At 70.4% G+C, this 916,364-nt stretch carries 875 protein-coding genes, 3 tRNA genes, 3 rRNA genes, 2 pseudogenes and 2 riboswitches (2 of these 885 only partly in view); of the genes and pseudogenes, 333 read left to right on the plus strand and 550 right to left on the minus strand.

The window, feature by feature from the left end:
• Positions 1-789, plus strand: the 3' portion of a protein-coding gene (locus tag BW982_RS03275) for an aggregation-promoting factor C-terminal-like domain-containing protein (protein ID WP_175611016.1). The gene continues 168 nt to the left of window position 1, outside the view; the window shows 789 of its 957 coding nt (coding positions 169-957); its start codon lies beyond the left edge, outside the window; its stop codon occupies positions 787-789.
• Positions 790-849: 60 nt separating this feature from the next.
• On the opposite strand, the gene BW982_RS03280 is transcribed toward BW982_RS03275, so the two are convergent.
• The 6 genes from BW982_RS03280 to BW982_RS18465 form a co-directional block, all read right to left on the minus strand.
• Positions 850-2,547, minus strand: coding sequence for an ABC1 kinase family protein (locus BW982_RS03280; protein WP_076490635.1), 1,698 nt, complete (start codon positions 2,545-2,547; stop codon positions 850-852).
• 50 nt (positions 2,548-2,597) lie between these two features.
• Entirely contained in the window at positions 2,598-3,173 is a 576-nt protein-coding gene (locus tag BW982_RS03285; protein WP_076490636.1) for a PadR family transcriptional regulator, read from the minus strand.
• Between the two features lie 88 nt (positions 3,174-3,261).
• Complete coding sequence (locus BW982_RS03290) at positions 3,262-4,173, minus strand: aggregation-promoting factor C-terminal-like domain-containing protein (protein WP_083696493.1); 912 nt, start codon at positions 4,171-4,173, stop codon at positions 3,262-3,264.
• A 407-nt stretch (positions 4,174-4,580) separates the two neighbouring features.
• Positions 4,581-6,260, minus strand: a complete 1,680-nt coding sequence (pgi, locus tag BW982_RS03295) for a glucose-6-phosphate isomerase (protein ID WP_076490637.1) — start codon at positions 6,258-6,260, stop codon at positions 4,581-4,583.
• A 62-nt stretch (positions 6,261-6,322) separates the two neighbouring features.
• A complete protein-coding gene (locus BW982_RS03300) occupies positions 6,323-6,982 on the minus strand; it encodes an NUDIX hydrolase (protein WP_076491814.1) in 660 nt (219 codons plus the stop codon).
• Between the two features lie 85 nt (positions 6,983-7,067).
• Positions 7,068-7,997: a G5 domain-containing protein gene (locus BW982_RS18465; RefSeq protein WP_254845514.1), complete on the minus strand. Its 930-nt coding sequence runs from the start codon at positions 7,995-7,997 to the stop codon at positions 7,068-7,070.
• Positions 7,998-8,186: 189 nt separating this feature from the next.
• Between BW982_RS18465 and BW982_RS03310 the strand changes: the two genes are divergently transcribed.
• The 3 genes from BW982_RS03310 to BW982_RS03320 are packed head-to-tail and all read left to right on the plus strand — an operon-like array spanning position 8,187 to position 10,163.
• Positions 8,187-8,498, plus strand: coding sequence for a hypothetical protein (locus tag BW982_RS03310; protein ID WP_076490638.1), 312 nt, complete (start codon positions 8,187-8,189; stop codon positions 8,496-8,498).
• A gap of 22 nt (positions 8,499-8,520) precedes the next feature.
• Positions 8,521-9,198 carry a response regulator transcription factor gene (locus BW982_RS03315; protein WP_076491820.1) on the plus strand — a complete coding sequence of 226 codons (678 nt, stop codon included), beginning with the start codon at positions 8,521-8,523 and terminating at the stop codon, positions 9,196-9,198.
• On the plus strand, positions 9,195-10,163 hold the full coding sequence (locus BW982_RS03320) for a sensor histidine kinase (protein ID WP_076490639.1): 969 nt from the start codon (positions 9,195-9,197) through the stop codon (positions 10,161-10,163). The genes BW982_RS03315 and BW982_RS03320 overlap by 4 nt, the downstream gene beginning before the upstream one ends.
• Here the strand turns inward: BW982_RS03320 and BW982_RS03325 are convergent.
• The 4 genes from BW982_RS03325 to BW982_RS03340 all read right to left on the minus strand — a co-directional run bounded on the left by BW982_RS03325 (position 10,116) and on the right by BW982_RS03340 (position 13,863).
• Positions 10,116-10,970, minus strand: coding sequence for an FAD:protein FMN transferase (locus BW982_RS03325; protein ID WP_076490640.1), 855 nt, complete (start codon positions 10,968-10,970; stop codon positions 10,116-10,118). The two genes, BW982_RS03320 and BW982_RS03325, sit on opposite strands and share 48 nt — an antisense overlap.
• Positions 10,967-11,503 (minus strand): FMN-binding protein, encoded by a 537-nt coding sequence (locus BW982_RS03330; protein WP_076490641.1) that lies wholly within the window; start codon positions 11,501-11,503, stop codon positions 10,967-10,969. The genes BW982_RS03325 and BW982_RS03330 overlap by 4 nt, the downstream gene beginning before the upstream one ends.
• A 20-nt stretch (positions 11,504-11,523) precedes the next feature.
• Positions 11,524-12,954 (minus strand): ferredoxin reductase family protein, encoded by a 1,431-nt coding sequence (locus tag BW982_RS03335; RefSeq protein ID WP_076490642.1) that lies wholly within the window; start codon positions 12,952-12,954, stop codon positions 11,524-11,526.
• Between the two features lie 81 nt (positions 12,955-13,035).
• Positions 13,036-13,863: an SDR family NAD(P)-dependent oxidoreductase gene (locus BW982_RS03340; protein ID WP_076490643.1), complete on the minus strand. Its 828-nt coding sequence runs from the start codon at positions 13,861-13,863 to the stop codon at positions 13,036-13,038.
• Between the two features lie 188 nt (positions 13,864-14,051).
• Here BW982_RS03340 and msrB point away from each other — a divergent pair, with 188 nt between their 5' ends.
• The 3 genes from msrB to BW982_RS03355 are packed head-to-tail and all read left to right on the plus strand — an operon-like array spanning position 14,052 to position 15,548.
• Complete coding sequence (gene msrB, locus BW982_RS03345; protein ID WP_076490644.1) at positions 14,052-14,510, plus strand: peptide-methionine (R)-S-oxide reductase MsrB; 459 nt, start codon at positions 14,052-14,054, stop codon at positions 14,508-14,510.
• A gap of 38 nt (positions 14,511-14,548) precedes the next feature.
• Positions 14,549-15,103 carry a peptide-methionine (S)-S-oxide reductase MsrA gene (gene msrA / locus BW982_RS03350; protein WP_076490645.1) on the plus strand — a complete coding sequence of 185 codons (555 nt, stop codon included), beginning with the start codon at positions 14,549-14,551 and terminating at the stop codon, positions 15,101-15,103.
• A 25-nt stretch (positions 15,104-15,128) separates the two neighbouring features.
• Positions 15,129-15,548 carry a GntR family transcriptional regulator gene (locus tag BW982_RS03355; RefSeq protein ID WP_368483020.1) on the plus strand — a complete coding sequence of 140 codons (420 nt, stop codon included), beginning with the start codon at positions 15,129-15,131 and terminating at the stop codon, positions 15,546-15,548.
• 1 nt (position 15,549) lies between these two features.
• Here BW982_RS03355 and BW982_RS03360 read toward each other — a convergent pair whose 3' ends face one another.
• On the minus strand, positions 15,550-16,155 hold the full coding sequence (locus BW982_RS03360; RefSeq protein WP_076490646.1) for a hypothetical protein: 606 nt from the start codon (positions 16,153-16,155) through the stop codon (positions 15,550-15,552).
• A 78-nt stretch (positions 16,156-16,233) separates the two neighbouring features.
• On the opposite strand from BW982_RS03360, the gene BW982_RS03365 reads away from it, so the two are divergent.
• From BW982_RS03365 to BW982_RS03375, 3 genes are read left to right on the plus strand one after another with little or no spacing between them, the layout of a single operon-like run.
• Positions 16,234-17,466 carry an FAD-dependent oxidoreductase gene (locus tag BW982_RS03365; protein ID WP_076490647.1) on the plus strand — a complete coding sequence of 411 codons (1,233 nt, stop codon included), beginning with the start codon at positions 16,234-16,236 and terminating at the stop codon, positions 17,464-17,466.
• Between the two features lie 32 nt (positions 17,467-17,498).
• Positions 17,499-17,825: a YciI family protein gene (locus BW982_RS03370; RefSeq protein WP_076490648.1), complete on the plus strand. Its 327-nt coding sequence runs from the start codon at positions 17,499-17,501 to the stop codon at positions 17,823-17,825.
• Position 17,826: 1 nt separating this feature from the next.
• Positions 17,827-19,236 carry a hypothetical protein gene (locus BW982_RS03375; protein ID WP_076490649.1) on the plus strand — a complete coding sequence of 470 codons (1,410 nt, stop codon included), beginning with the start codon at positions 17,827-17,829 and terminating at the stop codon, positions 19,234-19,236.
• A 3-nt stretch (positions 19,237-19,239) separates the two neighbouring features.
• On the opposite strand, the gene BW982_RS03380 is transcribed toward BW982_RS03375, so the two are convergent.
• From BW982_RS03380 to BW982_RS03390, 3 genes are read right to left on the minus strand one after another with little or no spacing between them, the layout of a single operon-like run.
• Positions 19,240-19,740 carry a GNAT family N-acetyltransferase gene (locus BW982_RS03380; protein ID WP_175611017.1) on the minus strand — a complete coding sequence of 167 codons (501 nt, stop codon included), beginning with the start codon at positions 19,738-19,740 and terminating at the stop codon, positions 19,240-19,242.
• Positions 19,737-20,690 (minus strand): dipeptidase, encoded by a 954-nt coding sequence (locus BW982_RS03385; protein ID WP_076490650.1) that lies wholly within the window; start codon positions 20,688-20,690, stop codon positions 19,737-19,739. Before BW982_RS03385 ends, BW982_RS03380 begins: the two co-directional genes overlap by 4 nt.
• Positions 20,691-20,693: 3 nt before the next feature.
• Positions 20,694-21,434: a sulfurtransferase gene (locus BW982_RS03390; protein ID WP_076490651.1), complete on the minus strand. Its 741-nt coding sequence runs from the start codon at positions 21,432-21,434 to the stop codon at positions 20,694-20,696.
• A 67-nt stretch (positions 21,435-21,501) separates the two neighbouring features.
• On the opposite strand from BW982_RS03390, the gene BW982_RS03395 reads away from it, so the two are divergent.
• Positions 21,502-22,236: a glycosyltransferase family 2 protein gene (locus BW982_RS03395; protein ID WP_076490652.1), complete on the plus strand. Its 735-nt coding sequence runs from the start codon at positions 21,502-21,504 to the stop codon at positions 22,234-22,236.
• The gene (locus BW982_RS03400) at positions 22,236-23,081 is read left to right on the plus strand and encodes an endonuclease/exonuclease/phosphatase family protein (protein ID WP_076491828.1); all 846 of its coding nucleotides are present in this window, start codon (positions 22,236-22,238) and stop codon (positions 23,079-23,081) included. The genes BW982_RS03395 and BW982_RS03400 overlap by 1 nt, the downstream gene beginning before the upstream one ends.
• Before the next feature lie 21 nt (positions 23,082-23,102).
• Here BW982_RS03400 and BW982_RS03405 read toward each other — a convergent pair whose 3' ends face one another.
• A complete protein-coding gene (locus tag BW982_RS03405; RefSeq protein WP_076490653.1) occupies positions 23,103-24,632 on the minus strand; it encodes a catalase in 1,530 nt (509 codons plus the stop codon).
• A 172-nt stretch (positions 24,633-24,804) separates the two neighbouring features.
• On the opposite strand from BW982_RS03405, the gene BW982_RS03410 reads away from it, so the two are divergent.
• Positions 24,805-25,020: a hypervirulence associated TUDOR domain-containing protein gene (locus BW982_RS03410; protein ID WP_076490654.1), complete on the plus strand. Its 216-nt coding sequence runs from the start codon at positions 24,805-24,807 to the stop codon at positions 25,018-25,020.
• 99 nt (positions 25,021-25,119) lie between these two features.
• Here BW982_RS03410 and BW982_RS03415 read toward each other — a convergent pair whose 3' ends face one another.
• The 3 genes from BW982_RS03415 to BW982_RS03425 all read right to left on the minus strand — a co-directional run bounded on the left by BW982_RS03415 (position 25,120) and on the right by BW982_RS03425 (position 27,382).
• On the minus strand, positions 25,120-26,559 hold the full coding sequence (locus BW982_RS03415) for a cryptochrome/photolyase family protein (RefSeq protein ID WP_175611018.1): 1,440 nt from the start codon (positions 26,557-26,559) through the stop codon (positions 25,120-25,122).
• Complete coding sequence (locus BW982_RS03420; protein ID WP_076490656.1) at positions 26,556-26,711, minus strand: DUF2256 domain-containing protein; 156 nt, start codon at positions 26,709-26,711, stop codon at positions 26,556-26,558. Before BW982_RS03420 ends, BW982_RS03415 begins: the two co-directional genes overlap by 4 nt.
• Before the next feature lie 182 nt (positions 26,712-26,893).
• Positions 26,894-27,382: a pyridoxamine 5'-phosphate oxidase family protein gene (locus BW982_RS03425; protein ID WP_076490657.1), complete on the minus strand. Its 489-nt coding sequence runs from the start codon at positions 27,380-27,382 to the stop codon at positions 26,894-26,896.
• A 579-nt stretch (positions 27,383-27,961) separates the two neighbouring features.
• On the opposite strand from BW982_RS03425, the gene BW982_RS03430 reads away from it, so the two are divergent.
• The gene (locus BW982_RS03430) at positions 27,962-28,165 is read left to right on the plus strand and encodes a cold-shock protein (RefSeq protein ID WP_026095524.1); all 204 of its coding nucleotides are present in this window, start codon (positions 27,962-27,964) and stop codon (positions 28,163-28,165) included.
• A gap of 237 nt (positions 28,166-28,402) precedes the next feature.
• Positions 28,403-29,509: a fatty acid desaturase family protein gene (locus tag BW982_RS03435; protein ID WP_076490658.1), complete on the plus strand. Its 1,107-nt coding sequence runs from the start codon at positions 28,403-28,405 to the stop codon at positions 29,507-29,509.
• Positions 29,510-29,512: 3 nt separating this feature from the next.
• Here the strand turns inward: BW982_RS03435 and BW982_RS03440 are convergent, their stop codons facing one another.
• A complete protein-coding gene (locus BW982_RS03440) occupies positions 29,513-30,016 on the minus strand; it encodes a metallophosphoesterase family protein (RefSeq protein WP_076490659.1) in 504 nt (167 codons plus the stop codon).
• A 36-nt stretch (positions 30,017-30,052) separates the two neighbouring features.
• Here BW982_RS03440 and BW982_RS03445 point away from each other — a divergent pair, with 36 nt between their 5' ends.
• On the plus strand, positions 30,053-30,442 hold the full coding sequence (locus BW982_RS03445; protein ID WP_076490660.1) for a DUF3054 domain-containing protein: 390 nt from the start codon (positions 30,053-30,055) through the stop codon (positions 30,440-30,442).
• On the opposite strand, the gene BW982_RS03450 is transcribed toward BW982_RS03445, so the two are convergent.
• A complete protein-coding gene (locus tag BW982_RS03450) occupies positions 30,426-30,935 on the minus strand; it encodes a glycine cleavage system transcriptional repressor (RefSeq protein ID WP_076490661.1) in 510 nt (169 codons plus the stop codon). The two genes, BW982_RS03445 and BW982_RS03450, sit on opposite strands and share 17 nt — an antisense overlap.
• Positions 30,936-31,000: 65 nt before the next feature.
• Here BW982_RS03450 and BW982_RS03455 point away from each other — a divergent pair, with 65 nt between their 5' ends.
• On the plus strand, positions 31,001-31,288 hold the full coding sequence (locus BW982_RS03455; RefSeq protein ID WP_076490662.1) for a DUF6412 domain-containing protein: 288 nt from the start codon (positions 31,001-31,003) through the stop codon (positions 31,286-31,288).
• Positions 31,289-31,372: 84 nt separating this feature from the next.
• Positions 31,373-32,125, plus strand: coding sequence for a YidC/Oxa1 family membrane protein insertase (locus tag BW982_RS03460; protein ID WP_076490663.1), 753 nt, complete (start codon positions 31,373-31,375; stop codon positions 32,123-32,125).
• Here the strand turns inward: BW982_RS03460 and BW982_RS03465 are convergent.
• The 3 genes from BW982_RS03465 to BW982_RS03475 all read right to left on the minus strand — a co-directional run bounded on the left by BW982_RS03465 (position 32,086) and on the right by BW982_RS03475 (position 34,024).
• On the minus strand, positions 32,086-33,333 hold the full coding sequence (locus BW982_RS03465; RefSeq protein WP_076490664.1) for an MFS transporter: 1,248 nt from the start codon (positions 33,331-33,333) through the stop codon (positions 32,086-32,088). The two genes, BW982_RS03460 and BW982_RS03465, sit on opposite strands and share 40 nt — an antisense overlap.
• A gap of 112 nt (positions 33,334-33,445) precedes the next feature.
• Positions 33,446-33,661, minus strand: a complete 216-nt coding sequence (locus BW982_RS03470) for an SCO4848 family membrane protein (protein ID WP_076490665.1) — start codon at positions 33,659-33,661, stop codon at positions 33,446-33,448.
• 21 nt (positions 33,662-33,682) lie between these two features.
• Positions 33,683-34,024 (minus strand): TraR/DksA family transcriptional regulator, encoded by a 342-nt coding sequence (locus BW982_RS03475; protein ID WP_076490666.1) that lies wholly within the window; start codon positions 34,022-34,024, stop codon positions 33,683-33,685.
• A gap of 75 nt (positions 34,025-34,099) precedes the next feature.
• Here BW982_RS03475 and BW982_RS03480 point away from each other — a divergent pair, with 75 nt between their 5' ends.
• Positions 34,100-34,450: a DUF2834 domain-containing protein gene (locus BW982_RS03480; RefSeq protein WP_076490667.1), complete on the plus strand. Its 351-nt coding sequence runs from the start codon at positions 34,100-34,102 to the stop codon at positions 34,448-34,450.
• A gap of 16 nt (positions 34,451-34,466) precedes the next feature.
• On the opposite strand, the gene BW982_RS03485 is transcribed toward BW982_RS03480, so the two are convergent.
• Positions 34,467-35,324, minus strand: a complete 858-nt coding sequence (locus tag BW982_RS03485; RefSeq protein WP_076490668.1) for an SDR family oxidoreductase — start codon at positions 35,322-35,324, stop codon at positions 34,467-34,469.
• A gap of 93 nt (positions 35,325-35,417) precedes the next feature.
• Between BW982_RS03485 and BW982_RS03490 the strand changes: the two genes are divergently transcribed.
• The 3 genes from BW982_RS03490 to BW982_RS03500 are packed head-to-tail and all read left to right on the plus strand — an operon-like array spanning position 35,418 to position 37,579.
• Positions 35,418-35,786, plus strand: a complete 369-nt coding sequence (locus BW982_RS03490; RefSeq protein WP_076490669.1) for a winged helix-turn-helix transcriptional regulator — start codon at positions 35,418-35,420, stop codon at positions 35,784-35,786.
• Positions 35,787-35,812: 26 nt separating this feature from the next.
• A complete protein-coding gene (locus BW982_RS03495; protein ID WP_175611020.1) occupies positions 35,813-36,868 on the plus strand; it encodes an FUSC family protein in 1,056 nt (351 codons plus the stop codon).
• Between the two features lie 48 nt (positions 36,869-36,916).
• Positions 36,917-37,579, plus strand: a complete 663-nt coding sequence (locus tag BW982_RS03500; protein ID WP_076490670.1) for an LON peptidase substrate-binding domain-containing protein — start codon at positions 36,917-36,919, stop codon at positions 37,577-37,579.
• A gap of 7 nt (positions 37,580-37,586) precedes the next feature.
• Here BW982_RS03500 and BW982_RS03505 read toward each other — a convergent pair whose 3' ends face one another.
• The 4 genes from BW982_RS03505 to BW982_RS03520 form a co-directional block, all read right to left on the minus strand.
• Positions 37,587-38,363, minus strand: coding sequence for an isocitrate lyase/PEP mutase family protein (locus BW982_RS03505; RefSeq protein WP_076490671.1), 777 nt, complete (start codon positions 38,361-38,363; stop codon positions 37,587-37,589).
• On the minus strand, positions 38,360-39,025 hold the full coding sequence (locus tag BW982_RS03510) for an SDR family oxidoreductase (protein WP_076490672.1): 666 nt from the start codon (positions 39,023-39,025) through the stop codon (positions 38,360-38,362). Before BW982_RS03510 ends, BW982_RS03505 begins: the two co-directional genes overlap by 4 nt.
• Position 39,026: 1 nt before the next feature.
• Positions 39,027-39,410, minus strand: coding sequence for a PPOX class F420-dependent oxidoreductase (locus tag BW982_RS03515; RefSeq protein ID WP_076490673.1), 384 nt, complete (start codon positions 39,408-39,410; stop codon positions 39,027-39,029).
• 73 nt (positions 39,411-39,483) lie between these two features.
• On the minus strand, positions 39,484-39,879 hold the full coding sequence (locus BW982_RS03520; protein ID WP_076490674.1) for a YchJ family protein: 396 nt from the start codon (positions 39,877-39,879) through the stop codon (positions 39,484-39,486).
• Between the two features lie 44 nt (positions 39,880-39,923).
• Between BW982_RS03520 and BW982_RS03525 the strand changes: the two genes are divergently transcribed.
• On the plus strand, positions 39,924-40,850 hold the full coding sequence (locus tag BW982_RS03525) for a 5'-3' exonuclease (RefSeq protein ID WP_254845515.1): 927 nt from the start codon (positions 39,924-39,926) through the stop codon (positions 40,848-40,850).
• Positions 40,851-40,857: 7 nt separating this feature from the next.
• Here BW982_RS03525 and BW982_RS03530 read toward each other — a convergent pair whose 3' ends face one another.
• Both BW982_RS03530 and trpD read right to left on the minus strand, forming a co-directional pair.
• Complete coding sequence (locus BW982_RS03530; protein ID WP_076490675.1) at positions 40,858-41,850, minus strand: PHP domain-containing protein; 993 nt, start codon at positions 41,848-41,850, stop codon at positions 40,858-40,860.
• 2 nt (positions 41,851-41,852) lie between these two features.
• Positions 41,853-42,914: an anthranilate phosphoribosyltransferase gene (gene trpD, locus BW982_RS03535; protein WP_076490676.1), complete on the minus strand. Its 1,062-nt coding sequence runs from the start codon at positions 42,912-42,914 to the stop codon at positions 41,853-41,855.
• Positions 42,915-43,083: 169 nt separating this feature from the next.
• Here trpD and BW982_RS03540 point away from each other — a divergent pair, with 169 nt between their 5' ends.
• From BW982_RS03540 to BW982_RS03560, 5 genes are all read left to right on the plus strand, one after another.
• Entirely contained in the window at positions 43,084-43,719 is a 636-nt protein-coding gene (locus BW982_RS03540; RefSeq protein WP_076490677.1) for an aa3-type cytochrome oxidase subunit III, read from the plus strand.
• Between the two features lie 16 nt (positions 43,720-43,735).
• Positions 43,736-44,545, plus strand: a complete 810-nt coding sequence (locus tag BW982_RS03545; protein ID WP_076490678.1) for a cytochrome bc1 complex diheme cytochrome c subunit — start codon at positions 43,736-43,738, stop codon at positions 44,543-44,545.
• Positions 44,546-44,583: 38 nt separating this feature from the next.
• Positions 44,584-45,642, plus strand: coding sequence for a cytochrome bc1 complex Rieske iron-sulfur subunit (locus tag BW982_RS03550; protein ID WP_076490679.1), 1,059 nt, complete (start codon positions 44,584-44,586; stop codon positions 45,640-45,642).
• Entirely contained in the window at positions 45,639-47,471 is a 1,833-nt protein-coding gene (locus BW982_RS03555) for a cytochrome bc1 complex cytochrome b subunit (protein ID WP_076490680.1), read from the plus strand. The genes BW982_RS03550 and BW982_RS03555 overlap by 4 nt, the downstream gene beginning before the upstream one ends.
• Positions 47,472-47,623: 152 nt before the next feature.
• Entirely contained in the window at positions 47,624-48,031 is a 408-nt protein-coding gene (locus BW982_RS03560; RefSeq protein WP_076490681.1) for a rhodanese-like domain-containing protein, read from the plus strand.
• A 12-nt stretch (positions 48,032-48,043) separates the two neighbouring features.
• Here the strand turns inward: BW982_RS03560 and BW982_RS03565 are convergent, their stop codons facing one another.
• From BW982_RS03565 to BW982_RS03590, 6 genes are all read right to left on the minus strand, one after another.
• The gene (locus tag BW982_RS03565; protein ID WP_076490682.1) at positions 48,044-48,832 is read right to left on the minus strand and encodes a PP2C family protein-serine/threonine phosphatase; all 789 of its coding nucleotides are present in this window, start codon (positions 48,830-48,832) and stop codon (positions 48,044-48,046) included.
• 4 nt (positions 48,833-48,836) lie between these two features.
• Positions 48,837-49,253, minus strand: a complete 417-nt coding sequence (locus BW982_RS03570) for a cytochrome c oxidase subunit 4 (protein ID WP_076490683.1) — start codon at positions 49,251-49,253, stop codon at positions 48,837-48,839.
• A gap of 3 nt (positions 49,254-49,256) precedes the next feature.
• Entirely contained in the window at positions 49,257-51,020 is a 1,764-nt protein-coding gene (gene ctaD / locus BW982_RS03575; protein ID WP_076490684.1) for an aa3-type cytochrome oxidase subunit I, read from the minus strand.
• A gap of 2 nt (positions 51,021-51,022) precedes the next feature.
• A complete protein-coding gene (coxB, locus tag BW982_RS03580; RefSeq protein WP_083696495.1) occupies positions 51,023-51,904 on the minus strand; it encodes an aa3-type cytochrome oxidase subunit II in 882 nt (293 codons plus the stop codon).
• Between the two features lie 168 nt (positions 51,905-52,072).
• A complete protein-coding gene (gene erpA / locus BW982_RS03585; protein ID WP_076490686.1) occupies positions 52,073-52,438 on the minus strand; it encodes an iron-sulfur cluster insertion protein ErpA in 366 nt (121 codons plus the stop codon).
• Between the two features lie 72 nt (positions 52,439-52,510).
• Positions 52,511-53,905: a dipeptidase gene (locus BW982_RS03590; RefSeq protein ID WP_076490687.1), complete on the minus strand. Its 1,395-nt coding sequence runs from the start codon at positions 53,903-53,905 to the stop codon at positions 52,511-52,513.
• Positions 53,906-53,951: 46 nt separating this feature from the next.
• On the opposite strand from BW982_RS03590, the gene BW982_RS03595 reads away from it, so the two are divergent.
• Positions 53,952-54,524: a DUF3043 domain-containing protein gene (locus tag BW982_RS03595; RefSeq protein WP_076490688.1), complete on the plus strand. Its 573-nt coding sequence runs from the start codon at positions 53,952-53,954 to the stop codon at positions 54,522-54,524.
• Between the two features lie 126 nt (positions 54,525-54,650).
• Here the strand turns inward: BW982_RS03595 and BW982_RS03600 are convergent, their stop codons facing one another.
• From BW982_RS03600 to dnaE, 5 genes are all read right to left on the minus strand, one after another.
• Positions 54,651-55,676 carry a quinone-dependent dihydroorotate dehydrogenase gene (locus BW982_RS03600; protein WP_076490689.1) on the minus strand — a complete coding sequence of 342 codons (1,026 nt, stop codon included), beginning with the start codon at positions 55,674-55,676 and terminating at the stop codon, positions 54,651-54,653.
• Between the two features lie 10 nt (positions 55,677-55,686).
• Complete coding sequence (gene nrdR / locus BW982_RS03605) at positions 55,687-56,178, minus strand: transcriptional regulator NrdR (protein ID WP_076490690.1); 492 nt, start codon at positions 56,176-56,178, stop codon at positions 55,687-55,689.
• Positions 56,179-56,190: 12 nt separating this feature from the next.
• On the minus strand, positions 56,191-57,492 hold the full coding sequence (gene hisD, locus BW982_RS03610; protein ID WP_076490691.1) for a histidinol dehydrogenase: 1,302 nt from the start codon (positions 57,490-57,492) through the stop codon (positions 56,191-56,193).
• Between the two features lie 63 nt (positions 57,493-57,555).
• Complete coding sequence (locus BW982_RS18470; protein WP_076490692.1) at positions 57,556-58,839, minus strand: hypothetical protein; 1,284 nt, start codon at positions 58,837-58,839, stop codon at positions 57,556-57,558.
• 98 nt (positions 58,840-58,937) lie between these two features.
• A complete protein-coding gene (gene dnaE, locus BW982_RS03620) occupies positions 58,938-62,450 on the minus strand; it encodes a DNA polymerase III subunit alpha (protein ID WP_076490693.1) in 3,513 nt (1,170 codons plus the stop codon).
• Between the two features lie 51 nt (positions 62,451-62,501).
• Here dnaE and BW982_RS03625 point away from each other — a divergent pair, with 51 nt between their 5' ends.
• Positions 62,502-62,975 (plus strand): NUDIX domain-containing protein, encoded by a 474-nt coding sequence (locus tag BW982_RS03625; RefSeq protein ID WP_076490694.1) that lies wholly within the window; start codon positions 62,502-62,504, stop codon positions 62,973-62,975.
• Positions 62,976-62,981: 6 nt separating this feature from the next.
• On the opposite strand, the gene BW982_RS03630 is transcribed toward BW982_RS03625, so the two are convergent.
• From BW982_RS03630 to BW982_RS03720, 19 genes are all read right to left on the minus strand, one after another.
• Positions 62,982-63,905, minus strand: a complete 924-nt coding sequence (locus BW982_RS03630; RefSeq protein ID WP_076490695.1) for an RluA family pseudouridine synthase — start codon at positions 63,903-63,905, stop codon at positions 62,982-62,984.
• 1 nt (position 63,906) lies between these two features.
• Positions 63,907-64,491, minus strand: coding sequence for a signal peptidase II (lspA, locus tag BW982_RS03635; protein WP_076490696.1), 585 nt, complete (start codon positions 64,489-64,491; stop codon positions 63,907-63,909).
• A 9-nt stretch (positions 64,492-64,500) separates the two neighbouring features.
• Positions 64,501-65,109, minus strand: a complete 609-nt coding sequence (locus BW982_RS03640) for a DivIVA domain-containing protein (RefSeq protein ID WP_076490697.1) — start codon at positions 65,107-65,109, stop codon at positions 64,501-64,503.
• Positions 65,110-65,233: 124 nt separating this feature from the next.
• On the minus strand, positions 65,234-65,536 hold the full coding sequence (locus BW982_RS03645) for a YggT family protein (protein ID WP_076490698.1): 303 nt from the start codon (positions 65,534-65,536) through the stop codon (positions 65,234-65,236).
• A gap of 6 nt (positions 65,537-65,542) precedes the next feature.
• Entirely contained in the window at positions 65,543-66,013 is a 471-nt protein-coding gene (locus BW982_RS03650; RefSeq protein ID WP_076490699.1) for a cell division protein SepF, read from the minus strand.
• Positions 66,014-66,044: 31 nt separating this feature from the next.
• A complete protein-coding gene (locus tag BW982_RS03655) occupies positions 66,045-66,728 on the minus strand; it encodes a YggS family pyridoxal phosphate-dependent enzyme (RefSeq protein WP_076490700.1) in 684 nt (227 codons plus the stop codon).
• A 65-nt stretch (positions 66,729-66,793) separates the two neighbouring features.
• On the minus strand, positions 66,794-67,972 hold the full coding sequence (ftsZ, locus tag BW982_RS03660; protein WP_076490701.1) for a cell division protein FtsZ: 1,179 nt from the start codon (positions 67,970-67,972) through the stop codon (positions 66,794-66,796).
• A 150-nt stretch (positions 67,973-68,122) separates the two neighbouring features.
• Positions 68,123-68,932 carry a cell division protein FtsQ/DivIB gene (locus BW982_RS03665; protein WP_254845548.1) on the minus strand — a complete coding sequence of 270 codons (810 nt, stop codon included), beginning with the start codon at positions 68,930-68,932 and terminating at the stop codon, positions 68,123-68,125.
• Positions 68,933-69,061: 129 nt separating this feature from the next.
• The gene (gene murC / locus BW982_RS03670; RefSeq protein ID WP_076490703.1) at positions 69,062-70,468 is read right to left on the minus strand and encodes a UDP-N-acetylmuramate--L-alanine ligase; all 1,407 of its coding nucleotides are present in this window, start codon (positions 70,466-70,468) and stop codon (positions 69,062-69,064) included.
• Positions 70,469-70,660: 192 nt separating this feature from the next.
• Complete coding sequence (locus BW982_RS03675) at positions 70,661-71,734, minus strand: UDP-N-acetylglucosamine--N-acetylmuramyl-(pentapeptide) pyrophosphoryl-undecaprenol N-acetylglucosamine transferase (RefSeq protein ID WP_076490704.1); 1,074 nt, start codon at positions 71,732-71,734, stop codon at positions 70,661-70,663.
• Between the two features lie 36 nt (positions 71,735-71,770).
• Positions 71,771-73,006 (minus strand): putative lipid II flippase FtsW, encoded by a 1,236-nt coding sequence (gene ftsW, locus BW982_RS03680; protein ID WP_076490705.1) that lies wholly within the window; start codon positions 73,004-73,006, stop codon positions 71,771-71,773.
• Between the two features lie 17 nt (positions 73,007-73,023).
• Positions 73,024-74,544 (minus strand): UDP-N-acetylmuramoyl-L-alanine--D-glutamate ligase, encoded by a 1,521-nt coding sequence (gene murD, locus BW982_RS03685; RefSeq protein ID WP_076490706.1) that lies wholly within the window; start codon positions 74,542-74,544, stop codon positions 73,024-73,026.
• A complete protein-coding gene (mraY, locus tag BW982_RS03690) occupies positions 74,541-75,647 on the minus strand; it encodes a phospho-N-acetylmuramoyl-pentapeptide-transferase (RefSeq protein WP_076490707.1) in 1,107 nt (368 codons plus the stop codon). Before mraY ends, murD begins: the two co-directional genes overlap by 4 nt.
• A complete protein-coding gene (gene murF, locus BW982_RS03695) occupies positions 75,644-77,056 on the minus strand; it encodes a UDP-N-acetylmuramoyl-tripeptide--D-alanyl-D-alanine ligase (RefSeq protein WP_076490708.1) in 1,413 nt (470 codons plus the stop codon). The genes mraY and murF overlap by 4 nt, the downstream gene beginning before the upstream one ends.
• Positions 77,057-77,108: 52 nt before the next feature.
• Positions 77,109-78,905, minus strand: a complete 1,797-nt coding sequence (locus BW982_RS03700) for a peptidoglycan D,D-transpeptidase FtsI family protein (protein ID WP_076490709.1) — start codon at positions 78,903-78,905, stop codon at positions 77,109-77,111.
• 4 nt (positions 78,906-78,909) lie between these two features.
• A complete protein-coding gene (locus tag BW982_RS03705; RefSeq protein ID WP_076490710.1) occupies positions 78,910-79,512 on the minus strand; it encodes a cell division protein FtsL in 603 nt (200 codons plus the stop codon).
• Positions 79,509-80,462, minus strand: a complete 954-nt coding sequence (gene rsmH, locus BW982_RS03710) for a 16S rRNA (cytosine(1402)-N(4))-methyltransferase RsmH (RefSeq protein WP_076490711.1) — start codon at positions 80,460-80,462, stop codon at positions 79,509-79,511. The genes BW982_RS03705 and rsmH overlap by 4 nt, the downstream gene beginning before the upstream one ends.
• A 96-nt stretch (positions 80,463-80,558) precedes the next feature.
• Positions 80,559-80,990: a division/cell wall cluster transcriptional repressor MraZ gene (mraZ, locus tag BW982_RS03715; protein WP_076490712.1), complete on the minus strand. Its 432-nt coding sequence runs from the start codon at positions 80,988-80,990 to the stop codon at positions 80,559-80,561.
• A 276-nt stretch (positions 80,991-81,266) separates the two neighbouring features.
• Positions 81,267-81,653: a DUF3040 domain-containing protein gene (locus tag BW982_RS03720; protein WP_076490713.1), complete on the minus strand. Its 387-nt coding sequence runs from the start codon at positions 81,651-81,653 to the stop codon at positions 81,267-81,269.
• A 64-nt stretch (positions 81,654-81,717) separates the two neighbouring features.
• Between BW982_RS03720 and BW982_RS03725 the strand changes: the two genes are divergently transcribed.
• Positions 81,718-82,809, plus strand: coding sequence for a polyprenyl synthetase family protein (locus BW982_RS03725; RefSeq protein WP_076490714.1), 1,092 nt, complete (start codon positions 81,718-81,720; stop codon positions 82,807-82,809).
• Between the two features lie 19 nt (positions 82,810-82,828).
• Here BW982_RS03725 and BW982_RS03730 read toward each other — a convergent pair whose 3' ends face one another.
• Positions 82,829-83,173 (minus strand): Rv2175c family DNA-binding protein, encoded by a 345-nt coding sequence (locus tag BW982_RS03730; RefSeq protein ID WP_076490715.1) that lies wholly within the window; start codon positions 83,171-83,173, stop codon positions 82,829-82,831.
• 137 nt (positions 83,174-83,310) lie between these two features.
• Between BW982_RS03730 and BW982_RS03735 the strand changes: the two genes are divergently transcribed.
• Both BW982_RS03735 and pknB read left to right on the plus strand, forming a co-directional pair.
• Complete coding sequence (locus BW982_RS03735; protein ID WP_076490716.1) at positions 83,311-84,300, plus strand: LysM peptidoglycan-binding domain-containing protein; 990 nt, start codon at positions 83,311-83,313, stop codon at positions 84,298-84,300.
• A 54-nt stretch (positions 84,301-84,354) separates the two neighbouring features.
• On the plus strand, positions 84,355-86,289 hold the full coding sequence (gene pknB / locus BW982_RS03740; RefSeq protein ID WP_076490717.1) for a Stk1 family PASTA domain-containing Ser/Thr kinase: 1,935 nt from the start codon (positions 84,355-84,357) through the stop codon (positions 86,287-86,289).
• Between the two features lie 100 nt (positions 86,290-86,389).
• On the opposite strand, the gene BW982_RS03745 is transcribed toward pknB, so the two are convergent.
• Genes BW982_RS03745 through BW982_RS03755 form a run of 3 tightly spaced genes read right to left on the minus strand, consistent with a single transcriptional unit; the run spans position 86,390 to position 89,388 of the window.
• Entirely contained in the window at positions 86,390-87,727 is a 1,338-nt protein-coding gene (locus tag BW982_RS03745; RefSeq protein WP_076490718.1) for a class II 3-deoxy-7-phosphoheptulonate synthase, read from the minus strand.
• A 9-nt stretch (positions 87,728-87,736) separates the two neighbouring features.
• Complete coding sequence (locus BW982_RS03750) at positions 87,737-88,450, minus strand: lysophospholipid acyltransferase family protein (RefSeq protein WP_076490719.1); 714 nt, start codon at positions 88,448-88,450, stop codon at positions 87,737-87,739.
• Between the two features lie 2 nt (positions 88,451-88,452).
• Positions 88,453-89,388, minus strand: coding sequence for an ROK family glucokinase (locus BW982_RS03755; protein WP_076490720.1), 936 nt, complete (start codon positions 89,386-89,388; stop codon positions 88,453-88,455).
• 160 nt (positions 89,389-89,548) lie between these two features.
• On the opposite strand from BW982_RS03755, the gene BW982_RS03760 reads away from it, so the two are divergent.
• Positions 89,549-91,375: an AMP-dependent synthetase/ligase gene (locus BW982_RS03760; RefSeq protein ID WP_076490721.1), complete on the plus strand. Its 1,827-nt coding sequence runs from the start codon at positions 89,549-89,551 to the stop codon at positions 91,373-91,375.
• Positions 91,376-91,440: 65 nt separating this feature from the next.
• Here the strand turns inward: BW982_RS03760 and BW982_RS03765 are convergent, their stop codons facing one another.
• The 3 genes from BW982_RS03765 to BW982_RS03775 are packed head-to-tail and all read right to left on the minus strand — an operon-like array spanning position 91,441 to position 97,471.
• On the minus strand, positions 91,441-91,932 hold the full coding sequence (locus tag BW982_RS03765) for a peptide deformylase (RefSeq protein ID WP_076490722.1): 492 nt from the start codon (positions 91,930-91,932) through the stop codon (positions 91,441-91,443).
• Complete coding sequence (locus BW982_RS03770; protein WP_076490723.1) at positions 91,929-94,016, minus strand: nucleotide-binding protein; 2,088 nt, start codon at positions 94,014-94,016, stop codon at positions 91,929-91,931. The genes BW982_RS03765 and BW982_RS03770 overlap by 4 nt, the downstream gene beginning before the upstream one ends.
• A 47-nt stretch (positions 94,017-94,063) precedes the next feature.
• Positions 94,064-97,471 carry a pyruvate carboxylase gene (locus BW982_RS03775; protein WP_076490724.1) on the minus strand — a complete coding sequence of 1,136 codons (3,408 nt, stop codon included), beginning with the start codon at positions 97,469-97,471 and terminating at the stop codon, positions 94,064-94,066.
• 69 nt (positions 97,472-97,540) lie between these two features.
• Here BW982_RS03775 and BW982_RS03780 point away from each other — a divergent pair, with 69 nt between their 5' ends.
• On the plus strand, positions 97,541-98,353 hold the full coding sequence (locus BW982_RS03780) for a ParA family protein (protein ID WP_076490725.1): 813 nt from the start codon (positions 97,541-97,543) through the stop codon (positions 98,351-98,353).
• Positions 98,354-98,564: 211 nt separating this feature from the next.
• On the opposite strand, the gene BW982_RS03785 is transcribed toward BW982_RS03780, so the two are convergent.
• From BW982_RS03785 to BW982_RS03795, 3 genes are all read right to left on the minus strand, one after another.
• A complete protein-coding gene (locus BW982_RS03785) occupies positions 98,565-99,107 on the minus strand; it encodes a MerR family transcriptional regulator (RefSeq protein WP_076490726.1) in 543 nt (180 codons plus the stop codon).
• Positions 99,108-99,203: 96 nt separating this feature from the next.
• Complete coding sequence (locus tag BW982_RS03790) at positions 99,204-99,890, minus strand: transcriptional regulator FtsR (protein ID WP_076490727.1); 687 nt, start codon at positions 99,888-99,890, stop codon at positions 99,204-99,206.
• Positions 99,890-100,384 carry an FHA domain-containing protein gene (locus tag BW982_RS03795; protein WP_076490728.1) on the minus strand — a complete coding sequence of 165 codons (495 nt, stop codon included), beginning with the start codon at positions 100,382-100,384 and terminating at the stop codon, positions 99,890-99,892. The genes BW982_RS03790 and BW982_RS03795 overlap by 1 nt, the downstream gene beginning before the upstream one ends.
• Positions 100,385-100,641: 257 nt before the next feature.
• Here BW982_RS03795 and BW982_RS03800 point away from each other — a divergent pair, with 257 nt between their 5' ends.
• Positions 100,642-101,280: a copper resistance CopC family protein gene (locus BW982_RS03800; RefSeq protein ID WP_254845516.1), complete on the plus strand. Its 639-nt coding sequence runs from the start codon at positions 100,642-100,644 to the stop codon at positions 101,278-101,280.
• Positions 101,281-101,289: 9 nt separating this feature from the next.
• The gene (gene lpdA, locus BW982_RS03805) at positions 101,290-102,687 is read left to right on the plus strand and encodes a dihydrolipoyl dehydrogenase (protein WP_076490729.1); all 1,398 of its coding nucleotides are present in this window, start codon (positions 101,290-101,292) and stop codon (positions 102,685-102,687) included.
• Positions 102,688-102,746: 59 nt separating this feature from the next.
• Here lpdA and BW982_RS03810 read toward each other — a convergent pair whose 3' ends face one another.
• Positions 102,747-103,388, minus strand: a complete 642-nt coding sequence (locus tag BW982_RS03810) for a CYTH domain-containing protein (protein ID WP_175611021.1) — start codon at positions 103,386-103,388, stop codon at positions 102,747-102,749.
• On the minus strand, positions 103,385-103,612 hold the full coding sequence (locus BW982_RS03815; protein ID WP_076490730.1) for a response regulator: 228 nt from the start codon (positions 103,610-103,612) through the stop codon (positions 103,385-103,387). Before BW982_RS03815 ends, BW982_RS03810 begins: the two co-directional genes overlap by 4 nt.
• Positions 103,613-103,680: 68 nt before the next feature.
• Here BW982_RS03815 and BW982_RS03820 point away from each other — a divergent pair, with 68 nt between their 5' ends.
• Positions 103,681-104,436 (plus strand): glutamine amidotransferase, encoded by a 756-nt coding sequence (locus BW982_RS03820; RefSeq protein ID WP_076490731.1) that lies wholly within the window; start codon positions 103,681-103,683, stop codon positions 104,434-104,436.
• A gap of 13 nt (positions 104,437-104,449) precedes the next feature.
• On the opposite strand, the gene BW982_RS03825 is transcribed toward BW982_RS03820, so the two are convergent.
• The 5 genes from BW982_RS03825 to BW982_RS03845 all read right to left on the minus strand — a co-directional run bounded on the left by BW982_RS03825 (position 104,450) and on the right by BW982_RS03845 (position 107,696).
• Positions 104,450-105,157: an NAD(P)H-hydrate epimerase gene (locus BW982_RS03825; protein WP_076490732.1), complete on the minus strand. Its 708-nt coding sequence runs from the start codon at positions 105,155-105,157 to the stop codon at positions 104,450-104,452.
• A 28-nt stretch (positions 105,158-105,185) separates the two neighbouring features.
• Positions 105,186-106,208 carry a YihY/virulence factor BrkB family protein gene (locus tag BW982_RS03830; RefSeq protein WP_076490733.1) on the minus strand — a complete coding sequence of 341 codons (1,023 nt, stop codon included), beginning with the start codon at positions 106,206-106,208 and terminating at the stop codon, positions 105,186-105,188.
• 84 nt (positions 106,209-106,292) lie between these two features.
• Positions 106,293-106,745, minus strand: coding sequence for a prepilin peptidase (locus BW982_RS03835; RefSeq protein ID WP_076490734.1), 453 nt, complete (start codon positions 106,743-106,745; stop codon positions 106,293-106,295).
• A gap of 7 nt (positions 106,746-106,752) precedes the next feature.
• Positions 106,753-107,049, minus strand: a complete 297-nt coding sequence (locus BW982_RS03840) for a DUF1905 domain-containing protein (protein WP_076490735.1) — start codon at positions 107,047-107,049, stop codon at positions 106,753-106,755.
• Between the two features lie 77 nt (positions 107,050-107,126).
• Positions 107,127-107,696 carry a mismatch-specific DNA-glycosylase gene (locus BW982_RS03845; RefSeq protein WP_076490736.1) on the minus strand — a complete coding sequence of 190 codons (570 nt, stop codon included), beginning with the start codon at positions 107,694-107,696 and terminating at the stop codon, positions 107,127-107,129.
• Positions 107,697-107,753: 57 nt separating this feature from the next.
• Here BW982_RS03845 and BW982_RS03850 point away from each other — a divergent pair, with 57 nt between their 5' ends.
• The gene (locus BW982_RS03850) at positions 107,754-108,551 is read left to right on the plus strand and encodes an alpha/beta fold hydrolase (protein ID WP_076490737.1); all 798 of its coding nucleotides are present in this window, start codon (positions 107,754-107,756) and stop codon (positions 108,549-108,551) included.
• Between the two features lie 30 nt (positions 108,552-108,581).
• Here BW982_RS03850 and BW982_RS03855 read toward each other — a convergent pair whose 3' ends face one another.
• From BW982_RS03855 to BW982_RS03865, 3 genes are all read right to left on the minus strand, one after another.
• The gene (locus BW982_RS03855) at positions 108,582-110,633 is read right to left on the minus strand and encodes an ArnT family glycosyltransferase (RefSeq protein WP_076490738.1); all 2,052 of its coding nucleotides are present in this window, start codon (positions 110,631-110,633) and stop codon (positions 108,582-108,584) included.
• 79 nt (positions 110,634-110,712) lie between these two features.
• Positions 110,713-112,359 (minus strand): cellulase family glycosylhydrolase, encoded by a 1,647-nt coding sequence (locus BW982_RS03860; RefSeq protein ID WP_076490739.1) that lies wholly within the window; start codon positions 112,357-112,359, stop codon positions 110,713-110,715.
• A 50-nt stretch (positions 112,360-112,409) separates the two neighbouring features.
• Positions 112,410-114,062: a PucR family transcriptional regulator gene (locus BW982_RS03865; RefSeq protein ID WP_076490740.1), complete on the minus strand. Its 1,653-nt coding sequence runs from the start codon at positions 114,060-114,062 to the stop codon at positions 112,410-112,412.
• Between the two features lie 100 nt (positions 114,063-114,162).
• Between BW982_RS03865 and BW982_RS03870 the strand changes: the two genes are divergently transcribed.
• Genes BW982_RS03870 through BW982_RS03880 form a run of 3 tightly spaced genes read left to right on the plus strand, consistent with a single transcriptional unit; the run spans position 114,163 to position 118,459 of the window.
• The gene (locus BW982_RS03870) at positions 114,163-115,650 is read left to right on the plus strand and encodes a CoA-acylating methylmalonate-semialdehyde dehydrogenase (protein WP_076490741.1); all 1,488 of its coding nucleotides are present in this window, start codon (positions 114,163-114,165) and stop codon (positions 115,648-115,650) included.
• Between the two features lie 26 nt (positions 115,651-115,676).
• A complete protein-coding gene (locus tag BW982_RS03875; protein ID WP_076490742.1) occupies positions 115,677-117,038 on the plus strand; it encodes an aspartate aminotransferase family protein in 1,362 nt (453 codons plus the stop codon).
• Positions 117,035-118,459 carry a gamma-aminobutyraldehyde dehydrogenase gene (locus tag BW982_RS03880; protein WP_076490743.1) on the plus strand — a complete coding sequence of 475 codons (1,425 nt, stop codon included), beginning with the start codon at positions 117,035-117,037 and terminating at the stop codon, positions 118,457-118,459. The genes BW982_RS03875 and BW982_RS03880 overlap by 4 nt, the downstream gene beginning before the upstream one ends.
• Positions 118,460-118,463: 4 nt before the next feature.
• Here BW982_RS03880 and BW982_RS03885 read toward each other — a convergent pair whose 3' ends face one another.
• Complete coding sequence (locus BW982_RS03885; RefSeq protein ID WP_076490744.1) at positions 118,464-119,063, minus strand: HEAT repeat domain-containing protein; 600 nt, start codon at positions 119,061-119,063, stop codon at positions 118,464-118,466.
• A 168-nt stretch (positions 119,064-119,231) separates the two neighbouring features.
• Here BW982_RS03885 and BW982_RS03890 point away from each other — a divergent pair, with 168 nt between their 5' ends.
• The 6 genes from BW982_RS03890 to BW982_RS03915 all read left to right on the plus strand — a co-directional run bounded on the left by BW982_RS03890 (position 119,232) and on the right by BW982_RS03915 (position 128,476).
• Positions 119,232-119,702, plus strand: coding sequence for an Lrp/AsnC family transcriptional regulator (locus tag BW982_RS03890; RefSeq protein ID WP_022878024.1), 471 nt, complete (start codon positions 119,232-119,234; stop codon positions 119,700-119,702).
• Complete coding sequence (locus BW982_RS03895; protein ID WP_076490745.1) at positions 119,699-121,093, plus strand: aspartate aminotransferase family protein; 1,395 nt, start codon at positions 119,699-119,701, stop codon at positions 121,091-121,093. Before BW982_RS03890 ends, BW982_RS03895 begins: the two co-directional genes overlap by 4 nt.
• 216 nt (positions 121,094-121,309) lie before the next feature.
• Positions 121,310-122,665 carry an APC family permease gene (locus BW982_RS03900; protein ID WP_076491837.1) on the plus strand — a complete coding sequence of 452 codons (1,356 nt, stop codon included), beginning with the start codon at positions 121,310-121,312 and terminating at the stop codon, positions 122,663-122,665.
• Positions 122,666-122,929: 264 nt separating this feature from the next.
• Positions 122,930-124,405, plus strand: a complete 1,476-nt coding sequence (locus BW982_RS03905) for a DUF3375 domain-containing protein (RefSeq protein WP_076490746.1) — start codon at positions 122,930-122,932, stop codon at positions 124,403-124,405.
• On the plus strand, positions 124,398-125,132 hold the full coding sequence (locus BW982_RS03910; RefSeq protein WP_076490747.1) for a DUF4194 domain-containing protein: 735 nt from the start codon (positions 124,398-124,400) through the stop codon (positions 125,130-125,132). The genes BW982_RS03905 and BW982_RS03910 overlap by 8 nt, the downstream gene beginning before the upstream one ends.
• The gene (locus tag BW982_RS03915; RefSeq protein ID WP_076490748.1) at positions 125,129-128,476 is read left to right on the plus strand and encodes an ATP-binding protein; all 3,348 of its coding nucleotides are present in this window, start codon (positions 125,129-125,131) and stop codon (positions 128,474-128,476) included. The genes BW982_RS03910 and BW982_RS03915 overlap by 4 nt, the downstream gene beginning before the upstream one ends.
• A gap of 53 nt (positions 128,477-128,529) precedes the next feature.
• Here BW982_RS03915 and BW982_RS03920 read toward each other — a convergent pair whose 3' ends face one another.
• Together BW982_RS03920 and BW982_RS03925 are read right to left on the minus strand one after the other, a co-directional pair.
• Positions 128,530-129,174, minus strand: coding sequence for a hypothetical protein (locus BW982_RS03920; RefSeq protein ID WP_076490749.1), 645 nt, complete (start codon positions 129,172-129,174; stop codon positions 128,530-128,532).
• 51 nt (positions 129,175-129,225) lie between these two features.
• Positions 129,226-129,468, minus strand: a complete 243-nt coding sequence (locus tag BW982_RS03925; RefSeq protein WP_076490750.1) for a hypothetical protein — start codon at positions 129,466-129,468, stop codon at positions 129,226-129,228.
• 346 nt (positions 129,469-129,814) lie between these two features.
• Between BW982_RS03925 and BW982_RS03930 the strand changes: the two genes are divergently transcribed.
• From BW982_RS03930 to BW982_RS03945, 4 genes are all read left to right on the plus strand, one after another.
• Positions 129,815-131,560 carry a Na+/H+ antiporter gene (locus tag BW982_RS03930; RefSeq protein ID WP_076490751.1) on the plus strand — a complete coding sequence of 582 codons (1,746 nt, stop codon included), beginning with the start codon at positions 129,815-129,817 and terminating at the stop codon, positions 131,558-131,560.
• A gap of 148 nt (positions 131,561-131,708) precedes the next feature.
• Entirely contained in the window at positions 131,709-132,683 is a 975-nt protein-coding gene (locus BW982_RS03935) for an alpha/beta hydrolase (RefSeq protein ID WP_076490752.1), read from the plus strand.
• Positions 132,684-132,709: 26 nt separating this feature from the next.
• Entirely contained in the window at positions 132,710-133,657 is a 948-nt protein-coding gene (locus tag BW982_RS03940) for a hypothetical protein (RefSeq protein WP_076490753.1), read from the plus strand.
• An 85-nt stretch (positions 133,658-133,742) separates the two neighbouring features.
• Positions 133,743-133,970, plus strand: coding sequence for a hypothetical protein (locus tag BW982_RS03945; RefSeq protein ID WP_076490754.1), 228 nt, complete (start codon positions 133,743-133,745; stop codon positions 133,968-133,970).
• 60 nt (positions 133,971-134,030) lie between these two features.
• Here the strand turns inward: BW982_RS03945 and BW982_RS03950 are convergent, their stop codons facing one another.
• Together BW982_RS03950 and BW982_RS03955 are read right to left on the minus strand one after the other, a co-directional pair.
• A complete protein-coding gene (locus tag BW982_RS03950; protein ID WP_076490755.1) occupies positions 134,031-134,696 on the minus strand; it encodes a response regulator transcription factor in 666 nt (221 codons plus the stop codon).
• Entirely contained in the window at positions 134,693-135,901 is a 1,209-nt protein-coding gene (locus BW982_RS03955; RefSeq protein ID WP_076490756.1) for an ATP-binding protein, read from the minus strand. Before BW982_RS03955 ends, BW982_RS03950 begins: the two co-directional genes overlap by 4 nt.
• A 131-nt stretch (positions 135,902-136,032) precedes the next feature.
• Between BW982_RS03955 and BW982_RS03960 the strand changes: the two genes are divergently transcribed.
• Together BW982_RS03960 and BW982_RS03965 are read left to right on the plus strand one after the other, a co-directional pair.
• Positions 136,033-136,740, plus strand: coding sequence for an ABC transporter ATP-binding protein (locus tag BW982_RS03960; RefSeq protein ID WP_076490757.1), 708 nt, complete (start codon positions 136,033-136,035; stop codon positions 136,738-136,740).
• Positions 136,737-138,041, plus strand: coding sequence for an ABC transporter permease (locus BW982_RS03965; protein ID WP_076490758.1), 1,305 nt, complete (start codon positions 136,737-136,739; stop codon positions 138,039-138,041). The genes BW982_RS03960 and BW982_RS03965 overlap by 4 nt, the downstream gene beginning before the upstream one ends.
• A gap of 48 nt (positions 138,042-138,089) precedes the next feature.
• On the opposite strand, the gene BW982_RS03970 is transcribed toward BW982_RS03965, so the two are convergent.
• Positions 138,090-138,902, minus strand: a complete 813-nt coding sequence (locus BW982_RS03970) for a shikimate 5-dehydrogenase (RefSeq protein WP_076490759.1) — start codon at positions 138,900-138,902, stop codon at positions 138,090-138,092.
• Positions 138,903-138,972: 70 nt separating this feature from the next.
• Positions 138,973-140,766, minus strand: a complete 1,794-nt coding sequence (locus BW982_RS03975; protein ID WP_076490760.1) for a glycoside hydrolase family 3 protein — start codon at positions 140,764-140,766, stop codon at positions 138,973-138,975.
• 111 nt (positions 140,767-140,877) lie between these two features.
• On the opposite strand from BW982_RS03975, the gene BW982_RS03980 reads away from it, so the two are divergent.
• Both BW982_RS03980 and BW982_RS03985 read left to right on the plus strand, forming a co-directional pair.
• Positions 140,878-142,110: a TetR/AcrR family transcriptional regulator gene (locus BW982_RS03980; RefSeq protein WP_076490761.1), complete on the plus strand. Its 1,233-nt coding sequence runs from the start codon at positions 140,878-140,880 to the stop codon at positions 142,108-142,110.
• 82 nt (positions 142,111-142,192) lie between these two features.
• Complete coding sequence (locus BW982_RS03985) at positions 142,193-142,558, plus strand: DUF1622 domain-containing protein (RefSeq protein ID WP_076490762.1); 366 nt, start codon at positions 142,193-142,195, stop codon at positions 142,556-142,558.
• Here the strand turns inward: BW982_RS03985 and BW982_RS03990 are convergent.
• From BW982_RS03990 to BW982_RS04010, 5 genes are read right to left on the minus strand one after another with little or no spacing between them, the layout of a single operon-like run.
• Positions 142,555-143,610: a branched-chain amino acid ABC transporter permease gene (locus BW982_RS03990; RefSeq protein WP_076490763.1), complete on the minus strand. Its 1,056-nt coding sequence runs from the start codon at positions 143,608-143,610 to the stop codon at positions 142,555-142,557. The two genes, BW982_RS03985 and BW982_RS03990, sit on opposite strands and share 4 nt — an antisense overlap.
• The gene (locus tag BW982_RS03995; protein WP_076490764.1) at positions 143,607-144,461 is read right to left on the minus strand and encodes a branched-chain amino acid ABC transporter permease; all 855 of its coding nucleotides are present in this window, start codon (positions 144,459-144,461) and stop codon (positions 143,607-143,609) included. The genes BW982_RS03990 and BW982_RS03995 overlap by 4 nt, the downstream gene beginning before the upstream one ends.
• Positions 144,458-145,138: an ABC transporter ATP-binding protein gene (locus BW982_RS04000; protein ID WP_083696499.1), complete on the minus strand. Its 681-nt coding sequence runs from the start codon at positions 145,136-145,138 to the stop codon at positions 144,458-144,460. Before BW982_RS04000 ends, BW982_RS03995 begins: the two co-directional genes overlap by 4 nt.
• Positions 145,135-145,920 (minus strand): ABC transporter ATP-binding protein, encoded by a 786-nt coding sequence (locus BW982_RS04005; protein ID WP_076490765.1) that lies wholly within the window; start codon positions 145,918-145,920, stop codon positions 145,135-145,137. The genes BW982_RS04000 and BW982_RS04005 overlap by 4 nt, the downstream gene beginning before the upstream one ends.
• Positions 145,917-147,107 (minus strand): ABC transporter substrate-binding protein, encoded by a 1,191-nt coding sequence (locus BW982_RS04010; protein WP_076490766.1) that lies wholly within the window; start codon positions 147,105-147,107, stop codon positions 145,917-145,919. The genes BW982_RS04005 and BW982_RS04010 overlap by 4 nt, the downstream gene beginning before the upstream one ends.
• A 172-nt stretch (positions 147,108-147,279) precedes the next feature.
• Here BW982_RS04010 and BW982_RS04015 point away from each other — a divergent pair, with 172 nt between their 5' ends.
• From BW982_RS04015 to BW982_RS04030, 4 genes are all read left to right on the plus strand, one after another.
• Positions 147,280-149,514, plus strand: coding sequence for an ATP-binding protein (locus BW982_RS04015; RefSeq protein ID WP_076490767.1), 2,235 nt, complete (start codon positions 147,280-147,282; stop codon positions 149,512-149,514).
• A gap of 82 nt (positions 149,515-149,596) precedes the next feature.
• Complete coding sequence (locus BW982_RS17650) at positions 149,597-150,313, plus strand: alpha/beta fold hydrolase (protein WP_076490768.1); 717 nt, start codon at positions 149,597-149,599, stop codon at positions 150,311-150,313.
• On the plus strand, positions 150,310-151,782 hold the full coding sequence (locus BW982_RS04025) for an aldehyde dehydrogenase family protein (RefSeq protein ID WP_076490769.1): 1,473 nt from the start codon (positions 150,310-150,312) through the stop codon (positions 151,780-151,782). Before BW982_RS17650 ends, BW982_RS04025 begins: the two co-directional genes overlap by 4 nt.
• Positions 151,779-152,879, plus strand: coding sequence for an NAD(P)-dependent alcohol dehydrogenase (locus BW982_RS04030; protein ID WP_076490770.1), 1,101 nt, complete (start codon positions 151,779-151,781; stop codon positions 152,877-152,879). Before BW982_RS04025 ends, BW982_RS04030 begins: the two co-directional genes overlap by 4 nt.
• Before the next feature lie 144 nt (positions 152,880-153,023).
• On the opposite strand, the gene BW982_RS04035 is transcribed toward BW982_RS04030, so the two are convergent.
• Positions 153,024-154,457, minus strand: a complete 1,434-nt coding sequence (locus tag BW982_RS04035; protein WP_076490771.1) for an HNH endonuclease — start codon at positions 154,455-154,457, stop codon at positions 153,024-153,026.
• Positions 154,458-154,598: 141 nt separating this feature from the next.
• On the opposite strand from BW982_RS04035, the gene BW982_RS18390 reads away from it, so the two are divergent.
• The 4 genes from BW982_RS18390 (at position 154,599) to BW982_RS04055 (ending at position 156,695) form a co-directional block, all read left to right on the plus strand.
• Complete coding sequence (locus BW982_RS18390) at positions 154,599-154,880, plus strand: DUF1622 domain-containing protein (protein WP_254845550.1); 282 nt, start codon at positions 154,599-154,601, stop codon at positions 154,878-154,880.
• Positions 154,881-154,890: 10 nt separating this feature from the next.
• Positions 154,891-155,349, plus strand: a complete 459-nt coding sequence (locus BW982_RS04045; RefSeq protein ID WP_076490772.1) for an acyl-CoA thioesterase — start codon at positions 154,891-154,893, stop codon at positions 155,347-155,349.
• Positions 155,350-155,394: 45 nt separating this feature from the next.
• Positions 155,395-156,183 (plus strand): dienelactone hydrolase family protein, encoded by a 789-nt coding sequence (locus BW982_RS04050; RefSeq protein ID WP_076490773.1) that lies wholly within the window; start codon positions 155,395-155,397, stop codon positions 156,181-156,183.
• Positions 156,184-156,293: 110 nt separating this feature from the next.
• Entirely contained in the window at positions 156,294-156,695 is a 402-nt protein-coding gene (locus BW982_RS04055; protein ID WP_076490774.1) for a four-helix bundle copper-binding protein, read from the plus strand.
• 18 nt (positions 156,696-156,713) lie between these two features.
• On the opposite strand, the gene BW982_RS04060 is transcribed toward BW982_RS04055, so the two are convergent.
• Both BW982_RS04060 and BW982_RS04065 read right to left on the minus strand, forming a co-directional pair.
• Positions 156,714-156,971: a nuclease gene (locus BW982_RS04060; RefSeq protein WP_076490775.1), complete on the minus strand. Its 258-nt coding sequence runs from the start codon at positions 156,969-156,971 to the stop codon at positions 156,714-156,716.
• 100 nt (positions 156,972-157,071) lie between these two features.
• Positions 157,072-157,989, minus strand: coding sequence for a VOC family protein (locus BW982_RS04065; protein ID WP_368483021.1), 918 nt, complete (start codon positions 157,987-157,989; stop codon positions 157,072-157,074).
• A gap of 76 nt (positions 157,990-158,065) precedes the next feature.
• Between BW982_RS04065 and BW982_RS04070 the strand changes: the two genes are divergently transcribed.
• Positions 158,066-158,554 carry a MarR family winged helix-turn-helix transcriptional regulator gene (locus BW982_RS04070; protein WP_254845517.1) on the plus strand — a complete coding sequence of 163 codons (489 nt, stop codon included), beginning with the start codon at positions 158,066-158,068 and terminating at the stop codon, positions 158,552-158,554.
• Between the two features lie 11 nt (positions 158,555-158,565).
• On the opposite strand, the gene BW982_RS04075 is transcribed toward BW982_RS04070, so the two are convergent.
• Positions 158,566-158,955, minus strand: coding sequence for a DUF6855 family protein (locus tag BW982_RS04075; RefSeq protein WP_076490777.1), 390 nt, complete (start codon positions 158,953-158,955; stop codon positions 158,566-158,568).
• A 105-nt stretch (positions 158,956-159,060) separates the two neighbouring features.
• On the opposite strand from BW982_RS04075, the gene BW982_RS04080 reads away from it, so the two are divergent.
• The gene (locus tag BW982_RS04080; RefSeq protein WP_076490778.1) at positions 159,061-159,609 is read left to right on the plus strand and encodes a DEAD/DEAH box helicase family protein; all 549 of its coding nucleotides are present in this window, start codon (positions 159,061-159,063) and stop codon (positions 159,607-159,609) included.
• A 54-nt stretch (positions 159,610-159,663) separates the two neighbouring features.
• Positions 159,664-160,077, plus strand: a complete 414-nt coding sequence (locus tag BW982_RS04085) for a nitroreductase/quinone reductase family protein (RefSeq protein WP_076490779.1) — start codon at positions 159,664-159,666, stop codon at positions 160,075-160,077.
• Positions 160,078-160,165: 88 nt separating this feature from the next.
• Here BW982_RS04085 and BW982_RS04090 read toward each other — a convergent pair.
• Positions 160,166-160,239, minus strand: a tRNA-Pro gene (locus BW982_RS04090).
• A 148-nt stretch (positions 160,240-160,387) separates the two neighbouring features.
• Between BW982_RS04090 and BW982_RS04095 the strand changes: the two genes are divergently transcribed.
• A complete protein-coding gene (locus BW982_RS04095) occupies positions 160,388-160,966 on the plus strand; it encodes a GNAT family N-acetyltransferase (RefSeq protein WP_076490780.1) in 579 nt (192 codons plus the stop codon).
• A 39-nt stretch (positions 160,967-161,005) separates the two neighbouring features.
• Entirely contained in the window at positions 161,006-161,389 is a 384-nt protein-coding gene (locus tag BW982_RS04100) for an RNA-binding S4 domain-containing protein (RefSeq protein ID WP_076490781.1), read from the plus strand.
• Positions 161,390-161,594: 205 nt separating this feature from the next.
• Here the strand turns inward: BW982_RS04100 and BW982_RS04105 are convergent, their stop codons facing one another.
• The 44 genes from BW982_RS04105 to infC form a co-directional block, all read right to left on the minus strand.
• Positions 161,595-162,497, minus strand: coding sequence for an NUDIX hydrolase (locus BW982_RS04105; RefSeq protein ID WP_076490782.1), 903 nt, complete (start codon positions 162,495-162,497; stop codon positions 161,595-161,597).
• Positions 162,498-162,680: 183 nt separating this feature from the next.
• Positions 162,681-163,115 carry a DUF805 domain-containing protein gene (locus BW982_RS04110; protein WP_076490783.1) on the minus strand — a complete coding sequence of 145 codons (435 nt, stop codon included), beginning with the start codon at positions 163,113-163,115 and terminating at the stop codon, positions 162,681-162,683.
• 289 nt (positions 163,116-163,404) lie between these two features.
• Positions 163,405-164,928, minus strand: coding sequence for a ribosome biogenesis GTPase Der (gene der / locus BW982_RS04115; protein ID WP_076490784.1), 1,524 nt, complete (start codon positions 164,926-164,928; stop codon positions 163,405-163,407).
• The gene (gene cmk, locus BW982_RS04120) at positions 164,918-165,658 is read right to left on the minus strand and encodes a (d)CMP kinase (protein WP_083696501.1); all 741 of its coding nucleotides are present in this window, start codon (positions 165,656-165,658) and stop codon (positions 164,918-164,920) included. The genes der and cmk overlap by 11 nt, the downstream gene beginning before the upstream one ends.
• Positions 165,651-166,784 carry a prephenate dehydrogenase gene (locus BW982_RS04125; RefSeq protein ID WP_076490785.1) on the minus strand — a complete coding sequence of 378 codons (1,134 nt, stop codon included), beginning with the start codon at positions 166,782-166,784 and terminating at the stop codon, positions 165,651-165,653. Before BW982_RS04125 ends, cmk begins: the two co-directional genes overlap by 8 nt.
• A gap of 52 nt (positions 166,785-166,836) precedes the next feature.
• Entirely contained in the window at positions 166,837-167,598 is a 762-nt protein-coding gene (locus BW982_RS04130) for a pseudouridine synthase (RefSeq protein ID WP_076490786.1), read from the minus strand.
• Positions 167,595-168,194 (minus strand): SMC-Scp complex subunit ScpB, encoded by a 600-nt coding sequence (gene scpB, locus BW982_RS04135; RefSeq protein WP_076490787.1) that lies wholly within the window; start codon positions 168,192-168,194, stop codon positions 167,595-167,597. The genes BW982_RS04130 and scpB overlap by 4 nt, the downstream gene beginning before the upstream one ends.
• Positions 168,184-169,020 carry a segregation and condensation protein A gene (locus BW982_RS04140; protein WP_076490788.1) on the minus strand — a complete coding sequence of 279 codons (837 nt, stop codon included), beginning with the start codon at positions 169,018-169,020 and terminating at the stop codon, positions 168,184-168,186. The genes scpB and BW982_RS04140 overlap by 11 nt, the downstream gene beginning before the upstream one ends.
• Entirely contained in the window at positions 169,004-169,906 is a 903-nt protein-coding gene (locus tag BW982_RS04145; protein WP_254845518.1) for a ParA family protein, read from the minus strand. The genes BW982_RS04140 and BW982_RS04145 overlap by 17 nt, the downstream gene beginning before the upstream one ends.
• An 80-nt stretch (positions 169,907-169,986) precedes the next feature.
• A complete protein-coding gene (xerD, locus tag BW982_RS04150) occupies positions 169,987-170,916 on the minus strand; it encodes a site-specific tyrosine recombinase XerD (protein ID WP_076490789.1) in 930 nt (309 codons plus the stop codon).
• Position 170,917: 1 nt separating this feature from the next.
• On the minus strand, positions 170,918-171,496 hold the full coding sequence (locus BW982_RS04155) for an NUDIX domain-containing protein (protein ID WP_076490790.1): 579 nt from the start codon (positions 171,494-171,496) through the stop codon (positions 170,918-170,920).
• 1 nt (position 171,497) lies between these two features.
• Positions 171,498-173,207 (minus strand): CTP synthase, encoded by a 1,710-nt coding sequence (locus BW982_RS04160; protein ID WP_076490791.1) that lies wholly within the window; start codon positions 173,205-173,207, stop codon positions 171,498-171,500.
• Positions 173,208-173,339: 132 nt separating this feature from the next.
• Positions 173,340-175,040, minus strand: coding sequence for a DNA repair protein RecN (gene recN / locus BW982_RS04165; RefSeq protein WP_076490792.1), 1,701 nt, complete (start codon positions 175,038-175,040; stop codon positions 173,340-173,342).
• Entirely contained in the window at positions 175,037-175,957 is a 921-nt protein-coding gene (locus BW982_RS04170; protein ID WP_076490793.1) for an NAD kinase, read from the minus strand. Before BW982_RS04170 ends, recN begins: the two co-directional genes overlap by 4 nt.
• Positions 175,954-176,754 (minus strand): TlyA family RNA methyltransferase, encoded by an 801-nt coding sequence (locus BW982_RS04175; RefSeq protein WP_076490794.1) that lies wholly within the window; start codon positions 176,752-176,754, stop codon positions 175,954-175,956. Before BW982_RS04175 ends, BW982_RS04170 begins: the two co-directional genes overlap by 4 nt.
• Positions 176,751-176,912 (minus strand): hypothetical protein, encoded by a 162-nt coding sequence (locus BW982_RS18100; protein WP_175611022.1) that lies wholly within the window; start codon positions 176,910-176,912, stop codon positions 176,751-176,753. The genes BW982_RS04175 and BW982_RS18100 overlap by 4 nt, the downstream gene beginning before the upstream one ends.
• A 19-nt stretch (positions 176,913-176,931) precedes the next feature.
• On the minus strand, positions 176,932-177,969 hold the full coding sequence (locus BW982_RS04180) for an HAD-IIA family hydrolase (RefSeq protein WP_076490795.1): 1,038 nt from the start codon (positions 177,967-177,969) through the stop codon (positions 176,932-176,934).
• Positions 177,966-178,625, minus strand: coding sequence for a tetratricopeptide repeat protein (locus BW982_RS04185; protein WP_254845519.1), 660 nt, complete (start codon positions 178,623-178,625; stop codon positions 177,966-177,968). The genes BW982_RS04180 and BW982_RS04185 overlap by 4 nt, the downstream gene beginning before the upstream one ends.
• A complete protein-coding gene (locus BW982_RS04190) occupies positions 178,625-179,359 on the minus strand; it encodes a hypothetical protein (RefSeq protein WP_076490796.1) in 735 nt (244 codons plus the stop codon). Before BW982_RS04190 ends, BW982_RS04185 begins: the two co-directional genes overlap by 1 nt.
• Positions 179,360-179,532: 173 nt before the next feature.
• A 5S ribosomal RNA gene (gene rrf / locus BW982_RS04195) occupies positions 179,533-179,649 on the minus strand.
• Between the two features lie 101 nt (positions 179,650-179,750).
• Positions 179,751-182,862 (minus strand): 23S ribosomal RNA (locus BW982_RS04200).
• A gap of 421 nt (positions 182,863-183,283) precedes the next feature.
• Positions 183,284-184,805 (minus strand): 16S ribosomal RNA (locus BW982_RS04205).
• The 16S, 23S and 5S rRNA genes sit together here, the layout of an rRNA operon.
• Before the next feature lie 507 nt (positions 184,806-185,312).
• The gene (locus tag BW982_RS04210) at positions 185,313-186,110 is read right to left on the minus strand and encodes a DUF4184 family protein (protein ID WP_076490797.1); all 798 of its coding nucleotides are present in this window, start codon (positions 186,108-186,110) and stop codon (positions 185,313-185,315) included.
• On the minus strand, positions 186,110-187,423 hold the full coding sequence (tyrS, locus tag BW982_RS04215) for a tyrosine--tRNA ligase (protein ID WP_076490798.1): 1,314 nt from the start codon (positions 187,421-187,423) through the stop codon (positions 186,110-186,112). Before tyrS ends, BW982_RS04210 begins: the two co-directional genes overlap by 1 nt.
• Positions 187,424-187,475: 52 nt before the next feature.
• A complete protein-coding gene (locus tag BW982_RS04220; RefSeq protein ID WP_217693661.1) occupies positions 187,476-188,411 on the minus strand; it encodes a DUF2510 domain-containing protein in 936 nt (311 codons plus the stop codon).
• Between the two features lie 52 nt (positions 188,412-188,463).
• On the minus strand, positions 188,464-189,171 hold the full coding sequence (locus tag BW982_RS04225; RefSeq protein ID WP_076490800.1) for a hypothetical protein: 708 nt from the start codon (positions 189,169-189,171) through the stop codon (positions 188,464-188,466).
• Positions 189,168-189,815 carry a SatD family protein gene (locus BW982_RS04230; RefSeq protein WP_076490801.1) on the minus strand — a complete coding sequence of 216 codons (648 nt, stop codon included), beginning with the start codon at positions 189,813-189,815 and terminating at the stop codon, positions 189,168-189,170. The genes BW982_RS04225 and BW982_RS04230 overlap by 4 nt, the downstream gene beginning before the upstream one ends.
• Before the next feature lie 51 nt (positions 189,816-189,866).
• Entirely contained in the window at positions 189,867-191,297 is a 1,431-nt protein-coding gene (argH, locus tag BW982_RS04235) for an argininosuccinate lyase (protein WP_076490802.1), read from the minus strand.
• A 40-nt stretch (positions 191,298-191,337) separates the two neighbouring features.
• The gene (locus BW982_RS04240) at positions 191,338-192,477 is read right to left on the minus strand and encodes a heparan-alpha-glucosaminide N-acetyltransferase domain-containing protein (RefSeq protein WP_083696502.1); all 1,140 of its coding nucleotides are present in this window, start codon (positions 192,475-192,477) and stop codon (positions 191,338-191,340) included.
• Positions 192,456-193,379: an ornithine carbamoyltransferase gene (gene argF, locus BW982_RS04245; protein WP_076490803.1), complete on the minus strand. Its 924-nt coding sequence runs from the start codon at positions 193,377-193,379 to the stop codon at positions 192,456-192,458. The genes BW982_RS04240 and argF overlap by 22 nt, the downstream gene beginning before the upstream one ends.
• A complete protein-coding gene (locus tag BW982_RS04250; protein ID WP_076490804.1) occupies positions 193,376-194,647 on the minus strand; it encodes an acetylornithine transaminase in 1,272 nt (423 codons plus the stop codon). The genes argF and BW982_RS04250 overlap by 4 nt, the downstream gene beginning before the upstream one ends.
• A complete protein-coding gene (gene argB / locus BW982_RS04255) occupies positions 194,644-195,546 on the minus strand; it encodes an acetylglutamate kinase (RefSeq protein WP_076490805.1) in 903 nt (300 codons plus the stop codon). The genes BW982_RS04250 and argB overlap by 4 nt, the downstream gene beginning before the upstream one ends.
• Positions 195,543-196,700: a bifunctional glutamate N-acetyltransferase/amino-acid acetyltransferase ArgJ gene (argJ, locus tag BW982_RS04260; protein WP_076490806.1), complete on the minus strand. Its 1,158-nt coding sequence runs from the start codon at positions 196,698-196,700 to the stop codon at positions 195,543-195,545. Before argJ ends, argB begins: the two co-directional genes overlap by 4 nt.
• Entirely contained in the window at positions 196,697-197,746 is a 1,050-nt protein-coding gene (argC, locus tag BW982_RS04265; RefSeq protein WP_076490807.1) for an N-acetyl-gamma-glutamyl-phosphate reductase, read from the minus strand. The genes argJ and argC overlap by 4 nt, the downstream gene beginning before the upstream one ends.
• A 403-nt stretch (positions 197,747-198,149) precedes the next feature.
• Positions 198,150-200,675, minus strand: coding sequence for a phenylalanine--tRNA ligase subunit beta (pheT, locus tag BW982_RS04270; protein WP_076490808.1), 2,526 nt, complete (start codon positions 200,673-200,675; stop codon positions 198,150-198,152).
• On the minus strand, positions 200,675-201,715 hold the full coding sequence (pheS, locus tag BW982_RS04275; RefSeq protein ID WP_076490809.1) for a phenylalanine--tRNA ligase subunit alpha: 1,041 nt from the start codon (positions 201,713-201,715) through the stop codon (positions 200,675-200,677). The genes pheT and pheS overlap by 1 nt, the downstream gene beginning before the upstream one ends.
• Before the next feature lie 51 nt (positions 201,716-201,766).
• Complete coding sequence (locus BW982_RS04280; RefSeq protein WP_076490810.1) at positions 201,767-202,684, minus strand: amino acid ABC transporter permease; 918 nt, start codon at positions 202,682-202,684, stop codon at positions 201,767-201,769.
• On the minus strand, positions 202,681-203,331 hold the full coding sequence (locus tag BW982_RS04285) for an amino acid ABC transporter permease (RefSeq protein WP_076490811.1): 651 nt from the start codon (positions 203,329-203,331) through the stop codon (positions 202,681-202,683). Before BW982_RS04285 ends, BW982_RS04280 begins: the two co-directional genes overlap by 4 nt.
• 76 nt (positions 203,332-203,407) lie before the next feature.
• A complete protein-coding gene (locus BW982_RS04290) occupies positions 203,408-204,325 on the minus strand; it encodes a glutamate ABC transporter substrate-binding protein (protein WP_076490812.1) in 918 nt (305 codons plus the stop codon).
• 103 nt (positions 204,326-204,428) lie between these two features.
• Positions 204,429-205,190 (minus strand): amino acid ABC transporter ATP-binding protein, encoded by a 762-nt coding sequence (locus BW982_RS04295; protein ID WP_076490813.1) that lies wholly within the window; start codon positions 205,188-205,190, stop codon positions 204,429-204,431.
• Positions 205,191-205,267: 77 nt separating this feature from the next.
• Entirely contained in the window at positions 205,268-206,065 is a 798-nt protein-coding gene (locus BW982_RS04300) for a TrmH family RNA methyltransferase (RefSeq protein WP_076491850.1), read from the minus strand.
• A gap of 100 nt (positions 206,066-206,165) precedes the next feature.
• Entirely contained in the window at positions 206,166-206,549 is a 384-nt protein-coding gene (rplT, locus tag BW982_RS04305; protein ID WP_063257942.1) for a 50S ribosomal protein L20, read from the minus strand.
• 29 nt (positions 206,550-206,578) lie between these two features.
• Positions 206,579-206,773, minus strand: coding sequence for a 50S ribosomal protein L35 (rpmI, locus tag BW982_RS04310; RefSeq protein ID WP_013583375.1), 195 nt, complete (start codon positions 206,771-206,773; stop codon positions 206,579-206,581).
• Between the two features lie 46 nt (positions 206,774-206,819).
• Complete coding sequence (infC, locus tag BW982_RS04315) at positions 206,820-207,446, minus strand: translation initiation factor IF-3 (protein WP_076490814.1); 627 nt, start codon at positions 207,444-207,446, stop codon at positions 206,820-206,822.
• Between the two features lie 252 nt (positions 207,447-207,698).
• On the opposite strand from infC, the gene BW982_RS04320 reads away from it, so the two are divergent.
• Complete coding sequence (locus tag BW982_RS04320) at positions 207,699-208,094, plus strand: DUF1844 domain-containing protein (RefSeq protein ID WP_139327368.1); 396 nt, start codon at positions 207,699-207,701, stop codon at positions 208,092-208,094.
• A gap of 52 nt (positions 208,095-208,146) precedes the next feature.
• Here BW982_RS04320 and BW982_RS04325 read toward each other — a convergent pair whose 3' ends face one another.
• The 6 genes from BW982_RS04325 to BW982_RS04350 are packed head-to-tail and all read right to left on the minus strand — an operon-like array spanning position 208,147 to position 212,426.
• On the minus strand, positions 208,147-208,926 hold the full coding sequence (locus tag BW982_RS04325) for an SseB family protein (RefSeq protein ID WP_076490816.1): 780 nt from the start codon (positions 208,924-208,926) through the stop codon (positions 208,147-208,149).
• Positions 208,910-209,656, minus strand: a complete 747-nt coding sequence (gene priA, locus BW982_RS04330; RefSeq protein WP_076490817.1) for a bifunctional 1-(5-phosphoribosyl)-5-((5-phosphoribosylamino)methylideneamino)imidazole-4-carboxamide isomerase/phosphoribosylanthranilate isomerase PriA — start codon at positions 209,654-209,656, stop codon at positions 208,910-208,912. Before priA ends, BW982_RS04325 begins: the two co-directional genes overlap by 17 nt.
• 45 nt (positions 209,657-209,701) lie before the next feature.
• Complete coding sequence (hisH, locus tag BW982_RS04335; protein ID WP_076490818.1) at positions 209,702-210,349, minus strand: imidazole glycerol phosphate synthase subunit HisH; 648 nt, start codon at positions 210,347-210,349, stop codon at positions 209,702-209,704.
• The gene (gene hisB / locus BW982_RS04340; RefSeq protein ID WP_076490819.1) at positions 210,346-210,960 is read right to left on the minus strand and encodes an imidazoleglycerol-phosphate dehydratase HisB; all 615 of its coding nucleotides are present in this window, start codon (positions 210,958-210,960) and stop codon (positions 210,346-210,348) included. Before hisB ends, hisH begins: the two co-directional genes overlap by 4 nt.
• The gene (locus tag BW982_RS04345; RefSeq protein ID WP_175611023.1) at positions 210,957-212,051 is read right to left on the minus strand and encodes a histidinol-phosphate transaminase; all 1,095 of its coding nucleotides are present in this window, start codon (positions 212,049-212,051) and stop codon (positions 210,957-210,959) included. Before BW982_RS04345 ends, hisB begins: the two co-directional genes overlap by 4 nt.
• Positions 212,052-212,075: 24 nt before the next feature.
• Entirely contained in the window at positions 212,076-212,426 is a 351-nt protein-coding gene (locus BW982_RS04350) for a LysM peptidoglycan-binding domain-containing protein (protein ID WP_076490820.1), read from the minus strand.
• A 260-nt stretch (positions 212,427-212,686) separates the two neighbouring features.
• Between BW982_RS04350 and lexA the strand changes: the two genes are divergently transcribed.
• The 3 genes from lexA (at position 212,687) to BW982_RS04365 (ending at position 216,514) form a co-directional block, all read left to right on the plus strand.
• Positions 212,687-213,376: a transcriptional repressor LexA gene (gene lexA, locus BW982_RS04355; protein WP_076490821.1), complete on the plus strand. Its 690-nt coding sequence runs from the start codon at positions 212,687-212,689 to the stop codon at positions 213,374-213,376.
• Between the two features lie 144 nt (positions 213,377-213,520).
• Positions 213,521-214,528, plus strand: a complete 1,008-nt coding sequence (locus BW982_RS04360; protein ID WP_076490822.1) for a hypothetical protein — start codon at positions 213,521-213,523, stop codon at positions 214,526-214,528.
• A gap of 99 nt (positions 214,529-214,627) precedes the next feature.
• Positions 214,628-216,514 (plus strand): S9 family peptidase, encoded by a 1,887-nt coding sequence (locus tag BW982_RS04365; protein ID WP_076490823.1) that lies wholly within the window; start codon positions 214,628-214,630, stop codon positions 216,512-216,514.
• A 58-nt stretch (positions 216,515-216,572) separates the two neighbouring features.
• Here BW982_RS04365 and hflX read toward each other — a convergent pair whose 3' ends face one another.
• Positions 216,573-218,090: a GTPase HflX gene (gene hflX, locus BW982_RS04370; RefSeq protein ID WP_076490824.1), complete on the minus strand. Its 1,518-nt coding sequence runs from the start codon at positions 218,088-218,090 to the stop codon at positions 216,573-216,575.
• Between the two features lie 90 nt (positions 218,091-218,180).
• Between hflX and BW982_RS04375 the strand changes: the two genes are divergently transcribed.
• Positions 218,181-218,834: a class I SAM-dependent methyltransferase gene (locus tag BW982_RS04375; RefSeq protein ID WP_076490825.1), complete on the plus strand. Its 654-nt coding sequence runs from the start codon at positions 218,181-218,183 to the stop codon at positions 218,832-218,834.
• Between the two features lie 22 nt (positions 218,835-218,856).
• On the opposite strand, the gene dapF is transcribed toward BW982_RS04375, so the two are convergent.
• From dapF to dapA, 14 genes are all read right to left on the minus strand, one after another.
• Positions 218,857-219,711: a diaminopimelate epimerase gene (gene dapF, locus BW982_RS04380; RefSeq protein WP_076490826.1), complete on the minus strand. Its 855-nt coding sequence runs from the start codon at positions 219,709-219,711 to the stop codon at positions 218,857-218,859.
• A 46-nt stretch (positions 219,712-219,757) separates the two neighbouring features.
• Positions 219,758-220,198, minus strand: a complete 441-nt coding sequence (locus BW982_RS04385) for a GNAT family acetyltransferase (protein ID WP_076490827.1) — start codon at positions 220,196-220,198, stop codon at positions 219,758-219,760.
• Positions 220,195-221,127 carry a tRNA (adenosine(37)-N6)-dimethylallyltransferase MiaA gene (gene miaA, locus BW982_RS04390; protein ID WP_254845520.1) on the minus strand — a complete coding sequence of 311 codons (933 nt, stop codon included), beginning with the start codon at positions 221,125-221,127 and terminating at the stop codon, positions 220,195-220,197. The genes BW982_RS04385 and miaA overlap by 4 nt, the downstream gene beginning before the upstream one ends.
• On the minus strand, positions 221,124-222,674 hold the full coding sequence (gene miaB / locus BW982_RS04395; protein WP_076491856.1) for a tRNA (N6-isopentenyl adenosine(37)-C2)-methylthiotransferase MiaB: 1,551 nt from the start codon (positions 222,672-222,674) through the stop codon (positions 221,124-221,126). The genes miaA and miaB overlap by 4 nt, the downstream gene beginning before the upstream one ends.
• Positions 222,675-222,748: 74 nt before the next feature.
• On the minus strand, positions 222,749-223,513 hold the full coding sequence (locus BW982_RS04400; RefSeq protein ID WP_076490828.1) for a regulatory protein RecX: 765 nt from the start codon (positions 223,511-223,513) through the stop codon (positions 222,749-222,751).
• A complete protein-coding gene (gene recA / locus BW982_RS04405) occupies positions 223,513-224,565 on the minus strand; it encodes a recombinase RecA (protein ID WP_076490829.1) in 1,053 nt (350 codons plus the stop codon). Before recA ends, BW982_RS04400 begins: the two co-directional genes overlap by 1 nt.
• A gap of 308 nt (positions 224,566-224,873) precedes the next feature.
• Positions 224,874-225,098 (minus strand): DUF3046 domain-containing protein, encoded by a 225-nt coding sequence (locus BW982_RS04410; RefSeq protein WP_076490830.1) that lies wholly within the window; start codon positions 225,096-225,098, stop codon positions 224,874-224,876.
• 9 nt (positions 225,099-225,107) lie between these two features.
• Complete coding sequence (locus BW982_RS04415; protein ID WP_076490831.1) at positions 225,108-225,416, minus strand: helix-turn-helix domain-containing protein; 309 nt, start codon at positions 225,414-225,416, stop codon at positions 225,108-225,110.
• A 161-nt stretch (positions 225,417-225,577) separates the two neighbouring features.
• Positions 225,578-226,105, minus strand: coding sequence for a CinA family protein (locus BW982_RS04420; RefSeq protein ID WP_076490832.1), 528 nt, complete (start codon positions 226,103-226,105; stop codon positions 225,578-225,580).
• Positions 226,102-226,689 carry a CDP-diacylglycerol--glycerol-3-phosphate 3-phosphatidyltransferase gene (gene pgsA / locus BW982_RS04425; protein WP_076490833.1) on the minus strand — a complete coding sequence of 196 codons (588 nt, stop codon included), beginning with the start codon at positions 226,687-226,689 and terminating at the stop codon, positions 226,102-226,104. The genes BW982_RS04420 and pgsA overlap by 4 nt, the downstream gene beginning before the upstream one ends.
• The gene (locus tag BW982_RS04430) at positions 226,689-229,382 is read right to left on the minus strand and encodes an FtsK/SpoIIIE family DNA translocase (protein WP_076490834.1); all 2,694 of its coding nucleotides are present in this window, start codon (positions 229,380-229,382) and stop codon (positions 226,689-226,691) included. The genes pgsA and BW982_RS04430 overlap by 1 nt, the downstream gene beginning before the upstream one ends.
• A 75-nt stretch (positions 229,383-229,457) precedes the next feature.
• Complete coding sequence (locus BW982_RS04435) at positions 229,458-229,949, minus strand: GNAT family N-acetyltransferase (RefSeq protein WP_076491858.1); 492 nt, start codon at positions 229,947-229,949, stop codon at positions 229,458-229,460.
• Positions 229,950-230,021: 72 nt separating this feature from the next.
• On the minus strand, positions 230,022-231,698 hold the full coding sequence (locus tag BW982_RS04440) for a ribonuclease J (RefSeq protein ID WP_076490835.1): 1,677 nt from the start codon (positions 231,696-231,698) through the stop codon (positions 230,022-230,024).
• A 77-nt stretch (positions 231,699-231,775) separates the two neighbouring features.
• Complete coding sequence (dapA, locus tag BW982_RS04445; RefSeq protein ID WP_022878057.1) at positions 231,776-232,753, minus strand: 4-hydroxy-tetrahydrodipicolinate synthase; 978 nt, start codon at positions 232,751-232,753, stop codon at positions 231,776-231,778.
• A gap of 110 nt (positions 232,754-232,863) precedes the next feature.
• On the opposite strand from dapA, the gene BW982_RS04450 reads away from it, so the two are divergent.
• Entirely contained in the window at positions 232,864-233,400 is a 537-nt protein-coding gene (locus BW982_RS04450; protein ID WP_076490836.1) for an NUDIX domain-containing protein, read from the plus strand.
• A gap of 2 nt (positions 233,401-233,402) precedes the next feature.
• Here the strand turns inward: BW982_RS04450 and BW982_RS04455 are convergent, their stop codons facing one another.
• From BW982_RS04455 to BW982_RS04465, 3 genes are read right to left on the minus strand one after another with little or no spacing between them, the layout of a single operon-like run.
• A complete protein-coding gene (locus BW982_RS04455) occupies positions 233,403-234,158 on the minus strand; it encodes an SDR family NAD(P)-dependent oxidoreductase (protein WP_076490837.1) in 756 nt (251 codons plus the stop codon).
• Positions 234,155-234,658, minus strand: coding sequence for a dihydrofolate reductase (locus BW982_RS04460; protein WP_076490838.1), 504 nt, complete (start codon positions 234,656-234,658; stop codon positions 234,155-234,157). The genes BW982_RS04455 and BW982_RS04460 overlap by 4 nt, the downstream gene beginning before the upstream one ends.
• Positions 234,655-235,464: a thymidylate synthase gene (locus tag BW982_RS04465; RefSeq protein ID WP_076491860.1), complete on the minus strand. Its 810-nt coding sequence runs from the start codon at positions 235,462-235,464 to the stop codon at positions 234,655-234,657. Before BW982_RS04465 ends, BW982_RS04460 begins: the two co-directional genes overlap by 4 nt.
• Positions 235,465-235,632: 168 nt before the next feature.
• Between BW982_RS04465 and BW982_RS04470 the strand changes: the two genes are divergently transcribed.
• The 4 genes from BW982_RS04470 (at position 235,633) to BW982_RS04485 (ending at position 238,008) form a co-directional block, all read left to right on the plus strand.
• Positions 235,633-236,070 (plus strand): TlpA family protein disulfide reductase, encoded by a 438-nt coding sequence (locus BW982_RS04470; protein WP_076490839.1) that lies wholly within the window; start codon positions 235,633-235,635, stop codon positions 236,068-236,070.
• On the plus strand, positions 236,063-236,569 hold the full coding sequence (locus BW982_RS04475; RefSeq protein ID WP_076490840.1) for a DUF4395 domain-containing protein: 507 nt from the start codon (positions 236,063-236,065) through the stop codon (positions 236,567-236,569). The genes BW982_RS04470 and BW982_RS04475 overlap by 8 nt, the downstream gene beginning before the upstream one ends.
• A gap of 106 nt (positions 236,570-236,675) precedes the next feature.
• A complete protein-coding gene (locus tag BW982_RS04480; protein ID WP_076490841.1) occupies positions 236,676-237,101 on the plus strand; it encodes an OsmC family peroxiredoxin in 426 nt (141 codons plus the stop codon).
• A complete protein-coding gene (locus BW982_RS04485; RefSeq protein ID WP_076490842.1) occupies positions 237,094-238,008 on the plus strand; it encodes a TIGR01777 family oxidoreductase in 915 nt (304 codons plus the stop codon). Before BW982_RS04480 ends, BW982_RS04485 begins: the two co-directional genes overlap by 8 nt.
• Positions 238,009-238,043: 35 nt before the next feature.
• Here the strand turns inward: BW982_RS04485 and BW982_RS04490 are convergent, their stop codons facing one another.
• Positions 238,044-238,496, minus strand: a complete 453-nt coding sequence (locus tag BW982_RS04490) for a hypothetical protein (protein WP_076490843.1) — start codon at positions 238,494-238,496, stop codon at positions 238,044-238,046.
• Positions 238,493-239,305 (minus strand): 4-hydroxy-tetrahydrodipicolinate reductase, encoded by an 813-nt coding sequence (gene dapB / locus BW982_RS04495; RefSeq protein ID WP_076490844.1) that lies wholly within the window; start codon positions 239,303-239,305, stop codon positions 238,493-238,495. Before dapB ends, BW982_RS04490 begins: the two co-directional genes overlap by 4 nt.
• A gap of 82 nt (positions 239,306-239,387) precedes the next feature.
• Here dapB and BW982_RS04500 point away from each other — a divergent pair, with 82 nt between their 5' ends.
• Positions 239,388-239,858 carry a GNAT family N-acetyltransferase gene (locus tag BW982_RS04500; RefSeq protein ID WP_076490845.1) on the plus strand — a complete coding sequence of 157 codons (471 nt, stop codon included), beginning with the start codon at positions 239,388-239,390 and terminating at the stop codon, positions 239,856-239,858.
• Positions 239,859-239,921: 63 nt separating this feature from the next.
• On the opposite strand, the gene BW982_RS04505 is transcribed toward BW982_RS04500, so the two are convergent.
• The 4 genes and pseudogenes from BW982_RS04505 to BW982_RS04520 all read right to left on the minus strand — a co-directional run bounded on the left by BW982_RS04505 (position 239,922) and on the right by BW982_RS04520 (position 242,120).
• Entirely contained in the window at positions 239,922-240,533 is a 612-nt protein-coding gene (locus BW982_RS04505) for a DUF2510 domain-containing protein (protein WP_076490846.1), read from the minus strand.
• Between the two features lie 64 nt (positions 240,534-240,597).
• Positions 240,598-241,095: a GNAT family N-acetyltransferase gene (locus BW982_RS04510; protein ID WP_217693662.1), complete on the minus strand. Its 498-nt coding sequence runs from the start codon at positions 241,093-241,095 to the stop codon at positions 240,598-240,600.
• A 45-nt stretch (positions 241,096-241,140) separates the two neighbouring features.
• Positions 241,141-241,386 (minus strand): annotated as a pseudogene (locus tag BW982_RS04515) (histidine phosphatase family protein); the annotation flags it as partial.
• A 191-nt stretch (positions 241,387-241,577) separates the two neighbouring features.
• Positions 241,578-242,120, minus strand: a complete 543-nt coding sequence (locus tag BW982_RS04520) for a helix-turn-helix domain-containing protein (protein WP_076490847.1) — start codon at positions 242,118-242,120, stop codon at positions 241,578-241,580.
• A 380-nt stretch (positions 242,121-242,500) separates the two neighbouring features.
• On the opposite strand from BW982_RS04520, the gene BW982_RS17655 reads away from it, so the two are divergent.
• Complete coding sequence (locus BW982_RS17655; RefSeq protein WP_139327311.1) at positions 242,501-242,668, plus strand: LITAF-like zinc ribbon domain-containing protein; 168 nt, start codon at positions 242,501-242,503, stop codon at positions 242,666-242,668.
• 7 nt (positions 242,669-242,675) lie between these two features.
• Positions 242,676-243,320 (plus strand): class I SAM-dependent DNA methyltransferase, encoded by a 645-nt coding sequence (locus BW982_RS04525; protein ID WP_083696504.1) that lies wholly within the window; start codon positions 242,676-242,678, stop codon positions 243,318-243,320.
• 16 nt (positions 243,321-243,336) lie between these two features.
• Here BW982_RS04525 and BW982_RS04530 read toward each other — a convergent pair whose 3' ends face one another.
• The 4 genes from BW982_RS04530 to BW982_RS04545 all read right to left on the minus strand — a co-directional run bounded on the left by BW982_RS04530 (position 243,337) and on the right by BW982_RS04545 (position 248,021).
• The gene (locus BW982_RS04530) at positions 243,337-243,798 is read right to left on the minus strand and encodes a hypothetical protein (RefSeq protein ID WP_076490849.1); all 462 of its coding nucleotides are present in this window, start codon (positions 243,796-243,798) and stop codon (positions 243,337-243,339) included.
• A gap of 1 nt (position 243,799) precedes the next feature.
• Complete coding sequence (locus BW982_RS04535) at positions 243,800-244,402, minus strand: histidine phosphatase family protein (protein WP_076490850.1); 603 nt, start codon at positions 244,400-244,402, stop codon at positions 243,800-243,802.
• Positions 244,403-244,481: 79 nt separating this feature from the next.
• Complete coding sequence (locus tag BW982_RS04540) at positions 244,482-245,507, minus strand: aldo/keto reductase (protein WP_076490851.1); 1,026 nt, start codon at positions 245,505-245,507, stop codon at positions 244,482-244,484.
• 225 nt (positions 245,508-245,732) lie between these two features.
• Positions 245,733-248,021 (minus strand): polyribonucleotide nucleotidyltransferase, encoded by a 2,289-nt coding sequence (locus BW982_RS04545; RefSeq protein WP_076490852.1) that lies wholly within the window; start codon positions 248,019-248,021, stop codon positions 245,733-245,735.
• 330 nt (positions 248,022-248,351) lie between these two features.
• On the opposite strand from BW982_RS04545, the gene BW982_RS18105 reads away from it, so the two are divergent.
• The gene (locus tag BW982_RS18105) at positions 248,352-249,521 is read left to right on the plus strand and encodes an aggregation-promoting factor C-terminal-like domain-containing protein (protein ID WP_076490853.1); all 1,170 of its coding nucleotides are present in this window, start codon (positions 248,352-248,354) and stop codon (positions 249,519-249,521) included.
• Between the two features lie 132 nt (positions 249,522-249,653).
• Here the strand turns inward: BW982_RS18105 and BW982_RS04555 are convergent, their stop codons facing one another.
• Entirely contained in the window at positions 249,654-251,612 is a 1,959-nt protein-coding gene (locus BW982_RS04555) for a glycosyltransferase (protein WP_076490854.1), read from the minus strand.
• A 133-nt stretch (positions 251,613-251,745) separates the two neighbouring features.
• Between BW982_RS04555 and BW982_RS04560 the strand changes: the two genes are divergently transcribed.
• Complete coding sequence (locus BW982_RS04560; protein WP_076491864.1) at positions 251,746-252,363, plus strand: DedA family protein; 618 nt, start codon at positions 251,746-251,748, stop codon at positions 252,361-252,363.
• Positions 252,364-252,372: 9 nt separating this feature from the next.
• Here the strand turns inward: BW982_RS04560 and BW982_RS04565 are convergent, their stop codons facing one another.
• Positions 252,373-253,134, minus strand: a complete 762-nt coding sequence (locus BW982_RS04565) for a fructosamine kinase family protein (RefSeq protein ID WP_076490855.1) — start codon at positions 253,132-253,134, stop codon at positions 252,373-252,375.
• Positions 253,135-253,180: 46 nt separating this feature from the next.
• Between BW982_RS04565 and BW982_RS04570 the strand changes: the two genes are divergently transcribed.
• Positions 253,181-253,963, plus strand: a complete 783-nt coding sequence (locus tag BW982_RS04570) for a DNA/RNA non-specific endonuclease (RefSeq protein WP_076490856.1) — start codon at positions 253,181-253,183, stop codon at positions 253,961-253,963.
• 12 nt (positions 253,964-253,975) lie between these two features.
• Here the strand turns inward: BW982_RS04570 and BW982_RS04575 are convergent, their stop codons facing one another.
• The 6 genes from BW982_RS04575 to efeU form a co-directional block, all read right to left on the minus strand.
• Positions 253,976-254,578: a class I SAM-dependent methyltransferase gene (locus BW982_RS04575; protein WP_076490857.1), complete on the minus strand. Its 603-nt coding sequence runs from the start codon at positions 254,576-254,578 to the stop codon at positions 253,976-253,978.
• Positions 254,579-254,781: 203 nt separating this feature from the next.
• Positions 254,782-255,426: a CE1759 family FMN reductase gene (locus BW982_RS04580; protein WP_076490858.1), complete on the minus strand. Its 645-nt coding sequence runs from the start codon at positions 255,424-255,426 to the stop codon at positions 254,782-254,784.
• A 1-nt stretch (position 255,427) separates the two neighbouring features.
• Positions 255,428-256,633, minus strand: a complete 1,206-nt coding sequence (locus BW982_RS04585; protein WP_139327369.1) for an LLM class flavin-dependent oxidoreductase — start codon at positions 256,631-256,633, stop codon at positions 255,428-255,430.
• Between the two features lie 243 nt (positions 256,634-256,876).
• Positions 256,877-258,184: an iron uptake transporter deferrochelatase/peroxidase subunit gene (gene efeB, locus BW982_RS04590; RefSeq protein WP_083696505.1), complete on the minus strand. Its 1,308-nt coding sequence runs from the start codon at positions 258,182-258,184 to the stop codon at positions 256,877-256,879.
• Between the two features lie 2 nt (positions 258,185-258,186).
• Positions 258,187-259,416, minus strand: coding sequence for an iron uptake system protein EfeO (gene efeO, locus BW982_RS04595; protein ID WP_076490860.1), 1,230 nt, complete (start codon positions 259,414-259,416; stop codon positions 258,187-258,189).
• Positions 259,413-260,402: an iron uptake transporter permease EfeU gene (efeU, locus tag BW982_RS04600; protein ID WP_076490861.1), complete on the minus strand. Its 990-nt coding sequence runs from the start codon at positions 260,400-260,402 to the stop codon at positions 259,413-259,415. Before efeU ends, efeO begins: the two co-directional genes overlap by 4 nt.
• A gap of 346 nt (positions 260,403-260,748) precedes the next feature.
• Between efeU and BW982_RS04605 the strand changes: the two genes are divergently transcribed.
• On the plus strand, positions 260,749-261,765 hold the full coding sequence (locus BW982_RS04605) for an isopenicillin N synthase family dioxygenase (protein WP_076490862.1): 1,017 nt from the start codon (positions 260,749-260,751) through the stop codon (positions 261,763-261,765).
• A 559-nt stretch (positions 261,766-262,324) separates the two neighbouring features.
• Here the strand turns inward: BW982_RS04605 and rpsO are convergent.
• Positions 262,325-262,594 carry a 30S ribosomal protein S15 gene (gene rpsO / locus BW982_RS04610; RefSeq protein ID WP_013583433.1) on the minus strand — a complete coding sequence of 90 codons (270 nt, stop codon included), beginning with the start codon at positions 262,592-262,594 and terminating at the stop codon, positions 262,325-262,327.
• 164 nt (positions 262,595-262,758) lie between these two features.
• Between rpsO and BW982_RS04615 the strand changes: the two genes are divergently transcribed.
• The 3 genes from BW982_RS04615 (at position 262,759) to BW982_RS04625 (ending at position 265,273) form a co-directional block, all read left to right on the plus strand.
• The gene (locus tag BW982_RS04615) at positions 262,759-262,980 is read left to right on the plus strand and encodes a DUF167 domain-containing protein (RefSeq protein ID WP_076490863.1); all 222 of its coding nucleotides are present in this window, start codon (positions 262,759-262,761) and stop codon (positions 262,978-262,980) included.
• Entirely contained in the window at positions 262,977-264,278 is a 1,302-nt protein-coding gene (locus tag BW982_RS04620; RefSeq protein WP_076490864.1) for an MFS transporter, read from the plus strand. Before BW982_RS04615 ends, BW982_RS04620 begins: the two co-directional genes overlap by 4 nt.
• A 77-nt stretch (positions 264,279-264,355) precedes the next feature.
• A complete protein-coding gene (locus BW982_RS04625; RefSeq protein WP_076490865.1) occupies positions 264,356-265,273 on the plus strand; it encodes a DMT family transporter in 918 nt (305 codons plus the stop codon).
• A 73-nt stretch (positions 265,274-265,346) separates the two neighbouring features.
• Here BW982_RS04625 and BW982_RS04630 read toward each other — a convergent pair whose 3' ends face one another.
• The 3 genes from BW982_RS04630 to BW982_RS04640 form a co-directional block, all read right to left on the minus strand.
• Positions 265,347-265,907, minus strand: a complete 561-nt coding sequence (locus BW982_RS04630) for a YceI family protein (protein WP_076490866.1) — start codon at positions 265,905-265,907, stop codon at positions 265,347-265,349.
• Positions 265,908-266,054: 147 nt separating this feature from the next.
• Entirely contained in the window at positions 266,055-266,420 is a 366-nt protein-coding gene (locus tag BW982_RS04635) for an FKBP-type peptidyl-prolyl cis-trans isomerase (protein ID WP_013583439.1), read from the minus strand.
• Between the two features lie 150 nt (positions 266,421-266,570).
• On the minus strand, positions 266,571-267,737 hold the full coding sequence (locus BW982_RS04640; RefSeq protein ID WP_076490867.1) for a PrsW family intramembrane metalloprotease: 1,167 nt from the start codon (positions 267,735-267,737) through the stop codon (positions 266,571-266,573).
• A 92-nt stretch (positions 267,738-267,829) separates the two neighbouring features.
• On the opposite strand from BW982_RS04640, the gene BW982_RS04645 reads away from it, so the two are divergent.
• Positions 267,830-268,696 (plus strand): fumarylacetoacetate hydrolase family protein, encoded by an 867-nt coding sequence (locus tag BW982_RS04645; protein WP_076490868.1) that lies wholly within the window; start codon positions 267,830-267,832, stop codon positions 268,694-268,696.
• 193 nt (positions 268,697-268,889) lie between these two features.
• Here the strand turns inward: BW982_RS04645 and BW982_RS04650 are convergent, their stop codons facing one another.
• The 4 genes from BW982_RS04650 to BW982_RS04665 all read right to left on the minus strand — a co-directional run bounded on the left by BW982_RS04650 (position 268,890) and on the right by BW982_RS04665 (position 272,979).
• Positions 268,890-270,353 (minus strand): aspartate ammonia-lyase, encoded by a 1,464-nt coding sequence (locus BW982_RS04650; protein WP_076490869.1) that lies wholly within the window; start codon positions 270,351-270,353, stop codon positions 268,890-268,892.
• Between the two features lie 139 nt (positions 270,354-270,492).
• Positions 270,493-271,392, minus strand: a complete 900-nt coding sequence (locus BW982_RS04655) for a phosphodiesterase (RefSeq protein WP_076490870.1) — start codon at positions 271,390-271,392, stop codon at positions 270,493-270,495.
• Positions 271,393-271,429: 37 nt separating this feature from the next.
• A complete protein-coding gene (locus BW982_RS04660) occupies positions 271,430-271,759 on the minus strand; it encodes a peptidase (RefSeq protein ID WP_076490871.1) in 330 nt (109 codons plus the stop codon).
• Complete coding sequence (locus BW982_RS04665) at positions 271,756-272,979, minus strand: inorganic phosphate transporter (RefSeq protein ID WP_076490872.1); 1,224 nt, start codon at positions 272,977-272,979, stop codon at positions 271,756-271,758. Before BW982_RS04665 ends, BW982_RS04660 begins: the two co-directional genes overlap by 4 nt.
• A gap of 170 nt (positions 272,980-273,149) precedes the next feature.
• Between BW982_RS04665 and BW982_RS04670 the strand changes: the two genes are divergently transcribed.
• Positions 273,150-275,264 carry a S9 family peptidase gene (locus BW982_RS04670; RefSeq protein WP_076490873.1) on the plus strand — a complete coding sequence of 705 codons (2,115 nt, stop codon included), beginning with the start codon at positions 273,150-273,152 and terminating at the stop codon, positions 275,262-275,264.
• A gap of 120 nt (positions 275,265-275,384) precedes the next feature.
• On the opposite strand, the gene BW982_RS17415 is transcribed toward BW982_RS04670, so the two are convergent.
• The 4 genes from BW982_RS17415 to BW982_RS04690 form a co-directional block, all read right to left on the minus strand.
• Positions 275,385-275,918 carry a hypothetical protein gene (locus BW982_RS17415; protein WP_083696506.1) on the minus strand — a complete coding sequence of 178 codons (534 nt, stop codon included), beginning with the start codon at positions 275,916-275,918 and terminating at the stop codon, positions 275,385-275,387.
• Between the two features lie 691 nt (positions 275,919-276,609).
• Positions 276,610-277,638 carry a 6-phosphofructokinase gene (locus BW982_RS04680; protein ID WP_076490875.1) on the minus strand — a complete coding sequence of 343 codons (1,029 nt, stop codon included), beginning with the start codon at positions 277,636-277,638 and terminating at the stop codon, positions 276,610-276,612.
• A 94-nt stretch (positions 277,639-277,732) separates the two neighbouring features.
• Positions 277,733-278,797 (minus strand): hypothetical protein, encoded by a 1,065-nt coding sequence (locus BW982_RS04685; RefSeq protein ID WP_076490876.1) that lies wholly within the window; start codon positions 278,795-278,797, stop codon positions 277,733-277,735.
• Between the two features lie 74 nt (positions 278,798-278,871).
• Positions 278,872-281,028, minus strand: a complete 2,157-nt coding sequence (locus tag BW982_RS04690) for a DEAD/DEAH box helicase (RefSeq protein WP_076490877.1) — start codon at positions 281,026-281,028, stop codon at positions 278,872-278,874.
• Positions 281,029-281,271: 243 nt separating this feature from the next.
• Here BW982_RS04690 and BW982_RS04695 point away from each other — a divergent pair, with 243 nt between their 5' ends.
• On the plus strand, positions 281,272-282,639 hold the full coding sequence (locus BW982_RS04695) for an MFS transporter (RefSeq protein ID WP_076490878.1): 1,368 nt from the start codon (positions 281,272-281,274) through the stop codon (positions 282,637-282,639).
• A 27-nt stretch (positions 282,640-282,666) separates the two neighbouring features.
• On the opposite strand, the gene BW982_RS04700 is transcribed toward BW982_RS04695, so the two are convergent.
• The 5 genes from BW982_RS04700 to BW982_RS04720 are packed head-to-tail and all read right to left on the minus strand — an operon-like array spanning position 282,667 to position 285,834.
• Positions 282,667-283,611: a bifunctional riboflavin kinase/FAD synthetase gene (locus BW982_RS04700; RefSeq protein WP_076490879.1), complete on the minus strand. Its 945-nt coding sequence runs from the start codon at positions 283,609-283,611 to the stop codon at positions 282,667-282,669.
• A complete protein-coding gene (locus tag BW982_RS04705) occupies positions 283,608-284,027 on the minus strand; it encodes a hypothetical protein (RefSeq protein WP_076490880.1) in 420 nt (139 codons plus the stop codon). The genes BW982_RS04700 and BW982_RS04705 overlap by 4 nt, the downstream gene beginning before the upstream one ends.
• Positions 284,028-284,072: 45 nt before the next feature.
• Positions 284,073-284,441, minus strand: coding sequence for a hypothetical protein (locus BW982_RS04710; RefSeq protein ID WP_076490881.1), 369 nt, complete (start codon positions 284,439-284,441; stop codon positions 284,073-284,075).
• Positions 284,438-285,331, minus strand: coding sequence for a tRNA pseudouridine(55) synthase TruB (gene truB, locus BW982_RS04715; protein ID WP_076490882.1), 894 nt, complete (start codon positions 285,329-285,331; stop codon positions 284,438-284,440). Before truB ends, BW982_RS04710 begins: the two co-directional genes overlap by 4 nt.
• On the minus strand, positions 285,331-285,834 hold the full coding sequence (locus BW982_RS04720; protein WP_076490883.1) for a nucleoside/nucleotide kinase family protein: 504 nt from the start codon (positions 285,832-285,834) through the stop codon (positions 285,331-285,333). Before BW982_RS04720 ends, truB begins: the two co-directional genes overlap by 1 nt.
• Before the next feature lie 220 nt (positions 285,835-286,054).
• Here BW982_RS04720 and BW982_RS04725 point away from each other — a divergent pair, with 220 nt between their 5' ends.
• Entirely contained in the window at positions 286,055-286,921 is an 867-nt protein-coding gene (locus BW982_RS04725) for an HhH-GPD family protein (protein WP_076490884.1), read from the plus strand.
• Between the two features lie 117 nt (positions 286,922-287,038).
• Here the strand turns inward: BW982_RS04725 and BW982_RS04730 are convergent, their stop codons facing one another.
• The 5 genes from BW982_RS04730 to nusA form a co-directional block, all read right to left on the minus strand.
• Positions 287,039-288,025, minus strand: a complete 987-nt coding sequence (locus BW982_RS04730) for a CPBP family intramembrane glutamic endopeptidase (protein WP_076490885.1) — start codon at positions 288,023-288,025, stop codon at positions 287,039-287,041.
• A gap of 227 nt (positions 288,026-288,252) precedes the next feature.
• Positions 288,253-288,711 (minus strand): 30S ribosome-binding factor RbfA, encoded by a 459-nt coding sequence (gene rbfA / locus BW982_RS04735; protein WP_076490886.1) that lies wholly within the window; start codon positions 288,709-288,711, stop codon positions 288,253-288,255.
• A 198-nt stretch (positions 288,712-288,909) separates the two neighbouring features.
• The gene (gene infB, locus BW982_RS04740) at positions 288,910-291,720 is read right to left on the minus strand and encodes a translation initiation factor IF-2 (RefSeq protein ID WP_175611024.1); all 2,811 of its coding nucleotides are present in this window, start codon (positions 291,718-291,720) and stop codon (positions 288,910-288,912) included.
• 93 nt (positions 291,721-291,813) lie between these two features.
• Positions 291,814-292,065, minus strand: coding sequence for a YlxR family protein (locus tag BW982_RS04745; protein ID WP_076490888.1), 252 nt, complete (start codon positions 292,063-292,065; stop codon positions 291,814-291,816).
• A gap of 33 nt (positions 292,066-292,098) precedes the next feature.
• Positions 292,099-293,088, minus strand: coding sequence for a transcription termination factor NusA (nusA, locus tag BW982_RS04750; protein ID WP_076490889.1), 990 nt, complete (start codon positions 293,086-293,088; stop codon positions 292,099-292,101).
• Between the two features lie 125 nt (positions 293,089-293,213).
• Here nusA and BW982_RS04755 point away from each other — a divergent pair, with 125 nt between their 5' ends.
• Both BW982_RS04755 and BW982_RS04760 read left to right on the plus strand, forming a co-directional pair.
• The gene (locus BW982_RS04755) at positions 293,214-293,453 is read left to right on the plus strand and encodes an AbrB/MazE/SpoVT family DNA-binding domain-containing protein (RefSeq protein WP_076490890.1); all 240 of its coding nucleotides are present in this window, start codon (positions 293,214-293,216) and stop codon (positions 293,451-293,453) included.
• Between the two features lie 2 nt (positions 293,454-293,455).
• Positions 293,456-293,872: a PIN domain-containing protein gene (locus BW982_RS04760; protein WP_076490891.1), complete on the plus strand. Its 417-nt coding sequence runs from the start codon at positions 293,456-293,458 to the stop codon at positions 293,870-293,872.
• Positions 293,873-293,882: 10 nt separating this feature from the next.
• Here the strand turns inward: BW982_RS04760 and BW982_RS04765 are convergent, their stop codons facing one another.
• The 7 genes from BW982_RS04765 to BW982_RS18110 all read right to left on the minus strand — a co-directional run bounded on the left by BW982_RS04765 (position 293,883) and on the right by BW982_RS18110 (position 303,560).
• The gene (locus BW982_RS04765) at positions 293,883-294,485 is read right to left on the minus strand and encodes an HD domain-containing protein (protein WP_076490892.1); all 603 of its coding nucleotides are present in this window, start codon (positions 294,483-294,485) and stop codon (positions 293,883-293,885) included.
• 143 nt (positions 294,486-294,628) lie between these two features.
• The gene (locus tag BW982_RS04770) at positions 294,629-297,133 is read right to left on the minus strand and encodes a glycogen/starch/alpha-glucan phosphorylase (protein ID WP_076490893.1); all 2,505 of its coding nucleotides are present in this window, start codon (positions 297,131-297,133) and stop codon (positions 294,629-294,631) included.
• 98 nt (positions 297,134-297,231) lie between these two features.
• The gene (locus BW982_RS04775) at positions 297,232-299,070 is read right to left on the minus strand and encodes an alpha/beta fold hydrolase (protein WP_076490894.1); all 1,839 of its coding nucleotides are present in this window, start codon (positions 299,068-299,070) and stop codon (positions 297,232-297,234) included.
• A gap of 37 nt (positions 299,071-299,107) precedes the next feature.
• Positions 299,108-299,929, minus strand: a complete 822-nt coding sequence (locus tag BW982_RS04780) for an aldo/keto reductase (protein WP_076490895.1) — start codon at positions 299,927-299,929, stop codon at positions 299,108-299,110.
• A gap of 164 nt (positions 299,930-300,093) precedes the next feature.
• Complete coding sequence (locus BW982_RS04785; RefSeq protein WP_076491868.1) at positions 300,094-301,890, minus strand: proline--tRNA ligase; 1,797 nt, start codon at positions 301,888-301,890, stop codon at positions 300,094-300,096.
• Positions 301,891-301,923: 33 nt separating this feature from the next.
• A complete protein-coding gene (locus BW982_RS04790) occupies positions 301,924-303,033 on the minus strand; it encodes a hypothetical protein (protein ID WP_076490896.1) in 1,110 nt (369 codons plus the stop codon).
• On the minus strand, positions 303,030-303,560 hold the full coding sequence (locus BW982_RS18110) for an RNA polymerase sigma factor (RefSeq protein WP_175611025.1): 531 nt from the start codon (positions 303,558-303,560) through the stop codon (positions 303,030-303,032). The genes BW982_RS04790 and BW982_RS18110 overlap by 4 nt, the downstream gene beginning before the upstream one ends.
• 105 nt (positions 303,561-303,665) lie before the next feature.
• On the opposite strand from BW982_RS18110, the gene BW982_RS18115 reads away from it, so the two are divergent.
• The gene (locus BW982_RS18115) at positions 303,666-304,490 is read left to right on the plus strand and encodes a zinc-binding metallopeptidase (RefSeq protein WP_076490897.1); all 825 of its coding nucleotides are present in this window, start codon (positions 303,666-303,668) and stop codon (positions 304,488-304,490) included.
• Positions 304,487-305,125 carry a pyroglutamyl-peptidase I gene (gene pcp / locus BW982_RS04805; RefSeq protein ID WP_175611026.1) on the plus strand — a complete coding sequence of 213 codons (639 nt, stop codon included), beginning with the start codon at positions 304,487-304,489 and terminating at the stop codon, positions 305,123-305,125. The genes BW982_RS18115 and pcp overlap by 4 nt, the downstream gene beginning before the upstream one ends.
• Positions 305,126-305,131: 6 nt before the next feature.
• On the opposite strand, the gene BW982_RS04810 is transcribed toward pcp, so the two are convergent.
• Positions 305,132-306,325 carry a benzoate/H(+) symporter BenE family transporter gene (locus BW982_RS04810; RefSeq protein ID WP_076490898.1) on the minus strand — a complete coding sequence of 398 codons (1,194 nt, stop codon included), beginning with the start codon at positions 306,323-306,325 and terminating at the stop codon, positions 305,132-305,134.
• Positions 306,326-306,391: 66 nt separating this feature from the next.
• A complete protein-coding gene (gene ispG, locus BW982_RS04815; RefSeq protein WP_175611027.1) occupies positions 306,392-307,543 on the minus strand; it encodes a flavodoxin-dependent (E)-4-hydroxy-3-methylbut-2-enyl-diphosphate synthase in 1,152 nt (383 codons plus the stop codon).
• Positions 307,544-307,747: 204 nt separating this feature from the next.
• Here ispG and BW982_RS04820 point away from each other — a divergent pair, with 204 nt between their 5' ends.
• Positions 307,748-309,649 (plus strand): chorismate-binding protein, encoded by a 1,902-nt coding sequence (locus tag BW982_RS04820; RefSeq protein ID WP_076490899.1) that lies wholly within the window; start codon positions 307,748-307,750, stop codon positions 309,647-309,649.
• Between the two features lie 63 nt (positions 309,650-309,712).
• Here BW982_RS04820 and BW982_RS04825 read toward each other — a convergent pair whose 3' ends face one another.
• Positions 309,713-311,029 (minus strand): M50 family metallopeptidase, encoded by a 1,317-nt coding sequence (locus BW982_RS04825; RefSeq protein WP_076490900.1) that lies wholly within the window; start codon positions 311,027-311,029, stop codon positions 309,713-309,715.
• Positions 311,030-311,116: 87 nt separating this feature from the next.
• Between BW982_RS04825 and BW982_RS04830 the strand changes: the two genes are divergently transcribed.
• The gene (locus BW982_RS04830) at positions 311,117-312,775 is read left to right on the plus strand and encodes a Mur ligase family protein (RefSeq protein ID WP_076491876.1); all 1,659 of its coding nucleotides are present in this window, start codon (positions 311,117-311,119) and stop codon (positions 312,773-312,775) included.
• A 52-nt stretch (positions 312,776-312,827) separates the two neighbouring features.
• On the opposite strand, the gene dxr is transcribed toward BW982_RS04830, so the two are convergent.
• Together dxr and BW982_RS04840 are read right to left on the minus strand one after the other, a co-directional pair.
• The gene (gene dxr / locus BW982_RS04835) at positions 312,828-313,910 is read right to left on the minus strand and encodes a 1-deoxy-D-xylulose-5-phosphate reductoisomerase (protein ID WP_076490901.1); all 1,083 of its coding nucleotides are present in this window, start codon (positions 313,908-313,910) and stop codon (positions 312,828-312,830) included.
• A gap of 9 nt (positions 313,911-313,919) precedes the next feature.
• Positions 313,920-314,885, minus strand: a complete 966-nt coding sequence (locus BW982_RS04840) for an FKBP-type peptidyl-prolyl cis-trans isomerase (protein ID WP_076490902.1) — start codon at positions 314,883-314,885, stop codon at positions 313,920-313,922.
• Positions 314,886-315,043: 158 nt separating this feature from the next.
• Between BW982_RS04840 and BW982_RS04845 the strand changes: the two genes are divergently transcribed.
• From BW982_RS04845 to dhaM, 4 genes are all read left to right on the plus strand, one after another.
• Entirely contained in the window at positions 315,044-315,745 is a 702-nt protein-coding gene (locus BW982_RS04845) for a lysophospholipid acyltransferase family protein (protein WP_254845552.1), read from the plus strand.
• A gap of 127 nt (positions 315,746-315,872) precedes the next feature.
• Positions 315,873-316,868, plus strand: coding sequence for a dihydroxyacetone kinase subunit DhaK (gene dhaK / locus BW982_RS04850; protein ID WP_076490904.1), 996 nt, complete (start codon positions 315,873-315,875; stop codon positions 316,866-316,868).
• Positions 316,865-317,500 (plus strand): dihydroxyacetone kinase subunit DhaL, encoded by a 636-nt coding sequence (gene dhaL / locus BW982_RS04855; protein WP_076491878.1) that lies wholly within the window; start codon positions 316,865-316,867, stop codon positions 317,498-317,500. Before dhaK ends, dhaL begins: the two co-directional genes overlap by 4 nt.
• A complete protein-coding gene (dhaM, locus tag BW982_RS04860) occupies positions 317,497-318,222 on the plus strand; it encodes a dihydroxyacetone kinase phosphoryl donor subunit DhaM (protein ID WP_076490905.1) in 726 nt (241 codons plus the stop codon). Before dhaL ends, dhaM begins: the two co-directional genes overlap by 4 nt.
• A 14-nt stretch (positions 318,223-318,236) precedes the next feature.
• Here dhaM and BW982_RS04865 read toward each other — a convergent pair whose 3' ends face one another.
• On the minus strand, positions 318,237-319,202 hold the full coding sequence (locus BW982_RS04865) for a sugar-binding transcriptional regulator (protein ID WP_022878079.1): 966 nt from the start codon (positions 319,200-319,202) through the stop codon (positions 318,237-318,239).
• Between the two features lie 110 nt (positions 319,203-319,312).
• On the opposite strand from BW982_RS04865, the gene BW982_RS04870 reads away from it, so the two are divergent.
• The 3 genes from BW982_RS04870 (at position 319,313) to glpK (ending at position 323,505) form a co-directional block, all read left to right on the plus strand.
• A complete protein-coding gene (locus BW982_RS04870; RefSeq protein WP_076490906.1) occupies positions 319,313-321,031 on the plus strand; it encodes a glycerol-3-phosphate dehydrogenase/oxidase in 1,719 nt (572 codons plus the stop codon).
• 120 nt (positions 321,032-321,151) lie between these two features.
• Positions 321,152-321,907 (plus strand): MIP/aquaporin family protein, encoded by a 756-nt coding sequence (locus tag BW982_RS04875; protein WP_076491880.1) that lies wholly within the window; start codon positions 321,152-321,154, stop codon positions 321,905-321,907.
• An 86-nt stretch (positions 321,908-321,993) separates the two neighbouring features.
• The gene (glpK, locus tag BW982_RS04880) at positions 321,994-323,505 is read left to right on the plus strand and encodes a glycerol kinase GlpK (RefSeq protein WP_076490907.1); all 1,512 of its coding nucleotides are present in this window, start codon (positions 321,994-321,996) and stop codon (positions 323,503-323,505) included.
• Between the two features lie 88 nt (positions 323,506-323,593).
• On the opposite strand, the gene BW982_RS04885 is transcribed toward glpK, so the two are convergent.
• Both BW982_RS04885 and BW982_RS04890 read right to left on the minus strand, forming a co-directional pair.
• The gene (locus BW982_RS04885; protein ID WP_076490908.1) at positions 323,594-324,073 is read right to left on the minus strand and encodes a hypothetical protein; all 480 of its coding nucleotides are present in this window, start codon (positions 324,071-324,073) and stop codon (positions 323,594-323,596) included.
• A 28-nt stretch (positions 324,074-324,101) separates the two neighbouring features.
• Positions 324,102-324,572: an OsmC family protein gene (locus BW982_RS04890; RefSeq protein ID WP_076490909.1), complete on the minus strand. Its 471-nt coding sequence runs from the start codon at positions 324,570-324,572 to the stop codon at positions 324,102-324,104.
• 55 nt (positions 324,573-324,627) lie between these two features.
• On the opposite strand from BW982_RS04890, the gene BW982_RS04895 reads away from it, so the two are divergent.
• Complete coding sequence (locus tag BW982_RS04895; protein ID WP_076490910.1) at positions 324,628-325,611, plus strand: asparaginase; 984 nt, start codon at positions 324,628-324,630, stop codon at positions 325,609-325,611.
• 84 nt (positions 325,612-325,695) lie between these two features.
• Here BW982_RS04895 and BW982_RS04900 read toward each other — a convergent pair whose 3' ends face one another.
• The 16 genes from BW982_RS04900 to prmC form a co-directional block, all read right to left on the minus strand.
• The gene (locus BW982_RS04900) at positions 325,696-327,228 is read right to left on the minus strand and encodes an APC family permease (protein WP_076490911.1); all 1,533 of its coding nucleotides are present in this window, start codon (positions 327,226-327,228) and stop codon (positions 325,696-325,698) included.
• A gap of 45 nt (positions 327,229-327,273) precedes the next feature.
• Positions 327,274-328,047 carry a PP2C family protein-serine/threonine phosphatase gene (locus BW982_RS04905; protein WP_076490912.1) on the minus strand — a complete coding sequence of 258 codons (774 nt, stop codon included), beginning with the start codon at positions 328,045-328,047 and terminating at the stop codon, positions 327,274-327,276.
• Between the two features lie 167 nt (positions 328,048-328,214).
• The gene (locus tag BW982_RS04910; RefSeq protein WP_076490913.1) at positions 328,215-328,892 is read right to left on the minus strand and encodes a DUF5684 domain-containing protein; all 678 of its coding nucleotides are present in this window, start codon (positions 328,890-328,892) and stop codon (positions 328,215-328,217) included.
• 120 nt (positions 328,893-329,012) lie between these two features.
• Positions 329,013-329,762 carry a YaaA family protein gene (locus tag BW982_RS04915; RefSeq protein ID WP_076490914.1) on the minus strand — a complete coding sequence of 250 codons (750 nt, stop codon included), beginning with the start codon at positions 329,760-329,762 and terminating at the stop codon, positions 329,013-329,015.
• 66 nt (positions 329,763-329,828) lie between these two features.
• A complete protein-coding gene (locus tag BW982_RS04920) occupies positions 329,829-330,086 on the minus strand; it encodes a F0F1 ATP synthase subunit epsilon (protein ID WP_076490915.1) in 258 nt (85 codons plus the stop codon).
• 1 nt (position 330,087) lies between these two features.
• Positions 330,088-331,536, minus strand: coding sequence for a F0F1 ATP synthase subunit beta (atpD, locus tag BW982_RS04925; RefSeq protein ID WP_076490916.1), 1,449 nt, complete (start codon positions 331,534-331,536; stop codon positions 330,088-330,090).
• Positions 331,537-331,558: 22 nt separating this feature from the next.
• Positions 331,559-332,458, minus strand: coding sequence for a F0F1 ATP synthase subunit gamma (locus BW982_RS04930; RefSeq protein ID WP_076490917.1), 900 nt, complete (start codon positions 332,456-332,458; stop codon positions 331,559-331,561).
• A gap of 24 nt (positions 332,459-332,482) precedes the next feature.
• Positions 332,483-334,114 (minus strand): F0F1 ATP synthase subunit alpha, encoded by a 1,632-nt coding sequence (atpA, locus tag BW982_RS04935; RefSeq protein ID WP_076490918.1) that lies wholly within the window; start codon positions 334,112-334,114, stop codon positions 332,483-332,485.
• Between the two features lie 61 nt (positions 334,115-334,175).
• The gene (locus BW982_RS04940) at positions 334,176-334,967 is read right to left on the minus strand and encodes a F0F1 ATP synthase subunit delta (RefSeq protein WP_076490919.1); all 792 of its coding nucleotides are present in this window, start codon (positions 334,965-334,967) and stop codon (positions 334,176-334,178) included.
• The gene (locus BW982_RS04945) at positions 334,967-335,527 is read right to left on the minus strand and encodes a F0F1 ATP synthase subunit B (protein WP_076490920.1); all 561 of its coding nucleotides are present in this window, start codon (positions 335,525-335,527) and stop codon (positions 334,967-334,969) included. The genes BW982_RS04940 and BW982_RS04945 overlap by 1 nt, the downstream gene beginning before the upstream one ends.
• A gap of 34 nt (positions 335,528-335,561) precedes the next feature.
• Positions 335,562-335,795 (minus strand): F0F1 ATP synthase subunit C, encoded by a 234-nt coding sequence (gene atpE / locus BW982_RS04950; RefSeq protein ID WP_043360904.1) that lies wholly within the window; start codon positions 335,793-335,795, stop codon positions 335,562-335,564.
• A 45-nt stretch (positions 335,796-335,840) separates the two neighbouring features.
• Positions 335,841-336,632, minus strand: coding sequence for a F0F1 ATP synthase subunit A (gene atpB, locus BW982_RS04955; RefSeq protein ID WP_076491882.1), 792 nt, complete (start codon positions 336,630-336,632; stop codon positions 335,841-335,843).
• Positions 336,633-336,866: 234 nt separating this feature from the next.
• Positions 336,867-337,355: a Cg1360 family ATP-synthase-associated protein gene (locus tag BW982_RS04960; protein ID WP_076490921.1), complete on the minus strand. Its 489-nt coding sequence runs from the start codon at positions 337,353-337,355 to the stop codon at positions 336,867-336,869.
• On the minus strand, positions 337,352-338,527 hold the full coding sequence (locus BW982_RS04965; RefSeq protein WP_076490922.1) for an MraY family glycosyltransferase: 1,176 nt from the start codon (positions 338,525-338,527) through the stop codon (positions 337,352-337,354). The genes BW982_RS04960 and BW982_RS04965 overlap by 4 nt, the downstream gene beginning before the upstream one ends.
• Positions 338,524-339,264, minus strand: coding sequence for an L-threonylcarbamoyladenylate synthase (locus BW982_RS04970; protein WP_076490923.1), 741 nt, complete (start codon positions 339,262-339,264; stop codon positions 338,524-338,526). Before BW982_RS04970 ends, BW982_RS04965 begins: the two co-directional genes overlap by 4 nt.
• 39 nt (positions 339,265-339,303) lie before the next feature.
• Positions 339,304-340,188 (minus strand): peptide chain release factor N(5)-glutamine methyltransferase, encoded by an 885-nt coding sequence (gene prmC / locus BW982_RS04975; RefSeq protein WP_076490924.1) that lies wholly within the window; start codon positions 340,186-340,188, stop codon positions 339,304-339,306.
• Between the two features lie 99 nt (positions 340,189-340,287).
• Between prmC and cysK the strand changes: the two genes are divergently transcribed.
• Positions 340,288-341,226 carry a cysteine synthase A gene (gene cysK / locus BW982_RS04980; protein WP_076490925.1) on the plus strand — a complete coding sequence of 313 codons (939 nt, stop codon included), beginning with the start codon at positions 340,288-340,290 and terminating at the stop codon, positions 341,224-341,226.
• Between the two features lies 1 nt (position 341,227).
• On the plus strand, positions 341,228-341,797 hold the full coding sequence (gene epsC, locus BW982_RS04985) for a serine O-acetyltransferase EpsC (RefSeq protein ID WP_076490926.1): 570 nt from the start codon (positions 341,228-341,230) through the stop codon (positions 341,795-341,797).
• A 6-nt stretch (positions 341,798-341,803) separates the two neighbouring features.
• Here the strand turns inward: epsC and BW982_RS04990 are convergent, their stop codons facing one another.
• Positions 341,804-342,208 (minus strand): phage holin family protein, encoded by a 405-nt coding sequence (locus BW982_RS04990; RefSeq protein ID WP_076490927.1) that lies wholly within the window; start codon positions 342,206-342,208, stop codon positions 341,804-341,806.
• 39 nt (positions 342,209-342,247) lie between these two features.
• Here BW982_RS04990 and BW982_RS04995 point away from each other — a divergent pair, with 39 nt between their 5' ends.
• Positions 342,248-343,651, plus strand: coding sequence for an amidase (locus BW982_RS04995; RefSeq protein ID WP_076490928.1), 1,404 nt, complete (start codon positions 342,248-342,250; stop codon positions 343,649-343,651).
• A gap of 119 nt (positions 343,652-343,770) precedes the next feature.
• On the opposite strand, the gene BW982_RS05000 is transcribed toward BW982_RS04995, so the two are convergent.
• From BW982_RS05000 to BW982_RS05070, 16 genes are all read right to left on the minus strand, one after another.
• Entirely contained in the window at positions 343,771-344,718 is a 948-nt protein-coding gene (locus tag BW982_RS05000; protein WP_076490929.1) for an endonuclease domain-containing protein, read from the minus strand.
• A 209-nt stretch (positions 344,719-344,927) separates the two neighbouring features.
• Positions 344,928-346,004, minus strand: a complete 1,077-nt coding sequence (gene prfA, locus BW982_RS05005; RefSeq protein WP_076491883.1) for a peptide chain release factor 1 — start codon at positions 346,002-346,004, stop codon at positions 344,928-344,930.
• A gap of 18 nt (positions 346,005-346,022) precedes the next feature.
• Entirely contained in the window at positions 346,023-348,092 is a 2,070-nt protein-coding gene (rho, locus tag BW982_RS05010) for a transcription termination factor Rho (RefSeq protein WP_076490930.1), read from the minus strand.
• A gap of 152 nt (positions 348,093-348,244) precedes the next feature.
• Positions 348,245-349,177 carry a homoserine kinase gene (gene thrB, locus BW982_RS05015; RefSeq protein ID WP_076490931.1) on the minus strand — a complete coding sequence of 311 codons (933 nt, stop codon included), beginning with the start codon at positions 349,175-349,177 and terminating at the stop codon, positions 348,245-348,247.
• The gene (thrC, locus tag BW982_RS05020; protein ID WP_076490932.1) at positions 349,174-350,256 is read right to left on the minus strand and encodes a threonine synthase; all 1,083 of its coding nucleotides are present in this window, start codon (positions 350,254-350,256) and stop codon (positions 349,174-349,176) included. Before thrC ends, thrB begins: the two co-directional genes overlap by 4 nt.
• 1 nt (position 350,257) lies before the next feature.
• Positions 350,258-351,589 (minus strand): homoserine dehydrogenase, encoded by a 1,332-nt coding sequence (locus BW982_RS05025; protein WP_076490933.1) that lies wholly within the window; start codon positions 351,587-351,589, stop codon positions 350,258-350,260.
• Positions 351,586-353,016 (minus strand): diaminopimelate decarboxylase, encoded by a 1,431-nt coding sequence (gene lysA, locus BW982_RS05030; protein ID WP_076490934.1) that lies wholly within the window; start codon positions 353,014-353,016, stop codon positions 351,586-351,588. Before lysA ends, BW982_RS05025 begins: the two co-directional genes overlap by 4 nt.
• Positions 353,017-353,163: 147 nt before the next feature.
• Positions 353,164-353,934 (minus strand): LmeA family phospholipid-binding protein, encoded by a 771-nt coding sequence (locus tag BW982_RS05035; protein WP_076490935.1) that lies wholly within the window; start codon positions 353,932-353,934, stop codon positions 353,164-353,166.
• Between the two features lie 2 nt (positions 353,935-353,936).
• Positions 353,937-355,601, minus strand: coding sequence for an arginine--tRNA ligase (locus BW982_RS05040; protein ID WP_076490936.1), 1,665 nt, complete (start codon positions 355,599-355,601; stop codon positions 353,937-353,939).
• Between the two features lie 39 nt (positions 355,602-355,640).
• Positions 355,641-356,450 carry a transglutaminase-like domain-containing protein gene (locus tag BW982_RS05045; RefSeq protein WP_076490937.1) on the minus strand — a complete coding sequence of 270 codons (810 nt, stop codon included), beginning with the start codon at positions 356,448-356,450 and terminating at the stop codon, positions 355,641-355,643.
• A 44-nt stretch (positions 356,451-356,494) separates the two neighbouring features.
• The gene (locus tag BW982_RS05050) at positions 356,495-356,977 is read right to left on the minus strand and encodes a hypothetical protein (protein ID WP_139327315.1); all 483 of its coding nucleotides are present in this window, start codon (positions 356,975-356,977) and stop codon (positions 356,495-356,497) included.
• Positions 356,974-358,110: a serine/threonine-protein kinase gene (locus BW982_RS05055; RefSeq protein ID WP_076490939.1), complete on the minus strand. Its 1,137-nt coding sequence runs from the start codon at positions 358,108-358,110 to the stop codon at positions 356,974-356,976. Before BW982_RS05055 ends, BW982_RS05050 begins: the two co-directional genes overlap by 4 nt.
• Before the next feature lie 37 nt (positions 358,111-358,147).
• A complete protein-coding gene (locus BW982_RS05060) occupies positions 358,148-358,402 on the minus strand; it encodes a DUF6458 family protein (RefSeq protein WP_076490940.1) in 255 nt (84 codons plus the stop codon).
• A gap of 164 nt (positions 358,403-358,566) precedes the next feature.
• Positions 358,567-358,642 (minus strand) — tRNA-Arg (locus tag BW982_RS05065).
• Between the two features lie 54 nt (positions 358,643-358,696).
• Positions 358,697-358,870 carry a hypothetical protein gene (locus BW982_RS18120; protein WP_175611028.1) on the minus strand — a complete coding sequence of 58 codons (174 nt, stop codon included), beginning with the start codon at positions 358,868-358,870 and terminating at the stop codon, positions 358,697-358,699.
• 76 nt (positions 358,871-358,946) lie between these two features.
• Positions 358,947-359,387: a hypothetical protein gene (locus tag BW982_RS05070; protein WP_076490941.1), complete on the minus strand. Its 441-nt coding sequence runs from the start codon at positions 359,385-359,387 to the stop codon at positions 358,947-358,949.
• A gap of 105 nt (positions 359,388-359,492) precedes the next feature.
• On the opposite strand from BW982_RS05070, the gene BW982_RS05075 reads away from it, so the two are divergent.
• Complete coding sequence (locus BW982_RS05075; protein WP_175611029.1) at positions 359,493-359,885, plus strand: DUF5684 domain-containing protein; 393 nt, start codon at positions 359,493-359,495, stop codon at positions 359,883-359,885.
• A 10-nt stretch (positions 359,886-359,895) separates the two neighbouring features.
• Here BW982_RS05075 and BW982_RS05080 read toward each other — a convergent pair whose 3' ends face one another.
• The 5 genes from BW982_RS05080 to BW982_RS05100 form a co-directional block, all read right to left on the minus strand.
• Positions 359,896-362,343, minus strand: coding sequence for a bifunctional lysylphosphatidylglycerol flippase/synthetase MprF (locus BW982_RS05080; RefSeq protein WP_175611030.1), 2,448 nt, complete (start codon positions 362,341-362,343; stop codon positions 359,896-359,898).
• A 242-nt stretch (positions 362,344-362,585) separates the two neighbouring features.
• The gene (locus BW982_RS05085) at positions 362,586-363,218 is read right to left on the minus strand and encodes a hypothetical protein (RefSeq protein WP_076490943.1); all 633 of its coding nucleotides are present in this window, start codon (positions 363,216-363,218) and stop codon (positions 362,586-362,588) included.
• A gap of 42 nt (positions 363,219-363,260) precedes the next feature.
• Complete coding sequence (locus tag BW982_RS05090; RefSeq protein ID WP_076490944.1) at positions 363,261-363,614, minus strand: hypothetical protein; 354 nt, start codon at positions 363,612-363,614, stop codon at positions 363,261-363,263.
• Positions 363,615-363,689: 75 nt separating this feature from the next.
• Complete coding sequence (locus tag BW982_RS05095; RefSeq protein ID WP_076490945.1) at positions 363,690-363,869, minus strand: hypothetical protein; 180 nt, start codon at positions 363,867-363,869, stop codon at positions 363,690-363,692.
• On the minus strand, positions 363,866-364,420 hold the full coding sequence (locus BW982_RS05100) for a MarR family winged helix-turn-helix transcriptional regulator (protein WP_083696511.1): 555 nt from the start codon (positions 364,418-364,420) through the stop codon (positions 363,866-363,868). Before BW982_RS05100 ends, BW982_RS05095 begins: the two co-directional genes overlap by 4 nt.
• A gap of 115 nt (positions 364,421-364,535) precedes the next feature.
• Between BW982_RS05100 and BW982_RS05105 the strand changes: the two genes are divergently transcribed.
• From BW982_RS05105 to BW982_RS18125, 3 genes are all read left to right on the plus strand, one after another.
• The gene (locus BW982_RS05105; protein ID WP_076490946.1) at positions 364,536-364,910 is read left to right on the plus strand and encodes a DUF7882 family protein; all 375 of its coding nucleotides are present in this window, start codon (positions 364,536-364,538) and stop codon (positions 364,908-364,910) included.
• 2 nt (positions 364,911-364,912) lie between these two features.
• Entirely contained in the window at positions 364,913-365,254 is a 342-nt protein-coding gene (locus tag BW982_RS05110; protein ID WP_076490947.1) for a hypothetical protein, read from the plus strand.
• Positions 365,255-365,470: 216 nt separating this feature from the next.
• On the plus strand, positions 365,471-365,623 hold the full coding sequence (locus BW982_RS18125; RefSeq protein WP_175611031.1) for a hypothetical protein: 153 nt from the start codon (positions 365,471-365,473) through the stop codon (positions 365,621-365,623).
• Between the two features lie 57 nt (positions 365,624-365,680).
• On the opposite strand, the gene BW982_RS05115 is transcribed toward BW982_RS18125, so the two are convergent.
• From BW982_RS05115 to BW982_RS05150, 8 genes are all read right to left on the minus strand, one after another.
• Positions 365,681-367,156 (minus strand): phytoene desaturase family protein, encoded by a 1,476-nt coding sequence (locus BW982_RS05115; protein WP_076490948.1) that lies wholly within the window; start codon positions 367,154-367,156, stop codon positions 365,681-365,683.
• Positions 367,153-367,656 carry an SRPBCC family protein gene (locus tag BW982_RS05120; protein ID WP_076490949.1) on the minus strand — a complete coding sequence of 168 codons (504 nt, stop codon included), beginning with the start codon at positions 367,654-367,656 and terminating at the stop codon, positions 367,153-367,155. Before BW982_RS05120 ends, BW982_RS05115 begins: the two co-directional genes overlap by 4 nt.
• 97 nt (positions 367,657-367,753) lie before the next feature.
• Positions 367,754-368,989 (minus strand): sensor histidine kinase, encoded by a 1,236-nt coding sequence (locus BW982_RS05125; protein WP_083696512.1) that lies wholly within the window; start codon positions 368,987-368,989, stop codon positions 367,754-367,756.
• Positions 368,990-369,122: 133 nt separating this feature from the next.
• Complete coding sequence (locus BW982_RS05130; RefSeq protein WP_083696513.1) at positions 369,123-370,448, minus strand: hypothetical protein; 1,326 nt, start codon at positions 370,446-370,448, stop codon at positions 369,123-369,125.
• Between the two features lie 129 nt (positions 370,449-370,577).
• Positions 370,578-370,901, minus strand: a complete 324-nt coding sequence (locus tag BW982_RS05135) for a DMT family transporter (protein WP_076491891.1) — start codon at positions 370,899-370,901, stop codon at positions 370,578-370,580.
• Between the two features lie 10 nt (positions 370,902-370,911).
• Positions 370,912-370,975, minus strand: a riboswitch (guanidine-III (ykkC-III) riboswitch).
• Positions 370,976-371,031: 56 nt separating this feature from the next.
• Positions 371,032-371,898 carry a CPBP family intramembrane glutamic endopeptidase gene (locus BW982_RS05140; protein ID WP_076490950.1) on the minus strand — a complete coding sequence of 289 codons (867 nt, stop codon included), beginning with the start codon at positions 371,896-371,898 and terminating at the stop codon, positions 371,032-371,034.
• Positions 371,895-372,614, minus strand: a complete 720-nt coding sequence (trmB, locus tag BW982_RS05145) for a tRNA (guanosine(46)-N7)-methyltransferase TrmB (protein ID WP_076490951.1) — start codon at positions 372,612-372,614, stop codon at positions 371,895-371,897. Before trmB ends, BW982_RS05140 begins: the two co-directional genes overlap by 4 nt.
• 77 nt (positions 372,615-372,691) lie before the next feature.
• Positions 372,692-373,525, minus strand: coding sequence for a DUF3097 domain-containing protein (locus tag BW982_RS05150; RefSeq protein WP_076490952.1), 834 nt, complete (start codon positions 373,523-373,525; stop codon positions 372,692-372,694).
• Between the two features lie 123 nt (positions 373,526-373,648).
• Here BW982_RS05150 and BW982_RS05155 point away from each other — a divergent pair, with 123 nt between their 5' ends.
• The 4 genes from BW982_RS05155 to BW982_RS05170 all read left to right on the plus strand — a co-directional run bounded on the left by BW982_RS05155 (position 373,649) and on the right by BW982_RS05170 (position 377,858).
• Complete coding sequence (locus BW982_RS05155; RefSeq protein WP_076490953.1) at positions 373,649-375,691, plus strand: TPM domain-containing protein; 2,043 nt, start codon at positions 373,649-373,651, stop codon at positions 375,689-375,691.
• A 90-nt stretch (positions 375,692-375,781) separates the two neighbouring features.
• Positions 375,782-376,534, plus strand: a complete 753-nt coding sequence (locus tag BW982_RS05160; protein ID WP_076490954.1) for a PspA/IM30 family protein — start codon at positions 375,782-375,784, stop codon at positions 376,532-376,534.
• Between the two features lie 59 nt (positions 376,535-376,593).
• The gene (locus BW982_RS05165; protein WP_076490955.1) at positions 376,594-377,406 is read left to right on the plus strand and encodes an arginase family protein; all 813 of its coding nucleotides are present in this window, start codon (positions 376,594-376,596) and stop codon (positions 377,404-377,406) included.
• Positions 377,403-377,858 carry a Fe-S oxidoreductase gene (locus tag BW982_RS05170; RefSeq protein WP_076490956.1) on the plus strand — a complete coding sequence of 152 codons (456 nt, stop codon included), beginning with the start codon at positions 377,403-377,405 and terminating at the stop codon, positions 377,856-377,858. The genes BW982_RS05165 and BW982_RS05170 overlap by 4 nt, the downstream gene beginning before the upstream one ends.
• Positions 377,859-377,865: 7 nt before the next feature.
• Here the strand turns inward: BW982_RS05170 and BW982_RS05175 are convergent, their stop codons facing one another.
• The 3 genes from BW982_RS05175 to BW982_RS05185 all read right to left on the minus strand — a co-directional run bounded on the left by BW982_RS05175 (position 377,866) and on the right by BW982_RS05185 (position 379,639).
• Positions 377,866-378,330, minus strand: coding sequence for an SIP domain-containing protein (locus tag BW982_RS05175; RefSeq protein ID WP_076490957.1), 465 nt, complete (start codon positions 378,328-378,330; stop codon positions 377,866-377,868).
• A gap of 68 nt (positions 378,331-378,398) precedes the next feature.
• Positions 378,399-379,109: a tyrosine-protein phosphatase gene (locus BW982_RS05180; protein ID WP_076490958.1), complete on the minus strand. Its 711-nt coding sequence runs from the start codon at positions 379,107-379,109 to the stop codon at positions 378,399-378,401.
• A complete protein-coding gene (locus tag BW982_RS05185) occupies positions 379,106-379,639 on the minus strand; it encodes a carboxymuconolactone decarboxylase family protein (RefSeq protein ID WP_076490959.1) in 534 nt (177 codons plus the stop codon). Before BW982_RS05185 ends, BW982_RS05180 begins: the two co-directional genes overlap by 4 nt.
• 106 nt (positions 379,640-379,745) lie before the next feature.
• Between BW982_RS05185 and BW982_RS05190 the strand changes: the two genes are divergently transcribed.
• From BW982_RS05190 to BW982_RS05225, 8 genes are all read left to right on the plus strand, one after another.
• Positions 379,746-380,663: an alpha/beta fold hydrolase gene (locus BW982_RS05190; RefSeq protein WP_076490960.1), complete on the plus strand. Its 918-nt coding sequence runs from the start codon at positions 379,746-379,748 to the stop codon at positions 380,661-380,663.
• Between the two features lie 136 nt (positions 380,664-380,799).
• Entirely contained in the window at positions 380,800-382,311 is a 1,512-nt protein-coding gene (locus BW982_RS05195; protein ID WP_076490961.1) for an ABC transporter substrate-binding protein, read from the plus strand.
• Positions 382,308-383,258 (plus strand): ABC transporter permease, encoded by a 951-nt coding sequence (locus BW982_RS05200; RefSeq protein WP_076490962.1) that lies wholly within the window; start codon positions 382,308-382,310, stop codon positions 383,256-383,258. Before BW982_RS05195 ends, BW982_RS05200 begins: the two co-directional genes overlap by 4 nt.
• On the plus strand, positions 383,255-384,124 hold the full coding sequence (locus tag BW982_RS05205; RefSeq protein ID WP_076490963.1) for an ABC transporter permease: 870 nt from the start codon (positions 383,255-383,257) through the stop codon (positions 384,122-384,124). Before BW982_RS05200 ends, BW982_RS05205 begins: the two co-directional genes overlap by 4 nt.
• Positions 384,121-384,927, plus strand: a complete 807-nt coding sequence (locus tag BW982_RS05210; protein WP_076490964.1) for an ATP-binding cassette domain-containing protein — start codon at positions 384,121-384,123, stop codon at positions 384,925-384,927. Before BW982_RS05205 ends, BW982_RS05210 begins: the two co-directional genes overlap by 4 nt.
• Positions 384,924-385,715: an ABC transporter ATP-binding protein gene (locus BW982_RS05215; RefSeq protein ID WP_076490965.1), complete on the plus strand. Its 792-nt coding sequence runs from the start codon at positions 384,924-384,926 to the stop codon at positions 385,713-385,715. The genes BW982_RS05210 and BW982_RS05215 overlap by 4 nt, the downstream gene beginning before the upstream one ends.
• A gap of 49 nt (positions 385,716-385,764) precedes the next feature.
• Positions 385,765-386,823: a M4 family metallopeptidase gene (locus BW982_RS05220; protein WP_076490966.1), complete on the plus strand. Its 1,059-nt coding sequence runs from the start codon at positions 385,765-385,767 to the stop codon at positions 386,821-386,823.
• Positions 386,810-387,130 carry a protealysin inhibitor emfourin gene (locus BW982_RS05225; protein ID WP_076490967.1) on the plus strand — a complete coding sequence of 107 codons (321 nt, stop codon included), beginning with the start codon at positions 386,810-386,812 and terminating at the stop codon, positions 387,128-387,130. The genes BW982_RS05220 and BW982_RS05225 overlap by 14 nt, the downstream gene beginning before the upstream one ends.
• Positions 387,131-387,196: 66 nt before the next feature.
• Here the strand turns inward: BW982_RS05225 and BW982_RS05230 are convergent, their stop codons facing one another.
• From BW982_RS05230 to BW982_RS05240, 3 genes are all read right to left on the minus strand, one after another.
• Positions 387,197-387,808 (minus strand): GNAT family N-acetyltransferase, encoded by a 612-nt coding sequence (locus BW982_RS05230; RefSeq protein ID WP_076491896.1) that lies wholly within the window; start codon positions 387,806-387,808, stop codon positions 387,197-387,199.
• Between the two features lie 108 nt (positions 387,809-387,916).
• Positions 387,917-388,603 carry a uracil-DNA glycosylase gene (locus BW982_RS05235; RefSeq protein WP_076490968.1) on the minus strand — a complete coding sequence of 229 codons (687 nt, stop codon included), beginning with the start codon at positions 388,601-388,603 and terminating at the stop codon, positions 387,917-387,919.
• The gene (locus BW982_RS05240; protein ID WP_076490969.1) at positions 388,600-389,094 is read right to left on the minus strand and encodes a phosphoribosyltransferase; all 495 of its coding nucleotides are present in this window, start codon (positions 389,092-389,094) and stop codon (positions 388,600-388,602) included. Before BW982_RS05240 ends, BW982_RS05235 begins: the two co-directional genes overlap by 4 nt.
• Before the next feature lie 78 nt (positions 389,095-389,172).
• On the opposite strand from BW982_RS05240, the gene BW982_RS05245 reads away from it, so the two are divergent.
• Positions 389,173-390,672 carry an MFS transporter gene (locus BW982_RS05245; RefSeq protein WP_076490970.1) on the plus strand — a complete coding sequence of 500 codons (1,500 nt, stop codon included), beginning with the start codon at positions 389,173-389,175 and terminating at the stop codon, positions 390,670-390,672.
• A gap of 9 nt (positions 390,673-390,681) precedes the next feature.
• Here the strand turns inward: BW982_RS05245 and BW982_RS05250 are convergent, their stop codons facing one another.
• Positions 390,682-391,464 carry an SDR family oxidoreductase gene (locus BW982_RS05250; protein WP_175611032.1) on the minus strand — a complete coding sequence of 261 codons (783 nt, stop codon included), beginning with the start codon at positions 391,462-391,464 and terminating at the stop codon, positions 390,682-390,684.
• 235 nt (positions 391,465-391,699) lie between these two features.
• On the opposite strand from BW982_RS05250, the gene BW982_RS05255 reads away from it, so the two are divergent.
• Positions 391,700-393,022: a bifunctional o-acetylhomoserine/o-acetylserine sulfhydrylase gene (locus tag BW982_RS05255; protein WP_076490971.1), complete on the plus strand. Its 1,323-nt coding sequence runs from the start codon at positions 391,700-391,702 to the stop codon at positions 393,020-393,022.
• A gap of 159 nt (positions 393,023-393,181) precedes the next feature.
• Here the strand turns inward: BW982_RS05255 and BW982_RS05260 are convergent, their stop codons facing one another.
• On the minus strand, positions 393,182-393,877 hold the full coding sequence (locus BW982_RS05260; protein ID WP_076490972.1) for an SDR family NAD(P)-dependent oxidoreductase: 696 nt from the start codon (positions 393,875-393,877) through the stop codon (positions 393,182-393,184).
• A gap of 96 nt (positions 393,878-393,973) precedes the next feature.
• Here BW982_RS05260 and BW982_RS05265 point away from each other — a divergent pair, with 96 nt between their 5' ends.
• The gene (locus BW982_RS05265; RefSeq protein WP_076490973.1) at positions 393,974-395,179 is read left to right on the plus strand and encodes a homoserine O-acetyltransferase MetX; all 1,206 of its coding nucleotides are present in this window, start codon (positions 393,974-393,976) and stop codon (positions 395,177-395,179) included.
• Between the two features lie 152 nt (positions 395,180-395,331).
• Here the strand turns inward: BW982_RS05265 and BW982_RS05270 are convergent, their stop codons facing one another.
• The 4 genes from BW982_RS05270 to BW982_RS05285 all read right to left on the minus strand — a co-directional run bounded on the left by BW982_RS05270 (position 395,332) and on the right by BW982_RS05285 (position 399,478).
• Positions 395,332-396,612, minus strand: a complete 1,281-nt coding sequence (locus tag BW982_RS05270; protein ID WP_076490974.1) for an MFS transporter — start codon at positions 396,610-396,612, stop codon at positions 395,332-395,334.
• 262 nt (positions 396,613-396,874) lie between these two features.
• Positions 396,875-397,198 (minus strand): thiamine-binding protein, encoded by a 324-nt coding sequence (locus BW982_RS05275; RefSeq protein ID WP_076490975.1) that lies wholly within the window; start codon positions 397,196-397,198, stop codon positions 396,875-396,877.
• Positions 397,199-397,208: 10 nt separating this feature from the next.
• On the minus strand, positions 397,209-398,513 hold the full coding sequence (locus BW982_RS05280) for a glycosyltransferase family protein (RefSeq protein ID WP_076490976.1): 1,305 nt from the start codon (positions 398,511-398,513) through the stop codon (positions 397,209-397,211).
• A 113-nt stretch (positions 398,514-398,626) separates the two neighbouring features.
• Positions 398,627-399,478, minus strand: coding sequence for an ADP-dependent NAD(P)H-hydrate dehydratase (locus tag BW982_RS05285; RefSeq protein WP_076490977.1), 852 nt, complete (start codon positions 399,476-399,478; stop codon positions 398,627-398,629).
• Between the two features lie 29 nt (positions 399,479-399,507).
• On the opposite strand from BW982_RS05285, the gene BW982_RS05290 reads away from it, so the two are divergent.
• The gene (locus BW982_RS05290) at positions 399,508-400,566 is read left to right on the plus strand and encodes an NADH:flavin oxidoreductase/NADH oxidase (RefSeq protein WP_076490978.1); all 1,059 of its coding nucleotides are present in this window, start codon (positions 399,508-399,510) and stop codon (positions 400,564-400,566) included.
• Positions 400,567-400,604: 38 nt separating this feature from the next.
• Here BW982_RS05290 and BW982_RS05295 read toward each other — a convergent pair whose 3' ends face one another.
• Both BW982_RS05295 and BW982_RS05300 read right to left on the minus strand, forming a co-directional pair.
• On the minus strand, positions 400,605-401,666 hold the full coding sequence (locus tag BW982_RS05295; RefSeq protein WP_076490979.1) for a hemolysin family protein: 1,062 nt from the start codon (positions 401,664-401,666) through the stop codon (positions 400,605-400,607).
• Complete coding sequence (locus tag BW982_RS05300) at positions 401,663-403,006, minus strand: hemolysin family protein (protein WP_076490980.1); 1,344 nt, start codon at positions 403,004-403,006, stop codon at positions 401,663-401,665. Before BW982_RS05300 ends, BW982_RS05295 begins: the two co-directional genes overlap by 4 nt.
• A 150-nt stretch (positions 403,007-403,156) precedes the next feature.
• Between BW982_RS05300 and BW982_RS05305 the strand changes: the two genes are divergently transcribed.
• A complete protein-coding gene (locus BW982_RS05305; RefSeq protein ID WP_076490981.1) occupies positions 403,157-404,131 on the plus strand; it encodes a glycoside hydrolase family 76 protein in 975 nt (324 codons plus the stop codon).
• Here BW982_RS05305 and BW982_RS05310 read toward each other — a convergent pair.
• Positions 404,121-405,575 carry a GMP reductase gene (locus BW982_RS05310; protein WP_076490982.1) on the minus strand — a complete coding sequence of 485 codons (1,455 nt, stop codon included), beginning with the start codon at positions 405,573-405,575 and terminating at the stop codon, positions 404,121-404,123. The genes BW982_RS05305 and BW982_RS05310 overlap by 11 nt on opposite strands.
• Before the next feature lie 140 nt (positions 405,576-405,715).
• Here BW982_RS05310 and BW982_RS05315 point away from each other — a divergent pair, with 140 nt between their 5' ends.
• The gene (locus BW982_RS05315) at positions 405,716-409,414 is read left to right on the plus strand and encodes a multifunctional oxoglutarate decarboxylase/oxoglutarate dehydrogenase thiamine pyrophosphate-binding subunit/dihydrolipoyllysine-residue succinyltransferase subunit (RefSeq protein ID WP_083696515.1); all 3,699 of its coding nucleotides are present in this window, start codon (positions 405,716-405,718) and stop codon (positions 409,412-409,414) included.
• 66 nt (positions 409,415-409,480) lie between these two features.
• On the opposite strand, the gene BW982_RS05320 is transcribed toward BW982_RS05315, so the two are convergent.
• Genes BW982_RS05320 through BW982_RS05340 form a run of 5 tightly spaced genes read right to left on the minus strand, consistent with a single transcriptional unit; the run spans position 409,481 to position 415,523 of the window.
• Complete coding sequence (locus BW982_RS05320) at positions 409,481-410,782, minus strand: alpha/beta hydrolase (RefSeq protein ID WP_076490984.1); 1,302 nt, start codon at positions 410,780-410,782, stop codon at positions 409,481-409,483.
• Positions 410,779-413,307 (minus strand): bifunctional lysylphosphatidylglycerol flippase/synthetase MprF, encoded by a 2,529-nt coding sequence (locus BW982_RS05325; protein WP_076490985.1) that lies wholly within the window; start codon positions 413,305-413,307, stop codon positions 410,779-410,781. The genes BW982_RS05320 and BW982_RS05325 overlap by 4 nt, the downstream gene beginning before the upstream one ends.
• A 36-nt stretch (positions 413,308-413,343) precedes the next feature.
• Positions 413,344-414,642 carry a GNAT family N-acetyltransferase gene (locus BW982_RS05330; protein ID WP_076490986.1) on the minus strand — a complete coding sequence of 433 codons (1,299 nt, stop codon included), beginning with the start codon at positions 414,640-414,642 and terminating at the stop codon, positions 413,344-413,346.
• A 48-nt stretch (positions 414,643-414,690) separates the two neighbouring features.
• Positions 414,691-414,933: a zf-HC2 domain-containing protein gene (locus BW982_RS05335; RefSeq protein ID WP_076490987.1), complete on the minus strand. Its 243-nt coding sequence runs from the start codon at positions 414,931-414,933 to the stop codon at positions 414,691-414,693.
• On the minus strand, positions 414,930-415,523 hold the full coding sequence (locus BW982_RS05340; RefSeq protein ID WP_076490988.1) for a sigma-70 family RNA polymerase sigma factor: 594 nt from the start codon (positions 415,521-415,523) through the stop codon (positions 414,930-414,932). The genes BW982_RS05335 and BW982_RS05340 overlap by 4 nt, the downstream gene beginning before the upstream one ends.
• Positions 415,524-415,624: 101 nt before the next feature.
• Between BW982_RS05340 and aroA the strand changes: the two genes are divergently transcribed.
• From aroA to bcp, 3 genes are read left to right on the plus strand one after another with little or no spacing between them, the layout of a single operon-like run.
• On the plus strand, positions 415,625-416,968 hold the full coding sequence (gene aroA, locus BW982_RS05345) for a 3-phosphoshikimate 1-carboxyvinyltransferase (protein WP_076490989.1): 1,344 nt from the start codon (positions 415,625-415,627) through the stop codon (positions 416,966-416,968).
• Positions 416,969-416,971: 3 nt separating this feature from the next.
• Positions 416,972-418,033 carry a ribosome small subunit-dependent GTPase A gene (gene rsgA, locus BW982_RS05350; protein WP_076490990.1) on the plus strand — a complete coding sequence of 354 codons (1,062 nt, stop codon included), beginning with the start codon at positions 416,972-416,974 and terminating at the stop codon, positions 418,031-418,033.
• The gene (gene bcp / locus BW982_RS05355; RefSeq protein ID WP_076490991.1) at positions 418,030-418,503 is read left to right on the plus strand and encodes a thioredoxin-dependent thiol peroxidase; all 474 of its coding nucleotides are present in this window, start codon (positions 418,030-418,032) and stop codon (positions 418,501-418,503) included. The genes rsgA and bcp overlap by 4 nt, the downstream gene beginning before the upstream one ends.
• 12 nt (positions 418,504-418,515) lie before the next feature.
• Here bcp and BW982_RS05360 read toward each other — a convergent pair whose 3' ends face one another.
• Complete coding sequence (locus tag BW982_RS05360) at positions 418,516-418,896, minus strand: histidine kinase (RefSeq protein ID WP_076490992.1); 381 nt, start codon at positions 418,894-418,896, stop codon at positions 418,516-418,518.
• 217 nt (positions 418,897-419,113) lie between these two features.
• Between BW982_RS05360 and BW982_RS05365 the strand changes: the two genes are divergently transcribed.
• On the plus strand, positions 419,114-419,362 hold the full coding sequence (locus BW982_RS05365; RefSeq protein ID WP_013583608.1) for a WhiB family transcriptional regulator: 249 nt from the start codon (positions 419,114-419,116) through the stop codon (positions 419,360-419,362).
• A gap of 182 nt (positions 419,363-419,544) precedes the next feature.
• Here the strand turns inward: BW982_RS05365 and BW982_RS05370 are convergent, their stop codons facing one another.
• Entirely contained in the window at positions 419,545-421,041 is a 1,497-nt protein-coding gene (locus BW982_RS05370) for a sensor histidine kinase (protein ID WP_076490993.1), read from the minus strand.
• Positions 421,042-421,467: 426 nt separating this feature from the next.
• On the opposite strand from BW982_RS05370, the gene BW982_RS05375 reads away from it, so the two are divergent.
• Positions 421,468-421,899 (plus strand): Rv3235 family protein, encoded by a 432-nt coding sequence (locus BW982_RS05375; protein WP_076490994.1) that lies wholly within the window; start codon positions 421,468-421,470, stop codon positions 421,897-421,899.
• 9 nt (positions 421,900-421,908) lie between these two features.
• Here the strand turns inward: BW982_RS05375 and BW982_RS05380 are convergent, their stop codons facing one another.
• Both BW982_RS05380 and secA read right to left on the minus strand, forming a co-directional pair.
• Positions 421,909-423,135 carry a pyridoxal phosphate-dependent aminotransferase gene (locus tag BW982_RS05380; RefSeq protein ID WP_076490995.1) on the minus strand — a complete coding sequence of 409 codons (1,227 nt, stop codon included), beginning with the start codon at positions 423,133-423,135 and terminating at the stop codon, positions 421,909-421,911.
• Between the two features lie 114 nt (positions 423,136-423,249).
• Positions 423,250-426,051 carry a preprotein translocase subunit SecA gene (secA, locus tag BW982_RS05385; RefSeq protein WP_076490996.1) on the minus strand — a complete coding sequence of 934 codons (2,802 nt, stop codon included), beginning with the start codon at positions 426,049-426,051 and terminating at the stop codon, positions 423,250-423,252.
• 181 nt (positions 426,052-426,232) lie between these two features.
• Between secA and BW982_RS05390 the strand changes: the two genes are divergently transcribed.
• On the plus strand, positions 426,233-427,543 hold the full coding sequence (locus tag BW982_RS05390; RefSeq protein ID WP_076490997.1) for a coiled-coil domain-containing protein: 1,311 nt from the start codon (positions 426,233-426,235) through the stop codon (positions 427,541-427,543).
• Positions 427,544-427,602: 59 nt separating this feature from the next.
• Here BW982_RS05390 and raiA read toward each other — a convergent pair whose 3' ends face one another.
• The 5 genes from raiA to mtrA form a co-directional block, all read right to left on the minus strand.
• On the minus strand, positions 427,603-428,265 hold the full coding sequence (gene raiA / locus BW982_RS05395) for a ribosome hibernation-promoting factor, HPF/YfiA family (protein ID WP_076490998.1): 663 nt from the start codon (positions 428,263-428,265) through the stop codon (positions 427,603-427,605).
• 94 nt (positions 428,266-428,359) lie between these two features.
• Positions 428,360-429,043 carry a ComF family protein gene (locus BW982_RS05400; RefSeq protein WP_076490999.1) on the minus strand — a complete coding sequence of 228 codons (684 nt, stop codon included), beginning with the start codon at positions 429,041-429,043 and terminating at the stop codon, positions 428,360-428,362.
• 92 nt (positions 429,044-429,135) lie between these two features.
• Complete coding sequence (locus tag BW982_RS05405; protein ID WP_076491000.1) at positions 429,136-430,794, minus strand: LpqB family beta-propeller domain-containing protein; 1,659 nt, start codon at positions 430,792-430,794, stop codon at positions 429,136-429,138.
• On the minus strand, positions 430,791-432,476 hold the full coding sequence (gene mtrB, locus BW982_RS05410) for an MtrAB system histidine kinase MtrB (protein WP_076491001.1): 1,686 nt from the start codon (positions 432,474-432,476) through the stop codon (positions 430,791-430,793). Before mtrB ends, BW982_RS05405 begins: the two co-directional genes overlap by 4 nt.
• 7 nt (positions 432,477-432,483) lie before the next feature.
• Positions 432,484-433,164, minus strand: coding sequence for an MtrAB system response regulator MtrA (gene mtrA, locus BW982_RS05415; RefSeq protein ID WP_076491002.1), 681 nt, complete (start codon positions 433,162-433,164; stop codon positions 432,484-432,486).
• A 160-nt stretch (positions 433,165-433,324) separates the two neighbouring features.
• On the opposite strand from mtrA, the gene BW982_RS05420 reads away from it, so the two are divergent.
• From BW982_RS05420 to BW982_RS05455, 8 genes are all read left to right on the plus strand, one after another.
• Positions 433,325-434,608, plus strand: a complete 1,284-nt coding sequence (locus BW982_RS05420; RefSeq protein WP_076491003.1) for a glycerophosphoryl diester phosphodiesterase membrane domain-containing protein — start codon at positions 433,325-433,327, stop codon at positions 434,606-434,608.
• The gene (locus BW982_RS17665; protein ID WP_076491900.1) at positions 434,605-435,276 is read left to right on the plus strand and encodes a DUF4129 domain-containing protein; all 672 of its coding nucleotides are present in this window, start codon (positions 434,605-434,607) and stop codon (positions 435,274-435,276) included. The genes BW982_RS05420 and BW982_RS17665 overlap by 4 nt, the downstream gene beginning before the upstream one ends.
• Entirely contained in the window at positions 435,273-436,439 is a 1,167-nt protein-coding gene (locus BW982_RS05430) for a DUF4350 domain-containing protein (RefSeq protein WP_076491004.1), read from the plus strand. The genes BW982_RS17665 and BW982_RS05430 overlap by 4 nt, the downstream gene beginning before the upstream one ends.
• Positions 436,440-436,534: 95 nt before the next feature.
• On the plus strand, positions 436,535-437,464 hold the full coding sequence (locus BW982_RS05435; protein ID WP_076491902.1) for an AAA family ATPase: 930 nt from the start codon (positions 436,535-436,537) through the stop codon (positions 437,462-437,464).
• Entirely contained in the window at positions 437,464-438,765 is a 1,302-nt protein-coding gene (locus BW982_RS05440) for a DUF58 domain-containing protein (RefSeq protein WP_076491005.1), read from the plus strand. The genes BW982_RS05435 and BW982_RS05440 overlap by 1 nt, the downstream gene beginning before the upstream one ends.
• Positions 438,766-438,915: 150 nt before the next feature.
• The gene (locus tag BW982_RS05445) at positions 438,916-439,938 is read left to right on the plus strand and encodes a 3-oxoacyl-ACP synthase III (RefSeq protein WP_076491006.1); all 1,023 of its coding nucleotides are present in this window, start codon (positions 438,916-438,918) and stop codon (positions 439,936-439,938) included.
• Entirely contained in the window at positions 439,935-442,577 is a 2,643-nt protein-coding gene (locus tag BW982_RS05450; RefSeq protein WP_076491007.1) for an alpha/beta fold hydrolase, read from the plus strand. The genes BW982_RS05445 and BW982_RS05450 overlap by 4 nt, the downstream gene beginning before the upstream one ends.
• Positions 442,574-443,533, plus strand: a complete 960-nt coding sequence (locus tag BW982_RS05455) for an NAD-dependent epimerase/dehydratase family protein (protein WP_076491008.1) — start codon at positions 442,574-442,576, stop codon at positions 443,531-443,533. The genes BW982_RS05450 and BW982_RS05455 overlap by 4 nt, the downstream gene beginning before the upstream one ends.
• 264 nt (positions 443,534-443,797) lie before the next feature.
• On the opposite strand, the gene katG is transcribed toward BW982_RS05455, so the two are convergent.
• The 3 genes from katG to BW982_RS05470 all read right to left on the minus strand — a co-directional run bounded on the left by katG (position 443,798) and on the right by BW982_RS05470 (position 447,580).
• The gene (gene katG / locus BW982_RS05460) at positions 443,798-446,056 is read right to left on the minus strand and encodes a catalase/peroxidase HPI (RefSeq protein WP_139327316.1); all 2,259 of its coding nucleotides are present in this window, start codon (positions 446,054-446,056) and stop codon (positions 443,798-443,800) included.
• Positions 446,053-446,514 carry a Fur family transcriptional regulator gene (locus tag BW982_RS05465; RefSeq protein WP_076491009.1) on the minus strand — a complete coding sequence of 154 codons (462 nt, stop codon included), beginning with the start codon at positions 446,512-446,514 and terminating at the stop codon, positions 446,053-446,055. The genes katG and BW982_RS05465 overlap by 4 nt, the downstream gene beginning before the upstream one ends.
• 70 nt (positions 446,515-446,584) lie before the next feature.
• Positions 446,585-447,580: a stage II sporulation protein M gene (locus BW982_RS05470; protein WP_076491010.1), complete on the minus strand. Its 996-nt coding sequence runs from the start codon at positions 447,578-447,580 to the stop codon at positions 446,585-446,587.
• Positions 447,581-447,596: 16 nt separating this feature from the next.
• Between BW982_RS05470 and BW982_RS05475 the strand changes: the two genes are divergently transcribed.
• Positions 447,597-448,430, plus strand: a complete 834-nt coding sequence (locus tag BW982_RS05475) for an RDD family protein (RefSeq protein ID WP_076491011.1) — start codon at positions 447,597-447,599, stop codon at positions 448,428-448,430.
• Between the two features lie 70 nt (positions 448,431-448,500).
• Here BW982_RS05475 and BW982_RS05480 read toward each other — a convergent pair whose 3' ends face one another.
• Positions 448,501-448,707: a DUF3499 family protein gene (locus BW982_RS05480; RefSeq protein ID WP_022878762.1), complete on the minus strand. Its 207-nt coding sequence runs from the start codon at positions 448,705-448,707 to the stop codon at positions 448,501-448,503.
• Positions 448,708-448,718: 11 nt separating this feature from the next.
• On the minus strand, positions 448,719-449,231 hold the full coding sequence (locus tag BW982_RS05485; RefSeq protein WP_076491012.1) for a MarR family winged helix-turn-helix transcriptional regulator: 513 nt from the start codon (positions 449,229-449,231) through the stop codon (positions 448,719-448,721).
• Between the two features lie 88 nt (positions 449,232-449,319).
• Here BW982_RS05485 and BW982_RS05490 point away from each other — a divergent pair, with 88 nt between their 5' ends.
• Positions 449,320-450,264, plus strand: coding sequence for an NADP-dependent oxidoreductase (locus BW982_RS05490; RefSeq protein WP_175611033.1), 945 nt, complete (start codon positions 449,320-449,322; stop codon positions 450,262-450,264).
• A 92-nt stretch (positions 450,265-450,356) separates the two neighbouring features.
• The gene (locus tag BW982_RS05495; protein ID WP_076491013.1) at positions 450,357-450,788 is read left to right on the plus strand and encodes a hypothetical protein; all 432 of its coding nucleotides are present in this window, start codon (positions 450,357-450,359) and stop codon (positions 450,786-450,788) included.
• Between the two features lie 16 nt (positions 450,789-450,804).
• On the opposite strand, the gene BW982_RS05500 is transcribed toward BW982_RS05495, so the two are convergent.
• The 4 genes from BW982_RS05500 to manA all read right to left on the minus strand — a co-directional run bounded on the left by BW982_RS05500 (position 450,805) and on the right by manA (position 456,753).
• Positions 450,805-452,202, minus strand: a complete 1,398-nt coding sequence (locus tag BW982_RS05500; RefSeq protein ID WP_076491014.1) for a DUF5719 family protein — start codon at positions 452,200-452,202, stop codon at positions 450,805-450,807.
• Positions 452,199-455,036 carry a glycosyltransferase gene (locus tag BW982_RS05505; RefSeq protein WP_076491015.1) on the minus strand — a complete coding sequence of 946 codons (2,838 nt, stop codon included), beginning with the start codon at positions 455,034-455,036 and terminating at the stop codon, positions 452,199-452,201. The genes BW982_RS05500 and BW982_RS05505 overlap by 4 nt, the downstream gene beginning before the upstream one ends.
• A 93-nt stretch (positions 455,037-455,129) precedes the next feature.
• A complete protein-coding gene (locus BW982_RS05510; RefSeq protein WP_076491016.1) occupies positions 455,130-455,453 on the minus strand; it encodes a WhiB family transcriptional regulator in 324 nt (107 codons plus the stop codon).
• A 139-nt stretch (positions 455,454-455,592) separates the two neighbouring features.
• Positions 455,593-456,753 carry a mannose-6-phosphate isomerase, class I gene (gene manA / locus BW982_RS05515; protein ID WP_076491017.1) on the minus strand — a complete coding sequence of 387 codons (1,161 nt, stop codon included), beginning with the start codon at positions 456,751-456,753 and terminating at the stop codon, positions 455,593-455,595.
• A gap of 63 nt (positions 456,754-456,816) precedes the next feature.
• Here manA and BW982_RS05520 point away from each other — a divergent pair, with 63 nt between their 5' ends.
• Genes BW982_RS05520 through BW982_RS05535 form a run of 4 tightly spaced genes read left to right on the plus strand, consistent with a single transcriptional unit; the run spans position 456,817 to position 462,472 of the window.
• Positions 456,817-458,217, plus strand: coding sequence for an O-antigen ligase family protein (locus BW982_RS05520; protein WP_076491018.1), 1,401 nt, complete (start codon positions 456,817-456,819; stop codon positions 458,215-458,217).
• On the plus strand, positions 458,214-459,545 hold the full coding sequence (locus BW982_RS05525; protein ID WP_076491019.1) for an O-antigen ligase family protein: 1,332 nt from the start codon (positions 458,214-458,216) through the stop codon (positions 459,543-459,545). Before BW982_RS05520 ends, BW982_RS05525 begins: the two co-directional genes overlap by 4 nt.
• A 48-nt stretch (positions 459,546-459,593) precedes the next feature.
• A complete protein-coding gene (locus BW982_RS05530; RefSeq protein ID WP_083696519.1) occupies positions 459,594-461,504 on the plus strand; it encodes a glycosyltransferase in 1,911 nt (636 codons plus the stop codon).
• The gene (locus tag BW982_RS05535) at positions 461,501-462,472 is read left to right on the plus strand and encodes a glycosyltransferase family 2 protein (protein WP_076491020.1); all 972 of its coding nucleotides are present in this window, start codon (positions 461,501-461,503) and stop codon (positions 462,470-462,472) included. Before BW982_RS05530 ends, BW982_RS05535 begins: the two co-directional genes overlap by 4 nt.
• On the opposite strand, the gene BW982_RS05540 is transcribed toward BW982_RS05535, so the two are convergent.
• The 4 genes from BW982_RS05540 to glf are packed head-to-tail and all read right to left on the minus strand — an operon-like array spanning position 462,457 to position 467,187.
• Positions 462,457-463,197 carry an ABC transporter ATP-binding protein gene (locus tag BW982_RS05540; protein WP_076491021.1) on the minus strand — a complete coding sequence of 247 codons (741 nt, stop codon included), beginning with the start codon at positions 463,195-463,197 and terminating at the stop codon, positions 462,457-462,459. The genes BW982_RS05535 and BW982_RS05540 overlap by 16 nt on opposite strands.
• Positions 463,197-463,988: an ABC transporter permease gene (locus tag BW982_RS05545; RefSeq protein WP_076491022.1), complete on the minus strand. Its 792-nt coding sequence runs from the start codon at positions 463,986-463,988 to the stop codon at positions 463,197-463,199. The genes BW982_RS05540 and BW982_RS05545 overlap by 1 nt, the downstream gene beginning before the upstream one ends.
• 23 nt (positions 463,989-464,011) lie before the next feature.
• Positions 464,012-466,054: an acyltransferase family protein gene (locus BW982_RS05550; RefSeq protein WP_076491023.1), complete on the minus strand. Its 2,043-nt coding sequence runs from the start codon at positions 466,052-466,054 to the stop codon at positions 464,012-464,014.
• Positions 466,051-467,187, minus strand: a complete 1,137-nt coding sequence (gene glf / locus BW982_RS05555) for a UDP-galactopyranose mutase (RefSeq protein WP_076491024.1) — start codon at positions 467,185-467,187, stop codon at positions 466,051-466,053. The genes BW982_RS05550 and glf overlap by 4 nt, the downstream gene beginning before the upstream one ends.
• A gap of 147 nt (positions 467,188-467,334) precedes the next feature.
• On the opposite strand from glf, the gene BW982_RS05560 reads away from it, so the two are divergent.
• The 11 genes from BW982_RS05560 to BW982_RS05610 are packed head-to-tail and all read left to right on the plus strand — an operon-like array spanning position 467,335 to position 480,771.
• On the plus strand, positions 467,335-469,263 hold the full coding sequence (locus BW982_RS05560) for a DUF6541 family protein (RefSeq protein ID WP_076491025.1): 1,929 nt from the start codon (positions 467,335-467,337) through the stop codon (positions 469,261-469,263).
• A 2-nt stretch (positions 469,264-469,265) separates the two neighbouring features.
• Positions 469,266-470,465: a glycosyltransferase family 4 protein gene (locus BW982_RS05565; RefSeq protein WP_139327317.1), complete on the plus strand. Its 1,200-nt coding sequence runs from the start codon at positions 469,266-469,268 to the stop codon at positions 470,463-470,465.
• Positions 470,462-471,661 (plus strand): glycosyltransferase family 2 protein, encoded by a 1,200-nt coding sequence (locus BW982_RS05570; protein ID WP_254845521.1) that lies wholly within the window; start codon positions 470,462-470,464, stop codon positions 471,659-471,661. The genes BW982_RS05565 and BW982_RS05570 overlap by 4 nt, the downstream gene beginning before the upstream one ends.
• Positions 471,661-472,791 carry a glycosyltransferase family 4 protein gene (locus tag BW982_RS05575; protein ID WP_076491027.1) on the plus strand — a complete coding sequence of 377 codons (1,131 nt, stop codon included), beginning with the start codon at positions 471,661-471,663 and terminating at the stop codon, positions 472,789-472,791. The genes BW982_RS05570 and BW982_RS05575 overlap by 1 nt, the downstream gene beginning before the upstream one ends.
• On the plus strand, positions 472,788-474,035 hold the full coding sequence (locus BW982_RS18130) for a lipopolysaccharide biosynthesis protein (protein WP_076491028.1): 1,248 nt from the start codon (positions 472,788-472,790) through the stop codon (positions 474,033-474,035). Before BW982_RS05575 ends, BW982_RS18130 begins: the two co-directional genes overlap by 4 nt.
• Entirely contained in the window at positions 474,032-475,171 is a 1,140-nt protein-coding gene (locus BW982_RS18135) for a glycosyltransferase family 4 protein (protein WP_076491029.1), read from the plus strand. Before BW982_RS18130 ends, BW982_RS18135 begins: the two co-directional genes overlap by 4 nt.
• 37 nt (positions 475,172-475,208) lie before the next feature.
• Positions 475,209-476,090 carry a glycosyltransferase family 2 protein gene (locus BW982_RS05590; RefSeq protein ID WP_076491030.1) on the plus strand — a complete coding sequence of 294 codons (882 nt, stop codon included), beginning with the start codon at positions 475,209-475,211 and terminating at the stop codon, positions 476,088-476,090.
• Between the two features lie 36 nt (positions 476,091-476,126).
• A complete protein-coding gene (locus tag BW982_RS05595; RefSeq protein ID WP_076491031.1) occupies positions 476,127-477,071 on the plus strand; it encodes a UDP-glucuronic acid decarboxylase family protein in 945 nt (314 codons plus the stop codon).
• Between the two features lie 37 nt (positions 477,072-477,108).
• Positions 477,109-479,370: a glycosyltransferase family protein gene (locus BW982_RS05600; protein WP_076491032.1), complete on the plus strand. Its 2,262-nt coding sequence runs from the start codon at positions 477,109-477,111 to the stop codon at positions 479,368-479,370.
• A gap of 5 nt (positions 479,371-479,375) precedes the next feature.
• Positions 479,376-479,816, plus strand: coding sequence for a GtrA family protein (locus BW982_RS05605; RefSeq protein WP_083696521.1), 441 nt, complete (start codon positions 479,376-479,378; stop codon positions 479,814-479,816).
• Positions 479,809-480,771: a glycosyltransferase family 2 protein gene (locus tag BW982_RS05610; RefSeq protein ID WP_076491033.1), complete on the plus strand. Its 963-nt coding sequence runs from the start codon at positions 479,809-479,811 to the stop codon at positions 480,769-480,771. The genes BW982_RS05605 and BW982_RS05610 overlap by 8 nt, the downstream gene beginning before the upstream one ends.
• Before the next feature lie 32 nt (positions 480,772-480,803).
• On the opposite strand, the gene BW982_RS05615 is transcribed toward BW982_RS05610, so the two are convergent.
• From BW982_RS05615 to BW982_RS05625, 3 genes are read right to left on the minus strand one after another with little or no spacing between them, the layout of a single operon-like run.
• The gene (locus BW982_RS05615; protein ID WP_076491034.1) at positions 480,804-481,808 is read right to left on the minus strand and encodes a Gfo/Idh/MocA family protein; all 1,005 of its coding nucleotides are present in this window, start codon (positions 481,806-481,808) and stop codon (positions 480,804-480,806) included.
• Complete coding sequence (locus BW982_RS05620) at positions 481,805-482,902, minus strand: DegT/DnrJ/EryC1/StrS family aminotransferase (protein ID WP_076491035.1); 1,098 nt, start codon at positions 482,900-482,902, stop codon at positions 481,805-481,807. Before BW982_RS05620 ends, BW982_RS05615 begins: the two co-directional genes overlap by 4 nt.
• On the minus strand, positions 482,895-483,521 hold the full coding sequence (locus BW982_RS05625; protein ID WP_175611035.1) for an acyltransferase: 627 nt from the start codon (positions 483,519-483,521) through the stop codon (positions 482,895-482,897). The genes BW982_RS05620 and BW982_RS05625 overlap by 8 nt, the downstream gene beginning before the upstream one ends.
• A 50-nt stretch (positions 483,522-483,571) precedes the next feature.
• Here BW982_RS05625 and BW982_RS05630 point away from each other — a divergent pair, with 50 nt between their 5' ends.
• The gene (locus tag BW982_RS05630; RefSeq protein ID WP_076491036.1) at positions 483,572-485,089 is read left to right on the plus strand and encodes a DUF2142 domain-containing protein; all 1,518 of its coding nucleotides are present in this window, start codon (positions 483,572-483,574) and stop codon (positions 485,087-485,089) included.
• 32 nt (positions 485,090-485,121) lie between these two features.
• Here the strand turns inward: BW982_RS05630 and BW982_RS05635 are convergent, their stop codons facing one another.
• The 5 genes from BW982_RS05635 to rfbA form a co-directional block, all read right to left on the minus strand.
• Positions 485,122-486,333 carry an ABC transporter ATP-binding protein gene (locus tag BW982_RS05635; protein WP_076491037.1) on the minus strand — a complete coding sequence of 404 codons (1,212 nt, stop codon included), beginning with the start codon at positions 486,331-486,333 and terminating at the stop codon, positions 485,122-485,124.
• Entirely contained in the window at positions 486,333-487,250 is a 918-nt protein-coding gene (locus BW982_RS05640; RefSeq protein ID WP_076491038.1) for an ABC transporter permease, read from the minus strand. The genes BW982_RS05635 and BW982_RS05640 overlap by 1 nt, the downstream gene beginning before the upstream one ends.
• Before the next feature lie 22 nt (positions 487,251-487,272).
• A complete protein-coding gene (locus tag BW982_RS05645; protein WP_076491039.1) occupies positions 487,273-489,198 on the minus strand; it encodes a rhamnan synthesis F family protein in 1,926 nt (641 codons plus the stop codon).
• Positions 489,195-491,054, minus strand: coding sequence for a rhamnan synthesis F family protein (locus BW982_RS05650; RefSeq protein WP_076491040.1), 1,860 nt, complete (start codon positions 491,052-491,054; stop codon positions 489,195-489,197). The genes BW982_RS05645 and BW982_RS05650 overlap by 4 nt, the downstream gene beginning before the upstream one ends.
• Before the next feature lie 151 nt (positions 491,055-491,205).
• The gene (gene rfbA / locus BW982_RS05655) at positions 491,206-492,090 is read right to left on the minus strand and encodes a glucose-1-phosphate thymidylyltransferase RfbA (RefSeq protein WP_076491041.1); all 885 of its coding nucleotides are present in this window, start codon (positions 492,088-492,090) and stop codon (positions 491,206-491,208) included.
• Positions 492,091-492,173: 83 nt separating this feature from the next.
• Between rfbA and rfbB the strand changes: the two genes are divergently transcribed.
• Positions 492,174-493,169, plus strand: a complete 996-nt coding sequence (gene rfbB, locus BW982_RS05660; protein WP_076491042.1) for a dTDP-glucose 4,6-dehydratase — start codon at positions 492,174-492,176, stop codon at positions 493,167-493,169.
• 2 nt (positions 493,170-493,171) lie between these two features.
• Positions 493,172-494,590, plus strand: a complete 1,419-nt coding sequence (locus tag BW982_RS05665) for a sugar nucleotide-binding protein (protein ID WP_076491043.1) — start codon at positions 493,172-493,174, stop codon at positions 494,588-494,590.
• Positions 494,591-494,709: 119 nt separating this feature from the next.
• Here the strand turns inward: BW982_RS05665 and BW982_RS17425 are convergent, their stop codons facing one another.
• The 9 genes from BW982_RS17425 to BW982_RS05720 form a co-directional block, all read right to left on the minus strand.
• Positions 494,710-496,980: an FG-GAP-like repeat-containing protein gene (locus BW982_RS17425; protein WP_175611036.1), complete on the minus strand. Its 2,271-nt coding sequence runs from the start codon at positions 496,978-496,980 to the stop codon at positions 494,710-494,712.
• 95 nt (positions 496,981-497,075) lie between these two features.
• The gene (locus BW982_RS05685) at positions 497,076-497,588 is read right to left on the minus strand and encodes a hypothetical protein (RefSeq protein ID WP_139327319.1); all 513 of its coding nucleotides are present in this window, start codon (positions 497,586-497,588) and stop codon (positions 497,076-497,078) included.
• Positions 497,589-497,642: 54 nt separating this feature from the next.
• Positions 497,643-498,578: a glycosyltransferase gene (locus tag BW982_RS05690; RefSeq protein ID WP_076491914.1), complete on the minus strand. Its 936-nt coding sequence runs from the start codon at positions 498,576-498,578 to the stop codon at positions 497,643-497,645.
• 21 nt (positions 498,579-498,599) lie between these two features.
• Entirely contained in the window at positions 498,600-499,700 is a 1,101-nt protein-coding gene (locus tag BW982_RS05695) for a glycosyltransferase family protein (protein ID WP_076491045.1), read from the minus strand.
• Positions 499,697-501,103, minus strand: a complete 1,407-nt coding sequence (locus BW982_RS05700) for an LCP family protein (protein ID WP_139327373.1) — start codon at positions 501,101-501,103, stop codon at positions 499,697-499,699. Before BW982_RS05700 ends, BW982_RS05695 begins: the two co-directional genes overlap by 4 nt.
• A gap of 56 nt (positions 501,104-501,159) precedes the next feature.
• Positions 501,160-501,627: a 5-(carboxyamino)imidazole ribonucleotide mutase gene (purE, locus tag BW982_RS05705; protein WP_076491916.1), complete on the minus strand. Its 468-nt coding sequence runs from the start codon at positions 501,625-501,627 to the stop codon at positions 501,160-501,162.
• A gap of 94 nt (positions 501,628-501,721) precedes the next feature.
• Positions 501,722-502,855, minus strand: coding sequence for a 5-(carboxyamino)imidazole ribonucleotide synthase (locus tag BW982_RS05710; protein WP_076491047.1), 1,134 nt, complete (start codon positions 502,853-502,855; stop codon positions 501,722-501,724).
• A 223-nt stretch (positions 502,856-503,078) separates the two neighbouring features.
• Positions 503,079-503,633 carry a PH domain-containing protein gene (locus BW982_RS05715; RefSeq protein ID WP_076491048.1) on the minus strand — a complete coding sequence of 185 codons (555 nt, stop codon included), beginning with the start codon at positions 503,631-503,633 and terminating at the stop codon, positions 503,079-503,081.
• Between the two features lie 59 nt (positions 503,634-503,692).
• On the minus strand, positions 503,693-504,475 hold the full coding sequence (locus tag BW982_RS05720; RefSeq protein ID WP_076491049.1) for a biotin--[acetyl-CoA-carboxylase] ligase: 783 nt from the start codon (positions 504,473-504,475) through the stop codon (positions 503,693-503,695).
• A gap of 148 nt (positions 504,476-504,623) precedes the next feature.
• On the opposite strand from BW982_RS05720, the gene BW982_RS05725 reads away from it, so the two are divergent.
• On the plus strand, positions 504,624-506,222 hold the full coding sequence (locus BW982_RS05725; RefSeq protein ID WP_076491050.1) for an acyl-CoA carboxylase subunit beta: 1,599 nt from the start codon (positions 504,624-504,626) through the stop codon (positions 506,220-506,222).
• Positions 506,219-506,452 carry an acyl-CoA carboxylase subunit epsilon gene (locus BW982_RS05730; protein WP_076491051.1) on the plus strand — a complete coding sequence of 78 codons (234 nt, stop codon included), beginning with the start codon at positions 506,219-506,221 and terminating at the stop codon, positions 506,450-506,452. Before BW982_RS05725 ends, BW982_RS05730 begins: the two co-directional genes overlap by 4 nt.
• Before the next feature lie 256 nt (positions 506,453-506,708).
• Here the strand turns inward: BW982_RS05730 and BW982_RS05735 are convergent, their stop codons facing one another.
• The 4 genes from BW982_RS05735 to BW982_RS05750 form a co-directional block, all read right to left on the minus strand.
• A complete protein-coding gene (locus BW982_RS05735) occupies positions 506,709-507,749 on the minus strand; it encodes an ammonium transporter (protein WP_083696524.1) in 1,041 nt (346 codons plus the stop codon).
• Positions 507,746-509,005, minus strand: a complete 1,260-nt coding sequence (locus BW982_RS05740; RefSeq protein WP_139327320.1) for a sensor histidine kinase — start codon at positions 509,003-509,005, stop codon at positions 507,746-507,748. Before BW982_RS05740 ends, BW982_RS05735 begins: the two co-directional genes overlap by 4 nt.
• On the minus strand, positions 508,998-509,663 hold the full coding sequence (locus BW982_RS05745; protein ID WP_076491052.1) for a response regulator transcription factor: 666 nt from the start codon (positions 509,661-509,663) through the stop codon (positions 508,998-509,000). Before BW982_RS05745 ends, BW982_RS05740 begins: the two co-directional genes overlap by 8 nt.
• Before the next feature lie 61 nt (positions 509,664-509,724).
• On the minus strand, positions 509,725-510,972 hold the full coding sequence (locus BW982_RS05750; RefSeq protein WP_076491053.1) for a class I SAM-dependent RNA methyltransferase: 1,248 nt from the start codon (positions 510,970-510,972) through the stop codon (positions 509,725-509,727).
• A gap of 57 nt (positions 510,973-511,029) precedes the next feature.
• Here BW982_RS05750 and BW982_RS05755 point away from each other — a divergent pair, with 57 nt between their 5' ends.
• Entirely contained in the window at positions 511,030-511,677 is a 648-nt protein-coding gene (locus tag BW982_RS05755) for a Maf family protein (protein ID WP_076491054.1), read from the plus strand.
• Between the two features lie 77 nt (positions 511,678-511,754).
• Positions 511,755-513,521, plus strand: a complete 1,767-nt coding sequence (locus tag BW982_RS05760) for an acetyl/propionyl/methylcrotonyl-CoA carboxylase subunit alpha (RefSeq protein ID WP_076491055.1) — start codon at positions 511,755-511,757, stop codon at positions 513,519-513,521.
• Positions 513,522-514,061: 540 nt separating this feature from the next.
• On the opposite strand, the gene BW982_RS05765 is transcribed toward BW982_RS05760, so the two are convergent.
• On the minus strand, positions 514,062-515,522 hold the full coding sequence (locus BW982_RS05765) for an NAD(P)H-quinone dehydrogenase (protein ID WP_076491056.1): 1,461 nt from the start codon (positions 515,520-515,522) through the stop codon (positions 514,062-514,064).
• A gap of 67 nt (positions 515,523-515,589) precedes the next feature.
• Between BW982_RS05765 and BW982_RS05770 the strand changes: the two genes are divergently transcribed.
• From BW982_RS05770 to BW982_RS05780, 3 genes are all read left to right on the plus strand, one after another.
• Complete coding sequence (locus BW982_RS05770) at positions 515,590-516,423, plus strand: purine-nucleoside phosphorylase (protein ID WP_076491057.1); 834 nt, start codon at positions 515,590-515,592, stop codon at positions 516,421-516,423.
• Complete coding sequence (locus BW982_RS05775) at positions 516,420-518,078, plus strand: phospho-sugar mutase (protein ID WP_076491058.1); 1,659 nt, start codon at positions 516,420-516,422, stop codon at positions 518,076-518,078. Before BW982_RS05770 ends, BW982_RS05775 begins: the two co-directional genes overlap by 4 nt.
• A gap of 118 nt (positions 518,079-518,196) precedes the next feature.
• Positions 518,197-519,273 carry a hypothetical protein gene (locus BW982_RS05780; RefSeq protein WP_139327322.1) on the plus strand — a complete coding sequence of 359 codons (1,077 nt, stop codon included), beginning with the start codon at positions 518,197-518,199 and terminating at the stop codon, positions 519,271-519,273.
• A 94-nt stretch (positions 519,274-519,367) separates the two neighbouring features.
• On the opposite strand, the gene BW982_RS05785 is transcribed toward BW982_RS05780, so the two are convergent.
• Entirely contained in the window at positions 519,368-521,296 is a 1,929-nt protein-coding gene (locus tag BW982_RS05785; RefSeq protein WP_254845522.1) for a BglG family transcription antiterminator, read from the minus strand.
• Between the two features lie 166 nt (positions 521,297-521,462).
• Here BW982_RS05785 and BW982_RS05790 point away from each other — a divergent pair, with 166 nt between their 5' ends.
• From BW982_RS05790 to BW982_RS05825, 8 genes are all read left to right on the plus strand, one after another.
• Complete coding sequence (locus BW982_RS05790; protein ID WP_076491060.1) at positions 521,463-521,789, plus strand: PTS sugar transporter subunit IIB; 327 nt, start codon at positions 521,463-521,465, stop codon at positions 521,787-521,789.
• Between the two features lie 23 nt (positions 521,790-521,812).
• Positions 521,813-522,088 (plus strand): HPr family phosphocarrier protein, encoded by a 276-nt coding sequence (locus BW982_RS05795; protein ID WP_076491061.1) that lies wholly within the window; start codon positions 521,813-521,815, stop codon positions 522,086-522,088.
• A 15-nt stretch (positions 522,089-522,103) separates the two neighbouring features.
• Positions 522,104-523,786, plus strand: coding sequence for a phosphoenolpyruvate--protein phosphotransferase (gene ptsP, locus BW982_RS05800; RefSeq protein WP_076491062.1), 1,683 nt, complete (start codon positions 522,104-522,106; stop codon positions 523,784-523,786).
• A 53-nt stretch (positions 523,787-523,839) separates the two neighbouring features.
• Positions 523,840-525,465 (plus strand): PTS mannitol transporter subunit IIBC, encoded by a 1,626-nt coding sequence (locus tag BW982_RS05805; protein WP_076491063.1) that lies wholly within the window; start codon positions 523,840-523,842, stop codon positions 525,463-525,465.
• A 100-nt stretch (positions 525,466-525,565) separates the two neighbouring features.
• A complete protein-coding gene (locus tag BW982_RS05810) occupies positions 525,566-526,003 on the plus strand; it encodes a PTS mannitol transporter subunit IIA (RefSeq protein WP_076491064.1) in 438 nt (145 codons plus the stop codon).
• On the plus strand, positions 526,000-527,151 hold the full coding sequence (locus BW982_RS05815; RefSeq protein ID WP_076491065.1) for a mannitol-1-phosphate 5-dehydrogenase: 1,152 nt from the start codon (positions 526,000-526,002) through the stop codon (positions 527,149-527,151). Before BW982_RS05810 ends, BW982_RS05815 begins: the two co-directional genes overlap by 4 nt.
• Position 527,152: 1 nt before the next feature.
• Positions 527,153-527,932 (plus strand): alpha/beta hydrolase, encoded by a 780-nt coding sequence (locus BW982_RS05820; protein ID WP_076491066.1) that lies wholly within the window; start codon positions 527,153-527,155, stop codon positions 527,930-527,932.
• A gap of 232 nt (positions 527,933-528,164) precedes the next feature.
• On the plus strand, positions 528,165-529,013 hold the full coding sequence (locus BW982_RS05825; RefSeq protein ID WP_076491067.1) for an endonuclease domain-containing protein: 849 nt from the start codon (positions 528,165-528,167) through the stop codon (positions 529,011-529,013).
• 294 nt (positions 529,014-529,307) lie between these two features.
• On the opposite strand, the gene BW982_RS05830 is transcribed toward BW982_RS05825, so the two are convergent.
• From BW982_RS05830 to BW982_RS05865, 8 genes are all read right to left on the minus strand, one after another.
• Entirely contained in the window at positions 529,308-530,414 is a 1,107-nt protein-coding gene (locus BW982_RS05830; RefSeq protein ID WP_076491068.1) for an adenosine deaminase, read from the minus strand.
• A 23-nt stretch (positions 530,415-530,437) separates the two neighbouring features.
• Positions 530,438-531,727 carry a thymidine phosphorylase gene (locus BW982_RS05835; protein ID WP_076491069.1) on the minus strand — a complete coding sequence of 430 codons (1,290 nt, stop codon included), beginning with the start codon at positions 531,725-531,727 and terminating at the stop codon, positions 530,438-530,440.
• Positions 531,724-532,125 carry a cytidine deaminase gene (locus BW982_RS05840; RefSeq protein ID WP_022878797.1) on the minus strand — a complete coding sequence of 134 codons (402 nt, stop codon included), beginning with the start codon at positions 532,123-532,125 and terminating at the stop codon, positions 531,724-531,726. The genes BW982_RS05835 and BW982_RS05840 overlap by 4 nt, the downstream gene beginning before the upstream one ends.
• Before the next feature lie 43 nt (positions 532,126-532,168).
• Positions 532,169-533,467 carry an ABC transporter permease gene (locus tag BW982_RS05845; protein WP_076491070.1) on the minus strand — a complete coding sequence of 433 codons (1,299 nt, stop codon included), beginning with the start codon at positions 533,465-533,467 and terminating at the stop codon, positions 532,169-532,171.
• Entirely contained in the window at positions 533,464-534,693 is a 1,230-nt protein-coding gene (locus BW982_RS05850) for an ABC transporter permease (protein WP_076491924.1), read from the minus strand. Before BW982_RS05850 ends, BW982_RS05845 begins: the two co-directional genes overlap by 4 nt.
• A gap of 131 nt (positions 534,694-534,824) precedes the next feature.
• Entirely contained in the window at positions 534,825-536,345 is a 1,521-nt protein-coding gene (locus BW982_RS05855; protein ID WP_076491071.1) for an ABC transporter ATP-binding protein, read from the minus strand.
• Positions 536,346-536,502: 157 nt separating this feature from the next.
• On the minus strand, positions 536,503-537,603 hold the full coding sequence (locus tag BW982_RS05860; RefSeq protein WP_254845523.1) for a BMP family lipoprotein: 1,101 nt from the start codon (positions 537,601-537,603) through the stop codon (positions 536,503-536,505).
• A 195-nt stretch (positions 537,604-537,798) separates the two neighbouring features.
• A complete protein-coding gene (locus BW982_RS05865; protein ID WP_076491072.1) occupies positions 537,799-538,917 on the minus strand; it encodes a mannose-1-phosphate guanylyltransferase in 1,119 nt (372 codons plus the stop codon).
• Positions 538,918-539,130: 213 nt separating this feature from the next.
• Here BW982_RS05865 and sdhC point away from each other — a divergent pair, with 213 nt between their 5' ends.
• From sdhC to BW982_RS05945, 16 genes are all read left to right on the plus strand, one after another.
• The gene (sdhC, locus tag BW982_RS05870; RefSeq protein ID WP_076491073.1) at positions 539,131-539,565 is read left to right on the plus strand and encodes a succinate dehydrogenase, cytochrome b556 subunit; all 435 of its coding nucleotides are present in this window, start codon (positions 539,131-539,133) and stop codon (positions 539,563-539,565) included.
• Complete coding sequence (locus tag BW982_RS05875) at positions 539,565-540,020, plus strand: succinate dehydrogenase hydrophobic membrane anchor subunit (RefSeq protein WP_076491074.1); 456 nt, start codon at positions 539,565-539,567, stop codon at positions 540,018-540,020. Before sdhC ends, BW982_RS05875 begins: the two co-directional genes overlap by 1 nt.
• Positions 540,021-540,067: 47 nt before the next feature.
• Complete coding sequence (gene sdhA, locus BW982_RS05880) at positions 540,068-541,894, plus strand: succinate dehydrogenase flavoprotein subunit (protein ID WP_076491075.1); 1,827 nt, start codon at positions 540,068-540,070, stop codon at positions 541,892-541,894.
• Position 541,895: 1 nt separating this feature from the next.
• Positions 541,896-542,678, plus strand: a complete 783-nt coding sequence (locus BW982_RS05885; RefSeq protein ID WP_076491076.1) for a succinate dehydrogenase iron-sulfur subunit — start codon at positions 541,896-541,898, stop codon at positions 542,676-542,678.
• 100 nt (positions 542,679-542,778) lie between these two features.
• The gene (locus BW982_RS05890; RefSeq protein ID WP_175611039.1) at positions 542,779-543,972 is read left to right on the plus strand and encodes a YihY/virulence factor BrkB family protein; all 1,194 of its coding nucleotides are present in this window, start codon (positions 542,779-542,781) and stop codon (positions 543,970-543,972) included.
• Between the two features lie 64 nt (positions 543,973-544,036).
• On the plus strand, positions 544,037-544,885 hold the full coding sequence (locus BW982_RS05895) for an exodeoxyribonuclease III (protein ID WP_076491077.1): 849 nt from the start codon (positions 544,037-544,039) through the stop codon (positions 544,883-544,885).
• Between the two features lie 53 nt (positions 544,886-544,938).
• On the plus strand, positions 544,939-545,943 hold the full coding sequence (gene trpS / locus BW982_RS05900) for a tryptophan--tRNA ligase (protein ID WP_076491078.1): 1,005 nt from the start codon (positions 544,939-544,941) through the stop codon (positions 545,941-545,943).
• A gap of 34 nt (positions 545,944-545,977) precedes the next feature.
• Complete coding sequence (locus tag BW982_RS05905; protein WP_076491079.1) at positions 545,978-546,541, plus strand: GNAT family N-acetyltransferase; 564 nt, start codon at positions 545,978-545,980, stop codon at positions 546,539-546,541.
• Positions 546,542-546,684: 143 nt separating this feature from the next.
• Entirely contained in the window at positions 546,685-547,548 is an 864-nt protein-coding gene (locus BW982_RS05910; protein WP_076491080.1) for an Fpg/Nei family DNA glycosylase, read from the plus strand.
• A 275-nt stretch (positions 547,549-547,823) separates the two neighbouring features.
• Positions 547,824-548,855, plus strand: a complete 1,032-nt coding sequence (ribD, locus tag BW982_RS05915; RefSeq protein WP_076491081.1) for a bifunctional diaminohydroxyphosphoribosylaminopyrimidine deaminase/5-amino-6-(5-phosphoribosylamino)uracil reductase RibD — start codon at positions 547,824-547,826, stop codon at positions 548,853-548,855.
• Complete coding sequence (locus BW982_RS05920; RefSeq protein WP_076491082.1) at positions 548,855-549,511, plus strand: riboflavin synthase; 657 nt, start codon at positions 548,855-548,857, stop codon at positions 549,509-549,511. Before ribD ends, BW982_RS05920 begins: the two co-directional genes overlap by 1 nt.
• Complete coding sequence (ribA, locus tag BW982_RS05925; RefSeq protein ID WP_076491083.1) at positions 549,508-550,776, plus strand: GTP cyclohydrolase II; 1,269 nt, start codon at positions 549,508-549,510, stop codon at positions 550,774-550,776. Before BW982_RS05920 ends, ribA begins: the two co-directional genes overlap by 4 nt.
• Entirely contained in the window at positions 550,776-551,249 is a 474-nt protein-coding gene (gene ribH, locus BW982_RS05930; RefSeq protein ID WP_076491084.1) for a 6,7-dimethyl-8-ribityllumazine synthase, read from the plus strand. Before ribA ends, ribH begins: the two co-directional genes overlap by 1 nt.
• A gap of 84 nt (positions 551,250-551,333) precedes the next feature.
• Positions 551,334-551,687 carry a Fe-S protein gene (locus BW982_RS05935; RefSeq protein WP_076491085.1) on the plus strand — a complete coding sequence of 118 codons (354 nt, stop codon included), beginning with the start codon at positions 551,334-551,336 and terminating at the stop codon, positions 551,685-551,687.
• 177 nt (positions 551,688-551,864) lie between these two features.
• The gene (locus BW982_RS05940) at positions 551,865-553,316 is read left to right on the plus strand and encodes an MFS transporter (protein ID WP_076491086.1); all 1,452 of its coding nucleotides are present in this window, start codon (positions 551,865-551,867) and stop codon (positions 553,314-553,316) included.
• Positions 553,317-553,453: 137 nt separating this feature from the next.
• Entirely contained in the window at positions 553,454-555,334 is a 1,881-nt protein-coding gene (locus BW982_RS05945; RefSeq protein WP_076491087.1) for an ABC transporter ATP-binding protein, read from the plus strand.
• Between the two features lie 361 nt (positions 555,335-555,695).
• Here BW982_RS05945 and BW982_RS05950 read toward each other — a convergent pair whose 3' ends face one another.
• The gene (locus BW982_RS05950; protein ID WP_076491088.1) at positions 555,696-557,582 is read right to left on the minus strand and encodes a phosphoenolpyruvate carboxykinase (GTP); all 1,887 of its coding nucleotides are present in this window, start codon (positions 557,580-557,582) and stop codon (positions 555,696-555,698) included.
• A 119-nt stretch (positions 557,583-557,701) separates the two neighbouring features.
• Between BW982_RS05950 and BW982_RS05955 the strand changes: the two genes are divergently transcribed.
• Positions 557,702-559,141 (plus strand): XRE family transcriptional regulator, encoded by a 1,440-nt coding sequence (locus tag BW982_RS05955; RefSeq protein WP_076491089.1) that lies wholly within the window; start codon positions 557,702-557,704, stop codon positions 559,139-559,141.
• 93 nt (positions 559,142-559,234) lie between these two features.
• On the opposite strand, the gene BW982_RS05960 is transcribed toward BW982_RS05955, so the two are convergent.
• Complete coding sequence (locus BW982_RS05960) at positions 559,235-560,707, minus strand: NAD-dependent succinate-semialdehyde dehydrogenase (protein WP_076491090.1); 1,473 nt, start codon at positions 560,705-560,707, stop codon at positions 559,235-559,237.
• A gap of 267 nt (positions 560,708-560,974) precedes the next feature.
• Complete coding sequence (locus BW982_RS05965; protein ID WP_076491091.1) at positions 560,975-562,810, minus strand: FAD-dependent monooxygenase; 1,836 nt, start codon at positions 562,808-562,810, stop codon at positions 560,975-560,977.
• A gap of 96 nt (positions 562,811-562,906) precedes the next feature.
• Between BW982_RS05965 and BW982_RS05970 the strand changes: the two genes are divergently transcribed.
• On the plus strand, positions 562,907-563,611 hold the full coding sequence (locus tag BW982_RS05970; RefSeq protein ID WP_076491092.1) for an IclR family transcriptional regulator: 705 nt from the start codon (positions 562,907-562,909) through the stop codon (positions 563,609-563,611).
• Between the two features lie 100 nt (positions 563,612-563,711).
• Here the strand turns inward: BW982_RS05970 and BW982_RS05975 are convergent, their stop codons facing one another.
• A complete protein-coding gene (locus tag BW982_RS05975) occupies positions 563,712-564,794 on the minus strand; it encodes an ABC transporter permease (RefSeq protein ID WP_076491093.1) in 1,083 nt (360 codons plus the stop codon).
• Positions 564,795-564,832: 38 nt separating this feature from the next.
• Positions 564,833-565,936, minus strand: coding sequence for an ABC transporter permease (locus BW982_RS05980; protein ID WP_076491094.1), 1,104 nt, complete (start codon positions 565,934-565,936; stop codon positions 564,833-564,835).
• A gap of 87 nt (positions 565,937-566,023) precedes the next feature.
• On the opposite strand from BW982_RS05980, the gene BW982_RS05985 reads away from it, so the two are divergent.
• From BW982_RS05985 to BW982_RS06000, 4 genes are all read left to right on the plus strand, one after another.
• Entirely contained in the window at positions 566,024-566,674 is a 651-nt protein-coding gene (locus BW982_RS05985; protein WP_175611040.1) for a TetR/AcrR family transcriptional regulator, read from the plus strand.
• A gap of 118 nt (positions 566,675-566,792) precedes the next feature.
• Positions 566,793-568,808, plus strand: coding sequence for a primary-amine oxidase (locus tag BW982_RS05990; protein WP_254845524.1), 2,016 nt, complete (start codon positions 566,793-566,795; stop codon positions 568,806-568,808).
• A gap of 187 nt (positions 568,809-568,995) precedes the next feature.
• Positions 568,996-569,589 (plus strand): TetR/AcrR family transcriptional regulator, encoded by a 594-nt coding sequence (locus BW982_RS05995; protein WP_076491096.1) that lies wholly within the window; start codon positions 568,996-568,998, stop codon positions 569,587-569,589.
• A 115-nt stretch (positions 569,590-569,704) separates the two neighbouring features.
• Complete coding sequence (locus BW982_RS06000) at positions 569,705-570,661, plus strand: AraC-like ligand-binding domain-containing protein (RefSeq protein WP_076491097.1); 957 nt, start codon at positions 569,705-569,707, stop codon at positions 570,659-570,661.
• Between the two features lie 148 nt (positions 570,662-570,809).
• Here the strand turns inward: BW982_RS06000 and BW982_RS06005 are convergent, their stop codons facing one another.
• Together BW982_RS06005 and BW982_RS06010 are read right to left on the minus strand one after the other, a co-directional pair.
• Positions 570,810-571,613, minus strand: coding sequence for an SDR family NAD(P)-dependent oxidoreductase (locus tag BW982_RS06005; RefSeq protein ID WP_076491098.1), 804 nt, complete (start codon positions 571,611-571,613; stop codon positions 570,810-570,812).
• A gap of 44 nt (positions 571,614-571,657) precedes the next feature.
• Complete coding sequence (locus tag BW982_RS06010; protein WP_076491099.1) at positions 571,658-572,389, minus strand: SDR family NAD(P)-dependent oxidoreductase; 732 nt, start codon at positions 572,387-572,389, stop codon at positions 571,658-571,660.
• A 157-nt stretch (positions 572,390-572,546) separates the two neighbouring features.
• Here BW982_RS06010 and BW982_RS06015 point away from each other — a divergent pair, with 157 nt between their 5' ends.
• A complete protein-coding gene (locus BW982_RS06015; RefSeq protein ID WP_076491100.1) occupies positions 572,547-574,028 on the plus strand; it encodes an APC family permease in 1,482 nt (493 codons plus the stop codon).
• Positions 574,029-574,109: 81 nt separating this feature from the next.
• Positions 574,110-574,925: a MoaF C-terminal domain-containing protein gene (locus tag BW982_RS06020; protein ID WP_076491101.1), complete on the plus strand. Its 816-nt coding sequence runs from the start codon at positions 574,110-574,112 to the stop codon at positions 574,923-574,925.
• A 193-nt stretch (positions 574,926-575,118) separates the two neighbouring features.
• On the opposite strand, the gene BW982_RS06025 is transcribed toward BW982_RS06020, so the two are convergent.
• Complete coding sequence (locus BW982_RS06025; protein ID WP_254845525.1) at positions 575,119-576,582, minus strand: aldehyde dehydrogenase family protein; 1,464 nt, start codon at positions 576,580-576,582, stop codon at positions 575,119-575,121.
• 319 nt (positions 576,583-576,901) lie between these two features.
• Here BW982_RS06025 and BW982_RS06030 point away from each other — a divergent pair, with 319 nt between their 5' ends.
• Positions 576,902-578,554: a thiamine pyrophosphate-binding protein gene (locus BW982_RS06030; RefSeq protein WP_076491102.1), complete on the plus strand. Its 1,653-nt coding sequence runs from the start codon at positions 576,902-576,904 to the stop codon at positions 578,552-578,554.
• 172 nt (positions 578,555-578,726) lie between these two features.
• Positions 578,727-579,686, plus strand: a complete 960-nt coding sequence (locus tag BW982_RS06035; protein ID WP_076491103.1) for a hypothetical protein — start codon at positions 578,727-578,729, stop codon at positions 579,684-579,686.
• Between the two features lie 148 nt (positions 579,687-579,834).
• Here BW982_RS06035 and BW982_RS06040 read toward each other — a convergent pair whose 3' ends face one another.
• Entirely contained in the window at positions 579,835-581,217 is a 1,383-nt protein-coding gene (locus BW982_RS06040) for an MFS transporter (protein ID WP_076491104.1), read from the minus strand.
• A gap of 121 nt (positions 581,218-581,338) precedes the next feature.
• Here BW982_RS06040 and BW982_RS06045 point away from each other — a divergent pair, with 121 nt between their 5' ends.
• The 6 genes from BW982_RS06045 to BW982_RS06070 all read left to right on the plus strand — a co-directional run bounded on the left by BW982_RS06045 (position 581,339) and on the right by BW982_RS06070 (position 588,031).
• Positions 581,339-582,880 (plus strand): fumarylacetoacetate hydrolase family protein, encoded by a 1,542-nt coding sequence (locus tag BW982_RS06045; protein WP_076491105.1) that lies wholly within the window; start codon positions 581,339-581,341, stop codon positions 582,878-582,880.
• Entirely contained in the window at positions 582,880-583,590 is a 711-nt protein-coding gene (locus BW982_RS06050; protein WP_076491106.1) for a GntR family transcriptional regulator, read from the plus strand. The genes BW982_RS06045 and BW982_RS06050 overlap by 1 nt, the downstream gene beginning before the upstream one ends.
• An 86-nt stretch (positions 583,591-583,676) precedes the next feature.
• Positions 583,677-585,191, plus strand: a complete 1,515-nt coding sequence (hpaE, locus tag BW982_RS06055; RefSeq protein ID WP_076491107.1) for a 5-carboxymethyl-2-hydroxymuconate semialdehyde dehydrogenase — start codon at positions 583,677-583,679, stop codon at positions 585,189-585,191.
• 1 nt (position 585,192) lies between these two features.
• Positions 585,193-586,338, plus strand: coding sequence for a 3,4-dihydroxyphenylacetate 2,3-dioxygenase (gene hpaD / locus BW982_RS06060; RefSeq protein WP_076491108.1), 1,146 nt, complete (start codon positions 585,193-585,195; stop codon positions 586,336-586,338).
• A gap of 122 nt (positions 586,339-586,460) precedes the next feature.
• Positions 586,461-587,246 (plus strand): fumarylacetoacetate hydrolase family protein, encoded by a 786-nt coding sequence (locus BW982_RS06065; RefSeq protein WP_076491109.1) that lies wholly within the window; start codon positions 586,461-586,463, stop codon positions 587,244-587,246.
• Positions 587,231-588,031 (plus strand): aldolase/citrate lyase family protein, encoded by an 801-nt coding sequence (locus BW982_RS06070; protein WP_076491110.1) that lies wholly within the window; start codon positions 587,231-587,233, stop codon positions 588,029-588,031. The genes BW982_RS06065 and BW982_RS06070 overlap by 16 nt, the downstream gene beginning before the upstream one ends.
• 57 nt (positions 588,032-588,088) lie before the next feature.
• On the opposite strand, the gene BW982_RS06075 is transcribed toward BW982_RS06070, so the two are convergent.
• From BW982_RS06075 to glyA, 3 genes are all read right to left on the minus strand, one after another.
• Positions 588,089-588,583 carry a hypothetical protein gene (locus BW982_RS06075; RefSeq protein ID WP_076491111.1) on the minus strand — a complete coding sequence of 165 codons (495 nt, stop codon included), beginning with the start codon at positions 588,581-588,583 and terminating at the stop codon, positions 588,089-588,091.
• Between the two features lie 199 nt (positions 588,584-588,782).
• Positions 588,783-589,667 carry a bifunctional methylenetetrahydrofolate dehydrogenase/methenyltetrahydrofolate cyclohydrolase gene (locus tag BW982_RS06080; RefSeq protein ID WP_076491112.1) on the minus strand — a complete coding sequence of 295 codons (885 nt, stop codon included), beginning with the start codon at positions 589,665-589,667 and terminating at the stop codon, positions 588,783-588,785.
• 179 nt (positions 589,668-589,846) lie between these two features.
• Positions 589,847-591,121, minus strand: a complete 1,275-nt coding sequence (gene glyA, locus BW982_RS06085) for a serine hydroxymethyltransferase (RefSeq protein WP_076491113.1) — start codon at positions 591,119-591,121, stop codon at positions 589,847-589,849.
• A 58-nt stretch (positions 591,122-591,179) separates the two neighbouring features.
• Positions 591,180-591,265, minus strand: a riboswitch (ZMP/ZTP riboswitch).
• A 94-nt stretch (positions 591,266-591,359) separates the two neighbouring features.
• On the opposite strand from glyA, the gene BW982_RS06090 reads away from it, so the two are divergent.
• The 4 genes from BW982_RS06090 to BW982_RS06105 all read left to right on the plus strand — a co-directional run bounded on the left by BW982_RS06090 (position 591,360) and on the right by BW982_RS06105 (position 594,606).
• Positions 591,360-591,746 (plus strand): YrdB family protein, encoded by a 387-nt coding sequence (locus BW982_RS06090; protein ID WP_083696525.1) that lies wholly within the window; start codon positions 591,360-591,362, stop codon positions 591,744-591,746.
• Positions 591,743-593,107, plus strand: a complete 1,365-nt coding sequence (locus BW982_RS06095; RefSeq protein WP_076491114.1) for an FAD-binding oxidoreductase — start codon at positions 591,743-591,745, stop codon at positions 593,105-593,107. The genes BW982_RS06090 and BW982_RS06095 overlap by 4 nt, the downstream gene beginning before the upstream one ends.
• 99 nt (positions 593,108-593,206) lie before the next feature.
• Positions 593,207-593,869 (plus strand): peptidoglycan binding domain-containing protein, encoded by a 663-nt coding sequence (locus BW982_RS06100; RefSeq protein WP_076491115.1) that lies wholly within the window; start codon positions 593,207-593,209, stop codon positions 593,867-593,869.
• A complete protein-coding gene (locus tag BW982_RS06105) occupies positions 593,866-594,606 on the plus strand; it encodes a L,D-transpeptidase family protein (protein ID WP_076491116.1) in 741 nt (246 codons plus the stop codon). Before BW982_RS06100 ends, BW982_RS06105 begins: the two co-directional genes overlap by 4 nt.
• 184 nt (positions 594,607-594,790) lie before the next feature.
• Here BW982_RS06105 and BW982_RS06110 read toward each other — a convergent pair whose 3' ends face one another.
• Positions 594,791-597,010 carry an NADP-dependent isocitrate dehydrogenase gene (locus BW982_RS06110; RefSeq protein ID WP_076491117.1) on the minus strand — a complete coding sequence of 740 codons (2,220 nt, stop codon included), beginning with the start codon at positions 597,008-597,010 and terminating at the stop codon, positions 594,791-594,793.
• A gap of 241 nt (positions 597,011-597,251) precedes the next feature.
• Here BW982_RS06110 and BW982_RS06115 point away from each other — a divergent pair, with 241 nt between their 5' ends.
• Positions 597,252-597,704: a GNAT family N-acetyltransferase gene (locus tag BW982_RS06115; RefSeq protein WP_076491118.1), complete on the plus strand. Its 453-nt coding sequence runs from the start codon at positions 597,252-597,254 to the stop codon at positions 597,702-597,704.
• A gap of 326 nt (positions 597,705-598,030) precedes the next feature.
• On the opposite strand, the gene BW982_RS06120 is transcribed toward BW982_RS06115, so the two are convergent.
• The 5 genes from BW982_RS06120 to BW982_RS06140 form a co-directional block, all read right to left on the minus strand.
• Positions 598,031-599,848 (minus strand): ABC transporter ATP-binding protein, encoded by a 1,818-nt coding sequence (locus tag BW982_RS06120; RefSeq protein WP_076491119.1) that lies wholly within the window; start codon positions 599,846-599,848, stop codon positions 598,031-598,033.
• Entirely contained in the window at positions 599,845-601,734 is a 1,890-nt protein-coding gene (locus BW982_RS06125; RefSeq protein ID WP_076491120.1) for an ABC transporter ATP-binding protein, read from the minus strand. The genes BW982_RS06120 and BW982_RS06125 overlap by 4 nt, the downstream gene beginning before the upstream one ends.
• Before the next feature lie 308 nt (positions 601,735-602,042).
• Positions 602,043-602,540: a methylated-DNA--[protein]-cysteine S-methyltransferase gene (locus tag BW982_RS06130; RefSeq protein ID WP_254845526.1), complete on the minus strand. Its 498-nt coding sequence runs from the start codon at positions 602,538-602,540 to the stop codon at positions 602,043-602,045.
• Positions 602,537-604,054, minus strand: a complete 1,518-nt coding sequence (locus tag BW982_RS06135; protein ID WP_076491122.1) for an AlkA N-terminal domain-containing protein — start codon at positions 604,052-604,054, stop codon at positions 602,537-602,539. The genes BW982_RS06130 and BW982_RS06135 overlap by 4 nt, the downstream gene beginning before the upstream one ends.
• 206 nt (positions 604,055-604,260) lie before the next feature.
• Positions 604,261-605,493: an MFS transporter gene (locus BW982_RS06140; protein ID WP_076491123.1), complete on the minus strand. Its 1,233-nt coding sequence runs from the start codon at positions 605,491-605,493 to the stop codon at positions 604,261-604,263.
• An 81-nt stretch (positions 605,494-605,574) separates the two neighbouring features.
• On the opposite strand from BW982_RS06140, the gene BW982_RS06145 reads away from it, so the two are divergent.
• The gene (locus BW982_RS06145) at positions 605,575-606,447 is read left to right on the plus strand and encodes a LysR family transcriptional regulator (RefSeq protein WP_076491935.1); all 873 of its coding nucleotides are present in this window, start codon (positions 605,575-605,577) and stop codon (positions 606,445-606,447) included.
• Between the two features lie 155 nt (positions 606,448-606,602).
• On the opposite strand, the gene BW982_RS06150 is transcribed toward BW982_RS06145, so the two are convergent.
• The 6 genes from BW982_RS06150 to BW982_RS06175 all read right to left on the minus strand — a co-directional run bounded on the left by BW982_RS06150 (position 606,603) and on the right by BW982_RS06175 (position 613,973).
• Complete coding sequence (locus BW982_RS06150; protein WP_076491124.1) at positions 606,603-608,612, minus strand: hypothetical protein; 2,010 nt, start codon at positions 608,610-608,612, stop codon at positions 606,603-606,605.
• Positions 608,613-608,754: 142 nt separating this feature from the next.
• A complete protein-coding gene (locus tag BW982_RS06155) occupies positions 608,755-609,822 on the minus strand; it encodes a glycoside hydrolase family 130 protein (protein WP_076491125.1) in 1,068 nt (355 codons plus the stop codon).
• A gap of 2 nt (positions 609,823-609,824) precedes the next feature.
• Positions 609,825-610,652, minus strand: coding sequence for a carbohydrate ABC transporter permease (locus BW982_RS06160; RefSeq protein WP_076491126.1), 828 nt, complete (start codon positions 610,650-610,652; stop codon positions 609,825-609,827).
• Positions 610,649-611,623, minus strand: coding sequence for a carbohydrate ABC transporter permease (locus tag BW982_RS06165; protein WP_076491127.1), 975 nt, complete (start codon positions 611,621-611,623; stop codon positions 610,649-610,651). Before BW982_RS06165 ends, BW982_RS06160 begins: the two co-directional genes overlap by 4 nt.
• A 1-nt stretch (position 611,624) precedes the next feature.
• Complete coding sequence (locus tag BW982_RS06170) at positions 611,625-612,908, minus strand: extracellular solute-binding protein (protein WP_076491128.1); 1,284 nt, start codon at positions 612,906-612,908, stop codon at positions 611,625-611,627.
• A gap of 39 nt (positions 612,909-612,947) precedes the next feature.
• Entirely contained in the window at positions 612,948-613,973 is a 1,026-nt protein-coding gene (locus BW982_RS06175) for a LacI family DNA-binding transcriptional regulator (RefSeq protein ID WP_076491129.1), read from the minus strand.
• Positions 613,974-614,192: 219 nt separating this feature from the next.
• Here BW982_RS06175 and BW982_RS06180 point away from each other — a divergent pair, with 219 nt between their 5' ends.
• Both BW982_RS06180 and BW982_RS06185 read left to right on the plus strand, forming a co-directional pair.
• Positions 614,193-615,623 (plus strand): dihydrolipoyl dehydrogenase family protein, encoded by a 1,431-nt coding sequence (locus BW982_RS06180; RefSeq protein ID WP_076491130.1) that lies wholly within the window; start codon positions 614,193-614,195, stop codon positions 615,621-615,623.
• Positions 615,624-615,687: 64 nt separating this feature from the next.
• Positions 615,688-616,203, plus strand: a complete 516-nt coding sequence (locus tag BW982_RS06185) for a DUF1697 domain-containing protein (protein ID WP_076491131.1) — start codon at positions 615,688-615,690, stop codon at positions 616,201-616,203.
• Between the two features lie 316 nt (positions 616,204-616,519).
• Here BW982_RS06185 and purH read toward each other — a convergent pair whose 3' ends face one another.
• From purH to BW982_RS06205, 4 genes are all read right to left on the minus strand, one after another.
• The gene (gene purH, locus BW982_RS06190; RefSeq protein ID WP_076491132.1) at positions 616,520-618,130 is read right to left on the minus strand and encodes a bifunctional phosphoribosylaminoimidazolecarboxamide formyltransferase/IMP cyclohydrolase; all 1,611 of its coding nucleotides are present in this window, start codon (positions 618,128-618,130) and stop codon (positions 616,520-616,522) included.
• Between the two features lie 55 nt (positions 618,131-618,185).
• The gene (gene purN, locus BW982_RS06195) at positions 618,186-618,779 is read right to left on the minus strand and encodes a phosphoribosylglycinamide formyltransferase (RefSeq protein ID WP_076491133.1); all 594 of its coding nucleotides are present in this window, start codon (positions 618,777-618,779) and stop codon (positions 618,186-618,188) included.
• Between the two features lie 4 nt (positions 618,780-618,783).
• Positions 618,784-620,280 carry a cell division protein PerM gene (locus tag BW982_RS06200; RefSeq protein ID WP_076491134.1) on the minus strand — a complete coding sequence of 499 codons (1,497 nt, stop codon included), beginning with the start codon at positions 620,278-620,280 and terminating at the stop codon, positions 618,784-618,786.
• A gap of 135 nt (positions 620,281-620,415) precedes the next feature.
• Positions 620,416-620,853, minus strand: coding sequence for a nitroreductase family deazaflavin-dependent oxidoreductase (locus BW982_RS06205; RefSeq protein ID WP_076491135.1), 438 nt, complete (start codon positions 620,851-620,853; stop codon positions 620,416-620,418).
• 65 nt (positions 620,854-620,918) lie between these two features.
• Between BW982_RS06205 and BW982_RS06210 the strand changes: the two genes are divergently transcribed.
• Positions 620,919-622,370 (plus strand): NCS2 family permease, encoded by a 1,452-nt coding sequence (locus BW982_RS06210; protein ID WP_083696527.1) that lies wholly within the window; start codon positions 620,919-620,921, stop codon positions 622,368-622,370.
• 305 nt (positions 622,371-622,675) lie between these two features.
• On the opposite strand, the gene sucD is transcribed toward BW982_RS06210, so the two are convergent.
• The 11 genes from sucD to BW982_RS06265 all read right to left on the minus strand — a co-directional run bounded on the left by sucD (position 622,676) and on the right by BW982_RS06265 (position 632,002).
• Positions 622,676-623,578, minus strand: coding sequence for a succinate--CoA ligase subunit alpha (sucD, locus tag BW982_RS06215; protein WP_076491136.1), 903 nt, complete (start codon positions 623,576-623,578; stop codon positions 622,676-622,678).
• Between the two features lie 17 nt (positions 623,579-623,595).
• Entirely contained in the window at positions 623,596-624,759 is a 1,164-nt protein-coding gene (gene sucC, locus BW982_RS06220) for an ADP-forming succinate--CoA ligase subunit beta (RefSeq protein WP_076491137.1), read from the minus strand.
• A gap of 85 nt (positions 624,760-624,844) precedes the next feature.
• On the minus strand, positions 624,845-625,843 hold the full coding sequence (locus BW982_RS06225; RefSeq protein ID WP_076491138.1) for an endonuclease/exonuclease/phosphatase family protein: 999 nt from the start codon (positions 625,841-625,843) through the stop codon (positions 624,845-624,847).
• Positions 625,840-626,205 (minus strand): response regulator, encoded by a 366-nt coding sequence (locus BW982_RS06230; protein ID WP_076491139.1) that lies wholly within the window; start codon positions 626,203-626,205, stop codon positions 625,840-625,842. The genes BW982_RS06225 and BW982_RS06230 overlap by 4 nt, the downstream gene beginning before the upstream one ends.
• The gene (locus BW982_RS06235) at positions 626,202-626,522 is read right to left on the minus strand and encodes an STAS domain-containing protein (protein ID WP_175611041.1); all 321 of its coding nucleotides are present in this window, start codon (positions 626,520-626,522) and stop codon (positions 626,202-626,204) included. Before BW982_RS06235 ends, BW982_RS06230 begins: the two co-directional genes overlap by 4 nt.
• Before the next feature lie 31 nt (positions 626,523-626,553).
• On the minus strand, positions 626,554-626,979 hold the full coding sequence (locus BW982_RS06240; RefSeq protein WP_076491141.1) for an ATP-binding protein: 426 nt from the start codon (positions 626,977-626,979) through the stop codon (positions 626,554-626,556).
• Entirely contained in the window at positions 626,976-628,346 is a 1,371-nt protein-coding gene (locus BW982_RS06245; protein ID WP_139327326.1) for a PP2C family protein-serine/threonine phosphatase, read from the minus strand. Before BW982_RS06245 ends, BW982_RS06240 begins: the two co-directional genes overlap by 4 nt.
• Positions 628,343-628,666: an STAS domain-containing protein gene (locus tag BW982_RS06250; RefSeq protein WP_076491143.1), complete on the minus strand. Its 324-nt coding sequence runs from the start codon at positions 628,664-628,666 to the stop codon at positions 628,343-628,345. Before BW982_RS06250 ends, BW982_RS06245 begins: the two co-directional genes overlap by 4 nt.
• Positions 628,663-629,499, minus strand: coding sequence for a dolichyl-phosphate beta-glucosyltransferase (locus BW982_RS06255; protein WP_083696528.1), 837 nt, complete (start codon positions 629,497-629,499; stop codon positions 628,663-628,665). The genes BW982_RS06250 and BW982_RS06255 overlap by 4 nt, the downstream gene beginning before the upstream one ends.
• A complete protein-coding gene (locus BW982_RS06260) occupies positions 629,496-630,788 on the minus strand; it encodes an oligosaccharide flippase family protein (protein ID WP_076491144.1) in 1,293 nt (430 codons plus the stop codon). The genes BW982_RS06255 and BW982_RS06260 overlap by 4 nt, the downstream gene beginning before the upstream one ends.
• Entirely contained in the window at positions 630,785-632,002 is a 1,218-nt protein-coding gene (locus BW982_RS06265) for a glycosyltransferase (RefSeq protein ID WP_139327327.1), read from the minus strand. Before BW982_RS06265 ends, BW982_RS06260 begins: the two co-directional genes overlap by 4 nt.
• 160 nt (positions 632,003-632,162) lie before the next feature.
• Here BW982_RS06265 and BW982_RS06270 point away from each other — a divergent pair, with 160 nt between their 5' ends.
• The 4 genes from BW982_RS06270 to BW982_RS06285 all read left to right on the plus strand — a co-directional run bounded on the left by BW982_RS06270 (position 632,163) and on the right by BW982_RS06285 (position 640,574).
• Positions 632,163-634,745: an ATP-binding protein gene (locus tag BW982_RS06270; RefSeq protein WP_076491145.1), complete on the plus strand. Its 2,583-nt coding sequence runs from the start codon at positions 632,163-632,165 to the stop codon at positions 634,743-634,745.
• Complete coding sequence (locus BW982_RS06275) at positions 634,726-638,052, plus strand: hypothetical protein (RefSeq protein ID WP_076491146.1); 3,327 nt, start codon at positions 634,726-634,728, stop codon at positions 638,050-638,052. The genes BW982_RS06270 and BW982_RS06275 overlap by 20 nt, the downstream gene beginning before the upstream one ends.
• Positions 638,049-639,200, plus strand: coding sequence for a polysaccharide pyruvyl transferase family protein (locus BW982_RS06280; protein ID WP_076491147.1), 1,152 nt, complete (start codon positions 638,049-638,051; stop codon positions 639,198-639,200). Before BW982_RS06275 ends, BW982_RS06280 begins: the two co-directional genes overlap by 4 nt.
• 132 nt (positions 639,201-639,332) lie before the next feature.
• A complete protein-coding gene (locus BW982_RS06285) occupies positions 639,333-640,574 on the plus strand; it encodes an NAD(P)/FAD-dependent oxidoreductase (protein ID WP_139327328.1) in 1,242 nt (413 codons plus the stop codon).
• 24 nt (positions 640,575-640,598) lie between these two features.
• Here BW982_RS06285 and BW982_RS06290 read toward each other — a convergent pair whose 3' ends face one another.
• From BW982_RS06290 to BW982_RS06305, 4 genes are all read right to left on the minus strand, one after another.
• A complete protein-coding gene (locus BW982_RS06290) occupies positions 640,599-640,916 on the minus strand; it encodes a putative quinol monooxygenase (RefSeq protein ID WP_076491148.1) in 318 nt (105 codons plus the stop codon).
• The gene (locus tag BW982_RS06295; protein ID WP_076491149.1) at positions 640,913-641,398 is read right to left on the minus strand and encodes a nucleoside deaminase; all 486 of its coding nucleotides are present in this window, start codon (positions 641,396-641,398) and stop codon (positions 640,913-640,915) included. The genes BW982_RS06290 and BW982_RS06295 overlap by 4 nt, the downstream gene beginning before the upstream one ends.
• Positions 641,399-641,446: 48 nt before the next feature.
• On the minus strand, positions 641,447-641,800 hold the full coding sequence (locus BW982_RS06300) for a cupin domain-containing protein (RefSeq protein WP_217693663.1): 354 nt from the start codon (positions 641,798-641,800) through the stop codon (positions 641,447-641,449).
• Between the two features lie 66 nt (positions 641,801-641,866).
• Positions 641,867-642,235 (minus strand): hypothetical protein, encoded by a 369-nt coding sequence (locus tag BW982_RS06305; protein ID WP_076491151.1) that lies wholly within the window; start codon positions 642,233-642,235, stop codon positions 641,867-641,869.
• Between the two features lie 193 nt (positions 642,236-642,428).
• Between BW982_RS06305 and BW982_RS18635 the strand changes: the two genes are divergently transcribed.
• The gene (locus BW982_RS18635) at positions 642,429-642,917 is read left to right on the plus strand and encodes an alpha/beta fold hydrolase (RefSeq protein ID WP_368483022.1); all 489 of its coding nucleotides are present in this window, start codon (positions 642,429-642,431) and stop codon (positions 642,915-642,917) included.
• A 138-nt stretch (positions 642,918-643,055) separates the two neighbouring features.
• Here BW982_RS18635 and BW982_RS06315 read toward each other — a convergent pair whose 3' ends face one another.
• From BW982_RS06315 to BW982_RS06335, 3 genes and pseudogenes are all read right to left on the minus strand, one after another.
• A complete protein-coding gene (locus tag BW982_RS06315) occupies positions 643,056-643,949 on the minus strand; it encodes an alpha/beta hydrolase (RefSeq protein WP_139327329.1) in 894 nt (297 codons plus the stop codon).
• A gap of 33 nt (positions 643,950-643,982) precedes the next feature.
• Complete coding sequence (locus BW982_RS06320; protein WP_076491153.1) at positions 643,983-644,609, minus strand: GyrI-like domain-containing protein; 627 nt, start codon at positions 644,607-644,609, stop codon at positions 643,983-643,985.
• Positions 644,610-645,602: 993 nt separating this feature from the next.
• Positions 645,603-646,349, minus strand: a pseudogene (locus BW982_RS06335) (molybdopterin-dependent oxidoreductase); the annotation flags it as partial.
• A 116-nt stretch (positions 646,350-646,465) separates the two neighbouring features.
• Between BW982_RS06335 and BW982_RS06340 the strand changes: the two are divergent.
• Positions 646,466-646,750 carry a DUF1653 domain-containing protein gene (locus BW982_RS06340; RefSeq protein ID WP_083696529.1) on the plus strand — a complete coding sequence of 95 codons (285 nt, stop codon included), beginning with the start codon at positions 646,466-646,468 and terminating at the stop codon, positions 646,748-646,750.
• Positions 646,751-646,827: 77 nt separating this feature from the next.
• On the opposite strand, the gene BW982_RS06345 is transcribed toward BW982_RS06340, so the two are convergent.
• From BW982_RS06345 to BW982_RS06355, 3 genes are read right to left on the minus strand one after another with little or no spacing between them, the layout of a single operon-like run.
• Entirely contained in the window at positions 646,828-648,099 is a 1,272-nt protein-coding gene (locus BW982_RS06345) for a GTP pyrophosphokinase (protein ID WP_175611042.1), read from the minus strand.
• Positions 648,100-648,156: 57 nt separating this feature from the next.
• Positions 648,157-649,818 carry a TIGR02391 family protein gene (locus BW982_RS06350; RefSeq protein ID WP_076491155.1) on the minus strand — a complete coding sequence of 554 codons (1,662 nt, stop codon included), beginning with the start codon at positions 649,816-649,818 and terminating at the stop codon, positions 648,157-648,159.
• Positions 649,819-649,823: 5 nt separating this feature from the next.
• Positions 649,824-650,915: a DNA cytosine methyltransferase gene (locus BW982_RS06355; protein ID WP_076491156.1), complete on the minus strand. Its 1,092-nt coding sequence runs from the start codon at positions 650,913-650,915 to the stop codon at positions 649,824-649,826.
• A 370-nt stretch (positions 650,916-651,285) separates the two neighbouring features.
• Between BW982_RS06355 and BW982_RS06360 the strand changes: the two genes are divergently transcribed.
• The 5 genes from BW982_RS06360 to BW982_RS06380 all read left to right on the plus strand — a co-directional run bounded on the left by BW982_RS06360 (position 651,286) and on the right by BW982_RS06380 (position 657,071).
• On the plus strand, positions 651,286-652,704 hold the full coding sequence (locus BW982_RS06360; protein WP_254845529.1) for an MFS transporter: 1,419 nt from the start codon (positions 651,286-651,288) through the stop codon (positions 652,702-652,704).
• Positions 652,701-653,369, plus strand: a complete 669-nt coding sequence (locus BW982_RS06365; RefSeq protein WP_076491157.1) for a TetR/AcrR family transcriptional regulator — start codon at positions 652,701-652,703, stop codon at positions 653,367-653,369. The genes BW982_RS06360 and BW982_RS06365 overlap by 4 nt, the downstream gene beginning before the upstream one ends.
• 143 nt (positions 653,370-653,512) lie before the next feature.
• Complete coding sequence (locus BW982_RS06370; protein ID WP_076491158.1) at positions 653,513-654,754, plus strand: acyl-CoA dehydrogenase family protein; 1,242 nt, start codon at positions 653,513-653,515, stop codon at positions 654,752-654,754.
• Positions 654,755-654,844: 90 nt separating this feature from the next.
• The gene (locus BW982_RS06375; protein ID WP_076491159.1) at positions 654,845-656,023 is read left to right on the plus strand and encodes an AI-2E family transporter; all 1,179 of its coding nucleotides are present in this window, start codon (positions 654,845-654,847) and stop codon (positions 656,021-656,023) included.
• A gap of 4 nt (positions 656,024-656,027) precedes the next feature.
• Positions 656,028-657,071: an ATP-dependent DNA ligase gene (locus tag BW982_RS06380; protein WP_175611043.1), complete on the plus strand. Its 1,044-nt coding sequence runs from the start codon at positions 656,028-656,030 to the stop codon at positions 657,069-657,071.
• Positions 657,072-657,182: 111 nt separating this feature from the next.
• Here the strand turns inward: BW982_RS06380 and ligD (BW982_RS06385) are convergent, their stop codons facing one another.
• On the minus strand, positions 657,183-658,208 hold the full coding sequence (gene ligD, locus BW982_RS06385; protein WP_076491160.1) for a non-homologous end-joining DNA ligase: 1,026 nt from the start codon (positions 658,206-658,208) through the stop codon (positions 657,183-657,185).
• A gap of 216 nt (positions 658,209-658,424) precedes the next feature.
• Here ligD (BW982_RS06385) and BW982_RS06390 point away from each other — a divergent pair, with 216 nt between their 5' ends.
• Complete coding sequence (locus BW982_RS06390) at positions 658,425-659,051, plus strand: DUF1684 domain-containing protein (RefSeq protein WP_076491161.1); 627 nt, start codon at positions 658,425-658,427, stop codon at positions 659,049-659,051.
• A gap of 121 nt (positions 659,052-659,172) precedes the next feature.
• On the opposite strand, the gene BW982_RS06395 is transcribed toward BW982_RS06390, so the two are convergent.
• Both BW982_RS06395 and BW982_RS06400 read right to left on the minus strand, forming a co-directional pair.
• On the minus strand, positions 659,173-660,237 hold the full coding sequence (locus BW982_RS06395; RefSeq protein ID WP_076491162.1) for an SseB family protein: 1,065 nt from the start codon (positions 660,235-660,237) through the stop codon (positions 659,173-659,175).
• Between the two features lie 50 nt (positions 660,238-660,287).
• On the minus strand, positions 660,288-662,723 hold the full coding sequence (locus BW982_RS06400; RefSeq protein ID WP_076491163.1) for an ATP-dependent helicase: 2,436 nt from the start codon (positions 662,721-662,723) through the stop codon (positions 660,288-660,290).
• A 58-nt stretch (positions 662,724-662,781) separates the two neighbouring features.
• On the opposite strand from BW982_RS06400, the gene BW982_RS06405 reads away from it, so the two are divergent.
• Positions 662,782-663,189, plus strand: a complete 408-nt coding sequence (locus tag BW982_RS06405) for a YccF domain-containing protein (RefSeq protein ID WP_076491164.1) — start codon at positions 662,782-662,784, stop codon at positions 663,187-663,189.
• Positions 663,190-663,192: 3 nt separating this feature from the next.
• Here BW982_RS06405 and BW982_RS06410 read toward each other — a convergent pair whose 3' ends face one another.
• Both BW982_RS06410 and BW982_RS06415 read right to left on the minus strand, forming a co-directional pair.
• Positions 663,193-664,143, minus strand: a complete 951-nt coding sequence (locus BW982_RS06410; protein WP_076491165.1) for a hypothetical protein — start codon at positions 664,141-664,143, stop codon at positions 663,193-663,195.
• A gap of 70 nt (positions 664,144-664,213) precedes the next feature.
• Positions 664,214-664,582, minus strand: a complete 369-nt coding sequence (locus tag BW982_RS06415; RefSeq protein ID WP_076491166.1) for a VOC family protein — start codon at positions 664,580-664,582, stop codon at positions 664,214-664,216.
• Positions 664,583-664,637: 55 nt separating this feature from the next.
• Between BW982_RS06415 and BW982_RS06420 the strand changes: the two genes are divergently transcribed.
• The 4 genes from BW982_RS06420 to BW982_RS18140 all read left to right on the plus strand — a co-directional run bounded on the left by BW982_RS06420 (position 664,638) and on the right by BW982_RS18140 (position 666,824).
• A complete protein-coding gene (locus tag BW982_RS06420) occupies positions 664,638-665,078 on the plus strand; it encodes a MarR family winged helix-turn-helix transcriptional regulator (RefSeq protein WP_076491167.1) in 441 nt (146 codons plus the stop codon).
• 33 nt (positions 665,079-665,111) lie between these two features.
• The gene (locus BW982_RS06425) at positions 665,112-666,017 is read left to right on the plus strand and encodes a DMT family transporter (protein ID WP_076491168.1); all 906 of its coding nucleotides are present in this window, start codon (positions 665,112-665,114) and stop codon (positions 666,015-666,017) included.
• Complete coding sequence (locus BW982_RS06430; RefSeq protein WP_254845530.1) at positions 665,998-666,678, plus strand: GntR family transcriptional regulator; 681 nt, start codon at positions 665,998-666,000, stop codon at positions 666,676-666,678. The genes BW982_RS06425 and BW982_RS06430 overlap by 20 nt, the downstream gene beginning before the upstream one ends.
• Before the next feature lie 70 nt (positions 666,679-666,748).
• A tRNA-Met gene (locus BW982_RS18140) sits at positions 666,749-666,824 on the plus strand.
• 43 nt (positions 666,825-666,867) lie between these two features.
• On the opposite strand, the gene BW982_RS06435 is transcribed toward BW982_RS18140, so the two are convergent.
• Positions 666,868-668,001: a CotH kinase family protein gene (locus BW982_RS06435; protein WP_254845531.1), complete on the minus strand. Its 1,134-nt coding sequence runs from the start codon at positions 667,999-668,001 to the stop codon at positions 666,868-666,870.
• A 411-nt stretch (positions 668,002-668,412) separates the two neighbouring features.
• On the opposite strand from BW982_RS06435, the gene BW982_RS18145 reads away from it, so the two are divergent.
• Together BW982_RS18145 and BW982_RS18150 are read left to right on the plus strand one after the other, a co-directional pair.
• Positions 668,413-668,934 carry a hypothetical protein gene (locus BW982_RS18145; RefSeq protein ID WP_076491171.1) on the plus strand — a complete coding sequence of 174 codons (522 nt, stop codon included), beginning with the start codon at positions 668,413-668,415 and terminating at the stop codon, positions 668,932-668,934.
• Positions 668,935-669,023: 89 nt separating this feature from the next.
• On the plus strand, positions 669,024-669,950 hold the full coding sequence (locus BW982_RS18150) for a thermonuclease family protein (protein ID WP_076491172.1): 927 nt from the start codon (positions 669,024-669,026) through the stop codon (positions 669,948-669,950).
• Positions 669,951-670,053: 103 nt separating this feature from the next.
• Here BW982_RS18150 and BW982_RS06450 read toward each other — a convergent pair whose 3' ends face one another.
• The 3 genes from BW982_RS06450 to ykgO all read right to left on the minus strand — a co-directional run bounded on the left by BW982_RS06450 (position 670,054) and on the right by ykgO (position 670,848).
• Positions 670,054-670,350 carry a hypothetical protein gene (locus tag BW982_RS06450; RefSeq protein ID WP_076491173.1) on the minus strand — a complete coding sequence of 99 codons (297 nt, stop codon included), beginning with the start codon at positions 670,348-670,350 and terminating at the stop codon, positions 670,054-670,056.
• Entirely contained in the window at positions 670,347-670,655 is a 309-nt protein-coding gene (locus BW982_RS06455; RefSeq protein ID WP_076491174.1) for an ArsR/SmtB family transcription factor, read from the minus strand. Before BW982_RS06455 ends, BW982_RS06450 begins: the two co-directional genes overlap by 4 nt.
• A 70-nt stretch (positions 670,656-670,725) precedes the next feature.
• Positions 670,726-670,848 carry a type B 50S ribosomal protein L36 gene (ykgO, locus tag BW982_RS06460; RefSeq protein ID WP_076491175.1) on the minus strand — a complete coding sequence of 41 codons (123 nt, stop codon included), beginning with the start codon at positions 670,846-670,848 and terminating at the stop codon, positions 670,726-670,728.
• A 78-nt stretch (positions 670,849-670,926) separates the two neighbouring features.
• Here ykgO and BW982_RS06465 point away from each other — a divergent pair, with 78 nt between their 5' ends.
• On the plus strand, positions 670,927-671,928 hold the full coding sequence (locus BW982_RS06465) for a GTP-binding protein (RefSeq protein ID WP_254845532.1): 1,002 nt from the start codon (positions 670,927-670,929) through the stop codon (positions 671,926-671,928).
• Positions 671,929-672,036: 108 nt separating this feature from the next.
• Here BW982_RS06465 and BW982_RS06470 read toward each other — a convergent pair whose 3' ends face one another.
• Genes BW982_RS06470 through BW982_RS06485 form a run of 4 tightly spaced genes read right to left on the minus strand, consistent with a single transcriptional unit; the run spans position 672,037 to position 676,096 of the window.
• The gene (locus BW982_RS06470) at positions 672,037-673,116 is read right to left on the minus strand and encodes an ABC transporter permease (protein WP_076491176.1); all 1,080 of its coding nucleotides are present in this window, start codon (positions 673,114-673,116) and stop codon (positions 672,037-672,039) included.
• On the minus strand, positions 673,113-674,078 hold the full coding sequence (locus tag BW982_RS06475; protein WP_076491177.1) for an ABC transporter ATP-binding protein: 966 nt from the start codon (positions 674,076-674,078) through the stop codon (positions 673,113-673,115). Before BW982_RS06475 ends, BW982_RS06470 begins: the two co-directional genes overlap by 4 nt.
• Before the next feature lie 52 nt (positions 674,079-674,130).
• Positions 674,131-675,060, minus strand: a complete 930-nt coding sequence (locus tag BW982_RS06480) for an NAD(P)/FAD-dependent oxidoreductase (RefSeq protein WP_076491178.1) — start codon at positions 675,058-675,060, stop codon at positions 674,131-674,133.
• A gap of 46 nt (positions 675,061-675,106) precedes the next feature.
• Positions 675,107-676,096 (minus strand): glycerophosphodiester phosphodiesterase family protein, encoded by a 990-nt coding sequence (locus BW982_RS06485; RefSeq protein WP_076491179.1) that lies wholly within the window; start codon positions 676,094-676,096, stop codon positions 675,107-675,109.
• Between the two features lie 144 nt (positions 676,097-676,240).
• Between BW982_RS06485 and BW982_RS06490 the strand changes: the two genes are divergently transcribed.
• Together BW982_RS06490 and ligD (BW982_RS06495) are read left to right on the plus strand one after the other, a co-directional pair.
• Entirely contained in the window at positions 676,241-677,128 is an 888-nt protein-coding gene (locus tag BW982_RS06490; RefSeq protein ID WP_076491180.1) for a Bax inhibitor-1/YccA family protein, read from the plus strand.
• Positions 677,129-677,273: 145 nt separating this feature from the next.
• The gene (gene ligD, locus BW982_RS06495; RefSeq protein WP_076491181.1) at positions 677,274-678,497 is read left to right on the plus strand and encodes a non-homologous end-joining DNA ligase; all 1,224 of its coding nucleotides are present in this window, start codon (positions 677,274-677,276) and stop codon (positions 678,495-678,497) included.
• Between the two features lie 87 nt (positions 678,498-678,584).
• On the opposite strand, the gene BW982_RS06500 is transcribed toward ligD (BW982_RS06495), so the two are convergent.
• The 7 genes from BW982_RS06500 to BW982_RS06530 all read right to left on the minus strand — a co-directional run bounded on the left by BW982_RS06500 (position 678,585) and on the right by BW982_RS06530 (position 686,176).
• Positions 678,585-679,931: a glycosyltransferase gene (locus BW982_RS06500; protein WP_076491182.1), complete on the minus strand. Its 1,347-nt coding sequence runs from the start codon at positions 679,929-679,931 to the stop codon at positions 678,585-678,587.
• 28 nt (positions 679,932-679,959) lie between these two features.
• Positions 679,960-681,174 carry an MFS transporter gene (locus BW982_RS06505; protein ID WP_076491183.1) on the minus strand — a complete coding sequence of 405 codons (1,215 nt, stop codon included), beginning with the start codon at positions 681,172-681,174 and terminating at the stop codon, positions 679,960-679,962.
• Between the two features lie 233 nt (positions 681,175-681,407).
• A complete protein-coding gene (gene guaA / locus BW982_RS06510) occupies positions 681,408-682,988 on the minus strand; it encodes a glutamine-hydrolyzing GMP synthase (protein WP_076491184.1) in 1,581 nt (526 codons plus the stop codon).
• Positions 682,985-683,506: a DUF3817 domain-containing protein gene (locus tag BW982_RS06515; RefSeq protein ID WP_076491185.1), complete on the minus strand. Its 522-nt coding sequence runs from the start codon at positions 683,504-683,506 to the stop codon at positions 682,985-682,987. Before BW982_RS06515 ends, guaA begins: the two co-directional genes overlap by 4 nt.
• 10 nt (positions 683,507-683,516) lie before the next feature.
• On the minus strand, positions 683,517-684,386 hold the full coding sequence (locus BW982_RS06520; RefSeq protein WP_076491186.1) for an SURF1 family protein: 870 nt from the start codon (positions 684,384-684,386) through the stop codon (positions 683,517-683,519).
• 13 nt (positions 684,387-684,399) lie between these two features.
• Complete coding sequence (locus tag BW982_RS06525; protein WP_076491187.1) at positions 684,400-685,515, minus strand: GuaB3 family IMP dehydrogenase-related protein; 1,116 nt, start codon at positions 685,513-685,515, stop codon at positions 684,400-684,402.
• A gap of 46 nt (positions 685,516-685,561) precedes the next feature.
• A complete protein-coding gene (locus tag BW982_RS06530; protein WP_076491188.1) occupies positions 685,562-686,176 on the minus strand; it encodes a TetR/AcrR family transcriptional regulator in 615 nt (204 codons plus the stop codon).
• 71 nt (positions 686,177-686,247) lie between these two features.
• Here BW982_RS06530 and BW982_RS06535 point away from each other — a divergent pair, with 71 nt between their 5' ends.
• Positions 686,248-687,678: a DHA2 family efflux MFS transporter permease subunit gene (locus BW982_RS06535; RefSeq protein WP_303046676.1), complete on the plus strand. Its 1,431-nt coding sequence runs from the start codon at positions 686,248-686,250 to the stop codon at positions 687,676-687,678.
• 34 nt (positions 687,679-687,712) lie between these two features.
• Here the strand turns inward: BW982_RS06535 and BW982_RS06540 are convergent, their stop codons facing one another.
• The gene (locus BW982_RS06540; protein WP_076491190.1) at positions 687,713-688,396 is read right to left on the minus strand and encodes a TMEM175 family protein; all 684 of its coding nucleotides are present in this window, start codon (positions 688,394-688,396) and stop codon (positions 687,713-687,715) included.
• 72 nt (positions 688,397-688,468) lie between these two features.
• Positions 688,469-689,971, minus strand: a complete 1,503-nt coding sequence (guaB, locus tag BW982_RS06545) for an IMP dehydrogenase (RefSeq protein ID WP_076491191.1) — start codon at positions 689,969-689,971, stop codon at positions 688,469-688,471.
• A 342-nt stretch (positions 689,972-690,313) separates the two neighbouring features.
• Here guaB and BW982_RS06550 point away from each other — a divergent pair, with 342 nt between their 5' ends.
• Genes BW982_RS06550 through BW982_RS06570 form a run of 5 tightly spaced genes read left to right on the plus strand, consistent with a single transcriptional unit; the run spans position 690,314 to position 695,105 of the window.
• Positions 690,314-691,573, plus strand: a complete 1,260-nt coding sequence (locus tag BW982_RS06550; RefSeq protein WP_254845533.1) for a branched-chain amino acid ABC transporter permease — start codon at positions 690,314-690,316, stop codon at positions 691,571-691,573.
• A gap of 11 nt (positions 691,574-691,584) precedes the next feature.
• Positions 691,585-692,565 carry a branched-chain amino acid ABC transporter permease gene (locus BW982_RS06555; RefSeq protein WP_076491193.1) on the plus strand — a complete coding sequence of 327 codons (981 nt, stop codon included), beginning with the start codon at positions 691,585-691,587 and terminating at the stop codon, positions 692,563-692,565.
• Complete coding sequence (locus tag BW982_RS06560; protein ID WP_076491194.1) at positions 692,558-693,490, plus strand: ABC transporter ATP-binding protein; 933 nt, start codon at positions 692,558-692,560, stop codon at positions 693,488-693,490. The genes BW982_RS06555 and BW982_RS06560 overlap by 8 nt, the downstream gene beginning before the upstream one ends.
• Positions 693,490-694,266 (plus strand): ABC transporter ATP-binding protein, encoded by a 777-nt coding sequence (locus tag BW982_RS06565; protein ID WP_076491195.1) that lies wholly within the window; start codon positions 693,490-693,492, stop codon positions 694,264-694,266. Before BW982_RS06560 ends, BW982_RS06565 begins: the two co-directional genes overlap by 1 nt.
• Before the next feature lie 35 nt (positions 694,267-694,301).
• Positions 694,302-695,105, plus strand: a complete 804-nt coding sequence (locus BW982_RS06570; protein WP_139327331.1) for a hypothetical protein — start codon at positions 694,302-694,304, stop codon at positions 695,103-695,105.
• Positions 695,106-695,226: 121 nt separating this feature from the next.
• Here BW982_RS06570 and BW982_RS06575 read toward each other — a convergent pair whose 3' ends face one another.
• The 3 genes from BW982_RS06575 to groES all read right to left on the minus strand — a co-directional run bounded on the left by BW982_RS06575 (position 695,227) and on the right by groES (position 697,997).
• Positions 695,227-696,507 carry an ABC transporter substrate-binding protein gene (locus BW982_RS06575; protein WP_076491197.1) on the minus strand — a complete coding sequence of 427 codons (1,281 nt, stop codon included), beginning with the start codon at positions 696,505-696,507 and terminating at the stop codon, positions 695,227-695,229.
• Between the two features lie 138 nt (positions 696,508-696,645).
• Entirely contained in the window at positions 696,646-697,584 is a 939-nt protein-coding gene (rarD, locus tag BW982_RS06580) for an EamA family transporter RarD (RefSeq protein WP_076491198.1), read from the minus strand.
• A 116-nt stretch (positions 697,585-697,700) separates the two neighbouring features.
• Complete coding sequence (groES, locus tag BW982_RS06585) at positions 697,701-697,997, minus strand: co-chaperone GroES (protein WP_076491199.1); 297 nt, start codon at positions 697,995-697,997, stop codon at positions 697,701-697,703.
• A 131-nt stretch (positions 697,998-698,128) separates the two neighbouring features.
• On the opposite strand from groES, the gene BW982_RS06590 reads away from it, so the two are divergent.
• Positions 698,129-699,319, plus strand: a complete 1,191-nt coding sequence (locus BW982_RS06590) for a THUMP-like domain-containing protein (protein ID WP_076491200.1) — start codon at positions 698,129-698,131, stop codon at positions 699,317-699,319.
• Positions 699,320-699,325: 6 nt separating this feature from the next.
• Here BW982_RS06590 and BW982_RS06595 read toward each other — a convergent pair whose 3' ends face one another.
• Complete coding sequence (locus BW982_RS06595) at positions 699,326-699,670, minus strand: MerR family DNA-binding transcriptional regulator (protein ID WP_076491201.1); 345 nt, start codon at positions 699,668-699,670, stop codon at positions 699,326-699,328.
• A gap of 84 nt (positions 699,671-699,754) precedes the next feature.
• Here BW982_RS06595 and BW982_RS06600 point away from each other — a divergent pair, with 84 nt between their 5' ends.
• Positions 699,755-700,621 (plus strand): CE1 family esterase, encoded by an 867-nt coding sequence (locus BW982_RS06600; RefSeq protein WP_076491202.1) that lies wholly within the window; start codon positions 699,755-699,757, stop codon positions 700,619-700,621.
• On the opposite strand, the gene BW982_RS06605 is transcribed toward BW982_RS06600, so the two are convergent.
• Genes BW982_RS06605 through tsaB form a run of 4 tightly spaced genes read right to left on the minus strand, consistent with a single transcriptional unit; the run spans position 700,610 to position 703,267 of the window.
• Positions 700,610-701,032: a hypothetical protein gene (locus BW982_RS06605; protein WP_076491203.1), complete on the minus strand. Its 423-nt coding sequence runs from the start codon at positions 701,030-701,032 to the stop codon at positions 700,610-700,612. The two genes, BW982_RS06600 and BW982_RS06605, sit on opposite strands and share 12 nt — an antisense overlap.
• Entirely contained in the window at positions 701,029-702,132 is a 1,104-nt protein-coding gene (tsaD, locus tag BW982_RS06610) for a tRNA (adenosine(37)-N6)-threonylcarbamoyltransferase complex transferase subunit TsaD (RefSeq protein ID WP_076491949.1), read from the minus strand. The genes BW982_RS06605 and tsaD overlap by 4 nt, the downstream gene beginning before the upstream one ends.
• Positions 702,132-702,635, minus strand: a complete 504-nt coding sequence (rimI, locus tag BW982_RS06615; protein ID WP_076491204.1) for a ribosomal protein S18-alanine N-acetyltransferase — start codon at positions 702,633-702,635, stop codon at positions 702,132-702,134. The genes tsaD and rimI overlap by 1 nt, the downstream gene beginning before the upstream one ends.
• Positions 702,635-703,267, minus strand: coding sequence for a tRNA (adenosine(37)-N6)-threonylcarbamoyltransferase complex dimerization subunit type 1 TsaB (tsaB, locus tag BW982_RS06620; RefSeq protein WP_076491951.1), 633 nt, complete (start codon positions 703,265-703,267; stop codon positions 702,635-702,637). The genes rimI and tsaB overlap by 1 nt, the downstream gene beginning before the upstream one ends.
• 258 nt (positions 703,268-703,525) lie before the next feature.
• On the opposite strand from tsaB, the gene BW982_RS06625 reads away from it, so the two are divergent.
• Positions 703,526-704,443 (plus strand): alpha/beta fold hydrolase, encoded by a 918-nt coding sequence (locus BW982_RS06625; RefSeq protein ID WP_076491205.1) that lies wholly within the window; start codon positions 703,526-703,528, stop codon positions 704,441-704,443.
• A gap of 4 nt (positions 704,444-704,447) precedes the next feature.
• Here BW982_RS06625 and tsaE read toward each other — a convergent pair whose 3' ends face one another.
• The 5 genes from tsaE to coaA form a co-directional block, all read right to left on the minus strand.
• Positions 704,448-704,951 (minus strand): tRNA (adenosine(37)-N6)-threonylcarbamoyltransferase complex ATPase subunit type 1 TsaE, encoded by a 504-nt coding sequence (tsaE, locus tag BW982_RS06630; RefSeq protein WP_076491206.1) that lies wholly within the window; start codon positions 704,949-704,951, stop codon positions 704,448-704,450.
• Complete coding sequence (gene alr, locus BW982_RS06635; RefSeq protein WP_076491207.1) at positions 704,948-706,069, minus strand: alanine racemase; 1,122 nt, start codon at positions 706,067-706,069, stop codon at positions 704,948-704,950. Before alr ends, tsaE begins: the two co-directional genes overlap by 4 nt.
• Positions 706,066-706,470, minus strand: coding sequence for a holo-ACP synthase (locus tag BW982_RS06640; RefSeq protein ID WP_076491208.1), 405 nt, complete (start codon positions 706,468-706,470; stop codon positions 706,066-706,068). Before BW982_RS06640 ends, alr begins: the two co-directional genes overlap by 4 nt.
• A gap of 115 nt (positions 706,471-706,585) precedes the next feature.
• Positions 706,586-708,436: a glutamine--fructose-6-phosphate transaminase (isomerizing) gene (gene glmS, locus BW982_RS06645; protein WP_076491209.1), complete on the minus strand. Its 1,851-nt coding sequence runs from the start codon at positions 708,434-708,436 to the stop codon at positions 706,586-706,588.
• Between the two features lie 54 nt (positions 708,437-708,490).
• The gene (coaA, locus tag BW982_RS06650) at positions 708,491-709,444 is read right to left on the minus strand and encodes a type I pantothenate kinase (protein WP_076491210.1); all 954 of its coding nucleotides are present in this window, start codon (positions 709,442-709,444) and stop codon (positions 708,491-708,493) included.
• Between the two features lie 39 nt (positions 709,445-709,483).
• Here coaA and BW982_RS06655 point away from each other — a divergent pair, with 39 nt between their 5' ends.
• Positions 709,484-710,413: a Ppx/GppA phosphatase family protein gene (locus BW982_RS06655; protein ID WP_076491211.1), complete on the plus strand. Its 930-nt coding sequence runs from the start codon at positions 709,484-709,486 to the stop codon at positions 710,411-710,413.
• A gap of 16 nt (positions 710,414-710,429) precedes the next feature.
• On the opposite strand, the gene glmM is transcribed toward BW982_RS06655, so the two are convergent.
• The 4 genes from glmM to BW982_RS06675 all read right to left on the minus strand — a co-directional run bounded on the left by glmM (position 710,430) and on the right by BW982_RS06675 (position 713,875).
• Positions 710,430-711,785, minus strand: coding sequence for a phosphoglucosamine mutase (glmM, locus tag BW982_RS06660; RefSeq protein ID WP_076491212.1), 1,356 nt, complete (start codon positions 711,783-711,785; stop codon positions 710,430-710,432).
• Positions 711,786-711,799: 14 nt separating this feature from the next.
• On the minus strand, positions 711,800-712,270 hold the full coding sequence (rpsI, locus tag BW982_RS06665) for a 30S ribosomal protein S9 (RefSeq protein ID WP_076491213.1): 471 nt from the start codon (positions 712,268-712,270) through the stop codon (positions 711,800-711,802).
• Between the two features lie 24 nt (positions 712,271-712,294).
• A complete protein-coding gene (gene rplM / locus BW982_RS06670; protein ID WP_076491214.1) occupies positions 712,295-712,741 on the minus strand; it encodes a 50S ribosomal protein L13 in 447 nt (148 codons plus the stop codon).
• Between the two features lie 297 nt (positions 712,742-713,038).
• Entirely contained in the window at positions 713,039-713,875 is an 837-nt protein-coding gene (locus tag BW982_RS06675) for an alpha/beta fold hydrolase (RefSeq protein WP_076491953.1), read from the minus strand.
• A gap of 145 nt (positions 713,876-714,020) precedes the next feature.
• On the opposite strand from BW982_RS06675, the gene BW982_RS06680 reads away from it, so the two are divergent.
• Entirely contained in the window at positions 714,021-714,509 is a 489-nt protein-coding gene (locus BW982_RS06680) for a hypothetical protein (RefSeq protein WP_076491215.1), read from the plus strand.
• Between the two features lie 11 nt (positions 714,510-714,520).
• On the opposite strand, the gene BW982_RS18155 is transcribed toward BW982_RS06680, so the two are convergent.
• Positions 714,521-714,658: a hypothetical protein gene (locus BW982_RS18155; RefSeq protein WP_175611044.1), complete on the minus strand. Its 138-nt coding sequence runs from the start codon at positions 714,656-714,658 to the stop codon at positions 714,521-714,523.
• Between the two features lie 104 nt (positions 714,659-714,762).
• On the opposite strand from BW982_RS18155, the gene BW982_RS06685 reads away from it, so the two are divergent.
• From BW982_RS06685 to BW982_RS06700, 4 genes are all read left to right on the plus strand, one after another.
• The gene (locus tag BW982_RS06685; protein WP_076491216.1) at positions 714,763-715,239 is read left to right on the plus strand and encodes a MarR family winged helix-turn-helix transcriptional regulator; all 477 of its coding nucleotides are present in this window, start codon (positions 714,763-714,765) and stop codon (positions 715,237-715,239) included.
• An 82-nt stretch (positions 715,240-715,321) separates the two neighbouring features.
• Positions 715,322-715,741, plus strand: a complete 420-nt coding sequence (locus tag BW982_RS06690; RefSeq protein ID WP_076491217.1) for an organic hydroperoxide resistance protein — start codon at positions 715,322-715,324, stop codon at positions 715,739-715,741.
• Between the two features lie 92 nt (positions 715,742-715,833).
• Positions 715,834-716,481 carry a response regulator gene (locus tag BW982_RS06695; RefSeq protein WP_076491218.1) on the plus strand — a complete coding sequence of 216 codons (648 nt, stop codon included), beginning with the start codon at positions 715,834-715,836 and terminating at the stop codon, positions 716,479-716,481.
• Positions 716,478-717,608, plus strand: a complete 1,131-nt coding sequence (locus BW982_RS06700; RefSeq protein WP_217693664.1) for a sensor histidine kinase — start codon at positions 716,478-716,480, stop codon at positions 717,606-717,608. Before BW982_RS06695 ends, BW982_RS06700 begins: the two co-directional genes overlap by 4 nt.
• A gap of 7 nt (positions 717,609-717,615) precedes the next feature.
• Here the strand turns inward: BW982_RS06700 and BW982_RS06705 are convergent, their stop codons facing one another.
• Positions 717,616-718,671, minus strand: coding sequence for a PIG-L family deacetylase (locus tag BW982_RS06705; protein WP_076491219.1), 1,056 nt, complete (start codon positions 718,669-718,671; stop codon positions 717,616-717,618).
• A 252-nt stretch (positions 718,672-718,923) separates the two neighbouring features.
• Between BW982_RS06705 and BW982_RS06710 the strand changes: the two genes are divergently transcribed.
• Both BW982_RS06710 and BW982_RS06715 read left to right on the plus strand, forming a co-directional pair.
• Positions 718,924-719,211 carry a hypothetical protein gene (locus tag BW982_RS06710; protein WP_076491220.1) on the plus strand — a complete coding sequence of 96 codons (288 nt, stop codon included), beginning with the start codon at positions 718,924-718,926 and terminating at the stop codon, positions 719,209-719,211.
• A 73-nt stretch (positions 719,212-719,284) separates the two neighbouring features.
• Positions 719,285-719,809 (plus strand): YbhB/YbcL family Raf kinase inhibitor-like protein, encoded by a 525-nt coding sequence (locus BW982_RS06715; protein WP_076491956.1) that lies wholly within the window; start codon positions 719,285-719,287, stop codon positions 719,807-719,809.
• 11 nt (positions 719,810-719,820) lie between these two features.
• Here the strand turns inward: BW982_RS06715 and BW982_RS06720 are convergent, their stop codons facing one another.
• Positions 719,821-720,924 (minus strand): PIG-L family deacetylase, encoded by a 1,104-nt coding sequence (locus tag BW982_RS06720; RefSeq protein WP_076491221.1) that lies wholly within the window; start codon positions 720,922-720,924, stop codon positions 719,821-719,823.
• 331 nt (positions 720,925-721,255) lie between these two features.
• Here BW982_RS06720 and BW982_RS06725 point away from each other — a divergent pair, with 331 nt between their 5' ends.
• The 18 genes from BW982_RS06725 (at position 721,256) to BW982_RS06805 (ending at position 738,870) form a co-directional block, all read left to right on the plus strand.
• Complete coding sequence (locus BW982_RS06725) at positions 721,256-722,821, plus strand: sugar transferase (protein WP_254845534.1); 1,566 nt, start codon at positions 721,256-721,258, stop codon at positions 722,819-722,821.
• A 73-nt stretch (positions 722,822-722,894) separates the two neighbouring features.
• The gene (locus BW982_RS06730; RefSeq protein ID WP_076491222.1) at positions 722,895-724,220 is read left to right on the plus strand and encodes a UDP-glucose dehydrogenase family protein; all 1,326 of its coding nucleotides are present in this window, start codon (positions 722,895-722,897) and stop codon (positions 724,218-724,220) included.
• Positions 724,221-724,467: 247 nt separating this feature from the next.
• The gene (locus tag BW982_RS06735) at positions 724,468-725,937 is read left to right on the plus strand and encodes a family 43 glycosylhydrolase (protein ID WP_076491223.1); all 1,470 of its coding nucleotides are present in this window, start codon (positions 724,468-724,470) and stop codon (positions 725,935-725,937) included.
• 49 nt (positions 725,938-725,986) lie between these two features.
• Entirely contained in the window at positions 725,987-727,324 is a 1,338-nt protein-coding gene (locus BW982_RS06740) for an ABC transporter substrate-binding protein (RefSeq protein ID WP_076491224.1), read from the plus strand.
• Between the two features lie 76 nt (positions 727,325-727,400).
• Complete coding sequence (locus tag BW982_RS06745) at positions 727,401-728,279, plus strand: carbohydrate ABC transporter permease (protein ID WP_076491225.1); 879 nt, start codon at positions 727,401-727,403, stop codon at positions 728,277-728,279.
• Positions 728,279-729,190: a carbohydrate ABC transporter permease gene (locus BW982_RS06750; protein WP_076491226.1), complete on the plus strand. Its 912-nt coding sequence runs from the start codon at positions 728,279-728,281 to the stop codon at positions 729,188-729,190. The genes BW982_RS06745 and BW982_RS06750 overlap by 1 nt, the downstream gene beginning before the upstream one ends.
• Positions 729,187-730,176, plus strand: a complete 990-nt coding sequence (locus BW982_RS06755; RefSeq protein ID WP_076491227.1) for a LacI family DNA-binding transcriptional regulator — start codon at positions 729,187-729,189, stop codon at positions 730,174-730,176. The genes BW982_RS06750 and BW982_RS06755 overlap by 4 nt, the downstream gene beginning before the upstream one ends.
• Positions 730,173-731,555: a glycoside hydrolase family 32 protein gene (locus BW982_RS06760; protein ID WP_076491228.1), complete on the plus strand. Its 1,383-nt coding sequence runs from the start codon at positions 730,173-730,175 to the stop codon at positions 731,553-731,555. Before BW982_RS06755 ends, BW982_RS06760 begins: the two co-directional genes overlap by 4 nt.
• A gap of 75 nt (positions 731,556-731,630) precedes the next feature.
• Positions 731,631-733,190 carry a glycoside hydrolase family 32 protein gene (locus tag BW982_RS06765; protein WP_076491960.1) on the plus strand — a complete coding sequence of 520 codons (1,560 nt, stop codon included), beginning with the start codon at positions 731,631-731,633 and terminating at the stop codon, positions 733,188-733,190.
• A 134-nt stretch (positions 733,191-733,324) separates the two neighbouring features.
• The gene (locus BW982_RS06770; protein ID WP_076491229.1) at positions 733,325-733,801 is read left to right on the plus strand and encodes an Asp23/Gls24 family envelope stress response protein; all 477 of its coding nucleotides are present in this window, start codon (positions 733,325-733,327) and stop codon (positions 733,799-733,801) included.
• Positions 733,798-733,986 carry a DUF2273 domain-containing protein gene (locus BW982_RS06775; protein ID WP_076491230.1) on the plus strand — a complete coding sequence of 63 codons (189 nt, stop codon included), beginning with the start codon at positions 733,798-733,800 and terminating at the stop codon, positions 733,984-733,986. The genes BW982_RS06770 and BW982_RS06775 overlap by 4 nt, the downstream gene beginning before the upstream one ends.
• Positions 733,983-734,372, plus strand: coding sequence for a hypothetical protein (locus tag BW982_RS06780; protein ID WP_083696533.1), 390 nt, complete (start codon positions 733,983-733,985; stop codon positions 734,370-734,372). Before BW982_RS06775 ends, BW982_RS06780 begins: the two co-directional genes overlap by 4 nt.
• Positions 734,369-734,959 (plus strand): Asp23/Gls24 family envelope stress response protein, encoded by a 591-nt coding sequence (locus BW982_RS06785; RefSeq protein WP_076491231.1) that lies wholly within the window; start codon positions 734,369-734,371, stop codon positions 734,957-734,959. Before BW982_RS06780 ends, BW982_RS06785 begins: the two co-directional genes overlap by 4 nt.
• On the plus strand, positions 734,956-735,543 hold the full coding sequence (locus BW982_RS06790) for a hypothetical protein (protein WP_076491232.1): 588 nt from the start codon (positions 734,956-734,958) through the stop codon (positions 735,541-735,543). Before BW982_RS06785 ends, BW982_RS06790 begins: the two co-directional genes overlap by 4 nt.
• 12 nt (positions 735,544-735,555) lie before the next feature.
• On the plus strand, positions 735,556-735,768 hold the full coding sequence (locus tag BW982_RS06795; protein ID WP_076491233.1) for a hypothetical protein: 213 nt from the start codon (positions 735,556-735,558) through the stop codon (positions 735,766-735,768).
• A gap of 338 nt (positions 735,769-736,106) precedes the next feature.
• Complete coding sequence (locus BW982_RS06800) at positions 736,107-738,113, plus strand: ABC1 kinase family protein (protein WP_076491234.1); 2,007 nt, start codon at positions 736,107-736,109, stop codon at positions 738,111-738,113.
• A gap of 108 nt (positions 738,114-738,221) precedes the next feature.
• Positions 738,222-738,389, plus strand: a complete 168-nt coding sequence (locus BW982_RS18160) for a hypothetical protein (RefSeq protein WP_175611045.1) — start codon at positions 738,222-738,224, stop codon at positions 738,387-738,389.
• 52 nt (positions 738,390-738,441) lie between these two features.
• Positions 738,442-738,870: a VanZ family protein gene (locus BW982_RS06805; protein ID WP_076491235.1), complete on the plus strand. Its 429-nt coding sequence runs from the start codon at positions 738,442-738,444 to the stop codon at positions 738,868-738,870.
• Positions 738,871-738,880: 10 nt separating this feature from the next.
• Here BW982_RS06805 and BW982_RS06810 read toward each other — a convergent pair whose 3' ends face one another.
• From BW982_RS06810 to BW982_RS06820, 3 genes are all read right to left on the minus strand, one after another.
• Positions 738,881-739,546 (minus strand): arsenate reductase/protein-tyrosine-phosphatase family protein, encoded by a 666-nt coding sequence (locus tag BW982_RS06810; protein ID WP_076491236.1) that lies wholly within the window; start codon positions 739,544-739,546, stop codon positions 738,881-738,883.
• Between the two features lie 154 nt (positions 739,547-739,700).
• Positions 739,701-740,033, minus strand: a complete 333-nt coding sequence (locus BW982_RS06815; RefSeq protein WP_139327333.1) for a hypothetical protein — start codon at positions 740,031-740,033, stop codon at positions 739,701-739,703.
• 91 nt (positions 740,034-740,124) lie between these two features.
• Positions 740,125-740,400 (minus strand): helix-turn-helix domain-containing protein, encoded by a 276-nt coding sequence (locus BW982_RS06820; RefSeq protein WP_076491238.1) that lies wholly within the window; start codon positions 740,398-740,400, stop codon positions 740,125-740,127.
• A gap of 340 nt (positions 740,401-740,740) precedes the next feature.
• Here BW982_RS06820 and BW982_RS06825 point away from each other — a divergent pair, with 340 nt between their 5' ends.
• Entirely contained in the window at positions 740,741-742,213 is a 1,473-nt protein-coding gene (locus tag BW982_RS06825; RefSeq protein ID WP_076491239.1) for a sugar transferase, read from the plus strand.
• A gap of 64 nt (positions 742,214-742,277) precedes the next feature.
• Here the strand turns inward: BW982_RS06825 and BW982_RS06830 are convergent, their stop codons facing one another.
• Entirely contained in the window at positions 742,278-743,927 is a 1,650-nt protein-coding gene (locus BW982_RS06830; protein ID WP_175611046.1) for a tyrosine-protein kinase domain-containing protein, read from the minus strand.
• A gap of 344 nt (positions 743,928-744,271) precedes the next feature.
• Between BW982_RS06830 and BW982_RS06835 the strand changes: the two genes are divergently transcribed.
• Positions 744,272-746,743 (plus strand): helix-turn-helix transcriptional regulator, encoded by a 2,472-nt coding sequence (locus BW982_RS06835; protein WP_076491241.1) that lies wholly within the window; start codon positions 744,272-744,274, stop codon positions 746,741-746,743.
• A gap of 17 nt (positions 746,744-746,760) precedes the next feature.
• Here BW982_RS06835 and BW982_RS17685 read toward each other — a convergent pair whose 3' ends face one another.
• Entirely contained in the window at positions 746,761-746,952 is a 192-nt protein-coding gene (locus BW982_RS17685) for a hypothetical protein (protein ID WP_139327335.1), read from the minus strand.
• Between the two features lie 21 nt (positions 746,953-746,973).
• Entirely contained in the window at positions 746,974-747,663 is a 690-nt protein-coding gene (locus BW982_RS06840) for a DUF998 domain-containing protein (protein WP_175611047.1), read from the minus strand.
• 360 nt (positions 747,664-748,023) lie between these two features.
• On the opposite strand from BW982_RS06840, the gene BW982_RS06845 reads away from it, so the two are divergent.
• From BW982_RS06845 to BW982_RS06855, 3 genes are read left to right on the plus strand one after another with little or no spacing between them, the layout of a single operon-like run.
• A complete protein-coding gene (locus tag BW982_RS06845) occupies positions 748,024-749,346 on the plus strand; it encodes a coiled-coil domain-containing protein (RefSeq protein WP_076491242.1) in 1,323 nt (440 codons plus the stop codon).
• A gap of 35 nt (positions 749,347-749,381) precedes the next feature.
• Positions 749,382-750,317, plus strand: a complete 936-nt coding sequence (locus BW982_RS06850; protein WP_076491243.1) for an aldo/keto reductase — start codon at positions 749,382-749,384, stop codon at positions 750,315-750,317.
• Positions 750,314-750,571 carry a hypothetical protein gene (locus BW982_RS06855; protein WP_139327336.1) on the plus strand — a complete coding sequence of 86 codons (258 nt, stop codon included), beginning with the start codon at positions 750,314-750,316 and terminating at the stop codon, positions 750,569-750,571. The genes BW982_RS06850 and BW982_RS06855 overlap by 4 nt, the downstream gene beginning before the upstream one ends.
• Before the next feature lie 87 nt (positions 750,572-750,658).
• On the opposite strand, the gene BW982_RS06860 is transcribed toward BW982_RS06855, so the two are convergent.
• Complete coding sequence (locus BW982_RS06860) at positions 750,659-751,045, minus strand: DUF7882 family protein (protein ID WP_076491245.1); 387 nt, start codon at positions 751,043-751,045, stop codon at positions 750,659-750,661.
• Positions 751,046-751,139: 94 nt separating this feature from the next.
• On the opposite strand from BW982_RS06860, the gene BW982_RS06865 reads away from it, so the two are divergent.
• The 3 genes from BW982_RS06865 (at position 751,140) to BW982_RS06875 (ending at position 755,182) form a co-directional block, all read left to right on the plus strand.
• Positions 751,140-751,700 (plus strand): MarR family winged helix-turn-helix transcriptional regulator, encoded by a 561-nt coding sequence (locus tag BW982_RS06865; RefSeq protein ID WP_076491246.1) that lies wholly within the window; start codon positions 751,140-751,142, stop codon positions 751,698-751,700.
• Positions 751,701-751,782: 82 nt separating this feature from the next.
• Positions 751,783-753,630: a DUF2207 domain-containing protein gene (locus BW982_RS06870; protein ID WP_076491247.1), complete on the plus strand. Its 1,848-nt coding sequence runs from the start codon at positions 751,783-751,785 to the stop codon at positions 753,628-753,630.
• 115 nt (positions 753,631-753,745) lie between these two features.
• Positions 753,746-755,182 (plus strand): glycosyltransferase, encoded by a 1,437-nt coding sequence (locus BW982_RS06875; RefSeq protein WP_076491248.1) that lies wholly within the window; start codon positions 753,746-753,748, stop codon positions 755,180-755,182.
• A gap of 144 nt (positions 755,183-755,326) precedes the next feature.
• Here BW982_RS06875 and BW982_RS06880 read toward each other — a convergent pair whose 3' ends face one another.
• Positions 755,327-755,512 (minus strand): hypothetical protein, encoded by a 186-nt coding sequence (locus BW982_RS06880; protein ID WP_076491249.1) that lies wholly within the window; start codon positions 755,510-755,512, stop codon positions 755,327-755,329.
• Positions 755,513-755,790: 278 nt separating this feature from the next.
• On the opposite strand from BW982_RS06880, the gene BW982_RS06885 reads away from it, so the two are divergent.
• Both BW982_RS06885 and BW982_RS06890 read left to right on the plus strand, forming a co-directional pair.
• The gene (locus BW982_RS06885; protein ID WP_076491250.1) at positions 755,791-756,813 is read left to right on the plus strand and encodes a TerC family protein; all 1,023 of its coding nucleotides are present in this window, start codon (positions 755,791-755,793) and stop codon (positions 756,811-756,813) included.
• Positions 756,814-756,917: 104 nt separating this feature from the next.
• The gene (locus tag BW982_RS06890; protein WP_076491966.1) at positions 756,918-757,883 is read left to right on the plus strand and encodes an LLM class F420-dependent oxidoreductase; all 966 of its coding nucleotides are present in this window, start codon (positions 756,918-756,920) and stop codon (positions 757,881-757,883) included.
• Between the two features lie 22 nt (positions 757,884-757,905).
• Here the strand turns inward: BW982_RS06890 and BW982_RS06895 are convergent, their stop codons facing one another.
• The 4 genes from BW982_RS06895 to BW982_RS06910 all read right to left on the minus strand — a co-directional run bounded on the left by BW982_RS06895 (position 757,906) and on the right by BW982_RS06910 (position 763,204).
• Positions 757,906-758,757, minus strand: a complete 852-nt coding sequence (locus BW982_RS06895; protein ID WP_076491251.1) for a helix-turn-helix domain-containing protein — start codon at positions 758,755-758,757, stop codon at positions 757,906-757,908.
• Complete coding sequence (locus BW982_RS06900; protein WP_076491252.1) at positions 758,754-760,871, minus strand: right-handed parallel beta-helix repeat-containing protein; 2,118 nt, start codon at positions 760,869-760,871, stop codon at positions 758,754-758,756. The genes BW982_RS06895 and BW982_RS06900 overlap by 4 nt, the downstream gene beginning before the upstream one ends.
• Entirely contained in the window at positions 760,864-762,150 is a 1,287-nt protein-coding gene (locus BW982_RS06905) for a glycosyltransferase (protein WP_139327337.1), read from the minus strand. Before BW982_RS06905 ends, BW982_RS06900 begins: the two co-directional genes overlap by 8 nt.
• A 73-nt stretch (positions 762,151-762,223) precedes the next feature.
• On the minus strand, positions 762,224-763,204 hold the full coding sequence (locus BW982_RS06910; protein ID WP_076491253.1) for a right-handed parallel beta-helix repeat-containing protein: 981 nt from the start codon (positions 763,202-763,204) through the stop codon (positions 762,224-762,226).
• 40 nt (positions 763,205-763,244) lie between these two features.
• Here BW982_RS06910 and BW982_RS06915 point away from each other — a divergent pair, with 40 nt between their 5' ends.
• Positions 763,245-764,066, plus strand: coding sequence for an endo alpha-1,4 polygalactosaminidase (locus tag BW982_RS06915; RefSeq protein WP_076491254.1), 822 nt, complete (start codon positions 763,245-763,247; stop codon positions 764,064-764,066).
• 63 nt (positions 764,067-764,129) lie between these two features.
• On the opposite strand, the gene BW982_RS06920 is transcribed toward BW982_RS06915, so the two are convergent.
• The 4 genes from BW982_RS06920 to BW982_RS06935 all read right to left on the minus strand — a co-directional run bounded on the left by BW982_RS06920 (position 764,130) and on the right by BW982_RS06935 (position 766,179).
• The gene (locus tag BW982_RS06920; RefSeq protein WP_368483023.1) at positions 764,130-764,696 is read right to left on the minus strand and encodes an FBP domain-containing protein; all 567 of its coding nucleotides are present in this window, start codon (positions 764,694-764,696) and stop codon (positions 764,130-764,132) included.
• 175 nt (positions 764,697-764,871) lie between these two features.
• Positions 764,872-765,258, minus strand: a complete 387-nt coding sequence (locus tag BW982_RS06925; protein ID WP_083696537.1) for a PPOX class F420-dependent oxidoreductase — start codon at positions 765,256-765,258, stop codon at positions 764,872-764,874.
• On the minus strand, positions 765,252-765,794 hold the full coding sequence (locus BW982_RS06930; protein WP_076491255.1) for a 2'-5' RNA ligase family protein: 543 nt from the start codon (positions 765,792-765,794) through the stop codon (positions 765,252-765,254). Before BW982_RS06930 ends, BW982_RS06925 begins: the two co-directional genes overlap by 7 nt.
• 7 nt (positions 765,795-765,801) lie before the next feature.
• The gene (locus BW982_RS06935) at positions 765,802-766,179 is read right to left on the minus strand and encodes a DoxX family protein (protein WP_076491256.1); all 378 of its coding nucleotides are present in this window, start codon (positions 766,177-766,179) and stop codon (positions 765,802-765,804) included.
• Positions 766,180-766,350: 171 nt separating this feature from the next.
• Between BW982_RS06935 and BW982_RS06940 the strand changes: the two genes are divergently transcribed.
• On the plus strand, positions 766,351-766,644 hold the full coding sequence (locus BW982_RS06940; protein WP_076491258.1) for a sigma-70 family RNA polymerase sigma factor: 294 nt from the start codon (positions 766,351-766,353) through the stop codon (positions 766,642-766,644).
• Positions 766,645-766,680: 36 nt separating this feature from the next.
• Here the strand turns inward: BW982_RS06940 and BW982_RS06945 are convergent, their stop codons facing one another.
• Positions 766,681-767,019: a DUF7882 family protein gene (locus tag BW982_RS06945; protein WP_076491261.1), complete on the minus strand. Its 339-nt coding sequence runs from the start codon at positions 767,017-767,019 to the stop codon at positions 766,681-766,683.
• A gap of 201 nt (positions 767,020-767,220) precedes the next feature.
• Here BW982_RS06945 and BW982_RS06950 point away from each other — a divergent pair, with 201 nt between their 5' ends.
• Positions 767,221-767,676: a MarR family winged helix-turn-helix transcriptional regulator gene (locus BW982_RS06950; RefSeq protein ID WP_076491263.1), complete on the plus strand. Its 456-nt coding sequence runs from the start codon at positions 767,221-767,223 to the stop codon at positions 767,674-767,676.
• A 5-nt stretch (positions 767,677-767,681) separates the two neighbouring features.
• On the opposite strand, the gene BW982_RS06955 is transcribed toward BW982_RS06950, so the two are convergent.
• Complete coding sequence (locus BW982_RS06955) at positions 767,682-768,002, minus strand: DUF7882 family protein (protein ID WP_076491266.1); 321 nt, start codon at positions 768,000-768,002, stop codon at positions 767,682-767,684.
• Between the two features lie 151 nt (positions 768,003-768,153).
• Here BW982_RS06955 and BW982_RS06960 point away from each other — a divergent pair, with 151 nt between their 5' ends.
• Together BW982_RS06960 and BW982_RS06965 are read left to right on the plus strand one after the other, a co-directional pair.
• Entirely contained in the window at positions 768,154-769,176 is a 1,023-nt protein-coding gene (locus BW982_RS06960; protein ID WP_083696538.1) for a glycoside hydrolase family 6 protein, read from the plus strand.
• Between the two features lie 135 nt (positions 769,177-769,311).
• Entirely contained in the window at positions 769,312-770,295 is a 984-nt protein-coding gene (locus tag BW982_RS06965; protein WP_175611048.1) for a response regulator transcription factor, read from the plus strand.
• Between the two features lie 76 nt (positions 770,296-770,371).
• Here BW982_RS06965 and BW982_RS06970 read toward each other — a convergent pair whose 3' ends face one another.
• A complete protein-coding gene (locus BW982_RS06970) occupies positions 770,372-771,847 on the minus strand; it encodes a glycosyltransferase family 2 protein (protein WP_076491268.1) in 1,476 nt (491 codons plus the stop codon).
• A gap of 145 nt (positions 771,848-771,992) precedes the next feature.
• Between BW982_RS06970 and BW982_RS06975 the strand changes: the two genes are divergently transcribed.
• Entirely contained in the window at positions 771,993-773,072 is a 1,080-nt protein-coding gene (locus BW982_RS06975; RefSeq protein ID WP_076491271.1) for a hypothetical protein, read from the plus strand.
• A 20-nt stretch (positions 773,073-773,092) separates the two neighbouring features.
• Here BW982_RS06975 and BW982_RS06980 read toward each other — a convergent pair whose 3' ends face one another.
• Positions 773,093-773,902, minus strand: a complete 810-nt coding sequence (locus BW982_RS06980; protein ID WP_076491274.1) for a fructose 1,6-bisphosphatase — start codon at positions 773,900-773,902, stop codon at positions 773,093-773,095.
• Positions 773,903-774,080: 178 nt separating this feature from the next.
• Here BW982_RS06980 and BW982_RS06985 point away from each other — a divergent pair, with 178 nt between their 5' ends.
• Together BW982_RS06985 and BW982_RS06990 are read left to right on the plus strand one after the other, a co-directional pair.
• On the plus strand, positions 774,081-775,748 hold the full coding sequence (locus tag BW982_RS06985) for a sensor histidine kinase (RefSeq protein ID WP_083696539.1): 1,668 nt from the start codon (positions 774,081-774,083) through the stop codon (positions 775,746-775,748).
• Positions 775,745-776,863 carry a GGDEF domain-containing protein gene (locus BW982_RS06990; RefSeq protein ID WP_076491279.1) on the plus strand — a complete coding sequence of 373 codons (1,119 nt, stop codon included), beginning with the start codon at positions 775,745-775,747 and terminating at the stop codon, positions 776,861-776,863. Before BW982_RS06985 ends, BW982_RS06990 begins: the two co-directional genes overlap by 4 nt.
• On the opposite strand, the gene BW982_RS06995 is transcribed toward BW982_RS06990, so the two are convergent.
• Complete coding sequence (locus BW982_RS06995; RefSeq protein WP_076491282.1) at positions 776,864-777,499, minus strand: hypothetical protein; 636 nt, start codon at positions 777,497-777,499, stop codon at positions 776,864-776,866.
• A 275-nt stretch (positions 777,500-777,774) separates the two neighbouring features.
• Here BW982_RS06995 and BW982_RS07000 point away from each other — a divergent pair, with 275 nt between their 5' ends.
• On the plus strand, positions 777,775-778,029 hold the full coding sequence (locus BW982_RS07000; protein WP_076491284.1) for a hypothetical protein: 255 nt from the start codon (positions 777,775-777,777) through the stop codon (positions 778,027-778,029).
• A gap of 39 nt (positions 778,030-778,068) precedes the next feature.
• On the opposite strand, the gene BW982_RS07005 is transcribed toward BW982_RS07000, so the two are convergent.
• The 35 genes from BW982_RS07005 to BW982_RS07175 form a co-directional block, all read right to left on the minus strand.
• Positions 778,069-778,761: an endonuclease/exonuclease/phosphatase family protein gene (locus tag BW982_RS07005; RefSeq protein WP_076491286.1), complete on the minus strand. Its 693-nt coding sequence runs from the start codon at positions 778,759-778,761 to the stop codon at positions 778,069-778,071.
• A gap of 54 nt (positions 778,762-778,815) precedes the next feature.
• Entirely contained in the window at positions 778,816-779,673 is an 858-nt protein-coding gene (gene truA, locus BW982_RS07010; protein WP_076491288.1) for a tRNA pseudouridine(38-40) synthase TruA, read from the minus strand.
• 83 nt (positions 779,674-779,756) lie between these two features.
• On the minus strand, positions 779,757-780,311 hold the full coding sequence (rplQ, locus tag BW982_RS07015) for a 50S ribosomal protein L17 (protein ID WP_076491290.1): 555 nt from the start codon (positions 780,309-780,311) through the stop codon (positions 779,757-779,759).
• Between the two features lie 42 nt (positions 780,312-780,353).
• Complete coding sequence (locus tag BW982_RS07020) at positions 780,354-781,343, minus strand: DNA-directed RNA polymerase subunit alpha (protein WP_022879045.1); 990 nt, start codon at positions 781,341-781,343, stop codon at positions 780,354-780,356.
• Positions 781,344-781,516: 173 nt separating this feature from the next.
• On the minus strand, positions 781,517-781,915 hold the full coding sequence (rpsK, locus tag BW982_RS07025) for a 30S ribosomal protein S11 (RefSeq protein ID WP_013583990.1): 399 nt from the start codon (positions 781,913-781,915) through the stop codon (positions 781,517-781,519).
• 34 nt (positions 781,916-781,949) lie between these two features.
• Positions 781,950-782,324 carry a 30S ribosomal protein S13 gene (rpsM, locus tag BW982_RS07030; RefSeq protein ID WP_076491291.1) on the minus strand — a complete coding sequence of 125 codons (375 nt, stop codon included), beginning with the start codon at positions 782,322-782,324 and terminating at the stop codon, positions 781,950-781,952.
• Positions 782,325-782,461: 137 nt separating this feature from the next.
• On the minus strand, positions 782,462-782,578 hold the full coding sequence (gene rpmJ, locus BW982_RS07035) for a 50S ribosomal protein L36 (RefSeq protein WP_005050492.1): 117 nt from the start codon (positions 782,576-782,578) through the stop codon (positions 782,462-782,464).
• Between the two features lie 59 nt (positions 782,579-782,637).
• Positions 782,638-782,859: a translation initiation factor IF-1 gene (gene infA, locus BW982_RS07040; RefSeq protein ID WP_013583992.1), complete on the minus strand. Its 222-nt coding sequence runs from the start codon at positions 782,857-782,859 to the stop codon at positions 782,638-782,640.
• A 138-nt stretch (positions 782,860-782,997) separates the two neighbouring features.
• Complete coding sequence (locus tag BW982_RS07045; protein WP_139327338.1) at positions 782,998-783,699, minus strand: DsbA family protein; 702 nt, start codon at positions 783,697-783,699, stop codon at positions 782,998-783,000.
• On the minus strand, positions 783,699-784,538 hold the full coding sequence (map, locus tag BW982_RS07050; protein WP_076491293.1) for a type I methionyl aminopeptidase: 840 nt from the start codon (positions 784,536-784,538) through the stop codon (positions 783,699-783,701). The genes BW982_RS07045 and map overlap by 1 nt, the downstream gene beginning before the upstream one ends.
• Position 784,539: 1 nt before the next feature.
• Positions 784,540-785,130 carry an adenylate kinase gene (locus tag BW982_RS07055; protein ID WP_076491295.1) on the minus strand — a complete coding sequence of 197 codons (591 nt, stop codon included), beginning with the start codon at positions 785,128-785,130 and terminating at the stop codon, positions 784,540-784,542.
• A complete protein-coding gene (gene secY, locus BW982_RS07060; protein WP_076491297.1) occupies positions 785,127-786,449 on the minus strand; it encodes a preprotein translocase subunit SecY in 1,323 nt (440 codons plus the stop codon). The genes BW982_RS07055 and secY overlap by 4 nt, the downstream gene beginning before the upstream one ends.
• A gap of 108 nt (positions 786,450-786,557) precedes the next feature.
• Positions 786,558-787,094: a 50S ribosomal protein L15 gene (gene rplO, locus BW982_RS07065; RefSeq protein WP_076491299.1), complete on the minus strand. Its 537-nt coding sequence runs from the start codon at positions 787,092-787,094 to the stop codon at positions 786,558-786,560.
• Positions 787,094-787,279, minus strand: a complete 186-nt coding sequence (gene rpmD / locus BW982_RS07070) for a 50S ribosomal protein L30 (protein ID WP_013583998.1) — start codon at positions 787,277-787,279, stop codon at positions 787,094-787,096. The genes rplO and rpmD overlap by 1 nt, the downstream gene beginning before the upstream one ends.
• On the minus strand, positions 787,279-787,935 hold the full coding sequence (rpsE, locus tag BW982_RS07075; RefSeq protein WP_254845535.1) for a 30S ribosomal protein S5: 657 nt from the start codon (positions 787,933-787,935) through the stop codon (positions 787,279-787,281). Before rpsE ends, rpmD begins: the two co-directional genes overlap by 1 nt.
• Positions 787,936-787,955: 20 nt before the next feature.
• A complete protein-coding gene (gene rplR, locus BW982_RS07080; protein ID WP_022877830.1) occupies positions 787,956-788,315 on the minus strand; it encodes a 50S ribosomal protein L18 in 360 nt (119 codons plus the stop codon).
• A gap of 2 nt (positions 788,316-788,317) precedes the next feature.
• Positions 788,318-788,854, minus strand: coding sequence for a 50S ribosomal protein L6 (rplF, locus tag BW982_RS07085; protein ID WP_076491304.1), 537 nt, complete (start codon positions 788,852-788,854; stop codon positions 788,318-788,320).
• Positions 788,855-788,860: 6 nt separating this feature from the next.
• The gene (gene rpsH, locus BW982_RS07090) at positions 788,861-789,259 is read right to left on the minus strand and encodes a 30S ribosomal protein S8 (protein WP_076491307.1); all 399 of its coding nucleotides are present in this window, start codon (positions 789,257-789,259) and stop codon (positions 788,861-788,863) included.
• 91 nt (positions 789,260-789,350) lie between these two features.
• Positions 789,351-789,941 carry a 50S ribosomal protein L5 gene (rplE, locus tag BW982_RS07095; RefSeq protein WP_076491310.1) on the minus strand — a complete coding sequence of 197 codons (591 nt, stop codon included), beginning with the start codon at positions 789,939-789,941 and terminating at the stop codon, positions 789,351-789,353.
• Between the two features lie 2 nt (positions 789,942-789,943).
• Complete coding sequence (gene rplX / locus BW982_RS07100) at positions 789,944-790,303, minus strand: 50S ribosomal protein L24 (RefSeq protein ID WP_076491312.1); 360 nt, start codon at positions 790,301-790,303, stop codon at positions 789,944-789,946.
• 2 nt (positions 790,304-790,305) lie between these two features.
• Positions 790,306-790,674: a 50S ribosomal protein L14 gene (gene rplN, locus BW982_RS07105; RefSeq protein ID WP_013584005.1), complete on the minus strand. Its 369-nt coding sequence runs from the start codon at positions 790,672-790,674 to the stop codon at positions 790,306-790,308.
• A gap of 35 nt (positions 790,675-790,709) precedes the next feature.
• Entirely contained in the window at positions 790,710-791,042 is a 333-nt protein-coding gene (gene rpsQ, locus BW982_RS07110) for a 30S ribosomal protein S17 (protein ID WP_076491314.1), read from the minus strand.
• Entirely contained in the window at positions 791,042-791,353 is a 312-nt protein-coding gene (gene rpmC / locus BW982_RS18575) for a 50S ribosomal protein L29 (protein WP_013584007.1), read from the minus strand. Before rpmC ends, rpsQ begins: the two co-directional genes overlap by 1 nt.
• Positions 791,353-791,772 carry a 50S ribosomal protein L16 gene (gene rplP, locus BW982_RS07120; protein WP_013584008.1) on the minus strand — a complete coding sequence of 140 codons (420 nt, stop codon included), beginning with the start codon at positions 791,770-791,772 and terminating at the stop codon, positions 791,353-791,355. Before rplP ends, rpmC begins: the two co-directional genes overlap by 1 nt.
• The gene (rpsC, locus tag BW982_RS07125) at positions 791,772-792,530 is read right to left on the minus strand and encodes a 30S ribosomal protein S3 (protein WP_058230882.1); all 759 of its coding nucleotides are present in this window, start codon (positions 792,528-792,530) and stop codon (positions 791,772-791,774) included. The genes rplP and rpsC overlap by 1 nt, the downstream gene beginning before the upstream one ends.
• On the minus strand, positions 792,530-792,928 hold the full coding sequence (rplV, locus tag BW982_RS07130; RefSeq protein ID WP_058623970.1) for a 50S ribosomal protein L22: 399 nt from the start codon (positions 792,926-792,928) through the stop codon (positions 792,530-792,532). The genes rpsC and rplV overlap by 1 nt, the downstream gene beginning before the upstream one ends.
• A gap of 25 nt (positions 792,929-792,953) precedes the next feature.
• Complete coding sequence (gene rpsS, locus BW982_RS07135) at positions 792,954-793,235, minus strand: 30S ribosomal protein S19 (protein WP_022878257.1); 282 nt, start codon at positions 793,233-793,235, stop codon at positions 792,954-792,956.
• A 12-nt stretch (positions 793,236-793,247) separates the two neighbouring features.
• Positions 793,248-794,087 (minus strand): 50S ribosomal protein L2, encoded by an 840-nt coding sequence (gene rplB, locus BW982_RS07140; protein ID WP_076491316.1) that lies wholly within the window; start codon positions 794,085-794,087, stop codon positions 793,248-793,250.
• A gap of 24 nt (positions 794,088-794,111) precedes the next feature.
• On the minus strand, positions 794,112-794,411 hold the full coding sequence (gene rplW / locus BW982_RS07145; protein WP_022878259.1) for a 50S ribosomal protein L23: 300 nt from the start codon (positions 794,409-794,411) through the stop codon (positions 794,112-794,114).
• Positions 794,408-795,070, minus strand: a complete 663-nt coding sequence (gene rplD / locus BW982_RS07150) for a 50S ribosomal protein L4 (protein ID WP_076491318.1) — start codon at positions 795,068-795,070, stop codon at positions 794,408-794,410. The genes rplW and rplD overlap by 4 nt, the downstream gene beginning before the upstream one ends.
• A 4-nt stretch (positions 795,071-795,074) precedes the next feature.
• Complete coding sequence (gene rplC / locus BW982_RS07155; RefSeq protein WP_022878261.1) at positions 795,075-795,734, minus strand: 50S ribosomal protein L3; 660 nt, start codon at positions 795,732-795,734, stop codon at positions 795,075-795,077.
• 8 nt (positions 795,735-795,742) lie between these two features.
• A complete protein-coding gene (gene rpsJ, locus BW982_RS07160) occupies positions 795,743-796,051 on the minus strand; it encodes a 30S ribosomal protein S10 (protein WP_013584016.1) in 309 nt (102 codons plus the stop codon).
• Positions 796,052-796,489: 438 nt separating this feature from the next.
• On the minus strand, positions 796,490-796,705 hold the full coding sequence (locus BW982_RS07165; protein WP_076491321.1) for a hypothetical protein: 216 nt from the start codon (positions 796,703-796,705) through the stop codon (positions 796,490-796,492).
• A gap of 106 nt (positions 796,706-796,811) precedes the next feature.
• Positions 796,812-797,735: an NAD-dependent epimerase/dehydratase family protein gene (locus tag BW982_RS07170; protein ID WP_076491324.1), complete on the minus strand. Its 924-nt coding sequence runs from the start codon at positions 797,733-797,735 to the stop codon at positions 796,812-796,814.
• Positions 797,732-798,733: a GDP-mannose 4,6-dehydratase gene (locus BW982_RS07175; RefSeq protein ID WP_076491327.1), complete on the minus strand. Its 1,002-nt coding sequence runs from the start codon at positions 798,731-798,733 to the stop codon at positions 797,732-797,734. Before BW982_RS07175 ends, BW982_RS07170 begins: the two co-directional genes overlap by 4 nt.
• Positions 798,734-799,533: 800 nt before the next feature.
• Between BW982_RS07175 and BW982_RS07180 the strand changes: the two genes are divergently transcribed.
• Positions 799,534-800,619 (plus strand): glycoside hydrolase family 28 protein, encoded by a 1,086-nt coding sequence (locus tag BW982_RS07180; RefSeq protein ID WP_175611049.1) that lies wholly within the window; start codon positions 799,534-799,536, stop codon positions 800,617-800,619.
• Between the two features lie 22 nt (positions 800,620-800,641).
• Here BW982_RS07180 and BW982_RS17690 read toward each other — a convergent pair whose 3' ends face one another.
• A complete protein-coding gene (locus tag BW982_RS17690; protein WP_139327340.1) occupies positions 800,642-801,973 on the minus strand; it encodes a hypothetical protein in 1,332 nt (443 codons plus the stop codon).
• Between the two features lie 158 nt (positions 801,974-802,131).
• Between BW982_RS17690 and BW982_RS07185 the strand changes: the two genes are divergently transcribed.
• From BW982_RS07185 to BW982_RS07220, 8 genes are all read left to right on the plus strand, one after another.
• A complete protein-coding gene (locus BW982_RS07185; protein ID WP_076491330.1) occupies positions 802,132-803,568 on the plus strand; it encodes a tyrosine-protein kinase domain-containing protein in 1,437 nt (478 codons plus the stop codon).
• A gap of 17 nt (positions 803,569-803,585) precedes the next feature.
• Positions 803,586-804,161 carry an arsenate reductase/protein-tyrosine-phosphatase family protein gene (locus BW982_RS07190; RefSeq protein ID WP_254845557.1) on the plus strand — a complete coding sequence of 192 codons (576 nt, stop codon included), beginning with the start codon at positions 803,586-803,588 and terminating at the stop codon, positions 804,159-804,161.
• 263 nt (positions 804,162-804,424) lie between these two features.
• Entirely contained in the window at positions 804,425-805,276 is an 852-nt protein-coding gene (locus BW982_RS07195) for a glycosyltransferase (protein WP_076491335.1), read from the plus strand.
• A complete protein-coding gene (locus BW982_RS07200) occupies positions 805,273-806,469 on the plus strand; it encodes a glycosyltransferase (protein WP_083696543.1) in 1,197 nt (398 codons plus the stop codon). Before BW982_RS07195 ends, BW982_RS07200 begins: the two co-directional genes overlap by 4 nt.
• Entirely contained in the window at positions 806,466-807,416 is a 951-nt protein-coding gene (locus BW982_RS07205) for an NAD-dependent epimerase/dehydratase family protein (RefSeq protein ID WP_076491340.1), read from the plus strand. The genes BW982_RS07200 and BW982_RS07205 overlap by 4 nt, the downstream gene beginning before the upstream one ends.
• The gene (locus BW982_RS17430) at positions 807,413-808,042 is read left to right on the plus strand and encodes a serine O-acetyltransferase (RefSeq protein WP_076491980.1); all 630 of its coding nucleotides are present in this window, start codon (positions 807,413-807,415) and stop codon (positions 808,040-808,042) included. Before BW982_RS07205 ends, BW982_RS17430 begins: the two co-directional genes overlap by 4 nt.
• Positions 808,035-809,135 (plus strand): glycosyltransferase, encoded by a 1,101-nt coding sequence (locus BW982_RS07215; protein ID WP_076491343.1) that lies wholly within the window; start codon positions 808,035-808,037, stop codon positions 809,133-809,135. Before BW982_RS17430 ends, BW982_RS07215 begins: the two co-directional genes overlap by 8 nt.
• A 158-nt stretch (positions 809,136-809,293) precedes the next feature.
• Entirely contained in the window at positions 809,294-811,432 is a 2,139-nt protein-coding gene (locus tag BW982_RS07220; RefSeq protein WP_139327341.1) for a hypothetical protein, read from the plus strand.
• Positions 811,433-811,439: 7 nt separating this feature from the next.
• Here BW982_RS07220 and BW982_RS18165 read toward each other — a convergent pair whose 3' ends face one another.
• Both BW982_RS18165 and BW982_RS07230 read right to left on the minus strand, forming a co-directional pair.
• Positions 811,440-811,784 carry a hypothetical protein gene (locus BW982_RS18165; protein WP_175611050.1) on the minus strand — a complete coding sequence of 115 codons (345 nt, stop codon included), beginning with the start codon at positions 811,782-811,784 and terminating at the stop codon, positions 811,440-811,442.
• Between the two features lie 242 nt (positions 811,785-812,026).
• Entirely contained in the window at positions 812,027-813,409 is a 1,383-nt protein-coding gene (locus BW982_RS07230) for a hypothetical protein (protein ID WP_076491349.1), read from the minus strand.
• Positions 813,410-813,543: 134 nt separating this feature from the next.
• On the opposite strand from BW982_RS07230, the gene BW982_RS07235 reads away from it, so the two are divergent.
• From BW982_RS07235 to lepB, 6 genes are all read left to right on the plus strand, one after another.
• A complete protein-coding gene (locus BW982_RS07235) occupies positions 813,544-814,989 on the plus strand; it encodes a lipopolysaccharide biosynthesis protein (RefSeq protein WP_076491352.1) in 1,446 nt (481 codons plus the stop codon).
• Complete coding sequence (locus BW982_RS07240) at positions 814,989-815,996, plus strand: glycosyltransferase (protein ID WP_175611051.1); 1,008 nt, start codon at positions 814,989-814,991, stop codon at positions 815,994-815,996. The genes BW982_RS07235 and BW982_RS07240 overlap by 1 nt, the downstream gene beginning before the upstream one ends.
• 95 nt (positions 815,997-816,091) lie before the next feature.
• Positions 816,092-816,847, plus strand: coding sequence for a polysaccharide pyruvyl transferase family protein (locus BW982_RS07245; protein ID WP_175611052.1), 756 nt, complete (start codon positions 816,092-816,094; stop codon positions 816,845-816,847).
• A 10-nt stretch (positions 816,848-816,857) separates the two neighbouring features.
• Positions 816,858-817,379 carry an acyltransferase gene (locus BW982_RS18580; RefSeq protein WP_076491358.1) on the plus strand — a complete coding sequence of 174 codons (522 nt, stop codon included), beginning with the start codon at positions 816,858-816,860 and terminating at the stop codon, positions 817,377-817,379.
• 390 nt (positions 817,380-817,769) lie between these two features.
• Complete coding sequence (locus tag BW982_RS07260) at positions 817,770-818,660, plus strand: P-loop NTPase family protein (protein WP_076491362.1); 891 nt, start codon at positions 817,770-817,772, stop codon at positions 818,658-818,660.
• Positions 818,657-819,376 carry a signal peptidase I gene (gene lepB, locus BW982_RS07265; RefSeq protein WP_254845536.1) on the plus strand — a complete coding sequence of 240 codons (720 nt, stop codon included), beginning with the start codon at positions 818,657-818,659 and terminating at the stop codon, positions 819,374-819,376. Before BW982_RS07260 ends, lepB begins: the two co-directional genes overlap by 4 nt.
• 30 nt (positions 819,377-819,406) lie before the next feature.
• On the opposite strand, the gene BW982_RS07270 is transcribed toward lepB, so the two are convergent.
• The 16 genes from BW982_RS07270 to BW982_RS07345 form a co-directional block, all read right to left on the minus strand.
• Positions 819,407-821,323 carry a DUF4012 domain-containing protein gene (locus BW982_RS07270; protein WP_076491364.1) on the minus strand — a complete coding sequence of 639 codons (1,917 nt, stop codon included), beginning with the start codon at positions 821,321-821,323 and terminating at the stop codon, positions 819,407-819,409.
• Between the two features lie 73 nt (positions 821,324-821,396).
• Positions 821,397-821,681 carry a hypothetical protein gene (locus BW982_RS07275; protein ID WP_076491366.1) on the minus strand — a complete coding sequence of 95 codons (285 nt, stop codon included), beginning with the start codon at positions 821,679-821,681 and terminating at the stop codon, positions 821,397-821,399.
• A gap of 88 nt (positions 821,682-821,769) precedes the next feature.
• Entirely contained in the window at positions 821,770-822,963 is a 1,194-nt protein-coding gene (gene tuf / locus BW982_RS07280) for an elongation factor Tu (RefSeq protein ID WP_058595425.1), read from the minus strand.
• A 160-nt stretch (positions 822,964-823,123) separates the two neighbouring features.
• The gene (fusA, locus tag BW982_RS07285) at positions 823,124-825,238 is read right to left on the minus strand and encodes an elongation factor G (RefSeq protein WP_076491368.1); all 2,115 of its coding nucleotides are present in this window, start codon (positions 825,236-825,238) and stop codon (positions 823,124-823,126) included.
• Positions 825,239-825,325: 87 nt separating this feature from the next.
• A complete protein-coding gene (gene rpsG / locus BW982_RS07290; protein ID WP_022878284.1) occupies positions 825,326-825,796 on the minus strand; it encodes a 30S ribosomal protein S7 in 471 nt (156 codons plus the stop codon).
• 5 nt (positions 825,797-825,801) lie between these two features.
• Positions 825,802-826,170: a 30S ribosomal protein S12 gene (gene rpsL / locus BW982_RS07295; protein ID WP_013584051.1), complete on the minus strand. Its 369-nt coding sequence runs from the start codon at positions 826,168-826,170 to the stop codon at positions 825,802-825,804.
• Positions 826,171-826,465: 295 nt separating this feature from the next.
• Complete coding sequence (locus BW982_RS07300) at positions 826,466-827,218, minus strand: hypothetical protein (protein ID WP_076491370.1); 753 nt, start codon at positions 827,216-827,218, stop codon at positions 826,466-826,468.
• A complete protein-coding gene (locus tag BW982_RS07305) occupies positions 827,215-828,645 on the minus strand; it encodes a DUF5684 domain-containing protein (protein WP_139327343.1) in 1,431 nt (476 codons plus the stop codon). The genes BW982_RS07300 and BW982_RS07305 overlap by 4 nt, the downstream gene beginning before the upstream one ends.
• Positions 828,642-831,098 carry a transglutaminase TgpA family protein gene (locus BW982_RS07310; protein WP_083696591.1) on the minus strand — a complete coding sequence of 819 codons (2,457 nt, stop codon included), beginning with the start codon at positions 831,096-831,098 and terminating at the stop codon, positions 828,642-828,644. The genes BW982_RS07305 and BW982_RS07310 overlap by 4 nt, the downstream gene beginning before the upstream one ends.
• 35 nt (positions 831,099-831,133) lie before the next feature.
• Positions 831,134-832,510 carry a DUF58 domain-containing protein gene (locus BW982_RS07315; RefSeq protein WP_083696546.1) on the minus strand — a complete coding sequence of 459 codons (1,377 nt, stop codon included), beginning with the start codon at positions 832,508-832,510 and terminating at the stop codon, positions 831,134-831,136.
• Between the two features lie 44 nt (positions 832,511-832,554).
• Positions 832,555-833,520 (minus strand): AAA family ATPase, encoded by a 966-nt coding sequence (locus BW982_RS07320; RefSeq protein ID WP_076491376.1) that lies wholly within the window; start codon positions 833,518-833,520, stop codon positions 832,555-832,557.
• A gap of 28 nt (positions 833,521-833,548) precedes the next feature.
• The gene (locus BW982_RS07325; RefSeq protein WP_076491378.1) at positions 833,549-839,515 is read right to left on the minus strand and encodes an Ig-like domain-containing protein; all 5,967 of its coding nucleotides are present in this window, start codon (positions 839,513-839,515) and stop codon (positions 833,549-833,551) included.
• Positions 839,512-840,648, minus strand: coding sequence for a serine/threonine-protein kinase (locus tag BW982_RS07330; RefSeq protein WP_076491380.1), 1,137 nt, complete (start codon positions 840,646-840,648; stop codon positions 839,512-839,514). The genes BW982_RS07325 and BW982_RS07330 overlap by 4 nt, the downstream gene beginning before the upstream one ends.
• Before the next feature lie 101 nt (positions 840,649-840,749).
• Entirely contained in the window at positions 840,750-841,412 is a 663-nt protein-coding gene (locus BW982_RS07335; RefSeq protein ID WP_076491382.1) for a spermidine/putrescine ABC transporter substrate-binding protein, read from the minus strand.
• Between the two features lie 53 nt (positions 841,413-841,465).
• On the minus strand, positions 841,466-841,951 hold the full coding sequence (locus BW982_RS07340; protein ID WP_139327344.1) for a hypothetical protein: 486 nt from the start codon (positions 841,949-841,951) through the stop codon (positions 841,466-841,468).
• Between the two features lie 11 nt (positions 841,952-841,962).
• Positions 841,963-843,015, minus strand: coding sequence for a hypothetical protein (locus tag BW982_RS07345; protein ID WP_076491384.1), 1,053 nt, complete (start codon positions 843,013-843,015; stop codon positions 841,963-841,965).
• Between the two features lie 127 nt (positions 843,016-843,142).
• On the opposite strand from BW982_RS07345, the gene BW982_RS07350 reads away from it, so the two are divergent.
• Positions 843,143-843,739, plus strand: a complete 597-nt coding sequence (locus BW982_RS07350; protein WP_076491386.1) for a hypothetical protein — start codon at positions 843,143-843,145, stop codon at positions 843,737-843,739.
• A gap of 35 nt (positions 843,740-843,774) precedes the next feature.
• Here BW982_RS07350 and BW982_RS07355 read toward each other — a convergent pair whose 3' ends face one another.
• From BW982_RS07355 to BW982_RS07400, 10 genes are all read right to left on the minus strand, one after another.
• Complete coding sequence (locus BW982_RS07355; protein ID WP_076491388.1) at positions 843,775-844,374, minus strand: hypothetical protein; 600 nt, start codon at positions 844,372-844,374, stop codon at positions 843,775-843,777.
• A 234-nt stretch (positions 844,375-844,608) separates the two neighbouring features.
• Positions 844,609-848,484, minus strand: coding sequence for a DNA-directed RNA polymerase subunit beta' (gene rpoC / locus BW982_RS07360; RefSeq protein WP_076491390.1), 3,876 nt, complete (start codon positions 848,482-848,484; stop codon positions 844,609-844,611).
• A gap of 41 nt (positions 848,485-848,525) precedes the next feature.
• A complete protein-coding gene (gene rpoB / locus BW982_RS07365; RefSeq protein WP_076491392.1) occupies positions 848,526-852,020 on the minus strand; it encodes a DNA-directed RNA polymerase subunit beta in 3,495 nt (1,164 codons plus the stop codon).
• A 361-nt stretch (positions 852,021-852,381) separates the two neighbouring features.
• Positions 852,382-853,947 (minus strand): 5-oxoprolinase subunit B/C family protein, encoded by a 1,566-nt coding sequence (locus BW982_RS07370; RefSeq protein ID WP_076491989.1) that lies wholly within the window; start codon positions 853,945-853,947, stop codon positions 852,382-852,384.
• Positions 853,944-854,699 (minus strand): 5-oxoprolinase subunit PxpA, encoded by a 756-nt coding sequence (locus tag BW982_RS07375; protein WP_076491394.1) that lies wholly within the window; start codon positions 854,697-854,699, stop codon positions 853,944-853,946. The genes BW982_RS07370 and BW982_RS07375 overlap by 4 nt, the downstream gene beginning before the upstream one ends.
• 110 nt (positions 854,700-854,809) lie before the next feature.
• Entirely contained in the window at positions 854,810-855,667 is an 858-nt protein-coding gene (locus BW982_RS07380) for an MBL fold metallo-hydrolase (protein ID WP_076491396.1), read from the minus strand.
• Positions 855,637-857,307: an allophanate hydrolase gene (atzF, locus tag BW982_RS07385; protein ID WP_076491398.1), complete on the minus strand. Its 1,671-nt coding sequence runs from the start codon at positions 857,305-857,307 to the stop codon at positions 855,637-855,639. Before atzF ends, BW982_RS07380 begins: the two co-directional genes overlap by 31 nt.
• Complete coding sequence (gene uca / locus BW982_RS07390; RefSeq protein ID WP_076491400.1) at positions 857,304-860,906, minus strand: urea carboxylase; 3,603 nt, start codon at positions 860,904-860,906, stop codon at positions 857,304-857,306. Before uca ends, atzF begins: the two co-directional genes overlap by 4 nt.
• A complete protein-coding gene (locus BW982_RS07395) occupies positions 860,903-861,583 on the minus strand; it encodes an urea amidolyase associated protein UAAP2 (protein WP_076491402.1) in 681 nt (226 codons plus the stop codon). Before BW982_RS07395 ends, uca begins: the two co-directional genes overlap by 4 nt.
• Before the next feature lie 12 nt (positions 861,584-861,595).
• Positions 861,596-862,435 (minus strand): urea amidolyase associated protein UAAP1, encoded by an 840-nt coding sequence (locus tag BW982_RS07400; RefSeq protein ID WP_076491404.1) that lies wholly within the window; start codon positions 862,433-862,435, stop codon positions 861,596-861,598.
• Between the two features lie 86 nt (positions 862,436-862,521).
• Here BW982_RS07400 and BW982_RS07405 point away from each other — a divergent pair, with 86 nt between their 5' ends.
• From BW982_RS07405 to BW982_RS07415, 3 genes are all read left to right on the plus strand, one after another.
• Positions 862,522-863,178, plus strand: coding sequence for a TetR/AcrR family transcriptional regulator (locus BW982_RS07405; protein WP_076491406.1), 657 nt, complete (start codon positions 862,522-862,524; stop codon positions 863,176-863,178).
• Positions 863,179-863,510: 332 nt separating this feature from the next.
• On the plus strand, positions 863,511-865,019 hold the full coding sequence (locus tag BW982_RS07410; RefSeq protein WP_076491408.1) for a high affinity choline transporter 1: 1,509 nt from the start codon (positions 863,511-863,513) through the stop codon (positions 865,017-865,019).
• A gap of 51 nt (positions 865,020-865,070) precedes the next feature.
• A complete protein-coding gene (locus BW982_RS07415; RefSeq protein ID WP_217693665.1) occupies positions 865,071-865,718 on the plus strand; it encodes a cyclase family protein in 648 nt (215 codons plus the stop codon).
• A 26-nt stretch (positions 865,719-865,744) separates the two neighbouring features.
• Here the strand turns inward: BW982_RS07415 and BW982_RS07420 are convergent, their stop codons facing one another.
• A complete protein-coding gene (locus BW982_RS07420) occupies positions 865,745-866,770 on the minus strand; it encodes a phosphotriesterase family protein (RefSeq protein WP_076491993.1) in 1,026 nt (341 codons plus the stop codon).
• Between the two features lie 49 nt (positions 866,771-866,819).
• On the opposite strand from BW982_RS07420, the gene BW982_RS07425 reads away from it, so the two are divergent.
• On the plus strand, positions 866,820-867,188 hold the full coding sequence (locus tag BW982_RS07425) for a cupin domain-containing protein (RefSeq protein WP_076491410.1): 369 nt from the start codon (positions 866,820-866,822) through the stop codon (positions 867,186-867,188).
• A 37-nt stretch (positions 867,189-867,225) separates the two neighbouring features.
• Here the strand turns inward: BW982_RS07425 and BW982_RS07430 are convergent, their stop codons facing one another.
• On the minus strand, positions 867,226-868,137 hold the full coding sequence (locus BW982_RS07430; protein ID WP_076491412.1) for an amidohydrolase family protein: 912 nt from the start codon (positions 868,135-868,137) through the stop codon (positions 867,226-867,228).
• Positions 868,127-868,642 carry a RidA family protein gene (locus BW982_RS07435; RefSeq protein ID WP_076491414.1) on the minus strand — a complete coding sequence of 172 codons (516 nt, stop codon included), beginning with the start codon at positions 868,640-868,642 and terminating at the stop codon, positions 868,127-868,129. The genes BW982_RS07430 and BW982_RS07435 overlap by 11 nt, the downstream gene beginning before the upstream one ends.
• 64 nt (positions 868,643-868,706) lie before the next feature.
• On the opposite strand from BW982_RS07435, the gene BW982_RS07440 reads away from it, so the two are divergent.
• The 4 genes from BW982_RS07440 to BW982_RS07455 all read left to right on the plus strand — a co-directional run bounded on the left by BW982_RS07440 (position 868,707) and on the right by BW982_RS07455 (position 872,276).
• A complete protein-coding gene (locus BW982_RS07440) occupies positions 868,707-869,207 on the plus strand; it encodes a RidA family protein (protein WP_076491416.1) in 501 nt (166 codons plus the stop codon).
• Positions 869,204-870,436, plus strand: coding sequence for an MFS transporter (locus tag BW982_RS07445; RefSeq protein WP_139327345.1), 1,233 nt, complete (start codon positions 869,204-869,206; stop codon positions 870,434-870,436). The genes BW982_RS07440 and BW982_RS07445 overlap by 4 nt, the downstream gene beginning before the upstream one ends.
• A 304-nt stretch (positions 870,437-870,740) precedes the next feature.
• Positions 870,741-871,448 carry a hypothetical protein gene (locus BW982_RS17695; RefSeq protein WP_139327346.1) on the plus strand — a complete coding sequence of 236 codons (708 nt, stop codon included), beginning with the start codon at positions 870,741-870,743 and terminating at the stop codon, positions 871,446-871,448.
• A 39-nt stretch (positions 871,449-871,487) separates the two neighbouring features.
• Positions 871,488-872,276 carry a hypothetical protein gene (locus tag BW982_RS07455; RefSeq protein ID WP_076491423.1) on the plus strand — a complete coding sequence of 263 codons (789 nt, stop codon included), beginning with the start codon at positions 871,488-871,490 and terminating at the stop codon, positions 872,274-872,276.
• A gap of 98 nt (positions 872,277-872,374) precedes the next feature.
• Here BW982_RS07455 and BW982_RS18640 read toward each other — a convergent pair whose 3' ends face one another.
• The 20 genes from BW982_RS18640 to BW982_RS07565 form a co-directional block, all read right to left on the minus strand.
• Positions 872,375-872,833 carry an HTH domain-containing protein gene (locus BW982_RS18640; protein ID WP_368483024.1) on the minus strand — a complete coding sequence of 153 codons (459 nt, stop codon included), beginning with the start codon at positions 872,831-872,833 and terminating at the stop codon, positions 872,375-872,377.
• A 77-nt stretch (positions 872,834-872,910) separates the two neighbouring features.
• Positions 872,911-873,483 carry a hypothetical protein gene (locus BW982_RS07465; protein ID WP_139327347.1) on the minus strand — a complete coding sequence of 191 codons (573 nt, stop codon included), beginning with the start codon at positions 873,481-873,483 and terminating at the stop codon, positions 872,911-872,913.
• 1,020 nt (positions 873,484-874,503) lie between these two features.
• A complete protein-coding gene (locus BW982_RS07480) occupies positions 874,504-874,935 on the minus strand; it encodes a cytidine/deoxycytidylate deaminase family protein (RefSeq protein WP_139327348.1) in 432 nt (143 codons plus the stop codon).
• On the minus strand, positions 874,932-875,702 hold the full coding sequence (locus BW982_RS07485) for an amidohydrolase family protein (protein WP_076491436.1): 771 nt from the start codon (positions 875,700-875,702) through the stop codon (positions 874,932-874,934). The genes BW982_RS07480 and BW982_RS07485 overlap by 4 nt, the downstream gene beginning before the upstream one ends.
• A gap of 54 nt (positions 875,703-875,756) precedes the next feature.
• The gene (locus tag BW982_RS07490; RefSeq protein WP_076491439.1) at positions 875,757-876,815 is read right to left on the minus strand and encodes an ABC transporter ATP-binding protein; all 1,059 of its coding nucleotides are present in this window, start codon (positions 876,813-876,815) and stop codon (positions 875,757-875,759) included.
• Positions 876,812-877,684: an ABC transporter permease gene (locus tag BW982_RS07495; RefSeq protein ID WP_076491441.1), complete on the minus strand. Its 873-nt coding sequence runs from the start codon at positions 877,682-877,684 to the stop codon at positions 876,812-876,814. The genes BW982_RS07490 and BW982_RS07495 overlap by 4 nt, the downstream gene beginning before the upstream one ends.
• Position 877,685: 1 nt before the next feature.
• Entirely contained in the window at positions 877,686-878,528 is an 843-nt protein-coding gene (locus BW982_RS07500; RefSeq protein WP_076491443.1) for an ABC transporter permease, read from the minus strand.
• Positions 878,529-878,771: 243 nt separating this feature from the next.
• Positions 878,772-879,845 (minus strand): ABC transporter substrate-binding protein, encoded by a 1,074-nt coding sequence (locus BW982_RS07505; RefSeq protein WP_076491446.1) that lies wholly within the window; start codon positions 879,843-879,845, stop codon positions 878,772-878,774.
• A 184-nt stretch (positions 879,846-880,029) separates the two neighbouring features.
• A complete protein-coding gene (locus BW982_RS07510; protein ID WP_076491448.1) occupies positions 880,030-881,451 on the minus strand; it encodes an amidase in 1,422 nt (473 codons plus the stop codon).
• Entirely contained in the window at positions 881,448-882,467 is a 1,020-nt protein-coding gene (locus BW982_RS07515) for a phosphotriesterase family protein (protein ID WP_076491450.1), read from the minus strand. Before BW982_RS07515 ends, BW982_RS07510 begins: the two co-directional genes overlap by 4 nt.
• On the minus strand, positions 882,464-883,825 hold the full coding sequence (locus BW982_RS07520; RefSeq protein WP_076491453.1) for an amidohydrolase: 1,362 nt from the start codon (positions 883,823-883,825) through the stop codon (positions 882,464-882,466). Before BW982_RS07520 ends, BW982_RS07515 begins: the two co-directional genes overlap by 4 nt.
• 30 nt (positions 883,826-883,855) lie before the next feature.
• The gene (locus BW982_RS07525; protein WP_076491455.1) at positions 883,856-885,271 is read right to left on the minus strand and encodes an amidase family protein; all 1,416 of its coding nucleotides are present in this window, start codon (positions 885,269-885,271) and stop codon (positions 883,856-883,858) included.
• Positions 885,268-886,779 (minus strand): GMC family oxidoreductase, encoded by a 1,512-nt coding sequence (locus tag BW982_RS07530; protein WP_076491458.1) that lies wholly within the window; start codon positions 886,777-886,779, stop codon positions 885,268-885,270. Before BW982_RS07530 ends, BW982_RS07525 begins: the two co-directional genes overlap by 4 nt.
• A complete protein-coding gene (locus tag BW982_RS07535; protein WP_076491460.1) occupies positions 886,776-887,414 on the minus strand; it encodes a cysteine hydrolase family protein in 639 nt (212 codons plus the stop codon). The genes BW982_RS07530 and BW982_RS07535 overlap by 4 nt, the downstream gene beginning before the upstream one ends.
• Complete coding sequence (locus BW982_RS07540; protein ID WP_076491463.1) at positions 887,411-888,427, minus strand: phosphotriesterase family protein; 1,017 nt, start codon at positions 888,425-888,427, stop codon at positions 887,411-887,413. Before BW982_RS07540 ends, BW982_RS07535 begins: the two co-directional genes overlap by 4 nt.
• A gap of 3 nt (positions 888,428-888,430) precedes the next feature.
• On the minus strand, positions 888,431-889,441 hold the full coding sequence (locus tag BW982_RS07545; RefSeq protein ID WP_076491466.1) for a phosphotriesterase family protein: 1,011 nt from the start codon (positions 889,439-889,441) through the stop codon (positions 888,431-888,433).
• A gap of 5 nt (positions 889,442-889,446) precedes the next feature.
• Complete coding sequence (locus BW982_RS07550; RefSeq protein ID WP_076491469.1) at positions 889,447-890,913, minus strand: aldehyde dehydrogenase family protein; 1,467 nt, start codon at positions 890,911-890,913, stop codon at positions 889,447-889,449.
• A gap of 8 nt (positions 890,914-890,921) precedes the next feature.
• Complete coding sequence (locus BW982_RS07555) at positions 890,922-892,451, minus strand: glutamine synthetase family protein (protein ID WP_139327350.1); 1,530 nt, start codon at positions 892,449-892,451, stop codon at positions 890,922-890,924.
• Positions 892,444-893,781, minus strand: coding sequence for a Rieske 2Fe-2S domain-containing protein (locus BW982_RS07560; protein ID WP_076491472.1), 1,338 nt, complete (start codon positions 893,779-893,781; stop codon positions 892,444-892,446). Before BW982_RS07560 ends, BW982_RS07555 begins: the two co-directional genes overlap by 8 nt.
• Before the next feature lie 53 nt (positions 893,782-893,834).
• Positions 893,835-894,782 carry a PDR/VanB family oxidoreductase gene (locus tag BW982_RS07565; protein ID WP_076491475.1) on the minus strand — a complete coding sequence of 316 codons (948 nt, stop codon included), beginning with the start codon at positions 894,780-894,782 and terminating at the stop codon, positions 893,835-893,837.
• A gap of 142 nt (positions 894,783-894,924) precedes the next feature.
• Between BW982_RS07565 and BW982_RS07570 the strand changes: the two genes are divergently transcribed.
• Positions 894,925-895,647, plus strand: a complete 723-nt coding sequence (locus BW982_RS07570) for a GntR family transcriptional regulator (protein ID WP_076491478.1) — start codon at positions 894,925-894,927, stop codon at positions 895,645-895,647.
• Positions 895,648-895,828: 181 nt separating this feature from the next.
• On the plus strand, positions 895,829-896,491 hold the full coding sequence (locus BW982_RS07575) for an Abi family protein (RefSeq protein ID WP_076491481.1): 663 nt from the start codon (positions 895,829-895,831) through the stop codon (positions 896,489-896,491).
• Positions 896,492-896,537: 46 nt separating this feature from the next.
• Here BW982_RS07575 and BW982_RS07580 read toward each other — a convergent pair whose 3' ends face one another.
• From BW982_RS07580 to BW982_RS07605, 6 genes are all read right to left on the minus strand, one after another.
• Positions 896,538-897,200 carry a type IV toxin-antitoxin system AbiEi family antitoxin domain-containing protein gene (locus BW982_RS07580; protein ID WP_076491484.1) on the minus strand — a complete coding sequence of 221 codons (663 nt, stop codon included), beginning with the start codon at positions 897,198-897,200 and terminating at the stop codon, positions 896,538-896,540.
• A gap of 121 nt (positions 897,201-897,321) precedes the next feature.
• Entirely contained in the window at positions 897,322-897,831 is a 510-nt protein-coding gene (locus BW982_RS07585) for a hypothetical protein (RefSeq protein WP_076491487.1), read from the minus strand.
• Complete coding sequence (locus BW982_RS07590; protein ID WP_076491490.1) at positions 897,831-899,819, minus strand: primary-amine oxidase; 1,989 nt, start codon at positions 899,817-899,819, stop codon at positions 897,831-897,833. Before BW982_RS07590 ends, BW982_RS07585 begins: the two co-directional genes overlap by 1 nt.
• 40 nt (positions 899,820-899,859) lie before the next feature.
• The gene (locus BW982_RS07595) at positions 899,860-901,359 is read right to left on the minus strand and encodes a gamma-glutamyltransferase (protein ID WP_076491493.1); all 1,500 of its coding nucleotides are present in this window, start codon (positions 901,357-901,359) and stop codon (positions 899,860-899,862) included.
• Between the two features lies 1 nt (position 901,360).
• The gene (solA, locus tag BW982_RS07600; RefSeq protein WP_076491496.1) at positions 901,361-902,458 is read right to left on the minus strand and encodes an N-methyl-L-tryptophan oxidase; all 1,098 of its coding nucleotides are present in this window, start codon (positions 902,456-902,458) and stop codon (positions 901,361-901,363) included.
• The gene (locus BW982_RS07605; RefSeq protein ID WP_083696553.1) at positions 902,455-903,711 is read right to left on the minus strand and encodes an aminotransferase class V-fold PLP-dependent enzyme; all 1,257 of its coding nucleotides are present in this window, start codon (positions 903,709-903,711) and stop codon (positions 902,455-902,457) included. The genes solA and BW982_RS07605 overlap by 4 nt, the downstream gene beginning before the upstream one ends.
• 88 nt (positions 903,712-903,799) lie before the next feature.
• Between BW982_RS07605 and BW982_RS07610 the strand changes: the two genes are divergently transcribed.
• The 4 genes from BW982_RS07610 to BW982_RS07625 all read left to right on the plus strand — a co-directional run bounded on the left by BW982_RS07610 (position 903,800) and on the right by BW982_RS07625 (position 906,643).
• Complete coding sequence (locus BW982_RS07610; protein WP_175611054.1) at positions 903,800-904,591, plus strand: class II glutamine amidotransferase; 792 nt, start codon at positions 903,800-903,802, stop codon at positions 904,589-904,591.
• A gap of 26 nt (positions 904,592-904,617) precedes the next feature.
• Positions 904,618-905,484, plus strand: coding sequence for a spermidine synthase (locus tag BW982_RS07615; protein ID WP_076491502.1), 867 nt, complete (start codon positions 904,618-904,620; stop codon positions 905,482-905,484).
• 113 nt (positions 905,485-905,597) lie between these two features.
• Complete coding sequence (locus BW982_RS07620) at positions 905,598-906,125, plus strand: tetratricopeptide repeat protein (RefSeq protein WP_076491505.1); 528 nt, start codon at positions 905,598-905,600, stop codon at positions 906,123-906,125.
• Between the two features lie 29 nt (positions 906,126-906,154).
• Positions 906,155-906,643 carry a SprT-like domain-containing protein gene (locus BW982_RS07625; RefSeq protein WP_076491508.1) on the plus strand — a complete coding sequence of 163 codons (489 nt, stop codon included), beginning with the start codon at positions 906,155-906,157 and terminating at the stop codon, positions 906,641-906,643.
• A 13-nt stretch (positions 906,644-906,656) separates the two neighbouring features.
• Here the strand turns inward: BW982_RS07625 and BW982_RS07630 are convergent, their stop codons facing one another.
• Positions 906,657-907,274 (minus strand): 2-phosphosulfolactate phosphatase, encoded by a 618-nt coding sequence (locus tag BW982_RS07630; protein WP_076491510.1) that lies wholly within the window; start codon positions 907,272-907,274, stop codon positions 906,657-906,659.
• An 83-nt stretch (positions 907,275-907,357) separates the two neighbouring features.
• Between BW982_RS07630 and BW982_RS07635 the strand changes: the two genes are divergently transcribed.
• On the plus strand, positions 907,358-907,858 hold the full coding sequence (locus BW982_RS07635; RefSeq protein WP_076491513.1) for a hypothetical protein: 501 nt from the start codon (positions 907,358-907,360) through the stop codon (positions 907,856-907,858).
• Between the two features lie 115 nt (positions 907,859-907,973).
• On the opposite strand, the gene BW982_RS07640 is transcribed toward BW982_RS07635, so the two are convergent.
• The 3 genes from BW982_RS07640 to BW982_RS07650 form a co-directional block, all read right to left on the minus strand.
• Entirely contained in the window at positions 907,974-908,624 is a 651-nt protein-coding gene (locus BW982_RS07640) for a response regulator (RefSeq protein WP_076491516.1), read from the minus strand.
• Between the two features lie 61 nt (positions 908,625-908,685).
• Complete coding sequence (locus BW982_RS07645; protein ID WP_254845537.1) at positions 908,686-909,834, minus strand: sensor histidine kinase; 1,149 nt, start codon at positions 909,832-909,834, stop codon at positions 908,686-908,688.
• A 177-nt stretch (positions 909,835-910,011) separates the two neighbouring features.
• The gene (locus BW982_RS07650) at positions 910,012-910,500 is read right to left on the minus strand and encodes an Lrp/AsnC family transcriptional regulator (RefSeq protein ID WP_076491520.1); all 489 of its coding nucleotides are present in this window, start codon (positions 910,498-910,500) and stop codon (positions 910,012-910,014) included.
• Between the two features lie 110 nt (positions 910,501-910,610).
• Here BW982_RS07650 and BW982_RS07655 point away from each other — a divergent pair, with 110 nt between their 5' ends.
• Both BW982_RS07655 and BW982_RS07660 read left to right on the plus strand, forming a co-directional pair.
• Positions 910,611-912,017 carry a DUF6421 family protein gene (locus tag BW982_RS07655; RefSeq protein ID WP_139327352.1) on the plus strand — a complete coding sequence of 469 codons (1,407 nt, stop codon included), beginning with the start codon at positions 910,611-910,613 and terminating at the stop codon, positions 912,015-912,017.
• A gap of 157 nt (positions 912,018-912,174) precedes the next feature.
• Positions 912,175-912,852, plus strand: coding sequence for an SDR family NAD(P)-dependent oxidoreductase (locus BW982_RS07660; RefSeq protein WP_076491526.1), 678 nt, complete (start codon positions 912,175-912,177; stop codon positions 912,850-912,852).
• 10 nt (positions 912,853-912,862) lie between these two features.
• On the opposite strand, the gene BW982_RS07665 is transcribed toward BW982_RS07660, so the two are convergent.
• On the minus strand, positions 912,863-914,353 hold the full coding sequence (locus tag BW982_RS07665; protein WP_083696554.1) for an MFS transporter: 1,491 nt from the start codon (positions 914,351-914,353) through the stop codon (positions 912,863-912,865).
• A 79-nt stretch (positions 914,354-914,432) separates the two neighbouring features.
• On the opposite strand from BW982_RS07665, the gene BW982_RS07670 reads away from it, so the two are divergent.
• A complete protein-coding gene (locus BW982_RS07670) occupies positions 914,433-915,500 on the plus strand; it encodes a threonine aldolase family protein (protein WP_076491529.1) in 1,068 nt (355 codons plus the stop codon).
• A 31-nt stretch (positions 915,501-915,531) separates the two neighbouring features.
• Here BW982_RS07670 and BW982_RS07675 read toward each other — a convergent pair whose 3' ends face one another.
• Positions 915,532-916,364: the 3' portion of an AlbA family DNA-binding domain-containing protein gene (locus BW982_RS07675; RefSeq protein ID WP_076491532.1), read on the minus strand. Its footprint extends 4 nt past the window's final position; the window shows 833 of its 837 coding nt (coding positions 5-837); the start codon falls outside the window, past its right edge; the stop codon is at positions 915,532-915,534.

Below are 916,364 nucleotides of genomic sequence, written 5' to 3' on the forward strand. Positions count from 1 at the left end.
CTGTCGTCGGCCTCCTTCCGTCTCGCGAGCTTCTCCGCGCCCAGCGAGGCCGCGGCTCCCGAGGCCGTCGCCGCGCGCGCCGCGGTGACCGCCGCCGGCACCGTCTCCGATGCCGCCACCGCGGTGCAGAACGACATCGCGGCATCCGGACTGGACATCGGCCGGCCCGCGAGCGTCGACACCACCGAACTCACCGCCGCGACCCGGCGACTCACGGACGCCGAGACGCTCCCCGCGACGTTCCTTCCGGAGCTCACGGATCGCGTGACCGCCGCGACCTCCACGGTCAGCGAACGCGTCGCCGCACTGCGGGGCGCCCTCGACGCCGCCGTGGCCGAGAAGCAGGCGGAAGAAGCCGCCGAGAAGGCGCGCCAAGAGGCCGAGGCCGCCGCGCAGGCGAAGGCCGAACAGGAGGCCGCTGCGGCGTCGTCGTCGAGTGCTTCGGCGCCGATCGTCACCTCCGGCGGAGGCTCGGGCGACAACAGCGTCGGCGGCGCGCAGGCGACCGCCCGCGGCATGCTCGCCGGCTTCGGGTGGGGCGACGACCAGTTCTCGTGCCTCGTATCGCTGTGGAACAAGGAATCCGGCTGGAACGTCCGCGCGTATAACGCCGGAAGCGGCGCCTACGGCATCCCGCAGGCCCTCCCCGGCAGCAAGATGGGCTCGGCCGGCGCCGACTGGGAGACCAACGCCGCCACCCAGATCTCCTGGGGTCTCGGCTACATCTCGGGCCGCTACGGCGACCCGTGCGGCGCCTGGGGCCACTCGCAGTCCACCGGCTGGTACTGACCCCCGAAGAATCACGAAGCGCCGTGCCGGAATGATCCGGCACGGCGCTTCGTGGTTCGGTCAGCGGCCCGCTCGGCGCGCGATCATCCCCGCGAGCAGCGCGTGGGACAGCGGACCGATCGACAAGACCATCAGAATCGTGCCGAAGACGGCCTGTTCCGCGTGCAGGAGGATGCCGCCCACGAGGAGCCCCGTGAAGAGGACCGCGGAGACGACCCGACGGATCATCCGCTCGAGGTCGCGCAGGCGACGCTCGACCCGCGGGACCTGCGCGGAGACACCGCCCTCCTCGACCCGCGAGATGAGCGCGTCGAGCCGACGCGGAAGGCGAGCAGTCAGCGCGGCGACCGAGGCGGCCTCGCGCGCGAGCGCTTGGACGGTGTTGCCGCTCTCCTCGCGGATGAGTCGCTGCGCGTAGGGCTCGACGGCATCCCAGATGTTGAAGGCCGGGTCCAACGCGCTGCACATCCCGCTCGTGAGGGACATCGCCCGGACGATGAGCAGGAAGTTCTCGGGCAACTGGAACGGGAGCGCCCGGACCACGTCCCCGAACTCCACCGCGAAGGCGCGGAACTCCCGAGGATCGACCTCCTGCAGCTCGGCGAAACCCATTCCACCGAAGCGCGAGAAGAGCTGCGTCATCGCCCGCTCGAGGGCGATCGTGTCCGCCGACGGGAGCAGCACACCCACATCGCGGATGCCGTCGACGAGGCCCTTGCCGTCGCGCGACGCCGCGGCGATCAGCACGCGCCGCAGACCCCGACGAAGGTTCGGGGGAACCTCCCCCATCATCCCGAAATCGATGAAGGTGAACCGCCAGGCCGGGGAGCCGGTATCCGTGGATCCGGGGAGCGGGGTCACGAAGACATTGCCCGGGTGCGGATCGGCGTGGAAGAAGCCGTCGTCGAACAGCTGGTCGAACATGACGGCGGCGAACCTCGCCGCGACCTCGGACGGATCGATGCCCGCCGCGCGGAGCGCCGCGACGTCGTTGATCTTGATCGCGGTGACGTCCTGCAGGGTCAGCAATCGCCGCGTGGTCCGTTCCCAGACGACCTCGGGTACGGCCACCCCTCCTTCGCCGCCGAAGTCCTCGGCGAAGCGTTCGGAGCTCGCCGCCTCGTGGAGGTAGTCGATCTCCTCCAGGCTCGTGGCGGCGAACTCCTCGACGAGCGCGGGCATGTCGACACGGTCGCGGACCAGAGCCACCCGACTCAGCCACCCGCCGACCTTGCGGAGCGCCCGCAGATCGACGTCGACGATCCGGTCGATGCCGGGGCGCTGGATCTTCACCACCACATCGCGCAGCCCGGTGTCGTCGGCCAGCGCATCGGTGAGGACGGCGCGATGCGCCTGCCCGAGCGACGCCGCCGCGAGCGGCCGCTCGTCGATCGATGCGAAGGCCCTCGCCAACGGCATCCCGAGTTCTTCCTCGGCGCGCGCCCGCATCTGGGCGAACGGCACCGAGGGGACTTCGTCCTGCAGCCCCTCGAGCTCTTTCGTGATGATGGGCGGCAGGACGTCGAGGCGCGACGACATGAACTGTCCGACCTTGATCATCAGACCGCCGAGATCGATCGCCAGCGCGTGGAAGCGCCGCGCGATGATCTGGAGCCGGCGCGTCCGGCCCCGGGCGGAGATCCGCTCGAGGCCGAGCCGCGGCAGGAACAGCTCGTACCACCACGCCTGGACGAGGTAGCGCGCGGCGAACCGCGTGATGCGCCGGTAGCGGGCGCGCATGAGGGCGTCGTCGGTCATCGGATCTCCGGGATGCCGATGCCCCCACGAACCGTCGGGCTCGGGCACCCTCAGCTCTGGGCGAGGATGGAGTAGAGCTTACGGCGGGCCTCGTCGAGGATCTCGACCGCCTGCGCGACCTGCTCCTTGTCGCCCGTGCGGGCCACCTGAGCAGCCGCCTGGGCCAGCTCGACACCGGCCTTGGGCAACGCCGTCATCCGGCCGCTGTCACGCGTGGTCGCCGATTCCCATGGCGCGGTGCGCTCGGTGGTCTCGTCGCCGGCGGCGGCGCGCCCCTCGTCGGTGAGCGAATACGTCTTGCGGCCGCCCGACTCCTCGGCGCGCACCAGGCCCTCGTCCGTCAGCAACTGGAGAGTGGGGTACACCGAGCCGGGGCTCGGCTTCCACGAGCCGCCGCTGCGCTCCTCGATCTCACGGATGATCTGGTAGCCGTGCATGGGCTGCTCCAGCAGCAGCGACAGCACGGCGGAGCGCACGTCGCCCTTGTTCATCCGCGAACCGCCCGACGTCTTCTGCTCGAACTGCGCGCGGAGCTGCTCCATCGCGTCGAGGATGTTCGACATCGGCCAGCCCTGGCCGGCGGTACCGCGAGCGCCGAAGGCGTCGCCCAGGAACGAACCACTCATGATGACCTCCCGAAAAGCGGGGCTCCGGATGAGCCCGGCGATATATAACGATATATCGCTGGGGAGGGTTCGGGCTGGGAGTTCGCGATCAATACCAGTCGGTCGCCTGCGAGTGGCTCCACGCGCTGCACGGGGTTCCGTAGCCGCGGGAGATGTAGTCGAGGCCCCACTTGATCTGGGTCGCCGCGTTGGTCTGCCAGTCGTCACCGAACGTGGCCATCTTGCTCCCCGGCAGCGACTGAGGGATACCCGTGGCCCCGCTCGGGTTGTAGGCCTGGTAGTTCCATCCGGACTCCTTCGTCCACAGCGACACCAGGCACGAGAACTGGTCGGAGCCCCAGCCGTACTGATCGGCGGCGTAGGACTGGGCGAACTCCTTCGCACCCTCCGGCGTGTTCACGCGAGCGAGAGCCTCCGCGGCTTCCTTCTGCCGCTGCGCCTCCGCCGCCGCGGCCGCCTCGGCCTGACGCTGCGCTTCGGCCGCGGCGTCCGCGGCGGCCTTGGCGGCCACGGCGTCGTTCAGGCTCCCCCGCAGGACCGCCACCCGCTCCGCCACGCGCTGAGCCTCCGTGCTGGCGTTCTGGCTCAGGGCCGGCACGAGCACGACGGGGAGGAGATCCGAGGAGGACAGCCGGTCGGTCGCGGTCTGCAGCGCCGCCGTGTCCACCGACGCGTCGCCGACGGCGAGCGGAAGGCCGGCGGCCTGGATGTCGGATTCGACCGTGGCCGCGTCCTTCAGAGTCGTCTGAGCACGGGTGAGCGCGGCGTCCGCGTCACCGACCACGCCCTCGAGCGTGGGGGCCGTGACGACGGACTGCGCCGCACGGAAGGCGGGCGCGGAGAACGAGGATGCCGCGGCGTCGGGCAGCGAGACGGGCGCGGCGGCGGCGACACCCGTCAGGGTGACGATCCCCAGCGCCACGCCGGCGCAGGTGGCGGCGGTGGCGAGGGTGCGGCGTGCGCGGCGGACATGGGTGAGCTTGAGATCGGAACGCAGCAAAACGTGAAGAGTCTTTCGTCATCGGGCGCGGCTCGTCGGGTACGAGCGCGAGATCGTGCCGTCGGGTCGGCACAGGTCCCCGAGTGTGAGTGGCCCTTCTGGACGTTATCTATTCGTTACCTGGGAGGGTCGTGAAAGCCGCCGTCTCGAACGGGGGCATGCGGTCGCGCGGTGACGGCGGCGAGGACCCTGCTCGGCGGCGCGCCCATCGGTCTCGCGGAATTCCCTGCTGAACTGGTATTTATCGCGGACGCCGCTCGCGTACGGGTCGCGCGACGACCGGCGCGACACCGGTCGAGTGATCCCCGACGACCAGACGGGTCGACCCGGCGAGAAAAATCCTCGCGAATCGACCCGTCTGTGACGCGGCCGGAACCGTCCGCCCGGTCCGGAGTCCCGGATACCGGTCAGGCGCGGTGGGCCCGGTAGTAGTTCAGCAGCGCGGCCGTCGAGGCATCCTGCGACGACAGAGCCTCGTCGTCGCCCTCGATCGCGGGGGCGATCTGCAGCGCGAGCTGCTTGCCGAGCTCGACGCCCCACTGATCGAACGAGTTGATGCCCCAGATCGTGCCCTGTGTGAACGTGATGTGCTCGTACAGCGCGATCAGCTGACCGAGCACCGACGGGGTGAGCGCCGGGGCGAAGATCGACGTGGTCGGACGGTTGCCGGGGAAAGTGCGCGCCGCGACCAGAGCGCCGGTCGTGCCCTCGGCCTCGACCTCTTCGGCGGTCTTGCCGAAGGCCAGAGCCTTGGTCTGCGCGAGGAAGTTCGCCAGGAACAGACCGTGCACGTCGCGACCGCCGTCGGCGAGAGGGTACGCGGGGTTCACGAAGGCGATGAAGTCGGCCGGGATCAGCCGCGTGCCCTGGTGGATGAGCTGGTAGAAGGCGTGCTGCCCGTTCGTCCCGGGCTCACCCCAGAAGATCTCACCCGTGTCGGTGGTCACCGGCGAACCGTCCCACCGAACGGACTTGCCGTTCGACTCCATCGTCAGCTGCTGGAGGTACGCGGCGAAGCGGCTCAGCTGCTGGGCGTACGGCAGCACCGCGTGCGACTGCGCGCCGAGGAAGTTGGTGTACCAGACGTTGAGGAGACCCATCAGAACGGGCACGTTCCGCTCGATCGGCGTCGACGCCACGTGCACGTCCACGGCGTGGAAGCCGCTCAGCAGCTCACGGAAGGCCGCCGGACCGAACGCGATCATGAGCGACAGCCCGATCGCGGAGTCGACGGAGTAGCGTCCCCCGACCCAGTCCCAGAAACCGAACGCGTTGGTCGGGTCGATGCCGAAGGCCTCCACCTTGTCGAGAGCCGTGGAGACGGCGACGAAGTGGTGCGCGACGGCGTCGACGCGCGCGGCGTCGGTGTCGTCGATCGCGCCCGCCTCGGCCAGTCGGGCCCACAGCCAGTCCCGCGCGAGACGGGCGTTGGTGAGGGTCTCGAGAGTCGTGAAGGTCTTCGAGGCGACGATGAAGAGCGTCGTCTCAGGGTCGAGACCCGCGGTCTTCTCGGCGATGTCGGTCGGGTCGATGTTGCTCACGAACCGCGCCTGGATGCCGGCGTCCGCGAGAGGCTTCAGGGCCTCGTAGACCATCACGGGGCCGAGGTCGGATCCACCGATGCCGATGTTGACGACATGCGTGACCTTCTTCCCGGTCACGCCCTTCCACTCACCGCTGCGCACGCGGTCGGCGAACTCGGACATCGCCGCCAGGACGGCCTGGACGTCGTGGTCGACGTCCTGCCCGTCGACGTGGAGCGCGGGCGTGGCGCCGGCCGGGCGGCGGAGCGCCGTGTGCAGGACCGCGCGATCCTCGGACGTATTGAGGTGGACGCCGCTCAGCATCTCGGCGAATCGCTCACGGACACCGGTCTCTTCGGCGAGCGCGACGAGGGCCTCGAGGATCTCGGGCGTCACGAGGTTCTTCGAGAGATCGACGTGCAGATCGCCCACGGTGCGCGTGAGGCTCTCGACGCGGCCGGAGTCTGCGGCGAACCATCCGCGCAGATCGGGGTCGAATCCCTCGCGAAGAGCCGTGAGGCGGGTCCAGGCGGACGTGGTGGTGGGGTCAACGGGAGCAGTCACATCCCCACGCTAGCGACCCTCGGGCATGACGAAGGGCCGAATGACGAACGCAGCGGGAAACGCTACGCGCGCCCGCCCCGGGGAGGACCGGCGTACGCCGCGGGGAGCGGGATCTCCCGTGAACGATCCCAGGGCTCGGTCCACCCGAGTCGGTCGAACAGCCCGTCGAGGAGCATCGCGGTGAAGCCCCACACCACGTGGGTTCCGCCGGCGTGCGGAACGAGGAAGGCGGGGCCGCTCCACGTACGTCCGTCGCGATGGATGCGGGTGACCCCGCGCCGCGCGGAGTCCAGCAGATCGGCCACGGGCGCCCGGAACACGGCCGCCGACTCGGCGGTGTCGACCGCCCGCACCGGAGTCGGCCGATCCCACCACGCGACCACCGGCGTCACCAGATGGCGCGAATACGCGAGGGGCACGCGCGGCAGCGTGCCGATCACGCCCACCCCGGCCGGATCGAGACCGGTCTCCTCCCGCGCCTCACGGAGCGCGGCATCCACGGGCCCTGCATCCCCCGGATCGACGCGCCCGCCGGGGAACGCGATCTGGCCCGGGTGCGCGCGGAGGGTGTCCGCACGCGAGAGCAGGAGGACGTCGAGGTCCGGCGGCACGGACGCGGAGACGCGCGCCGCGGGAACGGCATCCAGCGTCCCGAAGAGCATCAGCACGGCCGCCTCGCGCGCGCCGTCCTCCACCGGGAGGGCGCGGAGGTCGGCGAACATCTCGCCCGTCGCGTCGTCGACGACGCGACGGAGATCGTCGAGCGGCGAGGGCATGGGTCGAGGGTAGCTCCGACAAGGCGCTCTCCTACGACTGGCACGCCCACCCGTCACCGTCGCGATCCAGGTCGTACACGTCCGGGCCGACGACACGTGCCACACCCGAGAAGTAGGAGGGGCCGTTGCCCTTCCCGCCTGCGCAGTCCACGTCGCTGTCGATCGGCACACAGGCGTCGGCGTAGCTGGGGTGGCACCCGTCCGACGATGACGGCGCCTCGGCCGGGGGTGGCGCGACGTAGGTACCGGCAGAGGTCACCTCGCGAACGGGCTCGCGCGTCACACTCTCGCTGACAAGATCGCGCGCAGTCTCCACACCGTCAACGGTCGTGATCCGGAACACAGACGTCTTCTCGCCATCGGAGCCCGCCGTCGTGATCCGCGACTCTCCGCGCGGGATCGTGCCGTCCTCGATGGAGATCTTCTCGAAGGGGATCGGCGCGGTGACCGTCTCCTCTCGGAGCACGGTCACCGGTGTGCGCGTCGGCGTGGACGTCGCCGTCGGTTCGCTCTTCATCGTCGGGGGGACGGATGCCGTGGATCCGGCGACGATCGCCGTCGAAGTGGGAGCGGGGGCACCGGATGAGGCCGCGGCGCCGATCCCTCCAGCGACGAGCACGAAGGCCGCCGCCGCCGCGGTCACGGTGCCCGCGGCTCGTCGCGACCGCACGAGAAGCCACGAAGAACGCCCGGTGGCCAGCGCCAAGATTCCGAGGACGACCACAACCGCGGCGCCCAGCACGAGGATCCGCCACATCAGCACGATCATCAGCACGGCGAGCCCCGCGATCAGAAGCCAGCCCCACCGGGGCACCCGTCGCGGCCACGCGACCCGAGGAAGCGGATCGCGCTCTTCTTTCCCATCGCGACCGACACGATCGGCCCACCGGCGCCCGTCCCACCACCGCCACCGCGTGGCATCCGCCGGATCCGGCAACCAACGCGCCTCTTCTTCACCCATGGGTCCCCCCGAACCTCGCGATCGCCGCACCAACGCGACGATCGCAACGTCATTGGAGCAGAAGATGAGGGCGTGAGCAACCGGAGATCGGCGAGCGTTCCCCCACGCCGACCGCGCGATCGACCGGCGGGGCCACCGGCCCGCCCGTTCTACGTCCACCCGTGTGAGGATGAACGCGGGAGGTGCCCGATGACCGAAAGACTTCACGCCGTGACCCTCGTCGTCGACATGCCCATCGCCAAGATCGACGCGCTCGACGTGATCGCCTTCGCCGCGGACGGCGGGGTAGACGGCGCGCGCAGCTCGCACCCGCGCGTCTGGCTGGCCCCCCACGCGTGGGCCGAGGTGGAGATCCCGAAGTTCGCCGACCCGCCGCCGTTCGCGATCGACGTCCTCTCCGACGTGTCCGGCGAGATCGCCTGGGCGCAGGCCCACCGGCTGCACGCGGCACTGGAGCGTCTGGGCTGGACGGTCGAACCGCCCCGCGCGGGTGTGCGATGAGCGGGTCCGCGACGGGACGCCGATGAGCCTCGCCGACACGCGCCGTCCGCGCCTGCTGTACGTCGAGGACGACGGAGAGATCTCCGCGATGACCACCGAGGTCCTCGGCGAGGTGTACGACGTCACGCACGAGAGCGACGGGGTCGCTGCTCGCGACCGGGCCCTGCGCGAACGGTTCGACCTGATCGTGCTCGACCGGCGACTCCCCCGGCTCGACGGCGAGCACATCGTCCAGGCCCTGCGCACCGCGCGCATCACCACGCCGGTGCTGCTGCTCACCGCCCTCGGGTCGGTGGCCGATCGTGTCGACGGCCTGGATGCCGGCGCGAACGACTACCTCGTCAAACCGTTCGACTACGACGAACTGCTCGCGCGCCTCCGTGCGCTCCTGCGCGGTTACCGCGCCGAGGGGCGGCGACGGGCCGTGGCGGACTGGACGTACGTCCCGGATGCCGCGGCGGTGTACGCCCCCTCGGGTGCACGCGTGACGCTGACCGCCACCGAGAACGCCCTGATGGACCTGCTGACGTCGAGCCCCGACCGCGTGTTCTCCCGCGAGCAGATCGCGCGCGACGTGTTCTCCTCGGTCGACGCGGTCACCACCGTCGACACGTATGTGCACTATCTCCGCCGCAAATGCGCGCCGGACGTGGTCGAGACGGTCCGAGGACGCGGCTACCGCGCGGGCGGTGCCCGGTGAGCGCCGCGGAGGACCGCCGGATCGTCCGGCGCGCAGCGGCACGGGTCGGCCTGCTGGTCGGCGGGGCCTCGGCGATCGCCCTCGCGATCGGCGTGGGGATCCTGGTCGGCGTGCTGCTGACCGGGGCCCGGAGGGAGACCGATCATCACGGAGGCCCCGGCGGTCTCCCGGGCGATCGGGTCGTCGTCGATTTCGATGACGTGCTGCCGTGGGTGCTCGGCCTGGGGCTGCTGGGCGTCGCCGTGATCGGGGTCGTCGGGTGGGCGGCATCCCGATGGTCGGTGCGCCCTCTCGACGAGGCGCTCCGGCGCCAGCGGGCCTTCGTCTCGGATGCCAGCCACGAACTGCGGACACCGCTCACGGCCCTCAGCAGCCGCGTGCAGATCGCGCAGCGGCGCCTCGCCCGCGGCGAACCGCTCGACGACACGCTGGACCGGCTGCGCGGCGACACCGAACTGATGGACCACGTGCTCACCGACATGCTGCTGGCCGCCGAGGGAGCGGCCGCCACGGAGGGCGTCGCCGCGGTGGACGGCGGTATCCGCGCAGCGGTCGACGTCCTGACCCCCCTGGCGGACGAGGCCGGCGTCAAGATCACGGTGCGCACCGGGACGGGCCTGGTCGCCGCGGTCCCGTCGGTGACCTTCGTGCGGATGTGCACCGCGCTCATCGACAACGCGATCACCCACGCTCCCGAGGGGACCGCCGTGACGGTGTCGGCCGACGGCACGGACGACGTCGTCGCGATCCGCGTCGAGGACGCCGGCGGAGGCATCCGCGACGACGATCGGGAGCGCATCTTCGAACGCTTCGCCCGCGGCGCGGAATCGGGGCGTCGACGCGGGTTCGGTCTGGGCCTGGCCCTGGTCCGCGAGGCCGCCACGCGTCACGGCGGCACGATCGACGTGGAGCGCACGTCAGCGGAGGGAACGGTGTTCCTGCTGCGTCTCCCCCGCGCGCGCTGACGGGTCCACGAGACTCTCGAAACGCGCGATCTCGATCCCACCGGCCCAGCGGCGGACGCGACCGTCGGCCCACACGATGCCGGACGTCACGGGCGCTGAGCGCACGGCATCCAGGTCGTCGATCCCCGAGACGGCCGCCACGGTCGCCCAGACGTCCGCCACGGTCAACGTGTCGGCCACGACGGTCGCCGACACGAGACCGGGCACCGGACGCACCGAGCGCGGGTCGATGAGGTGCGCGCCCCGCTCCGCGGTCCCCGAGGTCGCGACGGCGCCGTCGGCGAGGGCGATCGTGGAGAGCACGCCTGCCGCGTCCTCGGGGTCGGCCACGCCCACGTTCCACACGTGGGCGCTCCCCGGCGCGCGGAGGAGTCGCATGTCGCCGCCCGCGTTGACCGCTGCAGCCTCCACTCCCGGAAGGGCGAGGACATCCAGGAGCAGCGCGGAGGCGGCGTCCACCGACCACCCCTTCACGACACCGGTGGGATCGAACCATCCCCGCCACCACGCGTCGAAGACGCCGGCGGTGTCGTCGCGGAACCGCCGGCACAGTGCCTCGACCTCGCGGACACGGGGGTCGACGTCGTCGAGCCCGCGGAGCCCGTCCCGGAGCAGGCTCACGTCCGAATCGGGACGGTAGGTCGAGAACACGCGCTCATCGTCCTGCATCCGGGCCACCACCGCGGCGATCGCGGCGTCGATGCGCGGCCGGACCGCGGCGGCGGTCGTCGCGCTCCCGCGCACCTGGACGGTCACCATCGTGCCCATGACCGGCTCGACCACCGTGACCGCGGGCACGGCACTCATGCGCGCGCCTCGTCCAGCGCCGACTGCAGGGATTTCAGGTACCCCGTGCTGGTGTACGTGGCACCCGAGACCATGTCGATGTCGGCGGACTGCGCGTCGAGCGTCTCCTTCACGAGGACCGGCAGAGCGCGGGAGTTGATCTGCTGGTCGCGACCGTTCTCGGACGGGTAGACCGGCACCTGCACGTCGGTGACGCTCCCGCCGGACACCGTGATCTGCACCTGCACGGGACCGAACCGCGTGTTCACGCTCGAGCCGGTGAAGGTGCCGTCGGCAAGACCCGACGATGCGGGTGCGGCCTGCGTCGGCGTCGCAGCCGACGGCGCGGCGCCCGACGGCGAGGTCGACGCCGACGGTGAGGCCGAAGCCGACGGCGAGGTCGACGGCGTCGCGCGCTGGGCGGAGGCGGGCGCCGGGGTCGTCGCGGGCAGGGCTGCCACCGTCTCGGCGCCCCCACCGAGGGACGTGCGGTAGCTGAACAGCAGCACGAGGCCGGTGAGCGTCGCCATCACGGCGTAGAAGATCTTCTTCATCTCTGTCTCCCTCTCAGGTCTCAGACGGTGAACGACTCGGCGTGGACGCGGCTCGACGCGACCCCGGCGCGACGGAGGTCGGTGCGCACGGCATCCATCCACGCTCCCGGGCCGCAGAGATAGACGTCGTACTGCTCGAGGTCGGACGCGACGTAGCGCAGGAAGTCGACGCCGCTCCACGCGGCGTGTCCGGCGGACAGCCACGGTGACGCCCCGGGGGCGCGCGGCCCCACGAGGGCGGCGTAGCGGAGGCCGCGGTCGCGTTCGAGACGCCCGATGGCGCCGCGACGCAGGGCGTCGCCCTCCGCGTGGTCGCGGACGAGCAGGGTCGCCTCGCCCGGGGCCCAGGCGGCCTCCTCGGCGAGCGCGACGAGCGGTGCGACGCCGGCACCCGCACCGATGAGCAGGAGCTTGCGGCCGGTACGCGCGTCTTCGGTCATCTCGCCGTACGGCCCTTCGATGAGGACGCGCGTCCCGGGACGCAGGGATGCCAGGCGCGAGGTGCCGTCGCCCACGAACCGCGCGGCGATGGTCAATGACGCGCCGTCGGGGGCCGCGGCGAGCGAGAACGGGTGCCCGCGGGTCCAGCCGGGGCCGTCGAGGAACCGCCACACGAAGAACTGGCCGGCGCGGACCGTCATCCGGTGCAGGCCCCGTCCGGTCATCGTGACCGCGACGCCGCGGTCGCCGTCGCGCCGCACGGCGGACACGCGGAGCCCGTGGCGGAGCGACCGCACCAGCGGCAGTCCGAGACGGAACACGACCACGGCCGCGGCTGTCGCCGCCCACAGCACCCACCAGTACACCGCGGCGAGGGGGTGGGCGGTGAAGTCGGCACCGGTCCACAGCATGTGCGGGACGGCGAGGCCGACACCGAGGTATCCGTAGAGGTGCAGGAGATGCCAGGACTCGTACCGCAGGCGCTTCCGCGCCCGCCGGATCGACGTCGCCACGACGAGCAGGAGCAGGCCCGTTCCCGCCGTCGCCAGGAGCATGCCGGGGTAGTCCCAGACGAACTCCCACAGCTGCACGATCGGGTTGATGCCGGCCACCGCGGCGTACCCGAGGACCTGCAGCACGATGTGCGCCGAGAACAGCGCGAAGGACCAGAAGCCGACGAGCCGGTGCATCCGGGTGATGCCGTCGCGGCCGAACCCGCGCTCGAACACGGGAACTCGGGCCATGAGCAGCACCTGGTAGAGCAGCAGGTTCGCCGACACCAGCCCGCACAGACGACCCAGGGTGTTGAGGGTCTCGGCGTCGAACCCGAAGAGGGCATGGATGCCACCCCCCGCGACCCACAGCGCCACCACCGCGAGGCTGGAGAGCCAGATCAGGGCGGTGGCGGCGAGCGTCCAACCGGGGCGGCCGCGCCGTCGGGCCGTGCGCAGGCGTCGGATCGGCGAAGAGAGGGGGTCCACGCCGAGGGAAACGGTGGTGGTGGCGGTCATGCGCCCAGCGTGGCGGGGGCCCTCCCAGAGTTCACCAAGAAAGCGGCATCCTGGGTCTTCGCATAGGAAACGAACAGCTTGTCAGGAGTCGAGCCCGACCAGTTCGGCGCTGCGGTCCCACAGGAGTCGCGCCAGAGCCGGGTCGTCGGCGCGTCGGTGCGTGCGCGCCGGCTTGTTGTTCGCGTAGAAGCCCCCGGGCTGCCAGTCGACGCCGGGCTTGCCGAGGGCGAGCCAGGTCAGGCGGGCGCCGCCGACGTCGGTCGAGGTCATGAACCGCTCGGCGAGCGGGCCGCCGTAGAGGAACTTCCACGATCCACTCCCGGTCGACCCGAAGCTCGAGGCGATCACGCCGGGGTGGTAGGCGACGGCGGACAGCCCCGCGTCACCGAAGCGCCGGTTGAGCTCCTTCGTGAACAGCACGTTGGCGAGCTTCGCGTTGCCGTACGCCGCGGACGCCGAGTACCGACGCGCGCCCTGCAGGTCGTCGATGTCGAAGCGCGAGAACAGGCGGGCGGCTGCGCTGGAGGTCTGGATGACGGACGCGCGCGACTCCAGGAGCGTCTCGCGCAGCAGGTTCGTGAGGAGGAACGGCGCGAGGTGGTTCACCTGGAACGTGACCTCGAATCCGTCGCCCGTCAGCCTCCGGTCGCCAAAGATGCCGCCCGCGTTGTTGGCGAGCACGTCGATGCGCGGGTATTCGGCGCGCAGCGTCTCGGCGAGCTCCCGCACCTGCGCGAGGTCGGAGAAGTCCGCGGTGAAGGAGCGCACCCCCAACGCGTCGGCGACGCGCCGGGTCTTGTCCGGATTGCGGCCCACGACCACGACCTCCTCACCGATCTCGTGCAGCTGGCGGGCGGCGGCCGCGCCGATGCCGTCGCTGGCTCCGGTGATCACAATGGTGCGGGGCATGGGTCCTCCTGGAGTGTCGACCCGCCACGCTAGCGAGCCTGCTGAGGAGAACCCGAGGGGTTGCCTCCGGCATTCGTCGTCCCCGCGAACTCACAGCCCGCTCCCAGCCCCGCGGGACCAAAACGACCGGGTCCCGCGTTCTCTCCAGTGATGCCCGAACCGGGCATCGCAGGCGAAAGGACCACACCGTGACCACGGAGTACCGCAAGACGTCGGAGGCGCTGGGGCGCCTCACCGACCGCCAGTTCGCCGTCACGCAGGACGACGCGACGGAGCCGCCGTTCCGCAACGAGTACTGGGACAACCACGAGCAGGGGATCTACGTCGACGTCGTGTCGGGGCAGCCGCTGTTCTCCTCGACCGACAAGTTCGACAGCGGGTCGGGCTGGCCGAGTTTCACCAAGCCCCTCGACCCCGCCGCGGTCGTGGAGAAGACCGACCGGACGCTATGGATGAAGCGCACCGAGGTGCGTTCGAGCGGCGCCGACAGCCACCTCGGCCACGTCTTCGACGACGGCCCCCGCCAGGCCGGCGGGCTGAGATACTGCATGAACTCGGCCGCGCTGCGGTTCGTGCCCGTGGCGGAGCTCGAGGCGAAGGGCTACGGCGCGTACCTCGCCCTGTTCCGCGAGACCCGAGCCTCATGACCTTTTTCCCGTTCCGCAACCGCAGAAGGAGCAACACCATGACCAGCGGACCCATCGACACGGGCGACATCACCCGCCGCCCCGGCACCGAGACCGCCGTCCTCGCGGGCGGCTGTTTCTGGGGCGTCGAAGACCTCATCCGCCGCCAGCCCGGCGTGCTGGACACGCGCGTCGGCTACACCGGCGGCACGAACGACCACGCCACCTACCGCAACCACCCCGGCCACGCCGAGGCCGTCGAGATCGTCTTCGACCCCGCCAAGACGTCGTACCGCGACATCCTCGCGTTCTTCTTCCAGATCCACGACCCTTCGACCCTGAACCGTCAGGGCAACGACATCGGCACGAGCTACCGCTCGGCGATCTTCCCGCTCTCCCCCGAGCAGGAGCAGGTCGCGCGCGACACCATCGCCGACGTCGACGCGTCGGGCATCTGGCCCGCGAAGGTCGTCACGACCATCGAGCCCGAGGCTCCCTTCTGGGAGGCCGAGCCCGAGCACCAGGACTACCTGATCCGCATCCCGAACGGCTACACGTGCCACTTCGTGCGCCCCGGCTGGGTGCTGCCGAAGCGCGAGGACGCGACCGCGTAAGTCCCGATCGAAGGGCCCGGATGCCATGGCATCCGGGCCCTTCCCGTTCCCCCGCGCGGAGGGTTGGTACGGTGGCGGCACCATGGACATCCGCGTCGATCCCGCCTCCGCCACGCCGCCGTTCGCGCAGGTGCGCGCGCGGATCATCGCGCTGATCGACAGCGGTGAGCTGCCGACCGGTACCCGGCTGCCTCCCGTGCGCACCCTCGCGACCGCGCTCGGCCTCGCCGCGAACACCGTGGCGCGCGTCTACAAGGAGCTCGAGGAGGCGCGCTTCGTCGAGACGCGCGGCCGCGCCGGAACCTTCGTCTCGGCCGGAACGGATACCACGCGCGCCCGCGCTGCCGATGCCGCCGCCGCGTTCGCCCGCGCGATGCGCGAGCTCGGTGTCGCGTCGTCGGACGCGCTGGACCTGGCCCGCGCGGCGCTGGGGAACGAACGCTGACTCAGCCCTGACCGGGCGCACCCCAGCGGGCACCGGGACCGGGGTCGGCGCAGGTCGCGTCCTCGGCGAGCGCGGCGACCTGGGCGCGGATGACGACGGAGCCGTCGTAGATGCGCATGACGTCGAAGACGATGCCCTCCTGACTGTCGGGCGTCGGGAGCTCGCCCACCGCCATCTCGCCCGTGTTCCCGGCCGGGTAATGCGGCGTGAAGGGAACCATCAGTCCGGGAGTCGGGTTCTCGGCCATCCAGTTCACGGTGTCGACGGCGTCGGCATCCGGGATCCGCCAGTAGCCGGTGAGTGTGGCGACGGGGGTGCACGGCCAGCCGACGAAGGAGTGGAACGCCGGGACGTCACCCGCCTCCACGCGGACGGCCCCGTCCGGCACCGACGCGGAATCGAGCCACTTCCTCGCGCGGATGACGGCGCCGGCATCGGCCGTGGGGGTCCCGGCCGGCGCCGGGACCTGCTCCGACGCGGGCGGCGGGCCCTCGCGTGTCGGGGAGGGATCGGCGCTCCCCACCGGGGTGGAACACCCCGCGAGAACACCGGCGAGAAGCAGACCGGCGACGACGGAGGGCCCCCGCCCCCGGGATCGCATGCGCATGCCGTCACCCTACTGCGCGCGTCCATCGATCCCCGCAACCCCCGCCGATCGGCGGGACCGCCTGCCTACGCTCGAGTGATGAGCGGATACGACGTCGTGGTGATCGGTGCCGGCCTCGCGGGGCTGCGATGCGCGACTCGCCTCGCCGAAGCAGGTCGGGACGTCGTCGTCCTCGAGGCGGAGGACGCGGTCGGCGGGAGGGAGCGCACCGACGTCGTGGACGGGTTCCGCCTCGACCGCGGCTTCCACGTGCTCAACCCCGCCTATCCGGCGGTCCGGCGGTGGGTCGACGTGGGCGCCCTGGCGCTGCGGCGATTCCCGGTCGCACTCGGCGTGCGGATGGAGGACGGTGTGGCCCGCATCGCCCACCCGTTGCGGGATCCCGCCTCGATCCCCGCATCGCTCGGGAGCGGACTCGTGCGCCCCGCCGATCTGCTGCCGCTGGCGCGGTGGGCTCTTCCCGTCCTCACGGATCCGCGCGCGGTGAAGCACGGACCCGATCGCACGCTCGCCGAGGCGTGGGACCGCGCGGGCGTCCGCGGCCCCCTGCGGGAGTCGGTCCTCGAGCCCTTCCTCGCGGGGGTTCTCGCCGACGACCGGCAGGAGACGTCCGACATCTTCGTGCGCCTCCTTCTCCGCAGCTTCGCCCTCGGCACACCCGGCGTCCCGGCCGCCGGGATCGGCGCCCTTCCCGCGCAGCTCGCCGACACGGCGCGGCGGGCGGGAGCCGGCATCCGCCTCTCCCACCGGGTCACCGCGACCCGACCGCACGGGCGCGGGTGGCGGGTGGAGATCGACGGCGCGGATGCCGTCGACGCCCGCGCCGTCGTCGTGGCCACCGGGCTGACCCCCGGTCTCGACGTCCCCCTCCCCCGCCCGCGCGGACTCCGGACGTGGTGGTTCGCAACCGACGAGCGCCACAACGACGACGGTGCTCTGCGCGTGGACGGGCGGCGTCGCGGACCTGTCGTCCATACGGCGATCGTCTCGAACACCGCCCCGACCTACGCCCCCCGCGGGCAGCACCTCGTCGAGGCGACGACCGTGCTGCCCACCACCGCGACCGAGACGGACGTCCGACGGCAGCTCGCCGAACTGTGGGGCGCGGACACCCGCCCGTGGACGCTGCTCCGGCGCGACGACATCGCGGCCGCGCTCCCCGCGCAGGATCCGCCGCTGCGGCTCCGGCGCCCCGTGCGCCTCGGCGACGGCCGATACGTCGCGGGCGACCACCGCGACACCGCGTCGATCCAGGGGGCGCTCGTCTCCGGGCAGCGCGCCGCCGAGACCGTGCTGCGCGACCTCGGATAGCGCGCGGGGGCTGCGGCTGTCACAGTGGCCGGATGCGATTCCCTCTGAACGTCATCGACGACCGCAGTTCCTCCGCGACCGACGACGAGGGCGAAGCGATCGACGCGTTCAACGACGGTCTCGTCGCGGGAGGTCACTGGGTGCTCGCCGCCGGTGTCGCCCACCCGGCCGATTCGTTCGTCATCGACGCGCGGTCCGGCGAGCCCTCGATCACCGCGGGTCCGGTGAACGAGGCCCCCGAGTGGGTCGCGGGCTTCTGGATCATCGACGCGGCCGACATCGACATCGCCCGCGAACTCGCGATCAACGGATCACGCGCCTGCGGCCGCCGGGTCGAGCTGCGGCCCTTCCTCGGCTGACATGCCGACCCACGCGGAACACATCGACCGGCTGAACGCCCTCGGGCCCCGACGGTCGGGCAATCAGGCCCATCGAACACTGATCGACGAGGTGGCCGCCGAGCTCACCGCGCTCGGCCATCGGGTCGAACGCGACACCCACTCGTTCGAGCGCTGGGATGCCTCGGAGGATGCCGTGTCGCTGACGGTGGACGGCGACGGCGTCGAGGTGGCCTCGGCGTGGCCGTATTCCGGAGAGACCGGGCCGATGGGGGTCACCGCCGCCCTCGTCCTCCTCCGGGGTCGGAGGAAGCGCTGGGCGGCGGCCCGGGGTCGCATCGCCGTCATCGAGGTCGACAACGTCGAGGCTCCGGCATCCCTCGTTCTCGATTCCTGGGACGGTCGGCTCCCTTTCGACTCGGTCGCGAATCCCGTCATCTCATCGGAGCTCGCGGGCACCGACCTCACGGCGGCGCGCGCAGCGGGGGTCGTCGGCGTGATCGCGGTGTGGCGCGGTCTGGCCGACCACGAGTCCCGCGGCCAGTACCTGCCCTTCACCCGCCCCCACCAGGGGCTTCCGGCCGTCTGGGTCCCGGAGTCCGAGAGCGACCGTGTCGTCGCCGCCGCGCGTCGGGGAGCGACCGCGACGCTCGTCCTGGATGCCACTCGTCACGCGGACGCGACCATGGACACCGTGTGGGCGGTGTCGCCCGGCGCGGGTCCCCACGCCGACGAGAGCGTCCTGGTGGTGACGCACAGCGACGGCGGCAACGCGGTAGAGGAGAACGGACACATCGGTCTCCTCGCGCTCGCCCGGGATGCCGCCGAGATCCCGCACGACCGCACGATCGTGTTCGTGCTCGTGGCGGGGCACCTTCGCATCCCCGCGGTCACGGAGCACGGACAGGCCACGACAGCCTGGCTTCGCGCTCACCCCGAGCTGTGGTCGCCCGCGGCGGGCGGGCGGACGGCCGTGGCGGGACTCGTCATCGAACACCTCGGCGCGCTGCACGATCGCACCGACGCGCCGCATCCCGGCGAGGACCCGGACGCCGCCGAGCCGGAGCTGCTCTACGCCACCACGCGCGAATTCGACGCCCTCGTCCGTTCGGCGTGGGGAAACCCCGCCGTCCGGCCGGTCAAGCCGGGTGCTCTGGTGCATCTCGGCGAGGGGGAACCGCTGTTCGAGAACGGCATCCCCGCGATCGCCCTGGTGACCGGACCCGTCTCTCTTCTGGCGGAGACCCGGCACGCGGGGGTCGACCTCGACCTCCTCGGCCGGCAGGTCGACGCGTTCCGCGCGCTCCAGCGTCGTCTCGCGGATGCTCCCGACCGGGCGGCCTTCGGTGTCGTGCGGCGCCCGGGCCGGATCCGGAAGATCTTCGCGATCGCGCGGGTCGCGTGGTTCCTCGCCCGGCGTCGGCAGCGCTGAGGATCAGCCGCGCGTCGCCAGCGCCTCCAGTGCCGCGCCCGTGACGCGCCGCGTCGTCCACTCGTCCATCGCCTCAGCACCGAGGGCGCGGTAGAAGCCGATCGCGGGCTCGTTCCAGTCGAGCACCGTCCACTCCAGCCGCGGGTATCCCTGCGCGAGGCACTCCACGGCGAGCGCGGACAGCAGCGCCACCCCGTAGCCGTGCGAGCGGTACCGCTCGTGCACGTAGAGGTCCTCCAGCCAGATGCCGTGCTTCCCGGTCCAGGTCGAGTAGGTGAGGAACCAGATCGCGATCGCGCGGATCTCCCCGTCTCCCCCGTCGACGACGAACGCGAACGCGCGGGGGTCGTCGCCGAACAGCGTGGCCGTCAGCATGTCGACGGTGTTGTCGACGGCATCCGGTTCGCGTTCGTAGTCGGCGAGCGCCTGGATGCACGCGAGGATGCCGGCCTCGTCGCCGGGGCGGGCTCGGCGCAGCACAGCGCCGTCCGTGAGTTCGGTCATGGCTGAGCCTCCCAGCTCTCGAGCGCGACGCGGCGGAAGTTCCCGCCGAGGACCGCCGCGATGTCGTCGTCGTGCCACCCGCGGTCGCGGAGCGCTGCCCCGAGGCCGACGAAGGTCTCGGGCGGCATCCATTCCACCGGCCCCCACGCGGTGTAGCTCGCGTCGTAGAGCGCGGGGCTCTCGGCCAGGGTGGTCTGGAACGTCTCCCAGTCGAACGAGAAGTCGGTGCTCACTCCGACATGACGGATGCCGACGACCTCGACGGCGTGCTCGATGTGGCGCACCATCGCCTCGAGGGTGGGCGTGTTGGGGCCGAGGAAGATGCCGACGCCGGTGATGCCGACGACTCCCCCGGTGTCGGCGGCCGCGCGGGCCTGGTCGTCGGTGATGTTGCGGGGGTGGTCCCACACGCTTCGCATGCACGAGTGGCTGAAGACGACGGGCCGCGTCGAGACGGCGCACATGTCGAGCGATGTCCGGGCGCCGACGTGCGAGCCATCCGGCACCATGCCGCGACGGTTCAGCTCCGCCACGAGGTCGCGACCCCACCGCGTGAGGCCGGGGTCGTCGGCATCCAGGCATCCGCCCCCGGCCGCGTTGGCGTAGTTGTAGACCGGGCCGAGCGTGCGGACGCCCTGGACGACGAGCGTCGCGACGGCGTCGAGGTCGCCGCCCAGGGGCGCGCAGTCCTCGAGGTCGAACACCACGGCGGTGTCGCCGGCGGCGGCGATCCGGTCGACGTCGGCGACGGTCGCGGCGAGTTCCAGCCCGTCGATCGCGGTCACCTGCGGACGGAAGGCGCGGAGGACGGATGCCGCGACCTCGGGCCCGTGCGGCGCGTAGCCGACATTGAGCGAGACGAGCCCGCCACCCGCCGGACGGTAGCGGTGCAGTTCCGTCAGGTCAGCGGTCTCGACGAGTTCCGCGCACGCGTGCTGATCCCACAGCATCGGTCAGGCGCCCGTGCGGGCGGCGAACGCCGGGTCGAGGGCTTCCCGCTCGTCGAAGACGAAGCAGTCGCCGTCCCAGTGGGCGTCGCCCTGGGCGGCGAACCAGCCGAGGATCCCGCCGTCGAGCTGATACGCGTCGAGCCCCTGGTCGCGCAGGTACAGCGCCGCCTTCTCGCACCGGATGCCCCCCGTGCAGAAGCTCACGACGGTCTTGCCGTCGAGCTCGTCGAGGTGGGCGCTCGCGGCATCCGGGAACTGCGTGAACCGCTCGATCCGCCAGTCCTGCGCCCCGGCGAATGTGCCGTAGTCGACCTCGAACGCGTTGCGCGTGTCGACGAGCACGACCTCGCGTCCGTCGTCGTCGGCTCCGCGGTCGAGCCAGCGGCGCAGCGTCGCCGGGGACACCGCGGGCGCGCGGCCGTCCTGCGGGCGCACCTCGGGCCGGTCCATGCGGATGATCTCGCGCTTGAGCTTCACCAGCAGGCGCCCGAAGGGCACGGCATCCGACCAGCTCTCCTTCGTCTCCAGGGCCGGGAAATCCGCGCGCAGACCGTCGACGAATCCGCGCACGTCGGCGGCGCCACCCGCGAGGAACAGGTTGATGCCCTCCTCGGCGAGCAGGATCGTCCCGCGCAGCCCGGCGTCCGCGGCACGCGCACGCAGCACGGGCCGGAGCGCCGCGGGGTCGTCGATGGGCGTGAACAGATACGCCGAGACGTTGAGAACGGATGCCGCGGATGCCATGGCATCCAGGGTACGCAGAGCGCAAGGCACCTCGTGCCGACGGCGACGGCCGCTAGCGTGACACGCGATGACTCTCGCCGCCTCGACCGTCTCGATCGTGATCCCCGTCCGGGACGACGCCGTGCCCCTCGCCGCGTGCCTCGCGGCGCTCGCCGCGCAGACGCGTCCCGCGGACGAGATCGTCGTCGTCGACAACGCCTCGAACGACGACAGCGCCGGCGTCGCCCGCGCCGCGGGCGCGCGCGTGGTGTTCTGCGGCGAGCGCGGAATCCCCGCCGCCGCGGCCGCCGGGTACGACGCCGCCACCGGCGACCTCATCCTCCGGCTCGACGCCGACAGCCTGCCCGCGCCGGGCTGGATCGCGCACATGACCGCCGCGCTCTCCGACCCGGACGTGGATGCCGTCACCGCCGGCGCCGTGTTCCACGACGGTCCCGCGTCGGGGCGGCGGCCGATGGCGTGGGCGTTCCTCGGCACCTACGCGGCCTTCGCCTACCCGGCCCTCGGGCACGCACCGCTGTGGGGGTCGAACATGGCCTTCCGGCGGGAGGCGTGGCTCGCGGTCCGGGGGCGCATCCACCTCGATCCGGAACTGCACGACGACCTCGATCTCGCGTTCCACCTCGGCGAGCGGCACCACATCCGGATCGTCCCGGGGCACGCGCTGATGCGCGTCTCCTCCCGCACCGTCCGGCCGCGCCGGTTCGCGAAGAGCTTCTCCCGCGGGATGGGCACCGTGTTCGCGCACTGGCCGAGGGAGCTCCCGCCGCTGCGGTGGGCTCGACGTCTGGGGCGGCGCTGATGAGCGGGGTGCTGTTCCCGAACGTCGGCGCACCCGACCTGCACGTCATGAGCTTCAACATCCGCCGCCGGTTCGAGCGACTGACCTGGCCGCCCGAGGACCGCTGGGGCCTCCGCAAGGAGCGCCTCCGTGTCTTCCTCGGCGCGAACACGCCGCACCTCCTCGGTTCGCAGGAGGCCCGCCCCGATCAGGCCCGGTGGGTGCAGGAGTCGCTCGGGAGCACGTACGGTCGCATCGGCCACGGGCGGGGCAAGGACCGTGACGGCGAGGGGACGCCGATCTTCTACGACCGCGATCGCCTCGAGCTGCTCGACTGGACGCAGGTCGCCCTCTCCGACACCCCGGCGATCGACGGCTCGGTGGGCTGGGGCAACACGATTCCCCGCATCGCCGTCATCGCGCGATTCGTCGACTCGGCGACGGCCGCCCCGTTCGTGTTCGTCAACAGCCACTTCGACGCGTTCTCGCGTCGTGCGCGGCGCCGCTCCGCCCGCTGGCTCGCCGAGCTCGTCGCCGCCGTGGACCTCCCCCTGTTGTTCACGGCCGACGTCAACGCCCCGATCCGCTCGGCGGAGCTCGCCGGAATGTTCGCCGACGGCGGTCTCGTCGACACCTGGGCGTACGCCCCCACCCGCCGGACCGTCGAATGGGGGACGTTCAACAACTACCGGAGACCGCGCGTGGGCGCTCGCCGCATCGACGCGATCCTCGCGACACCCGACGTCGGCGTCCGCGCCACGGGCATCGACCCGCGCCCGACGGGCACCAGCTGGCCGTCCGACCACCTGCCGGTGCAGGCCGTCGTGCGGATCCCGGTGTCGCCGGAGGACCGCGTTCGCGAGTGACCGCTGTCCCCCGGCGTCGGATCAGACGCGGCCGGCCACGTCCCGTCCGACGAGGTCGCCGTCGGGGTTGGGTTCGCTGAGCTGCTCGCCGGGGGCGGTCGCTCCCTCAAGCGGCGGGAGCCCGGCCTCGACGCGCGCGCCGATCTCGGCATCCACGTTCTTCCAGTACTGCACGGCGCGGTCGCGCACGTCGACGCGGGTGACGCCGCCGACGTGCCCGGTGATCGTTTCGACGAGACGATCGCGCGCGTCGGCCGACATGACCTCGCGCACGAGCGTGCCGGCCTGGCCGAAGTCGTCGTCCTCGCGATGCAGGGTCGCCGCGGACCGCACGAGTTCGCCGTCGCTCTGCCAGCCGCCGTCGCCGGCACGGCGCGGATCGGCAGCCGGACCCCCGGCCGAGTTCGGCGCGTAGACGGGCACCTCGGGCGGGGTGTACTCGTAGCGCATCGCGCCCTCCTTCGAGTACGAGTGCACCTCGGTGTGCGGCCGGTTCACGGGCAGCTGCTGGTAGTTCGTGCCGACGCGGTAGCGGTGCGCGTCGGCGTAGCTGAAGATGCGCGCCTGCAGCATCTTGTCGGGGCTGCCGTCGATGCCGGGCACGAAGTTCGACGGCTCGAATGCGGCCTGCTCGATCTCGGCGAAGTAGTTGCCCGGGTTGCGGTTCAGCTCCATCGTGCCGACCTCGATCTCGGGGTAGTCGCTGTGCGGCCACACCTTCGTCAGATCGAACGGGTTGAAGCGGTAGGTCTTGGCATCCTCGTACGGCATGATCTGGACCTTGAGAGTCCAGGTGGGGAACTCGCTCCGCTCGATCGCGGCGTGCAGGTCGCGGATGTGGAAATCGGCGTCCTGACCGGCGATCTGATCGGCCTCGTCCTGCGTGAGCGTCTTGTGGCCGAGGTCGGTGTGGAAGTGGTATTTCACCCAGAACCGCTCCCCGGCGGCGTTGATCCACTGGTAGGTGTGCGAGCCGTACCCGTTCATGTGCCGCCAGGAGGCCGGGATGCCACGGTCACCCATGAGCCACGTGACCTGGTGAGCGCTCTCGGGCGACAGGGTCCAGAAGTCCCACTGCATCGTGTTGTCGCGCAGGTGGCTGCCCGGCAGCCGCTTCTGCGATCGGATGAAGTCGGGGAACTTGATGCCGTCCTTCACGAAGAAGACGGGGGTGTTGTTGCCGACGAGGTCGTAGTTGCCCTCGGTCGTGTAGAACTTCAGGGAGAATCCGCGCGGATCGCGCCACGTGTCGGGGCTCCCCTGCTCGCCGGCGACCGAAGAGAAGCGCGCGAGCATCTCGGTCTCGACTCCCGGCTGGAACAGCGCGGCCCGCGTGTAGGCGGTGACGTCGCCGGTCGTGCGGAAGGTCCCGAACGCGCCGCCGCCCTTGGCATGGACGACCCGCTCCGGAACGCGCTCGCGGTTGAACTGCGCGAGCTTCTCGATCAGGTAATGGTCGGTGAGCGCGATGGAGCCGTCGGCTCCGACGCTCTGGGAGTGCTCGTCGCTTGCGACGGGCGCTCCGTTGTTCGCGGTGGTGGGCTCGGACATGGCGCTCCTCACGGCCGGGGAAGGGGGATGCCGCCGACGCTACGCACGACGTTCCGAGCGGACGAGGCATTGCGCTCACCGCCCCCAGCGCGTACCGTCCCGCGACTGTCAATCCCCGTCGCCTCGACCGCGCGGCTCGCCACCATGGCGGAACCGAACGAAAGGAACCGACATGTCGAAGGATCTGTCGAAGGGCGACCGCGTCAGCTGGGACACGCCCCAGGGCCGCACGCAGGGCGAGGTCGTGGAGAAGAAGACGAAGGACTTCCAGCACGACGGCCAGAAGTTCACGGCCTCCGACGACGAGCCCGCGTACATCGTGAAGTCGGAGAAGACCGACGCCACGGCCGCTCACAAGGGGTCGGCGCTGAACAAGCTGAAGGGCTGACGCGTCCCGGGCTCCGGAGAATCGACGGATGAACGGGGACCGTCGTCTGCAGATCGCCCGATGGCCCGCGAATCCGGAGCCCGGCACCGACAGCCGCGGTCACCCCGCGGCGTCACGCCGTTTGCGCATCTGCGCGAGCGCGAGGGACATCCGGTGGTTCCCGGCGAACACGTCCTCATGTCGCTCGAGGAACTGCCAGTACGCGTCGGTGAACACCGAGTCCTTGGCCTCCTGCGCCGACGGCCACCACGCCCCCATCTTCTGCAGGTACGCCCCGCCCGAGACGTAGGGCTTCGTGGCGACGAAGCCCCCGTCGGCGAACTGGCTCATGCCCATGACGTTGGGCACCATGACCCAGTCGTACGCGTCGACGAACAGCGCGAGGAACCACCGGTTCACCTCCCGGGGCGCGTACCCCCGCAGCAGGAACCAGTTGCCCAGCACCATCAGCCGTTCGATGTGGTGCGCGTACCCCCACCGGTGCACGCGTTCGAGCACGGTCCGCACGGGCGCGGGCAGGTCGGACGGCATCCTCTCCCCCGTGTACCAGTACTTCTCGACACGCTTCTCCAGGCGCAGGGCGTTGACGCGCTCGAGCTTCGGGTACGCCCGGTACATCCCGCGCATGTACTCCCGCCAGCCGATCACCTGCCGGACGAACCCCTCGACGGATGCCAACGGCGCAGCGGTCCGCGTCGCGGCGGCGATCACCTCCTCGACGGTGAGCAGCCCGATGTTCAGCATCGGCGAGATCACCGCGTGGAAGAGGAACGGCTCGTCGTGCTTCATGGCGTCCTCGAACCGGCCGAAGTCGCCCAGGCGCTCGGCGACGAAGACATCGAGCCACTCGCGGGCGTCCTCGGGTGTGACGGGGAGCCAGAAGTCCGTCGCCTCGCCCGGGTGCTCCGGGAACCGCTCGTCGACCTCCGCGATCACCGCCGCCGTGATGTCATCACGCTCGGGCGTCGGCAGCGCCGGGATCTCGACGCCCTTCTTCGGCAGCGGCTTGCGGTTGTCGGCGTCGAAGTTCCAGCGACGCCCCGCCGGCACCCCACCGTCCATCAGGATGCCGGTGCGCCGACGCTGCCAGCGGTAGAAGTCCTCCATCAGGGGCTTGGGGTGCTCCGCGAACCACGCGTCGACGTCTTCTTCGGGCGTGAGGAACAAGCCGTCGGACAGGATGTCGGTCTCGACGCCGTGTGCCGCGCAGATCTCCGTGATCCGCTCGTCGACCGGGCGGTTGGGGTCGCTCATCCACGTCAGCTCGGTGACGCCTCGCTCCGTCAGCAGACGCTCGAGGCCCCCGCGGAACGTGAGGTCGTCGTCGAGGGTGATCCGCCGCACGATGCGTCCCGCGGACTCGAGCCGGGCCGCGGTGTGCCGCATCGCCGAGACCAGCAGCACGATCTTGTGCCGGTGGTACGGCAGCTTCGCGAAGCGCGGGGCGGACTCGATGAAGAAGAACTCCTCGACGCCGTCGTCGGCGAACGCCGGGTGCTCCGCGAACTGCTGTGTCGCGAGGACCAGCGCGGCCCTCACGCGCGCCGCCGTTGCTTCGCGGCGTTCGCGCGGCATCCGCGCGAGCAGTACAGGACCTCGTCCCACTGGTCGCGCCCGCTCCAGCGCTTCCGATCGGAGAAGGGTCGGCCGCAGTAGGCGCACGGCTTGGTGCGCAGCGGGGGTCGTGCCATGGCGTCATGGTGCCAGCGCCACACGCCTCGCATCGGGGGCTTGCGCCGTGCGCGCGGAACGCTCCCACGCCAGGGTCGTGCGCGCACCGCACCCCGTGATCCGGATGCCATGGACACGACACCGCAGAGCACCCCCGACACCGCGACCCGTCCGACGGCTGACGCCGCGCCTGTCCGGTCGATCAGCCGGGCAGGTCGAACTTCTCGTTCTCGCCGCGCGGTCGCTCGCCGGTGATCTTGGATGTCACCAGGGCCACCGCCGTGGCGATGCGTCCGCCGGCGCTCCCCCAGTACTCGCCGCTCAACGCGGAGACCTTCAGGAGAGTGACGCCGGGAGACTCGGGGCCGTCGGGGAACCAGGCTTCGACGGTGGTGGACCACAGTTCCTTCAGCTTCGCGAGATCGTCGATCACCTCCGCTTCGCCCGCGAGCGACAGCCACAGGCCATCCGAACTGAACGACAGACCGACCTTCGGGTCGCGTCGGACGTGTTCCACCGCCGAGGCGTGCGTGCCGACGATGAACCACAGGTCGCCGTCGGACTCCGTCTCCTGCACCGTGAGCGGGTGGGCGTGGAGATCCCCCTCCTCCGCCCGCGTGGTGACCATCGCGAAGCGGAACTTCGGGAGCAGTTCATTGAGCTTGTCGAGCTCGGAAACGGTGTCGGACATGGCGTCCTCCTTCTCTGGGGTGCTCAGCCCACTCGTTCGGGGCATCGCCCGCCACCGGTTGACGCCGTGGCGAGGGTCTGATCTCGCGGGGTCTGTGCGGACCGGACCATCCGTGCTACCGTGAAGTATTCGTTCTGGGACCTGCTTCATCGACGTCCGCCTCATCGTAGAGATGCCGGGCGCACGGCACCGAGCCGTCATCGATGCGATTCCCTCCTCATCTCCGCGCGGTCTGCGTGGGCGCGACCCCCGGTCGTCCATCGGCCGCGGAAAGTTCGCGTGTCTCCTCTCCTCCCCCCGCCGTTGTCGTGGCGCCAGGCCGATCTCGACGTCTTCGTCGCGACCGCCGATTCCGCGTACGCCGGTTTCGTCGGCGCCGTCCCCTCGGGCTTTGAAGCCCAGGGGGCGCGCGGCGAAGATCTCGGCATCCACGACTCCGTCGCTGCGGCCCAGTCCGCTGTCGACGTCCACCGCGTTCGCACGACCCTCCCGGTCGCGCGGCGTCCCCGTCCGCTCCGCATGCGTCGGAGCGGCGCACCCGGCCGCAATCGCGGCCCACGAAGAAAAAGGAAGAACACGATGGCCACTGGCACCGTGAAATGGTTCAACTCCGAGAAGGGCTACGGGTTCATCGCACCCGACGACGGCTCGGCCGACCTGTTCGCGCACTTCAGCGCGATCCAGGGCAATGGCTTCAAGGAGCTGCAGGAAGCACAGAAGGTCGAATTCGACGCCGAGCAGGGCCCCAAGGGCATGCAGGCGGCGAACATCCGTCCCCTCTGAGCTCCGGCTCCTCAGCGAAGGCCGGGAGGGCCGCTTCGGCGGCTCCCCGGCCTTCGCCGCGTCCACAGGAGGATCCGCCGAGCGCAGGAAGGGTGTCCGGAAGATGACCGCCGCCGGTGAGTATGCCGTGGATGCACTCGTATTCCGGTGACTCCATACGCCGCGACGTAGTGTGGGCCTCAGCCCGGGTAGCCGCTCTGGCTCCCGACTTCGGTCATCATCGCGAGGAGCATCTTCATCGCCTCCACCATCGTCGAGTCCCGTCTCGGCCCCGTTCGTCAGACGTACTCCGGCACCACCGAATTCCCCCCGATCGCGAAGGCCTACACAGAGCTGTCCCAGGTCGTCCGCGAAAGCGGGTTCCTCTCCCGCACCCCCGTCTTCTACTCGCTCGTCGGCGCGGCCATCGTGCTCGGCTTCGGCGGCGCGATCACCGGTTTCGTCCTCCTGGGCGACAGCTGGTTCCAGCTCCTCATCGCCGCCGCCCTCGGCATCCTGCTCACCCAGGTCGCCTTCCTCGCGCACGAGGCCAACCACCGGCAGATCTTCGCGTCGGGGCGGGCGAACGACCGCCTCGCGCTGTGGATCGGCAACGGGGTCGTCGGCATGAGCCAGTCGTGGTGGGCCACCAAGCACACCCGCCACCACGCGAACCCGAACCGCGTCGGCAAGGACCCCGACATCGAGATCGACACGATCTCGTTCCTCGATGAGGATGCCGCCAAAGCACGCGGCATCCAACGGTGGATCACGCAGCGGCAGGGATGGCTGTTCTTCCCCCTCCTCACGTTGGAGGGCCTGAACCTCCACGCTCTCGCGTTCCGCCACCTGCTCTCACGCGGCGAGGTCAAGGGCCGCTGGACCGAGCTCGGACTGCTCGCCCTGCGCTTCGCGGTGTTCGTCGCGCCGGTGTTCGTGTTCCTGCCCCTCGGGTTGGCCTTCGCCTTCCTCGGCGTGCAACTCGCCGTGTTCGGGGTGTACATGGGGGCGTCGTTCGCGCCGAACCACAAGGGCATGGCGGTGATCGCGCCCGGCGCGAAGCTCGACTTCTTCAGCAAGCAGGTTCGCACCTCCCGCAACATCTCGGGCGGCTGGTGGGCGACCTGGCTCATGGGCGGCCTGAACTACCAGATCGAGCACCACCTGTTCCCGAACATGCCACGGCCGTACCTCAGCCGTGCGCGGGAGATCGTCCGCGAGCACTGCGAGACGCTGCAGGTGCCGTACGTCGAGACGACGCTCCTCCAGTCGTACGGCATCGTCATCGCATACCTGAACCGCGTCGGGCTCGCCGCGCGCGACCCGTTCGAGTGCCCGATGACCTCGGCCGCACGGCGCGTCTGAGCGTCAGTCCCGCGCGACCTCGAGGAGCTGCGTCTCCCGTACGGCGCCGTCGGCCAGCGTGAGCACCATCATGGTGCACACCGGCTGGCGGCGCCGATCCGTCGGCGACCCCGGGTTCAGCAGCCGCATGCCCGCGGGCGTGACGGTGTCCCACGGGATGTGGCTGTGCCCGAACACGAGAAGGTCCGTGTCGGGGAAGGCGGCATCCATACGCTTCTCCCGCCCCGTGGCTGCACCGGTCTCGTGGATCACCGCGACACGGACCCCGTCGATCTCGGCGCGGGCCAGCTCGGGCAGACGGTCTCGCAGGTCGGCACCGTCGTTGTTGCCCCACACCCCCAGCACGGGGGCGAGCGCCGCGAGGTCGTCGAGCACCGACGCCGTCACCCAGTCGCCGGCGTGCACGACGAGATCGACCCCGGATGCCGCCCGCCGCACGGCCTCCGGCAGGCTCCTCGCCCGCTTCGGGACGTGCGTGTCGGCGAGGAGCAGGAGGCGCGTCGTCATCCGGCTCACGCTACCCGCGGATGCGAGGATGGGACGGTGACGTCCCGCCGTACCGCCCTTCTCGCTCTCCTCGTCGACGTCGTCCTCGTGGTCGCGTTCGCCGCGATCGGCCGGGCCACCCACGACGGCGACGTCCTGGGCCCCGCGGGCGCGGGCCTGGCGACCACCGCGTGGCCGTTCCTCGTGGGCCTGCTGCTCGGCTGGGCCGTGAGCCTCGGCTGGCGGCGTCCGCTCGCGCCGCTGCGGACCGGCCTCCCGGTGTGGGGCGTGACGCTCGTGGCCGGGATGCTGCTGCGTGCGGTGAGCGGTCAGGGTGTCGCTGTCGCGTTCGTCATCGTCGCCGGCATCACCCTGCTGGTGTTCCTGGTGGGCTGGCGCGCGAGCGCGGGGATCGCGGCCCGCGTCCGCGTCAGTCGCTCAGCGTGACATCGACCTGGATCTCGGCCGCGAGGTTCTGAAGGTCCTCGACGAGCTCGTCGACCCCGCCCGCGCCGGCGAGCGTCGCGGTCAGCGAAGCCTCGAACAGGCGACCGCCCGCCATCGCGGCATCCGTGGTCTGTGTCGACATCCGGTCGATGCTCGCCCCGCGGGCGCTCAGCGCACTCGTGATCTCGCGCACGATGCCGGGCCGGTCGTTGCCCATCACCGTCATCGCGACGGTGCGCGCGTCCGACACGCGCACCGCGGCCGGACCGTGCACGGCGACCCGCAGGGTGCCCGTCGCCGCCTCGAGCGCCGCGCGCAGATCGTCGGCACGGTCGGCGGGCACCGAGACCTCCACGATCCCGGCGAACGCGCCGGCCAGTTCCGCCAGCTCACTGGTCTCCCAGTTGCCGCCGTGCGCGTCGACGATGTCGGCGAGGGAGGCCACGAGCCCGGCCCGGTCGTCCCCCACCACGGTGATCACGAGAGTCGTCATGCCCGAAAGCGTAGCCACCGAGCCGCTGATAGCGTGAGGGCAGGACCTACGAGAGGGGGCACGGGATGTTCGCGTCGTTCCTGACCGCCCTGAACCTCCTCCTCGTCGCCGCCGAGCTCGCGCTTATCCCCGACGGCGGGTCGTCGCCCACTCCGCTGCTGGCTCTCGCCCTCGCGGCCGCGGTCGTCCTGACCGTCGCCGTCGCGGTGGTGGTGTTCCGCCTTCTGTCCGGCGCCCCGCCCGCGACGCCGACGCGCCCCATCGATCCGTCCGCTCCGCTCGCGCAGAGCGATCCCGACGCCGCCGGCCACCCGCGCCCGCGAGCTCCCGGACGCGCGGCCGCGGCCGCGTAGAACGCCCGGCGCCCCCGACGGCGCCGCTCTGGCATCCCTTCGTGGCCGATCGTGCCCTGATCGCTCCCACGAACGGATACTTCCTTGGACCTCTTCGCCCTGCCGCCGCTCGCGGCCCTGCTCGACCTCACGACTCGGGGCCTGCTGGCCCTCACGTCCTTCCTCACCCCCGCCGCCGGGGGCGCCGCCGCCGCCCTGGCCGTCGTCCTCGTCACCCTCGTCGTCCGCGCCGGGCTCATCCCCGTCGGGGTGTCGCAGGCCCGGGCGGAACGCGATCGCGCGCGGCTCGCCCCGCAGCTGCGCGCCCTTCGCGAGCGCTGGGGGAAGAACGCCGAACGCCTCCAGCGCGAGACCATGCAGCTCTACCGGGATGCGGGCGTGTCCCCTTTCGCGGGATGCCTCCCCGTCCTGGCGCAGGCACCCGTCGTCGGGCTGCTGTACGCCGTGTTCCTGCACCCGACGGTCGCGGGACACGCCAACGGCCTCCTCACCGAGCAGCTCGCGGGGGTACCGCTCGGGTCGAGCCTGCTGACCGCTCTCACCCGCGGGTCGGCGGATGCCGTGACGTTCGTGCTGCTCGGCGTCGTCGTCGCGGTCATCGCCGGCGCGGGCGAACTGACACGACGCTTCCTGCGCCCCCCGTTCGATCCCGCGACCCCGCGATCGGTCGTCGTGATGACCGCGGTGCTGCCGTTCACGACCGCGGTCGTCGCACTGTTCGTCCCGTTCGCCGCGGGCCTGTATCTCGCGGTCACCACACTGTGGACGTTCGGGCAGCGCCTGGTGCTGCGCCGGCTCTATCCGATCGACGACGGGCGCACGGCATCCCAGCGCTGAGCGTGCACGAGATTCACCGCGGCCATGGCGAGCACGATCAGCGCCGCGCCGGCGGGGAACAGCATCGCCGTCTCGACCGACACGCGCTCCGCGACGGCACCCGTGAGCGCCGACGACAGCGCCTGCGCGAGGGTCAGCGCCGAGGCGAGCAGCGTCATCGTCGTCGCCGTGCGCCCGGCCGGGGCACGGTATCCCGCGAGGCTGAACAGCGTGACGAGCGAAGGTCCGACGCCGATTCCCATGAGACACAGCACGACCGTCACGGTCACCACCGAACCGCCCACCGAGTACGCGCCCGCCGACGCGAAGAGGAGGATCGCGAAGGCCACGAGGCGCCAGCGCAGCGAGAAACGCGCGGGCAGCACCGCCACGGCGAGGGCGAGCACCGCGGAACCGACGCCCATCACGCCGTACAGCAGCGCCCCGGCCTCAGGGGCGCCCCGCGCTTCCATGAACGCCGTCAGCGACGTCAGCGTCGATCCGAAGAACGCGCCGACCCCGAACACCGCCACGACGAGCATCAGCATGCGCGGCCGGAGCAGTTCGCGGACGGGGGCCATCGCGCCGCGTTCGGACGCCACGGGGACCGCGCGTCCGGTGGGGTGCAGCGCGAACGCGGTCACGAAGACGAAGCTCAGCGCGGCGGCCGCGGCGATCGGCGCCCAGGGCGCCACGACCGCGGCGAGCACGCCGACGACGAACGGGCCGATCACGAACGCCGTCTCATCGGCCGCGGACTCGTACGCCATCGCGCGCGAGAACGTGCGCTCGCGTCGCTCGGACGCAACCCTCGCCCCGATGAGCGCCATAACACGGCTGCGCGACATCGCGGCGGTCTGCGGGCCGGTGAGGCCGATCGCGACGGCGCTCGCGAGGACGACGGCGTCGGCGGCCGGCGACCCCGCGACGACGGGGAAGAGTGCGAGGAGGATGCCGTTGGCCAGCCCGGTCGGCACCAGCACACGCGACTGCCCGAACCGGTCGGCGAGGTCGCCGAGCACGGGCCCGGCGATGACGACACCGATGCCGACGGCGGCGGACGTGAGCCCGCCGAGCGCGACGGAACCGCGCACCGACACGACGAGGGCCAGGACGCCGACCGTCATCATGGCGAACGGCAGACGCGCGACGAACGCGACGGGGAAGTACCAGAACCCCGTGTGGTGGATCAGCGAGCGCGACGCAGCGGTCGGGACGGGGTGGTGCATGAGGATCTCCGGGGCGTGGGGCGGTGCCGCCTTGCCGGTCCGGTAGGTAGATGCACGAGGTGCGGCGGGCGAGCCCGCACGATTATTCTACAGCGCCCGCGTGAGCGGGGACCTAGGAGACGAGCGCGGCGATCGCCGCGATCACCGACGCGAGCGCCAGGACGAGGGCGATCGCGATGAGCACCGTGTGCACGATCAGGAACGCGGTGGGCTTGCCGGAGGCGTCGCGCGCGCGGGGGTCTTTCGCGATCCGCGGGTAGAACCGGGGCCACACGACAGCGTTGAAGACGGCGTTGGCGAAGAGCAGCACGATCAGCAGCGGTTCCACCCTCCGATCCTACGTCGCGGGTCACACCGCGCAGACGATGCACCGCCGTGCGGTGGGCCGCACTTCCAGCCGCGCGTCGGCGATGGGCCGCCCGCACACCTCGCACACGCCGTAGATTCCGGATGCCACGCGCTCGCGCGCCGCACGGATCTCGTCCTGCTCCGCGCGGGCCGCCCGGGCGAGCGCATCGACGTGCGCCCACTCCCCCGACAAGGTGGAGCCCTCGGGGTCGTGCTCGTCGTCGGCCGTGGCATCCGCCCGATCGTGTCGGAGACTCTCGGCGTCGTCGCCCAGGTGACGCAGACGTCGCTCGACGGCGCGCTCCAGCTCGTCGAGCAGGGTCAGAGCGCGAGCGGCATCCATCCCTCGACGCTACTGCGGAGCCCCGACATCGCGGCGGGGGTGGATCGCGGGGCGCGAGGACGTCAGGATCGGCGCATGGCTGACCTCACCAAGCACTGGACACCGCTCGGGTTGGTGTTCCTCGCACTGTCGATCGTCGGGCTCGTCGGGACCTGGACCTTCAACGTGTTCGCCGTCGTCCAGATGGTGGATTTCGTGGGCGATCTCGTCTCGAGCGGACCGGCGGTCTCGTCGATCACCGTCGACCTGCTGGTCGTCGCCGTCGCCGGGAGCATCTTCATCCTGGTCGAGGGGCGACGACAGGGAATGCGGCACGCCTGGCTCTACGTCGTCCTGTCGGGCCTCACCGCCTTCGCCTTCACCTTCCCTCTGTTCCTCGCGATGCGGGAACGGAAGCGGACGGCCCGGGTCCGCGCGGACGCGTGAACCCGGGCCGGGCGGGTCAGCGGCCGAGACCCTCGCGCAGCCCCTCGACGAGCGGCGTGGTCGGGCGCCCGATCACGCGGGCCAGGGTGCGGTCGGTCTGAGACAGGGCACCACGGGCGATCGCGTCGTCGATGCCGGCGACGAACGCCGCCGTCCCGGCATCCAGACCGGCCTGCTCGAGTCCTGCCGCGAGCTGCTCGAGCGTCACCGGCTGGTACGCGACCTCGCGGCCCAGCACCTCTCCCGCCGCAGCCGCCAGCTCGTCGTAGGTCCACGTGACGTCGCCGCCGAGTTCGAGCGTCTGCCCGACGAGGTCGTCCGTGGTGAGGGCCACCGCCGCCGCCTCGGCGTAGTCGCGGCGACTGGCGCTGGCGACCCGCGCGTCGCCGACGGCCGCGACGATCACGCCGGAGTCCGCCGCACGGGCGACCGAGTCGAGGTAGTTCTCCGTGTACCAGTTGTTGCGGAGGATCGTGGCATCCAGGCCGGCTTCGGAGATCGCGCGCTCGGTGGCGAGGTGGTCCGCCCCGAGGGCGTAGTCGATCTCGTCGACGCGGGGCGCGCTGGTGTACACGAGGCGCTCGATGCCCGCGGCCCGCGCCGCTTCCACGACGTTGCGGTGGCCGGTGGCCCGGTCGGGATCCGTGCCCGAGATGAGCAGGACACGGGTGACGCCCTCGAGCCCGGCGGTGAGGGTGTCGGGGCGGGAGTAGTCGAACTCGACCACGCGGATGCCGCGCGCGGCGAGCTCGTCGGCCTTGGCGGGAGTGCGCACACCGGCGACGACGTCGGACGCGGCGACGCCGCGGGCGAGGAGCGCATCGATCACGAGGCGGCCGAGGTGCCCGGAGGCGGCGGAGACGAGGAGGGTCATGGGAGTGTCCTTTCGGTCGGTACGCCCAAGGCAACGTCGCGGACCGAAGCACATTCCGGAATGCGGGTACCCACTTTTCGGTTAGGTACTCACGTGATGGTGAGTCTTGCGGATCTCCGCGCCGAACGTCCCGATGTCTTCTCGGACGGGTGTCCCACCCGGACCGTGCTCGATCACGTGATGGGCAAATGGGGAGTCCTCGTCCTCGTCGCGCTCTCGGACGGCACCCAGCGCTGGGGCGAGCTGCGCCGCAACATCTCGGGCATCAGCGAGAAGATGCTCGCGAGCACGCTCAAGACCCTCGAAGCCGACGGCCTGGTCCGTCGCACCGCGTATCCCGAGGTGCCTCCGCGCGTCGAGTACGCCCTGACCGACCTCGGCCGCGACCTCATGGGACGCGTCCTGCCGCTCATGGCGTGGGTCGCCGAACACGCGGATGCCATGCTGGACCGGCCGAAGTGACGGGCGCGTCCGCCTACGCTCGATTCATGCGACTCCCGCTGCGACTCCCGCGCGAAAGCCTGAGTTTCCGCGCTCCGCGACGCGGGCCCTTCCTGCAGGTCGCGAAGTCCGCGATCGCGATGATCGCCGCGTGGGTCGCCGCGGGCGCCCTCGTCCCCGGGCCGCCGCCGATCTTCGCCGCGATCGCCGCCGTGCTGGTCGTTCAGCCGAGCATCAACCAGTCGTTCACACGTGCCGTCGAACGCAGCGTCGGCGTGATCGTCGGCGTGGTCATCGCCTCCCTGCTCGGCATCCTGCTCGGGTCCCCGACCTGGGTGATCCTGCTCGCCGGCGCCGTCTCCCTCGGTGTGGCATGGGCGTTGCGCATGTCGCCGGGAGCGACCAATCAGGTCGCGATCAGCGCGGTGCTCGTCCTCGCCCTCGGCACGGCCACGCCCAACTACGCCCTCGACCGCGTGCTGGAGACGGTGATCGGTGCCGTCATCGGCATCCTGGTGAACACGGCGCTCGTGCCCCCGGTGCTCGTCCCGCCGGCCCGGGAGAAGCTCGAGATCCTCGGACGCGAACTCGCCGCGGCCCTGGAACGTCTCGCCGACGCCCTCGAGACCCCGCAGGATCGGGCGTCGCTGGAAGGCCTCCTTCTCGAGGCGCGTCTCCTGCGTCCCGTGCGGGATGCCGCGGCCGACGCCATCCGCGACGGCGCCGACTCGCTCTCGCTCAACCCGCGCAGCTCTCGGCACCGCGCCGACCTCGCCGCGATGCAGCGGCGACTCGACCGGTTCAGCCCCGTCGTCACCCAGACCGTCGGGATGACACGGGCCGTGTACGACGGGTACACAGCGTCGATCGCCGACGACCCGTCGGTGCGGGCCATCGCCGAACAGCTGCACCGGGCGGCGCACGACGTCCGGCTCGACTTCGCGCTCGACCCGCGCACCGAGCCGGAACCGATCGCGGAAGAGCCCGCGCTCACCCGGCCCCTTCAGATCCGCACGCCCTCGACCGAGCACTGGGTGCTCGTGGGGTCCTTGCTGATGGACCTCCACCGCATCCACGAAAGCCTGCGCGACGAACAGGCGTGAAGCCCCACGAACGGCCCCCGCCGCCCACAGCGCTGGTTGACTGGTGCCATGGGTACCGCGATGTTCCCGTTGGGAGCCGTTCTGTTCCCGCACACGCCGCTGGCGTTGCGGATCTTCGAGGAGCGCTACCTCGTCATGCTGGGCATGCTGCTCGACGAGGTGGACCCCGAGTTCGGGGTCGTCCTGATCGAGCGGGGCATCGAGACCGGTGGTGGCGACCAGCGCTTCGCGCTCGGGACCATGGCCCGTCTCAGCCACGTCGTCCCCCAGGCCGGGCAGATGTCGATCGTCGCCCGCGGGGCCGAGCGGTTCGAGATCGTCGAGTGGCTCGAGGACGCCCCGTATCCGCGGGCGGAGGTTCGTCCGCTCCCCGCCCTCGAATGGAACGACGACCTCGCACCACTCCTCGAGGAAGCGGAAGGCATCGTGCGCCGTGTCCTCGGACGCGCACGCGAACTCGGCGTGGCGCGCTGGGACCCCGATGTCGAACTGTCGGATGAGCCGCTCGAGCGGGCCTGGCAGATCGCGGCGATCGCCCCGCTGGGCGAACTCGATCAGATGGAGTTGCTGCGCTCCCCCACGATGGGCGGACTGCTGCGTGCGACAGTGGACCTCACGCTCGCCGCCGAACCGCTCCTCGGCGACCCCATCCCCGACGGCGTCATCGTGGTCACGGACGACACCGATGACGACGTCGAGGACGACGACTGACGCGACCTCAGTTCAGGGCGCGCACCGACGCCGGGATGACGCCGGAGCCGTAGAGATCGATCGCGAGGTCCTGGAGGGCCGTGAGGGCGACCCGCTGCGTCTGCGGCCCGTACGAGATCCGCGCCACCCCGAGAGCCTCGTATTCGCGGGCGGTCAGCGCACCGGGCACGCCGATCACGCTCACCTTCCGTTCGCCGATGCCCTCGACCAGACGCCGCGTCGCGTCCGCGTCGAGCAGGCCCGGTACGAAGACGGTCGTGGCACCGGCATCGAGATAGGCGCGGCCTCGGGCGATGGCATCCGTCAGCTTCTCGTCGAGGGGACGGTCGCCGCCCTTCAGGACGGCGTCGGTGCGGGCGTTGAGGACGAAGGGAACACCCTCGGACGCGCCCGCGGCGACGATCGCCTCGACCGCCGCGACCGAGTCCGCGAGCGGGCGGAGACGGTCCTCGACGTTGGCGCCGACGACGCCGACGCCGATCGCGCGGCGCACGGTCTCGCCCGGGTCGCCGTAGCCGGCATCGAGGTCGGCCGAGACGGGCACGTCGACCGCCGCGACGATGCGCCCGACCATGTCGAGCATGAGGTCGAGCGGGATGTTCTCGCCGTCCTCGTAGCCGAACGTCGCGGCGATCGAGTGACCGGCCGTCGCGAGCGCCCGCGTCTGCGGCAGGTCGGCGATCGCGCGCGCCGAGACGACGTCCCAGACGTTCACGACGCGCAGGATCTCGGGGGCGTGGTGCAGGGACGCGAGGGTCTCGGCGCGGGCGGCGGGCGCGGTCATGCGGATGCTCCTTCGGGGTCGGTCGCGAGTGCGTCGGCGATGAGGGTGTCGCCGGCACCGAAGCGGATGAATCGTCCGATCGTCGCGGGCTGCACCAGGCTCGCCGCGACCACGGCGGCGACATCGGCCCGACCGACCTCGCCCTTGCCCTGCGGTGCCGTGGTGATGCGACCGGTCGGCGGGTCGAGCGTGAGCGTCCCGGGGCCGAGGATCGTCCAGTCCAGCTCGCTCGCGCGCAGGTGGTCGTCGGCCGCGAGTTTCGCGTCGGCGTAGGCGAAGAACGGGTCGTCCTTCGGGATGCCGTGATCCGGCGTCGAGCCGATCCACGACACCATGACGAAGCGGCGGACGCCGGCCTGCGCGGCCGCGTCCACGGCGCGTTCCGCGGCGTCACGGTCGACCGCGTACGTGCGTTCCGCCGAGCCGCCACCCGCGCCGGCCGACCACACGACCGCGTCGGCGCCGTCGAAGGCCTGGGCGAGCGCGTCGACATCCGCCTTCTCGACGTCGAGCACGAGCGGCGTGGCACCCGCGGCCTCCACGTCGGCGCGGTGGTCGGGGTTCCGAACCACCGACACCGCCTCGTCGCCACGCTCGGCGAGCAGACCCGCCAGGTGCAGGGCCACCTTGCCGTGTCCGCCGATGATCACGATGCGTTCCATGTCACTGTCCTCCGGCCTTCTCGATCGACATCTTCAGAATCACGCGCTGGGCACGGTCGGGCGGGGGCTGCTGCCCCGCGTTGCCGTAACGCCGGCCGAGGCGGACGTAGAACGCCCCCTCGGGATCGGGCACCTCTTCGACGAGGCGACCGCGCACCTCGAGGTAGCGGTACGGCTGCTCGGGGTCGAAGACCATGAGGCTCATCGACGGATTCGCCTGCAGGTTGCGGTACTTCTGCCGCGTCGTGGTGTGCGTGAAGAGCACGTGCTCGCCGTCGAACTCGAACCACATCGGGTTGACCTGGACCGTTCCGTCGGGACGCACGGTTCCCAGAGCGCCGTAGTTCGGATTCTCGAGCAGGTCGCGAAGCGCATCGGGGATCATGCGTGTCCTCTCATCGGGTGTCGCTCCGCGAGCCTACGCATCCTCTCCGACACGCCCTCGGGGCTTGACGGGCTCAGCCGACGTCGCCGTCGACGTACACCCACCGCCCGCCGCGCCGGACGAACCGGCTCCGCTCCGACAGCACGCCCCGCTCCCCGTCGCGGCGCCACGACGCACGGAACGCGACGGTCGCGGCATCCCCGTCCTCGACGGCCTCGTCGATGACGAGCCCCTCCCAGACGGTGTCGTCGAGGTCGATCTCCTCCGGCCGGGTCCGTGGATGCCACGTCCGCACCAGATGATCGGCGTCGCCCACCGCGAACGCGGTGTAACGCGATCGCATCAGCCGCTCGGCCGACGGCGCTGCGGCGCCGTCGAGGAGCGGGCCGCAGCACTCCCCGAACGCCGCGCGCCCGCACGGACACGGCGCGGCCGCGGAAGGTCGCGAGGAGCGGGCACCGAAAGACACCCCGACACTCTAGGCAATCCACAGGGCTTCACTACCCTGAGCACATGGCATCCCGTCCGGACAAGCTCATGCTCCTCGACACCGCGTCGCTGTACTTCCGCGCGTTCTACGGCGTGCCCGACAAGGTGAAGGCCGAGGACGGCACGTCCGTGAACGCGGCGCGCGGCCTGCTCGACATCGTCGCCAAGCTCGTCACGACGTACGAGCCGACGCGGCTCGTGGCCTGCTGGGACGACGACTGGCGACCGGGGTGGCGCGTGGAGCTCCTCCCCACCTACAAGGCGCATCGGGTCGTGGAAGCCGTCGCCGGCGCACCGGACGTCGAGGAGGTCCCCGAGGCGCTCACCGCGCAGATCCCGTTGATCCGCGAAGCCCTCGCCGCCCTCGGCATCGCCGTCGTCGGCGCCGCCGACCACGAGGCGGACGACGTCATCGGCACGCTCGCCTCCCGCGCCGACGTGCCCGTCGACATCGTCACCGGCGACCGCGACCTGTTCCAGCTCGTCGACGACGCCCGCCGGGTCCGGGTGATCTATACCGCCCGCGGAATGAGCAACCTCGAGATCGTCGACGACGCCGCCGTCCACACGCGCTACGGCATCCACGCCGACCAGTACGCCGACTTCGCGGCACTGCGGGGAGACCCCTCGGACGGCCTGCCCGGCGTCCCGGGCATCGGCGAGAAGTCCGCGGCCGCCCTCCTCGCCGCCTGCGGCGATCTCGCCGGCATCCGCACCGCCGCCGCGGACGGTACGGCGGGCTCCCCCGCGCAACGCGCCAAGATCCTCGCCGCGGCCGAATACCTCGACGTGGCCCCGACGGTCGTCCGGGTCGCGCGCGACCTCGACCTCGCGTCGGCGGACGACCGGATCCACGTCGACGACTCCCGCGCGGCCGCCGCCACCGAGCTCGCCGCCCGCTGGAACCTCGGCACGTCGATGACCCGCGCCCTCACCGCTCTGCGCGGCTGAACGCGGCTCAGCGGTCGCGGGCGAGCCACTCCCGCAGCCGCGGAAGCGGCCAGGTCGTGATGATCCGTTCGGCGGGCACACCCGCCGCCTGCGCACGGGCCGCGCCGTAGTCGAGCAACGACAGCTGACCCGGCGCATGCGCGTCGGAATCGATCGAGAAGAGGCACCCCTCCGCCACGGCCAGCGCGAAAAGGTCGTCCGGCGGGTCCTGACGCTCGGGGCGCGAATTGATCTCGACCGCCACACCCGAGGCGGCGCACGCCGCGAACACCGCCCGCGCGTCGAACTCCGACGGGGGCCGGGTCCCCCGTGCTCCCTCGACGAGGCGCCCGGTGACGTGACCGAGCACGTCGACGCGCGGATCGCCCGCCGCCGCTACCAGACGCCGTGTCATGGGGGCCGCCTCCATCCGCAGCTTCGAGTGCGCGGATGCCACGACCACATCGAGCTCGCGGAGGAGCGCGTCCTCCTGGTCGAGGTCGCCGTCGTCCAGGATGTCGACCTCGATGCCCGCGAACAGGGTGAAGGACGCATCGGAGAGGCCCCGGACGATCTCGATCTGCGCCCGCAGGCGTTCCGGCGACAGGCCGTTCGCCACCGTCAACCGCGGAGAGTGGTCGGTGAGCGCGAGGTACTCGTGCCCCAGCCCACGGGCCGCCTCCACCATCGTCGGGATCGGCGTCAGCCCGTCCGACCAGTCGCTGTGACTGTGCAGGTCGCCGCGCAACAGTGCCCGCAGCTCGCCCCCGCCGACCGTGCCGGACGCGGCGCGCAAGGACGCCAAGCGCTCGGGCACACCGCCGTCCAGCGCTTCCCGGATCACGGCGAAGGTCGAGTCGCCGATCCCCGGGCGCCGCCGCAACCCCGGGTCCCGCAGCTCCTCGTCGCTCAGCCCGTCGATGGCCGCGGCGGCGGTGCGGAACGCCTTGGACTTGTACCGCGACGACCTCTCCCGCTCGAGCAGATACGCGATCTCGGTGAGCGCGTCGAGCGGGTGCATGCTCAGTCCGCCAGCTCCCGGGTCGCGGCGACCCAGTCATCGAGCTTCGCCAGCGCACGGCCGTCGTCAACCGCGGCGGCCGCATCCGACATCGCTTCCGCGAGACGCTCCAGGATCGGACGCTGCACCTCGGCGGCATCCTGGAACAACCGGTACGACACCAGGCCCGCCGCCGCGTTCAGCAGCACGATGTCGCGAACCGCCCCGGTCTCCCCGGCGAGAGTGCGCCGCACGACCTCGGCGTTGTGGTCGGGCGACCCGCCGAGCAGGTCGTCGATGTCGGCGAGGGGGATGCCGAGATCCCGCGGATCCAGATCGTGCTCGTGAACGTCACCGCGGCTGATCTCCCACACCCGGCTGTGCCCGGTCGTGGTCAGCTCGTCGAGGCCGTCGTCCCCACGGAACACCAGCGCCGTCGCGCCGCGCGTCCGGAAGACACCCGTGATGAGCGGGACGCGATCGAGATGGGCGACGCCGACCGCGTTGGCTTCGGCGCGCGCGGGGTTGCAGAGCGGGCCGAGGAAATTGAAGACCGTCGGCACGCCGAGCTCCGAGCGTGTCGCGGCGGCGTGACGGAAGCCCGGGTGGAAAGCCGCGGCGAAGGCGAAGGTGATCCCCGTGCGATCGAGCGTCGCGGCGACGGCCTCGGGGTCGAGCGTCAACGCGATGCCCAGGGCCGACAGCACGTCCGAGGAACCGGATGCCGAGCTCGCGGCCCGGTTGCCGTGCTTGACCACGGGGACTCCGGATGCCGCGGCCACCACGGCCGCCATCGTCGAGACGTTGACCGTACCGAAGCGGTCCCCGCCGGTGCCGACGATGTCGAGGACCTCGGCGCGCACGGGGAGCGGAACGGCGGCCTCGAGGATCGCGTCGCGGAACCCCACGATCTCCTCGACCGTCTCCCCCTTCGCCCGCAGCGCCACGAGGAAGCCGGCCAGCTGGGAGGGCGTGGCCTCCCCGGCCATGACGCGTCGCATCGCCCACGTCGACTCCGACACACTGAGGTCGTGCCCCTGCAGCAGGGCGGTGAGCAAATCGGGCCAGGTGAAGCGTTCCGCCATGCCACGATCCTTCCACATGCGGCGTGTCGGCCGAGGCCGCTCGGCGTCGCGCGGGAACCCCTTTCGCACCGGGGATTCCTTGTGGATTCTTAGGCTTCCCTAAGTCTCGATGATGGAATATCTCAGGCTGGCGATGGGAATATCGGTGCGTCGGATCGCGCATAATGGGATGGTGACGACACCAGCGACGTATTCCCAGGCCGTGCGCGCCGTGAAGCGACCCGATCCGGTCGCGGTCGGCACCATCGTGTGGCTGGGCAGCGAGGTCATGTTCTTCGCGGGCCTCTTCGCGATCTACTTCACTCTCCGCAGCACCTCGGCGCCCCTCTGGGCCGAAGAGACCCAGCTGCTGAACGTCCCCTTCGCCGCCGTCAACACGTTCATCCTCGTGATGTCGTCGGTGACGTGCCAGATGGGCGTCTTCGCCGCCGAGCGCTACCAGCCCTACACGGTGAAGTCGAACAGCTTCTGGAAGCGTTGGGGAATGGTGGAGTGGTTCTACCTCACCTTCTTCCTCGGCGCGATCTTCGTGTCGGGCCAGGTGTGGGAGTACGCGACCCTCGTGACCGAGGGCATGCCCATCAGCGCCAACCCGTACGCGTCGGCCTTCTACCTGACCACCGGCTTCCACGCCCTGCACGTGACGGGTGGCCTCATCGCCTTCCTCCTCGTCATCGGCCGCGCCTACGCCGTCAAGAACTTCGGTCGCAAAGAGATGACCACCTCGATCGTCGTGTCGTACTACTGGCACTTCGTCGACGTCGTCTGGATCGCGCTGTTCTTCGTCATCTACTTCCTGAAGTAAGAGAGCTGTACCTCACATGGCACGAGAGAAGAAGCCGCGTCGCTCGAACGGACGCCGCAGCCCCCTGGCCGCCGCCGCACTGATCGGTATCGGTCTGCTGCTCACGGGCGGCATCTACGCCGGAGCGTCGGCCGCCATGGCCGCCACCGACACCCCCACGAGCGCATCGAACTCGGCCAGCACGGTGGAAGAGGGCAAGAAGCTCTTCCAGGCCAACTGCGCCACCTGTCACGGGCTCGACCTGCAGGGCAGCCAGCAGGGCCCGTCGCTCTTCGGCGTCGGTGAGCTGGCGGTCCACTTCCAGGTGTCGACCGGCCGCATGCCGCTGCAGGCGCAGGGCCCGCAGGCTCCGGTCAAGCCGGTGCAGTTCACCGAGGAGCAGGTCAACGCGATCGCCGCCTACGTGCAGTCCTCGGCCCCCGGCCCCACCTACCCGTCCGCCGAGATCGTCGACGGCCAGGGCGACGTTTCGCACGGAGCGGAGCTGTTCCGCATCAACTGCGCCATGTGCCACAACGTGGCCGGCGCCGGCGGTGCGCTCACCGAGGGCAAGTGGGCCCCCGACCTGCACACGGTCACTCCGGTGAACATGTACGCGGCGATGGTCACGGGACCGCAGAACATGCCGGTCTTCAACGACCTCAACCTCACCCCCGAAGACAAGCGCGACGTCATCTCGTACCTGATGTTCCTTCAGAAGTCCGAGTCCCCCGGCGGCTTCGCGCTCGGATCGCTCGGTCCGGTCTCGGAGGGTCTGTTCATCTGGATCTTCGGCATCGGAGCGCTCATCGCGCTCACCGTGTGGATCACGGCGAAGTCCAACTGATCGTCGTCATCGACATTACGTAACGTACGAGGAGCACCATGGCACACGAGGAAGACGCACTCGAGCACGAGAGGGCTTCATGGAAGCCCGGCTCCGGGCTCGCCGTCGCGGTTCCCGACCCCGTGCAGAACCCCGGCCTCCCGGGGCACCGCCAGCGCATGACCGATCAGGACCCGCAGGCGATGAAGCGTGCGGTCCGCACGGTCTACACGCTGTTCTACTTCTCCGTCGCGGCGAGCATCTGGGCGAGCATCGCCTACATGATCTTCCCGATCGAGTCGGGCGCGCTGATCGACATCCGCTACAACAACCTCTTCATCGGTCTGGGCATCGCGTTCGCGCTGCTCGCGATCGGCATCGGTGCCATCCACTGGTCCAAGGCCGTCATGGCCGACAAGGAGCACATCGAAGACCGTCACGCGACGCGGGGCCGCGACACCACCCGCGAGGGTGCGGTCAACGTCTTCGTCGAGGCCGACAAGGACTCCGGTTTCGGACGTCGCGAGATCATCCGCAACTCGATGTTCGCGGCGCTCCTCGCCTCGGTCATCCCCGGCATCACGCTGTTCCGCGGCCTGGCTCCGCAGGACGCCGACCCGGTCAAGCTGCTCAGCCACACCATGTGGAAGGGCGGCATGCGCCTCGCGCACGACCCGTCGGGGCGCCCGATCCGCGCCGCGGATGTCACGCTCGGCTCGGCGTTCCACGTCATCCCGGAAGAGCTCGCCGGTCTCGGCCACGACGAGGGCTACCTCGAAGAGAAGGCCAAGGCCATCGTCCTGCTGATGCGTCTGCAGCCCGAGGCGCTGAACCCCGACACCAACCGCATGGACTGGACGTACGACGGCATCGTCGCCTACTCCAAGGTCTGCACGCACGTCGGCTGCCCCGTCGCCCTGTACGAGCAGCAGACCCACCACCTCCTGTGCCCCTGCCACCAGTCGCAGTTCGACGTCGCCAACGGAGCGGCCGTCATCTTCGGCCCGGCCGCCCGTCCCCTGCCGCAGCTCCCCATCACGGTCGACGCCGAGGGCTACCTCGTCGCGCAGAGTGACTTCGAAGAGCCCGTCGGCCCCAGCTTCTGGGAGCGCTCATGAGCACCGCCACCCATCCCGCGGAGAACATCACCACCGAACCCGCGGTGTACTCCGGCCCGCCCAAGGCCGACCGCGACAAGCCCCTCGGCGGTCGCTTCGTCGGCGCAGCCGCGAACTACCTCGACGAGCGCACGAGCATCTCGGGCATCGTCAAGGAGCTCGGTCGCAAGATCTTCCCCGACCACTGGTCCTTCATGCTGGGCGAGATCGCCCTGTGGAGCTTCGTCGTCGTGCTGCTGTCGGGGACGTTCCTGACGTTCTTCTTCCAGGCCTCGATGGTCGAGACGCACTACAACGGCGCCTACGAGCCCATGCGCGGCATCGCGATGTCGGCGGCGATGGAGTCCGCGCTCCACATCTCCTTCGACCTCCGCGGCGGTCTGCTCGTCCGCCAGATCCACCACTGGGCTGCTCTGGTGTTCGTCGCCGGTATCGGCGTGCACATGCTTCGCGTGTTCTTCACCGGAGCCTTCCGCAAGCCGCGTGAGCTCAACTGGGTCGTCGGCTTCATCCTGTTCATCCTGGCGATGGCAGAGGGCTTCACCGGTTACTCGCTCCCCGACGACCTCCTCTCGGGCAACGGCCTCCGCATCATCGACGGCATGATCAAGGGCCTTCCCCTGATCGGCACGTGGACCTCGTTCCTCCTCTTCGGCGGCGAGTTCCCGGGCACCGCGATCGTCGGGCGCCTGTACACCCTGCACATCCTGTTGCTGCCCGCCATCCTGGTCGCGCTCCTCGCGGTGCACCTGATGCTCATGATCATCAACAAGCACACGCAGTTCGCCGGCCCTGCCCGGACGAACAGCAACGTCGTGGGCTATCCGATGCTCCCCGTGTACGCGTCCAAGATGGGCGGATTCTTCTTCATCACGTTCGGTGTGATCGTGTTGATCGCAGCCCTGGTGACGATCAACCCGATCTGGAACTACGGCCCCTACGACCCGTCCCCGGTGTCGGCCGGTACCCAGCCCGACTGGTACATCGGCTTCGCCGACGGCATGCTGCGCCTGATCCCGCCGCACCTCGAGTTCGTGCTCTGGGGCCACACGTGGTCGTGGAACATCATCATCCCGGTCGGCGTGCTCGGTCTCTTCATCGTCCTCGTCCTGATCTACCCCTTCATCGAGGCGTGGATCACGGGCGACAAGCGCGAGCACCACATCGCCCAGCGTCCGCGCAACGCCGCGACCCGCACCGCCATCGGTGCCGCCGGCGTCACGTTCTACGCGGTCATGTGGGCTGCGGCCTCGTCCGACATCATGGCGACGCACTTCCATCTCACGATGGAGGGTGTCATCCACGCTCTCCAGGCGCTGCTCATCGTCGGGCCGATCATCGCCTACTTCGTCACGAAGCGCATCTGCATCGCGCTGCAGAAGAAGGATCGGGAGATCGCGCTCCACGGCTACGAGTCGGGCCGTATCGTCCGCCTCCCCGGAGGCGAGTACATCGAGGTGCACCAGCCGGTCGATGAGTACGAGCGCTGGAAGCTGGTCGACAACGAGACCTACGAGCCCCTCGTCGTGCGTCCCAACGCCAAGGGTCAGATCTCGGGCCTGCAGAACTTCCGCGCAGCCGTCTCGCGCTGGTTCTTCGAGGACCGGCTCACCCCGCTCACCCAGGCGGAACTCGACGCCGCGGTGGCCCACCAGCACCACGAGCTCGATCACATCGCCACCGAGGAGGCCGACGAGATCGCCGGCGCCGACGCTCGGGCCGATGCCGAGGGTCGCCCTCACAACGCGGTCGGTGAGCGCGTCGAGGTCGAGTTCCCCGCTCCGAAGGGCCTGGGCCCGCAGGACGCCTCGGACAACGACAAGAGCTGAGAGAACCCTTCTCCGCGAAACCCCGGCGCTTCGGCGCCGGGGTTTCGTCGTTCCCCGGCGCAGACCCCCGCCCGGCGGCATGGCAGGAAGCGATCGGCGTCTGGCACCCCGCCCCCTCTCCCCCGGCCCGAAGGTGCGTTTAGCGTGAGGCCATGACCGACGCGCACACCTATTTCTCGCACCGACTCTCGTTCGAGACGGATCCCTCCGACGTGTACGCCGCGCAGAAGGCGGGCGACGCGTTCGTGCTCGTCGACGTCCGCGGCGAGGACGCGTGGGCTCAGGGACGCATCACGGGCGCGATCCACATGCCCTACCGTCAGATCTCCGAACGTGCGCCCGCCGAGCTCGGCCGCGACACCCCGGTCGTCGTCTACTGCTGGAGTCCGGGCTGCAACGCCGGACAGAAGGGCGCGCGGGAGTTCGCGCTCCTCGGCTACTCGGTTCGCGAGATGATCGGCGGATACGAGTACTGGGTCCGCGAAGGTCAGCCGTTCGAGAACGACGAAGGACCGCTCGAGCGCGTCTTCGACCCCACCGTCATGGTCGTCCGTCGCTGAGCAGCGCCGGCGTCACGCGATCTCGACCTCTTCCGTGAACCAGCGCGCGGCCGAACCGAAGAACACGGGGTCGCCCGGCGGGAGTTCGTCGTCCACGATGTCGCACACCACAACGGTCACGTTGTCGCGCGTGCCGGCCTCGAGCGCGAGCGCCACCGCGGACGCGGCAGCGGAACGCGGGTCGGGCGCAGCGGCGATGAGACGTGCGACGTCCGCCTCGGGCACATAGTCCGTGAGGCCGTCGCTGCACAGCATCCACCGGTCGCCCACGCGCGGCGCGTGCGACGCGACCGAGACCACATCGCCCTCGGAACCCCCGAGAGAGGCGGTGATGATGTTTCGCCGCGGATGAGAGGCGGCCGCTTCCGGTGAGATGATGCCGTGGTCGACGAGCGCCTGCACATAGGAATCGTCACGCGTTTGACGCGTGAACTCCTCGTCACGCAGCAGGTAGGCGCGAGAGTCGCCCGTATGAGCGAGCAGCAGCTCCGACTCGACCCCGAGGAACACGCCGGTGAAGGTCGTGGCCATGCCCTGCAGGGCGGGGTCGCGTTCCACGTGGGCACGGATGTCCCAGTTCGCCTCGCGAATGCGGACGAGCAGCCCTTCGGCATCCAGGCCTGTCCCCCGCGTCGCCACGAGGCGATGCACCAACGATGCCGAAGCGAGATCGCCCGAAGGGCCGCCTCCCACGCCATCGGCCACCGCCGCCCCCCAGGATGCCGCGAATGCGGCATCCTGATTGGTGGGACGGTGGGCGCCGGCGTCGGAGACGGCCGCGGTGTTCAACCGAAGGGGCACGAGATCAGCGCGCGAAGTACCCGCGGTAGTACTCGTAGACCCAGCCGACGATGGCGATCGCGAAGATGGCGAAGGCCACGGGCACGAGCCAGCTGCCGACCGCCAGTCCGATGACAGCGATCGCAGCCGAGCCGGCGAGGACGATGGGCCACCACGACCACGGGCTGAACTCGCCCATCTCGGGGTCACCGTCGTCGATGTCGGCCGTCAGCGAGTCCTCGGGGAGCTCACCGCGCTGTGCCGAGACGACGCGACCGATGTAGAACGCGATCATGGCGCTCATCAAGCCCATGAAGATCAGCGCAACCGTTCCCACCCACTCCACGGAGCCGTGGCTAATGACGTTCCACACCGCGTAGACGATGCCGATGAAGAACGCGAAGCCCGTGAGCAGCCACCAGAGTCCGACATTGGTACGCATGGATTACTTGACCTCTCCGGCTGCGGTGTCGACGACGGGCGCGTCGGGCGCGTCCTTCGCAGGACCCACGCCGACCGGGATCCCGGCCTCGGGGTGGTTCAGGTCGAACGCGGGACGCTCGCTGCGGATACGCGGGATCGACGTGAAGTTGTGACGCGGCGGCGGGCAGGACGTGGCCCACTCGAGCGAGGCACCGTAGCCCCACGGGTCGTCGACCGTCACGCGCGGCGCCTTGCGCGCCGTGATCCAGACGTTCAGCAGGAACGGGATCATCGAAGCGCCCAGGATCATCGAGCCGATGGTGGAGAGCTGGTTGCCCCAGGTGAACCCGTCGGCCGCGGCGTAGTCGGCGTAGCGACGGACCATGCCATCCACACCCAACCAGTGCTGGATCAGGAACGTCATGTGGAAGCCGATGAACAGCATCCAGAAGTGCACCATGCCGAGACGCTCGTTGAGCATCTTGCCCGTCCACTTCGGCCACCAGAAGTAGAAGCCGGCGAACATCGCGAACACGACCGTGCCGAACACGACGTAGTGGAAGTGCGCGACGACGAAGTACGAGTCGGAGAGGTGGAAGTCCAGCGGGGGCGACGCCAGGATGACGCCAGTGAGTCCACCGAAGACGAACGAGACCAGGAAGCCGAGTGCGAAGACCATCGGGGTCTCGAAGGTCACCGATCCCCGCCAAAGAGTTCCGATCCAGTTGAAGATCTTCACGCCGGTGGGCACCGCGATGAGCATCGTCATGAGCGCGAAGAACGGAAGCAGCACACCGCCGGTGACGTACATGTGGTGCGCCCACACGGCGACCGACAGGGCCGCGATCGCGATCGTCGCGTAGACGAGCGTCTTGTACCCGAAGATCGGCTTGCGGCTGAACACCGGGAAGATCTCCGACACGATGCCGAAGAACGGCAGGGCGATGATGTACACCTCGGGGTGACCGAAGAACCAGAACAGGTGCTGCCACAGCAGCACGCCACCGTTCTCGGGGTTGTAGATCTGGGCGCCGAGCACGCGGTCGGCGGCGGCGGCGAAGATGGCCGCGGCCAGGACCGGGAACGCGAGCAGGATCAGGATGCTCGTGATGAGCGTGTTCCAGGAGAAGATCGGCATCCGCCACATCGTCATACCAGGCGCACGCATCGTGAGGACCGTCGTGATGAAGTTGACGGCACCGAGGATCGTGCCGAAACCGCTGATGCCGAGGCCCAGCATCCAGAGGTTTCCTCCGACGCCCGGGGAGAAGCTCGCATTCGCCAGTGGCTGATACGCGAACCAACCGAACCCGGCGGCGCCCTGCGGGGTGAGGAAGCCCGACACCGCGATCGTGGAGCCGAAGAGGAACAGCCAGAACGCGAACGCGTTCAGACGCGGGAACGCCACGTCGGGGGCGCCGATCTGCAGCGGGAGCAGCGCGTTGGCGAATCCGGCGAACAGCGGCGTCGCGAACATCAGCAGCATGATCGTGCCGTGCATCGTGAAGAGCTGGTTGTACTGCTCTTTGGTCGGGATGATCTGCATCCCGGGCTCGAAGAGCTCCGCACGGATGATGAGGGCCATCACGCCGCCGAGCATGAAGAAGAGCACCGACGCGATCAGGTACATGTACCCGATGGTCTTGTGGTCGGTGGAGGTGATCCACTTGACGACCAGGTTGCCCTTCTGCTCGACGCGGGTGCTACTCAGCAGAGCGGCCTGGCGGGGCGGGAGCGTCGTGGGACGCGAAGGACCCGTGCCCTGGAGCGGAAGCGTCGTGGCCATGATCACTTGTTCCCTTCGGCACCGGCCGTGTTGAGGTTCTGCAGGCGGGACAGATCGCTGATGTCGCCCACGTCACCGGCCGCACGCAGCGAGTCGAGGTACGACTCGTATTCTGCTTCGCTCACGACCTTGACGTTGAAGAGCATGGCGGAGTGGTACTCACCGCAGAGCTCGGCGCACTTGCCTTCGTACGTGCCCTCGCGCGTCGGAGTGAACGACCACTCGTTCTCACGACCGAGGTACATGTCCTTCTTGTAGAGGAAGTCGATGATCCAGAACGAGTGGATCACATCGCGCGAACGCAGGTCGATCTTGACCGTCTTGTTCACCGGGAGGTAGAGCGTCGGCACGTCCTGGAGGTCGTATCCGTCGCCGGTCGCCTTGGCCTGGACACCCATCGAGTACACGGCGTCGGAATTGTCTTCCTTCGTGCCGTTGTACTGGAAGTCCCACGCCCACTGCTTGCCGTAGGCGGTGATGGAGACGTCCGGGTTGTCGTACTGGGTCTCGAGGGTGTTCTGGTCACGCGCGGTGAAGGCGAAGAACCCGATCACGAGGATCAGCGGCACGACCGTGTAGAAGATCTCGACGGGCATGTTGTATCGCAGCTGCACCGGCAGGCCCGACTGGCCCTTGCGACGGCGGTAGGCGATGACGGCCCACAGCATGAGACCCCACGTGATGACGCCGACCGCGAGCAGGACGATCCACGAGTTCACCCACAGGCCGGCGACCATGTCGGTGTGGTTCGTCGCGGGCGTTCCGTCATCGACGAAGCCGGGGAGGAATCCGTGCAGCTGCGCAGTGGAGCAGCCCGACAGGAGTGCGACGGAAGCGATCCCGACGGGGACGGCTGCCCAACGAAGGCGACGTTTGGAGGGCACAGTGCACCTTTCCGGGTCGTGGATGTTGCTCTCGACAGTCTAGAGCAACCTCTTACGGTTCTCTGGCCAATCGTCCAGCACCGAAGCATCGAAAACCCCCGGTTTTCGCGGTGTGATCCGCGATTCCCGGGGGTCGTCGAATTCGGCGCCGGAGCGTCGTGGCGCGGCTCAGTGGAAGCTGTCGCCGCACGCGCAGGAGCCCTGCGCGTTGGGGTTGTCGATCGTGAAGCCCTGCTCCGAGATCGTGTCCTTGAAGTCGATGCTCGCACCGTCGAGGTACGGGACGCTCATGTCGTCGACGATGACCTCGACGCCGTCGAAGTCGGCGACCTTGTCGCCGTCGAGATAGCGCTCATCGAAGTAGAGCTGGTAGATCAGGCCCGAGCATCCGCCCGGCTGCACGGCGACCCGCAGGCGCAGATCGTCGCGTCCTTCCTGCGACAGCAGGCTCTTCACCTTGTCGGCGGCGGCGTCGGTCAGGGCGACTCCGTGCTCGCGGGTGACGGCGTCGGACGACAGTGTCGTGTCGGTCATGGCGTGGCCCTTCGGGTCGTTCGGTCGCGGGGACGAGTCGATTCTACGCCCGCCTCGTCCCCGGAGAGCCGATCAGACGGTGCGGCGGTCGAGTCGCTCCAGCAGCAACGCCTCCGAGACGAGGGCGTTGCGGAACGTCTCCAGGTGCAACGACTCGTTGGGGCTGTGTGCCCGCGCGTGCGGGTCCTCCACCCCGGTCACCAGGATCTGAGCGCCGGGGAACTCGCGGACGAGGTCGGCGATGAAGGGGATCGATCCTCCCACCCCGACATCGACCGACTCCACGCCGTAGCCCTCGGCGAACGCCGCGCGGGCGTCCTCCACGGCCCAGCCGCTGGTGTCGACCAGGAACGCGTCGCCGCAGTCGACGTCGGTGAACTCCAGTTGCGCGCCGAAGGGGGCGTGGGCGCGCAGGTGCGCTTCGATGGCGGCGAACGCCTCCTCGGCGGGCTGCCCCGGCGCGACGCGGGCGCTGATGACCACGCGCGTCTCGGGGGCGAGGGTGTTCGACGCAGACTCCACGGGGGTGGCATCCCATCCGGTGATGGTCACGGACGGCTTGTTCCACAAGCGGCTGAGGATGCTGTCGCGCCCGATCGGCGACACGCCGTCGAGCAAGCCGGACTCGGCGCGGAGCGTCGCCTCGTCGTATTCGGGCGTCTCGGCCTCGCGGACCGCGAGCCCCTCGACCGCCACGGCGCCGTCGTCGTCCCACAGGGTCGCGAGGAGCTTGACGGTGGCGAGCATGGCATCCGGGACCGCGCCGCCCATCATCCCCGAGTGGGACGCGTGGGCGAGCGTGCGCACCGTGAGCGTGAAACGGGCGTTGCCGCGCAGCGAGACGGTCACGGCGGGCGTGCGCTCGTCCCAGTTGCCGGAGTCGGCGACCACGATGACGTCGGAGCGCAGGACGTCGGCGTGGTCTACGAGGAAACGAGCGAAGGAGCGGGAGCCGTACTCCTCCTCCCCCTCGATGAACACGGCGATGCCGAGGTCGAGGTCGTCGCCGAGCGTCTCGGCGAGGGCGCGGATCGCCCCCACGTGCACCATGATGCCGGCCTTGTCGTCGGCGGCTCCTCGCCCGTAGAGGCGACCGTCGCGGACCGTGGGCTCGAACGGCGGCGAGTCCCAGAGCGCCTCGTCTCCGGGGGGCTGAACGTCGTGGTGGGCGTAGAGGAGGACCGTGGGGCGGCCGTTGCGGGCCGGACGGGATGCCAGGACCGCGGGCTGTCCGAGTTCGTCGCTGTCCGCGATCGCGGCGCGTGCCACCTCGACCCGCTCGAACACGCCGGTGCCGCGCAGCAGCTCGGCGACCGCGTCGGCGCTGCGGGCCACCCCCGACTGGTCGAACGCGGGCCAGGCGATGGAAGGGATGCGCACGAGCGCACCGAGGTCGGCGAGGGCTGCGGGGATGCCGTCGGACGCGGTGGCGCGTACGGCATCCTGCCGGGACAGGTCAGGGGTCATGCGGGTAATCTTAAATCTCCGATCCAGTGAGCTCTCGAGGTTATCCGTGGCCAAGTCCCCTGCCCCCGTCCCCAACGACACCCCCGTCGCGGGGGATGCCACCGCCATGGGCAAGGGGCGTGCGACGCCGTCTCGGGCCGAGCAGGAGGCCGCGCGCAAGCGCCCCCTCGTGGCCGACACCAAGGAGGCGAAGGCCCGCGCCCGCGCCGACCTGGCCGCGCAGCGCGAGAAGGCCCGCGTCGGCATGGCGGCCGGCGACGAGCGCTACCTCCCCGTGCGCGACAAGGGACCGCAGCGCCGTTTCGCACGCGACTTCGTCGACGCCGGATGGCACCTGGGCGAGGGCGTGATGCCCTTCATGATCCTCGTCATCGTGCTGACGCTCGTGCCGAACGGCTTCTTCCAGTACTGGTCGTTCGTGGCGCTGTGGATCTTCATCCTCTTCGTCATCGGCGACATGATCATCACCTCTATCCGCGTCAAGCGCGCCGCCAAGGCGAAGTTCGGCGAGGACCGACTCGAGAAGGGTCTCGGCTGGTACTCCGCGATGCGCACGGTGCAGATGCGCTTCATGCGTCTCCCGAAGGCGCAGGTCAAGCGCGGCCAGTACCCGGCCTGACGCAGGTTCTGCGACGGCGGCGCGGTCCTTCGGGGCCCGCCGCCGTCGTCGTCTGCGGGCGGGAGCCGCGCCGCCGTCCCCCGGTCGGCGTGCGAATGCCGTGCGCGCCGGGCGGGCGACGTCGTGTCAGTGGCGGCCGGCGAGTCCGCGATTGATCTGGCGTGCCCACAGCGGCCCGCGATAGAGGAACGCGGTGTACCCCTGGACGAGCGTCGCCCCGTGCGCGAGTCGCTCGCGGACGTCCGCGGCGGTCTCCACTCCCCCGGCCGAGATCACCACGAAGTCCGCCGGGACCGCGGCCCGCACGAGGTCGAGCACCTCGATCGCGCGCTGCTTCAGGGGCGCACCCGACAGCCCGCCGAGACCGGCCGCCTCGACGGTCTCCGACGACGTCCGCAGCCCGTCGCGGGCGATGGTCGTGTTGGTGGCGATGATGCCCGAGAGTCCCAGGTCCACGGCGAGGCGGGCGATGTCGCCGACCTCGTCGTCCGCGAGGTCGGGGGCGATCTTCACGAGCAGCGGCGTCGTCCCGGCCGCGTCGAGCACCGCCGCGAGCAGCGGCCGCAGCGTCTCGACGGCCTGCAATCCGCGCAGGCCGGGAGTGTTGGGCGAGGAGACGTTCACCACGAGGTAGTCGGCGAGCGGGGCGAGCAGGCGGGCGCTGCGGACGTAGTCGGTCGTGGCATCCTCGACCGCCACCGCCCGGCTCTTGCCGATGTTGACCCCGATGACGGGACGCCGACGCGACCGGCGCAGGGACCGCAGACGTCGAGCCGCGACCTCGGCACCCTCGTTGTTGAATCCCATGCGGTTGATCACCGCACGGTCGGCCACCAGGCGGAACAGGCGCGGCTTCGGGTTTCCCGGCTGGGGCAGGGCCGTGACCGTCCCCACCTCGACGTGGCCGAACCCCAGGGCCCGGAGGCCGCGGACCATCGTGACGTTCTTGTCGAACCCGGCCGCCACACCGAAAGGCGATTCGAACGTGAGCCCGAGGGCGCGCACGCTCTGCGACGGGTCGGGCGCCGTACCGGCACGCACGACGGATGCCACCGGGCCCACGCCCGCGGCACGGATGACGAGAGCGCCCAGGTGGTGCGCGAACTCGGGATCGAGGCGGCTGAGGACCGAGCGGAAGAGAAGGGGATACATCCCCGCCAGGCTACTGGACGTCGTCGTGCGCGGCGGGCGCGGACACCGCCCGTGCGGCATGGTCGGCGCGCAGCTGCGCGATCGCGGCGTCGAAGTCGTCGAGCGATTCGAAGGCCTGGTAGACGCTCGCGAACCGAAGGTAGGCCACCTCGTCGAGTTCGCGCAGCGGCCCGAGGATCGACAGGCCGATCTCGTTCGCCTCGATCTGCGAGGACCCGGTCTGGCGGATCGCCTCCTCGACCTGTTGCGCGAGCATGGCGAGGTCGGCATCCGTCACCGGTCGCCCCTGGCAGGCCTTGCGCACGCCCGACATGACCTTCTCGCGACTGAACGGCTCGACGACCCCGGAGCGCTTGATCACATTCAAGCTCGCGGTCTCGACGGTCGAGAAACGGCCGCCGCACTTCGGACACTGCCGGCGCCGACGGATGCTGAGCCCGTCGTCGCTCGTCCGCGAGTCGATGACGCGGGAGTCCGGGTTACGGCAGAACGGGCAGTGCATGGGAAACCTCGATCAGTCCGCGAATCGTGCCGTGACGGCCTCGCCGTGCGCGGGGAGCGCCTCGGCCTCGGCCAGGGTGACGATCGACTCGTGCACCGCCTCCAGGGCGCCCCGGTCGTACTCGACGACCTGCTGGGGCCGGAGGAACGTCGCAGCGGACAGACCGGCGCTGTAGCGGGCCTGTCCCCCCGTGGGCAGCACGTGGTTGCTGCCGGCGAGGTAGTCGCCCAGGCTGACGGGAGTGTAGGGACCCACGAACACGGCGCCGGCGTTGACGTACTCGTCGGGGCGCGCATCGGCCAGGTGCAGTTCGAGGTGCTCGGGGGCGTAGGCGTTGCTGAACGCCGTGGCCTGCGCGATGTCGTCGACGAGCACGATCGCCGACTGCGGCCCGCCGAAGGCCGCGCGCACACGCTCGGCGTGGCGGGTGGCGGCGACACGGGGCTCGAGCGCCGCCCGAACGGCGTCGGCGAGACCGGGGGCATCGGTGACGAGCACGGCCGAAGCCTGCTCGTCGTGCTCGGCCTGGCTCACGAGGTCTGCGGCGACGAGTGCCGGATCGGCCGACCCGTCGGCGACGATGAGGATCTCGGTCGCACCGGCCTCGGAATCGGTGCCCACGCGTCCAGCGACCGCACGCTTGGCCGAAGCGACGAAGTTGTTGCCGGGCCCCGTCACCACGTCGACCGGGTCCAGTCCCAGTGACGGGACTCCCCAGGCGAACGCACCGATCGCCCCGGCCCCGCCCATCGCGTACACCTCGGTGACCCCGAGCAGCTTCGCGGCAGCGAGGATCACGGGGTGGACGCGACCGCCGAACTCCGCCTGCGGCGGCGACGCGAGCGCGACCTCGCGGACCCCGGCCACCTGGGCGGGGACGACGTTCATGACGACACTGGACGGGTAGACGGCCTTGCCGCCCGGGACGTAGAGACCGACACGGCGGACCGGCTGCCAGCGCTGCGTCACCCGCGCACCGGGACCGAGCTCGGTCACCGACGGCGCGGGGATCTGCGCGGCGGACGCGGCGCGCACGCGACGGATCGCCTCGTCGAGTGCGGCACGGATGCCGGGATCGAGATTCTCGAGAGCCTCGTCGAGGTGGGCGGCCGGTACGGCGATGGCGTGGTCGCTGACGCGGTCGAAGGTCGCGGCCTGCTCGCGGAGGGCGTCCTCGCCGCGTCGGGCGACGTCGTCGACGATGCGCGCCGCCGTGGCCAACGCTTCGTCACGGGCCGCGTCGGCCCGGGGAACCACGGCGAGGAACTCGGCCGGAGAGAGCGCGCGACCGCGCAGGTCGATGGTGCGGAGCATGCCTCCAGGCTACCGGTCGCAGACGAGCCGCCCGCGGTGGGGCGGGCGGCTCGCAGGCGGTGCTCAGCCGCGCGTGACGCCCGCGATGTCGTGCAGGTATCCGATGCGCCCGTCGTCGTGCCGGATGACGAAGGTCTCGCCGCGATCCTCGATCACGAGCGCCCACGCCGTCGGACCCACGCGGAAGATCGGAGTGCCGTAGTCGTCGACGACGTCGCGCTCTTCCGGTGCCAACGCCCAGAACGCCTGGGGCTGCGGGTGCCGCGGTGCGGGCGCGTGCTCGCGCGCGTGCTCGGCGGATGCCGCGGTGGCGTCGGCCCCGATCACGTCGGTGTCGTGGGCGTCGCCGTGGATGGGGAACACCGAGGTCGCCGGCTCCGCGTCGGACGCGTGCGGGAGGTCGGTCGACCCCGTGTAGCTGCCGGGCACGGGGCCGTGACCGATCGCCGCGCCGTGGTCGGCCGATGCGTCGCGGCCGTCCGCCTCGACCGGGGACGTCGACGGAGTGCGCACCGGACGCGGACGGGCGGGACGCTTCGACACGGCCCGGACCGAACGGGCGTTGCGGTGCGCGGGCGCGTCCGGACGTCCCTGGAAGTCCTGCTCGAACGGCGGGATGATCGGCGCGAAGACGGTGAGGACCACGCCCGCCAGCGCGAACACGGCACCGACCCAGACGACCCAGGTGCGCGTCCAGAGACCGGTCTCGGCCACCACCGACACGGCATCCCAGACCCAGGCGACCCACACGAGCGCCGCGACCGAGAAGGCCACCGAGGCGAACTGATCGATGCCCAGCGACCCGACACGTCGGATGCCCTGCGGAGACAGGCGGCGAAGCACCAGCAGGCCCACCGCGATCGTCGGGAGCGCGACGGTGGGGATCCACCACACACCGGACAACCAGACGTTGTCGCCGCCGCCGAGCACGCGGACGTTGGCGGGCAGGTTGTTCGTCGGGAAGAAGGAGACCAGGAAGATCACGGCCCAGATCCCGAGCAGCGCGATCTCGCGGATCGAGAACGGGCCCACACCGTACTGCGGGGCGGCGTCGGTCGACGCCGTCGTTCCGTGCGGGGCATGCGCGGCGTCGGCGTCGGCGTCGGGCAGCTCGGTGTGCGTCGAGCGGCGGGCGTTCACGTGCGCGCGAGCGCCGATCTGCTGCCCGGCGGCCGCGTCGTCGTCCGTGTCACGGTCGAAGTCGCCGGTCTCGGCGTCGGAGCGCGCGGTCCACGGGGCGGAGGCGTCGGGGGTGCCCGTGGGAGTCGAGCCGTCCGTCCCCGAACCGGAGTCGTCCGCTGCCGCGCCCGCGTCGTGCGCGGACAGGTCGTCGTAGCGATCGGTCACGATGGTCCTTTCGTTCGGATGCCTCGGCACCCGTCGTCACTGTGAGACTGGCCGCGCCGCGCGGGGGAAGACCCCGGGTTGACAACACGACCGGGGCCTCAGCCCAGGCAGTTCGGGCCGAGCAGCCCCTTGAGCTCTCCGAAGAGATCGGCGGTCACCCGCACCGGCATCGGCACCTCGAAGACCTTGGCGGTCCCACCTTTGTGAAGCTTGAGAGTCACCTCCGTGTCACCGGCGTGCCGCCGCAGCATCTGCGCGAGCTCGCCCACGAGGGTTTCGTTCGCCCGCTGCTCGGGCACCACGAGAGTCAACCCGCTGAGCGCGTCCAGGCCCTCGAGGTCGGGGGCGAACGCGGACTGCGCGTGCAGGTTCAGACCGTCGTCGCGCCGAGACACCCGACCGCGCACGACGAGGATCGAATCGGCCTGGAGCACCGGGGCGAACTCGGCGTACGTCTTGCCCATGAACATCACGGTGACCTCGCCGTTGAAGTCCTCGACCGTGACCATGCCGTACGGGTTCCCGCTCTGCTTCGCGACGCGGTGCTGGACGCTGGTGAGCAGCCCGGCCACGGTGACCTGGTCGCCGTCCTGCACGTCATCGGAGGCGAGCAGATCGTGGATCGACGTCGACGCGTGCTTGGCCAGAGGCACCTCGAGCCCGGCCAGCGGATGATCGGAGACGTAGAGGCCGAGCATCTCCCGTTCGAAGGCCAGCTTGTCCTTCTTCGTCCACTCCGGGCGCTCCGGCACCTTCACGACCTGCTGCGGTTCGTCCCACAGGGAGTCGAAGTCGAAGCCCACCTCGCCGTTCGCTTCGCGGCGCTTGTCGAGCACCGCCCCCTCGCAGGCGTCCTCGTGGATCTCGACGAGCGCGCGGCGCGTGGACCCGAGCGAGTCGAACGCCCCCGCCTTGATGAGGGATTCCACCGTGCGCTTGTTCGCCACGTGCAGCGGCACCTTCGACAGGAAGTCGTGGAAAGAGGTGTACTTGGCATCCTGCCGCGCCGCGACGATGCCGTCGACGACGTTCGTGCCGACGTTGCGGACGGCGCCCAGACCGAAGCGGATGTCTTCACCGACGGCCGCGAAGTACCGGATGGACTCGTTCACGTCGGGCGGAAGCACCTTGATACCCATACGGCGGCATTCGTTGAGGTACACCGCCATCTTGTCCTTGGAGTCGCCGACGCTGGTCAGCAGCGCGGCCATGTACTCGGCGGGATAGTGAGCCTTGAGGTAGGCCGTCCAGTACGACACCAGACCGTAGGCGGCGGTGTGCGCCTTGTTGAAGGCGTAGTCGGCGAAGGACTCCAGCACCTTCCAGAGGGTCTGCTGCGCGACCTCGCCGTAGCCGCGCTCGGTCATGCCGCCGAAGAAGATCTCTTTCTGCTTGTCGAGCTCGCTCTTCTTCTTCTTGCCCATCGCGCGACGCAGGAGGTCGGCCTGACCGAGGGTGTAGCCGGCGACGCGCTGCGCCACCGCCATGACCTGCTCCTGATAGACGATGAGGCCGTAGGTGGTGTCGAGGATGTCGGCCAGCGGCTCTTCGAGCTCGGGGTGGATCGGCTCGATCTCCTGCTGCTTGTTCTTGCGCAGGGCGTAGTTGATGTGCGAGTTCACGCCCATCGGGCCCGGGCGGTAGAGCGCCAGGACCGCCGAGATGTCCTCGAAGTTGTCGGGGCGCATGAGGCGCAGGAGCGAGCGCATCGGCCCGCCGTCGAGCTGGAACACGCCCAGGGTGTCACCGCGAGCGAGGAGTTCGTAGGATGCCGCGTCGTCGAGGTCGAGGTCTTCGAGGACGAGCGGGTGCCCGCGGTTGGCCTCGATGTTGTCGAGGGCGTCGTTGATGATCGTGAGGTTGCGCAACCCCAGGAAGTCCATCTTGATGAGCCCGAGGGATTCGCACGCGGGGTAATCGAACTGCGTGACGATCTGGCCGTCCTGCTCGCGGCGCATGATCGGGATGATGTCGATGAGCGGCTCGCTCGACATGATCACACCGGCCGCGTGCACGCCCCACTGGCGCTTCAGGTTCTCGAGCCCGAGCGCGGTGTCGAACACCGTCTTGGCCTCGGGATCGGTCTCGATGAGCGTGCGGAACTCGCTCGCCTCTTTGTAGCGGGGGTGCTCGGGGTTGAACATGCCGTCCAGCGGCATGTCCTTGCCCATCACGGCCGGCGGCATGGCCTTGGTCAGCTTGTCGCCCATGCTGAACGGGAAACCGAGCACGCGACCGGCGTCCTTCAGCGCCTGCTTCGCCTTGATCGTGCCGTAGGTCACGATCTGCGCGACGCGCTCGTCGCCGTACTTCTCGGTGACGTACTGGATGACCTCGCCGCGACGACGGTCGTCGAAGTCGACGTCGAAGTCGGGCATGGAGACGCGGTCGGGGTTGAGGAATCGCTCGAAGATGAGGCCGTGCTGCAGCGGGTCGAGATCGGTGATCTTCATCGCGTACGCGACCATCGAGCCGGCGCCGGAACCACGGCCGGGCCCGACGCGGATGCCGTTGTTCTTGGCCCAGTTGATGAAGTCGGCGACGACGAGGAAGTAGCCGGGGAACCCCATCTGCAGGATGACGTCGGTCTCGTACTCGGCCTGCTTGCGGACGTCGTCGGGGATGCCTCCCGGATAGCGATCGTGGAGGCCCTTCTCGACCTCTTTGATCATCCAGCTGCCCTCGGTCTCGCCCTCGGGCACCGGGAAGCGCGGCATGTAGTTGGCGGACGTGTCGAACTCGACCTCGCACCGCTCGGCGATGAGGAGGGTGTTGTCGCAGGCCTCGGGGTTGTCGCGGAAGACCTGACGCATCTCGGCGGCGGACTTGACGTAGTACCCGTCGCCGTCGAACTTGAAGCGCTTGGGATCGTCGAGCGTCGAGCCCGACTGCACGCACAGCAGCGCCGCATGGCTCGTCGCGTCGTGCTGGTGCGTGTAGTGCAGGTCGTTCGTGCCGACCAGCGGGATGTCGAGCTCTTTCGCGATCTTCAGCAGATCGCCCATGATGCGCCGCTCGATCGACAGGCCGTGGTCCATGATCTCGGCGAAGTAGTTCTCTTTGCCGAAGATGTCCTGGAACTCCGCCGCGGCGGCCTTGGCCGCCTCGTACTGCCCGAGGCGCAGACGCGTCTGGACCTCGCCGGACGGACACCCGGTCGTGGCGATGAGGCCCTTGCTGTAGGTCTGCAGCAGATCGCGATCCATGCGGGGCTTGAAGTAGTAGCCCTCCATGCTCGCCTTGGACGACAGGCGGAACAGGTTGTGCATGCCCTGCGTGGTCTCGGACAGCAGGGTCATGTGCGTGTACGCGCCCGAACCGGACACGTCGTCGCTCTGCTGTTCGGGCGTGCCCCACCGCACGCGCGTCTTGTCGGAGCGGTGCGTTCCGGGGGTGACGTAGGCCTCGATGCCGATGATCGGCTTGATGCCGGCATCCTTCGCCGTCTTGTAGAACTCGTAGGCCGCGAACGTGTTGCCGTGGTCGGTCACGGCTATCGCCGGCATGCCGAGTTTGACGGCTTCCTGCACCATGGGGCCGATGCGCGCCGCGCCGTCGAGCATGGAGTACTCGCTGTGCACGTGAAGGTGAACGAAGGAGTCTGCTGCCACCCGTCGAGTGTACGTTCCTCCCCCGACATCGGCCTGGGTTAGCGTGGGCGCGTGCCCACTCCCGATTTCGTCCTGGAACTGCGCCGCCACGTCGGCACGAGCCCGCTCCCCCTCGTCGGCGTCACCGCGGTGATCGTGCGCGGCGACGCGGTTCTGTTGGGACGCCGCAGCGACACCGGGCGCCTCACTCCGATCACGGGCATCGTCGATCCCGGCGAGGAACCCGCCGATGCCGCCGCCCGCGAGGCGGAGGAGGAAGCCGGGGTGCGCATCCGCGTCGACCGCCTCGCCTGGGTGCACCAGATCCCCCGCGTCACCTACGCCAACGGCGACCAGAGCGACTATCTCGACCTGACTTTCGCGTGCACGTGGGTCGACGGCGAGCCCGAGCCGGTCGACGGCGAGATGACCGAGGTCGGGTGGCATCCGATCTCGGAGATCGAGCGGATCCTGGATGCCGAGATGTCGGCGCGTGTGTCCGCTGCGCTCACGCCCGGGCCCGCGAGGTTCGAGGGCGGACGCTGACCCGCGTCAGACGCCGTCGCGCAGCACGTCGAGTGCGTGCTGCAGATCGGTCGGATAGGGCGACTCGAAGCTCACCCATTCCCCCGTCGCCGGGTGGGTGAAGGCGAGCCGGTGGGCGTGCAGCCACTGGCGTGTGAGGCCGAGCCGGGCCGACAGCGTGGGGTCGGCGCCGTACAGCGGGTCGCCCGCGCACGGGTGCCGGTGGGCCGCCATGTGGACGCGGATCTGGTGCGTGCGGCCGGTCTCGAGGTGGATCTCGAGCAGCGACGCCCGTGGGAACGCCTCGAGCGTCTCGTAGTGCGTCACGGAGTCCTTGCCGTCGGGGGTGACGGCGAACTTCCACGAATGGTGGGGATGCCGCCCGATCGGCGCGTCGATCGTGCCGGCCAACGGGTCGGGATGCCCCTGGACCACGGCGTGGTAGATCTTGTCGACCGTGCGGTCCTTGAACGCGGCCTTCAGCACCGTGTACGCGCGCTCGGTCTTCGCGACGACCATGAGACCGCTCGTGCCCACGTCGAGACGGTGCACGATGCCGCGACGCTCCGCGGCACCGCTGGTGGCGATCCGGAATCCCGCGGCGGCGAGGGCGCCGAGAACCGTGGGGCCGTCCCAGCCGACGGAGGGGTGCGCCGCGACGCCGGACGGCTTGTCGACGACGACGATGTCGTCGTCGTCCCACACGATGCCGAGGTCGGGGACGGCGACGGGCACGACTTCCGGATCGCGCTTGGGCTCCCACTCGACGCTCAGCCACGTCCCGGCGCGCAGACGATCGGATCGACCGACCGTGCGCCCGTCGACACTCACCCCGCCCGCGTCGGCGACCTCGGCCGCGAACGTCCGCGAGAACCCGAGCATCTTGGCCAGGGCCTGGTCGACGCGCGTCCCTTCGAGCCCGTCCGGGACGGGAAGACTCCGCGAATCCATGTCAGCGGACGCCGGACTCGTCAGACGCGTCGACCGCATCGTCGGACGCCGCGGGGGCGGCGCGGGACGCGCGCGTCTCGCGGGTGCCGTCGAGCCGGAGACCGAACAGCACGAGGAGGGCGACCGAGATCATCATCGACACGATGAAAACGTCCGCGACGTTGTAGATCGCGGGCATCATCCACGGCGTGGAGATGAAGTCGACCACGTGCCCGACGGGGAAGCCGGGTGCCCGCAGCAGGCGATCGGTGAGATTGCCGAGGACGCCGCCGAGCAGGAGCCCGAGGACGACGGCCCACAGGCGCGACCGCACCCGCGTGACCGCGAGGAAGACGATGATCACGGCCACGACCGCGAGGGCGATCGTGAAGATCCAGGTGACGCTCTCGCCGAGCGAGAACGCGGCACCCGGATTTCGGACCAGATAGAACTGCAGGGCTTCGCCGATCACCGGGACGACACGCTCCGGGGGGAGATTGTCGATGGCGATCGTCTTCGCCAACTGGTCGGCGGCCAGCACCATCGCCGCGAGGATCGCGACGAGGGCGCCGGCCGCCGCCGAACGCAGAGGAGATCGACTGCGCAAAGAGTCGGCCTACAGACCGATCGCCGACACGGGCGTCGAGCCCGACGACGAACCGGCGGTGTCGAGGTCGCGGAGCTGACCCTCGATGTACGAGCGCAGCTGCGAGCGGTAGTCGCGCTCGAAGTTGCGGAGCTCGGTGATCCGGCCCTCGAGCGTGGTGCGCTCCTTCTCGAGGCGGGCACGCTCTTCGCGGCCCTGCTTCTCCGCCTCGGCGACGATCGATGCGGCCTGGGCCTGCGCCTCGGAGATGAGCTGGTCGCGCTGGGCCTTGCCCTCGGCGACGTGCTCGTCGTGCAGACGCTGGGCCAGCTCGATGATGCCGGCGCTCTGGGCGGCGGGGGCGGCGTCGGACTCGACGGCGGGCGCCGCGACCGGAGCGGCAGCCGGCACCTCGGTGACGACGGGCTCCTCGGCCGCGGGAGCCTCGGCGGCCGGAGCGGCCTCGCCGGACTCGAGCGCGGCGAGCTTGGCCTTCAGCTCTTCGTTCTCGGCGATCGTCTTGCGCCATTCGACGACGATCTCGTCGAGGAAGTCGTCGACCTCGTCGGGGTCGAAGCCCTCCTTGAAGCGCACGTGCTGGAACTGCTTCGTGACGACGTCATCGGGGGTCAGTGCCATGGTGTTTCCTCTTTCGAGAGCTCTGAATCGGAACTGGGGGGGGGTGTCGCACCGGGGCACACCGCTTCGGAACAGCATAGCCGCCGCCCTTCTCCGGTGTCGAAGGGCGGCGGCTGTGCGGGACTCAGAGCGCCGCGAGCGACCGCGTGACGCTGAGGAGCAGGAAGCAGGCGAACATCGTGATCGCGAAAGCGAAATCGATCGCGATCCCCCCGATCCGCAACGGCGGGATCACCCGTCGCAGAAGTCGGATGGGAGGATCGGTCACGGTGTACACGATCTCGGCCAGCACCAGCGTGGCGCCACGAGGACGCCATTCCCGGTTGAACATCGGGATGTACTCGAGCACGAGACGCGCCAGGAGCAGGACGATGTAGATGAACAGGATCGCGCTGAGGATGGAGCCGACCAGGCTCAGGACGGCCACGATCGCTTACTGGGACGCGAAGGGCGCGGCCTCGGGGTCGGCCTGGGCGATCGCACCGTCGCCGGAGACGGCGATGTTCTCGGGCGAGAGCAGGAACACCTTGCTCGTGACCCGCTCGATGCGACCGTAGAGGCCGAGCGACAGACCGCTCGCGAAATCGATCAGGCGGCGCGCGTCGGCGTCGCTCATCTGCGACAGGTTGATGATGACCGGGATTCCCTCGCGGAAGTTCTCGGCGATCGTCTGCGCGTCGCGATACTGCTTGGGGTGCACGGTGAGGATCTCGCTCACCGGGCCGGCGGCGGGCTGACGCACCACGGCCGGACGGTGCAGCGGCGTCACCGGAGCAGCCTTCTCGACGGCCGCGGGCTGCGCGGACTGCTTGCGCGCGACCTGCTGCGGAGCGGTCTCCTCATAGGTCTCCTCCTCGTCGGCGAGGCCCAGGTACACCATCGTCTTCTTGAGCGGGTTCGACATCGCATCCTCCGTTCGCTCGTCTGTTTCGAGGCTAGTCGCGAGGGGGTCGCGGACCCGTGATTGCCGAGCCGATCCGCAGGTGTGTCGCGCCCATCGCGATCGCCTCGGGGAAGTCACCCGTCATGCCGGCTGAGATCCACGTCGCGTCGGGGGCGACGCGACGGACGTCCTCCGCGCACGCCCGGAGCCGTTCGAAGGCCCGCGCCGGCTCCTCATCGAGAGGCGCGACCGCCATGACACCCCGCAGCCGAAGCGTCTCGAGCGAACGGACATGGGATGCCAGCTCCTCCGCTTCGGCGGGAGCGACGCCCCCGCGACCGGGATCGTCCGTGAGGTTGACCTGCAGCAGCACATCCAGACCATCGCCGTCGCCCGCGGCATCCAAGGCATCCGCGATGCGCGTGCGGTCGACGGAGTGGACCACGTCGGAGGCGGCGCGGACGGCGCGGGCCTTGTTGGTCTGCGCCTGTCCGATGAAGTGCCAGCTGAGGCCGTCGAGCGCACCCACCTCGCGGTGCTTGGCGGTCAGCTCCTGCTGGCGGTTCTCCCCCACGTCCCGGACACCGAGCGCGTAGAGGTCGGTGATGAGCGACACCGGGTGGAACTTCGTCACCACGATGCGGGTGATCCCGGCGGGGTCGCGCCCGGCCGCGCGGGCGGCGTCGATGATCCGCGCATCCACATCGGCGAGACGATCGGCGAGGGCGGCATCCATGGGTCCTCCTTGGACGACGCAGCGGGTCCGGTGGACACCGGACCCGCTGCGTCAGTCGTTCGTGTTCACTTGAGGAAGTCGGGCACGTCCAGGTCGTCGTCCGCGAAGCCGGAGTCGTACGACGTGTCCGGCACGCGCGCAGCCACGGGGGTCGGCTCGGGCTTGCGCTCGGGGGCCTGCGCCTTCTGCTCCTCTGCGGCGTCGAGGTCGCGCGCGACGTCGTCCGCGGGGATCGCGGGAAGGGCCGGCGCGACCGCGGGACGCTGCGCGCCGACGGGATCGATCCGCAACGACGGCTCGCCGCCGTCGAATCCGGCCGCGATGACGGTGACGCGCACCTCGTCGCCGAGCGTGTCGTCGATGACCGTTCCGAAGATGATGTTGGCCTCGGGGTGCGCGGCCTCCTTCACCAGCTGAGCCGCGTCGTTGATCTCGAAGATACCCAGGTTCGATCCGCCCTGGATCGACAGCAGCACGCCGTGCGCACCCTCGATGCTCGCCTCCAGCAGAGGCGACTCGACGGCGAGCTCCGCCGCCTTGATCGCACGGTCGGCGCCCCGCGCCGACCCGATGCCCATGAGCGCGGAACCCGCGCCCTGCATGACCGACTTGACGTCGGCGAAGTCGAGGTTGATGAGACCCGGGGTCGTGATGAGGTCGGTGATGCCCTGCACACCGGCCAGGAGCACCTGATCGGCCGTGGCGAAGGCCTCGATCATCGAGATGCCGCGGTCGCTGATCTCGAGCAGGCGGTCGTTGGGCACCACGATGAGGGTGTCGACCTCCTCCTTCAGACGCCCGACGCCGGCCTCGGCCTGGCTCTGACGACGACGGCCCTCGAAGGAGAACGGCTTGGTGACGACACCGATCGTCAGGGCGCCGATCGACTTGGCGATCTTGGCCACGACGGGCGCACCGCCGGTGCCGGTCCCGCCGCCTTCGCCCGCGGTCACGAAGACCATGTCGGCGCCGCGCAGCGCCTCCTCGATCTCTTCGGCGTGGTCCTCGGCCGCCCGGCGGCCGACCTCGGGATCCGCACCGGCGCCGAGGCCCCGCGTGAGCTCGCGGCCGACGTCGAGCTTGACGTCGGCGTCGCTCATCAGCAGCGCCTGCGCATCGGTGTTGATCGCGATGAACTCCACGCCGCGCAGGCCCAGCTCGATCATGCGGTTGACGGCGTTGACGCCGCCTCCGCCCACACCGACGACCTTGATGACGGCGAGGTAGTTCTGGTTCTGGCTCATGCCGGCCTCCGTTATCCCCGAACCTGAAACTCTAAACCTCATGTTGAGGGTTAAAGAATTGCCCGGTATGCAATTCCTTAGCTCGAAGGTAAGCGGCCCCACCGGCCCCACCCGCTCGACACGCGGCGTGTCGGATTATCGCGACTCGGATCAGCGGATGACGCCGGCCTCGGGCGACGTGACGTCGTACTCCTTGGTACGGTCCGGCGGGCTCTTCTGCATCAACAGATCGAGGACGCGCGCCTTCTCGACCGAGCGATCCGCGCTGCCCCACACGACCTTCGTACCGGTCGCCCCCAGGGTCAGCGTCACGTCGTCGGGCGTCGTCGCCGACACCGCCGTCACCTGCGAACGGATGCCGTCGGGCAGCGCGCGCATGACCCGCCCCACCGCGTGGAAGGGTTCGGCCTCCGTGCCCCCCGCCGCATCGATGACGGGCTGACCACCGGGGGCGGTGGGCGTGGTCGAGAGCACGACGCCTGCGGCATCCACCAGGGTGAAGCCCGCGGGCGTCTGGACGACGCCGACGGGGGTGCGCTCGACGATCCGCACGACGAGATCATGGGGCGGACGCGCCTCGAGCGTGTACGACTCCACCAGCGGAAAGCGCACGAGCGCCGCCTTCACGGCGCTGTCGTCCACCATCGCCAGCGGCGTGCCGACCTGGCTGCTCAGAGCGTCCGCGACCGTCGCGGCATCCAGCTGGGACGTACCGACGACGTCGACGCGCTCCACCGCGAACAGCGGGCTGTACGCGGCACCCGCGGTGCCCAGGACCATCACGACGAACGCGACGCCGACACCGATCCACACCCGGCGCCGACGACGCTGCCGCACGGTGAAGCGGCGGACCTCGGCGCGCAGGGCGCGACGGCGGGCGCGGGAGGCCCGCCAGACGTCGCGGAGCCCCATGTCCCCGGCATCCGCCGCGACGTCGTCGCCCGAAGACGATAACGGCAGCGGCAGCGCGACGACCTCCGCGGCCGGATCGCGAGGCTCGCGGACCGGCGACACCGGCGGTTCCGGATCACGCGGGGCGCCCGCGGACGATCCCGGAGTCGGGGGCAGGGGCGAAGGCCGGCGCACGGCTCAGACCGCCGCGGCCTCGGTACGCGAAAGCGCCTCGAGCACCTGCGGGATGATCAGATACACGTTTCCGCAGCCGAGGGTGATGACGTAGTCGCCGGGGCGGGCGATGCGCGCCGTGTAGTCGGCGGCGCTCTGCCAATCGGGCACGTAGTGCACGTGGGCCGGATCGGCGAACGCGTTGCTCACGAGCTCGCCGGTGACACCCGGCACGGGATCCTCGCGCGCGCCGTACACGTCGAGCATGACCGTGTGATCGGCGAGGGACTCGAGCACCTCCGCGAACTCGCGGTACATCTCCTGGGTGCGGGAGTACGTGTGCGGCTGCTGGATCGCGATGATGCGCCCGTCGCCGACCACTGTCCGCGCCGCCGACAGCGCCGCCGCGACCTCGGTGGGATGGTGCGCGTAGTCGTCGTAGACGCTCACGCCGCGCTCGACCCCGTGCAGCTCGAAGCGGCGGACGGTTCCGCCGAACCCCTCCACCGCCCGCGCCGCGTCCGCGAGCCCGTGGCCGAGCACGATGAGCACGGCGACGGCCCCTGCCGCGTTCACCGCGTTGTGGGCTCCGGGGACCCGCAGGCGCACATCGACGCTCTCGTCGCCGGCGGTGAGCGTGAACGACACCGGCCCGTCGGTGCGGATGTCGGTCAGCCGCACATCGGCCGCGGCATCCTCACCGAACGTGACGACGTTCGGGTGCGTGATGCGTTCGCGCACCGCCCGAGCGCCGGTGTCATCGGCGGAGATGACGACGGCCTCGCGAGCCGCGTCGGCGAACCGCGCGAACGCCGCGTCGAAGGCCTCACGGGAGCCGTAGTGGTCGAGATGGTCGGGATCGACGTTGGTGATCAGCGCCACCGACGTGTCGTACAGCAGGAAGGTCCCGTCGGACTCGTCCGCCTCGATCACGAACAGGTCGTCGGAGCCCGTGCCGCTGGACGCGCCCAGATCGGCGATGACACCGCCGTTCACGAACGTCGGGTCGGCGTCCAGCGCCCGGAGGGCGGTGACGATCATGCCGGTCGACGTCGTCTTGCCGTGGGCGCCGGCGACGGAGACCAAGCGCCGACCGCCGATCAGCCAGTGCAGCGCCTGCGAGCGGTGGATGACGTGCAGACCACGCTGCTTCGCGGTAACGAACTCCGGGTTCTCGGGCCAGATCGCACCCGTGTGGATCACGGTGTCGGCGTCGCCGAGGTGCGCCGCGTCGTGACCGACGTGGACCGTCGCGCCGCGGGCGGCGAGATCGCGCAGTGCCGCGCTGTCGGCGCGATCGGAGCCGGAGACCCGGATGCCGCGGTCGAGGAACATGCGCGCGAGTCCGGACATGCCCGATCCGCCCACCCCGATGAAGTGCGCGGAGGTGATGGACTCGGGGATGGGGAGGCTCAGGTCGGGTCTGATCATGACCTTGCGATCCTACGTCGCGTGGGCGATGGCCCGGCCCCGGCGCGCCCGTGTGGTCGGCGGCGCCCCCGCCGCGTGCCGTCCGGCGGACTCCGTCCGCGACACGCCGGGCCACGGCCCCTGCCCGCGGCGTGTCGCCGACGAAGTCCGCGGGACGGTTCGGCACGGAAGGGGCGCGGACTCCGACCGGACTCAGCGGGCGAGTGCCGCGTCGAGGAGGGCGATCACGTTCTCGGTGCCGGCGCGCGTGCCCGTCCGCGCCGCCACGGCGCGCATGGCCTCGCGAGCCTCGTCGTCGCGCAGCAGCGGGACGATCTCGGCCCGCACGCGGTCGGCGGTGAACTCGGAGTCCGGGATCAGGCGCGCGGCGCCCGCACGAACGGACGCCGCGGCGTTCAGGCTCTGCTCGCCGTTGCCGACCGCGTAGGGCACGTACACCGCGGGGATGCCGAGCGCGCTGATCTCGCTGACCGTCGCGGCGCCCGAGCGGGACACGATGAGATCCGCGAGCGCGAAGGCGAGGTCCATACGGTCGACGTACCGAACGAGCGCGTATCCGGGCACGCCGGGGTCGGCGAGCTCGGACTTCTCCCCCGTGACGTGCAGGAGCTGCCAGCCGGAGTCGAGCACGTCGCGCCACGCCCCGCCGAACGCCTCGTTCAGGCGCTGCGCCCCGAGCGAGCCCCCGAAGACGAGGAGCGTGGGGGCCGTGGCATCCAGCCCGAAGTGCGCGGCCGCCTCTGCACGCCGGGCGGCGCGGTCGAGGTCGACGATCTCGCGGCGCAGCGGCATGCCGACGACGCGCGCGCCGCGCAGCGGCGTCCCCTCGAACGCGACGCCCACCCCGGCCGCCGCCCGGGCGCCGAGCACGTTCGCGAGACCGGGGCGCGCGTTGGCCTCGTGCACGACGAAGGGGATGCGCTCCCACCGCGCCGCGACGTACGCGGGCGCCGAGGCGTACCCGCCGAACCCGACGACGGCGTCGACGCCGCGCTCGCGGATCACCCGCCGCACCTGCCCGATGGCCCGACGGAAGCGGGAGGGGAACATCGCCGCGGAGCGATCCGGACGGCGGGGGAACGGAACCTTGTCGACGAAGAGGAGCTCGTACCCGCGCAGGGGAACCAGGCGCGCCTCGAGCCCCTCCCGGGTGCCGAGGACCAGCACCTCGTCGCGGGCGTCGCGGGCGCGGAGTCCGTCGGCCACGGCGAGCAGGGGGTTCACATGCCCGGCGGTCCCGCCGCCGGCCAGAAGCGTGGTCGTCACCCCTCGACCCTAACCAGCGCCGGCCGCGCCACGAATTCAGCGGCGGCGGCGGGGCGTCCGGGCGGGGGTCGCGGCGACCGCGCGACGGTCGGGCAGCGTCCGAGCGCACGACAGCAGCACGCCACAGGCGATCAGCACCGACAGCAACGACGTGCCACCTTGCGACATGAACGGCAACGGCACACCCAGCACCGGGAAGATGCGCAGCACCACACCGATGTTCACCAGTGCCTGGCCGACGATCCACAGCGTGATCGCGCCGGCGACGATGCGGACGAACGAGTCGTCGGTGCGCCGGATGATGTGGAAAGCCCCCACGGCGAACAGCGCGAACAGGATCAGCACCACGAGGCATCCGATGAGCCCGAGCTCCTCGCCGATGATGGCGAAGATGTAGTCGTTCGCGGCTGCGGGCAGCCAGTCGTACTTCTCTTTCGAGTTGCCGAGGCCGAGCCCCAGGACTCCCCCGCTCGCCAGACCCCACACGCCGTGAAGCGACTGGTAGCAGGACGTGTAGTAACAGGACGCGTCATCCGGGTCGAAGAGGCTGGCGATGCGGGCCATGCGGTTCTCGCTGCCGAACGCCGAGGCGAGGACGACCACGATCGACAGCACGGCGGGGACGATGAACATCCGCAGCTTGATCCCCGCGAAGAACAGCGCCCCGAGCACCACGAGCACCAGGATCATCACGGTGCCGAGGTCCTTGCCGCCCAGCACCGTCCCGATGACGAGCACCGCGACGGGGACCACGGGGATGAACACGTGCTTCCACGAGGTCAGCAGACGGCGCTTCCGATACAGCACCGCGGCCATCCACAGGGCGAGGGCGAGCTTGAGGAACTCGGCCGGCTGGAACTGGAAGCCGGCGATCTGCACCCAGTTGCGGTTGCCGTACGAGGCGATGCCGAGCCCCGGCACGTACACCAGCAGCTGGAACATCGTCGCGAAGATGAGCACCGGCCACGCGATGCGCTTCCAGAACTGCATCGGCGCGCGGCTGAGGACGAACATGAGCGGGATGCCGACGACGGCGAAGATACCCTGCTTGAGGACGTGGTCGAACGGGTTCTGACCTCCGTCGAGGGCCGAGGTCGCGGAGAGGACCATCACGAGACCGAACCCGGTCAGCAGCAGCGCAGCGGAGGCGATGAGGAGGAATTCGCTGGGCACCGGCTGGAACGCGCGCCCCAGCGAGACTCGTGCGGCGAGACCCTTCCGGGCGGGCTCGTCCTCGGGCGTCTGACGGGGCGGGGGTGCGGTGGTGGTCACGCGGTGTTCCCCTCGTCCTACGGTCGGTCCGATCCGGCGTCCTGGCCCGCGATCCACTCCCGCACCGCGTGGGCGAAACGCTCGCCGCGATCGGAGTAGGAGACGAACTGATCGAACGACGCCGCCGCGGGGGCCAGGAGCACGGTGTCTCCGTCCCGGGCGAGGCCGGCCGCCAGTTCGACGACCCGTGCCATGACGTCTTCAGTCTCGGTGTGGTCCACCTCGAACAGCGGAACCGTCGGGGCGTGTCGCTCGAACGCGGCGACGATCTCGGCGCGCTCGGTGCCGATCACGATCGCGGCCCGCGTCGCCGCCCCTCGCGCCCGCACGAGATCGGCGACGTCGACGCCCTTCAGGAGCCCGCCGACCACCCAGACCGCGCCGGGGTACGCCGCCAACGACGATCCGGCGGCGTGCGGATTCGTCGCCTTGGAGTCGTCGACCCAGGTGACCCCGCGGTGCGACGCGACGACCTGAATGCGGTGGGGATCCAGCCGGAAACGATCGAGGGCGTCGTGGATGTCGCCGGGAGCCACGCCCAGGGAACGGGCGAGGGCGGACGCCGCGAGGATGTTCGACACGACGTGCGGGGCGGAGAGCCCCTGTTCGGCGAGGTCGGCGACCGTCGTCAGCTCGAGCGCCGAGGTCGCGCGCTCCTCGAGGAACGCGCGGTCGACCAGGATGCCGTCCACGACGCCGAGATCGCTCGGACCCGGGACGCCGAGGTCGAAGCCGATGGCCCGTGCGCCGTCCACGACCTCGGCCTCTTCCACCATCTCGCGCGTGGCGACGTCGGCCTTGTTGTAGACGCAGGCCACCCGCGTGCGGGCGTACACACCGGCCTTCGCGTCGCGGTACGCCGCGAAGCTCCCGTGCCACTCGAGGTGATCGTCGGCGAGGTTGAGGCAGACCGCGGCGTGCGGGGAGAGCGCTTCCGGGCCGGTCTGGAGGTTGAGGTACCAGAGCTGATGACTCGACAGCTCCACGACGAGCACGTCGAAGCCGTTCGGATCGCGGACCGCGTCGAGCACCGGCGTGCCGATGTTGCCGACCGGGACGGCGCGCAGCCCGCCGGCGACGAGCATCTCGGCGGTCAGACGCGTGGTCGTGGTCTTGCCGTTGGTCCCCGTGATGAGGATCCAATCCGCCGGACGCCCGTCGGGCCGCACGACCTTGTCGCGCACGCGCCAGGCCAGCTCGACGTCGCCCCACAGGGGGATGCCGCTGTCCTGCGCCCAGGCGATGATCGGGTGCGACGGCGGGAAGCCGGGCGACGCGATCACGACGTCGGGCCCGAAGCCCGCGAGTGCGTCGGGCACGGTGGCGAGCGGCCCCACGTGCAGTTCCGCACCGATGACCGGCAGCAGGCGTGCGTACTCGGGATCGGCTCTCTCGGTGACGACGAGCACTTCGGCGCCGAGTTCCGCGAGCGTGTCGGCGGCGGAGAAGCCGGTCACCGACAGCCCCAGGACGACGACCTTCAGGCCGCGCCATTCGGCGTACCAGCTGTGCAGGGATGCCACCCGCTCCGCGCTCATACCCGGGCCAGCCATTCGACGTAGAAGAAGCCGACGCCCGAGACCGCGAGCAGGCCCGCGATGATCCACATGCGCACGACGATCGTCACCTCGGGCCACCCGCGCATCTCGAGGTGGTGGTGCAACGGGCTCATGAGGAAGAGGCGTCGGCCGCGCGTGACCTTGAAGTAGATCCTCTGCAGGATCACCGATCCGGACGCGATCACGTACACACCGGCGATGAGGACGAGGAGGAGCTCGGTGCGGGTCAGGATCGCCATCGCGGCGATCACTCCCCCGATCGCCATCGAGCCGCAGTCGCCCATGAAGACCCGCGCCTTGGGGGCGTTCCACCAGAGGAACCCGACGAGGGCGCCCACGAACGACGCCGAGACGATCGCGAGATCGAACGGATCGCGGACGGCGTAGCATCCGGCCTGGACCGCGGGCTCGAGCACGTCGGCGCACATCTGCTTGTTCTGCCAGAACGCCATCAGGCTGTAGGCGCCCACGACGAAGATGCCCGAGCCGGCCGCGAGACCGTCGAGTCCGTCGGCGACGTTGACCGAATTGGATGCCGCTGTGCCGATCAGCGAGATCCACGCCAGGTACAGCAGCCATCCGACGATCGGTCCGAGGGCGAAGAGCGACAGCACCTGGATGTCCCGGAAGATCGAGACGTACTCCGACGCGGGGGTCTGTCCGAACGCGTTCGGGAAGTTGAGGGCCACGATCGCGAACGGGACAGTGACGATGACCTGCCCGGCGATCTTGCGCCATCCGGACAGCCCCAGGCTGTTCTGGAAACGGACCTTCATGTAGTCGTCGATGAATCCGACGACGCCGAAGCCCAGCATGAGCCACAGCACCAGCAGGCCCGATACCGTCGGCGGGTTGTTGCCCGCATACGCCCCGATGAAGTACCCGACGATGGTGCCGAGGATGAAGATCGTCCCGCCCATCGTGGGCGTGCCGCGTTTTGCGCCGTGCGAGGGGTTGTGCACGTTCTCGGGCGTGCGGATGACCTGTCCCCAGCCCCACTTCCGGAAGCCCCGCAGGAACACCGGAGTGAGGAAGAGCGTGAAGGCCAGAGAGATCCCCGCCGATGTCAGAAGTGATCTCACGCGAACGATTCTCCCAGACGGTCGCCGAGGAACCGCAGCCCGGCGGAGTTGGAGGACTTCACCAGCACGCGATCGCCGTCGCGCAACTCGCCCATCAGGTAGTCGTAGGCGGAGTCGGCGTCCGGGAAGAAGACGGCCTCGCCGTCCCACGACCCCTGCGCGATGGCCTCGAGGAACATGCGGCGCGCGTCCTGTCCGATGACGACGATCCGCTGGATGCGCAGCCGCACGGCGAGGAGGCCGACGCGGTCGTGCTCCTCGTCGGCGTACTCGCCGAGCTCGCTCATGGCGCCGAGCACCGCGACCGTGCGCTCCTCGGGGCCGGTGATCTGGGCGAGCGTGCGCAGGGCCGCGGCCATCGAGTCGGGGCTGGCGTTGTAGGCGTCGTTGATGATGCGCACACGGTCGGAGCCCATCGGCTGCATGCGCCAGCGCTCCGCGATCTCGACGGTCGACAGGCGCGCGATGGCGTCGGCGGCGGTCACGCCCAGGGCCGTGGCGGCGGCGATCGCCGCGAGGGCGTTCATGACGTGGTGCTCGCCGAGCACCCGCAGCGTCAGGGTGTGCTCCACGCCGTCGACGACGAGATCGGCGCGGGTCCCGGATGCCGAGACCTCCACGTCGACGGCACGCACGTGGGCGCGTTCGCCCCGGCCGAACCAGCGCACGTCCTGTCCGCGTTCGCGGGCGATCGGTTCCATCGCCGCGACACGGGGGTCGTCGACGTTGAGGACGGCGAGGCCGCCCTCGCGGGTCGCGCGTACGAGCTCGCTCTTGGCGTGGAAGGTCGACTCGATCCCGCCGAAGCCTCCGGCGTGCGCCATCCCGACCATGAGCACCACACCGATGTCGGGCGTGACGAGACCGGCGAGGCGGGCGATGGCCCCCGGTGCGCTGGCGCCGAACTCGCTCACGAGGAACCGGGTGTCGTCGGCCACGCGCAGCATGGTCAGCGGCGCACCGACCTCGTTGTTGAACGAGGCGCGCGGAGCGATGGTGGGACCTTCGTCCTCGAGGATGCGCGCCAGCAGGTTCTTCGTCGTCGTCTTGCCGTTGGAGCCGGTGATGCCGACGATGCGGAGGTCGCCGGTCTCGCGCACGCGCGCGACGACGTCGCGCGCGAGGGCGGCGAGGGCATCGACCACGTCGGCGACGACGACCTGGGTGATCGCGTCGTCGAGCTCACGCTCGACCACGGCCAGGACCGCCCCCCGCTCGATCGCCGCGGGGAGGAAGAGGTGACCGTCGGTGATCTCTCCGGGCTTGGCGACGAAGATCCCCCCGGGTTCGATGAGCCGCGAATCGGTGTCGACCATTCCGCTGACGAGGGTGTCGGGGGTGTGGTCGCCGCGGAGCACGAGACGTCCGTCGAGCACGGAGGCGATGTGGGAGAGGCTGGTGGAGATCATTGCTGTGTACGGACGCCCTTTCCGTGTCGGGAGGAGACCGGCATCCGGCGTGTCAGCCGAACTTGGGCAGTTCGGGGGAAGTGGTGCCGGACGGGATCACCCGGTAGTTCTTGAGCACCTGGGTGAGTGCCTTCTGGAAGGCGGGAGCCGCGGCCGCGGACGATTTTACCGTCCGCGGTTCGTCGAGGTTGACCGAGACGATGTACTGCGGGTCGTCCGCGGGCGCGAAGCCGATCATCGTGGTGAAGTACGCGTCGGGCTTGTACGCGCCGGTGGTGGGGTCGGTCTTCTCACCGGTACCGGTCTTGATCGCGATGCGGTAGCCGGGGATGGCCACCTGGGAGGCGAGCGCACCCTGCGTCGCGACGTTCTCCAGCATCTGCGACACCTTCGACGCGGTGTCCGCCGAGACCACACGCTGCCCCTCGGCGGAGGGCACGTCGGTGACGGTGCCGTCCGCGGCGGTGCAACTCTCGACGAGCGAGAGCGGCAGGCGCACTCCCCCGTTCGCGATCGTCTGGTACGCCCCGACGAGCTGCGGGATCGTCACGGCGAGCCCCTGCCCGAAGGAGGTGTTGTAGAAGGTCTGGTCCCCCCAGTCGCCCACGGGGTGCAGGATGCCCTCGGACTCGCCGGGGAAATCGATCGCGGTGGTCGACCCGATGCCGAACTTCTGCAGATAGTCGTATCGCGTCTGGGCGGGGATCATCTCGGCGAACTTCGAGATGCCCACGTTCGAAGAATCGATGAGCACGCCCGTCAGGGTGTAGTTGTTCGCGCCGTGCGCGAAGGCGTCGGTGACCCGGGCGCCGCCGCGGAGCGTCTCGCTCGAAGACGCCGTGACGGTGGTGTCCTGGGTGAACGCCCCGCTCTCCAGTCCGATCGCGGCGGTGAGCGCCTTGAAGGTCGAGCCCGGCTCGTTGGGGTCGGTGAACGCCCAGCTGCCGCGTTCCTCTGCCGGGGTCGCGGTCGGGTCGTTCGGGTCGACGGTCGGATACTCGGCGAGGGCGCGGACCTTGCCCGTCTTGGCCTCGACGACCGTGATGGCCCCGCGGACCGCGCCGGTGTTCTGCACCTGCTCGGCGATCAGCTGCCCCATGTACCACTGGAGGTCGCGGTCGATCGTGAGCTTGAGCGTTCCGCCGTCGACGGCGGGCTCGGTCTGGACCTCGGTCCCGGGCAGCACGACGCCGTCGCGTCCCTGCTGGAACACGACCTTGCCGTCCTGCGAGGAGAGGCAGTCGTTGTCGGCGAGCTCGAGCCCCGCGAGCGCCTGGCCGTCGCCGCCGACGAAACCAAGCAGGTTCCCGCCCACCGCGCCGTCGGGGTACACCCGACCCGCCTTGGGCGGGAACACCAGGAACGGGAGGCCGAGGTCGGCGAGGGCACGGTACTGCTCGGTCGAGACGTCCTTGGCGATGAGCGCGTAGCGCGAGCCCGGGTCGGCGGCCACGGCATCCGTGACGACCTTCTCGACCGCGGCGGGATCCTCGTCGAGGACACCGGCGATCTTGGCCGCGAGATCGGTCCAGGTCGCCTCGACGCGGGTCGTGCCGTCGTCGTCGCGCGAGACCAGTCCCTGGGCGGCGAGCATCGGGTCGACCTGGACGTCGTACCGGTGCACGCTCGAGGCGAGCGTCACGCCGTTCTCGTCGACGATCGACCCCCGCGAGGCGTACTCGACGCGGGAGTTCTGCAACCCCATGGCCAGCGAATCGTCCACGTGCTCGCGGGCGTTCACGACCTGGATGTCGACCAGTCGGACGACGAAGGCGATGAGCACGATCAGCACGACCGACAGGGCCACCACCGTGCGACGTCGCGGAGAGCGGGAGAGCGTCGTCGTCATGGGCTTATCGTGTCGCGGGCGTCGGCAGACCGTCGCTGATCGGTGGGGGTGTCGCGGAACCGGTCGTCGGGGCCGTTGCGTCGGCGGGTGCAGCGTCCGTGGCGGCGGCGGGCCCCGCGGCCTTCTGCGGGTCGGTCACGAGGGGCACGCCCGAGATGAGGGCGTTGCGGACCGATCCCCGGCCGATCGCGTCCACGGAGGATGCGCCCTCAGCCGGTTTGCCGGCGCCGATCACGGCGCCGTCGCTCAGTCGCAGGTAGGTCGGCGTCTCGTCGATGACCATGCCGAGCGCGGCGGCGTTCGCGGCGAGGTACTGAGGGGAGTTCAGGCCTGCGACCTCGTCGTACAGGATCTGCTTCTGATACGTCAGATCCCTCTGCTGCTGAGTGAGGCTGGCGATCTCGAACGAGCTCTGCGTCGTGAGGATCGACAGCCCCATCTGCACCAGCGCGATCATCACCGCACCCAGCACCGCGATCACGCCGAAGGCGCGCCGGGGCACGCGGCGTCGGGCGGGAGCGTCGACCACGTGCAGTCGCCGGGGCTCGCGCACCGGGACGGGGAACTCCGGCAGGAAGGCCGCGTCGATGGTCTGGGGAGCGCTCATGCGTCCTCCTGGATCCTCTCGGCCGCGCGCAGACGCACGGGGGTGGCACGCGGATTGGCAGCGCGTTCTTCGTCGCCGGCGAGTTCGGCACCGCGCACGAGCAGCCGGAACTTGGGGGCGTGCTCGGGCAGCTCGACCGGCAGCCCGCGGGGGGCGGTGGATGCCGAGGCCTCGGCGAACACGCGCTTGACCAGGCGGTCTTCGAGCGACTGGTACGACAGCACGACGATGCGTCCGCCGACGCCGAGCACGCTCAGAGCCGCGGGGATCGCGCGCTCCAGCACCGACAGCTCGGCGTTGACCTCGATGCGCAGCGCTTGGAAGACGCGCTTGGCGGGATGCCGCTCCCGCAGGACCGCCGCCGGCGTCGCCGCCTGCAGGACATCGACGAGCTGGCCGGAGCGCTCGAGCGGCGCCTGCTGCCGAGCGGCGATGATCGCGCGGGCGTAGCGCCCGGCGAGCTTCTCTTCGCCGTACCGCTCGAAGATGCGGCGGAGGTCGCCCTCGCCGTACGTCGCGAGCACCTCGGCCGCGGTCACGCCGGACGTCTGGTCCATGCGCATGTCGAGCGGGGCGTCCTGCGCGTAGGCGAACCCGCGTGCGGCCTCATCGAGCTGCAGCGAGGACACCCCCAGGTCGAACAGGATGCCGTCGACCTTGTCGACGCCCGCCGAGGCGACGGCATCCGCGATGCCGTCGTACACCGTGTGCACGAACGTCGTGCGATCGGCGAAGCGCGCGAGCCGCTCCCCCGCGATGCGGAGGGCGTCGGTGTCGCGGTCCAGGCCGATGAGCCGGGTCGTCGGGAATCGCTCGAGGAACGCCTCGGAGTGACCGCCCATGCCCAGCGTCGCGTCCACGAAGACGGAGCCCTCGCGCTGCAGTGCGGGGCCGAGCAGTTCGGCGCAGCGCTCGAGGAGGACGGGGGTGTGGATGTCGCGGATGTCCATGATGACGGGGGGAGGTCGCCGGCTCTGATCCCCATCCGCTCGACCTGGCGCCGGGGAAGTGCGTCAGGGCGTGCGGCTGGGAATCACAGCCGGCGATCAGAACAGTCCCGGAATCACCTCCTGCTCCATCTCTGCGTAGGTCTCTTCGTTGCTCTCGGCGTAGGCGTTCCAGGCCGTGGCATCCCAGATCTCGGCGTGGGCGCCGACACCGGTGACGACCAGCTCGCGGTCAAGGCCGGCGTAGGCGCGCAGCGCCGGGGGGACGGTGATGCGGTTCTGCCCGTCGGGCTTCTCGGCGCTGGCCCCGGAGAGGAACATGCGCAGGAAGTCGCGGGCCTGCTTGTTGCTGAGCGGCGCCTCGCGGATCCGCTCGTGCACGCGCTCGAACTCCTCGGTGCTGAACACGTAGAGGCAGCGGTCCTGCCCCCGGGTGATCACCACTCCGGCGCCGAGATCGTCACGGAACTTCGCGGGCAGGATGACGCGCCCTTTGTCGTCGAGCTTGGGAGTGTGCGTGCCGAGCAGCATTCGGGCGTCCACCCCCTTCGTCCGGCCTGCGAAGTTTCCCCCACTTTACTCCACAGCCCTCCACTTCGCTATCGAAATGTGGGGCTTTCGCCGCGAACCCGCCACGTGTATGGTCAGACCCCCCTTGCCGGCGGGGTGGCGGAATCCGCGTGATTCCGGCACGACAGTGACGGTCTCGGCCACGCGGACCCCCGAGTGGAGGAAAAGGGAGGGCACGGCGGGCACAAAAAAACACCGGCTCCGAAGAGCCGGTGTTTTCGTGGAGCGAGGAGGGGGTCAGCGCCCTTCGTTGCGGCGGTCCCATCGATCGTTCATGCGGTCCATGAAGGACCCGCCCGTCGCGCGGGGAGCGCGGGTACCCGCGCTCGCGCGAGCCGACGGGAGACGTGAAGAGTTGCGCGTGGGCGTCACGGCGAAGACCACGCCGCCGACCATCACGAGGAATCCGACGACGCCGACCGCGATTCCGAGCACGCCCGTGTTGAAACCGATCGACACACCGGCGATCAGGGCGCCGAGACCGGCGAGCACGAGGATCGAGCCGAGGACGATGTTGCGGTAGCTGAGCGCGCGGGTCGGGGCGGTGACGACGTCGGCGTCGTTGCTCATGAGATGGCGTTCCATCTCGTCCAGCAGACGCTGCTCCTGTTCGGAGAGTGGCATGCGTCCCCCTCTATTGCTCAGTGCGTTCGATTCTACGCGGGGTGTGGATCACTAGGCTAGGCCCGTGTCGACCTCCCCGGAACCGATCGAAGCCGTTTCTCAGCGACTCGACAAGTTCGTTTCTGAACAGATATCGTACGCCTCCACACTGGGATCCGAGGCCGAGAAGATGGCCCGCGCCGCGGCTTCTTCCCTGCGCGGCGGCAAGCGGCTCCGCGCGCGTTTTCTGCTGACCGGGCGTCGGGCCGTCGACGAGGTGACGATGGAGGCCCCCACAGCCCCGGACACCGCCGCCGTCGGGGTCGCTGCCGCCCTCGAGGTCTTCCAGGCGGCGGCGCTCGTGCACGACGACCTCATCGACAATTCGGACACGCGGCGCGGACAGCCCGCGGCCCACCGGGCCCTCCAGACGGCGCACCGGGACGCGCGCTGGGCCGGCGACTCCGAGGCTTTCGGCCGGTCCGCGGCCATCCTGCTCGGAGATCTGCTCGTCGCGTGGAGCGACGACCTGCTCGAGGAGTCCCTCGAGGGCCTCGCGACGGCCGGACCGACCCGGCGACAGTACGCCGACATGCGTCGGGACGTCACCATCGGGCAGTTCCTCGACGTCGCGGAGGAATCCGCGTACGCGGTCCACCCCGACGACGTCCACGCCGACCGCGCCCTGCGGGTCGCCTCGTACAAATCGGCGCGCTACAGCATCCAGAAGCCGCTGCAGATCGGGGCGGCGCTGGCCGGCGCGGACGCCGCCCAGCTCGACGCGCTCGGCCGCTTCGGACACGACATCGGGATGGCGTTCCAACTGCGCGATGACGTCCTGGGCGTCTTCGGCGACAGTGCCGTCACGGGAAAGCCCTCCGGCGACGACCTGCGCGAGGGCAAGCGCACCGTGCTCGTCGCCTTCGCCCGCCGCGCCCTGCCGGACGAGCGTCGCGCGGCGCTCGACGCCCTCCTCGGCGATCGGACCCTGGATGCCGAGCGCATCCGCGACGTGCAGCAGACGATCGTCGACACGGGAGCGCTGGCGCGCACCGAGGAGCTCATCGCCGAGTACGAGCGTCAGGCGGAGAACGCGCTCGAGGGTGCCCGCCTGGGCGCGGGGGCGGTCGCCGAACTCCGGGAGCTGGCCCGCGCGGCCACCCGACGCTCGTCCTGACGCCGGAGCCGGCTCGAGGTCACGCCAGCGTGGCCGCCACGCGGCGCACTTCGCTCTTGCGTCCGGCCAGGAGCGCCTCGATCGGCGCGACTCCGATGGTCTCCTCGGGCGTGAGCAGCCAGTCGATGGTCTCGTCGGCATCGAAACCGACGTCGTGGAGCACGATGATCGTGCCGCGCAGCGACGGGAGCGGACGGCCGTCGACGATGAACACCGACGGCACACGCAGCACGCCGTCTCGCCGCGAGCCCACCAGATAGCCGTCGTCCAACAGTCGGCGGACGCGCCCGAGAGACTCCCCGAGCACCTCGACGAGGTCGGGAAGGGTCAGCCATTCGGTCGCGAAGCGGGGCGTGTCGGTCACCCTGCCACTATCTCATCCCGCGGGCCGACGAGGGATGCGAATCACACGCGTCACATTCATCACACGAACCTCACGCGTTGACATCCGTCTCATCGCGTGCGACCGTGTCGGGCAGTCGGAAGAACGGATCCCCCACCATGCGACGACTCCCTCCCCTGTCCGCGCGCCCGCGGAGCCGCACGATCTGGCCCGCGGCCGTGGCCGGCACGATCGCCCTCGCCCTGTCCGGCGAGAACGCCGCGCACGCCGCCCCACCGGCGCCCGCCCTCTCCCCCGTGCCTCCCGCGCCGCGGACGTTCGGGGCGCCGGTCCTCGCCAGCGCGACTCCGGTGTCGTACACCGTTCAGCCCGGCGACACGGTCTGGGCGATCGCCCGCGCGCACGGGCTGGACACCGCCGGCGTCCTCGCCGCGAACGGCCTCGACGCGAGCAGCATCATCCGGCCGGGACAGGTACTCGCGCTCGTGCCCGCCCCCGCGGCCCCCGCATCCACGGAGGAGGCCACCGCCGCCCCCGCACCGAGCGGACGGACCCACGAGGTGCGCCCCGGCGACACCGTCTCGGCGATCGCCTCGGCAGGCGGCGTCTCCATCGACGCCGTCCTCGCCGCGAACGGCCTCACCCGCGCGTCGATCATCTACCCCGGCGAGATCCTGCAGATCCCTTCGGCCGCCGTACCCGTCGAGGTCGTGGCATCCACCGGTCCGGTGACGGCCCCCGGTCTCGACGGCGAGCAGTCGGAGAACGCCCGGCTCATCATCCGCATCGGTCGGGAGTCGGGCGTCTCGGACCGCGGTATCGCGATCGCCCTCGGCACCGCCATGCAGGAGTCGTGGCTGCGGAATCTCGATTGGGGGGACCGCGACTCCCTCGGTCTCTTCCAGCAGCGGCCGAGCAGCGGATGGGGCACGCCGGAACAGATCCTCGACCGCGAACGGGCGACGCGCGTGTTCTACGGCGGAGCCGCCGACCCCAACGGCACCGCGACGCGCGGCCTCCTGGACATCCCGGGCTGGGAGGGCATGGCGTACGCCGACGCCGCCCAGGCCGTGCAGATCTCGGCCTACCCCGATCGCTACGCGCAGTGGGAGTCCCCCGCGACCGCCTGGATCTCCGTTCTCGGCTGATGCGAAGGTGAGCCGCTCCCCGGGCTCCCAGGGGGCGCTCCGTAGACTCGACACGTGAGCACGAGTCAGCAAGCCGACCCGCTGATCGGCCGTCTCGTCGACGGCCGGTACCGGGTCCGCGCGCGCATCGCGCGCGGTGGCATGGCGACCGTGTACGTCGCGACCGACCTGCGCCTCGAGCGCCGGGTCGCGCTCAAGGTCATGCACGGCCACCTCAGCGACGACACCGTGTTCCAGAGCCGGTTCATCCAGGAGGCGCGGTCGGCCGCGCGACTGTCTGATCCGCACGTGGTCAACGTCTTCGACCAGGGCCAGGACGGCGACATGGCGTACCTCGTCATGGAGTACCTGCCCGGGATCACCCTGCGGGAGCTCCTGCGCGAGCACAAGCGCCTCACGGTCGATCAGACCCTGACGATCATGGATGCCATCCTCTCGGGGCTCGCGGCAGCCCACCGGGCCGGCATCGTCCACCGCGACGTCAAACCCGAGAACGTCCTGCTGGCCGAGGACGGCCGCATCAAGATCGGCGACTTCGGGCTCGCCCGCGCCACGACGGCCAACACCGCGAGCGGCGCGCAGCTGATGGGCACGATCGCCTACCTCGCGCCCGAACTGGTCACCCGCGGCACCGCGGACGCGCGCAGCGACATCTACTCGCTCGGCATCATGCTCTACGAGATGCTCGTGGGCGAGCAGCCCTACAAGGGCGAGCAGCCGATGCAGATCGCCTACCAGCACGCCACCGACTCCGTTCCCCGTCCGAGCGCGAAGAACCCCGGCGTCCCCGAGCAGCTCGACGAGCTCGTGCTGTGGGCGACCGAACGCGAACCCGCGGAGCGTCCGCTGGACGCCGGTGCGATGCTGGCCCGCCTGCGCGACATCGAGAAGGAATTGGGTCTCGCGCCGCAGGTCGCGCGCGCCGTCGCCGTCGGCACGGTGGCTGCCAGCGCCGCCGAGTCCCGGGAACTCACCAAGGTGCTCCCGCAGACGGCGGTCACCCCGTCCGCCCCCACCGACGACGTCGACAACGCCACCCGACTGCGTCAGCGCACACGTCGCCGCACGACCCGCGGGATCTGGCTGTTCGCGCTCGTGCTGATGCTCGCCGCCGGCGCCGGCACCGCCGGATGGTGGTTCGGCTCCGGTCCCGGGTCGCTGGTGGCCGTGCCCGACGTCTCGCGCATGAGCTACGACGACGCGGCAGCGCTCCTCGCCGACCAACAGCTGGCCGCCCAGCCGCAGGAGGTGAACGATCGGGAGATCCCCGCGGGCACCACGGTCGGATCCGACCCCGACGTGAACGCCCGACTCGACAAGGGCACCGTGGTCACGGTGTACGTCTCGATCGGCCCGGCCTCGCACGACCTGCCCGCGCTCGCCGGCAAGAGCACCGACGAGGTCGACGGCATCCTCGCGTCCGCCTACATCGGTGTGTCCGGAACGACGTCGGAGTTCACCGACGCGGGGGCGGGCACCGTGCTCGGGGTGAGCATCACCCCTCGCTCCGGTGGCGATCCGGTCGACTGCACCCAGGGCTGCACCGTGCGGGAAGGCGACGCCGCCGCGCTCGTCACCTCGCTTGGCCCCATCCCGGAGGTCGCGGGACTCACCACCGCACAGGCCGAGAAGGCGATGAGCGAGGCGCAGCTGCAGACCACGACGTCCGAGGAGTACAGCAACTCTGTTCCGTCGGGAACGGTCATCGGCATCGGCGACCGCGACGGTGGCGGCAACTGGCGCCCCGGCGACACCGTGACCCTGCGCGTGTCGATCGGACCCCAGCTGTTCGCCGTGCCGAACGTCGTCGGGATGACCCGCGATGAAGCCAAGGGGACGCTTTCCGCGGCTGGCTTCACCGTGGACTATCTCCCCAGCTGGGACCTGTTCCCGAACGCGCTGACCAAGGTGCAGTCCCAGAACCCGTCCGCCGACTCGAAGGTCGTCAAGGGCACGAAGATATCACTCGTGCTCAACGTCTCTGCCTGATCGGTTGCAGAACACCGGCACAGCACGACACAGAGCCCCGGCTCAACGGAGAACGCCCCCGATCTCACCGATCGGGGGCGTTCTCCGCTGTCGGACGGGATCAGCGGTTCTCGAGCTCCTCCGCCACGAGGAACGCGAGCTCCAGACTCTGACGGTGGTTCAGGCGGGGGTCGCACAGGCTCTCGTAGCGGGTCGCGAGGGTGGCCTCGTCGATCATCTCGGAGCCGCCCAGGCATTCGGTGACGTCATCGCCGGTCAGCTCGACGTGGATGCCACCCGGGTGCGTGCCCACCTGGCGGTGCGCCTCGAAGAACCCGCGCACCTCATCGACCACGTCGTCGAAGCGACGGGTCTTGTAGCCGGTGGGCGTGGTGATGCCGTTGCCGTGCATCGGGTCGGTCACCCACAGCGGCGTCGCACCCGACGCGCGCACAGCCTCGAGCAGCGGCGGCAGGGCCTCGCGGATCTTGCCCGCCCCCATGCGCGTGATGAACGTGAGCCGCCCGGGCTCGCGCTCGGGGTCGAGCTTGTCGATGAGGGCGAGGGCCGTCTCGGGCGTCGTTGTGGGCCCGAGCTTCACCCCGATGGGGTTGCGGATCTTCGAGAAGTAGTCGACGTGCGCGCCGTCGAGCTCGCGCGTGCGCTCACCGATCCACTGGAAGTGCGACGAGGTGTTGTACGCCAGGCCGGTGCGCGAGTCGATGCGCGTCATCGGGCGCTCGTAGTCCATGAGCAGACCCTCGTGACCGGTGTAGAACTCCACGCGCGTGAGCTCGTCGAAGTCCGCACCGGCGGCCTCCATGAACTTGATCGCACGGTCGATCTCGGCCGCCATGCTCTCGTACGCCTGATTGGCCGGATTGGCGGCGAACCCCTTGTTCCAGCTGTGGACCTCGCGGAGGTCGGCGAAGCCGCCCTGCGTGAAGGCCCGGATGAGGTTCAGGGTGGACGCGGCGGTGTGGTAGCCCTTGAGCAGGCGTGCGGGATCGGCCTTGCGCGACTCCTCGGTGAAGTCGTACCCGTTGACGATGTCACCCCGGTAGGCGGGCAGGGTCACGTCACCGCGGGTCTCGGTGTCGCTCGAGCGCGGCTTCGCGAATTGGCCCGCCATCCGCCCCATCTTCACCACGGGCATCGAGGCCCCATAGGTGAGGACCACCGCCATCTGAAGCACCGTCTTGATGCGGTTGCGGATCTGCTCCGCGGTCGCGCCGGCGAACGTCTCGGCGCAGTCACCGCCCTGGAGCAGGAACGCCTGGCCCGCCGCGGCGCGCGCGAGTCGGTCACGGAGGATGTCGACCTCGCCGGCGAAGACGAGCGGCGGAAGGGTGGCCAGTTCGGCGGATGCCGCGGCCACCGCGGCCTCGTCATACCACTGGGGCTGCTGCTTGATGGGCAGGGTCCGCCAGTGGTCGAGGTCGTGGAGCTGCTGATTCACCCCTGAAGTCTAGTGGCGGGCAGCGGGCGCCTTCGCCGCCTGGGCGCTGGCCAACCGGTCCTTCACGGTGGAGGCGTAGACGTCCTCGTACCGCTGCTCGCCGAGCCGCTGGAGGGCGACCATGATCTCGTCCGTGACCGAGCGCAGGATGTAGCGGTCGCTCTCCATCCCCTCGAAGCGGGAGAAGTCGAGCGGTTCCCCGATCACGATTCCGACCCGGCCGACGCGCGGCAGCCGCTGCCCGATGGGCATGACCGCTCCGGTGTCGACCATCACGACGGGGATCACCGGCACGCGCGCCTCGAGCGCCATGCGCGCGATGCCGGTGCGGCCCCGGTAGAGCGTGCCGTCTGGGCTCCGGGTGCCCTCGGGGTAGATGCCGAGCAGCTCGCCGCGACCGAGGACGCCGAGGCCCGTGTTGAGCGACGCCTCCGAGGCCTTGCCGCCGGAGCGATCGATCGGGAGCTGACCCGTGGCCGTGAAGAACAGGCGGGTCGCCCAGCCCTTGAGACCACGCCCCGTGAAGTAGTCGCTCTTGGCGAGGAACGCCATGCGGCGGTCGATCATGAGCGGGAGGAAGATCGAATCCGAGAACGACAGGTGGTTGCTGGCGAGGATCGCCGCGCCGTCGCCGGGGATGTTCCGCCGGCCCACGATCCACGGGCGGAACACGGCCTTGATGACCGGTCCGATGACCACGTACTTCATGAGCCAGTAGAACATCGTCAGCGCTCCTTCCCGGCGAGGTCGGCGACCCCGATGAGACCGGCGTCGTTGCCCAGCCGCGCGATGGTGAACTCGGCCACCGGACGTTCACCGTACCCCGGGAGCGACGTCTCGTACGCGAGTTTCACCGGGACGAGCAGGTCGGCGCCCAACTGCGCGACTCCGCCACCGATCACGAAGAGCTCGGGGTCGAGGACCGCTTGGAAGCCTCCGCACGCCTCGCCGAGGGCGGTCGCCACGCGCCGCAGCGCCTCGACGGCGCCCGGGTCGCCGGCGAGCACCAGTCGCGAGACCGCGGGGCCGGGGATGGCGCCCTTCTCCGCGCGGACGGCGGCCAGTGCCGCACCGATGCCCTCCTCGTCGGCGATCGCGTTCGCCTCGCGCTGCAGGGCGCGTCCGGAGGCGTACTGCTCCAGGCATCCGTTCTGTCCGCAGCCGCACGGGTGCCCGCCGCGCACGAAACGCAGGTGACCGAGCTCGGCGCCGATTCCGTGTCCGCCGCGGAACAGCTCGCCGTTGGTGACCACGGCCCCGCCGACCCCGGTGCCCATGGTCAGCATGACCATGTCGTTCACGCCCTGGCCTGCGCCGAAGCGGTACTCGCCCCACCCGGCGGCGTTGGCGTCGTTCTCGATCGTCACGGGCTGGTTCAGGCGGCCCTCGAGCCGGGCGCGCAGCGGCTCGTTGCGCCAGTCGATGTTGGCCGCGTAGATGACGGTGCTGCGGTCGCGGCTGATGAATCCGGCCGCGGCGACGCCGATGGCGTGCACGGCGTGGCCACGACGGAGGTGATCGGCCATGTCGACCACGGCGTCCACGAGCGCGACGGGATCGATCGGGGTGTCCACCCGGAGCTTCTCGACGATGGTGCCGTGCTCGTCGACCACACCCCCGGCGATCTTCGTGCCGCCGATGTCGATACCGATGTTGAGCACCGCACTCCCCTTCTCGGCCCGCCCCTCGGCTCGGCCCGCAGCAGTCTAGTCATCGGGGACGGGGCGCGCCGACACCGTCGGGACCGCCGGAGGCGGCGACGGCGTGCGACTAGACTCGTCGGACCGATCGACCTTCTTTCCGGTACACAAAGGAGTTGCCGTGATCCAGTTCGACCTTCCTCCCGTCGTTCCCGCCGACCCGTCCGCGAACGCGTCCGACCTGCTCGCCGACCGGGTGGCGGCCACGCCCGACCGGGCGCTGTTCGCCGTTCCCGACGGCTCGGGCTGGCGCGACGTCTCCGCCCGAGAATTCGAGCGCCAGGTCGTCGCTCTCGCGAAGGGCTTCGTCGCCGCCGGCATCCAGCCCGGAGAGAAGGTCGGGTTCATCGCGCGCACGACCTACGACTGGACGCTCGTGGACTTCGCGCTCTTCTACGCCGGCGCCGTCATGGTGCCCGTGTACGAGACGAGCTCGCCGACGCAGATCTCGTGGATCCTCTCCGACTCCGGCGCGACCGCCGCGATCGTGGAATCCTCCGAGCACGGTCAGCGCCTCGACGAAGTGCGCAGCGACCTCCCGCTGGTCCGCGAGGTGTGGGCGATGCACGCCGGAGATCTGGACTCCCTCGTCGCGCGCGGAGCGGACGTCGAGGATGCCGAGATCGCCCGCCGCCGCGCGATCGCGAACAGCTCGGACATCGCCACGCTCATCTACACCTCCGGTTCGACCGGTCGCCCGAAGGGCTGCGTGCTCACGCACGGCAACTTCGTCGAACTCGCCCGCAACTCCGCGAAGGCACTGCACGAGGTCGTCGAAACGCCCGGTGCGTCCACGCTGCTGTTCATCACGACCGCGCACGTGTTCGCGCGCTTCATCTCTCTGCTGAACGTGCACGCCGGTGTGAAGACGGGCCACCAGCCCGACACGAAGCAGCTGCTGCCCGCTCTCGGCTCGTTCAAGCCCACGTTCCTCCTGGCCGTTCCCCGCGTGTTCGAGAAGGTCTACAACTCGGCGGAGCAGAAGGCCGAAGCAGGCGGCAAGGGCAAGATCTTCCGCGCCGCCGCCGCCGCGGCGGTCGAGCACTCCGAGCGGCAGCAGCAGGGCCAGTCCATCCCCCTCCTGCTGAAGGTCAAGTTCGCACTGTTCGACCGGCTCGTCTACTCCAAGCTCCGCGAGGCCATGGGCGGCCGTGTCGTCTACGCGGTCTCGGGCTCCGCTCCCCTGGGTCCGCGCCTCGGGCACTTCTTCCGCAGCCTCGGCGTCGTCATCCTCGAGGGCTACGGCCTCACCGAGACGACCGCTCCCGCCACCGTGAACCTCGCCACGAAGTCGAAGATCGGCACTGTGGGCCCCGTGCTCCCCGGCGTCGGCGTGCGTCTCGCGGACGACGGCGAGATCCAGGTGCGCGGCATCAACGTGTTCGCCGAGTACTGGCGCAACCCCGAGGCCACGGCCGAGGCGTTCGACGGCGAGTGGTTCAAGACCGGCGACATCGGCGCGTTCGACGCCGACGGCTTCCTGTCGATCACCGGGCGCAAGAAAGAGATCATCGTCACGGCCGGCGGCAAGAACGTCGCCCCCGCCGCGCTCGAGGACCCCATCCGCGCCAACCCCATCGTCGGCCAGGTCGTCGTCGTCGGCGACCACAAGCCGTTCATCTCGGCCCTGGTGACCCTCGACCCCGAGATGCTCCCCACCTGGCTGGCGAACAACGGGCTGCCCGCGGACATGTCGCTCGCCGATGCGGCGACGAACGACAAGGTGCGTGCCGAGGTTCAGGGAGCGATCGACCGTGCGAACACCCGGGTCTCCCGCGCCGAGTCGATCCGCAAGTTCACGATCCTCCCCACCGAGTGGACCGAGGCGAGCGGCCACCTGACGCCGAAGATGAGCATCAAGCGCAACGTCATCGTGAGCGACTTCGCCGACGCGATCGAGGACATCTACGCGGTGCCGATCAACACGACCAACGTCTCGCTGCCCTGACGCGAGACGCGAAACGGCCTGGTCCCTCGCGGGGCCGGGCCGTTTCGATGTCGAGAGTCCTTCGGTTAGAACCAGTCGCTCTCACGAATCTGCCGCATCGCCTCGCGGCGGCTCTCGGCGGGCAGACGCGAGAGGTAGAGCTTGCCGTCGAGGTGGTCGGTCTCGTGCTGCAGTGCCTGGGCGAGAAGGCCGTCGCCCTCGAGCACGACCTCTTCGCCGTCGAGGTCGATGCCGACGACCTTCGCCCACGGGTAGCGCAGCGCTTCGTGCCAGAGCCCGGGGACGGAGAGGCATCCCTCCCCCACCGGTTCCGGCTCGCCGCGTGTCTCGACGAGGACGGGGTTCAGCACGTATCCGATGTCGCCGTCGATGTTGTAGCTGAAGGCCCGGAGCCCCACGCCGATCTGCGGAGCCGCGACGCCCGCACGGCCCGGGGGCTCGACGGTGTCGATGAGATCTCGGACGAGCGCCCGGATGCCGTCGTCGATCGTCTCGATGGGGGAACTGGGTGCCCGCAGAACGGGGTCGCCGAAGAGACGGATGGGGCGGACGGTCATGCGACGGCCGCCGGGGTACGCAGTCCCTCGACCACCGCGGCGGCGAGCTCGCGCGCGGCCTGCCGTGTCGCCGGCTGGAGATCGCGGAATGCGATCGCACTCCCCGCGGCGACATGGCTGTCGTACGGCATGCGGATCACGGCGCGCACGCGACTGCGGAAGTGCGCCTCGAGCTCGCTCTCGCGCACGAGCGGCGTCCCGGGGCGGGCGTTGTTGAGCACGACGACGGCGCCGCGGACGCGCTCGGCGTAGCCGTTGGTCTCCAGCCAGGTCAACGTCTCGGACGCGAGACGCGCCTCGTCGACGGACAGCCCGGCCACGACGACCAGAGAGTCGGCGAGTTCGAGCGTCGCCTCCATGACGGAGTGGACGATGCCCGTGCCCGTGTCGGTGAGCACGATCGAGTAGTAGTGCGCGGCAACGTCGGCGACCCGGCGGTAGTCGTCGTCGCTGAACGCCTCCGACACCCGGGGGTCGGAATCGGATGCCAGGACGTCCAGCCGCGTCGTGTCGCGGGCCACGATGGACGACACGTCTCCGTAGCCCTCGACCTCGTCGTGGGCGCGCACGAGATCGCGGACGGTGCGGCCGTTGGGGCGGCCGACGCGGTCGGCGAGGGTGCCCCGGTCGGGGTTGGCGTCCACGGCGATGACGCGGTCGTCGCGCGCGTCGGCGAGAGCCATCCCGAGGAGCGACGTGACGGTGGTCTTGCCCACGCCGCCCTTGCGCGAGAGCACCGGCACGAAACGAGCCTCGCCCGCGAGCGGCGCGGCGATCCGACGGTCCAGGTCCTTCCGGGCCCGGGCGCGACGCCCGTCGCCGAGGTTGATGCGGTGGCGCGAGACGGAGTACACCAGCTGCTGCCACAGCCCCTCGGGCTCGGGGCGGGCGATCTGCCGGGGGTCGAGCAGACGGTCGGCGGTGAGCAGGTCGGGGCTCTCGCGGGTGTCGTCGATCTCGCCGAGACGCTTGGACGCCAGGGTCACGCCGCCGCTCGGCGTGTGCACCCGCTCGGTCGCGTGCACACGGCCCACGCGTGCGGCCTCGTCGGCCTGGGCGACCTCGCGACGTGTCAGCGGCACGGTCCCGATCGCGCCCGTGGCGGCCAGCTCGGCGCGGGTGCGGGGCACGGGGCCGGTGGACGGCGCGGAGACGGGTTCGTGCGTCGCGACCGCGGGAGGCACCGGCACCGGCTCGCCCGCGGGTTCCGGTTCGGCCGCATCGAGCTCGGGCGCGACCCCGGCCTCGCCGGGCTCGGGGCCGGGCTGCTCCGGTTCGGCGACGGCGGGCTCGTCATCGTGGGGCTCGACGGCGGCCGGCTCGGCGGGGCGGACCCCGACCTCCGGCGCGCGCTCGGTGACCGGATCCCCGGCCTCGTCATCGGCGTCGTCCTGCGACTCCGCGGCGGGCTCGGCCGTCGGCTCGTCGGCCGCGTGACCGGACTCCTCCGCGGCGGGAACGGACTCCTCCGCGGCGGGCTCGAGGGTGTCGTCCGCGTCCTCCGCGGACACCACCTCGACGTCGTCGATGTCGTCCGCCGGAACGGCCTCGACGTCGTCCTCCGCCTCCTGAGGCGTCGCGTCCGCGATCTCCTCGGCGTCGTCGGCCACGGCATCCACGTCCGCGTCCGCCGCGGGGTGCGCGTCGAGGGGCGCGTCGCCATCGGGGGCGACCTCGTCGTCCTGGACGATCTCGGCTTCGTGCACCTCGGCGTCGTCGTCCGCCGGCCCGTCATGCGGCTCGAGGACGACCTCGGCGGTCGGTTCCTCGTCTTCGGAACGGTCGGTGCGCACGTCCTCGTCGGGGGCGGGGACGTGCGTCAGGAGCGGGAGCTCCTCGGCGTCGGGGAGGTGCACGATCCCCACGACCTCGAAGGCGCGGGACTCGGGGTCGATGATCGGCATCTCGTCTTCGACGACGTCGTCATCGACATCGTCGTCATCGGGCACAGGCAGGTCGACGTTGACCTGCGCGATGTGCTCTCCGAGGATGCTGATGCTGGTGGTGTCGAGGTTTCCGCTGTCGTCGAGGACACCGTTTTCGGCGCCGTCGTCGGGGGTCTCGTCGGTGCGGTCGGGGGTCACTGCCGTCTCCATAGAAAAAGGGGGCGCGAACAGCGCCCCCTTTCAGGCTACTGCGCGGGACGGACGACGAGCAAAAGGTCGCCGGCCTCCACCTGCTGAGTGGCCCCGACCGCGAGCCGCTCGACGACTCCCTCGACGGGACTGGTGATCGCGGCCTCCATCTTCATCGCCTCGATCGAGGCCACCGCCTGGCCCGCGGCGACGCGATCGCCCGAGGCCGCCTTCAGTGTCACCACGCCCGAGAACGGGGCGGCCACCTGGCCAGGCTTGGACGTGTCGGCCTTCTCGGCCTGACGCGCCTGGACATCGATCGAGCGGTCGCGGACGAACACCGGGCGCAGCTGGCCGTTCAGGGTGGTCATGACGGTGCGCATGCCCTTGTCGTCCGCGTCGCCGATGGCCTCGAGACCGACGAACAACTGGACTCCGCGCTCGATCTCGACCGTGTGCTCCTCGCCCGCCCGCAGACCGTAGAGGTAGTCGGCCGTGTCGAGGACGCTCAGGTCGCCGTACGCGGCGCGCATGTCCTGGAACGTGCGGGTCGGTCCGGGGAAGAGCAGCGTGTTCAGACGCTCGCGTCGCGTCGGGGAATCGCCGGCCAGGGCGGCGAGGTCGTCGTCGCTGAGCGGGGTCACCCCGCTCTTGACCTCCCGACCGGCGAGCACCTTGGAGCGGAAGGGCTCGGGCCAGCCACCGGGCAGGTCGCCCAGCTCACCGGCCATGAACGACACCACCGAGTCGGGCACGTCGTACTTCTCGGGGTGACGCTCGAAGTCGTCGGGATCGGCCTTGACCGCCGCGAGGTGCAGGGCCAGGTCTCCCACGACCTTCGACGACGGCGTGACCTTCGGGACGCGCCCCAGGATGCGGTTGGCCGCGGCGTACATGTCCTCGATGAGCTCGAAGTCGTCGGCGAGCCCCAGGGCGATCGCCTGCTGGCGGAGGTTCGACAGCTGGCCGCCGGGGATCTCGTGGTGGTACACGCGACCGGTGGGGCCGGGGAGGCCCGACTCGAACGGACCGTACAGGTGCCGGACGGCCTCCCAGTACGGCTCGAGGTCCGACACCGCCGCGAGGTCGAGCCCGGTGTCGCGCTCGGTGTGCGCGAGTGCCGCGACGAGCGCCGAGAGCGACGGCTGGCTCGTGGTGCCCGACAGGGGCGCGGACGCCGCGTCCACGGCATCCGCCCCCGCCGCCGAGGCGGCCAGGAGCGTCGCGAGCTGCCCGCCGGCGGTGTCGTGCGTGTGCACGTGGACGGGGAGGTCGAACCGCTCCCGCAGTGCCGAGACCAGCTTCGCCGCCGCGGCGGGCCGCAGGAGCCCGGCCATGTCCTTGACCGCGAGGACGTGCGCACCCGCGTCGACGATCTGCTCGGCCAGACGCAGGTAGTAGTCGAGCGCGTAGAGGTCCTCCGCGGGGTCGAGCAGGTCGCCGGTGTAGCAGACCGCGACCTCCGCGACCGCGGTACCGGTGGCCAGCACCGCGTCGATCGCGGGCCGCATCTGGGCGACGTCGTTGAGCGCGTCGAAGATGCGGAAGATGTCGACCCCGGATGCCGCGGCCTCGGCGACGAAGGCATCCGTCACCTGCGTCGGGTAGGGCGTGTAGCCCACGGTGTTGCGCCCGCGCAGGAGCATCTGGATCGCGACGTTCGGCAGGGCCTCGCGCAGCGCGTCCAGACGCTCCCACGGGTCTTCGCCGAGGAAGCGGAGCGCGACGTCGTAGGTGGCGCCTCCCCACGCCTCGACGGACAGCAGCCCGGGCGTCAGGCGCGCGACGTACGGGGCGACGCGCACGAGGTCGCGCGTGCGGACGCGGGTCGCCAGCAGCGACTGGTGCGCGTCGCGGAACGTCGTGTCGGTGACGGCCAGCGCCGTCTGCTCCCGCAGGGCACGCGCGAACCCCGCGGGGCCGAGCTCCCGCAGCCTCTGCCGTGATCCCGCCGGCGCCGGGGCGGCGAGATCGATCACAGGGAGCTTGGCGCCCGGGTCCACCGACAGCGGGTTCTCGCCGTTCGGCTTGTTGACCGTGGTGTCCACGAGCCACGACAGCACCTTCGTGCCGCGGTCCTTGGACTCCCGGCCGCGCAGCAGCTCGGGCCGCTCGTCGATGAACGACGTGCTGAGGTCGCCGGCGACGAAGGCGGGGTCGTCGAGCACGGCCTGGAGGAACGGGATGTTGGTCGAGACCCCGCGGATGCGGAACTCCGCCAGCGCGCGGCGCGCCCGGGCGACCGCGGCACCGAAGTCGCGACCACGGCACGTGAGCTTGGCCAGCATCGAGTCGAAGTGGGGGCTGATCTGGGACCCCGCGGCGGTCGTGCCGCCGTCCAGACGCACGCCCGCGCCGCCCGGCGAGCGGTACGTGGTGATCTTGCCGGTGTCGGGGCGGAAGCCGTGCGTGGGGTCCTCGGTCGTGATGCGGCACTGCAGCGCCGCGCCGCGCAGATGGATGTCGTCCTGCCGCAGGTCGAGGTCGGCGAGGGTCTGACCCGCGGCGATGCGCATCTGCGACTGCACGAGGTCGACGTCGGTGACCTCCTCGGTCACGGTGTGCTCGACCTGGATGCGGGGGTTCATCTCGATGAAGACCACCTCACCCGCCCGCGGTCCCGCGGTCTCGAGCAGGAACTCCACCGTCCCGGCGTTCTGGTAGCCGATCGAGCGGGCGAAGGCGACGGCGTAGCGGTGCAGATCCGCCCGCACCGTGTCGTCGAGGTTCGGGGCCGGGGCGATCTCGATGACCTTCTGATGACGGCGCTGCACCGAACAGTCGCGCTCGAAGAGATGGACCGTCTCCCCCGTGGCATCCGCGAGGATCTGCACCTCGACGTGCCGCGGGCGCTGCACGGCCTGCTCGAGGAACATGCGCGGGTCGCCGAACGCGCTCTGCGCCTCGCGCATCGCCTCGGCCAGCGCGGGGGCGAGCTCGCCGATCGACTCGACGCGGCGCATGCCTCGTCCCCCGCCGCCCGCGACGGCCTTGGCGAACAACGGGAACCCGATCTCGTCGGCCTGGGCGACGAGGGCGTCGACGTCGTCGGAGGCCGCGGTCGAACGCAGCACCGGGACGCCCGCCGAGACCGCGTGCTCCTTCGCCGTGACCTTGTTGCCGGCCATCGACAGCACCTCGGCCGGCGGCCCGATGAAGGTGATGCCGTGCGCGGCGGCCTTCTCGGCGAGCTCGGGGTTCTCCGACAGGAAGCCGTAACCGGGGTAGATGGCATCCGCCCCGCATTCGCGCGCGACGCGGATGATCTCGTCGACGTCGAGATACGCCCGCACGGGATGCCCGCGCTCACCGATCTGGTAGGCCTCGTCGGCTTTCAGACGGTGCAGGGACGCGCGGTCCTCCCAGGGGTAGACCGCAACCGTGCGGGCTCCCACCTCGTAGGCGGCCCGGAACGCGCGTATGGCGATCTCTCCGCGATTGGCGACCAGGATTTTCGAGAACATGCACACCCTCACGTCGAACCTGCGGAGCTGAATGTGCTCACAGCCTAGGGGAAGGTAACGTAGACGCTCGTGCACGTACTCTCCGTCAGCTCTTTGAAAGGCGGGGTCGGCAAGACGACCGTGACGCTCGGGCTGGCATCCGCCGCCTTCGCACGTGGCGTTCGCACTCTCGTCGTCGACCTCGACCCGCAGTCCGATGTGTCCACCGGTATGGACATCCAGGTCGCCGGCCGGCTGAACATCGCCGACGTCCTGGCCAACCCGAAAGAGAAGGTCGTCCGTCAGGCGATCACCTCCAGCGGCTGGGCGAAGGTCCACCCCGGCACGATCGACGTGCTCATCGGCAGCCCGTCCGCCATCAACTTCGACGGTCCGCACCCGAGCGTGCGCGACGTCTGGAAGCTCGAGGAGGCGCTCGCGACCATCGAGTCCGAGTACGACCTCGTGCTGATCGACTGCGCACCGTCGCTGAACGCGCTGACCCGCACGGCCTGGGCCGCCAGCGACCGCGTGATCGTGGTGACCGAACCGGGCCTGTTCTCGGTGGCCGCCGCCGACCGCGCCTTGCGCGCGATCGAAGAGATCCGCCGCGGCCTCTCCCCGCGCCTCCAGCCGCTGGGCGTCGTGGTCAACCGGGTGCGCCCGCAATCGATCGAGCACCAGTTCCGCATCAAGGAGCTGCGCGACATGTTCGGCCCGCTGGTGCTCAATCCCCAGCTTCCCGAGCGCACGTCGCTGCAGCAGGCACAGGGCGCGGCCAAGCCGCTGCACGTGTGGCCCGGCGACTCCGCGCAGGAGCTCGCCGCAGACTTCGACGCTCTGCTGGACCGGATCGTCCGCACCGGCCGCATCCCGGTCGCCGGCGACTCCTCGCAGTCTTGATCGGACGCCGCCCACCGCGACCCCGGGCACCCGGGCGCGCCGCTCCAGCTGGTCGCGAGGTCGGTCGGGCGCGCGGTTACGCACAGCCGAAACGCCGCACGTCAGCGCGATAAACGGCATCCGCGGCGAGAAACGCGACGACAAGCCGTGTCTCGTCGCAGACGGCGTTTGTCGCCGAAGGGGCCCGCGGCCGGTCGTTCGAAAACGACGGTCAGGCGGTGCGGGCCGCGCGACGGGCGGCGAGTTCGTCGACGGCCTCGGTCGCCGACTCGAAGTCCACGAGCGTCGACTCGACCTCGCGGAGGACCTTGCCCACCGCGATGCCGAAAACGCCCTGGCCGCGGCTGACGAGGTCGATGACTTCGTCATTCGAGGTGCACAGGTACACCGACGCTCCGTCGCTCATCAGGGTCGTGCCCGCGAGGTCGCGGATGCCGGCGGCACGGAGCTGATCGACCGCGGTGCGGATCTGCTGCAGCGAGATACCCGTGTCGAGCAGACGCTTGACGAGCTTGAGCACGAGGATGTCGCGGAAGCCGTACAGCCGCTGCGAACCAGAGCCGCTCGCGCCGCGGACGGTCGGGACCACGAGTTCGGTGCGAGCCCAGTAGTCGAGCTGGCGGTACGTGATACCCGCGGCTCGGGCGGCGACGGCACCACGGTAGCCCGTGTCGTCGTCCATCTCGGGAAGACCGTCGGTGAAGAGGAGTTCGGTGGCGAACCGGGGTTCACCGAGTGCGTCGCCAGCGTTCATGCTCGCGTCCCTCCTCATCGGCTCGTTGTCTCCACGCTAGATCAGCCAGGGGCCCCCGGCAACGACATCCGACGCGAGGGGGTCGGCGTGTCGCGATCAGGACAGGATCCGGTCGATCGCTTCACGGACGAACAGGGTCCGGACCTCGTCCAGACGCGCCGCGAGCTCGGGCGCGAGCTCGCTCGCGCGCGCGCGCGACGCCGCATCCGGACGCCGCAGCAACGCCGAGAGCGCGGATTCGACGAGGGATGCCTCGCGCTCGGCGCTCTGCCGGAGCGAGCGCACGTGGCGCGGCTCGATGCCGTGCCGATCGAGGGCGACGAGCGTACGCAGCAGCGACACGGTCTGCTCGGGATAGGTCTCCGCCCCGGCGATGACACCGGTGCTGATCGCGTCGTTCAGCAGCTGGGGCGCGGCGCCCGCGGCCGAGAGGAGCTCATCGCGGCGGTAGCGGCGCGGAGCGTTCGTCATCGACGCGATCGCCGTCGGCGGGGCGGGGTTGCGACCCGCGTCGACATCGGCGAGGTAGTCGCGGATGACCGCCAGCGGCAGGTAGTGGTCGCGCTGCAGGGTGAGCGCGAGGCGCAGACGCTCGAGGTCGGCCGGGGAGAACTTGCGATACCCGGAGTCGGTGCGGGTCGGGGAGACGATCCCCTGCACCTCGAGGAAACGCAGTTTGCTGGAGGACAGCGCGGGGAACTCGGGGGTGAGTCGCGCGAGGACCTGTCCGATGCTCAACAGCCCCGAGGCCGCCGGACGACCGCGGGCCGGGGCTGCCGCCATCAGTGCTCTGCCGACGGAAGGTCGACGGGCGAACCGAAGAAGTTCAGGCGGAACTTGCCGATGCGCACCTCGGCACCGTTCACCAGCGCCGAGCGGTCGACGCGCTCCCCGTTGACGTAGCTGCCGTTGAGCGACCGCTGGTCGACGATCTCGAACGCGGAGCCCGCACGGGTGATCTCTGCGTGACGGCGCGAGACGGTGACGTCGTCGAAGAAGATGTCGGCCTCGGGGTGGCGACCCACGGTCGTCACGTCGGTGTCGAGCAGGTAGCGCGCACCGGTGGTCGGGCCGGAGCGGACGATCAGGAGGGCGGCACCGGACGGGAGCGCATCGATGGCCTCGAGCTCGGCCTCGTTGAGGTCGGCGCCGAAGGGGACGAACGACAGGTCGGCGTCGTGTCCGAACGTCTGCGTCGTGTCGTGCGAGCGGTCGGACGCGGCGGCGTCTGCGGCGCGTCGAATGTCGTCGCGCTCGAATCTGCGGGTCTCGTCCACGGCTTCTCCTTCATTTCCACCATAGCCGACCGGCTCCCAGCCGGAGCGGTCGATCGACCCTCGTGCAGGCCGGGGATGTACGTCTTCTTCCCACGTCGGCGGCACGGACCGCTTTCGGGCAGCGGCTCGCGGCAACGGGGGACACTCGAACCTATCGATCCGGGGTCGGCCCTGTCGAGTCCGGGTCACCCCGCGCGTCATCCTCGGCCGGCATCCGTTGTCAGGCCCCGTCCGGACACCCTCGCTAGGGTCGGTACGTGACCACGACCTCCGCGCCGCGTCGGCGCACGCTGCCCGCCGTCCTCGCCGCCGCCGCCGCCGTCGCGCTCGCGGCGATGCTCGTTCCCGCATCCCCCGCCTTCGCGCACGACGAACTGGTCTCGTCCGATCCGTCCGCCGACGCCGTGCTGGACGCCCTTCCGGCGCAGATCACCTTGAGCTACAGCGCCGACATCCTCGACTCGGACGGCGCGAGTGTGATCCAGGTCACGGATGCCACGGGCACCTCGCTCACCGACGGGGCGCCGACGGTCTCGGGCACGGTCGTGACCCAGGCGTTGGCGGGGTCGGCATCCGGTGCCGTGACCGTCGTGTGGCGGGTCGTCTCCAGCGACGGCCACCCCATCGACGGGACGTTCTCGTTCACGGTCCCCGCCGCCCCCGCCCCGACGGCCACCCCCACGACGACGCCGTCGGCGGCGGCCTCGCCCGAGCCGACCGTCACCGTGACGATGACGCCCGCGCCGGCGGAGAACGCCTCGGACGCCTCTCCGCTGCCGTGGATCCTGCTCGCCGTCGCGCTCCTGATCGTCGTCGGTTTGGTGGTCTGGCTGCTCGTCGCACGGGGCCGCGGCGGCTCCTCTCGAAGCGGCTCCGCGGGCACCGCCGGACGATAGGCTGAGACCATGCCTCATTACGATCTGGTCATTCTTGGTGCGGGTCCCGGCGGGTACGTCGCAGCCGTGCGCGGCGCGCAGCTGGGGCTGTCGGTCGCGGTCATCGAAGAGAAGTACTGGGGCGGTGTGTGCCTGAACGTGGGCTGCATCCCCTCCAAGGCGCTGCTGCGCAACGCCGACCTCGCGCACACCTTCCACGCCAAGGCCGACCTGTTCGGCATCTCCGGCGACGTCACCTTCGACTTCGGCAAGGCCTTCGACCGCTCCCGCAGCGTGGCGGCCGGGCACGTCAAGGGCATCCACTACCTGATGAAGAAGAACAAGGTCACCGAGTACGAAGGCCGCGGACACTTCACCGACGACCACTCCCTGACCGTGACGAAGGCCGACGGGTCCACCGAACAGGTCACCTTCGACAACGTCATCATCGCCACCGGCTCCACCGTCCGCCTCCTCCCCGGCGTGACCCTGTCGGAGAACGTCGTGACCTACGAGGAGCAGATCCTCACCCGTGAACTCCCCTCCTCGATCGTCATCGTCGGTGCCGGCGCGATCGGCATGGAGTTCGCGTACGTCATGACCAACTACGGCGTGAAGGTCACGATCATCGAGTTCCTCGACCGCGCCCTCCCCAACGAAGACGCCGAGGTCTCCAAAGAGATCCAGAAGCAGTACAAGGGCTACGGCGTCGACATCCTCACCTCCACCAAGGTCGACACCGTCACCGACCACGGCAACAAGGTCACCGTCGCCTACACCGGCAAGGACGGCCAGGCCGGCTCGATCGACGCCGACCGCGTGCTCATGTCGATCGGTTTCGCCCCCAAGGTCGACGGGTTCGGACTCGAGAACACCGGTGTGAAGCTCACCGAGCGCGGTGCGATCGACATCGACGACCACATGCGCACCAACGTCCCCCACATCTACGCCATCGGCGACGTCACCGCGAAACTCCAGCTCGCCCACGTCGCCGAAGCCCAGGGCGTCGTCGCCGCCGAAACCATCGGAAACGCCGAGACCCAGACCCTCGGCGACTACCGCAACATGCCCCGCGCCACCTTCTGCAACCCCCAGGTCGCCTCCTTCGGCCTCACCGAGCAGCAGGCCCGCGACGCCGGCCACGACATCAAAGTCGCGAAGTTCCCCTTCAGCGCCAACGGCAAAGCCAACGGCCTCGGCGAACCCGTCGGCTTCGTCAAACTCGTCGCCGACGCCGACACCCTCGAACTCATCGGCGGCCACCTCATCGGCCCCGACGTGTCGGAGCTGCTTCCCGAGCTCACCCTCGCGCAGAAGTGGGACCTCACCGCCCTCGAGGCGGCCCGCAACGTGCACACCCACCCGACGCTGTCGGAGGGTCTGCAGGAGGCGTTCCACGGTCTCGTCGGCCACATGATCAACCTCTGATCAGCAGAACCGAGAAAGCCCGCCCGGATGTCCGGGCGGGCTTTCTGCGTGAAGAGAGGTCAGTGCCCGAGCGCGCGGGCGAGCTTGGATCCGGATGCCGCGGGCCGACCGCCCGCGGCGAACACCGCCGCGTCGACGGCCGCGAACAGAGCGGCGCGCCCGTCGGCGTCGGCGGGACCGGCGGGGCCGAGCTCCACCTCCCACTCGCGCCACTCGGACTCCACGCCCCGCCGCTCATCGCGGGCACGGACGCGGTCGTCGACGAACTCCGCGACCAGCCCGCCGTCCGCGTCGAGCAGCGCGTACGCCGTGCGGTGGTTGCGCACGCGCGCGAGCGGCAGGAACGGGCCGTGGGCCCAGGCCGCCACGGCATCCTGGACGACGTCGGGGACGACCGGATCGGCGTCGGGATCACCGAGGTCGCCGAGCGGCCACTGCGTCTCGGAGCGACCGCCCTCGGCCGGGGCCTTGACGTGCCAGCCCTCGTCGGGGCCGCCCTGACGACGGCGGACCGCGACGCCGTTGCGTGCGAGGTCGGCCTCGGAGGTGTCGACGTACCGTGCGTCGAGGTCGCGGGGCTCGGCGTCACCGACCCGGACGACCCCCGGCAGCGCCGACCAGTCCGGCAGGGCCGTATCGGTGTCGACGTCGTACTTCGACTCGACCTCGACCGACGACGAGCCCGGCGCGGGCGTGATCAATCGTCGCGTCCGTCGACGTTCGGGTTGATGTCCTCGGTCTCCTCGACGTAGGCGAAAACGGCCTGGGTGGGGCCGTCGGAGTCGCCCGTGTTCTCGAGGCCGCCGTCGCGGCGGTAGACGAGCTGTCCTTCGCTGTAGGGAAGGATCAGGGAGTCGTCGGACTCGTTCTCGAGCGGGATCACCTGCCCGTCGAGCGGGCCTCCGGTCAGTCGTGCGATAGCCATGGCCCCAGCGTAGACCGGCTCTCTTCGGACGACCCGCGCCTTGACACCCCTCCCCTAGACTCGCTCGGGTGACGAGCACGGACCTCCCCGGCGACAAGCCGTTCGTGCTCCTCGCGACCCGCGCACAGGACCTCCCCGCTGACGAGGAGTACGCCCTCTTCCTGCGGTTCACGGGACTTCCGCCGGAGCGCCTGCGGAGGGTCCGGCTCGAGCGCGACCCGATGCCGGACATCGACCTGGACGAGGTCTCCGGCATCCTGGTGGGTGGGAGCCCGTTCAACGCGTCCGACCCGTGGGCGAGGAAGTCCGCGGTCCAGCGGCGGGTGGAGGTCGAGATGGCGGAGCTCGTCGACCGCGTCGTCGCGCGGGATGCGCCGTTCCTCGGCGCCTGCTACGGCGTGGGCACCCTCGGGACGCACCTGGGGGCACCGATCGACGGCACCTTCGCTGAACCCATCAGCGTCGTGGAGGTGTCGCTGACGGATGCCGGTCGCCGCGATCCGCTGCTGGCCGACCTCCCCGACGGGTTCCCCGCGTTCGTCGGACACAAGGAGGCCATCTCGCTCCTGCCGGCGACGGCGACCCTTCTGGCGTCCTCCCCCACGTGCCCGGTGCAGATGTTCCGCGTCGGAGACAACGTCTACGCCACGCAGTTCCACCCCGAACTCGACCTCGACGGCATCGTCACGCGTATCCACGCCTACGCGTCGTACGGGTACTTCGCGGCGGACGAGCTCGATCTCACGCTCGCGGCCGTCCGACGGGCACCTGTGACGGCCACGGGAGGCATCCTGCGCGCGTTCGTGGAGCGGTACGCCCGCTGAGCGACGCGGGGCGTCACGCCCACGGCGCCGGCGCGCGGCGCACGACCGGTACCGCCGCGGTGACCGCGGGATGCACGCGCCGCAGCTGCGGTTCGAGTCCGAGGTCGACCAGCACGAGGCGGCCCGAGAGCCTCGGGCCGTGCCCGCGCAGGAGGCCCGCCTTGACCGCGCCGAAGGTGACGGTGGTCGTGGCGGGGAGGACCGCGGCATCCGCTTCGCCGGAGTCGGGGTGCAGGCCGGAGGGGACGTCCACGGCCACCACCCGCATCCGCTCCTCGACGACCACGGGAAGGAGCGCCTCGACGACAGCACGGGCGGTCCCCCGCAACCGCGAGTCCGAGGAGGCACCGATGCCCAGGATGCCGTCGACGACGAGGACGTGGTCGAAGTGGGCGCCGCAGATGTCGGACGCGTCCCGCAGCCCGGCCCCCGCCGCGACCGCCGCGTCCAGCGCGTCGCGGTGGACGCGATCGCGGGTGAGCACGACGTCCACCCGGGTGCCCACGCGGGCGATGTCGGCGGCGGCATAGAGGGCGTCGCCGCCGTTGTCGCCCGACCCGGCCAGGACGAGCACCGGGCCGGGCGTCCGCGCGAGTTCGTCGGCGACGACCTCGGCCAGCGCCCGCGCGGCCTCCCGCATGAGCGGCCGCCCGGCGGCCAGGAGCGGAGCCTCGGCCGCGCGGATCGCATCGGCGGTGTACGCGACGGTGCGCTCGGTCATGTGGCCACCCTAGACGCGTCCACGCGAGTCAGCCGCGAGCGATACTCTTCGCGATAGCCTCGCGTTCCTTCGCCTCGGCCTCGCGGGCGGCATCCAGTTCTCCGACGGCGGCTTGCACCGCCTTCTCGGCCCGCTGCACGCGGAACTGGATCAGCGTCGACGCCCCGTGACGCGCGCGCACGCGGTCCTCGTCCTCCTCGTGTCCGACCGTGATGTAGGCGCCGGCGATGAGGATCACCTGGCTGGAGAGGTTCAGCCACAGCAGCAGGGCGATGAGCGCGGCGAACGTGGCGAGGAGCGGATTGCCGCCCGCTCCGCGCACGAACAGACCCGACAGCTGCTGCAGGACGACCAGTCCGATGCCGCCGAGGAGCGCCCCCTTCAGCACCGTCGCCCGGCGCACCCGGAGGCCGGACAGCATCGCGAAGGCCGCGGCCACGACGGCCGTGTCGAGAGCGAGCACGACGAGCGTCGAGATCAGCCACGTCAGCATGCCGGTGACCCACGAGTCCGCGGAGATCCCCAGCCACTCGCGGATGAGCGTCAGACCCGCGGTGGCGAAGAAGGTGACACCCGCGGCCGCGGCGAGGGCGACGCCGATGCCGATCGCGAGCGCGAGGTTGCGCAGGAGGACCCAGACGATGAAGGTGTCTTCGCTGGTGACGTCGGCGATCTGACGCAGCGCCGCGCGCAGCGAGCCGACCGCGCCGATCGCGGCGCCGAGCAGACCGACGGATCCCAGGACGCCCGCGACCGTGAAACCGGCCGGCGCCTTGATCTCGGCGACGTCGATGAGACCGTCGGGTCCGACCAGACCCGGGATGACGCCGTCGACCGCGCGCACGAGCGCGGCGAGACCGTCCGGGTTGCCCGCGAGCCACAGGGCCGCGAACGAGAACCCGATGAGGACGCCCGCGAACACGCTGAACAGCGTCCGGTAGGTCACGCTGTCAGCGAGCATGGGTCCGCGCCTCCCCGAGTAGACGAGGTATGCGCGCACGAGTCGCCGCTGCAGCGCCCACGCGGTGACGCGACGGATGAGGTCAGCCATCCCCCCAGGCTATGCGGCCGGCGCGATCTGTCCCGCCGGGGTTGACCGGGCACCGGAACGCGCGGATCGCGGCGCCCCCGCACCTCACCGCAGCTCGGCGAGCAGCACCCACCAGGTCCCGAGCAGCAGCGGGGGCCCGAACGCGAATGCGGCGCGCCGGGCACCGGAGAGCAGGATCCCGGCGGCCGCGGCGCCGCCGCACACGAACCCGGCGAGGAGGCCCGAGAGCACGGCATCCGGCCCGAACCATCCGAGGTGCGCCCCCGCGAGCGCGGCGAGGGTGACGTCTCCCCCGCCGAAGGCCGCCGGTCGCGCCCGGTGCAGCGCGAGGCACACGAGGAACGCGGATGCCGCCCCACCCCACACCCCGAGGAGGCGCGACGATTCGTCGGCGGCGAGCGCGGCGGAGGTGAGCAGCACGAGGGCCACGGCGAGGCCCGGCAGGACGAGGGCGTGCGGGAGCCGATGGTGTCGTCCGTCGACGACGGCGAGGATCCCGCTCCCCACCGCGAACGCGGTCAGCGCGACCCCGAGCATGGGGTGCTCAGGCGTCGAGGACGACGAGGCGGGCGAGGACCACGGCGTCGGGCTCGATGCCCTCGCGGTCGCGGACCGCGCGTTTGAGAGGCAGGACGTACGCGCCGTCCGACTGGGGGAACACCGAAGTCCTCCACGTGGAGGTGCCGATCGAGGCCTCGACGCGAACGCCGCCGAACCCGCGCCGGTAGGTCTGCGTCTCGCGGACGGCCTCGCTGAGATCGAGCGGCAGCGCGACGAAGTACCAGTCGCTGTCGAGGCGAGCCGCCCACCGGAAGACCTCTCCCTCGAACTCCACGATCATGTGCGTCTCCTTCCGCCGCGGTCACCCTACTCGCCGGCCCCGACACGTCCCGGGCGTCGTCCCCTGGGGAGGAGCCGTCACGCGGAAAGGATCCCCGCCGCGCGCGCGGGCACCGCATACGCCCGGGCCAACGACGAGACGGTGTCGTGCGCGTTGAGACCGCTGGGGTTCGGCAGCACCCAGGCGGGCACTCCCCCGATGCGCTCGTCCTGCCGACCCGCGACCGCCTTCGCACGGCCGAAGCCCTGTCGGTAGGCGGTGAGCCCGACGACCGCGACCGCGCGCGGCGACAGCGCCGCCACGCGGGCCTCCAGCGCCGCGGCGCCCGCGCGGAGCTCCTCACGACTCAACTCGTCCGCCCGGGCCGTCGCTCGAGCCACCATGTTGCTCACTCCGACGCCGGCCGCGAAGATCATGGCGCGATCGGCGGCATCCAGCGGGCCGGTGTAGGCGGGAAGGCGCGGCAGGATCCCCGCCTCGACCAGAGCGGGCCAGAACCGGTTGCCGGGGCGAGCGAACGGTGTCCCGGTCGCGGCCGTCCACAGGCCCGGGTTGATCCCCACGAACAGCAGGCGCAGCCCCGGTCCGATGAGGTCGGGGATCGTGGCATCCCGGAACGACTCCAGCTCGGCGCGTGAATACCCCATGCGACCACTATGACCACATCCGCACGAGGGAGGCGTCGCTGTGCCAGGATCGGCGGAATGGATGCCGTGCCCGCGCTGACCGAAGTCCCCCCTGCGCAGTTCGTGATCGTGGGCGACAACATCAGCCTCGCGACGTACTCGTGGGGCGATCCCGAGGCGCCGCCGGTGCTGTGCGTGCACGGTTTCGGGTCGTCCACGCGCGACAACTGGGTCAACACCGGTTGGGTGCGCGACCTGCTCCGGGCCGGGTTCCGCGTGCTCGCCGTCGATCAACGCGGCCACGGCCTGAGCGAGAAGCCGCACGACGCGGACGCCTATCGCATGAGCGCCCTCGTCTCCGACCTCGTCGCCGTCCTCGACACCTACCTCGTCGATCAGGTCCGCTACCTCGGCTACTCGCTGGGCGGCCGAGTGGGCTGGCAGCTCGCGGTCGATGCCCCCGAGCACGTCGAACGGGCGGTGCTCGGCGGCATCCCGGACGGTCGGCCCCTGGCCCGGCTGCAGGTCGATCAGGCCCGGGCGTTCCTCGACCACGGCGAACCGGTCACGGATGCCACCACCCAGCGCTACATGTCGCTCGCCGAGCGCGTCCCCGGCAACGACCTGCGCGCGCTCGTCGCCATCGCCGAGGGCATGCGCCTCGGGCAGACCGATCCGGACCCCGCGTCGCCTCCGCGGCAGCCGGTGCTCATCGCCACCGGCACGGAGGATCCGATCCACGACCAGTCGGCCCGTCTGGCCGGGCTTCTTCCGAAGGGCGAGTTCGTGGACATCCCGGGGCGCCACCACGTGAACGCCCCCGGCGCCCGCGCGTTCCGCGAGGCCGGGGTGGCGTTCCTCTCGCGCGATCTCTGAGCGGCAGCGGCCGCCCGAGGCCGCACCGGGTCACGTGCCGGAGCCGCTCTCCCCTGCGCCGCACACGTACACGGTGCTGGGCGCATCGGTCGCCGCCGTGCAGTTCTGCTCCACCCACGAGCGGATCTGCGCTGACACGGTTCCGGTCGAGGTGTCTCCGGCGCCGACCGAGGCCCCACCCGGACCGCCCATACGGTCCTGCCCGGCGACGACGTAGCGCAGCTGACCGCTCTCGACCAGCGAGACGAACCGCTCCAGGGTGGGCGCGGCATCCGTTCCGTTGAACCCGCCGATCGGGAGCACCGCTTCGCCGTCCGAGGCGACGATGAGCCCCGCGGCGCTCTGCGCCCCGAACGTGGCCGCGAGATAGGTCGCCCCGCCACGGTTCTGTTCGAGCCACGACAGCAGGGCGGTCTGGTCGCCGCCGCCGAAGCCGCTCGCACCACCGACGCCGCCGGTCCGGCCGGTCGAGCCCTGACCGGCCGCGGCGCCGGAGCCGAACCGTGCGCCTCGACCGTCCCGGGTCGCGCCCTGCATTCCCGTGCCGCCGTTCGGCGCCGCGAATCCGCCCGAGCCGCCGGCCCCGGGTGCCCCGTTGGGTGCGCCGGCGGAGCCTCCCGCCTGCGCGCCGCCCGGGGCGGTGGCGCCGCGGCCGCCGAAGCCGGATGCCATCTCCGACACCCCTCCGGCGACCGGGTTGATCGAGTTGGGGTGCGCGATGGTCACGGCCGACCACACCGCGGGGGTGAGCAACAGCCCCACGACCATCGCGGCGGTCGTCACCAGGCGCGCCCGATGGCGCGAGAGCAGCAGCGCGATGGCGATGCCCGCGACGACGGCCTGCGCGATCGCGACCGGGATGCTGTAGCCGCCGACCGAGATCCCGATGCCGACCGCGGTGACCGCTGCCGTCGCCAGGATCGTCACCGTCGGCCAGGCTCTGCCGGCGCGGGCGCTCCACGCGAGCGCCGTGGCCACCGCCAGGGCGAGGGGGACGGCCAGGGCGGACGTGTAGAACTGGTGCATCCCGGCGACGACGGAGAACATGGCACCGAACGTTCCCAGCCACACCGTGAGCAGCAGCGCGAGCGGACGGGGGAAGCGCAGCAGCCACAGCACCACGATCGCCACGATCGCCGCGGGGATGAGCCAGGCGATCTGCCCCGCCAGCTGCGCGTTGAACAGGCGGAACACGCCGGGATCGCCCGAGAACGGCGGGGTGAACGACTCGTACGCGGAACTGTCGCTGGTGGCACCGAAGCGCCCGAGCCCGTTGTACCCGAACACCATCTCCCACGGGTCGTTGCCGAGCGTGCTGCCGATGTACGGCCGAGCGCTCGCCGGGATCATCGCCACGATCGCCACCCACCACAGCGACGCGACCGCGCTGACGGCCCCCGCGACGACAAGGTGCCCGATCCGGCGCGCCCAAGGCTGCGCGGTGGCCAGGTAGGCCGCGGCCAGGGCCGGCCAGACCGCCCAGGCCTCCAGCATGTAGAACTGGAAAGACAGACCGATCGCCGCCCCGGCCACCACCAGCCAGAAGAGACTGCGCTGCTGGAGCGCGCGAACGGCCGCCCACGCGGTGATCGCCAGGCCCAGGACGAAGAACGACTCGGGCTGGTTCGACCGGGAGACCGCCACGAAGATCGGGGTGACCGCCACGATCGCCCCCGCGAGCAGTCCCGCGCGCACCCCGGCCAGACGCAGCGCCGCGACGGCGGTGATCAGCGCCGCGCCGACGGCGGCGAGGGCGTTGGGGAGGATCACCGCCCACGTCGAGTAGCCGAAGACCCGGACGAAGAGCGCCGGCACCCAGAACGAACCCGGGATCTTGTCGAGCGTCACGGTGCCGGAGGGGTCCATCGCCCCGAAGAAGAAGTTCGACCACGACTGGCTCATCGACAGCGCGATCGAGGCGTAGTACTCGGACGGCGCGCCGTCCCAGACCTGCCACCCGGTCAGGACGAGCGCGAGCAGACCGATCGCGGCGAGCCCCCACGGCCACACGTGCCGGCGGCGTCGCGACATCGCGGCGGGCCGGGCGAGCGTGGGGCGCGGGATGCTGAGGGTGGCGGTCACCGCGGCATCGTAGGCAGCCCATCACTAACGGTCACCGTGGGAGACCTATGGGTGGGGTATGGATGCCGTCCGCCGGCGATCATTTCGCGGAGACGCTCAGTCGCGGAGCGGCCGGAGCCGCGGTCGCGGCCATCTGCAGCCCCACCCGCACCGTCTGCCCCGACGCGAGCGGACCCGCCCATCCCTCACCCCGACACGTGACGGTCGAGGAGCGCAGGGCGCAGGTCATCCCCCACGCGTTGGTCACCGCCGTGGCGCCGGGAGACTCCCACGACACGGTCCAGCCGGCCACGGCGGTCGTTGCGGTCACCGTCAGTTCGCTGACGTAGCCCTCGCCCCACGCGCTCTGCGGGATCCAGGTCGCGACGACGGCGGGGGCGGAACCCGCGGGGGGCTTCGGTGTGGGCGTCGCGGTGGCGGTCGGCTTCGGCGTCGCCGTGGGCTTCGGCGTCGCGGTGGCGGTCGGCTTCGGCGTCGCGGTCGCCGTGGCCTTCGGCGTCGCGGTGGGCTTCGGCGTGACCGTGGGCTTCGGCGTCGCCGTGGGCTTCGGCGTGGCGGGCGGGGTCGGCTGCGGCACCGGGGTCAGGATCGGCTTCAGTGCGGTCAGCTTCGCGGTCTGGAGGGTGCGCCAGTCGTCGGCGACCAGGCCGCCCGTGTCGCCGCTGTTGGGGTTGAACGACCAGTAGGCGTAACTGATCTTCCGCTGCGCGATGTAGTCGACGAGCGCCGCCAGCCACGCCCGGTCGCTCGCGGTCTCGAGCTTCGTGCCGAATTCGCCGAGGAGAACCGGGGCGATGTTCTCCTTCGCGAGATACCCCCAGTTGGCATCCCACAGCGCCGCCAGGTTCGCGGGGTACCGAGGATCGGAGAACCACTTCTGCGCGTACACCGACACCGGGTAGTCGTGGGGAGAGTAGACGACGCGGTTCTTGACCGAGAGCGTGACGGGCGCGGACCGGACGTCTTTCAGTCCACCGCCCCACCAGGTGCTGGTGCCGTCGTTCTGCTGCTCCACTCCCTCCACGATGATGAGCAGCCGCGGGTTCACGGCGAGCACTGCGTTGCCAGCCCGCGTCGCGGCGGCGCGCCAGTCGCGGGCGGGATCGCCGCAGTTCCAGCACGCGGGGCCGTGGGGTTCGTTGTGCAGGTCGACACCGATGACGGTGGGGTCGTCCTTGTAGCGCCCGGCGAGCATCGTCCAGTCGTCGATCCACCGTTTCTCCGAGTACTGCGATGTGTACCAGAGCTGGCTCTGCGCGCCCGAATCCGGGCGGTGACGATCGAGGATCACGGACAGGCCGTGGGCCTTGGCGCGGGCGATCACGGTGTCCAGGAGCCGCAGCGGCGTGAGACCGGCGAGCCCCGGATTCGCCGCCGCGTTGATCGAGGTGGACTGCGGTGCCGCGAGGCACTCGTTGGAGAACGGGAGGCGGAGGGTGGTGAACCCCATCGCCGCGATGCTCGTCAGCCCCTCGTCCAGCGAGATCGACCACAGCCCGTGCGGTGCGCAGTTCGAGGTCTCCATGCCGAACCAGGCGACCGCCTTGATCGTGTACGGCGCGCCGGTCGAGGTCACGATCGTCGAGCCGCTGGTGGACAGCCACCCCGGCACGGCCGCCGATGCGGGCGGAGCCGTGACGGCCCCGGCGAGCAGGAGCCCCGCGACGGCCACGACGGCGGCGACCCGCATCCGCGCACGACGCAGGCGTGACCACCGTTCCCTCATGCCCACTCCCCTGCCCGTTGCGGTCATCGTAGCGGGCGGGTCGGCCCACGTCAGCGCCGCGGGGAGGCGTCCGGCGAACGATGCGCGCGGTGGACCACCAGCGCGAGGTGGAGGGCGGCCAGGACCTCGCCGTCGTCCAGGTCGACACCGAGGACGCGCTCGGCGAGGTCGAGCCGTTGGTAGAACACCGACCGCGACACGTGCGCGGCCGCGGCCGCCGCCGTGCGGTTGCCCGGGTGTGCGGTGATCGCGGCCAGCGCGGCGAGCAGGTCGCGTCGACGGGCGGGCGGCGCGGCGAGGACGGGGGCGAGCAGGTCTTCGCTGTGCTCGAGGAGGCGGTGGTCGCCCCGCAGCGATGACACGAACCGGAGGAGCGGATGCCGGACGACCCACTGCACCGAGCCCTCGGGCACGTCCCCCACGTCGGCGAGGTCGAGGGACTGCTCGAGCGAGTCCAGCAGGCGGGGCACGGCCGCCGCGCCCGCCTCCCCGTCCACGCGTGGCCCGACGGTGAGGCGGGGATCGCTCCCGTCGTGGCGCAGGCGCGCACGGAAGCGCTCGGCGGCCGCCCCCGCGAAGGTCGTCGAGGAGGGGACGGCCAGGAGCACCGGCATCCATCCGTCTGCGCGCTCTCCCGCCCCCCGCGGGGTCGCGCAGAGGGCGCGCCCCCCGAGCTCGATCGCCGCCGCCTCGACGTCGGCGGCGGCGGCGTCCTCGACCGCGAGCCCGAACAGCGCCGCCCCGCGCAGGTCGATGCGCGCCGCACCGAGCAGCGCCATCACCTCGTCGGCCGAGCCGTAGCGCCCGCCCAGCAGCGCGTCCATCAGGCGGCGGCGGCCGAGACGCGCCCAGTCCTCTCCGTCGGGGTCGGCGAGGCGGCCGAGGGCGAGCGCCGTCGCCCCCTGTTCGAGCACGGCCCGACGCCCGGCGGGGTGCCCGGGGCCGGCGAGCGCGACGAGCGTCGCCCAACGGATGCCGCGCGCCTCCACCGGGACGAGGGAACGCCCGTCGTCGCCGTCGCCGAACCGGCGCGACCGCTCCTGCCAGTCGTCGAGCACCGCGGGGTCGGCGTCGGCGAGTTCCGCCACGATCACCTCGTGCGCGAGCGATTCGAGGACGACCGGAGCGCGAAGCGTGTGGGCGAGGCGTTCGACGACGTAGTCCGCGGGCGCCCCCCGGAGGGCGAGCGAGGTGAACAGCGTCCGGACGTCGTCGCGCGCCCGCAGTGCCGCGGTCTGATCGTCGATGATCCGCCGGTGCACCTCCTCGGTGACGCTGACGAACTTGATCTCGCGGTGCAGGGCGATCAACGGAAGCCCCGCGTCCCCCGCCGCCTCGACGACGACGGTCGGGACGTAGCGGTAGTGCACGCCGAGCTCGATGACGATCCCGACTAGACCCGCCCGCACGAAGTCCCGCACGAGCGTCCGCAGATCCGCCGGCTCCGCGGGCCACGCCGACGCGGTCGTCAGCAGCAGCTCACCGCCCTCCAGCAACCGGGCGACGCCCGGGCTGTCGGAGACGTGGACCCACCGCACGGGTGACGAGAGCGCGGCTCCCCCGACGAGGACATCGGGTGCACCCGCGGCGAGCGCGGGCGAGTCGAGCACTTCGGCGAGGGTGGGAAGACCCCGATCGCCGGGCACGTCCGCGGCATCCGGACGATCTGTCCGGGAGCGCTCGTCTTCGCGACGATCAGCCATGGGCGTGTCCCCTTCATCGTGCCGCAGAATCGGCAGTGAACACCCTACGGCGCTCCCGGTCGATCTGTCCGGACGACCGAAGACCTCGAGGAGGATCCGCATGACCGTCATCCACCACCACATCAACGGCGAAGCCCGCGGCGCCGCGGAGCGCACGGGCGACGTGTTCGACCCGGCCACCGGACGCGTCCAGGCCCAGGTCGCCTTCGCGTCCACCGCCGAGGTCGACGAGGCGATCGCCGTCGCGAAGGCCGCGCTCCCCGCCTGGCGGGCGACGAGCCTGATCAAGCGCGCCGACGTCTTCTTCCGGCTCCGCCACCTCCTCGTCGAGCGCACCGACGAGCTCGCCGCGATCATCACCGCCGAGCACGGCAAGGTGCTCTCGGATGCCAAGGGCGAGATCAGCCGCGGCATCGAGAACGTCGAGTTCGCCGCCGGCCTCGTGCACCTCCTCAAGGGCGAGCACGCCGAGCAGGTCAGCCGCGGCGTCGACGTGCACTCGGTGAAGCAGCCCGTCGGCGTGGTCGCCGCGATCACCCCCTTCAACTTCCCGGTCATGGTGCCGCTGTGGATGACGGCGTCGGCCATCGCCTGCGGCAACACGGTCGTGCTCAAGCCCAGCGAGAAGGACCCGTCGGCATCCCTGTTCCTCGCGAAGCTGTTCGAGGAGGCGGGGCTGCCGGCCGGCGTCCTCAACGTCGTGCACGGCGACAAGGTCGCCGTCGACGCGCTGCTGGACTCCCCCGACGTCCGCGCGGTGAGCTTCGTCGGCTCGACGCCGATCGCGAAGTCCATCTACTCGCGCGCCGCCGAGAACGGCAAGCGCGTCCAGGCCCTCGGCGGAGCCAAGAACCACATGGTCGTCATGCCCGACGCCGATCTCGACTCCGCGGCCGACGCCGCCGTCTCGGCGGCCTACGGCTCTGCCGGCGAGCGCTGCATGGCCGTGTCGGTGCTCGTCGCCGTGGGCGACGACGTCGCCGACGCGCTCGTCGAGAAGGTGGCATCCCGCATCCAGGGCCTGAAGATCGGCGCCGGCACGGATGCCGCGAGCGAGATGGGTCCGCTCATCACGCGCGAGCACCGCGACAAGGTCGCCTCCTACGTCACGGGCGCAGCGGCCGAGGGAGCCGAGGTCGTCGTCGACGGCACCACCCAGCAGTTCGAGGGCGACGGCTTCTTCATCGGTGTCTCGCTCGTGGATCGCGTGGCCCCCGGCATGAAGGTGTACGACGACGAGATCTTCGGACCGGTGCTCTCGGTCGTGCGGGTGAAGACCTACGACGAGGCCGTGGAGCTGATCAACTCCAGCCCGTTCGCCAACGGCACCGCGGTCTTCACGCGCGACGGCGGCACCGCCCGCCAGTTCGAGTTCGACATCGAGGTCGGCATGGTCGGCGTCAACGTGCCGATCCCGGTCCCCGTCGGGGCGTTCTCGTTCGGCGGCTGGCGCAACTCGCTCTTCGGCGACTCGCACATCTACGGCCCCGAGTCGATCCACTTCTACACGCGCAGCAAGGTCGTCACGACCCGCTGGCCCGACCCCAGCGAGAGCCAGATCAGCCTCGGCTTCCCGAGCAACCACTGACCCGCGGCATCCGGAAAGGAACGATCATGACCCTCACCTCCCCCGACCTCGCCGCGGACGCGCAGGTCCGCGCCGACGACCGCGCGCACGTCTTCCACTCCTGGAGCGCGCAGGCGCTCATCGATCCGCTGCCCGTCGCCGGTGGTGACGGCGCGACGTTCTGGGACCACGCCGGGAACAGCTACCTGGACTTCTCGTCGCAACTGGTGAACCTCAACCTCGGTCATCAGCACCCCGACCTCGTCGAGGCCATCCAGCGGCAGGCGGGCGAGCTGGCCACGATCCAGCCCGCCATGGCCAACGGCACGCGCGGCGAACTCGCTCGCCTCATCTCCGAGGTGGCCCCCGAGGGCTTCTCCAAGGTGTTCTTCACCAACGGTGGAGCGGATGCCAACGAGAACGCGGTCCGCATGGCGCGCCTGGTCACGGGCAAGCGCAAGGTGCTCGCCATGTACCGCAGCTACCACGGCAACACCTCGACGGCGATCACCCTCACCGGCGACCCGCGCCGCTGGGCCAACGAGCCGGCCGACGCCTCGGTCGTGCACTTCTTCGGCCCCTACGCCTACCGGTCGGCGTTCCACTCCGCATCCGAAGAGGAAGAGACCGCCCGCGCGCTCGAGCACCTCGAGCAGACGATCATCCTCGAGGGCGCGTCGACGATCGGCGCGATCATCCTCGAGACGGTCGTCGGCACGAACGGCGTGCTCGTGCCGCCGCCCGGGTACCTCCCCGGCGTCCGGGCCCTGTGCGACAAGTACGGGATCGTCTACATCGCCGACGAGGTCATGGTCGGGTTCGGCCGCATCGGCGAGTGGTTCGCGGTCGACGCGTTCGACGTGGTGCCCGACCTCATCACCTTCGCGAAGGGCGTGAACTCCGGTTACGTGCCGCTGGGCGGAGTGGTGATCTCGGATGCCATCGCCGCCCACTTCGACACGGTGACCTTCCCCGGTGGCCTGACATACTCGGGCCACCCGCTCGCGTGCGCGCCCGGCATCGCGACGTTCGAGGTGTTCCGTCGCGACGGGATCCTCGAGCGCGTCCGCGACCTCGGCGAGCGCGTCGTGGGCCCGCGGCTCCGCGAGATGGCCGAGAAGCACCCGTCGATCGGCGAGGTGCGCGGACGCGGACTGTTCTGGGCGATCGAGCTGGTGCGCGACCGCGAGACGCGCGAACCGCTCGTACCGTTCAACGCCGCCGGAGCCGACGCCGCCCCCATGGCCGCGTTCGCCGCCGCGTGCAAGAAGGCGGGCCTCTGGCCGTTCACGCACTTCAACCGCGTGCACGTCGCCCCGCCGCTGGTGATCTCCGAGGACGAACTCGTCCGCGGCCTCGACATCATCGACGAGGCCCTGTCCGTCGCCGACGAGGCGGCCGCGTCGTGAAGACACTGTCCAACGTGGTCGACGGCGTCTCGACGCCGTCGACCGGGCGCCTCCTCGACCTGGTCAGCCCCGTGACCGGTGAGGTGTACGGTCAGGCGCCGTGCTCGACGGAGGAGGAGGTGGATGCCGCCTTCGCCGCCGCCTCGCGGGCCTTCGCGTCGTGGCGGCTGACCACCCCGGCGCAGCGGCAACTCGCGCTGTTCCGGCTCGCCGACGCGCTCGCCGACCACGCCGAGGAGTTCGCCGACCTGGAGTCGGAGGACACCGGGAAGCCTCGTGCGACGCTGGTCGCGGACGAGATCGACCAGTCGGTCGACCAGCTGCGGTTCTTCGCCGGCGCCGCGCGCGATCTCGACGGGCGCGCCGCCGCCGAGTACGCCGAGGGGTTCACCTCCTACGTGCGGCGCGAGCCGATCGGCGTCGTCGCCCAGGTGACGCCGTGGAACTACCCGCTGAACATGGCGATCTGGAAGATCGCTCCGGCGATCGCTGCCGGGAACACCGTCGTGCTGAAGCCGAGCGAGACGACGCCCCAGACCACCGTGCGCCTCGCCGAGCTCGCCGCCGGGATCCTCCCGCCCGGCGTCCTCAACGTCGTCCTCGGCGACCGTGAGACCGGGCGCGCCCTCGTCGAGCATCCGACCCCGCAGCTCGTCGCGATCACCGGCTCGGTCCGCGCGGGCATGCAGGTCGCCGAGTCGGCGGCGCGGCAGGTCAAACGCGTGCACCTCGAACTCGGCGGCAAGGCGCCGGCGATCGTCTTCCCCGACGCCGACCTGGATGCCGCGACCGCCGGGATCGCGCAGGCGGCGTTCTTCAACGCCGGGCAGGACTGCACGGCGGCGACCCGCGTGCTCGTGCACGCCTCGCTGCACGACGCGTTCGTCCAGCGTCTCGTTGCGTACGTCCGGGAGAGCGTGAAGGTCGGGGCTCCGGACGACCCCGAGGCCTTCTTCGGTCCGGTGAACAACCCCGACCAGCTCGCCCGCGTGCAGGGTTTCGTCGACCGCCTGCCCGCGCACGCGCGCGTGGCGACCGGTGGACACCGCGTCGGCGACACCGGCAGCTTCTTCGCGCCCACGATCGTCACCGGCCTTCACCAGGACGACGAACTGGTGCAGCAGGAGGTCTTCGGGCCGGTGCTCGCGGTGCAGGCGTTCGACGAGGACGCCGAAGCCCTCGAGATGGCGAACGGCGTGCCGTACGCGCTCGCCGCCTCCGTATGGACCCGCGAGCACGGCCGCGCGCTGCGCTTCAGCCGCGATCTCGACTTCGGGTGCGTGTGGATCAACGCCCACATCCCGTTCGTCTCGGACATGCCGCACGGCGGGTTCAAGCACTCCGGCTACGGCAAGGATCTCTCGGTGTACGGCTTCGAGGACTACACGCGCCTCAAGCACGTGATGTCGAGCCTGGCCTGAGGGATCACTCCTCGGCGGCGAGGTCGTCCAGCAGCGCGCGGATCCCGCGCGCGTGCGCGCGGACGGCCTCGTCGTCGTCGGAGGACGCCCGCTCGATCACGGGACGCGCAGCCTCGCCGATGATGACGTACGCGCGGGCGAGGCTGCGCTGCGTCTCGCCGTCGCCTCGGCCGAGGTGCACCGCGAGCGCAGAGGCGAGATCCGCCCGCTCGGCGTCCGGCGCGAGTCCCGCCGCCGCCCGCCACGCCGCCCGCGCCACGGGGGTCTCCTCGTCGTGCAGGAGGGCGGGGGTGATCGCCGACCACGTGGCCGGGTCGCCGATCTTCGACAGCGTGTGCAGGCCCTGACTCCGGGCCTGCGGGAAGGGTGAACCGAGTTCGGGCAGGATCGCGGCGACGACGAGCGCAGAGTCATGCCGGGTGAGCGCCCAGGTGAGCATGTCGCGGACGAAGAAGTCGGGCTCGACGGCGCAGCGCGCCACCAGGACGTCGATGAAGACATCGTTCGGGCGCGTGCCGGCGTCCATCGCCGCGCGCAGGCGGAGCGAGGCGTCCTCTCGCTCCAGAGCGGCCCGCAGACCCGCCGTGATCTCGCCGTCGGCCATCGCGGCCCTCCCGTTCGTCGCCCCGCCCAGCTTGTCACGCGCCGGGACGGCAGGCTCCGCTCCGGCGCCAACCACCCCCGAAACGACGGTTTCCGCGTTGTTACGGCGGAATAAGTCTCGATTTCACCATTGAGCAATGTGTGTTTGCGCTGATACCGTCGCCCCATCATGAGCATCTCAGCGGAGCGACGCCCGGTCCTCGACAGCGTGTCGAAGGCCATCGTCGAGCAGCTGCAGGAGGACGGCCGCCGCTCGTACGCCGAGATCGGCAAGGCCGTCGGCCTCAGCGAGACCGCGACGCGGCAGCGCGTGCAGAAACTGCAGGACGCCGGTGTCCTGCAGATCGTCGCCGTCACCGACCCGCTCCAACTCGGTTTCGCCCGCCAGGCGATGATCGGGGTCCGCGTGTCGGGAGACACCCGGGTGATCGCGGCCGAGATGGCCGAGCTCCCGGGGGTCATCTACGTCGTCTCCACGGCGGGGTCCTTCGACCTCCTCGTCGAGGTCGTCTGCGAGAGCGACGACGACCTCATCGACCTGCTCAACGATCGGATCCGGTCGCTGCCCGACGTGGTGGCGACCGAGACGTTCGTGTATCTGAAACTCCACCGACAGCTCTACAACTGGGGAACGCGATGACGCTTCACGAAATCGACCTGCAGTCCGACCTCCAGGCGAAGGCCCGCGACCACCTCTGGATGCATTTCGCCCGCCAGTCCGTGATGACCGAGGGATCCGGCGTCCCCATCATCGTCAAGGGCGAGGGCCACCACATCTTCGACGCCGCGGGCAAGCGCTACATCGACGGCCTAGCCGGCCTGTTCGTGGTCAACGCCGGCCACGGCCGCCGCCGGATCGCCCAGGCCGCCGCGAAGCAGGCCGAAGAGCTGGCGTTCTTCCCGCTGTGGTCCTACGCCCACCCGGCCGCGATCGAACTCGCCGACCGCATCGCCCACCTCGCCCCCGGCGACCTGAACCACGTCTTCTTCTCGACCGGAGGCGGTGAGGCCGTCGAGACCGCGTTCAAGCTCGCCAAGCAGTACTGGAAGACGCAGGGGAAGCCCACCAAGCACAAGGTCATCTCGCGCGCGATCGCCTACCACGGCACCACGCAGGGCGCCCTCGCCATCACGGGTCTGCCGGTGATGAAGCACATGTTCGAGCCGGTCACCCCGGGCGGCTTCCGCGTCCCCAACACGAACTACTACCGCGCCGAGGAATCCGGTTTCGGCGGCGGGACACCCGAGGAGTTCGGGCTGTGGGCAGCCGACCGCATCGAGCAGATGATCCAGTTCGAAGGGCCCGAGACCGTCGCCGCGGTGTTCCTCGAGCCGGTGCAGAACGCCGGCGGCTGCTTCCCCGCCCCGGCCGGATACTTCCAGCGGGTGCGCGAGATCTGCGACAAGTACGACGTGCTGCTGGTCAGCGACGAGGTCATCTGCGCGTTCGGACGCCTCGGGTACTACTTCGGCGCGGAGGCGTACGACTACCAGCCCGACATGATCACGTTCGCCAAGGCCGTCACCAGCGGCTACTCGCCGCTGGGCGGAACGATCGTGAGCGACCGCGTGTACGAGCCCTTCGCCCACGGCGACGCGTCCTTCCCGCACGGCTACACCTTCGGCGGGCACCCCGTCTCGTCGGCCGTGGCGATGGAGAACCTGGACGTGTTCGAGGAGGAGGGGCTGCTGCAGAACGTCCGCACGAACTCGCCCGTCTTCCGCTCGACGCTCGAGAAGCTGCTCGACCTGCCCATCGTCGGCGACGTGCGCGGCGACGGCTACTTCTTCGGCATCGAACTCGTCAAGGACAAGGTCACGAAGGAGACCTTCGACGACGACGAGTCCGAGCGTCTGCTGCGCGGCTTCCTGTCGAAGGCGCTGTACGACGCCGGCCTGTACTGCCGCGCGGACGACCGGGGCGACCCCGTCATCCAGCTCGCTCCGCCGCTCACGATCGGCCCGTCCGAGTTCGACGAGATCGAGCAGATCCTGCGCTCGACGCTCACCGAGGCCTGGACCCGCCTCTGACGCGGAAGCGGATGTCACCCCACCCCGGTGGCATCCGCTTCTTCGTCCCCCGCTCCCAACCGGAGCACTGCACCCGAAGCCCCACCCGACATCATCCACTCGGTCGGATCCGCCCGATCCCGACCCGCCCCTTTAGGAGAAGCCACGAACGAGAAGATCGGCGCCGCGCAGGCGCCCTCGTCCAGCTCGGGAGCCAAGCTCGCCCGCACCCTCGGCCTGTGGTCGATCGTCGGTCTGGGTCTCGGCTACATGACCCCGACCGTCGTTTTCGACACCTTCGGCCTCGTCGCCGACGGGACCAACAACGTCGTCCCCGCCGCGTACGCGGTGGCCCTCGTCGTCCTGGTCTTCACCGCCATCAGCTACGGCAAGATGGTCCGCGTCATCCCCAGCGCCGGCTCGGCCTACACCTACGCCCGCGAATCCATCCACCCCGGTGTCGGCTTCGTCGTCGGGTGGACCGCCTTGATCGACTACATGCTGCTGCCGATGGTCAACGCCCTCATCATCCGCAGCTACATGGAGGCGCTCTTCCCCGACATCCCGGGGGCCGTCTGGGTCATCGTCTTCACCGTCGGCGTCACGGGCGTGATCTACCTGACGATGCGGGGCACCTCGAACGTCAACATGATCCTGCTGGTGTTCTCGATCCTCGTCATGGCCGTGTTCGTCGTGATGGTCGTCGTGCAGCTGGTCGGTGGCGCGGGAGCGGGCACCGCGGTGTCGCTCGCCCCCTTCGTCCACAGCGAGGTGCAATTCGGCGCGGTGCTGGCCGGTGCCACCATCGTCTGCTTCTCGTTCATCGGCTTCGACGCGGTGTCGATGTACTCGGAAGAGGCCAAGACGCCCAAGATCATGCCGCGCGCGATCCTGCTGACCCTCGTCGCGGGCGGTGCCATCTTCCTGATCGCCGCCTACTTCACCCAGCTGCGGTTCCCCGACTCCACCGCGTTCCCGCCGGAGGCGATCGAGAACAGCACGCTGCCCGAGATCGGCGTCCAGGTCGGCGGTCCGGTGCTGCAGGCCGTGCTCACGGCAGCCGGATTCGCCGCGACGCTCGCGTCGTGGCTCGCCTCGCACGCCTCGGTCTCGCGCATGCTCATGGTGATGGGACGCAACAACGTCCTCCCCCGCCGGATCTTCGGCTTCATCAACCCGAAGACGCACACCCCGACGATCTCCATCATCATCGTGGGTGTCGTGAGCCTGCTCGCGATCGCGTTCACCCTCGAGCAGATCGCGGCGTACATCAACTACGGCGCGCTCATCGCGTTCACCTTCGTGAACATCTCGGTGATCGCGTGGTTCGCGATCCGCAAGGGCCTGCGCAAGACGCCGGGCGACATCTTCCGCTACATCGTGATGCCCGGGATCGGCATGCTCCTCACGGGCCTGCTGTGGGTGAACCTCGACATGCACGCGCTCATCGGCGGGCTCATCTGGACCAGCATCGGCGTCGTCTACCTCATCGTCCTCACGCGCGGGTTCAAGCGGCCGATCGCGTCGTTCGATGAGAACCAGCCGGTCACCGGGGTGAACAAGACCGTCCCCGGTCCGCGTTCGGAGATCTGACCGCCCTGTTCTGACCGCTCGGCCGAGGCCGCGGCATCCGACTCTCTCGGGAGGGATGCCGCGGCCTTCGCGTGTCCCGGAGGGAACCTGTGCTGCGGGGTGGGGCGTGCGAAACTCCGGAGTGTCAGCCCGTTCGCCGCGCGTTCGCCCGGCGAATCGGCGCGTACGCCGGATTTCTCCGGAGTTCGGCACACGATCCGCGGCGCTGCAGCTGACGCCGGCCGCGACTCGGGGCTCCCCCGCCCCGCCGGTAGACTCGAGCCAGTGACCACCACCCGCGCCGAAGCCGCTTACCTGCGCTCGGTCACGGCGTTCAAGAACCCGATGCTCGACCTGCTGCACGGGCGGTTCGCACCGTTCGTCGTGGCCGTGCTGTCGAACGTGTTCTCGCCGGACCGTCCCGCGGTCGCGGTCGCCGACGCGCACGTCGAGGTCGCCGAGGCGATGGACGAACTGCGCGCCGCGGGGTACGACACCGAGGACGACCGGCGCATCCCGGCCGGCTCCGCGCGCGACATCTGCCGCGGCTGGGTGCGGGTGGGCTGGTTGAGCCTGCAGATCGAGGACGACGTCGAGGTGTACCGGCTCTCCGCCCACGCGGTCGGCGCCCTCGAGATCGCGGGGCGGGCCGGCGGCGGTCGGGCGCGGGTGTCCCGCTCGCGCGTAAGGACGCTTCTCGACGCCGTCGAACGTCTCGCGCGCGACGCCGAGACCGACCCCGAGCGGCGCCGCGAGGCCCTGCTCGCCGAGCGGGCGGCGCTGGACGCCGAGATCGCGGCGCTCGACGAGGGCATCGTCGAGCCGCCCGACGACGAGCACCTGCTGGAGGAGGCGGAGAACGTCATCCACCTCGCCCGCGAGCTGCCCGCCGACTTCTCCCGCGTCGCGGAGTCGATCGTGGCGATGCAGCGCGACGTGGTCGCGGAGCTGCGGCGCGACGCCCGCCCCACGGGCGACGTGCTGCGCGAGTACCTGGAGCGCGGTCGCCACGTCATGCAGGCGACGCCCGAGGGACGCGCGTTCCAGGGGGCGCTGCGCCTGATCGGCGACCCCGAGCACATCGACGACCTCACCGAACAGCTGCACGCCGTGCTCACCCAGCCCTTCGCCCGGATGATGACCCCCGAGCAGCGCGGAGAACTGGATGCCATCGCCCGACGCGTCGAGGCGGGTGTGCTCGAGGTGCTCACGGCACAGCGGCGCGCGTCGCACGTCATCACGGTGCAGGTGAAGACGCACGACCCGATCCGCGACCGGCAGGTCGACGACCTGCTGCGCTCGGTCATGGCGGGGCTGCACCGCTGGAGCCAGATGAAGGCCCCGGGCCGCGTCGAGCCCGTGCGCACGCTGCCGCTCGCCGACATCGGGCACCTCCGCCGTTCGCTGAGCGACGTCCGGCCGCCCGGAGCGCCCGAGCCGCTGGCATCCGAGGCCCCGGACGTGGAGTTCGTCGACGCCGACACCCGCGCATGGGGCGGCCCGCACTACGCCGAACTGGAACGCTACGTCGAGACTCTCGGCGACGCCTTCGACCTCGCCGAGGCCTTCGCCGGCGCCGAGGAGCAGACCCGCCGCCCCGTCGATCTCGTGGGGCTGCTGGAGATCGCCCACCGCCGCGAGCTCGAAGAGGGCGATGACATCTCCATCGTCGAGGCGGTCCGCCCCGACGGTACGACCCGCCGGTTCGCTTTCACGGCGGTCACCGCACGAAACCTCACGGAAAGCAGGGACGATGACTGACGTGGACCTGTCGGAACCCGAGGCCGACTCCCCTGTGTTCATCTCCCCCGTCGCGATGGAGAACGACCCCGACGCACTGTTCGCCGGAGACCGCGGCATCCTGGATGCCGATGTGCGCCGCGTCCTCGTGCGGATCCTCCAGCGCCGGTTCCTGCTCGCCGAGAACTCCCCCGCCGAGTGGACGCTGCTGCTGGAGCACCAGCAGATGATCGAGTCGCGCCTGAACGACCTGTTCGTTCGCCTCGTCATCGACCACGACCGCGGGGTCGCGTACAAGGAGCAGGTGCGCAGCGACGAGGTGGACGTGCCGATCCTGCTCAAGGACGAGGCGTACTCGCGGGCCGAGACGCTGGTGCTGGTGTACCTGCGTACCGTCTTCCAGCGCGAGACGACCGCCGGGGCACCGTCCGCCCGCGTCGACGTCGAAGAGGTCGAGCAGACCGTGCTGACGTACTTCGCCGAATCCGACGGCACGCGCGCGAGCCAGCAGCGGGCCGTGCGCACCGCGATCGCGCGCCTGGACCGCGAGGGCATCATCGAGGAGGAGTCCGAGGGGCGCTACCGCATCGGGCCGCTCATCGAGATCGTGCTGAGCGCCGAGGTGCTGCGCGATCTGCAGCGCTGGCTGGACGAGCAGACGGATGCCACGGACACCGAGGTCCCCGCGAACCCCGACCCCCCGGCATCCGCTCCGTCCGAAATCTCCGAGGAGGATCTCCCCGCATGACGATGCTCGAGACTCTCTTCGGCCTGATCCCGGCCGCGTCGCGCGGACAGCAGTGGGTCGCCGAAGAACTGCAGCTGATCAACTGGGGCGGCTACGACGGCGAACACCGCGTGCGCTTCGCCCCCACCGCGACGCTCCTGTGCGGCGGATCGGGGTCGGGCAAGTCGACGCTCATGGACGCCTACGTCGCGCTCATGATGCCGCACACGACCCCGTTCAACGGCGCCTCCAACGGCGCGGTCGTCGGCCGCCCGCGCGGGCAGGAGCAGCGCAACATCCTCTCCTACGGCCGCGGCAAGCTCGACGAGTCGCGCACCGACGAGGGCACGAAGGTGCGTGTGCTGCGCGGCGACGGCGTCGACACCTGGACCGCGATCGCGATGACCTGGGTCGACCACGACGGAGCCCGCTTCACCGCTGTGCGCGCGTGGTACATCCCCGCGGCCGCCCGCGTGCTCGACGACGCCGTGAAGGTGCGCGGCACCATCCACGGCGCCTTCGACCTCCGCGGGCTCGAGCGCGCGGCATCCCAGCACCTCTCCGACTCCGCGGTCCGGGCGACCGGGCTCGACACCCTCGCGACCGACCGGGAATTCTCCGCGCGTCTGCACGCCGTGCTGGGCATCGGTGCGGCCGGCGCCGGCACGAAGGCCATGAGCCTGCTCGCCCGTATCCAGGCCGGCCAGCAGATCACCACCGTCGACGATCTGTACAAGCGCATGGTGCTGGAGGAGCCCGAGACGCTCGCGACGGCCGAAGCCGTGGTGGCCCACTTCGACGGGCTCGAGAGCACCCGCACGCGCATGCTCGAAGCGCGCCAGCAGGTGCGGGCGCTGCAGCCGATCCGCACCATCAAGACCCGCATCGACGACGCCGCCGAACGCGTCCGGATCATCGACGCGATCGGGCGTTTCGCCGATCCCGCCTCGCGCGCGTCGCTGTGGCGGGCGCAGCGCCGCATCGACCTGCTCGGCGCCGTGGAAGACGAACTGCGCGAGCGCACCCACGCCACCGATGCCCTGGTGCGCGAACGCCAGGCGCTCGCCGACGCGGCCGAGGCCGAGCGCGACGGTCTCGGCGACGTGCTGCGCGCGGCCGGCGGCGACCGGCTGGACGCCGCCCAGCGCGAGCTCCGCGGGCTGGAACGCCGACGCGCGGGCATGCAGCGCGACCGCGACCGGTTCGACGCCGCGCTCGCGGTGCTCGGAACCGAGGTGTCGGGCGTGAAGCAGTTCGACGCGGTCGCCGACGACGCCCGCCGCACCCTCGCGGACACGGATGCCAAGACCGCCGTGCGCGACGCGTTCGTCGCTGCGAGCAGCAGGCACACGGCCCTGCGCCAGCAGCTCGCGACCCTCGAAGCCGACCACCGACGCACCCAGACGCGCGACGACAACATCCCTCCGCGCCTGCACGAAGCACGGGAGGCCCTGGCGGAAGCGGCGGGTCTCAGCGCGGCCGAGCTGCCGTTCGTCGCCGAGCTCGTCGACGTCCGCACCGAGTACGAGCCGTGGCGTGGGGCGTTCACGCTCGCACTCGGCGGTTTCGCGACCACTCTCCTCGTGGATGCCGCGCACCTGGCATCCTTCCGTGCCGCCATCGACGGCGTTCGGTTGTCGGAGCGTCTGCGCTTCGAGGGCGTGACGACGGGTCTCCCCGACCGCCCGGGCCTCGACCCGGCGACGCTCCCCGGCCGGCTGGACTACCGCCCCTCCCCCTTCACCGGGTGGCTGCAGGACCGCCTCGAGCAGCAGTTCGCGTTCGTGTGCGTCGACACCGCCCGCGAACTGTCGCAGCATCGTCTCGCGCTCACGATCGCGGGGCAGACGAGCCAGGGGTCCCGTGGCGCGCACGGCGGATCGGTGCGGCAGAGCATCCTCGGGTTCTCCAGCCGCGTGCGTATGACCGAGCTCGGCGAGGAGATCGCCGGCGTCCGCCGCGACCTCGACCGCGCGAAGGCCGCCGTCGACGAGGCGGCGACGGCCCTCGACGCGTTCGACGACCGCCGGAGCGCGTTCGAGAAGATCGCCGACCTCACCTGGGACCAGGTGGACACGGCATCCGTCGAGCGCGAGATCGAGCGCTGGAACGAGACGATCGCCGAGATCACCGCGGGCAACCCGCGCATCGCCGAACTGCAGGAGCAGATCTCGGGGACGCGGGCCCGGGCCGCGCGCCTGCGCGAGGAGATCGGCAGCGCCAAGGCGGAGCAGCAGCGTCTCGCCGCCCGCTGGGCAGAGGTGACCGACGAGGTGGATGCCGCCCACGTGCGGCTCGAGGATGCCGAGGACGCGGGGCTCTTCCTGACCGACGACGAGGCCGCGTACCTCGACGCGCTGTTCGTCGCGCCTGCCGACGGAGCGGCGTCACCGTCGCAGCGTCTCGCCCGCTTCGACGCCGCGCTGGAATCGGCATCCAAGCGGCTGCTCGAGGACCAGCGCGTCGCACAGGAGACGTGGGGCGAGCAGCGCGAGAGCCTGCGCCGCACGCTCACGGCGTTCATCGACCGCTGGCCGAGCCCGAACCTGCTGGCCGACCCGGACGAATCGCTCGGCGACTTCGAGCGCATGCTCGGCGATCTCGAGGCCAGCGGACTGCACGAGCTGGAGGCCGAGTGGCGCGACAGCCTGCTGCGCCTCTCGGGCAACGACCTCACGAACCTCGACGCGTCGCTCACGCGCGCCCTGCGCGAGATCCGCGACCGCATCGCGCCGATCAACGACATCATGCGCGACCTGCCGTTCTACGACGACGACCACCGTCTGCAGATCGTGCCGCGCGAGAGCCAGTCCGAGGTGCGACGACGGTTCCGTCGCGAACTCCGCGACGTGCGCGCGGCGATCGACGCGGCCTCCGGCGATGAGGAACGCGAAGCCGTCTACGGACGGATGGCGCGGCTCATCGGGCGCATCCGTCCCACCGCCCCCGACTTCGCCGACCTCATCGACGTCCGCAACCACGTGCGGGTCAGCGCCGAGCGGTTCCGCGCCTCGACCGGCGAGCACGTCGCCCTGTACGACCACATCGGCGAGAAGTCGGGGGGCGAGTCGCAGGAGCTCATCGCGTTCATCGTCGGCGCCGCCCTGCGGTACCAGCTGGGGGATGCCGGCGCCGAGCGTCCGCGCTACGCCCCGGTGTTCCTCGACGAGGCGCTGATCAAGGCCGATGCGCACTTCACCAAGCGCGCGATCGGCGCGTGGCGCGGGCTCGGGTTCCAGCTGGTCATCGGCGCCCCGAACGACAAGTACAGCGCGATCGAACCGCACGTCGACGTCGAGTACGACATCCTCAAGGACACCCGCGGCCGGTCGTGGGCGAAGGCGAAGGTGGCGCTGCCGGGCTGAGGCCGCCGCCGAGCGAGGTGCCGGGCGGAGAAGCGCAGCCCCGCGCGACCTCGTCAGAGCGTCACGAGCGCGGCGAACGAGAGCACGAGGGCGACACCGAGCGCGGCCACCCACGCGAGGGACGCCGAGAAGTACCAGGTCTGCCGCTCCTGCCACCGCGCGCGGGACGGGTGCCCCGGTCCGAGCCGCTTCAGGGCGCGGTGCGTCACGATGAGCGCCGGCGCCGCGAGCAGCAGGATCAGCAGGACGCCGGCCAGCTGGAGCAGCAGGCCATCCTCGCGCCGCCCGATCGACACGGCCTGCCAGGCCATCGTCGCGGTGGCGATGACGTCGCGCGGGCCGGCGACCCCGATGATCGCGATCGCCCCGACGATGAGCACGCCGATGCGCAGCGCCGCGTCGCCGGGCGTCGGCTTCGGGGCCGGCTCCCCGTGATCGCGGCGCCAGAGCTCGCGACGGACGCGGTGCAGGACCACCGGCCAGAGCACCAGGCCGGCGAACCCGGCGAGGAGCCACCGGAGCACCTGATCCGGGTCGACGGCGATCCCCGCCGCGTCGAGCAGAAGGATGCCGCCGATCCAGACGCCGAGGAAGAGGGGCACCCCCACTCCGACAGCGAGGATCGCGATCACCGCACGCGACCCGCGGGAGAGTCCGCGCGGAGCCCGTACGACCGGAGCGGGCGACGCGGGATCCATGCGCAGCACTCTACCGACGGGCCGCATTCGGCTCCGTGTGCGCTCGAGCGTTCACACCGCGACGAGGACGCGATCCGCCTCCACGCCCGGCTCGAACGGGATCCCGAGAACGTCACGGATCCTCCGCGCGCCCAGCGTCGGCTCGGCCATGACACGCGCCGCGAGCGAACGTACCAGAACGACCACCCCGAAGGAGCGGACCGGGGCGCCGGGGTCGATGGCCTCCAGCAGGTCGCGGAGCTGCGCGTCGTGACACCGGCGGTCCTCGGCGCCGATCCACTCGAGGAGCGCCACGAGCGTCCAATCAAGATCGATTGGACTTGGGATAGAAAGATTTGAGGGCGATTCTCGGATCATTGGACCAGAATTGCTTAGCAGCCACGGTTTTGAAAGGTGCCACCCGACAGCCCGTGGCATTCGCGGACGTTGCGCAACCTCAGCGATCCACCCCACATCAGCGGCATCCGCGCCCCGCCGACCGACATCGCGCGAATCGCTGACGCTGCGCGGCACGCGCGTGGCCCGCCGCCGGGGTGACCACCGCCCACCCGGCTCGGATCGCCCGGAGCGAACGCGGCCTCGGGAATGCCCGCAGCCTTCTCTACGCTGTGTGCTGAGGGCGCGGGAAAGGCGGCAGGGGATGCAAGGACTCGAGGTCACGGTTCTGCTCGGTCTCGCGATGCTCGTCGGGACGGTGCTGGCCCCGCGACTCCGCGTGGCGACCCCGCTCGTGCTGCTCGTGATCGGCCTGGCCCTGGGCTTCGTCCCGGAGCTGCGGCAGATCGAACTGCCGCCCGAGACGGTGCTGCTGCTGTTCCTCCCGGTCCTGCTGTTCCGCGAGGCGTGGACCACGTCGGTACGGTCGGTGCGGCGTTCGCTGCGCTACATCATCCCGATGAGCACGCTGCTGGTCGTGGCATCCGCGTTCGCCGTGGCCGGAGTCGCGACGTGGATGGGCGTGCCGTGGGAGGCCGCGCTGGTGCTCGGCGCGGCGGTCGCTCCCCCGGACGCCACCGCCGTCGCTGCGCTCGGACGGCTCCTCCCCGAACGCACGTTCATGAAGTTGAAGGCCGAGAGCCTCACCAACGACGGCACCGCCCTCGTGCTGTACTCGATCGCGGTGTCGCTCCTCATCGGCGACCAGGTGACGCCGTGGCAGATCACCGGGATGGTGGTGCTGTCGTACGTCGGTGGCGCCGCCGCCGGCGTGGCGGTCGCCGCGCTGGCGTACCTGGCGCTCCGCCGCATGGAGTCGACCCTCACGATCAACCTGACCCTCGCCCTCGTCCCGTTCGTGGCGTTCCTGGTGGCGGAGGTCGCCCACGCCTCGGGCGTCCTCGCCGTGGTGTTCGCGGGGCTCATCGTCGCGTGGATCGCGCCACGCATCACGACGGCCATGTCGCGAAGGGCCGCGGATGCCACCTGGCCCTTCGGCGTCTACCTGCTCAACGGCGCGCTGTTCGTGCTCATCGGACTCGAGATCCAGCTGGTGCTGCATGAGATCTCCCCGTCCGAGATCGGCATCCTGTTGCTCATCACGGTCGCGGCGTGGATCGTCCTCGCGGTCGTGCGGTACCTGTTCCAGTGGTTCTTCTCCCCGTTCTCGCGCCCGGGCACGACCTCGTCGCGCTCGCTGCGACATCGCTCCCGGGTGGTCAGCACCGTCGCCGGGTTCCGCGGGGCGGTGTCGCTCGCGATCGCCCTGTCGGTTCCGCTCACCACGGCCGACGGCTCCCCCGTCGCCGGACGCGACGCGGTGGTCTTCGTCACCGCCGGCGTCATCGTTCTGACCCTCCTCGTGCAGGGACCTCTGCTGCCGGCCGTCATCCGGTGGGCGAAGCTCCCGACCGACGACGCCGCGGTGGAGGAATTCGAACTCGCGCAGCGGGCGATCTCGGGGGCGGCCCTCCTCGCGCTCGACGACCTCGCGGCCGAGCACGGCATCAGCGCGGTGGTGAAGGACAGGGCCCGCCAGGAGGGCTACGAGCGCCTCGAACTCGCGAACGCCCGGGCCGTGGCACGCCAGCGCGCTGCCGAGGAGCGCGATCGCGCCGACGACGACGAGATGGATGCCGGCGACGACGACGCCGCATCCCGCATGGGTCCGATCCCGCCCGGGTCCGACGCCGAGGACGACGGTCGCAGGCCCGCCGGGCAGTTGGAGATGATCGCCGTGAGCGACGACGTCGATCTCACGCAGCGGTCCCCGATCCTGCGCCACAAGGAGGCGACGCGCCTGCGGTTGGCGATCCTCGACCGCAAGCGCGAGGTGCTGCTCCGTCTGCGCCGTGAGGGCACCATCGACGACCTCGTCGCCCGGCGGATCCTCGCCGACCTCGACATCGAGGAGATCCGCGCGCGCGGCATGGAACGCGCGGTCGACTGAGGCCGCACGGTCGCGGGGGCACCGCCGTGTGCCGCCGCGTGCCGGAGGGAATGCGGGAAAAGCCCGCCATCCGGCGGCGGCGTCCGGTGATCCCCGGACCGAGAATCGAGAAGAACGCACCGTCGCGTTCCCGACGAAGGAGTCACCGATGACCACACTCGACCCGTCGATCCGGCCGCCCTTCGACCCCGAGCTCGCCCCGATGCTCGAGGTCCTCAGCGCGATGATGCCGCCCACGCTCACCGCCGAGATGATCCCGGCCCTGCGGGCCGGAGGCCTCCCCGGGATGCCGACCATCGCGGAGCAACTGGCCGAAGCCGGGTTGGAATCCCGCGACGTCACGATCCCCGGCTACGAGGAAGCCGACATCGTCGTCTCGATCGTGCAGGCCGTCGGGCGGACGGGGCGCGGACCCGGCATCTTCCACACCCACGGCGGCGGCATGATCATCGGCGACCGGTTCACCGGCGCGCTCGGCTTCGCCGAGTGGCTGCACCGGTACAACGCCGTCATGGTGACCGTCGAGTACCGCCTGGCACCGGAGTTCCCCGACCCCTACCCGGTCGAGGACTGCTACGCCGCGCTGCGATGGACGGCCGCGCACGCCGACGACCTCGGCATCGAAGCCGATCGTCTGATCATCGGGGGCGCGAGCGCCGGCGGAGGCCTGGCCGCGGGCGTCTCGCTGCTCGCCCGTGATCGCGGCGGCCCTCATCTCGCCGCTCAACTCCTGCAGTGCCCGATGCTGGACGACCGCGACGCGACGCACTCCACTCACCAGATCGACGGGCTGGGCGTATGGGACCGCGGCAGCAACGTGCTGGGCTGGACGTCCCTCCTCGGCGAGCGGAAAGGCACCGACGACGTGTCGATCTACGCCGCACCGGCGCGCGCGACCGACCTGTCGAACCTTCCTCCCGCGTTCATCGACTGCGGCACGGCCGAGGTCTTCCGAGACGAAGACGTCGCGTACGCCTCCGCCATCTGGGCCGCCGGCGGGGTCGCCGAACTGCACGTCTGGCCCGGCGGTTTCCACGCGTTCGACGGCCTCGCGCCGCAGGCGACGCTGTCCCAGGATGCGGTCGAGGCCCGCAATCGGTGGATCCGGCGCATCTGGGGCTGACCGCCATCGCGACGTAAGGTGAGCGCATGCGGGAACTGCTCGGGCGACTGACGGTCCTCGACCCTGCGGCGAGCGAGTCGGTGAAGATCATCGACTACTTCGACTCGCTCGTCGCCGGTGGCTGCGGGGCCGAGGCGATCGTGCGGGGGGCGGCGATCCTCGGGCAGACGACCGCGGCGGCACGGGTGCGCGGAAAGGTGGTCCGGGTCGACGCGGACGGTCGACGTGTCTCCGAGGCCGACGCGCCCGACGAGCCCTTGGCCGCCGCGGGCGTGTGGTTCGAGCGTGCGGACGATCCCACGATCAACGACGCGATGATCCTCGATCGCGCCCGGTTGGCCCTGGCCATCATCGAGACGCGCAGCCTCCCCACCACCAGTGCGGTGGACCGCGTCATCGATCCGGATGCCTCGTGGGTGGATCGGCAGGGAGCCGCTCAGCGCCTCAAGCTCACGGTTCCGGTGCGGGTGATCGCCGCTCCGCCGCCCGGGCCGCCGTCCTTCGCCGGCCCGGCCACGGTGCTCGCGACCGGGCAGGGAGCGGTGTGGGTGGGCCTCGGGGACGCGATGCCGACGCACGGCCCCGCCGGGGTGAGCACGGCCGCGGGCCTCGAGGACGTGCCGCGCGCCGCCGCCGACGCGCTCCTCGCCCTGCGCCTGACCGACGAACGGCATCCCCTGGTCGACACCGACGATCTCGGGGCGCTCATCCTGGTGGCTCGCGCGCACGAGCGGGATTCCCCGCCGCATCCGGACGTCGAGAGGCTCGCGACACTCGACGCGCGCACCCTCGACGCACTCGACGTCGTCGTGGACAGCGAGAGCATCCGCGCCGCCGCGACCGTCCTCGCGCTGCACCACAGCACGTTGCAGTCCCGTCACGACGCGTGGACGCGCACGCTCGGGTACGACCCGCTGTCCCCGCGGGGCCGCGCCCGCTACCTCACCGCGCGCCTGCTCCTGCGCCTCCGGTGAGGAGCCCGCGGCGCCGGCCGAGCTCGGCGGAACCGTGGCACCGGCGTCCGGGCCCGACGGCACCTTCCGACCCTAAACTGACGCCATGAGCGAGCCCACCCCGGAACAGCTGGACGCCTCCGACAAGGTCGAGAAGCGCACGATCGGCGGAGAGATCCGCTACTACCTCAAGGACATCAAGGCGCACTGGCCGGCCGTCGTCGAGCAGCATCCGGATGCGGCCGGACACGAGGCCTGGTGGACGGCCGACGGCAAGTTCCACGCGACGCACGCGCAGCTGCGACGAGACGCCATGATCGGCGGCATCGTCTGACGGCGGCTCGCGACGGTCGCGGGAACGCCGAGTCCGGCGTCGGCACACCGGCCCGACCGCTCACCGTCCCGGCTGCACCAGTCCGCTCTCGTACGCCACGATCACCAACTGCGCGCGGTCGTGGGCGCCGAGCTTGATCATCGTGTTCTTCACGTGCGTCTTGGCCGTGTGCGGGGAGATGAACAGGTCGGCGGCGATCTCGTCGTTGGAGCGCCCACGCCCGACGAGCCTCAGCACCTCCCGCTCCCGGTCGGTGAGGACGTCGAGCGCCGGCGAGGGACGGGGAGGATCGGATGCCGCGCCCCGCACGTACCGTTCGATCATCGCGCGCGTGGCCGCGGGCGACAGCAACGCACCGCCCTCGTGCACCGCGTGGACCGCGTGCACGATGTCGTCGGGCTCGGCGCCCTTCCCGATGAAGCCGCTCGCCCCCGCGCGGAGCGCCGCGACGACGTAGTCGTCCTCCTCGAACGTCGTCAGGATGAGCACGTGCGTGGCGGCGAGGTCGGGGTCGCCGCAGATGAGCCCGGTGGCTTCGATGCCGTCCATCCTCGGCATCCGGATGTCGCAGACGACCACGTCCGGTCGAAGCCGGCGGGCGAGGTCGACCGCCGCCTCGCCGTCGGCGGCCTCCCCGACGACGTCGATGCCGGGCGCCGCGTCGAGGAGGTCGCGGACGGCGGAGCGGATCAGCGCCTGGTCGTCGACGACGAGCACCCGGGTCATGCGGCACCTCCGGAGGACGCGCGGCCCCCGGCCGCCGGGGGCGTGAGGGGAAGGCGTGCGGCGAGGCGGAAGCCACCGGGGGCGGGACCGGCCTCGAGCGCACCGCCGACGGATTCGACGCGTTCGCGCAGCCCGACCAGGCCGAAGCCCGACGGCGGCAGCTCGGGGTCGGGCGGAATGCGGTCGAGGGGATTGGTCACGACCACTTCGAGGTCGTCGCCGTCCCGTCTCAGCAGCACATGGACGCGGCGGGCCGTCCCGTGCTTGAGGGCGTTGGTGAGCCCCTCCTGCACCACGCGGTACGCCACGATGTCGACGCCGAGCGGCACCGGTTCCCCGTCCCTCTCGTCCCGGACGACGACGTCCCAGCCCGCGACGCGAACCGACTCCACGACGTCCGCCAGACGGGCCAGCCCCGGCTGCTCCCGGATCCCGACCTCGTCCGGGGTCCGCAGGATCGTCAGCATCGAACCGATCTCCCCCAGCACGTCGCGCGACGCGGTGCGGATCGTGGCGAGCGCCTCCCGCGCCCGCTCCGGCCGGGTCTCCAGCGCCGACGATGCGACGCCGGCGTTGAGGCTGATGACCGAGATCTGGTGCGCGACGGCGTCGTGGAGGTCGCGCGCGATGCGCAGCCGTTCCTCGGTCACGCGGCGGCTCGCCTCGGCCTCGCGCGTCTGCTCCGCCCGGCGGGCGCGCTCGATCACGGCGACGACGTAGGCGCGGCGTGAGCGCGTGGCATCCCCGATAGCCCCGGCGAGCGCGACCGAGAGCCCGATCTGCAGGAACCGCGTGTCCATCCCCGTCGTGAGTTCGACGACGATGCTCGACGCGACCACGACGCCGACCGCGGCGATGCTGACCGGCGCCGCGGCGCGGCGGTCCAGCCGGTCGGGCACGCCGAACGCGGCGATCACCACGGCGAGCGCGGCACCCGGGGACAGGGTGCCGAGGACGAGGGCGGCGACGTAGAGCCCGATGCACGCCGCGAGCGCCGAGCGGGGCCAGCGGCGTCGGAACGGCAGGACGGCCGCGGGCAGGACGGCGAGCACGTACACGAACGGACTCGACGGGCGCAGTTCGGGGAACGGCACGGGAGCGAACGCGGGCACGATCACGAGCACCGCGACGACGACGTCGCGGACCCACCGGGGAACCGACGGCAGCAGGTGCGGCGCCGTGTCGATCGTCGGGAGGGGTGGCATCGTCCCAGTCTGACGGTCCGCGGGCCGCGGGACCATCGCCGTCCCGGGGCAGACCGGGATCCCCCGGGAGGGGTAGGCATCCACCCCACCCGCGGGAGGCGCCCGAGGGTGAGTCCGGCGAGGGTGGGACCATGACACCCGACACCCCACCGCCCCTCCTCTCGGCCGTCGACCTGCACAAGTCGTACGGCCGTGGTTCCGCCCGCTTCGACGCCCTTCGCGGCGTCTCGCTCGACATCCGTCGCGGGGAGAGCATCGCCATCGTCGGCAAGAGCGGGTCCGGCAAGTCCACCCTCATGCACCTGCTCGCCCTGATGGACGCCCCGACGACCGGCACGGTCGCCCTCGACGGAACGGATGCCGCCACCCTCCGCGGCCGTCGCCTCAACCGCACGCGCAACAAGACGTTCGGTTTCGTCTTCCAGCAGTTCTTCCTCACCCCCAACGCCTCGGTGCTGGACAACGTGGTCCTGCCGCTCAAGATCGCCGGGGTGGGCCGCGCCGAACGCAAGCGCCGCGGTCTCGCCGCACTGACCGAACTGGACATGCAGGACAAGGCGAAGAACAAGGCGACGGCGCTCTCCGGCGGCCAGAAGCAGCGCGCGGTCATCGCCCGCGCTCTCGTCAACGACCCGCAGGTGATCTTCGCCGACGAACCGACCGGCAACCTCGACTCCCAGACGGGAGCGGTCGTGGAGGACATCCTCTTCCGCCTGAATCGCGAGCACGGCATCACGCTCATCGTCGTGACGCACGACGACGATCTGGCGTCGCGGTGCGACCGCCGCGTCCAGATCCGCGACGGCGTGATCGTCGCCGAGGAGGGGCGCGCAGCATGAAGACCACGGACCTGATCGCCACGGCGTTCTCGAACACGTTCCGCTCGAAGACGCGCACGATCCTGACCGTGCTCGCCATCTTCGTCGGTGCGTTCACCCTCACCCTGACCAACGGGCTCGGCACCGGCATCAACCGGTTCATCGACAGCACGGTGTCCTCGATCGGTGCCTCGAACGTGCTGACGGTGTCGAAGACGTCCACGAACGACGCGACGTCCACGGACCCGCAGAAGTACGACCCGGATGCCATCGCGGCGGCGCAGACGAACCCCGGCCGCCCGGGGACGTCGAACTCCGTGTCGGCCCTGACCGACGCCGACATCACGACGCTCGAGGGCATCGACGGTGTCGAGAGCGTGACCCCCGTCCGCGCGGCGACGATCGACTTCGTGCAGTACGACGGCGGCGACCGGTACGTCGCCTCAGCGGGCGGCCTCATCGGCGGACAGACTCCGCAGCTGGCGGTCGGCGTCGCGCCCGACGACGCCACCGACGCGCTCGAAGTGGCTCTGCCCTCCGCGCTGGTCACTCCCCTCGGCTTCACGGACGACAACGACGCCGTGGGGAAGACCGTCACGATCGCCGTGACCGATCCGCTGCGGACGCAGCACCTCGTCGAGGCCACGGTCACGGGGGTCACCGAGGCGGCCTTCACCGGGACGACCAGCCTGACGACCAACACCCCCCTTCAGGACGCCCTGTACACGGCCCAGAACACCGGCGTGCCGCAGGACGAGCTCGACCGCTACGCAACCGCCAGCGTCACGGTGTCGTCCTCGGCGACACCGGCGCAGATCGACGCGGTCAAGTCGTCGCTGACGGATGCGGGATACACCGGCCGCACCGTCGCCGATCAGCTCGGCACGTTCCAGGCCGTCATCAACGGCATCGTGCTGGTGCTGAACGCGTTCGCGGTCATCGCCCTGCTCGCGGCGAGCTTCGGCATCGTCAACACGCTGCTGATGTCGGTGCAGGAGCGGACCCGGGAGATCGGCCTCATGAAGGCGATGGGGATGGGGAGCGGGCGCGTGTTCTCGCTGTTCAGTCTCGAGGCGGTGGTGCTGGGGCTCTTGGGCAGCGTTCTCGGCGCGGTCGTGGCGATCGCGGTCGGCGTCCCCGTGAGCGCGGGGCTCACGCGGACGTTGTTCAGCGACCTACCGGGGCTGCAGCTGATCGCCTTCGACCCCGTGTCGATCGTCGTGACGTCGCTGGTCATCATGGCGATCGCGTTCCTCGCCGGAAGTCTCCCCGCGGCGCGTGCCGCACGAGCCGACCCGGTGGAGTCGCTGCGCTACGAGTGACGGGCGCGACGGTGGGGCCCCGCGGGACTGCGGGACCCCACCGTCGTTTCACGCGCGCGAATGCGCGGACGCCCTCGCGACCTGATCCGGTGTGGGGGTCACGCCGGTGTACCGCGCGAACTGGCCGGCCGCCTGCAGGGCGATCACCTCGGCGCCCGTGATGACGTCACGTCCGGCCTCCCGCGCCGCGCGGATGAGCGGGGTCTCGGCGGGGAAGGCGACGACGTCGAACACAGTGGTCGCTGCGGCGATGTGCCCCGGGGAGAACGCCAGGGCACCGGCATCCGTTCCGTTCATGCCGAGCGGCGTGACGTTGACGACGATGTCGCCGCCGGGCGGCGGATCCCCGGGGACCCAGCGGAAGCCGTACGTCTCGGCGAGCGCGGGCCCCGCCTCGGCGTTGCGGGCGACGACCGTGAGGTCGCGGAATCCCGCGCCGTGGAAGGCCGCGACCACGGCCTTGGCCATGCCGCCCGACCCCCGCACGAGGACGGATGCCGCGGGGTCGAGGCGGTGGCTCTCGATCAGACTCGCGATCGCCTCGTAGTCGGTGTTCGAAGCCGTGAGCTCTCCCCCGTCGTTCACGATCGTGTTGACCGACCCGATCGCCGCCGCCGAGTGTTCGATGTGATCGACCAGTGGGATCACCGCCTCTTTGAACGGCATCGACACCGAACAGCCGCGGATGCCGAGCGCGCGGACCCCGGCGATCGCTCCGGCGATATCGGTCGTCGTGAACGCCTTGTAGAGGAAATCCAGTCCGAGTTCGGCGTAGAGGAAGTTGTGGAAGCGGGTTCCGATGTTCGAGGGACGGCCGGCCAGGGAGATGCAGACGGTGGTGTCCTTGCTCAGTTCGGGCATGGGTCCTCCGGGGTACGCGGGCGATCCTTCGATCGTACGAGGCCGTGAGCGCGCGCCGGACCCCGGCGCCTCAGAGCGTGAGGCCGTGCCCGAAGCGGAAAAGAGGATCCGCGGTGTCGAACGGTACGTCGGGTCGGGATGCCTCGACGGCCGCGGTACTGCGCGGCACGTCGAAGGGCAGGCGCCCGCGCGCGGGGAAGGTGCCGTCGAGGACGTCGAGCAGAGCCGCCGGACTCGCCCCCCAGTTGGCGGTCACCGCCGACGCACTCCTCACGAGGGGTTCGAGGATCGCGGGGCGATCGAGGAGCACGTCGACGACGGTGGGCACCACGGCGGACAGTTCGGCGATGTGCGCCCGCGTGGCATCCGGGAACTCCAACGATCCGGCGTGGAAGAAGTTCTCGAACGTCGTCCCGCGCACCTCGTACGGCGCGTGCAGGCGCACGACCGCGACGTCCGCGACGGCCGGGTCGTCGACCGGCCGGCCTCCCCAGGCCACGATCTCGTCGCCGGGGATCCCCTCGGCGTAGACCGCGGCGCCCGCGCGCAGCGGCAGCACGCCGTCGTTGCTCAGGAGCGTGATCGACGCGCGCTGCGCATGATCGGCGGCCGCGCGGAACTCGGGAGCGCCGACGATCCGCTCCGCGGCATCGACGTCGACGTACGGGTTCTCGAACAGCCCGAGGGCGAACTTCTCCCGCAGCAGTCGACGCGCCGACACGTCCAGCCGCTCCTCGGGGATGACGCCGTCGAAGACCAGCTCGACGAGGAGGTCGACGCACGCTTCGCCGCCGAACTGGTCGGCCCCGGCGTCGAGGATCTTCTCCATCCGCTCGGCGCGCGTCAGATGCTCGACGCCCCACGCCCGGGCCGGGAACGGGTCGCCGGCGATGTCGGCATCCGTGACCAGTCCCCAGTCGGTGCACACGATGCCGTCGAATCCGAAGCGCTCGCGGAGCAGCCCCGTGAGCACCGAGCGGTTGAATCCGAAGCCGACCTCCTCGTACTCGGTGCCGACCGGCATCCCGTAATAGGGCATGACCTGGCGGGCGCCCGCCGCGAACACGGCGGCGAAAGGCTTCAGGTGCAGCTCGAACCCGTCGCCCGGGTACACCTGCTCGCGCCCGTAGGCGAAGTGCGGATCTTCGCCGTCCTTCTGCGGACCGCCGCCCGGGAAGTGCTTGACCATCGTCGACACCGACGCGGAGCCGAACGACTCGCCCTGGAAGCCGCGCACGTAGGCGGATCCGAGTTCGGCGGTGAGGTCGGCGTCTTCGCCGAAGGTCTGCACCTGCCGCGCCCAGCGGGGTTCGGTGGCGAGATCCACCTGGGGGTGCAGGGCGACGCGGAACCCGCACGCGAGGTACTCCTGCCGGGCGATGTCACCGAATCGGCGCACCAGATCGGCGTCCCGCGTCGCGGCGAGTCCCATCGGTTCGGGCCACTGCGAGAACGCGCCGGCCCGGAGAGCCGCACCGGGGTTCTCGGAGAACGAGTGCCGAGGGTCCGTCGAGAGGGTCACGGGGATACCGAGACGAGTGGATGCCGCCAGCTCCTGCAGGCGGTTGTGCCAGACGGCCATCGAGCGCGCGTCGGCGTCGGAGGTCAGCAGGTTGAAGTGGGACATGTGGCGATCGACCACGTAGTCGTGCGTCGAGGGCAGCCCGAACCGCGGATCGGCCTCGGCGAGGGCGCCGCCGTCGCCCATCGCGATCATCGCGTGGAAGAACAGACCGGCCTTCTCGGGCAGGCTCATCTCGGCCAGCAGCAGCTCGACCCGGTCGTCGATCGGCAGGGTCGCATCCAGCCAGGGACGAGCGATCCCGTCGGACGCGGCGCTCGAGGGAGGTGACAGCTCTGTCATCGGGTGTCCTTTCACCGGGCGCAGCCGCGCCGCGCGTCTGCGCGTCGCCGACGATACACGCAAACCCGACCGACTGGTAACAATGAATTCGCTGATTGCTACCCTGACGACATGACGGTGGGAGCGCCCTCGGCGCGCGGGCTCCGGACCCGCGAGGCGATCATCGACGCCGCGACGACACTCTTCGCCAGCCAGGGTTTCCGCACCGCGTCGCTCCGCGACATCGCGCAGGCCGCGGGGATCACCCACCCGGGGCTGCGGCGCCACTTCGCTTCGAAGGACGAGATCCTCCTCGCCGTCGTGGACCGCTACGAGACCGAGACCGCCGCGTGGGCCGACGCCGGAGGCCTCTCGATGCCGGCGGCCGCGCGCATCGCCGAGCACCACCGCGTCCAGCCGGGGTACCTCGCGACCTTCACGGCTCTCGCGGGCGAGGCCACGGCGACGCGGCATCCCGCCCACGCCCACATGCGGAAGAGGTACGCCGACGTACGTGCGGCGTCGGCAGCGCAGTTCCGCGCGGCGCAGGCCGCCGGCGACGTCCACGCCGACCACGACCCGGACCGCCTCGCCGTGCAGTACCCGGCCGCGTGGGACGGGTTGCAGCTGCTCGAGCTGCTCACCCCCGACCGGGTCTCGGTGATCGCCGCCCTCCGCGAGGCCGGCGAGCGGTTGCAGCACCCGCTCCCCGCGTTCGACCGCCGCACCCCCCGAGACGCCCGCCGGCCGGTGGCCCTCACTCCCCCCGATCCGCCCGACACCCGCGCGGGATATGCGTCCGGACGCGCGCGCCGGGCACGGATCGTCGCCGACGCGACACGGCTGTACGCCGAACGCGGCTACGGCGCCACGAGCATGAACGACGTCGCCCAGCGGGTGGGAGTGTCGAAGTCGACCCTGTTCCACCACTACCCCACCAAGGAGACGCTGCTGATCGAGGTGCTGGTCGCCCGCGACCGCTCCATCGGCCAGGCGGGTGGCGACGAGGTGGCCTCGGCCGCCGACGCGCTGCGCGCCTTCGCCGACACGGCGCGTCGCAACGCCGAACGCTCACCCGGCCTCATCGAGGTGCATGCCGTGCTGTCCTGCGAGGCGTCGGCCGCGGAACACCCCGCGCGACCGTACTTCATCGCGCGGTACCGGCACCTCCTGGACGCCACGACCGATCTCTTCCGCACGGCGCAGGCCGACGGCGACCTCGCACCCGACCGCGACCCCGCCTTCGAGGCCGCATGGCTCATCGCGCTCTGGGACGGGCTGCAGATCCAGTGGCTCTACGACCGCTCTGCCGTCGACGTCGGCGAGGAACTCGCGGACCACCTCGCCCGCGTGCTGCCGCGCTGATCCCCGGGACGCGGTTCCGTGGCCCGGCGCGCCGTTGCGGGAGACGTGTGCCGAAACCGACGACCGCGACGAGAATCGCCCCATGGGCTTCTCGGAGATCATCGAAGGCATCGGCAAGTCAGTGGATGCCGTGGGCGTCGCGGCGATCGTGATCGGGGTGATCGCCGCCATCGTCCTCGCGGTCCCGCGCGCGCTCCGGCGGGAACCCGACACGTACGTCCGCTTCCGCCGATTCCTCGGGCGCTCCATCCTGCTCGGCCTGGAGCTCCTGGTCGCCGCCGACATCATCCGCACCGTCGCGGTGACTCCCACGCTCGCGAGCGTCGGCGTGCTGGCGGCGATCATCGTCATCCGCACGTTCCTGAGCTGGTCGCTCGAGCTGGAGATCACGGGCCGCTGGCCCTGGCAGAAGAGGCCCGTTGCGCCGGGATCGGCATCCTCGGACTAGTCCCTCTCGGCTCGATCCGCCCGGACCGGCTCTCCGGACCGCCCCCACCGGGCGCGGCTTCCCGCTGCCCGTGGCTCACCCCCGCCCCGCACGCGCGGACCCGTCGCCCGCAGCGCCGCCCAGCGTCCCGCGACGGTCGGCACGATCCCCCGCGGGACGAAGAGCAGGAACAGCACGAGCACGACGCCGTAGCCCGCGTACTGCAGGATCGGCCCCGCTGCCGCCGGCATCCCGGGCGTCGCGCTGAGGGTGCTGAGCACCTGCAGCCACAGGCTCAACGCCAGCGTTCCGACGACTCCGCCCCAGACCGAGCCGAGGCCGCCGACGACCGCCATCACCACGTACCCGAACGACACGAAGGGCGGAAAGGTGTCCTGGCTCACGTACGGCGTGAAGAACGCGCCGAGCGCACCGGCGAACCCCGCGAACGCCCCCGCGACGGCGAACACCGTGAGCTTGCTGCGCAGCACCGGGACACCGCTCGACGCCGCCGCCGACTCGCTGCCGGCGAGGGCCCGGATGCCGCGCCCGAAGCGCGAGCGGACGAGGTTGCGACACACGACCAGCGCGAGGGCCAGCCCCGCCAGGGCGAGGTAGGAGTACACGCGCTGATCGGTCACGATCAGGCCGCCCACCGACAGCGGTGGGACGCCGAAGATCCCGACGCCCGCGCCGAACAGCGGGACGGTGGCCATGACGGTCTGGATGATCAGCAGGACGGCGAGCGAACCGAACGCGAGGTAGTGGCCGCGCAGTCGCAGGAGCGGCCACCCCACGAGCGCCGCGGCCGCTGCGCCGAGCACGGGCGCCAGCACGAGCGCGACCAGCGGCGGGATGCCGAGGGAGACGGTGCCGACGGCGACGGTGAGACCGCCCACGGCGACGAACGCCCCCTGCCCGAGGGAGGCCTGGCCGGCGTACCCCATGAACAGCGACAGGCCCGTGACCACGATCGCGGCGAGCGCGGTCTGCACGAAGAAGGTCTGATCGACCAGCAGGAGCGGGGCCACGGCGGCTGCCGCGGCGACCAGGATGATGACGATGCGGGTCATTTCGCCTCCTCGGCGGTGAACGAACGCGACCGGGCGATCATCAGCGCGAGCATCATGATCAGCGCGATCTGGGTTTGGTACGAGCCGTTGGCGTACCCGGCGACGAGTTGCCCGGTGACCCCCAGCACGACGGCGCCGACGAACGTCATCCACGGATTCCGCAGTCCTCCGAACACGGCCGCGGCCAGCGCGCTGAGCACGAACGGCAGATCGGAGGTGACCGACACGGCCGTCGTCGGGGCGATGAGCACTCCCGCGAGGCCGCCGAGCACGCCCGCGATCGTGAAGGACAGCAGTCCCATCACGCGCGTGTCGATACCCACGAGGTGCGCGGCGCGCGGGTTGGATGCCGCGGCGGTGAGGGCGCGGCCGATGTCGGTCCGCGTGAACAGCAGACTCAGCGCCGCCAGCGCGACGACGGCGACGACGAGCACGAGCAGGCGCTGGACCTCGATGGTCGCCCCGAGCACGTCGATCGTGCCCGTGAGCCCCGGTGGCGAGACGGGGTTCTGCCCCCACACCGCGATGATGACGGCGGCGGACACCAGCGACATGCCGAGCGTGATGAGGAGCGAGGTCATCGGATGGGTTCCCGGCTTCCCGATCGCGACCGCGCCGACCACGAACCCGATGAGACCGACGACCACGACGGCCGCCAGCTCGGCGAGTCCCGCCGGGACGCCCAGCTGCCGGAAGGTCTGCGAGAGGAACGCCCCGAACACCACGAACGAGCCCTGCGCGAAGTTCAGCACGTGCGTGACCCGGTACACCACGACGATGCCGCTCCCCACGAGAGCGAACGACCCGGCGAGCGCAAGGCCGCTGAGCAGGTAGGTGACGAGGTCGCTCATGCGGGGGTCTCCTGTCCGTCGAAGCCACCGAGGTACGCGGCGCGCAGCTCGGGTGCGGCGGCGAGCCGCGCGGTCGGGCCCTCCGCCACGATGCACCCGGCGTCGAGCACGTAGGCGCGGGAGCACAGCTCGAAGGCCAATCCGACCTCCTGCTCGATGAGGAGGACGGCCGTGCCGCGGTCGGCGTTGAGTTCGGCGAGGTGGCGGACCAGATCGGCGGCGATGAGCGGCGCGAGACCGAGCGAGAGCTCATCCACGACGAGCAGGTCGGGCTCGGCCATGAGCGCCCGGCCCACCGCGACCATCTGCTGCTGCCCGCCCGAGAGCGTGTCGGCCCGTTGGCGGCGCACACGCCGCAGGTCGGGCAGCAGGTCGTACACGGCATCCGTGTTCCGCCTCCGACGGCGACGCCAGGCCCCGAGGCGCAGGTTGTCGTCGACGCTGAGGTCGCCGAACATCTGCCGCCCCTCGGGCACCTGCGCCACGGTCCCGGACACGCGGACGACGCCCGCGGCGGGTCGCACGAGCCCGCTGACGGCGTTGACGAGCGAGGTCTTGCCCGCCCCGTTCGGGCCGACGAGCGCGACGAGCTCCCCCTCCTCGACCCGGAGCGACACGCCGTCGAGGGCGGTCGCCGCGCCGTAGCGGACGACGAGATCAGCGACGTCGAGCATCATGCGGCGGCCTCCGTCCCCAGGTAGGCGGCGACCACGGCGGGGTCGCGGCGGATCTGCTCCGGCGTGCCGTCGGCGATGACACGTCCGAGGTCCAGCACGGCGATGCGGTCGGCCAGCGACATCACCATCGCGACGTCGTGCTCGACGAGCAGGATGGTCATTCCGTCGGCGTGGAGATCGCGGACGAGCGCGGTGAGGTCCCGGCGCTCGTCGGCGCGCAGGCCCGACGCGGGTTCGTCCAGGAGCAGCACCCGGGGTCGAGCGGTGAGCGCCCGGGCCACCTGCAGACGCCGCTGCTGCCCGAGTGGCAGCTGCTCGGCGCCGCGGTCGGCCCAGTCGGCCAGCCCGACGCGATCGAGCGCGGCGCGGGCGTCGGACAGGATCTCCCTCTCCTCCCGACGATGACGGGGCAGACGGAGCGCGGCATCCACGGCCCCCGCCCGCGTGCGGGCGTGCGCGCCGACCGCGACGTTCTCGAGGACCGTCATCCCGGGGAACAGCCGCGCGCCCTGGAACACGATCGCGATGCCGCGGCGAGCGCGACGGTGCGGCGGCAGTCGATCGACGCGCTCGCCGTCGAGCAGCACCCGGCCCTCCTGCGGACGCACATGGCCGCTGATCAGCCCGAACAGGGTGGACTTGCCGGCCCCGTTCGGCCCGATCACGCCGCGCACCTCACCGGGGGCGACCGTGAAGGAGACGTCCCGGTTGGCGTACACACCGCCGAAGCGGCGTGACAGACCCGACAGTTCCAGTCCTGCGGAGAATGCGCGGTCGTTCACTGGGGCAGCTCGGTCGCGAACTTCTTCGTCGCGTAGTCGGTCGGAACCCACTTGCCGCCCTCGACCTGGAAGATCGCCAGGGATGTGGCATCCAGGCCCATGTGGTCGGTGGCGCTGTAGGTGTAGTGCCCGTTCGAGGTCAGCAGGTCGGTCTGCTCGAGCGCGTCGCGGATCTTCTGCCGGTCGGTCGAGTCGGCGCGATCGATCGCGGAGGCGAGCAGTTCGATGCCCGACGCGCCGCCGAAGGCGAACTCCGGGGGCGTCGCTCCGTTGTTGGCGTCCTGCCACGGCTTCACGACCGCCATGACCTTGCTCTTGTAAGGTCCGTCGGGCAGTGCGTCGCCGGCGAGCGCGACGGTCGCCGCGGCGACGACCCCCTCGGCGGCATCGCCGGCGGGTTGCAGGTAGAGGTCGGACGCCTCCGCCCCGGTGACGTACGTCGGGACGCCCTTGCCCGCGATCTGCTTCGTGATGATCACCGGCGCCGGTCCCGCGCCCCACACGACGAACGCGTCCGGCTTCGCGGCGACCACCTTCGTGATCAGCGGCGTGAAGTCGGTCGATGTCTGGTCGTACGCCTCGTCGAGGACGACCTGGATGCCGGCCTTCTCGGCGAACTCGACCGTCGCCTTCTCGCCGTTCCCGCCGTAGAGGTCACCGCCGGTGTATCCGATCGCGAGCGTCTTCACGCCCTGCGCGACCCAGTAATCGACCAGCGCCCGGGCGTAGACGGCCGGCACGGGAGGGGAGGTGAATGCGTACGGGTTGCTGCCGTCGGCGAACGCGTCGACGGGGCTCAGCGCGATGGTCGGGATCTTCGCCGACTGGGCGGTGCTGCCGACCGCGGTCGCCGCCGAGACGAAGCTGCTGGCCAGCATCGCCGAATACGACGGGTCGGAGGCCAGCTGGTTGAACTGCTTGACGGATTCGGTGACGTCGGCCTTGTCGTCGACGACGGTGAGCTGGACCTGACGTCCGTCGATGCCGCCCGCGGCGTTGATGTCGGCCACGGCGCGCTCGGCGGCTTCCTTGTCCCCCTGGCCGAGTGCCGAGAGGAAACCGGTGAGCGGGACGACCATGCCGATCTTCACCGGCCCCGACGCGGAACTTGTGGCGGTGCCACCCGAACAGGCGGTGAGGGCGAGGGCGAGGGCCGCCGTGGCGGCCAGAGGGACGGTTCTGCGCATGGAGTTCTCCCGGTTCGTCGTTGAACACAGGACCCGGCGGGTCCGGCGGCCATTGTCGGAAGTGGTCGATCCGTCCCGTCTATCCGTGAAATGACGTAATCGTCACGGGAACGCCTCCGGCAGACGCCCCGCGCCCACATAATGAGACCCACCCAGAGCAAGGAAGCCCGTCGTGATCAGAGAGCCGCGCAGCGAATTCGTGGGGCGTCGGCGCGAGCTGGCGGCGCTCGCCGAGGAGCTCGGCCACGCGCGTCTGGTCACCCTGACCGGCGTCGGCGGAGTGGGGAAGACCCGTCTGGCCGTCCGCGCCGCGAACGCCCACGCGCGACGCACCTCGACGCACGCGATCTTCGTGGCCCTGGATGCCGTGAGCGATCCGCGCCGGGTCGCCGAGGCCATCGCGCAGGCTCTCCCGTACGGCGAGCTGTCGGCCCGCGAACCCCTGAGCTTCGTCGTCGACGTGCTGAGCGGCGAGAAGTCGCTGATCGTCCTGGACAACTGCGAGCACCTCATCGACGCCGTCGCCTCGCTGGTCGATGAGCTGCTCGACGCCCTCCCCGACGTCACGATCGTCGCCACGAGCCGGCGCCGGCTGGACGTGGACGGGGAACAGGTGTTCGCGGTGCCGCCGCTGACCACCGACGCCGCGGGCGACGAGCCCGCCGACGCCCTCGCTCTGCTGCTCGCACGGGCCCGGGCGGGCGATGCCGGGTTCACGCTCGCGCCGACCGACCTGGCCGCCGCGGCGCAGCTGTGTCAGGCGTTGGACGGTCTGCCCCTGGCGATCGAACTGGCCGCGGCACGGCTGCGCACGCTGTCGATCACCGAGCTCGGGCGGCGACTGTCGCAGCGGTTCACCCTGCTGCGGTCGGGGACCCGGGCCCCGGTGTCGCGGCAGCGGACGCTCCGTGCGGTGGTCGACTGGAGCTACGAGCTGTGTTCGCCGGCGGAGCGCTCGCTCTGGACGGCGCTGAGCGTGTTCGCGGGGCCGTTCGATCTGCCGGCCGCGGTCGCGGTGGCCGGGGGCGACGACGCGTCGACCGTCGACACCCTCGATCAGCTCATCGAGCAGTCCCTGGTGGAGGCCGACCGCGACTCGGGGCGTTTCCACCTGTTGGAGACGATCCGCAGCTACGGGCGCGACCGCGCGGAGGAGTCCGGCGAGCAGCCGCAGCTCGTCCGCCGCCATCTCGATCACTACGCCGGTCTCGCCCACCTGGCCCGGACGCACTGGTACGGCCCCGCCCAGCGGAAGATCCTCCGCGGGCAGCGCGCGGACCGGGCGGAGCTGGATGCCGCTCTGCGTACGGCCGTCACCGTGGACACAGACCGTGCCCTGGAGCTGTTCTCCGACCTGCGCTACCACTGGGGCGTCGGGGGCTTCCTGTCGGAGGGACGGCGGTGGGGACGCCGCGTGCTCGCGCTCCCCGGCGGCGCGCCGGGCGCCCGCGTTCCGGCGCTGCTGGTGTCGGCGTGGCTGTGCGTGCTGCAGGGCGCGTTGGAGGAGACGCGCGCCCACCTCGACGACGCGCGCGCCCTGCTGCCGCTCGTGCCCGAGACCGAGGCCGCGCTCTGCGAGATCGAGCTGTGTCGGTGGAACGGCAGCCGGGCCCTGTTCGCCGGCGAGGGCGAACTCGCCCGCGACGAGCTGCTGCGATCGATCGGTCTCGCGCGGTCGATCGGGCACCCTGAGGAGGCGCTGCTCGCGCAGTTCCAGCTCACGGTGACGCGAACCCAGTTGGGACTGCCGGATGCCGCCACCCCGGCGCGCGAGGCCCTGCGCTTCGCCGAATCGATCGACGAACGGTGGCAGCGATCGCTGTCCCAGTGGGCCATCGCCCTCGCCCTCTACGCCGACGGCGATCTCGACGAGGCGGAGCGCAACGCTCGCGACGCGCTCGCGCTCGAGGAGGGCATCGACGATCCCGTCGGCGACTGCCTCGTGCTGGAACTGCTGAGCTGGATCGATGCGGCCCGTTCCCCGACCGAACGCACCGCAGTCCTCCTCGGTGCCGCGCGGAGCTGGTGGCGGCGCATCGACTCGGGCATCGCGGTGCACGGCCCGCACATGGTCGCCCAGCACGACCGGTGCGTCGCGATCGTGCGCCAGCGGCTCGGCGACGAGGCGTTCGAGCGGCTCTCCGCGATCGGGGAAGGCCTCTCCCCCACCGAGGCCGCCGCGTTCGCGGGGGCGCCCGGGCGCCCCGCGACGGGGCTCAGCGCCCGCGAGAGCGAGGTGGCCGCCGGCATCCACGAGGGACTCAGCAACCGCGAGATCGCGGACCGGCTGGTCCTCTCGGTGCGCACCGTCGACACGCACGTGCAGCGCATCCTCGCCAAGCTCGGGTTCTCGTCCCGCGCACAGATCGCCGCCTGGTACCAGTCGACGCTCGCCGCTGTTCGGTAGTCCTACGGATACCGTCCCGGCCGGACGCGTCCGACACTGGGGCCGACGACGCCGAGGTCGTCCCCATCCGAGGAGCGCACGCATGACCCTTTCCCCACCCCGCATCCTTCTCGTCCACGGGGCCTGGGCGGGCCCGTGGGTGTTCGAACGTCTCGCCGACGCCCTGCGCGGTCGAGGGTTCCCGGTCGACGCCGTGGCCCTGCCGAGCATCGGCAGCACCGCCGACATGTACGCCGACGCGGCCGCGATCACCGAGTACCTGGATGCCGCCGACGGACCGGTGACCCTCGTGGCGCACTCGTACGGCGGCATCCCCACCACTCAGGCGGGCGACCACCCGGCCGTCGCGCAGGTGATCTACGTGGCGGCGTTCGCCCTGGACGCCGGCGAGACGCTGCAGCAGGCCGTCGGCGGCGGTGTGCCCGAGTTCTGGGGCATCGCCGACGGAATGGTCTCGATGGGCCGTTCGCGCGAGGAACGCATCGCGATGGTCTCCGCCGACCTCCCGGTCGACGCTCCGGCCGGTCTCGCCGAGATGATCGCGGACACGCTCCGGCCGCAGTCGCTCGGGGCCTTCACCTCTCCCGTGACCCGCGTCGCCTGGCGCGCGAAGCCGACGGCCTACGTCCTCACCGAGCAGGACGCCCTGGTGCCGACCGCGTTCCAGGAGCACCTCGTCGCCCGTTCGGGCGCGGAGGTCGTCCGGGTCGCCACCGGTCACACGCCGTTCGAAGACGATCCGGTGTGGTTCGCCGGCATCCTCGCCGACGTCATCGCCCCCGCGGAGGTGACCCGGTGAGCCTCGTCGACACCGCCGTGATCGCGCCCGGACGCCTCTTCATCGGCGGACAGTGGCGGGATGCCGCCGACGGCGGCCGCATGGACATCATCGCCCCGTCCACGGGCGCCGTCATCACCGACGTCGCCCGCGCGACCGTCGCGGACGTCGACGCGGCCGTGGCCGCCGCCCGAGCGGCCTTCGACCATGGCCCCTGGCCGCGGATGTCCAGCCGCGAGCGCGCCCGCATCCTGCAGCGCGCCTACACCCTCATGCGCGAACGCACCGAGGAGCTGGCGCAGGCCGAGAGCCTCGATGTCGGCAAGCCCATCACGTTCGCCCGCGTGGTCGACGTCAACAACGCGGCGGAACTGTACGAGTACTACGCGGCGCTCGGCCACCGCCTCGACGGCGACGTGCGCGAGATCACCGCCGGCGCCCACGCGTATGTCCGGCCCGAGCCGCTCGGGGTGGTCGCCGCGATCACCCCGTTCAACTTCCCGCTGATCCTCTCCAGCACGAAGATCGCCCCGGCCCTCGTCGCCGGCAACACCGTCGTGCACAAGCCCGCGAGCGATACTCCGCTGAGCGCCCTGCTCATGGCCGATCTCCTGCGCGAGGCGGGCGTCCCCGACGGCGTGTTCAACGTCGTGACCGGACCCGGCTCCGTCCTCGGCGACCACCTCGTCGGCCACCCCGACGTCGACAAGGTCGCGTTCACGGGCTCGACCGAGATCGGCGCGCACGCGGCGGCGCTCGCGGGGCGCACGCTGAAGCCGTTCACGGCGGAGCTCGGTGGCAACGCGGCGAACATCCTGTTCGCCGACGCGGATCTCGAGCGCGCGATCCACACGGTGATCTCGGCCTTCGTGTTCAACGCCGGCCAGTTCTGCATGGCAGGTCCCCGGCTGCTGGTCGAACGCCCGCTGTACGGTGTCGTGCTCGGCATCCTGAAGGACGCGGTGCCGCAGGTGCCGTTCGGCGACATCGGCGACCCGGCCACCGTGATCGGCCCGCTCGCGAGCCGCACGCAGCTCGACAAGGTCGCCGCCCTCGTGGAGCGGGCGCGCGCCGCCGGCGCCCGCGTCGTCACCGGTGGCCACGCGATCGAGCGCGACGGCGGCTTCTTCTACGCCCCGACCGTCCTGGCCGACCTCGAGCCGGACGCGGAGGTCGTCGTCGACGAGGTCTTCGGCCCCGTGCTGACCGTGCAGCCGTTCGACACCGAGGACGAAGCCGTCGCGCTCGCGAACAGCACGCGGTACGGCCTGGCCAGTGGCATCCAGACGTCCGATCTGGCCCGCGCCCACCGCGTCGCGGCACGGCTGAAGGCGGGGATCACGTGGATCAACGGCTGGGCCGTGCTCGACCCGGCGGTGCCGTTCGGCGGCGTCAAGGCGTCGGGATGGGGACGCGAAGGCGGACCCGAGGCGCTGCAGTCGTACCAGAAGGCCCACTCGATCGTGTTCGACTTCGGCGGCCGGGCATGACCGCGGGGCGCGCGGCGATCGTCGAGGCGCCGTCGACGATCTCGGTCGCCGACGTCGAGTACGGCGACCCGGGTCCGGGTGAGGTGCTCGTGCGGCTCACGGCGACCGGCCTGTGCCACACCGATCTCGGGGTGCTGGCCGGGGGCATCCCGTTCCCGACGCCGGGGATCATCGGACACGAGGGGGCCGGACGCGTCGAGAAGGTCGGGCCGGACGTCACCGCGGTCTCCCCCGGGGATGCCGTGCTGTTGAGCTTCACCTCGTGCGGCGGATGCCGGGCCTGCGCGACGTCGCATCCGGCGTACTGCGACTCCTGGCTCCCGCGGAACCTGCTGGGCGGCATCCGTCCCGAGGGGTCGGCGGGGATCACCCGCGGCGGCGAGGCCGTCTCGGCGCACTTCTTCGGGCAGTCGTCCTTCGGGACGTACGCGATCGCCGACGAACAGGCGCTCGTCCGCGTCGCCGACGACGCCGACCTCACCGTCCTCGCCCCGCTCGGGTGCGGCGTGCTCACCGGCTTCGGATCGATGTGGAACGTCCTCGACCCGGGCCCCGACGACGTCGTGGCGGTGTACGGGGCGGGCGCGGTGGGGCTGTCGGCGATCATCGCGGCGTCCCTCCGCGGGCCCGCGCAGCTCATCGCGATCGACCGGGTCGCCGCGCGGCTCGACCTCGCCCGCGAGCTCGGCGCGACCGACACCGTCGACGCCTCGCGCGAGGACGTGGCGGAACGTCTCGCCGAGCTCACCGGCGGCCGGGGCGTCTCGCTCGGCTTCGACACGACCGGCCACCCCGGCGTCGCCCGGACCGCGCTGGATGCCGCCGCCGTCCGCGGTACCGTCCTCGTGTGCGGCGCACCGCCGCCCGGCACAGAGATCGCGGTCGACATCCAGGGGATCCTCACCGGCAAGGTGCTCCGCGGCGTGACGATGGGCGACACCGAGCCAAGGGAGCTCATCCCGCGGCTGGTCGCCCTCCACGCCGAGGGCCGCCTCCCGCTGGAGAAGCTCGAGAAGCGCTACGCCCTCGACGACATCGAGAGCGCGATCGATGACATGCACACCGGCCGGACCGTGAAGCCGGTGATCGTGTACTGACAGGCGTGCGGCGGGGCGGGGTGTGCGGACACACACGCGCGGCCAGGCACCCCAGGCGCTGCCAGGCACCCACGCATCGCCGTGCACCCCACGCGCATTGCCGCGCCACTCCTCACGCACCGCCGTCTCGGGTCCCGCTCCGCGTCAGAACGGGGCGGGGTCCGACACGGGCGGGGCCGTGGGCGGCGGATCGGGGACGAACCGAACCGCGGGCGAGTACGGCGGAGGCTCGTCGACGTAAGCCCTCCCCGTCGGGGACGTCCATTCGAGGACTCCCCCGGCGAGCTGTCTCACCTGCCAGCGCGTGAACTGCTTCTGGGTGTGGTGTCTCTGGCAGAGATGCGAGAGGTTGCTCACCTCGGTCGAGCCGCCCCGGGCCGCGTCGTGCGTGTGATCGACCTCGCAGCGCACGGCGGGGGCGGTGCACCCGGGCCACCGGCAGTGCCGGTCGCGGGCGCGGAGGTGGCGGTCGATCGCGGCGGTGCGCTGATAGGTGTCGACGTGCAGCACGGCGCCCGTGATCGGATGCGTGATCACGCGATCCCACGGCACCGAGGTCGCCTCGGCGATCGCGCGCGCTGTTTCGGCGTCGACCGGGCCGTGCCCGACGAGCTCGGCGGGGTCGAGGTTCTCTCCGCCGGGCTGGAGCATGGTCAGCGCCGGGACCACGACCTGCACCCTCGCCCGGATCGCGCCGAGCGTGCCAGGCCCGTCGTCGAGGCGGGTCGGGTCGGCGCCGGGCGCCGCGGTGAGCAGGAGGTCGGCGAAGAGGTCGGCGCGCACCTGATCGACCGTGCGGATGTCGGCCTCGACCGGTGGCGTACCGGCCGCACGCGGGACGCCGCCGTCGACGGCCTCCGGACGGGACGCGGGCTGGACGCCGGGTTCGACGGCCGCCGCGCCGGGCGCGGGTGAGAGGGCGAGGCGCGCATCGATGACCGAACGGCTCTGCTGGGTGAGCCGATCGTAGATCCCTACCGCCAGCACGGTCGGCAAGGTGGCGATGAGATCCGACATCCCGTTCTCACCGGGCACGACCCTCACGGTGCGTGTCGTGCGAGCGGCCCGATGCCGTTCGGTGATCGTCGTGGGCTGCATCCGTTCGGCGAGGGCCGCGAGGCGGATCTTCAGCCGACCGGGGCTCCTCCCCTCGGCAGTCGCGACCGCCAGCACATCGAACTCGCCGCGCCGCTCGACGGGAACCGGGTGCCCGGCATCGACGATCGCCCACACGTGGGCTCGCGACAACGCCCCCGCCTCCCACGCGGCGAGCGTCGCGGGATAATCGTCGACGAGCTCCACCGCACGACCGATCTGCGCCTGTACCGAACGATCGGAGAGGTGCGCGGCCGCCGCGATCTCGGATGCCACCTCGCGCAGCGCCATCTCGGCCATCTTCGATGAGGTGCGCTGGGCCGCCATCGCGTCGAACGCGAGGTGCCCGGCGCGAGCGAGCGCCCGCACCCGGCGCGCCTCGGCCGCGGCCACCTCCGCGTCGGCCGCGAGCACCTCGCTCAGCACCGACGACAGGTCGTCGTGCCCGCCGTGGGGCGCGGGTTCGGGGTTCGCGGAGTGCATGTCTGCATGCTAGCGAGGGGCTCCGACATCACGATGTGCTCGAAGACCCGAATGGGGAGAACCTGCCCGATCTTCTCTCTGGGGAGGAATCGTCCCGGTCCCGACCCCCTCGATCCGCCTGTGCGCGCAGTGATCGCCCCGATCACGCTCGCCGCGCAGCGGACCCTCCGACGCGAGCCCGACGTCTACAGCCGCTTCCGCCGGTTCCTGGGGCGCTCCATCCTCCTCGGCCTCGAGCTGCTGGTCGCCGCGGACATCATCCGCACCGTCGCGGTCACCCCGACGCTCGCGAGCGTGGGGGTACTGGCGGCGATCGTCCTCATCCGGACGTTCCTCAGCTGGTCGCTGGAACTCGAGATCACCGGCCGCTGGCCCTGGCAGAAGGCGGCGGCCGTCGATTCGGCGCGCGGCACCCCGGAGTAGCGTTGACCGTGTGACGGCATCGCAGTGGCATCCCTCCGACGACGGCATCAATTTCCACACCCGCAAGTGGGTCAAGCCCGAGGATCTGAACGCCAACGGCACGCTGTTCGGTGGCAGCCTGCTGCGCTGGATCGACGAGGAAGCCGCGATCTACGCGATCATCCAGCTCGGCAACTACCGCGTTGTCACGAAGCTCATCTCGGAGATCAACTTCGAGGCATCCGCTCTGCAGGGCGACCTGATCGAGATGGGGCTCACGGCGACGCACTTCGGTCGCACGTCGCTCACCATGCGCGCGGTCGTGCGGAACATGATCACGCGCAAGCGCATCCTCACGATCGAACGGCTCGTGTTCGTGAGCGTCGATGAGGACGGCAAGCCCACGCCCCACGGATACACCGACATCACCTACGACCGCGACCGGATGCCGCACGAGCACCCCGCGACCGGGAGCATCCGGCTCGATTAGTCCGCGGATCGCCGCTACCGGGCGCGGTAGTGATTCACTGAGCACATGACCACGGATCTGTTGGCCGACTGGGACGTCTCGCCCTTCGCGTACGACGGCATCACGCACGACGTCTATCGTTCGGGCGAGGGTCCCGGCGTCATCCTGATCCCGGAGCTCCCCGGTGCGACCCCCGAGGTGATCGCGCTCGGCGAGCGACTCGTCGCCGCGGGCTTCCACGTCGCCCTCCCCTCCATCGTCGGAACGCCGGGGCGGCCGGTGAGCGGCGGGTACATCGCCGGTTCCGCTCTGCGCATGTGCGTGTCACGCGAGTTCGCGGCATTCGCACGTCGCGCCGATCGTCCGATCGCGGGTTTCCTGCGCGCCCTCGCGCGTGATGTGCACGCCGAGCGCGGCGGGCCCGGTGTCGGTGTCATCGGGATGTGCTTCTCCGGCGGATTCGCTCTGGCGACGGCCGCCGACGAGAGCGTGCTCGCGCCCGTCGTCTCCCAGCCCGCGCTCCCCCCGCCGATCGGCGCCGGGCGCTCCGCGACCGGTCTGAGCCCGACCGAGGAGTCCGCCGTCCGCCGCCGTGCCGGCGACGGCCTGTGCGCGCTCGGCCTGCGGTTCACGAACGACCGCAGCGTCCCGGCGGAGCGTTTCGCGGCGTTCGAGCGGCTGCTCGGCGAGGGATGGCGGGCGTTCGAGATCGACTCCTCGCCGGGCAATCCCGATGGCATCCCGGCCGGCGCGCACTCCGTGCTCACGGATGCCTCGGCCACCGTCCCGGGTCACCCGACGCATCGAGCGAACGAACAGGTCGTCGAGTTCCTGCGCGAGCGACTCGGCGGCTGATCACTCTCCTGAGAGTCCGTGAGCCGCCGGAGCGGAAGGCGTAACATTCCGTCACACGAGCGCTCCGCCGCCGGCCGATCGCATCCGCTTCGAGCACACGGGAGACCCACATGGACACCACGATGATGATGAAGTCGATGGACATGGGCGAGATGACCATGGACATGGATGCCATGCAGGAATGCCTGCAGTCGATGAACGCCTGCGCGATGGCGGCGGCGATGTGCGCCGGCAGCGACATGATGCACGGCGCCGAGATGGCCAAGTGCTGCGCCATGTGCTCGAACATGGTCGAGATGGCCCAGGCGACCATGCACATGATGATGCGCCCCGCGGGCATGGACATGGACGTGATGAAGGCCATGATGACGGCCTGCATGACCATGGGCACGGCATGCGCCGACGAGTGCCGCGCGCACGCCGACATGGACGAGATGTGCCGCTACTGCGCCATGGCGTGCGACGACATGGTCATGAAGTGCGAGGCCATGATGGCCTCGATGTCGGCCTGAGCGACGCCGCTTCGGCGCTTACGCGACGCGCGCGGTCGTGAGGATGGCCGACGCGCTGAGGAGTTCCGCGACCGGGTGGTAGCCGACCGGCTCCCCCGCCGCGATGTCGACTGTCGGGCCGACGACGCGCACGAGAACGGTCTCGCCGTTCAACAGCACGATGGACACTTCGGCGCCGTCGACACGGGAGACCAGTCCGTCCCACCACGCCGCGGGGTTGGCCGACGCCATGCAGCGCTGGATCGGGTGGACTGTCGACGAGATCGTGCGGGACATGGCTTCACCTGCCTTCGTGGGGTTGCGATGTGACGACGGTACGGGATGCCACGAGAGCAGGCGCGGGGCGGCGTAGCGGGGCGTAACACCGGCGCGAGCCTCAGCCGACCTCCGGTGTGATCGCCAACCGCGTGCCCCACGGGTCGGCGAGCCGCAGGGTGCGGCCGTCGTCGGCCGCGGCGATGCCGTGATCGCGCACGCGCTCGCCGAACGCCTCCACGTCGTCGCGTGTGGGCACGAGGATGCGCACGTCGCCGAGGCCGAGGGTGGCCGCGCGAGGCCCCGCACCGGCTCTGTGCCACGTGTTCATGCCGAGGTGGTGGTGGTATCCGCCCGCCGACAGGAACAGTGCGGAGCCCAGGTCCGCGGTCACGTCGAACCCGAGGATGCCCTGGTAGAAGCGGCGCGCCGTCGGGATGTCGCCCACCTGGAGGTGGACGTGCCCGATGGCGGCTGTGGCATCCGTCCCGCTCTCCTTCGCCTCGGGGTCGTACCAGCACTGGAGGAACTGGTTCGGATCGAGGAATTCCGACGCCATCTGCACGGTCCCGTCGGCGCGGATCGTCCACTGGTCGCGCGGGCGGTCGCGGTACAGCTCGAGTCCGTTGCCCTCGGGGTCGTGGAAGTAGAACGCCTCGCTGACGAGGTGATCGGCGGATCCCTCGTACATCTGCCCGGCCTGCCGGGCCATGGATGCCAGGGCGGAGGCGAGCCGTGCCTGATCCTGGAACACGATGGCGGTGTGGTACAGCCCGGCGCCCCGGCTGTCGCGGCCCGGGAGGTCCTTCTCCTGCCGGAGCACGATGGATGCCACGCCCCCGCGCCCGAGGGTCGCCGTCGCGCCGGAATGGTCGAGGACGTCGAGCGTCACCGCCCGCCGGTAGAAATCGGTCATCCCGTCGAGGTCGCTCACGAGCAGCTCGACCGTGTCCATGCGCGTGCCGTCCGGCGCCGCGCCGGGCGTCGGCACGGACGGCGCACTCCACGACGGTGCGGCGGGTTTCGAGGCCTGATCCACGAGAAGCTCCCTGTGACGGTGTCATCGCAACCACTCCGGCGATTGGTTGTCGCTACAAGTAACTTAGGATGATCGCGTGGTATTCCGCGCACCTCGTATGAACGCGCAGGAGTCCGCGGCATGGGTCGGCCTTGTCACCGTGAGCCAGCTCCTGCCGGCGGCACTCGACGCGCAGTTGCAGCGCGACTCGCGGATGACGCACTTCGAATTCTCGGTGCTCACCGTGCTGCGATTCGCGCCCGAGCAGACCCTGCGCATGACCGCGCTCGCCGCGGAGACGGCATCCACTCTCCCGCGCCTCTCGCACGTGTGCTCTCGCCTGGAGAAGCGCGGGCTGGTCGAACGGTTCGCCGCCGCGGAGGACCGCCGCGCGACCGACGTCCGGCTCACGGCGGACGGCCGCCGCGACCTCATCCGCGCGACGCCGCGACACATCGAGACGGCGCGACAGCTGGTCGTGGACGCCCTGACCCCCGCGCAGCTCGACGCCCTCGCCGAGATCACCGCGGCCATCCAAGGGCGGCTGGAGGGTGGGGGCGGCGGCTCAGCCGCCGGGCGGCCCTGACGCGTCGGCTCTCAGAGCGCGCGCATGCGATTGTTCCGCGCGTCGTGGGTCAGCTCCGCGAGCCCCAGTTCCTCGAGCAGCGGGGGCAGGTACATGCCGAAGCGCCCGCGATATCCCTTGCGCGTGCCGTACCAGCCCCCGACCGGGTTGCTTTCGGAGCGCCCCCATGCTTCGACCGTTCCGTCGACCACGGGCTTCTGCTCATCCGCGGCGCCGAGCGGAACCCAGTCGCCCTGGCCGAGCAGCCAGGCATGGAGGTCGTCGATCGCGCGGGCCTGGTACGTCAACTTCGTCGAGCCGACCTGACAGATCAGCTCCTCGCCGTCGCGGTACAGGGTGTATTCCGAGCTGCCCGGCGGAGTCCGCAGCACCCACGGATCGTCTTTGATTCCTGCGGCCATCCGCGGCTCCCTCCGTCGTGCGCCCGTCCGGCGGACGAGGCGATGAGGACATCCTGGCCCGCCGGGACGGCAGCCGCCAGGGACGCGACTCGCTAGTCTCGCGCCATGCGCATCGTCGTCTCGGGAACCCACGCCAGCGGCAAGAGCACCCTCATCTCCGACTTCCACCTGCGGCATCCCGATTTCGTTGTCCTACCGGATGCCTTCGAAGATGCCGAGGATGCCGGCGACGCACCCTCCGCTGCGCTGTTCGCCGCCCAGCTCCGAATCGCCGCGGATCGACTCGTCACCGACGACGCTCCGGACCTCATCGCGGAACGAGGCCCGCTGGACTTCCTCGCCTACCTATTCGCCCTCGCCGAGCTGTCGGGCGTGGACGCGGACGAGCGCGTTCTCGAGCGGGCCACCGCGCTCGTGACGGCCGCGATGCAGACCGTGGACGCGCTGATCGTGCTGCCGCTGTCCGCCCGCAACGCGATCCCGCTGCCCTCCGACGAACACCCTGAGCTCCGCGAGGTGATGAACGACGCGCTCCTCGACCTGATCGACGACGCCGAACTGATCGGCGCGCACGTGCGGATCGCGGAGATCTCCGGGTCGCCGGAGGAACGACTGATGGCGATGGAGGAGTTCCTTCGCGGCCCTGCTACATGACGACGTGGGTCGCGCCGGTTCTCGTGGACGCTCATCGGAGAGTAGGAACGAGACATGGATGCCGCGATCGCCACCGCCCTCTCCCTGACTCCGTCGTCGACTATCGAGCAGCGCACGGTCGACATCACCACCCTCGGGGCCCGGACTCAGCAGCCCCGGCGCATCGAGATCTGGTTCCACACCATCGGCGGCGAGGTCTACATCACGGGCGCGCCGCCGCGCGCCCGTGCCTGGTACGCGAACCTGCTCGCCCACCCCGAGTTCACGTTCCACCTGAAGAACGGCGTCCACGCCAATCTCGCAGCGCTGGCCACCCCGATCACGGATGCCGGCGAGCGGTCGGCCGTTCTCGGGGCGATCCTGGAGGGGATCGACGCACTGTACGCCGGTGGCGCCTCGCGGCCGGCGTTCCCGCCGCTCGAGGAGCGGGTCGAGGGTAGTCCGTTGGTGCGCGTGTCGTTCCCCTGACACCTCGTCGCGTCGTGCACCCGCGTCGCCTCGCAACGACAAGAGGCCCGGACCTCCGCATTTTCTGCGGGAATCCGGACCTCATCTGTCGGGATGACAGGATTTGAACCTGCGACCCCTTGACCCCCAGTCAAGTGCGCTACCAAGCTGCGCCACATCCCGTCGCCCGCGAGCGGGCAACTCGATTATCTTACCCGCTCCGGGCACGTCCCGCGAACCGGCGGCGCCCCGGGCGTGTGCGCACATGTGATGCAGCGCAACCCCCGTGGCATCCCTTGCCCGTGTCGGAACCCCTCGCTACGGTCGCGGCATGGCGATCGAGATCCTCCCCGCGACCGGTGACCGCTTCGATGACTCCGAGACCGCGCTCGACAGCGGCGACGGACCCGAGTGCCAGTGCCAGTGGTGGATGCTTCCGAACGGCCCGTGGAAAGAGACCTCGGTCGCGGAACGCAGCGAGTTGTTCCGCGCCGAACTCGACGGCGATCTCCCACCTGGACTCATCGCGTACGTCGACGGCGAACCGGCCGGATGGGTCCGCGTGGGCCCGCGGACGACCCAGCCTCGACTCGCCCGCACCCGCAATGTCACCGGTTCCACGAACGAGCCGCTCGACGACGATTCCGTCTGGGCGGTCACGTGCTTCGTCGTGCGCAAGGCGCACCGCGGGAGCGGGCTCATGCGAGACCTCCTGGATGCCGCCGTCGAGGCCGCCCGCGACGGCGGGGCGCGCGTCGTCGAGGGGTACCCCCGCGAACCGTCCGCGGCGAAGATTCCGGTGAACGACCTCTACCTCGGCACGGTCTCGATCTTCGAAGCGGCCGGGTTCACCGTCATCGACCGCCCGAAGTCCGACCGGGCCCTCGTATCCCTGACCCTGCGCGACTGAACCCTCGACCTACGATGGAGGTTCCCCGAAGGAGCCTCGATGACCGATGCCACGCCCACCGCGCGCGTCGACGCGTGGCTGTGGGCCATCCGCGTCTACAAGACCCGGTCGGCCGCGACCACGGCGTGCCGCGCCGGTCACGTGCGCGTCAACGGCGAGCGCGCGAAGGCGGCCCAGCCGGTCCGCCCGGGCGACGAGCTGCGCGTGCGGATCCAGGGCTTCGACCGCATCCTCGTCGTGAAGAAGACCATCGCGAAGCGCGTCGGCGCGGCCCTCGTCGCCGAGGCCGCCGACGACCGCACTCCCCCGCCGCCGCCCCGCGAGAGCACGCCGTTCGTGCCCCTGCGCGACCGCGGCGCCGGACGCCCCACGAAGCGCGACCGCCGCGAGATCGAGAAGCTCCGCGGCCGCGACCTAGACTGAGACCTGCCGCGCACCCTCAGCGATCCGCACAGCCTCAGCCGACATCCGGCGCACGCGACTGATCCCGCGCGAATCGCGGAGTCAACGCCGCACGCCCGCGGCCGTGCGCATCTTCAGCGATCCACCCAGCCTCAGCCCGAGAACCACCGCCACAGCCGACCGAGCACGAATCACCGACCGAACGCTCAGAGAGCGTCCGCCACCCTCAGTCCAGTTGCTCCCGCAACCACCGGACCCCGCGCACCGACGCACCGAGCTCTTCGACACGCGCCGCGAGCCCCCGGTCGCTGGTCACGACGATCAGAGGGTTCCACGCCCCCACGAGCTTCCCCGCGACCGCGACGATCTCGTCGTCGCCCGACCCCGGGGCACGGAACACACCCACCTGGTCCGCGAACACGTCCGCCGCGCGCGCGTCGCCTTCGAGCACCGCGGACACGAACGGGAACCAGCGCGTGGCAGAGAGGCCGAGGGGCTCGGCATCCATCCCCTCGATCGCGAGCCTTGACAGCTGCGACAGCAGCCGTTCGGCGGCGCCGGCGCGGTCCTTCCACCATCCGTCGGGCACCGACCCCACGACGTTCGCCACGTCGACGATCACCGCGGGACGCACCGACAGCGCATCGCGCAGCATCGGCCAGGCAGCCGCGAATCCCGGATGCAACGGGCGGGATGCCACCTCGTCGATCGGCACCCACTCCAACGCCACACTCTCGGGGTCGCTGATCACCGGCTCGAACGGCGTCGTCACATCGGCGACGAGCGTCGAATACGTCCAGATACCGAGGTCGAGCACGCTCTCGAACCGAGGCTGCACGGCATCCACCGGAACCCCTGCCTCTTCCGCCGACTCGCGCAGCGCGCCGTTACGCGCGGATTCGCCCTGGTGCCGCGCCCCACCCGGCAGGGCCCACGTGTCGCCGAAGTGGCTCCACGAGACCCGGTGTTGCAGCAGGACGCCGCGCTCGGCATCCACGGCGAGCAGGCCCGCCGCGCCGAAACGTCCCCAGTACCGCTCACCGGTGGGCGCTTCGACCCAGGCGTCGCCGGGATCGCGGGGTCCGTGCGGACGCCGCGGCTCACCGGGGGCGGGAGGTTGGATCGTCATCCCCTCCACCCTGGCACAGGCACGACCCGCAGGACGCTCCGCGCGTCACACGGCGCCGCCCACCGCGACCACGGCGCCCGTCGGAACCCGCCGAAAACGCGAGACTGCATCCGCCCGACGAACCCCCCGCAGCGTGCGGTGGGGATGTCAGGCGGATGCAGTCTCGCGACCTCACCCGCGCGCTCAGTCGAAGCGCGCGCCCTGCGGGTCCGCGTCGCGCAGGAAGAACACCAGCAGCACGATGGGCCCGAGAAGCGGAACGAGCGCGATGAAGTACCAGAATCCGCTGTGGTTGGTGTCATGCAGGCGGCGCACACCAACGGCGATCTGCGGAACGATGGTCGCGAGAGACCAGAGCCCCGCGACGACGAGCACGAAGACACCGAACCCGCTCACGGTGAGTTCCCCGGACGGCGTCACGCCGACCCCACCGACCGTGGCGAGGATGTTCAGCACGAGGTTGACGATCGCGGCGATGAGAATCCACCACCAGAACTCGCTGCGGCTGGCGCGGCCCGTGAAGGTGGCGTACTTCTTGAAGAAGCGCTGCACGGCGGCACCCAGCGGAGCCCCGTAGTACGGCTGATTCAACGCCGGAGCGGTCTGCGAACTGGACACGATGATCCCCCATTCCCGCGGGCACCCGTTGCCCGCCGCACCGGACTCTATCGGCCCGGCTCGTCCCGCAGTGGAACATGACGCGCCGGGCACCCGGTACCGTCACGCGGAGTCTTCCGCCGACACGCCGACCCGACGACACCCCCGACCGGCATGTCCTCCCCGAAGTCCGCACGACGGCACGCGCTCACGCCCGCACGACGGCACGCCCGCACCCACCCGGCCCGGATGCCGCGTGCCCCCGACAGCACGAACGCCCCGGCTGTAACCGGGGCGTTCGTGGGGCGGATCAGCGCTGACGCTTCTCGCGGATGCGCATGTTCAGCACGATCGGTGTGCCCTCGAAGCCGTAGATCTCGCGCAGGCGCCGCTGGATGAACCGGCGGTAGCCCGGGTCGAGGAACCCGGTCGTGAACAGCACGAAGGTCGGCGGACGCGTCGACGCCTGCGTCCCGAACAGGATGCGGGGCTGCTTGCCGCCGCGCAGCGGGTGCGGGTGCTCGGCGACGAGCTCGGCGAGGAACGCGTTGAACTTGCCGGTCGGGATGCGCTGGTCCCACGACTCCAGCGCCGTCTCGAGCGCCGGCACGAGCTTGTCGAGGTGACGGCCGGTGCGGGCGGAGATGTTCACACGCGGTGCCCAGGTCACGTGCGCGAGGTCCTGCTCGATCTCGCGCTCGAGGTAGCGGCGACGGTCGGCGTTCTCCATGTCGTCGTCGTTCAGGCGGTCCCACTTGTTGAACGCCAGCACGAGCGCGCGTCCCGACTCCAGAACGAGGTCGATGATGTTGAGGTCCTGGACGGAGATCGACTGCGACACGTCGAGCACGACGACGGCGACCTCGGACTTCTCCAGCGCGGTCGAGGTGCGCAGCGACGCGTAGAAGTCGGCGCCCTGCTGCAGGTGCACACGACGACGGATGCCGGCGGTGTCGACGAGCGTCCAGAGCTTGCCGCCGAGCTCGACGACCTCGTCCACCGGGTCACGGGTCGTGCCCGCGAGCTCGTTCACGACGACGCGCTCTTCGCCCGCCGCCTTGTTCAGCAGCGACGACTTGCCGACGTTCGGGCGGCCGAGGATCGCGACGCGACGCGGCCCGCCGATCTCGTACTTCGCCACCGCTGAGATCTGCGGCAGCACCTTCATGAGCTCGTCGAGGAGGTCGGCGACCCCACGACCGTGGATGGCCGAGACGGGGTGCGGCTCGCCGAGTCCGAGGTTCCACAGCGCGGCGGCCTCGGGCTCCTGACGGGCGTCGTCGACCTTGTTGGCCACCAGGAACACGGGCTTCTTGGTCTTGCGCAGCAGTCGCACGACGTGCTCGTCGGTCGCGGTCGCGCCCACCGTGGCATCCACCACGAACAGGACGACGTCGGCGAGGTCGATCGCGACCTCGGCCTGCGCGGCCACCGAGCGGTCGATGCCCTTCGCGTCCGGCTCCCACCCGCCGGTGTCGACGAGCGAGAAACGCCGGTCGAGCCACTCGGCCTTGTACGTCACGCGGTCACGGGTGACGCCGGGGGTGTCCTCGACGACCGCCTCACGGCGCCCGAGGATGCGGTTCACGAGCGCCGACTTCCCGACGTTCGGTCGGCCCACGATCGCCACGACCGGCAGCGCCGGCAGGAACTCGATGCCGTCCTCCCCCGAGGCGAGTCCGGCGAGCAGCGCCGCGTCGTCCTCGTCGAGGTCGAAGTCCTCGAGCCCGGCGCGCAGCGCCTGCGCGCGCTGTTCGGCCAGGACCTCGTCGAGCTCGGCCATCTTCTCGGCGAGCTGGTCGGGCCCGCCTTCGTACTCGTCGTCAACGCCCATCGCGGGCTCCCATCGTGGAGTCGACGACGTCCAAAACGGCGTCGACGGTCTGTTCGAAATCGAGGTGGGTCGAGTCGACGACCTGCACGCCGGGGGCGGCGGTGAGGAAGTCGACGACCGAGGAATCCGCGGCGTCGCGCTTGTGCAGGGCGGCGGCCACGGCCGCGGCGTCCTGCGAGGTGAGCTCGGCGCTGCGGCGGGCGGCGCGCACCTCGGGCGCGGCCGTCAGAAGGATGCGCACGGGCGCGTCGGGGTACACGACCGTGGTGATGTCGCGGCCTTCGACCACGACCCCACGGAGGCCCGAGGATGCCACGAGCCGACGGAACAGGTCGTTCACGGCCTGCCGCACGGCGGGGACGCGGGCCACGCCGCTCACAGCATCCGTCACGCGCGGCTCGCGGATCGCGGTGGTCACGTCGGTGCCGCCCACGCGGACCCAGCGGTCGGCCGGATCGAGCGAGATGGCGTAGTCGAAGTCGCCGAAGACCTCCAGCACCGCCGTGGCATCCGACGTGTCGCTGCCGTGCTGGAGCGCGTGCCAGGCGAGGGCGCGGTAGGCGGCCCCGGTGTCGAGGAAGCCGAAGCCGAGGCGCCCGGCCGCGGCCTTCGAGACGCTGGACTTGCCGCTGCCGGCGGGGCCGTCGATCGCCACGACGACGGGTACTCCGGATGCCGATCCCTCGGCGGGGGCGACGACGCCGGGCCGGAAGATGGTGGGCTCAGTCATGGGTGGTGCTCGCAATCCGCCATCCCCGCTGCTGGAGCCCGTCGACGGCTCGGCGGACGGCGTCGGGGACGACGCTGATCTCGGCCAGACCGAAGGGAGCCCCCGGCGAGTGCTCGAGACGCAGGTCTTCGACGTTGACGTCGAGTTCGCCCAGCTCGCCGAAGAGGCGGCCGAGCTGACCGGCGGTGTCGTCGACCATGACGACGAAGCTGTCGAATCGACGGTTCTGACCGTGCTTGCCCGGCAGACGCTCGACGCCCTCGTTGCCGCGCCGGATCGTGTCGGCCACCGTGCGGCGGGCGCCCGGAGCGTCGGGGTCGCGCAGCGCCGCGGCGACGTCGCCGAGATCGGCGGCGAGCTGATCGAGCACCTCGACGACGGGGGCCGCGTTGGCGCCGAGGATCTGCACCCACAGCTCGGGGGCGGATGCCGCGATGCGGGTGGTGTCGCGCACGCCCTGCCCCGCGAGGCGCAGGGAGCCGTCCGGCGCGGACACGAAGCGGCCGGCCAGCAGACTCGCGACAAGCTGCGGCACGTGCGACATCAGTGCGACGGATTCGTCGTGCTCTTCCGGCGACATCTCGACGAGAGTCGCGCCGAGGTCGAGGGCGAGCCCCTCAACCAGCGACAGGTCGTGCGCGGAGGTCTCACCGTCGCGGCACACCACCCACGGGCGGCCGACGAAGATGTCGGCACGGGCGGAGATCGCTCCGCCGCGTTCGCGTCCGGCCATCGGATGCGACCCGATGTAGTGCGTGAGGTCGACGCCGCGCGCGCGGAGCGTCCGCAGCGGCTCGAGTTTGATGCTCGCGACGTCGGTGACGACGGCATCGGGGTACGCGGCGAGTTCGCGCTGCACGACGTCGGCGACGACGTCCGGCGGCACGGCGACGACGATGAGCGACGGACGGTCGTCCTCCCGCTCGGCGCGCCCGGCGCCGTAGTCGATCGCGAGACGCAGCTGCGACGGAGAGGTGTCGGCGAGGACGACATCGACGCCGAGGGCGGTGAGCGCGTGCCCGACACTCGCCCCGAGGAGGCCCGATCCGACGACGCGGACCGTGCCGCTCGTACGGGTCGCCAACGGCGCCTCCGCGCGCGCGGACGTTCCGTTCGGTTCGATCATCGGGTCTCCTGCTGCCCTGGCGGTGGTGTTCGCACCGCGCGGCGCACCGGGGTCACTCGGCCGGAGCGGCCGGAGTGTCGCCGTCTCGACGAGACAGCGTGAGCAGTGCGCCACGTTCTACTGTAGTCAACTCGCGGGCCTTCCCCACCGGGAGAGTTCCCAGGTGAAGAGGGCCGAACTGCCGCCGGACGAGTTCGACGACGGGATGCCCCACCTCGGCCATCATGCGCCGGACGATGCGGTTCTTCCCCGAGTGCAGCGTCAGCTCCACCAGGCTCTCGCCCCGCGAGGAGTCCAGCAGCCGCGCCTTGTCGGCCGCGATGCGCCCGTCCTCGAGCTCGACGCCCTTGATCAGTCGCTGGATCGTCTGCGGCAGCACCTGCCCCTCGACCTTCGCGATGTACACCTTCGTGACGCCGAACGAGGGGTGGGCGAGCACATGGGCCAGCGCCCCGTCGTTGGTGAGGACGAGGAGCCCCGAGGTGTCAGCATCCAGACGTCCGACGTTGAACAGTCGCTCCTCCCAGTCCTTCGTGAACTGGCGCAGGTCGGGCCGACCGCGGTCATCGCTCATCGAGCTCACCACGCCGGTCGGCTTGTTGAGGATGACGTAGCGCTTGGACGCGTCCAGCTGGATGGCGGTGCCGTCGACGTCGACGAGGTCGGTCTCCGGGTCGATGCGGGAACCGAGCTCGGTGACGACCGCGCCGTTCACCCGCACGCGACCGGCGACGATCATCTCCTCCGCGACCCGGCGCGACGCCACCCCGGCGTTCGCGAGCACCTTCTGCAGTCGTACGCCCTCTTCGCTCATCTGAGCACCTCTCCGTCGAATCCGTCCGCACCGTCGTCGAGCAACGGCGAGATGTGGGGCAGCTCGTCGAGCGAGTTGATGCCCAGGTTGACCAGCAGCTGGTCGGTGGTCCCGTAGTGGATCGCCCCCGTGTCGGGGTCGGTGAACACCTCGGTGATGAGTCCGCGCGCCAGCAGGGTCCGGACGACCGAGTCCACGTTGACGGCGCGGATGGATGCCACCTGCCCCCGCGTCACCGGCTGCTTGTACGCGATGACGGCCAGGGTCTCGAGCGCGGCCTGCGAGAGGCGTGACGGAGCCTGCGTGTTCACGAACTCCCCCACCACTTCGTCGTACTCCTCGCGGACGTACAGCCGCCACCCGCCCCCGACCTCGCGCAGTTCGAAGCCGCGGCGGGGACCGCTGGCCTCGCCGTCGTAGTCGGCGACGAGCCCTTCGATCGCCTGGCGCACGGCCGGGACCGGTGCGCCCACGGCCGCGGCGAGCGACACGAGGCTCTGCGGCTCGTCGAGGATCAGCAGGATCGCCTCCAGCCGGCGGGCGACGGATGCCGTGTCGTTCGGACGCGCGGGAGGCGCGGTGGGGTCATCGGTCATAGTCGGCTCCCAGGGCGGCGAGGTTCTCTTCCGACCACCTCTCGGCGGTCCAGCGCAGGGTCAGCTCCCCCAGCGGTTCGAGCTGTTCGAACGACAGGGCGGCGTGGCGGTACAGCTCGAGGATCGCGAGGAAGCGGGCCACGACGACCCCCGTCTGCGTCACCCCGGCGACGAGGTCGCGGAAGTTCAGCGTGCCCGATCCGCGCAGCAGCGTCACGACGATCGCGGCCTGCTCGCGGATGCTCACCAGCGGCGCGTGCAGATGGTCGAGGCCGACGGTCGGCGGCTGCTTCGGGGCGAGGGCGACCACGGCGAGCGCCGCGAAGTCCTCGACGCTGAGCGTCCACACGAGCTCGGGGACGGCGCTGCGGTACTTCTCGTCCAACCGCACGTTCCGCGTGTGGCGCCGGTCCTCGCGCTGCAGCGAGCGCGCGAACCAGGCCGACACCTCCTTGAACGCCCGGTACTGCAGCAGGCGCGCGAAGAGCAGGTCGCGGGCTTCGAGGAGCGCCACCGATTCGGCATCCACGAGCTCGCCCTGCGGGAGGAGCCCGGCGATCTTCATGTCGAGCAGCGTCGCCGCCACGACGAGGAACTCGGATGCCTCGTCGAGATCGCCCTCCGGTCCCATCGCGCGCAGGTAGGCGATGAACTCGTCGGTGACCCGGCTGAGCGCGACCTCGGTGATATCGAGCTCGTGCGCCGAGATCAGGTTCAGCAGGAGGTCGAACGGCCCGTCGAACACCGGTAGCGAGACGCGGAAACCGACGGGGTCGACGCCCTCGGGCGTCGTGGCGGGCGAGCTGTCGTCAGGCGACGGCGCCACGGGCGACCAGCTCCCGCGCCAACCGCATGTAGGCCTGCGCGGCGGCGTGCTCGGGCGCGAACTCCGTGATCGGCATGCCCGAGACCGAGGCATCCGGGAACTTCACCGTGCGCCCGATGACCGTCTCGAGGACGTCGTCGCCGAACGCCTCGACGACCCGCTCGAGGACCTCGCGCGAGTGCAGGGTGCGCGGGTCGTACATCGTGGCCAGGACACCGTCGAGTTCGATCGCAGGGTTGAGCCGGTCGCGCACCTTGTCGATCGTCTCGACCAGCAGCGCGACGCCACGCAGGGCGAAGAACTCGCACTCGAGCGGGATCAGCACGCCGTGGGCCGCCGTCAGGGCGTTGACGGTCAGCAACCCCAGCGAGGGCTGGCAGTCGATGAGCACGACGTCGTAGTCGGCGGCGACCTTGCGGAGCACCCGGGCGAGGATCGTCTCCCGCGCGACCTCGTTGACGAGGTGCACTTCGGCCGCAGACAGATCGATGTTGGCAGGGATCAGGTCGAGGCCCTCGACCCGGGTGTGCACGATGGCCTCGCGCGGGTCGCGCTTGGTGTCGAGCAGCAGGTCGTAGATCGTGGGCACGTCGTGCGTCTGGATGCCGAGACCCGCCGACAGCGCACCCTGCGGGTCGAAGTCGATCGCGAGGACGCGGCGGCCGTAGCCCGCGAGAGAGGCGGCGAGGTTGATGGTCGTCGTCGTCTTGCCGACGCCGCCCTTCTGGTTGCAGAGGGCGATAATGCGTGCGGGACCGTGGCTGGCGAGAGCGGGCGGGGTGGGGAATCCCTGGTACGGCCGTCCGGTGGGGCCGAGGATGACCTCGTCCGCGCTCTTCGCCGTCCCCTTCGTGCTCGCCGACACCGAGTCTCCCGCCTTCGTCATAACGGTGTCGAGTCTACTCGCCAGCCCACCGCCCGCCGGGAGACCACGCGGTGAGCACCGCCGTTCCGGGCCGCCGATGCTCACCGCGCCCGCGGGTGGGCCGTCGCGTAGACGTCGCGGAGGGCGTCGACCGAGACGTGCGTGTAGATCTGCGTCGTGGCGACGGAGGCGTGCCCGAGGAGTTCCTGCACCACGCGCACGTCGGCGCCGCCCTGCAGCAGATGCGTCGCGAACGAGTGACGGAGGGTGTGAGGCGAGACGTGCGCGGTGAGCCCCGCCCGCTCGGCGGCGGCCTGGATGATGAGCCACGCACTCTGTCGCGACAGCGGCGCCCCGCGGACCCCGAGGAACAGCCGCGGAGTGGCCCGTGCCTTCGCGGCCCACGCGGGCCGGACCCGCGTGAGGTAGGCCTCCACGGCAGCGCGGGCGTAGGAGCCGACCGGGACGATCCGCTCCTTCGCGCCCTTGCCGCGCACGCGGAGCACGTCGCCGTGCGCGGTGTCGTCCACGTCGAGCTGCACGATCTCCGACACGCGCGCGCCCGTGGCGTACAACAGCTCGAGCAGAGCACGGTCGCGGACGGCCGACGGATCCGCCGCGGTCGCGTCCGCCGACCCCGGCGCGGGTCCCGCGGCATCCAGCAACTGCTCGACGTGCGCGATCGACAGCGCCTTGGGCAGCCGACGCGGGGCCTTCGGAGGGCGGAGCCTTCCGCTCGGATCGTCTTCCGCACGCCCCTCACGCACGAGGAAGCGATGCAGACCCCGCACCGACGACTGCAGCCGGGCGAGGGACGAGGCCGCGGGCGGCGGTTCCGTCGACGCCCGTTCGGCCGCGAACTCGGCGACCATCGCCGGGGTCACGGCATCCGTGTCGCCGACGCCCCGCGCCACCAGCCATGTCGTGTAGACCGCCAGGTCGCGGCGGTACGCGGCGACGGTGTGGTCCGACAGTCCTCGTTCGAGCGCGACGTGCCGCAGGTACGTCTGGACGGCGCGCTCGAGCTTCACGTCACGCCGACGCGGCCTCGCGACGCAGCACCTCGGCGGCGGCGAGCACGCCGGTCGCCAGGATGCCATTGCGCAGACGCCCCGCGAGGACGCCCTCGATCACGTCGGCCAACGGCACCCGCTCGACGCGCATGTCGGACTCCTCGTGTTCGCGCTCGTAGTCGGTGACGACGTCGGAGAGTCCGCGGGCGAGGAAAAGGTGCACGACCTCGTCGTTGCCGCCGGGCGTCGTGTGCACCGACACGAGGTGCTGCCAGCGCTCCGCGGCCAGATCGACCTCTTCGGTCAGCTCGCGCTTCGCGGTCTCGAGGGGCGGCTCTCCCGCCACGTCGAGGAGTCCGGCCGGGATCTCCCAGTCGCGCTCCTTGATCGGCTGCCGGTACTGCTGGATGAGCACCACGCGACCGTCGTCGTCCAGCGCGACCACGGCAGCGGCACCGGGGTGCTCGACGTACTGGCGGGTCATCTCCGTGTCGCCGTACTTGACCGTGTCGGATCGGAGATCCCACACCGCGCCCTGGAACACGAGGTCGCTGGCGACGACCTCCAGGTCGACGGGCTCGTCGCGCAGCGACTCCATGTCAGTCCTCCTCGACGTCGAACAGCTCGCTCGAACGGTGGCGCTCGAGCGCCGCGCCGACGAGGCCGCGGAACAGCGGGTGCGGCTGGGTGGGACGCGAGCGCAGCTCGGGGTGCGCCTGCGTGGCGATGTAGTACGGGTGCACGTCGCGCGGCAGCTCGACGAATTCGACCAGGTCGAGGTCGGGGTTCAGGCCCGAGAACACCAGCCCCGCGTCGCTGAGCTGCTGGCGGTAGGAGTTGTTGACCTCGTACCGGTGACGGTGGCGCTCGGAGATCTGCGGTGCCCCGTACACCTCGGCCGCGAGCGACCCTTCGGCGAGTGCCGCGGGGTAGAGGCCGAGGCGCATCGTGCCGCCCAGGTCGCCGCTCTGGAGGATGTCGACCTGCTCCGCCATCGTCGCGACGACGGGGTGCACCGTGTCGGGGTCGAACTCGCTCGACGAGGCTCCCTCGAGACCGGCGACGGTGCGCGCGTACTCGATGACCATGCACTGCAGTCCCAGGCAGATGCCGAGGGTCGGGATCCCCTGCTCGCGCGCGAACCGCAGCGCGCCGAGCTTCCCCTCGATCCCGCGGATGCCGAAGCCGCCGGGGACGATGATCCCGTCGACGGCCGAGAGGGCCTTCGCCGCGCCCTCGGGCGTCTCGCACAGGTCGGAGGGGATCCACGTGATCTTCACGTGGGTCTCCTGCGCGAAGCCGCCGGCCTTGATGGCCTCGGTCACCGACAGGTAGGCGTCGGGGAGGTCGATGTACTTGCCGACCAGACCGATCGTGACCTCGTGCTTGGGGTTGTGCACCGCCTGGAGCACGCGCTGCCAGCGCGACCAGTCGACGTCGGCCGCCTTGTCGATGTCGAGAGCGTCGACGATGTACGCGTCGAGGCCCTGATCGTGCAGCATCGTCGGGATGTCGTAGATGCTCGGCACGTCGACCGCGTTCACCACGGCGTCCTCGTCGACGTCGCACATGAGAGCGATCTTGCGCTTGTTCGACTCGGTGACGGGCCGGTCGCTGCGCAGCACGAGCGCGTCGGGCTGGATGCCGATCGACCGCAGTGCCGCGACGGAGTGCTGCGTGGGCTTGGTCTTCTGCTCGCCCGAGGCTCCCATGAACGGCACCAGCGAAACGTGCACGAAGAAGACGTTCTTGCGCCCCAGCTCGTGGCGGATCTGTCGCGCCGACTCGATGAACGGCTGCGACTCGATGTCGCCGACCGTGCCGCCGATCTCGGTGATGATCACGTCGGGCTGGGGGGACTCGGTCGACTGCAGCCGCATGCGGCGCTTGATCTCGTCGGTGATGTGCGGGATGACCTGCACGGTGTCGCCCAGGTACTCGCCACGCCGCTCGCGCGCGATCACCTGCGAGTAGATCTGGCCGGTCGTGACGTTCGCGGCCTGGCTCAGCTCGATGTCGAGGAACCGCTCGTAGTGACCGATGTCGAGGTCGGTCTCGGCTCCGTCGTCGGTGACGAACACCTCGCCGTGCTGGAACGGGTTCATCGTGCCCGGGTCCACGTTGAGGTAGGGGTCGAGCTTCTGCATGACGACGCGGAGTCCGCGCGCCGTGAGAAGGTTGCCGAGGCTTGCCGCCGTCAGGCCCTTGCCGAGTGACGAGACCACTCCTCCGGTGACGAAGATGTGCTTCGTCGTGAAGGTCGATGCCGTGGTGTTGTCGTCTGAATGTCCCGCGTCCGAAGTCTGCATCACGGGCTTCGATCCTATCAGTCGTCTCGGAGGGTGGCCGCGCGGAGCGCTCCGCGCGTTGAGGGAAGTCTGGCATCGACCACCGACACGCGTGTCACCCCGACGTGACGATCCCGTGTCGCGGCCTCGGGGTCAACCCACGGCGCGGCCGGTCTCCAAGAGCTCGCGCGCGTGGGTGAGCGCGGCGTCGGAGTCGCTGAGACCCGAGAGCAGGCGGGCCATCTCGGCCTCGCGTTCGGCGCCTTCCAGACGACGGACGCTGGATGCCGTGACCGCGCCGTCGTTGCCCTTGACGACGGTGAGGTGGTTGCCGGCGAAAGCCGCGACCTGCGCGAGGTGCGTCACCGCGATGACCTGCGACGACTCCGCGAGTCGGGCGAGTCGTCGTCCCACCTCGATCGCGGCGGCGCCGCCGATTCCGGCATCCACCTCGTCGAATACGAACGTGGGCACCGGGTCGACCCCCGCGATGACCACCTCGATCGCAAGCATCACCCGGCTCAGCTCGCCGCCGGACGCGCCCCGGGAGACGGGGCGCGGGTCGGCGCCGGGGTGCGGGGCCAGCAGGATCGCCACGTCGTCGCGACCGTGCGCTCCGGGCGTCGACGACGGCGCGACCTCGACGGTCAGCTTTGCGTCGGGCAGCGCGAGGGCCTGCAGCTCCTCGGTAACGGCGGCGCCGAGCCGAGCCGCGGCCTCCGATCGCGCCGCGGTGAGCGCGTCGGCCGCGGCGTCGAGGACTGCGGCGGCCGCATCGCGCAGCGCACCCAGGCGCTCGACGCGATCGCCGTCGTCGTCGAGTTCGAGCAGTCGGGCGGATCCCGTCTCCAACAGCGCGATCGCGGCATCCACCGAGCCGTGGACGCGGGCGAGCGCCGCCAGGACGCCGCGCCGCTCGTCGACCGCGGCGAGTTCGTGCGGCCCGGACTCGTCGAGGTCGGCGAGATAGCCGGACAGGGCGACGGCGGCATCCGCGGCGCGGTACCCCAGATCGGCAACCTGCTCGCCGATCGCCGCGAGGGCCGCATCGCTGGCGGACACGCGTTCCAGCGCCCGCCGCGCTTCGGCGAGCAGCGTCACCACGTCGGGGCCGTCGTCATCGCCGGAGAGAACCGCGTGGGCACTCACCGCGGCGATGCGCAGCTCCTCCGCGTTCGCGAGTCGTTCCGCGCGACGCGCGAGCTCCTCCTCTTCGCCCGCGATCGGTGCGGCCGCTTCGATCTCGGCGATCGCCGCGCGCAGTTCCTCGGCCTCGCGGGCGCGCCCGTCGCGGTCCGCCGTCAGCGTCGTCAGTTCGGCGTCCAGTTCGCGCCAGGTGTCCCACGCGGTCCGGTACGCGGTACGTGCCGCGGTGACCGGTTCTCCGCCGAAGCGATCGAGCGCTTCGCGCTGAGCGGATGCCGAGCGCAACCGCAGCTGATCGGACTGTCCGTGGACCACGACGAGGTCGTCCGCGAGGTCGGCGAGCACGCCCGCCGGCGCGGTCCGTCCGCCCACGGTGGCCCGACCGCGACCCTCGCTCGAGACGGTGCGCCCGAGGTACAACTCCGCGGCGCCGTCGCCGAGCGGTTCGACGTCTCCCCCGGCTTCGCGCACGCGCGCGGCGACGGGGCCGTCCTCCGGAACGACCCACACCCCCTCGACCGCCGCCTGCGACGCGCCGGAACGCACCGCACCGGAATCGGCGCGCTGGCCGAGCAGCAGCCCGAGACCGGTGACGACCATGGTCTTGCCCGCGCCGGTCTCCCCGGTGATGGCGGTGAATCCGCGTCCGATCGGCAGCGTCGCGTCGGCGATCACGCCGAGGTCGCGCAGCCGCATCTCCTCGATCACGGCATGCCTCCCAGCGCGCCCCGCCAGCCCGTCACGGGCAGCCGGAACTTCCGTACGAGACGGTCGGTGAACGCGGCGGGGTGCAGGCGCGCGAGGCGCACGGGCCGCGACGAACGGCGGGCGACGACGCGGGCCCCCGGCGGCAGTTCGTGCGAGCGCCGTCCGTCGCACCACAGGATGCCGCTCCCGCTGGTGCGCTCGAGGACCTCCACCGCGACGGTGGCATCCGGGCTCACGACGAGCGGCCGGGCAAAGAGCGCGTGGGCGGAGAGAGGCACCACCGCGATGGCCTCGACGGTGGGCCAGATGACGGGTCCACCGGCGGAGAAGTTGTAGGCGGTCGACCCGGTCGGGGTCGCCATGACGACGCCGTCGCATCCGAACGACGACAGCGGCCGACCGTCGACCTCCATGACCACCTCGAGCATGCGCTCGCGACTCGCCTTCTCGACCGTGGCCTCGTTCAGAGCCCAGGTCTCGAAGATGACGCGGTCGTCGGAGTCCAGGACCTTCACCGCGAGGGCCAGGCGTTCCTCGACGCGGTAGTCACGGGCGATGACGCGCCGCACGGCGTCGTCCATGTCGTCGCGCTCGATCTCGGCGAGGAAGCCGACGTGTCCCATGTTGATGCCGAGGATCGGCGCGGTGCCGCCGCGCACCGTCTCGGCGGCGCGCAGGATGGTTCCGTCGCCCCCGAGGACGATCGCGAGTTCGAGGTCTTCCACTCCGGCGTCGACGCCGAGCGTCTCCACCCCGTCGAGGGGCAGCCGTTCGGCGAGCTCGGGACGGTCCTCGGCCGACACGACGGGCACCGCGCCGGCCGCGCGCACGGCGGTCAGGACGCGATGCGCGGCCTCGACGGTGTCGTCGCGTCGCGCGTGGACGACGAGCAGGATTCGGCGTTCGCTGGGGGTCATCGGCTTCCGGTCAGTCGGGTCACGGTGCTCTCCCATTCTGAGGGGTCGGTGCCGCGGGCGTCCGAGAACCACGCCACGTACTCGTGGTTGCCGTGCGTGCCGACGATCGGCGAGGCGATGATCCCCGCGGTCCGCAGTCCCACGTCCCATGCCGCCCAGAGGACGCCGTGCACGGCGTCCGCGCGCAGCGCGGGATCGGTCACGAGACCGCCCTTCACCGCGGTACGGCCGACTTCGAACTGGGGCTTCACCAGCAGGACGATGTCGGCGCCGGGCGCCGCGGTGTCCGCCACGGCCGGCAGCACGTGCTGCAGAGAGATGAAGGAGAGGTCGCCCGAGACGATCGACGGACGCTTAGTCACCCCGGTCGCGCCGGCGAGGTTCTCGGCGGTCATGAACCGCACGTTATACCCCTCCACCGACACCACCCCGGCGTCGTCGGCGACGGCCGGGGACAACTGCCCGTGCCCCACGTCGACGGCCATCACCGGATTCGCGCCGCGCTCCCGCAGGACCTGGGTGAAACCTCCCGTGGAAGCACCGAGGTCGAGTGCGACGCGTCCGGACGGGTCGAGTCCGAAGGCGTCGAGGGCGGCCAGGAGCTTGTGGGCCCCACGGCTGACGTAGTGGTCGGCGACGGCCACCTCGATGCGCGCGTCGTCCTCCACGCGCACCGACGGCCTGACCACGCCGCGACCGTCCACGGTCACGAGACCGTCCGCGATCAGCTGCGCGGCATGTGTGCGCGAGCGCGCGAGACCGCGGGCGGCGAGCTCGACATCCAGACGCCCGCTCATCCGTCGGAGGGCGCCACGGCCCCCGCCTCGAGCCGGCGCGAGAGTTCGTCGTGCAGCGCGGCATACGCGTCGGCGCGCGCGTCGAGCGGCTGTTCCTCGATGATGCGCAGACGATCGATCAGTTCGGCGCCGGCATCGGTCTGGCTGTCATCCGACATGGATGCCATCGTATCGGCGTCACCGCACGCGGAACGGGTCTGCGTACAACTGCTCGGGGACGCGGAATCCGAAGATCGCCCGACCCGAGTTCCAGATGGCGGCTGCACCCGCCCGCAGGAGGTCGATCTGCCGTCCTCCGTCGGACACGACGCGCAGGTCGACGCCGTCGATCTCGACGACGGCATCACCGACGCGGGTCCGCTCGCCCTTCACGATGGTGGCCGGGTACGGTTCGAACAGCTGCCGCAGGTCCTCGACGATGTAGTCGGGTCGCTGATTCGGCGCTGCGGCGAGCAGCTGCTTCGGCCGGTCGATTCCGGTCAGAACGTGCACCGAGGTCATCCCCGCCGCGCGCGCACCCTGAACGTCGGTGTCGAGTCGGTCGCCGATGAACAGCGGCGACCGCGCACCAGTACGGGCGACCGCGACGTCGAAGATCGCCCGTTCCGGTTTGCCGGCCACCGTCGCCAGACGACCGACGGCCGTGTGCACGGCGGAGACCAGCGTGCCGTTTCCCGGAGCGATCCCGCGCGCCTGCGGGATCGTCCAGTCGGTGTTCGTGGCGATCCAGGGGATTCCGCCTTCTTCGATCGGAGTGGCGAGGGCGTACGCCGCCTCCGCGAGTTGCTTCCACCCGACCTCCGGGGCGAACCCCTGGACGACCGCGGCGGGCGCGTCGTCCGCGCTCCGCGTGACGACGAATCCCGCCTTCTCGACCTCGACGACGAGGCCCTCTCCCCCGACGACCAGCAGAGTGGATCCCGCGGGCACGAGCTCCACCAGGAGGCGCATCGCCGCCTGGGGACTCGTCACGACGTCCTCGGGCGCGACGCGCAGGCCCAGCGACGTCAGGTGTTCGGCGACGGAGGCGTCCGTCCGCGACGCGTTGTTCGTGATGAAGCCGAGACGGCGGCCCTCGTCGGCGGCCCGGTTGAGGCTGTCCACCGCGTGGGGAAGCGCACCCGGACCGGCGTACACCACACCATCCAGGTCGGCGAGGATGACATCGACGCCCTCGAGCGGTGTGGGCTCCGCCTTGCTCCGTCCGAAGATCATCGCTTCTCGCCCTCGGCTTCGTCCTCACCCTCGTCGGCATCCTGTACGGGAATGACCCCGGATGCCACGTCCACCCCACCGTCATCGTCGATGAGATCGATCTCCTCGACCACGATCACCTCGCGGTCCGCGACACCGGCGGCGGCATCGAGTGCGTCCGCCGCGATCTCCGCACGGTGGAACCATTCGGCGGCCTCATCGTCGCGTCCGAGCTCCTCGAGCACCGCGGCACGCGCCGCGAAGAGTGCGGGGCTCCACTCGAAAGCACGATCCGGATCGGCTTCGGGGATGTCGAGCTCCTGCAGAGCCCGCTCCGGCTCGCCGAGATCCAGACGAGCACCGGACATCGCGATCGCCAACTGCGCCCGCACGGCAGTGGGGAGGGTCGAGCGGTCGACGGATCGTCCCTCTTCGAGGGCCCGATCGGGACGCCCGACCCCGCGCTCGCTGTCGACGATCAGGGGCAGCTGTTCGTCCGATCCGGAGATCCGACGGTGAGTCCGCAGTTCGCGCAGCGCGAGAGCGAAGTCGCCGATGGCGTAGGCCGTGATCGCCACCGTCTCCCGCACGATCGCGATACGCCCGGCGCTGCGCGATGCAGCCAGCGCGTGCTGATGCGCGAGCGCAGGGTCGTCATCGATCAGACGGGATGCCATCACGAGATGGCGAGCGACGTTCTCCGCATTGTCCTTGCTGAGCGTCTTGAGCTCGTTACGAGCCGCTCCCGGCAGGTCACGCGCGGTGACCTCCTCGGGGATCGCGGGGCCCCGCTCACGCTGATCCTGGGGAGGGCGCGTGGCGCGGCCGTCCGTGCGATCGAAACGGCGCGGTGCACCGGCACCCTGTCGACGGTCTCCGGACGGCCGGCGATCGCCGCCCTCACCACGCGGACGGTAAGGACGTGAATCCTGACCGTCAGAACGCGGACGGTAGGGACGCGAATCACCACCCTCGGAACGCGGACGGTAGGGACGTGCATCGCCATCGCGACGCGGGCGATCAGCCGAGCCGCCTTCACGTCGGAAGGGACGTGCATCGCCATCGCGACGCGGGCGATCAGCCGAACCGCCTTCACGTCGGAAAGGCCGTGCATCGCCATCACGACGCGGACGATCAGCCGAGCCGCCTTCACGTCGGAAAGGCCGCGCATCGCCATCGCGACGCGGGCGATCGAAACCTCCGGCATTCGCCGAGCGTCCCTGACCGTCATGGCGGGGACGTCCGTCGCTCCCCGACGATCGCGGTGCGCCGGCACCGTCGCGACGCGGGCGATACGTGTCGTCGCCCGAACGCCGGGGGGCGCCGTCGCCGCCGTCACGACGAGGACGTGCGGGGCGATCATCGTCCCGACGGAACGGCCGGGCGGAGGAATCACGGGCAGGACGGCCACGATCCGAGCCGCCGCCCGAAGAGGATCGGGGCCGGGATCGGTCGTCGGAGCGACCTCCGTTGACGTTACGCTCGTTGGCGTCGTCGTTCGACATGACGATCCTCTCCCCGGAATTGTGTCCGTATATGCGAAATGGCCACCCAGCGTTGGGTGGCCATTTCGTCTTAGAAGAAGTCCGGCGGTGTCCTACTCTCCCACAGGGTCCCCCCTGCAGTACCATCGGCGCTGAGAGGCTTAGCTTCCGGGTTCGGAATGTAACCGGGCGTTTCCCTCTCGCTATGGCCGCCGAAACACTATTGATGTTTCAAAAACCAACAACGATCATGTCATTGTTGCGTTCCCGACCGTACATCGAGAACCACTCAGTGGACGCAAGCACCAAAAACGGTGTGTTATCAAGTCATCGGCTTATTAGTACCGGTCAGCTTCACGTATTACTACGCTTCCACATCCGGCCTATCAACCCAGTAGTCTGGCTGGGAGCCTCTCACCATAAATGGTATGGAAGTCTCATCTTGAGGCCGGCTTCCCGCTTAGATGCTTTCAGCGGTTATCCATCCCGAACGTAGCTAATCAGCGGTGCTCCTGGCGGAACAACTGACACACCAGAGGTTCGTCCAACCCGGTCCTCTCGTACTAGGGTCAGATCCTCTCAAACTTCCTACGCGCGCAGCGGATAGGGACCGAACTGTCTCACGACGTTCTAAACCCAGCTCGCGTACCGCTTTAATGGGCGAACAGCCCAACCCTTGGGACCTACTCCAGCCCCAGGATGCGACGAGCCGACATCGAGGTGCCAAACCATGCCGTCGATATGGACTCTTGGGCAAGATCAGCCTGTTATCCCCGAGGTACCTTTTATCCGTTGAGCGACAGCGCTTCCACAAGCCACTGCCGGATCACTAGTCCCGACTTTCGTCCCTGCTCGACCTGTCAGTCTCACAGTCAAGCTCCCTTGTGCACTTACACTCGCCACCTGATTGCCAACCAGGTTGAGGGAACCTTTGGGCGCCTCCGTTACATTTTGGGAGGCAACCGCCCCAGTTAAACTACCCACCAGGCACTGTCCCTGAACCGGATCACGGTCCTAAGTTAGATATCCAGAGTGACCAGAGTGGTATTTCAACAATGACTCCACGAACACTGGCGTGTCCGCTTCACAGTCTCCCACCTATCCTACACAAGCCACACCGAACACCAATACCAAGCTGTAGTAAAGGTCACGGGGTCTTTCCGTCCTGCTGCGCGTAACGAGCATCTTTACTCGTAATGCAATTTCGCCGAGTTCGCGGTTGAGACAGTTGGGAAGTCGTTACGCCATTCGTGCAGGTCGGAACTTACCCGACAAGGAATTTCGCTACCTTAGGATGGTTATAGTTACCACCGCCGTTTACTGGGGCTTAAATTCTCAGCTTCGCCTTGCGGCTAACCGGTCCTCTTAACCTTCCAGCACCGGGCAGGCGTCAGTCCGTATACATCGTCTTGCGACTTGGCACGGACCTGTGTTTTTAGTAAACAGTCGCTACCCACTAGTCTCTGCGGCCACCACACCCTTTCGGAGCAAGTCCTAATAAGTGGATGGCCCCCCTTCTCCCGAAGTTACGGGGGCATTTTGCCGAGTTCCTTAACCACGATTCTCTCGATCTCCTTGGTATTCTCTACCTGACCACCTGAGTCGGTTTGGGGTACGGGCAGCTAGAACCTCGCGTCGATGCTTTTCTCGGCAGCATAGGATCACCCACTTTTTATCCGCATCGTGTCTCAGCCTGTAAGAGTGACGGATTTGCCTATCACTCGGCCTACGCACTTGCACCAGGACTACCATCGCCTGGCTTGGGCTACCTTCCTGCGTCACACCTGTTAATACGCTAGCCGCACCAGCATGGGGTCGAGCGTTCACACAGACAACCATCACCCCGAAGGGATCCGGAAAATTCTGAGCTAGGACTCTTAGCACCACTGGATTAGCTTGGGCGGTTCTTCGCCGGTACGGGAATATCAACCCGTTGTCCATCGACTACGCCTGTCGGCCTCGCCTTAGGTCCCGACTTACCCAGGGAAGATTAGCTTGACCCTGGAACCCTTGGTCTTTCGGAGGACGTGTTTCTCACACGTCTTTCGCTACTCATGCCTGCATTCTCACTCGTGTCGCGTCCACGGCTGGGTCACCCCGCCGCTTCACTCGCGACACGACGCTCTCCTACCCATCAACACGGCTGGACCACGAAGGCCTACCAAAAATGTCAATGCCACAACTTCGGTGGCGTGCTTGAGCCCCGTTACATTGTCGGCGCGGAATCACTTGACCAGTGAGCTATTACGCACTCTTTCAAGGGTGGCTGCTTCTAAGCCAACCTCCTGGTTGTCTAAGCAACTCCACATCCTTTCCCACTTAGCACGCGCTTAGGGACCTTAGATGGTGGTCTGGGTTGTTTCCCTCTCGACTATGAAGCTTATCCCCCACAGTCTCACTGCTGCGCTCTCACTTACCGGCATTCGGAGTTTGGCTGACGTCAGTAACCTTGTAGGGCCCATCGGCCATCCAGTAGCTCTACCTCCGGCAAGAAACACGCAACGCTGCACCTAAATGCATTTCGGAGAGAACCAGCTATCACGAAGTTTGATTGGCCTTTCACCCCTATCCACAGCTCATCCCCTCAGTTTTCAACCTAAGTGGGTTCGGTCCTCCACGACGTCTTACCGTCGCTTCAACCTGGCCATGGATAGATCACTTCGCTTCGGGTCTAGGACACGCGACTGAATCGCCCTATTCAGACTCGCTTTCGCTACGGCTACCCCACACGGGTTAACCTCGCCACGTATCGCTAACTCGCAGGCTCATTCTTCAAAAGGCACGCTGTCACACCTACCAGGGGTGCTCCAACGGTTTGTAAGCAAACGGTTTCAGGTACTATTTCACTCCCCTCCCGGGGTACTTTTCACCTTTCCCTCACGGTACTTGTCCGCTATCGGTCATCTGGGAGTATTTAGGCTTATCAGGTGGTCCTGACAGATTCACACGGGATTTCTCGGGCCCCGTGCTACTTGGGATACTCTTCACGCCAAGAACAGGCATTTCGACTACGGGGTTCGCACCCTCTATGACCGGCCATTCAAAACCGTTCGTCTATACCCTCTTGTCACGTCGACTGCTCGGCAGAACAATCAGAAAAGTCCCACAACCCCCAACATGCAACGCCTGCCGGCTATCACACACGCTAGGTTTAGCCTCTTCCGGTTTCGCTCGCCACTACTCACGGAATCGCTGTTGCTTTCTCTTCCTGTGGGTACTGAGATGTTTCACTTCCCCACGTTCCCTCTACCCGCCCTATATATTCAGGCGGGAGTCACCAGGTACGCACGCGCCCTGGCGGGGTTTCCCCATTCGGACACCCTCGGATCAAAACTCGCTTATCAGTTCCCCGAGGCTTATCGCAGATTGCTACGTCCTTCTTCGGCTCCAGATGCCAAGGCATCCACCGTTTGCTCTTAAAGACTTGAAATCACATGAGTTGAATCGTCAAAAAATTGACTAATGATCTTTAAGATCATCTACACCACACAACCCCGAAAGGTTGCATGGAAGATGCTCGCGTCCACTGTGTAGTTCTCAAAGTACGGGCGGTACCCCTCCCCCACACCCACCAACCGGCAAGCGCAAGAAGAGGCCCACGAGGAACAGCCACCAACCACAAGCCCAAAGACCCGCAATCAGCGCCCGGCCCCTCAGGACCCAACAGCGTGCATGTATCAGAAACTCCGACCCGAACCGTTCCAGTGGAAAACCACGTACTAAACCCGGAAACCTCGTCCCCGACACCCCATCAAATGTTCCACCCATGAGCTAACCGGCAGACACATTCGGTCTGATCCGGCGCCTGGACACCCACGATTCGAAAACCCCGGATGCCAGATGCTCCTTAGAAAGGAGGTGATCCAGCCGCACCTTCCGGTACGGCTACCTTGTTACGACTTAGTCCTAATTACCGATCCCACCTTCGACGGCTCCCTCCACAAGGGTTGGGCCACCGGCTTCAGGTGTTACCGACTTTCATGACTTGACGGGCGGTGTGTACAAGACCCGGGAACGTATTCACCGCAGCGTTGCTGATCTGCGATTACTAGCGACTCCGACTTCATGAGGTCGAGTTGCAGACCTCAATCCGAACTGGGACCGGCTTTTTGGGATTCGCTCCACCTCACGGTATTGCAGCCCTTTGTACCGGCCATTGTAGCATGCGTGAAGCCCAAGACATAAGGGGCATGATGATTTGACGTCATCCCCACCTTCCTCCGAGTTGACCCCGGCAGTATCCCATGAGTTCCCACCATTACGTGCTGGCAACATAGAACGAGGGTTGCGCTCGTTGCGGGACTTAACCCAACATCTCACGACACGAGCTGACGACAACCATGCACCACCTGTTCACCAGTGTCCAAAGAGTCCCGTATTTCTACGGTGTTCTGGTGTATGTCAAGCCTTGGTAAGGTTCTTCGCGTTGCATCGAATTAATCCGCATGCTCCGCCGCTTGTGCGGGTCCCCGTCAATTCCTTTGAGTTTTAGCCTTGCGGCCGTACTCCCCAGGCGGGGAACTTAATGCGTTAGCTGCGTCACGGAAACCGTGGAATGGTCCCCACAACTAGTTCCCAACGTTTACGGGGTGGACTACCAGGGTATCTAAGCCTGTTTGCTCCCCACCCTTTCGCTCCTCAGCGTCAGTTACGGCCCAGAGATCTGCCTTCGCCATCGGTGTTCCTCCTGATATCTGCGCATTCCACCGCTACACCAGGAATTCCAATCTCCCCTACCGCACTCTAGTCTGCCCGTACCCACTGCAGGCCCGAGGTTGAGCCTCGGGATTTCACAGCAGACGCGACAAACCGCCTACGAGCTCTTTACGCCCAATAATTCCGGATAACGCTTGCGCCCTACGTATTACCGCGGCTGCTGGCACGTAGTTAGCCGGCGCTTTTTCTGCAGGTACCGTCACTCTCGCTTCTTCCCTGCTAAAAGAGGTTTACAACCCGAAGGCCGTCATCCCTCACGCGGCGTTGCTGCATCAGGCTTCCGCCCATTGTGCAATATTCCCCACTGCTGCCTCCCGTAGGAGTCTGGGCCGTGTCTCAGTCCCAGTGTGGCCGGTCACCCTCTCAGGCCGGCTACCCGTCGACGCCTTGGTGAGCCATTACCTCACCAACAAGCTGATAGGCCGCGAGCCCATCCCAGACCGAAAAATCTTTCCAACCCCCACCATGCGGAAGAGGCTCATATCCAGTATTAGACGCCGTTTCCAGCGCTTATCCCAGAGTCCAGGGCAGGTTGCTCACGTGTTACTCACCCGTTCGCCACTGATCCACCAAGCAAGCTTGGCTTCACCGTTCGACTTGCATGTGTTAAGCACGCCGCCAGCGTTCATCCTGAGCCAGGATCAAACTCTCCGTAAAAGAAAAATGCCCACCCAACCGGAATAAAGTCGGGACAAGCGAGTTCAATCTGACCAAACAGGAAGTCAAAACTGACTATCCAGATGCCAACCCCCGAAAGAGTTGGACTTTGATCCAAAGGAATTTCTCGCAATCCGAAAAACGGACCGACGAGGAATAAATTGGCATTTGACAAGTGCACGCTGTTGAGTTCTCAAGGAACGGACGCACCCACAGAACCAGTCCCTAGACCGTAACCGTGAGGCAGTTCACTTCTATATGTGCCACCGCGCTACAAATCACACGAGAATCCGAGGATTCGGTCATGGAAGACAAGCGCCGAGTGGCAGAATCCGATGTTAGACCTTCAAGCCGAAGCTTGCAAGTTCTGATCGGGGTGGTTCACCGCTTGAGAGGACGCGGGGCCTTCCGGCCGCTCCGCTCTCCCCTGTGGGGCGAACAAGTAATAAGTTACGCGGATCCGGCCCACCCGTCCAATCCACACCGCACCCCGGGCGTGTCGCACCCTCACAACTGCGGAAAGACGCGGAAATCGCGCCGACGGCGGAGTGACACCATCACAGCGAGCACGACCGTCGCGATCGCCCACACCGCAGCGATGCGCGTCAGCACGGCGTAGACCAGCGCGGTCGGACTCATCGGCGTACCGGCGGCCGAGCTCACGGCGAGCGCGATCACGGCAGCCACGACCAACGCGACCGGAAGCGACAGCCACCACACGATCCGCACGACATCCGGAAACGCCCGTCTGGCCGTCTCGGTCTCCCGGCGCGACCACCACACGACCCCGAAGACCCCGAGCACGATCAGCCCGAAGAGTCCCGAGCCGTACTGCAGCCACTTGACCCCCGGCAGTGGGCCCCACTGCTGCTCCAGCACAGGCAGGAGCTGCACGCCGAGACGTCCCTCATGCGTGAGCAGATCCCACGCGATGTGCGTGAGGACGCCGAGCGCCAGCGACGCGAAGAGCAGCAACCAGGCCACCGGCCCTCCCGCGAAGGTCTCGCGCATTCCCGCGCGGAAGCCGGCATCCCACGCCACCGGCAGCCGATCGGCGATCGAGCGAGGCGAGAGTTCCCGGGCGGCGGGCCGGAGCACGCAACGCCACACGAGCAGCAGCACCAGCCCCAACATCGCCGTCGGAACGATCCACACCGGGTCGTGCGTCGTCGAGTAGTCCGGCCACATCCCCCGGAAGAACAGCGGAAGATCCGGCGTCATCGCCCCGATCGCCACGGCCGCCGACACCAGCCGCGTGCGCACGAAAGGAAGCGCGACGACGGCATGGCTCGGCGTGAACGGCATCAGTCGATGAACACGCCGGCCAGTGTCTTCTTGCCCCGCCGCAGCACGGAGACCCCGCCCGGCAGCGCGCCGGTGACCGGGGCGTCGTCCGCGACCACCTTCTGACCGTCCAAGGACACGCCGCCCTGCGCGATCGCCCTCCGGGCCTCGCTCAAGCTGCTCACGAGACCTGTCGCCGTGAGGGCGTCCACCACCGTCGCGCCCGCGGGCAAAGACGCGTGCGGGAGTTCGTCCAGGGCGCTGCGCAGGGTCGCGGCATCCAGCGCGGTCAGGTCGCCCTGACCGAACAGGGCCTCGGTCGCCGCGACGACCGCGTCCGCGGCATCCGGCCCGTGCACCGTGGTGACCACCTCGCGCGCGAGGCGCTTCTGCCCGGCGCGACGGAACGGCTCCTCGTCGACCAGACGCGCGTACTCGTCGATCTCGGCGCGCGTGAGGAACGTGAACACCTTCAGCCGATCGACGACGTCGCGGTCATCGGTGTTCAGCCAGAACTGGTACATCGTCCACGGGCTGCACATATCGGCATCCAGCCAGATGGCGTTGCCCTCGCTCTTGCCGAACTTGGTGCCGTCGCTGTTCGTGATCAGCGGTGTGCCGATCGCGTGCACCGAGACGCCCTCGACCTTGCGCACCAGGTCGGTGCCGCTGGTGAGGTTGCCCCACTGGTCGCTCCCGCCGGTCTGCAGCACGCATCCGTACTGCCGGTGCAGCTCGAGATAGTCCATGCCCTGGAGGATCTGGTAGCTGAACTCGGTGTAGCTGATGCCCGCCTCGGAGTTCAGGCGCGCGCTGACCGCGTCTTTCTTCAGCATGGTTCCGACGCGGAAGTGCTTTCCGATCTCCCGCAGGAAATCGATCGCGCTGAGCGGGGCGGTCCAGTCCAGGTTGTTGACCATGCGGGCCGCGTTATCGCCCTCGAAGCTCAGGAAGCGCTCCACCTGGGCGCGCAGGCTCGCCACCCACTCCGCCACGGTCTCGCGCGTGTTGAGCGTGCGCTCGGCCGTGGGACGCGGGTCGCCGACGAGCCCGGTGGAGCCGCCGACGAGCCCGAGGGGGCGGTGTCCGGCGAGCTGCAGACGACGCATGGTCAGCAGCTGCACGAGGTTGCCCAGGTGCAGACTCGGCGCGGTCGGGTCGAACCCGCAGTAGAAGACGATCGGCTCCCCCGACAGCAGTTCGCGCAGTTCGTCCTGGTCGGTCGAGACGTGGACCAGGCCGCGCCAGACCAGCTCGTCCCAGACGTTGTCGAACGTCGGGTCGTTGGCGGGTGCGAGGGCGCTCACGGGCGCCGCATCGGTGGAGGCAGACACCGGTTCAGGCTACCAGCGGGCTCGAGGACCTCCGGATGCCGAGCCCCGTCGCTCAGACGGGACGATGCGCCCCGTCAGCGTGGGGCGGGCCCGCCGGCGGGTCGCCGGGCAGCAGGAGCAGACGGGTCTGCGCGCGCGCCGCGACGAGGACGACGGCGCTGAGCGCGGCGAACAGGACGGCACCTCCCACCAACACCCATCCGACGACGCGCTGAAGCGTGTCCCCGTCGGCGACGACGAGCATCACGACTCCCCCGATGAGCACGAGGGCGGCGAGGGCGGCGATCGCCCACGCGAGGATGCGCAGGGTCGTCAGCGCCTTCGCCGCGTGGAAGGTCGGTCGCACACCGAAACGGGAGGTCACGTAATCCGCCCATCGCGTACCGGTCCACCACCTGCTGGCCTGGCGACTGATCGGGAACCAGCCGGCACCCGGTCCCTCCGTCGCTCCGGGCAGGGGGCGGACGATCGCGGGCGCGTCCGACGCTCCGGTCGGCGCAGCGATGCGCCGCACACGGGTGGTCTGAATGGCCATCGCGAACCACAGCCCCGACAGCGCCACCCACAGGAGGGGCATGTACGACAGTCCCCCGAACGCGATGCTCGAAACCGCCTGCATCATCGCGAGGCCGAAGAAGACCGCCCCCATCGCCCACGCGAGCGCCGGCTGGTCGATCGTGGCCCAGTCGATTCCCGGACGTCCGTCGCGCACGCGCGAACCCGTCCAGATCTTCCCGTCCCACCAGCGGAGCTCTCCCGCTCGTGCCGGATACCACCCGGCCGGCGCAGCGGTCGGTCCGTGGCGGAGGACCACGGGCGGGTTCGCCGCGTGAGGGGACGGTGCGGGCGGGTTCGCCGCGGCTGCGGCCTCGAGCGTCGGGATCGGCGCCTCGTGCGCCGTCCACCGCGCGCCGTCCCACCAGCGGACACGTCCCGGCGAGCCTGCGTCATACCACCCCGGCTGTGCGTCGCCCATCTCAACCCCCATGTCTCGCTGCTCCGAACCTATCCCGCGTCGATGGGGCGCCTCGGGGGGCTTGTCAGCCGGCGTGCACACCCCACCACACGAGGAACGCCGCGGCGAGCGAGGTCACCCAGCTAACGAGGCTGCCGATGAGGAAGTACTCGGCGCGGTCGCCGTCGTCACGATCGCGCGAGATCTCGGGAAAGCGCACGATGCCCTTCGCCGCGAGCACCGCCGCCAGCAGCGTGTAGGCGCCGGCGAGGGTGAGCACGAACACGAGGATGCGTTCGAGGGGGCCGATGAGCCGTCCGCCCTTCAGCGTCGGGGCGGCGTCCTGGTCGCCCGGAGCCCCGCCCATCTCCGCGCGCAGGGCGATGCGCACGACGGCGTTGCCCGACTCGAGGAGGAAGACCAGGCATCCCCCCACGAGGACCACCACGTCGATCGAGACCGCGTCGCCGGGACGGTAGGCGGCCCAGGTCGCGCCGATCAGGCCCGGACGCGTCCGACCGGGCGCGACGACCACACACGCGGCGGCCCCCAGCGCGAGCAGCGCGACGGGCCACAGCCCCGCGCGGGCAGGTCCTTTCTCGGGGAGCACCCAGGTCCAGATCGCGGCGACGGCGACGGCCAGCACACCGGCGATCAGGGCGTCGAGACCAGCCGAGACGACGACCAGCAGCACGCCGGCGACGGCGAAGGCGACCCAACGGCGGGTGCTGATCATCTGGCGCAGCAGGTCGACCCCACCCACCGCGAGGAGCAGCAACCCCGCCGCGATCATGAGCGTACCCGCGCGACCAGCACCTCGTAGCCCTCGACGATGCCGGCCGAACCCGCCGAGGCGAGCGCCTGCGACACCGCGGATTGACTGATGCCCTCCTGCTCCGCGAGTTCGCGCTGCGACCGGCCGAGACAGCGCCCGTATGTGAGGCGACGCGCGCGGTCACTCATCGCGGAGACGGACTGGTCGCGGCTCAGGGCGTAGGCGGTGGCCAACGCGATGGTCTCGGTCATGCCGGCATCCTCTCCCTCCGCCAGCTCGATCCACGTGCGCGCGAGCGGCGCGGCGCGCTGCTGCAGTCGCTCGACCTGCTCGATCGCCGCGCGCGCCGCCCACCACGCCGGCCCCTCGGGCAGCTCGCGTCCCTCGAGCGCGATCGGACGCACCTCGCCCACCCCGACGCCGAAACGGCAGTCGACCCCCTCGGGAAGAGCGAGACGCACCAGGAGAAGCGACGCAAGGGCGGCCGCCAACGTCGGATACTCCCCCTGCAGTTCGTCACCGACCACGGCCGTGAGCGGTGACGTCGCGACCGGCAGCGCCGCCTCGACCTCGGCCACGGCCTCGGAGATGACGCGCTGCGCCCCCGCGCGGTCGCTCAAGCGACGCGAGGCGACGATGTCGGCGATGACGGCAACGCTCATGCGATAAGCCTAACGCTTATAAAGCGAGATTGATAAGCGAAAAGCTGATATTCAGGACACCAGCGAGCGTGCAGCCGCCTGCGCGCGAACGACGAGCTCCTCCCGCTGCTCCCCCACCCGCGCCGGCGAGGTTCCGCCGACTCCGGTGCGGCTGGCGACCGAGCCCTCGATCGTCAGGACCTCGCGCACCGCCGGAGTCAGGGCCGGAGACACCAAGGCCAGCAGTGCGTCATCGGCATCCTCGAGGCCGATCCCCCGCACCTCGCACGCCCGGACCAGCGCACCGGAGATCTCGTGGGCGTCGCGGAACGGCACGCCACCGCGGACGAGCCACTCGGCGACATCGGTCGCGAGCGAGAAGCCCTGCGGGGCGAGCTCAGCCATGCGGTCGGTGTGGAATCGGAGCGTCGAGATCATTCCCGAGAACGCCGGGAGCACGAGTTCGAGCGTGCGCACGGAATCGAACACCGGTTCTTTGTCTTCCTGCAGGTCGCGGTTGTAGGCCAGCGGAAGCCCCTTCAGCGTCGCCAGGAGACCGGAGAGGTTGCCGATCAGTCGTCCCGCCTTGCCGCGGGCCAGTTCCGCGATGTCGGGGTTCTTCTTCTGCGGCATGATGCTCGACCCGGTCGAGTACGCGTCGTCGAGGGTGACGAACCCGAACTCGCGCGTGTTCCACAGGATCACGTCCTCGGCCAGACGGGACAGGTCGACACCGATCATCGCCGCGATGAAGGCGAACTCCGCCACCACGTCGCGCGACGCCGTGCCATCGAGCGAGTTCTCGGCGGGCCGGGCGAGCCCCAGACGGTCGGCGACGAGCTGAGGGTCGAGACCGAGCGTGGCTCCGGCGAGCGCGCCCCCGCCGTAGGGCGACACGCACGCGCGCACCGACCAGTCGCAGAGGCGCTCGATGCCGCGGACGAACGCCCAGCCGTAGGCCTGGAGGTGGTGGGCGAGCAGAACGGGCTGCGCGTGCTGCAGGTGGGTGCGGCCCGGCATGATGGCCGACTCGTGCGCCTCCGCCTGCGCCACCAGCGCATCGATCAGCCGAAGGAGCTCGCGGGTGATCGTGCGGGCGTGGTCGAGCAGATACAGGCGCACCAGCGTGGCGATCTGATCGTTGCGGCTGCGACCCGCGCGCAGCTTCCCCCCGAGCGCGGGACCCACCGTCTCGATCAGCACCCGCTCGAGTGCCCCGTGGACGTCTTCGTCGCCCGGGGCGGCCACGAGGGCGCCGGAACGAACGCGCTCGGCGATCTCGTCGAGGCCGGCGTGCATGTCACGCCCCTCGTCGACGGACAGGTACCCGGCGGCCTCGAGAGCCGCGGCGTGCGCGTGGGACCCGGCGATGTCGTAGAGCGCAAGATCCCAGTCGAAGTGGGTGGAACGGCTCAGCGCCGCCAACTCGGGAGACGGCCCGCCGGAGAAACGGGCGCCCCACAACGCGCCCTCGTTCGTGCCCTGGCCGGTGTCGCTGCTCATGCGTCCAGCCTAGCGAGGCCCGCGGACACCGCCCCGCCGCTCAGCTCGCCGACGCCGCGGGCGCGGCATCCGTTCGGGAGCCCGGGCCGACGACGCGACGGACGACCCCGTCGATGACCGCTTCCAGGGGTCCACGGCCCACGAGGAGCGCCCAGAGGGTGCACCCGACGACGATTCCGAGCGTCAGCGGGAGGAACAGCCCCGCGTCCCGCACGCCGGCCAGATCGGACGTGTCGCCCAGAGCGACGGCGGCGAACACCGCCCAGACGACGATCTGCAGGACGTACGCGGTCAAGGGCATCGAGCCGACCGCTCGGAGCGGAATCGCGACCCACCGGAGCGGAGTACGGCAGACCAGCAGGCACAACCCGATCACCGCGACGGCGAATCCCCCCGATCCGACGACCTCCCACAGACCCGACGAGTGCGCCTCGGCCGTCCAGACCGCAGCGAGGTAGGGACCGGCGTCCGCGATCGCCGGCGCTGTCGCGATCGCGACACCGTACCCGAGCGCCGCGACGACGCCCCCGGTGATCGTGAGGGCGACCTGCACTCGAAGCAGCCGCAGATCGAGTCGGCCGACTCCCATCCCCGCGAGCAGGAAGGCGATCCACACCGGGAAGGGATAGGCCCACCCCACGAAGGCCTGCAGATCCTCTCCCCCGAGCCCGCCCCAGATCGGGGCGGCATCCAGGAACGGGTAGATCCAGGGCATCACCGCGGCGGCGATCACCGCGGCCAGGAGGAGCCTCCCCGCGCGGAGCCCGAGGAACGGCAGCGACAGGGCGAACAACAGCGCGTAGGCGGGGAGGATCACATACACCGGGACGCCGGTCAGCACCAGCAGGAGGCCGATCCCCCAGAGAAGGGCCCCGCGCAGGGCCAGGCGCGCCGCGGCACGGGCGCGAGCCGGACCGGCCGATGGACGTGCGCCGCCGGTGACGAGGGCGATCGAGACGCCCGCGAGCGTCGCGAACAGGATCGAGGATCGCCCGTTGACGACGTCGAGCCAGGTGTCCGGATCGTCCAGGACGAACGAGTCGATCGTCAGCAGGTGCGCCGCGAGCATGCCGAGAACCGCGAGACCGCGCGCCAGATCGATGCCGACGAGCCGGGCGGGTCCGTCGAAACGGCGCCACGCCCGGCTCGTGGGCGGGATCAGTCCTGGCGCAGCAGCCACACCAGCAGCGCCTTCTGCGCGTGCAGTCGGTTCTCGGCCTCGTCCCAGACCACGCTCTGCGGGCCGTCGATGACCTCGGCGTCCACCTCGTATCCGCGGTCCGCGGGCAGGCAGTGGATGAAGATCGCCGCGTCATCGGCGCGGGCCATGAGCGCGGAGGTCACTTTGAAGCCCCCCAGATCGCGGATCCGCGCGATCTTCTCCTCTTCCTTGCCCATCGACACCCACGTGTCGGTGACGACGACGTCCGCTCCGGATGCCGCGGCATCGGGGTCGGTCGTCAACGTCACCGATCCGCCGGTCGCGGCGGCGATGCGCTGCGCGTCGGCGATGACGTCGGCGCGCGGCGCGTAGTCCGCCGGCGACGCGACCCGGACGTGCATGCCGGCCGTCACGCCGGCCAGGACGTAGGAGTGCGCCATGTTGCTCTGCCCGTCGCCGAAGAACGACAGCGTCAGCCCCTTCAGCTCGCCCTTGTGCTCGCGGATGGTCAGCAGGTCGGCGAGCAGCTGGCACGGGTGGAAGTCGTCGCTGAGCGCGTTCACGACCGGGACGCGCGTTCCCCGCGCCATCTCCTCGAGCCCCGCCTGGGCGTACGTGCGCCACACGATCGCCGCGACCTGGCGCTCGAGGACGCGCGCCGTGTCGGACGGCGTCTCCTTGCCGCCGAGCTGGCTGTTCGCGGTTGAGATGATCAGCGGGGAGCCGCCCAGATCGGCGATGCCGACCGCGAAGGACACCCGCGTGCGGGTCGAGGACTTGTCGAAGATCACCGCGACGGTCTGGGGGCCGGCGAGCGGCTTCTGCGCCCAGCGATCCTTCTTCAGCTCGATCGCGAGGTCGAGGATCTCCGCCTGCTCGGCGGGGGTCAGGTCATCGTCGCGCAGCAGGTGGCGGGTCACGCGGGTACTCCTTCGGCCGCAGACGTGGCGGACTGGTCGATCATGAGGGCATCGGCGACGGTCTGCAGTGCCGCGCCGAAGAGGGTGAGGAACTCGGCGATCTCGGCATCCCCGATGATCAGCGGCGGCGCGAGACGGATCGTCTCGTCGTTCGCCGCGTTGACGATCAGGCCGTGCTCCTGCGCGGCGGCCACGACGGCCTTGGCGACGGGATGCGTCAGGGCGATGCCGAGGAGAAGGCCGCGACCACGCACTCCGCCGACCAGCGGCGAGCCGAGTCCAGCGATGCCCTCACGCAGCTGCGCCTCGCGCGCGGCCGCGTTGTCGACGAGACCGGATGCCTCGATCTCCGCCAGCACGGCGCCCGCGACCGCGGTGCCCAGGGCGTTGCCGCCATAGGTCGAGCCGTGGGTGCCGGGGAAGAACAGGTCGCTGGCGGCCCCGAACGTGATCAGGGCTCCGATCGGGAAACCGCCGCCGATGCCCTTGGCGACCGTGATGGCATCCGGGACGATGCCGGCGTGCTGGAAGGCGAACCACTCACCCGTCCGCCCCGCGCCGGTCTGGATCTCGTCGACGACCAGCAGGGCGCCGTGGCGCGCCGTGATCTCCCGGGCCGCGGCGAGATAGCCCTCGGGCAGCTCGACCACGCCGGCCTCGCCCTGGATGGGCTCGACGATGAAGGCCGCGACGCGGTCGTCGACGGCCGACTCGAGAGCCTCGATGGTGGCGTCGATGTGCTCGACGCCGGGGACCATGGGCAGGAAGTCGGCCTGGAGCGCGGGCTTGCCGGTGAGGGCGAGCGCACCCATCGTGCGGCCGTGGAAACCGTTCTTCAGCGCGAGGATGCGAGTGCGCTCGGTGCCCCGACCGTGGAGTCGCGCGAGTTTGAACGCCGCCTCATTGGCCTCGGCGCCCGAGTTCGCGAAGTACACGCGGCCCGACTCGCCGGTGCCCGCAAGACGCTTCAGCCGTGCGGCGAGCGCGAGCTGGGGCGGGGTGGCGAAGTAGTTCGAGACGTGCGTGAGGGTCGCGGCCTGGGTGGACACCGCTTCCACGAAGGTGGGGTGCGCGTGGCCCAGGGCGTCCACGGCGATGCCGGCGAGGAAGTCGAGGTACTTCTTGCCGTCGCCGTCCCAGACGTACGCCCCCTCCCCGCGCACGAACAGCGCCATGCGGTCGCCGAAGCTGCGGACGAGGTCGCGCCCGGCATCCTCCTGCCAGGCGGCGCGCGGCGCCGCGGTCTCCTGAGTCGTGTCCGCGTTCACGCGACCACCTCCGTTCCGATTCCCTTGCTGGTGAACAGTTCGACGAGCACCGAGTGCGGCACGCGACCGTCGATGATCGCCGCCGTGGGCACTCCCCCGTCGACGGCGTCGAGGCACGCCTGCATCTTCGGGATCATCCCCGACTCGAGCTTCGGCAGCATCGCGCGCAGCTCCGTCGAGGTCAGGTGCGACACGAGCGAGTCACGGTTCGGCCAGTCCGCATAGAGCCCGGGGACGTCCGTCAGCACGACGAGCTTCTTGGCGTTGAGCGCCGTCGCCAGCGCCGCCGCTGCGGCATCCGCATTGACGTTCAACGACGTGCCCGGGTTGTCGAGATCGGGCGCGATCGACGACACGATCGGCACGCGGCCGGCGGCCAGGTGGTCGAGCACCGGCTGCGGGTCGACCGTGACGACGTCGCCCACGCGCCCGAGGTCGTGCTCCACCCCGTCGACGACGACACCGCGCCGACGTCCTCCGAACAGGCCCGCGTCCTCGCCGCTCAGACCCGTCGCGAGCGGTCCGTGCGCGTTGACCTTGGCGACCAGCTGCGGATTGATCTGCCCGGTGAGCACCATGCGGACGACGCCGATCGCCTCGGTCGAGGTGACGCGGTAGCCGCCGCGGAACTCGCTCGGGATGTCGAGACGGTTCAGCATCGAGGAGATCTGCGGGCCGCCCCCGTGCACCACCACGGGCTTCACTCCCACGTAGCGCAGGTAGGCGATGTCGGCGGCGAAGGCGTCCTGCAGCTCGTCGCTGACCATGGCGTTGCCGCCGTACTTCACGACCACGACCTGGTCGCGGTACTTGCGGACCCACGGCAGCGACTCGACGAGCGTCACCGCCCGTTCGCTGGCTTCGGCCGGATCGGTGTCCTGGATGTCGATGTCGCTCATGAGGCGTAGGCGCTGTTCTCGTGGACGTAGTCGTGGGTGAGGTCGTTGGTGCGGATCGTCGCGGCCGCGTCGCCGACGCGGAGGTCGACGATGAGGTCGGTCGCGCGGGGCGTCAGGTCGACCTCCTCACGCGGGCGATCGGGTCCGCCCGCGGAGCACACACGCACACCGTTCATCCACACGTCGACGTCGTACGGGTCGAAGGCCGCCTGCGTCGTGCCGATGGCGGCGAGGACGCGGCCCCAGTTCGGGTCGTTGCCGAAGATCGCGGCCTTGAACAGGTTGTTCCGGGCGATCGAGCGGCCGACCTCGACCGCGTCGCCCTCGGAGGCCGCCCCCACGACCCGGATGGTGATGTCGTGGCTCGCCCCCTCGGCATCCCCCTGCAGCTGAGCGGCGAGGTCGTCGCACACCGCCGTCAGCGCGGCGACGAACGCCTCGGCATCCACCCGGATGCCACTGGCTCCGCTCGACAGCAGCGTGACCTGGTCGTTGGTCGACATGCACCCGTCGGAATCGAGCCGGTCGAAGCTCACGCGCGTCGCGGCGCGGAGCGCGGCGTCGGCCTCGGCCGCATCGAGGACCGCATCGGTGGTCAGGACGACGAGCATCGTGGCCAGGCCCGGAGCGAGCATGCCCGCGCCCTTCGCCATTCCTCCGATGCTCCAGCCTTCACCGCGGTGCACCGCGCGCTTGGGTCGCGAGTCGGTGGTCATGATCGCCAGCGAGGCATCCTCGCCGCCGTCGACGGACAGCTCGGCGATGCTCTTCTCGACACCGTCGAGGACCTTGGCGCGGAAGACCTCGTCGCCCGTGCCGATGAGACCGGTCGAGCACACGACGACGTCGCCCGCCCCCACGCCCAGCAGTTCCGCGGCCCGCTCGGCCGTCTGGTGCGTGGTCTGGAAGCCGAACGCGCCGGTGAAGCAGTTGGCCCCGCCGGAGTTGAGCACCACGGCCTCGACGACACCGTCCTTCACGACCTGCTCCGACCAGAGGATCGGGTTGGCCTTGGCGCGGTTCGAGGTGAACACGGCCGCGCCCACCTTCTGCGGGCCGCGGTTGACGACGACGGCGACGTCGCGGGCGCCCGTGGACTTCAGGCCGACGGCGACACCGGCCGCTTCGAAACCGGCGGGGATGGTCACGCTCACGGGGCGACTCCGTTCAGAGGCAGCGCCGTGGTCTCGGGAAGACCCAGCGCGATGTTCATGGACTGCACCGCGGCGCCCGCGGTGCCCTTCACCAGATTGTCGACGGCGGCGACGACCACGACCCGATTCGCCGCGCGGTCGATCGCGAGGCCGAGCGAGGCGACGTTGGCGCCCAGGACGTCGGCCGTCCGCGGGAACGTCCCGGCCGGGAGGAGCTCGACGAAGGGCTCGTCGGCGTACGCCCGCTCCCACGCCGCGCGGATCTCGGCGTCCGTGGCCCCCTCGCGGATCGGCGCCGAAGAGGTGGCCAGGATGCCGCGGGCCATCGGCACGAGCACGGGGGTGAAAGAGATCCGGACGCCATCGGCCGGGGCGCTCGCGGCGGCGAGCGCCTGCCGGATCTCGGGGATGTGCCGGTGCGTGCCACCGACCGCGTACGGGTTGGCCGTGCCGAGGATCTCGCTCGCGAGGAGGTTCGTCTTGGCGGACTTTCCCGCGCCGCTGGGCCCCACCGCCAGCACCGACACGATGTCGCCCGGGTCGACCACCCCGGCGGCGACGCCGGGGGCCAGCGAGAGGGCGACGGTCGAGGCGTTGCAGCCCGGAGCGGCGATCCGCGTCGCGCCCCGGAGGAGGTCGCGCTGCTTCCCCGCGGAGACCGGGAGCTCGGGAACCCCGTACGCCCACGGCTCGGGGTGCTCTCCGCCGTAGAAGGCTGCCCAGTCGGCGGCGGAGGTGAGCCGGTGATCGGCCCCGGCGTCGATGACGAGAGGGGTGTCGCGGAGAGCGTCGGTGTACTGCGCCGACTGACCGTGCGGCAGCGCGAGGAACACCACATCGTGTCCGGCCAGCACCTCCGGCGTCGTCGCCCGCAGCTCGAGGTGCGCGAGCGACCGCAGGTGCGGCTGGTGGGAGATCAGCGCCTGGCCCGCGTTCGCGTGAGCGGTGACGGTGCGGACCTCGACGTCGGGGTGATCGGCGAGCAGGCGAAGGATCTCGCCGCCCGCATAGCCGGAGGCGCCGGAGACGGCGACCGAGAGGGTCATGGATCCACCTTAGGAGTCGGGGCTGTTGCTGTGATCAGCGTGAACCGGGGCGGCGACGCCCGTATGCCCGACCGACGGCGGGTTACGAGGTCGCCGAAACTCGGCGTGCGACCCGACGTCGACGCACGGCAACGGTGCTCACGGAGAGCTCCTCATTGCGGACGACGATCGACGACATCCCGCGAGAGTATCCGCCGCGGCGGGACGGGAGCAAATCCGCCGCCCGTCTCACGCCTCCGAGTGCGCGGGGGGAGGATCCATCGGATTCTTTCAGCTTGTCCCCCATTTGGGGGACAACTTAGGAGTATGCTCATCGCACCTGCCCTCATCGCCGACCACTTCCGACTGCCCCCTCGTCGGCGATGAGGGCAGGCACATGTCCCCGTCGTCCGCGCCGCGGGGATCAGGCGCCCGGGTCACCGTCGCGGATGACGGCCCCGAAACGCTCCCCCGCCAGCGCGACGCCGGCCAGCTTCGCATCCGTGGCCTCCGCGGCCGTCAGCGTCCGATCCGCCGCGCGGAAACGCAACGCGAACGTCAGGCTCTTCGCACCCTCCGCGATGCCCGGCCCGCGGTAGTCGTCGACCAGGCGCACGCCCTCGATCAGCGGAGCACCGCCCTCCCGCAGTGCGGCGCGCACCGCGCCCGCGGCGACCTCCTTCGGCACGACGACGGAGACGTCCTGGGTCGCGGCCGGGAATCCCGAGAGGGATGCTGCGACCACACGCGCCTGAGCACGCTCGAGCAGCGCGTCGAGATCGAGCTCGGCCACCAGAACGCGACCGGGCAGGTCCGCGGCATCCGCGACCGTCGGCAGCAGCTCGCCGACGTATCCGACGTCGACGCCGGCGACGAGCACCCGCGCCGTGCGACCCGGGTGGAGCGCGGCGCGCTGGGCCTGGATCACCTCGACATCGACACCGGCCGCCCCGGCGAGCACACGGACCGCGTCCACCGCATCGGCGAGATCGGCGGCGACCGCGACCTGCCCCGGCTGCTTGGCCACGAGGTGCCCGGCCAGCAGCACGGCGACGTGACGACGCTGCGGCGGGATCGAGGCATCCAGAGCCGTCAAGGTGGCCGCATCCGGACGCACCGCGAGCGGCGGGACCGAGGAGGTGCCGTACTGCACCCCCGGCTTCGGCAGGAACACCGTGCCCGTCTCGAACAGTGCGAGGTCGACGATGCCCCGCGACAGGTTGCGATGCGCGACCTGCAGCAGCCCCGGAACGAGGGAGCGGCGGAGGAACGGGGCGAGCCCGTCGAGCGGGTTCGCGAGCTTCACGCTGGGCAGCGACTCCCCCGAGGGTGAGCCGTGCAGGTCGTTCTGCTCCGCGGTGGTGAACGGGAACGACGGGGTCTCGACGAAGCCGGCGGCGGCCAGAGCGTTGGCCACGCGACGGCGGCCCTGCTGCGCGGAGGTCAGCCCGCGGCCGGACGGCGGGGTCGGGAGCACCGACGGGATGCGGTCATACCCCTCGATGCGGGCGACCTCTTCGGCCAACGTCCACTTGTCGGTGAGGTCGGGGCGCCAGGACGGCGGGACGACGTTCCAGCCGCCGCCGTTCGCCTCGACCGTCGCACCGATCAGACGCAGCGCGCGCTCCACCTCGTCGTCGGTGTAGTCGACGCCGATGAGGCCCGGGACGAACCCGTGCGGCAGCACGATCGCCTCGCGGACATAGGCGTCGGTCAGCGAGCCGCCGAGCGAGACGTCGAGCGTTCCGCCGGCCAGCTCCACCATCAGCGTCGCGACGCGCTCCGCGGCGACGAAGGCCACGAGGGGATCGACACCCCTCTCGAAACGACGGGATGCCTCGGAGGGCAGCTTGTGACGACGCGCCGTCCGCGCGATCGAGACCTGATCGAAGGTGGCGGCCTCGATGAGGACGTTGCGGGTCGCATCACTCATCTCGGTCGGGCCGCCGCCCATGACCCCGGCCAGGCCGATGGGCCCGGACTCGTCGGTGATCACGAGGTCTTCCGGGTGCAGGGTGCGCACCTGGCCGTCCAGGGTCTCGAGCTTCTCGCCGGCCGTCGCGCGCCGCACCGTGATGCCGCCCTGCAGGCGGTCGAGGTCGTAGCCGTGGATCGGCTGGCCGAGCTCGAGCATCACGTAGTTGGTGATGTCGATCAGGATGCCGAGCGAGCGGATGCCGGCCAGCGACAGGCGCGTGATCATCCACGGGGGCGTGGGGCGGGAGGGGTCCACATCGCGCACGATGCGCGCCACGAACTGGCTGGCCCCGACACGTCCGCGGATGGGCGCAGCGTCGTCCACGGCGACCGGGAAGCCCTGCGGCGTCCGATCGCGCGCGGCATCGTGCCCGGCGCCGGGGTCGCGGAAAGCGGCACCGGTCGCGTGCGAGTACTCGCGGGCGACGCCGCGCAGCGACAGCGCATACCCGCGGTCGGGCGTCACGTTAATCTCGACGGCGATGTCGTCTAGGCCCAGGAGCGCGATGGCGTCGGAGCCGACGGGCGCGTCGATCCCGAGGTCGACGAGGCGGAGGATGCCGGAGTGCTCGCTGCCGAGGCCGAGCTCCTTCGCCGAGGCGATCATGCCGTCGGACACATGCCCGTAGGTCTTGCGTGCGGCGATGGGGAAGGGTCCGGGAAGCACCGACCCCGGAAGGGTCACGACGACCTTGTCGCCCTCGAAGAAGTTGCCCGCGCCGCAAACGATGCCGCGGACGCCGCCGTGCTCTTCGCCGACGTCGACCTGGCACCACCGGATCGTCTTGCCGTTGGACTGCGGCTCGGGGGTGAACTCCTTCACCTCGCCGACCACGATGGGGCCGGACAGCTCGAAGCGGTGGACGTCCTCCTCTTCGAAGCCGACGGACACCAGCGCCGCGAGGACGTCGTCCGGCGTGGCATCCGCGGGGACATCGACGTACTCGCGCAACCAGGAGAGCGGGACGCGCATCAGACCACCATTCCGAACTGCTCACTGAAGCGGACATCGCCCTCGGCCATGTCGCGCATGTCTTGGACGTCGCTGCGGAACATGAGGGTGCGCTCGATGCCCATGCCGAAGGCGAAGCCCGAGTACTCCTCGGGGTCGATGCCGGCGGCTCGCAGGACGTTGGGGTTCACCATCCCGCAGCCGCCCCACTCGATCCAGCGCGCCCCGCCCTTGAAGGTGGGATGCCACAGGTCGAGCTCGGCGCTCGGTTCGGTGAACGGGAAGAAGTTGGCACGGAAGCGTGTCTTCGCCTCGGGACCGAACAGGACACGCGCCGCGTGGTCGAGCGTGCCCTTGAGGTGCGCCATCGTGATGCCCTTGTCGATGACGAGGCCCTCGAACTGCGTGAAGACCGGGAGGTGGGTCGCGTCGAACTCGTCGGTGCGGTAGACGCGGCCCGGGCAGAGCACGTAGATCGGCAGATCGCGCTCGAGCATCGAGCGCACCTGGACGGGGCTCGTGTGGGTACGCATCACGAGGTGACGTGCGACGGGGTCGACGAAGAACGTGTCCTGCATCTGTCGCGCCGGGTGGTCGACATCGAAGTTCAGCGCGTCGAAGTTGAACCACTCGTGCTCGAGTTCGGGTCCTTCGGCGATCTCCCACCCCATGCCGACGAAGATGTCGGACACCTGCTCCTGGAGGAGCGAGATCGGATGCCGCGCACCGATGCGCGCGCGCTGCGGAAGGGCCGTGACGTCGATGCGCTCGGCTTCCAGCCGCGCCGCGGTCTCGGCTTCGGCGAGTTCGCCCTCGCGGGCGGCGAACGCCTGGTTCACGCGACCGCGGGCCTGTCCGACGAGCTTGCCGAACTCGGCTTTCTTCTCGGGGACGACGTTGCGCAGCTGGGCGTTGAGTCGCGACAGCGGCGACTGCTCCCCGGCATGCGCGGAGCGGGCGGCCTTCAGGTCGGCCGTGGTCGCGGCGCCGGCGACCGCCGCGACCGCGGCATCGACGGCGGAGGCGACGGCCTCGGGGGTGATCTCGGGTGCGTCAGACACGAGAACCGAGTCTACCGACGGGCGGGGGCACTCCCCCGCCCGTCCTCGACGCTATGCCGGCGAACCCGGGTCGTTCTTGCCGAAGCCGCGCTGGGCGACGATCAGCTCGGTGTCCGTGCCGGTCTGACCGGGCGCCTCGGCACCGGCGACCCGCGCCGCCTTCGGCGAGCGGCGGAGACCGATCTCGACGCGGTGAGCGGCATACGACAGCGCAAGACACATCGCGACGTAGATCACGCTCGCGATCATCGCGGCCGGGATGAGAGGCGAGCCGTACTCACCGTTCGATCCGAGCAGGCGGGCGAAGTAGAGCAGTTCGGGGTAGGTGATGATGAAGCCGAGCGCGGTGTCTTTCAAAGTGACGACGAGCTGCGCGATGATCACGGGCAGCATGGCCCGGATCGCCTGCGGCAGGAGGACGAGACGCATGACGCCGGCCTTGCGCAGGCCGATCGCGTACCCGGCTTCGCGTTGGCCGCGCGGGAGCGACTCGACGCCCGCGCGGATGACCTCCGAGAGCACCGACCCGTTGTAGGCGATGAGCGCGATCACCACGGCCCAGTACGACGACATCCGGATGCCGATGACCGGAAGCCCGTAGTACAGCAAGAGCATGAAGATGAGGACGGGGACGGCGCGCAGGATCTCGACGATCCACCCGACCGGCATCCGCACCCACGCGTGATCCGACATGCGGCCGATGGCGAGGACGAATCCGAGGACGAGGGCACCGACGGCTGCGGCGGCGAAAGCCGCCAGGGTCGCGAGGGTCGCCTCGCCGAAGCGCACCCAGATGGCGCTGTAGGTGAAGACGTTCCACTTCGCCGCGGAGAACTGCCCCGTGTCGACGAAGCGCCACACCACGAAGGCGATGACGGCCGCGACCACGACGAGCGTGAGGATGCCGAGCAGCCGATTGCGCAGACGGGCGCGGGGCCCGGGGAGGTCGTAGAGGACGGAGGAGCTCATCGGGCGACCTTCCACTTCTTCTCAGCGGCGTTCTGCAGCGCGGAGAGCACCAGGACGAGGAGCACGAAGATGACCATGACCAGCACGATCGTCACCAGCTGGTTCTCCCCGTTCTCGCTCATGTTGGCGCGGATGTTCCCGAGGTTGACCACCGAGAAGCCCGAGGCGACGGTGGTGTTCTTCAGCAGGGCGATGAACACGCTCACCATCGGGGGGATCACCGACCGCGTCGCCTGCGGCAGGACGACCAGCGTCATGACCTGGCCGAAGCCGAGCCCCAGGGCTCGGGCCGCCTCCGCCTGACCGACCGGCACCGTGTTGATGCCCGAGCGGATCGTCTCGGCGACATAGGTCGCGGTGTAGATGCCGAGACCGCAGACGGCGAGCGGTAAGAAGAATCCGCGCGGCACGTCGACGAGGAGCGGGACGCAGAAGGCGAAGAAGAACAGGACGAGTGTCAGCGGAGTGTTGCGGATCCAGTTCACGTAGACCGCGCCGACCGCGCGGGCGATCGGCACCGGCGAGACGCGCATGGCCGCGACGACGAACCCGAGCACGATCGCGATCGCACCCCCGCCCACGAAGAGCACGACGGTTCCCCCCAGCGCCTGCGCCCACAGGTCGGGGTAGTCGAAGATCTGATTCACCGGATGCTTCCTGTCTTCTCGTGATCGACGAGGTCGGAGGTGCGGGCGGCGCGTTCACGCCGCCCGCACCGTGCGCTCAACCGGCGGCGTCGACCGCGGGCTGCGTGCCCTCGACACCCGAGGCGCCGAGGTTCTTCTCGAAGATCGCCTGCCAGGTCGACCCTCCGTCGGTGAAGAGCGTGTTCACGAAGTCCTGGAACGCCGTGTCGCCCTTGGCCAGGCCGACGCCGTAGCGCTCCTCGCTGAACGGCTGGCCCGCGATCTTGAGGTTGTCGGGGTCCTGTGCCGCGTAGCCGAGGAGGATGGCCTCGTCGGTGGTGACGGCATCCACTTCACCGTTCTTGAGCTTCTCGACGCACTGCGAGTATGTGTCGAACTCGACGACCTTCGCCGGAGTCTCTTCTCGGATGCGCTGGATCGGCGTGGAGCCGGTCACCGAGCACACGGTGGTGTCCGCGGTGAGGGAGTCCTTGCCGGTGATCTTGTCGTCGTCGGCCGCCACCAGCAGACCCTGGCCCGTGAGGAAGTAGGGACCGGCGAAGGAGATCTGTTCCTTGCGCTTGTCGGTGATGGAGTACGTGCCGACGTAGTAGTCGATGTCGCCGTTGATCAGCGCCTGTTCGCGGTTCGCCGAGGCGATGGCCTTGTATTCGACCTTCGACTCGTCCGCCGGGTCGTACCCGAGCGAGGCGGCGATCCAGCGCGCGATGTCGACGTCGAAGCCCTTGCGCTCGCCCGTCACGGGGTCGAGGTAGCCGAGCCCCGGCTGGTCTTCCTTCACGCCGATGACGACCTTGCCCGCCGAGCTGATCTTCTCGAACGTGGTGCTGCCGTCGATGGTGACGTCCGTGGCGACCGAACCGTAGACCGGGGCGTCGCTCCCGTCGGACGAACCGGCGTCGGGCGAACCGGGGGTACCGCTGTTGCAGGCGGTGAGAGCGAGCAGGCCGGCGGCGATGACGCCGACGCCCGCGAAAACGCGAGATTTACGCATGTGATGTCTCCTTGGTTACGTGTGCTGTGCGGGGGATACAGGGGGATGGCACGGTATGCCGGAGGCGGTGAAGGAGCGGGACGCCGTCGTTCCGCTCGCGAGATCAGTGGGTGATGAGCTTCGAGAGGAAATCCTTCGCGCGGTCGGATTCGGGGCGCGTGAAGAACTGCTCGGGCGCTGCCTGCTCCACGATCTGACCGTCGGCCATGAAGACCACGCGATTCGCGGCCTTGCGCGCGAAGCCCATCTCGTGGGTGACGACGATCATGGTCATGCCGTCGGCGGCGAGACCGACCATGACATCGAGGACCTCGTTGATCATCTCGGGATCCAGGGCGGACGTCGGCTCGTCGAACAGCATGACCTTCGGCTTCATCGCCAGGGCGCGGGCGATCGCCACGCGCTGCTGCTGGCCACCCGAGAGCTGCGCCGGGAGCTTGTCGGCCTGGTGGCCGACGCCGACGCGATCGAGGAGCGCCCGCGCCTCCTTCTCGGCATCCGCCTTCTTCAGCTTGCGGACCTTGATCGGGCCCAGCGTGACGTTCTCGAGGATCGTGAGGTGCGCGAACAGGTTGAACGACTGGAAGACCATGCCCACGTCGGCACGCAGCTTCGCGAGGCCCTTGCCCTCTTCGGGCAGCGGCTCACCGTCGATCGTGATGGTCCCGCTCGTGATGGTCTCGAGGCGGTTGATCGTGCGGCACAGGGTGGACTTGCCCGACCCGGACGGCCCGATGACGACGACGACCTCGCCGCGATCGACCGTCAGATCGATGTCTTTCAGCGCTTGGAACTGGCCGTAGTGCTTCTGCACGTCGGAGAGGACGACAAGGGGCTCGGGGCCCGCCGGGGGAACGGATGCCATTCCGACACCCTATGAGAATGATGAGGAGGTGACCACACCCTGGCCCAGGCCGTAACTGTGCTGTAACCGCGGGTGAATCAGCCTGCGCGCTGCGCGAACGCCGTCTCGTAGAGACAGACGCTCGCGGCGGTGGCCAGGTTCAACGACTCTGCGCGGCCGTAGATGGGAAGCCGCAAAGACAGGTCTGCATGCGCCAACGCGGACTCGTCGAGCCCTCGTGCCTCGTTCCCGAAGAGCCACGCGGTGGGCTCGCCGAGAAGCCCACGGGAGGCGACGAAGTCTTCACCCCCGACATCGGCGGCGACCACCCTCAAGCCGGCGTCGTGCACGCGCTCGACGACATCGGCGAGATCGAGATCGACCGCGACCGGCAGGTGGAACAACGACCCCGTGGTCGAGCGCACGACCTTCGGGTTGTAGAGATCCACCGTGCGCCCCGTCAGGATCACCGCGTCCGCGCCGGCGGCGTCGGCCGCCCGGATGATCGTGCCCAGGTTGCCCGGATCACGTACCTCCTCGCAGATCGCGAGCAGCGTCGGCTCCCCCGCCAGGATGTCCTTCAGCGCCGTCGGCGACTGCCGCGCCACCGCGACGATCCCCTGCGGCGTGACCGTATCGGCCATGGCATCCAGAACCGCCTCGGTCGTGTACTGGAGATCGACACCCGCATCGACGGCCGCGTCGCGCACATCGGAGTGCTTCTCGAGCGCGCTCGGGGTGGCGTACAGCTCGAGCACCGACTCGGAGGCCCAGGCGAGCGCCTCACGCGCGGCCTGCGGGCCCTCGAGGAGGAAGAGGCCGGTCTCCTGTCGGGCGGCACGCTTGCTCAGCTTGGCCACGGCGCGCACCCGCGGCGAACGAGGGTTCTCCAGCACGTCCCCAGTGTATGGCGCGACCGGCATGCACCGCGGGAATCCGCGGTGAAACGCCGAACGGGCGCCCTCCGAAGAGGACGCCCGTTCGTGGAATCGGTGCTTACGCGGTCTTGGCGGCGTTGACGTCGCTGGGGAGCGCAGCCTTCGCGGTCGCGACGAGCGACGCGAACACGGCGGGCTCGTTCACCGCGAGCTCGGCGAGCATACGGCGGTCGACCTGCACACCCGCGAGGCCGAGGCCCTGGATGAAGCGGTTGTAGGTGAGGCCGTTCTGGCGGCTCGCGGCGTTGATGCGCTGGATCCACAGACGGCGGAAGTCGCCCTTGCGCTTGCGACGGTCACGGTACGCGTAGACGAGCGAGTGGGTGACCTGCTCCTTCGCCTTGCGGTACAGGCGCGAACGCTGACCCCGGTAACCGGAGGCGCGCTCGAGGATGACGCGACGCTTCTTGTGGGCGTTGACGGCCCGCTTGACTCTAGCCATTTCTCATTCTTCCTTACGTGCGTCGGCGCTCAGAGGCCGAGGAGCTTCTTGGCGACCTTCGAGTCGCCCTTGGCCAGGACCTGCTCCTGGTTCAGGCGACGGGTGCGCTTGGAGGCCTTGCCCTCGAGGTTGTGCCGCATGCCGGCCTGCTGCTTCATGAGCTTGCCGCTACCGGTCAACTTGAAACGCTTCTTGGCGCCCGAGTGGGTCTTCTGCTTCGGCATCTGTCTTCCTTCGTTGGGGTTCCCGGCGGAGCGGGAGTCGGGGAGCTTACTCGGCGGGTGCCGGTTCAGCGGTGCCCTCGGGGGCCGAGTCGCCACGGGCGGCGCTGCGTGCCGCCTCGCGGTTCGCCGCGCGCTGCGCGTTCTGCTCGGTCTTGACCTCGGACTTGTTCTTGTGCGGCGCGACCACCATGACCATGTTGCGACCATCGATCGTCGGGTTCGACTCGACGGTTCCGAACTCGGCCACGTCTTCGGCGAACTTGCGCAGCAGACGCACACCCTGCTCGGGACGGGACTGCTCACGACCACGGAAGAGGATCATCGCCTTGACCTTGTCGCCGGCCTGGAGGAAGCCCTCGGCGCGCTTGAGCTTGGTGATGTAATCGTGCGCCTCGATCTTCAGACGGAAACGAACCTCTTTGAGGACCGTGTTCGCCTGGTTACGACGCGCTTCCTTGGCCTTCTGAGCGGCCTCGTACTTGAACTTGCCGTAGTCCATGATCTTGACCACGGGCGGCTTGGAGCTCGGGGCGACCTCGACCAAGTCGAGGTCCGCTTCCTGGGCCAGGCGCAGCGCAGCTTCGATTCGGACGATGCCGACCTGCTCGCCGTTGGGTCCGACGAGACGGACCTCCGGGACTCGGATGCGCTCGTTGGTGCGGGGATCGCTGATGCGGGACTCCTCTTGTCTGCTGATGACGGCCGCCGCGATCCTGACGGATCACGGGCGAAGAGGAGACGACCCACCCGGCACGGTGCTCTCGACACCGGCTTCTGCACCCAGGCGACCCCGTGCAGGACGGAGCGGAGTGCGGGAACCCGGTAGCCTGGAGCGGCAAGCGCGGGTGGGATGTGATCCTCTTTCGTACGGAGCAGAACGCTCCGAAGCCCGCCATAGTCTAGCAGAGAGAAACACGTGGACACGATTCCCCCCGACGACGCCCTTTCCCCCCAGGATGCCGAGCGCCTCGCCCGGTGGGAGGAGCAGGAGCGTGTCTCCGCCTCCGCCACCCGCGACATCGCCGACGTGCCCGCCGTCGAGGTCATCACCACCACCGCCGTACACCTCATGAGCGCGGCCGCGGTCAAGGTCGGACTCGCCGACGACCCGCAGCAGCAGATCGACCTCGACGAGGCCCGCAAGCTCATCAACGCCCTCGCCGGGCTCATCACCGCCGGCGCGCCCGAGATCAGCGACATGCACGCCCGATCGCTGCGCGACGGCCTTCGCTCGCTCCAGCTCGCCTTCCGCGAAGCCTCCGTCATCCCCGATCCGATCGGCAAGGGTCCGGGCGAGAAGTGGACGGGTCCCGTCAACTAGGTCTCCCGTTCGGGGTACCGGCTACCGAAGCCGTCGCTCGGGGGCGCGCCGGTCAGGCGTCGGTGCTGCGGTGAAGCTTGACCGTCAGAGAATCCACCAGGACCGCAACGCGATCGTCGGCCGCCCAGCGACGCGCGAGGCGCGCGAGCACGGCATCCAGCTCGTCCTGCTCCAGTCCCGACATCAGCTGCAGATGCACGATCAGCTCGGGGCCCCGCAATCGACCCGTCGGGTCGCCCGGCTGCACGGCGAGGTCGAGAACCGCGAGCTCGCCCGCGATGCTCTCCTGCAACCCGGTGAAGACGGCGGGGGCGGTGTGCGCGGGCTCCCACGACTCGCCCTGGGCGATCGCCCACACCGCGGGGCGGCGCAGCACGAACTCCGTCTCGGAGGCCGGATCGATGACGATCAGTTCCGTGTCCTCGGACGCCGCGGCCAGAGCGGTGCGGCGGCCGTCCGCGGGGACCGGGCGGGCCGTGGCATCCCAGCGCTGCATCGCAGCGACCGAAGTGAACACGGGCAACACCTTGCGACCGTCCGGCGCGGCGACCGTCACGATCGACAGCTCCTGGGTCTTGTCGACCTCGAGCCCGTGGGCGCCGATGCCGTGATCGCCCTTCTCCGCCACCAGCGGGATCAGCAGACGTGCCGTGCGGTACGCCTCGACGACCGCCGCGGCGTCACCCCCGCCCGCGGCGAACGCCTCCAACGCGACCAGAAGAGCGGGATCCGCGGAGCCGTCGTCGCCGGAGTGCGGATTCGCCTCGAATCGGCGCCCCTCCCAGGGAACTCCCGCCGAATCGGCGCGATGGTCGTCAGTGTCCGGCGACATCCAGCGCCTCGGCCAGGGTGAACTGGCCCGCGTAGAGCGCCTTGCCCACGATCGCACCCTCGACGCCCAGCGGCACCAGCTCACGCAGCGCCGCGATGTCGTCCAGGCTCGACACGCCGCCCGAGGCCACGATCGGCTTCGGGGTGCGCTGCGTCAGTTCGCGCAGGAGGTCCAGGTTCGGGCCGCGGAGCGTGCCGTCCTTCGTGACGTCCGTGACGACGTAGCGGCTGCACCCGGCATCCTCGAGGCGCTCCAGCACCGTCCACAGGTCGCCGCCGTCACGGGTCCATCCGCGCGCCGCGAGCGTCGTGCCGCGCACGTCGAGCCCCACAGCGATGGCCTCGCCGTACCGGTTGATCACGTCGGCGGCCCATTCGGGGTTCTCCAGCGCCGCGGTGCCGAGATTGATGCGGCTCGCGCCGCTCTCCAGAGCCGCCTCGAGCGAACGGTCGTCACGGATGCCACCGGAGAGTTCGACCTGCACGCCCTTGACCTGCTTGATGACCTTGCGCATCACCGCGGTGTTGTTGCCACGCCCGAAGGCGGCATCCAGGTCGACGAGGTGGATCCACGCAGCGCCCTGCCGTGCGAAATCCATCGCGGCATCCACCGGGTCGCCGTAGCTGGTCTCGGTGCCCGCCTCCCCCTGTGTCAGTCGGACGGCCTTGCCGTCGGCGACGTCGACCGCCGGGAGAAGGACAAGCTCGGGCGTGGACGCGAAATCGTTCATGGCTCCTCGTGCCGGCAGGCGCCTCTCGCCAGCCCGGGCACGAGGTCACACAGTAGTCGCGCGCAGCCCGTCGATCCAATTCGCGAGCAACCGGATGCCGGCCTCCCCCGACTTCTCGGGGTGGAACTGCGTCGCGGCGAGCGGGCCGTTCTCGACAGCCGCCAAGAAGGGCTCGCCGTACGTGCACCAGGTGAGAACCGGCTCGGGGAAGGGGGGCGTGACCTCGAGCGACCACTCCTGCGCCGCATACGAGTGCACGAAGTAGAAGCGCTCGTCGGCGATCCCGTCGAACAGGCGCGAGCCCTCTCCCGCCGAAACGGTGTTCCATCCCATGTGCGGGAGGACGGGGGCCGAGAGCTCGGATACGGTGCCCGGCCATTCGCCCAGTCCCTCGGTGTCGGTGCCGCGCTCGATTCCGCGGCCGAACATCACCTGCATGCCCACGCAGATCCCGAGAACGGGCCGCCCGCCGGCCAGGCGGCGATCGATGATCTCGCCGCCGCGGCTGGCGTTCAGGGCGCCCATCACGGCACTGAAAGCACCCACACCGGGCACCAGCAGCCCGTCCGCGTCGAGGAGCAGCGACCTGTCGGAGGTGAGGCGTGCGTCCGCACCCGCCTCGATGAGAGCCTTGACGGCCGAGTGGACGTTGCCCGAACCGTAGTCGAGGACCGCGACGACCGGCCTGCTCACAGGGCGCCCTTGGTGCTGGGGATGCCGTCGACGAGCGGGTCGAACGCCTTCGCCTGGCGGAACGCGCGCGCCAGGGCCTTGTACTCGGCCTCGGCGATGTGGTGCGGATCGCGGCCGCCGAGGACACGCACGTGCACGGTGAGTCCGGCGTGGATCGAGATCGCCTCGAACGAGTGGCGCACGAGCGAACCCGTGAAGTGCCCGCCGATGAGGTGGTGCTCGAAGCCGGCGGGCTCGCCGGTGTGGACCAGGTAGGGGCGCCCGCTGATGTCGACGACCGCCTGCGCGAGAGCCTCGTCGAGGGGGACGAGCGCGTCGCCGTAGCGCGAGATGCCGGCCTTGTCGCCCAACGCCTGGCGAATCGCCTGTCCGAGCACGATCGAGGTGTCCTCGACGGTGTGGTGCGCGTCGATGTGCGTGTCGCCCGTGGCGGTGACACGCAGGTCGGTCAGCGAGTGCTTCGCGAAGGCCGTCAGCATGTGGTCGAAGAACGGCACGCTCGTGGAGATGTGGCTCGCACCCGTGCCGTCCAGATCGAGGGACAGCTCCACCCGGGACTCGCTCGTCTCGCGGACGATCGTGGCGGTACGGGGCGTGACGGGGCCGGTCATGCTCGCGATCCTACCGACGCCAGGGCGTCGAGGAACGCGGTGGTCTCGTCGGCCGTCCCGGCGGTCACGCGCAGGTGGTGCGGAATTCCGACGTCGCGGATGAGGACGCCGCGGTCGTAGAGCGCCTGCCACGTGGCCGCCGGCTCGTCGACGCCGCCGAAGAGCACGAAGTTCGTCCACGACTCGTGCGCGGTGTACCCCAGCGCCGCCACGGTGGCGGAGATCCGGTCGCGCTGGGCGACGATCTCGTCGACCATGGAGAGCATCGTGTCGGCGTGCCCCAGCGCTGCGGTCGCCGCGGCCTGGGTGAGCGCACTGAGGTGGTACGGCAGGCGCACGAGACGGAGTGCGTCGGCGATGGCGGGGTCGGCTGCGAGGTACCCGACCCGGGCCCCGGCGAAAGCGAAAGCCTTGCTCATCGTGCGGGACACCACCAGACGCGGGCGTCCGGGGAGCAGTGTGACCGCGGAGGGCTCGTCGTGGGGGGCGAACTCCTGGTACGCCTCGTCGACGATCACGATGCCGTCGGTGACCGCGTAGACGGCCTCGATCACGTCGAGTCCCAGCGGAGTGCCGGTGGGGTTGTTCGGGGCGCACAGGAACACGACGTCGGGGTTCTCGCGCACCACCTGCTCGGCGGCGAACGCCGGGCTGAGCGTGAAGTCGTGTTCGCGCTCCCCCGCGATCCACTCGGCACCCGTGGCGCGCGTGAGGATCGGATACATCGAGTAGGTGGGAGCGAAGCCCATCGCCCGACGACCCGGACCCCCGAACGCCTGCAGAACGTGCTGCAGAACCTCGTTCGACCCGTTGGCCGCCCAGATCTGCTCGCGGACGAGACCGTGGCCCAGATAATCGGCGAAGGCCTCACGCAGGGCGGTGAACTCGCGGTCGGGGTAGCGGTTGACGTCGCGCAACGCCCGCGCGATGGCGTCCAGGATGTCGTCCGCCACTTCGGACGGTACGGGATGCGTGTTCTCGTTCACGTTGAGGGCGACAGGCAGGGCCGCCTGGGGCGCTCCGTAGGGAGTCATTCCCCGGAGGTCATCGCGAAGAGGAAGGTCGTCGAGGCGCACGGTCACCTCACCCATGGTAGGCGGCGACGCCCCCGCAGATCACCGCCCCGGCGCGTAGGCGGTGGGGATCGCGATGCGCTGTCCCGCCGTGACCGAACCGTTCTCGAGAGCGTTGAGGCGAGAGATCTCGGCGACGACGTCGCGAGGATCGGACCCGGGGGCGACATCTTCGGCGATCGACCAGAGCGTCTCGCCGCTCATCACGGTGATCTCGGTGAAAGTTCCGGCGGACGCACCCGATTCGTTCGAGGCGAGGGCCGCCCCGCCGCCGACGACGGCGAGTGCGAGCGCGACGACCACGGGGAGCGCGGCCAGGAAGGCGAACACGCGACGTCCGCGCGCGGTCAGACGCAGGCGGGTGGCGGGGGCGGTGACGGCGATGCTGGTCATGGTGTGCTCCTCGGTGGGGAGAGATTCGCACCCCACCCTCGGCCGGGAGGGCGGTGGTGCGAATCTGTATTCCGAATCTATCTTCGATACTGTGAACCTGTCAACACCGGTTCAGTCGGAGAACGATCGAACGCGACACGCGGAGAGCTCCACAGCGATCGAGTGATCCACCGGATACGGTTTCGACGAGGAGACCTCACCACGGACCTCCGACATTCGAATTTCCGCCGCATCCACGACGCGGCGCGAGGGGAGCACACATGACCGACGCGACGACCGCAGCCGGCCGCGAACGGCCGCAGACCCGGCGCCGGAAGAGCCTGAGCGACAAGCAACTCGCCATCCTCGAGGTCATCCAGCGCTCGATCGCCCGGCACGGCTACCCGCCGAGCATGCGGGAGATCGGCGACGCGGTGGGACTCAAGTCGCTCTCGAGCGTCACCCACCAGCTGAACCAGCTCGAGCTCAGCGGATATCTCCGCCGCGACCCCGGGAAGACGCGCGCGATGGAGGTGCTGATCGACCTGCCCGGCACCGCCGCCGAGAACCCCGCCGACACGGCACCCGCGGTCGGCGACGCCGCCCTCGTCCCGCTCGTCGGCCGGATCGCCGCGGGCGTGCCCATCACCGCCGACCAGCAGGTCGAGGAGATCTTCCCCCTTCCCCGCCAGCTCGTCGGCAAGGGCGAACTGTTCATGCTCAAGGTCTCGGGCGACTCGATGATCGACGCGGCGATCTGCGACGGCGACTGGGTGGTCGTGCGGACGCAGTCCACCGCCGAGAACGGCGAAATCGTTGCGGCCATGTTGGACGGAGAGGCCACCGTCAAGACCTTCCGTCGCCGCGACGGCCACACGTGGCTCCTCCCCCGCAACTCCGCGTTCGAGCCGATCCTGGGCGACGAGGCCGTCGTCCTCGGCCGCGTCGTGGCGGTCCTGCGTACGGTGTGACGTGTGACGGCACCTCGGGAGGCCGGATGCACGCTTCTCGGTGCGCATCCGGCCTCCGCCGTTGCGGGCCCGTGTCCACAGGCGTCTGATCGCGAGTGGGGGGCACCCCTAACATGACAAGGACACCTCGAGAGAGCGAGTCCCGTGTCGTCTCCCAGCGCCGCCGCCGCACCTCCGCCCACCGACGTGCCGGGCGTTCCCGCCGATCCGGCCGTCGGAGCGCCGCCCGCGGAGCAGGCCGCTCCGCTCCCTCCGTCGGCCGGGGGTCGGCGTCCGCGCGCGAGCGTCGTCGTGCTCGCGGCCCTGCTGACCGTCTTCGTCGCCGCCGTCGGACTCGGATTCCTGTGGCTGGCCACTCAATTGCAGGAAGCCCGCACGCAGATCGACGATCAGCGGCAGCAGATCGACGACCAGCAGCAGCGCCTCGACGAGCAGCAGGAGATGATCGACCGCAAGGAGCAGTTCGGTGCGGCGATGAACGACCTGTACGCGACAGTCGATCCTCTCGTCGGTCTCCCCTACGCCACGATCGTGCCGTGGTACCGCGTGGAGGATCTCGCTGATCGCGCGTGGATCCACCGGCGGAACCCCGCTGCGCTCGATCAGGAGGTCGCCGATCTCCAGAGACTGACATCGGAGATCTCGGCGCACTCGGCCGCGGTGACGGCGCAAGCGGCGTCGAACGCGTCGGGGACCGCGTGGGAGGCGACGCTGGACAGCCTCGGACGGGGCTGGGTCTCGACCGTCTTCGAAGACGCCACGCCTTGCGGTGCCACCGCTCTGGCGTGCGTCTCCGGGGCGGAGCCGTTCACCGTGCACGTCCGGGCGGACTCTCGCACGGACCCGACCATGACCGACTGGATCCGCACGGGCGCCGCCTACCACGAGTACGCCCACGTCCTGCAGTTCACCAACCCCCAGCCGACGGACGACGCCCTCGCCTCCTTCGGCGGCGACGTCGAGACGATGGCCGACTGCTACGCACTGACGTTCCTGGACGGCTGGTCGCTCGATCACAAGGTCGCGATCGACGCCTACTCGTACTACGAGGTCAACGTCGGGTACGGCTACACGTGCGACGCGAACCAGCGTCAGGTCATCCGCGACTGGGTCGGTCGCCTCGGCGTGACGCATCAGGTCGTCGGCGGCTGAGAGGCCCTCGCCCGCGGGCGGACGCACCGGTACGGTCGCTTCCCCGCGGCGACCGACGCACGGCGTGGCATGTCCGACCCGGTCCGTAGGGTGGATGCCATGCCGCAGACGCTCCCCTACGGGTCCTGGCCCTCTCCCCTGACGCCCGAGACGGTCTCCCGATCGTCGCCGCGGCTGGACGGCGCGCGCATCGTCGGCGACGACGTGTGGTGGGGCGAATCCGTCCCGAGCGAGGGCGGGCGCGTCGCCGTCCGGCGGCGAAGGGCGGACGGATCGATCGAGACGGTGCTCCCCGCGCCCGGCAACGCACGGTCCTCCGTGCACGAGTACGGCGGCGGTGCGTGGACCGCGTCCGACGACGGCGAGCTGTTCTACGTCGAGAAGTCCGACCAGCGCGTCTACGCGCTCCGGCCGGGCGGAGAGCCGCGCGCTCTGACCCCCGCGGACGGCGACGTCCGGCATGGCGGCCTGTCCTGGCAGCACGACGCCCTCCTCGCGGTCCGCGAGACCCACGGAGCCGCGCGGGTCCCCGCGCGTGCAATCGTGCGGATCCCGCTCGACGGCTCCGGCGCGGAGGTGCTCGCCGCGGGCAGCGCGTTCCTCGCCCACCCCGCGCTCTCCCCCGACGGCCGACGCCTGGCCTGGATCGCGTGGGACCACCCGGACATGCCGTGGGACGCCACCGTCCTGCGGGTCGCGGATCTCGCCACCGGAGCCGTGCGCGATCTCGCCGGCGGCGATCGGCGCGCGCCGCTCCAGCCAGTCTGGATCGGTGACGACGAGCTGCTCTACGCCGACGATCCGGAAGGCCGGTGGAATCTCTTCCGCCGTCCGCTCGACGGCGATGCCCAGCCCGTCGCCCCGGCCGACGCCGACACGGGCGGACCGGTCTGGGTCCTCGGCACCCGGTGGTTCGGCGCCACCCCCGACGGTCGCATCATCGCCGTGCGCACGGACGGCGGCGACGAGATCGTCGAGATCGCGCCCAGCGGCATCCGCCTGCTCGACGTGCCGGTGGTCGCGGGCGCCTCGATCGACGATGTGCGGGGCTCCCGCGCCCTCGTCTCGGGCTCCGACGCCACGGGACTGTCGGGGCTGTGGTCCATCGACCTCGACACCGGGGAGATCGCTCGGGTCGGAGGCGGCGACCGCCCGGGTGCCGAATGGATGCCGACCGCCCGCGCGCTCACCACCGAGGGCCCCCACGGCCCGGTGCACGCCCATGCGTACCCACCGACGAACCCCGACGTGACGGCTCCGGAGGGCGAACGCCCGCCGTACGTCGTCCTCGTCCACGGCGGTCCGACCTCTCATGTCGGACCCGCCCCCTCGCCGAAGACGGCCTTCTTCACGAGCCGCGGGATCGGCGTGCTCGACGTCAACTACGGCGGTTCCACGGGCTACGGCCGCGCCTATCGCGAGCGACTGCGGGGTCAGTGGGGGGTCGTGGATGTCGACGACGTCGCGGCGGCGGCATCCGCTCTCGCGTCCGCCGGCCTCGCCGACCCCCGACGCCTCGCGATCGCCGGCGGATCCGCGGGCGGCTGGACCGTGCTCGCCGCCGTGACGAACACCGACGTGTTCTCGGCCGGGATATCCCGCTACGGCGTCGGCGATGCGCGGGCGCTCGCGGAGGACACCCACGACTTCGAGGCGCGCTACCTCGACGGTCTCATCGGGCCGCTCCCCGAAGCCGAAGCGGTCTACCTCGACAGGTCACCGCTGACGCACCCGGAGCGCTTCCGTGTCCCTCTCCTGATCCTGCAGGGCGCGGAAGACCGCGTCGTCCCGCCGTCGCAGGCCGAAGCGATCCGCGACGCCCTCGCCGCCCACGGAGTCGCGCACTCGTACGTCCTGTACGAGGGCGAGGGTCACGGCTTCCGTCGAGCGGAGACCGTCGTGGACTCCCTTCAGCGCGAGCTCGGCTTCCTCGGCGCGGTGTTCGGGTTCGACACCCCCGGCATCCCTCCGTTCACCCTCGACTGACCGGGCGGACACGACGACGCCCTGCCGGGCAGCGGGGCGTCGTCGTGGAGGAAGTCGATCAGGCCGCGAACGGAGCGAGTTCGGCCGCGAGTCGCGCACCGACGTGCGCGTGCAGGAACGTTCCCTGCTCGCGATGCTCCTGCGCCACGATCAGGCCGGTCTCGTGGACCGCCGAGACCAGGTCACCGCGGTCGTAGGGCACGACCGCCCGCACTTCCACCGCGGGGAGGGGCAGCGCCTCCTCGATCGCGGCCCGCAGCTCGTCGATGCCCTCGCCGGTGCGGGACGACACGAACAGCGCGGCGGGGGCGAGCCCGCGCAGGACGAGCCGATCGTCGGGACTCAGCAGATCGGCCTTGTTGAAGACCACGATCTCGTGGCCGAAGTCCGCGTCCACGTCTCCCATCACGTCGCGCACCGTCGAAAGCTGTGCCGCGGGGTCCGGGTGCGACGCGTCCACGACGTGGAGGATGACGTCGGCATCGCCGACCTCCTCCAGCGTCGAACGGAACGCCTCGACCAGCTGGTGCGGAAGGTTGCGGACGAAGCCGACGGTGTCGGTGAGGGTGTACACACGGCCGTCCGAGGTCTCGGACCGGCGGACCGTGGCATCCAGGGTCGCGAACAACGCGTTCTCCACCAGCACCCCGGCGCTGGTGAGCCGGTTGAGCAGGCTCGACTTGCCGGCGTTGGTGTACCCGGCGATCGCGACGGACGGGATCGTGTGACGCTTGCGCTCCGCGCGCTTGGCCTCGCGGGCGGGAGCGAAGTCGCGCAGCTGCTTGCGCAGCAGCGCCATCTTGGTGCGGATGCGGCGGCGGTCCAGCTCGATCTTCGTCTCACCGGGTCCACGGGATCCCATGCCGGCGCCGCCGGCACCGACCTGACCACCCGCCTGACGAGACATCGAGTCGCCCCAGCCGCGCAGGCGCGGCAGCAGGTACTCGAGCTGCGCGAGTTCGACCTGGGCCTTGCCCTCGCGACTCTTCGCGTGCTGGCTGAAGATGTCGAGGATCACCGTCGTCCGGTCGATCACCTTGACCTTCACCACATCCTCGAGGGCGCGCCGCTGGCTGGGGGCGAGCTCCGTGTCGGCGATGACGGTGTCGGCACCCACCGCGGCGACGATGTCGCGCAGCTCCTGCGCCTTGCCTCGGCCGACGTACGTCGCGGGGTCCGGGTGGGGGCGACGCTGCAGCACGCCGTCCAGCACGACCGCACCGGCCGTCTCGGCCAGCGCGGCCAGCTCGCGCAGCGAGTTCTCGGCATCCGTCTGCTCGCCCTGGGGATGCACGCCGACCAGGACCACGTTCTCGAGACGCAGCTGTCGGTACTCGACCTCGGTGACGTCTTCCAGCTCCGTGGACAGTCCGGGGACACGCCGAAGCGCCGCGCGCTCCTCGCGATCCCACTGGTCTCCGTCGGCCGATCCGCCGTAGGCGGTGGCGGCGTCCTGAAGCGCCTGAGCTGCGCCGAAGACCCGGACCCCGCGATGCGCATCGGCGCGCGCGAGCACACGGTCGACCGGGTCGACCGGCGTCTCGTCGATGCTCGGGGGTGTGGTCTGTTCGGTCATGTGTTCCTTTCGTCCACGGGCGGTGCCGCGGCATCCTCGCACTTTAGTCGCCCCCACGACGGAGGCTCCGGTCCGCTACGCTTCCATGGCATGGGGAGCGACCACTATTTCAGCGCGTCGCCGTCGAGTCCCGAACAATTCCGCCGCCTCCGTGTCACCCTCGCCGGGCGTGAGCTCGAAGTCGTGACCGCCGGCGGTGTGTTCAGTCCGGACCGACTGGATGCCGGTACTTCGGTGCTCCTGGCCAACACTCCGGCCCCGCCCGCCGGTGGGAACTTCCTCGACCTGGGAAGCGGCTGGGGCCCGATCACGCTGAGCCTGGCGCTGGACGCTCCGCACGCCACCGTCTGGGCCGTCGACGTCAATGAGCGTGCTCTCGACCTCGTCAGACGGAACGCGGAACTCCTCGGCCTCACCAATGTCAACGCCGTCCGCCCCGAGGATGTTCCCGACGGGATCTCCTTCCGGACCATCCGGTCGAATCCGCCCATCCGAGTGGGGAAGAACGAGCTCCACGGCATGCTGGAGCACTGGATCCCCCGTCTGGCGGAGCGTTCCGACGGATGGTTCGTCGTGCAGCGGAACCTCGGCTCGGATTCACTGCAGCGCTGGCTGACCGCGACGTTCACAAGCGGCTTCTCGGTGCACCGCGCAGCGACCGGGCGCGGTTACCGGGTTCTGCGGGTACGTCGTCACGGTTCGCCGCCGAGCGAACCGATCGACGTCATCACCGACGCGATCTGAGGCGCGCGGGCCGCACGGCGGTTCAGGCGAGGGCGACTTCTCCGGTGAACACCAGGGATGCCGGGCCGGAGAGGAACACGCGCCCCTCGGCGACGCGCACGCCCAGAGTTCCGCCCCGCGTCTCGACCACCCACGCGTCGGGTGCCGCGGATCCGGCCCAGTGGCGTACGGCGAGGGCCGCGGCCGCGACGCCCGTCCCGCAGCTGAGGGTCTCACCGACGCCGCGCTCGAACACGCGCATCGTGATCGCCCCGACGCCGTCCCGTACGAGCGGGTCGGCCGGGACCACGAACTCCACGTTCGCCCCGTGCCGAGGCGCCGGGTCCAGGACCGGCTGATAGGCCAGCTCCGCGCCCTCGAGTTCCGCGTCGGAGGAGAGCGCCACGACCACGTGCGGATTGCCGACGTCGACACCGACCCCCGGCCGCGCGACGGCCAGGCCCTTGGCGCGAACCAGCACGTCGCCGGGCTGGATGGCGAACTCCCCCAGGTCGACCTCGAAGCCGCGGTCGCTGCGGGTCAGGGTCTTCACTCCCGCACGCGTTCCGATGCGCAAGCCGCCGGCGATGTCCGCGAGACCGGTGTCGGTCAGGTACCGGGCGAACACCCGCGTGCCGTTGCCGCACATCTCGGCCTTGGAACCGTCCGCGTTGCGGTAGTCCATGAACCACTCGGCGCCCGCGGCGGCGGCATCCGCCCCCTCGTCGATGGCCGCGGACCGGACGACGCGGAGGAGGCCGTCCGCACCGATCCCGAAGTGGCGGTCGCACAGGATCGCGACCTGGTCGTCGGAGAGGTCGAGCTCGCCGTCCGGGTCGGACACGATCACGAAGTCGTTACCGGTGCCGTGGCCCTTGGTGAACGCGAGAGTCGCCATGGCGTCCAGTCTAGGGATCACCGCCGCACGACCGTCGTGCACGTCGTCAGGCCGGACCGCCCGGTCCGTCGACGATCAGGCGACGCCCCGTCGCCCAGGTCTCGAACGAGACGTATCCCAGCGCGTCGTAGAACCCCCGCGCGGAGGCGTTGTCCGGCCGCACCATCAACTGCACCTTCGGACACCCCATGGCCTCCAGGAGTCGTTCGGCCTCGGCCACGAGCGCTCGCCCGATCCCCTGCCCCCGGTGCGAGGGGGCCGAGGCGAGGTAGTACAGCCAGCCACGGCGTCCGTCGTACCCGGCCATGACGCTACCGACCACGGCGTCGCCGTCCACCGCGACGAGGAAGAGCTCGGGCTGCACGGTGAGCTTGCGTCGGATGTCGGCGCGCGGATCGTTCCACGGCCGCGTCAGCCCGGTCTGCTCCCACAGGGCCACGACTGCGTCTTCGTCCGCGGTCCGGAACGACCTGATGCGCACGTTCACCCCGCCATCTCCTCCGCCAGCGCGGCCGCGGACACGGTGCGGGCGTCGATCCACCGGGCATCGGCATACCGACGGAACCACGACACCTGGCGCCGGGCGTAGCGCCGTGTGAGCGCCTGGGTCTCGGCGATCGCCTCGCCGCGCGTCATCTCACCGCGCAGCTCCGCCAGTGCCTGCGCGTACCCGATCGCCCGCGCGGCCGTGGCGCCGCGCTCGATCCCCGCGGCGCGCAGATCGGACACCTCGTCGAGCAGACCCTGTTCCCACATCCCCTCGACCCTCGCGTCGAGCAGACCGACGAGGGTCTCGCGCTCGATCTGCGTCGCGAGGATGGACGTCCGCGGATGCCAGGGATCGGGTGCGGCGGGAAGTGCACCCCCGTGAGTGTCCTCGCCCAGCGCCAGCACCTCGAGCGCGCGGATGACGCGTCGTCCGTTCCGCGGATCGATACGCGCGGCGGCCGCGGGGTCACTCGTGCGCAGCCGCTCGAAGAGGACGCCCGGACCCACGCGCTCGAGCTCGGCCTCGAGCCCCACACGGACGGCGGAATCGCGCGGCGGGAAGCGGAAGTCCCACAGCACGCTCGAGACATACAACCCCGAACCGCCCACGAGGATCGCATCCGCCCCGCGCGCGAGCACGGCGCTGATCGTCTGCCGCGCCGTCGGCTGATACCAGGCCACCGCGGCCTCGTCGGTGACGGCGAGGGCGTCGAAGAGGTGGTGCGGGATGCCACGCCTCTCGGACTCGGGAAGCTTGGCCGTACCGATGTCCATACCGCGGTACAGCTGCATCGCATCGGCGTTCACGATCTCCGCGGCGCGTCCCCGACCGCGCAGAGCATCCGCCAGATCGAGCGAGAGGCGGGTCTTCCCGGTCCCGGTCGCTCCGACGATCGCCCACACCCGCGGGGCGGCGTCGGCGATCACCCGCCGATACGCAGGCTCGGGAGGCCGAGCGACACGGCACGGGGGGCGCCCGCATCGGCGCTCGGCGCCGGCACGCCGCACGACTCCGCCTGCGCGCGGTCCCAGGCGTCGCCCGCGCGCGTGCGGCGGATGCGCAGCGGCTCGCCCGCCACCGCATCGGCCAGCAGATAGAACGGCGCGGCGTGCGTCACAGCCACCGAGACGACGTCACCCGGACGCGGGAGCGCCGAGCCCTCGGACACCTCGAAGTGCACGAGACGATTGTCTTCGGCGCGCCCCGTCAGGCGTCGCGTCGCGGCATCCTTCTTCCCCTCGCCCGTCGAGACCAGCACCTCGAGCCGACGGCCGAGCTGCTTCTGGTTCTCCTCGAGGGAGATGCGTTCCTGCAGGGTGATCAGACGCTCGTACCGCTCCTGGACGATCGCCTTGGGCACCTGGTCGTCCATCGTCGCGGCGGGAGTGCCCTCGCGGATCGAGTACTGGAACGTGAACGCGCTCGCGAAGCGGGAGGCCTCCACCACGCGCATGGTCTCTTCGAAGTCGGCATCCGTCTCGCCCGGGAATCCGACGATGATGTCCGTCGTGATCGCGGCGTACGGGATCTGCTCGCGGACTCGGTCCAGGATGCCGAGGAACCGTTCGCTGCGGTAGGACCGGCGCATGGCCTTGAGAATCCGATCGGATCCCGACTGCAGCGGCATGTGCAGCTGGGGCATGACCGACGGAGTCTCGGCCATCGCCGCGATCACGTCGTCGGTGAACGCCGCCGGGTGCGGGCTGGTGAAGCGGATGCGCTCCAGACCGTCGATCTCACCGGCGGCGCGCAGGAGCTTGCCGAACGCCAGCCGGTCACCGAACTCGACACCGTAGGAGTTCACGTTCTGGCCGAGCAATGTCACCTCGATCGCCCCGTCGTCGACGAGCAGCCGGATCTCGTTCAGGATGTCGCCGGGTCGGCGATCCTTCTCTTTGCCGCGGAGGCTCGGGACGATGCAGAAGGTGCAGGTGTTGTTGCAGCCGACCGAGATGGACACCCACCCGCTGTGTACGGAGTCGCGTTTCGTGGGGAGCGTGGAAGGGAAGATCTCGAGGGACTCGAGGATCTCGAGCTCGGCCTCGCCGTTGTGGCGCGCGCGCTCGAGCATGCCCGGAAGCGACCCCATGTTGTGGGTGCCGAAGACGACGTCGACCCACGGGGCCTTCTGCTGCACGGCATCTTTGTCCATCTGGGCGAGGCAGCCTCCGACGGCGATCTGCATCCCACCGTGCGCGTCCTTGCGGGACTTCAGGTGGCCGAGGGTGCCGTAGAGCTTGCCGGCCGCGTTGTCGCGCACGGCGCAGGTGTTGATGACGACGACGTCGGCGTCGGTGCCCGCTTCCGCCCTGACGTAACCGGCGCTCTCCAGCGAGCCGGAGAGACGCTCGGAATCGTGGACGTTCATCTGGCAGCCGAACGTGCGCACCTCGTACGTGCGTGCACGGCCGTCGGCTGTGAGGGCGGCCTCGGAGGGCGCGATGATCGTCGGTGTCGATAGGGGGGTCGTCATGATGCGTGCCATTCTAAGCGCCGGTCAGACGAGAGGCGGGGTCGGGATCGAGCGCGCACAGGCGGCGCGGGACGTCACTCGTCGGGGGTGAACCGGACGCCCGACGACGCGGCCGGTCGTGAGAACGGCGCACGCCGGATGCCCGCCTCGGCCAGGGCCTGCCGGGCGGCCTCGAGCGAGACCGACGAGGAATAGCCCCGACGAGCGAGCTGTCCGGCGAGTCGACGCAGACTGGCGTCGTAATCCTTGCCGCCCACGTTGCGCGCCTTGGAACGCGCGAAATCCAACGCGCGCTCCGCGTCGTCATCGGGCAGCTCGGCGATCGCGGCATCGGCCACCTCACGGGAGATGCCGCGCTTGCGGAGCGTCTGCACGACCGCGCGGCGACCTTGCCCTCGACGTTCGATCGCCGACATCGCCAACTGCTCGGCGAACGCTTCGTCATCGAGGTAGCCGAGGTCGACGAACTTCGCCACCACCTCCTCGATGACGGACTCATCGACACCGTCGACTCCGCCGAGCGCCGTGCGGGCCTCCGCCAACGACAGGGATCGGCCGCGGAGCTTGCGCAGGAGAATCCCCTCGGCGCGGTCGCGGATCTCGTCCGGCGTCTCGGTCGGAGCCGAGTCGGCGAACCCGCTGCCCGGGCGAGACCAGCCCGGCGTCTCGCTGTCGCGCGGCATTGAGCCGTGGTCATCGGCGCCGGAGGCCCCGGACGCGGGGGCGCGCGAACCGAAGAGCGGAATGACCGGTGCCAGGCCGTCGCCGGTCATGCGACCGCCCGCACCGCGCTCCGCAGCAGCGGAGACGCGGCCCGGGCGGCTGGCGTCGTCGGTCATCAGGCGGGTCGGCGGGCGGCGAGCTCGTCTGCGGCCGGAGCAGCGGCGGCGGCAGGAGCGCCGATGCCGAGCTTGCCCTTGATCTTCGACTCGATCTCGGCGGCGACGTCGGCGTTCTTGATCAGGAAGTTGCGGGCGTTCTCTTTGCCCTGTCCCAGCTGCTCACCGTCGTAGGTGTACCACGCGCCCGACTTCTTGACGATGCCGTGCTCGACGCCGAAGTCGATCAGGCTTCCCTCGCGCGAGATGCCCACGCCGTAGAGGATGTCGAACTCGGCCTGCTTGAACGGCGGCGCCATCTTGTTCTTGACGACCTTCACGCGGGTGCGGTTGCCCACGGCCTCGGTACCGTCCTTCAGCGTCTCGATGCGACGGATGTCGAGGCGGACGGACGCGTAGAACTTCAGCGCCTTTCCTCCGGCCGTGGTCTCGGGCGAACCGAAGAACACACCGATCTTCTCTCGCAGCTGGTTGATGAAGATCGCCGTCGTCTTGGTGGTGTTCAGACCACCCGTGAGCTTGCGGAGCGCCTGAGACATCAGACGCGCCTGCAGACCCACGTGGGAGTCTCCCATCTCACCCTTGATCTCGGCCTCGGGAACGAGGGCGGCCACGGAGTCGATGACGACGAGGTCGATGGCGCCGGAACGGATCAGCATGTCGGCGATCTCGAGCGCCTGCTCACCGGTGTCGGGCTGCGAGACGAGGAGAGCGTCGATGTCGACGCCGAGCTTCTTCGCGTACTCGGGGTCGAGCGCGTGCTCGGCGTCGATGAATGCCGCGATGCCGCCGGCGCGCTGCGCGTTGGCGATGGCGTGGAGGGTCAGCGTGGTCTTACCCGAGGACTCCGGGCCGTAGATCTCGATGATGCGGCCACGGGGAAGGCCGCCGATACCGAGCGCCACGTCGAGGGCGACCGAGCCGGTGGGAATGGTCTCGATCGGGGCGCGCTCGTCACTGCCCAGTCGCATGACCGAGCCCTTTCCGAACTGCCGGTCGATCTGGGCGAGGGCCGATTCGAGGGCCTTCTCGCGCTCTGCGGGTGAGGGCATGACGTCTACTTTCTTCTCGCGTTCCGTCGCCTATAGGCTGTCGCGCTCCCCTCCGACGGAGGGGATGCCCGACAAGGCGTTCAGAGTGTCGTTCGACATCGATCACGTTAGGGAGGGCCTCCGACATCGGCGGAGGAAACCCCGGCTTCTGTGGACGAGGACGTCCGAAACTCCGATGTGCAGGAGCCTACGCGCAAATCGAACGAAGATTCGATGACACGCCGCACGGCGCGCCGCGACACCCGAAGACGCGGAACGGACGCACGGGCCTCCCGAACCGTCCCGCGGTCACCGCGCGGGGTGGCCGATCAGCGGCGCCGCGGGTCGAGACGCCCCACGCCGTACCGTCGCTCGCGGGGCACGTCCGTCTCCTCGCACAGCGCGATCCAGACGTCGCGGGGGTCGACACCGGCAGCAAGCGCATCGGCGCTCGTACGACCCCCGACGGAGGTCAGCACCAGATCGGTCAGCAGGGAACTTCCCCGCGCCCCGAACTCATCGGCCACCGCGCGATCGAATTCGCTCCGTCGCATTCCGCGGTGTCAGTGCAGGGACAGCTCGGGCTCGACCGCCGCCACCAGGTCGTCGGGAACGACGTCCGGGAAGCTCTGCAGGCCTTCGAGGACCGACAGGCGGTCACCGACCTCGCGCATGATCGTCGAAATGGGAACGTCGAGGGCCTCGGCGACCGATGCGAGAATCTCGCTGGACGCCTCTTTCTGGCCGCGCTCGACCTCGCTCAGGTAACCCAGTGCCACACTGGCACGGCTGGCGACCTGACGAAGGGTACGACCCTTCTGCTGGCGGAGCTCACGCAGGACCTCGCCGATCTCTTGACGGACCAGGATCATGTGAACCCCTCCTCACTACCGATTCCTCCGCTGCCCGGGTGGACAACGGTACAACACCGTTTCAGGTCACCCTAATGCCGCGCGCTGGGCACTGGATGGGAATCGACCACAACAACGCGGATGTGTCATCATTTGTTCCCCCTCGCCGCGCCGCGCATCGCTCACAGCGCGGCAAGCGCCCGGCGGATGGCCAGGTGCGTGGCCTCCCGCCGGATGCGGTCCCTGTCGCCCGACAGGACGAGGGAGTCCACACGCGTGCCGAGGGGCGTCGAGACGGCGATGTGCACCGTCCCCACTGACTGCCCGTCTTGAGGGTCGGGGCCGGCGACCCCGGTGGTGGCGATGCCGACATCGGTCGGGACGCCGTCCTGACCGAGGACGTCGCGCACACCACGGGCCATCTGGCGCGCCACGCGCGGGTGGACCGCCCCGTGGGCTTCGAGAAGCGCCGGGTCGACCCCGAGGACGCTGTGTTTGAGATCCGTCGCGTAGGCCACGATGCCGCCCCGCACGGCGCGGGAGGCTCCAGGCACGTCCACGAGGGAAGAGACGACCATTCCCCCCGTCAGGGATTCCGCGACGGCCACCGTCCAGCCGAGCTCGACGAGCCGATCGAGAAGGACGGCCGCGCTCTCACGCGGATCGCGGACCAGTGTCTCGTCGAGGTCGTCGGGCACGCCGTCGATCACCGGGTGCTCCGCTTCGCGCGGGCCCCGCGGACCTCCGAGACGACGTAGTCGATCCCCGAGGCGATCGTGAGGATGACCGCGATCGTCATCGTGACGGCGCCCGCCCACCAGACGGTCGTCTGCCAGGCGGTGGCATCCGACAGCGCGGCGAAGGGCAGGAGCGCGATCGAGAGCGCCACCGCCTGCGCGACCGTCTTGAGCTTGCCCATCCAGGCCGCGGCGAGCACATGGTCGCTGACGACCAGGAAACGGTAGACCGTGATGCCGATCTCGCGGACGAGCACGACGATGGTCACCCACCAGGGAAGCTCCCCGAGGATGGACAGCCCGACGAATGCCACACCCGTGAGCGCCTTGTCCGCGATCGGGTCGAGAAGCTTCCCGAGGTCGCTGACGATCTCGTATCGGCGCGCGATGTAGCCGTCGACGCCGTCCGTCGCGATCGCGACGATGAACACGATAGCCGCGGCCCACCGCAGCCCTCCCCCGGTGCCTCCGTCGGCGAGGAGCATCCAGAGGAACACCGGCGCACACAGGATGCGCGCCACCGTGATCGCGTTGGGGAGTTGCGGGTGCACGGCCATCAGTCGCGTCCTGTCAGCTGCCAGGCGTCTTCGGAGCCCTCGTCGTCCTCGACGACGGGCAACCCGTCGTACTGGGCGGCAACGGCGTCCTGACCGTACCTGTCGTCCTCGGCAGCGCCCTCCGGCGGTTCCTCGCCACGCAGGCGGGCGAGGACGGCGGGCAGCTGCTCGTTCGTGACCAGCACATCGCGCGCCTTGGACCCTTCGGAGGGCCCGACGATCTCACGGGACTCCAGGAGGTCCATGAGTCGACCCGCCTTCGCGAAACCGACGCGCAGCTTCCGCTGGAGCATGGAAGTAGACCCGAACTGCGTCGACACGACCAGCTCCGCGGCGGCGAGCAGCAGTTCGAGGTCGTCGCCGATATCGGCGTCGATCTCTTTCTTCTCGGCGGCAGCCTGTACGTCGGAGCGGTACTCGGGGCGTGCCTGCTGCGTGACGTGGGCGACGACGCGCTCGATCTCCTGCTCGCTCACCCACGCACCCTGCACGCGGACAGCCTTGGATGCCCCCATGGGCAGGAACAGGCCGTCGCCCTGGCCGATGAGGCGGTCGGCGCCCGGCTGATCGAGGATGACGCGCGAATCGGTGACGCTCGTCACGGCGAAGGCCAGACGCGAGGGCACGTTCGCCTTGATGAGGCCCGTGACCACGTCGACGGAGGGGCGCTGCGTCGCGAGGACGAGGTGGATGCCGCTGGCGCGGGCCAGCTGCGTGATGCGCACGATCGAGTCCTCGACGTCGCGCGGGGCGACCATCATGAGGTCGGCGAGCTCATCGACCACCACGAGCAGGTACGGGTACGGCTTCAGCACGCGCTCGCTGCCGGCGGGCAACTGGATCTCCCCCGCGACCACGGCCTTGTTGAAGTCGTCGATGTGGCGGAAGCCGAACGACGCGAGGTCGTCGTAGCGCATGTCCATCTCTTTCACGACCCACTGCAGCGCCTCGGCGGCCTTCTTGGGGTTGGTGATGATGGGCGTGATCAGGTGCGGCACACCGGCGTAGGACGTGAGCTCGACGCGCTTCGGGTCGATGAGGACCATCCGCACCTCGGACGGCTTCGCCCGCATGAGCAGGCTCGTGATCATCGAGTTGACGAAGCTCGACTTACCCGAACCCGTCGATCCGGCGACGAGGAGGTGGGGCATCTTGGCCAGGTTCGCGACGACGAATCCGCCACCGACGTCCTTGCCGACGCCGATGGTCATCGGGTGCGTCGACGTGGTCGCGGCATCCGAGCGCAGGATGTCTCCCAGCGTGACGATCTCGCGGTCGGCGTTGGGGATCTCGACGCCGATCGCGCTCTTGCCGGGGATCGGGGCGAGGATGCGCACCTCGTTGGACGCGACGGCGTAGGCGATGTTGTTGGTGAGCGCGGTGATGCGCTCGACCTTCACGCCGTGGCCGACTTCGATCTCGTACTGGGTCACCGTCGGGCCACGGGAGAATCCGGTGACGCGTGCGTCGACCTTGAACTGCTCCATGACGCTTTCGATGGCCCGGACGACCGCGTCGTTCGCCGACGACCGCTCCTTGGGCGGTGTGCCCGCCGCGAGGGCGGCCACCGACGGCAGGCGGTAGTTCGCCGACGGCGGCAGCCCCGCGTTGTCGCCGCCGAGGCCGGAGATGCCGGGCAGGTCGTCGTCGCCGGGCTCGTCGAGCGTCGGCGAGTCGTCGTGGAGTCCGCGACCGGTGGCGATGCCCGCCAGAGCCGCGGGGTCGATGATCTCGGTGAGCGCATCGGGCGCGGGCGGCAGCGGGGGTCGCGCCGGCGGCGACGCGGGTGCGGCGGGCGCGACGAACGCCGACTCGAATCCCCCCTGCGTCGCGGCGGGCGAGAGCAGGGTCGTCAGATCGTCGGAGCCGAGGTCGCCGTCGACGTCCTCTTCGCGCCCGGACTTGTTCCGCCGCCACCACGGCAGCGACTTCTCCGCCGGCGGGTCGTCGTCGGCGTCCGTCGGAAGCACGGCGGTCGTCGCGTCCTTCTCGACCCGCTCGGCACCGAACATCCACGAGTACAGGTCGCCGAGACGCTGACCGATCCGGTTCGGTGGCGTCTTCGTGAGGATCAGGATGCTGAGGATCGTCAGGACGGACAGGGCGATGTAGGCACCGACGTCGGTGAGCAGCAGAGACAGGGGTTCCCCGCTCATCCACCCCGCGAGCCCCCCGGCGAGGCTCAACCGCGGCAGGCCCTCGCTCGGTGCCGGTCCTCCGCCCGCGACGTGGCAGAAGCCGGCCATCGAGATGACGAACAGCGCGAACCCGATGCCGATGCGCCCGTTGTCATGGACGGACGAGGGATGCCGGAACAGCCAGCCCGCGAGCAGGAGCAGCAGCACCGGGAAGACGAACGCGACGCGGCCGATGATCGCGCCGAAGCTGTACGCGCTGATGGTCGCGGCGACGTCGTTGCCGATGAAGAACCACTCGACCACGGCACCGGCGACGGCGAGCAGGACGAGGAAGAAGGGGAACCCGTCACGACGCTGCTCGCGTTCGAGGGTCTCGGGGCCGAAGACGCGGAACATTCCGCCGACGCCGTGCGCGAGCGCCGTCCAGGCGCGCACGGCGACCGGAGGCTTCTCGGGGTCATCGACGTAGCGCTGGGGTGCGGGCGCCGAGGCTTTCGGTCGCGCCTGTCGCTTCGCGGGGGCGCGACCGCCGGACGTGGACGTGCTGCGGGCCATTCCCCCACGGTAGGCCGAGCCCCCGACATTCGCGCGCACCGACGCGGGGTTCGGGGCAGGACCGATACCCGCGCGTCAGCGCAGGGTCTTCACCATCACGTCGCGTCCCTGTCCCGCTCGCGTGACGGCGAAGCCTTCGGTGCGGTAGAAGACGCGGGCGAAATTGTCGCGCTCGACGCTCAGGCTGATCCGCGAATACCCCTGGGCCCGCGCATGCGCGACGAGACTCTGCAGCAGGGCACGCCCGACACCGTGCGCACGCCATACGGGACGCACGCCGATGATCAGCTCCGGGACGCCGGTGCCGACCCAGCCGTAGCCGGGCTCGCTGCGCGGCAGCATGCGGTACCAGGCCGCTCCGATGGCCTCGCCCGCGGGTGACTCCGCCACGAATCCCGCGTCGCCCGGACGCTGCCACCCGGCGATGTACCGCTGGTGGTCGGGGCTGCTGAGCACCTCGTGGCGGGGCCGGACGCTGCCGGCGCGCCAATTGGCGGCCTCCACCGTCATGTCGGCGAGGAAAGCACCGTCGGACGGGAGCGCCGCGCGGATCGGGATGGCGGGCATGCCCCGCATGATACCGACCCGCGCGTCACCTCTGCGGGGTCCGCTCCCCACCGGGAGGAGCGGACCCGGGGCTCACGCCTCGATGACGAGCGGCACGATCATCGGGCGACGACGCAGCGACTGGTTCACCCAGCGACCGATCGTGCGACGGACGATCTGCGACAGCGCGTGCGTGTCGCGCACGCCCGACTGCGCGGCCTCGGCGAGAGCCGCGGCGATCTTGGGCTTGACGCTCTCGAACACCGCGGCATCCTCCGCGAACCCGCGCGCGTGCACCTCGGGGCCCGAGATGATCTTCCCGGTCTGGCGGTCGACGACCACGATGACCGAGATGAAGCCCTCCTCGCCGAGGATCCGGCGATCCTTCAGATCGGCATCCGTGATCTCGCCCACCGACGAGCCGTCGACGTAGACGAAACCGATGTCGAGCTGGCCGACGACCTCGGCGCGGCCGTCGCGGAGGTCGACCACGGTGCCGTTCTCGCCGAGGATGGTCCGCTCGGCGGGGATGCCCGTCTCCTGTGCCAGCTTCGCATTGGCCATGAGGTGCCGGAACTCGCCGTGGACGGGCAGCACGTTCTTGGGCTTGAGGATGTTGTAGCAGTACAGCAGCTCGCCCGCGGCGGCGTGGCCCGAGACGTGCACCTTGGCGTTGCCCTTGTGCACGACGGTCGCACCCAGCTTCGTCAGCCCGTCGATCACGCGGTAGATGGCGTTCTCGTTCCCGGGGATCTGGCTGGAGGCCAGGATGATCGTGTCGCCCTCGCCCGGCTCGATGGCGTGGTCGAGGTTGGCCATGCGGCTGAGCACCGCCATCGGCTCGCCCTGCGAACCGGTCGACATGTAGACGATCTTGTCGTCGGGGAGGTCGCGCGCCTTCTTGTAGTCGATCAGCACGCCGTCCGGCACGTTCAGGTAACCGAGATCGGCCGCGATGCCCATGTTGCGGACCATGCTGCGCCCGAGGAGCGCGACGCGACGCCCGTTGGCGTGCGCGGCATCCAGGACCTGCTGCACGCGGTGCACGTGGCTCGAGAAGCTGGCCACGACGACACGGCGCGGCGCCTTCGCGATCACCTGGTCGAGCACGGGACCGATGCCCCGCTCGGTGGGCGTGAAACCGGGGACATCGGCATTCGTGGAGTCGACGAGGAACAGATCGACGCCCTCCTCACCGAGCCGCGCGAACGCGCGCAGGTCGGTGATGCGGCCGTCGAGCGGCAGCTGGTCCATCTTGAAGTCGCCGGTGGCCAGGACGAGGCCCGCGGGGGTGCGGATCGCCACGGCGAGCGCATCCGGGATCGAGTGGTTCACCGCGACGAACTCGAGGTCGAACGGCCCGACCTGCTCGCGCTGCCCCTCCTGCACCGTCAGCGTGAACGGGCGGATGCGGTGCTCTTTGAGCTTCGCCTCGATGAGGGCGAGGGTGAGCCCGGAGCCGATGAGGGGGATGTCGTTCTTGAGCTTGAGGAGGTACGGGACGGCCCCGATGTGGTCTTCGTGCCCGTGGGTGAGCACGACGCCGACGATGTCGTCGAGGCGGTGTCGGATGGGGTCGAAGTCCGGCAGGATCAGGTCGACGCCGGGCTGGTGCTCCTCGGGGAAGAGCACGCCGCAGTCGACGATGAGGAGCTTCCCCTCGAACTCGAACACCGTCATGTTGCGGCCGACCTCGCCGAGGCCGCCGAGCGGGACGACGCGGAGGGTTCCGGGTGCGAGGGTGGGGGGATCGTAGATGGTCGTGGGCATATGGTGCCTCCTCGGATACCGCGTCGCGGCATCCCTTCGTGTGGCGTCCCTGGCCGCGGTTCGGCGGACGCCGATGCTTATCTCGTGGTGCCGTGCACCTTGGGCAGCGCACCGCCGGCGGCCGCGTTGCGGTCGGGACGGAAGTTGGAGAAGTCGGCGCCCGGAACGTCGCGGACCAGCGCCAGCTCGTCCTCGATCGTCGCGGCTTCCCACTCCTCCGGACCGACCAGCGGCAGACGCACGCGCGGGCTGCCGATGCGGCCGAGCCCGTGCAGGATGTACTTCGCCGCGACCGTGCCGGGCACGTGGGTCATGACGGCGCGGACGAGCGGTTCGAGGCGCTTGTGCTCCGCGGTGGCCGTCGCCAGGTCCCCGCGGTTCACGGCATCCACGATCGTCCGATACGGCGTGGCGGTGATGTTCGCCGTGACGCCGATGAGGCCCGCAGCGCCGATCGCGAGGTGCGGCAGCACGTTGGCGTCGTCGCCGGAGAAGTACATCAGGTCGGTCTGGTTGAGCACGCGGCTGACCTCGCTGAAGTCGCCCTTGGCGTCTTTGACGGCGAGGATGTTCGGGTGCTTCGCGAGGCGCAGGATCGTCTCGTACTTGATCTCGACGCCGGTGCGGCCGGGGATGTCGTAGAGGATCACCGGGAGGTCGGTGGCATCCGCGACGAGACGGAAGTGGGTCAGGATGCCGGCCTGGGTGGGCTTGTTGTAGTAGGGCGTGACGATCATGATGCCGTCGGCGCCGGCCTTCTCGCTGGCCTTGTACAGCTCGATGGCGTGCGCGGTCTCGTTCGAGCCGCCACCGGTGATGATCTTGGCGCGGCCGGCCGCCACGTCTTTGCCGACCTCGACGAGGCGGAGCTTCTCGGGGTCGGTGAGCGTCGAGGTCTCGCCCGTCGTGCCCGTGACGACGACACCGTCGGCGCCCGCGCTGACGACGTCGTCGATGTGCTTCTCGACGGCGGGCCAATCGACCTCGCCGTCGGCCGTCATCGGAGTGACGAGCGCGACGAGCACCTGACCGAAGGGGTTGCCGGAGTGCGTCATGCTCTCAGGTTATCGGTTCAGTACCCGGCTTCCCCGGTCGAGCACGGGCCGTGGATGAACATCTCCCCCACCCGCGGGGCGGGATCCCGCCGTCACCCTAGGCTGACCGCATGGTCTGGACCACCCGCTCCTCCCGCACCGTGTACGAGAACCGCTGGATCCACGTTCGAGAGGACGAGGTGACCGGCCCCGACGGCGACGGGATCTACGGTGTGGTCCGGATGCAGCAGCCCTCGGTGTTCGTCATCGCGATCGACGATCGGGCACGTCTGTGCATGGTGGAGCTCGAGCGCTACACGACCGGGCGCTCGCTCGAGCTGCCGTCCGGCGGCAGCGACGGCGAGGACCCGCTGGTGGCCGCGCAGCGCGAGCTGCGGGAAGAGAGCGGCGTCAGCGCGGCCCGGTGGGACCACATCGGCCGTATGCACGCCCTCAATGGCATCGCGGAGGCCCCCGAGCACGTGTTCCTCGCGCAGGACCTGCACATCGCGGATGCCACGGCGTCACAGCGAGAGGAGGGCATCGAGGCCGTGCGCTGGATCCCGTTCGCCGACGTGCTCGGTCTCGTGGCGGACGGCACCATCACCGACGGTGAGACGATCGCGGCGCTGGCGTTCGCCGGCATCCACCTCGGACGCTTCCGCTGACCTCAGCGACCCCGGGCGGCGGCCTTCACGACGGTCCGGTCGGGCAGCAGACGCGAGACGGCCACGAGGAGCTTGTAGCGCAGCGACGGAATGGACACCGAGCGCCCGCGCGCGGCGGCGCGCAGCCCCTCGCGCACCACGGTGTCGGCCGTGAGCCACATCCCGGGTGGGACCCCCTCCTGCCCCGGCGGAAGCCCGAGGCGTTCGTGGAAGTGGGTGTGGACGAATCCCGGGCACACCGCCGTGACGGACACCCCGCGCGGACCGTAGACCACATTCGCCCATCGGCTGAAGGAGATGAGCCACCCCTTGACGGCGCCGTACGTCCCCCGAGGAACGAATCCGGCCACGGAGGCGACGTTGACGATCCTGCCGCCGCCGCGCTCGAGCATGGTCGGCAGCGCCGCGTGGGTCAGGCGCAGAGCCGCCTCGACGTGCAGACGCAGGTGGCGGACTTCGTCGGCGACGTCGGTCTTCTCGAACGCCAGGTCGAGACCGAATCCGGCGTTGTTGACGAGCACGTCGACACCCGCGGCCAGGCGCGCCTCGACCGCCCCGCGCTCGTCGTCGTCGAGGAGGTCGGCGACCAGCACGTCGACGTGCGTCCCGAAATCGGCACGGATGCGCTCGGCCACCGCGGCGAGGGCTGCGCGATCACGCGCGACGAGCACCACGTCGGCGCCGCGGGCGGCCAGCTGGCGGGCGAACTCGGCGCCGAGACCCGAGCTCGCGCCGGTGACCAACGCGGTGCGGGTCACGCGGCGCTCCCCCGCGCGTAGGTCTCGAAGCGGTAGCGGATCCCGGTGCGGGAGACCTGCCAGCCCTCCTCGGGGTCGGCGGCGACCCGCGTCCAGCCGCCGAGGCCGGGCGCGACCGTGTCGCCGTCCACGTCGAGGTCTAGCCGTGTCACCTCCAGCATCTCGGCGCGACCGATGGCTTCGGCGTACAGTTGCCCGCCGCCGATGACCCACACGTCGTCGGTGCTCGCCAGCCGCAGTGCCGCGTCGAGCGAGTCGGCGCGCTCGGCCCCGGAATCGGCCCACGCGACGGACCGGGAGACCACGATGTTCCGGCGGCCGGGCAGCGGGCGGAACCGCGGTGGGAGCGACTCCCACGTGCGGCGCCCCATGATGACGTCGGACCCGCCCGTCACGGCGCGGAAGTGCGCCAGGTCTTCGGGCACGTGCCACGGCATCCCCCCGCCGGCACCGATCACGCCGTCGTGCGCCTGCGCCCAGACCAGCCCGAGCCTGGTCATACGGCGACGGCGGCCCGGATCGCGGGGTGGTGCCGATAGTCCTCGACCACGATGTCGTCGTACGTGTAGTCGAAGATCGAGTCGGGCTTCCGGGCGAACCGCAGCGTCGGGTACGGGTACGGGTCGCGCGTGAGCTGCTCGGTCACCTGAGCGCGATGGTTGTCGTACACGTGGCAGTCGCCGCCGGTCCAGACGAACTCGCCCGGTTCGAGCCCGACCTGCTGGGCGATCATCAGCGTGAGCAGCGCGTAGGACGCGATGTTGAAGGGGACGCCCAGGAACATGTCGGCGCTGCGCTGATAGAGCTGGCACGAGAGCTTGCCGTCGGCGACGTAGAACTGGAAGAGCGCGTGGCACGGGGCGAGAGCCATGTCGGGAATGTCGGCGGGGTTCCAGGCCGACACGATCAGGCGACGCGAGTCGGGATCGCGACGGATCTGGTCGATCACCTGCGAGATCTGGTCGATCTCGCCGCCGTCGGCCGTCGGCCACGAGCGCCACTGGACGCCGTAGACGGGGCCGAGCTCGCCGTCGGCATCCGCCCACTCGTCCCAGATCGTCACGCCGTTCTGCTGCAGCCACCCGACGTTCGACTCCCCGCGCAGGAACCACAGGAGTTCGTACACGATCGACTTCATGTGGACGCGCTTCGTCGTCACGAGCGGGAATCCCTGGGCCAGGTCGAACCGGATCTGTCGACCGAACACGCTCGTGGTGCCGGTGCCGGTGCGATCGGACTTGTGCACACCCGAGGCGAGGACGTCGCGGAGGAGATCTTCGTAGGGCGTGGGGATGTCGGCGGTCACGGCCCTCACGATACCGGGGTGCTCGGACACCCGGACGGAGCGCGCGCTGCCGTGCGCCCCGTCGATGGAACCCGTAGCTGGACGACCGCTGAGGAAACACCGGACGGGAGCGTCATTCGGCGACTCATCGGCCCCCGTCCCCCCCGTCGCGCGTTAGCGTTGTCGGTCGTGGACCTCACCCTTGCTCTCCTCGTGATCGCCGCGCTCGTCGTGGTCGCCGTGGGTGCCGGCGTCGTCTTCCGCCGTACGCAGGGACGCGCCCGCACCGTGGACTCCGCAGAGATCGTCGATCCGCGCCGGCTGGGCGCCGACGGACTCGGCGAGGAGGCGACGCTGCTGCAGTTCAGCACCGAGATGTGCGCACGCTGCCCCGGAGTACACCGCATGCTGTCGGACATCGCCGACGACCGGGAGGGCGTGCGCCACCTGGACGTCGACCTGACGCACCGCCCCGACATCGCTCAGCACTTCCGCGTGCTGCAGACCCCCACCACCCTGGTCCTCGACCGCCACGGGGCGATCCGCACCCGTTTCGGCGGCACCCCGGGCCGCGCCGTCGTCGAGCTCGAACTGAGCCGCCTGCAAGAGGAGTCCGCCCGTGCCTGAAGTCCAGCGCATCGATGTCCGCGGGCCGCGGTTCGCGGCATCCATCACCGCCGTCCTCCTGCTGGTCGCGACGTTCCTGTCGTTGATCGGCGTCGCCACCGGCGATCTCGCCGCCGCACCCCTGTCGGCGCGCATCCTCGACCCCGGCTTCCTTCTCCTGCTGGTGATCGCCCTGCTCTTCGTCTGGGGAGTCGCGTCGCCCCGCACCGCCCCGTGGGGAGTGCTCTACCGCCGCGTGGTGCAGCCGCGCCTGGCTGCTCCCACCGAGTTCGAGGACCCGCGCCCGCCGCGCTTCGCGCAGGGCGTCGGCCTGTTCGTCACCGCCGTGGGCCTGCTCCTGCACCTCGCGGGCGTGCCGTGGGCGCTCCCGATCGCCGCGGCGATGGCCTTCGTCGCCGCGTTCCTGAACGCGGTGTTCGGACTGTGCCTCGGATGCCAGCTCTACCTGGTCCTCCAGCGCGCGGGCCTCGTCGGCCGCCGTCGGCCCTCCGCGGCCTGAGCATCGGACCAGCGCGGGCTGTCAAGACCTCCGCCGCGTCGGCGGCCGTGGCTAGGCTGATCTGCGCCGCAGCCGCATCGGGCTGCGCCCACACACGGAGGTTCGAATGTCCGTCACCAGCGAAGCCACCACCGCCTGGAAGGGCAGCCTGTTCGAGGGATCGGGTGAGGTCACGTTCACCTCATCGGGGATCGGCACGTTCGATGTGAACTGGAAGGCGCGCAGCGAGGGATCCGGCTCGGTCACGACCCCCGAGGAGCTCCTGGCCGGCGCCCACTCGTCGTGCTTCAGCATGGCCCTCTCCAACGCCCTCGCCGAGAACGGGACGCCGCCCGAGTCGATCGACGCGACCGCCTCGGTGACCTTCAAGCCCGGCACCGGCATCACCGGCAGCCACCTGAACGTCAACGCCGTCGTTCCGGGCCTCGACGCCGCGACGTTCGAGAAGATCGCGAACGACGCCAAGGCGAACTGCCCCGTCTCGCAGGCGCTCGCGGGCATCGACATCACGCTCGAGGCCACGCTTGCCTGAGTCCCCCGCCCGACGCGTCGTCCTCGCCGGCGCGTCGGGCCTCATCGGCTCGGCGTTGGCCGAGGCGTTGCGCGCCGACGGCGTCGAGGTGACGTCGCTGGTGAGGCATCCGGCATCCGGCCCGCACGAGGTGCAGTGGTTGGACGATGCCACGCCCCTCGATCCCGACGTGCTCGCCGGTGCGGACGCGGTCGTGTGCCTGAACGGCGCGTCGATCGGACGGTTCCCGTGGACCCCCGCCTACAAGAGCCGGTTGCTCTGGTCGCGGATCACCCCCACCCGTACGCTCGCCGCGGCGATCCGCGAACTCGGGGCCGACGCCCCGGCGCTCGTCAACGCCTCCGCGACGGGGTACTACGGATCGCAGCCCGGCGCCGTCCTCACCGAGGCATCCGGGCGCGGTGAGGGCCTGCTCGCCGACATCTGCGTCGAGTGGGAGCACGCCGCGAAAGACGCGGGCTCTCACGCCCGCGTCGCTCTGCTGCGAACGGCACCGATCGTGCACGAACGAGGCGTGCTCAAGCCGCTCCTGCTGTTGACCAGGCTGGGCGCGTCCGGACCGATCGGCCGCGGGACGCAGGTGTGGCCGTGGATCACGCTCGACGACGAGGTGCGTGCCATCCGCCACGTCATCGACTCGGACATCGACGGCCCGGTGAACCTCACCGGACCCACCCGCGCCACCGCGAACGACCTCGGCTTCGCGCTGGCCCGGCGGATGAATCGGCCGTACATCCTGCGCGCTCCGGTGTGGGGCATGAAGCTCGCCCTCGGTCGCGACGCGACGGAGGCGCTGCTGACCTCGGATGCCGATGTCCGCCCCGCCGTGCTCAAGAACGCAGGCTTCACGTTCCTGCACCGCACCGTCGAGGACGCCGTCGCGTCCGCGGTCCCCGCCGCACGCTGACGCGAACGGCCGCGCGACTCACGCCGGCCGTCGTGTCAGCCGGCGCGTCCGTCGGCCGCCTGGAGGGAGATCGCCCGGCGCACAGCCTCCCGCGCCCGGCGCCGGTCGCCGGAGGCGTCGTACGCCAGGCCGAGGCGGTACCAGGCGCGCCAGTCGGCCGGATGCGCCTCCACGTCGGCACGATAGCCCGGGAAGAGCGCATCCGCGTCGGCGCGCGTCGCCCGGCCGCTCGGGCGCACGTCGAGCTCTTCGTCCGGCAGGGCGCCCTCGGCATCCAGGATCTCGCCGAGTCGCTGTGCACGCACCCCGAACCAGAGCTCCCGCCCGATGGCCCAGAGCGCGATGATCGGCAGCACGATCAGGGCCACGCCCATCGCGATGCCCACGCCGTCTCCGCTGCCGAGCAGCACGAGAGCGCGCTGCCCCGCGAGCACGATGTAGAGCAGCAGGAGGACCGTCATGATCGCGACGGCGATACGCGTCCTCATGCGCTGGTGACGCTCGCGACCTGCCCCGACACGTCGTCGTCGGCGATCGGCGCCTCCGAGCGGACGGGGCGTGTGCGGACACCGATGTCGATGAAGCTGTCGAGCCCCACGATCACGCCGCGCGCGTCGCGCGCCGCGGCCAGCGCGATGCGGATGCCGGGGGCGTACGCCGTGGCGGGGTCGATGGTGTCGTGGACGATGGTGAGCGACTCCCCCGCGCCCGACAGGACGGTCTCCTGCCGCGCGACGACACCCGGTCGCCGCAGCGAATGGATCGGCACCGAGGCGACCTGCTGACCCCGTGCGCGCTGGTCCACGTGGGGCGACTGCACCGGGCCGACCTTCTCGCGGGCGGCGGCGATGAGCTCGGCCGTCCGGACGGCGGTGCCGCTGGGCGAGTCCACCTTGGTCTCGCGGTGCGCCTCGACGATCTCGATCGACGGGAAGAAGGGCGCGGCCGCCGCGGCCAGGGCGCTGCCGACCACGGAACCGAGCGAGAAGTTGGGGATGAACACGGCCCCGGTGCCGCTGGCATCCACCAGGGGGCGCACGAGGGCGATCCGCTCGTTCGACCACCCCGATGTGCCCACGAGTACGTTGATCCCGCGCTCGATGGCCGCGCGCACCACGTCGATCGACACCGCGGGAGTGGAGGCGTCGATGACCAGGTCGGCGCCGTCGAGTTCGGCGAGATCGGATCGTGAGCCGAGCACGGCCGCGACCTCGTACCCCTCCCCGGTCTCGACGACCTCGCGGATCACTCCGCCGAGTTTCCCGGTTCCGCCCACGATGGCAACGCGTGTGGTCATGGTGCCAGCCTATGCGGCGGCGTCACCGGCGGGCCGGCATGCGGGGGGACGCGCCGGTTCGCGCCTCGCCTAGCATCGGAGCGTGGTCTCGATTCGTCTCTCCCCCGTCGACGCCCCCGACGCGCACGCGCTGCTCGAGGAGTACTTCGCACTGCGCGCCTCGATCTTCCCCGGCGGTGGCTACCGCACGGTCTTCCCGTCACCGGCGACGTTCGTCGAACCGGCCGGCGTCTTCGTCGTGCTCGACGACGACGAGGGTCGCCCGTCGGGATGCGGCGGCATCCGGCGCATCGACGACGGACCGCACGGCCCGCGCGACGAGGTCAAACACCTGTTCGTGCGCTCCACGGGCCGAGGGCGCGGCTGGGGGCGCGTGATCCTCGACGATCTCGAGCGCCGGGCGCGCGAGCGCGGCGCCGCCGAGCTCGTGCTCGACACCCACCACACGCTCGACGCAGCGGGCGGCCTGTACGCACGTTCGGGGTTCCAGGCGATCCCGGCGTACAACGACAACGCGAACGCGACGAGGTGGTACGGAAAGATGCTGGGGTGACACCGGACTGCGCAGGTCCGACCGAACCGGTGAGCTAGCCGCGGGGCGGCCTCGCCGCACCAGTCAATAGCACTCCACCTTCGAGATGCGAACAGAGTCGGCGCTGTCTTCGAGGATCTGAAGATTCGCGGCGGCCGTTTCTCCTGCTCGCACCCCGGACAGAAGGTCATTTGCCATGCCCACAACAGTTCCACCCGACAACGTGCTTCCTTCGACGTAGAGCGCCGTTGGGCATCCCTTCATGGTCAGCACCAAGTAGTTGCTGCACTTCCCATAGGCGCATGTGTAGTCGCCCTTTGCTGCAAACTTGCCGTACAGCGAGCCCGACTCGATGACTGACCAGCCCGCCGCCTTCTGGGTCTCGTCCTGCACCTGCGCAACTGTCTGGGGAAGGGACTGCCCCGCACCAGGCTCCACGGCTGTCGAGCCGCTCGCGGCATTAGTAGTGGAGCGCACGTTGGCGGCGCCCATGCCGATCACGACGGCAACCACGGCCACCGCAACCAGCAGTCCAAGACAACCAAATAGCCCGCAGCCGATGCCGCTGTTCTTCTGGGCCGGGGCGGCCGGCGCGGAGGGCGGTAACAGCGCCCCCGTCCAGGCGTCCCCTGTCCACCATCGAAGCTGACCCGATCCCTCTGGGTCGGGATACCATCCCGCCGCTGTGTTCCCCATGCCCGTGATATTGCCACGCCGAGTGCGCGGGGGACTCAGCGAACCTCGTCAAGCTGTGTGAACGTCAGCGCAGCGTCTTCACGCGCCAGGTGACCCGTAGGCGTGGGTCACCGGATGCCGCGTCCTCGACACGATCGACGAGGAACCCTTCCCGCTCGTAGAAGTCACCCGCGCGGGTGTTGGCGGTGAAGTGTTCGATCCCCACTGAGGCGGCATCCCGAGGTAGTCGCGCGATGACCGCGTCGAGTAGCCGCGGCCCGACACCGGATCCGCGGAGCAAGGGATGAACGTACAGCTTCCAGATCATCGGCGGCGTCAGGTCGATGTCGACCTGAGCGACACCCACGATCTCCCTGTCCCGGAGGGCGATGATCACGATACCCGCCACCACCGCCGGGTGCATTGCCGCGCGGCTCCACCACGTGTCGACCTGCGACTGCGCCGCCTCGGCGCCCAGAATCGGGGCGTAGAAGTCCACCACGTAGCGAGTACCGAAGTCGCAGATCGCCTCGGCGTCGCTCTCGACTGCTCCGCGAAGGGTCACGAGAGAGGATGCCGCCACACCACCGGAGGCTACCGGAGGACGAAAGTGTGCGCCGACCTGCGGTCAGACAGGAAGCGGGTCGACAAGCCCCGTACGCAGTTCCACCGGCAGGTGCGCCAAGTCGTTGAGCGAGAGCAGCGTCCAGGGGCGCCCCTTCTTCTGCGCGATCACGGTCAGACCGCTGTAGGCCCGGTTGATCGTCATCCAGCGCCAGTCCGGAGCCTGCAGGACTTCGCGCACGAACCACGCGATCAGGAAGTTGTGGGTGATGAGCAGCTCATGCACCTCGCTCGTCTTCCGCGCGAGGAATGTGGAGGACTATCCACCCTGGACGAGTGTGACCGAGACGAGGAGTCGCTTTCTCGACGGGCTCAGCCCTGACGGAACCCCAGCGGGCCGCTACGACTTCGTATGGCTGCCCCCTCGCGAAGTCCGCGAGGGGGCGTCGAAGCTCGGAATCACACATGCCAACTTCTGACGACCGCGACGCGACGGTGCGGTCACGTCAGGTCCTGGCCTGACATCGAGTTCGCGGTCGGGGCTGCCGACGACAGCGTGACGGCCGCACGGCGACGCGCGCGTCGGGATTGCGCGCCCCGTGAAAGCGGATACTTCTCGTTCAAATGGGGCTCCAGGAAGAGTCGGCGCACAGCGAGAAAGATCATGGTGCCGCCGACCCAGTACCCCAGGAACAAGACGAGTCCTTGCGCGAACGTGAAGCTGATCAACGTGAGGATGACGCCGACACCGATGTAGATCCACCGCCATGCCCCCGCGGTCCGATCGCGCGCGGCCTGCTGCACCGCCGCACGGGCTTCCAGCGACTCGACGCGCGAGTTCAGGACATCGTCTTCGATCGTCGAAAACAGGTCCCGAACGGGGACGCGCAGGGCCTCAGCGACCCGCGACAGCGTCTCCAGGCTCGCGTCCTCCCCCGCCTCCAAGCGCTGGACGGTGCGGAGACCGACCCCGCTCTCCGTCGCCAGTCGCTCCTGGGTCCAGCCGTGGTTCTGTCGAAGTTCGATGATTCGTGTCTTGGTCATGACCTCATCCTCGTTTCGTCGTTCCCGCCAGCGCCACGCCACGAACCCGCCGCTCGGCCGCCACTGACCCGTCAGAGAGCCGCCAGCGGGTTGAGGCACGGGCGCGCGCCAAGTTCGACACGCACGCCGGTGCGGACGATCGTCACCAGAGTCGCACGCGACAGCCTCAACGCCAACGCCAACGTCGAGGTGCGGTGAGCGTGCACGGCGACGGCGATTGCGGGCCGCGCTCATCCTCGCTCTTCATCTGGGCGAAGGTGTCGTACGCGGTGGAGTTGACGCCTGATCGCAGACGGCAACCGACGCCGCGAGTGCCCGCCGTCTGGCCGGATCGTCTCTCTGCGACCAGACGCGCCGTCGAAGCCCGATACCGTACGGATATGACGCTCCAAGAAGCCACTGTCCTGACCTGGGTGATCGCCGCGGGGTGCTTCTTGATCGGATGTCTGATCCTGTGGTTCATCATCTACACCGCCGTGCGTTCCGCGCTCTCCGCCCACCGACAGGCTGCGGCGGACGAACGCCAGCTCCCTCTACACCGCGATTGAGCCTTCGGTGGCGGACACCACCCGCAGCCTGTATGACACGGTCGCCGACACGTACGCGTGCGTACTGCCGGATCTTCGGGCCGAAGCAGCTTCGGACCTCGAACTCATCTACCGGTTCGGGCGCATGGTGCCCGCGGGCGAGTCGCCCGTCCTGGACGCAGGCTGCGGTACTGGCCGAGTGCTGCCCTACCTCGCGAGCCTGGGGCTCGCGCCGCTCGCCGGCATCGACCTCTCCCCCGCGATGGTCGCACATGCCCGCCGACACGCACCCGACGCGCGCATCGCCGTCGCGCCGTTGACGGCCCTGCCGTTCCCGGATGCCGGAGTGCGCGGCATCCTGTGCTGGTACGCGATTATTCACAGCACGCACGCCGAGGTCGCCGTGATCGCCGAGGAGGCCGCGCGGGTACTCGTCCAGGGCGCACCTTTGCTACTGGCGTTCCAGGCCGGGACAGGGGATCACTTCGTTCCACGCGCCTACGGTCACGACGTGTCGCTGCACGCCGTCCTCCACGAGCCGGACGACATCGCTGCGGCTCTGACGAGCGCGGGTTTCCAGATCGTCGCGACCGATCGACGAGACCCGCTCTCGGTCGAGAAGCACGGGCAGGGCTTCGTTCTCGCGGTGCGCGCCAAGGCCACCGAAGCGTGATCACCCCCGCCCGGTTCTACCTGCCCGGGCCCACTTCAGCCCGATCAGCCCGGCGCGCCGCGCCGACGGTGGCCGGACCGACGATCGCCGCAGTGACCGCCGCGGTGAGGCCGCCGAGGATCAGGCCCAGCACGACTCCGTAGCCACCGGTCGTCGCGGTGACGACGGCCACCCAGAACGCCAGGGCCGCCCCGGCGGCCGACACCGTCGCCACCGCGGCACGCGACGCGACCGAACGGGTACGCGTGCGCGTCCACAGCAGCAGCCCGGCCCAGAAGCCGACGATCGCGGGGAGCACGGCGACGAAGCCGGCGAACGCCCCGTACAGCGGCATGACCCACACGACGCCCTCTTCACCGCGGTCGGGCGGGATCAGGAAGCCGAAGAGGATCCCGCAGACCACAGCCCCGGCGACGGTACCGCCCAGGGCCAGCCACCCGACGACGGGTACGTAGGGCCCGCCGCGCGACGGCGCCACCTCAGACCGGGAGCGGGTCGACAAGCCCCGTACGCAGTTCCACCGGCAGGTGCGCCAGGTCGTTGTGCGACAACAGGGTCCAGGGGCGCCCCTTCTTCTGCGCGATCACGGTCAGACCGCAGTAGGCCTGGTTGATCGTCATCCAGCGCCAGTCCGGAGCCTGCAGCACCTCGCGCACGAACCACGCGATCACGAAGTTGTGGGTGATGAGCAGCTCATGCACCTCGCCTGTCTTCCGCGCGAGGAATTCGGCCGTGGCATCCTCCATCTGCGCGCGCCCCGCCTCGATCTCGGCCTCCGTGACACTGCCGAAGAACGGCTCGTACGCCGCCGGCGTCTCGGGCGTCATGCCCGTGGGGACACAGTCGAACAGCAGAGCGGATGCCTCGGGCGTCACGGACGGCAGACGCTCGGCGACGGCGCGCGCGGTCTGCGCCGCGCGCTCCAGAGGAGAGTGCCACACGGCGTCGAGCGGGAGCCCGGAGAGGCGGTCGGCGAGGAGGGCCGCCTGGCGCTGGCCGCGCGGCGACAGCGGTCCGTCGGTGAGCCCGTGCTCGGCATCCTGATGCTCGCCGTGGCGCACCAGGTAGATGTAATGCGTCACGTCAGCTCACCTCGTCGTCAGTGTGCGGGCCCCCCGCAGAACACTTCCAGCCTACGTCACGCCCCCGACACGGGGCGGATCACTCGGCCGCGCGAGCGATGTCCGACAGCTGGGCGCGGCTGAGCCGGACGCCCACCGCGCGCATGCACTCGACGACGTGCCGCGGAGCGAACGCGTTGACGATCGGCGCCGTGACCGCCTTCTGAGCGAGGAGCCAGGCCACCGCGACCGCGGCATCCGGAACCCCCAGTTCCACGCCGACGGCATCGAGCGCGCGCAGCACCCGCGATCCCCGGCGGTTCAGGTGAGCCGCGAGCTGCGAGCCGCGGACCGAACTCTGCTGCTGACCGCGGGTGCGGGTCTCGCCGGCGAGGAAGCCGTGCGCGAGCGGGTGGGACGGAGTCACCGCGATGCTCTGCGCCGCGGCGATCAGCCGCAGATCGCCGTCGAACTCGTCCCGGCGCATGACGTTGTACGGCACGTCCAGGACCGTCACCCGCGGGTATCCGGCCGACGAGAGGATCCGCGCCTCCACCAGCTGCGAGGCCGTGTAGCCGTGCGCGCCGATCGCGCGCACCTTGCCGCTCTCGACGAGCCACTCGCACGTCGCGAGCGTGTCCTCCAGGACCGCCGTGTCGCCGCGAATGGCATCCAGCGAGAGGACGTCGATGCGATCGGTGCCGAGACGGCTGAGCGACGCCTCGACGGCGCGGACGAGGTTCACCGCGCCGAGTCCCGGGTTGTCGGGATGCCGCCCGATGCGCACCGCAAGCACGGTGTCGTCGCGCGTGCCGCGGGAACGCATCCACGAGCCGATGATGTACTCGCTGCGTCCCGCCGCGTAGCTGTCGGCGGTGTGGATCGCGTTGCCGCCGAGCTCGACATACGTGTCGAGGATCTCGTGGCTCACGCGGGCATCGACGTTCCAGCCGAACTCGCCACCGCCGAGGAACAGCGGGAACACGTCGAAGCCGGTCTCGCCGAGGGGCACGCGCACGTGCGACCCGAGGCCGGGACCCTGCAGCGTCACGGGAGCGGACGGGTGAGGCACCCGGTTGCGGCGCAGGGGCGGCGTGGCCGTCTCGTCGACGCCCGAGCCACTCATGGGCCACTCCTCGGTGCACCGGAGACCGGACGCCGACGGCGCCCGCTTCGCCCCCGACGCGTAGTTCGAGGGTAGGGCCTCACCAGGGCCCGACCGCCGATTCGCCCGGCTCGGCGATAAACATTGCATAACGCTTGAAGACGGCCGCCTGACCGCCGCCGGCCGGGCCGGAATGCACGGATGCCCGCCCCGCGTGACGCGGGACGGGCATCCGTCGGAGAGGGGTCAGCCCTCGGCGGGAGCCTCGGGGCCCTCGCTGGCCGCAGCCGAGCCCTCGGTGTCGGCGGGCTCGGTGGCCTCGTCGAGCACGGGCTCCAGCGACAGCTTGCCGCGGTCGTCGATCTTCGTGATACGCACGAGGATCTTGCGACCGACCGACAGCACGTCCTCGACGTTCTCGACACGCTTGCCGCCGGCGAGCTTGCGGACCTCGCTGACGTGCAGCAGGCCGTCCTTGCCGGGAAGCAGCGAGATGAACGCGCCGAACGTCGCGATCTTCACGACCGTACCCAGGAACTGCTCGCCGACCTCCGGGTTGGTGGGGTTGGCGATCGCGTTGACCTGGGCGCGGGCGGCCTCGGCCGAGGGGCCGTCGGTCGCACCGATGTAGACCGTGCCGTCGTCCTCGATCGAGATCTGGGCGCCGGTCTCGTCCTGGATAGAGTTGATCGTCTTGCCCTTGGGGCCGATGAGCTCACCGATCTTGTCGACCGGGATCTGCACGCTGATGACGCGGGGCGCGGTGGGCGCCATCTCGTCGGGCGCATCGATCGCGGCGTTCAGGACGTTCAGGATCGTGAGGCGAGCCTCGCGAGCCTGCTGCAGCGCGGCGGTGAGCACCGACGACGGGATGCCGTCGAGCTTCGTGTCGAGCTGGATCGCGGTGACGAACTCGCTCGTACCCGCGACCTTGAAGTCCATGTCGCCGAGCGCGTCCTCGGCGCCGAGGATGTCGGTCAGCGCGGCGTAGCGCGTCTGCCCGTCGACCTCGTCCGAGACCAGACCCATGGCGATACCGGCGACGGGGGCGCGAAGGGGCACACCCGCGTTCAGCAGCGACAGGGTCGAAGCGCACACCGAGCCCATCGAGGTCGAGCCGTTGGAGCCCAGCGCCTCGGAGACCTGACGGATGGCGTAGGGGAACTCCTCGCGGCTCGGCAGCACCGGGACGAGGGCGCGCTCGGCGAGGAAGCCGTGCCCGATCTCGCGACGCTTGGGCGAACCCACGCGACCGGTCTCACCGGTCGAGTACGGCGGGAAGTTGTAGTGGTGCATGTAGCGCTTGCTCGTGACCGGCGACAGCGAGTCGATCTGCTGCTCCATCTTGAGCATGTTCAGCGTGGTCACGCCCAGGATCTGGGTCTCGCCGCGCTGGAAGATCGCCGAGCCGTGGACGCGCGGGATGACCTGCACCTCGGCGTCGAGCGGACGGATGTCGGCCAGGCCGCGGCCGTCGATGCGGACGCCCTCGGTGAGGATGCGGCCGCGCACGATCTTCTTGGTGACCGACTTGTACGCACCGGAGAACTCCAGGGGAGCCCCGGCCGGCAGCTCGCCCGCCTCGACGGCGGCGATGAGCTCGGCCTTGACGCGGTCCTTGACGGCGTCGTCGGCGTTCTGGCGCTCCTGCTTGTCGGCGATCTGGTAGATGCCGACGAGGTCGTCGTACGCGCGACCGGCGACGAAGTCGTAGACCTCGGAGCTGTACGCGGGGAAGACCGGGTACGGCTGGATCTCCTTGGCCGCGGTGTTCGCGACGACGTTCTGTGCGGCGACGAGCTCGCGGATGAAGGGCTTCGAGGCCTCGAGGCCCTCGGCCACGACCTGCTCGTTCGGCTTGGTGGCGCCGCCCTTGATGAGGTTCCAGCTGCCTTCGGTGGCCTCGGCCTCGACCATCATGATCGCGACGTCGCCGTCCTCCAGGACGCGGCCGGCCACGATGAGGTCGAACACGGCCTCCTCGAGCTGCGGGGCGGTCGGGAAGGCGACCCACTGGTCGGCGTGCTCGCCGTGACCCGGGATGAGCGCCAGGCGGACACCCGCGATGGGACCCGAGAACGGCAGACCCGAGATCTGGGTCGAGAGCGAAGCGGCGTTGATGGCGAGGGCGTCGTAGAACTCGCCCGGCGCGATCGAGAGCACGGTGACGACGATCTGGACCTCGTTGCGGAGGCCGTCGACGAACGACGGGCGCAGCGGGCGGTCGATGAGACGGCACACGAGGATGGCCTCCGTGGAGGGGCGACCCTCGCGGCGGAAGAACGAGCCGGGGATCTTGCCGGCGGCGTAGGAGCGCTCCTCGACGTCGACGGTCAGCGGGAAGAAGTCGAAGCCTTCACGCGGGTGCTTGCCGGCGCTGGTGGCCGAGAGCAGCATGGTCTCTTCGTCGAGGTACGCGGCGACGGCGCCCTGCGCCTGCTGCGCGAGACGACCGGTTTCGAAGCGGACGGTACGGGTGCCGAAACGACCGTTGTCGAGAACGGCCTCAGCGGCGGTGATTTCTGGACCTTCCAAGAGGTCCCTCCTTCTTTGTTTAGGCTCGGCGCCCCGTGTGGGCGACGAGCTGACATGCGAAGGAGCAGGAACAGGCAGAAAGGGCGCGCCGACTCGTCGGCCCGGAAATCCCGGCGACTGGCCACCAGTAGACGACCACCCGGCGTCATGACGGGGAGTCCACCACAGGGGACCAGCGTCTGCCGGCCTGCTCCGTGAGCTCATGTGTAATTGAGCGGATGCCATGGCGGCATCCTCCGAGAGCCTATCAGGGCCCGACTTTCCCGGGTGGTTCGACCCGGAAGGGTGCCGTACCCTCGCCTCATGGGCCTCAGACGTCACACACGTCACATGGCTCTCGCGAGCGCCCTGATGTGCGCCGTCCTGACGATCGCACCTCTGAGCACGACCGCGGACGCCTCCGTCCGGTCTGCGGCGGTCGGTGACGACGACCCCGCGGTCGCCGACCTGAAGGCACAGCTGGATGCCGCCGAGGCTGCCGCGGCGTCCGCGTCGCGGGGTGCCCTCGACGCGTCCGCCGCCGCGGAACGCGCGCGGCTGCTCGCCGAGAGCACGGCGGCTCGCGCCCAGACGTTGACGGCCCGGAGCGCCGACGCCGACGCGACCCTCGCCTCGGCGACCGCGCGCGCCGGTGCGAGCGCGTCCCGGCTGTACCGCTCGACCGCCGGGGGTCCTCTCGTCGCCCAGCTGCTGACCGCGGCAGACCCCGACTCGCTGCTGGAGCGTCTCGGCATCCTGGATCGGGTGTCGGCCGTGACGGCACGGACCGCGAGCGAGGCGCGTTCGGCGTCGGACCTCGCGACGTCGCTGCGCACGCAAGCGGACGCGGCGCGCGCGGAGGCGGCCCGCCTCGCGAACGAGGCCGCGACCACGGCGGCGGAGGCTCAGACCCGGGCCGATTCCGAGGCGACCACGGTCGCTGCGACCCGCACACGGCTCGACGAGCTGTACGCGCAGCTCGCCGCGATCCGCGAGACCACCGCGGCGCAGGAGCGCGCCGCCCGGCTCGCGCAGCAGACCGCAGCTCTGGCGGCACAGTCCGCTGCGGCGACCGGCGGCTCGTCCGGCGGGGGCGCGACGAGCAGCGGGTCCGGCGGATCGTCGAGCGGGGGCTCGGCGAGCAGCGGGTCGGGGGCGTCCGCCGGCAGCGGTGGCGGGAGCGGCAGCACCACAGCCCCGGCGGGTCCGACGATGTCGCCCTCCGCGGCGCGCGAGTACGCCCGTGGCGCCATCGGGTCGTACGGCTGGGGTGACGATCAGTTCTCGTGTCTCGTCTCGCTCTGGAACCGGGAGTCCGGCTGGCGCGCCGACGCCCTCAATCCGTGGAGCGGTGCCTATGGCATCCCGCAGGCCCTCCCCGGGGAGAAGATGGTCACCGCCGGAGTGGACTGGCGCACGAACGCCGCGACCCAGATCGACTGGGGGCTGTCGTACATCCGCTCGGTCTACGGCTCCCCGTGCGGCGCTTGGGCGCACTCCGAGGCCACGGGCTGGTACTGACTTCACCCGAGCCGCCAGATCACGCGATGCGGCCGAAGTCACTCCTTCTGGTCGGCCATACCGCGTACGTTCGGCCGGATCACGTGAATTGGCGGCCGCTCGGGCGTCCGGGGCGCAGCGCGGGCGCGACCCCTAGGACGACGTGCGCTGACGCTCGCCGCGCGTCGGGAGCTCGACGTACCCGTCGTGCTTGGGGAGGATGCCGTCGCCGGCGGTGCGCCCGCGGATGCGGCGCCAGACCCACGGCAGGGCGTCACGCGTGAGCCATCCGCCCCGCGGCACCTCGTCGTCCGCGTGCAGGGCCTCGTCGAGGCCGGACAGTTCCCCGGCGTCGGGCACCCCGAGCGCTTCGGCCGCGCGGTACGCCACGAGCCGGTGCCCCCGCGACCGCAGGTGCACCAGGTCATCGGCCCACAGTGACAGGTCGCCGATCTCGGCGACCGCCTCCAGGTCGAGCAGGATCGCGCCGTGCGTACGGGCGATCCGGCGCAGCTCGACGTTGTAGGCGGCGAACCGGCGGGCGAAGATCCGCGCAGCCGCCCGCCGGGGAAGGAACGTCGTGACCAGCAGCACGTCCGCGCCGGTGCGACGCACGGCCCGCACGGCGGACTCCACCTCGGCGGCGAGGGCCGGGATCACCGGCGCGGGACCAACGAGGTCGTTCGCGCCGATGAGGATCGAGACGAGGTCGGGCCGGAGCGCGAGGGCCGCGGGGATCTGCTCGTCGATGAGGTGCCGCACGCGGCGGCTGCGGACCGCGAGGTTGGCGTACCGGAACGGCCCCGCGTCGCTCGTGTGGGCCAGGAGCTCCGCGAGACGGTCGGCCCACCCGCGGAACTGGCCCGACGGCATCCGCGACGCGTCGCACAGCCCCTCGGTCAGCGAATCGCCGAGCGCGACGTAGCGGGTCCAGTGCCCTCGGGGGCGTGGTGCGGGCACCTCGGGCCGCTCGCCGCCGCGCACGAGCATCCCGGCATCGCGCGCGCGCAACGCCGCCGCGTCGCGGTAGTGCCCGACGAGCTCACGGGTGAGCGCCTCCCACGTGCGCCCGGCGACGGCATCCCGGGCCGCCCGTGCGAACGCCTGCCGTTTCGACTCGTCGCCCACGAGGTCGGCGACCCGCGCCCGCAGGTCGTCGAGGTCGCCCGGCTTGTACAGCCACCCGTCGACGCTCGAGCGGACGAGATCCAGCGGACCCCCGACGCCGGTGGCGACCACCGGGACACCGCTGGCCAGGGCCTCCTGGATCGTCTGGCCGAACGTCTCGCTCTCGCCGGGATGCACGAACACGTCGAACCCGGCCATCGCCCGCGCGAGCGCGTTACCCGACAGGTGTCCCGTGAACACGGCATCCGGGATCGCCCTCTCCAGGGCCGGACGCGAGGGGCCGTCGCCGACGATCACCAGGCGCGTCCCCGGCAGGTCGGCGAGCGCGCGCAGGTCGTCGACCTGCTTCTCGGGGGCGAGTCGCCCCACGTAGCCGACGATGCGCTCGCCGCCGGGCGCCAGCGCGGCGCGCCAGGCCTCGTCGCGGTGCTCGGGCGCGAAGCGGACGGCATCCACTCCCCTCCCCCATCGGCGGATGCGATCCACGCCGAGCTCCTCGAGCTGTCGCGTGGACGCCGACGACGGGGCGAGCGTGAGCGTGGCCCGGCGGTGCAGTCGCGTGACGTGTCCGGCGACCAGAGCCGTGGCCTGGGGCAGACCGTACTTCTGGGCGTAGGAGATGACGTCGGTCTGGTAGACCGCGACCGAGGGGATCCCCAGCGCCTCCGCGGCCGCGAGTCCCTGCCAGCCGAGGACGAACGGGGATGCCAGGTGCACGACGTCGGGGCGGAACTCCCGCAGCAGCGCACCGAGGCGCGCGGCGCGCGCGAACACGACGCGCACCTCGGGGTACGACGGCAGCGGCACCGAGCGAAGGAGTTCGGCGCGGGCGCCGTGCAGGTCGGCGCTGACGTCTCCGGACTTGGGGGCGATCACGAGCGTCTCGTGACCGGCCTCCGCCAGATGGCGGAGGACGTGCAGAACGGAACCGGTGACCCCGTTCATGTGCGGGAGGAAGGACTCGGCCAGCAGCGCGACTCTCACGCCTCCAGGGTGGGACCCGCGGACGCGGCGCGGCGCGCATCCGGGCCCGACGTTCGCGATGTTCACCGGATGCTCCGCGGCGGGTCACCGCTCGGTCGGCATCCCGTCTCGATCCGCGACGGAGAGTGACGTGATGGACGGGATCGATGCGTGGCTCGGACTGATCGCGGCGAGCCCGTGGGCGCTGCCCGCGATGGCCGCGCTCGTGTTCGCGGATGCCTTCCTCGTCGTCATCCCGGGCGAGGCGGCCGTCACGGCGTTCGGCGCGCTGGCCGTCGCCCACGGCACTCCCCCGCTCTTCGCTGTCATCCTCGTCGCGGGGGCGGCGGCCTTCTGCGGCGATCTGTGCTGCTACTTCGTGGGGCGCGCCGTCGGGGTGGACCGCTGGGCGTGGATGCGCGGACCGCGCGTGCGTTCGGCGCTGGAGTGGGCACGCGCCCGCCTCGAGCGCAACGCCGCGGTGGTGCTGTTCACGGCGCGCTTCGTCCCGTTCGCCCGACTCGCGGTCAACCTCGCGGCGGGGGCGGCACGGGTGAATCCGGCGCGGTACCTCGGGGTCGCGGCGGTCGCCGCGATGGCGTGGGCCGCCTACCAGGCGGTGATCGGGGCGGTGGTCGCCGCGCTCGTCCCGGGCGGACCGGTGGTCGCGGTGATCGTGTCGATCGTGGTCGCGGTGGGGATCGGGGTGGGGATCGACCTCGTGCTCGCCCGGCGGGCGCGACGTCGGGCGGCGCGCGACCTGGCGGCGTAGCCCGCGGCCTCAGACGAGCGCGAGCGTTCGCTCCGCGGCATCCACGAGTTCGTCTCCGTAGGCCGGGCCGTGTCCCGCCGCGTGCACCGCGAGGGGATGCAGCTGATGCACGGCTACGCGCTCGCGCCAGCCCGGACGGAGCGGATGCCGAAGGTCGTACGCCGCGAGGATCCGGTCGAGGAACGGGCAGCCGAAGAGGGCCAGCATCGCGAGGTCGGTCTCCCGGTGGCCGCCGTGCGCCGCGGGGTCGATGAGCACGACGCCCGCGGCCGACCACAGGACGTTGCCGGACCACAGGTCGCCGTGCAGACGCGCCGGGGCGTCATCGTCGTCGAAGGCTCCGCGCGCGATGAGCGCGCACGCCCGCCGGACGATCTCGGCCCCGGATGCCGAGAGATTCCCCGCCGCGACGGCCGGGTCGAGGAACGGCTCGACGCGCTGTGCGGCGTAGAAGGCGCCCCACGTCGGCTCGGGACGCGCCGGCTGCGTCCGACGACCGATGAAGATGTCGCCCGCCCATCCGGGCGGCGGTGCGCCGAAGGCGGGGGCACCGGCGTCGTGGGTCGCGGCGAGCGCGGCACCGAAATCCTCCGCGGCGACCGGGGTCGGGCGCACGGTCGTCACGCGCTCGAGGACGATGTGCGTCGGCGCGTTCTCGAACACCCCGGCGGTGCGGACGCCGTGCGCGTCGGCGAGCCACGCCAGTCCCGCCGCCTCCGCCGCGAAGAACCCGGCGGGGGCGTCGTCCCGGGTCTTCACCCACCGTTCCATGGCCCCAGTCTGTCGCGATGTCGGAGGGCCCGGGCACGATGGGGCGATGAGCGACGGTTTCGACCCCGACTTCCTCGGCATCCCCCTGCCCCTCCCCTCGCCCGCCGCCCCGACGATCCGGCTCGACTACCCGCGGTTCTCCGTCCTGCTCGACCCGGTGCGGCGGTTCGCCGCGGTCACGGGCGTCGTGATCGACGGGTCCACCGTGCAGGACCTCCCGCGCTCGGGCGAGTGGCGCCTCGACCCGCGGGTTCCCGTCGAGGCCCAGGCCGGTCCGGCGGTGTACGCCGACAACGACCTCGACCGCGGGCACCTGGTGCGCCGACGCGACCCCGGGTGGGGCACTCCGGCGGAGGCTCGGGATGCCACGGCCGCGACGTTCTTCTACCCCAACGCCGCGCCGCAAGCCGCCGGTTTCAACCAGTCCAAGGAGCTGTGGCTGGGGCTGGAGGATCACGTCCTCGCCTACGCCGAGAGCACCGACGAGCGGCTCGCGGTGTTCACCGCACCGGTGCTCGATCCCGACGATCCGCCCTACCGCGGAATCCGCGTGCCGCTGCGGTTCTGGAAGATCGCGGCCTGGCGCTCGGACGCGGGCCTCTCCGCCGCGGGGTTCGTGCTCGACCAGACGGCGCTCGTCGACACACGGCAGGGGCTGCGGGTGCCGCCGCTCGGCGCGTTCCGCACGTTCCAGGTGCCGATCCGCGACATCGCGGCGGAGGCGCAGGTCGACGTCGGTGAACTCGCCGGTGCCGATGTGCTCGCGCGACGGGGCGTGCGACCGGCGGGCGCCCGCGAGCTGCGCGACGCGGACGACATCGTGCTCTGACCCGCCGGGGCCTCAGCGCACCCGCACCGCGTGCAGCAGCGTGTCGATCGCGGCGTGCGTATGTCCGCCGCGCAGCTCCGCGTCACCGGTGCCGCGGACGACACGCTCACAGCGCTCGATGCGGAACCGGTCGTCGAGGGCGCCGCGCAGCAGTTCCGGCGTGTAGAGGATCGCCGGGTCGGCCGGTCCGTGGCCCCCGGCGGCGATGTTCTCGACGTCGTGCCCGACGACGACGAGCGTCCCGTCGACCACCACCCACTCGGCGATGCGGGCGATCGCGGCGGTGTTGTCGGCGAGGTGCAGGTAGCAGGACACCACGAGATCGACGGATGCCACCGGCTCCCACACGTGGACGTCGGCCCGCGCCCACGACACCGCGTCGCCGCCGGAGCGGGCCGCCGCGATCGCCAGGGCCTCGGCCGAGAAGTCGATACCGGTGACGTCCCAGCCGCGTGCGGCGAGCCACAGCGCCGTCCGCCCGTCGCCGGTGGCCACGTCGATCGCCGTGCCGGGCGTCAGAGCGCCCGCGATCTCCCGCACGAGGGCGGGCGGCTCGCTCGCCCACACCCCTCCGGCGGAGGCGCGATAGCGCTCGTCCCACTGCTCGGCATCCATGCCCTCACCCTAGGGCCGCCGCGCGACGTCGCCGATCGGCGCGACGTCGGCCCCGCTTGCCTGCACAACCTCAGCGATCCGCGCGAAGTGAGCGCCACAGCGCGGAATCGGGCTGAGGGTGGGCGGATCACCGAGGATCCGCCACCGCGCCCGCGCAGCACGAAGCCCCGCCCTCCCGGAGGGGAGCGGGGCTTCGAGACGGGTCACTCGCCGGCGAGACCGCCGAGGAGGTGACCGAAGGACTTCCCGGCGCCGAGGTACGACGCGGGATCGAAGGGGTCGGCATCCTGCACGGGCTCCCGCGCGGCGATCGCATCGGCGAACTCGCGCGCGGCCCGGTCGACGCGGGCGCCGAGCGGGGCGACCTCGTCGGCGTTGGATCCCCAGTCGCTGGATGCCGCGAACACACCGGTCGGAACCGGGTTGGCGTGCAAGTAGGTGAACAGCGGACGGATCGCGTAGTCGATCGCGAGGGAGTGACGGGCGGTGCCCGCGTTCGCCCCGAGGAGGACCGGCGTGCCGCTCAGGGCCTGCGGGTCGAGCACGTCGATGAACGACTTGAACAGTCCCGAGTAGCTCGTCGAGAAGATCGGCGTCACGACGATCAGGCCGTCGGCCGAGACCACGGAGTTGATCATCTGCTCGAGCGCGGGCGGGGCGAACCCCGTCAGCAGGTTGTCGGTCAGGTCGTGCGCGAAATCGCGCAGCTCGAACACGTCGCTCGTGGCGTCGATCCCCCGCGCGCGGAGCTCGGCGAGCGCCGCGTGGGCAAGCCGGTCACCGAGCATGCGCGTCGAGGACGGCGTGGACAGCCCCGCGGTCACGACCGCGATACGGCGGGCGGTCATGTCAGGCCCCCACTCGCGTGGCGGCGGCACCGAACGAGCTGCCGGCGTTGGCCGGGGCGTCCTGGTAGGGGCTGCCGGCGACCATGTTGTCACCGCGGTTCGCACCGGGCACGGCCTGGCGCGGAGCGGCACCCGCGTAGATCTTCTCGACCAGGTTGGCGTGCGTGGGCGCGTCGGGCACCTCGGCGGGACGGTTCTTCTGCAGCTCCTTGCGGAGCACGGGCACCACCTCGCCACCGAGGATGTCGAGCTGCTCGAGCACCGTCTTGGTCGGGAGTCCCGCGTGGTCGATGAGGAACAGCTGACGCTGGTAGTCGCCGAACGTCTCGCGCATCGCGGCGTACCGGTCGATGATCTGCTGCGGCGAGCCGACGGTCAGCGGGGTCATCTCGCTGAAGTCCTCGAGGCTCGGGCCGTGACCGTAGACCGGGGCGTTGTCGAAGTAGGGACGGAACTCGTTCACGGCATCCTGCGAGTTGGACCGCATGAACACCTGGCCGCCGAGGCCGACGATCGCCTGCTGGGGCGTGCCGTGTCCGTAGTGGGCGAAGCGCTCGCGGTACAGCATGATCAGGCGCTGGTAGTGCTCCTTGGGCCAGAAGATGTTGTTGGCGAAGAAGCCGTTGCCGTAGAAGGCGGCCTGCTCGGCGATCTCGGGCGTGCGGATCGAGCCGTGCCAGACGAACGGGGGAACGCCGTCCAGCGGACGCGGGGTCGAGGTGAAGCCCTGCAGCGGGGTGCGGAACTTGCCCTCCCAGTCGACGACGTCCTCGCGCCACAGCTTGTGGAGCAGGTCGTAGTTCTCGATGGTCAGCGGCAGGCCCTGACGGATGTCCTTGCCGAACCAGGGGTACACCGGGCCGGTGTTGCCACGGCCGAGCATGAGGTCGGCGCGTCCGCCCGACACGTGCTGCAGCATCGCGAAGTCTTCGGCGATCTTCACCGGGTCGTTCGTGGTGATGAGGGTCGTGGAGGTCGTGAGGATCAGGCGCTCGGTCTGGGCCGCGATGTAGGCGAGCGTCGTGGTCGGCGACGACGACCAGAACGGCGGGTTGTGGTGCTCACCCAGGGCGAAGACGTCCAGACCCACCTCTTCGGTGTGCTTCGCGATCGTGAGCGTGTCCTTGATGCGCTGGGCCTCGCTCGGGGTCTTGCCCGTGGTCGGGTCCTGGGTGATGTCGCTCACCGTCATGACACCGAACTGCATCCCGGGCCAGTTGTTCGTCTCGTTCACGATGCCCCTCCTTTTTGTATGCATCTGAATATACATCGTGAAACGCAGGACCGCGAGATCTATTCCCGGGGCGCCGATCGTTCCACGCACGCCGAGAAACGCTCCGCGCGACGAGACACGCCGGGAGGGACCGTGTCTCGCCGCGAGAAGCGTTTATCGCGGGATTGGGGAGGGGGACGCCGGGCGGGGTGGGGACGGGACGCGCCGCGGCGCGGCTCAGGAACCGAGCAGCCCCGCACCGATCGACGCACCCGCCGCCGGAGCCGGGGGCACCGCCCACAGGCCCGAGCCGACGTGCTTCAGGTACTCCCCCATGGCGTCGGTCGCGAGCGCCCGCTGGAGGGTGATGTAGCGGTCGGGGCTGCGCTGGAACGACAGGAAGAACAGGCCCGCGTTCAGCCGTCCGAGATCGGTGGTGCCGTCGACGAAGTTGTAGCCGCGACGCAGGATCCGGATGCCGTTGTTCATGTCGGGGTGCGCCAGGCGCACGTGGCTGCGCGCGTCGATGCGGGGCTTGCCCGCGGCATCCGTCGCGGCGAAGTCCGGCGCCGAGAACTCATCGCCGCCCGAGAGCGGCGCGCCCTGCGCCTTGTCGCGCCCCACCACCCGGTCCTGCTCGGCGAGCCGGGTGCGGTCCCACGTCTCGATGAGCATCGCGATACGGCGCGCGACGAGGTACGACCCGCCCGCGAGCCACGCGGGGCCCTCGGATGCCGGGACCCACACGTTCTCTTCCAGAGCCGCCGCGTCGTTCGCGAGGATGTTCGCGGTGCCGTCCTTGTATCCGAAGAGATTGCGGGGGGTGGACTGGTCGCTCGTGGTCTTGGAGGTGCGGCCGAACCCCAGCTGAGACCAGCGGATGCTCGCGCGCCCGAAGGCGATGCGGCTGAGGTTGCGGATCGCGTGCACGGCGACCTGCGGGTCGTCGGCGCACGCCTGGATGCAGAGATCCCCGTCGGAACGCTCCGGGTCGAGGTCGTCGCCGAGGAACGCGGGCAGCCGCTCGAGTCCGGCGGGACGCTGCGCGGCGAGACCGAAACGGTCGTCGAACAGCGAGGGACCGAACCCGAACGTGATCGTCAGGTTGCTGGCCGGGAGGCCGAGAGCCTCGCCGGTGTCGTCCGGCGGCGCCTCGGGCGAGCCGCCGACCGCACCCGTCGCGCTCACCTCGAGGCCCTGCATCATCCGCGTGGCCGCATAGGTCCAGTCCGCGAGCAGCGACGCGAGGTCGTCACGCGTGGTCCGGGCCATCATGTCGTAGGCCGCGAAGTGCAGATGCTCCTGCACCGGGGTGGTGATCCCCGCTTGATGGACGCCGGATGCCGGGGCCACGGCATCCATGGCCTGCCGCGCCTGCGTCTGGCCGTAGGCCGCACCGCCGACGAGTCCCGCACCCGCGCCGACGACGAGACTCGTGGCGCTCGCGCCGATCGCGAGGCCGATCAGGTCGCGACGGGAGACGCCGCCGGGTACGGAGCCGTCGGCCGCGCCCATGGCATCCATCTCGGTCTGCTCCTGCCCCATCGTCACTCCAGGACGGTCACGGTGAGCTGCGAGAGCGGCTCGGCGAGGGCGTTGATGAGGTCGGTCAGCTGGCGCTTGTCCTCGTCCGTGAGCTGCGTGTACGGCGCGAAGCCCGCGTCCGCCGAGCCGTAGGCCGCCAGCGCAGCCTCGAGATCGGCGTACCCGGTGTCGATCCGCGTGACGAGGGACGCACCCTTGTCCCCCTTGGACTCGGCGAAATCGCGCACGAGCGAGAAGGCCATCTTCGAGCCCTCGACGTTCGCGGCGAAGTCGTACAGATCGGTGTGCGACCACCAGTCCTCTTCACCGCTGATCTTTCCGGTGGCGACCTCGTCGAGGAGCGCGATGGCACCGTTGGAGATCCCGGCGACGCCCTGGTCGGTGAGCGCCTGCTCGAACGCGTCGGAGTGGACGTAGTCGTACAGCTCCTGCGTGTCCTTGATCAGGGTCTGGCCGTACGTCGCACGCTCGGCGGGCGTCGACGGCGCCCAGTCCTTCCACGCGGGGGTCTCGCCGTCGGCGTTGAGCGCGTCCTGCGCGGGGACCCACAGGTCCTTCTCGATCCGGTGGAAACCGGTCCACGTCAGGCCCTCGGCCACCGCGTCGACCTCGCGGTAGTCGATGCGCGGATCGAGATCGCCGAGCGCCTCGGCGATCGGTTCGATGCGCTCGTAGAACGCGCGGACACGCGGGTACTGCTGCTGCGCCGCTGCGTCATCGCCGGACTCGTATACCGCGGCGAAAGCCTGCACGGCGGGCAGAAGCTGACCGACCTGATCCTTGACGAACGCGGCGTACAGGTCGATCGCCTGCTGCTTCTGTTCGGCATCCGCGCCGTCGACGGCGACCGCGTCGCCGGTGACCGTGAACGCGGCCTTGCCCACTCCGTCGCCCACCATGCCGGGCTTGCACAGCGTGAAGTAGTCGCCCGGCTGCGCCGTCACGGTCAGGCTCCGCGAGGCGCCGGGGGCGACGTTCTCGACCTCACCGACGATGCGCAGACCGTCGGAGGCGAGCAGATAGAACTCGGTGGTCTGATCGCCCTTGTTCACCACGTCGAACGCGAGCGTGCCGCTCGTCGCGGTCGCCGCGGAGACGTCGCAGCCGTCGGCCGTCGACGTGACGGTGAGGGCACCGGTGGCGGCGGCGTCGGTCTTGGCGACGCAACCGGAGAGGACGAGGACGGCCGCGCCGGCCGCGGCCGTGGCCGCGAGGAGGCGAGTCGGGTTCATGATGCTCCGTTCGGATGGGCGGCGGATGCCACGGCGGGCGCGGCATCCGGAGTCGGGGTCGCGGCGGGCGCGGGTGCACCGGCGGGCGGAACCGCGGTGGGGCGGCGGCCCGCCCGGACACCGCGGACGAACAGGGGGACGACGACGGCGACGTAGACGACCCACGCGATGACCTGCAGCCAGGTCATCTGGGGCATGAATCCGACCGTCGCCTGCAGCAGCACCGCGAGGGTGCTGTCGGGCGCGAGGGCGCCGGAGACGTCGAACGCCCAGCCGAAGGGGAAGCCCACCCAGCCGACGGCGACGGCACCGGTGGACGGATCGATCGGGGCGCCGGCGCCGAAGGGGCCGGGAAGCGCACCCGCCTCCTGCAGATCGTGGAACGCGTACGCGAGCACCCCCGCCGCGACGATGATGAGGAACCCGCCGGTCCAGGTGAAGAAGCGTCCGAGGTTCAGGCGCAGCATGCCGCGCGCGATCAGCCATCCGAGCACGGCGGCGGTCACAAGTCCCACGAGCGCCCCGATCAGGGCGACGGGCTTGTCGCCGAAGCCCTGCACCATCGACCACAGCAGCAGGGTCGTCTCCACGCCTTCGCGAGCCACCGAGACGAAGCCGATGGCGACGAGCGCCCAGACCCCGCCGCGGAGCGCCCGGTCGATTCCGCCCTCGAGACCCGCCTTGAGTGAACGGCCGGCCTTCTGCATCCAGAAGATCATCCAGGTGACCATCGCCACGGCCAGCAGCGAGAGCCCGCCACCGATCAGCTCCTGCGCCTCGAACGTCAGCGCGTAGGCGCCGAAAGTGAACACGGCACCGATCGCGACCGCCAGGGCGATGGCGAGCCCCACGCCGACCCAGAGGCGCGGCAGGGCGTCACGGCGTCCGAGCTTGGTGAGGTAGGCGACGAGGATGCCGACGACGAGCGCAGCCTCCAGCCCCTCACGCAGTCCGATGAGGAACGGAGCGAAGAAGGACGCGAGCACGGGCGGACACCGACTTTCGGGATTCGGGGAGGACCGCGGCGGTGCGGGTAGGTAAGGGCAGCCTCACCTGACTCAGACACATTACGCAATACGGCGGCCTTCTCGCACCCCACCAGGCGGCGGGACACCCCCGCCGATCGGCGGGGTTCGCGGCATCCAACACCCCCCCGGGGTTACGGCGTCACATTTTCTTCGACGCGTGAAACAGCCGCCTGACCGGGTGAATCCGCCGCGATTCAGACGCCGCGACCGCCTCGCACCGCATCCGCACACCGACACCGCCCACACGCCGGTAACCGTCGGCAACATTCGCCGTCGCGCCGCAGACCCGACTTAGCCTCTGTTCATGTCCGAGCTGAACCTCCCGATCCTCGACCTCTCGCTCCTCGACCAGGGGCCGGAGTCCGCCGCCCGATTCCGCGACGAACTGCGCACCGCCACCCGAGATGTGGGCTTCTTCTACCTCACCGGCACCGGGATCAGCCCCGACCTGGAGGCTCGCCTCCTCCGCGCGGCGAAAGACTTCTTCGCCCTGCCGGAGGCGGACAAACTGGCGATCGAGAACGTCACGAGCCCCCACTTCCGCGGGTACACGCGGGTCGGTGGCGAGCTGACGCAGGGTCGCGTCGACTGGCGCGAGCAGATCGACATCGGACCCGAGCGCGAGGCCATCACTGACCCCGACGGCCCCGGCTACAACCGGCTCGTCGGACCCAACCTGTGGCCGGCGGCCCAGCCCGAGCTCAAGGACGTCGTGGGCGAGTGGCACGACCACCTCACCGGCATCGCGCGCAAGCTCCTGCGCGCGTGGGCGCTCTCCCTCGGCGCCGAGGAGGAGTACTTCGACCGCCACTTCGGCGACCCGCAGACGCTCATCAAGATCGTGCGGTACCCCGGCAAGGACGACCCGACGCCCCAACAGGGCGTGGGCGCCCATAAGGACTCCGGAGTCCTCACTCTGCTGTGGGTCGAGCCGGGCAAGGGCGGGCTGCAGGTGCTCCGCGACGGCGAGTGGGTCGACGCGCCGCCGGTTCCCGGCGCCTTCGTCGTGAACATCGGCGAGCTGCTCGAGTACGCCACCCAGGGGTATCTCACGGCGACGAACCACCGCGTCATCTCGCCGAGGTTCCCCGACGAGCGCATCTCGGTGCCGTTCTTCTTCAACCCCGCACTCGATGCGGTGCTCCCGATCATCGACCTGCCCGCGGAGTTCGCGGCCGAAGCCCGCGGCGTCTCCCAGGACCCCACGAACCCGATCCACGCCACGTACGGCGAGAACGCCCTCAAGTCGCGCCTGCGCGCCCATCCCGACGTCGCCGAGCGCTGGCATCCCGATCTGGTCGCCGCCCGCGCGGCATCCTGACCGGCGCGTCCACCGCACCCGCCACCGCTGCGGCCCCTCACCCTCGGTCGCAGCACGCAGCACGCAGCACGCAGCACGCAGCACGCGATAAACGCTATCCACGACGAGAAACGCGCCGACGTCTTGTTTCTCGCCGTGGATCGCGTTTATCGGTGGATGCCACACCCCCACGCCACATCCCGCGCGACGTGGCGCCCTGCGTCGCACCCGGCGCCACGTCCCGCGCGCCACGCCCTGCGCGCCCCCGCGCCGCACCCCGCCCCCGGTCCGGTCACCCCAATGCCGCTACCTCCGCGATAAACGCTATCCACGGCGAGAAACGCGCCGACGTCTTGTTTCTCGCCGCGGATCGCGTTTATCGGTGGATGCCACGACGCGGCGTCGCAACGCCACGCCCCCACGCCGCACCCCCGGCGCCGCAACGCCACGCCCCCACGCCACGTGGCGCCCAGCGCCACGCCCGGCGCGGTAGCGCCAACGCCGCGGGGAATGACGAAGGCCGCCCCACACCGTGGGGCGGCCTTCCAAGAATGTTTTGCGCGATTGAACGCTGGTGCGATTAGCGACGCAGACCGAGACGCTCGATGAGCGAGCGGTAACGGTTGATGTCGACATCCTGCAGGTAACCCAGCAGGCGACGGCGCTGACCGACGAGCAGGAAGAGTCCACGGCGCGAGTGGTGGTCGTGCTTGTGGATCTTGAGGTGCTCGGTGAGGTCCTTGATGCGCTGCGTCATCATCGCGACCTGCACCTCGGGGGATCCGGTGTCACCGGGGTGCGTCGCGTACTCTTCGATGATCGCCTTCTTGACGTCTGCTTCCAGTGCCATAGGTGATCCCCTTCCTCTTCGTTGCGCGGCGCCCGACGCCTGATGCGTGGGCTCTCTTTATCCGCGGCCGATCGAACGGCAACCGCATGAGTCTACCAGCATCCGGATGCCGCCACCCACCCGCCCACGAACCCCGGCGAGCGCCCGTGCCGTAGCCTCGTCGGGTGCAGATCACCGTCCGCGTGAAGCCCGGCAGCCGGCGCGGCCCCCTCGTCGAGGACGGACCCGACGGCCTCGTCGTCCACGTGCGCGAACGCGCCGCCGACGGCGCGGCGAACGCGGGCGTCGTCCGGGCGCTGGCCGACCATTTCGGCGTCGCCCCGCGCGACGTCGAGATCGTGCGCGGCCACACCGCCCGCGTCAAGCGCGTCGAGGTCGGGGAGTGAGCCGGGGCAGCGCGCTGATCGACCTGCGCCCCCTCACCACCTCTCCTGCGTTCGCCCGCCTGTGGATCGGGTCGACGCTCTCGGGCATGGGCGGTCAGCTCACCGTCGTCGCGGTCATGCTGCACGTGTTCGAGCTGACGCAGAGCACGTTCGCGGTGTCGATGATCGCCGTCGCGGGCCTGGTCCCGATGGTCCTCGCGGGGCTCTACGGCGGCATGCTCGCGGATGCCTTCGACCGCCGCACCGTCGCGCTGATCGCCGCCTCCGTGACGTTCGTGTCCACCGCGCTGCTCGCGGCCCTGGCCTGGACGGGGATGGAGAACGTGGCATCCCTCTTCGTCCTGAGCGTCGTCAACTCGGCCGCGAATTCGATCGTCATGGCCACCCGCTCGGCGATCACCCCGCGTCTCCTCCCCCGCGATCTCCTGCCCGCCGCGGCCGCGCTGCAGGGAGTCACGGTCGGGATCATGGTGATGGCCGGACCCGCGCTCGCGGGCGTCCTCGTCGCATTCGCGGGCTACGCGTGGACCTACTCGCTCGACGTGCTGCTCATGACGTCGCTGTTCCTGGGCCTCTGGTCGCTGCCGCGCCTGCAACCAGAGGGCGAGATCGTCCGACCCGGGCTGGAATCGTTCCGCGACGGTGTGCGCTTCCTCCGCCGCGCGCCGAACATCCGCCTGCAGTATCTGCTGGACATCACCGCGATGACGTTCGGCCAGCCGATCGCCCTGTTCCCCGCGATCGGTGCCGTGCTGCTCGGCGGCGGCGCGATCACGACCGGCATCCTCACCGCCGCCATCGCGGCCGGGGCGTTCCTGTCGAGCCTGTTCTCGGGCCCCGTCGGCCGTGTCCGGCGGCAGGGGCTCGGGATCGAGCGGGCGATCCAGGTCTACGGCCTGTCGATCGGGGCGTTCGGCGTCATCCTGCTGGCCGCCACGCTCGGGTGGATGCGCCCGGCGGACACCGGCGAGGACTCCGGCGCGGTCGTGCTGATCGTGATGGCGGCGATCGTCCTGGCGGTCTCCGGCGCCTCCGACAACGTCAGTGCGATCTACCGCTCGACGATGATGCAGGCGGCGGTTCCGGATGCCATGCGCGGGCGCCTCCAGGGCATCTTCATCGTCGTGGTGGCCGGCGGCCCCCGCGTCGGCGCGCTCTACGCCGGGACGCTCGCGACCCTCACGGCGCTGTGGGTGCCGCCGCTGTTCGGCGGCATCCTGATCCTGGCCCTCGTCGGTGTGCTCGTGCGCTTCTCGCCACGGTTCCGCGACTACGACGCCCTGAACCCGGTGCCCTAGCGTCAACCAGCGGCGGATTACGGACGTCTCACCCGCCGACCCGCGCGCGTGTCCGACCTCCGGCCTAGGGTCGGGATGTGGCATCCACTTCCTCCCCCTCCCCCGTCTCGGTCACGGTGCAGTTCGTCCTGACCGGCACCGTGTGGGGGTCGAGCTTCCTCTTCATCGCGGTCGCCCTCACCGGTATGACACCCGCGCAGGTCGCCGGCGGGCGGCTCCTGTTCGGCGCGCTCGCTCTGGCGGCCGTGGTCGCCGTGCGACGGGAACGGCTCCCGCGGAGCCCCCGGATCTGGGCGCACCTGTGCGTCCTCGGCGTGACGTTCTGCGTGGTCCCGTTCCTGCTGTTCGCCTGGGCGGAGCAGCACGTGTCGTCGGGGCTGGCGAGCATCTTCAACGCCACGACCCCGATCATGACGGCGATCATGGCGTGGGCCGTGTTCCGCGTCGAGCGACTGCGCGCGGGACAGCTGATCGGCATCGCGGTCGGCATCGCCGGGGTCGTCGTCATCATCGCCCCGGGCGCCCTCACCGACGTCGGGGGCAGCACCGTCGCGCAACTCGCGCTCCTCGGCGCGACCGCGTGCTACGGCTTCAGCCTCGCGTACATGCGCAGTTTCCTGGGGGACGCAGGACTCTCGGGCATCGCGTTCGCCTTCGGGTACATCGGCCCGGCGGCGCTGCTCATGCTGCTGCTGTCGCCGCTGATCCTCGCGGAGCCCATGAACCCGACCCCCGCCGTCGTCGCGAGCATCGTCGCACTCGGCGTGCTCGGCACGGGGCTGGCGTACGTGTGGAACCAGAACACGCTGCGCGCGTGGGGACCCACGCGCGCCTCGACCGTGACCTACATCACCCCGGTCGTCGGCGTCGCTCTGGGCATCGCCGTGCTCGGCGAGAAGATCACGTGGAACGAGCCCGCCGGCGCGGTCGTCGTCTTCCTCGGCATCCTTCTCGTGCAGGAGCGGGTGCGTCTCGGGCGCCGCATCCGCGCCTGATCCTCCGACCCGCAACGACGGAGGTCCCGGATGCCGTGGCATCCGGGACCTCCGTCGTTGCAGAGTCGGTCGATCAGGCCTGGAGAGCGAACTGCAGGTCGAGCTCGATGGTGACGTCCTTGCCGACGAGCACGCCGCCGGTCTCGAGCGCGGCGTTCCAGGTGAGGCCGTACTCCTCACGGTTGATGACCGTCTTGGCGGTCGCGCCGGCCTTGTAGTTGCCCCACGGGTCGGTACCGAACCCGCCGAAGTCGATCGAGAAGGTGGCGGGCTTGCTGACGCCGCGGATGGTGAGCTCGCCGTCGACGAGGAAGTCGCCGTTCTCGACACGGACACCGGTCGACCGGAAGTCCATCGTCGGGTAGGTCTCGGTGTCGAAGAACTCGGCCGAACGCAGGTGCTGGTCGCGTCCCTCGTCCTTCGTGTCGACGGACGTGACGTCGACGGAAGCCTCGACGGTGGCCTCGAACGGGTTCTCGGGGGCGACGAGCGTCGCGCTCTTCATGCCGAAGGTACCGCGCACCTTGGAGATCATCATGTGGCGGACGGTGAACGTCACCTCGCTGTGCGAGGGGTCGAGCACCCAGGTGCCCTGCTTGTAGCCGGGGATCTCGAGCGTGGTCGTGTCGGTCATGTCACTCCTTGAGGTCTGGGGAGCCGGTACGGCGTCCTGCCGGGGTCCAACTCGCATTCATCCGAATGTATTCCACGATTCCCGAAAAACACGAACCCGAGGGGCCGGAGCTCCCTCGGGTGCGTGAACAGGCGGTGAAACGCCGGGTCAGCCCACCTTGAGCAGGTCGATGATGAAGATGAGGGTCTTGCCGCCGAGGAAGTGGCCGCCGGCGGGTCCGTACGCCAGGTGCGGCGGGATCACGAGCTCGCGGCGTCCGCCGACCTTCATGCCCGGGATGCCGTCCTGCCAGCCCTGGATCAGGCCGCGGAGCGGGAACTGGATGCTCTCGCCACGACCCCACGACGAGTCGAACTCTTCACCCGACTCGTACTCGACACCGGCGTAGTGCACGGTGACGGTGTCGCCGGGCTTGGCCTCATCGCCGTCGCCGACGATGATGTCGCGGATGACGAGGTCGGAGGGGGCGGGGCCGCTGGGAGCGTCGAACTCCGGCTTGGTGCGATCAGTCATGACACCCATCCAAGCACGCGGCGGGCACCGGCGAACCCCCTGGACAAAGACTCAGCGCCCGGTGCCGCGGCGATGCCTGCGTGTCTCCCGGGCGCTGAGTTGGCCTACACCGATGGTGCTCCCGGTCCCCGCGCCTGTCAAGACCCGGTGTCAGGGGGCCAGCAGTGCGGCACGCGCCGCGGTGGTGCGCTGGAGGAGTGCACGCTCCTGTGCGGCCGCGGTGGCGTCGCGGCCGGAGAGGGCCCGCTGGCGCGCGGCGGCGAGCGCCGTGGCATCCCGGATGAAGCTCTTCATCACCGCCGAGCGGTCGCCCGGCAGCCCTCGCGCCCAGGCCACCGACGACCGGCGTCCGGCGCCCGTGGCGAGCATGTCGACCTCCTGCGCGGTGAACCAGCCCGCGGCGGCGTACTCGCCGAGCCGTGCCCGCGTCAGTCGCGCCTCCTCCCGGCGCAGGGCGAGGATGCCGAGGACGAACAGCGCGAACAGCGGCACCTGCAGCGTCGCGTAGAGCTCGAAGAAGTTGAAGAAGGTCGCAGAACCGTTCCACAGCGCGTGGAGCACGATCGCTCCGACGAGGCCGGGCAGCGCGTACCGCAACGCCGCCCCGGTGCCGAGCGACCGCCGGGCGGCCAGACCGAACGCGAAACCGGTGAGGCTGGTGAACATGACGTGCGCGAACGGCGAGAGCACCGCACGGAGGAAGAACACCCCGCTGACCTGCACCGCACCGCCCTCGATGAAGCTCACCGCGAAGTACTGCACGTTCTCGGTGAACGCGAACCCGGCGCCGATGAGGGCGCCGTAGACGATGCCGTCCACCGGCCCGTCGAACGACCGACGCGCGCCGACGTACAGCAGGAGCAGACCCAGGCCCTTGGCGACCTCCTCGACGATCGGAGCCTGCACGACCGAGCTGAACGCATCGCCCCACCCACCCGTGAGGAACGCCAGGAGCGCGTCCACGCCGAGGGCGATCGCGACCGACGCGATCGCTCCCCAGGCCACGGCGAAGGCGAGCAGCCGCCGCGGCTCGGGCTCCCACCGATCGATGAGCCGCACCGCGAACCACACGATCACGAATGGCACCACCGCGAGGATCATCCCGACGATGGATGCCGCGGGCCCGAGGAACCGCAGGAAGTACAGCACGAGCAGTCCCAGGACCGGCACGAGAAGCCCCGCGACGATCCACAGGAGCACTCCGCCCCGCCGTGGACGCGCGGGGACGCCCGCCGCCGGCACGGCGGACGGCGGGGCGTCGGAGATGCGGGCGGGCTCGCCCGGCCCGGGCTGCCACAGCGGCGAGGGGTAGCTCATGCGCACAGCCTAGGGGCGGGGATCCGCACACCCCCGCGGGTTGCCGGGGCGGCAAACGGCTTCCCCGGCGACCGGCCCGGTAGCGTGGAGGCATGCGTTTCGCCCACGTCCGTTCCCCGGAGGCGGCCGATGCCCCTCGCCTCGTCAGCGTCCACGGCGAGGAGTTCGCGTTCGTCGACGGGTTCTTCGCCGACGCTCCCACGACCCTCGAGCAGCTCATCGCCGGCGGCGACGACCTCCTGGCGCGTGTGCGCGAGGCCGCGCCGTCGGCGCCCCGGCATCCGCTCGAGGGGGTGCCCTTCGCATCGGCGGTGCTCGCACCCCCGACGATTCTCGCCGTCGGGCTCAACTACGCGGCGCACTCGGGCGAGCTCGGCCTGAAGACGGATGCGGGCCCCACCGTGTTCGTCCTGTGGCCGAACTCCCTCACGGCGCACCGCGAGACGACCTCGTGGCCGCGGGCCCTCAGCGAGGCCGTGGACTACGAAGCGGAGCTCGGGGTGATCATCGGGCGGCCCGGCCGCGACATCCCGGAGGCGGACGCGCTCGATCACGTGTGGGGCTACACGGTGGTCAACGACATCACCGCGCGCAACATCCAGTTCTCGGAGGCGCAGTGGTCGCGGTGCAAATCGTTCGACGGCTTCACGCCGACGGGTCCGTTCGTCGTGACCGCCGACGAGATCCCCGACCCGCAGGACCTCCACATCTGGACCGTCGTCGACGGCCACACCGTGCAGGACGCATCGACCGGCCAGATGGTGCGGTCCGTGGCGACGCTCATCCACAAGCTCTCCGAGTCGGCGACCCTGCTGCCGGGCACCCTGATCTCCACCGGCAGCCCCGGCGGAGCCGGCTACTCCCGCGACCCGCAGATCTTCCTCCGCGACCGGTCGACGGTGACCGTCGGCATCGACGGAATCGGCGAACTCACGACGCACTGCCGCATCCTCGACTGAGCTCGACGTGGCCGCGGCCTCGGCGCCTCGGGGCGTGGCATCCCCGTTTCAGCACCGAGACTGCATCTGCCTGACAAGTCCACTGCAGCGTGCAGTGGGGATGTCAGGCGGATGCAGTCTCGCGGGCGCGGGCGGGCCCGGGCCAGCGCGGGCGGGCGCGGGCCGGCCCGGCGCCGGCCGGGTCAGGCGCGGGTCACTCCTCGACGACGCTGTCCGCGGCGCGGATGACCGGGATCGCCTCGGTGATCGCCTGCAGACCCGACAGCCGCGCGGGCGAGATCTGCTTCATGACTTCGTCGCGCGTCATGAGTCCCGCCTCGACGACGAGGTCGGCGACGTTGCGATGCGTGAGGAGCGCGGTCTTGGCGAGCGCCGCGGCCGCCGCGTAGCCGATGAACGGGGTCAGGGCGGTGACGACGCCGACCGACGAGCCGACCATCGCACCCAGTCGCTCGCGGTTGGCGGTGATGCCGTCGACGCAGTTCACCCGCAGGGTCCACATCGCCTGACGCATCCAGGTGATCGACTGGAAGATCGAGTGGGCGATCACGGGCTCGAAGGCGTTGAGCTGCAGCTGACCGCCCTCGACCGCCATGGTGACCGTCATGTCGGCACCCACGACCGAGAAGGCGACCTGGTTGACGACCTCGGGGATCACGGGGTTCACCTTGCCGGGCATGATGCTCGAGCCCGCCTGGCGAGCCGGCAGGTTGATCTCGCCGAAGCCGGCCTGAGGTCCGCTGGAGAGCAGCCGCAGGTCGTTGCAGATCTTCGAGAGCTTGATCGCGTTGCGCTTGAGGGACGCCGAGAAGGACATGAAGGCGCCGGTGTCGCTCGTGGACTCCACGAGGTCGGTCGCCGTCTCGAGGTCGAGTCCGGTGATCTCCCGGAGGTGTCGCAGCACCGACGGGCCGTAGTCGGGATGGGCGGTGATACCCGTGCCGATCGCGGTCGCCCCCATGTTGATCTCGAACATGAGGTACGCGTTCTCCTGCAGGCGGTTGTAGTCCTCGCCCAGGGTCGTGGCGAAACCGTGGAACTCCTGGCCGAGCGTCATCGGCACGGCATCCTGCAGCTGGGTGCGCCCGACCTTGAGGACGTCGTGGAACTCCTCGGCCTTCGCCAGGAACGACTGCCGCAGCAGCCCCAGCTCCTCCAGGAGGCTCCGGAGCGTGAGCGACAGGCCGATCTTCACCGCGGTCGGGTAGACGTCGTTCGTGGACTGGCTGCGGTTGGTGTCGTCGATCGGCGACAGGAAGGCGTAGTCGCCCTTCTCGCGCCCGGCCATCTCGAGCGCGATGTTGGTGATCACCTCGTTGGCGTTCATGTTCGTCGAGGTGCCGGCGCCGCCCTGGATGACTCCCACGGCGAACTCGTCGTGGAACTCGCCGTCGATGACACGCTGCGCGGCGCGGTCGATGAGATCGGCCTTGGCCGGGTCGAGCACCCCGATCTGCCGGTTCGCCCGCGCCGAGGCCTGCTTGACCATCGCGAGGGCCCGGACGAGGTCGGGGTAGACCGAGATCGGTCGCTTCGCGATGGGGAAGTTCTCCAGAGCCCGCGCGGTGTGGATGCCCCAGTAGGCATCGGCGGGGATCTCGAGGGAGCCGAGCGAATCGGTCTCGGTACGGGTGCGCGTCATTGCGTCCAAAGCCATGGGGGATGTCCTCGTGGGTCGTCACGGCGGTCAGGGATCCCCCGAGCCTAACCACCGCGACCGGCCGAGTCGCTGGACACCACGGCCTGTCGCTGGACCCCCGCACTCCCCCGCGTACAGCGGTGCCGCTCGGCCGGGTTCAGCGCTTGCGCGAGAACGCCTCGAGCCGCCCCTCGGGCGAGAGGTCGGCCATCCTTGCGACCCACTCCGGCGTGAAGTAGCCCGCCGACTCCGCGTCGACCACGGGCACCACGGCGTGCGTGATGGTGTCGTCCCAGACGTGGACCAGGTGGAAGGACTGCCCGGCATCCATGCCGTTCACCTCGTCGGACGGGGCGGCGAGGTCCATCGTGTAGCAGGACGCCGCGGAGACGCTCACGGGAACGCCCGCGAAGGTGCCGGAGGTGGAGTAGTGCAGGTGTCCCGCGAGAATGGCGCGGACGTCGCTGCCGGCGATCGCCGCCGCCAGGCCCGACTGGTCTCGGAGCTCGAGGATGTCGAAGAACGGGATGTGGGTCGGCAGCGGCGGGTGGTGCAGCGCCAGGATCGTCCCGAGCGGAGCCGGCTCGGCGAGCTCCGCGCGGAGCCACTCCAGCTGAGCGGCATCGAGATCGCCGTGGTGCCAGCCCGGAACGGTCGAGTCCAACGCGATGAGGCGGAGGCCGTCGAGGTCCCACACTCCGGTGACGGGTTCTTCGGTGGGGTCCGCGTCGAGCAGACCCGCACGCAGGGCGGGACGCTCGTCGTGATTGCCGGCGACCCACACGACCGGGGCGCCCAGACGCTCCGCCCAGGGCTCGACCTCGGCACGGAGCGCACGGTAGGCGTCGGGTTCACCGAGATCGGTCAGATCGCCCGTGAACACCACGGCATCCGGTCGCACACCCGTCGCCTCGGCCGCCGTGAGAGTGCGGCGGAGGTGCGCTCCGGCGTCGTAACGACCGCCCAACAGCCGATCGCCGGCGAGCAGGTGTGTGTCACTGAGGTGGAGGATCACACGCCGCGCGGGCGCGTGCTGACCGAACTGCACCGATGCCATGAGCCCAGCCTACGAGGGGGCGCCGACACCGCCGCGGTCAGTGGTGGAACAGGATCAGGAGCAGCGCGCCGAGCACCGCCGCCGCGCACACCGCGAAGCACACGTACGCCCCGACGAGCGCGAGCCTCTTCTGCCCCGCGCTCAGCGGGTTGCGCGCGGCCGCCTTGGCCACCGCCTTCTCGGCGCGGCGCCGCTGCTTGTCGGTGAGCACCGTGATGGCATCCGTGAACTCCGCCGGCGCGACCAGCGGCGGACGGCCGCCCCGGACGAGCAGGCGCAATCCGAGCGCGTAGAACGTCACGACGACCGCGGCTCCCAGGAGCGCGGCCACGAAGACGTGGAGGAAGGCTTCCCAGTCGATGGTCATGCGCGGTCGTCCCTTCCGGCCTGCGCGCGCTCGAGCCGGCGCTGGCGACGGGTGGGGCCCGGCTTGCGCGGCACCTTCACCGCCGCCCCCGAATCGGCGACCTCGCTCATGGCGTTGGCGGAGGTGACCTCGTCACGCCGCGAGCGCAGGAAGAGCCCGAGGATGATGACGACCGCGATCACGGCGTCGACCGCCACGCCCCAGCCGCCCAGCCACACCACGATGAGCGCCGCAGCGGCCCCCACGGCACCGGCCGCGGGAAGCGTGAGCACCCAGCCGACCATGATGCGGCCGACCGTGTTCCAGCGCACCTTCGATCCGCGACGGCCGAGTCCGGAGCCGATGACCGATCCCGACGCGACCTGCGTGGTCGACAGCGCGAACCCGAGGGCGCTGGATGCCAGGATCGTCGCGGCCGTGGAGGTCTCCGCCGAGAAGCCCTGCGCGGGCTTGACGTCGGTCAGTCCCTTGCCGAGCGTGCGGATGATGCGCCAGCCGCCCATGTACGTGCCGAGGGCGATCGTGAGAGCGCACGCGAAGACCACCCACAGCTGCGGGTCGGTCTCGGACGACGACTGCCAGCCGACGGTGATCAGGGCGAGCGTGATGACGCCCATCGTCTTCTGCGCGTCGTTCGTGCCGTGGGCGAGGGCCACGAGCGAGGACGTGAAGATCTGCCCCCACCGGAAGCCGTCGCGGCCGTCGGCTTTCATGTCGTACCGCCGTGTGATGCCGTAGGCGATCTTCGTGACGGTGAAGGCGATGATGCCGGCGGTCAGCGGAGCGATCAGCGCCGGCAGGATGACCTTGCTCAGCACGACACCGGTGTCGATCGCCGATGCCCCGACGCCCACCAGGGTTGCGCCGATGAGCCCGCCGAACAACGCGTGCGACGAGCTGGAGGGCAGCCCCAGCAGCCACGTGAGCATGTTCCAGGTGATCGCGCCGATGAGGCCGGCGAAGATGATCGGCGGGAAGATGTCGGGGCTCAGCTGGTCCTCGCGGATCATGCCGCCCGAGATCGTCTTGGCGACCTCCGTCGACAGGAACGCGCCCACGAGGTTGAGGCTGGCGGCGAGGAGCACCGCGACCTTGGGCTTCAGCGCGCCCGTGGCGATGGGCGTGGCCATCGCGTTCGCGGTGTCGTGGAAGCCGTTGGTGAAATCGAAGAACAGTGCCAGGGCGATGACCAGCACGATGACAAGGGCTGCGCTCTCCACCGATCGCTTTCCGTAGGGGGAAGGAGGATGCCGACGGGATCGGCGCGGAGAACGAAGAGTTCACCTGACATTCGGCCCAGGTTCACGGGGCCGACGACATCATTTCACCGGCATGCATCCTGGTCAAACGCTGAGCCGCCCACCGCGTCGGAGCCGACTACCGTGGAGTGGTGACCGACACCGACGCCCGCCCCGTCCCTCCCGTCGCCGCCCGCCGCATCACGGCGCGCATCCACCACGGTGACACCTTCGACGACCCGTACGAGTGGTTGCGCGCCAAGGACGACGTCGAGGTCGTGGCCCACCTCGAGGCCGAGAACGCGTACACCGACGCCCGCACCGCGCACCTGGCATCCCTCCGCGACGAGATCTTCGGTGAGATCAAGGGGCGCACGCTCGAGACCGACCTGTCCGTCCCCGCCCGCCGCGGCGAGTGGTGGTACTACGGCCGCACCGTCGCGGGCGCGCAGTACGGCATCCAGTGCCGCGCCCCGCTGGCCTCGCCCGACGACTGGACGCCGCCCCAGCTCTCCCCCGACGTCGCCGTGCCCGGCGAGCAGGTCCTCTTCGACGGGAACGTCGAGGCCGAGGGCACCGACTTCTTCTCGCTCGGCAGCTTCGAGGTCTCGAACGACGGCACCCGCATGCTGTACGGCATCGACGTGGCCGGCGACGAGCGCTACACCGTGCGCGTCCGCGACCTCGTCACCGGTCAGACGCTCGCCGACGAGATCCCCGGCACGTTCTCGGGTGCCACGTTCTCGCCCGACGGCCGCTTCATCGTCTACACCACCGTCGACGACGCATGGCGCCCTGACACCGTGTGGCTGCACGAGATCGGGACGGGCGTGGATGCCGACGTGCAGCTGTTCCACGAACCCGACGAGCGGTACTGGGTGGGAGCCGACTTCACCCGGAGCGACCGGTACCTGATCATCGGCGTCGGGTCCTCGATCACCTCGGAGGAGCGCCTGCTCGACGCCGATGACCTGCGGGGCGAGGCCCGGATCGTCTGGCCCCGCCGCGAGGGCGTGGAGTACTCGGTCGAGCACGCCGTCGTCGACGGCGCGGACGTGCTGTACATCCTCCACAACGACGGCGCCCTCGATTTCGAGTTGGTGCGGGTCGCGGCATCCGATCCTCAGGGGCCGCGCGAGACCGTGATCGCCCATCGCCCCGGCGAGCGCCTGCTGGGCGTCGACACCTTCCGTGACTGGGGCGTCGTCGCCTACCGTCGCGACGGCCTCGCACGCCTCGGCCTGCTGTCGTACGCCGACCACGGCGTGTCCGAGATCGCGTTCGACGAGCCGCTGTACAGCGTCGGCACCGGCGGCAACCCCGAGTGGGCTCCCCCCGTGCTGCGCGTCGGCTACGGATCGTTCGTGACGCCCGGCACCGTGTACGACTACGTCATCGACACCGGTGAGCTGCTGCTGCGCAAGCGTCAGCCCGTCCTCGGCGGATTCGACCCCGACGACTACGGTCAGGCCCGTGCCTGGGCGACGGCCGACGACGGCACCCAGGTGCCGGTGTCCCTCGTGTGGAAGCGTTCGTTCGGTGAGCCCGGCGCCTCCCCGCGTCCCGTGCACCTCTACGGCTACGGCTCCTACGAGCACTCCATCGAGCCCGGCTTTTCGGTTCCGCGACTGTCGCTGCTGGACCGCGGCGTCGTCTTCGCGGTCGCCCACGTCCGTGGCGGCGGCGAGATGGGTCGCCAGTGGTACGAGGACGGCAAGCTGCAGGCGAAGCGCAACACGTTCACCGATTTCGTCGCGGTGGCGCGGCACCTCGTGGCATCCGGGTACACCACCCCCGACCGCCTCGTCGCCGAGGGCGGGAGCGCCGGCGGGCTGCTGATGGGCGCCGTCGCCAACCTCGCGCCCGAGCTGTTCGCCGGGATCCTCGCCGACGTGCCGTTCGTCGACGCGCTGACGACGATCCTCGACCCCTCGCTCCCCCTCACGGTCATCGAGTGGGACGAGTGGGGCGACCCGCTGCACGACGCCGAGGTCTACGCGTACATGAAGTCGTACTCGCCGTACGAGAACGTGCGCGGCGGGGTGCAGTACCCCCGCATCCTCGCGGTCACCTCCCTCAACGACACCCGCGTGCTGTACGTCGAGCCCGCCAAATGGGTGCAGCGCTTGCGCGAGGTCGGCGCCGACGCGCTGCTGAAGTGCGAGATGGTCGCCGGGCACGGCGGCGTGAGCGGCCGCTACAACGCGTGGCGCGAGCGCGCGTTCGAGCTGGCCTGGCTGCTGGACGTGCTGGGTCTGGCCGAGTAGGGGCGGTTCGACGGGGGCGCTTGTCCCACTTATGGCGAGGTGTGTCCCACCTATGGCGAGGTGTGTCCCAAATAGTGCTGCCCAGCGGCAGCCGTGACAGCCATAAGTGGGACATGCTGGTCACAGACCGGGCCGCCAGCCCGCTCTGATCAGCGCATCGCGCACCATCGTCAGGGCGTAACCACCCCCGTCGCGAAGATGGTGGTTCAGGATGCGGACATGGTCCCATCCCGCGTCCCGAATCGCTGCCCAGCGATCGGCGTCTCGCGCGAACTGCCGCGGATCCTCGGCGTGCACTCGGCCGTCGTACTCGGCCGCCACTCTCCACGCGGGGAACACCAGATCGATCTCCGCGACGAACTCGCCCCGGGCCGAGAAGATGTCGGCGTTGACTTCCGGCTCCGGAAGTCCTCCGCGAACGAGCACCAAACGCAGATGCGTTTCCTTCGGAGAGCGCACGCCCGGCCGGGCCAGGGCGAGGGCGTGGCGCAGGATGCCACGACGCACATCCCCCATGAGAGCCACCTCAACCGCCAGTTCGTCGACGGTGGCGAGCGGCCTCCGACCCGCTAAGAGCGCGTCGGCACCCGCGACGAGATCATCGAGATGCCAGAGCCGACCGCACTGCCGCCACGCTCGCACCGCATTCTCCATCGGCATCCCGTGAGGTCCGGTTTCGATGGCCGGCTCCCGCGTCTGCAGCCGATGCCCTACGACGCCGTCGGTGCGCGGTTCTCGCGCGGGCCGGTGGGTCGACACATGGATGCGAGGTACGTAGGGCCACTCGGGCGTACTGAGGCCCCGCAGCGCGAAGACGGTCTCGTGGCTGAAGAACTGTCCGGGTGCAAGACGGGGCGCGTACGCGCGACAGAGATCGACGAGCGATCCACCATCATCCCCAAGGGAGCGCGATCGCACTCCGTGGAAGGGCGCGGCGAGGTCGGAGGCGCGCAATCGAGCGCGACTTACTCCCTTCTCCAGGGCGTGGGCGACGTGAAATCGCTCGGGGAGATCGGTGGGAAGCGGGCGAGGTCGAGTCATGCTCCACGATCCCGGACGCAGCGGCCCGATTCCAGGTTGTCCACAACCCGTTTGGTTCGAAGAGCGGCTGTGGAGGAAACCTCCTCCGGTCGCGACAGAAAGGCATGTCCCACTTGTTGCTGCCTTCGAGCCCACCAAACAGCAAGAAATGGAACATGCATCGGCAGAACTGGGACGAGCGCCGTCATAAGTGGGACGCGCGCCGACACTGCACCGCAACGACGACGCCCTGCCCCCTACACCCCCGCACCGCAACAACGACGCCCCGCCCCGCGGCGGCGGGACGGGGCGACGGGAGCGCGGTTCAGCCGAAGAGCGCGGCGGCTTCTTCGTAGCGGTAGAGGGGCACGCTGTTCAGCTCGCCGAGCGCGTCGGCGAACGGCACGCGGATGATGTCGGTGCCACGCATGGCCACCATCTGCCCCCAGGCGCCGTCGGCCAGCGCGTCGGCGGCGTGCAGCCCCAGACGCGTCGCGAGCACGCGGTCGAACGCCGACGGCGAACCACCGCGCTGGATGTGGCCCAGCACCGTGGCGCGGGTCTCGATGCCGGTCAGGCGCTCGATCTCGGGGGCCAGCAGCTCACCGATGCCGCCGAGGCGGGGGCGGTTGAAGGCATCCAGGCCCTTGTCGCTGAACGCTTCGTCCATGCCCTGCAGCTTGAAGCCCTCCGACACGACCACCAACGGCGCACGGCCGCGGTCGTGGGCGCGCGTGACCTGCTCGACGATCTCGTCGATCGACATCGGCACCTCGGGGATGCAGATGACGTGGGCGCCCGCGGCGATGCCGGCGTGCAGGGCGATCCAGCCGACGTGCCGGCCCATGACCTCGGCCACCATGCAGCGCTGGTGCGAGTCACCCGTGGTGCGGAGGCGGTCCATGGCATCCGTGGCGATGTTGACCGCGGTGTCGAAGCCGAACGAGTAATCGGTGGCGCGCAGGTCGTTGTCGATCGTCTTGGGGACGCCGATCACGTTGATGCCGTCCTTCGACAGGCGATCGGCCGCGGCGAGCGTGCCCTCGCCGCCGATGGCCAGGATGCCGTCGATGCGATGCCCGTAGAGCGTCTTGGAGATGTTCTCGGCGCCGCCGCGCACACCCTCGTAGGGGTTCGTGCGGCTCGTGCCGAGGATCGTGCCGCCCACCTTGGACAGACCCTTCACCTCGTGGCGGGTCAGCGGGAAGAAGTCACCGTCGACGACGCCACGCCAGCCGTCGCGGATGCCGACGAACTCGATGTCGTGATTGGTGGTGCCTTTGAGCACGACGCCACGGATGACGGCGTTCAGCCCGGGGCAGTCTCCGCCGCTGGTCAGGATGCCGATCTTCATGCTGGAACCTCGCTATTGGGGATGATCGAGTCGGCGACGCTGCCGCGTTCGACCTTAGTGCCCCACCCGCCGCGCCCGCCAAACGGGGGACGTCTCACGCGGGATGCCACCGGTCCACACCCATGGTGTGTTCGGCGACCCACCGTTCCTCCGGCCCCACGTCGACCGGGTTCCGGAACCAGAACGTCTCGTCCGGAACCCACCCCGCGATCGTGCTGGCTCCCCCGTCGCCGAGGTCGATGATCCGTCCCGCGCCGGCGAGGTACCCGGTCACGGTGAGATGGACGCCGACCGCCGCGCGCGCCAGCGCCGCCCAGTCCGGGATCACCCAGACGCCGTCGCGCCCCGTCGTCCAGTCCCAGACGGTGCGCCGCGACGCGGTGACGACCAGCGGATGCCGCAGGCACAGCGCCGCCCAGGCTTCGGGGCCGTCGATCTCGATGACGTCGCCCGCGGGCGGGTCGACGCGACGCGAACGCGCGGACAGCCACCCGAAGGAGTCCTCGACGAAGGACAGGCCCAGCGGGCCACGCTCGCCGAGGCGGGTCGTACGCGGAAGAGGGAAGGGCGGCGTCGACCACCACGGGCCGGAGACCCCGGTGGAGCCCGCGAACCGAAGCTCGTCGGCCGCCATGTCCGCGCGCCACTCGGGGAGGATCTCCTCCGGATCGACGGCACGAAACGGCTCCTCCTCCCACGCCACGGCCGCCTGGTGTTCGCACGCGACCGGGCTCGCCCACCACTCGACGAGGCCGGATCGCACGATGCCGTCCGCCATCCGCCGCAGGACGGGTCGCATCTCCGGCGCCGCCGCGAGCTCGTCCATCCCCGAGGGCGGCTGCCAGTAGGCGGCCTCGTCGACCGCCTGCCATAGCGCGTGCGCGAGCGTCTGCGACGTCATCGCGGGCACGGGAAGCGCGGCGAGCGCCGCCGCCGCGGCGCGCGGGGACACCTCGGGCTCGACGAACGGCTCCGTCCCGTCGGTGAACGAGAGCAGCACACTCGTCCCTCGTTCGCGCCCGTGCGCGGCCCAGAACGCCGCCTGAACGGCATCCCTCGTCTCGGGGGTGTCGGCGCGACGCGCTCCTTCGAGCAGGACCTCCAGGCACAGCCGACGCCCACGCGGACCGTCGATCAGCGCGGACGGATCGAGGGGCATGCCCCGACCCTAGCGAGCGCGCACGCCCACGACGCACGAACGCCCCGGCGGCACCGGGGCGTTCGTGGGAGGGCTCAGGCGCCGAGCGCCTGCCGCAGCAGGTGCATGAGCGCGGAGAGCTGCACCGAGTCGCTGGAGCCCGGCTCGATGGCGAGGCCGTCGAGGGCGCGCTGCGCCAGGCCCTCCTTCGAGTCGATGAGCTCGGCGATCTTGGTGTCGATCGTGTGCGCGGCGATGATGCGCCAGGCCGTGACGGGCTCGTCCTGGCCGATGCGGTGCACGCGGTCGATGGCCTGCGTCTGCTCCGCGGCCGTCCACGACAGTTCGGCGAGCACGACGTTGGACGCCGCCTGCATGTTCAGTCCCACGCCCGCGGCGGTGAGCGAACACACCGCGATGCCCACGGACGGGTCGGTGTTGAACGCGTCGATCGCGGCCTGGCGCGCCGTGGACGTCTGGTCTCCGCGCACCGACACCGCCTTCAGACCGGATGCCTTGAAGTGGGCCTCCGCGGCATCCATGACGTCGATGTGCTTGGCGAAGAACACGACCTTGCCGACCGAACGCTGGAGCTGCACGGCGTAGTCGGCCGCGAGCTGCGCCTTGGCCTGTCCGATGCGACGGACCATCGTGAAGACGTTCTCGGAGCCGGTTCCGGCGGCCTTCGACTCTTCGAGTTCGCCGTGCGCGACGAGGCGCACGATGTCCTCGTCGATCTCGCCCGGTGCGAGCCCACGGTCACCGCGGGCCTCGATGATCCGGCGGTACTTCGCGGCGAGACGCGCGCCGAGTTCGCGCTCGGCGTGGCGGATCGAGCGGCCGTACTCGTCGTCGAGCTCGACGGGGAGGTCGGCGACGAGCTTGTCGGGGAGGTCGGCGGCGACGTCCTTCTTCTTGCGCCGCACGATCCCCATCGAGATCACCGCCTCGCGCGCCTCGGGGTAGAACGCCTTGTCCGCGGGCGTGAGGCCCGTGGCATCCAGCTTCTCCATCAGCTCGGGACCCGGCTTCTCGCCGTTCGTCCAGCCGAGGAAGCGCCAGATCGCGTCGAAGTCCTCGACGTCGTTGATGAGCGGGGTACCGGTGAGCGCGAGCAGGAGCGGATCGCGCGTCTGCTGACGGACGCGGGAGGCCAGGGCGAGGACGTTCTGCGACCGCTGCGACGACAGGTTCTTGATGAAGTGCGCCTCGTCGACCGCGATGCCCTTGAGGCCGATCGACGACAGCCACGACAGGTGGCGGTCGAGGATCTCGTAGTTGACGATGAACACGTCGGCGAACGCGTCGATGTCGGCGCCGCTCCCCGAGATGACGGTGGCGCGGCGGTGGGGCGTCCAGCGCTGCACTTCGCGCGCCCAGTTCATCTTCACGACGTTGGGCACCACGACCAGCAGCGGGTAGGCCTCGGCGACCGAGGCGGCGAGCACCGATTCGGCCGTCTTGCCCAGACCCGGCTCGTCGGCGAGCAGGAACGAACGGTGCCCCTGACGAACGGCCTCGAGAAAGCGCGACTGATGCGGCATGACCTCGAGCCCGCGCGGCGAGAGCCGGTCGAACTCGGGCACGGGAGGCAGGTCCATGCTGGCGGCCGACCCACCGGCACCGGTCTCGAACGCCTTGTACAGCGGGCCCATGAGCTCCCAGCCGTCCAGGCGTCGCCGGGGGGCGTCGCCGGTGCTGCGCGGGGTGAGATCGGGCGGCAGGAACGGGTTCGCCATCTGGCGCGCCTCGATGGATGGCGGGATGACCTGCTTCTCGGCCAGCGCCGCCGGCACCACCGGGGCGACCTGCGGGGCGGTGTCGGTGATGATGAGCTCATCGGGTGCCAGCTCGGCGCCGGACTCCAGCAGCCAGTCGCGGCGCATGCGGCGCGCGACCGGCGACGTGGCCTGGTCGACCTCGAGCAGCTGGATCAGCGACGTGTCGCGTGCGGCGGTCTTTGCCAGGATCGTGGCCACACCGTCGAGGCGCTTGAGCAGCTCGGCGCGTGCGGCGTCGGTGATCTCGGTGTCGGCCTTGACGCGGGCGCGCTCCTCGCGGACGAGGAAGGCGATCACCTGGAACTTCACCCGGTTGGTCGGGCCGAGCTTGCCGCGTTGCGCTTTGGCTTCGACCTCGCGCACCTTGCGGGCGAGGATGGGGATGACGGGGGCCTCGTCGTCGCGACGGGATGACGAGGTCTTGCGGCGCCGTTGGCTCGAGCCTCGGGCGGCGGTTGCCGTGGTCGGCATGCTCCTCCTGAGCGTGTCGTCCGGACGTGTCCGGAACGTCCCGGCCGGTGGCCGGTGGATCAGTGATCCCGGAGAGTGCCGCGAGACTCACCGCCGGAGCGGCAGCGTCTGCGACCCGCGACGCGTCTTCACCGGAACGGCTCGCGAGGAGGCGGGTGACGGGATCGAGACCATTCTAGCGCGTCGGCGGGTGGTCCTGACGTACCCCTCCCCCGGCGATTCGACGACACCTACGCTGGGGCGATGGCCGAACCGATGTCGCGCGACCAGCGCGTGGTGCTCGCCGTCGCCGTGCTGGCATCCTTCGTGTCGTTCCTCGACGGCACCGTGGTGAACGTCGCCCTCCCCGCGATCTCGCGCGATCTGGGCGGCGGTCTGTCGACGCAGCAGTGGGTGGTGGATGCCTACCTCGTGACGCTCGGCGCGTTCATCCTCGTCGCCGGCTCCCTCAGCGACGTCCTGGGCCGCACCCTGGTTCTGCGGATCGGGCTGGTCGGGTTCGGCGTGACCTCGATCGCGATCGCCGCGGCCCCCACGGCCGAGTTCCTCATCGTCGCGCGGGCCCTCCAGGGGGTCGCGGGGGCGTTGCTCGTACCGAGTTCCCTCGCTCTGATCACATCGACCTTCCGCGGCCCGGCCCAGGCCCGGGCCATCGGCATCTGGACCGGGGCGACCACCGTCGCGATGATCGCCGGTCCCCTCATCGGCGGCGTCTTCGTGGACACGCTCTCCTGGCGGTTGGTGTTCCTCGTCAACGTGCTGCCCATCGGCGCCACGCTGTGGCTCCTGGCCCGGTCGGGGCATGTGGACCACCGACGCGCCGGGGCGCGCGTCGACATCCTCGGTGCCGTGCTCTGCGCGGCGGGCCTCGGCGGAGTCGTGTTCGCCCTCATCGAGCAGCCGAACCTGGGGTGGGCGTCGCCGGTCATCTGGGGGCCGGGAGTGATCGGCATCCTGTCGTTCGCGGGCTTCCTCGTGCGCCAGCGCACGGCCCGCCAACCCATGATGCCGCTGGACCTGTTCCGCTCCCGCAACTTCTGGGCCGGCAATCTCACGACCGTCTTCGTGTACGCGGCGCTGTCGCTGAACGGGTTCGTGGTCGGGGTCTACCTGCAGCAGGGGGCGGGCCTGCCCGCGACGCTCGCGGGCCTGGCCTCGCTGCCGAGCACGCTGCTGATGATCACGCTCAGCTCCCGGATGGGGGCCCTGGCGGGGCGGTACGGCCCCCGCCTGTTCATGACGCTCGGCCCCGTGGTGATGGCGGCGGGCGCTCTCCTGCTGCTTTCGGTGCGGCCCGACTTCGACTATTGGACCCAGGTGCTCCCGGGGATCGTCGTGTTCGGACTGGGGCTGACCGCGACGGTGTCGCCGCTGACCGCCGCGGTGCTCGGCGCGATCGAGACGGAGCGCTCGGGGATCGCCTCCGCTGTCAACAACGCCGTCTCCCGTGTGGCGGGCCTCCTCGCGATCGCCGCGATCTCGGCGGTCGCCGGGGGCGCGCTCGACATCGACGGGTTCCACCGCGCCGCGGTGTTCACCGCCGTGCTGATGCTCCTCGGTGCCGCGGCCGCGTTCCTCGGCATCCGGAATCATCTGTCGCGGCGCGACTGAGTCCGCATCCGCCTCGGTGGGAAGGCGTCAGCGCAGAATGCCGCGGACCCGTTCGACGTCGTCGGCCATCTGCACCAGCAACGCGTCGATGCCGTCGAACGCCGCCATGCCGCGGACCCGCTCGACGAAACGCACCTCGACGTGATGCCCGTACAGATCGAGGTCGGTCTCGTCGAGCACGTACACCTCGACCTGCCGCGTGTGCACGTCGTCGAACGTGGGATTCGTCCCGATGCTGACCGCGGCCGGATAGCTGATCCGACGCGCGCCGTCCACGTCGATGAGCCACCCCGCGTACACGCCGTCGGCGGGCACGAAACCCTCGAGCTCGGGCGAGAGGTTCGCGGTCGGATACCCGAGCTCGCGACCGCGCTTGAGCCCGTGCACCACCTCGCCCCAGACCGAGGGGGCGCGGCCGAGCAGGCGCGCGGCGGTGGCGATGTCGCCCGCCGCGAGTGCCTCGCGGATCCACGTCGACGACACGCGCCGGTCGGCGTGGACGGCACGGACGTCGTCGACGACGTCGACACGGAAACCGTGCTCCTCCCCCATCCGCGCGAGCAGGTCCGGGTCGCCGGCACCGCCCGCGCCGAACCGGAAGTCGCGACCGACGAGGACGGTGCGCGCCGCGAGGGCGTCGACCAGCACCTCGCGGACGAAGTCCTCCGCGGGCTGCGCGGCCCGAGTCTCATCGAAGGTCAGCAGCAGGGTGGCATCCACTCCCGCGCGGTCGAGCAGCTCGAGCTTCTGGTGCGGACCGATCACGTCCGGCGGGCACCGATCGGGCCGCAGGACGCTCAACGGATTGCGGTCGAAGGTCACGGCCACGACCTGAGCGCCGTCGGCCGCCTCCACGCGCGCGCGGTCGATGACGGCCCGATGGCCGGTGTGCACACCGTCGAACTTCCCGATCGCGACGACCGACGGGCCGAAGCCCGAGGGCACGTCGGCCGGGTCGCGGAAGACGATCACGGGGCGGTCCTGCGGTGCCGGATCAGCCACCACAGCCCGAGAAAGGGCAGGACCAGCGGGATGAACAGGTAGCCGATGCCGTACACCGACCACACCGTCGGGTGCTGGAAGAGCGCGGGCAGGGCCAGGCTCAGGGTGCCGACGACGATCACGCCCACGAGCTCGAAACAGATCGCGATCCAGGCGACGCGGTACCAGGTCGCGCGCGACGAGAAGATCAGCGCGAGCGTGGCCAGGATGTAGACCACCGCGGCGAGGGCGGAGAGCGAGTAGGCGACGGGGGCGTCGTCGAACTCGCGGACGATCTGCACGAACGACCGGCCGGTGGCGGCGAGCGCCATGATGCCGTAGACGATCACGAGGACCCGGCCGATGCCGGTCATTCCGCGGGTGCGGGCGGGAGTGGTGGATGCCATGACCTCCCCATCCTAGGCGGCCGGGCGCCGCGGCATCCGGTGCCCTCAGGCCACCTGCACCGTCCAGATCACGTGCATGCGCCACACCATGACGGCGACGGCGAGGGCCGCGACCCCCATGATGACGGTGCTCCACCGACTGCGTTCGATGAGCGCCCACGCCGCCCCCGCCGGCGGCAGGAGCGCGGCGGACACGAGATAGGTCCAGAACTCCAGCAGACTGCCCGTCGGCGGGTTCCCCGCGAAGGGCGAGGCGATGGCGATGACGATCTGCACGATCAGGAGCACCTCGATGAGGGCGAGCGCCCCGACGGTGACGTCGGACGGGCGGCGACCGGCCAGTCCCGCGACGACCGCGATGAGTCCCGCCAGGACGGCGACCCCCACCTGCGTGAGTGTGAACCACAGGATCATCCCGCGACCTCCTCGGGCATGTTCATGACGCTCTTGAGCTGAGTACCGCGGCGCTCGACGATCCCCACCAGACGCCCGTCGGGATCGATCGCGGCGGCGCGCTCCCCCGTCAGCCGACCGCCGCCGTCGATGCGCTTGCCGTGGCGCAGGTCGCGGGACTCCTCTGCGCCGACCGCGAGGGCGCCGACGACCGCGGCCGCGGCGGTCGCCGGTTTCACGAGCACGGTCTCGGCGATGGCATCGACGGATACCGCGGCGGCGACGTCGAACGCCCCGATGCGGGTCCGGCGGAGAGCGGTCAGGTGACCGCCGACCCCGAGCGCGGCGCCGAGGTCACGGGCGAGCGCCCGGATGTAGGTGCCGCTCGAGCAGTCCACGACGACGTCGAGCGCGATCGTCGCCGCCTCCCGGCGCACGGCCCGGACCTCGAAACGCGACACCGTCACGCGGCGGGCCTTCAGTTCCACCGACTCGCCCGCCCTGGCGAGGTCGTACGCCCGGCGCCCGTGCACCTTGATCGCCGAGACCGTGCTCGGCACCTGGTCGATCTCGCCGCTCAGGTCGGCGATCCCGGCGGCGATCGCCGCATCGGTCACGGCGGCGACGGTCGTGGCATCCGCCCGGGCCGTCTCCTCACCGTCGGCGTCGTCGCTGTCGGTCGAGATCCCGAGCAGCACGGTCGCCTCGTACGTCTTGTCGGCGCCGACGATGTAAGTCAGCAGCCTCGTCGCCCCCTCGACACCCAGGACGAGCAGTCCCGTCGCCATCGGGTCGAGCGTGCCCGCGTGGCCGATCTTGCGGGTGTCCAGGGCGCGACGCGCGCGCGCCACGACGTCATGGCTGGTGATGCCTCCGGGCTTGTCGACGAGGAGGATGCCGGGGCGTGCCATCAGCAGAAGTCGCCGAACACCTGCACGGGGTGCGCGGGGTCGGAGTTCTCGACGATGACCGAGGCGGCCGCCTTCGGGCGTGCCTCGCGGAGGTAGCGCTTCTCGGCATCCGGGAGCTCCGGACGCGGGGCGCCGAACGGCGGGTTCGCCTCGAGCCACACCGACCAGTTCCAGAGGCCCCGCAGGCACGCGGCGTGGAGGAAGCGGCCGTCGACGACGAGGACCGCGCGATCGGGTGCGACGTCGCCGTTGCCGAACGGCTCGCCGGCACGGAACGGGGCGACCAGCATCTCGCGGACGTCGCCCGCGTCGTCGGCGAGCGTCGCACGGAAGACGGCCGTGCCGTCTTCGCCGACCGCCGCGGCGAAACCGTCCGCGAAGGCCGTGGCGGCAGCGGCATCCAGCGCGTCGATCGCCACGACGAGACGTCCGTTGCCCGCGTTCTGACGCATCAGGTCGCGGAGGCTCCGCTGCACGGTCTCCACGGGGTTCTCGCTCGACATACCTCCAGCCTAGGTCGCGCCCGGCCCGCGCACGCTTTCACCCGGCGCACCGCCCCCGCACGCTTCCCACCGATAAACGCGATCGGCGACGAGACACGGCGGGAGAACCCGTGTCTGGCCGTGGATTGCGTTTATCGGGTGACGCCGCGGCACCGACCTACCGGGTGGGGCGCTAGGCGGAGTCGGCGCGGGTGGGCGCGAGGACTCGTAGGGTGGAGGGATGCCAGGGATCGCCGCGCCGCTCATCGCGTGGTACCGCGGCAACGCGCGGGATCTCCCCTGGCGGCGGCCCGGCTTCGGCGCCTGGGGCACCCTCGTCAGCGAGTTCATGCTGCAGCAGACCCCCGTCGCGCGGGTCATCCCGCACCTGGAGGCATGGCTGGGGAGGTGGCCGACCCCGGCGGACCTCGCCGCTGCCGGCCCCGCGGAGGCCGTCACGCAGTGGGCGAACCTGGGGTACCCGCGGCGTGCCCTCTGGCTGCACCGCGCCGCCGTCGAGATCCGCGACCGCCATGGCGGGATCGTGCCGCGCGACGTCCACGCCCTGCTCGCACTCACCGGCATCGGCGACTACACGGCCCGCGCCGTGGCCGTGTTCGCCTACGGTGACCGGCATCCCGTGGTCGACACCAACACCCGGCGCGTGCTCGCCCGGGTCGTGGACGGTGCCGCCCAGCCCGGACCGCCCGGCAAGGCGGACCTCGCCCGCATGGCGGCGGAGCTCCCCGCCGACATCGACGAGGCGGCGATCGTGAACGCGGCGGCGATGGAGCTCGGAGCGATCGTGTGCACGGCCCGCGCGCCCCGGTGCGACGTCTGCCCGCTCGCCGCGCAGTGCGCGTGGCGCGCGGCCGGATACCCGGCGTCCGAGGACCGACGACGGCGTCAGGCGAAGTACGAGGGCAGTGACCGCCAGGCGCGCGGAGCCGTCCTGAAGGTGCTGCGCGATGCGGCTCCCGCCGGCGTTCGTCTCGACGACGTGGTGCCCGACTGGCCCGACGCCGGCCAGCGCGACCGCGCCATCGACTCGCTGATCGCCGATGGGCTGGCGGAGGCCGACGGCGGAGCGCTCTTCCTCCCCCGCTGACCGCGCGCGGGCGTACCGTCTCGCGGAGTGCATCGCCGACACGCCGCCACACGATCGATGCGGACGGCGTGTGGGCCGCGATCTCCGCGGGACGGCACGCCCGCGATCACCCCGTCATCACGACGGGGAGGGCAGGGAAGGAGACGGGTCGACCCGGACGGGATCGGGTGCGAGCCGCGCGTCGAGCCGATCGGCGCGGAACTGTCCCGTCAGGACCAGGATCACGACCACCGCGGCGAACACGCCCCACATCACGATCCCCAGCGGACCGGCGATCACCGGGGAGGGTGTGGCGGAGCCGGCCGCGATGACGAGGGCGCCGAGTCCCGCGGAGGCGTTGAACGCGCCGTGGGCGAACACCGCGGGCCAGACGGATGCCGTGCGCAGCCGAGTCCAGCCGAGCAGGATGCCGAAGAAGACGCACGCCATGATCATCAGCAGCACGCCCAACGCGTTGGGCTCGAGGAAGTTGTACCCCAGCAGGATCAACGGCGCGTGCCACAGCCCCCAGAACGCACCGGAGAGCAGAAGCGCGGGCCACACCCCCAGCGGGCGGAGGGCGGGCAGCAGGAAGCCGCGCCAGCCGAGCTCCTCGCCGAACGCGAAGGGCGCGTTGATGAGCGCCCCGATCGGGATGGTGGCCAGTTGCACCGCGGCGAGCAGCGCCACCGGCGGGAGCGGGGTCCCCGCCGGGACCGCCGCCTCGAGGGTCTCGCGGAAGCCGGAGAATCCGACCAGGTCGAATGTCGCGACACCGAGCGCCGCCACGACCGCGAGGCCCACCGCCACCAGGAGCGGGGCCGCGATGATGACGGCCACGCACGTCCAGACGGTGCGGGCAGCCGGCCGGAGCGGCCACATGCCCAGCTCGCGGAGCACGACCCGCGCACCGCGCCGCCCCCGCGTGCGCCGCTGGACCTGGAGGGCTGCGAGGACACCGAGCGTCGGGGTGAACATCATGGCGGCGGCGAAGAGGCCGAGGAACGGATCGGCCAGCCCCGATCCCCGCAGCCACAGCGGCAGCGCGACGAGCCAGGACAGCGCGACGGAGGTGACGGCGAAGACGCCGATGGCGATCCAGTCCGGGCGAGACGAAGCGGTCATGCGCCGAGCCTACGAACGAGGGGATGCCACCACCTCCCCCGCGCGAGGGAGAGACGCACCTCCGCCCCCGGACGGACGCCGCGGGTCCGCGCTGCGGACTCTCCCGGCGACACGCCGATCGAACCCTCAGACGCCCGGCGTGTCGTGCGTGGACTCCGCACGACGGTGCGCCGGAGACGACGAACGGCCGGAGCCCGAGGGGCATCCGGCCGTCACCGAGGTCGGCGTCAGCCGCGCTCGTCGTCCTCGCCGTCGTCGTCCTCATCGAACTCGCGCGGCTTGACGTACGGGTCGGCCTCGCCGGCGTACGACGCGCTCGCGGCGAGTCCCGCGACCGACTCGTCGCGTTCGCGCGCTTCGCGCAGCAGCGCCGAGATGTGGTCGGCGTTCTCGGGGATGGCGTCGAGGATGAACTCCAGCGTCGGAGTCAACCGGGTGTTGAGGTTCTTCCCCACTTCACTGCGCAGCATTCCCGTGGCCGACTTCAGCGCCGCGACCGTGTCGGCCCGGTGCGCTTCGTCACCCATCACGGTGTAGAACACCGACGCGTGCTGCAGGTCGCCGGTCACGCGCACGTCGGTGATCGTGACGAATCCGAGCCGCGGGTCGCGCAGCCCTTTTTCGAGGCGCTCCGCGAGGACCACCCGAATGCGGTCCGCCACGCGAGCCTGTCGTTCCCCTGCCACTGCCTTCTCCTTCTTCCGTACCGCCGCGGATGACGCAGCGGGTGGGCGTCCCGTCGAGGATGCCGCCCCCAGCGTAGGCCGGAGGGGTGTGCATCTCCGAGAGCATCGGGGTAGGGGCCCCGCTCTGCTCTCGGAGATGCACACCCCGCAGGCCGAAGCGGGAGCCGCGTCCGAAGACGCGACCCCCGCCCGATGTGATCAGCCTCGCGGCTTCTCGACCATCTCGGTGGTCTCGATCTCGTCGCCGACCTGGATGTCGTTGTACTTGCCGAGTCCGATACCGGCCTCGAAGTCCGTCCGGACCTCGGTGACGTCGTCCTTGAAGCGGCGCAGCGACTCGATCTGCAGGCCGTCGGCCAGCACGACGCCGTCGCGGATGACGCGCGCCTTGGCGTTGCGCGTGATCGTGCCCGAGCGGACGATGACACCGGCGATGTTGCCGAACTTCGAGGAGCGGAACACCTCGCGGATCTCGGCGACACCCGACTGCACCTCTTCGAACTCCGGCTTGAGCAGGCCCTTGAGCGACTGCTCCACGTCGTCGATCGCGTTGTAGATGACCGAGTAGAACCGGACGTCCACACCCTCGCGGGCGGCGCGCTCCCGCGCCTTGGTGTCGGGGCGGACGTTGAAGCCGATCACGATCGCGTTGTCGATCGTGGCCAGGTTGATGTCCGACTCGGTGATCGCACCCACACCGCGGTGGATGATGCGCAGCTGGACGCTGTCGTCGACCTCGATCTTGAGCAGCGATTCCTCGAGCGCCTCGACGGCACCCGACACGTCACCCTTGATGATGAGGTTGAGCGACTCGACCTTGCCCTCTTCGAGAGCGCGGGTGAAGTCCTCGAGCGAGATGCGCTTGCGGGCCTTGGCCAGCTGGGCGTTGCGCTCGGCGGCTTCGCGCTTCTCGGCGATCTGGCGCGCGGTGCGGTCTTCCTCGGTGACGATGAAGACGTCGCCGGCACGCGGGACCGAGTTGAGGCCCTGCACCTGGACGGGACGCGAGGGGTAGGCCTCGTCGACCGCATCGCCGTTCTCGTCGATCATCGCGCGGACGCGGCCGTACGCCGTTCCCGCGACGATCGCGTCGCCGACGCGCAGCGTTCCGGACTGGATGAGCACGGTGGCCACCGAACCGCGGCCCTTGTCGAGCTTCGCTTCGATCGCGACACCGCGGGCCGCCTTGTTCGGGTTGGCCGTCAGGTCGAGACCGGCGTCGGCCGTCAGCAGCACGGCGTCCAGGAGTTCCTGGATGTTCGTGCCCTGGCGGGCAGAGACGTCGACGAACATGACGTCGCCGCCGTACTCCTCGGCGACCAGACCGTACTCGGTGAGCTGCTGGCGCACCTTCGCGGGGTTGGCGTCCGGCTTGTCGACCTTGTTGACCGCGACCACGATCGGCACGTTCGCCGCCTGGGCGTGGTTCAGCGCCTCGACCGTCTGGGGCATGATGCCGTCGTCGGCCGCGACCACGAGGATCGCGATGTCGGTCACCTGCGCACCGCGGGCACGCATGGCGGTGAACGCCTCGTGACCCGGGGTGTCGATGAAGGTGATCGCACGCTCGATGCCCTCGTGCTCGGTCCAGACCTGGTACGCGCCGATGTGCTGCGTGATGCCGCCGGCCTCGCCCGCGACCACGTTGGTCTGGCGGATGGCGTCGAGCAGTCGCGTCTTACCGTGGTCGACGTGGCCCATGACGGTGACCACGGGAGGACGGATCTCGAGGTCGTCCTCGCTCTCGGCCTCCAGCTCGGCGTCGAGGTCGAGACCGAAGCCCTCGAGGAGCTCTTTGTCCTCGTCCTCGGGCGAGACCATCTGGATCTTGTAGCCGAGTTCGGCGCCGAGCACCTCGAACGTCGCCTCGTCGAGCGACTCGGTGGCGGTGGCCATCTCACCCAGGTTGAACAGGATGGTCACGAGCGTGCCGGGCTGCACGGTGTAGCCGCGCAGGGCCTCGAGCTTGTCCGCGAAGTCGGCGATCGAGGCACCACGACGCAGGCGGATGATCTCGCCGTTGCCCTTCGAGACGTTGACGCCGCCGACGACCGGCGCCGACCGCATCTCGAATTCCTGCCGCTTCGCCCGACGCGACTTGCGCTGCTTGGACTTGCCGCCGCCCTTACCGAAGGCACCCGCGGTACCGCCGCCGGGGCCGCGACCACGGCCGCCACCACCGCCGGGACGGCCGGCGAAGCCGCCGCCACCCGCACCGGGGGCGCCACCGGGACGCTGGAAGCCGCCACCGGCACCGCCGGGACGACCGGGACCGCCGGGACGCTGCTGGAAGGGAGCACCGGGACGACCGCCGCCACCGGGACGCCCGGCACCGCCGGGGCGCGGAGCGCCGGGACGCGGAGCACCCGGGCGCGGGGCCTGGGGACGCGGGATGTTGCCGGGGGTCGGGCGCTGGCCCATGCCCTGCGCCGAGGCGAAGGGGTTGTTCCCCGGGCGGGGGCCGGCGGGACGCTGACCCATGCCCTGCGCCGAGGCGAAGGGGTTGTTGCCGGGACGCGGGGCGCCACCGGGACGCGGGGGCTGCGAGCCTGCGCCGGCGGGACCGGGCTTGGGGCCACCGGGCTTGGGCGCCTGCGAGGCGGGCGCCGCGGGTGCGGGGCTCTGCTCGGCGGGCGCGGCGGGGGCTGCCGGAGCCGCGGGAGCCGGGGTGGCTTCGGCGGCGGCGGGCGCCTCGGAAGCGGGGGCGCTCTTCGGCGCGGCCGGGCGAGCCGGTCCGGGCGTGGGGCCCGACGGGCGCGCCCCGGGGGTCGCCGCGGGGCGGGCCGGGCCGGGACGCGCGCCGGGGCGGGATGCCGCGGCGGGCTTGGCATCCGAGGATCCCGACGACCCCTCGGCCGCGAGGGCGGCGCGGAGCTTACGGGCCACCGGGGGCTCGATGGTGGACGAAGGGCTCTTGACGAACTCGCCGAGCTCCTTCAGCTTCGCAAGCGCGACCTTGCTGTCGACGCCGAGTTCGGAAGCGATCTCGTGCACGCGTGGTTTTGCCACAATTCTCCTGTCTGAGGGCCTACCCCGGACAGGGCAGACCGTTAGTTGCGGACGGGTCTCATTTCGAGCCGTTCACTTCGTGTCCATAGCCGTTCAGCCGTTTCGCTGGAGGGTTGATTCGAAGGTCTGCGTGTCAAGCGGGCCTGACACACGCAATGCTCGTACGAAGGCGCGGCGTGCGAGAGCTTTCCCGACGCACGCGTCCGTCTCGTGCACCCACGCACCCCGTCCCGGCAGGACCGCCCGCTCGTCTCTGACGAGGACCGACCCCTCCGCGACCACGCGCAGAAGCGATGATCGGGGGGCACGTGCGCGGCATCCGACGCACGTTCGTACAGGTTCCATCGTACACCTCGCCGTCGTCGGGACGACGGACGCTCAGTTGTCTTCGAGGATGCTGTCGGGCTGGATGTCGATCTTCGCACCCGTGAGCTTGGCGGCGAGACGGGCGTTCTGGCCCTCCTTGCCGATCGCGAGCGACAGCTGGTAGTCGGGCACCAGCGCGCGGACGGCCTTGGTCGTGGCATCCAGGACGAAGCTGGACGTGACCTTCGCCGGCGACAGGGCGTTGGCGACGAACTTCGGCAGCTCGGCGTCGTAGTCGATGATGTCGATCTTCTCGCCGGCCAGCTCCTCGGTCACCGCGCGCACACGGCGGCCGAGTTCGCCGATGCAGGCGCCCTTGGCGTTGACCGTCGGGTCGTTGGCCTTCACCGCGATCTTCGTGCGGTGGCCGGCCTCGCGGGCGAGGGACACGATCTCGACGAGACCGCCGGCGATCTCGGGCACCTCGAGGGCGAAGAGCTTGCGGACGAGGCCGGGGTGCGTGCGCGACACCGTGATCTGCGGCCCCTTGGTGCCCTTGGACACGCTGGTCACGTACACGCGCAGCCGCGAACCGTGGGCGTAGGTCTCGCCCGGCACCTGCTCCTCGGGGGGCAGGATCGCCTCGACGGTTCCCAGATCGACGTGCACCATGCGCGGGTTCGGTCCCTGCTGCACGACGCCGGCGACGATGTCGCCCTCTTTGCCCTTGAACTCCCCCAGCACGGCGTCGTCGGCGATGTCGCGCAGACGCTGGCTGATGACCTGCTTCGCGGCGAAGGCGGCGATGCGACCGAAGTCGTCGGGAGCCTGCTCCTCCTCGCCGATCACGGCGCCCTCCTCGTCGAGGACGGGCGTGTAGATGCCGACGTGGCCGCTCTTGCGGTCGAGTTCGGCGCGGGCCCCGGCGGGGATCTCGCCGCTCGGCGAGATGTGCTTGGCGTAGGCGGTGAGGATCGCCTGCTCGATGATCCGCGCGAGTTCGTCGAAGGGGATCTCCTTCTCGCGTTCGATCGTCTTCAGAAGTGCGAGATCGATGTCCACAAGACCCTCCGTATTCAGCTCTCGTCGGCACGAACGGCGCCGACAACCCTCCTACGATACCCGGATGCCGGCTCCCCCGCGACCGTGCCAGGTGAGACGTGGGAATCCGATGGTATCGTGCTCCCATGGAGCTGACAATCGATTCCGGTGGCCGCATCGTCCTCCCGAAGGTGCTGCGTGACGCCTACGGCCTGCTCCCCGGAACCACGGTGGATGTCTCGGCATACGGCACGGGCCTCCAGATCACGCCGGGCGGCCGCACCGCGCGCGTCGTCCGCGAACGCGGGGGCCGGCTCGTCGCACAGGGCACGACGCCGGTGACGGACGAGATCGTGTCCGCGCTGATCGACGCGGGCCGGCGCTGAGAGTGGCGGCCGCACCGCCCGAGCCGATCGCCGTCGACACCAGCGTGGCGATCCCCCTGCTGGTCGCCTCGCACTCCCACCACGCCGCCGTCACCCGGTGGGCGAGATCGCTCGACCTCCGTCTGAGCGGGCATGCCGCCGTCGAGACGTACTCGGTCCTCACCCGTCTGCCCGGGGACGCCCGTGTCGAACCGCGCGACGCCATCGACATCATGGATGCCAACTTCGGCGAGCCGCTCCTGCTCGCCCCGCTCGCGGCGCACCGCGAGCTCGCCCGTGCCGGTGTCGGCGGGGGCGCCGTGTACGACGGCCTGGTCGCCCTCGCTGCCCGGGAGCACGGGTTGCGTCTCGCCACCCGCGACGCTCGCGCCCGGACGACCTACGAGGTCCTCGGCATCACCGTGGAGCTCGTCGTGTGAGTCCGGTAGCTCACCACACCTCCAGCGGGTTCGCCGCCAGCTTGTCGATCACTCCCCCGTCGACCAGACGCCGCGCCGCCGTGTCGGGCTTGCGCCGCGCCTGATCGACGACGCACGCCCCGAACTCGGCCGCCAGCGCGCCGCGGGGGTGCGCGGTCACGACCTCGCGCATGAACTCGGCCGGCAGCGCGTCGGGCCGCGCCCCCGAGATGTCGAGGCCCGTCGCGGTTTCGAGCAGGTAGCCCTCGGCATCCATGTCCGGATCCACGCTCGGCCAGTTGTGCCGCACGATGACCTCGACGACGCGGTCGCGCCGCTCGCGCCCCCACCCGGCGCCGGCCGTGAGCGCGACGCCGACGTGCCCGCCCGCGTGCTCGTACGAGATCGCGTGGTTGTCGAACTCCGGCACCGTGCCGATGTCGTGCAGCACCGCGGAGACGTAGAGCAGCTCGTGGTCGATGCCCCGGATGCCGTCGACCATCGCGAACGCCTCGGCCCACAGCCACGAGCGGACGGCGTGCGCGGTGATCGCGGACGACTGGTACTGCTCGGCGAGGGCGCGGGCGCCGCGGGCGGCGAGGGTGTCGGGCACGGGGATGTCGGCGATGCGCACGGAGCCTCCTGGGGTGGGGGTTCCCACTCTGCCGCTCCGAGCCCGCCGCGCACCCGCGCGGGACGGCCGACTTCCGCCGCCTTCCCGCCAACCCCGCAGAACGACGGATGCCACGACCCGGGGGCCGTGGCATCCGTCCGCGCTCAGCTGACCGGCGTGGCGTGCCAGATGCGGTCGAGGTAGTCGCGCATCGCCCGGTCGGAGGAGAAGAAGCCGCTGCGCGCGACGTTGAGGATCGCCGAACGCACCCACGCGTCCTGGTCGGCGTAGGCGAGGTCGACCCGCTCCTGCGCGTCGATGTAGGACCCGAAGTCGGCGAGCGCCATGAAGCGGTCGTCGTAGAGGAGGTTGGAGATGAGCGGCTCGAACACCGTCCGGTCACCGTCCGAGAACGTCCCTGCGGCGATCAGGTCGATGGCCCGGCGCAGCCGCTCGTCCGCGTGGTAGAAGTCCGCGGGGCGGTAGCCCTCGGCCCACAGCGCCTCGACCTCGGGCTCGCTCATGCCGAAGAGGAAGAAGTTCTCGTCGCCGACGAGCTGACGGATCTCGACGTTCGCACCGTCGTCGGTGCCGATCGTCAGGGCTCCGTTGAGCGCGAGCTTCATGTTGCCGGTGCCCGACGCCTCCTTGCCCGCCAGCGAGATCTGCTCGGACAGGTCGGCCGCGGGGATGATGCTCTCGGCGAGCGTGACGTTGTAGTTCGCGGGGTACAGCACCTTCAGGCGCCCCTGCACGCGCGGATCGGCGTTGACGACCTCGCCCACGGCGTTGATGAGGTGGATGATCTGCTTCGCCATCGCGTACCCCGGCGCAGCCTTGGCACCGAAGAGGAATGTGCGCGGCTGGACGTCTTCCACGCGCACCCGACCGGACACGATGCCGTCGTAGGCGTGGACGATGTGCAGCACCTTGAGCGTCTGGCGCTTGTACTCGTGGAGGCGCTTGATCATCACGTCGAGCAGGTGCCCGTCGTCGAGCGTGGTGCCGTCGCGGGCGGCCAGGACGCTGCTGAGTCGACGCTTGTTGGCCGCCTTGACCGCGGCGAAGCGCTCGCGGAACTCGGGGTCGTCGGCGAACGCCTCGAGGCCGCGCAGCCGCTCGAGGTCGACGGTCCACCCGGCGCCGAGGGTCTCGGTGATGAGCGTCGAGAGCTCGGGGTTCGCCAGGCGCAGGAAGCGGCGCGGCGTCACACCGTTGGTGACGTTGGTGAACTTCTCCGGCCACATCTTCGCGAAGTCCTTCAGGACGTTGTCGCGGAGGAGCTGGGAATGCAGCTCGGCGACGCCGTTGACCTTCGACCCCGCGACCGTGGCGAGGTAGGCCATCCGCACCGAGCGGTACGGGTGCTCGCCGATGATCGACATGTCGCGGATCAGCATCTCGTCGTCGCCGAAGCGCTCGCGCACCTCGAGCAGGAACTCGTCGTTGATGCGGTAGATGATCTCCAGGTGCCGCGGCAGCAGGCGCCCCAGCAGGTCGACCGACCAGACCTCGAGGGCCTCGGGGAGCAGCGTGTGGCACGTGTAGGCGAAGCACTTCTGCGTGATCGCCCACGCGGCATCCCATTCCAGGTGCTTCTCGTCGATGAGCACGCGCATCAGCTCGGGCACGCCGATCACGGGGTGCGTGTCGTTCAGCTGGAAGATGACCCGTTCGGGCAGCTTCTCGAGGTCGAAGCCCTCCGGCAGGACGTTCTCGACGAAGTCGGCAATGGATGCCGCGACGAAGAAGTACTGCTGCTGGAGGCGGAGTTCCTTGCCCTGCGGGGTGGAGTCCTCGGGGTAGAGCACCTTGGAGATGTTCTCGGCGAAGGTCTGCGCGCGCACGGACTCGACGTAGTCGCCGGAGTTGAACGTGTGCAGGTCGAACGCGTTCGTCGCCACCGCCCGCCACAGACGCAGGGTGTTGACGCGCCCGTTGTGGTAGCCGGGGACCATCATGTTGTACGGCACGGCAAGGACGTTCCACTCGGGCACCCAGCGGGTGCGCTCGACGCCGTCGTCGTCGTACGTCTCGGTGTGTCCGCCGAACGAGATCGTCTGCGCGGCCTCGGGGTGCGGGAAGTCCCACGGCGAGCCGAGTCGGAGCCACGCGTCGGGCTGCTCGACCTGCTGCCCGTCCGCGAACGCCTGGCGGAAGATGCCGTACTCGTAGCGGATGCCGTAGCCGATGGTGGGGATGCTCATCGTCGCCAGCGAGTCGATGAAGCACGCGGCCAGACGACCGAGGCCGCCGTTTCCGAGTCCGGGTTCGATCTCCAGCGCCCGGAGGTCGGCGATGTCGATGCCGCACTGGGCGAGCGCCTCGGTGGCGATGTCGGTGAGACGGGCGGCGAGGAGGTTGTTGTCGAGCTGACGCCCCAGCAGGTATTCGGCCGACAGGTAGCACACGGTCTTGGACTGCTGTCGACTCTGCTGGGCCTGGTCGTCGAGCCACCGCGCCATCAGGTAGTCGCGGACGGTGCCCGCCAACGCGAGGTAGCGGTCGTTGTCGTCGGATGCCGACAGCGCGACGCCCTGGTCGAAGTTGAGGTTCTGCAGGAAACGGCGGACGAAGCCGTCGACCGACGCCGGCGGAGCCGCCACGGGCGCGAGCGCGAGCGGGTGGGTCGGGCGGAGCTCGGACGCGGAGGAAGAGTTCTCGGGCACGGTTCGACCGTAATGAGAACCGACCGCGTCCGCCAAGAGGCACTGGCTTCGACACAGGATCTTCACCTGGTCGCCGCACGGCCGACGCATCCCCGCGGTCAGCGCAGACCGCAGCCGTCGACGACCTGGTTGCGCCGTTCGATCAGGTCTTTCGTCCAATCGAAGAGCACCGGCAGGAACCGGGACTTGGGCAGGATCGGACGCAGGTGGTCGTACCCGGCGTACGTGGCCCACCGCACCGGCTGCCCCTCGGAGCACAGCCGGTCGACGTACTCGCGTTGCAGTCGAGGCGGGATGACCTCGTCGTCGGCACCCCACGCGACGAGCATCGGTGTCCCCAGTGGACGGGTGATCGCGTTCTCGGCGAGGCGGCGGCCGAGGGCTCCGTCGGTGAGGTCGGCGCTGTACAGCGGCCGGTCCTCCGAGACCCCGAGGGCCGTGAGGACGGACACCACGACGCCGGGTTCACTGGGGCAGCGCTGGGTCATCTCGAGCACGATCGAGCGGGAACCCTCGGCGATGTAGTCGTCGAGGTGCACATCGGGGTAGGTCCGGGAGTACGGCACGAGCACCCACGAGGTGATGACCGAGAGCATGGCGTTCGGCGGCCCGGACAGCAGTTCCCGTGCGAGAGCGGGCGGGTCGGCGACGGGCGCGACGACCGCGGTGCCGAGCACGTCGATCCCGGGGGCGTAGTCGGGCGCGATCGCCGTGGTCCACAAGGCCGCGTGACCGCCCTGCGAGTGGCCCCACACGACGGTGTCGGGCGACAGGGTCAGGTCGGTGCGCAACTCCCCTGCCGCCAGGACCGCGTCCAGCGATGACCGCGCCTCCCCCTCTCCGATCAGGTAGGGGTAGGCGCCCGGCGCACCCTGGCCGGAGAAATCGGATGCCACGACCACCCACCCCGCTTTGAGCGCTTGCTCGAGCGCGGGGATCGACCACTTCGTCGCCGACGCGTCGCGCAGGCTCGGCGCACAGCCCTGGGCGACGCCGGTCGTGCCGTGGTTCCACACGATCACGGGGCGCGGGCCCGGTGGCGGATCCTTCGGCACGACGACCAGGGCACTGGACACGGCCGGACGGCCGAGGGCGTCCCGCGTCGTGTACAGGATGCGGGTGACGTCGCCGTTCTCCGGCAGGCGCCCCGAGTAGGCGTCGGAACGGATGAGGCGGCCATGCCCGCTCGGCACCTCGGCGGGCGGGTTGTAGAACGCGTCGACCACGGGGGCGCCGTCGTCGAGCCAATCGTTGAGCCACCAGCCGCCCGCCGCGGTCGCGACGAGCACGAGCGAGAGCGCGTAGCGTCCCGCCGCCGCCCATCCCGCGCGCGCGCGACGACCCCGAACCGCACGCTCGGGGTCGAACGGGGTCGCTCGTGGGCGCGGGCGACGGATGCCCACCACCCCCCGGGCGAAGACGCCGACGCCGAAGACGATCGTGCGCACCCCGAAGACCACCGCGAGGACGAGGACCGTGACATCGGGCCACGTGAACGACAGCAGGCCCAACGCGACCTGGGCGACTCCCCAGGCCAGCGAGAGGACCCGCGCGCTCGCCGAGCCGCGGGAGACGGCCCGCCCGATCGAGGCCAGACCACCGATGACCAGCAGGACCGCGAGCACCGGGGGCAGCAGCTCGAGGCTCCGCCCCAGCCACACCAGCACGGCGACGCCGGCGACGATCCACGCGGCGGACACCGCCCGCGCCCACCCACCCGCGGGTCGCCCGACCAGTTCGAGCACGCCCATCACCACGGCGCTCGCCCCGACGTAGATCCCCAGGAGGACGATCGAGGTGAGCGGACGCGACACGATGAGCGCCCCGAGGACCACCACGACCGCACCGACCACCAGCAGCACCCGCGGCGGCGCGTCGCGCACGAGCGCGGGGAGGGCGTTCCACCGGCGCGGTGACGAGCGTCGGGTCACGGGCATCAGGCCATGATAGGCAGGGCCCGGCGGCCCGGCTCCTTCAGTCGAGGTCGGGGTCGCGCCCGGTACGCTCTCCGGTTTCGAGCGTGGCGATCCGCTCGACGTCGTCGTCGTCGAGGGTGAAGTCGAACACGTCGCCGTTCTCGCGCAGCCGATCGAGCGACACCGACTTGGGGAACACGACGAGGCCGCGATCGAGGTGCCATCGGATCACGACCTGCGCGGGCGTCTTGCCGTGGCGCGCCGCGATGTCGGCGAGCACGGGTTCGTCCAGCAGCCCGCCACGCGCGAGGGGAGCCCAGGATTCCGTGACGATGCCGTGCGCGCTGTTCCAGTCGACGAGTTCACGCTGGGGGAACCGCGGGTGCAGCTCGACCTGGTCGATGACCGGCAGCACGCCCGTCTCGTCGCGCAGCCGCTGGATGTGCTTCGGCGAGAAGTTGCTCACGCCGATCGAGGTCGCGCGTCCCTCCTCCCGCAGCCGCACCAGCGCACGCCACGTGTCGACGTAGCGATCGGCGCTGGGGATCGGCCAGTGGATGAGGTAGAGGTCCACGCGATCCAGGCCGAGGCGCTCCAGGCTCGCGTCGAACGCCCGCAGCGTCTCGTCGAACCCCTGGTCGTCGTTCCAGACCTTGGTCGTGACGAAGACGTCGTCGCGTGCGAGGCCGGACGCCCGCACACCTTCGCCGACTTCGCGCTCGTTGCCGTACAGCGCGGCCGTGTCCACGTGTCGGTACCCGGCCGCGAGCGCTCCCGCGACGAGGTCGGCGGTGACCTCGGCGGGCACCTTGTAGGTGCCCACCCCGAGCTGCGGGATCGAGGAGCCGTCGGACAGGGGCACGCGGGGCGCTGCGATCATGGCATCCACGCTATCGCCGCCCGCGGCCGCGGGGTCGCTGCGACTCCGGGCGGCGGCGGGAATCCGCGAGACTGCATCCACCTGACATCCCCACTGCAGCGTGCAGTGGAGTTGTCGGCGGGATGCAGTCTCGCGCAGAACGCCGGGTGCCCGGACCGGGCGCCTCAGCCCTTGAGGCGGGCGACGGCCTCGGCCACCGGGAGCGTCTCGCGCTCGCCCGAGCGACGATCCCACAGCTCGACCTCGCCGTCGGCGGCTCCGCGCCCCACGATGAGGATGCGCGGGATGCCGACGAGCTCGGCGTCGCCGAACTTCACACCGGGCGAGACCTTGGGGCGGTCGTCGTACAGGACGTCGAGACCCGCCGCCTCGAGCTGCTCCGACACGGATGCCGCGAGCTCGAACGCCGCCGCGTCGCGGCCGGTGGCCACCACGTGCACGTCGAACGGCGCGACGGACTCGGGCCAGATGAGACCCTTCGCGTCGTTGTTGAGCTCGGCGATGATCGCGAGGATGCGGGTGACCCCGATGCCGTAGGAGCCCATGGTGACGGTCGCGAGCTTGCCGTTCTCGTCGAGGACCTTGAGGCCCAGGGCCTCGGCGTACTTGCGGCCGAGCTGGAACACGTGCCCGATCTCCATGCCGCGCGCGAGCTCCACCGGACCCGAGCCGTCGGGCGCCGGGTCGCCGGGTCGCACGGTCGCGGCCTCGACGACACCGTCGCCCGAGAAGTCGCGGCCCGCGACGAGCGATTGCACGTGCTTCTGGTCGATGTTGGCGCCGGTGATCCACGCGGTCCCGTCGACCACGCGAGGGTCGAGCAGGTACCGGATGCCGGTCGCCGACTCCTCACCGAGCACGGGGCCCGTGGGCGACCAGGGGCCGATGTAGCCCTTCACCAGCAGCGGGTGCTTCGCGAAATCCGCCTCGGTGGCCGCCTCGACCTCGGCGGGGGCGAACGCCACTTCCACGCGCTTGTCGTCGATGTCGCGGTCGCCGGGGATGCCGACCACGACGATCTCCCGCGTGCCGTCGAGGTGGGTGAGCGCGAGCACGACGTTCTTGAGCGTGTGGGCTGCGGTCCACTCCGTGGCATCCGCCGTCGCCGGTCCCGCGATACCGGGCGCCGGGGCTTCCAGGTGCGCGTTCGCGTGGTCGACGAGGGTCGCGATCGTGGGGGTGTTCGGGGAGTCGAAGACGACCGGCGCGGGCTGTCCGTCGATGGGCAGCGCCGCGGGGACCTCGGTCGTGAACGCCTCGACGTTCGCGGCGTAGCCGCCCGCCGAACGCACGAACGTGTCCTCGCCGATGGGCGTCGGGTGCAGGAACTCCTCCGACTTCGAGCCGCCCATCGCGCCGGCGTCGGCCGCGACGATGACGTACTCGAGACCGAGGCGCTGGAAGATGCGCTCGTACGCGTCGCGCTGCGCCTGGTAGGAGGCATCCAGTCCCGCATCGGTCGCGTCGAACGAGTACGCGTCCTTCATCGTGAACTCGCGGCCCCGCAGAAGACCCGCGCGGGGGCGCGCCTCGTCGCGGTACTTGTCCTGGATCTGGTAGATCGTCAGCGGAAGGTCTTTGTACGACGAGTACAGGTCCTTCACCAGGAGCGTGAACATCTCCTCGTGCGTGGGAGCGAGGAGGTAGTCGGCGCCCTTGCGGTCCTGCAGGCGGAACAGCGCGTCGCCGTACTCCTCCCAGCGGCCGGTGACCTCGTAGGGCTCGCGGGGCAGCAGCGCCGGGAAGTGCACCTCGAACGCCCCGGCGTTCGCCATCTCCTCGCGCACCACCGTCTCGATCTTCGCCTTGACCCTCAGCCCCAGCGGCAGCCACGCGAAGATACCGGGCGCGTTGCGACGGATGTAGCCGGCGCGCACGAGCAGGCGGTGGCTCGTGACCTCGGCATCCGAGGGATCTTCGCGGAGCGTGCGGAGGAAGTAGTTCGAGAGACGGGTGACCACGATCATCGAGTCTAGAGCGGTGGATGCCGCCGCTCATCCGAGCGCGGCGATCACCGCCGCCCCGACCTGCGCCATCTCCTCCTCCGTCATGCTCTGGGTTCCCACCGACAGAGTGTTCGGTCCCGACTGGACCACCAGGAGGGATGCCGTCGAGGTGAAGTCCGGCAGGTACCACGCGGCGTCCGCTCCCGCGACGTCCGTGCGGATGCCCCCGTACCGGGAGATCGCGTCGAGATCCGGTGACGAACCCGGACCGAACATCACATCGACCACCGTGGTCTTCCCCTCGGGCGCGGAGAGGTTGTCCACGGCGCAGTACGCGGCCGCACCGTGTTCGACGAGCAGGTCCCAGTCGAAGCCGTAGGGGTAGTAGTCGCCCCGGTGGTCGACGATGTCGCTCCGCCCTCGGGCGAGGTCGATCGTGTCGCGGATGACGTCGCACTCCGGCACGGTCCAGGCGGCGGCCGGCAGCGGCCGTCCCGCGCCCGGGGAGAGCGCCGCACGCTCCCCCACCGCGTCCGCGAGCGCGGTCAGCTGAGCGGTCGTCGATCCCCAGACCGTGACCGCCGCATCGCCGAAACGCTGGATGTACTGGCAGGAGTACCCGTCGAGGGCGCAGTCCGGCACCACGCCGGCCTGCGACCCGATGTCCGCGGGGACCACCTCCCACGGGAACACCGAGACCCCCACGGCCTGGTGACCGTCGCCCGTGGCCCTCCATTGGCACCGCACTCCGCCGAGGACGCCGGCATCCTGAGAAGACACCCCGTTCGAAAGCGCCATCGGTACCCCGACGATCGCGGAGACCGCGTCATCGTCGAGCACGGCACCGCAGTCCCCGCCGAAGGCGATGGCCGGAACGACCGTGGTCGGTGACGGTGAAGCTGTCGGGGTCGGCGTCGGAGACGGGGTGGGCACCACCGGAGCGACGGTCGCCGTCGGGCTCGGGGTGTTCGCGATCTGCGGGGCCGACAGCGTCGAGGTCGCGACCACTCCCCCGGCGATCGCCACGACCAGGACAGCGGCGATCGATCCCGCGATCCACGCGTTCCGATGCGCGCCGGCGGGGGCGATGTTCCGCGCCCCGTCCACGAGCCGTGCGCGCATCGCCGCGCGCTCGTCCGGAGTCAATTCCTCGTTCATGCCCGTGCCCCTTCCAGGGACGAAAGATCCTCACGCAACCGGGCCTTCGCCCGCGACAGCCGGGACTTCACCGTGCCCGCCGGGACGCCGAGAGCCTCGGCGACCTCGCGCTCGGAGTACCCCTCCAGCACCGACAGCACGATCACCGACTGCTCCCGCTCCGGCAGACGCCTCAACGCCGCCAACACGCCGCTGTCGTCATGATCATGCGACGCCGGCTCCGCCGCCGGTGCCCGATCGAGCAACGCCCGATACCGACGCCCCGACCGCTCCAGGTTCCGTGCGCAGTGCGCGACGGTGTTCACCAACCACGGCAGCGGCGACCCCTCCACCAGCCGCACCGCCGCACGCTTGCGCCACAACTCGAAGAACGCCACCGTCACGGCGTCCTTCGCATCCTCCCGATGCGTCAACAACCGCGACGCATGCCGGAACAACCGCCCCTCGTACCGATCGAACAACCCCGCGAGCGCAAGCTCATCCCCCTGGCGCACCCGGACCCACAGCCCGGCGTCGTCATCTTCCACACCTCGTAGTGTCCGCGACGCGGGGATCGGTTCCCGCCCGCCGGGCCGATTCGATAACGAAACGACAACGGCCTTCGGTGCCGATCGACGACCTAGGGTGAGGGGATGCGTCCCCGTTGGATCGCCCTGCTGAGCGCCTCGATCGCCGTCCTGGTCGGCGTGATGACGTGGGTGGCGATCGGCGCTGGAATCGGTGTAGGGAATGCGCTCGGTGGGCTCGGGCGGGAACGCGCCGAGGCCTCGGCGGAGTTCACGACGACCGACTCCTTCACCGTCGCGACGGACGCCACGCTCACGCCGCGACCGGACGGGCGCTCCAGCCGGGTCTGGAACGAGCTCCTCCGCGTGACGACGCCGGAGTTCGCGGCCTCCGAGATCACGGAGTATCAGACCGGCGACGACCCCGACAGCGACACCCTCGCCTACGTCGCGAGCGCCGCGGACCCGACGAAGTGGGTGTTCGCGGCGAACCTCGCCTACGCCGACGACCGCGACCTGCTGCTGACGACGCTCGTCCACGAGTACGCGCACATGCTGAGCCTCGGCGCGGACGACACGGACTCCTCGGCTGTGGACTGCGACACCGAGTGGGCGGGAGCGGGATGCCTGCTCCCCGACTCCGACCTGCAGCGCTTCGCCGACCGGTTCTGGTCCGGGTACACCGACGCCCCCGCACGTGACAACGTCGACGCCGACGTGGCGTGGGACTTCTACCAGGCGCACGAAGACGAATTCGTCAGCGACTACGCCGCCACGAACGTCTCCGAGGACTTCGCCGAGACGTTCGCCGGCTACGTGATCGAACCGGACGTGGATGCCATCGGCTCGGTGATCGGGCGCAAGTTCGCCTTCTTCGACGCGCTGCCGGAATACGCCTCCGCGCGCGAACGCATCCGGGCCGAGTTCGACCTCGACGGGAGGAACGGGTGACGACGATCCTCCTCACGGGCTTCGAGCCCTTCGCCGGTGACGCGACCAACCCGTCCGGGGATGCCGTGCGCCTCGTCGCCGAACGGTGGACGGGGCCCGCGAGACTCGTCGTCGCCGTGCTGCCGGTGGAGTTCGCCGCGGCCTCCGAGCGCGTGCGCGCGCTGATCCACGCGCACTCCCCCGATGTCGTCGTGGCCGTCGGCCTCGCGGGCGGACGGACGGCCCTCACCCCGGAGCGGGTCGCCATCAACCTCGCGGACGCGCGGATCCCCGACAACGTCGGCGATCAGCCCCTCGACCACCCGGTCGTCGCGGGCGCCCCCGCCGCGTACTTCGCCACTCTTCCCGTGAAGGCGATGACCGCGGCGATCGCCGCCGCGGGGATCCCGGCATCCCTCTCCCACTCCGCGGGCACGTTCGTGTGCAACCACGTGATGTTCACGGCGCTCCACGAGACGGCCGCCGCCCCCGGCGTCCGGGCCGGATTCATCCACGTGCCGTACGCGAACGACCACGCCCCCGACGGCGCGACATCGCTCCCCCTCGCGGACATCGCACGCGGGCTCGAGGCGGCGCTCCGTGCCGCGATCGACACCCCCGTGGACGTCGCTGTGCCCGGAGGCGCGCTGCACTAGCGGCGATCAGGCGGCGCGCCGCCGCCCGACGTGCAGCACCGTGCGCACGACCAGACCGGCCAGCAGCGCCCAGAACGCCGCGCTCACCCCGGCCACCGCGACGCCGGAGGCCGCGACGAGGAACGTCACGACCGCGGGCATCCGCTCGCCGGGGTCGTCGATCGCCTGCTGCACCGCCGAACCGAACGCGGCGAAGAGCGCGACGCCCGCGACGGCGGGGATGACCCCGGCCGGTGCCAGCAGGACCAGCGCGGCGAACGCCGACGACAGGGCCGCGAGCACGAGGTACGACCCGCCGGCCGAGATGCTCGCGAGCCACCGGCGCCGGGGGTCGGGATGCGAATCCGGTCCGGCCGCGATGGCGGCGCTGATGGCCCCCAGGTTGATGGCGTGTGCGCCGGCGGTGGCGCCGAGCGCCGAGCCGACGCCCGTGACGATCATCGCCGGACGCCACGGCACCGTGTATCCGAGACTGCGCATCACGGCGACGCCCGGCACGTTCTGCGATGCCATGGTCACCACGAACAGGGGCAGCCCGATGCCGACGACCGAGCCGAGGGTCAGGGTGGGCATCACGAACTCGACGCGCGGGATCAGAGTGGACGGGTCCACCTGGGCGCCGGAGCGGGCGATCCCGACGACGATGACGGCCGTGGCGGCCACGAACGCCAGCGGCACGGCCCAGCGCGGCAGCAGCCGCGCCGCGATGAGCCACACGACGAGCACCGGGGCGACGCCCCACGGGTCCGAGACGAGGCCGGTGAACGGCGCGACGCACAACGGCAGCAGCACACCCGCCAGCATCGCCTGCGCGATGGACGGGGGGATGCGGGCGATGAGGGCGCCGAGCGGGGGGAAGAAGCCCGCCAGCAGGATGAGCGCCGCCGACACCAGGAACCCGCCGACGACCGCCGGCCATCCTCCGTCGACCGCACCGGTGGCGGCGAGGAGGGCGACGCCGGGCGTGGACCACGCGATCGTGATCGGCATCCGGTACCGCGCCCCGACGAACAGGCATCCGAGTCCGACCACGACGCACAGGGCGAGGAGCCCGCTGGCGGCCTGATCCGCGGTCGCGCCGACCGCGCGGAGGCCCGTGAGCACCACGGCGAACGTGCTCGTGAACCCCACGAGCGCGGTGACGACCCCGGCGATGAGGGGGCGGGACGCGGGCGCGTCGTCGGCGAGGGAAGCAGTCATACGGCTTCCGACGCTAGCGGGTCCGGCGCACGCCGGATGCGGGCCACCGCCGCACGGGTGGACCCGTCAGGCCGTGATGACCTGCGCGGTCCCGGGCGCGGCGTTCGGGCCCATCTCGTCGGCGAGGCGGTTGGCCTCTTCGATGAGCGTCTGGACGATGTCGGCCTCGGGCACGGTCTTGATGACCTGGCCCTTGACGAAGATCTGGCCCTTGCCGTTGCCGGACGCGACACCGAGATCGGCCTCGCGCGCCTCGCCGGGGCCGTTCACGACGCAGCCCATGACGGCGACGCGCAGCGGCACGGTCATGTCCTTCAGGCCCTCGGTCACGTTGTCCGCGAGGCTGTACACGTCGACCTGGGCACGGCCGCAGGACGGGCACGAGACGATCTCGAGCTTGCGCTCACGCAAGTTCAGCGACTGCAGGATCTGGTGACCGACCTTGACCTCCTCGGCCGGGGGTGCCGACAGCGAGACGCGGATGGTGTCGCCGATGCCCTCGGAGAGCAGGATGCCGAAGGCGGTCGCGCTCTTGATGGTGCCCTGGAACGCGGGACCCGCCTCGGTCACACCGAGATGCAGGGGCCAGTCGCCCCGCTCCGCGAGCAGGCGGTAGGCCTTCACCATGACGATCGGGTCGTTGTGCTTGACGGAGATCTTGAAGTCGTGGAAGTCGTGCTCCTCGAACAGCGAGGCCTCCCACACCGCGCTCTCCACGAGCGCCTCGGGGGTGGCCTTGCCGTACTTCTCGAGCAGGCGGCGGTCGAGAGACCCGGCGTTCACGCCGATGCGCAGCGACACCCCGGCATCCTTCGCCGCCTTGGCGATCGCGCCGACCTGGTCGTCGAACTTGCGGATGTTGCCCGGGTTCACGCGCACCGCACCGCAGCCGGCGTCGATCGCCTGGAAGACGTACTTCGGCTGGAAGTGGATGTCGGCGATGACCGGGATCTGGCTCTTCTTTGCGATGATGTGCAGCACGTCGGCGTCGTCCTGCGACGGCACCGCCACGCGCACGATCTCGCAGCCGGATGCCGTGAGCTCGGCGATCTGCTGCAGGGTGGCGTTGATGTTGGTGGTCGGCGTCGTCGTCATCGACTGGACGCTCACGGGGGCGTCACCGCCGACGAGCACCTTGCCGACCTTGATCTGACGGGTCTTGCGACGAGGCGCGAGGACCTCCGGCACGCGGGGCATCCCGATGTTCACTGCAGGCACGCGCCCAGCCTACGCCGCTGCACCCGGGCGGGGGCTGAGGGCCGCTCTGTGATAAATTCGGCGCCATGCGCGCGTATACCGGCTGGTGGCCCACCGTCTAGGCGGTGAGCACGCGTGCGACAGACCGCCCTCCCTCGGGATCGGGGCGGTCTTCGTGTTTCCGGCGGCCGCTCCGGACCTTCGATCACTGACGGAAGTACTTCGATGACCGGGCCCGACCCCTCTTCCCTGATCCACGACCTCCTCGCGAGCGACGCGCCCTTCGCGTTGATCGCCCGCGACGATTCGACGGTCGAGGTGCTCACCGGCACCGTCGTCGACGTGGAGCTGCTGGCCGACATCCCGCTCGTCGACGCCGACGGGACACCCCGCGAGGTCCTCGCGCTCGTCCCCTACCGTCAGGTGCGCGAACGCGGGTTCGTCTGCCACGACGACGGAGCGCCGCTGCGCTGTCTCGTGATCGAGGAACGGATGCCACTCCCCCGCGCCGAGGTGATGGCATCCCTCCCCTCCACTCCCGTCGCGCTGGAGGCCGCCGGTTTCGACATCGACGACGAGGCGTACGCCGACATCGTGCGCCGGGTGATCGCCGACGAGATCGGGCGCGGCGAGGGGGCGAACTTCGTCATCCGTCGCGACTTCGTCGCCGGTGTCGACGCCGATCCCCGTGTCGCCGCGCTGACCTGGTTCCGGGCGCTCCTCGAGCACGAGAAGGGCGCGTACTGGACCTTCGCGATCGTGACGCCGGGGCATGTCGCCGTCGGCGCGAGCCCTGAGGCGCATGTCAGCGCCCGCGACGGCATCGTGACCATGAACCCCATCTCGGGCACGTTCCGCCATCCGCAGGGCGGCGCCACGGCCGAGACGCTCGCGGAGTTCCTGCGCTCGACCAAGGAGACCGAGGAGCTCTTCATGGTCGTCGACGAGGAGCTGAAGATGATGAGCGCCGTCTGCAGCGACGGCGGCCGCATCACGGGGCCTCATCTCAAGGAGATGTCGCGCCTCACGCACACCGAGTACATGCTCCGTGGGCGCAGCACCCTCGATCCCCGCGACATCCTGCGCGAGACGATGTTCGCGCCCACCGTGACCGGCTCTCCGATGCAGAACGCGTGCACGGTGATCGCCCGCCACGAGACGACGCCGCGCGGCTACTACTCCGGTGTCGCCGCCCTCTTCACGCCGAACGGTGCGACCGAGGGCCCGACGCACGACCTGGACGCACCGATCCTCATCCGCACCGCCTACCTCGTCGACGGGCGCCTCCGCGTGCCGGTGGGGGCGACGCTCGTGCGCCATTCCGACCCGTACGGCGAGGTCGGCGAGACGCACGGCAAGGCCGCCGGCGTCCTCGGCGCGATCGGGGCGATCCCCCGCGACGCGGCCCCGGCCGCCGCCCCCGACGCCGACCCCGACGCCCCGGTCGCGCCGCGTCGGCCGCTCGCCGAGGACCCCGCCATCGCCGAGCTGCTGGCCTCCCGCAACGAACGTCTCGCGCCGTTCTGGTTGAACCCGCAGGACCCCGACGACTCCGGCCCGTTCGCTGGCCGCACCGCGCTCGTGGTGGACGCCGAAGACCGCTTCACGACGATGCTCGCGCACCAGCTGCGCCACCTGGGCCTGGACGCCCGCATCGTGCACTGGTCCGCGGCGGCCGACGCGGATGTGGATGCCGCCGACCTCGTCGTCGCGGGCCCCGGCCCCGGCGACCCGCGCGACGGCGACAGCGCCCGCATCGCCGCCATGCACCGGGTGGTCGCCCGACGCCGCTCGCGGCGCGCTCCGCTGCTCGCCGTGTGTCTGAGCCATCAGATCCTCGCCGACCAGCTGGGTCTCGGGCTCGCGCCGCTCCCCCAGCCGCACCAGGGGCTGCAGAAGAGCGTCGACGTGTTCGGCGAGCCGGCGTCGATCGGGTTCTACAACACCTTCACGGCGCGGATGCCCGCGGTCGTGCCGGACGGCGTCGAGATCGCGGCGGACCCCGAGACCGGGGACGTCTACGCGCTGCGCGGCGACCACGTCTCGAGCGTGCAGGGGCACCTCGAGTCGATCCTGTCGCGCGACGGCATGCGGACGCTGGAACGCCTGATCTCCGCCGCGCTCTAAGATCCGGCCCGCTCCGTCGTCACTCGACGCCGCGCCGCGCTTCCGCGGGAGTCGTGCCGCGCGCTACAGCAGCTGCACCGGGTTGAAGACGTCGGCGAGGAACAGGATGCCGCCCATCCCGACGAGCAGGATGACCACCACGAAGGTCACGGGCACGAGCTTGGTGGCATCCACCGGTCGGGCGACCTTGCCGCGCACGCGAGCGAACCAGCGCTTGATGCCGTCCCACAGCGCCACCACGACGTGGCCGCCGTCCAGCGGCAGGAGCGGGATGAGGTTGAAGACGAACAGCGCGATGTTCAGCGACGCGAGCAGGGCGACGATCGACTGCACGCGGGCGAGGATCGGCGCGTCGACGGCGGCGAACTCGCCCGCGAGGCGTCCGGCACCCACGACGCTGAGCGGGCCGTTGGGGTCGCGCGGCTGACCGGTGAACAGGTCCACCGCGGTGTCGTAGACGCGCACGGGCAGCTGAGACATGATCTGCGCGACCTGGCCGACCTGCTGGATCGTCGCCTCGGGTCCGGCCCAGATCGGCTGCGGGACCAGCGCCGCCCGCGGGCGCACGCCGGCGAAACCGACCGTCTCGAACTCGGGGGCGCCGGACGCGTCCAGCACCGGGCGGCCGTCGGCGTCGGTCACCGCGCGATCGGACGTCGCCGGGGTGATCGTCACGGTCTGCTGCGCGCCGTCGCGCTCGATGACGACGGGCAGCGCCTGCCCCGGCGAGCGCTGGATGATCGCGGCAGCCTCGTCGAAGGTGGAGACGGGGGTGCCGCCGACCGACACGAGCACGTCACCGGGAAGGATGCCGGCGGCCGCCGCCGGTGCGACGGGATCGGTCGACGTGCAGTCCGTGCGGTCGTCGCTCGCGGGGATGACGCACTGCGAGACCGACGCGACGGTCGTGGTGCCCTGCGTCACGCCGATGGCGCTCACGGCGATCGCCGACAGCACGAAGGCGAGGATGAGGTTCATCACCGGGCCACCGAGCATGATGATGATCCGCTTGCCGACGGGGAGTTTGTAGAAGACGCGGTCGGTCCCGGCGATCATCGTCTCGGCGTTGGCGTCGCGCGCGTCCTGGATCATCGTCGCGAACAGTCGCGAGCGACGCGTGGGCGGGGCCTCCCCCTCCGGCGCGGGCGGGTACATGCCCGACATCGAGATGAATCCGCCCAGCGGCAGCAGCTTGAACCCGTACTCGGTCTCGCCGATGCGACGCGACCACAGCGTGGGACCGAACCCGATCATGTACTGGCCGACGCGCACGCCGAACAGCTTCGCGGGCAGGAGGTGCCCGATCTCGTGCAGGGCGATCGAGACGGCCAGGCCGATCACGAGCACGAGCACGCCGATGAGGAAGGCGATCGCGGTCACCCGCCGACGATACCGCCGCCGCCCTTGGAACCTGCCGTGCGGCGCCGATGCGGGGCCTGTGCGGGCTCGGATGAGACAATGACGGGGATGCCGATCGACACGCCTTCCCACCTCCCGCCCGTCCTCCGACCGGAGCACCCGCCGCGCCGCGAACTCGCGGAGCTGGCCCGCCGTTTCGGCGAGCGCAGCATCGGCGACGTCGAGGGCACCGTCCTCACCGGCATCACGCTGGCCACGGCGGATCTCCGCGCCGGTGAGGCGTTCGTCGCGATCCGCGGCGTCAACCGGCACGGCGCGGAGTTCGCCGCCGCCGCCGCCGAACGCGGTGCCGTCGCCGTCGTGACCGACGAGGCGGGCGCCGAGATCGCCGCGTCCGCCGGACTCCCGATCGTCGTCGTCGCCGACCCGCGAGCTCTCCTGGGCGACCTGTCGGCATGGGTCTACGGCACGGGTCCCGACGACGAGCTGCCGCAGCTGCTGGCGACGACCGGCACCAACGGCAAGACGAGCGTGTCGCACCTGCTCGAAGGCATCCTGGGTCAACTGGGGGTCGTCACGGGCCTGTCGTCCACGGCCGAGCGTCACATCGCGGGCGAGGTCATCGTGTCGCGGCTGACCACGCCGGAGGCATCCGAGTTCCACGCTCTTCTCGCGCTCATGCGCGAACGCGGCGTCGAGGCCGTCGCCGTCGAGGTCAGCGCGCAGGCGCTCACCCGGCACCGGGTCGACGGGCTGATGTTCGACGTCGCCGGTTTCACCAACCTCACGCACGACCACCTCGACGACTACGCCGACATGCGCGAGTACTTCGAGGCGAAGCTGCCGCTGTTCCGGTCGGACCGGTCGCGCCGCGGTGTCGTGTGCCTCGATTCCCCGGCGGGTGCCGAGATCGCGGCGCGCGCGGACATCCCCGTGGTCACGATCGTCACGCCCGCGATCGCCGCGGACCCGGCCGCCGAGGCCGACTGGACGGTCGACATCGTCGAAGAGCGCCAGGACGGCACGGAGTTCACCCTCCGCGACCGGTCGGGCCGCTCGCTCACCACCGTCGTCCCCGTGATCGGACGGCACATGGCCGCCAATGCGGGCCTCGCGATCGTCATGCTGCTGGAGGCCGGTCACCCCTGGGAGGCGCTGACCGACGCCCTCGACGGCGGCCGGATCGCGGCATCCCTGCCGGGTCGCACGCAGCTGGTCTCGGGTCCCGAGGGTCCGGCGGTGTACGTCGACTTCGGCCACTCCCCCGATGCGTTCGAGAAGACGCTCGCCGCGGTGCGGCGCGTCACCCCCGGCCGCGTCGTGATGCTCTTCGGCGCCGACGGCGACCGTGACGCGACGAAGCGCCACGACATGGGCCGGACGGCCGTGGAGGGCAGCGACGTCCTGATCGTCACCGACCACCACCCCCGGAACGAGAATCCGGATGCCATCCGCGAGGTGCTCGTGGAAGGCGCGCGGCGCGCGCGGCCCGACGCCGAGATCCACGAGTTCACCCCGCCCGAGCGGGCGATCCTCGAGGCGGTCGCGCTCGTCGGCGAGGGTGACGCGATCCTGTGGGCCGGCCCCGGCCACCAGGACTACCGGGACATCCGCGGCGTGCGTACGCCGTACTCCGCCCGCGAGCTCTCGCGTCGCGCCCTGCGCGCCGCCGGGTGGCCGGTGCCCGACCCGCAGTGGCCCGTGCCGTATCCGCTCGCCTCGACGCCGTCGTCCGACCCCGAGCGCCCCGTCGACTTCCCCGCCTGACCCCGGCCCCCGCACTCGCGTCCCACGGGAGCCGACCGAGCGGCGGGACGGGTCAGAGCGCGGCGATGACCGCGTCGGCGGTGCGCCGGGCCCACGACTCCGCCTCCGCGAGCGACTCGCGGGTGAGCGACGCGGGAGCCTCGTGCCGCTCCACGACCCTCTCGATGACCTCGACGATGCCGAGGAAGCTCAGACGCCCCTCGTGGAACGCGTCCACCGCCTGCTCGTTCGCGGCGTTGAACACCGCCGGGTAGGTGCCCCCGGCGCGCCCGACGCGCTTGGCCAGGGCGACGGAGCCGAAAGCCTTCTCGTCGAGCGGCTCGAACGTCCACTGCGTCGCGGTCGTCCAGTCCAGCGGCACCCCGACGCCCGAGATCCGGTGGGGCCAGTCGAGGCCCAGCGAGATGGGGAGGCGCATGTCGGGCGGCGACGCCTGAGCGATGGTCGATCCGTCGAGGAACTCGACCATCGAGTGCACGATCGACTGCGGATGCACGACGACGTCGATGCGCTCGTACGGCACATCGAACAGCAGGTGCGCCTCGATTACCTCGAGACCCTTGTTGACCAGAGTGGCGGAGTTGGTCGTGACGACCCGCCCCATGTCCCACGTCGGGTGCGCGAGCGCCTGCGCGGGCGTCACATCGGCGAGGTCGTCTCTCGAGCGCCCCCGGAAGGGCCCACCGGATGCCGTGAGGACGAGTCGCCTGACCTCGCCGGGTTCGCCCGACCGCAGCGCCTGCGCGATGGCGGAGTGCTCGGAGTCGACCGGCACGATCTGCCCGGGGGCCGCGAGCCGTGTGACGAGGGCGCCACCGACGATCAACGATTCCTTGTTCGCCAGGGCGAGGGTGCGCCCGGCCTCGAGCGCCGCGAGGGTGGGGCCGAGTCCCACCGATCCCGTGATGCCGTTGAGCACCACGTCGGCGGGGAGGTCGCGGACGAGCTGCTCGGCCTCGACGGCGCCCAGGGCGATGTCATCGACCCCGAACTCCGCAGCCTGGGCATCGACGCCGGCGCGGTCCGTCCCCGCGGCCAGTCCCACCACTTCGAAGCGGTCGGGGTTGGCGCGGATGACGTCGAGCGCCTGGGTGCCGATCGAACCTGTGGAGCCGAGGATGACGACGCGACGCATCCGCTCAGCCTACTGACCGGTGGCAGCCGCGTGCTGGACTCCGAGGATGTCGACGACGAAGACGAGCGGGGCGTTCGCGGGGATGCTCCCCTGGCCCTGGTCGCCGTAGCCGTCCGAGGCCGGCATGACGACGAGGACCTGGGAACCGACCGTCTGGCCCTCCAACGCCTTGCGGAAGCCGGGGACGACGCCGGTGGTGGCGAACTCCGCGGGGGTCCCGCTGGTCCAGCTGGAGTCGAAGACGGTGCCGTCGTCGTAGAGCGCGCCGGTGTACTGGACGATCACCTGGTCGCCGGGGTTCACGACGTCGCCGTCGCCCTGGCGCAGGTTGACGACACGCGTCTCCGTCGGCGCCGGCGCACCGGTCATCGTGATGGTCGGGGCGCCCTTGTCGTCGAAGGTCACGGTGGGCATGCCCTCGGCGGGCGCGACCTCGGTGCCGGTGGCACGGGTGGGGAGCTCCTCGATGGCGTCGGCGACGAGGAGGAACGCGGGCGATCCCTCGCCCAGCACGCCCGCGGGGAAGGCGGACACGGTGCGCGAACCGATGGTCGCGCACTCCAGGGCCGCACCGAAGATCTGCTGCGACGAGATCAGGGTGTCCATCCCGTCGGGCTCGGTGCTCTGGGTCTCGAGCTGCACCTCACCGGTGGTGGCGTCCACGAGGGTGAAGTTCGCCTTCAGGACGTCGCCGGCCCGCACCTGCTGACCCGAGCCCTCGACGAGCGTGGTGCGCTCGAGCCCACCGGGCGTGTACCCGTCCGGGAGCTTCACCTCGACCTTGCCCTGGAAGTCTCCCGACACCTGGACGTCGCTCGACACCTCTCCCTGGGACAGCGCGCTCTGGCACGCCCCGGCGTCGGCCGAACCGCTGGCATCCGGGGTGGGACTGTCCGGGGACGAACCCGTGCACCCCGCCAGGAGGAGCACCGCGGCGGCGGCGACGGACAGGGAAGCGATCGGGCGGATGCGCACGGCAGACCTCTCGGAGACGACGGGAATCGGTCCATCATCCCCCATGCGGCTTTGGTGCCGCTGAGAGCCCCATGCACGGCGACGCATGCGGCGCGCAGTAGCCTCGATGGGTGAGTTCCGACGAACCGGGCGGTACCCCCGCCGTCCCACCGAAGCAGATGGGCGCGGCCTACGGCCTCGGGCGCTTCCTGATCGCCCCGCTCGCGCGTGCCGTCTACCGCCCCCGGGTCGAAGGGCGCGACAACGTGCCGCGCACCGGTCCGGTGATCTTCGCCAGCAATCACCTGTCGTTCATCGACTCGATCGCGATCCCCGTGGCCTCTCCGCGCCCCGTGCACTTCCTGGCCAAGTCGGCGTACTTCGAGAAGTGGGCGTCGCGACAGTTCTTCACCGCCATCGGCGCGATCCCCGTCGAACGCGGTGCCGGGCAGGCCGCGCTCGACGCTCTGGACCAGCAGCGCGCGCTCCTCGAGGACGGACGCGCGGTGGCGCTGTACCCGGAAGGCACCCGCTCGCTCGACGGCCGCCTGTACAAGGGCCGTACGGGTGTGGCCTTCCTGGCACTGCAGACCGGCGCGCCGGTCGTGCCCGTGGGTCTGATCGGCACCGACAAGGTGATGCCCGTGGGCGCCAAGGTCCCCACCACCAAGGAGCGCATCACCGTGCGTTTCGGTGAAGCGCTGGACCTGTCCCCCCACGGTGCCGCCTCGTCCGGCCGGGCTCGCCGCGGAGCGACCGACGAGATCATGGCGGCGATCCACGCGCTGAGCGAGCAGGAGCTGGCGAACGCGTACAACGAGGCTCCCGCGCAGAATCCGATCGAGCGCATCAAGCAGGTGCTCCCGCACGAGCGGATCTGAGCGGGCGCCGAATGCACGGCGGCTCGCCACGGGGAGGGTCCGAAGACCCTTGACGCCGCGCCTCCTGACGAGCAGGGTCTGAAGAGGCGGGCCCGAACCCGCCTCAGCCACGACGAGGAGGCACCCCGTGAAGAAGTTCGTCAACGACCCGGCCGACGTGCTGGCGGAAGCCCTGCGAGGGATCCACGCCGCCCACCCGGAGCTTCGCATCGACAGCGAGAACCGCGTCATCCTGCGCGGCGAACCCACGCGCGAGGGCAAGGTCGCGCTCGTCTCGGGCGGCGGATCGGGCCACGAGCCGATGCACGGCGGTTTCGTGGGCCGGGGCATGCTCGACGCCGCCGCCGCCGGTGAGGTGTTCACCTCCCCCACTCCCGACCAGGTGCTGGCGGCGACGCAGGCCGTGGATTCCGGTGCCGGCGTCCTCCACATCGTGAAGAACTACACCGGCGACGTGCTGAACTTCGAGATGGCGGCGGAGCTCGCGGCGGCCGAGGGCGTGCGGGTCGAGTCGGTCGTGGTCGCCGACGACGTCGCGGTCCAGGACTCGACGTGGACCGCGGGTCGCCGCGGCACCGGCACCACCGTGATCCTGGAGAAGATCGTCGGCGCCCTCGCCGAGGAGGGTGCCGACCTCGAGACGGTCGCGGCGCTCGCGCGTCGCGTGTCCGAGGCCGGCCGTTCCATGGGCGTCGCGCTCACGAGCTGTACCGTGCCGGCGGTGGGCCATCCCACGTTCGAGCTGCCCGAGGACGAGATGGAGGTGGGGGTCGGCATCCACGGTGAACCCGGCCGCTCGCGCGTCAAGCTCGCCACGGCCCACGAGATCGCCCGGCTCATGGTCGATCCGATCGTGCACGACTTCGCGGAGCCCGTCGGTCCGGCGATCGTGCTGCTGTCGGGCCTGGGCGGCACGCCGCTCATCGAGCAGTACCTGCTCTACGGCGAGATCGCGCCGCTGCTGGCCGAGGCGGGCGTCGACGTCCGGCGCGTGCTGATCGGCGACTACATCACGAGCCTCGACATGGCGGGGGCCTCGCTCACGGTCGTGAAGGCCGACGACGAGTTCCTCCGTCTGTGGGACGCACCGGTCGTCACGCCCGGCCTCCGGTGGGGCGCATGAGCGGGGCCGTCTCGACCGACGACCTCGTCGCCTGGATCCGGGCGTTCCGTGACGCCGTGCAGCAGCACCGCGATGAGCTGACCGCGTTGGACGCCGCGATCGGCGACGCCGACCACGGATCGAACATGGCGCGCGGCCTCGATGCCGTCGTCGCGAAGCTCGACGCGCCGCCGGCCTCCGCCGCCGACCTGTTCAAGACCGTGGGCATGACCCTCGTGTCATCGGTCGGCGGGGCGAGCGGCCCGCTGTACGGCACGTTCTTCCTGCGGATGGGTCCCGCTCTCGCGGACGGCGTGGATGCCAGCTCCCTCGGCGCGGCTCTGCGGGCCGGCGCGGAGGGGGTCGTGGCCCGCGGCAAGGCGGAGCCCGGCGACAAGACGATGGTGGATGCGCAGCTCCCCGCGGTCGCCGCGTGGGACGAGGCGGTGGCCGCCGGCGGGGACGCGGCCACGGCTGCGGCGGCCGCTGCCGCCGCAGCCGCGAGCGGTCGCGACGCCACCGAACCGCTCGTCGCCCGCAAGGGGCGGGCGAGCTACCTCGGCGAGCGCAGCGCGGGTCACGTGGATCCGGGTTCGGCCTCGACGGCACTCCTCTTCCGGACGCTGAGCGACACTCTGGCGGCGCGCGGGTGATCGGCATCGTCGCGGTCTCGCACAGCCGTCCGCTCGCCGAGGCCGCCGTGGATCTCGCGCTGCGAATGGGCGGCGGCGACCCGCCCACGGTGCTGATCGCCGCGGGCGGCCCGGACGGCGACCTGGGGACGGATGCCGCCGCCATCGCGCAGGCGCTGGATTCGGCGGACTCCGGGGACGGCGTGCTCGTGCTGATGGACCTCGGGTCCGCGCTGTTGAGCGCCGAGATGGCCCTGGAGTTCGCCGCCGCACCGAACCGCGTCGCCCTGAGCCCGGCGCCGTTCGTGGAGGGCCTCGTCAGCGCCGTGGTCACGGCCGCGGGTGGGGCGACTCTCGCGCAGGTCGCGGCCGAGGTGGCCGGCGCGGCCGAGGCGAAGCGCGTTCACTTGGGGGCGGTGGATGCCGATGCGCCCCCGCCGGAGTCGGGGAGCGCGCCGTCCGGCGACGAGCTCTCCTTCGAGACGACGGTGGTCAATCCGTCCGGCCTGCACGCTCGCCCCGCCGCGACGTTCGTCAAGACGGCGTCCCGGTTCGACGCCGACGTGCAGATCGCGGAGATCGGCGGCGAGACGCCTCCCGTCTCGGCGCGGAGTCTGCTCGCGCTCATGGCCCTCGGCATCCGCCAGGGGACCCGGGTGCGGGTGACGGCGACGGGCGCGCAGGCCCGCGACGCGCTCGAGGAACTCCGCACGCTCATCGACGACGGGTTCGGCGAGGTCTGACGCGCGTCGTCTGCTCAGCGGGTGACGCTGAGCAGACGACGCGCGAGCGCCTCCTCGACGACGAGTTCGGTGACGAGCCCGGCGGCCAGCGCTCCGCGCAGGGCGGTGAGCTTGGACAGGCTCGACACGACGCAGAATCGGCGTGGGATCCGTCGCACGGTGTCGAGGTCGGGGCCGCTGGACCGGGCGTTGAGTTCGGGGATGTCCCACGACCCGTCGACGCGGTAGAACACCGTCGCGCAGTCGCCGACGACGCCTTCGCGCTCGATGATGGCGCGGTCGCGTTCGTCGAAGTAGTCACCGCTGTAGACGTGCGACGGCACGTCGGCGTGCGGGGACCCGAGACCGAAGACGAAGAGTCCGACCCGCTGCTGGATCTCCAGCACCGAGCGCACCGACCGCTCACGCCACATCGCCTGCTTGGTGCGCGGGTCGTCGAACAGGGCCGGAACCGGGAATTGGTGCACCGACGACGACCACGCCGCCCCGAGCTTCGACAGGATCTCGCCCGCGTAGGGGATGCCGGAGGTGCGGAGGTTCGCGGCACCGTTCATCTGCACGATGTGGGTGTCGTGCACATCCTTCGACGGGACGTGCCGCGCGATGGCCGACAGCGTGGACCCCCAGGCGATCCCGATGGTCATCGAGGACTCGATGCGCTCGGCGAGGATGCGCGCTGCCGTCAGCGCCGTGCGCTCGAGCCGTTCGGCCTCGGAGGTGCGCGCCGGCGTGGGCACGACATGGGCGGTGATCCCGAACCGATCGGCGATGCGCTGCGCCATCTGGCCGCGCGCGTCGTCCGGCGGGCTGATCGAGATCGTGACCAGGCCCACGTCCCTGGCGTGCTGCAGAAGTCGCGAGACGGAGGAACGGGAGACGCGCATCTCGTGCGCGATGGCATCCATCGTGAGGTCCTGCATGTAGTACAGCTGCGCCGCGCGCAGCGCGTCGCGGGAGCGTTCTTCGGTCTGCGTCGTCATGGCCCGCCTTTCTGCGCTTGCCCATTCTGCACGTTTGTTCAAGGGGCTTGCAACAACGTGCAGACGCGCGCATCCTTCTTCGGTACCCACAACGAAAGGTCGCAGTCGACATGTCGTCCCCCTCTTCTTCGCTCCGCGCCGGTGTCCAGGCGCTCCGTGACGCCGAAGACCTCGACGTCCTCATCATCGGAGGGGGCATCAACGGCCTCGCCACCCTCCGCGACCTCTCCCTGCAGGGAGTGAAGGTCGCCCTCGTCGAGCGCGGGGACTTCGTCTCCGGCGCGTCCTCGGCGTCCAGCCACATGGTGCACGGCGGCATCCGCTACCTCGAGAACGGCGAGTTCCGTCTCGTGAAGGAAGCGGTCACCGAGCGCAACGACCTGCTCAAGACCGCCCCGCACTACGTCAAGCCCCTCGAGACCACGATCCCGATCTACAAGACGTTCTCCGGCATCCTCTCCGCACCGTTCCGCCTGCTCGTGACGCATGGTCGCGGGAAGCCCAACGAGCGCGGCGCCCTGCTGATCAAGGTCGGCCTCATCATGTACGACACCTTCTCGCGCGACGGCGGCTCGGTTCCCCGTCACAAGTTCCTCGGGAAGAAGAAGTCGCTGGCCGAACTGCCGCGCCTCAACCCCGACCTGGCGTACACCGCCACGTACTTCGACGCCTCCATGCACGACCCGGAGCGCATCGCGCTCGACGTCCTGCACGACGGCATCGTCGCCGGCGGCGGCCGCACGCAGGCCGTCAACTACGTCTCGGCCGTCGGCGCCGACGAGAACGGCGTGCGCGTCCGCGACGAGGTCTCCGGCGAGGAGTTCTCGGTGAAGGCCAAGGTGATCCTGAACACCTCGGGCCCGTGGACCGACCTGACCAACGGCGCGCTGGGTCTGCAGACGCAGTTCATGGGCGGCACCAAGGGCTCGCACATCGTGCTCGACAACCCCGAGCTGCTGGCCGCCACCGGCGGGCGCGAGATCTTCTTCGAGCACTCCGACGGCCGTATCGTCCTGATCTACCCGCTCAAGGACCGCGTCCTCGTCGGTACGACCGACATCGACGCCGACCCCTCTAAGCCGGTCGTGTGCACCGACGACGAGATCGAGTACTTCTTCGACCTCATCGGCCACGTCTTCCCCACCGTCGCGGTGGACCGCTCGCAGATCGTGTACACCTTCTCCGGCATCCGTCCGCTCCCCCGCCACGACGACACCGCCCCCGGCTTCGTCTCGCGCGACTACCGCATCGTCGACGACGAGATCGGCGGCATCCCGGCCATGAGCCTGGTGGGCGGCAAGTGGACCACCTTCCGCGCCCTCGCCGAGCACCTCAGCATGAAGACGCTGCAGAAGCTGCGCCGGCCGCACCGCGTGAGCACCCAGGGACTCCCGATCGGCGGCGGCAAGGGCTTCCCGACCACTCCCGAAGAGCGTCGCCGCTGGGTGTCGGCACGCACGAATGCGCATTCGGCCGCGGTCGTGGAGGCCATGCTCGAGCGCTACGGCACCCGTGCCGACGCGATCCTCGACGTGCTGCCGGCCGAGCCGACGGCCCTCGAGCACGCTCCCGGTTACTACCGCGAGGAGCTCGTGTGGATCGCGGAGCACGAGCAGGTCGTCCACCTCATCGACGTCCTGCTGCGCCGCACGCACCTCGCCTTCGTGGGCGGGATGAGCGAGCGCACACTGCGCGAGGTCGCCGAGGCCGTCGCCGCACCGCTCGGCTGGGACTCCGCTCGCGTCGATGAGGAGATCGCGACGACGACCGAGGCGCTGCGGACCGCGCACCGCGTCGATCTGGCCGAGGCCGGAGTCGCGCGAATCTGAGAGAACGTGCGGGCGCGCCGTCTGTTGCGCGCCCGCACGGCGGTCGTAGGTTCAGAACAACCGAGCCGCGAAATGTCCGAGCCGATGGCGGCCGGGCACAACAGAAAGGTCGATGACGACATGCAAGAAGTGAATCTGGGGCTGTACTTCCTCTCGGAGGTCGTCGGCACCGCCATGCTGATCCTGCTGGGTTGCGGCGTGGTCGCGAACGTGGCACTGGCCAAGACCAAGGGCAACGCCGGCGGATTCCTGATGGTCAACTGGGGGTGGGGTCTCGCCGTCTTCGCCGGCGTGATCGTGTCGGCGTACTCCGGCGCTCAGCTCAACCCCGCGGTTTCCATCGGACTCCTCGTCGCGGGCAAGATCGGCTTCGTCCAGTTCCTCGTCGCGGTCGCCGCGCAGCTCGTCGGTGCCATCATCGGTGCCGTGCTCGCGTGGGCCTCGTACAAGCAGCACTTCGACGACGAGCCCGACCCCGCCGCGAAGCTCGGGGTGTTCTCCACCGGACCCGCCATCCGTTCGTACGGGTGGAACCTCGTGACCGAGATCATCGCGACCTTCGTCCTGGTGTTCGTGATCTTCGGGTTCGCCGACTACGGCGTCGCCGACATCGGCGTCCCCGGGGGCATCGGCGGTCTCGCCGCCGTTCCGGTGGCCCTGCTCGTGGTCGGTATCGGCGCCTCCCTCGGTGGCCCGACCGGATACGCGATCAACCCGGCCCGTGACCTCGGCCCGCGTATCGCGCACGCGATCCTCCCCATCAAGGGCAAGGGCTCCAGCGACTGGGGCTACGCGTGGGTGCCGGTCGTCGGCCCCCTCGTCGGCGGCCTCCTCGCCGGTGTCCTCTCCCCCGTGCTGCTGCACCTGGCCAAGTGACCTCCCGCGGGGGCGTCCGCACGGCGCCCCCGCTCCTCCTCCCCTTCCGATCCACCTCAACCCACCACTGACAAAGGAGTCCATCCATGGCCGACTACGTCCTCGCCATCGACCAGGGCACGACCTCGACGCGCGCGATGATCTTCAACAAGTCCGGCGGCGTCGTCGCCGTCGGACAGAAAGAGCACGAGCAGATCTTCCCCAAGGCCGGGTGGGTCGAGCACGATCCCCTCGAGATCTGGCGCAACACCCAGGAAGTGATCGGTCTGGCCCTCAGCCGCGCCGACATCACCCGCCACGACATCGCCGCGGTCGGCATCACCAACCAGCGCGAGACCGCGGTGGTCTGGGACAAGAACACCGGCAAGCCCGTCTACAACGCCATCGTCTGGCAGGACACGCGCACGCAGTCGATCGTCGACCGCCTCGCCGACGGCGACACCGAGCGCTACAAGAGCATCGTCGGCCTGCCGCTCGCGACCTACTTCTCGGGCACGAAGATCGTCTGGATCCTCGAGAACGTCGACGGCGCTCGCGAGAAGGCGGAAGCCGGCGACCTGCTCTTCGGCACCACCGACACCTGGGTGCTGTGGAACCTCACCGGCGGCATCGACGGCGGCGTGCACGCGACCGACGTCACCAACGCCAGCCGCACGCTCTTCATGGACCTCGAAACGCTGCAGTGGCGTGACGACATCCTCGCGGACTTCGACGTCCCGAAGTCCATGCTCCCCGAGATCCGCTCCTCCTCGGAGGTCTACGGTCAGGTCGAGTCCTCCTCGCTCCTGCGCGAGACCCCCGTCGCCGGCATCCTGGGCGACCAGCAGGCCGCGACCTTCGGTCAGGCCGCCTTCGACCCGGGCGAGAGCAAGAACACCTACGGCACGGGCAACTTCCTCATCTTCCAGACGGGTGAGGAGATCGTCCACTCCCAGAACGGTCTGCTGACCACGCTCGGGTACAAGCTCGGCGACCAGCCCGCGCGCTACGCCCTGGAGGGCTCGATCGCGGTGACCGGTTCGCTGATCCAGTGGCTGCGCGACCAGCTGGGGATCATCTCCTCGGCGCCGGAGGTCGAGGCTCTGGCGAGCTCGGTCGACGACAACGGCGGCGTGTACTTCGTGCCGGCGTTCTCGGGCCTGTTCGCCCCGTACTGGCGTCCGGACGCCCGCGGCGCGATCGTCGGCATGACGCGCTACGTCAACAAGGGGCACATCGCCCGTGCGGCTCTGGAGGCCACGGCCTTCCAGACGCGCGAGGTGCTCGACGCGGTCAACGCCGACTCCGGCGTGGACCTCACCGAGCTCAAGGTCGACGGCGGCATGACCGCCAACGACGCGCTGATGCAGTTCCAGGCCGACATCCTCGGCGTGCCCGTCGTGCGTCCGGTCGTCGCCGAGACCACCGCGCTGGGTGCCGCCTACGCGGCCGGCCTCGCGGTGGGCTTCTGGGACAACCTCGACGACCTGCGCGCCAACTGGCAGGAGGACAAGCGCTGGGAGCCCGACATGGACTCCGACGAGCGCGACCGCGAGCTGCGCCTGTGGAAGAAGGCCGTCACCAAGTCGATGGACTGGGTCGACGACGACGTGCGCTGAGCGCATCCCTTCGCAACGGAACCCCGCCGGCCCCGTGCCGGCGGGGTTCCGTCGTTCCCGGGAGGAGGGGCCTCCGGATGCCGGTGCCTCAGCGTGCGGGTCGGGGGAACGCCGCTCGCACGACATCGGACTGCAGATAGTCCGAGACCCCGATGAGGAGGATCGCGAAGAGGATCTGCTCGGTGACGACCCAGAACGGATAGAGACCCGGGATGGCGGCGAGCACGAGGGCGACCACCGGGAAGATCCGGCTGAACAGCTGGAGGCGCCGGAACGCCCAGTACCAGCCGGCCCGCGCCCGCCAGAGGAAGTAGAACAGGGTCGTGGTGATGCCGAGCACCACGAGGCAGCGCATCCACACCGCGAACCCGACGTCGTCGCCGCCGAGGGTCATGACCGCGGCGACCACGACCGTCGCGACCCCCAGTACGAAGCCGGCGCCGAGAAGGACGGTCACCGCGCGGAAGGCACGGCGGACGCGGGGATCGTGGGAGACGTCGACGCGATGGTCGGCCTGGCGGCCGCCGGCGAGGCGGTCGAGGCGCCGCAGGGCGGGTTCGAGCTGCATGCGCTCACTGTACGACGCCGAACGGGCGTCAGGCGGCGGTGACCACCGGCTCGTGACGCACCGGGAAGTTCACCGAGTTCGCGATGAAGCACCATTCGCGCGCCTGGCGGTGAGCTGCGACGGCAGCCTCCACCATCGACTCGTCGGCCACGACGACGCGGGGCCGGAGCAGGACATAAGTGAATGCTCCCCCGCCCTTTCCGTCCTCCACCATCGTGCCGGTCGCGTCGTCGGTGTACGAGACCACGACCACGCCGGTCGTGACGCACGCGTGCAGGTACGACAGCAAGTGGCACTCGCTGAGGGCGCCCAGCAGCAGCTCTTCCGGGTTCCACTTCGCCGGATCTCCGCGGAACGGCTTGTCGGCCGATGCCTCCAGAAGCGGCTTTCCCCCCACCTCGAGCGAGACCGAGCGGTCGTAGTCGCGGTATCCGCTCGTGCCGGTCCCCCGATCGCCGGTCCACGTCGCCTGCAGACGGTACTGGTGCTCTCCGTTCATGCCTCCCATCCTGCCTCCTCCCGCGTGGTCCGGACCCGCCGGATACGATGGAGGGATGCCTCTCACAGCCCCGGATGCCGTCGAACTCGCCGTCGTCGAGCGCAACGGATTCATCGAGTCGCGCCACCACGGCGTCGCCGTGGTCCTCTCCCCCGACGGGTCGGAGCAACTCGCCCTGGGCGGCCCTTCGGCCCTGTTCCTGCCCCGCTCGAGCATGAAGCCGTTGCAGGCCCTCGCATGCCTGTCGGCGGGCGCCGAGCTGACCGGGGAACGCCTCGCCCTGTCGATGGCGAGCCACTGCGGGACCGACCGTCACGTCGAGGCGGCCCGCGGCATCCTGCAGTCGGTAGGCCTCACCGAGGACGACCTCGGCTGCCCCGCGGCCTGGCCCAGCGACCCCCAGACCCGCGACGAACTGGTGCGCGACCACGGGGTTCCGTCCCCGCTGCGGATGAACTGCTCCGGCAAGCACGCGGCGATGCTTCTGACGTGCGTCACGAACGGCTGGTCGACGGCGGACTACCTCGATGCGCAGCACCCGCTTCAGATCCACATCCGCGAGGTCATCGAGAGACTCGTCGGCGAGCGCCTCACCACGACCGCGATCGACGGCTGCGGCGCGCCGGTGTACGCCATGAGCCTGACCGGGCTCGCCCGCGCCATCCAGCGCATCGCGACCTCGTCCGAACGGTCCCCTTTCGCGTTGCACCGCAGCGCCGGCGCACTGGTGCGCGCCGTCCGTGAGAACCCCTGGACCATCGACGGGCCGGGTCGCCCCGACACCGTCGTCATCGAGCGCCTGGGCGTGTTCGCCAAGATGGGCGCAGAGGGCGTGCAGGTCATGACGGCGCAGGACGGCACCACCGTCGCGCTGAAGATGCTCGACGGGTCGAACCGGGCCGCCCACGCCGTCGCCCTGCGTCTGCTGGAGCGCGCCGGCGCCCTGGAGCCCGCCGCGGTCGCCGACACCCTCGCGGTCCTGCCGCTGAGCGTCCTGGGGGGCGGTCAGCCGGTCGGAGTGATCCGCGCCGCCGTCTGACGCTGCGCTCCGCCCGCCGGGCGGGTGGGGTCACAACGACGACCGCGTCGGCCGCTCAGGGGAGAGCGACCGACGCGGCGTGCGTCAGATGCCGCCGTCGACCGAGCGCGGGTACGCGATCGGCTCTTCGGGCACAAGTACCTCGGTGTCGCGATTGAGGCTCTCCCCACGGAAGAACGGCTTGGATCGGGGGAACGCGTACCAGAGCACCATCAGGACGACGCCGATCGCGAGCGAGCCGATCCCCAGCACGAACGTGCCTCCGATACCGAACAGCACCGTGTAGCCGTACTCGGGGTCGTACATGTCGATGGCGGACTGCACGAACGCGTACGTCAGCATCAGCGCGCCGAGCAGGGGCAGGATGCCGCGGTAGACGAGGTTCCTCGCCGAGGTGAAGAGGTCGCGGCGGAAGTACCAGACGCAGGCGTAGCCCGTGATCGCGTAGTAGAAGGCGATGGCGAGGCCCAGCGACAGGATCGAGTCCTGCAGGATGTTGTCGCTGATGAGGGTCATGCCCACGTAGTAGATGCTGGCGACGATCCCCATGACCAGCGTCGAGAACGACGGCGTCTGGAAGCGGGGATGCACCGTGCTGAACCGGCGCGGCAGCGCCTTGTAGGCCGCCATGGCCAGCGTTCCGCGCGCGGTCGGCAGGATCGTGGTCTGCGTGGAGGACACGGCCGAGATCAGCACGGCCACGATGAGGATCCAACCGAAGGGACCGAAGAGGCCGTCCTTCAGCGCCAGGAAGACGTCATTGGCGTTGTCGGGGTTGGCCAGCCCCGTTCCGTCCTCGCCGACGCCGGCGTACATCATCGCGGCCACCGTCACGGCGACGTAGGTGCCGAGCAGGATCACGGTGGTCAGCAGCGCCGCGCGACCCGGGATGCGCTGGGGGTCCTTCGTCTCCTCGTTGAGGGCGAGACACGTGTCCCAGCCCCAGTAGATGAACAGCGCCAGCAGCACGGCCTCGGTGAACCCACTCCAGTCGGTGAAGCCGAACGGGTTGAACCAGCCCAGGTCGAACGGCGTCGGGTTCGGAGCCGTCCCGTCGAAGAACTTCCACAGCGCGACGATGACGAACAGCGCCAGCACGAGGTACTGCACGCCCAAGAGGATGTTCTGGATCCGCTCGCCGATCTCCACACCCCGATAGCTCACCCAGGTCATCGCGGCGATGAACCCGACGCCGGTCGCGGTCACGAGCGGCACGTTCTCGGCGAGCGAGCCGTCGCCGATGAGGGTCCAGAGATAGATCCCGGCGATCTGCGCGAGGTTGGCCAGCACGACCATGCCTGCCACGGCGACGCCCCACCCGCCCATCCAGCCGACCCACGGACCGAACGCCTTGGTCCCCCAGGTGAAGGTGGTGCCGCAGTCCGGGACGTCGTTGTTCAGCTCGCGATACGCGAAGGCGATGAACAGCATCGGGATGAAGGCGATGATGAAGGCGATGGGGGCCGAGGCGCCCACGGCGAGGACGACGAAGCCCAGGGTTGCGACGAGCGAGTACACCGGCGCGGTGGAGGCGAGACCGATGACGGTCGATCCCCAGAGGCCGAGAGTTCCCGCGGCGAGGCCCTTGCCGGCCGTCCGTTCGGGTGCGGTGGTCATCTGCTGAACGTAGAAGTCAGCAGGCCCCCGGGTCAAGCACCGCGGTCAGGCGGCGCGTCGGGCGACGTCGAGCACGACGATGGTGATGTTGTCGCGGCCGCCGTTCTCCAGGGCTGCGGCCATCATGGCCTCGACCGCGTCGGCGGGGTCGGGGTTGGCATCCAGGAAGTGCCGGATGCCGAAATCGGTGAGCTCTTTCGTCAGGCCGTCCGAGCAGATGACGAAGCGATCACCGTCGAGGACCTCGAGGCGGAGGTAGTCGGGCTTGACGCTGTCGCTCGGGCCGACGGCGCGCGTGATCACGTTGCCGTACGGGTGGTTCTCGGCTTCCTCCGGGCTCAGACGACCGGCGGCGATGAGTTCCTGCACGACGGAGTGGTCGGTGGTGATCTGAACGATGTCGTCGTCGCGCAGCAGGTATACGCGCGAGTCTCCGATGTTCAGCGTCACCCAGTGGGGCTCGTCCCCGCCGGCTTCGAGGTACAGGCCGGTGAGGGTCGTCCCCGTACCCTCGTCGGTCGTCTCGGGGTGGGCGACGATGTCCTTCACCGCGCGGGCGAGAGCCTTCTCGATGTTCTTCGGCGAGACGATGCCGCTCTCGACGACGGCGCGCAGACGGTCGACGGTGCTCGCGCTGGCGATCTCCCCACCCAGGTGGCCGCCCATTCCGTCGGCGACGACGAACAGGGGGAACTCGGCGAGGACCGCGTCCTGGTTCACCTCACGGCGCTTGCCGGTGTCGGTGGTCGCCGCCCACGAGAGATCGAGCGCACCGCCCGTCAGGGGAACGGTACGCGTATGGGTGGTCACCTCGGGCACGAAAAGATCCTCCGGTTGGCCGACGTCTTCGCCGGCGGAACCGCGCGGCCCTGTCATCCTAGTCGACGCGTGGACTGCGCCCAGGGATGCCACGGGCGCGGCGCCTCCGGGCGGAACGATGACGAGCTCCCCGCGCCGGGCGCGGGGAGCTCGTCATCGTGAGGGCGTCAGACCTGCGGTCCCGCCGGGGGCGGCGGCGTGGGGCCCGCGGGAGGAGCCGGCGGCGGCGGCGTGGGGCCCTCAGCGGGCGGTGCCGGCGGCGGCGTGTACGGCTGGGCCGGCGGGGCGTAGCCGGCGGCGCCTCCGGCGGGGGCTGCCGACACCGGCTGACCCGGCTGCACGGGGATGCCGTTCCACACCGTCTTGTCCGCGAGGAACGAGTTCGCCCAGGGCGACGGCTGGATGTTCGGGTTCCACGCGTTGCTGCCGAACGCCAGGATGCCGAGCCAGATCCACTGCCCGAGCGGGCCCAGGATGAACAGCAGGAGGATCGGCCAGTCGCGGCCGAACTTGGCGTTCACCCGGTAGGCGATCATGATGAGCGCGACGAAGAGCGCGATGCCCGACAGGTACTGCAGGACCGGGATGGCCGAGGCGACGACGAGCGCGAGGATCACCCACGGCGAGAAGTCGCCGAGCTTGGCGAGGACGAGGTAGTTGTAGATCGGCACCCACGCGCGCCACTTCCCCTGCACGCCCGCCTTCTCGAAGACCTTCGACAGCAGGAACGCGCTGATCACGTAGCCCACGATGGCGAACAGGAACAGGAAGAGCGCGAGGATCAGGAAGGCGGCTGCCGATGCGGCGTCACTGGCGCCATAGTCGTTGTAAGCCAGATGGATCATGATGACGAAGTTCCTCTCGGGCCGGATACGAGCTCACGCCCGTATCAGCGACGGGTGTCTCCCGCGTAGGTCATGCTAGCGAAGCTGAGTGTTGGCTGACAGTACCTTGACCCGGCGATCTCAGACCAGCAGTTCGACCTCGCCGGCTCCCCCGTCGCGCACGACGATCCCGTTCGAGCCCGCCCAGTCGACGAGGTCGCGCCGGGATTCGATCCGCGCGCCCGTCGTCGCGAGGGCACGCGCGAGCTCCCCTTTCGCCTTCTTGTTGAAGTGGTTGAGTGCACGGACCGTGCCGTCGACCCCCTCCGAGACCACGCGGACGTAGACACCCTCCACGTCCGCGGGTACCGGCCCCAGCGCGACGTACGCCTCCGACCGCAGATCCAGGACGAACCCGGGGTCGGCCTCTGCGATCGCCCTCGTGACCGCATCGGCCCAGACCCTCCGCGGCGAGGGCAGTCCGGGCAGGGAGGTGCCCGCCGCGAGTCGATAGACCGGGATGCCGTCCAGCGCACCCACCGGACCGAACGGCGCCGAGTGGATCAGGACCCGCGAACCCAGCCACGCCCGCCCGGCGGCGGCGAGAGTGCCGGCGTCGAGAGCGTCGTAGAGGACCCCCGTATAGCGGTCGACCGCGGGAAGGGTGGGCGCGGAACGCATCGCCGCATTGTCGGCGACCTCGCCGAGACGACGCGGGCTCAGCTTGAGCACTCGCGCGGACAGCTCCTCGTCCGAACTCAGCGCGACCAGCCCGTCGACGACCTGCTCACGGGCGGAGCGGAGGGACGGGAGGGCCAGGGAGCCCAGATCGATCGGGGCACCGTGACCGCCCGGCCGTTTGGTCTCGGAGGGGGGCAGAAGAACGAGCATGCGACCTCGGGGGAACGAAGACGCGCGCCGCCCGGCGAACCGGACGACGCGCGTCGTGAAGAAGTGTCAGACCAGGGATGCGTGACCGGCGACGATGGTGAGCTCGTCGCCCGCCATCGACAGGAACCCGTCCTCGGCGTTGGCCAGCACCTTGGTGCCGTCGACACCCGTGATGCGGACCTCGCCCTGAGCGAGGATCGCGAGCACCGGTTCGTGGCCCTGCATGAAGCCGATCTCGCCTTCCACCGTCTTGGCGACGACCAGCGACGCCTCCCCGGTCCAGACCTCGGCGTCGGCCGAGACGAGGTTCACGCGCAGCGGCATGTCAGCCGTTCTCCTTCTGGATCTGCGCCCACTTCGCCTCGACGTCGGAGATGCCACCGACGTTGAAGAACGCCTGCTCGGCGACGTGATCGAAGTCACCCTTGACGATCGCGTCGAACGACTCGATGGTCTCCTTGATCGGGACCGTGGAGCCCTCGACGCCGGTGAACTTCTTGGCCATGTAGGTGTTCTGCGAGAGGAACTGCTGGATGCGACGCGCACGCGACACGACGATCTTGTCTTCCTCGGACAGCTCGTCGACACCGAGGATCGCGATGATCTCCTGCAGTTCCTTGTTCTTCTGAAGGATCTGCTTGACCGACGTGGCCACACGGTAGTGGTCGGCGCCGATGTAGCGCGGGTCGAGGATCCGGCTCGTCGAGGTGAGCGGGTCGATGGCCGGGTACAGACCCTTCGACGCGATCTCACGGGAGAGCTCGGTCGTGGCGTCCAGGTGCGCGAACGTGGTCGCGGGAGCCGGGTCGGTGTAGTCGTCGGCGGGGACGTAGATCGCCTGCAGCGACGTGATCGAGTGACCACGCGTCGAGGTGATGCGCTCCTGGAGCACACCCATCTCGTCAGCCAGGTTGGGCTGGTAACCCACGGCCGAGGGCATGCGGCCCAGCAGCGTGGAGACCTCGGAACCGGCCTGCGTGAAGCGGAAGATGTTGTCGATGAACAGCAGCACGTCCTGCTTCTGGACGTCGCGGAAGTACTCCGCCATCGTCAGCGCCGACAGGGCGACGCGCAGACGCGTCCCCGGCGGCTCGTCCATCTGGCCGAACACGAGCGCGGTCTTGTCGAAGACGCCCGCCTCCTCCATCTCACCGATGAGGTCGTTACCCTCACGGGTGCGCTCACCGACACCGGCGAACACGGAGACACCACCGTGGTCCTGCGCCACGCGCTGGATCATCTCCTGGATGAGGACGGTCTTGCCGACACCGGCGCCACCGAAGAGGCCGATCTTTCCGCCCTGCACGTAGGGCGTGAGGAGGTCGATCGACTTGATGCCCGTCTCGAACATCTCGGTCTTGGACTCGAGCTGGTCGAAGCTCGGCGCCTTGCGGTGGATACCCCAGCGCTCGGTGACCTCGATCGTCTCGCCGGGGGCCGCGTTGAGCACCTCGCCGGTGACGTCGAAGACCTTGCCCTTGGTGACGTCGCCGACGGGGACCGAGATCGGGCCACCGGTGTCGCGCACCTCCTGGCCGCGGACCATGCCGTCGGTCGGCTTGAGCGAGATGGCGCGGACGAGGTCGTCACCGAGGTGCTGCGCGACCTCGAGGGTGATCTCGGTCGAGTCGTCACCGATGGTGATCGTGGTCTTCAGCGCGTTGTAGATCTCGGGGATCGCGTCGTGCGGGAACTCGATGTCGACGACGGGCCCGGTGACACGCGCGACGCGGCCGACGACAGCCGCGTCGGTCTTCTCGGCGGTGAGGCTCATGGCTTCTTCTCTCCTTGGGAACTTACTTGCCGGATGACAGAGCATCGGCGCCGCCGACGATCTCGGCGATCTGCTGCGTGATCTCCGCCTGGCGCGCGTTGTTGCGCAGGCGGGTGTAGTCGGTGATGAGCTTGTCGGCGTTGTCGCTGGCCGACTTCATCGCCTTCTGCGTCGCGGCGTGCTTCGCCGCGGAAGACTGCAGGAGGGCGTTGAAGATGCGGCTCTGGATGTAGACCGGCAGGAGCGCATCGAGCACGGTCTCGGCGTCGGGCTCGAACTCGTAGAGGGGGTAGACCTCCGCCTGAGCGGGGGCGTCATCTGCCTCGAGAACCTCGAGCGGCAGCAGACGGACCGACTCGGGAGACTGCGTCATCATGCTGACGAAGCGGTTGTACACGAGGTGGATCTCGTCGACGCCATCGTTCTCTCCCCCGGCGCGGTACGCCTGCAGCACGGCATCCGAGATCTCCTCCGCCGTCGAGAACTGCGGCGTGTCGGTGTCGCCGACCCACTGCGCTGCGCTCGGCATGCGGCGGAACTGGAAATAGCCGACGGCCTTGCGCCCGACGAGGTAGAACACGACCTCTTTGCCCTGCGTCCGCAGCAGCTCGGCCAGCTCGAGACCCTCACGGAGAATCTGCGAGTTGAACGCGCCGGCGAGGCCGCGGTCGGAGGTGAAGATCACCACGGCGGAGCGACGGATGTTCTCACGCTCCGTCGTCAGCGGGTGGTCGATCGAGGAGTGCGTGGCCACCGCGGAGACGGCGCTCGTCACGGCTCGCGCGAAGGGCGATGCCGCGCGCACACGCGCCATCGCCTTCTGGATGCGCGAAGCCGCGATGAGCTCCATCGCCTTCGTGATCTTCTTGGTCGTCTGAGCAGAACTGATCTTCTGCTTGTAGACCCGCAGTTGTGCGCCCATGATTCCGTTCTCGTGTCGTCGCTGTTAGCGACGGCCCTTGACGATTCGCTCCTGGTTGACGTCCTCGGCCTCAGCAGCCTCGACCTGCTCGGCGCCCACGACGCCCTGGTCGTCACCCGGCTGGAACTCGAGGATGAACTCGTCGATCTTCTTCTCGAGCTCGGCCACCGTGTCGTCCCCCAGCGCGTTGGTCTCGCGCAGCGTGTCGAGGACGGTCGAGTTGCGACGCAGGTAGTCCAGCAGCTCGCGCTCGAAACGGAGCACGTCGGACACCTCGATCGTGTCGAGCTTGCCGTTGGTACCGGCCCAGATCGAGACGACCTGCTCCTCGACCGGGTACGGCGAGTACTGCGGCTGCTTCAGCAGCTCGGTCAGACGCGCACCGCGGGCCAGCTGACGACGCGACGCGGCGTCGAGGTCGCTGGCGAACATGGCGAACGCCTCGAGCGAACGGTACTGGGCGAGCTCGAGCTTCAGCGTGCCCGAGACCTTCTTGATCGACTTGACCTGGGCGTCACCGCCGACGCGCGAGACCGAGATACCCACGTCGACCGCGGGACGCTGGTTGGCGTTGAAGAGGTCGGACTGGAGGAAGATCTGGCCGTCGGTGATCGAGATCACGTTCGTCGGGATGTACGCCGAGACGTCGTTGGCCTTGGTCTCGATGATGGGAAGACCCGTCATCGAACCGGCGCCGAGCTCGTCGGACAGCTTCGCGCAACGCTCGAGCAGACGCGAGTGGAGGTAGAAGACGTCACCGGGGTACGCCTCGCGGCCCGGCGGGCGACGCAGGAGGAGCGAGACGGCACGGTAGGCCTCGGCCTGCTTCGACAGGTCGTCGAAGATGATCAGGACGTGCTTGCCGCCGTACATCCAGTGCTGGCCGATCGCGGAACCCGTGTACGGCGCGAGGTACTTGAAGCCGGCGGGGTCGGAGGCGGGGGCCGCGACGATGGTGGTGTACTCCATCGCGCCGGCCTCCTCGAGGGCGCCCTTGACCGAAGCGATCGTGGAGCCCTTCTGGCCGATGGCGACGTAGATGCAGCGGACCTGCTTGGTGACGTCGCCCGACTCCCAGTTGGCCTTCTGGTTGATGATCGTGTCGATCGCGATGGCCGTCTTACCGGTCTGGCGGTCGCCGATGATCAGCTGGCGCTGGCCGCGGCCGACGGGGATCATCGCGTCGATGGCCTTGATGCCGGTCTGCAGCGGCTCGTGCACGCTCTTGCGCTGCATGACGCCGGGCGCCTGGAGCTCGAGGGCACGACGACCCTCGGTCGCGATCTCGCCGAGACCGTCGATCGGGTTGCCGAGGGGGTCGACCACGCGACCCAGGTAGCCGTCACCGACACCGACCGAGAGGACCTCACCGGTACGCGTGACGCTCTGGCCCTCTTCGATGCCGGAGAACTCGCCGAGGATGACCACGCCGATCTCGTGCTCGTCGAGGTTCTGGGCGAGGCCCAGGGTGCCGTTGTCGAAGCGGATCAATTCGTTCGCCATGACGCCGGGCAGTCCCTCGACGTGGGCGATGCCGTCGGCCGCGTCGACGACGGTGCCGACCTCGGTCGCACCCGCGCCCGTCGGCTCGTAGGCGTTGACGAAGTCCTTCAGCGCGTCACGGATGACGTCGGGGCTGATAGAGAGTTCTGCCATTGTCTTCCTTCGTTCGTGGGGCGCGAGCCCCCAGATCTCCACCCGCTCGGGCGGGAAAGTCTTAGCCGGCGATGCGCTGGCGAAGGTCGGCGAGACGTGCGGACACGCTCGCGTCGATGACGTCGTCGGCGACCTGCACGCGCAGTCCGCCGACAACCGTCGGGTCGATCACGGTGTTCAAGGTGACCGCCGACCCGTAGCGCGCGCGGAGCGCGTTCTGCAGGCGCGTCTGCTGCTCGACGTTCAGGGGCGCGGCGGCGTAGACCGTCGCCACGATGCTCGAACGCTGGTCGGCGACGATCGACTCGGCCCGACGCAGGAGCGCGCGGACACGACGACCGTGCGCGTTCTGCACGAGCGAGGACACGATCAGCGCGGTCGGGGCGCTGGCGCGGCCATCGAGCAGCGTCGAGACGAGCGAGGCCTTGCCGGACGCGTCGCCGAGGCGACCGCCCAGAGCCAGTTCCAGCTCGCCGTTCGAGGCGACGGTGCGGGAGAACTGGAACAGCTCGCCCTCGATGTCCGTCGACGCATCGGCCACGGTGGCGGCGCGCACCGCCAGCTCCTCGAGGCCGTCGACGAACTCCGCCGCGGTCGACCACCGCTGCTCCGCGGCACGACGCAGGAGCGAGACGGTCGTCTCGCGGTACGTGGAGCCGAAGACGGCCGTCACCAGCGCGCCGCGCGCGGCGGCGGGCGCCGACGAATCGGAGAGCGCGCCGCTCAGCTGAGCCGACCCGTTCACGGCGCCGACGGCCGCGAACAGCTCGCGGGCGACGTCGAGGTCGACGCCGGAGGCGTTCGTGAGCGCCTCCGCCGTCGCGGTCCGCGCCTGAGTGGTCGCGCTGCCCATTACTGAGCCGCCTTCTCGGATGCCTCGAGCTCGGCGAGGAAGCGATCGACGACGGCCTGCGCGCGGGCGTCGTCGGAGAGGGTCTCGCCGATGACGTTGCCGGCGAGGTCGACCGCGAGGGTGCCCACCTCTGCGCGCAACGACACCAGCGTCGACTGACGCTCGGCCTCGATCTGCGCGTGCGCGGCTGCGGTGAGGCGCGCGGCCTCGGACGACGCGGCATCCTTCGCCTCGGCGACGATCTTCTTGCCGTCCTCGCGGGCGGCCTCGCGGATCTCGCCGGCTTCCTTGCGGGCCTCGGCGAGCTGCGCGGTGTACTGCTCCAGCGCGGCCTCGGCCTGACGCTGCGCCTCGTCGGCCTTCGCGATGTTGCCCTCGATGGCGGCACTGCGCTCGTCGAGGAGCTTCGCCATGCGGGGCAGGGCGACCCGCCAGACCACGACGAGGATGACGACGAAGCAGACGAGCGACCAGACGATGTCGTAGACGGCGGGGAAGAGCGGGTTGTGCGCTTCCTCCGCCGCGGGCTCCGCGGCGAGCGTGACAAGAGCGTTCAGCATCCTGTCTCCTTACAGTGAGTCGAGAGCGGCCGGATCAGGTGAAGATGAAGCCGGTCGCGATACCGATGAAGGCGAGCGCCTCGGTGAAGGCGATACCGATGAACATCAGGACCTGCAGGCGGCCCGCGAGCTCGGGCTGACGGGCGACGCCCTCGATCGTCTTGCCGACGACGATGCCCACGCCGATGGCGGGGCCGATGGCCGCGAGGCCGTAGCCGATCGTGGCGACGTTACCGGTGACCTGGGCGAGAACCGTAGTTGCGTCCACGGGTTTTTTCCTTTCGGTTGGGTGGCTCGGCGTGCGCCGGGCCGCTCAGTGCTCTTCTGCGACCGCGAGCTGGATGTAGACCGCGGTGAGGATCGCGAAGACGTACGCCTGGAGGAAGGCGACGAAGATTTCGAACAGGGTGAAGGCGAAGCCGAAGGCGAGCGAACCCGCGCCCAGGACCGTCCACCAGCCGCTGAGGCCGATCACGAAGAACTGGGTGGCTGAGAAGAAGAGGACCAGCATCAGGTGCCCGACGATCATGTTCATCAGCAGACGCAGGGTGAGCGTGACGGGGCGGATGATGAAGGTCGAGAGGAACTCGAGCGGCACGATGATGATGTACAGCGGCCACGGCACACCCGAGGGCAGCAGCGCGTTCTTGAAGAAGCCGCCGGGGCTCTTCTTGATGCCGGCGTAGATGAAGGTGACGTACGCGACGAGCGCCAGGAGCATCGGAACGGCGATGACGCTCGTGCCTGCGATGTTCAGACCCGGGATCACACCGGTGATGTTCATGAACAGCACCATGAAGAAGATCGTGGTGAGGATCGGCAGGAACCGCTTGCCGTCCTTGCGGCCGAGGATGTCTTCGGCGATGTTCACGCGGACGAAGTCGAGACCCATCTCGGCGATGCTCTGGAAGCGGCCGGGAACGACCTTCATCCGGCGGGTGCCGAGAACGAGGAAGAGGACGAGCGCGAGGGTCGCCAGCATCTGCGTGAGGTTGATGCGAGTGATCGCGAAGATCGTTCCCTCGAAGAGGACCGCGTCAGGGAAGAACTCGTTGATGGAGGGCGGGTGAAACTCAGCACCCGCAGACGCGAAGTTCGTGATCAGGGTCGCAGCTTGAGTGGACAGCGCTGGCTCCAGCTTCGGGGCATCGGTATGAACCGTTGCGACGATGGTCGGTGATGGCACCCGAAGTGCGAGTCTGGGGAAGAGTCCCCGTCGCGGGTGGGTACTTACCCCACCCTATCAAACTCCCGGCTGATCCATGAGTGCGGGTCGATCGTTCGTCTCGCCGACGGACTATCGTGCCCGCCGTCCGCGAACCTCGGGTTATAGGGCCCCTCAGGCGCGGCGGTCGCCTTCGTCGGGATCCGTCGGCAGCGTCACGTCGCTCGCACTGGGCACGCGCAGACGCAGCAGCACCACGACATCGACCGCGAGCGAGGCCATGACGCTGACGACCAGCGCGACGTAGAACACCACCGGGTCGACCCAGCCCTGGCCGCGCAGGATCACGATCGCGACGATGAACAGCACCAGCTTGAGCAGCCACCCGCCCAGCACGATGCCGAAGAAGATCGGCACGTAGAGCGGGTCGCCGAACCACCGGTTGGCGATGAGGATGCTCGAAGCCGTCACCGCGAGGAAGACGGCGCTCACCGCCACGCCCGCCAGAGCACTGCCCAGTCCCCCGGCGCCGGCCACGGCGAAGCCCACCACGGCGCCGACGACGAGCAGGACCGCGGTGACGATGCCGCCCCAGGCCAACGCCGTGCGAAGGATCGGCGTGCTCGAGAGCGGTCGACGTGCGGCGGGGGAAGCGGTGCTCATGAGGAAGTCTCCGGGGAAGCGGGCTGCGCGCGGCGGGAGCGCCGACGCAGGAGGCGGTGAGAGGGAAGCAGGGTCAACACGATGCAGGCCGTGACGCCGAGGGCGCCGAAACCGATGCCGATCCAGTAGTCGCCCGGCCAGCTCTGCTGCGTGCCGATGTACATCAGGAGGAACGACAGGCTCACCACGGCCGTCCAGGCATAGAAGATCAGCACCGCATCGCGGTCGCTGTGTCCCATGTCGAGCATGCGGTGGTGGAGATGCTTGCGATCGGGTGAGAACGGGGAGCGCCCGGCCCACTGGCGCCGGATCACGGCGAGCCCGAAGTCGAGCAGCGGCAGCAGCACGATCACCACGGGCAGGAGGATCGGGATGAACGCACCGAGCAGCTGAGAGCGTCCGAGCTGCTCCGGATCGAGCACGGCCGGGTCGAGCTGCCCCGTGATGGCGACCGCGGAACTGGCCATCAGCAGACCGAGCATGAGCGCTCCGGAGTCGCCCATGAACAGCTTCGCCGGCGTCCAGTTCATCGGCAGGAATCCGAGGCATGCGCCGACGAGGACGGCGGCGATGAAGGATGCCAGGTTGAAGTAGGTGCTCGCCCCGGTGTCGCGGACGAGCAGGTACGAGTAGGCGAAGAACACGCCGTTGGCGATGAGGCAGACTCCCGCCACCAGACCGTTCAGGCCGTCGATGAAGTTGACGGCGTTCATGACCACGACCAGGGCGAAGACGGTGAGGAGGAAGCTCACCCAGCTCGACCCGACGGTGAGGGCGCCCATCGGCAGCGAAAGGATCTGCAGTTGCCCGAACCACGCGATGATGCCCGCAGCGATGAACTGCGCGCCGAGTTTGATCATCCAGTCGAGGTCCCACAGGTCGTCGACGACTCCGACGACCACGATGAGCAGCACCGCGCCCAGCAGCGACAGCACCGGCACCGGATCGGTCCAGAAGATCGCGAAGTACGGGTTCCGGCTCGACAGCGCGAAGGCGGCGACGACGCCGAGGAACATCGCCACACCCCCGAGTCGCGGGGTAGGCGTCGTGTGCACGTCGCGATCCCGGATGCCGGGATACAGGCGGAACCGCAGAGCGAACTTCCACACCACCCACGACAGCGCGAGGGTCACCGCCGCCGTGAACAGGATGGTGAGGAGGTACTGGGTCACGGACCGGGCGCCTCGGCATCCGGGGTGGTCTCCGGCTCCGACGACGCGGCGTCTCCGGCGGGACGCTCCTCGGGATCCGGCTCGAGCACGTCGCCGAGGACCTCGCGCAGACGCGCCCGGGAGATCGTGCCCTCGCGGAGCACGCGGACCAGGGGCTCGGATCCGCCGACGAGGGACGTGGCATCCACGATCGTCGAGGCGAAGCCCCACTCGCTCGGACCGGCGTCGAGATAGACCGCGACGCTGTCGCCGAGCATGTCGCGCGCCTCGTCGATGCTGACCGCGGCGGGCATGCCGGTGCGATTGGCGCTGGACACCGCGAGCGGACCGGTCTCTTCGAGCAGCTCCAGCGTGAGGTTCTGCGCGGGCATGCGGACCGCGACAGTGCCGTGCGTGTCGCCGAGGTCCCACGAGAGCGACGGCTGCGCGGGCAGGACGATCGTCAACCCGCCGGGCCAGAAGGCGTGCACGAGGTCGTCGACGGCGGCGGGGACCTCCGCGACCAGGGCGCGCAGGGTGCCGACGCCCGGGACGAGCACCGGCGGCGGCTGCTGACGCCCGCGGCCCTTCGCCTCGAGGAGGCCCGCGACGGCACGCGCGTTGAACGCGTCCGCGGCGATGCCGTAGACGGTGTCGGTGGGGAGCACGACGAGTTCGCCTCGGCCGATCGCCTGACGCGCGTGGCGCATTCCGGAGAGCAGCTGCGACTCGTCACGGCAGTCGTAGACGGGTGACATGTCGGGCGACAGTCTACCGACGCCCGGACCGGTTCACGGTCAGGGTCGGAGAGCGGTCGTGGCGCGATCCCGCGTCGTGAGGTCGGGATGGGTCGCCGCGGACCGCCACCCGTCCGCCGTGAGGATCTCGCGGATCGCGGCCCCCTGCCACTCGCCGTGCTCGATGACGATCGTGCCGCCGGCGTGCGCGAGACGCAGGCCCACGCGGCTGAGCACGCGCACGGCATCCAGACCGTCCGGTCCTCCGTAGAGCGCCGCCGGCGGGTCGTACAGCCGCACCTCGGGATCGCGCGGGATCGCGTCGTCCGGCACGTAGGGAGGGTTGGATGCCACCACCGAGACCGTTCCGTCGAGTTCCGGGAACGCCTCGGCGAGGTCGATGAACGCGAGGGTCAGGTTCGGCGCGCCGATGCGGGCGAGGTTCTCCTTCGTCCAGATGAACGCGTCGACGGAGTTCTCCGCGGCGAACACGCGCGCGTGCGGGACCTCCGTCGCCAGGGCGAGCGCGATCGCTCCGCTCCCGGTGCCGAGGTCCACCGCGACCGGGGAGGCGGATGCCGCCGCGCGCAGCGCGTCGATGGCGAGCTGCGCCACCATCTCGGTCTCGGGCCGCGGCACGAACACCCCCGGTCCGACGGCGAGCTCCATCGAGCGGAACGGCGCGAGCCCGGTCAGGTGCTGCAGCGGCTCACGCGAGCATCGCCGGTCCACCAGCGGGGCGAGGGCCGCCTGGGACTCGGCGGCCAGACGGTCGCCGCGGACGGCCGCGGCCTGGACTCCCCCGCGCGACGTCGACAGGACGTGCGCGACGAGGAGCTCGGCATCCACGTGAGGGTCGGGGATGCCCGCGGAGGCGAAGCGCGCAGCGGTGGCGCGGACGACGTCGGCGACGGTGGACGGGGCGGAGGGTACGGGCTCGGGCATGACGGCTCCCGAGCCTAGTCGCGCGCCGTCACACACGGACGCCGGGGGTCTCCGCTCACCTAGGATTGTCGCGATCCGACCGACGGCGAAAGGCGAGCCATGCCCGGCATCCACTCCGACATCACCTCCGCGTTCGGCGACACCCCGCTGGTGCGCCTCAACCGTGTTGCGGAGGGCGCCGGGGGCCAGATCCTGGCCAAGCTCGAGTTCTACAACCCCGCCTCGAGCGTGAAGGACCGCCTCGGCATCGCCATCGTCGACGCCGCCGAGGCGTCGGGTGAGCTGAAGCCGGGCGGCACTCTGGTCGAGTCCACGAGCGGCAACACCGGCATCGCCCTGGCGATGGTGGGCGCTGCCCGCGGGTACAAGGTCATCCTCACGATGCCCGCGTCCATGTCGAAGGAGCGCCGCGTGCTGCTCCGGGCCTTCGGTGCGGAACTCGTGCTCACCGACCCCACCAAGGGAATGTCGTTCGCCGTCGAAGAGGCCAAGCGCATCGTCGCCGAGACCCCCGGTGCCGTCTGGGCCCGCCAGTTCGAGAACGAGGCGAACCCGGCCATCCACCGCAAGACCACCGCCGAGGAGATCCTGCGCGACACCGACGGCAAGGTCGACTACTTCGTGGCCGGCATCGGCACGGGCGGCACCATCACCGGTGTCGGTCAGGTGCTCAAGGAGCGCGTCCCGGGCGTGAAGGTCGTCGCGGTCGAGCCGGCGGACTCCCCCATCCTCACCAAGGGCCACCCCGGGCCCCACAAGATCCAGGGCATCGGCCCGAACTTCGTCCCGGCGATCCTCGACCGCGACATCATCGACGAGGTCATCGACGTCGAGTTCGACGACGCGATCCGCCTGGCGCGCGAGACGGCGGCCAAGGACGGCATCCTGGTGGGCATGTCCTCGGGCGCCGCCATCTGGGCCGCACTCGAGATCGCGCGCCGCCCCGAGGCCGAGGGGAAGAACATCGTCGTGATCATCCCGTCGTACGGCGAGCGCTACCTCTCCACCGCGCTGTACGAAGACCTGCGCGACAACTGACGTGGGAGTCGTCTCCCGCCTTCGCGAGGACGTCGCCGCGGCGAAGTTCCGCGACCCCGCCGCCCGCGGCGGTCTCGAGATCGCGCTGCTCTACCCCGGTCTGCACGCCGTGTGGTCGTACCGCGTGGCACACCGTCTGTGGCAGCGCGGCCTGCGATTCCCGGCGCGGGCGATCTCGCAGGTCACGCGCTGGCTCACGGGCATCGAGATCCACCCCGGCGCGACGATCGGTCGCCGCTTCTTCATCGACCACGGCATGGGCGTCGTGATCGGCGAGACGGCGGAGGTCGGCGACGACGTCATGCTCTACCACGGCGTCACCCTCGGGGGGCGTCAGCGCGAGGGCGGCAAGCGCCACCCGACCCTGCACGACGGGGTGGCCGTGGGTGCCGGGGCGAAGATCCTCGGCCCCATCACGATCGGCGCCCACAGCCTGGTCGGCGCGAACGCGGTGGTCACCCGCGACGCGGCGCCCGAGAGCGTGCTCGTCGGGGTTCCGGCCAAGGCGCGGGCCCGCCGCTCGAGCGACGACACCCGAGCGCTGCTCACCGCCCCCGAATACTGGATCTGATCCGCGTCAGCGCTTCTTCGCGGCGGCCCGCGCGGGCCGGTCGATGAGCACGACCGTGAGCACCCAGGTGACCACGGCCGAGACGATCCAGACCACGAGCGGGGCCAGAACCCACGCGCCGACCGTCGTGATGCGGACTCCCGCCGACGGCAGCACCGCCACGACGACGAGCGAGACGAACGTGGCGATGATCCCGATGCCCCCCAGCAGCAGGGGCGCCCGCTTGGTCGCGAGCTTCGTGGCGAGGGGCGTCGCGAGGCTCTGCACGATCGCGAAGACGACGATGGCCACGAGGAAGCCCCACCAGTCGAGCCAGGAGATCCGGAACCCGGCGACGAACAGGTCGGCGAGCACGAGTCCCGCCGCCGCGGAGGCGAGATAGACGAGCACGCGCAGCAACCGGGTCTTCATGCTGTGAGGCTATCGGAGCGTCGGGCCTAGGCTCGGAGAATGACCCGTCCGCACGATCTGTCCCTCGTCGCGCAGGTCTCGGGGCTGCAGCAGGGCGCCATCGGGCCGGTCGAACTGGCCTCGCACTACCTCGATCGCATCGCCCACGCCGCCGATCTCGGCGCCTTCGCCGAGGTGACCGGCGAGTCTGCTCTCCGGCGGGCCGCCGCGCTCGAAGCGGGAGGACCCGACGGTGCGCTCTGGGGCGTGCCGTCGGCGGAGAAGGACCTCGTCGCGCGGGCGGGCGTGCCCACCCGCTACGGATCCCGCGCCCGCGTCGATCACGTGCCGTCGACGTCGGACGCCCTCGCCGAGGCGATGGATGCCGCGGGAGCGGTCAGCCTCGGCAAGACCAGCACCTCCGAGTTCGGTCTCACCGGCTTCACCGAACCGCTCATCCATGCCCCCGCGCGAGACCCCTGGAGCACCGGGAACGGCGCCGGCGGCTCGAGCGGCGGTGCGGCCGTCGCCGTCGCGGCGGGGCTGCTCCCGGCCGCGGTCGGATCCGACGGCGGCGGCTCCATCCGCATTCCCGCAGCGACCGTCGGCGTCGTGGGGCTCAAACCCTCGCGGGGGCGACTGCCGATCGGCTCGGGCTTCGACTCCCCCGACGGACTGTCGGTCACGGGCCCGCTCGCCCGGAGCGTCGAGGACGCGGGCCTGCTGCTGGACGCGCTGGCGGGACTCGCGCCGTTCACCTACGCGACCGCGGCCCCCGGGCAGGGTCCCTTCGTCCGCGCCGCCCGCGCCGGGTCGGGGGCTCTCCGGATCGGTGTGACGACCGTGTCGCCGTGGGACGACGACGAGGACATCGTGCTCGATCCGGCCGCGCGGGCGGCGTTCGAAACCGCGGCCGCCTGGCTGGACGACGCCGGACACGACGTGGCGGATGCAGACTGGCATCCGGTGGGCTACGCCGCTCTGTTCCGCGTGCTCTGGCGCGCGAGCGCCGCGCGCATCCCGTTGAGCGCGGAGGACATGGCGCTGGTCGAACCGCTCACCGCCTGGCTGGTCGAGGAGGGCCGCGCGCTGTCCGCGAGGGATCTCCTCGGTGGCCTCGCCGAGGCGCGCGCGTTCGAACGGCGGACGATCACCGACTTCGCGGCTTTCGACGCGGTGCTGACTCCCGCCCTCGCCAAGGCGCCGCAGCCCGTGGGCGCCTACGCCGGCCACGATCCCGAGCGGACCTTCGCGATGCAGGTCGAGTACGCACCGTACTCGAGCTTCGTCAACGTGGCGGGGCTCCCCGCTCTCACGCTCCCCGTGACCACCGACGCGAACGGACACCCGGTCTCGGTGCAGGTGATCGGCCGTCCCGGCGGCGAGGCGACCCTGCTCGCGCTCGGGGCGGTACTCGAGGATCGCCGTGGCCCCCTCCCGCACCCGCCGGTGTGGGACGCGTGACCGGGGTGGGACACCTGACCCCTGGACGCTGTGGGGTGCCTGGACGCTGTGGGGTGCCTGACCGCTGACTTCGGAGAAACGTACGTGAGCACCGAGAGCTCCCGTACATACGCCCGAAGTCAGCGGAGGCGGGAGAGTGCTTCCCGCACCAGCCTCACCAGCAGGTCGGGGCGGTGGAAGAGCGTGTCCCGAGTCACCCGAACGATGCGCCAGCCGGCCGCTGTGAGGCGTTCGTACCGTTCGAGATCGCGTTGCCACTGCGCGGCATCCGTGCGGTGATGGTCGCCCTCGTACTCGACGCCCACACGCAGATCCGGATAAGCCAGGTCGACGCAGGCGACGAAGCCGTCGACGTCATGGACGTCGTGATTCAGGGCGGGTTCGGGGAGGCCCGCGTCGACCAGTGTGAGACGTGTCCACGACTCGGTGCGGGACGCGGCGCCGCGGCGGACACGAGGAAGAGCATCCCGCAGCGCGACGATACCGCGCCGTTTGTGCGCCGCGTCGAGAGCGGCCTGGAGCTGCTCGATCGTCGCGAGGGGCTCACGGACGACGCGCCCGCGTGGACCCGCAATGCGCTCACCCGTGACCAGCGCGTCGGCCGCAGCGACGAGGTCGTAGGGGTGCCGGAGGAGCGTACCCAAGAGCGCCCACGTCGTTGCCGGATCGGTGAGGGTCACTCCGTCTGTGGTGGTGACGGTGGTGACCCCGTGCGGCTTGAGCTGGTGTCCGTGCACGCCGCGCCCTTCCGGTGCGCACGACGGGGCGAGGACCGAGACATGGATGACATCGTCCGGCAACGGCGGCAGGGGAACGCCCCAGAGGAGCGCGGCCGTACTGTGCGAGAAGAACACCCCGGGGCCGATGATCGCACGGTAGGCCTCGGCGTTCACGAGAATCCGTCGCTCGCGTTGCGCGGCGGGATGGCTTTCGCTGCTCTCAGGCGGCAGGGGCATGCGCACACCGCGGAACGGCCGATGCCACTGCTCCGAGTCGATGAAGCGTCGCGAGGCACCACCGCGCAGCGCACCCCCCGTCGTGAACGCGCGCGCCGAGCTCGATGTCATCCCGACATCCTGCCGACCCTCGGCATCCCGCCGCCGGCGTTGTCCACAGCCCCGTGGCCCGCTCGCCGCGGCCCGCTCGACGCGGGCTGCCCGCGCGCCGTTGATTTCGGGGAAACGTACGCCGGGCGAGGGACACGACGTACGATTCTCCGAAGTCAGCGGCACGCGAGCGCGCCGGTGGCGGGCGAGGGGGCGCGAGACGAGGGGGGTTACTCGGCGGAGAGAGCGGCGAGACGCGCTTCCTCGTCGGCGGTGATCGCCGACTCGATGATCGGGCCGAGGGCGCCGTCCATCACCTGATCCAGGTTGTAGGCCTTGTACCCGGTGCGGTGATCCGCGATGCGGTTCTCGGGGAAGTTGTAGGTGCGGATGCGCTCGGAACGATCCATGCCGCGGATCTGCGAGCGTCGCGCGTCGGCGGCGACGGCGTCGCGTTCCTCCTGCTGCTTGGCGAGCAGCCGGGCGCGCAGCACGCGCATACCGGCCTCGCGGTTCTGCAGCTGCGACTTCTCGTTCTGCATCGACACGACGATGCCGGTGGGCACGTGCGTGATGCGCACGGCCGAGTCGGTCGTGTTGACCGACTGACCGCCGGGGCCCGACGAGCGGAACACGTCGATCTTGAGGTCGTTCGGGTCGATCGCGACCTCTTCGGGCTCGTCGACCTCGGGGAAGACCAGCACACCGGTCGTGGAGGTGTGGATGCGCCCCTGGGACTCGGTGGCGGGCACACGCTGCACGCGATGGACGCCGCCCTCGTACTTCAGGTGCGCCCACACACCCTGCGCGGGGTCGCTCGAGGAGCCCTTGATCGCCACCTGGACGTCCTTGTACCCGCCCAGGTCGGACTCGTTGCGCTCGAGCAGCTCCGTCTTCCAGCCCATGGATGCCGCGTACTGGAGGTACATGCGCAGGAGGTCGGCCGCGAACAGCGCGCTCTCCGCACCCCCCTCGCCCGCCTTGATCTCCATGATCACGTCGCGGGCGTCGTCCGGGTCGCGCGGGATCAGCAGGCGGCGCAGCCGCTCCTGACTCTCATCCAGACGCTGCTCGAGCGCGGGCACCTCTTCGGCGAAAGCCTCGTCCTCGCGGGCGAGTTCGCGCGCGGCATCCAGGTCGTCCGCCGCCGAGCGCCACGCCTCGTAGGCGTGCACGATGCGGTTCAGCTCGGCGTAGCGCCGGTTGACCCGCTTCGCACGCGCGGCATCGGCGTGCACGGCGGGGTCGTTCAGCTCGAGCTCGACCTGCCGGTGCTCGTCGAGCAGTCCGCGGACGGACTCGAGGATGCCGGAATCCGACACGGCTCAGCGGATGCCGTTGTCGTGCCCGTTGTCTCCGCGCGCGGGAGCCGGGATCGACTTCTGCATCTGGACGAGGAACTCGACGTTGGACTGCGTCTCCTTGAGCTTGCCGAGCACGACCTCGAGGGCCTGCTGCGGGTCGAGGCCCGCGAGGGCACGACGCAGCTTCCAGGTGATCTTGACCTCGTCGGGCGAGAGCAGCATCTCTTCGCGACGGGTCGAGGACGCGTTGACGTCGACCGCGGGGAAGATCCGCTTGTCGGCGAGCTGACGGCTCAGGCGCAACTCGCTGTTGCCGGTGCCCTTGAACTCCTCGAAGATCACGTCGTCCATCTTCGAGCCGGTCTCGACCAGCGCGGTCGCCAGGATCGTGAGCGATCCACCGTTCTCGATGTTGCGCGCGGCGCCGAAGAAGCGCTTGGGCGGGTACAGCGCCGACGCGTCGACCCCACCGGTGAGCACGCGGCCGGACGTGGGTGCCGACAGGTTGTACGCACGGCCGAGGCGCGTGATCGAGTCGAGCAGCACGACCACGTCGCGACCGAGCTCGACGAGACGCTTGGCACGCTCGATGGCGAGCTCGGCGACCGTGGTGTGGTCTTCGGCGGGACGGTCGAAGGTCGAGGCGATGACCTCGCCCTTGACCGTGCGCTGCATGTCGGTGACCTCTTCGGGGCGCTCGTCGACGAGCACGACCATGAGGTGGACCTCGGGGTTGTTGTGCGCGATCGCGTTCGCGATCTGCTGCAGCACGATCGTCTTGCCCGCCTTCGGGGGCGCCACGATCAGACCGCGCTGGCCCTTGCCGACCGGGGCGACCAGGTCGATGAGACGCTGCGTGAGCTTCTCGGGCGCCGTCTCCATACGCAGGCGCTCCTGCGGGTACAGCGGGGTGAGCTTGCCGAACTCGACGCGACCGGCGGCGTCGTCGACGGAAAGGCCGTTGATGGAGTCGACCTTGACCAGGGCGTTGTACTTCTGGCGGCTGGACTGCTCGTTCTCACGCGGCTGCTTGATCGAGCCGACGACGGCGTCACCCTTGCGCAGGTTGTACTTCTTCACCTGGCCGAGCGACACGTACACGTCGCTCGGGCCGGGCAGGTAGCCCGTCGTGCGGACGAACGCGTAGTTGTCGAGGACGTCGAGGATGCCCGCGATCGGGATCAGGACGTCGTCCTCACCGATCTCGCCCTCGAACTCGTCGCCCGTGGTGCCCTGGCCGCGGCGCTTGTTGCGCTGGCGGTTGCGGCTGTTCGCCGGGTTCTGCTGCGGGGCCTGCGAGCCGTTCTCCGCGGGCGTCTCGGCCTCTTCGGCGGCGGCCGGCGTGTTCGCCGCGGGGGCGGCGCCGTCGGCGTTCTCGGCCTTGTTGCGGTTGCGGTTGCGCGATCGGCTCCGGCTGCGGCTGCGCGACGGCGTCTCGGTGGACTCCTCGCTCGACTCGCCGTCGGGGGCGGATGCCACGGCCTCGGCGCTCGCCTCGCCCTCGGCGGTCTCGGTCTTCGGCTCGGCCGCGTCCACGGCGGGCGCGTCCGCGCCGGCCTCGGGGGTCTCAGCCGCGACGGCGGGGGTCTCGTCGGCGGGGGCCGCGACGGGCTCGGCCGAAGCCTCGGGCGCGGCGTCCACGGCCGCCTCGGGTGCGGCGACCTCGGCGGGTGCCGCCGCCTCCTCGGCCGGCGTCTCGTCGGCGGGGGCGCTCTTCGCCCGACGCGGGGCGCGCTTGCGGGGGGCGCGAGCGGGCTTGGCGGGCGCCTCTTCGGCGGCCGGCTCCTCGGCCGGTGCGGCGGCGGCCTCTTCGGCGGCCGGCTCGACGGCAGGCGTCGGCTCGTCCGCGGGCGCCGACTCCTCGGCCGCGGCCTCAGCCGGGGCATCGACCGATGCCTCGTCGGCGACCGGGGCGGGCTCCTCCGCCGCGGGCTCCCCCTCGGGGGCGGGGTCGGCGGGGGCTTCCTCGCCCTCCGTGTCGGCGGGCGTGTCGAACAGCGTCTCGTCGGCGGGAGCGGCGGACTGCTCCTCGGGCGTGATGTCCGCGCCCTCGGGCGCGTCGACGGGCTGGGTCTCGGAGATGGACTCCACGAGTGCTCCTCAGAAATGAAACGTGATCAGATCGCGCTTCGCCATGCAGATCGCAGACGAAGAGACACCAGCGGTTCGGGAGACTGCAGCCGAGACCGGGTTCGCGATGTGTTGCGGATTTCGCAGGTGGTGCAGAGGCTCAGATTCGCGTGCTAGGCGGAACCCTCTGCGGGCTTCACTGTACCACCCTTGACGTCGACGGCGAGCATGAGCGCCTGCCACGGGGTGTCGACGATCGATGAGGTGAGGTCTGCAGCCGCGACGCGTTGACCCGGGCCGTCCGCGAGCACGAGCACGCTCGGCCCCGCGCCCGACACGACCGCCGCGTACCCCTCTGCCCGGAGCGCCCGCACGAGACGGTCGGTCTCGGGCATCGCCTGAGCGCGGTAGTTCTGGTGCAGTTTGTCTTCGGTGGCCGCCATCAGCAGCTCGGGGCTCTGAGTCATCGCCGCGATCAGCAGCGCCGAGCGTGAGACGTTGAAGACGGCGTCCTCGCGCGGCACCTGCAGGGGCTGCAGGCTCCGGGCGACGGCGGTCGACATCGTGAATCCCGGCACCAGCACCAGCGGCGAGACACCGCGGTGCACGATGAGCTGCTTGTGCTGGGGGCCGGTGGCATCCATCCACGCGATCGTGAGGCCGCCGAACAGCCCCGGGGCGACGTTGTCGGGATGACCCTCCATCTCGGTCGCCAGGCGCAGCAGGTCGACGTCGCTGAAAGCGACCTCGCCGTCGAGCAGGCCCTTCGCGGCCAGGATGCCGGCGACGACCGCCGCACCCGACGAGCCCATGCCGCGCCCGTGCGGGATGACGTTGTGCGCGACGAGACGCAGGCCGGGGAGCTCGCGCCCCACCGAGGCGTACGTGTGCGCGATCGCACGCACCACCAGGTGCGACGCGTCACGCGGGACGTCGGCCGTCCCTTCACCGGAGACCTCGATCTCGAGGCGCCCCGGCTCGAGCGCCTCCACTGTGAGCTCGTCGTAGACGCTCAACGCCAGCCCGAGCGTGTCGAACCCCGGACCGAGATTGGCGCTGGTCGCCGGGACGCGGACCGCGACCCGGCGTCCGAGGGCTGTCGTCACTCGGCCACCGGCTTCAGGTCGAGGACCGAGGCGACCTCCGAGGTGGTGGCATCGACGACGGTGGGCTGCACGTCGGTGCCGTCGGCCTTGCGCAGAGCCCACTGCGGGTCCTTCAGGCCGTGGCCGGTGACGGTCAGCACGACCTTGGCGCCCGCGGGCACGATGCCGGCCTCGGCGCGGTCCAGCAGGCCTGCGACGCTGATCGCCGAGGCGGGCTCGACGAAGACGCCCACCTCGCCGGCGAGGATCTTCTGGGCCTCGAGGATGCCGGCATCCTCGATCGCGCCGAACCAACCGTCGGTGGCATCCCGGGCCTCGAGGGCGAGGTGCCAGGAGGCGGGGTTGCCGATGCGGATCGCGCTGGCGATGGTCTCGGGGTTCTTCACGACCTCGCCGCGCACGAGCGGCGCGGAACCGGCGGCCTGGAAGCCGAACATGCGCGGGACGCGCGTGGACACGCCGCGGTCGGCCTCTTCGCGGTAACCGCGCGAGTAGGCGGTGTAGTTGCCGGCGTTGCCGACGGGGATGAAGTGGAAGTCGGGAGCGTCGCCGAGCTGCTCGACGACCTCGTACGCGGCGGTCTTCTGTCCCTCGATGCGGTCGGGGTTGACCGAGTTGACCAGGTGCACCGGGTAGTGGTCGGCGAGCTCGCGCGCGATTTCGAGGCAGTCGTCGAAGTTGCCGCGGATCTGGATGAGGCGACCGTTGTGCGCGACGGCCTGGCTGAGCTTGCCCATCGCGATCTTGCCCTCGGGCACGAGCACCGCAGCGGTGATCCCGGCGTGGGCGGCGTAGGCCGCGGCCGACGCCGAGGTGTTGCCGGTCGACGCGCAGATGACGGCCTTCGCGCCGTGCTCGACGGCGCGCGAGAGCGCCACCGTCATGCCGCGGTCCTTGAACGAGCCGGTGGGGTTCATGCCCTCGAACTTCACCCACACGTCCGCACCCGTGCGGCGCGACAGAGCCGGAGCGGGGATGAGGGGGGTGCCGCCCTCGCCCAGCGTCACGACGGTGGAGGCGTCGGTGACCCCCAGACGGTCGGCGTACTCGCGGAGGACTCCGCGCCAGACGTGTGCCATGTCAGTTCCCTTCCACACGCAGTACGGAGACCACGCGCTCGACGACGCCGCTCGCGGCGAGACGCTCGACGGTCTCGCTCAGATCTTGCTCACGGGCCTGATGTGTTCCGATGACCAGACGCGCAGAACCACCGGCGGCGGGGTTCTCGGCATCCGATTCGATGGTGGTCTGCTCGACGGTCGCGATCGACACCCGACCCTCGCTGAGGATGCCGGCGACCGTGGCGAGCACGCCCGGCTGGTCGTTCACCTCGAGCGTGATCTGGTACCGCGTGATGACGCGGCCGATCGGCACCGTCGGGAGGTTGGCGCGCGTGGACTCGCCGACGCCCACTCCCCCGGCGATGTGCCGACGGGCGGCCGAGACGACGTCGCCGAGGACCGCCGACGCGGTCTGCACGCCGCCGGCGCCCGCACCGTAGAACATGAGGTCTCCGGCGGCCTCGGCCTGCACGAACACGGCGTTGTTGGCGCCGTGGACGCTGGCCAGGGGGTGCGTCCGGTCGACCAGCGCCGGGTAGACGCGCACCGAGATCGACTCGGTCGACTCGCCCTCGCCCGCGGCCAGACGCTCGCACACGGCGAGGAGCTTGATCACGTAGCCGGCGTGGCGTGCGGACTCGATCATCGCGGCGTCGATCTGCGTGATGCCCTCACGGTGCACGGCATCCAGCGGGACCGTCGTGTGGAACGCCAGGCTCGCCAGGATCGCGGCCTTCTGCGCGGCGTCGTAGCCCTCGACGTCGGCGGTGGGGTCGGCCTCGGCGTAGCCGAGGGCCTGGGCCTGGGCGAGGACGTCACCGAAGTCGGCGCCCTCGGTGTCCATACGGTCGAGGATGTAGTTCGTCGTGCCGTTGACGATGCCCATGATGCGCACGACCCGGTCACCGGCGAGCGAGTCGCGCAGCGGCCGGATGATCGGGATCGCGCCCGCGGCGGCGGCCTCGTAGTAGACCTCGGCGCCGACCTGGTCGGCGGCCTCGAAGATCTCCGAGCCGTGCGTGGCCAGCAGCGCCTTGTTGGCGGTGACGACATCGGCGCCCGAGTTGATGGCCTGCAGCACCTGGCTGCGTGCCGGCTCGATGCCCCCCATCAGCTCGATGACGATGTCGGAGCCGTTGATGAGGGTCTCGGCGTCGGTCGTGAACAGCTCGCGGGGCAGGTCGGTGTCGCGCTTGCCGTCGAGATTCCGGACGGCGATGCCGGCGAGCTCGAGGTTCGCCCCGGCGCGGTCGGCGAGTTCGGCTCGGTGCTTGAGCAGCAGGTCGGCGACCTGCGAGCCGACGGCACCGGCGCCCAGCAGCGCGACGCGCAGCGTGCGGTAGTCGGTCATTCGGTGTCTCCGTGGGGTGTGGCGGTCGAGGAGGATGCCGCGACGCCGACGTCGCGGGCGAGCAGATCGTCGATGGTCTCGCCGCGGACGATCACGCGGGCCCGCCCGTCCCGGACGGCCACGACCGGCGGGCGGGGCGTGTAGTTGTAGTTGCTCGCGAGGGAGAAGCAGTAGGCGCCGGTCGCCGGAACCGCGAGGAGATCTCCAGGAACGACGTCGGACGGAAGGTACTCGGCATCCACGACGATGTCCCCCGACTCGCAGTGGTGTCCCACGACCCGCGAGAGAGCGGGGGCCGCGGCGCTCGTCCGCGACACGATCCGGGCCGAGAAGTCGGCGCCGTAGAGGGCGGGACGCGCGTTGTCGCTCATGCCGCCGTCGACGCTGACGTAGGTGCGCTCGAGATCATCCCCGACGGTGACCTTCTTCACGGTCCCGACTTCGTAGAGCGTGACGCCCGCCTGCCCGACGATGACCCGGCCGGGCTCGCACGCGACGTCGGGCATGTCGATGCCGCGCACGGCGCACTCGTCGGCGATGGCGTCGAGGATGCCGTCGGCGATCTCCTCGATGGGACGGGGGTCGTCGACCGAGGTGTACGAGATGCCGAAGCCGCCGCCGACGTTGAGCACGGGGATCTCTCCCCCGGCGAGGAGTTCGGCGTGCAGGTCGACCAGACGGGCGGCCGACTCACGGAAGCCGGAGGAGTCGAAGATCTGCGAACCGATGTGAGCGTGCAAGCCGACGAAACGGAGGCTCGTCAGCTCGCGGATCCGAGCGACGGCCTCGGCCGCCACCTCGAGCGAGAAGCCGAACTTCTGGTCTTCGTGGGCGGTGGCGAGGAACGCGTGCGTCTCGGCATGGACTCCGGTGCGCACACGCACCAGCACCGACTGGACCGCACCGCGGCGCTCCGCGATCGCGGCGAGACGCTCGATCTCGACGGGGCTGTCGACGACGACCGAGCCGATGCCGACCTCGACGGCGCGCTCGAGCTCGGCGACGCTCTTGTTGTTGCCGTGGAATCCCAGGCGCGCGGGGTCCGCGCCGGCGGCGAGCGCGACCTCGAGCTCTCCGCGCGTGCACACGTCGACCGCGAGACCCTCGTCGGTCACCCAGCGCACGACCTCGGTGGACAGGAAGGCCTTGCCCGCGTAGTAGACGCGGGACCGGATGCCATGGCGCTCAGCCGCCGCGGAGAACGCGGCGCGGGCGCGACGGGCGTGCGCGCGGACCTCGTCCTCGTCGAGGACGTACAGCGGCGTTCCGAAACGGTCGCGTAGATCGAACACCGACACCCCGCCGATCTCGACGGAGCCGTCATCGACGCGGTGGGCCGACGAGGGCCAGACGGAGGCGACGAGCTCGTTCGCTTCGGCCGGGGCGGTGAGCCACTCGGGCACGAGCGCGGAGTGCGAGGCGGACACGGAGGAACCAATCGGGTTTTGCGGCGACGCGACGGCCGCGGATCACGGCTCCTGCCCCCGCGGGGCGTCACGCGACGGGCAGTCCTTGCAGTCTAGGGCACGGCATATGCCGCCCCCGTCCCATGCGGTGCGGCCGGGCCGACCGGGTCAGCCGCAGGTGCCGTTCTGCTGCAGCGCCGGATCGCTGAGCAGTCGACCGTCGATGGCGAAGGTCGCCACCACGTCCTGCCCCTGGACGCTCACCGAATCCAGCGTCAGACCGGCGGGAAGGCGGTCGGCGATGCACAGGCTCCACGTCTTCAGCGCCGCGTCCGCGACGCCGCCGAGCTGCCCGCGCAGGGCGTCGGCGTCGAGACGGTTGCCCCCGAGGTCGAACGACGTGGGTGTCAGCGTGAGGTCACCGTCGGCCGCCCCGGGGGTGGCGGAGATCCCCACCGGGATCGACACGCCGAACACCGAGAACTGCGTCGACAGCGTCACGTCCGGTGCGGCGGTGTCGACCGTGTCGGCCGGGAAGTCGGGGATCTGCGCGAGGAGGCCACGCAGCTGATCGGGGTTCAGGCGCACGGAGGCCGATCCCCCGGCCGCCGGAGCGTCGCCCGCGACGGGAACGTCCTGCAGGTCGACGCGGACGTCGCCGTTCAGCGGGCCGAGCGCCACGTCGGCCGCGGAGACCACCACCTGGTCGAGGCGGCCCTTCAACAACTGGGGCAGCACGATGCCGGGTACCTCGACGTCGACCTGCTGGTCGGCGGAGAGGCCGACCTGTTGCACGACGAGCGACCGCACGGTGCTCGCGACCGCCGATCGCGCGATGGCCTCCGCCGCCACCAGCAGACCCGCGATCACGACGACGATGATCGTCACGACCGCGATCGTGCGTCCGCCGCGTCGGCGGGGGCGCGTGGCATCCACCATGGCTACATGCGCTCCGGAGCGCCGACACCCAACAGGTCGAGACCGTTGCGCAGCACCTGACCGGTCGCGTCGTTCAGCCAGAGACGGGTGCGGTGCACGGATTCGACCGGGGCCTCGCCGAGCGGGATCACGCGGCAGTTGTCGTACCACCGGTGGTAGAGGCCCGCGAGCTCCTCGAGGTAGCGGGCGACTCGGTGCGGCTCGCGGACCTCGGCGGCGTAGGCCACCACGCGCGGATACTCCTGCAGCGCGCCGAGCAGAGCGGACTCGGTCTCGTGCGCGAGCAGCTCGGGAGCGAACTCCGACCGGTCGACGCCCGAGTCGGCGGCGTTGCGCGCGACGTTGTGGGTGCGCGCGTGGGCGTACTGCACGTAGAAGACGGGGTTGTCGTTGGTCCGCTTCTGCAGGATCTCGGGGTCGAGCGTCAGGGGCGAATCGGCGGGGTACCGTGCGAGCGAGTACCGCAGCGCGTCGGTTCCGAGCCATTCCTGCAGGTCGTCGAGCTCGATGATGTTGCCCGCGCGCTTGGACAGCTTGGCGCCGTTGATGGACACGAGCTGCCCGATGAGCACCTCGATGTCCTTCTCGGGGTCGTCGCCGGCGGCGCCCGCGAGCGCCTTCAGGCGGTGGACGTAGCCGTGATGGTCGGCACCGAGGAGGTAGATCTTGTGCGCGAAACCGCGGTCGCCCTTGTTGAGGTAGTACGCGGCATCCGCGGCGAAGTAGGTGTACTCGCCGTTCGACCGACGGATCACGCGGTCTTTGTCGTCGCCGAAGTCGGTCGTGCGCACCCAGACGGCGCCCTCGTCGTCGAAGACGTGTCCCTGCTCGCGGAGGCGGTCGACGGCCTCGTCGACGAGGCTCGGCCGACCGTCCGCGCGTGCGTGGAGCGTGCGCTCCGAGAACCACACGTCGAAGTGCACGTTGAAGCGCTCGAGCGAGGCCTGGATCTCGCCGAGCTGGAACCCGTAGGCCAGTTCGGTCGCGACCGCGATCTGCTCGGCGCGGTCGAGCTCGCGGATGTCGGCGCGCGCGGCCGCCACCCGCTCGGCGAGGTCGGCGATGTACGCGCCGCCGTAGCCGTCGTCGGGGGTGGGCTCGCCGTGGAGCGCGGCGACGACCGAACGGCCGAAGCGCTCCATCTGGGCGCCCGCGTCGTTGATGTAGAACTCCCGCACGAGCGTGGCCCCGCTGGCCAGCAGCACGCGGGCGATCGCGTCGCCCAGGGCCGCCCAGCGCGTGTGGCCGATGTGCAGCGGCCCCGTCGGGTTCGCGCTCACGAACTCGAGGTTGATCGTGTTGCCGCGCTGCGAGTCGTTCGTGCCGAACGCCGCACCCTGCTCGACGATCGTCTTCGCGAGGGCGCCTGCCGCGGCGGCATCCAGGCGGATGTTGATGAACCCGGGTCCGGCGACCTCGACGCTCGCGATGCCGTCGACACTCCCGAGGCCCGCCGCGATCTCGGCGGCGAACTCGCGCGGGTGGGCACCGACGACCTTCGACAGCTTCAGGGCCGCGTTGGACGCCCAGTCACCGTGGTCACGGTTCTTCGGCCGCTCGAGAGGGAGGTCGGCAGCGGTGATCCCCGCGGACGAACCCTCACGTCGCGCCTCCGCGAGCGGGGCGATGACGGCGAGCAGGGTGGCGGAGAGGGCTGCGGGATCCATAACCCTGCAATTCTAGGCCGAGGCGCCCGAGGCCTGGATTCAGCCGATCTGCACCAGGGTTTCGTGGTCGTCGGGGGTCGTGGCATCCGTCGTCTCGTCGTCCAGGACCGCGTCGACGTACATCCGCTCGAGGCCGACGTATCCGCCGTGATAGCTGAGGAACGCGCAGTCGGCGGCGTCGCGGCCGGTCGCGATGCGCACGAGCGAGCGCCGGTCGGACAGGCGCGTCGCGTCGATGACGTACCAGGCGCCGTCGAGGTACGCCTCCGCGACGGCGTGGAAGTCCATGGGCTCGAGTCCGGGCGCGTAGCACGCGGCGTAGCGGGCGGGCATGTCCATCGCCCGCAGGAGCGCGATCACGACGTGGGCGTAGTCGCGGCACACGCCCTGGCCGGTCATGAGGGTCGTGACCGCGCTGTCGGTACCGAGGCTGAGCCCGGGCGTGTAGGTGACGCTGGATGCCACGAAGGTCGAGACCGCCGCGATGAGCTCCGCCCCGGCGAGCCCGCGGAACTGCCGACGCGCTTGGGCGAACACCTCGTCGGACTGGCAGTACCGGCTGGGCCGCAGGTAGGTGATGGTCTCGAGGTCGCTCGTGTGCAGCGTCGGCGACGCCCCGGTGACCACCGCTTCGTACCGCACCGAGAGCGGCCCCTGCTCGCCGGAGAGGCGGTGCAGGCGACTGCCGGACTGGTCGACGATCTCGGTCGGCGTGTACACGCGATCGCCACTCGAGAAGGTCAATTGCTCGCTCGCGAGCGGCACTCCCTGGGCGGCGGTGATCTGGAAGATGAGGTCGACGGAGGACCCCAGATCGAGGTCGAGTTCAGCGGTCACTCGGCGCGGCACCGGGCAATCCTCGCACGGCGACGGAGGGGTGGGACGCGGCTCGCTCATCCGTCTTTCTTGCCCGGTCCGCCGGGGGTCGTGGTCGAGTCGCTCTTGCCCTTGCCGCCGTTGCCCTTGCCGGAGTTCCCCGACCCCTTGTCATCGGGCTCGGCAGGGTTCTGAGGCTCGTCGGGAACGGTTCCGTCGTCGCCCACCGCGCTCTGCGTCGGCGCGGGGGTGAACTCGGGCACCGGCTCCGGGCTCGGTGCGAGAGAGGCGAGGTCGGCTCGGACGGTCGCGATGCGGGACAGGATCGCCTCCGCTTCGGCCGACGTGATCGCGCCGGCGTCGCGCTGCGCGGTGACGTCGGCCTCGAGCTGGTCCAGCGTCGCCGTCGCGGACGCATAGTCCCCATCCGACGCCTCGCTCGCCAGGTTCTGCACGACACCCTGCCAGGCGGTCGGCGCGGCGGCCTGCGGGGTGCACCCCGCGAGCGCCAGCCCGGCGGTCAACGCGAGAACGGGGACCAGACCTCGATGGCGCCTCACTGGCCCACTTCCTTCCACAGGTCGTCGACGTGCTGGTCCAGCGGGGCCGGGAGCGATGGCAGCGACGGGTCGGACGACGGAGCCGCGGCGGTGACCCCGACCGCCGCAGCGACGCCACCGACGACGAGGACGGCCGCGAGCACCGAGGCCGCGATGACCGCGCGACGGCCGAGGGTACGCTGCGGCGGTGCCTCCGCGGGAGCGAGCACGCGCGTGCGGGTGAGTTCGTCGGGCGCGGGCCCCGCGATGAGCGCCGTCGCACCGAGCGGAGCGGCCGGCGCGGACTCCCCGGGGAGGGAGCGGAACTCGGCGCCGAGCTCCGCCGCATCCGGTCTCTCCGCCGGGTCGATCGCGGTCATGCGCGACAGGAGGGAACGCCAGTGCCCGGGCAGGTCGTCGGGGATGTCCGGAGGCGACACCAGCCGGGCCGCGAGCGCCTCGTGCGGTGTGCGGCCGCCGAACGGGCGCCTCCCGGTGAGGGCCTCGAGCAGCACGAGCCCGAGGGAGTAAACATCGCTCGCCGGGGCGGCCGGCATCCCGCGCGCCTGTTCCGGACTGAGGTACGCGGCGGTTCCGATGACGGTGTCCGCCCGCGTCACGCGCGTGGCGCCGACGAGCGCGGCGATCCCGAAGTCGGCCAATGTCGCCCGCGCCCGTTCCCCCGCGTGGGCGGGCGGGCGCAGGAGGATGTTCGACGGCTTGACGTCGCGGTGCACGATGCCGCGGGAGTGGACCACCGATAGGGCTTCCGCGATCTCGCGGCCGTATCGCGCGACGTCGGCGGTCGCGATCGGACCGCGTTCGATCAGATCGGTCAGCGTGGGTCCGGCGATGAGCTCCATCGCGAGATACGTGGGTGTCGACGACAGGCGCGCGTCGTAGAGGGTCACCAGCGACGGATGCGACAGCGAGGCGAGGAGCCGGATCTCGGACCGCACGCGCGCGGCATCCGACGGATCCGCGCCGTCACCGGTCATCACCTTGAGCGCGACGGTGCGTCCGAGCGACGTGTCCACGGCTTCATAGACGCGCGCGTATCCGCCGGTGCCCAGCACCCGGCCGAGTCGGTAGCGCCCGTCGAAGAGGCCGTCGGTGGCGGGGTCGGCCGGTTGCGTCGTGTCGGTGTCGGTCATGCGTGTCCTCAGGGGTCGAACGCCCCCCGCGGAAATGTCAGACGAGGTCGTCGTTCGAGGACCGCGTGGTCGAGCGGGTGACCTGCGCGCCACCGACGCCCTCGGTGCGGGTCACGGTGTCGGTCTGCCGACGTCGGACGAGAAGCACCAGACCGATGAGGAAGACGACCACACCCGCGCCCATCATGATGTAGCCGATGGTCGTCAGGTCGACGTAGTCGTTCGGAAGATCCACGGCGAACGCGAGGATGGCGCCGATGACGATCAGCGCGATTCCGGCTCCGATGCTCATGACAGTCCTTTCGGGAGGGTGACGTCAGGATGCCACTCCCCCTCCGAACCGGCGGGAGGTCTTGACAACGCGGGGGCGACCGTCGCGGCGATCGGTTCGCCTCTCACCCACGGGCGGACGACGAAGGCTCCGACCCTCGCGGACGAGTGATCGGAGCCTTGCGGTGGTGCCCCCGACAGGAATCGAACCTGCGACCTTTGGTACCGGAAACCAACGCTCTATCCCCTGAGCTACGGAGGCGGACCGGTCAAGGTTAGCATCGCGCGGGATGCGCCCCCGACCGGTGAGGCGGGGTCATTCGTCGCCGATGACCCCGATGCCGGTGGCCTGGTGGTCGGCGTTCGGGTCGTCCCCGGAGGGCGCTTTCGACTGCTCGTCGACGTCGTTGGTCTGGCTGGGCGCCACCGTCTGATCGTCGCCGAGGTTCTCGGCGTCGTCGGCGGGGGCGTTGTCCTGCGGATCGCTCATGGTCGGTCCCTTCGCTTGCGAGTGCCCAGCTTCTCAGCGCCGCAGCGGGCGCCGGAGAGGCTTGACGGCGGACGCTTCAGCGCGTTCGCGCCAGCCACCGGCGCACGCGGGCCGCCGGCGGTCGCGTGAGGGAGATCGTGCGGCCGTGCGTCGTGACGACCCGTCGGTCACCGTCCACCACCGCCTCGCCGCGGACATACGCCGCCCCGACGGCGACATATGTCCCCAGCAGCATCACCGCCTCGTCGCGTGTGGAGGTCGCATCGTCGAGACGCGCGCGGTGCCCGGACTCCACGCGGACCGAGAACCACCGGGTGCCCGGGGTCGAGACCACCGCCCACCGGTCCCCCGCCGACAACCGCAGGAACGCGTCGCCGTCGGCGAGCCCGGTCTCGGCCGACAGGTCGGAATACTCCTCGATCAGCTGCTCGAGCACAGCGAGAGCCTCGGCGGCGGTGACGAAATCGGCCCGCCCCGCACTGAGGCCACCCCACTCGAACTTGCGGTCGCGGGTCATGGCATCCCCGGGAAGGCGGCGGTCATCGGCATGACGCGAGCGTAACGTCCGCCGCTCGGTGCGGGGCACTTCGGCCGAAGCAGCGCTGCCCCTACGATGAGCGGCATGCTCACCTCGTCGCCGAACACCATCTACGACCAGACGTCGATCTTCGCGCTGAACTCGACCACGTCGCTCATCGGCCTCGCCGTGTACGTGCTGAGCGTGATCGCACTGTGGCGCGTCTTCTCGAAGGCCGGGTACCCCGGCTGGCTCGCGATCATCCCGATCGTGAACACGATCTTCCTCGTCAAGGTCGCGGCGTACTCCGGCTGGATGACGCTGCTCTACCTCATCCCCATCGTCGGCTTCATCTTCCACATCATCGTCTCGATCCGCGTGGGCCGGGCGTTCGGCCACGGCTGGTTCTTCTCCCTGATCCTGCTCGCGTGGATCTGGTTCGTCGGCTACCTGATCGTCGGGTTCAGCCGCGACGAGTACCGCCCCGAGCGCATCTGACCCGCGGCCCTCACCCGGCGGTCGCCGCCTTCGCGCGCGCCGACGTGCGCAGCCCGGATGCGATGCGGGCCGCCCGGGCGACCGTCAACCCCGGCGCGTAGCAGCGCATGAGGGCGAGCCCGACGGCCGGCAGCTGTGCGGGGTCGGGGTAGACCATCCACATCGGGGCGAACTCCGGCTGGAACTTCTTCTTGAAGTTCGCCAGCGACCGGAAGCCGTACGCGGGCTCCAACAGGATGCTGAGCTGACGGAGGAAGCGCTCCACGGCATCCGGTTCGGCATCCGCCTCGTCCCGGTGGCACGCGAGGGGCGAGCCGGACAGGCTCATCACCGTGCAGCCCTCGGCGCGCAGCTGCTCGACGACGGCGCCGATCACGAATTCCATGACGCCGTTCATCGCGTCGTGCCGGCGGCGCATCACGTCCAGGGCGTATCCGTGCACCGAGGATGCCGCGTACACCGGGATCCAGCTCGTCACCGCCACCACCCGGTCCTGCGCGTCGCGCGCGAGCATCAGCCGCACGGCGGGGTCGGTCACCTGCTCCACGCCCCCGAGCGTGAACTCCATCTCGGGGATCGTCTTGTCGGCGACCCAGGCCTCGGAGATCTCGCGGATCTGCGCGCGGTCGCGGAACGACAGCTCCGCCCACCGGGTCCACACCGCCCGCACGCCCTCGCGTGCCGCGCGGTGGGTGGCCGTGCGCACGTCCTGACGCTTCTTGCCCGCGGGGGTCCACGTCGCGGGCTCGAGGCGCGCCTCCTCCGCGACCTGCGTCCTCCTCCACCCGAGGTGGTCGAGGGTGGCGCTCTCGGCATCGTCGACGCTGTAGAACACCGGCGTCCAGCCCCGTTCGCCGCAGAAGTCCACGAACGCCCGGGCGACCCGCGGGTCGGTGCGATCGCGTCCGAAAGGTCCACCGAGGGTGACGGCGATGCGACCGCGGACACGGTAGGCGATCGCGGCGTCGACGTCGGGGGCGAACCAGTAGGCGTTGCCGGTCCACGTCGTCATGAACGACAGGGTTCCGCCGCCGCCCCGCTCCAGCACCACGCGCGCCCGCGAACGATCTCCGGAATGCGCCGCCGCGCCCGGGCTGAGGACGAACCGCACCGACGCGAAGACGCACACGGCCCAGAAGACCGTGGACGGCAGGTACCACAGCGCCTGCGCCCATCCGGTCATCGGGACGAAGGCGATCGACTCGGCCGGCAGGAGCGACGGCGGAAGAAGCCGCAGCACGGTGGCCCGGAGGATCGCCGCGGGCCCCGGCTCCGGTGCGAAGTGGTGCGAGAACGCCATCGTGCCGACGAGCGCCGTGACGAACATGCCGACCCCGGCGAGACCCACCGTGCCCAGGAACAACGACCGCGCGCCGGGAGCGGATCCGATCCGCGCGGCGCGGCGGAAGACGAAGAGCGTGACGGCGACCGCGAGCGGCACGCAGGCCCCCACCGCCACACCGACGAGGATCTGCCACGACGCCGACGCGGCATCCGCGTCACGAGTGATCGCCAGCGTCGCCAGAGTGTCGGGTTCCGTGACGGCGAAGACGTACATCATCCCGACGAACACCAGCAGGTTCACCGTGATCGCGATGCCGAGTGCGCCGCGGCGCCCGCGCAGGATGCCCCAGGATGCCACGAGCAGCACGGCCAACGGGAGTGCGGCGATCCAGCCCGCGTTCGCCTGCAGCGGCCCGATCGACCATCCGCCGGCCGGGCATCCGAGGAACGCGGACCCTGCGACGCAGACCTGTCCGTCCGCCACCGTGAGCGGATCCCAGGACAGCCACCCGTACACCGAGAGCAGCCCCGCGCCGCTGCCCCACAGCGTCGCCACCACCGGACCCACCGCCGTCACGGCGGTCAGGGCCGCCAGCAGGACGCGGGTCTCGTGGTGCGAGCTCCGGTGGACGCGCAGCGTGACCGGGCGACCGCCGAGAAGGAGCCCGAGCGCGAGTCCGATCGGCAGTGCGATGAGAGTGTAGAGGTCGCTCGCCGACGCGGAGTACAGGAACAGCGTGAGGGCGATCGCCGCGCTCGCCCACCGCACGCGTCGGCGCCACAGCGCGCCGACGAAGCCGCTCGCGGTCATCGCGACGACCAGCAGTGCGGCGATGGGAGGCGCCCCCGTGAACACGTCGGAGTTCAGGGGGAGGCGGGGAAGGAACACGCTCTCGACGGCGCCGATCACCAACCCGGCCACGGACGTTGCGAGTCCGCCGCCGATGAACGCCACGAGCAGACGGCCGGAGCCCAGGACGCGCTCGGCGAGACCCCCGCCGACGAGGATCGCGAGGAGCACGATCGGCAGCAGCATCGGCTGATCGACCGTGAACAGACTTCGCACCAGCTCACGGACATCGAAGGGTCCGTCGCCCACGAGGACGCTGCCGCGGAACTGCGCGAGGCTGACCAGCAGCACGACGGCGGCGAGCGCGATGCTGGCCCGTGGCATCCGGACGGTCCGTCGCACGGAGGACGACGCGGCGACGCGCTCCGGAGCGCGGGGCGGGGCGGGCGCGTCTCCAACGGGCGGGGGCGAGACGACGGCGGTCGGCGGCATGGGGCTCCGATCGGGTGAATGTCGATCGTGGAGAACGATCCGACGATTCATCGTCTCCTCGCCGCCGGGCGGACGTCATCCACCCCGAGGTGTATCCGCCCCCGCTGAGCGGCGGGGGCCTGTCGACGGGCGGCTCAGGAGGAGCGGAACACCTGCACGCTGCGGGGATCATCGGTCGCGGCAGCGATGAGCGCGACGACGCCGAGGCCGAGGGTCGGGGCGAGATAGCCGATCCACCCGATCACTCCGACGGCCGCGATGACCCCCTGGTCGGCGCCCGCGGCACCGAGGGCGACCCAGACGACCTGGACGAGCACCGCGCAGCCCACGCTGATCGCCAGCGCCCAGAGAGGGACCCGCCGCCATCGCGCGGGCACGGCGCCCAGGCGCGCGATCTGCGTCGCTGCGACCGCGCCCGCGGCGATCGACACGGCCGACGCCGTCCAGCTGACCGCGGAGGCCAGCCAGGCGGTGGCGGGTTCGGACGACACGACCTGCACCGGGGTGAGCGTGTAGGTCAGATTCACGATCAGCGGCGCGAGGGCCAGCACGACCAGGGCGGTGAGGCCCAGGGGGCGTCGCGCCACGACGCTGCCGGCTCGATTGAGGCCGACGGCGAACATCAGGATGCCGACTGCCCAGAGCCCGTCGATCAGGATCTGGGCGACCACGGGCGAACCCACCGTGCGCGCTCCACCGAGTCCGATGACACCGCACACCCCGAGCAGGATGCCCCCGACGCGCCACGTCGCGCTCCGCTTCCCCATGCGCTCCACCCTACGTGGAGCGCCGACGGCTCTCGAGAAGCGTCACGCCTGAGTGGGCTGGTCGAAGTCCCAGTCCATCGGCTCGTCGTCGTCCGAGGAGATCGGCTCGACGGCCCTCAGGCTCGAGCGCGGGAAGAGGCGGTGGTTGCGGAGGTCCTCCGACCACGCAGCGAAGTCGGGCTCCTCGCCCGTCCACTCCACGGGCGCGGACAAGACGTCGTTGCCGACGCCGATGACGAGTTCGGCCTGCCCGACCTTCTTGTCCTCGGTGACGATCGGAATGGACACCGCCTCGGCCTGCCCCTCCTTGGCCACCGCGGCGGTCAGCTCCACGAGCGACGACGCGACGTCGTCGGTGGTGATCACGGTCTCTCCGGCGTAGGTGACACATCTCATGTGCTCCAGCGTGGTCGCCGCCGGCGAGACCCGGTGGCGGGTTGCGCGTGAGGCGGGCGGTGGGATACGCGCGGGTCAGTCGCGCCGCTGCGCGGAACGGAACATCGCGGCATCCAGTTCGAACCACACCGCGCGCACGGTGTCGAACTCGGCGAACCGCTCGGGAGCCGGTTCGTCGAGGCTGAGGCGGTATCCGCGTGGGAGGTCGTCCACGTGCTGTCCGTCGCGCGGTCCGCCGACGAGCACGTAGATCACGGTGAGGCTGACGGGCCGGCGTCCACGGCGACGCCGTCCACCGCGTCGCTCATCCGGTGCAGGAACCTCACCACGACCTCGGACTCTTCCGCCGACATGTCGATGACGGCGGCGAGCATGCGGTCGTGCATGTTACCGAGGGTCTGACGCACCTCCGCGTGCGCGCGATCGGTCGCCTGGATGAAGATGCTGCGACGGTCGTCGGGGTTGGCCGTTCGAGTGACGTGTCTCGAGCGCTCGAGACGGTCGAGGATCGCCGTCGTCGATGCGGTGGACAGGCCGAGATAACGGGTCAGCTCGCCCGGCCGCACCTTCCGACCGGGTTCACGGAGCAGATAGCGCAGGACGAGGAGCTCGTTCTCCCCCATCGACATCGACTCGCGGGTGCGCCGACGCATCGCGAGTTCGGCGGCCCGGTAGACGCGGAGGGCTTCGAGCACCGCTTTGCTCCGCACGCGGCGGTCGGCGGGTTCGTCTCCGTACCAATAGGTGCCCGAGTCGCGGTCTCCGCCAGGAGAGAGGCTCTGCGACACCGCACGCATGTCCGTCATGGTGTACGCCCCTTGCTGTCGATCTCGGAATCATACAACGAAACAAATAGTTCGACAAACTAGTTACTAACCGAGTATGTTCATCAAGCAGCTAACACGACGAAGGGAGTTCCTCATGGGCCACCTCTACTACGGCACCACGCCCGAGCCCGTCCGCATCCCCGATCGCCTTCTCTCGCACCTCAAGGTGGTCGTTGCGACCAAACTCCGTCGCGGCGAGAGCTTCACCGTGAGCTGGACCCACGTCGACGGCACCCCCGGCCGCTCCACCCTGTGGCTGCAGCCCGCGATTCCGTTGCGCTTCGTCTTCGACAGCGCGGAACCCGAGCAGCTGGATGCCCGAGCTCTGAAGGACATGGCCGACATGGCCAACTCCTCCGCCGGTCTCGTCATCGCGCTCGATGCGGAGATCCCCGCGTCCGCGGTCGCGGCTCGCACCCCGGCCCCTGCCCCCGCTGCGCGCCGTCCTGCGATGCGAACGGCGGCGTGACCATGCCATCGTCGACGACCGCGGCCATCGGGCCGCTCACCGGCGTGCGGGTCCTCTGGGCCAAGGTCGACTCCGGATTCTGGGTCGCCCACCGGGGCGGCGAGTACTACGGGTGCGTGGACAGCGTGTCCGGCGGGTTCGTCTCGCGGGACGCCCACGGCGTCCCCATCGGCCGCTACGACGCGCTCGAGAGCGCCAAAGCCTCCCTGCGATCGACCGCCGATCCGGTCAACACGGCGCGGCGGGTCCGCGCCGAACACGCAACGGTCGTGCTCGCCACCGCGGCCGGCACCGCCGCCCTCGCCTTCGCCCTCACCGCCGGCGCGCTCGCGCCCTACCTGTGAGCGCCGTGCCGATCGTCGAACTCCGCGACGAGGCCGACGACGTGGAGGATGCCGCTCGGGCCGAGTTCGTGGAACGTTACGGCGTCCACCCCATCTGACGTCGGGCGGGGAGGTGGAGCGCACGACGCATCTGCGACCACCCCCTGGACTTCGCTCTCGGGGTGTGACAGCGTCGCCCGGATCGCCGACCTCCGGCGCTCACGAAGGGGGCCTCCCATGGCTGATCCCACCGCACCCGATCGTCCCGACGACGATTCTCCCGACACCTCGTCCTCCGGGGCGGAATCGCCCGAGGAAGGGGCCGCGGCTCAGCACGATGCCGACGAGGCGGCCGACACCGATTCCTCCCCCACGGGCAAGATCGACTGAGTCGTCACCGCGACGCGTTCCCCGCCCCAGGTTCCGCCGCGTGGGCCCGCGGGCCGATCAGATCGCCGCGATCTGGTCGGGACGCGGGGCGAGGTCGGGGCGCAGACGGGTTCCGAACTCGCGACGCAACACGCTGAGCGCCGCCTGCCAGCCGGCGAGGCCGTGCACACCGGGGCCGGGGCTCGTCGAGGACGAGCAGAGGTAGATGCCGGGGATCGGGGTGCGCCACGGTTCGGGGCTGTACACCGGTCGCCCGATCAACTGCGGAAGCGACGGCGCGCCCGCCGAGATGTCGCCGCCGGGGAAATTGGGGTTCCACCCCGCGATGTCGACCGCAGTCCGAGACGACGTCGCCAGGATGGTGTCGCGGAAGCCGGGCGCGAAGCGTTCGATCTGGGCGACCACCGCCGCCTCTCGGTCGGCGCGGCTCCCCGCCGGAACATGGGTGTACGCCCACAGCACGTGTCGCCCCTCGGGAGCACGCGTCGGATCGAACAGCGAGGGCTGCGACACGAGGACATAGGGGGCGTCCGGAAGCTCCCCGCGCACGACCGCGTTCTCCGCGGCGGCGATCTGCGCCCGTGTGCCGCCCACGTGCACCGTTCCCGAGAGAGCGACCTCCGGATCGGCCCACGGCACGGGATCCGACAGGGCGAAGTCGATCTTGGCCACTCCCCCGCCGTAGCGGAACCGCTCGAGCGCGCGGCGGTAGCCTCCCGGCATCCGGTCGCCGACCAGGCCGACCAGAGCGCGCGGCGTGACGTCCAGGAGCACGGCGCGGGCGGCAGGGAGCTGACGGAGGTCGGTGACGTCGACGCCCGTGTGCACGACGCCACCATGAGCGCGCAGGTCAGCTGCCAGCGCGTCGGCGATCGACTGACTGCCCCCGACGGGGATCGGCCATCCTCGTCCGTGCGCGTAGGTGGCCAGCACCAGGCCGGCACCTCCGGCGGCGAGGCTCGGTTGCGCGAGAATCGAATGCGCCGCGACCCCGGTGATCATCGAGGGCGCGACCTCCTCGCGGAACCTCGCGTTCCACCACGGGCCGCCCTGCTCCAACGAGCGGATGCCGAAGTAGAACGCGGCGAGGGGGTCGCCCGGGACGCGGAGCAGGGCGTTGCCGGTGAAGTCGGCCACACCTCGGAGGTGTGCGACGAGCGGCCCCATCAGGCGGGCGTAGGCCGCCCCGTCGCGACCGATCGCCTCCGCCGCGCGGGGCAGGTCGCGGTAGGCGAGACCGGCTCGCCCGCCCTCCAGAGGGTGCGCGAACGAGACCTCCGGAACGACGAACGGCACCCGGCGTTCGAGGCCGAACTCGCGGAAGAACCACGACTCGAGGGCGAGCGGGTGCACCGCGGATCCGAGGTCGTGGCGGAAGCCGGGCAGAGTGAGTTCACCGGTCGAGGCCGCGCCGCCGAGCGACGACTGTCGCTCGTACAGCGCCACCGACAGCCCCGCCCGCGCGAGGGTGACCGCCGCCGCGAGACCGTTGGGTCCCGATCCGACGACGATCGCGTCATATCGCTCGGTCATCGCTGGACCGGTTCCTTCTCTGCGGTGGACGCGCGGCCGATGGCGGCTGCTCCCCCGCCGGGCCCCGGGGCGCCGCCCTCGGCGAGGTACGCCAGCCGGTGCAGGGTCTCGGCATTGCGCCACCGTGTGATCGCGTCGAACACCACGTCGGGGAGGAAAGTGGTCGGCCCGGTCACGGGCTCCTCCTGGAGCCGGACGACGCACGCCTGACCTCGCGGCTTGACATCGATGGTGACGCGCGCGATGCCGATCGGACCGCCGTGCGGTTCGAGCACCGCGTGGCGCGGCGGATCCCATACGCGCATCACCGTGGTGTCGTCGACGAGAGCGGGCCACGACCCGAACGAGTGGTGCAACTCCGCCCCCTCGCGCGGCCATTCCTCGGCCACGTCGCGCATGCGGGACGCCCCGACCACCCAGAGCGGATACAGCCACCCGTTCGCGAGCACGCGGAAGACGTCCTCGGGTGTGCAGTGCAGAAGTCGCACGTTGCGAGCCATCGGGGAGCACCTCCTCGTCGTCGGCGGGGAGGTTTCGGCCGGGGGCCCGGACTCCCGACCGGATGCCGACAACGCTACGGGTCGGTGCACCCGCCGGTCACGAAGGTTGCGCGGGCGCATCGAGACCGTTAGGCGCACCGGGTCGTGGCCGATCAGGCGGCGACGTCCGCGGGAGCACCACCCAGGCGCGCGTTCCGCCGTCCGGAGACTCGTCGAGACCGATGTGACCCCCGTGTGCGTGCGCGATGCGCCGACAGGTCGCCAATCCGATACCGAGTCCCTGCACATCGGCGTCATGGCCCCGCTGCATCGGCTCGAACATGCGATCCCGCAGCTCCGCATCGACCGGGCGGCCGTTGTCGTCCACCGTCAGACGCCATCCGTCCGGAAGTTCGCGCACGGTCACCGAGACGCGCGGCACACGCCCCGCGGCGACGGTGAACTTCACCGCGTTGGCGATGAGATTCTGCAGGAGGACGCGCAGGAGAGTGTCGTCGGCGCGGACGAGCATCGACGCGTCCACCACTACCTCGGCGCCCGCGCCCACCACGGCGCCGTCCAGGTCCTCCAGCACCTCGTCCACGATCTCGCCGACGTCCACGCGACTGAAGTGCGGTCGCGCTCCCCCCATGCGCGCGAAATCGAGCAGGTCCGTCACCATCGAGGTCATCCGCGACGCGGCGGCCTCGGCACGGGCAAGCGACCGCGACGCCCGCGGGGCATCGATCATCTCGGGGCTGTCCGCCGCGAGTTCGAGGAAGCCCGACAGGGCCGTCAGAGGGTTCCTCAGATCGTGGCTCACCTGGGTCGCGAACTGCTCGAGCTGCGTGTTCGACTCCGCGAGGTCGCGGCTCACGCGCCGGAGCTCGAGGACATCGATGACCTGGTGCGCGAGCAGGTCGAGGGCGTGAGCCGTGGCATCCGTCAGCTCGCCGACCTCGTCGTCGAAGACGCACAGAGTGCCGATCGCGACGCCCGAGGGCGTGATGAGAGGGCTGGACGCGTAGAAGCGCACCGAGGCGACCACCCCCGTGACGAACGCGTTGTCGCGGAACCGCGGGTCCTCGCGCGCGTCGGGGACGACCACGCGGCCCGGCTCGACGAGCACCGCGGCGCACATCGAATCCTCGATGGAGCACGAGGCCGCCCGCACGCCGACGGCGGCGACCTGGTGCTGCGCACGGTCGTCGATGATGTTGATGACGGCGGTGGACACGCCGCAGATGGTCGCCGCCAGCTCGACCAGTCCCTGGAGATCAGGTTCGGGCAGCGCCCCGACGATGCGGTACTGATCGATGGCGTCGCGGCGCGTCACCTCGTGAGCTGTGGACACGGCATCCCTTCGCGATCGTCTCCCCGATCGAGACTATCCCGCCGGTCGGACGCTGTCGCCGGAACCCGTCAGGCCCGCGGGACGACGAAGGAGCGAGCACACCGGTGCCCGCCCCTACAGGATGTCCGTCGGATCACGGATTGCCGCGCGTCCACAGCAACAGGATCGCCACCGCCTGCAGGACCACGCATCCGACGAGGATCGCCGTGCGACGGCGGGGCGTCGAGGACAACCGGTCGTCGCCGAGGATGGGGGCCATCGGCATGAGAAGGCGGAACGTGCTCTGCTGCGGGAGGAAGACCGCGAAGATGTACACGCCGTAGCTGAACAGGTACGCCACGACCATGAGGCCGAGTCGGCGGACGGGACGCGACCACAGCAGCGCGGCGAAAGCGACGATCAGCGCGACGACGAGGATGATGCCCACCACACCGAGGTGCGTGCCGGCCTGTCGGAACCACGGGGTGAACGGCGTGAACTCGTCGTTTCCGACGTAGTCGAGCCACCAACCGAGCTCGGTCCGGATGTAGGCGTTCTTGGTGCCGGTGACGTCCTGGGCGATGTGGCTCCACGACAGACCCGCGACCGCGATGGCGAGCCCGGATGCCATGAGGTACGCCCACTCCCGGACGGGGAAGGGGTCGACCCGGCGCCGGAAGAAGCGCACCAGGAACAGGATGCCGAGCGCCAGGCCGAAGGCGAGCACGCCCGGGCGCGTGTACGCCGCGATCACTCCGAGCGGCAGGATCCACAGATACTTCCGCTTGATGGCGAGGAGCATGCCGCTGAAGACCAGGAACATGAACAGGCCCTCGCTGTAGCCGAGGGCGAAGAGGAACGACATCGGCGCGAACGAGAAGAACACGACCGACCACCACGCGGCGCGCGGCCGGGTGACGGTGCGCAGCAGGCGGAACAGCATCCACGTCGCCCCCAGGCTCGCGGCGAGGCTGATCAGGACCGCGACGGGCTGCCAGCCGATTCCCGTCGCGCCCGAGAGCGTGCGCACGAGGAACGGGAAGACCGGGAGGAACGCCCAGTTGTTCGGGAGGATGTCGCCCGACACGTTCATGGGCAGCGACATCGGATAGCCCTGCGCGGCGATCTGGCCGTAGCGATCGGCATCCCACCCGGTGAGGTAGTCGAAGAACGTACCGAGGCGCTCGCTGTCGGGTCCGAAGCCCCAGCGCGCCGCCTTGGCGATCGAGTAGAACCCCCAGAGCAGGCCGAAGTTCACCACGCGGGCGATCGCCCATAGCAGCAGAACGCGGGTGAACGCGCCGCGCTCGATCGGCTCCACGCCCTGCGGCGCGCGCAGGACGTCGTGGCCGTACTGACGGAGTGCCCGTCCGGGACGGGAGTCGAGCAGGCGACGCCCACGCTCGCGCAGCGGCGCCAGACGATCGTCGGTGGGGGCCGGCCGTACCGTGGGGACCAGCTCGCTCGGCGGTGCGCTCACTCGGAACCTTTCACACAGGGAGGAAGTGGGCTGCTGACGACGGTGTCCGGCCCGGACAAGTGCATTCGCCCAGATCGTACCGGATGGATGCCAACGGTCTTCCCGGTTGACATTCAGGAAATGCCCTGGTCAGTGGGTGTCACCGACGATTTTGAGGCCCACCACGCAGCCGACGAGGCCGAGGATCAGCAGGATCTTCACCACCGACACCGTTTCGGCTCCCCCGATCATCGCGACGATCACCGTCAGTGCCGCGCCGATTCCCACCCAGACGGCGTAGGCGGTCCCCGTCGGGATCTCCCGCATCGCCCACGCGAGCCCGCCCATGCTCGCCACGAGCGCGACGGCGAACACGACGCTCGGCCACAGCTTCGTGAAGCCCTCCGAACGGCCGAGGGCCGTGGCCCACACCGCTTCCAGGACGCCCGAGACGGCCAGAACGATCCACGACATGACGACCTCCATCGGCCAGTCTTGTCGCAGTCCGGGTACTGATCCCTCGTCCGGTGGTGCCGTTCGCACGCGTCCGCCACGGTAGCAAGCACGCCTGTGCACCGGCCGTGCACGGCATCCGTTCATCCGATCAGACGAGGAAGATCGAGACGGCGCCAGGGTTGTGGGCGTGCACGAGGACGCCGAAGACCACGGCGTCGAAGAGCAGGTGCACGGTGACGACGTACCAGAGCGAGCGGGTGCGGAGGAAGAGGAATCCCTGCACGAGCGCGAAGGGGATGGTCAGGACCGGCCCCCACGCCTGATACCCGAGTTCCCAGAGGAACGAGACGAAGACGATGGCCTGCAGCACGTTGGCCGTCACGTCCGGGAAGTGGCGCCGCAGGAGCACGAACACCGTGCACACGAAGAACAGCTCGTCCCAGATGCCCACGGCGCCGACGCCGACGAAGAGGCGGCCGATGAGCTCGGGGGTGTCCACGACGGGCCAGTTCATGTAGACGCCGGAGGTGATGAAGTAGAAGGGCAGGATCAGGTAGCCCAGTACGATCACGCCACCCAGCCACGCCCACTGCCACCACGCCCATCGGCCGCCGCCCCGCCAGGGGAAGCGGATGGCGTAGTCGCGGTACACGAAGCGGGAGATGACGTAGGGAACGACGACGGCTCCACCGAGCGCGAGGGTGAAGCGCAGGAACGCCGCGTTGTCGAGCTCGGCGTGGAGGGGGATCAGACTGACGATGAACTGCCCGATCGCCACGAGCGAGACGTCGCGGGCGATGCTCGGTTCGGTGTCCCGGCCCGGCAGGACCGCGACCCCGGCGCGGCGGTCGACGAGGACCGCGGATGCCACGGCGAGAGCCAGCACGATCCACCCGAGCCACACGACCTGCACGACGAACAGCACCGGTGCGGCCAGGCACACGAGCGCCGCCGGGACGAGTTTCGCGGTCCACGTGCGGCGGACGCTCTCGGGCACGACGGCGTGGGACGTCATGACGAACGGCGCGTGTAGGTCAGATCGCGGATGTCACGCCCGACGCGGAGCCCCTTGCGCTCGAACGCGGTGAGGACCCGTCCGTCGAACCGCTCGGCCCACTCCCCCGCGAACGCGCGCTCGAACTCCGCAGCCTCGTCGAGCACGGTGCGCATCTGGTCGGCGTAGTCCTGCCAGTCGGTCGCGAGGCGCAGCACGCCTCCGGGGCGGAGCGCCTGCGCCGCGATCCGGGCGAACTCGGGGGCAACGAGCCGGCGCTTCGTGTGCTTGTTCTTGTGCCAGGGATCGGGGAAGAACACCCAGAGCTCGTCGACGGATGCCGCGGGGAGCATATGCTCCAGCACCTCGGGGGCGTTGGCCTCGACGAGGCGGAGGTTGCGCAGGCCCTCGCGTTCGGCGTCGAGCATCGTGCGGGCCAGTCCCGCGGCGAAGACCTCCACCGCGAGGAAGTCGGCGTCCGGCCGCGCGGCCGCGGCCGACACGATCTGGTGACCCTGGCCGGACCCGATCTCCACGATCAGCGGCGCGTGACGGCCCCAGACCTCGGCCGGGTCGACGGCCGATCCCGGACGGACGCTCGTGGCCGCGGCATCCCGCTCCACCGGCAGCAGGTAGAACGGCGAGAGTTCGGCCCACGCCCGATCCTGCGCCTCCGACATGCGGCCGCTGCGGCGCACGAACGACACCGGACGGTCACGGTAGACGGGGGTCTCCATGGCATCCAGGGTAGGCGACGGTTCCGGCGCGCCCTCGTCGCGCGGATCGCGCGACTGCTCCCGGGGCTTGCGGCCGCTCACGGGACGGTCACGAAGTCGATGAGCTCCTCGACGCGGCCGAGCAGGGCCGGCTCGAGGTCGCGGAACGTGGTCACGCGCGACAGGATGTGCTGCCAGGCGCGGGCGAGGTCGGCCTGCTCCTCGGCGGGCCAGCCGAGCGCGCGGCAGACGCCGACCTTCCACTCGATGTCGCGCGGAACCTGCGGCCACGCGGCGATGCCGAGAGCGCGCGGAGTGACGCACTGCCACACGTCCACGAACGGATGCCCGACGATGCGCACGTGGGCTCCGTGACGGCCCCGCGCGATCTTCTCGGCGATGCGCGACTCCTTGGAGCCCGGCACCAGGTGGTCCACGAGCACGCCGTACCGCCGTTCGGCCGTCGGAGGCTCGGCATCCAGGGTCTGTTCGAGGAGGTCGACGCCCTCGAGGAACTCGACCACGACGCCCTCGGCCCGGAGGTCTGCACCCCACACCTTCTCGACCAGCTCCGCGTCGTGCTTGCCCTCGACGAAGATGCGGCTCGCGCGCGCCGTGCGGGCACGCTGGTCGGAAGCGGCGAACGACCCGGAGGCCGTCCGGGTGCGTCCCTTCGGCGCGGCGGCGGGGGCGACGAGGACGACGGGCTCGCCGTCGAGGAGGAACCCACCGCCGAGGGGGAACAGCCGACGTCTGCCCAGGCGGTCCTCGAGCTCGACGTTCATGCCGTCGAGGCGGGTCACCGCCCCGCAGAATCCGTCACCGGCCACCTCGACGACGAAATCGGCGGATGCCGCGACCTCGACCGCCTTCTTGCGGCCGGCCTCGCGCCAGCCGCGGGCCAGCACATCGGTGCCGTAGCGATCGTCCATGGGGGTACCTCCGAACGCCCGAGCCTATGCGCCGCGCGCGTGCGCTCAGGGCGGACGCGCCGAGCCTTCCCGCGTGTCCGCGGGCCTTTATAGAGTGGGGGCCTCAGCGCCGAAGGGGAATGCATGCGAAAGCCGAAGACGGCTGCGGTCATGGCGGGCCTGGCGGTCGCGGCGGCGTCCGTCCTCGGTCTGGCGGCGCCGGCGTGGGCCGTGCCTCCCCCGCCGCTGGGCTCGAGCTATGTGCTCGACCAGGCCGACGTGCTGACCAACGCGCAAGAGGCCGAGGTGCAGTCCCGGATGCTCCGCCTGTCGGAACAGACCGGGCTCGACCTGTGGGTCGTCTTCGTCGACGACTTCAGCGAGCCGAGCTCCGCCGCGGACTGGGCCAACGAGACCGCCAACCGCAACAGTCTCGGCCCGCACCAGTACCTCCTCGCGGTGTCGGTCGACGGGCGCGCGTACTACCTTTCGGGCGACGTCGACGACGGTGCGCTGACCGCGGATCAGCTCGCCGCGATCGAGCAGGAGCGGGTGCAACCCGCCCTGTCGGCCGGCGACTACGCCGGGGCCGCGGATGCGGCGGCGACGGGGATCACCGCCGCGGCGCGCGCCGCCCAGCCCGCCCCGCCACGCGAGCCGGCCGGCGCCGGACCGGACGTGGCCCTCATCGCGCTCGTCGTGTTCCTCGTGCTCGCGCTCGGCGGCGGTCTGCTGTGGCTGTGGCTGCGCCGTCGACGCGGCGCCGCCGCGGGCGCACCGGCACCGGACGAGAGCATCGACGACCTCTCCCGCCGCGCCGGGTCCGCGCTCGTCGCCACCGACGACGCGATCAAGACCAGTGAGCAGGAACTCGGCTTCGCGCGCGCGCAGTTCGGCGACGAGACCGCCGCTCCGTTCGCCGAGGCGCTCGCTCAGGCCAAGACCGACCTCGACCGGGCCTTCACCATCTCGCAGCAGCTCGATGACGACGTTCCCGAGACCGATGAGCAGCGGCGGGCCGGCTACGCCGAGATCCTGCGTCTGTGCGCGTCGGCGGACGAATCGTTGGATGCCAAGGCGGCCGCGTTCGACCAGCTCCGCGCGCTCGAGTCCGATGCGCCCGCGGCAGTGGCCCGAGCTCGCGAGCGGCACACCGCCGCGACCGGAGCGCTGGAGGGGACTGACCGCGATCTCGCCTCTCTCCGCGAGCGCTACACCGACGAGGCCCTCGCCCCCGTGGCCGACAACCCGGCGCAGGCCCGCGACCGGCTGGACCTCGCCGCACGGCAGTTCTCGGCGGCCGATCAGGCGATCGCCGCCGGCGCCTCGGGCGAAGCCGCCGTCGCGATCCGTGCCGGCGAAGCCGCGGTCGCGCAGGCCGAGAGCCTCGAGACGGCCGTCCCGTCGCTGACGGCCGACCTCGCCGCCGCGGAGCGCCGCGCCGCGGACCTCGTGGCCGAGATCGAGGGCGACCTCGCCGCCGCGGCGGCGCTGCCCGATCCCGACGGTCGCATCGCGGGTGCCGTGGCGACGACACGCGCACACCTCGACGCCGGGCGCGCGGCTCTCGCACCGCCGCGCACCTCCCCGCTCCGCGCCCTCTCCGCGCTCGAACAGGGCAACGCCGCGATCGACGCGGTCCTCAGCGCCGCGCACGACGAGGCCGAGAGACGTCGCCGCGCCGCATCACAGCTGGACGGCCTGCTGGTGCAGGCGCGCGCCCAGGTCTCCGCGACCGAGGACTTCATCTCGGCACGCCGCGGTGCGGTCGGGCCGACCGCCCGTACGCGCCTCGCCGAGGCGGGTGCCGCGCTCGTGCAAGCCGAACAGCTGCGCACGGTCGACCCGGCATCCGCTCTCCCGTCGGCCCAGCGCGCGGTCGATCTCGCCGGCCAGGCCTCCTCGCTCGCCCAGAACGACGTCGGCGCCTTCGGCGGAGGCGGCGGGGGCGGCGGCGACATGATGGGGGCCATCCTCGGGGGCATCGCCGTCAACGCCCTTCTGGGCGGGGGCTCGCGCTCCCGCGGGGGCTTCGGCGGAGGTGGGCTCGGAGGCCTCGGGGGCATGCTCGGAGGAATGGGCGGACTCGGCGGCGGCGGCGGTTCGCGGTCCGTCGGGTCCCGCGGACGCTCGGCCGGCTCGTCCTCGACCGGATCGCGTTCGCGGCGCGGAGGGGGACGCTTCTGACTCCCCCGCCCGGCCCCTGACGGTCGTCACAGAAAACTCGTAGAAATCGGCACCAGACTCGACAGGGTCGCCTCAGGAAGGAAATCCCGCATGGCCAAGCAGTCCATCTTCGGTCGGATCTCGACCCTCGTCCGCGCGAACATCAATGCGCTCCTCGACCAGGCCGAGGACCCGCAGAAGATGCTCGATCAGCTCGTTCGCGATTACTCCAACTCGATCGCCGACGCCGAGTCCGCGATCGCCGAGACCATCGGCAACCTGCGCCTGCTCGAACGCGATCACCAGGAAGACGTGCAGGCCGCGGCGGAATGGGGCAACAAGGCCCTGGCCGCCAGCCGCAAGGGCGACGAACTGCGCGCCGCCGGCAACGCCGGCGAGGCCGACAAGTTCGACAACCTCGCCAAGATCGCCCTGCAGCGCCAGATCTCGGCGGAGAGCGAGGCGAAGGCCGCGGAGCCCACGATCGCGTCGCAGACCGAGGTCGTCGACAAGCTCAAGGACGGCCTCAACGGCATGAAGACCAAGCTCGAGCAGCTGAAGTCGAAGCGCAGCGAGCTGCTCGCCCGCGCCAAGGTCGCCGAGGCCCAGAACAAGGTCCACGACGCCGTGAAGTCGATCGACGTGCTCGACCCGACCAGCGAGCTCGGTCGTTTCGAGGACAAGATCCGTCGGGAAGAGGCCCTCGCCGCCGGCAAGCAGGAACTGGCGGCGTCGAGCATCGACGCGCAGTTCAACGCGCTCGAAGACGTGGGGGAGCTGACCGAGGTCGAGGCGCGGCTGGCCGCGCTGAAGACCGGCGGCCCGCAGCGCGCCGCCATCGACGCCCCGAGCCCCGACCTCTGATCGCCCGGGAGCGCACCGTTCCCTCGGGACGGTGCGCTCCCCCACCCGACAGGCATGTCATGACGCGTTTCGTCATCGCCCCACAGTGGCAGGGGTCATCGTCCTCCCGCGCGATGCAGCTCATCGACGGCGCGGAAGCGATCGGGGGCGACCTGCCGCGAGCAGCGACGATCGCCCTCGAAGCCCCGACGGAGGCCGGCGACGCGCAGGGCAGCGGCATCCATCGTCTGAGTGCCGTCGTGCGCATGCGCGACCGCATCGAGGACGCCGTCCGCGGCACCGACGAACCCGTCGTGACCATCGGCGGCGACTGCGGCGTCGCGCTCGGCGCGATCTCCGCGATCGCCGGCGATGACCTCGCGGTCGTCTGGCTCGACGCGCACCCCGACCTGAACACGGCCGCGTCCTCGCCGAGCGGAGCGTTCACCGGGATGGTGCTGCGCAGCATCCTCGGTGAGGGCGAACCGACGGTGCGGCTCACGCCGGGCATCGCCCCGAGCCGCATCGTGCTGGCCGGAACCCGGGCGTGGGATGCCGAGGAAGAGCGGGTCGTCGCGGCGCACGGCATCCGCACGATCGGCGCGGGCGACCTGGCCGACGCCGAGGTACTCGCCGCGGCGGTGGCGGCCACGGGGGCCTCCCGCGTGTTCGTCCACATCGACCTGGACGTCCTCGACCCGTCGGAGATCAGCGGCATCGCCAGCCCCGTGCCGTTCGGTGTCGCCGCGGCGGATGTCGTGGCATCCGTCCGCCGGCTTCGCGAACGGGTCCCCCTCGCGGGCGCCACGATCACCGAGTTCTCCCCCTCGTCGCCGGCTGCGGCCGTCGACGATCTCGGAACGATCCTGCGCCTGGTCGGAGCGCTCGCGTGAGCCCGATCCCGCGCCCACCGGACGGCTGGCGCGAACGCGCCGATCGGGCGGTCGCGCGCGGACGCCGGATCGACCGTTTCCTCCCGTCCGTGCTGCTGGACTCCCCCGTCAGTCGCGTCGGCTTCTGGTACGGCCGCACGGTGGGGTGGGTGTGGGGCTCGCTGTGGAGCACCGGCCGCATCGAGCGTCGGAACGGACTCTGGGTGTTCCGCGGGCTCCCGCAGTGGGCGTTCCCCCGCGGCGGCGTCTGCGTGGGCGACTGCTTCCTCACCGGTGACGTTCCCCCCACCGACGCGGTCCTCGGACACGAGGCCGTGCACGTGCGCCAGTGGCGCCGCTACGGCTTCCTCATGCCGCTGCTGTACTTCCTCGCGGGCCGTGATCCGCTGCGCAACCGATTCGAGATCGAGGCCGGTCTCGTCGAGGGGAACTACGTCCCGCGCGGAGCGTGAGGCCGCGTCAGCGAGCGGCGGTGATTCCGAAGCGCTCGGGCGTGTGGATGCTCGCCGCGTCCACCCCGTGGCGGGAGGTCAGGTCGTCGACGATCTCCGCCGTGCCGAGGTAGGAGCCCAGCAGGAAGATGCGGGTGGCGTCGTCGTCGCAGCACAGCATCTCGCCCGCCCATCCCGCGACCGCGCGCGTCAGCGCCTGGCCCGGCGCGCACGCGCGTCCGGTGCCGGGGGCGCCGCCCCGGCGGGAGCGGTCGAGCCACGTCACCGTCATCCGGGCGGGGGCCGCGATCGGCGTGATCCACGACGCGTCGGGAACCTCGACGAAGAGGCGCCCCGTCGAGCAGATCGGCAACGTCGACAGCAGAGCCTCGAGCTCGGCGAGAGAGTTCTCGTCGGCCGTGATCAGGTGCTGCACCCGCGTGTGGCGCGAAGAGCGGCAGGCGGCGGCGTTGTGCTCGGCGGAGGTGGACATGATGGCATCCACTATACCCGCGATGAAGGGTTGCCTAACCTGTGTAGCGCCCCAGGATGAGCCGAGGGCTACTCGATCAGGACCGCCCGCAGACGAGCGAGTTCGGCATCGGTCAGGCCATGGGCGCGCAGGAAGTCCGCCGGCGAACCATACTGCGCGTCGAGTCGCTCCAGCAGGCCGCGCATCACCGGCGCGGGCGAGCGCGTGGCGAGCTCCTCGGCATGCCGGTTCTCGGGATGCAGCGCCCGGATGCCGGCGAGCACCTGCCGGTTGCGCTCCGCGGGCAGCAGCCCCTCGGTGCGGGCGTAGTCGTCGATCACGGCGTCCCGGTCGACCCCGGCCGCGGCGAGCGCGAGGGCGACGGTGACACCGGTGCGGTCCTTGCCGACGGTGCAGTGGATCAGGACCGGCTGCGCGCCGAGGATCCCCCGCACCGCGTCGACGATGCGGGCGGCCGAGCCCTCGACGAGTTCGGCGTACAGCTCGCCGAGGCTGACGTCGCGCGCGAAGAACGATTCCACGGATCCGAGGAAGAGCGGCACGCGCTGCACCTCGACGTCGAGTCCATCGACGCGGCTCGGCGCGTGGCGCACCTCGGCATCGTCGCGGAGGTCGATGATGCGGCGCAGCCCCAGGTCGTCCATCGTCCGCAGGCCCTCGTCGTCGACGTGCACGAGGTTCCCGGAACGGTAGAGCACCCCGGCGCGGCTTCGACCGGCACCGGCGGGGAGACCCCCGACGTCGCGGAAGTTGGTCGCCCCGGAGACGAGCGACCTCACGCGGCGTCCCCGTGATCGCGGGCGGCGGGGACCGACGGCGACGCTCCGTCGCTCGGCGTCGCTGCCGGGGCGCGGGGCGGGACCGGGTACCGCCCCGCGATCGCCACGCGGTTGAACGCGTTGATGGCGACGAGGATCCAGCTGAGGGCGACGTACTCCTCTTCGCTCAGGATGCCGCCCGCGCGGTCGTACACCTCGTCGGGGATCCCCTCGTCGTGGATGAACGTGAACGATTCGGTCAGTTCCAGGGCTGCGCGCTCTCGTTCGTCGAAGACGCCCGATTCGCGCCATGTCGCGATCTGCGCGATGACATCGGCATCCACCCCCGCCTTCACCGCCCCGTCGACGTGCACGCGCACGCAGTACGCGCAGCCGTTGAGCTGCGAGGCGTGGATCTGCACGATCTCCCGCAGACGCGCGTCGACGCCGGCCGCCGTCGCGAGCCCGCCGACCACCTTCGACAACGACCGCAACGCGGCGTAGGCCTCGGGAGCACTCCTGGAGAGGTGAACACGTCGTTCTTCGCCCATGGCGACAGCCTACGGCGGACCCCCGACCCCGGATCCGGGAGGCCGAGGTGTGACCGCCGGAGTCCACGCGCTGGTGACCCGGGGTGGCCGGTGACAGGCTGGGACCATGCCCGAGACCGACGAGTTCTCCTTCCTGCCCGCTCAGGCCGCCGCCGCCGGCGTCGAGGTCCCCCGCGTCGAGCGCGTCGGACTGACCCTGCCGGACGGGCGCACGCTCAGCGGTCTGCGGTGGGGGGAGGAACCTCCGCGCGTGACGCTCCTGCACGGCGCCGGGCTGAATGCGCACACCTGGGACACCACGCTGCTCCACCTGGGGGTGCCGGCGCTCGCGGTGGATCTCGCCGGCCACGGCGACTCGTCCTGGCGGGACGATGCCGCCTACGTCGGCCGCGTCCTCGCGCCGGATGTCGCCGCCGCGCTCGAGGCCTGGACGGATCGGCCCCAGGTGCTCGTCGGGCACTCCCTGGGCGGGCTCACGGCCGCCGCCGTCGCGGCCTCCCGTCCGGAACTCGTGGAGACGGTCGTGATCATCGACATCACGCCGGGGATCGACCCCAGCGGCGGCCCGGCGCAGCTGCGGGCGTTCTTCGCGGGTCCGACCGACTGGGCCAGCCGCGACGAGCTCGTCGACAAGGCCCTGGCGTTCGGACTCGGTGGTGCGCGGTCCGCCGCCGAGCGCGGCGTGTTCCTCAACACCCGTGTCCGCCCCGACGGCCGCGTCGAGTGGAAGCACCACTTCGCGCATCTCGCCGCGGCCGCTGCCGCCGCCGGGGCCGACACGTCGACGCCGGATGCCGTGCGCGCGCTGCTCGCATCGACCGGGTGGGACGACGTCACCGCCGTCCGGGCGCCGATCCTGTTCGTCCGCGCGGATCGCGGTTTCGTGACCGCGGCCGACGCGGACGAGCTGGTCCGTCAGGCCGCGGACGCACGCGTGCGGGTCGTTCCGACCGCCCACAACGTGCAGGAGGAAGACCCCGCGGGACTGGCCGCCCTCCTGCGAGAGACCCTCACCGCGGTCTGACGCCCCACGGCCGGACGGTGTCGCTCCGTGTCACGCACGGCGTCGCCCCTGCCGGGTGAAAGTAGGCTTTCCTCACCCCACTCCACGGCAGCACAGCACCCGGATGCCGTGGGGCTTGCGAAAGGACACTCCCGCAATGCTGCGCCGAACCGCCGTCGCCACGAGCGCCCTCCTCCTCGGAGCACTCCTGTTCACCTCGTGCACCGGCACGTCGACCACGCCCGGCCCGACCGGCGCGCCCGACGCGAACGCGACCCTGAACGTCCGGCTGTCGCTCGAGCCGTCCAACCTCGACATCCGGCGCACGAGCGGCGCCGCCCTCGACCAGGCGCTCGTCGACAACGTGTACCAGGGCCTCGTCACCCGCAACGGCGACGACGGCAACGCGATCGTGCCCGAGCTCGCCACGGACTGGACCATCTCCGCCGACGGACTCACGTACACCTTCACGCTGCGCCAGGGCGTCACGTTCCACGACGGCACCGCGATGACCGCCGACGACGTGGTGTCCTCGCTGCAGACCGCCAAGGACGACGCCACCGTCCAGAACAGCGCGGACCTGGCCGGGGTGGCATCCATCAGCTCCCCCGATCCGACCACGGTCGTCGTCACGCTCACGCAGCCGAACATCGACTTCCTGTTCGCCCTCACGGGACGCGCGGGTCTGATCTTCAAGAACAACGACACCACGAACTTCGAGACCGCCACCAACGGCACGGGTCCGTTCACGGTGTCCGCGTGGAACACCGGTCAGAGCCTCACTCTCACGCGCAACGACGCCTATTGGGGCGAGAAGGCGGGCGTGGCCGAGGTCGTGCTCGACTACATCCCCGATCAGAGCGCCGCGATCAACGCCGCGGTGAGCGGCGACGTGGACGTCGCGCTCGAGATCGACCCCGAACTCAAGGGCCAGGTCGACGGCGTCGCCGGATTCCACATCGAGTCGGGCCTCACCACCGACAAGGGGACGCTGGCGTTCAACAACGCCCGCGCCCCCCTGACCGACCAGCGTGTGCGCGAGGCGCTCCGCCTGTCGATCGACCACCAGGCGCTCATCGACACCCTCGGCGCCGGCCAGCCGCTCTCCGGCCCGATCCCGCCGCTCGACCCGGGCTACGAAGACCTCTCCGGCAGCATCTCGTACAACCCCGACCGGGCACGCGAACTCCTCGCCGAGGCCGGCGCGGAGAACCTGACGCTCACCCTCACCATCCCGAGCGTGTACCCGTCCTCGATCCCCACGTTCCTCGTGTCGTCGTTCGCCGACGTGGGCGTGACGCTCAAGGTGAACTCGGTCGACTTCCCGACGTGGCTGAAGAACGTCTACACCAACCACGACTACGACCTCAGCTTCGTGCGTCACGTCGAGGCCCGCGACTTCGGCAACTTCGCCAACCCGTCGTACTACTTCGGCTACGACAACCCCCAGGTGCAGAGCCTCTACGCGCAGGCGCTGGCGACCACCGACGAACAGCAGTCGTCCGACTATCTCGCCGAGGCCGCGCGCATCGTGTCCGATGAGGACGCCGCCGACTGGCTGTTCCTCTCGACCCCGCTCACGGCGATCGCGGACAACGTCGCGAACTTCCCGAAGAACTCCCTCAACGTGCGCCTGCCGCTGGCCGGCGTGACGGTCACGTCGGAGTGATCCGCTACACGCTGACACGGCTGGGCCTGCTCGTGCTGGGCCTGGCCGTGTCGAGCGTGCTGATCTTCGCGTCGCTGCGCGTGCTGCCCGGCGACGTCGCCCTCCTCATCGGGGGGACGCAGGCGACGCCCGAGCAGGTCGACGCGCTGCGCGAGAAGCTCGGGCTCACCCTGCCGCTCTGGCAGCAGTACGGCGACTGGATCGGCGGCGTCCTCCGCGGCGACCTGGGCACGTCGCTCATCACCGGCGTCTCGGTCGGCACGGAGCTCGCCGACAAATCCCAGGTCACCGTCCCCCTGGCCGTGATGTCGCTCACGGTGGCCCTCGTGGTGGGGCTGCCCTTCGGCGTGCTGTCCGCGCTCCGGCGCGGGCGCACCGACGGCACGGCCCTGAGCGTCGGCGCCCAGGCCGTCGCCGCCGTCCCCGTGGTCTGGGCGGGCATGATGCTCGTCGTCGTGTTCGCCGTGTGGCTGGGCTGGCTCCCCCCGCAGGGCTTCCCCCGCGCGGGGTGGAACGACCCCGCCGCCGCATTCCGGGCGCTCATCCTGCCCGCGATCACCATCGGCGTCGTCGAGGGCGCGATGCTGCTGCGCTTCGTCCGCAGCGCGACCCTGCAGGCGATGGGTCAGGACTACGTCCGCACCGCCGCCGCGAAGGGGCTCACCCGCACACGGGCGCTCGTGCTCCACGGTCTGCCCAATGTCGGGCTCTCGGTCGTCACCGTCCTCGGGCTGCAGATCGCCGGCATCATCGTCGGCGCGGTCGTGATCGAGCAGCTGTTCACCCTCCCCGGGATCGGACGGATGCTCGTGGCCGACGTTTCGGCACGGGATCTGCCGAAGGTGCAGGGCGAGCTGCTCGCCCTCACCGGCTTCGTGCTGGTCGTCGGCTTCCTCGTCGACCTCGTGCACCGTCTCCTGGACCCCCGGCAGAGGGAGGCCGCGTGAGCACGCTGCGACGGCTGTGGGGCATCGGCACGGGGCGCTTCGGCATCCTGGTGGTCGTCGCCATCGCGCTCACGGCGCTCGTGTCGCTGGCCTGGACACCGTTCGACCCCGCGAGCGTCGACGCGCGCGCCCGGTGGAGCGACCCGTCGTGGCCGCATCTGCTCGGCACCGACGGGAACGGCCGCGACATCCTGAGTTTGCTCATGGCCGGGGCACGGACGACCCTCGTCGTCGCCGTGGGCGCGGGCGTCGTGGCGTCGCTGCTCGGTCTCGCCCTCGCCGCCCTGGGTGCTCTGACGGCCCGCTGGGTGCGGGAGAGCGTCGCGGTGCTCGTGGACATCCTGGTGGCGTTCCCCGTCCTGATCATCGCGATGATGATCAGCGCCGTCTGGGGCGGCTCCCTCGCCGTCGTCATCTGGTCGGTCGGCATCGGCTTCGGCGTGAACATCGCGAGGGTGACGCGGCCGGAGCTCCGGCGGGTGCTGCAGAGCGACTTCGTGCTCGCCGGACGCGCGAGCGGACTCACCCCCGCGCAGAACCTCTGGCGGCACCTGCTTCCCAACGTCGCGCCGGTGTTCATCGTGCAGCTGTCGTGGGGCATGGCCGTCGCGGTGCTCGCCGAAGCGGGGCTGTCGTACCTCGGGTTCGGCGCTCCGATCACGCAACCGTCGTGGGGCGTGCTGCTGAGCGATCTGCAGGCGTACATCTCGGTCCACCCGTTGACGGTGGTGTGGCCCGGCCTCGCGATCACGCTCACGGTACTAGGGCTGAACCTCCTCGGTGACGCGCTGCGGGAAGCGGCCGACCCGACGCTCGCCGAGCGGGCACCTCAGGCGCGCACGCACGTTCCGGGGGTGGTCGCGTGAGCCTCGAGGTGGAGGACCTGCGCATCGAGATCGGCGGTCGAGCGGTCGTCGACGGGGTGAGCTTCGTCGTTCCGGACGGCGCACGCGTCGGAATCATCGGCGAGTCCGGTTCGGGCAAGTCCCTGACGGCGCTCGCTCTCCTGGGACTTCTCCCGGATGCCGCGACCGCGACCGGCAGCATCCGGTGGGACGGCCGTGAGATCCTCGGACTCCCCGACCGCGAACTCGCGCGGCTGCGCGGCGACGACATCGGCATCGTCTTCCAGGAGCCGCGGACGGCCCTGAACCCCATCCGCACCGTCGGTCGCCAGATCGGCGAGTCGATCCGCATCCACGAGGGCGTATCGAGGCGAGAGGCGCTCCGACGCGCCGTCGCCGAGGCCGACCGCGTCGCGCTGCCCGATCCCGCGCGGATCGTGTCGCGCTACCCGCACCAGCTCTCCGGCGGTCAGCGGCAGCGCGTGGCGATCGCGATGGCGCTCGCGTGCCGTCCCCGGCTGTTGATCGCCGACGAACCGACCACCGCCCTCGACGTGACGATCCAGGCCGGCATCTTGTCCCTCCTGCGATCGCTGGTCCAAGATGCCGGGATGTCGCTGGTGTTCATCACCCACGACCTCGCCGTCCTCGCGCAGGTCGCGACCCACGCGATCGTCCTGGAGCACGGACGCGTCGTCGAGGAGGGCGCGGTGGGAGACCTGCTGCGCTCCCCCTCTTCGCCCGTCACGCGGGCGCTGCTGCGGGACGCGACCGCGACGCTCTGGCGTCCGGAGGTCCGACGCGACGAGGAGGACGCGCCGTGAGCGACGTGATCGTGCACGCCCGGGGCCTCTCCCGCACGTATCTGACGCCCCGTTCCCGCGGGTTCGGCCGCGCCGAGCGCACCCCGGGGCTGCAGGATGTCGACCTCTCCGTCCGGGCGGGCTCGGCGGTCGGGATCATCGGCGAGTCGGGGTCGGGGAAATCGACCCTCGTGCGGCTCCTGCTCGGACTGGACACCCCCACGTCCGGCGCGGTCGAGGTGGAGGGACGCTCCGTCGACGCGCGCGGCTCGGCCCGGTCGCTGCACTGGCTGCGGCGGACCACAGGGGTCGTGTTCCAGGACCCGTACGCGTCGCTGGACCCCCGCATGAGCGTCGGACGCATCGTCGGGGAACCGCTGCGGGCGCTCGGCATCGAGGGCGATCGGCGCGCGCGGGTGCGCGAGGTCCTGCAGCAGGTCGGCCTGGATCGGGATGCCGCCGACCGCTTCCCGCACCAGTTCTCGGGCGGCCAGCGTCAGCGCATCGCCCTGGCCCGCGCGATCGTGCACCGCCCGCGCATCCTCGTCGGCGACGAACCCCTGTCGGCGCTGGACGTGACGGTGCGCGCGCAGATCCTGCGTCTCCTCGCCGAGCTGCGCGCCGAACAGCAGCTCACGCTCGTGCTCGTGTCGCACGACATCGGCGTGGTCCAGAACGTGTGCGACGAGGTCGTCGTGATGAAGGACGGCCGGGTCGTCGAGCAGGGGCCCACCGAGAAGGTGCTCCTGCAGCCGCAGGCGGCCTATACGCGGCAGCTGCTTGCGTCGGTTCCGACGCTGCCCGCGTAGTCCTCCGCAAGGGATGCCGCGTGTCGGTGGCCCGCGTTAGCCTCGCCGCATGACCCCCGGCATCGTTCCCCCCTTTCTCCTGGATCGGCTCGCGTCCACCGACGATCCACGCCTCGCCCGCGCGGCCGCCGCCGCACGCAAGACCCTCACCGTCCCGCGACCCGCGCGCCCCGTCCGCACGCGGCTGCGTCTCTCGGTCGACGCCGGCGCCCTCGTAGCCGAGGCCGCCGCGGCGCCCGACCGCGTGATCTCGGATGCCGCGAACACCGAGCGGCTGCCGGGTCGCCGCGTGCGCACCGAAGACGACGCGGCGACCGGCGACCGCTCGGTCGACGAGGCGTACGACGGCCTCGGCGCGACGTTCGACTTCTTCTGGGACGCCTTCGCGCGCGACGGCATCGACGGAGCGGGCGGCTCGCTGCTGGCGACCGTCCACTTCGGCGAGGACTACGACAACGCGTTCTGGAACGGTGAGCGCATGGTCTTCGGCGACGGCGACGGCGACGTGTTCACCGGGTTCACCCGGTCGCTCAGCGTCATCGCGCACGAGCTCGGCCACGGGGTGACCGAGGCCGCCGGAGGCCTGGAGTACCAAGGCCAGTCGGGGGCGCTGAACGAGTCGCTGTCGGACGTGTTCGGGGTGCTGGCCGAGCAGCACGCCCTCGGCCAGACCGCCGATCAGGCCACGTGGCTCGTGGGCGCGGGCATCTTCGCCGACGCCGTGCAGGGCACGGCCCTCCGCTCGATGTCGGCACCGGGCACCGCGTATGACGACGACGTGCTGGGCAAGGATCCGCAGCCCGGGCACCTGCGCGACTACGTCGAGACCAGCGACGACAACGGCGGCGTCCACATCAACTCCGGCATCCCGAACCGCGCGTTCTTCCTCGTCGCGAAGCGGCTGGGCGGGTTCGCGTGGGAGCACGCGGGGCTGATCTGGTACCGGACGCTGACCTCCGGCTCACTGTCCCCCACCGCCGACTTCGCGGCGTTCGCGGCCGCCACCGTCGCCACCGCGGCCGCGGAGTACGGTGAGAAGTCGGAGGAGGTCGACGCCGTCCGCGCCGCGTGGGCCGGGGTGGGCGTCGCAGAGGATGCCGGAGCCTGAGGCCGCAGACGACCGTATGGTCATCGTCGTGGTGCGCTCGGGCGGCCTCGCCGGTCTGACGAAGCAGTGGCGGACCGAGCCCGAACCCGACCGTCGACCGCACTGGCGTCGGCTCGTCGAGAGCTGCCCGTGGGACGCTCCCCCGCCGTCCACTCGAGGCGCCGACCGGTTCCAGTGGCGTATCGAAGTGCTCGACGGGGCGTCCACCGCCCACCGTGCACAGCTGGGCGACGGGCAGATGGCGGGTCCGTGGCGGGAACTCGTCGACGAGGTGCGCCAGTCCGCCGCGCCGACGCGCCCGCACTGATGCGGCGGCGCCGCCGCGCTGCTGCGCCCCACGCCTGACGGGCACGCCGCCCCGAGGAGTCTTCGCTCAGCCGAACAGCTTCCGGCGCTTCTTCTTCGACGGGATGCTCTTCTGGAGGTAGACGACGCCGAGCCACCGGCCGAACTTGAAGCCCACGCGCCCCATGCGACCGACCTCCGTGAAGCCGAGCTTCTCGTGCAGCGCGATCGACGCCTCCGCTCCCTTGTCGCTGATCGCCGCGACCATCTCCCGGATCCCCTTCTGCGCGCACGCGTCGATGAGTGCCTCGAGGAGGGCGCGTCCGAGTCCCTTCCCGGAGGCCGCCTGGCCCAGATAGATCGAGTTCTCGACCGTGTAGCGGTAGGCCGACTTGGACTGCCACGGCTGCACCAGCGCGTAGCCGAGGATCTGCCCGCTCGGCGCCTGAGCGACGAGAAACGGCAGGTCGATCTGCTTCAGCTTCGTGTACTTCTCGCGCCACTTCGCGATCGACCACGGCTTCTCGTCGAAGGTCACGACGGAGTTGCGCACGTAGTAGTTGTAGATCTCGCGGATGTCGGGGATGTCACCCTCAGTCGCGGGGCGGATCTCGTACGAGAACGGCCGTTCGACCTCCGGGGCTCGCCGCAGGTGCGCGGGCAACCGTCGGCGGCTCTTCTCGTACTCCTCTTCCAGCACGGACGCCACTCTACGGGGGCGCCGGTTTCCGGCGCGTAACCGCGTCGCCGACGTCCCGCGGCGCGGATCGCGGTGTCCGCTGTCGGGGGCTCTCGTCCCGCCGAGCGCTCAGCCGGGCAGGCGCCAGTCCACGGGCGCGGCGCCCTGCTCCTCGAGCAGCGTGTTCACACGGGAGAACGGGCGGGAGCCGAAGAACCCACGGCTCGCCGAGAGCGGCGACGGATGCGCCGAGGAGACGATCGCGGTGTCGCCGAGGAGCGGCGTGAGGTTCGCGGCATCCCTCCCCCACAGCACCGCGACGAGAGGAGTCCCGCGCGCGACGAGACGGCGGATGGCGTGCTCCGTGACACGTTCCCATCCCCAGCCGCGGTGCGAGGCGGGTGCTCCCGGCGCCACGGTCAGGACCCTGTTCAGCAGCATGACGCCCTGCGCGGCCCAGGGCGAGAGATCACCGTGGGGGGCCGGCGGGATACCGAGATCCTCCGACAGTTCGCGATAGATGTTCGACAGGCTCCGCGGCAGCGGGCGCACGTGCGGGTCCACGGCGAACGACAGCCCGATCGGGTGGCCCGGGGTCGGGTACGGGTCCTGGCCGACGATGAGCACGCGCACCGCGTCGATCGGCGTACGGAACGCCCGGAGCACGAGGTCGCCCGCCGGGAGATAGGGTCGCCCCTCCGCCCGCAGCCGCTCACCGATCGCAGCGATGTCGCCCGCCACGGGCATCAGCGGATCGATCCACGAGGGGTCGATCAGGCCGGCATCGGCGAGTTCGGCGAGCGACTTCGCCGTCACGCGGCGTCTTCCTCGTGCACCGATCCCTGGTGCGACCAGGGGAAGTCGATCCAGAGCGAGGTGTCCTTCCACGAATAGTCCGGGGCGATGATCGTGGTCGGCTTGGTGTAGATCACCGCGGACCGCGCGTCCGCCCCGTGGCGGTCGAGCAACTTCACCGCGAGGTCGAGCGTGCGTCCGCTGTCGGCGACGTCGTCGACGAGCAGCACCCGACGCCCCGAGAGGTACGACAGGTCCAGCGCGGGCGGCAGCACCTCGGGGGCGTCCAAGACCGTCCCGATGCCGGTGTAGAACTCGACGTTCAGCGCGCCGCAGTTCTTCACTCCCAGGCCGTAGGCGATCGCTCCGCCGGGCAGCAGCCCGCCGCGTGCGATCGCGACGACCACCTCGGGATGGAATCCGTCGGCGACGATCGCGCGGGAGATGTCGCGCGTCGCATCCCCGAAGTCGTCCCAGGTCAGTCGCTCGCGCTCGTCGGTCGTCTCCGCCACGCGGATCCCCTCTCTTCGTGTGCCTTTCACCCTAGGGTGTCTCCCGGATGCCACCCCGCGCGGTGCTAGCCTCGCGCCATGTCGCGCGTCTCCGGCGCGGTCGGCCGGGTGCGCGGGTCCGCACTCGGGGTGACCGCGGGACTCATCGGGTGGTTCGTGCTGGTCGAGCTCGCCAGCGGCATCCTGCAGGGGTACTACGTGCCGCTGCTGCCCGACATCGTCGTGCACCTCGGCATTCGGGATGCCGACGTCAACTGGTTCGAGGCGGCGCAGCTGCTGCTCTCCGCGCTGGTCCTGCCGATCCTCGCCAAGCTCGGCGACGTGTTCGGGCACAAGCGCATCCTGCTCGCCTCGGCGATCGCCACGGCGGCCGCGAGCTGGTGGCTGGTGTTCGCCGACTCCTTCCCGACGTTCCTCCTGGCCTGGGCGCTCCAGGGCTTCTACGTCGTGTGGCTCCCGCTGGAGATCGCCCTCATCTTCGACCGCGGTCGGCGGCAGAGCCGCGGCGTCTCGCAGACGCGCCGGGCGGCGGGTCTTCTCGTCGTGGGGCTGCAGGCCGGCGCGATCCTCGGCGCCCTCGCCGCGGGGCGCTTCTTCGCCGCGACCGGGGGTGATCTGCGGCTGTCGCTCACGATCCCGGCGATCGCGGTGACGCTGGTGTGCCTGGTGATCTGGTTCGGGGTGCCGGAGTCGGAGCGGATGCCGGGGGCCCGACGCCTCGACATCGGTGGTTTCGTGCTCCTCGCCGCCGCCCTGCTGTGCCTCACCGGCGCACTGTCGTTCGTGCGACTTCCCGCGGGCCCGGGGCCCGCCGTCATCGTCCCGCTGCTCGTGGTCGGCGCGGCCCTGCTCGTCGTGTTCGCCCGCTACGAACTGCGACGCCCCGACCCCGCGGTCGACATCCGCGTGCTGCGCCGACCGGAGATGTGGCCCGTGCAGGTCACGTCGTTCCTCGTCGGCATCAGCCTGCTCGGCGCGCAGGGCCCCCTCGCGACCTACGCCGGCACGGATCGCTCGCTCGGCTACGGCCTGGGCCTGGACGCCACCGACCGCTCCAACGTGATCGGCGTGTACCTCGTCTCGCTGATCGTGGGTGCGGTGCTGTTCGCGGTGACGTCCCGGCGCGCGAGCCCCCGCGCGGTGCTCATCGGCGCCGCAGCCCTCGTCGGCGTCGGCTACCTGCTGCTCGTCCCCCTCCACACCGAACTGTGGGAGGTGCTGCTGTGCCTCGCCATCGCCGGTCTCGGCTCGGGCGCGCTCGTCGCCGCGATGCCGGCGGCGGCCGCGGCGGCGGCTCCGCGCGGACAGACGGGCGTGGCATCCGCGCTGACGAACACGACCAAGACGGTCGGCGGCACGATGTCGTCCGCGGTGTTCGGGGTCGTCCTCGCCGGTGGCGCGGGTGCGGCGGTCGCCGCGACCGCGGCACCGCTCGCGGGGTACATCACGGTGTGGTCGATCTGCGCCGCGGGCGGGTTCGTCGCGGCGGTGCTGCTGCTGTTCGTTCCGAAGGTCGCCTTCGCCGACACCGCCGAAGCCGAGGCCGCGGCCGGAGCGGGTCGCGGCGACGTCGCCTGACGCGCCCGGTCAGTCCCGCGCGTCCCGGACGCGGAGCGGGCCGCGCGCCAACAGATGCTGAGCGGACTGGGCCACCGGACGCAACGTCACCAGGTCGAGGTTGACGTGGCCGGGCGCGTCCACCGCGTAGGCGATGACATCCGCGACGTCCTCCGCCAGCAGCGGCGCCTCGACGCCCTCGTACAGCTTGTCGGCGCCGGAGCGGTCCCCGCCCAGACGGTTGAGGGTGAACTCCTCGGTGCGGACCATCCCCGGCGCGATCTCGATGACGCGCAGCGGCTCGCCGTTCAGTTCCTGCCGGAGCGCCGCCACGAGCATCGACTCCCCCGCCTTGGCCGCGTTGTACCCCGCCCCGCCCGGATAGGCCGTCTGCGCCGCCGTCGATGTGACGAACAGGAGGTCGGCGTGTCCGGCGCGCGCGGCCGCCCGCCGCAGGAGCGGAAGGAGGGATGCCACGAGCCGCTGCGACGACAGGACGTTGGCCTCGAACATCCAACGCCAGTCGTCGGGGTCGCCGTCCTCGACGCGGTCGGTGCCGCGCGCACCGCCGGCGACGTGGACGAGCGCGTCGACACCGCCGGTCTCCTCCAGCCAGGAGGCGAGAGTCGTGACAGCGGCGCCGTCGGTGAGGTCGGCGACGTGCGCGACGATCCCGGTCTCGGCCTCGAGCGCGGTCAGACGCTCCGCTCGCCGGGCCACGCCCACCACGTCCCACCCGCGCGCATGGAGTTCCCGCGCCGTCGCCTCACCGATACCCGAACTCGCCCCGGTCACCACCGCACGTCTGGTCATGGCATCCACGCTACCGGCGGGCGGGGACACCGGCCGCGGCACGGTCGGGAGTGTGACGACCCGCGAGACCCCGGGCACCCCGCCCCGGCCCGGGATCGCGCGGCGGCCCCGCCGAATGTTACGGCGGGCCCACGTTACGGCGCGTGTCCGTCCTGTTGTCGGCCCGACCGGGCATCCGTACGCTCGCTGCAGGCCACGGCATCCGTCGCGGTCCCCGAGAACTTGAGGAGCAGCCGTGTCCGCACCCGAGAACTGGCGTTTCGAAACCAAGCAGATCCACACCGGGGCGCAGCCCGACCCGGTGACCAAGGCTCGTGCGACGCCGATCTACCAGACCACGTCGTACGTGTTCGACAACGCCGACCACGCCGCGAACCTGTTCGCGTTGGCCGAGTTCGGCAACATCTACACCCGCATCCAGAACCCCACCCAGGACGTCGTCGAGCAGCGCATCGCCGCGCTGGAGGGGGGCACCGGAGCCCTCCTGGTCGCGAGCGGTCAGGCGGCGGAGACGTTCGCGGTACTGAACATCGCCCAGGCGGGCGACCACATCGTCTCGTCGAGCTCCATCTACGGCGGCACGTACAACCTGTTCAAGTACACCCTCGCCAAGCTCGGCATCGAGACGACCTTCGTCGAGAACCAGGACGACCCCGAGGCATGGCGCGCGGCGGTCCGCCCGAACACGAAGCTCTTCTTCGCCGAGACCATCGGCAACCCGAAGATCAACGTCCTCGACATCCGCACGGTGGCCGACGTCGCGCACGAGAGCGGCGTGCCCCTCATCGTCGACAACACGATCGCGACCCCCTACCTGATCCGCCCCTTCGAGCACGGTGCCGACATCGTCATCCACTCGGCCACCAAGTTCATCGGCGGACACGGCACGACCATCGGCGGCGTCATCGTCGACGGTGGGAAGTTCGCGTGGTCGGAGAACGTCGAGAAGTTCCCCGGCCTCACCGAGCCCGACCCGTCGTACCACGGCGCTTCGTACACGACGGCCGTCGGCGATGGGCTGGCGTACATCATCAAGGCCCGCGTGCAGCTGCTGCGCGACCTCGGTGCCGCCATCTCGCCGCAGAGCGCGTGGCTGCTCATCCAGGGCCTCGAGACCCTGTCGCTGCGCATCGAACGTCACGTGCAGAACGCGCAGGAGATCGCCGAGTGGCTCGAGTCGCACGACGACGTCGCGAGCGTCAACTACTCGGGCCTTCCCACCTCGCCCTGGTACGCCGCGGCCAACAACTACGCTCCCAAGGGCGTCGGTGCGGTGCTGTCGTTCGAGCTCAAGGGCGGAGTCGAGGCCGGGCGCGAGTTCGTGAACTCGCTCGACCTGTTCAGCCACCTGGCCAACATCGGCGACGTGCGCTCACTCGTCATCCACCCCGCCTCGACGACGCACTCGCAGCTCACGCCCGAGCAGCAGCTCACCTCCGGCGTCACGCCGGGCCTGGTGCGCCTGTCGGTGGGTCTGGAGAACATCGCCGACCTGAAGGCCGACCTCGACCAGGCCCTCGCCGCCGCGCGCCGCCTGTCCGAGGCCGCCCGCGCCTGAGCCACCCCTCGACGCCCCGATCCGGTCCGCCGGGTCGGGGCGTCGTCGCGTTCGCTCGCGGGGTACGCACGGGAGGAGATTCGGCGACCGGAGGATGCCACACCGCCCCTGCATCCTCCCCTCCGCGTTTCTCCTCCGCTCGCCGCCGGTCTCGCGCGGTCAGGCCTTCTGCCGGGGGCGAAGGCTGCCGAGGCCGCCGTCGACGCCGAGCACCTGGCCGGTGATCCAGGCGTTGGCCGGGTCGAGGAGGAACTCCACCGCGCGTGCGACGTCGTCGGGCTCGCCGAGCCGGCCGAGAGGATGCATCGCCTCGGACACCTTGCGCGACGTTTCACTCGCCGTGAGGCCCTCGGTCAGCCGCGTCTGCACCAGCCCCGGCGCGACGGCGTTGACACGCAGGTCGCGGGCGGCGTAGCTCGCCGCCGCCGAGAGGGTCAGGCCGATGACCCCGGCCTTCGCCGCCGCGATGGCGTCGTGGTTCGACAGCCCCGCCAGCGCCGCGGCCGACGACGTGAGGACGACGGACCCTCCGCGCAGGTGCTTCCCCGCCGCCCGCACCGCCGCGAAGGACGTCGTGAGCGAGGCGGCGACGATGTCGTCGTACTGCTCGCGCGAGGTCAGGTGCGCGGGCTTGAGCAGCATCGACCCTGCGAACACCGCGATGCCGTCCAGGTCGCCCGCCTCCGCCACGACCCGGTCGACGGCGTCGAAGTCGGTGGCATCCAGGATCATGTCGGGCTCGATCACCGACGTGTCGCGGGCGGTGGTGATCACGCGGTGGCCGGCGTCGCGCAGACGCCGGTCGGTGGCGGCGCCGATGTCGCTCGAGGCCGCGATGAGGAGGAAGTTCGCCATGCCGGGATTGTCTCCGTCGGCTCGGAACGCACGCGGGGGCTGGACAAGCCCGTAACAGTCGGTATGCGCCGTCCCCGACCCGGGAGAATGGATGCCATGGACTGGCAGATCTCCGAAGACACGGTGCCGTCGGCGCCGATCACGGAGGCCGACGCGCGGTCCCTCCTCGGCCGGCCGCCCGCGACCGGCGCCTGGCGCGACGGCGACCCCGTGGGCGAGCGGCGCTTCGCGGCGTTCGGGGAGTTCCGCACCGAGAACGGTCAGAGCCTCCCCGGCTTCCGCCTGGCGTACGAGACGTGGGGCGCGCTCTCCCCCGCGCGCGACAATGCGGTGCTGGTCCTGCACGCGCTCACCGGCGACAGCCACGTCCGCGGCGCCGCAGGCCCCGGTCACCCCACCGCGGGATGGTGGGGCGACCTCGTCGGACCGGGGGCGGCGATCGACACCGACCGCTGGTTCGTGATCGCCCCGAACATGCTCGGTGGATGCCAGGGCTCGACGGGACCGGCGAGCATCGCCCCCGACGGCTACGAGTGGGCCGCGCGCTTCCCGTACCTGACGATCCGCGACCAGGTGGGTGCGCAGGCGCTCCTGGCCGATGCGCTGGGGATCCACCGCTGGGCCGCGGTCGTCGGCGGCTCGATGGGCGGGATGCACGCGCTGGAATGGGCGGTCGGTCACCCCGATCGGGTCGCGCGCGCGGCGATCCTGTCGTCGCCGCCGATCACCACCGCCGACCAGATCGCGCTCAACACCGTGCAGGCCGACACGATCCGCATGGACCCGCGGTTCGCGGGCGGCGCGTTCTACGACGCTGCGGACGGCGACGGCCCGCACCGCGGCCTCGCCCTCGCCCGCCGCATGGCGATGCTGAGCTACCGCAGCCCCACCGAGCTGAACCAGCGGTTCCAACGGTCGTGGCAGTCGGGCGTCAGCCCCCTCGGTCGCGGCGGACGCTTCGCGGTGGAGTCCTACCTCGACTTCCACGGCAACAAGTTCACGCGACGCTTCGACGCGAACAGCTACCTCACCCTCGTCGAAGCGATGAACTCCCACGACGTCGGACGCGACCGCGACGGCGTCGAGGACGCCCTGCGCCGCGTCACGGCCACGACCCTGGTGCTCGGTGTCGACACCGACCGCCTCTTCCCCGTCGACGGGCAGCACCGCATCGCCCGCGGCATCCCGAACACCCTCGACGGAGACCAGGCCGTGGTCCTCACGAGCGACTTCGGGCACGACGGCTTCCTCATCGAGACCGCCGCGGTCGACCACCACCTGCGGCGGCTGTTCGCCGCCTGACCGGGGATGCCGCGGGCCTGGCGCTCCCCGGCACGCGCCGGCCCCACCCGCTGAGTGTCCACAACACGCGGACGCGAGCCCGTGGCATCCGCGTGTCCTGGACACCGAAGACGGCGCCGCGCGCCGGACACCGCGCGAGACGGCGTGCCGATTCAGCCCTGCGTCGGGATCGATCCCGTGATGGCGGTGGTCGCGGCCTCGGCCGCCGGCATCCGGTGCGCGGCGTGACGACCGCTGCGGTCCTCGACGCGATAGGAGATCAGGGCGACGATCAGACCGGCGAAGGCGAGCAGAGCACCCACCCACGCGGGCGCGACGAACCCGAACCCCGCGGCGATGACGAGACCGCCGAGGAAGGCGCCGAGACTGTTGCCGATGTTCAGCGAGGAGTGGTTGAGCGCGGCCGCGATCGACTGGTTGTCCTCCGCGACGTCCATGAGTCTCGTCTGGATCGCGGGGCTCAGCGCCGAGCCGCAGAACGCGACGAGGAACGCGAAGGCCACGAGGCTCACCACCCACCCGGCCGTCAGGGCGAGGCCCACGGACGCCACGCCGAGCGAGATCAGGCCGACGCGCAGCCAGAAGCGCAGGTCTCTGTCGGCCAGGCTCCCGCCGATCACGTTGCCGAAAGTCATCCCCAGACCGACGATGACGAGGACGAGCGAGACGACCCACTCCGGCTGACCGGCGACCTCGGTGACCATGGGCGCGATGTAGCTGTACATCGCGAAGAAGCCGCCGAACCCGATCGCACCGATGCCGAGCGCGAACCAGACCTGGCCCAGGCGGAAGACCCGGAGCTCGTCGCGAAGCCGGCGTCCTGGCATCCCGGGATGGGCGGGGACGAACAACGCGATGCAGAGCGTCGCGAGCAGGAAGATGCCGGCGACCACCGCGAACGCGGCGCGCCACCCGACCTGCTGGCCGAGGAGCGTGCCCAGCGGGACGCCGACGACGTTGGCGATCGTGAGACCGGTGAGGACGAACGCCACGCCCTTGGCGCGGTTGCCGGGGCCCAGCGCGTCGGCGGCGACGAGTGCGCCGATGCCGAAGTACGCGCCGTGCGGGAGCCCCGCGAGGAAGCGGGATGCCGCGACCAACTCGAACGTCGGGGCGATCACCGTGAGCAGGGTGAAGAACGCGAGGGCGGCGGCGAGCACGATCATCACGCGGTGCCGCGGGAACCGGGCCACCGATCCGGCGATCGTCGGCGCGCCGACGACCACGCCGAGGGCGTAGAGCGACACGAGCCACCCCGCCTGCGCGATGGCATCGTCGGGGGACGCCGCCCAGGCGGAGGGAAGGAGGTCGCGCGCGATGTTGGGCAGGAGGCCCATCACGACGAACTCCGTCATGCCGATACCGAAGCTGCCGATGGCGAGAGAAAGGAGCGCCCGCTTCGCCGCGCCCTTCGAGGTCGTCGAAGAGGTCACTCCGTGATGGTAGTCGCCCGCGCCCGGCCGTGTCGAATCGATTCGGCGCACCGCGTGTCGGGCTCCCGAGTGCGTCGATAAACGCCATCCACGACCAGAAACGGCGGGAGAGCGCGTGTCTCGTCGTGAATCGCGTTTATCGGGATGCCAGGGCGCAGCGCCGGACGGACGCGACACCGGCGCAGCCCGGCGCCCGGCCCGCGGCGGGATGCCAGGGCGCAGTGCCGGACGGACACGACCCGCCGGGAGGAGCCCGGTGTCCTCAGGACGCGTCGTCGATCGCGCGCTCGAGGCGCTCGATCTTGCCGTCGATCTCGCCCGTGCGCCCGGGGCGGATGTCGGCCTTCAGCACGAGCGAGACGCGGGAGCCGTAGGGCATGACCGCGTCCGTCGCGCGCTTGACGACGTCGAACACCTCGTCCCACTCCCCCTCGATCTCGGTGAACATCGAGGTCGTGCGGTGGGGAAGCCCGGAGGCGCGGACGACCGCCACCGCGGCGGCGACGGCGTCGTGCACGGATCCGTCGGCGTTCTCCGCGGAAGCGGTGCCGACGCCGGAGGGGGCGACCGAGAAAGCGATGAGCATGCGAGAGAGGCTACTTCGCGACGGCACGGGAGGGAACGGAGCGCCGCCCGAGCACCCACTCGCGCAGGTCGGCGGGGCGCGCGACACGGTGCGTGGGCGCCCGAAGGACCCGGACGATGGCCCAGACCATCAGCACGAGACCGAGGAGGTTGCGCACCTCGAGCAGGAACACCGGGAAGGGCGCCGGGTGAGTGGCCATGAGCCCGTCGTAGACGAGCGGGTAGACCCACTGCGTCACGCCCGCGATCACGAGGGTCAGCGCGGCGAAGCCGTACCAACGGCGCCGGTCCAGGAGGAGCCCGATGACCACCGGGGGGAACAGCCACACGTAGTACTGCGGCGACCCGACCTTGTTGAGCGCGATGAACGCCGTGACCAGCGCCAGAGCCAGCGGCGGGAACACGCGGAGGAACGTCGCGCCGAGCCACATCTTCCGGGCCCCGACGATCAGCACGGCGAGCATCACCAGCAGCATGATCGGCGTCATCGCGGCGATGACGACGTCGGCGCCCGGACCGGTCACCTGGAAGGTCAGCACCGTGCCGTCGTAGTACACCTCGGAGCCGGGGACGTAGAAGGAGGCGAGGAACATGTACAGCCCGCCGACCGGGGCTTCCATCTGGATGCCGCGGGACGTCTGGTCCCCGACGAAACCGAAGACGTACGGCGCGCCGCCGAGCGCGACCACCGGGATGATCGTCGCGAGCGAGACCGCGATCGCACCCCACACCAACGCCAACCGACGACGTACGGCGACGACGCCGGCCGCCAGAATCGCCGCGGGCCACACCTTCATCCAGATCGAGATCGAGAGCAGCACGGATGCCACGAACGGGCGGCGCACGAGCCAGATGCCGCCGAGGATCGCGAACGGGACGGTGATGCCGTCGATGCGGTAGATCCCCACGGGCCCGATGAGCAGGATCGCGGCGAGCCAGAACCAGGCGGCGAGGACGCGGCCGCGCGAACGGCCGGAGCCCACGAGCACCACGAAGGCGACGAGGTTGGCGAGCGAGACGGTGAGCGCCCACGCCGGGGTGTACGAGATGGCCCAGGCGAACAGCCACGCGAACGTCATCGGCAGGAAGGCGAGCTGCGGGTAGATCCACTTCTCGGTGATGCCGGGCCACTCCCACCCGACCGACCGGGTGCAGGACGACACGTCCACACCGCCGAACAGGGCGCAGCGCGACCACGGTTCGTACACCAGATACACGTCGCCCATGGGCTCGTTGGGCTGTTGGAAGCCGAGAATCCCCACGGTGACGTGGACGGCGACGAACGCCAGCAACAGAACGACGACACGCCTCACCACCGGATCATCCTAAGCGGGCGTGCCTGAGCGCCTCGGACGCCGGATGCCGTCGAACGCCCGCTCACCCCGGCCCCGCGGGCACGAGCCCGGCAACCGTTATGCGATCGAGTCCCTCAGCCGGTGGCGAGGGCGCCGGCGATCACCCCCGGCACCGCCTCCGCGACGTCGAGGGCGGTGATCGGACCGCCGGAGCGCCCGTGCCGGTCGGCCGCGGCGGTGCCGGCGGTGCCGTGCACCCAGGCGGCCGTGGCGGCGCAGGCCGCCAGGTCCTCGAGGGCCGTGTGCCCCGCCGCGGCCGCCCCGGCGACGACCGCGCCCAGCACACCGCCCAGGACGTCGCCCGTGCCGGCGGTCGCCAACCACGGCGTGCCCGTCGAGATGCGCCGCGCCCACCCGCCCGGCGCCGCGACGATCGTCACGGCGCCCTTGGACAGGACGACCGCGCCGAGCGCCTCGGCGGTCTCGGCCGCCACCCGCTCGCGCTCGTCGTCATCGGCGGCGTCCACGGCGTCGAGCCCCAGCGCCACGCGGAGCTTCGCCAGTTCCCGCGCATGCGGCGTCACGATCACCGGGGCCGACGCCGCCGGGACGAGATCGAGCGCCCCGGCGTCCGCCACGACCGGCACGTCGCCGGACAGGATGCCGCGGAGTGCCGCCGTCTCCGCGGCGTCGCGCTCGGCGGCATCCGTGCCCGATCCGATGACCCACGCCTGCACCCGGCCGTCCGCGGTCACGGTCTCGGGCCGTCGCTGCAGCACCAGGTCCTGCGCCCGCGCGGGCCCGAGGTAGCGCACCATGCCGGTCCCGGTGCGCCAGGCGGCTTCGACACCGAGCACCGCCGCCCCGGGATACCGGGTCGATCCGGTGCGCAGCCCCACGACCCCGCGGGAATACTTGTCGTCGGCGCCGGTTGGCCTCCGAAGTGTGCGGGCCGCTTCGTGCCCCGTCCAGTCCCTCGCCGTCATGGCGTCACCCTAGAACGAGAGAGGTCGACGTGAGCACCCTCTTCACTCCCCTGACCGTCCGCGGTATCGAGATGCGCAATCGCCTGTGGGTCTCGCCCATGTGCCAGTACAGCGCCGTCGACGGCATCCCGAACGACTGGCACCACGTGCACCTCGCCCAGTTCGCCGCCGGTGGCGCCGGCCTCGTGATCGCCGAGGCCACCGCGGTCTCACCGGAGGGACGCATCTCCCCCGACGATGTCGGGCTGTGGAACGACGCGCAGGTCGAGGCCTGGACGCCGATCGTCGCCGCGATCTGCGCGCGCGGTGCGGTCGCGGGCGTGCAGCTCGGTCACGCGGGACGGAAGGCCTCGACCACGTCGCCGCTGACCGGGGGCCGGGGATCCGTGTCCGTCGAGGACGGCGGCTGGACGACCGTCGCCCCGTCGGCGCTCGCCTACCCCGGCTTCACCGAGCCCCGAGAGCTCGACGCCGCGGGCATCGAGAAGGTCGTGTCCGATTTCGCGGATGCCGCCCGCCGCGCGGTCGCGGCCGGCTTCGAGGTGCTCGAGATCCACGCCGCCCACGGCTACCTGCTGCACCAGTTCCTCTCGCCGCTCAGCAACCACCGCGACGACGAGTACGGCGGGTCGTTCGACGGACGCGTGCGCCTGCTCGAGCGCGTGACCGCGGCGGTGCGTGAGGCCGCGCCCGACGCGGCGGTGTTCGTGCGGTTCTCGGGCACGGATGCCGCGGACGGCGGCTGGGACATCGACGACACCGTCCGCGCGGCCCCGCGCGTCGCTGTGGCGGGCGCCGACCTCGTCGACGTCTCCAGCGGCGGGCTCGTGCCGCACCAGAGCATCCAGCCCGGCCCGGGATACCAGGTGCCGCTGGCGGAGAAGGTGCGCCGGGAGACCGGCATCCTGGTCGCCGCCGTCGGCATGATCGACGACGCCCGCCTGGCGGACTCGGTCATCGCGGAGGGGCGCGCCGACGCGGTGCTCTCCGCCCGCGAATGGCTGCGCGACCCGCACTACGCGCTCCGCGCCGCGGTCGAGCTCGGTGCCGAGGTCCCCGCCCCGGCGCAGTACCTGCGGGCGTACTGAGCGCGCCTACTCAGCACCCCGGATGCCACGCCCCGCCGTCAGACGTACCGGCGACGGGCCGTGGCATCCTGCACTTCGCCGACGAGCTCCTCGATGACGTCCTCAAGGAACAGCACCGCGCGGACGTCGCCGCTCTCGTCGCGCACCTGCGCGAGGTGCCGGCCCGAGCGCCGCATGAGCGCGAGAGCGTCCTCGAGGTCGGTCGACTCGAGCACCGAGACCATGTGGTGGATGCGCTTGGCCGGGATGGGCCGCGCCATGTCGGCCTCGTCGTCCGGACCCTCCGCGACGCGCAGGACGTCCTTGAGGTGGACGTACCCCGTCGGGTGCCCGTGCGCGTCGACGATCACGTACCGCGAGTATCCGTGCCGGGCCACGGCCCGCTCGATCTCGGCGGGGGTCGTGTGCTCGGGGAGCGTCACCAGTTGCGCCATCGGCACCGCGATGTCGGCGGCCTTCTTCTCGGTGAACTCCACGACCGCCGTGACCGTGCCGGCCGCGTCGTCGAGCACGCCCTCGCGGCGCGACTGATTCACGATCGTGGCGACCTCGTCGAGCGTGTAGGTCGAGGTCGCCTCGTCCTTCGGCTCGACCCGGAACAGGCGCACGATGTGGTTCGCCGTCCAGTTCAACGCCACGATGATCGGGTAGAACGCCTTCGACACCGCCACGAGAGGCGGAGCGAGCATCAGCACGGCCCGGTCGGGCAGCGAGAACGCGAGGTTCTTCGGCACCATCTCTCCGAACACGACGTGCAGGTACGACACCAGCAGCAGTGCGACGACGAAGCCCGCGACGTCGACCGCCGCCTCGGAGAGGCCCGTCAGCCCGAGCGGTTCGGCGAGGAGGTGGTGGATCGCCGGTTCCGAGACGTTCAGGATCAGCAGCGAGCAGATCGTGATGCCGAGCTGGCACGTCGCGAGCATGAGCGTCGCGTGCTCCATGGCGTACAGCGCGGTCTTGGTCGACCGCGACCCGCGCTCGGCGAGCGGCTCCACCTGCGAGCGGCGCGCGGAGATGACGGCGAACTCCGACCCGACGAAGAAGGCGTTGGCGACCAGCAGCACCACCAGCCAGGCGATTCCGGCCCAGTCGCTCATCGCTGGTCACCCCCCTGGGCGGCGCGCACGAGGTCGGCGACGTTCTCCTCCGGGGGAGTCGGGGTGAACTGCACGCGGTCGACGCGGCGACCGTCCATGCGGTGGACGGTGAGGAGGCCGTCCTCGACCTCGACGGTGTCGCCCACCTTCGGGATGCGTTCGAGCTCGGCCATGAGGAATCCCCCCACGGTGTCGTAGACCTCGCCCTCGGGCACGCGCACCCCGGCGCGGTCGAGGAGCTCGTCGGGTCGCAGATCGCCGGGGAAGGTGAGGGATGCCGCGGTGCGCACGACGCCCGCGCGCGAGCGGTCGTGCTCGTCCAGCACCTCGCCGACGATCTCCTCGACCAGGTCCTCGAGCGTCACCACACCCGCGGTGCCGCCGTACTCGTCGACGACGATCGCCATCTGGTAGCCCCGCGAACGGAGCTCGGCCACGAGGGTGTCGAGGTGGACCGTCTCGGGCACGCGGAGCGGTTCGGTCGCGAGGGCGGCCACGGGGACGTCTCCGCGGCGATCGCGGGGCACGCCCACGGCGGCCTTGAGGTGCACGACGCCGATGATGTCGTCCATCGACTCGTCGTAGACGGGGAAGCGGCTGTGCCCGGTCCGGCGCGCGAGCTGGATGACGGCGTCGGTGGGCTCGCCCGCGGCGAGCGCGTGCACGCTCGGCCGGGGCGTCATGACGTCGGCGGCGCTCAGCCGGGCGAAGGTGAGGCTGCGATCGAGGAGCGAGGCGGTGTCCTTCTCGAGCATGCCGGCGCTGGCGGAGCGCCGGACGAGGCTCGACAGCTCCTCGGCCGTGCGCGCGCCGGACAGCTCCTCCTTGGGCTCCACGCCGACCGCCCGCAGCACACCGTTGGCGCTGCCGTTGAGGACGGCGACCGCGGGGCGGAACACCATCGTGAAGGCCACCTGGAAGGGCATGACGAGTTTGGCCGCCTGACGCGGGACCGCGAGGGCGAAGTTCTTCGGCACGAGCTCGCCGAGGATCATCGACAGGATCGTCGCGATCGCGATGCCGAGGACGGCCGCGACCGGACCGACCACGGCCTCGGGGATCGACCACGAGAGGAACACCGGCCGCAGGAGGTTCGAGATGGCCGGCTCCATCGTGTATCCCGTGAGGAGCGTCGTGAGGGTGATCCCCAGTTGGGCGCTCGAGAGGTGGGTCGAGGTGATGCGCAGGGCGTCGATCGTCAGCGACAGCCGGGTCTCGCCCGCCGCGCGTCGCGACTCGAGGTCGGCGCGGTCCAGGTTGACCAGCGCGAACTCGCTCGCGACGAAGAGTCCGGTGCCCACCGTGAGAAGCAGCCCCACGCCCAACATGACGTAATCCATCACGCGTCACCCCCGCTCGGCGCGGGAGAGGGTCGTCGGGGCTCGGGTCTACAACTGGGAGGGTCGTCCATCGTGCCCCCGATTCTAGGGCCTCGCGCACCCACGGGCACCGGCCCGACGGCATCCGTTCCGACCCTCCAGGATGGAGGGATGGATGCCACCCTCCCGGCGCAGCAACGCGCCGCGGCCGCCGAGGACGCGGTGATCGCCGCGTACGTGCACCGGTACGGCCCGGTCGCGTGGGCCCACGCCGCGACGGACGGCGACGGCGCCCGCACCTGGCACTACTGGTGGCATGCGCATCTCGTCCACGTGCTGGCCGAGGCCGAGCGGCATCGCCCGTCGAGCGCCCGGCGTCGACGGATCGCCGGCCTCCTCCGGGGGGTCACCCTGCGCACCGCGGGGACCTGGATCACCCCGTTCTACGACGACATCGCGTGGATGGGGCTCGCCCTGGCCGAGACGCGCCCGCACGGCCGCGCCCGCGCGCGCATCGCGCGAGTGCTCGCCGGGGCCGTCGACCCCGCGGTGGGGGCGCTCCCCTGGCGCACGCGCAGCGATCTGTTCAACGCCCCTGCGAACGGACCGGCGGCGATCGTGCTCGCCCCCAGCCGCCACCGCGATCTCGCCGACCGACTGGCCGCGTGGATCGCCGCGGTCCTCGACGATCCGGCGACGGGGCTCGTCCGCGACGGCATCGAGCACGGCGTCGTCCGTCCCGACCTGTGGACCTACAACCAAGGTGTCGCGATCGGGGCCGCCCTCGCGCTCGACGACCCGGAACGCGCCGGCGCCGTGGTGCGCGCGGTCGAGCGCTGGTGCGCGCCCGACGACGGCCTGTTCCCCGCCGCGGGCGGCGGAGACGGCGGCCTGTTCGCCGGCATCCTGGCCCGCTACCTCGGTCTCGCCGCGGCCCGGCTCGACGGGGAGGACGCCGACCGCGCGCGCCGCCTGATCGGTCGCAACGCCGACGCGCTGTGGGAGATGCGGCGCGGCGGGTTCTTCCCGGCCGACCCGCGCCGGCCCGCGCTCCCCTCCGGGGACGATCGTGACCTGTCGGTCCAGGTGGGGGCGTGGATCACGTTCGAGGCCGACGTCACGGCCTCGGCGGGCCTCACCAGCTGACCGGCAGCGCCTTGCCCTCCTCGTAGCCGGCGGCCGACTGCAGTCCGACCCGGGCGCGTTCGCGGAACTGGTCCACCGTCGCCGCTCCCGCGTAGGTGAAGGACGACCGCACGCCGGACGTGATCATGTCGAGCAGGTCTTCGACTCCGGGGCGCTGCGGGTCGAGGTAGATGCGCGACGACGAGATGCCCTCGGCGAAGAGCTCCTTGCGGGCGCGTTCGAAGGCATCGAGCCCCTGGAAGCGGCCCTGCACCGCCTTGGTGGAGGCCATGCCCCACGATTCCTTGTAGATGCGCCCGTCCTCGTCGGTGCGGAGCCGCCCCGGGGACTCGATGGTGCCGGCGAACCAGGAGCCGATCATCACCGACGCCGCCCCCGCGGCGAGCGCCAGAGCGACATCGCGCGGGTAGCGCACACCGCCGTCGGCCCACACGTGGGCGCCGGCCGCGCGCGCGGCCTCGGCCGTCTCGAGCACGGCCGAGAACTGGGGGCGTCCGACGGCGGTCATCATGCGCGTCGTGCACATGGCGCCGGGACCCACACCGACCTTCAGGATCGTGGCTCCCGCCGCGGTCAGATCGCGCACGCCCTCGGCGGCCACGATGTTGCCCGCGGCGATCGGGAGCCCGAGGTCGAGCGCCGCGACCTCGCGGAGCGCCCGCAGCATCTGCTCCTGATGACCGTGGGCGGTGTCCACGACGAGGACGTCGACCCCCGCCGCGGCGAGTGCGCGGGCCTTGCCCGAGACATCGCCGTTGATCCCGACGGCGGCGGCGACGATGAGCCGACCGTCCGCATCGACGCCCGGGCGGTAGACCGAGTCGCGCAGGGAGCTGCGTGCCGAGAGGGTGCCGACGATGCAATCGCCGTCCACGACCGGGACGATGTCGGCCGTACCGACGAGGGCGAAGACCTCGTGCGGGTCGCCGACGCGCTCGACCTCGACCAGCGGGGCGTCGGTGCGGGCGATGTCGCCGAGGGTGGCATCCGGGAGCGCCGTCGCCAGGCGCGGAGCCGGGACGATCCCGCGGTAGCCGTCGAGGGGCACGTCGCCGCCCTCGCGCTGCTCCGCCACCACGATGCCGCGCCCGGGAACCGCGGGGAGCACGAGGCGCGCCTCGGCCACCGTCGCGGACGGCGGGAACACCAGGGCCGCGTCCCACCGGACCGGTTGCGCCTTGACCCACTCCACGGCCTCCACCAAGCGCGGCAGCGGCATGTCCTGCGGCAGCACACCGAGACCGCCGCGCCGCGCGAGCGTCGCCGCGAGCCGCGGCCCGGTGACGGAGTTCATGTTCGAGGCCACCAACGGAAGGGTCGCCCCGCTCCCGTCACCGGGCGCGAGGTCCACTCCGAGCCGGCTGCCGACCTCGGAATGGCGCGGAACCAGGAAGACGTCCGAGTAGGTCAGGTCGACATCGGGCTGTGCGCCGGAGAACTCCATGGCATCCACCTCACCACATCCGATCAATGGCAAGACCCCCGAGGGCGCCCAGGATCCTCGGCTAGGCTGGAGAGAGTGCGCAACGAGGACGACTGCGTGCATCCACAGGAATCTTCATCGAGGAAAGCAGGCGATCGACTGTGTCGAGCCAGGTGACGGGCGTCGGTACTTCGAGCGAGGGCGAGTTCGGCGCGAACGAGTGGCTCGTGGACGAGCTCTACGAACAGTTCAAAGTCGACAAGCACTCCGTAGACAAGGCCTGGTGGCCGATCCTGGAGGCGTACCACCCGGTCGTCGACGGATCCGCCGCGGCCGCCCCGCCGCCCTCCCCCTCCCCCTCCGCGCCGGCCGCGCCGACGGAGCCGAAGCCCGTGACGGCACCCATTCCGGTGGTCGGTCAGGCGCCCGTGGCCCGCACCACGTCGACGCCGGCCAAGCCGCAGCCGATTCCGGCGCAGGCCCCCAACGCCGTTCCCTCGGCGAACGCCGAGAGCACCGAGGAAGACCGCGTCACCGTCCTCAAGGGCATGCCGAAGGCGCTCGCGAGCAACATGGACGACTCGCTCACGGTTCCCACCGCGACGAGCGTGCGCACGATCCCGGCGAAGCTGATGATCGACAACCGCATCGTCATCAACAATCACATGTCGCGTACGCGCGGCGGCAAGGTCAGCTTCACGCACCTCATCGGGTGGGCGCTCATCCAGGCGCTGAAGGAGTTCCCGAGCCAGAACGTCTACTACGCCGAGATCGACGGCAAGCCCTCGGTCGTGGCGCCCGCGCACATCAACCTCGGCATCGCGATCGACATGCCCAAGCCCGACGGCTCGCGTGCGCTCCTCGTTCCCAGCATCAAGCGCGCCGACACGCTGTCGTTCGGCGAATTCCTCGCCTCCTACGAAGACCTCGTGCGCCGCGCGCGTTCGAACAAGCTCACGCCGGGCGACTTCCAGGGCACGACGATCTCGCTGACGAACCCCGGCGGCATCGGAACCGTGCACTCGGTCCCCCGCCTCATGCGCGGCCAGGGCGCCATCATCGGCGCCGGTGCGCTGGAGTATCCCGCCGAGTTCCAGGGCGCGAGCGAGAAGACGCTCAACGAGCTCGCGATCGGCAAGACGATCACCCTCACCAGCACCTACGACCACCGCGTCATCCAGGGCGCCGGTTCCGGCGAGTTCCTGAAGAAGGTCCACGAGCTGCTCATCGGGCAGCGCGGCTTCTACGACGACATCTTCGCGGCGCTGCGCATCCCCTACGCGCCGATCCACTGGGCCGCCGACATCAGCGTCGACCTCTCCGAGCGCATCGACAAGAGCGCCCGCGTGCAGGAGCTCATCAACTCGTACCGCGTGCGCGGCCACCTGATGGCCGACATCGACCCGCTCGAGTACGTCCAGCGCACGCACCCCGACCTCGAGATCGAATCGCACGGGCTCACCTTCTGGGACCTGGACCGCGAGTTCGTCACCGGAGGCCTCGGCGCCAAGCGCGTGGCGAAGCTCCGCGACATCCTCGGCGTGCTGCGCGACTCCTACTGCCGCACGCTCGGCGTCGAGTACATGCACATCCAGGACCCGACCCAGCGCCAGTGGTTCCAGCGCAACGTCGAGGTCAAGTACACCAAGCCCGGCCACGACGAGCAGCTGCGCATTCTGTCGAAGCTGAACCAGGCCGAGGCCTTCGAGACGTTCCTGCAGACCAAGTACGTCGGGCAGAAGCGCTTCAGCCTCGAGGGCGGCGAGTCGCTCATCCCTCTGCTGGACCAGATCCTCCAGGGCGCCGCGTCCGCGGGTATGGACGGCGCCGCGATCGGTATGGCCCACCGCGGTCGCCTGAACGTGCTCACCAACATCGCGGGCAAGACGTACGGTCAGGTGTTCCGCGAGTTCGAGGGCGCCGTCGCCGTCGGCAGCAAGCGCGGCTCGGGCGACGTGAAGTACCACCTCGGCACCGAGGGCACGTTCATCGGCGACTCCGGCGACGAGCTGCCGGTGTACCTCGCCGCGAACCCGTCGCACCTCGAGACCGTCGACGGCGTGCTCGAGGGCATCGTCCGCGCCAAGCAGGACCGCAAGCCCATCGGCACGTTCTCGTGGCTCCCGATCCTCGTGCACGGCGACGCCGCGTTCGCGGGGCAGGGCGTCGTCGTCGAGACGCTGCAGATGTCGCAGCTGCGCGGCTACCGCACCGGCGGCACGATCCACGTCGTGGTCAACAACCAGGTGGGCTTCACCACCACTCCGACCGACGCGCGCACCTCGGTGTACGCCACCGACGTCGCCAAGACGATCCAGGCTCCGATCCTGCACGTCAACGGCGACGACCCCGAGGCCGTCGTCCGCGCCGCCGACCTGGCGTTCCTCTACCGCGAGGAGTTCCACCGCGACATCGTGATCGACCTCGTCTGCTACCGCCGCCGCGGTCACAACGAGGGCGACGACCCCTCGATGACGCAGCCGCTGATGACGAACCTCATCGAGGCCAAGCGCTCGGTGCGGCGCCTGTACACCGAGTCGCTCGTCGGCCGCGGCGACATCACCGAAGACGAGTACGACCAGGCGAAGCAGGACTTCCAGAACCGCCTCGAGGTCGCCTTCGCCGACACCCACGCCGCCGAGACGGGGTCGACGCCGGTGGTCCAGGCCGACGCCTCCGACGAGCCGGTCGTGGGCGCACCCGAGACCACCGGCGTCTCCCGCGAGGTCGTGCACCACATCGGCGACGCCTTCGTCAACAAGCCCGACGGCTTCACCGTGCACAACAAGCTGCAGCAGCTGCTCGACAAGCGTTTCGACATGAGCCGCAACGGCAACATCGACTGGGCCTTCGGCGAACTGCTCGCCTTCGGCTCCGTGCTGATGGAGGGCACCCCGGTCCGTTTCGCCGGGCAGGACTCGCGTCGCGGTACGTTCGTGCAGCGTCACGCGGTGCTGCACGACCGTGACAACGGCCAGGAGTGGCTGCCGCTGGCCAACCTCAGCGAGAACCAGGGCCGCTTCTGGATCTACGACTCGCTCCTCAGCGAGTACGCGGCGATGGCGTTCGAGTACGGCTACTCGGTCGAGCGCGCCGACGCGCTGGTGCTCTGGGAGGCGCAGTTCGGCGACTTCGCGAACGGCGCCCAGTCGGTCATCGACGAGTTCATCTCGTCGGCCGACCAGAAGTGGGCGCAGCAGTCGAGCGTCGTGCTGCTGCTCCCCCACGGCTACGAGGGTCAGGGTCCGGACCACTCGTCGGCCCGTATCGAGCGCTACCTGCAGATGTGCGCGCAGGACAACATGATCGTGGCGCGACCGTCGACCCCGGCGTCGTACTTCCACCTCCTGCGCCGTCAGGCCTACCAGCGCCCGCGCCGCCCGCTGATCGTCTTCACGCCGAAGGCCATGCTGCGCCTGCGCGGAGCCACGAGCCCGGTGGAGGACTTCCTCGAGGGCCGGTTCGAACCGGTGCTGGACGACGACCGCGGCCTCGACGGCAGCGCCGTGAAGCGCGTGCTCCTGCACGCGGGCAAGATCCATTGGGATCTGCGGGCGGAGCTCGACAAGAACCCGAACCCCGAGATCGCCCTGGTGCGTCTCGAGCAGTACTACCCGGCTCCCGTCGAAGAGCTGAACCGTGTGCTGGAGAGCTACCCCAACGCCGAACTGGTGTGGGTGCAGGACGAGCCCGAGAACCAGGGCGCCTGGCCCTTCATCGCGCTCGAGGTCGCCGACCAGCTGGGCGGGCGTGGCATCCGCGTCATCTCCCGGGCTGCCGCGGCCTCGACGGCGACGGGTTCGCCGAAGGTCCACGCGAACGAGCACGCCGAGATCATGAAGGCGGCGCTCGCGCGCTGACCCCCGACACGCGGAAGGGGCCCGGTCGATCGATCGGGCCCCTTCTGCGTTGTGCGTCGGGGAGGTTCAGGATGCCGGTGCGGCGAGGCCGAGGACCGGAGCGAGCGCCGGGATCGCGAAGGCAAGGCTCTTGTCGAGCGCCTCTCCGGTGTGACCCGCTCCATCGACGATGTGGGTCAGGACGGTGAATCCCGCCGCCTGAGCTGCTTGGGAGTTCGCGAGCTGGCCGGGTCCGTACGTGGTGTCGAGGCTCCCCCAGGTGAAGATCGCGGTGTGCCCGGCGTAGGTGTCCGGGGCGGCGGCGCCCATGATGACCGACGGCTTGTTCGCCTGGAAGGCGGCGGCATCGCCGGCGTACACGTCCGCCACGGTCTGGGCGACGTGTTCTGACCCCGGGAACTCGTTGCCCATCACGTCGAGCATCTGCCCCCAGGTTCCGGGATACTTCGCGCCGTACATGGCTGCGCAGGACCCGCCGTTGGAGAAGCCCCCGATGACCCAGTACCGGTGGTCGGTGACGATGTTGAGGTTCTTCTCTGCCCACTGCGGCACGAGTTGGTTGATGTAGGTGGCGACGGCGCCGTACTTGGCCGAGTCCACGCACGTGGGGTCGCGGTCGGGGGCGGTGAGCTGGTCGACGACGATCGCGATGGGCGCGAGGCCCCTGTTCGAGGCCGCGAAGGTGTCGAGGGCCTTGGCCAGCGCCGTCGGGTCCGGCGAACCGGGCTGACCCATCATGAACACGAGGAGGGGCAGCGCCGGCGGGTTCGCGACCTGCGCGGCCGGCGGAAGGTACAGAGAGGCGTCCCGTGCGGCGTACTGTCCCGTGGGGATCTTGGTGCTGCCGGTGAGGGCGCTCACCGTCCCCTTCGCGGGCATGTCGGCCGGCGGCTGCCAGGTCTGGTAGAGGGTGGCCGGGTCACCGGCCGTGGCATCCTGCTGCGGAAGGGTCGCGGGATCGAGCGCCTGCACGCCCAGGATCGCGGCGAGGTTGTGCGTCACGCCGTAGGACGCGTTCACTCCCAGCGCGGCGGCGAACAGCGACGCGAGCACGGTGATGACGCCGACGATGCGCCGCCCCCAGGGACGGCTGCAGATCCCCACGACGCCCACGGCCGCCGCGGCTACGCCGGCGGAGGCCCATGTGGCCGCGTGCACGGGGAGCGGCCCCTGGAAGACGTCGCCGCCTTCGAGGATGTGGACCACGATGTAGGTGACCAGCCCCGCCGAGACGCCGATGAGAAGAGCCCGGAGGAGATGGCGCGGGGGCCAGAGCAGGACCGCGACGACACCGACCGCGGCGATCAGGGCACTGATGAGCAGCAGCGGCGAATCGATGAGCTCGAACGCCAGGAAGAAGCGGTTCATCGACGACCTCCCCAGGCCGATCGGGCCAGGGCCACGATCTCCCGGCGCGACGCATCGGGAAGGTAGGCGCGTCCTACCGCCGCCCCGATCGCCGGGAGGTGCAGCGGGTCGCGGTACGCCAGTGCGAGTTCCCGGTAGCGCGGGCGGAACTTGCCCTTGAACCGGAACAGTGACGCGAATCCGTACGCGGGTTCGAGCACCTCCGCGAGCCATCGCAGCAGCGCCCGCAGAGCCGACGGGTCACCGTCCGCCGCCGCGTCCGGAGCTTCGGCCAGCGGAGCACCGGACAAGCTGAGCACCGACGCCCCATCCTCCTGCAGCTGCAGCGCCGCCTTGGCGATGAGGAACTCCATCATGCCGTTGGGGCCGTCGGTCCGGCGACGCATGAAGTCCAGCGTCCACCCGGTGACCGCGCCGTCGGTCCAGCTCGGCATCCAGCTCGTGACCGCCTCGATGCGGCCGTCCGGACCCACCGCGAGGAGCAGGCGGACGTCGCGGTCGCGCAGTTCGTCGAGCGAACCCAGCGTGAAGCCCATCTCGGGGAGGGCACGGTCGGCGACCCATTCCTCGTCGATCGCGACCACCTGAGAGGCCTGGACGACGGTCAGCTCACGCCATCGGGTCCAGACCGCGGTGTACCCCTCGCGCTCGGCGCGTGTCAGCGGCTGTCGCACCTTCTGCCAGGCCTTCCCCGCGAAGGACAGGCCGGCGAGATCCATCACGGTCTCCACCCCGACCGGGACATGACGCCACCCGAGGGCTTCCAGATCGGCGGCGGTGTCCTCGTGGACGCTGTAGAAGGCCGGAATCCACCCGTGCTCCACGCAATAGTCCGAGAAGGCCCGCAGCGTCTCGGGCCGACGCCCCTCGGGCGCGAGGGGGTCCGCCACCGCGAGCGCGACGTCGCCCACCAGCCGGTACGCCACGGCGCAGTCGCGGTCGTCGGAGTACCAGTGCCGGTTACCGGCCCACGTGCCGAGGAATCCGAGGGTGTCGCCGCCCCGGCGCAGCAGCTCGCGATAGAGGCGGGCGTCACCGGCGTCGGGGCGCTGCACCCGGCGGAACAGCCAGAGGATCGCGGCGATCACCACGGCCCAGAACAGCACGCCCACCCACTGGTAGGCGAACAGCGCCGGCCCGTGGTGGGGGAAGGTCGCCACCCCCGCCGGGTTCGTGTACGCCGGCGGCAGGAACCGTCGGAGAGTGAGGAGCACGAGATCCCCGACCGAGGGGTCACGGTCGAAGGAGCGACGCCCCAGCGCCTCGATCGCGAAGAACGTGGTCGCGCAGGCGACGAAGGCGACGCCGATCACCGCGCCGACGGTGCGGGCTGCGCGCGGCGTCGCCCGTACCGAGAAACGGCCGCGCGCGGTGACGAGGACCACGGCGAGCGCGAGGGGGATGACCACCGTCGCCACCGCCCACAGCACGTACTCGGCGCCGCTGCCGTCGACCCACGGATCGATGAGCAGCCGCCCGTCGAGCAGCGAGATCACGGGGATGACGGCGGTCGCCACCAACGTGAACACCGCGAGGAAGAGGGCGGAACGGCGTCCGAGACGCAGTCCCCACGCGGCCACCAGCATCAGCACGAGAGGGGTCACGGCCAGGAGTGCCGGCCCGAGTCCCCGCGTCATCAGCAGGGCGAGCTGCTCGTCGCACACCGACGACGACACCCGCGCGCACCGCGCCAGCAGCTCGTCGTCGTACTGCGTGTAGGCGTCGACGACGAGCGAGAGCGGGCCGCGCCCCCCGCCGCTGATGAGGGCGACCAGTGGCCCGCTCCCGACGACGGCGACGACGAGCGCGAGCAGGGTCCGCGTCTCCCGCGTGGAACTGCGGTGCCACGCGCGGCGCTCCCGTCCTCGGGCGAGCACTTCGCCGACCCCGAGACCGATGACCGCGGCGCTCAGGCGGTACCACGAGTCGGCGTCGCCGGCGTAGAGCGCGAACAGCGCGAGGACCGCGAAGCCGACGAGGCGCACGCGCCGTCGCCAGAGCGTCGGCGCGAAGGCCGTCGCCGCCAGGACGACGCCGGCGATCGGCGTGGTCGGATCCAGGACGGGCACCTCGGCGGCCACGACCGGACGCAGGTCGGTCACGGCCCAGGCGGCGGCGTGGAAGCCGATGCCCGTCAACAGACCCGCCAGCCCGAGGACGCCCAGGAGTAGCGCGGTCCGCCGCGACCCGAGCAGGCGCTCCGCGTAGGCGAGCACCGAGATCGCGAGGGAGGCCGAGACGACCGCGTCGATCGTGGAGTCGGGGATCACGAGAGCGGTGAGCAGCGTCCACCACCGGCCCGCCGCGAACGTCGCGAGGGGGCCTGCGCCCCAGATCGAGGCATCCTCGCCCCAGAGGGTGCCGGTCAGCGCCGCCGTCGAGAGGATGACGACCATCAGAGCGACCGAGACCGGATGCGTCGCGACGAAGCGACGGGCCGCGCGCGACAGCGCGCCGACCCGCTCCCGGGCACGTCGCGCACGCCGCGGGGCGGCGGGTACGGAGGGGGGCGCTGCGTCGGACATCGGCGGGATGCTACTCGGCGACTCTGTGGACGACACTCAGTACCAGATGTCCAGGAGCGGCGCCGCGGCCGGCGCGAACGCCCCGTCGACGGCACCGAGGTGCGCGGCCGCGCCGTGCACGAGCCCGGCCGTGGCGAGCTCGGTCGCGCGCACTCCCCCGAGGAGGAGCGACGCCAGCGAACCCACGGGCATCCGCACGTCCGGCTCGGCGTCGACGCGGTCCACGACGGCCTGTCCCGACCCGTCGATGCGGACCCGCCAGGCGCCCCCGGCGAACCCGAGCGGGTCGCTCACTCCGAAGACGAGGTCGAGGGGGCCGGAATAGCGACGGGATGCCAGAGCCCCCGGCACGTCCAGAACCCGCAGCCAGTGGTGGTCGGTGAGCGTCGCGGTGACCGCGCGCCGGTCGGAGACCATCCACTGGACCGGGGGCACGGCCGGCTGCAGCTCGGCGGTCACCCGCCCGACGAGGTCGTGCTCGAGGGCGAATCGCCACAGGGCGGCGAGCGCGTCGTCTCCGTCGGCGAAGAGCGCCCGGATCTGCAGTTCGTGCGCCGTGAATTCCTCGCGTTCGGCGATCGTGTAGACCAGGATGCCGCGCTCCACCCCCGCGGGGTCGCGGTACGCCACGGCGCGGACCTTCTTGGCGTCCGGCGCCTCGGGGGTGAGCCCGGCGATTCCGCGCCAGCGGCCCTCCCACCCGGGGACGGCGCCCGGCCGGCGCACACGCATCCGCTCGTGCACCGCGGTGATCCGCTCGGGCAGGCTCTCCCGGGGGACGAAGTCGAGGCGGCCCGGGGCGACGGGACCCGTCCAGCGCGCGCGACGCGTGTCGACCACGACGTCGGACGCCCACGCGGCCGGCGAGAACCCCCAGCGACCGTAGATCGTCGCCTCGGTGACGGTGAGTCCGGCGAGCGCGTAGCCGGCCGCGGCGGCCGTGCGCAGTTCACCCGTGAGCATCGCGGTCGCGATTCCGCGCCGACGGTGGGTGGGGGCGACGGTCACGGCGCTGATCGACCAGATCGGGAGGGTGCGCTCGGGCGACACCGTCAGCTCGCTGACCCACGAGTCCACGGTCGCGACGGGGACGTCGGGCTGGTCTCCCGCGCGGTCGAACACCCCGGTGAGCCGGCGGGCCCGCAGAGCCGAGCGCGAACTCTCGACCTGCTCGGGCGTCGGCTCCTCACCGAGGAATCCGCGCGCCACCGAGGACAGGAACGACGGGAACCCGTCTCCGTCGGGGTCGACGAGGGCGTACTCGAGCCCGGTCCGGGCCAGCGCAGCCGAGGATTCGGTGTCCAGGGGAAGGGTCGAGGTCTGCGATGGGGCCATGGACACCAGCCTACGGACGCCCGCGCTCCGGCGCCGGACGACGCGGGATCAGTGGGTGGCCTGCACGGCGCGCAGCCGTGCGAGCACCTGGTCGCGCAATTCGTCGGGAGCGGTCTCCTTGCACGCCCTCGCCACGACCTCGGTGAGGGTGCGTGCCACGAGCGCCTCGTCCTGGCATCCGGGGCAGTTCTCGAGGTGCTCGCGGATGTCGTTCTGCTCGGTCTTGCACACTTCGTTCCGGAGGTACTCCTCCAGGTCGCGCCGTGCCTTCTCGCAGCCGCAGTCGCTCATTTCTTCACTCCCGTCGCGGCCTGGATGCCGCGCTCCTTCGCGTAGTCCGACAGCAGGTCACGCAGCAGCCGCCTGCCGCGGTGCAGACGGCTCATGACCGTGCCGATCGGTGTCTTCATGATGTCGGCGATCTCCTGGTAGGCGAAGCCCTCGACGTCGGCGAGGTACACCGCCATCCGGAAATCCTCGGGGATCGACTGCAACGCGTCCTTCACGACGGACGCGGGCATGTGGTCGATCGCTTCGGCCTCGGCCGAGCGGGCGCTCGTGGCCGTGGTCGACTCGGCGCCGCCGAGCTGCCAGTCCTCGAGGTCGTCGATGGCGCTCTGGTACGGCTCGCGCTGCTTCTTGCGGTACGTGTTGATGTACGTGTTCGTCAGGATGCGATACAGCCAGGCCTTCAGGTTCGTGCCCTGCGTGAAGGTCGACCACGATCCGAAGGCCTTGACGAAGGTCTCCTGCACGAGGTCGGCCGCGTCGGCCGGGTTGCGCGTCATGCGCATGGCCGCCGCATAGAGCTGGTCCATGAAGGGCAGCGCCTGCTCTTCGAACTGCGCGCGAGGCTCCGTCGCATCTGCCGTGTCATCCATCGGTGGCAAGTCTACGTCGAGCGTATGTTCGGGCCATCGCAGCGCCGGACGCTGGAGAAGTGCGGTCACGTGTCGTCCCCCTTTCAGTAGGGTAGGAACCGATGAGCGACCACGGGTATTCCCCCCTTTCCCCGACCGCCGCGCCGCGCGGCGCCTGGGCTGCGCCCGTGGCGGACACCGCGGTGGATGCCACGGTCACCGTGCCCGGGTCGAAGTCCCTCACCAACCGCGAACTGGTCCTCGCCGCCCTGGCCGACGGCCCCGGTGTGCTGCACGCCCCGCTGCACTCCGACGACTCCGCGCGCATGATCGACGCGCTGCGCACGCTCGGCGTGCACATCGAGGAGATCGACGAGGGATCGCCGTTCGGCCCCGACCTGCGGGTGATCCCGCCGTCGTCGTTCGCCGGCGCCGCCACCGTCGACTGCGGGCAGGCCGGCACCGTCATGCGGTTCGTGACGCCGGTCGCCGGGCTGGCCCGCGGCGACGTGCTCGTCACGGCCCACGAGAGCGCGCTGCACCGCCCCATGGGCGCCATGATCTCCGCCCTGCGCGAGGTGGGCGTCGACATCGACGACGGCGGCAGCTGGACGCTCCCGTTCACCGTCCGCGGGCACGGACACGTGCGCGGCGGAGAGGTCGAGATCGATGCCAGCCAGTCCAGCCAGTTCGTCTCCGGACTGCTCCTGGCCGCCCCCCGTTTCGACGTCGGACTGCACCTCCGCCACGTCGGGTCTCGGTTGCCGAGCGTGCCGCACATCGACATGACGGTCGAGGCCCTCGCCCATCGCGGCGTGCACGTCGAACGCCCCGCGGTCGGCGAATGGATCGTTCCGGCGGGTCCGATCCGCGCGAAGGACGTCGCGATCGAGCCCGACCTGTCCAACGCGGCACCCTTCCTGGCGGCGGCCGTCGTCACCGGCGGATCCGTGTCGGTGACGGGGTGGCCGGCCCACAGCACGCAGCCCGGCGCGCTGCTCCCCGAGATCCTCGGCGAGATGGGTGCGCGCGTGAGCCGCCGCGGCGGCACGCTCACCGTGACGGCGGGCGACGGCATCCTGGGCGCCGAGCTCGACCTGTCGGCCGCGGGCGAACTGGCCCCGACGATCTTCGGCCTCGCGGCGTTCGCCGACGGTCCGACCACGCTGCACGGCATCGGGCACATCCGCGGGCACGAGACCGACCGCATCGCGGCCCTGGTCGGCAACCTCCGCAGTCTCGGCGGCGAGGCGCACGAGCTGGACGACGGCATCCGCATCGTCCCGGCTCCGCTCCGCGGCGGCGAGTGGAAGGCGCACCACGACCACCGCATGGCCACGACCGGCGCCCTGATCGGTCTGCGTGTCCCCGGCGTCGTCATCGACGACATCGGCACGACCGCGAAGACCCTGCCGCAGTTCGCGGCGCTGTGGACGACGATGCTGGATCCGGATGCCACGGACTGACGCGTGAGCTGGCTCGACGACGCAGCCGACGACGACGACCTCGAATACGACGAGTCGTCGGTCCGGGTCCGCCCGAATCCGAAGGCGAACCGCCCGCGGACCAAGCGCCGACCCGCGCACGCCGACGCGCGGATCGCCCGCGTGCTGGGCGTGGACCGCGGCCGCTACACGGTGCTCATCGACGAGGACGGCCCCGACGAACGGCGGGTCCTCGCGTCCCGCGCCCGCGAGCTCCGCAAGCAGCCCATCGTCAACGGCGACCGCGCCCGCGTCGTCGGAGACCTCTCCGGCAGCGAGGGGACGCTCGGCCGCATCGTCGGGATCGAGGAACGCACGTCGCTGCTGCGGCGCAGCGCCGACGACACCGACCAGGTCGAGCGCGTCATCGTGGCCAACGCCGACCAGATGCTCATCGTCGTCGCCGCGGCCGACCCCGAGCCGCGCGAACGCCTCGTCGACCGCTATCTCGTGGCCGCGCTGGATGCCGGCATCCGTCCGATGCTCGTGGTGACCAAGACCGACCTCGCCGATCCGAGCGAGTTCCTCTCGCACTTCGCCGGCGTCGACCTGCGGGTGTTCACGAGCGGCCACGAGGCCATGCCGCTCGATCGGATCGGGGAAGCCCTCGCGGGGCACTCGACCGTGTTCGTGGGTCACTCGGGCGTCGGCAAGTCCACGCTGGTCAACGCTCTGACCGGCTCGGAACGCGCCATCGGCCACGTCAACGAGGTCACGGGGCGCGGGCGCCACACGTCCTCGTCCGCGGTGTCGCTGCGCTATCGCGGGCCCGCCGGATCCGGCTGGGTCATCGACACCCCCGGCGTCCGCTCGTTCGGGCTCGGGCACGTCGACCCCGCGAACGTCCTCGCGGCCTTCACCGACCTCGCCGAGATCGCCGAGGAGTGCCCGCGCGGCTGCACCCACCTGCCCGACGCCCCCGACTGCGCGATCATCGAGGCCGTGGCATCCGGTCGCCTCGGGCCCGAGGCCGCCGCGCGCCTCGACTCGCTGCAGAGGCTCCTCACGACGTTCCGGTCCATCGAGCGTTCTAGGCTGGAGGGGTGACGACTCTCGAAGCCGGCCAGGCCGCTCCCGATTTCACCCTGCTCGACCAGGACGAGCACCCCGTCTCGCTCAGCGACTTCCGCGGTCGCCGGGTGATCGTGTACTTCTACCCCGCGGCGCAGACGCCCGGGTGCACGACGCAGGCGTGCGACTTCCGCGACAGTCTCGCCTCGCTCCAGGGCGCGGGCTACACCGTGCTCGGCGTCTCGCGGGACACCCCCGAGAAGCTGCGGGCGTTCCGCGACAGCGACGGCCTGACGTTCCCGCTGCTGAGCGACCCCGACCACGCGGTGCACGAGGCGTACGGCGCGTGGGGCGAGAAGCAGAACTACGGCAAGACCGTCACCGGTGTGCTGCGCTCGACTTTCGTGATCGACGAGGAAGGTCGCATCGTCGAGGCGCAGTACAACGTCAAGGCGACCGGTCACGTCGCGCGCCTGCGCAAGTCGCTGGGGCTCGCGACCGCCTGATCCGGTCCGCGCTCAGCCGTCGTCGCGGCGGCGCGGCGCGGACGCCCGTACGGCGAGGATCAACAGGATCAGCCCCACGACCGCGGGCGCCGCGATGAGCAGCGCGATCCCGGGCGCCGCCCACTCCCCCGTCACCGCGCCGATCGCCACGGACAGGATCAGCAGCTGTGTGACGATGCCGCCCGAGCGGCCGGCCGAGACCTCGCGGGAGGTCGCGACGGCGAACGCGCCGATGATGGCCGCTCCGATCACGGTGAGCACGATGAGGGCCACCGAGCTCACGACCGAGTCCGTGTCTCCGCCGACGAGCGCGACGACCTGCCAGCCGGCGAGCGCCAGCACGCCGATGGCTTCGAGCCCGAGGACGAGCGCGGCCAGATGACGAACCGGCATGACCCGCGATCCTTCCCGACGAGTGTTTCCCCGGCGTTGCAACCTGGAAACCTGCCGGTTACCTCTTGATCGGCCGGAAGCGCTGTGGGAGCATGGAAAAAGCCGTGTGCTCCCACAGCGAAGTGGGGCGAGCAATCGCTCGCGTATCCCACCAGGGTACCGGACCCGAACCCCGGTGCCCGCCAACGAATATTTTTCTGCAACAAGGAGCACCCTTATGGATTGGCGCGACAAAGCAGCCTGCCTGACCGTCGACCCCGAGCTGTTCTTCCCCGTGGGCAACACCGGCCCCGCGGTCGACCAGATCGAGAAGGCGAAGTCGGTCTGCGCGCGCTGCACCGTCACCGAGGTCTGCCTGCAGTACGCCCTCGAGTCCGGCCAGGACTCGGGCGTCTGGGGCGGTCTCTCCGAAGACGAGCGCCGCGCGCTCAAGCGCCGCGCCGCGCGCGCCCGCCGCGCGTCCTGACGCCGCATCGCCGTCGAGAAGCCCACCCCCACGGGGTGGGCTTCTTCGTTCCCCAGGCCGGGTGCGGCGCCCGCACAGAGATCGGGCCGGGTGTGCGGCGCCCGCTCAGCGATCCGCGCAGAATCACCGCCCACCGGCCGAGGCGGGCTGAGTCTGCGCCGGTCGCGGGGGGTGCGCCGCGGTCAGGCGGTGACGCGGTCGATGTAGCGCAGGGGAATCTCGATCGTGACCTCGGTACCGCTGCCCATCAGGGTGTGCCAGTCGATGGTTCCGCCGAGCTCGCCCTGGATGAGCGTGCGGACGATCTGCGTGCCCAGGCCCCGGCCCACCTGTCCCTCCGGCAGCCCCACGCCGGTGTCGCGCACGCGCACCTCGAGCATCTCGTCCCCGCGTTCCGCGGCGATCTCCACGTCGCCCTCCTGACCCGCGAGCCCGTGTTCGACGGCGTTGGTCACGAGTTCGGTCAGCGCGAGCGCGAGGGGCGTGGCGTACTCGCTCGGCAGCGTGCCGAAGCGCCCGGTGCTGCGGGTCCGCGCCCGCGTGTTGGGGGCGGCGGCGACCTCGGCGACGAGCTTCAGCACGCGGGCGAACACGTCGTCGAAGTCGACGTTCTGGGCGAGCCCCTCCGACAGGGTGTCGTGGACCACCGCGATCGCCGACACCCGTCGCATGGCCTGGGTCAAGGCATCCCGGGCTTCGTCGGAGTGCGTCCGCCTCGCCTGGATGCGAAGGAGGGATGCCACGGTCTGGAGGTTGTTCTTGACGCGGTGGTGGATCTCTCGGATCGTGGCGTCCTTGGTGATGAGCTCCTGCTCCTGGTGCCGGATCTCGGTCACGTCGCGGCTGAGGACGATCGCGCCGATGCGCGTTCCGCGGTCGCGGAGGGGGATGGTGCGCAGCGACACCTGCACGCCCCTCGCCTCGATGTCGGCGCGCCACGGGGCGCGTCCGGTCACCACGATGGGGAGCGACTCGTCGACGTCCTGCCGCTTGGCGGGGAGGATGCGCTCGGTGACCTCGGCGAGGGACTCCCCTTCGAGCTCGTCGTCGAAGCCCATGCGGTTGAACGCGGACAGCGCGTTGGGGCTCGCGAACGTCGTGATGCCGTCGACGTCGAGGCGGATCAGCCCGTCGGAGGCGCGCGGCGCACCGCGGCGCGGGGAGGTCGGGGCCTTCAGATCGGGGAACTCGCCGGAGGAGATCATCCCGAACAGGTCGTCGGCGCAGTCGTTGAAGGTGATCTGCTGACGCGACGGCGTCCGTGTCTCGCCGAGGTTGGTGTGACGGGTGAGCACGCCCACGGTGACCTCGGCGTGCCCGTCGCGCGCGAGCGTGCGCACGATCGGCACCGCGCGCACCCGCGTCGGCGTCTCCTCGAACCAATCGGGGGATGCCGAGTCGACGATGCGTCCGCTCTGGAACGCCTCGCGCACCTGCGTGCGCCATTGCGGACGCACCCGGTCGCCGACGATGTCGCGGTAGAACAGCGTCGCCGCTCCCCCGGGCCGGGTGTGCGCGACGGCGACGAACGAGTCGTCGGGGGTCGGCACCCAGATGACGATGTCGGCGAATGCGAGGTCGGCGAGCAGCTGGCCGTCGCCGGCGAGCCGATGCAGCCACTCGACGTCGGCCTCACTGGAGCGGCCCTGGGCGTAGACGAGTTCGCTGAGTGTCGACACCCCCTCAGCCTAGGCCGCCGACACCCGTGATCCGGGCCCGCCGGGCCGAGGGCGGGTCCCCGCGCGTGATCCCCCTCCCGGCATCCGCGCGAATGCGACTCGGGTCGCGGCCATGGCGCGCGCGGGTGAAGGCAGCGGGTGAACCCGCGATCCCGGCAACTCGGGGGACATGATGATCGCGCGCTCGAAGCCCCGTCACCCCCCGCCCCTTTCGTGCGCCGGAATCGATCGCGCGGCTCCGCGGGATCGAGCTTCCGGCCGTGCGCGCGCTCCCGACGACGACCGCGCCCGGGCCCGGGAATCGCCCGCTCCTCACCCTCGCAGCGTCCTCTCCGTGGCCTCGCGCGCGGTTCGCCTCGCCGTCCGGGACCTCCTACCGTCGTGCCACACCCCCTGGCACATACGAGACACGGAAGTCCCCCCACAATGTCCGCTCCCCTCCTCCGCGGCTCGGAGCACGCCTCAGCCGCCGTCCGAACCGACGCCTTCTTCGCCCCGCAGCGCACATCCTCCGAGCACCTCCCCTCGGCGGACATCTTCGTCCGGAACGTCGTGCGCGGAGCACTCGAGGTCTTCGCCGGCGTCCGCGAGGCGGAGCAACTCGCGAGATGGACGACGGAGGACGTCTACCGCGCCGTCGTGGTCCGCGCGGGTCTCGCCGCCCGGGCGCGCAGCGCACGGCGCATGCCCACACCGCGCGACGTTCACGAGATCCGGTCCGTACACCTCTCCTCCCCCGCCGACGGGGTCGTCGAAGCCACCGTGATCGCCGCGGCGCGGACGCGCACGCGCGCCATCGCCCTCCGCATCGAAGGTCTGGACGGCCGCTGGCGCGTCACCGCCCTCGCACTGCTGTGACGCGGCGCCTCAGGGCCGCCACGACGCGAGGAAGTTGCCCAGACGCTCGATGGCATCCGAGATCACCCGGGCCTCGGGGAGCGTCACGATGCGCACGTGGTCGGTCGTCGGCCAGTTGAAGCCCGAACCCTGCACGAGCAAGACGTGCTCCGCGATGAGGAAGTCGCGCACGAACTGCGCGTCGTCGGGGATCTCGTACACCTCCGGGTCGAACCGGGGGAAGGCGTACAGCGCGCCGCGGGGCATGACGCACGAGACGCCCGGGATCGCTTCGAGACCCTGCCAGGCGGCATCCCGCTGCTCGTGCAGGCGTCCCGTCGGGGCGATCAGCGCGTCGATGGACTGCACGCCCGACAGCGCCGCCTGGACGGCGAACTGCGCCGGCACGTTCGGGCACAGACGCGTGGATGCCAGCAGGTTGATGCCGTGCAGGAACCCCTCGGCGTGCTCCTTCGGCCCCGTGATCACGAGCCAGCCCGACCGGTACCCGGCGACGCGATACGTCTTGGACAGGCCGTTGAAGGTCAGGACGAGCAGATCCGGCGCGACCGTGGCCATCGGGATGTGCACCGCGTCGTCGAACACGATCCGGTCGTAGATCTCGTCGGCGAGCACGAGCAACGAGTGCTCGCGGGCGATGTCGGCGAGCCCGTCGAGCACCTCACGCGAATACACCGCGCCGGTGGGGTTGTTCGGGTTGATCACGACGATCGCCTTGGTGCGCGGCGTGATCTTCGAGCGGATGTCCTCGAGGTCCGGCTGCCACTCCCGCGACTCGTCGCAGATGTAGTGGACCGGCGTGCCGCCGCCCAGGCTCGTCATCGCCGTCCACAGCGGATAGTCCGGAGCGGGGATCAGGACCTCGTCGCCCTCGTCGAGCAGCGCCTGCATGGTCATCGTGATCAGCTCGGACACCCCGTTGCCGAGGTACACGTGGTCGGGGTCGACGTGCGGGAAGCCGGGCTCCTGCTCGTACCGCGACACGACGGCCCGGCGGGCGGACAGGATGCCACGGCTGTCGCTGTACCCGTGGGCGTGCGGCACCGACGCGATCATGTCGCGCACGATCTGATGCGGCGCCTCGAACCCGAAGATCGCCGGGTTCCCCGTGTTGAGCTTGAGGATCGAGTGCCCCTCGGCCTCGAGTCGATCGGCCTCGACGAGGGCCTCCCCGCGGATCTCGTAGAGGACGTCCTTCAGCTTCGACGACTGATCGAGGGGGCGCAGCGGGCTCATCGCCTCAGGATATCCCCGGGCCGAACCGGCCAATCACCCACCCGTGGCCTGCCCCGACGCACGGATGCCGTGCCCCCGCGCGGCGGCGAGGACACGGCATCCATGGGGGTGGTGCTACTTCTTCTTGCCGGCGGCGCGGCGGTCGGCGCGGTTGTTCGCGACGGGCTCGGCTGCCGCCGTGCGCTGCCCGAAGGCGCCGCGCGGACCCGACGGCGCGGCCTCGGCCGCGGGGGCCGCCGCCTGGCCGGCCTGGCGCAGACGGTTCGTCGCCGCCTGCTGCACCTGACCGCGGTCGTTGCGCACCTCGACTTCGCCGGCGTCGTTCGCCGCGGAGTACTCCAGGCGCTGACCCTCGACCGCTGCCGGGGCCAGGCCCTTCGCCTCGACCTGGGCGCCCTCTTCGCCGTCGCCCTTCCGGACCTCGACCTCGAGGTTGTAGAGGAAGCCGGCCGACTCCTCCTTGATCTGCCCCATCATCGACTGGAACATCTGGTAGCCCTCGCGCTGGTACTCGATCAGCGGGTCGCGCTGGGCCATGGCGCGCAGGCCGATGCCGTCCTTGAGGTAGTCCATCTCGTAGAGGTGCTCGCGCCAGCGACGGTCGAGCACCTGCAGGACGACGCGGCGCTCGAGTTCGCGCAGCGCCGGGGCGCCGAGCGTCTGCTCGCGGTTCTCGTACGCGATGCGGGCGTCGGAGATGATCTCGCGCTTGAGCCCCTCGGGGGTGATGCGGCCCTTGTTCCCGCCGGCTTCGGCGACGACCTCGTCGATCGTGACGCTGACGGGGTACAGGGTCTTCAGCTCGGTCCACAGCGCATCGAAGTCCCACGACTCGGTGTGCCCGCTGCCGGTGTGGTCGTCGATGATGGCCGTGATGGCGTCCTCGATGAAGTGCTGCACGCGGTCGGCGATGTCGTCGCCCTGGAGCATGTGACGGCGGTCGGCGTAGATCGCCTCGCGCTGACGGTTGAGGACGTCGTCGTACTTGAGCACGTTCTTGCGCATCTCGGCGTTGCGGGCCTCGACCTGCGACTGCGCGCTCTTGATCGCGCGCGAGACCAGACCCGACTCGATCGCGACGTCATCGGGGAAGTTCGTGCGCGCGAGGATCGCCTCGGCGGCCCCCGACTGGAACAGGCGCATGAGGTCGTCGGTGAGCGACAGGTAGAAGCGGCTCTCGCCGGGGTCGCCCTGACGGCCCGAACGACCGCGCAGCTGGTTGTCGATGCGACGCGACTCGTGGCGCTCGGTGCCGAGCACGTACAGGCCGCCGGCCTCGGTGACCTTCGCCGCCTCTTCGGCGACGGTGTCGCGGACGGCGGTGTACACCGAGTCCCACTCCGCCTCGTAGGCCTCGGGCGTCTCGACGGGATCGAGACCCTTGGCCTTCATCTCGGACACGGCCAGGAACTCGGCGTTGCCGCCGAGCATGATGTCGGTGCCGCGGCCGGCCATGTTGGTGGCGACCGTGACAGCGCCGAGGCGACCGGCGCGGGCGACGATCTCGGCCTCGCGCGCGTGGTTCTTCGCGTTCAGGACCTCGTGACGGACGCCCTTCTTGGACAGGAGCCGCGACAGGTACTCGCTCTTCTCGACGCTCGTCGTGCCGACGAGGACCGGCTGGCCCTTCTCGTGACGCTCGGCGATGTCCTCCACGACCTGCGCGAACTTCGCCGTCTCGTTCTTGTAGACGAGGTCGGGCTGGTCCTTGCGGATCATCGGCTTGTTGGTCGGGATCGGCACCACACCGAGCTTGTACGTCGACATGAACTCGGCCGCCTCGGTCTCGGCGGTACCGGTCATTCCCGAGAGCTTCTCGTACAGGCGGAAGTAGTTCTGCAGAGTGACCGTGGCGAGGGTCTGGTTCTCGGCCTTGACCGGGACGCTCTCCTTCGCCTCGATCGCCTGGTGGATGCCCTCGTTGTAGCGGCGACCGACGAGGATGCGACCGGTGTGCTCGTCGACGATCATGACCTCGTCGTTCATCACGACGTAGTCGGTGTCGCGCTTGAACAGCGCGATCGCCTTGATCGAGTTGTTGAGGAACGAGATGAGCGGCGTGTTGGCCGACTCGTACAGGTTGTCGATGCCGAGGTAGTCCTCGACCTTCTCGATGCCGGGCTCGAGCACACCGATCGTGCGCTTCTTCTCGTCGACCTCGTAGTCGACACCGGCCTCGAGCGTACGGGCGAGCTTGGCGAACTCGGTGAACCAGCGGTTGGCCTCGCCCGACGCGGGACCCGAGATGATGAGCGGCGTGCGGGCCTCGTCGATGAGGATCGAGTCGACCTCGTCGACGATGGCGAAGAAGTGACCGCGCTGCACGAGGTCTTCCTTGCGCCACGCCATGTTGTCGCGCAGGTAGTCGAAGCCGAACTCGTTGTTCGTGCCGTAGCTGATGTCGGCCTCGTACTGCTCGCGGCGCACCTCGGGCGTCTGCCCCGAGACCACGGTGCCGGTCGTCATGCCGAGGGCGCGGTACACGCGGCCCATGAGCTCGGACTGGTAGCTCGCGAGGAAGTCGTTCACCGTGATGACGTGGACGCCCTTGCCCGCGATCGCGTTGAGGTAGGCCGGCAGAGCCGCGGTCAGGGTCTTGCCCTCACCGGTCTTCATCTCGGCGATGTTGCCGAGGTGCAGGGCTGCGCCGCCCATGATCTGGACGTCGTAGGGACGCTGACCGAGCGTGCGCTTGGCCGCCTCCCGGACGGCGGCGAACGCCTCGGGCATGAGCTGGTCGAGGGTCTCGCCGGCCTCGTACCGCGCGCGCAGTTCGACCGTCTCGTTGCGCAGCTCCTCGTCGGTGAGCTGCTCGTAGTCCTCTTCGAGGGCACCGGTCGCCTTCACGACGCCCTGCAGTCGGCGGAGGATGCGCCCCTCTCCGGCGCGCAGCAGTTTCTCGAGCGGATTGGCCACGAAGCATCTCCATCTATCGGGTGCGGCGCCCTCGTGGACGCCGGCCTGCGCACAGGCATACACGGTCATGTTATCCGTGTTATCCGTTCGTGACCTGCGAGCCCGCTGGCTTTCCTGCTCGCCGTGCGCGCCCGTAGCGAACACCCGGCTCGCTCCGAAGAGCCCCGCCTAGGATCGAGGCATGGCCGGTTTCTGGGGTAAGAGGAAGCGCGAAGAGCAGGACGCCGCGGATGCCGATCTGGCACGCCGCGCCGAACTCGCCATCGTCGCCGCCGACGAACGCGTGCGGCTGACCTCGGACGAGCTGGACTTCGCGCGCGCCGAACTCGGAGACAAGGCCACGGAAGACCTGGCGGCGGCCCTGCAGTCGGTGAAGGTGCACTTGGCCGAAGCGTTCCAGCTGCACCAGCTCAACCACGACGAGATCCCCGACACCAAAGACGAGCTGCGGACGCGCAATGCCCGCATCATCCAGCTGTCGGAGTGGGCCGAGGACCTCCTCGAAGAACGCACTCTCGTCCTGCAGCCCAAGATCGATGCGGTACGACGCGCACCCGAGACGCTCGCCCGCGTACGCGCGGACCGCGACCGTCTGGCCGAGCGTGTCCCCCACGCCCGCGAGATCGTCGAGCGGCTGGCCCAGCGGTACAGCCCCTCGGCGCTCCGGCAGATCGCCGGGAACCCCGAAGAGGTCCAACAGCTCCTCGACTTCGCGGTGCACACCGCCGGCGTCTCGGAGCGCCGTCGGGAAGCCGGTCAGCGCGAGCAGGCGTCCGTGGCGCTCGAAGCCGCGACCGAGGCGGTGCGGCGCGCCGAATCGCTCCTGGACGCCGTCGACACCTTCGAGATCGAGGCCCTGCGCGCCGAGTCGACGCTCGCGGCCGTGATCGACGACTCCCGGGGCGACCTGATCGATGCCCGTCGAGGTGCGCAGACGCCGGCCGTGCTCCAGGCCATGGCGACGCTCGAGCGCGAGCTGCAGGCCCTGCCCGCGGCGGGTGCCCGCACCGACCCGTTCAGCGCGCTCTCTTCGCTCCGTCAAGCCAATGCCGACCTGGATCTCGCCCGCGAGCGCGCGGCCCGACCCGTTCCCTCGCAGGAGCAGGTCGAGCACGCCATCGACGACGCCGACCGCCAGCTCGCCGTGGCCCGCGGCCTCATCACGGGACACCGCGGATGGATCGGCGCGGACGCGCGCACGCGGTTCGTCGAGGCCGAGCGGCTGCGCGCCGGTCTCCCCCTCGGACCGATCGCCGACGACCAGCGAGAGACGGCGCTCGCCACCGCACGGCGCGCCGGAGCCCTGGCATCCGAGTCGCTGCAGCTGGCCCAGCGCGACATCGAACAGTCCCGCCCCGACGACTGGGGCGGCAACGGATACGGCCGCGGCGGCTACGGTCGCGGCGGCGGGATGAGCGGCGGCAACATGGTCGGCGGCATGCTCGGTGGCCTCGTCATCGGCTCGCTGCTGGGCGACATCTTCGACGGCTGACCCGTCGTGAACGAAGAAGGGGCCCCGTCCGATGGACGGGGCCCCTTCTCCGTCGATGGTCAGGACGCGACTGCGACCTCCGGTGAGGCCTGGGTGCCCAGCGCGATGACGCCGTAGTCCCAGCCCTTGCGGCGGTAGACGACGCTCGGGTGGTCGGTGCGCGCGTCGATGAAGAGGAAGAAGTCGTGGCCGACGAGTTCCATCCGGTCGACGGCGTCTTCCACCGTCATCCACTCGGCGCCGAACTCCTTCTGCCGGATGACGACCGGGCAGTACTCCGCTTCTTCTGCGGACTCCGCCTGCACGGGCACGGAACCCGTCGCCACGGCACGCAGGACGTCGACGGAGGCGGGCTCGACGTCAATGCCCGCGAGTTCGCCCGTCCCCTTCTCGAACTTCGCCCCGCGCGGGTGGTTTCGGGCGTCGACGCGCTTCTGCTTCGCGCGGCGCACCTGCTCGGAGATCTTGTCGACCGCCAGATCGAGAGCGGCGAACTTGTCGGTGTCGGTCGCTTCCGCCCGGACGACGGGACCCTTCCCGTCGAGGGTGAGCTCGACGGTATCGTCCTCCATCCGACCGTTGCGATAGGAGCGATGCGTCACCTTGACTTCGAGCGTGTTCGCGCGGGGCGCGAGGTGCTCGATCCGGCTGACCTTCTCTTCGACCACCGAGCGGAATCGATCGGTGATACCGACTCCCACGCCGACGATGCTGGTGTCCATCCGTGACCTCCTTGTTCCGGGTTCCGCCCGGTCTAAGGGCGGAACAGCCGTCGCCTTCAGTCCCTCCCACGGTAGTCGGATGGACACCGACCTGTCACGTGTCAATCACCTCGGATTCACGTGAGGATCCGCTGCGTCGCGGCGTGTGCGCGAGAGCGACCGCGACGATGTCGCGCGCTCCGGCCGCACGCAGGGCCGACACCGCGTCCCCGAGAGTGGCGCCGGTGGTGAGGACGTCGTCGACCACGACGACCGGCCCGGCGGGAGGGGTGCGCGCGACGAACAGCCCGGCAACGTTGGCCTGCCGTGCCGAACGGGTGAGACCGCGCTGGTCGGCGGAGCGGCGGCGCATCCGCAGCAGCGGCACGGCCCGCACTCCCGCGCTGCGCACGAGGAGGTCGACGGGGCGGTATCCCCGGCGCCGGTCGGCCGCGCGCGAGGCCGGGATGGTCGTGACGGTCGCTCCGGCCGGAACGGCGGCGAGCGCCGCCGCGAGAGCGGGACCGAGGGCGCGGGCGAGCCCCGTGCGCCCGTCGGACTTCATCGCGCGGATGACGCGCGCGGCGACGCCGTCGAACTCCAGCGCGCTGAAGACCTCCACATCGGCACCGAGACGACGCCTCACGACGCGCGGGACGAGGGCGGCGAGGCATCCCTCGCAGATGTCGACATCGAGCGCACCGCACCCCGCGCACGCCACCGGGAACCAGAACGCGAGCGCGTCGCCGACGGCGCCGCGGATCGCACGCCGCCACACCGTCGGAGAAGAGGAAGCCATGACGGAAGCGTGGAGCAGCGCGGCATCCGCACGCCGGCCCGGTGTCGCGATCCGTGGACCAGGCCGCCGTCGCCCCACCCGGGGAGGAGGGGTCAGGACGTGGTGCCCTGCTGCACCGCCAGCACGCGGATGTCCGTGGCCACGAGGGTCCACGAGCTGCCGCGGCGGCTGAACAGGCGACCGGAGTCGTCGAGGATGCGCACGCTCGCGCTGCCCCCGGAGATCGCCTTCGCGCTCTCGGGGACGGATCCCACGGTGCCCCGGCCGCCAACGCTGAGCTCATCGAGTCGTGCCGCGCCGTCGACGGAGGTCAGCACCCCGACGACCGTGTCGTCGAGCCAGGCGAGATCGAACGCGCCCGGTTCCGAGAACGACAGGACGTGCGGGGGGCCGAGGCTGACCGCGTTGCCCTCGCGCACGATGCCCGCGAGCCACACCTCCCGGACCCCCGCGACGGTCACGACCGCCGCGACGCGCGTGCCGTCGCGCGAGATCTGGAACGACACCACCTCGGAGGCATCCGGCCACGCGTTGCCGATCTCGCGCGGAACCCCCTGCGGCGTGTACGCGCGCAACTGCGACGGCGACGAGCGCGGAACGCTCCAGACCTCCCCCACGGCATCGATCGACGGCGGCAGCAGACCCGCGCGGTCGTCGAGGAGGAACGTGCCTCCGTCGGCGAGCGCGCTCGCGACCGCCCCCTGCTGCGTCAGGACCGCGGCGAGACTGCGGTCGGCTTCGAGCTCGACACTCGTCGGCGCCAGCGACTCCACCGCATCCGAGAGCGTGGGGATCGTGTCGACGGTCTCACCGTTGAGCACCCCGAAGGTCCCGTCCGCGGTGAGCACGGCCGGCGACGGGTCGACCCGGGTGACCTTCACCGGCAGCTCGGTCGCGGCGATGGGCGTCCCGTCGACCGTCATCTGGACCTCGCTGATCCCGGCCGTGACGAGGCTGCGGGTCAACTGCGTCTGCATGCGGTCGAGGGTGGTGCGATCCAGGCTCAGTGCCGCCTGGGGCAGTTGCACCTGCGCCACGCCGCTCGCGGACAGGGTCACCGAACGCCCCACCAGCGAGAGCTCGTCGGGGAACGCGCTCTTCACGGCGCCCGCGAGCCACGCGCTGGGCTGCCCGTCGACCAGGGCGGTCGTGACGCGACTGGCCACGAGCGGGCGCGGGAACCACCGGACGTCGGGGACGATGTAGCTCCACGTGGGATCGAAGTACGCCACGGATGCCGCCTGATAGACGGTCGGGAAGACCTCCTCGTAGAGCACGACGCCGTCGGGCGCGGATGTGATCCGCCACTGGTCGTCGACACGCGCAAGGGTGAACGAGAGGGTCTCGGTGGCCCCGTTCACCGCCGGGGAGTAGGCGCCGTCGGCATCCACCCCGGCGATGGTCGAGAGCTGCACACCCACGCTCGTCCCGTCGGGGACCGCTGTCGCGCGCCGGTCGGCGAGACGGTCGATCGTGACCCGGGCGCGCGGGTCCCACTGGGTGCCGGGGGCGAGGAAGAGCTTGGCCGTGGCCCAGTCGTCGGCGGGGCCCGATCCCGCACGCAGGAAGCCCTCCACGATCTCGGAGGGCGAGGCGTCTTCCAGCGGACCGTCCGGCACGAACGCGAACTGCTGGGTCTGGTCGACCTCCGGTCCCCGACCCGGGTTGACGTACCCGGTCGTCGGCAGCCCGGTGCAGGCGGAGAGGACCAGGACCAGGAGCAGACTCAGGCCCGCGAATGCGCGTTTCACGACGGCGTCCTCCCCGTCCGTCCGAGCGAGATCGGCTGGGTCAGCCCCAGCGCTTCGAGCGCGCCGCCCTGCTCGTCGTCCGGGACGAGCGGCAGCGGCGATCCGCCGAGCGGACGCCCGTCGCGCGGGAGGGTGAGCAGGAAGTTCGAGCCGTGGCCCAGCTCGGACCACACCGACAGCGTGCCGCCGTGCAGCCGCGCGTCGCCCAGCGCGATGGAGAGCCCGAGCCCCGTGCCGCCGATCGTCCGCACGCGCGAAGGGTCCGCGCGCCAGAAGCGGTCGAACACGCGCTCCACGTCGTCGGCCCGCATCCCGAGACCGAAATCGCGGACGCTGAGGGCCACGGCATCCCGGTCGCTGTCGACGGAGACGACGATCGGCCGCCCCTCCCCGTGCTCGATCGCGTTGCCGAGGAGGTTGCGCACGATCCGGCGCACGCGCCGCCCGTCCATGTCGATGGGGGTGTACCCGCCGGGCGCGACGAGACGCACGTCGCTGCCGTGCTGGTGGGCGAGCTGCTCCATCGACGCGATGACGTCCTCGGCCAGGTGCGCCATGCTCGTGGGCTCGAGCTCGAGCTGCACCGAACCGGCGTCGTACCGGCTGATCTCGAGGAGGTCGGTGAGGAGCACTTCGAACCGCTGCACCTGGGCGTGCAGCAGCTCGGCGGCACGCGCCGTGGTCGGCTCGAACTCCGCCCGCTGGTCGTTGATCATGTCGGCGGCGAGGCGGATCGTCGTCAGGGGCGTCCGCAGCTCGTGCGAGACGTCGGAGACGAACCTCTGCTGCACGAGCGAGAGGTCGGCCAACTCCTTGATCTGGGACTCGATGCTGTCGGCCATCGCATTGAACGAGCGGTTCAGCGTGGCCAGCTCGTCCTCTCCGCGGACGGGCAGCCGCACCCCCAGGTCGCCCGCCGCCAGTTTGGCGCTGGTCTCGGCGGCATCCGCGATCGGGGTCGTCACCGATCGGAGCACCACCCAGGCGATGGCGCCGATCAGCACGACGAGCACCAACCCGACCACCCACAGCAGCACCTGCACGAACGCGAGCGTCTGGGCGGCGCTGGTGAGGTCGTACCCCATGTAGAGCTCGTAGTAGTCGACGCCGTCCTGCGCCGGGAACCGGAGCTGATGACCGACCAGGATGCCAGGGACCTCGCGCCCCGCGTCGGACGGCAGCGCCACCGACTGCCACCACTGCAGATCGGGGTTGGACTGGACCTGCGTCCGCAGGGCGTCGGTGACGATGGCCGAGTCGAACGCCGGGGAGATGAACGGCTGCGGCGCCAGCGGGGAGGGCGGCCCGATGCGGTAGAGCGCGATGAGGTCGCTCGAGGACTGCTGCGACAGGCGTGTGGCGATGCCGTTCATCAGCGTCTGCGCCGCGGCCGGGTCGGTGGAGTCCACCGCGGCATCCAGGGTCGCCTGCGCCGCGGCGGTCGCGCGCTGCGCTTCGAGGAGCACCTGGTCCTTGCGGGCGGTGAACAGTTCGTTCTGGATGACGAGCGCCATCGCCACGCAGGTGACGAGGATCGTCGCGGCCGTCAGGGCGACGGCGATCACGATCGTGCGGAACCGCAGGGAACGACGCCAGAGCGTCGCCAGACGGTCGCGGAGGCCGCGCCAGTCGATCGGCCGCCTCACCCGGGTGATCGGGAGCGTGCGCACCGCGCCCGTCATGAGGGCCTCAAGCCACCGCGCCGGCGCGATAGCCCACCCCGCGCACGGTGGTCACGATGCGCGGGTTGTCGGGATCGGCCTCGATCTTGGCGCGCAGGCGCTGGACGTGGACGTTGACCAGACGCGTGTCGGCTTTGTAGTGGTACCCCCACACCTGCTCGAGGAGCATCTCGCGGGAGAAGACCTGCTGCGGCTTCTCGGCGAGGGCCACGAGGAGCTCGAACTCGAGCGGGGTCAGCGCGATGGGGCTGTCGCCGCGGCGGACCTCGTGTGCGGCGACGTCGACGACGAGGTCGCCGATCCGCAGCATCTCGTCGGCCGGAGCCTGCGCCGGACGCAGCCGCGTGCGGATGCGGGCGACGAGCTCTTTCGGGTTGAACGGCTTGACGATGTAGTCGTCGGCGCCGGACTCGAGCCCCTTCACGACATCGGCGGTGTCGGTGCGGGCGGTCAGCATGATGATCGGGATGCCGGACTCCGCGCGGACGCGGGTGCAGATCTCGATCCCGTCGACGCCGGGCAGCATGAGGTCCAGAAGGATCAGGTCGGGGCGCTCGGTGCGCCACGCGTCGACCGCCTGCGCGCCGTCGGCGCAGAACACGGTCTCGAATCCCTCGGTGCGCAGCACGATGCCGATCATCTCGGCGAGCGCGGTGTCGTCGTCGACAACCAGGATCCGTGAAGTCATCGGGTGTACGTCTTCCGTCTCGGCCCCGTTCGGGAACGGGTAACGCGCCGCGGGTGGGGCGCATCACCCCGAGCGTAGTCGACGTGCCCGCGATGAGGCCGAGCCTGTCCGGGGTGTGTGACACGATGAGGACACAGCCGACCGCCGAGGAGGCGTCATCGTGACCGCGTACCCCGCCTGGACGCCGGCCTCGCGCGCCGGGATCGTGCCGCTGCATCCCTACGGATTCGGCACCATCCTCGGGCGCTCCTTCGTGGCGCTGCGCCACAACCCCCGCGTCCTGCTGGGTTTCGCCCTCATCGTGCAGACCGTCGCCTACGTGGTCGTGACGGCGGCCATCGCGGCTGTGGCGATCGCGAGCTTCTCGCGCCTGGACACCCTCGTGGAGGGCAGCGACGCGTTCGACGCCGTCCTGACCGGGTCCATCGCCCTGACCGGCGTCGCCGCCCTGGTGCTCGGGGCCCTGGCCGGGGCGCTCGGCATCCTCGTGCAGGCCGTCGTCGTGACCGAGGTCGCCTCGGCGGTCGTCGCCGAGAAGCCGACGCTGCGCGAGGCCTGGAGGCGGGTGCGCCCCGTCTTCCTCCGGCTGATCGGTTACGCGCTGCTCACTCTTCTGGCCTCGGTCGTCGTCCTCGCGGTGCTGGGCGGGATCGCGGTCCTCGTGGGGCTGGCGGTCCTCCCCCTCGGCATCGTGCTGGGCGTGCTGTTCGCCCTCGGCCTCATCCCCCTCTACGCCTGGCTCTCGACAAAGCTCTTCCTCGTCCCCTCCGCGATGATCCTCGAGGGGGTCGGCATCCGACGCGCCATCGCGCGGTCGTGGGTGCTGACGCGGCGGCGGTTCTGGTCGACGTTCGGCGTGATCGTGATCATCTCGCTCGCGTTCGGCTTCGTCGCCCAGGTCATCTCGATCCCGCTGAGCCTGCTCTCGGGCGGGATCTCCGCGATCGTCGCGCCGACCGGGGCCGAGAACCCGAGCGCGCTCGTGGCCTTCGTGGTGATCCAGTTCGTCGGGCAGATCGGCATCCTGCTGGTCCAGTGCATCGCCGTGGTGGTGCAGTCGACCTCGGCCGTGCTGGTGTACGTCGACGCGCGCATGCGCGTGGAGGGCCTCGACCACGACCTCTCCACCTACGTCGAGGCGCGCGACGCGGGAGCGACGGAGCAGGCCGACCCGTACCGCGCCGGAATCGGCCGCAGGTTCGCGCCCGCCCCGGCGTGGGGGGCGCCGCCGGCGGCGGCCTGGCCCGCACAGCCCGCGGCCGGCGGCCCCGGCGCGGCGTGGCCCGTACCGACCGCAGCACCGGCTCCGTCCCCCGCGGCGCATCCCGCACCCACCGCGGCACCGGCGCCGCAGCCGGCACCGACCCCGCCGCCCGCGCCGGCGACCCCACCGTCCGACCCGACCGCCTGGGCCGCCCCCGGCGCCCCGCCCGCGGGTTCGTGATCACGGCGCTCCGGGCGCTGGTCGGCGCCGTTCCGCTGCTCCCCGACGCCGACGAGGCGCGGGAGTGGGCCGAGCGCGAGCTCGCCGACCCGATCTACCGCGCGGCCGAGCCGACGCCGTTCGACCGGGCGGCACGGGCCGTCCTCGACTTCCTGCAGCGACTGTTCACCGCACCGGTGTCGGGCGACTGGGGCCCCTGGGCCTTCGTGGTGCTGGCCGTCCTCGCCGTCGCCGCCATCGTCGTCGGACTGCTGATCTGGGGCCGCCCCCGTCGCACGGCCCGCGCCCACCCGGCCGCCCGCGCCCTCTTCGACGACGACGACGGGCGCTCGGCCGACGAGCTCCGCGCCGACGCGGCCGCAGCGGCCGACCGCGGCGACTGGGACGCCGCGATCGTCCTCCGCTTCCGCGCGTTCGCGCGCGGACTGTCCGAGCGCGGCATCGTCGACCCGCCGCCGGGGGCCACCGCCCGCGCCTTCGCCCGAACCGCCGGGGCGACGCTCCCCTCCCTCGAGGGCCCTGCACTCGCGGCGGCCTCGGTGTTCGATGACGTGCGCTATCTCGGACGCCCGGGCACGGCCGACGCCTACGCCCTCGTCCGCCGCCTCGACGAGACCGCGGTGCGCGCCCGTGTCGGAATCCCGGATGCCGGGGCGGTCGCGCCGTGACGTCGCTCGCCGGACCGACGACCCGCCGCCGCCGGACCGCGGTCGGCTGGATCGCGTTCGTCGCCGGCCTCGCCGTGGTCGGGCTGTTCGGCACGACGCTGGTGTTCGGCGGGTGGACGCCGCGCGATGCGCTCGACCCCGATTCCTCCGCCCCGGACGGCACCCGCGCGGTCGTCCGCGTCCTCGAGCAGCAGGGGGTGCGGGTCGTCGTCGCACGCGACCTCGCCGCCGCCGAACGCGCCCTGGATGCCGCGCCGAGCACGCTCGTCCTGCGCGACGCCCCGATGCTCAGCGACGCGACGCTCCGCCGTCTCACGGCGAAGGCGAGCGACGTCGTGCTCGTCGAGCCGCGCTCCCGGACGCTCGAGGTCCTGCTGAACGGATCAACGCTGGGCGACGTCGTCGACGACCGCTCCGTCGACCCGGTGTGCGATCTTCCCGCACCCCGTGCGGCCGGCCCCGCCCGTGTGGGCGAGCTGTACGCACCCGGTGACGGCGTGACCGGGTGCTACCCGGCGGAGGGCGGATTCGGCGTCCTCGTCCACGCGGACGGTGACCGGTCGGTCGCGGCGCTCGACGGTCTGTCCGTCCTCACGAACCGGGCGCTTCCGCTCGACGGCGACGCCGCCCTCGCCCTCGGGCTGCTCGGACGCAACGCGACGCTCGTCTGGTACGTGCCGTCGCTCGCCGACGCCGACACCGGCGACGCCGTCCCCACGATCGGCGACCTCACCCCGGGGTGGGTGACGCCGGCGATGGCGCTGCTGCTGATCGCCGGACTCACGGCCGCGGTGTGGCGCGGGCGCCGATTCGGTCCGCTCGTGACCGAACGCCTGCCCGTCATGGTGCGCGCGAACGAGACCACCGAGGGACGGGCCCGGCTCTACGCCGCCTCCGGCGACGCCGCGCACGCGCTCGACGCGTTGCGCCGTGCCGCCCGCCGCCGACTGGTGCGACTGCTCGGTCTGCCGGCGCGCACGCCGGCGGGGCAGATCGCCGACGCGGTGGCGGAACGGCTCGGAACCGACCGGGCGGTCGTGTACGGCATCCTGATCGACGACCTCCCCCGCACCGACCGCGAGCTCGTCGCGGCCAGCGATCGACTGCGCGATCTCGAGACGAGCGTCCGCGCGACCCTCCGAACGGAAAGGACCCCCCGATGACCGACAGTCCTCTCGGCTCCCCCGACCACCCCACCGCGGCCCCGTCAGCGGCGACCGCTCGAGCGGACGCCGACGACGCCGCGCTGCGTCAGGCGATGCACCGGGTCCGCACCGAGGTGGGCAAGGCCGTCGTCGGCCAGGACGGCACCATCACGGGGCTGCTCATCGCCCTCCTCGCGCGCGGCCACGTGCTGCTCGAGGGCGTGCCGGGCGTCGCCAAGACGCTGCTGGTGCGGTCGTTCAGCCGGGCGCTCGGGCTCGACACGCGACGCGTGCAGTTCACCCCCGACCTCATGCCGGGCGACGTCACCGGTTCTCTCGTCTACGACGCACGCTCGGGCGAGTTCGAGTTCCGCGCCGGCCCGGTGTTCACGCACGTGCTCCTCGCCGACGAGATCAACCGCACGCCCCCGAAGACGCAGGCCGCGCTCCTGGAAGCCATGGAGGAGCGCCAGGTCTCGTCCGACGGCGTCAGCCGCCCGCTGCCGGATCCGTTCCTCGTCGCGGCCACGCAGAACCCCGTCGAACACGAGGGCACCTACACGCTGCCCGAGGCCCAGCTCGACCGCTTCCTCCTCAAGCTGGTGGTCGATCTCCCCGACCGTGACGCCGAGGTCGACGTCCTGCGGCGCCACGCGGGCGGGTTCGACGCGCGGCGCCTCGCCGACGCCGGGGTGGATGCCGTCGTCACGGCGCCCGAGATCCTCGCGGCGCAGCGCGCGGCGGCATCCGTCGCCGTCGCCGACGACGTTCTCGGCTACGTCGTCGACCTCGCCCGGGCGACCCGGCAGAGCCCGTCCGTTCTGCTGGGTGTGAGCCCGCGCGCGTCCACCGGTCTGCTCGCGGCGGCGAAGGCGTGGGCGTGGCTCGGCGGCTACCCCGCCATCACCCCCGACCACGTGCAGACGATGCTCGTGCCCGTCTGGCGGCACCGCATCCGGCTGCGACCCGAAGCCGAGATCGAAGGGGTCTCGGTGGATGCCGTCCTCACCTCGGTCCTGCAGCAGACCCGCGTTCCGCTCTGATGCACGTCACCGGCCGCCTGGCCCTGCTCGTCGCCCTCGGCGTCGTCCCCCTGGTCCTGCTCTCCTCCGCCGGGGCCGAGCCGTGGGCCGTGGTGGGCGGCTGGCTCGCGCTGTGCGCGGGGCTGGCCGCTGTCGACGTGCTGCTCGCCGCGAGTCCCCGGACGGTCGAGATCACCCGGCGGCTGCCCGAACGCGCCCTGCGGGACGAGCCGGTCGCGGGGGAACTGCGGGTGCGAAACCTCGGCCGTCGCCTGCTCCGCGCCCACGTGCGCGACGCGTGGCAGCCCACCGCGGGCGTCCCCCCGGAGCGGCTGCGCTTCGTCGTGCCGCCGGGGGAACGACGCGGCGCTCCCCTGCCGCTCCTGCCGCGCCGGCGCGGCGAGCTTCGCAGCGAGTTCGTGGTCGTGCGGTCGAACGGGCCGCTGCGCCTCGCCGGGCGGCAGGCGACGATCCCGGCCGCGGCCGGACTCCGCGTGCTCCCCCCGTTCACTTCGCGACGACACCTGCCGTCGCGCCTGGCGCGTCTGCGCGAACTCGACGGCAACACGACCCTGCAGGTGCGCGGTCCCGGCACCGAGTTCGACAGCCTGCGCGAATACGTGCGCGGCGACGATGTGCGTTCGATCGATTGGCGCGCCACGGCCCGCGCGGGAACGACGATGCTGCGCACCTGGCGCCCCGAGCGCGATCGACACGTCGTCATCGTCGTCGACACCGGCCGGACCGCCGCGGCGCGGGTGGGCGACGGCACCCGGCTGGACGCCGCGATGGAGTCGGCCCTGCTCCTCTCCGCCCTCGCGGCACGGGCGGGCGACCACGTGCACCTGCTGATGTTCGATCGGGTGACCCGGGCGCGCGTCACGCGCGTCGACGGCGCGGGGCTGCTTCCCGCGCTCGTCGACGCGATGGCCTCCGTCGAACCGCAGCTCATCGACACCGACTGGGATGCCGCCTTCACTCAGGTGCGCGGGTTCACGCAGCGCCCGGCCCTCGTCGTGCTGTTGACGGCCGCGGACGATCCGGAGGCTGCGCGCGCGTTCCTCGCGTCACTGCCCGCCGTCGCGGCACGTTCACGTCTGCTCGTCGCGACGGCCACGGACGGCCCCGGCGACGCCCCCGCGCTCGACGACGCCGCCGCCGTCTACGCCGCGGCCGCCGTCGAGCGCGCCCGATCGGACGCCGATCGCGTGCGGGAGGCCGTCGAGCGGGCCGGCGGCGACGCGATCTCGGCGTCGGCCGACGACCTGCCACCGCTGGTCGCCGACCGCTATCTCGCGCTCAAGGCGGCCGGGCGCCTCTGAGCGCACGGCGGCACGGCCCGCTCCCTCTCTCACATACCCCATGCAGCCTGTCGCATACGTCGCGGCTTATCCTGGGGGGTACCCTTCCAGCCGCCGGCGTGTCCCTCCGCGCGCGGCTCGGCCGTCTACGCACAGGATGCGGGAGCTCTCTTGCCAGGAAACGCCACCACTCGCTTCGACGATGTGGCCCTCGTCTCGGTGGCCAGCGTGCTGCCCAGCCGCGTGACCACCTCCGACGACATCGAAGAGAGGCTGGCGCCCGCTCTGTCGCGGCTGAAGCTGAAGCCGGGACTCCTGCGCCGCGTGGCCGGAGTGGTGGAGCGCCGCAACTGGGCCGAGGGCGAGTCGTCCGACGAGGCGACGATCGCCGCCGGCAAGCAGGCGCTCGCCGAGGCGGGCGTCGACCCGAGCGAGGTCGGGCTCATCATCAACACCTCGGTGACGCGCAAGCACCTCGAGCCGTCGGTGGCCGTGCGACTGCACCACGGGCTCGGGCTGCCGAGCTCGGCGATCAACTTCGACGTGGCCAACGCGTGCCTCGGCTTCATCAACGGCATGAGTCTCGCGGCGGGCATGATCCAGTCGGGTCAGGTCAAGTACGCCCTCATCGTCAACGGCGAGGACGCCGACGAGATCCAGGTCAACACGATCAACCGGCTCGTGCGCGAAGACCTCGACCGCGACGCGTTCATGCAGGAGTTCGCGTCGCTGACGCTCGGCTCCGGCGCCGCGGCCGCGGTGCTCGGCCGCGCGAGCGACCATCCCGAGGGCCACCGGATCGTCGGGGGCGTCACGCGCGCCGCCACCCAGTTCTACGACCTCTGCGTCGGCAGCGTCGACGGCATGTTCACCGACGCGAAAGCGCTGCTCAAGGGCGGCCTCGACCTCGTGGTGTCGGCGTGGAAGGAAGCCCGGGAAGAGTTCTCGTGGACGGGTATGGACCGCTACATCACCCACCAGGTCTCGTCGGTGCACACCTCCGCGATCGTCCGCGCCGCGAAGCTCGACCGCGGCCGGGTCCCGGTCACCTACCCCCACCTGGGGAACGTGGGGCCCGCCTCCATCCCGATCACCCTGGCCGACGAGCAGAAGACCCTGCGCCGCGGCGACCGCGTCCTGCTGATGGGAGTGGGCTCCGGGCTGAACACCGGGATGCTGGAGCTGGCCTGGTGACGATCACGGACCTGTCCGCGACCCTTCCCCCGGCGGGGCTCCCCGGTCTCGACCCCGCCCTCTCCCGCCTCGTCGAGGTCGACGGCGCTGGCGCAGATGCGGGTCGCCGGCGCACATGGCACGTGCTGGACACCGGTCCCGCGCTCACCGCACGCGGCCTCACCCCCGTCGGCACGATCGTCGCCGTCCACGGCAACCCGACCTGGTCGTACCTGTGGCGCGCGCTCGTGAACGCGTCGCTCGCCCGCGCCGACGCGGGCGCTCCCGCGTGGCGCGTCGTCGCGGTGGACCAGCTCGAGATGGGCTTCTCCGAGCGCACCGATCTGCGCCGGACGCTGGCGCAGCGCATCACCGATCTCGGCGGCCTCGTCGACGCCCTCGGCATCCAGGGTCCGATCGTGACCATCGGGCACGACTGGGGCGGGCCGGTCTCGCTCGGCTGGGCCGTGCAGCACCGCGAGCGGCTCGCCGCCGTCATCGCGTTGAACACCGCGGTGCATCACGCCGAGGATGCGCCGCTGCCGTTCCCGCTGCGGGTCGCGACCGCGCGCGGCGTCCTCGCCGCGGGCACGACCGGGACGACCGCGTTCCTCGACACGACCCTGGCCCTCGCCGACCTCGACCCGGCGGTCCGCGCGGCGTTCCGCACGCCCTACGCCACGGCCGCGCGCCGCCGCGGGATCGGCGGGTTCGTCGCCGACATCCCGGCGACCGCCACGGACGAGAGCACCCCGGCGCTGCGCGCTCTCTCCGCCGGTCTCCGCGAACTCGAGGTCCCGGCCCTGCTGCTGCGCGGCCCGAAGGACCCCGTATTCCTCGAGGCGCATCTCGACGACCTCGTCGACCGGCTGCCGCACGCCGACGTCCACCGCTACGAGGGCGCGGGCCACCTGATGGCCGAGGAGCGTCCGTACGCCGAGGCGGTGCTCGACTGGCTCGCCGCGCAGAGCGCTCCGGATGCCGACACCCCCACGCCCGCGGACGACACCCCCGCCCCCGCTCCCCTGTGGGCGGCCCTCGACACGCGCCGCGAGGACGACGACGTCGCGGTCATCGACATGGCCACGGGTTCCACCGAGACCCCGCTGCGGGTGAGCTGGCGGCAGCTCGCCGAACGGGTCGACGAGCTCGCCGCGGGCCTGGACGCCCTCGGCATCCGCGCGGGCGACCGCGTCTCCCTCCTCGTCCCCCCGGGGCCCACGCTCACCGCCGTGCTGTACGCGTGCCTGCGCATCGGCGCCGTGGTCGTCGTGGCCGACCGGGGGCTCGGCATCCGGGGTCTCTCCCGCGCCGTCCGCGGGACGGTGCCCGACGTCGTCATCGGCGAGGTCGCCGGGCTCGCCGCCGCGCGCGCTCTCGGCTGGCCGGGCCGTCGGGTGTCGGCCGCGGCTCTCCCCGCCGCCGCGATGCGCGCCCTCGGGGTCGACGCGAGCCTCGCCGACATCGCCCGAGCCGGGCGCGGCCGGACGCTCCCCATCCCTCCGGACGCGGACGCGGACGCCGCGGTCCTCTTCACCTCCGGCTCGACGGGACCGGCGAAGGGTGTCGTCTATACGCACCGCCAGCTCTCGTCGCTGCGGGACGCCCTCGCCGAGCACTTCGACGTCGGTCCCGACACGGGGCTCGTGACGGGTTTCGCGCCCTTCGCGCTGCTGGGTCCGGCGCTCGGCACCCGGTCGGCCACCCCCGACATGGATGTGTCCGCACCGCGCACGCTCACGGCGTCCGCCGTGGCCTCGGCGGTGCGCGCGTCGGACGCGGGGATCGTCTTCCTCTCCCCCGCCGCCGTCCGCAACGTCGTCGCGACCGCCGGCGAGCTGGGGTCCGACGATCGCGCGGCGCTCGACCGCGTCCGCACGTTCCTCTCGACCGGCGCGCCGGTGGGCACCGCCCTGCTGCAGCGAGCGCAGCAGCTCATGCCGAACGCCACGGCCCATACGCCGTACGGCATGACCGAGTGCCTCCTCGTCGCGGACGTCACACTGCCGGAGATCGTGGATGCCACCGCCTCCGGCGATCGCGGGGTCTGTGTGGGGGCGCCCATCGGCCGCGGACGGGTGCGCATCGCGCCTCTCGACGCGGACGGCCGCGCCACCGGCATCCCCACGACCGACTCCGGGGTCACGGGCGAGGTCGTGATCAGCGCGCCGCACCTCAAGCGCGGCTACTTCCGACTTCACCTCACCGACCGCGAGGCGACGCGCGACCTGGGCGATCTCCGGGGCCGCTGGCACCGCACCGGCGACGTGGGGCATCTCGACGCCGACGGACGCCTGTGGATCGAGGGGCGGCTCCCCCACGTCATCACGACCGCCGAAGGACCTGTCACCCCGGTCGGCATCGAGCAGGACGTCGAGGCGGTTCCCGGCGTGGTGCGCGCGGCGGCCGTCGGCGTGGGACCGGTCGGGCGGCAGGTCATCGCGGTGGTGGTCGAACGCGATCCGGGAGTACGGCGCGCGGGCGTGGCATCCGCGGGTCTGACCGAGGTCGTGCGCGCGGCGACCGCGTCGCCGATCGCGGCCGTGCTCGTGGTACCGGCGCTCCCGACCGACATCCGCCACAACTCCAAGATCGACCGCTCGCGCCTCGCGGCCTGGGCCGAGCGGGCGCTCGCGGGCGAGCGACCGACGGCGCCGTGAAGGTCCTCGCCACCGGGGCGTCCGGCTTTCTCGGGCGCGCGGTCGTCCGGGCGCTGCAGGACGCCGGCCACGACGTCAGAACGCTGCAGCGGCGACCGTCCGGCGTGCCGGGTGCGGACGACCGCCTCGGATCGGTGACCGACCCGGATGCCACCGCTGCCGCCGTCGAGGGCGTCGACGCCGTCGTGCATCTGGCGGCGAAGGTGTCGCTCGCGGGCGACCCGGGCGAGTTCCGCGCCGTCAACGTCGAGGGCACCCGGACGCTGCTCGATGCCGCCGCCGCGGCGGGGGTCACGCGCATCGTGCACGTGTCGTCTCCGTCGGTCGCACACGCCGGGCATGCCCTGGCCGGGGTCGGGGCCGAGCCCGCCGATCCCGCCGGCGCCCGCAGCGAGTACGCCCGCACCAAGGCGGAGGCCGAGCTCCTCGCCCTCTCCCGCGCCGGGGAGTCGGCATCCCTCGTCGCGATCCGGCCGCATCTCGTGTGGGGCCCCGGCGACACGCAGCTCATCGCCCGCGTGGTGGACCGCGCGCGCCGAGGGCGATTGCCGCTGCTCAACGGCGGCACGGCGCTGATCGACTCGACGTACGTCGACAACGCGGCATCCGGGATCGTGGCCGCGCTGGAGCGCGTCGACGACGTCAGCGGCCGCGCCTATGTGCTCACGAACGGCGAACCACGCCCCGTGGGCGACCTGCTCGCCGGGATCTGCCGCGCGTCGGGCGTACGACCGCCGCGGTTCAGCGTCCCCGCCGGGGTGGCGCGCGCGGCCGGAGGGCTCGTCGAGCGGGTCTGGGCCGTCCGCCCGGGGAGCGATGAGCCCCCGATGACCCGCTTCCTCGCCGAGCAGCTCTCCACGGCGCACTGGTTCGACCAGACCGAGATCCGCCGCGATCTGCGCTGGACGCCCGCCGTCTCGCTCGACGAGGGCCTCCGCCGCCTCTCCCGCGCCTGACCCGGGCATCCCGGCTCCCCGGCGCCGGCTCGCTTGCGCCGCCCCCCTCTCCCCGATATCCGCGATAAACGCGATTCACCGCGAGAAACGCCACGGCGTCCCGTTTCTCGCCGCCGATAGCGTTTATCGCGCCCACGCGGCACGGACCCCCCGCGGCGCCGACCCCCCCCGCGGGACCGACCCCCCGCGGCACCGCCTCCGGCACGGCGCCGAACACGGCAGAAGGCCCGCCCCACGGGGGACGGGCCTTCGGGATGCCGGGGCTCAGACCAGGTCGAACCGGTCCAGCTCGGTCACCTTGCGCCATGCGGCGACGAAGTCGTGCACGAACTTCACCTTCGCGTCGTCCGAGGCGTAGACCTCGGCGAGCGCGCGGAGCTCCGAGTTCGAGCCGAACACCAGGTCGACACGGGTGCCGATGCCGACCTTCTCGCCCGATCCGTCCTTGGTGCCCTCGAACGCGTGCTTGCCGGCGTCCAGCGGCTTCCACGTCGTGCCGAGATCGAGCAGGTTCACGAACACGTCGTTGGTGAGCGCGCCCGGAGTCGCGGTGAACACACCCCAGTCCGAGCCGTCCCAGTTCGCCCCGATCGCGCGGAGGCCCCCGACGAGCACCGTCGTCTCGGGCGCCGTGAGCGTGAGCAGGTTGGCCTTGTCGAGCAGCAGGTACTCGGCCGGCAGCCGCGACTCGCGCGAGGCGTAGTTGCGGAAGCCGTCGGCGATCGGCTCGAGCCAGCGGAACGAGTCGACGTCGGTCTGCTCCTGCGTCGCGTCGGTGCGGCCCGGGGTGAAGGGCACCTCGACCTCGACACCGCCCGCGCGGGCGGCCTGCTCGACACCGGCGTTGCCGGCCAGCACGATGAGGTCGGCGATCGAGACCTTCTTGCCGTCCGCCGCCTGCGCGTCGAACTCGGCCTTGATGTTCTCGAGGACCGAGAGCACGGATGCCAGCTGCTCGGGGTTGTTGACCGTCCAGCTCTTCTGCGGCTCGAGGCGGATCCGCGCGCCGTTGACACCGCCGCGCTTGTCGCTGCCGCGGAAGGTCGACGCCGCGGCCCACGTCGTGGTCACGAGCTGCGGCACCGAGAGTCCGCTGTCGAGGATCTGCTGCTTCAGCGCCGCGGCGTCGGCCGCGTCGATGAGCGGGTGGTCGACGGCGGGCACGGGGTCCTGCCAGTCGAGCACCTCGGCGGGCACCTCGGGGCCCAGGTACCGGGCACGCGGGCCCATGTCGCGGTGGGTCAGCTTGAACCACGCGCGGGCGAAGGCATCCTGGAAGGCCGCGGGGTCTTCGGCGAAGCGGCGCGAGATCTTCTCGTACGCCGGGTCGACGCGGAGGGCGAGGTCGCTCGTCAGCATGCGCGGCTCGCGGCGCCCCTCGGAGTGGGCGAGCGGAACCATGTCGGCGCCGGCGCCGTTCTTCGGACGCCACTGGTGGGCGCCGGCCGGGCTCTGGAACAGCTCCCACTCGTAGGCGAACAGGATGTGGAAGAACTCGTTGTCCCAGCGGGTGGGGTGGTAGGTCCACGTCACCTCGAGGCCGCTCGAGATCGTGTCGTCGCCCTTGCCGGAGCCGAAGTCGCTCTTCCAGCCGAAGCCCTGGTCCTCGATGTCGCCGGCCTCGGGGTTGGGACCCACGTGGCTGTCGGACGCGGCCCCGTGGGTCTTGCCGAAGGTGTGTCCACCCGCGATCAGCGCGACCGTCTCCTCGTCGTTCATGGCCATGCGGCCGAACGTCTCGCGGATGTCGTGGGCCGACAGCTGCGGGTCGGGGGTGCCGTTGGGACCCTCGGGGTTGACGTAGATGAGGCCCATCTGCACGGCCGCGAGCGGCTTCTCGAGATCGCGCGTGCCGGTGTAGCGTTCGTCGCCGAGCCAGGTGGTCTCGGGGCCCCAGTACACGTCGTCGTCGGGCTCCCACACGTCGGCGCGCCCGCCGGCGAAGCCGAACGTCGGGAAGCCCATGTCCTCCAGCGCCACGTTGCCGGCGAGGATCATGAGGTCGGCCCACGAGATCGACTGACCGTACTTCTTCTTGATGGGCCACAGCAGACGGCGGGCCTTGTCGAGGTTGACGTTGTCGGGCCAGCTGTTCAGCGGCGCGAACCGCTGCATGCCCGCGCCCGCGCCGCCGCGGCCGTCGGTCACGCGGTACGTGCCCGCGCTGTGCCACGCCATGCGGATGATGAGGGGGCCGTAGTGGCCGAAGTCGGCGGGCCACCAGTCCTGGGAGGTCGTGAGCGCCTCCTGGATGTCCTTCTTCACGGCATCCAGGTCGAGGGCCTCGAACGCGGCGCGGTAGTCGAAGTCGCCGCCGAGCGGGTCGCGCTTCTCGTTGTTCTTCGCGAGGATCTTCACGTTCAGGCTGTCGGGCCACCACACGCGGTTGGCCGACCCGCGGGTCGGGTGGGGCAGGGCGCCGGCCGGCTCGCTGTCGGCGGGTGCTTCGCCCACCGGCAGTCGGTTGTCGTCGGGGGCGGCACCATCGTGGAAGACGGGGCACCCGTTCAGAGCGTCGCTCATCGGGATCCTCTCGGTTTTTCGGCTTCGGACGTCGCTCGACAATCGGGGCAGACGCCCCAGAACGTCACCTCGGCGGTCTCGATGAGGAAACCGCTGCCCTCGGGCACGTGCAGGCAGGGGGCCTCGCCCACGACGCAGTCCACGTCGTCCACCCGGCCGCAGCCGGTGCACACGACGTGGTGGTGGTTGTCCCCGACCCGCAGCTCGAACATGCCGGGGTGCCCGGCCGGCTCGATGCGGCGAGCCAACCCCGCGTCGGCGAGGTCGCCGAGGGCGTTGTACACCGACTGCATGCTGGTGCCCGGGAGCGTCCCCCGGATGGCGTCGAAGACGTCGTCGGCGGTGGCGTGCGGTCCGGAGCGCAGCGCTCCCAGCACCGCCACACGGGTCGCGGTGACCCGCAGTCCCGCGCCGCGCAGGAGCGCGTCCGCGGTGGCATCCGTCCGATCGTCGAGCATGGTTCCACCCTACGTATTTTTGAGTGAATCAAAAATGACGCGCCGGGAAACGTCCGGAATCGCGGATGCCTCAGCCCGACGTCAACGTCGGAGTGCCGGCCTCGTACTCGGTGACGTCACCGGTCTCGCCCGAGCGGAACGCCCGGCGCCCCCACACGAGCATGTACGCGAGGAAGAGGCCGAGGGCCGCCGCGCCGATCGCGATCTTCACCTGCCACGGCAGCGTCGAGGGCGTCACGAAGCCCTCCACCAGGCCCGAGAGCCCGAGCGCGAACACGAGGCCCACCGCGACCGTCGCGAGCGATCGCCCCTCCGCCGCGAGGGCCGCGGATCGCGTCCGGCGGCCCGGCGCGACCCACGCCCAGAAGATGTGGAGCCCGGCCGCGCCGGCGACGAAGATCGCCGTGAGCTCGAGCAGGCCGTGCGGGAGGATGAACTGGAAGAACACGTCGGCGCGGTCGAAGGCGACCATGATGGCCGCCGAGGAGCCCACGCCGACGGCGTTCTGCATCAGGACCATCAGCGGCCAGAAGCCCGTGACGCCGAACAGGACGCACTGCGCCGCGATCCACGCGTTGTTCGTCCACACCGTTCCGGCGAAGATCGCGTTCGGGTTCTCGCGGTAGTACTGCACGAACTGCTCATCGGCGTAGTTCTGCAGCTCGCTGCGCGCGCCGAGAGCCGCGACGGCGCGGGGATCCGACGAGATCCACACCGCGACGAGCGTCGCCACCACGACGAAGGCCACCGCGACGGCCAGCGTCGTCCACCGGACGCGGTACAGCGCGGCGGGCAGCTGCTGCAGGAAGAACCGGGGCGCCTGGCGGAGCACGTTCTCGCGGACCCCGGTGAGCCGCAGCCGGGTGCGGGCGAGGAGGATCGACACGTGGTCACCCTGGGGCGTCCGTCCGGCGGAGGTCTTGATGTCGGCGAGGTCCGCCGAGGCCGCGCGATAACGGGTGACGAGCTCGTCGACCTCCGGGCCGCTCAGCCGCCGCGTGCGCCCCAGCTCGTCGAGCCGCGCCCATTCCTGCCGACGGGCCGCCGTGAGGGCGTCGAGGTCCATGTGGTCAACTGTACGCATGGCCTCCCCCGCGCCCCTCCCCGCGACCCGAATCTCGCGCGCGCACCTCGACGCCGACGAGACGCTCACCGGAGAGGCCGTCGCGCTGGATGTTCAGCCGCTCGGCTTCTTCCTCCGGGCGGTGGGATGCCTCATCGACATGGTCGCGGGGATCGCCCTGCTGATCGGGGGCTCGCTGTTCCTCGCCGTGCTCGTGGCGGGGGGCACGATCCCGGACTCCGCCTTCCGCATCGGACTGATCACCCTCCTCGTCGTCGTGATGGTCGTGGTCCCGACGGCCGTCGAGACCCTCTCGCGCGGGCGCAGCCTCGGCCGCTGGGCGGTCGGCGGTCGGGTCGTGCGCGTCGACGGCGGGGCGGCCGGGTTCCGGCAGGCGTTCATCCGCGCGCTCGTGGGCGTGCTGGAGCTGTGGTTCACGCTCGGCGGCATCGCCGCGATCGTCGGGATGTTCACCCCGCGCGCCCAGCGCCTGGGCGACCTGTTGGCGGGGACGGCGTGCGAACGCACCCGTGCCCGTCCACTGCCCGCGGCGGCGCCCGGCGTGCCGCCGGGGATGGAGGGCTGGGCCGCGGTCGCCGACGTCTCGCGCCTGCCCGACCGCCTCGCCGCGCGCATGGCGCAGTTCGTCCGCGGCGCGGAGGCCCTCGAGCCGACCGCGCGGGCACGCGTCGCGGCGGGCCTCGCCGAAGCGGTGACGCCCTACGTCGCGCCGATCCCCGCCGCCGATCCGGAGACGTTCGTGCGGGCGGCGGCCGCGGTGCGCCGCGAGCGCGAGTACCGCGCGCTGGTGCTCGAGAACGAGCGCGCGGCATCCCTCACCGAACGCGCGTGAGTCGCCGGGATTCGTCGCCTCGCGTCGGGATCAGGCGACGAAACGTGGTGACTCGCGCCTCCCGGCCGAGTCAGGCGCGCAGGGTCTCGTGCCGCACGACGACCCATCCGCGCGGGACCGACAGGCGGTCGGCGTGCAGCGCGCACAGGTCGTGGGCGTGCGGGTCGCCCGCACGGCCGAGGGGTCCGAGGGCGGCCATCTGGTCGCCGTAGTCGTAGGTGAGGGTGCTCATCGCCTCGCGGGCGCATCCCACCTTCGAACAGAGTCTGTCGCGCATCGCGGGTCAGCCTAGGCCGACGTCCGTCCGGGCCGGCGACGCCGCGCCGCGGCCGAGCGCGGCGGATCGGAACGCAGACGGGCCGCCGCCCGTCCGAGGATGTCGGCGAGGGCGTCGACGTCGGCCTCGTCGAGGGCGGCGAACAGCAATCGCCGCACCGCCTCGATGTGGCCCGGGAACACCGCGGCCAACGTCGCCCTCCCCTCATCGGTGAGGGTCACCACGACGCCGCGCTCGTCCTCGGGCGAGGGCGCGCGGACCACCAGGCCGCGCTGCTCGAGCAACTGCGCCTGGTAGGTCAGGCCGCTCCGGCTGTAGACGACGCCGTCGGCGAGGTCCGTCATCCGCAGCGCTCCGCCGGGGGTGTCGCCGAGGCGGGCGAGCAGCTGGAACTGCACGTAGCCGACGTCGCCGGCCTCTTTCAGCTGTTTCTCCACGGCATGGCGCAACAGGCTGCCGACCTCCATGAACGCGAAGTACGCCTCGAGCTGCCGAGGAGCGAGGGCGGCGGGGGTGTCGGTCATCCTCCGATCCTATCTTGCTTCGACTTCGAAGCAGTGTTACGGTCTCGATATTGCTTCGAATTCGAAGCGCATATCCGAGGAGATCAGCATGAAGGCAGTACGGTTCCACGAGGTCGGCGGACCCGAGGTGCTCCGCATCGAGGACGTCGAGACCCCGACGCCCGGGCGGGGACAGGTGCGGCTCCGCGTCGCCGCATCGGCGTTCAACGCGGCCGACAACGGCATGCGCGCCGGGTTCCTCCCGATCCCCGTCGCGCTCCCCCACATCCCCGGCTACGACGTCGCGGGCGTCGTCGACGCGCTCGGAGCCGACGTCGAGGGTCTCGACCTCGGACAGCCCGTCGTGGGGTTCCTTCCGATGGGAGCCGACGGCGGCGCCGCCGAGTACGTCATCGCGCCGGCCGACTCCGTCGTCCCCGCACCGCGCACCGTCCCCCTCGCCGATGCCGCAGCCCTGCCCTCCGTAGCGCTCACCGCCTGGCAGGCTCTGTTCGACGACGGCGCGCTGCAGGCCGGTCAGCGTCTGCTCGTCGTCGGCGCCGGCGGGGCCGTCGGCGGGCACGCCGTCCGCCTCGCGCGCCGGGCAGGGGTCCATGTCGTCGCGACCGCGAGCCCCCGCAGTCTCGCCGCGGTGCGTGCCGCCGGAGCCGACGAGATCGTCGACCACACGGCACATTCCCTCCTCGACGCCGTCGGCGCGCCGGTCGACGTGCTGCTGAACCTCGCCCCGATCGATCCGGACGACTTCGCGCGTCTCGTGTCGCTCGTCCGCGACGGGGGCACCGTCGTCAGCACGACGGCGTTCATGCCCACACCGGGCGACGACACGCGCGGTGTGCGCGCGGCCACGGTGTTCGTCCGCGCGGATCGGGAGCGGCTCGCCGAGATCGTCGGGCTGGTGGATGCCGGCGATCTCGTCGTGGACGTCGACCGGCGGATCCCGCTCGACGCGCTGCCCGCCCTCCACGCCGAGGCGAGCGAAGGACGTGTGGCGGGCAAGGTGGTCGTCCTCGCCGAGGACACTCCCCGATGACGCGCGCGTCGGCGGGCGCGCACTCCGGTGCCGCTCGCCGACCTTGCGCGATCGCCGCGCGAGCCCGGCGCGCGCGAACGTAGGATGGCGGCATGCGTCGTCGAACCCGTGAGGCCCCGCCGGTCGCGCGCCCCTCGCGCCACGGCCGTCACGGTCGAGAGAACCGCAGCCCCGTCGTCCGGCCGCCGCTGCCTCCGCTGGACACCCGCATCGAGCGCTTCGACATCGCCGTGAGCACGGCCGCCGAATTCCTGCGCTCCGCGTGGAGCGACCTGCGCGACGTGTCCTTCGAGATCGGCATCATGCCGCCCGCCGCCGCCGGCGCGATCCCGCGATGGCAGGTGCTGCGCGAGCAGAAACGCATCATCCTCTACCGGGTGCCGATCGAGCGTCTCGGACATCCCCACATCGACGACGATCTGCACCGCCGCATGATGATCGAGGGCGCCGTGTTCCGCGCGGCCGCCGAGTATCTCGATCGCGATCCGTGGGACCTCGGGCCCGAGCGCTTCCGCTTCTTCTGAGCCCGGCGGGTGCGGGTCAGGGCAGGACCGTCAGGGCCCCCGCGGCCGCGTCGGCCGGCCACAGCGGGTACCCGGCGAGCGCACCCGGTGCCGCGTAGGACACCGCGGCGTGGACCGGACGGTCCGGGCTGAGCTCGTAGACCCCCGCGCCCACCGGCACTGTCGCGGATCCTCCCGCCGGAACCGTCACGGTCACCGGGGCGCCGCCGCCTGGGGGCGTCAGGGTGACCGAGGCGGGTCCTCCCGCGGCATCCGTCGCCACGACGAGCGCAGCGCCCGCCCCCGGCGCGACCGCCACGAGACCGGATGATCCGAAGCTCGGCGCGGGGGCGTACCAGGCGAAGTCGGCGCCTGCCCCGAAACCGGTCGTCGACCACACGCCCCCGACGACCGGCTGGGCGGCGTCGATCGAGACGGTGTACGCGCCGGGTGCGAGGCTCGAGAGGTCGAGGGACGTGGGGGTCCCGGCGGGGAGGTCGAGGGTGCGCGGATTCTCCGCGGGCGTGCTGCTGCCCACCGGCGTGATCGTCACGGTCGCCGACGTGGCGGATCCGGGCGCGAGCAGTCGCAGCACCGTCCCGGCATCCCCGGCCGACGCCGTCACGACCTGGACGCCGGGGATCACGAGCGACGTGGACGCCTGGGCGAGCGGGGCGGCCTGATCACTCCCCCCGGGGAGCAGCACACGCGTGAGGCTCGCCTGCAGGGACGCCCGCACCGGCGCCCCCGTGGCGACGACGCGGACCACCGGGCTCTCCTCGCCCAGCAGGAGGCCCGCGAGGGGGATCACGCGCTGACCGCCGGCGGGAACGACGATCCCCGCACCGGATGCCGGGGCGGATACGCCCTGCGCGCCGTACACGGTCAGCTGCACGGTGGCGGCGACGTCGCCCGGGTTGCCGAGGACCACGAGGTCGTTCGCGCCGGTCGTGCTGGCCCCGGCGACGAGCCACGACTCCGCGAGCGGCGGCCGGCAGGCCGAAGCGCTGAAGCCGATCAGGTCGGGCGACGCGACCGTCGCCGACCCCGCTGCGGCGTACGCCGTCGCGGTGCGGTCGCGCGGCGGAGCACGGAACACCGTGGCATCCCCCGATCCGTCCGCGGTCGCTCCCGAGAGGGCGGAGGTCTCCGCCCCGGAGGTGTTCGGACCCGACACGGTGGCCTGCGGGGCGGCGACGCTGACCGCGCCGGCCGACTCGGCCGTGCGCCCGAGCGCGAACACTGGGCCGTCGCACGCGAGGACGGTGTCCGACGGAGCGGGCGTGACCTCCACGCGGACCGGATCGGCGACGAGACTCGGCCACGGCGCGGCGATCCCGGCGATCGTCCCGACCACGACCGCCGCGGCGACGGCGCCCCCCACGATGACGCGGGCACCGGTGGTGGCCGCACGAACCAGGCGACGATCGCTCATCGGGTACCTCCCCGGACGAAGCCGACGGTGCGCGGGGTGCGGCGCGCGACGCGACGCGACGCGACGGTCGGGACGGCGAGAAGCGCGGCGACGACGAGCACGCCGATCCACCCTGCCGCGACGAGCTGCTGCAGTCGGGCCTGGGTGCCGTCGAGCGCGGCGCGGGGCTGGACGCCGGAGGTGACGCGCCAGAGGTCGCCGCGCGCCGTGGCTCCCACGGCGTCGAGGGAGTCGCGCTGGTCGAGCGATGTCGCCGCCGTGAGGCGGGCTCCGCGGATCACGTCGTCCTCCCCTCCCGGCCCGGGTTGGAGTAGGACGAAACCGATGCCGCGCGCCGCCAGGGCGCCCACCGCATCCTCCGAGGAGGGCGTGACGAGGTCGGCGGCGAGGGAGGCCAACTCCTGATCGGCGGGGCGCGCCTCGGTGCGCGTGGCATCCAGGGTGCTCTGCCCGCCGAGCGTGGCGCTGCCTCCCCAGACGACGTCGACGCGCAGGCCGTCCGCGCGGGGGTCCAGCACGATCGTCCCCACGGACGTCGAGCCCCGTCCCTCCGCGGCGACGAAGGCGGGGAGGGTCGATACGGGGCCGTTGGTGAGTACGGCGCGCGGCGTGTCGGACGTCATCGCGGTCAGCGACGGTGCAACGGCGACGGTCAACGCGGCGAGGGTCAGCAGGGCGCCGATGGGGCGGAGCACGCGGATCCGCGAGGGGACCCCGGCGTCCAGCGCGACGACGGCCGCCCCGACCACCCCGAGCCAGGCCAGGCTCAGCCCCGAGCCGGGCCAGAGCGGGATGGGCGTCGCGTGATCGAACGACACGGCGACACCGACGGCCGCGAACGCCGTGGCCAGGCCCGTCGCGGCGATGAGGAGCAACCCGGCGGCGGTCAGCCACCGCGGCGTGAGCGCCGCCAGCAGTGCCAGGACCGCGAGCGGCGCGGCGAGCAGGACGATCCACCACACCGGACCTCCGGTGAGGGCCGTCCATCCTCCCGGGTCGGAGGTGGGGAACCCGGCCGCGAGCAGCAGACGACCGAGTGGGTCGGCGGTGGCCTCGTCCCCCGCGAACGGGACGCCCGGGTCGGCGAGCAGCCCCCACGGGTTGCCGAGCCGCACCTGCGTCCAGACGAGCGGCGCGAACACCACGATCGACGGCACCACGAGCCACACCACCCGGGCGATGCCCCGGGGTGCGACCAGCGCGACGACCACGAGCGCGGCCGACCACAGCACCGCGACCGCCGGGGCGAGGGACGGGGCGCACGCGAGGACGGCCACGAGAAGAATGGATGCCGCCCCGGCGGGCGCCCACGACCGGTGGGCCACGCTCGCGGCGAAGAAGAGCCACGGCAGCAGCAGGTGGAGCAGGAGCGCTGCCGGGCGCCCTTCGACCAGGGCGGCGAGGAAGGCGGGCGCGAGTGCCCAGGCGATCGCCGCGGTGATGCGCAGCAGCGACGATTCGGTGACGCGCGTCGCCGCGAACCACCCGCCCAGTACCGCGAGCGGGAGGGCGAGGATCCACAGCACGACGAGCGCGCGGGAAGGCTCCGCGGGGGACAACGAGCCGATGAGGGCGAGCAGCGCGGAGAACGGGTCGGCGGGACCCACGACGTCGAGGCCGAGCGGGCGTGCGCCCCACGCGGCGTCCTGCCAGAGCCCCGCGACGGTCGCGCGCAGCGGCGCCAACCCCTCGCCACCGAGGACGGGCCACGCGAGCAGAGGGGCGAAGAGCAGTGCGGAGACCGCCAGCGCGCCGAGGACCACCCACGCGCCGCCGCCGACGAAGAAGCGCAGCTCCGACCGCACCGGGGCGTCGCTCTCGGCGGCGTCGCCGTCCCATCGCAGCCGCATCTCCGACCGCGAGACGCGGAGGGGGGCGATGCGGGACCATCCCACCGTGCGGGCGGTCCGGATGCGGCGCCGCGCGCGGGCGACCGCGGCCATCCGCGCCATCACCAGGAGCGTCGCACCCCACTCGGGGAGGACCTTGTGCGGGACCTTGCCCACCAGGTGGACGACGCTGCGCCACAGCGCGAGCGGCAGGAACGAGAGCCAGTGCAGCACGACGGCGGGAGCGGGGGCGTACGCCAGACGGCGGTGCAGCTGGGCGGTGCGCTCGGCGAACGCCCGGCGCCGCGCGCGCTTGCGCCCGCGCGCCATGGCGGCGACCCCGTCTCCGGCGACCGCGACGCGCGCCGCGGGGACGAGCGACACGCGGTCGGCGGCGAGCCGGGCACGCACGGCGAGGTCGAGTCCCTCGTCGGCGCCCCCGAGCGCGGGGTCGAGCCCGCCGAGCGCGCGCCACGACTCCCGGTGCACGAGCATTCCGCGCACGTCCGCCCCCAGCACGTCCGCGTCGCCGTCGCGCTGGCCCTGGTCCAGTTCGCCGGCGGCGAGCTCGACCGTGCGGCCGTACCGCGTCATGCTGACCCCGAGCGAGACGATCTCGGCCGGGTCGTCCCAGGCGACGAGCTTGGGCGCCGCCACCGCGAGCGAGGACGAGAGTTCGAGCGCACCGGCGAGCCGGAGGAGCGCATCGGGGTCGGGGGCGGTGTCCTGAGCGAGGAGCCAGACCGCATCCCCCGTCAACCGCGGTGTCGCGAGGGCGGTCGCGGCGGCGAAGGTCGTTCCCGCGGAGGCCGTGATGACGCCCTCCGCGCCGGAGGCGGCGGCGATGCGGGTCAGGGCGGGGTCGTTCCCGCACAGCACGATCGTGAGCGCGTCCACGGGGCGCGTCTGAGCGGCCAGCGCTTCGAGGGTACGCGTGAGGTGGGGGGCTGCGGGGATGCGACCTTCGGGGCGGACCACGAGGACGGCGTGTACACGGGCGGGCATGGCGTGGTCAGCCTAGGCGGGGTACTCCGGGTTGTCGCACGCCGCGCCGGTTCGCGACGGATCCCTCAGGAACCGCGACGCGGGCGCGGGGGCTCAGGCGCGACGCTTCAGCTTGCGACGTTCGCGTTCGCTGAGACCGCCCCAGATGCCGAAACGCTCGTCGTTCTGCAGGGCGTACTCGAGGCACTCGGACTTCACGTCGCAGGAGGTGCAGATGCGCTTGGCATCCCGCGTCGATCCGCCCTTCTCCGGGAAGAATGCTTCGGGATCGGTCTGCGAGCACAGCGCGTCGGTCTGCCACGCGAGGGTGTTCTCCTCGGGGGCGTCGATGTCGCGACGGACACCCGGGACCCCCAGGTCGACCGGGTCGACGAACCAGTTCTCCGGGACACCGGACCGGTACTGCGATGTCGCCATCTCGTCCTCCCCCTCGTTCGATCCCCTGACGCTGGCGCGTACGAGTAATTACACCCGTGTCATTCCGATTGGTCAAGTCGCGGATCGTAAACCCTCAAGGGCGAGGTGAACCTTCACGACGCACCGTCGGCGTGTCGCGTCACTCCCCGGGCATCGCGACGAAGAGCTCGCCGCCCTCGACCGACAGCGGCGACTCGTCGGGCGTGATCACTGCGGCATGTCCCGAGGTCAGCGTCACACTCGCCCCGGAGGCCCCCGTGACGACGGCCTCTCCCCCCACCGCGAGCGCGATCGAGACGCCCGCGAGCGCCACCGTGCCGGACGTGTCGCCGAGCACGTGGGCGAGAGAGAAGTCCGGGATGCCGGGGGCGAAGAGCTCCACCCCCGCCTCGCCCCGGCGGGGGGCGAGCACGGGCGGGGCCGCGGGGCGGAAGTCGACGAGCGCGAGAAGCTCCGGCACGTCGATGTGCTTCGGGGTCAGACCGCCCCGCAACACGTTGTCGCTGGCCGCCATGATCTCCACGCCGAGTCCCGCGACGTAGGCGTGCAACACGCCGGCCGGGACGAAGATCGCCTCGCCGCGCCGCAGCTCGACGAGGTTCATCAGAAGCGCGACGACGATGCCCGGGTCACCGGGGTAGGCGGCCTCGAGCGTGCGCGTCAGACGGAGCTCGCCCGCGAACTCCTCGGACCGGGCGGATGCCGCGGCCGCGACGATCTGCTCGATCGCTGAGGCGTCGGCCTCGTCGAGCGCCCACGCGATCGCCGCCCGGAGAGCTGCGGCCGGGTCATCGGCATCCAACAACCCCCCGAGGGTCCGCACGGCCTCACCCGTGCCGAGCGCGGCGATCAGGCGACGCGTCGCCTCGATGTCGCGCAATCCCGCGAGCGCGGTGAACGTGTCGCTCAGCGCGACGATGACCTCGGGCTTGTGATTGTCGTCCTTGTAGTTGCGGTGGCCGGCGTCGCGCGGCACGCCCGCGGCCTCTTCGCGAGCGAAGCCCCGGGCCGCCTGGTCCTTCGACGGATGCACCTGGATCGACAGCGGCCCCCCCGCGGCCAGCAGCTTCAGCAGATACGGCAGACGAGCGGGGACGCCCGCGTCGTCCGCGTGCGCGCCCAGCCAGGCATCCAGCGTCCGGTCGGAACCGTCGTGCACGAGAGCCGGGGACCCCGGGTGGTCCCCGAACCACACTTCGGCCTCCGGGGAGCCCGACGGCGTCCGCCCTTCGAGACCGGCGATGAGCGTGGAGCTGCCCCAGGCGTAGTCGCGGGGGGTGTTCGAGATCTCGATCAGCACGGGCGTCAGCCTAGCGGCGACGCCCTCGGCTCCCGTACGCGCGGGCGGTACCCTGAGGGCACGATGGCGATGTACACCAGTCACCCGGTCTCGGCGCTGCCGACCCCTCCCCCGCGGGAGACCACCGGGCACCTCCTCCTCCGCGCCTGGTGCGTCTTCGTGCTGTTCCTCGCCCTGGGCGGCGTCGGCGTGATCAACGCCGTCGGCCCCACGGTCACGGGAATCCTCGCGGTCGCCTCCGCGCTGGTGTCGGCCGTCGTCTGGATCGTCGTCCGCCCTCAGGTCGCGGTGCGGCGTCTGCCGTTCCTGGCGTTCGGCTACGTCACGTGGGCGGGACTGTCGATCCTGTGGAGCGCCTGGCCCGCGGCATCCGTGCTCACCTGGCTGCTGCTGGCAGTGACCACCTTCCAGGGGCTGTTCATCGGCGCCGTGCTGACCTGGCGAGACGTCGTGGGTGCCGTCGCCTCGGCCGCCAAGTGGGTCGTGGGGCTGTCGCTGCTGTTCGAGCTCGCCGTCTCGATCTTCGTCCGGGGTCCGATCCTGCCCGGCTTCCAGTTGCCCGCAGGCCGGATGGATCCCATCGTCTACTGGTCCCGCGACAACCTCTTCGACGGGGGTCGCATCCAGGGCATCTTCGGCAACGCCAACCTGCTGGGCGCGGCGATGCTCCTCGCCATCATCGTGTTCGCCATCCGCTACGCCGCGCGGGCCCCGCGCCGCTCACTGCTCTGGGGCTGGATCGCGGTCGCCGCCTTCCTCTTCATCCGGGCCGGCTCCGCCACCACCGTGATCGCCGCGGCGTTCGTCGTGCTCGTGCTCGCAACGGTGCTGGTCATGCGCACGGCGGGTCGTCCGGGCGAGCGCACCCGCTGGTACGCGCTGTACGCGATCGTGGGACTCGGCGGCGGAGCCGCACTGTGGTTCGGCCGCGACGGCGTGTTCGGCGCGCTCGGCCGCGACGCCGATCTCACCGGGCGTGAGGGGATCTGGGCCGACGTGCTGGCGCGGGCGGATCAGCATCCGTTCCTCGGGTGGGGGTTCTCCACGCCCTGGATCTCGTCTGAGCCGCTCATCGACGGATGGATCGTGGATCACGGGCAGACCGTGATCCAGGCCCACAGCATGTGGCTCGACGCCTACTTCCAGCTCGGCGGGGTCGGCGTCGTGCTGCTGGCCCTGGTGTTCCTCGCCTATGTGTGGCGATCGTGGTTCTTCGCGGTGGACCGCCCGCGCTGGGACCTGCGCGCCGACCGACCGTACTCCCCCCTCACGCTGCTGCCGACGCTGGTGGGAGCCCTCCTGGTGGTGCAGGGCCTCACCGAGTCGACTCCCCTCCTGCTGTGGGGCTGGATGCTGGTGGTGCTCTTCGGGTCGAAGATCAAGCAGTCGCCCCTGCTGGGGGTCGGCCCGGCCGAACAGAGCATCGCGATCGAGCGCGGCGAGTTCCAGAGATCGGGGTCGTGAGCGACGCACCGCCCGCGATGCGGCCGGACCCGCGGACCGTCCTGGCCTCGGCGGAACTCGCGCGGGCGTTCGCCCTCGCGGTGTTCGCCGCGACGTTCGGCGGATCGGCGATCCGTGGCGCCGCGGGGGACGTCACGTACGCCACGATCCTCACCGGCCTCTGTCTCCTCGGCGGGGCGATGCTCGTCACCCGGCGGCGCGAGGTCGAGATCCTGCACCTGGCGCCGACGACCCTCGTGCTGTTCGTCGTGTGGGCCGGCGCGAGCGTCCTGTGGAGCACGGACGCGCTCCGCAGCGGCACCGGGTGGGCTTCCCTTCTCGGCGTCTCGTTCCTCGGCATCGTCGTCGGGCACGTGCGCGACGCGCATCAGAGCGTGCGCGCTCTGGGGGACGTCCTGCGCTGGCTGCTGGCGGCTTCCCTGGTGCTCGAGATCCTCAGCGGCATCCTGTGGGACACCCCCATCCCATTCCTCGGCATCCAGGGCGACATCGCGCGACTCGGTCCCGTGCAGGGGCTCTTCGGCAGCCGGAACGATCTGGGCGTCGTGACGGTCGTCGCCCTGCTGACGTTCCTCGTGGAATGGCGCACCCGCTCCGTCCGGCCCGCGACCTCGGCGGCCTCGGTGATCCTCGCCGCGCTGCTGGCCGTGCTGAGCGGCTCGCCGACCGTCCTGATCGTCGCGGTGGTGACGGCGCTCGCGGCTGCGGCGCTCACCCTCGTGCGGGCGCTCCCCCCGCGCCGACGCCGGGCGGCCCAGGTCGGGCTCGGACTGTCGGTCGCCGTCTTCTCGACCGTCGCCTGGGCGCAGCGCCTCGCGATCGCCGCCGCGCTCGACGGCCGCGCCGAACTGACGCTGCGCACCGACCTGTGGGGCGGGATCCTCCGACTCTCCGACGATCGGCCCGTCGTGGGATTCGGATGGTTCGGCCCCTGGGATCCCGCCGCGGCACCCTTCAGCACGCTCAACTTCGCCCTCGGGCAGCAACACGCCTCGGCATTGAACGCCCCTCTCGACGTCCTCCTGCAGCTCGGGTGGGTGGGGCTCGTGGTCTTCCTCTTCCTCTGCGCCCTCGCTCTCGCGCGGAGCTGGCTCGTCGCCGGCGAGCGCCGCTCGGTCGTTCACACCTGGGCCCCGTTGACGCTCGTGGTCCTGCTGACGGTGTCCCTGTTCGAGAGTTCGGTGCTGTCGGGGCCGGGCCTGCTGCTCCTCGTCCTGTGCGCGGTCCGCGCCGGCCAGTCGCGCTCCTGGCGCGAGCGCCTGGAGCGTCGCTCCGAGCCCTTCGGCGGCCCGGCGTCCACTCAGGGCGGGCGCGAGAGCGGCGGGTAGACTGCGGGCTGGCCGCGACGGCCTGCGCCTCCGACGAAAGATCCCTTCGTGACGTACACCCTGCAGAACGCGGTGCTCCCGCTCGACCGCGATCCGGACCTCCTCCCCCTGTATGTCGATCCCGAGACCTGGTCCACGATCGACGAGGAGCCGGTGCGGGTCACCAACGTCGCGCAGCTCAGCAACATCCTCGATCGCCACCGCGCCCGCATCGTCGCCGGTCGCCGCGTGTCCTTCGGGACGTACTTCAACGCGTTCCCGGCGTCGTACTGGCAGCACTGGACCGCCGTGCGCGAGGTGCGGCTGACCGTTCGCACGTCCGGGGATGCCACGATCCTGGTGTACCGCTCGAACGGAGCGGGCACGAAGCAGCGGATCGAGACCCGCGAGGTCCGCGGCGACGCCGCGACGTCGTTCGACCTCGCGCTCGATCAGTACAGCGACGGCGGGTGGATCTGGTTCGACGTCGCCGCCGACCGCACGGACGCGATGTTCGAGGGCGCCGACTGGACCACCGAGCAGGAGCCGGTGCGGGCGGGCAAGGCCAGCATCGGGATCACGACCTACAACAAGCCCGACTACTGCGTCACGACGCTGACCGCCCTCGCGGACGCCCCCGATGTGCTCGATGTCGTGGACCGCGTGTTCCTCATCGACCAGGGCACCGACCTCGTGACCGACCAGACCGCGTTCCCGGCGGTCGCCGAGCGCCTGGGCGAGACCCTGCAGATCGTGCGACAGCCCAATCTCGGCGGCTCCGGCGGCTTCGCCCGCGCGATGGTCGAGACCCTCGCGCGCCCCGAGAGCGACTTCGTCCAGCTCCTCGACGACGACGTGCGCATCGAGCCCGAGTCCATCCGCCGCTCGGTGGTCTTCGGACGCTACGCGTCGGTCCCGACGATCGTCGGCGCCCACATGTTCGACCTGCTCGACCGCCCCAAGCTCCACGCGTGGGCCGAGGTCGTCGACGACGCCCCGTTCATGTGGCGTGCACTGTTCCAGGAGCGTCTCCCCCACGACTTCAGCGTCGCGAACCTCCGCCAGACGCCGATGCTCCACATGCGGCTCGACGCCGACTACAACGGCTGGTGGATGTGCCTGATCCCCACCAGCATCCTGCGCGAGATCGGCCTGTCGCTCCCGGCGTTCATCAAGTGGGACGACGCGGAGTTCTGCGTGCGGGCCCGGGATGCCGGCTACCCGACGGTGTCGATGCCCGGCGTCGCGCTGTGGCACGTCTCGTGGGTCGGCAAGGACGATTCGATCGACTGGCAGGCCTACTTCCACGCCCGCAACCGGATCGTCGCGGCGCTGCTGCACTCGCAGTCACCGCTCGGGGGCACCCTGATCCGCCACAGCCGCCGGGTCGACCTGAAGCACCTGATGATGATGCAGTACTACCCCGTCGAGCTGCGTCACCGGGCGCTGCGCGACATCCTGTCCGGCCCCGCGCACATGCGCCAGACGTTGGATCGGGCGATGCCCGAGGCGCGCCTGATCGCCCAGAAGCACCCCGAGACCCGCATCCACAAGGATTCCGGGGTGCCGTTGCGGTCCCGCCGCGGCCGGCAGGTCTTCAAGCGACTCAAGAAGAACGAGTTCGACAGCCCGACGGGCATCGCGCTGCGCACCTTCACCGTCCGCACCTTGATCTCGCACTGGTTCCACTCCCCGCGCCCCGAGAACGTCGCCCAGCCCGAGGTGGAGTTCGGCAAGGGCGACGCGCACTGGTGGCGCGTGCCGCTGTATGACAGCGCCCTCGTGAGCGCCGCCGACGGATCGGGCAAGAACATCTACACCCGCGACCGCGCGCAGTTCCGGCGGATGCTGCTCGACAGCGTGCGTCTGCACCGCCGGCTCCAGCGCGAGTGGCCGCGGCTCGCTCGCCAGTACCGGGACGCCCTGCCCGACCTCGTGTCCGAGAGCCAGTGGCGCGCGACGTTCGAGGAGCAGGCGTGAGCACGGCATCCTTCGACCCGGCGTCCGCGACCATCGTCGTCGTCACCTATAATCGCACCCCGCTGCTGACGCGCCTGCTCGAGAGCATCGAGCGGATGTCGCCGGCACCGGGGCGCCTCGTCATCGTCGACAACGCGTCGACGGATGACACGACGGAGGTGGTCGAGTCGTTCCGCGATCGGCTCCCCACCGATCTCGTCTACCGCCGGCTCGAAACGAACACCGGCGGCTCCGGCGGCTTCAGCGAAGGCATGCGCGTGGCCTACGAGCTGGGTTCCGAGTGGATCTGGCTCATGGACGACGACGTCGAGGTCGTCACCGACGGCCTCGCCCGTATGGGGGCGTGGGCGCCGCGGTTCCGCAGCATCCAGGGACGCCGCTACGACTACGACGGCAGCGAGTTCTACTGGCAGTACCGCGTGGCCGAGTCGATGGCGATCCCGATCCCCTTCGCGCCCGCGAGCTTCGACGAGTCGGGTTTCAAACCGATGAACTCCGGATGCTTCGAGGGCATGTTCATCCACCGCGACGTCGTGGCGAAGATCGGCCTGCCCGACCCGCGCTTCTTCATCTACTGGGACGACCAGCTGTACGGGTGGCTCGCCTCCCGCGTGACCGACTCGGTGATCGTGAACGAGTTCGTCCTGCGCCGTACCCGCGAGATCAAGCAGTGGGACATGGGCATCCGGCATATGAACGCCTCGAGCGACGCGTACCGGTTCTACATCATGCGCAACCGGGCCTACCTCGCGAAGTACTACCGCGAGCTGGGCGTCTACCGTCCGCTCCTCTTCTCCGCCGGCACCGCGCTGACGTTCGTGAAGGAGCTCATCCGACTGGTCGTGGTCGAGCGGAAGCTGCGTGGCACCAGCCACTTGTTCCGTGGGCTGCGCGAAGGCCGGAAGATCTCACGCGACGCGTCCTGGCGTCCGATGCCGCCGCTGGAGCCCGCTCAGCCCGTCGCGTAGTCCGCGTTGTAGCGGTCGAGTACCTCAGCGATCGGGGCATCCAGCTTCAGCACGCCGCCGTCGAGGTAGAGCCCGCGCGTGCAGAAGCGCCGCAGGTCCTTCTCGTTGTGGCTGACGAAGAAGAGGGTCCGACCGTCCGCGAGGAGTTCGTCGATGCGGCGGTAGCACTTCTCACGGAACGAGCGGTCGCCGACGGCCAGCACCTCGTCCACGAGCAGGATGGGCTCATCCAGCTGCGACACGACCGAGAAGGCCAGGCGCACCTTCATCCCGTTCGACAGGTGCTTGTACGGGGTGTCCACGAAGTCGCCGATCTCGGCGAACGCGATCATGTCGTCGAACCGACGCGACACCTCGGCGCGCGGCATCCCGTGCAGGCCGGCCGTGAGCCGGACGTTCTCGCGGACCGTCAGGTCGCCGACGAATCCCCCGGTGATCTCGATCAGGGGCGCGACGCCCCCGCGGACGTCGACGCGGCCCTCGTCGGGCAGGAGGACACCGGCGACGAGTTTCAGCAGGGTCGACTTCCCCTGCCCGTTGCGCCCGACGACGCCGATCGCCTCACCTGGCTGCACCGAGAACGACACCCCGCGCAGCGCCCAGAACTCGTCGGGGCGGGTCCGTCGGGCCGCGCCCCCGAAGAGGTCCTTCAGCGAGCGGCCACCGCGACGGTTGCGGCGGAAGCGGACGCCGAGGTCGTCCACCTCGATCGCGGGGCGGTCCATCACAGCTCCTTCAGCACGGGACGTTCCAGACGCGGGAACAGCCACACACCGAGGGCCAGGATGCCGAGGCTCAGCGCGGCACCGACGATCACGGTCAGCGGATCCCACTGATCGGGGAAGAACCCGACACGGTAGAGCGTGATGATGCCCGCGAGCGGGTTGACGGCCGCGAGGTCAGCGAACACGCCGGGGAGGTTCCCGACGCCGTAGATGATCGGCGAGGCGTAGAACAGTGCGCGCAGCACGAGGCGCGTCGTGCGCTCCAGATCGCCGAACATCACGCACAGCGGCGCCACGATCAGCCCGAGGCCGACCAGCAGCACACTCTGCAGGAGAACCGCGATGGGAAAGAGCAGGAGTCCCCACGTCACCTGGGCGCCGCCGAAGACCGCGAACAACACGAGCACCGGGAGGGAGAACAGGAACTCGATGCCCTTGCTCAGCACGATGCGCGTGACCCAGATGCTGCGGGGGATGGACGTCGACCGCACGAGGCGCGCGTCCTTCTTGAACGCTCTCGTGAAGTCGGTGACCGCCGAGTTGAACCACACCCACGGCAGGAGCGCCGTGATGAGGAACACGATGTACGGATCCTCGCCGACCGAGCGGTGGAACACCTGCGTGAAGACGAACCAGTAGATGCCGCTCATCACCAGCGGATCGAGCACCGACCACAGGTACCCCAGCGCACTCGTGGAGTACCGGACGCGCAGGTCGCGCGCCGACAGCAGCCACAGCGAGTGGAGAGAGCGCCGCACCGATCCGGGGGCGCCGACGGCGGCGGGGGTCACCGGAGAATCCTATGCGCCCGCCCTCAGCCGAGGCTGGGGGGCAGCTGCTCGGCCAGGGACGGGGCGAGCGTCCGCGCGTACGTCCCGGACAGATGGTTGTCGTCACGGTAGACGGCCACGTTGCCGATCACCCCGGGGCAGAACCCGTCGGGGCAGATCCACGGGGTGAGGTCGATGAAACGCACCCCCGGTCCCGACAGACGCCGGGACGGGTCGACCGCTGCGAGCGAACTGGATTGCGGAACCGCGCACTCCAGGGCTTCGTCGGCCGCCACCACGCAGCCGAACATGTCGAAGGAGAACCGCGGGTTGTCGCGCACGGCCCAGACCTCGATCCCGGCTTGCGTCATCCGCTCGACGAAACGCTCCACCCCCGGGCGGAGGGCCTCATCGTCCTCACCCGGGTCGGACCGTGTCACGACGGTCATCACCGCGGCCGGCGCCAGGCGCTCCGCGTGCGCGACGGCGGCGTCGCGCCACTCCGGGCAGGTCGGATCCATGCCGGCCTCATCCCACCCCATCGAGCATCCGCCCTTGATGAGGAACACGACGCCCCACCCGTTCTGCGCCGCGATCGGCAGCAGCGCACCGGTCATCTGCTGCGCGTGCGAGTCGCCGATGACGACGATCGTCCGGTCGGCTCGCGAAGTGCCCCGAGTCTCCGAGCACGTCCCGTGCAGGATCTCTACGTCGACCGCGCGCGCCCCCGAACACTCCTGATCGAGGTGGACCCACTCGTCCTCGAGCTGCGTGGGCAGAGGAAGCATCACCGCGTCCGACGGGGGCTCCGGCAACGAGGGGTCGTTCAGCACCGCGGCACCGGGGTTGTCCTGCAGCGCCCTCGCCTCGAGCTCGCGATCCTGGATGGCGCTGGACACCTGCCATCCCGCCAGCGGCGTGACCACGAGCGCCGTCGCCACGACGAGGACGGCCACCGGCACGAGCGGCGAACTGTCGGTGCGGCGCCACGCACGGACGGGGGCGTCCACGAGCACCGTGAGCCCGCGGGCGAGCACGAGCGAGACCGCGATCACCAGCGCCCCGCCGACCAGGCCCGCGTCGGTGCGGCCCGTCACCACGAACAGGGTGATCAACAGCGGCCAATGCACGAGATACAGCGCGTACGCGTCGCGCCCGAGCGCGCCGAGGGGGCGGGATGCCAGGATCCGGGCCGGGCCCACCTGCCGCTCCCCCGATCCCGAGACGACCACGGCGGCCGCGCAGAGGACCGGCCACAGGGCGAGGAATCCGGGGAAGCCGCCGCGGACGTCCACGGCCAGCCCGAGCACGAGGAGCCCGACGACGCCGGTCCACCCCACGAGGGCCCGCGCCCACTCGCGCAGACGGACGTGCGGAAGCGCGACGACCAGCAGTGAGCCCGCGGCGAACTCCCACAGCCGTGCGCCGGTGTCGAAGTAGGCCGCCTGCTGGTCTGCGGCGGTGATGATGACGGAGTACGTGAACGACAGCACGAACACGATGCCGAAGGCCGCTGTCACGACGCGGTCGGGCGAGAGCCCCGCACGGCGCACGAGGACCTGGCACAGGGCCAGGATCGCGACCCACAGCACGAAGGCCTGCCCCTGGACCGACAGCGACCAGAAGTGCTGGAGCGGGCTCGCGACCTCGGTGCGGGCGTAGTAGTCCACGGCGTCCAGCGCGAGCAACCGGTTCTGCACGTACAGCAGGGACGCCCACGTCTGTTCCCACACGGACACCCAGGTGGTCGGCGGGTACAGCGTCCGCACCAGGGCGAGAACCCCGACGAGTGTCACCGCGGCGGCCGGCAGCAGGCGACGGAAGACGCCCAGAAGATGCCGCACCGGACGGACCGGGGCGGGGCCGTCCATGCGGCGGACGAATCCGCGCGTCAGGAAGAACGCGGACAGCATCAGGAAGACGTCGACCCCGCCGGACACCCGCCCGAACCACACGTGGTACGTGACCACCAAGAGGACGGCGACGGCCCTGAGCCCGTCGATGTCGGACCGGTACTCCCATCGCCCCCGCGCGCGCTCGTCGGCGCTGACCGGGGGTGCGGGAGAGGCGGATCCGACGAGACTCACGCCAGCTGGTTGTTCCACATGGACAGGGCCGAGCCGATCGCCATGTGCATGTCGAGGTACTGATACGTGCCGAGGCGCCCGCCGAAGAACACGTCGCGCTCCCCCTTGGCCAGCTCACGGTAGGTCAGCAGCCCCGCGCGGTCGTCCGGGGTGTTCACCGGGTAGTACGGCTCGTCGGCGCGCGTGGCGAACCGCGAGTACTCGCGCACGACGACCGTCTTGTCGGTCGGGTACCGGTCGGCCCGCTCGGGGTGGAAGTGCTTGAACTCGTGGATGCGCGTGTACGGGACGTCGGCGTCGGCGTAGTTCATGACGCTCGTCCCCTGGAAGTCGCCGATGGGCAGCACTTCCTGCTCGAAGTCGAGCGTGCGCCACCCCAGCTCGCCCTCGGCGTAGTCGAAGTACCGGTCGACGGGACCGGTGTAGACGACCGGCACCTGGCCGACCGTGGCCTTCTTGTTGAACGGCTGCGTCTCGTCGAAGTAGTCGGTCGACAGCTTCACCTCGATGTTCGGGTGGTCCGCCATGCGCTCCAGCCACGCGGTGTACCCGTCGACGGGGAGCCCCTCCCAGGTGTCGTTGAAGTAGCGGTTGTCGTAGGTGTAGCGCACCGGCAGCCGGGAGATGATCTCCGCGGGGAGGTTGCGCGGATCCGTCTGCCACTGCTTGGCCGTGTAGTCGCGGATGAACGCTTCGTACAGGGGGCGGCCGATCAGACCGATCGCGCGCTCCTCGAGGTTCGCCGCATCCTTCGCGTCGAACTCGCCCGCCAGCTCCTGCACGAGCTCCCGCGCCTGATCGGGCGTGTAGGCCGCCTGGAAGAACTGGTTGATGGTGCCGAGGTTGATCGGCAGGGGGAACACGACGTTCTTGTGGGTCGTGTAGACACGGTGCACGTACGACGTGAAGTCGGTGAAGCGATTGACGTACTCCCACACCGAGGGGTTCGAGGTGTGGAACAGGTGCGCGCCGTAGCGGTGCACCTCGATGCCGGTCTCGGCCTCGGCTTCGGAGTAGGCGTTGCCGCCGATGTGGTGGCGACGGTCGATGACCGTCACCTTCCGACCCGAGGCGGCCGCGCGCTCGGCGATCGTGAGACCGAAGAAGCCCGAGCCGACGATGAGAAGATCCATGGAAGCAGAAGACTTTCGTGTCGACGAACGCGCGGGTCTCGCCCACGCCCGACCAGTCTATGCGGGCCCTCCTCCGCGCCCCTCAGGGGGAGATCAGGCGCCGTCGGTTAGCATGACTGACTGTCGTCGAGCGAGAAATGGGAGTGCATGAGCGATTCCTGGTCGGTGATCGTGATGCCTCTGATCGTCTCTGTCCTGGGGCTGACCGTGCCCGGAATCGCCGTCATGGCCGCCGGATGGGGCGTGCGGCGGCTGCGACTGCTGGCGCTCGCGCCGGTCGTGTCGATCGCGATCCTCGGCATCTCCGCCACCCTCGCGCCGCTCCTCGGTCTGGGGTGGTCGCCCCTGCCGATCCTCCTGGTCACCCTGCTCGCCGCCGGCGCCGCGTTCGGGCTCCGCCGGTGGGTCGGACCCGAGCCCGGGGACCGGACCCCGCGCGCCCCGTTCGCCTGGGGGCTGCTCGCCCTCGCCGCCGCGGCCGTCGCGATCGCCCTGCAGATGATCTCGGTGTTCGGCGCCCCCGGCAACATCTCGCAGACCTTCGACGCGATCGTGCACCTCAACACAGTCGCGTATGCGGTCGCGCAGCACGACGCATCGGCCTTCCACATCGGTGCGACCTCCGACATCGGGTTCTACCCCAACGGCTGGCACACCGTCGCCGCCCTCGCGGCCGAGATGACGGGGGTGTCCGTCCCCGTCGCGGTCAACGCCGCCACCATCGCGCTGGGGGCCGTGGCCTGGCCCGTCTCCGTCGTCGCACTGTCGGCCGCGCTGCTCGGCGAGCGCACGGCCGTGCTCGTGAGCTCCGCCGCCCTGTCGACCGGCTTCGGGGCGTTCCCCCTGCTCCTGCTCTACTTCGGCGTGCTCTACCCGAACGCCATGGGCTACGCGGTCCTGCCCGGGGGGATCGCGGCCGTCGTGCATCTCCTCCGCGTCCGTGGGGTCGCCGCGCGTGTGGGTGCGGGGGTGCTGGTGCTGGCTGCGGCCGCGGGAGTCGGTCTCTCCCATCCCAATGCCTTCCTCGCGATGGTCGCCCTGTCGGCCGCCATCGTCGTCGTCGAGCTGATCGGCGAGGTCTGGGCCCACCCGACCCGACGGGGCTGGATCCGCGTCGCCGCGATCCTCGCCGCTCTCGCCCTGGTCATGCTGTTCCTCTGGCGCTTCTCGCGCACCGGGTACGACATGTCGCGCTGGGGCCCGTGGCAGAGCACCGCCCAGGCGGTGGGCGAGGCGGTCCTGCTGTCGCCGCGCTCGTACCCAATCACGATCACGATCTCCCTTCTCATGATCGTCGGCCTCATCACCGTCGTCCGCCGCCCGCGCCGGAACCTGGTGGTGCTCGCGCCGTGGGTCGTGGCATCCGTCATGTTCGTCCTGGTCTCGGGCACCGGCGTCGGCAATCCGATCCGCGAGCTCGTCACCAACCCCTGGTACAACGACTCCTTCCGCCTGGCGGCGCTCCTCCCCGTCGCCGGGATCCCGCTCGTCGTGCTCGGAGCGCTCACCGTGGTCGACCTCGCCGCGGCAGCCCTGACCTCGCTGCGCGCCCCCGGTGCGGTGCGCGGACTCGTCGCCGCGGTGGGCGTCGTCATCGTGTTCTCCGTCGCCGTCAGCCCCAACGTGCTGCGCACCGCGAACGACGCCCGTGACTCGTTCGCGCTGACACCGACGTCCGCCCTGCTGACCTCCGACGAGGAGGCGCTGCTCGAGCGCCTTCCCGAGACCACGCCCGCGGATGCCGTGATCGCCGGCAGCGCGTGGACCGGCGCGTCTCTGGCCTACGCGATCGGCGACCGCGAAGTGCTCCGCAAGCACGTCTTCGGGAACATCGGTGCCGACGAGCAGTACCTCGACAACCGCCTGAAGGACATCGACTCGGACCCGAAGGTCTGCCAGGTCGTGGATCGACTCGGCGTCGACTACGTGCTCGACTTCGGCGCGCAGAACGTGTGGAACAACCCGGGCGTCGGTTTCGACCGCCAAGGGCTCTACGGGCTGACGCCGTCCGCGCATCTCGTCCTCGTGGATTCGCAGGGACCCGACGCGCGCCTGTTCCGCATCGAGGGGTGCTGATCGTGGCATCCCCGGCGACCGTCGCGGTCGCGTACGACTGCCTGTTCCCCTACTCCACGGGGGGCGGCGAACGGCAGTATCGCGCGTTCGCCGACGAGATGGGCGCGCGAGGGCTCGACGTCGAGTACCTCACGGCCGTCCAGTGGGACGGCGACGTACCGTCGGAACGGAAATTCCGCATCGTTCCGGTCAGCCGACGCCTGTCGCTCTACGGCGCCGACGGTGTCCGCCGCATCCCCGCGGCCCTCGCGTACGCCGCCGGACTGTTCCGGTCGCTGGGGCGCAGTCGCGGTCGCTACGACGCCGTCATCGTGAGCGGTCTGCCGATCTTCAACGTGTACGCCGCGCGCCTCGCACTCCTCGGGACGCGCACGCGCGTCGTGGTGGACTACCTCGAGGTCTGGCACCGACGTCAGTGGGTGGAGTACTCCGGCCTCGTCACCGGCACGATCGCGTGGCTCCTCCAGCGGGGCGCGATCGCGATCACGCCCCTGGCGACCTGTCATTCGCAGCTGAGCGCGACGCGCCTGCGCCGAGAGGGCCTCCGCCGCGCTCCGCTCGTGAGCCCCGGGCTCATCGACGGCGCCGTGGATGCCGCGCCGACGGCACCGGCATCCCAGCCGCCGTACGTCCTCTACGCCGGGCGCCACATCCCCGACAAGCGCGTCGAGTCGCTGCCCGCCGCGGTCGCCGAGGCCCGCACGACGATCCCCGATCTGCGGTTGACGGTCCTGGGCACCGGACCGACCTCGGCTCGGATCCGCGCGGAGGTCGACCGGGTCCACGGCTCGGGATGGACCGACTTCCCGGGCTTCGTCGACGACGCCGAGCTCGACGCCCTCATGCACGGCGCGCTGGCGTTGATCAACCCGTCCCGCCGCGAGGGATACGGACTCGTCGTCGTCGAGGCCAACGCCCACGGCACGCCCGTCGTGCTCGTCGCCGACGAGGGCAACGCCGCCACCGAGCTGATCGACGAGGGCGTCAACGGCGTCGTCGCCCCCAGCACCTCCCCCACCGACCTCGCCCGGGCGATCCGGGCCGTCGCCGACGGCGGTGACGACCTGCGCCGCTCCGCGCGCGCCTGGTACGACACCGCCGTGGGCACCCGCACCATCCGACGCACCGTGGAGGGGATCCTGTCGGCGCTGCAGCTGTCGACCGCCCCCGCCCCGCGGATCACGAAAGAAGACACGCCGTGACCTCTCCCGCCCCCAACGACGCCGTCGAACTGACGATCCTCATGCCCTGCCTCAACGAGGCGGAGACGCTCGAGGTCTGCATCCGCAAGGCACAGGGCTTCCTCCAGCGCAGCGGCATCCGCGGTGAGGTCCTCATCTCCGACAACGGCAGCACCGACGGGTCTCAGGCGATCGCCGAGCGTCTCGGCGCCCGCGTCTCGCACGCCCCCCGCCGCGGGTACGGCGCCGCACTGATCAACGGCATCGAGCAGGCGCACGGGACGTACGTCATCATGGCGGATGCCGATGACAGCTACGACTTCGAGAACCTCGAGCCGTTCGTCGAGCGGCTGCGCGCCGGTGCGGACCTCGTGATGGGGAACCGCTTCCGCGGAGGGATCGCCCCGGGCGCGATGCCGCCGCTGCACAAGTACCTGGGCAACCCGGTGCTGTCGTTCATCGGCGAGCTCTTCTTCCGCCCGGGCATCCGGGACTTCCACTGCGGTCTGCGCGGGTTCAACCGCGCACGCATCCGCGAGCTCGACCTGCAGACCACGGGTATGGAGTTCGCCTCCGAGATGGTGGTGCGCGCCTCGCTCGCCCGCTACCGCATCGAAGAGGTGCCGACCACGCTGAAGAAGGACGGTCGGTCGCGTCCGCCGCACCTGCGCAGCTGGCACGACGGGTGGCGGCACCTGCGCTTCCTGCTGCTGTTCGCGCCGCGTTGGCTGTTCGTCTACCCGGGGCTGGTCGCGTTCTTCCTCGGTGCGATCGCGGTGGGCGTGCTCGCCTTCGGCGGCATCAACATCGGCGGGGTGGGTTTCGACGTGACCACGATGGTCTACGCCAGCGCCCTCTGCGTCATCGGGTTCCAATCGCTGCTCTTCTTCTGGTTGACGAAGCTGTACGCGACCCAGGAGGGGTTCCTCCCCACGAGCGCGAGATACCGGCGCATCGTGGCGAACTGGTCCGCCGAGCGCGGCCTGCTGATCGGCGTCGGGCTGTTCGTGCTCGGCGTGATCATCGGGATCGTGCAGGTCGTGCTGTGGGGCAACCTCGACTTCGGTCAGCAGAACGCGGCGCAGGCCGTGCGCATCGCGGTGCCCAGTGCGCTGCTGATCATCCTGGGCTTCCAGACCGTGATGATGAGCTTCTTCTCGGGCGTGCTGACCACGCCCCGGCGCGAGCAGCGCCCCGAAGCCGTCATCGAGAGCTGATGCCCGCCCGTCGAATCCTCGTCGACCTGCTCGGCTTCACGGGGTCGCGCGGGGGGACCGAGACCTACGTCCGGGAACTCCTCCCCCGCATCGACGCCCTGCTGCCCGACGTGCGCTTCGCCGCCCTGACGGGCCGTGCGGGCACCGAACGGGTCGGCGCGTTCTTCCCGGGTCGCGTGCAGACCCTCGGCGCCGTGGGCACCGATCCGGCCACGTGGGCGCTCGGCGCGGTCGCGGCGACCGATGCGATCGCGCGTCGGCACCGGGCCGACCTCGTGTGGGCACCGGCCAACTTCGGTCCCGTCCTGCGCGGCGTGCCGCGCGTGGTCACGGTGCACGACGCGATCTACGACGAGGTGCCCGGCAGCCTCGCCCAGCGGGTGCAGCGGGGCGTGACGTCGTGGCTCATGCGCCGCTCGGCCCGCACGGCCGACCGGGTGCTGACGGTCTCTCACGCCGCTGCCGAGAGCATCGGCCGCCACCTCGGGGTCCCGTCGGGTCGGATCGCCGTGGTGCACAACGGCAGCACCGACCCCCGGCCCGTCGCCGATCCGGCGAGAGAGGTGGCATCCCTCGCGATCCCCGCCGGCCGGCCCGTCGTGCTCAGTGTCGGCAACCGCATGCCGCACAAGAACTTCCCCGGACTCCTCGCCGCCGTCGCCGCGTTGCCGAGGGAGCAGCGCCCGGTGACCGTGATCGCGGGAAGTCGGCTGCCCGATCCGCTGGAGGCCGATGTGGCCCGGCTCGGTCTCGAGGCCGACGTCGTCCTGCCCGGCTGGGTGAGCGACGCGCAGTTGGAAGCGCTCTTCCAGATCGCCGACCTGTACGTGTGCCCGTCGCTCGTCGAGGGATTCGGTCTCCCCGTCGTCGATGCGCTGCGGCGCGGCATCCCGGTGCTGGCGCACGACGTCCCGGTCCTGCGCGAGGTCGGCGGAGTCGCCGCGCGGTACGCCGACGCGACGGATGCCACCGCCTTCGGCGCCGCGATCGGCGCCGCGTTGGTGTCGCCGCCGGACGCCGACGCGCGCGAGGCCGCACGGGCCTGGGCGTCGCGGTTCACCTGGGACGGTGCCGCGGCGGCGACCGCCGCCGAGCTGGAGCGCGTGCTGTCGGCGGGACGACGGCGATGAGCGCAGCCCCGTCGCTGCGGCGGCGCCTGCTGGGCTTCATGCTGCTGCCCGCGATCGCGGCGTTCTCTCCGATCGTCGCCCTCCCGGTCGTCGTGCGCATCGCCGGCGATGCCGGTTGGGCCAGCGCGATCGCGGGCGAATCGATCGGCACGTTCGCCGCGATCGCGATCGGATGGGGCTGGGCGACCATCGGCCCGGCACTGATCTCCATCGCCGCCGACGACGACGAACGGGCTCGCCTGTACCGGGAGTCGATCGTCGTGCGCCTGCTGATCGCGGTGGTGGCCCTCCCCGCCCTCGGCGTCGTCTGCTGGTTCATCGCCTCGCCGGGATCGGAGTGGCTCACCATCCTCATGGGCGCGCAGGGAGCGCTCATCGCGCTGTCCTTCACCTGGTTCAGCGCCGGGGTGGGAGACCCGCGCACGATCGTGATCTTCGACGCCGTGCCCCGCCTGGTCGCGAACATCGCCGCGGCGGGACTGGTGCTGGTCACGGGCGTGGTCGTGCTCTACCCGCTCGCCGGTATCGCGGTGACCCTCATCGGCACCGGGATCTTCACGATCCGGTTGCTGCGACGGCATCCGGGGCCCTGGCCCGGGCGACGCGACCTGCCGCGACTGCTGCGCAGCACCCTGCCGGTCGCGCTCAACGACGCCGGCCTCAGCGGCTATTCCAGCGTCCCGGCCCCCGTGGTCAACGTCACCTCACCCGCGTCGGCGGCCGCCGGGTACGCCACCGCCGACAAGATGCTCAAGCTCGGTCAGTTCATCCCGATGACGCTCGCGAACGCGCTGCAGAGCTGGATCGGCGAGGCTCACGGAGCCCACCGCGGGCGCCGCATGGGCATCGCCCTGCTGCTGGCCGCGGGCACGGGGCTCCTCGGCTGGGCGGGGCTCGCCCTCGTGGGTCCCTGGCTCACGAGCGCCTACCTGGGCGCCGCCGCCGGAGCGCCCTTCGACATCCTGCTCGTGATGGGTCTGGTGTTCTTCTTCTTCTCGGTCCGCACCGCCGTCGCCCGTCTGATCCTCTTCCCCGCCGGACAGGCCGGTCCCGTGATGCGCGCGACCCTGATCGCCACGGTCCTGGGCATCCCGCTGATGATCGGTCTCGGAATCGCCTGGGGCCCGGTCGGCGCGGCTCTCGGGTACGCCTTCACCGAAGGCGCCGCGACCCTGCTGCTCGCTCGCCGCTGCCTCCGCGTCCTGCGGGAGCTGCGTCACGCCCCCTCGGAGGCTCCGTCATGACATCCTCTCCCCCGTCCGCCTCGTCGAACGGACCCTCCGCGTCGAACCGGAAGGACGCCCCCGTGACCGTCGCCATCAACGGGCGGTACCTGCTCGCCTCCTTCGGGGGCGTCCGCCGGTGCGCCATCGAGATCAGCCAGCACCTGTCGCAGCTGCGCTCCGACATCGTGCTGCTGGTCCCGCCGTCCGCGGTCGACCAGGTGCCCGAGGGGGTTCCGTTCCGTGCGATCGGGCGCACCGGCGGCCCGCTCTGGGAACAGATCGAGCTGCCGCTGTGGCTGCGTCGAAACGGCTCGCCCCTCCTGCTGAACCCGGCGAACATCGCCCCGATGGTCTATCGGCCGCAGATCTCCGTGCAGCACGACATCGCGCCGTCGCTGCGCCCGCAGGACTTCACCTTCCTCTTCCGCGTCCAGTGGCACCTGTCGGTGCGCTGGGGGATGCTGCGCCGCGGCCAGACCCTGGTGACCAGCAGTGACGCGTCGCGGCGGGAGATCGCGGAACGCTTCGGCGTGGCCCCGGAGACGATCGACGTCGTCCACCTCGGAGCCGACACCCTGCCGGTGCCCGAGGCGAGGCCCGCGCCCGCCGATCCCGCCGTCATCGTCGCCTTCGGCCGCCACGGCGCCGGCAAGAACGCCCGAGCCACGATCAACGCGCTGGCCCTGCTCCCCGAGGACGCACCGATCCAGGTGGAGTTCCTCGGCGATCTCGATCCCGCGCTGGAACCCTACGCCGCGGAGAAGGGCATCGCGCCCGGTCGCATCCGATGGCGCGGGCGGGTGAGCGACGACGAGCTCGCGGACGCGTTCGCCCGCGCGTCGGCGTTCGTATGGCCGTCTCTGCACGAGGGCTTCGGACTCCCCCCGCTGGAGGCCCAGCGCCTGGGCACGCCGATCCTCGCCTCCGACATCCCGATCAACCGCGAGATCCTCCGCGACTCCGCGCGCTACTTCCCGGCCACGGATGCCGCGGCCCTCGCCGCCCTGATCACGGAGGTCGCGGCAGACCCCGATGCGCGCGCCGACCTCTCGCAGCGCGGTGTCGCCAACGCCCGCGACTTCACCTGGCGTCGGACCGCGGAACGATGGAACGACCTCATCGAGGATCGGCTGCGGCGCGGCCGAGGCCTCTGATTCCGCGACGGACCGCTCGGCGGGGCACAATCGAGGGGTGAACATCGGCTTCGTCGTGACGACCCTGGGGCGCCTCGATCCCCTCCGCGCCCTCCTGACCTCCCTCGAGGGCCAGCTCCGCGACGGCGATCACGTCGTGCTGGTCGCGCAGGGCGCCCAGGACGACGTCGCGGCACTGGCCGCGGAGTTCGCGGCGCGCGGCGTCGCCGTCACCGCGACGACCTCGGGGCGGGGCGCGTCGCTCGGACGCAACACCGGTGTCGCGGCGCTGCCGCCCGGTGAGGCCGTCGTGACGTTCCCCAACGACAACACCACCTACCCCGCCGGCACGGTCGACGCCCTCCACGCCGCGATCGACGACTCCGCGTTCCTCGCGGGGGGATTCACCTCCTGGGACGAGCGCGGGCCCAAGACGACCCTGCCGACGCCGGGCACCCCGCTCGACAAGTACAACGTGTGGGCCGTGATCGAGATGGGCATCCTGATGCGCCGCTCGCTGTTCGACGCCGTCGACGGGTTCGACGAAGACCTGGGCCCGGGATCCGCGACACCCTGGCAGGTCGCCGAAGGCACCGACCTGCTCCTGCGCGCGATGGCGCACGAGCCGCGGCTGCGGACGGAGTTCCGCTGGCTCCCCGCGGAGGTCCACGTCGACGGCATCTCCACCGGGTTCGGACTGTCGGATGCCGAGCGCCGCCGCAAGCTCCGCGCCTACGGTCGTGGCACGGGTCGGGCCTTCGCGGTGCACGGTTACCCGTTGTGGTGGCGCGCCGCGTTCACCGGTGCGGGGCTGCTCTACGGGCTGCGCAACCCGAAGCCGATCACGGTTGCCGACGGCTGGCCGATGTTCCTCGGCCGGCTCGAGGGCGGCCTGGGGCGCACGCTCGGGCAGGCCCGCATGGTGTCGACGACCCGCTGACCGGGTCCGCCGACGCGCCGCTGGTAGGCTACGGAAGTGTCTTCGAGAGTTCTGATCACCGGCGGCGCCGGCTTCATCGGGTCCCACCTGTCCGAGCGGTTGCTGGGCGAGGGCCACGAGGTCATCTGCGTCGACAACTTCTTCACGGGGTCGCGCCGCAATGTCGAGCACCTCTTCGGGAATCCGCGCTTCGAGCTCATGCGTCACGACGTGACGTTCCCTCTGTACGTCGAGGTCGACCAGATCTTCAACCTCGCCTGCCCGGCCTCCCCGGTGCACTACCAGCACGATCCGGTGCAGACCACGAAGACCAGCGTGATGGGCGCCATCAACATGCTCGGCCTGGCCAAGCGTCTGCGCGTCCCGATCCTCCAGGCGTCCACCTCCGAGGTGTACGGCGACCCCGCGGTGCACCCGCAGACCGAGGACTACTGGGGCAACGTCAACCCCATCGGTACGCGGTCCTGCTACGACGAGGGCAAGCGCGCCGCCGAGACGCTGTTCTTCGACTACCGGCGCCAGCACGACCTCTCGATCAAGGTCATCCGTATCTTCAACACGTACGGGCCGCGCATGCACCCGAATGACGGTCGCGTCGTGTCCAACTTCATCGTCCAGGCTCTCCGCGGCGAGCCGATCACCATCTACGGCGACGGCTCCCAGACCCGTTCCTTCTGCTTCGTCGACGATCTCGTCGACGGCATGGTGCGTCTGATGAACACCGGCCACGAGGTCACCGGCCCCATCAATGTGGGCAACCCCGGCGAGTTCACGATGCTCGAGCTGGCCAACGCCGTGCTCGAGATCACCGGCAGCACCTCGACCATCGAGCACCGCCCGCTCCCCCAGGACGACCCGAAGCAGCGTCAGCCCAACATCGACCTCGCCCGCCGCGAGCTCGGGTGGGAGCCGACGGTGGCTCTGCGTCCGGGACTCGAGCGCACCATCGACTACTTCCGCGGAGTGCTCGCCGACGCCTGAGACGGCGCGTGACACCGCGCGAACAGCCGGAGATCTCATGCTTAACACCGTGCGCTCCCTGTGGCGATCGGCGCGCGCACAGCCCGTGTTCCGCGCGGTGACCGCGCGGATCGACAGGGCGTGGTGGGCCCGGGCGATCGCCCGCGCCGACATCGTCGACCTCGACTACGTGCACGCGCAGGTGGGCCGCCCCCTCAGCACCGAGGCGGCGATCCGGCGATACGTGTCCGGCGGGTACCGGGACGGTTTCCGACTGAACCCCCTCTTCGTCGACACCGCCGTGGGCGACCATCTCCCCGAGGCGTGGCGCGTTCCCGCCCTCTATGCCTATGTCGTCGCGGATCCGCGGGGCCTGCAGGTGAGCCCGCTGTGGGATGCCACCGCGTACGGCGAGCGGCACCCGGAGGCCTGGACGACCCCGGGCGGGCCCGTCGCGCACGCGTGGCATCGGCGCGAGACGGACTCGCTCCCGTACGGCCCCGACGCGCTGCCCTCGCCGGCGTCGTGGAGTCGGCTGTCGGAGGTCATCATCGAGGCCGCCCGGCGTGCCAGAGTCGGAGGGGAGATCGCCGCTCCGCAGGGGACCGTCGCACTCGAGCGGGAGCTGCTCATCGCGCTCGGTCCTGACGAGTGGGACTTCGACGAGTCGATCGCCGAGGCAATCGCCTTCGCCTCCGTCCCGGGTCAGGGCTCCGCGATCGCCGTCCTGGACGACCGAGCCGAGGATTGGACGCTCGCGCAGATCGCGTCTGCATCGAGCAGCCGTATCCGGGCGAGCCGCCGCCGTCACGACGATGCGACCGCGGCCCTCGACGAGCTCCGTCAGACCTCGGTCGCCGACATCGTGATCGTGCGCGGCCCGAACCAGACGCTGACGGCAACGGATGCCGGCAACCTCGCGGATCGAGTGTCGGAGTACGGGCCAGGAGCGTTCGTCGCGCCGGTCTGGCTCGACGGCGACGGCACGATCGCCGCGGTCGGTGCGACCGGACAGGGGCGCTTCCTGGCCGGACACCCCGTCGAGGACCTCACACCGCTCGTCGATGGCGAAAGCGCCTCGCTCGACGTCCCCGCCCTCGCCGGATCCACCTTCGCCGCCCACCGCAACGGCATCGGTGCCGAGTTGCGCGGACCCGACGCCGCGGCGGCCGTGTCCGTAGGCGGCACCGCGCGTGTGGCCCTCGACCTGTTCTCCCGAACGAGGTCCGCGGCGGCCGCGGCCGAGTTGCCCACGATCGTCGAGAATGCCGATGCCCTGCTCCGACGAGCAGGATGGGAACGCGCTCCGTCGGGGCGCTCGTTCCACATCCACCGCCCCGCACGGCAGGCTGTCCTCGAGGACGGCACATCCGTGCCGGTCCTGCGTTGGGCGCTGCGCACGGCGGCACCCGTCGGACCCCGGGCCGAAGGGTGGGGCGACACGCATTTCGCCCGCGCACTCGCCGCGGCCCTCCGGCGCCACGGTCAGGAAGTCGTGATCGACGCCTACTCCGCCCGGCACCGCCCCACACGCCATCTGGACGACGTCACGGTCGCTCTCCGCGGTCCCGAACCGCTGGAGGCATCCCCCTCCGGGGTCTCACTGCTGTGGATCATCAGCCACCCCGACCAGATCGGAACGGATGACGTGGCGGGATTCGACGCGATCTTCGCCGCGTCCGCGCCCTGGGCCCGACAGGCTGGAGCAGAGCTCGGGGTCCCCATCCTTCCGCTGCTGCAGTGCACGGATGCCACGCGGTTCCGGCCTTCCGGGGCCACCCGAAGCGACGACATCCTCTTCGTCGGCACCGCCCGCGGCATCCTGCGCCCATCCGTCGTCGAACCCATCCGCGCCGGGATCCCCGTCACGGTGATCGGGCCGGACTGGCGCGGGTGGATCCCCGCAGAACGCATCGCGGCGACCGGTGTCGACAACGACGCGCTCCCCGATCTCTACGAGCAGGCTGGTGTCGTCCTCAACGACCACTGGCCCGCGATGAGGGAGCGAGGGTTCATCGGCAACCGCCTCTTCGACGTCGTCGCCGCCGGCGGGCGCGCCATCAGCGACCGGGTCGAAGGCATCGACGTGCTGTTCGAGGGCGCCGTGCGGACCTATGACTCGATTCCCGAGCTGATCGACATGCTCTCCGGCGATCTCGATGAGATCTTCCCGACACGCGACGCCCTCACCGGGATCTCCGAGCGCGTCCGCACGGAGCATTCCTTCGACGCGCGCGCGCGGACGTTGCTGGACGCGGCGCTGAAAGCCCGCGGAGAGCGGTCGGATGACAGGGACCGATCGACGGGACTGGCATCATAGAACCCATGCCTTCCGAGCCCTCCGTGTCGCGTCCACGCGGCCTCAGGCTCCTCTGGTCGTCCAGCCTCGTGCGCTATCTCGTGATGGGGGGCCTGAGCTTCGCGTTCGACTTCGGCCTGCTGTGGGCTCTCCATGATCTCGTGGGCGTGCCGCTGCCGATCGCCACGCCGACGGCTTTCCTCGCGAGTTTCGTCGTGACCTATACGCTCCAACGGTTGTTCGCATTCCGCGCGAGCGACGCAGTCGCGCCGAGCGTCGTCCGGTACACGCTGCTGGTCATCGCCAACACGCTCCTGACCACAGGCATCGTGGCACTGAGCGACGGCGCCGGATGGTCCTGGATGGTCGGCAAGGTCATCGCTGTCGCGATCACGACCGTCGGCAACTATTACGCATACCGCTACTGGGTCTTCGCCCGTCCGAAAGGTGCTCCCTCGCATGTATAAAGGCGCGTCCATTGCGGCTGTCGTCCCGGCGTACAAGGAAGAGAAGATGATCGCGCGGGTCATCGAGACCATGCCCGCTTTCGTCGACCACATCGTCATCGTCGACGACTGCAGCCCCGACGACACCAGCGCCGTGGTGCGCGCCGTCAGAGACCCTCGAGTGACGCTGATTCGTCACGAGGTCAACCAGGGCGTGGGCGGGGCCATCATCACGGGACACCGGACGGCTCTCGAACTGGGCAGCGACGTGAACGTCATCATGGCCGGCGACGCCCAAATGGACCCCGAGTACCTCCCGGCCCTGCTGGACCGTGTCGTCGAGGACGGTTACGGGTTCGCCAAGGCGAACCGCTTCTACTCCCCTGAGTCCTTCACCGGGATGCCGGGCTACCGTGTCTTCGGCAACATCGCGCTGTCGTTCATCACAAAGCTGTCCTCCGGATACTGGAATCTCTTCGACCCGCAGAACGGCTACACCGCGATCCGATCGGAGGCTCTTCGCCGAGTGCCGCTCGAGCGCGTCGCCAAGCGTTACAGCTTCGAGAACGACCTGCTGATCCACCTGAACATCCTGCAGATCTCCGCCGTCGACGTTCCGATCCCCGCGGTCTACGGCGACGAGGTGTCCAGCATCCGCCTGAGCAAGGTCGTGCCCGAGCTCACCCACCGCCTCACCGTCGGGTTCTGGCATCGCATCTGGTACCGCTACGTCCTGTGGTCGTTCTCGCCGATCGCGCTGCTGCTGTTCCTCGGCCTGGCCTTCCTCGGCTTCGGCGCGATCGTGACCATCTGGTTGTTCTTCCAGATCCTGGGCTCCGCGATCGCCACCGCAGCGACGGTGATGCTCGCGGCGCTGCCATTGATGCTGGGGACGCAACTCCTCATCAGCGCGCTGCAACTCGATATCCAGTCGACTCCGTCGAAGCCGGAGTTCGCACCCTTCCACGAGTCCTGAGCACGCCGGGACATCGTCGCGGCGAGCTCAGCTCACACGCGGACGGCGGTTCGGATGAGTCTGCCGCCGTCGGCGGCCGATTCCAGCGAGGCCTCGACGACGCGCAGGACGTGGACGGCCTCGCGCATGGTGGAGAGGTTGGTGGGCAACCCGTTGACCGCGTCACGGAACGCCTCGAGTTCGGCGCGCAAAGGCTCGCGCTTGGGGAAGGCGAACCGCGTCACGTCGCCCTCCGAGACCCCGCGAAAGGTAGACACTGATTCCCACTCCAGAGCGGCGGTCCCGTTGCGATGCAATGTGAGATCGGCGGTGGCGGTGTCGGCGATGAAGGTGCCGCGCTCCCCCGTCACGACGGTGACGCGCTCCTTCATAGGGCTCAGCCAGTTGATGAGGTGGTTGACCACGGCACCGTCGGACAGGCGTCCGGCGATCGCGATCATGTCCTCGTGCGAGCGCCCGCTCTTGAACGCCGTCTGGGCGGAGACCGCTTCGTACGATGCCTGCACCACCCAGGCGGTGAGGTCGATGTCGTGGGTGGCGAGGTCCTTCGCCACACCGACGTCGCCGATGCGCGCCGGAAAGGTGCTCTGCCGTCGGGTCGCGATCTGGTAGACGTCACCGATCTCCCCCTCGGCCAGCCGGGACCTCAGCTGCTGCAGAGCCGGGTTGAAGCGCTCGACGTGGCCGACGGCGCCCACCAGTCCCCGCGCCTCGAACAGGTCCGCGAGCGCCTCGCCATCGGTCGAGCTGTCGGCGATCGGCTTCTCCACCAACACGTGCACGTCCGCGGCAGCCAGGGCGGATGCCGCCGCCGCGTGGAAGCGCGTGGGGACGGCGACGACGGCGATGTCGATGCCCGCCGCCGCGAGCGCCTCGACATCGGGCAGCACGTCCATGCCCGGGGCGACACCGTGCGGGTCACCGGCGGGATCGGCGACGGCGACGAGATCGATGCCGTCGATCTCACGGAGGAGGCGCGCGTGATGACGTCCCATCATGCCCAGGCCGAGGAGGCCCGCCCGCAGCCCCTTGCTCACGACCCCGCTCCAGCGACCGCGGTGACCGCGGCGACGATTCGCTCGAGATCAGCGGAGGTCAAAGAAGGGTGAACCGGCAACGACACCACTTCACGAGCGGCGCGCTCGGTCTCGGGAAGGTCGAGACCGGGCGCGAATCCCGCGAGGGACGGGAGGCGGTGGTTTGGGATCGGGTAGTACACCCCGCTGCCGACCTGATGCTCCTCGCGGAGCGCACGCACGAAACCGTCTCGGTCATCGGCGACTCGGACGGTGTACTGGTGGTAGACGTGGTGGGCGGCTTCGGCCACGGCAGGAGTCACGACGCCCCCGAGGTTCGCGTCCAGGAACGCCGCGTTGCGGCGCCGCTGCTCGGTCCAGGCGTCGACTTTGGTCAACTGCACGCGTCCGATCGCGGCGTGCAGGTCGGTCATCCGGGCGTTGAAGCCGACGACCTCGTTCTCGTACTGGCGTTCCATGCCCTGATTGCGCATGAGACGCAGCGACCTCGCAATCTCCGGGGTGCCGGCCGTGACCATGCCGCCTTCACCACTGGTCATGTTCTTCGTCGGATACAACGAGAACATCGCGAACGCCCCGAACGTGCCGACGGCGCGGCCGTGCAGGCGAGCCCCGTGCGCCTGGGCGGCGTCCTCGAAGATCATCAGTCCGTGGCGGTCGGCGACGGCCTGGAGCGCGACCATGTCCGCGGGGTGGCCGTAGAGGTGCACAGGCATGACCGCACGGGTCCGCGGCGTGACGGCGGCCTCGACACTCGCCGCGTCCAGCGCGAAGGTCACCGGGTCGATATCGGCGAACACCGGGGTCGCCCCCGTGAGCGCAACGGAGTTCCCGGTCGCCGCGAAGGTGAACGAGGGCACGACGACCTCGTCGCCGGGGCCGATACCCGCGGCAAGGAGGCCGAGGTGCAGGCCGGAGGTGCCGGAGTTGACCGCGACGGTCTCGCGGCCATGCACGAAGTGCTCGGCGAACTCTCTCTCGAACGCCGCGACCTCGGGGCCCTGGGCGATCATGCCGCTCTGCAGGACACGATCGACGGCGGCCCGCTCCTCGTCGCCGATGAGGGGTTTGGCCGCGGGAATGAGATCAGGCATCGGTGTCCTCCTTGAGTTCGCCGTCGGTCTCGATGAATCGGTCCCCCGTTCGCGGGCAGACCCACGCGTCGCCGTCGCGCTCCAGGGGCACGCCGGCGGGCCCGACCCAGCCGATCCGGCGAGCCGGTACGCCGGCGACGAGAGCGAAATCAGGAACGTCCCTGGTGACGACCGCGCCGGCGGCTACGGTCGCCCAGCGCCCGATCTGGACGGGAGCCACGCAGGTCGCGCGCGCACCGATGGACGCGCCCCGGCGCACGGTCACCCCCACCGGTGTCCAATCGGCGGCCGACTTAGGGGTGCCGTCGGGGTTGATCGCGCGCGGATAGGTGTCATTGGTGAAGACGACCGCGGGGCCTACGAAGACCCCGTCTTCCAACTGCGCCGGTTCGTAGACGAGGGCGTAATTCTGGAGCTTGCATCCGTCGCCGATCTCGACGCCGGGGCCGACGTAGACGCCTCGTCCGATCACGCAGTCGCGGCCGATGACGGCGTCCTCGCGGACCTGTGCGAGGTGCCAGACGGAGGAGCCGTCACCGATGACGGCTCCGGTGACGTCCGCGGACGGATCGATGCGAGCTGGACGAGACGTCGCGTCCGGGTGAGTAGCGGAAGACACGAGAAGTCAGTCTAACCGGGCATTCCGGACGACCCCCGTAGGATCGACGCGTGCACCGCCGATCCTCGTCCGCCGTCCGCACGCTCGCACCGTGGCTCGTGCCGCTGATGCTGTTCATCGCGCTCGGAGCGTGGAGCTTCGCCTCCCCCGTCGGAGCCAGCCCCGACGACGACTTCCACCTGCCGTCCATCTGGTGCGGCCTGGGCGAACGACCGGGGCTCTGCGAGGATTCCGGAGATCCCGCGACGCGCTTGGTTCCCACCCCCCTCAAGGACGCCTCCTGCTACGCTTTCCTCCCCGCCGACAGCGCCGCCTGCTGGGATCCTGGCACCTCCGGCCTCTTCGAGGCAACTCGGGTGAACACGGGTCCGCTCTACCCGCCCGTCTTCTACGCGACAATGAGCGTCTTCGCCGGACCCGATGTGCCCACGTCCGTTCTCCTGATGCGCCTGGCCAATTCGGCTATTGCCGTCGGTCTCATCACGGCGGTGTTCTGGGCTCTCCCGCGCCGCCTGCGTCCCGCGCTCGTGCTCTCCGCGGTCGGGTCGGCGGTGCCGCTCGGGGTCTTCGTCTACGCATCCACCAATCCGTCATCCTGGGCGTTGCTTTCCGCCGCGACGGTGTGGATCAGCGTGTACGCCGCGACGCTGACCACGGGCCGACGCCAGTGGGTGCTGGCGGGACTGGCGGTGTTGGCGACCGTGCTGGGCGCGGGGGCCCGCGCCGACGCGGGGGCGTTCGCGATCTTCGGCGCACTTCTCGGACTGCTTCTGGGACTCGGACGCCGCCGATCCGCGGTGATTCCTCTCGTCACCGCCGCGACCGTGGCCGTGCTCGGCGTAGCTTTCTACTTGAGCGCCGGGCAGAGCGGGTCGCTCGTCGCCGGCCTTCCCAGTGAGAATCCTCCGCTGACCCGGGCACAGCTCATCGACAACGCTCTCAACGTGCCGACCCTGTGGACGGGCGCCCTCGGCGGGTGGGGACTCGGCTGGCTCGACACCCCGATGCCCTCGGCGGTGGTCGTCGCCACGACGCTCGTCGTCGGCGGCATCCTGTTCCTCGGGATGGCTCGGCCCACACTGCGGGAGGGGATCGCCGCCGCGCTGGCGGTGGCCGCCCTCTGGGGCGTGCCCTTCATCCTCCTCGCGCAGTCCCGGGCCGTCGTGGGCACGCAGGTCCAGCCTCGCTACATCCTGCCCTTGCTGATCATCCTGCTGGGTGTCGCCTCGGTGGCCGCCGATGTCGAGGGCCGGTGGACCCGAACTCGACGCATGATCGCCGCCGGAGCGCTTTCGGTCGCCTTCGCGCTCGCGATCTACACGAATGTGCGCCGCTACACCACCGGGACGGACGGGACCGCTCTCGACCCCGGCACCGGTGCGGAGTGGTGGTGGCCCTTCGCGCCGAGCCCGCTCCTGACGGTCATCGTGGGATCGCTCGCCTTCGCCGCCGGTCTGGCCGTTCTGGCCCTCTCCGGTCGACCCGCGCGGGTTACCGGTGACGACGCACCCGCCGCCGGGTCCGATGCCGAGGCTCCGCCGGTGGCGGATGCCGTCACCCGGATCTGATTCCGGATCGCCGCGGCCGCTGCGGACACCGGTCAATCGGTGACGCTCGGCCTTCCCACAGTGACGGAGGCCGCAACGGTGCCGACGGTGACATCGGTCCGCGTCTTCACGGTGAAGAGCGCCGCTTGCGCCAGTCCGTGGCTGCTGGGCTCGCTGACTCCGGCGGCGTTGGCGTTGACGTAGTACTGCCCGGCGCCCAGATGCACTTCCCCGACGCGGAGATCGATGCTGACCTGTCCGCTGATCGGCTCCAGTCGATGCTCCAGCAGTTCGGTGTTGGACGCCAGCACCATGTGCCCGAGGGGTGTGTCGATACTGAATCCGAGTTCCCACCGTTCGATGGGCTTCATGGAGTCCACGTGGACACGGATCGTCAGGGGGTCGCCCTCGTGCACGACCTTCGTGCGCGTACCGTCGTCGGCGAGGAGTTCGACGCGCTTCACCTGGATCGGGTGCACCGTCTGCTCGGGCGGGGCCTCCCCCACGCGTCGCCCCTCGAGGACGTCGCGAAGAGCGCCGATGGCGTCGCGGGTTTCGCCGTCGAAGACCACGGCACCGTCCTTGAGGACGATCCCCCGGTCACAGAGCTCGGCGACCTGCTGGGCCGAATGGCTCACGAGGATGATTGTGCGCCCCTGGGCGCGGAACTCCGCGATGCGGTCCATGCACTTGCGCTGGAAGGTCTCGTCACCGACCGCGAGCACTTCGTCCACGAGGAGGACATCGGGGTCGGTGTGGATCGCGACCGCGAACGCCAGGCGAACGTACATCCCCGACGAGTAGAACTTCACGGCGGTGTCGATGAAGTCCCCGATACCGCTGAAGTCGACGATCGCGTCGAACTCGCGGTCGATCTCCTCGCGAGTCATTCCGAGGATCGAGGCGTTGAGGTAGACGTTCTCCCGACCGCTGAGGTCGGGGTGGAAGCCCGCGCCGAGTTCGAGTAGCGCCGCCATGCGTCCCCGAGTCTCGACGGTCCCGGAGGTCGGCGACAGGATCCCGCCGATGAGCTTGAGCAGCGTGCTCTTCCCCGATCCGTTGGCCCCGAGGAGCCCGACCGTCGTCCCTGCTTCGATCGTGAGCGACACGTCGTCGACGGCGACGAAGTCGCGGCGGAAGGACTTGCCGAGCCTCCCGAGATGGACGATGCGGTCCTTCAGGCTGTTGTCCTGCCGCACGCGGAAGTGCTTGGACACGGCGTTCAGGCGGACGATGTCGGGGGCGGTGGTCGCGGTTTCCGTCATCACAGCTCCTGAGCGAAGTTGCCCTGCATCCGCGTGAACACGCGGTGCGAGATTACGAGCAGCACCAGTCCGATCGCACCGGCGATCAGCATGCGCAGCGCGAGGTTGCCCGGGTAGTCCTCGGGAGTGCCCGCGCCCCAGAAAGCCCGGTGGAATCCGAGGACGGCGATCGTCAGAGGATTCGCCGCGTAGAACTCCAGGATCCACTCCGGCAGCGAAAAGCGCGTGATGACGTCCTGGACCATTTTCCAGGAGTAGACGATGGGCGCACTCCACATCGCGAGCATCAGCACGACCTCGGTGAGGTACTGGATGTCGCGCAAGTAGACATTCAAGGCCGACAGCAGCAGGCCGATGGCGAGGCCGTAGATCGTGATGAGGATCACCGACGGGAAGAACCAGAGCATCTCGACCGGCGTGGGAAGCGCACGGAAGATGAGTGCGGCCACGAACAGCACACCCAGCTGAACGAGGAACATGAATGCCGCGCCGCCGATGCTGGCGAGGGGGAAGATCTCTCGGGGCAGATAGATCTTCTTGACGAGCCCGCCGTTCTGGAGGATCGACCCCGTCGCACCGAAGATCATGTCGTTGAAGAACACGTAGAGCGTCAGTCCCGAGAAGAGGTAGACGGCGAAATTGTCGATCCCCTCCGCCGCCCGGAGGAATTGCCCCAGGACGATGAAGTACATGAGGAACTGGATGAGCGGTCGAATGACCGTCCAGAGGAATCCCAGAAAGCTATCCCGATACCGCGCCTGCAGATCGCGACGCACGAGGAGGTTCAGGAGGTCACGGCGCGCGTAGATCTCACCGACCTTGCCGAAACGACCGGTCGTGCGACGACCGTGCGGATCGACGACCGCGTAGGGCTCGGCGGAGATCCGCGCGAACCTCGCCTCGGTCTCTGCGCTCATCGCTGCCATCCTCGTCGTCCTGTCATCGCCTTTTCCGTCGTCCTGCCGTCAGGACCGTGTTGATCCATCTCCCCGGCCGTCTCACCGGATCCATCAGGCGCCGCAGCCGGTGGACCGTTCCCATGTGGTTCGCCCGCATATACATTCGCAAGAAGTCTCTGCCGGATCCTGAGCCGACGAACCCGACTTCTCGCAGCCGGTCGATCTTCTCGTGCATGTAGCCCGGAATGGTTGCTGACATCTCGTCGAGCTTGAAATCCAGGGCCGTGTGACTGATCGCCGCATAATCGGGCGCGACGATCGTTCGCGAATGGAACCCCTGCTCGCCCGCCGCGGAAGCGGGCATGCGTTCCAGGATATGCGCCAATCCGCCGTCTTGATACGCATCGGCACCCCCGAAGTCGGAGTACTTCCAAGGTCGCTCGACGAGCAGACGCAGGGCCTCCGGACGCGCGAAGAACATGGAGCCGTAGGGAGCGAGCGGCGACACGTCATCCAAGGGAACGCGGATTCCCATCTGATCCGCGAGCAGTTCGAATCCGGGCTTGTTCGCCCACCACGCACGGCCGAGCGTCGGGTAGCCGATGTGGATCATCGGGGGGAACGCCAGCCCCAGCCCAGGTTCCCGCTGGAACAGCCCGAGTACGCGTGAGCTGTGCGCGGGGTCGTGCAGAAGATTCAAGAACTGCTGCTCTCGGAAGTGCGTCCCGACGTTGTAACCGTCCTGCGGCGTCTTCTTGCTGTGCAGCTTGACCACGAGGTCGTAGCGCTCCGACAGCAGGACATCGCGGCATCCGATGAGGAAAGCGCTCTGGTCACGACCGTCGTTCGACTCCACCACTCGAACGGACACCTCGCCCCGCTCTCCGGGAATCGCATCGATGTGGGCGCGGATGCGTTCGGCGCGTGCGGAGTCGGGCGTGGTGACGACGAGGTCGTACGGCACCGGCAAGGTGTCGGTCCGTTCGAGGATCTCTGGCGTCATCTCGTCATAGAAGATATGGGCGATGACCACCACGCGAAGCGGATCGGACGAGTTGTACGGCGCGTGGTCGGGTCCGATCACCTCCATCAACCCCGCATCGGCGTTGAGCACCTTGGGGGCGACATTCCGCGCCAGGTTCGCGAGGGCGATCCGGATGGGGTATCCGCCGGTCGCCGCGGCCTCGAGCGCCCACCGTCCGATGACCGCGTAACGATCGAGGAACGGCGGCGAGTGGAAGAACACTCGACGCTTGAGAACGGGGCAACCGTCCTGGATCAGCGCTTCGGGCGCGAGCAGGGACGCGTTCGAAGTGCCGTACTGCTCCGACTCGAAGGCGACACCGTCCACGAAACCGGCATCGCGGAAGGCCTCGGTGAAGACGAGCTCGTGGCCGATCACGGCGTCGCGGTAGCCGTCCATCCGCTGCAGATCACGCCAATACCGGACCCATCGCTCGGACGTGAACATCGACCGACGCACCGCGATCCAGAACGACTGCAGGTGGTGCGGAACCCCGGCGGATCCGGTGAACATGTGCCAGGGCTCCGCCGCGTGGTCGGTCATGCCCCAGAAGTCGATCTCCAGCGCATCCATACGCTCGAACACCGGCCCATACGGACGCACCGGACCGAACCACGTGTCATTCGTCAGAACGACCTCGTCGAACTCCAACACACCCGCCCCGACATGATCCAACGCATCCTTGTGCGCCCAAATGTCGAACCCGACATTCTCACGCACCAGCACCTCATCGGACACCGGCTCCAACCGCTCCCGACCCTCCGGCGTCAACTTCCCGTTGACCACCACCAGAATCCGCGCCGCATGCTCCCGCAACCCCGCCAGCGCATGGACGACGTACTCATCCACACCACCACGACGGTCATACACCACATACACCACGAGCCGACGACCACCGTCGGGGAAGACGGCGGCCCGCCTCGCTTCGGGGACGGCACTCATGAGCGGGCTCCCTTGACCAGGTGACGGGCCGTCGACGCACCGGCGCGGGCCACGCGCAGGATCGCACGGGCACCCCGACCGATCGGATGCATCACCGGATCGACACGGCGCACGAACCCTGCGTGGTTCGTCTTCATGTACATCCGGAAGAACGCCACCGCTCCGCCGATCCCCCACCACCCGGCTCGGTGAACGAACTGGATTTGCTCGACAGGATAACCGGGGAGGTTAACGGCGAGCTGATCGATCTTGTACTCCAGCGACAGGTGGGTGAGGCCGGCATGCCCAGGTGTGAGAACCGTGCGCGCATGCAGCCCCTCCTCCCCCGCAGCGGCGGCGACGAGACGCTCCAGCACGCGACGGATGTCGGGGATCCGTTTGTGCGTGGCGTCCCGGAAGTCGGCGTACGTCCAGTCCTTGGACAACAGCGGGCGCAGGCCCTCCGGGCGTCCGACCCACATGCCCCCCAGGGGCGCCAAGGGGGTGACACCGTCCAGCGGCACTCGGATGCCGAGGTCTTCGGCGACGTCGTGCCCCCGCCCGCGGTACCAGGACCACCCCTCGCCGGTCACGGCGTACCCCGTCTGGATGGGGGGAGGAAACACGACCCCGAGCCCGCGCTCACGAACGAACAAGGCGAGGAGGTTGACGATGTACTCGGGGCTTCCGAGGAGGTTGTCACGGGTGTAGCGGCGGAAGTAGTCGGACACGGTTCGACCGCGCCGGACAGGAAGCCGGTCGTGCACCTTGACGAACACGTCGTACTGTCCGCCCTCCAGTTCCGCCCGGCATCCGATGAGGAAGGCGCTCATGTCGCGCCCGTCGTGGGACGGGACGAGGCGGACCTCGGCCTTGCGCAGTCGAGACGTCTGCGCGCCGAGCATCCGTTCCAACTCGGGCACGAGATCGGCGTCCGAGGTGGTCACGATGGCGTCCACCGGGGCGGGGAACCACCCCAGGCGCGCGATCAGATCTGCCGCCGACTCGGAACCGGTGGCGTGGACGACCACCAGGACCCGGAGACCGGTCGGGTCGTCGGCGGTCGCCACCGTCGTGCGCGGCAGGATGTCGAGCATCGCCAGGTTCGTGTTGATCACCTTCGCCTGCACGGTGCGCGCGAGGTTGTCGAGGATCAGCGCCGTCGGATACCCGTGCTCCTCGACGTTGTCCATGATCGATCGGCCGATCACGGCGTGCCGATCGAGGAACGGCGGCCAGTGGAAGAAGGGTCGCCGCTTCAACAGCGGGCACCCGTCGTCCATGAGGAGAGTCGGGTTGAACAGGGCCGGATGATCGGTCGGGTAGTCGTCGGAGGCGAACGCGACGGCGGGGCGGAAGCCGTTGCGGACGAACGTCTCGGTGAAAACCGTCTCATGCTTGAGGACGGCGTCGAAGTAAGACGGCATCTCGGGAAGCTCACGCCAGTAGCGGGCCCATCGCTCGGACGTGAACATCGACCGACGCACCGCGATCCAGAACGACTGCAGGTGGTAGTGCATCACACCCGTACCGGTGAAGGGGTTCGGGACTTCGCGGGCGTGGTCGGTCATGCCCCAGAAGTCGATCTCCAGCGCATCCATACGCTCGAACACCGGCCCATACGGACGCACCGGACCGAACCACGTGTCATTCGTCAGAACGACCTCGTCGAACTCCAACACACCCGCCCCGACATGATCCAACGCATCCTTGTGCGCCCAAATGTCGAACCCGACATTCTCACGCACCAGCACCTCATCGGACACCGGCTCCAACCGCTCCCGACCCTCCGGCGTCAACTTCCCGTTGACCACCACCAGAATCCGCGCCGCATGCTCCCGCAACCCCGCCAGCGCATGGACGACGTACTCATCCACACCACCACGACGGTCATACACCACATACACCACGAGCCGACGACCACCCGCAGGAAACATCACCGCACGCTCCACATCAGCCCCCGTCACCGCATCCCACGGATCCTCGGATGCGGCAGAGGGCGTCGACCGCACACAGAACAGAGAGAGCTTAAAGCTGACCGCCGACGCTTCCCTGTGCGAGAGCCTTGAGGAGGTAGGCACCGTAGCCGCTCTTCACGAGGGGTTCGGCGCGCTCGCGGAGTTCCTCGTCGGTGAGGAAACCCATGCGCCACGCGACTTCTTCGGGGCAACCGATGGACAGGCCCTGGCGCTTCTCGACGGTCCGGATGAAGTCCGTTGCTTCGGCGAGGGAGTCGAAGGTGCCGGTGTCCAGCCAGGCGGTGCCGCGCGGCAGCAACTCGACGCGGAGGCGGCGCTGCTCCAGGTACGTGCGGTTGACGTCCGTGATCTCGAGCTCGCCGCGCGGGGACGGGGAGAGCCCGCGGGCGATCTCGATCACGTCGTTGTCGTAGAAGTACAGGCCCGGGACGGCGTAATCGCTCTTCGGTGACGCCGGCTTCTCTTCGAGGGAGACCACGCGTCCCGCGGAGTCGAACTCCACCACGCCGTACGCCGTCGGGTCCGCGACGCGGTAGCCGAACACCACGCCGCCGTCGAGCTCCGTGTACTGCCGCAGCCGCGTGCCCATGCCCTGGCCGTAGAAGATGTTGTCGCCGAGCACCAGTGCGACCGGTTCGGCGCCGATGTGTTCTTCACCGAGGAGGAAGGCTTGGGCGAGTCCGTCGGGTGAGGGCTGCACCTTGTAGGTGAGGGAGATGCCGAAACGCGATCCGTCTCCGAGCAGCCGTTGGAACTGCTCGGAGTCCTGCGGGGTCGTGATGATGAGGATGTCGCGGATGCCGGCCAGGATCAGCGTCGAGAGCGGGTAGTAGATCATCGGCTTGTCGTACACCGGGACGAGCTGCTTGGAGACGCCGAGCGTGATGGGGTGCAGTCGCGACCCCGTTCCGCCCGCAAGGATGATGCCACGCATTGTTCGATTCTCCCCGACCCGCCCGTTCCCCGCCAACCTGGGACCCGCCGGACCTCCCTGGTGAGCCGAGTTAGTCTGGCGGCATGCGTCTGCTTGTGACCGGCGGTGCCGGGTTCATCGGTTCGAATTTCGTGCACCACGTGATCGCGCACACCGATCACTCGGTGACGGTGGTGGACAAGTTGACCTACGCCGGCAACCGTGCGTCCCTGGCCGGGCTGCCGGAGGACCGGGTCGATCTGGTCGTGGGCGATATCGCCGATGCGGCCGTGGTCGACCCGCTCGTGGCCGCCGCGGACGCGGTCGTGCACTACGCCGCGGAATCGCACAACGACAACTCGTTGCACGATCCGCGCCCGTTCCTGGATACGAACATCATCGGTACGTACACGCTGCTCGAAGCCGCCCGCCGGCACGATGTGCGGTTCCATCACATCTCCACCGACGAGGTCTACGGCGACCTCGAGCTCGACGACCCGGCCCGTTTCACCGAGCACACCCCCTACAACCCCTCCTCGCCGTACTCCTCGACGAAGGCCGGATCCGACCTGCTCGTGCGCGCGTGGGTGCGCTCGTTCGGGGTGCGCGCGACGATCAGCAACTGCTCGAACAACTACGGCCCCTACCAGCACGTGGAGAAGTTCATCCCCCGCCAGATCACCAACGTCCTGCGCGGCATCCGCCCCAAGCTGTACGGCACCGGGGAGAACGTGCGGGACTGGATCCACGCGGACGACCACTCCTCGGCCGTGCTGACGATCCTGGACCGGGGCGAGATCGGGCAGACCTACCTCATCGGCGCGGACGGCGAGAAAGACAACAAGACCGTGGTCGAACTGATCCTCCGCCTCACCGGGCAGCCCGCGGACGCGTACGACCTGGTCACCGACCGCCCCGGCCACGACCTGCGCTACGCGATCGACTCCACCAAACTCCGCACCGAACTCGGATGGACCCCCACATACGGCGACTTCGAATCCGGGCTGGCGGCGACCATCGACTGGTACCGCGACAACGAAGCCTGGTGGGCACCCGCGAAAGACGGCGTCGAAGCCTTCTACGCCAGCAAGGGCCAGTGACCATGGCGACGGAGTTCGGTAAGAACCTCACCGTCACGACCACCCCGATCCCCGGGCTGATCGTGCTGGACCTGCCCGTGCACGGCGACGCCCGCGGATGGTTCAAAGAGAACTGGCAACGGCAGAAGATGACCGCCCCGGGAATCGACCTCCCCGACTTCGGCCCCGTGCAGAACAACATCTCCTTCAACGACGCCGTCGGCACCACCCGCGGCATCCACGCCGAACCCTGGGACAAATACGTCTCCGTCGCCACCGGACGCATCTTCGGCGCCTGGGTCGACCTCCGCGAAGGCGACACCTTCGGCGCCGTCTACACCACCGAGATCGACCCCTCCCGGGCGATCTTCGTCCCTCGCGGAGTCGGCAACTCCTACCAGACCCTCGAACCCGACACCGCCTACACCTACCTCGTCAACGACCACTGGTCGCCCACCGCGACCTACACCTTCCTCAACCTCGCCGACGAGACCGCCGCGATTGACTGGCCCATCCCCCTGGACACCGTCGAGATCAGCGAGAAGGACAAGAACCACCCCCGCCTCGCCGACGTCACCCCCATGGGCCCGAGGAAGATCCTCGTCACCGGCGCGAACGGGCAACTCGGGCGCGCCCTCCGCGAAGAGTTCGGCGACCACCCCTGGGTCGAATACACCACCCGGGACACCCTCGACCTGACCTCCCCCGACCTCCCCGCCGCCCGCCGCTGGCGCGACTACGGCACCATCATCAACGCCGCCGCGTACACCAAGGTCGACACCGCCGAAACCCCCGAAGGACGCAGCCACGCCTGGGCCGCGAACGTCACCGCCGTCGCCGCCCTCGCCCGCATCGCCACCGCCAACGACATCACCCTCGTCCACATCTCCAGCGACTACGTCTTCGACGGCACCAAACACGGCGCCTACACCCCAGAAGACCCGCTCTCCCCCCTCGGCGTCTACGGACAGACCAAAGCCGCCGGCGACGCGATCGTCTCCACCGTCCCCCACCACTACATCCTCCGCACCAGCTGGGTCATCGGAGACGGCAACAACTTCGTCCGCACCATGGCCACCCTCGCCGAACGCGGCATCAACCCCAGAGTCGTCAACGACCAAACCGGACGACTCACCTTCACCACCGACATCGCCACCACCACCCGCACCCTCCTCGACACCCGCGCCCCCCACGGCACCTACAACATCACCAGCGACGGAGAACCCCAAACCTGGTACGACATCGCCCGCGACGTCTACCACCTCACCGGACACGACCCCGACCGCGTCACCGGCGTCACCACCGACGAATACTTCACCGACGCCACCGGCCCCATCGCCCCCCGACCCCGAAACAGCATCCTCGAACTCGCAGCAACCCGAGACGCCGGCATCCCCCTCGGGGACGGGCGTCGCCGACTCAAGGACTACCTCACGTCCTGACGTATCGACTCGACGTGCTCGGGCATCTCGCCCACCATCGGCACGCGGGAGCCCCGTCGTCACCTCAGTGCATCGTCGAGGCCACCCGCGAGTGCCGAGTGCCGACAGTTCCGACGTGCTCAGCGGATCTCAGTCATCACGTTCCACTGCGTACCGACGACGCGACTGCCCAGCCAGCCGCCTCGGCCATCGCCGCGATACATCACCAGATCACCGTTCACCAGCCGCCCCATCACGTCGGGACCACCCTTGCCGTCGAAGTCCCCCGTCGCCGCCACCGGGTCGAACACGTTCCACCCGGTCCCAATCTGATCGATCGTGCCCCACCCGCCGAACCCGTTCGTCCCGTAAGACCACAGTGTTCCATCCGACTTTCGAACGAGCAGATCGTCCGCGCCTTTGCCGCGTAGATCCCCTCCAGCGGACAACGACGTCACCACCGACCACCCCGAACCGATGACTTCTCCGCGGCCGGTGACCCATCCGCCTGTTCCGTCTCCGCGGTAGAGCCAGAGGAGCCCCTTGCTATCGCGAGCGACGACGTCCAGCCTTCGGTCTCCGTTGAAGTCGATACCGCCGGTCACGAGACTGAGGTCCTGCCACCCGCTGCCGATCACCGTGGGCGCATCGAACGTTCCGTCGCCTCGGCCCCGCCAGAGTTCGAACACTCCGTCGAGCGTGATGCGAGCGATATCGTCATGACCATCACCCGTGAAGTCGCCGAGAGGAACCACCCGGCTCGTTCCCCATGTCCGAGACACAGTCAGAGGCTGTTTCCACCCCCCGCCACCGTCTCCCGGATAAATCGTGAGCACGCCGCTCGTCGAGACGGTCACAACGTCCGATTGACCGTCTCCGGTAAGGTCCCCCGCCCCGCCGGGGAATGCCTTCTTCCAGCCAGGGCTCGCACCCTCGCTGGTCACCGTCCGCATCACGGACCATCCGCTGCCCACCGGTCCGCTCGACCGAACGAAGCGCCCGGTGTTGTCGCCCACAAATGACCACAGGAGCCCGCTCGAGTCCACGGCGAGCAGATCGGCGACGCCGTCGCCGGTGAAATCCCCCGGCATGGTGATCGATGTGAAGCCACTCCAACCTGTCCCGAGCGACGTGCGACCGGATTGCCATCCCCCGGTGCCGTCGCCGCGATAGAGCCACAATTCCCCGTTCGCGTCGCGCCCGAGCAAATCCTGCTTGCCGTCTCCGGTGACGTCAGCACCCCCTACAACAGCGGTGAAGTTCGCCCATCCGCTCCCGACGACCCGCGGTTCGGCGAACGTGCCGTATCCCGTGCCCTTCCAGAAAAGCAGGAGCCCCGCTGTGTTCGTGGTGTAGACGTCCGGAATTCCGTCACCGTCCGCGTCGCTGGCGGCGGTAATTGCTACCGCGTCCGACCAATCAACCGGGATGCGGCGAGCCGGAAGATCATCGGACCTCGTCTCAAGGGGACGCAGCCACACCTTTTTCGAGCTATCCACCACGATGATGTCGCGACGCTGGTCACCGTCGAAGTCGCCGACGGCGAGGACACGGTCCGTGGCCACGACGCCGCCCGCCGTCCGGACTCTTTCGCCCCAGGTGTTGTTCTTGAACGGGTAGGAGAATATCTGACCACTTCCATCGATGGCGACGACCGAGGGGTCAACCCCGTACCGAGGGACCGGCGGCTGGTACCGCGTCGATCCGAACCAGTCGGTAAAGATGCGCCAGAAGTTCCGGTTGCCGTACGCCGAGCACGAGTCGCCCGTGCCGTACAGGTTCGCTAGTGCAGCGGCATTGGGCACGTACGGCGTGTAGATGTACAGGCCGGCCGTGGCAGCGTTCTCGATGTAGACGCGTTGCGTGCCGCAGCTGGTCGTCGGATTGAAGAGGATGTTGTTCCAACGCCCCGCCTGGTACCCCCACCACGTCGGGTTGAGACGGTAGACCTCGAACTGCCGCGCGGCGTAGTAGACCTGGTAGAAGAAACCCTGGGTCGCGGGGTCGCACGGTGCGGTATCGGGGCATCCCTGGCCGGTGGCGGCCTTGTACTGGAAGTCCTCGGGCCACGTCGAGGAGACGAGCCGCTGCTCCTTCTCGAGCAGCACCAGCAACGCCTTCTGGCTGATACCGCAGGAAATCCCCACCTTGGCGATGATCGTCGCGGCGCTCTCGTTCGCCGCACCCGCGTATCCGTTGCAGTACTTGTCCGCCGGTCGGTCGTCGGTGTTCTGCCGGTAGTCCTTGAGACAGGTGTAACCGCTCCGGCAGTTCGGCACCTGCTTCTGCAGGAAAGCCTGGATCTCCGACGCGCTCGAGGCGGAACCGTCGTAGAACACGGCGTCATCGATGATGTTCCCCGGGTTCCAGTCGGCCGCATTCGCCGCGGATGCGGAGGCGACCGGCGCCACCGTGGCAGGGAGCGCGACCAGGAGGGCTGCCGCACAGACCCAGGCGGCGAGGACGGCGAGGGCGGCGAGGGCGGCGCGAGGGCGGGACCGTGCGGTCACGGCGCCGGCTCGACCGTGGAGATGGCCGACTCGGCGCGCGTGGAGGGAGATTCGTACCGCACCCGGAACTGCGGAGCGGTCGACGAGTCGTCGACGGAGATCGACATGACTCCGCAGTAAGTCACGTCCTTGCCCTCGGTGCCGGTCACCGAGACCGCGCGACCGGAACCCACGAGCTCCAGCGTGCAGGTGCCGTCGCCTTCGGAGACCTTCGGCACCATCGCCGTGACCTCGAGATTGCCACCGACGGTCTCGGAGGTGACGATGAGGACGTCTCCCGAGAAGGGAGTCACGGAGGGCGTCGGCACCGCGATCGGTGTCGACGAGGCGCTCGGCTCGGGCGTCGACGAGATGGATGCCGATGGCGTGGGCGTCCCGGTGGACACCGCGCCTCCGACGGGAGTTGCGCAGCCGGCGAGGGCGAGAAGCGCGACGACGCCGACGGGCACGGCCCAGCGGCGACTCCTCTTCACTGAGGGAGACGTCCGGGGGTGGTTCACGGGGATCACGCGATCATTGTGCGGGCTGCGCAGCGCGAACGGCGGCTGCCACGCCGCGGGCGGTCAGCCGCGACCAACGCGGCGCCGGAGGCGGCGCAGACGCGACCACACCGGCTGATGCGCGTCGATCTCGCGTCGCAGGTCGTCACGGATCTCGGCGCGGAGGCGCTCCGACTGCCGGATCGACAGCTCCTCCAGGTGGGCGATGAGCTGGTGCTGGAGGGCGGCGAGGTAGAGCGGCAGCCCGTCCCCCTCTCGTCGCGTCCACTGCTCGAGCGCCCGATCGCGCACCAGCGCGTCATCGCGAGCGTGCGCGTCGGCGAGCGCGAACATGCTGTTGGCGGCGATACCCGTGGCATCCGGTCTTTGCGTCCAGTAGGCCAGGGGATCGCCCGCGACGAAACCGAATCCGGCCCGGGCGAGCACGCGGAGATAGAAGTCCCAGTCCTCGACGGCATCCAAAGACTCGTCGTACCAGCCCGCTTCTTCGTGCACCGCCGCCCGGTACAGGACGGAGATGGGCACGGCGCGATTCACGCTGAGCATCTCTCCCAGGGAGATGCGTTGCATCCCCGCCCAGAACGGAGCGCGACCGACCTCGACCCATCGGTCGCCGCGTTGCTCTTCGTAGACGATCTCCGTCGTCACCGATACCGCCGCGTCCGCGGGATGCGCGTCGAGCCACTCGACGGTTCGGGAGAGGAAGTCCGGATGCCACAGGTCGTCGTCGTCGTGCAGGACCACCAGCTCGGTCGCCGCCGCGCGCACGCCGGCGTTGGCCGCGATGCACCGCCCGCCCTCCCCCGGCGCGATGTGGAGGACGTCGGCGGTGGCCCCCGCTTCGGCCACGACCGTATCGACCTCGGCCGGATCGCCCCCGTCGTTCACCACGACGATGCGGCGGTCGGAATACGACTGCGCGGCGATGTCGGCCAGGGCCCGACGGAGGAAGTCGGGACGTCGTCGGGTGCGGACGACGATTCCGACGCGCGCGGTCATGGGTTCGAGCATAGGTCCCGCCTACAGCTCGGCGTGCAACGCCCAGACGCGCTCGGCGGACGCCGCCCACGCGAAGCCCTTCGCACGATCGCCGGCCAGCACGCGCAGGCGCTCGGCATCCGGCCCGAGAGCGCGGGCGACGGCGGTGCCGAGCTCCCCCTCCGCGGCGAACGCCGCGGCGTCGGCGAGCACCTCACGGTGGATCGGGGTGTCGCGGGCGACGATCGGGACGGAGAGCGCGAGCGCGTCCACGGCGCGCCACGGCCAGTCGGTCCGGGTGCTCGCCGCGAGGAACGCGACGGCGTGGGAGAGGACCGCGGCGCGGTCCCACTGGTCGAGCGCACCCCTCGCGTGGACGCGGGCCTCGGGAATCCCCGCGGCCGACGCGAGCTCGACGACAGCCGGCTCCTCCCCTTCCGGGACGTCCAGCACCACGACGTCGCCGTCCCACTCCGAAGCCAGGCCCGTGAAGGCGTCCGCGAGACCGTCCGAGGCGGCCGCACCGCCGGATAGGGCGACGAACGACGAGGGCAGGTCGAGCGCGCGGAGGCGGCCGACGGCATCCGACGGCACCCGGAACCCGGCCACCGGCGCCCCACCGATCACGCGCACCTTCGCGACGAGCTTCGCTTTGGCCACCTCCGCCAGGCGCTCGGCCATGGCGTGCGACGGCACCACGACGGCATCGGCGTGCTTGCCGATGCGCGACAGCAGCGCACGGGTGGCGAGCACCTCGGCGCGGGGCAGCTCGTCCGGCGAGTCCCAGGCGCGCAGATCCCACAGCGTGACGACGATCTGATGCGTCTCGTTGACACGGTCGTGGCGGACGAGCGGGGCGAGCGCGGTCGGCGAGTGGATGAGCCCGCGACCGATCCCGGGCACCACACCCAGCTGCCAGGATGCCGCCAGCTCGCGTCGGCGCATCGACAGGCGCGTCTCGGCGCTCAGACCCGTGATGCCCGCGTCGTCGGGCAGACCCGGCGCGGGGGTGATGGCCGCGACGTCGCAGCCGCGGGGGGCGGTGTCGACGAGGGCCTGGGCGAGCGACGCCGAGGCTTCCGCGAGGTCGCGGGAGGTCGGTGTGACGAGCTGGTCGAGGACGAGCCGGAGGGTGACGGTCACGGCGCGGGGCTTTCCGTTTCGGTCGGGGGGTGGAGCTTGTCGCGCACGATCTGCTGGACCTGCGCGTAGTCCGGGTCGAACTCGTCGACGCCGCCCTCGGGGGTCAACTCGATGGTCGTGACGGGCTGGTCCTTGGCTTTCAGGGCGAGATCGACCAGCGTCGGAGCGATCAGACCCTGCGGGAGATCAGTCTCGAGGATGTTCGTCCCGGCCGCCGCCACCTGCTGGAAATGCTGCAGGACGTTCTGGGGGGTGAACTGCGCGAGGATCGCCTCCTGCAGCTGGCGCTGGCGCCGCATGCGGTCGAAGTCGCTCGTGGTGTAGCGCGAGCGGGCGTACCACTGCGCGGTGTCACCGTCCATGTGCTGCGCGCCGGGCTCGATCCAGCCGAACGCCCAGTCGTCCACGGGCTGCCCGTCGTAGGCCGGACCCCCCTTGGGCAGGCGCTCGTCGACGGTGATGTCGACGCCGCCGAGCGCGTCGACGACGTCGGCGAAGCCCTTCATGTCGATCAGCACGTAGTACGGGATCTGGATGCCGAGGATTCCTTCCGCGGCATCCTTGGTCGCTTCGATGCCCGGCTCGGATCCGTTGGCCTTGGCGTCGGGATAGAGGGCGTTGCCGTCCTGGCACACCTCGACCTCGGTGCGCAGCTGATTGATGCCGCTCCCCCAGCCGCAGGTCGGGTCGTACTTGCCCTGGTGGCCATCCGGGTACTCGTCCTGCATGGGCCCGGGGGCGAACGGGAAGTGGGGCATGTCGCGAGGGATGCCGGTGATGGTCACCGCTCCCGTCGAGGCGTTGATCGAGACGACCGAGATGGAGTCGAACCGCATCGAGTCGCGCCCCTCGCCCGAATCCGCCCCCAGGAGCAGGATGTTGTAGTAACCGTCCGACGGCGGGACGACGGGCGCGGATTCGGCGAAGATCGACGCGAAGGCGTCACGCGTGGTCCCGGCCGCCTGGGCAGCCCACGCGGCGCCGGAGCCGGTCACGACGAGCAGTCCCACCGACACGACCGCCATCGCCCATCGCGCCACGGGGCCGGTCCGCACCAGCCGCACCAACCGCAGGGTGTCGATCGTGAGCACGATCCAGAGGACGACGTAGCCGACGAGGACGACCTGCACGAGGGTGAGCGGAACCCACCGGAACCACGACAGGAAGTCGGGGATGAACGAGCCCGTCGCGAGGGCGAACAGACCGCTCGGCCAGAGCAGCGCGCCCAGCGCCGTGAGGGCGAGGACCGCCCAGAGGAAGAGCGTGGCGCCCAGACCGAAGCGGCCCAGGCGGCGGTTGCCCGCGAGGATCTGCGCCGACCCGGGCACGAGCACGTTGAGCACGACGAGCCACCACCCGCGACGGGTCATGACCTCCCGCGACGACGCGTCCGGGTGACGCATCGGTCGGGACTCGGTCAGCGACTCGCGTGCGCGGGGCCGCACCGGTGCGGCAACGCTCACAACGAATCCTTGAGGCGGCGGTTCTTCTCCTCCACCTGGGATTCGAGGTCGACGGCGTACGCCTCGACGCGGTCTCCGAGGGCGATGTCGGTCGCACCGAGGATGCGGGCAGCCAGGAGCCCCGCGTTCTTGGCCCCGTTGATCGAGACCGTGGCGACAGGGATGCCGGCCGGCATCTGCACGATGCTCAGCAGCGAGTCCAGACCGTCCAGCGTGGCCAGCTGAACGGGGACGCCGATGACCGGGAGCGCGGTGACCGAGGCGAGCATTCCCGGCAGGTGGGCGGCACCGCCGGCCCCGGCGATGATCGCACGAAGCCCCCGCGCCCGCGCCTCGCGGCCGTAGCGGATGAGCTTGTCGGGGGTACGGTGCGCCGAGACGACCTCCACCTCGTGCGGGATGCCGAACTCGGTGAGCACCTGCGAGGCGTCGCTCATCACGCGCCAATCGGAATCGGAGCCCATGACGACGCCGACCAGCGGCGTCTCGGAGAAATGCAGCGGCCGGGTCACCGGTCCAGGGTAGGGCGGGTCGCTGGAAGATCCCGCAACGGCGCGCTCAGTCGAAGAACGCGGCCGCCGCACGCCCCTCGTAGACGACGTCGTCGAGGTCGTCCCCCGCGACATTGACGTGCCCGACTTTGCGCCCCGGGCGCGGGTCTTTGCCGTACGTGTGGATCTTCGCGGTCGGATGCGCGGCCATCGCGGGCGCGAACCGTTCCGTGAGCCCGCCCTCCGCGGGGCCGCCGAGGATGTTGATCATGACGGTCCAGGGCGCGACGGCCTCGGTGGATCCGAGCGGGAGGTCGAGCACCGCGCGCAGATGCTGTTCGAACTGGCTCGTGACGGCGCCGTCCTGCGTCCAGTGCCCGCTGTTGTGGGGGCGCATGGCGAGTTCGTTGATGAGGATGCGGTCGTCGGAGGTCTCGAACAGCTCGACGGCGAGCATCCCGGTGACCCCGAGCCCCTCCGCGACCGCGACGCCGATCTCCGCGGCCGTGCGCGCGAGTCGCTCGCCCGCTCGCGGTGCGGGGGCGATCACCTCGGCGCACACGCCGTCGCGCTGCGTCGTCGCCACGAGGGGGTACGTCCGCACCTCGCCGGACGGGCGACGGGCGACCTGCTGCGCCAGTTCTCTCGTGAAGTCGACGAGCTCCTCCACGAGGAGGGCCCCGCCGCGAGCGTCCTCGGCGAGCGCGGCGAACCAGTCGTCGGCCTCGGTCGCCGCCGAGACCACGCGCACGCCCTTGCCGTCGTAGCCGCCGCGGGGCGTCTTCACGACCGCCCGGCCGCCGTGGGCGTCGAGGAAGTCCTGGAGCTGTGCGGCATCCGCGACCGCCGCCCAGTCGGGCTGCGGCATCCCGAGTTCCGCCATGCGTGCGCGCATGACGAGCTTGTCCTGAGCCACGGCCAGGGGGGCCGGACCCGGGTGCACGGCGACGCCCGCGTCCACGAGGGCGGCCAGGACGTCCTGCGGCACGTGCTCGTGATCGAACGTGAGGACGTCCACGTCCTGCGCGAAGCGGAGCACCGTCTCGGCGTCGCGGTAATCGCCCACGGCGGTGGCGGCGAGCCCCGCCGACATGCCCTCGGCCTCGGCGAGGACGCGGATGTCGATTCCGAGCTCCTCGGCCGGCGCGATCATCATCCGCGCCAGCTGTCCGCCACCGACCACTCCGACTCGCAGCGCCATGCCGCTCCTTCCGTCCCGTCCATTGTGCTGCACGCCGCCGCTGTGCTCCCCTCCGCACCCCACCCCCTCGCGATAAACGGCATCCGCGCGAAGAAACGGCGCGACAGCGCGTTTCTGGCCGTGGATGCCGTTTATCGACGGGGCGTCAGCGGACGGGGCGTCAGCGGGACGGGGCGTCAGCGGGACGGGGCGTCAGCGGGACGGGGCGTCAGCGGGCGGGGCGTCAGAAGTCGACGGCGCCGGACCCGTGCGCCTGGGAGTCGCGATGCGCGAGGATCTGGTTCACCTCGACCTGATCGACCAGCGTCTCGTGCACGAGGGCCGCGTGCGGCACGTTCTTCAAACGCAGCGGAGGCTCGACGCCGTTGGACAGCGTGAGGGTCCCGGCCCCCCACAGGCGTTGCAGGATGCCGCGACGCATCTGGATCGCGTAGCCGCGGACGTGCGAGATCTCCCGGCTGCTCGACCCGAAGAAGCCGGAGCGCTCGATGACCCGACGGGTCGTAATCGTCCACGACCGCGAGAGCCACACGAAGTACGGCACCAGCACCAGCAGCACCAGTGCGGCACCGGCTGCGGTCAGCAGCATCCAGTTCTCGAACGGCGCGGGGAGGTTGTCGTAGTAGTACGCGGTCGCCCCGGCCACGGCGATGAGGACGAGAGCCGACCAGAACAGCCGCCGGGCATGACCGCGCAGGCGCGCGATGCGCCGTTCGGGCGCAGCCGCGCCGGGAGCCGGCGTGCGAGGGCGGCCTCCGTAGGTGTCGGGCGGGGTCACGTACTCATTGTGGGGGTCGAAGCCGTCGAGTCCGCCCGCACACGCGGACCGGACACGGGTCAGCGCACGTGGACGACGTCTCCGGCGGCGACCACCGTCTGGATCGTGCCCGACGCGACGACGAGCCGGCCCTCGGCGTCGAGCCGCTCCGCCCGGCCCTGCACGGTCGTGCCGTCGGGGAGGGACACCGACACATCGCGCCCCACCGTCGAACACAGCTTCTCGACATCGCGGTGCACGCGCGCCGCGTCGCCGCCCGAGAGCGCGGCGAGGAACCCGGCGAGGGCCTCGACGTAGTCGGCGAGCAGACGGTCCTCGTCGACCTCGACCCCCATCGCGGCGAAGGACGTGGCCGTGGACACGGGGAGATCCGCCCGCGTCATGCGCGTGTTGATCCCCGACCCGATCACGACCGTGTCGAGGCTGCCGGGGACCGCTTCGGCCAGGATCCCGCAGATCTTGCCGTCGTCCACGAGCACGTCGTTCGGCCACTTCAGCTGTGCGCTCGGACCGTGACCGACCAGCCGGGCATCGATGGCGCGCGTCATCGCCGCGCCGGCGGCGAGCGGGATCCACCCGCGCATCTCCATCGGGATGCGCCCGGCGTCCACGACCACCGACACGGCGAGCGCGGTGCCGGCCGGGGCGGTCCACGTGCGGTCGAGCCGGCCGCGCCCCGCCCGCTGGTCGTCCGTCACGAGCAACGACAGGTGCGGCCACCCCGCAGGGTCCGCCGTCACGGCGGCGACGACGTCGGCGTTGGTGGAGTCGGTGGTCTCGACGACCTGGACCCGGGGGCTGAGTGCGGCGGTGAGCGGGTATCCGGCAGCGGGGATCGGCATGTGCACACCCTAGGCACGACGCGGGGGCATCGGCATCCCCTCGCCTCTCCCCCTGCTCGCACCCGCGAAAGGGATGGATGGATGCCACAGCGTCCCGGCGGGGTGCTTGTGCGCACCCTCCAACATTGGCGCCGAACCGGTCGCTAGGGTGGAAAGCGTGACCGACCAGCCCGATCTCTTCACCACCGCCGGCAAGATCGCGGACCTGCGCGCCAGGTTCCAGGACGCGGTCGTCGACGCCGAAGCCGCCGCGCGCACCAAACAGCACGCGAAGGGCAAGCTCACCGCCCGGGAACGCATCGAGATGCTGGTCGATCCCGGCTCGTTCGTCGAGCTCGACGAGTACGTGCGCCACCGCACGACGGCGTTCGGCATGGACAAGTCGCGTCCTTACGGCGACTCCGTCGTCACCGGGACGGGCACCATCCACGGCCGCACGGTCGCGGTGTACGCGCAGGACTTCTCCACCTTCGGCGGCTCGCTCGGCGAGGTCGCCGGCGACAAGATCATCAAGGTCATGGAGCTGGCGCTGCGCAGCGGCATCCCGATCATCGGAATGCTCGACTCGGGTGGCGCGCGCATCCAGGAGGGCGTCGTCGCGCTCGGGAAGTACGGCGAGATCTTCCGCCTGAACACCGCCGCCTCGGGCGTGATCCCGCAGATCTCGATCATCATGGGTCCGGCCGCCGGCGGCGCCGTGTACTCCCCCGCGCTCACCGATTTCGTCATCATGGTCGACAAGACCAGCCAGATGTTCGTCACCGGCCCCGACGTCATCAAGACCGTCACCGGCGAAGACGTCGGCATGGAGGAGCTCGGCGGCGCGCACACGCACAACACCCGCTCGGGCGTCGCGCACTACCTCGCCGACGACGAGGACGACGCGCTCGACTACGCGCGCACACTCATCGGGTTCCTCCCCGACAACAACCTCGCCGAGCTGCCGCTCTACGAGACGCCGTTCGAGTTCGAGACGACGGATGCCGATCGGGCCCTGAACACCGTCATCCCCGACTCGCCGAACCAGCCCTACGACATCCACACCGTCATCGAGGGCATCGTGGACGGCGCCGACTTCCTCGAGGTCCAACCGCTGTTCGCCCCGAACATCGTCATCGGCTTCGGTCGCATCGAGGGCCGCACCGTCGGCATCATCGCCAACCAGCCGTCGCAGATGGCCGGCACGCTGAACATCGACGCGGGAGAGAAGGCGTCGCGCTTCGTGCGATTCTGCGACGCGTTCTCGATCCCGATCGTCACCCTCGTGGACGTGCCCGGCTACCTTCCCGGCACAGACCAGGAGTGGACCGGCGTGATCCGCCGCGGCGCCAAGCTGCTGTACGCCTACGCCGAGGCGACCGTGCCGCTGGTGACCGTCATCCTGCGCAAGGCCTACGGCGGCGCCTACATCGTGATGGGGTCCAAGCAGCTCGGCGCCGACATCAACCTCGCGTGGCCGACGGCCGAGATCGCGGTGATGGGAGGCCAGGGCGCGGTCAACATCCTCTACCGCGGCGAGATCAAGCGCGCCGAGGAAGCGGGCGAAGACGTCGCCGCCGTGCGCACGCGCCTGGCCAACGAGTACACCTACAACGTGGCATCCCCCTTCCTGGCTGCGGAGCGCGGAGAGCTCGACGGCATCATCGAGCCCGCACAGACGCGCGTGTCGATCGCCAAGGCGCTGCGGGCGCTGCGCAACAAGCGCGCGAGCCTGCCCGCCAAGAAGCACGGGAACATCCCGCTGTGAGCGACCCCAGCGCCGTCGAGCCGCCCGTGTCGGTCGGTCGTATCGTCCGCGGAGCCCCGACCCCCGAGGAACTCGCTGCGGCGATCGTCGTCGTGGGCGAAGCGTACGCGCGAGAGGCGGCGGACGCCACGGCGCCCGACGCCGCGGCGCGATCTCGCTGGGAGTTGTCCGCGCGCGGACTGCGGGTCCCGCTCAACCGCGACGCCGGCTGGAACGGATTCACGGGCTGACTGTCCCCCGAAATACCTACAGACGCCGCGGGATCGTTCGCGAATACTGGAGGAGCTGGAACGCATCACGCGTTCGGTCGGGCCGCTCCATCGAGCCGGTTCCGGCCACCGCGAACGGTTTTCGGGTAGCCGTTCGCATGGGTGAGGGGCAGGCGACATCGCCGCCCCTCACCCCTCATTTTTCGCACTCTTCCCCGGATGCAGATACCCGTCTGGCCCCCGGCGGCGTTCGCGCCGCGGGGGCCTCCCTTTCGCCTCAGTGCGGGCGGCGGATCTCGCGCCAGAGGTCGACGTCGTCCTCGTCCGCGCCGGCACCCGCAGCCGCCGTGCGCCCCACGACCGTGACCGCGACCTCGTGGTGGGGCGACGTCCGGATGATCAGGCGCTCGGAGGAGGCCTGCTCGACGATGCCCGCCAATTCGGCCCGGATGTCGTGCAGCGCCGACGCCGGCAGGTCTTCGAGGCCGCCCTCGTCGAAGAGCATCACGATCGTCCCGCGACGACGAGCCGCGTCGATCTGAGCGCGCACCGCCTCGTCGAGGAGGCGCGGACTGCGCAACTCGTCGCGCAGACTCTGCTCCGCCAGGCGCGCCGCGTTCTTCTCGCTCGGACGCAGATTGCCGCCCGTCTCGATCGTGCGACCGAGCACCGGGCCCGCGACGTGAAGTGCCCGCTGCACGTGCAGGCGCCGCTCCCGCTGACGCCCGCTCTGCGAGGCCTGCCAGGCGGAGGCCGCCTGCTGGAGCTCGGACAACTGCTCGGCGTCGCGAGCGACGCGGTCGAGAGCCGTCGTGATCAGCTGGGCCACGGCCACCCACACGAGCGACCCCACGAGCCCCATGCTGAGCGCGGAGAGCGGCCCCAGCCACGCCGCTGCCGACCCGGCCAGGATCCCCGTGCCGACCCAGGCGACGATCGGTCGGCGACGCACCATCACGACGGTCATCAGCGCGCCGATGCCCCCGATGACCCACGTGACGAAGGGCTGCGCGCGACCGGCCTCGCTCACCGCGGCGAAAGCCGCGTTCGGGACGATGGCGGCCGCCAACAGCGCGAGCACGACGGCCCAGCGGGGAGGCGCGAGCCGAGTGCCGGCATCCCCCTCGCCCGAGACGGCAGCCGGCCGACGCGTCGGCAGGAGGATCCAGAGCCACGTGATCGGCAGGTACAGAACGAGCGCGGCGATCAGCAACCACCCTCGCTCGACGGTGTCGGGGAGCGTCCAGAGGAGGCTGCGCGCGGCGAGGTAGGCCGTGAAGGCCAGGCCGATGCCCGACAGGATGGAGCGGACGGTCACCAGCGATCCCCGCTCTCCCACTCGAGGGTCACCGTCGTGCCCGCCGGCGAGGAGTCCACGGTCGAGCGGCCGCCCACCGCGGTCACGCGCGCGATGATCGACCCCCGGATCCCGAGCCGATCGGCGGGGATCGCATTCACGTCGAAGCCGCGACCCGCGTCGCGCACCCGGATGGTCACACCCCCGGGCTCGGCGGACCCGGAGACCTCCACGGTCAGCGCCCGGGCCTCGGCGTGCTGCACGGCGTTGGCGACGGCCTGCATCGCGGCGAGCACGAGCGCCCGGGCGACGCGACCCGGCACCCGGGGCGTACCTTCCTGCACGCGGCGCGTGACCGCCAGCTCCACTCCGAAGTCGCGGGCCGAGGTCTCGATGTCGTCGGCCAGGGCCACGGCGTCCATCGGCTCGTCGCTGCCCTCGAGCGCGTCCTTCTCGGCGTTGGCGAGTCGAGTGAGGGCTTCGCGCGCCATGCTGACGGCGAGCGTGCGCTCGCGCGGGGTCGCCGCGCGTTCCGCTGCGAGCAGAGCACCCAGCACGCTGTCGTGCATGAGGGCGGCGACGGCGACGCGCTCGCGCTCGGTCGCCGCGGTGGCGGCGGCTTGCGCGTAGCTCGCGACGGCGCGGGCACGCGTCTCGTCGACGTTCGCGGCGATCGAGCGGTACATCCAGGTGAGCGTGACGAGGACGCTGCCCAGGAGGAGCGCGAAGGAGACGTCGAGCGCGACGGGCAGGAGGAACTCCGGCCGCCCGCCCGCCTGGAGCAGGCGGACCACGCCGAACAGGAGCGGCGCCGCCACCGTCCAGGCGACCTGCAGAGGGAGCGGGAAGGCCACGACCGTCGCGACCGTCGCCACGTTGATCAGGTAGAAGATCCAGGGGTTCTCGGTGGGCGACGGAGCCTGCTCGCCGCCCATCGTGGCGATCGGCCACAGGCCGAGGGCCACCATGAACAGCACGGCGAACAGACCGGAGAACACTCGGGCGAACCGGTTCACCGCGCACGCGATGACCATCGCGACGAGCGGGACGAAGACCCCGATGACGAGGGGGAGGTGCCACCCCGGGGACTCATCGCTCGGTCCGAAGGCGGCGACGAAGGCCTGGACGCCGAGGACCAGGCAGGCCGGCCCGACCAGCAGCGTGATGACGCGTTCGATGCGCTTCTGCGTGAACGAGCCGGGGTCGTCGCTGGTCTCGCGCGTGTGGGGGATCCGCCCCCACGCCTCGTCGAGGACGGACCGCTCGACGTCAGGCATCTCGGGGGGTCTCGGGCGTCTCGTGGAGGATTCCGTCCTCCATCGCCCGCCGCAGCAGATCGACCTTCGTCGGGGCGGGGCGACCCACCTCGACGTACTTCACGCGGACGCGCGTGATGTTCTCCTTGGCCGTGGAGTACGCCACTCCCAGACGCTCGGCGACGGCCTTGAGGGGCAGCCCCGCGGCGTACAGCCGCAGCACCTCTCGCTCGCGTGCGGAGAGCTGCGCATCGGCGAACGCGCGATCGCCCTCGACGGCACTGGCCCACTCGACGTTGTCGAGGAGCTCGCCCCGGGCGACGGTGTCGATGGCCGCCAGGACCTCGTGCGTCGGCGAGGACTTGCTGACGATGCCGGCGGCGCCGGCGGCGAGCGCCTCGCGCACCGCGGCCGGCCGATCGGCGACGCTGTGGATGATCACGCTCGAACCGTCGCGCACGACACGGTCGACGTTCTCGGAGACGGTGGTGCCGTCGCCGAGCGTGAGGTCGAGCACCACCACGTCGGCGGGAGCCTCCCCTGCGGCACGGCGCCAATCGAGGTACGCGGCGACGTTCGCCCCCGACGAGACCACGTGGAACGACTCGGTCTGCGCCAACGCCGCCTCGAGGCCGAGTCGGACCGATTCATGGTCATCGATGAGGGCGACGCGCGTCATCCCCTCATCGTATCGGCGCGGCCCCTCCGCCGCCGGGAGTGCACACCCGCCGATCGGCGGGTCATCGCCGCAGGGCGACGACCGCCTCGACGTGGTGGGAGTGGGGGAAGAGGTCGAGACCGTGGACGTCTCCGTCGACGCGGTACCCGTGCACCGCGAACGTCGCCAGGTCCCGCGCGAGCGCGACGGGGTCGCAGGCCACGTAGACCACCGCGCGGGGATCGAGTCCCGCGATCCCCTCGACGACCTCGCGGCCGGCCCCGGCGCGAGGCGGGTCGAGGACGACGACACCGCGGGAGATCCGCTCCCGCTCTCGCTCCGAGGCGTCCGCGCGCAGTCGGGCGACGTAGCGGTCGACCCGCGCCGTCTCCGCGCGCGCGCCGACCCACTGGGCGAGATTCTCCCCCGCATGCTCCGTCGCGCGCGCGTCGCTCTCGACGCTGACGACCCGGGTGGATGCGCCGCCGATGTCGGCCAGCGCCGCGGCGAACAGCCCCACCCCTCCGTAGAGGTCGAGGTGAACGGCATCCGGGTCCAGCTCTCCCGCCGCCGAGCGGACACGGTCGGCGACCGCCTGGGTGAGAGCTCCCGCCGCCAGGCGGTGGACCTGCCAGAAGCCGCCCGCGTCGACACGGAAGACGCGGTCGCCCACGCGCTCCTCGACGACCTCGGCCGTCCCGGTCGCGGGAGCTCGGTCGGGGCGAGGGAGGACGCGCACCCGCCCGTCGGCGGGCTGCACGAGGTCGATCCGGCCCGGCGCGGCGCCGCGCAGATCGGCGGCCGCGCGGGCGATCGCGTCCGTCGCAAGCGGAAGATCGGGCGTCTCGACCACGCGGTGCGACCGGGGGGCGAACGGGCCCACACGGCCGGCCTCGTCGACGTGCAGGCTCACGCGCGTCCGCCAACGCGTGCCGTCGGACGTCTCGTCGTCCCCGGCCGGCCGGACCGACACGGGGAGTTCGAGTCGACCGACGCGTTCGAGGGACTCGCGGATCACGCGCTCCTTCAGCAGCCGCTGCTGACCGAGCTCGATGTGGCCGAACTCCGCACCGCCGACGCGTTCGTCGGGCGAACGGTCGATCGCGGCCGACGGCCACACGTGCGGGCGACGCTCGGGCGCGGCATCCAGGACCTCGAGGGCCTCGGCGCGCCAGAACGCCTTCTTCCGCGTGTCGGTGAGACGGACGCGCACCCGCTCGCCCGGCAGGGTGTCCGGGACGAAGACCACGCGGCCCTCGTGGCGCCCGACGAAGATGCCGCCGTGGGCGACTCCGGTGATGTCGAGATCGATGAGGTCGCCGTTCTGCATCCTCCGAGCCTGTCATACGACGATCCGCCGCGGCCGCGTCGTCGGTAGCGTGGACGCATGCGCGTGTGCCTGGCATCCACCTCCCCCGCTCGTCTCATGCTGCTGCGGCAGGCCGGGATCGAGCCGGAGACCCGGGCTCCCCGAGTGGACGAGGAGGCGGTGATCGCCGAGGTCGAGGCGTCCGAGGGGCGCTCGCTTCCGGCGCCGGAGCACGTCCTGCTGCTCGCACGCCGAAAGGCCGCCGACGTCGCGTCCCTTCTGGCCGAGGAAGGATCGGGTTTCGACGGATTCGTCATCGGCGGCGACTCGATGTTCGCTCTCGGCGACGAGATCCTCGGCAAGCCCTACACCGCCGAGGCCGCGACCGCGCGCTGGCGCGACATGCGCGGGCGCACGGGCGTGCTGCACTCCGGACACAGCGTGTTCCGCGTGACGCCCGGCCAGAAGCCCCGGGAGGCGTTCGCCGGTGCGGAAGCATCGGTGACATTCGCCGCCGACGTCGACGACGACGAGATCGCCGCCTACGTCGCCAGCGGCGAGCCGCTGCTCGTCGCCGGCGCGTTCACCGTCGACAGCCTGGGCGGCGCCTTCATCGAGCGCGTCGAGGGAGATCCGTCGACGGTGGTGGGGATGTCGCTGTCGACGGTGCGGCGCCTCGTCCGTGAACTCGGCGGGTCATGGACCGACCTCTGGAACCGTTCGTAGACTCCCGCACACGTTTTTCGGCGTTTCTTGTCGAGGAGGGTCAAAAGACGCGCACCTCCCCTCGCTAGGCTGGACGAATGCCGAAGATCGCCAAGGTTCTCGTCGCCAACCGCGGCGAGATCGCCGTCCGTGTCATCCGCGCCGCACGCGATTCGGGAAAGGCGTCGGTCGCCGTCTACGCCGACCAGGACCGTGACGCCCTGCACACCCGCCTCGCCGACGAGGCGTACGCGCTCGAGGGCGCGACCAGCGCCGACACGTACCTTTCGATTGAGAAGATCCTCTCGGTCGCCCGCCGCTCCGGTGCCGACGCCGTGCACCCCGGTTACGGCTTCCTCGCCGAGAACGCCGACTTCGCCCGCGCCGTGATCGACGCGGGTCTCGTGTGGATCGGCCCCTCCCCCGAGGCCATCGAGGCCCTCGGCGACAAAGTGACCGCGCGCCACGTCGCCGAGAAGGTCGGCGCCCCGCTCGCACCCGGCACCCCCGGCCCCGTCTCGGGCGCCGACGAGGTCATCGCGTTCGCCGAGCAGGTGGGCCTGCCGATCGCCATCAAGGCCGCCTACGGCGGCGGCGGGCGCGGGCTGAAGGTCGCGCGCGAGCTCGACGAGGTCGCCGAGATGTTCGAGTCGGCCACGCGCGAGGCCGTCGCCGCGTTCGGCCGCGGCGAATGCTTCGTCGAGAAGTACCTCGACAAGCCGCGCCACGTCGAGACGCAGTGCCTCGCGGATGCGGCCGGCAACGTCGTCGTCGTCTCCACACGCGACTGCTCGCTGCAGCGGCGCCACCAGAAGCTCGTCGAGGAGGCCCCGGCGCCGTTCCTCAGCGACGAGCAGAACGCGATCCTCTACTCGGCATCCAAGGCGATCCTCCGCGAGGTCGGCTACGTCGGTGCCGGCACGTGCGAGTTCCTCATCGGTGCCGACGGCACGATCTCGTTCCTCGAGGTCAACACGCGCCTCCAGGTGGAGCACCCGGTCTCCGAGGAGGTCACGGGCCTCGACCTCGTCCGGGAGCAGTTCCGCATCGCCGAGGGCGAGGAACTCGGGTACGACGACCCCGCCCCCGTCGGTCACTCGTTCGAATTCCGCATCAACGGCGAGGACCCGGGCCGCAACTTCCTGCCCCAGCCCGGCCCCATCCACGTCTTCAAGACCTTCGGCGGTCCGGGGCTGCGTCTCGACTCCGGCGTGACGGCGGGCGACAGCGTCTCGGGCGCCTTCGACTCGCTGCTGGCGAAGATCATCGTCACCGGACGCGACCGCGCCGAGGCGCTCGAGCGCGCCCGCCGCGCCCTCGACGAATTCGAGGTCGCGGGCCTGCCCACCGTGCTCCCCTTCCACCGCAAGGTCGTCCGCGACCCCGCGTTCACCGCCGACGACGGCACGTTCGGCGTCTTCACCCGCTGGATCGAGACCGAGTTCGTCAACGACATCCCCGCGTGGGACGGTGAGCTCGAAGCACCCGCCGAGGCTCAGGGCCGTCACACCGTGGTCGTCGAGGTCGGCGGCAAGCGCCTGGAGGTCAGCCTCCCCGACCGGATCGCCGTCCCCGCCGCCAAGCCCGGACGCCCGGCCGCCGCACCGCCGTCGCGCCGGTCCCACTCCGCGTCACCGACCGCCGGAGCCACCGGCGACGCCGTGAAGTCCCCGATGCAGGCCACGGTCGTGAAGATCGCGGTCGAGGAGGGCCAGCAGGTCGTCAAGGGCGACCTCGTCGTCGTGCTCGAGGCCATGAAGATGGAGCAGCCGATCCAGGCGCACAAGGACGGCACCGTCGCCGGCATCGACGCGACCCCCGGCTCGACCGTCGCGGCCGGCCACCCGCTGCTGCTGATCAGCTGAGGCATCCCGTTCTCGTCCGACGCCGCGTCCCTCCGGGGGCGCGGCGTCGGCGTAACTGTGCGGTGCCGTTGCGCTTTGCGGCAGCGTTGCGCTGGGCGGCGTCGTTGCGCTGGGCGGCGTCGTTGCGCTGGGCGGCAGCGTTGCGCTGGGCGGCTGCGCCGCGCAACTGCGCGATAAACGGCATCCACGACGATAAACGCCACGACGGCGCGTTTCTCGCCGTAGATCGCGTTTATCGGCGGAGTTGCGCAACTCCCCGCGCGCGACGCGGGCACGCTGTGGCGCGGTGTCGCGCAGTGTGCCGGGGCGGCCCCGCCGTGCGCCGACGCGGCCCCGGCGCCGCGCCCCGGTCCGATAAACGCCGTTCCTGACGAGAAACGGGGCGACAGTGCGTTTCTCATCGCAGACGGCGTTTATCGCCACCCATTGCACCCCCAGGCACCGCCGCTTCCGGCCGCGGCAGCGCGCGCCCCGGCCGCACCCCCGCCGCGTGCCCCGACGCGCCTCGCCGCCGGCCGCACCCCCGCCGCGTGGCCGCGTTCAGTCCTCGCCGGGATCGTCTCGGTCGACGATGTGCATCGCGCGGGCAGCGTCGGTGATGCTCGATGTCAGCGACGGGTACACCGCGAACACGCGGGCGACCTGGTCGACGGTGAGGCGACGCTCGACGGCGATCGCGATCGGATAGATGAGCTCCGAGGCGCGCGGGGCGACGATGACGCCGCCCATGACGGTTCCGCTCCCCTGCCGCGCGATGAGCTTGACGAAGCCGTCGGTGATGCCCTGCATCTTCGCCCGCGGATTGGCCGACAGCGGCAGCTTCTTCACGACCCCGGCGATCTTCCCGTCGGCGATGTCCTGCTCGCTGAAACCGACCGTCGCGATCTCGGGCGCGGTGAAGATGTTCGCCGTGATGCGGCGGGTCTCCAGCGGGATCACGACGTCGCCGAGCGCATGGAAGACGGCCTGACGCCCCTGCATGGATGCCACGGATGCCAGCGGGAAGAAGTTCGTGCAGTCGCCCGCGGCGTAGATGTTGGGCACCGACGTGCGCGCGACGCGGTTGACGCGGATGTGGCCCGACGGCGTCATCTGGACGCCCGCCTGCTCGAGCCCGATACCGGCGGTGTTGGGGATGGAACCGACGGCCATGAGGCAGTGGCTGCCCTCGATCGTGCGGCCGTCGGCGAGCGTCACGGTGACGCCGTCACCGGTGTTCACGACCGAGTCGGCGCGCGCCTTCGACAGCAGGGTCATGCCGCCCCGCTGGAAGACGCGCTCCAGCACGGCCGCGGCATCCTGATCTTCCCCGGGGAGAACCTGGTCGCGGCTGGAGACGAGCGTCACCTTCGCGCCGAGGTTCATGTACGCCGAGGCGAACTCGGCGCCGGTCACACCCGAGCCGACGACGATGAGGTGCTGCGGGACGGACTTCATGTTGTACAGCTGGGTCCACGTGAGGATGCGCTCGCCGTCGGGCTGTGCGGACGGCAGCTCGCGCGGCGAGGCGCCCACCGACACCACGAGCGTCTCGGCCTCGATGCGGTCGAAGTCGGTGCCGCCCGCCTCCGTCGAGACGACGACCGCGCCGGAGCCGTCGAGGCGTCCTTGGCCGGAGATGATGCGGACGCCCGCCTCGAGCAGCGACGAACGCATGTCGTCCGACTGCTGCCGCGCGAGCGAGAGCAGCCGTTGATTGACCGCGGCCAGGTTGATCGCGACCTCGGGGGCCAGGGGCTTGCCGCGGTCGTCCTTGGCGAAGAGCTGCACGCCCAGCTCGCCGGCGTTGCGGATCGCCACGGCGGCATCGGCGGTCGCGATGAGCGTCTTCGACGGCACGACGTCGGTGATGACGGCCGAGCCGCCCACGCCCGCCCGCTCGACGAGAGTCACGTCGGCGCCGAGCTGGGCGGCGGAGAGAGCCGCTTCGTAGCCGCCGGGGCCCCCGCCGACGATCGCGACGGACTGCTTGCGCTCGAAGCTCTGCACCATGGCATCCATTCTTCCCTAGAGCGACGCGCGGCCCGTGCGCCTGGCCCCGGATGCCGCGGGTTTCTAGAGTGGTCACATGGCACACAGCAACTCTCACCCGCTCGACGACCCGGCGGTCGACCCGTTCGAGGTCGCCGCGACGGCGGCCGCCGACATCGCGCGCCTCACCGGCGTCGAGCGTCACGACATCGCGGTCACCCTCGGCAGCGGCTGGGGCCGCGCCGCCGAACTCATCGGCGAGGAGACCGCGGCGTTCCCCGCGACCGAGGTCACCGGTTTCTCCCGGCCCGCCCTCGAGGGTCACGTCGGCACCCTCCGCAGCGTCCGCACCCCCGGCGGCAAGAACGTCCTGGTCATCGGTGCGCGCACGCACTACTACGAGGGTCACGGCGTCCGCCGGGTCGTCCACAGCGTCCGCACCGCCGCGGCGACCGGCGCGACCACGATGATCCTGACGAACGGCGCGGGCGGCATCCGCGAGACCTGGAAGCCCGGCCAGCCGGTGCTCATCAGCGACCACATCAACCTCACGGCCGACTCGCCGCTCGAGGGCGCGACCTTCATCGACCTGACCGACCTGTACTCGCAGCGGCTGCGCGACCTCGCCCGCTCGATCGACCCGACCCTCGACGAGGGCGTGTACACGCAGTTCCGCGGTCCGCACTACGAGACCCCCGCCGAGGTGCAGATGGCCAAGACCATCGGCGGCCACATCGTCGGCATGTCCACGGCCCTCGAGGCGATCGCCGCCCGGCAGGCGGGCATGGAGATCCTCGGCTTCTCGCTCATCACGAACCTGGCCGCCGGCATCCAGAAGACGCCGCTCAGCCACGCCGAGGTGCTCGAAGCCGGCCGCGACGCCGAGCCGGTGATCTCCGCGCTGCTCGCCCGCGTGATCGGCGCGCTGTGAGCGAGTACCTCGCCGCCGCCCGCGCGTGGCTCGCCCAGGATCCGGATGCCACGACCCGCGACGAGCTCACCGCACTGATCGACCGGGTCGAAGAGGGGGATGCCGAGGCGGCCGCCGACCTCGAGGACCGTTTCGCCACCCGCCTCGCCTTCGGCACCGCGGGGCTCCGCGGGACGCTGGGCGCCGGGTCGAACCGCATGAACCGGGTGCTCGTCGCCCAGGCCGCCGCGGGCTTCGCGGCGTACCTGCGCGAGAAGCAGCCCGACGGCACGCCGACCGTGGTGGTCGGGTACGACGGACGCCGCAACTCCGATGTGTTCGCCCGCGACTCGGTGGAGATCTTCGCCGGTGCGGGGCTCCGCGCGATCCTGCTCCCCCGCATGCTGCCGACGCCCGTGCTCGCCTTCGCGGTGCGCCACCTCGGCGCGGACGCCGGCGTCATGGTGACCGCGAGCCACAACCCGCCCGACGACAACGGCTACAAGGTGTACCTCGGCGGTGCGGACGACGGCGCGCAGATCGTCTCGCCGGCGGATGCCGAGATCGCCGCGCACATCCAGCGCGTGGCCGACGCCGGCGACGTCACGGTCCTCCCCCGCTCGGTCGGTTTCGAGAACGCGCCGGAGTCGCTCGTCGAGGCCTATGTCGCCGCGACCGCCGCCGTGGCCCCCGCGCCGGCCGGCGTCGATGGGCTGCGCTGGGTCTACACCGCGATGCACGGCGTCGGGTGGGAGACGGTGTCACGCGTGCTCACCGAGGCCGGGTATCCCGCGCCGACGGTCGTCGAGGCGCAGATCCACCCCGACGGGCGCTTCCCCACGGTGGCGTTCCCCAACCCGGAGGAGCCCGGAGCGATGGATCTCGCCTTCGAGACGGCCCGCTCCGTCGACGCCGAGTTCGTCATCGCGAACGACCCGGATGCCGATCGCCTCGCGGTCGCGATCCCCGACGCCGACGCGGACGGCGGCTGGCGTCGCCTGTCGGGCAACGAGATCGGGCTGCTGCTCGGGTGGCGCGCGGCACGTTCGGCGTCGGGCGGTTCGCTCGCGTGCTCCCTGGTGTCGTCGCCCGGCTTGCAGGCGGTGGCCGAGCATTACGGACTCGATTTCCACGCGACGCTCACCGGCTTCAAGTGGATCTCGCGTGCGCCCGGCATCGTCTTCGGCTTCGAGGAGGCCCTCGGCTACCTCGTGAACCCGGAGACCGTGCGCGACAAGGACGGCATCTCCGCCGCCGTGGCGTTCCTCGGTCTCGTCACCGCCGCCCGCGCCGAGGGCCGCACGGTCGCCGACCTCCTGCAGGAGTTCCGCGACACCTTCGGTGCGTTCGCGAGCGACCAGATCTCGGTGCGCGTGACCGACCTGAGCGAGATCGGCGGGATCATGGCATCCCTCCGTGCCCAGCCGCCGTCCGCGGTGGGCGAGGTCGCAGTGTCGAGGATCGACGATCTGCTCGAGGGCGTCGACGGGCTGCCCCCGGGCGACGTGCTGCGGATCTGGCTCGACGACGGCTCGCGCCTCATCGTCCGACCCAGTGGCACCGAGCCGAAGCTGAAGCTGTACCTCGACGTGCGCGGCTCGTCGGCGAAGAAGGCTAACCGTCGCCTGGCCGCCCTGCGCGCCGGTGCGGAGGAGCTGCTCGCGGCGGTGCGCTGACGCGGGTCGGCGCTGGGGCGTGCGCTGCGTGCGGCGGTGCGCGAGGCTGCGCACGGGGCTGCGCGCGGGTGGCCCCGGGGCGACAGAAGTGGCCCCGGGGCCACCTGGGCTCTCGGCAATGGAGACCGAACCCCCGAACGCGGCCCCTCCTCCACATAGCGAGCACCCGGCTCTCGCTCCCCATATCGACCGAAAGGCGCGGCGATCAGCGCTCGGGGAGAGAAGACTCGGCCCGGTGACCAACGGATTCATCGTTCCTCTGCGTCGACGACGCGACCTCGTCGAACTCGGATACGACTCACGGCGTATCCGTCGGGAGGTCGAGTCCGGCCACCTGAGAGCGATGCGGCGCGGGGTGTTCGCGCGAACGTCCGAGCTCGCGCCGCTGACCGTCGAAGACCACGCCGTGCTCCGCGCGCGGGCCTACAGTGCTGTCGCCGCCGTCCCGCCGATCTTCGCCGCGAGCACAGCGGCGGCAATCCACGGGCTTCCTCTCCTGCTCGACGATGGCAAGACGCATGTCATCTCTCCCAACGACAGACCGGGGTCGGGGTACGAGATCGTTCGGCATCGCGGGCAGCTCGACGACGGTGATGTGACCGAGATACGAGGCTTGCTGTGCACGTCTGTTCCGCGGACGATCGCCGACATCGCGCGGCTGGAATCGCACGAGCTGGCGGTGTCGGTCGCGGACGCGGCGCTTCGTCTCGCTGCCTACCGCTCGCCGGGCGTGTATGACGTCGCTGCGGCCGAGGCAGTGAAGGAAGCGGCGCGCACGTCTGTCCACCCCCACAGCATGGGCCGAGCACAGGCTCGGCGCGTTCTGGAGTTCGCCGATGGACGTGCACAGCTCCCGGGAGAGAGCATCAGTCGCATCCGGTTGGCCGAACTCGGGTTCGCTGCTCCCTCTCTGCAGGTTCCCGTCCGAGGCCCGAGAGGGCGAACATACTGGGTCGACTTCGGTCTGGATGATGTGGAAGCTTGGGGCGAGTTCGATGGGAAGGCGAAATACCGTGCGTCCCACGACAAGAGCCCGGCCGACATCGTGGCGGAGGAGAAGCGCCGCGAGGACTGGATCCGCGGCGTGACCAAACGCCCTGTCGTTCGGTGGGGGTGGGCCGACATCACGGATGCCGCCACGCTCGGGCGGCGGCTCGCAGCCTTCGGGATCCGCCCCGACCCCTCCCCGACGTAGGGATCCTGGGCCTCCTCCGTGCCGGCGTGGCCCCGGGGCGACAGAAGTGGCCCCGGGGCCACCTACGACCCGCGGGACCTGCCACACAGTGACGTCAGCCGTCGATCACCGCGACCAGCTCGTCGAGGAACGCCGGGAAGTCCGTCGCTCGACGCACGATCCGCTGCACGCTGTCGCGCTCGCTGAACACCTCGACGAACTGCTCGAACACGGTCTGGAACGCCTCGCGGTCGGTCTCGCTGAACGCCACGAGCGCCACCACCTGCACGCGCCCCTCGCCCCAGGCGATCGAGGGATCGGCGATGCCGATCGCGATGCGCGTCTGCGTCGCGGTCATCCCCATCGCGTGCGGCACGGCGAGCGCGTCGGTGAACGCGGTCGACGAGATGCCCTCGCGCTCCACCGCCCGGGCCACGTAGTCGTCGTCGATGACGCCCTCGTCCACCAGCAGCCCGCCGAGGCGCCGGATGACCCCCGCCTCGCCGCCGTCGGCATCCAGGCCGCGCACGAACGCGTCGGGCGAGAAGTACGTCTCGAGCTCGGCGCGCAGCCGCGCGAGCCGCCGACCGCGGCGCACGCGCGACGCCGCCGTCTGCACGCGCTCGACGTCGGCGTCGGTGAGGAACGGCTGGATGCGGACGAATCGGTCACCGGGACGCGGCGGGTCGATCGTGGTGAGCACGAGGTCGGTGTCGATGGAGTCCCACGCCGGGTCGATGCGCGTCTCGACGCCGACGACCTCGATCGCCTGCCCGAGCGAGCGATCGACGCTGGAGCGCAGCAGCTCGTGGAGCTCGTAGTACCCGGGACACACGATCGTCGCGGTGAGCAGCTGATCGGAGCGACGGCTGCGCTCGAGGCGCCCACCGACGTGCATCGCGATGTAGGCGATCTCGTCGTCCATGATCGGGATGCCGAGGGCGTCCTGCAGACCGCTGGCGATGTAGACGGCGACCTCGAAGATCATCGGATACGTCGACTTCAGGGATCGCGTCAGGGGGTTCCGCGACCACGCCTGTTCGCGCGAGCGGTGCAGCAGGTTCTGCACGTGGAGGGCCAGCCGCAGCACGAAGTCGTCGTGCGCGATGTCCACCAGGTACTGGGATGCCGCGGCCTCCACGACCGCGCGGACCGCGCCCTCGACCGCGGGGTCGAGGCGCGAGCGCACGTCGTCGCGCGCCGGCGCGCCGGGGGCGACGATACGGGTCAGCACGAGCGTCGCGAGGTGGCGCAGATCGCCCGCGCCGAGCTGCACGCCGATGTGCTTGAGGGTGAGCCGGTCGAGCAGGTCGGCGACGGTGTCCGCGGCCTCCGAGGTCTCCCCCGCCGCGGCCCCGAGGCCCCGGTCGCGCGTGACGCGGTCGGCGGCGATGGCGATGTGCATGACGACGTCGCCGATGCCGATCTCGTTCACGAAGTATCCGAGCGCCCCGAGTTCGGCGACCAGTTCGGCCTTGAACGGACCGAACGCACGCGCCCCGACCGACCTCTCGCCGAGCGTCCGCCGCAGCGCGTCGAGGTCGAACATGCCGGCATCCATCTCGTCGTGCGCGAGCTTGGACAGCAGCCGCCGCTGCGCGACCTCGGTTCCGCGCAGGCGGGCGGTGGATGCCGAGCGCTCGAGGGTCAGTTCCGTTCCGCCCAGCAGCCCGCGCACGCGCGCGAGGTCGGCCTCGAGCGTGGCGGCGCTGACGTGGAGCGAGTCCGCGGTCTCGTAGACGTCGATGCCGTCGGCGGAGTCGAGGAGCCGACGCACGAGCGTGTGCAGGCGATCGCGCGGGGTTCCGCTGTCGGCGGGCGAACCGGCGCGCAGGGCGAGGGCGGCGTCCGTGCCCGCGCGGTATCCGAGCGGTCCGGACTCGATCGCCGCACCCCCGGCGACGCGGGCGTTGACCGCCGTCACGTACGAACGCACGCTGCGGGGGGTCACGCCCAGCGCATCCGCCAGCGATGCGGCCGTGGACCACTCCGCGTCCCGCAGCAGCAGGGCCAGCAGGCGGTCTTGGCGAGCTTTCGTCGTCACGATCCGTCCTCCGCGCCGTCCCCAGGTTGGCAGCGCTCCGTCCATCCAACCACGCGCTTCCTCTCGGGGCGCCGGGTCGCGGCAACGGCGTTCCGGGGGGTGGGAAACGAACCTGGTTGTCCGCTGTGAACGCGGTGCCGAGAATCGAGGGAAAGGAGGCGGGTCGATGAGGATCCTCGTGGTGTGCGGCGCGGGTGCGTCCAGCACGTTCGTCGCACAGCGTGTTCAACGCGCCGCCCATGATCGCGGCCTCCCCTACTCCGCTTCGGCGGGGACCGTGAGATCGCTCCCGATCGATCTCGACGCGACCGACATCGTCCTCGTCGGCCCGCACCTGGCCCCCGACCTGGAGCGGATACGACAGGATGCCGCGACACGGGGGGTGCGCGTCGCGCTGCTGCCCGAGGACGTCTTCACCGACCTGACCGGTACCCGCACGCTCGCTCTCGTGGACGAGGCGATGGGCGCGCGGGAATCCGCGGACACCGTCTGACCCGCCGCCGGAAAGGAACACCCATGCCCCAGCTCACCCGCACCGTCCGCATCGGATCGTCGCACGGCCTCCACGCCCGCCCCGCGAAGCTGTTCGCCCAGGCCGCCAAGGAGTCCGGCATCCCCGTGACGATCGCGAAGGACGCCGGGGCTCCGGTGAACGCCGCCAGCATCCTCGGGATCATCGCCCTGGGCCTGGAGTACGGCGACTACGTGACCCTCACCGCCGACGGCGACACCGCCGAAGCCACCCTCGACCGCCTCAGCGAACTGCTGACGACCGACCACGACGCCGAGTAAAGGAAGCACAGGAACATGACGGAACTCCGTGGAGTCGGAATCGGACTGGGCGTGGCCCAGGGCCCCATCGCGCGCATGGCGGAACCCCTGCCCGCACCGAAGGACAGCCCGAGCGAGCTGTCGGTCGAGCAGGAGACGGCGCGCGTCCGCGAAGCCGTCGGCGCGGTCGCCCGCGAGCTCGAAGCCCGCGGTGCGCAGGCCGGCGGCGCGGCCCGCGACGTGCTCGAGGCCCAGGCGATGATCGCCGAGGACCCGACCCTCGAAGCCGAGGTCGACGCGCGCCTGGCCGCCGGCAAGAACGGCGAGTTCGCCGTCCACGACGCCTTCGCCTCGTTCCGCGAGCAGCTCGTCGCCCTCGGCGGCTATCTCGGCGAGCGCGCCGCCGACCTCGACGACGTCGCCCAGCGGGTCATCGCGCGCCTCCGCGGCGTCGCCGCCCCCGGCATCCCGGATCCCGGCCACCCGTTCGTGCTCGTCGCGAAGGACCTCGCCCCCGCCGACACCGCGCTTCTCGACCTCGACAAGGTGCTCGCGCTCGTGACCACCGAGGGCGGCCCCACCTCGCACACCGCGATCCTCGCGCGGGAGAAGTCGATCGTCGCCGTGGTCGGCGCGACCGGCGCGAAGGACCTGGTCGACGGCCAGACGGTGATCGTGGATGCCGCCGCCGGCGTCGTCACGGTCGACCCGAGCGACGATGACCTGGCGCGGGCCAAGAACCGCGCCGACGCGCGGGCCGCCGCGGCATCCGCCCCCATCACCGACGGCGCTCTCGCCGACGGGACGAAGGTGCCGCTGCTGGCCAACCTCGGCAAGCCCGGCGGCGCTGCCGAAGCCGTCGAGCTCGGCGCCGAGGGTGTGGGCCTGTTCCGCACCGAGTTCCTGTTCCTCAGCTCCAGCTCCGCACCCACCGTCGAGGAGCAGCGGGCCGCCTACATCGAGCTGCTCAGCGCCTTCCCCGGCAAGAAGGTCGTCGTGCGCGTGCTCGACGCCGGCGCGGACAAGCCGCTCCCGTTCCTCAACGACGCGCACGAGGAGAACCCTGCCCTCGGCCTGCGGGGCCTCCGTGCCCTCCGCGCGAGCGAGGACATCCTGCGCGAGCAGCTGACGGCGCTGGCCGAAGCGGATGCCGAGACCCGCAAGTCCGCGGCCGGCCCCGCCGATCTGTGGGTCATGGCGCCCATGGTCTCCACGGTCGAGGAGACCCGGTACTTCACGGCGCTGGCCAAGGACTACGGCCTGAAGACGACCGGCGTGATGGTCGAGGTGCCCTCCTCTGCTCTGCTGGCCGATCGCATCCTGCAGATCGCCGACTTCGCCTCGATCGGCACGAACGACCTGACGCAGTACACCCTCGCCGCCGACCGGCTGCTCGGTTCGGTGGCGTCGTTCCAGGACCCGTGGCATCCGGCCGTCCTCCGCCTGATCCGCGAGGTCGGCGCCGCCGGCCGTGCGAACGGCAAGCCGGTCGGCATCTGCGGCGAGGCCGCCGCCGACCCGCTGCTCGCGGTCGTGCTCGTCGGCCTCGGCGCCACCACGCTGTCGATGGCGCCCACCGCGCTCGCCGACGTGCGCGCCTCGCTTCTGACCCACACGCTCGACGATGCCCGCCGCATCGCCGAGGCAGCCCTGGCCGCCGACGACGCGGCCTCCGCCCGGGAGGCCGCCCAGGCCGCCTCCGCATCCGCCGCGGCCTGAGCCGCGCACCACCCCCGCGGCCCCGGCCGCATCCACAACAAGGAGACACAGCAATGACGACGGCGTCTACAGTCAAGAAGCCGGGAGGTGCACGGGTCGCGGTCCAGCGATTCGGCACGTTCCTCTCCGGCATGATCATGCCCAACATCGCGGCGTTCATCGCGTGGGGCTTCATCACCATGCTCTTCATCCCCGCGGGCTTCTTCGGTGCGAAGAGCCCGTTCGGGTGGCACTGGGCTCCGGTGGCCGAGATCATCGGCGGCGGCGGTGACGCGGCCACGATCGGGTGGCCGGGCGCGGCGACGGCGCTCACCGCCAACGCGGACGGCAGCACCTACCAGGGCTACGTCGGCCTGGTGAGCGTCATGATCACGTACCTCCTGCCGCTCCTCATCGCCAACACCGGTGGCCGCATGGTCTACGGCGCACGCGGTGGCGTGGTGGCGACGATCGCCGTGATGGGTGTCATCGTCGGCACCAACATCCCGATGTTCCTCGGCGCGATGATCATGGGCCCGCTCGCGGCGTTCATCACGAAGCAGATGGACCGGATCTGGGACGGCAAGATCCGCCCCGGCTTCGAAATGCTCGTGAACAACTTCTCCGCCGGCATCCTCGGCATGGTCCTCGCGATCGTCGGCTTCTTCGCCTTCGGCCCGGTCTTCCTCGGCATCAGCGCCGTCCTCGGCGGCATCGTCGGCTGGTTGGTGCAGTTCAACCTGCTGCCGCTGCTGTCGATCATCGTCGAGCCGGCGAAGGTGCTGTTCCTCAACAACGCCATCAACCACGGCGTGTTCACCCCGCTCGGCATCGAGCAGGCCGCCGAGTCCGGCAAGTCGATCCTCTTCCTCATCGAGGCCAACCCCGGACCCGGTCTCGGCCTGCTCCTCGCCTTCACCTTCTTCGGTGTCGGCGCGGCGAAGGCCTCGGCCCCGGGCGCCATCGTCATCCAGTTCCTCGGTGGCATCCACGAGATCTACTTCCCGTACGCGCTCGCCAAGCCCATGACGATCCTCGCGCTCATCGCCGGTGGCGCCGCGGGCGTCACGACGAACATGATCTTCGGCGGCGGCCTGGTGTTCCCGGCGGCTCCCGGCAGCATCATCGCGGTCACGGCGGCAGCGATCGGCGCGGGACCTGCCAACCTCCTCGTCGTCTACCTCTCGGTGGCGGTCGCCGCGGTGGTCACGTTCCTGATCGCCGGTGTCATCCTGCGCGCCTCGCGCAAGCGCGACCTCGCGGCCGAGGGCGGCGACGACGCGTTCGCCGCGGCGATCGACCAGACCGAGGCGAACAAGGGCAAGGAGTCGTCGGCGCTCGGCGGCCTGCGCTCGCGCACCTCGGGCGACGCCGCCGGCGCCGCAGGCACGAGCGTCGCGACGAAGCAGCTGAACACCATCGTGTTCGCCTGCGACGCGGGCATGGGGTCCTCGGCCATGGGCGCCAGCGTCCTGCGCAACAAGATCAAGAAGGCCGGCATCGAGGGCGTCACGGTCACCAACCAGGCGATCGCGAACCTCGACGGCACCGCCGACCTGGTCATCACGCAGAACCAGCTGACCGACCGCGCCAAGGCGCAGAACCCCGACGCGATCCACGTGTCGGTGGACAACTTCATGAACTCGCCGAAATACGACGAGGTCGTGGAGATGGTCCGCAGCCAGCACGAGGCGAAGTAACACCCATACGGAGGGGCCGGGACACAACCCCGGCCCCTTCGTCTTCCCGTCCGGCCCGCGTTTTGCGAGGCTGGACAGCACGACGAGAAAGGCGAGAACCATGTCGGATGTCCTCCGCATCGAATCCGTTCGCATCCACCCCGGCAGCGCCACCCGTGAGGAGGCGATGAAGGAAGCCGCCGATCTGCTCGAAGCCGCGGGCTCCGTCACCGGCGAGTACTTCGCCGCGATGCAGCAGCGCGAGGAGACGGTGTCCACCTACATGGGCAACGAGCTCGCGATCCCCCACGGCACCAACGAGACCAAGCAGGCCATCCTCGCCTCCGGCCTCTCCGTCGTCCGCTACGACGGCGGCGTCGACTGGGGCGGGGAGCCGGTGAGCTTCGTGATCGGGATCGCCGGCAAGGGCGACGAGCACCTCGAGATCCTGTCGCAGATCGCCATCCTCTTCTCCGAGGAGGACGATGTCGCCCGTCTGAAGGCCGCCTCCTCCCCCGCGGAGCTCTTCGAGGCCCTGTCGGGTTCCGTCAACGCATGAAGGCCGTCCACTTCGGCGCGGGCAACATCGGTCGCGGCTTCGTCGGTCTTCTGCTGCACGAGGGCGGCTACGAGCTCGTCTTCTCCGACGTCTCGGCCCCGCTCGTCGCCGCCATCAACGCGGCATCCGAGTACACCGTCCACGAGGTGGGCGAGGGCGGCACCGACAAGACGGTGACCGGCTTCCGCGCCATCGACAGTTCGACGGATGCCGAGGCGCTCGTCGATGAGATCGCCACCGCCGACGTGGTGACCACCGCGGTCGGCCCCACGATCCTGAAGTTCGTCGCGCCGCACATCGTCGCCGGGCTCGCTCTCCGCGACCCCTCGCTCGCCCCCCTGCAGATCATGGCGTGCGAGAACGCGATCGGGGCGACCGACCAGTTGCGCGAACACGTGGTCGAGATCGCCGGCGAGTCGTGGGACGCCCTCGAAGCCCGTGCGGTCTTCGCCAACACCGCGGTGGACCGTATCGTCCCGGCCCAGGCCGTCGGCGGCGTCGACGTGACCGTCGAGCCGTTCTACGAGTGGGCGATCGAGCGCGGGCCGTTCGGCGACGCCCCGCCCCACATCCCGGGCGCGCACTTCGTCGACGACCTCGAGCCGTACATCGAGCGCAAGTTGTTCACCGTCAACACCGGCCACGCGGCGACCGCGTACTTCGGCGCCCAGGCCGGAATCGAGCGCATCTCCGATGCGCTGGCCGAACCCGGGATCGCGGCCGCGGTCGAGGCGGCGCTGGAGGAGACGAGCGCGCTCCTGGTGCAGAAGCACGAGCTCGACCCCGAGGTGCAGGGACAGTACCGCGCCACGATCCTGCGGCGCTTCCGCAACCCCGCGTTGCCCGACACCGTGGGGCGCGTCGGGCGACAGCCGCTGCGCAAGCTCTCGCGTCACGAACGCTTCGTCGGGCCTGCGGCCGAGGCGATCGAGCGGGGTCTCCCCGTCGACGCGCTCGTGGCGGCGATGGCCGCCGCCCTGGAGTTCCAGGATGCCGAGGATGCCCAGGCCGTGGAGCTCCAGCGGCTGCTCGGCGACCTGGATGCCGCGGCGTTCACCGCCGAGGTGACCGGGCTCGCACCGGAGCACCCGTTGTTCGCTCGCGTCGAGGAGATCGTCGCCGCGCGGCAGGCGGCGTTACGCTCGTGAGGTGACAGACACCCCACCGTCCGCCGACGGGGCGCCCCGAGCGCCCCGTCGGCGTTTTCGTGTCCTGCGCTGGATCCTGGGCGGCCTCGGCGCCCTCGTTGTGCTGGCGGTCGGCGGCATCCTGATCTACAGCCAGGTCGGGGTCATGGCAGCCGAGCCGGGCCCCCTCGCCGACGCCCGGGCCAACCCCGGGATGACGATCGCCGATGACGGATCGGCCCTCGTGCTCTCCCCCACCGCCGGCGGAGCCGGGCAGGGTCTGGTGTTCATCCCGGGCGCCAAAGTCCAGGCCGAAGGCTACATCGCGACGTTCGCCGACACGGTCGTCGACGACGGGATCACGGTCGTCATCACGCGTCCGTGGCTCAACCTCGCGTTCTTCGATCCGCGCCCCCTCTCGGCCTTCACCGAGCTCGCCCCCGACGTCTCGGTGTGGGCTGTCGGCGGCCATTCCCTCGGCGGTGTGCGCGCGTGTCAGCTCGCGACGGACGCCGACGCGCTCGTGCTCTTCGCCTCGTACTGCGCGAACGACCTGTCCGGTTCGGGGCTGCCCGTGCTGAGCCTGTCCGGCTCGGAGGACGGGCTGTCCACGCCCCAGAAGATCACCGAGGCGAAGGGCGAGCTGCCCTCGAACGCGACCTTCGTCGAGATCCCCGGAGCCTCGCACGCGTCGTTCGGCGCCTACGGCCCCCAGGCCGGTGACGGCACGCCCACGGCGGATCCGGCCGAGGTGGACAGGGTCATCGCCGAGCAGTTGGCGGCGTTCCTTCCCGCGCCCTGACGCGGCCTCTCCGCCCGGGGGCCGCGGGCGGCGCCGGTACCCGGCCGCGCGCCAAACTCCTGAGAAACGCGCGTGCGACCCGTCGACGCAACCGCGGCGGCCCCTCCCTGGGCGGTAAGTCAGGAGATTCACCCGGGGACGGTGCGAGACGCCGTTGCTTCGCGGCCGCCGTTATCCACAGCGTGGGCACCCATCGGCACGGGACGTCGCGCGTAACGGCCAATGTGGGCCGATGACATCCGCAGATCTTCGGCCCGACGAGTATCGCGAAGTCGTGTGGGCAACGCGCGAGCTCCATGCAGCGGGGTGGTCGCGTCGTTCCCTCGCCCACGCTCTCGCGGACGGCACCCTCACGCGTGTCCGGCAGGGCAGGTTCGTCGCGACCGGCACGCCCGACGACATCGTCGCGGCCGCACGTCTGGGCGGGCGGCTCGACTGCATCAGCCTTCTCGCCCTGCGCGGCGTGTTCGTCCACCACAACACGCACCGCCACGTCCAGCAAGACCCGCTAGCCAGCCGACGTCCTCCCGCACCCCGCGGTGTCGTGTACCACTGGCGCCCGACCGGCGCGCCGCGGAACCGATGTGTGGTCGATGCCGTGGAAGCACTCGCGCAGGCGACCCGGTGCCAACCGCCACGATCGGCCGTCGCGACGCTCGACAGCGCCTGGCATCAGGGACTCATCGACGAAACCGGCGTCGGTGAGGTGTTCGCCCGCGTGTCTCGTCGCTTCCAGGTGCTGCGAGGTCTGCTGGAGCCGCGTGCCGAGGCGGGGACCGAGACCCTCGTCCGGCTCCTCCTACGACACCTCGGCTGCCGGGTCGAGGTGCAGGTCCGCATCGATGGCGTCGGCCGCGTCGATCTGCTCGTGAACGGTTGGCTCATCGTCGAGTGCGACAGCGCCCAATTCCACGGCACCTGGCGCGTCCACAAGAACGACCGACGCCGCGACATGGCCGCACTCGAGCGCGGTTACGTGACACTCCGCCTGCTCGCCGAGGACATCCTCTACCGCCCCGAGCGCATCCGGGCCGCGCTCGAGCGTGTGCTGGCGGACGGCGACCCCAGACGAAACTCCTGAACTTCCGCCCTGAAACGCCCACCTCATCGATCCCGCGCGCCGAAAGGGCCTGAACCTCAGGAGTTTCGCACCCGCCGCCCGCCCGCGCCCCGCCCCGCCCCCCGCGCGCCGGCGCCGACGGGCCACGAGAGCGGGCGAAACTCCTGACGAATGCGATGGTGACAGCCGAGAACGGCGCCCGGTGGACGCCTGGAACCCGAGCCTCAGGAGTTTCGCACGCCGAGCGGGGCGCCCCACGAGCGAGCAATCAAAGGGGGCGCGCACCGAGACCGGCGCACGCCCCGACAGGCCGGCTCAGCGCTGGAAGCCCTCGGCGATGATCTCGATGAGCTCCTCGCGCTCCTCCACCGGCAGGAACGCGCCGGCGGCGGCGTTGAGCTGGAAGGCCTCGAGGTCATCGAGGTCGTAATCGAACGCCTGCGCCAGCAGCCCGAGCTCCCGCGTCAGCGTCGTGCGGCTCATCAGGCGGTTGTCGACGTTCACCGTGACCGAGAAGCCGAGCTGGTACAGCAGGTCGAACGGGTGGGCGTCCATCGTGTCGCCCCAGGCCGTGACCGCGCCCGACTGGAGGTTCGACGTCGGCGAGAGTTCGAGCGTGATCTCCCGGTCGCGCACCCACCGCGCCATGTCGCCGAAGGTGACCAGCACCTCCTCGCCCTCGCGCGACACTACATCGAGGTCGTTCGCGATGCGCACGCCGTGGCCCAGGCGCACGGCCCGACCGTCGATGAGCGCAGAGCGGATGGATGCCAGCCCCGCCCCTTCGCCGGCGTGCACCGTCGTGGGGAAGAACTGCTCGGCGAGGTAGTCGAAGGCCGCGCGATGATTCGATGCCGGGAACCCGTCCTCGGGACCGGCGAGGTCGAAGCCGACGACGCCGCGACCACGCCACGACACGGCGAGCTCGGCGATCTCGCGCGAGCGCGAGCCCTGACGCATGGCGGTGAGCAGCTGCCCGACGCGGATGTCCTTGCCGCGCGCATCCGCGGCATCCTCGCCCTCTTCGATGCCCTCCTGCACGGCATCGACGACGTCATCCAGGCTCAGGCCGCGGGTCAGGTGCTGCTCGGGCGCCCAGCGCACCTCGGCGTAGACGACGCCGTCGTCCGCGAGGTCTTCCACGAACTCCTTCGCCACGCGCACGAGCCCCTCGCGCGTCTGCATCACCCCGATGGTGGCGTCGAACTTTTCGAGGTAATCCTCGAGCGAACCCCCGTCGATGTGGTCGGAGAACCAGGCCTCGAGCCCGTTCGCGTCATCCGCGGGCAGGTCGATGTCGATGTCGTCCGCGAGCTCCAGGACGGTCTGCGGGCGCAGCCCGCCGTCGAGGTGGTCGTGCAGTGACACCTTCGGGAGGTTCTTGAGCTTCTTGCCCTGGATGCGGACGTCGTCGGTGGCCATGGTGCTCCTCGGGTCGGATGCCATCACGCGGTGATGCGCTCGCGCACGAGCGGGGTGCGCGCCGGAGCGGTGTCGCCGATCTCCCACGCGCCCTCGACCGCGGCGAGAGCGCGGTCGAATCGCGTCTCATCATCGGCCGAGAGGGTGAACAGCGGCTGACCGGCCGCGACCCGGTCGCCCACCGTCACGTGGAGGTCGATGCCGGCGGCGTGCACCACGGCGTCCTCGGCGCGGGCACGACCGGCGCCCAGGCGCCACGCCCCGATGCCGAAGGGCAGCGCCTCGACGCGGGTCACCACGCCGGCGCGGTCGGCCACGACCGTGTGCGTTTCGCGCGGGGTCGGGAGAGCGGCATCCGGGTCCCCGTCCTGGGCGCGGATCATGCGCTTCCACACGTCCATCGCCCGGCCGTCGGCGAGGGCCGCCTCGACGTCGGCGTCGGGCTGACCCGCGAGGGTCAGCATCTCGCGGGCGAGGGCGACGGTGAGCTCCACCACGTCGGCGGGACCGCCGCCCGCGAGGACCTCGACGGACTCGCGCACCTCGTTGGCGTTGCCGATGGCGCGGCCGAGCGGGGTGTTCATGTCGGTCAACAGCGCGGTCGTGTTGACGCCCGAGTCGGTCCCCAACGCGACCATCGTCTCCGCGAGTTCGCGGGCCCGGTCGATGTCCTGCATGAAGGCGCCCGACCCGAACTTCACGTCGAGCACGAGCGAGTCGGTGCCCTCCGCGATCTTCTTCGACATGATGCTCGAGGCGATCAGCGGGATCGCTTCGACCGTGCCCGTGACGTCGCGCAACGCGTAGAGCTTCTTGTCGGCGGGAGCGAGGCCCGTGCCGGCGGCGCAGATCACGGCACCGACGTCGGCGAGCTGCGCGAGGATCTCGTCGTTGGAGAGCGCCGCGCGCCAGCCGGGGATCGACTCGAGCTTGTCGAGGGTGCCTCCGGTGTGGCCGAGTCCGCGGCCGGAGAGCTGCGGGACCGCGACGCCGAACGCCGCGACGAGCGGCGCGAGCGGCAGCGTGATCTTGTCCCCGACGCCGCCGGTGGAGTGCTTGTCGACCGTGGGCTTGCCCAGCGACGAGAAGTCCATGCGCTCGCCCGAAGCGATCATGGCATCCGTCAGCACCCGGATCTGGTCGCGGCCGAGGCCGTTGAGGAGGACCGCCATCGTGAAGGCCGACATCTGCGCGTCCATGACGTAGCCGCGCGTGTAGGCGTCGACCAGCCAGCGGATCTCCCCCTCGGAGATTGCGCGGCCGTCGCGCTGCGCGCGGATGATGTCGACCGCGTCGTACTGCTCGGTGCTCATCGGGCCGCCTCCTCGAGGTCACGCGGACCGAAGGCGTCCGGCAGGACCTCGTCGATGGTGCGGATGCCGCTGACCGTCTCGAGCAGCATGCCCGGGATCGCGTGCTCGAAGAGGAGCTGACGGCACCGTCCGCAGGGCATGAGGGTGCGGCCCTCACCGTCGACGCACACGAAGGCCACGAGCTGACCACCGCCGCTCATGTGGAGCTCGGAGACGAGCCCGCACTCGGCGCACAGCGTCACGCCGTACGAGGCGTTCTCGACGTTGCACCCCGCGACGATACGCCCGTCGGCGACGAGCGCCGCGGCGCCCACCTTGAAACGGGAGTAGGGGGCGTAGGCGCGGTGCATGGCCTCGGTGGCGGCGGAACGGAGTTCGTCCCAGTCGATGTCGGTCATCGTGGAGCAGAGGGTCCTCTCGTGAAGGGGGAAGCGGGCCGGGTCAGCCCTTGACGTACGGTTTGCCGGCGGCCGCGGGACCGCGGACCTTCCCGACGAGACCGGCGACGGCGAAGATCGTCACGACGTACGGCAGCATGAGCATGAATTCGCTGGGCACGGGCGATCCGATCACGCCGAGGGTGTTCTGCAGGTTCGAGGCGAAGCCGAACAACAGCGCCGCGAGGGTGGCGCGGATCGGGTCCCACTGGCCGAAGATGACCGCGGCGAGGGCGATGTACCCCGCACCGGCCGTCATCTCCTTGTTGAAGGCACCGACCGAACCCAGCGTGAAGAAGGCTCCGCCGAGACCCGCGATCGCACCGCCCAACGAGACGTTCCAGAACCGGGTGCGGGCGATGTTGATGCCCACGGTGTCGGCCGCCTGCGGGTGCTCGCCCACGGCGCGCAGACGCAGGCCCCACCGGGTGTGGAAGAGGCCGACGTAGACGGCGGCCACCGTGACGTACATCAGGTAGACGATGATCGTCTGATTGAACAGCATCGGGCCGATGATCGGGATGTCCGCGAGCACCGGGATGGGCAGGCGCGGGAAGCGGGGCGGCGAGTTCAGCGTGTCGGCGTGCGGCGACAGCAGCTGCGAGAACAGGAAGCTCGTCAGCCCCACCACCAGGACGTTCAGCACGACGCCGACGATGACCTGGTCGACGAAGTACTTGATCGCGAAGGCGGCCAGGATGAACGACACCAGGACGCCGGCCACCGCGGCGGCGAGCAGACCGACGAAGGGATTGCCGGTCACGGTCGCCACCACCGCGGAGGTGAATGCACCGGCCAGGAGCTGGCCCTCGATGGCGATGTTGACCACGCCGACGCGCTCGCTGAGGACGCCCGCCATGGCACCGAAGATGAGGGGCACCGACAGGCTCAGTCCACCGGCGAGGAGTCCCGTCAGCGGGATGACCGCGGTCGTCGCGCCCGCGGCGGCCCACGTGAGGAATCCGACCATGAACACCACGGCGAAGATCACGGCCAACCAGATCGGCGGGCGACGGTGCGCGCGCACGATGAGGACGCTCGCGACGGTGACCAGCGCGAGGAGGACCGTGCACACGGCCCCCGTGACGACTCCGCCGAGCACCAGCTCGGGGAGCTGGATGAACTCGCCCGGGCTGGAGATGCGGAAGACGGCGTCGCCGTCCTGCCGCGCGACGATGAACAGCACGGCGGCCAGCACCGTGATGACGCCGTAGACGATCGGCGCTTTCCAGCTGACGACGACGGCCTTGTCGAGCGCGTCGGCCGCGGGAGCGGTCTCGGAATGTGCGGCGGTGGTGCTCACCGGGCCGCCTCCTTCTTCTTGGCGGCGCGGGCCTGGGACTGACGCGCCCCGGGGGCCGGCAGACGGAAGATCGCGCGCACCAGAGGGGGTGCCGCGATGAACAGGACGATGAGCGACTGGACGACCAGGACGATGTCGATCGGCACGCCGTTGGCGGCCTGCATGGCGAATCCACCGGCCTTGAAAGCGCCGAACAGGATGCCGGCCACGAGCACTCCCACGGGAGTGGAGCGGCCGAGCAGCGCCACCGTGATCGCGTCGAACCCGATGCCCGCGTCGATACCGCTGGAGAACCCGGTCGTCACCGTGCCGAGGACCTGGTCGACGCCGGCGAGGCCGATGAGCGCCCCGGAGATGAGCATCGAGTAGATGTACATCGACTTGACGTTGATGCCGGCGACGCGCGCGGCGTTCGGGTTCAGGCCGACGGCGCGGAACCGGAAACCCAGCGACGAGCGCTCGAGGATCCACCACACCAGCACCACCGCGAGGAGCGAGAGGATGAACCCGAAGTGCAGGTTGTAGCCCGAGCCGAACAGGTCCGGGAAGACCGCGGTGTCCTTCATCGGCGGGGTCGTCGGGTTGCTCGAACCGGGCGCCTGGAGCAGGCCGGGCGTACGGAGCATGTAGTACACGAGGTAGTACGCCACGTAGTTGAGCATGATCGTCACGATCACCTCGTGCGCGCCGGTGCGGGCCTTGAGGACTCCCGCGATGCCGGCCCAGATCGCACCGGCGGCGACACCGGCGACCAGGGCGATGACCATGTGGACGCCCCACGGCAGGTCGAACGAGAAGGCGACCCAGCCGGCCGCCGCCGCGGCGACGAGCATCTGACCACGACCACCGATGTTGAACATGCCGACGCGGAACGCGAGGGCGACACCCAGGCCCGCCGCGATCAGCGGCGTCGCGAACGTCAGCGTCTCCGTGAGCGGCTTGATCCCCGTGGCGAACTCGGGCCGACGGAAGTTGTATATCGCGCCCTGGAAGAAGGAGGCGTACGCCCCCGACACCGACTGCCAGATGGCGGCGAGCGTGTCGCCCGGCCGCGCGAAGAAGTAGGCCGACGTCGCCTGGACGTTCTCGTCGGTGGCCGCGATCATGATGGCGCCCACGAGCAGGGCCAGGATGACGGCGAGCACCGAGATGATGGCGTTGCCCGTCGCGATCTCGCGCAGGGCGCGGCTCCAGCGGCTCTCTTCGGGCGCGGGCGGCGGCGTCACGACGCGGGCCCCCGCGGCCGTGTCGACGGCGACGGTTCCCTCGAGGGCGACGTCGGCGTCGGTCGCCGCGGCGACCTCCGCGGCGCGATCGGCGCGCGCGGCCGTCGGGTCGTGCGGGCTGTGCGAATCGCTCACGCGGCGACTCCTTCGTTCTGGGGCGCTTCGCCGGCCATCATGAGGCCGAGGACGTCGCGCGAGGTGTCGCCCGGGACGATGCCGACGACGCGGCCCCGGTACATGACCATGATGCGATCAGCGAGAGCGGTGACCTCGTCGAGTTCGGTGGAGACGACGATCACCGGCACGCCGGCGTCGCGGGTCTCGATGACCCGCTTGTGGATGAACTCGATCGAACCGACGTCCACGCCACGGGTGGGCTGGGCGGCGACGAACAGGCGGAGGTCCCGGCTGAGCTCACGGGCGAGCACGACCTTCTGCTGGTTACCGCCGGAGAGGCGTCCGACCGGCGTCTCGATCGACGGGGTCCGAACGTCGAATTCGGCGACCTTGTCCCGCGCGAAGTCGGCGAGCGTCGAGAGCTGCAGGGCGCCGCCCTTGACGAACGGAGCGCCGTCCGCGCGGTCGAGCATGAGGTTCTCGGCGATGGAGAACTCCCCCACCAACCCGTCCTCCTTGCGGTCCTCCGGCACGAAGCCGACGCCCGCCTCGAGGACCGCTCGCACGCTGTGGCCGTTGATCTCGGTGCCGTCGAGCACGATGGATCCCTCGACGCGCTCCTGAAGTCCGAGCAACGCCTCGGTGAGCTCGGTCTGGCCGTTGCCCTGCACGCCCGCGATCGCGAGGACCTCCCCGCGGCGCACGTCGAAGCTGACGTCGTTGACGACCAGCTGACCGATCGGATCGACCACCGTCAGGCGGGAGACGGAGAGACCCACATCGCCCAGCGTCGGGGCGTCCTTGTGCACGGTCAGCTCGACCGCGCGGCCCACCATGAGCGAGGCGAGTTCGGCGTTGGAAGCCTGCGGGTCGGCTTCTCCCACCACCTTGCCGAGGCGGATCACCGTGATGCGATCCGCGACCTCGCGGACCTCACGCAGCTTGTGGGTGATGAAGACGATCGAGGTGCCCGACGACTTCAGCTGACGCATGATCGCCATCAGCTCGTCGGTCTCCTGCGGTGTCAGTACGGCGGTGGGCTCGTCGAACACGAGCACCTTGGCATCCCGGGAGAGCGCCTTGATGATCTCGACGCGCTGCTGGACCCCCACGGGCAGATCGTCGACGAGCGCATCGGGGTCGACGTCGAAGCCGAAGCGGTCGGAGATCTCCTTGACCTTCGCGCGGGCCGAGGCGAGGTCGAGCCGCCCGCCGAATTTCGTGGGCTCGTGGCCCAGCATGACGTTCTCGGCGACGGTGAAGACCGGGATGAGCATGAAGTGCTGGTGCACCATGCCGATGCCCGCGCGCATCGCGTCGCCGGGTCCGGCGAAGTGCTGGACGGCGTCGTCCAGCAGGATCTCTCCCCCGTCGGCCTGGTAGAGGCCGTAGAGGACGTTCATCAGGGTGGACTTGCCGGCACCGTTCTCGCCGAGCAGGCAGTGGATCTCTCCGGCCTCGACGGTGAGGTCGATGTGATCGTTCGCCACCAGGGATCCGAAGGTTTTCGTGATCCCGCGGAGTTCGAGCTTCATGTTCCCGATCCTAAGTTCTGTGGCGCCGCACGCGGGGTGCGACGGGGAGGATCCGCCTCGTGAGCGGATCGGTTCCGATCGCCGCAGCCGGGGCCGCGGCTCCCATAAGGGAGGGGAGGCCGGCACGGAGCCGACCTCCCCCAGGAGAGTGGATCTCTCAGCCGGCCAGGTAGGACTCGACCTTGATCTTGCCCGAGACGATGTCGGCCTTGAGGGCGTCGACCTTGCTGGTCAGGTCGGCGGGGACGCGGTCCGACCAGTCGTGGTACGGAGCGATTCCGACACCCTCGTTCTCGAGGGTGCCGACGAACGGCTTGGTGTCGAACTCGCCCTTGCCCGCGGCGACGATGGCGTCCTTCGTACCCACGTCGATGCCCTTGAGGATCGACGTCAGCAGCAGGCTGCCGACCGAGGGGTCGGTCTGGAACACGTCGGCGTCGACGCCGACCATGGCGATCTCACGGCCGGAGTCCTGGATCGCGACGGCGGCCGACTGGTAGATCGGGCCACCGACGGGCAGCAGCACGTCGACGTTCTGGTCGATGATCGCCTGCGCGGTCTGACGCGCGGTGTCGTTGGCCTCGAAGCCACCGGTGAAGGAACCGTCCTTGGCGGTGCGGTCCCAGCCGACGACGCGCACGGAGGTGCCGTTGTCGGCGTTGTACTTCTCGACGCCCTGGGCGAAGCCGTCCATGAAGATCGTGACGGTCGGGATGTTCATTCCACCGAAGGTGCCAACGACGCCGGTCTTGGAGACACCCGCGGCGAGGTAGCCCGCCAGGTACGCGGCCTGCGCGGTGTCGAAGATGATCGGCTTGATGTTCGGAGCATCCGTCGTGCCGTCGAAGTTCTGGTCGACGGTGTCGTCGATCGAGACGTACTGCAGATCGGGGTTGGCCGTCGCCGACTCGAGCGCGGCGGGCGCCAGGAGGAAGCCGACCGTGATGATCGTGTTGCAGCCCTGGTCGACGAGGCTGGAGAGGTTGGAGGCGAAGTCGGTCTCGGCCTGCGACTGGACCTCGATCGGCTTCTTCGAGCCGAGCTCCTGGGCCGCGGCGTCGAGGCCCTCCTTGCCGAGCTGGTTGAACGACTTGTCGTCGAACCCACCCGAGTCCGACACCATGCAGGGCAGGTAGTCGCTGGCACCGGCAGCGGCCGACGAGCCGGTGCTCTCGGGCGCGGCACCGCAGCCGGCGAGCAGCACGGCCGCGCCGATCATCGCGAGGCCGCTGACGACGGCCTTCTTCGTGGTCTTCACGAATGGTCCTCCAAGACGGGGGCCCCCAACGGGTTCGGGGGACGATGGAGTCACGTTACCCACTGTGACGAATCGCTTGCGCGCCCGGACGGGCCGCACACGGCAATGGTTACAAAGACGCAATCTCGCGTGATGCGCGCGCCACACAACCGCGACCCCGACGGGACCGGATGCCGCCGGCGGCGGCATCCGGTGTCAGAGGACGTCGCCGCGGCCCGTGAGCTTGAGCGCGTCCACCACGCCCTTCACGCGCTGGGCGTTCTCGCTCGTGGTGACCAGGAGCGCGTCGGGGGTGTCGACGACGACGATGTCCCGGACACCGATGAGGCTGATGACGCGCTTGGTCTGCGAGACGACGATGCCGCTGGAAGCGTCGGAGAGGACGCGCGCGTCCTCACCGAGGATCGCCAGCTCGTTGCGCCCCCCGGAGGAGTTGAGCTTGGACAGGCTCGCGAAGTCGCCCACGTCGTCCCAGTCGAAGTGACCGGGGATCACGGCGAGACGCCCCTTCTCGGCCGCGGGCTCGGCGACGGAGTAGTCGATCGCGATCTTCTTCAGACCCGGCCAGATGCGGTCGACCGCGGGACCGCGCAGGTCGCGGTCGTCCCAGGCCTCGGCCAGCTCGATCAGACCGGCGTGCAGCTCGGGCTCGTTGACGGCGAGTTCGGCGAGGAGGACGTCGGCGCGGGTGATGAACATGCCCGCGTTCCAGAGGTAGGCGCGATCCGCGAAGTACTCCTTGGCCGTGTCGAGGTCGGGCTTCTCGACGAAGCGCTCCACCGTGTAGGCCTCGGGCGCGCCGTCGACGATGAGCTCGTCCGCCTGCTTGATGTAGCCGAAGCCGACGGAGGGCTCGCTGGGCTGGATGCCGATCGTGCAGATGTAACCCGCACGGGCGACGGCGACCGCCTGACGGACGGCGAAGTCGAACTGCCGCGTCTGACGGATGACGTGGTCGGCGGCGAACGATCCGATGATGACGTCGGGCTCGCGGCGGACGAGGATCGCGGCCGCCAGGCCGATGGCGGCGCTGGAGTCGCGCGGCTCGGACTCGAGGAACACGTTGTGGTCGGGCACGCCGGGAAGCTCGCGCTCGACCGCGGCGCGGTGCGCACGGCCCGTCACGACGGCGATGCGATCGTCGCCCGACAGCGGCGCGAGACGGTCCCAGGTGTCGCGCAGGAGCGTCTGACCGGATCCGGTGAGGTCGTGGAGGAACTTGGGTGCGTCCGCACGGGAGAGCGGCCACAGGCGGCTGCCGATCCCACCGGCGGGGATAACGGCGTAGAAGTCGTCGATAGCAGGTTCGGCCATGGCACCGACCCTACTCGGCGAGCCCCGCCGGTTCCGCCCACGCGGGGGAAACAACTCCGCACGGAAATTCGCGCGAAACTATCTCGACATCGAGAGAGTGTTAGGCGACCCTCATCCCTCCGTTTCATAGCCCGGCCGTAGTATTCAGTGGCGCCCGTGTGACGCTCGGGGCCTGTGCCGGCCCCACACCGTGTTCGATCAGGGAGGACGACCGTGTCAGCACCAGCACGTGCCACGCCGTCGGTGAAAGAGACCACCTCGAAGAGGCCGCGCGGAACGCTCTACCGCGGCCGTGAGGGCATGTGGTCGTGGGTCCTGCACCGCATCACCGGTGTGGCGATCTTCTTCTTCCTGCTCGTCCACATCCTCGACACGGCCCTCATCCGGGTGTCCCCCGAGGCGTACGACGCCGTGATCGGCACGTACAAGAACCCGATCATGGGTCTCGGCGAGGTCGCCCTCGTGGGTGCCATCGCCTACCACGCCTTCAACGGTCTTCGCATCATCGCGGTGGACTTCTGGCCGTGGGCGACACGCCACCAGCGTCAGCTGTGGTGGGGTGTCCTCGGCCTCTGGGTCGTCACGATGCTCGGCTTCACGCCGCGCCACCTCATCAACGTCTTCAGCGCCGTCACGGGGAGCCACTGATGTCCGTCGCCCAGGAAGCCAGCACGATCCCCGCCCCCCGCACGCCCGCCGTGCGGAAGAAGGGCTCGAACCTCGAGAAGTGGGGGTGGGTCTACATGCGCGCCTCCGGCGTGCTGCTGGTCGTCCTCATCTTCGGGCACCTCTTCGTCAACCTGATGACGGGCGAGGGCATCCACCAGATCGACTTCGCGTTCGTCGCCGGGAAGCTCGCCTCGCCGTTCTGGCAGTGGTGGGACGTCCTCATGCTCTGGCTGGCGCTCATCCACGGTGCGAACGGCATGCGCACGATCGTGAACGACTACGTCACCACCCCGTCCGTCCGCCGCGTCCTGGTCTGGGCGATCGGGCTGTCGGCCGCGTTCCTGATCCTTCTCGGCACGCTCGTCGTCTTCACCTTCGACCCCTGCCTCGGCGTCACCGAGAGCAGCTCCCTGTGGGAGATCTGCCAGGCGTGAGCCTCGGCATCCTCCTTTTCGACTGAGACAGCAGAGGCATTGCACACGTGAGCACTCAGAACGCGGACACGATCGTCAAGGACGGCGTGCACTACCACCAGTTCGACATCGTGATCGTCGGCGCCGGCGGCGCCGGCATGCGCGCAGCCATCGAGGCCGGCCCCGGAGCCAAGACCGCCGTCATCTCCAAGCTGTACCCGACGCGCTCCCACACCGGAGCGGCCCAGGGCGGGATGGCCGCGGCCCTCGCCAACGTCGAAGAGGACTCCTGGGAGTGGCACACCTTCGACACCATCAAGGGCGGCGACTACCTCGTCGACCAGGATGCCGCGGAGATCCTCGCCAAGGAGGCGATCGACGCCGTCATCGACCTCGAGAACATGGGCCTGCCGTTCAACCGCACGCCCGAGGGCAAGATCGACCAGCGCCGCTTCGGCGGACACACGGCCGACCACGGCAAGACCCCCGTGCGTCGCGCCTGTTACGCGGCCGACCGCACCGGTCACATGATCCTGCAGACGCTGTTCCAGAACTGCGTGAAGCTCGGCATCAACTTCTTCAACGAGTTCTACGTCCTCGACCTCGTCACCGTGAAGGACGACGCGGGGAACACCCAGGTCGCCGGCGTCGTCGCGTACGAGCTCGCCACCGGTGATCTGCACGTCTTCCAGTCGAAGGCCGTCGTCTTCGCCACGGGCGGCTTCGGCAAGATCTTCAAGACCACCTCGAACGCCCACACGCTCACCGGTGACGGCGTCGGCATCGTGTGGCGCAAGGGCCTGCCGCTCGAGGACATGGAGTTCTTCCAGTTCCACCCGACCGGTCTCGCCGGTCTCGGCATCCTGCTGACCGAGGGTGCGCGAGGTGAGGGCGCGATCCTCCGCAACGCCAGCGGTGAGCGGTTCATGGAACGCTACGCGCCGACGATCAAGGACCTCGCGCCGCGTGACATCGTCGCGCGCTGCATGGTGCAGGAGGTCGCCGAGGGTCGGGGCGCGGGACCGCACCGCGACTACGTGCTCCTGGACTGCACGCACCTGGGCGCCGAGGTCCTCGAGACGAAGCTTCCGGACATCACCGAGTTCGCGCGCACGTACCTGGGTGTCGACCCGGTCGTCGAGCCCGTCCCGGTCATGCCGACGGCGCACTACGCCATGGGCGGCATCCCGACCAACATCAAGGCGGAGGTGCTCGCCGACAACGACACCGTCGTCCCCGGTCTCTACGCCGCCGGCGAGTGCGCGTGCGTCTCGGTGCACGGCTCCAACCGCCTCGGCACCAACTCGCTCCTCGACATCAACGTCTTCGGCAAGCGCGCCGGCCGCAACGCCGTCGAGTACGTCCAGACGGCCGACTTCGTGCCCCTCCCCGAGGATCCCGCCAAGGAGGTCCGCGAGATGATCGAGGGCCTGCGCGCCAACTCGGGCACCGAGCGCATCGCGGTCCTCCGCAAGACGCTGCAGGACGAGATGGACAAGGGCGCCCAGGTGTTCCGCACCCACGACTCCCTCGCCGAAGTGCTCGACATCATCGCGGACCTGCGCGAGCGCTTCAAGAACGTCCACGTCGACGACAAGGGCAAGCGGTACAACACCGACCTGCTCGAGGCCGTCGAGCTCGGGTTCCTGCTCGACCTCGCCGAGGTCGTCGTGTACTCGGCGCAGAACCGGGAGGAGAGCCGCGGCGGTCACATGCGCGACGACTTCCCGACGCGTGACGACGAGAACTACATGCAGCACACGATGGCGTACCTGACCGGCGACCCGCATTCGTCGCACCCGGCCGACCACATCGAACTCGGCTGGAAGCCCGTGGTCTTCACCAAGAACGACGCCGGCGAGCTGCGCTACCCGCCCCTGGAGAGGAAGTACTGAGATGGCATCCACCGTCATCGAGACCGTCGACACCTCCGACGAGGTCGAGCAGACCCCCGAGGACACGGGGATCCAGTCGTTCCTCGTGACCTTCAACATCCGTCGATTCGACCCCGAGGTCGACGACGAACCGCGCTGGGTCGACTACGACGTGGAGCTCTACTCCACCGACCGCGTGCTCGACGCCCTCCACAAGATCAAGTGGGAGACCGATGGGTCGCTGTCGTTCCGCCGCTCGTGCGCGCACGGCATCTGCGGTTCGGATGCCATGCGCATCAACGGCCGCAACCGACTGGCGTGCAAGACGCTGATCAAGGACCTCGACATCTCGCAGCCGATCTACGTCGAGGCGATCAAGGGTCTGCCGCTGGAGAAGGACCTCATCGTCGACATGGAGCCGTTCTTCGCCTCCTACCGCGAGGTGCAGCCCTTCCTCATCGCGAGCAGCAAGCCCGAGCCCGGCAAGGAGCGCGTCCAGTCGATCGTCGACCGCGAGGTCTTCGACGACACCACGAAGTGCATCCTGTGCGCCGCGTGCACGTCGTCGTGCCCCGTGTTCTGGACCGACGGCCAGTACTTCGGTCCGGCCGCGATCGTCAACGCGCACCGCTTCATCTTCGACTCCCGCGACGACGCAGCGGATGTGCGTCTGGACATCCTCAACGACAAAGAGGGCGTGTGGCGCTGCCGCACCACCTTCAACTGCACCGAGGCGTGCCCGCGCGGCATCGAGGTCACCAAGGCCATCGCCGAGGTCAAGCAGGCGGTCCTCCGCGGCCGTTGAGCCTCACTCCTCGGACGGCGGGTGCGCTTCGGCGCCCCGCCGTCCGGCGTTCCCGGATGGATGTCGCGGGCGCGCGGCATCCATTCATTAGGCTCGACGGGTGAGCGACCGCGATCCCCGACCGCTGCCCGGCGCAGCGAGCGAGGAGACGACTCTGCGCGAGCGGCTCGAATCCGCTCAGGCGGCCGTGCGCGACCGACTCGATCAACCGATCGCCCGGGCCGCGAAGCTCGCCCAGCTCTTCCCGGTGCGGGTGTGGCGCCACTTCCTGCGGCACAACGGATTCCTGCTCGCGGCGGGGATGAGCTACCAGGGCCTGTTCACGTTGTTCGCCGCGCTCTACCTGGCATTCGCGGCCGTCGGGATCTGGCTGGGCGGGAGCAAATCCGCGATCGACGGACTCATCCGGTTGATCAACGGCTACATCCCCGGGATCATCAGCGACACCGGACTGGTCAAGCCCGACCAGGTCGAGGCGGTGGCTCAGGAGAGCGGCAAGCTCCTCGGTATCACCGGAGGTGTGGCCGGTGTCGTGGTCATCTGGACCGCGATTGGCTTCGTTACGTTCACCCGGCGTGCCGTGCGCGACACGTTCGGGCTGCCGTTCGACCTGCGCAACTACGTCCTGCTGAAGGCGCGCGACTTCGTCGCGTCCTTGCTGTTCGGCCTCTCGCTGCTGCTCGGCGCGCTCCTGGGCTCCATCACGACCGGTGCCGTCGACCTCGTGTTCGCGTGGATCGGGTGGACTCGCGAGACCCTCGGGTGGACCGTGGGCGCACGCGCCGTGTCGGTCGTGGTCGCGTTCGGCGTCAACGCCGTCGCCCTGGCCTCGCTCTTCCGGTTCCTCACCGGCACGGCACTCCCCTGGCGCCGCATCTGGCCCGGTGCGATCGTGGGGTCGGCGGGGCTGGTGGTCTTGCAGGTCGCCGCCGGCTTCCTCTTCGTCTATTCACCGTCGAACCCTCTCCTGGCGACGTTCACCGTGCTCATCGGATTCCTCCTCTGGTTCCGGTTGGTCGGGATCGTGATCCTCGTCGCCGCGGCCTGGATCGCGGTCGCGGCCGGCGATCGCGACGTGCCGCTGCGTTCGCCGGAGGACCGCCGGGCGATGGAGCAGACGGCCCTGGTGATCGCGGCTCAGGTCGCGGTCCGGGAAGCGGAGGAGGTCGCGGCTCTCGCGCGCTGGCCCAGGCGATGGCTGGCGCGACGCCGTCTGCGCGCGGCACGGGCGCACCTCCAACGGCTCGAGGCGGAGCTGCCCGCACCACGGCGCTCGATACTGCCCCTCGACTGAGGAGTTCGCTCCGGGTCGGCAGCGGCCATGAGTCGATGTCGGAGGCCCCGGCTACGCTCGGGGGGTGGCTCGTTCCGTACGCATCGTCTCCGTCAACGTCAATGGCATCCGCGCCGCCGTCCGCAACGGCATGACCGAGTGGCTCGACGCCTCGGGCGCCGACATCCTCGCGCTGCAAGAAGTGCGGGCCACCGCCGAGCAGCTCGCCGCGGCCCTCCCCGGTTGGCAGATCGTGAACGACGAGGCACTGCAGAAGGGCCGTGCCGGCGTCGCGATCGTCAGCCGGCTCCCCGGGGTCGAGACGCGCACTCACCTCGGCCCCGAACCGCTCGACGCGGCGGGCAGGTGGATCGAGACCGACTTCGACATCGACGGCGAAACGGTGACGGTCGTCAGCGCCTACGTGCACAGTGGCGAGGTCGACACTCCGAAGCAGGATGCCAAGTGGATGTTCCTGGATGCCATGGAGCGGCGTCTCGCCGAGCTCGCCTCCTCGACCGAGCTGGCCGTCGTGATGGGCGACCTGAACGTCGGCCACCGCGAGCTCGACATCAAGAACTGGAGGGGCAACCGGAAGAACGCCGGCTTCCTCCCGCGGGAACGCGCCTACTTCGACCGTTTCTTCGGCGCCGCCGGCGAACCGGTCGAAGGCGTCGACGGCTCGACCGGCCCCGGCCTCGGCTGGATCGACGTGGGGCGACGCCACGCGGGCGAGGTCGATGGCCCGTACACGTGGTGGTCGATGCGCGGCAAGGCGTTCGACAACGACTCGGGCTGGCGCATCGACTATCACGTGGTGACCCCGGCGCTCGCCGAACGTGTGACCGACTACCGCGTCGATCGCGCACCCTCGTACGACACCCGCTGGAGCGACCACGCCCCGGTGATCGTCGACTACACGCTCGGGCTCTGAGCGGCTCCGGTCGCCGGGCGCGGTCCCGAGGCCCGGCGGCCTAGGATCGTACGGTGACTCAGCAGCGCCTCTACTCCGGAATGCAGCCCTCCGCCGACAGCCTTCAGATCGGCAACTACATCGGGGCCCTTCTGCAGTGGCGCGAGCTGCAGGATCAGTACGACGCGTTCTTCTCCGTCGTCGACCTGCACGCCCTCACGCAGCCGGGTGACCCGGCCGAGCGTCGTGAGAAGACCCGCCGGACGGCGGCGCAGTACATCGCGGCGGGCATCGAACCCTCGCGGTCGACGCTGTACGTGCAGTCGCACGTGCCCGCGCACGCGGAACTGCAGTGGGTGCTGTCGACGCTCACCGGTTTCGGCGAGGCGGGACGTATGACCCAGTTCAAGGACAAGTCGGCCCGGTACGGCGCGGATGCCACCAACGTGGGCCTGTTCACGTACCCGGTGCTGATGGCCGCCGACATCCTGCTCTACCAGACCGATGTCGTGCCGGTCGGCGACGACCAGAAGCAGCACATCGAGCTGACCCGCGACCTCGCCGAGCGTTTCAACCAGCGCTTCGGTGAGACGTTCGCGATGCCGAAGCCGATGATCCAGCGCGAGACGGCGCGAATCTACGACCTGCAGAACCCGACGTCGAAGATGTCGAAGTCGGCGGAGTCCGATGCCGGCGTGCTGTGGATGCTGGACGACCCCAAGGTGAGCGCGAAGAAGATCATGCGGGCGGTCACCGACTCCGAGGGAGCGGTGCGCTTCGACCGCGACACGAAGCCCGGCGTCTCGAACCTGCTCGTCATCTACTCGGCCCTCACCGGCCGGGAGGTCGCCTCAATCGAAGACGAGTACGCGGGCCGCGGGTACGGCGACTTCAAGAAGGGTCTGGCCGAGGTCGTCGTCGCGGAGTTCGAGCCCGTGCGTGCGCGTGCCCTCGAGCTGCTCGACGACCCCGCCGAACTCGACCGCGTGCTCGCTCAGAACGCGGAGCGGGCGGCATCCGTCGCCGAAAAGACCCTCGCCGACGTCTACGACCGCATCGGCCTGCTGCGCCGCGGCTGACACCGCGTGGGGAGCCGGCCAGTAGCGTGGGCGGATGGAGCCCGACCACCTGCACACCCCGCGACTGGAACTCTCGACCCCGACCACGGCCGACGTCGCGGCGATCCACGCGGCGTGCCAGGATGCCGATCTGCAGCGCTACACCACCGTTCCGTCGCCGTACCTCGTCGAGGACGCCGAGCGTTTCGTCGACCTGACCGCCGAGTGGTGGACGGACGGCACGCAGCCGACGTGGGCGATCCGGCGCGGTGAGCGCCTCATCGGCATGATCGGGCTGGCGAAGCTCGAGACCGGAGCGCCCGAGATCGGGTACTGGATCGCCCGCGACGCCCGGCGCCAGAACGTCGCCGTCGAAGCGGCGACAGCGGTGATCGACTGGGCCTTCGCCGATGACCGGCCCGCGGTCGAGCGCATCGAGTGGCGCGCCGTGGTCGGCAACCTCGGCTCGGCCCGGATCGCGCGGCGCCTCGGCTTCCGCTACGAGGGACTGCTGCGGCAGGCCCATGTCAACAGCCTCGGCCGCGCCGACCTCTGGATCGGCGGCCTGCTCCGCGGCGACGACCGCACGCCGCGGGAGTGGCCTCTCGACCTGGAGTAGCCCGCCCTGGCGGTGAGGTCGAGTGTCCAAGACACGCCGCGTCGCCCCGGTCGCATACGGCGTGTCTTGGACACTCGGTCGGGCGGGGGCGGGAGCGCGGCCAGGGCCTGTCGGATGTCGGAGACGGATGCCAGGATGGCGGCATGCCCGAGATGCCCGAGGTCCAAGGACTCGTGGAGTTCTTGCGTGCGCGGGTCACGGGGCTGACGTTCACAAAGGCCTCCGTCACCGCCTTCAGCGCTCTGAAGACGTACGATCCGCCGATCGACGCGCTCGTCGGGTCCGCGGCGACAGGGGTGGAGCGCCACGGCAAGTTCGTCGACGTCGCCACGACCGGTGGCATCCATCTCGTGTTCCACCTCGCGAAGGCGGGCTGGCTGCGCTGGTACGACGTGCTCCCCTCCACGATCATCAAGCCCGGGAAGACGCCGATCGCGCTGCGGGTGGGGTTCGACGACGGCTCGGGCTTCGACCTCACCGAAGCGGGGACGAAGAAGTCGCTCGCCGTCTACGCCGTCCGATCCCCCGCCGACGTGCCGGGCATCGCGCGACTCGGCCCCGATCCCCTCGACGCCGGCCTCGACCGCGATGCGTTCGCCGCTCTGCTGGCGGGGCGTCGCACCCAGATCAAGGGCGTCCTCCGCGACCAGTCGATCATCGCCGGCGTGGGCAACGCGTACTCCGACGAGATCCTGCACGCGGCGAAGATGTCGCCGTACGCTCTGGCGGCGAACCTCACGGAGGCCGAGGTCGACACCCTGTACGCCGCGATGATCACCACTCTGACCGAGGCGATCGATGCCGCGCGCGGCAAGCCTCCGGCCGACCTGAAGGATGCCAAGCGACGGGGCATGCGCGTGCACGGGCGCCGCGGCGAAGCATGCCCGGTGTGCGGAGACGAAGTGCGCAGCGTCTTCTTCGCCGACAATTCCCTCGAGTACTGCCCCACCTGCCAGACGAGCGGCAAGATCCTCGCCGACCGACGGCTTTCGCGTCTGCTCAAATAGCACGGTTTCGCCCCGAGTCGGCGGGAATGAATCCGTGTCGGCGGTGTTGATTAGACTTCGACCAAGCAAAACGTGCTCCGGGGTCGGTGAGAATCCGAACCGGCGGTGACAGTCCGCGAACCCCTCCGCTTCATGCGGTGGGGCCGATCCGGTGGAATTCCGGAACCGACGGTGATGAGGCGAGAGATCTCCTCTAGTCCGGATAGGAGGCAGCACGGTCGGCGCGCCGCGCCGCCCTGCGCTCCTGCCCCGCTCACGACGGGAAGGACAGGGAAATGGCATCCGCCGCCGAAACAGACGCCATGCGCCGAGCGCTGCGTCTCGCGCGGAACGGCCCCCGCGGGCTCAACCCGCAGGTCGGTGCCGTGATCCTCTCCCCCGACGGCGAGATCCTCGCCGAGGGCCACCACCGCGGTGCGGGTACGCCGCACGCCGAGGTCGACGCGCTGTCGAAGCTCGCGCCGGGCGAGGCCCGCGGGGCGACGGCCGTCGTGACGCTCGAGCCGTGCAACCACACGGGACGCACCGGTCCCTGCGCCGTGGCGCTGCTGGAGGCCGGTGTCGCGCGCGTCGTGTACGCGCTCGACGACCCGACGGATGCGGCGGCGGGCGGCGCCGACCGTCTGCGTGCCGGCGGGGTCGACGTCGAGGCGGGGCTCGAGCGTGAGGCCGCCACCGAGCTCGTCCGCGACTGGGCGCACCTGCAGCGCACCGGCCGGCCGCGGGTGACCGTGAAGTGGGCGCAGAGCCTCGACGGGCGCGCGGCCGCGGACGACGGGTCCAGCCAGTGGATCACCGGCCCCGACGCCCGCCGCGACGTGCACGAGCGCCGCGCGAGGGCCGACGCGATCCTCGCCGGCACCGGCACCGTGCTCGCCGACGACCCGGCACTCACCGCTCGTGACGCGGACGGCGCCCTCCTCGACCGCCAGCCGATCCCCGTGATCGTCGGCGAGACGCCGGTCTCCGCGGACGCCGCCGTCCGTCGCCACCCGCGCGAAGCGCTGTTCTTCGCGACCCGCGACCTCGCCGCGGTCCTCGACGAGCTCGGCGGTCGTGGCATCCAGACCGTCTTCGTCGAGGGCGGCCCCACCCTCGAGAGCGCGCTGCTGCGCGACGGGCTGGCGGACGAGGTGCTCGTCTACGTCGCCCCCGTGCTGCTGGGCGGCTCGCGGCTCGCTCTCGGCGACCTCGGTGTACCGGGGATCGCCTCGGCGCGCCGGCTCGAGGTGGCCTCCATCGACCTCCTGGGCGACGACATCCGCGTCGTCGCCCGTCCCGCCCACGACACCCAGGGAGAATCCTGATGTTCACCGGAATCGTCGAAGAGATCGGCGAGATCACCGCGGTCGAGCCCGACGGCGACGGCGTGCGCGTGACCGTGAAAGCCCCGCTGTCCGTTTCGGATGCCGGTCACGGCGACTCGATCTCCGTCAGCGGCGTGTGCCTCACCGTCGTCGACCAGGGCCCCGACTGGTTCACCGCCGACGTGATGAAGCAGACGTTGGACATGTCCACGCTCGCCGACGTCGCCGCGGGGCGCCCGGTCAACCTCGAGCGCGCGACCGCCGCGCACGGCCGCCTCGGCGGCCACATCGTGCAAGGACACATCGACGGAACGGGTGTCGTTCGCGAGGTGCGTCCGGGCGCGCAGTGGAGCGTCGTGCGCATCGGCATCCCGTCCCACCTCGCCCCCCTCGTCGTCGACAAGGGGTCCATCGCGATCGACGGCGTCTCGCTGACCGTCAGCGCGGTGAGCGAGGCCGGCGACCCCGAGCCCTGGCTCGAGGTGTCGCTGATCCCCGAGACCCTCGAGGCGACGACTCTGGGCCGGGCGGAGGCGGGCACCCCCGTCAACCTCGAGACCGACATCCTGGCCCGGCACGTGCAGCGCATGCTGGCCTTCCGCATCACCGAGAACCCCGCGGCCCCCGCCGCAACGACCGAGAGGGGCTCCGCATGAGCCTGTCCACCATCCCCGAGGCCCTCGAGGCCCTCCGCGCCGGACGACCGATCCTCGTCGCCGACGATGAGAACCGCGAGAACGAGGGCGACGTCATCATCTCGGCGCAGCTCGCGACCCCGGAGTGGCTGGCGTGGACCGTCCGCTGGTCCAGCGGGTACGTCTGCGCACCCATGCCGGCCGACTGGGCCGACCGACTCGACCTGCCCCCGATGGTCGAGGTCAATCAGGACGCCCGCGGCACGGCGTACACGGTGAGCGTGGATGCCGCGTCGGGCGTGACCACGGGCATCAGCGCCGCCGATCGCGCGCACACGCTCAACGTCCTCGCCGATCCCGAGTCGGTGCCGTCGAGCCTCATCCGTCCCGGTCACGTGCTCCCCCTGCGCGCCGTCGACGGCGGTGTGCGCGAGCGCGCGGGCCACACCGAGGCGGCGGTGGACTTCATGCGCCTGGCGGGCCTGGAGCCGGTGGGCGCGATCGCCGAGGTCGTGGCCGAGGACGGCAGCATGATGCGCCTTCCGGGCCTCATCGAGCTCGGTGAGCGCGACGGCGTCCCGGTCGTGACGATCGAGCAGCTCATCGCGTACCTGGACGAGACCGAGCCGGTGGAGGCGACCCCGGTCCCGCGTCGCCGTGTGAGCCTGCGGGCCGAAGCGAACGTGCCGACCTCGCACGGGAACTTCCGTTTCCTCGCCTACAAGGACCGCATCACCGGCACCGACCACATCGCCGTCGTGTCGGGGGAGATCACCGACGAGGCTCCCCTGGTGCGCGTGCACTCGGAGTGCCTGACGGGCGAGGCGTTCGGTTCGCTGAAGTGCGAGTGCGGCCCCCAGCTGGAGGCCGCGCTCGACACGATCGACCGCGAGGGCGGCATCGTGATCTACATGCGCGGCCACGAGGGTCGCGGTATCGGTCTGATCAACAAGCTCCGCGCGTACAGCCTGCAGGAGCGGGGCCTGGACACGGTGGATGCCAACCTCGCCCTGGGACTGCCCGCCGACGCGCGCGATTACGCGGCCGCCGCGGGCATCCTCACCGACCTCGGTGTGGAGCAGGTGCGCCTGCTGACCAACAACACGGACAAGGTGGCGCAGCTGCGCAGCTTCGGCCTCGACGTCGTCGAGCAGGTGCCCCTGCTCGTGGGCGTCGGCCCCAACAACCACCAGTACCTCGAGACGAAGCGTGACCGGATGGGTCACGTCATCGCCGAGGACGACCTGCGCGACGCGCTCGCGCACATGAAGGAAGGACTCGTCTGATGGCGGGAAGCGGAGCACCCGAGACCGGCGGAATCGACGCGACGGGACTGAACGTCGTCGTCGTCGCGGGCACGTGGCACGAGGTCATCACCGACGGCCTGATCGCGGGAGCGACGCGGGTCCTGGATGCCACGGGAGCGACGTACCGCGTCGTGCGCGTGCCGGGCTCGTTCGAACTGCCCGTCGCCGCCGCGGCGGCGTTCGAGGGCGGGGCCGACGCGGTCGTCGCGCTCGGCGTCATCATCCGGGGCGGCACGCCGCACTTCGAGTACGTCTCGTCGGCGGCCACCGACGGCCTGACCCGCGTCGCGATCGACGCCGGGAAGCCGGTCGGATTCGGCGTCCTGACCCTCGACGACGAGCAGCAGGGCCTGGACCGCGCCGGGCTCGAGGGCTCCAAGGAGGACAAGGGCGCCGAGGCGGCCGATGCGGCCCTCCGCACGGCCCTGGTGCTGCGCGACCTGCGCGGCTGACCCTCACCCCCGCGAGGCGCGTCTCCCCTGCGGTGAGGCGCGCCTTGCTGGCGCCGGGGGCGTGGCATCCCTAGGGTGACGGGCATGGAGATCCTGCGTCACGTCGTCGTCGTCATCCACCTGATCGGGTTCGCCACGCTGTTCGGCGCCTGGATCGTCGAGGCCGTCGCCCGCCGGGTGCAGGTCACGCGGCTGATGAGCTACGGCATGCTCGTCTCGCTCGTGACCGGGCTGATCCTGGCCGCGCCGTGGGCTCTGGAGTACGAGCCCAACTACGTGAAGATCGGCGTGAAGCTGGTCGTGCTCATCGTCATCGGTGCGCTCCTCGGCATCGGTTCGGCGCGGCAGAAGCGCACGGGATCCGTCCCGCCGGTGCTGTTCTGGCTCGTCGGACCGCTGACGCTGCTGAACGCGGCGATCGCCGTCATCTGGCGCTGACGCGCCGACTGCGCGCCGCTCTCGGCCGGCGCATAGACTGGAGGGTCTGGACCCACACCCGGGTCCTTCCCGGTGCCCCCCGCCGCGCGCCCGGCCACGCACACCTGCCGTGACCGAATCACGCCACCGCTGCGCCCTCACGACGGACGCGATCGCTCGATCTCTCGTCAGGCAGTCATGACCTCCTCCTCCCCCACCCTCCGCTCTTCGTCGGCGCCCGCCAACCCGCGCTCGCGTGTCATCACCGCGAGCCTCATCGGCACGACGATCGAGTTCTACGACTTCTACGCGTACGCCACCGCGGCCGTCCTCGTCTTCCCGATCCTCTTCTTCCCGACCGGCAACGAGACCACCTCGCTCCTGCTGTCCTTCAGCGTCTTCGGCGCCGCCATGGTCGCGCGCCCCCTCGGAGCCGTCGTCTTCGGCCACTTCGGCGACCGGTTCGGTCGCAAGGCGACGCTCGTGGCATCCCTGCTCACCATGGGTGTCGCGACGTTCCTCATCGGCTGCCTCCCGACCGTCAACGAGATCGGCGTGTGGGCGGCCGTCCTTCTGCTGATCATGCGCCTCGCGCAGGGCTTCGCGCTCGGCGGCGAGTGGTCGGGCGCGGCGCTGGTCGCGACCGAGAACGCCCCGAAGGGCAAGCGCGCCTGGTACGGCACCTTCCCGCAGCTGGGCGCGCCGATCGGCTTCATCATCGCCAACGGCATCTTCCTCATCATCAACTTCGCCCTCCCCCACCCCGACGGCACGGCCCAGCGGTCGGCGGAGTTCCTCGCGTGGGGCTGGCGCGTGCCGTTCCTGTTCTCGGCCGTGATGGTCATCGTCGGCCTGTGGGTGCGCCTGCGCCTGGTCGAGAGCGAGTCGTTCGCGAAGGCCGAGAAGAGCGGCGTGATCCGCAAGTTCCCGCTGGGCGAGGTCATCCGCCGCAACTGGGTGCAGCTGATCCTGGGCACGTTCATCATGCTGGCCACCTACGTGCTCTTCTACCTGATGACGAGCTTCACGCTCTCGTACGGCACCAAGCCGACGCTCGAGGGCGCTGCCGCCGCCGCGGAGAAGGCGGGCACCCCGTTCGACGCGGCCGCATTCGTGCCCGGCCTCGGCTTCGGCTACACCGACTTCGTGATCATGCAGATCATCGGTGTCGTGTTCTTCGGCGTGTTCACGCTGCTGTCGGGTCCTCTCGCCGACCGGTTCGGGCGGAAGCGTCTGCTCATCGGCGTCACGATCGCGATCATCCTGTTCGGCCTGACGTTCTCGTTCTTCCTGCTGCCGCAGGCGGATGCCGGCCTCACCCGCGTCTACGTCCAGGCGTTCCTCATCATCGGGTTCCTGCTCATGGGCACGACGTTCGGGCCGATGGGCGCGGTCCTGCCCGAGCTGTTCCCCACGAACACGCGTTACACCGGCTCGGCGATCTCGTACAACGTGTCGTCGATCCTCGGTGCGGCCCTGGCCCCGATCATCGCCGTGGCCCTGTGGGCGGCGGGCGGCGGCAACCCGTGGCTCGTGGGCGTGTACCTGTCGGTGATGGGCGTCCTCACCCTGATCGCGGTGTCTCTGTCGCCCGAGACGAAGGACGTCGACTACGACGACAACCTCGCCGCGGGCGCGACCGCGCCGTAACCGGTTCTGCACAGAACATCGGATGCCACGGGGCCTCGGCTCCGTGGCATCCGTCGTTCCACCGACGAGCAGACGCGTGCTCCGGTGTCGGCGAGGCGGGGTACGGTCGAAGGACCCGTTCTTCTCCCGAGGTGAGCATGTCTCTGTCCGCTCCCGCCCGCGGCCGCCGCGGACGTCGCACGCCCGACGGACCCCGCGCGTCGTTCCGCCAGCTGCTGCCGTTCCTGCTCGAACACAAAGGCACGCTCGTCGTGGTGGCAGTGCTGAGCGTGCTCGGTGCCGGCGCGACGCTGGTCCAGCCGCTCCTCGTCGGCCAGGTCATCTCCCGCGTGCAGGAGTCGGTTCCCCTCGGCGCCCTCGTGTGGCTGCTCATCGGGTTCGTCGTGCTGTCGTCGCTCATCTCCGGCTACCAGCACTATCTGCTGCAGCGCACCGGAACCGCGGTCGTGTACTCGTCGCGACGGCGTCTCATCGCGCGCATCCTGCGTCTGCCGATCAGCGAGTTCGACGCCCGGCGCACGGGCGACCTCGTCTCGCGGGTCGGTACCGACACGACTCTGCTGTACGCGGTCCTCACGCAGGGACTCGCGGATGCCATGGGCAACGCGCTCATCCTCGTCGGCGCGATCGTGGCGATGGCGTTCATCGACCCGCTGCTGCTCGGGCTCATTGTGCTCGTGCTCGGCGTCTCGATCGGAACGGTGGCGGTCCTGAGCCTGCGTATCCGCGCGGCGTCCGCCGCGCAGCAGGAGAAGGTGGGCGAGCTGGCCTCGGGGGTCGAGCGCGCCGTCGGCTCGATCCGCACCATCCGCGCGTCGGGGGCGACCGAGCGCGAGGTCGAGACGGTCAGTGCGACCGCCACGGAGGCCTATCACGCGGGCGTGCGCATCGCGAAGGTGTCGGCGCTCATCGTCCCCGTGGCCGGGATCGCGCTGCAGGTGTCGCTCCTGGTCGTGCTCGGCGTGGGCGGGTTCCGTGTGGCATCGGGAGCCATCGACGTCGCTTCCCTCGTCACGTTCGTCATCTTCCTCTTCCTGCTCGTCCAGCCCCTGGCTTCGGCGATCGGCGCCATCATGTCGGTCAACCAGGCGCTCGGCGCCCTCGGGCGCATCCAGGAGGTGCTCGACCTCCCGGAGGAGAGCGCGGGAGACCGCCCCGGCACGGCGACCCCCGAACCGGATGCCGCGGCCATCGAGTTCCGCGACGTGCGCTTCCGCTACCCCGACCACGTCGTCAAGGCGCGCGAGGCCGCGGCGGAGGAGGCTCGGTCGGTGCTCGCCCAGGCACACCTCGACCGCGCCGCCGACGAGGCCGAGGCCGAAGCGGACGAGACCGCGCGCGACGTGCTGCGCGGTGTGTCGTTCACCGTCCCCCGCGGCGCGCGGGTCGCGCTGGTCGGCCCCTCCGGCGCGGGCAAGAGCACGGTGCTCTCGCTCATCGAGCGGTTCTACGACCCCACCGGCGGGGCGATCCTCGTCGACGGCGTCGATGCGCGCGATCTGTCCCGCGACGACCTGCGCGCCCGCTTCGGATACGTCGAGCAGGACGCCCCCACCCTGGCCGGCACGATCGCCGACAATCTGCGGCTCGCCTCCCCCGAGGCATCCGACGCCGACTGCGAGCGCGTGCTGCGGGCGGTGAACCTGGGCGACGTGCTCGAGCGGAGTGCGCTCGGCGTGGATGCGCCGGTCGGCGAAGACGGGGTGATGCTCTCGGGCGGCGAGCGTCAGCGACTCGCGATCGCCCGGGCGCTGCTGGCCGCTCCCCCGGTGCTGCTGCTCGACGAGTCGACCTCGTCGCTGGACGGGGTCAACGAGCAGCGCATGCGGGAGGCGATCGACGCGGTCGCCACCGGGCGGACGCTGCTGGTCATCGCGCATCGCCTCTCGACCGTCGTCGACAGCGACGTGATCGTGGTGCTCGAGCACGGCCGCGTCGTCGGCCAGGGGACGCACAGCGAGCTCGTGGCATCCGTCCCGCTCTACCGCGACCTGGCGAAGCACCAGCTGCTGGTGTGAGGCACGGCGCCTCGTGGCGCCGGGGGCGTGGGCGTCGCTGCGCGGCACCGCGCGTCGGCGCCGCAGCCGCGGCAGCGCACGGTCGCGCCGGGGATCAGCCGCGGCCGGGGCAGCGCACGGTCGCGGCGCACGGTCGCGCCGGGGTCCTCGATAAACGCGATCCGCGCCGAGAAACGGGTTGCGCCGTCGTTTCTGGCGGTCGATCGCGTTTATCGGTGCAGGCCCGCACAGGACAGCACCGCGTTCAACGAGGCCCCGCGCGCACGCGACGACGCCCCTCCCGCGCGCCAAGAGCAGGGAGGGGCGTCGAGTTCGCGCCCGCCCCGCGCCGCAGGGCGACGGGGCGGGCGGGTCTGTGCGGCTACGCGCGCTGCAGGCGGTAGCGGAGGGCGGCCAACTCGGCCCGGAGGGCGGCCGGGAGGCGGCTGCCGAACGTGTCGAAGAACTCCTCGGTGAGGTCGGCCTCGGCCAGCCACGACTGCGCGTCGATGGCGAAGAGCTCGGCGAGGTCGGCCTCGGGAAGGTCGAGACCCGACAGGTCGAGATCGTCGGCGTAGGGCAGGCGTCCGATGGGGCTGTCCACCGCGTCGACCTGACCGTCGACACGACGGATGATCCAGTCGATCACCCGGGCGTTGTCACCGAACCCGGGCCACAGGAACCGGCCGTCGTCGCCCTTGCGGAACCAGTTGACCTGGAAGATGCGCGGCGCGCGGTCGAAGCGGAGCTTTTCACCGACCTTCAGCCAGTGGCCGAAGTAGTCGCCCATGTTGTATCCGCAGAAGGGCAGCATCGCGAACGGGTCGCGGCGCAGCTCGCCGACGGTGCCCTCCTGGGCGGCGGTCTTCTCGCTCGACACCGTCGAACCGAGGAAGACGCCGTGCGACCAGTCCGTGGCCTCGAGCACCAGCGGGACGTTCGTGGCGCGACGTCCGCCGAACAGGATGACATCCAGCGGGACGCCCTCGGGGGTCTCCCAGTCCGGTGCGATCTGCGGGCACTGGGCGGCCGCGACGGTGAAGCGCGAGTTCGGGTGCGCGGCGGGGCGGCCCGACGCCGGCGTCCAGTCCTTGCCCTCCCAGTCGATGAGCTGCGGCGGAGCCTCGTCGGTCAGGCCCTCCCACCAGACGTCGCCGTCCGGGCGGAGCGCCACGTTGGTGAAGATCGTGTTGCCCCACAGCGTCTCGACCGCGGTCACGTTCGTCGACTCGCCGGTGCCCGGGGCGACGCCGAAGAAGCCGGCTTCGGGGTTGATGGCCCACAGGCGCCCGTCCTCACCCGGACGGATCCAGGTGATGTCGTCGCCGAGGGTCTCGACGCGCCAGCCGGGGATCGTGGGGCGCAGCATCGCGAGGTTGGTCTTGCCGCACGCCGAGGGGAACGCGGCGGCGACGTGGTACGCCTTGCCCTGCGGGTCGATGACGCGGATGAGCAGCATGTGCTCGGCGAGCCAGCCCTCGTCGCGGCCGATGACCGAGGCGATGCGCAGCGCGAAGCACTTCTTCGCCAGGATCGCGTTGCCGCCGTAGCCCGAGCCGAACGACCACACTTCGAGCGTGTCGGGGAAGTGCACGATGTACTTCTCGTCGTTGCAGGGCCACGCGACGTCCGCCTCGCCCGGCGCCAGGGGCGCACCGACGGAGTGCACGGTCTTGACCCACGGCGCACCCGCGGCGATCTGCTCGAGGACCGCGGTGCCGACGCGCGTCATGATGCCGATGGATGCCACGGCGTACGCGCTGTCGGTGATCTGCACGCCGATGTGGCTGAGCGGACCGCCGACGGTTCCCATCGAGAAGGGGACGACGTACATGGTGCGTCCGCGCATCGACCCCTCGAAGACGCCGTTCAGCGTCTCGCGGATCTCGGCCGGGGCGATCCAGTTGTTGGTGGGACCGGCATCCTCTTCGCTCTCGGACGCGATGTAGGTCCGGGACTCGAGCCGCGCGACGTCGCTCGGGTGCGAACGCGCCAGGTACGACCCGGGACGCCATTCGGGGTTGAGCTTGATGAGCTTGCCCTCGTCGACCATCTCGCGCAGCAGTGCGTCGTTCTCGGCCGCGGAGCCGTCGACCCAGTGGATGCGGTCGGGCTGGGTGAGAGCGGCGACCTGGTCGACCCAGGCGGTGAGGGCGGCGAGTCCGGGGCCCTCGACCGAGGGACGGATGCCGCGGCCCGCCTGGGGCTGTCGGACGGCGGGGGCGGTGCGACCGGAGGGGCGTCCGGCGAAGATGTCGGCGAGTGCCATGGGTCGATCTCCTCGATTGAGAGCGAATTCGGTGGTCTTCCTCCACTGTGCGACCCTGGAGCCCGACTTTCGAGCGAATATCGCCACAAGAACTGCACTTCTTTCGCTATCGTCAAGGAATGGCCTCGTCGCTCGAACTGACCACGCTCGGACACCGCATCCGACACCACCGCCTCGCCCGCGGATACACCCTCGACGAGCTGGGGGCGCTGGTCGGGGTGGCGGGGAGCCAGCTGAGCCTCATCGAGAACGGCAAGCGCGAACCGAAGCTGTCGCTCCTGCAGGAGATCGCGCGCGCGACCGAGACCGAGGTCACCGAGCTCCTCTCGACCGAGCCGCCGAACCGTCGAGCGGCACTCGAGATCGAGCTGGAGCGCGCGCAGTCGAGCCCGTTCTTCCGGCAGCTCGGCATCCCCGCCATCAAAGTGAGCAAGGGCACGAGCGACGAGACGATCGAGGCCGTGCTGGGCCTGCACCGCGAACTGCAACGTCGTGAGCGCGAGACGATCGCGAGTCCGGAGGAGGCCCGTCGCGCCAACACCGAGCTCCGTCTGCGCATGCGCGCGCTCGACAACCACCTCCCCGACATCGAGAAGCTCGCCGAAAAGCAGCTCAAGGCCGCCGGCCACACCTCGGGCGCGCTCACCCACCGCACCGTGAGCATCATGGCCGAGCAGCTCGGGTTCGAGCTCATCTACGTCGCCGATCTCCCCCACTCCGCGCGGTCGGTCACCGACCTCGAGAACGGACGCATCTACCTGCCGCCGGCATCCATCCCCGGCGGACACGGGCTGCGTTCGATGGCGCTGCAGGCGATGGCCCACCGCCTGCTCGGGCACCGCCCGCCGACCGACTACGCCGACTTCCTGCAGCAGCGGCTCGAGATCAACTACTACGCCGCCTGCTGCCTGATGCCGGAGACCAGCTCCGTCGCGTTCCTCGCGCAGGCGAAGAAGGACCGCAACCTCGCCGTCGAGGACTTCCGCGACGCGTTCGGTGTGACGCACGAAGCCGCCGCGATGCGCATGACGAACCTGATGACCGTGCATCTCGGCATCCGTCAGCATTTCCTCCGGGTCGACGGCGACGGGGCGATCTCACGCGTCTACGAGAACGACGGGCTGCCGCTGCCGACCGACGTCACGGGCTCGGTCGAAGGACAGATCGTGTGCAAGAAGTTCTCGGCCCGCGCCGCGTTCGCCGAGCACAACCGCACCACCGAGCACTACCAGTACACCGACACCCCCGCCGGCACGTTCTGGTGCTCCACCCAGACCGGGACGACCTCGGACGGCGACTTCTCCATCACCGTCGGCGTGCCCTTCGACGACGCCCGGTGGTTCCGCGGGCGTGAGACCACGACCCGCGGCGTCTCACGCTGCCCCGACGAGTCGTGCTGCCGCCGCCCCGACTCCGAGGCCGCAGAGCGCTGGTCGGGCAAGGCGTGGCCGAGTGCGCGCGTGCACCGGCACATGTTCTCGCCGCTCCCCCGCGGCATGTTCCCCGGCGTCGACGACGCCGAGGTCTTCGCGTTCCTGGATCGTCACGCCGGCGACTGAGGCGGAGTCCGCGCGCGTGCGGCACGCGGTACAGGGACGGCGGATGCCACGGCCCGGGGCTCCGAGGAGCGGCGGGCCGTGGCATCCGGTGTCTCAGGCGTAGGGGTTCGCCGTGAGCGTGTACTTCGTCTGCAGGTACTCGTGGATGCCCTCGTCGCCGCCCTCACGGCCGAGACCGGACTGCTTCCACCCGCCGAACGGAGCCGCCGCGTTGGAGACGACACCGACGTTGAGGCCCATCATCCCGGTCTCGAGGCGCTCGATCATGCGCTGGCCGCGCGAGAGCGACTCCGTGAAGACGTAGGACACGAGACCGTACTCGGTGTCGTTGGCGATGCGCACGGCGTCGTCCTCGGTGTCGAAGGGGACGATCGCGAGCACCGGTCCGAAGATCTCCTCGCGGAGGATGTCGCTGCCCGGCTGCACGTCCGACACGACGGTGGGCTCGAAGAACGTGCCGGGGCCCTCGACGGGCGAACCGCCGGTGGTGACGGTCGCGCCGCGCTCGACGGCATCCCCTACCAGGGTCTTCGCCTTGTCGACGGCGCGGTCGTCGATCAGGGGTCCGATCTGCACGCCGTCCTCGGTGCCGCGGCCGATCTTCATGGCCTGCACACGCTCGGTGACGCGGCGCGTGAACTCCTCGACGACGCTGCGCTGCACGATGAAACGGTTGGCGGCGGTGCACGCCTGCCCGATGTTGCGGAACTTCGCGAGCATCGCGCCGTCGACCGCCTTGTCGAGGTCGGCGTCCTCGAACACGACGAACGGGGCGTTGCCGCCGAGCTCCATCGAGGTGCGCAGCACCCCGGGGGCCGCCTGCTGCAGCAGCTTCACACCGACCGGGGTGGACCCGGTGAACGAGAGCTTGCGCAGCCGCGGGTCGGAGATGATGCGCTCCGAGACCGGACCGGTGTTCGTGGTGGTCACGACGTTCACGACACCCGCGGGGACGCCCGCGTCCTGCAGGATCTGGGCGAAGAACAGCGTCGTCAGCGGCGTGAGCGTCGCGGGCTTGATGACCACGGTGCAGCCGGCGGCGAGCGCGGGCGCGATCTTGCGGGTCGCCATCGCGAGCGGGAAGTTCCACGGCGTGATCAGGTAGCACGGGCCGACCGGGTGCTGCGTGACGATCATGCGACCGGTGCCCTCGGGGTTCGCGCCGTAGCGGCCCTGGGTGTGGGCGGTGACCTCGCTGAACCAGCGCAGGAACTCGCCGCCGTACGCGACCTCGCCGCGCGCCTCGGCCAGGGGCTTACCCATCTCGAGGGTCATCAGCAGCGCGATGTCCTCCTTGCGCTCCTGCAGGAGGTCGAACGCGCGGCGGAGGATCTCGGCACGCTCGCGGTCGGGCGTCGCCGCCCACGACGGGAACGCCTCGGCAGCGGCATCCATCGCCGCTACGCCGTCCTCGACCGTCGCGTCGGCGATCTCGTGGATGACCGCTCCGGTGGCGGGGTCGTTCACGGCGACGGTCTTGCCGCCCGTCGCCGCGCGCCACTCACCGTTGATCAGCAGGCCGGTGGGCACGGATGCCAGCAGCTCGCTCTCGCGCGGGTCGGTCATGGGTCCTCCTGTGTCGATGCGGGGCGTTCCCGCTCATTCTGGTCAGCGCGGGGCTCCGCGCCGATATACGTGCTGTACAAAGCGAGCCGTGGCGTCGCCGCCGTGGAGGGGTTGGCCGGGGCGGCCGCATCCGCGGCCCGGCGATAAACGCGATCTACGGCGGGAAACGTGACGACGTCCCGTTTCTGCCCGTGGATCGCGTTTATCACCGCCGGGAGCGGCGGGGGCGGGCGGCGGTGGCGGCGGGCGGCGGCGCGGGCTCAGCCGTCAGGCCGAGACCGGGGCGCGCAGGGCGCCGGACAGGAACCGTTCGAGGCCGGCGGCATCCGACAGCGGCAGCACGTGGGCGACGTACTGGTCGGGGCGCACCACCACCACCGCGCCGTCGGCGCCGATCCCGCGCTCGGCGAAGATGTCGGCGCTCGTCCACGCCGAGGGCGCGGCGGCGAACACCTTCTCGAGGTCGGTGAGGCCGAGCGGCCCCGACCGCGGCCGGAACAGGTCCGGCACATCGACGACGTCCTCCCACCGCCCCGGGAAGACGACTTTGGCGTCGAACACGGAGTCGAGGTCGGCGCCGGCCGGCGTGAAGCGCTCGACGATCGCGAGTGCGGCGTCCGCCCAGGTGCGCAGCGCCGAGCCCTCGGCATCCGCGAAGGCGTAGATCCGCCACCGCCCGTCGGCTCTCGCGTGGTGACCGAGGTGTACGGCGTTGCCGTCGCACACCCGGACGACCTCGACGCTGTGGAAGCGCCTGCCGACCGGGAACCCGGATGCCAGCTCCTGCGCCGCCGCGTCCGAGACCAGCGCCGACGGCCCGTAGTGCGTGCCGAACCCGGACGGGAACTCGGCCGTGGCCAGGTAGTAGGTCGCGAGTTCGTCGGGGTCTGTGATCTCGCCGGGCTTGCGCGCCATGAGCGAGGACCACTCGCGGTCGAAGTCGATGAGCTGCTGGGCGACGGGGCGGCGCTCCTGGTCGTATGTGCGCAGCAGAGCGGCGGATGCCAGACCGGTGAGGACGTGGCCGAGCTTCCAGCCGAGGTTGAAGCCGTCCTGCATCGAGACGTTCATGCCCTGACCCGCCTTGGCGCTGTGCGTGTGGCAGGCGTCGCCGGTCAGGAAGACACGGGGATCGTCGAGATCGTCGACGAACTGGTCGGTCACCCGGTGCCCCACCTCGTAGACGCTGTGCCACGCCACCTGCTTCACGTCGATCGAGTACGGGTGGAGGATCTCGTTCGCCCGCCGGATGACCTCCTCGATCGGGGTCTGGCGCACACGGTGGTCGTCGTCTTCCGCGACCTCACCGAGGTCGATGTACATGCGGCTGAGGTACCCGCCCTCGCGCGGAATGTGCAGGATGTTGCCCGCCGCCGCATTGATCGCGCACTTGATGCGCCAGTCGGGGAAGTCGGTCTCGACGAGCACGTCCATGACGCCCCACGCGTGCCGCGCGGCCGCGCCGACGTGCGTGCGGCCGATCGCCTGCCGCACGCCGCTGCGCGCTCCGTCGCAGCCCACCACGTAGGTCGCCCGGACGGTGCGCTCGCCCTCGGCGGTCCGCACGCGCACCTCCACGTCGTCGGCGCGCACCGTGAGGCCGAGGAACTCCACGCCGTAGTCGGGGACGATCCGTGCGGGGCCGTTCGCTGCGGCCTCGGCGAAGTAGTCGAGCACGCGCGCCTGGTTGACGATGAGGTGCGGGAACTCGCTGATCTTGAGGCCGTAGTCCTCGGTGCGGGTGGTGCGGACGATGCGGTCGGGGTTCTCGGGGTCGGGTGCCCAGAAGTTCATCCAGCCGATGTTGTACGCCTCGGCGGTGATGCGGTCCGCGAAGCCAAACGCCTGGAACGTCTCGACGCTGCGGGGCTGGATGCCATCGGCCTGGCCGAGCACGAGGCGGCCGTCGCGCTTCTCAATGAGGCGCGTGGTGAGCTGCGGGAACTGCGACATCTGGGCTGCCAGCAGCATGCCGGCGGGCCCCGAACCGACGATGAGCACGTCCACCTCGTCGGGAAGACGCTCGGGCCGGTCGACACCGGTGCCGGCGGCGTTCTGCACGCGCGGATCGCCCGAGACGTAGCCGTGGTGATGGAACTGCATCGTTTCTCCTGACGTCGATGTCGGGTTGTGCCGTCGCGGTTACTGTTCTATATTCGAACGCGACGTTCACCTATCGAACGAGAGGTTAGCCGCCCGATGCCCGCACGGCAAGACACCGCTCCCGCCTCGCAGACCCTGAGCCGTGGCATCCGTCTCCTCGAGGAGCTCTCCGACGCCCGTGCACCCCTGTCGATCGACGACCTCACCGCGCGCGTGGGACTCCACCGCTCGGTCGCGTACCGGCTGCTCCGCACCCTCGAAGACCACGGTCTCGTCTCTCGGGATGCCACGGGCGCGGTGCGCCTCGGAACGGGCCTCGCCGCGCTGGCCGCGGGCGTCGCCGCCGATCTCCAGGCCGAAGCCCTGCCCGAACTGACCGCCGCCGCCAACGATCTCGGCATGACCTGCTTCCTCGTCGTGCTCGACCACGACGAGTGCGTGACCCTCACCAGCGTCGAACCGCGACACGCGGTCACGGCCGTGGCCCAGCGCCCCGGGTCGCGGCATCCGGTCACCCGGGGCGCGCCCGGTCGCGCGATCCTCGCGCAGCTGCCTCCGCGACGGTGGCCCGACGATGTGGACGCGCGACTGGCCGCCGAGATCGCCGAGACCGTCGAGCGCGGATGGGCGATCAGCCGCGACGAGGTCGTGCCGTCGCTGCGCGCCGTCGCCGTGCCGCTGGTCGTACAGGGCCGCGAGCCCGCCGCGGTGGCCGTCGTCCACGTCAGCAGCGCCCTCGACGACGCCGCGATCGCGCAACGGCTGGCAGCCACAGCGGCGGCGATCAGCGCCGCACTCTAGGTGCGGGCACCCTGCGCCGACCGCACCGGACCCGGTTCGCGCAGACGGGCCGCGCCCTCCCCGTGAGCGGGAAGGGCGCGGCCGCGAGATCCTCGAGGGGTTACACCGTAGCTCTGACGTCTCGCCGCGCCGACCGGACATCCGCATCTGCGGAGACCGACGGCGCCAGGGCTGCGGCGCTCTTCCGCTGGGCGCGGAACGTGCCCCACACCACCAGTGCCGCCCCGACGACGGCCCAGATCCCCATCGTCAGGATCGCCCAGCCGGGGTTGTAGTCATCGACGTAGATCAGGCGCCGGAGCGCCTCGAGGCCTTGCGAGGTCGGAAGGACATGGTGCATCGCCTGATAGAAGCCGGGGGCCATGTCCAGCGGCAGGGGCAGACCGGACGTCGTGATGCCCAGGAGCACGAGCAACAGGATGGACACGATCAGCATCGCTGGACCTATCACCAGCACTCCGCCCAGAGTGACGACCGCCGTGACGAAGGAGAGCGCGAAGATCATCAGCCCGGGGCCGAAGCCGTTACCCGGGAGGATGTCGAACATCGCCCATCCATAGAGCACCTCGATGGTGGCGGCAACCACCGGTACCGCGATCACGCCGATGGCTCGCACCTTCGAACTCGTCGGGAACAGCCCGAGGATGAGCCCCGCGAGCATCCCCGCGAGAATCGCGCCGATGCCGAGGTACATCGCCGTCGTTCCCATGGGATCCCCCTCGTCGAGGGGAAGGACATCGTCCACCGAGGCCGTGACGCCGGAGGCCCCGGCGACGGAGGTGAAGAGCGTGACGACGACGTTCTTGGCCGCGAATCCGTCCGCGGAGCCGACGTAGATCGTCCCGGTCGACGGGTCGTAGGCCCCGCGGATGTCGAGCTCACGAACCTGCGTGCGAGCATCGTCGACCGTGTCGACGCGGGAGATCTCGAAGGAGTCTCCGCTCTGGTTCTCGAGCGAACCGATGAGCGGATCGGCACTCTCAGAGCTGCCGATGACGGCGACCTTCATGTCGTTGGGCGCCGGCGAGTGCAGGAGCCCCAAGAACAGCGCGGGCAAAGCGATCAGGAGGAACAGCGGGAGGACGAGAACTCCGGTGATCGTCTTCTTCCGGGTCGCCTTCTCTGCGGACGAATCGGGCGACGTCTTCGCGCGGGGGGCGGTCCGGGTCAGCACATCGGTCATGGGTTCACTCCGTGAGGTGATATCGGGATCGCGTCGGTTCATGCGGAGGCCGTCTCTTTCAGCTGCGGCGTCAGAGACGTCGCATCGTCCACCGAGGGGGGCGCGAGCGTCTCCCCCGGCGTCGGTTCGAGAGCCGCCACGGGCACAGCCACGCCCGGCTTCGGGGTCTTCAACGTGGACAACCAGTGCAGTCCGATCCCGATGAGCGCCCAGAGGACGAGGATCGAGATGTCGCGCATCACACCCTGGCCGTCGAAGTAGACGACCCGGCGCAGCCCCTCGAGCGCACCGCTGGTGGGCAGGCCATTGTGCAGGAACTGGAAGAATTGCGGAATCATGTCGATCGGCACCGCTGCACCCGATGCGGGGATTCCCAGGATGACGAACAGGGTCAGCCCGACGATGCTCATCGCGGGCCCGATCAGTCTCATGCCGCCCGACTGCACCAATCCGGCGACGAGAGCTCCCGCAGAGATCATGAGACCGGCGCCGACGATGTTCGTCGTCAGGGCTCCGAACGCAACGTAGGCGGTATACGTGCCGATCACGCCGGAGACGACCGCGACTCCCCCGATGACGGCCAGCTCGGTTCGACGGCGCAACCCCGGGACGGCCACACCGAGCACCGTCGGTGCGACGAAGCCCGCGATGATTCCGGCAAGCCCCACGAAGAAGAGTGAGATTCCCGCCCTATCGTCGGCCGGCAGGGGCGCCAGGTCGCGAACAGTGAGAGAGGTGACCTGCTCGCCCCCGGTCCTCTCGACCACCTCGGTGAAGATCGACGTCACCGCCTGGGTGGCCAGCAGACTGCCAGCCGACGCAGTGAACAGTTCGCCGGTCGAGGGGTCGTAGGCGGCGCGGAGCGTCATGTCCTTCACCGCATCCTCCGCGGCGGCCACGTCGGGAACCAGGGACACGTCGAGGGCGTCTCCCGCCTCGTTCTCGAGCGCCTGCTGGACGCCCGCGGCTGCGGGTGAGGAATCGATGATGGCGACCTTCATGTGGGTCGGCGTGGGGTGGTGGAACGCGGCCAGATACGTTCCGGGCAAGGCCAGCGCCAGGAAGATCGGGAACAGCAGCGCGACGACGACCAGTTTGATCGGCGTCCGAGCGCGCCCGCTGGCGGGAAATGGAAGCGACATGAGATTTACCTTACACCTGTAAGACTGCCTTACTCATGTCACGCAGGACTACAGTTGATGAATACAGTGAACAGATAGGGTGAGCCCGTGGCGAAGACACCGAGGATGGACCCGCGCATCGTGCAGACCCGAGGCCTCCTGGTCGACGCCATGGAGGAGCTGGTCCAGCTCCACTCCGCCCCGGACATCACCGTCTCCGCACTCTGCGAGCGCGCCGGCGTCAGCCGACCGACCTTCTATCAACACTTCCGCACCACCGACGAGGTGCTGGCCGCCGCACTGGAGGATCGGCTCGAACACATCCGCACACGGGGCGATCGGGCCGGAGCCGTCTCCCCCGCGGACGTGCCACGGGTTCTGCAGAGGTTCCTGGAAGAGATCTGGAAAGATCGCCACCTCTACCGCGCGTTGATGCGTCCCGTCTCGCCGTACAGTCAAGCCCGCGTCGTCATGGCGACCTGGCTCGAGCAGAGCGTGGCGCAGTTCCTGTTCCACCGCGATTTCGCCGAGCTCGACGCCGCGGCGCGAAACGAGATCACCTTCGCCGTCGGCGGGGTTTCCAGCACCGTGGCGCGGTGGATCGAGTCCAGCGACACGCGGAAGAGCGATCTCGCCGATCTCGGGCCGTTCCTGTGGTCGGCCGTCCTGTCGGTCACCCGCAGCGCTCCCGTCTCCGACTTCCCCGCATCACCCGTGCCTGACGCGCCGATTCGTGGCGCGCGCGACCACGCCGAATGATGTGACCGACCGGAGCGACGAGCCGGTCCCAGCGAAGCACACGCAGACAGCCACCGTGCACGGGAAGACAAGTCGCGGGCGCCCCGAGCGACAAGGGTGGACGGTGGAGGAGACACACATGCACGAACACGCCCACGCCCACCAGGCGATGGAGAACCTCGACCTCGAGCCCGCGACGGGCGCGCAGCCGGCGACGCATCCCCTCGACCCGCTGAGCGCGGAGGAGATCGAGCGCACGCGCGCCATCCTCGTCGCCGCGGGTCTCCTCGGCGAGACCGTACGGGTGCCGATGCTGCTCCCCGCCGAACCCGACAAGCGGGCCGTGGCCGCGTGGCATCCGGGCGACCCCCTCGACCGGCGCGCGGACGTCACCCTTCTCGACACCGCGACCGGGGAGGTGACGGAGGCGATCGTCGCGATCACCGCGGGCGAGGTGGCGAGCAGCCGCCGGTACGCCGCCGACACCGCCCCGTACGGTCAGCCCCAGTACCTGTTCGAAGAATACGAACGCGCCGCCGACCTGGTGAAGGCCTCACCCGAGTGGCGCGCCGCGATGGAGCGTCGGGGCCTGGCCGACCGCATCGACCTCGCGTTCTGCTCCCCCCTCGCCCCCGGCTTCGTTGGGCGCGAGAACGAGGTCGGGCGCCGCGTCATCCGCTCGCTCACCTTCCTCCGCGACAGCGAGGACGACATCGCCTGGGCCCACCCCGTCGAGGGACTCATCGTGCACATCGACCTCACCGCGAACAGCGTGATCGGCATCGAAGACATGGGTGACGTGCCTGTGCCGGCCGGCAGCGGGCGCTACGACCCCGAAGCCATCGGGCCCGCCCGCACGACGCTGAAGCCGATCGAGATCACGCAACCCGAGGGGCCGAGCTTCCGCGTGACGGGATCGCACGTGCAGTGGGAGAACTGGACGCTGCGCGTCGACTTCAACGCCCGCGAGGGACTCGTGCTGCACGACGTGCGCTTCGACGACCGACCGGTGCTCTCTCGCGCGAGCGTGCCCGAGATGGTCGTGCCCTACGGCGACACCAGCAACACGCGGTTCTGGATCAGCTACTTCGACGCGGGCGAGTACCTGCTCGGCAAGAACGCCAACCACCTCGAACTCGGATGCGACTGCCTCGGCGTCATCCACTACTTCGACGGCCACGTCGCCGACGATCGCGGGCACGCGATGCGGATCCCGAACGCGGTCTGCATGCACGAGGAGGACTACGGCGTGCTGTGGAAGCACACCGAACCCGGCCCGGTCGGCTCGCACGTACGCCGCTCGCGCCGCCTGGTCGTGTCGTACTTCGCCACGATCGGCAACTACGACTACGGCTTCTTCTGGTACTTCTACCTCGACGGCTCGATCCAGGTCGAGGCGAAGGCCACCGGCATCGTGTTCGTGGGCGGCGGCGAGCCCGGCTCGACGCACCGGCACGCGCCCGAGATCGCGCCCGGCGTGTTCGCGCCCGTGCACCAGCACCTGTTCTCGGCGCGACTCGACATGGCGGTCGACGGCGATGAGAACCGGTTGTTCGAGGTGGATGCCGTGCGCATCCCGATGGGGCCCGAGAACCCCTTCGGAAACGCCTTCACGTGGTCGCACACCCCGCTGCGCACCGAGCAGGAGGCACAGCGCGAGGCCGACACCTCGGTCGCCCGCGTCTGGGAGGTGCAGTCCACCACCCGCAGGAACCACGTCGGAAAGCCCACGGCCTACCACCTGATCCCCGAGCCGACGGCGCTGCTCATCGCCGACCCGGCATCGACGGTCGCCGCGCGCGCGGCTTTCGCGACCAAGCACCTGTGGGGCACCGCCTACGACCCTGAGGAGCGCTGGCCCGCCGGCCGCTACCCCAACGCCCACGCCGGGGGCGCGGGACTCCCCGCGTACACCGCCGACGACCGCTCGATCGACGGCACCGACCTCGTGCTCTGGCACACGTTCGGCCTGACCCATGTGCCGCGGCCCGAGGACTGGCCGATCATGCCGGTCGACTACGCCGGTTTCTGGCTCAAGCCCTACGGCTTCCTCGACCGCAACCCCGCGCTCGACCTGCCCGAGTCCTCGCAGGCGCACGCGGCGGGCGGCGACGGGTGTTGCGGCAGCGGCGCGGCCTGCCACTGCGGACACTGAGCGGCGGACTGCCTCAGCGATTCGCGCAACCTCAGCCGGATGACCCGGGGATGCCACGGAGGATGCGCGAACCGTTGAGGTTGCGCGAAGCGCGCAGCGGCGCTGATCGCCCCGTCTGTCGCGGCGGATAGGGTGAGCCGGTCGGGCCGATCCCCGCGGCATCCGACCACGACCAGGGAGGAAGCCCGTGCCCCGACTCGTCGACCACGAGGCCCGCCGACACGAGATCGTGCTGGCGACGTGGCGCCTGATCGCCGAACGCGGCATCGAGGCCACGACCATGCGCGAGCTCGCGCGCGAACTGGGCCTGGCGAACGGCAGCGTCACGCACTACTTCCCCGACAAGAGCGCGATCCTCACCGCCGCGTTCGCGCACGTGTTCGCCGCGACCAATGCGCGGGTAGCCGCCCACCGCGCCCGGACCGGGTCGACCGGGCTCACGGCCCTCCGTGCCTTCCTGCTCGAGACCGCGCCCCTCGACGAGGAGCGCGCGCTCGAGGCGCGCATCGTCATCGCCTTCCTCGAATACGCCGCCGCGGATCCTGCGCTGGCCGAGATGTATCGCGGCCTCATGCGCGAGTGGCAGCAGGCGTTCGCCGAGATGGTCGCCGAGGCCCGGGAGCAGGGCGAGGTGCGCGACGGCCTCGACGTGCAGGCGGTGAGCGATGCGATCCTGCACGCGATCAACGGCATGCAGTCCAACGGCATCCTGCTGCCCGAGACGGCCCGGGACCAGCGCATGCGCGCCACCGTCGACGCACTCGTCGACATGCTGCGCTGAGAGACCTCTCGCGGCATCCGATACATCGGGGTAATATTCGGGAAACTTTGGCTCTACAAGCGTCGGATAAAAAGGACGTCGGAGCCGGATGCCGAGGGAAACGAGGAGGTCTCCCATGTCGATCGTCACGAACCGGCCAGGATCCGGTGTCACCGCCGTCCACGCCGCCGACCTGGCCGCCTTCCGCGCCGCCGTCGACGACAGCTTCGTGCCGCTGCACGTGAGCGCCGCCGACCCCGACCGCTTCCGCGGCAGCATCCGTGCCGCCTCGGCCGACGGCATCCACGTCAGCTCCGTCGCCGCATCGCCGCACGTCGTCGAGCGCACGCCCGACCTCATCGCCCGCGCCGACGGACCCGCCGTGAAGATGAGCCTCATGCTCGCCGGGACGGGCCTGCTCATCCAAGACGGACGGGAAGCTCTGCTGCGGCCCGGCGACTTCGCCGTGTACGACACGTCACGGCCCTACACCCTGTGTTTCAGCGGTGACTTCCGCACCATCGTCACGATGTTCGCCCCTCACGCGCTGCCCCTCCCCTCGTCGGCACTGGCCCAGCTCACGGCCGTGCGCGTGGCGGGCGACGGCGGCCTCGGCGGTGTGGTCGCCCCGTTCCTCGCCCAACTGGGCACGCACCTCGACCAGGTCGCGAGCCCGTCGGGATCGCGCCTCGTGCACACGGCCCTCGATCTGCTGACCACCGTGTACGCCCACGAGCTCGGCCACGACGACGCGGCGACCGACCCGCACGCGGCCACCCGTCGCCGGGTCGAGGAGTACATCGACAGCCACCTGCACGCTGTCGAACTCTCCCCCGGCTCGATCGCCGCGGCGCACTACATCTCGACCCGGCACCTGCACACGCTCTTCCAGGGACAGGGCACCACGGTCGCCGCGCTCATCCGGTCGCGGCGGCTCGAACGCTGCCGGCGCGACCTCACCGACCCGCTGCTCGCCGACCAGTCGGTCTCGGCGATCGGAGCGCGGTGGGGATTCCCGGATGCCGCGCACTTCAGCCGCACCTTCAAGACGGCGTTCGGCTTCTCCCCGAGCGAGTGCCGCGCGGGGCGCTGACGCCGGCCGGTGCGCGGCCGAGCCCCCGCGTCCCACTTCTGACGGACGATGTCCCAGGAAAGGTCGGCTGCGAAGCCTCCCACCCGCCGAAAGTGGGACATGGTCCGGCGCGGCATGGCGCACAGCAGCGCAGGCCGAGCCCCCGCCCTCACATCCCGACGTGGTCGAACGCGATCGTCGGAACGTCGACGATGTGCGCCCCGCCGTCGGCGACGATCGTCGCCCCGGTGATGTACGACGACTCGTCGGAGGCCAAGAACCGCACGATCGCGGCGATCTCCTCCGGCTGCGCGGGACGGGCGAGCGGCACGTCGCGGGTCACGCGCGCGTAGGCCGCCGCACGGTCGGGCACTCCCGCCGCCGTCGCGTAGGCGTCCATCTCCGCGTCCGCCATCGGGGTCGCCACCCAGCCGGGGCACACCGTGTTCACGCGCACGCCGTGCCGGCCGTAGTCGCGGGCGAGCGAACGGGTGAGCCCGATCAGCGCGTGCTTGCCGACCGTGTAGCCCGCGACCGAAGGCCCCGCCGCGAGGCCCGCGATCGACGACATCACGACCACCCGTCCCCGCGCGGCGATCAGGGCCGGAAGCGCCGCGCGCACCACGACGAACGCCGTGGTGACGTTGGCGCGCAGCGCGCTCTCCCATGCGGCGTCGTCGGTGTCGGCGACCGTGGCGAAGCCGTGGCCGCCGGCGTTGGCGACGACGACGTCGAGGTGTCCGTGGAGTTCGAGCACGCGACCCACCAGCGCCGCGACCTCGCCCGCATCGGCGGCATCCGCGGCGATCGCCGTGCCCCCGACGGCGGCCGCGACCCGTTCGAGCGGCTCGCGCCGGCGCCCCGTCACCACCACGTGCGCACCCTCGCGGGCGACACGCCGCGCGACCGCCTCACCGATACCCGTGCCCCCGCCGGTGATCAGCACCACTTGACCGTTCAGGTCGGCATCCATCCGTTCCTCCTTCCGCCCGGGCTTCCGCCGGGCAGCGTCCGCGCTCATGCGGGGAAGCCCGACCGCGCGCTCACACCGAAATCCGACATCCACGTCGCCGCCGACACCGGGCGGAGCCGCGGCGAGGCCAGCAGCACGATCTGATCGGCCACTTCGCCCGCCGTCTGCACCGGATACCCGGCGCTGCCGAAACCGTCGGGCAGCTCGAGATCCCCGCGACTCATCGGGGTGTCCACGATCGACGGGCACACCGCGTTGACCCGGATGCCGTCGGCCGCCATCTCCACGGACGCCGCCCGCGCGAACTGCAGCAGCGCCGCCTTCGACGCGCCGTACGGCAGCATGCCGGGGGTCGCGACGAGGGCCGAGTCGCTCGCCACCACGACGACCGACGCGGCGTCCGACGCCCGGAGCCAGGGCAGAGCCGCGCGGAGCACCAGGAAGGCGCCCGTGACGTTGACGGCGAACACGCGCTCCCAGTCGGCGAGCGCGGTGTGCTCCAGCGGTGTGCCGACCGGCCCCGAGATCCCGGCCGCCAGGATCAGCACATCGAGCCCGCCCAGCGTCCGCGCGCACTCCTCGACGGCGGCGGTCGCGGCGTCCGGATCGGTGAGATCGGCGACGGATGCCGTGGCGGCGACGTCCCGCACACGCGGATCGCGGTCGACCGCCGCGACCCGCACCCCCTCCGCGCTCAGGGCGTGCACCGCCGCGCGGCCGATTCCGCCGGCCGCGCCCGTGACGAGGGCTCGATGAGAGGTCAGTCGGAGGTCCATGCGCTCATCCTGATCCCGGGCCGAGCGCTCGGCATCCGTCCCTGCACGCACGCAACAGGCCACCTCGCCCGCGGTCAAGTCCACCGACGACGATCGGAGCAAGATCGCTGCAACGGGCCGACGCGCCCGCTCGGAACCCGAACCCGAAGGACATGCCATGACCGACTCGACCTCCGCCGGCTCCTCGACCGCGTTGCAGCGCGGCGCTCTGGGCGTGGCGGGAATAGTATTCCTCGTGCTCGCCGCCGTCGCGCCCCTCACCGGCATCGTCGTGGTCGCCTCGCTCGCGATCGCGCTCGGCAACGGGGGTGGCACGCCCGCGTCGTTCCTGATCATCGCGGTGATCCTGCTGCTGTTCGCCGTCGGCTACGCGCAGATGTCCAAGCAGCTGGTAAATGCGGGCGGGTTCTACGCGTTCGTCGTCAAGGGGCTCGGACGCACGGGCGGGCTCATCGCGGGACTCATCGCGACCCTCGGCTACAACTTCTTCGTCGTCGGCACGATCGGGACCAGCGGCTTCTTCATGCAGTCGATCATCGCCGGGCTCACCGGCTTCGACATGCACTGGTACCTGTGGGGGCTGCTGTCGATCATCGTGTGCTTCGTGATGGCCCGCACCGGCGTCGACTTCTCGTCGAAGGTGCTCGGCGTCGCCCTGGTGCTCGAGGTGCTCATGCTCGTCGTCTTCGACATCTCCGTGCTCGTGCAGACCGGCTACGACCTCGGCGCCTTCTCCCCCGAGGCGGTGTTCTCCGGCTCGCTGCCGATCGGTCTGCTGCTCGCGGCGACCGGTTTCCTCGGGTTCGAAGCGACCGCGCTCTTCGGCGAAGAGGCCCGCAACCCGCTGAAGACCATCCCCCGTGCCACCTACACCGCGATCATCGCGATCGGTGTGATCCTCGGCGTGACGACGTGGGCCGTGGTCAGCGCGACCGGAGTCGCCCAGGCCCAGGGCACGGCGCAGGAGCACCTCGCCACCGGCGACCTCATCTTCAGCCTCGCCGCGACCTACCTCGGCCCGCAGCTGACGGTCGTCATGGAGCTTCTGCTGCTGGTCAGCCTGTTCGCCGCGATGCTCGCCTTCCACAACTCCGCGACGCGCTATCTCTACGCCCTCGGCCGCGCCCGCGTGCTGCCCTTCGCCCTCGCCCGCACCCGCGCCTCGGGCGCTCCGCAGGTCGCCGGGATCGTGCAGGCCGCCTTCGCCGCGATCGTCGCCGGACTCTTCGCCCTCGCCGGACTCGACCCGATCCTGAACCTGGTACCCGCGATGCTCGGTTTCGGCACCCTCGCCGTCATCGTGCTGCAGGCGCTGGCGGCCCTGTCGATCGTGGTGTTCTTCCGCCGCCGCGGCGACCGCCGCTGGTGGAGCACGCTGATCGCCCCCGGCGTCGGCTTCCTCGCCCTGGCCGTGATCGTGGTGCTCGCGGTGGCGAACTTCGACGTCGTCGCCGGCTCCAGCGAGCCCGCGATCCGCGCGATGCCGCTGCTGCTGGTGGCCGCCGTGATCGGCGGCATCGTCTACGGAGCCGTGCTGCGCCGCCGCCGGCCCGCCGTGTACGCCGCCCTCAGCGACGACCTCGAAGCGTTCAACGTCGCCTCGGCGGAGAAGGGCAAGGACCCTGTGCCGGGACTCTGACCCCGGATGCCACGGCCTGCGACGGACCGCGTCGGGGGCCGTGGCATCCCTCCCCCGCTCCCCAGAGAAAGTGATCGCACGATGACCGACACCCTCAACCTGTCCGACACCCGCACCTGGCTGCCGCTCGACGGGCTCGCGCCCGGCTTCGACGCCGCCAAAGCCGACCCGAGCCACGACCTCGCCGGTCACCGCTTCACCACCGTCGATGAGACCGGCGAACGCGCCGTCTACGCCTTCGACACGGATGCCGTCGCCTGGGCGCGCGGAGCCGAGACCGGCCGCGACGATGTCGAGGTCATCGCGGTCGACGAGGGGCTGTATTACGCCCAGTTCACCCCCGCGGAGCACCCCGAGGAGGCGGTAACCCTGATCCTGGACCTGCGCAGCGGCTACGCCCTCACGGTGCGGAGCCTGCTCGGCACCGCCACCCCGGGACGCACCGCCGTGCAGATGAGCTTCCACCCCGCGCGCATCACCGAACTCGAGGCGAGCGGCGAGGCGCCGGCACCCACGGAGGAGCTGATCGGCCGGCGTGTGCTGTGGGTGTACTCGGGCATCCACGCCTACGAGCACGTCTACCTCTCGCCGCACTGGTACACCTGGCAGTGCCTCGCCGGCCCCGAGCAGGGGCTCGCCGACACCGACGAGAACACCGTGTGGCGGGTGCGGCCGGGCATCTACGTGTTCACGTGGCGCGAGAAGGTCATCCCGTGCGGCTCGGTGACGATCGCCGACCACCGCGATCAGAAGGCGCTGCGCGCGCACGGCGTTCTGTTCGGCGCCGACGAGTCGGGCGCGGGCGCCACCCACTTCACGTTCGGAGCGCACGGTCGACTGCTGTCGAACACCGTGCACCCGGCCGAGTACGACCCGGCGCGGCCGCTGCAGCGCTGAGCCGGGTGTCGCCGAGAGCCGCGTCCATCGTCGGGACGCGGCTCTCGTGCGTTTCCCCGCCGCGTGGGTGCCGCCTCGGGAGGCGGAGACCTCGGCTGAGCGGCCCGGGGCGTGCGACGCGCGGGAAGCCGAACGCCGGACGCGCAGAAAGCCGCCGACCCCGCGGGGACCGGCGGCTTTCTGCGCGGGAGACTCAGCCGTTGATGACCTGGGGCACCCCCAGGGCCTTGAGGCCTTCGACGCCGAACTCGAGGCCGTAGCCCGAACCCTTCACCCCGCCGAAGGGGACGAGCGGGTGCACGCCGCCGTGGGAGTTGATCCACACGGTTCCCGCCTGCAGGCGCGCGGCCACCTCGCGTGCGGCGTCGCGGTCGCTCGACCACACCGATGCGCCGAGGCCGACGTCGAGGCCGTTCGCGCTCGCGATGGCCTGCTCCACGTCCCGGTACCGGATGACCGGGAGGACGGGACCGAACTGCTCCTCGTCGACGAGCGCCACTCCATCGGTGATGTCGGCGACGATCGTCGTGCGGTAGAACAGCTCCCCGAGATCGGAGGCCGGCCCGCCGCCGAGCACCACACGAGCCCCGGAGGCCTTGGCATCCGCGACGAGTCGGTCGACGATGTCGAACTGCTGGGCGTTCTGCAGCGGGCCGAGCACCGTGCCCGCGTCGAGCCCGCGCCCCATCGGCACGTGCGCGGCGTACTCGGCGAGCGCATCGACGACGGCGTCGTAGACGTCGTCGTGCACGTAGAGGCGTTTCAGCGCCGCGCACGTCTGACCGGTGTTGATGAACGCGCCCCAGAAGAGCCCCTCGGCGATGCCCGCGGGGTCGACGTCGGACAGCACGATGCCGGCGTCGTTTCCGCCGAGCTCGAGAGTCAGGCGGGCGAGGTTGCCCGCCGAGCTCTCGATGATCTTGCGACCGGTCGCGGTCGAGCCGGTGAACATCACCTTGTCGACGTCCGGGTGGGCGACCAGACGCGCCCCGGCGTCGCGGTCGCCCGAGACGGCGATGAGCACGTCGTCGGGCAGCGCGTCGTTGAGGACCTCCACGAGGGCCAGCACGCTCAGCGGGGTGTACTCGCTCGGCTTGACCACGACGGTGTTCCCCATGCGCAGCGCGGGGGCGATCTGCCAGACGGTGATCATCATGGGCCAGTTCCAGGGGCCCACCGCGGCCACGACGCCGAGCGCACGGTAGTGCAGTTCGGCGTAGGTCTCTCCGTCGTCGACGACGACCTCGGGCGCGAGGGCGGTGGCGGCGGTCGCCCGCAGCCATGCCGCGCAAGCGCCCACTTCGAAGCGCGCGTTGGGCCCGTCGAGGGGTTTGCCCTGTTCGCGAGAGAGCAGACGGGCGAGGGCTTCGGCGTTCGCCTCGACGCGATCGGCCGCGGCCATCAGCAGAGCGCTGCGGTCCGCGTGGCCGCGGGCGTCCCAGGCGGGTTGCGCCGCACGGGCGCGGGCCACGGCGGCGTCGACGTCGGCGACGGTGTGCACCGGCGCTCGGCCGATCACCTCGCGCGTCGCGGCATCCGGGATCTCCCGCCCCTGGCCCTCGGGAGCCTGCACGCGCGCCAGCAGGGCGAGGTCGTCGGCGTCGGGCGCGGCCGTGTCGATCACGGGGTCGGCCAGGGCGGGGGTGGGATCGGACATCTCGGCTCCTTCGGTTCGTGTCCCGGGCCGTGGTGCGCGAGGCCCGTCTCCCGTCAGCCTCCGCCGCGAGCGCGCGCCGCGCTTGTCCGCGCGTGCGGGGGGCATGACCGGCCGTGCCCGCTTGCCCCGCGGCGCGGGAACGCCGCCGCGCCCCACCACACGACGCCGCCGCGCCCCACCACACGACCCGCGCGATCGTATATGATCGCCTCGTCAGGCGCACGAGGCCGTGCGTCGCTGCTCGAAAAAGGGGCACGTAGCGCGACACGGCGCGAGACACATACGGATCATTCCCGTCCCTGTCTCGAAAGGCCGCGCCATGCCCTCCGTCTCCGCCCACGTCGCGCACACCCTCGCCCGCCACCTCCACCACGTCTTCGGCGTCATGGGCAACGGAAACGCGCACTTCCTCGACGTGCTGCACCGCGAGACCGACCTGCCCTTCACCGCGATGCGGCACGAGTCCGGCGGAGTGGTCGCCGCCGACGCGCACTACCGCGCCTCGGGACGTCTCGCCGCCGCGACCGCCACCTACGGCGCGGGGTTCACCAACACCCTCACGGCGCTGGCCGAGTCGGCCCAGGCCCGCATCCCCCTCCTCCTCGTCGTGGGCGACGAGCCCACCTCGGGGCCGCGCCCGTGGGGTGTCGACCAGGTCGCGCTCGCCTCGGCGGTCGGCGTGCGCACCTACACGGTGGGCGATCGGGATGCCACGGCCACCGTCCTCATCGCCCTCGAGCACGCGCTGACCTACCGCGTGCCGGTCGTGCTGGCGATCCCGTACGACGTCGTCACGCGCGAGGCGGGTCCGCTTACGGATGCCGGAACGGTGACGCTGCCCGCCCCGCTCGCGCCGCGCGGACCGGCCGCCGAGGCGGCCCTCGACCGCATCGCCGACGCCCTGGCATCCGCCGAACGTCCGTTCCTGCTCGCCGGTCGCGGGGCGTGGCTCACGCACGCCGGTGACGCGCTCGGGCGTCTCGCCGAAGCGACCGGTGCGGTCACGGCATCCACCGCTCTCGGGCGGGGGATCTTCCCCGACGCCCGCTACGACCTCGGGGTCACGGGCGGCTTCGGCGCCGAAGGCGCGATGCGGCTCGTGCGCGAGGCCGATGTCGCGGTGGTCTTCGGGGCGGGTCTCAACCAGTTCACGATGCGCTTCGGCGAGCTCTTCGCCCCCGACACCGCGGTGTTCCAGATCGACGTCACCGCGACCGCCACCCACGCGCAGGTCGGCGGGTTCGTGCGGGCGGATGCCGCGATCGCGGCCGAGGCGCTCGTCGAGCGGCTCCGCGCGCGCGGCGCCTCCGCCTCGGGCTGGCGCGAGCGCATCGACATCGCGCCGCTGCGCGCCCAGGAGCCCGGTGACGGCATCGCCGCCGACGGCCGCCTCGACCCCCGCTCCGCCGCCGCGCGGCTCGCGGAGCTGCTGCCAGAGGATCGCGTCGTCGTCTCGGACGGCGGGCACTTCCTCGGCTGGTCGAACATGTACTGGCCCGTCGCCTCCCCCGACCGCGTGATGATGATCGGCACCGCCTACCAGTCGATCGGCCTCGGCTTCCCCTCGGTCGCGGGCGCCATCGCGGCCCGCCCGGAGTCCACCGTCGTGCTCACCACCGGCGACGGCGGCGGGCTCATGGCCATCGCCGATCTCGAGAGCGCCGTGCGCTCCGCCCGCGGACACGGCATCGCCGTCGTGTGGAACGACGCGGCCTACGGCGCCGAAGTCAACCTGTACGGCCTGAAGGGGCTGGCCCGCGAGCCGATGCTCATCCCCGAGGTCGACTTCGCCGCCGTCGCCCGCGGCTTCGGCGCGGAGGGCGTGGTCGTGCGAGGCGTCGCCGATCTCGACGCCGTGGCCGACTGGACGGCCCGCGACCCCGAGGAGCGCCCTTTCCTGCTGCTCGACCTGCGCATCAGCGGCGACGTGATCGCGCCGTACCAGCGCGAGATCATCAAGGTGAACTCGTAGGCGCCGAGCGGCGCCCCACCCTCCCCGGCCGGTGCTCATTTGCCTCATATGGTCGGCACCGCACGCCTGAGGCGACCATGCGGGGCAAACGACGCGAGCACGGTGACGGGCATTCTCCACAGATCGCGGATGCCGTGCCCACGCGCCGCTCCGACAGTGTCTCGTTGCAAGGGTGCGAGCCGCATCCCTGCCCGACGAACTGCCGGAGTCCTTCTCGGTCGGTGCGGCGTTGCAGCACGGCGTGTCGCGGCGACGGCTCCGCGCCGCCGACCTCGCCGCCCCGTTCCACGGCGTACGGACGCGTTCGGCCCCACCGGAGGACGCGTTCGAGGCATCCGTTCGCCGTCGATCGGCGGAGTACGCCGCGCGGATGCGGGATTGTGAGTTCTTCTGTCTGGTCGCCGCGGCGGTGCTGTGGGGCGCACCGTTGCCCTCGTCGGTCTTCCACATCCGCGACGGATCGAACCGCCGGGTCGAGCGCCCACTCGACGTCGGCGTGCTCCTGCCCTCGCGTGCGAGCGGAGTGCGCGGAACGTCGATCGCGGCCGCGATGGGGAGCGTTCGCACCGAGCCCGCGAGCGGCCTGCGAGCAACGAGCCCGGCGACCACGTGGGCGATGATGGGCGCCCTGCTGCGACGAGATGACCTCGTCGCGCTCGGCGACGCGTTCGTGCGCGAGCCGATGCGCTCGGGTGACCCACCGGCGCTCGCGACGATCGCCGAGCTCACGGCAGCTCTCGAGGCGGGACGCCGCCGGGGTGCCGCCACGCTGCGCGAAGCGCTGTCCCTCGTACGCACACGCTCACGGTCCAGCAAAGAGACCGAAACGCGGTTGGCCCTCCTTGCCGCAAGGCTCCCCGAGCCGTCGCTGAACTGGCCGGTGGTCGTAAACGGGAGGGTGCTCGCGCTGGTCGACCTGGCCTATCCGGAGCGCAGGGTGGGCTTCGAGTACGAGGGCGAGCAGCACCTCACCGACCCGGGGCAGTGGGCCCGCGACATCCGGCGCTACGAGACGCTCGCCGACGTCGGCTGGCGCATCATCCGCGTCACCAAGTCCGACCTCGGCGGGCACCGTGCGCCCTTCGTGGAGAGGGCGCACGCGGCATTCGCCTCACGAACCCGCCCCGACTGACTCCGCCGGCCGAGCCACGGCATTCGGTCACTTGCCGCACATGGCCGCCCCGCACCCCCCACCGGCGACAATCCCAGGCAAACGGAGGGCGGGCCCGCGCACGGCGGCCCCGCCGCACCGGAGCGCGACGGGGGCCGCCGGCCGCGGGTCAGACCCGCGACAGCCCGCGGATCGGGCTGACCTCCTGCTCGGCCTCGTGGTCGGGACCGAGCGGGATGCCGCTGCGGTCGCGCAGCAGCAGCGTCGCGACGAGGCCGACCACCGTCATCCCGGCGAGGTACCAGGTGACCGACATCGTCGTGCCCGTTGCCTTGACCAGCGCCTCCGCGATCGTCGGAGCGAACGCGCCACCGAGGATCGCCCCGATCGCGTACGAGATCGAGACCCCCGAGAAGCGGATGGATGCCGGGAACAACTCGGCGTACAGCGCGGCCTGCGGGCCGTAGGTGAGGCCGAGACCCACGGTGAGGATGACGAGCGCCAGCGTCAGCAGCCCGATGCTCCCCGTGTTCACCAGCGGGAACAGCAGGAAGACGCCGACGAGCTGCGCGATCCACCCCAGCACGTACGTGTTGCGGCGGCCGATCTTGTCGCCGATCCAGCCGCCGAGCCATGTGAACGCGAGCCACGACACCGCGGAGAGCGTCACGGCGCCGAGCACGTCGGCCGTGGCGAGACCGATCGGGCCGTCGGGGTTGGTCGCGTAGCGCTGGATGTATCCGCCCGTGGTCATGTAGCCGACGGCGTTGTTGCCGGCGAACACGAGCGCGGCGATGAGCACGAGCAGCGCGTGCTTGCGGAACAGCTGCACGATCGGCATCCGCGTCTTCTCCTTGCGCTCGGCGAGCTCGAGGAACACGGGGCTCTCCTCGACTTTCTTGCGCACGTAGTACCCGACGAGGATCAGCACGAACGACAGCAGGAACGGCACGCGCCAGCCCCACGCGAGGAACGCGTCGCCGGGGGCGATGATCGCCATGAGGGCGAGCATTCCGCTGGCGAGCAGCAGCCCCAGGGGGACGCCGAGCTGCGGTGAGGCGCCGAAGAGGCTGCGCTTGGTCTTGGGCGCGTGCTCGACGGCCATGAGCACCGCGCCGCCCCACTCGCCACCGGCCGAGATCCCCTGCAGCACGCGCAGGAGGATCAGGAGGATCGGGGCCACGACACCGATCGCGTCGTAGGTGGGCAGGACGCCGATGAGGGTGGTCGAGGCGCCCATGAGGATCAGCGTCAGCATCAGCACCACGCGGCGTCCGTACTTGTCGCCGAGGTGGCCGGCGAGGAAGGCGCCGAGGGGACGGAACAGGAAGCTCAGTCCGACCGTGAGGAACGACAGGATCTGCGCGATGCCGGGACCGGCGGGGGCGAAGAAGAGCTGGCCGAACACGAGACCCGCGGCCGAGGCGTAGAGGAAGAAGTCGTACCACTCGACGGTGGTGCCGACCACGGTGGCGAAGACCACGCGGCGGCGGTCCGTCGAGGTGGAGATGGTGCCGGTGGGCGTGAAGCCCGGCGGCTGGGAGCGGGACATAGGGACTCCTTAGAGACGTCGTCGTCGTCACAACCCCGGTCGTCGTCGTCGGCGACGAGGTGCAGGTTGCTGGGGTGGTTCGTATCGTATACGATTTCAGATACGACGCAAGGGAGCATCCATGACCGACATCGACGACCGGTTCACCGTCCTCGGCGCGCGTCCCGGCAAGATCATGGCCGTCCACCTCTCCTACATCTCTCGCGCCGATCAACGCGGCCGCCGCCCGGCGGCGCCGTCCTACTTCTTCAAGCCGTCCAGCTCGCTCGCCGCCTCGGGCGCCGAGATCGAGCGCCCCGCCGGCACCGAGCTGCTCGCCTTCGAGGGCGAGATCGCGCTGATCATCGGCGAGCCCGCGCGATGGGTGACCCCGGATGCCGCGTGGAACCACGTCGCATCCCTCACCGCCGCGAACGACTTCGGCCTGTACGACCTGCGCGCGAACGACAAGGGCTCCAACGTCCGCTCCAAGGGCGGCGACGGGTATACGCCCCTCGGCCCCGCGCTCATCGACGCGCGGGCGGTGGACCCGGCCGCGCTGCGCCTGCGCACCTGGGTGAACGGCGAGGTCGTGCAGGACGACACCACCGCCGGCCTGCTCTTCCCGCTCGCGCAGATCGTCGCCGACCTGTCGCAGCATTTCACCCTCGAGACCGGCGACGTCATCCTCACCGGCACCCCCGCGGGCTCGTCGGTGGTCGTCCCCGGCGACGTCGTCGAGGTGCAGGTGGATGCCGGCATTCACTCGACCGGTCGACTCCGCACCACGGTGGTCCAGGGCGGCCGGCCCTTCGACGGCGCGGTCGGCTCCCTGCCGGCGGCCGACGACACCCAGCGCACCGAGGCCTGGGGTTCGGCCGCGGCCGCCGCCGCCGCGAGAACAGGCGATCGTTCCGAAACAGGACGATCCGCCGGCGACTCTCCTGTTCTCACCGATTCCCCTGTTCTCAACGCCCCCGACACCCGGCCCGTCCTCACCCCAGAACTTCGCGCCAAGCTCGCGCGCGTTCCCGTCGCCGCCCTCAGCGGCCAGCTCCGCACGCGCGGGCTGAACGACGTCACGATCGACGGCGTCCATGCCCTCACCCCGGGCAACCGCTTCGTCGGCACGGCCCGCACGCTCCGCTTCCTCCCCCACCGCGAAGACCTCTTCGCCGCGCGCGGCGGTGGCTACAACGCCCAGAAGCGCGCATTCGACGCGGTGGAACAGGGCGAGGTCCTGGTCATCGAGGCCCGCGGCGAGCGCGGCTCGGGCACCCTGGGCGACATCCTCGCGATCCGCGCCCACGCGCGCGGCGCTGCCGCGATCGTCACCGACGGCGGCGTCCGGGATGCCGAGGCGGTCGCCGCCGTCGGCATCCCGGTGTTCACCGCAGGTCCCCACCCGGCGGTCCTCGGTCGCCGGCACGTGCCGTGGGAGACCGACGTCGCGATCGGCTGCGGCGGCACCACCGTGGAGCCCGGCGACATCCTCGTCGGCGACGGCGACGGCGTCATCGTGCTTCCGCCGGCGCTCGCCGAGGAAGTGGTCGACGCCGCGCTCGCCCAGGAGGAGGAGGATGCGTGGATCGCCGCACAGGTGGCATCCGGTCATCCCGTCGACGGGCTCTTCCCGATGAACGCCGAATGGCGCGCCCGCTACGAGAGCGAGAGGCAGAACTGATGGATGCCACGTCCCCCGCGACCGCGCACACCGGCGCCGAGAGCCGGAGCAAGTCGCAGCAGGCCTACCACTGGATCAAGCAGCGCATCGCGTCGCAGGAGTTCACGCCGGGCTACCGGCTCGTGCTCGGCACGATCGCAGGAGAGCTCGGCATGAGCGTCGTCCCGGTGCGCGAGGCGATCCGCCAGCTCGAGGCCGAGGGCCTGGTGATGTTCGAACGCAACGTCGGCGCGCGCGTGTCGATGGTCGACGACACCGCGTACCGCTTCAGCATGCAGTCGCTGAGCATCCTGGAGGGCGCCGCGACCGCCCTGTCGGCGCGCGCCCTCACCAGCGACGACGTGCGCCGCGCCCGCCAGGTGAACGAGCTGATGGTCGAGACGCTCGAGCACTTCGACCCGCGCGCCTTCACCGCTCTCAACCAGGAGTTCCACGCGATCCTGTTCGAGAAGTGCGCCAATCCGCGCATGCTCGAACTCGTCCAGGCCGAGTGGGCCCGACTCGGGCACCTGCGCGACTCGACGTTCAGCTTCGTCCCCGGTCGCGCCGCCGAGTCCGTGCGCGAGCACGAGAACATCCTCGTCCTCATCGAGCGGGGCGCCCCGCTCGCCGAGATCGAGAAGGCCTCGCGCCGCCACCGCTCCGCGACCCTCGACGCCTACATGACCCACGAGCACCCCGACGAAGTGCTCGGCCTCCCCGCTTTCTGACCCGGATGCCGTGACCGCGGGCGCCGCGACACCGCCGTCGCCGTCGCATCCCACCGGCATCCACCTCTTCCACCGAAGGAGTTCGCATGACCACCCCGCTCACCACCGCCCGCCGGGTCCCGGCCGATCTCCCGGATCGCATCCAGCACTACATCGGCGGACGCTTCGTCGACTCGGTCGACGGCGATGCGTTCGACGTGCTCGACCCCGTGACCAACCAGACCTATCTGCGGGCCGCCGCGGGCAAGGAGGCCGACGTCGACCTCGCCGTCGCCGCCGCCCGGAAGGCGTTCACCGAAGGCCCGTGGCCGCGGATGCTGCCGCGCGAGCGTTCGCGAGTGCTGCACCGCATCGCCGACATCGTGGAGTCGCGCGACGCGCGGCTGGCGGAGCTCGAGTCCTTCGATTCGGGGCTCCCGATCACGCAGGCGCTCGGTCAGGCCCGCCGCGCCGCCGAGAACTTCCGCTTCTTCGCCGACCTGATCGTGGCCCAGACCGACGACGCCTTCAAGGTGCCCGGCCGCCAGCTGAACTACGTCAACCGCAAGCCGATCGGGGTCGCCGGGCTCATCACGCCGTGGAACACCCCCTTCATGCTCGAGTCGTGGAAGCTCGGCCCCGCGCTCGCCACCGGCAACACCGTGGTGCTCAAGCCCGCGGAGTTCACGCCCCTGTCGGCATCGCTGTGGGCCGGGATCTTCGAGGAAGCGGGGCTTCCCGAGGGAGTGTTCAACCTCGTCAACGGTCTCGGAGAGGATGCCGGCGACGCCCTCGTCAAGCACCCCGAGGTGCCGCTGATCTCCTTCACGGGCGAGAGCTCGACGGGGCAGCTGATCTTCGCCAACTCGGCGCCCTTCCTGAAGGGGCTGTCGATGGAGCTGGGCGGCAAGAGCCCCGCGATCGTGTTCGCGGATGCCGACCTGGACGCCGCGATCGACGCCACCATCTTCGGGGTGTTCTCCCTCAACGGCGAGCGGTGCACCGCGGGCAGCCGCATCCTCGTGCAGCGCTCGGTCTACGACGAGTTCGTCGAGCGGTACGCCGCCCAGGCCGATCGCGTGAAGGTCGGCTACCCCGACGACCCCGCGACCGAGGTGGGCGCGCTCGTGCACCCCGAGCACTACGCCAAGGTCATGTCGTACGTCGAGCTCGGCAAGACCGAGGGGCGCCTGGTCGCCGGCGGCGGCCGCCCGGAGGAGTTCCCGGAGGGGAACTTCGTCCGCCCCACGGTGTTCGCCGACGTCGCCCCCGACGCGCGGATCTTCCAGGAGGAGATCTTCGGCCCGGTCGTGGCGATCACCCCGTTCGACACCGACGAGGAAGCCCTGACCCTCGCGAACGACACGAAGTACGGCCTGGCCGCCTACGTCTGGACCAACGACCTGAAGCGAGCGCACCTGTTCGCGCAGAATGTCGAGGCCGGAATGGTGTGGCTGAACTCCAACAACGTCCGCGACCTCCGCACCCCCTTCGGCGGCGTGAAGGCCTCGGGCCTCGGGCACGAGGGTGGCTACCGCTCGATCGACTTCTACACCGACCAGCAGGCCGTGCACATCACGCTCGGCCCCGCCCACAACCCCACCTTCGGCAAGGGAGCCTGAGATGACCGACCGCAGCCAGATGACCCGCACCTCCTCCGGGTTCTTCGTCTCGCAGGAGGCGCCGATCGAGTCGGACAACCCCATCCCCACCCCCTCCTCCCCCGCGCCTGACATCCTGCGCTGCGCCTACATGGAGCTCGTGGTCACCGACCTCGCGGCATCCCGTGTCTTCTACGTCGACATCCTGGGCCTGCACATCACGGAGGAGGACGACGAGGCGATCTACCTCCGATCGACCGAGGAGTTCATCCACCACAACCTCGTGCTGCGCCAGGGTCCGGTCGCCGCGGTCGCCGCGTTCTCGTACCGTGTGCGCTCGGCCGACGACCTCGACAGAGCCGTCGCGTTCTACACCGAGCTCGGCTGCGACGTGCGCCGTGAGCCGAACGGATTCACGAAGGGCATCGGCGACTCGGTGCGCGTGGTCGACCCCCTCGGCTTCCCGTACGAGTTCTTCTTCGACACCGAGCACCAGGAACGGCTCTCGTGGCGCTACGACCTGTACTCCCCCGGTGAGCTCGTGCGCCTCGACCACTTCAACCAGATCACCCCCGACGTGCCCCGCGCGGTGAACTTCATGCAGTCGCTCGGATTCCGCGTGACCGAGGACATCCAGGACGAGGACGGCATCGTCTACGCCGCGTGGATGCGCCGCAAGCCCACCGTGCACGACACGGCGATGACCGGCGGCGACGGCCCCCGCATGCACCACGTGTGCTTCGCGACGCACGAGAAGCACAACATCCTGGCGATCTGCGACAAGCTCGGCGCCCTCCGCCGATCGGATGCCATCGAGCGCGGCCCCGGCCGCCACGGCGTCTCGAACGCGTTCTACCTGTACCTGCGCGACCCCGACGGCCACCGCGTCGAGGTGTACACGCAGGATTACTACACCGGCGACCCCGACAACCCGGTGGTCACGTGGGACGTGCACGACAACCAGCGCCGCGACTGGTGGGGCAACCCCGTCGTGCCGTCCTGGTACACCGACGGCTCGCTCGTGCTCGACCTCGACGGCAACCCGCAGCCGGTGCGCGCCCGCACCGACGCGAGCGAGATGGCCGTGACGATCGGCGCCGACGGCTTCAGCTACACGCGCGCCCCGGAGGAGCGCGACGGCGAGTTCAAGCTGGGCAATCAGCTCTGAGCACGCCGCTGCCCCGACCCATGTCCCGCTTATGGCTGGTTGGGCGCCCCTCTACCAGCCAAAGGTGGGACATGCTCCGCCAAAAGTGGGACGAGGTTCGTGAAACCGACCAAGGAGAACACATGCTCACCGACGCACAGATCGACGCCATCGCGGCCGAGCTCGCCGAGGCCGACCGTGCACACTCGGTCATTCCGCGGATCACCGCGCGGTACCCGGATGCCGTGGTCGAAGACTCGTATGCGATCCAGGGCCGCTGGCGCGACACGCAGATCGCGGCGGGCCGGACCCTCGTGGGGCGCAAGATCGGCCTGACCTCGAAGGCGATGCAGCAGGCGACCGGCATCACCGAACCCGACTACGGCGTCATGTTCGACGACACCGTCTACCGCTCGGGCGACGACATCCCGGTCGACCACTTCTCGAACGTCCGGATCGAGGTCGAGCTCGCGTTCGTGCTGAGGACGCCGCTCGAAGGCCCCGGCTGCACGCTCGAGGACGCCCTCGCCGCGATCGACTACGCCGTGCCGGCGCTCGAGGTCCTCAACTCGCACATCGAGCTCGAGGGCCGCACGATCGTCGACACGATCAGCGACAACGCCGCCTACGGCGCGATGGTGCTCGGCGACGTGCACAAGCACCCGGACGAGATCGACCTGCGGTGGGTGCCGGGCGTGCTCAGCCGCAACGGAGAGATCGAGGAGACCGGGGTCGCCGCGGGCGTCCTCGGCCACCCCGCGACCGGCGTCGCCTGGCTCGCGAACAAGTTCCACCAGCACGGCGCGCGCCTAGAGGCGGGCGAGATCATCCTGGCAGGATCGTTCACGCGCCCGATGTGGGTGTCGCGCGGAGACGACGTGTCGTGCGACTTCGGACCGATGGGAACCGTCACGTGTCGCTTCGTCTGACCTCCACCTTCCACGCCGCGCTCGCGGCATCCGATCGCCCGCTTGCCGGCATGTGGGTGTGCTCGGCGAGCGCCACCGTCGCCGAGATCGCCGCCGGGTCGGGGCTGGACTGGCTGCTCATCGACATGGAGCATTCGGCGACCTCGCTCGAATCCGTGCTCGCGCAGCTGCAGGTCGCCGCGGCCTACCCCGTCACCCCGGTCGTGCGGGTGCCGTGGAACGACTCGGTCACGATAAAGCGCGTGCTCGACGTCGGCGCGCAGAACCTCATCGTGCCCATGATCTCCACGGCCGCGGAGGCCCGCGCCGCCGTCGCGGCGACGCGCTACCCGCCCGCGGGGATCCGCGGGGTCGGCAGCGCCCTGGCTCGGAGCGCCCGCTGGAACCGCGTCGACGACTATCTCGCCACGGCCACGGAGCACGTCTCGCTGACGGTGCAGATCGAGACCGCGGCGGCCGTCGAGGCCGCGGCCGAGATCGCGGCCGTCGAGGGAGTGGATGCCATCTTCGTCGGCCCCTCCGATCTGTCGGCCTCGATGGGGCTGCTGGGGCAGCAGTCGCACCCCGACGTGGTGGCCGCCGTGCACCGCGTGTTCGACGCCGCCCACGCGGCCGGTGTCGCGGTCGGGGTGAACGCGTTCGACCCGCTGGTGGCCGAGGCCTACCTGGACGCGGGCGCCGACTTCGTCGCCGTCGGCGCCGACGTCGCCCTGTTGGCCCGCGCGTCCGAGGCGCTGGCGGCCCGGTTCGTCGCCGCCCGCACGGAGTCCCGCGACAGCTACTGAGCACGCCGCGCACGCGAGAGGGGCCGGACGATCGCGTCCGGCCCCTCTCGTCACGAGTCAGTCCTCGTCGTCCTCATCGTCCTCGTCGTCGTCGTCGTCGTCGCCGACGATCTCGATGTCCTCGACCTCGAGCTCGGGCGTCAGCTGCACGTGCACCAGCGCGTCGGGGAAGGACGTCGCCCCGGCGAACACCACGATGATCGCGTCCGCGAAGACACCGACGCCCACGGCCTCGAGGTCGGTGCGGAGGTCGATCTCACTGTCGACCTCGTCGTCCTCGAGCGCGTCCTCGATCTCGGTGGCGACCTCGTCGACGATCGCGCGCCAGCGGTCCTCGCTCACCGACAGGATGTCGGACAGCGACGTCATGATCGCGTCGACGTCGGGCTCGTCGACGTCGTCGATCTCGGGGTCGAGGTCGACCTCGACCTCGACGCCGGCGGCATCCAGGTGGGCCAGGCCCACGACGGTGTCCTCGTCGATGGTCGGCTCGTCGAGCAGGCCGCTGTCGGTGACGCGGCGGAGGAGGTCGTTCAGCACGGACTCAGTCATGAATGAACTCTGACACGTCCGCGCGGTCAGCGCCTCCCCGTTGCGCCCGGCGCTCCGTCTGTTCAGCCGGCGTCGGGTGGTGGTTCACCGTCCGCGGTCGTGCCGGGCTCCGGAGAACTCCGCTCGTTTCCGCCGCCAGCGCGGACCTACCGCCCCGAGGGTCCCGACTCTCCGGAGCGCGGGACGCGACGGCAGCGGATCACAGACCCGCGGCGCGCTCCGCGGCCTCGACGACGTTGGTCATCAGCAGCGCGACCGTCATGGGGCCCACCCCGCCCGGGTTCGGCGAGAGGAAGCCGGCGACCTCGGCGACGTCGGGGTGCACGTCACCGAAGACGCGGCTCTTTCCGCTCTCGGGGTCGGTCTCGCGCGTCACACCGACATCGAGCACCGCGGCCCCCGGCTTGACGTCCTCGGCGCGCACGATGTGCTTCACACCGGCCGCGGCCACGATGACGTCGGCGTCGCGCAGGTGCTTCGCCAGGTCGACGGTGCCGGTGTGGGTCAGCGTCACCGTGGCGTTGATCTCGCGACGCGTGAGGAGCAGCCCGATCGAGCGGCCGATCGTGACGCCGCGACCGACGACCACGACCTCCTTGCCCTTCAGGTCGTAGTCGTTGCGCAGCAGCAGCTCGATGACGCCGCGCGGCGTGCACGGCAGCGGCGTCGTGATGGGGGCGTTGACGTTGAGCACCAGACGCCCGAGGTTCGTGGGGTGGAGGCCGTCGGCGTCCTTCGCCGGATCGATGCGCTCGAGGATCGCGTCGGTGTCGAGGTGCTTCGGCAGGGGCAGCTGCACGATGTACCCGTGGCACGCGGGGTCGGCGTTGAGGCCGTCGATGACCGCCTCGACCTCCTCCTGCGTGGACTCGGCGGGGAGCTCGACCTGGATCGAGTTCATGCCGATCGCCTCGGACTGCTTGTGCTTCATGCCCACGTACAGCTGCGAAGCCGGGTCGGCGCCGACGAGCACGGTGGCGATGCCGGGCACGATCCCGCGCTCGCGCAGGGCCGCGACCCGCTCGGCGAGCTCGGTCTTGATCGCCGCCGCAGCGGCCTTGCCGTCGAGAATCGTCGCCGTCATGGCATCCCTCGTTCTGTGATGTGTGTCGGTGCGGCGCCGAGGTGGGTCGGCGCCTCATTCCGATAAACGCGATCTACGACGAGAAACAACGTGGCACGCCGTTTCTCGCCGCGAATCGCGTTTATCGCGGACGGGGCTCGCCGAGACGGGGCCGGCACGCGACCCCGCCCCGGCGGAGCTCACTGCCGCAGGTCGGGGTACAGCGGGAAAGCCGCCGTGAGCGCGGCCACGCGGGTGCGCAGCGCCTCGACGTCGGCGCCGGGGATCAGCGCGAGCGCGATGATGTCGGCGACCTCGGTGAACTCCGCGTCGCCGAAGCCGCGCGTCGCGAGGGCCGGGGTGCCGATGCGGAGCCCCGACGTGACCATCGGCGGACGCGGGTCGTTGGGCACGGCGTTGCGGTTGACCGTGATGTGGATGTCGTGCAGCAGGTCTTCGGCCTGCTTGCCGTCGATCTCGGCCTCGCGGAGGTCGACGAGCACGAGGTGCACGTCGGTGCCGCCCGAGCGCACGGCGATGCCGGCGTTCTTGACGTCGTCCTGGGTCAGGCGGTCGGCGAGGATCGCCGCGCCCCGGAGCGTGCGCTCCTGACGCTCCTTGAACTCGGGCGTCATCGCGAGCTTGAACGCCGTCGCCTTCGCCGCGATGACGTGCATGAGCGGGCCGCCCTGCTGGCCGGGGAAGACCGCGGTGTTGATCTTCTTGGCGATGTCGGCGTCGTTGGTGAGGATGAGGCCCGAACGGGGGCCGCCGATCGTCTTGTGCACCGTGGTGGAGACGACGTGCGCGTGCGGGATCGGGCTCGGGTGGACGCCCGCGGCCACGAGACCGGCGAAGTGCGCCATGTCGACCCAGAGCAGGGCGCCGACCTCGTCGGCGATCGCGCGGAACGCGGCGAAGTCGAGCTGACGCGGGTACGCGGACCAGCCGGCGATGATGACCTTGGGCTTGTGCTCGAGGGCGAGGCGGCGCACCTCGTCCATGTCGATGATCGAGGTCTCGGGGTCGACGCCGTAGGCGACGATGTCATAGAGACGGCCCGAGAAGTTGATCTTCATACCGTGGGTGAGGTGACCGCCCTGGTCGAGGGCGAGACCGAGCAGGGTGTCGCCGGGGCGGGCGATCGCGTGCAGGACGGCGGCGTTCGCCGACGCGCCCGAGTGCGGCTGGACGTTCGCGAACCCCGCGCCGAACAGCGCCTTCGCGCGCTCGATCGCGAGCTCCTCGGCGACGTCGACCTCTTCGCATCCGCCGTAGTAGCGGCGACCCGGGTAGCCCTCGGCGTACTTGTTGGTCAGCACCGAACCCTGCGACTGCAGGACCGAGACGGGGACGAAGTTCTCGGACGCGATCATCTCGAGGTAACCGCGCTGGCGGTCGAGCTCGCGCTCGAGCACCTGGGCGATCTCGGGGTCGACCTCCGAGAGCGGGGCGTTGAAGTACGGATCGGTCATGCGATCTCCTTGACGATGGTTCCGGATGCCGCAGGCTCGGGCGAGTCCGCGGAGATACCGCACCGACCCAGGCGTGCGGTCGGATACCGTCAAGCGGTCGCTCCCCGGTGGTTCCCCACCTCAACGCCAGTCGCGACGCCCTCACCCTACCCGGTTTCGCCTGCGACGCGCCCGGGCGGGTCGCTCGTCCGCGAGGTATCCCGGATGCCGCCGCCCGCCACCCGCGTAAAATGGCGGCGTGACCGACACTCCCCACGTCCGCGCGCAGGCGCCCCTCGCCCCCGGCATGCGCCCGCGCCCGACGGCGGTCGAGATCGGCAGCGTCCTGTGCGGCATCGCCGCGTTCGTCACCCTGGCCATCTGGGGCTTCACCGGCTGGCCGTTCCCCTGGAACATCGTCGCCGGCATCGGTGCGCCGCTCCTGGCGATCCTGGTGTGGGCGCTGTTCGTCTCGCCTCGCGCCGTGCTCGCCGTGCACCCGTTCGTCCGCGCGATCGTCGAACTGTTCGTGTACGCCGCCGCGACGATCGCCTGGTGGAGCATGGGCCAGGCCTGGATCGGACTGATCTTCGCGATCGTCGCCGTGACGTTCGGCGCGTTGAACGGCCGCCGGCGCCTGGCGTGAGCGCCGACGTCGTCGCGCTGCTCCGGGCCGAGCTCGGCGACCGCGTCGACGTCAGCCCCGCCGCGCTGACCGCGGCGCGCGCCGACAAGTCCGGGCACGCCGCGTCCGGCACTCCCCTCGCGGTCGTGCACGCGGCCTCCGTCGCCGACGTCCAGGCGGTCCTCCGGATCGCGACGGCGACCCGCACCCCCGTGGTGCCCCGCGGCGCGGGCACGGGTCTGGCCGGGGGCGCCAACACCGGCGGCGGCGAGATCTCGCTGTCGCTGCGCGCCATGGATCGGGTCCTCGAGGTCCGCCCCGACGACCTGCTCGCGGTGGTGGAGCCCGGCATCCTGAACGCGGACCTCAACGCGCTGCTCGAACCCCACGGGGTGTGGTGGGCGCCCGATCCCGCGAGCCGCGCGATCTCGACCGTGGGCGGCAACATCGCGACCGGCGCCGGCGGACTGCTGTGCGCGAAGTACGGCGTGGTGCGCGACGCGGTGCTCGGCGTCGACCTGGTGCGGGCCGACGGCAGCCTCCTCCACCTCGGCCACCGCAGCGTCAAGGGCGTCACCGGACTCGACCTGACCTCGCTCGTCATCGGGTCCGAGGGGATCCTCGGCGTCGTCGTCGGCGCCACCCTGAAGCTGCGGCGCCTCATCGCCGGGGAGCGCGTGACCCTCACGGCGCTGTTCGACGGCGTCCGGTCCGCGGCGGTGGCGTCGGCCGCGGTGACGGCATCCGGCATCCAGCCCGCGATCATGGAGCTGATGGATGCCACGAGCCTCGCGGCCGTGCACCGTCTGCTGTCGCTCGCCGCACCGCCGGCGGGCGCGGCGCAACTCACGATCCAGACGGACGGGCCGGCCGCGGCGGAGGAGGCCCACGCGATCGCGGAGATCCTGCGCGGAGCCGGCGGCCGCGTCGCTGTGGCCGCCGACGACGTCGAGGGAGAGGCGTTGCTCGCGGTGCGCCGTGCCCTTCACCCCGCGATGGAGACCCTCGGCACCACGCTCATCGAGGACGTGTCGGTGCCGCGGAGCGCCCTTCCCGCCATGTTCGACGAGATCGCCCGGATCGAACGTGCGTACGCGCTGGTGATCCCGACCGTTGCGCACGCCGGCGACGGCAACCTCCATCCGAACTTCGTCTTCGAGGGCCCGGACGTTCCCGAGATCGTCTGGTCCGCCGCCGAAGACCTGTTCCGCGCCGCCCTCGCTCTGGGCGGAACCCTCACCGGGGAGCACGGGATCGGGGTGCTGAAGCAGCGCTGGCTCGCCGACGAGCTCGGCGACGACCAGTGGCGCCTGCAACGCGACATCGTGCGCGTCTTCGATCCGCTCGGCATCCTCAACCCGGGCAAGGTCTTCGCGGCCTGACGCCCGCCCCCGGCGTGACCAGAACGTGACAAACCGCACGGCTGGGATGAAGGGCGCCCGCCTACCATGGAAAGACTGACTTTCCCGGGGGGTTCACTCATGACCGACGGCGCGAACGGCACCGACGGCGTCACCTACGCCTGGGCTCCGCCCGAGCCCGCCAAGCGGAAGAACCGCTCGGGATTGTGGATCGGCATTCCCGCGGGCGCGACCGCGGTCGCCCTCATCGCGGCCTCGCTCGTGCTCATCGCCCCCGGCGCCTCGGTGGCCGGTGTGCAGATCGGCGGCCTCACCGCGGGAGCCGCGGCACAGGCGATCTCGGCCCGTCTCTCGACGACCGAGGTGACCGTGGAGAGCCCCGCGGGCGAGGTGACCGTCACCGGCGCCGATCTCGGTGCGACCGTCGACGCCACCGCGATCGCCGAGAAGGCCTTCGCCGACAACCCGATGTGGAAGCCGGCGGCGTGGTTCCCGGCGGGCACCGGTGTCGAGGTCCAGGTCGACCCCGCTGCCGCCGCGGCGATGCTGCGCGACAAGGCCCCGGGCACCTACCGCGCCCCCGTCGACGCGACCGTCGCCTTCGACTCCGTCTCGCAGTCCTATGTGTCGACTCCCGCCGAGGCCGGTGAGGGCATCGACGTCGCGGCCGTCACGGAGGCGCTCCAGTCCGCGTTCGACGCCGGTGAGGCGACGACGTCGGTGAAGGCCGGGCTCGTGCCGGTCGACGCCGCCGTGAGCACGGAGAGGCCGACACCGCCGTGACGGCCCTCAACGGCATCCTCGACACGATCGGCTTCTACATCGGCGACGAGCGCACGGTGCCCGTCGACCGTGCGACGGCCGCGTCGTGGCTCACCGTCACCTCCGACGGCAAGGGCGACTTCCCGCTCACCGCCGATCAGGCCGGCATCCAGAAGGTGGTCGACGGGCTCGCGGGCCAGATCGACCGCGGCGCCGTCAACGCCGACGTCATCGTCGACACCGGCGGCGAGGTCATCAAGACCCTGACCGAGGGACAGACCGGCCGCTCACTGGGCGACACGACGGGTATCGCCGCGGCCTTCGCCGCGCAGCTGGCCCAGGCCAACGGGAAGTTCGCCCTGGCCGTCGCCGAGACGCCCTTCGAGACGACCAAGACCGAGCGCCGCATCGACGTCAACCTGAGCACGCAGACGACGACGCTGTACCAGAACGGGCAGGTGTACCGCACGTACACGATCTCGTCGGGCGCCGGCGATCACGCCACCCACACCGGGAACTTCCGCATCGGCTGGAAGACCGAGATGCAGAACATGGGCTGCGTCCCCGGATACGACTACTGCACCAAGGACGTGCCCTGGGTGTCGTACTTCAACGGTGACGAGGGCTTCCACGGCACCTACTGGCACAACAACTTCGGCACCCCGATGAGCCACGGCTGCATCAACATGACCATCCCGCAGGCCAAAGAGCTGTATGACTGGGCCTACCGCGGCACCGAGGTGTCGGTGCACTACTGAGCCACCCGCGGAAGGGGCCGGATGCCATGGCATCCGGCCCCTTCGTCGTCTCTGCGACGGCAACCGGCGCAACCCCCGCGTTCCGCACCGCTGAGGCGCCGGGCGCGGGTTCCGCCGGAGTTGTGCGCGCAGAAGAAGAGAGGGGCGGATGCCGTGTGGCATCCGCCCCTCTCGGGTCGGTCGATCAGCGCAGGGCGTCGACGATCCCGTTCAGCGTCGCGGAGGGACGCATGACCTTCTCGACCAGCGCGGTGTCGGGGCGGTAGTAGCCGCCGATGTCGGCCGGGTGGCCCTGCACGGCGAGGAGTTCCTCGACGATGGTGGACTCGTTCGCGGCGAGGGCCTCGGCCACCGGCGCGAAGACCGCGGCGAGGTCGGCATCCGTCGTCTGCTGCGCCAGCTCCTGCGCCCAGTACAGGGCGAGGTAGAAGTGGCTGCCACGGTTGTCGATCGTGCCGAGCGCGCGACCGGGCGACTTGTCGTTCTCGAGGAACGTGCCGGTCGCGGCATCCAGCGTGTCGGCCAGCACCTGCGCGCGGGCGTTGCCGGTGAAGCCGGCGTAGTGCTCGAGCGACGCGGCCAGGGCGAAGAACTCGCCCAGCGAGTCCCAGCGCAGGTAGTCCTCTTCGAGGAGCTGCTGCACGTGCTTGGGGGCGGAGCCGCCGGCACCCGTCTCGAACAGTCCACCGCCGGCGAGCAGCGGCACGATCGAGAGCATCTTGGCGCTCGTGCCGACCTCGAGGATCGGGAACAGGTCGGTGAGGTAGTCGCGCAGCACGTTGCCGGTCACCGAGATGGTGTCGAGGCCGTGACGCAGACGCGCGAGCGTATAGCGCGTGGCCTCGGCCGGAGGCAGGATCAGGAGCTCGAGGCCGTGGGTGTCGATCGTGGCCAGCGCCTGGTAGACCTTCGCGATGATCTGCGCATCGTGGGCGCGGTTCACGTCGAGCCAGAACACGGCCGGGACGCCCGTGGCGCGGGCGCGACGCACGGCGAGGTTCACCCAGTCGACGATCGCGACGTACTTCGTCTGCGTCGCGCGCCAGATGTCACCGGGCTGCACGTCGTGCTCGATGACGAAGTTGCCGTCACCGTCGACGACCTCGACGCGGCCGGCCGCGGCGATCTCGAAGGTCTTGTCGTGGCTGCCGTACTCCTCGGCCGCCTGCGCCATGAGGCCGACGTTCGGGACGGTGCCGATGGTGGCGGGGTTCAGCGGACCGTTGGCGATCACGTCGTCGATCACGGCCTGGTACACCCCGGCGTACGAGGAGTCGGGGATCACGGCGAGCGTGTCGTCCTCTCCCCCGTCGACGCCCCAGAGCTTGCCGCCGTTGCGGATGAGCGCGGGCATCGAGGCATCCACGATCACGTCGGAGGGGACGTGCAGGTTCGTGATGCCCTTGTCGGAGTTGACATACGACACGCGCGCGGCGGTGTCGACGGCCTTCTCGAACGCCGCGGCGATCTCGTCGCCGCCCTCGACCGAGCCGAGGCCCGCCAGGATGCCGCCGAGGCCGTTGTTCGGGTTCAGACCCGCCGCCGCGATCTTGTCGCCGTACTGCGCAAACACATCGGCGAAGTACGCCTTCACGACGTGGCCGAAGATGATCGGGTCGCTGACCTTCATCATCGTGGCCTTGAGGTGCACCGAGAACAGCACGTCGTCGGCCTTGGCCTGCGCGACGGTCTCGGCGAGGAACGCGTCGAGGGCAGCGGCCGAGAGGAACGTCGCGTCGATGATCTCGCGCGGGAGGACCTTGAGGCTGTCCTTCAGGACGGTCACGGTGCCGTCCTCGGCGGTGTGCCGGATGGTGAGCACGTCGTCATGGGCGGCGACCCACGACTTCTCGTTGCTCTTGAAGTCGTCGCGGCCCATGGTCGCGACGCGCGTCTTCGAGCCGTCCGCGAACGGCTTGTTGCGGTGCGGGTGCTTCTTGGCGTAGTTCTTCACCGCGAGCGGGGCACGGCGGTCGCTGTTGCCCTCGCGGAGCACCGGGTTGACCGCGGAGCCCTTGATGCGGTCGTAGCGCGCCCGCACGTCCTTGTCTTCGACGCGGGTGGCGTCGTCGGGGTAGTCGGGGATGTCATAGCCCTGGGCCTGCAGCTCGGCGATCGCGGCCTTGAGCTGCGGGACGGATGCCGAGATGTTGGGCAGCTTGATGATGTTCGCCTCGGGAAGCGTCGCGAGACCGCCGAGCTCGGCGAGGGCGTCGCCCACGTGCTGCTCGGGGGTGAGACGCTGCGGGAAGGCGGCGAGGATGCGGCCGGCGAGCGAGATGTCGCGGGTCTCGACGTGGACACCCGCCTGCGTCGTGACGGCCTGCACGATGGGCAGGAACGACGCCGTAGCAAGCGCCGGCGCCTCGTCGGTGTACGTGTAGATGATGGTGGAATCGGGCACGTCGAATCTCTCCGTAGAGGCGGCCAGGGTTGCCGTTCAGCCTATCGCACCGACGCAAAGTCTCTTGATATCGAGATAGTTCGCGGCGGCGGGTCCGCGTTCCGCACACCGATAAACGCCATCGGCGACGAGACACGGCGGGACGTGGCGTTTCTGGTCGCGGATCGCGTTTATCGAGTGGTCGCCGACGCGACGGCATCCGGAATGTTGCGAGTATCGGCGGGGCGGATAGCCTGGGCGCATGGCCGACCTCCGTCTCGTCGAACTCTCCGCCGCCACGATCGTGGCGGTGAACAACCTGTCGCTGAAGCCCGGGCAGGAGCAGTTCCTCGCTCCGGTCAGCTACGGCATCGCCGCCACGGTGATGGATCCGCAGACCTCGTGGCAGCGCGTCGTGCTCGACGGCGACGAGGTGGTCGGCTTCGTGAGCGCGAACTTCGACCCCGAGGCGCACGAAGAGCACTTCCGCTCGGTGCTGTGGCGCATCAACGTCGACGCCGACGACCAGGGCCGCGGCGTCGGCCGGTTCGCGCTGGGGCAGCTCCTCGACGAGGCGCGTCGCCGCGGGATGGACCACGTCGACGTCATCTACGAACCTGGCGTCGGCGGTCCCGAGGCCTTCTTCCTCCGCGCGGGCTTCGAGCCCGTCGGAGAGACGGAGTACGGCGAGACCGTCGCCCGCGTCCGCGTCTGAGGGCGATATCGCCCGAACGCGGTGATTCGGGGCGCCGTCCTTCCCGCTGATCCCCAGCCTTCTCGCCACGAAGTGGAGGGGAGGCGGCCTCGGCCGATCGTCACGGCTGGAACTCGCCCGGCGGGTCCGCCTCCCCTCGACGCGCGGCCCGAGCGCGTCGGACTGGCCTTCGGGTCGACCAGCCCGCCCAACGTATACATGCCGCGCCGGGTGCCGTCAGTCGAATCACCCGTGCGCCCCGCACAGTCACCCGTCCGCTCGGCACGCCGCGCAGAAGAAGTGGAGGGATGCCACGCCTCCGAGGCCGTGGCATCCCTCCCGCTCGGTCAGACGAGCGACTGCCGCCACGACGCGTGCAGCTGCGCGAACTTGCCCGTCCCGGCGATGAGCGCCTCCGGGCTGTCGTCCTCGATGATGCGGCCGTGCTCCATGACGAGCACGCGATCGGCGATGGCGACGGTGGACAGACGGTGGGCGATGATGATCGCCGTGCGGTCGGCGAGCAGCGTCTGCAGGGCGTCCTGGATGAGCCGCTCGCTGGGGATGTCGAGCGACGCGGTCGCCTCGTCGAGGATCAGCACCGCGGGGTCGGCGAGGAATGCACGCGCGAACGAGATCAGCTGTCGCTGACCCGCCGACACGCGCCCGCCGCGCTTGTTGACGTCGGTGTCGTACCCGTCGGGCAGCTTCTCGATGAAGCCGTCGGCGCCCACGGCCCGCGCGGCCGCGCGGATCTCGTCCATCGTCGCGTCGGGCTTGCCGAGGGCGATGTTGTCGGCCACCGTCCCGCTGAACAGGTACGCCTCCTGCGTCACCATGACGATCGCGCGCCGCAGATCCTTGGGGTGCAGGCGCCGCAGGTCGACGTCGTCGAGCGTCACCGCGCCCTTGCTCGGGTCGTAGAACCGCGAGATGAGCTTCGCGAGCGTCGTCTTGCCCGCGCCCGTCGTCCCCACGAGCGCGATCGTCTGCCCCGCCGGGATGTCGAGCGAGAAGTGCGGCAGGATGACGCGCCCCTCGGAGTATCCGAAGGTCACCTCGTCGAAGCGCACGTGCCCGCGGGCACTCCACAGGTCGACGGGGTCGACCGGGTCGGGGACCGTGGGCTCCTCCTCCAGGACACCGGACACCTTCTCGAGCGCCGCCGTCGCCGACTGGTACGAGTTCAGGAAGAACGCGACCTCCTGCAGCGGGGCGAAGAAGTTCCGGACGTACAGCACCGCCGCCGCCAGCACACCGATCTCCAGCGCACCGCCGATCACGCGGCCACCGCCCCACAGCAGCACGAGGGCGACCGAGACGGATGCCACGGCCATCAACGCCGGCTCGAACGTTCCGAACAGCCGGATCGAGCGCATGTTGACGTCGCGGTATTGGCCGGCGAGGTCACCGAACTCCTCGTCGTTGCGGGGCTCCTTCCGGAACGCCTTCACCGCGCGGATGCCGGTCATGGTCTCGACGAACTTCACGATCACCTGCGCGCTGACGACGCGCGACTCCCGGTACACGACCTGCGAACGGCGGTAGAACCACCGCATCAGCAGGTACAGCGGGATGCCCATCACCGTCAGCACGAGACCCGACTGCCAGTCGAGGAGATACAGCGCCGCGAGCGTGAACAACCCGTACAGCACCCCCGACACGAGCTCGTTGAGCCCACCGTCGAGGAGCTCGCGGATCGTGTCGAGGTCGCTCGTCTGGCGCGAGATGATCCGGCCGGACGTGTACGACTCGTGGAACTCCAGGCTCAGGCGCTGGGTGTGGAGGAAGATGCGCTTGCGGAGGTCCAGCATGATCGCCTGCGTCAAACGCGCCGCCACCACGACGTACCAGCCGATCAGCACCGCCCCGCCGATGCCGGCGGTGAGGTAGATCGCGACGACGAGGATGGTCGGCATCCAGTCGTTGTTCTGGATCACCGCGGGCAGCGCGGTGTCGATGCCGATCGCGATCAGCGCGGGCCCGGCGACGCGCAGCGCCGTCGAGACCACGAGCACGGCCGCGGCCAGGACGAGCCGCCAGCGCAGCGGCGACACGAGCGAGCCGAGCAGCCGCAGCGAACGCCGGCGGATCGCGCGGCTCTCTTCGCGCGTGTAGTCCGAGCGGTCCTCGCCGCTCGTCCCGGTGACGGTGGTCGCGCTCATCGGGTCGCCTCCTTCGCGGGCTGGGGTTCGTCGGTGGATGCCTCGGCACTCGCGCCCGAGCGGATCACGGGGATCGCACCGGTCTGCGCCTCGCGCTCGGCCTCCGCCTCTTCCAGGCTCGAGATGACGTGCCGGTACGCCTCGCTCTCGCGCAGCAGGTCGGAGTGGGTGCCGACCGCGGTGATGCGTCCGTCCTGGAGCAGGGCGACCCTGTCGGCGAGCGTCACCGTCGACGGGCGGTGCGCGACCACGAGCGCGGTGGTCTCGCTCAGCACCTCGCGCAGCGCGTCCTCCACGAGGGCCTCGGTGTCGACGTCCAACGCGGACAGCGGGTCGTCGAGCACGAGCACGGCGGGGCGCGCCGCGACCGCACGCGCGAGCGCGAGTCGCTGACGCTGTCCGCCGGACAGGCTCAGCCCCTCCTCGCCGATCACGGTGTCGAGCCCGTCGGGGAGGTCGTGGACGAAGTGCGCCTGCGCGACCTGCAGCGCCTCGGTGAGCACCGCTTCGGCTTCGGGCGACCCGGGTTCGAGGTCTTCCCGGCCGAGCAGGACGTTGGCACGGACGGTCTGCGAGAACAGCGTGGCATCCTCGAAGGCCATGCCGACGTGGCGCCGCAGCTCCGACAAGCGCAGGTCGCGCACGTCGACGCCGTCGAGCAGTACGCGGCCGCCGGTGACGTCGTACAGGCGTCCGGGCAGGGTCGTCAGCGTGGTCTTGCCCGAACCGGTCAGACCTACGAGGGCCATCGTCTCCCCCGGCCGCAGCGTCAGGTCGACGCCGTCGAGGAGGTCGGGCTCGGAGTCGACGGCATCCTGGTACCGGAAATGCACGCCCTCGAGCACGAGCTCACCGCGGGGCGCCGAGATCGTGCGGGGTTCGGCCGGGTCGACGATCGTGTTCTGTTCGTCGAAGACCTCGAAGATGCGGTCGGTCGCGGTGCGCGCGTCGAGCAGGAACGAGAAGAGGAAGCCGATCGATTCCATCGGCCAGCGCAGCACGGTGGCCATCGCGAAGAACGCCACGAGCTCGGCGACCTGCAGCTGGCCGAGCTGCGCGAGCACGATGCCCGCGCCCAGGCACACCGCGAACGCGATGTCGGGGAGCAACACGAGCCAGAACCAGATCCAGCCGACGGCGCGCGCCTTGCCCAGCTCGGTCTCGCGGAGGGACTCGGCCTGCCGCGTGAACTTCTGCAGCGCGTGCTTGCCGCGCCCGAAGGCCTTGAGGACGCGGATGCCGTGCACGCTCTCCTCGACGGAGGTCGCCAGGTCTCCCGCCTGGTCCTGGCTCTGCCGGGTGAGGGCGCCGTAGCGCTTCTCGAAGCGGTAACCGGCATACCAGAGGGGCGCGGAGGCGACGAGGAACAGCGTCCCGAGCAGCCAGTGCCAGCGGAACAGCAGCACCGCACCGATCGCGATCGTGAGGATGTTGACGATCAGCAGGATGAGGCCGAACGCGAGCCAGCGGCGCAGCATGCTGATGTCCTGCATCATGCGCGAGAGCAGCTGACCCGACTGCCAGCGGTCGTGGAACGCGACCGGGAGGCGCTGCAGGCGGGAGTAGAACGACTGGCGCAGGTCGTACTCGACGCGGGTCGCGGGCGCCAGGACGAACCAGCGCCGCAACCACACCATGCCCGCCTCGGCGAGCCCCAGGACGAGGATGAGGACGGCACCCCACGCCAGTTGGGCCGGGTCGCCCGAGCCGATGGGACCGGCGACGATCTGCTCGAGCACGAGCGGGATGGCGAGCGCGAGGACGCTCGCGCCGAGCGCGCTGACGGCGCCGAGCACGAGCCGGGGAAGCACGGGCCGCGCGATGGGCAGAAGCCGCGCGAGGGAACGGAGCGTCGACAGCTGAGGGCGGTTTTCTGCGGTGGTCATGATCCTCGTGGGGTCGAAGCGACGCGCCGGAGTGTGGCGCGGGAAGGGGGGATGCCAGGGGGTCCGGTGGAAAGCCACCGGAACGTGCGACGCGGGAGCGGTCGGAGCGCTACGGGCGACGCGCGAGGCGCGCGGCGACGGAGAAGGCGGCACGCACGACGGGGAAGTCGATCTGGTCCATGGCATCCTCCTCGGTCGGTGCACAGCCGCCGGGGGCGCGGCAGCTTTTCAGGATATGCCCGCGAGTCGACCGGGGGCAAGACTCGATTGCACGGGGCGGCGAGGATGGAGGGCGGCGCGAACGCGGGTCAGGCCGCGGCTTCGCGCCCCAGCAACCGGCGCTTGACGTCGACGCCCCACGCGAAGCCGCCCATCGTGCCGTCGCCGCGCAGCACGCGGTGGCACGGGACGAACAGCGCCGGAGCGTTCCGGGCGCAGATGGATGCCGCCGCCCGCACCGCCGAGGGAGACCCCAGGGCGGTCGCGAACCCGGTGTAGGTGAGCGGCTCCCCCGGGCGGATGGTCCGTAGAGCCGCCCATCCGCGCTGCTGCAGCGGCGTGCCGAACTGCACGACCTCGACGTCGTCGATCGCGGCGAGGTCGCCGTCGTAGTACGCCGCGACGGCGGCGGCGGCCCGCGTCTCGCCCGGCACGACCGCCGTGGGGCGGTGGGCCGGGCGGATCCGCGCGAGCACGGCATCCACCTCATCGGTCCAGCCGGCGACGAGCACGCGGTCGGTGTCGTCGGCGAGGATCGCGAACGGGCCGTCGGGGGTGTCGACGAACTGGAGGGTCGCGGTGTTCACGGGGCGGGCTCGCTTTCGGTCGTGGGGGTCGGGGTCCGCCATACTCGCGTGACGGAGGCGGCGTACCAGTAGTGGGCCATCGCGTAGCTGCGCCACGGGGCGAGTCGGTCGGACCACCGAGTGAACCCCGCGGGGTCGGACGGCAGCCCCAGCGCCACGGCACCGGCGCGCGCGGCGACGTCGCCCGGGAGCAGGACGTCGGGGTCGCCGAGCACGCGCATCCGCACGTAGTCGGCGGTCCAGGGGCCGATCCCGCGCATCGCGAGCAGCCGCGCCCGTTGCTCGACGCCGTCGTCGCCCGGTCCGAGCGTCAGTGATCCGTCGGCGAGCGCGGCGGCGGCCTCGACGATCGAGCGGCGGCGGGCCTCGGGCCCGCGGAGCACGTCGAAGCCACGCTCGGCGATGACCGCGGGGGCCGGGAACAGCGTCAGCGGGATGCCACCGACCTCGGTGCGCTCACCGAGCTCGGCCGACAGTCGCCCTTGCATGGTGCGCGCCGAGGCCACGCTGATCTGCTGCCCGATCATGGCACGCAGCAGCATCTCGGCGGCATCCATCGCCCCCGGCACCCGCACCCCCGGGATCGCGGCGACCGCCGGGGCGAGCTCGGGATGCCGGACGAGCGCCTCGTCGATCGCGAGCGGGTCGGCGTCGAGGTCGAACAGACGCCGGACGCGCGCGATCAGGGTGCCGAGGTCGGCGAGAGCCGTGAGGCGCGCGCGCAGGCGCAGACGCGAATCGGCATCGCGGCGCACTTCGAACCACGCCGGTCCGCCCGGCATCCGGATGACGCGCGCGAAGGACGCGTCGCCGCCGACCTCGACACCGGGGATCGCGTGCGCACGCATCCAGCCGAAGAGCCCGACCGTGTCGATGGGGCCGCGGGCGGGGAGTGCGAGATCGATCTCGCCGACCGGGACGGCACCCGCGGCGCGCGACCTCCGTGCGCGCAGCGCCGTCGGCGACATCCCGAAGACCTCACCGATCGTCTCGGTGAACTGCCGCACGCTCGAGAAGCCGGCCGAGAACGCGACATCGGATGCCGAGAGGTCGGTGCCCACGAGCAGCGCGCGGGCCGTGTGGGCGCGTTGCGCCCGCGCGAGGGCGAGGGGACCTGCGCCGAGCTCGGCCGTGAGCAGTCGCCCGAGGTGACGCGCGGAGTACCCGAGCCGCCGGGCCAGGCCCGGCACGCCCTCGCGGTCGACGACGCCGTCGGCGATGAGGCGCATCGCGCGGGCGGCGACATCGCCGCGGACATCCCACGCCGGGGACCCCGGCGCGGCCTCGGGCAGGCAGCGCTTGCACGCCCGGTAGCCCGCCTCGTGCGCCGCCGCCGACGTGGCGTAGAACGTCACGTTCGCCTCTTTCGGCGTGCGTGCGGGACAGCTCGGACGGCAGTAGATCCCGGTCGAACGCACCGCCGTGACGAACTGCCCGTCGAAGCGCCGATCGCGCGACTGGATCACGCGGTAGCGCTCGTCGAAGCCCCGGGCGTCGGCGGCGGTGAGGGTCATGGCATCCACCCTGCCATCGACCACCGACATGCTCCGGCGGAAATCGGACACGAGGGTGGGGCCGCGCCGAGACGGCGGGAGCGGGTCGGCGGACGCAGCGACATCGAGTGTCCAAGACACGCCGCGTCGGGTGGGGCCGATACGGCGTGTCTTGGACACTCAGCGCGCGGGGGACGGGGCGGGGGCGGGGGCGACCCGCCCCGACGTCAGGCGATCCGCGCGGTCTCCCGGAGGATCACCAGGCCGCCCCAGATCGACAGGGCCAGCACCAGCACGACGAAGCCGAGGAACACCGGTACCAGCGGCAGGGCGAGGAGCGCGACGCCGACGGCGAGCGGAGGCACGGTCATCCCGGCGAAGGCGAGGAGGAAGACGCCCGAGGTGATCTCGCCGCGGGTGCGGGGGTCGGCGAGCGATCCGGCTGTGGCCAGGGCTCCCCGGAAGAGGAGGCCGACACCGGCGCCCGCGACGATTCCGCCGATCACGAAGAGGATGCCGGAGGTCGAGAGGTCCGCCGCGCCCAGCGTGACGAGTCCGACGATCATCGCCACGAGACCGAGGCGTAGCTGCGTGCGGGTGGAGCGACCGGCGAAGACGACCTGTGCCACCGCGGCGGAACCGAACACCGAGAACGAGACCGCGCCGGCGACGAGGTGATCCGTGACGCCGAGCCGGCCGGCGAGGAACGTCGGGGCGACCGAGCCGAACAGTCCCGTCACGGCGAAGGCCGCGAAGGCGGCGGTTCCCGCGGCCCAGTACGCGCGCCGGGCGTCGGCGGGGATCCGCACCCGCTGCGGCCGATAGCGGTACGACCGGTCGATCTCGACGGTCTCGGGGACGAAGGCGTAGGCCAAACCCAGAGCGAGGAACCCGACCAAGAACACGACGTACGGCAGCACGAGCGGCGCGGGTGTGAACTCGGCGAAGAGGCCGCCGATCAGCGGGCCGAGCGCGAGGCCGCCCATGTTCGCGACTCCGGCGACCGTCGCGGCGAACGTCGGGGATGCCGGGTGCGACACGCGGCGCAGATCGGCGAGGTGCGCGGTGGCCGAGGCCGTCAGGAGACCGATGCCCAGCCCCGCGACGAGGCGCGCGGCGATGACGCTTCCGACGTCGGCACGCAGCACGAACACCAGGGCCGCGACGATCTCGAGCGCCGTGGCCGCGAGGATGAGCGGGCGGCGACCGAGACGGTCGCTGAGGTGCCCGGCCAGATACAGCGACACCATGACGCCGATCGAGTACGCGGCGAACATCACGGTGAGGAGGAACGTGGGGAAGCCGTCCCGCGCCTGGTACAGCGCGTAGAGCGGCGTCGGCACCGTGTTGAAGGCCATGAGCGCGAGGAACGTGGCGGCCGTGACCCAGAACCCGGTCCGGTGCGAGAGACGCGCGGAGGCCGCCGGGGCGGCCACCGGAAGGGCGATGGAGGAAGTCATGACCCCAGGATGCTCCGTCCGTCGCATCGAGGGAAACGAACGTTTTCGATCCGAATGATCGAGTACGTCTATGATCTCCGCATGGAGACACGCCTCCTCGAGTACTTCGTGACCGTCGCGTCCGAACGCAACGTCACCGCCGCCGCGGGTCGGCTGTTCGCGGCTCAGTCGACCGTGTCCGCGGGCCTCGCGAGCCTCGAACGCGATCTGGGCGTGCGCCTGTTCGAGCGCTCGACGAAGTCCGTGCGGTTGACGGCGGCGGGCGAGGCGCTCCTCCCGTACGCCCGCACGCTCCTGGCCGACGTCGACGCGCTGCGCGGCGTGGCATCCGAGTCCGGCACCGGCGTCCGCGGACTCGTGCGCATCGGCACGTTCGCGGGGCTGCGGGTCCTCGACCTCCCCGAGGTCCTCGCGCGCCTCCGCCACTCGCACCCGCTGATCGACGTGCGAGTCACGGTCTCCGCCACGGGGTCGCTCGGGCTGTTCGACGACCTCGACCGCGATCGTCTCGATCTCGCGCTGACGGCTCTGCCCGCGGCGTCCGGTGCCGTGTCGCGACCGCTGGCCTCCTTCCCCTACGTCGCCGTCCTGCCCGAGACGCACCCGCTCGCCCCGGACGACCGACCGATCGCCCTGGCGGAGCTCGCGGGCGACGACTGGATCGACGTGCTCCCCGGCTTCGGCAACCGCGTACAGCTCGACGGCGAGCTCGCGCGCCGCGGGGTGGCGCGGCACGTCATGGCGGAGGTCGGCGAGCTCGCCGCCGTCCCGGAGTACGTCGCCGCCGGGCTCGGTGTCGCCGTGATCCCCGACGTCGTGCCGACATCCGGCTGTCGCGTCCGCCCCGTCGCCGACGACCTCCCGCCCTGGACGGTGTCGCTGACCGTGGGCCCGGCCGCGGTGCACCGACGGCACGTACAGGCGGTGGTGGAGGCGATCCACGCCCCGCACTGAGGCATCCCGGTCGTGGGGGTGAGTCCACGGCGACACTCGTGGCCCCGGGGCGCTGGATGTGGCCCCGGGGCCACAGAGGCTCGCGAGAACGCGGGATGCCACCGCGGCGGCGACCCGCGCGAGGTCGGCGCCGCGGTGCGGCAGCGCCGCGCGGCTCAGCGCTCCGCGACCGCGAACCCGCCCGACGGCAGGAGCACCGTGATCTCGCCGTCGAACGCACTCGTGCGCAGCAGCGTGCCGCGGGCGTCGTAGACGCGGACGGTTCCGCCCCCGGAGACCGTCGTCCGCTGCGCGCCCGGCGCGCTCGACTGCACGAGTTCGCTGCGGCTCCCGGCGCCCTCGAGCACCAGGCGCGACACGAAGGGCCGCACGATGAGCCCGTCGAGCACGAGGTCGCCGCGCTGCGCGGTGACGTTCAGCTCGGTCTGGCGCTCCGACACCGCCGCGGTGAGCGCGTGCGGCAGCAGTGCACCGGGCGTCGGCGAGATGCCCTGCGCGGGGCCGGTGACCTTCAGCACGCCGTTCCCGCGCCAGCGCGAGAGCGACTTCTCCCCCGGCTGCGTGAACACGACCGGCTCGACCCAGCGCTTCGTGTCGGCGGAACCGATGTCCCACGCGGCGCTCTGCCCGGGCTTCAGCGTGAGCGCGTCGCCCGACCAGCTCGACTCCCCGGTCCACGACGCCGGCGTCGACACGGTGCCGTCGGTGGACGTGGCATCCTCCGCCTGCACGAACGTGAGGCCGACGCGGTCGGTGACCGAGGTGAGCGCCGTGGCCCGCGCGGCGATCGCCGGGTGCGCGTCGAGCGCGAGGGCGGTGAGCAGGCCGTGCATCGTCGACTCGGCGCCGCTGTTGCGGTTGACCGTGCCGTCGGGCTGCAGCCCGTCGAACGTCACGCCCGTCGCGGGGTCGTACATGCGCGCACCGGCGTGGTTGCCGCCGAAGAACCAGGCGGCCTGGATGCCGGCGAGATCAGCGAACGCCGAAGACCCGGTCGTGTCGGCGAGCGCCACGAGCGACTGCACGCGCGAGTCGGCCCCGTAGGCGATCTGCACGCGGTCGGTGGGGCTCGGGAACCAGCCGTTGTCCGGCCCGCCCGCGGTCAGCAGCGTCGTGGTGAAGCCGGTGGCGTCGGCGATCGCCGGATCGGCGAGCGCGGGGTCGTCGAGCACGTCGGCGGCCACGGCGAGCGCCGCGGGCATCTGCGAGCCCCACGCGTGCCACATCGCCGGCGACTGCGCCCATGGGAGCACGGCGCCGTACGGCCATTCGCGCGAGGACCCGGATGCCATGGCCGCCACGCCCTCGGCGAGCTCCCGTGCCGCGGTGGTCGAGGAGTCATCCCCCGCCCGCACGGCGGCGGTGAGTCCGAGGACCGCCTCGGCCGAGGCATCCGCCCCGTCCACGATGAGCCACGCGGGCACTCTCTTGCCGTCCGACTCGACGTACTGGCCGTACTTCGAGAGGACGTCGCGCTCGATCGCGCCGCGCGACAGCGCCAGGCGCTCCTTGAGGAACGCGGCGAAGTCGGGGTCGTCGTCGGCGAACGCCGCGTAGCCCTCGCCGAGCGCCCACACCGTCCGGGCGAGCCAGTAGCTCGGGCCGGAGTCGGACGGGTCGGGCAGCTCCACCGGCTCGGCGGAGGGGTTCAGCTCGCCGTCCGGCTGCATCCACAGCACGACGTTGCCCGCGTCGGGACCGTCCGTGGTCTGGTGGTACGCCACCGTACGCAAGAGTTCGTACGCCTTGTGCCGGCTGTCGGTGTCACCGGTCTGCTGCCAGTGACGCAGGTAGACGACGGCGGCGCGAGTGGTGTCGTCGGCGTTGTACGCACCCTGACTCCAGTCACCGGTCGCGGGGTCGAGGGTGCCGCCGCCGATGCGCTCGAACGTCCCGCCGTCGCGGGCGTCGGCGTAGGTCCACGGCGCGAGGAGCGTGGGCTCCTCGGCGAGACGGTAGGTGGTGTGCCCGGCGACGCCCGCGGGCGCCGGCGAACCGAGCAGGAAGTCGAGGTGGTCCAGGTTCGTCAGCGGGGCGGTGGGGGCGGCCGCGGCCGCGGCGGTCTGCGCCGGGGCCAGCGCCGACGCCGGCGCGGCGCTCAGCGGCACCGCCAGGGCGACCGCGCCCGCGAGGGCCAGGCCGCGTGCACTCCATCGTGCGTTCATGGGGGGATCCTTTCGATGGGGGTGGGGCGCAACTCCTGCGAAACCGCCCGCCGGTCGCCCGAGGGCGACGGTGATGGCAGCTCCGCAGGAGTCGTGACCGCGCCGCGCCCGGGCCGTCGCGGCGCCGGACGCGACGCGACGCTCAGTCGGTGCGCTCGAGCAGGGCGACGCCGATCTTCGAGTCGGCCATGCCGTAGAACACGAAGTGGCGGCCGTCGATCTCCTCGATCGCGGTCGGGAAGACGACGTTCGGCACGATGCCGCTGCGCTCGTCGTCGGTATCGGGGGCCAGCAGCGGCTCGGGCGTCCGCGCGATCACGCGGCTGGGGTCATCGGCATCCAGGATCAAAGCGCCCGCGGCGTAGTTGACCTTCTGCTGCTGCGAGAACGCGCTGTCGATCACGCCGGTCACGCCGTGGTGCAGCACGAGCCACCCCTCGGGGATGCGCAGCGGCGGCGGTCCGCCTCCGATCTTCACGGCCTCGAACGGGAACGCCGGTCCGGCGACGAACCGGTGCTGCTCCCACAGCGCGAGGTTCGCGAGGTCCTCGCGGACGGATGCCACGGGCACGTAGCTGATCCAGATGGACTGCCGCTCGTCCTCGACGCCGGCCGGCACCCGCACGCCCTGCCCGGGCTTGGTCTCGCCGAGGTCCCACATGGGCCGGTGCAGCACGGCGAACGCCTCGCTGCCGTCGGGGGCCGTGACCGTCTCGGGGAAGAAGACCGTGTCCTTGTTGTGGAACAGGTTCAGGTCCATGTCGAGGTCGTCCTGGTAGCGGAACAGCACGGGTCCGAGCCGCCGCCAGTCGCGCAGGTCCGTAGAGACGGCGACGGCGGTGCGCGGGCCCAGCGGGCCATAGGCCACGTACGTCATGACGTGCAGGCCCAGGGCTTCGATCCAGGTCGTGCGCGGGTCTTCGGTCCCGGCGTTGTCGGCGCCGCGCTCCCACCCGCGGTCGGGCTGGAGCACCACGCCCTCGCGTTCGACGGCGACGGGCACACCGTCCTCGACGACGACGCGGGCGAGACCCACGCGCGAGACGTTGCCCTCGGCCACGAGGCGCGGCAGCAGGTACAGCTCGCCGTCCGGGCCGCGGCCCGAGGCCGGGTTGAGCACGCCCTCGGCTTCGTCGGCGTTGCCGGGCTCGGGGGTCATCACCACACCCACGCGTGTGAGGCGGTAGGGGACGGGGGAATCGGGGGTCATTGTCATCCTTTCACTCCGGATCCGAGGTCGTTGGAGGTGAAGTAGCGCTGGAAGATCAGGAACAGCGCCACCGCGGGGGCGGCGAGCACGACGGCGCCGGCCATCATCGCGCCGAAGGGGTTGGTGGTGGAGGCGGCGATCGTGGAGATGAAGTTCGCCAGCGACACCGCCAGCGGCTGCATCGCGGCATCCTTCGTGATGAGGAAGGGCCACAGGAACTCGTTCCACGGACCGATGAAGGTCAGCAGCACCGCGGTGAGCAGCGCCGGCCGCACGAGGGGCAGCGCGACGCTCCACAGCAGCCGGAACTCGTTCGCGCCGTCGATGCGGGCGGCGTCGAACAGTTCCTTGGGGAGCTGCAGGAAGTACTGACGGAAGATCACGACGGCCGTGGAGTTGATGAAGAACGGCAGGATCATGCCGAGGTAGCTGTCGCTCAGCCCGTAGTCGCGGGCGATCATCACGTACAGCGGGATCATCAGCAGCTGGAACGGGATCACCTGCACCAACAGCACGAGCGCGAAGGTCGCGGAGCGTCCGCGCCACTTCAGCACCGCCAGCGCGTACCCGGCGAGCACGCCGAACACGATGGTGCCGAGGATCACTCCCCCGGTGAAGATCCCCGAGTTGACCAGGCCCTTCAGCAGGTTGATGCGCCCGTCGATCGCCGTGTAGTTCTCCAGCGTCAGGTTCGACGGATGCGGGAACGCCCCCGCGATCGAGGTGTCGGGGTTCGTCTGCAGCGAGCCGACGACCATGTAGTAGAAGGGGAACAGGAAGGCCAGGGCGCCGAGCGTCAGCACGCCGTAGGTCACGACTCTGGACTTCATGATTCCTCCCTCCCCACGAACCGGCGTTGGAGCGCCGCGATGATCAGCACGAAGATGATGAGCACCACCCCGATGGCCGCGGCCACGTCGGGGTTCTGCTGCTCGATGCCCTTCTGGTAGATCAGCAGCACGGGCGACGTGGACGCCCCGTTGGGGCCGCCGCCGTTGGTGAGCAGGTACGGCTCGGTGAAGAGGTTCGCGCCGGTGATCGTGGCCAGCAGCACCACGAGGAACGTCGCCGGCCGGACGCCCGGAACGGTCACCGAGAAGAACTGCCGGAGGCGTCCGCCGCCGTCGACCGCGACCGATTCGTACAGCTCGCGCTGCACGTTCTGCAGCGCCGCGAGGTACAGCAGGATGTAGAACCCGAGCCCCTTCCACGTCACGAACAGCGCGATGGTGGGCATCGCGAGCGCCGAGTTGACCAGCCACGACGGGCTCGGCGCAAGCGGGCCGAGGGCGTTGTTGATCAGCCCCGAGTTCGAGAACAGGAACAGCCACACCGCGACCACCGCGACCGATGCCGTGACGTAGGGCACGTAGAACGCGACGCGGAAGAACGCCCGGGCGCGCACCACCCGGTCCAGGGCCGTGGCCAGCACGATCGACAGCACGACCGTCAGCGGGACGTTGATGAGCAGGAAGATCCCGACGTTGCCGAACGACCGCCACACGGCCGGGTCACGGAGCGCGGTGACGTAGTTGTCGAGGCCGACGAAGGGCCGGTCGACCTGCGCTCCCGGGGCGGTGAAGAAGTAGTCGTGGAACGACATCCACACCGCGAACACGATCGGGTAGGCGAAGACGACCCCGATGAAGATCACGTACGGGGCGGAGAACAGGATGCCGAGCGGCTGCGCCCCGAGGAGACGGCGCCGCTTCCTCCCGGCATCCCCCGCTCCCCCCGCACGTCCGGACCGGCCGGGGTCGCCCCCGGTCCGCCCGGACGTGCGGGTGAGATCGACGGTCATGTCACTTCCCCGCCGCGAGCTGGTCGATCTGGGTCTGGGCGTCGGAGAGGAAGGTGTTCACGTCCTCTTCGCCGAAGATGACCGACTCGGAATACGCGTCGCGGAACGCCTGCCAGATCTCGACCGAGCTGACGACGTTGGGCACCTCGACGGTGCGCGCGGCCTGGTCACCGAACTGCTGGTACGCCGGGTTGGCGGCGAAGTAGTCGGCGTACGTGGTGGTCAGGTCGGTGCGGAGCGGCATCTGTCCCGTATCCTCGAGCCACTTCCCGTCCTGCTCCTGGCTGGTGGCGAACTTCAGCACCTCCCACGCGGTGCCCTTGTTCTGGCACGCGGTGAAGAGGCCGACGTTCTTCGCGTCGCTGAAGGTCCAGGTCTGGTCGGCCGCGGTGCCCTTCTCCGTCGGCACGGGCACGGCGCCCCAGTTGACCTTGTCCTTGTACACCGACACGGCCCACGGCCCGACGATCGCCATCGCGGCCTTGCCGTCGGCGAACGCGTCGCCCTGGTACTGCTCGTTGCCGGCGAGCTTGTCGGCGTAGATCGTGCGCCAGAAGTTCGCCACGGCCTCGCCGTCGGCGTCGTTGAAGGTGGCCTTGCCGTCTTCGACGAGCTGCTTCCCGCCGGTCTGCGCGGCGTACAGCGGGTAGAAGTCGAACCAGGATTGGAAGAATTCGCTCGTGGGCGCCGGGTTGATGGCGTAATCCGAGACGCCCGCGGCTTTCAGCTTCTGCGACGTGGCGAGGAACTCGTCGTACGTCGACAGCTGCGGCTTCTCGGGGTCGAGGCCGGCCTTGGCGAACAGGTCCTTGTTGTAGAAGATCATGACCGGGTTGCTCTTCCATGGCAGCTGGTAGAAGCCGCCGTCGTCGGAGCGGTACTGGTCGGCGAGGTCGCCGCTGCGGTCGGTGATGTACTGCTCGCCGTCGGGGAAGTCCGACAGGTTCACGAGGCCGCCCTGGCGCTGGAACCCGGGCACCGCCGCGGGCGAGGTGTTGAACACCAGGCACGGGGCGTTGCCCGCGGTGATCGCCGCGCCGATGACCTCTTCGCTGGACGACCCGGCGGGGATCTCCTGCGCGGTGATCTGCTCGTCGGGGTGGTCGGCGTTCCAGGCCTCCACCATCTGCTGGCCCCACGCGATCTCGGCGGCGTTGTTGGAGTACCAGATGGTGATGGGGCCCTTGGCATCCATTCCGGATGCTCCGCCGCCGCCTCCGCTGCACGCGGAGAGGGCGAGGATGCCGGTGGCGGCTACTGCTGTGGCGAGAATGCGTCGTCGCATGTCTTCCTCCTTGTGGGGCGGGCGGGGGCCCGCGGGGTGTCAGCGTCGTGCGGGTGCGGCGGTGGAATCGCGCACGCACAGGGCGGGATCGGCGAGCGCGAGCGCCTCGGGCTCCGCTCCCGCGATCGCCTGCAGAAGTGCGCGCGCCGCGACCGCCCCCCAGCCGCGCGCGTCGGTGGAGACGCTCGTCAGGGCGGGGAACAGGTGCCGGCCGAGTTCGGTGTCGTCGAACCCGGTGATCGAGAGGTCGCGGGGCACCGACAGGCCGCGGCGCTGCGCCGTGCCGAGCCCCGCGACGGCCATGTTGTCGTTCGAGTAGACGATCGCCGTCGGCGGGACCTCGGCGTCGAGCAGCGCCGTGGTGGCCCGCGCCCCGTCGGCGGCGCTGAAGTCCGTCTCGATCACACGGGCCCGGATGCCACGCGCCCGCGCCGCGTCTTCGAACGCCGCTGCGCGGTGGCGTCCGTGCAGCATCGCGAAGGGTCCCGCGACGTGGGCGATGTCGGTGTGACCGAGGTCGGCGAGGTGGTCGACCGCGAGGCGGATGCCGGCGCCGTCGTCGACCGAGACGGAGGTGAAGGGGCTGTCGACGTCGGGGACGCCCAGCGTCACGGCGGCGATGCCGAGGCTCGCGACGAGGTCGATGCGCGGGTCGTCGGCGCGGAGGTCGGAGAGGATCACGCCGTCGACGCGGCGGTCGGCCGCGAGTCCGCGGTAGGTCTCCTCCTCGTGGCGGCCGGGGGTGGCGGCCGCGAGCACGAGGACCTGACCCGAGACGGAGAACTCGTCCTCGACGCCCGCGATGAACGACGGGAAGAAGGGGTCGGCGGCGATGACGTCGGGGCTGCGGCCGATGACGAGGCCGCACGCGAACGCGCGGCCGACACTGAGCGAACGGGCGCGCAGGCTCGGGCTCCAGCCCATCTCGGCGGCCACCGACAGGATGCGGTCGCGGGTGTCGGGGGCGACGCCGGCGCGGCCGTTCAGCGCGAACGACACGAGGCCTTTGCTGACCCCGGCGCGCCGCGCGACATCGGCGATCGTGGGTCGCGTCTCGTTCGTCATGCTGCACCTCGTCGTGGCATCCACCCGGCCTAAACCGGTTCAGTGTGTCGAGCCTAAACCGGTTCAGTCGAGGCGTCAACCCCGCGTGATGCGCGGCTTGGTGGCCCCGGGGCGCCGTAAGTGGCCCTGGGGCCACCCACAGACACCGATCCGTGCACCAGTGCCGGAGAAGCCCCGCAACCCCTCCCCCGTGTCGGCGCCCCTCGATAGCGTGGGGGCATGAGCGAACGCGAATTCGACCTGATCGTCATCGGCGCCGGCCCCGTCGGTGAGAACGTCGCCGACCGGGCGGTGCAGGCCGGACTCACGGCCGTCATCGTCGAGTCCGAGCTCGTCGGCGGCGAGTGCTCCTACTGGGCGTGCATGCCGTCGAAGGCGCTGCTGCGCAGCGGTGCGGCCCTCCGCGCCGCGCGCGACGTCGACGGCGCGAAGCAGGCCGTGACGGGCGACCTCGACGTCGCCGCGGTCCTCCGCCGCCGCGACTCCATGACCAGCAACTGGAACGACGCCGGCCAGGTCTCCTGGCTCGAGGGCGCCGGCATCGAACTCGTCCGCGGCCACGGCCGCCTCACGGGCGAGAAGACCGTGCGTGTCACCGCCGACGACGGCACGGTCACCGACCTCGTCGCCCGCCACGCGGTCGCGGTGTGCACGGGTTCTGCGGCGCTGCTTCCCGGCATCCCGGGCCTGGCCGACATCGAGCCGTGGACGAGCCGCGAAGCGACTGCGGTGCAGAGCATCCCGGGGTCGCTCGCGATCCTCGGCGTCGGCGTCGTCGGAGCCGAGATGGCGACCGCGTTCGCGAGCCTCGGCGCCGAGGTCACGATCATCGCGCGCTCGGGTCTGCTGGGCGGCACCGAGCCGTTCGTCGGCGAACTCGTCGCCGACTCCCTGCGCGCGCGCGGCGTCACGGTGAAGACGGGCGTGGATGCCATGGCCGCCCGCCGCGACGACGCCGGGCGCCGCGTGCTCGAGCTGTCCGACGGCACCACGGTGACCGCCGACGAGCTGCTCGTGGCCACCGGCCGTGTGCCGCGCACCACCGACCTGGGCCTCGAGACCATCGGCGTCGAGGAGGGCTCGTGGCTCGACGTCGACGACACGCTCCTCGTGCGCGGCTTCGACTGGCTCTACGCCGTCGGCGACGTGAACCACCGCGCGCTCCTCACCCACCAGGGCAAGTACCAGGCCCGCGCCGCGGGCGACGTCATCGCGGCGCGCGCCCGGGGCGGCGAGGTCGACGACCGACCCTGGGGAGCCCACGTCGCGACCGCCGACCACGACGCCGTTCCGCAGGTCACGTTCACCGACCCCGAGGTGGCGTCCGTCGGCCTCACCGCCGCCGCCGCCGCCGAGAAGCGCGGCCTGAACGTCAAGGTGCTCGATTACGACCTGGCCCACGTCGCCGGGTCGAGCGAGCAGTCCGACGCCTACGTCGGCAAGGCCCGCGCGATCGTCGACCTCGACCGCGGCGTCCTCGTCGGTGCGACGTTCGTCGGCCCCGACATCGCCGAGCTGCTGCACTCCGCGACGATCGCGATCGTCGGCGAGGTACCGGTGAAGCGGCTGTGGCACGCGGTCCCGTCGTACCCCACGGTCAGCGAGGTCTGGCTGCGTCTGCTCGAGACGCTCGGTCGCGACTCCGCGTGAGTCGCCCGGCAGCGCCGGTACAGCAACATTTCTGGGCGAGCCACGCGATAAGAAGGGGCACGGTATGCCGAAGACCGTCGCGCTCATCCGTGGTGTCGGCGGCCCCACGGCCCTGAAGATGCCGGAGCTCCGCGAGGTGCTGGCATCCGCGGGTCTCGGTGACGTCGTGACGCTCCAGGTGGCGGGCAACGTCGTGCTGGACGACGGCGGCCGCTCCCCCGATGAGATCGCCGAAACGATCCGGGATGCCGTGCGCACGGCGTTCGGCCACGACCTTCCGGTGATCGTGCGCTCCCACAGCGAACTCCGTGAGGCGCACGCCCGCAACCCGTTCGCCGACGCCGCCGAGGGACGGTGGGTGCAGACGGTCTTCCTCGACGCCGCGCCCACCGTCGCGCTGGAGGTGCCCGCTGGCATCCCGGAAGACGCGGTGCTCGACGGCCGGGAGGTGTTCGTTCGGTACCCCGAGGGAATCGGCGGGTCGAAGCTCCAGGCCGGATGGTTCGAGAAACGCCTCGGTGTGACCGGCACGGCGCGCAACGCCAACACGATCGCGAAGCTCATCGCGCTGAGCGCCTGACGCGTCGCGGCGCCAGCGACGCACCCGCGCCGCCGCGGCGGTCGCTGCCGCCGCGCGCCAGCTCGCCGTGCGCCGACTCCCCGCACGCCGACTCACCGCGCGGTTGCGGCTGCCCGCCCTCAGCAGCGATAAACGCGATCCACGACGAGAAACGCGACGGTGGCGCGTTTCTCGGCGCGAATGGCGTTTATCGCGAGGAACCGCCCCAACACAGCCCGCCACCGCCGCCCCGCCCCGCCGCGGAAACGGCAACACGGCCCCGGAAAACGCAGCCGCCCCCGCGACCGAAGTCGCGGGGGCGGTGGTGAGCCGGAGCTCAGTGGAAGAAGTGGCGCTCGCCCGTGAAGAACATCGTCACGCCGGCCGCGCGCGCGGCGTCGACGACCTCGGCATCCCGCACCGAACCGCCGGGCTGGATGATCGCCGAGATGCCCGCGTCGATGAGCACCTGCGGGCCGTCGGCGAACGGGAAGAAGGCGTCGGATGCCGCGATCGAGCCGGCCGCGCGGTCACCCGCGCGCTCTACGGCCAGGCGGCAGGAGTCGACGCGGTTGACCTGGCCCATGCCGATGCCGACCGTGGCCGAGCCCTGTGCGAGCACGATCGCGTTGGACTTCACGGCGCGGCACGCCTTCCAGGCGAAGATGAGGTTCGTCATGTCCTCGTCGGCGGGACGCTCGCCCGAGACGAGCTCCCAGTCCTTCGCGACCGACTCGATGTCGTCCGGGAAGCGGTCGGCGTCCTGCAGCAGCAGGCCGCCGGAGACGAGGCGCACATCCATCGGCTCCTGGCGCCAGTCGGCGGGGAGCTGGAGCACGCGCAGGTTCTTCTTGAGCTTGAACACCTCGAGGGCCTCGGGCTCGAAGTCGGGCGCGATGATGACCTCGGTGAAGATGTCGCGGAGGTTCTCCGCCATCTTCAGCGTGACCGTCCGGTTGGCGGCGATGACGCCGCCGAACGCCGAGACGGGGTCGCACTCGTGTGCGCGCAGGTGGGCCGAGGCGATCGGATCGAGCGCGTTCGGCGCCGCGACGGCGATGCCGCACGGGTTGGCGTGCTTGATGATCGCGACGGCGGGCTTGACCATGTCGAACGCGGCGCGGAGGGCCGCGTCGGCGTCGACGTAGTTGTTGTACGACATCTCCTTGCCCTGCAGCTGCGTCGCCTGCGCGATGCCGTGGCCGCCGACACGCGTGTAGATCGCCGCGCGCTGGTGCGAGTTCTCGCCGTATCGCAGGGTCGACAGACGCTCGGCCTGGATCGTCAGGTGCGCGGGCAGGTCGATGTCGTCGCCGAGCGTGCCCTCGGCGAACCACGTCGAGACCGCCGTGTCGTAGGCGGCGGTGTGCGAGAAGGCGCGGGCGGCGAGCTCGCGACGCTGCACGAGGTTCGTGCCGCCCTGCGAGCGCAGCGCCTCGATGATCGCCGGATACGACTCGGGCGAGACGACGATGGCGACGTTGGCGTGGTTCTTCGCCGACGCGCGGACCATCGCGGGACCGCCGATGTCGATCTGCTCCACGACGTCGTCGCCCTCGGCTCCGGATGCCACGGTCTCGACGAACGGGTAGAGGTTCACGACCACGAGTTCGAAGGGCAGGATGCCGAGGTCGTCGAGCTGCGTCTCGTGGCTGGCGAGGCGCAGATCGGCGAGGAGGCCCGCGTGCACGTTCGGGTGCAGCGTCTTCACGCGCCCGTCGAGCGACTCGGGAAAGCCGGTGATGGCCGAGACGTCGGTGACGTCGTAGCCGGCGTCGCGCAGCAGGGTCGCCGAACCGCCGGTCGAGACGATCTCGACGCCCGCCGCTGCGAGCGCCTCGCCGAGTTCGAGCAGACCGGTCTTGTCGCTCACCGACACCAGCGCGCGGCGGATCGGGACGACGTCACGGGGACGGTAGTCGGCGGGGTCGTGGCGGGGTCCGGCCATGGCTGCGGCTCCTGTGTCTCGTGGGATGCGGAAGCGGGCGTCCACCCGCGGGGGATCAGGGGGTGCGGGGCGCCGCGAGGTCGAGGTCGCCCTCGGCGATCCGGCGGACGACGTCGATGAGCAGACGCCGCTCGACGGGCTTGATGCGCTCGTGGAGCGCCGCTTCGTCGTCGCCGGGGAGCACGGGGATGCGTTCCTGCGCGAGGATCGGGCCGGTGTCGACTCCCGAGTCGACGACGATGACGCTCGCACCGGTCTGGGTGACGCCGGCGGCGAGCGCGTCGCGGACACCGTGCGCGCCGGGGAACTCGGGCAGGTACGCGGGGTGCGTGTTGATGATGCGCGGCTCCCACTCGGCGACGAGGTCGGCCGGCAGCAGGCGCATGAGGCCGCTGAGGACGACGAGGTCGGGCTGCCATACGCGCAGCTGCGCACCGAGTTCGGCGCCCCATTCCTCGCGCGAGTCGAACGCGTCGAACGGGACGAGGAAGGTCGGGATGCCGAAGTGCTCGGCGTGGGCGAAGCCGTCGGCTTCGCGATCGGCACCGACCGCGATCACACGCGCCGGGAAGTCGGGGGCGGCAGCCGCCTCGAGCAGGGCACGGAGGTTGGAGCCGGTGCCGGAGATGAGGACGGCGACCGTGAGCACGGGGTCAGTCTACGGGGCGCGCGCCGCGACCATCGGTCGCGTCGGTTCCGCCCTCGGTGCGCCATTCGGCGGGCATCGGCTCCACCCGCGCCCACGCATCTCGGATCCGCGCCTGGACATCGGCGTCGGAGTCCACGGGCGCCGTGCGGTTCTCGCTGCCGCCGGGCCCGGACTCGGGCTCGGGCGTCCACGGCGCCGACACCGCGGCCGGGAGCAGCGCTTCGGAGGGACGATCGCGGAACGCCTGCACGGCTTCGGGTTCACGGTCGACGGGGTGGAGGTCGCGCGGCGATCGATGCGGAAGCGGAGTCCGCGGCGCGAGGAGCAGGATCGCGAGGCCGACGAGCACTTCCAGTCCGAGCGCGAGCGCGAGGGGGCCCGGCTGCGGCCCTGTCTCTGCGAGACGTCCCGGCCCGATGGCGCCGCTCGAGAAGATCGCGATCACCGCACCTACTCCCCCGGTGACGGCGGCCACCGCCACCGCCACGACGAGCCGCGGGGCGACCGGTTCGTGATCGGCGCGTTCGGGCATCGCGGAACGCAGGATCCACCCCGTCAGCGCGCCGACCGCGATCGGCAGCAGGGCCAGGAGCAGCAGCCACGGCGTCGTCGACTCGGGGATGATCCCGAGGATGGGGATGCCGGGAACCGCGCCGACCTGCGTGGCCGCGGGGGTCACGGCGGTGTCGGCGCCCAGGGCGAACCCGGGGCCGGCGGCGAACGCCACCGCCCACGCCACCAGGGTCGGCAGGTACACGAGCTGTCCGAGCGCGAGGACCGTGGCCCCGATCCCGTCGACGTTGCTCGCCTGGAAGAGGGTGATGATCTGCGTGCCGCGCGCGACGAGACCGGCGGCCACGACGACCCCTCCCACCGCGACGAGACCCAGCGTGGTCAACGCCGCACCGCGCAGCACGAGCGTGGGCACGGGCGCCCAGTCACTCGGCATCCGCTCGATCCCGGCCCGAACGCGGTCGATCGGACCTTCGTCGCCGATGCGCCACGCGCCCACGACGGCACCGAGGAGCGACGGGACCGCGAAGATCAGCGACGGGAAGAGGATCGCCTGCCACGTTTCGAACGACACCAGCGGGGCCCCGGACGTGAGGGCGATCAGAGCTGCGAGGCCCGCGAACACCACCGTCCCGGAGAGCCAGCCGGTCAGCGCCGCTCCGGACTCCGCCCCCCGGATGCCGGAGCGCGCGGCGAACAGGCCCGTGAACGCCGCGAACGCCAGGGGCGCCAGCGACAGGGTGAACGTCGCGAGCGACGGGTCGACGCCCGTGGCGGCGAGGTAGGCGTCGGGAAGGGTCACCGTGATCGGCACGAAGTGGCCGAGGTGCCACACGGCCGCGGCGGACGGCCACAGCGCCGACCAGTCGGCGTCGCCGAGGGCGACGACCCACATCAGCGCCAGCGGCGCGAGCACGACGGCGATGCCGACCGCGGCGGCCAGGAGCGCGTCGAGGGCGGCGAGGAGAGCGACGAGGAGACGATGCATGAGCAGACCGACCCTACCCGCGGTTCCTCGCACGGCTCCTCAGGCGCGGCGGCGTCTCCCATCCGCGCGTGAGGGGTCATCCTCTGTCGCGTCGAGCTCCGCGTAGCGACAGACGACGACCCCTCACGCGAGCAGTCAGGCGACCGGCTCCAGCACGAAGACCTCGATGCGGCGCTCGGTCTTCTTCTGGTACTCGTCGTAGTCGGGCCACACCGCCACGGCGCGGGCCCACCATTCGTCGCGCTCGGCACCCTCGGCCTGGTGCGCGTGGTACTCGCGCGTGACGTCGCCGTCCTGCAGTTCCACCGTCGGGTTCTTCACGATGTTGTGGAACCACGCCGGATGCTCGGGCGCACCACCCTTGGATGCCACGACGAGGTAGCGACCGTCGTGTTCGACGCGCATGAGGGCGGTCTTGCGCAGGCCGCCCGTTTTTGCTCCGACGGTGGTGAGGACGATGATGGGAACCCCCCGCAGTTCCGCAGCCTCCTGGCCCCCGGTGGCCTCGAAGGTCTCGGCCTGCGTACGGGCCCATTCGCTGGTGCTGGGCAGATACTCTCCTGAGAGTGGCATGTCCCCCACGATAGGCCCGCTCCCCCCACCCCGGCATCGCGTCCCTCTTCTTTCCTGGAGCCCCCATGAGCACGCCCGCTCCCGAGACCACCGCCGCCCCCGCCCCGAAGAACGCGCTCGACCGGTTCTTCGAGATCACCGCCCGGGGTTCCTCGGTCGGCGCCGAGGTGCGCGGCGGCGTGGTCACCTTCGTGACGATGGCCTACATCGTCATCCTGAACCCGATCATCCTGTCGGGCACGCCCGATGTCGCCGGCAACGCCCTCGGCTTCCCGCAGGTCGCCGCGGTGACCGCGCTGACCGCCGGTGTCATGACCATGCTCTTCGGTCTCGTCACCCGGCTGCCCTTCGCGTTCGCCGCCGGTCTCGGCATCAACTCGTTCCTCGCGGTGGGCATCGTCGGCGGGGTCACGTGGCCGGAGGCGATGGGCCTCGTGGTCATCAACGGCCTCATCATCGTGCTGCTCGCGGTCACGGGGCTGCGCCGCATGATCTTCGAGGCCGTCCCCCTCGCGCTGAAGACCGCGATCACGGTCGGCATCGGCCTGTTCATCGCTTTCATCGGCTTCGTCGACAGCGGCCTGGTCACCGCGACGGGTCTGTCGTCGCCGCCGGTCGGCCTCGGCGTGCAGGGCTCGATCGCCACGATCCCCACCGCCCTGTTCGTGCTCACGCTGCTCATCACGGCCGTGCTGATGGTGCGCAAGGTCAAGGCGGCCCTCCTGATCGGCCTGCTCAGCGGCACCGTGATCGCGGTGATCGTCGAGGCGATCGCCCAGCTCGGTCCGCGTTCGGCCGAGAACCCCGGCGGGTGGGGCCTGAGCGTCCCGACCGTGCCGACGCAGTGGGTCGGCCTCCCCGACCTGTCGCTGGTCGGCCAGGTCGACCTCTTCGGCTCGTTCGGGCGCATCGGCGTGCTCGCGGCGCTCATGCTCGTCTTCACGCTGGTGTTCACGAACTTCTTCGACGCCATGGGCACGATGACGGGCCTCTCCCGCGAGGCCGGGCTCGCCGCTCCCGACGGGACGTTCCCCCGCCTGCGCTCGGCCCTGATCATCGAGGGCATCGGCGCCGTCGCCGGTGGCGCCACCTCGTCGTCGTCGAACACGGTGTTCATCGAGTCGGGTTCGGGCATCGGCGAGGGCGCGCGCACGGGTCTCGCCAACGTCGTGACCGGAGCGCTGTTCCTGCTCGCGATGTTCTTCACGCCGCTCACGAGCATCGTCCCCACCGAGATCGCCGCCGCGGCGCTGGTGATCGTGGGCGCGCTCATGATGGGACAGATCCGCCACGTCGACCTCGGTGACCTGTCGGTGCTCATCCCAGTGTTCCTCACCGTGACGGTGATGCCCCTGACGTACTCGATCGCCAACGGCATCGGCGCGGGCTTCGTCAGCTGGGTCGTCATCCAGGCACTGTCGGGCCGCGCCCGCCGCGTGAGCCCGCTGCTGTGGATCGTCGCCGCCGGCTTCGTCGTCTTCTTCGCCCGCGGCCCCGTCGAGTCGCTGCTCGGCTGACCCTGTACCCGCGATAAGGGGGCCCGGATGCCACGGCATCCGGGCCCGTTCGCGTGTCCGGGTGCGGCCGGTTCTCTGGTTCGAACGTCCAAAACACGCCGCATGCGCCGCCCCCGATACGGCGTGTCCTGGACACTCGACGCCGGAACCCCGGCCCGCGCCGCTGCCAGAACCCGGATTCGGTGTCCAAGACACGCGGACGCAGCGCCATGCCGTCCGCGTGTCCTGGACACTGAACCACGCCGCCGCCCGGGAACGCGAAAGGGCCCGGATGCCATGGCATCCGGGCCCCGAAAGAGAAGCGCTTACAGGCTCTCGATGATCTCGCGCATCAGGGCGGCCGTCTCGGACGGCGTCTTGCCGACCTTCACGCCGGCGGCCTCGAGGGCCTCCTTCTTCGCCTGGGCGGTACCGGCGGAGCCGGAGACGATGGCACCGGCGTGGCCCATGGTCTTGCCCTCGGGGGCCGTGAAGCCCGCGACGTACCCGACGACCGGCTTGGTGACGTTGGCGGCGATGAACGCGGCCGCGCGCTCTTCGGCGTCGCCGCCGATCTCGCCGATCATCACGATCGCCTTGGTCTCGGGGTCGGCCTCGAACGCGGCGAGCGCGTCGATGTGGGTGGTGCCGATGATCGGGTCGCCGCCGATGCCGATGGCGGTCGAGAAGCCCAGGTCGCGCAGCTCGAACATCATCTGGTAGGTCAGGGTGCCCGACTTCGACACGAGGCCGATCGGGCCCTTGCCGGTGATGTTCGCGGGCGTGATGCCCACGAGCGCCTCGCCGGGGGTGATGATGCCGGGGCAGTTCGGACCGATGATGCGGGTCTTCTCGCCCTTCGACTTCGCGTACGCCCACGCCTCGGCGGTGTCGCCGACGGGCACACCCTCGGTGATCACGACGAGCAGCGGGATCTCGGCGTCGATGGCCTCGACCATCGCGTCCTTCGTGAAGGCCGGGGGCACGAACGCGATCGACACGTCGGCGCCGGTCTCGCGGATGGCCTCTTCGACCGACGCGAAGACGGGAAGCTCGACGTCGTTGCCGGCGGCGTCCTTGTGGGTGACGGTCGTGCCGGCCTTGCGGGCGTTCACACCGCCGACGACCTGGGTGCCGGCCTTGAGCATGAGGGCGGTGTGCTTGGTGCCCTCGCCGCCGGTGATGCCCTGGACGATGACCTTGGAGTCCTTGTTGAGGTAGATCGACATTTCTCTGTCCCTATCCCTTACGCGTTGGCCAGCTCGGCGGCCTTGTCGGCGCCCTCGTCCATACCGGCGGCGAGGGTGACGAGCGGGTGGTTGGCGGCGGCGAGGATCGCGCGACCCTCTTCGACCTGGTTGCCGTCGAGACGGACGACGAGCGGCTTGGTCGCGGCGTCACCGAGGATCTCGAGCGCCTTCACGATGCCCTCCGCGACGGCGACGCACGAGGTGATGCCACCGAAGACATTGACGAACACGCTCTTGACCTGCTCGTCGCCGAGGATGACGTCGAGGCCCGCGGCCATGACCGTGGCCGAGGCGCCGCCGCCGATGTCGAGGAAGTTGGCGGGCTTCACGCCGCCGTGGTTCTCACCGGCGTACGCGACGACGTCGAGGGTCGACATGACCAGACCCGCGCCGTTGCCGATGATTCCGACCTGGCCGTCGAGCTTGACGTAGTTGAGGTCGTGCTGCTTGGCCTTGGCCTCGAGGGGGTCGGCGGCATCCTTGTCTTCGAGCTCTTCGTGCTCGGGGTGACGGAAGCCGGCGTTCTCGTCGAGCGAGACCTTGCCGTCGAGGGCGATGATGTCGCCGTCCTCGGACTGGATGAGGGGGTTCACCTCGACGAGCGTGGCGTCCTCGCCCTTGTAGACGTTGAAGAGCTTGACGAAGACGTCGGCGACCTTGGGGGCCAGCTCGTCGTCGAACTTCGCGGCCTTGGCGATCTCGAGCGCCTTCTCGGGCGAGATGCCCTCGAGCGGGTCGACCTCGACGCGCGCGAGCGCCTCGGGACGCTCGACGGCGAGCTCTTCGATCTCCATGCCGCCCTCGACGCTGGACAGCGACAGGTAGGAGCGGTTGGCGCGGTCGAGCAGCACCGAGAAGTAGAACTCCTTGGCGATGCGGGCGCCCGCGGCGACCATGACGCGCTTGACGACGTGGCCCTTGATGTCGAGACCGAGAATGGCCTGCGCCGCCTCGAAGGCCTCGTCGGGGTTCTTGGCGACCTTCACGCCGCCGGCCTTGCCGCGGCCTCCGGTCTTGACCTGAGCCTTGACGACGACGACACCGCCGAGCTTCTCCGCGGCCGCCTTCGCCTCCTCAGGGGTGTCGGCGATGATGCCGGCGAGCACCGGCACCTCGTACTTTTCGAACAGGTCTCGTGCCTGGTACTCGTAGAGATCCACGGATGATCCTTCGCTGGGCGATCGGTGGTGGGAGGAGGCGTGAGATCTCTCGATATCAAGAGATCTTTGCCAAGCGACAACCCTACTAGACCGGGCTGAACGAGCCGGACGCGCGTACCTCCGGACGGAGGGAATCCGGGATGCCGAGCTCCACGACGAGCCGCGCATGGTCGCTGCCGACGCCGGGGACGGCCCGCAGCGAATCGACCTCGATGTCGTCGCTCGTGAGGACATGATCGAGCCGGAGCAGCGGGGGCAGCAGACGGCTGCCGATCGGCCATGTCGCGCCGGACCCGCGCCCGACCGCGTCGAACGCGTCGCGCAGCCGCCCCCGTACCAGACCTCGCAAGGGAGCGTGGTCGCCCGTGGCGTTGAAGTCGCCGGCGAGGATCACGGGGCTCGCGTCGGCGTCGACGAACGCGCCGAGCCACTCCATCTGCCGTTCCCACCTCCGCACCTGCCCGGCGGTGAGGGGTGCCACGGTGTGCACGTTGACCATTCGTACCCGACCGTGCGGGGTCGCGAGATCGGTGCGGAGCATCGGCGACCCGGCCACGTCGAGCACCGCGTCGAAGACCATCGGGAGTCGTGAGAACGTCGCCGCGCCGTGATACTCCGGTCGCGGCGCGACCCGTCGGTGCGGGTAGGCGGACCACAGGCGCGACCGCCGCAACACGGCGAGCACCTCAGGGGTGACCTCCTGCACCAGGACGACGTCGGCATCTTCGTCGGCGATCTCATCCGCGAGCCGCGAGATGTCCGGGTTGCTGCAGAGCAGGTTGGCCGTGACGAGCCGAATACGCAGGGAACCGTCCGCGACCGGATGGGGTCTCCGGCCACCGCGGCCGCCGGCAAGGTCGGACACCTGCAGCGCCACGAGGGCACCCGCGACCATCGCGAGGGCCCGTCGCCGAGCGAGGGCCGCGACGAGGAGGACCGGGTAGGCGGCGATCAGGAGCCGCCGTTCGACCCCGCGCACCCCGATCGCGAGCGGGAGCCGCCGCACGGGACGAACGCGGGCGCCGACGGCGGCCAGGAGCGCAGCCGCCACCATCCAGCCGACCCGCGCGGAGACCGAGGTCACCCCGAACCCTCGGCGAAGATGCGGCCGAGGACCTCCCGCAGCGCTTCGGAGCTGACCGGCTTGGTCAGTCGCGCCGACAGGCGCTGCGACGCTTCGACCGGGATTCCCGAGTACTCGATGATGCCGGTGAGGAGGACGAACCGGGTGGATGCCTCTTCCCCGAGCACGTCGAGCAACTCGGTGCCCGTGCCCGAGGGCAGCTGGAAGTCCGAGATGACGAGGTCGTACGTGCGCTCACGCAGCCGCGCAGCCGCCTCGGGCACGTCGGCGGCGGCATCCGTCGTCCATCCCTGGGCCCGGAGCATGTGGGTGAGCACGAGGCGGGTGACGGGATCGTCGTCGACGATGAGGGCGTCGCTCACCGGTCCTCCTCCTCGGCGGAGTCGCGCATCACGAAGATCTGGTCGAACTGGGTCAGCCGGAACACCCGCATCGCGTCGTCGGATCGGGGGCGGATGAGCGTGACCGACCCTCCGGTCAGGCCCCGGTCGCGGCGGGCCCGCGCGAGGACGGCGAGGCCGGCGCTGTCGACGAAGGCGACGTCGGTCAGATCGATCGTCAGTCGGGACGCTCCGGCCACCGGGGCCGAGTCGAACACCTGGCGTGCCCTCGGCGCCTCCACGGCGTCGAGGCGCCCGGAGAGCGCCAGCAGCGCGTACGTCTCGTCCACGTAGACCACGTCGATCCTCAGGGCGCTCCCGCCCGTCGACTCAGTGCTGTGCATCGTCGCCCCCGATCTCCATGCGCAGTTCCAGTTCGTTGACCGCTCCGACCCGCCGATACGAGACCTCGGTGACGAGCGAGCGGATGATCGTGAGACCGTACCCGCGCTCGCGGAGCGGCTCGGCCGGTAGCGCTGCCGCGGTCGACGGGTCGAACGGCGCTCCGTGATCGGTGAGGCGCACCGTGAGCGAGGTCGGGCCGAGTTCCAGAGCGAGGCCGATGGTCGAGTCGGCGGGGAGAGCACCGTGGTCGATGACGTTCATGCAGGCCTCGTGGACCGCGAGTTCGGCGCGAGGCAGCACCGCGGCCGCGGTCTTCGCCTCGAGGTGTCCGAGGGATGCCGCGAGCCACCCGCCGATCTCGCGCGCCGCCAGCGCAGTGGGTTCGATCTCGAGGGAGGATCGCACGGTCACGCGGGGGTCCTTCCGCGACGGATGACCATCAGGGTGGCGTCGTCGGACGGGGCGGCACCGCGCGCGAAGCCGTCGACCGCGCCGAACACGATCCGGCCGAGCTCGGTCGAACTGCGCCCGCGGGCCGAACGGCACAGGTCGGTGAAGCGGTCGTAGCCGTACTGCTCGCCGTCGGGATCCGTCTGCTCGGCCAGACCGTCGGAGCCGATGACGAGCGTGTCGTCGGGGCCCAGCACGGTGGTCCACACCCGGGGGACGCGGCCGCGGATCACCCCGAGCGGAGGGACCGATGCCTTCACGGCCTCGACCTCCGCGCCGCTGAACACCACCGGGGAGTGCCCGGCGTTCACGAGCGAGACCTCGCCGGTGTCCTCGCGGATCACGCCCACCGCCAGGGTGATGAAGACCCCGACGTCGTCGAGATGGTCGAACAGCTCGTCCTCGATGCGCTGGAACACGTCCACCACGGAGTCGTCGGGTCGAGTGAGGAAAGCGATCCGGCAGGCCGCGACGGCCCGCGTCATGAGCATCGCGGCCGGCAACCCCTTCCCGGCCACGTCGCCGACCGCGAACCAGATCGCCCCGGTCGAGCGCCCGAAGACATAGAAGTCGCCGCCGGTGAGGGCCGCGGGGACCGTATGGGCGAAGACGTCGACACCCGTCGAGGGGGGCGGTTCGGTCGAGATGACCGACTGGGCGAGGACGGATGCCAGCTGGTGCTCGCGCTCGACGGCGGCGCGTTCGAACTCGTGGCGATGCAGTTCCCGGAACGCGAGCATGATGCCGATCGCCGAGACGATCGCCTCGATGAGAGGGACATCCGCGGTGGAGAACGGACGATCGCCCGACCGGAAGAAGGCGATGTGCTGCTCCGTCTCACCCTCGGGATCGAGCACGCCGATCACCGCGGTGTCGGACGCGACGGCACGCACGGCGTCGTCCGGCGCCGCCTCGAGCGCCGCGTGGACCAGACGCACGTGCGCGTCGAGGTCGCCGCCGTCGCCGCGGACGAGGACGACTTCGTGCCCCTCGAACAGCAGGACCTGCCGCGAGTCGGTGATCGACAGCGCTCGGTCCAGCAGCAGCGAGAGCGTGTCGTCGCTCGCCGTACCCCGCAGGTTGATCCGCGCGAGCGCCTCGACGGCCAGCTGCCGGTCCTGGCTCGCGATGAGCGCTTCGGTGAGCGCCGATTGCGTGGCCTGGAGCTCCGCGACCGCATCGCGCACGACCCGCTCCGCGAGGGCCACGCGGTCGGTGTCCTCCACCCCAGGGCCCCGGGCTGCCGCCGCCACGAGCAGATCGAGCGCTGCCTCCAGTGAGCCGGGGGAGCCCACGACGGCGCGGGCACCCGTCTCATCGGTCCTCATGACGGACCGTCCGCCGCCGACCGGATCGTGAACAGCTCGGCGAGGTCCGTGATCTCCAGGATCACGCGGACGGCGTCGGCGGGGTCCACGAGCACGACCTCTCCCCCGAACGCACGGGCCTGCTTCTGCAGGCGCACGAGCTCGGCGAGCGCCGTGGAGTCGAGGAACGCCACCTGCGACAGGTCCATCAGGATGACGGGGTGCTCGGAGGTGACCAGCGGGTGCACGGCGGTGCGGAATCCGGGCGCTTCGTGGGCGTCGAAACGCCCCGCCAGGTACACCGTGCGGCGCGAGGGTTCGATCTCGGTCCTGACGATCATCGCGGGGTCCTTCCGTCGACTTCCGAGGGGGTGAGCGGTGTCGGGCGGCGCCGCTGCTCGCGGTACGCACCGCGCAGATCCAGCAATCGGATGCGGACGAGGTCCCGCAGGAACTGCAACGTCACCTTCATGGCATCCACGGTCGATCCGGGGGCGTCGTACCAGTCCACCGGCTCCTCCGCCACACGGTAGCCGAGCTTGTGCGCGAGGTAGAGGACCTCGAGATCGAACGAGAACCCGTCGACGACCTGCGTCGAGAAGAGCTCCCGCGCGGCCTGCGCGGTGAAGAGCTTGAATCCGCACTGCGTGTCGGCGACGTCGATGCCGAACACGCGCGACACGAGGACGTGCAGACCTCCGCTGAGGATGCGGCGTCCCAGACTCTTGTTGCTCACCGCCGCGCCGGTGACGGCCCGCGACCCGACGACGACGTCGAACCCCTCGGTGAGGCGTTCGGCGAGCCGGTCGAACTGCTCGATCGGGGTGGACTGGTCGGCGTCGGCGAACAGCACGAGACGTCCGCGGGCGGCGAGCATGCCGCGACGGACGGCATCGCCCTTCCCGGCGTTGCGCGGCGCGGTCAACAGCCGCAGGTTGGCGAAGCGCAGGTCGCGGACCAGGGAGGCCGTGGCATCCGTCGATCCGTCGTCCGAGACGATCAGCTCCCAGGGTTCGCCGCGGGCGCTCATGTGCGTGGCGATCGCGCCGATCGTCGGGAGGATGCGCCACTCCTCGTTGTACGCCGGGATGACGACGGTGACCGCCGGCTCCTCGGTCAGGGGCTCGGTGACCCACGCCTTGTACGCGCGGTACGCCGACATCGGTTCGCTCATGGGGTGACTCCCGTCGTCGCCGCCCGTCGCGTCGCCGACGACGACACGAGCGCGTTCACCGCAAGCGCCACCAGCAGCACAGTCATCGCCACGCCCTGGGCGGCGATGAGGGATGCCATGTCCCGGTGCCACACCAGCAGCAGGACCACCTGCAGCAGGGCCGCGCCGACGAGGATCCACGACTGCCGCGTGCGCGAGCGCGAGAGGTGGTAGCTGGCGACGAGGTTGCCGATGGCGAAGAGCGTCGTGGCCAGCGCGTATGCCGCGATCGGAATGGACAGATCCGCATACGCGGGACCCAGCACGATACCGAGGACGGGGCCGCCCCACAGGAATCCGCCGACGGCGCAGACCAGACCGATGGCCGAGACGATGAGGATGCCGTTGCGCAGCACGTTCGACGCGTCCTGCCCCGCGGCGTGGCGACGCACCGCCACGGGGAAGACGACGGTCGCCACCGACCAGGCCAGGAAGAACACCGCCCGGCCGACCAGGGCGACCGCCGCGTACACACCCGCATCCGCGGGGGCGAAGACGGCCTTCGAGACGAGGATGTCGCTGTTGTTGGCGATGATCTGGCCGACCAGGAGGATCGAGACCATCCCGGCGTAGGCGCGCACCTCGCGCGGGTCGATGGTTCCGCTGACCGCGCCGCCGCGCGCCCGGGCGACCACGCTCACGACGGCACAGGTCACGACGAACGACACGCTCAGCGCGACCGTCGCCCCGATGACGCCGAAGCCGGCCCAGACCAGCAGGACCCCGAGTCCGACGCGCGTGATCATCTCGATCACGAACGACAGCGCGAGGGCCGGGAACGCGAGCCGCGCCTGCAGCGTGCCGCGGCCGACGGCCTGCACGAGCCAGAACGGCACTCCCGCGGCCAGGACGACGAACGGCCACGGGGAGGCCGTCCGGAACAGATCCGACCAGAGCGGGGAACCGGCGGCGAGCGCGACGGCGGCGACGACACCGGACCACAGGGCGAGGCGCCGCAGCCGCCGCACCAGCGCGTCCGAATCGCCGGGGAATCCCGATGCGTCCGCACGGGCGACGAACCGGGCGGCGACCATCTGCAGGCACAGGGCGACGGAGGTCAGGGTGAACAGCAGCGTCACCATGAGGTTGGCGTCGGAGAACTCGGCCGGGGTCAGCACGCGGCCGAGGAAGAGATTGAGCGCGTAGTTGCCGGCGTTGGCCACCAGCATCGCGCCCGCGAGCATCGACCCGCCCGCGACGAGCCGGCGTCCCCCGGTCGGCGCGGTGTCCGCGCGCCGCTCCTCGGTCACACCGGCCTCCGGGCACGGAGGCGGTCGATGTGCGCGATGTGCCACTGCACGACCTCCGACATGGGAACGCCGCTCGCCGCGGCGTAGTTCCGGCGCCCGAGCATCTCCCGCCTCTCGGGGTCGTCGAGCACCGCGGCGAGCGCGTCGGCGAGACTCCCGACGTTCCCGGGCTCGAAGTAGACCCCCTCGAACCCCTCCTCCTCGATCACGTCGACGAGGTCGCCGATGCGCGGGAGGACGGCGGCACGACCGTACTCGCCGGCCTGGTGGAGCACTCCGGAGCTGCCGGTCGTCGAGGTGTACGGGAAGGCGACCACCGCGGCGGAGCCGAACAGCGGGGCGACGTCCTCCTCGGCGATGTACCCGGGCATCTCGATGTTCGGGACGTCGGCGTACCGGGCGGCGGCGGCGGCCATGTACCCGGCCGAGTTGGGGCTGTCGGTGCCGGCCAGGACGAGCCGCAGATCGTCGTAGCCGCGGTCGAGCAGGAGACGGTAGGCGTCCACGAGCAGGTCGACCGTCTTGTACGTGCCCCATTTTCCGAAGGCCATGATCGTGCGTCGACCGGGAGGGATGCCGAACGACGGCTTGGCGATCTCCTCGAAGCTGCCGTGGGGCGCGAGGAGCGCGTTCGTGGCGCCGTAGCTTTCGCGGAGGAACTCGACGTAGCGGGGGATCGTCAGCGCGACGATGTCGGCGCGGAGGAGCGCCCGCGTGAGCAGGCGGCCGGCGAGCGTCATGAGCCGCGCGGTGAGCGCGGAGCGGGCGAATCCGGCGTCCCGCATGTCGACGTTGTCGGCGAGGTTGTGCAGGACCACCAGGGTGGGCACGCGCCGCGCGCGCAGCACCGCCGGGAGCAGGAGGCCGAGCGCGCCGGGGACCCGTCGGTCTCCGAAGGTCGCGAACTGCAGATTCAGGATGACCGCGTCGGGCCGGGTGCGGGCGACGGCCCGCGCGACCCGGACCACCGTCCGCGGGTCGTTGAACGTCCAGCTCGGGACGAACGTCACCCCGTCGATCGGCGTCGGGGCACCGGCATCCGTCTCGTCGGCGTAGACGACGACGTCGCTCACCTCTTCCAGTCGACTGAGGTGCCGCACGAGGTGATAGCCGTATTCGTTGAGGCTGTTACGGCCCGGGGGGAACGCGGTGACGACGCCGATGCGCAGGCGCGCGGGAGAGATCTTCGACCCTGCCGACTGCTGCCCCACCATGGCTGCCCTCCACGTGTGAGCACGACAGTACTCGGAACGCTGCCCCTGTTGTCACCCTTCGCTTCACCTGAACCCGCGTTTCGGTTGACATCTTGGGAGCGCTCCTGCACCGTTGACCCATCGCGACCGCTCGGGAGTCGGCGCGCGGTCGGAGTGCGGGATGACGCGACAGAACCCCCTGGGTGTCGAACGGGGACAGGGTGCGGGGCTCTGGTCGGCGTTCGGCGTCGCCCTCGCCGTGGTCGTCGCCTACGGCGTGTCGCTGTGGATCCTGCCCGAGCAGGGACCTGCGCTCGTGTGGTTCGTCGGCGCGCGGCTCCTCGTCGAAGCGACGGCCTGCGCGCTCGTGGTCGTCCGCGTGGTCCGCATACCGCGGGAGCGCGCCGCGTGGACGGTCATGGCGGCGGCGCTCGGGATCCTCGTCGCCGGAGACGCCGTCCAGTCACTCGCACCGATCTCGGCGAGCACCCTTCGCTGGCTGGCGCCGGCGATCAACCTGGTGTTCTTCCTCGGGCTCATCGGATGCCTCGGAGTCCTCGTCCGAGACCGGTTCGCCCGCCTGTCGCTCTCGATGTTGCTGGACGCGCTCATCAGCACCCTGGGCCTGCTGTGCGTCGTGTTCTTCCTCACCTCCCTGGTCGGCGTGGGCGAGCAAGCGACGCTGCTGAGCCTGGCGTACCTGATCCCGTCCCTCCTCTACGTCAGCGTGCTCGTCGCGCTGCTCTCGGGACTGAACCGACGCCCGTCGGCGGCGTGGTGGCTGAACCTCGGTGCTGCGCTCCTGCTGTTCCTGGGGAGCCTCGCCGTGGGGCCGGCCCTCGCGCTCGGCCAGACGCGGACCCCCTCCCCCGTGGACGCCCTGTGGCCCGCGGCCGCGCTCCTGCTCGCCCTGGTCGCGTGGTGCGCTCCGGCGAGTCGAACGGCGCCGAGCAACGGGCTGCGCGTGGTCGTCTACGTCCCCGCGATCTTCTCGACCGGGGCTCTCGTCATCCTGGTGTTCAACGAGCTCGACACCGGCGGCGGCGCGATCGAATTCCTGGCCTTCGCGACTCTGGCCAGCGGAATCGCGCGGCTGCTGGTCTCGGTCATCGAAGCGGAGCGTCTTCGTCAGCGCGAGCGCGAGTTGAGCGTCAGTCTCGAGCGGGCTCGGGATGCCGCGCTGGCGGCGACCTCGGCGAAGAGCACGTTCCTGGCCACCATGAGCCACGAGATGCGCACGCCCCTGAACGCCATCCTCGGGATGAACGAGCTCCTCGCGGGCACCGACCTCGACCCGGTGCAGCGCGACTACGCCGACCGTGCGTCCGCAAGCGGTTCGCTGCTGCTGGACGTCGTGACCGACATCCTGGACTTCTCGAAGATCGAAGCCGGCGCCATCGACCTGGTGCGCGCGCCGTTCGATCTGCGACGCCTGGTGACCTCGACCGTGACCGTGCTGTCCTTCGCCGCCGAGAGCAAGGGGCTGATCGTCGTCGCGGACTACGCCCCCGACGTGCCCACGCACGTGATGGGCGACGCCACGCGCCTGCGGCAGGTGCTCGTGAACCTCCTCGGCAACGCCGTGAAGTTCACCGCCCAGGGCGAGGTGCGGGTGAGCGTGCGCCGCGGCGCCGGGCCGGATGCCGTGCGATTCGAGGTCGCGGACACCGGAATCGGCATCCCCGCCGACGCCCTGCAGCGCATCTTCGAGCCCTTCACCCAGGCCGACGACTCCACGACGCGCACGCACGGCGGGACCGGACTCGGTCTGTCGATCTGCGACGCACTCGTGCGCATGATGGGCGGTCGCATCCGCGTGAACAGCGACGTCGGACGGGGCAGCACGTTCACGTTCGATATCGCGCTCGAGGCCACCGCCCCGCCGGCGGAGTCCCCGCGCGCGGTGGTGCGCGTGGGCCGCCACCCCGCTTCGGCGGTGCCGACCCCGGCGGCTGCGCCGACGGCTCTGCGTGAGGGTGTCGTGCCCGCGCCGACCGAGCCCACCGCATCCGTCGATCTCTCGGCGCACGAACCGCTCAACGTCCTGGTCGCAGAGGACAACCCCACGCTGCAGCTCTTGTCGTCGCAGATCCTCGGTCGCCTCGGGCACCGGGCGACAGTGGTCTCCAACGGCGAGGAAGCCGTCGTCGCGGTCGGCCGCGACGCGTACGACATCGTGCTCATGGACGTCCACATGCCCGTGACGGACGGGCTCGAGGCGACGCGTCGGATCCGCGCCGCGGGCGACACAGTCGCGCAGCCGTACATCATCGCGCTCACCGCGGGGGCGACCGAGCAGGACCGCGAGGACTGCCTCCGCGCCGGGATGGACGGCTACGTCACGAAGCCGTTCACCATGAAGGACCTGCGCCGCGCCTTCGAGACCGCCGAACTTCATGCCCCACCGGACGATGCCGGGCCCACCGCGATGAGCCCCCACCGCTTCACCCTGCTCAACGACCTGGGTCCCGAGGTGAAGGCCGATGTCCTGCGCACTTTCGTGCTGCGCAGCGGCGACGACGTCTCGGCGATCGCGGACGCCGTCCGCCGCGGAGCGGCCGAGGACGCGCGCGCGCTCGCCCACCGCCTGCGCGGCGCGAGCCTCGCGCTGGGTGCGGCCCTCCTCGCGGAGGCGTGCGCGCGCATCGAACGCGGCTCCGACGAACAGGCGCTCGACCCGCGTCGGGTCGCCGCCGTCCGCGATGCCGCGGCGATCGTCGTCGACGACGCCGAGAGGGAGCTCCGTGCTCTTTCGTCGGGCTGAGCGCGACGCGTCCGCTGACGCCGAGACGGAGGCTCCACCACCTGCCGACGCTCCCGCGCACGCGGAGGAGGATGCCCGCCCGCAGCGCGCGCGCAGCCTCTCGACCCGGACGATCGCACTGGTCGTCGGGGCGGTGTACTTCGTCGGATCACTGGTGATCTTCCGCGACGTGCTGTTCGCGATCCCGTCGGTCCTCCGCGGCGACGCGGTGATCGCCGGCGACGAGCTCGTACCCTTCTTCAACTGGCACAGTCAGTTGCTCGATCAGGCCGCGGGTCAGTTCAACGAGCTGGTCAACGGCTACGAGTTCCGCGTCCGTTACGCCTTCCTCACGACCTGGCTGCGGTACTACGCCGTCCTGCCGTTCGCGATCCTCATCGTCATCCCGGCCCTGTTCTGGTCGGCGTACCTGACGGTCGCGAAGTTCATGGACAAGGTGTTCACGTCGCTGTCGTCGCAGGCGATCTACCTCGCGACGTTCTTCCCCGTCTCGCTGATCTACCTGATCATGGTCTACGCCAAGATCACCCACTTCTACACGCTCGTCCTCGGGCTCGTCCTGATGACGATCTCGTCGTTGTGGATGCTCTACGCGCTCCTGTTCGCCGGACGCAAGTGGAAGCGCTGGATGGTGATCGCCGCCGTCGCGACGCTGTTCAACCCCGCGATCCACTACCTGGTGCTGTTCACGCTCTTCTTCGCGCTGACGGTCGTCACGCTCCTCGTAGGCGAGATCGGGAAGTGGATCCGTACGGGCGGCCCGCGCCGTCTGCGTCAGCTGCCCGGCCGCGTCCGCACCCTGGTTCTCCAGGAAGGACGGTGGAGACGCCTGCGGGCGTGGTTCGGCCGCTGGTCACTCACGACGACCGGGCGCATCTTCTGGGCCCTCGTGATCTACGCCGTGATCACTCTGATCCCCTATGCACTGTTCGTGAAGTACGTCGCCCTCGCGGGTGTCTCGAACCTCTCGGACACGGTGCCGGGCGACTTCTATTTCATCCAGGATGCCTCGGTCTCCTGGCTCCACGAGCTCTCGTGGGACCTCGCGGGGATCACCGACAAGATCCTGTTCGGCGACTATCTCGCGAAGGTGCCGCGCTACCCGGACGCGGTGTACACGCTGCTGCTGTTCGTCCCGCTCGCGGTTCCCTGGGTCCGCCGGAGACTGTTCCGCACGCGCCATCACCGTCAGCTGCTCGGCGTGCTCATCGTCACGATCGTGTTCGCCATGTGGGCGACGATCGGCTACGGCGAGCCGCTGTGGTTCCCCACCTTCCATCGCACCCTTGCTGCCCTCGCGATCACCGCCAACGACAGCCATTCCGCGATCGGCAATCTCGTGGTGACGGCCGCCGGCACCGTCGTGCAGATCCTGCGCTTCCCGCACCGGTTCCAGCTGATCCTGTTCATGCTCGCGCCGTTGGTGATGTCGCTGACGCTCGCGCTGTTCATCGACGTCGTGAGCGGTCGGTGGCTCGCGCCGAGCCGACGTCGCGCGCCCCGAGCGAAGACGGCCCCGATCCCGAAACCGACGAAGCCTCGGAATCCGGCGCGCGTCCGCGCCCGCAGCGAACTCCTCGTCGCGCTCCTGGCGACGGCGTGCATCGGCGCGGTGTTCTTCACACCGTTCTGGTCGAACGACCCCTACCGTTCGGTGTTCGGGTCGGGGAACATGGCGGGCTTCCTCGCTCCATTCCCGTTGCACGACCTGCAGGAGCTCAAGCAGACGCTGAACACCCTCCCCGAGGGGAAGACGGTCGTGCTCCCGCCCACCGAGACCGCGAAGCTCGTTCAGGATGCCAACGGGGTCGACCACAAATTCATCGACAAGTTCTTCATCTACTACCTCGACAAACCGAGCTATTACTACGGCCTGACCGGGGACGTGAAGAACAAATTCGACTTCTTCCTGATCCTGCGCGGGCTGTACTACCAGCAGGACTGGTGGATCAACGTCGCCCGCGACATCCAGATCAAATACATCGTCGTCAACCGCAAGATCCACTCCAACAACGGCGTCGGCGCCGAGTACCTCCCGAATGTCGAGAGCTACGTCGAACCGGGTCTGCAGAGGCTGAAAGGCGACGTCGAACTCCGGTTCGAGAACGACAGCTACGCGCTCTACGAGATCACCGATCAACCCCGGGCGAACCGCGAGACGATCCTGGTCGATTCCAGCTGGCAGACCTACCTCAACCTCGTCTTCAACAGACGGAACCTCAGCCGCTGCTACACGTTCGAGTACACCCCGTACTACGACCCGACCGCCCTGCCTCCGGGCGCGCCGATCCACCTGCTCACCGACGACGACGCCACCTCCGCCCTCGACCTGTGGCTGCTCGACCATCCCGACGCCATCGCGGGCCCCGATACGCGGATGTTCGCGTTCAACCCCGACGTCGTGGCATCCAACTACTACCTGTCGCCGATGTTCCGGTCGTTCCTGCTGTTCTCGAACACGAAGTGGAACCGCACCGGCATGATCACGCCCGGCGTGTTCGGGACGCTCCGCGGCTCGTTCATCGGGCTCCCTCGTGCGACCGAGATCAGCGTGCCCGTGACGGTGAAGGAACCCGGGAAGTACCACGTGCTCATGCGCACGGCGAACACGGCGAACACCCTGCACATCTCGTCGCCGTCGCTGTCGTACGACCAGTCGTTCGAGCTGCGGTCGCCCCCGGAGAACGTGAAACTCTTCCCCGTCGACGACGTCTACAAGCCCGGACGCGTGGCTGCCGACACGTCCGGGATGTCGGTGGCCGATCTCGAGCAGCAGATCCCCGACAAGCTCGTTCCGGTCAACTCGGGGTTCAGCTTCCAGGACCTCGGAGTGGTGGATGCCCCTGCCGGGAAGCACACGTTCGCGATCGACAAGACCGACACGAACCCGATGCTGTTCGAGGGCCTCATGCTCGTGCCCGAAGAGACGTACCGATCGCTCGCCCTCCCCGCGAACGTCCAGAAGATCACCGACCCGAACGCCCTGGACTGCTCGGAGCGCACCGAGAGCGCCGGGGGCAAGGACGGCTACGTCGACCCGGCGGCCAACCCCGAGCATGCGAACCTCACGCAGGACGAACTGCTGAACCTCGCTGCCGCCGACGTCACCGACCTCGAACCGCCCGCCGGCGGGGTCGTCGGCTCGAGCTGGGTCGGCGTGGGACTCACGCTCCTCCTCATCGCCGGCAGCCTCGTGCTCGTGCGGTGGCGCGCACGCTTGCATCCCGAGGACGACGAGGACGAGGATCGCGACACCGACGACCTCGACGATCCGACCGACCCGCCACCCCAGGAGCCTCGATCATGACCGCACCCGCCCGCCGCATCGTCTTCCTCGGCACCCACGGGCAGTACAACATCGGCGACGAGCTGCTGCTCGAGACGTTCCTCACGCAGCTCGGACCGCAGCACCGGTACCTCGTCAACAGCTATGACCCGGACTTCACGCGCGCACAGCTCCGCCCGCGCTTCGACGTCCGCGTCATCGACACGGGAGCGGACCGGCTGCAGCTGCTCCGCGCGCTGCGCGGTGCCGATCTCCTCGTCTTCGGCGGAGGCTCGATCATCAAAGAGCTGTACGCGTCGACGGGCCGGAACCCCTACTCGACGCTCGCGATGATCCTCGGCGTGGTGACCTTCGCCCGGCGCATCGCCCGCAAGCCGGTGGCGATGCTGAACATCGGCGTCGGCCCGCTGCGCACCAAGACGGGGCTGTGGCTGGCGCGCAGGATCCTCTCGCAGGTCGACCTCGTCGCCGTGCGGGATCAGAAGTCGTACGACACCTGCCGCGAGATCGGGATCGATGCGACACTCGTCCCGGATGCCGTGTTCTCCACCGACGAGGAGTTCCTGCTCCGGCCCGCCGACGACACCCCCGCTCCCCGGTCCGACGGTCCGCTTCGGGTCGCGCTGAACCTCAACTTCGACATCGAGAACCCCGAGGCGTGGGAGCCGTTCCTGGACCGGCTCGCCGCGGCCCTGGAGAGCGTCCATTCCCGGCATCCGCTCGAAGTCCACTCGCTGCCGATGCAGATCGGATTCAAGGACCACGACGACGTCGAGGTGCTCGACGACCTCGCCGGTCGCCTTCCGACGGTGCCGTTCGTGCGCCACGAGCCACGGACGCACCGGGAGGCCGCGCGCCTGATCCGCGACTGCGACGTGCTCGTGAGCGAGCGGCTGCACGCCATCGTGATGGCCTCCATCCTGGGCGTACCGTCGTTCGTACTCGCGTACGACGTGAAGGTGCGGGAGCTCGCCACGACCCTCGGGCTCACCGAGTGGACGATCGACATCAACCAGCCGTTCGACGCGTCCGCGCTGGCCGACGGTCTCGTCGACCTGATCGAGCGGCGGGATGCCCTGGGGGCGGCGGTCGCGGCGCGGAGCGCCGAGCTGCGCACCGCGGCCCGCGACAGCTTCGCGCGGGCGCAGGGGTGGGCGGAGAGCGCGTGACGCCGCCGCGTCGGCACTGATCCGGCGCACACAGGCTGCCGAGCGGACTTTCGACGCGGGTCGCACGGGTCGATCGCGCCACGGAGTTACGTTCGGGGCGCATCGCCCCGTGAACAAGGAACGGCAGCCCTCATGAGCGACAGAATCGTGCCCCGCCTGCATCTCGTCGACGTGGTCGAGAGCCGCGACGGCTTCACCCTCCGCGACTACCTGACGCGCAGCGCCATCCCGTTCGCCTTCTCGACGGTGCCGCCCGGGTTCGCGGGTGCGGTCGATGGCATCCCTCTGGCGGATCGACGGCTGCCGGTCCTGATCGTCGACGACGAGGTGGTGCTGGAGGATCCCACGCCGACCGAGGTCGCGATGCGGCTCGGGTGGGTGATGCCGCCGCGTCGGCGCACGTACGACCTCCTGATCTTCGGTGCCGGGCCGGCCGGGCTGTCGGCGGCGGTGTATGCGGCGTCCGAAGGGCTCTCGGTCGCCGTGATCGAGCGGGACGCGGTCGGCGGCCAGGCCGGGTCCAGCAGCCTGATCGAGAACTACCTCGGCTTCCCGCACGGCATCTCGGGCGCCGAGCTCGCCGACCATGCGCGCCAGCAGGCCGTCCGTTTCGGCGCGGAGTTCATCCTCCTGCGCGAGGGCGTCGACCGCACGTTCCGCGACCACGACGTGCGGGCCGTCCTCGCCGACGGTTCGCGGCTGACGGCGGGCGCAGCCGTGTGCGCCACCGGCATCCGATGGCGACGTCTGGGGCTGGAACGCGAGACGGACTTCTTCGGCGCCGGCGTCTACTACGGGGCCGGGACGAGCGAGGCCCCGGCCTGCACCGATGAGGACGTGTACGTCGTGGGAGGGGCGAACTCCGCCGGCCAAGCCGCGATGAACCTCGCCGCGTACGCGCAGCGGGTCACTCTGATCGTGCGCGGCCCCTCGCTGTCGTCGACGATGTCGAGCTACCTCTCGACCCGGGTGCTCGCGCAACCGAACATCCGCGTGCTGACCGACACGCGCGTCGTCGGGCTGGACGGCGACACACGGCTGCGGCGGATCGTGCTCGACCACGACGGAATCCGGACGACGCGGGATGCCGAACACCTGTTCGTCTGCATCGGCGGGGACCCGAACACCCGGTGGGCGGCGCACACCGGCGTCCATCTCGACGCCCGGGGATTCGTCGCGACCGGACCCGACCTCACCCCGGAACAGCGGACGACCTGGCCCCTGGAACGGGACCCGTTCTTCCTCGAGACGTCCGTCCCCGGGATCTTCGCGGCCGGCGACGTGCGTTCGAATTCCATCAAGCGGGTCGCGTCGGCCGTCGGCGAGGGCGCGATGGCCGTCACCCTCGTGCACCGTTATCTCAGCGAGGTGTGAGCTCGCGGACTCCGCCGAGGTGCATCAGTGGGCTGCGGCGCCTCCGACCGGCGTGGACGCGAAGTGCCGTAGCTCGAGCGGGCGCCGCAGGAACCTCTCCTCGTCCGGGAACGTCACGGGCTGCGTGCGCCAGTCCGTTCCGGCGTAGGCGACCAGGGCGGCGTCATCCGCCCACTCGCTGACGTATTGCACGCGGCTCGGGTCGGCCAGGTCGACGAGCACGTCGTGGCGGAGCAATCCGTCGTACTGCTCGGGGAACGACGCGACGAGTTCACGCAGGAGCATCAGGAACTCGTCGGCGAGACCGTCGCGCACATGCGCCTCCGAGACGCGGACGATCATCGCCAGAACCCCCGGTGCGGCTCGGCGGCCTCGCCCTCGAGGTGCGGGCCCGATACCGCGACCACCGGCACGCCGCGCGCGAACACCTCCCGCGACGGCAGGTCGAGCTCGCGGCCACCGTCCTCCGACTCGGCGAGCGCGATGAGCCCCCGCCCCGACAGGGCGTAGACCATGCGCCCGATGCCCGCCCAGAACATCGCCCCCGCGCACATCGCACAGGGTTCGCACGACGTATAGAGAGTGGATGCCGCCAGCTCGGTGGCATCCAGTTCCTTCCAGGCCAGACGCACCAGGTTGGTCTCGGCGTGGCTGGTCACGTCGCGATCCGTGATGACGGTGTTCTCGGCCTCGAGTACGCGGCCGTCCGCGGTGACGAGGATGGCGCCGAACGGGTGGTTGCCGTGGGCGCGCGCGTCGATCGACACCTGGATCGCACGGCGGAGGTGCGCGGTCTCGGTCGGGTCGAGGGTGTCGGAGGTCATGGCCACGATCCTAGGGACGAGGGATTGCAGCGAGGTTTCCCGGTCACGTCATCGCCCCACGGGCGCGTCCCCCATGGTCAGCTCTGCCTCGACGCCGGCAGGAAGCGGGAACCACGCGAGGAACGTCACGCCCTCATCGGTCGCGTCGAAGCGCGAGATCGTCCGGTTGCCCGGTTCGTAGAACGTGTCGCCCGCGCGGAGGATCGACTCCTCGCCGCCGCCGACCTGGAAGAACACCGACCCGGTCTCGATCACCCCGAACACGGGACCGTTGTGCCAGTGCGCACCCGGGTGGATGCCCGGGGCGATCGCGATGCGCCGCACCTCGACGGAGGCGAAGCTCGGCGCCCCGTCGAGCATCAGGGTGGCCAGGGTCGTGCGGTGGACAGGTGTTTCGTTCACGCCTCGATCATGGCGCGGAACGGACCCTCGCTCCGCGGGGTGTTCTCGCGACGCCCGCACCCGTGATCAGCTCGCCGACCCCGTGCCGCTGCCCGACTCGTCGGTCGTTCCGCCCGTCGACCCCTCGGAACTGCCATCGCCGCGCTGCGGAGGGGTGCCGTACCCGCCGTCCGGAGGCGTCCCGCCATCGGGAGGCGTGCCCATCTCGGGCCGCGTGCCGTTGCCGAAGCCGGGTCCGGTGTTCGAAGTGCTCGCGTTGGCGGCCGAGGCGTTGCCGATCGCGAAACCGGCCCCTCCGCCGACGAGCAGGCCGAGGGCGAGGGCGCCCGCACTGATGCCGGCGACCAGCCGTCGAGTGAACGTGGGGCGGCGCCGTGCGGGCGAAGGCGAGGAATCCGCCGGCGGCGTCGCCGGGATGAAGGAGTGATCGGTCATGCCGCCGAGTGTGGCGGCGCGACACAAACGCAGGGTTGGCGACGACTTTGGGAACGCTATGAGGCGACACACACCGGGCTCGGGCCCGTGGCGCTCCGCCACTCGACGGGGGTCGCAACGGGTCTCGACATCCGTGTCTGGCCCGGTGTGACCTTCGTTCCTATCCTGACGCTGCGCGGCACCTCCGCCGTCCGTGAGAGGGGCACTCGTACGGCGGCGCCGTCATCACCGTGGCCGGCGTCGCGGACAACGTCGTGGGCCTCGTCTACGTCTCGGGCTACGCGCTGGCAGAGGGCGAGAGCCTCGGCGAGCTGCAGGGCGGCTTCCCCGACTCCGACCTGGCCCAGCACCTCGTCTACACGCCGTTCCCCGTCGACGGAGGGGAGGACGGCACCGACGTGTCGGTGGAGATCGCCGCGTTCCCCGACGTCTTCGCCCACGGCGTGCCCCTCGAGACGAGGGAGGTCCTCGCGGTGTCGCAGCGCCCGCTTGGAAGACCAAGCCGGCCTGGGGCATCGTGTCCAGCGCAGACCACACCATCAACCCCGACGTCGAGCGCTTCGGCTACACGCGGGCGGGCTTGCGTTCGATCGTCGAGATCGACGCGCCGCACCTCGTGATGCAGTCGCACCCCGCCGAGGTCGCCCAGGTCATCACCGACGCGATCGCCGAGATCGGCTGAGCCGAGCGCGACGCGGAGGACACGACCGTGGCCACGAGCGATCCGTTCCCGCCCGTGCGCAGGGGCACCTTGCGAGAGAAGGGTGACGGCATCCGGATGCCGTGAGCCTGAGCCGCGTCCGACGCCGTCCTGCCCGCGTCACCGCGTGCGCAGTACCGCTTCGAGGTCGTTCACCGCGGCGGCGACGTCTTCCGCGAACAGCAGGGCGATGTCGGAGTGCGTCGCCGTCGGCAGTTCGCGGCAGAGCGACCCCGCGGGCAGAGCCGCGTCGTACATCCGGCGCAGGGCCGCACCCTGTTCACGGAGCTCGTCGCTGCTGCTGAACTGCGCCTGGAGCGGATCGATCGCGCCCGCCCGGAGAACGATCGTCGGGGCGGCGAAGGGTCCGCACCCGAGCTCGTCGAGGATCTCGGTGAAGTTCGCCCCTTCTCGCGGCCCGGTCCGCAGTCCGTCGGCGGCGTGGCGAGCGCGCACGAGCTCACGAACTTCGGGCGGCAGGTCGGTGGTGACCGAGTCCCGCCATCGGCGACCGGCAGCGCGATGCTCATCGGTGACGACGACGGCCGTCGAGGCGTTGGCTTCGATGCGGAGCCGCTCCGGCATCGCCTCGTTCCACGCGCCGTGGACGGGGTCGAGCAGGACCATGCCCGCGACGCGGTCGGGGAACAGCTGGGCGAACCGCTGCGCGTATGCGCCGCCGAGGGAATGCCCCACCAGGATGACGGCCCCCGGCACGCCCAGCGCCCGCAGCAGCGAATCGAGCTCCTCCGCGACGGCGGCCGCCGTCCGCGGGAGCGCGACGGGAGAACTCCAGCCGGTGCCCGCCCGGTCATAGATGACGCCGGCCCGAGAGCGAGTCACGCTCTCGTAGCTCTGCCACAGGTCGAGACCCATCTCGCCCGAGCCGGGGAGGAAGACCGCGCACGGGCCCGGCCCCTCCCGGGTGTCCACCCATAGACGACGGCCGTCTACGTCGACGAGTCGACCGATCGGCGGTGGCGTATCGGAGAGGGTCTGCGCCGCATGATCCACGTCACCACGGTAGCGAGCGGCTCTTCGCGTCGCCTACTCCGAGCGTCCGCGGACGGGTTGGCGGAGGATGGTGCGGAGCTTTTCGGGAGTGGTTCGGCGGGCGTCGCTCAGATAGATCTCGTGGTGCTTCCCGCTCAGGCTGAGTCCCTGGCCGGGGATGAACTCCTGGTGCATCTCGTCCAGCACGGCCGCTTCGTCGTCGAAGGAACCGACGTGCAGTGTCTGCACGCACCGCCCCTCGGCGAGGGTCTCGATTCGGACATCCTCGACCCGACTCGCCGACCCGGTGGCTTTGACGACGTCGACGGCCACCGCGAACATCGTGTCGTCGATCCAGTCCGGAACCAGGAGCATCATCGTCCACTCCCACCGCGACTTGTCCCTCGCCGTGGTGAAGGCATCCATGTCGTCCGCCCACCACAGGCCCTCCAACGGAGGCACCACGTAGTCGCGTCCGAGGTCGCGTCTGCTCGCGAACTTGAGCTTGTACGCGACGGGGTAAAGCGCCTGCAGCGCCTGCGTGTAGGCCGGCGAGGTGTTGGGGTCGCCGTGCCCGTCGATCATCAGGTATCGCGTCTCAGGGATCTCGATGACCCTGAACCGGCCGACCTTGGCCTGATAACCGTCGAGGGACTTCTTGAAGTCGATCTTGGCCGCCATGGTGCTCCTCCGCTCGCTTCGCCAGCCTCCCAGAAGCGGAGTCACCTCGCGCGGCGCAGGTGACGGACGGCTAGATCCAGCCGCGCTCGCGCGCGTGGATCGTCGCCTGCTGACGGCTCGCGAGCCCCAGCTTGCCGAGCACCCGGGTCTTCACGCCTCGACGAGGGCCTGCGTTCGGCCCTCGGGTCCGCGGATGCCGTGCTCCTCGGCCCCGGATTCGACGACCCGGATGCCGCCAGCGCGGCCCTGCACGCGGTGGCCGACGCCGACGTCGACCGACTAGTGCTGGATGCGTTCGCCCTCGGCATCCGCACGGGCGCGCCGCTGGATCGCGCGGAATACTTCGTCGCCACTCACGCCAGGATCTCTAACGCGTCGAGGACAGGTTTCGTGCTCCGCGGGAGCGCTCGCGCGATCTTCATCAGCTTCGCGGGCTTCCCTCCGCGGCGCAGCCATTCCTTCAGGGCGTCGCGAGGAATCTCGTAGCCGGTGCGGGCCCGAAGCCGAAAGCAGTCGACGATCGTTCGTTCCGGCGTGTAGATCCCGATCTTCCGAGCGCTGCCGGGGATGACGATGTCCTCTCGCTCCAGATCGAACGTCTCCGCATCGAACTGATGCCAATCGATGGCGCCCTCCGAGGCCGGGGTGCGGGTGCCACGAGGGATGGGAACGTCCAGCGCCTGCGGGATCGTATCGGTGAGGCCGTATTAGGCGAGCGCGGAGACCAGACACATCGTCGACTTTGGGCGCCGATCCGAGGCCTCGAGCTGATCCCAATCCGCCGCGGAGAAGTCGGCCGGGAGATACAACCCGCGGGCGATTCGCTCCCACCCACCGTTCTTCGCGGTGCGATAGAAACTCGAACGACTCGTCTCCCCCCGCACTGCGGACTTCGGCGTGACGACGTCCATCGCTTCTTCCTGTTGAGACAAAACGTATACAGATAACTTTATCTGTATACGTTTCGTTCCACCAGCTTCGGGCCCGCCACCGCACCTCCGCCTGTCGCGCCACCTCGGTCCGTCGCGGGTCGACGCACACCACGCGCGGCGGGTTCGGGCCAGCGAGCCGGTCGAGCACCCGCGTCCACAACACGGTCTGCGTCTCGGCCATGTTGTGGCCGAAGAGGAAGATCGCATCGCACTCGTCGATGTCGGAGTAGCTGCCAGGCTGCCCGTCCGAGCCGAAGTTCTCCTTCATGGATGCCGCGGCCGTCGCCGTGCACAGCCGGGTGTTGCCGTCCCTGTGCGGGGTTCCGAGGCCGGCTTCGCCGATGATCCCGAGGGCGTAGTACTCCTCGAGGAACAGCTGGCCCGAGGAGTAGAACCCGTGCGTGAGCGGGCCCTTCTCGTGGAGAAGGTGCTGGCTGCGCTCGACGATGCGGGACATCGCGGTGTCCCAGTCCGGTTCGACCAGCTCGCCGTTCTCACGGATCAGCGGGCGGGTCAGCCGGTCGGGGTTGTCCATCCCCTGCCAGCTTCCGAACAGCCTTTTAGGTCCGAGGCGCCCGTGGTTGACGATGTCCATCGGGCGGCCGCGGACGCCGACCATCCGGCCGCTCTTGACCGCGGTGTCGGTGGCGCATCCGTTGCTGCACAGCACACACGCGGACTGCACCCAGCGGTCGATGTCGTCCTCGGTGAGGCCGTCGGCTAACGCCGTATCGACGCGGACCGGCCACCGCTCCCCTCGCGCGAACCGCGTGCGCGTACCCCAGATGTGCTCGATGCGGTCGACCATCATCGTTTCCCTCCCTGGCCCGCGGGCGACCGTAAGACGGGCGGGGCGCGGGCATCGAGTGGCTCGACATCGGGAGGAGACAGTGCCCGGGTTCGCCCGGGTGGCAGACTCGGCGGGTGGACATCGAACCCGGCATCTACGAGCACTTCAAGGGCCAGCGGTACGAAGTGTTCGGCATCGCGCGGCACTCGGAGACCGAGGAGGTCCTCGTCTCGTACCGCAAGCTCTACGACGACTATTCGTACTGGGTGCGGCCGGTGGAGATGTTCCTGGGTGACGTGGAGCGGGACGGGTACGTCGGGCCGCGGTTTCGGCGGGTTGTCGGACGACCTTCGCGAAACGAATCTGTACATTGCCAGGACCTATGCGAGAGCCCGACTTCGACCACCAACACGCATTGAAGCCAGCGCCCCGACACTCCGCCGCGCTTTATCCTCGCCCGTTCCCCCGAGGCTACGTCCACCTTCGTTCCTCCAGCCTACGGCGCTGGTAGATTTGCAATAACCTCGCGCACAGAATTCGTGGCATGACGCAACTCTTCATCGGGTAGATCCTGCGCAGCGCCGTGGAATACGTCGTTCCGGAGACGACGCAAACGGTGGAGTTCAGAGACCTGCGACTCGGGAAGCACGTCGTGCTCGGCAAGCTCCCGGATGATGGAGGGCAGCGACAATATTCGCGGGCCGTCATGACGGGCGAGACTGCGTAACCGCGACTCCAATGCGGCCCACGCGGCCACAAACTCACCCAACGTTTCGACTGAGCCGGAAGACTGATGATCGTCTTCTCGCGACCGGCGCCGCGACGAAGAAGGCTGACGGGTCGACTTCGATGCACGCAGATAAGCATCATATCGATCTCGGTCCCCAGTCAGCATCAGATCTGCGAGTTGCTCAGCGACAGGGCGTTGCTGAAAGTCTTCCTCCATAGAATCAAGATAGGGTTCTACGGAGGCAATAGTCGCGAGATTCTCTTCCAACAGAAACCCAAAGAGTATATCTACTCTACCAAGAGCAGCGTCAGTAAATTCGCCCGCGAGAGGCGCGAGGCGGGCACGAAGGAACTCAGCGAGCTCGTAATGATCCTGGAATGGTGTCGCTGAGCTTGCTAGCCTAGCGTCGGTGGCCCTTTGCAGTTGTTCTAGCGCAATCTCCCCCGAGAGGACCAGTCCGTTCAACTGATCTAGGAGGGCGTACTCCGGGCCCGACAAGTCGCCGCCATAAGGTTTGTAGACCAGGTCATGTTCTACTTCCGACCATGCATGCATCAGAACAGAAGCAACTTGCACTTCTATCAATGCAGACGCATACCGCTCAGCCCCCTCGCTGAGCCGCGCCTCAGGCACACGGACACGAAAGTGCTTAGCCCCATACCCGGAGAACCTTGGGGACCGGGGGTCCGGCGGGGCAAGCGGGTCAGGGAAAGACTTCTCCGAATCTACAGCGAAGAGCGCCCGGACTGCTCGCTCGACCTCCGCCATCTGACCCGGAAAATAGAGAGCAACTCGCACCCCGGCTAAGTCCACAATGTCGGCACGGATCGCGTCCGTCGAGACGTAGATGTTCTCCCTGTTTCGGGATTCAATCTTCGCCCTCAATCGACTCAACGACTTGGCGCGGCTCGTCACAATGGCACGCAAGCCCGAGCTGGATAACTCCGCTTCAAGCAGCGTCCGCGCCAGCGAACCTGCCGCTTCCCAATAGTCGAACTCCCTATCGTACTCGTCAAGAAATTCGTCGATTACGCCCATCTGCGCCTCCAAGACGGACATTGGAAGGACAAGCAAATCCAGAGCCCGGCGCGCACCCTAGTGGCCGACCTCGTGATCAACACGCAACTCCGACTCCGTTAAGCGGCGCACAAGATGCGAAACAATACTCAGTGCGTCTAAGCAATCCTGATAGGTGAACGCGCCCGACTCCTGGAGCGCCTGAATCTCTTCATGGGCAAGAGGGTTTCGGAAACCGGCGATTACGCCCATCGACAAGTGCTTTTGACCCTCTTCTATGTTCTTACTAGACGAAGCACCAAACTTCTTCAATGCTGCGTACTTTGCGAACACGCTGAGTTTGCCCTTGTCTGAACCAAAAGCCGAGACCACGACGTTGTACGCCTCGTCGACTGAGATGCCCGCCTTCGCTCTGGCGAGGTTGACGTATCGCTTTATTGCTTCCTGAACCGCTTGAAAGAAGTCCCCTCTTGCATACGCTTCCTTGGTCGACTCCTGGATCTCGGCGTGCAAGTGACGCCAAACGTACTCGGCATTCGGTGGCGCGATGCGATTGATCCCCTCAATAAGCTTGCCTTGTTGCTCCACCGTTAGATCGAGCTCGTCGGACGTGATTCCCGCGACGAGATCTCTCACGGACTCCCGCTCCGTCGGCTGCTTAATGGAGTCAATCCAATCCTGAGTAGGCATACCGATCTTGGCTTCGCGATCAATTCTTCTGGCGTCCGACCTTTTGCTTCGCCATTCCTGCGAGATGCGAGTCAAAAGTCGCTGGAGTGACTGCCGTAGCATCGCAGTCACGTCAGCCTCCCAGTCAACTGCGCGCCGGTCGGTAGCTATGACGTCATTGTCGACGTGATCGATGAAGTCAACTTCAAGGATGCCAGTCAGATAAGAGAACGCGTAGCTTGACTCGGATGCACCAAAGAACTCCGGCTCGTTCACGAGTCGCCCATTGGCATACAATGTGATGCCCCGCATCGTATTGCGAAGGGGTTTCTTTGCAGACACAATCTTGCCACGGACGCCTTGCGAGCGCAGAAACTCGTCCTGCATCCCGAAGTCTCTCGGGAATTCCCAGGAAAACTCCTGCTCTACTGTTGCGAGTCGCAAGTCTGAGTTAACCCCAAACTCCTCACCGTTCGCCGCTTGCACAACGATTTGGAAGCCTGCATCGGAGTAGTCGAAAAGTCGAGAGAGACTCGCTGCCAGCCCAGCCGGATCGATTGGAGTTCGCCGCTTCAATGCGGACAGCACGACCGTCGTCCCGTGCGCCTCAGCCTCAGAGACGAGCGCCTGCTCGCTCGGCAGATACTCGCCGTCCGCTTCCATCATTGCGTCATAGGAGAGTGTAACTTTCACCCCTCGCGTCGACCCCGCCCTTGACGTGACCAGTTCTACATTCTTGCCAATGCCGAACAGTGCGAGCTTTCCCAGCCCTTTCTTCCCCGACACGCGTCGCGTTCCGCTTTCAGTTAGTTCCGAATTCAATGCCTTTCGCCGGTTTCTACCAATGCGCAAGTACTTGTCCGCCACGTCAGAGCGGGACATCCCGTGCCCATCGTCAGACACGCTTATCGAATCGACATGACCAACCAAGACGGTGACACGGCGGGCGTCCGCGTCGTAGGCGTTAGCTATCAACTCGGCGATGGCGTTAGGTAGATGCGAGTACATTCGGGCGCCTAGGTGGTCGACCGTCTGCGGATCAAATGTCAGAACCAGCGCGTCTTCGGGCATGGCGTTCAAATCCTTTCGGACAGCATTCGTCCTATGGCAGCCCCAAGCGGAATCGGCACCGCATTCCCGATTTGACGCGCCACGGCCACCTTGGACCCCACGAATCGATGCCGCTGGGGGAACCCTTGAAGCAACGAAGCCTCATAGTGCGTGATAGCCCGGTTCTCGCTCGGGTGTAGGTAACGACCCTTCTCCGGTTTAAAGAACTCAGTGCGGATCGTGACTGCGGGGCGGTCCTCGCGTAGCCGACCCATGACATCGAACGACCCCGTCTTGTGTTTGACCCAGCACGGAGCCAACAGCGACTCGGGGAGGTCGCGTCGGCCGCCGCCCGGCGGTATTGCTTCAAATCGCTTCAACGAGAGTTCACTGTACGATCTCGCCCAGTGAGTGTCGCGCGGCGCGAAAGCGCCCGGCACGTCTCTGCCTGCGACCTGAACAAACCCTGCGTCTCCGGGGTTACGGTCCGGCCGGAGTGGCACATTTTTTAGCGCCTCGCCAACTGTAACGTGCGCAGGAAGCCCAGTTTCGGGTCGAGCAGAATGCGTAGCAAGGGGGAACACCGGGGCCGGAACATCTCGGTGGTGCCCAATAAGCACGGATCGCTTTCTTGCCTGCGGGGCCCCGTAGTCAGCCGCGTTCAATACGCGATGTTCGAAGGCGTAGTCCGCCAGAAACTCGCCTTTCGAGGTGGCTTCAACGAATTGTTCGTATTGCGTCGACTTTGAGAAGGCGGCCACGTTCTCGACAACAAAATACATCGGTTGCGCCTTGATCAACGCGTGGGCGTAGTGACGCCAAAGATCGTTTCGCTCATCTTCGAGGTCACGCTTGCCGAGAGTTGAGAAACCCTGACACGGAGGCCCACCGATGACGAGATCCACGCCAGAGGGGATGGAACTCTCGCGAAGCCACGATTGAATGGAGCCCGCGTACACGATGCCCGGCCCGAACGTGGCGGCGTAGGAGGCCGCAGCAGAGGTGTCCATTTCGACCGCCGCGACCGGGCGAAAACGCGATGATGCCTCGTGTAGGCCCGCTGAGAGCCCTCCAGCACCAGCGAACAGGTCGAGTACACGAATGGGCGACGGCTGCATGTCCTGATCGTAGTGGGGAGTTTCCGCCTGGAAGGTGCTGCGGCCCGCCGGAACCGCAGCATTTGTGACGAAGCAGCATTAAACCTGCCGACCCGTTCGGCAATGCCTGCTGTGTCCCAAAGGCGAGGGTTCCAAGCAAACGGAGACGCTGCCGTTTCAGCACGCCAAAGCGGCTGCATTTCGCCCCTGTAACGACGCCGCAACAGTTCTGTGACGGCGGACTCTCCCGGATGAGCCAGCCAGAGTGAGCACATCGTTACCCCGCCGCCCCACCGGGCGCGGTCCTGGGTAACGCCTCCTTCCTACGCTGGCGGCACGCCTCGCCGATGCGGGGCGCTGCACCTCCCCCATCGCTGACCGGAGGATCCCAGTGACCGTCACCGACCCGCGCCCCGAAACCGCCACGCCGCCCCCGGCCGCAACCCAAGCCGAAGAGCTTAGACACCGCCCCGGCCGCTGGATCGACAACTGGAACCCCGAGAACGACACGCAGTGGAACGCCGTGGGCAAGGCCATCGCCGGCCGCAACCTGCGGTGGTCGATCTTCGCCGAGTTCCTCGGGTTCGTCGTGTGGCAGCTGTGGTCGGTCGTGGTGGTGTCGCTGCCCGCGGCGGGCTTCCAGCTGTCGACGGGTGAGATCTTCTGGCTCATCTCGATGCCGAGCCTGGTCGGGGCGACCCTGCGGATCCCCTACACGTTCATGGTTCCGCGCTTCGGCGGCCGTAACTGGACGATCGTGTCGGCCAGTCTCCTCCTCATCCCGACGATCGGGCTGGCCATCGCCGTCAGCAACCCGGCAACGCCCTTCGGCGTGCTCCTCCTGATCGCCGCCCTGGCCGGCTTCGGCGGCGGCAACTTCGCCAGCTCGATGTCGAACATCACGTTCTTCTACCCCGCGGCGCAGAAGGGCTACGCGCTCGGACTCAACGCCGCCGGCGGTAACCTCGGCGCCTCGGTCGCGCAGTTCGTCGTCCCGATCGTCATCACGGTCGGAGCCGCCGCGACCCTGAACCTGCCGCTCGCGGGCCTCATCTGGGTTCCGCTGATCCTCGTCGCGATGATCGGCGCGTACTTCCGCATGGACAACCTCTCGGCGGCGAAGGCCGACATCGCGGCATCCCTCGCCGCTCTGAAAGAGCCGCACCTGTGGATCCTGTCGGTCCTCTATATCGGGACGTTCGGCTCGTTCATCGGCTTCGCGGGTGTCTTCCCGAAGCTGCTCGCCGATACCTCCCCCGACTTCACGGGCTTCACGATCGGCACGGCCACGGTGACCCTCGCGTTCCTCGGCGCCCTCGTCGGGTCGCTCGCCCGCCCCTACGGCGGCAAGCTCGCCGACCGCTTCGGCGGGACTCACATCACGATCGGCGCCTTCACGGCGATGGGGCTCGGCATCCTGAGTGTCATCCGACACCTTGTCGACGCCTTCATCTCGCAGCCACTCGACCTATCCAGACACCCGTGCAGCAGCACGACGCGGGCCGAACTCCTGAGTTTCGGAGCGAAACCTGTCCCGCCAGCCTTCTTCCGGCAGCCGGCCGCCGAATCCTCAGGAGTTTCGCTCGCGCCGCGGCCGACAGCAGTCAGACACAACCGGCGAGGTGTTCCGCGCTCCGGACCTACGCGGCTGTGCCCCGGACTGGGGCACCGTCCAGACCGAAACCCGCGGGAAGCCTCCGGAGCCCGGCACACGCCGCACGCGACACGCAACCGCACGCGGCGCACACCGCACACACGGCACTGTGCGCCCACCCCGCACCCCGCCACGGCCGTAGGCTTCCCCCCATGACCGACGCCCCCGCCCCTCCCGGCCGCACCGCCGTGGTCGCCGCTGCGATCGCGCTCTTCGCCGAGCGCGGCTACGACCAGACGTCGGTCGAGCAGATCGCGCAGGCCGCCGGGGTGTCGCGGTCGACGTTCTTCCGGCAGTTCGGGGGCAAGGAAGACGTCGTGTTCGCCGACCACGAGGTGCTCCTCGACGAGACGCGCACGTTCCTCTCCCAGCCCCACGCCGACCCGTGGGCCGCGGTGTGCGACGCGTCGATGCGTGTGTTCCGGCACTTCGCCGCCGACCCCGAACTCGCCCGCCGCCGCTACGCGATCGTGCGCGAGGTCGCGGTGCTGCGCGACCGCGAGATCGTGACGGTGTTCCGGTACGAGCGCCTCTTCGACGAGTATCTCCGCGAAGCGCTCCCCGGGCTCGACCCCCTGGATGCCGTCGGCTTCGCAGCTCTCGTCACCGCCGTGCACAACCATGTGCTGCGTCGGCTCATGCGGGGCGCGCGGGTGCCGGCATCCACTCTCCGCCGTGCGCTCGACGACGTTCTCCGCCGGTACGGGGTGCACCCCGACGGCTCCGATGCCGCGGGCGACGACCTCATCGTCGCGGCCTTCCCGCGCCGGATGCCCGCCGCCGAGGTCACCCGGCGCCTCCGCGCGAGCCTGCCGCACTAGCGCCGCGGGCACCCATCCCGGTCGAGTGTCCAAGACACGCCGTTGCGCACCGGCGCGATGCGGCGTGTCTTGGACACTCGACCTGCAGAACCTCACCGACGCACCACATGACACCCAGTACCACGATGGGCGATACTGAGTACATGAGCACCGACGCCCAGCCCCGCACGCTCCCCGGCGAGCGCATCGCCTCGTACGACCTCCTCGGTCGCCGCGACACCGACTACTACGCGGTGTTCGCCGACATCCCCGACGCCGACCGCGCCGCGTGGGACCGCGCCAAGACCTTCGTCGACCAGGTCGGCACCCGCATGCAGGCCGAATGGGATGCCGCGACCTACCCGATCGAGCTGCTCCGACGGATGGGCGAGCTCGAGCTCTTCACGGACGGCATCGAGCACCCCGACCTCCCCGCGTCCTCGCCCCTCGCGGCCGGCCTGGTGAACATGGAGGTGTCGCGCGGCGACGGATCGCTCGCCACCGCCCTCGCCGTGCAGGGCGGTCTGGCGCTGCGGACGCTGGCGATGTTCGGCTCCCCGGAACAGCAGGAGCGCTGGCTGCAGCCGCTCGCCAACGGAACGGTGCTCGGCGCCTTCGCGCTCACCGAACCCGACCACGGCTCCGACTCCGTCTCGCTCGAGACCACGGCGACGCGCACCGACGACGGCTGGTCGCTCAGCGGGACGAAGAAGTGGATCGGCAACGGCGCTTCCGGAGGCATCACGTTCGTCTGGGCCCGCGTGGATGCCGAGGGCGACGACGACCACGACAAGGTCCGCTGCTTCCTCGTCGAGCAGGACACCCCGGGTTACACGGGCACCGTGATCACGGGCAAGGTGTCGCTCCGTGGCATCCACCAGGCCCACATCGCGCTCGACGACGTGCGACTCCCCGCGGATGCCGTGCTCCCGGGCACCCACACCTTCAAGGACGCGTCGGCCGTGTTGTACGCCACGCGCTCGGGCGTGGCATGGTCCGCGCTCGGCCACGCGACCGCGTGCTACGAAGCCGCGCGGACATATGCCACCGAGCGCATGCAGTTCGGCAAGCCCCTCGCGAAGTTCCAGATGGTGCAGGAACGCCTCGCGCAGATGCTCGACGAGCTCACCGCGATGCAGCTGTTCTGCCGCCGGCTGGCCGACCTCGAGACCTCCGGCGGACTCCGTCCCACGCAGGCCTCGCTGGCGAAGTACCACAACACCCGCGCGGCGCGCCGGGTCGCGGCGATCGCGCGCGACCTGCTCGGCGGCAACGGCATCCTCCTCGAGAACGGCGTCATGCAGCACATGGCCGATATCGAGGCGATCCACACGTACGAGGGCACCGAGAGCGTGCAGGCACTGCTGCTCGGCCGCGACATCACCGGGATGAGCGCGTTCGCCTGATCCCGGATGCCACGCCCCGGCGCCTAACCCGCGCCGGGGAACCGCGCAAGCCGCACGGGCCATGTCGGTGGCGCCCGCTACCTTCTGAACATGGGCCTGTTCTCTCGCCATCCTGCCGCTCGTGACGTCGCGACCACCGTCGCCCAGGCGGTGCAGGCGCCACCGCGCAGCCTGTGGGCCGACGGATTCGGGCGGCTGGCCGTCCGCGCGGTGCAGATCATCGTCGTCGTGCTCCTGGTCGCCGGCCTCATCTGGGGCATCCAGCAGCTCACGCTGGTGATCATTCCGCTGATCCTCGCGCTCATCTTCGCGTCGGCGTTCGGGCCCGTCACCATGTGGATGCGACGCAAGGGCGTCCCGGCGGTGCTCGCCACCCTGCTGACACTGCTCGCGGTGGTCGTGGTCCTCGGCGCCCTGGGGTGGCTGGTCGTCAGCGCCGTCATCGACCAGTGGAGCAAGCTCAGCTCGCAGGCCACCGCCGGTTTCCAGCAGGCACAGGACTGGTACCACACGCTGCCCTTCGCGATCTCGCAGGATCAGGTCGACCAGGCGGTGAAGGCGGTCGGCGACTTCGTCACGAGCGCGCAGTTCGGCACCGGCGCCCTCGCCGGTGTCAGCGCGGTCGCGTCGTTCGTGACCGGGTTCGTCCTGATGGTCGTCATCCTGTTCTTCTTCCTGAAGGACGGCCCGCGCATGTGGGAGTTCGTCCTGCGCCCCTTCCGCGGCAGCGACTACGACCGCGCGCGTCGCATCGGCGACAAGACGGTCACCGTGCTCGGGTCGTACATGCGCGGCACAGCCTCCGTGGCCGCCGTCGACGCGATCGGTATCTACATCGGTCTGCTGATCCTGCAGGTGCCGCTCGCCCTGCCGTTGGCCGTGCTCGTGTTCCTGCTGGCGTTCATCCCGATCGTCGGGGCCGTGACCGCCGGCATCCTCGCCGCGCTCGTCGCGCTCGTGACCAACGGGTGGGTCGTCGCGCTCATCGTCGTCGGCGTCGTCGTGCTCGTGAACCAGCTCGAGGGGAACTTCCTGCAGCCCGTGCTGATGGGCCGCACCATGAAGCTGCACTCGTTCGTCGTGCTGGTCGTCCTCGCCGGCGGAACCGCGATCGGCGGCATCCTCGGCACGCTGCTCGCGGTGCCCCTCACCGCGGTCGCCTGGGGCATCGTCACGGTCTGGAACGGCCCCGACCAGCCCGCGGAGTGGGCGCGCCGCAAGAAGCGCCGCAACCCGGTACCCCTGGCCGGGGACGAGAGCGAAGGCTGATCCCGTGCCGTACGACATCCCCGCCCCGATGCTGGCGAAGGCCGTTCCCACGGTGCCCGAGCCGGACAAGGTCGCGGGCGGGCTGTCGTACGAACCGAAGTGGGACGGGTTCCGCGCGCTCGTGTCATGGGACGGCACAGACGTCGAGATCGGCAGCCGCGGCGCGAAGCCGCTGACCCGCTACTTCCCCGAACTCGTCGAGTCGTTCGCCCGGCTACTCCCCGAACCATGCCTCCTCGACGGCGAGGTCGTCGTCGCCCGGGGCGAGCCCGGGGCGCAGCGGCTCGACTGGGAGGCGCTGTCGCAGCGCATCCACCCCGCCGCTTCGCGCGTGAAGCTGCTGTCCGAGGGGACTCCGGCGATGTTCATCGCGTTCGACCTGCTGGCACGCGGCGACAGCGACCTGCAGGACGCACCGTTCGCCGAGCGCCGCGCACAGCTCGTCGACCTCCTCGGCGCGGTGCCGCACCCCGTGCACGTCACGCGCACCACAGACGATCCCGAGCTCGCACGCCGGTGGCTGGCCGAGTTCGAGGGCGCTGGTCTCGACGGCGTCGTCGCGAAGCCGCTCGCCCAGCCGTACGCGCCGAATAAGCGCACGATGTTCAAGATCAAGCACGCCCGCACCGCAGACGTCGTCGCGCTGGGCTATCGCATCCACAAGTCGGGGCAGGGCGTGGGGTCGCTCCTCGTCGGACTGTACGACGGGGCCGGGCGGTTGCACGGCGTCGGCGGGGTATCGGCCTGGACCGACAAGCGGCGTCTCGAACTCATCGACGAACTTGCGCCGCTCGTCGAGCGGGATGCCGACGGAGAAGCGGTCGTCGGCGAGACCGATCGCTCGCGGTTCTCGGCATCCAAAGACGTGTCGTTCGTCCGGCTGCGGCCCGAACGCGTGCTCGAGGTGCGGTACGACCAGCTCGAGGGCATGCGGTTCCGCCACACCGTCCAGTTCGAGCGGTGGCGGCCCGACCGCGACGCGACGTCGTGCACGTTCGAGCAGCTCGAGACCGTGGGCGCGTACGACCTCGGCGACGTGCTGGACTGAGTTTCGGGGCTCGCTGTCCCAGAACAGGATGTTCGCCGAGAACAGGACGATTCGGGCCGAGATCGTCCTGTTCTCGCACGATCCCCTGTTCTCGGCGCACCGCGGCCCCGCCTAGTCCATCGGCGTCTTGGCGCGCGACGGCTGCACGCGCGGCGGCTCCCCCGGCATCTTGGGGAACTCCGGCGGGAACGGCAGCTCGCCGAGCCCGGCGTCGAGGTCGCGCTGCCACCAGTCGAGCAGCGTGTCGATGCGGCCGCGGGCGGCGCCGAAGTCCTTCCACGGATCGCCGACGGACGCCAGCCGCTCCGGCACCGAGCGGACCGTGAAGGCCGCGGGGTCCATGGCATCCAGCTCGTCCCAGGTCACCGGCGTCGAGACCGTTGCGGCCGGGAGCGCCCGCGGTGAGTAGGCGCCGGCCATCGTCCGGTCGCGGTTGGCCTGGTTGAAGTCGACGAAGATCCGCTCGCCGCGCTCTTCCTTCCACCAGTGGGTGGTCACGGCATCCGGCATCCGTCTCTCCAACTCCCGCGCCGCGGCGATGACCGCGTGCCGGACGTCGAGGAACTCGTGCGTCGGCTCGATCGGGCAGAACACGTGCAAGCCCCGATTGCCGCTCGTCTTCGCCCACGCTTCGAGGCCCGCCTCCCGCAGCACCGTCCGCAGCTCGTGCGCGGCGACGACCGCCTCGGCGAACCCGGTTCCGGGCTGGGGGTCGAGATCGATGCGGAGCTCGACGGGGTGGTCGGGATCGCTCGCGAGCGACGCCCACGGATGGAACACGATCGTGTTCATCTGCGCGGCCCACACCGCCGTGGCGATCTCGGTGAGGACGAGCTGTGGATGCCGCCGTCCGCTGTTGTACGTCACGGTCACGGCCTCGACGAACGACGGTGCACCCTTCGGCGGGTTCTTCGAGAAGAAGCTCTCACCGCCGATGCCGTCGGGGAACCGCTCCAGCGACACGGGGCGGTCGCCGTTCGCGGCGAGGAAGGGCTCGGCGACGGCGACGAAGTATTCGGCCAACTCCCGCTTGGTGATCCCGAGTTCCGGCCACAGCACGCGGTCGGGGTTGGACACCCCGATCTCCCGATCGCCGTCGGGACCGGGCACGGTGAGCGTGACGCGAGGGGATGCCATGTGCTCGACGCTAACGGTCGGGGCGGGCCGTGTCTGCCCCGTATCGCGCGCGTGAGTTCCCCCTGCGCTGCGTGAGTTGCCTGAATGTGTCGCGCCGGATGGGGCGAAGCGACACACCGCGACAACTCACGCACGAGGTTCGGGGCCGGCAGAGGGCGAAGCGATGCTCTGTCCAGCCCGGCCCGCGGCATCCCGGGCCCGCCTACGCTCGATCCCATGACCTCACGCGCCGCACGCACCGCCCTCGACGTCGCCGACTGGCGTCGCCGCGTCTTCGCGCTCTACGCGGCCATCCGCGAAGCGGACGACCCCGAGGACGCCCACGAGCTGTGGCGCATCGAGCGCGATGCGCTGTTCGCCGAGCACCCGGCCACTCCCCTGTTGCCCGAGCAGCGCGCCGGGTTCGAGGGGCTTCCGATCGCACCGTACGACGCGGCATGGCGTTTCGAGGTGACGCTGCTCGACGCCGACGAGGCGTCGTTCGTCGCGACGACCGGTACCGACGGCGACGTCGGGTTCGAGCGGATCGGCCGCGTCGAATTGCCCGACACGGGGTCGCTCGACGTCTGGCGGCTGACCTCGTACGGCGGTGGGTTGTTCGTCCCCGTGCGCGACGCGTCGGCAGGCCGCCCCGGCGGAACGTACGGCGGGGGCCGCTACCTCCTCGACACGATCAAGGGCGCCGATCTCGGCACGGGCTCCGCGCCGGACACCCTCGTGATCGACTTCAACTTCGCCTACAACCCGTCCTGCGCGTACGACCCGGCGTGGGCGTGCCCGCTGGCACCGGTCGGCAACGTGCTGCCGGTGACCGTCCCGGTCGGCGAGCTGTACGGGGTCTGAGGCGGCTTCCGCCCCGCCGTCGTGTGCCGGGCTCCGGAGAACGCCGGCGCCCAGCACACAGAACCGGTCGGCGTGGCGCCGCCGGGCTCACGACTCCGGAGCCCGGCACTCGGCCTGAGACCTACTCCGCGAGGGCGAGCACCCCGGCCAGGTCCTGGCGGTTCAGCCGGATCCAGGGCCCGGCGGGATCGACCAGCAGTCCGGTGAGCCCGTCATCACCGGCGAGCGCCTTCGCCAACTGCTCCTTCTGCAGCGGAACGGCCTGATCCCCGCGGCCGAGCGCCAGGAGCTCGAGGGGGTGCGAGAAGACCTCGAGGAACCGCTCGCCGGTCGCTGTGCGCGATTCGGCCACACCGACGGGTCCGCCCTCCTCGGGCTGAGCGACCGCGATCCACAGGGGCGCGCCCGCGAGGACGGAATCGACGATCGTGGATGCCGTCGACTCGGTGCGCTTCTCGCTGAGCGCGGTCTTGATCCGCAGCTCGGGATCGGCCTCGGACACCATGCGCTCGAGGAGCGCCGTGGGAAGGACGGCCCGCGCGTCGCCCGACGAATGGTCGAGGACGACGCCGGCGTACGGTCCACCCAGCACGTGGCGCATCAGCGCCATGACGGGCTGACCCATCGCCGAGGTGTCGCGGTCGCCGTCGGCCTCGACGCTCTGGGTCAGGGCACGACCGCTGCTGTAGGCCAGCACGAGCTGCTCGTCGCCACGCGTCGCGATCGCCAGCGGAAGGTCCTTGCCCTCGGCGAGGAGCGCGCGGGCGTCACCCTTGACGCGCAGGAACACGTGTCCCTGCAGGAGCTGCCGCGCGATGTTCAGGAGCTGAGCGGGTTCGGGCTGGCCGGAGATCTCGGCGAGGGCACCGGCCAGCAGCGCGTTGTCGCGCAGGCCGGGGATCGACTCGAGCCCTTCGGGCGCCTCCATCGGGCCGGGCTGGCGGGCCGAGGGTCGCGCGGCGACCGGCGGCGTCGAGTCGGTGACGGGCGCCGCGTCGGTCGGGGCGCCGACGCCGCGGAACGACGACGTCGAGATGCTCACCTGCGGCACCGGAGCTGCGGGAGCCTCCGCCGAAGGGGCATCCGCGGGGTCGACGGGCTGCTCGCCCGGTTCGATCACGCCGTCGGGGCGGTCGGCCGACACATCATCGGAATCGGACTTCTTGCGGCGCGAGAAAAGAGCCATTGTTCGAGCCTATCCGGGGGCGGGCCTCGCCCGGCGTGTCGTCCGATGCCTCAGAGCTTCGAGATCGGCGCGATCTTGACGAGGAGCTTCTTCGCACCGACGGTGTCGAAGCGCACGTGCGCCACCCTCTTCGCGCCCTCGCCGGTGATGGCATCCACTCGGCCCTCGCCGAAGTCGTCGTGACGGATGCGATCACCGGCCGCCAACTCCATGTCGCCGTTGTCGCGGACCTTCGCGGGAATGCGGTTGGGGAATTTGCTCGGGTCGGCCGGCGCGCGCTTCGGCAGGGGCACGAGGTCGTCGCCGTAGCGGTTGCCCCCGCCGGTCTGGCCGGGGCGTCGGCCGCGGGCGTTCAGAGCACGGGACTGCATGCCCCCGCGGCCGTTGACGTCGCCGGGCGACTGACGCCAGTCGATGAGGTCGGCGGGGATCTCCTGCAGGAATCGGCTGGGCATGGCGACGGTGACCTCGCCGAACTGCGCCCGCGTCATCGCGAGCGAGACGTGCAGGCGCTTGCGTGCGCGCGTGATGCCGACGTAGAACAGGCGCCGCTCCTCCTGCGGGCCGCCCGGTTCGCCGGCCGAGATGCGGTGCGGCAGCAGGTCTTCCTCGACGCCGGTGAGGAACACCGCATCGTACTCGAGGCCCTTCGCGGTGTGCAGCGTCATCAGCGACACCGATCCCGACGCGTCGTCGAGGTCGTCGGCATCCGCCACGAGGGCGACCTCGGTGAGGAAGTCGATGATCGTGCCGTCGGGGTTGTTGCGCGCGAACTCGCGTGTCACCGCGACGAGTTCGTCGAGGTTCTCGAGCCGCGCCTCGTCCTGCGGGTCGCGGCTGGCGCGCAGCGCGTCGAAGTATCCGCTCTTGTTGAGCAGCAGGGTGAGCCCCTCGGTCACCGAGGTCGAGGGCGCGAGCTCACCGGATGCCGGGAGCATCACCGCCGTGGCCTCGCTCAGCACCGCGTCCAGCTGATCGATCGCCTTCTGCAGCTTGGGGCCGACGCCCAGCTGCGCAGAGTTGGCGAGCGCGTCGCGGAACGTGATGTCGTGCTCGGCCGCGTAGCGCGCGATGGCCGTCTCGGTGACGTCGCCGATCCCCCGCCGGGGGCGGTTGAGGATGCGCCGGAGAGCCATGGAGTCGGCGGGGTTGGCGACCGCCACGAGGTAGGCCAGGGCGTCCTTGATCTCGGCGCGTTCGTAGAACTTCGTTCCGCCCATGATCTTGTAGGGCACCGCGGAGCGGATGAAGATCTCTTCCAGCGCACGGGACTGGGAGTTGGTGCGGTAGAACACCGCCATCTGCGAGTAGTCCGTGCCCTTACGGTGCAGGGCTTCGATCTCGTCGGCGACGAACTGGGCCTCGTCGTGCTGCGAGTAGCCGGTGAACCCGATGATCGGGTCGCCGGCGCCCACGTCGGTCCACAGCTTCTTGTCTTTGCGGTCGAAGTTGTTCGAGATCACGGCGTTCGCGGCCGACAGGATGTTCTGCGTCGATCGGTAGTTCTGCTCGAGCAGAACGACCTTGGCCCCCGGGTAGTCGCGCTCGAACTCGCTGATGTTGCGGATGTCGGCACCGCGGAACGCGTAGATCGACTGGTCGGAGTCACCGACGACGGTGAGCGACGCGCCGCTCTCGGCGGACGGCTCGGCCTCGAAGATCATCATGCCGCCGCCGGCCGACATCGGCTTGGCGTCACTCCCGGGCGGCCGCGTCAGCTCGTGAATGAGGGCGTACTGGGCGTGGTTGGTGTCCTGGTACTCGTCGACCAGGATGTGCCGGAACCGCTTCCGGTAGACGTCGGCGACCTGCGGGAACGCGCGGAAGAGATAGACCGTCTGCGCGATCAGGTCGTCGAAATCGAACGCGTTGGCGCGCTGCAGCTCCCGCTGGTAGGAGGCGAAGATCTCGATGAACACGCGCTCCGCGGGGTCGCTGGTGTTGGCTTGGCGCGCATAGGACTCGGCATCCGCCAACTCGTTCTTGAGCTTCGAGATGCGGCTCTGCGTCCCGGCGGGGGTGAGACCGAACGCATCACCCTCGTGCTCTTTGACGAGGCGCTTGATGAGCGCGCGGGAATCGCCCGAGTCGTAGATCGTGAACGCCTTCGTGAAGCCGAACTGCTGCGCCTCACGCCGCAGAATGCGGACGCAGGCGGAGTGGAACGTCGAGATCCACATGCCGTCGGCGCGTTGCCCGATGAGGCTGTGGACGCGCTCGCGCATCTCGCCCGCGGCCTTGTTGGTGAAGGTGATCGCGAGGATCTGACTGGGGTAGGCCTCGCGCGTCCGAAGAAGCGAGGCGATGCGGCGCGTCAGGACGCTCGTCTTGCCCGACCCCGCCCCCGCGACGATGAGCAATGCCTGTCCGCGGTAGGTGACGGCCTCGCGTTGCGGCCCGTTCAGCCCTTCGAGCAGGTCGGCGTCGGGGCGGGCGTCGGTGGGCGCGGAGCCGCCGACGATGAGGGGGGTGAAGGCGTCGGTCATGTCGCTGTCAAGTCTAGGCGGGGGCTCCGACACCGCGCCGTTCGGGGATCATGGACGCATGCGCCTGATCCTCAACATCCTGTGGCTCGTCCTCTCGGGGTTCTGGCTGTTCCTCGGCTACCTCGCGGCCGGGATCGTGCTGTGCATCCTGATCCTCACGATCCCCTGGGGCATCGCTTCGTTCCGCATCGGCCTGTACGCCCTGTGGCCCTTCGGCCGCGAGATCGTCGCGAAGCCGACCGCGGGCGTCGGGTCGTTCCTCGGCAACGTCGTGTGGGTGATCCTCGCGGGCTGGTGGCTGGCGCTCGGCCATATCCTCACCGGCCTCGCGCTGTGCGTCACGATCATCGGCATCCCGCTGGGGATCGCGAACTTCAAGCTCGTACCGGTATCGCTGATGCCGCTGGGGAAAGAGGTGCGCGAGATCCGACGCGGGGGTCCGTTCGACCGCACGCTCGTCGGCTGATCCTCAGGATGCGGCGGTTCGCCGACGCCGCTCGGCGGCACGGAGAGGCAGCGCGAGGACGACACCGGCCACGGTCATGAGCGCGGCGATGACGGCGGCGACCACGAGGGTCTCCGCCGGGAACTGCGTGTCGTACAGACCCGTCATCCGCGCGAGGTGCCACGGCAGCACCCCGATCTGACTGTTCCATCCGCGCAGCGCCTCCGTCGCGCCGATCGCCGCGGCGGTGGCCGTCGGCAGCGCGAACACGGCGCCCACGCCCGCCAGGGCGACGCCCGCGGCACGGCGCGGACCCAGCTGCGGCCCCAGCGACCACCCGGCGACGACGAACACCCAGCCGACGAGTCCGAGCACGATCGCGAGATACAGCACCCGCACGGCACCGATGCTCCACAGCACGTGCCACACGCCCTCCGCTCCGGAGAGCGAAATCGCCGCGAGCGTCGCGATGCAGCGCAGGACGAGCGCGCCGCCGACCGCGGCGATGATCGGCCACGGCGACCGGGTGCCGAGCAGCAGCCGGACGGCGAGGGCGAACACGAGCCAACCGGCGACGGCGAGCACGACGCTGCCGAATCCGTCGCCGCGCGCCTGGACCACGCGCGTGGCCACGAGCAGCAGCCCCGGGACGAGGATCATGCACCAGCGGTCCAGCGGCAGGACGCCGAGCGTCGACTCGCGCGCACGCCACGGCCGGGTCGACGCGATCCAGGTCGCGCGCGCGGCGGCGGCCCCCGGACGACCGACCAGCCGCGTGCGGGCGGCGAGCATGCCGATCACGACCCACGCCACGGCGAAGACCAGGAGGACGCGTGCGACCCACTCGGTCGCACCGTCGACCTCGATCGGCATCCGCGTGAACGGATCGACCAGGAGCGCGAGCACCACACCGATGATCAGGAGCGCCCCGGCGGTCGCGAGGGCCAGGATGCCTCGCCCCGCCGTCGTCGCCATGTATCCACGTTACCTGCCGCCGAGAGGCACTCCCGCCGCCGGCGGCACCGGGGCCGGGCGGTCCGAACCGTCAGGCGCGATCGTGGAGCGTCACGTGGTACCCGTCGGGGTCGGCGAAGGTGAAGGTTCGGCCGAACGGGCCGTCGATGGGAGCCGCGACGATGCGGTGGCCGGCGTCGACGAGCGCGTCGTGGATCTCCTGGGCGTCGGTGGCGTGGAGCCAGAGCGCAACGCCGACACCCGGCTGCTCGACGGTGGCGAGGTCGGTGCCGGGAACGAGGTCGCGAAGGGCGAAGGCGATCGGGGCGGTATCGAAGACCACCGCGTGCGGGGGGCCGGCGGGCGAGCGCACGAGGCCCAGGTACTGCTCGTAGAACGCGCGGGAGGCGTCGAGGTCACGTACCTGGAGGGAAATGAAGTCGGGGCCGGTGACAGGCATGGTTTCCTTCTTTCGTGTCAGTTATCTGACACAGAGCATATGTCAGAATACTGACATGACGCAAGAGGCGATCGACCTGGACACCTCCCTCGGCTACCTCCTGAAGGAAGCGGCGAGCGCCCTCCGGGCAGCGATGGAGGACGTCCTCCGCCCCCTGGGCATGACCGTCACGCACTACTCGTGCCTGGAGCTCCTCGCCCAGCGGCCGGGCTCGTCGAATTCCGATCTCGCGCGCGGTGCGTTCGTCACCCGTCAGTCGATGAACGTCCTCCTGCAGTCCCTCGAGCGTGACGGCGTGGTGGAACGTGCGGCGACGGCGCCGTCGGGAAAGGCCCTTCCGACCCGCCTCACCGAGAAGGGCCGCCGCGACCTCGCGGAGGCGAGCGCCGCCGTGCGGTCGGTGGAGCGACGGATGCTCGCCGACATGACGGATGCCGAGCAGGCGGCGGCACGGGCGGCGTTGCGTTCCATGGTGCGGGCACTCCGCGCGGGCTGACGCTGGTCGCGCAGATTGTGTAACAATCCTTCCATGCTTCCGGCTCTCGCGATCCTCGCCGCCGCGCTCTGCTTCGCCACGACCGGCACGGCGCAGGCCCTCGCCGGCGTCGACGCCTCCCCCCTGGCCGTCGGCGCCGCGCGGATCGTGGTGGGCGGCGGCATCCTGGGTCTCGTCGCCCTGCTGCGGGCACGCCCACGCGTGCCGACCACCACCGCCCGCGGTCCCGCGGCGGCGCTCATCGCGGTCGGCGCGGTGGGGGTACTGGCCTACCAACCGCTGTTCTTCCTCGGCACGCGCGAGAACGGCGTGGCGATCGGCACGGTGGTCGCCCTCGGCTCGGCGCCCATCGCGACGGGGATCGTGGATGCCATCCGCTCGCGCCGTCGGCCGTCGGGCTGGTGGATGCTCGCGACCGCCGTCGCGCTCGCGGGGGTCGTCCTGGTCTCGGGAGTGACCGGCGGATCGGTTGCCCTCGCCCCGGGCGGACTCCTCGCCTCGGCGGGCGCGGGAATGTCGTACGCGCTCTATACGGTGTGCGGCAAGGCGCTGATCGAGAGGGGGTGGGATTCCACGCGCGTCATGGGCACGGTCTTCGGCACGGCCGCCCTGGCCAGTGTCCCGGTGCTGCTCGTCGCGGGGGTGTCGTGGCTGTTCACGGCGAACGGTCTCGCCCTCGCGCTCTGGCTCGGGATCGTCACCACCGCCGTGGCGTACCTGCTGTTCGGGTGGGGCCTGGCTCGCCTCACCGCCGTGACGGTGTCGACCCTGACGCTCGCCGAGCCGCTCGGCGCCACGATTCTCGGGCTCCTCGTGCTGCACGAACGACTCACCGCCGCGAGCGCGGCCGGCCTCGCGCTCATCGCGATCGGCCTCGCCGTCGTGTCCGCTCCGTCCCGTCGACGCGAGGAGGTTCGGGATGCCACGGCCTCGGCGTGATCCCCCGATGCTGCCGCCCGCGCGCGGCGACGCCCCCGGCCCGCGCACGGCGGACGTCGTCGCGGATGCCGTGCGCAGCGCGATCCTGTCCGGCGGACTCGCGCCCGGCACCCCGCTCCGCGAGGAAGAACTGAGTGCCACCCACGGCGTCTCGCGGCACACGGCCCGCACGGCCCTCGCGACGCTGACCGCCGAGCGCCTCGTCACCGCCGAGCCGTACCGCGGCGTCCGGGTGTCACTCCTCGACGACGCCGCCCTCATCGCCCTGCAACAGCTGCGGTGCGCCCTCGAGACCGAAGCGCTGCGGATCGTCCGCGAGCGTGGCATCCGTCCGCCCGACGTCGACGACGCCCTCGACGCGCTGGCCGCCGCCGAGGCGTCCGGCGACTGGCCCGCGACGCTCGACGCGCACGCCCGCGTGCACCGGGCACTCGTGGACGCCGCCGGGTCGCCGCGCATTGCCGAGGAGTACCGGCGCCTCGATTCGGAGATGCACCTGCTTCTCGCCCACGTCCGGCCCGCGTATGCACCGGGCGCCCTCACGACCGAGCACCGCGCGTATGTCGAGGCGGCGCTAGCCGATCCGGAGCACGAGGTCCGCGCGCATCTGGACCACTCGACCCGGATGATCCTCGAGGGGCGACGGCCGCGCGGAGTGTGACGACACATCCCGTCACGCAGCGCAACGACCGTTCGCGATGTCGCGACCGCGGGTTAGCGTGGGGGCACATCGCGGCGATCCGGGCGGTCCCGGGCCTCGGTTCATAACCGAAGGCGTGGCGGGTTCGACTCCCGCCGTCGCGTCCACTTCTTCCTCACTCCGGCCGCGCAGCCGAGACTCGACCCGCCCTCATTCGGTGAAGTACCCGGCGATCGAGCTCGCCTCCGAACTCACCACGTCCGTCGAGACCAGATCCGATGCTCCGTCGTCGAGTGTGTGCGTCCAGGAATCCAGCACGTTCTGGGCAAGCCCGGACGTATAGAGCTCCTGCGTCAGTCGATCGAGTTCGGACTGGTAGAGGGCCGCGAAGGTCGGGTTCGCCAGGAACCGCTCGGAGAGCACGTTGCTCCCTCCGCCCTGTGCGCCACCGCCTCCGCCCTGCACCTGAGGCTGACCCTGCGCCTGACCCTGCCCTCGCGCCTGACCCTGCCCCTGACCCTGACCGCCGCCGCCGGGCGACGCACCGAAAGCCAGATTGAGGTCCCAGGAGACGACCGTCATGAGTCCGGTGCTCGCGTCGTACGAGAGGTACGAGTTGTTGCCGGGGCCGTCGATGTCGTCGAAGTTGTCGACGAGCTCCTGGAAGGCGAGATAGGTCGCGAACGACGTGACGTCGAGGTGCTGGCCGAGTTCCGCCTCGAACGTGGCGTCGTCAGACTCATTGATGAACTGGAGGAAATCGATCAGGGGCGAGAGGTCGTCCTCTCCCGCTTCCTGGTCGAAGACATCGACGTACGACTCCGGGTCGTCGCCACGGTAGGAGTAATCGCCGCCGGACTCGGCCTTGTACAGTGCGGTCGACCCCGTCAGGGCCCGTTCCACCCACGAGTCGTCGGGATTCTCGACGACGAGGCGCAGCGCCTCCGCGCCGTTCACCTCCACCCGGGTCGCCACCGCCTGCTCGGCCGCGAGCCCCGACGCCTCCAGCAGATCAAGGGCCACGGCCTCATTGAGCGAGGTCTCGGAGCTGTTCCCCCGGATGACGAATTCGACAGACCCGTCGTGTTCCTGCCCGTCGACGAACTTGTCGATATCGACGATCCAGGGAAGGTCTTCGGGGTTGTCGGCGCTGAGATCCGCGTCCGCTTCGGTGGAGAGACCGCGCAGCGACGAGTTCCCTTTGAGCTTGAGCCCGACGTCGTCGAATGTGACGCCGTCGATGACGACGGTCGCTTCGATCCACTCCTTCTCACCGTTGTCGATATACGCCGCGATGAGAGCGTCGTAGTCGGCCTGGTCGTACGAGATCGAAAGGGAATGCACGACGGATTGGTCCCAGAACCCCTCCTCCGCGATGCTCTCGCCGGTCGCAGCCTCCGTCGAAGCCGCTGTCGGAACGCCCCCCGCAGCATCGGTCGGGGCGGCCGAACTGCAGCCCGCTACCAGGATCATCACGGCGACCGAGCCCATTGTCGCGGTCGCGATCCTCTTTCGTCGTGTCATACCGGTGATGACACCAGCAGGTTCTCAACCCTCCACAAAGCGCGCCTATGCGCCTTCGGTGAGTCCTTCGTCGCGAGGCGAGCGCGCCCGCCGGTGGGAACGGATCGCTCGCGCTATCCTCCCCCCATGCGTCACGTCGCTTTCGTCCGGAACCTCAACCGGGGACAACGGGGGCACGTCACCACCGCGGAGCTCGTCGCGGCCTTCGTGTAGGCGGGATGCCACGACCCGGTGCCCTTCCAGAGCAACGGCACCGTGGTGTTCGAGGGCGACGCGGAGCGGGCGCAGGACGCCGCGCTCGCGCTGGCCGCTCACGCGGGCGTCGAACGCGAGGTCTTCACCCTGACGCTCGACCGGGTCCGCGACATCGTCTCCGATCACGACCCGGCCCCGGACGCGAATCGACGCGAGCTGACGCTCCACGCGCGGAATCGGATCACCTTGGATGCCACGGCTCAGACGGACGCCGGACGACGCCGCTGCGTTCTGCTAGACACCGGTGTCGGGTGGGTCGTGTCGCTGAACGAGCGCGCCCGAGAATCCAACGCCACGCCCGTACTGGAGAGACTCACCGGAGCCCCGGCCACCTCCAGCGGGATACCGACGCTCGAGCGGTTGATCGACAGGTTTTCTCGAGGCAGACGAAGCGGCGTTTCCGCACGCACCTCTGCGGTCCATTTCGCGGTCGCCGACCCACTATCGTTCGATACCGATGGGGGTTTTCGTCCCCCGCGTCGGGGGGCGCATTCATGACTCGTTCGAACGTGCGCGCAAGCGCAGAATTTTCGTCGTCCACGTCCGCAGATCGCCGAGCGAAACGGCGGATTCCCACGTGGTTGTGGGTGGTCCTCGGCATCCTTCTCGCGATCGTCGTGGTGCTCCTGTCGCCAATATTCGCGGTCATCTTCCTGGTCATTCTCATCACGGGAATCGTCGCGCTCGCGAAGAACAGTAGGACATGGTTGCGATTCCGGAGCCGTAAGGCCGCCGCATGGGTCACGGCCGTCGCAGCGGTCGGGTTCCTGATGACCGCGGGAATCACGAATGCCGCTGTCGTCAACAGCCCGCCGAAGAACCCGGTCGCACTCGCGGCCACGCCGGTGAGCGCCGCCACGCCGACCGCTTCGGCGACGCCGACCGCGTCTCGGCCGACCCCGACTCCCACCCCCACTCCCACGGCGACGCCCTTCCAGCTCGTGTCCGTGATCGACGGTGACACCATCGACACCAGCCTCGGCAAAGTTCGCCTCATCGGCATCGACGCCCCCGAGTCCGGCTCCTGGGGATACGACCAGGCGATGAGAGAACTCACGGGGTTCCTGGCCCCCGGTGGCGCGGTCCTCGTCTCGGTCCCCGGCCGCGACGACAAAGACCAGTACGGGCGCCTCCTGCGATACGTCCAGGTCAATGGCGAGGACGCCGGCACGCACATGCTCCGCAGCGGGTGGGCGATCGCCCGGTACGACGGCCGCGACGGCTACGGCTCGCACCCGCTGCAGGCGACGTACATCAGCGTCGACGATTCCGCGCCGATGCCCGCCGAACCGGCACCCGCACCCGCCGAGCCGGCTCCCGCACCCGCAGAACCCGCGCCTCAGCCGGCGCAACCCGAGCCTGCGCCCGCGGATCCCGCGCCCGCGACGGATCCTCATTTCGGCACGTGCAAGGAAGCCAACGCGAACGGGTACGGCAATTACGTGCGCGGGCAGGACCCCGAGTACGACTGGTACAGCGACCGCGACAAGGACGGCATCGTCTGCGAGTTCTGATGTCGGCTGTTGGGCTGAACACCGTGCCGGAATAGAGAAGGCCCGCCCTCCCCGGCGGGGAAGAGCGGGCCGCGGTCGGCGCCCGACGGGGCACCGGCACGTCTCAGTGCTCGTCGTAGTGGTCGGCGTGCGCCGCGTGGCGGTGGCCGTCGTGGACGTAGTCCACGTGGTCGTCGTGCGCGACGGCCTCGTGGCCGCAGGCGTCTCCGTGGGCGTGGTCGTCGGGGCCGTGCTCGGCCTTCGACTCGTGCTCGTCGTAGTGGTCGCCGTGCAGCGCGTGGTGGTGCGTCCCGTGCACGTAGTCGACGTGGTCGCCGTGCTCGATCTTCCGGTGTCCGCAGTCATCGCCGTGCGCGTGCTCGTCGACGGAGTGTTCCGCGTGCGTCTCGGTGGTGCTCATTGCTCGTTCCCCTGCTCGTTCGGTTCTTGGACGTGGGCGATCGCATCGAGCACGACGTGAGCGACGTGCTGGTCGGCGAGCGCGTATCGGATCTCTTTGCCCTCGCGCTCCGAAGTGACGAGCCCGGCCTGGCGCAGCGTCCGAAGGTGTTGAGAGACCAACGGCTGCGACAGCCCGGCCTCGTCGGCGAGCGCACCGACCGTGAGCGGTTCACGGTTCAGCAGCCAGACCAGCGCGAGGCGGGAGTCGTTGCCGAGGACCTTGAAGAGCTCAGCGGCCTCGGAGAGCCCGGCGATCCTGTCCACGCATCAAGAACAACAGACACATAAAGAAATTGCAATGTGTCTAGACAATCGGGAACGGTTCTCGTTCGCGTTATCCCTGACGCCCCTTCCACCGGGGGTTCAGCTTGTTGATGACGAACACGCGCCCGCGGCGACGGACGACCTGTGCACCGGGCTGGCTCTTCAGTGACTTGAGCGAGTTGCGGACCTTCATGGCATCCTCCTGTTGATAACCGTTCTCAATAACACGATAGGCTGTCCTCCGATTCCCGACAAACGAGAGGCGGATGCCGTGGAGACGACGATCGTGACGATGGGGGTGTGCGCCCCCGAACGACAGGCGTACGCCGAACGCGCCGCCACCGCCCTCGGCCGCCCCCTGCACCTGCTGCGGTACCGCGATCTCCGCGCCGCGCACGCCCTCCCCCACCCTCGGCCCCGCAGCGACCACGAGCGAGTGGTCGTCGATCTCGGCACCGACGTCGATCTGCTCCACGCGATCGCCGCACGCGGCGGGATCGACGTCGAAGCCGTGTGCGTCGTGGACGCCCGGCACATGATCGGAGACCTCCTCGATGAGGCGCCCCTCGTGGCATCCACCGCTCCCGGGGACTCCCGCGGCGACGTCGGCGCCCGCGCCCGCCAGGCGGCCCTCGCGCTCGAACTCGCGACCCGGATCGTCTGGGTCAACTGGGAGGCGGTGCCGACCGCCGCCCTGGCGGTGCAGATGGCGCTCGCGTCGCACCTCAACCCCGGAGCGACGCTCCGCCTCACCCGCGACCCCCACGCCGACCTGTCCGCCGGGGCCCCGCGCGCGGACGAGACCGAGGTCCTCGAGCGGGCGGGCTGGGTCCGCGCGCTCAACGACGAGCACGACCCGTACATGCGCGACAACCGCGTCAGCACGCTGCGCTACGACCAGGTGCGCCCCTTCCATCCCGCGCGACTGCAGCACGCCCTCGACCGCCTCGACGACGGCGCCGCAGGACGCCTGGTCCGCTCGGCGGGGTTCTGCCGCGTGGCGTCGCGCCCCGGCATCCTGGCGCGCTGGGAGCACGTGGGATCGGCGATGTGGATCGAACCGATCGGCACCGACGACGGTCGCATGGGCCTCGGGCAGGAGATCGCCTTCACCGGACTCGATCTCTCCGCACCGCGACTGAGGCACGTGCTCGACCGCGCCGCGCTCACCGACGACGAACTCGCGGCCGGTCCTGACGCGTGGGTCGCGTTCGACGACCCTCTGCCGGCCTGGCCGACCGTCGACCTGACGATCCCGGATGCCACCGACTGACGGCGCCGTACCGCGGGAGGAGATGCGGCGAAGGGAGGACTGTCGGAGGCGGATGGATCCTCCCCCCGACGAAACCCCTCCCGTCGGCTATCGGCGAGCCGACGCGACTCAGGCGATACGCGTCCCCGGGGGCAGTCGCTTCGCCGGGGTCCGGGTGCGGGCGATCCCCCACGCGAGGAGACCCCCGGCGAGCACGAGCTGCAGGAAGAGGCCCACGAACCAGCTGGGCACCGTTCCCGCGATCCGGTCCTCCGTCGACGGACCCTGGAGTGTCACGTTGGCGCAGTAGTCGTACGACTGCGCCACGTCGGGAGCGAGCTGCGCCAGGCGCACGCCCGTCGCGATCTGCGAGAACAGGTCGGACGGGTTACCGTACTGGTCGTACGTCGGCGGGGTCGCATCGGCGAGGATCACGAACGGGTTCGCCGCCAGCACTCCCCACACCCGGTCGAACCGAGGAACCTCGCTCGTGTACGTCGAGGTGGTGCACCCGATCTCGTCCGGACGCGGGCACTCGGTCGCGTCGTTCTCCATGTACGGGTCGCATCCGGCGGGGACGGCGTTCCAGTTCAGGTCGCGCGTGGTGATCGTCTGCTCGGTCCGCAGCGCCGTCCCGCCGAGCCCGAACGCGATCAGCGTCCCCAGGGTCAGCGCGGCCACCAACAGGTAGGTCGTCGCCACGGAGAAGACCGGACGCGCCACGATCGCGCTGACCCCGACCCCGATCGCCGCCACGACTCCGACCTCGAGAACCAGGATGCCGAGCGACGAGGCGATCACCGCGGGGTTGAGCTCGCCGACGAACGTCGCGATGACGAGGAACGGCAGCGCGACGACGAGGAAGGCGAGCCCCGAGATCCACGCCGCGAGGAACTTGCCCAGCACGATCTCCGTCGTCGTGACCAGTGTCACCTGCACGGGGGCGAGGGTCGCGGCATCCCGGTCACCGTTGACGGCGCTGCCGCTCAGGGTCGGCGACACCAGGAGCACGAGCAGCAGGACGAACATGATGACGAGCGAGTAGAACCAGCCGTTGCCGCCGGTGCTCAGCGAGAACGACGAGAACGACAGGGTCAGCAGCGCCAGCAGGATGACCGCGAAGATGCCGAGCAGCACGTACCAGCCCACCGACCGCACACGCTGACGCAGGTCGATGCCGATGACGGTTCCGAGGCGACGGGCGTTCATTCGGGGCTCCCCTCGGCGGCTGCGCCTCTCCGGAGGTCGAGGAAGGCGTGTTCGAGGTCGCCGACCGCGGGGGCGTACTCGACGACCGGGATCCCGGCTCCCACGAGCGCCCGGAGTCCCGCGACCGCGGCGGGCTCGTCGGCGAACGAGACGAGCAGGTCACGGCGATCGACGCCCACGTCTTCGGGCGCGCGTCCGAGAGCCGCCGCCACGGCGTCGCGGTCGGCGGTCGTTCCCCGAGAGGCATCCGCCGCCAGTCGCACCCGCCAGACGCGGACGCGGGTCGTCGCGGCGGCCACACGGTCGCGACCGACGGTACGGCCGTCGAGCAGGAAGACGGCGTCGTCGACGACCTCCTCCAACTCCGAGAGGACGTGGCTGGAGATCAGGATCGTGCGCCCCTCGTCGGCGAGGCGCCGCAGCAGCACGCGTAGATCGATGCGCGCCTGCGGGTCGAGGCCCGACGCCGGCTCGTCCAGCAGCAGAACCTGCGGCTCGTGGACGAGAGCGCGCGCGAGCGCCAGACGTTGCTTCTGCCCCCGCGAGAGCACGCGGGCCGCCGAGCCCGCGAGCGGGACGAGGTCGACGAGCTCGAGCAGCCGGTCCGCGCGCTCCCGGGCCTCGGCGCGGGAGAGGTCGTACAGCTGGGCCGTGGCGACCAGCACCTCGCGCGCGGTCAGCGTCGGCCACGCGCCCAGGGAGTCCGGCATCCACCCGAGCAATCGGCGCGCACGGGCGGGGTCGGCAACGGGGTCGACCCCGGCGATGCGCACGTCTCCCTGGTCGGGTCGGAGGAGCGACGCCAGCATGAGCAGCAGTGTCGTCTTGCCCGAACCGTTGGGGCCGACGAGCCCCGTCACCCGGCCCGGTTCGGCGGTGAAGGTCACCTCCGCCACCGCTGTCACGGCGCCGAACGCCCGTTTCACCCGCACTGCTTCGATGCCCGCGCCCCCTGCGTCCATTCCCCCACCCTACGGGCGCACGCCGACATGCCCCCGATTTCAGGGCCGTGGTTCAGGATCCGGCGAGCGCGCGGCCGAGCGCGTCGCCCGACGCCCACGCCGTGCGGACGGCGGCCGCCTCGCCCCACGCGTCCCCGCACCACGACAGCCCGGGCGTCCGGAGGAACGGCTCGCCCGTGGGGCGCGCGGGGCGCGCGAAGGTCCAGCGGTGCGCTCGAACCGAGTCGGGCTCGGCGCCGATTCCCAGCAGCCGTCGTGTGGCCGCCACGACCGCGGGGATCGCGTCGTCCGGCGCATCGAGGTGGCGCCGCGCGGCGTCGCCGGTCGAGTGCACGACGAGCACCGGCGCCCCGTCGCCGCGGCGGTCGCCGTCGTCGGCGAGGAACGCGATGTCCGGATCTCCGTTCACGAACGCCCCGTGCAGGTCGACGGGCCAGCGCCGCTCGTCCCACCGCAGCACGACCGCGATGACCGGCTCCCACTCCTGCGGGGCGACCGGGATGCCGTGCCCCAGGCGCCGCGCCTGCGGTTCGGGCATCGCGAGCACCACCTCACCGGCATCCTGACCGTCCACGCGGAAGGGCGCGGCGCGCGTGACCTCGCGCCCCGACTCGACGTCGATGCCGTCGGCGAGGTCGAGGACCAGCGCGCGCGACCCGGCCGGCGCCGCCCAGCGCATCGGTCCGGTCTTGCGCGTCTCCGCTCCGTCGGCATCGAACAACGAGAACGTGTCGGTCCACGGGCGGGCGACGCCACGGGACTCCCAGTCCGCGACGAGGCCCGCGAATCCGGCGTCCTCGCCCACGACGAAGTAAGAGGCGCCGAGATCCACCGCGCGTCCCTCGAGCGTCCGACTCGCCAGCCGCCCGCCGGGCCGACGCCCGCGATCGATCACGCGCACCGATCCCCCGGCGTCCCTCACCGCCCGGGCGCACGCGAACCCCGAGATCCCCCCGCCGACCACCGTCACGTCCACCGTCATCCCGCCATCCTCTCCGTGGGAGCGAGCCGCGCGCCGGGGCTTGCGTCTAGGCGCGGAAGAACGGCACACCCAGGTCGGGGTGATCCACGAAGACGCCGTCCAGCCCCGCGGCGCGCAGCACCGCCCACTCCCGCTCGTAGTCGCCGAAGGCCGCGGGCCCGCCGGCGCGGCGGAAAGCCGGCAGCAGGAATCGGTTCTCGGGGCGACACGTCCACGTGAACACCCGCAGCCCGCGCGCGTGCGCGTCGGCGACGAACCGGGCGGGGCCGTGCACACGACCCCATCGGTCGGGCGCGAGGATCAGTCGCTTGTCGGGGCTGATGCCGTCGACCGCGTCGGCGAGGGAATCCAGCCCCGCCGGGGTGAGCATCGAGGCGTAGGACGCCGCCTGTGCGCCGTCCCGGTGCCGGAGGTCGGCGGGTGCACCGCTCGCCTCGACGAGCTGCACGAGGGGCGCTCGGATGCCGCGCTCGCGGAGCCGCCGCAGGACGAGCGGTTCGAAGGACTCGATGACGAGCGCGGGGTCATCCCACCAGGCCGCCTCGCGGAGCTCCCGCTCGACGAGTTCGGCTATGTCGAACCCCGCGCGCTCGAAGAACGCCGCGTGCTTGACCTCGAGCACCACGCCGACGCCCCCGGCCCGCGCGAGATCGAGCACGTCGCGCAGACTGAGCACGGGATCGACGTCGTCGTGCTCCGCACTCCCCGGACGCACGTCCGGGATCCGCTCCCGACAGCGGAGCGTCTGGAGCTCCGCCCAGGTGAAGTCCTCGGTGAACCACCCCTCCAGCCGCTCTCCGTCGACGACCGCACTGCGTCGGCGGGACGCGAACTCCGGCCGCGTCGACACGTCGGTGGTCGCGGCGATCTCGTTCTCATGGCGGACGACGAGCACTCCGTCCTTCGTGGGCACGACGTCCGGCTCGACGGCATCCACCCCCGAGGCGATGGCCCGCTCGTACGACGAACGGGAGTGCTCGGGGAGATACCCCGGAGCTCCGCGGTGGCCGATGATCAGAGGGCGCTCGACAGGCACCGGCCCAGGCTATCCGGCGGGCCGTCAGGGGTCGCTCGCTCATAGCAGAATCCCAGTCCGTCCCGGGATTCTCGCGGCATCCTCGGCTAGTGTTGGTCTACAGCACGGTGCTGTGATCATCAGCAATTTGGAGTGTGAGTCCCTGTGGCCCTCAACAACCCGGCATTCAACAACCCGGCGTTCCAGGACCCTCGTGGCGGAGCCCAGACCCGTTACAGCCCCCCGCCCGCCGAGTCGATGACCGCCGCCGCTGCGGCCGCTGAGACGGCGAACATCGAGGGCATGTACTCGGCCCCGTCGGCGGGCGCGGTTCAGACCGACCGGATGACGGTCGAAGACACCGTCTTCAAGACCCTCGGCCTCTTCGCCGTCCTCGTCGTCACCGCGGTGGTCGGCTGGATCTGGACGATGAGCACCGTCACGGTCGCCAACCCCTCGCCGAACGTCCTGCCGATGGTCATCGGCGGTCTCGTGGGCTTCGTGCTCGCGATGGTCGCGACGTTCAAGAAGAAGCCCTCCGTGCCGGTCTTCATCGCCTATGCGGCGTTCGAGGGTCTGTTCATCGGTGGCATCTCGTCGTTCTTCGAGTTCATCTACCCCGGCATCGTCGTGCAGGCGACCCTCGCGACCCTCTCGGTGGTCGGTGTGACGCTCGCGCTCTTCGCCAGCGGCAAGATCCGCGCCTCGGCCCGTGCCACCAAGATCTTCCTGATCGCGATGGTCGGCTACCTGGTGTTCAGCCTCGTCAACCTCGGCCTGATGCTCTTCAACGTGCCCCTCGCCGGCGGCGCGTTCGGCCTCCGCAGCTCCATCGAGATCTTCGGCATCCCGCTCGGTGTCATCATCGGCGTCTTCGTGGTCATCATGGCCGCGTACTCGCTGGTGCTCGACTTCGACCAGATCCAGCGCGGCGTCCGCAACGGCGCCCCGCGTGTCTACGGCTGGGTCGGCGCCTTCGGCATCATGGTCACCGTCGTGTGGCTGTACGTCGAGATCCTGCGCATCCTCGCGATCCTTCGCGGCAACAACTGACGCACCGTTTCACACGGAGGGCCGTCCCGTTCGGGGCGGCCCTCCGTCGTTGCGCGGCGAGTGGTGGGCCCTTCCGCGACGAGCGCCACTCCCTCGCGCGCGCAAGGGAGTCCCACCCCGGATGCCGCGGGGCTAGCCTCGCCGCATGAGCCCCGCCAGAACGCCCCCGACGATCCTCGACGTCGGCGGACACGAGGTCCGCGTCACGAGCCCCGACCGCATCGTCTTCCCCGGGCCGGGGCTCACCAAGCTCGACCTCGTGCGGTACTACCTCACGGTCGCCGACGGAGCTCTGCGCGGTGCCGGCGGTCGACCCATGGTGCTCAAACGCTTCGCGAAGGGCCTCGACCAGGAGCCGTTCTTCCAGAAACGCGTTCCCGAGAATCACCCCGACTTCATCGACACCGCGACGCTCCGCTACGCCTCGGGCACGTCCGCCGAGGAGACGGTGATCCGAGACGCCGCGGGTCTCGCCTGGATCGTGAACCTCGGATGCCTCGACCTGAACCCGCATCCGGTGCGCGCCGATGACCTCGACCATCCGGACGAGCTGCGCATCGATCTCGACCCCATGCCCGGTGTCGAGTGGGCGCAGATCGTCGACGTCGCCTTCACCGCCCGTGACGTCCTCACCGACCACGGCCTGGTCGGGTGGCCGAAGACGTCGGGATCCCGCGGGCTGCACATCCTCGTGCGGATACGTCCGGAGTGGGAGTACCCCGACGTGCGGCTGGCCGCGGAGACGCTCGCCCGCGAGGTCGAGGAGCGTGCACCAGGTCTCGCGACGGCGCGGTGGTGGAAGGAGGAGCGCGGCGAAAGCGTGTTCGTCGACTTCAACCAGAACGCGAAGGACCGCACCGTGGCATCCGCGTACTCCATCCGCCCGCTTCCCGACGCGCGCGTGTCGACCCCGCTCACGTGGGACGAGCTCCGCCACCGCCGCCCGGAGGAGTTCACGGTGCTCACGGTGCCCGAGCGCTTCGCCGCGATCGGCGACCCGCACGCCGGCATCGACGCCGCCGCGGGATCGCTGGACGGCCTGCTCGCCCTGGCCGAGCGGATGGGTCCCGCCGACAAGCCACCCCGGGGGTCGGACGGCTCGGGGCGCCGCGCGTCGACCATGCCCCTCATCGAGGTCGCCCGCACGAAGACCAAGCCCGAGGCGCTCGACGCCCTCGAGCAGTGGAAGGCGCGGCATCCGGAGACCGCGGCGGCCCTGCATCCCGCCGACGTGATGCTCGACGGCATGCGCGGGTCGAGTTCGCTCTGGTACCGGGTGCGCATCAACCTGCAGCATGTCCCGGATGCCACCCGCCCCCCGCAGGAGTCTCTGATCGCCGACTACGACCCCTGGGCCGGCCGGTCCTGACCGCCACCGCTCCCAGCCGAGTCGAGCGTCCAGGACACGCCGCACGGCCGTACGCGCTGACGGCGTGTCTTGGACACTCGCCGGCGGCTACCGCCGCGTCGGGCGCGACAGCGCTTCGGCGGACGCGGCCGCGAGCGTCTCCATCGCGCGCGCGGGGCTCAGCGCCGTCGCCCCCACCCGCGCCTCCGCAGAGAGACGCTGCCGCAACGCCGCGTCGCGCAGCACCCGCACCAGTGCCTCGGCGAGCGCGTCCTCATCGCCGTCCGGCACGAGGATGCCGCCGCCGTCCGCGAGCATGTCGCGGGGGCCGTAGCGGATGTCGTACGCCACAACGGGAACGCCGTGCGCGAGGGCCTCGGCGAGCGCGAGCCCCTGCCCCTCGAACGCCGAGGTCGTGAGGTACACCGCCGCCGAGTCGAGGACCGCACCCGGATCGAGGGTCAGCCCCGGCAACGACACGGCGTCGCCGAGTCCGAGGTCGGCAACGAGCGTCTCCAGCGCCTCACGGCCCGGACCCGCGCCCCACAGTTCCAGTCGCGCCTCGGGCAGTTCCTCGACCACCCGCGCGAATGCGCGCACGGCGTGGTCGAGCCTCTTCCCCGGAGCGAGTCGACCGAGCACCACGACGGGGCCCTCCGTCGCATACGCGCCCTCTTCGGGAACGGGGATGCCGTGCGGCGCGACGACGTCGGCCCGGTCGTCGCCGAAGCGGGCCCGGACATCGTCCCGTTGCCAGGCCGTCGGCCACAGCACCGCGTCGAAGCGCGGCGCCGCCGCCAGCCACCTCTCCCACAGCGCGTTGACCGGGGCATCGGCGGTGAAGGGCGGCTCGAGGTGGATCGTGTGGACGGTGTGGAGGATCCGCACGTCGGAGGCGTCCCACCCGACGAGCAGCTCGCCGAGTTGTCGCGACTCGCAGATGAGCACGATCGGACGCGCGATCTCCGCACGCAGCCGCGACACGACCTGCGCGAGCCAGGCGCGATAGAGCGCCCCGAACCCGTCCACGACTCCGACGACGTCGCCCGCGGCGTCCCGCACGACGATCGGCGCCGCCGAGAGGTGCCAGTGCGGGTCGACGACGTTCGGCAGATCGACGGCTCCGCCGGCGACCGTCCGATACTCCAGCGCCGGGTCGCCCTCCCCCGGTCGGGCGGCGGTCCGCAGCCAGCCCGCCGCCCCGCCGTCGGGTCCGACCGCTTCGTCGAACAGATTCCGGAACACCTCGGATCCCACCGCCGCCCCGCGCCGCACGAACTCCGCGCGGTGCTCGGCGTGCGCCTCTGCCGTGCCGGGATCGACGGTGAGCATCAACGTCGGGGCACCGGCATCCGCCATCTGCCGCGCGCGCGCGAGGGTCGAGATCGTGTACCCGCCGTCGAGGTCGGGGATGAGCCGGCTCGAGAGGATCAGGTACCACGCGTCCGGGAACATGCCCCCATCCTCCCCCACGCCTCGGTCCTCAGAGAGACGGGACGGATGCCGCTCTCGGCCGCGCCGCGAGCAGGGCCTCGCCGACCACGCCGAGCACGAGGATCGCCACGCAGCTCACCGCCATCACGGTGAAGCCGAGCGGGGGTCCCGCGGCATCCACTCCCACTCCCGCGAGCGTCGACCCGAGCGGGATGCCGGCCCCGACGCCCAACGACGGATACGCCAGGAGTTCCGTGACGCGGTCCCGATCCGCGCGTGACTCGACGAGTGCGAAGCCCGCCACGAGCACCGGCCCGATCAGAGCCCCGACCACCGCGGCGACCGCCAGCGAGACGAGGCTGTCGGCGACGAACGGCAACGCCAGGCCGGCGACGGCGAGGAGCACGCTGCTGCCCAGCCAGCGGGCGCGCAGCGAGGCCCGGTGGCGCAGGGCTCCGTAGACGAGCGCGCCCGCGGTGTTGCCGAGAGCGAGGGATGCCATCATCAGCCCCGCCAGCCACGGGGAGCCGAACCGGTCGGCCCAAGCGACGCTCGTGACGTCGAACGACCCGAACATGCCGCCGACCCCGATCCACGCGACCGTCACGGGGAGGATGCCGAGCGGGGGCAGCAGGCGAGGCCGAGGACCGGTGAGGACGGCGCGGGGCGGCTGCGATCCGCGCAGGAGACCGAGCCACAGGAGCCCGATCGCACCCACCACCACGATCACGGCGATGCCGACCTGCGGCGCGGCGGCCGCCGCGATCAGCGTCAGCACCGGCGGCGCGATGACGAAGACGCTCTCATCGGCGATCGATTCGAGGGCGAAGGCGCTGTGGCGTCGCTCGGGCGAGACCAGGGTGCTCCACCGCGCACGGACGGCGGGGCCCACATCGACCGAGACGGCTCCCGCGACCACCGCGAGCACGAACCACGTCGCGACGGGCATCTCGGCGAGCACCGCGCCCACGAGCACGGCGACCGCGAGCGACAGCGTGAAGGCGGCGAGCAGCAGCACGGGCTGCTGTCCACGGCGGTCCATGAGTCGGGACCACAGCGGGCCCGCGAACGCCATACCGACGACGAACGCCGCACCCACCCCGCCGGCGAGCGCGAAGCTTCCCGTCGCGGTCTGGACCAGCAGCACGATGCCGAGATTGAGCGTCCCCCGCGGGAAGCGGGCGACCCACCCCGCGAGCGTGAACCACGGGGCACCCGTCACACGCAGCACGTCGCGGTAGCCGGAGAAGTCGATACGGGTCACGGGAGACCTGTGCCGTTCTGGCCGGACGAACCCGGGAGATTCCCGAGGGCTGATCGCCGACGCCGTCAGCCTACCCGCACCTCATACGCCTCAGCGGACCGACAGAGCGCCGACACCGACGGACGACGAAGGGGCATCGTCTTCGGGTCGATCGGGGTAGGGGCCCTGTTCTCGACCCGAAGGCGATGCCCCGTAGTCGGCCGACGATGTCGGCGCGGGAGCAGGCGGAACGCCTACTCCCATTCGATCGTCCCCGGCGGCTTCGACGTCACGTCGAGCACGACGCGGTTGACTTCGCGTACCTCGTTGGTGATGCGGTTGCTGATCTTCGACAGCACGTCGTAGGGCAGACGCGTCCAGTCGGCGGTCATGGCGTCTTCGCTGGAGACGGGACGCAGCACGATCGGGTGACCGTAGGTGCGGCCGTCGCCCTGCACGCCCACCGAGCGCACGTCGGCGAGCAGCACGACGGGGCACTGCCAGATCTCGCCGTCGAGCCCGGCCTTGGTCAGCTCGGCGCGGGCGATGGCGTCGGCGTCACGCAGGATCTCGAGACGGTCAGCGGTGACCTCGCCCACGATGCGGATGCCAAGACCCGGCCCCGGAAAGGGCTGGCGGCCGACGATCGCTTCGGGCAGGCCGAGCTCGCGGCCGATGGCGCGCACCTCGTCCTTGAAGAGGGTGCGCAGCGGCTCGACGAGCTCGAACTGCAGGTCTTCCGGCAGGCCGCCGACGTTGTGATGCGACTTGATGTTCGCGGTGCCGGTGCCGCCGCCCGACTCGACGACGTCGGGGTAGAGCGTTCCCTGCACGAGGAAGCGGATCGGCTCGCCGTCGGCCTTCGCCTCGGCGACGAGGTCGGCCTGCACCTTCTCGAACGCGCGGATGAACTCGCGCCCGATGATCTTGCGCTTCTCCTCCGGGTCGCTAACACCGGCGAGGGCGTTCAGGAACGTCTCGCGCGCGTCGACCGTGATGAGGCGCACGCCGGTGGAGGCGACGTAGTCGTTCTCGACCTGCTCGCGCTCGCCCTTGCGGAGGAGCCCGTGGTCGACGAACACGGCGACGAGCTGGTCGCCGACGGCCTCGTGCACGAGCGCGGTCGAGACGGCGGAGTCGACGCCGCCCGAGAGGGCCGACAGCACGCGGCCGGTGCCGACCTGCTCGCGGATGCGGGCGACCTGCTCGGCGATCACGTTGCCGCTGTTCCAGTCGGCCGCGAGCCCGGCGGCCTTGTGCAGGAAGTTCTCGATGACCCGCTGGCCGTGGTCGGTGTGCTTCACCTCGGGATGCCACTGCACGCCGTAGAAGCGGCGGGCGTCGTTCGCGAATGCGGCGACGGGCGTGTGCGCGGTGCGCGCGAGGACCTCGAACCCCTCGGGGGCGCGGGACACCTGATCGCCGTGGCTCATCCAGACGTTCTGCTCGACGGGCTGTCCGTCGAGGAGCGTGCCTTCGGTGACGACCGTGGCATCCGTCGCCCCGTACTCGCGCAGCCCGGTGTTCGCGACCTCGCCACCGAGGGCCTGCGCCATGACCTGGAAGCCGTAGCAGATGCCGAGCGTGGGCACGTCGAGCTCGAACACGCGCTCGTCGAGGCGCGGGGCGCCCTCTTCGTACACCGACGACGGACCACCGGAGAGGATGATGCCCACCGGGTTCTTCGCGGCGATCTCGTCGGCGGTCGCGGTGTGCGGCACGATCTCGCTGTACACACCGGCTTCGCGGACGCGGCGGGCGATCAGCTGCGCGTACTGGGCGCCGAAGTCGACGACGAGGACGGGACGCTGCGACGTTTCGGTCTGTTCGGTCACCGGGGTCCTTCCGGGGCGGGGACGGGAGCGGATGCCTCGGCGGCTTCGCGCTCGGCGAGGTAGGCGCGCACGCTGCGGGCGGTGCGCACCTCGAGGATGAACGAGAGGAAAGGCACGACGCCGCCGAGGGCGAGGAACACGAAACGGCGGAACGGCCAGCGCATGAGGCTCCACACGCGGAAGCACGAGAACAGGTACACGACGTAGAACCAGCCGTGGACCACCAGGATCGCGAGCGAGATGTTCAGACCGTCGCCGGTCGACAGGATCTCGCAGCCGCTGCCCCCCGGGACGAACAGCGAGAACCACTGGCATCCGGGACCGGGGATGGCGTCAGCGAACCACAGGAAGCCACCGGATCCGCCCAGGAACAGCTCCTTGTGGATGGGCGTGTACTTCACTATCATCTCGGCCACCAGCAGCAGCAGGCCGGTACCGGTGATGATCGAGCAGATCTGGTAGAACTTCAGGGCTCCGCGGATCGCCGGGAACGAGGCGAGCTTCGGGGCGCGGGGCATGGATGCCAGTCTAGTCGCGGGATTCCGCGGAACCTGCCGCGAGAGCCTCGGACTGTTCGTCCTCGAGATCTTCCACTTCCTTCTCCCACGCGTCACGGGCGAGCCGGTACCAGAGGTACAGCGCGAAGCCGGCGAAGATTGCCCACTCCGCCGCGTAGAAGATGTTCAGCCAGTTGATGTGCGAGCGCTCGTCGGGAGCCGGGGAGTCGATGGCATCCAGGGGTCCGATCGCGGACTGCGAGGCGAGGTAGGGCCGGTAGACCGAGACGCCCTCGATGTCGTGCCAACGCCCCAGCAGTACCGCCGGGGACATCCGCGTCATGGTCTGCGGGTCGACCCCCGAGGGTGCGCGCCCCGGCCCCTCGTCCGCGATCAGTCGCCCGGTGAGGGTGACGACCGCGTCGGGATCGGCCTGGACCTGGGCCCGCAGGGCGTCGACGGCGGCCTGCGCCGACGCGGCATCGCGCGTCCAGCCCGCGGCGACCGCGATCGAGGTGGGCGTGGCCACCCCGTCGAGCCGCAGTTGGCCCGTGACCCAGTACCCCTCGACGTCGTCGTTGTATCGCGAGGACACGATGAGGAAGTCGTCGGCGATCCACCGCCCGCTCGCCTCGACCCGCTGCCCGACGAGGGGTTCGGGCAGGTACGCGCCGGGCTGGGCGACGTCGGCGAGCGGTCGGACGACCTCGGTCTGCCCGGGCGCGGGGGGCGAGGAGTCGATGGCCCGGCCGAGCTGCCATTGACCCAGCCACGCCAGGACCCCCGCCACCACGAGCGAGAACGCCAGGAGCGCCAGCCAGCGCGGACGCAGCATGACCTCGCGCAGCGTCGGCGCGAAGACCTGTCGAGGCTCCTGCTCGAGGGCGGTGGGAGAGGTCACGCGGTCTCCGAGATCAGTGTCCGTAGGGCGCGACGACGACCTCGACGCGCTGGAACTCCTTGAGGTCGGAGTACCCGGTCGTGGCCATGGACTTCTTCAGCGCACCGATGAGGTTCGCCGTCCCATCGGCCACCGGGGCCGGGCCGTACAGGATCTGCTCGAGCGGACCCACGCGGTCGACCGCCACGCGGTGGCCGCGCGGCAGCTTGGGGTGGTGCGCCTCGGGGCCCCAGTGGAAGCCACGGCCGGGGGCATCGGTGGCCCGCGCGAGCGCAACGCCGAGCATCACGGCATCCGCCCCCATCGCCAGGGCCTTCACGATGTCGCCCGAGGTTCCCACGCCGCCGTCGGCGATGACGTGCACATAACGGCCGCCGGACTCGTCGAGGTAGTCGCGCCGCGCCCCGGCGACGTCGGCCACCGCCGTGGCCATCGGGGCGTGGAGGCCGAGGGTCGCGCGCGTCGTGGACGCGGCTCCGCCACCGAAGCCGACCAGCACACCCGCGGCACCCGTGCGCATGAGGTGGAGGGCGGCGGTGTAGGTGGCCGCCCCGCCGACGATCACCGGGACGTCGAGGTCGTAGATGAACTTCTTGAGGTTCAGCGGTTCGGCCACGCTCGAGACGTGCTCGGCGGACACGGTCGTCCCGCGGATGACGAAGAGGTCGACGCCCGCGGCGACGACGGTCTCGTACAGGTCGTGGGTGCGCTGCGGCGTCAGGGCGCCGGCGACGGTGACGCCCGCCGCACGGACCTCGGCGAGGCGATCGCGCACGAGTTCGGGCTTGATGGGCTCGGAGTACAGCTCCTGCATGCGTCGCGTCGCCTCGGAGTCGGGGAGGCCCGCGATCTCGGCCAGCAGCGGCTCGGGGTCGTCGTAGCGCGTCCACAGCCCCTCGAGGTCGAGGACGCCGAGACCGCCGAGGCGGCCGAGCTCGATCGCGGTGCGGGGGCTCACGACGGAGTCCATCGGCGCACCGAGCACCGGGATCTCGAACGGGAAGGCGTCGATGGTCCACGCCGTCGACACGTCTTCCGGGTTACGCGTGCGGCGCGACGGCACGACGGCGATGTCGTCGAAGGTGTAGGCGCGGCGGGCACGCTTCGCGCGGCCGAGATCGATCTCCATGGTCACTCCCCCAGCCTACCCGCCCGCATTTTGCCGACCGGCGTGCTCACCAGGGTTCGTCCGCGCGGGGCGCCATCGAGAGCACCCGCACCTTGTCGGCCGGGAAGCAGGCGTCGAAGAGCTCGTGCACGCGCGGGTCGGTGTCGTAGTCGTCGGCGAGGCGCAGACCGAACATCGAGTTGATCATCATGCCCTGGGCGAGGAACGCCTGGGCGGACTGGACGTCGAACCCGACGTCGCGCAGGAACTCCCACACGCGCGCGAAGCCGTCACGGGCACGCGGTCCGATGACCGGGTGGGCGCCGAGCAGGAACGCGTGCGACAGGGTCTGATGCAGGCCCCGCACCTGCAGGAGACCGATGTAGGCGTGACCGACGCGTTCCGGCAGCTCGCCCGGGACCGCGCCCTCGGCAGCCGCGGTGAACGCGCCCAGCAGACGGTCCAGCGCGTCGTCGAGCGCCGCAACGAAGAGATTCTCCTTCGTGCCGAACAGGCGCACGACGTACGGCTGGGAGATGCCCGCCGCACGGGCCACGTCGTCGGTCGTGGCACCCACGTATCCCTTGGCGCCGAACACGGCGAGCGCGGCGGCCAGGATCTGCTCCCGCCGCTCCTCCGAGCTCATTCGGCGCGCAGGCGCGGAGTCTGTCGGTGACGGCATGTTGACAGGTTATCAGTCGATTACTACAGTGACCTCAGATTTGTTATCAGTCGATTACAACAAGGAGTCTCGTGGACACTCTCCCTCGGTCGCGCCCGTTCGTCTGGGTCGTGATCGCCGCCTCCCTGCCGATGTTCATGGCCACCCTCGACAACCTCGTCATGACCAACGCCCTCCCCGTTCTCCACCGCGAACTCGGGGCGAGCATCGAGGAACTGCAGTGGTTCGTCAACGCGTACACCCTCGCCTTCGCGAGCCTCATCCTCATCGCCTCCGCTCTCGGTGATCGCTTCGGACGGCGCACGGCGTTCGTCGTCGGCATCGTCGCCTTCGGGGTCGGGTCCGTGCTCGCGGCGCTGAGCGTCGACCCCGCCCAACTGATCGCGGCACGGGCGGTCCAGGGACTCGGCGCGGCGGGCGTCATGCCGCTGTCGCTCGCCCTCCTCAGCGGTGCCGTCGCCCCGGAGCGTCGACCTCTCGCCATCGGCATCTGGGGAGGCATCTCCGGTCTCGGCGTCGCGGTCGGACCGCTCGTGGGCGGCGCGGTCATGGAGGGGTGGAACTGGCAGGCGATCTTCTGGCTCAACGTGCCCGTCGCCGTCCTCGCGATCCCGCTCGCCCTGTGGGCCCTGCCCCACGCGTTCGGCGACCGCGCGCGCATCGATGTCGTGGGAGCCGTCCTGGCCGGAGGCGGCGTACTCGCCCTGGTGCACGCGATCGTCCGCGGCAACGACGACGGATGGGACTCGGCATCCGTCGTGGGAGAGCTCGCGCTCGGCTCCCTCCTCGTGATGGCGTTCGTGGGCTGGCAGCTGCGGACCCGGTCCCCCCTCGTGCCGCTGCGGTTGTTCCGAGATCGGTCCTTCTCGGTCACGAACGTGGTCGGCTTCGCCTTCAGCTTCGGGACGTTCGGAGCGGTGTTCCTCCTCATCCAGTTCCTTCAGGTGGTGCAGGGGTCGACCCCGTTCGAAGCGGCGTTGCAGACGACGCCGTGGACCCTCGCTCCCATGGTCGTCGCGCCGCTCGCCGGCATCTTCGCGCCGCGGGTCGGGACCCGTCCGCTCCTGATCGTCGGGCTGCTGCTGCAGGCCATCGCGCTGGGATGGATCGCTCTCACCATGTCGGCCGAGGTCGAGTACGCCACGCTCGTTCCGCCGTTCATCTTCGCGGGAGTGGGCATGGGACTCGTGTTCGCCCCGTCGGCGACGGCGTTGCTCGCCACGCTCGACGCCGTCGACCACGCCAAGGCGTCGGGCGTCAACTCCACCGTTCGCGAGATCGGGCTGGCGCTCGGGACCGCCGTCATGACGGCGATCTTCGTCGGCGCCGGCGGACAGCTGGTGCCGGATCTCTACGTGGATGCCGCCCGCCCCGCGATCTTCGTCGGCTCGGCGGTGCTGCTGGTCGGCGCGGGCCTCGCCCTCCTCCTTCCCGCCGGCCGCTCGCCGCGCCCGGCGGCCGAGGGGGACGCGGCACCCGCCGAGCAGTCCTTGGCCCGCTGACGCCGACCCGCGCGCGGCGGACGCGCGCGTCCGCTCAGCCCGCCCCGTCCGGCGCCCCCGGTCCCGCCGGGGGCGTCGAGCGCGCGGTGGCAGGATCAGTCGGCGCGTCCGCCCCGCGCAGCAACCGGGTCAAGGGCCCGTCCAAGAGGAACAGCAGGAAACCGGCCGACCCCACGAGAGGACTCGCCGCGACCGCGAGCCCGCTGAGGATGACGGCGCTCAAGGCCGCGCGCCCGAGGCGGCGCGCGTCATCGCGCGTGAGATCGGGGATCGCACCCGACCGCAGCGCCCAGGTCCACTGCAACCAGCCGACGAGGATCGCGAGGAAGAAGTTCACCGGCAGCAGGACACGTCCGAGCAGGTACTCGGAGTAGTCCGTGTCCAATGACGTCGTGAACGGGACGAGGACGACCAGCAGGAGCCGCAGGTTGTTGATCCACATACCCGCGTTGTCGATCCGGACGATCCATTCGAACTGGCGCACGTGCGTCATCCACATGATGCAGAGCACCAGGAAGCTGATGACGAACGAGAACAGCGGGTGGAGGATCTTCAGCAGGCCGTCCGCGAGGTCGGCGTTCGACCGCACCTCGCCCAGCGACTGCGACGTGAGGTCCAGCACCAGCAGCGTCGCCGCGATGGCGAAGACGCCGTCGGTGTACGCCTCGGTCCGTCGCGCCGAGACGGTGACGCTCGGGGGGCGTGTTCGCCGGATCATGCGCACAGCGTAGACCCGCCCACGAACGCCGCGGGGGCCGGTCGATCACTCGACCGGCCCCCGCGAGGACGCTTACTTCTTGTAGTTCGGCGCCTCGACGACGATCTGGACGTCGTGCGGGTGCGACTCCTTCAGGCCGGCGGAGGTGATGCGCACGAACCGCCCCTTGGCCTTGAGTTCCTCGACGGTGCGGGCACCCACGTAGAACATCGACTGACGCAGGCCCCCGATGAGCTGGTATGCCACGGCGGCGACGGGCCCGCGGTAGGGGACCTGGCCCTCGATGCCTTCGGGGATCAGCTTGTCGTCGCTGGGGACGTCGGCCTGGAAGTAGCGGTCCTTCGAGTACGACGTCTTCTTTCCGCGGGTCTGCAGCGCGCCCAGCGAGCCCATGCCGCGGTACTGCTTGAACTGCTTTCCCCCCTGGAAGACGATCTCGCCCGGCGACTCGTCGGTACCCGCGAGGAGCGATCCGAGCATGACGGTGTCGGCACCGGCGACGAGCGCCTTGGCGATGTCACCCGAGTACTGCAGACCGCCGTCGGCGATGACGGGCACACCGGCGGGGATCGCGGCCTGCGCGGCTTCGTAGATGGCGGTGACCTGGGGCACGCCGACCCCGGCGACCACGCGGGTGGTGCAGATCGAACCCGGGCCGACGCCGACCTTCACGGCATCCACTCCCGCGTCGATGAGCGCCTGGGCGCCCTCGCGCGTGGCGACGTTACCGCCGATCACGTCCACGTGCGCGAACGACGCGTCGGCCTTGAGGCGACGGACGATGTCGATGACGCCGGCGGACTGCCCGTTGGCGGTGTCGACCACGAGGACGTCGACACCCGCGTCGCGCAGGGCCTCGGCCCGCTGCCACGCGTCGCCGAAGAAGCCGATCGCGGCGCCGACGCGGAGGCGGCCCTGCTCGTCCTTGGTCGCGAGCGGATACTTCTCGCTCTTGTCGAAGTCCTTGATCGTGATGAGGCCGGCGAGCTTTCCGCCCTCGTCCACCAGCGGCAGCTTCTCGACGCGGTGCTTGGCGAAGGTGGCGATGACGTCGTTCGCGTGGATGCCGACGGGCCCGGTGATCAGGCCCTCCTTCGTCATCACGTCCTTGACGAGGGTCGTCTGACGCTCGAAACCCGAGACGAAACGCATGTCGCGGTTGGTGATGATGCCCACGAGGACGCCGTCCGGGTCGATGACCGGCAGACCCGAGATGCGGTACTGCGCGCACATCGCGTCGACCTCGGCGACCGTGGCATCCGGGGTCGTGGTGATCGGGTTCGAGACCATGCCGGACTCGCTGCGCTTGACCTGGTCGACGATCGCCGCCTGGTCCTCGATCGAGAGGTTGCGGTGCACGATGCCGATGCCGCCCTGGCGGGCGATCGCGATGGCCATCCGGGCCTCGGTCACGGTGTCCATCGCGGACGACAGCAGGGGGGTGGCGACGGTGATGCGACGGGTGAGCCGCGACGACGTGTCGGCCTCGCTCGGGATGACGTCCGTGTGCCCCGGCAGGAGCAGGACGTCGTCATAGGTCAGTCCGATGAAACCGAAGGGGTCGTGCTGCTCCATGGATCCTCCTGCGCGCGCGGCGCCTGTTCGAAAAAGGACGACGTCGGCCGGTGCGCGCGAGGCGCTCCGCCATGAATTCTAAGCGCCGCGGGGTGCGGAATCATTCCCGAGTCCCGGACCCGGCGGACGAGGTCGTCACGACACGGTTCGCTAACGGCGTCGGACCGAAACACGAACGACACATTACGCTCGTAGCGTCGATCGTCGAAGCTGACGAAACGACCTCGTCAGCGCTGCCGAACTGGAGACTCCGTGGGTCATTCCTCCCCCACCGCGACACGATCGCGCATACTTCCCCGCCCAGCCGTCCTCCTCGTCTCGCTCCTGGCGAGCGCGGTCGCCGTGCTGAGTCTGTTCCTGGCCTCACCGGCTCATGCGCAGACGACACCGGCCCCGACCCCGGCGGCGACGCCCGGCGCGGTCGACGTCGCGACGCAGTTCACGATCGGCGGCATCATCCGCGCCGGAGACGAACCCGTCGAGGGCGTCGAGATCACGGTCGAGGGCTCCGGATTCTCCGAGGTGGGCACCACGGGTGCGGACGGGCGCTGGTCGGTCGCCGTTCCGGGCCCCGGACAGTACACCGCGAAGCTCAACGTCGACTCGCTGCCCGACGGCGTCGCCCCGCGCGACCCGTCCAACATCACGCGCGACGTGACCGTGGGCACCACGAACACGGTGAACGTCCTGTTCCCCACGGGTGAGGGCACCGCGGCGACCGGGTCGATCTGGGAGACGCTGTTCTCCCGCTTCATCTACGGACTGAACTTCGGCCTGCTGCTCGCCCTCGCCGCGATCGGGATCTCGCTGATCTTCGGTACGACGGGCGTCAACAACTTCGCGCACGGCGAGATGCTCACGTTCGGCGCGATCATCTTCTACGTGTTCACCTCTCTCGGGTGGAACCTGCTGCTGGCCGTGCTGCTCACGGTGGCGCTCTCGGCCGCGCTCGGCTGGACACAGGATGCCGTGCTGTTCAAACCCCTCCGGAAGCGCGGAGTCGGCTTGGTCCAAGTGCTCATCGTGACGATCGGCCTCTCGATCGTCCTGCGCTACCTGTACCTCTACTTCTTCGACGGCGGCACCCGGAACATCGACACCGGGATCACCGACAACGTCACGATCGGCCCCGTGACGATCACCCTCACCTCGCTGATCAGCATGGGCGTGAGCGTGGTCATGCTCGCCGCGGTCGCGTACTTCCTCACCCGCACCCGCATCGGCAAGGCGACGCGCGCGGTCAGCGACAACGCCTCGCTCGCTGCGGCATCCGGAATCAACGTCGACCGCGTCATCCGCATCGTCTGGGTGCTCGCGGGCGCGCTGACCGGCCTCTCGGGCGTGCTCTACGGCCTCTACCGCGGAGTCACCTGGGACATGGGCTTCGCGATCCTGCTGCTGCTGTTCGCCGCGGTGACCCTCGGCGGTCTCGGCAGCGCCTTCGGCGCCCTGGTGGGGTCGCTCATCATCGGCATCATCACGGAAATGTCCACCATCGTCATCCCGCCGGACCTCCGGTACGCGGTGGCGTTGATCGTGCTCATCGGCGTGCTGCTGTTCCGGCCGCAAGGTGTGCTCGGTCGTAAAGAGCGGATCGGCTGAGGAAGAACGACATGGACTGGCTCTCAATCTTCAACAACGCCGCCGGCGAGCTCATCAGCCCGACCACGGCCGCCTACGCCCTCGCCGCGATCGGCCTGAGCGTCCACTTCGGCTACGCGGGCCTGCTCAACTTCGGACAGGCCGGCTTCATGGCCGTCGGCGCGTACGCCTTCGCGATCGCCACGCTGTCGTTCTCGGCCCCCGTGTGGCTGGCGATCCTCGTCGCGATCCTCGCCTCGGTGCTGTTCGCCTTCATCCTCGGCATCCCGACCCTGCGGCTCCGCGCCGACTACCTCGCCATCGTCACCATCGCGGCGGCCGAGATCGTGCGCTACGTCGTCTCGACCGTCGGCCTCACCGACATCACGGGCGGCTCGCAGGGTCTGAACGGCTACAACCGCGAGTTCCAGAACATGAACCCGCTCCCCGGCGGCACCTACGGCATCGGGCCCTGGACCTACTCGGCCAACGACTGGTGGGTGCGCCTGTTCGGGTGGGGACTCGTGATCCTCGCCACGCTCCTGGTGTGGCTCCTGATGCGCAGCCCGTGGGGCCGGGTGGTCAAGGGCATCCGCGAAGACGAGGACGCCGTGCGCAGCCTCGGCAAGAACGTCTACTCCTACAAGATGCAGGCGCTCGTGCTCGGCGGTGTCATGGGCGGTCTCGCGGGCGTGGTGTTCATCCTCCCCCGCGCCGTGCAGCCCGGTAACTACGGAACGGCGCTGACGTTCTTCATCTGGACCGCTCTGCTGCTCGGCGGCGCCGCGACCCTCCTCGGCCCGATCGTGGGCGCCGCGCTCTTCTGGGTGCTGCTGTCGCTCTCCAACGGCATCATCGTCGGGCTCCGTGACATCGGCATCCTCGGCTTCATGAGCTCCACCCAGACCGGGCAGGTGCGCTTCATTATCGTCGGGATCGGGCTGATGCTCCTGGTCATCTTCCGACCGCAGGGCATCTTCGGCAACAAGAAGGAGCTGTCGTTCAATGTCTGACACGACCGTCACCCACGCCCTGGTGAAGGGCGAGGTCGGCCCCGGCTGCGAGAAGGTCGACCCGATCGTCGTCGCCGACGGAGTCACGCGGCAGTTCGGCGGCCTCAAGGCCGTCGACGTCGAGCACCTCGAGATCCCGCGCGGTCAGATCACCGCTCTGATCGGGCCGAACGGCGCCGGCAAGACGACGCTGTTCAACCTGCTCACCGGGTTCGACAAGCCGAACACCGGCCGCTGGAGCTTCGAGGGGTCCAACCTCGCGGGGGTCCCCGCGTTCAAGGTGTCGCGAAAGGGCATGGTCCGCACGTTCCAGCTGACCAAGTCGCTCGGCCGTCTGTCCGTGCTGCAGAACATGCTCCTCGGCGCTCGCGGGCAGAAGGGCGAGAACATCTTCCGGGCCATGATCCCCGGGATCTGGCGCTCGCAGGAGCGCGCGAACACGGAGCGGGCCGACGATCTCCTGCGCCGGTTCAAGCTGGATGCCAAGCGCGAGGACTTCGCCGCGTCGCTGTCCGGCGGCCAGCGCAAGCTCCTCGAGATGGCGCGCGCGCTGATGAGCGACCCGACCCTCGTCATGCTCGACGAGCCGATGGCCGGTGTGAACCCGGCCCTGACGCAGAGTCTGCTCGGGCACATCCTCGACCTGAAGAAGGAAGGCATGACGGTGCTCTTCGTCGAGCACGACATGCACATGGTCCGCCACATCTCGGACTGGGTCGTCGTGATGGCCGAGGGCCGCGTCGTCGCCGAAGGTCCGCCCGAGACGGTGATGAGCGACCAGGCCGTCATCGACGCCTATCTCGGCGCGCACCACGACACCGACCTCGGCGACATGACGACGTCGCAGATGGAGACCATCCAGGCCGAGGCCGCCGCCGAAGCCGAAGCCGACCTCGTCACCGACGAGAAGGACGGAAAGCTCTGATGACCGACACCGCCACCCGCACCGCGGTGCTGCGCACCGACGACCTCGTCGCCGGCTACCTCCCCGGCGTGAACATCCTCAACGGCTGCTCCGTGGACGCCTACCAGGGCGACCTGATCGGCATCATCGGCCCCAACGGCGCCGGCAAGTCGACGCTGCTGAAGGCCATCTTCGGTCAGGTGAAGATCCGCGGCGGAGCCGTGCTGCTCAACGGCGAGGACATCACCTCGCTCAAAGCCGACAAGCTCGTCGGCAAGGGCGTCGGCATGGTTCCGCAGAACAACAACGTCTTCCCGAGCCTGTCGATCGAGGAGAACCTGCAGATGGGGCTCTTCCAGCGTCCCAAGGTCTTCGCGGAGCGCTTCGAGTTCGTCACGGGCCTGTTCCCCGAACTGGCCAAGCGTCGCCGTCAGCGCGCGGGTTCCCTCTCCGGCGGTGAGCGACAGATGGTCGCGATGGGTCGCGCGTTGATGATGGACCCGTCGGTGCTGCTGCTCGACGAGCCCTCCGCCGGGCTCTCGCCCGTGCGCCAGGACGAGACCTTCCTCCGCGTCGCCGAGATCAACCGCGCGGGCGTGACGATCATCATGGTCGAGCAGAACGCCCGCCGCTGCCTGCAGATCTGCCACCGGGCCTACGTGCTCGACCAGGGCAAGGACGCGTACACGGGCACCGGACGCGAACTGCTGACCGACCCCCGGGTCATCGAGCTGTACCTCGGCACGCTGGCCGCCGACGAGGACGCCAAGCGCGACGCACGGGAGAGCGAAGCCTGATCCGCGCGCGTCACGTGGGGGCGACGCTCACTCTGGTGGGCGTCGCCCTCGCGGGATGCTCCGCGACTCCTCCGCTCGCCGTCCCCCCGGGGCTGACCGTGGCGGTCGTGCAGCAGCGCGGCGACATCGCCCCGGGCCGTGTGCAGCTCCGGATCACGAACGGTTCCGGCGAGTCGGTGACCGTGCTCGCGGCCTCGCTCGCATCCGCCGTCCTGGCGGAGCCCGCCGCCTGGGCTGCTCGTCGCACGGAGTCGATCGCGCCCGGCCGCGTGGTCGACCTGCCGGTGCCGCTTCCCGCACTGGCCTGCACATCCGGCGACGACGTCGCCCACGTGACGCTGCAGGTCGCGGCCGACGGCGGCAGCCGCAGCGTCGACATCGCCGCCGACGACCCGCTGAACGTCCTCGCGCGCCTCAGCACGACGCAGTGCGACCGCGACGCGGTCGAGGCGGTGGCGCACGTCGAAGCCACGGCGGTCACGCCGCGGGACGACGGCACGGCCGACCTTTCCATCGCCGTCACCCCCGCAGGCGGAGACTCCACGGCAGAGCTTGCGCTGGTGGCGCTACGGGGCACTCCCCTGCTGCACTTCGCCACCGGGGAGGAGGCGCCGCTGGGCGCCACGGTGCAGGCTGCTGACGCGCCCGTCATGCTCACCGCCGCGGTCACGCCGCGCCGGTGCGACCCCCACGCGATCGCCGAGGACAAGGTCGGGACGCTCTTCGACCTCGTCGCCCGCGTCGACGGCCGGGAGGTGGTGGTCTCGCTGCCCCGCCCGCAGGCGGTCGCCGACGACCTGCTCGCCTTCACGGCCGCCGCCTGCGGCCTGACGCCCTGACGCCGAGCCCCGTCGCCGCGCCGCCCTGCCGGGCGCGGCCACGTGCGTAGCGGCGCCACGGTGGTGGCACGAAGAAGGGCCCGGATGCCATGGCATCCGGGCCCTTCCCGATCGGCTCGGGTCACTCGTTAAGCGAACCGAACTCCGTGTTCAGCAGGGTGTACTTGTTGTCGGCACCGTACTGGTAGATGCCGATGTACGCCTCGGTCGGGTCACCGTTCTCGTCGAAGGTGATCGGGCCCGAGACACCGTCGTAGTCGATGTCCTTGCCGTCGTTGATGAGCTTCAGGCAGTCCGCGAACGTCGTGCACTTCTCGCCGCCCTCGGAAACCGACTGCAGGTTGTCACGGATGGCCGTGCCCGAGTCGTCCTTGGCCTGTGCCGCGGCCAGGGCCGCGAGGATGACCGCGTCGTACGACTCCGGTGCGTAGCTGAAGTCGGTCAACGAGGGGTCGACCTCCTTCAGGCGCGCCTGGAAGGTCGTGTCGGCCGGGTTGCCGGGCAGCGTGCCCTTGGCACCGGTCAGGGTGCCGGGCTGGAACTCGTACGAGTTCGACAGGTTGCCGTCGACGAAGTAGACCTTCGAACCCGGGAAGCCCTGCGTGTTCACCAGCTGCGGGATGATCGAGGAGGTCTCCTCGAACGCGATCACGGCGATGGCGTCGGGCTTGGCGGCCAGGAGCTGGTCGACCTGCGACGTGAACACCGTGTCACCCGGGTTGTACGGAACCGCGACCGAGACCTCGCCGCCGGCGGCCTCGATGGCCTTGGTGGCGTTGTCCTTCAGACCGGTGCCGTACGGGTCGTTGATGTAGATGATGCCGACGTTGGCGGCACCGTCGCCGACCATGAGGTTACCGAGCACGCGACCCTGGAGGACGTCCGAGGGGGCGGTGCGCCAGTAGTACCCGTCGTCGGCGTACGTCGTGAAGTCGGGCGACGTGTTGGCCGGCGAGATCTGGACGATGCCCGCGTTGACCAGCTGGTCGACGAACGTGAAGGACACACCCGACGACGCGGCACCGATGACGACGTCGGCACCGGCGCTGACGAGCTCCGTCGCCGACTGCGTGGCGATGTCGGTCGTCGTGTCGCCCGAGTCGCGCTCGGTGAGCGTGGTCTTGAACGGGAACGCGTCGCCCGTGGCCTCGATGTCCTTGATCGCGAGCTTCACGCCGGCGACCTCGGGCGGGCCGAGGAAGGCGAGGTTACCGGTGGCGGGAAGGATCGTGCCGACGCTGAAGGTACCGTCGGCCTTGGACACGGCGCCTCCGCCGGACGATGCGCTGGGGGCGGCGGCGTCGCCGCCACCGGCGCAACCGGCGAGGACGAGCGCGCTGGCACCGACCAGGGCGAGACCGCCCAGGACCTTGCCGGCACGCGAACGCGTGAAGACGCTCATAGTGCTCCTTGCTGTGGATGAACGTTCGACGACACAGGGGTGCCGTCTGGTGTCCTAAACCTAATCGCCCCCACGTTTTCGTCGTGTTGCCGTTCGTTAACGATGTGCGTCGTCGAGGTCACGGCGTCATAACGCCCTCTAGACGGGCTCACCGACATCCGATAGTGCGGGTCGACGGCGCCGCGCCGCCACGAGCGAATCCACACTCAGAACGGTGAGCGCGACCCAGACGAGGCCGAACCCGATCCAGCGCTCGAGCGTCATCGGCTCGTGCAGCACCCACACGCCGATGCCGAACTGGATGATGGGTGCGACGAACTGGATCAGCCCCATCACGGTCAACGGCGCCCGACGCGCTCCCGCAGCGAAGAGCAGCAGCGGAACCGCGGTGATCGCACCCGCCGATGCCAGCAGAGCCGTGTGCACGGGGCCGTTCGCCCCCATGGTCAACCCACCGGTCAGCGCGACGACGACCAGCTGCACGATCGCGACCGGGAGCAGCCAGAAGGATTCGAGCGTCAGCCCGCTGACGGCATCCACGGACGGACCGATCTGCTTCTTCACCAGGCCGTACACGCCGAACGAGAGCGCGAGGGTGAGGGCGATCCAGGGGAACGCCCCGTATCCGACCACGATCACCATCACCGCGGCGACCGACAGCCCGATCGCGATCCACTGGACCGGGCGTAGCCGTTCGCGGAGCACCGTCACCCCGAGCAGCACCGTGACGATGGGGTTGATGAAGTAGCCGAGGCTCGTCTCGATCACCCGGTCGTTCAGCGCACCGTAGACGTAGGTCTGCCAGTTGACGTAGATCAGGGCTCCGGCCAGGGCCGTCAGGCCGAGGAGGCGGGGCTGCCGCACGATCACGAGGAACGGGCGCCACGCGCGCAGCACCGTCAGCAGGATCAGACAGAACACGAACGACAGCAGGATGCGCCACGCGACGAGCTCCCACGGACCGGTCGGCTCGAGCTGCAGGAAGTACAGCGGCAGCACGCCCCACAGGAGATAGGCGGCGAAGGCGAACAGGCCGCCGCGGACGGCTCCCGAGGCGGGCGGCGAAGCGGGGGTCACTTCCCCAGCCTAGGCGGGGGCACCGACGCGGACCTGCCGGAGATCGCGCATTCCGCGCCAAAAAGCAGAACCCCGGATGCCGAGGCATCCGGGGTTCCGAGGAAATCGCGAAGCGATCAGCGAACGACCACCGCGAGGACGTCGCGGGCCGAGAGCACGAGGTACTCGTCGGCGCCGAACTTGACCTCGGTGCCGCCGTACTTGCTGTACAGCACGCGGTCGCCGACGGTGACGTCGAGGGGGACACGGTTGCCGTTGTCGTCGATACGGCCGGGTCCGACGGCGACGACCTCGCCCTCCTGCGGCTTCTCCTTGGCGGTGTCGGGGATGACGAGACCACTCGCGGTGGTCTGCTCAGCCTCGACCTGCTTGATGACGATGCGGTCCTCGAGCGGCTTGATGGAAACCGACACGGTCTACCTCTTCTTTCTCGTTACAGAAGACTTGTCAGCACTCACGCGGGGAGAGTGCTAATCCGAGTGTAGAGAAGCGCTGGCACTCACGCAACGCGAGTGCCAGCACAATCGACACCTAGGCTGGCCCGGTGGAGATCGCCGAGCTGACCGCCCTGCTCACCCCCGCCGGCCTCACCCTGCTCGACGAGGTGGGTCCGCTCTCGACGACCGACGAAGCCGCTCGCGCGGTGTCGCGGCTGCGCGCGGCCGGCCACTCCCCCGATCTCGTCGCCGCCGTCGTGGGCCAGGCACGGCTGCGCATGAAAGCCGGGGCGAAGTTCGGACCGTTCGCCGACCGCATGCTGTTCACGCGGGCGGGACTGGAACAGGCCACACGGCTGCCGATCGCGGCGCGGCACGCGGGCCGTTTCCGCGCCGCCGGCGTCTCGTCCGTGGCCGATCTCGGCTGCGGGATCGGCGGCGACGCGCTGGGCCTCGCGGGACTCGGCATCCGGGTGCACGCCGTCGACGCCGACGAGGTCACTGCCGCGATCGCCGCGTACAACCTCGCCCCCTTCGGCGACACGGTCACCGTGGCTCACGGGCGCGCGGAGGACACCGACCTGAGCGGTGCGGATGCCGCGTGGCTCGATCCCGCGCGACGCACCGCCGGGCACGGGGAGACCCGCCGCGTGTCGGCCGACCAGTGGTCGCCGTCGCTGGACTGGGTGTTCGGACTGCTGCAGGAGCGGCCCGGCGGCGTGAAGCTCGGCCCCGCGTTCGACCGCGAGCTGATCCCGGACGACGTCGAGGCGCAGTGGATCAGCGCCGACGGCTCGACGATCGAGCTCGTCCTGTGGGCGGGAAGCCTGGCGCGGAAGGACATCCGCCGCGCCGCGCTCGTCGTGCGCGGCGACGAGGCCTGGGAGCTGACGGCTCCGGCCGACGCACCCGACGTCGAGCCCCGCGAACTCGGCGCCTTCGTGCACGAACCCGACGGGGCGGTCATCCGCGCCCGGCTGATCGGCGAGGTCGCACGTTCCCTGGATGCCGGGATGCTGGCGCCCGGCATCGCCTACCTGACGTCGGACGCGGCGCTCACGAGTCCCTTCGTCTCGTCGTTCCGCGTACGCGAGGAGCTGCCCGCGGACACCAAGAAGCTGGCGCGGGCCTTGCGGGAGCGGCGCATCGGCACGCTCGAGATCAAGAAGCGCGGCGTGGACGTCGACCCCGCGGTCCTGCGCACGCGCCTCGCGCTGCGCGGCGACGAGTCGGCGACGCTGCTGATGACCAGAATCGCGGGTCGTCGAGTGGCGCTGCTGGCCGACCGCGTGAGCTGACGACCCTCAGGCGGCGCGCTCGGCGAGGAACTCGTCGATGCTGCGCCGCGTGGCCGTGAGCGTGGCGATACGCGCGGTCAGATCCTCTCGCACGCGGGTGAGCTGGTCGGCGAGCGCGTCGTGCGCCTCGGCCGGCGCATCGCCGGTGCAGGCGAGCACCGACGTCACGATCTCGCGCGGGAAATCAATGCCGAACAGCAGGTGGATGACGATCGCCCGCTCCACCGCGACGTCGTCGTAGCGGCGATAGCCGTTGGACTCCCGCTCGGACGAGATGAGCCCGAGCTGCTCGTAGTACCGCAGGGAGCGCGCGCTCACTCCGCTACGACGGCTGACCTCGCCGATCCTCACGCCATCCGCCTTGACCTTGACACGATGTCAATCTATACGCTCTCCCACGCCGCGGGGCAGATGGTCCGGAGGCGGAAGGGGATCATGAACGCGCGCGTCGAGGCCGGCGGCCGAACCCGGACATTCGTCGTGGTCGGCGAGGCCGACGAACCGGCGGGACGGCCCCTCGTCCTGGTCTTCCACGGGTCAAAGCAGACCGGCGAGAGCCACCGACGCTTCACGGGTCGCGCGCTGGACTCTCTCGCGGCGGAGGGCCGCGCGGTGGTCGCCTACCTCGACGGGTACCGGAGCAACTGGAACGACGCCCGCGTCCAGAGTTCCTTCCCCGCGCGGAAGGAGAACGTCGACGACATCGCCTTCGCCCGCGAGGTCGTGGCATCCGTTGCCGAGAGCCACGGAATCGACACCGGTTCCGTCGTCGCGGTGGGCTTCTCCAACGGCGGGCAGATGGTCATCCGACTTCTCCACGAGGCCGCAGAGCTGCTCGCCGGCGCCGTGATCGTGGCGGCGACCATGCCCGAACGCGAGAACTTCGGCGCGGAGTTCTCCGCCCGGACCGACCATCCCGTCCCGGTGACGATCGTGGCGGGTACGGCCGACCCGATCATTCCCTTCGAGGGTGGACGGATGCCGTGGTGGGCGCGCACGGTCTTCTCCATCGGCGGCCGGACGCTCTCCGCGGTCGCGACGGCGGACTACTTCGCCCAGCGGAACGGGATCACGGTCGAACCGCACCGGAGCGAGCCCGCGGCGTCCGCGAAGGTCCCGGTGGAGACCCTCGCCCACCGAGAAGCGGGACGACCACCCGTCACCCTGTACGTCGCGCGCGGCGGCGGCCACACCGTGCCGGGTCCGGCGGCGGGACCACGCGTCGGACGCACGGCGGAGCATCCCGGCATCCGGGACATCGTGTCGGAGGTGCTCGGCGAGCTGCGCGGGTCACACCGGTGACAGCTGCGGCAGCGCCCACAGCAGCCACCCGGCGCTGAAGATCACCGACAGCACCGCGAGGGCGAGCGCCCAGATCGCCACGCGACGGCTGTCTTGCGCGCGCCGCAGCGAGATGATCGACATGACGATCGCGATCACGCCGAGCGGCAGCAGGACACCCGCGAACAGCGACGCGATCAGGGCGGCGATCGCGACGGCCAGGGCCCAGGGCGCGACCGACGGAGGTGCGGTGGGTGCGGGCGGGCTCCACGGCACGATGTGCTCGCCGAACGCTGCGCGCTCCAGCTGCGCGGTGGGGAGACGATGGTCGTCGAGCGCGTCGCCCGCGGCGATCTGCTCCGCGGCCGTCGGGGCAGCCCCCGCCTCGGTCGCCTTGAGCGCGCGTCGGCTCGGCGGCGGCACCTCGCTCATGAGCCCACCCGGGCGGGCAGCGGCCCGGGGGCCGCGGCATCCGGATCTTCGGCGACCTGGATCTCGGTCACCGGGAGCGTGGAATCCGCACCGAAGGCGAGGGTGGACGGGCGGCGCCCCGAGGCGATGAGCTCGGCGGCGAGCGCCGCGATCATGGCACCGTTGTCGGTGCACAGCCGGAGCGGCGGGATGCGAACGGCGACGCCCGCGGCGGCGGCACGTTCGAGGGCGACGTCGCGCAGACGCTTGTTGGCGATCACGCCGCCGCCGAGGAGCAGGCGGGGCACCCCGTACCGCTCGCACGCGTCGAGGGCCTTGGTCACCAGCACATCGACGACCGCTTCGCGGAAGGATGCCGCGACGTCAGCCACCGGCACGGGCTGCCCCGCGGCCTCGTGCTGCTCGACCCAGCGGGCGACGGCGGTCTTGAGACCGGAGAACGAGAAGTCGTAGCGGTGGGATGCCATGTCGGACGCTCGCGACAGCCCCCGGGGGAAGCGGATCGCGGTCGGATCGCCGGAGGCGGCGGCGCGGTCGATCTCGGGGCCGCCGGGGTACGGCAGCTTCAGCAGGCGGGCGACCTTGTCGAACGCCTCGCCGGCGGCGTCGTCCATCGTCTCGCCGAGGAGCTCGACGTCGCTGGTGAGATCGCGGACGAGCAGCAGCGATGTGTGGCCGCCGCTGACGAGGAGCGCGACGGTGGGGTACTCCAGTTCCCCCGCCTCGGCATCGAGGATGTCGGCGGCGATGTGGCCGACCAGGTGGTTCACGGCGTACAGCGGCTTGTCGAGCGCGACCGCGAGACCCTTGGCCGCACCGACGCCGACCATCAGCGCCCCGGCGAGCCCGGGTCCGCTGGTCACGGCGACGGCGTCGATCTCGTCGAGCGTCACCCCCGCTTCGGCGAGCGCCGCGTCGATCGACGGCTGCAGCGCCTCGAGGTGCGCGCGCGCGGCCACCTCGGGCACGACGCCGCCGTAGCGGGCGTGCTCGTCCATGCTCGAGGCGATCGTGTTGCTCAGCAACTGCCGGCCGCGGACGATGCCGATGCCGGTCTCGTCGCAGCTGGTCTCGATGCCGAGCACGAGGGGCGCGTCCATCAGCACCATCCCTTTCCTGCTGTCGCCGCGTCGTCGGGCGTGCGCCGCGCGGACCACGCCCGAAGGTCAAGCTGCATGACGATCGCGTCGACGTCGTCCGGCTGGTAGTACCGCGGGCGGCGACCCACCTCGGCGAAACCCTCCGACGCGTAGAGCGCCTGAGCGACGGGGTTGTCGGCGCGCACCTCGAGGAAGACGTCGTGCACGCCGCGCCGCGCGGCCTCGTCGAGCAGTTCCGTCAGCAGCGCCCGGCCGCGCCCCCGACCGCGAGCGGTCTCGGCGATCGTGATCGTCTGGATGTCGGCATCCTTCGCCCCGCGGACGGCGCGCAGCCCCGCGTAGCCGACGAGGCGACCGGCCTCTTCGACGACCACGTACCAGCCGTGCGGCGACGCGAGCTCTTCGCGCATCATCGCCGGGCTCCACGCGTCGGTGGGGAACGACGCGTGCTCGAGCGCCATGATCGCGTCGAGGTCGTCGAGCGTCGCGGTGCGGGCGGGCATCAGCTCACCCGCTTCGGGGCGTGGGCGGCGACGACGTCGGGGCTGCGGAGGTACAGCGGCTCGAAGCCGGCGAGCGCGCGACCGGCGTCGAGCGCGCGGGCGGCGGCGAGCGCGATCATCGCGGCCGAGACGCCCGTCGCGTCGTAGCGCACGGCTCCGAGCTCGGCGAGGCGGGCGTCGAGCTCGTCGCGGGGGCTCAGCGTGGCATCCAGGATCCGGATCGGGAGCCCGTCGTCGTCGATGCCGTCGTAGACGCTGTACGCGAACTCCCTGCGACGGGCGTCGGTGACGACGGCGAAACGCGGGGTCTCGGTGCCGGTGAGGGCGTCTCGGAGCAGGATGCCGAGGGCGATGCCGTCGTGGCTCGGCACGGGGACGAGCGGGATGCGGCGCCCCAGCGCGAACGCGCGCGCCGTGGCGATGCCGACACGCAGGCCCGTGAAGGGCCCGGGACCCATGCCGATCGCCACGTGCGTCGGCTCGGGCGCAGCCTGGAGGGCGCGGCTCAGCAGATCGCCGATGACCTCGGCGTGCCCGAGGGCGTTCTCGCTCTGCTCGTCGGCGAGGACCTCGCCGTCGCGCGCGATCGCCGCCACCGCGGTGCCGAGGGAGCTGTCGATGCCGATGATCACCGTTCCAGGGTATCCGGGGCGCCCGACACCGGTGCCGCCGGCGCTGGGCCGGGGCACTTCGTCCCACTTGTGGCGGTGCATGTCCCACTTCTTGCTGCCTGAGGGCACCTCGAACCGCCACATGTGGGACATGGGCCACCTGCCCACCGCGCCCGACTCCGGCCCAACCCGCCGCACCGCTCCTCGGCGGCTACGGACCGGAGGAACCGCCGGAGTTCTGCAGGCATCCGGCGAGGCGCTCGGCTCCGAACAAATGACATGGAACGACAGCTGCGCCGACTGGTGGTGCCGACGGCTGCGGGGCCGATCGTCGCGCACGCCGGCCGACGCTCCGCCGGCACCGTCGCGACGGTTCTGCTGCACGGCGCCGCGGGGACATGGAAGACATGGATGCCGCTCCTCAGCGCCGCCGACCGGCTCGGCATCCTGCTCGATGACGTCATCGCCATCGACCTGCCGGGGTGGGGCGAATCGCCGGGCCCGGCTCCCTCGCCCACGGACGCTGCGGAGGCGGTCGTCGCGGTCGCCCGCGGCCTCGGATACCCCCGGTGGCGTGTCGTCGGCCACTCGCTCGGCGCCGTGATCGCCCTGGACGTCGCGGCACGATTCCCGGCGCAGACCGTCGCCGTCGGGCTCGTCTCCCCCACCGGCGCCGCGGTGCGCGGCGTCATGCGCCGCCCCCTCACCGGATGGCTGACGCTCCCCGCGTTCGGCGGCATGGTCGTGGCGATGGGGATCCTTCGGGGTCTCGGTCCGCTCGCCCGTCCGCTGCTGCACGGTCTGCGCCGCGTCGGAGCGCTGCGCGTGTTGGCGCGCCCATTGTTCCGGCATCCGGATCGCGTCGACCCGGCGGTCTCGGACGCGCTGGCCGAAGAGATCCGTCCGGCCTCCTTCCTCTCTGCCGCGCGTGCCGCCCGGACCCACGACGACGCGGCCTGGAAGCGGATCACCGCGCCCGTGCGGGCCGTTCGCGGTCGGCACGACGTCTTCGCCAGGCCCCACGACGCGCGCGACGCGCGCCGGCGCATCCCCGGCTACCGCGAGACCGTGCTCGACGACAGCGGCCACTTCGCCCACGTCGAGCAGGCGTACGAGACGCTGCGCGCCCTGCGCGACGTCTGGACCGCCGAGCCCGACCGCCGCTCGAGCGCGTCGCGCGACCGCCAGCCGACGTGACCCGTCACGGCCTCCGCGAGATCGTCACCGTCCGCGGCGCGTCGGCATCCAGGTCGAGGGTGTGCGGGGCGATCTCGCCGCACGCGTTGTCGACGCCGCGGCCGCCCGTCTGCCGCGAGATCTCGATCTCCCACCACGCGTCGGCGAGGTACTCGGCGACGCCGCGGCCCCACTCCACGATCACGACCGAGTGCTCGACGTCGATGTCGAGGTCGTCGAGCTCGACCGCGGCGCCGAGGCGATAGGCATCCACGTGCACCAGCGGAGCTCCGCCGACGAGCGACGGGTGCGTCCGCGCGATGACGAACGTCGGGCTCTGGACCGGACCCCGGATGCCGAGCCCCTCGCCGATTCCGCGGGTGAGGGTCGTCTTGCCGGCGCCGAGCGGACCGGTCAGCACCACCACGTCCCCGGGTCCGAGCGCGCGGCCGAGCGCGCGCCCGAGCTCCTCCATGTCGGCGGGACCGGCGACCTCGCGCTCGCCCAGCAGCTCGTCGGGAACGCTCACACGCCCACCTCCCGGCGCGGCACGCGCGCACCGATGCGCGTCACGATCTCGTAGTCGATGGTGTCGGCGGCATCCGCCCAGTCCCGCGCCGACGGCACGCCGAGCGTCGGGTCGCCGAACAGCACCGCCTCGTCGCCGACGGCGACGGGGTGGTCGCCGACGTCGAGGACGAACTGATCCATGGCGATGCGACCCGCCACCGTGAAGCGACGGCCGTTGATCGTCACCGGCCCCCGTCCCGACGCCTGCCGCGGCACGCCGTCGGCGTACCCGAGGGGCACGAGGGCCAGCGTGGTGTCGGTCTCGGTGCGGTACGCGTAGCCGTACGAGACCCCGGTCCCGGCGGGCACGCGACGCACCGCCGCGACCGCGCCGCGCAGCGTCATGGCGGGCCGCAGGCCCAGGTCGGCCGAGGAGCGGTCGTGGAACGGCGAGATGCCGTAGATGCCGATGCCGATTCGCACGGCGTTCAACCGCGCCTCGGGGAGGGCGATCGCGGCGTGCGTCGCGGCGATGTGCCGGAGGGGCGGGTTCAGCCCGGCGGACGCGGCGAGCAGAACGCCCTCCTCGAACCTCGCCAGCGCGGCGCGATCGTCGGCCTCGCTCGTGTTGGACAGGTGCGAGAACAGCCCGACGACCCGCAGGCGCCCGATCCGCTCGAGGCGCGCGGCCTCGGAGAACACCACGCGCCAGTCGGCCGGGGCGATGCCGTTGCGGGACAGACCCGTCTCGATCTTCAGGTGCACGGCGGCGGGGCGGTCGCCCTGCGCGGCGTCGCCCGCGCGCAGCAACTGGTCGATGTCGGAGATGCCGAGCTCGACGTTCTCTCGGACGGCCTCGGCGAACGACACCCCCGGCGCGTGCAGCCAGGCGAACAGCGGCGCCCGGATCCCCCGACGCCGCAGCGCGATCGCCTCGTCGATGTCGGAGACGCCGATCCGGGTCGCCCCGCCGCGCAGCGCCGCGAGCGCCGCGCGGTGCGCGCCGTGCCCGTAGCCTTCCGCCTTGACGACGGCGATGACCTCGACGCCGGTCAGGCGGCGCAGGTGCCGCACGTTCTCCGCGATCGCGTCGACGTCGATCAGCGCTTCGCGCAGGACTCCGGATGCCATTCTCATGCGACACCCTCCCAGGTCGGTTCCGCGGGCCCGGCCTCGGATGCGGGGGGTCCGGCCTCGGCGATGACGTACGCCGTGGCGAGCGCCGCGTCGTGCGACATCGACAGGTGCAGCGCCGTGATCCCCCGCGCGGAGACCGTCGCCGCGGTCTCGCCGGTCAGCGTGAAGGTCGGACGGCCCGACGGCTCGGGCGTCACCGCGATGTCGGTCCAGTACACCCCGTCGGATCCGCCCAGGGCTTTGATCAGCGCTTCCTTCGCGGCGTAGCGCGCGGCCAGCGAGCGGGGCTTGAGCAGCCGCTCTGCCGGCGCGAAGAGGCGTTCGAGAAGGCGCGGGGTCCGCGCGAGCTGCTGCTCGAAGCGCGGCACGTCGACCAGGTCGACGCCGATTCCGACGATCATGCGCCCTCCCTCCCTGGCATCCTGTCCATTCTGCCGGTGCCACGGTGAGCCCGCGTCGGCACACGACGAAGAAGGGGCCGGATGCCCCGGCATCCGGCCCCGAAGACGTCCGGTGTTACTCGACCGTCACGGACTTCGCGAGGTTGCGGGGCTGGTCGACGTCGAGGCCCTTGGCCTCGGCGAGCCCCATGGCGAAGATGTGCAACGGCACCACGGCGAGGAGCGGCTCGAACATGGGGGCCGCGAGCGGGATGCGGAGCACCTCGTCGGCGGCGGGCAGCACGGCCACATCGCCCTCTTCGGCGATCGCGATGACGCGGGCACCGCGGGCGCGGATCTCCTCGATGTTGGAGACGACCTTCTTGTGCATCTCGCCCGAACCGCGGGGCGACGGCACGACGACGAACACCGGCTGGCCGGGCTCGATCAGCGCGATGGGGCCGTGCTTGAGCTCGCCCGCGGCGAAGCCCTCGGCGTGGATGTACGCCAGCTCCTTGAGCTTCAGCGCACCCTCGAGGGCGATCGGGTACCCGACGTTCCGGCCGAGGAACAGCACCGACCGCGTGTCGGCCATCCAGTGCGCGAGCTGCTCGATGCGGGTCTGCTCGGTCTCGAGCACGCGCGCGATCTTGCCGGGGACGGCCTCGAGCTCGGTGACCGCCTCGACGGCGACGACGGGATCGATCGCACCGCGGACACGGCCGACGTGCAACGCGAGCAGGTAGAGCGCGGTGATCTGCGCGACGAAGGCCTTCGTCGACGCGACGGCGACCTCGGGCCCGGCGTGCGTGTAGACGATGGCATCCGACTCGCGCGGGATGGTGGCGCCCTGCGTGTTGCAGATCGACAGGGTCTTGGCGCCGCGTGAACGGGCGTACTTCACGGCCATCAGCGTGTCCATGGTCTCGCCGGACTGGCTGATCGAGACGACGAGCGTGCGGGGCGAGAGCACGGGGTCGCGGTAGCGGAACTCGTGCGCGAGCTCCACGTCGACGGGAACGCGGGTCCACGTCTCGAGCGCGTACTTGCCGACCATGCCGGCGTACGCGGCGGTGCCGCACGCGATGACGAGGATGCGGTCGATGTCGGCGAGGAACTCGTCCATGCCGTCGAGCTCGGGGATCTCGACGCGGCCCTCGTGGATGCGACCCCGGATCGTGTTCGCCACGGCCTCGGGCTCTTCCGAGACCTCCTTGGCCATGAACGACGACCATCCGCCCTTCTCGGCGGCGGACGCGTCCCACGTGACCTCGAACGCCTCGACCTCGACCGGGGCGCCGGAGAAGTCGGTGACCTCGACGCCGCCGGGCGTGATCGCGACGATCTCGTCCTGACCGATCGCGAGGGCCTTGCGGGTGTGCTCGACGAACGCGGCGACGTCGGAGCCGAGGAAGTTCTCGCCCTCGCCCAGGCCGATCACCAGCGGGGAGTTGCGGCGGGCGCCGACGACGAGGCCCGGGTGGTCCTCGTGCATCGCGAGCAGCGTGTAGGCACCCTCGAGGCGCGACACCACGGCACGGAACGCCGAGACCAGATCCCCCGTGCGCGCGTACTCGCGGCCGATCATCGCGGCGGCGACCTCGGTGTCGGTCTCGCTGCGGAAGGTCACGCCCTCGCCGACGAGCTCGCTCTTGAGCTCGGCGAAGTTCTCGATGATCCCGTTGTGGATGACGGCGAGCTTGTCGTCGTCCGCGAGGTGCGGGTGCGCGTTGGCATCCGTCGGACCGCCGTGCGTCGCCCAGCGGGTGTGCCCGATGCCCGTCGTGCCGTCGGCCAGCGGCGTGGATGCCAGGTCGTCACGCAGCACGGCGAGCTTGCCGGCGCGCTTGCGCATGCCGAGGCCCCCGTCGCCGTCGATCACGGCGATGCCGGCGGAGTCGTAGCCCCGATACTCCAGCCGCGACAGACCCGCCAGCAGGATGTCCTGGCTCGGCCGAGGACCCACGTATCCGATGATTCCGCACATAGCTTCCGAGTCTACGGGGCGGCGCCTGGGGGAACCCCCGTGGGCCGGGGGCGTTCAGAGCTTGCGCAGCAGCACCGAATCGACGGTGTGGTCCGCCCCCTTCTGCAGCACGAGCTTGGCCCGATGCCGGGTGGGGAGGACGTTCTCCTCGAGGTTGGGGAGGTTGATCTCCCGCCAGAAGCCGAGCGCCCGAGACACCGCCTCCTCGTCGCTGATGTCGGCGAAGACGCGGAAGAACGACGAGGGGTTGGTGAACGCGTTGTCGCGCAGCGCCAGGAAGCGGTCCACGTACCAGCGCTCGATGTGGGCCGCATCGGCATCCACGTAGATGGAGAAGTCGAACAGGTCGCTCACCGCCACGTCGTTCGGCGTGGGCGGGGGCTGCAGAACGTTGAGCCCCTCGACGATCACGACGTCGGGCCGGTGCACCGTGACGTGGGCGTCGGGCATGATGTCGTACTGCACGTGGGAGTAGAACGGCGCGCGCACCTCTTCGGCCCCGGACTTCACTTCGCTGAGGAACTCCACCAGCGCGCGACGGTCGTACGACTCGGGGAAGCCCTTGCGGTCCATGAGGCCGCGCCGCTCGAGTTCGGCGTTGGGATAGAGGAACCCGTCGGTGGTGACCAGTTCGACGCGCGGCGTGTCGGGCCAGCGGCTCATCAGCTCGCGCAGCAGTCGCGCGATCGTGGACTTCCCCACCGCGACGGAACCGGCGACTCCGATGACGAAGGGGGTCGTGGCATCCGATTCGCCCAGGAACGCGCTCGTGTCGGCGCCGAGCCGACGCGTGGCGCGGGCGTACAGGCTCAACAGGCGGCTGAGGGGCAGGTAGACCTCGGCGACCTCGCGAAGGTCGAGCCGGTCGCCGATGCCGCGCAGCTGCACGACCTCGGTCTCGGTCAGCGGCTGCTCGATGCCGCCGGCCATGCGAGCCCAGTCGGCGCGGTCGATCTGACGGTACGGGCTCAGCGACGGTGCGGGAGCGGCGGTCTCTGCGGCGGACACCCGCTCATGCTACCCGCGGCCTCCCACTACGCTCGGAGCGTGCGACTCGGGGTACTCGACATCGGTTCCAACACCGTCCACCTGCTCGTCGCGAACGCGCGCGCGGGGGGTCGGCCCACGGCGACGACGTCGCACCGCTCGGTCCTGCGCCTCATGCGGTACCTCGAGCCCGACGGCTCGATCTCTCCCGAGGGCGTCACCGGACTGGTGGATGCCGTGACCCAGGCCTGCGAGACGGCGCGGGCCGAGGGGGTCGACGAGCTGCTCGCGACGGCGACATCCGCGGTGCGCGAGGCGACCAACGGTGAGACGGTCATCGCGCAGATCGAGGAGGTGCTCGGGCAGCCCCTGCAGGTGCTCGGCGGCGAGACCGAGGCGCGGTACACCTACCTGGCGGTGCGCCGCTGGTTCGGGTGGTCGGCCGGTCAGATCCTGCTGTTCGACATCGGCGGCGGGTCGCTCGAGATCGCCGGTGGCGCCGATGAGCTGCCCGAACTCGCCGAGTCGGTGCCGCTGGGGGCCGGACGCTCGACCGTGCAGTTCCTGCCCCACGACCCGCCGAGCGAGGACGAGATCGACGCCCTCCGCCGACACGCGATGGACGTGCTCGCCCCCGTCGCCGAGCGTTTCGCCGCCCTCCCCCGCCCGGACCACGTCATCGGGTCGTCGAAGGCGATCCGCTCGCTCGCGAAGCTCGCGGGGTACCCGGTGCCGGGATGGTCCGGCATCGACCGGATGGTGCTGCCTCGCCGGGAGCTCAAGGACTGGATCCCGCGCCTGGCGCGGATCCCGGCGGACGCCCGCGAGGCGCTGCCCGGCATCACCGCCGACCGGACGTTCCAGATCGTCGCGGCCGCGATCGTGGTCGAGCGCGCGATGAAGGCGATGGACGTCGACGAGCTCGAGGTCTCACCGTGGGCGCTGCGCGAGGGCGTCCTCCTGCGCTACATCGAGTCGTTGGAGTACTGACCCGCGGGAGCGTGCGTCAGAGAGCGAGACGCTCGCGCACGACCTCGGCGAGGCGGTCGGCGTGGGCCCGGGCGACACCCTCGGACGCCGCCTCCACCATCACGCGCACGAGCGGCTCGGTGCCCGACGCGCGCAGCAGCACACGGCCCGAATCGCCCAGCTCCGCTTCGGCCGCACGAACGGCCTCCTGCACCACGTCGTCCGACACGCGGTCGCGGTCGACGCCGCGGACGTTGACCAGCACCTGCGGGTAGACGGTCATGATCGAGGCGAGCTCGGCCATGGTCTTCTTCTGCCGCGCCATCTCGGCCACGATGTGCAGGCCCGTGAGCAGTCCGTCGCCGGTGGTGGCGAAGTCGCTCATGATGACGTGGCCGGACTGCTCGCCACCGAGCGAGTACCGTCCCTCGTTCATGGCTTCGAGCACGTAGCGGTCGCCGACGCCCGTCTGCAGGACGCGGATGCCATGCTCCGCCATCGCGCGATGGAGGCCCAGGTTGCTCATGACGGTCGCGACGAGCGTGTCGTCGACCAGCGCACCGCGCTCCTTCATGGCCACCGCGAGGATCGCCATGATCTGGTCGCCGTCGACGACGTTGCCGTCGGCATCGACGGCCAGGCACCGGTCCGCGTCGCCGTCGTGCGCGATGCCGACGTCGGCGCCGAGACGCACGACCGCTTCGGCGAGCACGTCGAGGTGGGTCGAGCCGACGCCATCGTTGATGTTGAGACCGTCGGGGTCGGCACCGATGACGGTCACGGTCGCACCGGCGTCGCGGAAGGTCTCGGGCGACACGCCCGCGGCCGCGCCGTGGGCGCAGTCGAGCACCACGTGGATGCCGTCGAGCCGGTGCGGAAGCGAGCCGAGAAGGTGCACGACGTAGCGGTCCTCGGCGTCGGCGAAGCGACGGATGCGACCCACGCCCGCACCCGTGGGCTGCAGCCGCTCCCACTCGAGGGCGCGCTCGATGCGCTCCTCGACGATGTCGGGGAGCTTGGTGCCGCCGCGCGCGAAGATCTTGATCCCGTTGTCGGGAGCGGGGTTGTGCGAGGCGGAGACCATGACGCCGAAGTCGGCATCGCGGTCGGCGATCAGGAACGCCGTCGCCGGGGTGGGGATGACACCCGCGTCGAGGACGTCGACACCCGACGAGGCCAGGCCCGCGGCGACCGCGGCCGAGAGGAACTCTCCCGAGACCCGCGGATCGCGCGCGATGACCGCGGTGAGGCGGCGGCCTTCGGCCTTGCGCGTCTCCGCAGAACGGCCCTGGCCCAGGACGACAGCGGTCGCCTGGGCCAGGTGCAGCGCGAGTTCGGCGGTGAGGAGGCCATTGGCCAGCCCCCGCACCCCGTCCGTGCCGAAAAGAGGCATACGGAGGATCGAACTCAGCGCTTGGAGTACTGAGGCGCCTTGCGGGCCTTCTTGAGACCGGCCTTCTTGCGCTCCTTGACGCGGGCGTCGCGCGAGAGGAAGCCGGCCTTCTTCAGACCAGGGCGGTTGTTCTCGGCGTCGATCTCGTTGAGCGCACGGGCGATGCCGAGGCGCAGAGCGCCGGCCTGACCCGAGGGGCCGCCGCCGGAGATGCGGGCGATGACGTCGTAGGCGCCGGCGAGCTCGAGGACCGTGAACGGGTCGTTGATGAGCTGCTGGTGGAGCTTGTTCGGGAAGTAGTCCTCGATCGTGCGGCCGTTGACCGTGATCGTGCCGGAGCCGGGGACCAGGCGCACGCGGGCGATGGCCTGCTTGCGACGGCCGACGGCTGCGCCGGGGACCGAGAGAACGGGGCGCTCGGCCGCGACGGCGGTCTGCTCGGCCGGCGTCTCGGTGCTGTAGTTGCTGGAGTCGATGTTCGACACTGTTTCGTCCTTTTCCGGCGGCGCTTACTGGGCGACCTGGTCGAAGGTGTACGCGGTGGGCTGCTGAGCGCCGTGGGGGTGCTCGGCGCCGCGGTAGACCTTCAGCTTCTTGAGCTGCGCCGCACCGAGGCTGTTCTTGGGGAGCATGCCGCGGACGGCCTTCTCGACGGCCCGCTCGGGGTTCTTCTCGAGGAGCTCGTTGTAGGTGACCGACTTGAGGCCGCCCGGGTAGCCCGAGTGGCGGTAGGCCTTCTTCTTCTCGAGCTTCTGACCCGTGAGCGCGACCTTGTCGGCGTTGATCACGATGACGAAGTCGCCCGAGTCGATGTGGTTGGCGAAGGTCGCCTTGTGCTTGCCGCGGAGGAGGGCCGCCGCGTGCGAGGCCAGACGGCCGAGGACGACGTCGGTGGCGTCGATAACGACCCACTCGCGCGTGACCTCAGCGGCCTTGGGGGTGAAAGTGCGCGTCACAGTAGTGCTGCTTTCTTGATCGAACGGAGGAGTTCGTGAATCCCGCTCCGGTGGTCCGTTGCCCCATCGACGACGGGGGAACAGGGCCGGTGGAGGGCTCACGTTCGGGCGACCCGCTCGCAGTGAGGCAGGCACCAAAGGGTGAGCTTACGCCATCCGGATGCCAGGACCAAACGGGGCCGCACGTCTCGCGGTCGGTCCGATCCCGCCTCCGGACACGCGACAGCGCCCCCGGCACCGGGGTGGTGCCGGGGGCGTGGTCACTGCCCTCCGCGGGATCGCGGGTGCGGCGACGGGTCAGCGCTCGAGGAAGTCCACCAGCGCACGGTTGAACTCGTCGGCATGGCTGACGTTGAGGCCATGCGGGGCACCGGCCACGACGTGCAGCTCACTGCCGGGGAGCGCGGCGTGGGTGCGCTTCCCGGACCCTTCGAAGGGGACGGTCGCGTCGCTGTCGCCGTGCAGGATGAGCGCGGGGACCGAGACGTTGCGAAGGTCGTCGCGGAAGTCGGTCGTGGCGAACGCCTCCATCGCCTTCAGCGCGGCATGGTGGTCGGCCTGGTTCGCCAGACGCTCGGCCTCGGCCTGCTCGGCGGGGGGCACGACGAGCGTCCCGTCGACCGAGAAGAAGTCGGTCGTGAACTGGTGGTAGAAGGCTTTCTCGTCGTCCTTGAGACCCTTCTCCATCCCGGCAGCGGTGTCCGCGTCGAGCGGACCCTCGGAGTTGTCGTCGGTCTGGGCGAGGTACGGCGGAACCGCGGCAGCGAAGACGACGCTGCGCACCCGGTCGGCGCCGTGGCGGGTCAGGTAGCGCGCGACCTCTCCCCCACCCATCGAGAAGCCCACGAGAGTGACGTCGCGGAGGCCCCGGGCCTCGAGGACGGCGTGCAGATCGTCGGCGAACGTGTCGTAGTCGTAGCCCGTGCGCGGCTTGTCGCTGCGTCCGAAACCTCGGCGGTCGTAGGTGACAACCCGGTAGCCTGCGCCCTCAAGGGCGGGCACCTGGTGGGCCCACGATTCGCCCGAGAGGGGCCAGCCGTGGATCAGGACGACCGGGCGCCCTGGCCCGCCGGTGTCGTCCACGTGGAGGTCGATGTCGGTCAGTAGTCCGTGGTGTGCGGTGATCTCGCTCATGCCGGTCATGTTTGGACGCCGACCTGGGTGCGCGGCCGCCATTGACGCGGGTGGCCGCGGTTGCTATCACGACCATGAACTGGCACATCGCCCGGCGCGATGCAATGACCGACCTCGGTTCGGGTCCGGTCACTAGCCTCGCGCCATGGCATCCCCTCGCGCCCTCATCGCCGCCCTCGCTCCCGCGGGCCTCGCTCTCACCCTGACGGCCTGCGCCCCCGCGGGCGGTACCGGTGCCGCCGTCGACGCCGGGTACGAGAAGGTGATCGCCGCGGTCGTGCTGGCGGAATCGGATGCCGGCGGACGGGCGTTCGAAGTGGAGATCGAGGACGCGACCGCCCAGGTGCAGGTGGCGGCCGGCGACCGCGCCGTCGAGGTGGATGTCGACCTCGCCGGCCCGACGGTGACCGACCGTCGGGACGAGGGCGAGGTGGAGAGCGAGGACCGCGCGGCGTTGGCCTCGGCGTCGACGACGTTGGCCGACGGCATCCGCGTCGCGGTGGCCGCGCACGACGGCGACGGGAGCGTCGCGGAGGTCGCATTGCGTTCCGGAGCCGACGCAGCCTGGTCGGTGGAGTTCGTCGACGGCGGCGCGGTCGCGGTCGCGGTGGCCGACGGCACGGTCGAGCGCTGAGCCGAGGCGGATCAGGCGGGCTCGGCGAGGCCCGGCATGCCCGGGACGGCGAGATCGAAGTGGTGCCCGTTGATGGCGAGGACGTCCCGATCGCCGTCGAAGGGGAAGCTCGACGAGGCCACGGCGCTCGCGTCGCTGCGGGGGGTCATGCGACCCATGGTGCGGGTGCGCCCGGCTTCGTGGCAGGGGTTGACTTCCGCGACTCCCTTCAATTCGAGTTGTGCGCAACTAAATTGTGTGCAACGCTTTTCCCATGCCCGCCGTCGACTCCCTCGTCTGCTTCGCTCTGTACGCGGCCAGCCGCACGACCACGCAGGCCTACCGCGTCCTCCTCGACCCGTGGGATCTCACCTACCCCCAGTACCTCGCGCTGGTGACCCTGTGGAACGACGGCGATCAGACCGTCAGCGGACTCGGCGACGCCCTGCAGCTCGACTCCGGCACGCTCTCGCCGATGCTCGCTCGCATGGAAACGGCGGGGTACGTCACCCGCGAGCGCCGCGCCGACGACGAGCGGGTCGTCACGGTGTCGCTCACCGCACGCGGACGCGAGATGCGCGACGAGCTGGCCCACGTCCCGCGATGCATCGCCGTGGGATCCGGCATCCCCGACGCCGACAGCGCCCACGAGCTGATCCGCGCCCTCCAGCAGTTGACGGTGGCGATGCGCGACCTGCGCGACCACCCGCGGACCGTCCTCGACGTGGTCACCGGGACCACGCGCGCCTGATCACCGGACGCCCCGCGCGTCCGCCCCCTGCCCACGTGTGCCGTCCGGCATCCGTTCGTCCTCGAGAAAGGAACACCCACCCATGGACGTCCTCTACACCGCCGAAGCCCTGTCCACCGGAGAGGGCCGCAACGGTCACGTCGTCGCCGGCGACCAGCTCGACCTCGACGTCGCCGTCCCGAAGGAGATGGGCGGATCCGGCAACGGCACGAACCCCGAGCAGCTCTTCGCCGCCGGTTACGCCGCGTGCTTCCACAGCGCCCTCCACGCCGTCGCCCGCGGCCACAAGGTGAAGCTGCAGGACTCGTCGGTGGGCGGTCGCGTGCAGATCGGCCCCAACGGTCAGGGCGGCTACCAGCTCGCCGTGCTGCTCGAGGTCGTCCTGCCCGGGATCGAGCACGACCAGGCCCAGCAGCTCGCCGACGAGGCGCACCAGGTCTGCCCCTACTCCAACGCCACGCGCGGCAACATCGAGGTGACGGTCACGGTCTCCGACGACTGACCCGGAGCTCGAAAGGGGATGCCGGTCGCCCGGCATCCCCTTTCGCGTTCCGGGGCGGGCGTCCCGGCCCGCCGCGACGTAGGGTGACAGACGTGATCCGCGTGGTAGTCGTCGACGACGAGGCCCTCGTCCGTTCGGGCTTCGAGCTCATCCTCGGCGCCGCCGCCGACATCGAGGTGGTCGCCGCGGTCGACGGTGACGGCGCCGTCGACACCATCCGACGCGAACGTCCCGACGTCGTCCTCCTCGACATCCGGATGCCGGGACGCAGCGGTCTGGACGTGCTGGCCGACCTCCGCGACGACCCGGACCGGCCGGTCATCGGCATCCTGACGACCTTCGACACCGACGAGCACATCGCCCGCGCCCTGCAGGACGGCGCCTCCGGGTTCCTCGTGAAGGACACCCCGCCCGAGCACCTCGCGGCCATGGTGCGCTCGCTCGCCGCCGGCGGCGTCGTGCTCTCCCCGCAGGTCTCGCGGACGTTGGTCGAAGGCTACGTCGGCGCGCCGGACCCCGACGCCGTGGAACGCGTCGCGCTGCTCACCGAGCGCGAGCGCGACGTGCTCGAACACCTGCCCACGGGGGAGTCGAACGCCGAGATCGGCAAGCGCCTGCATCTCAGCGGCGCAACCGTGAAGGACCACGTCAGCGCCATCCTCGCCAAGCTCTCGGTCTCCACGCGGCTCGAAGCCGCCCTCATCGCCGAGCGCGCCCGCCGGGGCGGCGAACGCCGGTGACCACCGGCGCCCGCGATCGTCTGGCGGCCGTCACGCGCAGCCGGTGGTTCGCCGTCGTCACCGACCTCGCGCTGGCCGGCGCGGCGATCGTGGACGTCATCGTCCTGCTGCCCGATTGGACGCCGTTCGAGATCGGGCTGGCCGCCGTCGCCGTCCTCGGGCTGCTGGTCCGACGGCACCTGCCCTGGGTCGCGTTCGCGCTGGTGCTCCCCGGCCTCCTCGTGGATGCCATGACCATCGCCGCACCGATCGCGCTGTACTCCGTCGCCGTGCGCGAGCGACGCCTCCCGCCGCTGCTGGTGGCCGGGGCCGTCACCTTCGTGTGCTTCCTCCTCCCCGACTGGCAGCTGCCGGAGCTGGACTACCTGGCTCCCTCCCTCCTCTACGCCCTCCTCTACGCCGCGACGCCGATCGCCCTGGGCGCTCTGGTGCGCACGCGCAGCGAGCTGAGCGACCGGGTCGCCGAGCTCTCGGCGGCGCGCGCAGCCGAGCGACTCCGCGACGAACAGGACGTCCTGCGCCAGGAACGCGCCCGTCTCTCCCGCGAGATGCACGACGTCGTCTCCCATCAGGTGAGCCTCATCGCCGTGCAGGCGGGTGCTCTCCAGGTGTCGTCGCCCGACCCGGCGGCCCGGGGAGCGGCCGGGGTGATCCGGTCCCTGGCGGTGCGCACGCTCGACGAACTCCGCCAGATGGTCGGCGTGCTGCGCGCCGAAGGCGCACCGACCCGCGGCGACAAACCGCAACCGACCCTCGACGACCTGCCTCGGCTGGTCGCCGACAGCGGCCTTCCCGCGGAACTGGTCACCGATGTCACCACCGATCTCGCGCCACCGCTGCAGCGCGCGGTGTATCGGACGATCCAGGAGGGGCTGACGAACGCCCGCAAGCACGCTCCCGGTGCCGCCGTACGGGTGAGCGTGCGCACGTCGACCGCGACCATCGACGTCGTGATCGAGAACGACGCGCCCACGGAACCCGCGCTGGCCCTGCCCTCGGGCGGAGCCGGGCTCCGAGGGCTGCGGGAACGGGCCGAACTGCTCGGGGGCCGCCTGGCGGCCTCGAGCGAACCGGGCGGGGCCTTCCGACTCGCGGTGTCGCTCCCCCGCCGCACCCCGGAGGGCTGAGCCCGGGTCAGGACAGCCGCAACTCCGCCTCGGACTTGGGGTAGGTCCGTCGGAGCCAGTCGCCGAAACCGGGTTGCGCCAGGCACGTCGATGCCTCCGCGCACCGGACGACCGGGTCGTCGGCGGCATAGGTGCGGTACACCTCGACCTTGGCATCCAGCGCCTCGCCGGTGACGTTGACCGGCTGGTCCTGGGAGGGATACCCGAGGAAGTAGGACATGGCCTCCGCCGGGATGCCGACGACGGGTGCCGACGCGCGCACGAGCGAGCCGACGCACGAGTGGTCGGGGTGGTCGCCGCGGGCGAAGGCGCTCTCGTGCGGGACGTTGGTGCTGACACGCCGCGGCTGCGCCGCCGCCAGGAGCTCGGCGAGCGTCGCGGTCAGCCGGGGCAGATCGTAGGCCGGCGAGCCGTCGATCGGGGAGAGCGCCGCGACCCCGCCGTTGACGAGCTGGGTGAGCCCCGCGTTGCCCGTGGCGGCGAAGCCCTTCCCGTTCAGTCCGCCGTCGGGGAGCCGCAGGACGGTGATGGACAGTCGCGGTTCATCGATCGGCACGAATCGCGTCACGACGGCACCGCTGAGGAGCGTCAGTCGACGTTCGTCCCACTCGGCGGTGGAACCTCGCATGAGGTCGTACGCCGCACGGATGCCGGCCTCGCGCTCCCGGGCGTAGTCGAGGCCCTTTCCGGCATCGCCCGCGGTGACGTACACCGCGCGCACGGTGGCGCCGCGGGAGATCGCGTCGGACAGCTCCGGGTTGGCGAAGATGATGTCGTCGTCCGCGTGCGCCCACATCGTCACGCTCGTATCGACGCCGGCCGGCTCGAGCGCGGGCGACGGCGAGGCCGGAACCGTGGGCGCGGGGATCGCCCGGAGCGGGATCCACGCCCCGACCGGCGGACCGCCCCGCCGGAACTGCCGCGCGAGGAGCGCGCCGCCGCCGAGACCGACCACCGCCAGACCGCCGATGAGGAGGCCGCGTCGACTCACGCGGATGCGGCGGGCGTCGTTCGCCCCGCCGTCTCCGTCGCCTTCCGCCCCGGAAAGGTCGTCGTCCTGCACCGTGGCTCCGTCCCGTGTCCCCCCGGCCGATCGCGACGAAGGCTTCGGGTCGTCGGCGGTCGGCGTGACCCTACGACGCTAGCGTGCCGACATCCCGAATCCGCCGTGCACACACCTCGGCCCCACCGACCGGCGGGGCGACAGACGCCGATCGGCGGGTCCGTTCACCGGAGCGGCGGGACGGTGACGGCATCCACGTCGTTCATCGCACTCCCTCAGCGGACACCTAGAGAGGCTGGGAACACTCGGGGGATGCAGACGTCCTCGCCGCCGCGGTCACTGTCTCCCCTCGCCCGTCGCATCCGTGCGGTGCTCTGGGACTGGGACCCGATCGGCGTGCGCGCGATCGGCGCCGGCTGGCCGGAAGACGAGTACGACGACCTCCTGCTGCCGCTCATGGCGGCCCTGGCCGAGCGGCCGAGCGTCGAGGAGCTCGCGGACGATCTGCGCACCGTCCTCGAAACGGACTACGGGCTCCCCTCCCCCGACGGTTGCACCGAGGCGGCCGGCGCGCTGCTCGCCGTGCGCCGGGAGGACTGACCGGCGACTACCGAGCGGGCGCCGATGACGCAAGCCCGACATGACCGCCGGATCGACGCCCTATCGTGCGGTCATGGTTGATCTGACCCGCCCCCAGACCCCCGATCCGTACCCGCTTCTTCCGGCCGTACCGTCCTTCGACGTCGTCAGCGACGACATCGCCGACGGCCGGCCCCTGAAGGATGACCAGGTCGCCTCTCGCGGCAACACGTCCCCGCACCTGCGCTGGTCGAACGTGCCCGAGGGCACGGCCTCGTTCACGATCACCTGCTTCGATCCGGATGCGCCCACGCCGAGCGGCTTCTGGCACTGGGTTCTCGTCGATCTGCCGGCCGACGTACGCGAGATCCCCGCCGGGTTCGCGACGGGAGACCTGCCGGCGGGAGCCTTCCACGTCCGCAACGACGGCGGGCAGGCCGGCTTCCTCGGTGCCGCGCCGCCCGAAGGGGATCAGCCCCACCGCTACTTCTTCGTGGTCCACGCCGTGGGTGCCGGGAGCCTCGGCGCGGAGGCCGATGCGACCCCCGCCGCCGTGTCCTTCGCCCTGGCGTTCCAGACGCTCGGCCGTGCCATCGTGCACGGCACCTTCCAGCACTGAGGAGGAGCGCGTCAGGACATGCGGAGGTCGGCCTCGCCGAGCGGGTACGACCTCCGCAACCACTCGCCGAACTTGCGGGTCTTCAGGCAGGCGTCTCGATCGACGCAGCGCACCACCGAGTCCTGCTGCGCATAGATGCGGTAGGTCTCGACCTTGGCATCCAGGACCGCACCGTCCAGCGTCCGCGGCAGATCCAGGGACGGATAGCCGACGAAGTACCGGATGCCGGGCGCCGCCGCCGCATCGCGACCGATCGATTCGCGCACCAACGTCCCCACCGCGGAGTGATCGGGATGGTCGCCGGGCGCGTAAGCGCTGCCGCGGGGGACGTGGGTGAGGGTGCGCGCCGGGTGAAGTGCGGCGGCGATCTCGCTGAGGGAGGCCGACAGCTGCGCGCGGTCCACGGCCGGTCCCCCGTCGATCGGGACGAGGGTGGTGACACCGCCGTCGAGGAGCTTGCTCAGCGTGGCGTGGCCCGTGGCGTCGAAACCGCCGTCGGTGATGTTGCCGTCGGGGAGCCGCAGGAACATCACTGACAATCGCGGGTCGTTCTGCGGGGTCAGCCGCTCCATCCGCAGCCCGGAGTCGAGCGTCACGACGGCGGAGTCCCACAGTCCGTCGACGCCGCGCATGTGGTTGTACGCGCGCAGGATGCCGAGCTCGCGCGAGTGGGTGTAGTCCAGGCCTTTCCCGGCGTCGCCCGCCGTGAGGAAGACGGTGCGCACGCACTCGCCCGCCGCGATGGCGTCGGAGATCGTGGGGTTGCCGAAGATGATGTCGTCGTCGGGGTGCGCCCAGATCGTCAGGACCGTGTCACCCGCGCAGGGCTGCGCCGCGGGCGAGGCCGGCACTGTCGGCGCGGCGCTCGCCGTCGGCGCGGGGCTCGCTGTCGCGGACGGCACGCGCGGGGGAAGGGACGCGAGGGTGGGCGTCGGACTCGGGGACGGGGTGGCCACGAGACTCGACCGACTGGTGGCGGCCCCGAGGGGCCAGACCCCGAGCGCGGTGGAGACGACGATCGATCCGCCGACGAGGAGGACGACGGCGAGCACCGCGATGAGGGCACCGGCACCCCATCCGAGGTGCCGGGCATTCGCCCGGTCGGCGCGAGTCATGAGCGATCCCCCCGGCGTCGCGATCGGGCGGCGTGCGACGTCGCCGACCGCCGACGAGTCTAGGGGACCGTCGCGGGATACACCACAGCGACGCCATACGTCGGAGACTTGACAGGAGCCCGCGAACATGCATTCAGCGGACTGAACCACCCACGGTCGTGTCCACCAATCGGCGGACACGCCTCGTCATCGGGAGAAACGTCGGGTGACCACCCCGCACGGTCAGGAAACAATTCGTTCATACAGGGGTGATTCACGGGGTGAGTTGAGGCTGTTATCGTTCCGAAGAGAACCACGATCCGGGTCATCCGGGGGAAGGGGCCCACGCACTGTGACGTCTGACCTCAAGGTCGACGCGACATCGACGTCGCAGGGCACCGACATCGACGCTCCGGCGACGATGTCACCGGCCGTCCGCTCCTTCCTGGACCGCGACCCCCACGGCACCGCCTCGACGCACGACCGCTGGCGCCAGCGGTATCGCCGCAACCTCATCCTCACGGACCTCGCGTCCCTCATCTGGGTGGTCTACGGCACGCAGCTGGCCTGGTTCGGAACCGGCAACGCCGCGGTCGCGGCGAGCCGCGACAACCGCATCACGGATCTCTCGTACTGGATCTTCTCGGCCGTCCTGATCGTGTCGTGGATGTGGGCGCTGTCGTTCGTCGACTCCCGCAGCGACCGAGTTCTCGGCACCGGCTCCCAGGAGTACATCCGCGTCCTCGATTCCAGCTTCCGGCTCTTCGGAACGATCGCGATCATCGCCTTCCTGACCCAGATCGACGTGGCACGCGGGTACCTGCTGATCAGCCTGCCCGTCGGCATCCTGGTCCTCATCTTCACGCGATGGCTGTGGCGGCAATGGCTGGTCGTGCAGCGCTCCCGGGGCAAGTACTCGGCGCACGTCCTCCTCGTGGGATCCCTGCCGTCCGTGACCCAGCTCGCCCGCGAGTTCGCGCGCAACCCGAACGCCGGGTACCGCGTCGTGGGGGCGTGCGTCCCCAGCGGCAAGGTCGCCGACACCATCCCCGGAACCGACATCCCCGTCATGGGTCACGTCGGCGACATCTCCCGCGCCCTGCAGGTCACCGGCGCGGACACCGTCGCCGTGACGAGTGCGGACGAGCTGCCGGCGGACAAGGTGAAGCAGATCTCGTGGAGCCTCGAAGCCGGCCGACAGCACCTCGTGCTGGCTCCGAGCATCATCGACATCGCGGGCCCGCGACTGCACACGCGCCCCGTCGCGGGTCTTCCCCTCATCCACGTCGAGACACCGCGGTTCTCGCGGGGCCAGGTCTTCCTCAAGCGCACCGTCGATTTGATCGCGAGCGTCGCCGGCGTCATCGTCCTGAGCCCCCTCCTGGCGTTCCTCGCGATGGCAGTCCGCCTCTCCAGCGAGGGGCCGGTGTTCTTCCGGCAGAAGCGCGTGGGATTCCGCGGTCGCGAATTCACGATGATCAAGTTCCGCTCGATGGTCGTCAACGCGGAGGACCTCCTCGAGCAGCTCGCCCGACAGGAACGGGATGCCGGCAACGAGGTGCTCTTCAAGATGAAGAACGACCCGCGGGTCACTCCGATCGGCCGGATCATGCGCAAGTTCAGCCTCGACGAACTGCCGCAGCTGTTCAACGTGATCGGCGGCTCGATGTCGCTCGTCGGCCCGCGCCCCCCGCTGCCGTCGGAGGTGGCCCTCTACGCTGATCACGTGCACCGTCGGTTCCTGGCCAAGCCCGGCATCACGGGCCTGTGGCAGGTGAGCGGGCGCTCCTCCCTCTCGTGGGAGGAGTCGGTGCGCCTCGATCTGTCGTACGTCGAGAACTGGACGCTCGTCGGCGACTTCGTCATCCTCGGCAAGACCGCCCGCGCCGCCCTGGCGCCGGGCGAGACGGCCGCGTGAACTCCCCGCGCTCCCGCGTGGGCCGACGGCGCGACACTCGCGCGCCGTCTCTCTACAAAGCTGGAGGAGACCTGTGCGTCTTTCTGTGATTGGTTGCGGATACCTGGGAGCCGTTCACGCGGCGGCGATGGCCTCGATCGGACACGAGGTCGTCGGAATCGATGTCGACGAGCGGAAGGTGGCCTCCCTCTCGAAGGGCGAAGCACCCTTCTTCGAGCCCGGACTCCAGGAGATCCTCACCGAGGGCATCGCCTCCGGCCGGCTCTCGTTCACGACCGACATGTCTGCGGCGCAGGGCGCGAAGGTCCACTTCATCGGCGTCGGCACGCCCCAGCAGCCGGGCGGGTACGCCGCGGACCTCACCTACGTCCACGCGGCGGTTGACGGCCTGCTCCCCTATCTCTCCGAGGGCGACATCGTCGCGGGCAAGTCGACCGTGCCGGTCGGGACGGCGGAGTCGCTCGCGCCGCGCGTCTCCGAGCGCGGGGCCACCCTCGTCTGGAACCCCGAGTTCCTCCGCGAAGGTTGGGCCGTGCAGGACACCGTCGACCCCGATCGTCTCGTGGCCGGCGTGCCGAGCCTCGACGGCGCCCCGAGCGAAGAGGGCGCCCGGACGGCGGACGTCCTGCGCGAGGTGTACCACCCCTCCATCGCCAAGGGCACCCCGTTCATCGTCACGGACTACGCGACGGCCGAGCTCGTGAAGGTGTCGGCGAACGCGTTCCTCGCGACCAAGATCAGCTTCATCAACGCCATGGCGGAGATCGCCGAGGTCACCGGCGCCGATGTGACGACCCTCGCCGACGCGATCGGTCACGACGCGCGCATCGGCCGACGCTTCCTCGGGGCCGGCATCGGGTTCGGCGGCGGCTGCCTGCCCAAGGACATCCGCGCCTTCTCGGCGCGTGCCGAAGAGCTGGGCCGCGGCGAGTCGGTGGCGTTCCTGCGCGAGATCGACGCGATCAACCTGCGGCGACGGGACCGCGCCGTCGACCTCACCGTCCAGGCGCTGGGCGGTTCGGTCTTCGAGAAGAAGGTGACCGTGCTCGGAGCGGCCTTCAAGCCGCACAGCGACGACATCCGCGACTCCCCCGCGCTCGACGTGGCGGTGCGCCTGCACGGCCTCGGCGCGGACGTGACGCTCACCGACCCGGCCGCGATCGAGAACGCCCGTCGCATCCACCCGCAGCTGACCTACGTCGAGGACCGCGACGAGGCCCTCCGTGGCGCCGACGCCGTCATCGTCGTCACCGAGTGGGACGAGTACCGCCGCGAACTCGACCCGGCCCAGGCCGCCGAGCTGGCCGCCGGCCTCGTGGTGGTCGACGGGCGCAACTGCCTGGATGCCGCCGCCTGGCGCGCCGCGGGCTGGACCTACTACGGCATGGGTCGCCCCTGACCTCGGACGAGTGGAACGTCGGGCCCGCGGCATCCTGTCGCGGGCCCGACGTCGTCCGACCCGTCGGACATCGGACGCGCAGAGCGCGGCGGCCGACGAGAGGGCGCACCCGCGCTTCGCGCATCAGGACCACGGAAATCATCTGATTAACCGCTTGACCAACCTTGTGAGACGTTGCTACGTTCTGCGTAACCGATTAACCATCCCCGGTTCGTCGGCGACATCGTCTCGATGAGGAGTCATCCGCATGGACCAGCGAGGGTTCTTCCGACCGCCGAACGCGTGGGTCGGCGACGTCATCCCGTGGGAGGAGGACGGCCGGTTCCACCTCTTCTACCTGCACGAGTCCCGGCAGGTCCCCAAGATCGGGATGCCGTGGCACCGCGTCGTCACCGACGACCTCGTCACCTTCGTCGAGGCCGGTCCCGCCCTCCCCTCCGGAGGATCGGATGCCGCCGACTTCAACGTCTACACCGGCAGCGTCGTCGTGGAAGGCGGCATCCACCACGTCTTCTACACCGGGCAGAACCCCGATCGGATCGGGGCCGACGGCCTCCCTCTGCAGGTCGTCCTGCACGCCACGAGCACCGACGGGATGCGCACGTGGGTGCGCCACCTCGACGAGACCTTCGGCGCCACCCGGGGCTACGAGACCGCCGACTGGCGCGATCCCTTCGTCTTCCGCGACGACGAAGCGGGCCTCTGGCGCATGCTCGTCACGGCCCGTCACGCCGACGGCCCCGAGCGTCGGCGCGGAGTGATCGCGCAGTGCGTCTCGCACGACCTGCGCACGTGGGAGGCCGTCGAGCCCTTCTGGGATCCGCGCCGCTACATCGCTCACGAATGCCCCGAGGTGTTCGAGTGGAACGGGTGGTGGTACCTCGTGTACTCCGAGTTCAGCGAATCCTTCACGACGCGCTACCGCGTCTCACGCAGCCTCCACGGCCCGTGGCAGGTACCCGAGAACGACACGATCGACGGACGCGCCTACTACGCCGCGAAGTCCGCCGCCCGCGACGGACGCCGGCTCTTCTTCGGATGGATCTCCTCCCGCGAAGGCGGCACCGACGACGGCGCGTGGCAGTGGGCCGGCACGCTGTCGGTCCTCGAGGCGGAGCAGAACGCCGACGGCTCTCTGCGCTTCCACCCGCCGATCGAGCTCGCCGAGAGCTTCGGCGAACGGCTCGCCGCAACGGCATCCGGGACCGCTCTGTCCGCCCCCGACGGCTACGCCGACATCGTCGTTCCGGTCGATCTGCCCGCGGCCTTCCGCGTCGACGCGGTCTTCGACATCGCCCCCGGGACCACCGAATGCGGTCTGCTGCTGCGGGCGAGCGCCGACGGCGACGAGGCGTACGTCCTGCGTCTCGAGCCGCGACGCAACCGCCTGGTCTTCGACCGCTGGCCCCGCCGCCGCACCGGAGGAGAGCAGTGGCAGATCTCGGGCGACGTCCCCCACGTCGTCGAGCTCGAACGCCCGGTCACGCTCGTTCCGGGGCCGCACCGGCTCGAGGTCGTCGTCGACGGCGACCTGTGCGTCGCCACGGTCGACGGTTCGGTGACCCTCAGCACGCGCCTGTACGACCGGACCGAGGGTCGCGTCGGAGCCTTCGTCGGCGAGGGCACCGCGACGGTGCTCTCGCTGGAGGTCACCGGACCGTCCGCCGACACCGCACCGGCGTCGTCGCTCGACGACGCTCTCCTCGCCTCTTCCTGACCCGCACCACCCCACCCTCACCCGCACCACCACATCAATGGAGATTCACATGGTCCACCTCACCCGAGCGGCCTCCTGGGTCGCGCTGACCGCCGCCACCGCGCTCGTCCTGTCCGGATGCGGCGCCACCGGCTCTGCCGGCGATCCCACCGACGTCAACCCCGAGGGCGAGATCAAGCCCCGCGAGATCTCGTGGCTGCTGTCGCGTCCGGCCGACGGGGGCGTGATCACGGCGATGCAGAAGATCGCCGACGAGTACGCCGCCGATCACCCCGGCTTCTCGCTGAACCTCATCACGACGCCCGACCGCCCCAGTTACATCCAGAAGTACGAGACCCTCGCCGCCGCGAACAAGCTGCCGGAGCTCTTCGACACGGATGCCACCCCCTTCGCGCAGAAGCTCGCACAGCAGGGCCGCATGGTCGACGTCGACCTGCTGCTGAAGGACCTCGGCCTGTCGGACCAGTACCGGGACGCCGCCCTGAACTACCAGCGCTTCGACGACGGCTCCCTCTACATGGTGCCGTTCGAATTCCAGTTGGAGTTCTTCTGGTACAACAAGGACCTCCTCGCGCAGGCCGGGGTGTCGGTCCCCGCGACGCTCGACGACTTCGCCCCGATGTGCCAGGCGCTGCGCGCGAAGGGCATCACGCCCATCGCCCTCGACGGCTCCGACGGCTGGCCGCTGGAGCGGTACATGGCGTACTACCCGTTCCGCCAGGCCGGCCCCGAGTACGTGCAGAAGCTGAAGACCGGCCAGGCGAAGTTCTCCGACGCGCCCGGCCGCGCCGCGGCCGACTGGCTGTACGGACTCGGCCAGGCCGGCTGCTTCCAGGAGGGCTTCTCGGCCACCGGCTATGCCGACGCCCAGGCCCAGTTCACCTCGGGCAAGGCCGCGGTCTACAACATCGGCACGTGGGAGCTGGCGAACCTCGCCACCGACAAGCTCGACGCGGGTGTGCGCAATAGCGTCGACTACTTCACCCTCCCGACGCTCCCCGGCGCCGTGACCGCCGACAACGAGTACGTGACCCCGTCGGGCATCGGCATGGCGGTCAACTCCGCCACCTACGACCCGCTCGTACGCGACTTCCTGCGCTTCGCCCTCGAGCGCTACCCCGCCGAGGTCGCCGCGTCGGGAGCCCTCTCCCCGACCACCGGCGTGGAGACGACCATCCCCGCGAACGCGACGCCGCTGTACACCCGGGCGATCGAGCAGGCCGGCGACGTCGGCACCAAGATCGCGATGCCGTGGGACACGCAGCTCGACCCCGCGACGAACACCCGGCTCCAGCAGGAGCTGACCCTGCTGGTCCAGGGCGACATCACCCCTGACGAGTTCGTCAGCACGATGGACGCCTCTCTCACGGAGAACGTCGGTGGCTGACACCCTCGCACCGAGCCGGCCCCGGGTCACCGGGGCCGGCTCCCCCGCCCGGCGTCGCGCACCGATGCGCGCGTCGATGCTGCCGCGCCGCTCGGGCCTCGCCGTCGCGGTGTTCCTCGTCCCGCCCCTGCTGCTCTACGGCGCCGCGGTCCTGCTCCCCATCGTGCAGTCGCTGGTGCTGAGCCTGTTCTCGTGGGACGGCATCACCGCCCTGACGTTCGTGGGCCTGGACAACTACGTGAAGATGTTCACGCGCGACGACGTGTTCTGGACCGCGTTCGGCAACGCCCTCGGCTATCTCGCCATCTGCCTCGTGCTCCAGCTCGGCGGCGCCCTCGCGGTCGCGGGACTGCTGACCGCCCTCCCCCGGGCGCGCGAACTGGTCAAGACGCTGTACCTGCTGCCGGCGGTCATCTCCACCGTGGCGATCGCGTTCCTCTTCGTCCGCATCTACTCGCTCGAACCCGTGGGGCTGCTCAACCAGCTGCTCGCGTGGGTGGGACTCGACGGCCTCCAGACGGCCTGGCTCTCCAACGTGCAGACGGTCCTGGCCGCGGTGTCGGTCCCTGAGGGGTGGCGCTTCACCGGCCTCTACATGCTCATCATCTACGCGGCGCTCATCGCGGTGCCGAAGGAGCTCGAGGAGGCCGCGCGCCTCGACGGCGCCTCCTGGTGGCAGACCTTCTGGCGGATCCGCTTCCCCTACATCCGCCCCGTCTGGATCACCACGACCGTCATGGCCACCACGTTCGCGCTGCGCGGCTTCGACATCCCGTACCTGCTCACCAACGGCGGACCCGGGCAGGCGTCCGAGCTCCTGACCACCTACATGTACAAGACGGCCTTCGTCCACACCGACTACGGCTACGCCAGCGCCATCTCCGTCTTCATCGTCGTCGAGTGCCTGGTCGCCGTGGGCCTCATCTTCCTGCTGCTGCGTCGAAAGGACGCGTGATGAGCACGACACTCGCCCCGGCCCCTGTGGCATCCGTCCCCCTCTCCCCCGCACCGGGGCCGCGTCCCGTCCACCGCTCGCCGCGCGTGCGCGTCCAGCGGACACTGCTGACCGTCACGGTGGTGCTCATCGTCGTGGTGCAGGTGTACCCGCTGCTCTGGCTGTTCCTCACGAGCTTCCGGACCGCGAGCGACTTCGCGGGCGGCGATCCGTTCGCCCTGCCGTCGGAGTGGACGCTGGAGAACTACTCCCGCGCCTTCGCCACCGGCAACCTCGCGCTGAACATCGCCAACAGCTTCCTCGTGACCCTCGGCGCCAGCGTCCTGATCGTCGTGGCCGGGATGATGGCCGCGTACGCGCTGCAGGTCCTGGGCTTCCGCTTCAGCGGGTTCGTCCGGGCGCTGTTCCTGCTCGGCATCATCGTCCCGGTCCAGATCGCGCTCGTGCCGCTGTTCATCGACTACTCGCAGGTGGGCCTGCTCGACACGCACCTGTCGATGATCCTGCCGCTGGCGGCGTTCTCGCTGCCGATGGGCGTGTACCTGTTCTCGTCGTTCTACGAGTACATCCCGCGCGAGCTGTACGAGGCCGCCTCCCTCGACGGGGCGGGGCCGTACCGGATCTTCCTGCAGATCACGGCGCCGCTGTCGGTGAACACGATCATCACGGTCGTGCTGGTCAACAGCATCTTCATCTGGAACGACTTCATCTTCGCGAACACGTTCGTTCTGTCCGATGGACTCAAGACCATCCCGCTGGGGCTGCAAAACTACATCGGAGCGATGGGCAACACCGACTGGACGGCGACGTTCGCCGCGGTGTGCGTCACGGTGACGCCACTGCTGCTGGTGTTCCTCGTGCTGAACAAGGCGATGATCGCCGGCCTGGAGAGCGGAGCCACCAAGGGATGAGCACGACGATGCGCGACGTGGCGCGGGCGGCCGGAGTTTCGGTGGCGACCGTGTCGCACGTCGTGAACGACAAGCCGGGCGCGCGTATCGGCGAGGATGCCCGACGCCGCGTGCACGAGGCGATCGCGGCGCTCGGCTACCGGCCGAACGCGCTCGCCAAGACGCTGTCCGAGGGGAGTTCCCGCTTCATCGGGCTGGTGGCGGATGCCATCGCCACCACGCCCTTCGCCGGACAGATCATCCACGGCGCCCAGGACGAGGCGTGGCGTCACGGCTTCGTCCTGCTCGTGGCCAACACCGAGGGCAACGCCGCCGCCGAGAACGACGCGATCGCGATGATGCTGGAGCACCAGGTGCGCGGCATCCTGTACTCCACCTGGTACCACCGCGAGATCGACGTGCCGTCGCCGCTGCAGCACACCGAGACGGTGCTGGTGAACTGCTTCGCCGCCGACGACGCCTTCCCCGCGGTGGTGCCCGACGAGGTGCAGGGCGGACGGACGGCGACCGAGGAACTCCTCTCGGCCGGGCACCGCCGCATCGCCTTCGTCAACACGACGTCGCCGTCCCCCGCGCGGGACGGACGCCTCGCCGGCTACCGTGCGGCCCTGGCGGATGCCGGTGTCCCCGTCGACGACGCGCTCGTGTTCGAGGCGGCGCCCGAGCAGGAGGGCGGCTACGACATCGCCGGAGCGGTCGTCGACTCCGGCGCCACCGCGGTGTTCTGCCACAACGACCGCGTCGCGATGGGCCTCTACGACGGCCTGCGCGACCGGGGCCTGCGCATCCCCGGAGACGTCGCGGTCATGGGCTTCGACAACCAGGACGTCATCGCCGCGCACCTGCGTCCGCCGCTGTCGACCGTCGCGCTGCCGCACTACGAGCTCGGCGCCGCCGGTGTGCGCACGCTCCTCGGGCTCGAGTCGCCCGCGACGGGAGCACGTCAACTCGTCGCCTGCCCGCCCGTCCTCCGGGAGTCGCTGTGAGCCTGCCCCGCCCGCGCGTCCACCTCGCGCCCGCGCGCAACTGGATGAACGACCCCAACGGTCTCGTGCACATCCACGGCCGGTGGCACGCGTTCTTCCAGTACAACCCCGAGGGGAACGACTGGGGGAACATGAGCTGGGGACACGCCTCCAGCTCCGACCTCCTGCACTGGGAGGAGCATCCCGTCGCCCTCCCCCACCGCCCGGGCGAGCAGATCTTCTCGGGTTCGGTCGTGGCCGGCCCCGGCTCCACTCTGACGGCGTTCTACACGAGCGCGTACGCCCACGGCATCCAGGCCCAGTCCCGCGCGACCAGCGTCGACGGCGGCCTCACCTGGACCCCGGATGCCGCGAACCCGGTGCTCGACCGCGGCAGCGCCGACTTCCGCGACCCGAAGGTGATCGCGCTCCCCGACGGCGGCTGGCTGATGCTGGCGGTCGAGGCCGTCGAGCGTCGTGTCGTGTTCTACGCCTCCGACGATCTCGACACCTGGCGGGAGACGGGGGCGTACGGACCGCTCGGCCCCGAGGACGTCGTCTGGGAGTGCCCCGATCTCGTCCGGTTGGAGATCGAGGGAACGGATGCCACGGCCTGGGTGCTGCTGCTGAGCACCAACCCGGTGGGCGACGACGCCGACCCCTCCGGCTCCGCGATGCACTACGTCGTGGGCGACCTCGTGGACGGCGTCTTCCGCGCCGAGGAGAACGCGCTCGTGCCCGTCGACCACGGACGCGACCTCTACGCGGGCGTCACGTTCCACGGCGCGCCCGGCGGTACGGCGGTGATGCTCGCGTGGATGAGCAACTGGCGCTACGCGCATGCCGTGCCGACGGCTCCGTGGCGCGGCGCGATGTCGCTGCCGCGCACCCTGGGCCTCCGCCGCATCGCGGGCGTCCTCCGGCTGGTGCAGCATCCGGTGCTCCCCGTCGACCTCGACGACGTCCCCTCCCCCGCCGCCGGCGTCACCCCGCACGCGGTCATCGAGGTCCATCCCGACCCCGCGGCCACCGGCATCCTGCGCCTCCGGCTGGAGGGAGCGACGGATGCCGCGGTCGAGATCGTCCACGACCCCGCCACCCGTACGCTCGCGGTGTCGCGCTCGGGCGAGGTCGCCCGGACACTGCACCCCGACTTCGCGGGCACGCGCACCGCACCGCTGCTCGAGACGGGCGCCGGGGCGTTCACGATCGTGCTCGACGGGCCTCTGCTGGAGGTCTTCGCCGACCGCGGCGCCACGGTGCTCTCGCACCTGGTGACCCTCGGCGGCGGCCCCGTGACCGTGCACGCCACCGCGGAAGGGTCGGAGGCCCCCGCCGTGCGCATCGTCGCCCTCGCCGACGACGCGCAGGAAGGTCTCGCGGCTCCGGCGGCCGCCTGACCCTTTCCCCACCGAACCGCCGGACACCCCGGCGGGTGCATCGTCGCGCCCGCCGATCACGAGGAAGTGAGCATCATGCCGTTCGAGATCTCCCGCCGCACCCTGCTGCAGGGCGCCGGAGCTGGGGCCTTCGGCCTCGCCCTGGCCTCCGCGGCTCCCGTCGCCGCGCGTGCGACCACGCCGTCGCAACGCGCGATGTACCACATGACCCCGCCGACGGCCTGGCTGTGCGATCCGCAGCGCCCGATCGTCTCGGGCGGGCAGTACCAGCTGTACTACCTGCACTCCGACGTCAACAACGGCCCCGGCGGATGGGACCACGCCACCACCGACGGCGTGAGCTTCGTCCACCACGGCACCGTCATGCCGCTTACGAACGGCGTCCCCGTGTGGTCGGGGTGCCTCGTCGTCGACGAGGCGAACACCGCCGGATTCGGCGCGGGAGCGGTCATCGCGCTCGCGACCCGCCCGACCGACGGGATCCGCAAGTACCAGGAGCAGTATCTCTACTGGTCGACCGACGGCGGCTTCAGCTTCACGATGCTGCCCGACCCCGTCCTCGTCAACACCGACGGCCGCACCGCCCAGACCCCGGCCGAGATCGACAACGCCGAATGGTGCCGCGACCCCAAAGTGCACTGGGATGCCGCCCGCGGCGAATGGGTCATGGCCCTGGGGCGCGCCCGCTACGCCGGCTTCTACGCCTCGCCGAACCTGCGCCAATGGACGTGGCGCAGCAACTTCGACTACCCGAACCCGCAGCTCGGGGGCATCGAGTGCCCCGACCTGTTCCAGATGACCGCCGACGACGGCAGCCGGCACTGGGTGCTCGGCGCGAGCATGGATGCCTACGGCATCGGGCTGCCGATGACCTACGCGTACTGGATGGGAACGTGGAACGGCACGCACTTCGTCGCCGACGACCTGACCCCGCAGTGGCTGGACTGGGGCTGGGACTGGTACGGCGCCGTGACCTGGCCGAGCATCGAGGCGCCCGACACGCGGCGCCTCGCCATCGGCTGGATGAACAACTGGAAGTACGCCGCGCGCGACGTCCCCACCGACGTCAGCGACGGCTACAACGGCCAGAACTCGATCGTGCGCGAACTGCGCCTGGAGAAGCAGCCGGGCGGGTGGTACAGCCTGCTCAGCGCGCCGATCTCCGCGCTGGCCGCGCGCGCGACCTCGACGGTGACCCTGCCGGATCGCACGGTGAACGGCAGCGACGTCCTCCCCTGGACCGGACGCGCGTACGAGCTCGAACTCGACGTCGCCTGGACGGACGCCACGAACGTCGGTGTCTCGGTCGGCCGGTCCGCCGACGGGTCGCGGCACACCAACATCGGAAAGTACGGCTCCGACCTGTACGTCGACCGCGGCCCCTCCGACCGCGCCGGTTACGCACTCGCGCCGTACACGCGCGCGGCCGCGCCCATCGATCCCGCGGCCCGATCCGTGCACCTGCGCATCTTCGTCGACCGCCAGAGTGTGGAGGTCTTCGTCAACGCCGGGCACACGGTCCTGTCGCAGCAGGTGCACTTCCTCGACGGCGACACCGGGATCTCGCTGTACACCGACGGCGGCACGGCGCAGTTCGCCGGCATCACGATCCGCGAACTCGCCGCACCCGTCTGACCGGTGCCGACGGTCTCGCGAGAAAGTGGGGGCCGCGGCGTGACGAAACTCCTTCCACCTACGTCTCATCAGTAAGCGAACACCGCTGGCCCGGGATCACCTCCGGGGCCAGGACGTACAGGAAGGACACTCCGATGGCTATCGAAGAACAGCCCGCGGCCCCCACCGCCGCGCCCCAGGGGTCGCGCGTGGACCGCGCGTTCACCGGCTCCCGGACCCCCGCCGACGCTCAGGCGGCCGGTAAGACCACCATCGCCGACTCGGTCGTGGCCAAGGTCGCCGGCATCGCCGCGCGCGAGGTGGCCGGCGTCCACGCCCTCGGCGGCGGCGGAGCCCGCGCGTTCGGCGCGATCCGCGACGCGATCAACGCGACCGACCTCACGCAGGGCGTGAAGGTCGAAGTCGGGGAGACCCAGGCCGCGGCGGACCTCACCATCGTGGTCGAGTACCCCGCACCCATCCAGGAGGTGGCCGACCAGGTGCGCGCACGCGTCGCCGGCGCCATCAGCCGTCTCGTCGGCCTCGAGGTCGTCGAGGTCAACGTCGACGTCAACGACATCCACATCCCGGGTGACGATGACGACGACTCGACCCCCTCCCGCGTGTCATGAACCCGACCGTCACCGGTGCCCTCGTCGGCCTCGTCTTGGCCGCCGCCGCACTGATCTTCGGCTTCTGGGGCTTCCTCCTGGTCGCCCTGTTCATGGCGATCGGCGCGGTCGTCGGTCGGATCGTCTCGGGCGAGATCGACATCCGCAGCATCGCCAACGCATTCTCGGGTCGGAGCACATCGTGACCACCGCGCTTCCCGGGGTGGCCGTCGCCGCCCCGGGGGGCGGGGTCACCGTGCACACCGGCGGTCGCGTCGACGTGGCCGACCGCGTCTTCCGAAAGGCCGCCGAGCAGGCGGCCGCCGAGGCGATCGGAGTCGACCGTGCCGATGTGTCGGTCGACATCGCCGCCTCCCGCGACACCGTCGTGGTGCGCGTCCAGGCTCCGTTCCCGGTTCCACGCCTCGACGATTCCGAGGCCGTCCGCGCCGCGACCCCCGTGCTCGAGGCCGCCCGCGGCATCCAGAACGACCTCCACGATCGCCTGACCCGTCTCTTCGGACGCGAGGTGTCGCGCGTGGATCTGACCATCGCCGGGGCCACCGCCCCGAAGAGAAGGAGGGTGAAATGACCGACAGCGTCCTGCGCACGGTCGTGCGCCGCGAGACGCACTCGCCGCGCACCGCCGCGATGCTCGTCGTGGTGGTCGTCCTCGTGCTGGCCGCCGTCTACGCGGCCGTCGAGATCGTCCTCTCGCTCGCCGGCCAGCAGCCGTTGCTCGTCGCTCCGGGCGCCGCGTTCGACGCCCTCGCCGACCTGCCGAGCGCCGTCGTCCCGGCGGCGCTGATCGCGGTAGGCGTGGTGCTGGCGATCATCGGCCTGGTCGTGCTCGCGCTGGCCGTGGCGCCCGGGCGCCTGTCCAAGCACGAGATGACGTGGGGCGACCGCGCCGTGGTCGTCGACAACGGCGTGGTGGCGTCCGCCGTCGCGCAGCACCTCGCCACGGAGTCGGGCATCGCCCGCGAGAACGTCGTCGTCGGCGTCGCGCACCGCACGGTCGACGTCACGGTCCGTCCCCCGGTCGGCATCCCCGTCGACACCGATCGTCTGCGACAGATCGTCGACGACGAGGTCGCCTCGTACCGCCTGACGCCGTCGGTGCGGACCGTCGTGCGCGTCGAGCGCCCGCTCGACGCAGGGAAGGAGGGAGTGCGATGAGGAACACCAACCGCGCACTCAACCGCATCCTGCTGTTCGTCGTCGGCGTGGTGCTGCTGGCGCTGGGCGCCCTGCTGATCGCCGTCGTCGCCCTCCCCGGTGTTGCCGACGTGTGGTCGCAGACCGCCGACGGCGTGCGCTCGTGGGCCGAGGGCATCGGGCAACCGTCCCTCGGGATCGGCGCCGTCGCCGCGCTGGCGGTCGTCGTCCTCGTGCTGATCCTGGTCGCGGTGGGCGCCGTCCGTGGACGCCATCGCGTGCCGCTGCAATCCACCGGGGCCGAGAGCGACGCCGGGCGCATCACGATCACCGACGGCTTCGCCTCCGCGGCCCTGAAGAACTCGCTCGACGAGCGCGACGAGATCCTGGTCTCCCGCATCGCTTCGAACGAGGTGCGCAAGGAGACGGTGCTGCACGTGAGCGTCACGCCCCGTCAGAACACGTCGCCCCGACAGATCGCGGAGTACGTCGACACCCTCGTCGCCAACCTCGCGACACTCACCGGACAGCAGTTCCGCACCTATATCTCGGTGCATTCGAGCCTTCGCGCGAAACTCGCGCACGACCAGAAGCGCCTCAGCTAGAGGAGGGATGCCATGCGCAACCGCATCATCGTCATGGGCGGTCTCGTCCTGATCGCCTACGTCCTCGGCACCCGCGCCGCGCGGGTGCAGGTGAAGAACCGCGAGTCGGTCGGGCATCAGCTCGTCCGTCTGTGGGACGACCCGAAGGCTCGTCGTCGGCGGCGGAAGGCCGCCGGCCGCGCCGAGAAGAAGGCGAAGAAGGCCCTGCGGGAGTTCCGCCGTTGACGGAGTGAGTTCCCGGACGCACCGAGGGGGGAGAGGACGCACGTCGTCCCTCCCCCTTCGTGGCATCCGTGGACACCGCTGTGGACGACGCCCGCGACAGTGCATGCGCATGTAAAGATGTCCTCGACCGAAGGACCTCGATGCTTCCGCCCTCTGCCGCACCTCCCACCCCCGACCCGTCCCCGCTCCCCGACGACGACGCGGCGAGCGGATTTCCGCCCCACTGCCCGAGCTGCCTCCACGGCATGGCGCCCCGCCGACGGGGATCCGCGGTCGCCTGGGTGTGCGCGGGGTGCGGTCTCGCTCGCATCTCGTGAGCCGGCGACTACGCTGACCCCGTGCTCGTCACCCTGCTCATCGCCATCGTGGCGATCATCTGCGCGATCCTCGTCGGGTTCGTCGCCCGCCAGATCCTCGGGACTACCGTGGGGTGGCCACGCAGCATCGTCGTCGGACTCCTCGTGTTCTTCCTCGGGTTCCCCGCGGCGGAATGGGTTCTGCAGCAGACACGGCTTCCGGAGGGCTCGACACTCGCCGACAGCGACAACGTGTGGCTCGCGCTCGGCCTGATCGCCCTGTCCATCAGCTGGGTCTTCGCCCTCGGCGTCGCCACCCTGGTCGCGATCGAGGCGATCTTCCCCACGCGCCCCCTCCCCAACCCGATCGACGTCGTCCGCGCCGGTCTCCGTCAGCGCAAACGCACCCGCAGGTACGTCGAGATCCTGTCGATCGCGTCCCGCCACGGCGTCGGATGGCTCTTCCACGGCGGTCACAGCCGTGTCGAACAGCAGCTGAGCACCTCCGAGGAACGCGCGCGCGCGATCGTCGCCACCATCAACGATGCGGGCGTGAGCTTCGTCAAGCTCGGCCAGGTGCTGTCCACGCGCCGCGACCTCATCCCCGAGCCGTATCTGAGCGCGCTAGCGACGCTGCAGACCAACGCGACGACCCTGCCGTGGGAAACGATCCGCGAGGTCATCGAAAGCGACCTTGGACGCCCCGTCGACGAGGTCTACGCCTCGATCGACCCGCAGCCGCTCGCGGCCGCATCCGTCGCACAGGTGCATCGCGCGACCCTGCGCGACGGCACCCCGGTCGTGGTCAAGGTGCAGCGGCCCGCCGCGCGCGCACAGGTGGAGGCGGATGCCGACATCATCGTGCGCCTCGCCCACCGCGCCGAGGCGCGCACGCGATTCGGCCGCGATCTGCGGATCGAGTCCGTGGCCCGCGGGTTCACCACGACGCTCCGCGAAGAGCTCGACTACCGCATCGAGGCGCGCAACACGGAATTGATCCGCGCGACCATCGCCCGCATCGACGCGGCGGAGCCCACGCGACGCGGCGTCGTCACCGTGCCGGACGCCTTTCCCGATGCGTCCAGCACTCGGGTCCTGACGATGGCGCTGGTCGACGGCGCCGCCCTGAGCGACTCCGCCGATCGTCTCGCCGCCCTGACGCCCGAGGCGCGCGACCGTCTCGCCCAGGTCCTGATGACCACGGTCATCGAACAGATCCTGGTGTACGGCGTCTTCCACGCCGATCTCCATCCCGGGAACGTGCTGCTGAAGTCCGACGGCACACTCGGGCTGATCGACTTCGGAGCCGTCGGCATCATCGAGAGAAGCCGTCGCCAGCACATGACCGCGCTTCTGCTCGCCGCACTCAGCGAGAACGACGTGGCCGCCACCGACGCGCTCCTGCTCATCGTGGACGCACCCGACGGGGTCGACATGGATGCCTTCCGTCACGACGTCGGCGTCGTCCTCACCGCGGAGCACCTCGGCAGCGGCGGCCAGGGATCGATCTTCACGCGGATCGTCGACGTCATCCGCCAGCACCACATCGGCCTCCCGGGCGAGCTCGCGTCGGCGCTGCGCAGCTTCGCCACCCTCGAGGGATGTCTGCGCGTGATCGTCTCGGATTTCGACATGGTCGGTCGCGCCCTCCCCCTCATGCCCACTCTCCTGCGGCGCACGCTGTCGCTGACGCGCACGGCCACCGACCTCCAGGCCGGCGCGGTGATCTCGCTCGCCCGACTGCAGCGCATGCCGCAACGCCTCGAGGCCCTGCTCACCGGCATCGAACGCGGCTCGATCGGCATCACGCTGCGCTCCGACGACGGCACCGATACCAGCGGCATCCTGAGCCGGATCACCTCCGAGATCGCGACGACCCTCGTCTCGATCGCGGCGGTCGTGATCGCCGTGGTCCTGATCGTCTCCGGCGGCGGGCCGGTGCTGGGCGGATCCGTCACGCTGTTCGCGATCCTGGGGGCGGTGATCGGCCTGTTCGGCTTCCTGGGTCTGTTGAGGGTCGTACGCCGCACTTTCGGTCGACGCGACTGATATACCGCATTTCCTCTCGGCGCGGCAGTGGCGAATCGGCACGCTTCCGGGCACTACAGTGGCCAGCACATCACGTCATGCACCACCGGACTCCAAAGGAGAAGTCCCATGGTCCTCATCGTCGCCGCCATCGCCGTCGGCATCGTCACCTGGATCGTCGCCGCCCTCGCCGCAGGGATCGGCATCGGCCGCATCATCGCCCGCGCCGACAGTGAAGAGGGCCGGACCCTCGACACCCCGTCGGGCGCGGGTCTGACTCGCGCGATCACCTTCTGATCCCACCCGACCGCGCGGGAGAGGTCGTGGGCGCGGCTTCGTACGGTGAAGCATGCGCACCACACCTCCACGGGATCGGGGTCGGTCCCTGACAGCCGTCCTGGCGTCGGGCTATCTGGTCCTTCTCGTGGTGGTCCTGTTCTGGCCCGAGCACATCGACGCGAACGCGGGTCCGGTCTACGAAGCGATGGTCCGCCTTGCGCCCGCGGCGTTCCCGTTCGGCGTGGATGCGACGCTGAACGTCGTGATGATGGTTCCGTTCGGGATGATCCTCGCCACCGTCCTTCCCGGACGACCCTTCGTCCTCCTCGGTGTGGCGTGGGTCGTACCGCTGTCGGCGGAGATCGCCCAGGGACTGTTCCTCCCTGGGCGGACCTCGAGCGCCGTCGACGTCGCGGCGAACACCCTCGGCGGTGTGATCGGTGCGGCGGGGCTCGCGGGAGTGCGCCGCCTCCGCCGACGTCGACGCGGACCGGACTGAGCGGTCGCCCTCACCCGGGCGGCATACCGGGATCCGCAGCGCGCCGCGAGCGAAGCTGACGACGAGTCATCGGCGGCGGACCCGCCTCCCGACCCGCTGTCGCCTCGGCGAGCACCCGAGCCGCGTGCCCCGCGATCGTCTGGACGGCGTCCACCGTCGTGCGCTCGAACTCCCGCCACACCGTCGCCGACCGACCGATCGGGTCGACGATGTCGTCATCGTCCGCGCAGACCCGGCGTGCGCGGGTTCGCCCCCGCGCGAGACGGGACACGAGAGTCTCCCAATCGCCCGCGACGGACACCCCCGACTCCTCCCGGAGCAGACGGGCGAACTCACGCACCGTGAACGTCGTGTCCAGAGCGTCCGGGCGCATGTCCAGGACGGCCCGCCGATGCACCGCCGCCGCGCACAGCACTGTCGTCGACTGGCGGAGCAGCATCTCATCGAGGCGGCGGGTGCGATGCGGGGCGAGGTCCAGACCGTACTCGCGACCGAGGTCGACGGCCTCCGGTACCGCGGCTCGCTCGGGGCGGGCCGCGGTACCCGCGCTGCTGATGACCGGTGCGACCACTCCGGCGTCGGCGAGACGCGCGCGGAGCAGGTGCTCGACGAACGGCGAGCGGATCGCGTTCGCGGTGCACACGATCAGCACGCGCGGGCGGGACAACGGGTTCACGGGTCTCCCTCGGTGGCGGCTCGGGTGACGGGCCGCTCGGGTGAGCCGACCGCTTCGCCGAGTACAGCGCTCCGGCGCGGCCGTTCCGCACTCGCGTCCGACCATCCCGGCGCCGGCCCGCCCGGGTGAATGCCGCCAGCGGCGCACGATCGGGTCAGGACGACAACGCGTCTCGGATCTGTGGATCCTCGACGAGCACGCGACGGAGTTCGCGCGCTCCCTCCGTCGTCATCGCCAGCCCGACCGCTCCGACTTCGATCACGAGCCAGTTCTCGACATCGCCGGGGCGACGGAGGACTCCCACCTCCACATCGAGCTCGCGCCCCGCCCCCGAGTCGTCCGATCCGCGGACGCGCGACGCGAAACCGGAGCCGGCGCTGCGATGCGCCTCGTCGTCGGGATGGACCGTGACGCCGTGGCGGGTCGTGCACCACGCGTATGTGCAGCGCGCACCTGCGTGACGGGGGTGGACATCGTTCTCGCTCATGCCGGACACCTCTCTCTCCGGGTCGTCCGCGAGGACTCCCCGATCATCGGTGGGCACGGAAGAAGTGAAGCACGAGCCTCCGACACCGCGATCAACGACCGGGCGCGATGCCCTCCGGAGGCGGCGGAAGCAAGTCGGCGAGCGGGATCCCCAGGACCTCCGCGAGGCACACGATGGTGCGCAGGCGCGGGTTCGCGGGAGTGCCGGGGTTGGATTCGCCGTGTTCGAGCTTGCGGTACGTGAAGGTGGCGAGTCCGGCGGCATGCGCGACGTGCTCCTGGGAGAGCCCTCTCTTCGCCCGGGCGTTGAGGAGACGGTCTCCGAACTGTCTCGCGAACTCGTTCCAGGGATCGGGCACGTCGGTCATGCACCCAGCTTGTCCGTTCGGCTACGCGCACATGAACATGTGTACATGTTGTTCCGTGTCTGGGTCGGCACCGGTGGGCCTGCGGTCCGTCGAGGTGACGGGCGTCGTCGTGGAGGTGATCAGAGGGGCGAACCGTGGTGGGATCGCCGACCCGGTCCCGATCCCGTTGGGCCTTCGCTCCGCGACGGCCCTCCCGTCGCGCCCCTTCACCCTCCGAGCCCCGTGAGCGCACCGGCTTCGGGCCGGCACCGCGGATGGCAGAGTGCCCGGACCCCGCGCCTCCTGTTCCAGCCCAGAGGCGCATCATCTCCGGCCACTGAGCCCGATCAGCGGAGTACTCATGGATCTCGCTACCTCGTCATTCAGTTCACCTGCCATACAAAAAAGCTTCACCCCCGCCCGCGCGACGCGACGGCGTACCTGGCAATCCCGATACGCACGTCTCCTCGTCGCGTCCGACGCGCTCGTGGTGATCGTCGCCGTCTTCGGCACCCAACTGCTCTGGCTCGGCCCCGATCACGCGGGCGTCAGCTCGGCGCCGATCGACTACACCACCGTGTCGCTGGCCCTGTGCATCGCCTGGCTCGCCGCCCTGACGCTGTGGGGGACGCGCCTGCCCCGGGTCGTCGGGCACGGGGTCGCCGAGCATCGACTCGTCATCGCAGCCTCCTTCCAACTCTTCGGGCTCGTCGCGATGGCCGCCTACCTCACCGGCGCCGACCTGTCCCGCGGATACTTCCTCCTCAGCCTGCCGGCCGGAACGCTCACCCTCCTCGCGTCACGGACGGCTGCGCGTTCCTGGCTCATCGCCCGCAGACGCCGGGGCGACCTGTCGTCGCGCGTCGTCCTCGTCGGGAGCGCCGAAGAGAACGCCCGCGTCGCCGGCGAGATCGCCCGTCAACCCGGCGTAGGCCTGACGGTCGTGGGCGTCCACACCGTGGGGGGAGTCGAGGGGAGTTCGTGGACGGACGCCCATGCCCGCCGACTGGAACATCGTCTCGACGAACTGGACGCCGACAGCGTGCTCATCACCGGGGGCGGACGGATCGATGCCCACGACATCCGGCGGATCGGTTGGGGCCTCGAGCCCGGACGACAGCACCTGATCGTGGCCGTGAACCTGACGGACGTCGCCGGTCCCCGCATCCACACGCGTCCGGTCGCGGGCCTCCCCCTCGTGCACGTCGAGACGCCGCAGTACTCGACGCGGCAGCGTGTCTTGAAGCGCGCCTTCGACATCGTCGGGTCGCTGCTGCTGCTGCTCGTCCTCAGCCCGGTACTGCTCGTCCTGGCCGGGCTCGTGCGACTGTCGGGCCCCGGGCCGATCCTGTACCGGCAGGAGCGCGTCGGGCAGGGAGGTGCCCGATTCGGCATGCTCAAGTTCCGCTCCATGGTCGACGGCGCGGACGCCCGCCTGTCGGAACTCCTCACCGCCCAGGGGCGCGACGGAGCACCCTTGTTCAAGATCGACGACGACCCGCGCATCACCCAGATCGGCCGGATCCTGCGGAGATACTCGCTCGACGAGATCCCCCAGTTGTTCAACGTGCTGATGGGGCAGATGAGCCTCGTCGGCCCGCGCCCGCAGCGTGACGCGGAGGTCGCCTTCTACGACGACGACGCCCGTCGTCGCCTCATCGTGCGTCCGGGGATGAGCGGCCTCTGGCAGGTGAGCGGCCGGTCGGCTCTGTCCTGGGAGGATGCCATCCGCCTCGATCTCTTCTACGTCGAGAACTGGTCGCTCATCGGCGACATCGTGATCCTGTTCCGGACCGTGAAGGCGGTGGTCGCCCCCGGCGAGACCGCGCACTGATCAGGCCGGAGGGCGCCGATTCCCCTGGGGGTCGGCGCCCTCCGGCGTTGTCGGGTGCGTGTTTTCACCCCCTCTGACGGCGTCGGGACGTCCGGTCGTCCGGGACGTCCGCGGCGGGCGCCGCGACGGGGACCACGCCTTCACCACCGGAATCACCCGGCACAGGCGATCCCTTCCGCCCCGGAGCGAGCGTCCGCAGACCACGCACGTTCGAGGGAGGCAGTTCCGCGGACCGCCGACGCGGACCGGGCGCCTGCTCGCCGGCATCCTTCTTCTCGACCGTGGCGCGACGCCACGGCCGACGCCACCACCGCGGGCGGTCGACACCGGAGCTCGGTGCGCCGTAGCCGTAGTAGCCGCCGTACTGCGAGCCGTAATAGTTCGAATCCGCGCCGCGCAGCGGGACACGGTTGAGGACGACCCCGAGGAGCCGACCACGGGTCTTGGCGATGTTCCCGACCGCCCGCTGGAGCATGTCGTCCGTCGTGCGACCGGCGGTCACCACGAGGACCGCGCCGTCCGCCCAGTTCGCGATGACCGCGGCGTCGGCGACCGCGAGCGTCGGCGGGGAGTCGATGATGACGACCATGTCGTCGGCCAGGGTGCGCGCCAGCTGCTGCATGCGCTGCGAGCCGACCATCTCGCTGGGGTTGGGCGGCGTACGCCCGGCCGCGACGACGAACAGACGTCCGTTCTCGTCGACCTGGTGGGCCACCTGCTCGATGCGCGCGCGACCCGCGAGGACGTCGGAGAGCCCCACATCGTCCGAGAAGCCGAACGTCGCACCCAGCACAGGACGGCGCAGATCGGCGTCGATGAGGATCACCGACTGCCCCGTCGCCGCGATGCTCACCGCGAGGTTCGCGGCCGTCGTGGACTTCCCGTCGCCGGGCAGAGGGCTCGTGACGACCATGACGCGCGGGGGTCGGTCCACATCCACGTACTGCAGATTCGTCCTCAGCTCCCGCATCGCCTCTTTGTGCGCGAAGGAGCCGCGCCCGTCCCGGATGTCGTCGAACGAGAAGACGGCGCGTCCGGCGGCGAGCTCTTTGTCCACCGGCAGGATGCCGACCACCGACACGTCGACGGAGTCGGAGATGTCGTGCGCCGATCGGACGCGCCGGTCGAACGCGCGACGCACCAGCGCGAACAGGACCCCCGCGACCGCCCCGGCGAGGGCGCCGACGGCGATGGCGAGCTTCTCATTGGGCGAGGACGGCGCGGTCGGCAGCCGCGCCGAGTCGCCCGCGACCAGCTTCACCGCGCCGTGTCCGCCCCCCGTGGATTCCAGTTGATCGACCTGGACGGTCATGCCCTGGAGCCACGCCTGCGCGAGGTCGCGTGCCGCCTCGGGCGTCGGTCCCGTCGCATCGACGCGCACGTTGACGGTGTCGACGGGGTTGGACACGCGGATGCGCTGCACCAGCGACTCCGGGCTGTCGGTGAGTCCGAGCTCGTCCCGCGCCGTTTCGGCCACCGACTTCCAGTACCCCATGTCGATGAAGGACTTCACCCGCGACAGCGCGAGAGTGCCCCCGGCCAGCGCCGAGCTCGTCGATCCGTCGGACGACACGCTGGCGACGTAACCGCTCGCGTCGGCGGTATAGACCCGCGGCTGCAGAGCGCTCCAGCCGAGCCCCGCGAGCCCACCGGCCAGAGTCAGAGCGACGATCGCCTTCCAGTACGCGCGCAGGATCCGCGCGACGCGTTGCATGTCCACTCGTTTTCCACCTTCCGCTCGGTCCGCATCGGGAACGCCGAGCCCGGGAAGCATAGGCACCGGACGGAGGGCGCGCCTCGCGCTGCCGGAACGGGGGCGATCGGGCGATACGCGGGGGGAAACGGCGACGCTCCGCGATGGTGACAGGGGGGCGGAGAGTGTGATGCCGACAGGGTGAAGGCGGGATGACCGCGGGGATGAAACCGCTCCCTCGACAGGTCATCCGGGCGAACATCACCCCAATGATCGGGTGAAGCGCACCCCGGCTGTGCGCTCCCTTCGTCTCCCCGACCCGAACCCGGGACGACGACACCGCAGACCGAGAGTTGGAGAACACGATGCTGATCGACCTCGACACCCCGCCCGCCGCGGCCCGCGCCGCCCGGCGCTCCAGCCGCTTCTGGACACCCCGCACCATGACGGTCGCCAAGCTCCGCGACGCTCTCGAGAGCGATGTCGTGCTCCTGCGCGGACCCGCCGGTGTGGGCAAGAGCGCCCTACTGCGGCAGTTCGCGGCGGCCCTCGACGATGACCCCGAGACCGGCATCCAGCTCCTGGATGCCGCCCACGCCGACACCGCGACCCTCGACCGCGTCGCGGCCGCGTTCGACGAGGGTCCGCCGCAGCACGTCCTGCTGGTCGACAACCTGACCGACGGGTCCGCGGTCGGCTCCGGCGCGATCCTCGATCTGCTCCGCGCGGATCCCTCGCTGCGGGTGGTCGTCTCCACGCGGCACGTGACGCGCCTGGAGAGCCCCCTGATCGCCCTGGAGTTCGACGTCCACGTCCTCACTCCGGCCGACCTCCTGATGACCCGCGAAGAGCTGACCCTCGTCCTGGACCTGAACGGGATCGAGACCACCGACGTCGCCATCGATGTGCTCATGCGCCGCACGCACGGATGGCCGGCCCTCGCGCAGCTCGCGAGCTCCCGGCTCCGCCTCGAGGGCCTGCCGTTGCGCACGCGGGACGAGGCGGATGCCATTGCGGACTACGCCGGACGCGCTCTCACCGCGGACATGGAGGCCCACCTGAGCGCCCCGATCACCGACGAGGTGCGCTTGCTCGCGGTGGCCCCGTACATCAACGTCGAGCTGGCCGACGCGATCGGCATCGACTCGACCACCGGCACCACGAGCGATCTCCTGGCCGAGCTCCAGGATGCGGGCTTCGTGTGGCCCAGCACGACCCGGCTGGTGCTGGCCGAACCGGTACGCACCCAGTGGCTGCGCGAGATCACGGCGGGCGCGCCCGAGCTGGTCGAGCGCGCGCGCCTGCGCCTGCTCGATCACCTTGTCGCCGCCGGAGAGCCCCTGCGCGCCGCGCAGCTCGCCGCCGACGCCGGCCAGTGGCCCACCCTCGGGTCGATCCTGCGCTCGGCGGGACCGGAGGTCTGGGCACGGGACGCCGCCGCTTTCACGACGCTCGTCGAGACGCTCCGCTCGCACGTGGGCTTCGACCCCCTGTCGGTCGACGCCCTCCTGTCGGTCGACGCCGACACGGCCGCCTCCGCCGAGACCCCCGCGCTCGCGGTCGGCGCGCTCGGTCGCCTCCCGGAAGCGAAAGCGGCCGCGCAGCACAACATCGAGGCACTGATCGTGCGCGTGAACCTGCTGCGCGCCGCCGGGCGGTTCGCGCTGGCCACCGAATCGGCGACCCTGCTCGTGGACGCCCTGCGGCGTCGTCCGTCGCTGTCCGACGACGCCGTCGCCGAGGGGTGGTACCAGGTGGGGATGACCCACCTGGCCATGGGCAAGCTGCGCGACGCGACCCTCGCCCTCGGGCAGGTCGAACGCCTCGCCCCTCCCGCCCGTCGGCTGCGCGCCCGCGGGGTCCTCGCCGTCGTGGCGCTGCTCGAGGGCGACGTCCGCGCGGCCGGGGTGCTGTGCGAGACCGATCGGGAGGACGGATGGATCGACTCTCCGTGGGGCGAGGGCACGCGTCTGGCCGACGCGTGGTTGAGCCTGGAACGCGGGGATGCCGCGGCCGCACGGGAGCGCCTGGACACGATGACAGCGACGGGCGGCGCTCGGGAACTGTGGCCGTTCGCCGCGTCCGTCCAAGCCCTCGCGTTCCTGCTCTCCGGAGCGGCCCCGGATGCGCTCGGGATGCTGAGGTCGTGGATGGGGCGGACGCGGAGCACACCCCCGTCTCACTTCCAGTCGATCCAGCTTCTGACCGCTCGCGCGAAAGTGTTGATCGCGCTGCGTCAGGCCCGCAAGGCCATGGCCCTCTTCGAGGGGCCGTTCGGGCTCTCCGCCGCCACCGCCCCCGCTATCGCGCTGTCGCAGCTGTACGCCGGGCGCGCCCACGAGGCCTACGTGATGAGCGTGAAGTGGGGCATCCATCAGGATTCCTCCCCGCGCGCCGCGCTGGAGAGCCTGGTCGTCAGCATGGTCGCGGACGTGCGGCTCAACGGGACGGGGGCGCACCGATCGACCGCCCAGCGGGCCGAGGCGCTCAGCGCGCGTCACGACCTGTGGAGTCCGTGGAGTGCGGTCGCCCCCGAGGACCGCGGCCTCGTCCTGCGACTTCTGTCCCCCGCGGCGCGCGACCGCGTCTCGGATCGCGTCTCGTTCTTCGCGTCATCCGTGAGCGTTCCCCACCTCACCAAGCGCGAGCAGGTGGTCCTGGCGCAGCTCACACCGACCTCGACGATCGCTGACATCGCCCGCGCCCTGGTCGTCTCACCCAACACCGTCAAGACGCAGTTGCAGAGCCTGTACCGCAAGCTCGAGGTGTCGGACCGTGCAAGCGCGATCCGCGCCGCGCACGCGTGGGGTCTGATCGAGGCCGACAGCGACGTGTGAGGAAGGCGGCGCGCCGATCAGCCGCGGTCGGCGCGCCGCCGTCGAGCGAACCCGAAGACCACTCGCCCCACGATCAGGAGCACGACGAAGACAAGCACGCCCGGAAGCGTCAGCGGCACGCCGGCTCCGTGGAAGACGACCAGCACGACGACGATGCTCGCGATCGGCACGATCACCCCGATCACTCGGCGCAGTCGTCGTCGGGTCATGGGTAAACGGTAGTCGCTGCGTCAGCGAGGGTCCGACGGGTCACCGCGGGTGACGACCTCGTCCGCCGCGACTTGCAGCCCGAAGACCCCGAACCACGCGATCGCGAGCGTCGCGGCGGCGAACTCGAGATTCCCACCGAGAACCGTGTCGCCGCGGAACAGCGCCAGCATGGCACCGGTGAACGACGTCAGACCGACGGCGACGAGGGTCACGAGGCTCGCCGCACGCATCCACGGACGGCGGCGCAGAACCGACACCTGTGCCATCGCGACGATGGCCAGGACGAAGCCGAGCACAGCCGCGCTGATGTGGATGAGGTCTTGCGGCAGGGCACCCGGGGTGAACGGCACGGGACATCCGGGCGAGCAGGTGACGACGGATGCCAGTGCGAAACACGCCCCGCACACGACCAGGGTCGCGGCGATGGGCCAGCCGACCACGTAGACGTCGGGCCGGTGCAGGAGCGCTCTGTCCACGAGCACCGCGGCGATGCCGAGCAGCAGCAGAGCGGAGTTGAACAGCGGCGCCGTCGGCATCCCCGTGGCCCCCAACTGACTCACGTAGTGAACGGTGGGATCCCACAGGCGACTGAGCCAGATCAAGCCCGCACTCAGGAAAGCGGCGCATCCGCCGACGAGCGCGAGGAGAACGACACGACGGCTTCCCGGACGGCCGGCGAGGCGGGGAGACCGAACGATCGTCTCGGTCATGGGCGTCTCCGGCGGCGTCGAGGGGGGCTCCGCCACACTACCGCGCTCCGCACCGCCGCACGCGGGAGGAGCCGCGGCGGAATGCTGACATGGTCGGAATCCGTCCTGTCCGCGGGCGATTCCCCGGGTGAGGTATCGCCGCACGCCGGGGTCTGAGCCCCTCGTGCGTGGCATGGTCGTCCTCGAGCGATCTCGAGTGGTTCTCCCCCAAGTTCCGTACTCTTCATCCCGGTCGCTCACCATGGATGCGCGGTCTCGTGGCCACGGCACCCGGTTCGAGACCGCGCATCCCCTCTGCACGAGCCCGCGGCCGGCACCTCGCTCGTCGGGCGTCGCCGGGCCGCCCCGAGAGGAGTCCCCGTGACGGACGACCAGACCCCGCAGTCGCACCAGCCGACGGACGGAGCGGAGTCTTCGCCGCTCGACGAGTTGCTCCGCCGGACCGCCGAGGAAGATCCGTCGCCGACGTTCCCCGTCGGCTTCCGCGGATACGATCGCGAGGCGGTCGACGAAAGCGTCCGCCATCTCGTCCGGCGGGCGCGGGAGGCCTCCGACGAGGTGCACCGCGAGAAGCTCCGCGCCGAGGCGATGTTCGCCCAACAGCGCGCAGACCATGACGACGAGCTCGCCGAGGTGGCCCGCCGTCACAGCGAGGAGACCGGGCGACTGCAGGAGCAGGCGCGCGCCGCCGCCGCGCGCGCGGCCGACGCGGAGACGCAGGTCGCCGCCCTCTCGAGCGGTCTCATCGGCGGCACGGACGGCGAGGGCGACGATCCGGCGCAGGCGCGTCAGCGGTTCGACGCGATTCTCCGCGTCGCCGAAGAACAGGCGAGCGTGCTGGTGCAGAACGCGGCGGCGCAGGCGGAACGGCTCCTGTCCACCGCCCGCGACGAGGCCGACGACATCCGGTCCGACGCGGTCGCCGAACGCGACCGGATCCGATCGGAGGCGCAGCACGACGCCGACCAGGCGCGCCTCCGGATCGAGACCGAACTCACCGCGCACCACACCCGGCTCGAACGCGAGGGCGCCCACGCGACGGAGAAAGTGGCCCAGGCGGAGCGTGAGGCCGCAGCCGTTCGCACGGAGGCCGAGAAGGGCGCGGCCGCGCTGCGTTCGCTCGTCTCCCGCGAGACCGCCGACCTGCGGGCCGCGGCGGAGCGCGACGTCCGGGAGATGACCGCACGGGTCCTCGAGTTCGAGGAGTCGCTGACCCGGCGTCAGGACGAGGCGCAGCAGGAGTTCCTCGTGCTGCACAATCAGGCCGTCGCGCACGCCGAGCGGATCACCTCGGACGCGAGCGAGCAGGTGGAGGCCGCCCTCGCGCACGCGCGCCGGATCGCGGGGCGGGCCGACGATCACGAGCGACTGGCCCGCGCTCAGGCCCAGCAGGTCGTGGCACAGGCGCAGGTCCAGGCACGCGGCATCCTCGACGATGCGCGCGAGAAGGCTCAACGCATCGCGGACACCATCGCGGCCCACGCCGCCACGGTGCTGCGCGACGCCGAGGATCGCACCCGCGATCTGCGCTGGCAGCAGCAACAGCTGGGCGGCTTCCTGTCCGAGATGAACGAGCTGCTGCGCGCTGCACCGCGGGGCTCGGCGTCGCCGGACGACGATCGGGAGACGCCCGACGGGTCTGCGGACGGCGAGGACGACGCAGACGGGGGCGCGTCCGACTGAGGCGCGGACCCACGCGCGCGGGATAACGTGGAGCGATGCGATCCGTCCCCCTCGGCCCCTCGGGCCCCGCCGTGCCCGCCGTCGTCGCCGGAATGATGCGGATCGACGGCAAGAGCGACGCCGCGGTCCGCGAGCTCTACGAAGCAGCGCGCTCCGTGGGCATCGACTTCTTCGATCACGCGGACATCTACGCCCGAGAACTCCATTCCGCCGAGCGACGGTTCGCGGAGGCGCTCCGGCTGAGCCCGTCGGAGCGCGCGGAGATCCGGCTGCAGACGAAGGCGGGCATCGTCCGCGAAGGGCCGTACTTCGACTTCTCTTACGAGCACATCGTCGCCTCGGTGAACGAGTCCCTCCGCGCGCTCGACACCGACTACGTCGACGTGCTCCTGCTCCACCGGCCCGACGCACTCGTCGAGCCCGAGGAAGTGGCGCGCGCGTTCGACGAGCTCGAAGCCGCGGGCAAGGTGCGCGCGTTCGGCGTGTCCAACCACACGCCGCGCCAGATCGATCTGCTCCGCACCGCGGTCCGTCAGCCCATCGTCGCCAATCAGGTGCAGCTCTCGGTCGCCCACGCCCCCATCGTCGCGCAGGGGCTTGCGATGAACATGGAGTCGGCGCCGCAGTCCGCCGTCCTGGACGGCGGCGGGCTCGTCGACTACTGCCGCCTGGAGGGCATCACCCTGCAGGCGTGGTCGCCGCTGCAGGGATCGAGAGGGAACGGCGTGTTCCTCGGGGATCCGGCTTACGCGGAGCTGAACGCTGTGATCGATGAGCTCGCAGGACGCTACGGAGTGGCCCCGATCGCGATCGCCGTGGCGTGGATCACGCGGCATCCGGCCGGAATGCAGGTGATCCTGGGGACGACCACCCCGAGCCGGGTGGTCGAAGCGTCCTCCGGCGCCGACATCGTCTTGACGCGTGCGGAGTGGTACTCGCTCGTCCGAGCCGCGGGCTACGTCGTCCCGTGAGCCCTGTGGAGGAGCGTGGTCCTGGCAGCGGGCCGCGGCAGGAGCGCCCGTGGGGGACGATCCTCGCGGTCGTGGCCGCGTGCGTCTTCGCGGCGCCGACGTTGCTCCTCCCCGCGGACGGTCCCGTCACCGCGAAGCTCGGCTTCATCGCCGTCGGCTCGGTGCTGCTGGCCGCAGCGATCATCCTGACGCGGCGGGAGCCCGGCGCCTCGGGCACCGCCGACGACGCAGACGAGGACGACGTCAGGCCGTGACACCCACGCCGGGTGTGATGACCGCCAGCGGCTCGGTCGGCACGTCCCACACGGCGGACTGAGTCACGACCGCGCTGTCCGCCGCGTTCACGCGGCGCGGACCAGCGAGCGCGGAGCGGTGGACGACGCCCCGCGATTCGGCCGGGCCTGCGCCGGGCGCTCGGCGGCGGGAGCCTCCGCGGCATCGATGTCGAGGCTCAGGCCGCGTGAGGAGTTGGCGTCGTTGGCCATGCGCTTGAGCAGGTTCTGGTCGAGGGACTCGGGCTGCTCGGACTCGAACACGAATCGCAGCGGGATGGCGGGCTGCAGCCAGATCGTGGAGCGCCCGACGGGCTCATCCGCCCCGTGCGTCCACGACAGCGTGAAGCTCTCGCCGCGGCGGAGCTTGGTGGCGACGACCACCTTGACGTGGGCCAGCATCCGATCGTCGATCGTGATCGGCTCGGGGGTCGTTCCGTAGAACAGCTTCGCCATGGTGTTTCCCTTCCCTCTTTTCTTGTTCACGAACTTACTAGATAGACTAGCGAATAAGCAACCGAGATATAAGGCGAAGATCGGAGGCGGCCGGATGGACACCGCATCCCCTGCTCCCTACTGGTACGGCGACGGCGCTGAAGATCGGCGCAGCTCGCGCGTCATGCACGCCTTGCGGGAGTACCGCACGGCGGAGATGGCGATGCGCCGACGCACGCAGGACTCGATGGCGATGGGCGAGAACGAACTCTTCGTCCTGCGGTACCTCGCCCGCGCCTCCGCATCCTTGGCGGACACGACGCCCGCCGATCTCGCGCGTCACCTCGGGCTGTCCACAGCCTCCATCACCGCGCTCCTCGATCGACTGGAACGCTCCGACCACGTTCGCCGCGAGCGGCACCCGACGGATCGACGCAAGATCCTCGTGCGTGCCACAGCACACACGGAGGACGAGATGCGCGGCGAACTCGGCGATATGCACGAGCGGATGATGCGCGCCACCTCCGGCTTGAGCCCGGTCGAAGCGGATGCCGTGACCGCGTTCCTCGAGCGCATGCGCTGCGCCGTCGCCGGCCCGTGCACCCGCACCGGCGAGAGGTGCTGTCTCACGGCGGAGCGGGACGAGCACGACGCCGCGGGCGCCGACGCGCGCTGAACCGATCCCCTCCCCCGCGTCGGCGACCGGCATCCCCCGCAGGACGGATTCGATCCGGACGGCATCTCGATAGCGTCGAGGCATGGACGTCCTCGCCTCCCGAGTCCGATCGCTTCGCGCCGCGCTGACCGCGGCGGCGCTCCTCTGCGTCCTCCTCACGGTCCTCCCCACCGCCCCCGCCCATGCCGACGTCGACGATTTCCGTTTCGATTCACTCGACGCGCGGATGTCGCTGACCCGGGCCGCGGACGGGCATGCCGAGCTGTCGGTCACCGAGACACTGGTGGCGGAGTTTCCGGAGGAGGATCAGAACCGCGGAATCATCCGCGTGATCCCGGACGATTACGACGGAGTCCCTCTGCAGACGCGGATCACCGCGGTGACCGGCGCCGACGGCGCGGCCATACCTTTCGAGGTCGAGACCGACCGACGGGAGGTGCGGGTGCTGACCGGTGACGACGACTACGTGCACGGCAGGCAGACCTATGTGATCTCGTACACGCAGCGCGACACCATCCGCGCATTCGCCGACACGGACGCCGACGAGTTCTACCGCGATGTCAACGGAACCGACTGGGCGCAGCCGTTCGGACGGGTCGACGTGGAAGTGACCGTCGACGCCTCGCTCGCGGCGGCGGCGCTCGACGGTGCCGCGGCCTGCTATCGGGGCGCACAGGGATCCTCCGACCGCTGCGACGTCACCCGGACGGATCGGGCCGACGGCGGCCTGACGTTCTCGGCGGGGTCGAACGATCTGGGCCCGGGCGAGAACGTCACCATCGCCGTCGGCTTCGCGAGCGGAACGTTCGTGCCCGGCGAGGTGGTTCGCACGGCGGCCGAGCAGTTCTCCGTGGATGCCGCCCCGGCACTGGCCGCGGTCTCGCTCGGCACCCTCGGGCTCAGTGCCGTCGCGATCGGCGCCGCCATCGTCTCGCGCCGCCGCAACCGTGATGCGGCGGGTCGGGGGATCATCGTCGCGGAGTACACCCCGCCCGCCGGCGTCGACGTCCTCGAGGGAGCGCACCTCGTCGGACGCAGCCCCGCCGCCCTTCCCGCCGCGGTGCTCGACACGGCCGTGGCCGGGCATCTCCGCATCGTCGAGAGCCCCTCGGCCGATGACGCGCTGGCCCTGGAATACGTCGACGCGGCGGGGGCGACGCCGCTGCGGGCCGGCGTCCTCGCCGCCGTGTTCGGCGACCACCCGCGCCCCGGCGAGCGCGTGGCGTTGGACACACCGGGCAGCGATGCGGGCGCGCGTCTGCGCGACATGCTCGCCGTGGCCGGCACGGAGGTGCGGAGACGCGGATGGATGCGCCGACCGCAGATGCGCGGCGCGGTGGCCGCGGGGGTGATCGCCGTCGCCGCGTTCGGCGTCTCCGTCGCCGCCCTGATGATCACCGCGGTGGGCGCGACGCCGACCTGGTGGCAGATCGCAGCGATCCCCACGACGGTGGTCGGCGGCATCCTGACGTTCGTCCTGATCCGGTACTCGGACCGGGTGACGGATGCCGGCGCCCCCGTGCGCGATCACCTGCTCGGGCTGCGCGACTACCTGACCCTGGCCGAGGCCGACCGGCTGCGGGTGCTGCAGAGCCCGGAGGGGGCTGAGCGCAGATCCGGGGGGACCGACGACCCCGTGCAGGTCCTGCACCTCTACGAGAAGCTGCTCCCGTGGGCGGTCGTCTGGGGAGTGGAACGCGAGTGGGCCGACGTCCTGGCCGTCCAGGCGCAGGCGACGGGGACGGAGCTCGGCTGGTACTCGGGACCGAACGGGTTCTCGAGCGCACTGTTGGCGTCGTCGCTGTCGACGATGCACTCCGGAACCAGTCCCGCACCCACGACGAGCGGGTCGGGCAGTTTCTCGGGCGGGTCGTTCGGCGGCGGCTTCTCTGGCGGAGGCATGGGCGGCGGGGGCGGGGGCGGGCGCTGACCACACGCTTCCGGGCGCTCGGTCCCGCGTAGAGTCACGTCATGCGCACCTCCCCCCGCGGCGCCGACCGGCACCGACCCCGGAACGCACGTCCCTCCTGCACCGAGCGCGCGCGATGACCGTGCTGCCACCGGGTCGTCAGATGGTCCTGACCTGGGGGATCCCGCGCTCCTACGGCGGATTGACCGCCGCGCTGCTGCAGCGGTCGCGGATGTTCGATGAGCGAGGCGGGGTGCCCGTGGACGTGCTGACGTGCGAGGACCGCCCCGACCCGATCGCCACCGCGGCCGAGCTCGCGGAGCGCGCCGCCCTGTCGACCGGCGTCCGGGTGCGGAACCTGTGGGACTGGCTGCGCGAGAACGAACTGCGGGGCCGAGCGGTCGGACCGGCCGCGGGTTTCTCCCCGCTTCCGGCGGACTCCGCCGTCGACAGCGTGGACGGGGTGGTTCTGCGGCGCGTCCGCACGGATCCCCGAGGCGCCGTGCAACAGATCGATCATCTGCGTCGCGACGGGACCCTGGCCGCCAGCGACCGCCGCGACGTCCCCGCACCGGACGGCGGTGTGCGTCGTGTCGTGGTGACCTGCGACGCGCAGGGCGCCCCGCGTGCCGCCTGGCGTGGAGTGCGGACGCTGTACGCGGCGTGGCTGGACCGTCTCACCGGACGGCAGGCGACGTTCCTCCTCGTCGACAGCAAGGCGATGGCGCGATTCGCGGCCGGGTACCGACGTCCCCATGTCGTCGTCGTCCACGTGGTGCACGGCTCGCACCTGACCGACGACGGCGCGGCGCTGCGACCGTCGCGGGCGGAGGTCTTCGCGCGGCTCGGCGCGTTCGACGCGGTCGTGTTCTGCACCGCCCGACAGGCGCGCGACGTGCGGCGGCGGGTCGGTCCCCTGCCGTTGCTGGCCGTCGTACCTCACCCCGTGTCGCGGGTCGAGGTCCCCTCGGGACCGCGCAGCGGCGCGGTCGTGATCGCACGCTTGGAGGGCATCAAACGCGTCGAGGACGCCATCGCCGCGTCACGCGCCGCGGCGGAGAGCGTCCCGGAGCTCACCCTCGACGTCTACGGTGACGGACCGGAGCGCGACCGGCTCGAGGAACGTGCGGGCACGGACGGGCGCGTGCGGCTGCGCGGCTTCGTCCCGGCTGCACGCGGGGCTCTGACCTCGGCATCCGTTCTGCTCCTCACCAGCCGCTCCGAGGCGTTCTCGCTCGTCGTGGCCGAGGCGATGGCGGCGGGATGCCTGCCGATCGCGTACGACGTGCCGTACGGTCCGCGCGAGCTGATCCATCATGGTCGGACGGGGTGGCTCGTCCCGGCGGGCGACGTGGCGCGGCTCACCGCGACGCTGGTGTCGGCCCTCTCGACCGACGAACGCGTACTCGCGCGGATGCGACGCGATGCGGTCGCCCGCGCGGCGGAGTTCGACGAGTCGGCGGTGCTGGAACGGTGGGCCGCGACCCTCCGCCGTGCCGCGCGGCGCCATCGGATGCGCGAGCGCACCTGGCGATTCCGGGAGATGGTGCGGCGGCGCCTTCGGATCGGCTGAGAGCCGGTCCTTCTCGCATCCGCCGAGCGTACTCTCGTCCTACCCAGCCCCGGCATCGCCGGCGCGGATGCGCCTCTCCCGGCGCGCGACGTTCCCTGTCCGTCGAGCCACTCCCCCACCCCGGCTCCGGACGGGGTCCGTCGTTCAGCGGTCTTCGCCGTACGCGCGGATGCTGCGCAGGTCGTCGTTCAGCTCCGCGTCGGCGGTGTCGCCGCCGACCGCACGGTCCGCCGACCGCTGCTCCTGCGCACCGGCCGACTTCTCCTCGGGTGCCGCCTCGGTGGCCCCGTCCATCACCGGCGCGTCCTGGGTGGGTTCACGTTCGTCCATCGGGTCCTCCTCGATCCGGGTCCTCCCGGCATCCTGTGGCCGGGCCGGATTCCGGAGCGAGGGCTTGCGTCCGCGACGCGGTCGTGCTGATCGACTCCGAATCGGCATTCGGCCGCGCCTGTCAAGCTCCGGTATGATGGTTCCCGACAAGGGGAGTATTCCCACGCGACGATCCCGTCAATACGGTCCACGCCATCGTGGACCCGGGCCGTCGGCTCGCATCGCGAGTGGAAGAGACCTTGGTGTTTCGACGTACACCAGAACCCTTGGAGGCCCGCGTGGGTGTCACCCCGCTCATCTGGATCATCACGATCGCGATCACGATCGCGTTCTTCGTGTTCGAGTTCTTCGCACACGTCCGCAAAGCGCACGAACCGACCATCGGGGAATCCGCCCGCTGGTCGGCGTTCTACATCGGCCTGGCCCTGCTGTTCGGCGTCGGCATCGGCGTGTTCTCGGGGTGGACCTACGGCGGCGAGTACTTCGCCGGCTACCTCACCGAGAAGGCCCTGTCGATCGACAACCTCTTCGTGTTCCTGATCATCATGACCGGCTTCGCGGTGCCCAAGAAGTACCAGCAGAAGGTCCTGATGATCGGCATCGTCATCGCGCTGGTGATGCGCGGGGCGTTCATCGCCGTCGGTGCCGCCCTCATCGAGAACTTCTCGTGGATCTTCTACATCTTCGGTGCGCTGCTGCTCTTCCTCGCGTACCGTCAGGCGTTCGCACACGGTGAGAGCGACCCCGCGAACGGCAGGTTCATGCGGTTCGTGCGCCGCGTCCTCCCCGTCAGCGAGGAGTACAACGGCGACAAGCTCACCGTGCAGAAGAACGGGAAGCGCTTCGTCACGCCGATGCTCCTGGTCATCGTCGCGATCGGTTTCATCGATCTGGTCTTCGCGATCGACTCGATCCCCGCGATCTACGGGCTGACCAACGAGGCGTACATCGTGTTCACCGCCAACGCCTTCGCCTTGATGGGTCTGCGGCAGCTGTACTTCCTCATCGGCGGCCTCCTCGAGCGCCTCGTGTACCTCTCGCAGGGCCTCGCGGTCATCCTGGCGTTCATCGGAGTGAAGCTCGTCTTCCACGCCCTTCACGTCAACGAACTCCCCTTCATCAACGGCGGCGAGCCGCTGCTGTGGGTGCCGGAGATCCCGATCTGGCTGTCGTTGCTGTTCATCGCGGCGACCGTCGCGGTGGCGACCGTGGCGAGCCTGGCCAAGACGCGCAAGGACGCCCAGAAGAAGCGCCGCGACGAGTTCGAGGGCGAGAAGGTCGTCCACGCACCCGAGGACTGATCCGCCGCACCGGGTCCACGGTGGATGCCGTGGGCCCGGTGCCGTATCCGTGCGCTCCGCGCAACCCCGCAGGCATCGGCATGGGACCGACCTACCGTGACGGCATGACTCGTTTCGGATACACCCTCATGACCGAGCAGAGCGGTCCCCGCGAACTCGTGGACTACGCCGTCGGCGCCGAGCGCGCCGGATACGACTTCCTCGTCTCCAGTGACCACTACTCCCCGTGGCTGACGTCCCAGGGGCACGCGCCGTACGCGTGGACCGTGCTGGGCGCAGTCGCCTACGCCACCACCGACATCGAGCTGATGACCTACGTCACCTGCCCGACCATCCGCTACCACCCCGCCGTCGTCGCGCAGAAGGCGGCCACGCTGCAGCTGCTGTCGGACGGGCGGTTCACCCTCGGCCTCGGCTCCGGAGAGAACCTCAACGAACACGTGGTCGGCGAGGGCTGGCCGGCCGTCCATGCCCGCCAGGACATGCTCGTCGAGGCGATCGAGATCATCCGCGCGCTGCACACCGGCGATCTCGTGACCTACGACGGCGAGTATTTCCGGGTCGATTCCGCGCGGGTGTGGGATGCACCCGAGGGCGGTGTGCCCATCGGCGTCGCCGTGTCGGGCGAGCATTCGATCGAGCGGTTCGCGCCGCTGGGCGACCACCTCATCACCACCGAACCCGAGGCGGACCTGATCCGCGGGTGGGACGCGCACCACGAGGGCGTCTCGCGCAAGATCGGCCAGATCCCGATCAGCTGGGATCCCGACAAGGATGCCGCGGTCGCCCGCGCGCACGACCAGTTCCGGTGGTTCGCCGGCGGCTGGGCCGTGAATTCCGATCTGCCCACTCCCGCGGGGTTCGCCGGCGCGTCGCAGTTCGTGCGCCCCGATGACGTCGCGGACTCGATCGCCTGCGGCCCCGATCTCGATGAACTCGCGGAGAGCGTGCGTCCCTTCATCGACGCGGGCTTCACCGATGTCGCGATCGTTCAGGTGGGCGACGCACAGCAACAGCGTTTCGTCGACGAGGTCGCCGCCCCGCTGCTGGAGAAGCTCCGGGCCCTCTGAGATCTCCCGGCCCCGCCGTGGCTCAGATCACATGCCCGGTCTCACGTACCCACTGGTCGAGCCGCCACACCGGTACCCGGAACACCCGGGCGACGTCCGCGATCGCGTGATGCCCCTCGACGACGGAGGCCACGGCGAACTCCTGCAACGAGCGGAAGTTCCGCCCGGCGAGCGGACCCACGCGAAGGTCGGCGAAGGTTCGCGGCGCGGTGGCCGGCTGGGTGCCCGACGCGACGAAGACGTAGGCCGACGCCCCCTGCATCCCCCGCTCGGCCGCGCGTTGGTGCACGCGCGGAGCGACCGAGGGCACGTGCGCGGGCGGGACGGATGGGGCGTGCGCCGGGGCCGGCGGGGGCGGGGCGGAGTGATGTCCCGCGGATGTCGCCGGTGTCTGCCACGGGGCCGGCGGCAGCACTTCCGTCCCGGGTGCGATGTGCGGCGAGAAGCCCGTGCCGGGCGCGCGCTCGGCGGGGGGTCGATGCATAGGAGCGGCCGGGGCTGCGTCCGGTTCGGGCGCCGTCCGCGAAGTCATCCAGGGCGCGGGAGGAAGCTCCCCACCCCAGATCACGGGGCTCGGCACCACGTGGGGGCTCGAACTCGGCGCGTCGATCGCGTCGGACGCCGGAGTCGCGGCGATCCCGTCGCCGAACAGGTCTGACACACCGACCTCGAAGACGTCGGCGAGCGCCACCAGCACCGCCAACGGCACCGCGGTGCGACCGGACTCGATCGACTTGATGCGCTGCTCGGACAGCGCGGCTTCGAACGACAACGCGGCGAGCGACATCCCGCGAGCCAGGCGCATGGCACGCACCCGCTCGCCGAGCGTGCGGAGAACGGCGTTCAGCCGATCGTCTTCGTGCTCCTCGGTCATCGACGACTCCCTCCCCCGGTCGGGTTGTGCGCTGCCGCGTCGACCCACTGTTGCAGTCGCCACTGCTGGATGCGGAACAGGCGCGCGATGGTCGGCACTGAATACCCTCCTTCGAGCACAGCCGCCACGGCGAACTGCTGCAGGGAGGCGAAGGTGCGGCCTTCCAGGGGACCGGTGCGCAGGTCGGCGAACGAGCGGGGCCGATGAGGCGCCGGGCGAGGGCCGACCGTCGTCGGCGACGCGGCCGGGCGCGACGCGAGACGCGCCTCGGTGGACGCCGACGCGGGCCCGCGCCTGCCGGAACCGGGCCGAGGCGTCTCGGCGGTGGGAGTGGGCTCGCGTCGCGCCGGGTCGGGTGGCGCCCATCCCGCAGCGGGGGCGTCGGGGCGGTAGGCCGCCACCTGCTCCTCGCCGTGCCGCAGCAGCGCCTCGTGCAGCAGCCTCCGGAGCTTCTGGTGTTCGCGACGGCGTCGCCAGAGCACCGGCACCCCGATCGCCGGGATCAGGAGGACCAACGCCCACATCCACATCATCGGATGCTCGTTCATCCAGCCGACCCAGGCCCACTGGAACGTCCAATCGGTCTGCACGTTGCCCTGCTGCATCGTCCGGGAGCCCGACCACGCGGCCACGACGTCCTGACCGACGCCGTGGAAGGTGTTCCCGGTGATATCGGCACGAGCGTCGTCGGAGAGTTCGACGGCGAACCCGGATGCCACCCGCAGATCGTTGTCGCGAACGATCGCGGCCGCGCCGGTCAGTTCGAGCGCGATGCGGCGGCCGGCGAGTCGGGAGTCGGACACCGTGGCATCCGTGATCTTCCCGGATACGTCGAGACCCCGCAGATCGGACGAGGTGAGGTCGGCGTCGGCCACGGTGAGCCCGGTCGACGCGCCCTCGACGAGGACCGCCGTGCGCGTCTCGGACACCTCGGTGCCGCGGATCTCGGTCGCGTCGGTGGAGATCACCCGGACGCCGCCCTCGCCGTTGTCGCGCACGTGCGAACCGGTGAGCGTGAACCCCTTCGCGGGGCTCAGTCCGTACCCGCCCGACGTGGGACCGTCGGCGAGGGCGGAACCGTCGATGCGGATGCCCCATCCCGACGAGCCGGCGACCGTGGAGTCGGTGATCTTCGTCCCCGTGGACTGTCGCGAGACGGAGATGCCGTCGCCGCCGGAGTCGGTGATCGTCGTCCGCTCGACGGTGGTGTCCGACGCGCCGTTGGTCACCTCGAAGCCCGTCAGGGTGGAGCGCTCGATCGTGCTGTCCTGGATGCCCGCCTGGGTGGTATCCGAGAAGAACACCCCGTAGTGCAGTCCCGTGATCTTCGTCGAGACGATCCCCGCCGAGGCGCGGTCGTCTCCGGTGCCCGTGACGGCGAGACCACCGGTGCGACCGCTCCAGTATCCGAGATCGCGGATCTCGGCGTGACCGATGGCCAGCACGCCATCGCGGGCGCGTAGGTAAGCCCGGCCATCCGCCTCGTCGAGGTCGGGAGCGGCCGCGGATTCGTCCCAGGAGGTGATGACGAGCGGATCGCTCTCCACACCCATGACCCCGAGATTGCCGCCCCAGGTGACGATGCTGGTCGTCCCCGCGGGCGAACTCGACATCCGCACGGTCCCGCCGCCGACGAAGTCGAGTTCGGCCCCCCGCCGGATCACGACGTTGCGCAATAGCGTCACGGTCCGCTCGTCATCGATTCGGACCGCCCCCAGAGCCACCAGGTCGGCGACGTGGTACAGCGTCGCCTGCCCGTTCTGCGGAGCCAGGACGACGGTGTTCCACTGGTCCACGAGCGCGGGGTCCCCGGGCGCCAGCGCGGCCACGGCCGTCAGCCGTGCGTCCTCGGCCGCGACCAGTTCGGCGGGGCTCTTCGGAGCGGCCGGGGTCTCGCCGGCATCCGGGGTCGGAGACACCCCCACGACCGGGCCCGTCGGCGCGTCGGCGCGGAGCCAGGGCAGGAACGTGCCGGTGTGGACGAAATTGCCCGCGAGGACGACGCCGGCCACGAGCACGATCACCGCGACGACCATGATCACCCGCGCCACCCCTCGGATGGCCGGGTGCGTGTCGCCGCGTTCCAGCGCGGTCAGTGCGCCGTCGTCAGCCACGCGCCGGATCCGTGGCGTCCGCGGACGACGTCGCCCATCCCATGCTCGCGGCGGATTGCCCCTCGCCGCCCAGACTCGCCTCGGACTGCCCCTCTCCGCCCTGCGCGTCGGCGGAGCGCGTCAACCAGCCCTGCTTGTTCATCGTGAACAGCGCGTACACCTTGACGGGCAGGGCGACGAAGATGATGATCACGGTCACCAGCGGCAGCAGGACGATGTCCTCGGGACGCCGCCACAGGTGCGACATCCCGCGGATGCCACGCCCCACGAACAGCCAGACGATCGCGAGTGTGAGGGCGAGGATCGGCTGCTGCGCGCGCACCGACAGGAAGATGTAGGCCAGCGCCACGCACATCGTGAAGGGGGTCAACAGGATCTGCATCATCGTGATCTGCGAGATCAGCGGCACCTTGAAGACCCACCCGCGGCGGATCGCGGTGAGGTAGCAGCGGAACGAGTTGCGGCTCCATCGCACGCGCTGCTTCACGAAGGCCCGGAACGTGCCGGGGAACATCGACAGCGCACGGGCGCTGTCCTGGTGCGCCACGCGGAAGCCCTGCGAGAGCACCAGCCAGGTCATGCGCCCGTCATCGCCGGCGATGCATTCCTTGCCGAAGAAGATCTCGTGCTCGAGGTCTTCGACCCGGGGCTGGATGACCGAGGTGCGATAGGCCGCCGTGCGGCCCGACGCGCAGATGATGCCGCCGAAGCGCCCCATCGCGGGGGCGTAGTCCGTGTAGCGCAGGTCGATGATCCAGTCGGCCACGCGGCGCCAGATGCTCGACTTCGGCATGTACACGTTCTGGCGGGTGCTGACCGCGCCCACCGCCGGGTCGATGAACGGCATCTGGACGGCGTCGAGCATGCCGTCCTCCCACGCGGTGTCGGAATCGACGAACACGATCAGCTCGGTGTCCACCATCCGGATGCCGACACCCAGCGCCGAACGCTTGCCCCGGTGATGGAACATCACGACCTCGACCGTGGGCAGCCCCATCGCCTCGATGCGCTGCTGCGCCTCGACGTCGGCCACGTCCAGGACGATGATGATCCGTGACGGCCCCTGACGCACCCAGGTCTGGAGGCAGCGCACCAGCACGTCGGGATCCTCGTGGAACGAGGGGACCACGACCGTGGTGGTCGTGCGGTAGTCGTTGCGCACCGGACGCGACGTCGCGGCGAGCAGTTTGCGGACGAGCCAGAAGCCCCAGGACACGATCCCGAGATACCCGAACGGAAGCAGCCACATCAGCTGTTCACCGAATGAGCCCTGGCCCACGTGTCCTCCCCTGCCTGCGGCGGATACGCCGAGTTACGGTCCGGGGGTGACAGTGCAGGTTACCGTGTCCGTGTCACGTGCATGTGACGTCGCTGAGGGACACGCCCGCGGCGACCGTGTTCTCGCACGCGACGGTGTTGCCCGCATCCCGGGCGGCACCGACGACGGCGACGCCGACTCCAGCCTGCCCCGGACGGAGAACGTTCCCGGCCACGACATTGCCCGAACCCCACGGCGCCAGGATGACGTGGATGCTCACGGCATCCACGCGTCCCTCGATCGTGTTGCCCTCGAGCCGCCAGTCCGAACCTTTGAGGTCGACCGCGCTGTCGACGGCGGACGCGGCGCCCGTGGACAGCGACGAGTCGCGCACGGTTCCGCCGGTGGTGCCCTCCTTGACGTCGAGCGCCTCGGCGGTCGTGTCGCGCACGACGAGCCCGACGAACTCATTGCGATCGCTGCGGTCGGGATCGCACCCGGTGTAGCGGCACCAGTTCGACTGCGCCGAACCGACGTAGACCCCCTCGCCGAACTCGGGGTCGGTGAGTCCGGTGCGCTCGACCGTGACGGAGCGCACGGAGTTGTCCGCACTCCCCGCGCGCAGATGCAGCCCCTCCTGGCCCACGTCCGAGATCGTCAGACCGCTGAGCGAAGAATGCGTCGTCGCGTCGAGCACGACTCCCTTCTGTCCGCCCCGCACCGCGAGGTCGCGGACGTCCCAGTACGCCGCGCCCTCCAGGTGGAGCGCGTACCCATCCGCGACGTCGCCGGCGTCCAGCACCGTGCCCGTCGAACCGCACAGCACGATCGGGGCGTCCGGTGCCGCGACGGCCGCCGCGCGGAAACGTCCGCGGTACACCGACGGGGACAACTGGAGGACGTCTCCCGGGGCGGCCCCGTCGAGGGCGGCCTGCAGGGCGTCGGCCCCCTCACCCACCTGGACGGCACCGGGGGCGCAGGATGCGGAGGGAACGATCGTCGGCTCGGGCGCGCACCCCGACAGCGCGGCCGCGCACAGGGCGACCGCGATCAGGGCACTGAGGCTGCGGTTCATCGCGTCGAGTATCCCAGGCGCCGGATCGTAGGGTGGTCGCATGCCGCGCGTCGTCCCCCTCGTCGCGATCGCCGGGCTCGTCCTCGCCCTCGCCGCGTGCAGCACGGTCGCCGACGCGCCCCCACGCGACGCCTCGGCGAGCTTCCCGACCGACGCGCGCGTCGACTATCAGCTCGGCGCCGCCTACCCACCGGCCGAGGGGGTGACCCTCGTCGTCCGTGACCGCACGGCCGAACCCGCCGACGGGCTGTACTCCATCTGTTACGTCAACGCGTTCCAGACCCAACCCGGCGAGAGTGACGACTGGCCCGACGGGACCCTTCTCGAGCGCGACGGTGAGCCGGTGTTCGACCCCGACTGGCCGGACGAACGCCTCGTCGACACCTCGACCGACGAAGCACGCCGACGCGTGGTGGAGCACGTCGCCGCGTGGATCCGCGGGTGTGCGGCATCCGGATTCCAGGCGGTGGAATTCGACAACCTCGACACCTTCACGCGCACCGACGGCGCGCTCACGTTCGATGACAACGCCGCCGTCGCGGCCGCACTGGTGGCGGCGGCGCACGGGGCGGGCCTCGCAGCCGGTCAGAAGAACGCGGCCGAGTTCGCGGACCGACTCCGGGATGCCGCGGGATTCGACTTCGCGGTCGCCGAGGAGTGCGCGGCCTACGGCGAATGCTCCGCCTACTCGGACGTGTACGGTGCCCACGTCATCGACATCGAGTACACCGACCAGCTGCCGCGCTCGTTCGCGCAGATGTGCGCCGACGACGCGACCCCCACGGCGACCGTGTTGCGCGACCGGCGACTCTCGACCCCGGACGCCGCGGAGTACGCCTTCGCCACCTGCCCGCCCCGCTGACCCGGCGGGCCGCGCCGAACGGGGCCGGGCGGCACCGGGGCACCGGGGGGGGACGTGCCCGGCTCAGCCGACCATGAGGTCGCGGAAGAAGCCGTCGACGTGGGCGCGGAGACCCTCGATGCGGCGATCCCGCGCCGCCTGGGCGTCGTGACCCAGATAGGCCGGCGGGTCCAGACGCCGCACGTTGGCCGAGCACTCGAACCCCGCGCACAGGAGCGTGCCGACGGAGTTGCCCGCCTTTCCGGCGCTCCCGGCCCGCCGTGCCGCGAAGAACACGACGTCGTTGGGCAGCGTGACGTCGGAGCACCACGAGCACTGCGGCCTCGACCGGGTGGGCTGCTCGGCCTGACGCCGCTGCAGGCCGACGGCGCTCCCGTCGATCTCGGCGACGATGAACCCCATGAGGGGCGACTTCGGGTCCCGCCAGCCGAAGTAGTCGAGACGGTCCCAGTCGTGACCCGCCAGATCCGCGGGAAGGACGATCGCCTTGCGCTCGCGCAGCGAGACGTTGACGAAGCTGGATCGGACGGTGGATTCGGTGAGGGCGATCATGAGGGTCCCATCGGTGGACCGGAGGTTCTCCGGTCGGAGGGCACCCGCGTCGGTGCGCGGGAGAACGGAGGATGCCACGCCGACGGAAGTCGAACGCGGCGGGTGGGCGCACGACCCGAGGGTCGCGCGACGTCGCCGATCAAGCGGCGAGGGCCACGGGTCCGATCGCGCCTCTGCCGTCGGCGATGCGGACGCCGACGACCCCCTCACGCCCGAAGGGCATCACCGGAGGAGGGAAGGACATGCCTCCAGGTTACGCCGCCCCGGCGCGGAAGGGGGCGGATCCGAGCACCCGCTCCACGGTCATCTCCAGGACCACGCGCTCGGGGTTCACTCGCGGCCGGCGGTAGCGCGCGGTGTACAGGTCGACGGCGCGCGCGACGGCCTCGGGGTCTTCGCTCACGCGCGCGGGCCCCTCGAAGCTGATCCATCGGCCGCCGTCGACCGAGCAGATCGAGGCGCGGCCGGAGCGCTCCGCGTTGACGAACTTCTGCGTTCCGCGAGAGCCGATGACGCGCACCACACCGTCGTCGTAGGTGAAGCCCACGGGTACGGCGTGCACGCGTCCCGAACGACCGATCGTCGAGAGGGTCGCGAGGTGATACTCGGCGAGGAAGGCCAGGGCGTCGTCGTTCAGCACGATCCCAGCGTGCCACGTCCGGCGACGTGCGTGATCGTTCGGGTGGCCGCATCCCACCGCCGGATGCCGACCGCGAACGCCGCGATCGGCTCCCCGCCTTCGACGGACAGGGCGGCGAGCGCCTCGCCGACGCGGTCGACGGGCACGCGCCGCGCGAGCGTCACGTGCGGCGTCCACTCCCCCGGCACGGTGTGCGGAGCGTCGTCGCCGACTCCCGCCGACGCGTGCAGGTCGGCGTGCAGATCCAACAGCGCGATGGTCGGGATGACCGAACGCGCGAGCACGCGCGTCCGACCGGAGCCGAAGAGGACGGGCGGACCCAGCGTCACCGGAAGCGGAAGCCGATCGGACAGCCCGCCGACGGAGGAGCCCGGAAGGTCCGGGCGCACCAGGAGAGTGACGTGCGGACGGTTGCTCGCCCCCGTGTGCCGGGCCTGACTGGGCAGGTCTGCCGCGGCGAGAAGGTCCCACTCACGGCGCACCGCCGCGTCCGCTGCGGCGTCGAAGACGAACTCCAGGCTGACGACGGCGGTCATCGCCGAGTCAGCGGGTCGACCACCACGCCGCAGCGACGAGCACGGGCTGGAAGAAGAGCCGCGTGAACCGGCGGCGGTCGGTGTCGAGCCCGAACGCCGACCGCTTCTTCCGCCACTGGTCGACGTTCCCCGGGAAGATCGCGAAGTAGAACGCCGCGAGCGCGGCACCGATGCGGCGTCGTTCCTTGGGGAGCGCGACCAGCGCGACGCCGAAGGCGATCTCGACGACCCCGGATGCCACGACGACGGCGTCGCGATCGAGGGGGACGCGTTCGACGAGGGCGTCGGGCACCTGCGCCTGGAAGTCGCGTCGCGCGAACGTGAGGTGCGCCACACCGGCGAAGGTCATTGCCAGGGCGAGGGCCCATCGGACGAACGGTCTCATGCGGTCAGGCTAGACGCGCACCCGGGTGTCCGGCCCGGGCTTGACGGGACACCCCACGGGCGTCGGCGGGTCGCCGCACCGGGCACTAGGGGAATCGCCCCGCGAGCGCAACCCCCGGACGCGGAGCGCAGGGGCCGGTTGACTGAGGAGACGACGAGCCGGGAGGTGCCCATGACGCTCACCGTCAGCCCTTCCGCCCCGCTCGGCGAAGTCGACCTGGATGCCCTCCTCGTCCGTGCGGCGACCGGGGACTGCGACGCGTTCGTCGCCTTCTACGACGCCACCTCGCCCCGCGTGTACGCGGTCCTGCTGACCCTCACGCGTGACGCCGACACGGCGGCATCCCTTCTCGAGGGCATCTACGTCGAGGCCTGGGAGCGGATGCGCGGACGCTCGGCACCGCCGTGCCCGGGAATGGAGTGGATGTCGCTCATCGCTCACCGGCACGCGTCGGGCCGGCGCTGAGATGACCGTTCCCGCGGGACCCGTGTCGGCCCCGCGTCACGCCGTCCGGCGAGCGGGCTCTCCGGCATCGACGGGCACCGCGGTATCGAGGTCGATGGTAAGGCCGCTCGATGAGTTGGCCGAATTGGCGTATGACTGCAGCAGAGCGGGATCGAGCATCTCGGGTTCGACCGCGCCGAAGACGAAGCGGAGCGGAATCGACGGCTGGATCCAGATCGTGCTGCGCCCGCCTTCTTCCCCCTCGGCGTGGCGCCAGGACATCGTGAAGCTCTCGCCGCGGCGGAGTTTGGTGGCGATGACCACCTTCACGTGGGCGAGCACACGGTCCGGTATCCGGATCGGGCGCTCGGACGACCCGTAGAACAGTAGGCCCATGAGCATCTCCTTCCGGAGTTTCGGCAATTCGTATTTTACTAGATTGCCTAACTATTACCTAATGAATCACGCAGGAATATCCGGCACACGCCAAGTTTCTTTACCGTTCACCCAGGGCTTCGCCGGGTCCATCGCATCACTGGAATCTCGTTCGCCTAACTAGACTGTCGCATCGGGCGGCCGGACCCTTACAGGAGAGCCATGACGATCGTGACTGAAGACGACCCCTCGACGGTCGCCGCCCGCGCCGTCGAGAGACTGCGTCTCGCCGAGGCCCGCCTCGCCCGGCGACGCCAGACCGACTGCGGTCCCAGTGAGAACGCCCGCGCGGCGATGCGGCTGATCCTCGAGCGTGCGGACGAAGGCGCCACCGTGACCCCCACCGAGATCGCCCAGGCCCTGGCCGTCTCGACGGCGTCGGTCACGGGGATGCTGGATCGTCTCGCGGCCGGCGGCCTCATCGGTTTCGTGGCCAACCCCTCGGACCGGCGCAGCAAATTCGTGGTGCCCTTCGACCGGAGTGCCGACGTCGATGCGATCGACCCCGTCACAGCACGGATCCGCGAGTTCGCGCTCGACCTGCCGCCCGGAGCCGCCGACCATCTGGCGGACTTCCTGGACCGCGTTCGCGAGGTCGTCGATGCGGAATGCCGCTGACGGGATCAGACCGTCGCCGGCTCCACGGCATCCGGATCGGGTTCTCCGACGACCGTGAGCCCGTTCGGTGAACTCGCCTCGTGCATGAGCTCGTCGACCCAACGACGGTTCACGTGCGGCGGACGACTGCCGTAGAAGTGGAAGACCAGCGGGATCGACGGATGGATCCAGAGGGTGCGTGTACCACTGCCGTCACCCACCGGGAAATGGAACATGAACGGCTCGCCTCGGCGCAACTTGTTCATGAAGACCAACCGCAGGTGAGCGAGCGTCCGGTCCTCGATGTCGAACGAGTGACCGAGCGCGTTGTAAACCAGTTTGCCCACGTTCCGAGGGTATCCGGTCCGCTGGGCTAACCAGTACACGCGGGCCGTGCGAGTGCTGGGAATTTCCGGATCGGGTCCATAATCACCGCGTCGGCTCCATACCCTTCGGAGCTCGGCCGCAGCGCTCGAGCCCTCGGCTAAAGTCTCGAGGGTGGGGAGAGCGCACCGCCCGGGTCGACGGCGCCGGATACCTCGGCCGGTCCTGGTCACGGGAGCGGTCGTGCTCGCCGTCGCGCTCCTGGCCGGCATCGCCGTCGTCGGATCGCTGGTGACCTCTTTGTTCCAGACCCTCTCGGCGCGACCCCCCGCGGTGGACACGCGGATCGTCACCCCGGACGAGTCGAAGGCGGCGAAGGCCGCGGCGCAGGCCGCGCCCGGTACTCCCGAGGCGGACGCCGCGGCGTGGCTGGCCGCCCAACCGACGACCTACTGGCTCACCCCCGAGATCGACCCCGTCGACGAGGTGTGGGACCGCATCGCGCACCTTGCCGCCGAGGCCCGCGATCAGGACGCGACGGTCTCCGTCGCCGTGTACGGACTCCCCGACCGCGACTGCGGCAATCACTCCGCCGGGGGGCTGGATCCGCAGGCCTACGCCGAATGGACGGCGCGCATCGGCGATGCTCTGCGCAACGCCTCCGACGTGCGCAAGATCGTGGTCCTCGAGCCCGACAGCATCGCGCTCGCCCCGTCGTGCGGATCGCTCGACGACCGAGCCGGATACCTCCGCACCGCCGTGGACAACATCCGCGGCGTCGACACCTGGATCTACCTCGACGGCGGGCACTCCGCCTGGCATCCGGCGACCGAGATGGCCGACCTCCTGCGTTCCACCGGGCTGATGGGCGACGTGCGCGGAATCGCACTGAACGTCTCGAACTATCAGGACACCGCGAACGAGTTCGCCTACGCGCACCAGCTCTCCGATCTGCTCGGAGGGACCCACGCCATCATCGACACCTCCCGCAACGGCGCGGGTCCGGCCGGTTCGCAGTGGTGCAACCCCGCGGGCCGACTCGTGGGCGCGGCCGGCGGAGCATTCGGCGACGGCGTCGTCGACACGACACTGTGGATCAAACCACCCGGCGAGAGCGACGGCGAGTGCAACGGCGGGCCCGCTGCGGGAACCTGGTGGCCGGATGCCGCGGTCGAGCTGACCCGCGAGAGCCGCTGATCCACGACCGCCCGCCCCCGGCTAACCGTAAGCGCCGCGAAGTATGTAAAGATGTGGCTCGGCCGCCGTGCGGCCGCCGCGACTCGGGGGAGGACGCGGGCACGGGATCCGTGCAGAAGCCGGAAGAGTGGTGGGATGAGCGACAGCACCGAGATGCTGAAGACGGCCGTGATCGTCGAGGACGACCCCGATATCCGCCACCTCCTCGTCGAGGTGCTCGAATCGGCCGGGTTCTCCACCGTGTCGGTCGGCAACGGGATCGACGGCGTCCGGGCGGTGATCGCCTACCAGCCCCTCATCACCACGCTCGACGTCAACATGCCCGGGATCGACGGCTTCGAAGCCGCCCGCCGCATCCGTCAGCAGAGCGACACGTACATCATCATGCTCACGGGGCTCGAAGAGGAGGCCGATGTCGTGCTCGGCCTCGGCGCGGGCGCGGACGAGTACGTCGTGAAACCTTTCCGTCCCCGTGAGCTGCGCGCCCGCATCGAGGCGCTCCTGCGCCGCCCACGCGCCGGCGGCTCCGCCGTCCCGAGTCCGCGCCAGGACAGTGTCGGACCGTCCTTCCCGGCCGCGCGTCCCGCCCCCGAACCCGTGGCCCCCGTCGACCCGACCCCGGCCGCCGCGCCGGCGGCCCCGCTGCCCAGCGCCCCTGTCGTCGTGCCGTCGTCGCAGGGTCCCGATCCGTGGGCCACTCCCCCGGGCACCGACCTCGCTCCCCGACCCGGCACCGAGCTCGCCTCGCGGGCGCACGGCGAACTGACGCCGAACGGCGGCCCCTGGATCGTCCACCGCGACCTCCAGCTCGACCCCGACGGCCGTATCGTTCGGGTGGACGGGCTCGAACTCGACCTCACCCGCACGGAGTTCGACCTGCTCGCCACGCTCATGGAGTCCAAGCGTCGTGTGCGGAGCAAGGCCGACCTCACCCTCGTGCTGCGCGGCGAGTCGTATGTCACCAGCTACTTCGTCGGCGAAGCCGACAAGCGAGCGATCGAAGCGCACATGACGAACCTCCGCCGCAAGCTCGGCGACAACCCCGCGAATCCCCGGTACATCGAGACCGTGCGCGGGGTCGGCTACCGTCTCACGTCGGAGCTGTCGGCGACGCCCTGACCGAGCCCGGACATCACGGATGCCTCGACCCTCCCCAGGGCCGAGGCATCCGTTTTCTGACGCGTTCGGGTCGCGTTCAGACCTTGTATCCGTGGTGACGACGGACGAGCTTGGAGAACATGAGGAGGGTCTGCAGGACGGTGACGACACCGACGATGGGCCAGCCGATCCAGAGGATCGAGGACTGCACCATCGGCCCGACGAGGACCCAGATGACGGCGAGCGCGATCGCGACGGCGATGAGGACCACCATCGGCGCCCAGTGACCGAGGCCGCCACCGCGCTCGGCCTTGGCCTGCATGGCCCAGTTGTCGACCTTCTTCCGCGAGAGGAAGCGGGTCCAGGAGCGCACGAAGTGACTGATGCGGATCCACATGAAGATCTCGGCCGGGAAGAACAGCACGGCGAAGAGGATGTCCGTGCGGTCGACCGCGGCCATCGTGCGGGCGATCCGCAGGTTCAGCAGCATGGCCACCACCGGCGGGATCAGCCACAGGGGCGAGAAGACGAAGGCGTTGATCGAGAGCGAACCGGCGAGCAGCGTCAGGAACGCCACGCGGACGAAGAGGTTGGTCAGCATGCCGAAGTTCTCGAACCAGCGCAGACGCAGGTTGGGGTGGAACGGCTGTCCCTTGGTGTCCCCACGCTGCCCCGGCCACATGAGCTCGATGGCGCCGTAGGTCCACTTCACCTGCTGGGCGTCGTACCCGGAGAGCGTCGTCATGCCGCCGACGTTGGCACGGGCGTACGGGCTGATCTTGGTCAGGTAGCCGGCGCTCTTGATCTGCAGCGACAGCAGGGAGTCCTCCACCTCGGAGTCCTTGACCCAGGGCGTGACCTGGTGGTTCTGCTTCATCGCCTCGCGGAGGGCGTTGGTGGAGAAGATCGAGAACTGCCCGCCGAGCACCGCCATGTTGCGGCCGCGCAGGAGGTTCTGCAGGTTGAAGGCGGCGAACTGCGTCCGCTGGCCGGCCGTGAGGAAGCGGGCGATCATGCCCTTGATGGGCTTGTCGTCGATCGTGTAGATCGCCGAGATGCCGCCGATACGGGAGTCGGACACGGCCTCGGTCTCGAGGTACTCCACGGCCTTGCTGTCGGCGATGGTGTCGCCGTCGACGCCCAGGAGATAGTCGTACCCCTCGACGAGCGAGTAACCGTAGTTCAGTGCGCCGACCTTCTTGTCGGGGTTCTTGCCGATGTCGTGGACGAACACCTCGGTGAACTGCTCACCGAGGTCGGTGGTGATCTCGTGCGGGCCGCTGTACTCGGACGCGATCTTGACCGTCGCGTCGGACGTGTTGTTGACGACGACGTGGATGACATCGGGCACGCGGGTCTGACCGAGCAGGGCCTCGATCACGTCGGCGATCGACTCCTCCTCGTTGTACGCCGGGATGACGCATCCGATGGTCGAGCGGTGCACCGTCGAGTGCTCCAGCACGGAGGCGAAGTCGTCCGGGAACGCGTGCTCCTCGACGATGGGAGCCGCTGCGCCGCCCACCGGATAGGTGAGCGCCCGGTTCTGGGGAGCGAAGCTTCGCGCATCGGTCATGGCGGTGTCTTCCTGTCGGAGGGGCGGCGGTTCAGCCGTGTCCCACTCTGATAGGTTCACCGCAAGGCCACCGCCGCACATGACCACCGTCCCCGCAAGATTTCCTCAAGATTCCCGCGGGGCCCGGCACAGGGAGAGCTCCGAGATGGTCGTCCTCGACCTCCTCGCCGCCATCGCCGCGGCATCAGTCGCGGGAGCCGCGCTGTTCCTCGCGCACGGCCGCCATGGCGACGACCGCGGCGGCCCGCGCGCAGAACTCGTGCGGTACATGGGTGTCGCCGCGCTCGCCGCGTTGGCGTGCTCGCTGGCGAACGTGGTGGAGGTGGCCGGCGGCGGAAGGTTCGCCGCCGCGGTGGGGAACGCCACCAACGTCGTGACGGTGGGGCTGGCCTGGGCGGGCGCCCGTCGACTCAACGCGCGGCGCGGGATCGGCGCGGCCACGACGGGGGCCGTCGGCATCCTGATGCTCGCCGTCACCTTCGTCGTCCCCGCGGACGAGGCCACTCTCCTCAAGACCGTGGGACTCGTGGTCTTCGCCGTCCTCGCCGCGGTGGAGTTCGCGCGTCGACCCGTGAGCGATCTGGCCGGTGCTCGGATCCTCGTCGCGACACTCGTCGTGTTCGGGGCCTTCAACCTCTACCGGCTGGTCGTGGGCGTCACCGCCGGGATGACGTCGGCCCTGTGGCACGTCACCGCATCGACGCAGATCACCACCCTCCTCAGCGCACTGGCGATCGTGGGGATGGGTTTCGGGTCCGTACTTCTGGGACGACAGCTCGACGACGATCCGTCACCGGGGACCCGGGCGCACGATCGCCGCATCCTCCGTCTGACTGCGGAAGACATCCTGCGCGACCACCAGCGGGTCCACGTCATGATCGCCCGCATCCCCGAGATCGATCTGATCCGCGCGGCGCACAGCGCAGGTCGCGCCGAAGAGATGATCACGGTGCTGGTGGATGCCGCGCACGAAGCGCTGCCGGGATCCTCGTCCGGCGTCCCCGCACGCGACACCGTCTTCGTGCTGCACGCCGGATCGACGCCCCGCACAGAGGCGGAAGCCGCGGTGCGACGGATCTTCGCCGGGCAGATGCCGTTGATCGACTACACCGACACCCCCGACGTGACGTTCGAACACCACACCGTGGTCGACGTGCACGACCTCTCCCTGCTGATGGAGAGCCGTCGACTGCGTCCCGGCTCGGGCGCGGTTCCGCACGTCTGAGCCGGGACGCCGTCGGGCGTTCAGCCCTGGTTGCTGCTCTGGCCCCACCCCGGCGCGCGGCCGGTGCCCGTCGTCGAATCGCTCGACTGGCTGGCGGTCGCCGACCCGTCGGAGGAGAAGATGGCGATCGGCAGATACTGGTACACCGTCTGCTGGGTGAACGACGTGTCGGAGTTCGCGGAGCCCTCGACGGCGATGTTCAGCGCGAACTCCAGCGTGATGCCGTAGGTGTCGTTCGGCAGCTGGCGGATCGAGGTCGTGGGCACGAGCAGGCCGCCCTGGAAACTGTTCAGGAGAAGGCCGCGGTCCGAGCGGAGGGTGTCGGTCGGCACGAGCGTGCGAGGGTCGGCGCTGAACTGGAACGGATTCGACACCTGACCACCGGACTGCGCGGTCTGCGAGGTGATGGAGACCGACGAGATGTAGACGCGACGCTTCTGGGTGAGGACCGACTTCTCGTCGACGCGGTGATCGTGCACGTTGAGCGCGAAGCCGAACTGCTTCTCGTTGGTCGCGGTCCACTCCATGGTCCGCTTCGGGTCGACCGCCCAGACGTCGAGGCGCAGCTCGAGGCCGTCGGCGACCTCCGAGGACAGCGACACCGAGCCGTCGTAGGTGAACCGGGAGTCGAACGGCATGGCGGAAGCCGTCGCCTGCGGCGCGGGGGTCGCGACGACGACCGACTGTCCCCCACCGGACGTCTGCGCCTGGATCGCGTTGAACGCGTCCGCGACCTGGGCGCACCCGGAGAGGGTGATCGGACCGCCGAGGGCGACGACGGCGGCGAGCGCCACGGCGCGCAGAGTTCGGCGGTGAGTGGAGCTGCTCACGGGTATCTCCTGATGCTGAGGGCGCAGGTGCGCGGAGGTCGACGAAACGACCATCACACTGCGGGATGCAGGCCTCAGGGGGAGTCTGACCGGACGACGCGACCGGGGAGGAAGCGAAGGGCGAGCAGAGACAGGATGGCGCGCAGAAGACTACACCATCGTCTATACACTCGATCACATGGCAGCCGTGAGGAGCGTTCGGTCGGTGTCGTCGCCGGTCGCTTCCGACGCCGACGACGCGAGCGGACCGAGCAGCCGGACGCGTTCGGTCTGGCTCCTGCAGCTGGTCCTCGGCGCGAGCGTCGTCATCACCGTCCTGCTCGTCCAGGCCCTCGTGCCGTCCCTCTTCGCGGTGTGGACGTTCTCGACCGGCGTGGGCGTCGTCATCGCCCTGACCGCGGTCGCGATCATGGTGCCTTGGCACCGGCTCCCGCGGAATGCGGTCGCACTCATCCCCTTCGGCGACATCGTCGGCATCGGGCTGCTGAGCTTCGGAACCGACCTGCGCTTCGGGTTCTTCTGGGTGTTCCCGATCACCTGGATCGCCACCCACTTCGTCCTCAGCATGATGATCGCCTCCCTCGCCGCCGTCGGCGTGATCATCGTGGCGGACGCCTCCGTCAACGGCGCCGGCCCCGCCACGGCGTTGCGGCTGATCGTGGTCCTCCTGTCACTGACGTTCATCGCGATCACGGCGTATCTGTCGTCGCGACAGACGCGCGCGTTCAAGCAACTCCTCCGGCGCCAGGCCACCCGACTGCAGGGCACGCTGCAACGCGTCACCGGACAGGAACGGCGCGTGTCGCAGATGCTCAACGGCCTGGACACCGGCATCGCGCGGCTGTCGGTCGACGGCGAGGTCCTCGCGCTCAACGACATGTATGTGAACCTGTACGGCATCGAGCGCGACGAGCCGTCGCGGCCCGGCGGAGCGGTCGAATACGCCAGCCTGCGCGGCGAACCGCTGCCCGACACGGAGCGCCCCTTCGTGCGGGCCGCACGAGGCGAGCAGTTCGAGGATGAACGCGTGTGGCTCTTCGACGCGCAGGGTGACTGGCACGCTCTGTCCGTGTCCACCCGGCGCCTCGTGCCGTCCGACGAGCCCGAGAGCACGCTTCTCATCGTCCACGACATCACCGCCCTCATCGAGGCGGAACGGGCGCGGGAGCGCCTCGCCGCGACCGTGTCCCACGAACTGCGCAACCCGCTCACGGCCATCATCGGCCACGCCGACCTCGCGCTCGATGCGCCGGACCTGACACCGAAGGTGCGCGAGCAGCTCGAGGTCATCGCGGGCGCCGGGGAACGCATGCAGACGCTCATCTCGGAGATCCTGGCGAACTCCCGCGGGGTGTTCCGCGAAGAGAAGGCGTCCGCGACGGCGGATGCCAGCCGCATCATCGCTTCGTCGCTCGAGTCGTTCCGGCCGGCCGCGGCCGCCCGCCGTGTCAGCGTGAACGACGACCTCCCGGCGACGGCCGAAGTCGCGGGGGACGGATTCCGTCTGCGGCAGGCGTTCGACAACATCCTCAGCAACGCCATCAAGTACACCCCCGGAGGCGGGAGCGTGCACGTCACGGGCCACGTCTTCGACGATCACGTCGAGCTCACGTTCGCCGACACGGGCATCGGCATCCATCCCGAAGACCTCCCCCGGATCTTCGACCCGTATTTCCGCGCCCGTGCGGCGCGCGAAAGCCCCACGCCCGGTACGGGTCTCGGGATGGGCATCGTCCGCAGCATCGTCGAGGAGCAGGGGGGATCGCTGGAGCTCGAGAGCGAGGTCGGCACGGGCACGACGGTCACGGTCCGTCTGCCTTCGCGCTCGACGGCGGCCGAGGCATGACGACCCAGGAGACGCTCGCCAACCTCGGGCTCGCCCAGGCGACCGTCGCCACGTTGGCGACCGTGATGGTGATCGGTCTCGGGTTCCTGCACCGCCCGTCGCGCGCGGCGCTGCTCTGGTCGCTGGCGTTCGTGCTGGCGATGTCGAGCACATGGATCTCGGTCACGGGTTCGGTGGTCGACGACGAGGGCGTCCGCCGGGCCGGACTCGGCCTGATGCTCGGTGCCCCCGCGCTGATCTGGTCGGGTTTCCGGGCGCGGCGGCACGTTCCCGCCCTGCCCTGGATCGCGGTGCTCCAGTCGATCGCCACCGCCGTCGCCTTCGTCCTGGCTTCCGATCTCCAGGTGTACGGGATGACGTTCCGGGTGGCTTTCCTGGGGGCGGCGATCTTCGCGGGGCTCACGATCGCCGAGGTTCGTCGGGCCGCCGACCGATTCGAGCGCCTCGCGCTGCCGCTGATCGTCGTGTCCGCCGGATTCGTCGCCCTCGCGGGAGCGATCGTCGTCGCCGGTCTCGCCCTGCCCTCGAGCGCGCAGGACCTCACGCTCCCGCGCATCCTCAACGGCCTCGCGATGCTGATCTACCTCGTGTGCGCCACGGTGAGCGTGCTGTACTTCACTTCGGTCTCTCCCGTCGGGACACGCTCAGCCCGATCGTGGCCGCAGTTCTCGGTCACCGCGGACGACCGGCTCGCGCGTGCCCGTCGCTCGCAGGAGAGCTCCTGGAACGTGCTGGCGATACGACTCGACGACCCCGATCAGATCCGCAGCACGATCGGCGAGAACGGCTGGAACCGCATCGTCTCGGCCTTCGAGGCCCTGGTGGCCTCGACGCTGCCGGCCGAGGCCGACATCGGGCGGCCGGCTCGCGGACGCCTCGTCGTGGTCGTCTGCCGTCCCGGACCGGTTCTCCGGGAGCACGTGCGCACTCTTCTGCGCCGTGTGACCGAGATGGATGCCGACGACTGGGCCGATCTCCAGCTCTCGGCGAGCATCGGGTGGGTCCCTGCGGAGTCGGCCTGGTACGACCTCGACGAACTCGTGAACCGTGCCGAGGAAGCGGCGCTGACGGCGACCGGACTGGGTGGCGACCGGTGGGAGCGGCTCCGGGCCTGATCAGCCGCCGGTCGTCGCGTCGCGGGCGATCGCGACCGTGACGGTGTCGCTGGCCGTCTGCTTGGCGAAGTCGCTCGAGGTCGGTGTCGTCTGCAGCAGGAACTCGTACGTGAACTGGAGCGTCACGAAGGTCGCCTCGGCGGGGACCTCCCCCACGTTGAACGTCTGCGAGTAGCTGTAGGGCGACAGGACGACGTATCCGGGCGGGTTGCTCTGATCGACCTGTGGCGTCAGCGCGGCGAACGACTGCGTGGCGTTCCCCGGCACCGCCGTCATCGTGGCCCGCTGCAGATACACCTGCTGCCCGTCGTTGGGCGTGACCGTGGTGTCCATGGAGATGCTGACCGGCTTGAGCGCGGTCGCCGTCCAGCGGTCCATCGACAGCGTCGACCAGTACTTCACGGTCGCGGCGATGGCGCCGGCCGTCACCTTCTTCTCGGTGGAACCGCTGGACAGGTCGTTCGGCACGGGCGCCGGGACGGGAACGGTGGAAGCGGAGGTCGCGACGGTGGGCGAGGGAGACGTCTGCCCGCCCTGAGCCCACGGCGGCGCGCCGCAACCGACCAGCGTGAGCAGCATCGCTCCCGCGCCGATCGCACCCAGCACGGCTCGGCCGCGGCGCACCCGGTCCCCCATGAATCCTCCTGTGGTCGTCTTCCGATTCTAGGCGGCCACCAACGGGCAGGCCGAGGGCGCGACGCCCGATCAGAAGTGCCCATGCTCGCGCGTGCACGGACGGGGAGCGCCGACGACACCCATCCTTTACGCAATCGAAACTCCCATCGGTGGCGCGTGGCGCACGGATGGGGGATCCTCGAAGAGGCGGATCCATATCGTGCTGCGGCCGACCACCGCCGTTCCGTTGCACGTGCCGTGCGCGGTCTCCCGTTCTTGAGGATTGTGGGTACCGCATGAAGAACACGCTGGTCCGTTCCGTGGCCACTGCCGCTCTTGTCGCGGGAGCGGCCCTGACGATTCCCTCCGTCGCCCACGCGACGACGACGGACACCTCCGACGGCGCGACGACGCACGCCGCCGCCAGTGTCTCCGGCGGCGGCACGCCCGCGCTCGGGATCTGGATCGGAGGCGGCGCTCTCGCTCTCGTCGGCGGCGCGATCGCCGTCGGCACCACGGTCCGACGTCACCGCCAGGACCTCGACGCCTGAGGCGCCGGAGCCTCCCGCGGGCGGACGTCCCTCCGGGGGCTAGGAGGCGACCGCGGGTCGGTTGCCCTCGACCTCCGCGGTGATGAGGATCGGCAGGTGGTCGCTCAGCCCCTGCGGAAGGGTCCGGATGTGGGCGATGTCGAAGCCGATCGATGTCGCGAAATCGTAGTGTCCCCGGAAGAAGCGGTAACGCGTGTACGTACGTGCATCGCTGAGGGTGAGTTCGTACCCCTGGTCACGGACCGCCTGGCCGAGGTTCTCTTTGAACACCGGATAGTTGTAGTCGCCCACCATGAGAGCGGGGAGCCCCGGACCGAGGTCCTGCAACTCCGTCAGCGCCGTACGGATCTGATGGCGACGCAGCGAGTTCAGGGCCGTGAGCGGAGCCGCGTGGAAAGAGGCGACGATGACCTCGTGGCCGTCGTCGATGTCGCGCAGCCGGACGCCCAGCATGCGCTCCTCCGCGGGCTTCAAGACGTAGTCGTGCAGTGACTTCTTGAGGGCGATCGAACGCACCTCGACCGCGCGGAACGTGTTCTCGCGGTAGTAGACGGCGAGTCCGAGCCGATTGCGTTGCGTGGCCTCCGCGAGCCGCAGCCCGGCGATCTCGGTGGGGATGTCGCGGGTGTCGCACTCCTGGAGACAGAGGACGTCGACCGCGTGCGCGTCGACGAGCGCGGCGAGCTCCCCCGCCGCGCGATGCTTGCGCAGGTTGTACGAAATGACCTTCATGGCCAGGCCAGCCTAGAAGGCGCACCCCACGGGTTGCTGAGGGTTGCGAAACGCTCAGGAACCGATGTCGTCTGCATCGCGTCGGTTCCGGGTCTGCTCGGCTCGTGATGCGAGCAGTTCATCGGCGGGGTACCCCACCTCGGCCAGCACGAGCCCGCGCGCCGCGAGGACCTTCGTGTCGGGGAGGCGGGCACCCGCGTCGCGGATCGCGACGACCCGTTCGCGGTCGATCCGCCCCTCGCCGACGGCCACGCACGCACCGACCAGGGCGCGCACCATGCTGTGGCAGAACGCGTCGGCGCGCACATGGGCGATGAGCGCACCCTCCGGGTCACGACGCCAGCCGAACTCCAGCAACGTCCGGATGGTGGTCGCCTCCTCACGTGCCTTGCAGTACGCCGCGAAATCGTGGAGGCCGATGAGACTCCGCGCCGCGGCATCCATCGCCTCGACGTCCAGATGCGCTTTCACGGTGGTCGTGCGCGCCCGCTCGAGCGGGTCGTACCCGGTCGAGAGATCGGCGATCCGGTAGACATAGCGGCGCCACACGGCCGAGAAGCGCGCGTCGAATCCGTCGGGCGCCCGAACCGTGCGATTCACGGTGACATCGGGGTAGGCGCCCAGCACCCCCCTGATGCGACCCGCGAGTGCCGCGACGCCATCCGGCTCGTCGCCCTCTCGACGTCGACGAGGGAGACGGGCGACCTGCGTCTCGTCGAGATCGATGTGCGCGACCTGCCCGGAGGCGTGCACCCCGGCATCCGTCCGGCCGGCCACGACCAGGCGCGGTTCCCCTCCGACGATGCGGCCCAGCGCCGTCTCGAGTGTGCCCTGGACCGTCCGCAGCCCGGGCTGACGCGCCCATCCGCGGAAATGTGTGCCGTCGTAGGCGATGTCGAGGCGGATACGCACCCGTTCAGCCTACGTGCCCCTCGCGCACACGACCGAGGCCCCCTCCCGTGCGGGAGAGGGCCTCGGTTCGTGAGAGGGAAGGATTACGCCTTGGCGTCGCCTTCGACGGCGTCCTCGGCCGCAGCCTCGGCGGCCGCGCCCTCCTCCTGCGACTCGGCGCCGGCGTCGGCGGCCTCGTCGGCGGCGGGGGTCTCCTCAGCGGGGGTCTCCTCGGCAGGGGTCTCCTCGGCAGCGGGTGCAGCAGCCGCAGCGGACTTCGACGCCGACGGCTTCTTCGTGACGGGCTCGAGGACGAGCTCGATCACAGCCATGGGGGCGTTGTCGCCCTTGCGGTTGCCGACCTTGGTGATGCGGGTGTAGCCGCCGTCGCGGTCAGCGACCAGCGGAGCGATCTCGGTGAAGAGGGTGTGCACGACCTCCTTGTCACCGATCACCGACAGGACGCGGCGACGGGCGTGGAGGTCACCCCGCTTCGCGAACGTGATCAGGCGCTCAGCGAGCGGACGCAGGCGCTTGGCCTTCGTCTCAGTCGTCTTGATCGACTTGTGGGTGTACAGGGCCGCCGCGAGGTTCGCGAGAAGCAGGCGCTCGTGGGCCGGGCCGCCGCCGAGACGGGGACCCTTCGTGGGCTTGGGCATGTCGTGTTACTCCAGTAGGAAGGTTCGGTCGGGTCCGACGGGTCAGACGGTCTCGTCGTCGTAGCCGCCGAAGAACTGGGCGCCGTCGAAGCCGGGCACCGAGTCCTTGAGCGACAGGCCGAGGGAGGTGAGCTTGTCGCGCACCTCGTCGACCGACTTCTGACCGAAGTTGCGGATGTTCATCAGCTGGGTCTCGGAGAGGGCGACCAGCTCCGAGACGGTGTTGATGCCCTCGCGCTTGAGGCAGTTGTACGAGCGCACCGAGAGGTCGAGGTCTTCGATCGGCATCGACAGCTCGTTCGAGAGGACGGTCTCGACCGGCGCGGGGCCGATCTCGATGCCCTCGGCCTCGACGTTCAGCTCGCGCGCGAGACCGAACAGCTCGGTGAGCGTACGGCCGGCCGAGGCGACGGCGTCGCGCGGGGCGATCGACGGCTTCGACTCGACGTCCAGGACGAGCTTGTCGAAGTCGGTACGCTCGCCGGCACGGGTCGCGTCGACGCGGTAGCTGACCTTGAGAACGGGCGAGTAGATCGAGTCGATCGGGATCTGACCCGCCTCGGCGTACTCGTTGCGGTTCTGGGTCGCCGAGACGTAGCCGCGGCCGCGCTCGATGGTGAGCTCGAGCTCGAACTTCGCAGTGTCGTTGAGCGTCGCGATGACGAGCTCCGGGTTGTGCACCTCGACGCCGGCGGGAGCGGAGATGTCCGCCGCCGTGACCTCGCCGGCACCGGTCTTGCGCAGGTAGGCCGTGATGGGCTCGTCGCGCTCGCTCGAGACGACGAGCTGCTTGATGTTCAGGATGATCTCGGTGACGTCTTCCTTCACGCCCGGGATGGTGCTGAACTCGTGCAGGACGCCATCGATGCGGATGCTCGTGACGGCCGCGCCGGGGATCGACGACAGGAGGCTGCGACGCAGCGCGTTGCCGATCGTGTAACCGAAGCCGGGCTCGAGCGGCTCGATGACGAAACGGCTGCGGAACTCCCCGATCTTCTCCTCGGTCAGAGTGGGACGCTGTGCGATGAGCACTATGTGTTCCTTTCGATCACGTGCCCGCTATATGACACGTGTAATGGGGTGAGGTGTTGAGTTGTACTCGCCGGATGCCGCTCGCCCAGCGGTCTGCGGCATCCGGATGTCCGTGGGGCGCGCGGGAGCGCGAACGTCCCGGGGAGCGACGAGCACTCCCCGGGAACGATGCGTCAGACGCGGCGGCGCTTCGGCGGACGGCAGCCGTTGTGCGCCTGCGGCGTCACGTCCTGGATGGACCCGACCTCGAGGCCTGCGGCGGTCAGCGAACGGATCGCGGTCTCGCGGCCGGAGCCCGGACCCTTGACGAAGACGTCGACCTTCTTCACGCCGTGCTCCTGGGCCTGGCGTGCAGCGGACTCCGCGGCCATACCTGCGGCGTAGGGCGTCGACTTGCGCGAGCCCTTGAAACCGACACCGCCGGACGAGGCCCAGCTGATGACGGCCCCGGAGGGGTCGGTGATCGAAACGATGGTGTTGTTGAACGTCGACTTGATGTGGGCCTGACCCACGGCGATGTTCTTCTTCTCCTTGCGGCGCGGCTTGCGCGCGGCGGACTTGGCCTGTGCCATGTGCGGTTCTCCTGAATCCTGCGCCGGCGGAGGCCTAGCGCGCCTTCTTCTTGCCGGCGACGGTGCGCTTGGGGCCCTTGCGGGTACGCGCGTTCGTCTTCGTGCGCTGACCGCGCACCGGGAGGCCGCGGCGGTGGCGCAGGCCCTCGTAGGAACCGATCTCGACCTTGCGGCGGATGTCGGCGGCCACCTCGCGACGGAGGTCACCCTCCACCTTGTAGGTGCCCTCGATGTGGTCGCGCAGGGTGACCAGCTGGTCGTCGGTGAGGTCCTTGACGCGGACGTCCGGGCTGATGCCGGTCGCGGTGAGGATCTCGGTGGAGCGGGTGCGACCCACGCCGTAGATGTAAGTAAGTGCGATCACCACGCGCTTGTCGCGCGGGATGTCGACGCCGGCGAGACGTGCCATGCGGCTCTCCTCAGAGTGTCGTGGAGGTGTGGAGCAGGATCGGTGCCCGGGCCTCCGCCCCGAGGTGTCCCCCGCATCGCGGGTTCTGATCCTGCCGTTGTGTATTCAGTTGGGAGGTGTGGAGCTGGGGGAAGAGCTCAGCCCTGGCGCTGCTTGTGGCGCGGGTTGCTCTTGCAGATCACCATCACGCGCCCGTGGCGACGGATCACCTTGCAGTGGTCGCAGATGGGCTTGACGGAGGGGTTGACCTTCATGATGTTCCTGTTTCGCTGTCTTCGATCCGCTGGAGCGGTTCGTTACTTCTCGGCCGGACTCAGCGGTAGCGGTAGACGATGCGACCTCGCGTGAGGTCGTAAGGGCTCAGCTCGACGACGACGCGGTCCTCGGGGATGATGCGGATGTAGTTCTGCCGCATCTTGCCCGAGATGGTGGCGAGCACCTTGTGACCGTTGGTCAGTTCGACACGGAACATCGCATTGGGCAGTGCCTCGGACACCGTGCCCTCGATCTCGATGACACCGTCTTTCTTCGCCATAAACTCGCTCACGCTCATTGCAGACCGGCCGGTCTGCGGTGGATGGGGATTCGGTGCTACGACACGCCAATGAAGGCGCAACGCACCAAAGATCAAGCATACGTGGTAGAGCGCGATGCGGCAACTCGCCGCCTCGCCTCAGCCGTTGAGGCGGCCGACGATGTCCTTCTGCGGATCGCCGGTCAGGTCGTTCTGATTCACCAGGACAGTGCCGTTGATCGCGATCGTCGGCGTGGCGATGCCCGAACCCGTCTGCGACGGCGTCTTCTTCGTCAACGCCGTCACGTACTTCGTGTACGTCCCGTCCGTGATGCACGAAGTCACGGCGTCGGACGCCCCGGCATCCTTCGCGATCGAGGCGAGCGTGGCGTCGTCGAGACCGGCCGTGCCCTCCTTGGGCTGCTGGGCGTACATCGCCGTCACAAACGCCGGGATGTTGGCGGCGTCGTCGACGGCCACGCAGTACGCGGCGCTGGCCGCGCGCGTCGAGTACTGGGTGCCCTGCGACTGCGAGTCGAGGATCGAGATGGGGTGGATGTTCAACGTGATCGTGCCGTCGGCGACCAGCTGCTGGAGGGTCGGCCCGTACGCCTGCTCGAAGGAGTTGCAGATCGGGCACATGAAGTCGATGTAAGTGTCGACCGTCTGACTGCCGGACCCGACCGCGATCGCACCCGTGTCGGCGTTGACCGCCGAAGACTCCGGCGCCGTTCCGGGCGAGGTCGCCTGGCTGTTCGCGAACCAGACCACTCCCCCGATCACGAGGACGATGACCACGGCAGCCGCCGTCACCCCGATTGCGAACCAGTTCGTGGATTTGCGGGCAGCGGCCATCATCATCAATCGATCTCCTTCGGCACCACACCGAAGGGTGCCAGCTTCTCCGCACCGCCGTCGGGAGCGGTGAGGACCCAGATACCTCCATCGTGCACGGCGACGCTATGTTCCCAATGGGAGCCGGCCGTGCCGTCGATCGTGGACACGGTCCACCCGTCGTCCTCGACGCGCGTCTCCTGGTCGCCGATCACGACCATGGGCTCGATGGCGACCGCGAGTCCGGGCCGCACCTCGGCGCCGCGATCCGGCACCCGGTAGTTGAACACGCTGGGCGACTCGTGCATCTTGCGACCGATGCCGTGACCGACGTAGTCGCGCAGGATGCCGTATCCCCCGGCGGGAGCGTTGTCCTCGATGTACGACTCGATGGCGGCGCTCACCTCCCCGAGGTGCGCGGCACGGCTGAGGGCTGCGATCCCCGCCCACAGCGACCCCTCCGTCACGTCGGACAGACGGCGTCGAGGAGCGATCAGCTCTTCCGGAGCGTCGCCCGGCACGACGACGGTGAACGCCGAGTCCCCGTTCCACCCACGGAACTCCGCACCGGCGTCGATCGAGAGCAGATCCCCCGGCTGCAGCGGACGGTCGTTCGGGATGCCGTGCACCACCTGGGCGTTCACCGACGCGCAGATGGTGTGCCGGTATCCGCGGACCATCTGGAAGTTCGACTTCGCGCCGCGGCCGGTGATGACGCGCGATGCAGCGGCATCCAGGTCGAGGGTCGTGACGCCCGGCGCGATCATTTCGCGAACGGCGTCCAGCGCCGCGGCAGTGATCAGCCCGGGCTCGACCATCGCACGCAGCTGGGCGGGCTTCTTGTAGATCGAGGAGCGCAGCACCACGTCAGAGCGCCGGACGCAGGCCGCGCGCCTCGAGAGCGGCGGAGATGCGAGCCGTGATCTCGTCGAGGCCGCCGACGCCGTCGATCTCATCGACGATGCCACGGGTGCCGTACACGTCGAGGATCGGCGCGGTCTCCCGCTCGTAGATCTCGAGTCGGGTGGCGATCGCCGCCTCGGTGTCGTCGGCGCGTCCCTGCTCGGCGGCGCGAGCCGTGAGGCGGGAGAGCGACTCCTCGCGCGGCACGACCAGCGCGATCACGGCGTCCAGCTTCTCGTCGCGCCCCTCGAGGAACTCGTCCAGGTGCAGGACCTGGGCGAGGTTGCGCGGGTAGCCGTCGAGGAGGAACCCTTCGGCCGCATCGGGCTGCGACAGGCGGTCGCGGACCACGGCGCTGGTGAGCTCGTCGGGGACGAGGCTCCCCGCGTCGATGATCGACTTCACCTGGAGCCCCAGCTCGGTGCCCTGCGAGACGTTGGCCCGGAAGACGTCCCCGGTGGAGACGACAGGGATCCCCAGCGCCTCGCCGACGCGGACGCCCTGCGTCCCCTTGCCCGATCCCTGAGGTCCGACGATCAGAAGACGTGCGGTCATCGCAGAAGCCCCTCGTAGTGACGCTGCTGGAGCTGAGCGTCGATCTGCTTCACCGTTTCGAGGCCGACGCCGACGATGATGAGGATCGACGCGCCGCCGAACGGGAAGTTCTGGTTGGCACCGACCGTCGCCAGGGCCACGAGCGGCAGCAGGGCGATGAGGCCGAGGTAGATGGAACCCGGGAGCGTGATGCGCGTCAGGACGTAGTCGAGGTACTCGGCGGTCGGACGTCCCGCGCGGATGCCGGGGATGAAGCCGCCGTACTTCTTCATGTTGTCAGCGACATCGACCGGGTTGAACGTGATCGCGACGTAGAAGTAGGTGAAGCCCACGATCAGCAGGAAGTACACCAGCATGTAGAGCGGGTGGTCACCGCGCGTGAGGTACTGCGAGATCCACGTGACCCACGCCGCCGGCTCCTGTCCGGCCTGCGGCTGGTTGAACTGCGCGATGAGCGCGGGGATGTACAGCAGCGACGAGGCGAAGATGACGGGCACGACACCGGCCATGTTGACCTTGATCGGGATGTAGGTGTTGGTGCCGCCGTAGGTGCGGCGACCGACCATCCGCTTGGCGTACTGCACGGGGATGCGTCGCTGGGACTGTTCGACGAACACCACCAGGGCGACGACGACGATGCCGACCGCGAGGACCAGGAGGAAGACCTCGACGCCGCGCGTGTTCAGGATCGCGAACATCGCAGCCGGGAACGTCGCGGCCACCGAGGTGAAGATGAGGATCGACATGCCGTTGCCGACACCGCGCTCGGTGACGAGCTCGGCGAACCACATGACCAGGCCGGTGCCGGCGGTCATCGTGATGATCATCAGCAGCTGGGCCCACCAGATGTCGTTGGTCAGCAGCTGCTGGCACTCCGGAACGCCGCCGGTGCCGAGCAGCTGCCCGGACCGCGCGACCGTCACCAGCGTCGTGGACTGCAGCAGCGCGAGCGCGATCGTCAGGTAGCGCGTGTACTGCGTGAGCTTGGCCTGACCGGCCTGCCCCTCTTTGTAGAGCGTCTCGAAGTGCGGGATGACCACGCGCAGGAGCTGCACGATGATCGTCGCGGTGATGTACGGCATCACTCCGAGGGCGAAGATCGACAGCTGGAGGAGCGCGCCGCCCGAGAACAGGTTGACCAGCGACAGCAGGCCCTCGGTACTGCCGGACGCGGCGAGACAGCTCTGCACGTTCGGGAAGTCGACGAAAGGCGTCGGCACGTGGGCACCCAGCCGGTAGAGGGCGATGATGCCCAGCGTGAAGGCGATCTTCCGCCTCAGGTCGGGCGTGCGAAAAACCCGCGCGATGGCGCTGAACAAGGGGATTCCTCCAGAACGATCTCGGCGCACGACGAGGCGCACGCGGAATCAGACTAACCCAGAAGGGGCCGACGGCCACACGGCCGCCGGCCCCTTCGGGGTGTGACGTCAGTTGATGGAGCCGCCGGCGGCGACGATCTTCTGCTCGGCGGAGCCGGAGACCTTGTCGACCGACACGTTGAGCGCGACCGAGATGTCGCCGGTGCCGAGCACCTTGACCTTCTCGTTCTTACGCACGGCGCCCTTGGCCACCAGGTCGACGACGGTCACGTCGCCGCCCTGCGGGTAGAGCTCGGCCAGCTTGTCGAGGTTGACGACCTGGTACTCGACCCGGAACGGGTTCTTGAAGCCGCGGAGCTTCGGGGTGCGCATGTGCAGCGGCATCTGCCCACCCTCGAAGCCGACCTTGACCTGGTAGCGGGCCTTGGTTCCCTTGGTACCACGACCGGCGGTCTTACCCTTCGAGCCCTCACCGCGACCGACACGGGTCTTCGCAGTGTGGGCGCCGGGGACGGGACGCAGGTGGTGCACCTTCAGCACGCCGGGGCGCGCCGCGGGAGCGGCATCCTTCTTCGCGGCCGTCTTACGGGCCGGAGCCTTCTTCGGGGCGTCGACCGTGGTGGTCTCGTCCTTCTTGTCAGCCATTAGTCGATCTCCTCAACCTTGACGAGGTGGGCGACGGTCTTGACGTAGCCGCGCGTCTGCGCGTCGTCGGGACGGACGACCGAGTCGCCGATCCGCTTGAGACCGAGCGAGCGCAGCGTGTCACGCTGGTTCTGCTTCTCGCTCACCTTGGACTTGATCTGCGTGACCTTCAGACGCTCGGCCATCAGGCACCTACCTTCTGGGCGGCGGCCTCGGCGCGCACGAGGCGGGCCGGGGCGACCTGGTCGAACTCCAGACCGCGGCGGGCGGCCACGGCACGGGGCTCCTCGAGCGACTTCAGAGCCTCCACAGTCGCGTGCACGATGTTGATCGTGTTCGACGAGCCGAGCGACTTCGAGAGGACGTCGTGGATGCCGGCGCACTCGAGGACGGCGCGAACGGGACCACCGGCGATAACACCGGTACCGGCGGCGGCGGGGCGCAGGAGCACCACACCGGCGGCGGCCTCACCCTGGACGGGGTGCGGGATGGTCGAGCCCGAGCGCGGCACGCGGAAGAAGTTGCGCTTGGCCTCTTCGACACCCTTCGAGATGGCGAGGGGGACTTCGCGGGCCTTGCCGTAGCCGACGCCCACGACACCGTTGCCGTCGCCCACGACGACGAGCGCCGTGAAGCTGAAGCGACGCCCACCCTTGACGACCTTCGAGACGCGGTTGATCGTCACGACGCGCTCGAGGAACTGGCTCTCGTTGCGGTCGCGCGAACCACGGTCGCGCTGGTTGGTGTTGCGCTCACGACCACCGCGGCGCGGCTCGCGCTCACGCTCGGCGGGTGCCTGGGACCCAGCCGCACCCTCAGTCGGTGCAGTCTGCTCGGTCACTTCGGTCTCCTTGTTGTCACTCACAGGTTCAGCCCTCCTTCGCGGGCGCCTTCGGCGATCGCGGCGACACGACCGGCGTAACGGTTGCCGCCGCGGTCGAACACGACGTCCGAGAAGCCGGCAGCCTTCGCGCGCTCGGCGACGAGCTCGCCGACCTTGCGGGCCTTGGCGGTCTTGTCACCGTCGAACGAACGCAGGTCGACCTCGAGCGTCGAGGCGGACGCCACGGTGTGACCCTTGCTGTCGTCGACCAGCTGGACGAAGACGTGGCGGGCCGAGCGCGTCACGACGAGACGGGGACGGAGCTCCGTACCCACGACCTTCTTGCGCAGACGAGCGTGGCGACGCGCGCGGGCGGCGGACTTTGTCTTGATAGCCATGGCTACTTACCACTCTTTCCGGCCTTGCGGCGCACAACCTCACCCGCGTACCGCACACCCTTGCCCTTGTAGGGCTCGGGCTTGCGGATCTTGCGGATGTTGGCGGCGGCCTCGCCGACGGCCTGCTTGTCGATGCCGCTCACGGTCAGCTTGTTGTTGCCTTCGACCGTGAGGGTGATGCCCGCGGGCGGGTCGATCAGGACGGGGTGCGAGAAGCCGAGGGCGAACTCGACCGAGCTCCCCTTCTGCGCCACGCGGTAACCCGTGCCGACGACCTCGAGGCCCTTGGTGTAGCCCTGGGTGACACCGATGATGTTGTTGTTGATGAGCGTGCGGGTCAGGCCGTGGAGCGACCGCGACTCGCGCTCGTCGTCGGGGCGGGTGACGAGAACCTGGTTCTCCTCGACCGACACCTCGAGGGGGGATGCCACGGTGAGCGTGAGCTCGCCCTTGGGGCCCTTGACGGCGACCTCCCGGCCGTTCACCGAAACGGTGACGCCGGCGGGGATGTCGATGGGAAGACGTCCGATACGCGACATGTCAGATCACCACACGTAGGCGAGGACTTCCCCGCCGACGCCCTTCTGCTCGGCCTGACGGTCGGTGAGGAGACCGGAGGAGGTGGACAGGATGGCGACGCCCAGGCCGCCGAGGACCGTGGGGACCTCGGTGGACTTCGCGTACACGCGGAGGCCGGGCTTCGACACGCGCTTGATGCCGGCGATCGACCGCTCGCGGTTCGGGCCGTACTTCAGCGTCATGGTGAGGGTCTGGCCGACACGGGCGTCCGAAACGGACCAGTCGGCGATGTAACCCTCCTGCTTGAGGATCTGGGCGATGTGCGTCTTGAGCTTCGAGCTCGGCAGCGACACGGAATCGTGATGTGCCGAGTTCGCGTTGCGCAGACGGGTCAGCATGTCTGCGACCGGGTCTGTCATCGTCATGTGTTGCTTCTTTCGATCATGAGGTTTCGACTGCCGTTACACGACAGGCGACCTTCGATGAGAGGCCCCCGGGATCCCGGGGGCCCGGGGCTCAGGCCTGAGCGTCCGCCGACTGGAACGGGAAGCCGAGCTGACGCAGCAGCGAGCGGCCCTCGTCATCGGTCTTGGCGGTGGTGACGATCGTGATGTCGAAACCACGCACGCGGTCGATGCGGTCCTGATCGATCTCGTGGAACACGGACTGCTCCTGGAGACCGAAGGTGTAGTTGCCGTTGCCGTCGAACTGCTTGGCCGAGAGACCGCGGAAGTCGCGGATACGGGGCAGCGCGAGGTTGACGAGACGGTCCACGAACTCCCAGGCACGGTCGCCCCGGAGGGTGACGTGCGCACCGATGGCCTGGCCCTCGCGCAGCTTGAACTGCGCGATGGACTTGCGGGCCTTGGTGACGATGGGCTTCTGACCGGTGATCTTGGTGAGGTCCTCGACCGCGCCATCGATCACCTTGCTGTCGCGAGCAGCCTCGCCGACACCGGTGTTCACGACGACCTTGACCAGACCGGGGATCTGCATGACGTTCGCGTAGCCGAACTCTTCCTGCAGGGCCTTCTTGATCTCGGTGTTGTACTTCTGCTTCAGGCGGGGCTGGATCTTGCCAGCCTCCACGGCAGTGTCGGTGCTCATATTCAGAGGTCCTTGCCTGACTTCTTCGCGTAGCGCACACGGACGGTGCGCTTGACGCCGTCCTTCACCTGCTCCTCGACGCGGTGACCGACACGGGTCGGCTTCTTGGTCGAGGGGTCGACGATCGCGACGTTGGAGATGTGGATCGGGGCCTCGAACGTCTCGATGCCACCGGTCTTGGTGCCGCGCTGGGACTGGCCGACGCGGTTGTGCTTGGTGACGTAGTTGACGCCCTCGACGATAACGCGGTTCTGCTCGGTGAGGACCTCGAGGACCTTACCCTGCTTGCCGCGGTCGCCGCCCTTGTCCTGCTTCTTGCCCGAGATGACCTGAACCAGGTCACCCTTCTTGATCTTCGCCATGATCAGATGACCTCCGGGGCGAGCGAGACGATCTTCATGAACTTCTTGTCGCGAAGCTCACGGCCGACCGGTCCGAAGATGCGGGTGCCGCGGGGCTCCCCGTCGTTCTTCAGGATCACGGCGGCGTTCTCGTCGAACTTGATGTACGAGCCGTCGGGACGACGGGTCTGCTTGACCACACGGACGACGACGGCCTTGACCACGTCGCCCTTCTTGACGTTTCCACCGGGGATCGCGTCCTTGACCGTGGCGACGATGACGTCGCCCAGGCCCGCGTACCGGCGGTTCGAGCCGCCCAGCACACGGATGGTCAGCAGCTCCTTGGCGCCGGTGTTGTCGGCGACCTTCAGCCGGGATTCGTTCTGAATCACTTGTTACTCCTTGGGTTCCAAGCAAGCCGCGAGGCTTACTTGGCCTTCTCGAGGATCTCGACCAGGCGCCAGCGCTTGGTGGCGCTGAGCGGACGGGTCTCGTTGATGACGACCAGGTCGCCGATGCCGGCCGAGTTCGTCTCGTCGTGGGCCTTGACCTTCGACGTGCGACGGATGACCTTGCCGTAGAGCGGGTGCTTCACCCGGTCCTCGACCTCGACGACGATCGTCTTGTCCATCTTGTCGCTGACGACGTAGCCACGACGCGCCTTGCGGTAACCGCGGGCGCTCTCGTCACGGACGTCGTTCGCGGCGTGCTCGTGGCCGACGACCTGCGCCTCGGCTTCTGCCTTCTTCGCGGTAGCCATTACTCCGCCTCTTCCTTCGCGGCGTCGTCGGCGGCATCCGCCTTCTTCGCCTTGCTCTTCTTCGCCTTCGTCGCCTCGACCGGGGCCGGGGTGGCGCGGATGCCGAGCTCGCGCTCACGGATCACCGTGTACAGGCGCGCGATGTCGCGCTTGACTGCACGGATGCGGCCGTGGCTCTCGAGCTGGCCGGTGGCCGACTGGAAGCGCAGGTTGAACAGCTCTTCCTTGGCCTTGCGCAGCTCCTCGACGAGGCGCTGGTCTTCGAACGTGTCGAGCTCGCTCGGGGCGAGCTGCTTGGTGCCGATCGCCATTACGCGTCGCCCTCCTCGCGCTTGATGATGCGTGCCTTCAGCGGCAGCTTGTGGATGGCACGGGTCAGTGCTTCACGAGCGAGTTCCTCGTTGACACCGGCGACCTCGAAGAGGACGCGACCCGGCTTGACGTTCGCAACCCACCACTCGGGCGAACCCTTACCGGAACCCATGCGGGTTTCGGCCGGCTTCTTGGTGAGCGGGCGGTCGGGGTAGATGTTGATCCACACCTTTCCACCACGCTTGATGTGACGCGTCATCGCGATACGAGCGGACTCGATCTGACGGTTCGTCACGTACGCGGGCGTGAGCGCCTGGATGCCGAACTCACCGAACGACACCGTGGTGCCACCGGTGGCCTGACCCGAGCGGCCCGGGTGGTGCTGCTTGCGGTACTTGACCTTGCGGGGGATGAGCATTACGCCGACGCTCCTTCTGCCACGGGGGCCTCGTTGCGCGGGCCACGACGACGGTCGCCACCGCGGTCGTCACGACCGCGCGACTTGGGCGCGTTGGCCTGCTCGCGGGCGAGCTCCTTGTTGGTGAGGTCGCCCTTGTAGATCCAGACCTTCACGCCGATGCGGCCGAAGGTCGTCTTGGCCTCGTAGAAGCCGTAGTCGATGTTCGCACGCAGGGTGTGCAGGGGCACACGGCCTTCGCGGTAGAACTCCGAGCGGCTCATCTCGGCGCCGCCGAGGCGGCCGGACACCTGGATGCGGACACCCTTGGCGCCCGCGCGCTGCGCGCCCTGCAGGCCCTTGCGCATCGCGCGGCGGAAGGCCACGCGGGCGGAGAGCTGCTCGGCGACACCCTGGGCGACCAGCTGAGCGTCCGCCTCGGGGTTCTTGACCTCGAGGATGTTCAGCTGGATCTGCTTGCCGGTGAGCTTCTCGAGGTCGGCGCGGATGCGCTCGGCCTCGGCGCCGCGGCGACCGATCACGATGCCCGGGCGGGCGGTGTGGATGTCGACGCGGACGCGGTCACGCGTGCGCTCGATCTCGATGTTGCTGACGCCCGCGCGGTCGAGCGAGGTGGTCAGCAGGCGACGGATCTTGATGTCCTCGGCGAGGTAGTCGGCGTAGCGCTGTCCGGGCTTCGTCGAGTCGGAGAACCAGCGCGACACGTGGTCGGTGGTGATGCCGAGGCGGAAGCCGTACGGGTTGACCTTCTGTCCCATTACTTGCTCGCCTTCTTGTTGGCGCGAGCCGGGGCCGCAGCTGCGTCTTCCGGCGTCGCGAGCACGACCGTGATGTGGCTCGTGCGCTTCTTGATCTGGAAGGCGCGACCCTGTGCGCGGGGCTGGAAACGCTTCAGCGTCGTGCCCTCGTCGACGTACGCGTTCTTCACGTACAGGTCGGCGTCATCCAGGTACTCGTTCGTCTTGTCGGCGGTGACGCGAGCGTTCGCGATCGCCGAGGCGACGAGCTTGTAGATCGGCTCGCTCGCGCCCTGCGGCGCGAACTTCAGGATGGCGAGGGCCTCTTCGGCCTGCTTCCCCTTGATGAGAGCGACGACACGACGAGCCTTCTGAGGGGTCACGCGGATGTGTCGCACGCGTGCGATGGACTCCACCATTTCTCTCTCCTCTTACGCCCCCGCGTCAGCGGCGGCGGCCCTTCTTGTCGTCCTTCACGTGGCCGCGGAAGGTGCGGGTGGGCGAGAACTCGCCCAGCTTGTGGCCGACCATGGTCTCGGTCACGAACACGGGGATGTGCTTGCGACCGTCGTGCACGGCGATGGTGTGTCCCAGCATGGCGGGGATGATCATCGAACGGCGCGACCAGGTCTTGATGACGTTCTTGGTGCCGGCTTCGTTCTGCGAGACGACCTTGCGAAGCAGGTGCTCGTCGACGAAGGGGCCCTTCTTAAGGCTGCGAGGCATCTTCCTCTACTCCTACTTGCGCTTCTTGCCGGCGGTGCGACGGCGGACGATCAGCTTGTCGCTTTCCTTGTTCGCGTGGCGGGTGCGGCCTTCGGCCTTACCCCACGGCGAAACGGGGTGACGACCACCGGACGTCTTGCCCTCACCACCACCGTGCGGGTGGTCGACCGGGTTCATGGCGACACCACGGACGGTGGGACGGACGCCCTTCCAGCGCTTGCGGCCGGCCTTGCCCCAGTTGATGTTCGACTGCTCGGCGTTGCCGACCTCGCCGATCGTGGCGCGGCAGCGCACGTCGACGTTGCGGATCTCGCCCGAGGGCAGACGCAGCTGCGCGTAGGGGCCGTCCTTAGCGACCAGACGCACCGAGGCGCCGGCCGAACGGGCCATCTTCGCGCCGCCACCGGGACGCAGCTCGATCGCGTGGATCACGGTACCGGTGGGGATGTTGCGCAGCGGCAGGTTGTTGCCGGGCTTGATGTCGGCGCCGGCACCGGACTCGATGATGTCGCCCTGCTGCAGCTTGTTGGGGGCGAGGATGTAACGCTTCTCGCCGTCCTTGTAGTGCAGGAGCGCGATGCGCGCGGTGCGGTTGGGGTCGTACTCGATGTGAGCGACCTTGGCGTCGATGCCGTCCTTGTCGTTACGACGGAAGTCGATCAGACGGTACTGGCGCTTGTGACCGCCACCGATGTGACGCGTCGTGATGCGGCCCTGGTTGTTGCGGCCACCGGTCTTCGACAGCGGGCGCAGCAGCGACTTCTCAGGCGTCGATCGGGTGATCTCGGCGAAGTCGGCCACCGACGAGCCGCGGCGACCGGGCGTCGTGGGCTTGTACTTGCGAATAGCCATTGTTCTTGTCCTCTATCCCGACCGTCAGCCGACTGCCGTGAAGATGTCGATGGTGCCCGACTTGAGGCTGACGATCGCGCGCTTGGTGTCCTTGCGCTTGCCGATGCCGAAGCGGGTGCGACGGGCCTTGCCCACGCGGTTGATCGTGTTGACCGAAGCCACCTTGACGCCGAAGATCTTCTCGATCGCGAGCTTGATCTCGGTCTTCGAGGCGCGGGGGTCCACGAGGAACGTGTACTTGCCCTCGTCGATGAGCGAGTAGCTCTTCTCGGAGACGACCGGCTTCAGGATGATGTCGCGCGGGTCCTTGTTGACGGCGGTCATGCCGAGACCTCCTCGGTGGCGCCGGACTTCGAGGCGACGAACGCGTCGTAGGCGGCCTTGGTGAAGACGATGTCGTCGGAGACGAGCACGTCGTAGGCGTTCAGCTGGCCGAAGGTCAGCACGTGGACGTACGCGAGGTTGCGCACGCTCTTCACCGTCAGCTCGTCGTCGCGGTCGATGACCACGAGGACGTTCTTGACGGCGCCGAAGGCGGTCAGAACCGCGGCGGCGGCCTTGGTCGACGGGGCACCCTCGATGCCGAACGACTCCACGACGTGGAGACGCTCACCGCGAGCGCGGTCGCTCAGCGCGCCCAGGAGCGCGGCGGCGATCATCTTCTTGGGGGTGCGCTGGCCGTAGTCGCGGGGCTTGGGGCCGTGCACGATGCCACCACCGGTCATGTGCGGTGCGCGGATCGAGCCCTGACGGGCGTTACCCGTGCCCTTCTGCTTGAAGGGCTTGCGACCGGCACCGGAGACCTCGCCACGACGCTTGGTCGAGTGCGTGCCCTGGCGGGCGGCGGCGCGCTGGGCGACGACGACCTGGTGGATCAGCGGGATGTTCGTCTTGACGTCGAAGATCGCGGCGGGCAGCTCCACGGAGCCGGCCTTCTTGCCGTCGGACTTGCGAACGTCGAGCGCGAGAGTCGAGTCAGCCATGAGATCAGGCACCCTTCACTGCGTTGCGGACGTAGACGATGCGGCCACGCGCACCGGGGACGGCGCCCTTGACGAGCAGCAGACCCTTCTCGGCGTCGACGGCGTGCACCGTGAGGTTGAGGACGGTCACGCGCTCGCCACCCATACGGCCGGCCATGCGCATGCCCTTGAAGACGCGGCTCGGGGTCGACGAGGCGCCGATCGAACCGGGCTTGCGGTGGTTGCGGTGCGCACCGTGCGAAGCGGAGACACCCTTGAAGTTGTGACGCTTCATGACACCCGCGGTGCCCTTGCCCTTGCTGGTGCCGACGACGTCGACCAGCTGGCCGGCCTCGAAGAGACCGTCGACCGTGAGCTCCTGACCGAGCGAGTAGTCAGCGGCATCCGCGGTGCGGACCTCGGTGAGGTGGCGGCGCGGGGTGACACCCGCGGCCTCGAAGTGGGCCGTCAGGGGCTTGTTCACCTTGCGGGGGTCGATCTGGCCGTAGCCGATCTGAACGGCGTTGTAGCCGTCCTTCTCGACCGAGCGGAGCTGGGTCACGACGTTCGGGGCGACCTCGATGACGGTGACGGGAACGAGCTTGCCGTTCTCGTCCCACACCTGGGTCATGCCGAGCTTGGTGCCGAGGAGGCCCTTGGAGATCTTGGAGTTGATGTCAGCCATGTCGAACCTCAGAGCTTGATCTCGATGTTGACATCGGCCGGGAGGTCGAGACGCATCAGCGAGTCGACGGCCTTGGGCGTCGGGTCGATGATGTCGATGAGGCGCTTGTGGGTGCGCATCTCGAAGTGCTCGCGGCTGTCCTTGTACTTGTGGGGCGACCGGATGACGCACACGACGTTCTTCTCGGTCGGCAGGGGGACCGGGCCCACCACGGTGGCACCGGCACGGGTCACGGTGTCGACGATCTTGCGCGCGGACGAGTCCAGTCCGGCGTGGTCGTACGACTTCAGGCGAATGCGGATCTTCTGTCCCGCCATTGTCTGCTCACTCTCTTTATCGCGTCTTACCCGACCAAGGGCATCGGACGCACGGTGGCGCTCTCGCGCCCTGGCACTTCCCCTCGCTCACGCGAGAGATGCTGCACCGCTGTTCAGCTGTCAAACCGGATGCCATGGCTTCCGGCCCGCCCCTCGCGCGCAGGCGCGCGGCTCCCGTGAAGGAAGAGGGGGTTCGGTGTGTGTTCTGCTACCCGCGGCCCAGGACCCTGCGCTCACGCGCCGCCTGTGCACTGCCCTGGCAGTGATCCTGGCGCGCGCCGAGCGCACGCCGGAATGTGGAACCTGGATAGTCTACGGGGCGCCCGGGCGTGTCGCAAACCCGGGCGTGTCGCACGCGGCATATCCTCAGCCCCCGGTCCGGAACACCACGACGCCGTCCCCGATTTCCGGGGACGGCGTCGAAGGGATGTATGTCGGTCAGGCGTTGCCGATGGACTCGTCGACGTTCTCGCGCACCTCGTCGACCTTCGAGTGCTGTTCGGCGGGCACGATCTTCTTGACGGCGTCCGCGGCACCGTCGAGGAGCTTGTCGCTGACCTCTTCGGCCTTCTCGCTCTTGAGCGCCTCCTCGATCTTGTCGCGGTTCTGGTCGAACAGCTGCTTGCCCTTGTTGATGATGTCGTCGACGCCCATGGCGGTCTCCCCTCGTTCAGACGGACCTGATTCTCCGCTGGTGGGCCCATTGTGCCGACTGCGCCCCTACGGCGGAAGCCATGTACTCCACGACATCGCTCGGAACTCAGGCTGTGACGGAGGCCACGCTGTCCGCGATCATCTGCTCGAACGCGATGACGGGAGCCCATCCCGTCTCAGCCCGCAACCGTCTGGCGTCTCCCGTGATGGAGGCCGGGTCGTTCGGCCTCACGAGTGACGGATCGACTCGGGTCTCGGGCACGGGGTGCCCGAGAGCGGCACTGACCGCCGCCAGGATCTCTCTCCCTGATCGCGTGGTGCCGGAGGCGACGTTGTAGATGTCATGCGACACGCTCGGCGCCGTGATGAGGGACAGGTACGCGCGGGCGACATCCCGGACATCGGTGTAGTCACGGCGCGTGCTGAGGGAGCCCACGGACATGACATCGCCCGAAGACGACTCCGTGATGCGGCGGATGAGGTCGGGGATGAGGAACCCGGGTCCCTGACCCGGACCGGAATGGTTGAACGGCCGCGCTACCACCGTGTCCAACCCACGGCCTCGGTAATACGCGAGCTGGTTCTCGACGAGCACCTTGCTGACGGCGTACGGAGACGAGAAACCCACGGACGCGGCCTCGTCGATGTAGGAGTCCCCGGGGCCGGTCGCGTAGACCGCGCCCGAGCTGACCCCGACGATGCGCCCCCCGCCCGAGCCCCGCAGGAGTGCCTCGGCGAGGTGGGTGACCATCGCGCTGTTGGCCGACAGATAGAGCTGCGGTCGGTTGAACGAAGCACCGACCGCTGCAAGACCGGCCAGATGTACGACGTCCGCATCCGTGGGGGCCTGCGACGGCCACTCTTCTGTGAGATCGGCACCGACGTAGTCGTCGACGATTCCGTCGAGCGAGTCCGGGATCGGCGAGTCTCGACCGATGGCGAAGACCGAGAAGCCGGCCTCCGCCGCGATACGGCAGAGGTGAGCGCCGACGAAGCCACCGGCACCCGTGACGACGAGCGTCTGCGTCATCGGTTCTGCAAGCGGCCCTGTTCCGCCAGGTCGTGGGCGACCATGAGCCGCACGAGTCCGGGGAAGTCGACCTCGCGACGCCATCCGAGTTCGTTCTCCGCCTTGGACGGGTCGCCGAGCAGGATGTCGACTTCGGCGGGACGGAGGAACGCCGGGTTCTGCACCACGTAGGGCCGCCAGTCGTCGATCCCGATCTCCGCGAACGCGAGGGTGAGGAACTCCTCGATCGAGTGCGTCTCGCCGGTCGCGAGGACGAAGTCGTCGGGCGTCGAGTGCTGCAGCATCCGCCACATGCCCTCGACGTAGTCGCCGGCATAGCCCCAGTCGCGCTTGGGCCACAGGTCTCCGAGCTCGATGTTCGGCTGGAGCCCCAGCTTGATGCGGGCCACGGCGTGCGTGATCTTGCGGGTGACGAACTCGACGCCGCGGCGTTCTCCCTCGTGGTTGAACAGGATGCCGCAGGACACGAACATCCCGTAGCTCTCGCGGTAGTTCTTCGCGATCCAGTGACCGTACAGCTTCGCGACACCGTAGGGGCTGCGCGGGTGGAACAGTGAGTTCTCGTTGTACCCGGCGCCGGGACGGTTGTAGTCCAGGCCGCCGAACATCTCGGAGGTGGATGCCTGGTACACCTTCGTGCGCTCGGTGCGGCCGGTGATGCGAACGGCCTCGAGCACGTTCAGAACCCCCTTGGCCGTCACGTCGGCCGTCAGCGTGGGGTTCTTGAAGGAGTACCCGACGTGGCTGATGGCGGCGAGGTTGTAGACCTCGTCGGGGTCGCTGACCTCGATCGCGCGCACCAGAGAAGTAGGGTCGATCAAGTCGCCTTCGATGAGGGTGACGTAGGGGAACTCGGCGACGGTGGCCTCTTTGCGCGGGTTGTTCTGCCCACGGATCAGACCGAAGACCTCATAGCCCTTCGCGTGCAGAAGCTCGGCGAGGTGCCCTCCGTCTTGGCCGGTGACACCGGTGATGAGTGCTCTCTTGCTCGCAGCCATCCGCTTCTTCCTCTTCTCGACGGGCGGAAAGACGCCAGACCGACGCCAACGCTCAGCGTACCTCGGCCCCTAGGGCCACCCGCCTGGGCACTCACCAGGACACTCACCCGGACGGGCTGTGGCGCCCGCATGACACGATGCCGCCCTCGGCCGGATATATCGCGGACAACGTCGAAACCTGCGGGGCGAGGATGCCGCCTCGCGTCGCGGCTGCAGATGCCCCCGGATGCCCCGCGGACATTGGTCGCTACCGCCGCCTCCACGGCCCGCCCTAGGAAGATTCTCCTGTCCGAGGAAACCGGGCAAACCAAGGCTCCGAATGCCACTGCGAGCTATTAAGCAGTCACCACACTGACGCAGGGAAGCCGCCCAGGTACCGAATCCATAATCGTGCGGTGAAGAAGCGGGTGGAATTCGCGATGGCGGTCGTCATCGTCGTCCTCGTCGCGGGTTCAGCGTGCACCCCTACACCGAATCCGAGGCCATCCACAACGCCGGCTCCCGCGGCTACGGCACTCGGTCCCGGGCCAGGAGACCGACGTGACGTCCACCGACCCGAGCTTCCGACAACCACCTGCGCGACGATCTCGTCGCAACTCGACATGCCGGACGGCGTGGCTAGCGACGACCAGGAGGCGAGCCCTCCCGACACCGATCGACTGCAACGGGCGCTTGACGAGTGCGCGCAAGCAAGTGAGGCGATAGTCGCCGTGAAGTTGGTGACATCCTCCGCGGGGCAAGACTTCTTGAGTGGCCCATTGACGATCCCTCAAGGGGTCTCGCTTGTTCTGGATTCGAATGTGACCCTGTATGCCTCGCGCAACCCGGCCGACTTCCAGATCGCGGGTTCTCCGGACTGTGGCTCCGTGGCGGGATCGGGAGGAGGATGCCGCGCGTTCCTCTCCTCAACGGCACGGAACGTGGGGGTGCAGTCCGTTTCCGCGACCAACGGCTCTGTCGGTCGAATCGACGGGCGCGGCGGCATGAGGATGTGGGGCCGCACGCAATCGTGGTGGGACATCGCCGAACTTGCACGCGAAAGCGGCTTTCAGAACGTCCCGCGACTCCTCCAGACGGACGGCGCCAACAACGTCGTGCTTTCTGACGTCGAGTTGCGAAATGCGCCGGGATACCACGTCTATGCGTCGAATGGCGATGGATTCACCGCGTGGGGCGTTCGCGTTCGCACCCCCGCGTCCGCTCGGAACACAGACGGGCTCGACGTCGACGGGACCAGGAACGTCACCATCGCCTACTCGTACATCTCCTCTGGTGACGACGGCATCGGCATAAAGGCATCGACTCAGCGGACGGAGCACGTGAGCGTCTTCGAGAATCACCTCTACGGCACTCATGGCCTCTCGATCGGGGCACTCACTGCTGGGGGCGTGGACGACGTCTTCGTTCACGACAACACGATCACGGGCGTGGATGCGTTCGGGACGCCCAGCGCCACCTCCATCGGCGTGCGAATCAAGAGCGCATCGCGCTTCGGCGGAAAGGTCGAGAATGTGACCTACTCCGACACGTGCATCGATCGGGTTCTTCGCCCCATTGATATAGACCCCTTCTATTTCGGCTTGGAGGGCAAGACAAAGCCCTGGTTCACCGGCATCTCGATCACCGGCCTCTCCGCCGCCAACTCACCATCCGGAGCCGTCATGAGGCTGAACGGCCTCGACAGCGATCACCCATTGGGATTGACGATGTCTGACGTCCAGGTTGACACGCCGAATGTCAGTTCATCGCACGCCCAGATCGCGATGAACGGCGTCACATTTGGGGGCGAGCGGCCTCATCTCAAGGGTGTCGGCGTGAGCGTTACCGCTACCCAGTCTCCAATCACGCCACCCATCTGCACCTTCCCGCCCTTCCCAAACGCCTAGACGCGCCTAGAGGCAGAACGGGTCAGCCGTTAGTCCCGGCGCCAGGCAATCCCCCAGTCGGCGGCAAGCTGGGGCTCACGGATGGACTAGTGGTGGAATCGGTGGGGGTTGGCGTAGATGCACCGCCGTCGGTCGAATTGCTCGTACCTTGAGTGGTGCCCACATTGCTTTGACTGCCGTCGCTGCCACCGTTGCCTGTGTTCACGGGCGGCGTGGTTGCCTGGCCGCCACCGCTCGAAGAGTTCCTCGATGGCTGGGACGTAGTCCCCGATGTACCGAGTTCGCGCGCGTTCTCGGCACGGAGGGAGTTCAGCGCCTCCGCATACGCAGAAATGTCTGCCAACCCGTCACCGCCCGCGAGCTGGACTTCTCGAAGCTTACTGACCGCGTCCCGCACAGCTGTTCGGAAGCCTTCGTCAGCAGCCGCGTTCGATTCGGTCTGAGCAACCGCCACAGACTCGATGTTGGACCCCACGTCGCGCAGCGAACTGCGGAAGTCCCCGAGAGCGCTGGCCAGCGACGAGCGGGCGTCGCGCACCGCTTCGATTCGGGATGGGATCATGTCTCGCACTTTTCGAACGGCGTCCAATGCCTTACCGACGGAAGCGAGAGATGATTCGTTGATCTTGGGCCTTTCGTACTCGGGGATCACCACTACCTGGGGAGTCGCTACGGCCGACGCCAGGCGAGCACGTTGCTGCTCTGCAGCTTGTAGCGGCCCGGCATCCATCTTTCCGGCGAGCGAGGCGAAGATCGGAGTGGCTAGGTCGCTCAATCTGACTCCCTCCGCGACCGCGTCTTCGTAGAACCCGGCCGCGGTCCGCAAGGTCTGGAGGTCATTGCGCAACTCCGCTTCGCGCTCCCGCAAACTGACCATCGCCTCAACGGCCGGATTCGATGTCGCGCGTTGCACGAGCGCGAATCCCGTGACGGTGACGAGTGCGACGGCCGCGAGGACCGCGACACTGACACTGAGCCAGTTACCGAGTCGACCCCGCCGGGTCGGGTCCAGGAGCGCACGACTTCCGGCCCTTGCCTGATCGGGCGAGAGCCATTCCCGAGCTCCCGACTCTCGTGAGATACGCCGCGCCCGGCTCTCTGCGCCCACGAACTGGATGAGTCGGTCCGCGCCGTCCGACATACCGTCGGGACCGGATGTCCTATCCGCGCCCGAGAGCGCGGCGGGCGACTCGGGGTCAGCTGGGAACAACTCAGCCAGCTCCCGCGCCTGAGATGACGCCTGGGATGGCACGGAGTCTCCACGCGGACCTACCAGATCGTGCAAGGCGCCTGCCGAGCTCGTCTTGGCCGCCCTTTGGTCAGCCTCCGAGAACAGAATGGACAGATCCTTCATTGGCACTCCAGATGGCCCGGGATGGCGGGTATCCCCGGATGACGTAGGGTGGTCGGAGGGCCGCACGTAGCGACACGGATATTCATGAGGATACCCCCGACGTTCGCACCCACACTTGTAGTACACGGCACCAATTCCCATCAGCGAATGGACGAGGCTTGGAACTACGCGATTACCTCCGGATCCTTCACCGGAACTGGATTTTGCTCCTCTCTCTGACGGTTTTAGGTGGAGCGGGAGCCTACGGCTTATCGCTTCTTCAGACACCGAGCTATGAGGCGACAACCCAGCTGTACGTCTCAGTCCGCACCGATACCTCCGGCGTGAGCGAACTCGCGCAGGGCACGAACTTCGCCCGTCAGGCCGTCGCCAGCTTCGTTGACGTCGTCGACAGCGCCGTGGTCCTCGATCGTGTCATCGACGATCTGAACCTGAACCTCACGCCGCAAGCGCTCGCGAAGTCGATCAACGCGTCCACGCCGGTGAATTCGGTCGTGATCTCCATCACGACGACCAATTCGGACCCTGAGCTCGCCGCAGCGATCGCAAATTCGGTCGGGTCTAACTTCGCAGACGTCGTCGTGAACCAGCTCGCAAAGCCGGAAGGCGATTCACCGAGCCTCGTTCGTATCGAAACGATCGAACCCGCTCTCGTACCCACTTCTCCGTCAACTCCGCGGATTCCGCTCAACGTCGGTCTCGGCATCCTCGTCGGTCTGGCCGCCGGCCTCGGCATCGCGGTGCTTCGAACGGTGCTCGACACCCGGATCCACTCCCTGCACGACATCCAGTCAGCCACCGACAAGCCCGTCCTCGGCGGAATCGCGTTCGACCCAGAGGCGAAGAAGCGCCCTCTGATCGTGCACGCGGACCCCAGGAACCCACGCGCGGAGTCGTTCCGCAGCCTGCGCACGAACCTGCAGTTTGTGGACGTGGACGGCGATTCTCGGATGTTCGTGATCTCTAGCGCCGGACCGGCCGAAGGAAAGTCGACCACGGCAGCGAATCTCGCTATTGCCCTCGCCGAGACGGGTGCGAGAGTCGCCCTTGTCGATGGAGACCTACGACTCCCCCGCGTGGCCGAGTACATGGGCCTCGAAGGCAGCGTCGGGCTTACTGACGTTCTCATCGGTCGTGCCGAACTCGTCGACGTTCTCCAGCAATGGGGTACGGGGAGGCTGTTCGTGCTTCCTTCCGGACAGACACCGCCGAACCCATCCGAGATGCTCGGAAGCCAGGCGATGCAGCGCACCTTGGAAGCCCTGTCCAAGGCATTCGACTACGTCATCATCGACGCGCCGCCGCTCCTCCTCGTCACCGACGCCGCGGTCGTATCGCGATTCGCGAGCGGCGTCATCCTCATTGCCGCCTCCGGTTCGACGAAGCGCCCGAACTTCGCTGCCGCCGTCGACCGTTTGGATGCCATCGGCAGCCGCCTCTTCGGCGTGATCGTCACCATGCTCCCCGCGAAGGGTCCCGACAGCACTGGCTACGGCTCCTACGCCTACGCTTCTGCGGGGAACAACAAGGAGCTCAGTCGCGACGAGCCACGCTCCCGCCGAGCGCGACGCGAACGCGGAGCTGAGGACGAGTGACGTTCACCGTCCTCACGGTGTGCACGGGGAACATCTGCCGCTCGCCCTACGCAGAAGTCGATCTGCAGCGGCGTCTCGCAGGGCTCGACGTGCGGGTCGTGAGCGCCGGCACGGGCGCCCTCATCGGCGAACCGGTGCCGGAGCCGGGGCTCAGACTGGCCGCGGAGGCAGGCATCGACCTATCGGGCCATCGCGGCCGCCAGATCGCCGAACAGGACGTCCGGGACGCGGACCTCATCCTGGCGTTGACCCGAGAGCATCGCAAGGCCATCGTGGCGGTGAGTCCGGCTGCCTTGCGACGAACCTTCACACTTCTCGAATTCGCCCGCATCGCCGAATATTTTCGGAACGACGCGAGTGTGCTGTCCGGCACTCACGCTACGGACTCCGACCGCCTCGCTCACCTCGTCGCTTTCGCCGCTCGCGTGCGCGGGACGATCCCGCCGCCCGACAATCCGGGCGACCTCGACATCACCGACCCCTTCCTGCAATCCGACGCGGTGTACCGCGAGTCCTACGGCACGATTTCAGGCGCCGTGGGGCCGATCGCGGAATTCCTCATCCCCGATCCGACACGCTCCGGACGCGAGTGAGCCGGTTTCGTTCATCGCACGGAAAGTAAAAATACTGTTAAACGCCGTTTCCGGCGAGCCGAGACGGATAGCGTGGATTCACCGGGGGCGGGTCGAGATGGTCGAACACGCCTCCCCACACCGATCCACACCCGCGGGAGCCTCCGATCTTTGACTCTCTTCCCCACCACTCGAAGATCCTCTGGATCGCCGCCTCCGGGGGACACATTGCGGAGGCCGCAGCGATCGATTCCGTTGTGAGTTCGTCCCCGGACTCCCGTTGGGTGACGTTCGACAACGCGCAAACGCGCTCCCTACTCGATGGCAAGAACCGTACGTACGTCCCTTACGTGGCACCACGAGATCTCGTGGCCAGCGCCAAAGCCGCCCGCACCGTTTCGTCGCTCCTGCGCAACGAACGATTCGACGCCTGTATCAGCACCGGATCGGCGGTGGCCGGCCTCGCCGTTCCGCTAGCCGCTCTATCGGGCGTCCCCTCGTTCTACGTCGAGAGCGTGGCCCGATTCCACGGCCCGTCGCTCACGGGCCGGATCATGCGGTTCGCCCCGCGCGTTCGCACCTTGACCCAAGCGCCGACGTGGGCTTCGACTAACTGGCCGTTCGAAGGAACGATTCTGGACGGCTGGGAATCGACACCCTACGAGTTGCCCGAGCGCGCTCGACGCGTGATCGTCACGCTTGGGACGATTCGCCCCTACACCTTCGACCGGGCGGTCGCCGCCGTGCTTCCGGCGCTGAAGCCCACGGACGACGTCGTTTGGCAGCTCGGAATCACCCCCACCCGCCCCAACCTGCCAGGTCGCGTGTTCGCGGATATGGAGTTCGAGACGATGTCGAACGAGGTCAAGCGCGCGGACGTCGTGATCAGCCACGCGGGAGTGGGATCCGTCCTGCTCGCCCACCAGTGGGGCAAGTACCCGGTACTCGCCACGCGTTCCTCCAGTCACGGAGAGCACGTGGACGACCACCAGAGAGAACTGGCGGGCGCACTCACCGATCGAGATCTCGCCGTCGAACTCGATCTCGACGATCCGAGTCGTAACGCGGACGTCCTCGATCGCGCCGCCCATCGGGCAGTGCGCGCCGTCCAAACCGAAAGGACCACCGGTTCATGACCTTCCTGGATTTCTCGCCGCCCCCCTCCCAGGTCGACCGTCTGATTGTCCACCAGTTCGATCCCGCACGTCCGTCTCCCGGAGGCATCGACACTTGCCTCCGAGGAGTATGCCGTTACATCCCCGAGGGTTATCACGTTGCCGTCGCCGGTGTGGATACCGGCAGCGGACCTGCCGGTCGCAAGGTCGGGCAATGGGAACGCCATCGCATGGGTGTGCAGGAGTTCTGGTTCCTCCCCGTCACCGTGCTGGACCCCGCAGATCAGGCGCGGCGCATCCCGCACGCCGTCCGGGTCGTGAGTGGTCTTCTGCGCCACCGGCGTGCATTGCCGCGACACCGGGTCCTGCAGGTGCATCGCATGGACACCGCAGCAGTTCTGGACCTGGTCTTCCGCGCTCCGCAGCTCTACTGCATCCACACTCAGGAGAACGGTCTCGTCGGCCGGACCTCCGATTCATTTTGGCGCTTCCTGGGCGGCGCCCACCAACGCCTCGAGCGCCGCGTGGTCACGAAGGCCGCCTCGATCGTTGTCTTCAATGAGGCATACACGGAGATCGTGCGCCGCTGGAACGACCAAGCGGTGTTCTCTCCCACCTGGTACGACCCCGCCCTCATCATCCCCAACGGGCCACACACGGACAGTCACGCCATTCTCTGGGTCGGTCGCTTGGAGGTGCCGAAGGACCCGCAGCTCGCTGTCCGAGTCCTCGAAGCGGTTGCGAAAGCCGACCCCGACTCCCCATGGAGTCTGCACCTGCTTGGCTCCGGGACACTCGCGGACGAAGTGGCGTCGGTCGTCGCAGACCTTCCTGAAGGCATCCGCGACCGCGTGCACCTCCACGGGCGTGTAAAGCCGGAGGATGTCGCGCGTCGGATGTCGGAGGCCGATCTCTTCTTGATGACGTCCTTTGCCGGATACGAAGGGTATCCCCGAGTCCTCGTCGAGGCCATGGCCTCCGGCCTGCCCGCCGTGGTGACGCAGGGAAGCGACACCGGAGGCATCGTCGTGGACGGCGTCACGGGGTTCACCTGCGACCGCGACGCGGCGAACCTCGCGGCAGCGCTGCTTCGGGCGAAATCGATCGACCGCGCGCACGTGACCGCGGCCGTCGCCGAGCTGGACGCCCCCACGCTCGTGGAGCGCATGCTCACCTTGCCCCGACTCAGCGAACAAGAAGGATCCCGCACATGAAAGCTCTTATCACCGGTGTCGCCGGCTTCGTCGGACACACGCTCGCCCGGCGCCTCCTGAGCGAGGGGCACGAGGTAGTCGGCATCGACGCGATCACCGACTACTACGACGTGTCGATCAAGCGGGCCAACCTCGCATCGATCCCCGCGGACGGTTTCCGCTTCGTCGAGGCGGACCTGAACGACGCGGACCTTGGCTCACTCCTGGACGGTGTGCAGTGGATCTTCCACCAGGCCGGTCAGCCCGGCGTGCGGAAGTCCTGGGGCTCCGACTTCGGCATTTACACCCTCGCCAACATCAACGCCACGCAGCGTCTGCTCGAAGCCGCGCGCAACACCCCATCGCTCGAACGTTTCGTCTACGCATCGTCGTCATCTGTGTACGGGAACGCCGAACGCTATCCGACGGAGGAGACTGACCGACCGCAGCCGATGAGCCCCTACGGGGTGTCCAAACTCGCGGCCGAACACCTCTGCACCTTGTACGCCGAGAACTTCGGCGTACCCACCGTCTCGTTGCGGTACTTCACCGTCTACGGTCCCGGTCAGCGCACCGACATGGCGTTCACGCGCTTCCTTCGTGCGATCGTGACGGGCGACAAGATCACGATCTACGGCACCGGCGAGCAGATCCGGGACTTCACCTTCGTGCACGACGTGGTGGATGCCAACGTACGTGCTGCCGCGATCGACAGCACACCCGGCTCGGTCTTCAATGTGGCCGGCGGGACGAGCATCTCCGTCAACGGCGTTCTGGACATCCTTCGTGAGATCTGTGCCGAGCCCGTGAACGTCGAGTACCGCGAACCGGTCGCAGGCGACGTCTTCCGGACGGGCGGGAGCACCGACCGCATCACCGAGACTCTCAGGTGGGCTCCCCAGTTCACGCTGGAGGAGGGCCTCCGTGCGCAGTACGAGTGGGCGCGGAAGACCTTCGCACCGGCATGAGTACGTCCGCACCCGCCGAGGCACCCACGGGCTGGCGCCGCATCGAGGATCGGCAAGACTATCGCGAGTTCCTTCGCGATGACCTCGCCGCGCATGGGCTCGGCCGTTGGCGCTTCTACCTCGCGCCTAAGTACCCAGAACTCGCCTACCAGCGACTGCTCCGCCGTGTGGAGTATGCCCAGACACGCCGCGGGATGCTCGGGCGCGTGCTGTACGCCTTCCACCGACTGCGTCTCGCACGTAGGGCGGTCCTCACCGGAATATCCATCCCGCCTGGGGTCTTCGGCCCAGGGCTCTCCGTGGCCCACCTCGGCAGCATCGTCGTCAACGACCGCGCGCGCGTTGGCTCCTGGTGCCGCATCCACTCGGGGACGAACATCGGCGTCCACGACGGCGGCGTGCCAACGATCGGGACGCACGCATACATCGCCCCCGGCGCGGTCGCATTCGGAGGCATCACAATCGGCGACGGCGTCGCGATCGGCGCCAACGCCGTCCTGACCAGCGATGTCCCCGACGGCGTCACCGTCGGGGGAATCCCGGCGCGTGTCATCTCTCATGGCGGGTCCGTCGGCTCGCTTCCCGAATGGTTCCCCCGGCTCGAAGGACGACCTGATAATGACTGACACGATCTGCATCCTCGTTCCGGGGCTGTCCGGAGGCGGAGCCGAGTTCGTCGCTGGGCAGTGGGCTACGGGTCTGGCGGAGTCCGGCCGTGACGTCCTCGTGGTCGCGACGCACGAATCCGCTGTGCCGGCCCGCGATCTGCCGTTTGAGGTCCGGACCATGGCATCCACGACTTTCCCCGCGCGGGTGCGCGAGCTCGCGGGAATCCTGTCCGCGACCCGACCGGCGGTCATCGTCTCGCTCATGCCCCACTGGAACGTGCTGTCGCTTCTTGCCACCTCTGTGATGAGCGGCGCTCGCCCGCGGACCATCATCAGCGGCCGGAACATCGAGTCGGGCCTATCTGCGCGGATGGGCCGGTCGTATCGCGCAGAGCTCTTCCTCGCGCACCGCCTGTATCGGCGGGCCGACGCCTACGTGGCGATCTCCCACCCCGTCGCCGCCGAAGCGATTGCCTCCTACGGCCTGAAGCCGGAGAGGGTCTGGGTGGTCCCTAATCCAGCGGCCGGGAAGGTGGATCTCGACGCGGCACGGCAGGCACGCCAAGAACGCCTGAACCGAAGAGACAATCGTGGCCCGCTTCGGCTCGTGATCCCGGGACGCCTCGTACCGCAGAAGCAACCGGAGATCCCCGTCCTTGTCGCCTCGCGCCTCCGCGAGCTCGGCGTAGCCGTGGACGGGATCGATTACTTCGGCTCCGGCCCTCTGCAGTCGAAGGTCGAGCATCTCGCTCGGGAGGCGGGCATCGACGTCAAGATGCACGGGTGGGTCGATCGCTGGTTCGATCACGCCGGCCCTGGATCGGTCCTGCTCCTGCCCTCCTATGCGGAGGGTTTCGGCAATGTATTCGTCGAAGCGGGAGCCTACGGCGTGCCTAGTGCGGCGACCTCCCGCGCGCTCGGCGTGGCCGACGCGATAGCGCCCGGCCTCACCGGCCATCTGGCCCCCAGCGACTCCATTGGAGATCTGGCCGAGGCCGTTGCGAAAGCCGCTGAGATCACCGTCCCGGTCGAATTGGACGGTTGGCTGCGCAACTTTTCTCGGTCGTCCAGCCTCGAAATACTCGAAAGGGCAATGTTTACATCGCGCTAATCCGAGAATACTTTCTCCACTACCCCTTTCCCGATAACCTCTGTTCATCGACGAATTGAGGTCCCATGTCTTCCACTCCCCCCAGGGAAGCAGCCCATTCACGACGACGAATCCTTGGCGCGTCGGTCGCGGGAATAGCCGGAGGAGTCGCTGCCGCGATGTCCTCCGGAACCCCTTCCTACGCAGCCGATCCGGTGACATCCGTGAATGGCAAAACAGGTGACGTAACGTTGGCGGCGGCCGATGTGGGCGCACTACCGGGGGCCCAGGTCGAAAGCGCAGTCATCTTCGCCGCGCCCGGGCGCTTCGACGGAATATTCCCGGACGGCTCGGCTTCGAGTTCAATCGGGCTCACCCGGGCCATCAACGCCACACCCGCTGGGGGGACACTGATCGTTCCGCCCGGGCAGTACTCTCTCGACACCCGGCTTGAGATCCGGAAGGACATGACGCTCGTCCTCGAAGGCGCGGAATTCACTCTCGTCGCCGCGCCCAACGGCACACCTCCCACGGGATTCCTCGATGTTCGCGGCGCCTACGAAGACGTCTACCCCGTCCAATCCTTGACGCAGGGCACGCAGACGGTCGACAACCGGACGCTGCGGACCTACCAGATCGAACTGAGCTCCTCGCCCCCGTGGGCGAGGGGAGACGTGATCAAGTTGATCGCCGACGATCCCATCGAGGGGGCGCGTCCGGGCTCCGGAGGGCTCGCTTCCCGCGTCGGGCAATACCTCGTCGTGCGGTCGGTGAGCGGGGGCACGGTGATCGTCGACGGAGAAGATCTCACGGATCCCTTCACCAACAACCTGCGGGTCTCGCGTCTCCGAAAGCAGAGCTTCCGCCTTCGTGGGGGCAAGGTCAGCACTGCTGCGAGCGGGATCGACTCGTGGTCGAACTCCACCCTCTACCTTCAGGACCTCTACGCCCCCATCATCGACAATCTGCAGATCGGTGCCGCTCCGTCCCAAATGATCCAGCTCCTCGGGTGCTACGGGTACACACTGCGAGATTGTTTCCTCGGATACGCCCCCAACGACCCGAGCGCCTCCCGCTTCGGTTACGGAGTTCTCGACAATTGCTGTGCGTATGGCACCATCCGAGGGCTGATCGCGCACAACGTACGACATGCCTATACGGACGACACCCCCCGGCTGAGTGCCGGCGACGGGACCGTCGGTGCATACGGCCGCACCTTCAAGACGAAGATCGTCGACTCACATGGGCATGGTACTTCCGGCATCACTTGGGACACCCACTCAGCGTCGCAAGGGATCGAGTTCCGCTCCTGCACTGCGGTCGGTTCCGCCCCGGCAGGCTTCGGGCTCCGGGGGCGCCAGCACATCGTCACCGGCTGCGAGGCCCTCGGGACGGACGAGGGTCTCCTCGTGTACACGGAGGACAGCAACACCGACAGTTGGGGACACATCATCTCCGACCTCACGATCCGGGATGCCCGAAAGAATGCGATCAACGCGACGCTCAACGCGAGCGAGAGCCGTCCAACGATAATCACCGGGCTCGTTGCAGAGAACTGCGCACGCGTTCTTTATTGCAAGAACGTCAACCTGATTCTCAACGACCTCGCGTACATCGCCCCCGCGACCGTCGCGAACGGCAATGCGGTGGTCACCGCCAACGCGGCGGTCATCTCCGGACAGTCGTGGACCTTCGATTACAGTTCCAACTCGAACGGCACCGGATTGCTCAGCGTCTCGACCAGCGCGGCGTCGGTCACCCGAATTCAGGGATGCGCCGTCCGGTATGGCTCGACCGCGAACGCTCAGCGGCACCAGTACTTCGCGCGCGGCGCCAACAACACCGCATTCTCGCGCTTCGTGCTCACGGGTCTCACGTTCGATTTCGCGCCCGGCACATCACCGTATGGACCGATAGCCAACTGCACGTCGATAGATCCTGCATCGATCCTCGACTGGATCGCCTACGAGGGCGCCGTCGCCACCTCGGCTGCAGCATATCTCTGGAACACCAGCACGACGACGGCGGAACCGCACGGCGCAAACTACATCTCCCAAGCCATCCCGCGAGCGGCGTCCAGCTCCGTGCTTCTGTTCTTCAATGTCGAGTACCACAGCAACCTCTTCATCATGAAGGACGGAAGGCTTCCCGGTCAGCAGCTCCTGCTGATCAACCAGTCCGCGGTCAAGAATTTGACGATTCGGAGTGGGGATGCCGCGTACAACGTGACCACGCTATCCGGGTCCAACGTGGTGCTCACTCCGGGTCAGCAGTTCCGCCTCGCGTGGAACGGTACGACATGGCTTGAGGTTTCGTAAGACGGACTCACGCGCAGGGCGTCGTCCACGCCTTGAAAAATCCCAGCGTCTGGTACACGTACTGGTAGATCCAGTCACCGAGTCCGAGCTCCTCGTCGACGCCGATGACCTGCACAGCGCCGTCGTAGCACCGATCGAAGATGTACCGTGCACGCGCAACCTGCGGCGTGAACGTGACGACAACGATGGACGGGTCGTCGGCGCCCTGCCCGAGGGAGTCCGCGAGAAGGACCTCGCCCTTCGTCGTGAAGGGATTTGGCACCAGACAGCGCGCCCGATCGTCCTGGCACGCGGGGTACTCAGACGCCGATTCCGGTCCATCCGAGGAAACGGAGATCACGACCTCGTCCACGATCGCCTGCCTGAGGAGCCGCTCGGCCGCGTGTACACGCGGGGGGTTAGGCGGGCCGAGGACCAGGGCATATTCCGCCTTCTGGGGCTGCGGCTGCGGCGGCCATACGTACACGGGTAGACCAGAGACAACCGACACGATCACCACCCCGAGAAGGACTGATGCGATGCGTTGAAGCTTTCTCGAGAGCGTCCTCCACATCGCCCGACGAGGGGAAGAGACGGAAACCGACACTACGAGACTCACCGGATGGGAAGAGCCAGGCCGTTTCCGATGGCTCCGCCCCGGTGCGGCTCCACTTTCGCTCCGATCGACCACATCAGAGCGCCGACGAGTGGCCACAGAAGCATGGGCGCTCCCTGACCAGTGAAATACGGGGCGATCGCTGACACGACCAGCAGGCAGATCATGAGGATCACCGCGGGTGCGACGGCTCGTCCGAGCACACCTCGCTGGGCCGCCATCATCGTCCCGAGCATGACGAACAGGAACAGAAGCAGCACGACAAGGCCGATCAGTCCGCTCCCGACGAGCGCCTTGATCCATTCTGACTCGGGCGCCGGCCACATGAGCGCCCGAGGCTTGAAGAGCCAGCCTTCGGACTCTTTGTATACGCCCTGGCCCCACCCTGTGAGCGGCCGCTCGAGCCAACTCGGGATGCCCTCGGTATTCCACAGGACGACCCGATAGGCGATCGTCTGCGGCAGCCACCGTAGATCATCGGGGATGTTCGAGGTCGCCGTCGCCTGCTTGTCGAGGCGCTCCGAGATGAGCGTGCCGAACACCGCCCAGGCGACGATACTCCCGACGCCGAGCAGCGCCATAAGGCGCGTGCCGACACCGGCCAGCACGGCCGTGACGATAATCAATGCGATCGCGACGAAGATGGAGGCGAACGTCAAGGTGGAGACGATCCCCGCTGCACTGGAGATGATGGCGGCAAGGGCGAACGCCGAGATCTGACCGGTCGTCTTGCGTCCCAGAATGAGCAGGATGCACGCGCACGCGAGGATAGCGCAGAGATAGGCGCCGAGCGCCGTCCAGTGGCCAATCGTGCTGGTCGCGCGGATGGATGCACCCAGGGCAACGCGGTTGGCGAGGGAACTGCTGGTGGTCTGGTTGAGCAGGAAGTCCATCACGGGCCCGACGCGCGCCAACTGGAGCACCCCGAGGATCGACACGATGATCGACGGCCAGACCAGGCCTGACAGGAACCCAGCGAAGGATTCGACCCCCTGCACCATGAGACGGGCGACGAGATACGCCGCAAAGTAGTAGAGCGCGCCGTACGCGTATCCCGGGCTCGGTGGGTGACCGAGATCCATCGCATCGAAATTCTCGATCGCCACGGCGGACGCGGCGTAGACAATCGCGATGAGGTCGAAGAACCTCAGTCGGTACCCGAGTACCGTTCCCGGCGGACGCAAGAACACGGCGAGGGCGAAGCCCACGAGGAGGAAGAACGTGGACAGGTTCAGCGACCCCACCGACCACGACAGACCGACAGAAGCGGCCGAGAGACCCAAGGCCGAACCGACGACGGCGCTACGCGAGAACTTCCCCGGATCAGCGGGAAAGACCGTGGGCTGCGACTTGCGCGCAGTTCCTAGGTCAACGCTCGTCACGATCCTCCTCTTTCAGCGCTCCATTGATGGTAACTGAGATGAGGTATAGTCACATCACCGTGCCGATCTGGAGTCCACGGTGTCAGGACACTGTCGTCAGAGTTCACCGGCACGAGCGGATCGGGTAATTTCGAATGGGGCTAGCAGATTCCGCCGCCCGCGGTGCATTTGTCACCATCGCGGGTCAGGTTCTGAAATTCCTCACGCAGCTCGCGACTCTGGTCGTTCTCGCGCGACTGCTCACGCCCTCCGATTTCGGCGTGGTCGCAATGGTCACTGCCATCACGGGGGTCGCGCTCGTCATCGGCGATTTCGGCCTGTCCATGGCCGCCATTCAAGCTAAGAACATCACGCCCGGTCAGAAGTCGAACCTGTTTTGGCTCAACGCCGGAATCGGCCTGGCTGCCGGCGCTATTGTCTTTTTCGCGGCAGGAGCGATCGCGGCTTTCTACAACCAGCCCGTTCTCGACGCACTCACAAAGTTCCTCGCCCTCACCTTCGTGATCAATGGCCTGAATACGCAGTTCAAGTCAGAGCTGACGCGGGCGCTCAAATTCAAGCAGCTCGCGATGGTCGACGTATCGGCACAGGCGGCGGGTCTCGTCGTGGCGGTCGTGCTCGCACTCCTGGGCTTCGGGTACTGGGCTCTGGGGTGGCAGCAGGTGACTATCGCCGCATTGACCCTGCTGGTCAGCGCGGTCCTGGCCCGCTGGCTCCCGGGCCTCCCCCGACGGCGGCAGCACATGCGGGAGCTGCTCCACTTCGGCGTGAACACCATGGGCGTTCAGCTCGTGACCTACGTGAGCAACAACGTCGACTCGCTCACTCTCGGACGAGTTGCCGGGCCTGCTGTCGTTGGCCTCTACAGTCGCGCTTTCCAGATGTTCGCGCTGCCCGTGCAGCAGTTGGCTGCGCCGATGACACGCGTCGCTCTGCCAGTGCTTTCGAGGATCGACGACGACGCCCAGTACCGGAGATACGTCGGCGCCGCTCAGCGAGTCCTCTCATATCTGCTGGTGGGCAGCTTTATCTTCCTCGCCGCCGTGGCCAGTCCGCTGTTCTCGATCCTCTTCGGTCCCCAGTGGGGAGGATCAGTGATCCTCTTCCAGATCCTCGCCATCGGAGGGATCTTTCAAGCGCTGGGCTACATCTACTACTGGATCTTTCTTTCCAAGGCCCTCACGTGGTTGCAACTGCGGTACAGCGTGATCGGTCGGGCCGCCCTCATCGCGCTCGTCATCGGCGGCTCGGTCGGCGGCGCTGTCGGCGTGGCATGGGGCTACTCCATCGGTCTCGCCATCATCTGGGCCCTGTATTCCATCTTCGCCATTCGCAAGACCGGTCTCACCGCCCGATTGCTCATCGAGATCGCCGCCTGGCCGATCGGGGTCCACCTCGTCTGCGGTGCCGCGGCGTGGGCCATCGGATGGGCGGGCGCTGATCTCCCCACCATCACTGTGCTGGTCCTGCAGACCGCGGTGTATCTAGGGATGTTCGCGATCTCGTTCGCGGTTCCGCGTGTTCGAAGAGATCTCGCGGAAATCTTCTCGATCGCACAGCGCCTCAGGAGGAGGAAATGATGAGGGCGCAATCCGACCGCATCCGGGTGATGCTGACGACCCATGGCCCCGGAAGGAATCCTTTCATCCCGCAGCTCGTGTCGGGCCTCGAGTCAGCCGGCGCGGAGGCCTCTTACTTCTCCTGGCCCCGCGCGCTGTGGGGAAAAGTGGACGTCATCCACCTTCACTGGGTGGAGGGACTCTTCCTTTTCGACACGGGACTGCGCAAGGTCGCCAAGCGAGCACTCGTCCGCCTCATGCTCCTACGGGCGCGGCTGGCACGGATCCCCATCATCCAGACAGTGCACAACCTGGATCCCCACGACACTCTGGTGCCCGCGGACGCCCGCCTGTTCGACCGCATCATGGAGCAGGTCTCCCTAAATATTTATATGAGCGACGCCCAACCCGACGGCACCCTCATCCCCCACGGTCACTATCGAGACTGGCATGGTCTGGACCCGACGGCCCCACCGGATAGCGGTCCGACTCGCGCGGTGACGGTGGGACAGCTCCGCAAATACAAGAACATCGAAGACGTCGTGACTGCCTTCACCGGGGTGGAAGACGCAGGGTATGAACTCGTCGTCGCGGGCAAAGCGCGCCCGGAAGAATACTCGCGTGAGCTGCGCGACCTCACCGGCGGCCGGGACTCTGTCGTGATTCGCGACGAGTTCCTCTCCGACGACGACATGGTGTCGCTCATCCAGAGCTCGCATCTGGTCGTCCTGCCCTACCCAGAGATCTACAACTCTGGGGTCCTCTTCCTCGCGCTTTCCGTCGGGCGCCCGGTCCTCGTCAGGCAGGGGCCCATCAGCCTCGCGCTCAGGGACGAATTCGGGCCGGAGTGGATCCTGCTTTTCGAGGGTCAGCTCACGGCAAACGACCTGCGGGGTGCCCTCGCCTCCGTCGACCACGGTGGAACTAGCGTCTCCTGGCCCCCGATGACCGGGCGGGACTGGCTCACCATCGGTCGATCCCATGTCGACGTCTACCGACGAGCCCTTAGGGAATTGAGGACCCGATGATCCGGACCGCCCCTGACCTCTTCTCATGGAACCCCCGGCCCTACGTCTTCCAGGGCCGTCTCCGCCGAGTATTTCCGCTGCGGAGAAGGTCGCACGTGAACAACTTCGGCGATCTGCTCGGCCCCGTCGTCGTCGAGCACCTCGCGCGGACCTCCGGTATCGATCTGACAGTGCCGCGCGAACGGGACGACCGCACACTGTTCTCGGTCGGTTCGGTCCTACATTTCGCCGCGGACGGCGACGTCCTGTGGGGAACGGGGCGGAACGGAAAGATCGAGGCTCAACGGCACACGTTCTCCTCGCTCGACGTTCGTGCCGTCCGGGGCCCCCGCACCGCCGCATTCCTGCGCGGAATGGGGATCGCCGCGCCGGAGGTCTACGGCGACCCCGGTCTGCTCGTCCCCGAGGTCTTCCCGCACCTCCGCGCCATCGCGTCGGCCCCGACCCGAGAGATCAGCATCGTCCCGAACCTGCATGATTTCCCGAAGTACGCAAATGTCCCCGGCGTCGTGAATCCGCAATGGGCGCTGTCCACCGTGCTCGAGAACATTGCCACCTCCTCGCTCGTGATCGGGTCGTCGCTGCACGGCATCGTCGTGGCGGAGGCCCTGGGGATCCCCGCACGATTGATCGCCCCGGAACACGAGGACCCGTTCAAGTACCAGGACTACTACGAAGGCACGGGCCGCCGGTCGTTCACACCGGCGCCGGACGTAGCGTCCGCGCTCTCCCTCGGTGGCGAGGTACCGCCGGTGCTCGACCTCGCACCGCTGCGTGGAGCCTTTCCTTCCGATCTGTGGTCCGATGGCAGACCCGCTCCCGACTCGAAGCGCCCGACTACTCACAATTAGGAAGTGCAACATGGCCCGTACTTTTCTTCGTCAGGTCCTCGACAAGGCGGATCTGCTCCTCTCCGGAAAGGAACGCTTCGCACGCCGAAAGGGCGTGACGATCGGTCGTGACTGTCGCATCCTGTCCAACATCGTGACGACGGAGCCCTGGTTGATCACCGTCGGCGACCGCGTCACGATCAGCAGCGAGGTGACGTTCATCACGCACGATGGCTCAGGCTGGCTGGTACGTGACGACCGCGGACGCCGCTACCGCTACGCTCCGATCACGCTCGGCTCGGATGTCTTCATCGGAGCCGGAGTCACGATCATGCCCGGCGTGAGCATCGGGGACCACGTCGTCGTCGGCGCCGGGTCAGTTGTTACAAAGAACGTACCGGCCGGCACCGTCGTCGCCGGCGTGCCCGCTCGCGCGGTTTCTACGTGGGATGACTTTGAGCGCAAGGTGAGGGCGTGGCCGTCTGCGTCTGATATGCACGGCACTACGTACCGGGAGCGCGTGGACTCTATCGTGGAGCCTCCCACAGCCTGACCGGATGGCCGAGCCTTCGGCAGATCGCAGAGAGACAGTAATCCCGCGCGCCGCTCGCCTTGTGGGGACACGACATCACCAGCGCGCCGTTGGCGCGGATGGGGGCGAAGCCAACAGGCGTTGTTCCTAGGCTGTCCAGGCCGTAGGCCCGATGACGGGGAATCCGACCCACTTCACCGCGGAGCCACGGGGAAGTGGGTAGTGGTGACGTCGATCACGGAGCGAATCAACTTTTCGACGGTCGACGCGTTGGGCGTGCCGGTACGCATAGTCCACGCGGGGCCCCGGACTCCCGCTCTGCCCTGGCGCATCAGCGCCGCCTGGCGGGACTGCCTCCCCTCAGGGCCCTCCGCGCCAGCGGTCCGCACAGTCTCGGTCTCGTGCGAAACGATGGAGGAAGAGGATCGGGCACTGTCTCAGCTTTCGACGGATGTCACCCTCGCGGCGCTCGACGCCGTCCGCGGCTCGCGCCTCCTCCTGCACGCCGCCGGTATCGCCGCCCCCGACGGACGAGTGTTCGCTTTCGTCGGGCCGTCCGGCCGCGGGAAGACGACCGCGGCACGACACCTCGGAACCCATTTCGGTTACGTCAGCGACGAGAGCGTCGCCGTGGATGCCGCTTTGACGGTGTGGCCGTACCGCAAGCCGCTGTCGGTGATCGTGGACGGCAGGCCCGTGAAAGAACAGATCGCCCCGAGCGACCTCGGACTCCTCCCCCTTCCGCCCGTGCCACTGAGGCTGGTGGGCATCACCCTCCTGGAGCGCGATCCCGATGCAGTCGAGTCCGGCGCCGCCGCGGTCGACCTCATCGATGCGATCTGCGAGATGACCCCGCAGATCAGCTACTTGGCCGAGCTCCCGTCACCGCTGCAGTACGTGGCCCGGATCATCGATCGGATCGGGGCGGTCACTCGGCTGATCTACCGGGATGCCGTCGAACTCCCCGCCGTGGTGAGCGACATGTTCGCAGCCCCGCCGCCGCCGGTTCAGCCCTGGTCGGTCGCACCCGACGCGGCAACGTCGGGGCCCTGGCGTTGTTCCGTGGTCGAGGACGCCATCCTCGTCGAGGGTCGCGCGTGCATTCTGCGCGAAGGGGTCGTCACCGCGCTCGACCATCGCGGCTGCCTCGTCTGGACGATGTGCCGCCGCGGTGCGCACACGCGGGAGATCGTCGACGCGGCGGTCGCCGCGTTCGGGGAGCCCGCGGGAGGCGACGCCGCCGCACTGATCGAGCAGACGATCGAAGAGCTGATCGCCCACGGGCTGCTCGAACGGGCATGACGATGTCGACACCGGCGACCACGCGGCCCAGCCGTTGGCGACGGCTCCGCCGCTCACCGTTGACGCATCTCCTGCTCGCGCTCGTCCTCCTCGCTCTCGTACAAGGGTTCCTGGTCAAGCCGTTCCAGGTCCCGTCGGAGTCGATGGCCCCCACGCTCGAGACGGGGGACCGTCTGCTGGCCAGTCGCATCGCGTACGCCGTCTCCGGGCCCGGCGCGGGCGACGTCGCCGTGTTCGCGCGACCGGACGATTGGGCTCCTCGACCCGATCGCGGCGCGCTGCGGACCGCTGTGGGCTGGGTCGGTGACATCGTCGGATTCGGTCCGAGCAATCAGGACGCCCTCGTCAAACGCATCATCGGCGAACCGGGAACGACCGTCCGCTGCTGTTCCGACACGGGCCGGGTCGAGGTGGACGGCGTTCCCCTCACCGAGGGTTACGTCGTCGACGACCTCCCCTTCACCCCGGGGGCGAATGACTGTTCGACGTCTCCGGCATCCGCTCGATGCTTCGGGCCGATCACGGTCCCCGCGGACGAGTATCTCGTCCTCGGCGACAATCGCGCGAATTCCGCCGACTCGGTGATCGCTTGCCGCGGGGCGTCCCCCCCGGCGGTCGATTGTGCGAGATTCGTTCCCCGGGCCGACATCATCGGCAAGGTCGTCACGATCGTCTGGCCGTTCGAGCGGATCCGGCTGCTCATCGACGGAGGCTGACCGGGTCTGCGCCCGCGCTGGACCCGATTGTCACCCCGCCGGCGCGAAAAGCGCGTCGCAGGACGGGTCGACCGTGACCGGAGTGTCCGAGGCCGTCGGCGTGTGCCGCAGTTGCAACGGGCCGAGCGGCCCGTCGGGCAGCTTCACCGTCGACGAGACCGTCCGCGATCCGCCTTGTGGGACCACCACGAGCCGGCTGAGCCCGCTGTTGCCGTTCTGTGACCCCGAACGGTCGAATCCGGACTCCTCGCTCGTCGCAGGGTCGGTCGAGACGATTTGGCCGCCGGGGGGCGCGAAGAACACGACGTCCAACATCATCGACGTCGACGGAAGTCCGAACCTGCCATTGCGCGCACCCAGCGTGTACTTGCTCTTGATGCTGTCCGGGATCGAGTTCGTCAGGGTCGTCGTCGTGGTGATCGTCCGGGCAGACGCGTCGCACGTCGCCGCGACGGACTGCGCCAAGTGATACTCCAGCTTGCCGACGGAGTAGTCGTTGAGGTAGGTGCCCACCTGGGTGGCCGTGGTGTTGTCGGAGCGCAGAGCGCCGTCCAGCCCGAGCTCGGTCGAGAGACGCTGCGCGGCCTCGTCGGTGAACGAGAGAAGGAGCCGCTGCTCACCGGCGGACTGCGTCAGGGCGTCGAGCATCTTCGCCGGGTCCCACTTGCCGGACGTGAGGTGGGAGAAGACCGCGCGCGAGACCTCGGAGAAGAACCTGTCGGAGTCCGCCCCGTTCGGGAACCGCTCGTAAGCGTCGCTCAGGAGCAGCTTGACGGCATTTTCCGAGGTGATCTGCTCACCCGCGACATCGACCGGTCCCGCGACGGCCAGCATGTGCGACAGGACGACCGGGTCGATGGAGATGACGCCGTCGAAACGTTCGCCGTTGGTGCGCGTCCACAGATCCTGGAACAGCTGGACCGTCGTCGGGAAGTTCGGCGTCATCGTGTAGTCCTGCGAATACCGCGCGAACGTGGACGGATACAGCGCCAGCGTGTCGCCGGGGATGTCGCTGAACTGCTCGCCCGCCGTCCCCTCCTCGTAGAAGGTCGCCGAGCTGGCCTGGTCGAGCAGCTCGAACTTGCCCTGGTCGACCTTCATGATGATGCTCGCGGCCGGGTTCCCCCCGGTCGCCCTGATTTCCGCATTGTTCTGGAAGATGATCAGGTACGTCTTGCTCCCCTCGCCACCGGCCATGCTCAGCAGCGTCGGAAGGTACCGGTTGACGACGTCGAGGGTGGGCGCCGTTCGATCGATGACATCGCGGATCTCGCTCACCGGTCCTGCGACGGCATCCATCAGCTGGTCGGACTGGATGCCGTCCGTCTCGGCCTTCGCGGCCGTGAAGGCCTGCGACACCACCGGGATCGACGCCTGCGCCTGCTGCAGGGGCTGCAGATCGAAACCGCCCCCCTCGAGCGCGAGCTTCTTGATGTCGAGGTCGGCGATCATCTGCATCCCGGGCGGCAGGGCGTCACGCACCAGGATGTCCACGGCGCGCGTCACACGCGAGACGGCGTCGATGTTGGCCCCCACGACGGGGATGTCGGCCGCCGTCTGCCAGAGCGGACTCTGCACCGTCTGCGCGGCGCGCGCCGTGCGCTCGCTCACATCGTCGGCTGCGGCCTGCAGACCCGCCTCGTCCTTCGCCTCGACGAGCGAGCCGAGACGCCCCAGCGTGGCCTTCGCGGCCAGAAGATCGTCGCGGACCTCTACCGCCTGCACGGCCAGCGTCGCCCCCAGGATGCCGGCGACCGCCGCCGCTCCGCCGATCAGCCCCACCGCACCGCCCACGACCCATGGCCAGACCCGGCGCCGCCGCGGCGCCGAGGCCACGGGATCGATTACCTCGGTGTCGGCGGGAGACCCGTCCAGGGAAACGGCGTCCTCGGCACCCGTCCCGGTCGTCGCGCGGTCTCGGTTGTGGCGGCGGAGGTTGTCACCCATGGGGGAATCCTAGGTCAGACCGTCTGAGCGCCCCCTGCCCGATTCACCCGCCGATGCGGACGGGCAGCGACACTCACACGAACAGCGGCGCGACCGCGAATCCCACGGCCACGAGCAGCGAACCGACACCGCCGATGATCGGCAACGCCGTCGCACCGACCCGGCGGCCCGTGACATATCCGACCACCGCCACGAGGACGCCCACCGCGGCGACCGCGAGCCCCACGACCGCGGCCCGTTCGATCAGACCGGACCAATCGTTCCGCAGCAGCAGCAGCGCACCCAGCGCCGGAACCGTCACCGCAGCGATCGCGAGAAGGAGGGAGACGACGCCGAGGGTACGCGAGAGCGGCTTCACGCGAGCGACTCTACCGGGGGCGTCGCCCCGGGAACGACGAAGGGCCGGGCCCGAAGGCCCGGCCCTTGCCGGTCAGTCCGTGGAGGACTTACTTGAGGATCTTGGTGACGGTACCGGCACCGACGGTGCGGCCACCCTCACGGATCGCGTAGCCGAGGCCCTCTTCCATGGCGATCGGCTGGATGAGCTCGACCGACATCTCGGTGGTGTCACCGGGCATGACCATCTCGGTGCCCTCGGGCAGCGTGATGACGCCGGTCACGTCCGTGGTGCGGAAGTAGAACTGCGGGCGGTAGTTCGTGAAGAACGGGTTGTGGCGGCCGCCCTCTTCCTTGGACAGGATGTACGCCGTGCCCTCGAAGTTGGTGTGCGGGGTGACCGAACCGGGCTTCACGACGACCTGGCCGCGCTCGACGTCGTCACGCTTGGTGCCGCGCAGGAGCAGACCACAGTTCTCGCCGGCCCAGGCCTCGTCGAGCTGCTTGTGGAACATCTCGATACCCGTGACCGTGGTCTTCTGCGTCGGGCGGATGCCGACGATCTCGACCTCGGAGTTGATCGCGAGGGTGCCGCGCTCGGCGCGACCCGTGACGACCGTTCCACGACCGGTGATGGTGAAGACGTCCTCGATGGGCATGAGGAACGGCTTGTCCTTGTCACGCACCGGGTCGGGGATGGACTCGTCGACGGCCTCCATGAGCTCGACGATCGAGTTGACCCACTGCTCGTCGCCCTCGAGAGCCTTGAGGCCCGAGACGCGCACGACGGGGGCGTTGTCGCCGTCGAAGTCCTGCGAGGAGAGGAGCTCGCGAACCTCGAGCTCGACGAGCTCAAGGATCTCCTCGTCGTCGACCATGTCGCTCTTGTTCAGCGCGACGAGCAGGTAGGGCACGCCGACCTGCTTGGCGAGCAGAACGTGCTCACGGGTCTGAGCCATCGGGCCGTCGGTGGCGGCGACCACGAGGATCGCGCCGTCCATCTGAGCGGCACCGGTGATCATGTTCTTGATGTAGTCGGCGTGACCGGGCGCGTCGACGTGAGCGTAGTGACGCTTCGGGGTCTCGTACTCGACGTGCGAGATGTTGATGGTGATACCGCGCTGACGCTCTTCCGGCGCCGAGTCGATCGACGCGAAGTCACGCTGGACGTTGGTGGCCGACGGGAACTTGTCGGCGAGCACCTTCGAGATGGCAGCGGTGAGCGTGGTCTTGCCGTGGTCGACGTGACCGATCGTTCCGATGTTCACGTGCGGCTTGGTCCGCTCGAACTTGGCCTTAGCCACTGGGTCCTCCTCAGGACGTTCAATGCAGAGTGACGGGCGCTGGATTGCGACCGGTTCTCTACGGGGATGGTTCTCAGGTTACTAGAGAGTCGGTATTGAGTTTGAGCGGATGCCGGGAACCCGGCCGGGGCGCGGGCCCCCGGCATCCACGAGGGCGGTGTTACTCGCCCTTGTTCTTCTGGACGATCTCGTCGGCGACGGCCTTCGGCACGTCGGCGTAGCTGTCGAACTCCATCGAGTAGACGGCGCGACCCGAGGTCTTCGAGCGCAGGTCACCGATGTAGCCGAACATCTCCGACAGCGGGACGTTGGCGCGGACGACCTTCACGCCGGCCGCGTCCTCCATCGACTGGATCTGGCCACGACGCGAGTTCAGGTCGCCGATGACGTCGCCCATGTACTCCTCGGGGGTACGCACCTCGACGGCCATGATCGGCTCGAGGATGGTGGGGTTCGCCTTGCGGACCGCCTCCTTGAAGCCCATGGATCCGGCGATCTTGAACGCCATTTCCGACGAGTCGACATCGTGCGAGGCACCGTCGAGCAGGATCGCCTTGACGCCCACCATGGGGTAGCCGGCGAGCACGCCGACGTTCATGGCGTCCTGGAAGCCCTGGTCGGTCGGCGCGATGTACTCGCGCGGGATACGACCACCGGTGACCTTGTTCTCGAACTCGTAGGTCTTGTCGGCCGTGACCTCGAGGGGCTCGAGCGCGAACTGGATCTTCGCGAACTGACCCGAACCACCGGTCTGCTTCTTGTGGGTGTAGTCGTGACGGTCGACCGCCTTGCGGATGGTCTCGCGGTACGCCACCTGGGGCTTTCCGACGTTGGCCTCGACCTTGAACTCGCGCTTCATGCGGTCCACGAGGATGTCGAGGTGCAGCTCGCCCATGCCCTTGATGACGGTCTGACCGGTCTCCGAGTTCTGCTCGACGCGGAACGTCGGGTCTTCCTCGGCGAGCTTCTGGATGGCGACACCCAGCTTCTCCTGGTCGGCCTTGGTCTTGGGCTCGATCGCGACCTCGATGACCGGCTCCGGGAACGTCATCGACTCGAGGACGACCTGGTTCGACGGGTCGCTCAGGGTGTCACCGGTCGTGGTGTCCTTCAGGCCGATGACGGCGTAGATGTGACCGGCGGTCACGGAGTCGACCGGCATCTCCTTGTTGGCGTGCATCTGGAAGATCTTCCCGATGCGCTCCTTCTTGCCCTTGGTCGCGTTGACGACCTGGGCACCCGAGTCGAGGTGACCCGAGTAGACGCGGATGTAGGTGAGGCGACCGAAGAACGGGTGCGTCACGATCTTGAACGCCAGGGCCGCGAAGGGCTCCTCGCGGTCGGCGTGGCGCTCGATGACGACCTCTTCGTCCTTGGGGTCGTGGGCCTCGATGGCCGGCACGTCCAGGGGCGAGGGGAGGTAGTCGACGACCGCGTCGAGCATCGGCTGCACACCGCGGTTCTTGAACGCCGAACCGCAGAGAACGGGGTAGAGCTCGGACGAGATCGTCAGCTTGCGGATCGCACCCTTGATCTCGGCGACCGTGAGCTCCTCGCCACCGAAGTACTTCTCGAGAAGCACGTCGTCGGACTCGGCGACGGTCTCGAGCAGCTTGTGACGGTACTCGGCGGCCTTGTCGGCGAGGTCGGCCGGGATCTCCTGGATCTCGTACTTGGCGCCCATGGTCACGTCACCCTTGGCGTCACCCGGCCACACCAGTGCGCGCATCTCGACGAGGTCGATGACGCCGACGAAGTCGTTCTCGGCACCGATGGGGAGCTGGATGACGAGGGGCTTGGCCTTCAGGCGGTTCACGATCGTGTCGACCGTGAAGTAGAAGTCGGCGCCCAGCTTGTCCATCTTGTTGACGAAGCAGATACGGGGGACGTCGTACTTGTCGGCCTGACGCCACACCGTCTCGGACTGGGGCTCGACGCCCTCCTTGCCGTCGAAGACGGCGACGGCACCGTCGAGCACGCGCAGCGAACGCTCGACCTCGACCGTGAAGTCGACGTGTCCGGGGGTGTCGATGATGTTGATCTGGTTCTTGTCCCAGAAGCAGGTGACGGCGGCGGAGGTGATCGTGATGCCACGCTCCTGCTCCTGCTCCATCCAGTCGGTGGTGGCGGCACCGTCGTGCGTCTCACCGATCTTGTGGTTGACGCCCGTGTAGAACAGGATGCGCTCGGTCGTCGTCGTCTTGCCGGCATCGATGTGCGCCATGATGCCGATGTTGCGGACCTTGTGGAGGTCGGTGAGCACGTCTTGTGCCACGGGTGTCTTCCTTACCTGTTGGGAGGTTGATGCCGGGCCCATCGGAGGGTCCGCGACCGGGGTTCGATCGCGGACCCTCCGCGGGATTTACCAGCGGTAGTGCGCGAAGGCGCGGTTCGACTCGGCCATCTTGTGGGTGTCCTCGCGGCGCTTGACCGCGGCACCGAGGCCGTTCGAGGCGTCGAGGATCTCGTTCTGCAGACGCTCGGTCATCGTCTTCTCACGACGACCCTTGGCGTAGCTCACGAGCCAACGCAGCGCGAGGGTGTTCGCGCGGTGCGGCTTGACCTCGACCGGAACCTGGTAGGTCGAGCCACCGACGCGGCGGCTCTTGACCTCGAGGGTGGGGCGCACGTTGTCGAGCGCCTTCTTGAGGGTGGCGACGGCATCCTGGCTGTTCTTCGCCTCGACGCCACGGAGGGCGTCGTAGACGATCGACTCGGCCAGCGACTTCTTGCCGTCGACGAGGATCTTGTTGACCAGCTGCGTGACGACGGGAGCGCCGTACACCGGGTCGTTGACGACGGGACGCTTCGGGGCGGGACCCTTACGAGGCATGGTTCTCAGCCCTTCTTCGCGCCGTAGCGGCTACGAGCCTGCTTACGGTTCTTGACAGCCTGGGTGTCGAGCGCACCGCGGACGATCTTGTAACGGACACCGGGGAGGTCCTTCACACGACCACCGCGGACGAGCACGAGCGAGTGCTCCTGGAGGTTGTGGCCCTCACCGGGGATGTAGGCCGTGACCTCGGTGCCGTTGCGCAGCTTCACGCGGGCGACCTTGCGCATCGCCGAGTTCGGCTTCTTGGGGGTCGTCGTGTACACGCGGGTGCACACGCCGGCCTGCTGGGGGTTCGACTTCAGCGCGGGAGCCTTGGTCTTCGAGACCTTCGGCGAGCGGCCCTTGCGAACCAACTGCTGAATGGTTGGCACGTTCTCTCCTTGTTTGTGCTGCACGGTGACAGCGTCGTGTCTCCCCCGACTCGGCACGGATCTTGCGATTCGTGACGTGTCGGGCTCACGTGTGATCCGCCGCGCGCCAGAATGATCGGGCGCGATTGTGGTGGATATGCCGTGGGGGTGACCTGTTCGCAGGCCCTTCCCTGAGATGGTGCGAGCGTTGTTCCGTGTAGCAGGCCCGAAGGCATGACGCACGGCGCGCGTGAACGCACACCCGCTCAATGATACGCGTCCGGGAGGGTGCGGGCAAACGTGCGCTGCGCGATGCTCAGCCCATCAGCAGGAACAACGCGATCGCCGCCCCGGCGACCACCACGAGGACCGCGGCGGCGAGGATCACGCCACGGATCCGAGCCCTTCGCGCCGTGCGCGGCCGCACCACGGCGGCATCCGGTGCGTCGATCGGACGAGAGGGCGGGACGGCACGGGTGACGCGGATCGCCTCGTCCGCACGGGGGCGGTACAGGGCGTGATCGGCGCCGGGCACGCGCGCCTGACGGGGCGCCGGCACGGGATCGCCGGAGGGGATCTCGGGCGCCTCGAGGCGCCCGCGGGAGCGGTCACGCCGCGTGCCCGCGGCGGTGTCACCGGTGCGGGCCTCGTCGTCGACGTCCACGGGGGCGGCCGGTGAGGAGCCGTCGCCGCGCCGCCGACCGGGGGCGGTGGCCTCGTCGACCGGCGGAGCATCCGCGGGCTCGGACCGATCTCGCGCCACCCGGACGGTCTCGTCAGCAGGGGCGTCCGCCGGTCCGGGTCCGCGGTCGACGTCCGGCCGATCGTGCCGCACACGGACCGTGTCGTCGGTCGGATTCTCGCGCTCCACGCGGACGGTGTCGTCGACCGGAGCATCGCGGACGACGCGGACCGTGTCGTCCGCGACCGCGGGCCGGGACGAGATCGCGGTGTCGCCGTCGATGTCGTCCGTGTCCTCGGGGGCGGGCGGGGTCGGCCACGCGCGCAGCCGACCCGCCCAGAGGGTGACCTCGTCCGGATCGTCGGGGACGTCGTAGGGCCCGCTCACGGTTCCCTCCTCGTCAGGCGCACCTCCGCGTCGCCGAGGAAGAACCGCTCGCCCGCCTCGATCTCCTCGCCGGGAGGCGCCTCGACCTCGGTGCCCATGAGCGTGGCGAACAGCACGCCGTTGGTCGAGTCGAGGTCGGTGACGAACCAGGTCTCACCTCGCAGCTGAAGGCGCGCATGCGTCTTCGAGACGGTGCGGGTCTCGTCGGCGATCGGCACGAGTTGCGCGTCGGGGTGGGTCGCGTCCGGGCTGGGTCGACGTCCCAGGATCACCACGTCGGAGGTCAGGTCGATCGGGACACCGTTCGGCGGAACCAGAGCCCACGGGATCCGACGGCGCCGGGTCACCACCGTGCGGTCGAGGGCGTCGAAGTCGGCGTCGTCGGGCTCCGCGGGGAACTCCGGCTGCGTGTACAGCGCCGACACCGACGTGCGCGCCGATCTCGGTGCCCCCGCGTGGGGGGCGTCCGGGACGGCGGACACCGCCTCCGAGAGCTCGGGGAACTCCTCGCCCGGCCCCCCGTCCGTCGGCGCGGGCACGGCGGATACGGGGACGTCGACCGGAGCCGGGCGAGTGAGCGGCTCGTCCGCGACCGCGTCGGTCTCGACGGCCGCGGCCGTCGGAGCGCGCCACGGCTCGGGGTCGCCCGACCGACCTTCGACGGATCCGTCCTGTCCCTCGGCCGGTGCGCGCAGAGCCGCGAGCGCCTCGGACACCGAGGCGCGGGCGTCCTCGGGATCCTGGGCCCGCGGGACGTCCGACGACTCGGCCTCGGCGGCCGGCGGCGCGAACGCGGGTACCCCGGGGAGCGTCGGAGGCGTCCAGTCGGTGGGCGGCGGCGCATCGGCGAGCGACGGGGAGACGGCGGAGAACGGCAGCGCGATCGGCTCGGACACCGGCTGCGCGACCGGCGCGTCCTCTCGCTCCGCGGCATCCGCGGTCGCCTGAGGTTCCGGCGTCCATCCGCCCACGAGCGGGACGTAGGGACCGGCGAAGTCCTGGCCGCGACGCACCGGGGCGGAGTTCTCGTCGACGCCACCGGACCGGCGCACCCCCGGGGCCGCCCCCGTCCACCGCGCGGAGCCGAATCCCAGGATGCTCGCCCACACCACGGTCAGAAGCGCCCCGAGGACGGTCATCCCCGCGCCGCGGTCGAAACCACGGTTGACGCGATGCACCGCCACGATGAAGACCACCGCGAACGCCAGCGCACCGAAGAACGGGATGAGGATCAGCAGGACGAGCCACGGCGAGAACCCGCCGAGCTTCAGCACCGCCCCCAGGTTGACGAACGGCACCCACGCCTTCCACGTCGACTCCCCCGTCTTCGCGAAGACGGCGGCCAGAGCCAGCGAGTACCAGACGTACAGGATCACGAAGAGGAGCAGCGTCAGCGCCCCCAGGATCACACCCGTGGAATCATTCATCTCGTCTCGCGCCGCCCGGCGGGCGGGCGCTTCCCCCTCTCGTCGCGGTGCGGCGGCCGTCGGCGCATGGGGCTCGGGGCGAAGAACCGCAGGAACGATCTCAACGATACGGCCGCGCGGACGCGGCGCCACCAGCCGCGCTGACGCGTCAGCACGCGACGATCCTCCTCGACGATGCGCCAGAAGTCCTCCGCCTCGTCGGCGGTCACGGTGCGCGACGAGAAGACGGCCCGGTCCGCCTCATCGGCGAGGCGCAGCCCCGACGGGGTGGCGAAGGCTTCGGCCACCTCGCGGCGGGTCGAGGACCGTCGCGGATCGCGGCCGGCATCCACTCCGGCATCCACGTATTCGTCCCAGCCGCCGGAGATCGACACCCGCGGATCCGGGTCGCGGCGACGGCTGCGACGCCGTACGGCCTTGGCCACCACGACGGCGAGGAAGGGACCGAACAGGACGAGAACGACCAGGAGCCCGATCCCGGTGATCCGCAGGATCGGCCACAACCACGCGAGATCGAGCCCGTCGTCGTCCTTGGCGTCGTCGGTGAGGGCGTTGTCCTCCTGCACCGGGTCGGGAGGAACGACCTCGTCGACGGTGTCGGGGCGCACCTCGGTGACGTTCTCGGGGTCGCGCTGCTGCGTCACCTCGAGGCTGGGGGACAGTTCCCACTGCGGGGTCACGTCGATCGCCGCCCACCGCCCGTCGACGTCGCGCACCTCGGTCCACGCACTCAGGTCGCGTGCACGGCACTCGCCGGACTCGCACGTCGCCACCCCGGGATCGCTCGAGCTCAGCCGCGTGCCGACCACGACGCGCGCGGGAAAGCCGAGCTCTCCTGCGATGAGCGCAACGGCCACGGCGAACTGCTCGTCGTCCCCGACCGCGGCGACGTAGTTGCCGGTCGACTGCGCGCGCGGATCGTCCTCGCGTTCGAGGAGTCGCTGGAACATCGTCTCGATACGGGCCAGCGAGTGCCCCGACGCGCTGGGCTGCAACTGGTAGCCGGCGAGGTCCGTCGTCCATTTCGGCAGCGGTGCGCCCGCGGCGGGAGCGAGCCCGTGGCTCAGATAGCCGCGATCGCGGAGGAGGCGGACCAGCGCCACCAGATCCGACCCCGAATCGCCCGTGGCGTGCTCGTCGACCCATCGCCGGAGGTTCTCGCCCCCGGTGACGCCACCGTCGACCCCGGATGCCGTGAACGTCGCGGGATCGACGTCGGTGGGCTCCACCGCGGAGATCTCGTACGCGTCGCCCGGGAGCAGCCCTCCGTCGGCGATCTGCACACCGGCCTCGGCATCCGCGCTGTAGTAGAAGCGGTCGGCGAGTGCGTTGCGGCGGTCACCCTCGAACGTCGCCGAGACGAGTCCCCCGGCGGTCGGCATCCAGATCCCGCCGAGGTCGTCGATCCGGATGTCGGCCTCCACCGCACGGCCGGCGCCGGCCGGCAGGCTCGCCGGAACCCGCACGAATGCGCCCTGCCGCGACCCGGAGGATCGATAGACCTCACCGTCGTACATGTCCAGGGTCGCCACCCGGATGCGCTCGGGCGCGGTGCCGGTGCTGTCGACGCGGAACAGCACGTCCTCGTCGCGGGCGTCGGAGAACATCGCCCGGTACTCCGACAGCGGGCTCACGGCCTCGGCGATCTGCCGCTCGGGCCCCGCCGCCGATCGCAGCACGCGGCGATCGGCATCCCGCGCCGCCCAGGGCACGACCGCCACCGCGGCCACGACGGCGACGACGACCATCCCCGCGCCCAGTACCGCACGCCGCCGATCGGTGCGCGACCGGCGGCGAGGCTGCGCGACCGCACCGCTCTCACTCGCACGGCGGAGCGCGCGCACGCGCTCGTCGCGCGTGCGCCACGCGAGCCACAGCACCGCCGAGAGGACGGCCGCCACTCCGACACCCGTCTCGACGGGCGCCGCGAGCGACAGCGGACCGATCGTCAGGGGGGCACTCGTCGACGTGCGGCCGAAGAACAGTCCGAATCCGCTCATCGCGAGGCCGCTCACGACGGCGAACGGGGCGAGCCGATCGGCGCGGAGCGCGAGCCCGAGGGTCGCCGCCGTCCCCACCAGGAAGACCAGGAGGGCCGGCACCAGCAGGTTGCGGTAGTCGCCGACCGGAAGTTCGACGGTGACGAGGTCCTTCCATCCCAGCACGACGCCGGCGAACGCCTCGCCGAGCCCGCGGAGGATCTCGAGGGGGCCGCCCAGACGCGACGGCACGGCGAGCGGCACCGCGAGCACGGTGAACGCCCCGGCGATCAGGGCGGCGGTGGCCCATCCGCCCCACCGGCGCCACGCACTCAGCCCCACGAGCCCGACCGACACCGGTACCGCGACCACCACAAGGACGATCAGCGAGGGCGAGGCGTACACCGGCCACGCCGCGACGGTCGCGAGGACGGCGGACACGGCCGTGAACACCACGGCTGCGAGGACGCGCACGCGTCGGGCCGGATCAACGCGGCGCGTCGGCGCGCTCACGAGGTCGCCCCCCGCACGAGGAGCCCCGCGAGATCGTCGAGCGTCCCGATCGTCAGGACCGTGAGCCCCGCAATGCTGCGCATGCGCGGGTGTGCCCGTTCGTCGCACACGACGGCGGCGACCGCGGTGTCGGCGGGGAAGGCGAGTGCCGCCTGGCGCAGCCGCCCGACGGACACGGCCGAGCCGACGACCACGAAGGCGATGGACAGTCTCTCGTTCGCCTCGGATGCCAGTCGGCAGACGTCCTCGACCGGCATCGTGTTCTCGTGGTGGGCGATCGCGCTGAAACCGTCGAGCATCGCGCGCGGCGTCACCGTGGGGACATGTCGGATGGCGCGCAGACGCCCCTGCACGACCCGCGGGATCTCGGTCCCGGTCACCACGTCGATGTCCCGCGCGTCGCGGACGGCGCGCAGGCCCAGCGAGGCGGCGGCCGAGACGGCCAGCTCGTACTCGTCGGCATCCGCGTACTCCTGCGTGGCCGCGGCGAGCACGACCGCCATCCGCGAGCGGCGCGACTCCTCGTACTGGCGCACCATCAATCGGCCCGTCTTGGCCGTCGACTTCCAGTGCACCTGGCGCCGGGAATCGCCGGGAACGTATTCGCGGATCGCGTGGAACGACATGTCGGCATCGACGAGCCGCCGGGTGGCGTTGCCCTCGAGGTCGCGGATCAGGCCGGCACTCGTGGAGGGAAGCCCCACGGTGCGCGGGTGCACGTGGAGATCGTGCACGTCGTCGAACGCGTGCTCGCGGCGCAGCAGACCCACCGGGTCGCTGCGCACCGTCGTGACGGGGCCGATGCGCACCACCCCGCGGGGAAGCGGCGGGATCTCCAGCGGTTCGGTCACGCCGTGCCCGGGCCGCAGCAGGGGGACGGCGAACTCGACCAGCCCCCGACCGACAGGGATGTCCAGACGTCCGGGGAGCGCCGGTCTTCCGCTGTCGTTCCGCACCGCGATCTCACCCGTCACGCCCTGCCCGGCGACGACCCGCTCGTGGGTGAGGGAGAGGTCGACGTCGTACGCGCGCGCCCCGAAGAGGAACGGGACGCTCATCAGCAGAAGCAGCAGCGCGACGGACCCGGCGACCATCCACTCCACCCAGCCGAAGACGAGGCCCAGCGCCAGACCCGCGGTCGCCGCGACCGCCACGACGGCGCCCGCCGGGCGCACCGTGCGACCCGCCCATCGCACGGCCGTCGCCCCGGCATCCACGACCGTGCGCCACACCTCGGCGGCGCGGACGGCCGCGCGCACCAGCCGACGGGTGCGACGGGTCGACGTGGAGGTGATCGAGGTGCGCGAGCCCGTGCCGATCGTGCCGGCGGACGTACGCGTCAGCCGCGATTCGGTCAGGTTCACGTCGGGCACGACGTCACCCCTCGCGGGCGGAGGAACGGGCGCGGGCGCACGGGTCAGGCGCTCTCGCGCTGCGTCGGGGGCACCGTGTCCAGGAGCACCTGCCCGACGACGGCCTCCTGCGTCACACCGTCGAACTCCGCCTCGGGGTGCAGGATCAGGCGGTGCGAGAGCACGGCCACGGCGAGTGCCTTCACGTCGTCCGGGGTGGCGTACGTCCGCCCCTGGGCCGCCGCGCGCGCCCGGGTCGCCCGCGTCAGCGCGAGCGCGCCGCGGATGCTGACCCCGAGGCGGACCTCGTCGGCCGAGCGGGTGGCATCCACGATCCGCGCGATGTAGTCGAGCACGAGCGCGTCGACGTAGACGCTCGCGGCGAGATCGGCCATGCCGACGAGGGCCTGCGGGGTGATGATCGGGCGCAGATCCGCGGTCGCGACGGGAGCGCCGTCCAGGATGCGGACCGTGGCGGCGTGGTCGGGGTAGCCGAGCGAGGTGCGCAGCAGGAAACGGTCGAGCTGCGCCTCGGGGAGCCGGTACGTGCCCGCCTGCTCGACGGGGTTCTGGGTGGCGAGCACCAGGAACGGCACGCCCACTTCGCGCGAGACGCCGTCGATCGTGACCCGACCCTCCTCCATGACCTCGAGCAGCGCGGACTGCGTCTTCGGGCTCGCGCGGTTGATCTCATCGGCCAGGACGATGTTCGCGAAGATCGGGCCCGCGTGGAACTCGAACGTGCCCGTCTTCTGGTCGTACACCGTGATGCCGGTGATGTCGCCCGGCAGCAGGTCGGGGGTGAACTGGATGCGGGTGTTCGTGCCCTGCACGGACTGCGCGACGGCGCGGGCGAGCGAGGTCTTGCCCGTTCCCGGGACGTCCTCGAGCAGCACGTGCCCGTCGCTGAGCATCGCCGTGAGCACGAGCTCGACGACATGCCGCTTGCCGAGCACGGCGCGCTCGACGTTGTCGGCGATCTGCGCGAAGGTCTGGGCGTACCAGGTCGCCTGTTCCTGGGTGATCGTCATGGCGGTGCGTCTCTCTGTCGGGGGGGGATCAGGGGTTCGTGGGGTCGGCGGGGTCGGCGCCGGGCTGGCAGGTGCCGCTGGTCTTGAGGACGGCCGTATCGAGACCCCAGCCGCGCGCGGACCAGTCGACGGTGACCTGGACGTTCTCGACCTTCACCGCACCCTTCGGCACGAGGTCGGAGCCCTCGGGCGGAGTGATCGTCTTGCCGTTCTCGTCGATGTACCGCACAGCCGTCCGGTCGAGCGTCATCGCGGCCAGATCGTTGCTCGAGCTCGACGACACCTGCAGGCGTTCGCCCGCGACGCAGGATGCCACGCGCGTGCTGGCCTGCACCTGGTACGGCGCGCTCCCGGACGCGGGGGCGACCCGCCCGGTCTCGGAGGTCGTGCCCCAGAACTGATGCTGGAAGTACACGCCGATGTTCGGGTCGGCACCGAACACCGTGGAACGGTCATTGTCGAAGTTGCTGTACTCCACGTCGTTGAAGCGCGGGGGCGGGGTACCCTCGGTGATCCCCGAGATCCGCCAGCGTGCCACCGGGCGGCCGTCCTCGGTGCCCACGTCTGCCCTCGCTCCGACCTGGAAGGTGTATCCGCGCGGGGCGGCGGTGTCCTGTGCGACCCGGATCTCCTGCGTCACCGACCGCGTGCCGTACGACCGGCCGCCGTAGCTCGACTCGACGCAGAGGGTGAACGTGTAGGCCACGCCGTCGAGCTTGCCCGGGAACTCGCGACGCGGCCCGTCGTCTCCGACGCGGCACAGGGCGCCCTCGACGATTCCGTAGCGCAGCTGGGAATCCGTGCCGTTCTGACCTGCGGCGCCCTCGGCGACCACCGTCGAGACGCCGTCCCCGGTCGACCGGGAGGACAGCGTCAGGTTCGGATCGATCGGCGCCCCGACGCCGTGCGCCGAGAACGTGAGCGTCCCACCCTGGGCCGAGCCGCCGAGACCCGCCGGGACGTCGAACCGCGAGGTGGGGATGACGGTGATCTGGGTGCCGGAGTTGCTGCCGACCTGGAATCCGTCGACCCGCACGTCGGTCTGGTTGCGCCCGACGCTCACGGTCCGCGTCTCTCCGGCGGCACTGCGGATCTCAAGCTGACCGGTCTCGGACGACTCCACCCCGCGGATGACGAGATCGGCGACGTTGCCCGCTCCGTCGCGCGTGACCACCGGCGTGAAGTCGCCCGACTCCGGCCGCGCCGGCGGGTCGTACGCCCATGCGTTCGTGCGCACCGAACCACGCGACTCACCGACGTCGTTCACGGCGGTGACCACGTACTCGCGCTGCTCGCCGTTGGGCGCGCCGATCGCGGGACACGAACCGTCGGGGCCGCACTCGGCGACCACCTCACCGCCGAAGCGCACCCGGAATCCGGTGAGCGCCGGGTACGCCCGCCGGGCCTCGCCGGGGTCGATGCGGAGCGTGAGCGATCCGTCGGCGTACGCCGTCTGACGCACGCTCGCGGGCGCACGGGGGAACCCCTGAAGGTCGAGGACCACGCGGGCGTCGCGCGCTCCCGCGGTCGAGCGCCCCTGGGCGTCTTTGAGGGTGACGCTGGCCGCGCACGTCGCGCCCGGCGCGTCGGACGTCCACGAAGCCCGCACGCCCGACGACGACGCGACGTCGAAACCGACTCCCGCGCACGCGCTGGTAGGACGCACGCTCACGACCTCGAGCGGCGTGCGCGGCAGCGGATTCACCTCGCCCGGAAGCGCCACGGCGTCGATCGTGCAGCTCGACCCCGACGCCTGCGAGCACTGCAGCGTCGTCGTTCCACCCTGGGGCAGGGTCGAGGGCGCCGCACCGACGCGCAGCAGGAGACGCGCGGGAGCCACCGCGTTGTGGCTGGTCACCGAGACGATCGCGGCGTTCTCGCTGCCGGGGACCGCGCGGTCGGCGCCGGTGACGGTGACGACCGAGCCGTCGAGCGTCACGGACGAGAACGCCGATCCGGAGTAGTCGAGGGCGTACCGGATGCCGGCCCAGTCCTCGCGGCCCAGCTGCCAGCCGGTCATGTTCCGCAGGTCGAACGTCGCCGTCTCGCCCGGTCCGACCGTGAGAGATCCGGGACGCAGTTCGGGCTGCGGATTACGCGCCACGACCCCGATCGGCACCGACAGCACCGTCCACTCCTCTGTGCCGGCGACGCGCACCGGCACCTGACAGGCGTCGGTCCAGGGCGAACCCGTGCCCGCGTCGTAGCGGACGACCGTGTCGGCGACGCTGCACCGCCCCTCGGGGCGCACCCCCGTGGTCGTGATGTCGGGACCGACCTCGAGCGTCGCCCGCCGCGGGACGGCCACGAGGGCCGCCATGTCGAACTCCACGGATGCCAGTTCGTCGACGCGCTGCGCGGAGCCGGGTCGCAGCGCCAGGGTCAGGTCGTCGTCGCCCGGGACGCGCACGAACGCGTAGGTGGTCACTTCCTCGCCCCCCACCGTGCCGGACACGGCGAACGGGATGACGCGACGCGTCGCGGGAAGATCGCCCGAGATCAGACGACCGTCGATGCGGACGCCGGCGGGGGTGCCCCACAGGGACACGCGCAGATCCGAAACGTCGCCGCCCGACCAGGTGGCGCGGCCGGCCAGCACGTCGACGCCCGAGACGAACTGGTCGCGGTCTTCGACCGTGAGCACCGTGTCCGCCACGACCGGGTAGTCGGGCACGCTCTCCCGCACGACCTTCACCACGATGAGCCCTCGGCCGGTGTTGCCGGAATCGGACTCGACGTCGTACAGGAACGACATCGTCGCGGGGGCCTCGCCGGCGCGGATCACGACCCCCGTGTCCGAGACGTTCTCGACCAGCGCGTCGAGACGCGCGTACTCGGGGTTGTCACTGCCGTCGACGAGCGTCTCCGGAAGATCGGGGCGCACGCCGGTGAGCTTCAGACGTCCCTGCGTGGGGTCGATGTCGTTGGCGAGGGGGCTCACTCGGATACGGCTGTCGGCGCCGGCCTGCACCTGGACGTAGTCGGTGAACGTGATGGGGCTCGGGTTGGCCTCGGCATCCAGGACTCCGATGCGGACCGTGCCTTCGCCCGTGGCGCCGGACGGGTCGGACACGCGATAGCGGAAGGAGACCTGCCCCCGGTCGCCGGCGACGGAGGAGTACACGATCGAGGAGCCGTCCGCCGAGATCGAGGCGGTGCCCCGGTCGGGCTGCGTCACGATGCGATCGAGCACGACCGCGTCGCCGTCGGGGTCGGCACCGAAGCTGCGGAACGGCACGGTGGTCGTACCGCCGCTGAGGACGCGCCCCTGCAGAGTGTCGGGGACCGGAGCGCGGTTGGCCTCGGGACCGAGGACCGTGATCCGCACGGTCGCCTCGTCCGACAGCGAGGGCGTCCCCGTCGTGTACACGCGGTAGGTCACCTCGTACGACCCCGGCGCCGTGGGCGCGAGATAGCGCAGCACGCCCCCGGAGGCGAACGCCAGTCCGTCGCTGGACGGGCTGGCCTGGACGGACGCCGGGTCGAGGGTCGGGCGACCGCCGGCCGGGGACACGTCGTTGTCGAGCACGGGGATGTCGGCCTGGGTGCCGGCGCGCACGGTGACGGTGTCGTCGACCGCGATCGGCGCGATCTCGGGAGCCGGAGGGAGCAGATAGACGGTCGCCTCGCCGCCGATGCGGGAGCCCTCGTCGTCGGTTCCGTCGCTCACGGTGTAGGCGACGGTCCCCAGGAGACCCGGACCGCCCTCGGCGGTGCTTCCCGAGACACGGAGATCGTTCTGACCGACCGTGTCCACGGTGAGGGACGCACCCTCCTCGGCCGACGCGACGACATCGCTCAAGAGCAGAACGCGTCCAGTGGGATTGGACACGGCGGCGAACACGTCGAGCGTCGCGTCCTCCTGGGGGCGCACGAAGGCGACGACGGGAGCGGTCGACAGCTGCGCCGGCGCGTCGGCCGGGAGCAGTGTGATGCGCGCGGTGCCCGTGGCATCCCGACCGGAACCGGTGACGGTGAAGTCGACGCGGTAGACACCCGGCTGCGCGGCCGTGAAGTCGAACGTCGTCGTGCCGCCGACCACCGTCGCGGTCGCGGCCGCGTCGTCCAGGACGCGCACCGAGCCGATCGTCACGTCACCCGCGGTGCCGGTCACGTGGGGGCCCACGTCGACGGTCAGCGCGGATCCGGCGGTGTCGACGACCGCGAAGGACTGCACGGCGAGCGCCGGGTCGGGGGCGACGCGGATCACCAACGGCTTCGTCGTCGTCGCGCCGCGCGTGTCGGCCACGGTCACGTCGAGTTGGACGACCTGCTCTCCGCCGGACCCGTCGTCGGCGTGCTGGTACACCACCTCGCCGGCGGGAGTGGATGCCACGCTGCCCACGCCGCCCGGATTGTCGACCGACAGCAGCAGCAGCGGGTCGCCGTCGGGGTCGACCCAGCCGGGGAGGACCGGGACGGTGATGGTGCCGCCGCGCGCGACCTCGGGCGTGGGCCAGGGCTGCAGACACTTCTCGACGCCGCACCAGACCGGGGCGGCGTTGGACCCCTCGGGCGACACCGCGAGCGTCACCGTCGTCGACGCGGAGGTGAGGCCGTCGGCGGTGGTGCCGTCGGTCACCGCGTACGAGAACGTCGCCGACCCGGTGGCATCCGGGGCGACCCGCACCGCGAGCCGCTGGCCGTCGTCGGTCACGGACAGGCTGCCGAAACCGGGGTCGAGGCCCGTCACGCTCTCGCCCACGATGCTCAGGACGTCTTCGTTCGGGTCGTGGTCGTTCAGCAGGACGGGCAACGTCACCAGGCGTCCGGCGCGCACGCCGAAACTGTCGGGCTCGGCGATCGGCGGCTTCGGGTCGAGGACGACGCTCAGCTGCTCCTCGCTCTGCACCGCGGCCTCCTCGGTGCGGTCGTCGAGCGTCCAGCTCTGGCTCGACGCGAGGAGCGCGCCCTCCGGCACGGTCCACACCCACCCCGTCCGGGTCTCGTTGAGGATGACGGCGTGCTCGGTCGCGACGAACACCGGCCGCCGCTGGTCCGGCATGGTCGCGCCGCCGTAGGAGAGGTCCGTCTCGCCGGCATCCGACCGCCACAGGGTTCCGCGCGCGTCGCCCGGGAGGAGCCACGCGGCGTACGCGACCCCGTCGTGCTCGAGGGGCTTGGCCGGCTGCCCGAGCACGTTGCCGCCCGCGCCGACCTCGCGCCGCGGTTCGCCCCCGTCGACGGGGACGCTCCACAGCGACTGGTCGTCGACGAGGTAGACGGCGTCGCCGCGCGGGTCGGGGTCGCCCACGATCAGCTGATCGGTGGTGTCGAGGTCGACCGGGTCGTGGCCGCGGACCCACACGCGCCCCGCGTCGGCGTCGACGAGCACCCACTGGTCCCCCGCGGCGGTGAGCACCGGGGACGCGACGTCGACCTGGAGGGCGTCGCGTCCCCTCAGCTCATCGGCCTCGATGTCGTATCGGATGACCGAGCCGTCCGCGGACGAGTAGGCGAAGAGCATGCCGCGCGCGTCGACGGCCACGGCATCCGCCGTATACGTACGCGCGTCGTCGTCGCCCGCGGTCCCGAACGGGTCGAGCTCGGTGACCGACTGCCCGGCGCGGCTGAGCCGGCTCGCGTACAGGGCCCCGGTGTCGGTGCGGTAGACGACGTAGTCGCCGGCCGTGACGACCGAGGTCGTGCCCGGCGGGGTGTCGGGAGCGGAATCCAGCTGCTCCTCCTGCAGATCGACCGGCTGGGCCTCGTCGATGCGCGCGATCTTGCTGTAGCCGTCGGTGAAGAGGTAGGCGCCCTCCGGTCCCTGTGCGACCTGGCTCGGGTTGCCCGCGGTGCGCACCGTGTCGAGTTCGCCGACCGTGGTGTTCACGCGGGCGTACCGCTGCCCCTCGCCGGTCTGAAGCGCCCAGACCGAGGTGTCGACCTCGGGAGTCTCCTGCGCGTCGAGGCCCGGCCAGACGATGCTGGCCGTGAGGACGAGGACCGCGGCGACGGCCGTCGAGGTGAGCCCCGCGATGGTCCGGCGCTTCACCGGACGACCCCGGTGGCCAGCAGCGCGACGACGACGATCGCGGCGGAGGCGACCAGGGCGGCCCCGGCGAGCACCCACGGCAGGAGACGGTGCGCCGCACGCGTCGGTGCGGAGATGTCGGTGTCCTCGTCACGGGCGAGGCCGGCGACCCCGGACGCGTCGCGGTGCTTGCGGACGCTCGGGCGCTCGACGTGGGATCGCGCCGGCCCGCGCAACGCGCCGTCGGAGAAGTCGACCGCGCGCGCCGCGGGCGCCCACTCGGCCGCGGGCACCTCGAGCGGCGACGCGGGGAGGCCGAGTTCGGACTGCACCTTCTGCAGCGCCTCCCCCACCTCTCGCGCGCTGGCGAACCGGTCGGCGGGGCTGCGCGCCATCGCCCGGGCGAGGACCGCCTGCAGAGAGGGCGGGACATCGGTGCGGACGATCTCGGTGTACGTCGCGCGGGCGATGCGGCGGCGCAGCTGCTCGCGCGAGTTCTGCCCCTTCTCGCGGCGCTCGAACGGGCTGTGTCCGGCCAGCAGCGAGTAGACGGTCGCCCCCAGGCTCCAGACCTCGCTGGACACCGTGCCGGCCGTCTGCTCGGCGATGACCTCGGGCGCGCTCCACGGCACGCTCATCGCGAGCATCTCGTCGGCCCCCTGGCGAACGAGCGAGGAGGAGATGCCGAAGTCGGCCAGGACCGGGGCGCCGAAGGTCGTCACCAGGATGTTGCTGGGTTTGACGTCGCGGTGCACGAGACCGGCGTGGTGGGCCGACTCGAGGGCACCCGCCATGCGGACGCCGATCGAGAGCACCTCGGCCACCGGCATCCGTTCCACGCGGTACCGCTGCGCGAGCGACCCCGGGCAGTACTCCATGACGATGTAGGGTCGGCCGTCGGCCGAGATCCCGGCCTGGTAGACCGTGACGATCGAGGGGTGCGCCGAGAGGTGCGCGAGGACGTCGGCCTCGGCGTTGAACATGCGCAGCAGATCGGGGTCGCGCACATCGCTAGGGAGCACCTTCACCGCGACGTCACGACGGGGCATGTCCTGCCCGTAGAGGAAGACGTCGGCGAAACCGCCCGACCCGAGCGGGCGGATGTAGGCGAGTCCGGGCAGGATCGGGGGTGACGAGGGCAGGCGCTGCGGCATGGTGCCCCCTCCCCGGAACTCGCGTCCGCCACACCTCGCGCGGACAACCCGGCAACTCTAACAAAGCCCCCTGACCGGGTCGGGGGACTTGTGGAGGGCGCTCAGGATGCCAACGGCCCGGGGTCGCGGGGATCGAACGGGGCGTCCAGGAAGCGGGAGAGATCATCCAGCATCGCCGCGACCTGCGGCTCGACATACTCCGCGACGGCCGCCTGGATGCGCAGCCGGTGGTGCAGCAGTACCGCGCAGACCTCGCGGCCGATCATGTTGGCGTAGTCGTCGGCCAGGCCGACCTCCTGTCGCAGAGCCGCCTTCGCGGCATCGGACAGCGGGGGAAGCGCGGGGATCGCGGCATCCTCTTCGGCGGCCAGCCCCGTCAGAGTGAAGAGGAACGGCGCACCGGGTTCGGGCTCCGGATCCAGCGGCATCCCTTCGAACTCGGGCTCGAGTCCCTCGGCCGGACGGTACGACCGTCGACGGTTGCGCGCCGCCTGCTGGTCGAGCTCGGTCTGCAGCATCGGGAGGTTCCGCGACGTGTACTCGGCGACGGCGTGATCGACGATCGACTTCACCCGGGTCGACAGCCCGTGCTGCACACCGTGCGGGACGTCGGCCCCGAGCCCGGCCGCCGACAGGACGGGCGAACCGAAGCAGCGACGGCACGGCGCGACCCGACCGCGATGGTTCGCCGGCTCCCACCGGGGCAGCCAGGCGAGCCAGGCGTCCACCGCCTGGCCGACCTGGGTCTCGAGCGACCGCTCCACGCTCCTACGCTAGCCCGGAAGATGCGGAAGCGGCAGGATGCCACGGCCCCGGATCAACGATCATCGTCGTCGTCGCGCTCCCACCGCCAGTGCGGGCGCTCCCCGCGGGTGCGCGCGAGCAGCACGCCGAACACGCCGGCCAGGAACGCCGACGTCGCGACCACCGCGCCCGGCCACCCGAGCGCCACGGCCCCCGCCGCGGCGACCCCGCGGGCCACGTCGCCGCCGGTGACCGCCGCGCCGATCGCGATGCCCACCGTCTCTCCCACGTACGCACCCAGCGCGCACGGCACCGCGGTCGGATACCCCGGCGGGACGGTCCGCAGACCCCACCGCAGCAGTCCCGCGAACAGCGTCGCCGCGAGGAGCATCCCCGCCACACCGGGCAACGGCCCGAGACCCGTCACCGGGATGACATCCGCGTCCAGCAGCAGGCCGACCACGCCGAGACCCGCGATGGCCAGGGCGAGGAAGACGACCGTCGCGAAAACGACGGCGACCGGCGGGGTCACCCCCGCCGGTCGCGGCACATCAGTCATGGCATCCGGTCTCAGCGGGCCAGCAGCGGCCCGGCTTCGAGCGTGCGCTCGTACTCGCGCTGCGCCTCGTCGTTCAGCTCGGTGACACGGCGACCGCGGCGGGCGACCCAGGCACCGAACCAGACGGTGAGCTCACGGCCGAGGACGAAGGCGACGATCGCGAGCGGGGCGAGGACGCTCTGCTGCAGCAGATCGATGCCCTCGCGGTTCGTGAGCATCCAGAACGGCGCGGCGAACAGCGCCCCCAGAAGGTAGCCGCCCCAGCTGATGACACCGACGACGAGGCCCCAGACCACCCAGTGGCCCCAGCCGCCCCGGTTGATGATCGCACCGAGGAACCAGAAGCCCACGAAGAAGGCCACCGTGGGCACCCACAGGCCCCACGTCGTGAGGGCTGCCAGTGCGGCGTCCGCCAGGTCGGCGGTCTGGACCGTGCCGAGGAGCAGACCGAGACCGAGGGTCGCGGCGAGGTAGAGCACGGCGAAGACGAGGGTGGCCAGGAGACCGATCGCGCCGGCCGCGCCGCGGTTGCCGCGGGGACGCGGAGCCTCCGGGGCCTGCACGAAGATCGGCTGCGCGGCACCGACGGAGCGGGTCTCGTCCGCGTACGCGGGAGCCGTGGCCGCCGTCGCCGCCCCCGCGGCCACGACACCCGCGGCCGGGACGGTGGCGTCGGAGCGGTGCTCGTCGCGCGCGGGCTCGACCGTCGTCGCGGCGGTGGTCTGGGTCGTTCCGGACTCGGGCTCGGCCGACGCGGCGTAGGCGGCCCAGCGGGCGTCCTCGTCGTCGAGGTCGACCGAACGGTGCGCGGAGGGAGCCGAGACGGGAGTCTGGCTGCGCGGCTCGACGGGCGAAGCGTCGTGCACGGTGGTCGTCGCCGCGGGCGTCGCCGAGTCGTGGCCGCCCTCGCGCTCGTTCCAGGCCGCGGTCGCTTCCTCCGGGTCGACCGCGTCGCGGCGGGCGGCCTCGGCGTCGGCAAGCCCCTCGTGGGCACGGCCGACGACGTCGTGCGCCTCTTCCTTGGGCTCGTCGACGGGGTCGCCGTACGACTGGGGGTCGCTCATCGGGGTCTCCTCACGCGCGCAGATATGGTGCGGCGCCAGGCTAACCCGCGCCGCGGCCTGCACGGCGCAGGCGTGCCGTCGTGTGTCGGTCTCGACCGTGTCGGCGGCTCCGCCTAGGGTGGGCGACATGACCGGTCGACACCCCGCAGCGGCCCTCGCCGCGGTGCTCGCGGTTGCCGCCGCGCTCGCGCTCAGCGCCTGCGCCCCCGAACAGGGCGACGCCGAGGCCCCGCCGACCGCCGTCTCCCCGACATCCTCCGGCACTCCGAGCGGCACGCCGATCCCGACGATCACCCCCACCGTGGCACCGGCGGCGATCCCGACCGACTGCCGCGCGATCCTTACCGCCGATGTGCTGTCGCAGCTCGGGTCGATCCCCCTCAACGACCCGGCCCTCGGGGCATCCGGCGTCCAACCCGACGGGTCGCTCATCTGCGTCTGGCGCGACCCCGCCGCCGACACCACCGGGCTCGTCACCCGCATCTCCCGCGTCGACCGCGGTCCCGCGCTCGACATGCTCAACGACCTCGTCAACACGCAGGGCTTCAGCTGCTACACGCCCGACGACGGAACGCGCTGCGAGAAGACCTGGATCAACGCCACCTACGCCGTCAACGACGGACGCACACTGTTCTGGCGCGACGACGTCCTCATCGACACCCAGTACTCCAACCTCGCCCCCACCGGGTACACCGCGAGCATCATCTCCGCCATCTACGGCTGACGCCCCTCCCCCGGCGGCGACGGCACCGTTGCGGACTACTCGCCGAAGGCACGGGATGCCACGACCGCGACGTATCCGTCCGGCATCCACCCCGAGAAGGTGGACGACACCCACCGGTCGCCGCGGAGGTCGTGCACCTCGACCGCGTCACCGACGGCGCGCTCGCAGTGCTCCGTGTCACCCTCGGACGCGCACGTGAAGCCCTGACCGCTCAGCGTCGCCACCACGGCGGCGGCACCCTCCACCGAGACCGTGGCCACGCTCGTCTCGAGCCACCGCCCCGCGTCCCCGCGCCAGTGGCACGTGATCACGGGCGTCGACGCCGCGGCCGCCACCGCCTCGGGGGTCGACAGCGCACCACTGTGGCGCTGGGTGAGCAGAGCCTCGGGCGACCACACGAGCTCGGACCACATCGGCTGCGTGTACAGATCGCGGCACGTCGACGCCGGTCCCGGGACCCGCGGCGCATCCGTCCACGCCGGCGTCGTCGTCCCGGTCCGCAACGTGTCGCCGACGAACGTCACCGCGCCCGGGACCCCCGGGGCGGCGAGCATCGCGAGGACCGCGACCACGGCGGCGCACAGCACGCCCACCGGCCACGCGATCCAGACGTTGCGTCCCGCGACTCGAGCCATCCATCCCTCCTCGTCCACGGTAGGCGACCCACCCCGGCGCGTCGGCGTGGCGACACGCCGAGGCCCCGACACGTCATCCGTCGGAAACGCACCGGGCACGCCGAAGGCCCCCGGCGCGAGCCGGGGGCCTTCGGGGATTCCGATCAGTTAGATCAGTTGTCTTCGCGACTTCGTCGCTCAACAACTTTCAATCGGCTCGGGAGAGCGAGCGAGCGCGCTCTCCTCTCGCCTCAATCAGTTGTACGTGCCGGGCGTGAAGTCGTCCGTCGAGAAGCTGTCGAAATCGACGTAGCTCAGGTCGGCGTCGCTGTACGCACCGTCCGAGGCGAAGATGCGGTTGGGGTACCGCTCGCTCTTGGCCTCCTCCGTCGCCTCGACCGTGACGTTGCGGTACTTCGCAAGTCCGGTTCCGGCGGGGATGAGCTTTCCGATGATGACGTTCTCCTTGAGGCCGACGAGCGGGTCGCTCTTGCCCTCCATGGCCGCCTGCGTCAGGACGCGGGTGGTCTCCTGGAACGATGCCGCCGACAGCCACGACTCGGTCGCGAGCGACGCCTTGGTGATACCCATCAGCTCGGGACGACCCGACGCGGGGCGCTTGCCCTCGCCGACCGTCTCGCGGTTGATGGTCTGGTAGCGCTTGAAGTCCACCAGCTCACCGGGCAGCAGGTCGGTGTCGCCGTGGTCGACGACCGTGACCTTGCGCAGCATCTGGCGCACGATGACCTCGATGTGCTTGTCGTGGATCGGCACACCCTGCGAGCGGTACACGCCTTGGACGCCGTTCACGAGGTACTTCTGCACCTCGCGGGCGCCCTGCACGCGCATGACCTCCTTGGGGTCGAGCGTTCCGACCTGGAGGGGCTCGCCGACCTTGACGTGCTGACCGTCCTCGACGAGGAGGGTCGCGCGCTTGAGGACCGGGTAGACGACCGGCTCGTCACCGTTGTCGGGCGTGAGGATGACCTTCTTGGCCTTCTCGGTCTCGTCGATCGTGATGCGGCCGTCGGCCTCCGCGATCGGCGAGGCGCCCTTGGGGGTACGCGCCTCGAACAGCTCCTGCACGCGGGGAAGACCCTGCGTGATGTCGTCGGCCGACGCGGAACCACCCGTGTGGAAGGTACGCATCGTCAGCTGGGTACCGGGCTCACCGATCGACTGGGCCGCGATGATGCCGACGGCCTCGCCGATGTCGACGATCTTTCCGGTGGCCAGCGAACGGCCGTAGCACTTCGCGCAGACACCGACGGCCGAGTCGCAGGTCAGCACGGAGCGGACCTTGATCGACTCCACCCCGCCCTCGACCAGCTTGTTGATGAGCACGTCGCCCACGTCGTCGCCGGCCTCCGCCAGAACGGTGCCCTGCGCGTCGACGACCGCCGTGGCGAGCGTACGGGCGAACACCGAGTTCTCGACGTTGGCATCCTTCACCAGGGTGCCGCTCGAGTCGACCGCGGCGATCGGGAGCTCGAGGCCCTTCGACGTGCCGCAGTCCTCCTCGCGGATGATGACGTCCTGCGAGACGTCCACCAGACGGCGCGTCAGGTACCCCGAGTCGGCCGTACGGAGAGCCGTGTCGGCCAGACCCTTACGGGCACCGTGCGTCGCGATGAAGTACTCGGCGACCGACAGACCCTCGCGGTACGAGGAGATGATCGGGCGCGGGATGATCTCACCCTTGGGGTTGTTCACCAGGCCTCGCATACCCGCGATGTTGCGGATCTGCAGCCAGTTACCACGGGCACCCGACGAGACCATGCGGTTGATGGTGTTGTCGGCCGGGAAGTTGTCGCGCATCGCCTTCTGGACGGCATCCGTGGCCTCGGTCCAGATCTTGATGAGCTCCTGGCGACGCTCGGCGTCGGTGGTGAGACCCTTCTCGTACTGCGCCTGGACCTTCGCGGCCTGCTTCTCGTAGCCCGCGACGATCTCGCCCTTGTTCGGGGGCGTGAGGATGTCGCTCAGCGCGACCGTCACACCCGAACGCGTGGCCCAGTAGAAACCGGCGTCCTTGATCCGGTCGAGCGATGCCGCGACCTCGACCTTGGGGTACTCCTCGGCCAGCTTGTTGACGATCTGCGACAGCTTGCCCTTGTCGGCCTGCTCGCGGACGAACGGGTAGCCCTTGGGGAGGGTGTCGTTGAAGATCGCCTGACCGAGCGAGGCATCCACGAGACCGTGCTTCTCGTAGCCCTCGGGAGCCTGGCCCTCGAGGAACGTGAGGCCGGGGATGCGGATGCGCGCCTTGGCCTGCAGGTCGAGGGTGCCCTCGTCCTTGGCCAGGATCGCCTCGCCCACCGAACCGAACGCGCGGCCCTCGCCCACGGCACCCTCCTTGAGGGTGGTGAGGTGGTGCAGGCCGATGATCATGTCCTGCGAGGGCAGGGTCACCGGGCGACCGTCGGACGGCTTCAGGATGTTGTTCGACGCGAGCATCAGCACGCGGGCCTCGGCCTGGGCCTCAACCGACAGCGGCAGGTGGACGGCCATCTGGTCACCGTCGAAGTCGGCGTTGAACGCCGCGCAGACGAGCGGGTGCAGCTGGATCGCCTTGCCCTCAACGAGCTGGGGCTCGAACGCCTGGATGCCGAGACGGTGCAGGGTGGGTGCACGGTTCAGCAGCACGGGACGCTCGCGGATGATCTCTTCCAGCACGTCCCAGACCTCGGGGCGGTAGCGCTCGACGGCACGCTTGGCGGCCTTGATGTTCTGCGAGTGACCGAGGTCGATCAGACGCTTGATCACGAACGGCTTGAACAGCTCGAGCGCCATCTGCTTGGGCAGACCGCACTGGTGCAGCTTCAGCTGGGGTCCGACGATGATGACCGAACGGCCCGAGTAGTCCACGCGCTTGCCGAGCAGGTTCTGGCGGAAGCGACCCTGCTTTCCCTTGAGCATGTCGCTCAGGGACTTCAGGGCGCGGTTGCCGGTGCCGGTGACGGGACGACCGCGGCGGCCGTTGTCGAACAGCGCGTCGACGGCCTCCTGCAGCATGCGCTTCTCGTTGTTGACGATGATCTCGGGGGCACCGAGGTCGATCAGGCGACGGAGGCGGTTGTTGCGGTTGATCACGCGACGGTACAGGTCGTTCAGGTCGGAGGTGGCGAAACGGCCACCGTCGAGCTGGACCATCGGGCGCAGCTCCGGCGGGATCACCGGAACGACGTCGAGCACCATCGAGGCCGGCGACATGCCGGTCTGCAGGAACGAGTTGACGACCTTCAGACGCTTGATCGCGCGGATCTTGCGCTGACCCTTGCCCTCGGAGATCTGCAGGTGCAGGCTCTCGGACTCGGCGGCCAGGTCGAAGGTCTCCAGGCGACGCTTGATCGACTCCGCGCCCATGTGGGCCTCGAAGTACTGACCGAAACGGTCCTGCAGCTCGTGGAAGACGTCGTCCTCGGGCTTCAGGGCGCCGACCTCGAGCGTGCGGAAGTCCTCCCACACGCGCTCGAGCTTGGCGATCTGCTCGTCCGCGTTCTTGCGGATCGAGGTCATGTCCTTCTCGGCGGCGTCCTTGACCTTCTTCTTCTGGTCGGCCTTGGCGCCCTCGGCCTCGAGAGCCGCGAGCTCCTCCTCCAGCTTCGCCAGGCGGGCGGCGATGCGCGAGTCGCGACGGTCGCCGAGCGTCTTCAGCTCGAGACGGATGTTGTTCTCCTGCGTCGCCAGGTCGCGGTGACGAGCGTCTTCGTCGACCGAGATGACCATGTAGGCGGCGAAGTAGATGACCTTCTCGAGGTCCTTCGGCGCCATGTCCAGCAGGTAGCCGAGGCGCGAGGGCACGCCCTTGAAGTACCAGATGTGGGTCACGGGAGCGGCGAGCTCGATGTGGCCCATGCGCTCACGACGGACCGAGGACTTGGTGACCTCGACGCCGCAGCGCTCGCAGACGATGCCCTTGAAGCGGACGCGCTTGTACTTGCCGCACGCGCACTCCCAGTCGCGCGAGGGTCCGAAGATCTGCTCGCCGAACAGACCGTCCTTCTCGGGCTTCAGGGTGCGGTAGTTGATGGTTTCGGGCTTCTTGACCTCACCGAAAGACCAACGACGGATGTCGTCGGCGGTGGCCAGGCCGATACGAAGCTGATCGAAAGTGGTTGATTCGAGCACTGGTTCTCCTGTGTCGGAATTCTGTTCGTTGCCTGGCCGGGTCAGATCTCGTCGATGGACGAGGACTCGAAGCGGCTGGAGATGTTGATGCCGAGCTCTTCGGCGGCGCGGAAGGCGTCGTCGTCGGTGTCACGGAGGTTGACCGCCGTGCCGTCGGCCGAGAGGACCTCGACGTTCAGGCAGAGCGACTGCATCTCCTTCATGAGCACCTTGAAGGACTCGGGGATGCCGGGCTCCTGGATGTTCTCGCCCTTGACGATCGCCTCGTACACCTTCACGCGGCCGAGGATGTCGTCGGACTTGATCGTGAGGAGCTCCTGCAGCGCGTACGCGGCACCGTAGGCCTCGAGCGCCCACACCTCCATCTCACCGAAGCGCTGGCCACCGAACTGGGCCTTACCGCCGAGCGGCTGCTGGGTGATCATCGAGTAGGGGCCCGTCGAACGCGCGTGGATCTTGTCGTCGACGAGGTGGTGCAGCTTCAGGATGTACATGTAGCCGACCGAGATGGGCGCCGGGAACGGCTCGCCGTGACGACCGTCGAACAGGATGGTCTTTCCGGTGGAGTCGATCAGTCGCTCGCCGTCGCGGTTCGGGATCGTCGAGTCGAGCAGACCCGCGATCTCGTCCTCGAAGGCGCCGTCGAACACGGGGGTCGCGACCTTGGTGCCGGGGGCTGCCTCACGGGCGACCTCGGGCAGGTGCGCGGCCCACTCGGGCGTGCCCTCGACCTTCCAGCCCTGCTGGGCGATCCAGCCGAGGTGGAGCTCCAGGACCTGACCGAAGTTCATTCGACCGGGGATACCGAGCGGGTTCAGCACGACGTCGACGGGGGTGCCGTCGGCGAGGAAGGGCATGTCCTCGATCGGGAGGATCTTGGCGATGACACCCTTGTTGCCGTGGCGTCCGGCGAGCTTGTCGCCCTCGGTGATCTTGCGCTTCTGGGCGATGTAGACCACGACGCGACGGTTGACGCCCGAGCCGAGCTCGTCGTCGCCGTCTTCCGCGTTGAACTCCTTGACGGCGATGATCGTGCCCTGCTCGCCGTGGGGCACCTTCAGCGAGGTGTCACGGACTTCGCGGCTCTTCTCGTTGAAGATCGCGCGGAGCAGGCGCTCCTCGGCCGACAGCTCGGTCTCGCCCTTGGGCGTGACCTTGCCGACCAGGATGTCGCCGGGACGCACCTCGGCGCCGATGCGGACGATGCCGCGCTCGTCGAGGTCCTTCAGCAGGTCGGGGCTGACGTTGGGGAGGTCACGGGTGATCTCCTCCTTGCCGAGCTTGGTGTCGCGCGCGTCGACCTCGTACTCCTCGATGTGGATCGACGAGAGCGTGTCGTCCTTCACGAGGTCCTGGCTGAGGATGATCGCGTCCTCGAAGTTGTGACCCTCCCACGTCATGAACGCCACGAGGAGGTTCTTGCCGAGGGCGAGCTCGCCGTTCTCGGTCGCGGGACCGTCGGCGATGACCTCGCCGGCCTCGATGCGCTCACCGGCCGAGACGACCACGCGCTGGTTGTACGACGTGCCCTGGTTGGAGCGGTCGAACTTGCGGAGGAAGTAGTCCTGTGTGCCGCCCTCGTCGAGCTGGATGGTCACGACGTCGGCCGAGACCTCCAGGACGACACCCGACTTCTCGGCGGTGACGACGTCACCGGCGTCGATCGCGGCGAAGCCTTCCATACCGGTACCCACGACGGGCGACTCGCTGCGCACGAGCGGGACGGCCTGGCGCTGCATGTTCGCACCCATGAGGGCGCGGTTGGCGTCGTCGTGCTCGAGGAACGGGATGAGCGAGGTCGCCACCGACACCATCTGGCGCGGGGAGACGTCCATGTAGCCGATCTCGTCGACCGGGAACAGGTCGACCTCGCCACCCTGACCGCGGCGGGCCAGGATGCGGTCCTCGACGAAGTGGCCGTCGGCCTTGAGGGCGACACCGGCCTGCGCGACGATGTGGTCGCTCTCCTCACTCGCGGTGAGGTAGTCGATCTGGTCGGTCACGCGGCCGTCGACGACGCGACGGTACGGGGTCTCGATGAAGCCGAACGCGTTGATGCGCGCGAACGAGGCGAGCGAACCGATCAGACCGATGTTCGGGCCTTCCGGCGTCTCGATCGGGCACATGCGGCCGTAGTGCGAGGGGTGGACGTCACGGACCTCGACGCCGGCGCGCTCACGGGACAGACCACCGGGGCCCAGAGCCGAGAGGCGACGCTTGTGGGTCAGACCCGCGAGCGGGTTGTTCTGGTCCATGAACTGCGACAGCTGCGACGTGCCGAAGAACTCCTTGATCGCGGCGACGACGGGGCGCACGTTGATCAGGGTCTGGGGCGTGATCGCCTCGATGTCCTGCGTGGTCATGCGCTCGCGGACGACGCGCTCCATGCGCGACAGACCGGTGCGGACCTGGTTCTGGATCAGCTCGCCGACGGCGCGGATGCGACGGTTGCCGAAGTTGTCGATGTCGTCGACGTCCAGGCGGATCTCGGCCGACTGCCCGTGACGGATGCCGTCGAAGGCGGTGTCGCCGCGGTGCAGGCGCACGAGGTACTTGATCGTGGCGACGATGTCGTCGACGGTGAGCACCGAGTCGGACAGCGGCTTGTCGAGGCCGAGCTTCTGGTTGATCTTGTAGCGACCCACCTTGGCGAGGTCGTACCGCTTCGGGTTGAAGTAGAAGTTGTCCAGCAGCGCGCGCGCGGCCTCGGCGGCGACCTGCTCGCCCGGACGGAGCTTGCGGTAGATGTCGCGGAGCGCGTCTTCCTTGGTGAGGATCGTGTCCTTGGACAGCGTCTCCTCGATCGAGTCGAAGCCGGCGAACTCGGCGAGGATGTCCTCGCTGGTGAGGCCCAGGGCCTTGAGGAACACGGTGACCGACTGCTTGCGCTTGCGGTCGATGCGCACGCCGACCTGGTCGCGCTTGTCGATCTCGAACTCGAGCCAGGCGCCGCGCGAGGGGATCACGCGAGCGGACACGATGTCCTTGTCGGAGGTCTTGTCGGGCGTCTTGTCGAAGTAGACGCCGGGCGAACGCACGAGCTGCGACACCACGACACGCTCGGTGCCGTTGATGATGAACGTGCCCTTGTCGGTCTGGAGCGGGAAGTCGCCCATGAAGACCGTCTGGGTCTTGATCTCACCGGTCTGGTGGTTCATGAACTCGGCCTCGACGTACAGGGGGGCGGCGTAGGTCTTGCCGCGCTCCTTGCACTCCTCGATCGAGTACTTCTCGGGCTCGAGGTACGGGTTCGTGAACGAGAGCTGCATGGTCTCGCTCAGGTCTTCGATGGGCGAGATCTCCTCGAAGATCTCCTCGAGACCGCTGATCTCGGGCACATCGGTGCGACCGGTGGCCTGGGCTTCGGCGACGCGCGCCTTCCAGGCCTCGTTGCCGACCAGCCAGTCGAACGACTCGGTCTGCAGCGCGAGCAGATCGGGAACGGTCAGCTTGTCGGAGATCTTCGCGAACGAGAGGCGGGATGCGCCGCGTCCGCTCTTCGGGGTGGTGGTGGATGCGTTGCTCGCAGCAGCCAAGGGAAAAACCTCCAGAAGCCCGGGCGAGGGGCTCGTGATTCCTTGTCGTCAGGTGGAGTGCGTTCCTGCCCCGATAACCTGCGAGTCGCACACCGCGATGAAGCGGGGACGGGCAGGCTCAGCCGACCACCATATGAGGGCAGGGGGAATCGAGGAGCGCAAAGTCCAAGCATACGCGGGAGGACGCGCCGTGTCCAGTCGGATTCTTGACGACTTTGCGTACCTGCGGTATAACCGCGCGGAGACGTCCGGACAAGCGCTCAGAGGACCGGCTGACTTGGGGCGAATGTACGCGGAGAGACCATGGTGGCGTACGTTTCGCCGAAGTCAGCGGGGGACGACGCGCGGGCGGGGCGGGAGGTCACGCGCCGCGGAATCGCACGCGGTCGCCGGGCCTCGCCTGGGCAAGGCGGTCGAGGGTGGCATCCGTCACCACCGCGATCACGGGATACCCACCCGTGACCGGCCCGTCGGCCAGCAGGATCACCGGGCGCCCGTGCGGCGGGACCTGGATCGCGCCGGGGCGCATGCCCTCGCTCGGCAGCTCGTCGTGCCGCACGCGCGCGAGCGTCGGACCGTCGAGCCGGATGCCGACCCGATCGGCGTCGCCCGACACGGTCCACGTCGCGGCTCCCAGCGTCCGCAGGGCGGCGGGCACGAACCAGTCGGCGCGCGGACCGGGGGCGAGCGAGACCTCGACCGTCGCCGCGGGCACCGACCAGGGGAAGACGTCGACGGGCGGGACGGGCCCCTCCGGCTCCCCCACGTGCAGCACGTCCCCGGCGCGCAGCGCGGGCGGGCCGAGCGACGCGAGCACGTCGGTCGCGCGCGATCCGAGGGACTCGGGCACCGCGACGCCGCCACGCACCGCGAGCACGAACCGGGCGCCGGCGTGGGCGACCCCGATCGACAGCTCGGCGCCGGCGGGGAGGAGCAGGGGGGTGTAGGCATCCACGGCTCGTCCATCGATCTGCAGATCGGCGAGCGCGCCCGTGACGGCGACCCACGTGTCCCGCTCGGCGACGGCGCGCAAACCACCGAGCGCGATCTCGACGCCGGCCGCGGATTCGGCGTTGCCGACGAGGCGGTTGGCCACGCGCAGGGCCGCGCGGTCGAGCGCGCCGGAGCGGGCGACGCCGAGCGCCGCGCGACCGGGGCGGCCGAGGTCCTGCACCGTGGCGAAAGCGCCCGGGGCGAGGATGCGGAGGGCCTCGGGGGCGTGCGCGGCAGAGGGGAATCCAGGAGGGGAGGATGCCTCCGTGGCATCCGGTCCTCCGCCCGCCGGATCTCCTCCCGTCGCCGCGGAGATACGAGCAGGCTCGGGCACGAACCGGACCCGCGCGCCGGGGGTCAGCAGCACCGGTTCGGGGGCGTCCGGGACGAAGAGAGGGGCATCGGTCGTACCGATCAGCCGCCAGCCGCCCGGGGTCTCCCGGGGATACGCGCCGGCGAACTCGCCCGCGAGGCCCACCGCCCCGGCGGGGACGCGCGTGCGGGGGCGCGCGAGGCGGGGGACGTCGAGCGCCCAGTCGTCGCTCACCAGGTACGCGAAGCCGGGCGCGAAGCCCGTGAAGGCGACGGTCCACTCGGCGGCGGCATGGCGCGCGACGAGTTCGACGGGACGGATGCCGAGCAGGGCGGCCGTCTCGTCGAGGTCGGCGCCGTCGTAGCGGACGGGGATCCCGACGAGGGGACCGGGTGGGACGGCATCCCGATCCGCCCCGGCAGCCGAGAGCACCCATCGGCGCACCGCGGCCGGGGCGATCCGCGCCGGGTCGAAGACCACGAGCACCGTGCGGGCCGCGGGGACCAGGTCGTCGATCCCCGCGGGCGGGCGCGCGGCGAGCGCGGCGTGGAGCTCCAGGACCCGGGCGAGGTCGTCGACCTCGGCGAGCAGCGCCCGCTCCCCCATCGGCCGCAGCGTCACCACGGCGCGCGTACCTCTATTCCCGCGTCATCGAGCGCAGCGCGGACCGCCCGGGCCATCGCGACCGCGGCGGGGGTGTCGCCGTGGAGGCACAGGGACGCGGCATCCACCGTGATCGAGGTGCCGTCGACGGTGTCCACGGTTCCCTCGGCGACCAGGCGCAGCGCGCGGTCGGCGACGAGGGCCGGGTCGTCGATCAGCGCTCCGGGCCGGTCGCGGGGCACCAGCCCGCCACGCGCGGTGTAACCGCGGTCGAGGAAAGCCTCGTGCACGAAGGGCAGGCCCGCGGATGCCGCGGCCTCGACGATCGCGCCCGGGAGACCGAGCACCGGCAGCGCTCGGCCGAGGCGGGCCGAGTGATCGGCGATGGCGGCGACGACCGCGGCGGCCTGCACCGGGTCGGCGGAGACGGCGTGGTACAGCGCGCCGTGGGGTTTCACGTAGCGCAGGTCGGCGCCGGCGGCCTCGAGGGCGTCGAGCTGCCGGGCGACGCTGTCGCGCAGTTCGGCCGCGGACGGGTCGCGGCGGACGCGGCCGAAGTTCGCGCGGTCCTCGTACGCGGGGTGGGCGCCGATCGCGACACCGAAGCGCGCCGCGCGCTCGACGGAGGCCCGCATCGAGGCGTCGTCGCCCGCGTGCCCTCCGCACGCGACGTTGGCGCTGCTGACGAGCGCGAACATCGCTTCGTCGTCGGCGGTCGGCATCCCGTCGACGGTCTCTCCCAGGTCGGCGTTGAGGTCCACGCTGTTCACGCTACTCGCGTCGGCTCTTCGGGTTCGGGGCGCGATTCTCGCTTCGGGGCGGGGACTTCACGCCCCGAAGGGAGGAATGCGCCCCGAACCGGGAATGCGCGAGGTGCGGGTCAGCGGGAATGGACGATCGCGGACCACACCGGGAAGTCGGGGTCGTGGGCGGGCCAGACCTCGGACGACGGGGCGCGGTGGAGGGATGCCAGGCGGGAGATCGCGCGGTCGGCGAGGGCGGGGCCGTCCGCGCCCACCGTCGAACCGCAGCGGACCTCGCGTTCGACGTTGTCGAGCAGGTCCGCGGCGTCTCCGGCCAGGACGACCGTGCGCTCGGGCAGCTCCACGACGAACGACTGGTGGCCGGGCGTGTGTCCGGACGTGTCGATCGCGGCGAGACCCGCGGCCAGGGGCGTATCGCCGTCCAGCAGCCCGAGCGTGAGCCCGTCGCGATCGAGGTCGTCGAGGAACAGGAAGTTCCCCCGCGCGTCGGTCGTCTCGTTGACGTGCTGCCACTCCCGTCGCTGCAGCAGCAGCGGCCGGTCGGGCGCGAGCAGGCGCGCGGCGCCGGTGTGATCGAAGTGCGCGTGCGTGAGCAGCGCCGCCGCGAGATCGGCGAGGTCGAGCCCGGCCTCGGCGATCTGGTCGACCAGCGGGTCGCCGGGCGGGACGATCGGCGTGTAGTTCTCGTAGTCGAAGGATGCCGTGCGCGTGGCGCGGTCGCGGATGCGCGCCGGGTCGAACCCGCCGTCGACGAGCACCCACCCCTCGTCGAACACGACCGCCACGGCCGTCACCGGCTCCATGAGGAACCGGAACCGGCTGCCTCCGTCGACGGACGTCGCCTCCGCGATCGGCTCGTACCCCACGACCATCGGCACGAGGTGCCGCGGCCGCCCGCTCAGCCGCAGCGGCGGAAGGTCCGCGTGATCGACGATCGACGAGCTCATGCCGTCGCCGCCCGGTACGCGCGCCATCCGCCGTACGTCGTGATGTCGGTCGCACCCTCGAGCGCAACGGCCTCGCACAGGAATCCGGCGACGCTCGACCCGTCCGCGAGGACGGCGGAACCGATCCCCATGGGCGCGGGCAGATCCGCGACGAAGCGTCCGAACCCGGCGGCCGGAAGCCGCCACACCTCCCCCGCGATCGCGGCGCCGCCGTCGGCCGCGCGGGCGAGGCCCGGCTTCGGCGGAACCGTGTCGAGGGCGTACAGGCGGTACTGCGCGGCGGTCTCGACCTCGGCGACGAACGTCCCGCCGGCGGCGACGAGCTGGTGGTTCAGCGGCTGTCCGCGCAGGTGCGCACCCACGACGAGGAGATCGACGGACGGCGCCTGGATGCGTTCGGCGAGCTGCGCGAGCGTGCGGTCGGCGAACGGGGCGCCCGTGAGCATGACGCCGAAAGCCCGGCCGCCGACGACCCCGGCCGGGACGGCGAGGGCGCTGCGGTCGAGCAGGTTCGCGAAGTTCGTGTACCGGCCCATGCGACTGTTGGCCCCGACCGGGTCGGCGGCGACCTCGTCGAGGGTGGGATGCCACGTGGTCGTGGGCGTGAGGAGCGCCACCGTCCCCTCGAGCCGGCGGAGCCCCTCCGCCCCGAGGCGGTCGAGACGCTCGCGGTCGCGGAAGTAGTCCGCGGCTCGCGCCTCGGCCCCCGCGAGCACGATCCCGGCGACCGTGGGGTCGAGGTCGGTGCCGACGAGCTCGGGGTGGGCGGCGATGAAGTCGCCCACGGCCGCGGTGCGCTCAGCCACGAAGGCGCCGCCGTACAGCAGCGATGCGGCCTCGAGGAGCGGCGCGATGTCGACCTCGACGATCTCGACACCCGAGGCAGCGAGCGCGGCGACGACGGCGGCGAAGGCCTCCGCCCACCCGTCGGCGAGGCCCTCGAGGTGCGCGGCGGTCGGCACGGCCACGCGGGGACGCGCGTCCAGCGGCGGCTCCGGGCGGTCGTCACGTCCCAGCGGGTCGATCCCGTCGGGCCCGGCCATGATCTCGGCCGCCGCGCGGGCGTCGGACAGGCCCCGCGCGAACACGGTGACGCAGTCGAGGGTGCGGCACGCGGGCACGACGCCGGTCGCGGGGACGAGCCCCACCGTGGGCTTGACCCCCACGATGCCGTTGAGCGCCGCGGGCACGCGGCCGGACCCGGCGGTGTCCGTGCCGAGCGCGAGGTCGACGATCCCGAGGGCCACCGCCACGGCCGAGCCCGAGCTGGAACCGCCCGAGATGCGCGTCGGGTCCCACGCGTTGCGGACGGCGCCGAAGGGGCTGCGGGTGCCCACGAGGCCCGTGGCGAACTGATCGAGGTTGGTCTTGCCGACCACCACGGCCCCGGATGCACGCAGCCGCGCGACGGCGGTCGCGTCGCGCTCGGGACGGTACGCGTAGGCGCGACTCCCGGCCGTCGTCGGCATCCCCTCGACGTCGATGTTGTCCTTGACCGCGACGACCGTGCCGGCCAGCGGCAGACGCTCCCCCGCGGCGACGCCGAGGTCGACCTCGGCCGCCTCGGCGAGCGCGTCGTCCTCGTCGCGGACCGTGATCCACACCTCGGGGCGGTCGACCTCGCGCATCCGGGCGTACGCGGCGCGGACCCGCTCGACGGCGCTCACGCGTCCACCGCCACGGCGGCGAGGAGCTGACCGGCGGCGACGGTCTCCCCCGGACGGACGAACACCTCGGCGACGGTCCCCGTCACCGGCGACCCGATCGGGGTCTCCATCTTCATGGCTTCCAGCACGATCATCTTCTCTTCCTTCTGCACGGACGCCCCCTGGGCGGCATCCACTCTCCAGACCGCGGCGGCGAACGGCGCGGTCACGCCGACGGTGCCCGGCGGCAGCGCGCGGCCCACGTTCGGGGCCGCGGCCGGCGCCTCGTCGACGCGGTCGAACTCGCCGCTCGCCCGCCACCGTTCGCGCTCCTCGTCGAAGGCGCGGCGCTGACGTTCGCGGAACGCCGCGATCCCCGGCGCCTCGTCGGCGAGGAAGCGCTCGTACTCGGCGAGCGCGAACTCCCCCTCGACGGTCTCGAAGCTCCCGCGCCCGGCATCCACGTCCGCCCGGAGGTCGAGGAGCTCCTCGGCCGACACGGGGTACCAGCGGATGCGGTCGAAGAACCGCAGCGCCCACGGGTTCTCGGTGAACAGCCCGCCACGGCGGAAGCGGTTCCAGATCTGCACGGTGCGGCCGACGAACTGGTAGCCGCCGGGGCCCTCCATGCCGTAGATGCACATGTAGGCGCCGCCGATGCCGACGGAGTTCTCGGCCGTCCACGTGCGCGCCGGGTTGTACTTGGTCGTGACGAGGCGATGGCGGGGGTCCAGCGGCGTCGCCACGGGCGCGCCGAGGTACACGTCGCCGAGCCCCATCACGAGGTACTGCGCGTCGAACACGGTGCGGTACACGTCGTCGACGCTGTCGAGTCCGTTGATGCGGCGGATGAACTCGATGTTCCACGGCGTCCACGGGGCGTCGTCGCGGACACCGGCCATGTACCGCTCGATCGCGAGCCGCGTGGCGGGATCGTCCCACGACAGCGGCAGGCGCACCTCGCGCGACGGCACCACGAGCTCGGACGTGGGCGGCAGGTCGTCATCGAGCTCGCGCAGCAGCCCGACGAGCTGCGACGCGCGCAGCACCGAGGCATCCGTGTGCACCTGGAGGGACCGGATGCCGGGGGTGACGTCGAGGATTCCCTTCGGTGCTTCTTGCGCGAGGCGTTCCTGCAGCGCGTGCACGCGCATGCGCAGGCCGAGGTCGAGCACCTGGTCGCCGAACTCGACGAGGACGTTGTCGTCGCCGTCGCGGCGGTACGTGGTCCGCGGGCGGAGGACGCGCTCCCCCTCGACCTCCGCGTCGCGGACCGCGATCACGCCGTCGTCGCCGTCGCCGGTCCCCACGAGCGCCGGGGCGGCGACCGCCGGGTCGAGGGTCGCGGCATCCGCTTCCCGGACCGGCGCGAACCGCACGACATCTCCCGGCCGCAGCTGTCCGAGCTTCCACAGATCCCCGGATGCCACGACCACCGGGCACACGAAGCCGCCGAGGCTCGGCCCGTCGGGGCCGAGGAGCACGGGGGTGTCCCCGGTGAAGTCGAGCGCACCCACAGCGTAGGGCGTGTCGTGGATGTTCGACGGGTGCAGCCCGGCCTCGCCGCCGTCGGTGCGCGCCCACGTGGGCTTCGGGCCGGTGAGGCGCACGCCGGTGCGGGCGGAGTTGACCTGGACGCGGTACTCCGCGGAGTACAGGGCGTCGATGTCGGCGCGCGTGAAGAACTCGGGGGCGCCGTGCGGACCCTCGGTCACCGCGAGCACCCACGTCGTATCGAGGTGCGGGCGGCGTTCCGCGGGCGTCGGCGCGGGCGCGGCGGACGCCGCCGTCCCGGGACGCAGCACGTCGCCGGTCACGAGCGCGCGGCCGCCGTGCCCGCCGAAACCCCCGAGCGTGAAGGTCGAGGCGCTCCCGAGGTACTCGGGCACGTCGATGCCGCCGCGCACGGCGAGGAAGACGCGCATGCCGGGGCCGGCGGCGGTGCCGATGCGCAGCACGCCGCCCGCGGGGACCTCGACCGGCTCCCACTGCGCGACGGGCGCGCCGTCGAGCTCCACCGGGGCAGGTGCTCCGGTGACGGCGACCACCGAGGCCACGCTGAAACGCAGGGTCGGACCGGTGAGCGTGATCTCCAGGCCCGCCGCTCCCTCGGGGTTGCCGACGGCGAGGTTGGCCTCGCGGAAGGACACGGCATCCATGGGCCCGGACGGCGGGACGCCGACCTTCCAGTAGCCGACGCGTCCGGGGAGGTCCTGCACGGTCGTGAGCATGCCGGCATCCACCACGTCGATGCGCGGGTCGGGATCGCGGGCGTCGTCAAGGGTTCCGGTGTCGTGGGTGACGGCGCGGACGCGCGGGTCGTGCACGATCTCGCGGATCATCCCGGCGCCGGTGACGATGCCGTCCACGCGCGTGTCGGCGAGGGCGGCGGAGAGCCGGTCGAGCGCCGCGTCACGGTCGTCGGCGAAGGCGATGACCTTGCCGAGCAGCGGGTCGTAGAACGGCGAGACCTCGCTGCCCGCCTCGACCCACGCGTCGACACGGATGCCGTCACCCTCGGGCCAGCGGACGGCGGTGACGAGTCCGGTCGAGGGGGTGTTGCCGCGGTCGGGGTCCTCGGCGTAGATGCGGGCCTCGACGGCGTGCCCGCGGGGTGCGAGCGGACCGTCGAACAGGGCCTCGGGCAGCGCGGCGGGACCGCCGCCGGCGAGGTCGAGCATGAGACCGACGAGGTCGACGCCGAACACCGCCTCGGTCACAGGGTGCTCGACTTGCAGCCGCGCGTTGACCTCGAGGAAGTACGCGCGCTCCGCGATCGGGTCGTACACGAACTCCGCGGTGCCGGCGGAGCGGTACCGGATGCCGGCGGCCAAGGCGGCCGCGGTGCGGTGGAGTTCCGCGCGGACCTCGGGCGGGAGCCCCGGGGCCGGAGCCTCCTCGACGACCTTCTGGTTGCGCCGCTGCAGCGAGCAGTCGCGGTCGCCGAGGACGGCGACGCGTCCGGCGCCGTCGCCGAAGAGCTGCACCTCGACGTGGCGGGCGGGTCGCACGAACTTCTCCAGGAACACCCCGGGCGTGCCGAAGCTCGCCGCCGCCTGACGAACGACGGCGTCGTACGCGGCGCGGAGCTCGGCGGCATCCACGCACACCCGCATGCCGATGCCGCCGCCACCGCCGGTGGCCTTGAGCATCACGGGGTATCCGATGACGGATGCCGCGGCCTCGGCCTCGGAGGCCGACTCGAGCACGCCGGTGCCGGGGAGGAGCGGCACACCCGCCGCCTCGGCCAGCGCCCGCGCGCGATGCTTCAGACCGAAGGCCTCGAGCTGTTCGGGCGTCGGACCCACCCACGCGAGGCCCGCCGCCTCGACGGCGCGTGCCGCGTCGGCGTTCTCGGCGAGGAACCCGTACCCGGGGTGGATCGCGCCGGCACCGGTGGCGCGGGCGGCGTCGAGGATCGCATCGATGCGCAGGTACGACTCCGCGGCGGGAGCGGGACCGAGCCGGACCGCCTCGTCGGCCTCGCGGACGTGCGGGGCGGCGCGATCGGCGTCGGAGAACACCGCGACCGTGCGGAGCCCGCGCTCGCGGGCGGAGCGCAGGATGCGGCGGGCGATCTCGCCGCGGTTGGCGACGAGGAGCGTGTCGAAATCGGTCACGGGCGCGTCACCACCATGCGCAGCGGCGTGCAGCTGAAGTCGTTGCACGGATTGTTCATCTGCGGGCAGTTCGACACGATCACGAGCACGTCGCGCTCGGCGCGGAGCGCCACGCGCTTGCCGGGCGCCGACATGCCGTCGACGATGCCGAGCGATCCGTCCTCTTCGACCGGGACGTTCATGAACCAGTTCAGGTTCGACACGAGGTCGCGGGCCCCCAGGCCGTAGCGCGCGGCCTCGGCGAGGAAGTTCTCGCGGCACCCGTGCTGGTAGAGCGTGTGGTGGCCGTACCGGAGGGTGTTCGACTCCTTGCTGCACGCGCCGCCGATCGTGTCCTGACGGTCGACCTCGTTGCCGACCACCGTCATCAGGGGACGGCCGAGGTTGCTGCGCAGCACCGTGCCGGTGCGGACGTAGACGTTGCGCTGCCACGCGATCGTGTCGGCGGCGCTGTAGCGCTCGTCGGTGTCGTCGGCGGCGTAGACGAGGAAGTCGGCGGACTGGTTGCCGCCCACGTCGACGATCGTCAGGACGTCGCCGGCGCGGACGATGCCCGACCACGGCCCGCGCGGGGCGACGTGCTCGTCGAGCACGATCTCGCCGGGGACGAGGGGCTCGGACCAGTCGAGGGGGACGCCGTCGGCGTGGACGGGACGTTCGGGAACGGTGGTGATCATGACGTCTCCTGCTCAGAGCCCGGCCAGGGCGGCGTACGTGATGCTGTTGCGGTAGGCGCGTTCGCGCTCGGGGGTGAGCGAGAACACGGCATCCGCCTCGCCCGTGGGCTGCGACGCCCACGCGGTGATTCGCAGCGGACCCACGATGTAGTCCTCGCGGGGGTCGAGCGGGTGCGGGACGTTCGCGACCAGGACGATCAACGGCAGCTCCGCGACGAGCTCGACCGAGGCGCCCGGGCCGGCGGAGCCGAGCCACTCGAGGTCGCCCTCGGGGTTCGCGCGCACACCCTGGAAGAACGACACCGCGGGCGGCAGGTCGCGCGCGGTCAGGCCGTGCTTGCTCGCGGCGAGCCGCAGCAGGCCGTGGCCCGACGGCGACGGCCCCTCGGGCGCGGCGTCGCCGTACCGCTCGATGGCGGCCGCGTCGCTCGTCGTGCCGCAGAAGGCGTCGTGGCGGCCGGAGCTGTCGGCGACGATCGTCGCAAGGACGCGGCCGTCGCCCGAGAGCAGCGGGTGCCCCTCGCCGAGGTACGCCTGCCACGGGATCTTCTGCGTGTCCGCGACGTTGAGCCGTTCGCCGGGCTCGACGGCGTTGAAGAGGAGCACGGTGGCGCAGGCGTCGCCGCTGGGATCCGTGAAGCGGATCCGCGTGCCGCGGGCCACCCGCAGGTGCGTGTAGCCGCCGGGGGCCACCGTCTCGGCCCAGCGGAGGTCGCCCTCTGCGACCCCCTCCGGCGCGAAGGGCGCCGCAGAGGGCGGGAGATACGGCATCCATTCCGACTGCGCCGCGCGGGCACGAGCGTCCTCCCGGGCGCGCCCCACGTTGCCGAGAGCGTCGACACGACCTTCCATGTGCAGCCTCTTTCTGTCGCTTGACAGGTATTAGACCAGGCGTGCGTTTCGGCGGCGTTACACGACCCCCGGGTACGGTGGAGCGCATGGCCGCCACCCGAACCGGACGACCCCGCGCCTCCGGGTCGTCGCCCACCGGGCTCGGCACCCGGGCCGACGTCCTCGCCGCCGCGGCCGCCCTCTTCGGCACGCGGGGGTACGCCTCGGCCAGCACGCACGCGATCGCCGAGGCCGCCGGCATCCGCCAGGCCACGCTGTACCACCACTTCGCGCGAAAACAGGACATCCTGCTCGCGCTGCTGCTCGACACCGTGCAGCCCTCGCTCGATGTTGCCGCGCAGCTGCTCGCCCGCGACGAGGACCCCGCCGCACGCCTGTGGGCCCTGTGCGTCGCGGACGTCACGCTCCTCGCCGAAGCCCCGCACAACACCGGCGGCCTGTACCTGCTGCCCGAGGTGTCGGACGCGGCGTTCGAGCCGTTCCGCGAACGCCGGAGCGAGCTTGAGACGACCTACCGCACTCTCGTGGCCGCGTGCGGCGTCGCCCCCGACACCGCCGCCGCGGGCGCCTCCCTCGTGCTGGCGCTGGTGGAGAGCGTGATCCTGCAGCGCAAGAACGGGCAGACGACCCCCCTGGATGCCGAGACCATCGCCGCCGCCGCGCTGCGCGTGCTCGACCTGGATGCCGCGACCCGCGAGCGCGCGGCCGCGCTCGGGCCCGGGGTGCTGTCGGCGCTGGGCTGAGCCCCGAACCCTTTGCCCCGCCCCGCGGTCGGCGGCGGGGCCGGGCCGGGCCGGGCCGGCAAGCATCGATAAACGCGATCGACGACCAGAAACGGGACGTCGTCACGTTTCTCGCCGTAGATCGCGTTTCTCGGCGATCCCGGCCCGGCGGCTCCGGCCCGGCGGCTCCGGCCCGGCGGCTCCGGCCCGGCGGCTCGGGATGCCACCCCCACGCGCCGCGAGCGATTTCACGCGCCTTTTACACGGGCGAAACCACGGCGAACGCCGGCGAGCGGAGTCTTTCTGTCAGGCAACAGAAACCCTATTCGCCCCTCATCGCCGGGAGCCCGCCCATGATCATCTTCGGAGTCGCCCTGAGCGTCGTCCTCATCCTCGTCGTCGGCATCGTCGTCGCACGCAAGGTCGACGGCGACAGCGCGAACTACCTCGTCGCCGGGCGCCGCCTCGGCGTACCGCTCGTCGCCGTGAGCCTCACCGCCGCCGCCGTCGACGCCAATGCGACGGTCGGCAACACCGACCTCACCTCGCAGTTCGGCTTCTGGTCAGGAGCGTCGCTCGCCATCGGCCTGGCCGTCTGCCTCCTGCTGACCGGACTCTTCCTCGCCAAGCGGATGAACGCCATGAAGCTGTTCACCCTCGGCGACTTCTTCCGCCTGCGGTACGGACGCCCCGTGGAGCTGCTGGCATCCGTCCTGATGATCGTGTCGTTCACGTTCCTCCTGGCCGGCAACCTCGTCGCGTGCGGCTTCCTCCTCGAGCGCTTCGCGAACATCCCGTACGCCTGGGGCGTGGTGCTCGCGGTCGTCCTCGTTCTCGCGTACACGGTCGCCGGCGGCCTGTTCTCGGATGCCTACACCGCGGCGATCCAGACCACGATCACCGTCGTGGCGGCCATCGTGCTGCTCGCGTGGGTCGCGCTCTCGTACGGGATCGTGATCCCCGAGGGCATGGGACCCCTCGACCTCCAGCAGCTCACCGACCCCGCCGCCGGGGCCCCGATCAACTGGGCGACGCTGATCTCGCTCGCCATCGGCGACATCGTCGCGATCGACTTCATGCAGCGCATCTTCGGCGCGAAGAGCCCCACGGTCGCGCAGCGCTCGTGCTTCATCGCCGCCGGCCTCACCGCCGCCATCGGATCCGTCTTCGCCATCGTCGCGCTGAGCGTGTCGTCGACCCTCGGACTCTCCGTCGAGAACGGCCCCGTGCTGTACCAGCTGCTCGGCGACTACGCCCCGCCCATCATCGCGATCCTCGTGCTCTCGGGCATCGTCGCCGCGTCGTTCTCGACCGCGTCCGGCGCGATGCTGGCCACCTCGGCGATCGCCGTCCGCAACATCTTCACGGTCCGCCGCCACACCGGAACCGGCCCCGACCCGTTGCTGCGCTGGACGCGTCTCGCGATGATCCCGTTCGTGATCGCCGGCGCCTTCCTCGCGATCCGCGTCAGCCAGACCGGCATCCTGCTCACCCTCGCCTTCGACCTCATGCTCGCGTGCCTCGCGGCGCCGTTCGTGATCGGGGTGTTCTGGAAGCGGCCGGGCGCCGTCGCCGCCCTCGGCGCCATGGCGGTCGGCTTCGTCGTCCGGATGACGCTGCTGGCCCTCACCCCGACGCTGTACGGCGTGCCGAACGACATCCTGTACGTCCCGAACGACCTGGTCGGGGCGGACTTCGACGGGTGGGCGACGCTCATCTCGGCGCTGGTCGGCTTCGGCACGTACGTCGCCCTGGCCTTCCTCGCACCGCGGCGCACGCCCGAGCTCGACCGGGAGGCGGCGGTGCTGGCCGACCTCGCGGCCGAACGGGACGCCTCGGAGAAGGTCGAAGTCGCCGCGTGACTTTGGATCCCAAGATGCACATTTCGGATCCCAAAGGATAGGGTGCTGCGCGTGACCATCATCGATCTGAGCATCCCCGTCCACCCCGACATGCTGCACTGGGGCCGCCGACCCACGTACGAGATGGTGGAGGAGATCTCCGACACCAGCCCGAGCGAGGTCTCGCGCTGGCTCATCGGCGCCCACACCGGCACGCACGTCGACGCCCCGAGCCACTTCGTCCCCGGCGGCACCACGGTCGACTCCCTGCCCCTCTCGCACACCGTCGGCCTCGCCCGCGTGCTCGACCTCCGCCACGTCGAGAAGGAGATCACCGCCGACGACCTCATCGCGGCCGGCGCCGAGGGCGCGACGCGCGTGCTCTTCAAGACCCGCAACTCCACCGACGCCCTAACCCGCAACGAGAAGAGCGCCACGTGGGTCGGCCTCGGGCCCTCGGGCGCGCAGTGGCTCGTCGATCACGGCGTCGTCTTCGCCGCGAACGACTACATGACGATGGAGGCCCCCGACCACACGGTCGAATGGCCCACCCACGTCATCCTGTGCAACGCCGGCGTCGTGATCCTCGAGAACGCGAACCTCGCCGACACCGAGGCGGGCGACTACTACCTCGTCTGCCAGCCGGTCCCGTTCGAGGGACGCGAGGCCGCGCCGGCACCGGCGCTGCTGCTGCCGGCCGCGACGGCGAACGTGGTCTGACCCCCGCGTGGGGCGTCCGGATGCCGTCAGGCGACCGGGCGCCTCACCGCGCGGTCGAGGAGGCGCCGGGGTTCGTCGACGAGCATCTCCTCGACCCGGGCCTCGCCCAGGCGCGCGCGCAGTTCGGGCGCGACGGTGCCGAGCAGCCGCGCGTAACCGTACCCGCCGTGACGCGCGAGCTGCGCCTTCGTCCACACCGACTGGCCGAGCACGTAGCGGGCCGCGGGCCGCGATGCCACGGCATCCACGAAGAAACGCAGGCGCTCGGCATCCGTCGGATTGTGCACGCGCCCGACGTGCACGTCCTCGGTGCCGAAGCACATCTCGAGCGTCGCGCCCGCGTCGGACAGGTCGCGCCAGTACGCAGCATCCAGGAATTCGTCGGCATTGGTGAAGACGACGCGTTCCGCGGGCAGCCCCGCGCGCCCGAGCTCGTCGAGCACCGCGAGGCCGTCGCGGGCGTCGGGGTCGAGCCGCACGGTCACGCTCGCCCCCGCCCGTCCCGCCGCGTCGGCGGCCGCGCGCAGCATGCCGCGTTCGATGCCCGGAAGGCCGGCGGTGGTGCCCAGGATGCCGAGGAGACCCGCGCGGTAGTCGGTGCCCGGCACCGCGTCGTCGAGGGCCGTGGCGAAGAGGTCGCGCAGGCCGTCCTCGTCGAGCGCCGCGATCTCCGGCGGGAGCGTGGAGCGGATGTACGTGCCGTACGCGACGACGATCGTCATTCCCGAGCGGCGAGCGACGTCAGGCAGCCGTCCATGGTCGGGCCCGAGCCCCCACGAGGTCGATTCGACCAGCGCGGCTTGCCCGACGGCGACCGCTCCACAGAGCTCGTCGACAGCGACAACCGGATCATCCAGGCGCAGGTTGTCGGCGAAGGCGAGCATGTTGCGGCGGAGGTAGTCGCGGGTCTCGGGACGCACGGTGGGCGGGCCGGGCGGCGGGGGCCGCTCACCGTCGCGCTGCAGGCAGGCCGAGTCGGCGAGCACGTGATCGTGCATCGACGTCGCCCCGAGCTCGGTCGCGGCGATGGGGCCCAGAACGGTCTCGATCATGCGCATTCCTCTCGTTGCGGATCCATTCTGGTCGATTTAGGATCCAAACATGACTTTCGTGATCAGACCCGCCGAGCTGGATGCCACCGACCTCGAGGCCAAACCCCTCGCCCCGCCGAACGCCGAGCCGCTGTCGGGCGAGATCATCGTCCGCGGCAAGGTGCAGTTCGCGAACGACGACCGCACGATCATCTCCGGCGTCTGGGAGAGCGACCCCGGGACGTCGCGCTGGGAGTTCCTCACGCGCGGCGAGATCGTCCACATCCTCGCCGGGCGGATGACGGTGCAGCGCGACGGCGAAGAGGCGGTCGAACTCACCGCCGGCAGCGCCGCCTACTTCCCGATCGGCTGGACGGGCGTCTGGACCGTCATCGAGCCCGTCCGCAAGCTCTACGTGGTCTACAAGCCCGCCGCCTGAGGCGGGACCGACCGGTGCCCGGCGCGCGCGCCGCGGCTCAGCCCAGGCGCAGGAGCCGCGCGGCGTTCTCGCCGATGATCGCGGCGGCCTCGGATGCCGAGAGCCCGGGCAGCTCCTCGACGACCGCGGCCGTCGCCCCCGGCGTGTACCAGGGGAAGTCCGAACCGAGCACCACGCGCTCGACCCCGATCGCGCGCACGAGGGCGACGACCTGGGCCGCCGTGGGCGCGAGCGGCGCCCCGATCCAGTGCACGATCTCGGACAGGTCGAACCGCAGCGACGGCTGCGCCTCCGCGAGCGCCTCGACGTCGCGCCACGCGGCACCACCCAGGTGCGCCATGATCACGGCGAGCCCCGGCCGCTCCCCCGCCACGGCGGCGATGCGCTTCGGGTCGGCCCACCCGAAGCCGCGGACGTCGGGGCCACCGTGGAAGACGACGGGCGCACCCGCTTCTTCCAGCGCGTCGTACGCGCCGGCCAGACCGGGGTCGTCGGGGTAGGTGCGGATGGCGATCGGATGCAGCTTCAGGCCGCGCGCACCGTGGTCGCCGAACATCTCCGCGAAGTGGGCGCGGACCTCGGCGGAGGTCATCACCGCGGGGTTGGCCGCGAGAAAGGGCAGGAGCTGCGGATGCTGCGCGCCGAGGTCGCAGAGCCACCGGTTGTACGCGACGAGGTCGTCGCGGAGGGCGGCGTGCGGGGGGACAGCGGGCCAGTAGTCGGCGCCGCCGGGCGGGTGGGGGAGGTCGGGCAGCTCGAAGCTGCCGAGGACGGCCGCGTAGTCGAATCCCTCGGTCTCGAGCGTCGCGAGCGCGTCCGCGACGGTGCCGGCGATGCCGGCGAAGGTCACGTCCGGCTTCTCGCCGTACTCGACGATCGGGTAGGCGGTGAGGTCGTGCAGACCCTGCGCCGGGTCGGCGTAGAGGTGCAGGTGCGTGTCAATCCTCATCGTCGACCTCCGGTGCCGGATGCCGGGTCTCCACGACCGTGACCATCTCGAAGACGTTGTTGCCCGACAGGCTCGTCACGCCGATCCCCGCGGAGGTCGAGCGACCGATCCGCGGCCCGAAGACCTCGACGAAGAGGTCGGCCGCGCCGTTGGTCACGAGGTTCACGTCGGTGAAGTCGGGCGAGACGCAGACGAACGTCAGCGTGCGGATGAAGGCCGACACCTCGTCGAGCGACCCCACCGCGAAGCGGATCAGACCCAGGACGTTGATCGCGGCGTACCGGGCGGCCTCGTACCCCTCCTCCAGAGTGACGGTCTCGCCGACGCGGCCGGGAAACACCTTGTTGCCCTGGCGGTCTTCGGGGGTGATGCCGCTGATCGTGAGCGTGCGCCCGAGATGGTGGAACGCCTTCATCGTGGCGTACCGCTCGCCGTACGGTGGATCGCTGTAGTCGGGAATGACCAGACCCAGTTCCTTGACACGTTGCTCAGCGGACCACGCCATGACAGCTCCCGTCGTAATGGATCCATTTTGTATGAGATAGGATACAACCGAAGAGAGGGGCACCATGACATCGCCAGAGGAACGCGTACGAGAACTCGGACTCGAGATCCCCGACTACAGCGACCCGCCGTTCGGCATCCGCTATGGACGCATGAAGCCGTTCCACCGCATCGGCTCGCTCATCGAGCTCGCGGGCCTCACGCCCGAGAACCGCGCCGGCGACCGCCTCAACCCGGGCGTCGTGAGCGTGGACGTCACGGTCGAGGAGGGCTACGCCGCGGCGCGGCTCACCGCGATCCACACGCTCGGCATGATCCGCTACGCGGTCGGGTCGCTCGACAACGTGGTGAGCCTGTCGCGCGCCCTGTGCTTCGTGGTCTGCCCTCCGGGGTTCGAGGACCTGCACCTCGTCTCCAACGGCGCGACCGACCTCTTCCTCGACGTCTTCGGCGACGAGGTCGGGAGCGTGGGCCGCGCGTCGATCGGCGCCACGAGCCTCTCGCGCAACAACTGCTTCGAACTGTGGCTCAGTCTCGAGTGCGCACCGGAGACCCCCGCGGCATGAACGGCACGCGGGACATCACCCGCACCGTGCCGTTCTGGCTGATCTTCGCCGCGTCCACGCTCGGCGGCATCACGAACTCGGCCAGCACGCCCCTCATCCCCGTCTACGTCAGCGATGTGCTCGGCGGCGGCACGGAGCTCGCCGGGGCGATCATCTCGCTCGCCGCGGTCGCCTCGATGCTGTCGATGCCGATCGCGGGCGTCCTGGGCGACCGCTTCGGCTACCGCCTGGTGGCGGTCATCGGCAGCGCCGTCGCTACCGCCGCGATGATCCTGCTGGTGAGCATCCCGACCGTGTGGGGCGCGGGGCTCAGCCGCATCCTGTTCGGCCTCGGCGGCTCGGCCGCGGTGACGCTCCTCATGGCCTGGCTGGTGACGATGGCCTCGCCGGGCGAGCGCGGGAAGGCCCTCAGCATCTACGGCCTCAGCGTCTGGATCGGTCTGGCGCTCGGGCCGCCCCTCGGCACCGCGATCAACGCCCTCGCCGACCCGCGGACGGTGTTCCTGATGTGCGCCGGCCTCGAGCTCGTCACCGGGCTGCTGATCCTCGCCCTCCCCCGCGTCCCGCGCCCTCTCCCCCGCGCCGACGCGACACCGCGTCCGCGCGGACTCCGCGCCCTCTGGCGCGCCTTCCTGGCGGTCTGGACACCGGGTGTCGTGGCCGCGGCGGCCTGGTGCGGCGAGGGGCTCATGCTCGGCTTCCTCATCGTGCACCTCTCCTCCGCCGGCATCCCCGCGACGGGCATCACCGGTGCGGCCTCGGTGTTCGCCGTCTTCGCGGTGTCGGTCATCGTCGCGCGCCTGTTCCTCGCGAGCCTCCCCGACCGGATCGGTCCGCTGCGGGCGACGGCGATCTCGCTCGTCGCGCTCACCGCGGGGCTGGTCACTCTGGCCCTCGCCGGGAACTTCTGGGTCGCGTCGGTGGGCGCCGCGCTCATCGGCGTCGGCTTCTCGCCGCTGTACCCGTCGTTGACGATGCTCGCCACGCGCGGACTCCATCCCGAGAACCGCGCCCTTGGCGTGGGGCTGTTCTCGAGCTTCACGAGCATCGGTTACGGCGGCGGCGCCATCATCGGCGGCGCCGTGATCGCCACGGCCCCCTCGATGTGGGCGTTCCTCCTCGTCGCGGGGCTGCAGCTGGTGGCGCTCGCCGTCCTCGTGATCTTCACGCGCGACGACTCGCCCCGGACGCCGACGGATGCCATCGAGCCCCGGGATCCTGCCGCCTGACGCGGGCCCGCGCTCACCAGAGCCGCGAGCGCTTCACCGGCAGCAGGTCGTGCATCGCCACAGCTGGCTACCGTGTTCCTGCACCACTCCCATGACGCCACGCCACTACGTTCCTTCGCACCTCGCAGCCGGCGTCGCTGACCAGCGCGCCAGCGAGACTGAGCTCACTGCATCGCTATCAATCGCTGATGCACCGAAAAGTCCTCAACATCGCCCACGATAGATGCCGAGCGGCGCGGCAGGCGGAGCATCCATAGACTTCTCTCGTGCCCCGAAAGCTCTCCCCTACGAAGCAGGGCGTTCGATGGGCGTAGACAACCCCTTCCCCGAAGAGCATCCACACACGGGGTGGGCTGCGGCCGTCGGCGGCGCCATACTTCAATCGATACCGTTCGCAGGCCCAATAGCAGCGACACTCACCACGGAAGCAATCCGACAGGCTCACGGTCGACGGGTAGAAGAGTGGGCGGCGATGGTGAGCGCCCGTCTCGATTCGCTGGAACGCGACGGGGTTCATGTCGACGTGACAGCCCCCGAGTTCCTAGCCAGTCTCCCTCGCCTGCAACGGGCAGCGAACGAGACAGCCGATTCAGAAAAGCGACAACTCCTTGCGCTGGCCGCCGCTCACTCCGGCCCTTGGTCCCCTGTTCCATACTCGCGGCGAGCCGAGTTCGTCGAGTTGGTCTCCTCCTTGACCCCGGCGGAAATTTCCGTGGTCGCCTGGTGCGACGACGTTCGAGACCCGGACGGACTGTGGCCGGATGCATACGAGGGTCTGAGCCTGACGTATAGCGGCATCTTCGCGACGAAGGACGAAGAAAGCCCTGACATCCGAGTATGGATCACGAGTGCCACGGGGGTACCTGCGGAGGATGCGTGGAGGATCTTCCTCGCCGTATCGGCTCGAGGTCTCCTCGAAGATCCTCGCGCCCAGAGCTTCCCCGCACTCCTTCACCGATTTACCACCAACTTCGGCCACGAGTTCGTGCAGTTCCTTCGATCGACCACCTGACCCCTCGGCGCCCACTCGACGTCGCGATAGATTCCGGTCATGGGGATGACGGACTCGCAGCGCCAGGCAATCACGCAGATGCTCGACACAGCGGAGGATCTTGACCGGTGGCGGCTTCGAGCTCACCGCATCGAGCAACCGGAGCGAGGTAGCGATCTCGCGCAGGACGACCAGATCTTCGAGTGGATGCCGATCAGCGAAGTAGTGCGACTCTCCCTGGTCGCGTCGGGCGAGCATCTCCGGCTCGCCCTGGATGCCGTCAAGGCAGAGCAGCTGTACCCGTCCTCGCATTTCACCGTTCTCCGTGGTGCTCTCGTCGGAGCTTCGCAAGCGGTCTGGATACTGGCACCCGACGAGCAGGTCGCGCGTCGCGAGCGGGGCCTCACGGTGATCGCAGAGATGTATGCCCAGATGGGCAAGTACTACAACTTCCTCGAGACCACGGCGCTCGAGGCCGACGACCAGACTCGACTGAGCGACCAAAAGCTGTGGTTGGCCGAACGTAGCGCACAGGTTGCGGCGCGAAAGAACACCGGAGCAACACTCAATCTCACCGACGTAATCGGTAGCGCCGTCGACACCACCTTCCCCGATAGACGCGCGCGTGAAGCCCTCCGTGGGCTATGGCGACAGATGAGCGCAGACGCCCATGTGCTCGGCTGGTCAATGTTCCAGAGAGCGACCTTCGGCCCCCCGGATCGACGCACCGGTCTCGGCGAGGGCAAAGCCGGCGGCGTGCCGGAGCTCGTTGCAGAGCCATTCCTTGGCTCCTACCGCCTCCTGAAGCGCGGCTGGTCCCTCTTCGATCAACGCTGTGAGGCCCGGTAGCAGCTGCAGGCGCACGCCTCGGAAGAAATGAGACTCCCCCCGGCGCGAAACGTACGCCCGACAACGCACAACGTTAGTCATCGCTGCGGCGAGCCAACTTATGCGCGTCGAGACTGGTTTGCCGCGTTGATGAGGTAGGAAGCGCGGAGCGCGATGGCGTACCTCGTGTCGCTTGACAGTTTTTGCGGGTCTCTAGAGGCAAGGATCAGGTCATCCAGGTCTAGGCCGGTGAGCCTGGCTACATTCTCGAGACTGAGGTGACACTCGACCGTCAAAGACTGGAGGATGCCTAGGAGACGTTCATCGTCGTCGATGTCGAGGCCGTATGTGAGTTGAGCCGAGAGCATTGACAGACGCGTGGTTTCCTCCGGTGAAAGTACCCGCTCATCCGCTACCAGCCCTCCGTTAGTTGGCGCGTCATAGTCCAGCAAACGGGACAGTGATCGAGCTTCGATTCGAGTGATGGCGCTCAGCGCTTCCTCTGATATTCGCCCCTCCGCGATCAGTCGGCGTAGATCAGATGCGACGCTTCCATCCGGTGTTGTCATACCGTCCATCGTGCCGCCTGCCGGTGCGACAAGAAAGGGGGCCCCGGCGTCTTGCCTGCCTGGCCCCCTCACCTGCGCTGCCCGATCTATCCCAAGTACTTGTAGATCGTGTTGTTCGGCCCCGTCCAGGCGCACTGGCCCCAGAAGTTGCTCGCGGCTCCCGACAGCGTTCCCGAGTACCTGTGGCCATAGAGTCTGCTCGTCGAGGCCCGGCCCGAGAACCCCGATGCGATTTCGCTGCCGCCACCGAAGCCGCTGGTGAGATCGGTGGTAGAGAACGTTCCGAGGAAGCTACCCCCGAAGCCCTCTGCGCAGGGGGCATTGACCGCCCAATAGTAATAGCCGCCTGTCGCCGTCACCTCGATCGTTCCCCCGTTCCCGGGGTAGACCGCGTTCGGAGCAACGGTTCCCGGTGCTCCCGGGGACTGGACTGCCTGCATACCGAACGTGACCGTTTCGCCCTCTTCCAGCGTCTGCGTCTCGCCGTTGACAGTAAGGACGTAGGTGTCCGCATCCGGCTCGGCGGCGACAGCGGCCGGCGCGATCGCGAAGATCGAGCCCGCCATGATCGTCGCGGCGGCAGCGCCCAGAGCGCACCTGAGGCCACGCTTCGTGGGGAGCAGCTGACGGCTCTTCTTGTCGTTGCTTGGAACTCGCATGAACATCCTCCAGGGGGGGTGGACGTCCCGTTGGACGCCTCTCGCGAGGACGCTAACTGCGTATGCGAGATCGATCCAGCAACTCTGACTGCTTGCCGGCGAGAGCAATTGAAATTGTCCCCGGACGAATGTCCTCCGACTACACCGGCAGCTCAGGGGGAGCAACTTCTAGTGCATGAAACACACGCATGAGAGTCATGAGGGTGGGGTTGGCCGAACCGCCCGATGGCGACTGACCGCGTTCAAGACATCCGCACGTATACGTCGCTATCCCGGCCGCCTGCGCCACCTGCTCCTGAGAGAGCCCGCGGTCTACACGTATCCTCTTCAGCGTGGTGCCGAGGCGAGTCGCCACGCGCTCGGCATCCGCAAAGCCACCCTCATTGATGCGCGACATCGTGAATCCCCCAGCTGCCAAGACTCGTTCGACCACGTCCCATCGATTGCAATCGCGACGCCCCCTACTCGAACATTTCACGCAGGTGCGGTAGGCGTCAAGATTGCCTGGAGGGATCGAACAACGCAGCAAAGCTCGACTGTCCGACTCACCTCGAGTCGCTGGGAGAGACTCTGATCCTTCGACACCACGCGGTGGATTCGCTGGAGCCCTGGGAAAACGGAGGGCCTCAGATCTAGCCGGCCGACTGGGGTTCTGGAGGCTTGGACCGCGGCCCGTTCTCTCGGTGTCTTACATCGTTTCCCTTGCAAGACGTCTCACCACTCCCGCGCGCCCCGTCGGATCGGCCGCGACTTCCCGCACCGCGCGATTCTCGAAACTACGTGTCGCAACCGCCTGAGGTCTTCATGGCGCTGGGCGTTGGTTATGAGACAGGGAAGAGGTCGAACACCACCAAGCTCATCGACTGCGCGCCTGCCAACGAAAACGCAGACCACCGACCGACAAGAGGCGGATCTGGAGGCCGTCGGCGTCCGCCGCGATGACCTCGACGTCGACCACGGCGTCCAACCGCAGGCCACGAAGGCCGCTCCGGCGGCACCCTTCCTGGTTTGCCACGCCCCTCACCAGAGCCGCAGCCGCTTCGCGGGGAGCAGGTCCCCCATCGCCACGGCCACCGTGTCGGTGCCGCGGGTGATCCAGACGCGGGCGTCCGGCCAGTAGTCGGTGAGCAGTTCGGCGCAGACGCCGCACGGCTCGATCACGTGCTCGCTACCGCCCGGGCGGCGCAGCACGCTCACCCCGGCCACAACGGTCCCGGCGGAAGCGATCACGTTCCCCGCGGCGACGCCCTCGGCGCACACCGAGGAGCGGCGCGCCGAACCGTCGACGTGCACGCCCGTGACGATGCGGCCGTCGGCCAGTCGGAACGCCGCGACGACCTCGTGCCGGCCCTCGCGGTAGACCGCGGCGAGCTGCGCCCGCGCGGCCTCCAGCAGCTCGGCATCCGCGTCGGACATTTCCGCGGGACGCCCGAGCGGCGGCCGGTGGGTCACACCGGCACCGCGATGCGCATGATGCGGGCGTAGTTGCCACCCTCCACCAGCGCGCGGTCCGCCTCGTCTGGAATCGCCTTCGCGATCTTCATGCGCTCGAGGTCGAAGTCCGACCCCGGCCACTCCGAGCCCATCAGGATCTTCTCGGGTCCGAGCCGCGCGTACGCGCGCTTGACGTCGGCCATGAGGGTCGCGGAGGTCTCGAGGTAGACGTTCTCGCGCCGCTCGGCGACGATGATCGCCTCGGGCACGTTCCATACCGCGCCCATGTGCGCGATGATCGTCGGCACGTCGGGGTGGTCCTTCGCGATCTCCTCGATCGAGAACGGCGCGCAGAAGGCGTCGTCGAGGGCGTTGATGATCACGGCCATCCCGTTGGCGGCGCACGCGCGGAACACCGGGTCGAGCAGACCGTGGTCGGCGACGTGGTACCCGTGCATGCTCGGGTGGAGCTTCAGACCCCGGATGCCGGCATCCGCGAGCCGCTGGATCTCCTGGACCGCGTCGTCGGCCTGCGGCATCACCTGACCGAACCCGATGAACCGGTCGGGGTGGGCGTCCTGCAGCCCGATGATGAAGTCGTTCTCGATGCGCTGCGCGAGCGAGCACACCATCGCCATGTCGACGCCGGCGGCATCCATGCGGGAGAGGATGCGTTGCGGGTCGAACGGGACGTGCGCCGGCGGCTCCTCGCCCGGACGCGCGCCGGTGAGGTAGTCGGAACGGCCCCGGACGTCTTGCGTCGTGTTGTAGGCGTCGATGATCATGGGCACTCCTCGCGGGGGATGCGAGCCGTCCGGCTCGGGGAAGGGGATCCGGGTTCAGACCGGTACGGGGATCGCGGCCGTCGCGACGGCCTCGATGAGGTGGACGCGCTCGGGGGTGCGGCACGCCAGACGCACGTGCGACCCCACGGCGAGGGCGGACAGGTCCGTCGACGGGGAGAGGGAGGCGACGACCTTGCGTCCGTACGGCGTCACGAGTTCGAGGCGGTAGCGCGAGCCCTGGAAGCTCACGAGTCGTACGACCCCCTCGACCGACCACGCCGGCGTGCCCTCGCCGGGGGCGACGACGCTCATGTCCTCCGGGCGCAGCACCGCGGTGGCATCCACGATCAGACCGGAGGTGTCATCGACGAGCACGCCGTCGGACACCGGGAGGAGGTTCGCTTCGCCGAGGAAGCTCGCCACATAGGCGTTCACCGGACGGCGGTAGAGGTCCTCGGGCGTGGCGACCTGCACCAGCCGCCCCTCGTGCATGATCGCGACGCGGTCCGACATCGTCAGCGCCTCCGTCTGGTCGTGGGTGACCGAGACGGTCGTGATCCCGACCTTGCGCTGGATGCGGGTGATCTCCACCTGCATCTGCTCGCGCAGCTGCTTGTCGAGGGCGGCCATCGGCTCGTCCAGGAGCAGGATGCCGGGGCTGGCGGCGAGTGCGCGGGCCAGGGCGACGCGCTGACGCTGTCCGCCCGAGAGCGACGCCGGCGAGCGATCGGCCATGCCGGGGAGCTGCACGAGCGACAGCATCTCCTCGGCGACCGCGCGACGTTCCTTGACCGGACGGCGGGCCGCGAGCAGCGGGAAGGCGACGTTGTCGCCGATGTTCAGGTGCGGGAACAGCGCGTACGACTGGAACACGACGCCGACGTTCCGCTTCTGCGGGGCGAGGCGTTCGACGTTCTTCCCGTCGAAGGCGACGTGACCGGCATCCACCGCCTGGAGTCCCGCGATGACGTTCAACAGCGTCGACTTGCCGCTGCCGCTGGCGCCCAGGAGCGTGACGAACTCGCCCGGCTGGACGTCGAGGGAGACGCCCTTGAGCACGTGGTTCGCGCCGAGGGTGACCTCGACGTCGGTGACGGAGAGTGCGACGGTCATTCGATGACTCCTTCCGGGCGGACCGCCGCGGTGCGGGCGCGCCCACGGCGCGCTCCGGACCGGCGCGATGCGCGACCGATGACGAGGGGGACGACCGCGAGGACCACGATCGCGAGGACGGAGACGAGCGTCGAGGCGGCCGTCAGCTCGGGCGAGAACGCTTCGGACGCCGCGTTCAGCATCTTCAGCGGGAGGGTCTGCACGCCGGGCGGCAGCAGGAAGACGGCCAGCACGACCTCGTCGAACACGACGACGAAGGCGAACAGCGCGCCCGAGAGGATGTAGGGCAGCAGGGCGGGAAGTTCGATCTTCCACAGCACCAGCGGCCAGCGGGCCCCGAGGGTCCAGGCGGCCGGCCGGAGCGCCGGGTCGATGCGCGCGACGCCACCCGAGACGATGACGAACACGTACGGCAGCGCGAGCAGCGCGTGTCCCAGGACGAGCGTCAGCACGGAGCCGCGCAGGAACGACAGCTCGGAGCCGGCACCGTACAGCCCCACCGCGTACGCGATCGGCGGCAGCGCGATCGGGACGATGAAGAGCGTGCGGATCCACCGCTGGGCCGCGCGGCTGCGGACTCGCGTGAGCCCGATGGCGCCCACCGCGCCGAGAACGGTCGCGAGGAGCGTGGCGGCGGCGCTCTCCCAGAGCGAGAACGTGAAGGCGTTCATCCAGCGTCGGTCGCCGAGGACCTTCGCGTACCACTGGAGGGAGAACCCATCGGGTGGGAAGAGGATGAAGCCGCCCTGCGTCCACGAGGTGGACACCAGGATCAGGAACGGCACGATCAGGAGCAGGCTCGCGAGCAGCGCGACGAAGATCACGGGGATCCGCCACGCGCCGAGGCTCCGGGCAACGGTGGTCGTCATGTCAGCCCCACTTCTCGCTCACCTTGAACAGACGATCGGCGACGAGGTAGATGAGCATCGTCCCGCCGACTAGCAGGATGCTCATGGCCGCCGCGAGGTCGGGGCGGTCGGCCTTGCTCATCTGCGCGTTGATGACGCCCGAGACCGTCATGTTGGCGGGCCCGCCGAGCAGCAGCGGCGTCACGTAGAAGCCGAGCGACATGACGAACACCAGCACGCCTCCGCTGATGATCGAGGGGACGATGTGCGGCCACGTCACGGTTCGGAAGGTCAGCAGAGGCCCCGCACCGAAGATCGTCGCGGCGTTCAACTGCTCTTTGTCGATCGACTGCAGGGCGCTCATCACGGGCAGCACCGCGAAGGGGAGCATGACCGCGATCATGGCCGGGTACATGCCGGCGACCGTCTGGTAGATCTCGACGGGTTGGTCGCCGAGACCGATGACCCCCAGGAACCAGTGGATCGCACCCTTGGGGAGTTCCAGCAGCACCCAGCCGAACGAGCGCACCATGACCGACGTCCAGAGCGACAGCATGAGGGCCGCCAGGAGGGCGATGCGGAGCCAGCTCGGCGACGTGACGATCGCGAGGGCGTAGGCGGCCCCGAGGATCATGGTCAGCACCATCGTGACCACGGCGATCACGACGGTGCGGCCGAGCGACCCCAGGAAGGCCGGCACGGCGAACGCCTCGGGGTACGCGGCTCCCCCGCCCTCGAACGACATCGCGATCAGGGCGATCATCGGGACGCCGAGGGCGATGGCGAAGAAGGCCAGGGGTGGCCACACGAGCCAGCGGACCTCGGCCCGGCTGATCCCGCCGCGGAGTCCGCCGGCGGGCCGCACCCGCGGCATCCTCGTGGCTAAGGTCGCACTACTCACGGGCCCATGCTCCTCGGTTGAGATTGCGGGGGAGTTTCCCCCGGGAGGGATCCGCACCGGCCGGGTGAGTCGGCGTCGTGGATCCAAAGTTAGCTCTTGTGGATCCGATTGTAAACAAGCTGTGTTTCCGGCGGGTAACAGCGCCCCCGGAAACAGCGGAAGGGCGCCTCCCCGGGGGGAGACGCCCTTCGCGAGGGTGCGGGGAACTCAGCCCGCGAGCCACGCCGTGTAGGAGTTCAGCAGCAGGTCCGCGTTCTCCGCACGCCACTCCTCGCCGTAGCTCAGGAGGTTGGTGTGCGAGGGAGCGTTCACGACCTGAGAGGCGACGTCCTCGGGCAGCTCGTCGAACACCGCGGGGTTCACGGGACCGTAGCCGGTGCGGGTGGTGAACACGGCCTGACGGGCGGGGTCGTTCATCCACGAGGCGAGGGCGGCGACGGCATCCGGGTTCTTCGACGACTTCGGCGAGACCATGCCGGACGGGATCGCGAAGGCCTGGTTCCACTGCACCGTGACATCCTGACCGGCGTTCTGCAGCGCGCGGAACTGGCCCGTGACGGTCACGGCGATGGCGACGCTGCCGCTGCTCAGCAGCTGCTGGGTCTCGGGGTAGGACTGGTAGAACACCAGGCTGTCGCGGATCGAATCCAGCTTCTTCTCCGCGCGGGGGATGTCCAGCGGGTAGAGGTCGGCGGGCTTGACGCCGTCGGCGATCAGGGCGATCTCGTACGACGAGTCGTACGAGCCAGGGTCGCCGGGCCACGCGCGCTTGCCCGGGAACTTCGTCGTGTCGAAGAAGTCGGCCCAGTCCTGCGGGCCACCGTTCGGGAAGGTCGCGGTCAGCCACCCCTGGGCGATGCCGAAGACGAATCCGCCGATGTAGTAGGGGCGCACGTTCTCGGGGAGGAGGCTGCCCTGGGCGTCGGCCGGGATCTCGGCGAGGTTGTCGAGGTTGGGCAGGATGTCGGAGATGCCCGCCTGGAAGATGTCGTAGTCGCCCTCCTCGCCCTTGAGCTCGCTCTTGTAGACCGAGTCCTCGATGCTCGTCGAGACGACGTCGACACCGGTCTCGTCGATGAAGCTGTCGAAGTAGGCGACCTGGCGGCTTTCGTTGGTCGGCCCGCCGTAGTCGGCCCAGACGACCTGGCCACTGAGGGCGGCGCCGTCGCTGGAGGCGGGCTGGGAGTCGGTGGCGCCGGCGCAACCGGCGGCCAGAAGGCTCATCGCGGCGAGTCCCGCGACGGTGGCGGCGATGCGCCGGGAGCGGTTCGGGGTCTTCATGATGGGAGTACTCCTCGGGCTGTACGGAAGGGGCGGAGCGGGTACGGCTCGCGTCGGGTCACGCGCCGCACCCGCCGACCGGGTGGAGAAATCATGGATGTATCTGGTGTTTAACTGGATCCAATATTGCAGGATTGGATCCTCTTGTACATGCCGAGAATGTTTCGCCGAAGTAAAACGTCGCTCAGTCGCGCGGCGATCGGGCGGTCAGACCCCGCACCGCCTCGATTCCGGAGGTGATCGCGAGCAGCTCCGCCTCGCCGCGATGGCGACCGACGACCTGCACCCCGACGGGCAGATCCTCGTGGAATCCGGCCGGGGTGACCACGACCGGGTGCGCCGTGACCGTGAAGCGGTTGGCGAGCATCTGCCACCGGAAATAGCGATCGTAGACGGTGTCGCCCACGCGCTCGACCCACTCGACCTCGGCCGGCGGGGCGACGACGGGAGTGGCGGGGGCGATGACCACGTCGACGTCGGCGAACAGTCGCTCGGTGCGCCGGAACACCTCCGTGCGCGTCCGCAGTGCGTCGGCCAGCTCGGCGGCGGTGATGCGCTCCCCCTGCCGCACGTTGCGCAGCAGATCGGGACGCAGGAGGTCCGGGTGGGCGGCGGCCTCTCCCCGGTACGAGGCGAAGAAGTTGTACATCTCCACCGTCTCCCAGGCCGCCTCGGCATCCGCGAGCTCGAGGTCCAGATCGACGACGTCGTACCCGGCCGTCACGAGGGCGTCCTTGGCGCGTGCGTGGACGGCGGCGACCTCGGCCGAGATCGGCACTCCCCCGGCATCCCGGCTCCACCCGATGCGGACGGACCCCGGATGCCGGGGCGCCAGCGCCGCGAACACGGCCGGGTCCTCCGCGATCGAGAGCGGCGCCATCGGGTCGGGCCCCGCCATCGCGGCGAGCGCGTAGGCGACGTCGTCGCTCGTGCGCGCCATCGGACCGAGGACGCCGTGCGCCGTCCAGCCGTTGTCGAGCCGACCGCTCGCGACCCGGCCGGGAGACGGTCGGAGCCCCACGACGTTGCAGAACGCCGCGGGGTAGCGCAGGCTCCCGCCGCTGTCGGAACCGTCCGCGAACGGCAGCATCCCCGCGGCGACCGCGGCCGCCGCCCCACCGCTCGAGCCGCCCGCGTGCCGTGACAGGTCGTAGGGGTTGCGGCACGTGTCGGCGATCGAGCTGAAAGTGAGCGTCCCGAGGCCGGCCTCGGGGGTGTTCGTCTTGCCGATGACGAGCGCGCCCGCGCGTCGCATGCGTCCGACGACCATGGCGTCGGCGCGGGCCGGTGCGGCGTCCGCGTGCAGCCGGGAGCCGTGCCGGGTCGGCAGCCCCTCCACGTCGAGGAGGTCCTTCACGGCGGTGGGAAGGCCGTGGAGGAGCCCCACCTCGTCGCCGCGCGCGACGGCGCGGTCCGCCTCCCGCGCCATCGCGAGCGCCTCGGACTCGGGCACCATCGTCACGATCGCCGCGATCGCGGGGTTCCGCTCCTCGATGCGTGCGAGGTGCGCGCGCATCACCTCCTCGGCGGAGAACTCCCGGGCGCGGATGCCGGCGGCGAGATCGCGTGCGCTCCGTCGGTGCAGGGGCGTGTCGGTGGGGGTCATCCGGGGGTCTCCATCCGGTCCAGGAGCGCGACGGGGCGCGCGATGAGCATGTCGGTCAGGCGAGCGTCGTCGACACCGACGCCGGCGAGGAGAGGGGCGATCCGGGCGAGCACGTGGCCGTAGCCCATGCCGCCGTAGCGCGTGAGCTGCCCCTTGGTCCAGACGGAGCAGCTGAGCGTGATCGCCGCATCCGGCCGCGCGGCGACGAGCGCGCCGAGGAAGTCGAGTCGCTCGCGATCGGTGTGGTCGCGGATCCCCCCGCCGAAGGAGTGGTCGCTCCCGAAGGCGAATTCCACGACTGCGCCGGTGTCGACGACGTCGGCGACGTAGGCAAGGTCGAGCACCTTGTCGATGTTGCAGAACAGGATGCGCTCGGGCGCGAGTCCCGCGGCGGTCAGGATGTCGGCGACCTCGGGGCCGCGCCGGGCGGCGGCATCCAGGCGGATGCTCACCGACGCTCCGGCCTCGGCGGCGGCGCGTCCCGCGGCGCGCAGAGCCCGCCCCTCGGCCGCGGTGATCTCGGCGCTCGTCCCGAGGAGGCCGAGGAGGCCCGCGCGGTACGACGTCCCGGGCACGGCATCCGTCAGGGCCGTCCGGAAGAGCGCGGACATCCCGCTCTCGTCGAGGTCGCGCCACCACATCGGGAGGGTCTTGTCGATGTAGGAGCCGTAGGCGGCCACGATCCGCACACCGCTGCGGCGGGAGATCTCCGGCAGAGCCGCGTGCCGCGGACCCATGCCCCAGGACGTCGCCTCCACGATCGCGTGCAGGCCGGCGGCCTTCGCGGCGGACAGCTCCGCCGCGGCGGCGCCGGGGTCGTCGAGGGTGAGGTTGTCCGGCATCGACATCCAGTTCCACCGGAGGTCTCCCCACACCTCCAGGCGCGGCGGCCCGTCCAGGAACGTCCCGTCCGGGAGCGGGCGGGCGAGCCCGCGGGAGTCGGTGAGCAGATGCTCGTTGGTGGACGTCGGCCCCCACCCCTCCGCCGAGACGGGGCCGAGGACCGTCTCGATCACGCGGCGGTCCCCCGGTACACCGTGCGGCCGCCCACGACCGTGCGGCGCACCCGCAGTCCGCGGAGCGCTTCGACGCCGGCATCCACCGGGTCGTCCGACCACAGCGCCCAGTCCGCCAGCATGCCCGGACGGATCATGCCGCGGTCGTGTTCGGCGAGGCTCGCGTACGCGGCTCCGGTCGTGTAGCCGGCGAGCGCCTCGTCGAGCGTGATCGCCTCGGACGGGTCGAGCGGCTCGGCGGAGTTCGCCACGAACCGCGTCACGGACTGCCACATCAGGTGACGCGGGTCGAACGCGAAGTACGGTCCGTCGGAGCCGAGCGCGAGCACGGCGCCGGAATCGATCCACGACCGCATCGGGTTCGCGCGCTCCGCCCGCTCCCCCAGCTTCTCGCGGAGGCCCACGCCGTTGTGCCAGATGATCGAGGGCTGGAGGGATGCCACGGTCCCCACGCCGCCGGCCAGACGCATCGTCTCGCCGCTCGGCTCGAGATAGCCGTGGATGATCTGGTAGCGGTTCTCCGCGACCGCGGCGCCGGCGCGTGCGTACTCCCGCGCGACCAGTCCGATCGCCGCTCCCCCGACCGCGTGCGTCCCGACACCCCACCCGTTCGCGGCGCAGAACGCGACGAGGCGGGCGTACTCGGCATCCGGGATGCGCTGCTCGCCGCGGTAGCCGGTGGCATCCCACGGCTCGTCCAGCAGCGCCTGGCCCTTCAACGCCTCTCCGTCGGCGTACACCTTGATCGGGCCGAGACGGAGGTGGTCGTCGCCGAATCCGGTCGACACTCCCGTCCCCTCGAGGTGGGCGATGACGGCGTCGACGTCGGGCGTCGCGGGCGACCCGATCTCGAGGTACGGCATCGCGACCGTGCGCATCGACAGGCGTCCGCGACGGTGCGCCTCCTGGTATCCGCGCATCTCGTCGATCGTGACGGCGGGGTCGACGATGCCGGTGAACCCCAGGGCGTGGAACAGCGGCTGCACGAGGTCGAGGGCGGCGACCCGCTGATCGAGCGTCGGCGGTTCCTCGCCGGTCCAGTCCTCGTCGTCGAACGTGCGCGCCATCGCCTCGATGAACCCGTCGACGTCGACGTCGTCGGGCACGTGCTCGCTCGCCTTGAGGCCGCCACGCTGCATGTGCAGGTGCACGTCGATGAGGCCGGGGAGCACGACACCGTCGAGCTCCTCCGTCTCGCACTCGGCGGGCAGCGCCGCACGCACCTCGTCGACGTCGCCGACCGCGACGATCCTCCCCGCGCGGACCGCGAAAGCATCGGCCCGCGGGCGGTCGGGGTCCATCGTGCGCACCGGCGCGAGGTACAGGGTCGTGATGTCGTTCCGGGGGGACGGGGTCATGCGGGGCTCCTCGACGGGGACGGTAGGGGGTTAGAGGGGCGGGCGGCGGGCCATCGTGTCGGCGACCGCGCCCTCCCACGTCAGGCCGAACTCCAGCAGGGCACGGTCGGCGCGGTACGGACCGACGAACTGCACGCCGATCGGCAACCCCTCGGCGGAGAACGAGAACGGCATCGACAGCGCCGGCATGGCCGTCGCGGTGATCCGGCTGCACGAACGCTGCCAGGAGTAGTAACGATCCATCGCGACGCCGTCGATCTCGGTGGGGTACTCCCACTCGACCGGGAACGGCAGCACCTGGACGCAGGGCGCGAGCAGCAGGTCGACGTCCTCGAACAGAGCCTGGAACCGACGGAACAGGCGCGTCCGGGCGCCGGCGGCGCGCACCAGGGTCTCGGCCGTGAACCCCGCGGCCCACGCGATGTCGTCCTTCAGCGTCTGCTTGACGAGGTCGGGGTGATCCGCGGCCTCGTCGCCGTGCGCGTCGAGGAACTCCAGCGAACGGAACGTCTCGAAGACCAGATCCGCCTCCGACAGGTCGATGTCGACCGGGATCACCTCGGCACCGAGATCGGCGGCCAGGCGCGCTGCGGCATCGGTCGCCACCCGCACCTGCGGGTCGAGGGGCAGTCCGCCCAGGTCGGGGCTGTACGCGATCCGGGTCCCGGCGAACGGGCGGGGCTGCAGCGACAGGAACAGCGCCGGGTCCTCGTCGATCGACAGCGGCGCGCGACGCTCGGGGGCCGCGATCACCGACAACAGCAGCGCCGCGTCGCGGACGGTGCGTGCGAGCGGGCCGAGCACCGAGCCCGGATCCCAGGCATTGCCGGGACGCGCCGAGGCGACGCGTCCCGCGGTCGGGCGGAGTCCCACGAGGTTGCCGAACGACGCGGGGTTGCGGATGCTGCCGCCGAGGTCCGAGCCGTCCGCGACGGGCAGCATGCCGCTCGTGACGGCCGCGGCCGCACCCCCGCTGCTGCCCCCCGCGGAACGGGCGAGGTCGTAGGGGTTGCGCGTGACACCGAAGACGTCGTTGAACGTGTGCGAGCCGACCCCGAACTCGGGGGTGTTCGTCTTGCCGACGAACACCGCACCCGCGTCGCGGATGCGACCCGAGATGACGCTGTCGGCCTGCGCGACGTTGTCGACGTGGATGCGCGACCCCGACGTCGTGGGCAGTCCCCGGACGTCCATGAGGTCTTTCACGGCGAACGGCAGGCCGTGCAGCGCCCCCATCGACAGGCCGCGGGCACTGAGCGCGTCGAGTTCCCGGGCACGGGCGATCGCCTCGTCGGGGCGGTAGGAGACGAGCGCGTTCACGGACGGGTTGATGTCGTCGATGCGCTCGAGATGCGCGCGCACGACCTCCTCGCTCGACACCTCGCGCCGACGGATCGCCTCCGCGAGCGAAGAGGCGGAACGACGGGTCAGGTTCGACAGGCTCATGCGGCGTCCTCGATCAGCATCCGGGCGATGTTCTCTCCCACCACGACGGCGGGCATGGCGGTGGTGGCGCGCGGAACGCGCGGCATGATGGCGCAGTCCGCGACGCGGAGCCCCTCGACCCCGTGCACGCGGCCGCGCGCGTCGACGACGGCGAGCGGGTCGTCGGCGAGCCCCATACGGCACGTGCCGACCGGATGCCAGTAGTTGTCGGGGTTCGCGTAGAGGTGGGCGACCAGCGCGTCGCGCGTGAAGGTGTCGGGACCGGGGTGCAGCTCCCGGCCCACGAGCGGCGCGAGGTCCGGCGTCGCGGCGAGCTCCCGCAGGATCTCGACGCCGTCGACGAGCATCCGCACGTCGGCCCCCTCCGGATCGGTGAGGAAGCGGTGGTCGATGACGGGCTTCGCCTCGGGGTCGGTGCTCGTGATCCGCACGTGTCCGCGCGAGCGCGGCTGCAGCGCCGACGTGCCGATGCTCCAGCGCGTCCGCTCCCCGCGATGGGTGGGGCTGTACGGCAGGAAGTGGAGGTCGAACGCCTCGGTCTCGAGGCTCGACGCGGCCTTCCCCATCGCCTGCTCGTCTGGGGCCCAGCCCGCCGCGCGGGCGGCATCCATCTCGGTCGCCATCCGCTCCGATCCCTCCCAGTTCATGAGGAGGAACGGCTGGTCGTGGAGATTCTCGCCCACCCCGGGCAGGTGACGGACGATCGGGATGCCGAGCGGGGCGAGCTGCGCCGCCGGGCCGATGCCCGAGCGCAGCAGCACGGTCGGCGAGTTGTACGCACCGCCGGCGAGCACCACGATGCCCGCACGGACCGTGCGCGTCTCGCCGCGGTGGACGACGACGACACCGGTCGCTCGCCCACGCTCGACGAGCACCCTGTCGACGAGTGCCTCGCCGACGATCGTGAGGTTCGGAAGCGTGCGCGCGGAGTCGAGGTAGGCGAACGCGGTGTTCACGCGCACGCCGTCCTGGATGTTCACGTCCTCGGGGGCGAAGCCCGCGTTCTCGTCGAGGTCGTTGAGCGTGGGGATCCGGGGCATGCCGACCGCGGGGGCGGCGTCGTACCAGGCGTGCTGCCACGGCGTCAGCTCGGCGGCCAGGTACCGCCGCACGCGCATGCGCCGCATGCCTTCCTCGAACAGCGGCAGCAGGTCGTCGGCTGCCCATCCGGCCAGGCCCGCTTCGGCCCACGCGTCGTAGTCGCGGCGATGGCCCCACGTCTGGGTGCAGCCGTTCATGTCGGACGATCCGCCGATCGCGCGGGCGCGCTCGAAACCCACCGTCCACGGGTACGTGTCGCCGGAGTCGTAGCCCCAGTCGTGCGAGCGGCCGAGGCGCGTGGCATCCACGAGATCCGCGGGCCAGGCGGGGGATCCCTCGGGTCCGAAGTCCGGTCCGGCCTCGAGCAGCAGCACCTCGTGCCCCGCCTCGGCCAGACGCGCGGCCACGACGTTCCCCGCCGTGCCGCCGCCGACGACGACGTACGCGGCCTCGGCGGGGAGGGTCACGCCGAGACCTCGGCGGTGATGCGCTGCTCCAACCAGGCGCCCACCTCGTCGGCGGTCACGAGGGCGTCGCGCTGCAGGTAGCGGATCGCCTCGAGCGCCGCGTCGTGCGCGGGGGCGCTGGAGCCGCCCACGCAGTCGGTGAGCACGCGCACCCGGTAGTCGTGCTGGTGCGCGTCGACGGCGGTGTAGTGGATGCAGACGTCGGTGAGCCCGCCGACGAGGAACAGCGTCTCGGCCTTGTAGGCCTTGAGCACGATCTCGAGTTCGGTGCCGAAGAACGCCGAGTACCGGCGCTTGCGCACGACGAACTCCTCGGGGCGCGGGTCGAGCCACGCGGCGATCTCGGTGCCGTCGTCGCCCTCGATGCAGTGGGGGCCTTCGGCGCCGTCGAGCTCGCGGCCGATGTCGACCAGCGAGGGCTTGTGCACCTCCTGGATCCAGACGACGGGCACGCCCGCCGCGCGCGCGAGGTCGACGGTGCGCCGCACGCGGGGGCGACGCTCGGCCGCCCCGCCCATGTGCGGGATGCCGCCGTCGCCGAGCGCGACGGTCCCGGTGCCGCCCTGGATGTCGACGACGATGAGGACGGCGTTGCCGACGACGGCGGGGGCTGCGGTGGGGGTGTGGTCGGTCATGGACGCTCCAGGAGTCGGCGGGGGGTGTGGATGAGGATCTGGTCCGCGACCGCGGGGTCGCCGGCGATGGTCGCGATGGCGGGGCCGATGCGCGCGAAGAGGTGGTCGTAGCCGCGGCCGCCGTTGCGGCGGAGGTTCGCCTGCGCCCACACGTCCTGCGCGATGACGAGTTGGTCGGCGTACCCCTCGGACAGCAGCCACTCGACCATCTCGAGGCGCTCGGCGTCCGTCGGGTTCCGCAGGTCCGCGCTGCCGTAGTAGAAGTCGGACCCGAACGTGTCGTAGGCCAGCACGGCACCGGCCTGCGCGATGTCGCGGTGGTAGGCCTTGTCCCAGAACTCGTCGAGGTGGCCGATGATCACGCGGTCGGGCGACATGCCCTCCTCGATCAGCACCTCGAGCACCTCGGTCCCGGCCATGCCGCGGAACGACTGGTGCGTGTACACGGCGGCGCCTGTCTCGGCGCCGGCCCGGGCGGCCGCGCGGAGCGAGCGCCACTCGGCGTCCGTGACGGGGTAGCTCGTGCCGATCTCCCCCAGGAGGGCGGGACGGATGCCGGTGCCGTCGATGCCCTCGCGCAGCTGCGTCAGCAGCAGATCGGTGAGGGCGTCGACGTCGGCCGTCCGGACGTCGTCGGGCATCGTCGGTTCGACGTAGAACCCGGCGCCCACCATGACGTGGACGCCTGACCGGCGGGAGATCTCGGGCAGCTCCGCGAGGCGTCGACCCATGCCGTCGAGGGTCAGCTCCAGCACTCCCGAACCGCCCGCGGTGACGACGTGCGCGAGCTCCTCGGCGGCGACGGCGGGGTCGTGCAGCACGATGTTCTCGGGGATCGAGAGGAAGTTCCACCGCAGGTACGCCATGAGCTCGGGGCCCATCTCGACGCCCTCCGGCGGCAGTTCGGTGGGCGTCTTCGCCCAGATGCGCAGGTCGCTGAGCAGGTGTTCGTGCATCGAGGTGCGGCCGAGGTCGGCGGCGTCGATGGGGCCGAGGACGGTGTGGATGGGCATCGGTCACTCCCCGAAGACGGCGCGACGCGGGTTGTCGCGGTGGATGGCGTCGAGGGTCTCGGGGGCGATCCCGGACTCGACGGCGATTCGACGGAACTCCTCGAAGAGGAACGTGTATCCCGGGCCACCGTACGCCCGCAGGTGCGACCGTTGGCAGACGTCGTGCGACAGCAGCACCCGGTGGGCGTACCCGGCCTCGACGATCCGGCGCAGATAGTCGATGCGCCGATCGATCTGGTGATGCACCAGCACACCCCCCGCCCGGCAGGTCATGAGGCAGTCGAATTCGACGAAGGCCCCGCGCCGGAGGAGTTCGAGCGAGTACTCGACGCTCTTCACGGTGTCGGCGTGCCCGATGACGACGCGCGAGGGATCGACGCCCTCCTCGGTCAGTATCTCGAGCTGCGCGAGCCCCGTCGGGAACGACGCCGCGTGCGTCGAGATGAGTGCCCCGGTCTCGCGCCCGGCGCGGGCCGCCGCGCGGAACGACCGCTCCTCGACCGCGGTGATGTGCGACAGATCCGACGCGATCTCGCCGATCACTCCCGCGCGGACACCGGTCCCCGGGATCTCGTCGAGCAGATCGGCGATGAGGAAATCGGCGAGCGCGTTGGTCGGCGTCCGATCGAACCACTCCTTGTCGAGGTAGGTGTCGTAGTAGTGGCCGGTGCCGAGGATGACCTGGATGCCGCTGGCTTCCGCGGCCCGCCGGGTCGCCCGCACGTTGGCGATCGATCGCGACCCGGTCCGGCGGTTCTGCTGCAGCTCGGTGATGTCGTCGCTCTCGCCGAACGGCGCCGCGTAGTCGCTGAGTTCGCCGTTGGTCAGATCGATGATCGTCGAGCCGCCCGCGTCGCGGAACAGCGCGAGCTCGGCGAGCATCTCCTCCTCGACGGCGAGGAACCCGTCCTGCGGGGTCGTGCGCGTCATATTGATGTAGACGTGCTCGTGCGGCAGGGTGACGCCGAGCTGCGCGGGGGCGATCGGCCCGGACACGCCGTGGACGGTGAGCATGCCGGTCAGGCCTCCGGGATGGCGATGACGACGCTCTTGCTCTCGAGGAACCCGCGCAGTCCCTCTTCGCCGAGATCGCGGCCGAGGCCCGATTCCCCCGTGCCGCCGAACGAGAGAGCGGGGTCGAAGAGGTTGTAGGTGTTGATCCAGACGGTGCCGGCGTCGAGGGCCGCCGCCATCCGGTGCGCCCGGCCGAGGTCGCGCGTCCAGACGCCGGCCGCGAGGCCGTAGGCGGTGTCGTTGGCGATGCGGACGGCATCCTGCTCGTCGTCGAAGGGGATGATGCCCACGACCGGGCCGAAGATCTCCTCGCGGGCGATGCGCATGTCATTGGTGACGTCCGCGAACAGCGTCGGCTCGACGTAGAACCCGGGCTCGCGCACCCCACCGCCGGCGAGGAGCGTCGCGCCCTCGTCGACACCCGCGCGGATGTACCCGAGCACGCGCTCGCGCTGCTCTTCCGAGACGAGCGGGCCGACCGTGATGCCGCCGTCCAGGCCGTCACCGACGGGCACCCGGGCCACCGCTGCGGTCATGCGCTCCGTCATCTCGGCGAGGATCGAGCGCTGCACGAGCAGACGGCTTCCCGCGGTGCACATCTGCCCGGAGTGCCCGAACGAGGCGCGCATCGCGGTGAGGACCGCGGCATCCAGATCGGCGTCCTCGAAGACGATGTTCGGGCTCTTGCCGCCGAGTTCCAGCGTGACGCGCGTGAAATCGTCGGCCGCGGCGTGCGCGACGAGACGGCCGACCTCGGTGGAGCCCGTGAACGTGATCTTCGCGATGCCCGGGTGGGCGGTGAGCGCGGCGCCGACCGACCCGTCGCCCGTGAGGATGCTCACGGTCCCGGCGGGGACGCCCGCCTCCGCCAGGATGCCGCCGAGCCGCAGGAGCGTCAGCGGGGTGTCCTCGGCGGGCTTGGCGACGACGGGGCAGCCGGCGGCGAGCGCGGGAGCGAGCTTGAAGGCCGCCGTCATGATCGGGAAGTTCCACGGCAGGATGATCGCGACGGGGCCGACCGGCTCCTGCAGCGTGTACACGTGGTGACCGCCGCCGTCGACCGCGACCACCGTGCCGCCGAGTCGCGAGGGGGCGCCCGCGAAGTGGCGGAACGTCCGCGCGGCCATCGCCGTGTCGGCGCGGGAACGCTCGATCGGCTTGCCGTTGTCGCGCGTCTCGAGCACCGCGAGCTCTTCGAGCTGCTCCTCGATGAGGTCGGCGACACGGTTCAGGATGCGCGACCGCTCCAGCGGTGCGAGCCCCCGCCACCGCCGGTCGGCGTGGGCTTCGACGGCGAGCGCCACGGCCCGGTCGACGTCCGCGGCCGTGGCGTCGGCCACGGTGGTCAGCTGCTCGCCGGTGGCCGGGTCGATCACCGCACGCGCGGGGCGATCGCCCCGCGGCATCCGCTCGCCGCCGATCAGGAACGGCTCGTACTCCGGCAGGGCGGTGACGGTGGTGCGAAGGGTCATGGTCGTCCTCAGAAGATCTCGAAGTACTCGCGCTGCTCCCAGTCGGAGACGTGGCGAAGGTAGCGGGCGAACTCCGCCCGCTTGATGGTCGCGTACCACTCCACCACGACGTCGCCGAGCGCGGCACGGAAGACCTCGTCGGCCTCGAACGCGTCGACGGCGGCCCCGAGGGAGGCCGGCAGCGACGGCGCATCGGTGCGGTACGGGTCGGTGGTCGGCGCGGGCGGGATGAGCCCCCGCTCGATGCCGTCCACGCCGCTGATCAGCTGCGACGCGATGTACAGGTACGGGTTGGCCGCCGGCTCGCCCGACCGGTTCTCGAGGCGCGTCGCCGGGTCGCCGACCCCGCCGACCGCGCGCACCATCGCGCCCTTGTTGTCGATGCCCCAGGCGATGCGGTCGGGGGCGAGCGAGTTCGGCTGGTAGCGCTTGTAGCCGTTGACCGTCGGGGTCGTGAAGACGGCGGCGCCGCCGGCGTGCGCGAGGAGTCCGCCGAGGTAGGAGGATCCGACGAGCGAGAGCGTCGTGCCCGGCGTTTCCGGGACGAACGCGCCGGCGCCGGTGGTGAGGTCGGTGAGCGACTGGTGGAGGTGCCATCCGGTCGACGCGCCGTCGGTGCCCTGCGGGCGCGACATGAAAGTGGCGTGGTAGCCCAGACCGGCGGCGATGCGGCGTACGGCCGTGCGACAGAGCACGATCGCGTCGGCGATGGCCGCGGCGTCGCCGGCCTCCATCGTGATCTCGAACTGGCTGGGTCCGAACTCCAGCTCGATCGAACGCAGCGGAAGGTCCAGCAGCGTGAGCCCGCGGTACAACGCGTCCACGAGCGGCTGCATGCGGTCGAGCCCCTCCTCCAGGAGCAGCTGCGACCCGCGCGTCGTGGGCGCGGTGAGCGAGGCCGCCCCTGGCCGCCCCGGGGTCCCGATGTGCTCGGCGCCGAGCTCGGTGGCGTCGGCGCGGAAGACGTGGAACTCCAGCTCGGCGCCCACGGTCATGCCGTAGCCGCGCGCGGCGAGGGTGGTCAGTTCGTTGCGGAGGATCGTGCGCGTGCAGAAAGGCACGGGGCTGCCGTCGGGGAAGTGCAGGTCGCACAGGATCCACGCGGTCCCCGGCGCCCACGGCAGCACGCGGAACGTCGTGGGATCGGGCACGAGCACGATGTCGCCCGCGCCGCTGAACCCCGCGACCCCGACGCCCGTCTCGGCGCTGAACACCGAGAAGACCGACTGTCCCGAGGTGTCCTTGAGCAGGAGCGAGCTCGGCGCGGTGACGCCCGAGCGCATCGCGGCGGCGATCCCGCCGCGGGCGATCGTCTTGCCGCGCAGGATGCCGTGCTGGTCGACGAACGAGAAGCGCACCATGTCGATGCCGAGCTCGTCCACGACGCGGCGCATCTGTCCGGCCGCGGCGTAGTGCGCCTCGGTCCACAGTCCGTGGCGGTGGATGAAGCCCTCGCGGTCCTGGGCGAGCATCGGACGGGCGGAGATCCCCCCGCCGCTCTCCGAGACCGGGCGCTCGTCGACGTTGCGCTCACGCATCGACGGTCTCCTCGGCGGTCGCCCGGGGAGCCGCCCACGGCGAGGCGGCACGGCGCTCCTGCTCGCGCTGGATCCAGCGCTCCTGCCACGCGTCATTGGCCGAGATCGTGTCCATCGCGAGCGGGCCGGTGAGCTTCGCCGCCTCCTCGGCGCTCACGGGGTGCGACGGCGTCTGCCCCCCGGCGGCGAACGCGTCGATGGCGCGGAGGAGCAGACGACGGTTGGCGGTGACGGCGCGGTCGGACACGCCGAGCCGCTCGACAGTGCGGTCCTGGATCGGCCCCATGCTCTCGACCGCCCACTGGTCGTGGACGTTGATGTCGAGGCCCATTCCCGTGTAGGTGAGGTCCTTCTGCTCCTGCGGGTCGAAGCCCCAGTTGTTGTCGCGGTTGCGCACCGGCCGATAATCCGGCAGCGTCACGCCCTCCAAGCGCTGCTGCAGCAGGGTGTCCTTGTCGGTCACCTCGGCGAAGTCGTACCAGATCATGTACCAGTAGTGGTGCTCGTCGTCGATCGGCACGTGCCACTGCGTGAACACCTTCGTGTTGCCGAAGGGCACGACGAAGGCGTTGGGGAACATGAGGTTCGTGACCCGGACGTGCTTGATGTCATCGGTGAGCTGCCGCAGCGCGAAGACGCGGAGGCCGTGATCGGCGCTCTCGACCTCGATGTCGGGGCGGTAGCTCTCCCCGACGAGCATCGAGAGCTTCTTGCCGGTGCCCTCGACCTCCTCGGCGAACTGCTGCCCGTACATCTCGCGCGGGTCCTCCTGGATGAAGCGGTGCAGGAACGACACGTGGCTCGGGTCGATGCCGCCCTCCAGGCCCTGCAGCCAGTTGCAGTCCCACAGCCCCTTGAACGCGAAGGTGTACTCCTCGGGCGCGACGAAGCAGTCGTAGTCGGGGAAGGGCGGCGGGTCGCCCGCGCCCATGTAGGTGAAGATGATCCCGTTCTTCTCGACGCACGGGTAGTTGGCGATGCGGATCTTGCCGAGGAACTGGCTGTGCTCGGGCTCGGCCGGCTGCTCGACGCACTTCCCCTGTCCGTCGTATAGCCACCCGTGGTACAGGCACCGGATGCCGTCCTCTTCGAGGCGGCCGTACGACAGGTCGACGCCGCGGTGGGCGCAGTACCGGCTGATGAGCCCCCAGCCTTCGCGCTTCTTGAACAGCACGAGGTCCTCGCTCATGATGCGGACGGCCTTCACCGGCCTCTCGCCCGGCATCTCCGACACGAGCGCGGCCGGCTGCCAGTACGAGCGCAGGAGGTTGCCGAGCGGGGTGCCCGGCCCCGAGCGGGTGATCTTCTCGTTGTCTTCCTGCTTCAGCATCGCCGTTACCTCTCGTGCCTCTCGTGGTCGGTTTCCGTGTGGGTTCCAGGCAGTCAGGCCTGGAGGACGAGGAGGGGGCACGCCGACCGCGAGACGCACACCATCATGCAGTCGTTCGCGGCGCGCTCCTGGGCGGTGAGGACGAAGTCGCGGTGCTCGACCTCGCCCTCGAGGACGCCCGTCTCGCAGCTGCCGCAGATGCCCTCTTCACAGTCGGTGAGCACATCGACACCGGCCTCGCGGAGCACCTCGAGCACGCTCTGCTCGGGCTCGACGGTGACCTCGACACCCGTGAGCGCGAGACGCACCGAGAACGGCCCGCCCGGTTCGTACTCCACGACGGGGGCGGTGAAGTACTCCAGGTGCAGACGACCGGATGCCTCGGGCACCAGGCGCACGACCTCTTCGAGCATGCGCGCCGGACCGCACGCGTACACCGCGGCGTCCGGGTGCGCCGCGAGCTCGGCCTCGAGGTCGGCCCGCACACCCTCGTCGCGCGCGACGACGTCGACCGCTCCGCCGGGGATCGCGGCCAGGTCGTCGACGAACGCCATGCGGGTGCGGGAGGCACCGAGGTACAGCACGCGCCACGGCACGCCCGCCGCGGCGGCGGCGCGCACCATGGGCAGAACCGGGGTGATGCCGATGCCGCCCGCGAGGAACAGGTACTCGCCGGCGGGTTCGAGGCCGAAGTGGTTGCGCGGACCGCGGAGCGACACGACGTCGCCCGGGCGGAGCCGCTCGTGCACGGCGCGGGAACCGCCGCGGCTCTGCTCCTCGCGCAGGACGGCGATGCGGTAGCGCGCCGAACCCGGCTCGCCGCACAGCGAGTACTGACGCACGGGGGCGCCGGGGAGGGCGAGGTCGATGTGGGCGCCGGGCGTCCATTCGGGGAGCGGGCCGTCCACCCCCTCGAGCTCGACCGACATCACGTCGGCCGTCTCGAGCGTCAAGGAGCGCACACGGGCGCGGAGCTCGGCGGCATCCTCTCGGGTGGTCATGTTTGGATCCTAACAGATACAGATTGGATCCCGAATCATCGACTTGGGAGCCAGTACCGCGTGGATTGCGTGGCATCCGTCAGCCGTTCTGCTAGGTTCGCACCTCGTGGGATCGCGACCACGATCGACCGAGAGGGGCAGCATGGCCGCACGGGGGGACACCGAGATCTCGGCCGCCGGGGGACACGCCCTCGTCGATGAGATCGCCGCCAAGATCCGCGAACGGATCATGTCCGGCGACATTCCGATCGGCGCCCAGCTGCGCCAGGCGGAACTCGCGAGCGACTTCGGCGTCAGCCGCACCCCGGTGCGCGAGGCCCTGCGCCAGCTCCAGACCGGCGGCCTCATCGAGGTGCTGCCCAACCGCGGCGCCGTGGTGCGTGTGCCCGCGCCGTGGGAGGTGCGCGAGGCCTACGAGGTCCGCGCCGAACTCGAGGCCCTCGCTGCCGCCCGCGCCGTAGAGCGCATCTCGCGCGGCGACATCACGCGGCTGCGCGAAGCGAACCAGGACATGTACGACCGCTCGGTCGAGCGCGAGCGCGGGCAGGGCGACCCCGCCCTCGCCAGCCGCCGCGAGAACGACGTCTTCCACAACACGATCGCGCAGGTCTCCGCCAACGCACGGCTCGCCCGCGCGATCGAGGAGATCAACGAGACCTTCCCCCGCAACGTCTCGGCGCAGTTGCTCGTCGGTGACGACCGCCACCGCGAGGAGAACTTCCAGGAGCACGTGCGGATCATGGAGGCGATCGAGCGCGGCGACGCCGAGGCCGCCCGCCGCGAGATGCGCGAGCACGTCCTGAAGGCCGGCGAGCAGCTCGCCCGCTGGTACGAGCGCCGCTCCGCGACGGTGTTCACGGGCTGACGCGGCGGGGGCCAGAAGGTCGCGGTGCGGAAACAAGAATCCCCCCGCGAAGCGAGGGGATTCTGGGATAGGCACGACGGTCCAAGCCCGTCGCTCTGGTCTCCACGGTACGTTCTACGTCGTGTCGAGTCAACCTGATGTCCGGCGGCTCCTGCTGAGCGAGCCCAGATTGCGACCCTACATGGACGATGCCGGGCAGGATCTCGAGCGGGCCTGGTCGACCTATCTTTGGGCGAACGAACTGTCCGGCGCGCTCCACGCCCAGATCTCGCTGGTCGAGGTGGCCATTCGCAATGCCCTGGATCGCGCGGTGTCCTCGTGGAACGTCGCGAACGGCGGATCAGCGGAATGGACTCTCCCAGGCAATGCCAAGGAGCCCCTCTACACACTCCTGAAAGATGATCTGAACAAAGCCCGAAGAGCCGCCACACGTGAGGCGGGACTTCGCACGAGCGGTCACCCACGGCACGGTTCGCTCGCTGGGCACGATGACATCGTGGCGCAACTGATGTTCGGCACTTGGGTCAAGCTGCTCCAGCCGATGTCCAAGGTCGAGTCACCTCATCGCCAGGTGGCGTTGTGGTCAGCGGGCCTGAACACCGCGTTCCCGGGAGCGGACCAGTCTGACGCGGGGCGGGCGAAGATCGGTGAGCAACTCGACAGCATTCGGCGTCTGCGAAATCGCGTTGCGCATCACGACAACCTCCTCGGCGTCAAGACGAGCAGCCGCCTCAACCAGATGCTCTCGCTCGTACACAAAGCCAATGCGGCCTACCCCAGACTCGTGATGGCGAACAGCAGTGTCCGGCGCATCGCCCGTGACGACCCCAGGCGGATCAGTTAGTCGAAGACGCCGTGCGAGCCTCCGTCGCCGTGGGGCTCCTACCCCCTCATGCCCCTTCGACCCGAGGGACCTCTCGCTCCAAGGCATTCAAGACGTCCCGCACGGCCGGGTTCGCGCGACCGAGCGTGTCGACCACACGCCGCAGATCCGCTGGCCCGACCTGCCCGCGCAGATGACGTGCCGCGGCGAGGGCCTCATCTGGCATGCCTCCCTGGCCCGGCTTCATCAGGAGGTCGTACAGCGTCTGCGCCGGCGTGGTCACCAGAGCACGTCCGAGTTCGTTCTGCTCCAGGGCGGCGTCGAGACGCTCGACATCCCGGGGGATCAGGTGAATCATGCCCCCGCCGTCGAGGGTCACGGGAGGTCGTCCCGCCTCAGGGATGGCAACGGTCGTCGCTCCGATAGCGCGAGGAATCGCTGCCCAATGGCGCGCGGCACCGAGCCCCATGAGGATGGCATTGCGGTTGCCGAACCGCGCAGTCGCCACAGCCAGCCCCGCCGTTTCCAGGGTGGGGCGCCACTGGCGGCCATCGCGCCCCTCCGGGGGTGCCGCGTAGACGCCTTTCGCGAGACGGACCAGCGCCCCGCGGTCGACGAGTCGAGCGATGGTGCGGCGCGCATGGGAGAGGTCCGATTCCAGGTCTTGAGGGCGCACCGTCCGTAGCGGCGCACGCTCGATTGCTCGTAGCGCGTCGACGTCGTTGACCATCGGATCCACCTCCCTTACTGAGACTAGCGTGACATCTAGTGTCACGTCAGTCTCAGTAAGTTCGCTGCGTGGCCACAACGAGCGAGCTTCAGTCCGGCGACAGATCCTCGCGCGGCGCCCCTCATCCCACCACGAGCGGCGCCGCCATCAGCACCGCCGACGCGCCCATCGCGAGCGGCGGCAGCCGTGTGATGAGCGGCCGATCGCGGTGCGCCGTGACGAACAGCACCACACCCGCGACGGCGTACGCGGCCACCCCGACGAGCGTCAGCACCACGAGTGGCATCGCCCCCGAACCGTGGTGGGACGAGCCCGGCGATGCCGGGACGTGCGCCGCCAGCAGAAGGGATGCCATGAGCACGGCGCCGAGGGCGTCGAACGCCCGCATCCGCCGGTCCTTTCCGCGCCGCGTGCGTCCCGGGGCCACGGCCACGAGCGCGGCGAGCAGGAGCGCCGCCGCCCAGAACACCGCCGGCACGCTCCCACCGCCGAGCACCATGTCGCCCATCGCGAGCAGCATGAGCGCCGCGATGAGCAGCTCCCGCACACGTGCGGCGGGACGGTCGGCGGCGACGCAGCACGCGCCCGCCGCCGTCGTCACCAGCGCACCGACGTGCAGGACCTCCCCCATCAGTGGCAGGAGTGCTCGTGCCCGCCGGCGTCGTGCCCGTGGAGCGCGTGCCCCTCGGCCACCGCGCCCCCGGCACCGGGCGTCGGCGCGTGGCAGTGGTCGCCGCCCGAAGACGGCGGCAGGTCGAGCGACGGGTTGCGCGTGAAGAAGCCATCGGGTTCGAACCGCAGGCCGATGCGGTGCACCGGCATGATCGGCCACTCCTCGGGCTTCGGGTAGTGGTGCACGCCGACGATCGGCCACAGCACGAGCTCGGCGCCGTCGAGCGGACGGTCGGCCTGCTGCCAGGCCGTGATGCCCTCGGCCTCGAGCGGCGCCTGGTTGGGGTAGTCGCCCGTGATGAATCGCTCGTTCGGGTCGTACGCGGTGGCCCACAGGTGCTTCGAGACGAAGGGGGCCTTCCGCGCGACGATGCTGCCGGGCTTCGCGAACAGACGCGTGGTGTGCATCGCCGACAGCCGGTAGGCGGTGTTCTCGCCGAAGCGGTTGGTGCGCTCGGTGTTCTCGACCCGCCAGTGCACCGCGCGCGACGCGTCGGCCATGCGCCCGGCATCCTTCTCCGACGCGATGACCTCCGACACCATCTTCACGGCGTTGCCCCAGGGGTTGAGCTCTTCGTCCTCCTCGACCTCGGCGTGCACCTCGACCAGACGGTTCTTCGGGCCGTCGATCGCGGTGTCCATGCGCACGGCGAAGTAGTGCTGGTGCGTGGGCGCCTGGACGTTCGGGCTGACCATGCGGCCGAACGCGGGCATCTTGCCGTCGTCGATGCCCGACACCGACAGGATGCCGGTGAGCTTGATCTCCAGTTCGATCGAGCCGTCCTGGTACAGCGACCAGTAGAAGCCGTAGTCGTAGTTGGCGACGGTGGCGAAGAACGAGATCACCAGGCGCCGCGAGCGGCGGACGTCGGCCTCGCCCGTGCGGGTGTTGACGTGCTTCCAGAGGATGGACGAGTCCTCCTCGTGCAGGCACACGCCGTTCGTGATCGTCTGCGCCTCGCCCATCCCGTCGAGCACGTGGGCGTCGAAGTAGTGGATCTCGCCGAGGCAGTCGCATCCGAGTTCGAGGGATGCCGTGAGGGGGCCGGCCCCGTACTCGCCCCAGTCGAAGAAGTTCTTGCGGTACGCCGTGGGGTCGGAGTCGAGGTACGGCACGTACATCTCGTTCACCGCGGCGCGGCGGAGGACGGGACGCTCGACATCGCCGTCGCGGTACGCGATGTCGTGCAGGACGAGCCCCTCACGGTGCGTGAAGCCGATGCGGAACGACCAGTTCTGCCACGTGACCTTGTGGCCCTCGACGGTGAAGCCGGGACCCTCGGGCTGCGTGATCTCCAGCGGGGCGACGTGGCGGTCGGGCCCCCACGTGCCCGAGCGGTAGTTGCCGCCCTCGCTGGCCATCGGGATGACGCCGTGGTCCTCGATCCGGATGATGTCGAGGGTCTCGAGGTCGAGGATGGGTACGAGCCCGGCGACCGGGCGGGCGTAGCCGTTGTCGTCCGCGTTCTCGCGGTACCAGACGGTGCCCCACGACAGACGACGGTCGATGAGGTCCTCGGGCTCGAAGCCGGTGATCGACTCGGGGTCGACCCACACGTGCGTGGTGTCGGTGATCCCGCGCTTGGCGAGGGCCTCCTTCAGCAGTGGGTGCTCGCGGGCGGCGCGGGCGATCGCGCGCGCCTCGTCGCTCGAGACGCCGGGGCGCTTGGCATCCACCGGGCTCCAGGATGCCAGCGACGCCTCGGCGCGATCCGCACCCGAGGTCCAGCCGGTGACCTCCCACGCGGCGTGCGCCGCGGGGTTCATCACGATCAGGCGCACGGGGCGCCCCTGGCCGGGCGCGAGGCTGCGGGCGAGTCCCTCCTCGACGGCGATGCCCCAGAAGCGGGGTTCGGCGCCGATGCGTTCGTCCGCGCGCACGAGCGCGGTGATCTCGACGATCTCGCTCGGGGTGAGGGGGTCGCTCCAGTGCCGGTCGGCGGTCATCGGTTCTCCTTGGTGCGGTGGGACGGGTGGGGCTGTGGGATCAGGATGCCGGAAGGAGCACGGCGACCCCGTCGGCACGGGGATCGCTCGCGGCGTCGCGCACGCCGGCGGCGCCGACACGGCGCACCAGCTGGACGTGTCCGGCTTCGTCGGCGGGGCCGGGGAAGGCGGCGACGCCGAGGTCGAGGGACTCCGCCCGTTCGATCACCTCGGGACCGACCCCGGGCTCGGTCACGAGCGTCAGACGGTCGTGGCCGAGGTCGCGGTCGCCGATGACCCAGCGCGGGCGACCGAGCAGTTCGTCGAGATCGGTGGCGGGATCGGTGGCGTCGGGAAGCAGCTGTGCGAGGATCCAGGGCTGCGCGCGACCGCCCTGGCATCCGGCCACCACCGTCACGTCACCGCGGTCGACGATCGCCGGGGCGAGGGTGTGGGGCGGGCGGGCGCCGGGGCGGATCACGGCCGGCGAGGCCGGGTCGATCGAGAACGCCCCGCCGCGGTTGTGGAGCAGGATGCCGGTCGTGGGATCCAGCAATCCGGAACCGAAGGTCTGGTAGACGCTCTGCACGATCGTGACGGCGAACCCGTCGTCGTCGATCGCGACCACCGCGGCGGTGTCGCCCTGCGGGCGCGGCTCGCCCGGGCCGGTGAGCGGGGGCGCGTCGAGGGTCAGCAACGCGTCGAGGTCGACCGGGCCCGCGGCGGGGTCGCCGAGGTGGGCCCCGCGCGCCCGTGCACCGCGGACGCTCGCCTCCAGCAGCTCCGCCGCACCCGGCTCGCGCGCGCCCGCCGCGGCGACGCCGACGAGGATCGCGCCCACCGACGGCGGCGGGGCGACGCTGTACTCCGCGTCGCCGATCGTGCGGGTCAGGGCGGGGACGACCTCGGGGCCGTACCCGGCGAAGTCCTCCTCCGTGTGGGTGCCGCCGTGCTCCCGCAGCGTGCGGACGAGGGAGAGGGCGATCTCGCCGTCGTAGAAGTCGCGCGGGTCGGCCGCCAGGCGGCGGAGCGAATCCGCGAGCGCGGGCTGGACGAGCACGTCCCCCTCGGCGAGCAGCGTGCCGGTCCGAGTGAACACCGCGCGCAGCCCGGCGTCGGCATGGATCGCGTCGGCGCGCGAGACCAGCGCGCGGGCCAGACCTGCACTGACCGGTGTGCCGGTCTCGGCGACCTCGGCGGCTTCCGCCAGCGCCCGGGACACCGGCAGGACCGCACCGAGCCCGGCGATCGCCATCCACCCGGCGACCATGCCCGGCACGGTCACCGAGCTCGCTCCGGCGCGCGGCACCTCGGTCCAGGCGGCCGCGGCTTCGGCCACGGCGGCCGGCGCGGTGCCGGCGGCGACGACGGCGGTCGTGGAGCCGTCCGGTCGGCGCACCAGGGCGATGACGTCGCCACCGATGGCGCACTGATGCGGGTAGACGACGGTGAGCATGGCGGCCGCGGCGAGCGCGGCATCCAGGGCGTTGCCTCCCGCGGCGATCGCGGAGCGTCCCGCGGCGACGGCGGCGGCGTGGGGGGCGGCGAGGGCGATGGTCATGTCAGAGTCCTCGGCGAGCGGTCGAGACGAAGTCCAGGTCGGGGCGGGCGATGCCCGTGGCGAGGTCCGCGACGGCGTCGCCGATCGCGGGCCCGAACTTGAACCCGTGCCCCGAGCACGCCGAGACCGCGATGATCTCGGGGGCGTCGGCGAGCGGTCCGATGACGAAGCGCTTGTCCTCGGTCATCGTGTACAGGCACGCGGCCGCCTCGACCGGAGCGGTGTCCAGGCCCGGCACGAACGAGTGCAGCAGGTCGCGCAGCGCCTCGACCTCGGCGGGGGTCGGCCGGGCGACGGGGGTCTCGGGGTCCCAGACCTCTCCGGCATCCACTCCGAGCTTCACGCCGTTGCCAGCGGCATCCGGGATACCGAAGACGAGGCCGTCTGCGCGGTCCACCGAGAACGCCCCGAGCGCCGGCGGCATCCCGGCGGGTTGCCCGGCGCGCACGGTGACGGTGAGGATGCGCCACACCTCGAGGAGGCCCGAGAGCTGCGGCAGCAGGCGGTCGGTCCATGAGCCTCCGGCGACCACCAGCCGCGCGGCGCGGACGACACCGCGGTCGGTGCGGACCTCGACGCCCTCCGCGATCGTGTCCCAGCCGAGCACGCGCTCGCCGTCGCGGAGATCGGCGCCCCCGGCCAGAGCGAGCCGACGCAACGCGACCAGCGCGTCTTCGGCCTCCAGCACGCCCGCCGACGGGTCGTACACGGCGCGGTACCCCTCGGGCACGACGAACCCGGGCATGAGGGCCGCCATCTCGTCGCGGTCGTCGACCAGGACGCAGTCGGGTCCCTGCAGCTGGGATGCGCCTTCGTGGGCGTACAGACCGCCCGTGCGATGCAGGAGCGTCTCCCCCGACGCGCGTTCGAGCGCGTCCCAGGCGTCGAAGGCCTTCTCGACGAGCGGGTTCCACACCGGGTTCGGATACGCACGGCGGATCATGCGGGTGCGCCCGTGCGAGGAACCGCGGGAGTGCCCGGGCGCGAACCGATCGATCCCGACGACCCGTACGCCGCGGCGCGCGAGCGAGGCGACGGTGGACATTCCGTGGATGCCGAGCCCGAGCACGACGACGTCCGCCGACACGACCGCGGTCATCGGGTGATCCCGGTGGCGATCGCCGCGACCCCGTCGACGAGGGCGGACAGGTCGGTGTCGTCGTTGTACACGTGCGGCGAGGCACGGACGACGCTCTGCACGCCCCGGTCGCCCAGGTCCCACTGTCCGTGCGTCGCCGGCACCGAGACGACACGGACGCCGCGGCGCGCAAGCTCGACGACCGCATCGGCGGATGCGACGCCCTCGATGACGAAGGTCACGATGGCCGAGCGGGTTCCCACGGGGTCCGCGAGCGTCACGCCGTCGAGGTCGCCGAGCGCCTCGCGGAGCCGTCGACCGGCATCCACGAGCCACGCCTCGGTCGCGGGGATGCCGCGTTCGGCGGCCTCGTCCAGCGCGGCGCCGAGCCCGAGGCGCGCGGCGATCGCGCCCTCCCACGTCTCGTACCGCCGTGCCGAGGCGTCGAGCTCCCAGTCGGATCCCGTCGTCCAGCGTGCACCCCGGACGTCGGGCGCGGCGGGCAGCAGACGCTCGCGGAGGGTGTCGCGCACGTACGCGAACCCCGTGCCGCGGGGGGCGCGGAGAAACTTCCGTCCGGTGGTGACCATGACGTCGCACCCGATCTCGGCGACGTCCACCGTCAGGTGACCGACCGACTGGGTGGCGTCGAGGATGTAGGTCCCGCCGTGGCGCCGCACGACCGCCCCGATCTGGGCGGCCGGCTCCACGAGGCCCGACGACGTGGGCACGTGGGCGACCGTCACGATCGAGGGCACCCCGTCGGACAGCAGGGCGTCGAGGGCGGCGACGTCGACGCGGCGGCGCTCGTCGTAGGGGGCGATCACGAGGTCGATCCCCTGCTCGCGGGCGAGGCTCATGAGGTGCAGCGCGTGGCTGACGTACGTGCTGCTGGAGGCGACGATGCGCTGCCCCCGGGTGGGACGGAGCGCGTCGAGCATGACCCGGAGCCCGGTGGATGCACTGTCGAACAGGGCGATCTCGCTCGGATCGGCGCCGACGAGGCCGGCGGCCGAGGCGTAGACCGCGTCGAGGTGGACGCGTCGCTCCGCGGCGGCCTCGTAGCCGCCCTTCGCCTCTTCCCGGCGGAGATGCTCGACGACCGTGGCGACCACGCGGTGAGACGGGAGCGCCGCGCCCGCGGCGTTGAAGTGGCTCGCGAGCGTCGAGCCCGTGGTGCGTTCACGCTCGGCGGCGACGTCGATGGAGGATCCGTCCGCGGTGCGCGCGGATGCCGAGGCCGGTGCGGCGTCTGCGATGGGGAGCGGGTTCATGGGGGACGGGTTACCTCCGAGTAGGATCCAAACATACTACATGTGGATCCAATCTGTGATTCCCGCTCCCGGAGGTGCCGTGTCCCGCATGATCGCCTACGTCGGCAGCGAGCCGATCGACGCCCCCGCCGCCCTCGGCGACGACACCCTGGCATCCTTCGCCGCTCTCTCCCGCCTGCACGCCGACGGGTGGGGAGCCGCCTGGCGCACGAGCACGGGCGTCTCGGCCCGGGTCGTCGCCGGCCGGCCCGCCCGGCGTGGGGATCTCGCCGAGGCGGTGCCCGCCCCCTCCACCGCGGCGCTGCTGTACCTGCGGTTCGGCAGCGCCGGAAGCGGCGCCGGCGAGGCGGAGGCGCAGCCCTTCCTGCGCGGCGACCAGGCATTCCAGCACAACGGGGCGCTGTCACCGCCCGACCTGCTGCGCGCGGAGCTCACCGACGGCGAGCGCGACGGCCTGCGCGGGGCCAACGACAGCGAGCTGTACTTCGCGTTCCTCCGTCGCGCACTCGCTCCCGGCGCGCCCGTCGACCCGACGCGGATCGCGGATGCCGTGGCCACCGTCCGCACGCGGTACCCGGAGGCGTGCCTCAACGCCCTCCTCCTCACCCCGACGGCGCTCGTGGCCGTGCACTCCTCGGCCTCGCGGCCCGCCCCGCGCGCCGCGTTCGCCGCCCGGGGATTCGCCGAGGCCGATCTGCCCCCGGGCCACGGCGACGACTACAACGTCCTCTTCACCCGCCGCGCCGCGTCGGGGGCGCGGCTCGTGGCGACGACCGGCATCCCCCTGGCGGGCTGGATGCCTCTCCCCACCGACACGGTCTCCCTGCTGACCTCCGACTCCCTGGCATCCGTCCCTCTCCCCCGCGTCGCGAGCGCGTGAGGGGGGACCGGGATACCGTTGAACGCATGGCACGGATGCGGGTGGAACCGGACGATGCACCGTCGGCGCGCCTGTCCGACGGGGCGATCGCGCGGGTGACCGCCTCGACCTTCGTGTCGGGATCGGAGCTGGTCGTCGACGGCACGCCGCAGTCGCACGTCGACCTCGATGACCCGACGCACCTGCACTTCGAGTACGTCACGCGCATGGGCGCGGTCATCGACAGACTCCGGATGCCGGGACAGCCCCTGACCGCGGTGCACCTGGGCGCGGGCGCGCTGACGCTCCCCCGCTACGTCGAGGCGACGCGGCCGGGATCACGACAACAGGTCATCGAGCTGGAACCGGCGCTGTGGGACCTCGTCCGCGAGAACCTACCCCTCCCCCGCGGCGCCGCCATCCGCGTGCGCATCGGCGACGCCCGTGCCGGGCTCGGGCGCCTGCCCGCCGGACTGCACGGCGCCGTCGACCTGCTGGTGAGCGACGTGTACTCCGGCGCGCAGACCCCCGCGCACCTGACGACGGTGGAGTTCTACCGCGAAGCGGCGTCCCTCCTCGCCCCCGACGGCGTCCTGCTGGTCAACGTCTCGGACGGCCCCGGGCTCGCGTTCGCGCGACGTCAGGTGGCGACCGTGCGCGAGGTTCTGCCCGAGGTCATCGTGCTCGCCGAGGTGCAAGTGCTCAAGGGCCGGCGGTTCGGCAACCTCGTCGTCGCGGCCTCCGCGGCGCCCCTCCCGGTGGAGTGGCTGCCGCGGCTCATGGCGGCGGGCCCGCACCCCGCGAAGGTCGCCCAGGGGGCCGAGATCGACGAGTTCGTCCGCGGCGCACGTCCGGCGACGGATGCCGACGCGACGCCGTCACCGAAGCCCTCGGCATCCATCTTCGATCGGTGAGCGCCGTCTCACGACCCGGTCACGACCGGTTCGCGGCCGGACGGTGTGGCGTTGCGGCTCCGATTGCCGACGCACCGCAGACTGGAAGCGACGGCCATTCGAGAGGAGCGACGGTGAGCTATATCCACGGGTACGACCCCGACACGTTGCGTGAGATCACCGACTCTCACGAGTGCGCGGAACGGCTCGAGGAGATCGGCTCGCAGCGCAGTCTTCCCGCGCTCCTCGAGCGCACGTGGCTCCTGAAGGTGCTCGACCGGTTCGACGAGGCGCTGACGGTGTCGGAGCAGTCGGTGCGCGTGGCACGCATGGCCGGAACCCGTCGCGATCTGCTGCGCGCGCGGATCCTGCACGCGACGATCCAGCAGTGCCGAGGCGCGTTCGCCGCCGCCGAGCAGGAGCTCACCGCCTGCGCCGAAGAGGCCGAGGGGCAGGGGTGGGCGGGCATCGCCGCGTTCGCCCTGCAGCACCGCGGCAAGGTCCACTTCGACGAGGGCGACTACGAGTCGGCCCGCCGCGATTTCAAGCGCGCGCTGTTCCTCCGTCAGAACGCCGGGGCCAGTGACGCCGAGCTCGAGTCGACGCTCCTCGCGATCGATGCCGCGGATCGCCGACGCACACGCGCGGTCGTGGCGAGCTGACGTCGGAGCCCCTCTCTACGATTCCCGTCATGTCCGATCTGCAACGTGTGCGCGTCTGGGCAGAGGCATTGATCGCTCTGCACCTCGACGAGTCGTGGTCGTTCGCCTTCGACAACGCCAAGCGCCGGGCGGGACTGTGCGACTACGGCCGGCGGCGCATCAGCGTCTCGCGCTATCTCGCCGCGCGGTATGACGACGACACCAACCACCAGACGCTGCTGCACGAGGTGGCGCACGCGCTCGCCGGCGCGCCCGCGGGACACGGGCCGGTGTGGAAGCGTGCCGCGCGCGAACTCGGGTACGTCGGCGGCACCACCCACGCCGGCGAGACGGCGAACGAACTGGCGCCGTGGGTGGGCACCTGCCCCGCCGGTCACGTCGCCTACCGGCACCGTCGGGCGACACGCCCCACCTCGTGCGCGAAGTGCGCACCGTACTTCGACCCGCGCTTCGCGCTGACGTGGGTGCATCGCGACATCAGCCCCGCGACGCGGTTGGCGGCGGCGACCCCGCGCTGAGCCCGACCCCGCTTCAGGCCGCGGCGTAGACCCCGTCCCCGAGCACCGGGACGACGGATGCCGCGTCGCGCTCGGCCGCGGCGAGCACGAGGTCGCGCTCGCCCGCGTCGGCGCGCAGGCGCCCGGTGCCGCTGGCGGTGAGGAGGTGGCGCACCGCTCCCCGAAGCGCCCGGAACCCCTCGCCGGCGACGGCGGCATCCGGCGAGGCGTGGTCGATGCCGAGGTCGCCGAGCGCGGCCACGACCGCCCCGGCGCCGAGCAGATCCTCGACGGCGTACCGCGGGCCCCCCTCATCGACGTCGCCCACCGCGATGACCGCGATGCTCGTGCGCTCGCCCCGGGACCGCTGGACGTCGAGCACGTGCGCGGCGACGGCGGCGGCGTTGCGGATCCCGGCGACCACGAGGTGCGCACCGGCGCGCTCCGCGGCGAGCGCGAGGCGATCCGCGGCGGTGTCCTCCGCGGGGAGCGTCTCGCCGTTCTCGGCCGCCGCGAGCACCCGCGCGGTCAGACCCAGCGTCTGCACCACGACGACGACGTGGGCGGCAGCGAGCCGTGCGAGCCCCGCCTCACCCCACTCCAGACGCACCTGGTAGTTCGCCTGCGAGAGCGCGTCGGGGGTGTTCGGCATCCCTCGAGCCTACGACGAGCACCGCCCACCGACCGATGCGTCAACCCGACGTCGTTCCCGGCCGGAGGTGGCACGATGCGAGCATGCGCATTCTGCTGAAGTTCGAGATCGACTGCGATCCGGATGCCGCGTGGCGGGCCCTGCACTCGCCGCGTGCGGTCGCGGAACTGTACGGTCCGCTGCTGGCGGTCGAGACCCTCGAGGAGGCTCCGACGTCGTTCTCGTCCGGGGACGACGTCCCGGTGCAGATGCGGGCGGCGGGGGTGTTCCCCGTGGGTCGCCAGCTCATCTCGGTCGCCGACCGCGAGACCGCCGACGGCAACGGCCGCGTGCGTGTGTTCCGCGACTGGGGCGTGCCGCTCACCGGCCCGCTCGCGGCACTGGACGTCTGGGACCACCAGATGGCGGTCTCGGCGGTGCCCGGAGACCCGACCCGGACGCTGTGGCGGGAACGTCTCACGATCGGCGGCGCCGCCGCCCCCGCGCTGTGGCCGGGCCTGTGGACGATGTGGCAGTGGCGCGCGGCGCGCATCCGCGCGCTGGCGCCCACCTGGGCGCACGACCCGGAACTCGCGGAGGACTGAGCCGCACCCGGCGCAGCCTCCGCGATCCGCACGACCTCGGTCCGATCCGGGCGGATGCCACTGACCGACGGCGAATCACCGAGGTTGTGCTGCGACACCCCGCCGCGCGCCGCGCTCAGACCAGCCCGTGGCGGTACGCGAACACGACGAGCTGAACACGGTCGCGCAGCGCGAGTTTGGTGAGGATACGACTGACGTGCGTCTTCACCGTCGCTTCCGACAGGAATTCGCGCGCGGCGATCTCGGCGTTGCTGAGTCCCGCCGCGGCCAGGGCGAAGATCTCGCGCTCGCGATCGGTGAGGGCACCGTACGTGGCCGGCACCGGATCGATCGCCCCACCCTGGGCGATGTGGGCGAACAGGTCGCGGGTCGCTTGAGCGGCGATCACCGCCGAGCCGGCGTGCACCGTCCGCACTGCGGACAGCAGGAACTCCGGGTCGGAGTCCTTCAGCAGGAAGCCGCTCGCGCCGTGCTGGATCGCCCGGGCCGCGGCCTCGTCGAGGTCGAACGTCGTCAGGACCACGACGCGCGGGGCCGCGGGTTCGCGAAGGATCTCCGCGGTCGCGGTGAGACCGTCCATGACCGGCATCCGGACGTCCATGAGCACGACGTCGGGGCGTGTCGCCCGGACGACGTCGACGCCCTCGCGTCCGTCGGATGCCTCGCCGACGACCTCCAGATCGGGCTGCGAATCCAGCACCATCCGGATGCCGGCGCGGAACAGCGCCTGGTCGTCGACGAGCACGATGCGGATCGGCGAGGTCATCGGGGCGGGTCCTTCCGAGGAGCGGGGGCGGGATGGCATCCACTCTGCCCTGCCGCCGCGCTCATGACGTCGCCCCCAGCGGCAGGCTCGCGCGGACGATGAAGTCGCGGGACTCGGGCTGCGCCGACAAGGTGCCGCCGGCGAGCTGCGCGCGCTCGCGCATGCCGATGACCCCGTGCCCTCCCCCCGTGAGCGAGGGGGTGTCGGCGAGGCGGTTGCGCACGGTGAGATCGACGCGATCCGGATGCCACGCGAAGCGCACCGCCACACGACGGTCGCCACCGTGTCGGAGGGCGTTCGTCAGCGCCTCCTGCAGGATGCGGTACACCGCGAGTTGGATGGCCGTCGGCGGCTCCGCGGCGGGTGCCGGATCGACCGTGGTCTGCAGGTCGACCCCCGCCGCGCGGACCTGGGCGTACAGCGACTCGAGGTCGGCCAGCGTCGGCTGCGGCCCGTCGGCCTGGCTGTGCCGCAGCTGCTGGAGGAGCAGTCGCACGTCGCCGAGGGCCGCGCGGGCCGTGGTCGAGATCGTGGAGAGGGCGCGCGTCGCCGCCTCGGGGTCCTGCGCGGCGGCGTACCGCGCCCCGTCGGCCTGGGCGATCACCACCGCGAGAGAGTGCGCGACGACGTCGTGCATGTCGCGGGCGATGCGCACCCGCTCCTGCTCCGCGATCGTGGCCTCTTCGGCCGCGCGTTGCGCGGCGGCGTTCGCGGCCGCCCGCCGGGTCGTCCGCGCGAGGGTTCCCGAGCCCCAGGAGAGGAGGAACGCGAAGCCCGCGACGAGCACGATCGCGAGAGTGTCGAAGGTGGGGACGAAGACGTCACGTCCGGCCCGCACCGTCAGGTAGGCGGTGACGATCACGGCACCGACGACGGTCGAGGCGAATCCCGCCCAGTACACGCGACGGGTTCCGTACGCCGCGGCCGTGTACAGCACGGCGTAGGCCACCAGGTCGACCGGGCTCGGGTCACGCTGCAGCGACATCTGCACGATCGCCGCGATCCACGCCAGGAGCAGCGCGGCACCGGGCTGAAGGCGCCGGAGAGCGAGGGCCGTGGAGAAGAGCGCGACCACGACGAGCGCGCCGACGTTGCCGAGGACGTTTCCCGGATCCAGCTCGATGAGGAACGACAGCAGCCCGAAGAGACCGGCCGCGACGAGGTCGACGACCAGCTGGTACCGGAAGAGGGGACGCAGGGCGATGCGCATCCCCGTCACGCTACGCGGCACCGCGCGCGGCGGCATCCATCCCACGATGTATTCGCGCGGGGCCCGTCGACCCCTCCGTCCAGTGTCCAGAACACGCGGATGAGCGGCCTCGGCATCCGCGTGTTCTGGACACTCGACGCTCGGCCGGGGCGGGGGCGGGGGTGGGGGTGGGGGGACTTAGGCGGGGAAGTCCGCGGGTTCGATGGGACGAGCCTCGAAGAAGGTCTGCAGCACGATCGTGGTGCGCGTGTTGACCTGGGCGGCCGCACGGATGTCCCGGATGAGCGTCTCGAGGTCGCGCGGCGTGGGGACCCGGACGAACAGCATGTAGGCGGCGTCGCCGGCGACGGAGTGGCACGCCTCGATGGCGCTCAGGTGCGCGAGGAGTTCCGGGGCGTTGTCGGGCTGCGCGGGATCCAGCGGCGTGATCTCGACGAAGGCGGCCAGGGGGCGGCCGAGGGCCTCGGCGTCGAGGACCGGGCGATAGCCGCGGACGATCCCCCGCGCCTCCAGCCGGCGCAGACGCGATTGCACGGCCGACACCGACAGTCCCACTTTCTCGGACAGATGGGCGAGCGTCGCGCGGGCGTCGAGGGAGATCTCGCGCACGATGGCCGCATCGACGGTGTCGTCGAGCCGGGCGCGGCGAACGGAACCGTCGGACATGCGCCGACAGTAGCAGGATTCCGGGGCTCACCTCTGGCAGGGTCCGTAAGTTTTCCGTTAGCATTGCGTTTTGACCGGATAATTTCCCGCCTGATCGATCGGAGGCCACCATGACCCTCGCAATGCCCGCGCGTTCCGCGCACGATCTGCTCTACGGGCACACCGTGGCCACCGTCGAACTCTCCCCGGGATGGGCGCAGCTGAAGGATGCCGCGGTCGAACTGCAGAGCCTGCAGGCGGCCGACGGCTCCGTCCCCGAGTCGTCCGACCACGCTCGCGCCGCGGCGCTCGTGGCCGAGATCATCGACGCGATCGCCGCGCTCGCCCCCCTGTTCCCCCACGACGACGCCTACCTCCGCGCGTCCGTCGGCGACTTCGAGCGGTGGCGCGACGGCGGCTTCGGCGTCCCCGACTTCCTGGACTCGCTCGTGGCCTTCCAGCCCCAGGAGCACCGGGTCGACGGCATCCGTCACCTCGTCGTGTTCCCGATGTACACGCAGAACGGCTCGCGCGAGCGCCACGTCGAGGCGGTCCTCGTGGAGGTCATCTGGCCCGAGTTCATCGCGCGGCTCGAGACCGAGTACACCAACCGCCTGTTCGTGTCGCTCCGCCTGGTCGACTTCACGCCGGGCTACGACACGAACTCGGCGGTGCTGTTCCCCGAGACGGTCGCCATGCGCGAAGTCCCGACGTTCACGTGGGGCGCGATCTTCCAGGACCGCGAAGCCGCGCGCTACCGTCGCGTGACCCGCGCCGCCGCGGAGATCACCAAGCTGGAGCTGCCGGCCGCCGCCGCCCGCATGCTCGACGATCAGTCGCTGACGGAGCAGACGTTCGTGATGTGGGACATCATCCACGACCGCACCCACATGCGCGGCGACCTGCCGTTCGACCCGTTCATGATCAAGCAGCGGATGCCGTTCTTCCTGTACTCGCTCGAGGAACTGCGCTGCGACCTCACCGCGTTCCGCGAGTGCGTCGAGATCCAGAAGCGTCTGTCGGCCCGGAAAGACCTGGATGCCGCCGAGCAGGCGATGCTCGAGCACGCCGAGCTCGTGCAGTACGCGGTGATCTTCGACCGCATCTTCCGCTTCGCCATCACCGGCTCGCGCGTGCGCAACTACGACGGCCTCGGCGGCCAGCTGCTGTTCGCGTGGCTCCACCAGCGCCGGGTGCTGCACTGGACCGACACGTCTCTCGCGTTCGACTGGGACGAGGTACCGGCCGCCGTGGTGGCGCTGGCCGACGAGATCGACGAGCTGTACTGGCGCTCGATCGACCGCCCGAAGACCGCGCACTGGCTGGCTGCGTACGACCTCGTCCGTTCGGTCGTGACCCCGCACCCGGCCTCGGTGTGGGCGCGCGGACTGTCGGACGAGGTGCTCGCCGGGCTCCCGAAGGGGTACACCGACGCGGTGCTCGACGACGAGTTCCCGCTGTCGATGTTCTTCGAGGCGCTGGAGAAGAAGATGCGCCCCGTCATCGCCTCGACCGAGGGCATCACCGGCCGGGACTGAGCGGACGCCCCGGTCCGCCCCGGCCGGCCGTCGTGCGGAGTCTGCGGCCGACACGCCGCGGGGGTGGCGTTCGGGACGGCGCGTCGGACACGATGTCCGCACGAGGGAACGTCGCCGCACGACCGCGTCGACCCGACCGAACCACGGAGGAGACGGCATGGACACGGGCGTCGAAGGCCGGACGGTATTGCTCGCCGGCGGCACGAGCACGGCGGGGCGCAGCGTCGCACGCGCCCTTCGGACGGCGGGCCAGACGGCGATCGTGATCGGCTCCGACGCCGGACGATTGGCATCCGTCGCCGCCGAGATCCCGGGCGTCGTCACCGAGCGATGCGACCTCACCGATCCGGATGCCGTGGCGGCCCTCCGCGAGCGGGTTCGCGCCGCGCACGGCGGGGTCGACGGCATCCTGCATCTCGTCGGGGGGTGGCGTGGCGGTGGAGGCCTGGCCGGTCAGAGCGATGAGGACTTCGTCTTCCTGCTGAACTCCCTCACGGCGCTGCGCAACGTCACCCGCGCGTTCGACGCCGACCTCCGCGCGTCGGATGCCGGCCGCCTGGCGATCGTGTCGTCCACCTCCGTCGCCCGCCCCCTCGCGGGCGAGGCCAACTACGCCGCGGTCAAGGCCGCCAGCGAGGCGTGGACACGCGCCGTCGCCCAGGGGTTCGCGAAGTCGGCGAGGGATGCCGGGACCGCGCCGTCGGCCGCGGCGGTGGTGTTCCGCGTGAAGAGCCTGGCCGGACTCGAGGACGCCCTCGCCCTCGCCTTCCTCGGGTTGTGGGGCGACCCGGCGGAGGACATCAACGACGTCACCATCGAGCTCGCCGGGGCGTGAGGCCGCGCGGTCAGCGCGAGGGGTCGGACGGCGGCGCCGAAGGGGCGGGGAACGTGGATGCCGCCGCATCCGGAATCCCTCCGGCGCGCGCGGCGAGCGACGAGGCTTCGTCCTCCGGCCCGGGTGCCGTGGCCGGCGCTATGGCGTCACCGAGCCGCTCCTGCTGGTACTGCCGGGACAGCACCCGGTACGAGCGTGTGAGGAATGCCGCCGCGCCGACGACGACCATCACGAGCCCCGCGAACAAGAAGACGAGCGCGATCCCCCGCCCGATCCCGTCGCCGAGGAGCCACCCCCAGGTCGCCCTGCCGTCGGCGCCGTCCATGTAGGGGATGATCGCGAACTGGGCGATCGGGGCGATGAGGAATGCGGTGATCGGGGCCGAGGCCGATTCGAACGCGGCGGCGAAGCCGAAGACACGCCCCTGCGTTTCGAAGGGGACGACCTTCTGGATGACGGTCTGCTCGGCGGCCTCGACCGCGGGGATGAGCGCCATGTACGCCCAGATGCCCGCGACGTACAGCCACCACCAGTCGCGGAGCGTGAAGGCGGCTCCGAGAGCGCCCATGGCGATCACGATCAGGAGCATGGTGCGGATCGGGTTGCGCCCCAGCCCGAACTTCGCCACGAGCGCCCCGCCGATGATGAACCCCGTGGCGGTGACGCCGAGGACCAGCCCCCAGCCCTCGACCGTGAACAGTTGGAGTCCGTACGGGTCCATGAGGGCGAGATAGACGCCGCCGATGAGGTTGTTGAACGTCGAGAAGATCAGCAGCGCGAACAGACCGGGAGAGGCGCGAACGGCCCGGATCGCGCCGCGCACATCGACGACGGGGAGCCGTTCGCTCGGAGCCTGCGGGCGCTCCTCCGGGATCCGGATCGTGAGCAGATGCGCGAGGGCGGCCAGGGTAAGGACGATCGCGATCGCCAGCGTCCACCCCATCCCGAGCTGGCCGACCGAGAGTCCGCTGAACACGCTCGTGACCACGAACGACAGCCCCTGCACCGTGCCGACGAGACCGTTGGCGTTGGCCCGGCGATCCTCCGGGACCAGGAGCGTCACCGTCGTCGACAGCGCGATGTTGCGCATGTTCTCGATGACCGCGCCGCCGAGCACGACCCCCGAGAAGATCCAGAACCAGGGGCCGCCGAGGTCGAGCAGCGCACTCTCGGGGAACGCCAGCCACAGAGCGCCGGCGACGAGGAAGGCCAGGAGCGTGACGATGCCCGACACCACCATGACGCGGTGTTTGCGATGCCGGTCGACGATCGTGCCGAAGAGCATCGCGAACACCGCCAGCAGCAGCATGTACGCGCCGCCGATGATGCCCGTCGCGAGCACCGACCGGGTCTCGAGGTACACCCAGAACGTCAGCGCGAACCACAGATAGCTCGTGGTCACATTGGCGGCGGCGGTGTTGACGAGGACGCCCAGGAAGGCGCGACGACCGTCGGCTCCGCGCGCCGTGGCGGCGGGGGCGGACGGGGGCGTCTCTATCATGCGGCACACGCTAGCGACCGCCTCCGACATCGGCCAGTGCCCCGGCGTCGACGGCATCCCCGGTGACTACGCTGGAGGGGTGACCCCCCTGCATGACACCGCCGTCCGCGGCTTCGCATCCGACAACTATTCCGGCATCCACCCCGACGTGCTGGCCGCCATCGCATCCGCCAACGAGGGCCACCAGGTCGCCTACGGCGAGGACGTCTACACGGCGCGCCTGCAGGAGCTGTTCACGGGTCTCCTGGGCGACGGCGTCGAGGCCTACCCCGTCTTCAACGGCACCGGGGCGAACGTGGTCGGGCTCCAGTCGATGCTCCCCCGCTGGGGCGCCGTGATCTCGGCATCCACCGCGCACATCAACGTCGATGAGGGCGGAGCCCCCGAGCGCGTCGGCGGCATCAAGCTGCTCACGGTTCCGACCGACGACGGCAAGCTCACCCCCGAGCTCGTCGACCGCGAGGCCTGGGGCTGGGGTGATGAGCACCGCGCACAGCCGCTGGTCGTGTCGATCACCCAGTCGACCGAGCTCGGCACGCTCTACACCGTGGACGAGATCCGGGCCCTGGCCGACCACGCGCACGCCCGCGGCATGCGCCTGCACATGGACGGCGCCCGCATCTCGAATGCCGCCGCCGCCCTCGACCTGCCGCTGCGCGCGTTCACGCGCGACGCCGGCGTCGACGTCCTCAGCTTCGGCGGCACCAAGAACGGGGCCATGATCGGCGAGGCGATCGTGGTGCTCGACCCCGCGGCATCCACCGGTCTCACCTACCTGCGCAAGCTCGACATGCAGCTCTCCAGCAAGATGCGGTTCGTGTCGGCCCAGCTGGTCGCTCTGCTCGAGGACGACCTGTGGCTGCGCAACGCCCGGCACTCCAACGCCATGGCCCAGCGCCTGCGCGCGGGTGTCGAGGCGGGCCTCGCGGATGGCTCGATCCGCGGCGTCGAGTTCACGCAGCCGACGCAGGCGAACGGGGTCTTCGCGACCCTCCCCGAGGGCGTGGCCGATCGCCTGCGCGAGAGCTTCCGCTTCTACGACTGGGACGAGGCGCGCCGCGAGGTCCGCTGGATGTGCTCGTTCGACACGACCGAGGCCGACATCGACGCGTTCATCGCCGCGATCGCCCGCGAGACCACGCGCTGAGCCGTCGGGTCCCGCGCGGCGGGAGCGACGGTCAGCGCGCCGAGGGGCGGCCGAGAACGAGCGTCGACGGCGACGGCCGCCAGTGTCGAGAGACGTATTCGACGGCCTCGTCGACGCCCAGCGCCCGGCTCGAGTTGCCCACGCGCACCCAGAGGTCGGTCGCGGAGCCGCCGTCCTTCGGCTGGGTCAGGAAGACCGGCCGCGGAGCCGGGCGGCACACGACGACGCACACCGCGGGTCGATCCTCGCCGACGGACGCGAACACGATGCGCGGTTGAGCGGCCGCGTTGCGGCCGAGGGCGGTCGAGAGCATGTCGCGCAGCCACAGCTCGAACCGGTCGTGGTCGGCGGTGCGCAACGTCGCGAGATCGCGGTCGAGTCCGATCGGCGCGCCGGCGTCGTCGGCACCGATCACCAGGGTTCCGCCGCGCGAGTTCAGGAACGCCGCGACGGATTTCGCGATCGCGATCTCCATGCGCGCGTCCTTGCGGTTCTCGCGGACGTTCCAGCGCGCGGTCTCCTTGAACTCGACCCGGTCCGACTCCCCCGCGCGCAGCAGCGCCGCGACGTCGATGTCGCCGCCGTCGCGCCGGGCCGCGGCGACCACCGCGGCCACGATCGCCGACAGGCCGATGCTCGCACCGACCGAGAACAGGATCGTCGTGGGCACCCACAGACGGGCCGCGCCGCCGACCCACGCCGACAGCAGCAGCCCGACGCTCACGCCCAGCACCCCGATGACCGTCATGGTGGGCGTGCTCAGCGACCGCGCGGGCCCGAACACCCGCCGCAGCAGCAGGGCGATCAGCCCGGCCAACGCCAGGACGACGGGCAACGCGATCGCGAGATCGACGAGGGAGGTGT

This window comes from Microbacterium sp. RURRCA19A, assembly GCF_900156455.1.
In the GTDB taxonomy this organism is placed as follows: Bacteria; Actinomycetota; Actinomycetes; order Actinomycetales; family Microbacteriaceae; genus Microbacterium.

Excerpts from the sequence above, each read along its gene's own strand:
- BW982_RS05150 (WP_076490952.1), bottom strand. The coding sequence starts at position 373,525 with ATGGACGATCGCTACGGCACCGATGTGCTGGCCCGCGGCTGGCGCGAG.
- BW982_RS05090 (WP_076490944.1), bottom strand. The coding sequence starts at position 363,614 with ATGAGATGTGTCACCTACGCCGGAGAGACCGTGATCACCACCGACGAC.
- BW982_RS03370 (WP_076490648.1), top strand. The coding sequence starts at position 17,499 with ATGCGATTCCCTCTGAACGTCATCGACGACCGCAGTTCCTCCGCGACC.
- BW982_RS05260 (WP_076490972.1), bottom strand. The coding sequence starts at position 393,877 with ATGGCGAACTTCCTCCTCATCGCGGCCTCGAGCGACATCGGCGCCGCC.
- BW982_RS04060 (WP_076490775.1), bottom strand. The coding sequence starts at position 156,971 with ATGTCCCGCACGATCTCGTCGACAGTCCACCCGATCCAGCGCTGCATG.
- BW982_RS07630 (WP_076491510.1), bottom strand. The coding sequence starts at position 907,274 with ATGCCGAACACCCCCGACGCGCTCTCGCAGGCGAACTACCAGGTGCGT.
- BW982_RS04105 (WP_076490782.1), bottom strand. The coding sequence starts at position 162,497 with ATGACGATCCAACCTCCCGCCCCCGGTGAGCCGCGGCGTCCGCACGGA.
- BW982_RS06875 (WP_076491248.1), top strand. The coding sequence starts at position 753,746 with ATGACCGTGCTGCCACCGGGTCGTCAGATGGTCCTGACCTGGGGGATC.
- BW982_RS06205 (WP_076491135.1), bottom strand. The coding sequence starts at position 620,853 with ATGCCACTCTCAGGAGAGTATCTGCCCAGCACCAGCGAATGGGCCCGT.
- BW982_RS04230 (WP_076490801.1), bottom strand. The coding sequence starts at position 189,815 with ATGAGCGTTGCCGTCATCGCCGACATCGTCGCCTCGCGTCGCTTGAGC.
- hisB (WP_076490819.1), bottom strand. The coding sequence starts at position 210,960 with ATGACCGGCCCCGTCACGCCCCGTACCGCCACGATCGTCCGCGAGACG.
- BW982_RS03495 (WP_175611020.1), top strand. The coding sequence starts at position 35,813 with ATGCGACTCCCGCTGCGACTCCCGCGCGAAAGCCTGAGTTTCCGCGCT.
- BW982_RS04365 (WP_076490823.1), top strand. The coding sequence starts at position 214,628 with ATGCCGCAGACGCTCCCCTACGGGTCCTGGCCCTCTCCCCTGACGCCC.
- BW982_RS04910 (WP_076490913.1), bottom strand. The coding sequence starts at position 328,892 with ATGATCCATCTGGCTTACAACGACTATGGCGCCAGTGACGCCGCATCG.
- BW982_RS04580 (WP_076490858.1), bottom strand. The coding sequence starts at position 255,426 with ATGACCGCCCGCCGTATCGCGGTCGTGACCGCGGGGCTGTCCACGCCG.
- BW982_RS03945 (WP_076490754.1), top strand. The coding sequence starts at position 133,743 with ATGAGCGAGCCCACCCCGGAACAGCTGGACGCCTCCGACAAGGTCGAG.
- BW982_RS05025 (WP_076490933.1), bottom strand. The coding sequence starts at position 351,589 with ATGACCGACTACCGCACGCTGCGCGTCGCGCTGCTGGGCGCCGGTGCC.
- BW982_RS05265 (WP_076490973.1), top strand. The coding sequence starts at position 393,974 with ATGGACTGGCAGATCTCCGAAGACACGGTGCCGTCGGCGCCGATCACG.
- BW982_RS05340 (WP_076490988.1), bottom strand. The coding sequence starts at position 415,523 with ATGGATGACACGGCAGATGCGACGGAGCCTCGCGCGCAGTTCGAAGAG.
- BW982_RS07235 (WP_076491352.1), top strand. The coding sequence starts at position 813,544 with ATGGGGCTAGCAGATTCCGCCGCCCGCGGTGCATTTGTCACCATCGCG.
- BW982_RS07055 (WP_076491295.1), bottom strand. The coding sequence starts at position 785,130 with ATGACCGCACGTCTTCTGATCGTCGGACCTCAGGGATCGGGCAAGGGG.
- glyA (WP_076491113.1), bottom strand. The coding sequence starts at position 591,121 with ATGACCGATCCGTACTTCAACGCCCCGCTCTCGGAGGTCGACCCCGAG.
- BW982_RS18105 (WP_076490853.1), top strand. The coding sequence starts at position 248,352 with ATGGCTCTCGCGAGCGCCCTGATGTGCGCCGTCCTGACGATCGCACCT.
- BW982_RS06470 (WP_076491176.1), bottom strand. The coding sequence starts at position 673,116 with ATGAACGCCCGTCGCCTCGGAACCGTCATCGGCATCGACCTGCGTCAG.
- BW982_RS03825 (WP_076490732.1), bottom strand. The coding sequence starts at position 105,157 with ATGACCGAGCGCACCGTCGCGTACACCGCCGATGCGATCCGCGCGGCC.
- BW982_RS18130 (WP_076491028.1), top strand. The coding sequence starts at position 472,788 with ATGAGCGCAGCCCCGTCGCTGCGGCGGCGCCTGCTGGGCTTCATGCTG.
- BW982_RS06890 (WP_076491966.1), top strand. The coding sequence starts at position 756,918 with ATGACTCGTTTCGGATACACCCTCATGACCGAGCAGAGCGGTCCCCGC.
- BW982_RS03970 (WP_076490759.1), bottom strand. The coding sequence starts at position 138,902 with ATGCCCGAACTGAGCAAGGACACCACCGTCTGCATCTCCCTGGCCGGC.
- BW982_RS03310 (WP_076490638.1), top strand. The coding sequence starts at position 8,187 with ATGACCGAAAGACTTCACGCCGTGACCCTCGTCGTCGACATGCCCATC.
- BW982_RS05865 (WP_076491072.1), bottom strand. The coding sequence starts at position 538,917 with ATGGCCGAACCTGCTATCGACGACTTCTACGCCGTTATCCCCGCCGGT.
- BW982_RS06880 (WP_076491249.1), bottom strand. The coding sequence starts at position 755,512 with ATGGACGAACGTGAACCCACCCAGGACGCGCCGGTGATGGACGGGGCC.
- BW982_RS05960 (WP_076491090.1), bottom strand. The coding sequence starts at position 560,707 with ATGACCGACCCGCGCGAGAGCGAGCTGCTGGCATCCGTGCCCACCGGC.
- BW982_RS04095 (WP_076490780.1), top strand. The coding sequence starts at position 160,388 with ATGGCGATCGAGATCCTCCCCGCGACCGGTGACCGCTTCGATGACTCC.
- BW982_RS03955 (WP_076490756.1), bottom strand. The coding sequence starts at position 135,901 with ATGCCACCCCTCCCGACGATCGACACGGCGCCGCACCTGCTGCCGTCG.
- BW982_RS05330 (WP_076490986.1), bottom strand. The coding sequence starts at position 414,642 with ATGGCCCCATCGCAGACCTCGACCCTTCCCCTGGACACCGAATCCTCG.
- BW982_RS04710 (WP_076490881.1), bottom strand. The coding sequence starts at position 284,441 with ATGATCCTGTGGTTCACACTCACGCAGGTGGGGGTCGCCGTCCTGGCG.
- BW982_RS03395 (WP_076490652.1), top strand. The coding sequence starts at position 21,502 with ATGACTCTCGCCGCCTCGACCGTCTCGATCGTGATCCCCGTCCGGGAC.
- BW982_RS03890 (WP_022878024.1), top strand. The coding sequence starts at position 119,232 with ATGAGCATCTCAGCGGAGCGACGCCCGGTCCTCGACAGCGTGTCGAAG.
- BW982_RS06790 (WP_076491232.1), top strand. The coding sequence starts at position 734,956 with ATGAGGAACACCAACCGCGCACTCAACCGCATCCTGCTGTTCGTCGTC.
- BW982_RS04415 (WP_076490831.1), bottom strand. The coding sequence starts at position 225,416 with ATGATCCTGGTCCGTCAAGAGATCGGCGAGGTCCTGCGTGAGCTCCGC.
- BW982_RS03860 (WP_076490739.1), bottom strand. The coding sequence starts at position 112,359 with ATGAGGGAACGGTGGTCACGCCTGCGTCGTGCGCGGATGCGGGTCGCC.
- BW982_RS06015 (WP_076491100.1), top strand. The coding sequence starts at position 572,547 with ATGACCGACTCGACCTCCGCCGGCTCCTCGACCGCGTTGCAGCGCGGC.
- BW982_RS06305 (WP_076491151.1), bottom strand. The coding sequence starts at position 642,235 with ATGACCGATCACTCCTTCATCCCGGCGACGCCGCCGGCGGATTCCTCG.
- BW982_RS06045 (WP_076491105.1), top strand. The coding sequence starts at position 581,339 with ATGACCGACATCGACGACCGGTTCACCGTCCTCGGCGCGCGTCCCGGC.
- BW982_RS06940 (WP_076491258.1), top strand. The coding sequence starts at position 766,351 with ATGACGCTCACCGTCAGCCCTTCCGCCCCGCTCGGCGAAGTCGACCTG.
- BW982_RS05465 (WP_076491009.1), bottom strand. The coding sequence starts at position 446,514 with ATGCTCGACGATCGGACGGATGCCACCGCGGACGCGCTCCTGCGCGGC.
- BW982_RS07525 (WP_076491455.1), bottom strand. The coding sequence starts at position 885,271 with ATGAGCCTGTCGAACCTGACCCGTCGTTCCGCCTCTTCGCTCGCGGAG.
- BW982_RS04280 (WP_076490810.1), bottom strand. The coding sequence starts at position 202,684 with ATGAGCTCCTCCGTCCTCTACGACCTCCCCGGGCCCCGCGCCCGTCTG.
- BW982_RS03650 (WP_076490699.1), bottom strand. The coding sequence starts at position 66,013 with ATGTCGAACCCGCTCAAGAAGACGATGGTGTACCTGGGCCTCGCCGAC.
- BW982_RS03390 (WP_076490651.1), bottom strand. The coding sequence starts at position 21,434 with ATGGCATCCGCGGCATCCGTTCTCAACGTCTCGGCGTATCTGTTCACG.
- BW982_RS06605 (WP_076491203.1), bottom strand. The coding sequence starts at position 701,032 with ATGAGCGAGGTGCCGCCGCCGAGCCGACGCGCGCTCAAGGCGACCGAG.
- BW982_RS03895 (WP_076490745.1), top strand. The coding sequence starts at position 119,699 with ATGACGCTTCACGAAATCGACCTGCAGTCCGACCTCCAGGCGAAGGCC.
- BW982_RS04830 (WP_076491876.1), top strand. The coding sequence starts at position 311,117 with ATGCCGATCGACACGCCTTCCCACCTCCCGCCCGTCCTCCGACCGGAG.
- BW982_RS07340 (WP_139327344.1), bottom strand. The coding sequence starts at position 841,951 with ATGACTGATGTGCCGCGACCGGCGGGGGTGACCCCGCCGGTCGCCGTC.
- BW982_RS05610 (WP_076491033.1), top strand. The coding sequence starts at position 479,809 with ATGTATAAAGGCGCGTCCATTGCGGCTGTCGTCCCGGCGTACAAGGAA.
- BW982_RS04695 (WP_076490878.1), top strand. The coding sequence starts at position 281,272 with ATGGCCGAACCGATGTCGCGCGACCAGCGCGTGGTGCTCGCCGTCGCC.
- BW982_RS04080 (WP_076490778.1), top strand. The coding sequence starts at position 159,061 with ATGCGCATCGTCGTCTCGGGAACCCACGCCAGCGGCAAGAGCACCCTC.
- BW982_RS06395 (WP_076491162.1), bottom strand. The coding sequence starts at position 660,237 with ATGGCTCTTTTCTCGCGCCGCAAGAAGTCCGATTCCGATGATGTGTCG.
- BW982_RS04490 (WP_076490843.1), bottom strand. The coding sequence starts at position 238,496 with ATGAGGACGCGTATCGCCGTCGCGATCATGACGGTCCTCCTGCTGCTC.
- BW982_RS04160 (WP_076490791.1), bottom strand. The coding sequence starts at position 173,207 with ATGCAGACTTCGGACGCGGGACATTCAGACGACAACACCACGGCATCG.
- BW982_RS06500 (WP_076491182.1), bottom strand. The coding sequence starts at position 679,931 with ATGTTCCCGGACGCGTGGTACCTGATCCTCTCGAGCCGGCTCATCCCC.
- BW982_RS05965 (WP_076491091.1), bottom strand. The coding sequence starts at position 562,810 with ATGCAGTTCCATCACCACGGCTACGTCTCGGGCGATCCGCGCGTGCAG.
- trpD (WP_076490676.1), bottom strand. The coding sequence starts at position 42,914 with ATGGCGGAACGCTTCACCTGGCCCGATTTGCTCACCGCCCTGCTGCAG.
- BW982_RS06935 (WP_076491256.1), bottom strand. The coding sequence starts at position 766,179 with ATGAGACCGTTCGTCCGATGGGCCCTCGCCCTGGCAATGACCTTCGCC.
- BW982_RS03480 (WP_076490667.1), top strand. The coding sequence starts at position 34,100 with ATGGCTGACCTCACCAAGCACTGGACACCGCTCGGGTTGGTGTTCCTC.
- BW982_RS03365 (WP_076490647.1), top strand. The coding sequence starts at position 16,234 with ATGAGCGGATACGACGTCGTGGTGATCGGTGCCGGCCTCGCGGGGCTG.
- BW982_RS03990 (WP_076490763.1), bottom strand. The coding sequence starts at position 143,610 with ATGACCCGCATCGTCATCATCCTGGTCGCCGCGGCAGCCGCCGTGGCC.
- rplX (WP_076491312.1), bottom strand. The coding sequence starts at position 790,303 with ATGGCGAAGATCAAGAAGGGTGACCTGGTTCAGGTCATCTCGGGCAAG.
- BW982_RS05540 (WP_076491021.1), bottom strand. The coding sequence starts at position 463,197 with ATGGACCGCCCCGCGATCGAGGTGGACGACCTCGGCGTCCGCTTCCGC.
- BW982_RS07565 (WP_076491475.1), bottom strand. The coding sequence starts at position 894,782 with ATGACCACCCGAGAGGATGCCGCCGAGCTCCGCGCCCGTGTGCGCTCC.
- BW982_RS06140 (WP_076491123.1), bottom strand. The coding sequence starts at position 605,493 with ATGACTTCCTCCATCGCCCTTCCGGTGGCCGCCCCGGCGGCCTCCGCG.
- glpK (WP_076490907.1), top strand. The coding sequence starts at position 321,994 with ATGGCCGACTACGTCCTCGCCATCGACCAGGGCACGACCTCGACGCGC.
- BW982_RS07435 (WP_076491414.1), bottom strand. The coding sequence starts at position 868,642 with ATGGCGTGGTCCGCTGAGCAACGTGTCAAGGAACTGGGTCTGGTCATT.
- BW982_RS03910 (WP_076490747.1), top strand. The coding sequence starts at position 124,398 with ATGACTGACGTGGACCTGTCGGAACCCGAGGCCGACTCCCCTGTGTTC.
- BW982_RS06160 (WP_076491126.1), bottom strand. The coding sequence starts at position 610,652 with ATGAAGTCCAGAGTCGTGACCTACGGCGTGCTGACGCTCGGCGCCCTG.
- BW982_RS03280 (WP_076490635.1), bottom strand. The coding sequence starts at position 2,547 with ATGACCGACGACGCCCTCATGCGCGCCCGCTACCGGCGCATCACGCGG.
- BW982_RS07205 (WP_076491340.1), top strand. The coding sequence starts at position 806,466 with ATGAAAGCTCTTATCACCGGTGTCGCCGGCTTCGTCGGACACACGCTC.
- BW982_RS06410 (WP_076491165.1), bottom strand. The coding sequence starts at position 664,143 with ATGGCGACGACGGCGGGGCGAGGCATCCTGGCCCTCGCGACCGCCGGG.
- BW982_RS04995 (WP_076490928.1), top strand. The coding sequence starts at position 342,248 with ATGACCCGTCCGCACGATCTGTCCCTCGTCGCGCAGGTCTCGGGGCTG.
- BW982_RS18640 (WP_368483024.1), bottom strand. The coding sequence starts at position 872,833 with ATGGACGGTATGACAACACCGGATGGAAGCGTCGCATCTGATCTACGC.
- BW982_RS03360 (WP_076490646.1), bottom strand. The coding sequence starts at position 16,155 with ATGCGCATGCGATCCCGGGGGCGGGGGCCCTCCGTCGTCGCCGGTCTG.
- BW982_RS04375 (WP_076490825.1), top strand. The coding sequence starts at position 218,181 with ATGGGGAGCGACCACTATTTCAGCGCGTCGCCGTCGAGTCCCGAACAA.
- BW982_RS06745 (WP_076491225.1), top strand. The coding sequence starts at position 727,401 with ATGCTGCCGCGCCGCTCGGGCCTCGCCGTCGCGGTGTTCCTCGTCCCG.
- BW982_RS03750 (WP_076490719.1), bottom strand. The coding sequence starts at position 88,450 with ATGTTCTACTGGCTCATGAAGTACGTGGTCATCGGACCGGTCATCAAG.
- rpsO (WP_013583433.1), bottom strand. The coding sequence starts at position 262,594 with ATGGCACTGGAAGCAGACGTCAAGAAGGCGATCATCGAAGAGTACGCG.
- BW982_RS06740 (WP_076491224.1), top strand. The coding sequence starts at position 725,987 with ATGGTCCACCTCACCCGAGCGGCCTCCTGGGTCGCGCTGACCGCCGCC.
- BW982_RS03555 (WP_076490680.1), top strand. The coding sequence starts at position 45,639 with ATGAGCACCGCCACCCATCCCGCGGAGAACATCACCACCGAACCCGCG.
- BW982_RS05305 (WP_076490981.1), top strand. The coding sequence starts at position 403,157 with ATGGATGCCACCCTCCCGGCGCAGCAACGCGCCGCGGCCGCCGAGGAC.
- BW982_RS06675 (WP_076491953.1), bottom strand. The coding sequence starts at position 713,875 with ATGAGCGAGATCACCGCACACCACGGACTACTGACCGACATCGACCTC.
- argC (WP_076490807.1), bottom strand. The coding sequence starts at position 197,746 with ATGACCCTCTCGGTCGCCGTCTCCGGCGCCTCCGGCTATGCGGGCGGC.
- BW982_RS04635 (WP_013583439.1), bottom strand. The coding sequence starts at position 266,420 with ATGACTGATCGCACCAAGCCGGAGTTCGACGCTCCCAGCGGCCCCGCC.
- BW982_RS03980 (WP_076490761.1), top strand. The coding sequence starts at position 140,878 with ATGACGGTGGGAGCGCCCTCGGCGCGCGGGCTCCGGACCCGCGAGGCG.
- BW982_RS04875 (WP_076491880.1), top strand. The coding sequence starts at position 321,152 with ATGCAAGAAGTGAATCTGGGGCTGTACTTCCTCTCGGAGGTCGTCGGC.
- guaB (WP_076491191.1), bottom strand. The coding sequence starts at position 689,971 with ATGGAGCAGCACGACCCCTTCGGTTTCATCGGACTGACCTATGACGAC.
- BW982_RS03835 (WP_076490734.1), bottom strand. The coding sequence starts at position 106,745 with ATGCTCGGGGTCGCGCTGACCGCGTTCGCGGTGGGGAGCGGGATCCTC.
- BW982_RS05035 (WP_076490935.1), bottom strand. The coding sequence starts at position 353,934 with ATGGTGGATGCCACGCGCCCCCGCCGACGCGGCGGACGCACGATCGCG.
- BW982_RS04845 (WP_254845552.1), top strand. The coding sequence starts at position 315,044 with ATGGGCGCGGCCTACGGCCTCGGGCGCTTCCTGATCGCCCCGCTCGCG.
- BW982_RS05490 (WP_175611033.1), top strand. The coding sequence starts at position 449,320 with ATGAAGGCAGTACGGTTCCACGAGGTCGGCGGACCCGAGGTGCTCCGC.
- BW982_RS06080 (WP_076491112.1), bottom strand. The coding sequence starts at position 589,667 with ATGACGGCGACGATTCTCGACGGCAAGGCCGCTGCGGCGGCGATCAAG.
- BW982_RS05710 (WP_076491047.1), bottom strand. The coding sequence starts at position 502,855 with ATGGCGCTGCGAGTCGGAGTGGTCGGTGGCGGACAGCTGGCGCGGATG.
- BW982_RS07395 (WP_076491402.1), bottom strand. The coding sequence starts at position 861,583 with ATGATCACCACCGTTCCCGAACGTCCCGTCCACGCCGACGGCGTCCCC.
- BW982_RS05375 (WP_076490994.1), top strand. The coding sequence starts at position 421,468 with ATGTCCGCTCCCCTCCTCCGCGGCTCGGAGCACGCCTCAGCCGCCGTC.
- BW982_RS03920 (WP_076490749.1), bottom strand. The coding sequence starts at position 129,174 with ATGGATCCCGCGTCGCCCGCTCCGGTCGTACGGGCTCCGCGCGGACTC.
- ykgO (WP_076491175.1), bottom strand. The coding sequence starts at position 670,848 with ATGAAGGTCCGCAACTCGCTCAAGTCACTGAAGAGCCAGCCCGGTGCA.
- BW982_RS06895 (WP_076491251.1), bottom strand. The coding sequence starts at position 758,757 with ATGACCGAGGAGCACGAAGACGATCGGCTGAACGCCGTTCTCCGCACG.
- BW982_RS05475 (WP_076491011.1), top strand. The coding sequence starts at position 447,597 with ATGGCCTCCCCCGCGCCCCTCCCCGCGACCCGAATCTCGCGCGCGCAC.
- BW982_RS06200 (WP_076491134.1), bottom strand. The coding sequence starts at position 620,280 with ATGCATCGTCTCCTCGTCGCTCTCCTCGCCGCCCTCGACGCGCTCCTG.
- BW982_RS05855 (WP_076491071.1), bottom strand. The coding sequence starts at position 536,345 with ATGAAGCTCGAACTCCGCGGGATCACGAAAACCTTCGGATCCCTGGTG.
- BW982_RS05060 (WP_076490940.1), bottom strand. The coding sequence starts at position 358,402 with ATGAGCATCGGAGCCGGAATCGCGCTGATCGTCATCGGCGCCATCCTC.
- rplW (WP_022878259.1), bottom strand. The coding sequence starts at position 794,411 with ATGACCGCCGTCAACAAGGACCCGCGCGACATCATCCTGAAGCCGGTC.
- rplQ (WP_076491290.1), bottom strand. The coding sequence starts at position 780,311 with ATGCCCAAGCCCACGAAGGGTCCCCGTCTCGGCGGCGGCCCGGCCCAC.
- BW982_RS04650 (WP_076490869.1), bottom strand. The coding sequence starts at position 270,353 with ATGGCTTTGGACGCAATGACGCGCACCCGTACCGAGACCGATTCGCTC.
- BW982_RS03935 (WP_076490752.1), top strand. The coding sequence starts at position 131,709 with ATGACCACACTCGACCCGTCGATCCGGCCGCCCTTCGACCCCGAGCTC.
- BW982_RS06525 (WP_076491187.1), bottom strand. The coding sequence starts at position 685,515 with ATGGAGATCGATCTCGGCCGCGCGAAGCGTGCCCGCCGCGCCTACACC.
- BW982_RS05325 (WP_076490985.1), bottom strand. The coding sequence starts at position 413,307 with ATGTCCGACGCAGCGCCCCCCTCCGTACCCGCCGCCCCGCGGCGTGCG.
- BW982_RS07005 (WP_076491286.1), bottom strand. The coding sequence starts at position 778,761 with ATGAAGGTCATTTCGTACAACCTGCGCAAGCATCGCGCGGCGGGGGAG.
- BW982_RS06415 (WP_076491166.1), bottom strand. The coding sequence starts at position 664,582 with ATGCCTGTCACCGGCCCCGACTTCATTTCCCTCCAGGTACGTGACCTC.
- BW982_RS04400 (WP_076490828.1), bottom strand. The coding sequence starts at position 223,513 with ATGACCGACGACGCCAGCCGCCCGGGCCGCGTCTCCGCTGCTGCGGAG.
- BW982_RS06010 (WP_076491099.1), bottom strand. The coding sequence starts at position 572,389 with ATGGACCTCCGACTGACCTCTCATCGAGCCCTCGTCACGGGCGCGGCC.
- BW982_RS07545 (WP_076491466.1), bottom strand. The coding sequence starts at position 889,441 with ATGCTCACCGTCCACGGCGTGTCCGGGCCGATCGCCCCCGCGCAGCTC.
- BW982_RS04605 (WP_076490862.1), top strand. The coding sequence starts at position 260,749 with ATGTCCGAGCTGAACCTCCCGATCCTCGACCTCTCGCTCCTCGACCAG.
- BW982_RS03410 (WP_076490654.1), top strand. The coding sequence starts at position 24,805 with ATGTCGAAGGATCTGTCGAAGGGCGACCGCGTCAGCTGGGACACGCCC.
- BW982_RS03870 (WP_076490741.1), top strand. The coding sequence starts at position 114,163 with ATGACCGTCATCCACCACCACATCAACGGCGAAGCCCGCGGCGCCGCG.
- BW982_RS04810 (WP_076490898.1), bottom strand. The coding sequence starts at position 306,325 with ATGACTGCTTCCCTCGCCGACGACGCGCCCGCGTCCCGCCCCCTCATC.
- BW982_RS03505 (WP_076490671.1), bottom strand. The coding sequence starts at position 38,363 with ATGACCGCGCCCGCCGCCCGCGCCGAGACCCTCGCGTCCCTGCACCAC.
- BW982_RS05770 (WP_076491057.1), top strand. The coding sequence starts at position 515,590 with ATGGCACACAGCAACTCTCACCCGCTCGACGACCCGGCGGTCGACCCG.
- BW982_RS17415 (WP_083696506.1), bottom strand. The coding sequence starts at position 275,918 with ATGGAGAATGCGGTGCGAGCGTGGCGGCAGTGCGGTCGGCTCTGGCAT.
- BW982_RS05160 (WP_076490954.1), top strand. The coding sequence starts at position 375,782 with ATGGCCAAGCAGTCCATCTTCGGTCGGATCTCGACCCTCGTCCGCGCG.
- BW982_RS06950 (WP_076491263.1), top strand. The coding sequence starts at position 767,221 with ATGACGATCGTGACTGAAGACGACCCCTCGACGGTCGCCGCCCGCGCC.
- rpsM (WP_076491291.1), bottom strand. The coding sequence starts at position 782,324 with ATGGCACGTCTCGCCGGCGTCGACATCCCGCGCGACAAGCGCGTGGTG.
- BW982_RS05220 (WP_076490966.1), top strand. The coding sequence starts at position 385,765 with ATGACCCCCGGCATCGTTCCCCCCTTTCTCCTGGATCGGCTCGCGTCC.
- BW982_RS07550 (WP_076491469.1), bottom strand. The coding sequence starts at position 890,913 with ATGACCCTTCGCACCACCGTCACCGCCCTGCCGGAGTACGAGCCGTTC.
- BW982_RS05910 (WP_076491080.1), top strand. The coding sequence starts at position 546,685 with ATGCCCGAGATGCCCGAGGTCCAAGGACTCGTGGAGTTCTTGCGTGCG.
- BW982_RS06555 (WP_076491193.1), top strand. The coding sequence starts at position 691,585 with ATGGACTGGCTCTCAATCTTCAACAACGCCGCCGGCGAGCTCATCAGC.
- BW982_RS03655 (WP_076490700.1), bottom strand. The coding sequence starts at position 66,728 with ATGGATGCCGCCCTCGCCGATCGTCTCGCCGATGTGGATGCGCGGATC.
- BW982_RS06150 (WP_076491124.1), bottom strand. The coding sequence starts at position 608,612 with ATGAACGCACGATGGAGTGCACGCGGCCTGGCCCTCGCGGGCGCGGTC.
- dhaL (WP_076491878.1), top strand. The coding sequence starts at position 316,865 with ATGAGCGGGGCCGTCTCGACCGACGACCTCGTCGCCTGGATCCGGGCG.
- BW982_RS06005 (WP_076491098.1), bottom strand. The coding sequence starts at position 571,613 with ATGGATGCCGACCTGAACGGTCAAGTGGTGCTGATCACCGGCGGGGGC.
- BW982_RS05080 (WP_175611030.1), bottom strand. The coding sequence starts at position 362,343 with ATGCCACGGGCCAGCATCGCGCTCGCCGCCGTCGTGCTGCTGGTCAGC.
- BW982_RS07200 (WP_083696543.1), top strand. The coding sequence starts at position 805,273 with ATGACCTTCCTGGATTTCTCGCCGCCCCCCTCCCAGGTCGACCGTCTG.
- BW982_RS04725 (WP_076490884.1), top strand. The coding sequence starts at position 286,055 with ATGCCAGGGATCGCCGCGCCGCTCATCGCGTGGTACCGCGGCAACGCG.
- BW982_RS06075 (WP_076491111.1), bottom strand. The coding sequence starts at position 588,583 with ATGACTGAGTCCGTGCTGAACGACCTCCTCCGCCGCGTCACCGACAGC.
- BW982_RS04570 (WP_076490856.1), top strand. The coding sequence starts at position 253,181 with ATGAGCGACGGTTTCGACCCCGACTTCCTCGGCATCCCCCTGCCCCTC.
- BW982_RS04970 (WP_076490923.1), bottom strand. The coding sequence starts at position 339,264 with ATGTCACCCGTCTACGACTGCCGTGACGAGTCGCAGCTGCTCTCCGGA.
- BW982_RS03950 (WP_076490755.1), bottom strand. The coding sequence starts at position 134,696 with ATGACCCGGGTGCTCGTCGTCGACGACCAGGCGCTGATCCGCTCCGCC.
- BW982_RS05795 (WP_076491061.1), top strand. The coding sequence starts at position 521,813 with ATGCCCCAGCTCACCCGCACCGTCCGCATCGGATCGTCGCACGGCCTC.
- BW982_RS06020 (WP_076491101.1), top strand. The coding sequence starts at position 574,110 with ATGACCGACACCCTCAACCTGTCCGACACCCGCACCTGGCTGCCGCTC.
- BW982_RS06565 (WP_076491195.1), top strand. The coding sequence starts at position 693,490 with ATGACCGACACCGCCACCCGCACCGCGGTGCTGCGCACCGACGACCTC.
- BW982_RS03465 (WP_076490664.1), bottom strand. The coding sequence starts at position 33,333 with ATGCACCACCCCGTCCCGACCGCTGCGTCGCGCTCGCTGATCCACCAC.
- BW982_RS06255 (WP_083696528.1), bottom strand. The coding sequence starts at position 629,499 with ATGAGCGAACCGATGTCGGCGTACCGCGCGTACAAGGCGTGGGTCACC.
- BW982_RS04035 (WP_076490771.1), bottom strand. The coding sequence starts at position 154,457 with ATGCACTCCGCGAACCCCGAACCCGCGCCCCACGGCGGGCACGACGAC.
- BW982_RS03915 (WP_076490748.1), top strand. The coding sequence starts at position 125,129 with ATGACGATGCTCGAGACTCTCTTCGGCCTGATCCCGGCCGCGTCGCGC.
- BW982_RS04865 (WP_022878079.1), bottom strand. The coding sequence starts at position 319,202 with ATGACGACGCAGACCGAAGAACGCTCCCGCGACGCGCTGCGCGCGGCG.
- BW982_RS04030 (WP_076490770.1), top strand. The coding sequence starts at position 151,779 with ATGACCGCGGGGCGCGCGGCGATCGTCGAGGCGCCGTCGACGATCTCG.
- BW982_RS05135 (WP_076491891.1), bottom strand. The coding sequence starts at position 370,901 with ATGTCGTGGATCGTTCTGGCCGTCTCGGGCGTCCTGGAAGCGGTGTGG.
- efeO (WP_076490860.1), bottom strand. The coding sequence starts at position 259,416 with ATGAACCCGACTCGCCTCCTCGCGGCCACGGCCGCGGCCGGCGCGGCC.
- BW982_RS06795 (WP_076491233.1), top strand. The coding sequence starts at position 735,556 with ATGCGCAACCGCATCATCGTCATGGGCGGTCTCGTCCTGATCGCCTAC.
- BW982_RS06850 (WP_076491243.1), top strand. The coding sequence starts at position 749,382 with ATGCGATCCGTCCCCCTCGGCCCCTCGGGCCCCGCCGTGCCCGCCGTC.
- BW982_RS05745 (WP_076491052.1), bottom strand. The coding sequence starts at position 509,663 with ATGACGCGCGTCGCCCTCATCGATGACCATGAATCGGTCCGACTCGGC.
- BW982_RS04000 (WP_083696499.1), bottom strand. The coding sequence starts at position 145,138 with ATGATGCTCGACGTCGCTGATCTCGTCGTCCGCTACGGCGCGGCGACC.
- BW982_RS03965 (WP_076490758.1), top strand. The coding sequence starts at position 136,737 with ATGAAGACCACGGACCTGATCGCCACGGCGTTCTCGAACACGTTCCGC.
- BW982_RS07440 (WP_076491416.1), top strand. The coding sequence starts at position 868,707 with ATGACATCGCCAGAGGAACGCGTACGAGAACTCGGACTCGAGATCCCC.
- BW982_RS04885 (WP_076490908.1), bottom strand. The coding sequence starts at position 324,073 with ATGCAGCTCGAACCCGCCCTGCGGCGCCTCGACCGCCTCGCCGGCGGC.
- BW982_RS04460 (WP_076490838.1), bottom strand. The coding sequence starts at position 234,658 with ATGACCAGGCTCGGGCTGGTCTGGGCGCAGGCGCACGACGGCGTGATC.
- BW982_RS05970 (WP_076491092.1), top strand. The coding sequence starts at position 562,907 with ATGCCCGCACGGCAAGACACCGCTCCCGCCTCGCAGACCCTGAGCCGT.
- hpaE (WP_076491107.1), top strand. The coding sequence starts at position 583,677 with ATGACCACCCCGCTCACCACCGCCCGCCGGGTCCCGGCCGATCTCCCG.
- BW982_RS07580 (WP_076491484.1), bottom strand. The coding sequence starts at position 897,200 with ATGGTCAACGACGTCGACGCGCTACGAGCAATCGAGCGTGCGCCGCTA.
- BW982_RS05875 (WP_076491074.1), top strand. The coding sequence starts at position 539,565 with ATGTCCGTCGCCCAGGAAGCCAGCACGATCCCCGCCCCCCGCACGCCC.
- BW982_RS04540 (WP_076490851.1), bottom strand. The coding sequence starts at position 245,507 with ATGAGTGGCTCGGGCGTCGACGAGACGGCCACGCCGCCCCTGCGCCGC.
- BW982_RS06575 (WP_076491197.1), bottom strand. The coding sequence starts at position 696,507 with ATGAGCGTCTTCACGCGTTCGCGTGCCGGCAAGGTCCTGGGCGGTCTC.
- rplP (WP_013584008.1), bottom strand. The coding sequence starts at position 791,772 with ATGCTCATCCCCCGCAAGGTCAAGTACCGCAAGCAGCACCACCCGGGC.
- BW982_RS04440 (WP_076490835.1), bottom strand. The coding sequence starts at position 231,698 with ATGCCCACGACCATCTACGATCCCCCCACCCTCGCACCCGGAACCCTC.
- BW982_RS06750 (WP_076491226.1), top strand. The coding sequence starts at position 728,279 with ATGAGCACGACACTCGCCCCGGCCCCTGTGGCATCCGTCCCCCTCTCC.
- BW982_RS07220 (WP_139327341.1), top strand. The coding sequence starts at position 809,294 with ATGTCCTCCGGAACCCCTTCCTACGCAGCCGATCCGGTGACATCCGTG.
- rpsK (WP_013583990.1), bottom strand. The coding sequence starts at position 781,915 with ATGGCACAGGCCAAGTCCGCCGCGCGCAAGCCGCGCCGCAAGGAGAAG.
- BW982_RS03995 (WP_076490764.1), bottom strand. The coding sequence starts at position 144,461 with ATGAGCGACCTCGTCACCTACCTGCTCAGCGGCCTTGCGCTCGCCGGG.
- BW982_RS03500 (WP_076490670.1), top strand. The coding sequence starts at position 36,917 with ATGGGTACCGCGATGTTCCCGTTGGGAGCCGTTCTGTTCCCGCACACG.
- BW982_RS04870 (WP_076490906.1), top strand. The coding sequence starts at position 319,313 with ATGTCGTCCCCCTCTTCTTCGCTCCGCGCCGGTGTCCAGGCGCTCCGT.
- BW982_RS03510 (WP_076490672.1), bottom strand. The coding sequence starts at position 39,025 with ATGGAACGCATCGTGATCATCGGCGGACACGGCAAGGTGGCCCTGCAC.
- BW982_RS04585 (WP_139327369.1), bottom strand. The coding sequence starts at position 256,633 with ATGCAGTTCGGTGTCATGACGGTGAGCGACATCACCCAGGACCCGACC.
- BW982_RS05520 (WP_076491018.1), top strand. The coding sequence starts at position 456,817 with ATGGCGATGTACACCAGTCACCCGGTCTCGGCGCTGCCGACCCCTCCC.
- BW982_RS05815 (WP_076491065.1), top strand. The coding sequence starts at position 526,000 with ATGAAGGCCGTCCACTTCGGCGCGGGCAACATCGGTCGCGGCTTCGTC.
- lepB (WP_254845536.1), top strand. The coding sequence starts at position 818,657 with ATGACGATGTCGACACCGGCGACCACGCGGCCCAGCCGTTGGCGACGG.
- nrdR (WP_076490690.1), bottom strand. The coding sequence starts at position 56,178 with ATGCACTGCCCGTTCTGCCGTAACCCGGACTCCCGCGTCATCGACTCG.
- BW982_RS03405 (WP_076490653.1), bottom strand. The coding sequence starts at position 24,632 with ATGTCCGAGCCCACCACCGCGAACAACGGAGCGCCCGTCGCAAGCGAC.
- solA (WP_076491496.1), bottom strand. The coding sequence starts at position 902,458 with ATGACCGCGGTCGTGTCGGCGGACGTCGTCGTGCTCGGGCTCGGCATC.
- BW982_RS03355 (WP_368483020.1), top strand. The coding sequence starts at position 15,129 with ATGGCATCCGGGCCCTTCCCGTTCCCCCGCGCGGAGGGTTGGTACGGT.
- BW982_RS07000 (WP_076491284.1), top strand. The coding sequence starts at position 777,775 with ATGAAGAACACGCTGGTCCGTTCCGTGGCCACTGCCGCTCTTGTCGCG.
- BW982_RS04210 (WP_076490797.1), bottom strand. The coding sequence starts at position 186,110 with ATGCCGTTCACGCCGAGCCATGCCGTCGTCGCGCTTCCTTTCGTGCGC.
- pgsA (WP_076490833.1), bottom strand. The coding sequence starts at position 226,689 with ATGGCCGTGCACCCGCAACTCCCCAACGCGATCACGGTGGCGCGCATC.
- BW982_RS05440 (WP_076491005.1), top strand. The coding sequence starts at position 437,464 with ATGCACGTCACCGGCCGCCTGGCCCTGCTCGTCGCCCTCGGCGTCGTC.
- BW982_RS05990 (WP_254845524.1), top strand. The coding sequence starts at position 566,793 with ATGCACGAACACGCCCACGCCCACCAGGCGATGGAGAACCTCGACCTC.
- BW982_RS03550 (WP_076490679.1), top strand. The coding sequence starts at position 44,584 with ATGGCACACGAGGAAGACGCACTCGAGCACGAGAGGGCTTCATGGAAG.
- BW982_RS04680 (WP_076490875.1), bottom strand. The coding sequence starts at position 277,638 with ATGAAGATCGGCATCCTGACCAGCGGCGGAGACTGCCCCGGGCTGAAC.
- BW982_RS03885 (WP_076490744.1), bottom strand. The coding sequence starts at position 119,063 with ATGGCCGACGGCGAGATCACGGCGGGTCTGCGGGCCGCTCTGGAGCGA.
- BW982_RS04010 (WP_076490766.1), bottom strand. The coding sequence starts at position 147,107 with ATGCGCAGAACCGTCCCTCTGGCCGCCACGGCGGCCCTCGCCCTCGCC.
- BW982_RS05250 (WP_175611032.1), bottom strand. The coding sequence starts at position 391,464 with ATGACCAGACGTGCGGTGGTGACCGGGGCGAGTTCGGGTATCGGTGAG.
- BW982_RS06210 (WP_083696527.1), top strand. The coding sequence starts at position 620,919 with ATGAGCACGCCCGCTCCCGAGACCACCGCCGCCCCCGCCCCGAAGAAC.
- BW982_RS07485 (WP_076491436.1), bottom strand. The coding sequence starts at position 875,702 with ATGATCATCGACGCCTACAACACGACGCAAGACGTCCGGGGCCGTTCC.
- BW982_RS07665 (WP_083696554.1), bottom strand. The coding sequence starts at position 914,353 with ATGATAGAGACGCCCCCGTCCGCCCCCGCCGCCACGGCGCGCGGAGCC.
- BW982_RS04180 (WP_076490795.1), bottom strand. The coding sequence starts at position 177,969 with ATGATCTTCGGACGGAGCAAGGCGGAGCCCACACCGCTCGAGGGCGTC.
- BW982_RS07380 (WP_076491396.1), bottom strand. The coding sequence starts at position 855,667 with ATGGCGCGCGTACCGGGCGGCGACGGCATGAGCTCGTCGATCGTCGAT.
- rplD (WP_076491318.1), bottom strand. The coding sequence starts at position 795,070 with ATGGCTGACTCGACTCTCGCGCTCGACGTTCGCAAGTCCGACGGCAAG.
- BW982_RS17685 (WP_139327335.1), bottom strand. The coding sequence starts at position 746,952 with ATGACCCGACGACGACTGCGCCGAGTGATCGGGGTGATCGTGCCGATC.
- BW982_RS04930 (WP_076490917.1), bottom strand. The coding sequence starts at position 332,458 with ATGGGCGCACAACTGCGGGTCTACAAGCAGAAGATCAGTTCTGCTCAG.
- BW982_RS06180 (WP_076491130.1), top strand. The coding sequence starts at position 614,193 with ATGAGCGAACGCGAATTCGACCTGATCGTCATCGGCGCCGGCCCCGTC.
- BW982_RS05400 (WP_076490999.1), bottom strand. The coding sequence starts at position 429,043 with ATGGCTTCCTCTTCTCCGACGGTGTGGCGGCGTGCGATCCGCGGCGCC.
- BW982_RS07170 (WP_076491324.1), bottom strand. The coding sequence starts at position 797,735 with ATGACGCAGACGCTCGTCGTCACGGGTGCCGGTGGCTTCGTCGGCGCT.
- BW982_RS06120 (WP_076491119.1), bottom strand. The coding sequence starts at position 599,848 with ATGAGCGCGACCACCGTCACCGGGACGAGCGGCGAGGACCGCTCGGAC.
- pheT (WP_076490808.1), bottom strand. The coding sequence starts at position 200,675 with ATGCGCGTCCCGCTCTCCTGGTTGCGCGAGTACGTCGATGTCCCCGCG.
- BW982_RS05055 (WP_076490939.1), bottom strand. The coding sequence starts at position 358,110 with ATGACCGACACCGACACGACGCAACCGGCCGACCCCGCCACCGACGGC.
- BW982_RS07330 (WP_076491380.1), bottom strand. The coding sequence starts at position 840,648 with ATGCCGCAGCGCCTGCCCTCGTCACCCCCGATCCTGCCCGGACTCGCC.
- BW982_RS05175 (WP_076490957.1), bottom strand. The coding sequence starts at position 378,330 with ATGTCCACCTCCGCCGAGCACAACGCCGCCGCCTGCCGCTCTTCGCGC.
- BW982_RS06990 (WP_076491279.1), top strand. The coding sequence starts at position 775,745 with ATGACGACCCAGGAGACGCTCGCCAACCTCGGGCTCGCCCAGGCGACC.
- mtrA (WP_076491002.1), bottom strand. The coding sequence starts at position 433,164 with ATGACTTCACGGATCCTGGTTGTCGACGACGACACCGCGCTCGCCGAG.
- BW982_RS04945 (WP_076490920.1), bottom strand. The coding sequence starts at position 335,527 with ATGCTGAACGCTCTTGTCACGCTCGCCGCGGAGCCCGCGGCGGAGGAA.
- ligD (WP_076491160.1), bottom strand. The coding sequence starts at position 658,208 with ATGGCATCCCCTCGCGTCACGCTCACCGTGCCCGGTCCCGACGGCGAT.
- glf (WP_076491024.1), bottom strand. The coding sequence starts at position 467,187 with ATGGATCTTCTCATCGTCGGCTCGGGCTTCTTCGGTCTCACGATCGCC.
- atpA (WP_076490918.1), bottom strand. The coding sequence starts at position 334,114 with ATGGCAGAACTCTCTATCAGCCCCGACGTCATCCGTGACGCGCTGAAG.
- BW982_RS05840 (WP_022878797.1), bottom strand. The coding sequence starts at position 532,125 with ATGACCGACATCGACTGGGACGAACTCCGTTCCGCCGCCACCGAGGCC.
- BW982_RS05185 (WP_076490959.1), bottom strand. The coding sequence starts at position 379,639 with ATGGGCGAAGAACGACGTGTTCACCTCTCCAGGAGTGCTCCCGAGGCC.
- BW982_RS03985 (WP_076490762.1), top strand. The coding sequence starts at position 142,193 with ATGGGCTTCTCGGAGATCATCGAAGGCATCGGCAAGTCAGTGGATGCC.
- BW982_RS07260 (WP_076491362.1), top strand. The coding sequence starts at position 817,770 with ATGGAGGAAGAGGATCGGGCACTGTCTCAGCTTTCGACGGATGTCACC.
- BW982_RS04720 (WP_076490883.1), bottom strand. The coding sequence starts at position 285,834 with ATGTCGAGCGAGAACCCCGTGGAGACCGTGCAGCGGAGCCTCCGCGAC.
- BW982_RS04350 (WP_076490820.1), bottom strand. The coding sequence starts at position 212,426 with ATGACCAGCATCGCCGTCACCGCCCCCGCCACCCGCCTGCGTCTGACC.
- BW982_RS05390 (WP_076490997.1), top strand. The coding sequence starts at position 426,233 with ATGGCCGGTTTCTGGGGTAAGAGGAAGCGCGAAGAGCAGGACGCCGCG.
- BW982_RS05195 (WP_076490961.1), top strand. The coding sequence starts at position 380,800 with ATGCTGCGCCGAACCGCCGTCGCCACGAGCGCCCTCCTCCTCGGAGCA.
- BW982_RS05310 (WP_076490982.1), bottom strand. The coding sequence starts at position 405,575 with ATGGAGTTCTCCGGCGCACAGCCCGATGTCGACCTGACCTACTCGGAC.
- glmS (WP_076491209.1), bottom strand. The coding sequence starts at position 708,436 with ATGTGCGGAATCATCGGATACGTGGGTCCTCGGCCGAGCCAGGACATC.
- BW982_RS06735 (WP_076491223.1), top strand. The coding sequence starts at position 724,468 with ATGGACCAGCGAGGGTTCTTCCGACCGCCGAACGCGTGGGTCGGCGAC.
- BW982_RS03515 (WP_076490673.1), bottom strand. The coding sequence starts at position 39,410 with ATGATCCCCGATGCGCTTCGCGACCTGCTCGAGAATCCGAACTACGGC.
- BW982_RS04185 (WP_254845519.1), bottom strand. The coding sequence starts at position 178,625 with ATGGCATCCCGTCTGATCGATGACGACCCTGCGCTCGCGCATCAGCAC.
- BW982_RS05665 (WP_076491043.1), top strand. The coding sequence starts at position 493,172 with ATGGCGACGGAGTTCGGTAAGAACCTCACCGTCACGACCACCCCGATC.
- BW982_RS06825 (WP_076491239.1), top strand. The coding sequence starts at position 740,741 with ATGGATCTCGCTACCTCGTCATTCAGTTCACCTGCCATACAAAAAAGC.
- BW982_RS06715 (WP_076491956.1), top strand. The coding sequence starts at position 719,285 with ATGGTTGATCTGACCCGCCCCCAGACCCCCGATCCGTACCCGCTTCTT.
- BW982_RS05955 (WP_076491089.1), top strand. The coding sequence starts at position 557,702 with ATGGCCTCGTCGCTCGAACTGACCACGCTCGGACACCGCATCCGACAC.
- BW982_RS06775 (WP_076491230.1), top strand. The coding sequence starts at position 733,798 with ATGAACCCGACCGTCACCGGTGCCCTCGTCGGCCTCGTCTTGGCCGCC.
- BW982_RS06985 (WP_083696539.1), top strand. The coding sequence starts at position 774,081 with ATGGCAGCCGTGAGGAGCGTTCGGTCGGTGTCGTCGCCGGTCGCTTCC.
- rfbA (WP_076491041.1), bottom strand. The coding sequence starts at position 492,090 with ATGCGTGGCATCATCCTTGCGGGCGGAACGGGGTCGCGACTGCACCCC.
- BW982_RS06370 (WP_076491158.1), top strand. The coding sequence starts at position 653,513 with ATGAGCACCGACGCCCAGCCCCGCACGCTCCCCGGCGAGCGCATCGCC.
- BW982_RS07430 (WP_076491412.1), bottom strand. The coding sequence starts at position 868,137 with ATGAGGATTGACACGCACCTGCACCTCTACGCCGACCCGGCGCAGGGT.
- BW982_RS07660 (WP_076491526.1), top strand. The coding sequence starts at position 912,175 with ATGGACACGGGCGTCGAAGGCCGGACGGTATTGCTCGCCGGCGGCACG.
- BW982_RS04755 (WP_076490890.1), top strand. The coding sequence starts at position 293,214 with ATGGAGCTGACAATCGATTCCGGTGGCCGCATCGTCCTCCCGAAGGTG.
- BW982_RS07615 (WP_076491502.1), top strand. The coding sequence starts at position 904,618 with ATGGCACGGATGCGGGTGGAACCGGACGATGCACCGTCGGCGCGCCTG.
- rpsH (WP_076491307.1), bottom strand. The coding sequence starts at position 789,259 with ATGACGATGACAGACCCGGTCGCAGACATGCTGACCCGTCTGCGCAAC.
- BW982_RS18120 (WP_175611028.1), bottom strand. The coding sequence starts at position 358,870 with ATGAGCGATCCGCAGGACAACGCCCCCGCCGACGACGCCGAGAACCTC.
- BW982_RS04560 (WP_076491864.1), top strand. The coding sequence starts at position 251,746 with ATGGACGGGATCGATGCGTGGCTCGGACTGATCGCGGCGAGCCCGTGG.
- BW982_RS04290 (WP_076490812.1), bottom strand. The coding sequence starts at position 204,325 with ATGCGTAAATCTCGCGTTTTCGCGGGCGTCGGCGTCATCGCCGCCGGC.
- rplR (WP_022877830.1), bottom strand. The coding sequence starts at position 788,315 with ATGGCTATCAAGACAAAGTCCGCCGCCCGCGCGCGTCGCCACGCTCGT.
- BW982_RS03940 (WP_076490753.1), top strand. The coding sequence starts at position 132,710 with ATGCGGGAACTGCTCGGGCGACTGACGGTCCTCGACCCTGCGGCGAGC.
- rplT (WP_063257942.1), bottom strand. The coding sequence starts at position 206,549 with ATGGCTAGAGTCAAGCGGGCCGTCAACGCCCACAAGAAGCGTCGCGTC.
- BW982_RS07510 (WP_076491448.1), bottom strand. The coding sequence starts at position 881,451 with ATGACCCCCACCGACACGCCCCTGCACCGACGGAGCGCACGCGATCTC.
- BW982_RS06870 (WP_076491247.1), top strand. The coding sequence starts at position 751,783 with ATGGACGTCCTCGCCTCCCGAGTCCGATCGCTTCGCGCCGCGCTGACC.
- BW982_RS07555 (WP_139327350.1), bottom strand. The coding sequence starts at position 892,451 with ATGCGTGAGCGCAACGTCGACGAGCGCCCGGTCTCGGAGAGCGGCGGG.
- BW982_RS03380 (WP_175611017.1), bottom strand. The coding sequence starts at position 19,740 with ATGACCGAACTCACGGACGGCGCTGTGCTGCGCCGAGCCCGCCCCGGC.
- BW982_RS03425 (WP_076490657.1), bottom strand. The coding sequence starts at position 27,382 with ATGTCCGACACCGTTTCCGAGCTCGACAAGCTCAATGAACTGCTCCCG.
- BW982_RS04345 (WP_175611023.1), bottom strand. The coding sequence starts at position 212,051 with ATGGGTGAGGTGACCGTGCGCCTCGACGACCTTCCTCTTCGCGATGAC.
- BW982_RS06135 (WP_076491122.1), bottom strand. The coding sequence starts at position 604,054 with ATGACCCTCACCGCCGCCGACGCCCGGGGCTTCGACGAGCGCTACCGC.
- BW982_RS06430 (WP_254845530.1), top strand. The coding sequence starts at position 665,998 with ATGCCACGGCCTCGGCGTGATCCCCCGATGCTGCCGCCCGCGCGCGGC.
- BW982_RS05760 (WP_076491055.1), top strand. The coding sequence starts at position 511,755 with ATGCCGAAGATCGCCAAGGTTCTCGTCGCCAACCGCGGCGAGATCGCC.
- BW982_RS06680 (WP_076491215.1), top strand. The coding sequence starts at position 714,021 with ATGGCATCCCCTCGCGCCCTCATCGCCGCCCTCGCTCCCGCGGGCCTC.
- BW982_RS06285 (WP_139327328.1), top strand. The coding sequence starts at position 639,333 with ATGAGCGACAGAATCGTGCCCCGCCTGCATCTCGTCGACGTGGTCGAG.
- BW982_RS03590 (WP_076490687.1), bottom strand. The coding sequence starts at position 53,905 with ATGACCCCTGACCTGTCCCGGCAGGATGCCGTACGCGCCACCGCGTCC.
- BW982_RS04145 (WP_254845518.1), bottom strand. The coding sequence starts at position 169,906 with ATGACGAAGGCGGGAGACTCGGTGTCGGCGAGCACGAAGGGGACGGCG.
- BW982_RS03785 (WP_076490726.1), bottom strand. The coding sequence starts at position 99,107 with ATGAACGCTGGCGACGCACTCGGTGAACCCCGGTTCGCCACCGAACTC.
- BW982_RS05945 (WP_076491087.1), top strand. The coding sequence starts at position 553,454 with ATGTCTCTGTCCGCTCCCGCCCGCGGCCGCCGCGGACGTCGCACGCCC.
- BW982_RS05690 (WP_076491914.1), bottom strand. The coding sequence starts at position 498,578 with ATGACCGCGCGCGTCGGAATCGTCGTCCGCACCCGACGACGTCCCGAC.
- BW982_RS04640 (WP_076490867.1), bottom strand. The coding sequence starts at position 267,737 with ATGAGCTACCCCTCGCCGCTGTGGCAGCCCGGGCCGGGCGAGCCCGCC.
- BW982_RS05835 (WP_076491069.1), bottom strand. The coding sequence starts at position 531,727 with ATGAGCACCGAGCAGTACGACGCGGTCGACATCATCCGCGCGCAGCGC.
- BW982_RS05480 (WP_022878762.1), bottom strand. The coding sequence starts at position 448,707 with ATGCGCGACAGACTCTGTTCGAAGGTGGGATGCGCCCGCGAGGCGATG.
- BW982_RS18155 (WP_175611044.1), bottom strand. The coding sequence starts at position 714,658 with ATGACCCCCCGCAGCGACGCGAGCGCCGTGGCCTCGTCGAGCTTCCCC.
- BW982_RS05780 (WP_139327322.1), top strand. The coding sequence starts at position 518,197 with ATGGAGACCGAACCCCCGAACGCGGCCCCTCCTCCACATAGCGAGCAC.
- BW982_RS03540 (WP_076490677.1), top strand. The coding sequence starts at position 43,084 with ATGGTGACGACACCAGCGACGTATTCCCAGGCCGTGCGCGCCGTGAAG.
- lexA (WP_076490821.1), top strand. The coding sequence starts at position 212,687 with ATGACCGACGCGACGACCGCAGCCGGCCGCGAACGGCCGCAGACCCGG.
- BW982_RS05285 (WP_076490977.1), bottom strand. The coding sequence starts at position 399,478 with ATGACGGCGAGGGACTGGACGGGGCACGAAGCGGCCCGCACACTTCGG.
- rplF (WP_076491304.1), bottom strand. The coding sequence starts at position 788,854 with ATGTCGCGTATCGGACGTCTTCCCATCGACATCCCCGCCGGCGTCACC.
- BW982_RS03545 (WP_076490678.1), top strand. The coding sequence starts at position 43,736 with ATGGCACGAGAGAAGAAGCCGCGTCGCTCGAACGGACGCCGCAGCCCC.
- BW982_RS06345 (WP_175611042.1), bottom strand. The coding sequence starts at position 648,099 with ATGGGCGTAATCGACGAATTTCTTGACGAGTACGATAGGGAGTTCGAC.
- BW982_RS05165 (WP_076490955.1), top strand. The coding sequence starts at position 376,594 with ATGACGCGTTTCGTCATCGCCCCACAGTGGCAGGGGTCATCGTCCTCC.
- BW982_RS06945 (WP_076491261.1), bottom strand. The coding sequence starts at position 767,019 with ATGGGCCTACTGTTCTACGGGTCGTCCGAGCGCCCGATCCGGATACCG.
- der (WP_076490784.1), bottom strand. The coding sequence starts at position 164,928 with ATGGGCGTTGACGACGAGTACGAAGGCGGGCCCGACCAGCTCGCCGAG.
- BW982_RS06480 (WP_076491178.1), bottom strand. The coding sequence starts at position 675,060 with ATGACGGTGGACGTGACGGTGGTCGGCGGGGGGATCTCGGGGTTCGCG.
- BW982_RS04685 (WP_076490876.1), bottom strand. The coding sequence starts at position 278,797 with ATGCCCCTCGATCCGTCCGCGCTGATCGACGGTCCGCGTGGGCGTCGG.
- BW982_RS05905 (WP_076491079.1), top strand. The coding sequence starts at position 545,978 with ATGGAGCCCGACCACCTGCACACCCCGCGACTGGAACTCTCGACCCCG.
- rpsS (WP_022878257.1), bottom strand. The coding sequence starts at position 793,235 with ATGCCTCGCAGCCTTAAGAAGGGCCCCTTCGTCGACGAGCACCTGCTT.
- BW982_RS06915 (WP_076491254.1), top strand. The coding sequence starts at position 763,245 with ATGCCGCGCGTCGTCCCCCTCGTCGCGATCGCCGGGCTCGTCCTCGCC.
- BW982_RS05575 (WP_076491027.1), top strand. The coding sequence starts at position 471,661 with ATGCCCGCCCGTCGAATCCTCGTCGACCTGCTCGGCTTCACGGGGTCG.
- BW982_RS06350 (WP_076491155.1), bottom strand. The coding sequence starts at position 649,818 with ATGCCCGAAGACGCGCTGGTTCTGACATTTGATCCGCAGACGGTCGAC.
- BW982_RS05805 (WP_076491063.1), top strand. The coding sequence starts at position 523,840 with ATGACGACGGCGTCTACAGTCAAGAAGCCGGGAGGTGCACGGGTCGCG.
- BW982_RS05040 (WP_076490936.1), bottom strand. The coding sequence starts at position 355,601 with ATGGATCCCGCAGCCCTCTCCGCCACCCTGCTCGCCGTCATCGCCCCG.
- BW982_RS06000 (WP_076491097.1), top strand. The coding sequence starts at position 569,705 with ATGTCGATCGTCACGAACCGGCCAGGATCCGGTGTCACCGCCGTCCAC.
- BW982_RS04170 (WP_076490793.1), bottom strand. The coding sequence starts at position 175,957 with ATGACCCCCAGCGAACGCCGAATCCTGCTCGTCGTCCACGCGCGACGC.
- BW982_RS04790 (WP_076490896.1), bottom strand. The coding sequence starts at position 303,033 with ATGAACGAGGAATTGACTCCGGACGAGCGCGCGGCGATGCGCGCACGG.
- BW982_RS05645 (WP_076491039.1), bottom strand. The coding sequence starts at position 489,198 with ATGAGTGCCGTCCCCGAAGCGAGGCGGGCCGCCGTCTTCCCCGACGGT.
- dapA (WP_022878057.1), bottom strand. The coding sequence starts at position 232,753 with ATGACGCACTCCGGCAACCCCTTCGGTCAGGTGCTCGTCGCGCTCGTC.
- BW982_RS06475 (WP_076491177.1), bottom strand. The coding sequence starts at position 674,078 with ATGGACGCAGGGGGCGCGGGCATCGAAGCAGTGCGGGTGAAACGGGCG.
- BW982_RS05750 (WP_076491053.1), bottom strand. The coding sequence starts at position 510,972 with ATGCAGAACGGCGACCTCATCGATCTCGACATCACCGGAGTCGCCCAC.
- BW982_RS05110 (WP_076490947.1), top strand. The coding sequence starts at position 364,913 with ATGCCATCGTCGACGACCGCGGCCATCGGGCCGCTCACCGGCGTGCGG.
- BW982_RS07420 (WP_076491993.1), bottom strand. The coding sequence starts at position 866,770 with ATGATCGAGACCGTTCTGGGCCCCATCGCCGCGACCGAGCTCGGGGCG.
- BW982_RS04325 (WP_076490816.1), bottom strand. The coding sequence starts at position 208,926 with ATGTCGCCGGACACTGACGACCATCGCGCCGATTCGGCGGGAGTTCCC.
- BW982_RS18115 (WP_076490897.1), top strand. The coding sequence starts at position 303,666 with ATGCGTCCCCGTTGGATCGCCCTGCTGAGCGCCTCGATCGCCGTCCTG.
- BW982_RS05935 (WP_076491085.1), top strand. The coding sequence starts at position 551,334 with ATGGAGATCCTGCGTCACGTCGTCGTCGTCATCCACCTGATCGGGTTC.
- BW982_RS06065 (WP_076491109.1), top strand. The coding sequence starts at position 586,461 with ATGCTCACCGACGCACAGATCGACGCCATCGCGGCCGAGCTCGCCGAG.
- BW982_RS04565 (WP_076490855.1), bottom strand. The coding sequence starts at position 253,134 with ATGGAACGGTGGGTGAAGACCCGGGACGACGCCCCCGCCGGGTTCTTC.
- BW982_RS05190 (WP_076490960.1), top strand. The coding sequence starts at position 379,746 with ATGCCCGAGACCGACGAGTTCTCCTTCCTGCCCGCTCAGGCCGCCGCC.
- BW982_RS04655 (WP_076490870.1), bottom strand. The coding sequence starts at position 271,392 with ATGGCATCGGTGCAGTTCGGTCAGCACGCGCCCGCGCGGCGTGTGATC.
- BW982_RS05485 (WP_076491012.1), bottom strand. The coding sequence starts at position 449,231 with ATGACCGACACCCCCGCCGCCCTCGCTCCTCGGCAGCTCGAGGCGTAC.
- BW982_RS17655 (WP_139327311.1), top strand. The coding sequence starts at position 242,501 with ATGACGCTCCAAGAAGCCACTGTCCTGACCTGGGTGATCGCCGCGGGG.
- BW982_RS04155 (WP_076490790.1), bottom strand. The coding sequence starts at position 171,496 with ATGGAGTCGCTGCGCGACGAGCCCGTCGACCTGGAGGTCGTCGCCAGC.
- BW982_RS04130 (WP_076490786.1), bottom strand. The coding sequence starts at position 167,598 with ATGAGCGAAGAGGGCGTACGACTGCAGAAGGTGCTCGCGAACGCCGGG.
- BW982_RS04225 (WP_076490800.1), bottom strand. The coding sequence starts at position 189,171 with ATGATCGCGGCGGGGTTGCTGCTCCTCGCGGTGGGTGGGGTCGACCTG.
- BW982_RS04705 (WP_076490880.1), bottom strand. The coding sequence starts at position 284,027 with ATGGCATCCACCACTCCCGCCCGCACCCGCGGAATGACCGGCATCGGC.
- BW982_RS04920 (WP_076490915.1), bottom strand. The coding sequence starts at position 330,086 with ATGCCGCTGCGCGTGAACCTCGTCTCGGCCGACGCCGAGGTCTGGACC.
- hisD (WP_076490691.1), bottom strand. The coding sequence starts at position 57,492 with ATGCTCCGCACCATCGACCTGCGCGGTCGCGCGCTCTCTCCGGCCGAG.
- BW982_RS06970 (WP_076491268.1), bottom strand. The coding sequence starts at position 771,847 with ATGACCGATGCGCGAAGCTTCGCTCCCCAGAACCGGGCGCTCACCTAT.
- BW982_RS07425 (WP_076491410.1), top strand. The coding sequence starts at position 866,820 with ATGACTTTCGTGATCAGACCCGCCGAGCTGGATGCCACCGACCTCGAG.
- BW982_RS05100 (WP_083696511.1), bottom strand. The coding sequence starts at position 364,420 with ATGACGGACATGCGTGCGGTGTCGCAGAGCCTCTCTCCTGGCGGAGAC.
- BW982_RS07490 (WP_076491439.1), bottom strand. The coding sequence starts at position 876,815 with ATGACCGTCGCACTCTCCGTCACCGACGTCGAGGTCACCCTCGGCGCG.
- BW982_RS06030 (WP_076491102.1), top strand. The coding sequence starts at position 576,902 with ATGCCCTCCGTCTCCGCCCACGTCGCGCACACCCTCGCCCGCCACCTC.
- BW982_RS06785 (WP_076491231.1), top strand. The coding sequence starts at position 734,369 with ATGACCGACAGCGTCCTGCGCACGGTCGTGCGCCGCGAGACGCACTCG.
- BW982_RS06530 (WP_076491188.1), bottom strand. The coding sequence starts at position 686,176 with ATGCCGTCACCGACAGACTCCGCGCCTGCGCGCCGAATGAGCTCGGAG.
- rsmH (WP_076490711.1), bottom strand. The coding sequence starts at position 80,462 with ATGGACATCCGCGACATCCACACCCCCGTCCTCCTCGAGCGCTGCGCC.
- BW982_RS04895 (WP_076490910.1), top strand. The coding sequence starts at position 324,628 with ATGCCTCTCACAGCCCCGGATGCCGTCGAACTCGCCGTCGTCGAGCGC.
- BW982_RS03420 (WP_076490656.1), bottom strand. The coding sequence starts at position 26,711 with ATGGCACGACCCCCGCTGCGCACCAAGCCGTGCGCCTACTGCGGCCGA.
- BW982_RS05105 (WP_076490946.1), top strand. The coding sequence starts at position 364,536 with ATGGGCCACCTCTACTACGGCACCACGCCCGAGCCCGTCCGCATCCCC.
- BW982_RS07445 (WP_139327345.1), top strand. The coding sequence starts at position 869,204 with ATGAACGGCACGCGGGACATCACCCGCACCGTGCCGTTCTGGCTGATC.
- BW982_RS03775 (WP_076490724.1), bottom strand. The coding sequence starts at position 97,471 with ATGTTCTCGAAAATCCTGGTCGCCAATCGCGGAGAGATCGCCATACGC.
- BW982_RS06835 (WP_076491241.1), top strand. The coding sequence starts at position 744,272 with ATGCTGATCGACCTCGACACCCCGCCCGCCGCGGCCCGCGCCGCCCGG.
- aroA (WP_076490989.1), top strand. The coding sequence starts at position 415,625 with ATGAGCGACCACGGGTATTCCCCCCTTTCCCCGACCGCCGCGCCGCGC.
- BW982_RS06050 (WP_076491106.1), top strand. The coding sequence starts at position 582,880 with ATGGATGCCACGTCCCCCGCGACCGCGCACACCGGCGCCGAGAGCCGG.
- BW982_RS04990 (WP_076490927.1), bottom strand. The coding sequence starts at position 342,208 with ATGAAGACCCGGTTGCTGCGCGTGCTCGTCTATCTCGCCTCCGCGGCG.
- miaB (WP_076491856.1), bottom strand. The coding sequence starts at position 222,674 with ATGACGACCCCCCTATCGACACCGACGATCATCGCGCCCTCCGAGGCC.
- BW982_RS06805 (WP_076491235.1), top strand. The coding sequence starts at position 738,442 with ATGCGCACCACACCTCCACGGGATCGGGGTCGGTCCCTGACAGCCGTC.
- BW982_RS04960 (WP_076490921.1), bottom strand. The coding sequence starts at position 337,355 with ATGAGCACCGCTTCCCCCGCCGCACGTCGACCGCTCTCGAGCACGCCG.
- BW982_RS05790 (WP_076491060.1), top strand. The coding sequence starts at position 521,463 with ATGAGGATCCTCGTGGTGTGCGGCGCGGGTGCGTCCAGCACGTTCGTC.
- rpmC (WP_013584007.1), bottom strand. The coding sequence starts at position 791,353 with ATGGCGATCGGCACCAAGCAGCTCGCCCCGAGCGAGCTCGACACGTTC.
- BW982_RS03335 (WP_076490642.1), bottom strand. The coding sequence starts at position 12,954 with ATGACCGCCACCACCACCGTTTCCCTCGGCGTGGACCCCCTCTCTTCG.
- atpD (WP_076490916.1), bottom strand. The coding sequence starts at position 331,536 with ATGAGCCTCACCGCCGAGAAGACCGACGCGGCTGTCGTCGGCCGCGTC.
- truB (WP_076490882.1), bottom strand. The coding sequence starts at position 285,331 with ATGGCACGCCCCGGCATCCTCCTCGTCGACAAGCCCGGAGGCATCACC.
- rplC (WP_022878261.1), bottom strand. The coding sequence starts at position 795,734 with ATGGCTGACATCAACTCCAAGATCTCCAAGGGCCTCCTCGGCACCAAG.
- BW982_RS03765 (WP_076490722.1), bottom strand. The coding sequence starts at position 91,932 with ATGACCGTCCGCCCCATCCGTCTCTTCGGCGACCCCGTTCTGCGGGCA.
- BW982_RS07590 (WP_076491490.1), bottom strand. The coding sequence starts at position 899,819 with ATGACCGCCGACCGGCACTGGAGCGACCCCCTCACCCCGAGCGAGATC.
- BW982_RS05810 (WP_076491064.1), top strand. The coding sequence starts at position 525,566 with ATGTCGGATGTCCTCCGCATCGAATCCGTTCGCATCCACCCCGGCAGC.
- rplB (WP_076491316.1), bottom strand. The coding sequence starts at position 794,087 with ATGGCTATTCGCAAGTACAAGCCCACGACGCCCGGTCGCCGCGGCTCG.
- BW982_RS05140 (WP_076490950.1), bottom strand. The coding sequence starts at position 371,898 with ATGACGTCCCACGCCGTCGTGCCCGAGAGCGTCCGCCGCACGTGGACC.
- BW982_RS18135 (WP_076491029.1), top strand. The coding sequence starts at position 474,032 with ATGACATCCTCTCCCCCGTCCGCCTCGTCGAACGGACCCTCCGCGTCG.
- BW982_RS07345 (WP_076491384.1), bottom strand. The coding sequence starts at position 843,015 with ATGAGCGACCCCCAGTCGTACGGCGACCCCGTCGACGAGCCCAAGGAA.
- BW982_RS06865 (WP_076491246.1), top strand. The coding sequence starts at position 751,140 with ATGGACACCGCATCCCCTGCTCCCTACTGGTACGGCGACGGCGCTGAA.
- BW982_RS05070 (WP_076490941.1), bottom strand. The coding sequence starts at position 359,387 with ATGACCCGCGACCGCAAGTTCGAGTGGGGTGGCCTCAGTGCGGGGCGG.
- rpmI (WP_013583375.1), bottom strand. The coding sequence starts at position 206,773 with ATGCCGAAGCAGAAGACCCACTCGGGCGCCAAGAAGCGTTTCAAGTTG.
- tsaD (WP_076491949.1), bottom strand. The coding sequence starts at position 702,132 with ATGGACGCGCCCCTCGTGCTCGGCATCGAGACCAGCTGCGACGAGACC.
- BW982_RS03815 (WP_076490730.1), bottom strand. The coding sequence starts at position 103,612 with ATGGCTATCGCACGACTGACCGGAGGCCCGCTCGACGGGCAGGTGATC.
- BW982_RS04410 (WP_076490830.1), bottom strand. The coding sequence starts at position 225,098 with ATGCGACGGAGCGAATTCGATCGCGCGGTGGCCGATGAGTTCGGGGCG.
- BW982_RS03440 (WP_076490659.1), bottom strand. The coding sequence starts at position 30,016 with ATGACGACGCGCCTCCTGCTCCTCGCCGACACGCACGTCCCGAAGCGG.
- BW982_RS04520 (WP_076490847.1), bottom strand. The coding sequence starts at position 242,120 with ATGACCAAGACACGAATCATCGAACTTCGACAGAACCACGGCTGGACC.
- BW982_RS06625 (WP_076491205.1), top strand. The coding sequence starts at position 703,526 with ATGGAACGACAGCTGCGCCGACTGGTGGTGCCGACGGCTGCGGGGCCG.
- BW982_RS05275 (WP_076490975.1), bottom strand. The coding sequence starts at position 397,198 with ATGCTCATCGCTTTCTCGGTCGCCCCCTCCGGCGTCGGCACCGCTTCC.
- BW982_RS03475 (WP_076490666.1), bottom strand. The coding sequence starts at position 34,024 with ATGGATGCCGCTCGCGCTCTGACCCTGCTCGACGAGCTGGAGCGCGCC.
- rimI (WP_076491204.1), bottom strand. The coding sequence starts at position 702,635 with ATGCCCGCCCGCACCGCGACGCTCGACGACCTCGACGCGATCATGGCG.
- BW982_RS17690 (WP_139327340.1), bottom strand. The coding sequence starts at position 801,973 with ATGAAGGATCTGTCCATTCTGTTCTCGGAGGCTGACCAAAGGGCGGCC.
- BW982_RS07045 (WP_139327338.1), bottom strand. The coding sequence starts at position 783,699 with ATGATGATGGCCGCTGCCCGCAAATCCACGAACTGGTTCGCAATCGGG.
- BW982_RS06995 (WP_076491282.1), bottom strand. The coding sequence starts at position 777,499 with ATGGGGGACCGGGTGCGCCGCGGCCGAGCCGTGCTGGGTGCGATCGGC.
- BW982_RS06770 (WP_076491229.1), top strand. The coding sequence starts at position 733,325 with ATGGCTATCGAAGAACAGCCCGCGGCCCCCACCGCCGCGCCCCAGGGG.
- BW982_RS04915 (WP_076490914.1), bottom strand. The coding sequence starts at position 329,762 with ATGCTCGTTCTTCTGCCCCCCTCCGAGACCAAACGGCCGGGCGGTCAC.
- argH (WP_076490802.1), bottom strand. The coding sequence starts at position 191,297 with ATGAGCAGCGACACCGGCCAGGGCACGAACGAGGGCGCGTTGTGGGGC.
- BW982_RS06540 (WP_076491190.1), bottom strand. The coding sequence starts at position 688,396 with ATGATCCGGCGAACACGCCCCCCGAGCGTCACCGTCTCGGCGCGACGG.
- BW982_RS06965 (WP_175611048.1), top strand. The coding sequence starts at position 769,312 with ATGAGCGACAGCACCGAGATGCTGAAGACGGCCGTGATCGTCGAGGAC.
- BW982_RS03845 (WP_076490736.1), bottom strand. The coding sequence starts at position 107,696 with ATGGGGTATTCACGCGCCGAGCTGGAGTCGTTCCGGGATGCCACGATC.
- BW982_RS03570 (WP_076490683.1), bottom strand. The coding sequence starts at position 49,253 with ATGCGTACCAATGTCGGACTCTGGTGGCTGCTCACGGGCTTCGCGTTC.
- BW982_RS07655 (WP_139327352.1), top strand. The coding sequence starts at position 910,611 with ATGACCCTCGCAATGCCCGCGCGTTCCGCGCACGATCTGCTCTACGGG.
- BW982_RS05635 (WP_076491037.1), bottom strand. The coding sequence starts at position 486,333 with ATGACGGAAACCGCGACCACCGCCCCCGACATCGTCCGCCTGAACGCC.
- recA (WP_076490829.1), bottom strand. The coding sequence starts at position 224,565 with ATGCCCTCACCCGCAGAGCGCGAGAAGGCCCTCGAATCGGCCCTCGCC.
- BW982_RS03850 (WP_076490737.1), top strand. The coding sequence starts at position 107,754 with ATGGATGCCGTGCCCGCGCTGACCGAAGTCCCCCCTGCGCAGTTCGTG.
- BW982_RS03315 (WP_076491820.1), top strand. The coding sequence starts at position 8,521 with ATGAGCCTCGCCGACACGCGCCGTCCGCGCCTGCTGTACGTCGAGGAC.
- BW982_RS07575 (WP_076491481.1), top strand. The coding sequence starts at position 895,829 with ATGGACGATGCCGGGCAGGATCTCGAGCGGGCCTGGTCGACCTATCTT.
- BW982_RS03630 (WP_076490695.1), bottom strand. The coding sequence starts at position 63,905 with ATGGATTCGCGGAGTCTTCCCGTCCCGGACGGGCTCGAAGGGACGCGC.
- BW982_RS03400 (WP_076491828.1), top strand. The coding sequence starts at position 22,236 with ATGAGCGGGGTGCTGTTCCCGAACGTCGGCGCACCCGACCTGCACGTC.
- BW982_RS03330 (WP_076490641.1), bottom strand. The coding sequence starts at position 11,503 with ATGAAGAAGATCTTCTACGCCGTGATGGCGACGCTCACCGGCCTCGTG.
- BW982_RS06185 (WP_076491131.1), top strand. The coding sequence starts at position 615,688 with ATGCCGAAGACCGTCGCGCTCATCCGTGGTGTCGGCGGCCCCACGGCC.
- BW982_RS06830 (WP_175611046.1), bottom strand. The coding sequence starts at position 743,927 with ATGCAACGCGTCGCGCGGATCCTGCGCGCGTACTGGAAGGCGATCGTC.
- BW982_RS03455 (WP_076490662.1), top strand. The coding sequence starts at position 31,001 with ATGTTCGCGTCGTTCCTGACCGCCCTGAACCTCCTCCTCGTCGCCGCC.
- BW982_RS03735 (WP_076490716.1), top strand. The coding sequence starts at position 83,311 with ATGCGACGACTCCCTCCCCTGTCCGCGCGCCCGCGGAGCCGCACGATC.
- BW982_RS03875 (WP_076490742.1), top strand. The coding sequence starts at position 115,677 with ATGACCCTCACCTCCCCCGACCTCGCCGCGGACGCGCAGGTCCGCGCC.
- BW982_RS06355 (WP_076491156.1), bottom strand. The coding sequence starts at position 650,915 with ATGCAGCCGTCGCCCATTCGTGTACTCGACCTGTTCGCTGGTGCTGGA.
- BW982_RS04480 (WP_076490841.1), top strand. The coding sequence starts at position 236,676 with ATGTCCGTCACCAGCGAAGCCACCACCGCCTGGAAGGGCAGCCTGTTC.
- BW982_RS07400 (WP_076491404.1), bottom strand. The coding sequence starts at position 862,435 with ATGGAAGGTCGTGTCGACGCTCTCGGCAACGTGGGGCGCGCCCGGGAG.
- BW982_RS06270 (WP_076491145.1), top strand. The coding sequence starts at position 632,163 with ATGACGCGACAGAACCCCCTGGGTGTCGAACGGGGACAGGGTGCGGGG.
- BW982_RS04075 (WP_076490777.1), bottom strand. The coding sequence starts at position 158,955 with ATGGCCGCAGGAATCAAAGACGATCCGTGGGTGCTGCGGACTCCGCCG.
- alr (WP_076491207.1), bottom strand. The coding sequence starts at position 706,069 with ATGAGAATGGCATCCGGAGTCCTGCGCGAAGCGCTGATCGACGTCGAC.
- BW982_RS04630 (WP_076490866.1), bottom strand. The coding sequence starts at position 265,907 with ATGACCGACACGACCACGCTCGAGATCCCCGGCTACAAGCAGGGCACC.
- rpsJ (WP_013584016.1), bottom strand. The coding sequence starts at position 796,051 with ATGGCGGGACAGAAGATCCGCATTCGCCTGAAGTCGTACGACCACGCC.
- argB (WP_076490805.1), bottom strand. The coding sequence starts at position 195,546 with ATGAGCGACATCGACATCCAGGACACCGATCCGGCCGAAGCCAGCGAA.
- purE (WP_076491916.1), bottom strand. The coding sequence starts at position 501,627 with ATGGGCTCCGATTCCGATTGGCGCGTGATGAGCGACGCCTCGCAGGTG.
- BW982_RS04745 (WP_076490888.1), bottom strand. The coding sequence starts at position 292,065 with ATGGAACCTGTACGAACGTGCGTCGGATGCCGCGCACGTGCCCCCCGA.
- BW982_RS04220 (WP_217693661.1), bottom strand. The coding sequence starts at position 188,411 with ATGGGGGTTGAGATGGGCGACGCACAGCCGGGGTGGTATGACGCAGGC.
- BW982_RS03700 (WP_076490709.1), bottom strand. The coding sequence starts at position 78,905 with ATGACGACGACGCTCTCCCGCTCTCCGCGACGTCGCACGGTGGTGGCC.
- BW982_RS05155 (WP_076490953.1), top strand. The coding sequence starts at position 373,649 with ATGCGAAAGCCGAAGACGGCTGCGGTCATGGCGGGCCTGGCGGTCGCG.
- BW982_RS04900 (WP_076490911.1), bottom strand. The coding sequence starts at position 327,228 with ATGACCACCGCACCCGAACGGACGGCCGGCAAGGGCCTCGCCGCGGGA.
- BW982_RS18465 (WP_254845514.1), bottom strand. The coding sequence starts at position 7,997 with ATGGGTGAAGAAGAGGCGCGTTGGTTGCCGGATCCGGCGGATGCCACG.
- BW982_RS07350 (WP_076491386.1), top strand. The coding sequence starts at position 843,143 with ATGACCGGTCGACACCCCGCAGCGGCCCTCGCCGCGGTGCTCGCGGTT.
- BW982_RS18160 (WP_175611045.1), top strand. The coding sequence starts at position 738,222 with ATGGTCCTCATCGTCGCCGCCATCGCCGTCGGCATCGTCACCTGGATC.
- BW982_RS07610 (WP_175611054.1), top strand. The coding sequence starts at position 903,800 with ATGATCGCCTACGTCGGCAGCGAGCCGATCGACGCCCCCGCCGCCCTC.
- BW982_RS03975 (WP_076490760.1), bottom strand. The coding sequence starts at position 140,766 with ATGACAGAGCTGTCACCTCCCTCGAGCGCCGCGTCCGACGGGATCGCT.
- BW982_RS06450 (WP_076491173.1), bottom strand. The coding sequence starts at position 670,350 with ATGAGCACCACCGAGACGCACGCGGAACACTCCGTCGACGAGCACGCG.
- BW982_RS07410 (WP_076491408.1), top strand. The coding sequence starts at position 863,511 with ATGATCATCTTCGGAGTCGCCCTGAGCGTCGTCCTCATCCTCGTCGTC.
- BW982_RS05085 (WP_076490943.1), bottom strand. The coding sequence starts at position 363,218 with ATGGGGAAGCGGAGCGCGACGTGGCGCGTCGGGGGCATCCTGCTCGGG.
- BW982_RS05825 (WP_076491067.1), top strand. The coding sequence starts at position 528,165 with ATGACATCCGCAGATCTTCGGCCCGACGAGTATCGCGAAGTCGTGTGG.
- BW982_RS18100 (WP_175611022.1), bottom strand. The coding sequence starts at position 176,912 with ATGTCGGATGACAGCCAGACCGATGCCGGCGCCGAACTGATCGATCGT.
- BW982_RS05950 (WP_076491088.1), bottom strand. The coding sequence starts at position 557,582 with ATGGCACTCGCCGACATCTTCGCCGGACGCCCCTCCGGTCGCACCGCC.
- BW982_RS03325 (WP_076490640.1), bottom strand. The coding sequence starts at position 10,970 with ATGAGTGCCGTGCCCGCGGTCACGGTGGTCGAGCCGGTCATGGGCACG.
- BW982_RS06720 (WP_076491221.1), bottom strand. The coding sequence starts at position 720,924 with ATGACTCGCGCCGACCGGGCGAATGCCCGGCACCTCGGATGGGGTGCC.
- BW982_RS03485 (WP_076490668.1), bottom strand. The coding sequence starts at position 35,324 with ATGACCCTCCTCGTCTCCGCCGCCTCCGGGCACCTCGGCCGCCTCGTG.
- BW982_RS07505 (WP_076491446.1), bottom strand. The coding sequence starts at position 879,845 with ATGAAGACCCCGAACCGCTCCCGGCGCATCGCCGCCACCGTCGCGGGA.
- BW982_RS05245 (WP_076490970.1), top strand. The coding sequence starts at position 389,173 with ATGTCGCGCGTCTCCGGCGCGGTCGGCCGGGTGCGCGGGTCCGCACTC.
- murD (WP_076490706.1), bottom strand. The coding sequence starts at position 74,544 with ATGAGCGCGGAGCGGGTGGCATCCCTGCACAGCTGGTACGCCGAATGG.
- ribD (WP_076491081.1), top strand. The coding sequence starts at position 547,824 with ATGGCATCCGCCGCCGAAACAGACGCCATGCGCCGAGCGCTGCGTCTC.
- cysK (WP_076490925.1), top strand. The coding sequence starts at position 340,288 with ATGCCCGGCATCCACTCCGACATCACCTCCGCGTTCGGCGACACCCCG.
- BW982_RS03705 (WP_076490710.1), bottom strand. The coding sequence starts at position 79,512 with ATGAGCGCTCCCCAGACCATCGACGCGGCCTTCCTGCCGGAGTTCCCC.
- BW982_RS05075 (WP_175611029.1), top strand. The coding sequence starts at position 359,493 with ATGCTCACCTCGTCGCCGAACACCATCTACGACCAGACGTCGATCTTC.
- BW982_RS03525 (WP_254845515.1), top strand. The coding sequence starts at position 39,924 with ATGGCATCCCGTCCGGACAAGCTCATGCTCCTCGACACCGCGTCGCTG.
- BW982_RS05640 (WP_076491038.1), bottom strand. The coding sequence starts at position 487,250 with ATGAGCGCAGAGACCGAGGCGAGGTTCGCGCGGATCTCCGCCGAGCCC.
- ribA (WP_076491083.1), top strand. The coding sequence starts at position 549,508 with ATGAGCCTGTCCACCATCCCCGAGGCCCTCGAGGCCCTCCGCGCCGGA.
- BW982_RS04775 (WP_076490894.1), bottom strand. The coding sequence starts at position 299,070 with ATGCCCGTGACCCGACGCTCGTCACCGCGCCGGTGGAACGCCCTCCCC.
- BW982_RS06975 (WP_076491271.1), top strand. The coding sequence starts at position 771,993 with ATGGTCGTCCTCGACCTCCTCGCCGCCATCGCCGCGGCATCAGTCGCG.
- BW982_RS03790 (WP_076490727.1), bottom strand. The coding sequence starts at position 99,890 with ATGGCGGCAGCCCCGGCCCGCGGTCGTCCGGCGGCCTCGGGGCTGTTG.
- mtrB (WP_076491001.1), bottom strand. The coding sequence starts at position 432,476 with ATGACGGGCGCGGTGCGCACGCTCCCGATCACCCGGGTGAGGCGGCCG.
- BW982_RS05605 (WP_083696521.1), top strand. The coding sequence starts at position 479,376 with ATGCCTTCCGAGCCCTCCGTGTCGCGTCCACGCGGCCTCAGGCTCCTC.
- BW982_RS04690 (WP_076490877.1), bottom strand. The coding sequence starts at position 281,028 with ATGCCGACCACGGCAACCGCCGCCCGAGGCTCGAGCCAACGGCGCCGC.
- BW982_RS03640 (WP_076490697.1), bottom strand. The coding sequence starts at position 65,109 with ATGGCACTGACCCCCGATGACGTCGTCACGAAGCAGTTCCAGCACGTG.
- BW982_RS05115 (WP_076490948.1), bottom strand. The coding sequence starts at position 367,156 with ATGACCGAGCGATATGACGCGATCGTCGTCGGATCGGGACCCAACGGT.
- rpsQ (WP_076491314.1), bottom strand. The coding sequence starts at position 791,042 with ATGGCTACCGCGAAGAAGGCAGAAGCCGAGGCGCAGGTCGTCGGCCAC.
- BW982_RS04430 (WP_076490834.1), bottom strand. The coding sequence starts at position 229,382 with ATGGCCCGCAGCACGTCCACGTCCGGCGGTCGCGCCCCCGCGAAGCGA.
- BW982_RS06280 (WP_076491147.1), top strand. The coding sequence starts at position 638,049 with ATGACCGCACCCGCCCGCCGCATCGTCTTCCTCGGCACCCACGGGCAG.
- BW982_RS06265 (WP_139327327.1), bottom strand. The coding sequence starts at position 632,002 with ATGGTGGGGCAGCAGTCGGCAGGGTCGAAGATCTCTCCCGCGCGCCTG.
- BW982_RS06420 (WP_076491167.1), top strand. The coding sequence starts at position 664,638 with ATGACGCAAGAGGCGATCGACCTGGACACCTCCCTCGGCTACCTCCTG.
- BW982_RS03285 (WP_076490636.1), bottom strand. The coding sequence starts at position 3,173 with ATGAGTGGTTCGTTCCTGGGCGACGCCTTCGGCGCTCGCGGTACCGCC.
- dapB (WP_076490844.1), bottom strand. The coding sequence starts at position 239,305 with ATGACCACACGCGTTGCCATCGTGGGCGGAACCGGGAAACTCGGCGGA.
- BW982_RS06245 (WP_139327326.1), bottom strand. The coding sequence starts at position 628,346 with ATGAGGACCGATGAGACGGGTGCCCGCGCCGTCGTGGGCTCCCCCGGC.
- BW982_RS05510 (WP_076491016.1), bottom strand. The coding sequence starts at position 455,453 with ATGGCGACATCGCAGTACCGGTCCGGTGTCCCGGAGAACTGGTTCGTC.
- BW982_RS06815 (WP_139327333.1), bottom strand. The coding sequence starts at position 740,033 with ATGAGCGAGAACGATGTCCACCCCCGTCACGCAGGTGCGCGCTGCACA.
- BW982_RS03300 (WP_076491814.1), bottom strand. The coding sequence starts at position 6,982 with ATGTTCGCCGACCTCCGCGCCCTCCCGGTGGAGGACGGCGCGCGCGAG.
- sucD (WP_076491136.1), bottom strand. The coding sequence starts at position 623,578 with ATGTCGATCTACCTCAACAAGGACTCCAAGGTCATCGTCCAGGGCATC.
- rfbB (WP_076491042.1), top strand. The coding sequence starts at position 492,174 with ATGCGTCTGCTTGTGACCGGCGGTGCCGGGTTCATCGGTTCGAATTTC.
- BW982_RS07540 (WP_076491463.1), bottom strand. The coding sequence starts at position 888,427 with ATGCCCATCCACACCGTCCTCGGCCCCATCGACGCCGCCGACCTCGGC.
- BW982_RS05505 (WP_076491015.1), bottom strand. The coding sequence starts at position 455,036 with ATGCCCGCCCGTGTACACGCCGTCCTCGTGGTCCGCCCCGAAGGTCGC.
- BW982_RS03930 (WP_076490751.1), top strand. The coding sequence starts at position 129,815 with ATGCAAGGACTCGAGGTCACGGTTCTGCTCGGTCTCGCGATGCTCGTC.
- purH (WP_076491132.1), bottom strand. The coding sequence starts at position 618,130 with ATGGCCGGACCCCGCCACGACCCCGCCGACTACCGTCCCCGTGACGTC.
- BW982_RS06290 (WP_076491148.1), bottom strand. The coding sequence starts at position 640,916 with ATGATCGTCCGCGTCTCGGAGGCGCATGTGCGCGACGGTCTCGCCGAC.
- BW982_RS06250 (WP_076491143.1), bottom strand. The coding sequence starts at position 628,666 with ATGATCGTCAGGACCGAGATCGAACCCTCGCGCCGCACGGTGTACCTG.
- BW982_RS04100 (WP_076490781.1), top strand. The coding sequence starts at position 161,006 with ATGACCGATGCCACGCCCACCGCGCGCGTCGACGCGTGGCTGTGGGCC.
- BW982_RS18125 (WP_175611031.1), top strand. The coding sequence starts at position 365,471 with ATGGCTGATCCCACCGCACCCGATCGTCCCGACGACGATTCTCCCGAC.
- BW982_RS05830 (WP_076491068.1), bottom strand. The coding sequence starts at position 530,414 with ATGGCCACCGACGACGTCCGCATCCAGGGCAAGAAGCTCAAGAACCTC.
- ribH (WP_076491084.1), top strand. The coding sequence starts at position 550,776 with ATGGCGGGAAGCGGAGCACCCGAGACCGGCGGAATCGACGCGACGGGA.
- infA (WP_013583992.1), bottom strand. The coding sequence starts at position 782,859 with ATGGCGAAGAAAGACGGTGTCATCGAGATCGAGGGCACGGTGTCCGAG.
- BW982_RS06100 (WP_076491115.1), top strand. The coding sequence starts at position 593,207 with ATGACCGACGGCGCGAACGGCACCGACGGCGTCACCTACGCCTGGGCT.
- BW982_RS05700 (WP_139327373.1), bottom strand. The coding sequence starts at position 501,103 with ATGCGTCACCCGGACGCGTCGTCGCGGGAGGTCATGACCCGTCGCGGG.
- BW982_RS04435 (WP_076491858.1), bottom strand. The coding sequence starts at position 229,949 with ATGCCCGCCATCCCGATCCGCGCGGCGCTCCCGTCCGACGGTGCTTTC.
- BW982_RS06145 (WP_076491935.1), top strand. The coding sequence starts at position 605,575 with ATGGAGACACGCCTCCTCGAGTACTTCGTGACCGTCGCGTCCGAACGC.
- BW982_RS06710 (WP_076491220.1), top strand. The coding sequence starts at position 718,924 with ATGCAGACGTCCTCGCCGCCGCGGTCACTGTCTCCCCTCGCCCGTCGC.
- BW982_RS04575 (WP_076490857.1), bottom strand. The coding sequence starts at position 254,578 with ATGGATGCCGAGCAGTGGGACGAGCGCTATCGCGCCTCCGCCGGAGGG.
- BW982_RS03375 (WP_076490649.1), top strand. The coding sequence starts at position 17,827 with ATGCCGACCCACGCGGAACACATCGACCGGCTGAACGCCCTCGGGCCC.
- BW982_RS05295 (WP_076490979.1), bottom strand. The coding sequence starts at position 401,666 with ATGAGCGACTGGGCCGGAATCGCCTGGCTGGTGGTGCTGCTGGTCGCC.
- BW982_RS05360 (WP_076490992.1), bottom strand. The coding sequence starts at position 418,896 with ATGCCGGTTCGTCATCTGGCCGCGCTCGTCCTCGGGCTCGAAGCCATC.
- BW982_RS05940 (WP_076491086.1), top strand. The coding sequence starts at position 551,865 with ATGACCTCCTCCTCCCCCACCCTCCGCTCTTCGTCGGCGCCCGCCAAC.
- BW982_RS06115 (WP_076491118.1), top strand. The coding sequence starts at position 597,252 with ATGGCCGACCTCCGTCTCGTCGAACTCTCCGCCGCCACGATCGTGGCG.
- BW982_RS06025 (WP_254845525.1), bottom strand. The coding sequence starts at position 576,582 with ATGTCCGATCCCACCCCCGCCCTGGCCGACCCCGTGATCGACACGGCC.
- BW982_RS06860 (WP_076491245.1), bottom strand. The coding sequence starts at position 751,045 with ATGGCGAAGCTGTTCTACGGAACGACCCCCGAGCCGATCACGATCGAC.
- BW982_RS07165 (WP_076491321.1), bottom strand. The coding sequence starts at position 796,705 with ATGGGCGTCGACGACATCATCAACAAGGGCAAGCAGCTGTTCGACCAG.
- rpsG (WP_022878284.1), bottom strand. The coding sequence starts at position 825,796 with ATGCCTCGTAAGGGTCCCGCCCCGAAGCGTCCCGTCGTCAACGACCCG.
- BW982_RS04295 (WP_076490813.1), bottom strand. The coding sequence starts at position 205,190 with ATGGCATCCGTTCCCCCGGCGGGCCCCGAGCCCCTTGTCGTCCTCTCC.
- BW982_RS06515 (WP_076491185.1), bottom strand. The coding sequence starts at position 683,506 with ATGCCCCGCGCCCCGAAGCTCGCCTCGTTCCCGGCGATCCGCGGAGCC.
- BW982_RS06910 (WP_076491253.1), bottom strand. The coding sequence starts at position 763,204 with ATGAACCGCAGCCTCAGTGCCCTGATCGCGGTCGCCCTGTGCGCGGCC.
- BW982_RS06765 (WP_076491960.1), top strand. The coding sequence starts at position 731,631 with ATGCCGTTCGAGATCTCCCGCCGCACCCTGCTGCAGGGCGCCGGAGCT.
- prmC (WP_076490924.1), bottom strand. The coding sequence starts at position 340,188 with ATGCCCGAGCCCGTACCCTCCGCCCCGTCCACCGTCGCCGACGTCGTC.
- BW982_RS07605 (WP_083696553.1), bottom strand. The coding sequence starts at position 903,711 with ATGAACCCGCTCCCCATCGCAGACGCCGCACCGGCCTCGGCATCCGCG.
- mraZ (WP_076490712.1), bottom strand. The coding sequence starts at position 80,990 with ATGCTGCTCGGCACGCACACTCCCAAGCTCGACGACAAAGGGCGCGTC.
- BW982_RS05500 (WP_076491014.1), bottom strand. The coding sequence starts at position 452,202 with ATGAGCGATCGTCGCCTGGTTCGTGCGGCCACCACCGGTGCCCGCGTC.
- BW982_RS07570 (WP_076491478.1), top strand. The coding sequence starts at position 894,925 with ATGGCCGCACGGGGGGACACCGAGATCTCGGCCGCCGGGGGACACGCC.
- BW982_RS04730 (WP_076490885.1), bottom strand. The coding sequence starts at position 288,025 with ATGACCGCTTCGTCTCGCCCGGACTGGATCGCCATCGGCGTCTTCGCC.
- BW982_RS18580 (WP_076491358.1), top strand. The coding sequence starts at position 816,858 with ATGGCCCGTACTTTTCTTCGTCAGGTCCTCGACAAGGCGGATCTGCTC.
- BW982_RS07625 (WP_076491508.1), top strand. The coding sequence starts at position 906,155 with ATGTCCGATCTGCAACGTGTGCGCGTCTGGGCAGAGGCATTGATCGCT.
- cmk (WP_083696501.1), bottom strand. The coding sequence starts at position 165,658 with ATGACTGAGCCCACCATCTTCCGGCCCGGCGTCGTCGCCCCCGCCGAG.
- BW982_RS07650 (WP_076491520.1), bottom strand. The coding sequence starts at position 910,500 with ATGTCCGACGGTTCCGTTCGCCGCGCCCGGCTCGACGACACCGTCGAT.
- hflX (WP_076490824.1), bottom strand. The coding sequence starts at position 218,090 with ATGACCGAACAGACCACACCCCCGAGCATCGACGAGACGCCGGTCGAC.
- rpsC (WP_058230882.1), bottom strand. The coding sequence starts at position 792,530 with ATGGGACAGAAGGTCAACCCGTACGGCTTCCGCCTCGGCATCACCACC.
- erpA (WP_076490686.1), bottom strand. The coding sequence starts at position 52,438 with ATGACCGACACGACACTGTCGTCCGACGCCGTCACCCGCGAGCACGGA.
- rpmJ (WP_005050492.1), bottom strand. The coding sequence starts at position 782,578 with ATGAAGGTCAACCCCTCCGTCAAGCCCATCTGCGACCACTGCAAGGTG.
- BW982_RS05335 (WP_076490987.1), bottom strand. The coding sequence starts at position 414,933 with ATGAGCGACTGCGGCTGCGAGAAGGCACGGCGCGACCTGGAGGAGTAC.
- BW982_RS05720 (WP_076491049.1), bottom strand. The coding sequence starts at position 504,475 with ATGCCGATCCCCGCTGCCGGATACCCGCTCACCGCCGCACTCAGCCCC.
- BW982_RS03600 (WP_076490689.1), bottom strand. The coding sequence starts at position 55,676 with ATGTATCCCCTTCTCTTCCGCTCGGTCCTCAGCCGCCTCGATCCCGAG.
- BW982_RS04820 (WP_076490899.1), top strand. The coding sequence starts at position 307,748 with ATGACCGGGCCCGACCCCTCTTCCCTGATCCACGACCTCCTCGCGAGC.
- BW982_RS05470 (WP_076491010.1), bottom strand. The coding sequence starts at position 447,580 with ATGGACCTCGACGCCCTCACGGCGGCCCGTCGGCAGGAATGGGCGCGG.
- BW982_RS07495 (WP_076491441.1), bottom strand. The coding sequence starts at position 877,684 with ATGACGACCACCGTTGCCCGGAGCCTCGGCGCGTGGCGGATCCCCGTG.
- BW982_RS05885 (WP_076491076.1), top strand. The coding sequence starts at position 541,896 with ATGGCATCCACCGTCATCGAGACCGTCGACACCTCCGACGAGGTCGAG.
- BW982_RS05365 (WP_013583608.1), top strand. The coding sequence starts at position 419,114 with ATGGATTGGCGCGACAAAGCAGCCTGCCTGACCGTCGACCCCGAGCTG.
- rplE (WP_076491310.1), bottom strand. The coding sequence starts at position 789,941 with ATGAGCACCGACACTGCCGTGGAGGCTGGCAAGATCCAGCCCCGCCTG.
- priA (WP_076490817.1), bottom strand. The coding sequence starts at position 209,656 with ATGAACGATTTCGCGTCCACGCCCGAGCTTGTCCTTCTCCCGGCGGTC.
- BW982_RS06690 (WP_076491217.1), top strand. The coding sequence starts at position 715,322 with ATGGACGTCCTCTACACCGCCGAAGCCCTGTCCACCGGAGAGGGCCGC.
- BW982_RS06375 (WP_076491159.1), top strand. The coding sequence starts at position 654,845 with ATGGGCCTGTTCTCTCGCCATCCTGCCGCTCGTGACGTCGCGACCACC.
- lpdA (WP_076490729.1), top strand. The coding sequence starts at position 101,290 with ATGCCTCATTACGATCTGGTCATTCTTGGTGCGGGTCCCGGCGGGTAC.
- hpaD (WP_076491108.1), top strand. The coding sequence starts at position 585,193 with ATGACCGACCGCAGCCAGATGACCCGCACCTCCTCCGGGTTCTTCGTC.
- BW982_RS06425 (WP_076491168.1), top strand. The coding sequence starts at position 665,112 with ATGCTTCCGGCTCTCGCGATCCTCGCCGCCGCGCTCTGCTTCGCCACG.
- BW982_RS03530 (WP_076490675.1), bottom strand. The coding sequence starts at position 41,850 with ATGCACCCGCTCGACGCGCTCACCGAGATCGCGTATCTGCTCGAGCGG.
- murC (WP_076490703.1), bottom strand. The coding sequence starts at position 70,468 with ATGATCAGACCCGACCTGAGCCTCCCCATCCCCGAGTCCATCACCTCC.
- BW982_RS07640 (WP_076491516.1), bottom strand. The coding sequence starts at position 908,624 with ATGACCTCGCCGATCCGCATCGTGCTCGTCGACGACCAGGCGCTGTTC.
- BW982_RS03560 (WP_076490681.1), top strand. The coding sequence starts at position 47,624 with ATGACCGACGCGCACACCTATTTCTCGCACCGACTCTCGTTCGAGACG.
- glmM (WP_076491212.1), bottom strand. The coding sequence starts at position 711,785 with ATGCCTCTTTTCGGCACGGACGGGGTGCGGGGGCTGGCCAATGGCCTC.
- BW982_RS06405 (WP_076491164.1), top strand. The coding sequence starts at position 662,782 with ATGCGCCTGATCCTCAACATCCTGTGGCTCGTCCTCTCGGGGTTCTGG.
- BW982_RS04940 (WP_076490919.1), bottom strand. The coding sequence starts at position 334,967 with ATGGGCAGCGCGACCACTCAGGCGCGGACCGCGACGGCGGAGGCGCTC.
- BW982_RS05975 (WP_076491093.1), bottom strand. The coding sequence starts at position 564,794 with ATGACCGATGTGCTGACCCGGACCGCCCCCCGCGCGAAGACGTCGCCC.
- BW982_RS05320 (WP_076490984.1), bottom strand. The coding sequence starts at position 410,782 with ATGAACCGCTTCTTCCTGGCGTTCGAGCTCATCGATTCGCCGCTGCTG.
- BW982_RS07645 (WP_254845537.1), bottom strand. The coding sequence starts at position 909,834 with ATGCGCATCGCCCTGCGTCCCCTCTTCCGGTACCAGCTGGTCGTCGAC.
- BW982_RS06640 (WP_076491208.1), bottom strand. The coding sequence starts at position 706,470 with ATGATCGTCGGAATCGGCGTCGACCTGGTCGACGTGCCGCGCTTCGAG.
- BW982_RS07585 (WP_076491487.1), bottom strand. The coding sequence starts at position 897,831 with ATGGGGGAGGTCCTGCACGTCGGTGCGCTGGTGACGACGGCGGCGGGC.
- BW982_RS05755 (WP_076491054.1), top strand. The coding sequence starts at position 511,030 with ATGCGCGTGTGCCTGGCATCCACCTCCCCCGCTCGTCTCATGCTGCTG.
- BW982_RS06390 (WP_076491161.1), top strand. The coding sequence starts at position 658,425 with ATGACCTCACGCGCCGCACGCACCGCCCTCGACGTCGCCGACTGGCGT.
- BW982_RS06560 (WP_076491194.1), top strand. The coding sequence starts at position 692,558 with ATGTCTGACACGACCGTCACCCACGCCCTGGTGAAGGGCGAGGTCGGC.
- BW982_RS17695 (WP_139327346.1), top strand. The coding sequence starts at position 870,741 with ATGGGCGTAGACAACCCCTTCCCCGAAGAGCATCCACACACGGGGTGG.
- BW982_RS06365 (WP_076491157.1), top strand. The coding sequence starts at position 652,701 with ATGACCGACGCCCCCGCCCCTCCCGGCCGCACCGCCGTGGTCGCCGCT.
- trmB (WP_076490951.1), bottom strand. The coding sequence starts at position 372,614 with ATGGAGACCCCCGTCTACCGTGACCGTCCGGTGTCGTTCGTGCGCCGC.
- BW982_RS03340 (WP_076490643.1), bottom strand. The coding sequence starts at position 13,863 with ATGCCCCGCACCATTGTGATCACCGGAGCCAGCGACGGCATCGGCGCG.
- BW982_RS06820 (WP_076491238.1), bottom strand. The coding sequence starts at position 740,400 with ATGACCGACGTGCCCGATCCCTGGAACGAGTTCGCGAGACAGTTCGGA.
- raiA (WP_076490998.1), bottom strand. The coding sequence starts at position 428,265 with ATGGACACCAGCATCGTCGGCGTGGGAGTCGGTATCACCGATCGATTC.
- BW982_RS06400 (WP_076491163.1), bottom strand. The coding sequence starts at position 662,723 with ATGACCGACGCCTTCACCCCCCTCATCGTCGGCGGCTCCGCGCCCACC.
- BW982_RS03865 (WP_076490740.1), bottom strand. The coding sequence starts at position 114,062 with ATGGCTGATCGTCGCGAAGACGAGCGCTCCCGGACAGATCGTCCGGAT.
- dxr (WP_076490901.1), bottom strand. The coding sequence starts at position 313,910 with ATGCGTCGCGTCGTCATCCTCGGCTCCACAGGTTCGATCGGCACCCAG.
- BW982_RS03840 (WP_076490735.1), bottom strand. The coding sequence starts at position 107,049 with ATGATCGTGGAGTTCGAGGGAGAGGTCTTCCGGTGGGCGGCTCGCCTC.
- rplV (WP_058623970.1), bottom strand. The coding sequence starts at position 792,928 with ATGGTGGAGTCCATCGCACGCGTGCGACACATCCGCGTGACCCCTCAG.
- BW982_RS04780 (WP_076490895.1), bottom strand. The coding sequence starts at position 299,929 with ATGATCGCAGCGCCCCGCGTGCCCCTGTCCGACGGCTCCTCGATCCCG.
- BW982_RS04085 (WP_076490779.1), top strand. The coding sequence starts at position 159,664 with ATGGATGCCGCGATCGCCACCGCCCTCTCCCTGACTCCGTCGTCGACT.
- thrC (WP_076490932.1), bottom strand. The coding sequence starts at position 350,256 with ATGGCACACGTCTGGCGCGGAGTCCTCCGCGAGTACGCCGACCGTCTG.
- BW982_RS03720 (WP_076490713.1), bottom strand. The coding sequence starts at position 81,653 with ATGCCACTCTCCGAACAGGAGCAGCGTCTGCTGGACGAGATGGAACGC.
- BW982_RS07465 (WP_139327347.1), bottom strand. The coding sequence starts at position 873,483 with ATGCGAGTTCCAAGCAACGACAAGAAGAGCCGTCAGCTGCTCCCCACG.
- scpB (WP_076490787.1), bottom strand. The coding sequence starts at position 168,194 with ATGACCGATGACCCCACCGCGCCTCCCGCGCGTCCGAACGACACGGCA.
- dapF (WP_076490826.1), bottom strand. The coding sequence starts at position 219,711 with ATGGCGACTCTCGCGTTCACCAAGGGCCACGGCACCGGTAACGACTTC.
- efeB (WP_083696505.1), bottom strand. The coding sequence starts at position 258,184 with ATGGGGCAGGAGCAGACCGAGATGGATGCCATGGGCGCGGCCGACGGC.
- BW982_RS05980 (WP_076491094.1), bottom strand. The coding sequence starts at position 565,936 with ATGTCGCTTCCATTTCCCGCCAGCGGGCGCGCTCGGACGCCGATCAAA.
- BW982_RS17650 (WP_076490768.1), top strand. The coding sequence starts at position 149,597 with ATGACCCTTTCCCCACCCCGCATCCTTCTCGTCCACGGGGCCTGGGCG.
- BW982_RS06295 (WP_076491149.1), bottom strand. The coding sequence starts at position 641,398 with ATGACCTCCGACACCCTCGACCCGACCGAGACCGCGCACCTCCGCCGT.
- BW982_RS04505 (WP_076490846.1), bottom strand. The coding sequence starts at position 240,533 with ATGGGGAACACAGCGGCGGGATGGTATCCCGACCCAGAGGGATCGGGT.
- BW982_RS05380 (WP_076490995.1), bottom strand. The coding sequence starts at position 423,135 with ATGAGCCCGCTGCGCCCCCTCGATCAGTCGTCGAAGCTGAAGGACGTC.
- ptsP (WP_076491062.1), top strand. The coding sequence starts at position 522,104 with ATGACGGAACTCCGTGGAGTCGGAATCGGACTGGGCGTGGCCCAGGGC.
- murF (WP_076490708.1), bottom strand. The coding sequence starts at position 77,056 with ATGATCTCCACCAGCCTCTCCCACATCGCCTCCGTGCTCGACGGACGT.
- BW982_RS05300 (WP_076490980.1), bottom strand. The coding sequence starts at position 403,006 with ATGGATTACGTCATGTTGGGCGTGGGGCTGCTTCTCACGGTGGGCACC.
- BW982_RS06320 (WP_076491153.1), bottom strand. The coding sequence starts at position 644,609 with ATGGCGGCCAAGATCGACTTCAAGAAGTCCCTCGACGGTTATCAGGCC.
- BW982_RS06125 (WP_076491120.1), bottom strand. The coding sequence starts at position 601,734 with ATGACCACCGCAGAAAACCGCCCTCAGCTGTCGACGCTCCGTTCCCTC.
- BW982_RS05560 (WP_076491025.1), top strand. The coding sequence starts at position 467,335 with ATGAGCGATTCCTGGTCGGTGATCGTGATGCCTCTGATCGTCTCTGTC.
- BW982_RS07175 (WP_076491327.1), bottom strand. The coding sequence starts at position 798,733 with ATGGCTGCGAGCAAGAGAGCACTCATCACCGGTGTCACCGGCCAAGAC.
- BW982_RS04660 (WP_076490871.1), bottom strand. The coding sequence starts at position 271,759 with ATGACCATCGACTGGGAAGCCTTCCTCCACGTCTTCGTGGCCGCGCTC.
- BW982_RS04125 (WP_076490785.1), bottom strand. The coding sequence starts at position 166,784 with ATGATCGAACCGAACGGAACGTCCGCGCGCGCGGAGGCGCCGTTGGCG.
- BW982_RS07535 (WP_076491460.1), bottom strand. The coding sequence starts at position 887,414 with ATGACCGACCACACCCCCACCGCAGCCCCCGCCGTCGTCGGCAACGCC.
- BW982_RS04050 (WP_076490773.1), top strand. The coding sequence starts at position 155,395 with ATGACCACGGATCTGTTGGCCGACTGGGACGTCTCGCCCTTCGCGTAC.
- ctaD (WP_076490684.1), bottom strand. The coding sequence starts at position 51,020 with ATGGCCACGACGCTTCCGCTCCAGGGCACGGGTCCTTCGCGTCCCACG.
- BW982_RS03830 (WP_076490733.1), bottom strand. The coding sequence starts at position 106,208 with ATGGCTGACCTCATCCGTCGCGTCACCGCGTGGGCGCTGCAGCGGCGA.
- BW982_RS03430 (WP_026095524.1), top strand. The coding sequence starts at position 27,962 with ATGGCCACTGGCACCGTGAAATGGTTCAACTCCGAGAAGGGCTACGGG.
- BW982_RS05620 (WP_076491035.1), bottom strand. The coding sequence starts at position 482,902 with ATGCCTGATCTCATTCCCGCGGCCAAACCCCTCATCGGCGACGAGGAG.
- BW982_RS06170 (WP_076491128.1), bottom strand. The coding sequence starts at position 612,908 with ATGCGACGACGCATTCTCGCCACAGCAGTAGCCGCCACCGGCATCCTC.
- BW982_RS03960 (WP_076490757.1), top strand. The coding sequence starts at position 136,033 with ATGACACCCGACACCCCACCGCCCCTCCTCTCGGCCGTCGACCTGCAC.
- BW982_RS07595 (WP_076491493.1), bottom strand. The coding sequence starts at position 901,359 with ATGACCATCGCCCTCGCCGCCCCCCACGCCGCCGCCGTCGCCGCGGGA.
- katG (WP_139327316.1), bottom strand. The coding sequence starts at position 446,056 with ATGAGCGACGCTCTGAACGGGTGCCCCGTCTTCCACGATGGTGCCGCC.
- BW982_RS05120 (WP_076490949.1), bottom strand. The coding sequence starts at position 367,656 with ATGGCTCGCAACGTGCGACTTCTGCACTGCACACCCGAGGACGTCTTC.
- BW982_RS07635 (WP_076491513.1), top strand. The coding sequence starts at position 907,358 with ATGCGCATTCTGCTGAAGTTCGAGATCGACTGCGATCCGGATGCCGCG.
- BW982_RS05920 (WP_076491082.1), top strand. The coding sequence starts at position 548,855 with ATGTTCACCGGAATCGTCGAAGAGATCGGCGAGATCACCGCGGTCGAG.
- BW982_RS04450 (WP_076490836.1), top strand. The coding sequence starts at position 232,864 with ATGGTCTGGACCACCCGCTCCTCCCGCACCGTGTACGAGAACCGCTGG.
- BW982_RS05000 (WP_076490929.1), bottom strand. The coding sequence starts at position 344,718 with ATGACATCGAGCTCGGCGCGCGCGTTCACGACGGGGGGTGCGCTGCGC.
- BW982_RS07305 (WP_139327343.1), bottom strand. The coding sequence starts at position 828,645 with ATGAATGATTCCACGGGTGTGATCCTGGGGGCGCTGACGCTGCTCCTC.
- BW982_RS03385 (WP_076490650.1), bottom strand. The coding sequence starts at position 20,690 with ATGCTGTGGGATCAGCACGCGTGCGCGGAACTCGTCGAGACCGCTGAC.
- BW982_RS07215 (WP_076491343.1), top strand. The coding sequence starts at position 808,035 with ATGACTGACACGATCTGCATCCTCGTTCCGGGGCTGTCCGGAGGCGGA.
- BW982_RS06600 (WP_076491202.1), top strand. The coding sequence starts at position 699,755 with ATGAACGCGCGCGTCGAGGCCGGCGGCCGAACCCGGACATTCGTCGTG.
- rplO (WP_076491299.1), bottom strand. The coding sequence starts at position 787,094 with ATGGCTGACAAGAAGGACGAGACCACCACGGTCGACGCCCCGAAGAAG.
- BW982_RS06930 (WP_076491255.1), bottom strand. The coding sequence starts at position 765,794 with ATGACCGCCGTCGTCAGCCTGGAGTTCGTCTTCGACGCCGCAGCGGAC.
- ligD (WP_076491181.1), top strand. The coding sequence starts at position 677,274 with ATGAGCCCCGCCAGAACGCCCCCGACGATCCTCGACGTCGGCGGACAC.
- BW982_RS17430 (WP_076491980.1), top strand. The coding sequence starts at position 807,413 with ATGAGTACGTCCGCACCCGCCGAGGCACCCACGGGCTGGCGCCGCATC.
- BW982_RS04890 (WP_076490909.1), bottom strand. The coding sequence starts at position 324,572 with ATGAACGGAGAGCACCAGTACCGTCTGCAGGCGACGTGGACCGGCGAT.
- BW982_RS07355 (WP_076491388.1), bottom strand. The coding sequence starts at position 844,374 with ATGGCTCGAGTCGCGGGACGCAACGTCTGGATCGCGTGGCCGGTGGGC.
- BW982_RS05600 (WP_076491032.1), top strand. The coding sequence starts at position 477,109 with ATGCTTAACACCGTGCGCTCCCTGTGGCGATCGGCGCGCGCACAGCCC.
- BW982_RS06155 (WP_076491125.1), bottom strand. The coding sequence starts at position 609,822 with ATGACCCCCGATTCCCCCGTCCCCTACCGCCTCACACGCGTGGGTGTG.
- BW982_RS06175 (WP_076491129.1), bottom strand. The coding sequence starts at position 613,973 with ATGACGAACGAGACGCGACCCACGATCGCCGATGTCGCGCGGCGCGCC.
- BW982_RS05435 (WP_076491902.1), top strand. The coding sequence starts at position 436,535 with ATGCACCGGGTCCGCACCGAGGTGGGCAAGGCCGTCGTCGGCCAGGAC.
- BW982_RS07560 (WP_076491472.1), bottom strand. The coding sequence starts at position 893,781 with ATGCTGAAGCAGGAAGACAACGAGAAGATCACCCGCTCGGGGCCGGGC.
- BW982_RS07520 (WP_076491453.1), bottom strand. The coding sequence starts at position 883,825 with ATGACCCCGTCCCCCCGGAACGACATCACGACCCTGTACCTCGCGCCG.
- BW982_RS05225 (WP_076490967.1), top strand. The coding sequence starts at position 386,810 with ATGCCGGAGCCTGAGGCCGCAGACGACCGTATGGTCATCGTCGTGGTG.
- BW982_RS07270 (WP_076491364.1), bottom strand. The coding sequence starts at position 821,323 with ATGGGTGACAACCTCCGCCGCCACAACCGAGACCGCGCGACGACCGGG.
- BW982_RS07320 (WP_076491376.1), bottom strand. The coding sequence starts at position 833,520 with ATGACGATCACCCAGGAACAGGCGACCTGGTACGCCCAGACCTTCGCG.
- BW982_RS06755 (WP_076491227.1), top strand. The coding sequence starts at position 729,187 with ATGAGCACGACGATGCGCGACGTGGCGCGGGCGGCCGGAGTTTCGGTG.
- BW982_RS04645 (WP_076490868.1), top strand. The coding sequence starts at position 267,830 with ATGCGTTTCGCCCACGTCCGTTCCCCGGAGGCGGCCGATGCCCCTCGC.
- ftsZ (WP_076490701.1), bottom strand. The coding sequence starts at position 67,972 with ATGAGCCAGAACCAGAACTACCTCGCCGTCATCAAGGTCGTCGGTGTG.
- BW982_RS04055 (WP_076490774.1), top strand. The coding sequence starts at position 156,294 with ATGGACACCACGATGATGATGAAGTCGATGGACATGGGCGAGATGACC.
- rpmD (WP_013583998.1), bottom strand. The coding sequence starts at position 787,279 with ATGGCCGAGCGTCTGAAGGTCACGCAGATCAAGTCCAAGGTGAGCGAG.
- BW982_RS06040 (WP_076491104.1), bottom strand. The coding sequence starts at position 581,217 with ATGTCCCGCTCCCAGCCGCCGGGCTTCACGCCCACCGGCACCATCTCC.
- BW982_RS07455 (WP_076491423.1), top strand. The coding sequence starts at position 871,488 with ATGGGGATGACGGACTCGCAGCGCCAGGCAATCACGCAGATGCTCGAC.
- BW982_RS07240 (WP_175611051.1), top strand. The coding sequence starts at position 814,989 with ATGAGGGCGCAATCCGACCGCATCCGGGTGATGCTGACGACCCATGGC.
- BW982_RS07405 (WP_076491406.1), top strand. The coding sequence starts at position 862,522 with ATGGCCGCCACCCGAACCGGACGACCCCGCGCCTCCGGGTCGTCGCCC.
- BW982_RS05740 (WP_139327320.1), bottom strand. The coding sequence starts at position 509,005 with ATGCCTGACGTCGAGCGGTCCGTCCTCGACGAGGCGTGGGGGCGGATC.
- BW982_RS05495 (WP_076491013.1), top strand. The coding sequence starts at position 450,357 with ATGCGTCGTCGAACCCGTGAGGCCCCGCCGGTCGCGCGCCCCTCGCGC.
- BW982_RS04175 (WP_076490794.1), bottom strand. The coding sequence starts at position 176,754 with ATGAGCGGGCGTCTGGATGTCGAGCTCGCCGCCCGCGGTCTCGCGCGC.
- BW982_RS03450 (WP_076490661.1), bottom strand. The coding sequence starts at position 30,935 with ATGACGACTCTCGTGATCACCGTGGTGGGGGACGACCGGGCCGGGCTC.
- BW982_RS06685 (WP_076491216.1), top strand. The coding sequence starts at position 714,763 with ATGCCCGCCGTCGACTCCCTCGTCTGCTTCGCTCTGTACGCGGCCAGC.
- msrA (WP_076490645.1), top strand. The coding sequence starts at position 14,549 with ATGACCAGCGGACCCATCGACACGGGCGACATCACCCGCCGCCCCGGC.
- BW982_RS05765 (WP_076491056.1), bottom strand. The coding sequence starts at position 515,522 with ATGGATGCCATGGTGCAGAGCTTCGAGCGCAAGCAGTCCGTCGCGATC.
- BW982_RS06165 (WP_076491127.1), bottom strand. The coding sequence starts at position 611,623 with ATGACCGTCGATCTCACCCGCACGTCCGGGCGGACCGGGGGCGACCCC.
- BW982_RS06840 (WP_175611047.1), bottom strand. The coding sequence starts at position 747,663 with ATGACCGAGACGATCGTTCGGTCTCCCCGCCTCGCCGGCCGTCCGGGA.